The sequence below is a fragment of the Gammaproteobacteria bacterium genome (assembly GCA_041395725.1).
In the GTDB taxonomy this organism is placed as follows: Bacteria; Pseudomonadota; Gammaproteobacteria; order Pseudomonadales; family Pseudohongiellaceae; genus NORP240.
Genome location: JAWKZW010000001.1, coordinates 2,016,515 through 2,939,260, shown reverse-complemented (window position 1 = coordinate 2,939,260; position 922,746 = coordinate 2,016,515). Strand labels below are relative to the sequence as shown.

Below are 922,746 nucleotides of genomic sequence, written 5' to 3'. Positions count from 1 at the left end.
TGTTTGCCCGCATCGCCGTCAACCACTGCATCGGGGATATCTATGCCATGGGCGCCCGCCCTCATACGGCCCTGGCTATTGCCAGCATACCCTTTGCGGCCAGGATCATCATGCAGGAAACCCTGGATGAACTGATGGCCGGCTGCGTGATGGCCCTTAACGAACACGAGACTGCGCTGGCAGGCGGGCACTCAAATGAAGCCCGGGAGTTGGCCTTTGGATTGTCAGTTAATGGGTATGGGCACCCGGCCAGGCTGCTTTCCAAACGCGGTTGCCAGGCTGGAGACGCACTTATTTTATGCAAGCCGCTGGGAACTGGCACCCTGCTGGCTGCCGATATGCGCCTGCAGGCCAAGGGTCGCTGGATGGACAATGCCTTCGAACAGATGCTGGTATCCAACCGGGCAGCCGCCGATTGCTTCGTCAGCAGTGGCGCCAACGCCTGCACGGACATCACCGGCTTTGGCCTCGCAGGTCATCTGGCAGAAATGCTGAGCGGCGGAAACGTGAGCGCAACATTGGATCTGACAGCTCTGCCAGTGCTTGACGGCGCAACGGCTTGCCTGCAGAAACAGATTTTCAGTTCGCTGCACGAAGAAAACAGCCTGATCAAGCAGATCATGGAGTTCGCTGGCAAGAATGAACCCCAGCGCGGCAACGAGCCGCTGCTGGAATTACTGTTCGACCCCCAGACAGCCGGTGGTCTGCTGGCCAGTGTGCCCCGTTCCGAGGCTGACCGGTGCCTGCAGGCACTCAAGCAGCAGGGGTATGGATCAGCAAGCATAATCGGGGAAGTCACCCAGGCCGATGAAAACGGAACAACACTCAGGGTGGTCTAGGCGCTGCTTCTGTATTTTGGTTTATACTGCTGCCTGTGATAGCGGTGAGTAAAGAAACGACAAAGGGGAGAGCCATGAAGGCGACCAAGCCATGGACAGCCGGGCTGGTCCTGATCACCAGTCTGTGGATAGCCATTCCGCTGGCTGCGCAGGACGACAGTCCATCACTACAAGCCGTTTTGTCCCGCTATGCGGGTGCGACACGCAATGAGCCGACGGTGGACCGGGAACTGGCCCAGCGTCTGTTCCGGCGGGGTAACACCTACAGCAACCTGGAACGCTATGACCAGGCTATCGAGGAATTCAGGGAAAGCATAGCGGCAGATCCGAATTTTGCTGAGGCCTATCGAAACCTGGCCAACACCTATTATTTCCTTGAGCGTTACCGGGAGGCGAAACCTCTCTTTGCCCGCTACATTGCCCTGACCCTGGAGGAGGAGCCCAATACCGCGATTCGTGCCGCAATCTCCACCCTGGGTGAATTGGAACGACAAGACGGTAACTTCGAAGAGTCAATCGCTCTCGACCTTCGCTCTATCCAACTGGACCCGGACAACGACTCGCAGATTCACATCATGGGCAACACGTACAATAACCAGGGGGATACCGAAAAGGCGATTCTGATCTACCAGGCCGGTGTGCAGGCCCAGCCGGACAACGCCTTCTTCTACCGCACACTGGGCCGCTTTCTGGAGCAGGAAGGCCGGCTGTCAGAAGCCCTGGCGCAATATCAGATAGCCGCTGAACTGGAGCCGGAGTCGGATTTTTATGCCAATCTGGTGCAAAATCTGAGCGCCAGGCTGCAGCGCTGATACTCTGACCCTGACGGAGGCCACGTTCTGCCGCCAGTGAGGAAACCTTTGAGCGATTACCGCAAAGCCCTGTGGCAATCGGTCAGATTGTTGTTTCGAATACTTTAGAACAAAGAGTAACGCAGATGAGCAGATACCTTGTTCCTACTGCTGTCAGGAATTACCTGAAACGCCTGCTGGGCATTCAGTTTCTACTGGAACAGAATGAGCAACTCGCTCGCCGGGTAACACAACTGGAAAACAAGTTCTATGGCTCCCTCGACGAGCTGCAGAGGGACTCCAAGGCCCGCTGGAAAAACAGCAGACCGGATGAAATACTGACCTGGGGACGACAGATTCCCGGCACGGCCTTCGTGGAAAATGCCAGGGGCCATGACCTGTTCGGGCCGGAAAAAAGCATCCTCGAAATAGGCCCCGGCTACGGTCGTCTGCTGATCGCCATGCAGCAGGAAAATGTCCCCTTCAAGGATTACCTTGGCGTAGACCTGTCGGCCAATCAGGTCGCCTATCTCAGCGACAAATTCGCCAATGACAGGATTCATTTCCTGCTCGGTGACGCCGAATCCTTTACCCCGGACCAGCAGTTCGACTCGGCACTTTCCTCGCTCACCTTCAAACACCTATTTCCGTCTTTCAAGCCGGCCATCGACAACATAAGCAAATACCTGAAACCCGGAGGTCGACTCTGCATCGATTTTATCGAGGGGAACCGGCGCTTGTTCGAAGCAGACGGCGTGACCTTTGTACGCCACTACACCCGCGCAGAAATTACCGGAATTCTGGAATCCGCTGGATTTGATGAGGTGCTGTTCGATCAGGTTACGCACACGGAAGGCTTTACCCGCCTACTGGCACTGGCGCGGAAACCTGCTGGTTCGGCGGACTGATAGAGCGCGCACATCAAGGTGCTGACGCGTTGCCCATTACCCGGGCGGAATTCCGGCGTGAAAACCTTCGAACTGGCCAACCACAACGGCTCCACCCGATATTACCCAATACACTGCCTGACTGTGTCATCGGGTTAAGCTCACCGGGTTAAGCCAAGGAGCGTCTGCTTAATCGGGAAATCGAGGAAATACCGGCAAAGCGCGGCATCAGGATCAGCCGTTAACTCAACTAATCCTGGAGCAACAGATTTTAGAACGAGCACGGCCCAGGATCACACTGCTAGAACCGCAGTTTTGGCGACAAGCTCCACTGCAGCGAAGACAGTATAAAAACCCGGGCCGGCCAGCAGTGCTTTTAGAGAGCAGTCGAGCCGGGCGGAGAAGCTGTCGACGTTCAGTATTCAAAAAAGTGGATTTCTAACGGTGTAGACGGTTAACTTGCAAACACTCGGACAGCGGATCAACCAGCGGAGAATGGCAGCCTCGCGTCGAAAGAAGGGGGCACTGATAACTTAATAACTTAGCGTGCCGTGTCCACTGAAAAATATTTTCCTAAGCTATTAAATTGCCAGTGTCCCCTTCTTTCTGCAGCAACTCGTGGAGCTGCTCGACAGTTGGGGGCGCGTACGGCGAAAGCCAGTATCCGATTAAACGAGCTGCACCAGGCTACTGGTGACACGCACAACCAGACAACTCGATTACAGGGCGAGATGAATCTCATCTTTTCTGGCTTAGCCGTTGCGTTGTTTGCGGAAGGAGATTTCAATGGTTTCCAGGTGGCTATGTTATTGTCACAAACGCAAATGAACAGAGCCCGGTTCTGAAGATACCTTTTACAGTCGAGTCTTCAGCGATCCGCAACTTTCTCCTGGGCAATAGCTCGAGCTTTCCAGCTGGCATAGCGTCCCGCACAGTTTGCCGGTCCGAGTGTGGCAAGGAACGCATCGATAGGCTGTCTGATCGCTGGCACAGTGTCCAGCGCCTCCCACCAGGCACGACCGGCAGGCATGGAAAAAATGAACTCGAACCTGGAGCGAATCAGATTACCCTGCCAGGCGTCAGCCGGGTAAAGACCATTCTCCAGCAGGCGCATTCGACTGATTGTTTCCATGGTCTCGTTAAACACGAACTCGAGAATGATCAAGTCTTCCGTTGTCAGCTGCTCTGATCCTTCACAGGCTTTGGCCAGGACTACAGCAGGATTTTCCCCTGCCTGCATCAGAGTGCTCTGCCTGTTGGCTATGGTTCCTTCACTGAACATCTCCAGGCGCACCAGCTCCCGGTTCTGTTGCAGCTCCCAAATCACAAATCCAACTCCTGCCAGCACGGAAACCATAGTGACCAAGTGTACGATGGTATTGATCTGAACGTCGGAAAGTTTCATTGTTTTGTTTCAGCTCTTTTACGCGAGATTATTAGCGCTGTTGTCAAAAAATCACGGACAATACCAGGACGCTATTGACCTTTAAAGTTTACCGTGCATCTAACGGTGACCGGCAGGTCACAGGCCTTAGCCAGAATACCCCTGTGGCGGCCATCCTACTGCGCAATGCCCTGGATCGCATCCAAGATATCGAGATCCGTGCCATAATACACTGGTCCGAAGATCTAAGGATGATGAACTAACCTGTACGGTCGATTCCGCTGGCTGGAGCACAGGCTGCAGCAGCAGTTCCCAAGGGGATGAATCGGCAGTGGGTGAATCGCCTGTGCTGAAATCCGCAAGCCATGGATTGGTATCGATGACCACCCGATCCTCACTGGCATTGAAGCGCAGGGTTATCGACTTACAGGTAAAACAAAAGGTATCTCCAAAATACGCTGCTGTCCAGTTTGGTGAGCAGGCGGTATCGCTTTGAGTTACACCCCGCGCCACTGGCCGACTGAAGCGGCTGGTCAGTCTACCAGAACGCTTGTGGGAGTGTCCGGAATCCTGAGCATGTGCACCAGTATTTTCGCCGGTAAAGTTGAACTCACATTACGGCTCACCTGGTGAATGTCATCGGGTGACTCATAAAAGGTTTCACCTGGTCCCAGCCGCAGCAGCGGCCCACCGCGGACCTGCATCTCAACCTCGCCCTCGAGCACATAGACGAACGTATGGGCATTGTGGCGGTGCGGCATGGACGCCTGCCCTGGAGCCAGATTCACTTCGGAGATGCGCATTTCCTGGTTTTCCAACACGCCGGGAATGGCAATGGTCTGACTAAAAGGCGCGTCAGCGGCCAATGCCACACCGGAGAAAGCCAGTAAGCACAACCAGCCCATACAAAGCGTTTTTCGTAACCAAAGAATGGATGTCATGATTACTCCTCGACTCATAGATGATAGCTACGCCCCACCTTCTAGAGGTCTGAGGACTACCATCGAAGATGGATACCTCTGGGTGGCATTGTGCCCAACCATTTCAAAATTGCGTGATGGAGGCGTCAATGCAAACGAACATAATCCATATCGGCCTGGATGTCGATGTTACCAACCACTATGGCTCCGACTAAAGATGCTCACGAGCGCTCGAAGAGGCGACCTCCTTTCCCTCAAGCAATTCGACCTCACAGTAGATGGCATGCAGGGGTAAGCAGGGACAGACCACGGTTTTATGCGTTTACGTATAACTTTATCAGGAAAACGCGGTCTGACCTTGTTCTTCCTTTGCCGGTGCTGATTCCGTTAAGTTGGGACACTGATAACTTGGCAAAGACCTTAGTCATATTTTTCCTTGACAAAGCTCTGCTTCGACCTGGTATCTATGCCCATATATCAAAAGATAAAAGAGAATATTTACTCGTTTAGTTATTAAGTAATCAGTGCCCCCTGTAGCTCGAGCGATTCGAGGCGAATACAGTGAGCAAATTTCTTAAGCTATTAAACTATCAATGTCCCCCTATGCTAGTGTCCCCTATGTTCTTTCGCGCTTATCACTGACGCATTAATTAGTGCTAACACGCCCTAGCTGTCAGCTATCGGCCCAGACCGTGCGAAAACTCACTACGTGGCATAATTGCCTCGCCCTGCTGAAGTTATCATTTCTCGGTGTTTGCTGTCAGGCGCAAAGACACAATGAAGTCCTGCCTGGTTGCCCCTGTGATTAGGCCGCAGAGCCGCCAGTCTCGCAATAAAGTCTATTTTCTTCTTTTTTTGTCAACACGTTCAATTGACCCTGGCTGCCGTTGCTGTTACAACAACTGCCACCTGAAAAACGTAAACGGTAATTAATGGAGAGTGATATGGTCAGCCACGGTGTTAAGAAAGGATTTTATCCAATGATTGCGTGCCTGATGTTAACAATATCAGGTATCAGCGTATCTCAGACGGTTGAAACCCAACAATTGGCTACAAGTGTCGATGACGGATTTACTATAGCAGTAGTCGGAGATCTGATAATCGCTTATCCAATGGATCATATGATGGCAGATCCTGGCTTTCGGGAAGTCGTAGAACTCACACGCAGCGCTGACGTGACCACTGGCAATCTGGAAACCAATATCATTGATGGGCGAACTTTCCGTGGATCTCGCGGCGGCGGATTCGGCGCGGAGCCTGACGCAGCTCGTTGGGTAAAGGAAATGGGTTTTGATATAGTGGCCCGGGCTAACAACCACGCCAATGATTTTGGCCGCGAAGGGCTGGCCGAAACATCCCGGCACCTGGACGCAGCAGGTATACAATATGCCGGTTACGGCGATACCTACTGGGCAGCCCGGGCTGCTCGCTTTTATACTAGCGCCCGTGGACGGGTCGGAATGGTTGCGACATCCGATCACGAGCCAAGGGCCGAAGAGGCTAATGGCGAATGGCCCGGTATCGGTGGCCTCAGCCCACTTCGTGTGAACCGTTATTTTATGGTCCCGGAGGATCTCTGGAGTTCGGTCAGGGCCATGCGGGACGCCTTCCCCAACGGGACGTTTCACTATGCCAGGGGTATCAATACGGCAGATCAGGTCGAATTTCTGCGCCAGCAATTCCGTAAAGCTCCGGCCGGCACGACTAAACCTTACTACCATTTCGAAATGAATCAGCGTGACCTGGGTGACATCGTGGCATCGGTACGGGAAGGAAAGATTCGCTCGGACTTTATTACCGTTGCCATTCATGCCCATCACTTTCTGGATGCCAAGGGTGGCTATCGCGGAGAGGGAATACAGGAGGCTGAGCATCTCGACACCAACTCCAGTATTGCTGACTACCTGCCAGAGTTTGCCCACACTGTCATCGATAACGGGGCCGACCTTTTTCAGGGTACTGGTGTGCACGCTTTACGCGGAATCGAGATTTACAATGATCGCCCGATCTTCTATGGGTTGGGGGAATTCTTCAAACAAATGGATGTCATCGGCTTGTCCGGCCGCGGTGATCCCCAGCGTGATGTCGGACCTCCGGGTGCCCCATTTCCGGTCAAATACGAAAGTATTATTGCCATCAGCGAGTTTGAACACGGCACTTTAAAAGAGGTCCGCCTGCATCCAATTGAAACCCGATATGAAGAAGAGAAGCTGGCCTGGCGGGGAATACCCAGGACTGCCCCTCCCGTCGTTGCTCAACGAATTCTCACCCGGCTGCAAGAGCTGTCCGCTCCCCTGGGTACTACGATTGAAATTCAGGGAGATATAGGCATTATCAAGCCTTAAATCCCAAGGGAAATAGGGGACACTGATACTTTAATAGTTTAACGACCAACCCTTGGGATTGACTGAAATTGGCTCAACGATTCGAGGCGAATACAGCGAGAAAATTTCTTAAGCTATTAAACTGTCAGTGTCCCCTAGGTTCCGATAGTGTCAGGCAGCCATTCGTCACTCGGGCCTACCAAAGCTAACTCGACCGGTATTTCACCAGCGTAGAGCAGATACACGTCATGGGCTTCTACCCAATAGGGCTCGGTTGAATGAGCGTAGTTCCCCTCCGGGAGTTGATCGACCTTAAACCATTGCGCCATATCATGAAGATAGAACTCAAACAGGTTTCGCAATACAAGATCATGCGAGTGATCGGCCCTGATGACTTTGTAAACATTAAGGAACCTCTGATTAACTACCGCAATGCTCTGCGGGAGTTAATCAGAGGTTCCTTGACCATTGAGATAACGCCTGCTTCAATGAATCGACCAATCCCTGACGTGACCAGAAAAGAAACATTTACAGGTCTTGCTGTGGTGAGGTGGACAGTGGAACGAGGGGAAGCTTCTGATGATTCTCCAGTCTATCAATCTCATTTTTATAACCCTCTTCCAGTCCCAATTTCATCTTTGATGATACCTCAACCCCTGCCTCATAAGCCTGAATTGCTTCGTCGATCCGATCTGCCTTTTCATATAAGCGGGCAAGGTTAGTCAATATTACTGGATATTCTGGATATACGTCTGCAGCTCTTTCAAGCACCGTAATCGCACCTGGGTTGTCACCCTCATCCAATATTTTTGTGTACAGAGCCAGGTAATCTTCCGCTGGCCTTCTTGCATTCTCACCATATTTTTCTATTAAACCCTGTTCACTCTCTAAAAATATTCCTTCGCTATAACCATCCAGAAGATCTGCAGAAATTTTCAAATCGGAAAAAATGAATTTCAGCCCATAATAATTCAGCAATAATCGAGCATCCATATGGCCTTCATTACCAACTTCTTCATGCGTCCAGCGAAGACTTTTAGGATTGTTCTGGTCTATTACATCGACAAAACGTATTAATTCCTGCCGCATTCCCCAGCCATCCCCCCCGCCAATTCCTAAATAGAGTGACTTATCTACATTAGGATGAGACTTGAAAAACTCGCCTGCCTTTTTCGTCATTTCTTCGTTGTTCCACCATAGAGCAGGTGACTGAACTATAAAGGCATCGAAAACACCGGGTTTCTCCATCAGGGAATAGACAGCGAATAACCCTCCAAGAGAATGGCCCTCCAGAATGCGATAGGGATGCACACGATAATTTGACTCTACGTAAGGTATCAGTTCTTCTTCTAAAAATTCAAGAAATGCAGGAGCACCACCGCTTTGCGGTATCCGTGCTTTACCGGTTCCGCCATAAACATTTTGCCCGGCATTGGAAGGTGTCAAATCTCTTAACCTATGCAGGCTTTCAACAGCAACAATGATCATTGGTGGAACGATCCCGGATTCTGTTAGAAGCTCTACGGTACCAACTTGATGCTTGATGTTCTGAAGTCCATCCAGAACATATAGAACGGGGTAATTGTCAGAATTATTTTCGTACGATCTGGGTAGCGATACAATGATTGGGCGGCTTTCTTGCAAAATTTCAGATTCCAGAATATGTCGCGTTCCTAATCCTAAAAGTTGATCATCTTCTGTGAGCTCTATCTTTCCAGCTACTTGGGCTTTCACATCCAGTTGGAAACAAATAACAATAAGTGCCGCAAGCGAAATAGTAATATTTTTCATTTCGGCCTTCTCGAATGGCGTAAGTATAATTCTATAAAAGTGGTTGTTAACACGTGGCCGTCATGCAAATCCGCCCCATCCTGAGGGATTCAACCGGAGTTGCTTTCTTTATTCTTGAGGAAAACCACGTCAGTCTCCACCGCTTTTTGCTTCATCCAACATCTTGCGAATCCGGTCACTTTCCTCATCAGAAAGCCCGCGATACCGCATCAAGGCCATCATCAGTTTTTCCGGACTGCCGCCGCAGGCTTTCTCAACAATATCCTTTACCCGCTGCCCCAAACTTTCATCACGGGGAACAGTAGCGGAGTAAACGTGGCTGCGCCCCTCCTTGCGGTGAGTAAGCCAACCTTTTTCCTCCATGCGTTCCAGCAAGGTTCTAACGGTATTGCGCGCGACCGGGCGCTGCCTGTTCAGTGCTGTGGTAATCTCTGCAACACCTGCTTCGCCCTTATCCCATATCAACTCCATCAGCTCACGCTGGGCGCGGGATAACGGGCGTCTCTTCCTTTTAGGTATATTATCCATACCTCTTATGCCGGCCCATCGATGCTGATACCTGCACTGTCGATGTCATCGCTATCCGGCTCCAGGTTACTGTCGAAACCAAAGTCCGAATCGTTAAGCCTTTCAAGACTCTGATACAGGTTGCTCCGGATATCGCTTGTCATTTTTTCTATATCCATCTCCTCGAGATTTCGAAGCGCCGATTCGAGAGCTGCCTTGTGTATTGCGCTAAACTGATCAGTGTCCAGAATGCCGTCACCTGTACCCCTGGCGCGTAGTTCGGCTAACTGCGCACGCAGAGCAACCATAGCCGTGTCGATTTCCGCCTGGACCCGGTTTGAATCCAGTTCCCGATCGACTTCTTTAATTGCCTGCTGGAGGGATCTACGGATTTCCTCTTTAAGTTGTTGCGATTCAAATACTGGTGCTCGACCACTGGCGCCGGAACCCTGGGTCCTGTCGAGTGAGGGTTCTGACTGCAGAGTACCAGACGGTTCGGTGGAGTTTTCCGGCAGTTGAGCGGCACTTACCTGCAAGCAGGCCAGACCGATAGAACAGCTGATGATACCAGCGCGAATTACTTGCTTGGTTAGATTACTTATTTGCATTGATTTCTCCCGTTTATGACTTAATAAATCTTTAATCCGTTGCTCAAGTTTCCACTCCGGATCAAACATACCCATTGCCAGATCCGATTCTGCCTGCTTGAATCCAGCCATTATCCCCTGTTTATCTGATTTGCTCTTTATGACCAGGCCGAGCTTGAGTAACGCCTCGCCATAGTCCACGGCTTGCTGATGATTCAATACATGGTTGTCACAGATTTCTTCACGAGCCCTATCGAGTTGCCGATCCATGAGATGGATCAGGGGGTGAAACCAGTACAGCGCGAGAATCGCTTTTTGCAGAATATTGAACAACACATCGCCACGTTCCAGGTGCGCCAGCTCATGCAGCAGCACGGCGCCCAGGTGTGACTGCTCGAGGCTTTGCAGGAAAGGCTCGGGCAGCAACAGTACCGGCCGCAGCAGACCGCCTAGCATCGGGCTGTCGACCGCCGGGCTGACCCGGAGTATCAAGCCCGCCTTTTCAGGTTCCCAATCACCTCTATACGGGCGCATGCTATCGGCGACAAGCTCAGCCTCGTCGGGTGTAATCGATCTGCCAACAGTCGTGATCCGCTGCAGCCGAAACAGATTCAACAGCAGTTTCAGCATCGCGATGGCTGCTACGCCCAACCACAGACGCAGCAGCAACCTGTTGATGTTGAAACGGTCTGGTCGGCGTGGTGGCTCGAACCCCACTCCTGGGGCGGATGCGCTAAGAGGACCGCTGGTATCTGCGGCGGTATCAAAACTACCTGTCAGCGCTCGCGCAGAGACCAGGCTGCTGAAATTTGACCGGTCTGTTTCCCTAACTTCACCTGGTAACGGTACCAGCACCAGACTCGCACCTGAACGCTGGAAAAGTGTGGCGCCAAGGGGGAGCGCCAGCATCGCTATCATCGCCGGAAATAAAATGGCATAGCGCGCTGCGGCATGGTGCTTCAGCACGGACGCAGCAAGTAAAACCAGCGAAGCCAGCAAAGTACTCTGCAGCATCAGGGTGAGCATAAAATAACTGCCGTCGCTGGCCAAATAACTGATTAAACTCTGCATGGAAGCGATCTCTATCAAACCTCAGACAGGGCCTGCTGAAGCATCAATACTTAAGGACACTGGTTTGAGCCCCCTCTGACCAATCAAACTATTTGACGCAACAAGCAGCGTAATCGTTTCATTTGCCAAAGCCTTAAACTACATTTGTAGTCAATAATGGCTACAAATGTAGTCACTGTCAACAGCAATAAGAAAATTCCTCTTCTGAAACTGGCACAATCGAAAGAGGGAAAGCACATCGGTCAGGCTCTGGCGGCCGCTCAATTACGGGGTCGTCATAAAAACCCAGCGCCTCTAATTGAAAAGGCGACTGTAAAAACCACCGCCCCTGGGTCATCTGTTACTCAAGAGAGCCCCGCTCGACGCCGTGCCTGCTCTGAAATCCACATGAGGATCACCAACAATCCGCCCGACAACGCCAGGATCATAATCGACTGTAGGGCGCCGGTAGATCCACACAAAGAAAGTAGCTTCCTTATAGCAATAGGGGACACTAATAGTTTAATAGTTTAACGACCAGCCCTTGGGATTGACTGAAATTGCCTCAACGATTCGACGCGAATGCAACGAGCAAATTTCTTAAGCTACTAAACTATCAGTGTCCCCTAGGCTCCCAGGCTCTCCACTTCCACCAGGCAGTCATAGAAAGTCGGGGCACGACCCAGATCGGTCAGGCGCTGACTGGTCAGTTCGTTGACGTTGCGGCCGTCAGCGTTCATTTTACGCCACCAGATGCCCAGGCCATTGACCACACCTGGGCGGGCACGCGGCGAGATTTCCAACCGGCAGTTGTAGTCGCCACGATCATTGAATACCCGCACCAGTTCGCCATCGTTCAGTCCGCGCGCCGCGGCATCCTGTGCGTGCATCTCCAGCAGCGGTTCCCGCTCGATATCCCGCAGACTGATGACGTTGACGAAGGTGGAGTTGAGGAAGTTGCGTGCCGGTGGCGAGATCATCGCCAGGGGATAACTGGCGGAGCTGCCCGGGCGTTCGTAATTGGGCAGGTAATCCGGCAGCCCCTCCCCGCCTTCGTCCTCCAGTTGCTGACTGAAGAACTCACACTTACCCGACGGAGTGGGAAAGCCACCTGCGGCGAAGGGTGCATCAGGAATCGGCAGCTCCGTGTAGCCCTTGTTCAGCAGCGTGTCGAAACTTACCAGGTCGCCGTAGGCGGTGCGGGCCAGCTGCTCGTCGCTGTCGCTGAAACACGGCTCCGTAAAACCCATGGTGGCGGCCAGTTCCCAGAATATCTGGGTGTTGGGTTTGCAGTCGCCCAGTGGCGCGATGGCCGGGCGGTTCAACAGAACGTCGGTGTGGCCGTAGGCGTGATGAATATCCCAGTGCTCCAGCTGGGTGGTGGCGGGCAGCACGTAATCGGCGTAGTCGGCGGTGTCGGTCTGGAACTGCTCCAGCACCACGGTAAACAGGTCGTCGCGGGCGAAACCTTCAACCACCCTGCGGGGCTGTGGCGCGACGGCCACGGGATGTCGAGCTTCTTGCAGACCTCTCGGACACGACGGTCTCTGTGTATATCGCCCAGGACTTTGAGGCTTATAAGATGCTCAGCGGCAAGCAAATTCAGTTGGGCGACATACCTCCAGTTAGCGTGCATGACAGTCCATTTTACGGTGTTGACGGGTGGGTTAAGCGGGCCGAAGACGTGCTGCTGGCAGTGCCTCTATTGCTCGCCTGCGCAGTGCCCTGGCTTGCCATCGCTATTGCGAGCAAGCTAGAAATCCCAGGCCCTGTGCTGTATCGACAGAAACGCTACGGCCTCAACAGAGCCATTATCAATGGTCTTCAAGTTTAGAAGCATGCATGTGTCCATCGATGAGGGGTTTCAGCAGGCAAGGCGCGAAGACCCACGAATAACTCGCGTTGGTTGCTTCATTCGCAAGACGTCTCTGGATGAGCTTCCGCAGTTCTTTAACGTATTATCCGACTCTATGTCGCTGGTTGGACCACGCGCGCACGCGGCGATGCAAAACGAAGAGTTCCGGTCACAGGTGCAAAGCTACATGGTGAGACACAAGGTGAAGCCGGGTATGACAGAACTGGCGCAAGTCAACGGGTATCGCGGTGAAACCGACACGCTCGATAAAATGGAACAACGCATAGCCTACGATTTGCGATACATCCAGACATGGTCTATAAGTCTTGACCTCAGCATTCTCATCCACACTGTGTTTGCCATTCTCAAAGATGACAATACCTACTGAGGCCCAAAAACTTGATAGCTGAACTCCCGACCCGACTCTTGGCTAAGCTGCTTTTTTTTCACTGGCCAAACTATCGCCGGGTGGTAAGGGTAATCGAAGTTAAACCCATGGGTCTAAAACGGCGATATAAATAAACCAAACTCAGGGAACCTGCAGAGAGGCGGGCAAAAAAAAGCCCCCTTTCTGATGGCTCTTTATCTCTCGCGAAGGACTTTGAAAACTCCGTCAGCCTGTGTCTCTATCCTCTTCGCTTGCGACCCAGACCACCCAGGAGGAGCAGACCCACGCTCATCAGCGCAAGCGCGCCAGGGGCCGGAACAGACGCCCCAACACGCTCAACGATGAGGTCAGCTATGATAAAGCTGCCAGGGGCCAAATCAATACCCGCGAGGTTGAATGCGACATTGTTTTGGTCAAACAAAATGTTGCCACTTCCAAAACCTGCTATGTTCGTGTCTCTCATATCCACACCAACAATCTCAGACGGGCCATCACTCCAGGACAGCTCCAGGAACAGTAAGCCGATGAACGCCGGGTTATTAAACCCAAGCGCAGCGTCAAGTGAGGTCACCAGGCCACCGGCGACTACACCACCGGGGAATAGAGCACCAAGAACATTGTCCTCTACTTCGACATCGACGAACCCGTCAACGAAGCCGGGGGCTTCAGTAACGCCTTCTTCAACGGTCACGGCCAGTGGATTCGGGGGTGGCCCGAGATACTGAAGCGTCCCGCCTTCCACTTCTAGTACTGCAAGGCCAATGCCGATCGGCTGCCCGATCAAAGAAGCACTCGCAGGCAAAGCTGCCAGTGAAGCTATCAGTGTGAAGCTGAATGCCGCTAAAGTTTTGTACATCGCCAGCGTCTCCAAGTCTTTTTATAGTCATCGAACCGCGCGATGCGGCCTCTTCTTTGAAATATTGCAATTATTAAGCCAATATTGCAATATTCGGAAAGAATATTAGTATCCTACTGAATATTAATATTTTTTTTGCTAAAAATTAGCTCTGCGCAGCAGCTCAAAAATCTTTGGGGCGAACCATTGTAAAATTTTTCGACACTTTAGCGGCTTGCCCGCAACAACTCGCCGGGTACAATGCCAATCCGCTTCAGATGTGTAAAAAACGATATTCATAGGCGCCCTTATGACTTGCTTGTGGGCAGTTGGTAGGTGCATGACTCCCGGCGACAGGGTATACCGCACTGGGTGATTATTCCCTGCCTGTTGCTGACCCTCTTGCTTGCCCGGGCCTGCCGATCTGGTTTTGTATTTGTATAGGGCGATTCGCACCATCAGAAGTCTTGAACCTGTCTACCATTAAAGGTTCCCTGGTTGGCCTGCATAGGACTGAAAACTCCTGCGGGAGTCGCGCAGAGGATGCCGGCCCAGATCTGGCTTTTGGCTCGTTAATTCTCAACTTCTTTTCTTGTTATCGCACTCTCACTTCTCATGTACTCCTTTGCATTCCGATTATCAATAATCGAACGCGGTGAAGGAAACCATTCGTTGACATTGGTATGCCAGTGAATAAGAAAACTCGTCTGGGGTACCTTGATCAGAAGTTCCTTGTTTATGACAAGACTATCCTGTCGTTTTCGACTTCGCGGCCCGAACTCTGCGAAGCCAAACGGTTTTCCCAGAGAAAGAAGTGACTCGATCGATTTGTTTCGATTGAGATCGGAAAGTGTGTCTTCATAGAAATCAAGGGCAACAACGTCAACAAACTCGTCTCCAGGATAAAGCTCTAAAACAGCTCGTGTGTCGTTCGGATTGTGAGCACTGTTCGGGCTATAGACCCAAAGCAGATTGCTCAACTCTCTTTCGCCGATTAAATAGTCATACACAGAAGTCCACAACTTTGTGTATTGTTCCCGACTGATGGGTCCTTGTTCTCCAAACGACCACCAGAACCAATTTCCATTCATTTCATGAAGTGGTCGAAACAGAACAACGACATCATTGTCTTCCAGTTCTTTGAGACCATCCCCGATATAGGTGAGCACTGATTTCCACACCTTATTCGGTTCTGTTCCATCGACAAACAAATCGTCGAATTTGTATGAGCCTGTCCCTCGCTCATACAAACCACCTATGAACGGATTACCCGGATGCATATTGACAGTCACCAGACCACCTTGTTTTGCATGTGCAATAAATAGTTGGTTTACTGCCGACAATGTACCCTGCGGTTGTTCCCAGAGGTAGTCTACTGACAATATAGCAGGTACTTCCCCGGTAGCTTTTTCCAGATCGACTACGCTGTTCCGGTACGTTTCCTCTAGCTTGAAAGTTGCGTTCCCGATATTGATACCGGAAAGGAATCTCGGTTCCCGAATCAGGTTGCCGAGATAGGTGAGCGTATCCGCGACTCTGGTACTGTCTGTCGATACAGGACTAGTGTCTAAACTCTCTGGAAAAAACGTTACTGGAGACAAAGCATGTAGTACCTGATAGGGAGCTAATGTATTTGTTTGCGCTCTATTGTAGACGAAAGTAACCAAGACAAGAATGGCGATCAAAACTAATGAGCTTTTCTTTATATTCATAGGCCTGTTTCCAGGAAATTAGAATCTACTTTGCTTATTATCAATCTGAATGCTCTTTACGGCGCCTGTCACGAGACCGCCTTGGCCAACGACCAACACTCATATCCGTTTGATGTTACTGTAGTTGAGAAAGTAAAAGCTATCTCGTCTCAAGTCAATGCGCTTACCTATTTCGATCGCCTTTAATAGCTACCGCAAAAGCGCCGCGCCAATCCCCATGTGCATTTGGGCAAACATTTAGGCATATGCCAACCCAATCAATGGCCTGCCTGGGGATTTTCCGTGCCGGTATCTACATTTAATTCAAGACGCGAGTTTCTCAGAACCGCAGCTGTCGGCGGTGGAGCGGCAAGCCTGGGGGCTTGCGCAGGCTCTCCCTCATCAGGCATTGCCAGCCACGGCTCAGCTCCCAGCTTCTATCCCAAACACAACGAACGTACCAAAGGCTGGATGCGCTTCATCTGGCAGAAGGCGACGACTCCAGGCTACTTGGGATACAGCGAAAATATTGAGCGCCGTGGGGCATCAACTTAACCCGTGGTGACATTGACTGGAACGAGGATGGCAAGGGACCTCATCCCTGGTGGGGCCAGTACTCTGGCGCTCCCATCCTGAGTTATCCGCGTTTCGATCTTACTGATTCCAGTTACGTGATCATGATGATGGCCGAGCAGACACCGGCCTGGCGGGAAGGCTTATAAGTAGAGCAAAAGGTATCTCCAAAGTAAGCTGCTGTCCAGCTTGGTGAGCAGGTGGCTCACCGAGAGACCCAATTAGCGCAAAATCAGTCAGAGTCTCTGAGAAATTAGCCGCTTTCCATCAGCAATCAGGCCATCACTCGCAGGTTTCGATGTCGATGTTGAACACCTGCTTCAGCCGCTCGGCCTAGGTTATGGCGGCGTGGCGCTCGGCCGGCGTTCTTTCATCCTGGTCGGTGTCTGCCTGCTTTTTCTTACTGCCCTTGCCCCGCCCTGCCGGCGAGACCCTTACCCGGTGTTTGCTGTTAGGGGCGAACACCCCATGGAAGCGGGTCAGATTGGCTCTTGGTTTCGTAGCCAGAGCAGCCAGCCTCGCCATGAAATCCAAGCAGGCTCTTGCAACCGCGTCAGATAGTCACTTTCGTGACGAGGCTTCGAGCAGACCAGCCTGACGACACCAGCATTGTACCTGGGGCATTTGCGCCGGGATCAGGTCGCGAGTACCACACTGTAGCGGCGACACCAAGCCAACAGAACGTAGATTGCCCAGACTCGAGACCAGTGCAAGCCGGGCTTACCCTTTAAATAGGATGCCCACAGAGTCTGCACAACCTCGGGGCACAGCCCTACACTGCTGACCAGGTCCGCGTCCGTTAGCAGTAGATCCATCTCCGGCTTTAAACGGTGTCTGGCCCAGCTATTGATGGGTAGTACGAATCCGGACTTTGGCCTGTCAAAAAGCGATGGATCGAGACGACAAAGCGCAAGATCCCTGAGCAGCTGTTTTTTCCCCGTTGGGGAGAAACGTCGTTCCGGGTCAATGCCCGCAAGAGTCTCCCAGAGTACGTGATCGAGCAGAGGCACACGGACTTCCAATGCAACGGCCATGCTTGCTGCGTCGGTGTCGCGCAGCAGGCGTTCACCGATGAAGCTGGACATCTCTAGCAGCGAGACAGCCTGACGATGCTCAGAACCTTCTATCCGGGCGCGCCATGCGCGCCCCACATCGGGAGGAAGGCCGAAATCCTGGCTGCTCTGTGCCACCCGAACCTGGTCCGATGCCATCCGCTCCTGCGTCTCTCGCGTAAAAAGCGAGTAAGAAACCTGGTAAAGACCCAGCAGGTCATTGGTCGCGCAGACAACGTCGACAATCTTGCCCCACCGAGTCTGGGGTGGACTCTGGTGCAAATTATTCCACAAGAAGCTGCTCGCAATGCCTGTTGTCCCCTTGATGAACTGTTTCAATGCTCCATTGGGCCACCACGAAGTAGCACGGAGCAACCTCGGCAGCTCCTTAAAACTCGGATAACCACCGAACAGCTCATCGCCGCCCGTTCCTGAGAGGGCTACTGTCATTCCTGCACCCCGAGCCGCATTGCTCACGAAGAAGGTGTTAATTCCGTCGAGCGTAGGCTGGTCGATAGAGCTTAGAGCCACAGGAAGCTGTCGCAGAAAGTCTTCCTCAGACACCATAATATTCGTGTGGTGGGTCCCTATCGCCGCAGCCACCTGCGCCGCAAAGTAAGACTCGTCGAGCTCAGCCTCTTCAAACCCGATCGTGAAGGTGTGGATCGGATCGCGCGAACCCTCGCTGGCCAACGCCGCGACCGCACCGGAGTCGATTCCTCCGGAAAGGAACACTCCCACTGGTGCGTCAGATACGAGCTGCATTCGAACAGTGTCAGCAAGGACCTCCCGTAACTCAGTTACGCTGGTGTCTCGGATTGCATGCGATGGTGGAGTCCAGTAGCAGCGGAATGCAAGGTTGTTCGCATCACCAGCTTTCGCCCCTGACGTAATTGTCAGCATATTCGCTGCAGCCAACAGATTCACTCCTTCGATAATTGTACGGGGCCCCACTACGAACCCTTGAGACAAGTATGACGCAACGCCGGCAGGATCGAGCCGGCGCTCAACGACGCCGCTTTCGAGCAGTGGACATAATTCCGAAGTGAAGAGTAGAGACTCACTTCCCAACTGCGTATCTCGCACGATAGTCCAGTATAGGGGTTTGACTCCGAGATGGTCACGTACAAGATGCACTGAGCGTGATCGCGGATCCCAGACAGCTATCGCAAATATCCCGCGTAGCCTCGACACGAAATCAACGCCCCAACACTTGTAGGCTTTGAGCACAACTTCAGTGTCCGACGTCGACTTGAAAATCTCCCCCAGTGATTCCAGCTCGCATCGGAGTTCCCTGAAATTGTAGATCTCGCCGTTGAACGTAATTGCACAACCGGATTCTGAATCTATCATCGGTTGAGCACCGGCCTCACTTAAGTCGAGGATCGCAAGGCGCCGATGAGCAAACACCACTTCTCCGGATTCAGAACTCCATAGTCCGTCTCCGTCTGGTCCGCGATGCTGCAATGCTGCACTAAGCCGCTCGACGCACTCAATAATCTTCTGATGCTCAGTCGAATTCTTGCCTGATCGATACGAAAGGCCGGAGATGACACCGGCAATACCACACATATAATTCTCCAAGTGGTGACTCTAAGGCAACCGGTTCGGTGCTGGCACTCCAGGGCGAAAACGCGGTGACGAAGCGCCTTACTCGCGCTATCGTTTGGTGTCCTCCGTTCACTAGATTTCCCTTCAAGATCCGTCTTTGCCTTATTGCTAGGGGTGGCGTTAAAGATCACGCAGCAGACGAGTGCTGGTTGCCTACAATGCGCCGTTACCCTGCACATTGTAGGCAACCAGCACTCTGGTTGCGATCACTTTTTTGTTCTCAATGAATAAAAAATATTTCCAGAGTTTCTTTGCGGTCTCATAAAAATTCATGAAAGCTGTAATTGAATTTGTTGAGCCCCATCCGGAGGCTCGGGAGGAACATCTGTTGGGGCGGCGTAGTCTGAGCGACCCTTTTTTCCGCTAGATGATCGATTGCCCCGAATCGATTGCCCCGAAAAGGACGGGATAATCGCTAGCTGGAGGGCGATTGTAATCGTCAGTATCATCCATGGGCCTGCTTCGACTGAGAAAAGGAAGCGCGCGACCCGGAGATGCACCGGACTCGCAAGGAAGGCCGGAAGTATTCTGGGATGAAGACCCATATTGTCGTGGACAGCCGCAGCAAGAGGGTTCAATCAGCAGCGGCCACGAACGCCAATGCCTATGTTTCAGCAATGCTTTTAGAGTTGTTGCTTGGTGAAGAAACACAGGTTTATGGAGACTCGACCTATGTCGATAAGAAAGCGGTCATTGCTGAGTGTGCACCGAGGACAACAGGCTTTATACAGAAGAAAGGCAGTCGTCGTGGTAAACTGAAGAGCGCTCCCACAACCACCAGCAATTGGAAGTACGGGCCAAGGCATAGCACTCTTCCCAGATTGTGAGTGGATCGGAGTAAATGCAATATTGAGTGCTTCTAGGTTTTTTGCAAGGCAAGCGTGTTGGCCTAATCGATCAGAGGATTCAAAACAATGAAGGTGTCCAGGCCGGTTTTGATTGTTAACATGGAATTGTTTTGGTTATCCGTGGGCGGTAAACTTTGCCATCTTTTGGTAAAAGTTTCACAACACTTGCGATAGCTGAAAACTCGCTCAGTGTATGGTGTAAAGAACAAAAGTTCCTTAATAGGAGTCATGAATATGTCCGATTCAATAAATAACCTGGCCGAGGGTTGGGGGAGAAGTCCAGTATCCTTCGATCGGACCTGGATTGATCTTTCCCAATTGCCTACAGATTTAAAACTGATTGATCAATTACTTCGACAGATGCCGGGCAGTCAGGTTTTCGTTCGGGTGACCTCGCCAGACCCCTCAAACTCAGATATCCAGCGACTATCTCTGGCCGAGGTTCCAGACCTGGTCGAAAGGCTTGAGAGTGGGGAAGGCACTATTCACTTACAAGCGATACAGCTAGATGAGCACTTGGGCGTCTACGCTGATTTTAAGCGAGACTTTATAGCAAGAGTGGCAGAAAGTGTCCCTGAGTTTGATCCCGATCTATTATTGAGCAGTAGTGTAGGGCTATTTGTATCAACGCCAGGTGCGGTTGCCCCGTTTCATGCGGATCCTGAGCACAATTTTTTATTGCAGGTCATTGGCAATAAAGTAATGCATAGTTTTCCGCCGATGGACTTTGAAACGTTCCCCAGCGAAGCCAGAGAGGCCCTGGCTTCTGATAAAATATCCATGTTACAGACTTACAAGCCAGAGTTTGAGGGGAGGGCTGCGGTATTGGAACTAAAGGTGGGTGACTTTATTTACCACCCTCCCATGTCACCCCATTGGGTTAAGACCGGCCCAGAAACTTTTTCTTTGTCTTACACGATTTCCCTGGTAACCCAAGACGTAGATCAAACATTGCTATTGCATAAAGTAAACCGCCGTCTGCGCAGATTTGGGTTGAATCCGAGTCAGGAGGGGGCCCATCCTTTTTGGGACTCAATAAAAAGCAAAAGTGCTGCCTGCGGTCGCTCTCTCAGGCAAATGATTCGCTCCGATTGATGTTCTGTTGAGTATATTCAGTGGCATTTGCAAAACCGGTCTGGTCGCAGGTCAGCCTCTTGGCTGTAACGACATAATGCCGCTCTATGACGCGGCAGTGGCGTTGCGTCTTTGCTGCGTGACCAAGAAAAATCCGTCTTCACCCTGGGCGCAATACCAAGGGTAATCAGTATAAGTGCGATCCATGACGACGCTGCTATCCACTGACAATTGCGAGGTACGACTAATGGTGATGTCGAAAGACTTATCATCAGTCCGGGTCGAGAGGTTGCAGTCAGAATCACGCAAGCTTGAGCAGTCAGATACCTGAGCCAGGCATCGCGCAACTTACTGCGACGATGGCGACATCTTGCGTAGTCAGCTAGTCCAGCGTTAGGAGGATTGCTTAACTCAGGTGGGAATTAGGACGCTTTTGGAGAGGAAGCCTGGCTTGAAGGCGGATGTCGCTACATTGATAGTAAATTGCCTGCCCTGGAGCCCTTTCAATCAGACTTCAGACTCGCCACTTCCACCAAACAGTCATAGAAAGTCGGTGCACGACCCAGATCGGCCAGGCGCTGACTGGTCAGTTCGTTGACGTTGCGGCTGTCGGCGTTCATTTTACGCCACCAGATGGTTCTGTCCTTGCCTACGGCGGCGATCCAAACGGCGCTGCCTTGTCGAGAGACACCATGCTGCTCGCCGTATTGATTGCCTCAGGGCTTCAGATTCCTACCCAGTTCTTCGCCGCCGCGTACTCCGACCGCAAAGGGAGACGCGGCGTATTCATGCTTAGTGCTATATTGACCGGGCTCTGGGCTCTGGGCTCTAGGCTCTAGGCTCTAGGCTTTCGCCTTGTTCCCGTTGATAGACAGAGGCAACTTCTGGTTTATTGTGGTCGCGATCAGTGGTGGTCTCATGTTCCTGGGTATGATGTATGGGCCACAGGCGGCCTTCTTCACTGAATTGTTCAGTACCGAAGTGCGTTACTCCGGTGCATCACTGGGCTGTCAGGTGGGAGCAATTCTAGGCGGGGTATTTGCACCTGCCCTAGCAACCATTCTTTGGACGGAATACGATCTCATCTGTGTGTCGGTGTATATTGCCGGTGCGTCCTTACTGTCCCTGATTTGAGTCACGCTGCTCACAGAAACATATTGAAGCAATTTGAATGACACTGACTGACAATAACGACTATATGTGGATCAGGCATTGATTTATCCTGACTCGAATAACCGGAAATGGCTTTGTTTGAATCTGATGCAGAGCAGGTTGGGTCGTAAACAACAAGTCCATCACAGGGAACGCCGTAAACCCATCTCTGGGGGCTCGGGCTCGTCCTGCCTCGCACGTCCCCGCCACGGACTTGTTATTCACGCCCCTTGTTCGGAAACCTTGCCGATTCAAATAAAGCCATTACCGAAAAATTGCGGGACATGACAAAGCAGTGTGTAACGGAATTTGCTGAAGCGCTCAGCAATGCTCGTGATTTCTGGGCAAATTCCGCCTAACTGTGAACATATTCACAGCTACGAAGTTCTTAACTGCGAGTAATTGTGTGCAATTGTTACCATTCGAGGCTATTTCACAGTCAAATACGGGGGTAATCGATTTATGCGCGTGCTGCTATGTGGTCTTCTGTTCGGCATTAGCAATATAGTGAATGCAACAGATTTATGGCGAGCTGGAGGTAGTGCCGATGCCATGGGCGCTGCAGGTATTGTAGGTCTTGCCCCAAGTCCATTGGCTGCGGTGTCGGCAAATCCCGCGCTGTTGACAAAAACCAGAGATCAGAACCAGGCCAGTTTGACTTCGATTTTTGTGGATTCCCGTTTTCGAAGTCGTTTCAATGAATCTGCCAGGGCAGATCGTGGGCCGGGAATACTGCCTGAATTTGCATTGTCGCGCACCCTACCGGACTCGCGTTGGTCCTGGGGTGCCGGGTTACTGATTCAGTCTGCCATGCGCGCCGAATTCAGCTTTGTCGACCCGAGCGGGACATTGGGTGTGAGCTATGGTCGGCAAACTCACCGTTCCGAATATGCAGTTGCATCGATCAGGGGGAGTGTGGCCTATGCGGTAAATGATGCCCTGTCTGTCGGTGCGGCCGTGGGCATTGCCTACAATCGCAATCAGTTGCAAGCACCGTACATATTCCAGACCCATCAGGTATTGCAGGGATTCAAGGTTCTGGTCGATCTGGATGCGGACGACACCGCATGGAACTCCACATTGGGACTGGACTATGCAATCACGTCGTCGTTGCATTTCAATCTGGCGTACTCCTTTGAAACACGGTTTTCCGCCGATGGCGATGTCAGTGGTAACCTGGGCCAATTGAAATTGGGAATACAGGAAGATTTTAGCTACGATGCCAATGTCAGAACGGCATTACCGGCGAGCATACTTGCCGGATTTACCTGGCAGGCGACAGATCGTCTGCAATTGGGGTTGCAGCATGACTGGATCAACTGGGAAGACTCTTTCATCGACTTGCCTATTACATTGACCAACGGCACCAACCAGGACCTGAATGCTTTTTTGGGTGAAGACTTTATTCTCGACACTGCCCCGCTGAGTTGGCATGATCAGCACGTGATCCATGTGGGCGGTGCCTACGCACTAGACCGCAACAAAACCATACGCCTGGGCTTTGAGCAAGGTAACCGTCTGGTTCCGCGTACCACTATCACACCGATGACCGCCGCTATTCTTGAGAAGGCACTGAGTGTTGGTGTGAACGTTGAATTCGCGGATATCAGTGTCGATATTGCATACCGACTAAGTGACAGCTCAGATGTGCGCGTGACCAACAGCGGCCTCAAGGCGGGTGAGTACAATGGAACTCGCCAATCCTTGCGTTTACATTCATTTGGGGTGTCGTTCAATTTTTAGGGAGTCAGGGTGTCAACGACCGAAAGCTTGATAATTCCGCCACTGCCAACCATTGAAGAACGATTTCAAATAGAAATGTTTCTGCGCGAAGCCCGCGCAGAAAGGTTCGCCTGCATCCTGTGGGTGACTGTCATTGCCATCACCTACATTTTCCTGCTGATAGACACGGAAATTCAACAGAATCTGCGGCGCGATATAACATGGCTGGTTGTCATTACAGTTCCCTCGTTTATGGCGATTTTCTTTTATATACAATCCGGTCGCTATCACCCCTTTGTCGCTTATGTTAATACGATTCTGCAACTCACGGTGGTGTCCGGTGCCATCTATCTCGACACGCGTGCATACGGGGCACAATATGCCTTGAGCTCCATGCCGCCAATAGCCTACGGGCTTGTGATTATCGTTACAGCCTTTCGATTGCGCCCGTACATGGGCTTGTTCGCTGGCGCCATGGCGGCGGCGCAATTTATCGCTATTTACATCCTGGTTGGACGACCAGCCAGTGACATGTCCCCCGAGCTATTGGCACAAGTACCCAGCCTGGACTGGGAAGTAACGATAATGAAGGTTGTGGTATTGCTGGGGCTGGGTGCTGCCGGCAGCTATTCCGCGCGCAGTTTGCGGAATGAGTTATACAATTTTATTGCGACCGCCAGACAGGAGATGCGGTTGCATCAGAGCCTGGGGCGTTATGTGTCCAGTCAGATTGCGGACGCCTTGCGCGACGAGAGCCAACAGTTACTCGCTACAGATAAGCGGGAAGTGGCAGTAATGTTCGGAGACATAAGAAATTTTACCAAGTTTTCCAATTCGCACTCAGCAGCTGAAGTAGCAACTCATGTAAATCAGTTTTTTGACCGGGCGGACGAAGCGATCAACGCCGAGCACGGCGTACTGAACAAATTCCTTGGCGACGGTTTCATGGCCATATTCGGTTTGTTCGACAGTGTGGAGGATCCTCGTATTGCAGCCACTCGTGCCGCTTTTCAGATAATTGGAAAAACCACGAAAGAATTGGCGGACAACGACATGGGCGTCGGCATTGCAATCAACTATGGTGAAGTTATCGCTGGCGAAATTGGGTCGGCAGGTCGGTGTGAATACACGGTACTGGGCAACACGGTAAACATTTCCGCTCGGCTTGAGGGGCTTAATCGCAAATTGCGCACGCAATTACTGGTCACGCAGGATTTTGCGGATGCACTGCCGGCAAACTTCGTCAAAACAACTTCGTATGGAAAACATAATATCCGCGGGATACCTGACGCTATAGAGTTAGTCGAATTGACTGCATTGATCGATGATGCCGACAGATAACTAATTCACAGGCAGCGCTTCGGAAGAGTCTTTAAAGGGAGCTTCTATCCACATTATGACACTGTAGGTTGCAAGGGCACTTACGTGTGACATCAGATGCGCGTACTCGTAATTTATCAGGTACGCCAATATCCCATAACTCTCCATGCCTACGAGCATGTAAGATCCTGCAGAATAAGGACCGCCGCGCTTTATTGCCAGCCCCATGGCGCAGCAGGTAAGAATACCGGCTGAGCCAAAGGCGGATGCTTCAACGTCCAGGTTGTAGACACTGTCCGCATTGAGCGCAAGTACATAGGCAATGATCCCAAAACACACCACTGCCAATCGTGCAGTGAGCACCTAGCGGGATTCATCCGGATTGTTCAGCAAGGACACGACCAGATTGTGCGATACCAACGGCTTAAACGTAGGGCACAAGGTATCTCCAAAGTAGGCTGCTGTCCAGATTGGTGAGCAGGTGGCTCACCGAGAGATCCAATTAACGCAAAATCAGTCAGAGCCTCTGAGAAATCAGCCGCTTTCCATCAGCAATCAGGCCATCGCTCGCAGGTAAGGATGTCGAACACCTGAATAAGCCGGTGTTTGCTGTTAGGGGCGAACACCCCATGGAAGCGGGTCAGATTGACTCTTGGTTTCGTAACCAGAGCAGCCAGCCTCGCCATTAAATCCAATGACTCGAAGATGACGATTCGACGCGAATACAACGAGCAAATTTCTTAAGCTATTAAACTATCAGTGTCCCCTACTAGGCTCCCATTCAATCAGACCTCAGGCTCTCCACTTCCACCAGGCAGTCATAGAAAGTCGGGGCACGACCCAGATCGGTCAGGCGCTGACTGGTCAGCTCGTTGACGTTGCGGCCGTCGGCGTTCATTTTGCGCCACCAGATGCCCAGGCCATTGACCACACCTGGGCGGGCACGCGGCGAGATTTCCAACCGGCAATGGTAGTCACCACGGTCATTGAATACCCGCACCAGTTCGCCATCGTTCAGTCCGCGCGCCGCGGCATCCTGTGCGTGCATCTCCAGCAGCGGTTCCCGCTCGATATCCCGCAGACTGATGACGTTGACGAAGGTGGAGTTGAGGAAGTTGCGTGCCGGTGGCGAGATCATCGCCAGGGGATAACTGGCGGAGCTGCCCGGGCGTTCGTAATTGGGCAGGTAATCCGGCAGCCCCTCCCCGCCTTCGTCCTCCAGTTGCTGACTGAAGAACTCACACTTACCCGACGGAGTGGGAAAGCCACCTGCGGCGAAGGGTGCATCAGGAATCGGCAGCTCCGTGTAGCCCTTGTTCAGCAGCGTGTCGAAACTTACCAGGTCGCCGTAGGCGGTGCGGGCCAGCTGCTCGTCGCTGTCGCTGAAACACGGCTCCGTAAAACCCATGGCGGCGGCCAGTTCCCGGAATATCTGGGTGTTGGGTTTGCAGTCGCCCAGTGGCGCGATGGCCGGGCGGTTCAACAGAACGTCGGTGTGGCCGTAGGCGCGATGGATATCCCAGTGCTCCAGTTGGGTGGTAGCGGGCAGCACGTAATCGGCGTAGTCGGCAGTGTCGGTCTGGAACTGCTCCAGCACCACGGTAAACAGGTCGTCGCGGGCGAAACCTTCAACCACCCTGCCGGACTGCGGCGCGACGGCCACGGGATTGCTGTTATACACGATCAGCGCCTGGATCGCGGGGCCGAATTCCGGGCTGGCGGGACGCAGCAGGTCATCGCCGATGGTGCTCATATTGATGGTGCGGGGGGCGGGATCGCGGCGTAGTTCGGGCATTTCCAGCGCGGCACTGCGGACCGGGAAGGTGCCGGAACTGGACAACAACAGGCCGCCGGCACGCTGCCGCCAGGCACCCGTCAGTGCTGGCAGGCAGGCCACCAGTCGCGTCGCGTTGCCGCCGCCGCGGACTCTTTGCATGCCGTAATTCAATCGGATAGCCACGGGTTCGCCCTGTCTGGCAGTGACACCGTAGTCCTTTGCCAGGGATCGAACCTGTTCGGGATTGATGCCGCAAACTGTCGCGGCACGCTCCGGTGGCCATTCCAGCGCCCGGCGCGCCAGCTTGTCGTAGCCCACGGTGTAACGGCTGATATAATCGTGATCCAGCCAGTCGTGGGTAATCAGTTCGTGCATGATCGCCAGCGCCAGGGCACCGTCGGTGCCAGGCATGATGGCGATGTGCTCGTCACACTTGTCGGCGGTTTCAGTCCGGCGCGGGTCGATGCAGATCAGTTTGGCACCGTTACGTTTGGCCTGCTGGGCATAACGCCAGAAATGCAGGTTACTGGCGATGGAGTTGCTGCCCCAAAGCAGGATGACCCTGGACTCGGCATAGAACTGCACCTGCATGCCGACTTTGGCGCCCAGGGTGTAGACCAGGCCATCGCCGCCGGCGGTGGCGCAGATAGTACGGTCCAGCAGGGAGGCACCCAGCCGGTTGAAGAAGCGACTGGCCATGGACTCCCCCTGAACCAGGCCCATGGTGCCGGCATAAGAATAAGGGACCACAGCCTGCGGGCCGTTGCTGGCGACGATGGCCTGGAGGCGGCCGGCTATCTCACTGATTACATCGTCCCAGCCGACTTTCTCGAACCGGCCTGAACCCTTGGGGCCGATACGCCGCAACGGATGCAACAGGCGCTCCGGGTGATAGACCCGTTCCGTATAACGGGACACCTTGGTGCACAGGCCGCCGTTGGTATGGGCGTGGGCCGGATTGCCCTGGACCTTTGTTGCCACCCCGTCCTGCACGGTGGTCACAAAGGAACAGGTATCAGGACAGTCGTGTGGGCAGGCGCCAAAAACGGTATGTGATGTCATGACCAGATGCTTCGAAATCAATGCAGAGTTTGAATATTCCGGCCAGGAGTCACTGCCCCGCCGCCTGTTGTTCCAGCCTGAGCTGTGCAGCCCTGGCGCAGCCTTCCATGACCTGGAAATAGCGCTGTACCCACTCTTCACCCAGTACATAAGGATGTGGCCCGTCACCGCGCCCCGCCAGCATACGATTGCGGCTGGTTGCGCTATCGAACACCGAATGGTTGGAAAGAATAACCGAGGCGTTGACTGCGGCCGCCTGCGCGGCGATATGGCGCTGTGAATCGATGTAGGTCTGGAAGTTCTGGATCCCAGGGTCCGGCGTATTGTTGACGAAGTTGAACGCGGTGCCGCCTGAGTAGGCTACCGTGACCGGTTCGCCGTTGTCGAACACCGTGAACGTGTATGACAGGGTCCCGCGTGTGTGCCCCGGTGTTTCCCATAGCGTGACTGTTGTATCGCCGAGCGTGATATCCATGCCGTCGTAAGCGACGATGCCGCGCCCGTCCCTTCGGGTGGGAGACATGGTGGCGTAGCGGTTCGGGTATCTTTCCAAGAGTTCCCAGTCGGCCGAGCCCATGACCACCTGGGCATTGAAGCGTTCCTGCAGCATTTGCGCACCACCGATGTGATCGCCATGGGCATGGGAGATGATGACATAACGGATGTCTTCCGGATCCAGCCCCAGCTTTTCCAGTCCGCCTATGATCAACTCCCGTGAATTGTAGGGATAGATGGTATCGATAATGATTATGCCTTCGCTGGTGGTGAGCGCCCATGCCGAGTGCACTTTGCCACCGACAAAGTACAGGTTGTCGAAGACTTTTGCCGGTTCGGCGTACCAGTTTTCCCGTGGCGGTATCAACGAGGGATCCCTGACGTAGGAGGGCAGATTGTTGCTGGTGTTTTCGCCGCCGCTGGCGGGCAGCAGGCATATCGTGTTCAGGGTACCCAGAAACTCGGTGCCCGCGGCACTCTTGGCGGCGCGGATCGCGGCTTCTATCTCGGCGCCGAAATCCCGTGAATTCTGGGCCACAGCAGGGATCGTCAGTGAGCCGGCCAGGACCAGCAGCAGGCAGGACAAGGGGCGAAATTTCATGGGGAATTTCCTGTTCTGATTATTGTTTTTCTAGAGTCAGTCAACCCGATTGAGGCTGGCACTTCTCCCTCGCTGACTCAGCGGGCGGAGAATCTCTACTCAAGCCTGAGCTAAGCGGCCGCTTTAATACCCGTTGCCCGGGTCAGGGTGCGTGGGATTTATGGGAGGCATTAAGGCTATCTCCGAACCACGGAGTTGTCCAGTTTTGCAACCAGCAATAAATGGCCGTGCCGTAATTTATACAACTTGTCCGGCCACATAGGCAGACGACCAGGCCCATTGGAAATTGAACCCGCCCAGGTGTCCACTGACGTCCAGAACCTCGCCGATAAAATACAGGCCGGTTTGATTTTTTGCCTCCATAGTCTTGGAGCTGATGCCGTTTGTATCCACTCCCCCAAGAGTAACCTCGGCTGTTCGATAGCCTTCCGTCCCGGACGGTGTTACCAGCCAGCGGTTAATTTTCTGCCCGATTGACCGCAGTCGTTTATCAGAAAATTCCAGCAAGGGTATTTCTGCCAACTGGGGCCACCACAGGCTCTGCAACTCAACAGCCAGCGATTTTGTGAATTTTTGATTAAGAAAGGTTTTGAGCCGGGTTTTGACCTTGTCCCGCTTGGCTTGTAACAACCATGCAGTGGCATCGAAAGCAGGTAAAAGATTTATTTCCACTGCATCACCCTCGCGCCAGTAACTGGAAATCTGCAGTACTGCCGGGCCGCTCATTCCTCGATGGGTGAAGAGCAGCTGTTCAGTAAAGGTTCGACCGTTACAGCGAATCTCTACTTCGAGGGAAGAGCCAGACAGGCGCTCGCACAGGGGTTTCATGGCATCAGTAAACACAAAAGGAACCAGCCCGCTGCGTCGCTCGGTCACTTCGAGGTTGAATTGCCTGGCTATCTCATAGCCGATGCCACTGCCACCCAGCGTCGGCACAGACAGCCCGCCAGTCGCAATCACCAGCGACTGGCAGCATAGCTTTTGTACGCTTTTCTGCTCACCTGCGCCCTGTGCTATTTCAATCTGATAGCGATTGCGGAGAGAGTCAGATTCGGCACAGGTGATTTCTTTAACCTCACAATGGGTTCTGATTGCCACGCCGAACCGCTCACACTCCGCTTGCAACATTGACACAATATCTTTAGCCGAGTGAATACAGAACAACTGGCCATGCTTGCGCTGTTCGTACTCAATCCGGTACTGCTCCACCATGCCAATGAAATCCCATTGACTGTAAGTGCTCAACGCTGATTTGCAAAAGTGCGGGTTGCCTGAAATAAAATTATCTGCCTCTACAAACTGATTGGTGAAATTGCATCGGCCTCCACCAGACATCAGGGTTTTTTTGCCAATCCTGTTAGCTTTCTCTAATACCAGAACTCGCCGGCCCCGTTTGGCTGCCGTTGATGCACAGAATAAACCGGCAGCACCTGCACCGAGGATGACAACGTCGTAGCTGGATGTGGGAGATTGATTCATTAGGTATGAAGCAGTGAAGAGTCGGGCCAGGTCAGTGAAGGAATCGAAAAGCTAAGAACCCCTGCTTAATCGGAAGTTCCTTAACGGATAGTAAATCAGCGCGCATCATAACGCACACTGATTGCGCGTTCAGAATGGCTTGATAACGCCCGGATTTGCCGCCGGCCCCCTCTGCCCCCAATTCTTTTAAAGACTCATGAGCGCACGTATATGTGCTGCAGCGCTGCGCCCAAGAGCAGAAAGGTCATAACCACCCTCCAGAGAGGACACGATACGCCCCGAGGCATGTTTTTCTGCCAGTTCCATCAACTGTTGCGTAAGCCAGTAAAAGTCATCCACGGTGAGATTCAACTCCGAAAGCGGATCATCCCCGTGACCATCAAAGCCGGCAGAAACAAGGAAGAAATCCGGCTTCTCGGCGTTTATGGCCGGGAACCAGTGCTCAGCGATCCTGTCGCGGAACTCAACTGAGCCCTCTCCCGCTTGTAGAGTGACGTTGACAATATGACTGCTGTCCTTGGCATATTTTTCATCCGGGTAGTTGGGGTATTGGAAGCTTGAGCAGATTACCACCTCTTGATTGTCCTGAAAGATATCCTCGGTCCCATTCCCGTGGTGAAGGTCGAAGTCCAGGATGAGTACTTTGCGAATACCTTTCTGCAACAATGCATGGGCTGCACCCACGGCGATGTTATTGAAAAAGCAGAAACCCATACCCTCTGCCCGTTCCGCGTGGTGGCCAGGAGGTCTGACGTTGCAGAATGCATTCTCAACTGCACCGGACATCACGAGATCGACACCTTTTGTAACCGCTCCCGCTGCCCGGCGCGCCGCTTCCAGGGTAAAGGGGTTCATGACAGTTTCGTTATCCAGATGCCAGTACCCTTCTTTTGGCGCATGCTTCTCTATGAAATTGATATAGTCTGCATCATGCACACGCTCAAGCTGGGCACGGGTCGCGCAGGGAGCCCTGTGCTGAACAAGCAGGTCATACAACCCGGCTTCGATCAGCGCATCGCTGATGGCTCCCACTCTGGAAGGGCATTCGGGATGAAATTCCCCCATCTCGTGACGATAGCAGGCGGGGTGTGTAATAAGCGCTGTTGTCATGAATAGAATGTTATTGCATTTCCAGCTGGGCTGGTGAATTGTGGCGTGAAGACTGCCTGTGAATACTGGTGGAATTATGGAGCCTCCGGTTAATTACCACAACGCGCTGCCCCTCAGGTGAGTCCTCTGGCAAAGCGCATTGCCGGCGGCAATGCCACGGCCTGCCTGGGCAGTACAGCGAAGCCAGCGGGCTTGTCTGAAGCCCCCTCCGGGCGAGGCCTGTCAGGCGCCACCGGGTCGTTGTCGCGCTTGGCAAGGGAGTGACATTTATCTGCGCCCCACAGACTCCCGCAGAGCATTGTGATAATTATGAGAGGCTCTTTATGAGTCAGATCGACAAAGATTTCAGAGAAACCTACCGGTTAGCTGACGGCACCCTGGTTGTGTTTCGCCCCATCACGCCGGAAGACGCACTTATCGAGTGGGAATTTGTCCATGGCTTGTCCGAGCAGTCCCGCTACTATCGATTCTGCGCCGGCACCCGGGATCTTACTCCTGACATGGTCAGGTATTTTACCCATATCAACCTCAGTCAGCATATGGCCTTGATCGCGGTGATTACCGAACCGGATGGTTCAGAGCGGGAAATCGCCGTTGCCCGCTACTTCAAACTGGAGAATCAGAACCGTTGCGAATTCGCGATTGTGGTAGATGATCGCTACCAGGGGCAAGGCGTCGGCCACCGCATGATGGAATTACTGATACTGGATGCCCGGGCGAAGCACTATGAAGTTATGGAGGGGGAGGTGGTCGCCGGCAACAGACGAATGTTGAACTTTGTCAAAGAGCTGGGTTTTCGCCTATACAGAATAGAAGATGAAGGCACCCTGCTTAAAGCGGAACTGCCTCTCGACTAGTCAGCCGGCCTGATGAAATCGGCTCATGTCCTGAATTGGTAGACAGTGTCCCCTTTTCTTTTTGGTTCCTACCCAGTGAATTAGTGAATCAAGAGCACGTCAGGCAATCCTGATTAATCAAGGTTGCCTGAATTTTCGAGTTCCCGTACAACCGGTAGAAGTCGCCCCGGTCATCGGACCCTGCGAGGCTGGACAAATCGGTTCAGGGGATATAAGTTCTAGTTAACCGGTCGCCTTGTGTCTGTCGATGATCGTTCGGTAATCAATCTGAACTTATAAATAAGAAGCGGGAACCCGAGGAAGATGAAGAATTCAATATGGCTCGCGTTGGTTCTGGCTGTATTCTGGATCATTAATTCCGGCCACTTTGATTTTCTGCTCCTTACCTTCGGTGCACTGTCGGTGGCGCTGGTTATTGTCATCACCCGGATCATGAGCAGGGTAGACGGGGAATACTATCCTACCGTCATACTCTCATCCGGCCTGCCTTTCTATCTGCTTTGGCTGCTGAAGGAAATTGTCAAATCGAATCTCGAGGTCATCCGCTGTATCTGGCAGCGAAACCCGGCAATCGAACCCCGAATCATCCGAATAAAAGCTTCACAGAAGACCGACCTGTTCAAGGTGCTGTATGCCAATTCAATCACTATGACGCCCGGTACAGTTACCATAGAGGTCGAAGGTGATGAATTCACCGTCCATGCGCTGACACGATCGTCGCGGGAGGGGCTCGAGGCTGGCGAGATGGACCGCCTGGTAAGGAGACTCGAGAACTGATGTATTTCGCTGTTACCACCGCAATCCTGGTCGTGATGGTCCTGGCGTTGACCCGGGCGCTGCTTGGCCCCACGCTCTACGACCGTATTCTGGCCATCAATACCTTCGGCACCAAGACGGTGCTGCTGATTGCCGTGTTCGGCCTGGTAGCCGGGCGCTTCGATTTCATCGACATCGCCCTGGTCTATGCACTGATCAATTTCATCAGTGTCATCGCCGTACTGCGCTTCTTTGAATACAGCGATAACGCCACCGGCCAGGAGCGCTCCTGATGGCAGGGATGCTTGATAGCCTGAGCTGGATACTCCTTTTGCTGGGTGGCTTTCTGGGCATCACCGGCGCGGTGGGTCTGTTCCGGTTCCCCGATTTCTACACGCGTCTGCATGCCGCCAGCGTCACCGATACGCTGTGCGCCGGTTTCATTGTGCTCGGTTTGATGTTGCAGGCACCCGACGCGATGATGGTTATCAAGCTTTTGCTGATCCTGCTGATTCTGGCCTACACCAGCCCCACAGCTGCCCATGCCCTGGCCAAGGCGGCCATGCACAGCGGCCTGCAGCCACTCCTGAGTGACACGCCCGACGCACCGGTCGCGGCAGCAGCGCTGCAAGGGACCGGACAGGCTGAACCGCAATCCGAGGCAAGCTTCGACGAACCAGGCGCAGGGCCGGATCAAGAGCAGCGCAGCAGCGCAGGCGAAGGACAAGGCAGAAAACCGGGCGAGGAATTCGGCGAAGGAGAATCGACATTAACACCCTGATCGACATCGTACTGCTGAGCATGCTGGCGGCCACCGCCTTGTCGGTGGTGTTTCTGCGCGACCTGTTCACCATCGTCATGCTGTTCGGCATCTACAGCCTGCTGTCCGCCGGGTTCTTCGTGACCATGGATGCCGTCGATGTGGCATTGACCGAGGCAGCCGTGGGTGCAGGGGTGACGACGGTGCTGATGCTGGGCACCCTGGCCCTGACCAGCCGCAAGGAGAAACCCAGTCGCACACCGGCCTCGATGATCCCCCTGGGGGTAGTAGTCGTGACGGGCCTGGTGCTGGTCTATGGCACCCTGGACATGCCTTTCCTCGGCGACCCGGACGCGCCAATACACCAGCATGTGGCACCCCGTTATATCGAGCAGTCCTATGACGAGGTGGGCATGCCCAACATCGTCACCTCGGTGCTGGCCAGCTACCGGGGTTTCGATACTCTGGGCGAGGTGGTGGTGATTTTCACCGCCGGCCTCGGTGTCCTGACCCTGCTTGGCGTAAGCGGCGACAGCCCGCACCGGGTGCGCCCCGCGGCGATGGGCCACCACCTGGTGTTACGGGTGATCACCCGGGCCCTGATACCGCTGATCCTGCTTTACGCACTGTACATCCAGTTCCATGGCGATTACGGGCCGGGCGGCGGCTTCCAGGCCGGCGTCATCTTCGGTGCGGCCATCATCCTCTACACCATGATCGCCGGCCTGTCCAATGCCGAGCGGGTAATCCCGCCGCGCCTGCTGCGCTACCTGATGGGTATCGGCGTACTGATCTACGGCGGGACCGGGGTGCTCACCCTGCTGCTGGGCGGCAGTTTTCTCGACTACAACACCCTGGCCCACGATCCGCTGCACGGTCAGCACTACGGCATTCTGGCTGTGGAGTTCGGCGTCGGCGTCACCGTGACGGCGGTAATGATCTCCATCTTTTACAACTTTACCGGTCGCGGCAGCCAGCCAGAGGAAGAGCAGCGATGAGCACGACACTGGGCCTGTACAACTACTGGATCGTCATTTTTCTGATGATGGTCGGCTTCTATGTCGTCATCGCCCACGGTAACCTGATCAAGAAAGTGGTCGGGTTGAACATTTTCCAGACTTCGGTGTTCATACTTTACATCACCATGGGCAAGGTGGACGGCGGCGCGGCACCGATCCTGGACGATGCCGTAACCACCTATTCAAACCCCCTTCCCCATGTCCTGATCCTCACCGCGATCGTGGTAGGCGTGGCCACCTCGGCGCTGGCGCTGGCCCTGATTGTGCGTATCAGGGAGGCCTATGGCACCGTGGAGGAAGAAGAGATTCACGAACAGGACCGATCGTTGTGATAGCTGGCAATCTCCCCGCACTGCAGGTCATCATCCCGCTGCTGGCGGCGCCGCTGGCTTTGATGCTGCGACGTGGCAATCTCGGCTGGCTGTGGGCACAGCTGGTTTGTCTCGCCTCGCTGGGCGTCAGTATCGCGTTGTTGCGTGCCGTATTGTCCGGCGGACCGATCTCTTACGAGATGGGCGGCTGGGCGCCACCCTGGGGCATCGAGTACTACGTGGATGCGGTCAATGCCTTCGTGCTCCTGATCGTCACCGGCATTGCCACGGTCGTGATGCTTGCCGCAGGTACCGGCGTGGGCAAGGAGATTTCCGAGAACAAACAGCCGCAGTTCTACACCGCTTACCTGTTGTGCCTGGCCGGTCTACTAGGCATCACCATTACTGGTGACGCTTTCAACGTCTTCGTGTTTCTCGAAATTTCCTCACTATCCACCTACATCCTGGTCAGCTTGGGCAATGACCGGCGCGCACTGACCGCGGCCTTTCAATACCTGATCATGGGGACTATCGGCGCCACCTTCTTTCTGATCGGCGTCGGCATGCTGTACATGATGACCGGGACATTGAACATGCACGACCTGGCTGTCCGCCTGGACCCCCTCTCGGAATCACGCACCGTTCAGACCGCCTTCGCTTTCATCACGGTGGGAATCAGCCTCAAACTGGCGTTGTTTCCGCTGCATCTGTGGTTGCCCAACGCTTACACTTACGCGCCTTCTATCGCCAGCGCGCTGCTGGCGGCCACCGCCACCAAAGTGGCCGTGTACGTGATGCTGCGTTTCATTTTTACAGTGTTCGGCCTCGAGTTCTCCTTCCAGGTGATGCCACTGGGAATCGTGCTGCTGGTACTGGCGCTGTTTGCCGTGTTTGCTGGCTCCCTGGTGGCGGTTTTCCAATACAACGTCAAGCGTCTGTTTGCCTATTCCAGCGTCGCCCAGATCGGCTACATGATCCTCGGAATCAGCTTCGCCTCCCAGACCGGCCTTACCGCAGCGATTCTGCACCTGTTCAACCACGCCCTGATGAAGGGCGCCCTGTTCCTGGCGCTCGCCGCGCTGTTCTTCCGTACCGGCGGCGTGCGCATGGAAAACTTCCGCGGCCTTGGCAGAACCATGCCGCTGACCATGCTGGCCATCGTGATCGGCGGCCTGAGCCTGATCGGCGTGCCGCTCACGGTCGGATTTGTCAGCAAGTGGTACCTGGTGCTGGCGGCTCTCGAGCAGGGCCTGTGGCCGGTCGCCTTCCTGGTGCTGGTGGGCTCACTGATCGCCGTCATGTACGTTTGGAAACTGGTCGAGGCGGCCTATTTCCAGGAACCGGAGGGAGAGGCGGTTGCGGTACGCGAGGCGCCGCTGATGTTACTGATCCCGACCTGGATACTGGTGCTGGCCAATATCTACTTCGGCATCGACACCAGCCTGACAGTGGGTGTCGCCGAGCAGGCAGCGGCCGCATTGCTTGGTAGCGGGGGAACACCGTGATGTCGATCGAGATGTTGATGCCGCTGGTTGTGGCGCTGCCGGTACTGGCAGCCATTCTTATCAGGCTGACCGGCAACAATCCCAACCTGCGCGAGGCCGTGACCCTGGTCACCGCCGTGCTGCTGTTCCTGCTGCTGATACCGCTGGCCAACGAGGTCCTGGCAGGCGGTGAGCCGACCCTGACCCTGGCCGAACCGTTCCCGGGTCTCACGTTGCAGTTCACCCTGGAACCACTGGGAATGCTGTTCGCCCTGATCGCCAGCTTCCTGTGGATCGTGACTTCCATCTATGCCATCGGCTACATGCGCGGCCATCACGAAGAGAATCAGACCCGCTTCTATCTGTTTTTCGCCCTGGCCATCGCCATCACCCAGGGCGTGGCGTTCTCAGGCAATCTGCTGACCCTGTTCGCGTTCTACGAGATGCTGACCCTGTCCACGTTTCCGCTGGTCACCCACGCAGGCACTGAGGCGGCGCGCAGGGCGGGCCGGGTCTACCTGGGCATCCTGATCGGCACCTCCATCGCCTTTCTGCTGCTGGCGCTGATCTGGACCTGGTATCTGGCGGGGACGCTGGATTTCACCGATGGGGGTATTCTTGCCGGTACCGCGTCGCCGGCTCTGCTGGGTGTGCTGCTGCTGTTGTTCTTCTTCGGAGTCGGCAAGGCGGCGCTGATGCCTTTCCACCGCTGGCTGCCGGCTGCGATGGTGGCGCCCACCCCGGTCAGTGCCCTCTTGCATGCGGTGGCGGTGGTCAAGGCGGGCGTATTCTCACTCCTGAAAATTTCCCTGTACATCTTCGGGCCCGATCTGGTGCGTGAGTTACCCACTACCCAGGCCCTTTCCTATATTGTCGCCGCCTCCATACTGCTGGCGTCGCTGGTGGCCATGACTAAGGACAACCTGAAGGCACGACTGGCTTACTCCACGATCAGCCAGCTTGGCTATATCACCCTGGGCGCGCTCCTGGGCGTGACCGGCATCCTCGGCGGCAGCCTGCATATTGTGATGCACGCTTTTGGCAAGATCACCCTGTTCTTCGGCGCAGGAGCGATTCTGGTGGCCGCCCATAAGACCGAGGTCAGTCAGCTGGACGGGCTGGGCAGGCAGATGCCACTGACCTTCGCCGCCTTCACCGTGGGCGCACTGAGCATCATCGGCCTGCCTCCCCTGGGCGGCATGTGGAGCAAGTGGTACCTGGCCCAGGCAACGCTGGAAACCGGCGAGCTGGTCCTGCTCGGCACGTTGCTGCTCAGTTCGCTACTCAACGTGGCCTACCTGCTGCCGATTCCGCTGCGGGCTTTTTTCGCCACATCTGCCGAGCAGGCAGGAGGGAGCGCCGGCAGCAACACGGGCATCAAGGAAGCACCGCTATTCTGCCTGGTGGCCCTGATGATCACGGCACTGACCTGTGTCGCGCTGTTCTTTTATCCCCAGTACTGGTATCAGCTGGCGTCGCTGGCAATCCATTGAAGAGAGGGACTTATGCAGACTCCAGACAAGCAAAATCCCGGCTGGGCTGACCGCCCCGAGGTGCAGCAGCGGATCCGCTACCTGCTCTACAGCGTCTGCGCCCTGCTGGTGATCGCTGATCTATTGGTACACCGGCACACCTATCTACCGGTCGAGGAGATTCCTGCGTTCTATGCATTTTACGGTTTTGCCGCGCTGGTGGGCGTGGTGATGCTGGCCAAGGCCCTGCGCCAGCGGGTGGGGCGTAGCGAGGACTACTACCGGAAGGAGGGCGAACACGATGCCTGATTTCCACCCGTTCCTGCCCTTCCTGATTGCCGCGTTGCTGGCCACCTTCACCCGCGGTCACCTGCGGTCGGCTATCATGCTGCTGGCACCGGTGATAGGCGGTATACATTTACTGACCGTCGAGACAGGCACCCTGGTCGAGTACCAGCTGATGGAGCTGACGCTGGTGCCCTACCGGGTCGACGAGCTGAGCCTGCTGTTCGGTTACATCTTCCACATCGGCGCCTTTATTGCGGTACTTTATTCCATCCACCTCAAGGATACCCTTCAGCATGTCACCGGCCTGCTGTATGCCGGCAGCGCGGTGGGCGCGGTGTTCGCGGGGGATCTGTTCACGCTGTTCGTATTCTGGGAGGTACTGGGCCTGAGCTCAGCGTTTCTGATCTGGGCCTCCCGCGACGAGACCTCGGTGGCCACCGGCATTCGTTACCTGGTATTCCAGGTGCTGTCCGGCGTGCTGCTGATGGCCGGCGCCCTGTGGATGTGGCTGGACACCGGCAGTCTGATATTCGACGAAATCGGGATCGGCGCTGCCGGCGGCCTGCTGATCTTCTTTGCTTTCGGCATCAAGTGCGGCTTCCCGTTTCTGCACAACTGGATCACTGATGGCTATCCCGCCGCCACCGCCACCGGCACCGTGTTCCTGTGCTGTTTCACCACCAAGGTGGCGGTATACGCCATGGCACGTGGTTTCCCGGGCACTGAGGCGCTGATCTACATCGGCGCGTTCATGGCTTGCTACCCGATCTTCTTCGCTGTCATCGAGAACGATCTGCGCCGGGTGCTGGCTTATTCCATGATCAACCAGCTCGGCTTCATGGTGTGCGGCATCGGGGTTGGGACCGCCCTGGCGCTCAACGGTGCCGTGGCCCATGCCTTCAATGATGTACTGTTCAAGGGCCTGCTGTTCATGTCGATGGGTGCGGTGCTTTACGTGACCGGCCGCACCAAGGCTTCGGAACTGGGGGGACTGTACAAGAAAATGCCGATCACGACCACGCTCTGCATCGTCGGTGCGGTGACCATTTCCGCATTCCCGCTGGTGAGTGCGTTCATCAGCAAGTCCATGGTCATGTCGGCCCTGATCGAGGAAGGCCATGGCATTGTCTGGATGTTTATGCTGTTCGCCTCCGCCGGGGTGCTGGAACACGCAGGCATCAAGATTCCTTATTTCGCCTTCTTTGCCCACGACCAGAACATCCCGGCCCGCGAAGCACCGGGCAATATGCTCGGTGCGATGGGCATCGCCGCCGTGCTGTGCGTGGCGATCGGTGTCTTTCCGGGCATGCTGTACAGCATTCTGCCCTATGAAGCGGACTATCATGCTTACGATATGACCCACGTGCTGACCCAACTGCAGCTGCTGGCCTTCGCCATTCTGGGCGTGGTCTTCCTGCACCGCAGCGGTCGCTATCCGGCGGAGATCCCGTCGGTCAACCTGGACGCCGAGTGGTTCTACCGCCGCCTGTTCCCAGCCATCTACCAAGGCATCGTGCGCATGCTGACGCTGATCCGCGACTTCACCAGTCGCTGGCTTGACCGTTGGGCAACGGGAATGATGATCGGCCGGACCCGCACCCACGGCCCCCAGGGTACCCTGGCCCGTACCTGGCCCATCGGCAGCATGGTGCTGTGGGTGGCGGTGCTGCTGACCGTTTTCCTGCTGTTGGATTTTCTCTGATCCGACAGGCACGCCGGCGGGCTACCGGTCGCAATGAGCCGGGTAGATCGCCTGCCGGTGCGCAATAAGACGATTATTCCCTGTTCCGATCAAGGCGCTTTGCTGCTGGAACTCCTCTCTGTCTGATTGCCCGACGGCTGTTCCTCCGCACTGCTGGGGGACAGGCAGGAGCCCAGCACCATACCGAACAGACTCAGGCCCAGGGCGATAAGCTGCGGTTCGAAGGGTAGATCGGCGAAAAAGATCTCCAGCAGCAGCCAGCTGCCCAGACCCAGGGAAATCGACAGGGTAGCGCCCAGGTTGCTGGCCCGGCGCCAGAACAGACCGGCCGTGAGAGGCACGAAGACCCCGGCCAGAGTAATACGGTAGGCATTTTCCACCATGCCATGGATACTGAGGTTAGACAGCAAGGCATTAGCCACCACCACCAGCGCAAACACCAACACAGTGATGCGGGTTGCCCTTAGCAGTTGTGAGTCGGTCATGCCGGGGCGGAAGTTTTTCAGCACGTTCTCAGTGAAGGTTACCGAAGGGGCCAGCAGGGTGCTGGAGGCGGTACTCATGATCACCGACAGCAGCGCGCCGAAGAACACCGCCTGCAGCCAGAACGGCATGTTGGTGACCACGAAGGTGGGCAGCACCAGCTGCGAATCCTCTTCCATCAGCACGGCAGTCTGCACAGGATCGACCAGGCTGGCGCTGTAGGCCAGGTACAGCGGCACCGCCGCGAAAAAGAAATAAGCCACGCCACCCAGGGTGGTGGCCCACACTGCTACGGTCTCGTTCCTCGAAGTGTTAACCCGCTGGAACACATCCTGCTGGGGAATCGAGCCCAACGCCAGCGTGACCAGGGCGGCAACCCAGCCGAGCATGTCCACCAGCTCCAGCGAAGGCAGCCACTGAAATTTGCCGGCCGCCGCCGCACTGCCGAGCACCTCGGACATACCGCCGGCCATGTCGCTGGCCCGCAGGGTAACCAGCAGCAAACCGATGACGATGACAATCATCTGCACACAGGTTGTGACTGCCACCGACCAGATGCCACCGAACAGCGTGTAAAGCAGTACCACAGATGCACCGATCAACATACCCAGCTGCAGGGAAACAGTATCATCGGACAGGATGTTGAAAACCAGCCCCAGGGCAGTCACCTGTGCAGACACCCAGCCAAGGTAGGAGATCACGATGCAGGTGGAGAGCACCAGTTCGATCTTCTTGTTGTAGCGGATGTGGAAAAAGTCGCCCAGCGTCAGCAGTTTCAGCCGATACAGGGGCAGAGCAAACACCAGCCCGAACAGTATCAGGCAGAGCGATGCACCCAGCGGGTCGGAAATCAGCCCGCGAAAGCCTTCGTCCAGAAAAGTGGCGGATATGCCAAGCACCGTTTCCGCGCCGAACCAGGTGGCGAACACCATGGCCATGACCACCGGCATGGGCAGGCTGCGGCCGGCAGTGATGTAGTCACTGGCGGAATGCACTTTACGGGCCGCCAGCAGCCCGATGGCAATGGAAATAATCAGATACACAACAACCAGCGCAAGCAGCATAATGATCCCCGACGCAAGATAGACCAAGCAGAAATACTCGCAGGCCCATCGGCGCCCGGTCCATCGAGACCAGCCCTGTTGCCGCTCACGCGCATCATATAAAAAAACGATTTAATAGGGACAGAAATATTTTCTGATCACTACCAATCGTGGAACCCGTCGCTCGGAGGCGGCAACACCTTAGAGCAGTCGTACCCCTGGTGTCTGTAGTGAAACAATTAACGGGGCATGCTACATTGCCGGCAGACCAGTGCCGCTGCCGGACTTCTTTTTCACAATGAACTAAATACCCCTGGCTGCGGGTCCACTGTTGCTACCATCACAATCCAACCAGGAAGTTGCATGGAGTCTATTTATTACGTTCTATGCTGGCATTGCCACCGCCGCTGCAAGCACTGTTACGAGGAGCGCTTCCGTCCCTACGTGCGCGATGAACTGGCCGCGGTGGTGGAAGAAGCCAGGCGCAATGCACCGGCCATCGTCGCCAACCTGCCAGAAAAGATGACCTATCTGGAACTGGATCCCGAAGACGGCAACCGCTATGTCGAGAAAACCGGCAAAATCATACTTTCCGGCGGCGACGTGCTGACCGACCCCGTGCGCGAGGCGGTGCTCTACCCTACCCTGGAAGCGATCCGCGACAAGTACAGACACAACGGGGGGATCCGGGTCGTGGTGCAGACCACCGGCGATCTGCTGACCCCAAAGATTATCGACGAGCTGCTGGCGCGGGACATCTGGACACTTTCCGTTTCCGGCATGGATGACTACCACGTGGGGATGGAGGGTGATAAGAAGCAGCAGCTGGCTGACAAAATCACCGGTATGCTGCTTGCCGCGGGGGTAAAGGATGCGACGGCCCTGGGCGAGCGGGCCGAGCGCGGAAAACTGGCTGGACCGCTGTTTTCCATGTTCGGCGCCACCGATGACAGCTGGATCGGCAAACTCTGGCCGCGCGGGCGGGCCTGGCAGAATAATCTGTCGAAAGCCACCCTGGCAGATAATTTCTGCAATGCCTGGTCAGGCGGCCTGAACTTTCTCGATCATCAGTATGCCGGCTCGGAAGTCTCCATCGATCCATCGGGCGACGTCTACCCCTGTTGCATTAAAACCGCTCACCCGCTGGGCAACCTGGTCGAGGAGCCGCTGCTGGAAATACTGGATGACCTGGCTGGACAGCCGGCGCTGGAAGCCATCAATGCGGGCAAGCCGGAGCGCATGGGTCTGACCCATGGCTGGAGTGTCAGTGACTATATCCAGGCCTCCAGCACGGAGACACCGGCGGGCGATCCTTACAGCAATCTGTGTATTGGCTGCGACCGCTTCCACCGGGAAGTACTGGGTGACCTGCTGGAAGAACGACGCCGGCAGCGACGCAGCCGGCGCATGGGTCTGGTGGCCAGTGGCGGTTAAACCGGCATCTGCCGTCTTCCTTTTACTGTTATTTGGCAGTGGCTTTGCCAGCTCCGTGAACGGGCAGCCCGATCCGCGCGACTGGCAGTCCGTCCTGCAGGAGGCCAGGCAGCAGACTGTGTTCTTCAACGCCTGGGGTGGCGAAGCACGCATCAATAACTACCTGGCCTGGGTGAGCAATGAAGTCGAGGTCCGGTTCGGGGTCGATTTACGCCACGTGAAGCTGGCCGACACTGCCACTTCAGTCTCCAGAATCCTGGCAGAAAAGCAGGCTGGCAATACCACGGCCGGCACCGTGGATCTGCTGTGGGTAAACGGTGAGAATTTTGCCGCGCTGAAAACCAATGGGCTATTGTTCGGCCCGTGGGCTGAGCAAATACCGAATTTCGCCCTGGTCAATGCCGAGCGCTTTCCGGAGGTGCGGCAGGATTTCACTGTGCCGGTACAGGGGCTGGAATCCCCCTGGCTCAGGGCCCAGCTGGTTTTTTACTACGACAGCGCAGTCATCGCCCAACCACCTGGATCCATCCCGGCACTGCTCGACTGGTCCCGCCGGCATCCCGGCGAGTTCACCTACCCGAAACCGCCTGACTTTCTGGGCACTACTTTTCTCAAGCAGGCCATTCTCGAATTGCGCCAGAACACAGCTCCCCTCTATGCCCCTGTCGAGCAGGCTGATTTTGCCGCAATCACCCAGGTCCTGTGGGATTATCTGGATCAGTTACACCCGACCCTGTTGCGCCGGGGACGCTATTTCCCCGCCAACGGCGCGCAACTCAGAAGGCTGATGGCTGACGGCGATACGGCCCTGGCTTTCTCCTTCTCACCCGGGGAGGCGGTTACGGCCATTGCCAATCGGGAGCTGCCGGCCTCAGTCCGGTCCTATGTGCTGGACGGCGGCACCCTGAGCAACGTGAGCTTCCTGGCCATTCCATTTAATGCCCGCAGCAAGGCCGCCGCCATGGTGGTCAGTAATTTTCTGCTGTCTCCGGAAGCGCAGGCGCGAGCCACCCGCAGCGACCAGATGGGGAGTTTCACGGCCCTGGACCTGGACAGGCTGCCCGCCTCGGCGCAGGCCCTGTTTGAGCAGATCGAGCGTAGCGGGGCAGCACCCTCCCAGGCAGATCTGAACCGCAAATTGCCGGAGCCCCATCCTTCCTGGGTGCCGGCCCTGGAAGCGGCCTGGCTGCAGCGTTATTCGGTGCGCTGACGGTGCTTCGCCTCGCTTACCCTGTACTGTTTTCCCTACTGCTGATCGTTACCGCGCTGGGCCTGCTGGTCGCCCTGTTACCCGCGCTCGGCTATTTCCCCGCCATCGGCGGCACCGAACTGACGTTCAATCACTGGCAGCAACTGGCGCTTGTCCCCGGCATCGGCCACAGCATTCAGGTCAGCCTGCTGGCAGGCCTGGTGACCCCGGTGATTTCGCTGGCAGCGGTATTCCTGTTCCTGGCCAGTGCCTCTGGTGGCCGCCTGGACAGCTGGATCAGGCGCCTGGCATCGCCGGTTCTTGCTGTCCCCCATGCGGCGGCAGCATTTGGTCTGGCATTTCTTATCGCCCCTTCAGGATTCCTGTTCCGCCTGGTTTCCCCCGTTCCGAGCGGCTGGGAGCGGGCTCCTGACCTGTTGATTGTCAATGACAGCTGGGGACTCAGTATGATTACCGGGCTTATCCTCAAAGAAATTCCGTTTCTCTTGCTGATGGCCCTGGCAGCCCTGCCCCAACTCAACCCCGGCGAGCGGGTCAGAATGGCCAGATCACTCGGCTACAGCCCGGTCATCGCCTGGCTGAAAGTAGTGGCACCTGGCCTCTATCCTTTGCTGCGGCTGCCTCTGTTCGCGGTTATCGCCTTCGCCTCTGCCACGGTGGATGTCGCCATCATCCTCGGCCCCACCCTGCCACCAACCCTGAGTGTCATGTTATTGAGCTGGTTCAACGACCCCGACCTGCAGCAGCGGTTCCTTGCCGGGACAGCAGCCATGTTACAACTGGCGCTTAGCCTCGGCGCCATTGGAACCTGGTTGCTGGGCGAACGCCTGATAGCCCGCCTGTATCACTTCTGGGTAGCCCGGGGCACCCGCAGCCGCGGTGAATGGCTACTGCATCTGCTTGGGCGCACCGTTCTGCCGCTGGCATTGGGTACCATGATCATCAGCCTGATTATCCTGCTGGTCCATTCGCTATCCGGCCTGTGGCAATTTCCGGCCGCCCTGCCCGCGGACTGGAGTTTGCATGCCTGGCAGCGGGCGCTACCAGGTTTCTGGCAACCCCTGCGCAATACCCTGCTCATTGCCGCGGCTACTACCGCCTTTTCCCTGCTACTCGTGGTCAGCGCCCTGGAACACGAATTCCGGCAGGGGAGGCAGCAGACAACGTCCGCCTGGATCCTGTACGTGCCGCTGATCACACCCCAGGTTGCCTTTCTGTTTGGCCTGGTCGTAATCGCCGAGTCCCTGCACTTGCAGCCGGGAATTGGACTGGTGATGCTGGCCCATCTGCTGTTCATCCTCCCTTACACCTACCTCACTCTCGCAGGCCCCTATCGGCACCTGGATCCAAGGTGGCTGCAGATGGCGGCGTCTCTGGGAGTGACTCCGGGACGATCCTTCTGGCGCATCCGGCTGCCCCTGCTGCTCGCTCCGCTGCTGACCAGCGCCGCGATCGGCATGGCCATCAGCGTGAGTCTGTTTCTGCCCACCCAGATGGCTGGAGCCGGTCGGGTGGCCACAGTGACGACCGAGGCCGTAGCGCTGGCATCAGGCGGTAACGCCAGTATCATAGCGGTCTGGGCGGTACTGCAGACCCTGGTTCCCATGCTGGGCTTCTTGATCGCCCTCATGATCCCGCGACTTGTCTGGCGCAAGCGCCAGGGCATGCAGGATCTGCACTGACAACAGCGGAAAGTTCACCAATGGCTTGCCAGGAATTACACATAGACAACGTGCACATCAGTCTGGGCGAGCGGGAGCTGTTGCAGTTGGATCGGCGCGTCAGCGGGGGTGAGATACTCACTGTCATGGGCCCATCGGGATCGGGCAAATCAACCCTGCTGGCTTATCTGGCAGGCTTTTTACCGGCCGCTTTCAACGCCGACGGGAGTATCTGGATCGGAGATCGTAATCTGACCTGCCTGCCGGCAGAACAGCGAAGATTGGGATTACTGTTTCAGGACCCACTGCTGTTCCCCCATCTGTCGGTGGCGGAAAATCTCTGGTTCGGCATGCCTGCGCAACGCCAGGACAAGCAGGCATTGGCAACACAGAGCCTGCGCGAAATGGGCCTTGAAGGTTTCGAAAATCGCGACCCCGCCACCCTGTCCGGGGGACAGAAGTCGCGGGTGGCCCTGTTACGCACGCTATTGTCTGAACCCGTCGCCGTGTTACTGGACGAACCATTCAACAAACTGGATGCCGGCCTGCGCCGGGAAGTCCGCGAAACTGTCTTCGCTCGGCTCAGGAACGCAGGTCTGCCGGTAGTGCTGGTCACCCACGACCAGGAAGACGCCGAGGCAGCCGGGGGCGAAGTCGTCTCGCTGTGACTATTGGACAAACGATCCACTTACCGCTAACTTAGCTGGTTTTTAACCTCGGGAACCCCTAGATACCGGCCGTACCGTGTAGCGGAAAGCAGGTAGAGGTTCCCTGACAGCATTACAGGGCGATTAAAATGGCAACCTATTCCAGAAATCCAACTATGTTCAAGGGCAACCCGCTGGGATTTATTGGCTGCATCCTTCTTATCCCGGTACTGGGATTGGGTCTTTTCATTCTGCTCTGGTGGTATTTTTCTGCCCGCAATACGGTGTTTACCGTTGACGAAAACGAGATTCGCTTCGAAACCGGAATACTCAGCAAGGAACATTCGGAAATCAATAAATCCAGTATCCGGTCAGTGAAGGTCAAACAATCCCTGCTCAACCGTCTGTTCGGCGTTGGCACAATAGAAATCTATACCGCTGGCGACTCACCGGAGATAGTCGCCCACGGCATGCCGGATCCACACCTGGTCAGGGAACTGACGGACTGATTGCGGGAATTTCGCCAGCAGACTCAGGCTGACGAAGGTTTTGCAGGTAGCGTTGCAGCGCGTCCACCCCCGGTTCAAGCTCGGCGACGGCTTCAAAATAAGGTATCGGGTCAGCGTCAGCCACCGGAATTACCAGGCGCTGCCCCTGCTGGGTGTTAAACAGCTGGCCATCCTCGACTGTAAGACTGGCAAGGTGGCCGCCATAATACCCCGAAATACCACTGTCGATGACCAGCACCTTACCGCCGAATCGCGGCACGATCGTACCCAGGCCTGGCGTATGGCCGACGACGATATGATCCACATCAAAGCGGGCCAGAGCTGCGTCCACATGGGCGGCTTCCAGTGACTCCGCAGCGGAGGCCAGTCCCCGGTACCATAGCGGGCCTTGCTCAGAGGTCGCCAGGCCGGGTTCGGCCTCGGCAAATTGCCCTGCCTCCCCCTGGCGCAATTCCTCCCTGACACCGGTGTTTATGTCCTCCAGGGACAGATTCAACATCTCAGGGCCGATGCCGCCATGGACAAACAGAACCCGGTCAATTTTGATTACCGCATTGTGCCCAAGTACCCAGCTGCCATAGTCTCCCTCGGGAGACCAGGTCAAGCGGTGCTCCACGTAACCGAGCGGCACCTGTGCTTCCCATTGGGCCCTGAATTGTGCATCGGCCTCGAACTCAGAATCAGCCGCCTGCCTGCTCGCCACCACCGCGTCATAGTAACGCTCCCGCAATCCCGCCGAATTGCGCGTGACGAAGGCCTCAAACTCCCCCGGGTGGACGTAGCGTAAATCTCCCAGCATATTCATGGCTTCGTGGTTGCCGATCAGCGCGTGCACACGGCCCCCGCGACGTTCGGCCTGCCGCTCCAGCTTCTTTAAGAGCTCGATGGCCTTGCCTGTATAAGGGCCACGATCAGGAAGATCTCCCATTTGCACCAGGTGAGTATCATCGGCAATCCAGTTGCCGCGCCGGTTAACGATCCCCGCCTGCCGAAGAACCTGGAAAAAATTATCGTAATCCCCATGGACATCGCCGATGGCAACCGTGCGCACGACATTCTGCCAGGCAGGATCCGCCAGCAGACTCAAGCTCAGCAGACTGGCCAGAAAACACAGCAGTAACCTTGCAACAATCTTTTTCATATCTAACCGTTCAGTCATCTATATTCCGCTGTTTTCGATCACCCCCGACAGTCATCGAGGATTTCATCCTGCACTTCCGCGGGATCATTGATCATGGCAAAAAACTCGTCCAGGTACTCGACCGCAGCTTCCCTGGTTCGCCTGGAAGTCAGGCGGGGGTCATTCAGCAACCGGTAAAATCCGTCCCGGGCCTGATTGAAGGCCGGCAGCACGTCAGCAACAACCTCATTGTGATAGCAATATCCGCGATACAGCCGCTGGCGATTGCTGCGAATACCAAACGCCGGGTTCGGCTTCACGGCATAAGACGCATCCACAAACCCCGACGAGTCGAAATCATAGGGTATGGGCACATAGCCACCGTCCACGTCCAACAGCTTCGCGTTATGACAACACTCGTCCCCTTCGGGGCCGGCGGTCAACGAAAAATCCGTGTTGCCGATCAGCATCATGAACAGGGCGACCAGCGTGGCCGACTCCGGTTTCAGGGCATCGATGCGGACGCGGTTATCCTCAACGGTTTCAGCCCCTACAGCCTCGGCAATCGTGTCCTTGTTCTCGATCAGCAGGCCCAGGTGAGTGCGCGACTCACCGGCATCGTCACTGTAATCGTAGGTCACATTTACAAGCCTGACCTGGAAGCCGGGCGCGGTCAGTTCGTTAAACAATTTGTAAGCCAGATACTCCATAACCACATACTCGGCATACCGATCGGAAGGGCGGCACTGGACCACAAGCTTAAGGCGGTTCTGACCCGCAAACACCGTATCCGGTACCTGACCGCGCTTCAAATCGATCCATAATTGCGAGTAGCGGCAGATATCCTTGCGCAGCCGGTAGTTGCCGCGTACTTCAAAATTGGCATCCAGTACGACAGCTTCGCCGTCAGCAGATTGATAACTTACTGTCCCTTCGTACTCCTCATCCTTGTCGCGTTCTTTGTCGATCGCCCTGAACGGTGCCGTCAGCTTAAGTTCGAGCGTATCATCGGACTCAAACAATGGCGCGCGCTCGGTGGCCTGCAGCGAAACCAACGGTACGGAAAAAAGTAATACGAGGAAGCAGGCTCGGATCATAGTAGACCTCGTTTTTTGTGATTTATTGGTCGAACTTTTCCAAAACACCGGATTGAGTGTATCCTCTCAGGATCACATCGGCAATAAACTGCACTGGCGCAAGAAAAACAGTCAAGAATAACAAGAGAACAATCCATGCAAAAATACCTCGCCATCATCAACAACAAGACTGCCGGGGTCATGGTGACCTGTATTGTCTACACGTATTTCTGTATCGAATTCGATTTCAGTTTCAACCTGAACATTACCCTGTTCAGTATTGCAGTGATTTTTCCCCTCGTATTCACTATCCGCCAGTCCTTTCGACGAAGGGATGAAATCATCAAGCTGCTGAGTATTTTCAAATCTTCCCTGAACGCGGTTTTTCTGTCATTCGCCACCATTGAAAAGCTGGATGACCAGCAAAAGGACTACGTTGCAGAACGATTACAGGGCATCTCCCGTCTGTTTCTGGACGCCTTGCAGGGGCAGCGCTACGATGCCAATAACGTGCGGGCCAGACTGAGCGAAGTTTTCGAACTTTTACAATCCAATCGTTCTGTAATATCAACCAGCGTCGCGCTCAAGATCATCCGCTTTATCAAAGACGTGGAAGAGAGTATGGAGAACACCATCGGCATCAGCACCCATGGCTCGCCGGTGAGCCTGCGGGCTTATTGCCTGGTGTTTATTTACATGTTCCCGTTCATCTTTATTCCTACCCTGGTTTTCGATATGCAGGAAGGTGAGGCCTGGGTCGTCTATGTGCTGGCGGTAATCCATGGGTTCATCCTGATTTCGCTGTACAATGTACAGGACGCCATGGAGGATCCATTCGATCAGATAGGGCTGGATGACGTCAACCTGGAGGAGTTTCACTTTTACCGCCGCCCGGCAGAAGCCCAGGCTTAGGTAACCTCTCGTTAATTACTGCAATACCTTGGGTACTGAACCAGATATTCCCGACCTTCAGGGAGCGAGCTTACCGGTAAACAGTTAAGAAACCTCTGCTTAATCACCACAACGCGCTGGGGTCCGCGAGGCGCTGCTTCCAAGCCTCTTACGCAGGGCTTAGCACTCCTTTGCCAGGCGCGACAACGACTCAGTAGCGCCCGACTGGCCACGCCCGATGCGCTCCGTCTAGAACTCAAACCTCACACCCATGCGCAACGCACGGGGAATGGTCGCCCGGCTCATGAAGCAGTTGGTGGCCTCACAGTCAATGTCCTCCGAGGACAGACCGGGCACATCGGCGCCTTCCACGTAGGCCGGGTAGTAGTAAACAATTTCCTTGCCGTCCGTGTCGAACAGGTTGATCACCTCAAGAAACAGCGTCAGCGAATTCCAATGGTAAGCACTCCGGAAATTTGCTGTTGTCAGGGAATCACCCCGACGCAGGTTCGCCGCGTCCAGTGCATAGGGCCCCAGATAGCGTACCCGCAGGCTGGCATCCCAGTTCGGCCGGGTAACGGCGAACCCTAATTGTGCGGCCTCTTCCACAGCCTGCTCCACGTAGTCACCCTCCGGATTATCCAGGTAGCGGGCATCGCTGGCATTATAGGAGGCGTCCACAGCAAACCAGTCCCTGGGGCGCCAGAACAGGGTCAGTTCGTACCCCTCGCGCTCCGAGGCGCCTTTTGGCTCAACCGAGTTGGAATCCCCCACAAAAATCAGTTCGCTGTCCTGATCCAGCCACCAGTAGGCACTGGTGAACTTGAAGTCGCCCAGGCTCAGGCGACCCCCTATTTCGTACCCGGTGCCGGTGGAGATGCCGGGTACCGGATCAACCTGATTCACCACGCCACGGGCATCGTTGGAATGAAAGCCACGCCCCCAGTTGTAATAAAGCTCCAGGTTGTCCAGCGCCATGTAAGCCAGCCCGACCTTGGGCGAAACTTCACTGTCCGACTTTTTGCCCCGGGCACTGAGCGCATTCAGCGGTGTGACATCGAAGTCGTAGTAATCGTAGCGCACGCCGGCGTTTACCCGCAGATCGTCAGTCGCATACCAGGATGCGTCCAGAAAGGGTCCGACGGAAAATTCCGAGATTTCGCTGGCGGAAATTTCGCCGGTATACCTTCCCCGTTCGAAAGCCTCGACGCCAATTCGTTCGCCGTCATCGTAGCGAATCTCCGCCCCGGCGGTCAGCAGAAATTCATCCCTTTCCAGCAGAGCCTTGTCTGCCCTGCCACCCACTATCCAGCGTTTATCGAACTGATTTATCTGGGCGTCATAGGTAGGGTTTGAAGACATGGTCCAGTCGTAATACTGACTATAGAGATTGGCGGACCAGTTACCACCAGTCAGTTCGGCGGATGCAAGCCAGCGGGAAGTTTCACCCTCGGCAGTCGGATCGAGACTGCAGAAGGCATCGGGACACACAGTTGTGCCGATCAGCCGTTCCGGGATCTGTTCGGTGGGTTGCCAGTTGCTCTGATAACCGGACAGGGAAAACGCTATCTCGCCGAAATCCGTCGGACGCAGGTACTTTGCCCAGATAGCCAGATGGTCAAGGTCCTCTTCCTGATCCCAGGGTCCGTCGTAGTTCTTGTACTCACCAATCAGTGTCAGGGTGCCGTCGCCCAACCCGTGGCTTAATCCGCCTACGTAGCGCCCCCAGCCATTCTCTCCGGATTCGCCGGATAAAAAGGGCCTGTCCAGTCGGTCTATGGTATTTATAAAAGAAGCGCCGGCCAGGGAGAAATCACCCAGGTCAGCATAGTAGGGCCCCTTGCGAAAATCGATACCTTCCACGGTTTCCGGAATCACCCCGTTCACATCCAGGTAGCCCTGACCATGCCCATGGGAGCGCATGTTCAGTGGCACGCCATCCAGGTGCACGGTGTAGTCGGTGCCATGGTCCAGGTTGAAGCCGCGAAGAAAATATTGATTGGCCTTGCCGCTGCCCGAATGCTGCACAGCCACCATGCCCGGCATGGATTCCAGCAGTTCCGACGTCTTTACCAGCGGGCGGATAAGCAGATCGGCACCACCAACATAACCGACGCTGGCGGAAACCGCCCGCCCGACCAGGTCGGTATTGCGGCCGAAGATCACGATCTCCTCGAGCCCCCCCTCGTCCTGTGCAAAAACTGCTTCCCCACTCGATACTGCCAGCAGCGCACCGCAGATCACGACTGAACTTCTTAACTTCAGAGTCAAAATTCACTTCCCGCCAGGACTCGTGCTCCCGGACTGACCGGTTCAGAGAAATTAAACAGGCACCTTACTGCATCGGCACCAACAATGATGCAACTTAACCGTTAAATAACGGTTGCCAGCATTCGTATCGACCCAGTAATCATCTGATATTTATGAAGATATTGAAACGCGATCAACGAACTTAAAGGCCCGGTAGCAAGTACCGCAACACGCGGCAGGGGGAATCAGAGTTCGCCGTACAACCGTCGGGCATGGCAATTCAGTCCCCCGGCCAACCATAGCGGCGGCAGTTGCTGCCCTCCCCCCCCCCCCACGACAGTGCGCACGGTCAGGATCGCCAGCAATTCTGGTCGTCGACTGTCCGCGCCGGCAACTTCCTCGATTTCGTTATTGATAATCTAAATGAGAACCATTACCATTCACGAAAACCAAAAGGGAATACCATGATTCGCAAACTTTTTTTCTGGGCCCATCTCACTTGCGGTGTAGTGGCCGGACTGGTGGTTCTGATGATGTCGGCCACCGGGGTCATTCTTACCTACGAACGGCAGATACTTGCCTGGCAGGAAAGCCGGGCCTATTCCTATGAACCGGAATCCGGTCAACAGCGGCTGCCGCTGGAGTCATTATTGGCCAGTGCCGAAACTGAAGACTTCGAAGCCTCCAGCGTGATTCTGAACCGCGACCCGGCGGCACCGGTTATTCTCAGCGCCGGACGTTCAGGCCGCCTGCATCTCAATCCCTACACCGGCACCGTTCATGAATCTGTCGACGACCGCCTTGATCGGTTCTTTTCGGCTGTCACCGGCTGGCATCGCTGGTTTAACGTCACCGGAGAGGGCCGCAGCACTGCACGCGCCGTTACCGGGGCGGCCAATCTGCTGTTTCTATTCCTGGTGCTCAGTGGGATTTATCTGTGGCTGCCCGGCATTATTCGCTGGGCGACCTTGCGCGGGCGCCTGTGGTTTCATCCCAACGCCAGAAGTGGACAGGCCCGCGACTTCAACTGGCATCATGTGTTTGGCATCTGGTCTGCCATCCCGCTGGCAGTGATTGTAGCCACCGCGACCGTGTTCAACTACTCCTGGGCCAACAACCTGGTCTACCGACTGGCCGGCGAAGAACCCCCGCAGCGAAGGTCAGGTTCGTCGCCCCAACCGGCAAACCAGGCAGCCGTCAGCGCCACCGCCCCATCGCAGTCGCTGGATGCACTGTTTGCCAGGGTACGGGAGAGCGAATACGTCGGCGACTGGCGCGCGATCACCATCACCCTGCCCGCCGCTGGCGCCGACACGGTGAGCTTCTCGATAGATCAGGGCAGTGGCGGAGAGCCGCAAAAACGCCACACACTGAGCCTCGACCGGGCTTCCGGACAGGTCGTCGCGTGGCAACCGTTCACCAGCCAGTCACCCGGCCGTCAGGCCCGCTCCTGGGTGCGATTCCTGCATACCGGGGAAGCCCTGGGCCTTCCCGGTCAGACTGTTGCAGGCCTGGTATCTTTCTTTGCAGTATTAATGGTGTGGACCGGACTGGCACTCAGCCTGCGTCGCTTTTTGCGCTTTCTGCGCCGCGTGCGTGAGCGCAGGAATAAAAGTGAGGACGGCAATACGACCTATGCCTGATCCTGTCGGCAACCGCATTCAACCCAGGCGATACCAGACAGAATAGCGCGAGAGGCGTAAGTCAGGACCAGGGGCTGGTGACGGAGCCTGTTGGCAATCAGTCAGGGGCTCCCTGGGGGCTTGAAACTAATGGGCTGGCAGCATCCCAGAGGTAATCCAGGCGCGCTTTATTGAACGCGAAAGTCTCTTCCCGGTATGTTACGAAGAACTGTCTCGCCGCTTCGACATTACCGGGACTGCCCACCAGGATGACTCCCGCCATGCCCATCACGTTGTGATAGTGGCAGTCAAAAATATAAACACCCTCTTCTTCGAACTGAACGGTTATGTTTTCTCCGTTCTCCGCTTGCCAGTGTCGGGCTCCATCAGGAACAAAAACTGACTGGGGCTGGTGATCAAAATTGGTCACGGTAAAAGCAATACTGTCCCCGGGGCTGATGGTCAGAAAGTGCGGATCGAAAAACAGGGACTGATAATCCCGATAATCCACGGATTGCACAGTGTGCACCTCAGCCCGGGCAAAGAGCGGCACCAGCAAAACAAGCAAGACAAACTGTTTCATAGTTTCCTTCCATAAAAAAATCAAGGTCTCCTGTATCGAAACGAAGAGTGTTCTCACCAGGTGTTGCTGTCAAGGTTTCAGTTGCTGCTCTCACCTGATTGACCTTCGGGAACAGCTGAACAGCTACCACATTGCGCTGACCTTCAGAAGGGCTCGCTGACTGACTGCCTATCGCGGCTCACCGCCTTGTCAGTTGATTATTTATCACAGGTCACCCCAAATGAATTGAAAGTCCTGGTAATAAAGAGTTATAAACAATAGAAACTGCAACCAGGCGATAAATAACTTAGGAACCTCTGATTAATTATGGAAGCGCTCTGCGGGAGTCTGTCGGGCACTATCTGGCAGGGCGGCGGTGAGGCGTTCCTGCACAGAGGCACCAATGGCCCCTGGCGTGATGTGGTGAACCAGGAAGATCTGGATCGCTATGATCGCAAGGTGCGGGAGGAATTCGCCCCGGGTCTGGCGCAGTGGATCGAGTTCGGGCGACTGGCTTCACCGGCCTGAATGACACTGCCCCCCTGGCGCTGACAGAGCACACCAGTCATGACTCAATCCGCCAAGTCCTACCTCCCGGTTCTGATCAGCGCCTGCCTGTTACTGGTGCTGTCGTTCGGCTATCGCGCTGGTTTCGGCCTGTTCATGCAGCCCATGTCGGCTGCCAACGGCTGGGGACGGGACGTGCTGGCTCTGGCGCTGGCTATACAGAACCTGTCCTGGGGAGTCTTTGCGGTAATCGCCGGCGGGCTGGCTGATCGTTATGGCAATTTGAGGGTCTTGTTGGCCGGCGTCTTTCTGTATGGCCTGGGCATGTTTGCCATGGCTTTCTCAACTACGGAACTGCAGGTCATCTCGACCGCGGGTCTGATGGTTGGCGCCGGTATATCCGGAACCTCCTTTGGTATTGTGTTGCCGGCTATCGCCCGCGCAGTGCCAGAAGAGCGGCGGGGCTGGGCACTGGGCATGGGAACAGCAGCCGGCAGCATGGGGCAGTTCCTGGTGGTGCCTTTTATTCAGCTGGTGGTCGATGCAGCCGGCTGGTTTCAGGCTTTACAGTTTCTGGGTCTGTCGGCTTTCCTGATGGTATTGTTTGCTTTCCCGCTGGCCCGCTACGGAAGCCCCCGGGATACCGATGACGAACCCCACGTCAATGCCAGCCTTGCGCGCATCGCCGGCAACGCGCTGAGGGTAAAATCCTACACACTGCTGGTGTCAGGCTTTTTCGTTTGCGGCTTTCACGTCGCCTTCATTACAGTGCACATGCCTGGCTACGTGGTGGATCTTGGTTTTCCTGCCTCCATCGGCGCCTGGAGTATCAGCCTGATCGGCCTGTGTAATGTATTCGGTTCCTACTATGCAGGCACTCTCAGCAGCCGGCGCTCCATGCGAAAAATACTCGCCTCCATCTACCTTGGCCGCGCGGTAGTGATTTCCGCCTTTCTGCTCGCACCGGTTACCATCCCGAGCATCCTGCTGTTCAGTGCAGCAATGGGATTTCTGTGGCTGGCGACAGTACCACCGACCTCCGGCCTGGTAGCCTTGTTTTTTGGAACCCGCTACATGACATTTCTCTATGGTATCGTCTTTCTCAGCCACCAGCTCGGCAGTTTCAGTGGGGTCTGGCTTGGGGGCTGGCTGTACGAGCGTACCGGCACGTATGACGGTATCTGGATGGCCGGCATCGCGCTGGGGATCGCCGCTGCCCTGATGCACTGGCCCATCGAAGAACAGGACTACTCCAGACAATTGTTGCCCAGCACCGGTAACTGACAGCATGAGGAACTTATGTTTTACGAACCCAGGAAAAAGAACCATGGCCTGCCCCGTAACCCTTTTAACAGTCTCATTATTCCTCGCCCTATAGGCTGGATCAGTTCCGTGGATGGCGCCGGGATATTCAACCTGGCACCTTACAGTTTTTTCAACGCCGTCTGCTACAGCCCGCCCACGGTCATGTTTTCTGCTGGAGTCGGCACCGCTTCGGACCGCACCAAGGATTCGGTGAGAAATATTGAGATATCAGGAGAATTTGTTTGCAACATGGCCACCTGGGAGACGCGGGAAGAGATGAATCAGTCCTCTGCCAGCCTGTCCCCGGAGCAGGATGAAATCGCTCTTAACGGACTTACCCCCCTGCCCTGTAATCTGGTCGCTGCACCACGCATCGGGGAAGCGCCGGTCAACCTGGAATGCCGGTATCTGAAGACCGTCGAAATCCCGGGCTGGGATCCCACCGATGTCTACAAGGTTATCTTTGGCGAAGTAGTCGGCATCCACATCGCCGACGAGTTCATCACCGACGAAGGACTGATCGATGTCACCCGAATGTTGCCCATCGGCAGGCTGGGTTATAACGATTACACCCGGGTAGACGCCGACTCTCTGTTCAGCCTGATCCGTCCCGAGTGAGTGCTGACGGTTGAAAAGCACAGAACCTCCGGTATCAATTTCGCAGCATTACGGCTGCCCGGCCTCTCGCCTGTGGACCGCCATTACCGACAGCGAGCAGATGCGCCAGTGGTATTTCGACAACATTCCTGATTTTCAACCACGCAAAGGTTTTCGAACCAGCTTCACCGTCGATTCAGGCGAACGCCAGTTTCTCCATCTGTGGGAGGTCACTGCGGTCGAACCCGGCAGGAAAATCGCCTACTCCTGGGTATATGGCGGATACCCGGGAAAAGCCGAGGCGGTTTTTCATATCGAAGAGCAACAGGAAGGGTCACGATTAAACTTCAACTTTACTGTACAGGAAGATTTTCCTGACACGGTACCCGAGTTCACGCGGGAAAGTTGTCTGGGAGGCTGGCACTATTTCCTGGTGGAAAACCTGAAGCTTTATTTAGCGAATCGCTGATTCGGAAACCGCTGATTTACTACCGCAATGCTCGGGCCTATTTTTCAATGATTACTGCAGTCCGCAGCTGATTCCTGCCGAACACGCTCATACGATCGAAGTCACTGCGCAGGATGGGTAGATGCTGACAGTCCAGACTGCTCTGCTCTATCTCCGTTGGGTCAGGATCATGCACATAAAGGCACTCGTCATCGATGGCGGTAATCGCAACCCAGTGGGGAGCCTTCCTTGAATCCATCCGGTAGGTACTGATCAGCATCAGTACCAGTGCGCCGTCATCAAGGAATTCTTCGACCTGCTTCTGGGTAATATTGGAATGGATTATGGGAACCCCCGCCTGTTCGGCCTGGGCAACAAAATGATTGTGCACAACGGTCAGGATCTGTTTCTTTTCAGGCGTGCGCACGCCTTCCAGGAACAGCGGTTCCGTTTTGTTAATTATCACTCTGGCCCGGAAGCCGCGCGCGTGGGCTACCAGCGCCAGCCCGACCGGGTGGCTTCCGCCATGGCCGGCCGTCATGAAAATAGTTGTCGCCTCCCGCCAGATATCGAGCTCCAACTCCTGGGTGATCTGCAGGGAATCGTCCAGCGCTGCCATCACCATCATCAGGGACGCCGGGCCGCAGGTGAATCCGGTTGTCTGCCGATACCATGGCACGGCCCGGTGGCGGAGACTTTCTCCCGGGTAGCGTATCCGTTTCTGCATGCGCAGCGCGTTCCGGTGATCCTCGTAGTAATCCTCTAGCGTGCCGAAAATGACAAAGCCGAGCTTTTCGTAAAGCTTGATTGCCGCCAGATTGTCATGGGCCACTTCCAGGCGCATGAACAATTTACCGCGCCTGGCAGCCAGGGTTTCCAATCGGGAAACAAGCAGACTGCCAACGCCCCTGCCTCGCGCCTCCTCGCTGACCGCCAGCGAGTACAACCGCACCAGCCGGATACCCCGGTGCAACAATGCCAGACAGTAGCCGAGCAACACTCCCTCCTGCTCCGCCAGCAACAGAATGCCGTTTTCAGCCCGTATCCAGTGCTGCATTCGGCGCCTGGTCAACCGGTCTGTGGCAAAAGTAGCCATCTCCAGGGCCATGAGGGGCGACAGATCCTCCGGACTTGCCGGCCGAATAACGATATTCGCCGCGGCTTCAGGCAGGGTCGAGGAAACTTTGGCTTGCATGGGGGTCCCGCAAATTCATTATGGAAAAGAGACGGCCGGGATTTCCCGGCCTGGCGCTGCGATAACAGAAGCGCCGCGCATTATGCTACCCCAAATGGGCTATTACCAGCGATAAACAGCCAGTTCCTTCGGGATCGATTGATCCAGACAGGCATTGCCAGTGCTGTCCGGGCGCAGTACAGTGTGTTGACCATACACTCAATGAAAAAGAAGAAGAGGTCCCCATGCCCAATATCCATCCCCTGCGGTCGACTCTAACAGTCATAACCCTGCTGGTTGTTGCTGCCTGTGGAGAGCCGGGTGTTACTGACCAGTCTGTCTCGACAACGACCACCCCGGATTCAACCTCTGCCTCTCCGGTGGCTCTGGACGGTGACTCTATCGGAGGCATCGTCACCAGCTCCAATGGACCCGAAGCAGGCGTCTGGGTAATCGCCGAGACTCGTGATCTGCCAACTCTTTATTCCAAAACTGTTGTTACCGACGACCAGGGGCGCTACGTCATCCCGGACCTCCCCGATGCCGGTTACGAGATCTGGGTCAGAGGCTATGGCCTGGTGGACTCCGCGCGCGTTACCGCTGCCCCCGGGGCCGAGCTGAATCTGACTGCGGAGGTTGCACCTGATGCCGCGGCTGCGGCCCAGTACTACCCCGCCGGCTACTGGTATTCCCTGCTAGAGATTCCTGAAGCACATGAATTTCCGGGGACCGGCCCCGACGGCAATGGCATTGCACCGGAAGTGCAGACCCAGGACGATTTTATACGCCAGGTCACCAATGGTGGTTGCGTAGTCTGCCATCAGATGGGTAACGCGGCCACCCGCACCTTTCCCGACCTGTTTGCCGATGCCGAAACCAGCTTCGATGTCTGGAACCGGCGCGTGCGCTCCGGACAGGCCGGCGGCTTCATGAGCCGGATACTGGCAGGCATGGGCGACCGGGCCCTGACAATGTACGCTGACTGGACCGACCGCATTGCGGCCGGTGAGTTGCCGCCGGTGCCGGAGCGACCGCAGGGGCTGGAACGTAATGTAGTGATCACCCAGTGGGACTGGGCGGATCCCACTGCCTACCTGCATGACCTGGTTTCGACGGACCGGCGTGATCCGACCGTCAATGGCTACGGCAAACTTTACGGGGCATTGGAAAACAGCGCCGACTACCTGCCGGTGCTCGATCCGGCGACCCATAGCACCGATCAGGTTCCTGTATTCCCTGAAGACCCGGATTATAAGCCGGCGCCGACCGCGCCGATGGCTCCTTCACCCTACTGGGGTAACGAACCGATCTGGGACGCCGCCACCACCGTGCACAATCCCATGATGGACAGCCAAGGTCGGGTATGGATTACATCGCGGGCCAGGGCCCCTGGCGACGTTCCTGAATTCTGCCAGGATGGCTCGGACCACCCCTCTGCCCGGGAATTTCCGCTGGGCCCTTCAGGCCGGCATCTGGGCGTCTACGATCCATCCACCGATACTTACACACCGATCAATACCTGTTTCGGCACCCACCACCTGATGTTCGCCGAAGACGAGGACGACACGCTGTGGACCAGTGGTGGTGGTAGCGTGGTGGGATGGCTCAATACCCGGGAGTTTCTGGAAACCGGAGACGCCGTGGCCGCCCAGGGCTGGACACCGTTTATCCTTGACACCAACGGCAATGGCCGGCGGGACGATTACGTGGCCCCGGATGCGCCCGTCGATCCCGATCTGGACAAGCGTATCAATTCAGGCCTCTACGCGGTTGCCCCGGCACCCGATGGCTCGGTGTGGGGTTCCAATCTGAGTTACCCGGGAGCGATTGTCCGCGTAGTGCCCGGGGATGACCCCACCACCACGGCCATCACCGAATATTACGAACTTCCCATCGATGAAAATGGCGACGCAATCGAGGGCTTTTCGCCACGAGGCATGGATATCGACCGCAATGGCGTAGCCTGGGTAGCCCTGGCCAGTGGCCACATGGGCAGCTTTGATCGGCGCAAGTGCACCGGACCTCTCAATGGCCCGGAGGCAACCGGGCAACATTGCCCGGAAGGCTGGACCTTCTTTACCGAACCCCTGCCTCAATTCAAGAATCTCCAGCAATCAGGCAGTTCAGAGGGCAGCTATTACACCTGGGTGGATCAGTTCAATACCCTCGGGCTGGGTGCCAATACACCCATCAACACTGGCAATCAGTCAGGCGCCCTGCTGGTCCTTAATCAAGGCGAATGGGTGCGCCTGACCGTTCCTTACCCACTGGGCTTTTACACCAAATGGCTGGATGGCCGCATTGATGATCCAGATGCAGGCTGGCAGGGTCAAGGCCTCTGGGCCACGATCTCAAGCCGGGCGCCATTCCACATGGAAACAGGTGCCGGCACTACCAGCAAAGTCTATCACTTTCAGATGCGGCCTGACCCCCTGGCCAGATAGGTGCTTCGGCCAAGCAGGACAACAATGGCCTGGCCTGGAACTTTGGTTCCGGACCAGGCCATTGATCTGCGGTATTACCTGTCAGGTGATTAAAGGCGACAGGTATTCAAGCTTTCACCTTTATCTATCGTTTGTTCCAGATATAAGACTATCCGGACTGACTCCCCGCTTACTGAACCTCCTAGAAAGTTGCGTGGGCATTAAACGGGCTGGCCGTACCACCAGGCACCGGATTGATCTGGATCGATGTCATAAACTCCCAGCGTTGCAACCGTCGCGCCACTGCTGCTACCTCTTTCAGGTAGCCGTTATCCACGATAGGCAACCCGAGATTGACCTGGGTCAACTGGTGGATGGGACGATTGATGCCTTCGACACCCGAAGGCTGGACATCGTTCACCGCGTCGCCGACCAGGATGGCCACATCTCTTTCGCGCAGCCAGGGCAACACCGAAGCATGCAGGCCTGCACCGCCCTGCCCGTATCGCCAGGGGCCCTCGGCATCACGCTTGGTCCAGCGGCCGGTGCGAATGAACAGCGCATCGCCGCTGCCGATCCTGACGCCGGCAAACTCCTCCCAGGCTTCCAGGTCAGACACGTAGATGGGTGTGCTGGGATCCAGCCAGTCCACGCCCCGCATCAGAGGCATATCAACCAGCACGCCCCGGGTAACGTAGGAAGTGCCCATGCGATCGATCCCCAGGTCCACGCAGCCATCGGCAGTAAGGTTCTGCGGGTAGCCGTTAAAAATCACGTACTCGCCGTCGATTTCCGTTCGGTAGTGGCACAGGGCATCCAGGTGGGACAGCATACCGTCATGCAATGAAAAGCTGATCTCGTCCAGGGCAAAGGTTGGCAACCCGGTAACGGGATCCAGGCGGCTCATACGGTGATCTGTGGGGCCGAAGGTCTGTGAATCAATGGTTTTCTCCAGGGTCACAAAATGCTGCAGCGTGACGGTTATTCCCTCCGTGACCAGCCCAGCGGCCTGACGGGTCTTGGCCGGTGTAATCAGATTCAAAGTGCCACGCTGGTCGTCGGTTCCCCAACGCCCCCAGTTGGAAAGTTCGTCCTCCCAGCGCGCCAGGGTCTCCAGCGTCACCTTGACTGCCGGGTCCTGGGTAGATGGATGCGCCATAAACTCCTGGGCCATTGAGGAGGCTGCCAGTACTGCCGCGGCGCCCAGTATGCCTTTGCGAATGACTGGCCCCCAAATCACTGAGCCGCTGATCATTGATCTTATTTTTGGAACGCTCATACTTTTCATTCTCGAACCTCCAGCTTTCAGTTATTGTCGTCTAACCATAGACACCCGCCGCGCGGCCTGCCCGGCACAGACACTGGCCGGGCCGCAGGGCGACTCTGCGAAGCAGGCACGGGTTTCCCGCTCGCGATAACGAAACAGTATGCCAGCCTGCCGCCAGCCATGCTACCATGCCCACCAGTGTCAGAGTCGAGCAAGACTATAGATCTGTCAGGGCCTGACCGCATTCGCGCACAGAAGGTGGCGAAGCGTGAGAAGATCGAGGGACTGAGAACTTTCCCGGTCGGTCCGGCTGAATCCATTTTGGAGTGAGCCCGGCAATCCTTCCTGCCTTGCCCCGCACCAGCGCAATGCAGTAGTTTTGCAGAACCAGAGAAAGGTCCCCAACAGAGTTTTTATCCGATACACTGTGCGCTTTTTTTCTGCACCAAAGATCCTGAACCACCATCGACCAGATCGCCTGACAGACTAATCGAAGATGAACGAAAACAAGATGCTGACCGTTGGCTGGAGGGAATGGCTGACCTTACCAGGCCTGGGGCTGCCGGCCATCAAGGCAAAAGTGGACACTGGGGCCAGAACTTCCGCCCTGCATGCGTTCGAAACCGAACGCCTTAAGCGGGGCGGGAAAGATATCGTAAGGTTTGGCATGCACCCGATTCAGAATAACGCTGCATTGGTGGTCCAGTGTGAAGCGGACCTGGTCGACATGCGGAAGGTCTCCGATTCAGGTGGTCACACGGAAATGCGCTACGTCATCGAGACCTGCATGGAGCTCGGTGGTCAACAATGGATGATCGAAATGACACTGACCAACCGTGACTCCATGCGCTTCAGAATGCTGCTGGGAAGGAAAGCCATGGAGGGGCGTATCCTGGTCGACCCGGGCGCGTCCTACCTGTGTGGAAAACTGGATGCCAAATCCCTTTATACCCGGTGACTGTACACTATTCAATAAACCCTGGCGCCTGGCAGTCAGCAGAAATAAATATTGATTAAAGCGAGAAACGATGAAAATAGCTCTGTTATCCAGAAACAAAAATCTGTATTCAACCCGTCGACTGGTTGAAGCTGCCATAGAACGCGATCATCAAATCCAGGTGATCGACGCCCTGCGTTGTTATATGAACGTTGCCTCTCACAAGCCCACTATCCACTACCGGGGGGAAGAATTGGCTGGTTTCGATGCGGTCATACCCCGCATCGGCGCCTCTGTGACCTATTACGGAACTTCGGTTCTAAGGCAGTTCGAAATGGCCGGCGTCTATCCGCTGAACGAATCCGTGGCAATCTCCCGCTCCAGAGACAAGCTGCGCTCCCTGCAATTGCTGTCGCGCAAAGGCATTGGCATGCCAGTGACGGGCTTTGCCAACAAACCGGATGACATTAAAGACCTGATCAAGATGGTGGGCGGCGCACCGCTGGTCATTAAGCTGCTGCAGGGCACTCAGGGTATTGGTGTGGTATTGGCGGAAACTCAGAAGGCAGCCGAGAGCGTTATTGAAGGGTTTATGGGAGTCGGCGCCGACATCCTCGTGCAGGAATACATCAAGGAAGCGGGTGGTGCTGATATCCGTTGCTTTGTAATTGGCGGCAAAGTAGTCGCCGCTATGAAACGTCAGGCTCAGGCTGGCGAGTTCCGATCCAATCTGCACCGCGGCGGCAGCGCCAGCCTGATCCGGATTACCCCGGAGGAACGCTCGACCGCAGTGCGGGCCGCCAAGATCATGGGGCTCAATGTTGCCGGTGTTGACCTGCTGCGCTCCAACCATGGCCCGGTGGTCATGGAGGTGAACTCATCACCCGGACTGCAGGGAATCGAGGAGGCAACGGGCAAGGATATAGCCGGATCGATCATTTCATTCATCGAAAGTAATCACAAGTCCGGGCGCACGGCCACCAAAGGAAAAGGCTAGAGGTGAAAGACGCGATCAAGCTTGGCGACTTCAGTATCGCCCCCGGTCAGCGCCGCTCCCTGGAGCTACCGTTGCCGGCACTGTACTCGCACACGCCGGTTTCTCTGCCTGTGTATGTGATCAACGGCCGCAAGCCAGGCCCGGTGCTGTTTGTCTGCGCCGCCATCCATGGCGATGAGATCAACGGTGTCGAGATTATCCGCCGCCTGTTGAAAACAAAGGCGGTCGATCGTATTCAGGGCACACTGATCGCAGTACCGGTGGTGAACGTGTACGGCTTCATCACCCGCTCTCGCTATCTCCCGGACCGACGTGATTTAAACCGGGCATTCCCGGGGTCTGAAACCGGCTCCATGGCCGGGCGCCTGGCTGACACTTTTCTGAAACAGATTGTTAATCAGTGCACCCACGGCATTGATCTTCACACCGGCGCCATCGGCCGGGAAAACCTGCCGCAGATTCGGGCCAGAATCGTCAATGCGCCTCAGACCGAGCAGATGGCCCGCGCCTTTGGCGTACCGCTGATACTGAATTCTGAAATCGTGGAGGGAACTCTGCGACGGGCTGTAGCCGACAAGATTCCCGTCCTCGTTTATGAGGCAGGTGAAGCGCTGCGGTTCGACGAAGTGGCGATTCGAGCTGGCGTCAAGGGCATTACAAGGGTGATGCGAAACCTCGGCATGCTCCCTGCCAGGAAGGCTCGCCCGTTGGCAACAGAGCCTCTGGTGGCTAATTCCAGCCGCTGGGTCAGAGCGCCCCAGAGCGGCATCATGCGCACAATCGTGCCCCTGGGTGCCCACGTGGAAAAAGGCCAGCCCATCGGTTGGGTGGCAGATCCGTTCGGTGAACGGGAAGAGGAAATTCAGGCGCCTGTGGCAGGTATAGTGATAGGCCGCAATAACCTGCCGCTGGTGCATGAGGGCGAAGCGCTTTACCACATCGCCCTGTTCAGCGAGCCGAGTATAGTGGCGGAGTCCGTGGAGGCCTTCCACGAGGAATACAACCCCGATACCGACCGCATGCCCTCTGACGAACCACCGATTATCTGACCCGGGAAACCGGTTCCGCTTTTAGAAAGAGTGGGGCGATCTCGCACTCTATAGCCTTTAGCGAATTCGGCCTTGTTTTAGTTCATCACTGTTGTGGCTGACAAATGATGATAATGCTTCGCTTGACAGCCATCACCTTTTCAGCCCCAGAAGACTTTTAAACCGCTATCTGACTGGTCGCCAGAACTGAGCCAAACTTTTTCATAGTGCTGCCCATGGATCTTTAGTAGTGTTTAGGAGCGTTATATTGTTTATTCTGCAAGCCTCGGCACTATACCATAACGTAAGCCGGCATCCACCTGTGGCGACGACGAAATGGTCCACGCCACAGCAAGCTCCACCTGCTTCGTGAATCAGCTGTTGCTGGCGCCATGATCGATTTAAAATCAAACGATTAGAATCCGCCTGCAATCTTTCTGGCGCGGGCTCTTACATCTCTGCATGCCAGCGAGACGAAACAGCGGGCACTAACAACCCCCTTTGTCCCAGCGAGAAGAAATAACGGAAATTCAATGCCAAACAGCTACGAACTGTCACCCGATCAGCTTTTCAGCGCGACCGATCCAGCCACGCTGCCCTTTGATACAACCGATGACCTCGAGAGTCTTAACGAGATTATTGGTCAGCAGCGGGCAATCTCGGCGATTGAGCTGAGCATCGAGGTCAACAAGTCAGGCTTCAATCTGTTCGCACTGGGCCCGGCGGGAATCGGTAAGCAATCCACGATTATGCAATACCTGACCCGTCGGGCTGAGTCCCAGGCAACGCCCGACGACTGGTGCTACGTCAACAATTTTGACAACCCCCAGAAACCTCATGCACTGCGTCTACCCGCAGGCAAAGGGCAGGAACTGTGCCGCGACATGAAGAAGCTGGTCGACGACACCAAGACCTCCATGCCGGTCGCTTTTGAAGCCGAGAACTACCAGAAGCAACTGCAGCAGATCCAGGAGAAATACGAACAGCAGCGGGCCGAGGCATTCAGCAAACTGAGTGAGGAGGCATCAGCAGACAATATCACCCTTATCCGAGGCCCTCAGGGCTTCGTGCTGGCACCCATTGTGAATGGTAAAGCCATCGACCATAAGGAGTTCATCAAACTCGCGCAACAGGAACAGCAAAGAATCAACGGGCTGATTGAACAATATGAAGACCGCCTGAACTCACTGCTGCAGAAAATGCCACAACTGGCGCGTGAAGAACGCACGGAGATCCGCAAGCTGGTGTGGGACACTGCAACCAGAACCGTGGAGAGCCTGGTCACCAGCCTGCTGGAAAAGTACCGGGACCTCCCGGACGTCTGCCGGTACCTTACCAATGTCAAACACGACATCGCAAAAACGTCGACGATTTTATCGAGCAGCAGGCCACTCCCGAGCTGCTCGAACTGGCCAGAGGGGATGCACCCCAGTTCCGCAAATACGACGTCAACCTGCTGATCGACAACAAGAAAACTACCGGCGCCCCTATAGTGTATGAGGACAACCCTGCCTATCCGAAACTGACCGGGCGGGTGGAGTACGAATCCCACATGGGCACCCTGGTCACAGACTTCACCCACATCAAACCCGGCGCCCTGCACACCGCTAATGGTGGTTATCTGTTGCTGGACGGTCTGGAACTTCTGCAGCAACCGTTCGCCTGGGATGCCCTGAAGCGGATCCTGAACGCTAACAGGATTTCCATTCAGTCTATCGGCACCTTATACGGCATGATGGACACCGCCGGCCTGGAGCCGCAACCCATTCCTTTGGACATCAAAATTGTCCTGCTGGGCGAACGCTTTCTCTACTATGCCCTGCTGCAATACGATCCGGGCTTCAAGGAACTGTTCAAGGTAGCCGCCGATTTCGAAGAGGAAATGGACCGGACACCGGAAAACGTCGCCCAGTTCTCCCGGCTGCTGGCCCACCTGATTAAAAAAGAAGACCTGCCGCCTTTTGATGCGCAGGCCGTGGCCAGGGTGACCGAATTCAGCGCACGCTTGGCCAGCGATGCGGAAAAACTATCCACTCACCTGCACAGCATTGTGGATCTTCTGGAAGAGTCCTCCCATTGGGCCAGAAAGAATGGCGATCAGCGGGTGGGAAGCCACAATGTGCAAAAAGCCATCGACGAGCAGATTTATCGGGTCAGCCGGGTCAAGGAAAAACTGGGCAGCGAAATACAGCGTGAAACCCTGCTGATCGACACCGATGGAGAACAGATCGGTTCTATCAATGGCCTGGTGGTCATCGACCTGAGCAACTTCCGGTTTGGCTACCCGGCCCGCATAACGGCAACAACCCGCCTGGGCAGTGGCAAGGTAATAGATATCGAGCGGGAAGTTAAACTGGGTGGCGCGATTCATTCCAAAGGCGTATTGATCCTGTCTGCCTTTCTGGCCTCCCGTTACTGCAAAGACATCCCCCTGTCCCTGTCGGCCAGCCTGACCTTTGAGCAGTCTTACGGAAAAGTGGACGGCGACAGTGCATCCATGGCAGAGCTCTGCGCCTTGCTGTCCTCCCTGGCGGACACCCCCATTCGTCAGTCACTGGCTATAACCGGCTCAGTCAGCCAGCTCGGTTACGCACAACCCATCGGGGGCGTTAATGAGAAAATTGAAGGCTTCTATGATATCTGCCTGGCGCGCGGGCTGAATGGGGAGCAGGGTGTCATCATTCCCGCAGCCAACGTCAAACACCTGATGCTGCGCCACGATGTGGTGAAATCCGCGAGCGAGGGTCGCTTCCATGTTTATGCTGTGGACAACGTCGATCAGGCGGTTGAGATACTGACAGGTTTACCGGCCGGCGCCCGGGACAGCCAGGGGCGATTCCCGGAAGGCTCGATCAATAAACGTGTTGAGGAGAAACTGGCGAGCCTGTCGGAGAGTCTGCGTAAATTCAGCAGAAAATCAGTCGAGGATGCGGAAAGTTGAGATCAGGAACCCGCATCAGGTAATTTTTGCAGCCGGCCCGCGGCCAGGCTGACAGGCCGGGGCAAAAACTGGCGAGACAGCACAGTTTACTGAGCGTAAATGAGCATTCTGAGCCAGTTTTTGCCGCAGAATTGGCCAGGCGTTATAGTTGGTCTACCGCCTGCTAATCGACAGGCACAAGCTCCTGCTCCCAGCCATCGCGGTAGCGCAACAGAATTCTGTCGCCATCAGTATAAAAACCCGGGTGATCGAGGTCATCTGACCAGGCCAGCTCCGCATTGAGCCGAAATCTGAGTGCCTGCTCGCCAGCCATCAACTGAAAGGTTCCGTCGACATTCAGCATCAGCTGCTGCTGCACGGTTGCACGCAGTTGATCTCGCAGCTGGAAGAAATCATGGGCACAGGCATGCAGCCTCTGCTGAACGCCATCAGGATGTGAGACCAGCAGGTTTCCGTCACCGTCCATGCCAACCTGAATAGCACCAGGGGCACTGACATTCCCCAGAATCAGGTCGGGCCTGAAACAATAGCGTTGCCCGGCAGGTGACTCCATTTCCAGGCCGTGCCGCAGCCAGTGAAAGTTGCCCCAGCCCAACCGCAACAGTTCGCCGATCAATTCGGCCTCCTGGTGGACAGCACTGCGAATATGCAGCTCCGCCCGGGACTGGGATCGTAAGCGCAGACCGCCCTCTTCCGTCTGCTGCAGGCGCCTCTGCACGGCATTGCGGTAACGAAAGGTTGGACCGACCGGTGAAATACTCAGCAATGTACCGTCCGGCAGGGTGACCGTATAGACGTTGGGGGCATCTCCCTGCACCACCGTGACCATCCCCGGCGACAAATCCAGGAAGTCGCTGATGATCTCGGCCAGCACCTGGGCCGCAGGGTACTCCACGTCGCAGGCCGGGCATTGATAACCAGGCCCGGGGCCTGGCTGGGCTAAACCATAACGGGCGAAAAGAATCAGAAACAGTCCGACTAACAGACGTGTGTAGCTACCCTTCTTCATTGGAAAAATCCTCTATTGGTTTATAGCTCCCGGCTGCTCCGACATTCGGCGGAACATTCATGCAGGCGGCTTGTCCGCTTCGCACTGCAGCTGTCAGCTCTCCACGTTTACTGCTGCCGACCACTGTGCACCCCTCGGGGTGCCTTTTTAAGAGTCGTTACGGTATTCAATCAGAGTTTTCTTAATCTACAATTAAGAAGCCTCTGATTAAGTACCACAATGCTTCGGCCTTCAGACGAGCTCGCTGGCAAGGCTCATTGCCGCCGGCATGGGTCGGCCTGTCAAGACAGCGCAACGAAGCCAGCCGCCTTTGCTGATGGCTGCGCCGGGCGGGGGCCTGTCGGTCGCCACGGCGAGGCGTTGTCGCGCCTGGCAAGGGATCGACCATTCCCTGCGCACGACGCCGCGCAGTGGCTCTCGAAAGACTCCCGAAGAGCGTTGTGGTACTTAACCAGATTCTCCTTAGCTACAGGGGTTGCCGCTTGATACAAATCAATTTCATTCACGGAATTGACAGAATGCGACACTGTGACGCAGGCCACCCGTGGCTAAAGCACCAGGCAGCCGCTCGCCGGGTGAGTCGATCGGCCGCGGCGGCATCACGGTCGTTCTGCTGGCCACAGAATGAGAAATGAATGATTGCGAGAGGAATTGCCTGACTACTGCTCTGCTTGTTTTCCAGGCAGTAACGGCACGAAGGCAACATCCAGTATTTCGCGCCTATGCAGCCTGCCGGTTGCATCCTTGCAGACCAGCATCAACAACTGCCGCCCCCAGCGCTGACCGATGGGAATAACCAGCCGACCACCCGGCGCCAGTTGCTCGGTCAGGCTGGCGGGAATTTCCGAGGCAGCGGCAGTCACGATGATCCCGTCGAAAGGCGCGGCCTCGGGCCAGCCCTGGTTGCCATCATCACAGCGCACGTGAACATTGCTATAGCCCAGGTTCTGCAAGCGCTGCTGCGCCGCTTCCGCCAAACCTGCAATCCGCTCGATGCTGTAGACTTCGCCCACCAGTCTGGCGAGGATGGCGGCCTGATAGCCAGAACCGGTGCCTATTTCAAGAACCCGCTGGCCCGGCTGCGGGTTCAACAGGTCGGTCATCAAGGCAACAATGAAGGGCTGCGAAATGGTCTGCTGATGGCCTATCGGCAGGGGGCGGTTGTCGTAGGCCTCGGCCCTGAGGTCTTCGGGCACGAAGCTGTCCCGCGCCACCTCGGTGATCGCCTGCATGACCCGCTCGCTGAATTTTTCCCGGCCCGTGTACCGGGCGACCAGACGAGCGTCGGCCTTGATCTCATCGCATAGGCGCTTTGCCTGCTTTCTCATTATCAGACCACCTTACTCTCGGCGAGCGCCCTCACACTGCCGCGACTGTCACCGGACTCACTCTTGCTTCAACTCCCCCAAAGTGAGGATCGGTGAAGCATCGATGTCTTCTGCATTCATCATAGCGGCTATCCGCTGCATAGACGACAGCAACATATGCTGCTCCCAGGTTTCAAGTTTACGGTATTCCCGGAGAAAGCCGGATTGCAGGAGTTCCGGAGCATCCTGAACTTTGCTTTTTCCCATAGGGGTCAATACCAGGTTGACCGCCCTTTTGTCCGGACCCATTTTATTCCTGACGACCAGACCATTCTTCTCCAGCCGGTACAGACCAGCGGCACCCAGGTCCGGGCGGACAACCTTGATGTCTACTACCGGGCCGAAGTCCATCTTCGCGAGGGAGGGCAGGATTATGACATTATGGGCTGGTCTCCAGAGCAGGTAATGGCAAACCTGCTCAGCCAGTATGAGAATCACCTGCACTTTCTGCACACCCTCAGATAGCCCGAAAATTGGACTGCACGACCAACAGCAGGTAACCTAAGTGATTTTCGATTCTGGCAGAGAGATGGCGAGTACGGTCTTGCTCACATAGCCCCCGGAGCGCGGTCAATGAAACACATGCAGACTTTTTTTCTGGTGCTGTTTGCCCTGCCCGTGCTCGGGTCTCAGTACTTCAGCCTGGAACAAAGTCCTGCAATCACGCTATCGGCACTGTTATCGCTGGGCCTGTTGATTCTGTTTCTGGGGCCAGCACTGGGCAGGCTCAGCCCCGGACTGGTACGCAATCTGGCCGGGCTGACAATTATTACGCTGCTCGCCCTGTATTTCTTTGGACAATTCCTCAGCTATTACCTGCAGGGCAGCTATTTCAATCAGCAATTTTATTTCCATTTCAATCTCGACACCCTGCGCGTAACGTGGTCCGTGTACTGGCCTCTGGTAACACTGTTTGTGGCCTGGCTGACCTCACTCTGGTTATGCTTCCTGTACTTCAGAAATCGCCTCGACACGATCAGGCCAACAGGGGGTGTACTGGCACTCCTTCTCATCGCCGCACTGCTGCTCGACCCGGGGCTCAGGCAGACAACACTGGCATCGCTGGATAGCGACTCATCACCGGCGGTGCTGTCCTTGTCCGCTATAGACTGGGAGCGGCTGAAGCTGAATCAGAGCGCCCTGCAAAATGCTGATGTGGCAGCTACCGCCGGCAAAAACCTGGTCATGGTGTTCATGGAAGGTCTGGGCAAAATCTATACGGATAACGCGGTTTTTCCAGGGCTGACACCCAACCTGAACCGCTTTGCCGAAGAGGGCTGGGCACTGGATAACCTGAACCAGGTTCGTGGCAGCGAATGGACCATGGGCGGTATCGTCTCGTCGCTGTGTGGTACGCCCTTGGTGCACAACCTTGGCCTGGACGGTAACGCCATCCTGTTCACCGGGTTTCTCGACCGCGCCTGGTGTCTGCCTGATGTGCTCGACAAGGCCGATTACGAACAGGTTTTTATGGGAGGCGCCTCGCTGGATTTTGCCGGCAAAGGAGAATTTCTCAGAGCCCACAGCTTTGATCAGGTGCTGGGACGGGAGGAACTCGCCCCAAGACTACCTGACCCATCTTATCTGGGTGGCTGGGGCCTGTTCGATGACTCGTTGTTCTCGCTGGCCATTGACGAATTCAATAGGCTGGCAGAGACAGGCCGGCCGTTTAACCTGACGGTGCTCACGGTGGACACCCATCACCCCACCGGGGAACCTTCCCATGGGTGCAAACCCTTCGAGGCCATCGACAATTCGATACTGCACGCCGTGCACTGCACGGACCAGCTGGTTGGGAAGTTCGTGGAGCAGTTAAAGCAGCATGCGGCCTATGAAGAGACCATCGTGGTACTGGTCTCCGACCATCTCGGTATGCGTAACAACGCGCAACCCCTGTTCCCCAGGAACTATGAGCGCACCCTGTACTTCACCGCTCTGAATACGCCCCCCCATGATCAGGCGCAGGATCAGGCGACCCCGGTAGACCTGGCACCGACTATTCTGAATTTACTTGGCGTTGGGCATAACGTCACTTTTCTGGCCGGCATTGACCTGCTGGAAGAAGGCATTGACAGCCCGTACGACCCCAGTGAATCTGGTGCCCGCCGGGAAGCGTTACGTTTCATCAACAGCAATCACCTTTCCTCCCGGAGTAATAACCTGCTGTACTCCCTGAACCAATCACGTGTGGCGGATCTGGATTTTTCGGAGCATGTGCAGGATGCCAGGCTTTCCCGGCGGGGCCTCGCCTTCACTTCAACCGGCAGGGATCCCTACTTCATCCTGCCGGAGCTGACCATTGATACCCCGGAAGACACCCGCCTTTACATCACCGTCGAGTCCGAGCAGGCGTCCACCATCACGCTGTATTATTCGTCGCTAGAAAACTCCGATTACTCCGAGGAACAAACGATCAGCTTCGGCACTCAGAGTGGTGAAACCCACATCGTTTTCAGACTCGACGATGTCGCCCGCACCGGCAGGCTGCGGATCGACCCGGGGGCCAGTTCCGGCCGCTTCCTGATCAGTAGACTTGAGATCAGGTCGCGCTGATGTCTTCAACAACCAGACTGATCGGGCCAGCCTTGGTTCTGCTGACACTGCTGATCGGCTCCGGGCTGGATGCGCAACCGCAGCCGGTGCTGCCCCGCATCGCCCATGCCGGCGGCCAGATAGACGGAAAAACTTACACCAACTCTCTGGAAGCCCTGGAAGCCAATTATGCTGACGGCTTCCGGGCCTTTGAAATCGATTTGAGCTGGACATCCGACCAGCAGCTTGTATGCCTGCATGACTGGGAGGAAAGTTTTGCAAGAAGCTTCGGATTGCCTCCGACAGAGCCGGTTTCGCAACAGGAATTTGAACGACTGGTAGAGGAACATTCACCGGTCACCAAGTGCACACTTGCCTCCTTCATGACATGGTTTTCCGACCACCCCGATGCAGTACTGATCACGGATGTGAAGGAGCGTAACATCGACGCCCTGGCTCATATCAGCACCCATTACCCTCAACACCAGCCCCGTATCTTCCCCCAGATCTACCAGCCCGATGAATACCAGCGGGCCAGGGACCTGGGCTATGAAAACCTGATCTGGACCCTCTATCTGTATCCGGGAGGCACACAGGCGGTACTGAACACCCTGCCCGGCATGGAGTTGTGGGCGGTAACCATGAATAGCGACCGATCCCAACAGAATCTACCCAGGGAACTGGACAACCTGGGCATCCCCACCTATGCCCATACAATCAACAACTATGCGGATTTTCTGTACCTGAAGTCTCTGGGCATCGATGAGATATACACAGACAGTTTATCCCTGACACGGGAAAGCAACATCATAGCGGCGGGCGGGCTCAGCCCTGCAGACAGCCCCCTTTTCCAGGCCAGTGAAGCCAGAGCCAGAGAACTGGCGGAGCGAATCAGACTGTTCTTTGACCTGCCCACGACCCACTATAATCTGGCCGAGGATTTTGACCCGGCCAGCGTGACGTCGAACCAGATCAGCAGACTCAAACTGACGGCACGCCGACTGGAAATCACCGCCTCCGGCAGCGATCCCTATATAAACTTTCCACCTTTGGAGAGTCCCACCAGCGACATCGGTGTTTATATCGAACTCGACGTACCAGACAGCACCGTGGCGGAAATATTCTATACCACGCAGTCGGAGCCGGAGTTCTCAGCCACGCGCCGCAAATCCGAACGGCTGGACGCGGGCGTAAACAAGCTGGTGATAGGTCTGAATGAATCCTCGCCGATTACCCGCGTCCGCCTTGATCCGGGCACGGTAGCCGGGGACTACCTGATAAAGCAATTCGAGATTCGCTCCCGCTCCCGGCCCCGCTCACTGTTCAGATTCTTCCGTCGCTGGAATCAGTGAACCGGTCCAGCAGCAACCAGCCGGCAGCAGTGCGACCAGGAATTCGCGAACTGCACTCGCAATAAGGTGGTGCTGATGCCCGGGGAAGCCTGATCAGGTGGCGTCAGTCTCTGCTTCCCTGAGGGCTCGCCAGAGCGGTCGCAACACCAGCCGGGCAAACATGTAACCCGCTATCATTAACGGCAGGAGACAGGCCAGAAAGTAAGGCCCGAACTCGCCATGAAAGTGGATGTTCAGGGCATTGAGCACGTTGATTACGAAAACGCCTACCCCCAGGGCATAAAGAGCGAGAAAGTACACTTTCGCCCCCTGATTGCGAACGGGTACGCCCCGCATGTTGCGAATCGTCCAGGCGTAATAGAGAGCATAGTTCACACAGTGCATCGCGCTGCTGAATCGAAAGGCCGACTGCTCACTGACGCCCAGGAAAAATACCGCCATGGGTAACACCGCAAAGAAACCATCCACCAGCCCACAGTGAATGATCAGTGCCAGCCCTACGGCATTTCCGCGGGATATTTTGTGCGTATCCCGGAATTGATAGGTCACCACGATACCGGCGAATCCAGCCAGCGCGATCGAGATCTCTGCGAGCAGGATGAGTTGGTCTTCACCTGTCATAAATTTGTTTCCACCAGGCCAGTCAGCAGTCAGCAGTCAGCAGTCAGCAGTCAGCAGTCAGCAGTCAGCAGTCAGCAGTCAGCAGTCAGCAGTCAGCAGTCAGCAGTCAGCAGTCAGCAGTCAGCAGTCAGCAGTCAGCAGTCAGCAGTCAGCAGTCAGCAGTCAGCAGTCAGCAGTCAGTAAGCATTCTCATGTCATACGATTCTCTTTGCAACGAGCATTTCAACAGCTCCTTTTTGGAACTGATAACCGACTGGCTGCAAAGACACGGAAACACCAGCCTTTGCCAGCGCGTCAGTTACAGGCTTTAAGTGCGGCGAAATAACACCGTCCAGTGCCAATAGCGGATAGACACGCGCTTCCTCAGCCACGCGACAGAGCTCGCTTATGCCTCGAATATGCTGATCAAGATTGACCTGCTCACTATAAAGAAATAAAAAATGAGAACACAAAGCAAGTTCAAACTGATGATCGCGGAACGGGAGATCCGGTAGACACGCAGGGATATACCGACCTTCTTCACTTGCTGACTCATAGTCAGACAGGAAGGTCTCCATCGCACTCATGCGGATCTCTCCCAGTTGATTTACATCTTTGATGGTTGACCAGACATACTTCTTTTCATCTTCTTCCATCCTGGTCATTAATTGCGGGTAAACCGCATCGATTCTTGAGCGAATCTGTGCGGCGCTAAACTGGTAGATGGGGTCCACAGAAACGATATTACCTCCCAGCGCTGTGATCTCTGCATTAGCACTCGCAGGCCCATCACCACAGCCTAGAATTGACTTGTTCAGGTCAGATTTCGTCAAGGCAAACATGGACTGGTATTCTCTCAGAGATCTACCCCATGGGATGACTGCGTTCAGCTTCATTCTGGTGACAGCTAACTTTTGGGTCTGGCAATAATCAAGGCAAAGTGGGGCTCTATATCGCCCACATCAACCAAGGCATCTTCAACGGCAAACAACATATCCAGTATCCGCTCCGATTCGCCATCTCCTGCTCTAAAGTTGCCGATGATACCCTGCAATACGAACTGCAACAGAGAACCTCCCTGTGGGTTGAACACCTCGATATTAAAAAATTGTCGTATGGCACTGACAATGTCTTCAGATCGAATAGCCTCCGAAGGATCAACACGTTCTACTTCCAGCGGGTCAGGGAATCCCATTTCCTTTCTTACCTTGCCCCGATCGGGCTCCATGTGAGACACGCGATATTTTTCCGGTATCAGTTGAAACACCGCTCGCATGGCTTCCAGTTCCCGGTCGTTAAAGCGGTAGCGATTAGGACCGATGTACTCGTTCACAATGAGCACGCCGTTTGATTTCAAACTGAACCTGCATCTCTCTATGACAGCTTCAAGGTTATTGATATGGTGCAGTGAGGAATCGAACAGTATTGCGTCGTAATCGCTGCGCGGGAAGGCTGATGACTCTGCGTCGGATACAGTATAGTTTATGCGGTCAGCGCAATTCTCATGACTGGCATTTTCCTTCGCGATCCTAATCCGGTTTGGTGCTATATCTATTGCATCTATAGACTCGGCAGCGTTTATGCTGACGAGATATCTATCCAATTCACCCTCTCCACACCCTATATTCAGAACCCGTTGCGCAGGCTTATCGTTTGCGTCACGTAAAAAGCGCTCGGAACAGAAATTTACCCAGTGGTAGTTTTCTTCACCGCCCACTGACTTCCTGTGGAAACGCCGGCAAACATGGAGATGCGCCAACCAATAGGTATCTCCTGTGAATGTGTCATCCGTGTGCTTATCCCAATACTCTGCTACGGTCTGTTTATCCTGATACCGGTCAGTTTCATCTCCCATGGGCGTCACTCAGGCTTGTGAAGGGTGGCCGTGCACCTGTTGTCCTCCGCAAGTACGCTCTTATCTGCGACATAAGCCTCCCGACTGTCATTGCTTTGCTTCTACTCGTTCTATCGGCTCTTGCTATTCGCTTACTCCCAATGCGGCCAGCACAAGCCGGGCCATCTCGATATGACCCTCTGCCGTGGGATGATAGCGTATACCCGTGTCCGCCACGGTGGCTCCGTTGACCCAGCGCTCAGCAGTTGGTGCACAGGGCCCATGACCTGCCGCTCGCACATAGGAATCAGCGATAAGGACCTGCCGGCTCGATGCAACGTTCACGAAAATATCTTCGAGTTTCTGACCGAGGTCAGCCAGGTAGGTGGTGTCCTCGGCGCTCAGTAGAAGCTCACCGCAACTTATTGCATCGACAGGAAACACTCGCGGATAGGTCACCAGTACGATGATGGCTTGCGGCGCCTTGGCCCTGATAGCATCGAAGGTCGCACTCAGCTTGGCCGGCAGTTGGTTTACAGCCTCATTGATCCAGGCCCGATCAAGGTTGGCGGTGCAGTGCTCGTCCGGTGCTGTCCCACTGCAGGCAAAAGTCGATGAAGTGTAATTGATGTCATTACCACCAATAGTGACCGTCACCAGCGCCGAGTCCGGACTGACGGCCTCAATTTGAGGAGCCGCGTCTCCTTGCGGTGTGTTGCGGATATTATCGGTGGTCGCGCCGTTACAGCTGACATCGGTCAGGGTGAGATTCAGAGAACTGGCAACGAGATTTGCATAGTTATGATCCGACCGTCCACAGCTGCCCAGCTGTGCCGGAACACCCGGCCCGGCCGCAAACGAACTGCCAAGCGCAACATACCTGGCACCTGGCACCAGGGCCTCAGCAGGCTGCTGGGCATAGGCCGCGGAGGCAGCAAACAGTGTGCAGTACAGTGTGAAAAAAGTGACTCTCTTCCCCATGGTGTTCTCCCGAAGTTATCGAAGGACAAAGCGCTCTTTACGCACTGGCTTTGCCTTTGGTTAGTTGTGCTTTTGCTTTTCTTACGCTCTGACCACAGCTATCGAAGATCAAAGGTCATGCCATCACAGAAATGCCGCCGCCCGGGCAGAACAGGCCAGCTTAACAGAGAGTCAGAGTCTACTGCACCCAAGGCGTATTCACTGCCCCCATTCCCTGGTAGCGGAATTTCTGCACCCGCTTTCCTTCATAAGTCTCGGTGATGTAGAGATTGCCTTGCGAATCTGCTGCGATGTTGTGCGCGCCGTAGAACTGCCCCGCCCATCGACCCGCCTGGCCAAATGCACTGACGACCTCCAACGTAAAGCGCACCAGAACGCGCACCTCCTGGTTGGTCCCGTCCGGCACCAGCAGATAAGTCTGTGCGGCGTCGCTCGAGAATGCGATATCCCATACCGAGCCGCTTCCCAGGGTTTCTTTTGCGATGAATACTTCATCGACGAATGTCCCGTCCTTCCGAAAGACCTGGATGCGATCGTTTGTGCGATCGCAGACGTAAACCAACCCGTCATTGGCGATGCCTACACAGTGAGTGATACGAAACTGCGGCGGCGGGGCACCGTAAGGATCATATTGGCTCGGTGCGTTCTCGTGCTGGACAGCCTCACTGAAGGGACTGGGCAAGGCCTTCGTTAATCTGACCGAGCAGACTGCCAGTGATAACTGCCAGCAGCAATTGGTTGATAGATCGTCTGCGTCTCATCAGCGCCTCCTTTGAAGCATACTTATGCAACAGGCATCAGTCGCGTAAAGGCAACTGAAGATAGTCGCTAGTTTGAGGCACTGCCAATAGCCTCGGCCCCGGCTACAGAAACCTCTTCATCCTGGTTGGCCCGCACGCCACTTGTAGCAATCGCTCCAATACGCTGCCCGTTCACAAACACGGGTACTCCACCGGCGAAGGTGACGCCACCTTCAACTTCATCAATAGTCCCGGCCTCCCTGCGCGTGCCATATTCCCCAGAGGTCAGACCGGTTTCATTGACTACCAACGCCTTGGCGGTAGCAAAATCCCAGGTTCGCGCCCCGGCACCATCCAGCCGACGTACCATGACCACGTTGTTATTCTGGTCGGTAATGAGGATGGTTACGTTCCAACCCTGTTCGCGGGCATAGGCTTCCGCGGCATTCATAGCCGTGGTGGCAAGGTCATAGGTCATCAGGCTCTCTTCACTCTGGGCAAAAACGGCTGATGTAGACAACATGACAAGAGCTGCGACTAATAAGTTGCGTAATTTATTTACCATTGGGTTACCTCGTTCTTCGATTGATTTGAATAACTACTGATTCCTGCCAACCGAGTTAGTTGGCTTTTTTAACTACGTTTTCATCCATCCATACAACGAATCCCTGATCATAATTTATCGACTTTATTTCTTACCAGTATTCGGTCAGGCAGGGCCCGTAACCTTGATTTGACCCACCATCGCTTCCAAACAGCGTCATCCAGGCATCAACAGGAAAACCCGACTCTTCAAGCAACCCATTCAACTGCTCAGCGCAGACAAACTGGGAATTCGTCAGAGTCATATCCACACCTCTCCTGATGAGAAGATCGTCGTATTCGGGCAGCTAATCGTTTCTTCGATACTTTATCAGGGCCTGAGCGAAACTTTCAGTAACAGGAAGGACATAATCGGTAAGCCGAATTTCCTGCCGGATCGATCTTGCCTGCGAAGCCAACATCCTGCCATTCTGCTGCAGTTACAGGCCCAGAAACATTAACCCGACAAGGACACCCAGATTAGCACCCAGGGTAAGTCGGTCATTTGGTTCAGAGAGCCTTACGGTAAGTCGAACCTTGTTCTGGCCAATTGAAAACGAGGGTCAGAATACGCTTTCTATACTGAAAACGGAATATTTCCCTCAAGTTTGAATTGGTCCGGACCGCCACCTACGGGCCGCTTTGGCCATCTTACCGGTTAAATTTTAACCAAATGGTCCGCTCCAATCCGAAAGAGGAAATAGTCAGAATTGAAATCCCGCTGATCTGGCGGCTTTTCCGAGCAGGCGCTCTGAAGACTGGTATCGACCCTAAGCCGTCCTTAGGGATTTTCGCTCGGATGCCTCAAATCCCCGCGAAAATCGTTCAAATTTCGGCACGCTGTGGTAAAGTTTTGAGCAAAATAACAAGCCATGTAGAGGGGTTGTCCCCACTCCGCCAAGGGTCTTACCAGTGAGTAGCTTTTTTCAAGAGCTGAAAAGCCGCAAAGTCTTTCGCGTCGCGGCCGTGTACGCGGTGGTCGCATGGCTGTTAATTCAGGTGGCCGATACGCTGTCACCCGCATTGCAATTGCCGGACTGGACGGTTTCGTTCGTCACGGTACTTTTCATCCTGGGTTTCTTTCCTACCCTTATCGCCGCCTGGGCTTATGAAATCAGCCCGGAAGGAAGCCGCACGGAGTCTGTCACAGCAGCTACCCCCCAATCGCTCGCCGCCCAATCTGCCGCGCCTAACCAGACGCTGTTGATCGCCACATTTGTGCTGGTGTTGTTGGTGGCGGGCTTCCAGATTGCCGATCGATTCCTTTTCCAATCTTCAGTGTTCGGTCTGGCCGGTTCATCATCCACAGACGAAGGCCCACGAAGCGGCGTTCTACGATCCGAGATCAATCTGCAGATTCCATGGACCAGAGACACTAACTCCGGAGCTGTGGTCTTGTTCGACTTGAGTAGCGATGGGAGGCAGCTCATCTACACCGACTCGACCGACGCATTGCCCTGGAAATTGTATTCACGAAACATGGCAAGCGGGGACATCGATATTCTTAGCGGAGAATCAGATGATGCCTATGTTATCTCTCCCAGCGGCACACGGTTATTGACAAACACAAGAGTCGCTTTGCGAATTCACGCCGACAGCGGCGGAATCCTGCAGTCGATCCCGGCAAATATTGGCTTCGGGATGAGTAAGTGGTTGTCCGATGATGAGGTTCTCTTCACTGATGGGGATCGCAGCATCCATCGTATGTCTCTGTCTAGCGAAAATGATACCCGGCTTACTGCACCTGAGGGACTTGACGAATGGCATATCGATCCGCAAGCCCTGCCCGGCGGCAACGCTATTGTGTATACGAGCGGGAACTATGTGGCCTCCAATATGGGCACAGAAGGCTCGGAGATCAGGCTGCATAAGCTGGATAGTGATTCTTCCCAAACCCTGATACGCGATGGCTATATGGCACGCTACGCCCACAGTGGCCATATCGTGTTTATCCGGGCTGGCGACCTGTGGGCAGTGCCATTCGACAGTGAGAGCATGCAGGTCGTGGGAGAAGAAGTATCGGTGATTGAAGGCATAGAGAGTTACCCTGCGAATGGGTTTGCCAACTATGCGTTCTCCGAAACTGGCAGGCTGGTCTATCTCCCTGGTGATGAATATCAGCGCATCGAGCCGGGATATACCTGGCTGAGCCGCCAGGGCGCTAACGAAGAAATCCCATTACCAACGGGCTATTATGTTGATCCGGAGCTATCGCCTGACAATGAGTTGCTTGCGATTACCAGGAATGAAGAAGACGGCAGCAGCGATATTTGGGTCTACGACCTCACTCGCGAGACATTTGGCCGCCGTACTTTCTCCGGCACTGCCCGTAACCCCAAATGGTCACCGGATGGCAGCAGACTAGCGTATAGCCAAACCGGCCAGGGAATCTGGCTGATAAACGCCGACGGAACCGGACAGCCACAGCAGCTAACCAGTGAACCAGATGCACGTCCAAGTTCATTTATTACAGCGAGTGGGGAGCTGCTGTACCTGATAAATTCGGGCGCAAACGTCACACTTAAAACACTCAGCTATCGCGACGATAGTTGGATAGCCAGTCCGGTTTTTCCCGCCGACTACCCCTACTTCAATGCTGAAGTCTCGCCGGATGGCAACTGGATCGCTTACGTCTCCCGAGAAAGCGGGGACTTTCATGTTTATGTCCGTCCCTACCCGGACGTGGAAAACGGGAAATGGCTGATCAGTAATGTGCGAGGTGTTGAGCCCCTGTGGAACCGCAATGGCAGTGAATTGTTTTATCGCGAATCCAACACGCTGATGTCGGTGGAATTCGAGACCGAAAACGGATTTATTCCCGGCACACCAAAAGCACTGCTGCCTGATTGTTGTATTATTACCAGTAATCCACCGAGTTACGCGGTATCCGGCGATGGGGAACGGTTTCTGACATTCAAACTGAATTCCAGCGCCGATATAGGCAGGTCGGATGAAGAGGTCCGGCTTACTGTGGTTGAAAACTGGTTCGAGGAGCTAGACCGATTGGCGCCACCAGACCCACAATGAACCTAATCAACGAACTAAAAAGAAGGAAGGTCTTCCGCGTCGCGGCGGTGTATGCCGTGGTGGCGTGGCTTCTGATTCAGGTGGCGGATACCGTGCTACCGGCGCTGCAGATGCCTGGCTGGACGGTGACGTTTATCACCGTGCTGCTAATCCTGGGTTTCCTGCCAACGTTGATTGCTGCCTGGGCTTACGAAGTTACGCCGGACGGGGTTAAGCCGGACCATAGGGTCCAGCCGACGTCTGGATCACCCGCCACTTCTGCCCAGCCAATCAATTACCTGATCCTGATCGTGGTGCTGGCAGTTGCCGGAATCCAGGTATTCGATCGCTTTGCAGATTCGAACTTTGACGCAGCAAGACAATCGGTTTCAATGGATGCGACAGGCGCTTCCCTGACGCCGACGCGCTCCAACCTGAACCTTGGTCCCATTGTTCGTCGACCAATTGGTATCGGTAACTTTATTACGAGGTTCGAATTTTCACCTGATGGAGAAGAGTTGATATTCACCAGCTTCGACGGCGCATTATTTCAGCTTAATGCGCGGAAAATGGAGCAGTTTGGGGCGAGGGTTCTATTGGAGTCTGATGAGTATATCGATGGGGGTCGATTTTCACCCGATGGCCGACTTCTTGCGATACGTCAAAATTATGGTGATTTGAATATCCTGTCCCTATCCGGAGGATCACCACAGGCAGGCCCTGAAAATGTGAATGTAAATGGCTACAACTGGCTCGACAATAATCACATCATCTATCAGGATTACGTATCCGACCTGGTGTATAAATATGCTCTCGATACTCGGGAAAGCGTTTTGCTCTTCGATGCTCTTGAATTACCGTATTTCCAGTCCCCCGCGCAGATACCTGGAACGAATAACATTCTTTATACAGCGAATCGGGACAACTCATCTGCAGATCCTGGTGAGCCAGTACTGATGTCAATCGATATCGAAACCGGAGAGAGACGACAACTGATCGATAATGCCTACGATGCCCGCCTGATGAACTCCAACCAGCTGGTATTCATGCGGGGTGATGATCTATGGGGTGTCCATTTCGATTCGGATTTACTGCAGATCGTGGGAACTGCGGTGCCACTTATTGATGGAATCGAGAACGAGTCCTTATACGATTTCGCCAGTTACGCCGTATCGCCTAACGGGACGCTGATCTATTTGCCAGGTACCAATGTCACGACAATGTTTCAGCGATCCCCGGTCTGGCGTGATCTTAACGGCAATGAGGAGGCGATAGACCTGTCTCCAGGGCCTTATACCGAAATCGCGCTGTCTCCTTCCGGTCAACGAATCGCGCTGACTCTGGAGAACGATGGAGTCGCAGATATCTGGACCTATGATGTCAACCTGCCGGGTATTCTGAATAGAGTTACCGATTCGGGCGATGCAGGAAATCCGGTGTGGTCAAGAGATGGCGGCAGCCTCTTCTTTAATCGCGAGATTGATGACTTGGCAGCCTACGGAATCTGGCAAGTCAGCGCTTCGGGCGTGGGCGAAACAGCCAGAGTGATCCCCGGAGAATCGTTAATCTTGCCGCGCAGCGTCGCTCCTGATGGTGATCTGATCCTCCAGCGGGGTCTTGGCGATGACGCAGATATTCTAAGCAGCACACCAGCTTCAGAAAATGTAACAATCAATCCGCTTGTTGCTTCTGAGTATGGTGAAGCGCTACCGAGTCTTTCACCTGATGGCAGACTTCTCGCCTACGTGAGTTTCGAGACTGGCGTGCGAGAAGTCTTTGTGCGCCCATACCCGGATACCGAGGCTAATCGGTGGCGGGTAAGTACCAGCGGCGGAGACGAACCGCAGTGGGGAAGTAACAACCGCCTTCACTATCTCAGCACCACTCGGCCCGTAGAACTCGTTACCCTGGACATAGACTACGACACGGAATTCCGTGTTCAGCAACGCCGTGCGGAAGTTATTGGGAATTATTTTACGGACCCCTATCCTTCATACGCCGTGGACATTGTTAACAATCGATTACTGTTTACAAAGTTTGTCGATCAAGGTTATAGGCGTAATTGGGGCGATGGGCAACAGCCCGTGATCGCCAATGTGGTGAGCAACTTCTCCACGGAACTAGAATACAAATTAAGCAAGGGGGCATCGGATTCACTTGAATGATTTTTAGTCGGCTGGTTGTGGCTGATGTAAGTGTGTTCGCGTCCGACGAAACTTTGTCCGCTTGTGGCCGAGGCCGTGAGCAGCTGTTAAAGAGCTGAGATAAGAAGAGAAAATGAGCCGGTTCGGATACCTGGCAACAAGCGAGGGAGTCTCAGTATATAAATGTTATGTGTCTCGAAATATCGGACACAGATCAATCTATTTGATCACCAACGAAAATAACCAGATAACAAGGACCAGCTAATGCGCGTATTTTTGTTACTCACGTTTCTTTTTATAAGTCATTCGACACTAGCTCAATCCCCTACACGTGCACTTGCCCCCATTCCGAGCGGTGACGAAACAATGTTTGGCACATGGTTACTCGCAGAAGGCATTGGACCGCATCCTACAGCGATTCTATTGCACGGGCACCCAGGTAGCCCAGTCTTGCGCGAGGCAGTCTACCAGACCGTAGGAGGACTAGCTCTACCGCTTTGGGAGGCTGGGTTTAATGTGCTCGCTTTCAATTTTCGAGGCTCTTGGGGAAATGGTGGTAGATACAGCTTTGACAATCGAATAGAAGACGTTGAAGCGGCATTGGTGTATGTCCGAGAAAGCGCTGAAGAAATGGATGTTGATGCATCTCAAATCTCTGTTATTGGACACAGTGCTGGAGGATGGAACGCACTTATTGCAGGTATCGAAGATAAAAGCATTGCTTGTACTGTCGGTGTTGCTCCCGGTGGGCGTGGATCAGCAAGCTCCAGACCAATTCCTGATGGCGAAGAACCCCCGGGTTTCGATAATGCCGTTGTGGGGCTGAGCGGCTACACTGGCCGGGATACGTATAACGATTTGCAAGTACGAGTTGATCCAACACCTCGCATGAATGAGTTTAGAAACAGACCTCTATTAATTATAGAAGCTTTGCAGGATGCAGTTGTTCCAGCACCCGTTGTGGAACGTTATGTCATTGCGGCAGAAGAAGCTGGAGCTAACCCATTTGAACATGTACAAATAGATACTGATCACAATCTGAGAGCTGGAAATGGCCTTGCTGACCTAGAAGCTTCTGTGATTCCTTGGATCACAGACAACTGCAAGTGATCTTCAATGTATCTTTATGGTTAGACCGGCACATAACAAACTGTGCAATGGGTCGGCCTCGCCACACAACGAATGCAGATGGCCTAAAGGCCCGCTGTTGGCCGAAACCTGCTCTACACATAAATTAGCCAAAAAATGAATCAAGATATTCCTTGGAAAAGATTTTCAATTGAAGCAATTGTTATTGTCTTCTCAATCCTCCTCGCTTTTGCGATAGACGCAGGCTGGCAATATAGACTGGAAAACAAAACTACTCAGAGCAACATTGAAGCACTTAAAGCTGATTCTCAAAGAAACCTTTCTCAACTAGATCGAACGATTAATCGTGTGGAGCGTACGCTACAAAGTAATATTTCGTTAAAAAACTATATGCTCAATCCTGAAACTGTTACTCAAGCAGAACTTATCGACGCTTTTGGGCGATTTACAGGTATAACGCAGTTTTACGCAGACACAAAAACAATTGATCAATTGGTTTATTCAGGCGAAATGGGCCTACTTAATAATCAGATACAGAATGCGATCTCTGTATTTAATTCAAGATTGCAGCTGGCCAAAGATATAGAACAAGTCGCCTTGGATATTAGGCACAACTCTGTCATACCAGCTGGTATCATCGCTGGGTGGCTAGGTACAGCGTTACATCTCCTGCAGTTCAGAGAAGAGGATGGGCTTAAACCAAAGTATCCGGTAGATTTCTCCTCTCTCCAAGATAACAAGGAGTTTGAACAAATTCTTTTTTTGCATATGGTAGTCCAAAGTCAATATCTCTCCAGATTTCTTTCTCTCAGAGAATCTTTGAAAGATCTTATTGATACTTTGGAGGATACATAAAAACCCCTCGCATTTTGTTAAAGAGGTTATATATGCGCAGTCATTCATCCGAAATGTCCAAAGATTCTCGAAGAGCTCTCGGCGAACGACGGGTTCTGGCCGGATGCAGAAAATAACTAAAGCATATCTATTGCTATTTCCAGGAATTTGTAATTACTGAAGCTAATCGAAAAAACATGTAGAGCACTAAGAGGGAAGTATGGACGACGGCGAAGGAAGGCGCATTCTGCACAGATTTCCTGTGTCGGTAAATATCTAACTGTCATTGTTGTGGGCGTCTCTAATGTTCCTATATGTCTATAATGACTATTTCAGCATGTATTTGCCTGGAACTATACAAGATATGGCAGCTGGGCGAATAGGACCGCTTGGCGAAGCAAATAATATCATTTTCGTTGTAGTATCAATGATATTGGCTGTCCCAGCCCTGATGATCTTCCTATCTGCGGTACTCTCACCCTCTTTGAGCCGCTGGCTGAAGGTTTTGTTGGGACTTCTCTACACCATCATCGAAGCCCTGACATTTCCTGGGTCGGCACTTTTCTATCAAATAGTTGTGGTGTTAGAGATCACCCTGACAGTGCTGATTATTTGGTACGCTGTGAAATGGCCCATAAGTTCTGAGTCGCAGTAAGGATGTAAATACAATTAGATGATCGTTTCTGGCCGGTTGCTGATACGTAGTTGTAGACACCAATAAATTTAGGGAGTTTTAATGGAAGCATTCAGAGTAGCTAAACGCGCCGCAACGCTCGCCCTCGCAGCACTGATTCTGTCCGGCTTTCCTTATTTGGAGGTATATGGGCAGGTAACCCCAGAGATATTCGCATTGGGAGACTTCAGGCTCGAGAATGGAGAGGTTTTACGAAACGCAAAAATCGCTTATACGACAGATGGAGTATTAAATGAACAGAAATCAAATGCCATACTGGTTCCTTCATCTTACTCTGCCTCCAACAACAATGAGTTGAGCTTTCTTGTTCAGGAAGGTGCGGCACTAGATCCGGCGAAGTATTTCATAGTTCGAACTAACCTGTTTGCAAACGGCTGGTCATCGTCGCCCAGTAACACGCCCCCGCCCCAGGACGGACCTCGATTTCCACAGATCGCAATTCGCGATAACGTTAATGCAGCATACCGCTTACTGACAGAAAAGCTCGGAATTCCACATCTACTCGCCGTCGTTGGATTTTCAATGGGGGGGCAACAGGCGTATCAGTGGGCGGTGAGTTATCCTGAGTACATGGATGGGATAGTCGTGCTGAGTGGTAACGCCAGGGAATATCCATTTGGCATAGTGCGGCTAGAGGGTGCCAAGGCAGCAATTATGGCAGATGCAGCTTGGCGGAATGGTGAATACACTCAGCCTCCTGAGAAAGGAATTCGAGCCCTTGGTGCACATTGGGCCGCATGGATTTACTCCCCAGAATGGTGGCGTAGAGAAACTTATCTTAGCCAAGGCCTGACTTTGGATGAGGCGATAAAGCGAAGAGAAGAAAGTTTCCTGGGTAATGACGCCAATGATCTACTTTCCCAGGCCATTACCTGGCAGAATCATAATGTAGCAGATACTCCTGGTCAGGACGGTAATCTGGAAAACACACTCCGCTCGATCAGAGCGCGAGTGCTTTTAATGCCTGCTTCATCTGATCTTTATTTTAGAGTTAACGATTCGAGAAATGAAAGTCGTTTCATTCGTGACGTTTCACTGCAGCCTATTGAGACTGTATGGGGGCATCCGGGTGCGGCTGGCGCAGATCTTGTAGCAAACAGATTCATCAATGCCACCATTAATGCGTTCTTAACTATGCCCAACTGAACAATCAGAAAGAAACTAGATGGCTGCATTTGGCTGGCTCCGGAAGTAACCTAGGGTTGTAGCGAGTCGGCACAAATATTAAGGAACCTCTGATTAATTAGGGAATCGCTCTGCGGGAGTCTGTCGGGCGTCACTTCAAGGCGTAGTGCGCAGGGAATGGCGCCCAGCCCGTGCCAAGCGCGACAACGCCGCAGTGGCGCCCGACAGGCACCGCCCGAAGTGGCTTTCAGGCGAACTCACTGCCTTCGTTGCCACGCCTTGACAGGCCGACGCATGCCGGCGGCAAGGCGCCTCGTCAGTGACCTCACCTGAAAGCCGGAGCGATTCCCTAATTAATCAGAGGCTCCCTAATAGAACAATGAGTAGATAAACCAATCCCAACGAACCACAAACCCAATCTGCAATAGTTCTTAGGAGAATAGCGTGACAGAATATGAACGTGCTGAGCTGACATTCAGCCTTATAGGTTATGGTATGACAGCGATGGCGCTCTACTTTACGGTAGTCAGCGGATACCTGATAGGCGCCTATATGGTGGGTGCGGAACTATCTAAATCGCAAGTATGGATTGTCACCTCATTGTTTGTCGTTTTCGCAATTAGTCTGGTTTTCGGTACATTCAGCTTTTTTGCAGAAGCAAGTGCAGTTGGAGAACGTCCTGCAGATTCTATTGAGTACTGGCTTGCACCGAGTATCGGACTGGCTGAAATAGCGGGTATCGCTGCTTCATTAAAATTTATGTTCGACATTCGCCGTGACGCTCAAACTCTCGAATCCGATGAGACCTAACCTTGCCTTATTTGATGTAACTAGAGCAACCAGGTTTTTGGAGAATAACCCCGGGCAGGAAAGGGGAAGGAAAGCCGCGTGCCGCCCACTGGCTACAAAAAGTTTCAAAGTCGGCTATTGGCGAATACAATTATTGAGCCCTTGATTAATTACGTCGGTATACTGGCTGGGTTTTTCAAAAGAATCGGGCGAAAGCCGCCGCCAGGAAGGTTGGAAGCCGGCCAACTCACATCTCTGGCAAAGCGAACGCGCAACTACTGTTTACGTCAGGCGGAATTTTTAACATGGTTACAAGTCGAAAGGGGGCGCTTTACCCAGGTAGTTACTTTTACGTAACGTAGTGGATCTCAATAAGAATATGGCAATTCAAGATTGGGGAAGCATTGGAGAGCTGATTGGCGCACTCGCGACTATAGCAACGCTCGTCTATTCAGCTATTCAGGTTCGGGGTAATACACAATCCAAAGCATTGACAGAAGAACTTGTTAGAACTAAAGATTTGCCATCGTTACTTGAAATCGCACCGGTATTTGATCGACGAAACGAGTTTGACAATAAAGTCAGCACGCATTGAGCAGTCTAATTTCCTCTCCAGGTTCAGGCTGCTCATTGAATAGGGGCCAGGTCCAGCCGACTGTAACTGAGCAGTACCAGCGCGGAAGAACGTTGCTGTAGCTTTTTTGAAATGAGCCTGCTGTTGGCCGTGGGCAGATGAGAAACTCTCAAGTCCGAGTTCGGTTTTAACCATGCAAAAGCAGCGGCCGGCCCCTAAAACATTGCTATTTGATAAGGAGCAGCACATGCACAGACTGATCATCACCTTCACACTGCTGATGGTTTTAGCACCAATCGGTACACATGCACAAACGCCGATCTCAATCGAGAACGATGTCATTTATAGCCGCACCAACGGTTCGGCCGTGCTTGCAGACATCGCCTACCCGGTCAACGGGGCCGATCTGCCGGCAATTATTTATGTTCATGGCGGGCGGTGGCGCGCCGGCGAGCGCGACTACGCCAACGCATTGGACATCGCCCAATGGGCAGGCATGGGTTATTTTTCCATGACCATTGACTACCGGCTTGTCGGGGCAACGCCCGCGCCCGCCGCCTACCAGGACTTGCAGACAGCGATCCGCTGGGTACATGCCCATGCCGACGAGTATGGTATAGACACTGACAGCATTTATCTCATCGGCGATTCATCGGGTGGCCACCTGGTGGCGCTGGCGGCGACGCTGGGCGAAGGCCCCTATGAGCGGGTTGGTGGTTGGGAAGAGGCGCGCAGCGACATCCGTGCTGCCATCAGTGTCGCAGGACCCTATGAGTTGAATACTCTGTCCTGGGGGAATCTGTGGACACCGATCGAGGGTGATCCGCTGGAGGCCCGACGGCTTGCCTCGCCAATTCATTCCATTGGCCCCGGCACCAGGCCCCTGCTGGTCATTCATTCAGATGATGATCGTTCTGTGCCGATTCAGCAGGCAATCGACTTTGTCACCGCGCTCAATGCCGCAGGTGTTCAGCATGATTTTATTCACTATACCGACAGTGGCCACATGCGCATTACCGAAGATGTGATCAGAGAAACTTTGGCATTCATTGCCAGGCTGGAGAGCCAATAGACTGTGTTCGGCCTGCCGGAACAGCAGTCTTGACGAATATCCCGCAGCCCGGCGCACACTTTACTAATCAGAGAGAATCTCGAAGGTAAAATCACCGCGCCGGCGCTGTCCGAACTCATCTTCGCTGGTTACTTTTATATGGTGTAAGCCGGGTTCCAACCCGCCTGGCAGAGGCAGTTCCCAGACATGCGAAGATCGGGTTGCGCGCCCGTAGGCATCATCGGTATCCGCGTAGCGCTCATGAGCTCTTGTCACGAACGGGTCGATTCTGACTGTATAAATCATGGCCTGCTCCGGGCCTCCGTCCAATGACATTGCGACCCGGTCCCGCGCTCCCCCGTCAAACAGGTTGACCACCAGCCGGGTGCCCGGTTGCAAGCGCCCGCGATGGATGCCACCGTCAGCGGGCTCCTCCAGCAGGGGGTCGAGGGTAATGCGTAATCGGCGCCCGGCATCCGGTCCGAACGGGAACGGGATGAATTCAGGAACCAGCTCCACGTCGTCGAAACGCAGCACGTAGAAACCATTGGGGTTGCCGTCCTCCATCATGGCATCCCGCACGCCGCGCAGGTCGGCAGGCCCCTGTGTCCAGCCATTACCTCGCACTTCAGCCAGGGTGTGGGCAATCCATGGCAACCCTCCCCAGCCATGGCGATGATTGACCTCAACCTTCCAGCTGTTGCTGGTGTCATGACCGGCAAGACCATACAGATGCTCGAATGGCGCCAGTATTTGCAGCAGCTCATTAAAATTTTCCGTGCCCGGACCGCGGGCCGGTTCCGAGCGTCCATCATCGGCAATAGCAACGAGTGGTATGTGGGTAGCAATGACGAGCAGCGTATCATGGGGTACGTGGGAAAGATCCTGCTCCAGCCAGCGCAACTGATGGGCAGGCACAAAACCCCGGTAGCGACCTTCTTCGATGAATTCCTTCCCGGCGCCGGCGTATTCCACATTATTGAGGATAACGAAATGGACGTTGCCATGATTGAATGAGTAGTAGGTCGGTCCAAAATACAACTTGTAGGTTTCATTGGCGTAGCGGGCGTCCGGCGCTTCGAAATTGATATCGTGATTGCCGGGCAGGTACCACTGGGGTATCCCCATCAGCCCCATCATCGTGCGGTGGCGTGGATAGACGGCCAGGTTGTCGTAACCTACATCGCCCATGGTCAAACCAAAGTCCACCCCGTAAGGGTTATCAACCAGTGGGTTGATCAGGTCTTCCCGCAGCATGTCCTGGCTCAATTCAAACCGGGCCTGGGGATCGGCAAATCCATGGGCCGTAAAAGTATCTGATGGCTCCGGCAGCGGTAACAGAGGAAAGTCGATCCGCTCAGGCAGTGGGCCGGTCGCATCTGCAACCGGGAACAGCCATTCCACCGCCGTGCCTTCGATCGCAGCAGGGGTCCCCTCAGGGTAATAGCGGTAATAGAAGCGCGGAACATTGTCATCGTCGACCGGCACCAGAAAATTTGCCGGCTTGGAGATAAACAGCAGCTGCAAAGGAGCCAGGTCTATCTGATATTCCCCCTCACTGTCAGTCAGCACCACCTGGCAGCCGTTGCTGACCGCCACTTCTGAAACCCCGGGCTCGCCAGGGTCACGTCGGCCGTTTCCATTGTCGTCGACAAAGACGCTGCCACGGGCGGTCTCGGATACCCGCACTGACTCGCACTGGGCGAAAGCCTGGGAACCGGACTGAAATACGGCGACCGCTGCAATACTTAAAAGCACCTGCCTGATCATGATGCCAATACCTCCTTATGCCAGCATACAATACTCTCACCACCAGATGACAGGCGAGTGACTGAACCGCACAAATCAACCAGGCCTGGCGATCCGCAAGATTCCAGATCACCCCCCGCCTCACATGCTAACGTCGAATGCCCGATTCCCGCTGCCCCATGCCGTCTGAAATAGCGGACTTGCCCGACGGCGAGGTCAGTAAGTTGACACTCCCGTGATTGCTCAATTGCAATTTTTTGTTTCATATCATAATCCAGTCTGGCACGGCTCTTATACTGGAAGTGAAAACTTGGACATTGAGAGGATCAGCCCCATGACAGACCAGCAAACTGCCAAACCAATCCGCGAAGCTGTAGGAATCTTTTTTGACTCCCATAAACTGGAAGAAACCATTAAAGACCTGCAGGAGTCGGGCTTTCAGCACGACGAGATTGGTCTCCTGGCCGGGAAGTTCACGGTGCGTGAGAAACTTGGCCACCTCTACGAGGAGATCAACGAGGATGCGGATTCCTCAGGCGCGCCTGACACGGCATTTGTGGCCAAAGAATCTGTGGGGGATACTGTGCATGCCTTGCTGGGCACCCTTTACCTCACCGGAGCCGCGGTAGCCGGCGGGGCGGTTGTTGCGTCTGCAGGCATTCTGGGTGGCGCAATCGCAGCGGCGGCGGCCACCACTGCCGTTTTCAGCGGCGTAGGCGCCTTGCTGGCGGTGATTATTCATGAAAGCGACGCCGAATACCTGGAAGAGCAGGTCGACGAAGGGCACCTGCTGCTTTTCGTCCGGACCCAGGATGAAGAGCGAGAGGAACTGGCTGTCAATATTCTATCCCGGCACGCTGCCTTCGATCCCCGGGTCTACTCCCTCAAGGCGGCTGACTGATGTGGCTATTAAGGTAAACGGCATACCAGGTCACAGGGGGCTATTCTTCCATCGACGAATAGCCCCCTTGATTGTTGGAATTTGTCCGGCGAATTATTGCTATTGATCCGGCCACTCGTATTCTTCCCTTAGCAGGTGACACATTATGATATTTCGACAACTTTATGACGCCACCTCCTCAACCTACACTTACCTGCTGGCCGACGAAGCCAGCCGCGAAGCCCTGCTCATTGATCCCGTGTTCGAGCAGTTTCAACGCGACTTGGCGATGCTGCGGGAGCTGGGGCTGACCCTCAGGCTGGTGGTTGATACCCATGCCCACGCCGATCACATTACCGCTGCCTGGTTGCTGAAACAGAAGACCGGCTGCAGGATTGCCATTTCAGCCGCCGCCGGGGCAGAGAACATGGACATCGCCCTGCAGGATGGGGAATCGTTTGGCGTCGAGGGCGTAACGCTGGTAGCCCGCGCGACGCCGGGGCATACCAACGGCTGCATGAGCTTCGTGTTGTCCGACAAGAGCAAGGTTTTCACCGGAGACACCCTGTTGATCCGCGGTTGCGGGCGCAGTGATTTTCAGCAGGGGAACGCAGCGAGACTCTATCATTCAATCACAGAAACGTTGTTCACCCTGCCCGATGACTGCGCCGTGTTCCCGGCGCACGATTACAACGGCCGGACCCAGTCCACCATCGGCGAGGAAAAAGCATTTAATCCACGGGCAGGCGGTGAAGCCAACGAGAACGACTTCGTCCAGTACATGAACGCCATGCAGCTGCCCCACCCCAAGAAAATTGACGAGGCCGTGCCCAACAACCTGCGCTCCGGCAAGCCCGAGTCCGGCGAACTGCCGCCGGAACCGGACTGGGCGGATCTACGCATCAGTTATGCGGGTGTTCCGGAGGTAGAACCGGTTTGGGTTATGCATAACCAGCCATCAGTGACCATCCTCGACGTCCGGGAGCCTGAAGAACTGGACGAGGCCATGAAGGCACTGGACAACGCCATTTTTATCCCGCTGTCCGAGCTGAGAGAGCGGGTTAACGAAGTCCCCACCGATAAACCCGTAGTCACACTGTGCCGATCAGGCAAACGTTCAGCGCTGGCAATTAACATTCTCAAGGACGCAGGACACGAAAAGGTTGCCAACATCTACGGCGGCATACTGCACTGGAACAGCAGTGCAGTGCCGCAGAGCCTGAGACTGGATGATGCTTAGCGGCTAAATTAACGGGTTCCCTCATGAGGACCCTCTGGAAAGCCCGGGCAACCTGCTTTATCGATGCCTGACTTAAGCCAGTTTAAGGAACCTCTGATTAATTTTGGAATCGCTGCTGCGTTAAAAATCCAGCTGTGCGGGGGGCGCATTTTCCCGCGCCACTTCCTGTGCATGACTTTCCCGCATCCCGCGCTCAGACTGCAGATAACTCCACTCCAGGCGCGTTTCGATACCAGCGGTAGAGCGTGCGCCCTGTATGCGCATGTAGGGGCTCAGCACGGCCCGGTTGAGCTCCATCTGCTTGTCAAAATCAGGGAAGGCATCAAGGTAGCCATTCGGGCAACCGCCGCCGCCAGCAACCCCAAGGCTTTCCGGTCCGCCGCACGGCGCCAGAAGCGCGTTGTAGACCGCCGACATATGGCCCAGCTTCACTCCCGGTACCGACTTGACCAGGTCAGTCTTGTAGTCTTCCGAAAGCAACGAGGCATCGTGGTAAATCAAGGTACGATCCGGCGATTTGTTGAAAGCCATGCCCTGCCTGGGCAGATTGGGATCAAAAGGAAAAGTGGAAGGGCCGAAAACCCCACGAACCTGTGCAATCGCGGCATCCAGATCAAACTGGGTATTATTCTGATCATAAAGCTGCTCGTACAGTATGACGTAGACCAGCTCAAGGTTCCTGGGGACGTTAGTGTCGCTTGAGCCTCGTCCTGATTCCCGGGTCCGGGCATCACGCGCGGTTGCTGCGGCATCTTGAGCCGCCTGCTGATTCGCATTAATTACCCGCTGCGCCTCAAGAATCATGTCTTTCAGCTCACCGCTTTCCAGTTCATCGATAAACTCCTGAGTGGGCTGAACCGTGTAATAGCTTATTCGCTGTGTGCGGATGAGGCGTCCGGCGTCGTCCGTCTGACGCTTATGGTATTGCTGCAGCTGGAAACTTTCATAACCGCGCTCCCTGAGAATCTCATCCACAAACATAGCCGGCATACCCAGGCGGAGTCCCTGGATTTCCTGATCGATAGCCCGCAGATCATTGCCCGAAGGGGTGCCCCAGACCAGCGGATCCGGCAGGGTGCCCTGGCTAAGTCCGGTGGTCTCACTGACTACAGCAGTTGGCACCGATGACGACGAAGCGGGAATCCCCACCGTGGTCGGCACCTGCGGAACCACGTTTTCAACGATGCCGTCCGTGGACTGACTGACATCCTGGTTGACGTCATTAATTTCCTGATTGGTGATGGAACGGACCTCGTCCACCGCATTGTCGACGGTGTCGGTCACACGCCGACGGATGGAATCGAGAAAGCCCTGGGCCTGCACTGAACTGGTGAAACCAAGCAGAACGAGTAAGGTAAGGAAACGCATAGCCATCTCCCTGTTATTGATATTGACTGGGATAGCCCCCGAATTTACCCCTATGACTTCGGACTGTCCAGCCTGTAGGATTATTCGCAGCATTAGTGCAGGCGCGCCAAAGGGGGTGCACTGCAACCGGTTTGACATTGCTTCAAACCAATGGCGAAGACTGGGTCGTGCTGATAAGACCCGGCGGCGAATCGAATGGGTAGTGCATAGCCGAAGCGCTGGGGCTTGTCAGGCGCTTGGACCTTTCTTTTTTTATCTTTTATTTATACCCTTTATTTTTCAAACAGATAAATACTCCAAACCACGCCAGCCCGGGCTATTGGTGGGCAAAATTTATTGATGAGCGCCGCCAGATTGAAAACCTCATCAACCGTGCCGGCTGAACGTGGTCTGTTAAGGTATCCAGTTACGTTGAATTCGATCGGGCCGGACCCGCTGCAGCACCCGGCCCACTGCAGACTATTTCTTGAAGAAGTTCTCAAAGGCCTTCACTTCATTCCCCAGCGCGGACCAGTAATGCTCCACGCCTTCCTGCAGATCTTCCCAGGCGTCATCACTGGCTTCCATCAACTCGTGGAGTTTCTCCTTTGCCTCTTCCTTCAGATCATGGAGCTTCTCAACTTTTTCCTCATGCTCAAGATCTGCCTCCACATCTTTTACCTTGTCCTTGAGCGCGTCAATGTCCTGTTCCAGCTGTTCCAACTTGGCTTTGAGCGATTTTTCGTAATCTTTCCTATGGCTCATAGGTGTCAACTCCTTGGCAGGTAATGATTCCAGCGTTACCGGGGCAGCGCTGAGTGTGCTGTCATCCTAAGTCTGTGTAATGGATGCAGTCAACTTCAACCTCCCACTTGCTTGATAGTAATCAAATCAATGTGCCGGGAATCCCGGCCAGGCGCCTTTCTTTGTGTCGAACCCAGGCCAGCTGCGCTATACTGCCGCCGCTTCCAGGAGGACCAGACTATTTCCACGCCGACCACTGAGCGTCCAACCGCCCGGGAGAGCGCCTTCGCAGTTTTCTCGGAAAACCAGTTCCGCTGGCTATTTCTTGGTAATGTGGCGTTTTTCTTTGCCATGCAAGGCCAGATGCTGACCCGTACCATCCTGGCCTGGAATCTGACCGGACAGGCCACTTCGCTGGCCTATATCAACCTGGTAGTGGCCGTTCCCCTGCTGTTCGCCTCTGTGCTTGGCGGTGCCATCACCGACCGGGTGGAGCGCCGGCAACTGGTCATTTTCGGCCAGGTGCTGATCCTCGCCAACGAACTGTTTATCCTGACTCTTCTGCTGCTGGACCGGCTGGAGTTCTGGCACATGCTCTGCACCGCCTTCGTGTCCGGCTGCGCCTTTCCCTTTATTATGCCGGCCCGGATGGCCATAACCGCCACCGTTGTCGGCCCGCGGCGCATGCAGAGTGCCATGGCGTTCTCCGGCGCGGTGATGAACCTGAGCCGGGTTGCCGGGCCGGCAATCATGGGGCTGGTCATTGCCCAGTTTTCCGCGGTGGCGGCCTACATGGTGTCATCGGTATTGTATGGGCTGGGTATTCTGTGCATGTTCGGCGTCAATACCAGCCGATCATCGACTTCGGACAAACCCCGGCAACACTTGCTGGCAGACGTCGCGGGTGGGTTCTCTTATCTGCGCGCCAACCGCCCCATGATGATCTGCCTGTTATTTGGCCTGCTGCCCATGTTCGTGGCCATGCCGTTCCAGAACATTCTCGTCATGCTGGCGGAACAGGCCTGGCAGATGGGCGAAAGCGGCGTGGGTACCCTGATGGCCATAGGGGGTATCGGCGGTGTTCTGGGATCCATCTGGATAGTAAAACGGGGCGATTCCCAGGAACGGCTGCGACTCATGGTGGGGTCAACGCTGGCCTTCGGCCTATTCCTGGGGGTTTTCTCTCAGACCCCGAATTTCTATGTCGCCCTGTTACCGCTGCTGTTCGCCAACGCCTTTGCCAGTGCCGCGCAAACAGTCAACAATGCAGCGATTCAGATACTGACCGACGACGAGATGCGGGGCAGAATGAGCAGCCTGATGATGATGTCGTTCGGGCTCACGCCGATCGGCGTATTCCCCATGGCCATTGCCGCTGACCGGGCAGGTGCCGCTAATGCCATTACCGGAGCCTGCGTGCTGCTGGTGGTATTGTCGGCGCTCTTCGCCTATTTCAGCCCTACCCTGCGCGCTATAGATCATACGGTCAAAAAACGTATCACCACCACGCAAGGAACAGATTAGGAAAGCTCTGATTAACTGCCTTGACTGCTCTGCGGGAGGTCTGCCGAGCGCCTCTGCGCCGTTGTCACGTTCGGCTAGAGAGTGTGGTCATTCCCAGCGCGCGACGCCTCGCAGCCGCGATCAGCAGGCTCCTGCCCTGTCCATGGGCCTGCTCGCACCAATCGTCTGCCTCAGCGACTGGCGGTACCGACTGAATTCAGTAACTGGTTCCTTGCTTCCGGATCCAGCCCCGCAAGCGCCTCGACCCTGGCGTAGAACGACTGCAGATCGCCCTCTTCCTCCTGGAGAAGCTTCTCCAGGGCCGGAACCAGCTCGTTGTAGGATGACACCGTGGAGAGCTGCGCATTGTTCAGGGATTCGGAAAACCACCGGTCATAGGCCCCTGACCCGCCCCAGCTCTGCTTGAGCTGCTGATAGGCAGCGCGCATTTGCCGCTGCAGGTCTACCTTGCGCAGGCGCTTGTCGGCGTCATCAAGCTCCAGCTCATACAGCGCGGCAAAGCGGTCGCGGTAATCGATCACCAGTTCGACGAATTGCTGGCGACGTTCTGTTTCCTGGCGGGCCCGGGCCAGGGATTCGCTGTCGCCCTGGCTGTTCAGCCAGCGGCGCAGCCCCTCCTGCTCCACCAGGGTGGCGAAGCTTTCGTTGAAGGTGGTGTCACCGGGAATATAGAGAAGCTGATGGGCCAGCTCATGAAACAGCAGCGCCGCCAGCTGGTAGTCCTGGCGCTGAATGACGGTACTTAACAGGGGATCATCAAACCACCCCAACGTGGAGTAGGCGTCCACCCCGCCGGTGTAGACGTCATACCCCTGCTGTTCGAGGCGGCTGGCAAAACGGCGGGCATCCGCCTCGTCGAAGTAGCCGCGATAGCTGACGCAGCCGGCGACAGGGTAGCACCAGCTGAGGGGGTCAACAGAGAATTCCGGTGCCGCAAAGACATTCCAGACTACATGCTGGCGCTCCAACTCCACGTAACTGAGGTAGGAATCGGCGGCCGGCAGCTGCAGCTGCCGGGTCGCGAAGGCGCGGAGTTCCAGCACTGTTTGCAGCTTCTGCCGCAAGCCCGCCGGCAGGGAGTCGTCCGCCAGCAGGTCGGTAATCCGCTCCCGACTCCATAGGATATTGAGCTGTCCGCGGGCTGCCTGGCCGTAGTAACCGATGGTTTCGCAGGCAGCCAGCCCGATCAGCAGCAGGACGATAAGCAGCCCCCAGACGACTCGCCGCACCAGCACCGACGCCGGCATGATCAGCCCGGGCCGCCCGCAGACTCTCCCGTCAAGGTAACCCGCAGCCGACGACGTCCACCGTTGTCCCGATGCTCGCCCAGATAGATTCCCTGCCAGGTGCCCAGCATCAACTCACCGTGATGTATCGGCACAGTCACCTCACAACCGATCAGGGTGCATTTTATATGAGCAGGCATGTCGTCTGCCCCTTCGTGCATGTGTTCGTAATAAGGAGCATTCTCGGGAGCCAGCACGTTGAAGTGGGATTCCATATCCCGACGTACACTGCTGTCCGCATTCTCATTGATACTCAGGGAGGCAGAGGTGTGCTGCAGGAAGAAATGCGCCAGGCCAATATGGACCTGCCCCAGTTCCGGCAGCTGTCGGAGTATTTCACGGGTTATCAGGTGAAAACCCCGGGGCTTGGCACTCAGCCGTATCTGTTTCTGTAACCACATTTCGCTTACCCCCAGGGTAATTCATGCTGCCTGCTAAGGGGCAATCAACCGGATCTCAAAGAGATCAGACCACAACTTGCCTGTAACGAACAGTCTGTCCTGTTCTGCATCGTAGGCGATGCCGTTCAATACGGCTTCAGGATCACCCTGCACTGTCAGCTCGGAAAGCCCGGTCAGATTCACCAGCGAATTGACCCTACCGGAGGAAGGGTCAACTCTCACTATAAAATCAGTCTGCCAGATATTGGCCCAGACCTCACCGTCTATGAACTCCAGCTCATTGAGTGAAGGCACCGGATTACCCTCCAGCGTGACCTCAACCTTCCTGGTGGTGACAAAATTGGTTGGATCGATGAAATACAGATTCGCGCTGCCGTCACTGAGAATCAGCTCCGAACCATCAAACGTAAGGCCCCAGCCCTCGGTAGGATTGTAGAAGGTATCCAATTGTTCGAAGGATTCCCGATCATAAACAAAGACCATATGAGCCTGCCAGGTAAGCTGATAGATCCGATCTCCGACAATTTCTATGCCTTCTCCGAAATACCGGTCGCCCAGCCTTTTGATTTGCTCGATCTGCCCGCTTTCGAGAGTATATCTTTTCAGCAAGGACTGACCGCGACGGCCGGTGCCCTCGTACATCATGCCGTCAAAGAACCGCAGGCCCTGGGTATAAGCGGTAGGGTCATGGGGGAAGCGATTGATTACCTCATAGCCGTAAACCGGGGTCTGACTGGTTGAGTCCTGGGCAACCAGTAAAACTGGTGCAATCAGAACCACTACTAAAAGCTGAATGAATCTGGTCATGAGTCCCCGTTTGGAATCGCTACCGTTCCCTACTACAATGGTTGCCAGAAGAATACTGCCAAGCCAATAGGCCAATCGATACCCAGTGAGTTTAAAAATGTCAGGTGACTGTCTGTTCTGCAAAATTATCGCAGGGGATATACCCGCGAACAAGGTCTACGAGGACGCTGATGTCCTGGCTTTCCATGATATCAGCCCGGCCGCCCCTACCCATATTCTGATAATCCCGAAAAAGCACATTACTGCCGTAAAGGACGCCGGGCCCGACGAAGTCGGCCTGCTGGGTCAGCTGCTCGCCAAAGCCGGATCAATTGCCCGGGAGCAGGGGCTGGAAGAAGACGGCTACCGGTTTGTCATCAACACCGGTGACAACGGGGGCCAGACTGTCTTTCATCTCCACCTGCATATCCTGGGTGGACGCCCGATGACCTGGCCCCCGGGCTAGCAGACTGCGTCTTACAGAATGATGCCCCGCTAGCCGACCGCACCTTACCCGCCGATGCTCTGGTAAACGCTGTTTCGCAGCCGGAGTCAGCCATTCAGACCGGCAACCGGAACAATCGGGTTCGAGCAGCCCACCACCAGCCCCTCTTCCGTATCCAGCTATTCGATTGCTTAGTGGGAGCTATCCCCACCCCCTTCCGAACCAGAAGTGCCATGTATCCCCACTTCCTGATCAATGAAAAATCCGGGCCCTCTACCTGTCGGCCTGCTGGGCCCGGATGTCCAGCTTCGGGACCGGCCAGCAACCGACTGGACGCAGTGACACAGGGCAGCCACCTCAGTCAGGCCGGGCTTTTGTCCTGCAGGGCGGTAATCGCGCCCAGTTCTGCCCCACAGACACCTTTTTCCGTAATCAGGGCGGTCACCAGCCGCGCCGGGGTGACATCGAAGCTGTAATTGCCGGCCTGTGCCTGCGGATGGGAAAGACTCACTGTGCGACGCGTGCCGGTTTCATCGAGCCCCGCAATGCTCAGCACCTCGTCGGCATCACGCTGCTCGATGGGAATTTCCCGCAGACCGTCCTGGATCCCGAAATCGATGCTGGACACCGGCAGGGCGACGAAAAAAGGAACGTTATTGTCTTTGGCCGCCAGGGCTTTCAGGTAAGTTCCAATTTTGTTGCAGACGTCGCCCGCCGCGGTGGTGCGATCACTGCCCACCAGGCAGCAGTCCACCATACCGTGCTGCATCAGATGACCGCCGGTATTGTCCGCGATCAGAGTATTGTCGACCCCCTGATGCTGTAATTCCCAGGCGGTCAGAAAGGCCCCCTGGTTCCGGGGCCGGGTTTCATCAACCCAGACATGCAGTGGCAGGCCATGGGCCTGGGCCTTGTAGATCACCGACAGCGCCGTACCCCAATCTACGGTGGCCAGCCAGCCGGCATTACAGTGAGTGAGGATCTGCAATGGCTCGGAAGTAGCACCCTTGGCCCGCCACAGTTTTTCCAGCAATTTACAACCGTGCGCGCCGATGGCCTCGCAGGTGGCAACGTCCTGCTCGGCCAGTTCCAGGGCGAATTTCAGTGCCCCCTGCGCACGCTCCGGAACCGGCAGCCGGCGCAACCACTGTCGGGCGCCGGCCATAGCCCAGGCCAGGTTGACCGCGGTGGGCCTGGTCCCGGTCAGGGTCGTAATTGGCGTATCCAGGTCGTCAGGATGCTCCCGCAGGGCCAGGTACAGACCAAAGGCGGCGGCCACCCCTATCAGCGGCGCGCCCCGGACCCGCATGGCCTTGATGGCTTCGGCCATGTCAGCCAGGGAGTCGATCGCCTTGATGTCAAAGTGATGGGGCAGCAGGGTCTGATCGATAATCTTTACCGTCTGCAGAGAAGCATCGAACCAGATGCTCCGAAAAGGCTCGCCGTTAACAATCACAGGAAGATTTTTCCTCGTACCCGCAGCTCAAGGCTGGCTCCGATAAGGCCAAGTCAGATCACCCGCTCGTTGCCGCCGTCCACGGGAATCTGGGCGCCGGTCGTGGCGGCAGTGTCCGGTGACGCAAAAATGGCGGCCAGTCGCGCCACCTGGGCAGAAGTCACTTCAGTTCTGAGTACATTGTTGCGCCGGTATTCATCCACGCTCAGGCCGTAACTGGCCGCCCTCGACTGCAGCACTTCATCCGTCCACAGGCCGGTATCAAATACGGCATTGGGATGCAGGACGTTGACGCGGATGCCGTTGCCCCCCAACTCCAGGGCAGCAACCCTGGCCAGTTGAGTAAGTCCCGCCTTCGCCGCAGAATACGCTGCCGCACCCGGCCCCGGAGCGGGCACATTTTTTGATGCGATAACCACGACGGCCGGGTCGATGCCGTTGACCAGGAATGGCTGACAGGCGCGCAGCACCTTCATGTGGGAAGTCAGATTCAGCTGCACGGTCGTCTCCCAGCTTTCATCGTCCAGTTCCGCGATGGGGGCGCCCGGGGGGAAACTGCCGGCATTGCTTACCAGCATGTCGATTCCGCCGAAGGCCTGCACGCCCTTCTGCACGGCAGACTCTATGGATCGACTGTCAGTGACGTCACAGTGCACAGCAAGCACTTCCGGCCGCTCTGCAAACAGCGCACCCAGTGAGGGGGCGATGTCCAGGGCAATAACTGCCGCGCCGCGAGCAGCAAACTCCTCCACGCAGGCCCGACCAATGCCGGAGGCAGCGCCGGTCACCACGGCGATCCGGCCTTCAAATTCCGGTGCCTTGCTGCTGCTCTTCAACTTGGCCTGCTCCAGCTCCCAGTATTCCACCTCGAACAGCTCTCCCGCAGGCAGTGCCTGCCAGCCACCCAGGGCCGTACCCCACTGTATGGCCCGTACCGTGTGCCGGGTAATGTCCTGCACTACCTGCAGCCGCTTGATACCTGCCGCCAGGTGCAGCAATCCCCTGTTCAACCACACGCCGTAGCGGGGCATACAGTCCAGCCGCTGGTGATGGGGCTGGGCGTGGGTGTCGTAATAGGCCTGGTAGCGGGCCTCAAAATCGGCCAGCCCGCCAGCGGGCTGGTGCGGAAAGATCGCCGCAAAGGCCTTGGCGTGGATGGTGTGATCGGGGGTCAGAGGACCTCGCGTGGCCAGGTCTGCAACTTCGTCCAGGCTGGCGAAACCCACGGCGGTGCTGGAATTGTCCCAATTGACCAGCGCGGGTGCACCCAGCATGGCGGACGCTTGCTGACGCAGTTGACTGAGGGCGAGGAAATCCTCCCTGACCGGCTGGTAATGCCCGCTGGCGACAGCCACCGCAGCACCGGAAGTCTCAAGATACTGCTCGGCTTCCGACACAAGCCGGATCATGTTCTCGTAGCTGACCCGTGCATCATCGGCAAAGGTGAAAATGCCGTGGTGCAGTAAGATGATGCCTTCCACAGACTGCCAGTCGAGTTCTCGCGTGGCTTGCGCCACCTGCCGGGCAAGGATAAACCCCGGCATGATATAAGGCAGGATCAATACCCGCTGGCCATAGATTTCACGTAGTAGAGACTCACCGTCCGGCGTATTGCTGATAGCCACAACAGCATCGGCATGACTGTGGTCCACGAACCGGTGGGGGATCAAGGCATGGAGTATGGCCTCCACGGAGGGCGTCGGGCCATTGGGATCCAGCAGCGCCAGCCGCAGCTGCCGCATCATTTCCGAGTCACCCAGTTCCTTCAGTTCACCCAGTCGCTTCAGATAGTTCAGGTCTACAGCGGGAAATCCGGCGGCCTTGATGGTCTTCAGATCCCAGCCCGAACCTTTGACATACAGTACCTCCTGAGGCTCGCCGAACACGTTGTTGCGGGTGCCCTTAACCGAGGTGTTACCCCCACCATGGAGTACAAGGTCCTCTTCCTGACCCAACAGCTGCGACGTATAAACCCGCAAACCCAGATCCGGATCCAGGGCCTCGCCATCCGCTACCTGTTGAACCCATCTGCTCTTCATCAATAATACCCGGCTGCTTTATCCTGTCCCACAAACAAAAACGCACCCGAAAGGTGCGTTTTTTATTACTACTGGCAGTAAACCGATCAGCGGCGGCCGGTCGGCTCGATGATGGAAATATTAGGCATACCTGCCTGCCGCGCAGCATCCATGATCAGCACCAGTGTCGACACACTGGAGTTGTTGTTCGGTTGAATGATCACGGAGGCAGACGGATTCTCTGCCTTCAACTGGTCGATGTTAGACCGTATCTGGGTTCGGATAATCGGCCGGGGCTGCTTGTTGAGAATGATTTCATCGTTCGGGCCGATTTCGAACAGGATGTTCTGAGGCGCATCTTCCGGCGGCGGCGGCGGATTATCGTTGCTTTCGCTGCTGGCGGCACTGATCGCGGATTCTGACAGGAAAGTCGCCGTTACTACAAAGAAAATCAATAAGATAAACACCACGTCGAGCATAGGCGTGAGGTCGATATTGGTTTCGTCAGACTTTCTTTTGCCAGCTATTTTTTTCATTGTTGTGTCCTGCTACTTTGAACTTTGAGACGTTTATAAAGTTTAAAAACTATTGACCGGCGGCAATGCGCTACAACCAAACCCGACCCGCTTTGCGACATACAGTCCCGAGTATAGCAGCAATTCCACCGGCGAAAAAAGAGCCTTCAAGCCCCCATCAACAAAAAGGACCCCGCAGGGCCCTTTAAACAGCCGCCGTTTTCAATCCACACCAGGTGATTGCTGAAAACAGGCGTAACAGATTGTTTTAATTAACATTAAGACTACCCCCAGAGTTACCCGAAGTGCTCGCAACGGGACTCCCGACGCCCTTCAATCAGTTTTATTGCAAAGCGTTGATACTGAATTGAATCAGATCGCCCAACTCTTTGGCATTTTTACCGTCTCGGGAATTCACCCGCACACCGTGCAGGGTGTTCATCAGCACATCCGCCGCGAAGTCGGCAGTCACACCCTTCTTGATCTTGCCTTTTTTCTTGGCTTCATTGAGCCTGACCAGCAATGCCTTACGAACAGTGGCCAATGAACTGCGGACCAGCTTCTTCATCTCCCGGTCATAATTGATACTTTCACACAGGGAATTAACCAGCAGGCAACCCAGTGCCCGGTGCTTGTTGCTGACGCCGGTGACAGATAGCTCGAAATACTTGCTGATGGCATCCCAGGGGGCAAGATCCTTGTTTTTCAGAGAGGCATTGATATTCTCATCGATGCCCTTGTTGTAATGCTGCACACAAGTCTTGAAAAAGGTGTCCTTGTCACCGAATGAATTGTAGAGCGTCCCGCGATTGATGCCGGTACAATCCAGCAACTTCTGTACCGAGCTGGCCTCGTACCCTTCCTTCCAGAACTGTTCCATCGCGCTGTTCAGAACTTTCTCGTATTCAAATTCAACTGGTCTTGCCATAACTGTTTAAGATCCTTTCCGGAATCACTGTTCCGTTAAAAATATTGAGTACCTACACGGCCCTGCCAGGCAGGGCCCCCCGAGATTTCAAAGAGGCGGTATTGTAGTACAGTAACCCGGCTTTTACATCCCGACCTGGGCGTTAAACCCAAATAAATTCCAGATCCTCGCAGATAACTGGCTGATCACGCGCAGCTTTGCTGCGTGCGCCTTGACCCGTCATCGTTTTTGCGCGGTGACACAGGCGAACCCTTGCTGCCAGCGGCTGCGTGACTTTGCGGACCGAAGAAGAATGAACGAACAGTCAAATTAAATCCGACTGCGGTGCAGAGACGAAAAACCGAGGTCTTTCACGCAGATTCGCCAGGCTAACCCTGCATGACCACTGTAAAGCCCAGACCTATCAGACCACCGACCACGCCACCCCAGATGACCAGCCACCCAAGGTGCTCCCGGATCATGTCCTGGACGATCTGCTTCACCAGTTGCGGAGTCATCTCCTCCAGCCTGTTGTCAATCATTGCCTCCAGCTTGCCCAGCACAGCCTCACTTTCCAGCGAGTTCTTCACGGCGTCCTGCAGGTGCTGACGGAATGAGGCCTTGGTGAACAGCACCTGAAAATAGTCCGCCAGCTTCTGCTTGAAGGGTTCCCGCAGACTGTCCAGCGCATTGCGCCCGCCCATCATGCTCAGCATTGATCCCAAAGAAGATTTCATGACGGCATCAACCAGGGATTCAAACACTGAGTCAAGATCCAGGCGCCCGACGCTGGCCTTAAGCTCCACCTCGAGACGCTCTGAAATCTCGGTGGCATCTTTGAAAAACCGATCCAGATTCCCGCGATTGAAGAATTGTTCCATAATCAGGTTGCGAATACCGTCCTTGAATTCTTCAAAGCGCAGTGGAATGACACCCGAACCATAGAACCCCGGCACCCGCTCAAACAGCATGTAAACCGCAAGCCAGTTGGTCAGACCGCCTGACAGGGCAAACAATCCGGTATTGAGCAGGTAAGGTCGCAACGGCTCCCGGGCGGCAAAACCTGCCAGCACCAGTAACAGGGCGAGAAAATTGGTAATCAGACTTTTATTGATAATCACGGCAGGCGGACCACAGACTTCCCGGCAAAAAGAGGGATTATAAGCGACGATGGCTGGTTATCGGCATATCCTGCCGTATCCGGTTCATCTGTTTCAGGTTAATGTCGGCAATAGCCACGCCTTCCCCCACCGTCAACCGGTCCAGGACTTTACCCCAGGGGTCAACAATCATCGAGTGGCCGAAGGTTTCTCTGGTCTGATTGTGCACACCACCCTGATTTGCGGCCACCACGAAGCACTGGTTTTCGATTGCCCGGGCCCGCAACAGGACTTCCCAATGGGCCTCTCCAGTCGTCCGTGTGAAGGCTGACGGTACCGTGAATATCTCGGCCCCCGCCTCCTGCAGGGTCCGATACAACTCCGGAAAACGCAGGTCATAGCAGATGGTAAGACCGAGCCGGCCGATGCTGGTATCCACGACCACTGGCTGATCACCGGCCTCGAAGCTGCGGGATTCGGAATATTCGGCCTGGCGATCCGCCACCTTCACATCAAAAAGATGCATCTTGTCGTAGCGGGCAATCACCTGCCCGGAGGCGTCATACACCAGCGAGGCAGGGCGCACCCGACCATCGTTAAGGTCTGCCAGACTACTGCCGTCGGCCTGCGGTGGGCGTGACAGCAGCGGGATGGTGCCACCCACCAGGATTATGCCGTGAGTCCTGGCCTGCCGGGACAGGAAAGCCTGCAGCAGGCTTTCAGTGGCGCCCTGAACTTCGGCAAACTGGCGCAGCGGCCCGCCATCCAGTACGGCGAAGTTTTCTGGCAGCAACACCAGTTCGGCGCCCTGCCGGGCAGCAGTCTCAATCAGTGCCGCGGCGGCGTCCAGGTTCTGCTGAATATTGCCGGTGCTGACCATTTGCACGGCGGCTACACGGTGTGTCATGAAAGCTCCTTGGAGTATCTTGTTGGATTCACTGGCGGTGTCAGTTCTGCGAGGGTGCCTGGCCGGCTCCGGCTGTCCCGCCGCCTCCGGACTGGGGTGGCGTACTGAATGCCTGCTCAAGCTCCGGCTGCAGACCCTCCCAGGGGCCCTGCAGGCGATACTGCGCCGTCGTCAGGCTGTCCACCTGATCACCGAAAATGCGTTCGAACAGATAGGCACCGATGGCCAGGGAGGGATTCAGGGTGCCCGAAATCGCACCCAGCAGCCCGAGCCAGGGAATGTTGCTGCTTAATGGCAGCGTAATATACATCTGTCCGTCAATGGTCTGCTGCACCAGATCCAGCCTGCCGGATATCTGGTAAACACTGGAGGGCCCGGTAATCACCAGCTGGTCATTTATAGTAACCACCCCTGTGTCGAGACTGAGGTTACCGTTGATCTCCTCATAGGCAAGTCCGCGGCGCAACAGGTCGTCACTGAAGCGCAGTCTGCGCATGATGGCATCCAGGTTGATGATACTGATAAGTTTCAAGGCCCCCGGTCCACCACTGCCCTGCAGAAACCTGCCGTCTTCCACCTTGAATGACACCTCGCCACTGAGATCCTCGGCGCGCAGGAACGCCGGGCTGCCGGGCCAGTCAAGCCGGGCGTCAAAACGTCCGCTGCTGCTTTCCAGGCTGGCCGCATAACCGTTGGCCAGCAGCACTTGCGCGATATCGTCAACCAGGACAATGCCGTCCAGGTAGCTGTGGTGGCTGTTGCCGTCATAGGCCCACTGAAACGTCGGCTCATCGCCGGCCTGCCCCAGCTTGAAGCCGCGCAGATTTACCAGCAGGTCGCTGAATTCGGCTCCTCCGGAGTCTGGCGTCATGGTAAAGCGGCCAAAACCAAAGTTTCGCTCACCGATGCTCAGCTCCCCGGTGTAAAACTTTACCCGCGGGAAACTCCGGGGATCAAAGCGGGCGAAGACGTCCTCGCGCTGCAGCTCTGTTTCAGCATCGCTGTTCACTCCCCCCGGTTCGGCACCCTCCCCGGGCAGCCGCAGGTACGCCAGGTAGGCTTCAATGTACTCGCCGGAATCAAAGGGAATGAGCACCGAACCCGCAATCGATTCGCTGTCCAGACCCACGGTCCAATAGTCGGTCCCGAGCAGGTCCTCGATCTGGATGTTCACCGAGCCCATCTGTTGCCCGAACACGTCCAGTTCGCCGATGTCCAGCCTGACCCGCGATATCCACGGCGTCAGATCCCGGGAGGGCGAAGAGACGATCCGGGTGTTGTTCAGGATATCCAGCCATTCGGACACCTGGAATGTTTCCAGATTGCCCCGCAACTCCAGGCCAGGTGCGTAGATTTCCGCCTGCCACGGGTCGGCGGTGCCAGGCATGGTGCCCAGATACACGATGCCGTCCAGGTCCTCCCCGATAACATCCACCCGCAGGGACAGGTGCGATCCCAGCACGCCCTCAATGTGTGTCACCGGACGCGCAAAATCAATCTGCAGATTGAGGGGTTGAGACTGTTCCACCGGCTTGGCAAAAGGTTGTGGCAGATCCAGGGAAAGACCCTCAAGGTCTGAAAGCAGATTCAGTCGGGTAACATCCTGACCGATCTGCAATTCTGCCTGGTAATTGAAAGAACCGTCGGCCCGATCGAGAATTGCCTTCACAAACCTGCTCTGACCAGGCCATGCAGCCAGGGCTGCGCTTTCCCCCTCGCCCTCCACTTCCACATAGGTCTCAAAGGCGGCTTCATCATTATTGCGCCGTGAAGCAAGCCTGAAACGGGCCTCGCCGTCGAACAGGCGGGCGCTCAATGCACTGTCCTGCAGACCTGCCAGAGAATCGAAGTTCACAACACCGGCAACGTCGTCAAATTGCAGCTGGTAATCCGGCAATACCAGCCGATTATCCTGCACATCCGCCGTGATCAGCACTCGCGGCTCCACGCCTGCCAGGTTGAGCGGAATACGCAGATTCACCTGAGCCTCTAAATCCCCCCTGGCCTGCCAGTTGGCCAGGGCCCCGCCAAGCGTCGCTTCCAGCGGCGCGGCGTTAAGAAAGTCCAGACCTGCCTGACTGCTGCCGTTGGCCGAGCCCTCTATGGTCAGCCACAGCTGATTGCCAGCCTGCTCCTGCACCGACGCTGTGGTTGGCCCGATCGTCAGCCCCAGGGTCTGCCCCGATTGCACATAAATTTCGGCATTGCGGTTGTCCACAATGACTGAGCCGGCGACATCACTGAGCTCCGGCCAGGCATCGATATAGCTTGCATGGGCCTGATTGAAATTGAAAAAGGCCTGGAAGGCCCGCTCCTCACCGGATGCACCCTGATGGATCGGACCCCGATAAATAACTCCACTGTTGAAAACCGCACCATCCAGCAGCGCACCGTCCAGCCACTCCATGGTGCGATACAGGCCGGGATTGATCGTCGGCGCACTGGGCAGATAGGCGGATTTCTTGCTGCCGTCGGCCCTGGTCGCTCCTACCAGCAGGCTCAGGTCGGAAGACAACTCTCCATTTGCGGCGCGACGAAAACGACTGGAAAACTGCGCTCTTCCATCGACTATCTCGGATTCTGCCACGATCATGCTGCTGGACAGTCGCAGCTGAAAATCGCCCTGGGTTTCAGCCTGAAAGCGGAGTTTGCCGTTGACATAGTCGTACTGCCAGGTATCGGAAAAAATCCCCGGCAGCAGAATGCTGAAATTCTCCGAAGACACCTCACCTAGGCCGTTCAATAGTTGCCGGTCTAAATCCCAATCGGCTTCCAGGTAACCGTTGATACCGGAAATGGCCGGGGCACCCCGGTATGAATCCACCGCCACGTTGTCGAGGTTGGCGGTCAGAAAAAGGTCGCCGGCGGTGGTTTCCTGCAGTGAGTAATTCAGCGCCAGATTGCGTATCGTACCGCGTGGAAAGTGCCCCTCCAGACGCTCAGTCAGCGCCTCCGGCGAACGACCCGAGGCCAGCACCAGATCCCTCAGAATGCCTGTATTCAGTGTTTCGGCATAGACCCGCACGGCATTGCCCGGACGATAAACCACCAGGCTGTCCGCCGGACTCCACCGCGCCTCCCCCCAGACAAAGGCCAGGTCGTTGGCGGCCACCTGCCAGCCTGCCCCGGGCTCGTCGAGGGTCAGATCGGCCCTCCCCGCAAGCGCTTCCAACACCAGAGGCGGCACCCCCTCAGCCAGAGAGACCTCGAGCCGCTCCAGTTCAGGCTGCAACAGAACAGATTGAACCTCCCCGCGCTCCACGGCCAGCCAGGCCTGTCCGCTGCCCACGATCTCGCCCAGCGTCACCCCGGCAACGCTTTCACCCGCGGACAGGCTGGAATAATTATTCCGCGGCAGCGAAGCATGGACGACTCCGCTGATTTCAGACAGGGAATCCCCCTCCAGTTCCAGCGACAGCTGTATTTCGTCAGTGCTGCCAGCCATATAGCCATCGACGTGAATGAAGTGACTGCCGGCGCCATTCTGAATCACCGCCCGGACCCCTTCAAAGCGCGTACTTCTGTCATTGTTCAACTGCACAGAAATAGACAGGTCGGCAAGCTCCAGCCGGTCCACCCGCTGAACTGTGTCATACACGGCCTGGAGATCCAGCGGCCCACTGCCCTGAAGGCTGATGCCGGACAGCATCCAGCCCCCGGTCTCAATCCGGCGCACACTGAGATCCAGCCCCTGTACGATAAAATTGCCCAGCACCACCCTGCGCTGCAACAGGGTTTTTGCCATGTCCAGGCTCAGGGTTGCCCGTTCGAACTGCAGGCCGGGCTGCTGTCCAGCGGCGCCCTCGGCGCTGCCCAGGGCATCGAATCGAAGACCCTGAATCTCGATGGCGGGATTAAATCCTGCAAAGTACCCCGACAGGGATTCGATGGACACCGGCACCCCCAGTGATTCACTGAGCCAGGCTTCCACATCACTGGTGTAACTGGTGAGCGCCGGCATAAAGTGCCGGCCGATGCTCAGGTAGGCTGCAAACAGGATCAGGATGATCGACAGGAGCATCACCAGTTTCCGAGCCAGAGATTTCAGGGGAGATAATGACATTATGTTGACGGAAGCCCGCATCCAATGACAGCCCTGTTTATACGCTGCAGCGGCTTAACGGGTACTTAAGAAACCTCCGTCTGATTGCTGGGCCTGAGGGTCAATAAACTGTCGTCGCCAGGGCGGCCGTCCAACCAGCCGGGAGCGGCTAAAACAGCACTACGTCGAACTGTTCCTGAGTATACATGGGTTCCACTTCAAACTTGACCGTCTTACCCACCAATTCTTCCAGATCGGCCAGGGCAGCGGAATCCTCGTCAAGCAGCCTGTCCACCACCAGTTGGGAAGCCATAACCAGCAACACATCGTTTTCATAGGCCCTGGCGACTCGCATGATTTCCCTGAATATCTCGTAGCAGACCGTCTCAGGAGATTTTTGCACGCCACGCCCCTCGCAAACCGGACAGGGACTGCAGATTATCTGTCCCAGGCTTTCCCGGGTCCGCTTGCGGGTCATCTCTATCAGACCTAACTGGGAGATGCCGGTAATTGTGGTGCGCGCCGGATCTTTCTCCAGCGCCTTGGCCAGCATGCGCTGAACCTGGCGCTGGTGTTCCTCATCCTGCATATCGATAAAATCCAGGATAATGATGCCACCCAGGTTCCTGACCCGCAGCTGCCGGGCGATGGCATTGGCCGCCTCGAGGTTGGTTTTCAGTACCGTTTCCGCGTGGTTACGGCTTCCCAGGTAGCCGCCAGTGTTGACGTCGATGGTGGTCATGGCCTCGGTCTGATCGATCACCAGGTCTCCGCCTGATTTCAACTTGACCTTGCGACTGAGTGCCCTGTTGATCTCGTCCTCGACCCCGTAGACATCGAATATCGGGCGGTCACCGCGATACAGTTCCACCAGCGCGGCGGCGTCCGGGATAAAGTCCTCGATAAACCGGGTAATCTCGGCACAGGACTCTTCATTATCCACGCGGATTTTCTCAACATTGGAGGTGATCAGATCGCGCATGGTCCGCATATACAGGGGCACGTCCCGATACACGGCGGTGACCTCGCCACCGCGCCGGATACGACGCTCCACGGCTTCCCACAGACGCTGCAGAAAGCGGATATCCGACAGCAGACCGGCGGCGTCGGTTCCCTCGGCGGCGGTGCGGATGATATAACCGCCGCGCTCCTTCAACCCTTCCTGTTCGAGGCAGCTGTCCAGCAGACTGAGCAGCCGCTCCCGCTCGCCGTCTTCTTCCAGGCGCTGAGAAATTCCGATATGCCGCGTGCGGGGCAAGAAAACCAGGTTGCGCGACGGCAATGTCAGATGCGTTGTCAGCCTGGCACCCTTGCTGCTGATAGCGTCTTTTGCCACCTGCACGACAATCGACTGACCCTCACGCAGCAGTTGATGGATCGCTCGGGACCCGTCCTCACGGACCTCGAATCCGTCGGGCCCAATAGGGATGATGTCGGTGGTATGGATAAAAGCGGCACGCTCCAGGCCAATATCCACGAACGCCGCCTCCATGCCCGGCATAACCCGGACCACCTTGCCCAGGAAAATATCGCCGACCCGGCCCCGGTTGCTGGGGCGCTCAATAAAAATCTCCTGTAACAGACCGTTGTCGATCAGCGCCACCCGGGTTTCCATGGGTGTCACATTTATCAGGATCTCTTCGCTCATTGCTGCCCGCCCCACCCCTGGCGCGGCGGCTGCCAGCACGGAATGGCAAAGCTGTTCAACAGCTGCGCGGTTTCAAACAGCGGCAATCCCATCACGCCGCTGTAACTGCCTGACAGACTGCGCACGAAAACTGCTCCCAGCCCCTGAATCGCGTAGCCACCGGCTTTATCCCGGGGTTCACCGCTGTCCCAGTAGGCCTCCATCTCATCACTCTCGAGAGACCGGAACTCAACCTCCGTCGTGGACAGGACGACTTTGCGACTGTCCCTGGAAACCAGCGCCACGGCCGAGTGCACCAGGTGCTTGCGGCCGGAAAGCAGCCTGAGCATGCGCAGCGCGTCGTCACGGTCGGACGGCTTGCCCAGCACCCGGTTCTCGCAGACCACTGCTGTGTCGGAGCCCAGCACCACCGGCCGGCTTTCGGCGGGCTGATGATCCAGCCCACTCTGGGCCTTTTCCAGGGCCAGGCGCCTTACGTAGGCTTCAGGCGCTTCATTATCCTGCAGGATTTCTTCCACCTGGTGGCTGACAACCTGAAACGGTACCCCTATCTGCTGCAACAGCGCCTGTCGTCGTGGGGACGCGGAAGCCAGCAGTATGCTGGCCCCGTTTGACCCGGATCGTTTATTTTGACTCATGATTGTTTCGATGCCTGCACTTGGATGCAGTGCCTATCTTACGCTAAATCCACGGCGTAGATGACGCAGGATCTGAAAAAGAAAGGGCCAGACCAGGGCGCTGGTCGCCGCCGACATCAGGAAAATCAGGTTGCTTGAGACGGTCTGGTCCGTTGCCAGTTGCAGCCAGTGACAGATCATCAGATTCAGCCCGACCAGGGCGACTATCAGCCCGCTTTGCTGAAACAGGGAAAACATGCGCAGGCGCTGGTGCAGGCTCAGTGTGATATAGGCCAGCACCACCAGAGCCAGAGCGTTAAGACCAAGAATCGAGCCCTCAAGAATATCCAGCACCAGCCCTGCCATCCAGGCGCTGCCGATTCCGACCCGGTAAGGTAAGGCCATCACCCAGTAAATCAATACCAGGGGAACCCACTCAGGGCGAAAGTTCATGGCCCATTCGGGAAACGGTACGATTGCCAGCAGATAGGCGATAAAAAAGGTCAAGAGTATGACCCAGACACCCTGCGCCCTGGTATTCATCCTGTTATTCCCGGGTAGATGCCGGATCGGCTGATGGAATGAGGGAATCGGCACCCGACTCACCCTCTGACAGGGGCTGATCCTGAACCGGTGCCGGGGTTTCCGTCTCGCCGTCCTCCCCCAGGGGCTGCTTGCCATCGACGGTGGCCTGATCAAAAAACGGCTTGTAGCTCTGCAGCTGCGTCCCTGGCGGCGCACCCTTGGCATCGAACACCAGCATCACATTGCGGGTGCTGTCGATCTGCGCCAGGGGCCGGGCCTTGACCATCATGTAGGGCTGACCAGGGTCCTGATAGACACTCAGCACCTCGGCCACCGGGTAATCCTTGGGATAGACCTGGCCCATACCCGAACTGACCAGCAGATCGCCGGGAGCAATATCCTGCGTACGGGTGACAAATTCAAGCTCCAGCTCCGAAGCCGCGGTCCGGCTGCCCCGGGCCAGCGCCCGTTCGCCATTGCGGTTGACCTCTACCGGGGTGACATGATGTGAGTCGGTCACCAGCAGTACCCAACTGGTGAACGGAAGTACCTCGTCCACCTGTCCCATCAGGCCGTTGGCATCGAGCAGCGCCTGCCCCACAAAAACGCCGTCGCGGGCACCTTTATTGATCAGAATCCGTTTCGACAGCGGATTGGGGGAAATATTGATGATCTCGGCCGGCAGCACCTGGCCTTCGATAGCCTGGGCGGAATTCTGCAGGGCCCGCAGGCGACTGTTTTCTGACGCCAGGCTTTCCAGCAACTGCAACTGGCGCTGGGACAGCAGCAGCTGTTCACGCAGGTATTCGTTTTCTTCGATCAGATCAGTGCGGGAGACCAGCACGTCATCAACCCAGAACGAAATCCGGGTCGGCGTGTCGGCAACCCAGTAAATCGGGGTAGTGACATAACCCAGCACATAGCGCGTCTGTTCCAGGTAACCAAACCGGTTATCCGCAAACATGAGGCACACAGACAGGAACGCAAACGCAACGGCCCGGTACTCGGGAGAAACGCCTTTGATAAAAATCGTCTTATCGATGGCCTGCGCACCCCTGCTTGGTTGAACCCTTTAAGAACTGTATCGGTTGGCTCTTGAGGAACCTTTTCAAGATTACCGATATTGTCGGCGGTAATCAGAGAAGTCCCTTAAATTATGAGACACCCAGGCCAGCTCAGTCCAGCGTCAGCAAGTCGATTCCAAGGGAGTCCATCAACTCCATGGCCCGGCCACCACCCCGGGCAACACAGGTCAGCGGGTCTTCCGCCACGATCACCGGCAACCCGGTTTCCTCAGACAGCAGTTTGTCCAGATCCCGCAGCAGCGCACCACCACCGGTCAGCACCAGGCCGCTTTCGGCAATGTCGGACGCCAGCTCCGGCGGGGACTGTTCCAGCGCGCTCTTGACCGCCTGCACGATAGCGGACAGGGGTTCCTGAAGAGCTTCCAGAATCTCGTCACTGTTGAGCGTGAAACTGCGTGGCACCCCTTCGGCCAGGTTTCTGCCGCGCACGTCAATTTCCCGGACTTCGGTCGTGCTGTCCCGGTAGGCGCTGCCAATTTCTTTCTTGATCCGTTCCGCCGTGGCGTCCCCGATCAGGCTGCCATAGTTTCGGCGCACGTGGGTGGTGATCGATTCATCAAAACGGTCGCCCCCCACCCGAACCGATTCCGAGTAGACCACGCCGTTGAGAGAGATAATGGCGATCTCCGTGGTTCCACCGCCGATATCGACCACCATGGACCCGCTCGCCTTCTCTACCGGCAAGCCGGCGCCAATAGCCGCGGCCATGGGTTCCTCGATCAGACGAACTTCCCGGGCCCCGGCGCTGAGCACCGATTCGCGAATCGCCCGCCGCTCGACCTGGGTCGATTTACAGGGCACGCAGACCAGCACACGGGGGCTGGGGGGAAAGAAACTGTTTTCATGAACTTTGTTGATAAAATGCTGCAGCATTTTTTCGGTCACCTGGAAGTCGGCGATCACGCCGTCCTTCAGGGGCCGAATGGCGGTTATATTGCCAGGGGTACGACCCAGCATCCGCTTGGCGTCCATGCCGACCGCAGTGACCGTCTTCTGGCCGTTATGAGTCCGGATGGCGACCACCGAAGGTTCGTTGAGAACGATACCTTCCTCTCTCACGTAGATAAGGGTATTCGCAGTCCCAAGATCTATGGAAAGATCGTTGGAGAACATTCCCCGTATTTTCTTAAACATCAATTATTGAATCCTTCAAATCAGGAGAGCAACCGAGGCACGCAGTATCAGGTGCTGCCCGGCAGTTGCTTTAATGAACTTACAGGGCCAGCTGTGTCACTCAAGGTTTACAGCCGCTGCGCGGCTATTCTTTAAAACTGGGTCACTTTGCCTCGATCATCTGGAAAACCCTCAGACACCCGGCGTCACTTGAACGCCAATCACATAGCCGGATCTTCCAATGCCAGATTATTCTCAGGTTTATGGCTTCTGGCTTTACGAATCAAGAAATCCTAACGGTCGCAGATTGTCAGTGGTCGCTTGACACTCCACCAGAGCTACCCGGGCGGCGATGTCAGGTGCAGGAAATAGTTTGGTCCAAACCTGCTAAATTCCAGTATAATCCCGCCCTTTGTAACAGGTACGCACTCTAGCAACGGGCAGAGTTTTGAGCAAGAGCCAGCTATTAATAAATTTCTATTTACCGACTAATTCGAAGACTTCACCGGTAATTACCGGGCAAGGTTTCCCAGGGAGAATTTGCAATGGCACTGGATAAATCCGAAGTGGAAAAGATTGCCCACTTGGCGAGATTGCATGTGAATCAGAACGAAGCGGAAGAAGTCACCAAGAGGATTTCCGACATCCTGGGGCTGATCGATAAAATGCAGGCCGTGAATACGGCGCACATCGAGCCCCTTTCCCATCCTCTGGACGCTGTACAACGACTGCGTGCAGACGAAGTGACCGAGACCGATCAGCGCGACGCGCTGCAGACCATTGCGCCGGTAACAGAAGCCGGTCTGTATCTGGTCCCCAAAGTCATCGAATAATTAGCGATAGAAACCATTGCTGGCGCAATCCCGGCCTGCCGGCCGGGACGCGCCAATCACCAGAAAATCACACAGGACGTTCCTGAACAATGCTTGCTAAAACAATCGCGGACCTGTCCCGCGCCTTGCGACAGGGTGAGGTGTCCAGCGTCGAGCTGACACGCGCTTACCTGGATCGGATCAACCGCCTCAACCCGACGCTGAATGCCTTCATTACCGTCTGTGAAGAACAGGCACTGACCCAGGCTGCCGCAGCCGACCGGCGCCTGGCCGACGGCGACAGCAGCCCGGTGTGTGGAATTCCACTGGCCCACAAGGACATATTCTGCACCCAGGGAGTCATCACCAGCTGTGGTTCCCGGATGCTGGCCAACTTCGTGTCGCCCTATGATGCGACGGTTGTGGAGCGGTTCAATGCCGCCGGCGCCGTGACGCTGGGCAAGACCAACATGGATGAATTCGCCATGGGCTCGTCCAATGAGACCAGTTTTTTTGGCCCGGTGAAAAACCCCTGGGATCCCGGCCGCGTTCCCGGCGGCTCGTCGGGAGGGTCCGCCGCGGCGGTTGCCGCCGACCTGTGCGCCATGGCTACCGGTACAGACACCGGCGGTTCGATCCGCCAGCCGGCCGCCTTCTGCGGCGTTACCGGCATCAAACCCAGCTACGGGCGTGTTTCCCGCTGGGGCATGATCGCCTTTGCGTCCAGCCTCGATCAGGCAGGCCCGATCTGCAAAAGCGCCGAAGACGCTGCCATCATGCTGAATGTGATGGCCGGCATGGACCGCAAGGACTCTACCAGCGTGGACCTTGCAGTGCCCGATTACACGGCCGACCTCGGCCGGTCTCTCGAAGGACTTCGCATCGGTTTGCCACGGCAACATTTCGCCGAGGGTCTGAATGCCGACGTCGAAAAGGCGATTCGCGAAGCACTGCGGGAATACGAAAAACTGGGTGCCACCCTGGTGGACATAGACCTGCCCAACAATCACCTGTCGGTTTCCGCCTATTACGTGGTGGCCCCGGCCGAGGCCTCTGCCAACCTGTCCCGCTACGACGGGGTTCGCTACGGTTACCGGTGCCAGGAACCGGTGGATCTGGAAGACATGTACAAGCGCTCGCGCAGCGAAGGGTTCGGTGACGAAGTGAAGCGCCGCATCCTGGTTGGAACCTACGCCCTGTCGGCCGGGTTCTACGACGCTTACTACCGCAAGGCCCAGCAGATACGCCGCCTGATCAAGCAGGATTTTCTGGATGCCTTCCAGCAGGTGGATGTAATTGTCGGGCCTACTTCGCCCCACGCGGCTTTCCAGCTTGGCGCCAAGACCGATCCGGTGGCCATGTACCTGGAAGACATTTACACCATTGCCGTCAATCTCGCGGGCCTGCCAGGCATCTCGATTCCCGCCGGGCTCAGCAACGGCCTGCCGGTCGGCATGCACATGGTGACTGGTGATTTCGAAGAGGCCCGTCTGCTGAACGTGGCACACCAGTTTCAGCAACACACCGACTGGCATGCCCGCAGGCCGGTCGCGCTGGCGCAGGAGGGCTGAACATGAGCTGGGAAACTGTCATAGGCCTGGAAGTCCACGTGCAGCTTGCTACCCGCAGCAAGCTGTTCTCCGGTTCCGCTACCCGGTTTGGCGCCGAACCCAACACCCAGGCGAATATCTACGATCTCGCCCTCCCCGGCACGCTGCCGGTCATGAACGAAACGGCGCTGGAGATGGCCGTGCGCTTCGGTCTGGCCATTGATGCCGAGATCGGTCGTAAATCGGTGTTCGACCGCAAGAATTATTTTTATCCGGATCTGCCCAAGGGCTACCAGGTCAGCCAGTTGCACTACCCTGTCGTGGGGAAGGGTACTTTGACCATCAGCCTGGAGGACGGCAGCGAAAAAGTAATCGGGATTACCCGCGCGCACATGGAAGAAGATGCCGGAAAATCCCTGCATGAAGATTTCCACGGCATGACGGGTATCGACCTGAACCGGGCTGGAACACCACTGCTTGAAATCGTTTCCGAACCGGATCTGCGCAGTGCCAAAGAAGCGGTAGCCTATCTGAAGAAACTGCACTCCATAATCCGCTACCTGGAAATCTCTGACGGCAACATGGCCCAGGGTTCCATGCGCTGCGACGCCAACGTGTCGATCCGCCGCCAGGGTGATCCGGAGTTCGGCACCCGGACCGAAATCAAGAACATCAACTCGTTCCGTTTCGTGGAGAAAGCCATCATTCACGAAGTCATGCGCCAGCGCGACATTCTTGAAGACGGCGGACGAATCATCCAGGAAACCCGCCTGTACGACAGCGATCTCGACGAGACCCGATCCATGCGCAGCAAGGAGGTGGCCAACGACTATCGCTATTTTCCCGAGCCGGATCTGCTGCCGGTGGTAATCGATGAAGCCTATATCGAGGCAGTGCGCGCCACGCTGCCAGAGCTTCCCGACCAGAAAGGCGAACGGTTCGTTGCTGAATTCGGGCTCAGCCCCTACGATGCCGGCGTGCTGGTCAGCAGTCGTGAAATGGCAGTATTTTTTGAACAGGTGGTTGCAATCTGTGGCGATGCCAAGCTGTCTGCCAACTGGGTGACCGGAGATCTGCTGGGCCTGCTGAACAAGAACAACTGGGAATTCTCCGAGTCTCCGGTCAGCGCCGAACGGCTCGGTACCCTGATAGCCCGCATCAAGGACAACACCATCTCCGGCAAGATTGCCAAGACTGTGTTCGAGACCATGATCGAGGATCAGGATGCCGTAGACGCGATCATCGAGAAGAAAGGCCTTACCCAGGTCACGGACAGCGGCGCAATTGAGAGCCTGATCGACGAGGTTATTTCCAGCAACCCAGAGCAGGTACAACAGTTCAAAGAAGGCAAGGAAGCCGTATTCGGCTATCTGGTAGGGCAGGCCATGCGACTTTCCAAAGGTAAGGCCAACCCGGCCCAGGTTAACCAGATACTCAGGGAAAAGCTCAAGTGAAGGAAGACAAAAAGACCGGTGCTGCGCGCACCCAGCCGGCAACCCGCAACGAAGAATGGAGCGATGAGCGACTCAAAGCATTCCTCGCTTTGGAACCGCCCGAAGGCATGCCGGCCGACTATGGGATCCTGCTGAAAGCCTACCGCGGCATGACCGCCGAGCTGTTTGTCCGCTTTTTACCGTTCTTTATCGAAGCGGGCCTGGACCTCAATGCAACACGGGAAGACGGCAGTACCCTGCTGGATCATGTCGCCGAACACCGTCGCAGCACAGAGTACGTGGCGGCGCTGGAAGCAGCAGGAGCCCGGCGGGGAAGCGCCCGGTAGGAAAGAAAACCGGGCCTGACTTTCAGTTACCTACCAGGTACCTGCCAGTTACCTGCGCAGCGGGAAGAGAACACCCTGTTCGGGACAGGCATCCCGATGTTCTTCCAACCCGGCCCTGCGGCTGTCAGGGCCTGCGGCGCCTGGGGCTGTCCTTCTTTTCGGGTGCCTTGAACTTGGAGGCGCGGGTTAACCCCGGCGCTTTCGCCAGCAGTCTTTCATCCGGGTGTACGCAGGGGAGTTTCGCCCCCAGTTTCTCCTCGATGGTAGGCAGCAGGAAGGAATCCTCTTCACAGGCAAAACTGATCGACGTTCCGATGGCGCCAGCCCGACCGGTCCGACCAATGCGATGCACGTAGTCGTCGGGCTCCTCGGGCAGGGAGTAGTTGATGACGTGAGTAACGTCCTCGATGTGCAGGCCGCGCCCCGCGACATCGGTAGCAACCAGCACATTGAAATCGCCGCGCTTGAACCCCTCCAGGGTTTTTATCCGTTTGTTCTGCGCGACCTCACCCGACAGCATGCCGCATTCGATGCCATTGCGGTGCAGGTTGTCCGCCAGCCTTCGCACCTGATCACGCCGGTTACTGAACACAATAACCCGATCGGCGCCCGGCTCGGAGAGCAGGTTGTACAACAGGTCGTATTTCTGTTCAGTGGTGACCAGGTAAACGATCTGTTCAACGGATTCGGTTGCCACTTTTTCCGGTTCCACCTCAATCAGGATCGGATCCATGGCCCAGCGCTCGCCCAGTTCGAAAATTTCAGGGGTAAAGGTGGCGCTGAACAACAGCGTCTGGCGACATTCCTTTTTCGGTGTCTGGGCGATGACGCGCCGCACCTGGGGAATGAACCCCATATCCAGCATCCGGTCCGCTTCGTCAATCACCAGAATTTCCACCAGCCCCAGGTACAGCTTGTCGTTCTGTACGAAATCCAACAGCCGGCCGGGCGTGGCCACCACGATGTCCACCGGCTGCCGGGCCAGCGCCCGCTCCTGTTTGACATAGTCTTCACCGCCCACCAGGGTCACGGTGTGGATGTCGGTGTGGCGGGTCAGCTTGACTGCGTCATCGGCGATCTGGATCGCCAGTTCGCGGGTCGGGGCTATCACCAGGGCCCGCGGTTCGGCGCTGAAGCGTTCTTCCTCGACCGGGTTGCAAAGCTGATCGTTGATGATGGTAATGAGAAAGGCGGCTGTTTTACCTGTGCCCGTCTGGGCTCTGCCGGTTACATCATTCCCTTGCAGTGTGTAGCGCAGGCTCTGGGCCTGGATCGGCGTGCAGAATTCGAAGCCCAGATCCGCTATCGCCTGGCGGAGCGGGGGCTGCAGGTTGAAGATGTCGAACGGTATTTTCTCAGAACTGCCTGATTCCATCGGGATCCTTGCCGGCCAGGGGAAAGCTGTCGAATTTACGGGAATTGGCCCCTGAAAAGCGTCCGCATGATAACCGAGTTCGGGTGTAGCGCAAAATCGCCGCACCCGGACGGTCGGACAACGGCGCTTCCGGGCGGCGCCAGGAAGGATCTGGAACGGGCTGATGCGGGATCAACCACCGGGAGTACATGCGTCTAAAGATCCACCTTCTCAGACCATTCCTCGGCAAGATCGCCGATAACCGGCAACCTGTACCGTTCTCCCTGGTAGGCCTTGACCATCAGCAGTACCCACAGCACGAACCCCAGCAGGTTCAAGAACGGAACAAGGAAACCGAAAAATGCCAGCAGATTGCCGAGCAGGATGCTCAGAATCGTCAAGGCGCCGAAGGTAATTATGGATTGCATGGCGTGAAAGCGAACGAACCGGTTGTCTTTTTCCACCAGAATTACGATCAGACCGCTGATCCAGCCTAGCGCATAGGCAAGTAAAGCGGCGATATTCTCTTCCAGACCCATCGATTTCTGACCCATGGCACGTCCTTTTCGATTCGATTCGCTATTTTCTGTTTCGTTCTGTTCTGTTAGCGTCAGGTCACCGGTTTCACTCTGCCCGATGGCAGTCAGCCCGGCCAGCGAGTGAAAGCTGCCAGGCAGCCAACCGCTCGCAGGGCTGCGAAAAAACTCCTTCCCCTCCGCCCCGAATGAGACGCTGCCAGCTACCGGGAGCAGGCCGGACAGTGGGGATCACGGCGCAAGCGCAGTTCGCGCCACTGCATCGAGACAGCATCCAGTAACAACAGCCTTCCCGTCAGGCTGCTGCCGATGCCGGCGATCAACTTGATGGTTTCCAGGGCCTGGATCGTTCCTATAATACCCACCACAGGTGCCATGACACCATTACGCGCACAACTGGCGTCCTCGTCATCACCCTTACCGTAAAGGCATTGATAGCAGGGACTGTCGTCCTGGCGGCTGTCGAATACTGTAACCTGCCCCTCCATGCGAATGGCAGCACCGGAGACCAGAGGTACGCCAGCCTTGAGGCAGGCGTCGTTGATTTCGAAACGGGTAGTGAAATTGTCGGTCGCGTCCACTACGACAGTCTGGTTTTTTACTGCCTGTTCCAGCTCTTTCCCCTGCAGCCTCCGGTTCAGCAGGGTCAGACAGACATCAGGATTCAGGCTCTTTAAAGTGGCGGCCGCGGAATCCACCTTGGACTTGCCGATATCCTGTTCACCATGGGCAATCTGGCGCTGCAGGTTGGTGATTTCCACCGTGTCGTCATCGGCGACTGTCAGGTGCCCTACGCCGGCGGCGGCCAGGTAGAGCGCGACGGGGCAACCCAGACCGCCCATACCGACAATCAACACCGAGGCATCCAGCAGCTTCTGCTGCCCCTCCACATCCAGCTCCGGCAACATGATCTGGCGGCTGTAACGGAGGAGCTGCTGGTCCTGCATGATGTTGTTCCTATCTGTGAGTCCGTCGGACTCGGAATAATTTTACGGCGGCGGGTAATCAGCCAGATTCCACCGCTCTCTCGTTGCTTCGCAGCATTATGCGCCCCATTACCGGGGAAAAAATCTGCTTCGATTTTCCACTCGCCTCGCTGCGAACCCCTGAGCCCGACAGGCTATCAGGGGTGAAAGCGCCCTGCGGTAACTCTATCCAATCCCGCCAGATCCTGCCAGCCTCGGGGCTTTGGACAGCCCGCCTGTTCAAACAGGCTGGTGACTGCCGGGCCCTGATCATAACCATGCTCCAGTAACAACCAGCCACCCGACCGCAGGTATCGCGGGGCCTGCGTGATTATCAGCCGCAGGCTGGCCAGCCCGTCTTCCGCTGCCACCAGGGCGGTACGAGGTTCGAAAGTCAGGCCATCCTGCAACAGATGCGGATCGTTCTCCATGACGTACGGGGGGTTGCTGACAATGAGATCGAAGTTGCCGGTGCTGAAGGCATCCAGCCAGGAGGTCTGTACGAACCGGATATTGGCCACACCGAGATCCCGGGCATTGTCTCTGGCCAGGGCCAGGCTGGCGCAACTCTGGTCGGTGGCCGTTACCTGCCAGGTTGGACTGTGGCGTGCCAGCGCGATGGCCATAACGCCGCTGCCGGTTCCCAGATCCAGCAACTGCAGGGGCTCGTTCTCCCTGCCAGCCAGGCATTGCAGGGACTTTTCCACCAGCAGTTCCGTCTCCGGCCGGGGAATCAATACCCGCGCATCCACACTGACCTCAAAATCCCAGAAGCCTTTACGGCCAAGAATATAGGCCAGCGGCTCTCCCCGCTGGCGGCGCTGCAAGAGGGCCGAAAAACGCTGACGAAGCGCGCCCTCTACCAGGCGCTCGGGATGCGCCACTATACTGGCGCGGGAACAGCCCAGCACCTCTGCCAGTAACAGCTGCGCGTCCAGTTTCGGGGTATCGCTGACCTGTTGCAGGCAGGCGGCCTGATCCAGCAGCCGGGCAATACACGACTCGTTATCAACGTCCGACTGAGGGGGGGACACGGTCAAGGGATCAGCCTTCCGCGGCAAGGCTCGCCAGCTGATCCGCCTGAAATTCATTGATGAGGGGCTGAATCACAGCGCCAAGATCGCCTTCCATTACCTCGGGTAAATTATACAGGGTCAACTTGATACGATGATCAGTGACCCTGCCTTGAGGGTAGTTATAGGTACGGATCTTTTCCGAACGGTCACCACTGCCTACCAGCTGGCGTCGGGTGTCGGATTCTTCCTGAGCCTGCGCCCGCTGCGCCTCGTCAAGCAGCTTGGCCTGCAACAGCGACATGGCACGGGCCCGGTTCTTGTGCTGGGAGCGCTCATCCTGGCACTCCACCACGATGCCGCTGGGCAGGTGGGTGATGCGGATCGCCGAATCGGTTTTGTTGACGTGTTGCCCTCCCGCGCCACTGGCCCGGAAGGTATCGACGCGCAGATCGTTCTTGCTGATGTCTATTTCGTTCACGTCGTCCAGCTCCGGCATGATCGCTACCGTGCAGGCGGACGTGTGGATCCGCCCCTGGGTTTCCGTTTCCGGTACCCGCTGTACGCGATGAGCGCCGGATTCGAATTTGAGTTTCTCATAGACATCCTTGCCCTCGATGCGCAGGATGATTTCCTTGTATCCCCCATGCTCACCCGGTCGCTGGGAGATAATCTCGGTTTTCCAACCGTTGTTCTCCGCGTAGCGGGAGTACATACGGAACAGATCCCCGGAGAAGATGGCAGCCTCGTCACCGCCAGTGCCGGCCCGGATTTCCAGGAACACGTTACAGCTGTCTTTGGCGTCTTTGGGCAGCAGCAGTTTCTGCAGGTCCAGTTCCAGCGTCTCTAGCTCGGTTTCCAGCCCGCCGATTTCCTCCTCGGCCATGGCTCGGATGTCGGCGTCGCCATCCCTGAGCAGTTCCCGGGCCTCGGCAAGACTCGAGCCGGTAGCCTGGAAACGTTGATAGCTTTTCACTACCGGTTCCAGCTCGGCGTACTCCTTGGAGAGTTCACGAAACCGACCCTGGTCGGTTATGACCTCGGCGTCACTGAGCAGTGCTTCCAGCTCATCGAACCGGTCGTTAAGTGCATCCAGCTTGTTGTGTATGGTGTCCTTCATAGCTTATGACCTGTCAGCTTCCTGATCATCCAGATCGTAGAGTTCTCGTACCAGCATCAGCAGCTCGTCCCGACCTTCTGCACTGGCATGCTTCATCTTAACGGTAGGGGCATGAATCAATTTATTGGTAATGCCCCGAGACAGGAGTTCCAGCACCTTTTCAGCGGAATCCCCCTTCTCCAGTGCCCGTAACGCCTTGTTCAGCTCTGCGCTTCGTATCCGGTCCGCTCTGCTGCGGAATGTCTTGAGCGTGGAAACAGCCCCCAGCGACCTCACCTGGCGCTGATAATCACTAACCCCACGTTCAATTATCAGCTCCGCTTCGTTCGCCGCCTCGGTTCGACTTCGCACGCTGTCATCGATCACACCGCGGATATCGTCGATGGTATAAAGATAGGCATCGGGCACTTCACCGACTTCGGGCTCGATATCCCTCGGCACCGCCAGATCCACCAGCAGCATAGGCCGGTGACGGCGCTGCCGGAAGGCTTTCTCCACCGCACCCTTGCCCAGCAGCGGCAACTGGCTGTTGGTCGACGAGACCACAATGTCTGCATTGACCAGCTGCTCCGGGATATCCGACAGCAGTACACCATGACCGGCAAAGCGGCTGCCCAGTTCCACCGCCCGCTCCAGGGTCCGGTTGGCAACCACGATCCGGGTCAGGCCTTTTTCCTGCAGATGGCGGGCGACCAGCTCCATGGTGCGGCCGGCACCAATCAGCAACGCACTCAAACTGGGGAGATTGGAAAAAATGCGCTCCGCGAGAGTAACCGCGGAGTAAGCCACAGATACCGGGTTTTCGCCAATGGCGGTGTCGGTCCTGACCTCCTTAGCGACGGAAAACGCGTCCTGGAACGCCCTGCCCAGATTAACGCCGACGATATCGAGCTCCCGTGACACAGCATAGGCGGATTTGATCTGCCCCAGGATCTGGGGTTCTCCCAGCACCATGGAATCGAGGCCACTGCAGACCTTCATCAAGTGCCGCACCACCTGTTCCTGCCAGTAGAAATAACTGCAATTTCGGATCTCGCCCGCTTCCAGCTGGTGAAAGTGACCCAGCCACTGGGTAACCTGCTGCTGAATTGCCTCGAGGTCGGTATCCCTGGTCAGTTCCTCGCTGCTGCGCAGATCCGGTGCGCCGGGGTCACCAACAAGGTCCACTGCCAGGTAAAGCTCGGTGCGATTGCAGGTGGAGACAATAACCACCTCTTCCACGCCCTCAAGCTTCCGGAGCTGATCGATGGCCCGCGCCACGATTTCCGGCGGAAACGCGACCTTCTCACGCAAATCGATTGTCGCGGTGTTGTGATTGATACCTGCCAGAACCAGCGCCATGAATTTTCCGGGAAAGTCTGCCTGTGTCTGAACCGGGGCCCTGTTGCGGCCGTATCTACTAGTGAAATCAGCCCACGGCCGGATCGGTCTTCTCCTCAAGCGAGAAGTCCCGGCAGAAGACTGGTACGCAAACAGCAATTGCTGACTGATTATAGTGGTCACCGACCCGTTGGACGAGACCACTTTCAGAGGCTTCTATAACCGGCCTCAGCTGCACAACGTGCCGGATGTAAAAGTCCGGGACAATGCCCAGGGCAGGCCTTCGGTCAGCCAAAGCAACCCTGTGCGAAAAAGGACGCTATGTTACACATGAGAGGCTCTCCAAGTCCATCTGGAACGGTTCGGGAATCGCCCTGGAGTCCGGCTTTCCGGGTCCGGGGGCCCAGCGGGCGGCCCCCTCAAAGGGCGTGTTGCAGATCTTTCAACCTGATACAATCCTGACACCTGAGTAGCTAAGAACCAGACGATGCCTAAATTAAAGTTGCCATTACACCCAGCCAGGGCCTCCCTGTTGGCCTTCGCCCTGTTCCTGGTCGGCTGTGCCAGTGTTAATCCAGGCGCCACGCCACCGGAAACTGCCGCCACTGCCCCGGCAGTCAACGCAACCGCATCCGAACCGGAACCCGAGATTGAGTATGGCGCCTTCACCGAGGAACAGCTGTATCAGACTATCGTCAGCGAACTGAGCGGCCAGCAGGGTGACCTGGAACAGGCCAGTGACAACTACTATCGGCTGGCCTTTGAAACCCGGGATATCGCTATAGTAAGGCGCGCCAGCCAGTTCGCCTCCGTCACCGGCGACATTAACGCCCTGGTCCAGCTTGGTCTGTTGTGGGCGGAGCTGGAACCTGACAATATCGACCCTCACCTGATGCTGAGCTTCCAGCTGCTGGACGCCGGGCGCTTTGAGGACGCGGTCAACCACATGGCCGACGTGATCGATCTCGGCGGTGAAATGGATTTCGCAACTCTGTCAGCACGCAGCCAGCGACTGCCCACCAGTCGCAGAACCCGCCTGATTGAAAACCTGCGGCAGTTACACGGACTGTATCCGGAACAGCAGTCCATTCAGTACACCATTGTGGAATTGTTGAGTCAGAATCAACAACCGGAAGAAGCGCTGGTGGAGTTACAGATCTTGCGCCAGAACTACGGCGAGAGTCCGCGCGCCCTGCTGACCGAGGCACGACTGCTGCAAGGCCTTGAACAGGCTGATCGGGCCCTGCGCGTGCTGCGCAACGGCGTGCGGGAATTTCCGGAGGAAAAACCCCTGCGCTTCAACTATGCCCGCCTGTTGATCCAGGAGGAAGAATTTGACGACGCGCTCGAACAATTCGAAATAATCCTGGAACAGGACCCAGAAGACTACGAAGTGGTTTATTCCGCCGCCCTGCTGGACATGGAACTGGAAGACTATGATCAGGCCCTGGCCCGCCTCGCCGACCTGGTCGAAGCTGATCACCGGGTAAGCGACAGCCATTTCTACATGGGCTATATCCATGAGCTGCAGGAACAGCCTGAACAGGCCATACCCCATTACCGGGCGGTGGAAGTCGGGGCTGCCAATTTCGTCGCCGCTCAGCAGCAGGCCACCCGCTTCGCCATGGAGCTGGGCCGTTTCGACGAAGCCCATGACTGGCTGGTGGAATTGTCCCGCGGCCAGCCGCGCCTGGAGATTGTGTTCACCAATATAGAGGCCAACCTGCTGATGCAGCTGGAGGAGACGGAGCGCGCCGAGGCCGTACTCACCGACATGCTGCAACGTTACCCTAACGATACCGACCTGCTGTTTACCCGGGTGCTGTTGCACGACAGCCGGGGCGACATGGAAAGCTCAGAACGGGATCTGCGACGCATCATTCGCCTGCAGCCTGACGATTTTCGGGCTCTAAACCACCTGGGCTACATGCTGGCCGACCGTACTGCGCGCTTTCAGGAGGCCCTGGAGCTGTTGGAACAGGCTATTGCTCTGGCCCCCGACGACCCGGCCGTGATCGACAGTCTGGCCTGGGCCCAATACAAACTGGGGCGGTACGAGGACGCGCTGCAAAACCTGCGGCGTGCCTTTGCCGCGTTTCCGGACCACGAGGTGGCTTCGCACCTGGGCGAGGTGCTGTGGGTGATGGGTCGCGAACAGGAAGCACTGCAGGTATGGGAAGATGCCCTGGAGGAAACCCCAGACAGCCCCATTATCAATGAAGCCATGGAACGCCTGGTCCAGTGACGGTGGACCGTGAATAGCTCTGTTTCCGTCAGAACGCCGGCAGTGCTGCTGATGACCGGCCTGATATTGGCAGCCTGCCAGAGCGCGCCGCCGCTGGAGGAAACCACCGCCTGGCAGACCCGCCAGCAAAGCCTGCTGGCGCTGGATCATTGGCAGATGCAGGGGCGGGTCAATGCCCGTTACCAGGACGAATCCCATACCCCGAGAATCCGCTGGCAACAGCAGGACGGACACTACACGATCAGGCTGTGGGGTGCACTCAACGCCGGAGCGACCCGCATTGAGGGACAGCCTGGCTATGTCACCTTCGAACAGGGTGGGGAGATCCGCTCCGCCAGCAGTCCGGAAGCGCTCATTCTGGAACACCTGGGTTATGAGCTGCCCGTTTCCCAGTTAGAGTATTGGATCAAGGGGCTGCCGACTCCCGATGAGCAGCACCAGTTGGAGCTTGGCGAATTCAACGAAGTCGTTCACCTGCAGCAGTCCGGCTGGACTCTGCACTACGAGGACTATCGTCTGTTTGGCGACTACAGCCTGCCCCGCCGTATCGAAATGAGTCGCGCAGAAAACAATATCAGCCTGACTTTCGTGGGCCTCAACTGGAACTTCGAGGGCTTCTGAGCGGAGGATATGTGATCCTGCCAGTTCTTCAACAACGTGTCTGCATCGATCATGAGCACCAGCGAGCTAATCTGCCAAGCACCCGCCAAACTGAACCTGTTTCTGCATATCACCGGGCAGCGGGCTGACGGCTACCATAACCTGCAGACGGTTTTTCAGCTGATCGACCTTTGCGATACCTTGACATTCAATACGGCAGGGCTGCCTGCCGGCCTGCTGTCGCTGGCTTGCGACGACCCGGCAGTGCCACTGGATGACAATCTGATTCTGCAGGCTGCAGAAAAACTGCGGGACAGTGTGTCAAAGCCCGGCCTGGCTGCGGAAATCAGCCTGCGCAAGCGTATTCCCATGGGAGGAGGCCTGGGGGGAGGCAGTTCCGACGCAGCGACCACCCTGCTGGCTCTGAATACGCTCTGGCAACTGGGTCTTAGCCTCGAGGAACTGATGGCGATCGGGCTCGAACTTGGCGCCGATGTGCCGGTATTTATCCTGGGCCGCTGCGCCTGGGCCAGCGGTGTCGGCGAACAACTGAAGCCTCTGGATCTGCCGCCGCGCCACTATATTGTTGTGTGGCCCGGCATAGCCGTGTCGACAGGCCACATATTTTCTCATCAACAATTGACACGGGACTCCTCAGCCATCAAAATTGCCGACTTTCTCGCGGGCAGGTCCCGAAATGACTGCGAAAACGTGGTCCGAAACCTGTATCCGCAGGTCGACGAAGCACTGAACTGGCTGAGCCAGTTTGGAGACGCCAGGCTGACTGGCACCGGCTCCTGCGTTTTTGCCGGTTTTGACAGCCTCGATACCGCGCAGAAAATTCTGGTCCAGGTACCGGACCGGATGCAGGGATTTCTGGCCAGCGGGCTGAACCGCTCGCCAGCACTCTCGAGGGTATGAAACAAGGGAAAAATTCGAGTAAAATAGCAGGTCCCTACTGGGGTGTCGCCAAGTGGTAAGGCACAAGGTTTTGATCCTTGCATGCGTTGGTTCGAATCCAGCCACCCCAGCCAATTTCCTGACAGATGGTGAAATAGCAAATTAGCGAAAGCGAATTAGTAAACTAGCGAAAGAAAGATAGATAACCAGCTAACTGACAAACCAGAATCCGACCAGAAGCAACAAACCAACAGCACAAAATCCCCTGCCCGATAGGAATAAAGAGTGGTGAGTAATTTGATGGTGTTTGCCGGGAATGCCAATCCGGCGCTGGCACACAATATTGCCAGACACATTGGTGTCCCGCTGGGCAATGCCAGCATCACCAATTTCAGCGACGGCGAAATATCAGTTGAGCTCAATGAGAATGTGCGGGGCAAGGATGTATTCATCATCCAGCCTACCTGTGCACCTGCCAATGACAGCATCATGGAGTTGATGCTCACCGCCGACGCCCTGCACCGGGCTTCCGCCAACCGCATCACTGCGGTGATTCCCTACTTCGGCTACGCCAGGCAGGATCGCCGGGTTCGCTCGGCGCGGGTCGCCATCAGCGCGAAAGTGGTAGCAGACATGATCAGCACCGTGGGAATTAACCGTGTCTTGACGGTTGACCTGCATGCCGAGCAGATCCAGGGATTTTTCAGCATCCCGGTGGATAACGTGTACGGCTCCCCGGTATTGACCGATGATATTGAGCGACAGCGCTACGATAACCTGCTGGTCGTTTCGCCGGACATCGGCGGCGTGGTCCGGGCACGGGCTGTCGCCAAGCAACTGAATGTGGATCTGGCAATTATCGACAAACGTCGCCCCCAGGCCAACGAAGCGCAGGTGATGCACATTATCGGTGACGTGAAAGACCGCTGCTGCCTGATAGTGGACGACATCGTCGATACCGCCGGCACGCTCTGCAAGGCAGCCGATGCCCTGAAAGAGCACGGTGCCGCCCAGGTCGTCGCCTATTGCACTCATCCGGTACTGTCGGGTGCGGCCATTGAGAATATTGAAAATTCCAGCATGGATTCGCTGGTGGTTACTGACACCATTCCTCTCAGTCAGGCCGGTGTCAAATGCCGAAAGATCCGCCAGTTGAGCATGGCCAAATTACTGGCCGAATCGATTCGCCGGGTCAGCAACGAAGAATCTATCAGCGCGATGTTCGACAATACCTGAGCGGTCGACAGCGCACTGAATAGTGGGACAGACCGATTCTTCGGATCGGCCTGTTTTTTTTACCTTGAAAATTAACTTATCAATCCATCAGTGTAACCACTGGCTGGTCGCGAGCCGGTTACACGCTAACGGAGGACACTATGTCTGACGCCTTTGAACTTGAAGCTAAAGTTCGGACTGACCTGGGGAAAGGTGCGAGCCGCCGCCTGCGTCGTCTGAACAAAGAAATCCCCGCCATTGTCTATGGCGGCAATCAGGACCCCCTGTCGATCACTCTGTCTCATGATGCAATCAGTCATGCGGTGGAGAACGAGGCGTTCTTCTCCCACATCATCACCCTCAAGGTAGGTAAAGACTCCGAACAGGTGATCATCAAGGCCCTGCAGCGCCATCCGGCCAAGCCTTTCATCATGCATGCCGACTTCCTGCGCGTCCGCGCCGATGAAGAGATCACCGTGAATGTACCGATTCACTTTCTCAATGAAGAGAAGTGTAAGGGTCACAAGTTGGAAAATGGTGTTATCAACAAGATCATCACTGAAACCGAAGTCTCCTGTCTGCCAGGCAAGCTGCCGGAATACCTGGAAGTGGACCTGCTGGAACTGGGCGTCGGTGATGCCCTGCACCTGTCCGACATCCCGATGCCTGAAGGCGTTACCAGCGTAGCTCTCGCTCACGGTGGTGAACATGCCGATGAAGTGATTGTGAATATCATGGCACCGATGGCTGCAGAGAAGGAAGCATCCGACGAGGATGCCGAAGCGCCTGAAGCGCCAGCTGCTGGCAAGGGCGAAAACGAGTCTGACTAGGACCGGGTCGGCCCTGCCTGGCCCTGCGGGAAACTCCAATGCAAGGCAACCCCATCGAACTGATTGTGGGCCTGGGAAATCCAGGCTCGCAATACCAGTCCAATCGGCATAATGCCGGAGCGCTCTTCCTCGACGAGCTATGCCGGCACTATCACGGGCAGTTACGACATGAATCCAAATTCGCCGGTGCGTTCGGCAACGTAACGATTGATGGCCGGGACGTTAAACTTCTCATTCCAGCCACCTTCATGAATCATTCCGGACGATCCGTCGCGGCGGTCTGCCGATTCTTCAAGATCGAGCCACAGCACCTGCTGGTGGCCTACGATGAGATTGATTTCGACGTTGGTGTAACCCGGTTCAAGGAAGGTGGCGGTCATGGTGGCCACAACGGGATCCGGGATATCATCAACGCGCTGGGTGGGAACAATGAGTTCTACCGGTTGCGCATCGGCGTAGGACATCCAGGACATAAATCGATGGTTGCCAACTATGTGCTTTCCGACCCTTCGAAATCCGAGGCGGAAATAATCATGGCGGACATTGATGCGGCGATCCGGGTGATGCCCCAGGCCGTGACAGGCAGGTGGGAAGAAGCCATGCGCCTGCTGCATACCCAAAACTGACCGACTCCCCGGCCCCGGACTCTTTATAAACGGATCTGAATTATGAGCGTTAAATGTGGCATCGTCGGATTGCCTAATGTTGGCAAATCCACCCTCTTCAATGCCCTGACCAAAGCAGGTATCGCCGCCGAGAATTTCCCATTCTGCACCATTGAACCCAACTCCGGCGTGGTGCCGGTGCCTGACGAACGGCTCGATAAATTATCGGCAATCGTCGAGCCGCAGCGGGTTGTGCCAACCACGGTGGAATTCACCGATATCGCCGGCCTGGTAGCCGGCGCGTCGAAAGGCGAAGGGCTGGGCAACCAGTTCCTGGCCAACATCCGGGAAACCGACGCGATTGCCCACGTGGTACGCTGCTTCGAAGATGAGAACGTCACCCACGTGGCCAACCAGATTAACCCTGCTTCGGATATAGAAACCATCAACACCGAGCTGGCACTTGCCGACCTTGAGAGTATCGAGAAGGGTCTGAACCGGGTATCCCGTGTCGCAAAGAGCGGCGACAAGGATGCGCTGCGCGTGACACAACTGCTGGAACGGGTGAAATTGCACCTGGACGAAGCGAAGCCGGTACGCACAATGGCACTCGGCAAGGAAGACCTGGCGGCGCTGTACGAGTTTCACCTGCTGACTGTCAAACCGGTACTCTATATTGCCAACGTGGACGAGAACGGCTTTGAGAACAACCCTCACCTGGACAAGGTAAGGGATATCGCCCTCACTGAAGGCGCTCAACTGGTCGCTATCTGCAATAAGCTGGAAGCGGAAATTGCCGAACTGGACGATGAGGAAAAAACCGAGTTCCTGCAGGACCTGGGCATGGAAGAACCAGGGCTGGATCGGGTGATACGCGCCGCCTACCAGTTGCTGGGCCTGCAGACATTTTTCACCGCCGGCGAAAAAGAAGTGCGCGCGTGGACCGTCAAGGTGGGCGCGACGGCTCCCAAAGCCGCCGCCGTGATCCACACTGACTTTGAAAAAGGCTTTATCCGTGCCGAGGTAATAGGCTACCAGGACTTTATCGACAATAACGGCGAGACGGGCGCCCGGGACGCCGGTAAGTGGCGACTGGAAGGCAAGGAATACATCGTTCAGGACGGCGACGTCATCCACTTCCGCTTCAATGTCTGATCATTTCTCCTATACCTCAGTAGACGTTAGTAGCCGCCCATAGACTAAGCATATAACGTAAAATCAACAGCTTACATTGAAAAAGCCTGGGTCTTCTGAGCCGCCGACGTCTACTGTTGGATTTTGCATTCCAGGATTTTTGGGGGTACAGTTGGGGGTACTGCTCAAAAATTTTGGGGGTACCGCCCCCCCCCCATCCTGGAGGTGCCAATGCCAAAGGATCTACTTACCGAACTCAAAGTCAGGGCGGCGAAGCCGGAATCACGCTCGTATAAGCTCAGTGATGGCGGCGGCCTGTTCCTCTTGGTCAAACCAAATGGCAGCAAGCTCTGGCGCTGGAAGTACCGCATTGATGGCAAGGAGAATCTTTACGCTATCGGCCCCTACCCTGATGTAGGCCTATCAGATGCCCGAACGGAGCGGGACTCGGCACGGCAGCTCGTCAAGCAAGGCATTCACCCATCGCACGACCGCCAAGAGATAAAGCGGCGCAATATCGAGACACTCGAAGAACGCAAGCGAGCCATGGAAAGCTCTTTTGCCAAAGTCTCGGCTGCTTATCTGGCTGAGGTGAAAGCGAGCTACAAGCCAGGCTCGTACCGCGCCAAGGAAAGCCGTATCCGGAAATACCTCGCACCGAAGCTGGCCGAGATTCCAATCAGTGAGATCGGAGTCAAAGAGATACGTCCCGTCCTGGAGGCCTGCAAAGCCCACGGTGCCTGGGCCGGGATTCATGTGAAGGGCGACCTGAACGCAATTTTTGAGTATGCAATCGTACGGGGCTTGGCCGACGCCAACCCGATACCAACGCTGCGCGGACTGCTCAAGATACCTCCCAGCCAAAGCAAGGCCGTCTTGACCGCCGAGCAGACCCGCGCCTTCTATCGAGAGCTTCGGGCTTACCGTGGCTACCCAGAAACTGCCCTGTGTCTGCGACTCATTGCACTAACTGCCTGCCGACCCGGCGAAGCAGCCGATGCAGAGTGGAACGAGTTTGATTTTGAGGAACAAGTATGGCGCCGACCGGGGGAGAAGATGAAAGCCGGACGCGACCACGTCTGCCCTCTTTCTGATCAGGCAATCCAGGTGATCGAAGACCTTCGGCCAATTACCGAAGGTGGACGCTATCTGTTTCCTCACCGTAGCGGCAAGGGGTTCACGACGCCCAACAGATTGTCGTATGCCATGCGTGACATGAATCTGGGGCCGAGAACAACACCCCACTGTTGGCGAACCACTTTTTCCACTTGGGCCAACGAGCAGGGTTTCCGTCCCGATGCCATTGAGCGCCAGCTAGCCCACGTCGAAAGCAACAAGGTGCGCGCAACTTACAATAAGGCAATCCTGCTCTCCCAGCGCCGTGAAATGATGCAGGCATGGGCTGATTATCTTTCGGCAGCAGAAGAGGCGGCTGTAAATACATCTGAGTCAGCTTCCAAGCCGACATCCAAGAAGATTGGTGCTCGTGCTCGCAGAGCGGGCTAAGCTTTATGTAGCACCACTGTTGGACTGAGCTTCGCCAACCGAAAGCGTCAAATACGGATTATTTAGAATTGGTTCGTTGAACAACACCGAGCCATCTGCCAACAAGTAGCCATGCAACCGCCGCGACTTGCGTGGCCCGGTGACTTCGCAAGTCCAGATGTTCAGCCCATTGTCTTGCTTGCGGTGCAGTCCCAACTTTTCGAACTTCTTCTGAGCCCACTGCCAGTCTGAGAGCTTCTCTGTCTTGGCAAGCTTCGCTATCTGGGGATGCTCCTGGGCATAACGCTGGAACACCCCCGGGCTGACGAGATACACGGTACCGTCTACGGTGTGTACCAGCGCCTTGGCGTCGTTGATGATGAGTTTTCGAGCCTGGATGCGCTGACGCAGCCATTCCATGAAGTGTTCGCCGGAAGGTGAGGCATTTCTCCGCTCTGGCTCCTCATCCGGCACTGGAGCGACGACTTCTTCTTTTGGAGGTTGCGGCGGGTCGGCTGTTGTAGGTGCCGAGGAGTCATCCAGTAGGTTGAGCAGCGCGTTTACGCCATCGTCTGCCATAACTGATTCTGTCGGCCCAGACTGATCCAGATCGGCGTCGGGCACATGATGGCCGGCATTCCCTTCGCTGGGTGCAGGCGTATCCTCTTCCCCTTGATCGACGTCAACGTTCCCCGTGAATGCAGGCGGTCGGTCGGCTGCTTCCCAAATTGCAGCCGGTGATAGCTTCAGGAACGTGAAACTGTGCGACCAGCCCCCATCGCTGGTCACGGTCGCCTTCCAGATCGCTTTGTCGTCCGGTGTGGGCTGTGCGATGCCGTGGTCCTGCATGATATTGAACAGAGCAGTGTTGTTGGAGGGTATGCCTTCAATGCCCTGGGACAGCAGATAGGCGCGCAGCTTGTCGGAAACGGTCTTGCTCACCAGCCACAAGGCATCCTGAGTCAGCCAGCCATCGGAGGCCTGGGGCTGGTTAAGTTTGAACTCTTCCCTGAGCAGATAGCGCAGGCCATCCAGCAGTTTCCGCTGCAGGGTATGTTTGGGCGCGGCGATCGCCTTGCCAGGGTCGCCACCGAGTTCCTGGGCAACCGAGGCCTGGTCAGCCTGTATTACCAGCTCGCCGAGGGTGCCGGCATGCTCATATTGCCCGGCCAGGACATACAGCAAGGCAGCCCACAGATCGGGATACTGGCTGAGCCAGTCAAGGATTTCACGATCGAGGAGCCGGGTGTACAGGAGTCCAGTAGCGGCACTGTGCAGGCGGTACTCCCTGTCCTTGCGATAACGAAACCGGTATGGCCGCTGCAATGAACCGTGCCAGGGGTGCCAGAGGGAGCCATCGGTATGCTCCACATGCAGGTCGACGGCGATTTTGCCAATGTCGTGCAGCAGCGCCGCATAGGCGGTGGCCGCGGTCCAGGCCTCCGCCTGGGCGGCCTGGGTCTCCGGGGTGGTACCGGCGGGCAGCAGGTAGGACTGTCGCAACTTGAGCGCATAGGCGACGATTTCCAGGCTGTGGTCGAGCATTCCGCCAGGATAGGCGTGGTGATGCCCCTCAGAGGCCGGGAATTGTTGGACCAGTTCCGCGTAGCGTTCCAGGGGTGCCAGGTACAGAGTGTTGAATTGACGACGAGATAGTGACGTCCGCTGCCAGATGTGTTCCAGCAGTTTCCGCCGGCGAGGCGTTGCCAGCAGAGACGCGGCCGACTCAGGTCGCGTCAGCCCTTTGGGCATCTCCGAGACGGGGGCTTGTGGTTCGCCGGCGGTCAGGCGGACGCTTTTACGTTGGAACAGGGAAAACATCTGAAACCCCGAACAGTGTGACCGGGCTGGGGCCTTTTGGCCTTTTCGGGTAGAGCCTTTCCCCTTCCTACCATTCCCTTGCCCCTTCCCAGCCCTTTGGCCCTTAATGAGCCCTAGGGTATAAGTTAGCCCATGGTATCCAGCCACAATAAATAGGATTCGTGCGGTTCCGTATTGTTTGCGGAAGGCTGGCTGTACCTTGTCTACCATCGGTGCTTTCAGCAACAACAGGAGAGGGACATGCGACCGCAAAATACACCGGGGGAAGCCAGGATTGACAAGGTAAGGAATAATCCTTACCCTATAGGCATGAGTATCACCGACAGGAGCCCGACCATGCCTGGCATCAATGAACAAGCTACCCTGACTTCCAAAGGGCAGATCACCTTGCCCAAGACAATTCGACAAGCCCTGGGTGTGACCACCGGGGGCAAGGTGTCCTTTGAACTGCGCGGCGGCGAAGTGATCGTCACCCGTGCCGACGCCAAACATGAAGACCCGGCCATCGGTGCCTTCCTGGGATTGCTGGAGCAGGACATCCGCCAGGGTAAGCACGTTGGCAACCTGCCGGACGATCTTGCCCAGGCCATGCTGGCGAATCTGGAACACTCGGTGGATATCAATGAGGACATCGAAGGCGAAGTAGCCCTTTGATGCAGCGCCATGGATGGATACTGTTGTTCCATGACTGCATCGTGGAGCAATTGCAGAAGCTGCACGCAGCCGCCGAGCGTGCACAGCGGAGTGACCCGAAAGGCTACGAGAGTAACGCCAACGTCAAATTGTTCAGGGCGCTGACGCAGTTGATCCTGGAGATCGTGCCCAGTGATCCAGGGCGAGATGAATACCGGCAGGGCAACACGCTAGGGCCAGAGCACCGGCACTGGCGGCGAGCTAAGATCGGAAGGCGCTTCCGGCTGTTCTTCCGCTACGACTCCAGGTCGAAGACCATCGTGTTTGCCTGGGTCAACGATGATCAGACATTACGGTCATCCGGCAGCAAGTCCGACCCCTACGCGGTGTTCGAAAAGATGCTCAAGCGAGGCAACCCACCGGATGACTGGGAAAGTCTCGTGACAGCAAGCCGATCCGACTGGTCGAAGAAGGAGAAGCGATAATCCTCCAAGAGGAAAAAGCGATGAAGGCGACACCGACGATCACGAAAACCGAGCGCGCCGGCCGATGGCTGGGCCTTGCGTGGCGCAGTCTCACGCGACAGGAATCGCGAGCTATTCAATGGCTGGCGAAGAAGGGGCTACCGGAAGAACTGGGGAAGGTGTTGTTCTGGAGCGTAAAGCTCGTCGTGCTCGGAGTATTGCTGTACATGGCATTCTGGCTGGCCTTGCTTATGGCGTTTCTACTGGTAGCGGCTTGGCTCGTCCAGCAGACCGATATGGGCGAAGAGAAACAGCCAGAACTCAGAGACGGCCATTCAGGTGCCGGTCTGTACGACAAAGATGACTGGCGGATCGATATGGGTGATCCCAATGATACTTGAGAAGCATGCACGCTCAAATAATCATACAAGGCCGAGGTTCAATTCAACTAACAACTAATACCCCCACACCAGAGGCCAGTCCCTGCCATGATTGCTTGCGTCAGCCCTTGGGTGGATACGGATCGTTTCCGTGGCTGTCCTTGTTCTGGATCTTCCCGTCCTTGCCGTGGATGTAGAACTCGGTACCCTGATTCTGGCTGATCTTGCGCCCGGCATCGACGGCATCTTGCTTCTTGTCGAAGTGGCCGCTGCTACGGGTCGCGCCGTCCTTCTTGACGTCCCATCCGCCATTGGCGCTGGGGACTACATGGTGTGATCCGGATTTTTTTGGCATGGTCGCCTCCTGTTTACTTGTGAAAATTTCCAGCCGAAATTTGGAGTATATACATCAGCCACGAATCGGTCTTGAGGAGAATGGCCCTGAGCTGCTCGTCGGTCAAATCAGTCTCCAACTCGTGAACCCGGTTGAACAGCTCGATCAGTTTCACCAGTGCCCGGGTGTCGTGCATCAAGAAGTCGGTCAGCGGATCGTTGTTCAGCTCCCGGCAGACATAAAGTACCCTGGCTCGACGGGTTGGCTTGCCTTCATGTAGCAGGTCCTTCTGATTGAGTACCCCCGGAATCCATGCGGCGACGAGATCGTCGGGTGCCAATCGCCTGAGTAGATGGTTCCACAGCTCTCTGAGCGAGCTCAGAATATGCCTTGCCCGGTCGGCATTTTTATCATGCAAGGCATCCCGAGCGCCGATGTACGGCCGTGCAAGCCCTGGATCTACCTGCTGCAAGAGGGCAATGCAGCCCGATGTTTCCAGCTCCGCTTCGGCGACAAGCTGAATTTCCGTTTCGACTTCTTCCTCATCCCGTTCATCCCAGGGACGAAGGGTCTCGAGCGCGAAGCTGGTGGTGTAGATTTCACGGGTGGCCCCAGGCAAAACGAAGGCAGGCAGGCGCGTGATGTCCGAGATCTCCCGCAACGACTCTGCCAAACTCCCGTACGAGGAGGCCACATGGGCTATTGAGCTCTCCAACCCTGCAATGACAGGCATCTCGATTTGAAAGCGATTCCTTATTACCTCGAAGTCGACTCCTGCCATAAGCCGTTCTGTAGCTGTAAGTTGCAGGGATGTATCACACAGGGCCAGCTTGGCGGATGCTTGCAGCTGTGAAATGTGTGAGAAGTCATGTTGGACGAAATCAAGACGCTCAAGCCAGGATTGATGAGCTGCAAGGCTATCGGCAATACGACTTGCCGCAGTGGTCTGCTCTATTAACTCCTGCCAATGTTGATTGGCGCTGATGATCTCCTGCATCCGGGCCGCTGCTCCAGACATTTCTAGAACGCGACTGACCTCCAAATGCTGACGACGGATAGGTTCCAGCGTGCGCTCCATTTGCTCTATCACACCGAGGTAGGACGGTCTGGCGAGTCGGTTGATGGCCTCCATATCCTGATGGAGCTTGGCGAGAGCGGTTTTGGCTGTTTTGAAATCGTCTGACATTCTCAAGTTAACCTGCTTCTACGGCCGGTTCTGCAGCGCTCAACCTGCCGCATCCAGGCCCGGATATCTGACTTCTGCCTCCAGTTTGAGGCGTCACCTGGATCTGCGTACTGATTCGCTCCTTCAGGGCTGGTACGTGCGATATTACGCCAATTAGCTTGCCGTCCTGCTGCAGACCCGCGAGGGTTTCCAGGGCGGTGTCGAGGGCTTCCTCGTCCAGCGTGCCGAAGCCTTCATCCAGGAACAGTGAATCCACCCGGACATTCTTGCTAGCCATGTGGGACAACCCCAGCGCCAGCGACAGACTGACGATAAAGCTCTCGCCGCCGGAAAGATTCTTCGTGGACCGAATCTCGCCCGCCTGGTAGTCGTCAACCACATTGAGTTCCAGGGGCTGATCGTCATCACGGGTCAGCAAGTAGCGGTCGGTCATTTTCTGCAGTTGCCGGTTGGCGTGACCAATCATCATTTCGAAGGTCAGCCCCTGGGCAAAATTGCGGTACTTCTTACCGTCTGCAGAGCCGATCAATTCGTGCAGACTTTCCCACCTTCGGCATTCTTTTTTCTGGACCTCGATAGCCGTTTGCTTCTCCTTTATCCGCTCTTTGGCGGCCGTATTTTCGCTCAGCTTGTGCTTGAGACCGGCAATGATGTCCCGCAGCTCTTTCAGGGCTTCCTCGTGCTCCTTGAATTGGGGTTCGAGTTCTTCCAGAGGTTTGTCGGTGACCTTGCGGGCCATTTCCGTGGCCAAGCGCGTTTCGCGATCCTTTTGCCTGGCCTTCAGGTCTGTTTGACGCTCATCCAGTTCCTTGGCCTTGGCCGTCAGCTCGCTCCTCCGTTCAGAGGGCAGTCTGGCCGCCAGGAACCGTTCTTCATTTGGAAGGCCCACGGGCGCAAGTGCTGCGGCGAATTCAGTTTCCAGACCTCTCAGTTCCGGCTCTCGTAGGTCGATGCGTTTCTTCAGAGATTCGACATGGACCTTCGCGGTATTCCATTTTTGTTGGAGTTCATTGTTCCGTTCTCTGGCCTGCTTTTCGGCCCCTTCGGCGTCAGATACCGCCTTGTTTAAGTGGCGCTCCTCCTCGTCGGGATTCTTGTCGCCGTACAGTGTATTTCGCTCATCACTTCCGGTGGCGAGTTCCTTTTTCAAGGTCTCCAGGCGCTCCCGCTTTTCAGCCAAGGCGGTGCTTTGGGTTTCGATAACCGCATCCAGTCGCTTCACCTCGCTATCGATGTCGGCAATCTGTTTCTCGATGTCCGCCTTTTTCTTGACCTGGGCTTGCCATGATTTCAGCCGTACTCTGAGGGTTTCGATCAGTGATGAAATGTCCGTTTCAGGGATGTCCACGATACCAAACGGCAGGAGCTTGGTAGTAACGGCCTGACGGCGTTCGGCAAAATCAGCCTGGAATTTTTCCAAGCTGTCCTTCACCTCGCCAAGGGCTTTCTCGACAGCCGTCTTGTCATGAGCCGCTGCCGACTCCAGCTTTTCAGCCTCCGTCAGGTTTTTACGGGCCAAGCTTTCTGCTGCTTCGAGTTTCTTGATGGCGGCTTCCTGATCCTCGGCTTCGCTAATCAGCCTAGTCAGGGCGTCGATCTTCTGTTCGGTTTCATCGGGGACAGGGACATTCCCTTCCGCGAAGGGGTGTTCGGTTGCGCCGCAGAGTGGACAAGGCTTGCCGTCTTCCAGTTTTACCCGGTGATCTTCAAGCTCCGCAATTTTCGACAGGAAGGCCATTTCACGCAGCAGGGTTTCCTTCTCGGTGCGGTATTCTCGCAATAAGCGGTCTCCCAGCAACTGGCTCAATGCATCATTGCCCTGCTGAATCTGTTTTGAGGTTTCCTCCAGCCCCTGCTTCCGAATGCCGGATTGTTTCTGACAGCCGTCGAGTGACTTTGTCGCCTGTTCCAGAGCCGTCGTGGCCGTTTCTTGCTCAGCCTCTTTTTGAACGATTTCTTTTTGCTTAGAGAGCAGGCCGCCGAACTGTTCTTCAACGCCAGCCAGACCGCTGATTAACCATTCATCCTGTGCATGCTCCTTGAGGTAACCGTCAACAAGTTCCAGCGCCTTATGAGCCTTGGAACGTTTTTCCTGCTCCTCGATCCGGGCTTTTTTGTCTGCATCAATCTTTGCCGCATCCTTCTTACAGCCCTCATCACCTTCCGAAACAGCTTTTTTCTGATCGGCAAGTTTCTGATCAAGGGCGCGAACCTTCTGCAATGTAGGCGCGGCCGCTTTCAGCTCTTCTTTGGCCCGAGTGGTTTGTTGCTCAGCCGATTTCAGTGCCTCGGCCTGGTCCTTGGCGGAGGATTCCAATCCAGGAAGAGCCTCTTCTTCAGCTTTCAATGCTGCTCTGTCATCCGCCTGTTGTTTACGGGTGGCTGTGAGCGTTGCGTATGCTCCATCCAGTGAGGCGGCACTCAAAGCCTGGTTGAGCTTTTCATGATCCGGTTTGAAAGCCTCGATATCGCTTTGCAGCTTGTTCGCCTCATCGGCTAGGTTGACGATTTCCTTCTTCAGACCATCAATGGTGGTGAGCCAGGCAATGGCCTTCCCGGTGTCGGCGGTTTTGGCAGCAAGATCGGTCTCTTCTTTCTGTTTTGTCTCGAGGGCCTGCCCAATCTCTTGTTCTTGCTCCGGCTCAAGAATCACGATTCCTGCCGTTTCGGCCTGGAGCAGGTTCAGTTTTTCCCGCTCTTCGCGCTGGCGCTCATGGACACGGATGGATATCTGGCTGTAGATCTCTGTGCCCGTTATCTGCTCCAGGATCGGAGCCCGTTTATCCGCCTCAGCCTTGAGAAACGTATCGAAACCACCTTGGGCAAGCAGCATAGACCGGGTGAAACGGTCAAAATCCATGCCGGTAGCCGACTCGATCTGGTCGGCTACCCCTCTGATCTTGGATTCGAAGATCTCGCCGGAATCGGCATTGGCAATTTCGTGTTTCGGGGCCTGGAGCTCGCCATCCGGTTTTTTGCGAGCCCGGTGCTGGCTCCAGTGACAGCGGTAGCGACCGGCCTGGGTTTCGAAGGTCGCCTCGGCAAAGCACTCACCGGTCTGGCGGGACATGATTTCGTTTCCGCTCTTGGTGACCTTGTTCAGGCGAGGCGTCCGTCCGTAAAGGGCGAGACAAATGGCATCGAGGATCGTGGTCTTCCCCGCGCCGGTGGGGCCGGTGATTGCAAAAATGCCGTCAGAGGCGAAGGCCGGGTGCGTCAGGTCGATTTCCCATTCGCCGACCAGTGAGTTCAGATTCTTGAAGCGTACCTGCAGTATTCTCATGGACAGCCTCTCTATTCCGCCTGCACGTCGTCTTCATAGAGAGACGAGACCGTTTCCTGATAGGCCCGAAGCAGCTCAGGCCGCTGCTCTTCGGGCACGTCATGGACAGCGAGGCATCGTTCGAACACGTCGTTCACGTTCAGATCGTCGAGTGTTTCCTCTTCATGGATTTGTCCCAGCACGCGGTCGATGATGCGGTTGTTCTTTATCCGGAGAATTTCCATTTGGGTGCCGGAAATCGCAGCTTCCAGGCGCTCACGCAGGTCGCCAATGACCTCAATGCCGTCGTAAATGACTTCGAGCCAGACTCCTGATTCATTTGGGGAGCCCATTGCCGACAATTCGAGGATGCGGTTTGAGATGTCGTCCCAGTCTCCCTTGACGCGCTCGAGTTTCTGAAACACCGGCACGTCGATCAGTTGTACGGATGCAGCCGTGCTGTGGCCCTCTATCTGATCAAAGGTAACCTGGCAAACGCTCTTCTGCTGTTTTGCCTCCCCGAACCCCATGGGCAGAGGAGATCCGCTGTACCGTATGGTTTCGGAACCGTTCACCTTTTGCGGGACGTGGAGGTGTCCAAGCGCCAGGTAATCAAAACTCGTAGGGAAAATCCCGGCTGCCACATGGGCTAACGAGCCGACATAGAGTTCGCGCACGCCATCACCGTCGACGGTTTTTCCGCCAGCGGTGAACAGATGTCCCATGGCGACGATGGGAATATCAGCACCGAGTTCCTCGCGCTTCTGCTCGGCCAAGGCAGCGACGGCGGTGTAATGATTGCGGATGCCGTCAATTAGCTTCCGCTCCTTGTCCTCGACACTCTCACCTGCTTCCGCCACGCGGATATCCCTGTCGCGGAGATAGGGCACGGCACAGACAATCAATTCCGGAGCGTCCTGCTCATTACGGAGCACCAGCACTTCGTCTTCTGGGGATTCCGTGCTACTACCGACCACGTGGACATCAAGGGCCTTGAGCAGCTCCTTGGGAGCATTGAGAAAGGACGGTGAATCGTGGTTGCCCGCGACCACGACAACATGCCGACAGGATGAGGCGGCCATCCGGCACAGGAACCGATAATAGAGTTCTTGGGCGCGATTACTCGGAGCGCTGGTGTCAAAGACATCACCTGCCACCAGCAGGGCATCAATTGCATTATCCTGAATCGTCTCCGCCAGCCAGGTCAGAAAGACCTCGAACTCCTCATAGCGTTTTCTGCCGTAAAGAGTTCGGCCGATATGCCAGTCGGATGTGTGGAGGATTTTCATTGAGCCTCCTGCGTCTTATTAAAGTCCTTCTCGATCAGATCATCTTTTACCCCGATACTTTGAAGAAGAGCTGAATACTGATCAGCATCATCCTTGATCTTCGAAATAATCTGCTGAGCAACGGTCTTCATTTCGGGAACTTCTATTGGAGAAGCACCACGCTCAAATCCGCCACACAAATGTGAATACTCGTTATTAACTCGGTCCGTAAATATTGCCGGAATGCTATCTTCACCAAAAAACTTTAATAACTTGTCGTCGCCATCAACGCCATTGGGATATCTGTAATAAAGGTATATTTCCAAAAATTTTCTGGCATTATTCCCGAAGTTATAGAACTCGTGATAATTTCCATCATCAATAGACTCAGCGGTTGCACACTTATAAATCTGATGGAATAAATAATTAAACTCCGTAACATAGTTTTTCAGGTATCCGGGCATTAGACATATTTGACTTGAATCGTCCGAACGCTCCACCAGAAAAAACTCACGTATTTTTATCCGCTTATCGCCTTTACCATTATAATCATTGGAAATTCTCTTTAGGTATTTCAAGAAATCGAGATTGTGTGTGGAGATAAATAGCTGCAAAAGGTTTTTCGGTTTCACAATTGCAGCATTGATAAGGCTGTAGACAAAAAAGATATGGTTTGCATCCAGACTGGAAATGGGATCATCGATCCAGATAATTGGCTGATTACCTTTAGTCTCAATATCCTCAAGCTTTGCCATGAAGTAACAGAAAGCTATCAAACTGCATTCTCCCTCACTAAGGTGGAATGCCTTCTTATCGTTGCGAGTTACTTCAAACCGGTATCCCGATGAAGCATCCTCGGGGTTTTCTTCAATGGCTTTGAGTGAAAGTGACTGGTGCCCAAAGAAATTGTTCAAATAGTCATTTACACGGTCAGCTCCTTTACTTTCATCTTTCAGCTGGGCCTTCAACTCATTGATCTTTGCTCGCTTGGCATCGACTTTTTCCTTTGCGGTATTCTTAGCTTCCTCTGCTTTGCCCATTGCCGCGTTTAAAGTATCAATGGCTGTGCATTCACCTTCATATTTTATGTCGTTAATGAATGTATGAACTTCATGGAGGCGGAGAGCAGCGCGAGCTTCCGATTGATCGGCACTCAGCGAAGCAGTGAACTGATTTGATTCGTTCCTGACTTGTTCAAACGAATCTCTAACCGCATTCAAAGCATTCTCAAAGGATTCAGGCTCATCAAATTCGAGAGGAGTAAAGATGTCGTCTTTTCGTTTTTCAATCTGCTCTTTAATGGAGTCCAGACTTGCACAATAAGAAGCTGATTGGGTTGACAATTGTTCTACCAGCGAATCCAAGTCAGTGGTGAAATTAGAGTAGAAATCCGAATTCTTGATTTTCAGCAAATTAGGAACTCGGGATCGCTCACGTTCAATCGATCCAAGCAGGTTATCCAATGCTTGACGAAGCTCTTCAGACTCCTGATTAAAATGCTTGTCCAGCTTTTCCCATAAATCTGGAGGAAGATCGCTACCACAAAACGCGCACTTATCTCTTTTCCCTTGATGATGTCCCCGACCAGTCCTCACCCACGTCGCCAACGTCGCATCGTTTAACAATTCCTGAATTGGGTCAGAAGCCTGAATCTTTTTTTCAATTAGCTCTTTAGCCTTTGATGCGATCACAGAGTATTGAAGATTAAAAGATGATGATTCCGGAATCTCCGGTTTAGGTTCTTCTCTGAGGAGGTCATGAAACTTGCCTACCTGCTCATCAATAAGCGGGGAGTAAGTATCTTTGGTAACAGTCGTGATGTCTGTTTTTATTTTTGGCACATTGTAGTTGGCATCTCCAAAGGATTTATTGTGCTTAATTCCGGTGCCTGCCTTATTGGCTTTGTCACGTAACTTTCCTTCCAATTCTGACGACTTATCGTCATGGGCTTTTCGGGCTTCTTTGAATTTATCCTCAGCACCGAGGAGGTCACCAAGTAGTCCTGACCTATCCTCTTCGCTCCCGAGTTCCGCTTCATGCTTTTCGATTTCTTCCTCAAACTTGGTATTATCTTCCCCCAAGATGGCGAACGAATTGATGGTCTGTTCGTCATCAACGATGAAGCGCAGATTATCTCTGACAAAATCTTCATTGAAAACCCGAACCACTTGGCCATGGCTATTCAATGAGTTTTGCGTGGCATTACTACCGCCGTCAAAAGACAACTCAAATTCAGGCGAGATATATTTATCGGAGATCGAACCGGTTTCGAGAGCTCTAAAAATCCGTGATAAAGTTGTTTTACCGGAATAATTGCGGCCATAAAGAATATTGATCTTTTTGAACTCAGCGATGTTATTGCCGCCATCCCTGACGGATGAAGCCCATCGAAAGTCCTGAAAGACCGCCATATTTTTGATCGAATCAATCTTCTTTATCTCGCCGCTCATCAACAAGCCCCTCCGCCGGATGAAACCGTTCCAGCCCCAACAATCTCCATCAGCTTCCCATAACTGGTCACCACGTCGTACTTCACGTTCTCCGGATCAATCTTGCGGTTGACCTCCGCGAAGAACTTGCGGGCGCATTCGATTTTCGTATGCTCGATGGCCCGCAATTCCATGCTGGACATGGAGCCTTTGGTCTCGGCGACGAAATAGATGTGCTTGACCGAGCCTTCCTTGAAGGAAATGGCCCAGTCCGGGTTATAGTCGCCGACGGGGGTCGGAATCAGGAACCCTCGGGGGAGCTTTGCGTAAACGACCACCTCGGTACTGGTGTCCAGCTCTTTCACAAACTCCCGCTCAACCTTGGAGTCGGTGATCACATAATCGTAGATGTGGTTCTTCAGCTTCTCGCTGGCTCTGGTGAAGTCCTGCTTGCTTTGGCCTGCGGTGAAAATATCGATATCGTGGGTCTCGGCGATGTTGTCGTAGCTTAGCCGCTCAATGATGATCGTGGCTTTTTGCTCATTGATAAGCCGTGAACTCTCGGCGATGAAATGCTCCGGATTCTGCTTGAATTGCTTGAACACCGGCGCCTGAACGCCGCTCAAAACTTCAGCGATTGTCTTTCTTGTCAGTTGGGTGTTTTCGGCGATTTTCCCGAGCAGGTCATAGGTGACCATGGAATGGATTGAAGCATTATGGGTTTCAACCGAGGTATTGGTCAGCGCAAATCCATCACCGCTTCTGAGCTGGGCATCGGTGATCTGATCGCCCTGGAGGCCGCTTTGGATGGTGTACTGCAATGGAGCCACCCGCAGCTCTTTGTCCAGAGTCCGGATGCTGTTTCGGATGAGTTCACTGGAATCGAACTCGACGCGGTAGACCGCTTTCTGATTGATCCGGCTCCAGAGTGCCTTGAACTCTTTTTTCTCAAAATTGGCATTCAGAGGATTGGTCTTCGGCTTGCGGTCATCCCCCATGTCGGGTAGCTGGGATTCGCTGAAGACGCTGTCGATCAGGCCGAAAATCTGTTCGGCATGAGGGGCAAGCTCGGGCGGAAGTTCCGCCAGGGTCCCGTTGGCTTTTGCCTCGTGGTAGGCTTCGGCAACCTGATCCGCGTCATCGGTGTAGTCGTTCTTGAGCAGGTACTTGTATATTTGCTTGGCTAGACCTGCGGTAATTTCCACCGTACCGGTTTCCGTGGTAATGACCTTCCCGGTGAAGTAGGCTTCGTCCGCCTTACGGGGGCGTGCAGAAAGGGAGTCGCTGATCTCGCGCTGAAGGTTTCCGACAAAATCCTTGTAGCTCTCGCTGGCGACTACGGTCAGGATATTCACGTCATGGACCGTTGCCGGGTTGTCCATGCGATCCCCGTGCTGGTTGACGCTGATCCGCAATCCCCGGCCAACCTCCTGGCGGCGCGAGATTGTGTTATCGCTGTGCTTGAGCATGCACATGACGAAGACATTGGGGTTGTCCCAGCCTTCCCGCAGGGCGGAGTGGGAGAAGATAAAGCGGGTTGGCTCATCAAAAGACAAGAGTTGTTCTTTCTTTTTAAGGATCAGATCGTAGGCATCGACATCTGTACTCTGCTCTTTTTCAGACTTGGCGGCTTTAAGGGTATCCACCATCCGTCCTTTCTTATCGATAGAAAAGTAACCGTTGTGGGTGCGGCCGACATGAATGCCAGCCAGGTATTTGCGATAGGCTTCGTTGTCGAGAGCCAGTTCACCGAGATATTCAGCTTTGAGCTGTTCGTACTCTTCTTCAAAGATCCGGGCATACTCACCCTGCTCATCGGCTTGGCTATAGTCTCGGTATTTGACCACCTCATCGATGAAGAATAGGGACAGCACCTTGATGCCCTGAGCAAAGAGAACCTGCTCTTTCTCAAGATGAGCCTTGATCGCCTCCCGGATCTGAATCCTCCGGATAGCCATTTCCGTAATGTCACCGGTTGCATCGCCAGCACTCAGCACATGGCCATTGGTGAATTCCACCTCGTCCTTGTTGGCGTCGATCTGGGCGATGACGAAGCCGCGATATTGGTCCAGCTCATTTGATTCAACGAACAGATCCTTGCCGCGTTCCAGTCGTTTGACGATCCGTTTGATCCCGCCACCCTGGCGCACTTCCATTTCAATTCGGGCAACTGGTGCCTTCTTGGAAATTTCGATGGATTCCAGGTAGAGATAGGCGTTGGTGCCAGCCAGACCTTTCACTGCGATGCCGCGCACCGCGATCTTCTTCACCAGCTTCTGGTTATAGGCATCCAGGGCGTCGAGGCGGTGGATCTTGTTGTGCGTGGTCCGGTGGGTGGCCGAATAGCGCAGGATCATCAGCGGTTTGAACTTGGCCAGTGCCTCCAGCGTCTTTTTGCCTTCCATCTTCTGTGGTTCATCCAGGATCAGGATGGGGCGGTTGCTGCTGATCACATCGATAGGCTTGCGCGACTGGAAGTCGTCCAGCTCGTCATAGATGCGGCGGTTATCCTTTCCCGTGGCGTTGAACGCCTGGATATTGATGACCATGACGTTGATGCCCGCATCGGAAGAGAAGCTTTCCAGATGGTGCAGCTGCCTGGAGTTGTAGGCAAAGAAGCGGGCTTTCTTGCCATAGCTCTCGGTGAAGTGTTCGGCGGTAATCTCCAGTGACTTGAGTACACCCTCACGGATGGCAATGCTGGGCACCACCACGATGAACTTGGTCCAGCCGTACCGCTTGTTCATCTCGAAGAAGGTTTTGACATAGCAGTAGGTCTTGCCGGTCCCGGTTTCCATCTCGACGTCAAGATTGACCTTGCATCCGGCGCTTGACACCAGTTTGTCGGACAAGGGCAGATTCTGCCGCCGCTGTACGGCATGGATATTGGTCAGCAGCTGGGCATCGGTCAGCTGGAGATCGGCGTTCTTGAAGCCGGTTTGTTGTTCCTCTTCGTAGGCAAACCCTTTTTGGCCGGTAGCGGCGGCTTTTTTCTGGGCTTTGCTGATCCCCGGATCAATTCGATAGGTGAAACCTGCGGTATTAAGCTGCCCGGCAAAACAGTCCACCACGGATTCCACCGCGCTGGTCTGATAGGGCTGTACTTTGAATTTTAACTTCATCGTATAGCCCCTTAAATCGCTTTCACTTCAGTGCCCGGAGACATCTGCTTAAAGATCTGCTCCACGTTGATCTTAACGGCGTCGGAGACAAAGCCGGTGTCGCGGAACACAACCCGCAGCGGCTCAAACCGGGCCAGCTCCTTGACCAGGTCCTCATTCACGCCGGTATCGAAGCAGGCGACAAGATCGTAGGGCGGCTCATTGACAAAGAAGACGGTCTTGCCCTGGATGGTCTCTTTTCGGATGGGCAGTGAAAGATCCACGCCCCAGTCCAGCAATACCTGGAAGAGTAGGTCTTCGGGTTTGCGGTCCGGCTTGATGTTGTCAACAAAGGCGTCGACCTGGGCCTGGTCGATGGCATCCGGCGTGTAATAGACGTCGGTCATATTCGATGAGTCGACTTTCAGCACGCGGAAGCCGATATCTTTATTCCATTTCTCGTGGCACTTTCCTTCCAGAATCTTTTTACCTGCTCGGCGGATACGCTCTTTTGAAATCTCCGAAATTGAAGTGAATCCTTCCTTATCAGCAATAGATCCTTTTGCACAAGGCTCACCAATCTGAACTGATATCGTTCTGCGATTTCCTCCATCCTCGGCGTTCTGCAGAATGACGGCTGCAGCACTACTGCTTGATCCAGCAAAGAAATCGAGAACAATGTCATTTTCAGAGACTTCTGTTGCAATCCCTAGCATGCGTCTCAAAAGTTTTGTTGGCTTTGGGGTGTCGAAAACTGCTGCGCCAAAAAGCTCTTTAATTTCGGCCCCACCCTCATCAGTTGTTCCTGACGATTTGTAATCCCACACATCTATAGGAACCATTCCCTCCGTTTGCTCAGACAAGTAAATCTTCAAGCGAGGAAATTCTGCACCACCGTCATTGCCCCACCACAGCCGTTTATCTTCCACATGTGCCTTGTGCTCTGTAAGCCCGAACTTCCATGCGTGAGTGGGGTGGTTTACCATTTCTCCTGTAAAAGGATTCGCTATGCCATACACCAGATTGGGACGAGCCTCTTTTGTTGCAGGATTTACATATGAGGATGTAGTCCATGGACCTTTAGGGTCGTTGTCTGGGTTGCGATAGCTTGAGTCCGCCTTATCTGTTCGCGGTTCTTTGATTACGGCAAGTAGTTCGGACTTTCTAAAGACCAAGATGGTGTCTTTTAAAGAATAGAACCGCTTTGCATTGTTTGAGCGGGTGTATCTCTTCTCCCAGGCAATCTGAGCAATGAAATTATTTTCACCAAAAATTTCATCGCAACACTTTCGTAGATTTGCAACCTCGCCATCATCGATGCTAATAAATATTAATCCATCTTCCTTGAGTAGGTTTCTTGCCAACTTCAGGCGAGAAAAAATCATCGATATCCAGTCGGAATGGAACCTCCCATTGGCCTCTGTATTCGCCACCAACCGATTGCCTTCCGCATCCTTTTGGTTTGATCGAGATAAAAACTCATCCGTATTCTCTGAGTAGTCATCCTCATAAATGAAGTCGTTACCCGTGTTGTATGGCGGGTCGATATAGATCATCTTGATCTTGCCAAGGTAGGTCTCCTGGAGCAGCTTCAAGGCTTCCAGATTATCACCCTCGATAAACAGGTTCTTCGTGGTGTCGAAATCCACGCTCTCTTCCCGGCAGGGGCGCAGGGTCTTGACGATGGGCGCGTTGGCTGTGAGCAGGGCTTCCCGCTTGCCTGGCCAGTTGAGGTGGTAACGCTCCTGCGGGCCTTCCACGATGAACTCGGACAGCTCCTGCCGCAGCTGGTCGAAATCGACCGCAAGCCTTAACTGACCGTCGTCGCCCTGGGCCTCGGTCACGCAGCCGGGAAACAGCTCGCGGATACGGGCAATATTGTCTTGCGTAAGGTCCAGGGAGTGCATTTTCAGTTTGTCCATTCTCTATCCTCTTACCGCTGATCTGGAATCAGCGGGGTGATTCGTTTAGTTCGTAATTCAGCTTTACGACTTGATGCTGACCCACTTCAGAACGGGATGTCATCGTCATCCCCTCCGGCATCTCCGATCAAGTCATCGGTGTCTTCTTCTGTTTGGTTTGGTTGTGTCTGTTGCCAATCTGCTGCTATAGCCTGCCAGTCAACTGACCTTTCGATAGGCTGGCCATTATTATCCTTCTCTAAGCCCTCTCCGGACCAAACTGCCCAGAAGTCCGGGTCATCTGACTTCGGTCGCTGCTCTTCTCGCAAACTATTCATCTTCACGAGCACAGGCAGCTCTGATGCCCAGCCCAGCAAAATGGCGTGCTGCGAAGGCAAAGATGGGAGGTCACGTAACAGGCCGCGCAGATTGTCTGGCACGAGCCTGTGTACCAGTTCCTGATCCCGGTCATTGCTGATGCGATGGAGCAGGTAGCTATTGCACTGGGATAACACCGTAGGCGAAAGCTCACTGGGGCGCTGGGACGACAAAACAAGTCCTAAGCCGAACTTGCGTCCCTCACGGGCGATCTTCTCAAAGACTTGGCAACAGATAGCGGCAGAATTCTGGTTTTCCGCATCGTCCGTGTAACGCCGAATAAAGGTGTGGGCTTCTTCCATGACCAGCGCGGTTGGCAAGGTCTTGCCATGATTCATTCTGCGGTAACGCTGTAAGGCTTCCAGTGTCATACGGGCAATCACGGCAGTGATGATGTGCACCACTTCTGCCGGGACCAGTGAGAGGTCGATCACCGTAACCGAGCCGTTGGAGGCTTGGTTGTCGCCGATATAATTAGTTAGCCATCCATCTAGAGTGGTATCCTCCGAACCGCTGGTGATGTTCTTCATGCGGCTGTCCGAGAGGATTGTTCGGATACGCATCAACATGGTCTCGACGTACTCAGAGACATTCAATAACTCGGCGTTGGCTTCCACGCTGCGCAGGAGTTGATCGCCTGTAAAGGCGCGCGGTACATCGGCGTCAATAGGAAGAGTGTCGGTGTCACTGCCCCCGAAGGCGGAATGAGCAGCCTGAGCAAGCGACAAGAACTCGTCTATTTCTGTCCGCGTAAAATCTCCATTAGGGTACCTATTGGCAGCTGTTGGTGTTCGCGCTGTGACAAAATCCGAAATCTTGTCCCTAAGTTCATCCAGGGCATTCTTTTCTGCGTGAGAGAAGGATGCATCTTCAACCAATCCATCCTGCCACTTGTTTATCTTTTCGAGGAAATTCTTAGGATGGGGGAAGTTCGCCCACGGCCGCCCGGCATTCCGTTCAATTTGAATTACGCTCACTATGGTTCGAAGGAAACGACGCATTTCATGGCTTGGTGTGACGAATGTCTCCACTGCACCATCGCGCACTGAACGAAGGGATTGAATTAGCGTCGGCCGCTGGGTTTTTGCGCTAGCTTGGGTAAAAGAACTCCACTCCGCACTATTCCAGAACCACAGAGGCACTTGTAGTTGCTCAACTTGCTCGCCCGGCTCAACTTGCTCGCCCGGCTCTACAGCGAAGACACGAACATTTCCCATATCCTTAAAGGTATTGGCATACTCACCATTCGGATCAAGCACGATAAAGCGCGCATTGGGTTTGCTTCCCCGTGCTTTCTCAGCAGCCTCCAAAGACCAGCGAATCAAGCCCGCCACCGAACAGGATTTGCCACTGCCCGTGTTACCCAGCACAGCCAGGTGGCGCCCAAACAAACGATCAGGATCAACACTAACCGTTGCATTGGCAGCTAGCGGGCTTGTTCCAATTTTGATTCGGCGGTGCTCTCCAGACTCTACAATGGACCTGAGCTGCACTTCAGTGGGCAGTAGCACAGGGTCACCAACAGTTGGATAAGCTTCAACGCCTCGCTTGAAGCTGTACTGCTCGATATCCCCATCCTTGCCTTCGTAGACAAGACTCCCGAGCGGGTTGAGGCTCATCTTGCGTAGCGGGTAAGGCAAGTCGACCAGGCCGAAGTCCTGCATTCCCTTTCGTTTCGGATACTGTGAGCGCTCTACAGTAATCCATTCCACTTGGGCGACAAGGCGCCCTTGTTCACCGGGCATCAGTACATAGCCATTGATACGTGGAAAAGGCCTGGGGGTTCCCGTATTCAGAGCGACGACGTCTGGCGTCTCAATGTCCAGAAGCACCTTGATTTCGTCCGGAGAGACGAAGTCCACGATACCTACGCGCAGCGAGTCTGCATACGCTAGTGGAGAAAGGCTCACAGTGCTCCCTCCTCACTATCTTTCTCAGTCTTCTTCCCTTGTCCGTCGATGCCATACCGTTGCTTGAGCAGTTCAGCCATGCGAAAGGTGGTGCGATCAATGGCAGCTTTGGGCAGGAAGCTCTCGGTCAAGGTCTCCAGGTTGGCCAACTGCGGGCCGATGAGCAGACTGACCTGGGACTTCCTTTCATTGGCAAGCGTCTGGATACGACCGAGGCTGTCATCCATCGAGATCACCACTAGATGGGTGGACGGAATGGTGAGCATGTCGCGGATCACACGGTTGATATGCTCATCACCGAAGCTGTACCCATAGGTCACCAGAGTACTGTTGGGACGGCATACTGCGGCTGCCAAGTCCCGAAACAGCTCGACATAGGGATATTCTGCGGTTTCCCTGTCCTTGGCGGAGTTGGGATAGATCATCAATCGGTGTGGCGTTACCTCATCCATGCCCGGGATCTGAAAAAACGGTTCTACTTTATCGGCACCAAACGGGAGTCCGACTCGTCGAATATCGTCTTTCGTTTGCACCCAATCCACTGAACCATGCAGCTTGGTAAAGCGCGCCACACCTTCCAGGTAACGAGGCTCACCGCGAATCCCCGGTGGGTTGTAGTGCATGTCGAGATCCAGCCGAGATGTTCTGAAGATTGGCATCAGGTTGCCAACAAACCTGTCCAGAAGATGCAAGCCAGCAAGCTCTGCCCCCGCTTCGATCAGGCGATCATAGTTGGTGGTGAATATGTTCAGTCGGTCACGCGTGCCCGTCCGGCTAGAGAAGCTCATCAGGAAGGTGGTCAACGCATTGAATGCACGTTCGCGCTTTTCCTCTTGTACAATGGCAATGTTCTCTTCGCTTTTGAGAATGGCTTCCGCAAGACCACTCATTGCATTTGATATATCGGTACGTAAAGTCTCGGCCTCGTCTGCCTTCTGGAGAATCTCCAGGCCACGAAGAAGCTCGTTAGCCACCCGAACCTTGTCTTCAATATTGCTTTTCTCCCTGCCGGCAATCTTTGCTGATTCATTCGCTGCAGCGATAATTTTTTCTTTGTAATTACCGTCAGAAACTTCTCCAGACATATCGGCTGCCAGCTCGCCAGTGGCCATCTTATGAACAGCGTGAGTTAAACCGGAACCAGCCAGAACGGACATGTGTTCAGATTGAAACAAGGCCGTCAGCCAAGGCTCAATATGTTTTCTGAGAGCCTTGGTGTTTAGTTCTTCGCCATTCAGCCATGCTGCATCGGAACCATCACACAGCTCGAATTCGCCAGTGTCTGTCGTCGTGAAGTACAAGGGCTTTGAGTCATCCCTAACTTTCAATATATTGGTCTTCTTCTTGGCTTGCTCTTCAGGCGCGACCTGGTCATTAGATTCAAGCATGTCGTTAGATTCCTTGGTGTTCAGCGGCTCAATGCCTCAGTTCATTCGTTTTACATTCATTACCTGGAATAACTCTCTTGCTGCCAGTCCTGACCAAATAGAGGGCGAAGTTCTTCAATGGCTTGCGGCAAGGTGGTCTCACAGGTAATGCCGAGATAAGTGGCTGCGCGCGTCGTACCTACATACAGGTATTTATCGAACAGTGCCGGGTGCAGGGTGGCAAGCCGATCAATGCCAATGTAGAAGGCCGCTTCAAATTCCAGGCCCTTGATATGCTGTATGTCGAAAACGCGCACATCGTTATCCTGTCCAACGGCCTGGCCTTTCAGGCAGGCAATTACCTGGATGTTATGTTCGGCGAGGCTGGCATTTAGTGCTTCAGCCAGAGGTGCTACCTCGCTTTCGTCATTCACAAAGATTGCGGTGGAAGGCAATTGGCCAACAAAGCGCTCGATCTCACGAATGCGGTCCGCCAACCAGCCTGTGACGGTTTCAAAATCTGCAGCACCTTCCAGCAAGGCCGGCGCAACCCCTTCACTGTCCATATTGGGGGGTAGTGTGGCCGTTTGATCGGTACCGCCAACCGCCTGAATGATGGCTCGTGCCAGTTTATTGAGCTGCCTGCTCTGCCGATAAGCGACGGAGATTTCCCGCATATCAAAATCGGAGAAAACCCACTTCAAGTCATCAAAGGAGCGAGCGCCCCAGGTAGTGAGGCGCTGATTGAAGTCACCACAGGCAAAGAACGAGCGCAGACGGTGATGCATCAGTGCCGCCATGCACGCGAGTTGAATCGGTGAGAAGTCAGTGGCCTCATCCACCAGTATTTGATTGCGGAAGTGACCCAGGATGGGCTGAAGTGATGACCATGCCGGACTGTCGATGTTGCGCTGGATGCCGGGCCTACTGAGCAGGCTTCCCACGGCTCGAAGTATGGAAAGCAGTACAATATCCAGTTCCAGGGGTTGGATGTCACGAGCTTCGACCCCTTCTTTTCGGTACCAGCGCCCTTCCTGCTGACGTTCTCTGCGGAATGTGCGATAGCGCCTGGGAATCCCGTCAAGGTAGCGTTTGACAGGATTCAGGAAGCGGCGGGCGTTGGTCTGTACCAGCAGGTTGGCTCCCACTTCTTCACGATCACTTCCCGTCAGGCCGCGATCGCCGAGCCATTCAATAATTCTGCCGTTGCGGGAAGTCTTGCTGAGCGTCCGTTTGGATGCAACGGCGCGGGCCTGGGCACGAACGGCCTGCATGTAGGCATTGGCTGCTTTGAGTTTGCCAGTAGCAGGTGCGGCTTCCTCTTCTCCTTCTTCAGCATCCAAATCATCTGGCTCATCGGTATCGACTAATTGGGCTTCTTGGAGACCGTCGATAAAAGTAGCCAGTTCATCCAGGAAATTGTTGTTACGGTTGTGTTGTAGGTTAAGCGCAGCCCTGACCTTCTTGTCCGAGGATTCCTTCAGAGTGGCAACCAGAGATTGTGCTTGAGGAAGCTCTGTCGCTAGCGACTCAAATATGGCGGCAAGAGGAACATCATTGGTACGTACAAGGGTATCATTGAGACGTGCGCCAAGGGCTTGCGCTTCGGAGACCTGTGCTTCCTGGAGTTTATTTGCGGCTTCACGCAGGTCCCGCAGGTAAGCCTCCCGTTGCCAAGAGTCGAAATCATCGAACCATGCGATGGCACTTGCTTGTGCTTCATCCTGTAGATTCTGCAGACCATCTTTCAGGACAAAGGTGCCACCACCCGTTGCTGTTCTGAGCACGCCCAGGGTATTTCTCGCAAGTTCACGTCGATAGTCGTTCCAGGTTCTGATGCGTTGGTCTGAAGCAGGCACACCTTCACGGGAAAATGCCTCTTTCAAGTATTGCTTGAGCAGTTCGGTGGGCGTGAACATCAGCCAGCTACTGGCATGTGGAACACCTTGAGTGGTACCTATCGATTCCACCAGCCGCTGTTCGTCTTCGTCCAGAAATTCCCTATCGAGCTTTTGGCCAAGTCGACGGATCAAGGTTGTGGTCTTGCCGGTACCCGGTGGACCCAGGATCAGCAATCGCCTGTCTAGAGGGAGTCGGAATATTTCGTCCTGATACTGGTCTAGGATGGGCTGGTCTCTGAGCCCCATTTTGGTGATTAAGCTGCGGCGAAAACCTGCAATAATGTTCGCTTTTTCGCTTTCTTCTGCCAGCAATTGGCCCAGTATGTCTTCGGTAACTGCTTCCCCCGCAACCTGGAACAACAGCTCGCGCAGAGACTCGATGGTGAGCGGGCCGATATCCTCGGATTCAACCACGGTATTCTGTGAATCCCAGCCGTCAGCATCTTTACCAGGATTCAGCCGTGCGCGTTCTGTTACCTCAACAATCGTTCCGTTGGGGAGTGTAAACTCTGTGCCGATCTCCAAGGAAGCCAGGCGACCCACTGGAGCGCGATAACTGGCCAGGTTGGGAAAGCCGGATACCGGAGCGGTTCGGCAGATATAGTAGGTACGGTTTTGCCCCTCCTCATCCATCACTACTACGCGAGCGATGGCGGGTTCGTCCGATAATGTCCGGTAACTCTCCCGTGTAGCAGCATAGGCTTGGTTCAGGTTCCGGATTGCTGCTTCGGAAGTCACCGTATTGACATTCGCCAGCGACTCCGCTCCCTGAGCTTGGCCACTGTGAAGCTTTGCCTCAGCCGCCTCAGCAATGCTTGCAATGTGGACCAGGGTATCGTCTGCAATCCCTTCAAGATATTGCCTCGACTCGTTTGTTAACTCCACCGCACTCATGGGCAACCCTTCCCCCTCAATTGTTCTAGTTCTGTTTGCAACTTCCGCAATTGAGCATTGATTTCCACCCTGCGGTTGAATTGCTTTTCCTTGTTCAGGCGAACCTGGGTCTGATCAACCTCTCTTTTCTTGCTGCGCACCTGAGCAGAGCGCTCCACCAGGTCTGAAAGGCTTTCCCCTGTACGAGGAATCAAGGGAATCAGCCGATGCAGCAACTGTTCATACAAAGCTGCCAGGTCCAGCGCCATGGGCATGGGGGCACGAGGTGTGTCTGCAGCCAACCACTTCGTCGCGAAGTAGTCACTGACTACCCATTTGCTGCCGTCAGCTTCGCTAGGACGCTTGTAGCAGGCTTTCGTTTGCGTCTGACCCTCGTGACTCAGCTCAAACAAAATGGGGTATTGCACCGTCCCGTCGATGCATCGAAGTACATCCTCGTGCAATTGAGGCGTTTTGAGCTGAATAGCGAACACCTGGATTTCTGGAACTCCCGGCTTGGCCGGCAATTTGATGGTTTCGGGCGCCAGTTTGTACTGCCAGATGATTTGATCGGCCTGAGTGACAAACAGGTCTTTGAGCCGGGTATTGGCTCGGCTGTGCTCGTAAATCTTGTTCTTGGGCAACACACGACCAAATGCTGCCTGTCTGGGGAAGTTGATCAACGCTGAAGGTGCTGACCGGCTGCTCATACCACCTCCTGTATGACCAGGAAAGAGACCAGCTCGAAATCATCCAGCCCGGAAATGGTATCCAGCAGCGCTGTGGTCTTGCCGCCTGTGAACAGGCTATCCAGGTCTTTATCTTCTTTGACCTCGATCATGGATCGGATGGCCTGGCTCAGCAGTTCCGAATAGGTTTGCATCTTCCGGCCATCGGCAGTCTCTTGATTGAACAATTGGCACGCCTCCGGCAATGGTTGGACTTGGCCCTTGCAGGCGGTACGCGCCAGATCCAACAGTCGCTTGACCTCGGTGTGGTCGTGAATGACTTCACCGTCACGGCCGATGTAGACGAGGTAATAGGGGTGCAGCAGGTTGTGCTGCGGCAGGTGCGACGGTGGATTGATGCCTGAATTGCGGTTGCGCAGGGTGAAGATGACGCCCGGCAGCAGGCCCTTTTGCGGGTCTGCGGGGATCACCGCATGCAGGCCGTTGGGGGCCTTGTCCAGTCCGCCGTGGGCCTTGACGTAATTGAGCAGGTCCATGCGGAAGTCATTGAGGCCAAGGTCGGTGATGTTGACGCCGGTCTTCAGATCTTCCAGCTCGATCACCTCATCCTGCAGGCGGCGTAGCTGCTCCTTGCGGTAGGAAACATCGTTGGCCTGGGCGGATAGCACGTTGTCGTCGCCAGTGGCGCTGACGTCAACAATGGTCATGCGGCTTTCCACACGCTCTTTGAGATTAATGTACTCATCGAGGGAAATGTCAGGCCAGTAATTGACCAACTGGATACTGCTGTTGGGGGAGCCGATGCGATCCACGCGACCGAAGCGCTGGATGATGCGTACCGGGTTCCAGTGGATGTCGTAGTTGACTACGTAATCACAGTCCTGCAGATTCTGGCCTTCGGAGATACAGTCAGTACCGATCAACAGGTCGATTTCTGCGGGCTCTTCAGGCAGTACCAGGGCTTTTTCCTTGGAGCGCGGGGAGAACAGGGTCAGTACTTCCTGAAAGTCGTAATACTTTTTGCGCGTGCCACCTTTCAGAGTGGATTGCGGGGGGCCCTGGCCGGTGACCTTGGCGGAATGCAATTGCTGGTTGGCCAACAGTTCTGGAGCAAAATTGGCATACAGGTAATTGGCCGTATCGGCAAAGGCGGTAAAGATCAGCACTTTGCGGTTGCCGGGGTTGATCGGGTTGGCAATCTTGTTCAGCAGGTGTGCCTTGAGATGTTGCAGCTTGGCATCGTCCTGTGGCGTGATTTTGCCCATCTCGGCCTGCAAGCCATTGATGATCTCAAGGTCTGCCCGGAGTTCATGTTCCCAGGAGGGCAAATCCATGTCTGCGAGGCTGATCTTGACCTTACCACCGATAAGACCGGCCTCATCATCCAGGCCGGGCAAATCATCATCTTCGGCATCCAGGCTTTCCAATGCCTCGGTTAAGTCGCTGACGCTGACATCTGCACCGCTCTGATTGAAGGCGTCAATGCGCTTCAGGGTACGTTCATGGTTGTTGCACAGTGCCTGCAGAGTGAGACGGAAGGCTTCAACGGAGCTTTCCAGGCGCTTGAGGAGATTCACCGTCATCAGTGCCTGAAGGCTTTTTTCCCGGTCTACCTGCCGGAGCTTGCCGCCGCCACTGGATACCTGAGTGTCGTACAGCTCTTCGTACTTTTTCAGACGGCTGGGCAGAATGTAGCTGACGGGCGCATAGACAGCGAGTTTGAGCAGGGACAGTTGCTCGAATATCTCATTGAAGCTGGGGGCCCCGTCGAGCATGGTAAGGGAGCAACGGTAGGACAGCGGCTTGAGGCGTTCCGGGAAGTGGCCGATGTCCTTGGTGTCGTAGAAGGTCTGAATGTGTTTGCGCGAGCGGGCAATGGTGACACTATCCAGTAACTCAAAGAAGTCGAAGTCCAGTGCATCCAGGATGGCCCGGGCGGTGCGTTGTTCCGGGGGAAGCCTTGACCAGCTATTGAAGGCGGCTTGGGCATTGCGGAAGATTTCTTCCACGGTTTTATCCGTGCGGAGTTTTTTGCTGAGGTTTTCCGACTCGCCTTCGTAGGCCAGTGCTAATTGGTTGCGCAGATCATTGAAGCGGTTGTTGACCGGGGTGGCCGACAGCATCAGCACCTTGGTCTTTACCCCTTCCTTGACGACCTTGTTCATCAGCTTCTGGTAGCGCGTTTCCTTGTCCTTGTAGGCGTCGTTGTTGCGGAAATTGTGCGATTCGTCGATAACGACCAGGTCGTAATTGCCCCAATTGATGCGGTTCAGGGGGGTACCGAAGGACTCGCCGCTGGTGCGACTAAGGTCTGTATGGCACAGCACGTCGTAGTTGAAGCGGTCGCGGGCAAAGAGATTGGTTTTGAGGTTGCGGTTGTAGTTCAGCCAGTTGTCTGCCAATTTCTTGGGGCACAGCACTAGCACTGAACGGTTGCGCAGTTCGTAATACTTGACCACAGCCAGCGCCGTGAATGTTTTGCCCAGGCCGACGCTGTCCGCCAGGATGCAGCCGCTGTAGGTTTCCAGCTTGTTGATGATGCCGGTGGCTGCATCCTTCTGGTAGTTGAACAGCTTTTGCCAGATCAGGGTGTCTTGGTATCCGGTACGATCGTTGGGCAAGACGTCTTCATCGATGTCGTCCAGGAATTCATTGAAGATGTTGTAGAGCATGAGGAAGTAGATGCTCTCCGGCGAATTCTCCTGGTACACCGACGCGATGTGATCGCAGACTTTCTCAGTAACATCTTCCAGTTTCTCCGAATCGTTCCAGATTTGGTCAAACAGGCTCAGGTAGGTATTGGTCGTGGCCGCATCGCTTGTCTTGTGCACCAGGTTGGAGACGGCATTGCCCTGCTGGTAGCCGAGATCAACCGCCGTAAATCCGTGCAGCGGCATATAGCTGATATTGGCGTCAGCCACTTGCACGCAGGAAAATTGCTGCATTGGAGCTTTACTGCGATTGCTTTTGAAGGTGACCTTGCGGCGCATCCAGTTGGCGCACTCTTTCGCAATAGCACGTTGGGTGAGCTTATTGCGTAGCTGAATCTCGAACTCGCTACCGTAGAGGCTGCGTTCACGATCGAGCTTGGGGATGTGGAATTCCCGTCGCTCCTTGCGAATCTTGTCGGTTACCTCGTTCGCGACAAAGGCCGGTGCAGTAAAGATGAAGCGCAGCTCCTCAATTTGCTCCAGCTCCTGCTTGAGCGCTTCGAACGCATACATTGAAAAACACGAAGCTGCGATTTTCAGGCGGGAGCCCGGTTTCAGTGTTTGCTTTAGGTCGTCACCCAGCAAGTTGTTGATGTTATCGATCAGCTCCATCATGTCCCCGCCTTTGGTCCTACTCTGTAGCCTGGTGCCAACATTGCGTTTTTCACGCCGTAGATGGCTAAGTGGTCCTTGAGCCACAAGCGGTACTCTGGGCCGCGCATACTATGATCCGGTGAGCAGTCCACACTCCACTTGCGTAGTACATAGCCCGTCATGGCTGCGCGTAGTTTCATCCGGATCACGCCATCCTGCATGGCGTAGTCCATTTCGGTGATCTCGGGACGGGGTTGATCCGGATGCGGCACCAACTCCAGTTCAACGATCCGGGTCCACTGTATGTCCTGGTCACTGCGTTCGTGGGTTGCTATTGACTGTTCCTTGAGCAGCTTGGGGCGCTTGATCCGGGTGATCACGAAGTCCCTGAACTCCTGTGATTTGCGATCGAAGGCACGTACATGCCAGCGCAGGCCATTGTCGATCAGGGCAAAGGGTACGATCTCGCGCTCAGTACGACCGCTGGAGATGGAGTGATACTCGATACTGAGCGGATACTCCTGATAAATGGCTCGTGTCACGCAGGCCAGTACAGTGAGGTCGGGTTGATCCAGTCGCCAGGGGTACTCGCTGGCGACACAGGCCCTTAGCGGCCCGGGTTCCCCATCGCCGAAATTCTGGGTCAGCCAAGACAGTACTCTCTCAGGCGGGAAGGCGAAGACAGGCTTGAAGCCCTTTCCCAGCACATAGGCCTTGGCCTTGGCGTCGTAGTCGATGTTGCCGGGAGCCAGCTCCTTGTAGATCCCCAGGTCTCGTGTAGCTGCTGCGGCCTGGATGCCGAAACGTGACACCACTTCCTGGCGGCGTAGATCGCCAAAGAAGCGCACCCGCAGTTCGATGAACGCGAGGCGATCACGTTGCGGTTGCGTCAGGGAGGAGAGCTGGCCATTTAACATCCGGTATCTCGTGCTTGTTTGAGAATTCTGGTTATATCCGTTGACTGCAGTATATGGGTAACGTAAACCCGTGTCTATCAGCACCTTTATGATTCTATTATGCTATTTATTATGATTAGTATATGTGGCGCATAGTGTGCAGACATGGTTGATGCGATGGAGGGAGGACGAGGACTTTGGAACTCAGGCAAGCCGGTGCTTACGGGGGATTCTGATGCCCCGCATCGGGCAAAGCCTGTTGTGGGAACAGGCTGATAACCATTTCGATGGCTATGTCCGGACCTTCGGCACTACCTACCGTGATAGATGCGGCAGATCATCTCTATCGGTCCGAGGGTTGGCCCACTACTTCAACGAAATGACTCTGGCGGAAACCCAGCCAGCATGGGCTCCGGAAGGTGGTGTCGACTACTGACTGGATGCTATGGCGAGGTCAAAATTTACTTTGCCCCCTTTGTCGCGGCTTTCATGGCAAGACCTGCCCCACTTCCACCAGCCGACTTCGCATCGGATGTGCCAGTGATGAAGCCGCTAAGGATGTTCCCCGTCCTGACTCCGGCCCAGCTCAGTGCAACAACCCAGAATCCAGGCAAGATGATGAACATCGCCGCCATCACAAAATTCAACAACATGTCGCCGAAGGCGTTGTTTAACCCCATCAACGGATTGAAGTTACTGTGCGGGGAATCCCAGCCGTAGAGCGCGTTGAGGATGGTGGAGTCCACCCAGCGCGCGAGTTGGAACCAGAAATCCACGAAGAACAGCGCGAACTCCACGGCAGTCACCGTGACCACCGTCCGCAAGTCGTAGGTGCCGAAGATCAGCACCAGCGGAATGACGATGACCATGGCCATCTTCAGGAACGACAGGATCATCGGCAGCGCCTGGCGCACCACGTCCATGGCGGGGAAGAAGCCGAGTGATCCCACGGTCAGGCCCAGGTCCGAGGCGACGCGAGTGGTTGCATTGGGCAGTGTTATTCCGATTTGACCGCCGTAGTCGGTGTAGACCTGGCCCTGGTTCATGGCCTGGTGTTGTGGTGAGGCGATGGCCCGAATGAGGGCGTCGTCCACCTGGGACTGGTCCATAAACCCTGCCCATTGCGCGAACCGGGACAGCAGGCTGGGGTCGACCTGTGCCAGCAAGCGGGTTCGCAATCCCTCGGAGCCGTCCAGCCACCAGTTCCGGCAGTCCGGATAGCCCCCGCCACTGGCCACTTCGGCCAGGCCGGCGTCACGACTGTCACTATAGGGCCAGGCGTCGCGTGGGGCCTGGGAACGGTAGGTGTCGTAGAAGCCGGCCGTGTCCAGGAAGAAGCGTGAGCCAATCCAGGTGACGTCGTGCATTTCCTCGTCACTCAGTGCTGGCCGGTTCATGAACAGCTTGGCGCGCGCCGGGCCGTAGCAGTCGCCGGTGAAATCGGCGACCTCCTGAGCCAGCAGTGGGTCCGCAATGCGCGTGCTGTCAATCTCCATGCGCATCTGCCGCAGGTCGGTACCACAGGGAATGGACGCCACTGCCGCTCCGGTAACAGCCTTGGACAGGGCATGCATGAAGAACCACCAAACCGGGACGTGGGCGCTCTGGTCGTTGATGGTGGTGAATGAGGTCGACCAGGGCGTCTCCGACGGCTCCGGCACGTTGACCTGGCACTGCTGGGAGCGAGTGCGATCGAACTGGATGGTGCTGAGATCGACCGGGATGAAGGGGATGCCGGCGAACAGGATGACCACGATGGCCACCCACACGCGGTTTTCGATGCGCATGGACGAGAGCACTCCCTTGTTGCCCTCGTCAGCGCCTTCCGACCGCGCCTTGAGCCATTCCTGCACGACGATGGCCAGAAACGGCAACGCGAAGATGCCGCTGGCGACCAGTACGTTCCAGATGCCGTTGTTGATGATCCAGGCCACCAGTGTCAGGTAGTACTCCAGGTAGTCCGAGGTGTAGAGCGTCATGTGGGGCTCCAGCGATCGGGCTCAGGTCAGCAATACGCTGACTTCGAGCAGGGTGATGGCTGCAATGGCACCGATCTCCGCCCGAAACAGGCGTTGGCGTGCTTCCGCGTCCCGATACAGCCGACGGCGCATCCGCAGCCAGCCGTAGATGGTTGCGCCGTACAGGCACAGCCGCCAGGCAAGGAAATAGCCCGCATAGTCGTCGAGCCACTGACTCCAGGCAGTGATGTCGCCGACGACACCGATACCGACCAGGTTGATACCTGCCGCCACCAGTACCACGAGGGTCGTCCAGAGCAGCGCTTTCCCCAGCGGACGACTGAACAGCCACTTGGGCCTGGCAAGTTTCATGGCGGGTTGCTCGGGTTCGGTGCCTGCTGAATGGTATCGAGTCGGTTGCGCTCGGTGTCTCCCTGGTAGATGCCACGCGACGATTCACCACGGCTGTTGTGCCGCTGGATGATCGCCATCGGGGAGTTGGCGGCCAGCTCGCGGCGCAACTCCAACTCGGTCTTGAGGTTGTTGATCTCCTGCGCCAGCAATTCACTCTCGCGGGACACCGCGTCTTGGGCGAGTTGATTGGCCGCCACGTTGGGCTCCTTGCGCCCGGCGAGCAGTGTCCGCTGTAACAGCAGCGCCTTCTCCAGCACGCTGGATAGAGCAACCTCGGACGCCAGGCGCCGGGCCAGAATGTCCTGGTCCGGCTCATCGCGCAGCGCCTCGATCACGCCACGAGTGATGGGTAATGAAGCGCTGCCGGCCTCCGCGAGATTCTCGAAGGTGGTGGGCGTGGCTCCGGTCACCAGATCCCGCAGGGCTTCGAACCGAGTCTCGAACTCCTCCTGGATCAGCGGTGCCAGCCCCACGCCGGGCATGGTCCGGGTTTTCACGCAGCTATCACAGGTGCGTTGTTCCTGTTCTCCCAGCACCCGCGTCGCCCAGGCCTCGGCGGCATCCGGTGACGACCAGGTCTGGCAACTCAGGCGGTGACCGCAGGTGATACTGTCAATCGGCGAACCGTCGGTGGCACTGCGACCGTTCAGCAGGTTGTAACCGGCGCGGGTCACGTCACCGACCACACGGATAGGAGCCTGACCCGAACCGCCGGCATTGTCGCCCCCGACCCAGGGCACGCCGTCATTGCCACGGCTGGTTTCCGCCTGTTCGATGGCCGACACCGCATCGGTGCTGGCCACCGCCTGCTTGAGCACCATGCCTTCGGCCAGTTGATCCCAGCCCAGTTGGCCGCCCGCCATGTCAGCCATGCGGTTGGCAATGGCACGGCAGGTCATTTTCGATCGGTCGAAGTCCAGCCGGGCCTGCAGGATGCCGTTGGTGAGCAGGTTGTACAGGCCCGGATCGGCACGCTGAATAATCAGGGCTGGCAGTGAAGCAACCGCCGCGGTGGCGTTCTGGATCACGTTGCTCATGATCGTCTGGAAGCCGTTGGTGATCCCGTTGAGCTGGTTCTGCAAGGTGGTGGTGATGCTCATGTCGCCGCAAATCAGATTGCTGTTCCAGCCGATGCCGACGCCCAGGGTTTGCATCTGACCGACCGGTCCCATGGAGACGGCCCGGCCGCCGCCGATGCTGTAGAGCACGTCGTCGCCGATGACACTGCCGCGATGGTGCACGCCATAGTCGTCGATAGTGGTTTGGGCTGTTGTGGGAGGGCTGGACAGCATCGCCGAGAAACTGATTACCGCCAGCCCTATGCATATGAGTCGTAAACGAGAGTGCTTTGTCATGGAACCAGCCTCAATTGAAATCCACACTGCCGAGGAAGATCTGGCCCTTTCGCTCACAACAGCTATAAGGTCGCCATAGCGCCCAGGCATAGTCTCCCCGTTGTGACTGTACTCGGGATTCGCTGTGGGGAAATACAGCGCAGGTATTCTTGAGTGTTGGCGTGAGTTCTTGCCACTTGCCGGTGGCCGCATCACTTTCCATCAGGGCGCCTGCCGGCCAGTAGCCATCGCGGCCATTGGCCAGCAGCGGCTGGTACACATGCACCTGACCACGGCGGGTGACGATGTCGCCCGCGCGCTGGGCAACGACGGCGGCCGCCTTGTAGTCATCGACATGGTGCAGGAAGCCGCCACGCGGATAGACATTGCCCCACAGGTTCAGGCCCGCCCGCGTGCCGATCTCGCGCCTGCCCGGTATCAGCGCCTCGGGATACAGGGATTCCGGGACGTTGTAACGCCAAGCCACGGTATCGAGGGTGCTCAGCAGATAAGGCATGAAGGCTGTGCCCGCACCGGCGCAGGAATAGCCCCATTGGCTGATGAACTGACTGAACAGGGTCGCGCCCGGATGGCCGATCACATCGGCGTTCTTGAACTTGGCCAGATTGTTCTCGTGCTCCTCGTTGGTGGTGCCGTCACCGCCGCCTTCGGCGCTGGCGTTGGGCGGGCTCAGTGCGCGCACCTCTACCCAGGGATTTTCCCCGGTGTTCGAATAACTGGAGACCACCGCATCAGGCACGTAATGCGCCACTTTGACCGAGGTTTCCACGGAGCAACCGGTCAAAGTGCAGAGCAGCCAGTAGCAGATGCCCCGCACCCGGTAAGCGATACAGTCGGGCGACAGTACTGAACCGGTGATGGTTGCGGTATCGAGGGCGAAGGTTGGAATGGCAATGCTCAACAGGCAAGCCGCGAGACTGGCGCGCCACTTTCGATGAGATGCTTTCATGGCTGGTCCCTCTTGTAAGCCTCAATACTGGCCAGGGCACGCGAGACATCGGCATCGCCATAAACCACATAGCGTTCATCAACCACGATGGCCGGAATCTTGGTAATGCCCAGGCTCCATGCATCGACGACGCCCTGGTAAGCGGTAGCAAGACGGGCTTGAAAGTCGTTACCACCATCATCCATCCGCTGACGGACGATGGCCGCCGCTTGCTGCGGATCGGCGGGAAGTCCGGACGCCAGTTCCGCCTCGATCTCTGCGGCGGCATCCAGGTGGATGACGCGCACGTTATCCAGTGCCTCGACGGGATGCCATTGGTCGGTGAAGACCAGGACGTCCGCAGCCTGGACGTGAGCTGAAACCATCAGCACACAGACCGCTGCGGCAAGATAGTAGCGGTGGCGAATCGCAGAATGGGTGGTGAACGAAGGCATGTCAGGGCTCCCCAGGATCAATGACTCGTGATCGTCGATCTCTTGGGGCGCGTACGCCATGAAGAATGCGCACAGAGAAGCTACCACTTTGTCGCGGCAGGAAGAAGGAGGCGTCCGAAGACGCCCCTGTGATTACAGCAAGCCCACCTCGGCGAAGGAGAAAGGCACCCCTTCACCAATGATGAAATGATCCAGCACTCGAACGTCGACCAGCTCAAGGGCCGATTTCAAGCGGGTCGTGATGGCCTTGTCGGCCTGACTCGGCTCGGTCGAACCCGAGGGATGGCAATGGGCCAGGATCACCGCGGCACAGTTGTGCTCGATGGCACGTTTGACCACGGCTCGCGGATAGACGGCAGCGCCGTCGATAGTGCCTCGGAACATTTGCTCATAGGCAATGACGCAATGCTGCGCGTCGAGGAACACGACGGCAAAGACCTCCAGTGCTTCGCTGGCCAGTTTCAGCCGCAGATACTCACGTACGGCGGTAGGACTGGTCAGCGACGCACCGCGCCTGAAGAGGCGTTCTTCCAGCACACCGATGGCCTGACGGATCAGTGGGTCTTCCTGGATGCTCGCGTAGTCGACGAGCGCGCAGGTGGTGCCGTCGGAGACGGTTTCGGACAAACTCATGGGAACCTCCTGGATAGGAACGGAGGCTCCTGTCCCGTGGGGCAAGGCCCCCTGGGACAATGAAGGCCCGCAAGCGGGCCGGATTGATGGGCATCCTCCATCACGGGTGATGGACGTTCGCGCGAGGGATGCGAAGCGAACGGGTCGATCAACGCAGTCGGAACCGCGCCGTAGCCTTGAAGATCACGACTACCTGGGCATGTCGCCGACAAGGTCGGCAGGCATCTCGGTGGTTCCGGTTCGCGCCTGCTCTCAAACCCCGTCCTCAGCAGACGTGAGCAGGTCGATGGCGGACAGCAGGGCATCGCCCTCGATTGGCCCCGCCGGTAACAGCAGATCGGTACCGGTGTGGTTGTCGACCAGGCGTAGGGTCGGCGTCGCGACCACGCCGGCGTGTGCGGCTTCGTCGGCTTGGGCGCGGATCACGGCATCGGGTCTCGTGCTGTCCAGGCACGCCTGCACAGCGGGCGTCAAACCGGGCATCTCGACATTGGCGGGTACGCCCTGTCCATCACCGCGGGTGTGCTGGTATACCCAGGCGATGGCATGCCAGAAGGCGGTACGGCCGCCCACTTCACCGGCGCATTCCACCAGGCGTGCGCCCTGGGTGGCAGCGGGTTCGTGGAACGCCAGCGGCAGGTGATGCCATTGCCAGTTCGCTTCGGGGTGGCTGTCGATCCACTGCTTCAAGACCGGGAAGTACGCCTGGCAGTACGGGCATTCCAGGTCGGCGTAGGCGATCACGGTGAAGCGCGCATCGAGGCGGCCGTAAAGCCAGGGTGGTCCCGATGGCTCTGGATCACTTACCCGTGGGCTGGGACTGAATGACCAGACCAGGATGGCAACGAATACCGTCGCTACCGCCAGCACTGGCCAGAGGTAGCGCCTTGTTGCATAGGGTGAACGCCTCGATTTCTCCATGCTGTCGCACCTCAGCCAAAACTATCTGGCGGCAATGGTTCGATACCGCGCGCCTGGTCGATCTTCTCCGCCACCTTGAAAGCGGCCTCCAGCTCACTGATGCCATGCTCGCGCATCAACTGGTAGCGCTCGGCTTTTTCTTCGGGCTCGGTCATCGCCATGGCCAGGTAAAGGCTCGGCGGCACGGCACGGAACAGGACTTCCATCGACTTCGACAGGATCACCCCTTCGCTGAACTTGCTGGACTCCTTGCGCGCCGACAGCATCAACGCCTTCTGGGCCGGATTGAGCTCGCGGAAGCGCGCCACCTTCTCCACCTCATCCGGGGGCATGGACAGGCAGATCCACCATTCGATCATCGACAGCATGGGCTCGGCGGCCTTGGGCAGGTCGTCCAGGTTCTGTGTCGCCAGCCAGAACCAGGCCCCCAGCTTGCGCCACATCTTGGTAATTTTGACGACGTAGGGGGCGAGCAAGGGGTTCTTGGTGATGATGTGGCCCTCGTCGGTGACATTGACGATGGGGCGCCCCAGGAACTGATCGCGCTCGGCGATGTTGTTGACCGTGTTGATCAGGGAGATATAAGCGATGGAGAGCTGGGCGTTGTAGCCCTCGCGAGCAAAGGTCGCCAAGTCGACGATAGTGATGTCGGCCTCGGGCCACGGCGTGCCGGGGCGATTGAACATCTGGCCGTCCAGTCCCTGGCAGAACATGTCCATGGCGTCGGCCATCTCCAGCAAGCGGGCGCGGCGCGTCTCGGGCAGGGCCGTGTCGGCGCTGCGCTCGCGCAGGGCGTTGCGTACGTCCTCGGTCAGCACTGTGCGCTCGTCCCTCACGCAACGGCGGGCCGCATCCAGGATGCACTGGCGGATCAGGCTGCGATCGGCGCGGGTCATCCGCGCCTCTTCCTTGTCTTCCCCACCGGTGATCATCAGGCGGGCGGTGATCTCCAGCTCGCCCAGCACATCGCGCTGTTCTTCCTCCTCCGTACCGGGCGTTGTTGCTTCCTCGTCGTCCTCCAGCACATCGGCATCCAGGGTATGCACCTCGCCGGGGGTGTCGACCAAACGCCAGGCATCGCTGAACGGCGCCAGGCTCACACCGGCACCGGGGGCGAGCTTGACCCGGTGCACCGTCAGTCCCAGGCGCTGGGCGAAGTCCCCGAACAGGCCGAAGGAGTTACCGGCCTCGACAATGAACAGCCGTGGCCGGTAGATAGCCACCACCTGGTTGAGGATGTTGTTGAGGGTGGCGGACTTGCCGGAGCCGGTCGGGCCGAACAGGAACAGGTGGGCGTTCATCTGCCGGTCTTTTCGGTTGAGCGGATCAAAAGTGATGGTGCCGCCCCCGCGATTGAAGAAGGTGATGCCGGGATGTCCGGTGCCCTGGTTACGACCCCAGAGTGGCGAGAGGTTGGCCGCGTGCTGGGCGAACATCAACTGGGTGTACCACTGGCGACGGTCCCTGGCCGGGTCGAACACGCCGGGCAGCCAACGCAGGTAACTGTTGAGGGGGGCGACTTCATCCTCCTCGCGCACCGGCTGCAGGCCGGCGTTGAGCATGACGTTGGCGAGCTGCAACCCGCGTGCGTCCAGTTCCGCCAGATCGCGTCCGCGTAGGTAGAACGCCAGCGCGCCGCGATAGAGTTTGTGGGCGCTGCCGATCAGCGAACGGGCTTCCTGCACGTCCTGGCGGGCCTGCTCGGAGGCCAGGGTGTCGCCGACGGCCTTGCGGCCCAGGTGGTTCAGGTGGGCTTCGAGCACATCCTGGGGTGTGGCCACCAGGGTCAGGCACATCACCGTGTCATCGGGCATCTGGTCGAACAGGGCGTTGAAGGCATCTCCACCCTTGCGGGTCTCGCCAGTGATATGGCCCGTGGCCGGCGGCGTGCGCAGACGGTCGAGCACCATGACCCGGTGTGGCATGCCGTCGAAAACCCAGGTGCCGTTCTCCACATCGGAGCGTGGTTCGCCGAAGAACAGCCGCTGCGAGAAGTCCGTGCCGCTGGCCAGTTCGATCTCACCGGGCTCCGACGCCTGGGGATAAGCGGTCAACTGGTAGAAGCGCTCCTGGTCCGCTGCCGACGGTCCCAACAGAGTGGGATGGGGGTTGAACCAGCGCAGCAACCAGGCGTGGATGTCCGCGGCCTGAAGGCGACGGGCCTTGATGCCGGCATTGGCCAGACCGCCCAGCAGCCGGTCGCAGACCGTCGCCAGGGCGTGTTCCGGGGTTTGTCCACGGCGCCGGGAAGCGCCCGGCGCACGGCGATAGATCACCATGCGCACGCGCCGGGACTGGCCGCGCCATGGCAGACGGGTCACGGTGGTGTCCTCGAACAAACCGCCGGGCTTGGCGATGGCGCGCAGGTGGTGGGCCAGAAAGCGCTGGTAACGCTCACTGAAGGCGCTGCCTTGAGCTCGTGGCAGGATATAGTCGCGCAGGGTCTTCAGGTAACTGGACCAATCGGTCTCATCCTGGGCGTAAAGCTGCACCATCCAGGGCTGCTCGTCGAGTTCATCGAAGCTGTCCTGCAGGGCGTTTTCCAGCGCATCGCGGGCCTGCAGCAGCCACTGGGGCTCTCGCCCTTCGGTACCGATGGGCGTCAGCTCGAAGAAGGCCGCGACCGATTCGCCGTCATCCAGTAGCAGGCTTTGTGAATCCGGCAGGTACTCCACCCAGGGCAGCAGATCGACGAAGGATGGCTTGACGTCGTAGAGGCGCTGCTCGTCCAACTGCGTGGCGGCAGGGTGTACGGGATCACACTGGCTGCCTGGTACCGGAATGCCATGCTCGTTTAATGTCTCCACATGGCGCTCCCAGGCATCGGGTGGCTCCGTTGAAACCGCCTCAGCGTCAGGTTGTCCCTGGCGCCCATGCCATAACCGGGGCAGCGACCAGGCCATCAGTAATCCTCCACCCGCTCGCCGGGCAGGGCGTATTGCACACGCTGGTACAAGGGAAACACGGTGCTGTAGCCGGGCACCGGCACGGGGTCGGTGCCGGCCAGATGCGGGAACACGTACATGACCAGGTCTGGATTGGGCAGGCGCTTGAACTGGCTGTAGACCTCGTTCCGCGCCGTGCGGGTATAACGGGTTTGATCGACGGGCGCAGCTTGTACGTCTGCCGCGGTGAGTGGCCGGCGCAGGGACTGGCGTGCATCCAGTAGTTCACGGGCGGCGCGGCCATCGCTAGCCGCGGTACCCGCTTCACGACTCCAGATGTCGAGCATGGTTTGGCCTTCGTGGGTGAGCAGTTCTTCCTTACTCGTTGCACAACCGGCCAGGAACAGTACGGCGAGCATGAGAGCAGTGCCCTTGATACTCATTGGGCTAATCGAGATCCGAACCATGGGAGCCTCCGAGACGGTGATCGACCCGGCGCCCCTTGGCGTCGTAGTCGATGTTAAGGGGTTGCTCGATATGCACGGCCACCTGGGCACCTGGCTCAACGTAGACTGCGGCGAAGGCTTGGCCGTAGAGCTTGTTGACCCACTGCGACATTTCCTGCACACCGCCCGCCAGGATGCGGCCCATGGCCTCGTTGGCACTAATGCCGACGGTGCCAAGTGAACCGTCGCTGCCGATATAAGATACCTGCCCGCTGTCCGAGTCGATCAGGGAAGCCGCGCCAGCACCGGCTGCCGTGATCAGCGCTTGGGTGCCCAGGAATTGCTGGGCGTTGCTGCGCCGCTCGCCGGAGACACAGGGAATGCCATGGGGATCGCTGATCCAGCCGAGGCCATCGAGGATGTTGTCATTGCTCCGATTGCTGCTGTTATTTCTGCCATCCTCTTCCGGCAGCGTGCGGATGGTGCCGTCCTGGAACACGAAGGTGATCGACCGTATCTGGCCGCGCACGCAGGACAGCGTCCAATCCCCCGACGCGGTGCCGCTGACCACGGCACCGGCCACGTCGGGAAGCTCGATGCCGTTGGCGGTGAGGTTGTCGGGGCCGATCACCACCTTGAACGGATAGGGGTCGTTCACCGTGCCGTCGATGGGGACCCGGCCGATCAGCGCCGTCATGGCGACCGAGCCCATCAGGGTGGCATTGGAGGGCACGGTGTAGACTGCCTTCAGTGGTGAAGCGCCGACCTGCCCGTCCGTGGCCCGACCCAGCGTTTCGCTGGCCGAGTCGATGGCGCCCTGGGCTGGCCCGAAAGCGTTGGGAAAGGTAAAGCCGCTGCGATTGTCATTGCGGCCCTCTGCGGGTCTGGCATCATCCGGTTCGATCCAGCGGACGCCATCGCCGAAACCCTGACCATCGCTAGGTTCGAGGCCAAGGCCGATGGGCAAATCCGCATGATCACCCTGACCTCCCAGTCCTTCGAATTGCCGTTGGATATCCTGAAGCAGGCTCTGCGCCTGCTGCCGTTCGTTCGCCACGATTTCGCGATCCTGGCGTAGTTGGGCACGCTCCGTATCCAGCGCCGTCTGGATACGCTGCTCGATGGAGCGTTCACGCTGGCGCAGACGGTCGTTCTCTGCCTGCTGAGAGCGGTTGTCCGACAGGGCTGCTTCCAGCTCCTCCCGGAACTGCCGCACTTGGGCCACCAGGGTGGCCACCGTGTCGTTGGGGGTGTCCCCCTCGATGCCGAGAGCTTGCCTCTCGTCGGCGGACAATCGTGTTCCCGCCTCCTGCGGCGAGGTGCTTGGGCCGTGATCGCCGGAAAACAGTCGGATGCCGGCGAACACCAAGAGCACGATGACCGGGAGCATCAACCACTTGAGCAGGCCGTTACTGCGCATGATCCGCTCCCTCCGCGTCGCCAGCGGCAGCGGCTGCCGGCAGGTTGAGGGTGGCATCGATGGGGCTGATGGCCGGTAGCAGCGATTCCGCCAGGCCGTGGCCGCGGGTCACCAGGTAGACCACCGTGGTGCCCTGAGACTCGCCGGCTGGCCCCAGGTCAGGATGCTGGAATGTCGCTGCCAGGAAATTTCCTTGCAGGGCTCTCGGGTCCAGGTCGAGCCACCGACTGGCGGTATTGGTCAGGCGCACTGCGGTAACCCACTGATCCTCCAGACGCCAGGCGGCCAGCGCTTTGGCATGTACCGGTAAAGTGGGCAACAACGTGTCCAGTGCCAGGTCACGGCGCAGGTTCCCGCGCGAGAGGCCGCTCACGGGCTCGACGGTACGCAGTGGTGCGTACAGGCTCTGGGCTGCATAGCGCGTGAGAACCACCGGAATCGGTGTCTCCCGCGCGGGATCGGGTGGTGTGGCGGCCGGTGCATTGGGGGCTTGCGCACCCGTGCCGCCGTATCTTGTGCCGGCAGTCTCGCCCTCGACGATGCGCACGGGCTCCAAGGGTGCCTCCCCGTCTCGCGCGGCAATATCGATCAGAATCAGGGTGCCGTCGTCGGCGTCCTGCAACTGCAAACGTGTGGGCTCGATGGTGTCGTGTGCCAGCAGGTAGAGGGCACCGCCAGCGCTCTGCACACGCAGGCGATCGCCAATCGAGGCGGGTACACCGACGCGCACGTTGCGGTCGATGAAGACCACGCGCTCGTGGCCGACCACCAGGGGGACGGCCAGCGGCATGCGCTCCCACTTGAGGATTTCCACTGCCTGGCTGGTGGGTATCCAGCCGAGGAACAGCGCGAGACAGGCCAGGATGAGGAACGGACGGTTGCTCGGCACATCCTTGTGCCTCACCGCTGCGCAGCTGACGCGAAAAACTTTTCCAGAAAGTTTTTTCATGGCAAGTCCTCTACGGAGTCTCCGGTGCGGGGGATGCCGGAGGCGGTTCGGCGGCGATGCGCTGTGGTGTGCCGTCATAGCAGTCCAGCGCCAGGCCGAAGGGGTTGCGTTCGGGGTCGATGTCCAGGCGTACGACCTTCAGCGGATAACGCACCAGGGCGCGCTTGACCTGCTCGGTGCCGTAATACTCATCGGCGCTAACGTCCAGGGTGACGACCCAGTCTCGGTCGGACACCACCCGGACGCGCTGGGTCGGGTCATCGCCGAAGCCCCGCCCCGGAATTTCGTAGATACCGCGTACCCGCTGACGCAGTTCGCCGGTGCGCTGCCGCTGCTCGTAATCGAGCCGGAGAAAGTGCTGACAGCCGGGCGTCAGGTAGGCAGACAGCGCATGGATGTTGCGCGCGTAGTCGTCCTCGCCGTTGGTGGGCCAGCGGTTGAGTTGCTGAAAGATGTAGAAGGCGAAGGCATAGACGGACTCTGGTGGTACGTCCCACCACTTGCGCACGCTGCCTGATCGCAGGTCTGGGGGTACATGGATAGTGAGATCACGCGGGGCATTCCACCAGCCAACGCCCAGCACCAGGGCGAGGACGAACAGTGCGCCTGCACCCAGACGCAGTGTCCTGATATGGGCCTGTAGATGAGTGACCTCGTTCTTGAAGCGGCTCATGGTGTCCCCCTTCGGGTCGCCCAGTGACCCGAACGTGTTACCAGTGAACCGCCTCCGACGTAGGGCGAGAACAGCGGATACCCGAGCGCGATGCGCCACTGCAACTGGCGATAGAGCCAGGTGTCGGGGCGACCCCGCTTCCGACGCCGCAGCGCACTTCCGCCGGCAAAGACCCCAAGCGCAACGGTGGCCACGATCATCGACGGTATCAGCGCTAGGGTGGACGTCAGCCAGGCCAGCAGCAGGCCGAGCACCAACCCGACCAGGGCCGACAGGCCCACGCAAATCCACAGCTCATCCGCCGTCAGCCCCCGGACCACCACGGGCTGGCGGTTGAGTCGATGCGGCAGGAATGTCACCGTGTCGTCCTGTTGAAGTTCGGGCGTGCTAGCCATCACGGGACGCCTTTACAAGATGCCGGTGGCTTCGGTCAGTAGCCAGATACCCACGACCAGCAGGATCGCCCCGACCGCCACGGTGAGGCCGAACTGCCCCCAGGTCTTGCGCCCGGTGTGGATCTCCGAATAGGTGCTGTAGGCGTGGTAGCAGACACCGATGAACATCGAGGCGACCACGAGCAGTGCCACCAGCAGCACGATGTCGTAGCCATAGTTGCGCAGCGTCTCCATGATGCCACTGCCGGTGCCGCGCGACGGGTCCTCCAGCGTCGGCAGCCCCTGGGCGTGAACCAGCGGCACCGCGCTTGCCGAAAGCAAGGCGGCGGCAGACTGGCGGATGCGTTGAATCAAGCGGTTGCGAGCGGAGCGGGAAGCCATGGCGATGTCCTCATCGGGTCAAGACAACAGGAAAAAAGTCAGTACGACGTACATCGCGACGAACCGCACCGCGACACCGAGGAACTGACGTTGAGAGATGCGTTCTTCCGCCCAGCCCACATAGGCGGTGCGCAGGGCCCAGACACCCCATAGCAGCAGCACGGCGAAGACGAGGCTCACGAGTACGACGGACATATCCGACGCCGAGAAACCGGCGTTGGCCTGAAAGGCGGTCGCTTGAGCGGCGTTCATGGGTCGGCCTCCTCGGAGGCCTGGCGATAGCCGCCAAGCAGCTCCACGGGGTCACGGGGCTGCGCGCGCTGGGGAGCCAGGTAGTCGCGGATGCTCTGGCGAACACGCTTGATGTCCTCGCGCAGGCGGGCGTAGTCGAAGTGGTAACGACTGTCACCCTGACGAGGCAGGCTGGCACTGTGCTCGGCCAGGCGGTCGATCATGTCGAGCTGGCGGATCAGCGCCGCCAGTTGGGCATGCTCGGTGGCACCGTCCCCAGCCAGTACGGGCTCGATAGTCAGGGCAGAGACGGCCAGCAGCACGGCGATAGCGCGGTGCCATAGGATGTTGCGGCTGCTGTGGTGTGCCATCGTGCCATTCCTCGTGGAGCGAATAGCACGATGCTGTGGCATGCGGTCAGATTGCGCCGCAATGAATAGGAACAGAGTGACTACCGGATTTTACATGCCGGTGATATGAGATTAGGGAGCTCTGGTGGCAATTTCAGGCTGGTCAATGAAATGCGATAATCAGTAACCTCGAATTTGTGTAAGGCCTGGCGGGCGCCAAAGCGTTATGACTGATTTACATGAGCTGGTGAAAGGGATTATTGAAGACCTTAGGAAGCATCAGGGGAGTTCGCCGTCGTCTAGATGTGAGGGCGATAATTTTCCTCGGATAATCGATGCTGGTGATGGTCAGCAAATTCATGTTACTAGAATGGTCGACGGGCTAATCGCTGATATCGCCCACCAAATGATGAAGCGCGACGCCTCTCTGGAAGCACGCTTCTCTGTCAAAGATTTAACGGGATTGGTCCGTAAGGCCTTTGGCCCTGCCTTGGCCAAGATTGACTTGGATCGAGATGTTGATCAGAACGCAGCATTGGTCTTAAGCGATGTCGAGGAGGCAGTAGCCAAGGGCATAGATTGGACGTTAAAGAATGGAAAACTGGAATACTCGTTTGGATGCACATTATTTAGTTATGATGACATCGCTCCTATCGACATTGGCCCGGTTCGCTTTGAACCCCGAAAAATCTGGATTGATCGCAAGGCTTCAGACGGTCGGTTGGTTAGCGTGGGGCCAGATGGTCGCATAAAGCGATTTCCAGAAAAAATTGCGGATGGGCCAATTTCGAAAGTCACTCACCGTCGGATCACCCAAGTATGGCAAGGGAAGAAATTGAAGAAGCGGAAAGCCTCCTCTGATGCTCATGATGAAAAATTCATTCTTGAGGCTATTGGGGATTGCCAATATGTCTGCTCTATCAGTGTTCCTGGATTCGGAGTCGATGCAGGGCGGCACAAGGCTCTGATTTCAGCGCGGCTTGCTCTGGCAACCGTGTCGCTGCTCTGGGAAACACCTTCAGAGGTATTGAAAGGAATCAGCTTGCTCGCCGACCGAAAACACCAGTACGGCACGACACTTTCATTCACACCTGATGGTCTGATGCTCGCAAATAGATCGGGTTCCAAGCGATTACATGCTCCCTGGGTCAATAAGGATAAGCTGGAAGAAAGCATCAATGGGTTTGCTGATTGTTTCGCTGTCGCAGGAGAGGCAATCATGACCTACCTTGATCCGGCTGAAGGTAGTGAACGGCCAAAGTTGATGAATGCTATTGCTCATGCCTTGCTTTGGTTCTATGAGGGCTGTCGTGAAACGGTAGATCAAATTGCCATCGTCAAACTTTCGGCGGCCATGGAAGTTTTAACTGGAAAGTTAAGTCGAAATGGAAGCCAAGAAGCAATACGAAGGCTTATCGAGTCCTGTTTTGAAATAGACGAAAATAAAATCATTACCCGAGATGGTAAGACTATGAGGGAGGTTGTAGAGAAGATTTATAAAATGGGACGTACTCGGATGATCCATGGTGAGAATGAAGCACTTGGTAATGACTGGTCGATAGAGCGAGCTTCCGCCGAAAAGCTTGCTAGGTATAGCCTCGTGATCTACATGGGGCGGGTCTCTGAAAATCCTTCGTTTGATAATCCGAAGCAACTCTTTCAACAAGACGGCGGATGATCTTGCTCTGAACACTACCCCTAAAGATATTTTTTGAAACTTCCCGCCGCGATATCCATCACCACTCCCAGCAATATGGCACTGGGCAACAGGACCAGCAATGGGCTCACACTGATCGGCAGCGCCAGATAAATCGCCCAGGGAAGCACCAATAGCGGCATCACGGCGGCTTTCGCCCGGTGATAGACGAAGCCGGATTCGCGGCCCGCACCGAACCGACGGATGTCCCGACGTACGAGCCCGTCGACCAGTCCCACGAAGGCGGCCATGCAGAACAGCGGCAGCATGAGGCACAACACCAGCAAGCGCACCAGGAAGACCAGCAATATATACGCGGCGGCGATCAGGTAGCTTTCCAGGTGGACGTAGGCCACGCCCAGGTAATAGCGGAAGTCCCGGGTTGGGTTGACGCTCCCTGCGCGGGCCTGTGTAGCAGCATCCTGCATCCAATCCATCAGTCCTGTTTTGGCGAATATCCACTCATAACCGCCATCGACCAACCGGTGGGCCGTGCGCCCTGGCTCCTGTACCACCACGCTGCGCGTGAAGTGTGTCGAAAGCTGATCGAGCTCGTAATGCACCATGGCTTGGGCGTGATGCCACCCCTGTTCCGGCCAGAACAGGTGCATACCGATCCATTCCACCAGGATGCAGAGCAGCAAGGACCCGCAGAGTACGCCGAAGAAGCGAAACGGCAGTGTGACCACCGAGCCGACGACATTGCGCTGCCGCGTCTGTTGCCGCTGCGCGGTGGCTGCCGGATCACTCATGATGTCCCGGCCCCGTCGGTCTCGGCGGTGGTCATCTGTTTGAAGTCATCCAGCAGGTCGTCCGGCAGGCTTTCGTTCTGTAAGGCTGCCCTACCCTGGTTTTCCCACCACTCCCCAGCGTCGAGGTAGTGCTGGCGCATATAGCCGGCCAGCACCTGCAGATCCTTCGGCATGGCCTCGTCGGAGTTGGACGCTGGCAATGGCATGCGGATCTTCCACAGGTTGCCGCCTTCAAGCAGCGCGAAGGCCTGGCCCTTGGGGAGATTCACTACGTGGGCTGGTTCGATCAACGGCACGCTGGTGGTAGTGATGCGATCCTGGGTATTGGAGGTAAAGGCCGTATGCCCCTGCGGATCGGAGGTATCCGTTGCCCCACTAACGATGGATGTGGTGTAGACCTCGACCTTGGGCAACTGGCGGGTCAGCAGTTCGGCGGTGGCCGTTTCACGTACCCGCAGCATGAACAAGTTGTTGAAGTTGCCCACCACCTGCCCTGCCTTGGCCCGGTTGCCGATACGGGCCTCGATGTCGCTCAGGGTCTGGGTATAGGCCGTTACCTGAATCCCGGCACCACCGCCCTTGTTAACCAAGGGGATGAACTCGTCGCCCATCAGTTCGTTGAACTCATCGGCATGGACATTGATGGGGATTTTCACATGTGCGCTAGTCGAGGCACTGGGCAGGCCGTCGTCGATGCCGAACTTGTAGAGGTGCCCGGCCACTGATACCAGGTCGGAGAACATTGAGTTGCCCACCGCTGCAGCAACCTCGGCATCCGACAGGGCATCCAGCCCCACGTAGACCACGGCCCGCTTGCGAATGATCTGCATCCAGTCGAAGATCGGCCGCGGATCACGCAGGTCGGCATAGTCCGGGGCCAGCAGTTGGGCGATCTTGCCGGTGGTCAGTTTCTCCAGCAGTGGCAGGAGCGACGCGACGATCTTGTCGAAATACGTTCGGTCGTAGCGCACCGCCGAACGCAGCCCGTCGAGCACCGGGTCGTAGACCCGAACCTGGGACAGGTATTGCTCGATGGCGACCACGCGCTTTTCCCGTCCGACCATGTGACGGGGAATGTTCTTGTCGTTCAGCTTGCCTTCGAGCTGCACAATAACTTCCCAGGCTTTGGGTTCGGACTTGGCGAAGAAGTGCTGGGCGTACTCGATGAACAGGGCGTCGATGTTGATGACGTGGCGCTGGATCAGCAGGTAGTCGGGGCGCCGTCCCAGCTCCACCAGGGCGCGGGCGATGATGTTGACGAAGCGCCAGGCAAATTCCCGAAAGGCCGCGCTGTTGCCCTCGCCGGAGAGCTGGCCGGCGATGCGCGTGGCCACCTCCGAGATGCGCCCGAAGCGCCCCACCGCATTGTAGCGGGCGGAAATGTCAGGCCAACCGAGATGGAACACGTAGAACTCGCCTTCACGCCCGGCACGCTTGGCTTCCACGTACATGCGCTTGAGCAGGTCGGCATCGCCCTTGGGATCGAACACGATTACGACCTCGTGCTCGCCGTTGACCTTGCGGCGGATATCCTGGGTGATGCACAGCTCGGCCAGCCGGGTCTTGCCAACCCGTGTAGTGCCGAGCACCAGGGTATGACCGACTCGCTCGCCCAGTGGCAGGGAGACGTCCGTCTCCTGGGGCTCGATGCCGTGCAGGCGCGGCAGCCCGCCCACCGGGGGCAGTGGACGAACCGGATTCAGGAGGTGATCCCATGCGGTCACTCGGGCAAGGCTGGAAAGTGGGAATGGCGTAAATTCCAGCCGCTGCTCCAACCGGCGGACAAACCGATAGAGCGGCGTCGGTTCGACATAGCAGCGAAACTCGGGGCGATAGGTCTGCATCAGCCGATGCGTATGGCGCTGATCCCAGCGAAATCCCCTGCCGACGAACAGCCGTTGCTGGCTCACCGGTACGTCCCGGCTGGCCATCACGTAACGGGGGATGCGGCGAATGTTGCGTCGGTAACGCCGAATCATCCTGGCGTCCTGGTAGCGGATGGCGGCAAAGGTCAGAAAGCCCAAGGCTGCCCCCAGCCCCAGCAAGGGACTCAGGGCCAGTGACCAGGGGGCGAAGAGGCAAAGTGCAGCGGCACCGATACTGACCGCGACGCTGTACAGCTCGACGGCGGGTCGTAACATGACCTCCACGGCATGAGGCTGGGCCATGTCACTGCTCGATGCCCGTGGCCGTGACCAGCACCGGATAATGGTTGATGCCAAGACGGCGAGCCAGCTCATCGGCGGAGACCGGCGACAGGCTCAAACCCGGCACCAGGCGTCGCAGGTTGGCCAGGTCTTCCGAGGTTTCAACGTCGACCACCAGACCCGCGGCGCCCAATGCCTGCAAGTTGTCTGCTCGACGGCGCAGCCACGCCCGGGAGTACTCGTCGTCGCCCACCAGGAATAGGGGGCTGAGCCCCGGTGCCTGAATCGATCGGCGTTCCACCCTGCCCGGCGAAAGTAACGCTGACCTTGCCGGCAGCATGTCCGCCTCGCTGAAGGGCTGGGTTGGAGCCACAGGTTCCTCATCACGCATTGGTGGACGGACGGGAGAGTCCATCGGTGGTAAATCCAATGCCTGGTAGTACAGCAGCGCGGAGCCGCCGCCCCGGTCTTCAACGACGATGAGCTGGGTGTCATCGGCGGAGGCCATAAGGCTCGCCATCCCCAGCATCCAGCACAATGCTTGCAAGCGACGTTTCAAAGTGATCACCTCCTCGGGTTGGTCAGGGATGCCGGGGCACCGTGAACGCGCGACAGGTGCTGACGAACAACGCGGCGGTAGCGCGCGGCCGGAACGCCACCAGCCGGACGGTGATAGCGACCAATGGCCGGCAGCCAGTCTTCTCCCGATTTGTATTGCTCACGCAGGATGGTGGCGGCGATGGTGAGATTTCGATACGGATCGAGGAGATCGCAGGGATGCGCCACACGATGGGCGTGATAGCCGACATTGATCTGTCCAAGCCCCACGTCGATGCGGCTGTCCTGTCCTGCCTCAAGAGCTTTCTCCAGGTCGGAGCAGGCCGCCTCCATGGTCTGGAATCTCCGTGGCTGACCGGCGACATTCAGCGTCCACGGCCAGGGAATCTGCTTGCCGCGCAAGTGGGTACCGCTCTCCTGTAGGGCGATGGCATACAACACGGCGGAAGGCACACCGGCTTCATGGGCGGCCAGTTGGTAGGCCGGCGGCGGAATCTCCCGTGTCTCCGCCATGGCAGACGATAGAGCGAGCCCGCCAAGGCAAACGGCCACCAGATGACGAATGCTCATAGACGCCACCATTGCCCGTTGACCTCGCGCACCACAGCGGGCAGATCACCCTGCACACCGATGGATAGCCAGCGCCCCGCATCGTGGTTCAGGGTGATGACGCGCTCCCGTACTTTGTCCGGGTCTATCCCCATCCGCGCGGCCCACTGCCGAATGCGCGCATCCTCCTGGCGGCTGCCGACCATGTAGAGATCGAACGCAGCGTCTTCGGTCAGCAACTGCCGGACTTGCTGCTCGCAGGCCGGGCACCCTTCTTTGACGAAAACCGCCAGCCGTACCGACGGGCTGGCATCGGTGCTGACACTGCCCGTGTCAGTCAAGTCAACAGGTTGGAGTGTGGGGTACAGCCGTTGCCAGGCTGCGTCATAGGCCCGCTGATAGGCCAGCGTTTTCTCGACGCGGCGAGCTTCGGCCTGCACCTGTAGCTCTGCATAGCGGCGGCGCTCCTCGGCGGTGCGGGCTTCGATACCCAGGGCGGTGAGCGGATCGAGATTGGGTGAGTAGATACCCAGCGGCCCTTGCATCAATTGCTGATACCGCGCCCACTCATCGGCTTGTAGCCCCCAGTCCCTGGCCAGGCGTTCATCAAGAGCCGCGTCGCTAGCAGTGCGCTCCTGGCTTTGCACCACCCGCGAATCAGTGCTGGGAGCGCTCTGGGCAAGCGCAAAGGCGGGAGTCAGGGAAATAGTCAGTGCCACCAGAACGGGAGTCATATAGGGCTTCACGGTGGCCTCCTATGGCACGGTCAATGGCTGCGCCTGGCCATCGACACGAAATACGGCGGTGTTGCCGTTGATCGCTTCAAGCAGCCATCCGCCCACGGTTTCGCCGGGGCGAACTACTCTGGTTTCGGCCAGCGATTGAGGATCGGTGGGCGCGATGGACAAAAAGCGCTCCCCGCCACGCAGCTCGATACTCAGCACCTGGAACGGAGGTTCAGTGACGATGGGTTTGGCTGGGGCCGGGCGTTGTACCGGTGGCGCAGCGGGAGGCGGCGTTCGGCGAGCCTGCTGCAAGCGCGCTTCGAACTGATCCAGGCGACTTTCCAGCGGTGCGATGTCGGCTATGTCGGCGTGGGTGGAAACCACCTGTTCCATGTCGGTGAGCCGGGCTTCCAGGGGCTGGTAGATCGCAGCAAGGTCAGCGGAGGTGATGGGCTCGGGTTGATCCAGTGCGTCTTCCACCCGCTGGGCCAACTCGCTCAGTCGGTGATCCAGCAGCGTGAGCCTAGGCTCCAGCGTGTTCGACTGGATGTCGTCGGTCAACCGAGACAGGGCGACATGATCGATGATAACGGCGGCGCTGATAAACAGTAGCCAAGCCATCGCGGCAGCCTTCAGCAACCGGCCACGATTGGAATGCGTGCCGAATTGAAGCGTCATGGCAATGCCTCCAGGCTCGGCGTGAAGCACACCTGCCGTGCTAGGTCGTCGACCTGCAGCTCCCAGGCCGGTCCGGCCAGGGTCAGCAAGGCGTCATGGAGGAACATCGGCCCAAGCTGCAGATGGGCTGCCGGCAGAGGCAGCTCGTAGAGTTCTGCCACTTCGGGATTGTCATCACACAGGGAATACCCTGAGCGTTGCAGCACATAGCGCAGACCATCTCCCACCGTCGCATGCAATGTTGCTGTCATGGATACATCGACCACTTGCAGCAGGAGGTTGTGCTGGGCCTCCTGGGGTGTCAGTTCCACCAGCGTGTATCGACCATAGCGGGCTACCGGTAACCAATCGCTTGGTACCGGGGGTATCTCAGTTTCGACCTCGGGGTCCACCGGGGAAGATGAAACGGTTGACGTGGCGCATCCCATGCTCAGGATGACGGGGATCAAAAGACCTGCCATGAAGGCTAGGCGCCTGATTGAGCTATGAAGGCGGATGGCTGGCATACGATGGTTCCCCGGCGTTGTGTGCTGCCAGCATCACAGGAGAAGGCCGCCGTATTCAGCGGAAAATGGGAACTGTCGCCCTACCGGATTCTGATAGGTTGAATCGGTAGAGCTACATTGCTAGCACCGATACATTCGGTCATGATAACCACCGTATTGATAAAGGTCCGCATTGAGCCTGGTTGGGAGGGAATAATATGCGTGCTTTTGACCCAAAGCGGCAGTCGACATATTGAAAAGTCGGGTTTCGACATTGAGCCCACTCCGGCAACTTGATCCTATACAACACGATCCGTTAGTTTGTTCAATTAGTTGCAGCGAATCCGAGTGACCGCGCAGACATAATGGCGAAACGCAAGAATAGAGACGATTTCACCGAGAGTACCAAGCTGAAGATCGCGAAGCGCGCGGGTTGGCTGTGCTCGTTTCCGACGTGTCGCTCGCCTACGGTTGGTGCAACGTCAGACGGTGAAGGCGAAATCAATATCGGCACGGCGGCCCACATCTGCGCAGCTGCGCCCGGTGGCCCGCGTTACGATGAGATGATGTCGTCGGAGGAACGCTCCTCGACGAGGAACGGCATCTGGATGTGCCGTGATCACGGTAAGGCCATCGACTCCCCCGATCCGGAGTTCACTGTCGAGCAGCTGCGCGAGTGGAAAAGGCAGGCGGAAATCGAGTCGTGGCGGCGCGTGCTGCGCAACGAAACGCCGCGCGAGCCAGCGGTTACCGCGGACATGAAGTTGGCGGCGCGTATTCGGATCGCCGCAGAAGCAGATCTCAAGGTCTTCCAACAGACCATGAAATGGCCGTCCACCTCAGTCGCTCTCACGTTGAAAGTAGATGGGTTTGATGACCCAGTGACGACAAGAGCGCTCGCGAGGGCGGTCATGTCGCTAGATGATTTGATCCTCGTCGCCGGACCCGGTATGGGCAAGACCACGACACTCTTCCAGATCGCCGAAGGCATGCTGGCCCACAGCAACGGCATGCCATTTGTCGTGCCTCTCGGCGATTGGGCGACGGATGGCGCGACGGTTCTGGAGTCGATCCTCAAGCGCCCGGCGTTCCGTGGAATCTCAGAAGATGACTTTCGCAATGCTGCTGCCCAGTCTGGGATCGTGCTGCTACTCGACGGCTGGAACGAGTTGGACGCGCAAGCGCGGGTCCGTGCGCGCGTGCAGATATCTAGGCTCAAGGCAGAGCTGCCCGAACTCGGCCTCGCTGTGGCGACACGCAGACAAGCCCTCGACGTTCCCTTCGCAGGTACACGCGTCGATCTCCTGTCGCTCAACGAAGAGCAACAAATGCAGATCGCGGTCGTGATGCGCGGCGACGCAGGAGAGAAGGCTTTGGATCATGCTTGGCGCACGCCGGGCGTGCGCGAGCTTGTGACGATTCCCCTCTATCTGACAGCTCTTCTATCGCTCCCTGAAAACGCCCCGTTCCCGACGACCAAAGAGGAGGTGCTACGGCACTTCGTATCTGCGCACGAAAATGACGCGAGCCGCGCGGAAGCGCTGCGCACCACCGTGCAAGGATTCCAGCAGGACTATCTCGACGGTCTTGCCGTCTTCGCCACGCGCACGGCGAACACGGCCATCGCCGAGAGTAACGCGCGGCGATCGATCTTCGAGACGGAGACCCTGCTGGCCGACAACGGGCAGATCACGATCAAGCCGCAGCCCGACACAGTGCTCGACGTGCTCCTCAGCAACCACGTGCTGATGCGTATGGGCGACACGCCCGGCTATTCATTCCAGCACCAGCAGTTTCAGGAATGGTATGCCTCTCACTCGGTCGAACGCCGGATCATCACCGAGGTCGCCGATCCCAAATCGCGTGAGGCATTGAAGACAGAGGTGTTCAACCTGCCAGCATGGGAAGAAGCCATCCTTTTTGCGGTCGAGCGTCTGGCACGCGGTGATGCGCACCAGCGGGCCGCGTGTGGCAAGGCAATCATCGCCGCGTTCGAAGTGGATCCCATCCTCGCCGCCGCGATGATCTTCCGTTCCACAGAAGAGGTGTGGACGCAGATCGCTGCGACCACTCAGGGGCTTATGGCGCGCTGGCACGCGCCTGGGAAAGTGGATCGCGCTTTCCGCTTCATGCTCACGTCGGGCCGTCCCGAATTCCTCGATGAGGTCTGGCCTCTCATCACCGACGAAAACGAGCAGATCAGCCTCAACGCGCTGCGCAATTGCAGGCGGTTCAGATCTTCAATCCTTGGAGGGGACGCCGAGAAGAAGATCAGGGCTCTGTCTCCGAAGGCACGAACGGTCTTGCTGTACGAGATGGCCTCAAACAGCGGCATGGACGGCCTAGATCTCGCGACCGCGATTGCGAAGAACGACCCCGACCCTGAAGTGCAGGCCTCTGTCGTCGATGCGCTGGCGTTCCGGCGCGCCGATCGCCATGTGGCGGAGGTATTGCGAGAAGCGGGCGACCAAACTTTTAATCTGGTTGCGCGCAAAGGCCTCGTCGACGAGGTGAAGGACGAACAGGTTCGAAACGGAATCGCAGCGGCGCAAGAGCGGCAGCAGGTGGAAAAAAACTCGGTCGTTGATCGGTTGCGTATGATTGTGTACGCGCGGAGCTCCGAGGACCATAGCGCGGAACTGTCCCACATTATCAGCACGATAGAAATCGAACAGCGGCAAGACGCCGGGGTACAACTCATCTATGAAGCGCGCAGCCGCTATCCGCGTGCGGTCGCGGACGGCCTGCTGGCCCGCGTACGCGCGGGCCGTACACTGTTCTATGGTGCCGACGATCTTCTGGCGTCCGCCGGGTTCACGCTGGAAGACGACGCGCTGCTTCAACTGGCGCTGGCCGATCCCGCCCGCCATGACGATCGCGCGGAAGCTGCCGCGTCAGTGCTTGGGCCGATGGCCATCGGCCGCCTAGTTGACACGTTGCTCGACATTGGATCGCGTCTGCAAGTAGACGGCAGATACGACCGTGCAGCGAGTGAGACTTATAGAGGACTGGAAACCCGCATCGCACATGTGCCGGGTCCAAGCCTTGTTGCCGCGGTTCTTTCGCGCTCGGCGCAGGCGGACAACGAAGAGGTAGCGCGGTTGGCGGATCTGCTCTCACGCCATCCCAACGGCGAGACCGATCGGGGCAGGCCGTTCGACGCGGACTCGGTTCTGGCTATTCAAAACCTAGTCGAAGACTGGGGCAACCGACTGCTCGCCTCGGGCGATGCGAAGCGCTGGCAGAAGGCCAACATCGCGACGCTTGCGAGCCGCGTGCCATCCGTGAATCTGCTGCCCATCTTGAAGCGGCTGCTGGACGACAATCTACAGAGCTACCGAGCTTTCCGGAGAGAAGCCGAAGCTGCCAGGTGGCGGCCGTGCGAGGCCGTGAATGAGGCTCGCATGCCAATGACACATGAGTATCAACGCGCATTCTTGGCGATAAAAACGTCGGAGACAGCCTCCATGATGCGGGACTATCTGGCGGACGAACATTTCGGTGCGCTCGCCGCACGGGTGCTTGCCGATCAGTGGCGAACCGTGAACGAACCACCGAAAGAAAAGCGCTTTCTCGGCGGCGTTGACTTCTCGGGTGTGAAGGAGAAACGCACGGCTCGCGCTACCAATCCTGACGAGACTTCGGCGGAAGCGGAAGTAATATTCGCCGCAATCGAGCGGCTGATCACGGAAGGCGCCACGAACGAGCAAAAGAAGCTTGCCGTAGAACTTGGCATCGTCGCCTCACAGCTGCCGCATGGAGGGCGTGATAGCACCATCCAGAGGCTCATCGTCCTCGCGCCGAGGCGAGCACGCGTCGATCTGCTCCTCAGCCTCGTACTTTCTGGCGAGGAAATCGACACAAAGGCTGTGGCCGATGGCATTGCCGAGACCTTCGAGGCGGCCAAGACTGAGGCATGGATACTGACGCAAGGCGAGGGCTATGAGCTAAAGGCGTGGTTGCGCCTCTTGCCGTTCGTGAACCACCCCGCAGAGGCGTTGGCCGTCGTTCGCGGCACGCCCCCCGCGCAACGTGAGCCGCGCTTTTTAGAGGAAATGGTAGGTGCCTTCGCCGATTCTCCTTCGAAGGAAGTCGAAGATGTCTTGTTCAAGCTCGCTGAAGAAGACGCACGCTTCTATGCAAACCATCACTGGCGAGCGACCGCCTTACGGCTTGGGACACGGTCTTCAGCGCGTCGCATCCTAGACCTGACCGCTCAGGGTGTTTTTGAAAGCAAGTCAGTGGATAACTGGCACTTGGTAAGGGAACTCGGGAGCTTGTTTGATGCTCACCCAGATTTGCGGGTGCATCTCTACAGCTTGTTGAAAGACGGGCCAATTTCGCCAGGACTTGAAACGCTTGCCCGCGCCGTCGCTGAAAACCCCGACGAAGAGGGACTGCTTTTGCTGGTCAGATTTGAAAACGATTACAAGCGTTCCTTTATCGACTGGCGAACCATCGAAAGAGCCATCACCGAACACGTACCGTGCGAAACTTGGAAAGGTGCGTACAACGTCGTGCCGATCCCTGCTGCCGAACTTCGCCGGAAGCTACTCGCTATGACCACAGACGGCAGCGGGTCAGACGTCGCTGCACGCTGTCTGAATCAAATTGACTCGATCAGGGATGAATACGGATCGCCCGAAGCCGAACCTCGCCATCCCGATCTTGCCTCTGGAAAGTCTTGGCCGATCATGATCCCTGACCCGCAGATGAATGAAGCAGAGTAAATCATAGCGCGCACACTGTTGGGACGGTTCGCGATTGGCCTGGAGCGATAACTCAGAAGCATCAGCAAAGTCTGCTGTTGACTGTGAAAGCAGTCATTCCAACTTTATCGATCAAAAAAGCGGCCTCCGAAGAGGCCGCCAAAGATCAAATTTTTGCTTAGTTCACCAACTGCCGCGCCAGCGCCACTTCCACCGAGTCGCCATCCTGATTCAGGACATCGAGCCCGGATTCCGGCACGTCTCCCGACGTGCTCTGTGACACGGTTATCTTCCTGGCCATCAGCCCCAGGCAGGTCATCTGCGAGGTCGCTGTATAGCCCAAGTAGATCACCTTGACTGGCTGCTTTTGGCCTATCCGCCAGGAACGGCGGGCGGCCTGTTGCAACGAGTAGACGTTGTAGCCCGACTGCATGAACACGATGGTCGGAAACTCCAACAGGTCCAGGCCGGTTTTCACCAGTTCCGGATTGGTGATGAGCACGTCGATGCCTCGATCGAGCTGCTCAGCGATCCAGTCTTCCCGGCGGGAGGCATCCACGCTCGCGCGCAGCACCGCCACCTTGAAGCCTTCTTGCTCAAGCAGCCCTTTCAGCCGTGACGTGGTGTCCCGCGTCCCGGTGTAGACGCTGTAGACCAAAGTCTTGCGACCGCCCGCCTTCTCCTCACGGCAGATATCGATCAGTTCCCGTTCCTTCGGCATGATCTCCAGGTCGGAGAACAGCGAAGGCGTGAACGCCAGCAGGTTGCGGGTTCGCGGGTGCTTGACCGTCTCCGCACGGAAGCAGGTGTCCGGCCAGGCCAGGAGCACGTTGAGCACTACACCCAACAGGGTCGTGTCGCGGCGCGCCAGGGCCTGCTTCAGCTCAGCGGTCAACTGCCCCGCCAAGCGTGAGTAGGCCTGCGCCTGCTCGTCGGCCATGGCCACTTCGCGGAACTCCTCGTCGTAGGGCGGCAGCACGTCGCCACCGATGTCCTTCAACTTGAGGAAGACTGTGAACGGCAAGACACAGCGCAGCACGCCCTTGGGACCGAAGCCTGGGGCCTTCACGGTTCGCACCGTGATCTTGCTGCCCTTCGCGGTCTTGTGGGCCGAGCCATTGCTCTCGGAGTAGATATCCTTGAGCACGCCGTGATCGCGCATGAACGCCATCGCGGCCGGCGTCAGGCTGCCTTGACTACTCGGTCGGTAGCCGTCTTCGATCATTCGTCCGGGCAAGGCGCGGAACAGAAGATAAAAGATGTCGTCGCCGTAGCCCCCCATCAGGGTGCCGGTGAGCAGCAGTGTCTTGCGCACCTTGGATGCCAATACGCCCATGGCTTGCCCCTGGGCAGAGCCCGCGTTCTTGTACTCGTGCGCCTCGTCGGCGATGAGCAGATCGAACGTGCCTTGCGGCAGATAGCGTTTCACGAACTCCGACGGCTGGTAACCGCCTTCACCAAAGCCAAACTCCATCGAGGCCATGGCGCGTTCCATGCGCTGGGCCTGGCGGTCGGAAAACACCAACTCGCCGTCGTCACCCATCAGGTTGATGAATTCATACAGGTTATCGCCCAGCATGGAGGCCAGGAACGATTCGCCGAACCTCTTCATCAGTTTCTGGGCGGTGACTTCACCGATGGTGGGAATACGCTTGAGGGCCTTGAGTACGGCATGCGACTGGTCGTTGGCCGACAGGCTCCGGGGACGGATCAGCGTCCACAGCGCCGAGGCGCAGTGGCTGCATTTGCGACGGGATTCCTCCGCTTCGAGTTCGACCGGATTGATCGGCTCGCCGTCGAGATCGGTAATGACCTGACCACACTGCGGGCAGGCCCCCACGTCGCCGTGACGAGTACGACGGCTCACGAACACCGGCTTCCAGTGAAAGCCCATGCGCATGCGCACGCGACCAAGGACGAAGAACTCCGGCCCTTGGGACGGCACACCCAACTGCTCGCGCAGCTTGATGAGCTTGACCAGGGTATCCGGGCCATTGAGCACCCAGACCTTTGCGCCAGCCATCGTCTCCTGGATTTCCCGCCGCCACTTGTAGACCAGGTGGGGTGGCGAGAGCACCAGGGTTCGACGATAGCCTTCGGCTTTGAGCACGGCGGCCGTGGCAATGCCAACGGTCGTCTTGCCGCAGCCCATCTCGCCGTTGACGATCGCCGCGCGTTCGCCACGATCGACCAGCAGCTCGGTGATGGCGTGGACGACATCGGCTTGGGCGGGGAACAACTGCCGCTTCAAGCCGGCCAGGGTGGCCTGGCGATGCGCCCTTGCCTGACCGGTATAGACCGGCGGGTTGGCGTGGTTGAGGGAGTCGAGCAGCTCGTCACCGAATTCGGACACGAAGTCCTGCAGACTGATGTCGAGCGGGGATGAGGCATTGTCGAGCAGGTCGCCCTGCGCGGCGGTTTCAGAACAAATGTTTTCAGAACAAGTATCGAGGGACATGATGATGCTCCAGATAAAATTGGGGCATGCACCTCCCCCGATGGGGCGATGGCATGCCCCAGGGTTGGGAGAAAGTGGATCAGTACTCGTCAGGCAACAACAGCGTGGTCACGCTGCGGTTCCATTCGGTAATGATCCAGATCTTCAAGGCCGGTGTGACCTGGAAGGACGAGAACAGCCGATCTCCGTGCTTGAGTGCGGCGTCGTTGGTACGCCGATCCTCATCGCAGAGGTCGCCCCAGTCGCCATTCAGATGGCGCTGGAGATAGGGTCCGGGGTTGAATACCCCCCGTTGAATCAGGTCGTCGATGCCTTGGGTCATGACGACTTGGCCGGCCTTGAAGCGTGGTTGAGACAATGTAATGAGTGCCATGGTGATTACCTCTCAGAATGACGGGGCCACGGCACCCCACTGGGGTGACTGGACCCCGGTGGGTGAATGAAACAGATGGATGAAATGACGGCGAACCGTCTGTGAAACGCGATCAGCGGATGGTCAGCACCTGCCCCTGCGTTGAGGAGCCGGGTGTCATGTCCCAGGCGCGGATCACGGGGACGAAGCGGTCGGTGAGGATGCGCGTCTCGGCGACCGAGCCGTCATCCCGTTCCCGATACTCCGTGGCTAAGGATTTCTCCTTGTGAGTATCGCCCTTGACCACCAGCACCTTGCCGGTTCTGGAGGTCACGACACCGGAAATCGCACCGGCCGCGAGAGCCAGGGCGAGGTGCCAGTGCGACAGGGCTCGCGCCGGAGGCCGTGGAACTTGATGTACGGCACCCAGGTGCGTATCGAGCGACGGCCACAGCCCTTGCAGGCGCTGCACTTCGTCGGCGAACTGCTCAGGTTCGAGCGTGACACGATAAAAGTGCTCCGGCTCGCCGGACGATGCCGGCACGCTGTAGGGCTGAAACGGCCAGACATCGGGCAGTTCCTCGGCGTTGACATCACCTTGACCGATCTGCAGCAACAGGCTGCGTGCGGTCTTGGCTTTGTCGGCGTTCTGCTCGCGCTGCCGAATGCGCCGACCGAAGATCACCACCTGCTTGAATTGCGTATCCACCGCGCGGTAGATGCGCAGGTCGGCAAAATGGCGCGTCAGCCAGCCCACCAGTTCGGCGTCGAGCACGTAGCCGGGGATGATGAACACCAGCACGCCACCGTACTGCAACAGCGGCAGGCTGCGCTGATAGAACAGCTTCTCCAGCCTGGCGCGGCCCTTGCCTTGATAGCCGATGTTGCCATCGATACCACGGCTCAGGTCGCCATAGGGCGGGTTGAGCCACAGCAGTCCGAAGGACTGCCGTGAGATCAGCGAATCCATCAGATCGCCGTACAGACAACGATCGACCAGCTTGCGCGCATGGTCGGCGCGCTCTGCGTCGTACTCGACGGCGAAGGCCTTCACCTGCTCGCGCCCGAGGGCATGGGCGGCTTCGGCAATCGCCACGCCTTCGCCGGCGCAGGGATCGAGGATGCACAGGGAACCGGGTGACGGCGCCAATGCGGACAGGGCTCTTTCCAACGTGGGTTCGTCCGTCGGGAAGTAGCCGTTTTTGATGAAATTGCGGGCAAGCCGCGGGAACATGAGAGCCATGAATTTCTCCTGTCGGATAGTGGGAAAAGGATTGGGCATGCATTTGCATGCCCGGTGTGGGAGCGGTTCAGGCCACCCGCCGTAGCGGTTTGCCAGCATCCAGCTCGTCTTTCGCAACACCCAGCGTGCCGCTGCGGATCAGATCGCCCAGCGCCGTGGTCAGCGCCGAGATATCCAGGGCCAGCCGGTGGCCTTCCAGTCGCCCGAGAGCGAATGGCAGGCGCGTCAGCATCTCCTGTGACTGCAACAATGCCAGCACGGCATCGCGCCAGTGATCGAGCAGGGGCAATGGGCAGGTCTCCCGTACCAGCGCCCACAGGCGCCCGGTGTGGTCGGACCTATCCCTGGGCAACAGGGCCAGTGCGCTGGCATTGGCCTTGTCCGGCTTCACGCAGCGTGTATCGAACAACCATAAATGCACCATGGAGCCGAACAGGGTTCGTCTGAAGGCGCGGGTGGACCGTTTTTCCAGGTGATCGGCGTTGCCGACGAAGATCGGCACCAATACATCCTGCTCGGTGATTAGATGGAGTCGCTCCAGTCCTTGCTCCGTACGACTGAGAGTCAGTCGGGCTAGAAACTCCTGAACGGCAGTGTCGCGCGCCCAGATGGACAGAAAGACCAGGTTGCCGTTTTCATCGGCGACGCAGCCATCGGCCATCAGGTCGGGGCATTCGTCGATCCGAAACAACGGTTGAGTGGATAATGGTGTGGGCATGTGGATGTCCTCTTGATTTGATAAAGAGGCACTCATGCCCATCGGGGCGAACGAGTGCCCCTTGGGATGGATGAAGGTCGGTGGAACGGTCAGTTCGTCATTGCCACCGGATTGTTGCGGGCATTTCGCCGCGCGTGATAGTCCCGGACGCCTTCACGCCACTCTCGACATTGCTCGGGCGCCATGTCGAGATAGCGCACGGGGCACGAGTAGTAGTACGGGTGCATGGACTCCTCCAGGGGTTTGTGGCCCCATTCGCCACCAGAACCCTGCAGCAAGTCGCAGCGGATGAATGATGTAGTCTCTCCGATGTCGAGACCGAAGATACCGGCTTGCTTGGCGGTGATGCGCACCACTGACCACAGCACATTGCCACGCAGGGCATGGGCAATGACGTCGTAGTACGCACGTTCGCCTTCTTGCGGTTGGATCAGTTCCTGGATGAGTTGAGCGCGGGTTTGCCGCGAGTAGTACCAGCCCATGGGAGTTCTCCTGTGAAAAAATGCCAGAGTCCTCCCCAACGGGGCGTGACCCCGGCAGGTGGTGGGAAGTCGCGCGAGGCGACGGTTGATCAGGCGGTGAGCCGGTGCCAGTCCTGGGACAGGGGCGCGAACTCGTAACCCAGGGCGCCGAGGCGGTCGCGTTGCTGGCGCAACAGCCGACGATCGACGGTGGCATCCAGTTTCACGACATCGCCCAAGGGCCAGAGTGGGCCGAAGAGTGTGACGTCATCGTCCTGAGAATCCGGCTTGGCCGGCTTGCTGGGCACGGCTGCACCGAACGGTGTGGTGTCGACCAGAGGGTCGTTCGCCTCCCTGTCATCCTCTGCTTCGGCGGGAGCCGTTGCAGCAGGCACAGGGGCTTGCGCTTCCTCGTCGATAGGATCGACTTCCTGCGGACTCAGCCGGTTGGCTTCGTCACTGCTCAGGGGGTCGATAGTCGACAGGGTCATCCCGCCCAGGTGGGCGCGGATCTCGATGACCATGCGGCCGCTGGTGTTGTACGTGGACGGACGAATCTCGGTGATGACGAAATCGCCCTCGTACTTACCCTCGCGGTACTGATCAAGCTCGGCATTCTTGATGACAAATTCGCCGATGGCGGTGGCGAGGCGGCCAACATTGAAGTCGCCGTTCCTGCCGTGGATGGTTCTGATGGCCAACTGGCCTGAGATAGTGATCATGGTTCAGTTCCTCGTGCTGAAGTTTGAGATAGGAAAGCAAGGCCCCGGTTGGGGCCTTGTGTGGCTCAAAACGACTCGGCCGGTACAGGTGCGCCATCGCCGGTTTCGGAAGTCACCGTTTCGGACACGGAAGCATCCTGAGCAGTGGCTTCTGCCGGCACGGATGGCGTGCCGTCATGCGCCGTTCCTTCAGCGGCCTTGGGTTCGGCCTTGTAGACGAGTTGACCGTCGACCTTGATCCAACTGACGAAGAGCAGTCGTGCCTTGAGGCTGACTCCCTGTTCACCGGCACGCTTCCCCTTGCTGTAGGTGAAGGTGTCGGCCCACAGGTCACCCAGGCGGAAGCCGATCAGTACTTTGCGTTCGGCCTCGACGGCCTGCTGGCAACGACGGATCAGATGCTGGGCCTCGCTGCCGGAAACGCGCACGTCGAAACGGCGGTATTCCGGTGAATCGCTCGGACCATTCAGCGCTGCAATGTCGCAGGCAAGAAAGGCATCACCTTTACGGGGCGTCACTTCGCGAATGCGATTGAGATAACCCAGGCCGGTGATATGCAGGTCGAAATAGGACTTATCAGATGAAGGGTTCATGGTGAATCTCCAGATGTAATGAATAAACAAGCGGAGACACACCCACCCTGGCGGGGAGGTATAACCCCCGCGCGGGTCGATGGATCGGATGATCCTGGTAGTGCTGTGCATCCACCATCCCAAGGGATGGCCGTTCGCGCTGGGGATGCTGAGGCGAACTGGTTGGGTCACGCGGTCGGAACCGCGCCGTAGCCTTGAAGACCGTGGCTACCTGGGCATGTCGCTGACGCATCAGCGGAACATGCGGGCAGGGTGGCACCGCAACGTGTCGGTCGGCGACCTTCAATAGGAATTTGCGCGCTCCCCAATTGTTCGCAAAAAAAGAGCCCCAATCGGGGCTCAGGCATCAGTTGTCGAAAGTCGGCAACCCTTCCAGGAATGCCGCATTGGGATCGAAGATCAGGATGCGCACGTCTGCCTGGGCGGCAAGCTGCATCACGGTGATCAGGGGCTGTGGCACACAGGCATTCACCAACTCGTCATGCAGAGACTGTGCATCCCGACCCTCGACGAAGGTGAGGTTGTCGTCTACCCAAGGGGTGGCGATCAACTTCACCCCCACTGCGTCACTGTCGGGGATACGAAAGGCCTCGAACAGCAGACCAGTAGGCGTGGAAGCACTGGCCAAGTCTTCGAGATACTGAAGCGCCTCCTCGGGCAAGTGTCCGGAACTGATCTCCCAACACCGGCTGTAGTGGCCGGTTTCGAATGTCAATCGTCGCACGACTTCCAGGGCGGCTTCGTGGCTGTATATATCACCCACATGAACGGGTGTACCGCCATCATCCGCCATGACGGCATGGACGACGGTCTGCACCACGCCAAGGCTGGGACAACGAGCGTCGAGCTCACTGGCAACGTCCTGGCCTTCGGTGATCACAGTAAAGTCATCACAAAAGACGCATTCGAAGCGAGTGATTTGCTCATCTGTCAGATGAGCCTGTGAAGTATGCAGTGGAAGATAGGTCAGCGGGCAATCATCCTCATAGCGGATAGCCAGCAAGCGTTGAATGGACAGGCCTCGATAGCCTCGGATAAAGGGATTGTTTAAGGGGATCATGGGTGTTCTCCAGTAGAGGAAAGGTGGAGCCGATCCCCCACTGGGGATCAGACCCCAGGGGTTGAAGAAAATAGGCTGTTACCAGCCGGTATAGTTGAGGATCAGGTCGGCAATGACCTGACGCCGTTCCAGGTCCAGGCCACCAAGGTCAGACAGACCGTGGACGCCAACCCGCTTGAGCAGCGCACCGCCAATCTCGGCGTTGTAGAAGCTAACCATGGCGGCCAGAAAGACCCGTTCGCCGGAACTCATCACGCCAATGGCTTGATCGATGACCTCCAGATTCGGGCACAAATCCCACTTGTCCTCGGCCTGGTCGACATGGTCCTTGGTGCCCTTGCCAAACAGAGCGGGATTGAGCAGTTGGACACCGCGTTTCCAAGCCTGGAAGAAAGCCTCGGGCGCCTGTGTGAAATGTCGATCATTGAGGGCAATCTGTTCCAGCATTGCCTGTTTGTTCATCGTGTTCATTGCAAGTGCTCCTGATCGTTGAGACTCATGGGTGCGTCCGCTGTGTCCATGCGCCGGTTTTCAGGGCATGGCTGGCGGCGTCGTGAGTGGGGAAGTATTCGACGGACTCGCGCGAGACGGGGCCGTCATCGAAGGTGCCGAGGTAGTACCCGGCGGCACAGCGCAGCACCTGCAGAGGCAGGCGCTTGCCCGCGTAAACCAATGCCATGGAGCCGGCCTCGGCGACCGGTCTGGCGGTGACTGGATAGATGGACATGGAACTCTCCATTGAGTGATGGGAAGCGCCACATCCCAGCGGGACATGGGATTCCCGTGGGGTGGATGAAGCATCGTCGCCCTGACAGGGCGATCGTCCGCGGGACGATGCGTGGCGGACTGGTCCGGTCGTCCTTGAACCACCAGGATGCAGCCTTGAAGACCGGGGCTGCCTGGGCATGGTGCTGACGAAGATCAGCAACTCATTGGGTCAAGGTTCCAAAGTCTTGCGGGTGTTGGCGAGGGAGAATCCGTTATTGAATTCGCCCTGTTTGGCAGGGCAAGTGGCAAGTAATGGTGGCCACGGGAAAAGCAGCCGAAGGCAGATGCCTTCGGCGTGGATGAGGTCACCACCCGTGGGCTGCACAGGGCCCGGTCGTCGTCAGAACCTGGCACTGTTCCAGCAAGCACACCCGGCCCGTGTCGTGGCTGGGGCCGGCATCCTCTGGCACACATCCGCGCACAAAGGGAGCCCGTTGTTTCGCCGGTGGGCGCCGGCGCCGAATACCGCTGACCCCGGAGGGTCTCCTGACGGCTCGCGCGAGCAGGCACAAGGCGTCAGGAGACCCTTCGCGAGCAGCGAAGCATTGACGAAGGGAAGATCCCTCGGGTCATGGGATCGATGAACATTGGCCTTCTCGCCGGCGGCCAAAACCGCCAGGCGCGCACACCGAGATAGAAGGTAAGGCGTGCTGGGGCACCGCGCGGGGTGCGGGCGTTCGCGTGAAGCCAGTTGATCCGGGAAAACAGTCATGCCGTTCTGGAGGATGAGCGCTTGCGCTTACGTCCGCGACGGCCTTTGCCGGTCGATTTGATGGGCAGGGTGCCCTTGCAATCCGGATACCGGCTGCATGACCAGAAGGCACCGTTCTTGCCGTGTCGTTGGCGCGTGGCTGCCCCGCATTGCGGGCAGGCTGGCCCTTGCGGCTGGGCGATCGTCAGGGCGGCTCCCCGGTACTGCTGCACCAGTTGCGCCACCCAGGCCGATTGCTTGTCGATAAAGCCGTCCAGCGTCATCTGGCCCGCCTCGATCCTATCCAGGGCCTGCTCCCAGATGGCGGTCGTACCGGGATCGGCGATCGCGCCGGGCACGGCATCGATCAACGTGCAAGCCGCCTCGGTCGCGCGGATCGCCTTGCCTTTCCTGGCAATGTAGCCGCGCGCCAGCAGGCCATTGATGATGCCGGCACGTGTGGCTTCGGTGCCGATCCCCGTGGTTTCCTTCAGTGTCTGCTTGAGCCGAGGGTCGGTCACCAGCTTGGCCACGCCTTTCATAGCCTTGATCAGTTCACCCTGCGTATAGGGCCGGGGTGGCTTGGTTTTAAGCGCCTTCAGCTCGACCTGTTCCAGTGAGCAGGTCGCATCGGTTGCAAGCGGGGGCAGTCGCTGACTCTGCGCGTCACTCGGTTCCACCTCCTGTTCATTACGGGGCATCACGCGGTGCCAACCGGGTTCGACCACCTGTTTGCCCACGGCCTGTAGCGACTGCCCGGTGGCTGCGAACTGGGCATGGGTCCGGTCGAACTCATGATGCGGCAGGAACTGCGCCAGGTAGTGCGCCCGGATGAGTCGGTAGACCGCCAGTTCCTTCGCCGACATGGCACTGACGTTGGCTGGCTCCAGGGTCGGAATGATGCCATGGTGGGCTGTCACCTTGCCGTCGTTCCAGGCGCGGGAGCGGATGCTTCGGTCCAGACCGTCGATCAAGGGGCGCAAGGCCGGGTCAGAAGCCGCCAGGGCGTCGAGGACGGTGGGGACTTCCGCCAGCATGCTTTCGGGCAGGTAGCCCGAATCACTTCGCGGATAGGTCGTCGCCTTGTGCGTCTCGTACAGGGCCTGGGCGATGTCCAGGGTCTCCTGCACGTCCAGTCCGAACTGCCGGGAACACATCTCCTGCAAGGTGCCAAGGTCGAACGGCAGTGGCGGCGCTTCACGCACGCGCTCCGTATCCACCTGGGTCACGGTGGCGTCACGGGCCTTGCGTAGCGCATCGGCGGCGCTTCGGGCCACGGATGCCTGCAGGCACCGGCCCGCATCGTCCGTGCTGCCGTCAGGCGGCAACCAGCTCGCCTTGAAGGATTGGCCTGCGTGGGTGAGGACCGCCTCGATGTCCCAATAGGGCACGGCAACGAACCGTTCGATGGCCCGGTCGCGATCCACCACCAGCTTCAGGGTGGGCGTCTGCACACGGCCCACCGAGAGCACGCCGCCGTAGCCCGACTGCTGGCCCAGCAGGGTGAACAGGCGGCTCAGATTCATGCCGATCAACCAGTCCGCCCGTGATCGTGCCAGGGCCGAGTGGTACAGCGGCAGGGTTTCCGTTCCCGGCTTGAGGGCATCCAGCGCCTTGCGAATGGAGGTGTCGTTCAGTGCCGACAGCCAGAGCCGCCGAATCGGCCCGCGGTAGCCGCACAGGTCGAGGATCTCGCGAGCGATCATCTCGCCTTCGCGATCAGCGTCAGTGGCGATCACCAGGTCGTTCGCCTGGCCGATGAGTCGCTTGACGATGTGGAACTGCGCCTTGGTCGAGGCCTTGACCTCGTTGCGCCAGCGCTCGGGAATAATGGGCAACTGCTCGATCGACCAGCGCTTGTACTGATCGCCATAGGCTTCCGGGGGAGCGGTTTTGAGCAGGTGGCCGATGCACCAGGTCACCGTGATGCCTGATGCAGAGTAACAACCGTTACCGCGTTGCCGGGCACCCAGCACGCGGGCGATATCCTTGCCCTGCGAGGGCTTCTCGCACAGATAGACCCGCATGCTGTTTCTCCTTGGGTGTCATGGGTTGGCCCAGTGATCGACGTGGCTACAGCATGGCGGTCGGTGAATGGTGTAGCTGCACATAACCCGATCTTGCTGGGTTCCGGGTTTTGGCCTGGCATGATGGGTGACATGCGGGGTGGCATGAGGGGCAACATGCAGGGTGGGAAGAGTGGACGTTGATGGGCTTCGGTGGCGCTATACCAGTGGTATAACCGTCGCTGGCGCAAAGTGAGCGGCTGAAGGTTGGTGCAGCCGCTCACGGCCTTGCTCACTCGTCAGCAGGTGGCTCACTGTCGGGCTCCCTGGGCACCAGGGTCACGCGCTCGATGCGATACGGCAGGATACCGACCCGGCGTGCCTCGATTTTGAAGGTCACGCGCTCGTTCTCCTCGGCGTCCTCCCACTCGTCGCGTACCGTCCGGCCTTCCACCAGTACGCGCATACCCTTCTGGTACAGCGTCTGCCAGTGTTCGGCGTCGCGGTGCCACAGCTCCACCGGTGCCCAGAAACCGCCGCGGTCCTCATACCCATCCTTGGTAGGAATGGGATTGTCGAAATACACGTTCAGTCGCAGCAGCCGACGGGGTTCATCATTGCCGTTGTTGAAAGCCCGGTATTCTGGCGCAGAGCCGATATTGCCCTCGCCGTAGAAGTGTGTGCTCATGGGTTTGACTCCTTGGTGGTGGCGTGCCCCTGGGTACGCCGGTGATAGGCCGCTTCGGCCTGGGCCATCTTGCCGGCGCAGTCCAGGGCCTGGCGGGCAATGCTGTGGGTGAGGCTGATCTGCATGTTCAGGGCAATGCGCTGCAGCTCCATGGCGTACAGGTCGTCGATCAGCGAGACGGGGGTCGCAGGGGCGGCGATCAGTCCCTCCCACAGGGCGACGCCCATGGATGACCGGTCGAGGTTGCGCCAGCGCAGGAAGGTGGTCCCGGCGCCAGTGGTCTGCTGGGCCAGTTGCACGCCAAGCAGGTTGAATGGCACCTGACGGGCTTGGGGCAGCACGTGCCGCAGCGCCAAGCTGATCAGGTCGTCGCGCAGCCCGATGCATTGGTTGGCCCAGTCCTCCAGACTCCCCTTACCCTTAAATGGTTTTAAAAGGCCTTTTAGGTAGGCAGCGTGTTCCAGGCGCTGGAAGTCCGGCTGTTCCAGGGGCGCAAAGCGCCGCGACGTACCAAGACGTGTTGACTCAGTCATGCTGGCGCCTCCTCGTCTGGCGATACGCTGTCGTCAGCTTCGTCGTCATCCCCGGCCTTGTCGGCTGGCGCATCACTGGGAGATGCTGGCTTGGCCGAGGTATCTCGCGACGATCGGCGGTTGATCGGCGGCGCGAAGCGCGAACGGCGGGTGCCTTCGAGTACGTCCTGGGGCAAGTCTCCAAACTTGTCCCGTGCCGTCCGCGCCACCGCGTTGTTGGCCGCAAAGTCGTCCCGGCAGGTGCCGGAATAGCGGTACTGCTGGGCCAGCGAGAACAGGCTGCGCAGGGCATGCGCCCCATCGTTGAGCCAGCGTTCCAGGGTGCTGCGATCGATCAACGCGGTGTGATGCGCCAGGATCAGGCGGCGTGCCAGCTCGTCGTAGTCGGCGAGCAGATAGACCGCCATGAAGCCGAGCTGGGCATTGACAAACAGGGGCAGCTTGATGGGCTGGACGTTGAGGTTGTCCCCCAGGCTGAGGGCCGCCGGTACATCCGCCAGGGCCTGGTCCACCTGTTCGCGCAGGGCCTGCAGTCGTGTCCGGGTGTCGTTGATCTTCTCCTCGACCCGCAGCATCCACCAGTCCGAGTAGGGGTCGTCCTGTTCAGCCCCGCGCTTGAGCTTGTTCATGATCGACAGGAAGGCGTTGAGGCCGATGATGCCCGGCTTGCCTTCCGAGGCGGCGCGCCCATGCCAGATGCGGGAGGCGTGGTGGGTGTGCAGCGTCAGCGCCATCGCGCTGCGCAGCGATCCGAGGTTCAGTTGCAGAGATTCGTTGGCCATGTCAGCGACTCGCTGTGAAGAATCGAGCCGCCAGCATCGACAAAGTCCGGAAGGCAGTCAGTAAACAAACCGCACTCACACACTGCCTGTTTCCGGAAGGAGACTGCGATAGCCGTCGATAGCCTTATGCCACTGGCATAATTCCATCAAGTACTGCGGAACATCGCTTGAAGGCAGGCGATATGGGCCTTCGCCTGTTCCGGGTCCACTGGTTGAGCTGGGCGTTCAGTCTCGGTGTCTATCCGATGTGCTGGCGTCGGCGGTGGATCTTTCCTGGACGGGCCGACACCGGCCCACGCATGGAACTCTCCCCGGATGGCCCGCTGGATGATGCCAAACAGGTAGTTGGCTGGCTTTTGCACGTGACTGTCACAACAGCGAACGTCCCATTCGTCTAGCACGGCCTGTTGCAGTTCGCTGTCGACCTTCCTGAGTGCGAGTAATGCCCCGGCTTGCTGCTCGTCATCGAGGCGATGAAAACGCGGTGGCAGGTCCAGATATTCCAACTCGCGCAGTACAGTACGTACTTTATTATTTTTAATACTTCTTTTACGTACTGTACTGTCATTCTTCGGAATCGGAAGCGTGCCGTCTGACGGGGCTTTGCGCCCTGATTCCGATTCGGAAAGCGGCTCGTCGTAATGCCGTAGAAGGCCTTGGGCGCTTTCTACGGTTTTAGGGTTATCCACAGGCTCTTGATCACTGATATTGGCGTCCCAGTTCTGCTCGGCCAGCCGCTGCGCCATCACCTGCAGACGTGACGGCAGTGTCCGACCGCTGACCATCGGGTCCTCGGTGATTTCCCTGAGCGTATGGACACCGACGACCCGCACCGCTTTCGCCGAGTGTGTCAGTGCCTGGCTGACCAGCCCCAGGTATTCGGTGTCGAGCTGCATGGCCTCGAAGGGGGACAGCGGTTCGTCATGCAGCACGTAGAGGTTGCCCTGGATGCGTCCGGAACGGGCGTCCCGTCGTCGCCGCACCAGGCTAAGCCATCGGGTCAATCGCAACTGGGTCAGTGCACGGGCCACGGTTTCGTGGGATGCCTTGGCCGTACATGGCATCGATGCCAGGTAGGGTCGCAGGCGCTCGTAGGTGGGAAAGGCGGTCACGCCATCATCGTTCAGCAGCAGGCGAAACACCTGCCAGGCATTGCGCTCCAGGGGTGTCAGGCGGCGATCGAGGAACAGTCCCCTGGGAACACTCTCGTGACGGTTACCGCTGAACAGGAAGCCATCCTGTGGGGTGGATTCCTCCGAGGAGGGTTTCAGGTGTTGGGTGGCTTCATCGAGGAGCGCCGCCAGCGAGACGGGGCCTTTGGGTCGGCCGGGATCGTCGGTGGCCATGGCTTACACCAGGCCCTGATCGATCCAGCCATGGATGGTTAACCACAAAACGGAGGCTGGCAAGTCGAGGTCCTCGGCCAGATCCAGGGTGAGTTCCAGCATCGCCATAGAGTCATCGAGCGCGATGCCACGCTGCTTGACCTCGGGCTCCCAGCGCCGCCACAGCTCAGTGTCCTGTGCCTCATTCAGCTCTGGATGACGGCCCTTGCGCTTGGGCAGGCCGAGAATGTCGCGGCGCAAGGCCACTTCCTGATGCGTCAGCCCGTAGAACTTGCTCACCATCTCGGTGCTGGCGCCCAGGCGCAGCATACGATCGACGGCGGCTATCTCCTTTTCGACATCCGCCACTTGGCGCAGCAGGCGTTGCAGCACGTCGCGGTTCACGGTCACCGAGCACCAGGGCACGGTGGCATTGATCAGTACGCTGACCAGTGCCGGATGTTTCAGGGCGCCCAGTTCCTCCTCGCCGAAACCCATGGCCTTGCAGCGACGCAACTGACCGTTGCGCAGATCGTGCAACGCCTGTGCGATCACAGCTTGGTTGAGTGGATGCGGTACCGACATGCTGCCTCCCGAAACCCTATGAACCGGGGGGCGTCGTGGTGTCCGCCCCGGTGCCCGATTCCAGTTCCACCAGGCGGCGCGATAGCCGCAACAGGCGAAACAGCTTGACCAGACCGTTGTCGCTCAGGCGCGAGACCTGACCGCTGCCGGTGCCCTGTCGCCCTTGCAGCAGTGGCCCCAGAGAATCCAGCAACCGTAGATTGTCGAGATCGCCAAGGGGGGAGCTCGATGACTGGTATCCCGTACTGAGTGCATGGAGCAGGGTGAGAACGGCCCGGCCGATCATCGGTACCACGCGGCCATCGGTGGCGAGTATGCTCATGTCGCAGATGAAACCGATGCCTGTATCGATCGGCTGAATGTGTTCGGCTTGGCCCGCCTCGTCCGCGATTTCACCGGCGAACTGCGCGATATGCACCCGCAGGCTGTCCGGTGCATCCAGTCCGGGCTCGATGTGCCAGACATCCGTGATGGGGTAGAGACCGCCCGCCTGCACGGGGATGGCCTTCAGCACGTTCGATGCGAAGTCCTCCAGTGCGTCGCCCGTCCTGTCGGCGACCAGGCGTTGGATGTCCTGCAACCGATCGGTCGTTGTCGCCGGCGAGACGATGTTCCCCGCGAGTCGTTCGTTCCGATCCTCATCCGGCGGTTCGGTGTTGTCAGTGGAGGCCGGGGATCGAGCGGGCTCCCGGGCCGGAGGTGCATCTTCCAGGGAGGGTTTTGAAACCGGCGCTGAAGTACGTGATGTGTCGGCCGGAGAGGAAGGCGGCTGGTGCGTTCTCTCGGGGCTGACGGGAGGCGGTGGTGCCTCGACCAGCGCTGGAGGGTGTTGGATCGGATCGCTGGTCAGGAAGCGGTGACGGCTTTCGGGCTCCGTGATGTCCAGCGTTAAGGTGTCGTAGTCGACGTCAAGCAACTCCGCCATCTGCCCGATCAATTCGTCCTGTACGCGCCCGACCGAGAAATCATCGGCTGCGTGGTCGAATGACGCCAGCACGTCGTGGAACAGAGCTGGAAAGTCGATGCCCGAAGGCCGGTCCCCGCAACGGGCGTCCCAGGCTCTTGCGCTGGATTTGCGTAACGCCGACAAACGTTCGATCTGCGGTCGGCCGAGGCCGCCGTAGAGCACGGTCGGCATGGCGGGAAGCAGATAGGTGACGGCATCCTGCATGCGGCTGATGTGCGGCTGGGCGATGGGGTAACCATCGGCAGTGAGGCGTCGCGCCAACTCGGTTTGTGTCAACGTCTCGCCCGATTCGATCTCGTACAGCTCCCGGGCCTTCTCGATACCAAGAGCACGTTCGATGAACGTCAGTCCGCCATGCAGTTCGTTCTCGGCCAGATGGCCGGTCAGGGCGACGATCTCGCCCCGCTCCGACCACGGGCGGAACAGGCAGGGAATACGGAAGAAGCGTTCTTCCTTGGTTTCCGTCCATAGCTCTCGCAGGATGGCCAGTCGTGTGTTGCCCCCGTTGCGGATGATGTAATGTGGCTCACCGGGCCGACGAGTGATGGCTGGCGGCGAATCGAGTCCGCGTTCGCGGATCGAGTCCTTGATCTCGTCGTATAGGGGGTTGCGTGTCACACGCGGATTGAGGTCATACGGCTGCAGCTGGTCCAGCGTCACCGTCATGGCTGTGTCGGCGATGGGGTCGCTCAATGCCTCAGCCTCTGGGCCGCTGCGCTGGAACTGGTCGGCCAGTAGCTTGTCAGCCATGTCCTTGGGGGTCAGGTCAGCCATCGTTGCCCCCCTCCTTGGCAGCCGCTCGCGCCTGTCGCCGCATGCGTGCGAGGGCATTGCGCGTGGACCGATGGTCACTGGGTGTCGAGCCCGTGTAGATCGCGGGTAGTCCGGGCTTGGTGAATCGCAGATGGCCCCCAGCGGTGCGAGTGACTTCCCAGCCTTCGTTCAGGGCAAACTCGATCAGTGGCTTGAGGCGCTTGTAACCCCGCGCCGGAATGGGGAAGCGGTTCATGTGCCAACCCTCTGATGCGCACCAGCTCGCAACTGGTTGAATACTGATTCCCAGGCGGGAAACAACTCGCAGGCCAGTGTGCGCATGGTGTCGAAGGCAGCCGGCGTGACTCGCCCTTTGGGGCGGCGGTACTCCACCCGGTGAACGGGCTGGGCCTGGGTCGAGGCACGGGGGTAGGCTTCGATGGCCGGGATGCGGGTATCGAGCACGACGATGCCTGGCTCAGTGGCAAACAGGTCGTGCAGCGCCTCCTGGATCAGCCGCGCATTGGCGGAGACCGAGTGAACTCGGTTGATGAGCAGTTGCAGCGGCGGCGGTTCGATGCCAAGACGCCGGTAGGGCGCGATGTCCTGCATCAATTGCAGGGTGCCACGGCGGAATTCCCGTGCTGCCAGAATCTCGGGCGTGACCGGAGAGAGGGCAAGGTCGGAGGCCAGTACCGCCATCTCCAGCAGGACGCTGCGTGCGCCCTGGGTATCGATCAGCAGCAGGTCATAGTGGGGGCGGAACGCAGGTAGCAGATTGCGCAGCCGCAGCCGACCGTCGGGCGCATGCAACAACAGGGTATTCAGTTGTCCCTTGTCGTCATTGGACAGTATCAGGTCCAAGCCGTCGATGACGGTGTGCGATATCAGGCGGGCATGATCCTGCTCATTGAAGGCCAGCAGCTCATAGATGCCACCCGGCGCATGGGAATGCAGCGTGAAATAGCTGGACAGGGTGGGCTGCACGTCCAAGTCGAGCAACAGGACGCGCAGCCCCGCATCGGCCGCGATGCCGCCCAGGTTGGCGGCCGTGGTGGTCTTGCCCACGCCGCCTTTGGTCGAAATGATGGATACCACCTGCATGTGTTTCCTCCTCGAATGGATTAGTCCGAAAAGGAAACGTCAGGTACGCTCGTTGAGGCGGTCTTCGATCCACTGGTCGATTTCGGCAGCGTCCCAGCCCACGGCGCGCACACCAAGGCGCAGCGCCTTGGGAAATTTGCCCGCTTTCATCAGGTTGTAAATGTGCGCGCGCTTGAAGCCGGTCTTGGCTTCAACCTCGGCACGGCGCAAGATGCGGCGTTCGACCGGTTGTGTCGGGAGAGATTGTGAGGACATATTGAGCACTCCTGGACGCTCGTTAGCGTGTTGAGGAACGTGCTCGCCATTTCATGCCCTGACGGTACGCATTGCACTGCAATTGCAGAAGACGGGCCTGCAATTGCAGTCAGTATGGATCGGTATTGATATGTTGTTTGGCAGCCTTGAACTTCGACCACAAGGTTCTTTCGCTGAGCCCTGGACGGCCTGGGTAGTAGGCCAGCAATGTGCTTATTATGGAATCAGTGGTGTTAAATGAAGAGTAGCGCTTGCCGCTAGGAGATTGACCAAGCAGCAACGTCAACAGACCGCCGACGATGCTGAGATAGGTGGCCTCGCTTCTGGTCGAAATATCACGCTCAGCCGCTTCCTGATTTTTGCTCTGTTCGCTCAGTAGGCGATGTTTATCCTGCAGGATCTGTAAACTTTGTTCCATGTCGGCAATCCTCAGTTTCAGCGCTTCACGATCGGCCAGCAAGACTTGCATGGTGTCCGCGCTGATAGCGGGGTGCAGTTGTCGCTCCATATCGTCGAACAGAAATTCAGGTTTTTGATCGGGATAGAATTGGGACATCCAGGCTTTGAGATCGACATGGCGAATGGTGAGATCAGGGTCGTCGAGTAGTGCTGGATCGTCGCGAGTAACGCCGCCTTTTCCGTAATGCAGTTCACCGTTTCTGAGGCCATCCAGGATGCGTTCGATGTTGAGCTTGAGCCCCGGCCACCTTGGGAAATCATTTGGGCCTGGCACGCACTTCCCGGCGAATTCACGAAGAATCCTGGCTTCAACCCGCATCAAGCTGCTCCACCGAATCGCGGCTTCGATTGGTCGATAAAAGATTTTGGTATGCTGAGTGTCATTGTTCTTGCCCATTGTTCGTTCCAGCCACCTGGCCCTCCTGGCAAAGTGTTAGCGACAGTTCCCCAAGCCAGTAGAGGAGGTACCTTCCTCACTGGACAGCAGTTCACACATGGGTAGACTGACGTCAATGGCCAGTAGCGATAAGGCAATATAGGAAGTGCTGCAACACCCCATTTGTCTTGGATTCTTCGCTACTAGTGCTGGCTGTCCCACGCCACGAATCAGTGTTGGAAGATGTCTCTCTCAAGTAAAGACCTGTCGTATCTGAGCCAGATCCAGTGCAGATCGATCAACCGAGCCAGACTTTTGGTGTCTGGATGCTGATCCACTCCTCTTGTACCTGAGACCACGCGACCACGACTGGCCGCCACAAGGACTGTCTTTAGTATGCACCGCTGGTGCGATGGACCTGGGCCGGTCACAATCTCTTGGGAAGAAGCGGCGGTGTGTTGCCTGGCAGGTCTAATGTCAGACAAAAAAAGAATGGCTACATGCGAATTTTCACGATCCGACGTGATTTACGCGGTGCATGAAGCTGTTCAACTGCTCGGACGGATCACTGTCTGGCCGTAGCAGGTAGGTCGTCATCATGAACGGGTTGCCCGCCAGCGGTCTGATAATGACGTCCTTATGATGGGAGGCTTCAAGCCGGGCCATGTTGGAGAAGCCGACCCCATAGCCCGCAGCCACCAATGTCAGCATCAAATCATGCGTGGCTACACGCTCTGCTACGACGGGTTGCGCATCAACCAAATTGAGTAGGCGGTCCAGTTGTTGGCTACATCCCTGGCAAACTTCCGGGCGGCAGAGTACCAGCGGGTAGTTCATGACTTCATGCAGGGGTACTCGCTTATGCACCAATAGGGGATGTCTGATTGGTACAGCCACTACCAAAGCATCATGCCAGACCGGCTCGGCGACGATACCGTCGACTACGTCATCGGACAGCGCGAAGCCGGCGTCATACAGATCACTGCGGAGACCTTTCAGTTGCTGCGAGAGAGGTGTCTCAAACAGGCGGATCTCGACTTCCGGCTCCTCTTCCCGGCAAAGCGCCAGTAATGTGGTCAAACGACTGCGAGCGATGCCGTCGGACAATGCAATACGCAGTGTGCCGCGATAGCCCGTAGCGGCAGCTTTGACGTTAGCCTTGGCCTGATCAATGCCTAACAAGACACGGCGGGCATCCTCCAGGAATACCTGGCCGGCCCAAGTCAGCCGTGTACCCCGGCTGGCACGGTCGAACAGTACGGCTCCCAGTTCGGTTTCGAGTTGCTTGATGGTGCGCGACAAGGGAGATTGCTCGATATTCAGTCGTTCGGCAGCACGACTGAAGTGCAATTCTTCGGCGACGGCGATGAAATATCGAAGGTGGCGTATCTCCATGCGCTATGTCCTCTCGATCAGCGCCACCACAGTACGATCATCATGATCGAACTCCCGGCTGTCTAGCCGAGGATGGGATCGATAGACGCATCCCTTTTATCATACTTCGGCGGCTGGGCAGCACTCTTGCGGTGGCATCCAAACCAAGAGTGCTCGGCGATCGAAGCCCCTATAGCGGTCCGCCTCCCGCAGGGTGTTGCATCGAATGTAATCAGCACGCCGAATGATGTACGATTGACTTAATTAAGCAAAACCAACATTATCATAAAATGGACAGCTTTGCTGCTCTTGCAGATCCCACCCGCCGCCGGATCATCGAGACCTTGGCGCAGGGTCCCCTGTCGTCCGGTGAAATTGCCGGACGATTCGATATCAGCGCACCGGCCATCTCGCAACACCTGAAGGCACTACGCACTGCCAGGCTGGTGCGAGTTCGCATAGCAGCTCAGTGGCGAATCTATGAGCTCGACGAGGAAGGCATTGATGAACTGCGGAAGTGGGTCGACAACATCAAGCGCTACTGACAACGGTTGAGGACTCGCACAACTGAGAACAACATGAGCATCGAATCATGATGCACTGCCCTGCCGCCATGAAAGCAGCGGTGACCCGATGGATGCAGCGGAACTAGAAAGCTGATGGCTGAACTCTACGCTGTAACCGACCATCCGACCGGGCTTGGGGAAACAACCTGCCCAATGAGAGCTCCAGGAGCAAGCAGCCACCAGCCCTACATCATCCAAGGAAACGATTTGCTTAATCATACTGAATTCTGGCAGGATCAGGCACTAGGGCGCAGGAATTTCATCTTTCCGGACTTTCGTTTCAGCAAGGATGAAATTGAACTTCTTGGGCAGTATCCAGCAAGCGCTATCAGGGTCCAATCAAAGCCGCTGCGGAAGGGGGTACTTTTGGGGGTACCGACCCGGAATTTTCGAACCTCAAAAAACCGGGAACCCGCATGAAACCTAGGGTACTGGCCACCTTCGCCGACTTAACGTGTGATCAACGTCTGACCCACCTCGCGGGCCGGGCAGAATTCTTGACAATTGAGCCGAAAATGACCAGAATTCGCCTCCTCAAATTGTGGCTACGTAGCTCAGCTGGTTAGAGCACAGCATTCATAATGCTGGGGTCGGTGGTTCAAGTCCACCCGTAGCTACCATTTTTTACCTTCAAAAACAGCAACTTACAAATCGATCAAACCAATTTTACGTTTTCCCGTCTCCCAACTGCGGGAGATTTGCGGGAGTTTTCATTTTTAATCAAGGTCAGCGTCGGCGCTGAACTACCGGACCAACTCACTTTCTCCACCGCGTCTATCAGTTCCCCAATTTCTGCAGCGGAGTAATGCGTGGTGATCTGGCCGTTCTTATGGCCCAGGAGAACCTGCCGGGTTTCATGACTGACGCCTTTGGCCCGCAACCGGCGACCGAAGGTATGCTTCAAATCATGTACCCGCGCCTGAGGTAATCCAGCTTCCTCCCGCGCCCTGCGCCACGCCTTGGTATTTATGCGATCAACAGGCTGACCCTTCGAGTAGGTAAAAACATATTCCGGGTTCCTCCCACGTTGGCGATTGATCACCGCCCGCGCTTCGGCATTCATCACTACCAGTCGATCCTCCCCATTCTTAACACCGCCACCCGGGACAACAAAGACGCTGGTTTTCAGCTCCGGAATTGATACTTCCCAATCCCACCGTAAACAAACCACTTCCTGTTCCCGCGTTCCAGTATTGACCTTGAACAAGGCCATTTCCCTTAAGTGTTCCGGCAAGCGCGCAAACAGCCTCGCCTGCTCGTCCCATGATAGGGGATATGGCTTTCGGGCATCGTCACAGTCAAGCAACTGCAGCAAAGGGGCTGTTTCAAGCCAGGTCAAACCCGAGTCATCCCGCCATAATCGGGCGGCAAGCGTCAGAATTCGCCGCACCACCGCCAGATCGCGGTTAATGGTGTTGGCTCTCATACCCTGCTTCCGACGGTGCCGGATGAACGACTCCAGCGTGCCCTGATGGACCCGGCGCAAAGGCAGATCACCTATATGCGGGTCCAGAATTCTCAGGGATTGTGCGTAACGGCCAATACTGCGCTTATGCTGGTAATCCAGCAAAAACCTGGTGGCCGCCTGCCGAAAAGTGCGCTCAGGTCGAATGCCATAAACAGTCGCCTTGCGCAGCTCTTCCAATCGTCTAATCAGGTACCTTTCCGCCTCCTCGAGCTCACTTGTTCCAGTGCTCTCGTGAAGTCGGCCATACCCCCTGACGCGTTTATCAACGTGCCAGATGCCCTGGGTGCCTCTCTTGTAGAGGCCCGGGATTCGCTTTGACATAGGAAATCTCCTCTATGCTTTGGCGAACACCCACAGCGTTTCATATAGTGCTCCGCCCAGGCGTCCATTTCAAGCCGATCAAAGGCAATGCCCTGCTTGCCAATGGGAATTTCCGTGAGGCTTATCCGAACCTCCCGGTTGAATCGGTTCTTGTCCATTCCTAAGTAGCCGGGGGCATCACGCAAACGAATAAATCGTGGAAGAATCGAAGTCATCTCTCAGCGCCCCAGGTAGACAGCAGTGATCTGCTCTCTGACATGGCCCAGCTCTTTGCTTATCGTCAGGCGGGCCTCATGGTCCCTTCGCCTTTGAGCCTCACTGAGTTTTCCTTTGGTAGGCCCACCCGCATGGGGCGATGGCCAGCCCGTGAGCTCCTGGTAGCGTTGCTGGGCATAGGCATGGCGCAGGCCATGCATTTTCGATAACCCGGCATTGGCAGTGTGGCGCTCGTAGATTCTCAGCTGCTCGATGTACTGCCGGCCACTGGGGATCAGAGAACCCAACCCGGCCAGTTGTTTTGCCTGTTCCAGTAAAGCTCGCTGCTCTATGGTGCGAATGGGCACTGTGCGTTCTCGCCCGCCCTTGGTCCAGCGGGCCTTGAGATGCAGGTGCTTGCCCCGGTCCGCCCAGCGGGGCTGAATCTTTAAGGCTTCTTCCCGCCTTAGCCCAAAGGCCTGTTGCAGGCGCAAGCTCATGCGAACGTGTTCATCCTTGACCTGAGCGAGTTGCTCCTGGGCCAGGTCTTTCGCCTTGCTCTGCTCGGACACAAACTGCCGGTCCGGTATGCCATAGAAATCGTTACTGCCGGCTACTACAGCCCGTTTGTTCACCTTCTCTGCCCACCAGCGCAAACAGCTCATCCGGTTCTTGATGGTGCCAGGGGAGAGGTTTTGTTTGAGCCACAGGTCCACCAGGGTCTGGACATGCTTTTGTTTCAAAGAAGTGGCCTTCAATTGTCGGAACCCCAAGTCGTGTAACTGGTTGGCGATAGCGCTCAGCTGGCGCTCTCGGCCCACCCGGGTTTCGAAGCTGCCTTCGTGACTGTGTTTGCATAACAATTTCAGTTGGTAGTTCAGGTCTCTCATAGTGTTGCATCCGTAGGTGAGTGTTTCTGATCACCTGGCAACATTGCTGCGCAGGCCTGCCGAAGCAGTACGATCACGGGACACCAATCCCGATTGACCTGAATGTGTCTGGCCATAAACAGCACGGTGTGTTTTCGCAAGAAAACTGGCCCGTGCAAACCAACGGTTATCCAGTCAAAAGCTGGGGGTGGATTTCTCCTTTTTAAGTTGAGCAGAACGCACTGACCGCCAGTGTGTTTGCGTGATTGAAGAGACTGTTGTTCAAACCGGGCATGAGCGCCCGACTATCAACAGTGGTTTTGGAACAGATTCCCATAACGAGTGGGAGAGGTTTGAATGAGCGCTACCCACATGATGCGGCACCGCGATATTTCGAAGATGGGCCGGGTCATTTCTGACCGCTGCGTCTAAATAGGCCCTGAGTGACGCGTTCAGCAGATTCCAAAACAACGAGACTCTGCCTACCCCCTTCGCTTGCGCAAGGTGGGGTCATCCTTGCCACTTTTCCGCAGTGGCCGCGTCTAGTGGGTCTACTATACGAACACGTAACACGGGTGTCACAGGGAATTCGATCCGCATCCGCTGTGGTTTTTATAGAACACCTGGTGCTTTGATTGTTAGGACCCGGTCGAAAAATGACACTTCAGCGACATTGAGCGCGGTTTTTGCACACGGGTATTCACAAATTTCGCTACTTAATGCAGTGGTTCCAGTGGAACCAAGCCTGAAAACGCATTTAGCAGATGCGGTACTGAGATTATTGCCGTAGAGCGGAGGCGCCCACGTCACTACCCGCTTTCGCTCTGTAGTGACGTGAGCAGCGAGTGTCTTACGCCTTCTTCCCCTCGGTAAACTACCGCATTGGATGAATCGCGACAGGCTCGGAGGCCACTTCTGATGTGGCATTATCCGGCCTCCCGATACAGGCTGGTTTGTTCGGTCTTCCTGGTCTCCAAGGCGGAACCACCATGTTGGCACAAGGCAGGGATGGCCTTGGCAAAACCGCTTACGAACGCCATCTACCCGAGCAGACACTACTCTACCAGCTCGTCGAAACGCACTACCCCGCCCTTGTGGACCAACTGGCCCAGCAGGGTAAATCCCTACCTGCACATGTCCACCGGGAATTTGAGGCTTACCTGAAGTGCGGTCGCCTAGAGCACGGCTTTCTCCGGGTGCGCTGCGACAAATGCCACTTCGAGCGTCTGGTAGCTTTTTCCTGCAAGAAACGCGGGTTCTGCCCCAGTTGTGGCGCCCGCCGCATGGCCGAGACCGCCGCCCTGCTGGCCGATGAGGTATTTCCCGATGTCCCGCTTCGCCAGTGGGTCATCAGCTTCCCCTTTCCCCTGCGCTACCTGTTTGCGGCCTACCCCCAGGCCATGGGCAAGGTGCTGGGCATCGTTTACCGGGCGATCTCCACCCACTTGATCCACAAGGCCGGATTATCGCTCAGGGATGGCGCCACCGGGGCAGTAACGCTAATCCAGCGCTTCGGTTCCGCCCTGAACCTCAACATACATTTCCACATCCTGTTTCTGGATGGCGTCTATGTGTATCGCGACAATCGACCACCCCGATTTCGCCGCGTCAAGGCACCGGACAAAGGCGAGTTGGAGGAGTTGGTTCAACTGATCAGCCAACGCGTAGGCCGCTGCCTCGAGCGCCAGGGCATGCTGGAACAGGACACCGAGAGTGCCTGGCTGGACCTCGACCCCGCCGAGGATACCGATGCCATGCCACAGATCCTGGGCAGTTCCATCTCCTACCGCATAGCCGTTGGCTCACAGCAAGGCCAGAAAGCGTTCATGATCCGCACTATCCGCCCGCTGGAGCGACCTGATCCTGGTTTGGAGCGGGTCGCCAAGGCCAACGGATTCTCCATGCATGCCGGTGTGAGTTGCGAAGGGCATCAAAAAGAAAAACGTGAGAGGCTGTGCCGCTATATATCCCGCCCGGCCGTGGCTGTTCCCCGCCTGTCACTGAGCTCCACGGGAAAGGTGGTCTACACGCTGAAAACTCCGTACCGGGATGGAACGACCCAGGTGGCCTTCGAGCCGGTGGATTTCGTTGCCCGTTTGGCGGCACTGGTGCCGAAGCCGAGGGTCAACCTCACCCGCTACCATGGCGTTCTCGCTCCAAACCACCGCTGGCGTGGGCTGGTCACGCCAGCCAGGCCTGGGAAAGGCATCAAGTCTATCTCCAACGCAGAAGTCCGCACACCCGCCGAGCGCCATACCGCCATGACCTGGGCCCAGCGCCTAAAACATGTGTTCAGTATCGACATCGAGGTCTGCAGCCGCTGCGGCGGATCTGCCAGGGTCATCGCCTGTATCGAGGACCAGGACGTCATCGACCGGATCCTGGATCACCTGCGCCAGAAAGAACAGGAAACACCGACTCGGCCATTGCTGGTGCCACCGACCAGAGCGCCACCTGGGACATTGCCGCTTTTCGCTGGGAAGGATTCCAGACCAACAGCACCCCACTAGCAAGGAAGCCAGGGAAACCGCATGGCACGAGCGGTTGCGCGCGCTCGTTCAGGATTGACCAGATAGGAATGGTATGTCCAACGCCGCGAACAGGATTTTCGGGTCAATAGATGGAAACTTCGACAGGTCTGCAGGTCCGGGCAGCACAATCAGCGAGGATGTCTACTCTCGATAGGCCGTTAATATGTCCTATGCCTGGCCAGGGGAGCCCGGGGGGATCGATTTTTATTCACGGTTATGCACCCGAATTATTTCGCTTATTGTAAAGCACACATGGCGAGAACTGTTGATCTCGCACAGGTTTCGGGCGGTGTCATCGCCGCAGGTGTCTGAGTTCCGCATAAGTCGCGGTGACATCACGCATCACTGCCACTATGCCGACCAGCGCTCCCTCCGTATTTTTTACCGGGGCAACCGTAAACTGGATTGATAAAGGTTCGCCGGATTTGCTGAGGGCTGGCACTGCCAGCAGTTCATCCGCCGGGTGCTGCGCCTTGCCGGACTGCATCATTCGGTAGTACCCATCCCAGTGGCGCTGTCGGAGCCGTTCCGGAATGATGATATCCAGTGATTCGCCCATGGCTTCCGCGTGCGAAAAGCCAAATATTCGTTCAGCACTGGCATTCCAAAAGCGAATCAGTCCTTCGCGATCCGAAAACACCACCGCATCCGGAATGTCGGACAGCACGGCCGCGCCCAGGCGAGCCAGCTCAGCACCGCCCAGCGTTTCCGCCCGGCCGCTGCGCCCAGTGAGCCCCATATAGGCGGGATCAACCTCATGCATGGAGCAGGGCGGGGAGCTCAGCGGCGGCCCAGGTTTGATATCCGAATTGATTTCCTTTGTCATCCGCTTGCCTCTCCCTACAGTCGGGGAAGTTGCAATGAAAGGTTTGTGCCCAGCCCTGCCGCGCGGCGCCCGTCCCAACGCGAGTTCACGCAATGTTCAGTAAATCCACCAGTCGCTCGCGCCTTCGCCCCTTCACAATGTCGGCCAGATTGTACCCGTCAAGCACCACAAAAAAAGCGTCCAACGCCTCCGTTAACATAGTCTGTAGTGCACAGGCAGGGGTCAGAACGCAGTGATTATTCCGCCCGAGGCATTCCGTGAGTGCGAGGTCGCTCTCCATCGATCTAACCAACTGTCCGATGTTGATCTGCGCCGGATCGGTGCTCAGGCGCAGACCACCATTTTTCCCGCGCGAGGCTACCAGATAGCCCTTCTGGCTCAGTTCCTGGACCACCTTCATGAGATGATTCTTCGATATCCCATAGACCTCGGAAATCTCGGCAATGGTGGTATTTTCCTCGCCCTTGAGTGCCAGGTAGATAAGTACCCGCAGGGAATAATCGGTGAAGGTGGTCAGGCGCATTGGCAGGTCCGCGTGGCGGTTGGCCAGTCAGTATACATAAAGATGGATAATGTTTGCATCTTTAGAAGATGCGTATAAAATGCACCTTAATGCATAATATACATTTTCGCGAACCGGCCATATCCGGCATAACGTACTACACTTTATCTATTTAATTCGGGGAGAGACCCAATGGCCGAAGTGCTCACCAGATCAGCGGCACGCAATATATTCTATGGCGGCTCGCTATTCTTCTTTCTTGTTTTTGCCGGACTGACCGCGCATACCCACTGGTATATGAAGAACGTCTCCACTGACGAGGAAGCTCTCACCGACAGCGTGAGGCAGGGTAAACATGTCTGGGAAGAAAACAGCTGTATCAACTGCCACACCATTCTTGGCGAGGGGGCTTATTTTGCGCCGGAGTTAGGCAATGTCTGGACCCGTTATGGTGGTCGCGACAACCCTGACAATGCGCGCGCCGGACTGAAGGGCTGGATTCGCGCCCAGCCACTCAACGTACCTGGTCGCCGCGTGATGCCCAAGTTTGATCTCAGCGAAGAACAACTGGATTCACTGGTGGATTTTCTCCAATGGACCGACTCAATCAATACGCAGAATTGGCCGCCCAATAATGCGGGTTAACAACTCATTCAATAGGCAACGCCTTAAGTTTACTGTCAGAGGATCGTATCGATGAAATATGAAACACAATGGGTGGCCTTACCGTTTTTTGTGGTGGCGATGGCTCTCTTCACTCTGCAGATCGTGTTTGGAATTATGGCGGCCACAGTGTACGTCATGCCCGAATTCCTGTCGGAGGCAATGCCATTTCATATCATGCGGATGAGTCACACCAATCTGCTAATCGTCTGGTTGCTGCTGGGATTCATGGGGAGTACCTATTACCTGATGCCGGAGGAGGCGGAAACGGAGATTCACAGCCCGATGATCGCCTATCTGCAGTTGGCGATCTTCGCAGTGGCAGGTGCTGGAGCGCTGCTCAGTTACCAGCTGGGAATTCACGAGGGCAGGGAATTTCTGGAACAGCCGTTGTGGTGCAAGATTCTGATCACCGTTTCATTCCTGATGTTTCTCTACAATACCAGCATGACCCTTGCTAAAGGTCGGAAAACAGCCATCAATCTGATCTTGATGCTGGGGCTTTGGCTGGCGGCGGTGTTCTGGTTGTTCGCCTTCGTCAACCCAGGTAACCTCGCCGTCGACAAGCTCTACTGGTGGTGGGTCGTGCACCTGTGGGTAGAAGGCGTGTGGGAGTTGATCATGGCCTCTCTCCTGGCTTACCTGTTGATAAAAATGACCGGAGTGGATCGGGAAATCATCGAAAAATGGCTCTACGTTATTATTGGTCTGGCACTGTTCTCGGGTTTGCTCGGAACCGGGCACCATTACTACTGGATTGGCGCTCCCGGGTATTGGCAGCCGCTGGGCAGTATATTTTCGACGCTGGAAGTCCTTCCGTTCTTCGCCATGGTGATGTTCGCCTTTTTTATGTTCTGGAAAGGCCGGCGTAACCATCCCAACAAAGCTGCCATGTTATGGACCCTCGGCAGTGCCACACTCGCGTTCTTTGGAGCAGGCGTGTGGGGTTTTATGCATACTTTGTCGTTCGTCAACTACTACAGCCACGGCACACAGGTAACGGCGGCCCACGGTCACCTCGCATTCTTTGGCGCCTATGTCATGACGGTGCTGGCAATCATCACCTACGCCATGCCGCAACTTCGACGGGTTCAGCCCTATAGCCAGATCCTTAACATGTGGAGTTTCTGGCTAATGACATCGGCCATGTGCTTCATGACCTTTACGCTGACTTTTGCAGGGGTGGTACAAACACATTTACAGCGCGTTATGGGCATGAACTACATGGAGGTCCAGGATCAGCTGCAATTGTTTTACTACATGCGATTGGGTGCGGGAATTGTAGTGGCTGTGGCGGCAGCGGTTTATCTTATCGCTATTTTTGGACCGACAAAATCACAGGTTTCTGCCAGTGCCGAGAACCAGCTGGGAACGGCAACTGCACAGTAAGTGGCTAGACTCAGGCCAAACTGTGCGTAACAGGAGTTCACGATGACGAGCACGGCTGCCACGACCATGCCCACCGAGCATGGTATGCCGTTTTACCAGGCTGTTGGTAACGAGTGTGAGTTGTTTGAACAGGCGTTCAGGCAGCAACTGCCAATGCTGCTAAAAGGGCCTACCGGTTGCGGCAAGACCCGTTTTGTCGCCCATATGGCAGCCAAACTGCAACGACCGCTCTTTACCGTGTCCTGCCACGATGATCTTACCGCGGCTGACCTCACTGGCCGCTATCTCCTGCAAGGCGGAGAAACCCGGTGGGTAGACGGCCCACTGACCCAGGCAGTGCGCGAGGGCGGCATCTGCTACCTGGATGAGGTGGTAGAGGCGCGCAAGGATGTCACGGTGGTACTGCATCCACTGACAGATGATCGGCGTTTACTACCGCTGGAGCGAACCGGTGAATTATTGCAGGCACCCGATAACTTCATGCTGGTTGTGTCCTACAACCCCGGCTACCAGCACATTCTCAAATCGCTGAAACCCAGCACGCGACAACGCTTCATAGCCAAGAGCTTTGACTTCCCGCCGCCGCAGCTCGAGCGCGACATTGTCGCCCGTGAAAGCGGCTTGCCACCGCAGCAGTGCGCCGCGCTGATTAATCTCGCTGTGCGTTTGCGTACCATGAAAGGACAGGATCTCGAGGAAGGCGTATCGACTCGATTACTGATCTATTGCGCGACACTTATCGCCAATGGCATGCCCGTGTCCCAAGCCGCACAAGCCACACTGGTGGAACCCCTGAGCGATGACATCGATGTGCAGGAAGGACTGATGGAAGCCGTTCGCGCCACCTTTGGCGAGGACTGAGGCAAGGCACCCTCGTGTTTGAATGGCTGGAGTTTGAAGAGAAAGTTGGTCGCGTTTGGCACCGCTGGGCCTCCTCGTACAGTGCCAGCTTTCCCGACTACCCCGAAGCGGCGATCACGCTGGAAAGTATCGCCGCACCGCTGGCGGTGTTTTTTCGAGTCAGCGGGGGCGCCGCCGGGGTCGCCGTAGCCTCGATGGCTGCTCGCACCTCCTCGCACCGGCTCAGTCTGCGCCAGCGCCTCGGATTCGATGAAGAATCGTTGAACCTGGCACGGCTGGATGAAGAAAACCTGCTGCTGCCAACAAAGATTGCCTTGTTCAACGAGGCGGGTCTCAATCGGGATTTATATTTCTGGCTGGCAGCCCTGCTGGGAGTAATGCAAGCGGAGAGAGCTTATATCGATCCCCTGCGTCAGGACATCAGTGGTCTGCGCCAGGCCATCAGGGCCAGCGAAACTGCGCTGCGGGAATTTCCCGGACTGCGCGAGCGCCATACCCGGCTGCGACAGAAGCTGTTGGCGATGCGCCCGGTCCGCTCACTCCCGCCGGTAGAGGCGGCTATCGAGTCGGTGATATGCCACCTGCTGGGCGCCTCTGACCCGCTATCGCCAGAAGCAAAGCGGTATCGTGAAGCAATCGTGAACCCCACATTCAGCTTGCGCGAGTTCAGGGCTCCACCCGGGTACCGACAGCCACTGCCTGTCCCTCTATGGGCAAGTCTTGGTCACCTGGGCACTGCCGATGTCGCCGCCAGTGACGATGATGAGCCGACGGAATCTCCCCCGGCAGCCGGCGGACAAACAGATGATAAGCGCAAGGCAGAACGAAGGCGTCAGGATCAGAGTGAACGTGACGACCCCCTGGTATTCAATCGCTTCGAGAAAATTCTGTCGTTCGCGGAAATGGTAAACGTGAATCGACTGATTGATGAAGAAGAGGACGAAAACGCCAAAAGCAATGCCGAGAACATGGACGAGTTAACACTGAGTCCGAACCAGCAACGTGCGGCTTCACAGCTTAAGATGGACCTTGATCTGTCGCCCGCTGCGGCGGACGGCGAGCAGTTGCAGGCCACGCTGACTTACCCTGAGTGGAACTACCGAAAACAAGCGTATCAGCAACACCACTGTCGCGTGCTGTGTCAAACACAGGAGGAGGAAAGCAATGGCATAGCCATTGACGATCAGACAAGACGCCGTATCGACCGGGTCAGAAGGCAGTTTGAAGCACTGCGGCCGCGCCGGGAATGGGTGCGTGGACAGACCGATGGCAACGAGCTCGACATGGATGCGGTAGTGCGCGCGCACTGTGACCTTGCCGCTGTCGGCGACAATAGCGCCGGGCTGTATATGAGCGCGCGAGCGCAGGCCAGAGACCTGGCAGTTTCCATTTTGATCGATGTTTCGCTATCGACAGATGCCTGGGTTGAGGACCGGCGCATCATCGATATCGAGAAAGAGGCTCTTCTGGTGCTGGCGCACGGACTGGCGCGCTGCGGTGACGATTACTCCATCCAGAGCTTTACATCACACCGACGTCACCGGGTGTGGGTAAACACCATCAAGTCGTTTGAAGAAGCCATGAGTGAGACCACTGAGCGCCGTATCAACGCCCTCGAACCCGGGCACTACACAAGGATGGGCGCGGCCATACGCCACACCGCCGCGGAGTTGGGTAAACGCCCCAACCGACACCGTTTGTTACTGGTATTGAGTGACGGCAAACCCAGCGATAGCGATTACTACGAGGGACGGTACGCCGTAGAAGATACACGACGAGCCATCATGGATGCCAGGCAGCAGGAACTGAAGGTGTTTGGTATCACGATCGATCGGGATGCCCAGCAATACATTACGCACCTGTTTGGGCGCGGCGGCTACGCAATGGTGCAAAAGCCGGAGCATCTCTCACTGGCGTTGCCGCGCATCTACCAGCAGATAATAGCCAGATGAGCAAAGCGCGACAGTCATTCGCTATTGCTATCGGCATAGCGATCTGCGTGCTGACCGTTACGCCCTTCGCACTGGCCATCAATCGATTTGACTGGGGCGTGGGATTGTTGCTGGTGGCACCACTGCTGGTCTGGTTGCTGTTGCGGATGGGTCGGCGACTGGAACGCTGGTCCCGCGACGAAACCGATATCCCGCTTCCCGACCCGGACTATCCAGAAGACAGCCTTTAACCCAGATGTGGGACGAGATACCCCAAAAACACCAATACTAAGGTGGCGATCAGCAGGATCATGAAGCCACTTTTCCATCCGGCACTGGAGACGCGCAGATTGAGGTAGACCATCAATATCTGCCGGACCTTGAAACCGGCGCTTGCTAAAATCAGTATCGCCCCCCACAGGGGCAAATTCTGCCACTGCGAGCTGTCGCCAAGCTGCGCCGTGGACATTGACAACACCGTCAGCGTCACCAGCAAAAGCCAGGTCATTACTAATCGTCTGCTTTCGGGCAAGCCCACTTTCACATTTACCTCAGCAGATAGAGTAATGGGTAAAGCATCACCCAGATCAGATCGACCATATGCCAGAAGGCAGTGACTGTTTCAACATTCTCCCGCGACGTACGCCAGCACACGAGGGCCAGCAAACCCAGACCAAAAACAACGTGCGCTAAATGAAAGCCTGTCAGCAGAAAATAAAAGCTGAAAAACGTATTGGTTTCGGGCGTCAATCCGGCCTTGAACTTATCGATATACTCCATGAGTTTCAACGCGGTGAAAATCACACCCAGAATCATGGTCAGGCCCAGAAACTGTCGACAACGACGTCGATTTGCAGCTGTAATCGATCCCAGTGCCAATGCGGCAAACAAACCGCTGGTCAGTAACACGATGGTATTCACGCCACCGATCACCGGGTCCAATAATTGCTGCGAAGCGTCAAATAGTGCGGATTGAGAGGCGCGCTGCCACGCAAACAAAATGAAAAATGCCGAGAAAACCAGCATTTCGCTCAGAATCAGCACCCACATGAGCGGGTTGCCTGGCAATCCTGACAAAGGACCCCAGTCATCCGCCACTTCACTGTTCAAACGCGCTTGCCCAAACCGAATAACCAGCTTTTGGGTGCATCGATAGCCCGGTTGGCGGTGAGTCGGTGAATGCCGACGGCGCAGCGCGCCATCATCCAGCCGATACCGACGGTGAAGAAAATGTAGCCGAATATCCAGGCGTATACCGGTTTTAGCCCCCCGATCCCGGCCACGCGCCACACAAGCAAAGCAACGACTGCCGCCAGCACGCCGAGCCAGAAAGTGCGAAACTGGAAAACCAGATGGGTATCCAGCCAGGCGGCGCCACGACCCATACGTAAAACTGCGATGAGCATACCTATCGGCGCGGTCACTACCGCCATGATACTGCCGATATAAAGCCCGTAGATGACAACGACATAGCCACGACCGGGCGTGCTCTTGTCACGGCTTTCCGCCGGTGTAAGCTCATTTACCATATCTTGCACCACGGCACCGGTATCGATCCTTACGGCTGAACTCGTCCAATGCAAATTACCTTTATCGTCGCTGACTTGTCGTAATTGGCGAACATTCGAAAGGCGATCCTGCGTTCCAATACTAGAGATTTTGCACAATGCTAGCATAGATATTGGGCACTGTAAGTGGCCGCGCTGAGACAGGAAAGAGCGGGTATGACCGGCGGGAAACAACGTAACGGCCTGGAAAATACAGCTACATCGTGGAGTTGCAACAATGCGATAGAGGTCAAGGACTTGACAGTATACCCTGTAGTGCGTGCCACGCCGGAAGTCGCAGCTTCGAGCCCTGTCCGGTCCGCGATAATAGGGTGAGACTCGTGAGGAAGTTCATTGTTGCACTGGGCGACGAAGTTATCGAACCGTTCCTGCTGCTGGAGGAAGCTAAAACTTGCCAGCTTGGTTGCTTCTTTTTTGAGGGTCGGCTCCCAGTTCTGAATGCGGGGGCCAGCGCCAAAACTATGTACCCAGCCTCACACAATCGAACGTCTTCGGCTGTATGCTGCAGCACACTCGATATTGTAGATTCGGTCAGGCCCAGGCAGGTGCGAAAGGGATAAGGGAAGAGCAAAGGCCGGATATTTCATCAAGTAGCTGGGAGGTTATCGCAGTGGCACAGGTTTGCAGGTAGATGTTCAGCTTACAAGAGTCCGCACCGGAAAAGGTATGGAGTTAGTACAAAAAACTATCTTATGGTTTGAAGTATATCGGGAGTCCAGCAGCTAATTCCGCGACTAATATAGTCCCAACAGCCGCAAGACAACCACTATAACTACGATCACACCTATGATGTAGAAAATGTTTCTGGGCATGTGTGTCTCCGGAGGCAATTTTGTCTGCCAATTATTCGTCTAGCGATTAATCCGACCAGCGGCGACCCGCCAGTTGTAAAAGCGAAACTCATGGAAAGTCTGCTACCCGAGAAAAAATCCTGTCTCGCAAACCCCTACGGTTCACTTGTTAAGCACATAGACGATAAGCATAGCTGCTTTTCACCAGTTGTACAGGCAGTATGCATCTTGGGAAAGGTTAGTATCGGCATGCCCGGCTCGCTGCGCGACCTTTGGGCACGCTTGCGCTGCTCAAGGATCAGAAGTGGCGGGCAACCGCTGGATGATACCCATGCGAACGATTACTTCTCTCAGTTTGCCGGCCATCGGTGCGATAGCGCACAGAAACGCCCTGGCATTGCGTTCATCATGGAACCTGTTGAGTGGGTCTCACTATCACAGGCCAACTAATTTCCATCACTTGAGGATATAACCATGAGCCTGGGAACAATACTTTTAGTCATTTTGATTCTGATGCTGCTTGGAGCTCTACCTGCCTGGCCACATAGCAGATCCTGGGGCTACGCACCTAGCGGAGGTTTGGGCCTGGTGGTGGTAAACGCGGGTTCTGCCCCAGTTGTGGCGCCCGCCGCATGGCCGAGACCGCCGCCCTGCTGGCCGATGAGGTATTTCCCGATGTCCCGCTTCGCCAGTGGGTCATCAGCTTCCCCTTTCCCCTGCGCTACCTGTTTGCGGCCTACCCCCAGGCCATGGGCAAGGTGCTGGGCATCGTTTACCGGGCGATCTCCACCCACTTGATCCACAAGGCCGGATTATCGCTCAGGGATGGCGCCACCGGGGCAGTAACGCTAATCCAGCGCTTCGGTTCCGCCCTGAACCTCAACATACATTTCCACATCCTGTTTCTGGATGGCGTCTATGTGTATCGCGACAATCGACCACCCCGATTTCGCCGCGTCAAGGCACCGGACAAAGGCGAGTTGGAGGAGTTGGTTCAACTGATCAGCCAACGCGTAGGCCGCTGCCTCGAGCGCCAGGGCATGCTGGAACAGGACACCGAGAGTGCCTGGCTGGACCTCGACCCCGCCGAGGATACCGATGCCATGCCACAGATCCTGGGCAGTTCCATCTCCTACCGCATAGCCGTTGGCTCACAGCAAGGCCAGAAAGCGTTCATGATCCGCACTATCCGCCCGCTGGAGCGACCTGATCCTGGTTTGGAGCGGGTCGCCAAGGCCAACGGATTCTCCATGCATGCCGGTGTGAGTTGCGAAGGGCATCAAAAAGAAAAACGTGAGAGGCTGTGCCGCTATATATCCCGCCCGGCCGTGGCTGTTCCCCGCCTGTCACTGAGCTCCACGGGAAAGGTGGTCTACACGCTGAAAACTCCGTACCGGGATGGAACGACCCAGGTGGCCTTCGAGCCGGTGGATTTCGTTGCCCGTTTGGCGGCACTGGTGCCGAAGCCGAGGGTCAACCTCACCCGCTACCATGGCGTTCTCGCTCCAAACCACCGCTGGCGTGGGCTGGTCACGCCAGCCAGGCCTGGGAAAGGCATCAAGTCTATCTCCAACGCAGAAGTCCGCACACCCGCCGAGCGCCATACCGCCATGACCTGGGCCCAGCGCCTAAAACATGTGTTCAGTATCGACATCGAGGTCTGCAGCCGCTGCGGCGGATCTGCCAGGGTCATCGCCTGTATCGAGGACCAGGACGTCATCGACCGGATCCTGGATCACCTGCGCCAGAAAGAACAGGAAACACCGACTCGGCCATTGCTGGTGCCACCGACCAGAGCGCCACCTGGGACATTGCCGCTTTTCGCTGGGAAGGATTCCAGACCAACAGCACCCCACTAGCAAGGAAGCCAGGGAAACCGCATGGCACGAGCGGTTGCGCGCGCTCGTTCAGGATTGACCAGATAGGAATGGTATGTCCAACGCCGCGAACAGGATTTTCGGGTCAATAGATGGAAACTTCGACAGGTCTGCAGGTCCGGGCAGCACAATCAGCGAGGATGTCTACTCTCGATAGGCCGTTAATATGTCCTATGCCTCCGAATGCTGAAGCGGTAAGCAACACCAATGCGTTAAAACAGCAGGTGAACGCCAATACCTGTGAATTGTTCATCAATCGCTTCATATGCAAGGTAATCCTTCCACCGCCAGGGGCGGCATTCAATCGATACTGACTCGGTTCACTTTCTCGTGCGCTGGCACTGTGCATTTTCCAAACTTCTTTCCCGAACAGGAACCTCCAGAGGAAGACGATCCGAAAGCACGGCTACGCATCGGCCAGCGCGGAACGGGATTTGCAGCTCACGATCGCTGGTGCCTTGCGGATTAATGTATCGTCTGTGAGCGCATGCACCATGAACAGGCCGAAATCCGTTCTCCGAGTGCGATTGCTCTTGAGTGCGGGATCGCCGACATGCTCGCGCCAGATGGGGAGGCCTTCACTTATACCTTCTTCAAGATCACTGCCGCGAACTACAGTCCAGCGCCTTTTGCTCTGGAATACTCTGCGACACGCCTCGACCTGGTCGTTGATATCTACGAATCGGAGCATTCGAGCAATGCAGCCGCCGACCTTTAGCATCACGAGAAATGCCGATGAGTACTCGTCTCTGCCATCTTTTGTGATGTGCCAGCCGCAGGAGAACACGAGGCGAGCCCTTTCCTCTGAATAGTCGAGGACGGCCTGGGCGGTTCCCGACGAGTAACCGTCCACGCCCCAGGGCACCAGAACAGTGAGCACGCCGTCGCAGCCTGCAACAGCCTTGCGGATCACATTCCGATCATTGGTTCGGCCAGGCACGACTTCAACACTATCACCAAAGTGTGCCAGCTTTGCTGTACTGTCGGGCCGGCAGACGCCTACCACGGAATAACCGCGATCAAGGCAATGCTTCACCATGTATTGCCCAAGTTTGCCCGAGGCGCCGACGATACAAACCTTCATTGTCTGGCCCTCCGTGCCATGGAAATCATTCAAGCCTGTTGTAGCGGTGACAGGGTTTCATCCAACTGCGCGACCAGGTCCGGGTTGGTGATCACGCCTTTGTCCCGGTCAAAGTTCTTGTAAAACTCGGGAACAGACAAAGCGGCCATCACCTCGCCCGCAAAAAAATGGGCGGATTCAGCCGCAGCGGACAACACGCTTTTCGCGCCGCCGGCACCTGGAGATGTCGACAGCATGATGATTGGCTTGTCCTGATACACCTCGCGCTTTTTGCGTGACGCCCAGTCAAACAGGTTCTTGTAGGCCACGGTATAGCTGCCGTTGTGTTCCGCATAGGAGATCAGCAGCGCATCTGCTTCTGAGATCTTATCGAGAAAGCGGGACGCGGCTTCGGGAATGCCATGGGCGTCTTCGAGGTCGCTGTTGTAAATGGGCATTTCATAGTCGTTGATATCGATGATTTCGACATCGCTTTCGGGTAGTCGTGTAGAGGCATAGCGAATCAGGTCCTTGTTGATCGACTTGCGGCTATTGCTTGCGGCGAAGGCCAGAACTTTCATGTCACTCTCCTGTTGAGTCCGTGAATAGATGTCGAGCCGGTCATTCGAGGCGGCCGAGTTTGCCGGCCGCATAGTCAGCTTCCACCTGCGCGATTTCAGCCTCGTTGCTCATGACGAAGGGGCCCTTCTGCACGAAGGCTTCTTGGACAGGCGTGGCAGTAAAGAGGGCAAAGTGGGTGGCTGAACCGCCAGTGTTCGTCAACTCGATCGCATGGGCGGCGCAAACGGAGGCGGCTTCGACAACGAGGGATTCGCCGGCTTGCAGTCTTGCTTCCCCACCGGCAACCATGAGTTCGATCTCGCCCTGGATGGCGTAGATCCAGGCGTTCTCCCCGGCCTGCAAGTCGTGGGTGAATACGGACCCAGGCCCAATCCTGCCGTCGAGAATGGTCATGGGCAGGGCAGGAGAACTCTGACCGGTGATGCCGTTGCTGTTGCCGAGCACGACGCGCACCCGATGGCCATCGGTTTCCAGGACGGGGACGTCCTGTGCCCTCACATACCGTGATTCAGGCGCATCGCGTTTCATCCGCGCCGGCAGGTTCACGAAGACCTGCAAGCCATGAATGCTCGCGCCGGTTCTGGGCGACTCATCGTGAACGGCACCCGAACCGGCTTTCAACCAGTACAGGTCGCCGGGCAGCAGGTTGAAATCGTTGCCCAATGAATCCCGGTTGTGAAATGCCCCTTCACTGTCTTCAAACAGCACCGACATAGCGGAAAGGCCAGCGTGCGGATGGGGACCAAAGGTCGGTTCGGTCATCCGGTAGTGATCGACCATCACCAACGGGTCCATCGCGCCAGCGAAATTTCGCTCGCGAAAGGTCTGTGCGACAAACCCGGCGCCTATCTCAAGGGCGTCGCCGGCTTGTGGGGCGGTGATGGCGACATTAATCGTGCCATCCGATGCCAGGTTCTCTGCAATAGGACTTGCTGCGTGCATATCAATCTCCTCCTGAGGTGTGGCGTAATCACGGTTTAGATACTATCAATGGAACGGTAATGCTGGGTAGACTCATAAAATGAAATTAACGTTCCTAATATGGAACGCTGAGCGTGCGGAGTGCAGTGGAGCAAATGGCAATGATCGACCTGAATGACTACTACTATTTTGTCCACGTTGTGGAAAAGCGGGGCTTTTCACCCGCCGCGAGAGCGCTCAATATGCCCAAGTCCCGCTTGAGCCGGCATGTATCGCAACTGGAACAGCGGCTTGATACCCGCCTGATACAAAGAACATCGCGCCAATTCAAAGTGACCGAAAGCGGCCGGGTGTTCTATCAGCATGCCCGGGCATTGGTCGAGGAGATGGAAGCCGCCGAAGCGGCGATTCAAAGCCGCAAGGAATCGTTGAGCGGGCGCGTGACCATGAGCTGCTCGGTCGGTGTGGCGCAATTTGCGCTCAAGGATCTGGTGTTTGAATTTCTGGCGAAGCATCCGAGGGTGAATCTGGTCCAGCAGGTGAGCAACCAGACGGTCGACCTGGTCTCCGCCGGGGTTGATTTGGCCATAAGAGGCCATATGGAAGCCTTGCCGGACTCGAGTATGATTCAGCGGCACCTGGCGAATGTATCCTGGCACCTGTTCGCCAGTCCCGAGTACCTGGCCCGAACCGGCACGCCGGAGTCGCCCTGTGATCTGCTCAAACGGCAGAGCCTGAAGATGGGCTGGCAGCCTGCAAGCGGCCACTGGAACCTCGAGAACATGGATGGTTTGAAAACCACCATCTCGTTCAGCCCGCAACTCTGCAGCGACGACATGAGCACATTGAAACAGGCAGCGGCGAAAGGGCTGGGTATCGTGAGCCTGCCAGCGTATACCTGCGGGGATGAACTTAATGATGGATCATTGGTGCGGGTTCTACCGGAATGGGTGGCCGGAACCGCGCAATTGAGCCTGGTTATGCCGTCTCGCCGTGGACAATCGCCCTCGGTTCGCGCTCTGGCAGATTACCTGTTGAACAATTTGAACGTGCGGATTGGTGATCGAACACGTCAGCAAGTCTGAATCATGGTGCCAGCCAATTCATCTCGGAGAAACGAAGATGTGAATTGGAGAGGCGCATCGGCGTAAAAACCCCTTTCGCCGGTTCTGCCAAATTAACTTCTTAAGGCCTGAACAACGTAGCCTATAGTCGAGCGGGTGGCCAGGGCCAATGGCTTTTCTCTCCACGCCGGGGTCAGCTGTGAGGGGAATCAGAAAGACAAGCGTGAGCGCCTATGTCGGTATATTTCCCGACCGGCCGTAGCAGTTCCCCGACTTTCATTGAGTTCGACGGGCAAGGTAGTCTACACCCTGAAGACACCGTACCGAGATGGAACGACACAGGTAGCCTTTGAACCGGTGGATTTCGTTGCCTGTCTGGCTGCCCTGGTACCCAAACCCCGCGTCAACCTCACCCGTTACCACGGCGTCCTGGCGCCGAACCACCGCTGGCGTGGGCTGGTCACACCAGCAAGGCGCGGGAAAGGCATCAAGTCCAACTCCAACGCAGAAATCCGCACACCCGCCGAACGTCATGCAGCAATGACCTGGGCGCAGCGGCTCAAGCGCGTTTTCGATATAGACATCGAGGTCTGCGCCCGCTGCGGTGGACCTGTCAGGGTCATCGCGTGTATCGAGGGCCAGAACGTCATCGACCGGATCCTGGACCACCTGCGCCAGAAGGAACAGGAAACGCCGGCTCGGCCATTGCTAGTGCCACCGACCAGAGCGCCACCTGGGGCGTTGCCGCTTTTCGCTGGGAAGGATTCCAGCACAACCGCACTACACCAGCAAGGAAGCCAGTGAATACCGCATGGCATGAGCTGTCGCGTGCACCCGTTCAGGAATGAACAGATTTGAATGGCATGCTCAACGCCGCGAACAGGATTTTCGGGTCAATAGATGGAAACTTCGAAGGGCCTGCAGGTCCAGTCAACAGAATCAGCGGGGGTGTCTACTCCCGATAGGCCGTTAGTATTTCCTATCCTTGTTTGGTGGGTCGCGAGCATTAATGCGGCACCTCTTGATCCAAGAAAGCCGCTGTAAAAATATCCAGAAGCTCAGCAGAATCTGACAGGCGATTGCCTTGCATCTGCCGTACGAATTGTTCCACTTTGTGCGCCTGGTTGAATAATTGATCCTTTAAAAACATTTTGGTTGGCGGGAGAGCAATTACACCCGCATCTCTACCGAGCTTCATAGCACTGGCCTTTGTTTCATCCCAGTCCTGAGCTTCCATGCAACCTTCTTCATAGATTGCCGCAAAAATTTCCGGGATTTTGGTATAGCTTTCGATCAGGTAGCCCAAGTCCATTGCGTCCTTTGGTTTGACCTCTACCTCGCGTTCAACCCAGGCCACCAGCTTGAGGATCGCTACACCGGCCGGGGATGCGACAGGGATAGTCATATCGGGGCTATCGCTGACCAGAACGGAAAATGCATTTTCCATGGCTTCAGTAAAGCCGAGGACGGACATGACGACCACCTGATCAGGAGGCCAACTTATGGTGCTGTCATGTGCGGCTATGCTGCCGAAGGGTACGATATCAATTTCCCAGGGCAGGTTCTGGGAGTCGCTGCGGTTCAATCTATGAGCTTTTTGTTTGTCTTGCTCAAAACCCTGCTCGATCAATTGCGCCTTCAGCGTTTCGAAATCGCCCCAGCTAGCGACATTGATACCAAAATCCACATCCCGGGTGCCGCGCTCTATGGTTGAGCCAAAGCCATGAACGAGCACCAGGTCCCGCGCCATTGCACCAACCACCAGGAAGTCGATATCCAGGCTCTTCGCCACGTCGTTGATATCGCCATACAGCGCTACCAGGCCCCGAGGCAGCTTGCCCGCGATATTAACGAAGGTATTTTTCACGAAGCCGTTTAGCCGTATCGAGATTGCGCGGGTCGCCAGTTGCCACCAGATCTGCATAGACGATTAGAGGGTGTACCAGCCCTCGGCGTACAGTCTCGCCCCCCTCTCTCCAGAAGGGCTCAATCAGGTCGATTTTGAGGTCTGTCTTTTCATCTGGCGCAACTTTCTTCAGCCGGGCATGCGTCAGGAAATCAGTCATCCGGGCTTTGCTGATGTAGATCACCGCGTCTTTGGCGTTCAGGTAGCCTGTATATTCGCCAGCGGCGATTTCCCCTCCCCAAGCTGCCTGAAACTCATCCGGATGAAGTTCCCGCCACCAGTTGGGATTGTCCGTCGTAAACGTTCCCAAACGGTGCTTGTCTCTTAACTTGTGTGGATACGCCTCTACCCATTTATCCAGCAACTGGTCGTAGTCGGCTATCCGGCGCCCGGTGCCGTCGATGTCCTCAACCAGAATACCTTGTTCGAGCAGGTCGCGAATAACCCAGCCAACGGTACCCAGCGCCACCTGAGCCTGTTCAGCGATTTCACGGTAAGGCGCGTTGATTAGCTCACGGTCTTTCAAAAATGCGCAGACAACCTTCATCCCGGCGGGCTGGAATGCTTTACCGGTTTTCGTTCTGGTTCCAGTCATGGCCTCCGGCTTGTTGCCCTTGATAAAAATGTAGGCCGGTGGCTGGTTGAGATAAGCATTACCCGCCGCATCAATATACTGAATACCGACTTCCCTTAACTTTCTCGCCATATTCGGGTTGACGTAATCTGCGATCAAAATGCCTGCATCAGGAGTGGCAAGCTGCTGCATCTGGTTAATTAGTGCGCCCATGTTGGTATGGGTTGCCCATTTCTTGATTTCGGCCAGCAATTGGGTACCGTTGCCGGGCATCTGCAGGATCGCGTCGATCTGCCTGTTACCTCTGCGCACGTCAAACTCAACAACATCGAGCTGCAGCGCGGTTTCCGCACGGAAGGCTTCTATAGCGCCGTGTAGAATGTCGTATTCTGTTTCCAGCCGGTTCATGGTGTTAAGCACATTCATAATTAAAGATGAGCGAATGTTCATAAATATACTATGTTCATTAATATCGAACAACGGGTTTTTATGAACGAATGACTGGGAGTTGGATAGATCGCGACACATAAAGTGGCACATTTGCCTAATTGCGCCAGATAGACCAAGGTGGAGCCTGCGGGAGATTTGCGGGACTTGTGGTGAAAAGTTGTGCTCTGTGGTGCAAAATACGCTGTGGGCGTTCGGATTTAAGTTAATAAAATCAATCAGTTAAAAATCTCCAGCACAATTCATAATGCTGGGGTCGGTGGTTCAAGTCCACCCGTAGCTACCATTTTATTTATTTTTTCAATAGGTTATGGAATACCCCTCCTGAGACCCGGTTTCTATTGCTGGAATTGGGTTACCTCAGGCTTACTTTCTTTTCCAATTACAATCGCCTTACAGCAAACCCCAGTGCCCCAAATCCCCTTTTGGATGTGATTACAGCACACTTTGGAAGTTATACAGGGGGCAACTATTTGAAGAGCTCTACAAACAATGCTTTTACCGGCACTCCATTTGAGACTGCGGGAATGAATTTACTGTTTCTTACATTCATCGAGGCCCTTGTAACACATGAAGCATACCCTTGCCTTCCTCCAATCGAGTCAACATCCAGTACTTCACCACTTGAACTGATTTCAGCTCTGACATGAATTCCGTCCCCCGGCATGCCTATGCAGCCCCGCCACGCTGGATAGTCATACCGTTGTGGCGCAGAGTAGTCCCGACCAAGTTTCTCCTGGCTGTAGAGGTGATTATTAACGATGAGAGTTTCTTCATCTCCGGGCGATATTACTACGGCAAAGTTGTACCAAACCTGGGTTTCAATTCCATCCACTCTAGCTGGTTCTAATGTCAGATCTTTGACCAGTCGCTGAACCGTTCGAAGCGCCTTCCTATTATTCCTTCCACGCTCCGGTTCTGATTCGCACATAAGTACCCGTACACTGCCATCGACTTCTAACCTTGTACCACACCGAACTATCAGCTCCTCACTGAGATCGTAATCAGATTCATCAAATTGTAATTTGAACCTTTCCGCACTAGCCTCACCAAATGTAGCTGGCTTAGTCTCAGTCGATGAAGCGCTGGAAACCGGAATATTTGATAACGCGAGTATTGCGAATGTGAGAATGACTACGATGTAAGGCATATACTCTTTGCTTTTCATTGTTTTTCATCCCAAAGTCCAGGATTTCTCAATTCGAGTTACAGAGCTATGGCAGTATGTTAGCCAGATTTTTCTTCCATGCTTATGCACCGCCCGCCACATTTATAGGTATACAGCCAGGTCGTCTGTTTTCTTCAGGAGCAGGCCTGTCTTTTCTCGGCAGCAGACTTTACAGGATCAATGTCCGGTACCCGGAATCACCTAACAACACAAGATCATTCTCCTTCCACGAATTGGACTATTGCACCGCTTTCCAAAGATGCTCCTCTAATTCCGGTTCGAAATCCTCAGCTTGGTTTTATAACCAGTCCCTGCGCATTACTCGGCGACTTATTTTCTGCATCAATACTTACTTTGAGTCGCAGTAAGGACAGCACCGAACAGGACACCGCGCTGCGCTGGTTGTGCGATGTCCTGACATTCGCTTAGAATTTTTCGATCAGATCAGCCCTGAACGTAACCCCGAGACCCGGGCCCTGAGGCACTTTAATAGAACCGTCTTTTTCAAGGACGGGCGGGTTCTCAAAGACCTGCCAGCCCTCAAAGATATCTGCGTGCGGCGGCTCGTGAATGAACTCTGTTATCGGGCCGTTTGGCATGGACGCGATCAGGTGGATTCCGCAAATATTGACTAATCGCCGCTCGAACGGTGCCGAGTGCGGCGAGACTTGTCTGTTGTATGCCGCCGCAAGGGTCCCGACAGTACGGGACATCAGGGGTCCTATATCGCCTATTTCCGGCATGAGGACGTCAAAACAGCCCTGTTCAAGAAGCCATCTGAACTCGTGGATGCCCCAGTTGGCCTCCGCGCCGGCCATCGGCATGGCGAGGAGCCGGTTGAGCTCCGCCAGGCGCTCGTAATCGTAACGTGGCAGCGGTTCCTCGAGCCAATAGACGTTGAGTCGTTGGTACTCCATCGCCGTGTCGTAGGCACGCTTAAAATTCCAGAGAGTCGGATCCTCCCCATTGGCGTCTGCATCACCGGGCGCCTTGTTGCCGTCGCACAGGATGTGGAAGTCATCGCCCACCGCTTCACGAACCAACTCCACGACGCGCACGTCCTCCTCCATCGTCCTGAACCCCGAACGCAGTTTGATGGCGCGCCAGCCGTCCTCTTTAAGCCCGATGGCGATTTCGACCCTATCTTCCACGGTGCCGATGCCCCACATGGCCGCGTACGGCAGGACTTTATCGCGTCCGCCGCCCCAGAGCTTGTAGAGTGGTAAATCCGTTGCTTTGCCCAGCAGATCCCAGAGCGCGATCTCTACTGAGGCTCCCCATCTGCGATGCGGGGCGTATAAAGCCGCAGCATGCTGATTTATCTCGAAAGGGTCCTTGCCCACGAGCAGTTGTTTTGCGGTCTCAAGGTTCTCTGGCGGGATACCGGGCCCGATGCCCACCAGGCCTTGATCTGTGTGCACTTCAGTCACGGTGAAATTACCAATCTGAACGTGAAGCCCTCCACGGGGAGTATCAACGCGTCGGGCGAGGATACCCTTATCTTCGATCAGCCTGATCCTGATCAAACGGACATCAGTGATTTTTAGGGGCGCCGCCTGCGCAGCCTTTGCAGCCTGCGGCAGCATCAATGGCATCGTCACAAGGCCAGGCACTTTGGTCAAGAAATCTCTTCTCTGCATCGCAGCTTCCTGTCTATAGTTAAATTAGTAGAATTACCATATGATTTTTATTGCTTTTTTACAACCACAACTGAGATCCGTCAATTATTAACCGACTGATCCTGTATAACCTTCCTGACTATTGATTTGCATGCTCGATTGACCCTTTTCGATAGTTTTGCATTAAATAGTTGACCCACTAATTGCTAGGATTCTCGCGGGATTAAGGCGTATTAAAGGAATCAAAACTAAATGCAATTGACGGGTCAGATTCCGCTGCAGATCGACAGTCCAGCCCTTGCCAAGCGCGACAACGCCGCAATGGCGCTCGACAGGCCCCGCCCGAAGAGCCCAAAATTAGTCAGAGGTTCTCTTGTTAATTCTTCATTAGACTGTATAGCATCATGAAGGCCCCTCACTCCCCCAGCAAGCCTATTTGAGAGGCTTCCTGCTAACTTCTCACTCAAGCACCACCGGCTTGCCATGTGGCGTATTCCTGAACGCCTTTCCCCAGTCTTCTTTGCGCTGTTCAAGCTGTGCCTTCCCGGCCAGTTCCTTGCGTTGCACCAGGTTCTCCAGGGCGGCTACCCAATGATAGTAATAGCGGGAGCCGTCATCTGGTTTGCCGGCCGCAGCAGCATCTTTCAGTTCCTGGCCCAGGGCTGACGCCCATTCAGCCCAGGTGAAGCGCCCAGCCTCTGTCAGCTCGAGCACCATGGCAAACGCCTGGGCCTGCCATGGCTCTTTGAAAACCGGGCCATCATCATCCAGTGGCAGCGTCGGCAGGTCTTTAAGGACAATGCCGGCCGGGATCTTAGGGGTGTTCAAGATAGCTCTCCCATAAATCAACGTAGACATAATCGTTGACGTGGCCTCTTTCCCCCCATAACTCCCGGGCAGAAAACTTCACTGTATAGACGCGCTGTGCTGTGTTGCCCAGCCGGATTCCGGATGCATCGGTGTCCTGCAGAGCATACACACCGTTGTCGCTCACGATTTCGCCGGTCTTGTCCCGCACATAGCGTGGCAGCCGGATATGGCCAACCGGGTTCCATTCACGGGTGTGCACCCTCTCGCCGGGCTGAAAGTCTGCCGGCACGACCACTTGCAGCCTTCTCGATCCCAGCGACGGAGGATCATAGGGAGAAAGCTCTGGCATAGGCACCGACGGATCGGCCCGACCTGCCTGCAACTCTTCCGGGGTCACGATACCGGTTTCGAGAGCCTTGCGTTCGTGGACGGAAAACCACTTTTCGTAATAGCTCCAACTCAGGTAGTCCGCGGGAGCGATCTGCTCCAGTGCGTAGCGAAAGCTGCCCCACTGACTCCAGCGCCCCCAGGAACCCCAGCTCATCAGCAGCCCATAGACCCTGCCCTCCCAGGGGGCGTGAAACACCGGCTCGTCCGGTTCTATTTCCAGGGCACCCATGTTGTCCATCCCACCCATGTCGTGAATGCTGTTCATGCCGGGCCTCCTGCTGAAACCGAGCCAACGCCGACCATGGCATCTCTGGTCACCAGGTCAGCCAGTTCCTCTTCACTCAGGCCGTCGGTACCGGCAGGCCGTTCAGGCAGCACCAGATAGCGCATCTCGGCGGTGCTGTCCCAGACCCGCACTTCCGTGTCGTCATCCAGCGCCAGGCCGAATTCCCGTAGCAGGCCACGGGGATCGATCACTGCACGGGAGCGGTAAGCTGCCGACTTGTACCAGCGAGGCGGCAGACCCAATACCGCCCACGGGTAACAGGAGCACAGGGTACAGACCACCAGATTGTGAACCCCGGGCGAATTCTCCACCACCACCATATGATGAGCTTCGGGGCCCAGGAAACCCATCTCGCCGATGGCTTCAGTACCGTCTGCCAGCAGTCGCTGCTTAAAGTCCGGGTCGGACCATGCCCGAGCCACTACCCTGGCGCCATTCTGCGGCCCCACCTGGTTCTGGTAACGTTCGACGACTTCGTCTATTGACGCAGAATCAATCAGGCCTTTCTCACTCAGTACAGTCTCCAGCGCCCGCACTCGCAGGGCGATGTCGGGCGGCACATCCTGATGATCATGGTCGGTATGTTCGTCTGCTGCCATACCCTTGCTCCCTGCAATTGTCGCCGCCCCAATAGCGGTGGTGGATGCCGCGCTCTTTATAAACTTTCTGCGAGTCAGCTTTTCTTTGTCTGGATGATCCATTAACAGCCTCTTGCCTTTCTTTTTATCCGGCAGTTATTGCCCTGGTCCCGGCAGCATGTATCTGACTCTTCCGAGCGTGCTTTAGCATAGCAATTGGTCAGGTGCTTACAAGAAGCACAAAAGGTATCTCCGAGCCCGGGTAATGTCCAGATATGTGAATGATAGGCCACAGTAATTCGTGCAAACAGGTTCAATTCTTCAGAAGATCCCAGGTTATCAGCTTCTGGTTAGCCGCAAGGCAGTGAAAACGGGCACTCATGCCGGTACCAGGCCGAGCGGTCCCCGGCCGCCTTCCCTGGCAGACTCTCATTCTTAATTTTTTCTACCTGTTGTTGAGTCAGGCGTCGTTGAACAAGCCCATCTGCGGTGGCGCCCGCTCGGGAGAGAGCTGCGCCTGGGAATCTTCGGACTCCTTCTTGCGCAAATGTTCCAGAATCTGCCGGATCACCGCCGGGTCTTCCTCGCGTGCGATAATCCTTACCGGGCTCTGGCATTTCTCGCAGGGTTCGATGTCTATGTTAAACACCCGCCTCAGGCGCTGGGCCCAGGTCATGGCGGCATGGCGTTCGGCAGGTTTTTTATCTTCCGGGTGGGAGCGGTCTTTGTTCCTGTTGCTACCCTTGCCTCGCCCTGCCGGGGTGATCGGCACACGAGAGGTAATGCCGGAAACTTAATGTCCGGCAACAATACTTGCCGGAGCCACTGCGGCGAACTTACACAAGGGCACTTTCAGTCTGTCCGATTTTCTCCCCAAAGCAGTCATTCCCATATGCATATTCTAGAAATCCCTAACTTCTGCTTCAGGTCGATAGCCGCCATTAAGCCGATCTTGGATCTTTAACGGTTACGTATTAACAGAATGGTCCGTTCCAATCCAAAAGCTGAACCGGTCAAAAATGAAACCCCGTGACATTATCGGGTCGCCCCTCTTTGGGGCATGAAACTCGCTGTTGACCCTTGTGAGAAATTAGCAATCCTACAAAAATTCGATAGATACCGGCCCCCAAAGCGGACGTGCCGGCTTATATTTCTTCTATGCTAAACTCTCTCGCCAGTAATCTATAAAAAACAGGGCCCGCCTGTGGGAAAGCTGTTCGAGGAGTTAGCGCGCTGCAAGGTCTTTCGGGCCACCTCGGATTATCCTGTTTCTATGAAAAACTCTATCCGAATCATTCTGCTGCTGGCCGGATTTACTGCCCTCTATCCCGTTGCCGTTCAAGGCAAAGAGTCAGCAATTACCCAGGCGACTGCCTATGTGATAAGAGGAGAGCCCATCAATGTGGAAGCCGTCGCAATCAGCGACGATCTGAGCCCGCAGAAACCCCTCACCCTGCTGATATGGCGGTCTGCGAGTCGACGCTGGACTGCCCTTGGCTCCAGTCATTCGACTCGTGAATCGGGTTTCACTAAAGTGACTGGCAATAGCGTGTTGTTTACTTATACGGATACTCAGTCTCTGGACCCTGGCGCCACCTATTTCGGTACCACCCGAAGCTGTACAGCGAATGGAATTTGCCCCCTTGATGTGGAACCTGATGCAGCCGTGCGCGTCATTATTGCGTGGTAGCAGGTACGACTGTTGCAAGAGATTGTCTTCCCCGCTCCAGGAACCTCTGATTAATGCCTCAGACGCGCCAATTACAAATTTGTGGGTACAAAAAATCGGGGACAGATTCGATTAGCTCAGCCAGAGCATCCGGCTGTTGTACCACCAGCCCTAGCGCTTATGCTGTACAACCTTGTTCAATGACATGGTGTTTAATCAGTGCAAGCCAGCAGTAAGCGTCACCCGTCAGCTGCCTACGATCCAATTTAGAGCTTCAGCCTCGTAAAATTTTACAAAACCATCCTTGCCAGCGCAGTAGCCCTCATTGTCATTCGCAAATTCTGCCGCCAGACCGGCTTTCAACCGACCGTACTGTGCAGCGATCTCAGCGTGTGCAATGAGGTAATCCCGAAACGCCAGGTGCCGGCGTATATGAGTATCGCCTCTTTTAAAAGCATGGATATGATGAGTGCGAGCCGACCTCCCTTTTCTAAAGTACCTGCGGCCCGGGATCCCGAACTCACCCATCGCTTCATAACCCAGTTTTTCCAGACGGTCGGCCCTCTCATCCAACTCAGGCAATGAAGACACCTCCAGCAGGATATCAATAATCGGTTTAGCCCTTAGCCCGGGTACAGCAGTGCTTCCTATATGATGCGTGGAGACAACAATGGTGCCCAACCGGCTTTCAATTTCTGAACGCTCCCTGGCAAATTTTCCTTGCCAGCGAGAGTCGAATTCCTGGATTACTATCCGGTTCATTTCAGCAGAGCATCGGCAGCCAGCAGGGCAGTCGCAGACCGCTTGGCTTGAGTGCTCGTTCTTATCAGCACATTCAGAAGATGCAACGCCACTACAACAACAGCCGTCCTGGTGATCTCAGAAATAGTGACGAACTGTTCCAGCATCTTTTTCTCATCCTGTCAAGTGCCACTTGATTAATAGAGCCGCTGTTTAATAAAAGAAACCAACTCAATACCCTCTTTGGCAAGCCAGCGCTTCTGTTCGCAAAAGCCCAAACGCCGGTACAAGCCAAGTGCAGGTGTATTTGCAGCAGCTGTCTGTACTTCTACCGTTTGCCATTTCAGAGCTGACAGAACGTGATTCACTAAACCACTGCCAATACCCTGGCGAAACAGTGCCGGAACGACTGCCAGGCTTGAAATCTGCAACGCTGAATTGTCTTGCCGTACTTCGACTACCCCGGTCAAACCGCTTGAGTTTCTGCAACCCCAGAACAGTGTATCGGAACGTCTGATATCCCGACAGGCTCTGCGCAGAGGGGGAAAGTCAGTAGCACCTATGAGTTCAGCTTCTACCCGGTAAGCGGCCTGGAATAAGGCATGGATCTCGGCCGCCACGTCCTCTCCCTTGTGACTCAGCAACTCTATCAGTACCTGGTTCTCCACACCGCCACTCCCGCCCCGATACGATTGCGATTGCGATTGCGATTGCGATTGCGATTTGATTTGATTGTTCTTCCCTGCATTCTCTGATGTATGCAAAGCACTTGCAAAAGTAACACTGTCGCACTGGCACTCACTGCCCATACTTCAGAATTCAGGGTATTTGTTCACCTCGACCATGACTTCATTGCGGCGCATAAAGGGCAGTGAGAAAGGGGAATTGTAGGCGGCGCTGACAATATCGCCAAGCGGCGTTATTCCGGCAGCTTCAAGGGCACGTAACAATGCCTGCTCGTGTTCACGCAGGTTGCGCTCGCTCCAGCGCCCCGAGTACCTTAGCACGGCCACTTTTTTTGCCGGGATTGTACGTATATTGACCTGCGAATTGGTCGGCAGGGGCACGGAGGACTCAGTGAATTCGCTGGGCACCACGAATGCCACGGACCAACCTCCATCGACAGAAGACTGCTGTACCGGCGCTGTCATCGCTATTTTCTGGCTCACTGCCTGCTGCTGTACCGGTGCGGTCATGGCAATCTTAGCCTGGGAAGTATTGTCACCGGAAATGTAATCAAACAGCCGCATAAACCCCCGGTTAGCTGCCTTATTACGCCGCTCCTCGCCCGTTACCACGGTTTCGGCAATCAGATAGGTCTCGTACTGGCGGTATTCGACGCCATTGGCCTCTGCAATGATTGTAAAGGCAGGTTCTTCCAGCGCCATAAGCGGGACTCCTGATAGCAAAAAAAAGACGGTAGCTACTACTAAGCGAAACATAAACAGATACTCCAGGATGCGGGCTGCATAACCTAGTTACGCTGCAGCGGGCGAACCGGATGACAGTGGCTCATAGCCAGCGGCAACACCTGGCGTGCTGCCAGCGATACTGGACAAATACAGGCTGCAAGGATACCTTTTGTCTACTTGCTTTTTTATTCGCCCTGCGGCTCCATCTGTTTCACTCTATAAGTCCGCAGTAAGAATGTTGCACAGGTAAGGCGGAATTTGGTTTCAATCGGAGTACAAACATTATGCCTCCTATCTCCCCAGTTGCTGTTTCGCGCGCATTGCTGGCTGTATGGTTGTGCCTGTGCAGTAGTTTTCTAGCCGCGCAGGATATTCCCTGGGCAGACAGTGCCGAGGAAGTAGGGATGTCAACTGCACGGCTTGAACGGATTAACGAGGTCATTCAACGGCATATCGAAGCCGGCAATATTCAGGGCGCAGTCACTGCAGTTGCCCGGCGTGGCAAGTTGGTGCATCTTAAAGCACACGGCCTGATGGATGTCCCGGGCAATCGGCCCATGCAGGAGGACAGCCTCTTCATCATGATGAGTTCCACCAAGCCGGTCCTGGGGGTTGCCGCGATGATGATGATCGAAGAGGGCCGTATTCGCCCCACCGATCCCGTCAGCAAGTGGATTCCCGAATTTGCCACGATGGAAGTAGCCGTATTACACACGCCCCTCGACCAGAACATTAGTCCGATTCGAGTGGACCCTGAAGATATTCCGCCCTATCGACTGGTACCCGCCGCCCGTGAGATCACCGTACACGACTTGCTGACGCACACATCGGGGCTAGCGTCCGGCGGCCTGGGCAGCGCGATCACAGCAAGCAATGGCATCAGCAGTCGTCGATCGCTGGCTGAAAACGTGCCTGAGTACGGGAATTACATTCTGGATTTCCAACCAGGGTCTCGCTGGCAGTACAGCGCTGCAACAGGTCTGGATGTAGTAGCGCGCATAATAGAAATAGAATCAGGTCTGCCCTTCGATCAGTTTGTTCGTGAACGCATTTTTGAGCCCCTGGGTATGAACCATACCTGGTGGAATGTACCTCAAGAGTTCCAGAATAACCGCGTCGTTATTGTAGACCGGGACATGGCGCCCTTCTTCAAGTCACCCCCCAGTACTTATTTCTCAGGCTCTTATGGGTTGAATAGTACAGCAGGGGATTATATGCGGTTCGAGCAGATGCTCGTGAACGGTGGTGAGTTGTTTGGAAATAGACTACTGAGCCCACGGACAGTTCGCATGATGTCCAGCAACCAGGTGAAAGATCTGTACCAGGGCATTTCCCGACGGGTCGAAGGTCAGGGATTCGGTTATACTGTGGCTGTTACCGAAGACCCGATTGTCGGCAATCAACGCCGCAGCGAGGGCGCATTCGGCTGGGGTGGCGCCTTCGGCACGCGGACCTGGAGTGATCCTGAAGAAGAACTGAGTGCGGTCATCATGCTCCAGCAACCATTCGGCCCGGCGCAAAGCGACTTCGAGAATGCCGTACAACAGGCGATTATTGAATAAGACCCCCTTGATTAAATACCTGAGCCGACCATTTACACAAAACTCTCACTGGAAAAGCTGTCAGGTGTCTTCTAAACCAAAACTCTGCCAGGGCGGTCTATCGCATACCGATTGATCCCTGGCGGATGGAAGTACTGGATCCTGGATAATGGCACGTCAAACACGCTCTCTGCTTCTTTTAACGTGCCTGGTCGCCCTCGTTCAGGGTCTCGCTCAACCGGCGGCGGCTCAATCCGGGGAGGCAACAGCCACCCCTTTTTCTACTGATGTACAGATTCCGTGGCTGCACGAGGTGCTGCCGGGAGTCGAAGAGTTTGGTGCGAAACAGGGTGAACCGCCCATCTGGCCGGGATACCGCACCAACCGCGAGAGCCGCGAGCAAGAACTGGTTGGCTATGCCTTTCTGAGTGCTGATGCGCCACCCGTGGAACCCGGTTACAGTGGACCGATCGATATGCTGATCGGGGTCGACACCAACCTCAACATGACCGGCGTCAAAATCCTTGACTACAACGAAACCTACCGCCGGACAAAGGGGGATTTTCTGGCGCGCGAAGAATTGCTGAGCCAGTTCCGCAACAAGTCCCTCCGGGATGACTTTCAGATAAGTCGCGACATCGATGGTATTGCCGGATCTACCGTTAGCGTCTTTGCCATTGCCCGCGGTGCGCGCAATGCCGCCCGTCGCATTGCCGAAGCCTATCTCGATTTTGATCCGACCGATCCGGTGCAGGAGGCACGCAAGGTACGCATCGTTCAGGCTATGAGCGAGTACAGCTGGGAGCAGATGCTGGCAAACGGTATGGTTCGGCAATTGAAGGTACCACTTCCGGACGGCGAGAATATCGTATTTTCTTTCAGCTATATGGGGCATCCAGGGCTGGGGACATTCTGGATCGGCGATGACAATTATGCCCTCGCCGAACGGGCAGCCAGCGCCTACCCGGCTGGCGAGGAAATGCTGCTGGTTGCGGTCGGCGGCAGCGCTGCCAGCGAGTTCCGCTACGATCAACTGCAGTTCAACCAGGACAACGGCCGAACCCTCAGTCGGTTTCGGCGGTTCAGCGCCGAGAGTTTCGTACCGGCCGGTAACGCCGACTCCGGCATGATCGCGGGACACGCCGACTTCGCCGGCGCTATCGTATTGCCGCGGAGCCTCGATATCACCCAGCCTTTCACGCTGGCCTACCGGCACCTGGGCACCGCTGAGCGGCGCGCTATCGAATTTCAACCGGCAGGGCTGGGTATGCAGTTGGCGCGCGGGGAAGACGTGCTCAACGAAGAGGAAATCGCCGCTATCCTGCGGGCCGAGAACAGCCGGGTGCAACAGTTCTTTGACCAACCCCCTTGGGGCCTCACGCCCTGGGCCAAGGTCGCCGTTCTGCTGTTGATACTGGCATTGGCGATGACAGCTTTCCTGCGCAAGAGTGACACATTGCGCTGGACAACCCTGACGGTAACGGTGGCCTATCTGGGCTTCATTGACAGCGGCTTCCTGTCCATTTCTCAGATCATCAACACCATCAACCAGGGCCCTGGCTTTCTGCTCAGCAACCTGCCCCTGCTGCTATTCGTAACTTTCACTGTGGTCACAACGCTGCTGTGGGGTCGAGTGTTCTGCTCCTCGCTGTGCCCGTTCGGGGCCGTACAGGATTTCATTACCCGCTTTGCTCCCAGGCGTTGGAGGCGCCAGGTATCTCAATCAATCCATAACAAGGCGCTGAAGCTGAAGTACTTCATTCTCGCCCTGATTATCGGAACGACGCTGGCGGCTCCCGAGGTGGCGATTTTCCAGTACTTCGAGCCGTTTGGCACACTGTTCTTCCTGAATGGCGCGTTGATTCTCTGGGTGATTCTGGTTGCCATCCTGGCAGCCTGTTTCGTCGTTCCCCGATTCTATTGCCGTTATGCCTGTCCGCTCGGGGCCGCGCTGGCCGTGGCCTCGCTGGCAAGCCCTCTAAGAATCAGGCGCGTACCCCAGTGCACTTACTGCATCGTCTGCGAACGCGCCTGCCCTACAGGAGCCATCCAGCGGGACAGGATCGACTTCAAGGAATGTGTGCGCTGCGATGTGTGTGAGATCAAGCTGATCGAAAAGGCCGGGTCCTGCCAGCATACTATGAGCCGCATTATCGCCTCGACGCATAATGGCGCGAAATAGTCTCAGCTCCCCGGGGTTCCATCCAGGGTTGAGCTGACACGCGGCCCGATGACTGTTTACAGACCACAGGCATGCGCGCAGCTGCTTGGGTACAATTATTCGCTGCTCAGCGTTTTGGTCAGACGGTATAAAAAATCATAGCCGCCATAGAAAGACTCCTTCAGCAATCGCTCATCCTGACCATGAATGCGCATATCGTTGCGATCGACAAACAGGCCGGAAACCCCGTAAGTGGGTATCCCCGCGTTGCGCATCTTTGCGCCATCTGTGGCCCCGGTGGACATGATAGGTATCACCGTGATACCCGGCCACATCTGCTCGGTTACCCCCTCTACGGCACCGAGGATTTCCTCAGTCAGCGGGGAAGGATCGGACAGGCCTCCGCCACCGCGGTAGGCCACTTCGAGGTCCGGGTTGTCTACCACCTCGGTGAGAGTCTGCAGAACATCCTGTGGGTCCGAGCCGGGCATCATGCGCACGTTGACAGTGGCCACTGCCGTTTGTGGCAGGGCGTTGGATGCGTGACCGCCGTCCAGCAGAGTGGCTACCGCCGTGGTTCTCAACTGGGCGTTGATCGCAGCTTCACTCGTCAGCCTCCTCAGTGAGTCTTCCGGAATGGGGTCCCGCAGCAGCGACCTGAAATCGTCCGCCCGCTGACCACTGTTGATTTCCGCCTGACGCTGGTAGCTCATGCGCATGGTGTCTGTCAGTTGCACCGGGAATTCGTAGTCTCTAATCTTCAGCAGCGCTTCGGCCAGATCGTAAATGGCATTATCCGGGCGCGGCAGTGACGAGTGGCCGCCTGGATTTCGCGCTGTCACCTGGAACGTGGCAAATATTTTCTCCGCCACCTGGATTGTGTTGGCCAGAGGCTTGCCGTCCAGTAACTGCCCATAGCCGCCTTCGTTGATGGCGAAAGCACCGTCGATGAGGCCCCGGTGGTTATCCAGCAGCCAGCGGATGCCGTTGCTGCCACCGCTTTCCTCGTCGGAAGTCAGTGCCACCACGATGTCGCGGTTGGGTACAAAGCCTTCACGCTTCAGGCGAATAAGATTGGCGATAAAGATGGCCGACATGGCCTTGTCGTCAATTGTGCCCCGGCCATAGAAGTAATCCTCATCCTCGTTGAGAACGAATGGATCCAGGTTCCAGTCTGCCCGTTCGGCTTCTACCACATCGATATGGGCCATCAGAATCATCGGCCGTTGCTGGCCCGTGCCGCGATAAGTGACAACCAGATTGCCCTTGTGTGGCAGAGGGCCGGCGACAAACACATCGTCAGCTGAAAACCCGGCAGCCGCCAGCCAGGCCGCCATGCCTTCTACCGCGATGGTGTTGTTCTGCTCCGAAGCGGTAGTCTTGTATTCAATCAGCTCCTTGTAGACCTCGTAGGCCAACTGACGATCGTCAGCAGGAATTACGCGGCTACCCTGGGCGCTGGCAAGCGGCACCGTAACCGCCAGGAAGAATACAATTCCCAACGAAACCCGGCATGATCTGGACAGATGATTCATTATCTACTCCTGCCTTTACTTGATGAATCTTGTTTGTGTTGTGCGCGTTGAAAGTGTCGAGGCCATTATAGGCATACTTCGCCTGACAGGGTATCCAGGTGCAACTGGACTGCGGGACCTGTGGTGGTGGGGACGTCCAGAGAGGACGACAAGGTCTTGTCAGCCTGGCTGTCAGCTGCTTCAGCAGATTTGTTACCCGCCTGCCCTCTGGACGGGCAGCAGGGCGAGGCCGGCCCGAACGGACCGGGCCTCGTGCTGGAGGTTACTTGTTGGCGATACCGCTCTCTTCTTCATCGGGAGTGAACTCCTCAGAATCGGACCAGTCCTCTATGACCACACCGTCCTGCTCCTCGGAGTTCTGCGTCTCGCTGGGTCTTACTGAGCCGCTTTCTTCTTCACCCACGGTTCCGGCCATACTGCCGTCCGGGGATTCTGCGGCTTCTGTCTGCATGTCTGCATCGGCCTCCACGTGCGGCTTCTCTTCAGGCCCGGAAAGCTGGCCTTCCCCATCAGCAGCAGCTTCTGTTTGGGTAACAAAATCAGCAGCAACGCTACCGAGACTGCCAAAAAACCGTTCGGCGGCAGCATTGATACCTTCCAGATCTTCGAGCACCTGCTCGCGGACTTGCAGTTTTCTCTCGTTTTCACGGATATCCGCCATCACGGAAGCCTTCAGGTTTGATACTTCCTGCTGCAGCGTGCCGGTGTAACGGCTGATGTACTGCGTCAGGACCTGATCCGCGTATTCCTTTAACACCGCCTGCAATCTTTCGCTGGCAAAGCGCTTGCAAGTGTCCTGCAGGTACTCGACGCCAGAGCCCTGCAGCCGCTTGCGTTTCCTGGCCGCTGAAATCGGCTGCTGGCCTTCGGTACCGAAGAGCTGCTGGCGCACCTTGATGTCATTTCTGAACAACAGCTTGTCCAGGAAGCTGTGGTTAATCGGTACTGCCTCGAAATTCAGCTCCATTTCGGGCAGGTTGACATCTGCCGCCTCGCCCAGGCTGGCCAGCAGTTCACGCACGGGCTTGTTGACGCTAAGGCCGGCATCACTCATCTTCTGCGACAACGCTGTACTGAAGCGGCCACCGCCATTGGCGCTGTCGAGCATGGCTCGCAGCTTTTCAACGGTATCCTCCGCGTCCTGGCGCACGCCCTGCTTCAGGAGGGGCCTGATACGGCTGTCGAGCAGATTCTGCCAGCTTTCATCACTCTGCATCCACTCGTCCAGGGCTATCTGAAGTGACTCACCGTGGGCCAGAAAAGACTCCCCTGCCTCACTGAACAGGCGATCCTTTTCCTCACCCAAATGCGCGAAGTTAGCCGACCAGTCGGTCTTCTCCAACTCCTGCAGGGAATCGATAAGATGCCTTTCCTTATAGATGTCAGCATTCAGGCCTTTACAGGCCTCTTTCAATTCTTCCGCGATCTCACTGGCCGAGGCCTGGATCTCCTCCTCGACAAGATCTCTCGCGGTCCTGAGCGTATCCACCATGAAATCGTCAAGGTAGTCACTACTGTTCAGGTAGCCGGTAAGGTCGTCAAGGAAGCGGTCGAAGCCGTCACTTTCAGCTCCGGCATCGCCCTCTCCGTTGATTTCGGGATCGGTTTCAGGCGCCTCTACACTGCTCTGCAGGCCTGCCCGCAGGCGTCGGGAGGCTGCCTTCAACAGATCAATGGAATAAATATTAAGCCGTCCCCTGTCGATGGCTTCCTGAATGGGTGCACTGATAGACAGTGACTGGAAGGCCTCGATGACCTTTTCTGGATCAGACCCCTCCAGGCTGACCGTCAGCGTGCCATCCGGCTGCAGGTCCTGCTTCGACGAGTCGATGTTCGAAACCAGAAAAATCTGACTGAAACAGCCAAGCAACTCTTCGAACTCCTCAAAGACCTTTTCAAAGAACAGGTCATCGGTCTTCACCACGAAAATCGCGCAGGCGGCGGTATCCCGAAAATCCTTTGTCATCTGGTCATAGCCGAACTTCATACGACTGTAGAGCCCCGGGGTATCTACCAGCACGGTGCCGGATTCTGCCAGGTTTGGGGCCGGGAGCTGCACTTCAAGCCGGCGTATCGCCTTCGGGTGGTGGATCGCTGGATCGAAATTTTCACCAACCTTTTCAGCTTCACGGATGGCCTCGGCAAGATCGGCATAGTCCTGCATAATCGCGGCTTTCATTGCCAGGCTGTCCGGAAAATCTCGCTCTGCCCCTTCGTAAGTGGTGGCCTGGAAGTGGTTCTGTTGCCCATCCTTGACATAAACCAGGGCTGGATAGGTTGGAAGACAGGATACTTCGCTGACGTATGCCCCGCTGATCGCATTCATCAGGGTCGATTTACCGCTCTTCAGGGGACCAAAAATCAGAAGATAGGCATGTTGGTTGGCAATCTTCTGCTGTAATGCCCTGGAACGGGTTTGCACGCCCTGGAGCCGGGTGGCGATTTCTCTCAGGCCGGCAAGACCCGCCTCGCCGGACTTGTCTGTCAGATTAACAATGGCTGGCTCGAGCCGGGCAATAAAAGGGTCAAGCTCGCTGGAGAACTGCAGGCAGAAATTCTTTAATTTCGTTTTCATAGTAACGGGTTTCTCACTGGCTTCTGTAAATTGGGAGGATTAGCCTGGAGCGAAAATGCTGTCTTCTCTGCCACGGCGCCGGCCGATTGCTGCCAGATTGAGCGGATTGACTCACGTCCGGCACGTGAGCAGAGTCAATTATGAAGAAAGCTCAACTGTCCGAAAGCACTAACTCTCAACTAGTGATATCGACAACAGACGCCGAGGATGCAGATTTTTTCTGTAACAGTTTGGCACGTTACGGTGGCCCGGACTCATCGACCTCCACCACTGACACCGACCGGTGCGGATCAGCCTGGTTCCATGGCGATTGTGTAGTCGTACCAGTCGACAATCTTACCGTCCCTGATGAAAAAGACCCCGACACCGTGCCAGGTCTTGATGGCGAAATCCGAAAAGTAGTCGATCCGCTCGTTGATTACCATCGGTCCGCGCGCGAAGGTTTCGAGCACCTCGAAGCGGTCAACATTATTAAGGATAGTCTGAATACGGGCTGACACGGCGTCGCGGCCATCGGCGAGCTCCGTCGTTTCGGTCATCCGATACGCGCCATCATCAGCAAAAAACGCCATGATTGTTTCGAGATTATGGCCCGGCCACGCCGCACAAAAGTCATTCACGAGCTGTACATTCGCCTGCTCACCAGCGCTCAGCTCCGCTGCCCTGGCCTGGCGTGTCAGGCCGGCGAATGCCATAGCGCCAGCGCCCATCGCCAGAAAACCCCGACGGTCAAATTCCGGTACTTTAATTGCCATGTCTTATCCTCCACTCAGTCTGTGCCTGGTTTGCTCTCACCACAATGGACCGGCCCTGGCATCGTGAGAGGCGCCAAGCGCTCCGGCGCCAGTTCTTATCGATCCGTTTGGGTCCTGTATAGAACCTGTTTAAGAAACCTCTGATTAATCCTCATTGATCTCCAGTAGTCAGAAGACTCCACTACAGGTGAAGCCTCGCCGCAACCAGGATATCAATCAGGTCTGGCGGGCTCGAGCCAGATCGACTGCAAATTTGTTCGACCCGGTTGATCCGTTGATAGACCGTGTTGGTGTGAATATTGAGGATATCAGCCGCCTTTTTCGCGGACATCCGACAATTGATATAAGTATTCAGCGTTTGCAACAGCACCCCCCTGGCCCGCTCATTTTCCTCGATCAGCGACTCTACCCAGGCTGGCTTCATTCGGTAGGCTGTGCGGCTGGCATTGCTTACCAGATGCTCTAGCAACGAGATTGCATTGTACCGAAGGACAGGTTTCTCAACCGAAGTCTGCTCAATTGCCATAAGTGCATCTTTATAACTACCGGAGACGGAATTCAACCCTTGCCGAAGTGCACTGATGCCAATCCTGCAGTTGTTTTCAGACAGCCAGTCGTGAATTGCCGGATCAAGAGCCCGTTCCAGCTTTCGATCTGCTTCGCCAGTGGCGGCCAGTAGGAATATCACATCACCGTGCCGTATTTCCGCCAGTCGATGGGTGCAGAGGGGAAAAAGCAGTTTCTCCATTCGGCGCCGCATCTCATGCAACAATTCGTAATCATGGGCGGAGGAACCCAGCCCTCTTGCGACGACAGTGACAAAGTCTGCTTTGGGAGTCAGGTTAAATCGGGCGGCACTTGCCACGAGTTCCGGGTCATCGGGATAGCGAATCAAACGATCAACAAACTCGGCTCGCGCAGTGCTGTCTGTGAGCTCCAGCCTCCGGGTCTCTTCGTAGTAGGCATCCGCTACGATCGAACTGATGTGATTGATATATTCGAAACTGAAAACGCTCAGTGCCATCATCAATCGCCATGATTGTTCCGGCATCGAGTTTTCATCGAAAGTCAGCGCATCGCACAGCGTCATCCAGCACACCCGTTGACCAATCCGGTAGCCGTGCAGGGTCGCTGCAAGGGGGAATTTCTGCCTGGCCCGATGAGCACCGTGCCTGGCGACAAAATCAAAGTCCGGGTAGGAGATATCGAAATCGTTTTCCACTACGCTGATCAGTGCTTCCGCATGGGACTCGTAGTGGGCCTGACCCCGCTGCAGCTCTTCAGCCGAGCCGGACGCCAGCAATTTTGCCAGCTGCGGCACCTCTCGGAGATTCGCCTTTTTAGATTCCTCGACTATGTGGTCACGCGACTTCCTGACATGCGCCACGACTGCAGGTCGCAGTGGACTATTCAGCACATCCTCACGCCACGTACTCAGATTTGCCGCACTCAAATTGTTCGATTTCACACTGACTCTCTTTCTGTATGAGGAATACCCCCATTGTTCTGCTTGAGAAAAGTGGTAATTTACATTCTGCTAGCTCAAAGGTCAAAATGATCCCACTCATAGATCCTGCCTCAGAGCAGACTGGTTGAAAATAAGCTCATGCCAAAATATCACTCTCCGGAATACCTCGATCAGGCGATCAGACTGATTGTAGAAGTTGGGCATCCGGTAGATTTCGTTTCCAGCAGACTGAATATCTCCAGCGAAGTATTAACGGCGGCAGTTTCTCAGTACGAATCCAGGCGCGCTCAGCCGGCTTCGAACCGTGATAATGAGATGACACAGGGATTCAGCGTGAAAGCCGGGCTATTCAATATCGCGCGCCGGCGATCTTTATAACGCATACCCTCCACTCCCAGGCTCAGAAATAATGCGTAGCGTATAGGCCTCCTCGATATTCAACGCTGCTCAGTCGGTACACCTGATACAGCGAGCAGCTATGGGATTGACAGAAAGTCTCCCGACGGCTATTTCATCACCGCAGGCAGCGCAAAGCCCGAACTCTCCGTTTTGAATACGAATCAGGGCCGCTTTTATTTGAAGCTTTTCCTGCTTTCTGCGGCGCTCGGCTTCCAGGGCCATTTGCTGTCCTTGAAGGGCATCCATGCGAGACAGCCTGCCCACACTGCTTTGATCGAGAACTACAGTCCCAGTGGACGCTTTCGCCATTGAATCCAGTTCATCGAGATCGGACTGCATTTTCAGCAGTCTGGTTTGAAACTTCTCCAGATCAAGGTGAGCCATAGTCAGTCGCTGTTTACAGGTGTCCACAGATCTTGTGATCCCTAGGGCATAGCTGGCGGGGCAACCCGGCTTTGCGTCGCCTGTTCGAAGTCATAGGCCAGCTCGATCAGCCTGGCCTCGCTGCAGGCCATTCCCGTAAAACTGACACCAAAAGGACGTGGTAGGGGCTCAAAGTCAGACGGCAGCGGCGGGTCATACTCCGCCGGCACCATGGCGAACGGCACAATGACTGTCGGATAGCCTGGCCGGGCGGCTATTCCGGCACCGCTGGAGGCGGGAAACAGCAGGGCATCCAGATCCAGATCGGACATGACTTCATCGATACCGTGGGTCGCGTTCAGGTAAATATCACGCATCCGGTCCTGCTGATAACTGTCACGGGAGGCCTGCAGATCCAGTTCATCGGCACCGTCGAGGCGTGCCTGCCCATACTTGAGGGCTCCACGGGATTGATTGTTCAGGTTCCACTGCCGCAGTGCCGTCAGCGAGCTGACCGGCGCCGCTGCGCCTAATGTGGCCAGCCAGGCATTGAAGTCCCGTTTCATGCCATAGGAGAGAACGCTGCTATCAGGAGCGGCAAGCAGGTTCTGTTGCGGGTCTGGATCGATGACACTGGGTATATTGGCCGGGTCCACAAGGATCGCGCCCTGCTCCCTCAATACTTCAATCACCGCAGCCATGACTGCTCTCGACTGGTCGTTCAGCAGACCTCTCGTTTCCTCTGCGCCGGGCACGGCAACTTCCTCGTAGTAAAGCGCACGCGGGATACCGATGCGCGCACCCTGCAATCCATCCTCGCGCAGGTGTGGCGTGTAATCATTGTTGGCAGGCGCCCTGCAAATGGACGTGGCCGAATCATTAGGATCGGCGCTTTCCCCCTCCAGCACACCCAACATTATCGCCGCATCGGTTACCGAGCGGGCCATCGGCCCTGCTGTATCCTGGTCGGCTGTTATCGGAATGATTCCCCAGCGACTGATCCGCCCGACCGTGGGTTTGATAGCGGCCAGCATGTTCGCATTTGCCGGTGAAAGAATCGAACCGGATGTTTCAGTACCTACATTGGCGGCCCAGAAGCTCATGGCTGTGCCGATACCTGAACTCGACCCGCCAACACCCATTACCGGGCGCCCGTCATTGAACCCCTCGCGCGGATCACGCCGTGGATCGTAGGGGTTAAGGCCATAGCCCCCTACCGTGCTGTAATTTCCGGGCATACCTGAGCCGATAAAATTGGCCAGCTCAGTCATCACCGTCTTGGCAATGATGATGGCACCTGCATCGCGCAGGTTCTTAGCCAGGGTGGCTTCATAGGGTGGTACGAAATCCCTGAAAGCCAGTGCGCCCCCGGTGGTTGGCATATCTGTGGTGTGTATGTTGTCTTTCAGCGCTACGGGTATGCCGTGCAGAGGTCCGCGGATGAATCCCCTGGCACGCTCGGCATCCAGCCTGTCCGCCTCGGCCAGCGCCTGTGGATTGACAGCCATCACCCCATTGACTTTTTCTTCGTAGAGCGCAATGCGTATAAGATGTTGCTCCACCAGCTCACGGGCGGTCGTCTGCCCCGACTCCATGGCCTGCCGCATTTCCGGAATGGAGGCCTCTACTATGTTGAAGCCACTGTCACCACTGGCCGCCCAGGCACTTTGCGCCACCCAGGCAATGGCCAACACCACGACAAAGTAACCCCTGTAAACCCGACTCGCTAATCGACTCATAATGATTCCGTATTCGTTGGTTGGTCCGTGCCCGGCTGGATCTGCGCGTTTACCCGGGCTGTCAACAGGTTTTATGCGTATCAGTTCAGATTAAAGCCAAAGCAGGATTCTCAATGGCGCGGGTGCCCCACATTCCTGACGACCAGAATGTACCACATCTGCTGCCCAGCACAACGGGCAGAGTGAAGCCAGGCATAGCGATGCGGCAAAGGGGCTGTATTCTGGCTCACGTTGCGGTTAGACTATTCCCCCAGATAGGTGTTTCTTAGAATTGGCACTGACAGAGTGAGAATTTTGAGAGGAAATCTATCCTGCAGTGGCTGCCAAGGCAGATCGTAGTTAGATAGACTAAAGGGCTCTTCGCAATACCCGTCACTCTGTGTGCCTGTGCGTTTATACGGATAGGAGGTACCACTATGACTGACTTAGCCCAACGACCCGACAGCCCCCTGTTTGAGCACTTGCAGCTCAGCCCCAATGAAATAACGATCAGAAAGATTACCGTGCAGGACCTGCTGGAGTGCCTGCGCAAAGGGTATGAGGATTTCAGCGCCAAGCCTGGGACCGCGATTCCTCTGCTGGCACTCTACTACCCGCTGGCTGCTCTGGCCCTTACTTTATTCGCCTTCAACCAGGAAGCACGCTACCTGGCTTTTCCGCTGGTTGCTGGCTTTACCCTCTTCGGCCCCATCGTCGCGGTGGCCTTCTTCGGTATGAGCCGATCTCGCCAGGCGGATGAGCCGATGCGCTGGCGCACCGCTTTCAGATTTGTTCACTCTGCAGCCTTTGCGCCGATACTTGCCCTGTCCGTCTTCATGAGCGTGCTGTACCTGGGCTGGCTTTATGCAGCAGAACTGATCTACTTCGGTATTTTCGGATCCTTTGCCCTGGATTCTGTCAGCGCCTTCATCAACCAGCTGTTCACCTCCAGAGAAGGCTGGCTGCTGATCGCCTACGGCAATTTCGTCGGCTTTCTGTTTGCCTTTGCGGCCATGGCGCTGTCGGTCGTGTCATTCCCGCTCGCACTGGACAAACCGGTTACGTCTATCACCGCCGCCAGCGTTTCCGTTCGCGCCTTTACTGCAAATGCCTATGTGCTGGGCGTTTGGGGTATTATCGTGGTGGCACTGCTGGCTTTGGGGGCTGCCGCATTTCTTTTGGGGCTGACGGTGGTGCTGCCGGTACTGGGTCATGCCACCTGGCACCTTTACCAGAAGCTTATTGACTGAATTTACAACCCACCAGAGCAGGGAACAGAAAGAAGCTGGCAACAATCGAAAATTTCGGGACGGCAACCTGAATCGCAGTCCGGTTGCCGTCCCCGGAACGCGGTTATCTGGCCGCTGATTGCAGGAGAGCGCCTCTGATTGATTGCTGCAGAGTGCTGCGCCACTGAGAACGAGAACCACTACAAAAGTGTCAACCTCTGCCAGGGTGCAATTAAGAGATAGTAAATTATCGCAGCCAGGGCCGCCGATGCACCCAGCACTTTGACAACATCGCCGCTCGACGTTTTCCTGGTTGCCTCTATCCGGTCGATCTGGTCATAGGTTACGGTTATGCCGGCGCCCGACATGCCGCTTTCACCAATCGATTCAAGAACGAACTCATACGCCTCGCCCGACCTAGTTGAAATTTTAACCACATCGCCGACCTCGAGCGTCGCCATCAACTCCTCGGGAGACTGATCATCCCTGTTCATGGAGGCGCATGAGGATACGAAACAGGCGATTAGAGAAAGTCTGGTCGTAAGACGCAATCCGGCTGTAACCTTAAATGGCATAGGCAAGCCCTTTTCAATTACCGGGCTGCAACTGTAATCGAGCAGGCTTTGGCCCACTTTGATTCAGGACAAACCCGCTCCCCCACCACACAGCCCCGGCACATTGACACAGAGCAAACTGAAAGGCGGTTTCTGCAATAGTCCCGGCGTTTACGCTGCTCGCGGCAGATTACCGCTATACTGTCCTGAAATTAACCGTCATGGCCTTTAAAATCACGGATTTGAGTCCATAATAACGGTTGAAACGCAGGCAGTTTACGGGCCCCATTACGCAGGAGTTGTCAATGAAACGTATCTTTTTGTTTGTAGCCACTAACCTGGCGATTCTCTTTGTGCTGGGCATTGTCCTCAGTATCCTGATGCCGATGCTGGGTCTGGATCAAAGCAGCTACGGCGGCCTGCTGGTCATGTGCGCCGTATTCGGCATGGGCGGCTCGTTTATCTCCCTGCTGATGTCTAAATTCATCGCCAAGCGCAGTGTCGGTGCCCATGTGATCGAACAGCCCCGCAATCAGGAGGAGTCCTGGCTGCTGGACACCGTCAGACGCCAGGCCCAACAGGCTGGAATCGGCATGCCCGAGGTGGCGATTTACGACTCACCGGAAATCAACGCTTTCGCCACCGGGGCCAATCGGAATGACGCGCTGGTAGCGGTCAGTACCGGCCTGCTGCGTAATATGACCGCAGACGAGGCGGAAGCGGTGCTCGGCCACGAAATCAGCCACGTCGCCAACGGCGACATGGTGACCCTGACCCTGATTCAGGGTGTACTTAATACCTTCGTGTATTTCTTTGCCCGCGTTGTGGCGAACATAGTCAATCGCGGCAGTGACAGCGCGATGGCCTACTTCATGACTGTCATGGCATTCCAGGCCATATTCGGCGTCCTGGCCAGCATTATCGTCATGTGGTTCTCCCGTCACCGTGAGTTTCGCGCAGACAATGGTGGCGCCCAACTGGCTGGCCGCCAGAAAATGATCGACGCCCTCGAACGCCTGCGCAGCAATCAGATGGACAGCCAGCTGAATGGGCAACTGGTGGCTTTCGGTATTCGCGGCAAACACGCCTTCGCCGAGCTGTTCATGAGCCACCCGCCACTGGAAAAGCGCATTGCCGCTCTTAAAAGCCAGGGCTGACAGGAACTCGGACCGTGACCAGGATTCTGCAAATTTCAGACCTGCATTTCGGCCCACCTTTTGTACCGAAAGTTGCAGAAGCGTTAATGAACACCGTCCCGGATCTGAATCCGGATGCGGTCGTAGTCAGCGGCGACCTGACTCAGCGGGCGAAGCGTGAGCAGTTCATGGAGGCGCGGGCCTTTTTTGACCGGTTTGCACCAACACCCATGCTTATCATTCCCGGGAATCATGACGTCCCTCTGTACCGGGTGTTCGAGCGGCTCGCCAAACCCCACGCCCTTTACCGGGAGATCATCTGTGACGACCTGAATCCAGTCCTGGAGGTAGGCAATGTGGTACTGGTGGGTCTGGATTCCACCGCGCCGCGTCGCAGTATCTCCAACGGCATTATTTACCAGGACCAGCTCGACCACGTGGAGCGGACACTGAATACCGTGCCCGAAGACAAGGTGAGAATCGTGGTGGCGCACCACCATTTCGCCCCCGGCCACGACCGGGTCATCGACATCAGCATGCCCAAGACCCGGCGTGCTATAGACCTTTTCGTGGATCACAATGTAGAGATGATCCTGGGCGGCCACCTGCACCGCGCCTACATCGGAAATTCGCTGGACTTCTTCCCCCATAAACGGGATCGCGGTGTCATCATCGTGCAGTGTGGCACAACCACTTCCAGCCGCGGTACCGGGCGCGAGAAAGACGAGAATACCTTTAACGTGATCGATGCGGGGCCTGACACACTGGTCGTGACGCACTTTATCTACTACGAAGCCGAAGGAAAATTTGCTCCGCTCAGCAAACACATTTTCCCTCGCCGGGGGCGACCGTTCGACGCCGGACTACACGCCAGCCGGAAGGACTTTTCATGACCCTCCCCAGGCCAGGCCGGAACTACCGCAAGCCGCTGGTGCTGCTGGCATCAATCGGGTTCCTCGTCGCTCTGGGCTGGTATGTCAACAACTACGCGTCACTGGATGCGCTGATTACTCAGGAACTGGTGGTGCGCGAGGCAATAGCCACCCACCCTCTGCAGTCTTTCTTTATCGGTTTCGCCATCTACCTGGTGCTGTCACTGGTACCTGGCACCGGTGGCAAGGGCGTCATCTATGGCTGGCTGTTCGGCTTCTGGCAGGCGGTGACTATTGTCACCGTGGGACTGACTATTGCTGCCATGCTGATTTTCTACCTGAGCCGCTACCTGTTCCAGGAAGCCATCGAACGACGCTACACGCGTTTTCTTGCTCTCATGAACAGGCATCTGGAGAAAGAGGGGGCCTTCTATCTGTTGACCCTGCGGATGGCGCACGCCCCCTACTCCATAGTCAATCCGGTCAGTGGCGCCAGCCGGGTGCGCAGCTGGACTTTTTTCTGGACCACCGCCATCGGCCTGTTACCGGCCAATATGATCTGGGTCTACGTAGGATTGCGATTACCGTCACTGGAAGAACTCGCGGCAACTGGACCCGATGCGTTCATTGACCTGCCCCTGGTTATGGCGCTGGTCGGTTGCGCTGGGCTGCCCCCACTGGTCCGGTTCCTGGTGGGCCGATTCGGCATCCCTGGCAATGACATTCACGTTCACGATGCTACGGTGGAAAGCCAGGCAAAGGAGGTCCGATGATAACTGCCCCTGAACCCGCCCTTGTCTGGGCCCTTGCCGGGCTGATGGCCAGCCTGATTCTGGGATCTGCGGCACGCTTCATCGCGCTCCGCCAGGCCGATGCCGAAACCCGTAAGAAAAGGTTTACCAGCCTGCGAACCTGGTGGATGCTGGCAATCGCGGTGAGCCTGGGCCTGCTGGCAGGCCGTCCGGGAATCGTGTTGCTGCTGGGAACCGCCAGCTGCATTGCCTGGTTCGAGATTACCGCCATGTTCGGTGCCCGACCGCAGGATCGGCCGGCCATACTGGCCGGTTATGGTTTGATCGTTCTTAATTACCTGCTGATCCTCACCGGCCAACTGAGTTTGTTTCCCGCTTTCCTGCCGGTTGCGGCCCTGTTCGCGCTCGCCATCCCGCTCCTCATCCAGGGCGAACCAAAAGGCTATATCCGTTCGGCCGGCGCACTGCTCTGGGGAATCCTGTTCCTGGGCTATGGCGTTTCCCATGCCGCCCTGTTGATGATTCTGCCGGCTTCATCCAGCGGCCCCATGGGCGCGGCGGGCTGGTTTCTGTTCCTGGTGATTCTCACCGAAACCGACGACATTTTTCAGGCCGTGATCGGCAGACTGTTTGGTGCACATAAACGTCATCGCATCTCTCCGGTAATTTCCCCCAACAAAACCTGGGAAGGTTTTCTGGGTGGCATGCTGGTTATCGTGGTACTGGCCCCGCTGCTCGCGCCCTGGCTGACGACGCTGGGTCAGCAGGCGGGCCCGCTTTCCCTGCCCGGGTTCCTGCAACCGATTGTCGCACCGGTTCTGATCGCGGTGCTGATTTCCATTGCCGGGTTTTTCGGCGACATCAACATGAGCGCGATCAAGCGGGACTCCGGCGTCAAAGACAGCAGCAAGCTGCTGCCCGGCATGGGAGGAGTGATTGACCGGGTGGACAGCCTCACCATGACGGCCCCGATGTACGTCTATTTTCTCACCTGGTGGGCCGCCGGATGATGCGCCAGGTAACACCGGACCGATCCAGTGCAGAGCCGGAAATTTCTGACCGGCTGCTGACGATTCCGAACCTGCTGTGCCTGGTGCGCCTGCTGGGATCGATAGCCCTGGTTCCCGTTGCCCTGCAGGGCCGCAATGAGTTGTTTCTGTGGCTGTTCCTGATTCTGGCGGGCACAGACTGGCTGGACGGCAAACTGGCCATTCTGTTGAATCAACGCTCGATTTTCGGCGCCAGGCTTGATAGCTGGGCGGACGCGGCACTCTATGCGGCCCTGGCATTCGGCGTGGTCGTGCTGTACGGGGAAACCCTGTCCGTAGAGATGCCCTGGATCGGCATGGCGCTGGGCAGCTACCTGGCTTCGACAGCGGCCGGCTTCTGGAAATACCGGCGCTGGCCCAGTTACCACACCCGTGCCGCCAAGACGTCCTGGTTGCTCACCGCGGTAGCCGTTATTGCCCTGTTCAGTGACTGGTCGACCCTGCCACTTCGCATTGCCGCCGTGGCGGTCACCCTCACCAACTTCGAAGCCCTGGCAATTACCCGTATTTCCCCCCGCTGGCAGGCAGATGTCACCTCGTTCTACCATGCCTGGCGCCAGAACAACCAAGACCGCTGAACGACAAGTTCTTGTCAATGATTGCTGGAGTCTAGCTCTTGAAACTTTTACTTCGCCTGTTGCTGCTGGCTGTTCTGGTGTCGATTGTCGGCCTGGTATTTTCAGTTTTTCTGATCGTGCAGAATGAACCGATGCTGGCCAGCAACTCGCAGATCACCGTCCAGGACGTCAGACGGGCTCGTGCCTTCATGAAAAGTTCAGACCCTCGCGGCCTCCGGTCAGGCGAAATGTCAGCCTTTACAATCAGCGCTGAAGACCTGGAGGTGGTGGTCAATTACGGCCTCAGTCGCCTGCTGGGTGGTGCGGCTAAAATCGACATGGAAGAAGGTCGCGGTACCGCAGCAATTACAATGAACCTGCCCGAGAACCCGCTCGGTGCCTACCTCAATATAAGCGCCGAGGTGTCGCAGTTGGGCGACACCCTGGTGATTGATGCGCTACGGGTTGGTGGCCTGACCATTCCGGGCAAGGCCGCGGATCTGGTGGCCCGCAGAGCACATCGGGAATTACAGCGGATTCCTGAATACAAGGCAGCAGTCGAGGCGGTGAACGGTTTCAGTATTGCCCCGGGGCGGCTGAACGTAGTTTACCAATGGCAGCCCGAATTACTGGATCAACTGTCCAGTCGCGGACGGGAACTGCTGGTTTCAGCCGAAGACCGGGAACGACTGCTGGCCCACACCCGTAACCTGTCCGAACTGACCCGCTCTGGAGACCTGCCCGCCACAACCTCAGCGGCCCACCTGCTGGCGCCCATGTTTCAGTTTGCCCAGGCGCGGGGAGGCGACCCGGTAGCCGAAAACCAGGCCGTGCTGCTGGTCGCCGGGATGACCATTCTGGGCATCAATGTGCCGAAAGCACTGGGGGTGCCGGCCGACAGCATCCCGCCACCGCGCAGACGCCGGCTGACCCTCTCCGGCCGACGGGATTTTGCCCAGCATTTCCTCGTCTCCGCAGCACTGACAGCAGGCACCGGCTCAGTGCTGGCGGACACCATCGGACTGCTGAAAGAACTCGACGATTCTCAGGGTGGCTCCGGTTTCAGCTTCGCCGATATCGGTGCCGACCGGACCGGCGTACGTTTTGCCGAGCTGGCCATTGCAAGCCCCGCCAGTGCGCGGGCGGTGCAGTCCCTGCTCGCCGCGCAGCCGGAGGAGACCCTGTTCATGGCGGACTTTAAAGACCTGCCGGAATTCATGCCGGAAGCAGAATTCATTGCCCGCTTCGGAGGCGTTGACCAACCTGCCTACAATGCCGTCCTGGAGGAGATTGAAAGCCGTATCGCAGCCACTCAATTCTTCAGCGCGCTGGGTAATCGGGCAACTTCGGATTAATTACCACAACGCCCTGGCCTTCAGCCTGCTATCCGTTGCGGTGCAGGTAGCGTTCTATCTCACGCACCATGGGCTTCATGAAATAAGAGCCCTGAGGGCTGATATGCACGGGAACGCCATGCTCGGCCAATTGCCCCGCCACCACCGGGCCAACCGCCGCCACCAGCGTCTGTCGCAGCCCGTCCAGTAGCCGGCCTTCCTGACCGCCAGCTCGCGCGACCTCCAGAAGGCGCGCAAACTGCGGCTTGCTGGTGAAGGCGATCAACCCGATGCTGCCAGCATGCAGCTGCTCTATCAGGTCACTGACCTGCCGGGCATCGGCCTCGGCAGCATACACATAAGGCGCCACTGGCAACACCCGGGCTCCCCGGCTGGCCAGATAGTCCATCAAGGGCCGGTTGGGATCTTCTCCGTACAGTTGCACCGCCACTTTCTTAGCGGTCAGCTCGAGCTCATCCAGGGTGGCGATTATACCGCTGGTGGTTGGTTGCCGGCCCTGCAGATCCGGTTTCAAACCCAGCTCCTTGAGAGCGCGACCGGGTTTCGGGCCCCTGCACACTTTGGTTGTGTTTGACAGGGCGGTAATGAATGCCTCCCGGCACCCTGCCCGCTCGGCGAATCCGGCCAGTCGACGCACTCCCTCACCCGTCAGGATGACCAGGTAATCCGTCCTGTCGGCGCAGAATTCACGCAACCAGGACTCAACCGCCGTGCGGTCAGGACTGTCCAGTATGGTCACCAGCGGGACGCGAATGACTGCAGCGCCGCGTCGCTCGAACATGGCAGCGAGGACGTCCAGCTGGCGTGATTCCGGCAGAGCGACGGTGTGGCCTTCCAGGCTGGAGGCGATGGGGAGCTTTCTGGTCATGACTGAACTGGTGCCTTGCTGATGCCTGACGGATGAGTTGACTTGCGCGGCACACACTATTGCAAAGGGCCGCCGTTATTTCAATGGCCGCCGCTAGGGCTCCGAGACCGATCGGCGGAATAGAACCGCAAGCACGCTGGTGACGTATTGCAATCGAAACCTGGGAATGAAGCGCCTGCCAAATTGAAACTCTCATTGAAACTCTCCCAGTAAACTGGAATATCTGCTTATGAGCCATCTCGAGCCGTTGCGACAAAGGGCCGCCTGCGCCCTGAAGACTGCCTTTGTCGGTGACGCACTCGCCATGCCCGTGCACTGGTATTACAACCCGGCCGACATCTTCAGGCAGTTCCCAGGCGGCATTCAGGGCTTCGAGGCGGCGCCTGCGAACCATCCCTCATCCATTATGTCGCTGCACTCGACCGCACAGGGTGGACGTCGCTCCGGCCGGCAGACCAGCCGTGACATTGTCGGCGAGGTCATCCTCAAAGGGCGCCGGAAATACTGGGGCGATTCCCGCCTGCACTACCATCACGGCATGCAGGCGGGTCAGAACACCCTCAATGCCCACTGCGCCAGAGTGCTTATGCGCTCCCTGGCAGGCTGTAAGGGGCACTATTATGACCCTGCTCCGTTCCTGCAGGCCTACATCGACTATATGACCGCCGATCCACCAAGACACCCCGACACCTATGCAGAGTCCTATCATCGCGGCTTCTTCGCCAACCTGGAGGCCGGCAGGCCAGCGGACCAGTGTGGCGCGGTAACCCACGATACGGCCTCTATCGGTGGCCTGGTGACCATCGCGCCGCTGGTGTTTGCGGAGCGTCTGTCCGGCACCGGGGTTGCCGACATCCAGGAAATCGCTCACCGGCACCTGATGCTGACTCACCCGGACCAGGCCCTCGGTGAGGTCTGCGGCAGCTATGTGGCGCTTCTTTGCGACCTGCTGGCATGCGAAACCCGGGACCAGGCCAGGGGGATTATCGCCGCCTGCGCTCGCGACAGCGCGCGGCTGGACCTGCCCAGGCTGCTGGACAGGAATCGCAGCGATTTCGAAATCGTCGGCGGGCTTTTCTCCTCTGCCTGTTATATCTCCGGCTCCTGGCCTTCCGTGCTGTATCTGGCTTATCGCTACCTGGGCGACAGCAGGGCGGCACTGCTGAACAATGCCAACCTCGGTGGCGATAATGTACACCGGGGGTTTGTGCTGGGCACGATCCTCGGGCTGACGGAATGGGAGTCAACCGCGACACTGTTCGGGCAGCTGCAGGACTGCCGGGAACTGCACTCGGAAATAAACGCCCTGCTGCCAGCATGCGGCCTGCCCTCCGATGCAGTACCACCGGTAAATTGACAAGGGATTCCTGCTGGCGCCCTTCTTATTCCTGATTCAGCAATTGTGCGCAGTCACTAGCTGACAGATGTCCTGGCAACGATTACCATGGGCCCATGGAATACCTGCTGACCTTACTGACAGACCCCGCCGCCTGGATTGCCCTGGCGACCCTGACACTGATGGAAGTGGTGCTGGGAATCGACAACCTGATTTTCGTCTCCATCCTGTCCAATAAACTGCCGGAACACGAACGTACCCGGGCCAGGCGCATCGGTATCACCGGGGCGCTGGTGTTACGCCTGTTATTGCTTGGCACCGTCGCCATCATCGTGCAGCTGACTGACCCATTGTTCACAATTTTCGATAACAGTTTCTCCTGGCGCGATCTGATTCTTATTGCCGGTGGTCTTTTTCTGGTCTGGAAGGCGACCACGGAGATTCATGAGCACGTGGATCCCTTCCCCGATGAGGAAAGCGAAGCAGGCAAAGTCATCACCTTCAGTGTCACTGCGGTAGTTGGTCAGATTCTGGTGCTGGACCTGGTATTCTCCATCGACAGCATAATCACAGCAGTGGGCATGAGCGATCACATTCCGGTCATGATATTGGCAGTAATCATCGCGGTGTCAGCCATGCTGCTCGCTGCGGATCCATTGGGGAACTTCATCCATGCCAATCCAACCATCGTCATGTTGGCGCTGGGCTTCCTGTTGCTGATCGGCACCACTCTGATTGCCGACGGTTTTGGTGCACACGTGCCGAAAGGCTATATCTATGCAGCCATGGCCTTTTCTGCCTTCATCGAGGGGCTGAACATGATGTCCCGAAGGGCACGCCTGCGCAAACGTGAGTTACAGCTTGCCACGGACCAGATTGACTGACCTGGCAATGGCAGAATCCGAGCGCATCACTCCCCGGATAGGCCACGCTTAGTTCGCACGAACCGATCGATGTTTAGGAGCAGTCGGCTTTGGGCCACAGCCAACACAGGTACAGAACGCCACCCCGAATCAACAATGCCGACGGTAAACTTCGCACTGTCGGCTTCGAGCTTGAATTCGCCGGCCTGACACTGGACGAGGCAAGCGCTGCCGTGCGACAGGCATTGCATGGCGAAGTCTCCACAGCAACAGCGGCCGAGCAGAAAATCACCGTTGAGGGTCTGGGCGAGTTTGGCGTTGAAGTGGACTGGGACTTTTTGAAAAGGCTCGCTCAACAACACCAGGCACGCCACTACGAACTCAGCCTGCTCAGCGATACCGCCAGCCTGCTGGTGCCCGTCGAGGTAGTCTGTCCGCCGATTGAAATCACCGCATTATGGCGCCTGGACCAACTCGTTACCAAACTGAGACAAGCGGGCGCCAAGGGCACCGACAATTCCCTGCTTGCCGCTTACGGTGTACATGTCAATGCAGAGATTCCCGAACTGTCGGCGCAGGTTATTGACGCCTTTCTGAAAGCCTTCTGCCTGTTGCAATGGTGGTTGGTAAAGACGCACAAGGTCAATCTGACCCGCCGCATCACGCCCTATGTCGACCTCTACCCCGACCGGTACCTCAGACAGGTCATCTCTGCGCGGGAACCGGCATTGGCTCAGATCATCGACGACTACCTGGACCACAACCCAACCCGCAATCGCGCGCTGGACATGCTGCCGCTGTTTTCGGAACTGGATGCAGAGCGCGTAACGGCAACCGTGGAGGATCTGCGTATCAAGGCGCGGCCCACTTTCCACTACCGGCTCCCCAACTGCCTTATTGACGAGTCTGACTGGTCGCTGGCGGAGTCCTGGAACACCTGGTGTATCGTCGAGGAACTGGCCGCCCGGCCGGAGGATTTAGCCTGCCTTTGCGACGAATTCCTGCTTCATTGGCGCCCGGCATTTGGCGTTGAAGAGGCCGCCTGGATAAACAGGATTGACCAATGGTTGAGCGAATCCGGATTGGCGTAACCGGCAACAGCCGCAGAATTTCACCCAGCTGGTATTGCGCGGCACTGGCGTTGCGTCTGGCCGGCGCGGTTCCCGAGCGCATTCATGTCCGGCAAGCACCAAAAGACCCCGGTCTTCGGGGGCTTGTCATTGGTGGTGGAGACGATATCAGCCCGGAACATTATGGCCATGATATAACAGAAAAAATTAAACCTGACCCGGAACGGGACAGAATGGAAATACACTGGATAGAAAAGGCTCTGGCGGAAAACATCCCGATGCTGGGAATCTGCCGCGGCGCCCAGTTGATTAACGTCGTCCTCGGCGGCAATCTCTATCAGGATATACGGCCTCTGCGGCTACTCACGCATAACAGACCGGGTCTGCTGCCGACCAAGCAGGTGCAACTGGAGCCGGACAGCCTGGTGGCAAAAGTTTGCGGGCGACATAAACTGCGGGTCAACAGCCTGCACAGTCAGGCAATCAAGGACCACGGCGAGGGTGTGATGACGGTCGGGCGGGATCTGGACGGCATAGTCCAGGCCATCGAGTATCTGCGCAAACCGCCGGTCATAGGAGTACAATGGCATCCAGAGTACCTGCTCTATCTGCCGTCACAACTGGCCCTGTTTCAATGGCTGGTCCGGGAGGCCCGATGATAGGGTCGTACTTTCTACTTTTCACCAGCGCCTTCCTGGCGGCCACAATTCTACCGTTCTACTCCGAAGTGGTGTTGTTCGCTCTGCTGCGCGCAGGCGGCGATCCTGTTTCCCTGTTAGTCGTGGCGACCCTGGGAAATACGCTGGGAGCGGCCGTCAACTGGGTTATGGGCCGCTACCTGCTGCACTTCCAGGACCGGCGCTGGTTCTATTTCAAGAAAGAACAGCTGGAAAAGGCGCAGCAATGGTATGGTAAATACGGATTCTGGTCACTGCTGCTTGCCTGGTTACCAATAGGTGGTGATGCCCTGACATTTATCGCCGGAATTTTAAAGGTCAGGTTATGGTTATTCCTGCTTCTCGTTGGCACGGGAAAAGCCGCCAGGTATATCTCAATCGTATATTTGAATGCCTGGTCTGGTATTTAAGGAATCTCCAAAACTGTGTTAGGCTGGTAGCGCACTCATGATCTGTGGAGCAGAAACCATGGAACAGTCGAAACTGACACTGGACGAAATGATTAATGATCCTTCGAGCCACTTCAAGCACCCCCGCGAAGTCCTGCAACTGAAGAAGCTGACAATACCCGAGAAGCGATTGGTACTTGAATCGTGGAAAGTTGACGAGTGGGAATTGTCTACCGCAACGGCGGAAAACATGGGCAGTAGAGATGCCAACCGCCTGCCGGAGGTCATCGAGGCTCTGCAATGGCTCGAACAACAGGAATCCAACTGACCGCTTTCTCAGTACTGCCTGGGGAGCCTCTGCGAAAGTAACCTCCGGTTAATTACGGGCGTCCACCACCGTCTGAGCCGAGGTTCACCAGGGCCTGTTCACACTAATCTGAATTATGCCTCCAGCGTTGTTGGAATTCGCTTATTTGAAACGACTGAACTACACTCATTCCGCCTGGCTGGAGGTAAAAATGACCTCCAGCAGCGGCAATCAAATCAGTGTGAACGGGCCCTAACCTGTCCGTCACGGCGGACCGTTGCAAATATCCGCATAAGGCGGCCAGGGAGAAACCCGATTTGTCAGACAAGAACAGAAAGAAACCCCGGGTAATCCGGGAAGAAGTAAAGGATCGCCACACCAGCCACTGGGATCTCGACTACGTATCCCGCGCGGAACTGGAAGAATTAATGACCCGGCCAAAAGTCTCGCCGGCAGATGGCGGCTCCCTGGAACAACAGGACAAGTCTTCTATCCAGAAGACTGGGAAATCCCGCTCCGACGACAGTTAAATACACCCCCGCAACATCGTGCAGCGCCGATGTCACGGGGTTTGGTCCTGTTTGGCCGGGAGCGCCAGGGAGCCTCGAATTACTTACCACAACGCTCTGCGCCTACTCAGTGTTACCACTCCAGCACAACGTAGCGCTGACCGCCACTGGTCCTGATCAACAGTAACACGCGCTGTTCGTCAGCGCTGTCCTGGATCGCCCGGTTGAACGCTTCGGCACTGTTTATCCGGTTGCGATTAACCTCCAGCACAATCATACCCGCCTGGATACCCGCCTGTTCTGCAACCGAACCGGGTGCTACCTGGGTGACCACCACACCCTCAACGGCTGTCATGTCGAACTGGCGGGCCAGTTCCGGCGTTATCGTCTGCACGGTAATACCGACCTCATCGGCACTTTCAACGCTGTCCCGGGAAGCTACCTGGGCACCTTCCAATGCGCCGATAGTGACACTAAGGTTTCTACGCTGGCCATTTCGAATAACGGTCAGCCTGGCCTCGGTGCCTGGCGCTGTCAGCGACACCTGATTACGAAATGCGCCTACACTCAGCACGTCCTCGCCCTGGTATTGGACTATGATATCGCCCTGCTCTAAACCGCCGGCGGCAGCCGGCGAGTCAGGCGAGACCTGGGCAACGAGGATACCCTGTGTCGAGTCAAGGTCGAAGGACCGGGCCAGATCCGCGTTGAGATCCTGAATGGTTATACCAAGGTAACCGCGGGACACTTCGCCTGACTGCATAAGCTGGTCGGCGATAAGACTCGCCAGATTACTGGGTATGGCAAATCCGATACCCTGGTAGCCACCACTGCGGCTGACTATGGCCGTGTTGATACCGATAACTTCACCATCCAGATTAACCAATGGCCCGCCGGAATTACCAGGATTGATAGCCGCGTCCGTCTGAATGAAATCCTCGTAGTCGCTGATTCCCAGACTTGTCCTCCCCAGCGCGCTGACCACACCGACCGTCAGACTGTGACTCAGCCCGAATGGATTACCGATTGCAACCACCCATTCTCCCACCTCGAGATCCGCCGAATCCCCCAGCTTCAGGGCTGGAAAATCAGCTCCCTGAATTTCAATGACCGCAACATCCGACTGCGGGTCGGTGCCGGTGATTTGCGCATCAAACTCCCTGCCGTCATTAAACGTGACGACGATGGAATCCGCCCCCTCCACCACGTGGTTGTTGGTAAGGATGTAGGCCTTGTCGTTAAGCACACCGGTGTCCACACTGAAAACAAACCCGGAACCCGCGCCCTCCGCGCGACGCTGGGAAGGCGGTTGCTGGGGAGTTCCGGGAAAGGGCTGACCGAAAAAACGGTCAAAAAAATCGTCGCCGAAAGGTGTATTAAAGGACCTCTGGGCTGTCTCAACGGCGCGTTCCGTCCGAATGAACACCACGGAGGGAGAGACCTGCTGCGCCACCGAAGCGAACGCGCGACTGCTCTCGCGCAGGCTCTCCAGCCCGTCCTGGGCGCCCGCGGTATGAGAGAACAAGACCACCAGGCCCCAGACAACAAGCTTGGTCAGTTGATTCATAAAAGCCTCCTGTAACGGTTAAGGAACCTCTGATTAATTACCAAACCACAGGCGCGGTTGAACTGGATCGACCCGCCTGCCCTGTCAGGAACCTTTGATAACATGACGCGAACCTCTGCCGGAGGCTGTTCAGCGTCTCAGCGCGTAATTCATGGCTCCCCTGACTCTACATAGGAGCGGTTGGGGAAATTTCAACGGCCCGCTTGTGCGAAGCCCGACACAGTAAGACGGCAGGACAGGGACCAGACCTGCCCTGGATTTGCTGGTAACCGGTGCGCTGCCGATATAACGTGTAAGTGCCTGGCCGTGACAACAGAATTCCGAGCAATCTCTGACTTGCCACACAGATGTGTGCCGTTAGACTGGTGGCTGTCACTGTCCATCACATGACAGGAGGAAATAAGGCATGAAACTGACAACTTTTCTTGCAGGAATAGCTCTGATCTCCGGCCTGACCGCTTGTGCCGGCGATTACGAGAAGCCTGATATCTCCCAGCGATTGCTTGATATGGGGCTGGAAATGGGTGAAGCCAACTCCCGCATCCCCCGCTACCGGGTAAACGGCTGGACCTCCATCGACGAGTACTACCTTATCATTACCGCCGGCGTCAACGACCGCTACCTGGTGGAGCTGACCACCCCCTGCCAGGGGCTGACCGGCGCCTTCTACGTGGGGTTCAGTACTCCGGATTTCGGACTCGACCGCTTCGACAACATCATCGTCCGCGGCATCGATCGACGGCCCGAAGTATGCCGGATAAGGGATATCACCCGACTCTATCCCATCGACGAATAGGCGCAAAAAAAAGCCCACGCAAGCCCGAAGGCTGCGTGGGCTGAGTCACCCTGATGCACAAGGAATCCCTTGCGTGGTGTAAGAGCCTGGGATGGGGGAGAGAGGTACCCCGGGTTTAACACCAGATTCGCGTGCATTCGACTCAGAATAATGCAGTTACCGTGCCAACTTACGAAACGCCGCAATCTGGCGCTTGCGGGCGGCATCGACTGCTTATAACCTGCCTGACCAGTCCCAGATTGAAGCATTCGACCCGGGCATGCACTTAATCCGTGCCATGTCGGTGCAGAGCAGCCGAGTCGATAGATACCACACCACCAGGAATATTCTGCCGGCTCAGCCCTGGGCTGCCGCGCCAAATCCCTGACGCGGCTCAACTGCCCGCCGGGCAGGCCCCATAAGCAGGACCGAACAGTCCACCGACAATACGGGTGACGCGGAAAATGAGGGAAAGGCCGGGAGGAAAGCGGCGCTGGATCGTTTCAGACCCGACGCTCGACCAGGATCACTGGAAATCAGCATCAGGTCGGGACCGGAAGCCTCCGCTGCGACAGCGTCTCTCAATGACTGTGCCGTCACTTTAGAATCAATGTGAAATCGCTCCCCTGACTGCTCCCTGGCCCGGGCAGCAAGTGTCTCGAGCTGCGCTTGCGCCTTCGCGAGACGACCGCTCATCCTGTGCTCCGCCAGCAGAATAGCCCCCTCATTAACCTCGATGCTGGACTTGTCAATCAGCGGCGGCAGCAACCCTAACAGGGTGATTCTGCTACCCTCCGGGCAGCCAGCCTGTTGCAGTTGTTCGAGAGGGAAATTATCCACTTTGTCGATCGGAACCGGCACCGTTACCCGCCAGGGATCGGCCTGCATGCTGTCCTTAGGCCGGATAAATTCCACCGAGCAGCCATAATTATTGAACAAACGTCTGGCAACACGGTGCAGGAAAAAGCTCTGTATCAGACGGCTGCGATGCGGGACTGCCAGCAAAACCATACTGGCCTGGCAGTCCTGGCTTACACGAGCGATCTGCTCCCCGGGTCGACCTGTCACCAGACGGGTATTCAGCGACCGAACGCTCCAGATTTTACGCAGCAGTTCAGTGAGCTCTGCCAATGTCCGGTTTACCACGGCCGCGCTGTCCTTCGCCGCCCGATCAGCTTCCTGCAGAATTATCAGCAGCTCGACTTCAACCTCCCCCCGGGCGTAACGCCTGGCGACATATTCCATTACAGCCTTCACATCGGTATGGCGAGTGACTACTACCAGTAATCGCATGGGGAAGGAACCTCCACTATTGACCGGACTTTCAAGTGACACCCCGCTATGCCCACACTTCTCTGAAGGCATGTCGACAGCACACACTAAGGGTTTTGGCAGTACAGAAGTTACCCGTCGCGCAGCCCTCATTGCAGAAGAGGGCTGGTGACCGGCTGCGGGAATCCGGTGCTGTCATCCCATTGACGACAGCACCGGGTTTATTACCAGGACAGCTTGAAGAAATCCATGTAGTTCGCTGGATTCTCCACGGAACGATCTTCCGAAACCAGCTTGACATTAATGTTTCTCAGCTTCGCCTTCTCAGAGAAATCATCGAGAATCTCGATCACGTCGTTGTCAAGAAATCGAGTATTCGATACATCCAGGACCAGATAGCATCCCTCCGGCAATCTATCCAACTCCTTGAGAATTGCCGCCTTGTTGAAGAACGTCACTTCTTCTGCGAGCCTCATCTTGACTACGTTTGACCCCTCAACGACCTCCTTGTGGAGGAAGTGAGAATTCCGGTAGCTGTTGAACAGAATCACCACCACGCTTACCATCAGACCCAGGGCAATCCCGACCAGCAGATCCGTAAAGACGATTCCGAGAACCGTCACAGTAAAAGGCACGAACTGCGTCCAGCCAAGGCTGTACATCTGTTTGAACAGCTGAGGCTTAGCCAGCTTGTAGCCGACAACGAACAGAATGGCCGCCAGCACTGACAGCGGGATGAGATTCAGCAGGCCCGGCGCCAGCATGACGAAAATAAGTAAGAAGAAACCGTGCAGTATCGCCGAAGTCTTCGTACTGGCCCCGGATTGAATATTGGCGGAGCTTCTGACGATCACCTGGGTTACAGGTAATCCGCCTATCAGGCCGGATACCATGTTACCGGCACCCTGGGCGAGCAACTCACGGTTGGTGGGGGTGACACGCTTCTGCGAGTCCATCTTGTCGGTGGCCTCCACGCAAAGCAGGGTTTCGAGGCTGGCCACGATCGCTATAGTGATCGCTATAACCCAGACCTGCGGATTAGTAATCGCCGAGAAATCAGGCAGGGTCAACTGACCGAAAAAGGAGGTGACTCCGTTTGCGACCGGGACGTTCACCAGGTGCTCTGGCGAAATACCCAGGGTCCCGCTGCCGCGAGTCAGCAAGTAAAAGAAAATACCGATTACCACCGCCACAAGGGGGCCCTGGACAAGCTGAAAGATTTTCCCCCGTTTGGTCAAAACCATTTCCCACAGCAGCAGTATTCCCATCGCCATAAACGCCACAAGTGTGGCACCGGGGCTGATGTTATCGAGTGTGCTCAGAATGGCGCTGAAGGTGTTTTCACCATCAATCTGCTGGAAGGCAAAGTCGCCTTCCGGGTCAATGTCATACCCGAAGAAGTGCGGTATCTGCTTGAGGATAATGATAATCCCGATACCCGTCAGCATGCCCTTGATCACCGAAGACGGAAAATAGTAGCCGATGATCCCGGCCCGCAGAAATCCCAGGATCAACTGAATCACACCGGCCAACACCACCGAGACCAGAAACACCTCGAAACCGCCCAGATTGGTGATTGCAACCAGAACTATGGCCGCCAGACCGGCAGCCGGTCCGGAGACGCCGACCTGAGACCCGCTCAGAGTCCCGACAATAATACCCCCGACGATGCCGGCGATAAGACCGGATATCAGGGGGGCTCCGCTGGCCAGGGCAATGCCCAAGCAGAGCGGCAGGGCAACGAAAAAGACCACCACGCTGGCGGGTAAATCGCTTTTTATATGCTTAAACATTGGACTAATTCCCGTTAGCTATAAAAACACTGACTAACTGGAGTCGCCACGCCAGAGCGTCACCCGGCGGAAGCGACTCCAGGATCAACTATCCGTTGAGCCTTTAAATTCAGGCGGCCTCATCCGATTCCGAAACCACGTTCGGGTAACGCTCTGCAACGTCTACAAATTTACCTTTACCTTCATCAAAAGCTTTCACCGTTCCGTGGCCGATGTCATAGACCCAACCGTGCAGGTCGATTTCACCTGAAGCCAGTCTGGACGCAACAGCTGGGTGGGTTTTAAGGTGCTGCAGTTGCAAAAGCACGTTCTCTTCGGTGATCTGATCCAGCTCATTGACTGTGGCCTGCCCACACTTGGCTTTCACGGTTTCAACGGCAGCGCGGGAATTGTCCAACCAGTCCTGAACGTGAGGCAGGTCAGTGAGCGCAGAGGGATTGATAGCACCTTTCATTGCACCGCAATCACTGTGGCCACACACGACGACGTGTTTGACCCCCAAAGCCGCTACGGCAAATTCTATCGACGCTGTAACACCTCCGGCCTGCTTGGTGTGTGTAGGAACGATGTTGCCTGCGTTGCGGATAATGAACAGATCACCAGGCTCAGTCTGGGTGACCAGGTTGGGATCAATTCGCGAATCAGCACAAGTGATAAACAACACGTCGGGGCTCTGCCCGTTCGCCAGCTCATCGAACAACTGCTTGCGCTCCTGGTAGGGAGTGGACTTGAACTTCAGAATACCGGATATCACCTTTTCCATAATTACTTCACCTTGGTTAATCTTGCATTGATAGATCGATTCAGTTAACAGTGCGAACGAGTCTAGTGACTTTTAACGATAGGTGATATCGATTTTTATAGTTTTCGTGATACTTGTTTTCTATCACTAATTTCTCCCAGCCAGGCCACAGACAGCCCTCAGCGGATCTCAAACATTCCCACATGCTTCATTATAAGAGCACGTTACGGCACCCCCCACCAGAAAACCTCTCAAGCGACAGACGCTACCTGACTGATATTAATTCCTAGTATTTAAGTTGGTTATTAAGGGCGGGAGCACAACGCGCGGTCTTGAAACCACCCTCGGAAGCACTGCCATCTCTTACAGATTCCGTCAGCCCCAAACCTGGTATGGCTGTTTTGACCCGGCGATTCTGTTTACGTCTGAACACAGCTGTGGTGTTACACTCCTGGCTCACTGTTTGCGATGTCTTTCACGGGCCCGTCGATGAGCGCGTCTTTCACCTTAGAAACTGAACCCGCAACCTGCCTCATCCTGCACGGGGACTGGACACTGCCGAACTACGAATTGCTAGCAGCCGCGGCCTACCCCCTGCAGGCACCAGTCTCGTCGCTGGATGCCAGCAATCTGACTTCTATCGATACAGCCGGTGCTGCCGTGCTGGTCAATCTGCTGGGTGCTGAAAAGCTTGGCACACTCACACCACTGGCGATCGGCCTGTCAGCCGAGCGCAAGGCCCTGCTGATGGCCGTTGCAACAGCGCTACAGATGCAACAGGCTGGCGCTGAATCACCAGCCTGGCGGCCGGGAGACGGTCTGGCCCGTCTCGGCGCGGAGGTATTGAGCGGCTGGCGCCAGGTTTTACTCTTTCTTGGATTTCTGGGGCAGGCGCTGGCTACCGGGATAAAACTACTTTTCATTCCCACCCGCTGGCGCCTGACGGCACTTATTGCACAGATGCACCAGACCGGTCTGAACGCCGTGCCCATTGTGCTGTTGTTAAATTTTCTGGTCGGCGCTGTCGTGGCTTTTCTTGGTGCAACGGTACTGCGCCAGTTTGGCGCCACCGTCTACACGGTTGATCTGGTTGCCTACGCCTTCATGCGGGAACTTGGCGTGTTACTGGCAGCCATTCTACTGGCCGGACGCACCGCCAGTGCGTTCACTGCGCAGATCGGGTCGATGAAAATAAACGAGGAACTGGATGCGCTGAAGGTCCAGCAACTGGACCCGATGGAGCTCCTGATCCTGCCTCGATTGCTGGCATTGCTGCTGGTTCTGCCCTTACTCACATTCCTGGCTATTATTGCCGGCATGGCAGGCGGTGCGGCAGTGGCCACGACGACTCTCGATATTTCCCTGGCCCGCTACATCGGTATTATCCAGGAAATCCCCCTGCGGCATCTACTGCTGGGCCTTGCCAAGGCTCCCTTCTTTGCCATCGTCATCGCGCTGATCGGCTGCCTGGAAGGTTTCAAGGTAGAAGGCAGCGCCCAATCGGTTGGAGAGCACACGACAAGCAGTGTCGTGCAATCCATCTTTGCGGTTATCTTTCTCGACGCACTGGCCGCCATGTACTTTATGGAAATGAACTGGTGACCAGCTCCCTGTCGCGAGATACCGTGATCCGGGTGCGGGGGCTCTGCAACCGGTTCGGCAGCAATGTGGTCCATGAGAATCTGGACCTGGACGTGTATCGCGGCGAGATTCTTGGGGTGGTCGGGGGCTCCGGCAGCGGCAAATCGGTGATGCTGCGCTCAATAGCAGGACTGCGCAAACCTGATGCCGGGGAGGTAGAAATTCTCGGCCGGGAGGCAGGGATCGAGCGCAACATCGGCGTACTCTTTCAACGGGGGGCATTGTTCTCCTCCTTGTCGGTGCTGGAGAATGTCGCCCTGCCGCTCATAGAGCTTGCCGACCTCAGCCGACCACACGCCAACCGGATTGCCCGCATGAAACTGGCCTTGACGGGATTACCAGCCCATGCCGCAGAGCTCTACCCCGCCGACCTGTCTGGCGGCATGATCAAGCGCGCGGCACTGGCCAGGGCGCTGGCGCTTGATCCGGAGATACTGTTTCTCGATGAACCGACCGCCGGCCTCGATCCGATCGGCGCTGCCGCCTTCGACAAACTGCTGATGACGCTGCGGGACGCGTTTCAGTTGACCGTGTTTCTGATTACCCATGATCTTGATACCCTATACACCGCCTGTGATCGCGTAGCCGTGTTGTCACAGAAGAAAGTACTGGTGGCAGACACGATTGCCGTGGTGGCCGATGTTGAAGATGACTGGATTAAAGAATACTTCCATGGCCCGCGAGGCCGGGCAGCCGCCCACGCCGGGGATCTCGACCTGACCGCCCCTGACTGACAGCCATCCTGAGCCAACCAGACCTGAGTCAGCCGAGACTTTTTAATCGATAGAGACCTTATGGAAACACGCGCGCATTACATTCTGGTCGGCCTGTTCACCATCCTGGCAAGTGCCGCCGCCCTGCTGTTCTCTCTATGGATGTCGGGGGCCCGATCTGATACCGACGTCTACACCTACGACGTACTGTTCCGCGAGGCGGTGTCCGGCTTAGCTGTCGGCAGCCCGGTCCAGTACAGCGGTATTCGCGTCGGCGAAGTCCAACAGCTGACTCTAGACCCTCTCGATCCACGCATTGTGCGGGCCAGAATTCAGGTCTCCGCGGCAGCTCCGGTCAAGGTGGACACCGTTGCACGGCGCACCCTGTTGAATATCACGGGGGCGTCCGCTATTGATCTCAGCGAGGGACTGCCCGAGAGTCCACGCCTGACCGCCAGCGAAGGTATTCCGGTTATCGAAGCCACGCCCTCCTCTCTTTCGCAACTGCGCCTCACCAGCGAAGAATTGCTGGTCAGTGCCTCAACACTCCTCGATCGCGCCAATCAGCTGTTTTCTGACGAAAATGCCACACGGGTCTCCCGTGTGCTCGACAATGTCGAAGTGGTTACCGCAAGCCTTGCAGCCGAACAGCAGGCGCTGCGGGACGGACTCGAGGGGTTCGCCCAAAGCAGCAACGCGCTGAACAGCCTGTTAGCCCGGGCAGATCAGCAACTGAGGCGCTTTGACGAACCGGTGCTTGAAGGCGTGCTGGCTGCCGTGACGGATCTGCAGAATACCAGTCAGCAATTGAACAATCTGCTGGCGGAAAGCTCGCCGGCCGTGTCATCGGGACTGCAGGGCTTTGCAGAACTTGGCCCGGCGATGCGGGATCTGCGCAGTATCTTAAGCAACATAGACAACATGACCCGACGGCTTGCCGACGACCCGGCCAATTTTGTCCTGGGTAACGATAATGTCAGGGAATTTCGACCATGATCAGACTGCCAGTATTGATGGCCGCGGCATTCCTGCTTGGCTGTAACGTTCTGCCTGTTCAGGAACCGGTCGACCTGTATCAGTTACCACCCTCACAACAACAAGCGGCAACGAGGGGGCCACGTCTGCCAGCCATGCGTATCGACAGCCCGATAACCAGCGAAGCGCTGAGTGGTAATCGTCTGTTGATAATGACAGCCGGCAACCGCTTTCAGGCGTTCCCAGGCATGCGTCTGGCGGCACCCACTGCGCTGCTGTGGCGTGACTGGCTGTTGGATGCCTACTGGCGTGATGGCCGCGTAAGCGGCCTGAGCGCAGCCAGCGAGGGCCTGCAGTCCAGCCTCGAACTGGGGGGCATACTGCGCGCTTTTCAGGTCGAGCATACCGACGATCGACCCGCAGCGGTCATTCGGTACGATGCGCTTCTGATAAACCCGATGGATCGCAGCATTATCGCCAGTAAACGGTTCGAAGCCCGCCACGGCATGGCATCCCTGGGTGTGGAGGAAGCCGTCAGCGCCATGGGTGCTGCGGCCAATCAGCTGGCTGACGAACTCATCGACTGGACCCTGGAGCAGGGTCAGGTCGCTCCTTAGGGCCTGTATCGGTCAGCCAGGCTCTGCTACAGGCCTGGCCGGATACAATGTTGCGCCCGGAGCGGCGATCGCCGCATCACGGGCTGCAGAAGAGGTTCCTTAACGTGATCCGCCGCGAGGCCGCGTGGGTCGACCATCGCGCCGCTCGCGGATGGCCTGACGCTGTTCCGGATCGAGGTCACCCAGGCGTTGCTGAAGCTCCGAGCGGCGCGCCTGCAGTTCCGAGCGGCGCGCCTCTTTCTCCTCGGGCGTCATCGCCTCGAACTCCTGCCGGCGCTGCGCTTGAATCGCCTGCCTTTGCGCCTGCATTTCCCGGCGCTGTTCGCGCGCGACTTCGCGCTCTTCGTCTGACAGGTTGGCAAATTCCTCGCGCCGCTGCTCTATTAGCGCCCGACGTTCGGCGGTGCGCTCCCGGGTCACTTCCCTTCGCTCGGCAATCTCCTCCTCGCTCAGATCAGCAAATTCCTCCCGCCGCTGCTCCACACGCTGGCGGCGTTCCTCGCGCATCTCCAGCCTTCTTGCCTGGCGCTCTGCCTGTTGCTGATCAACCGCCTCATCCTGCGCCATAACGGACGCCGGCAGACTGACTGCCACCACTACTGCTGCCAGAAATACTTTCGTGCCCTTCACTTCGCTCAACCTTGCAAACCCTTTCATGGGCTACCTCCATTGTCTGATCACCATTGGTTGATCACCCTCCCCGGGCGGAATTTCCCAGGGACTCTCAGGCTATTAGAACGCGTTACCCCTGGGGCGGTTGACCTGAGGCGCTCGAATCGCAGGAAGCGAGTTCTGGAATGCGTACGGAAAGGGAAGTGTCTGGCAAGGCAGGCTGTTGGAGGCCGGACCGGTTACAGCCGCAGAACGGGATAGCAAAACAGGGAGGAATCTGGAACGGTGTGGCTGGGGCCAGCAGTAGCGGAACGGCAGTGAGCCCGCACCGGGAATCGCCATCAGTGGGGCCAGAACCTCCGATTGAGACCGGAGATCCTGGCCTGGCGATCAACCTTCCGCAAACCCGGGCCTGCTATCAATCCTGGTAGATCAGCTCGCCTGGCATTTGCTCATCCTCGCTTTCCTCCAGCTCGTCGCCGTAACCCACCAGATCATGCAGAATGAGATACAGAGCCGGAACCAGAAACAGCGTGATCAGGGTGGCAAACAGGACACCCCAGGCCAGGGAGATAGCCATTGGCACGATAAAGAACGTCGCCGGATTAGCGGTAATCATCAACGGCACCAGTCCACAGAAGGTCGTGGCCGAGGTGAGGAAGATAGGACGAAAACGCATGATACCAGCCGACGTTACCGCCCGTTCGATGTCATACCCCCTGGCACGCAGCCGATTGATGTTAACGACCAGTACCAGGCTCGCATTAACGACCACGCCGCTGAGTGCAATGATGCCCAGCATTGAAAAGAACACCAGGTCGGCACGCATGATGAAATGCCCCAGAATAGCACCGATGGCACCAAACGGGATGACACTCATGATAATCATGGGCTGGGTGTAGGACTTCAACGGGATTGCCAGCAAGGCAAAAATAATCATCAACGCCAGTGGGAAAGTTGAAAACAGCTCGGACATCGAGCGCATCTGCTGCTCGCCTTCGCCGCCCATCACTATATCCACATTCAGGTTATTGGACCAATCGTCACGGAACTTGCTGATCAACTCGTTCCTGACCTCATCGGGCGCAACAACCGACCGGTCAACATCGGCGCGCACGGTAATCACCCGTTTGCCGTCCTCCCGCCTGATACTGGAGTAGCCATTACCAAGGGAAAAATCCGCTATGCTGGAGAATGGCACCTCGGCACCAGAGACGGTGCGGATCAGAAGGTCTTCCAGGCTCGCCAGTGATTTTCGTTCCATCTCCGGGTAACGCACCATCACTCTGATATCGTCAGAACCTCGCTGAATTCGCTGGGCTTCGGCCCCGTAGAAAGCCTGACGCACCTGAGTGGCCACCTCATTGTTGGTAAGGCCCAGGTTTTTACCCGCTTCGTTTACCTGAATGACAGCTTCCTGCTTGCCGGCGCGAAATGAATCAGAAATGTCGTAGATACCCGGGTATCGGGCCAGTTCGGTTCGCAGTTCGGTCGCGGCAATCTGCAGCGCTTCCTCGTTTCGACCCTCGAGGCGGAAATTGATCGCTTCCCCGGCGGAGAAAACGTCGGATACGAAAGTAAGCTCAAGGGCGTCGGGAATAGTGCCCACTTTTTCCCGCCAGCGGTCCCTGATAAGCTCAGAGCTGATTTCTCCGCGATCGAAAAAAGGCGTCAGGTTCATGACCACTTCGGCAATATGACTGCCGCCAGGACCGCTGCCATCAGTGGGCGGTCCGCCCCGCGCCGCGCGCTGCCCTATCACCGTCAGGACATTGTCTACGACACGCTCAGTGGTAGCCGGTGCAATGCCTGACGCCTTGAGCGCAACCAGCTCTTCATCCAGTTCGGCTGCCAGCTCGATAGCGGCCCGCTCCAATTGTCTGGCAGCATCCTCGGTAATATCGACAGCAACGCCCTCCGGCATCTGGATACTGCCGTAGATTACGTCACCTTCCACACCGGGCATGAACTGGAAAATCACCCGCCCGCTCATCAGCAGTGCCAGGGTGAGAATAATTACACCAGTTGCCGTGGCCCAGGTCGCGTAGCGGTATTCAAGAACCTTGACCAGCGCATCCCGATAAGTGTGTTTGGCAAAGCGTTCCATACTGCTGGCGATACTGCCCTGCATACGACGCCAGAACTCAACCACCAGGGTTTTTTCCAGCATATACCCTTCGGTGCGACGATGGGCGAGGTGTCCGGGCAGGATCAACTGGGATTCGATCAGGCTGGCTATCAGACAGAAAACCACCACTGCCCCGATGGCATTGAAAAAGGCGCCCATCGGCCCCTCCAACAGCAGGATCGGCAGGAAGGCGGCAATGGTAGTGAGAACACCGAAAATCACCGGAATGGAAACTTCCAGGGTTCCCTCGATGGCGGCTTCTTCCTTAGGCAGACCCTTGCGTTCCCAGGCATGAATGCGCTCCCCGACCACGATAGCGTCATCCACTATAATTCCCAGCACCAGGATAAAGCCCATCACTGTGAGGGAGCTGATCGACAGCCCGACGGAGGGGAACACACTCAGGGCGCCGGCTATAGCTATAGGGATACCCGCGGCTACCCACAGGGCCAGTTTGAAGCGCAGAAACAGCGCCAGGATAATGAGCACCAGCAGCAGGCCGGTGTAGGCATTCTCGGCCACGGTACCGATACGATCCTGGGTGGCTATAGCGGCATCATTGATAACAATCATGGACAGGTTCGGCGGCAGGGTGTTGACCTCCTGCTGATAGTAGGCGCGGACCTGCTTGGCGGAAGAGACGATGTCCTCGTCCCCGACCCGCAAAACTTCTATGATTGCCGCGTTCTCGCCATTGATACGGGCATCCACATAGCCTTCCTGAAAACCATCCCTGATATCGGCTATATCACCAAGCCTCAGCTGGGAGCCGTCGGCGAAACTGCGCACCACGATATCGGCGTACTCCTCACCCTGGTAGACCTGCCCCTTGGTACGCAGCAGAATTTCACCTGTGTCAGTTCTAATAGTGCCACCCGGCAGGTCCAGAGATGCCTGGTCAATGGCTCTGGCGATCTGATCGAGAGTCAGGCCATACTGGCGCAGGGTGAATTCTGATACCTCAACAGAAATTTCCAGAGGCCGGATGTATTGAACGTTGACGGTGGAAATGCCTTCCAGATCGAGAATGTCATTGCGAATATCTTCGGCATAACGCTTGAGAAGCAGGTCACTCACATCACCTGAGAGCGCCAGAGAAAGCACCGTGCCGGTAGCGCTGAAGGCCCGGACTATAGGCTTCTCGGTTTCCAGCGGAAAGGTGGTGATCGCATCAACCTTGCCCTTCACATCGTTGAGTACCCGGTTCAGCTCGGCACCGGTTGCCAGCTCCAGTGTTGCGTCACAGCCACCTTCCCGCGCGGTGCTGGTCATCCGCTCGATATTTTCAGCGCTTTCCAGGGCTTCTTCCAGTCGCAGACAGACGGCAGACTCGGACTCATCAGGGGTTGCGCCCAAATAAGGCACGCTGACCTGAATCATACCCATATCCACGTTGGGAAACTCCTCCTGGTGGAGATTCAGATAAGCGATGACACCTGACGCCAAAAATATCCACATAAGCAGATTGGTGGCGACCGGGTTTTTGACAAACCAGCTGATAATAGTTCTCAACCCACTACTCCTGACTACAGTTGTCTCGTTGATGAAATTCGTTTTGTATCGTCAGGGTACACCCCCTGTTCGAGCAGCCTGCCGGCAAATGCCCCGCCAGCTTCTGCAGAGCATTGTGGTAATCAATCGGAGGTTCCCTAGATCAATTCTCTTACCGGTTGCACAACCATCCCGTCATAGACGGCCTGTATCGGCGAAATGCAAATCAACTCGCCCGGGCTTATGCCAGCTGAAATCAACACGTTATTCTCCTCGAGTCGCAGTATCTCAACCTCACGGAAATACATCTTGTTTTCGCCGTCAATGACCAGCACCTGGCTATTGTTGCGGATCACGTTTCTGGGCAGAGTGATCACATTGTCCACCTCGCGCCCGCTGATTTCGGCCTGCACGTACAGGCCGATAGGCAGAGGTATGCTGGAAGTTTCACCGGACGTGGTGGAGCGGCTCGGCTGATTAACCCGGATGATCGATTGTACCGAGTTACTGTCCTGGTCTATCGCGGCTTCGACTCGCACCAGACGACCCTGCCACTGGTGCTGCTCACCACCATACATTCCCGTCAGCCTGACCTCCGGCGAGACAGCGTCCGCCAATTCGCCCCGCAGCCCCAGCGGTATGGCCAGGTAACCCAGCTGGCGGATCGCCAGCGGCACTCGAACTTCCACGATATCGGCGCCGTACAGCACCGCCACATCCTGAGCACGGTTGACGAACTGCCCCAGCTCCACACCCTTGCTTTCAATGACCGCGGTAAATGGTGCAGTCAGTTCCGTTCTATTCAGGTCCAGTTCCGCCTGTCCCAGGGTCGCCTGGGCATCGGCAAGCCTTGCCATTGCCACCGACAGAGAGCGCTCTGCATCCTGTAATTGCGCCTGACTGGCGAGACTGCGCTCGGCCAGATCATGGGTGCGACGCAGCGTATCCTCGGCAAAAGCGTGTTCCGCCTCTGCCTGCTGGACGCTGGCCCGCGCTCTGGCAACGGCGGTTTCATAGTCACTTGGGTCGATTCGCAGCAGCGGCGCACCGGCCTCGATAAAGCCTCCCGGTTCCAGGGCCGGCGAAACCCAGCTTACCGGACCGGCGACAGGAGCCGACAGGTTGACCCGCTGAGCTGCCTGCACCTTGCCCTGGGACTGGACCGTAAGCTGGGCTGTGCCCTGCCTCGCCTCCACTACCCGCACCGAGACTGGCTGAATCTCCGAGGCTGTCTCTTCTATTTCAGTCGGATTCCGGATAAGTAATATCGCCAGGGCGGCCGAACCGGCCAGAATGGCGATAGGCAATACAATCCTTTTCATTAATGAAGCTCCCGCAAAATTATGTTTCGGGGTTTGGCGACTTCACATCGCTCTCCCCGACCCTTCGTTAACTGAATACTGCTTTTTTATCCACTGGCCCGCTTTATCCGGCCAATCCAACCAATTCAACATTACCCGCTTCGGCCCGATCCGGGCTGCGGGCTGCGGGCGCCATTACGCTCTGAGTGGCCCGTGTTCCGTTCAAAGCGCTTTCTGCCGGTAACTCACGCGCCTGTCCTGAAGAGCAACCCGCATGGCTGTCCGCAGTTGATCAAAGTAGTTTTCAAAGGCAGCAGCGGCGAGGCTGCCATCCTGCTGCAGGAACCCCACCCTCAGCGTCTTCACCAGTTCCGGACCGGCCTGCAGCGACAGATCTGGTCGAATCTTCAACTGCAGCATTGGACCGAGTATCTGAGCCTTCAGGTCATTTCCGATCAAGCGGGCGACCAGGTTATTGTCGATTCCGGCCATAAAATCCAGCATCGCCTGCCAGTGGGGCTGCATCGCCTCAAAGTCATCGGCACTGTTGGCAATTGATACGAGCATTTCCTGTAGACGGTTCATCTGCTCTGTGGTGGCCTGCTCGACAGCTCCCTTCACCGTCAGGGCTGTCAATACAGAAAATATCTCCAGAAACTGATCCACCAGCTCCGGATCCGGCACCTCCTCCAGAGTCAACAGCGGCCCCAGAACAGCCAGGCTGGCTTCTTCCAGGGGTTTTACCCGCGCGCCACCGGGCTGAATTTCGATGATGCCCTGCTGCTCCAGTTGTGACAGCGCTTCACGGATGGCCCCGCGACTGACACTGAAGCGCGCTGCCAGGTCCCGTTCCGAAGCCATTCTGTCGCCGACCCGGAATCGGCCGCCAACAATTTCTTTGCGCAGCTGCCCGGCAATTTCGTAACTGACCGAAGTTGGGGATGTCATAACTAAGCCTTTGGGGTTGGCGCATTGAAAACCGGCACTCTGTCGCCCTGATATTTGGTCGGACCAAATTGGTCGGACCAAATATATAGACAATCAGCCATTAGTCAATCACCCATTTCACATTTACGGGCAATTAGCGGTGAATTGGCGCTGTTTTGAGTTGGAACCGGCTGGGGGCGGGCTACAGCCTGCTGGCGGCGGCCGCTAGCGGTACCTGGGGATCTCATAGGTCAGCCGCAGGTTGTCCTTTGCGCTGGGGCTCCCTTCTTCAAAATTCGGCCTGAACTGTAACAGCTCCACGGCATCCCTTGCATCCGAGCGAATGCGGGCATTCTCAATGTTGGATTTGATTATCTTACGATTACGCGCCTGTCCCCGCGAATTGAGCCGGAAGCTCATCTCAATTTCGTAGTCGTCGAACTGCTCGCCGCTGGCTTCGAGGACTTCAGGTACTTCCGGGCTGGCTGTAAACGGCAGTGACTTGCTCCAGGCTTTAAAGCGCCCCAGGTGCGTGGTTGCCGATTCGCCATTGCCAACCAGATAGCCGTTTGCGTCCTGGGCTTCCAGGGCTTCGCTTACACGCCAGTGAAACTGCGGTTGCGGTATGACGGTGGGGCGCTGGAAAAAAGCCTCTATCTGCTGCTGGCTGAGACCGGCGTCAGCCATTTTCTCCATGGCATCCCGATAGGCTCGCGCGGCTACACTGACCCGACCGCCACGCTGCCCCGCCTGACCACCAACGCGTCGCTCCTGGCCACTTCCCCACAACGACTGAAAGTCGGCCTCGTAAACCATGGCCATTGCTTCCGCTTCAAGATTACCCTGGGCGGCAACAATATCGCGGATCTTTTTTACCTCACCCAGAGCATCACGCAGGGCCCTTTGCTGCTCCTCAACGAGGTAGTCCCGCGGACCACGACTGGGTAGCGGAGAAAGAATGAAATCGTTTACCTCCCTCAACCGTTCGTCCATGTAAAAACCACCCACAATCGCCCGGCGCGCATCGAAGCCCAGCTCGTCTTCGCTGCGCAGTATGGCGTGCACCTGATAGTTCTGCAGGGCGCTTCGGTATAACCAGGGCACCAGCAAGGGGCTCTCCTCGCCAAAAGTTTCCGTGGCCAGATTCAGATTCTGGCGCTGCAATTCCCTGGCATCCAGAAAGTGTTGCAGGCGCCTGGCAGGCGCATCCAGATACAGGGCCGCCTGATGCCAGCGGATCAGCTGGTCTCTGGCCTGGAGCAGTTCATTGGGACTTAGAGACTGATTCTGACTGTACAGGAAGTAAATATTTTCGAAGCGCCGGGACACGGATTCCCAGTCCTGGCGACGGATATCGTTGCGGATTGCGTCTTCGAGCACAGGCTCCTGCGTACGACTGACCGGGCCTTCCAGGGTTCGAATGAGCATAAGCAGCCGACCCAGGTTGGCGTCTACTTCATCAAAAGCCTGCAGCTGAAGCAGCACGTCGTTGAGCCCCTGCAGCGGTTCGATCAGCCGGTTGTCGTAGGGACCGAACTGAAGCTCCAGTTCGACTATTCTCTCTCGATACCGATCCACCTCACCGCGCAGCCTGATACTTTCCTGCAGGGCTGAGGCAAACGACGGTTGGGCGCTGCCGGTCTCCTCGACACTCTCGCCAGCCCCTGCAATCTCGGCCGCAAACCCCGCCGCACTGAACAATGCGAGGCTGCCCGTCAGAAGGAAAATGTAGAGTCGTTGCAAGACCACGGCTAGTGTCCCTGAGTTAGTGTCAACAGTTGGCAGTTATTGCCCGCGCACCTTGTGCTAAGTTGACCGGCCTGACTGCCAACTCAGTTCAAACCGAGAATCTCTGATCAGGTACCGCAAGGCTCTGCTGGTCTCAAACCACCAGACGGCAAACGCCTTCGAGCATAACGAAGTGGCTGCAGCAAGACAATGATGGGCGATCAAATTCAGACTTGCCATACGCACCCAGTCATTACACACTAGAGGCCATCAAATCAGCAGAGTTCCCCTGCCATCATGAAACCGCTGCTCTTTCTTGTAGTTGGCCTTGTTTTCAGCACTGTGATGACGCCCATCGCCAGCGCCCAGGTGTCTCCGGCCAGGAATACTGGTTTTAGCGCTGCCTACCTGGAAGACCTGTATGATATAGCCGGCGAGTTTGCCTTCGTACGGGTCCAATACGACTCCTATTACGACAGTGGTTTCTACGGCGGCCCCTGGGCCACGGATTTTCCAGCCGCTGATGAAAACTTTCTGCGCGGCGTCTCGCGCCTGACCAATGTGCGGGTGATGAGTCAGCCCATCGTGCTGCGCTTCGACGATGAAGAAATATTTGACTACCCCTTCCTTTACGCCCTGGAAATGGGACGTAACGGTGGCCTGTCACTGAGCCAGGCGGAAATTGAGAACCTGCGGGAATATCTGCTGCGCGGTGGCTTCCTGCTGATCGACGACTTCTGGGGTGAACGGCAATGGGATGCGTTCTACCAGGATTTCTCGCTGTTATTCCCCGATCGTCAGATCGTGGAACTGACACCCAATCACGAGGTCTACCGCACTTTCTACGATATCGAAGGTGCCCAGATGATTCCTGGACGGGGTGGTCGCCAAGGCTTCGGCCAGGCGGGCATCGATTTAGCCAGCAATCATGCCATTATGGATGACGAAGGCCGGGTAATGGTACTGATCAACTGGAACTCCGACATGGGTGACGGCTGGGAACATACCTACGATCAGTGGTATCCAACTCAATATTCCAATTCAGCCTATCAGCTGGGAATCAATTACCTGATTTATTCGCTCACCCACTGATGCTGCTCACCTACATTTACAACACCATACTGATGTCCGCGGCGGTCGTCATTCATTACGAACTTCTGCACCTGCTGTCGACGGTGATTCCCAAGCTCGAAGTACAGCACCGCCTGCGGGTCATCATCGGCGTGTTTGGCACCCTGGTCGGGCATATCATTGAAATCTGGATGTTCGGCATCGCCTACTTCCTGATGATCAACTATGGTGATTTCGGCTCCCTGCAGGGCAACTTTGACGGCAGCCTGCTGGATCATGTTTACTTCTCGTTCACGACCTACACGTCACTGGGTATCGGCGACATAGAACCAATAGGTGACATTCGTTTCCTGGCCGGCCTGGAGGCCCTCACCGGTCTGGCACTGATCACCTGGAGCGCATCCTTCATGTTCATCGAAATGCGCAAGTTCTGGGAATAAAAAAGGCCGGTTTGTGAACCGGCCTTTTTTACCTGGAAGGTATTTACCTGGCTTATGCCAGGGTCTCACTCCGAAACCACTGATCTAAGGAACCTCTGCAATAACCAATCCCGTTGATCTCTTAGCTCTGAAATCATGAGCCTTGCCCCGTCACCGTCACAGACCGGGATTTGCACAGGCAGGCCTGGCCAGCCGTGCGATGCAGACTTATTCGATTTCTTCCTGCACCTCCTGTCGGCGCGACCCGGCCAGAATTCCCTCCAGACCGTAGTTACCTTCATGGCAGGCGTATTCATATTGCCGCTCTGCTGACAGGTTTAAACTCATTTCGCCCCGCCAGGGTTGCCGGTAATAAACCGGATCATCGACTTCGAATTCGTAAAAGATCTGGTCCTCGGAATAACGGGTGAAGCGCTCGACGATCCTGCCCTGGGTGGAGAGCGGAGCCGCATTGCGGGGCGCCTGCTGGGGGTGCAGGTTCACTGTCTCGACCACCAGCGTATCCCCATCCCACCAGCCCACTGAATCACCCAGCCACTGCTCGAACTCGGCAGGACGGTGATCACCATTGATAGGGATAATTCGTGCGTCGTGCACCATTTCCACCACAATGGTCAGGTAGTCGCCGGTTTGCACGATCTGATAGACATTGTTGTAAAGCACATTCAACATCGGCGGTCCGCCGGTGCTGCCGAAGCCGATGATGCAGCGTTCGCCCAGGGACCTGCCTTCCGGGCCATCGTTGCTGGAAAACCGGGCGAAGGCCTCACGGCGCAGACGCTGACCATCTTCTGTAAACGGAATCCTGCCATCCGGGGGATCGACAATCCAGGAGGTACGATGTTCTCCTTTCACCCGGCCAAACTCTGAACCAGGATCAACCCAGAACGCATTGTAGCCCCGCCCCTGACCGAGATCGGAACCATCAAGCAGTTCGCCCTGTATCAGCCCATCATCGGTGGCCTGGCGCACATTCTGCGGGTGATTGGCAGTCACTGCCGCCACCTGATCCGGCGGTATTACCAGGTAATCATAGTTTGATGGGCGCTGCAGGTTGGTCAGTGAGGCGTTGGTCCAGTAACCGGAAAAATCTGGTTTGCCGAATTCGTTCCGGGGGGCCTGATAATCCTCGGCTGCCCCGGTCGCGCCGGCAATGCCCAGGGTCAGCGTACAGACCAGTGGTTTGAAAATTTTCATAGGTATCTTCTCTCTGCTTGTTTTCCAGCTATCCTGTTGTTTTCTCTCACCGCTTCCTGTCGGGATCTGCTGCCTTCTCGTGGTATTTCTTCGCTCCGGGAACCAGTCGCAGCCTTTTAAGTAATCCGCCAGGCATTGACCACGCACAGAACAGGAAGCTAAACCAGCCCGCTGCCGTAATCAAGGGATTTCCTACTGCAGTCTATTCACCGGCGAGGGGCCAAATGACAGCCAGGTCCCCTGGAAAGTGGCGCCATGGCTATCCGGACGACTCCAGTCGCAGACTCCCTGGGGAAACACTGCACGTAGCTGGTCAAGTTCCTCGTCAGTGAAAGAGACCTCATAATCACTGGCGTACACCGGTTTGAGCTGGCAACTGATAATGTCGTTGGCCAGGGGCGCACCCGCCACATGTCGGGGCGTGGAATAGGCGGGATAAAGTTCACCACATCGGCCGCTGTTATCGATGCTCAGGCGCTCCCGGATATTAACCCGCTCCCCATCACTGTAATCCCAGCAGTTGTCAGTCAGTTGATAGGGCTTGGCGCTCAGCATCTTGAGCGCCAGGTCACTGTCATTTTCGTTGGCCAGCATCCCCAGGAGCCACTGATCCATGGCTCGAAACAGGTCGCCGAGATCAGGTTCGTCATCGGTAAAGCCCCACTGCCCGCCGATATTCATCACGTGGTTGTCTGCGTGGCCATTGGCTTCGACAAGCCGCTGTCGGGTACTGTATTGATGGACGATCATGTGAATGTCCCCGGCCTCACGCTGATCGGTGTAGGTGCGGTAATCGATGATCGGGGTTTCTCGCAAGCCGGCACCACCAAAAAGCAGGCGGCCGGACTCGATAGCGCGCCTGGCCGCCTTGTCATCGGCACGGTGTCGATCGGGCACATGATTCATATCCCGATCGAATCCACCGATCGCCCGGTTCAGATCAATGAATTGCTGCGGCGTGATCAGCGCTGCATTCAGCGCCGCCAGTCCGTATTGCACGCCGACGTTGTCAAGAGGACGCGCGGCGCGCGCGGAATTTTCCGCCAGCCCGTAAACGTTAACGGTATGATCATAAACCGTGGCGCGCACACCGCTTTGAAAGGTGGGCCCATAGCGGCGCGACTGCAGCGCCTCAATGCTGACTTCGCCACCCTGCTCCTCCAGTGGCGCGTCGATCGCGTAGATCGGGTCCAGTCGCGCGGCGCCACGGGCAAGGTTGGCTATGCTGCCCCAGGAACCGAACCCGGCGACTGCGCGTTGCTGCTCGACGGTAAAACCGTCCGGCTCCACCTGGGTGAAGTAGTAATGCAGCAGCCGCGCGTCGGCCAGCGTGAAAATCGTGGCGGAGGCAACGTCAGGAAAGCTTGAAGACACAATAATGCCGTCGAAAACGCCCGGGTAGTTATCCGCTGTCTGATGACTCTGGTACGAACCACCTGAACCGCCAGTTCCTATTGTGTAAACGGGTTTACCGTAGTGTTCGATAAAGCGTTCCTTCACCATGATATGGGTTTCCGACGCCAGCAGATCATTACAGTTCTGGCCGAATACGTTCAGGCTGGCCGAAGTGATGGCATACCCCATCTCCAGCAGCCCCTTGCGTAACACGCCGCCCGTACGATCACCCTGTTGATACCAACCGCTGCGGCAACCTCCTCCATGGGTATAGACCAGCTTGCCATTCCAGCCTTCGCTGGGGGTCCAGGGGTCAGGCTCACCGGAGTCTGGAATATGGAGCATGGCAATTTCATAGATAGCCCGATTCACGGTGCCGGTTTCTACGCGCACGACGAATGGCAGGGAATGCCCATCGGGCAATGTCACAGTCGACACATCGGCTGGCAGAGGCCCACCCGTTGGTTCCGGCATCGGCAGAAAGCTGTCGGTCGATGTAGAAAAGTAAACGTAGTCCACGCGGGTTTCCACGGAGCAGTTGGAATCCAGGGGACGGCCCAGTGTCTCGCCGGTAACCAGCTGGAATTCCTGGGTCTGGCAGTAGAATGGCTGTTCGTGGGGTCCGGAGATGATCGGGCCGCTGATCGGATAGTTGGTGAGGTCGAGGGTAGCGACAGTTGCACCAGCGTCTGCATTGCTGCCAGCTCCGGCCCTGGCAACGATTCTGCTGTGGCCCTCCGGCAGCCCCGTGAGCAACCCAGTCAGCTTCCCGGTATCCGGCGACTCACGGAGGGATGCGGTGACATCTTCGCCATTTAATTCGATACGCAGGCCAACCGGCTGCTGCTCCCAATCGACCTGCACCAGCACGTCGCCCCCGGTAACCAGCCAGGGCTTGGTCGATATGGATTCAATGCGGATGCCCGACGCTGGTGGCTGATCTGGTTGTAGCAGCAGCACTTCATCGCGGCCGACCCCCTCCTGCGTACAGGCGCTCACCAACAGGATGCTCACTGCCAGGAAAAGACCGGAACTGAATTTTGATGGCGTTGTCTTGAGCACGGAATTTTCACCTGTGGCAGCTTTCTAAAGAATGAAGTTCTGGGCCCATTCTCGCCACTGACCCGGGTCTTGTAAAGCCGGGCTGCAAACAGACCCGACTGTACCGGGCGGCGATAGCGGTCGTGGTCTCTCCTGCCCACTGGCATTGAGGCCTGGCAGGGGCAAAATTCTCTACCATACTGCCTTCCGGGCCGGCAGCTGGTAAACTATCCTGTCTTTAAAAACCTGCCGGCCACGAGCATGAATTCCAGGAATAAAATTAACTACGTTGATATCACTGAAAGCAAATCGGTCGCTATCGATAAAAAATGCGCCCGGTGCAAAAAGTCCATTTGCTGCAATTCCATTAATCAGAAAATTCCCACCCCCAAGTCCATCTATGATTTCGATCATCTGTTATGGCAGGTGTCTCACGAAAACATCAACGTCTTTAAAGATGCCGACGGCTGGTTTCTGCATGTGCACAGCGCCTGCGCTCATCTCGGTCAGGATGGCGCGTGCCAGATCTATGAACAGCGACCGATGGTGTGCCGCGAATACGACAATGATTACTGCGAATTTGATGAATCCATAGAAGAAGCCTCCGAATATTTCTTTTCCAACTACAAGCAATTGGAGAAGTACTGCAGCAAGCGTTTTAAAAAGTGGGATAAACGTTTTGTTAAAGCCGGTTACGCCTGATGTCCATCCTGATCGGGAGCTGACCTCCCGGTCCTCTTTCCACAGGTTGGGAGAACAGCTCATGGTAAAAGCAGCGCGGGATATTCTTACCGGTCCGGGGAATCTGGCGCTGGCAGTGTTGCTGATTCTTGCCACTCCCCCCGCGCTTTCGCAAACAACAGATACAGCAGACCCGACTGCCAGCCTCCAGCAGGTTCGGGCCTCCCTGCAACAACTCGATACGCTGGCGTCCGCCTGCCTGACTGAACCCGGGGACCAGGATTCCTGCGAGACCTTCCGGCAGGCAGTCGACGGCGAACTGCTGAGGACCTACCTGGAAAATTGCGCAGCCGCCAAACGCTGGCGCGATGACTTTATCGCCAGCGAGATTGAGACACCCCGCCGCAACGACGGGGACAGTGGAGGCGCCAGCGAAGTCCTGCTGGGATATCTGATAGACATTGAATACCTGTGTGGCGAAAACGCCCTGGCAAGGGCTACCGACTCGGTGCTGGCCGCCTACGGTCACATCCGATTAACCGAACCTTCAGTCAGCGCACAAACACAGTGGAATAACTGGCAACAGCAACAGTTGCGTGACAGTGAAAGCCGGCGCCAGAGTGAGCGGCTGGCGTCTCAGCGGCGGCAGCTGCAGCAGCAAACCAGCCGGCAGTTTGATCAACTGGAACTGGAGTTGCTCCGGCAGCAGTCGCTGCCGCCACGTCCCCGCTGACAGCCAGTACCGAATGACAATCGGGCAACCCGGCTGATAACGCGCCGGCTAATAAAGAATCAGGAATGAACCGGATGGCGTGATTGTGGCAGCGGGAGCACTGTTGTTAGGAATCATGATCGCCGGTTGCCCGGGCGCCGGTACGGGATTACCCTCGGCGTCGAACAGCTGCCAGTTGAGGTTCCCCCCGCGCGTGAAACTGACACCCTCACCCCAGGCGATTAACTTGTAACCATCGCTGCTGAAGGCAATACTTGGATTCTTCTGCCGGGTTCTGGTTGCCGGTTCGGCAACCAGCGCGGGTTCCTCACCTGAGTTCAGGTTCATCTGCACGATACGGCTTTCTGTTTCGAAGACCAGCCAGTTGTCCTGCTGATAATCTCTGGCGATGTCGTTGGTGCTTACCGGGCAGGCTGACAGATCCCACTTCTGCAGCTCATACAGATCGGCATAAGCAGTTTCAACATCACCCGTCGCCGGCAACTCCACCGTCAGCAGCTGCATATGCCGCCCGACGCCGTCAATGGCCGACCGGTAGGCGACCTCAAACCGGTCAGGTGTCTGGTAATCGAGCGCCAGGCTGCAGCACGCACAGGCACCCAATGCTGTATCACCAATCTGTAATTCCGGAGTAAACGAGTCACCATTGTTCCGGGAAATTCTTGTGTAGACGGTCCGCTCATCTTCCCGTGCAAGCTCTCCCGCCGCCCAGCTTATGGCTACGCTGCTGCCCAGCGCGGCAATATCCGCACCGGCATCAACTCCCACCAGGTTTTCCTCCACCATGGTCCGGCGTGGTTCAAATTCGCTGCGTTCAACATTTGACCGCGTGTAAAAGAACTGCGACGGTCGGGACTCGTACCACACAACGTGGACACGCCCGGCAGCATCCACGGCAAAATTAGCCCTGTAAATAGGGTCCGCGTGGTTAAACGACTGACTGGATACACGGCGTGCCGGACCCCAGCCGAAGGAGGCAGCATCGTATTGCCGGTAAAACAGGTCGCCCTCGCGGGCTCGGGGATTATTGCTGCGCTTGCGAAAATACAGCAGATGGACATTGCCATCGGCATCCTGAAGCAGGCGGGGGTGAATTCCTCCATCCGGGGTTTCCTGCACTTCCACGCCCGACTGGGCATGGACCGCCGTGGTTGCCAGAATGGTCAGCCAGGCGCTTACCAGAAGTATTGCCGCCAACCGGCCGGTAAAGGCCATCGGGAGTGATTTTGATACTGGATAAAGATTGCTCATTCGGGGTTTAACTTTGCCTGAATTGCTCGAATAATAGGAGTATCATACTGGAAAAACCAGCGTATTGCTGCCGCCTGACTATCAAGGCCCCGTGCCGCCAGACAAGGAATTTTTTGCCCATGAAAAAATCTTTATCCGCCGTCTCCAGATTTTTCGCCGCCTGCGGTCTCACTGCGCTCCTGCTGGCCTGTACCCCAGCCGAGGAGAACTCCGTCGCCAGCAACGCCACCGAGGGCAGTTTCAATACCTCTCTTTCCATGGCGGACCTGATGGCTATGGTAATCGAACCAGCGGCGGATTCCCTGTGGGATAATGCTGGCTGGATTGAAAGCAGTGCCGGGTACGAAGAGCTCTATCCCACTACCGACGAGGGCTGGGACTACGTAAGAGCGCAGGCCGCCGTGGTGGCTGAATCCGGCAACCTGCTGGCCTTGCCAGGCAGGGCAATGGATGAAGATGCCTGGTTGATCTACGCAGAGGGCATTGTCGACGCCGGTCTGATGGCCATGGACGCCGCCCAGCGTCAGCACGAAGAAGACTTTTTCCAGGCGGGGGCGCAACTGTACAGCGTCTGTCGTGCCTGTCACCAGTCCTATAATCCCGATATCATTTCCCGCTTCGTGGACGGAGAGCCTCAGGGATCAATTCAATAATGGACAGGCCAGGAAGCCTGGCTACCGGCCACCGCGCAGCCTGGCTTGGCGGGGCTCTGCTGCTCAGTTCCCAGGCTTTAGCCCATACTATTGCCAGTGATGACGCCAGTTTTGTCCTGGGCGTCGATGGGCCGGCAGTGCTGCCGTTTATCTATCTGGGTGCCAAGCACATGGTAACCGGCTACGACCATCTGCTGTTTCTGGTCGGGGTGATCTTTTTCCTCTACCGGCCACGGCATGTGGTGCAGTATGTCACCCTTTTCGCCCTGGGCCACAGCATCACCCTGCTCACCGGTGTACTGGCCAACTGGCAGGTCAACGCCTACCTCATTGACGCGGTCATAGGCCTGTCTATCGTCTACAAGGCCTTCGAGAACCTGGGTGGTTTCAGGCTGTTGCCCTTTCAGCCCAGCACGCGCATTGCCGTATTCGTATTCGGGCTGTTCCACGGCCTGGGGCTGGCCACCAAACTGCAGGAATACGAACTGTCCAACAACGGCCTGATTACCAACATCATCAGCTTTAATGTCGGAGTAGAGATCGGCCAGGTTCTGGCTCTGTCAGCAATATTCATATTCCTCAGCGCCTGGCGCACCAGCAGCAGCTATCTCAGACACGCAGTCACCACTAATACCGCACTGATGACCGGTGGCTTTGTTCTGGCCGGCTACCAGCTGGCTGCTTTTTTCCTGGTGCCCGCCTACCTGTAACCCCCTGCCACGGAGCATTCCTGTGAATACCGATGAACAAGTCGCCCAAGCGCCCAACCCGAAAGCCCTTTTCACCGCAGCACTGATAGCGGTCGGGGTGGCCTTGATTGTCCTGTTCGGCGCCATCCTGCCTGCGGAGTTCGGTTACGACCCGTTTCGAATCGGGCAATTACTGGGCATTACCGGCCTGTCCCAGGCTGAGGAGCAGCCACTGGAAGCAGAGCTTCAACCTCACCGAAGCGATTACGTGGCGTTCTATCTGGAACCTTTTCAGTCTGTGGAATACAAATACAGTATGGATCTGGACGCCCCGCTGGTATTCAGCTGGGAAGCTGATGCCGAGGTATATTACGACATGCATGCCGAACCAGCAGGGCTGGGAGAAGAGTATGCGGAGAGCTTCGAGCAGGGAAACGCGGCGGCCAAGGCCGGCTCCTACCATGCACCCTTTGCGGGCATACACGGCTGGTTCTGGGAAAATCGCAGCGGTCGGGACGTTGAAGTCAGGTTATACACCGCCGGATTTTACACCGGCTCGACCGTGTTCAGCGAAAGTGTCGAGTATGATCGGGACATAGAGTCAGTTTTGCCGCCGTTCCCGGCAGAAAGTGGCCAGTAAAGCCGGGAATTGTTGTCCGGCCATTGCGTTATCCGCAGCCACGGGTTTTGGCGCCTCGATAGCACCCGGCCACCCTCTCAACAACTTGCCACAGCGCGCTGGTCGCCTACCCGCCACCTGATCGTAATTCAGTTACCATCTTCACATTGAGGGCGTCTCCCCGCCTCAGCCCATGGTCCCTGTGATCCGGCTATTGGACTGTCCCCCACGTCAAACGAAACATGCCAGTCAACATGTTGAGCATGACACACGCCAGAAGGGTCATCCAGGTGCCGAACTTCCAATGACTCAGACTAAGAACAAGACTAAGAAAAAAAGCCCGCCTCGCAGAAGCGGGGCGGGCTTTCAGAGATGCTCCCGGACAGGAAAGCGTTGAACAGGTCCTGTCTGGTTTACCGAAAGCTACTGGCCATCGGTCGGGTCTGATCCGTCGCGAGGCGCGCCGGTACCAGAGGAACCCATGAAAAGCTTACGTCCGTCAGGGAAGGTAATATCCCGGCCATTGGCGCGGCAGGTAGGCTCGCACAGGCGGTCTTTACTTTGATAACCAGTCACAACGATATCAGTGCCCAGTTGCAGTGAGTTTCGGTTGATACCCCGACGCAACAAAGTGTTTGGTGTACCCCCTTCAACCATCCATGGGCCCGGATCTTCGGTGCTTTCCGGATCATTATTATCCAGGTGAATCCAGGTATGCGGGTTAATCCACTCAACTCGGGTGATAGGACCACCCAGCCTTACAGGCAGGTTCGCGTCAAACTCAGCAGAAAATGCGTGATGTGCAGTGGCAGGCGTCTTGAGTGCCATGACACCGACCGCGGCAACAGCGGCTGCTGTAAGTAACTTGATTTTCATAGGTTTACCCCTTCTCTCATGAATCCTGGGCGGCGAGCTATCCCGACTGTCCTTGGTGCCCCACGTCAAGCTGACCTCAGCCCTTGTGGTATCGACCCGTCCAGTTGGGTCTTCAGATATCCGGCTTGCCCGTTGGAAAGACTTTTCGTCTCTATTATCAAATAAAAATTAACAAAAATTCGCTAACAAAAACTGGTCAATTTACTGAAACTACTGAGGGTTACGAAGAGGTTTTTTAAAACCAGCACTGCCAAAGCCGGTTCTGATCAACCCTCACAATAACTCTACGATAGATATAAGGCCAGTTTTACACCACTTCAAGTAGCGGTGGAAGCTCTTTGCGACCAGATACAAAACATTGTATATAAAGACCCGCGTAATTACCAAAATTGCTCTTACCGCGGGTCTTTATTCAGTTTCGATTCAGCTTACTGATTCTGTTCCTCGGCCATTTCCTCGCGCAGGCGTTGCTCAAATTCCCCGCCTTTGCGGTATTGTCCGTACATCAACTCTTCAACAAACTCGACACACTTGAATTGTGGCAGTTCGTAGCCCTCTTCGAGGCGGCGGTAAAGTGGCAGTTTAATGCTCCAGGGCCGCTCGAACACCTGAGGATCTTCCATGGTCGCCTCGTACTCGATGACGTTTTCATCAACCATGGTGTAGCGCTCGATAACTTTCAACTCATAAGAGTGGTAGTTACCTGCCCGGTCAAACCAGGTGCGGTCGTCGAGGCCGGTTACTTCCACTACGAACGTATCGCCATCCCAGTATCCGTAGGACTGCCCCATCCAGGAATCCAGTGGTGCGGGACCAGGATCTGCCAGGAACACGTTGCGCACGGCACCGGCAAACGAGTAGGCCATAAAAAAGGCGCTATCACTCTGAAAGATCTGAAACGGATGCGGCATGTAGTTAGCCCTGGGCACACCCGGCATGTAGCACTTGATTTCCGGATCGCGGGTCAACCAGTTGTCACGGTTCTCATTACGCCGCGCCAGCGCTTCAGGCTTGTAAGGGATAGTGCCACCTTCCACCACCCCGAAACTCGCAGGGACAGCACCGACAGCCCCCATGGCAACAATCTCCGGGGCCGGCACCGGGACGAAATCACCTGGCACCAGTTGGTACGCCGCTTTCGGAGCAGCCGGTTCCAGGTTATCGTTGGCATTCATAAGGGCCTGCCAGATACCGTTCAGGTCCGGCTTGCCGCTTGGAGTGCGGGGAATGTTACTACCAGCTTCGGCGGCGTGTACGACGTTGGAAGCCTGCCGGGTGACCAGCACAGACTCCTGCTCCGCCGGGGAACACCCGGCAACTACAACTGCGATTGCTACGAGCAGCCCTTTTATTTTCATAGTTAAACCCTTCTAGAAGTTCTTCAGATTCTTGTTAAGGCGGAGGGACGATGTAACCACTAAGCCCGGGGCCTGTCAAGCCAAAACAGCGCCCGCTGAAGCCTCTGGCGAAAGCCGGCATTCTGATTTTTTATCTTTCTAAATCAGAAAGTTGGGCTCCCTCTCCGAACCCGGCAAAGTAACCGGGACAGTCTTCAGGGCCGGTCAGGTGGCGCTTTCTGCCGACACCCCAGCCTGGTTAAATCATGCTTCAAAACCACCGAGCTGAATATCAACAGACAAATGCCAGTCAACAGTGCCGCGGCCAGGAAAGAAACACCGGGAAAGTAAAAACCTGCGGATTCCGCTGTGAAACGGGCGAACAGTTGCGTCATCATAACCGGCCCGACTATCGAAGTCAGGCTGGTGATACTGCTGAGCGCCCCCTGCAGCTCACCCTGGGCATTGGCAGGCACCTCATTGGTCAGGATGACCTGGAAAGAGGGCCCGACAAAGCCAGAGATCGAGGCTATGGCCAGAAAGGGGTACAGCTGCCAGCCGGACTGCGCCAGGGCATAGCCGCAGAATCCCAGCATGACAGCCAGCATGCCGAAAACGCCGGCCCGGAATGCGCCAAAGGTGGGAATCGCCCAGCGAATGAGGCCAGCCTGGATCAGAATCATGAAGATGCCGGCAAATCCCAGCGACAGTCCGATCTGGGCCTCCGACCAGGAAAATTTTTCGATCGTAAAGTAGGTCCAGGTGGACGGCAGCGCATTGTGTCCCAGCATGTACAGGACATAGGCCGTGGCCAGGCCTGAGACCAGAGGAAATCTGCGCATCTGTAACAACGCGCCCAGCGGGTTGGCCCGCCTCAGTTCAAAAGGACGACGATTTTCCCTGGCCAGCGACTCACCCAGCACCAGGTAACCATACACCACATTGATAAGCGCCAGGACGGCCGCCGCATAAAACGGAATGCGGTCACCAAATTCGCCCATCAGGCCCCCGATAACCGGCCCAAGAATAAACCCGCCGCCAAACGCCGCACCCACCAGGCCAAATGCCTGCGCCCGTTTCTCAACGTCCGTGGTATCGGTGACGTAGGCATAGGCAATGGAAAAGGTAGACCCGGTGATGCCGGCAATGAGACGCCCCAGAAACAGCCAGCCAATGGTGGGAGCAAAGGCCATCAACAGGTAATCCAGCCCCAGCGCCAGCAGGGCGAACAACAGGACCGGCCGGCGCCCGAATCGGTCACTTAGGTTCCCCATCACCGGCGCGAAAAAAAACTGCATTGCCGCATAGGTGAACAGCAGCCAGCCACCGAGGCGCGAGGCCTCGGACAGCGTGACGCCGGTGAGCCCGATGATCAGACTGGGCATTACCGGCAGGATAATGCCGAAGCCGATAGCATCGATCAGCACAACCAGGATGATAAACGTCAGGCCGAATCGATGATTTGCCGGTGCTAACGCCATGGGCAGAGCTTATCCTCGCCCAGCGGGCGCCCTGATCAGGATGTAATGGACCGCCAGTTGCGCACCAGGTGCTCAGCCGTTCGCCAGGCCAGTGCCTGGGCAGTCAGCGTCGGATTACGCGAACCACTGGTCCCCATGACGGAAGCACCGAGGATACCAAGGTTGGGTACTTCGTGGGTAAATCCCCACCTGTCAGTCACATTGGTTTCCGGGTTGTCCCCCATCCGCGTGCCGCCATAGGCGTGTGTACTGGCGCCCATCACGCTGCCAAGACCGCTGCGAACAACCCGGATGGCGCCGGCTTCCCGGTACCACTGCTCCATTTTATCCTGCGCATACTCGGCAATTTTCAGCTCATTTTCGCCATACCGGGCGGTGATACGTGTCACCGGCAAGCCCAGCGGATCCTTGACCGCCGGGTCAAGATCAAGGTAATTGTGCTCGTAAGGCAGGGTGGTCTTCTGAATATAGGAGCTGTTGGTCCGGTCGGCGTTCTCCATGATGAATTTCTTCCATTCCGAACCCCAGTTTCGAGGTACCAGATTAAAAGTACTCATGTTTGCTGCCGTCATGGGTCGTCGATCGGTGTGCACCCAGAGATTGGCACCGCCGATAAAGTCCACTGCGGCATGATCGAAATTATCGTCCGCCCACTCGTCGACCGCCACACCCTGGGCCGGCAACCCATACCAGTTCTTCAGATCATGAGGAAACAGCGCGGTGACCGGGGCACCCTGGTGATGACTCATGTAGTGGCGCCCCACCTGCCCGCTGTTATTGGCTACTCCATTGGGGAATTCCCGCGATTTGGATAGCAACAGAAGACGTGTATTCTCGTACGCATAACTGGCGAGAAAAACCACATCAGCCGGTTGAAAATAAAACTCGTTACCTCGTAGGTATTCAACGCCGGTAACCTTGCCATTACTGACCACCACCTTGGTTACGCGAGCATGGGTGACAACCTCGAGGTTGCCAGTTTCCATCGCTTTCGGCACCGTGGTGAACGCCGTTGAGCTCTTCGCCTGCACGTGACAGCCGCCCTTGTTGCAGAATCCATGGTAAAGACAGGGAGACCGGCCATCATAGGGTTCGGTAGCGATCGCCGCCGGTCCCTGAAAGGGATTCAAACTCAGGCGCCGCGCCGCGCCAGTCATCAATTCGGTAAATGGCGAACTGCGTAACGCCTTCATCGGGTATTCGCGCTGCCGGGGGCCCTCGAAAATGTTTCCACGCTTATCGATCTGCCCCTGGATATTGCCCGCCTTACCGGAAATCCCCACCGTTCGTTCCACAATATCGTAATAGGGTTCCAGCTCGTTGTAATCCAGCGGCCAGTCTTCCACTGTGGAATTGGCAGGAAGGCGGGATGCGCCATAACGACGAGTAGTCTCGCTGACCACCTTGAAATCCCAGGGGTTCAGCCGCCAGCTCTGGGCCCAGTAGTGCATGCTGGTACCCCCGACGGCATTCATCATCGGGTGTCCTCCCTGCTTTGCCGTAGTGTTCGAGTACGCGCGTACTGTGGGCGCTTCCTGCGCCGCTTTCTGAACCGTCTGGGGCCAGTTACGCTTATTATTACGCAGTTCGTCGGGTGCAAAATCTCGGGAGCTCAACCAGCCACCGGCTTCCAGACCAATCACTTTGAGACCGGCCTGTGTCAGCGGCAGTACACCCACACCGCCGGCCGCGCCGAGACCAACCACCACGACATCGGTCCTGGGTAGATTAATTGCCATTGCCGCGCCTCCCCGTCGATGCGATCACCTTGGTAAATGTCGGAATGTCATAGGCCGACTGGTGGGCCGGTGCCAGATTGCCTCCCAGCGCCACATCGTTTTCTGAAACACCAATTCTGACCCCCGGATAGCGCAGCATGTCCCAGCCGATGAAATCCTGGTTGCCACCGTAATAAGGATCGCTGAAAGTCCCCTCGAGGGTGTGACTTCTGACCATGTTGAAGAACCCGCCGCCACTGGGATTGAACCCGGGCACCTGCCCCTGGATGACAGTGAGCAGAACCGTGTCCTGCAACTCTGGCGACAGCACATGAAAGGGGTGTCCATGCAGTTTACGGGCGTAGTCGTCGACGGCCGCCAGGCCGGCGGCGTAGTTGCCCCGGGCCGAGGCATTATCAGAGGCCAGGGATCGATCAATATAGTGGACTGCCCTGGCCTCCCTGGCGCCGGGACCGTTTTCATCCGAGGGCAGAATGCGATCGGTGATTGCCTCCAGGGTCTCAGCCTCGGCAGCGGTTAAGACTTCCAGGGCTTCCCGACTGCGCGGCTGTGCCTCGGGTCGCCCCGGAGCCTGACCTGTTACCGCCTGGGCGGCGGCGCCACTGCCAGCAACGGCAGCACCGACAAGTCCGGCGCTCTTGAGCAGGTTACGTCGCGAAGGGTTGGCCGGCGATTCGTTTTTTTTGTTTGCCATAATTATCTCCGAGCAGAACTGCCCGGGGCGTAACCTGGTAAACCTCAAAATGCTGCTTCACACCGCAACAATTACTCGGAGGTTCAAGTGCGCTCCCGGAATTCCTGACAGCCAGCAGCGTAGCAAATCTTTAATTTGCTGTATACGGCGGTGGAACCGGGCGTCTGCTCAGCCCACGGTCCAGGTATTACCACTGTGCAGCAGCTGTTTGAGATCGCCTCGCTCTCGGCTGCGGATGGCGTCCTGGTGTTCCCTGACATCTTCCACGTAACTGTCTTTGCGCGCACTGTAGAGTACGCCGACCGCCACTGGAAAATCCGGACCGCCCATGGTGCTCAACAACTGGGCGATGACCTTGCTGCCTTCGTCGTGTACCAGCAGATCATCCTCGTCGATACCGCCCCTGCCCAGTTCTACCACTTCCAGGTTCAGCGTCCGGTTGTTGAGACGAATACCCTTGTCACGCTCCGTCCCGAAAATAAGGGGTTTGCCATGTTCCACTGCGATCCGGCTATCAGCCGCGCTCTTCTTATCTTTGACTTTGTCAAACACACCATCGTTATAAATCGGGCAGTTCTGCAGGATCTCCACGAACGAGGCGCCTTTGTGTTCGTAACTGCGTCGGATACAGGAAGTCAGATGCCTGGCTTCGGTATCAATGGACCGCGCGACGAAAGTCGCTCCCGCCGCCAGCGCGACTTCACAGGGTGACAACGGCAGATCTATCGACCCGGCAGGCGAAGAAGGAGACCTGGTGCCTTTCTTTGATGTAGGGGAATACTGCCCCTTGGTGAGCCCGTAAATTTCGTTGTTGAACAACAGAATCTGCAGATCAATATTACGCCGCAATACATGCAGCATATGATTGCCACCGATACTGAAACCGTCTCCATCACCGGTAACCACCCAGACATCAAGTTCGGGATTGGCAAGCTTCACGCCGGAGGCGATAGCCGGAGCCCGACCATGTATGGTGTGGAATCCGTAAGTATTCATGTAATAGGGAAACCGGGAAGAGCAGCCGATACCGGAAACGAAAACCTGGTTTTCTTTCGGCGCACCGAGTTCCGGCATCAGCTTTTGCACGGTTTTCAGGATTGCATAATCTCCACAACCCGGACACCAGCGAACTTCCTGATCAGTCGAATAATCCTTCAGTGTGAGTTTGGGTAATGCCTGGTTCATTTCAGTTACCTAGTCTCCGCGAATTCCTGGTGGATGGCTGCCATGATTTCACCTATTTTGAACGGTTGTCCCGATACTTTATTGATGCCTTGCGCATCCAGCAGGTATTCGGAACGAATCAGCGAGATCAACTGCCCGGTATTCATTTCAGGTATCAGTACCCGTTCGTATCCTTTCAACAACTCGCCGAGGTTCTTCGGCAGTGGGCTGAGATAACGCACGTGGATGTGAGCCACATCCAGGCCTTCTGCACGGCAGCGTTTTACCGCCTGGTGAATAGCGCCGTAAGTGGAACCCCAGCCAACCACCGCGAGCCTGCCGGTCGACCCGCCCAGGTTTACCTGCTGCAGCGGGATATCCTCGGCAATACCCTGGATTTTGGCCTGCCGCAGATCAGTCATTTTCTGGTGATTGGCCGGGTCGTATGAGATATCCCCGGTGTCATAGCTGCGCTCGATACCGCCGATCCGGTGCTCCAGACCGGGCGTTCCCGGCCTGGGCCAGACCCGCGCCAGGGAAACTGCATCCCGCTGCGAAGGCCGGAAATCCTCCACCGGCTGCTGAAATTTGACAGGAAACGGCGTCAACGAGTCCACGTCGGGTATTTGCCATGGCTCGGCCGCATTGGCCAGGTACCCGTCCGACAGCAGCATGACCGGTGTCATGTATTTGATGGCCAGGCGCGCTGCCTCGATCGCCACATCGAAACAGTCCGTGGGGCTGCTGGCGGCGATAACCGCGATTGGCGTATCTCCATGGCGACCGGCCAGGGCCATGTTCAGATCAGACTGCTCGGTCTTGGTAGGCAGACCGGTTGAGGGTCCTCCACGCTGGGTGTTGACAACTACCAGGGGGAGTTCCGTAGCCGCCGCCAGGGCGATACTTTCCGCTTTAAGCGCAATGCCGGGGCCGGCACTGGAAGTCACGCCCAGATTACCGGCAAAAGAGGCACCTATCGCGGCGCAGGCGGCGGCAATCTCATCTTCAGCCTGAAAAGTACTGACCCGAAAATTCTTCCTGTTAGCCAACTCATGCAACAGATTGGACGCCGGCGTAATGGGGTAGGAGGCAAACAGTATATCGATTTCAGCCAGCTCACTGGCAGCGATCAGCCCCCAGGCCAGCGCCGTGGTGCCGGTGATATTCCGGTACGTGCCTGGCGGCACTTTCGCCGGAGGAATCTTGTAAACATGGATACCAGAGGGCAGCTCGGCGGTTTCGCCAAAGGCGTGCCCGGCATTGAGTGCGGCTATATTGGCTTCGGCGATTTCCGGTTGCCGGGCGAACTTCTTTTTCAATCCCTCGATAGTGGCCGACCGGTCCCGATCGAAAAGCCACATGACCAGCCCCAGCGTCCACATGTTCTTGCAACGCAGTGCCGCCTTATGGCCGAGGTTATAGGGCTCAACGGCTGCCAGTACATGCTTGGATATGTCGATGGCCAGTACCCGGTACTCATTCAGAGAGCCGTCTTCCAGGGGATTAGCCTGATATTTGGCTTTGGCGAGGTTTTTCTCGGTAAAAGCGCCGGTATCAATGATTACCAGACCGCCATCAATAAGAGTTGGCAGATTGGTGACCAGCGCGGCCGGGTTCATCGCCACCAGCACGTCAATCGCGTCACCGGCTGTAGTGATGTCATTGGAGCCAAAATAAATCTGGAAGGCTGAAACGCCAAACGTCGCGCCGGCAGGGGCCCGGATTTCAGCGGGAAAATCCGGAAAGGTCGACAGGTCATTGCCATACAGCGCAGTGGCCTGGGTGAAATTGGCACCAGTCAGCTGCATGCCATCACCTGAATCACCGGCAAACCGCACCACTACGTCCATCACCTTGGTCTCATCCAGGTGATGCTCGTCCAGTTTTTCTTCAACCAAATCCATAACTCAACCTTGCTGCGCCATTCGATGGGGAACGGAGGCCAGGTACCGGGCCGCAATCCGATCCTCCCTTAAAAGTCCGGAGAATCTATTCCTGGCCGCAAAAATCCTGGCGGTATAAAAAGAGGCGGGATTCTAGCAGATTATTATTGCCTGGTCTGCACGCTTACCGAGCCAAAGCCCTGCAATACAGAGGGTTTTTGCGGTGCCCGAGCAGGCGGGGCAACCCAGGCACAAGGTTTCCGCCGGTACCAGTACCGGCCCGAGCCCGATCGCCGTCCAGTACAGCCCCGAGTGCGAAAACGCTTGCTGAATAATCCGGTTGCGGGCTGGGTAGTTTCAGACAGCGGGCAGTAAGAACTTGTTCAACGTCTCCGTGTATGATCTGATCCTACAGCCACCCGGCCTTTACAAAAACACAACACAGGTGCAGAGAAGCAATACATGGAATCTTTTAATTGGGACGCACTGGGAGCACTGGGAGATTTTCTCGGCTCGATCGGGGTTTTTATTTCGTTGATTTACCTGGCCCTGCAGATGCGGCACACCGCAGCGGAAACGCGCGATGCCAGCATCCATTCTGTGATGGAATTAGCCATCCAGTTTCGAGCCGAATCCTACAACGGAGAACTGGCCGAGATCCGCATGAAGGCCGCCATGAACGAAAGCCTGACTCCCCTGGAGACACTGAAATTCGAAGGCTATCTTTCGGCGCTGTTTGAACTGAACGAACTGGTTTTTGTGCAATACCAGAAGAAGAAGCTGGACCCGGAATATTTCGAGGCTTGGGGTCGGCGCCTGCAGGCAGCAATTTCGGTACTGCGCATCAAGCAATTCTGGAACAAGAGCAAATCCGGTTACCGTAGCAGCTTCGTTCAGTACATTGACCAGATGATTGAAGCCGGAGCCTGATCGATAGCAACTGCTCGGATAAAAACCAGCAGGTCAGACAAAAACCAGCAGGGATTTTGCCTCTTCCTTGGCTTCATCGAGACTGGTGGTCTGGGATGAAAGCAGATTTTCGAGAAACCGCTTGCTCAGATAATTCTGGATATGGATTTTTACTCGCGCCTTCACGATCGGCGGGCTGATAGGCTTGCTGATGTAATCCACCGCGCCGGCTTCCAGGCCCCGTTCTTCGTTAGCGGAGTCGCTCATGCTGGTGACAAAAATCACTGGAATATCGGCAGTGGATTCATCGGCTTTCAGAGCCTGGCAGACTTCGATTCCGTCCATTTCCGGCATCACCATATCGAGCAGCACAATATCCGGTGACTGGACCCGGGCGATTTCCAGCGCCTGCTTGCCATTGGTCGCCACACTCATGACATAGTCGCCTGCCAGTACATTTGACAGAATTTTGATATTACCTGGCTCGTCATCGACGATGAGCACACGATTTTTTCCGCTGCTGGGTAGTTCCATACTGAGTAAGGTCGCCTTTTTGATACCGGATATTGCGTGGCCGCGTATAATAGCGCCCAATCTAATCACAAGCCAGCGGGTTTGTCTGAAGGCTCCGCAGAGCATTGAGGTAATTAATCAGTGGTTCCTTAAGTTATGATAGACAATCTGAGATTACCCACTTAAGAAAATAAAAAGGATCAGGCGGAATGACAACTGCGTTACAACAGGTGAGTGAAGAAGCGCGGTTATTCTCCCGCCTGACCCTGGCCACCACTGTACTGCTGGCAATGGTAGATGCTATCGCCATCACCATGGCGTTGAGCTTTGGCAGCCCGGTAGCAAGGCTGATCGCGCTGCTGGTCACCTTTGTGCTGCTACCGCTTTCGATCGGGTCGCATCACGCACTGCGGTCGGACCGCCTCAATTTTTCCGTATCGATGAACCTGGCGATCTGGTACGTCCTGGCGCTCGCCGTGATCCTGGTTGGTGCCCGCCTCTATTCCGTCATGCTGGTGTGCGCAATCATGCCGGTTTTGATGTCCATGCCCTTCGTGGTCCCCAGGGTCCTTCAACGTATTATCGCCATCTCGCTGACTTTTCTCCTGACCGGGGGCATCGCCGCCAACTTCCCACCTTTTGTCACTCCGACTGTACCGGACAATCTGATGTTCTATGTGGATGTCGGCATGAGCTCCGTTCTCGCTGTCGTGGTCATGATCTCCATGTGGCAATCCGGTGGCAGGCTGGCGGCTGCCGCTGACGGCATGCGCAAGGCAATCGTCAAGTTACAGGAATCAGAGCGACTGCTGGAAAGCAAGGTCGAAGAGCGAACAGCAGAGCTGGAACATGCGTTCAGCGAGATATCGGACATCAACCAGATTGCCAGCGTCGTGAATTCAACACTGGACGTGAACAAGGTTATGGACACGCTCTATGGCGAACTGCAAAAGAAATTCACCTTCGACCAGATGGGCGTGTTCCTCATTAACGCCGAGGACGGCCGCCTCTACATGACCCAGGAGGCGGGAAAACCACTGACCCCGGCCCTGCAGGCGATGCTGGTCGAAGAAGGTCTGCCGCTGGACGCGACCAATACCTTCATTGCTGCATCGGTAGTTCACCGGCAGACTATCTACCTCAAAGCGGTGAACGCAGAGGAAGTGAAATCAGCCGGTGCCGGCGACCAGCGCATCTACCGCATCAACCCAATGAAATCGTTCCTGCTGTGTCCGCTGACTGTTGAAGAAAAGGCAATAGGCTGCATTTTCTTCAATGCCAGCGCGGCGCCATTTGATCTCCACAAGGATGAGATAGATTCCATCGAGCGGTACGTGACACAGCTGGGAACCGCAATCCGTAATGCCCAGCTGTTTCAGCTGGCCGAAGAATCCCGGCGCGAAGCCGAAGCGGCCAACCAGACCAAGGGAACCTTCCTGGCCAATATGAGCCATGAGATCCGCACACCGATGAATGCCATCGTTGGTCTGACCGGCCTGTGCCTGGACACCGAACTGGACAGTAAGCAGCGGGATTATCTCACCAAGGTAAGCGGTGCCGCTAACGCCCTGCGCACCATCATTGACGATATCCTGGACTTTTCCAAACTGGAAGCCGGCAAGATGGAGATCGAGACCATTCCGTTTTCCCTTAACGAGGTTCTCGATAATCTGGCGACCATCTGCATGGTGCGTTGTCAGGCCAAGAAACTGGAACTGGTTTTTGACCGCGACCCACAATTACCGGACCTGCTGGAGGGAGATCCCACCCGGCTGGGGCAGATTCTGATCAACCTGGCCGGCAATGCCATCAAGTTTACCGAGCGTGGCCATATCGTGGTGGAGATCAAGCAGATTGCCAGGGCGGGGGAGCGGGTGACCGTGCTGTTTGACGTACGGGACAGCGGCATAGGCATGACACCCGAGCAACAGGGCAGACTCTTTCAGTCCTTTTCACAGGCCGACAGCACCATCAGCCGTCAGTATGGCGGCACGGGGCTGGGATTAGCTATCTCCCAGCAATTGACCCAGGCCATGGGGGGCGCCATCGAAGTACGAAGTGAACCCGGGGTAGGAAGCAGTTTTCACTTTACCCTGGAATTTGATCTGACAGAGAGTGACAACCGCCCCCTCAGACACGAGTCCGCCCCGCAAAGCCTCGACATCCTGGTGGTGGATGATAACGAGCCGACCCGGATAATTCTCAGGGAGTACCTGCTGGCCTTCGGCTACCGGGTAACACTGGCGGAAAGTGGTGAACAGGCTCTCGAACTGATCCAGGCGCAGAAGCGTTTCGATGTGGTCCTGCTGGACTGGATGATGCCAGGGATGACCGGCCTGGATGTGGCACTCGCCATCCGTCAGATGCCAAGCCCGCCGAAAATCATCCTGCTGTCCGCCTGGACCCTGCCCAGCAGCGAACACCTCGATCGGGTGGATGCCTTTCTGACCAAACCGATAAAACCCTCTTCGCTCCAGGATGCCATCCTGCAGATCTACGGCATCGAACTCTCGAACCGGACCCGGCAGGTTAAAGCAACCACCAGCCCGGGCGACCTTGCCTCGATAAAAGGGGCAAAGGTATTGGTGGTGGACGATTCAGACATTAATCTGCAGATCGCCTGCGAGTTGCTCAACAAGATACCCCTGGTCCACGATACTGCCAGCGATGGTGAGCAGGCCATCCTGAAAATACGGGCCGGTCACTACGATGCCGTCCTGATGGATATCCAGATGCCCGGCATGGATGGCTATTCCGCCACCCGGGCGATCCGCAAGGTTATCAGCGCGGAAACGCTGCCGATTCTGGCGATGACCGCCAACGTGATGGCCGAAGACAAGACGCGAGCACGAGAAGCCGGCATGAACGGTCACATCGCCAAGCCGGTTGATCCGTCGGAGCTTTACAAGGCGCTGGCAGAATGCATCCCTGCAGGCGACTACAGCGCCAATCTGCTGACGCAGAAAGCGCAGGCTGTCACTTCCGCGTCGCCCGAAAAGCATACGGCGCTGGAGACCGGTTACCCTGGACTGGATACGATCCAGGGATTGAGTCGACTGGCGGGGAATAAGCAGCTCTATCTGCAGCTCCTGAAAGATCTGCTGGATCAGTATGCCGACACCGCCTCTGTGCTGGCCGCTCTGCTGGCAGAGGATAAAAACGACGAAGCCAGAGCCACGGCACACAAGTTGCGTGGCATCGCCAACAACCTGGGCGCCTTCAACATAGGCCGCAGTGCACAAGACATCGAGGAATTGATTCTCACCGGCGAAGTGGTGAGTAACGCCAGGATCACTCAGCTCGCCGAGGCGCTCGACGAAGCGGCAGAGTCAGCCCGACACCTCATTAATACCCAGCCGGAAACGGCAGCAACCAGCGATGGCGAGGGGATGGATCCCGCTGCGCTGCTGGTGGAGCTGCACCAGGCGGTACAGGCCTCGGACCCCTCGGCGATCGAGCTGGTCGATCAACTGCTGGCCACGCAGAAGTCGAATACCGAAATCATCCGGCTGCTGAATCGCTCCCGTGAAGCGCTGGACAGTTTCGATTTTGCCAGCGTACAGCCTTTGCTGGAAGAAATCGGAGAGGTGCTGTCAGCGTAATATGGTAACGACCCGGAAATCCATACTGGCTCTGCTGCTTCAATTATTAGTCATTGGGTCAATAACTGGAGCAGAACTGGAAATCAGCAGCCTGGACGAGCCCGTCTCTGTCGCTGGGGAATGGCGCTTCAGGCCGGGAGACGATCCCGCCTGGGCCGGCAGGGATTTCGACGACAGCCAGTGGGATCGGGTAACGGTACCGAGTCAGTCTCCCGAGGGGTATCCGGGTCACAGCGGCATGGGCTGGTACCGCACCACCCTTCAGCTTGACCTGACGCAACCCGGTCTTTCAGACACCGTGAACAACATGGCCATTATGCTGGGCGCTGTCGAGAGTGCTTACGAGATCTATGCGGGCGGGCAGAAGCTCGGCGGAATCGGTCAATTGCCTCCCGAGGCAAGCCCGCGCTACAACCAGCACGCCATTTATGAGATCCCTCCCACTGCGCTGAATAACCGGGGCGAACTGTTACTCGCATTACGAGTCTGGCGCTATGAAGGCATCGGTTCAGGCGGTGCCAGCGGGCCCTACGCGGGACCCTTTCTACTGGGCAAGACAGCAGACCTGAGTCGGCTCGCAACGGAGCGCAGCCTGGTCCCCAATATGCTGATGGCAACCCTTTACCTCGCCATCGGGCTGTACCACCTTTTTATTGCCCGTCGCAATCCCGCCATGCGGGAGTTTTTCTGGTTCGGCTGGTTTGCCATTGGCCTCGCGCTGTATTCCATGGAAACCAGCCAGTGGCGCTTTAACCTGGACCTGGCGTTCCTATGGCACTTAAAAATAGAATATACGGCGCTTTTCCTGCTGCCCTTTCTTGCCATCGAAGTACTGTGCCGTATCGCCAGGATTCCCCTCAACAGGGCAATGCGCAGCTTCAAAGTTGTTTTCCTGTTGTTTGCGCTGGTGGTCGCTGTAATCCCGACGTTTGCCATTCATTATCTGACCCTGCCCTACTTCCAGTATCTGGCGGCAATCTGGGCTCTTTATACTGCCAGCCTGATGGGCTGGCATGCCTATCGGGGCAACCGGGAAGCTGCCGCGCTAACCGCCCTGTTGCTGATTCTGCTGATCTCGCTGATCAATGACATTTTCATGAACGGTGCCTTGCTCGGTACTGCCACAACAATCAATATCGTCTTTGCCATGACCGTGTTACTGATGGCGGTGCTGATGGCCAACCACTATACGGCAACCCTGGCCAAACTCGAGGTGTCCGTGGAAGAACACACGGCAGACTTACGCCAAAGCAACCGCAAGCTGCAGGAAGCCAACGCGATCAAGGAGCAGTTCCTTGCCAATATGAGCCATGAGTTGCGCACCCCGCTGAACGCGATCATCGGCCTGACTCATCTGGGGCTGCAGACCGGGCTCGACGATCAGCAACGGGACTACCTGACCAAAATCGACGCCTCGGCCGCCAACCTGAAAGGCATCATTGACAGCGTCCTGGACTTTTCCAAGCTGCAGGCTGGCGAACTGCAATACACCAGTGAGGCCTTCGATCTGCGGCGCCTGCTGAATGAGCTGGAATTAGCCGCTCGGGAACAGCTCGGTGAGCCGGGTGATCTGACCATCAGTTTCGACTGTGATGACCGGATTCCAGCCACCTTGCTGGGCGACGCCAGAAAGCTGGCCACGGTATTGCGCAACCTGATCGGTAACGGGATCAAGTTCACGAGAAGGGGCCGGATCGCAGTGACTGCGGAGATTATGGAGAGCACCGCTGCCACGGTGCGAATCCGCTTCCGGATAACCGACACAGGAATCGGAATTGCCGAATTGCACCTGGAAAAACTGTTCGAGGGCTTTCAACAGGCCGATAACAGCTTTACCCGAGCCTACGGGGGTACCGGCCTCGGCCTGGCAACGGCGCAGCAACTGACGAACCTGATGGGTGGTGAAATTCAGGTCACCAGCACAGAGGGTGAAGGCAGTGAATTCAGTTTTGATCTTGACTTCTCGGTACCTGAACAGTACGCCGCCCCTGCGAAACTGGAACACACCCAGCCTGAAGAAAAAGAAATAGATCTGTCCCCCATTCGGGGAGCGCTGATTCTGGTTGTGGACGATTCAGAAATTAATCTTCAGATAGCCAGCGAGATTCTCAGGCAGGCCGGTTTCCGGGTTGACACCGCCAGCGACGGAAAACAGGCCGTCGCCATGGTTAATCAGCAAGCCTATGACTGCGTGCTGATGGATCTGCAGATGCCGGTAATGGACGGATTCACGGCGACCGAGTCGATTCGCGCCAGCGGGCGTCACGACGCACTGCCTGTTCTGGCAGTAACCGCAAATTTTTCCGCTCAGGACCGTGCCCGCGCGACCCGATCCGGAATGAATGATCACATCCCGAAGCCCATCAACCCGCAGCAGCTGCTCCGGCACCTGTTGCAATGGATTACGCCCGGCGATCGCGCAGCGGCGGAACCCCAGGCGGAGGACGCCAATCCCGCCCCGGCCGAACTGCCGGAATTCCTGCCAGGCCTGCGAATCAAGGAAGGTCTCAACCGGGTTGGAGGGAACAGCCGTCTGTACCTGAAACTGCTCAAAGACCTGGCGACTGACTACCTGAATTGTGCCGAAAGACTGAAAATCATGGTGGCAGAGGGACAGACCGAAAGCGCCAGCCAGCTGGCACACAAGTTACGAGGCATCGCCAATAATCTGGGTGCCGACGCTGTCGGCGAACTGGCGGGCACTCTGGAAGGAAAGCTGAAGAATGGCGAGGAGCTGACAGACGAGGTCCTCGTCGACCTTGAACAGCGGCTTCAGGAACTGCACCACTCCATAGAGAAAGTCCAGGTGGCCGGTGCCCCGGCCGGAGAATCCCGACAGCTCGATCAATCCGGTTTTACAGCCCTGCTGGATCAACTGACGGAGGAAATCGCCGGCAGCAATCCTGCGGCTGCCGATACCGGCGAAAGTCTGCTGGCCGGTCTGCCCCCAGGGGCGCCCGGTACCGCTGAGTTACAGGCCTTGCTGGAAGCGCTCGATGTATTTGATTTTACCGTCGCAGCACAGCATCTTGAGGCAGCCAGATCTGCATTGAACTGAAATTGGAGTACCATCATGGTCCCTGACAATAACGCTTCGCTGAAACCCGGCAAATACCGCCATTACAAAGGAAACCTTTATGAGGTAATCGGCGTGGCACGGCACAGTGAAACCGAGGAGGAACTGGTGGTGTACCGCCCCCTCTACGGCGAAGGCGGGCTCTGGGTAAGACCCCTGCAGATGTTCACCGGGACAGTCACGGTAGACGGCGGCGAAGTGCCCCGTTTTCTATTCCAGGGCTAAGTCAGCCTCCCCGCGCAGTCGAGCATCTGAGATTCTCACCCGGTAGCTTTTCATCTCTTTGGGTAACATCCATCCCGTCGCTGCCGATCTTAAAGACTGAGAAAGCACAGATTAACCGGCTGTCGAGCAATGTGCCCTGCAGGTGTCCTGGTTCGCACAGACCTGCTCGCTGGATCGCCTGAGGAACCTTTCGCTAACGGAAGCTCTGATTAATTACCACAACGCGCTGCATGAGTCTGCCGGGCGCTGCTGCCAGGCAACCTGGGCAGGGAATGGTTGCTCCCCTGCCAAGCGCGACAACGGCGCAGGGGCACCCGACAGGCCCCACCCGGCGGAGCCTGGCCGGCACCACTGCACCGAGTTGGTAATCAATCAGAGCTTGCCCGGCGAGTACCGCCAGTTAATCCAGGCTGTGAAATAAAACACAGTCGCGCGCCCACAGACCAAGGTATTTTTCCAGAACAGTTATGAAAAACTCAGCCCCACGCCTGGCCAGAATACTGCACCATCCGCTTGCCCGCCGGGCTTTCAGCCTTGGGGGCCTGTTATTGCTGAGCTGGTCGGTCACGGCTATGGCCAATGGCAATCTGTCTCCCTGCCAGGTCGCAGCCAACGGAGACTTTCTGCGTGCCGACGGCCAGGCTCGACAGCCGTGGAGCATCAAGGTCAGGGAACAGCCGATTGTTTATGTGGAGCGCTGCCTGATGGACCACCTGCTGTCCTTCTTTCCCGAAGATTTTCGCAACAGCCGCTTCGGCAGCGGGAAAAAGTTACGCAGCATGGCCCAACCTGCCGCCTGGAAAACTGCCGGTGGCGATTCGATTCTTACGCTTTCACCGGCGTCCCGCTTTCAGCTGTCCGCTGCGATCATGTACGTGGAAAGCCAGTTTCATCCGAACGTTTCGCCCAGTTCGGCAGGAGCCATCGGTGCTTTTCAGGTCCTGCCAACCACCGGCCAGCAGATGGGCCTGCCGCGGGTGCAGGATCCAAGCACCAACCTGCAGGCCGGCCTTAAGTACATACTGTATATCGAAGAGCAGATCGCCAGGCATTGCGGCTTCGAAGAGGCAGGCAAGGAGCGCTCGACACACTATCGCAACCTGATTGCGGCCGCCTACAATGCCGGGCCCAATTACCTGACTTACCGCAACGACCTCGGCAAGACCTGCCAACTGGAATCTTTTCCGGCATTCACCCGCACAGAATATGTAGCACGTTTCCAGCGCGCCCTGGGCTACCAGTATCTGCCTGCGTACCTGCGCTACAACCCCGGCAGGAACCAGTAACAATACAGGGGACAGACCACGTTTTTCTGCAGAAGTTGTGGTTTATCGTGGGTGATATTCTATTTGTTGGGGAAGCTTACCCTTGGCCAGCGAACGGAGCGGGGAAGGATTGACAGACCGCCAACCCGTTCAGATTAAACGTGGTCTGTCCCCTCCCTCTTTGGCAGCTGCGTCACAGGCAAACACCACGGCCAGCGCGTAGAAAGGCGTGAAGAAACGATCCCAGCCGGGCACTAACGGAAACATCAGAAAGTAGACCAGCAAGGTCGGCGGGATGACAGCCATAACCCCCAGAAGAGGCGAGCGCCTGGCTCCTGGCAGCAACGCCGCGACTGACCCAAGGAGCAGAAACACCGGCAGGACTGTATTCAGCGTGGCACCACTGGCCAGGATCTGACCCATTGCAGAGGCGAGCACATCCAGGTAAACCTGCGCCGAGAAAGACTCGTCAAAGCTGTTCAGATCATAAATGGGGGCCACGAATGTATGATGGAACAGCCTCCACCACTGATGGCCGTTGCGGATGGCGATAGCCATGTAAACACTGACACTGGCGGCCAGCGCAAAACCGATCGGCGCCAGGCTTCTGTCAGGACGCCAGTTGTTCTTCCGGCAGGCAGACAGCCCCATCACAGCAAGCAGCGACGCCACAAACACGATGTTATTCAGTCGTACCGCTATAGCGAAAAGCAACAGTCCGAAACTGGCGGAACGCCACTGTCGGGCGGTCATACCATACACGGCCAATAACAACACAAACGCAGAAAGATTATCCGGCACCCCCACCCGGGAGATGTCGACCAGTCGCGCCGAGGGGATGAACAGAGCAGCAATCCCCAGTGCCGGCCATGCGCCTGTCAGGGGCTGGACCCAGACAAACAGCAACAGGACGATAAGCAGTCCCGGTAGCAGCGACAGCAGCATGACTGCGGAAACCGGCTCCAGCCCGAAAACGTCCAGCAGCCTGAGCAGCCAGATATAGCCGGGCTTGACCTGGTACAGCGGGAGCTGACTGCTGAACTGCAAGGCATCCTCGGCCATCCGGGCAGCGTAAGGCCCGCTGGTCAGAAACTCATAGGCCGGTGCCGGCAACGTCGCCCGCAGTTGCGCGTAGGTTGCCCGGTGCAGCGTTTCAGGATCTGTCTGTGCGTCGGCAAGCGTGGTTGCCACATAGGGAACCAGATCCCAGGTGTAGAGAGGAGACTCGAGCGCCGTCAGCGCCATGGCCGCCAGCAGTCCCGCGAGGAGGATAGGGGGGGCGATTGCATTCACGTCCAGTCTGATCTTGGGTGCCATGGAGTGGAGTACGCCTTGAGAGCTTTTCAGTATTGGTGCTTTACAAATTAACCAGGAAACAGAGATTAACTGCTGCAACGCTGTGGGTAATTAATCGGAGATTCCTCAGGGTCTGCTCACACTGGTTTGTCGTAGACAGTGCTCCAGCTTGAGGAACCCCTGATTCGCTCCCACGATGCTCTGTCCCCGCTTGCAGCTGGCTGGTCAGGCCCATCGCCGCCGGCCTGCATCGGCCTGACAGGGCAATTTACCAGAAGCGGTGTGAAAGTGCGCCAGTAAAACCGGCACGACCGCAGCGCCAACCCGGAACAGCAGGCATTTATAACACTATCGCAGGCGATCCGTAATCCTTTTCCGACCACTGCGCCAGGAGATTGCCGGCGCCAATTCAACCAGAGTTTTGGCGCATTTAACCGATACACTATAGAACCCCTGATTATTTACCGGCACGTCGGGTTGCCCTACGCCAAAGAGAAACAGCCTCTTGTCAGTGATTATCTATTACGACGGCAACTGCCCGTTCTGCGATCGCTACGTGCACTTCATTAAACTGAAGGAGACCGCCGGATCGGTACAACTTCAAGACCTTCGCCACGACGAAGAAGGTCGCCGCGGTCTGGAACGGCAAGGCTTCAACCTCGACGAGGGCATGGTTGTCGACCTGGACGGGAAACGGCTTGGCGGCGCCGACGCGGTCAATGCTCTCGCCCTGCTATCGACGCCAGTCGACACTTTTAACCGCTTCAACCGGGCTTGACCAGGCTGTGCTGCTGGGCGCTGCGCTGGCGCTGTTTTTTCGACCGGCATCGGCACGCCTGTTGTGGTTGTTAATGGTGGTCAGTACCGTGAGCGCTGTCGTGCAGGCACCGGTACAATCCAATCACACCCTGATCAGGAATATCCTGCTGCTTGGATACTGGCTTTCGTTCTTTACCGCCTGGGCCCGGGGCAGTGACTGGCAGGCAATCTTCCGGCGCTTTGCACCGGTTGGACAGGGCGCCCTGCTGGTCATGTACTTTTTTGGAATCTTCCACAAGATCAATTCCGATTTTCTCAACCCCCTTACCAGCTGCGCCGTGGCCCTGTGGCAGAAAATGCCGGTCCCGTTACGCTTACTGGAAGGGCCAATGGTTGACTACTCGGCGATTTACGGCACTTTTCTGGTTGAAGGCGCTCTGATCGTCATGCTGCTGTCCCGTCGACTGAGACATATCGGAATAGCCGGCGGGATTCTTTTCCACATGCTGCTGGCCCTGAGCAGTTACGCCATGTACATCACCTTCACCGTGCTTTCCATTACCCTGCATTCCCTGTTCATTGGCAATGAAGCCGCAAAAGCCATCGTCAGCTCACCAGAAATGCAGTCGATCCGCGCCCGGGCAACCGACCCCATGTATCTCCTTGCCTTTGCAATCACGGTGGGATTAATGATGCTGGGGGGCATTTACGGCGCCTACTCCCTGGTGACGATCCTGCTGTTACCGGCAGTGCTGCCATTCTGCTGGCTGGTCTTGCGCTACGGAAAAGCCCCCGGGTCGAAGACGGCAGTCCGCGGTGCTGGCCCGGGCTTGCTGGTGGGTGGACTCACGACACTGCTGCTGTTTGTTAACTGCCTGATGCCCTGCCTCGGACTCAAGTCGGCGCAGGCGATTAACATGTTTGCCAACCTGCGTCTCGAGGCGGGTATCAGCAACCACCTCATCATGCCGGTTCCCGGCCCCACTGCAGCCCTGGCCCTCGGTAAGCCCCACAACGGGCCCCGGCGGATTGTGCAGCGCACCATTCCGGGGAGCGCGTCAGCCTCAGTGCACCCGATGAGGTCGGACATGCCAGCTTCCCTGCTGTCAAATTTTTTCCAATGCCCCGGGATTAAAGGCTCGCCGCTGAATTGACAGCTGTGGCGTGGGTTTTGCTTAGGCAAAACAGATAGTGCGCCTTGGCGCCATTGGCATCCTTGATCCTGTTATCCGTCACCCCGGGAGACTCACTTGAACGAACAAGCTCTTAGCCGCCGTGCGTTTCTTAAATCGGCCACAGAAAACGCGAAAAATTCGCTGCTGGTACTGACAATCCCCTCTTTGCTGGCGGCTGGCAAGGAAGCCCAGGCGGCCATGGAGTCGGCCCGACCGTTCTCAGCATTGAGCGCCTGGGAGGCCAGGGAATATGCCGCCATTGCGGCACGAATCATTCCCACCGACGAGACACCCGGTGCTACGGAAGCGGGAGTGATCTATTTTATCGACAACATACTGAGCAGCAGTCGCGCAGAGGTACTACCGACCATGCGCGAGGGCCTGGCTGAGCTGCTGACCACCTGCAAGACAATTTTCGGCAGCGCCACATTTTACACACTGACAGCCGAGCAGCAGGATTCACTGCTACGGGGAATCGAACAAACCGCTTTCTTTAACACCATGCGTTATCTGACCGTCGCCGGAACGTTTGCTTCACCCGCCTACGGTGGCAACCGGGATCAGATCGGCTGGCAACTGATAGGTTTCGAGGACCGTCACGTCTGGCAGGCACCCTATGGCCATTACGACGCCGAATACATGGCAACAGGAGAATAAGCATGGCACAGGCATCCTTTCCAACCCGTGAAGAAGTGGATTTTGTCGTGGTTGGCTCCGGTTCTGCCGGCGGAATCGTGGCCCGGGAGTTGTCCATGGCAGGCTTTTCCACGGTCGTTCTGGAACAGGGCCCCTATCTGCAACCGTCCGACTTTACCCATGACGAATGGGCGGTGACTGAGAACGAAGAGCTGGTCTGGGGCCCCCGCAAAGGGCATCCCCAGACCTTCCGACGCTACGAACACGAAAAAGCCGAAATTGCCGACCGGGCCGTATTGGGTTACGCGCACAATGTCGGTGGCAGCAGCGCTCACTACTCGGGCAACTTCTGGCGCCTGCGTCCTATCGATTTCATGGAACGCTCTGTTCGGGGTGAGATACCTGGCACCAATTTTACCGACTGGCCGATCACCTACGAAGAGCTGGAACCCTACTACACCAGGGTGGAGTGGGAGATCGGCATGTCGGGCCTGCAGGGGCCATGGGACCCGCCCCGCTCCAGGGACTATCCACTACCGCCGCTGGCAGTCAAATCCTCGGGCGTTCTGCTGGAACGGGCTGCCAGGAAACTGGGCTGGACGGCTTATCCCCAGCCCCACGCCATCCTATCCGGCACACTCAATGGCCGACCCGGCTGCGTTAACTGTGGCTTCTGTCTGGGCTTCGGTTGCGAAGTGGGCGCCAAGTCGTCCACCGCCGTGGCAATGATCCCCGAGGCTCTGGGGTCCGGCAATTGCGAGTTACGTACCGGCTGCACCGTGTCGCGGGTAGATACTGACAGCAACGGCCGCGTAACCGAAGTGGTTTACTGGGAGGAGGATGGCACTGTTCAGGCTCAAAAGGCGAAGGCCGTAGTGCTATGCGCCAATGGCGCGGAAACCCCTCGCCTGCTGCTCCTGTCCGAATCCAGCCGCTTTCCGGATGGCCTGGCCAACGGCAGCGGCATGGTGGGTAAGAACCTGATGTTCAACGGCTCGTCTTCTATCGCCGGCCTGTTCGAGCACCCGATCAATGCCCATAAGAGCGTCCCCACCACCCGGGTAATTCACGACTTCTACAGCATCGACTCGAGCCACGGATTCTACGGCGGCGGTGGTATCGATGCGCGCCATCTGTCGCGAGGTTTACCGATGGCTTTCGCCATGCGCGGCAGCCCCTTTGGTGGCGCGAGCTGGGGTAGCGAATTCAAGCAGAACCTGGAGCGGGAGTTCTCACACACCTGCTCATTCAATGGACATACCACCAGCCTGCCATTGTCCAGAAACAACGTGAGCCTGGATCCCGAGGTTAAAGACAAGTGGGGCCGGCCCGCTTTGCGCACCACTTTCATGAATCATCCCGATGACTTTGCCACCATGAATTTTTTCCTGGACCGCTCACGGGAACTGATGGAGGCCGCCGGGGCCATCAAGATTTCCAGCGGCAACTACGCGGCCAATGGCCAGACCGGCGGTGTGCACCTGCTGGGCACCTGTCGCATGGGAGACGACCCCGCCTCCTCGGTGGTGGACAGATACAATCGCGCCCACGACGTGCCGAACCTGTTCATGGTTGACGGCGGCAGCCTGGTCACCTCCGGGCGCGGACAACCCACCATGACCATTATGGCGCTGGCTTTCCGGGCCGCCGATCATATGATCCAGGCTGCGCGGCAAGGGGATATCTGAACATGTCATAACCGGTTCGGCGAAGGCAATGACACCCTTGAAGGACTGGATGGAAACGACCTGCTGGAGGGTGGCGACGGTCTCGATCATGCGCTGTTCAGTGGTTTGATGGCGAATTTCTCAATACTCAATAACCAGCGCGAACTTACTGTTAGCGGGCCGGCTGGCGCCGGCACAGACAGATTGATTGACAACGAACGTCTGCACTTCGACGATACCTCTCTCGCCTTCGATCTGGATGGCAACGCCGGCATCATCGCCAAGGTGCTCGGCGTGGTACTGGGTAAGGATGACTGGTACAACAAAGAATACCTGAGTATCGGGCTGAACATTATCGACAACATAGCTATCGACAACGCAACCCTGATGCAGGCGGCTTTCGATGTGATCCTTGGCGTCAACCCAAGTAATACAGAAGAGGTCAATCTGATCTATGTCAGTCTGGTGGGGCAGACCCCATCCCAGCAGGATCTGAGTGCTCTCACCGCGGACCTCTTAGACAACGGTGCCTTTACTCAGGGCAGCCTGGGCGAATTGGTCATGGATCATAAACTCAATCTGACCAAGATGGATTTCGTCGGCCTGACTCAAAATGGTTTGGAATACACGGCACTTGGGTAATTGAGTTGGCTTCATGTGTAGGAAGCATTAGGGCCACCTCCCACGAAATCCATTCAATTTCCACTTCGATGTGTTAAGGTTTTCCGCATGGAAGACGTGCCCACACTCTGTGAGGGGTCTTTCCATGGGTACCCTGTTTCAAGAACTGAAAAGACACAGAGTCTGCCGAGCCGCTGCGGGTTATGCCGCGGCAGCCCGCCTGTTAATTCAGATTTTCGGCTTAATGCCACCCTCTTCCGGAGAGTCACTCTATGCCAACCAAGCCATTGTTAACACTCTCCTTACTGGATTTTTCTTGATGCTGTTTTTGGCCGGATCGTTCCGGTTGTCGGCTTATCGCGCGCAGATAACTCCAGGCCGTGAACAAACATTGACTACTGCGGTCGGCCTACCTGATCTACTGTCACATCTTCTCGCTGCGACAGGGGGATACTAGCAATGAGACCACGACTGCTAATTTTCTATATTGCGCTTTGTGCCCTTTCACTGATTTTTCCTATAATTTTCGCCCGAACCGGGACCGTGCACGAATATTCAACTCTCACGTGCATTTTAGTTGCGGTTTTTTTCTCGCTGGACGCCTTCGCATGGTTTTTGTCTCGAAATCATGAATCAGAGGATCCAGTTCTCAATGCGATACAAACCACCCGGGTTGCATTAATGACCGCGATTGTCGTACTGATCAACTATGTGGCTTTTCGCAAACCTGGCCCAGCAGTTCTTATGGATTGGCATTTCTGGATATTCTCGGGCTGGACAGGATTTTGCCTGGCCTATGCATTGTTTTGGTTTTCGATACCCAGAAGAGATCTACTACTGCTCGGCCACGTCGTACGCACATGGAAGATGCGGCTGCCAAAGCTCAGGGTTGCCAATCAGTACGGTGTTCTGTTTGTAATTTTTGCGGTGCTGGAATTTGGGGCAGTGGTCAGCCCTACCCCTTTTGATCTCAGCAGAGAGGCGGACTTGCTTAACTTCGTAATTTTAAGTGCGTTCTCGGTAGTCATTTTTTGTCTCGTAGGACCGATATTCTGGATAGCTGCCAGGTCCTCCTACACCATGGGAGACAATTGCTTCCTGAGTTATTCGCGCAGTGATGGAGAGCAAGCCCAGGCAATTCGAAGTGGCCTGGAAGCACGGGGTCTCGGTTGCTTCCAGGATATCGAGGGGGTGCGAGCTGGGGATGAGATATCTCAGACGCTGGGAGAAGCTATTGCGAATTCCGATGTGTTCATTCCCCTGCTGTCCGAAGCGAGCCTGAAGAGCTCCTGGGTAAGGGACGAGATCTTTCTTGCATTGCATTACGCGAAAATGAACGGGTCCCCGATAATTATCCCTGCCAGAATTTGCGAATTAGGGCCGGTGGAGGAATGGGTGAGCGAAGGAAATGACGTTGCCGCACAAATCAAATCAATGAACATTTTCAACCTAAGTATGCGCGACGGTGCTCTTGAACCTGAAGTTAACCGACTGGTTGAATCCATTAGACGAAAAACAAAGCCAGACATTCGCTATCTGGCAAGAGAACAGCCCGTCAAAGTCAGGAGTATTGAATGAATTCTAAGGAACCTCTGATTAATTCCCAGAGCATTGTGGTACTTAATCAGAGGCTCACTAAAATGCGCGGCGGCAAGAGAGTTTTGGCCCCCTGTGAGATGGTGCCGGTAATAGGAGTCTATATTAAATACTATCTTTCTGTTTTTATTGCATTTATATAAGTTAGGTTATGATTGTTGTTACTACAAGTGTAACTAAAAGTCTTCGCTACCCCTACTTGGCTGCCGCCTTCTTGACAACTTGCCTACCCTGGGGTATCGCTTGACCTGCCTTAGGGGTCACTCCGGCCCGTAGGGTCAAAGTCGCGGCTGCGCACCACCGTTATGCAGAATCCCAGGAGATAGGTCGCGATCTGTCGCTTCCCGTCTACGATGGGGGTTATCGCTGGCACTTGATTAAGAAGCAGCGCGCCGTTTATCAAACTGCGCGTATTTGCGATGATAGTAGTCTCAAGAACGGCGTCGGCAGGATTGTACGGCCTCTAAGTAATCCGGCTTCGAGTACCCGTATAGGTTGGGGTCCCCCACGATTTACACCAGAACGCCGTTGACTCTGTCCTCGATCATGGCCTCGGTCGCGGCGTGAGACCGATCCTGAATCACGAACTCGGGGTTTGCCGACCGGTGGAGACGTGATCAGGCACACCATCCGCGTCGACGTCAGGCCCGCTGATCAGCTCTGCGGACGCCTCCGCCGTGGACACGATCAGCTTTGTTCCCGAACGAGCGGTGGAACATAGTAGGTAACTAATCCCACTTGTGCGGGGAAGTCTGGAAAGCGCCTGCAATAGGCTTAAATTTGCACTCAGCCAGTCCCATCTAAAATCTTTATCATTCGCTCTAGTCTATCGCCATCTAGAGGCTCATTTGCTTTCATTTTTCTCAAAATCTCGGCTTTTTCTTCCTCGAAATTTGGGAAATGACCAACTCCAGTCCCATTTTCATCATTATTCTGACTCGGTGCAGAACGCTGTGCTGTTGATGCTGTTTGAGCGCCTAGCTCTGACGTTCTTTGCTGCGCCAAACCTTCCCTCACTCTTTCACGCATTGCTTCTTGTTCTGCCTTCAGTCGCATTTCCAGTTCGCTTGCTTCTCTTTCGTTTGCTATAAATTCTGCTCTATCCATTACCAATTTGTCGTAGTATTCTTTCGAGATTTTTTGAGATTCTTCTCTTTGGTTCATTTCCTGATCCAATAAATCGAGAGCCTGCCTATTGGGATTCTCTTCATAGGATTCTTTTCTTTGCTCCTGGAGATCAACTTCCCGGTCAACCATAAGCTTTGCTCCAAGGGATGATTCGCTATATTCCAGCGTAATTTGGTGTGGTTCGATTTCTGGTCTATAGCTGTTGCACATCCCGGCTGGATTCTTTTCAGTGGGAGTGCATCCTTTCTCTTGAAACCATTTTGTGGTCAACGGCAAATCTAAAACTCGGTTAAATTTTTCTAGCGTTTCACTATCAATTACTTCCACCCAATCAGGATTGAACCTGTAGGCTTTCATGGAAGCATGCTCTTGGTCTACCAATTTTCTCGCTTCTCTAAGATCACTTTCTGTGACTTCAGCGGATACCTCTATACTTGAGGAGAATAGAAAGCAAATGACGACTGCTGTGTATTTCAACATCTCTATCACCCCTGTTCCACATAATAAATTGCGTTTCCTGAATTAATCATTCAAAGGATCTATTCCAGTATTTCTAGGAGGAGACAGTTCACGAACTCTAATCCCTGCTGTCCCTGTGTTGTCCCAGACTCTACATGCCTTATCTAAAATAGAATCTAATGGATCAAAACATTCTCGAGGCATAGTGTAACCAACATTCTTCCCATCAGCTCGTTGTACCCATTTCCATGGATTTAGACAACGTCCATCTTCTGCAACATATGAACTTTCACGTACGGAACTTACTTCCAATACTAAGTCTATACGGCCGTGCCAAGGCGATAGCGCACCACCACCAACGGCATAAAGTGACAAATCAACGTGATCTAAATGGGTTGTTGTTTGATATCTAGCATTGGAAAAATCATTCATAACTACCCGATGCCGACAATAGACGTAGCCCTTAGGTATTTTTATGCTTATTTCGTCCTTACAGTATTCATCGGTTCTAGCCCTACATTCGTACTTCGCGAACTGATAAATGTCTGCCGAACCTGTATCCGCTCGAGCGAGAGCATCTTTGTATGATATATATCCAGTAGGATTTGGCGGGAAGATTTGTAGAGTATTGACATCATTTAGACAAATCTTCTCCATCCCACAAGGACTTTCGGCGTCAACAACCACATAGTACGGGTCAGACCCGAATACTATAGATGAAAATATGTCTTGACTTGCGCAATAGTTTGCGTAACCAAGAAGAAAAATCACAATCAGTGGCTTTCTGAAATCAGACACAAAAACCTCACACTTAACCCGCTACACCCCCAACACTATTAACAGGTTGATCAAAAACAAAGTCCATATGAGTAAAGCTATTCTTAAGACCGATAAATCCGTTTCTACTTAGAAACCATTTTCCGTTGCCGTTTAACCCATTGGTAAAATCCGTACCAAAAATCACAGCCCCGGAATCTGTTGAAGTCCAAGTGATGCTTTCACCAACCAGATTACCGGTTTCTAGTGGTCCACCACTGAAGAAAGTGGGACCGCTAAACTGACTAAAATTGACAACCTTTATAATTGGAATACCTGTTGTATTTGCGATCAATCCGCCAAGGTCGTTTGTTGAACACAGCAAGATGATAAGTGGTAGTAGCCTTTTCATTGTGTGTCTCAATTATCTATACGGCGCTTGTGTCATAACCATTTTTCTGTCTGGCCCTGAACAGCTCGCAGTAATCGCGCCATCATTTGTCCACACTTTAACAGTGTATAGAATTCCTGTATCTACGATGGTTCTTACCGGATACGACCCACGCAATTGCGACATAACGCCCTCAACCACTGTCTTACATTCTGTAAACGATAATGATCGTGATTGCAATTCCCTGGCCGGACCCTGTGCAGGAATTTGACCAGTTTCCACCATGCGATTGAGTTGACTCGGCGTATATGTTTTCTGTGCATAAGCAGCAGTAGACATTGTCACAATTAGTGCCGTAAAGATTATTTTTTGCATACATTTACCCCTCATAGACAGAACCATCCTATACCCTCGAATTAGCGGAGTGCAAACCGAGAGTGGACTTGGCTTGATTTGGGGCAATTAAAAGAAGGAAGGCAGGATTGGTTTTCGTTGCTATCAATATGCGATCAATCGATTGAGATCAAAATGTCAGAGGCACCTAGATATAGGCGTAACTCATTGATTTTGCGTGCTTCCAAGAGATTACAGACAGCCCATAGTGGCGCATACACAGGAGAACATCAATGATCAAACACCCGGATTCGTAGCCAATTTCATGGAAGTTAACAAGGTGCTGGTCTGCAGTATCACGCACTTAAAAGTTTCATTCCGTCGCTCCGACCAGTTGATTGTCATTACACGGAAATACTGTATAAGAATACAATATTCTGAAGGTCTACCGAAAAAAATTTGGGTGTAGTACTTCAGACCTGAGGTCTGCTGTTGAATTGCAGTGGATTTAGACCCAGGGGTCAGTTTTAAATGCAAATCAACAGCATCGACGATATCGTGCTAAGGCCCTTGGCATACAGAGCGAGGATCTGATCCTCCATCTGAGTGAATCGCCCCGGGTTTACCGGAGGGTCTAATTCTTGAGAGGATAGACCCTTATGAAGAAAGGAACAAGATATTCACCAGAGTATCGAGAGCGCGCTGTCAGGATGCTGTTTGAACAGCAGGATCAACACAGCTCGCAATGGGCAGCGATTAATTCAATAGCCGCAAAGGTTGGTTGTACGCCTGAGACGTTACGTAAGTGGGTCAAGCAGGCAGAGATCGATCAAGGCAAGCGAGACGGCTTAACTAGCGCAGATCGAGATCGGCTTAAGGAGTTGGAACGGGAAAACCGAGAGCTTAAGCAAGCCAACGAGATTTTGCGCAAGGCATCAGCTTTTTTCGCCCAGGCGGAGCTCGACCGCCGACCAAAGAAATGATTGCCTTTGTCGATGCTCACAAAGAACAGTACGGAATCGAGCCAATGTGTAAGCAGTTGCCGATAGCTGTCTCAACTTACTATGAGCATAAAGACCGGGAATCTGATCCAGACAAAGAATCCAACCGATCAATACGTGACCGTCACCTTAAGCCTGAGATCCAGCGTGTGTGGGACGAGAACCAGCAAGTGTATGGTGTCAGAAAGGTCTGGCGGCAAATGAAGCGCGAGGGTTTTGTCATTGCTCGCTGCACGGTAGATCGGCTGATGAAACAGCTTGGCATCCAGGGTGTAAGTCGAGGTGGTGCCAAGTGCTGGACGACTATCAGCGATGACAGCCAGGACCGGCCCTCTGACCTGGTAAACCGTCAGTTCGTTGCTGAGCGGCCTAACCAGCTTTGGGTAGCGGACATTACGTTCGTAGCCACCTGGTCAGGGTTTGTCTATGTGGCGTTCGTGGTAGATGTCTATGCACGCGCTATCGTCGGCTGGAAGGTAAGCCGATCACTTAAAACAGAACTGGTACTGGATGCCCTGGAACAAGCGATCTGGGCCAGGAAGGAGATCGACAACCTGATCCACCACAGCGACCGGGGCAGCCAGTACCTGTCGATCCGTTACAGCGACCGCTTGGCCGAAGCCGGCATCGAATCTTCCGTAGGCTCTGTGGGCGATTCCTATGATAACGCTCTGGCCGAAACGATCAACGGCCTCTACAAGACCGAGGTCATTCGCAATCCAAAGCGTGGGCCCTGGAAGACAATTGACGATGTTGAATACGCTACCCTGGAATGGGTGGAGTGGTTTAACAACAGGCGGCTGCTGGAACCGATAGGAAATATTCCACCGGCTGAATATGAAAAGCAGTATTATGACAAAATTGAAGAGTCTGCGATGGCGGCATGACTCAAACTAACGACCCTCCGATTTTCCCGGGGCGATTCAGAGTGAGGCGAGTCTGGCCCTTGCGGACAAATTGGGGATCAAATGAGCCCGAGCGGACGCGGGGTGTGTCAATCTCGGGTAGTGCCTCAGTTTGAAATTTCCAGCCCTCCTGAATTAGACCCCCGAATCTGCTATGCTTAGCGGTAAGTATAGGAGGATTAGGCATGACAGTCCCAGAAGACGTTTCTAATTATATTACAATCAACAGACCGAACGCCTATTGTGATGACTGCATACAGGCCGCGCTTGATTTGAGCAGACGGCAGCAAGTACAGCAGATAACAAGCTCGCTTGGCCTCTCGGCGGACTACGACAGGAACGATGGCATTTGCTCTACCTGTGGATCTGAGAAAAAGGTTATTCGTCATGCCTAAAGGACCCAAAGGTCAGAAGCGACCCGCTGACGTGATCGGCAACGCCGTCAAGATTGCCAAGACCGCCACCCATGAGATCGAGGACGAGATAGACGAGAACGGGAAAAACAAGGCTGCTCAGGCGCTGGGGCGCAAGGGTGGGGCTGCTAGGGCTAAGACGCTTACGAAAGAGCAAAGGGAAGAGATTGCTAGGAAGGCAGCACAGACTCGCTGGAAGAAGACTTCTGAGTAATATCTAGCTGCCCAATTTTTTTCCACCTAGCGCCCTTCTTGTTGGTGCGGACTTCAGTAATCAACACTCCTTCGCAATCAACCCTAATTTTGTTTTTTCGCAGCGGGAGAAAAATTGCAACCGAATCTCGTCCGTGCAATTCATTAATTTTCCCTCCAGCTTCAGCGCCAATAGTTATTGGCTTCCCGTCATGTTCTGGAATAAACTGCGTCCTAACTTCGATCGAGAAGTCGTCTTTAGCCTCTCCTACTAGACAGACCGTAAATTCAAAAGTGATTGGGAATTCGCTAAAAAATATTACATTGGATAGTAACCCGATTACAAACCCCTTACCAGTAACTTCAACCCTATAGTCGTCACAGTATAGTGCTTGGTAAAATTTGAAGCTAGGTTGCGGCATGATCGTAATAGCGCTTTGTGCTTTCTTCCGGTGGTGCGTAAGTTTTCAAATCAACGACATTGCTTAATGGCATGGTAATCGCGTGTTCTGGCTCTGTCTCCTCGATTGGAATGACGCCAGTATCTAGTTCAGCGCCCATCGCAAGCAGAAGGTCACTGATTGTGTCTAAAGTAAGATTGCTTGGACGCTTTAACCAGTTACTTACTTGTGACCCATCTTTAGAAACCAATTCGGCCAGCTTTTTCTTATTTAGGCCCTCAGTTTTTGCAAGCTCATAAAAGCGATCCAGAATGTCATGATAAACATTATTCTGGAGCCTGCGCCTGTAATAATACAAATCCCTAGTGCTCATCTGCTTATTTAAAATATTGTCCATTCATTGCTCCAGAAACCAAATTGTTTACGTCACTATCTATTATTGGATTATAGGGCCCCATCAAATTCCTGATTTTTGCCTTAGTCTCTCTTTTTGCCCTTATCCAGTCTTGTGATTCAAATGGCCCAAGATCGTTTCGCATTTCTAAATGTGTTGCGATAAATAAATCTTTCCCCATGAACATTCCAAACACTCTGATATGGGGGTCCCAAACACTTCTAATTTCCCAGACACCACAGCCTCTGGGGCTTAATCCAAAGAGATATTCTGGGCCAAGTTGCCTTCGATTGACATAGACCTCTAGGTCAGCTTCTAGATCAGCAAATCTTTGTATTTCGGCTTCACTCGATCTAGGTGCGCGCAACTCGAGCCAAAGGCTTTCGCTGAGATAGAGTCGCCTCAGCCTAAGATCTCGACTGGATCTTGGGACAACCTCATACAGCTGCCCCCTTTGTGTTCTGTCCATTATAGTTGCTAAAATTGACATATATGTCAATCTCGATGATGTCGAGTAACCGATTTCTGTGGACTATAGTTCAATTTTGTGAGGCAATCCAAGCGACAAATATTTGATATTATTGCTTGACGCTAAGCATAAAAGTTCATATTCCACAGGCATGAACAAGTTGCCTGTAAAACAACGCGCCCAAATCCTCAACATGCTGGTTGAGGGTTCTTCCATGCGATCAGTGAGCCGAATCACTGGCGTTTCTATCAACACGGTCTCTAAGTTGCTGATTGATGCCGGAACGGCTTGCGCTAAATACCACTATGAACACGTCAACAACGTCAAAGCCAGCCGCATCCAGTGCGATGAAATCTGGTCAATCTGCTACGCCAAACAAAAGAACGTGGAGTCCGCGAAGGCTGCTCCTGAGGAAGCTGGCGACGTCTGGACTTGGACCGCTCTTGATGCCGACTCTAAGCTGATCGTGTCATATCTGGTCGGAGGTCGCGATTCAGGCTACGCCCTGGAGTTCATGGACGACATCAAGCGCAGGCTGCGCTAACAGGGTCCAACTGACTACAGACGGCCACAAAACCCATCTGGAAGCAGTAGAGGATGCCTTCGGTGCAGATGTTGACTACGCCCAACTGGTTGAGCTGTACGGAGCGGCACCGGAAGCATTCAAAGGCCGATACAGCCCTGCTCATTGCACCGGCTCAATCAAGAAGCACGTAACTGGCAACCCTGATTTTGACCATGTTTCCAGGTCACACGTAGAACGCTCTAACCTGTCTATCCGCATGGGTAACCGCAGATTTACCAGACTGACAAACGCGTTCTCTAAGAAAATCGACAACCATATCCATATGCTGTCGCTGTACTTCCTGCACTACAACTTTTGCAGGATTCACAAGACAATTAAAGTTACCCCTGCAATGGAGGCTGGCCTGACTGATACCTGCTACGATATGGGATGGATTGTGGGTCTGATCGACGATGCCGCCCCGGCACCTGCAAAGCGCGGACCATACAAGAAGAAAAATTCAAACTGAGACACTACCCAATCTCGACTTTTCTTAATTCATTGCAGAGCCCATAATGGTGTCCTCCTTAGGAAACTAACCAGTTATGGGCAGTTACACAATTCTATTTACAGTCTCCGACGGGACTCAAATCGGACTTCCACACATAAAAGCATGTAGCTATTTTGCGAATTACTCAGTAAGTAATAGTGATGATACTCTCCGCAATAACTCTCCCCCCCACTCCACAAAAAGAGAATTCTCAGGAAAAAGTATGACGCCCAGCCATGTGGTGAACAAGGTGAATAGAATGGCGAAGGAACCATTTCTTGCCCAACGAAAAGCCCATTGCCCATACTTCTTAAGTCCGTGTATGATTGTCCCTGGGTCTTGGTGGTCCGTGAGAATTTGATCCCCCAACTCTAGCACGTCTGCCAATATTTCTTGAAGTTGTACTGTTACTGAGTTGCCAGAAGATTCTGACCTGAATACATCTCGCCGCTTTTGTTCTATAGTCTTTAGCCTTGTCTTTAACTTGCTTGGCAATATTCCTTGATCGTACTCAATTCGATGTATTGATCCCAAAATTTGATCTCGCTTGTGCAGTATGGCAATTTTGAGACAATCTCTCTTTGCGCGCCTAATATGGCTTTTTGCACTTTCAAGCTCTTTCTCTGGGTCGTCAGCTTCAGACGATAATGCTCGTGCGAGATGCGTTAATGCATTTCGCAATTCATTATTTACTTGCTCAGGGTGGGTTTCAGCAATGGCTATTGTTAAGCCGTAGATTTCTAGAAAATCTTGGAGATAAATGTCGTGAATTATTTCCGCAACATTCCGCACTAAATCGTCATTCATGATAGCGACAATTCATAGCGACCAAGGTTAGCGAAATGAAGCCAACCTGAATCGCAAATCGGTAACCCATCTTTTAGCTACCTTTCCGCTTGCTATGTGAGCGCTGCCAGATACTTTGACTAGCCCTGCTCGGGGAAAAGACACAGGAAGATCACCCCTTTCGTTAGCGGGGTTGATGTTGTTATCCTTCATATATTTGCGTATTCGTTGGCGAGCTATTTTAGATCTTTCATCCATTTCAGACGAAGCCTCTGCATTATCTAACTCTAAAGTCTCGGTACAATCATCAATCATGTAAGCCCACCGTTTGAAACCTAGCTTTTCTTTTTTTTGGTCTCTGCTTACTACTGAGTAAATCCCTTAAAGGCCATTTAAGGATGTAGTTCTCGCCTTCTCGACATTCGCTAAAACGAACCATGAAGTCCACAGGCATGAAGTATATGGCCAGTAGTCTTCCCAAGGCATGTATTCAAGCCCAGCCATTTCGACAGGGCTGCAGAGTATATGTCTTCAGAAAAAACTAAACAAGCCAGCTTGACTAGTATTGAGACCACGGCCAGCAACAATACATCCAGTCTTAAAATTGGTAGATGGGGGCAAATCAGCCCTTAGCAGAACTCCGTCCGCTTTAATCATTTCGTATGTCCTGCAATAGTGTAGAAACGATATATAGTCTCTAGCCTAGGTAAAAATACTATATATAGTCATGAAATGTACACCCTGCGCACAACAAATCCTTTGACTAGCATATCGGCATACTCTTTTTTTCTATAAATCCATTTATACCCCATTGTATTTTATATGTATTTATCTAAAGCGAGACCATTCCCTAGCAACCAGATGGAGCCTTGCCCCTACACTCTCCCTTATTCATCCTTGAAAATTTAACATAGAGGATGATTGTTATGATCAGTATGAATTTCCATGCCTCCATGAGCAATGAGGAGTTACTAGCGGGTGAAAACCGCCATTTAATTATTGAACAGTCCAGGAAGCTGGCCATGGCCGCTGGCTTAACCAAGAGCAGCGAGCAACTTATGGAGACCTGGGAAAAAGACCCAGAGACTTATACGACCCTACTCAAGGGCGCAATTGCTGCATACGAGCAGAATGAATTGATTGAGGAGTTGCTGAGGGGCGCTGTTACACGGTTAGTGAGTGTTGTGGATACAGACGACCTCTCAGCCGAATTATTCCAAAGATGCGCTGATATAGCCACTAGCAAGGCCACCGAACCCCCTGGGGGCTTCAGTTAACCACAGGATGGGGTATAGCACCCCGCTGGAGATTCGGAGTCCCATCGAAATTAAGAACACTCAGCCAGGGGGGCTATGTGCTCGACCTTATGGGTGGGCATGAAACTGTAGTTAAACAGTCCTATTTAACACTGTGTGGCAGATACTAATTACTTTAAAAACAATAAGTTATGCCTTTAAGAATACGGGTGTACGTTTTGAAGTGTTCTGCCTGGTACAGATTACCAACCGATTGTCAGCTGGTTTCCAGAGAGATTTCGCAGCAATGCGCATGCGCGTGGCTGGTTTCCGAATCATATAAAACGGTTTACAGTAGGTTTTTCAGTTTATAAGAAGCAGGAAATATTCAGGATGGGTAAGCCGCTTTACATTGAGTTGAACAATGAGCAGGCATGGGCACTAACGGAACTTGCCAAACGTATTGGCTGGGAAGAATTACGGCAGTTGTCAGCCGATGATTCAGAATGCGAACCCATGCAGGCAGCAGTTGCCAAGCTGGGCAAGGAATTATCAGAGCAGGGTTTTGAGCCACGTTAGGGAATGGCGGGTTGGTGTAACGGAAAATCCGGCTGATATTAGCAATAAATTAGGAGACAACAATGACCAAAACTACCTGTACTTTTCCTGCTCTCTTCCTCCTTGCCTGTACTGCCAATGCAAATCCTGGCTCGGAATTACTGGATCGATTGACTCCGGCAGAGCGTGCCAATGCCCTGGCTAATCTCTTACGGCAAAGCGACAGATCCTGCAGTACTGCAACACGCGTATTCAAGCAGGGGGCTGATAGAGACGGTGCTGTGTACTGGAATGTCGAATGCTCAAACGGGAACGCTTACGCGATTCAGATAAACAATGACGCGGCGGGTACTACAAGAATGCTCGAATGCTCAATCATGGCTTCCATGGGAATTCCGTGCTTTACAGAATTTGAGAGTTAGTAGTTGCAAATTACCCGGGCGCTTTCACTGCGGGTGACAGGTAGCCCGGCGTCCACCCTATGGGAAGCGGCCAGAATTCCGTATGGCGGCGGGTCCTCCCTGGGGCATCCAGGTACGGGTGACAGGTAGCGCAGGAAACGCATTGTGGCTGGTTCCCTGAAATGGGGTTGGGGTTGGTGTTTAGAACCTATTCGTTCATATTGAAACCCTTTAAACTCAATGGTTCTGGGCGGTCATGTTATTCGGTGACCACTGAGCACGGTATCCTGAATCGCCCGCATACCCATGGCAATGAGTACCTGGGCTGATTGTAGGCCTGCGTTGAACCAGTGGATCAGGAGGCCCTCTACTCTTCGACAAACCTTCCTTGCTACAGGCTGTCTAGCGCTCTCTGACGCGCGTTTTGATACTCCTCATCACTGATCAAACCCTGATCGCGGAGATCATTCAATTCTCTTAACCTATCGGATAATTGAACAGTCTGACTTCCCTGCGCCTGAGCACCAGTACATTAACCGTTGTAAATTGAGCTTAAATGGGAAATTCTCGCATCAATAGAATCTTGATTTTTGTTGGCACGAACCTCGTTTACAATGATCCCTGGCCAAAAAACAATTGCTAAGCCAACATTTCTACCTGTAATTCCTGAATCATCCTTCACATCTTCAAAAGTTGCGCCTAACTGCGCGAGTTCAGTTTGAAGTGCAGCACAAGACTTTTCCTCGTCACCTGCCTGAACAGTTTGAACAGCCCTATTTCCTACGCACCCACTAACGACAACAGACACCAATAACAGCAGTAGTTTTTTCATATGTTTCCCTCTCTGCTGCAGACTACACCACTAAGTTCGTGACAGATAGAACAATCTTCTTAATCCGATGCTGGATATTTACAAACTCAATAAAAATACTAAATATCAACAGGTTACCGTGCAAATAACACGTAGATTAACCTTGTTTAACAAGACTTTGCGTTAGCTATTATTAATAATTTCAATGTGTTAGTGATTAAGATTTAGACGGGGGCCGGGGGGGCTTCATTTCTAAGCAATCGTTTCAGTACCCTGGCGCTCATTCAAAAGAGAATTATAAAAAATAATAAATAATAATTTTATATTCAACGTGTTACGCGGTATTCAGGTGATAATGGTGATCCACAATAACCATTTCCCTCTGAAGAAATTTCAAGACTCGTGCTCGTATTGCTAAATAAATGCCCTTTTCCTACGTGTGCAGAATTGCCCTTTTATGACGTGAATGTACTTAAGCTTGACCTGACAGCCAATGTCGGCTTTCATCGATAGCAGACACAAGGTCGATTACAACAATAACGACGGCTCCTGGCCGAAACCTGCTCTACAAAAAGAATAACCAAATAATGAATCAAGAAATTCCTTGGAATAGATTTGCCGTTGAAGCTTTCGTTATTGTTAGCTCTATATTATTGGCGTTTTCGATTGATGCTTGGTGGGATAATCGGAGTAGATTGAATACAGAAAGAGACTATTTGACTGCTTTGGTTACGGAATACGATGAAGGGCTTAGACGATCGAATGCTTATTTGCGTATTCTGCCCGAGCGACAAGTGGTCATGAATGTTGCCGTAGAATTAATTCAAGAACGCCTTCAAGGTAAAGAAGTAAATTTGGGTGCAACATTAAGCCAAATACGGGCAATGCCTCGACCATTCGAGTTTGAGCGAATCGCAATAGACAACTTGTTAGGATCTGGAGGATACCAATTGATTTCGGACCCGGTCGCAAGGCAGTTAATTACATACATCGAAACTAGAAAGGCCTATTTCACAACAGCAGATTTATTGCGATCTGATTTTTACTATGACTACTTCACAGGAATTGCAGTCGATAATAGAGTGAAACGAAATGCAGAAAGTAATCAGTTAGTGCCGATTTCAGATTCTGAGATCGGACTGCAGCGGCTGAGCAATATCTTATCGGTCATGATAGAAAACAATGTAAACGCCGTTAGCACTATGAATGGAGTCCGAGAAGCCATTTCTCAATTCTTAGTATATTCGGAATCTACGTTCGGAATTACCAGCACAAATTAGTCTCTAGTATGCTAATTGGCAATGGTGAAATGTCGGCTTTTGGCCGATCTCGGCCATCACATAGCCCAGGTTCTCAGAGTGGCTAATGTCAGCTTTCAGGAGGAATCCAGACACTCCCTGTAAGATCTAGCCTGAATCACTTCGCCTAATATGTACACAAATGCCCTTATTTCCAGGCATCCAATCCCCACAAGCCACTGTAGCCTTCCCGCTGAAGCATCCTGTAGAGCTTTCTGCATGTAAGCGGCCGGTAAACCCATCTTGCTAGCTCAGTTTGATCCACCGATAGTGTCCACCTATTTTTAAGTGGACACTATCATGAATGAGCTAAGCGTATTCGCTACACCTGTTAGGCGTCGAAGAATTTCCCCGGATTTCAAACACAAGATTGTCGGAGCTTGCAAAGAACCCGGTGCGTCTGTTGCGAGAATCGCTAGGGAACACGATCTTAATGCCAACCTGGTTCACAAGTGGATTCGTCAGGCCAGGACGAATACGTTACCAGCAGTCACGCCATGCCTATCTCAGAGATGTGCTGGCCAGGCTACCGACTCAAAAGGCCAGTCGCATTCATGACCTGTTGCCACACAACTGGCAACCGGAATAGCAAGATGAGTGCGCCGGCTGCTTACGTTTAGGTCTCCATTTCAGAGGTAGGTTGGCTCGTTCACTTTTTAGTACCTGGACAAAGTGATCACCGGAGTGAAATTCAAAGACGGAGCAGAGGTTATAACAATTAATTAGATCGCCACTTGATTCGGTGGCTGAAGCACCAGTTTTGACAATAACTCAATGTTACCCAAAGGAACTTATAAGCGTAGCTTTAGTTAAAAATATGTTGATAGAATCACCTAAAGCAAGTTTACCGCGCTAAATCATTCTGGCTGTTGCTTACGTAGTCTAGGAGACTGGTCAAATGCTAAAAGCAATTCTTAAAAAAATAAGATCATTTCTGATGGATCAAACTAATCTCAAGATTCATCAGCTCAATGAATACACAACAGCTACCTCTGATCAGTTTGTTTCTATACAGCAGAAACTGCTGTTAAGTCAGGCTACGGATTCTGATCGGCCTTTAAGTGACTATGGATTCTCAGTTTTTTCCGAGTCTGATGAAGATGGAATATTGCTACGCATATTTGCCATTATAGGCTTTAGAAATAAAGTCGCTATTGATGTTGGCGGTGGATCAGGCCTGGGTGGGAGCAACACAGCAAATCTAATACTTCATCATGGTTTTGACGGGCTACTAATTGAAGGCAATAATGAAAATGCAGAGTATCTGAGAAAAATATATGGAGAGAAGCGGCAAACTCGCCATTACCCACCAAGAGTGATATGCGAGTACGTTACTACTGCGAACATTAATTCACTTTTCACTGACAATAGTATAGCTGGGGAGGTTGAACTTCTCTCCATCGACATCGACAGTATCGATTATTGGATATGGGAAGCTATAGACGTTATCAGTCCAAGGGTGGTCGTCGTCGAAATTCAGTGCATCCTCCCAGCAGATGTATCTTGGACAGTACCTAAAGACTTTTGTGAGACTGTGTTCGAAACGATAGACAATAGGCGATATGGAATTTACAACAGTGCGTCTCTGAGGGCCTTCGAAAGACTGGGTAAATCAAAGGGCTACAGATTGGTTGCAACATCTAAATTGGGATTTAATGCATTTTTTCTTCGGAATGACCTGGGGATTGACAAAATTCCGGCCATTTCTGTAGATGAGTGTTTAGACAAACCATTTGTGAAGTGGGCGCAAAAAACATTTTATGGAAAGATTAAAGATTTGGACTGGACGGAAATATAGATCTGGGCACTTGAATCAGTGATGTTGATTCAAGTGCCCTAGTGACTAACTTTCAAGGATTTTTGCACTGAATAGCGGGCCCGCTACTGTATGCTGCTGCCGAGATTAGTCTATTACAGTCTGCACGGATGAACGGCCTTGATCCTTATGTATATCTCAGGGATGTGCTGGTCAGGCTGCCAACTCAGAAAGCCAGTCGTGTTGTCACATAACTGGCAGCCGGAATAGCAGGGGGTGATGGCCGGACGCTTACTTCTGCATGACCAAGGATTGCCTCTTGACGTCTTGTACCCCTCTTTGTTCAGAGTGCTCACAACAAACCGATAACTCGGCCTACCAAACCTTGCCCAGCGTATTCGCTTGATTCTCTTGATTACTCTCTGATTAGTACGTTGCTGCTGGCTCCTGGCCCTATTTAACTCCCACTTTAAAAAAGAAGGTACGTGGCTATAGTAGGAGTGTCCTCAATATGCACCCTGTGAATTAAAGATCGGACCTCTCTGGACAACATCAGGGTACGGATATGACCCTGTGATAGAGTTTCTAAAATCACAGGGTATATATTTGACCCTATGCAGCATTCTGAGGGTGCATATTTGACCAGTTGGCATTAGTTTCTTTCCATTCGTTTGTTGGCTTCATATCCTTGAAAGGAAGCCAGTTCAACTTCCAAGTTCGAGACTTGCTCTGTGTTCTGGAATTGAAGAAAGATTCCTCCATCATAGTAATAAATCCTTTCTCCTGGAGCTCCTTGAATGAGTTCTGCGCGGTCCTTTTAGCACATGGTATTTTCGCCATCGCCTCACGCACACCATATGCTACGGGCCTATCATTTCTCCAGTGAAGATGTAACAAGATCATGAGAGTCTTTGACTGCGCCGAAAGGCTTAGATAATTACTCGACTCAACCAACGGTCTTTGGATCGCCAGCACACCACCTGCCTTGTCAAATGGGAGCGATGTTTTCTTGGGCCTGCTCATGACTAGCAGTCATCTGAAAGGCATCGACAGCCAACTATCTCTGCCTCATGCGCAAATTTCTGGCCTACTTCACCTTCTCCGCGAATAGCAAACTCAATCGCTTCCCGCTCACTTTCTGCCATCACAGTTACGGGCACATCTTCTGAGTGGCTATTTAATATGAGGTATCGCGTTAGATTCATTGCTTCACTCCAAGAGTCCCATTTATGCCCTGAAATTCGCCTGAATTGACCCCATACCAGCGTAATACTGATTCAGGTATAGGTTGGGTAGTCTTGGGTCTTATTTCGTGCAATGCGCACGATTTGACACTACAGAGAGTGACTTGTTGTCTCCAATTTCCTGGGGCAAGGCCATCTACCACGCAATCGCGGCAGTTTTGATTGATCCTCTCACGGAGGCTACTCATCGTCGCCTCCTTGCTTCTCAAGCTCTAAAATAAACTGATTGATGTCTTCTGCTCGCCACACCGTAGTACGGGGGCCCAGCTTAATAGACTGAGGTGCTTTACCAGTGGATACCCAATGCCACCAAGTTGAACGACCAATAGGAATGAGCTGTAGAATTTGAGGTAAGCGTAAGTAACCTGAGCAAGTTATTTCTGAAGGCAATTCACTTTTCATTTTCCGTCCTTAATCAATTAATGAGACGGTTATGAATTCTATTGAATCTATAAAATACCATAATTGGGACAATTAACTTTTTAACTTCAGGAAACTGCCAATGGGGAATACTAACTAGAATTTTTTATTTAGTGCCACCCCCTTGAGCCTCAGCGGCGCCCTCAAGATACAATTTAATATGCCATTTGCCGGAGTGTAGCTCCCTAAAATACGACTCAGCGCTATGTATGTTCTTTGTTAACCTTATGACTTCTCTTACCTCAATGTTGCTGTCAAAAGCTATTGAGGTAGTAGATGCAACGATCGCGCGGCACTTCTTTCCTGTTTTTCGATATAGCAATGTTGATAGAGCACGACAAAAATACTGCCGAATCGCATTTTCACCTTGAACGTGCGCTCCAGAGTAAAGTGGGTCATAATCAACTTCATTTAGCGAGTCATAAACTTGTTTAACTGAAAAGTATGGGTGCAACACGCCACTATAGAGCATGTATGATAAACCGGGAGCGTTTATTCCGATCTCATTTGGGTCGATTTCCGTATAAGACTTAAATGCCTTAAATTTGTAATCATGGAACCAATGGCCGTAATTAGTTGGCATCTCCTCTAATTGCTCAAGAATTCTCTTTAAATTTTTGAGCAATGATTGACGCCAGGCTTGTGCAGAGGACTTATTAATTAGTACATCTCTTGGATGGATACATGAGTCAAGAATTGCCGCTGCAAACCAAACCTGCCCTTTAGTTGGATTTTCTTTATTCACAATTTCACCAACTTTTTGCCAAACTTTTCTTAGCTCCTTTGATGCAAGACAAGCGCTTAATCTCTTCAAATTAGCAATCACTCGTTCTTTATCTGCACTCTGCCAACTTTCTAAGTCTCTCGGCTCCATTTCGAAGTCGGTTAAATTCGTCGTCATTAACCAGAACTGTGCATATTCTTCTAGAACCCACAATGCTTCCTTTGTTATCCAACTAGGATATTTATCAACCTCAATTGTGTGAAACCGCTTTGGGGGAATAGCCACTTAATCCTCCAAAATTGGAGCTTAAAACGATAATTTTGATTATTTTGCGCTTAAGGTTTAATAAAAATAGAACCTCAGCCAACTGCTTTTTATACAATTCTTAGGGTTCGCTGAGATAGTTTTGGAATGTCACCGCTTGCCGCATCAAGAATGTGCCTGCTCCACCACACCATCATTTTTCGCCGCTGTTCCAAGTATTCAACACGATTATATATTGCCCTAACCGCATCTTTGCCGACTCTTGATTGGGCAACTTCTATTATATCGGGCGAGAACCCTTGTTCGTTAAGCACTGTACTGGCTAATGCCCTGATACCGTGAGAAACAAAGACACCCTGATACCCAAGTCGTTTCATTGCCATATTGGCCGTCTCGCTGTTTATGGCTCCTCGTGGTTTGCTACGTGAAGGAAAGATAAATTCTCGGTGCTGGCTGATCGGCCTCATGGTTTCGAGTATATCCAAAGCCTGATCCGAAAGGGGTACAACATGCGGCCTACGCTTCTTCATTCTCTCAGGAGCAATCTTCCAAAGCTTTTCATCAAAATCTATCTCTTCCCACTTGGCATTGGCACCCTCAGAGGGCCTGCACATAGTATGTAATAGCCAGAGGATAAGGCACTTGGTGGTGATCTCATGATTGGAGCTTTCCAGCTTTTGAAGGAATCCTGGGAGCTGTTCTGGCCGAATTGACGGCATATTGCGGGAAACCGGGGTTTTGAATGCCTTCCCTATCCCTGAGAGCCTGTTAGCGTCCACAAGGCCAGCATTCGTGGCATAGGTCATCACCTCGTTCAGCCAACGGCAGAGCTTCCTTACAGTCTCCAGAGCTTGCCTGTCAGCGATCGGTTCAAGGATTTTGATGACTTCCGGAGCGGTAATTTTGGAAACCGGGATCGGTCCCAATGCCGGCAGAATATGAAGCTCCAGCGCCTGAGTAAGACGTTTCCTGTAAGACTCCGCCCAGCCGTCTTGCTTTACCTTAAGCCACTTACGGTAAACAGTTTCAAAAGTATTTTCGTGTGCCTCCTTGCCCTTTGATTGCTCTTCCTTGACGTGGTCCTTGGGATCGATATTGTTCGCAAGCAGCCCCCTATATTGGTCCCTTAGCTTCCTGGCCTGGGCGAGAGTCCTGCCCTCTTTCGCACTGGAGTAAGGGCCGAGACCAATGTTTGTACGACTCTTAGTGAAGGGCTTGTAGTAATTAAATATCCAGACTTTTGAACCGCTGGGTTTTATCCTTACTCCCAGACCATAGCCATCCCAGATGGTGTATTCCTTTTCCTTGGGCTTGGCCTGCTTGATCTGAGTATCGCTGAGGGGCTTAGTTTGACGAGGCATAGTAACACCAGACTGAATCTGTAAATGGGTGTAACTATGCATGTTACTACAACTTTAAGATGGCACAAGTGAATCTAAGACTGCGTAAGACGAATAATAGCGCAATTTATAGGATTTACTAGAAGCGTGAGACTTGAATGGACATGCCGAGATGGGTGTTTGGTGCCGGTAATAGGAGTCGAACCTACGACCTTCGCATTACGAATGCGCTGCTCTACCAACTGAGCTATACCGGCATGGGATTCTGCACCCGGGTCCAGGCGGCAATTTTACCCGATATTGTCACCGACTGGACCCTGCCTGACCTGTTATGGCATGTTCACCGGTAGATTGACAGATGTTCTCTGTCCCGCGAGGGCTATGAAACGTACAATACGCCTTACTTATGACCAGATCCTGCTGCTCCGGTGAAGTTGTTTCGCCACCGGGAAACGCGGTCTCTGTGCCCCAGGCACGCAACAGAGCTGATTTTCATATCTCTGTGACAGTTGTGGCTTTAGCTGCCTGGCTGCCCGAAAGTTCTCGAATGCGCCAATTTCAAAAGGCGCTACAACCGCTGTCACGCCGGGGCTCCAGCCGGTATTTTATTGATTCGGCTTCATTTTTCTAACCTGCGGCAGACTGTCTCGGCAGGCGGATTTGCTACTAAAAGTTGCAATTGAGCTGTTTTCAATTTCCTCACCTTCTGTTTATACTTTCGCCTCTAGATTACCAATGGAGCCGGAAACATGTTTAAAAAACCGATATTTACAAGGGCTGCCAGGGTATTAGGCGCTCCCACTATCGCGCTTTTCCTGGCTGGCACAGTCTCTTTGAACGCCAATGCCCAGGATCCGTTGAAGGACGAGTATCCTGATTTGGCCAAGCTGTTCAACGCCTTCGACGTGACGGAGGCTGCCATGTTTGACGAACTGGCAAAGATCAACAACGATCCAGCAACGAGAATTGCCCGCAACCAGCTGGAACTGCATTTCATCGAAATGGCCAGCATGAACGACATGGGGCATGGCGGCGGACACGGTGGTCACGATATGGAAATGCTCTCCGGTGGCGCCTATGACCAACAGGAAACTGCCAGCCGTACTGAGCTTTACCGTATGCTGCAGGCTGATTATGCCGACGACGTAGTTCAGAATGCTTTCTTTAACAGCGAAACCATCGATCGTCATACCGCCGTGGTGCTGACCCGGGGCCGCCAGTTCAAAGACCGTCTGTACGAAATTTATGTCGATGATTCTGTTACCAACAAGCAGCGGGCTGTAAACGCTGCCGTTGAAGACTATCTCAGCGACGACCGCCACTCCGTGGCGCCAATGGCAAAGGACTACACCCTGCTGGCTGAACATCCCCATGCCACGGCGTTTCTGACTGCGTTCCCCAAGCTGAGCGGCCTGCACTGGGCAAATTACTGGCTCAGCGTAGCCGCCTTGGAATCTGTCATGGTTGAATACACCGACAGCCAGTTCCGCAACACCATGGATACTGTCATGGAGCGGTACTGGAACAAGGTGGGATCGGAAGGCGGTATGACCATGTTTCCCGCGCCGGTAGAGCAGCCAACCGCCGCGGCCATTGCTCCGCACCTGTATAGCTTCCATCCCAAGGCGTCCATTATTCTTGACAACCTGGGCATGCTGGAAAACATCATCCTGGACATACTGGCCTATCCAAATCTGGAAGATCGCCAGGCGGCAATTGGTACGGTCGTAGCCGAATTCACCAACAAGGAGACCAACCTCTCCCAGGACTACGACTACCTGCTGGCGGCATTGCGTGGTGGTATTTACAACCAGGGCGGCCCGGCCATCGGCGAACTGGATCGCTCAGAGCGGAATCGATCACGTGACGAAATGGGTCACATGCACACCTCGATCATGTCTGTACCCCAATAAAACCAGGGGCCTCTGGGTCCCGGTAGTACTGAAAAGCACCAGCAAGCTGGTGCTTTTTTTTTTGTCTCAGATCTGAGCAGCTGAATTAAAGATATCCTCGTATTCCGCACACAGGGGAAAGCGCTGGCGATTTCACCCTGATCTACACCCACCCGGCTACCGCATCGCCTGCAGCAGGTGCCGAGGCTACAAGTTCAGTCGGGAACCATTGTCTACCGCCAGAGCCAGGGGATCGATAGCTAACGCGTAATGCATAGCGTAGTGGCTCCAACCACCCGATTACCCCACCCGGAGCCTCGCTTTATCAGACTTGCGCTGCCATAGGCCAGTGCCCCTTACCCCTTCTGGATTGGAGAAAGACAACCGGCCAAACTACTACCCCAGACAGATCAACAGCTTGTCGTCCCCCCCCTGTCCGGCCTGTTCAAACAATGCACCAGATGGGTCTACTGGGCTATCACCGGGAAGAGCTGGAACACGCCTTGTCTTTTCGTTCATCTTGGGAAGGTAGAGCGCACTGAAGGTTAAACGGAGTACAGAAAAACCCGTCGAGCGCTCTCTGGTCAATTACCGCAACGCCCTGCAGGAGTCAGACAGGCACTAGCGCGAGGTGTCACGGAAAGAGCAGGTATTACCCCCTGCCAAGCCCAACAACGACGCAGTGGCGCCTGACAGGCTCTCCCCGGCGGGGCATTCAGATCATAGTAGTTCCAGGCGCCGCCTGAATTCCTGCATGATAAGGTCGTAGAGTTCCTTACCCAGAAACCAGTCCTCGACACCACTGTCTATATTTGGATTGTCATTCACCTCGATCACATAACCCTTGCCATTGACCTCTTTCAGATCCACGCCATAGAGCCCGTCTCCAATGGGACGAGACGCGGCAAGGGCTGCATGCAGAATAGGTTTCGGCACCTCGAAGGTTGGCAGGGTATCAAAGGCACCGCTGACCGAACGGCTCTCACCATGGCGATAAATCTGCCAGTGCTTCTTCACCATGTGATAGCGACAGGCATAGAGAGGCCTGTTGTTGAGAATTCCGATGCGCCAGTCGAAGCTGGTGTAGAGGTACTCCTGGGCCAGCACCAGACTGGATTGTTCGAACAGCTTCCCCGCTTCGATACGGAATTCTTCCAGCGTCTCCACTTTCTTGACGCCCCGGGAGAACGAACCGTCAGGAATCTTGATCACCATCGGCAGACCCAGTTCCTGCACCGCCGCTTCCAGTTGCTCGGGGTGATCCCGGTGTAATATCAGGCTCCGGGGCGTAGGCACACGGTTAGCCTGAAACACGTTGGCAAGATAAATCTTGTTGGCACAGCGGACAATGGATTGGGAATCGTCGATGACCACCAGCCCTTCTGACTCGGCCCGCTTGGCGAACTGGTAAGTGTGATGATTGACTGCCGTGGTCTCCCGGATAAACAGCGCATCGAACTCCGCCAGCCTGACGATGCCTTCCGGCCCGATAACCTCCGCATTGATGTCCGACTGGCGAGCAGCCTTGATAAACTTGCGAATTGCGGCTTCATCACTGGGCGGCATCGCGTCTTCCGGATTTACCAGTATTGCCATGTCATAGCGGAGAAAGCGGGTTCCGCGGCTTTCTTTCCAGACCCGGTTGCTGAATCGCCGCAGCGCCTCGGCAAAGAACGTCTGTTCCTCATCATCAAGATCCAGATGATTGCCCAGCCGGAGTGCCGTGATTTCTTTCCGCTCATCAAAGCGCAGTGTAATCTCCAGGATAGGACAGGGAAAGCGCTCGAAAAGCACTCTGGCCAGTGGCTGAAAGCTTTGCTCTTTAACCTGACCAAAACAGGATTTGAGCAGAATCTCCTGCCTGTTTTCGGCACCCGGCTTTACCCGGTTGAGAATGGTATTGGCAGCGCCAAGCTGGATCCCATACAGGGCCGGCGAACTGAGTTCATTGATGATCCGGCTGGAGGGGATGACCTTGTGTGCGCGCGCCTCGGAGAGCAGCGAGCAGTAATAGCCCTCGCTCAGGTAACCGTAGTCGCTGCACAGGTTGATTATTCTGACCCGCTGCTTGGGCTGCAGGGAAAGCGACAGGTAATCATCAACACTGATGACCTGTTCACTGGGGTAGTAAGGCGCCCAGTCTTCGGATCTGTTGAGAACTATTAACACCTTGGACATCAGTGGAATCCCCGCCTGGGATGAATTTGCGGCCAGACTATAAGGTAAAAATACGATGCAACCTAATAGATTTTATAATTTCCCTGCTTAACCGGGCGCTGCCGTTCAAACGGGATTTACGGCGCATACCGACCCCCTCAGACTATCGCTGCTCTATACTGCCAGCCAACGTTGATACCGATCAACAAAAGCGTAAGATGAAGGTGCTAGCTTCAAGAGAGAACCCTTTACTGGAGCCGTCATGAGCAAAGATCCGGGAGTTCCTCCCACCATTGAACTGGACCCGGCTGAGCCTGTCTGGGAACGTTTTTACTCGGTGCACCCGCTGGTCGTAGTGGGCACCAGGGAAGAAAGCGGCGCTGCCGATCTGGCCCCCAAGCACCTGGCCATGCCGATGAGCTGGCAGAACCACTTTGGCTTTGTCTGTACTCCAGCCCACAACACCTATCAGAACATTAAACGTACCGGGCAGTTTACCGTCACTTTTGTGCGCCCCTCCCAGACCGTACTGGCCAGCCTCAGCGCCTCGCCGCGCTGTGATGACGGCAGTAAACCCATCGTCCAGTCATTGCCTCTGTTCAGAGCCTCCCGGGTGGATGGTGATTTTCTCCAGGATGGCAGCCTGTTTCTGGAGTGTGAGCTGCATCGACTGGTGGATGAACTCGGCGAAAATTCCCTGATAATCGGCACGGTCATCGCCGCGCGGGTCGCTGAAGACGCGTTACGCAAAAGTGATCTTGACGATCAGGAACTGATCAGTCAAGCACCGCTGCTGGCCTATCTGTATCCGGACCGCTTTGCCGAAATCCGGCAAACTTATCAATTGCCGTTCCCGGCAGGATTTAAACGATAAAACCATGACGCCAGCAAAACTGATTCTGGAATACCTGGAAAACCAGCAGCAGGCCATGGTCGATCTGCTCATGGCACTGGCGGTAATCGAATCTCCCTCTACCGATCCCGCCTCCCAGCAACCGCTCCGCAGGCGGCTGAAGCAGGAATTCGAGGCGCGCGGCTACCGGGTCATCCTGGTGCCCGGGCGCAACTCCGGAGGCCAGTTATATGCGACTCCACACAAGCGCGTCAGCGGCAGTTCTACACAGCTGTTACTGGGACACTGCGACACCGTCTGGCCTCTCGGCACACTCGAGACTATGCCGGTCAGCCTGGAGGCAGACCGCATGCGGGGCCCAGGCATTTACGACATGAAGGCCGGCCTGGTGGAAATGCTGTTTGCTATTCAGGCCATCGAAGAACTGGAGCTGCCAGTGCCGGTTACGCCAGTCTGTTTTATCAACTCCGACGAGGAGATCGGCAGTCGCGAGTCCACTCGCTACGTGCGAAAGTTGGCCAGCCTGGCTGATCGCTGCATGGTGCTGGAACCTTCGCTGGGCATGGAAGGCAAGCTCAAGACAGCCCGCAAAGGCGTGGGTCGCTTTGTCGTGAAAGTGAAGGGCCGCGCAGCCCATGCGGGCCTGGACCCCACTGCCGGCGCCAGTGCCATCCTGGAGCTCTCCCATGTCATTCAAAAACTCTTCCTGCTCAATGACTACGAGAAAGGTATTTCCGTCAACGTCGGCATGATCGATGGGGGCGTAAGACCCAATGTTATAGCCCCTCAGAGCAGCGCCATTGTGGATGTGCGAGTAGAAAGTCAGGCTGACGCCGAGCTGATCGAGCGAACCATCCATGCCCTGCAGCCGGAGACACCAGGCGTCAGCCTCGGCATTGAGGGCGCCATCGGCCGACCACCGATGGAACGCACTCCCGCCAATCAACAGTTCTGGTCGCTGGCAACTTCATTGGCAGGGCAGGTGCCATTGACGCTTTCCCAGGGCACCGCCGGCGGTGGCTCCGACGGCAACACTTCCAGCCTGTATACCGCCACCCTGGATGGCCTGGGTGCCGTGGGAGACGGTGCCCACGCAGATCACGAATTCGTATTTGTGGATCAGTTGCCGGTCCGCTGCACCCTGTTAACACTGCTGCTGCTGGCACCGCCCCTGACTTCCACTGACCAGGAGTAATCCCCATGACCCGCTACCTGTTTACCTCAGTCACCCGGATCAGCGACCTGGCGAAGCAGGATTTTGAAGTGGCAAAACTCGATCGCGAGCGCTGGCAGACCGGCGACTACATCGTAGGGGAAGTGACTGATGCGCACTGCACGTATCGGAGCCTGGAGTTACCTTCCGGCCGCATGATGGAGGCCATGGAGGGAGACCTGGCAGTGGGCAGTCTCGGGGCCCGTGCGGCAACTCTGGAAGCAGTCGGTGACTGGCGTGCCATGGAGTCCGACGATTTCGAGGCACTCACGTCAGCGGGCCTGTTCGGCAAAACCACATCCACGTCGCCATTCCTCGGCTCGCTGCTGAAATTGCGCTACCGCGGTCACGTCCTGCGAGGCGGCGAGCCGGTGACCATGACCAGCTGCCTGCCTGACCTGCCCCACCGGGATTTCCAGATCCCGGTCGTCTTGATCATCGGCACCTCCATGTCAGCAGGCAAGACCCTGTCCGGGCGGACCATCGTGCACCTGCTGACCCAGCAGGGCAAACGGGTGGTGGGCGCCAAACTGACCGGGGCCGCCCGCTACCGTGACGTGCTCAGTTACGCCGACGCCGGCGCGACAGCGGTCTTTGATTTCGTCGATGCGGGCCTGCCATCCAGCGTCTGTCCCGAGCCCCTCTATCGCACCCGCCTGGATTACCTGCTGTCGCGCATCGCCGAGGCCGAACCGGATGTAGTGGTTGCTGAAGCCGGCGCTTCACCCCTGGAGCCGTATAATGGCAAGACAGCTATCGAGGTACTCGGATCACGGATACGCTTTGAATTACTGTGCGCTCAGGACCCCTATTCCGTCCTGGGTGTCAGGAATGCTTTCGCCAGGGAACCGGACCTGATTTCCGGCGGCGCGGCGAATACCAGCGCGGGGATCGAACTGGTCCGCAAACTCACCGGTCTGCCCGCACTGAATCTGCTGGACCCCGGCTCTCACCGGCAACTGAAGGACATGCTGCTTGCCGCCCTGAATTGGAACGCAGGTTGAGGCCCGCCTGACTGTGTTCGGCAAAAGAGCTTTGACTGGCAACAGAAAAGCCTCTACTCTGAAACTCGTCTGAAGCGACCGAAACTGTCACATCCCGCCAATGAATACCCCGCTCATCAATGCCCATTGCTTTGTCCATGGAATGACCCTTAACGGAGACGGGTCTGCAACGCACCTGACCGAGGTCGTCGATCCGCAGAAGCCCCAGTGGCTGCACCTGGATTATTCCGAAGATGACTGTGCCAGCACGCTGCAGGAACTGGGGGTGCCCGACAACATCATAGAAAGCCTGGTGCGAACAAATACGCGGCCGCGGGCACTTGTGGACCAGGCGGGTTTTCTTGTATTCCTCCGCGCGGTGAACCTCAATCCCGGCGATGACCCCGACGACATGGTCTCCCTGCGCGTATGGCTGGAGCCTCACCGGATTATCACCGTCCGACAGCGGCGGGTGATATCGATGCAGAATATCCGCAAGGAACTGGAAGAAGGAAAAGGCCCCGAATCCATACAGGGGTTGTTTGTCTGGATCATTGACCGGCTGGCTGACCGGATCTCGGAGTATGTTGACGAAATCGAAGAACGGGTGGGGCATTATGAGGACGACCTGGACAAAGCCGACCTGGTCAAAACCCGTGTCGAAGTCTCCTCGCTGCGCCGCCAGGCAGCCGTGGTAAGACGCTACCTCGCTCCCCAGCGGGATGCCCTTGATTCTTTTTACCGTCAATCGAGAAACGTTCTGGAAGAAGCGCTGGTTTTCGAATTGCACGAACAGACCGACCGGATCGTACGCTACGTGGAAGACCTGGACCTGGTCAGAGAACGGTGCCTGGTGTTACAGGAAGAGCTTATGAACCGCATTGCCCAGGAGCAGAACGCCCGCATGTACGTACTGTCTATCGTCGCGGCCATCTTCCTGCCGATTTCGTTTGTGACCGGGTTGTTCGGCATGAACGTGGCCGGCCTGCCGGGAGTGAATGAACCCCTGGCATTTTCTCTGGTTGCCGGGACCATGACCGTTATGGTAGTGGGCACACTGACTTATTTTCGCATCAAGAAATGGCTCTGATCCTGCCCGCGCCCTTGAAAAATTATCTGTGACTCCTGTCCCTTAATGTCGTGACGGTAGCCGGGAAATTACAGGCGCGGTAGCGGCAACTCACCATTTCTCAGAATTCTTCCCCATACCCTCTCGCCTATTCGATAAGCCTCCTCCATGATGGCTGCCTCATCTACCGTCAACACTTTATGGTCACGCATGACGAATCTGCCATCCACCATGACCGATTCAATATCGGACGGCTGGCCATTGTGAATCCAGGCGGACAGGATGCGCCCGGCAGGAGTCAGGTGCGGCTTCAGGGTATCAAGCACAATCAGGTCGGCGCGTTTGCCGATTTCCAGAGAGCCGATGCGATCCGCCATGTTGACTGCCTGAGAGCCACCGCCGGCGGCATCCGCCAGCATGTCCTCAGGCTGGGGAAGCGTGCCAGGCACCTCATCGTTACGCTGAATGCGCTCCAGGGAGATGGCTGTTTTCATCACATGCAGCATATCTGTATTGTTATTGTCGGTGCCCAGGGCAATAGTACAACCGGCCTCACGCAGGGCTGTGATCGGGGGATTGACACCGCGATTAGCAGCCATGGCAGCCTGGTGGGTAATAATCGTATTGGTGCGGGCCAGTGCGGCGATTTCCGACGCGTCGCAATACCTGGCGTGGGCCGCGAACAATCGCGGACCCAGAAAGCCGTTGTTATCCAGGAAGATCGCGGGGCGCATACCATGGTAGCGCAACATGAAATCAACCTCCGCCTGGGACTGGGTCATGTGGATCGTATAACCCAACTCCCGTGCGTCGGCGAACTCCCTGACATCCCGCAACAGTTGCGGTGACGACAATTCCACCAGGGCGGCGGCCGGAAAGACATTGACCAGCCCATCGTTGGCGCCATGCCAGGCACTGTACAGGTCACTGATACGCTGCATCCCTTCTTCCCGCAAGCGATCCGAAAATCTCGGCGGCACACTGTTGGCCAGTCGCGGCGGCGACATGGGTCCGTCAACCGTTTCAATATCGCGCACAGACTCGGCAAATACCCAGCGCTGACCGGTTGCCGCCAGGGCAGCCGCATCGCGAGCGATACCCCCGACGTTCTGCACCATGGTCGTGGTACCTGCCCGCAGCCCTTCCAGAGCGGCTACGACTGACATCAGACTGGTTTCGTCAGTCGACAGAAGACTCTCCGGGCTTTCCGGCAAAGCCAGGCTGTTGGGGAAGCCGAAGTCCTCATTGAATCCCTTGGCAATGGTCGCGGAAAGGTGTGCGTGACAATTGATCAAACCGGGCAGCAGGGCCTTGCGACTGCCGTCATAGACCTCCGCACGGGGAAACCTGGCCAGGACCTCTTCCGTGTCTCCAATAGCCGCTATAACTCCGTTCTGTACCGCCAGCGCCGTATCCCGCAAAGTCGTGCGGTTGATGTCGTTGGTGACCAGCGTAGTGTGGGTAAACACGACCGTTTCAGAGCTGGTCTGGGCTGATGCCAACTGACCGGGCAGTAACCCGGCGCCCAGCGCGGCGGCAGTACCCTTGATCAGTGTGCGGCGGCTGACAAGCGGTTGATCCTTGCTGCTGGTGTATTTCATGAGGCGTCTCCCTTTCCTGTTAATTTGCCGACCTGCCTACCTGCTTGATCTCTTACTGCCCGGCTTCCTGACCTCGTTATTTTCTTACTACGTAATTTACTACTGCGTGACTTCCCTGCCGGGCTTCTTTATTCCGTTACTTTCAAATTCTCGTGCTTTCGTGCTTTCGTGCTTTCGTGCTTTCGTGCTTTCGTGCTTTCGTGCTTTCGTGCTTTCGTGCTTTCGTGGAAAAGTGTCAACCTTGCTGACCGGAGAATGCAATATATTCAGGAGACTGCATCGGCACTCATTGCTGATCAGCCCGATAGGTGACTCGACCACCCACAATGGTCATCCTGTTTTGACTGGTCAGTATATCCTGCTCGGGCACGGTCATCAGGTCTCGATCGAAAACCGTGAAATCCGCGTACTTGCCAACCTCCACCGAGCCACGCAAGGTCTCCTGAAAGGCGCCGAAGGCGGGCCAGATGGTGAGCATTTTCAAAGCCGTCTCGCGGGACACCGCCAGCTCCGGGTGCCAGCCTGAGCCTGAAGTGCCGTCGAGCCGCTTACGCGCCACGGCGGCGTAAAACTCGATGCGGGGATCCCCCGCCTCTACCGGCGCATCGGAACCTGCCAGGATCATCAGACCCCGATCCACCAGCTGTTGCCAGGGATACGCGTACGAGAGACGATCGGGGCCGAGTCGGTCAGGGGCGAAATTCAGATCGCCTATTCCGTGGCTGGGTTGCATGGACGGCAATACCCCCAGTTCGGCAAAGCGCTGCTGATCGACTGGCGGAATTATCTGCGCATGCTCGACGCGCCAGCGCAGGTCTGTGCTTGCCCACTCGTCAGGAGGAACCGCCGCAAAGGCCTCTTCATACCAGTTCAGCACCGAACGTACCGCCCGGTCACCAATGGCGTGAGTCTCAACCTGAATCCCCTTGCGCAAGGCCTCCTGCAGAACCGGCACCAGTTCCTCTTCGGTGGTCCGGTTCATGAACCCGTTATGGTCAGCATCAGCGTAATTCTCAATCAGCGCCGCGCCCCGCGACCCCAGGGTGCCATCGATGAAGACCTTGATGCCCCGCACATCGACCATGTCGTCGGCAGTTTTTTCCCTGCCGCGCTCAAGCATGGTCGCCGCCTGCGACACCGGAACCGCCGCATACACGCGATGGGCCATGTTGCCCTCACGGTGGATTTCCTGCAGCAGACGCACCAATCGATATTCCATGCCGGCGTCCTGAGTCTGGGTCCAGCCCATCATCGCATTGGCAGCCAGGCCTCGCTCCAGGTTGTCCTTGAGATAGGCGTCGGTGTCCTCGGGAATCAGTGCGCGGAACACATTCATGGCGTTCGCCAGCACATACCCGGTAGGCTCACCGCCAAGATCCCGCTCAAAGCGCCCCCCTTCGGGGTCGGGAGTATCCCGTGTCACGCCGGCCAGCGCCAGCGCTGCCGAGTTCACCAGCGCCGACACACCATCCGCTCGCGGCATGAATAACGGCTTACCCGCGCTGAAGGGATCAACATCGTACTTGTTCAGAAAGCGTCTCTCGTCTTCCCATTCCCTTTCTATCCAGCCCCGACCCAGTATCCACTCTCCTTCGGGCACGGTATCCGCCCAATCGGCAATGGCCTGCACGGTTTGTTGCAAGGTCGGGATTCCAAACAGGCTCAACGTCTTGGTCCGGCGCCCGACCCCCTCCAGGTGCTGATGACTGTCGGTAAAACCGGCAAACACAGTCCTGCCAGCCAGGTCAATAATCTCCGCATCACCGCAAAGGTAGGGCTGCACGCCCTGGTTGCTGCCGACGAACACGATTCGACCATCCAGGACAGCCACCGCCTCGGCAGTCCACTGGGCATCGTTGGCGGTGTAGATTGTGGTGTTGTGCAGAACCAGATCGGCAACTTCGCAGTTGGATTGCGCAGCTGCCACGCCTGGCAATAAAAGACTTGTCAGGCTGAGCAGAAGAGCCAGGTGTTTCATATTGATAATTCCTTACAGAGTTCGTACAAATCTTGCGAGCAGGTTAGCATGATTCCTGTTTTCTGCCGACGGCCAGCAAGTCTTTTACAATCTGTCTCGCAGCAGCCATCCCGTCCGCCTGACAGAGCAATACCCCCTGGGTAATCCAGCGGAGCCTGCTGGCATTTACTGCTCCTCAGAGACCGGGCTTAGCTCCAGCAGTTCGACCCAGTTGCCGTCCGGATCTTCCTCCATCGCGATGGTCACCCCTTCACGGATAACCTTCGGACCGACCAGGATCCGGTGACCCGACTTTTCGATTACCTGCACCGCTTCTGCAAGACCGATGATGTGAATGGTCCAGTACCGGTATCCGGTCGCAGCCCGGATACCACCGGGCACAGCATCGGCGGCTGGCCGGGGCTGCGTGTCGATGATTTTCACCACGCTGTCACCCACCTTCAGACGATGCATGGTTCCTCCACCAGGCATGGGAATCGTCGCCTCCAGGGGCAGACCCAGCAGGTGTTGGTAGAACTCCAGCATCGCCGCGGGATGCCGGGTAATGATACCTATATCGATGGCCGGTTTACTGATTTTCAATGACATGCTGTATCTGCTCGAGGGTGGAAGTGGACTGTCAGCCAGCAACTGCCTGCCGGCTTTCTGTTTCGTGATAGGCAATGGACAGGGCAGCAACCAGCACAACCCCGGCGATATTTGCCAGCATGCTGGAGATCGGGAACGTGAAAGGAATCCGGCTTATCAGACCGACCGGTATTCCGAACAACAAGGGCATCAGGAACACAACACCCAGCATCTGGAGTTGACAGGTGCGAGTCGCTGACCAGGAATCCTTGAAGGTATAGTTTCTATCAACAGAAATTGCCGGTAAGACCAGGGAAAAGCGGGCAAGCAGCCAGAAACTGAGTGCCAGGGTGACTAACCCCAGAAACGGAATGCCCGGCAGAAACTGCACCACGATCGGCAGCCACAGCAGCATTGCGAGAATAAGCATGTGGACCGCCAGCGACGTCTCTCGAGCGGTCCAACGGGTAATGCCCCAGCGCCCTGCCGCGACAGGACCGAGCAGAATGAGACGGTGGGTAGTAACAGTTAGCAGCACTACCAACAGCAGAGAACAAAGCGCCGCCAGCAGGTCAACCAACGGATTCTGAATCAGCAGTGCCAGCAATTCCAGCAGCACCAGCCCGGCGACAGGCATCAGCAGAGCCCGCATCAAGGCTGCTCTGAGCTGTATGACGCTGGCGATAGAGCCGAGAAATATTTTACTGAAACCCATGAGAGCTGACAGAGACTCACTTACACGGAACCACAAGGCTATCCGCGAACCGTAAACGTGTCCAGTCTCGCTACCGGCGGCTCACTCATCAAAAAGCACGATAATTGGGGTCTGTCCCTCGACTCGGAGGTCACAAATCCTTATAGTACGCCCGCCTGATCCGGCTCCTGCCGACTTCAGCTCCATTTCAGCACTCAATTTCCAGGACTATCCCGTGATCTCCACCGCCAATATCACCATGCAATTCGGTGCCAAACCCCTGTTTGAGAACATTTCCGTCAAGTTTGGCGAGGGCAACCGCTACGGATTGATCGGCGCCAACGGCTGCGGCAAGTCCACTTTCATGAAGATCCTGGATGGCAGCCTGGCGCCTTCGGCAGGCAACGTGTCAGTCACCCCCAACGAGCGTGTCGGCAAGCTCAACCAGGACCAGTTCGCCTACGAGAAATACAGCGTCATCGACACGGTTATCATGGGTCACCGCGACCTGTGGCGCGTCAAGCAGGAGCGGGACCGGATCTATAGCCTGGAAGAAATGACCGAAGAAGACGGCATGCTGGTTGCAGAACTGGAAACAGAATTTGCCGAGCTCGATGGCTACACCGCCGAGAGCCGGGCTGGTGAACTTCTGACCGGTGCCGGGATCGCGCCGGAGTACCACTTTGGCCCCATGAGTGAAGTGGCGCCGGGCTGGAAACTGCGGGTGCTGCTGGTTCAGGCCTTGTTTTCCGACCCGGACATTCTATTGCTTGACGAACCGACCAATAACCTCGATATCAATGCCATCCGCTGGCTGGAAGGCGTTCTCGTGCAGCGCAAATCGACCATGGTCATCGTGTCACACGACCGCCATTTCCTGAATGCCGTGTGCACCCACATGGCAGACATCGACTACGGTGAGCTGCGCCTGTACCCCGGCAACTACGACGACTTCATGCTCGCCTCGACGGCGGCGCGGGAACGCCTGCAGTCCATCAATGCAAAAAAATCGGCGCAGATTACCGATCTGCAGCAGTTCGTAAGTCGCTTTTCGGCCAACGCCTCAAAAGCAAAACAGGCCACTTCCCGGGCGCGCCAGTTGGAAAAAATTCAGTTGGAGGACATTAAACCGTCATCCCGCGTCAGCCCCTATATCCGCTTCAAGCAGGACAAAAAACTGCATCGTCAGGCATTGACTCTCGAACACTTGAGCCATGGCTATGACGACGAACTGCTGTTTAAAGACGGTAATATGATACTCGCCGCCGGCACCAGGCTGGCGATCATTGGTGAGAATGGTGCCGGCAAGACCACGTTTCTGCGTTGCCTGGTGAATGAGCTGCAGGCAAAGACAGGGAAAATACAATGGGCGGAAAATGCCACCCTCGGGTACTGCCCCCAGGACAGCAGCACCGATTTCAACAACGACCTGACTCTGTTTGAGTGGATGAGTCAATGGCGCAAACCAAGCCATGATGACCAGATTGTCCGGGCGACATTAGGTCGGTTGCTGTTTTCAGCGGATGATTTCCAGAAACTGGTGAAGGTCTGTTCAGGTGGCGAGAAAAACCGCCTGCTGTTCGGCAAACTGATGATGACAAACCCCAACGTACTGGTCATGGACGAACCCACCAACCACATGGACATGGAAGCGATCGAGGCCCTGAATCTGGCGCTGGAGCACTACGAGGGTACGCTGATCTTTGTCAGCCATGACCGGGAGTTCGTCTCCTCACTGGCGACCCGGGTTATCGAAATCAAAAATCAGACCCTGGTGGACTTTCAGGGCACTTACGATGAGTACCTGGCGAGTCAGGAGGACCTGAACAAAGCCGCCAGCTTTTAGAACAGGCGTCAGGAACACCTTTTAATAAACAAGATACAGAAAGCTGCAGGGTGGCACAGTGACACCGTCCTGCTGTCTTTCTACTCTGAACTCACTGACGAGGTGCCTTGCCGCCGGCCTGTCAAGGCGAGGCAACGAAGGCAGTGAGCTCGCCTGATAGCCAGAGCGATTCCCTAATTAATCAGAGGTTCCCTAACGAGCCAGACCCCGGTGTAATCGTAAACAGTCTGCCGGGCGGCGTTAAGAAAATGTTTCTGCATTCGGCTTGGCGAAGAAAACACAATAGCGCCACCCGGGGACATGACCTCCGGGGCAGTGATCTCGATCAGGGTACGGGCGCCAGGGATGGGTACACTCGGATCAGGCGGATCGCTGACGAAACCGATCACACCCATACCCCGGTTGTTGAACGGCATCGGCCCCAGCAATTGCACCAGCGACTGCCAGTGGCGGTTCTGATCCGAGGACATCGGTGAATACAGTGCATAAGCGCCGAGCCGGCCACCGTTCCCATTGACGTGATTGAGCACCAGCGCTTCGATCTGTTGCACGCTGGCCAGCTGAAAGTCGGCAAATTTACCGCCGGGTCTGGTCTCCGCCAGCATCTCCTCCACTTCATAGCCCGCAGCAGCGGTCAGCCTCAACCATTCCAGCCCGGTATTCGGATCGTAAATGAGGAGCCGGTCACCTTCAGTAAGGAGGTCGTAGTTTTCCAATGGCAGGGTTAGCTCGTAGGCCCGGCTGGCGAGGGCCGAACTGGCAGCGGTGTTGCGAACCTCAACCACTATCGGCTCTGAAGGGACCGGGACACGCCCGCTGCGGCCGGTGTGATCCTGAACCAGCAACTGCAGATCGCTCAGGATCAGCTGACCATCGAACAGGGCATCGTTTTCATAGAAATAGGTTCCCATCAGGTAAGTGAGCGATTCACCCGGCTCAAGTCGGTGTGCGCCGGAAAGGATTGCACTGTCTGACGGCACGGGCAGGCATTCTTCCATGCAGGGCACAAACCGGAATGACCTGGCGTGCTCTCCAGTCACCCGGCCAAACCCAAAGACGACCCTGCCCCCATAGAGGTTGTTGAAAGTCACCGGGCCAGAATCGTTATTGGTCAGCGTGGCGTAGATGTCGAATGCGTCGCCGGCATCGACTTCGTCTACATAGTCAAACTGAAGCGCCAGTGCAGGCTGCAGCCTGCCCGCTGTCGGGCTCGTCAGATCCAGGCCATCGAATACTGAATAATCCCCGTTGCCATCGGCAGTGACCAGCCGCACCAGGTCTTTGTCGGTGTAGTACTCCAGCTGCCCGTTGTGGTCACCCTCGAAATTCAGCTTCAGATTGATTCTGCTGTTGGCGATCTCCGTACCAACCGGCGTCCCGGCAGGGACAGCAACCGCGAAGGCCTGGTACTCCAGGGATTCACCGGGACGCAAAGGAAACTGGCCGCGCAACACACATTCATCGAGCCTGCAGGCAGCCGAGCGGGACATCCCGGACTGCAGCCGTCCCCAGTCCCGGGACGCTCTTAGCTGCTCTCCGATCACCGGCGGCCTGGAGCCGTGCCCGCCGCCGGATACCCGGGAGACGGTCAGGCCCGAGGCAGGCGGATTGACGATCTCCACTACTATCTGCTCTATCTCGCCCGGGGCGATAAAGCCCACGGGCTCAAGCAGGCGGATTTCGATGTCGGATTGCGCCCTGAGCGCACCAGGGAGCAGGAGGCCCGGAATAAGGCCGAGAAATGACAGGGTTGATCGAAGCTCAGGCCACATGGCTCACTCCCGGGACAGGTCAAGGCTGTCACGTAATTTACGGGAGAATAGGAACGAGGGTCAACCGGTGGTGTCTCAATCTGAATTTTTTGCTCCCGCACGGGTTTAATTCTGGACTGCGTCAGGGCCGGGACATCTGGTTCTTGCTGTAGTCCTTTTCAGGTTGCTTTCAGTGAGTGTTTTTTTGGAGTCCGCACCAGCCCGGGGAAACCTGGCGACGAAGCAACGCGCACCCCTCCGGGGTTCCCTCCCTCGGTCGGGAGCCCTGAAAAACGGTCTCCCTCGGTCAGTCGGTGCTGCGTTTTGATCGCTCCGTCGCCAGGTTTCCCCGGGCTGGTGCTCAGTGCGAATTTCAAAACCCAGCGTATAAATGAAGGGCGTAGCAGCTCGTCCTTGACTCCATTGCTTGTTCCTCGAATTCTAACCACTTCGGTCTCCTTCGAAGTCGCTTAGTGATGAGTGCCACTCAGTGTCGAGGTAAGGCCAGAGCATTGTGGTAATTCATCAGAGGCTCCTTAGAGTGAAGGCACCCGGGACGGGCGCGGTCCGCAGTCCGCAGCCTGCCGACCACGCCGCTCGAAGCCACTCCACGTCAGCATCCAATCTGTGCCCACTCAAAAGATGCCTGTCACACGGTAAACGCACTTAGAACACTGGTAACAACCTCCCAGGCGAATATCGCCATGATCCGCCAGAAAACCCAGTACCCGACAGTCCCCCTGATGGCCCGCTGCGCCTTTGCCAAATGATCCATTCTTTCCGCATCAGGCTGCACCGGCAGGCCATCAATGACAGACTGTGAAATTGCGCTTGTCGTTCATGTCACTAGGTAAATCAAGGATTAGCAGGGTATTAATGAGCTTTAGAGTATAAAAACCAGCAGTTGATACTACCAGTTACTTCAGACTACTGTATTTTTACACTGACCCCATTTATTCTTCTGGACCCATTCACCAGACACTCCATTATTACGAGAAAAGGCAATTTGATCATGGCAAAGTCTTTGGCAGACCAGTTATTGAAGGCGGGTCTGGTCGATCAGAAGAAGGTAAAAACCGCTCAGCAGGAGCAACGTAAACAGAACAGGAAGCCCAAGCAGAGAAAAGGCGCTGCGACGGTTGATGAGACCCAGGCCAGGCTGGCGCAACAGCGCGCCGAGAAAGTCGAGCGGGACAGGCAGTTGAATCTGCAGCGCGTGGAGGCCGAGCGCCAGAAGGCCATGCGTGCCCAGGTCAGGCAGATGCTGGACAACAGCGGTTCCCGCCCAAAGGGTGATATCCGCTTCAATTTTACCGACCCCTCCAGTAACAAAATCAAACAGGTTTATGTGACCCAGAAGGAACAGGGCCAACTGGCTGCAGGCGTGCTGGCGATCTGCTTCAACGGCGAACATTTTTTACTGGTACCGCGCAATATCGCGGACAAGATTGCCGAGCGGTTTGCCGATGCTGTGGTTTTTCTGGTGGATAAGAATTCCTCTGACGATTCAGACGACGATCCCTATAAGGACTACCCGGTGCCGGATGACCTCATGTGGTAGCTCCGGTTGGCTCTTTGCCACACCCCCTGACCCTCGGGTTTACCGCCCAGCGCCGAGCCAGGCGGGATTTTTGCAGTTAGGCCCGAAATCGTTTACTGTCTGCTCCGTTACTTAGACAGCTGATCGTCGCGGTGGGCTGGTATCTTTATTCTGGAGCATTTGGACATGCTAGACAGCTTTTACAACTTCAGCAAAAAGCGCCTGTTCTGGTACTTGGTCGCCGGTTATTTCTTTCTGATGGAACTGATTGCACTGTTTTATCAGTACGTACTGGATTACTACCCCTGTGCCCTGTGTGTACAGGTGCGAGCCTGGATCTGGGGGGCGACCTTTACGGCACTTGTCACTGCTATTGTCCATGACAAGTTCTGGTTACGCTGGGCGGGCCTGACGCTGACCGGGCTGTTTCTTAGCGGCGGCTTCTACACCAGCTGGTACGCCTGGGGCGTAGAAAAAGGGACCGTCATTTCCAGCTGCACCATGGGGGCGGGGTTTCCCGAGTTCATGCCCCTGGACCAATGGATTCCGGTACTCTTCCGGGCGGACGGCTTCTGCGGTCAGTCTCCACCCATGCTGTTCGGCCTGAGCATGGTCGAAACCTTGCTGATCACCATCGGCATCCCTCTGCTCGTACTGTTGCTGGTGTGGCTGCTGAATTTCAAAGTCATGTTTCAGCATGCGGATGATTAACAGACGGTAGAAATACCCTTTCAAGGCAGGCGTTACGATGTAACGCCGGCATCCCCTCTGACCGCCAGCACCTGCTGGACGAAATTTCGTGCCCCTGACCGGCGCGCCTAGTAGAAGCGGCCTTAACCGCTCCGGCTTGCGGTGACCCATGCAAGTGGACTGCCAGTTCCGATGGCCGCCGGCCTGCTTTCAATAATCTGGTGGATCAAGGGAATCCTCACTGCTGCTGTTGTGGTGATACAATCCCTGCAGATCTCCAGCGAGCCAGTTATGGAAGAGCTAGACCCCCTCTACATTGCCCGGGACCGCATAGACGAAGCGGCCAGTTTCGTACCCGGCCTCAAAACAGGTCTTATCGAGTTCTTTAAGGCGCCGAAGCGGACCATCAGCTTCTGCTTTCCCGTTGAAATGGATGACGGGTCAGTGCAGACTTTTAAAGGCCACCGCGTGCTGCATAGTAACATCCTGGGCCCGGGGAAAGGAGGTATCCGCTATCACCCGGACGTGACACGTCACGAAGTGATGTCGCTCGCAGCCTTGATGACCTGGAAGTGTGCCCTGGTTAATCTGCCCTTCGGAGGCGCCAAAGGCGGCATCTCTTGCAACCCAAAAGAACTCAGCGAAAGCGAACTGCGCCGAATAACCCGCCGCTACGTTTCAGAGTTAGGTGAAAATATCGGCCCCTATACAGACATACCGGCACCCGATGTCTACACCGATGAACAAACAATGGCCTGGGTATTTGATACCTACCAGGCCTTTCACCCGGGGCAGAATAACCGGGCAGTTGTAACCGGCAAACCGATTGAATTAGGCGGGTCATTGGGACGACTGGAAGCGACCGGGCGGGGCTGTTTTTACGCGGTTCAGCGATTTCTTGAGCGCATGCGCCTCCCTGACCTCCCCTCAGTTGCAGGGCAGCGGGTAATCATACAAGGCTATGGCAATGTTGGCAGCACTGCGGCACAGGCGTTTCAGGAAGCAGGCGCTCTTATCATCGGCATCAGTGACTCGGCCGGTGGAATTGTTCGCGAGGAAGGCCTTGACCTGGTTGCAGCACTTAAGCACAAAGAGGCTGAAAAAACAGTAGTAGGGACACCTGACACCCGCACAGTAACCAACGACGATCTGCTGACCACAGAATGTGATATCCTCATACCGGCCGCATTGGGTGAAGCAATCAATGCAAACAATGCCGATCAAGTTAAGGCGAAGCTGGTCGTGGAAGCCGCCAATGAGCCGGTCACCCCGGAAGCAGATGAGATACTGGACGCCAGGGGCATCTATGTGTTGCCGGATATACTGGTCAATGCCGGCGGCGTCAGTGTCAGCTATTTTGAGTGGATACAGAATCTCGCCAACGAACGCTGGCGAATTGAAAGAATCAACAGGCAGCTGGAAGAAACCATGTTCGACGCTGCAGACCGGGTTGTAGAGCAATGGATAAAACTCAACAACACTGCTAACAAAGAGTCCAACAGAACGATCAGCCTGAGAACTGCCGCACTTGTCGCTGCCATCGAGCGGGTCGCAAAGGTTACTCTGCAACGGGGAGTCTGGCCGTAGAGTTGCACGAAGGCGCCGTAGACAAGATTTCAGGCTGCCTGCTAACCTCATTATTGCTTGACCGGCAACGATCAGACGGCAAAGGTTCACAGGGCCAAAGCCCGAGCATGACATAAGCCCGGTGGAGCGTTGTGAGAAAATTGCCGGGATTCATGAAAGCACAGGCAGAAACTGATTTCCTCAGCCCTGACACCATCATTGAATTTCCTGTCAGGGGTTACTCGCTTTCAACTTCAGGTAACCCTCCCCTCATTCGGTTGCTGAAAAAAAGCGATCAATTCCGAGCAAAGAATGTGACTGAGAAGCACGATTGGCGTTTTTTGTGAATGATCCATACTGTACACTTCGGAACGCGTTATCAGCGCAGCACTCAATCAGGGTTTCCTGGCATCCCCTCACTTCAACAGATACTTTGACGGCAAGTCTGATCTATCGTGACACACCCAGATAAGAACAGCATTAAGGGAAAAGTCGCCAGTGCGGGCTTGCCAGAGGCGCTTCCTGCAATTGACGAGGCACTTCGAAAAACAGGAATCGACCCGGACAGGCTTTCCGTATCCAAGCTTGGGCTGCGATCTCAAATTGCGACTATTCCACCGATGCTGCGGAGACTGCTCACAGGCACTTTCCTGTGGCTTCTCTTGCTGTTGGCCAATCTGTATGTGATCCAACCACCAGAGTTCCTGCTGGCGGCAATGGAGCTGCTTGTCGGCCTGATAATTCTGCAGGCTGCCTGTGGAGTTCTAATCATTGCCACCGAACGACTGGCATCCCGCTTTAAGTGGAATCATTACATCGCGGGGACTCTGGCCGAAATTTTGTCTACCACGCCGGAACTGGTGGTGATTGCCTTTATAGTGCCTGTCAGCCCGGCTACTGCATTTATTATCAGCGTGATCACCATTTACAACAATGCATTGGTATTCAGCCTGTATTCCTTTTTCTTACCAAAAGACAAACACGGTAAATTTCTGATGCCGACCCCGATCACAGAGGCGGGCACTCAGATACTGATTGGTGGCGGCGCAATGGGTCTCATACTCGGACTTGTAATGCTGACTTTCAATGCGACCGTACAAACCAAGACCGGATTCAATCCTCTGGACCTGGCGTTCTTCAGTATCATTCTGCTGGTGATCTTTATTGTCTACCTCTACAAACTGGTAACCAGCTACGCCGAAGAAGAGGCGGAAGTTCGGGAACAGCTGGCAATGTCGGAAACTGATATTGAGCAGCGACTCGACATGGTTTATCAGAACGTGCAACCCAGTTCGTACACGAATATTGCCGGATTGTTTCTGGCCGGCATATTGGGTGCTGTGATAGGCGGGGAGCAGATATCAAGCTTCGCCTCAACGATGATTGTTGAACTCGAAATAAATGAAATTCTTACAGCCCTGATTCTGGCGATTTTTGCAGGTATGAGTGAATATGTAATTCTCTGGCAGTCTCACAAAAAGCAGGAGTATGGCATCGCCCTGGCCAATGCTTTTGGTGGGATCACCCAGGTAATGTTCCTCGTATTACCCTTCACTTTGCTGACAATTGCTTTTTACCAGTTTTTTATCAATCCCACGCACCCAGAGTTGCCTCTTGAGTTTTCACTATCAAGCATCTTTTTGCTGCTGTTCCTTTTTCCTACCTTTTACACCCTGTCTTCCTTGTTGGAGGAAGACCATACCCTGGGTTTGCTTGACACTACTATTATGACGGGGATATTTCTTTTTCTGATCGTGTTACTGGTGACGTACGGAGGCAGTAGTGGTTAAGGAAACACTGAACAGATGCCGTCGCGCACGAGTTGACAGCCTGAATTCCATTCGTACGCCGCGAGATTGATCTATCACGCCGACAGATTCCTTCGCCACTGTCTACTACGGCGCTCGACGCAGGGCGGTATTGAGAAAATAAAACAGCAGACCGCTGCCGATAATTCCCAGACTGAACCAGCCTTCCACCGGCCGATTGATCAGGGTAAACACCAGGGTCCAGCCGATCAATGCCAGGTAGATCAGAGGCGGCAGGGGATACAGCGCCGTGCGGAATGGTCGTTCCAATTCAGGCTCACGGTAACGAAGCACAAAAACCCCCAGCACCGTTACAAACGTATTCAACGCCAGAGTGAAACCGGAAAAGACCAGAATTGATTCGAAGGTCGAAGAAAAAATGAATACCAGCGCGATGGCGGCCTGGGTGGAAATGGCTCGCGCCGGAATGCCATGACTGTTGGTCCTGCCCAGAACACGGACAGCTGGAAAGTCTTCACCTATCACCTGGATAACCCGGGGTCCGGCAATAGTCATGGCACTGACCGTGGAAACCAGCAATAGAGCCAGGGTGATGCCGGTAAAGCGACCGGCAATCTCCCCAAAGGCAGACTGTGCGGCGATGGCACCCACCTCCACCTGGCCTGCCAGGCTGTCCATCGGCGCCGCATACAGAAACGAAAAATTCAGACCAAGATAGAGAACGGTGACCACGGTAGTGCCGACGATCAGAATCCACGGCAGGGTGCGTTGCGGGTCCTGCAGTTCACCGCTGAGATAAGTGGCGGCGTTCCAGCCGCTGTAGGCAAAGCTCACGTAGATGAGAGATACAGCAAAGGTACCACTCAGCAGCATGTCACCGTCACCGGCCTGGGGCAGGAAGTTAACCGCTTCAGGTGAATCAGCTACGAATACCGTGCCTACGATGAACAGCACAATAATAGAGACTTTCAACACCGTGAAGAGCATCTGGGCACCACCGCTGGTGCGATGACTGGTGCCATGAACAACAGTCAGCACTATCACCAGGCCCGCTGCCAGAAACCTTTCTCCCCAATCACTGAGACCACCGTCGGTGATAGTGCCCGCATAGGCCGCGAAGGTCATGGCGGCCAGCGCCATGGGACCGGCAAATCCCACGGTACAGGATATCCAGCCCGACACGAAGCCGGCACCGGGATGGAAAATGCGGCTGAGGAAGTTGTATTCACCGCCCGATCGCGGCAGTGCGGCGCCCAGCTCAGCGTAACAGAGGGCCCCGCACAGCGCCGCCAGGCCACCTACCGCCCATAACATGAGGATGACAAAGCCGGAACGGATATCCAGCAACTGAAATCCCAGGCTGGTGAATACGCCCGTGCCGACCATGTTAGCGATAACCACGGCGGTGAGGGTTGGGTAACGGAATTTTTCGAGTCCCATTTGATGACAGCCTGATCGTAAAGTTGAAAGAACCTTCGATTAATCAGAGAACCTCTTGCAACTGATTAACTACCGCGATGCGCTGCGGCAGACTGTCGGGAGCTGCTGCGAGGCGTCGTGCCCAGGGAATGATCACTCCCTTGCCAGGTTCGGCTATGAAGCAGTGGCACCCGGCAGGCCCCGCCCGGAGGAGCCTTCAGACACAGGGGCTGGCAAGTGACCGTCGCCCGCCGCTTTCTCAGCTTCAGCCGGAGAGGATACCGGCCACCAGAAATCCCACTGACGCAATTGCTGCCGCGATCAGGGCGTAGGGCAACTGGGTGCGAACATGGTCCACATGGTCGGTGGCGGCCGCCATCGACGAGACGACTGTGGTATCGCTGATGGGCGAGGCATGGTCACCAAAAACCGAACCCGACAGCACCGCGGCCAGGAACAGCGGCAGAGAAACCTCCAGTGATATGCCGATCTGCATGGCCAGCGGAATCATGATGGCAAAGGCGCCCCAGCTGGACCCGATGGAAAAGGAGATCACGCAGGAAGTCAGGAACAGGATGACCGGCAGCAGGCTGACCGGAATGGCGGCTTCTGCCACGCCGGCTACGTAAAGCCCGGTACCCAGTAGATTCGCCACGTCCCCCAGTGCCAGCGCGAAAAGCAGAATCATGGACACTGGCAGAAGGCCCCCGGCCCCGCGCAGAAATATTGTCATTAATTCCTCGACCGAGAGGCGCCGGGCTGACAGCGTCAATACCCAGGCGCTGGCCAATGCCAGCAGCACGGCCCAGAGCACCGAAGTGGAACCCGATCCAGCGCTCAGATCGCCATCACCGGTAACAAGCAGTGAGACCGGCATGGAAATAACCATTACGGCAATCGGTACGATCATGTAGCGGGCTTTATCAGCCGGTCCGGACTGCTCGGTTTCCTGCAGCAAGGCCGGATCTACCATGGGCGTGGTGCCAGGCCAAAGCAGCATGCCATTGCGGGTTCGCTCCGCGGCCTTCTTCATAGGACCGATATCGATACCCCGCGCGATGACGACAGCCACCAGCAGAATCGCGGCAATGGCATAAAAGTTCAGCGGGATGGACGCGATAAAGACATCGACAGGGTTCTCCACCATCGCCGAGGTCAGCAGCGTGAGCACCACCGCACCCCAGGCATTGAAGGGCAGCATGATACAGACAGGGGCCGACGTGGAATCGATCACGTAGGCGAGCTTTTCCCGGGACAGCTGATAGCGATCGAAAAGCGGCCGCGAGATGGCGCCGGCCACCAGCAGGGTAATGTTGGACTCGATGAAGATCACCAGCCCCGTCACATAGGCCAGCCACTGCGCACGCCGGGGAGAATTAACCCAGGCGCGATGTTCCAACAGATGAATAAAACCGCGCACACCGCCGGATTTCTCTATGGTGCCTATCAGCCCGCCAATGATCAGGGTAAATACCAGCACCCGGGTATCCCCGGCATCGCTGAAAACGTTGATAACCCCATCGATGGCCTGCGCCAGGCCGGTCAGCGGATTGACGCTGTTCAGGATACAAAAGCCCAGCCAGATGCCGATGCCCAGTGACAGAATCACCTGGCGGGTAATGATGGCAAGGGCAATGGCCAGCAGTGGGGGCAGGACTGAGGCCCAGCTCGGTTCAGACATAGTCAGCTTCAGCAAGCGGTAAAATCAGAATCCTGGCAATTCAACACCTGGCCAGAACATACCAGGGCAACAAATTATCCCGAACACCCGCCAAAGTCCAATTGTCTGGTGCCGCAGCTGGCGAAGGCACCGAAAGCGCATGCACGGACGCACCAGATCGGGGCCTTGCTCCCGTCAGCGCACCACCACAGGCAGCCGCAGGCCGGCACCGGCATGAAAATGGACAAGCGTCTGTTTTCGGGATAACTTTTCAGGATTCTTTCGGGACACCGGCAGAATTACGCCGAAATTAATTACCCGCGGCGCTAAGCTAGCTGATCGGGATATCACTCATCGGGCGCCGCTGGATGCCCCACCATGCAACTGAGGAACTTGTTAATGCGCAGATTATTCCCCGCTCTTGTCGCCAGTTTCACCTGGGCGCTGCCCAGCCTGCTGTTTGCCCAGCTTCCGCAACCTGAATGGGAAACAGTGGAAGAAGAGACCCTGACGCATTTTCGCACCTTGCTGCAGTTCGACACCAGCGATCCACCCGGGCGTGAATTGCCGGCGGCGGAATATCTGCGTGATGTACTGGAAGCGGAAGGCATTCCCGTTGAGATGCTGGCGGTGGACCCTGAGCGCCCCAACGTGGTGGCCCGCCTGGAAGGCTCCGGCACCGAAGAGCCGCTGCTGATCATGGCCCATACCGATGTAGTTAACGTGGACCCGGAAAAATGGACATTCCCTCCCTTCAGCGCCACCGTGGACGAGGGTTATGTCTATGGCCGTGGTGCCGTGGATGACAAGGACAACCTGACCGCCGCGCTGATGGTGATGCTTTATCTCAAGCGCCTGGAAATACCCCTGGCACGTGACGTGATATTTCTGGCAGAGTCAGGTGAGGAAGGCGCGACCCAGTACGGTATTGAATTTATGGTCAATAACCATTTTGACAAGATCGATGCGGAGTTCTGTCTGGCGGAAGGCGGCGGTGTTACCCGGGTGAATCGTGAAGTACAGTATGCCTCGGTGCAGACCGTGGAAAAAATCCCCTACGCCGTGGAGCTTGTTGCCACCGGCGTGGCAGGCCACGGTTCGGTCCCGCTGCAGACCAACTCGGTCACCCGCCTGGCAAAAGCCGTGGCGGCAGTCGCGGACTGGCGTTCACCGGTGCGCCTCAACGAAACCACGGCAGCCTATTTTGAGCGCCTGGCCTCCATTTCCCCCGCTGCGGACGCGGAACGCTACCTGGCGGTACTGGACCCGGGACTGGCGCGGCAGGCGGATGAGTATTTTCTGGCCAACGAGCCGCGCCACGCCTCCATGCTGCGCTCGTCGCTGTCACCCAACATTTTCGATGCCGGCTACCGCATCAACGTCATTCCCTCGGAGGCCCGGGCCCAGGTGGATTTTCGTGCCCTGCCGGATGAAAACATTCCGGAGTTTCTGGACCAGATTCGCCGGGTCATCAATGACCCGTCCGTGGAAGTCAGTCTCGGCGAACGCAATACCCGCCCGCCCGGTCAGGCGCGGCTGAATACGCCGGCTTTCTCTGCCATCGAGGCCGCTGTTACCCAGCACTACGGGGTCATCACGTTACCTACCATGAGCACTGGCGCGACGGATATGGCGTATCTGCGCAATGCCGGCATTCAGTGTTACGGCATAGGACCGGCCATCGATCGTGAAGACGGGCCGCTGGGTTTTGGCGCCCACAGCGACCAGGAGCGTATCCTCATCAGTGAACTGAATCGCTTCGTCCGTTTTAACTGGGACCTGGTAGTGGAACTGGCGGCAGAAAAATAATTTCCCGCGGCCCTGAACAGCAAGCAAGGATGTCATAAGCCACATGGAACAACTGGAAACCCTGTTCGGCGCCTTTTCCGCATTCATGTGGGGCACACCGCTTATCGTCCTGCTGGTCGGTGGCGGTGTCTTTTTCATGTGCCACTCCAGGCTGCTGCACTTCCGTTACCTGGGCCATGGCATCGATCTGCTGCGGGGTAAATACCACACCGATGACGCATCCACAGCAGGAGAGGTCAGCCACTTCGGGGCCCTGGCGACAGCACTGGCCGGCACTATCGGGCTCGGCAACATTACCGGCGTTGCACTGGCCATTACCCTGGGCGGACCCGGTGCCGTGTTCTGGATGTGGGTAACGGCGCTGGTGGGAATCACCACCAAGTTCTACACTGCCTCGCTGGCCATTCTCTATCGTGGCCAGGATGACAGCGGCAAGCTGCAGGGCGGCCCCATGTACGTGATCCGGGAAGGGCTGGGACAGAAATGGCTGCCGCTGGCCTGGATGTTCGCGCTCGCGGGCATGCTCGGCACCCTGCCGGTATTTCAGATCAACCAGCTGGTGCAGCTGCTCCGTGATGTGGTGGCCATCCCGGCCGGGATGGTCAGCGCTGACAACCATTTCCGCTTCGACCTGGCCGTTGGCGTAACCCTGTCAATCACCCTTTTTCTCGTCGCGGTTGGTAAGGTGAAGCGGGTTTCAGCTGTGGCCGGCAAGCTGGTACCTGCCATGGTGATTTTCTATTTCGCCATCACCGGCTTCCTCCTGCTCAGCAATTTTTCTGAGATACCTGCCATGTTTGCCCTTATTTTTACCGACGCCTTCAGTGGGGAAGCGGTATCCGGCGGGGTGATCGGTGCCGTTATTCTGATCGGCGTGCAACGCGGCGCTTTTTCCAACGAGGCCGGCATCGGCACCGAATCCCTGGCACACGGTGCTGCCCGGACCAATGAGCCCACTCGCGAGGGGCTGGTGGCCATGCTGGGCCCGATCATCGACACCCTGATCGTGTGCACCTGTACGGCGCTCGCGCTGCTGGTCACCGGTGTCTGGCAGGGAGATGCCACCGGTGTCACGCTTACCTCCCAGGCCTACGAACAGGTGTTCCCCGGTGTGGGCGCTTACCTGGTACTGACGATGGTCCTGGTTCTCAGTACCACCACGGTGCTGACTTATTCCTACTACGGCAGTAAATGCATGGGCTTCCTGTTCGGCACTCGCTCGGAAAAATACTATTTATGGGGATACATGGCACTTGTTACCGCCGGCGCCGTGGCGTCCCTGGATGCGGTGATCAGCCTGCTTGACGGTGTGTACGCCACCATGGCGATTCCCACCATGTTATCGACGCTGCTGCTGGCGCCCAGGGTGATGGAAGTCGCGCGCCGTTACTTTACCCGTCTGGACGCAGGCGAATTTGAACCGGAGCTGCTCAGCCCTGGGGAACCGCCGGCCGGCAACTGACAATTCTGAGCCTTCTGAGCCTTCCGAGCCTGGAGTGTCTGAAGAGCCTGAAGAGTCTTCAGAGCGCCTTCGACGGCTTTACCCGTGCAGTCACCAGCCGGCTGCTGGCGCCAATTCCTGCTGACTGACTGACTGGCTGGCCGACTGGTCAGCATGGCCTCACATCGCCGTCCAGCGCATTGCCCTTCCCCTCGGTTCCCTCCCCTGCTAGTCTTTGGGGCCATAACGAAAAGAAATCTCGGCTTAATCAGAGGTTGCTGAGAATAATAACCGGGAGATAGAGTGTGTCACCAAAGCACCTGAAAGCGCTGCCCACGAGCGGGCGCAAGCTGTTCCAGTCCATCGGGCATTGTAGCGGGCTTCCTGTCGGCCTTTTTACACGTCTTTCAGCCATTCGTCTTCCGATGCACCTTCCCATTTGCCTGTGCGCCGCCCTGTCATGGACCGGTTTCGCACTGGGGCAGCCCGCCGAGCCTCAGTTACCAAGGCAGATGGCCTGGTCAGCCTATAACCTCGGCACCACCGGTTATAACCAGGCAGTCGCCATCGGTGCCATGCTGCGGGAAAAATACAACGTCACCTTGCGGGTCATTCCAGGTCAGAACGATGTCTCACGTCTGCTGCCCCTGAAATCAGGTCGCGTTGATTTCACCGCCAACGGTGTAGCCACCTATCTTGCCCAGGAAGGCATGTTTCAGTTTGCCAACCCCGAGTGGGGCCCGCAGCCCCTGCGCCTGCTGATGACTTCCAATGGCCTGAGCAACCAGGCGGTGGCCGTGGCGGCAGAAACCGGGATCACCAGTTTTGCCGAGTTGCGGGGGCGCCGCGTTCCCTTTGTGCGGGCTGCACCGGCACTGAACATCTCGATGGAGGCATACCTGGCCTGCGGGGGTTTGACCTGGGACGATGTCATCCGGGTGGATTTCCCCGGTTACGACGCCAAATGGAATGGCGTGATCAATGGCGACGTGGATGTTGCCTTTGGAACTACCGTGTCGGGACCCCCTTTCCGCCTCGAGGCCTCACCGCGGGGCATTCTGTGGCTGCCGGCACCTCACGATGACGAGGGCTGCTGGCAGCGGATGCTGGCCGTGGCGCCCTATTTCACCAAGCATATCGCCACCCGGGGCGCCGGCATCTCGGACACCAATTCCCACGAGGCCGGCACCTACCCCTACCCGTTACTCACCACCCTTGATACCCAGGATAGCGACTTTGTCTACTCCCTTACCCGGGTAATCAATGAGAATTACGACGACTTCAAGGACGCCGACCCAGGGGCCATAGGCTGGGCGCTGGAACGCCAGGTATTCGACTGGGTGGTTCCCTATCATGAGGGTGCTGTCGCGTATTGGCAGGAAATCGGCATCTGGACCGACGCACTGCAAGCCCATAACCAGGCCCTCATCCGTCGCCAGCAAGTGCTTGCCGCAGCCTGGGCGGAGGTTACTGCTCAGCGCATTCGCGACCAGGATGCCTTTGTCGAAGCCTGGCATGGTATACGTGCCCAGCGACTCGAGGAAGCCGGGTTCGATCCGGTCTGGCGCTAGTGTCCAGAACGCCAATTGATCTGCCAGCACCGCTACGGTGGCTCACCGGCGCTGCCGCGGTGGGCAGTGCCTTTCTGGCCATGGACGCCCTGCGGCTGTTCTCCGACAGCCCTCTGCTGGATTTTGTCATTACGGTACAGAACCACTACTACTACGCCCTGCTGGGGCTGCTGCTACCGCTCTGCTTCCTCATCTACCCACCGTTCCCCAGAGCCCGACGCTACTGGTACGACATTGTACTCGCGCTGGCGGCGTTAGCGGCCTGCGGGTTCTTTTTTACCAACGCAGAGACCATGCTGGATTACGGCTGGGAGTTCACCGCGCCAACCTATGCGGTGTGGATAAGTTACCTGCTCTGGTTGCTGATTATGGAAGCAGTCCGACGCAGCGGAGGCTGGGTACTGTTTTTCCTGGTGCTGACTTTTTCTCTTTATCCGATCGTCGCCGACAAACTGCCAGGGCCGATTTCAGGCATGGCGTCCACCGGGGCCGAGACCGCTGCTTACCATGTCATGAGTATCGAAAGCATCCTCGGGCTGCCCTTTCGTGCCTTCGCAGAACTGGTCATCGGCTTCCTTATCTTTGGTATCGCCCTGCAGCATACCGGTGGCGGCCGTTTCTTCATCAATCTGGCGTTTGCCCTGTTTGGCCATGTCCGGGGTGGTTCTGCCAAAGTAGCCATAGTGTCCAGCGGCCTGATGGGTTCCATGAGCGGCAGCGTTATCACCAATGTGTTGACCACGGGCCAGATGACCATTCCGGCCATGCAGAAAGACGGCATGGAAAAAGAGTATGCCGCCGGCATCGAGGCCTGCGCCTCTACCGGTGGTGTCCTGTTGCCACCCATCATGGGCTCAACCGCCTTCGTGATGGCCACCTTTCTGAACGTCCCTTATACAACGGTCGCTCTGGCCGCAACCCTGCCCGCAGCGCTGTATTTTTTCGGACTTTTCGTTCAGGTTGATGCCTATGCGGCGAGAATGGGCCTGGTCGGCACGCCCCGTGATCAACTGCCCAGCGTGGCCGAAACCATGAAACAGGGCTGGTTCTATATCGCCGCCTTCGGCGTGCTGGTATTCCTGCTGGTCTATCTGCAGCGGGAAGCGGTGGCGCCTTTTATCGCCACCGGCCTGCTGCTGGTATTGAATCAGCTTTCTCCGAGTCATCGCTGGAACCTGCAGAATACCGGGGCATTTCTGGTAGCAACAGGAAAATTACTGATGGAACTGCTGACCATTATGGCAGGCGTCGGTCTGATCGTCGGCGCGCTTTCCATTACAGGGCTGTCAGGCACCCTGGTGAACGACCTGTTGTATCTGGCTGGCGACTCCACCCTGTTGCTGCTGTTAATGGGTGCCTTTACCAGCTTTCTGCTGGGCATCGGCATGACGGTAACAGCCGCTTATGTGTTTCTGGCGATTGTGCTGGCACCCGCCCTGATCCAGGGTGGGCTCGATCCCATGAGCGTGCACCTGTTTATTCTGTACTGGGGGATGCTGTCTTTCATCACCCCGCCGGTCGCCCTGGGGGCTTTCGCAGCAGCCAGCATCGCCGGGGCATCGGCCCTGGCCACCGGGTTCAAGGCCATGCGTCTGGGCAGCGTGATCTACTTTATCCCGTTCTTCTTTGTGCTGGACCCGGCACTGATCCTGTCGGGCAGCTGGTGGGAGATACTGCTTTCCACGGCCACCGTGGTGCTTGGCATCGTGCTGATTGCAGGCGCCCTGCAGAGCTACCTGCTTGGCGTGGGTTTTCTGGATCGGGCCGGATTACCGGGCACTGCGGGCCGGACACTCACCGCACTGGGTGGTGGGCTGATCGCGCTACCGGGCATCGTGGTCTTCGGTGTCGACCTTGGGGACGCAACACTTTTTATCAGCGGCAGCGTGATGGCGCTGGCGGGAATACTGCTGAGTCGCCCGATGGGGGAAAGGCAGTCCCTGGCTGGTGCCTGATACCCGGAGATCGAGGTTGCCCTCCTGCTGCTGGAAATCGCGCCTGGCACTTCCACACCGACACAACAAAGGAAATTAACTGACAAGCAGAATTTTTTGCATAAGAATAAGGGACAATTTCGATTGCCCTCGGACTGCAAACGATCGCGGAGAAATAAAATGTTATCCATGGCGAAATTCTTACCGGTCAGACGAATTTTACTTCTTGTCCCTCTGACGCTCCTGGCTGCTAGTACAGGCATGCCAGCCTCTGCCCAGGACCTGGAGAATGGTCAGCAGCTGTTTCAGACCCTCTGCTCCCGCTGCCATGGCATTCTCGGTGAAGGCGGCGAGGGACCAAGCCTGAAGCGCGCACAGCTTACCCACGCGCCGGATGATGAGACGCTGGTATCGGTGATCGTGGGTGGCATCCCCGGCACCGGCATGCCAGGTTCGCGTCAGCTGCGGGGCAGCGATGCGCAGGATGTGGCCGCTTATGTGCGTGGCCTGGGGCGGTTACCTGCCGAAACCATGCCGGGTGACCCTGTCGCCGGACAACTGGTCTATCAGAGCGTCGGTAACTGCAGCAGCTGCCACATACTTGATGGCGTCGGCACCGGCATCGGCCCGGAGCTTTCGCAGGTGGGCCTGCGGCGCAACGCGGCCTACCTGCGGCAGTCGGTGATCACCCCGGAAGCCGACCAGCCACGGGTGGTGGACCGGTTTCGCGGCACCCTGAGTGCTTTCCTGACTGTACGTATCGTCTCCGAGTACGGCACCTACGAAGGCATGCGCATCAACGAAGACGAATTTACCGTGCAGATGCGCGATGTGGCGGGCGACATCTATTCCTTCGACAAAGCCGAGTTACTCAGCTATGAAAAGGCATTCGGGCATTCCTTTATGCCGGGCTACAGCGCCGCACTGAACAATCAACAGATCGATGATCTGGTGTCTTACCTGATGAGCCTGAAAGGAGAGTAATCGTGCAGTACAAGAGCTTCAGTTTTGTGACCCACTGCTTTCTGGCCGTCCTAGCCCTTGGAGCACTCCCGGTCAATGGGGATACCGACTATCAGGCGCTGCTGGCCGATGAGATCAATGGGGCCGACTGGCTGTCCTACTCCGGCGGCTATCGATCCTATCGCTATTCCCCGCTTACCCAGATCACGCCGGCCAACGTGGACCAGCTCAAGGTGATCTGGGCCTATCAGATGCAACCCACCGGCATCAGCGGTGCCGGACTGCAGGAAACCACTCCGCTGGTCGCGGGCGACATCATGTACCTGACCGAATCCCCCAGCAGCGTCACCGCGCTGGATGCCCGGACCGGCCGTGTGCTGTGGCATTTCACACCGGACCTTTCCAATGCCGTGCTGAATATCGGCTTCCCCCGGATTAACCGCGGCGTGGCCCTGCTTGACGACACAGTCTATGTGGCCACGCTGGATGCCAGGCTGTTCGCCCTGGATGCCGGCACCGGTGCCGTGCGCTGGCAGACCACTGTTGCCGACAACGACGTGGGCTTCTCCCTGACTCTGGCACCCCTGGCCCTGGACGGCAAGATCATTGTTGGCGTCAGTGGCGCCGAGGCGGGTGTGCGCGGGTTTGTTGATGCCTATGATGCAAAGAACGGTGAACGCCTGTGGCGCACCTTTACGGTTCCCGCACCCGGCGAGCCCGGCAGCGAGACCTGGCAGGGCGATGCCTGGCAGACCGGCGGCGGCTCCACGTGGCTGACCGGCTCTTTCGATCCGGAGCTCAATCTGCTGTACTGGACCACCGGCAATCCGGCCCCGGACTGGAACGGCGACCTGCGACCTGGCGACAATCTGTACACCTGTGCGGTACTGGCCTTGAATCCGGATACCGGCGTAATGGAATGGTTCTTCCAGTATACGCCCCACGACACTCATGACTGGGATGCCAACCAGATTCCGGTTCTCATCGACGGCGAGTTCGAAGGACAGCCGCGCAAGCTGCTGGCTTTGGCCAATCGCAATGCCTTCTATTACCTGCTGGACCGGGAGACCGGTGAATTTCTGCTGGGTGAGGAATACTCCTACCAGACCTGGGCGGAAGGCATAGATGACACCGGCCGACCAATCGTGCTGCCCAATACCGAACCAACCCGCGAAGGCAATGTAGTCTGGCCCAGCCTGCAGGGAGCCACCAACTGGTTCTCACCGTCGTACAACCCCCAGACAGAGCAGTTTTTTGTGTCTAACCGTCGCATGGGCGCCATGTACTTCAAGGCGGACGCGGAATACCAGCCCGGCAGCCCGTTTCTTGGTGGCGGCGAACAGGCGTTTGACGGTGACGACGCCTCCGGCGCCATCATCTCCCTGGACGCCATGACGGGTCAATTGCAGTGGGAATTCGAACTGCAGACACCGCCCTGGTCCGGCGTCATGGCAACCGGCGGCGGCCTGGTGTTCGGCTCCAGCAACGAGGGCAACTTCTTCGCCCTGGACGCCCGGGACGGCAGCGCCCGGTGGAGCTTCAACACCGGCGCCCATGTCCGCACCAATCCCATGGGATTTTCTGTGGGCGACGCACAGCGAGTGGCGATTATTGGCGGCCAGACTCTGTTTGTATTCGGACTTGATTAGCCACCCCAATAAATGGGGTCAGAGCTGCCAGCTCCACCGGCAGCTCTGGTGAGACCCTGGGCAGAGCCCGTTGCAGGGTTATGCCCTGGCTTCGGCCTAAAGCAACTCCCTGCCCAGCCTTCCCCTGGGCACCCGCTGGCCCGCATCAAGCACATAGTCTGGCCCGATAGAACTGACAGTCGGCGTTCCGCTGCCGCGCATGGTGATTTGCAGTTCGCGGTTGAGCAGGTCCAGCACCCGCTCCACCCCGGCCTGTCCGAAAGCGCCGAGACCGAAGCAATAAGGCCGACCAATGCCCACCGCTGAAGCGCCCATGGCAAGCGCTTTGTAAATGTCGGTACCGCGACGGAAGCCGCCATCGATGATGATTGGTAGGCGGCCGTTCACCGCAGCAACAATTTCCGGCAGACACTCGATGGTCCCGCGCCCGGATTCAATCGCTCTGCCACCATGATTTGAGACAACGATCCCGTCCGCACCATACTGCACAGCCAGCGCCGCATCCGCACCGACCTCGATGCCTTTGATCAACACCTTCATGCTGGTGACTTCCTTCATGCGCCCGATGACGTCCCAGGTCAGAGACGGATCGTTCAACCCGACGCCGCGCATGTTCAATCCATCAAATATGGGTTTGGCCTGCCCGGTGTGGCAATTGGAACAGGTGCGAGTGTCTTCTCTGGTCAATACGCTCTGAGTTTCAGTATTTCTGCCACCGGGCAAGTCGATGGTCAGGCAGACTGCGGAGCAGCCGGCAGCCTCGGCCCGCTGCAGCATGGCCACGGTGTATTCCCAACGATTGGTCGGATAGAGTTGGAACCAGATTGGCGCGCCCCGCGCTTCAGCCACCCGCTCGATGGCCGTCGACGCCTGGGTGGACAGGATCATGTGGTGCCCCTTGGCGGCAGCAGCCCGGGCCGTGCCGAGTTCCGCGTCCGCATGGTAAGCACCCTGACTGCCCACCGGACACAGGAAGATCGGTGAATCCGCCTCTACGCCCAGGACGTTCACCGACATGTCCACCTCGCTAACGTTAACCAGCCTGCGGGGCTTGATCTGGAAGCGTGAGAACCCCGCCCGATTGGCCCGCAGGGTCAGGTCACCATCCACACCAGTAGCCAGATAACCGAAATGCGCCGGCGGAATCTTTTCCCGCGCAACTGCTTCCATTTCAAAGACATTGATTACCTCGGAAGGATCGGTGAGCCGCTCGCCAAGGGTTTCCTCAACCTCCTGCGCAAACGCAGAGTACTCCGCAAGCAGGGGGCTGGCAGCCAGAAATCTAAGAAAAGCTCGACGATGGGTCATATCTCCCTCCGGTAATTGTTTTTAATACGAGGCGCCTGAACGCCCGGGTTGGACAAAACTAGCCGTGTCCCGGAACTTTGTCCAGTCCAAGTGTACAAGGAGCCGACCTGGCCTGTTGCGAAGGGAGCTGCAGAGAGAGTACCTGGCTTCGAACCAGATACTCTCCGGCAGGTACTGACAAATTAACCGGGTTTCTGCCCTGATTGTGGCATGAAACCTAGCAGAATGTACAAACGACACCGCTTTCCACCTGAAATTGTACAGCATGCAGTTTGGCTTTATTGCCGATTTAATCTGGGTCATCGGGACATCGAGGATCTGCTCGCCAAGCGCGATATTTGTGTGAGCTACGAAGCCATTCGACTCTGGTGCAATAAACTCGGAAATTTGTACGCACGCCGCTTGAAACGGAGACATCAAGGTTACGGTGATACTTTCCACAATGATGAACTCTTTGTGAAATTCCGAGGCGTGCACCATTACCTCTGGCGAGCCGTAGATCAAGACGGTGAAGTCGTCAACTTATTTCTACAGAAGAAACGTGATGGCGCTACTGCCAAACGATTTCTCAGGCGAGTCCTGCAGAAATCCAAGGGTGCACCACGAAAGATTAGCACCGATAAATTAAGCAGTTATGGAGTCGCACATCGAGAGTTAATGCCCGATGCGATTGACGATTCGAATCAGTATTCAAACAATAAGGCGGAACTTTTTCATCAACCAACTAGAGTAAGAGAACGCGGAATGAGAAAGTTTAAATCAGTGTCACACGCGCAGCGGTTTCTGGATGTACATGCTGCAGTTTACAATCTGTTCAACTTGGGGTGCCACTTAGTTTCCGCCAAGAATTATCAGTTGATTCGGTTGCGTGCTTTTGCGTCTTGGGAATGGCCGGTGTCAATATAGAATGAACTTCTTGCACTTTCTTATCGGCTAGGGCTGTTAACTTATCAATGCACCCGTGAGAGCTAGTTTGCCAGTTTCCCTGGCAGACTGCCTAGTATTTGATTCGCACCTGTGCCGCCAGCTACGACTACCTGTCGGAGAGTGGCCCGGAATCAGCAGACCGGTTCAATCCCGGTCTGCCTCGCTCGCGCGCACCCCGGCCCCGGCAGGCGTCAGGTAGAATGCCCTGCCCGATTCGAACAGTTCCACGACGGAACGGCCATCGCATTGCGCCAGATTGGGAGCATTGAGGACGCCGTCACTGCTGACGATGATCACCACCGTGTTTGCGGTCAGGGTCTTGTATAGCGTGTCGCCGTTGAGGGTGCGGGCGCTGACGTAAAAGACCAGTTCCTCCCAGGGCGTTAACCCGGTAGGGTCCCTAACCGAGCAGACCACCGCGTCGGGAAACCCGTCGACTATTGCCGCCCGGCTTAACTGCCAGGGAGAAAGCACCGCAAGTAACAATAAAATCACTGCCATTTGATTACCGGTCACCGTAGCCAACCTCCCCTGGTGATTACGCAATTGCTGATCGCACATCGGCCCAAAGTGTGCTTACCCTGATCCTGACGGTCTGCCAACCCTGATGATCGCGGCAGATACTCTGAGTATACGCTAGTAGGCAAATCGGGGACACTCACAACTTAACAACTTAATTCGCTGAATTCTGGCGGTGTTGATTGGCGTCATCTAAATTGACCATATGCCAAGGACGGGCCGATTACATATTCCAGGCGGCGGCTGCTACCATCTGATTGGTCGCGGCCTGGAACGCCGGACTCTATTCGAGGATCCTATCGACAAGCAGGATTTTCTGGATCGACTCGGAAAGAACCTGGATAGAACCCAATGTCAGTGCCTGGTCTGGGCATTGAAGGAAGACTGCCTGGGCCTGGATCAAGCTACTTTACGGTCCAGGGAAGATTGGACTCTCGACAAACTGATACGCTGTGTCTGTGCCCTCTGTGATATCGAGGAGCAGGCTCTGGTCAGAAAAACGAGAAGCAACGATTGCTCAAGAGCGAAAGCACTGATTTGCCTCTGGGGAACAAGTGAACTCGGGATGACCACCACGGAGATCGACGAGCAGCTGCAGATATCTCAGCAAGTAGTTTCCAAATGGATCAAGAAAGGTCAATGCCTGGTGGAAAGCTCCAACCTTAACTTCCCCGACTCCGCGGGTTAAGTTGTTAAGTTGTGAGTGTCCCCACCTCCACCTTACCCAAGGAATTTCCTGGAGTTGCGAATAACCCGGGTGATTTCCGGGGCTAATGATTGGGTCAGACTGCTGAGAATACCCGGCGCGTCGTCACGGCTGCTTGCGAGGTGTTCATGCTGCGTTGTTCCCTTGAACGGAATGACCAGCTTACCCTTGTCGCTGACAATGCCCAGGTCGCTCCAGGAAGCTACTACCGCATGACTGTGCGTCTCAGAATTAAACAAGGATTCACCCAGGCTATAGTCACTTAAAGGGTTTGTAACTCCCAGTGTTTCCAGCAGCATGCCGGGAATGTCCATATGGCTGGTTAGTGTGTCAACCGTCCCGGGTTTAACATCCGGGTGGCAAATAATCATTGGCACATGGATCTGTTCGTTGGAAAAACTCGAATTATGCCCCCAGCGACCATGTTCCATAAATTCCTCGCCATGGTCCCCGGTGGCGATGACAATGGTGTCTTTCAATCTGTCATTTTTTTCCAGGTAGTCAAATACCCTTCCAAGCTGTGAGTCCAGGAAATTAGCCGAGTTGACGTACCTGGAAAACATGCCATCTATCATTGGCTCGAGACTCTCCGCTTTGAGACCAATGTAATCCAGTGAGCGCAGGTAATCCTGTCTAAGCGCCTTTTCTTCCGGGAAAGAATAGCGGGCGTGGGTGGCCTCATAAAACACAAAACCCATAAAAGGAAGGTTCTTATTTCGGCTATCTATTGCATTCAACAGCATGTCAGTATTTCGTATATCCCGTGTCCAGGGTTCACCGTCGTTGGTTTCAATCAACAATTCAGAGGGTACTGTCCGAAACACAGTTTTATCCAGCTCCGGGTAGGTGAACCGGGAACTGGTATAGAGAAAATACTGATAATTGTACTGATCCAATACCTCCATCAGAACCGGCGGTTTCTGCTGGCGTAAAAAACTATCCCAGTAGCTACCATAGAGGCCGTAAAACAAGGCGAATAGAGCCTGGCGCGTGCAGTTTCCTCCAGAAATATGCTGGGTGAAATTTACCCCGTGTCTGCTGACGAATTCGGTTGAGAGCGGCATTATATCGGGTTTAAAGATATTTTTTTCGCGCAGTGATTCAGCCACCAGGAAAATAATATTGTAGGGCTTTTCTACTTTATTCAAGCGGATATCCGTCAGGGGATAGCTAACCAACCCCTCGCTTTGCATCTTCATGCTGATGGCTTTTTCGCGTGGCTTTACCTTATAACCGACCGACGAGAGGAACTTATTCATCTTCATGGGCTGAAAAAAGATCATGGAGTCTGCCAGTGACATGATCGGCCCATAAACCTGTGCGTAGGCCAGGCTATACATAACTCTTTCTCCCAGCGTCAATATCACAAAGCCACTTAGCACCCAGGACCAGTGAGCGTGCAGGTCGTTTAGTATTACCGAGGTTGCAAGACAGGCAGCAGCCCCTCCAATGAGCGTTACCAGGTAACGAGCCACCAATGCCAGGTTAGTCTGGTCCGCACCTATAGAAGCAAGCCCCCCAGGTGTAGTCAGAAGATTCCATACGAATCCGTTAAAATGAAAGCCGTACAGGTTGTAGAGTCTGCCGTTGGCATGAAGAAGCGCAATAGTGAGCATGCTGAGCATCACCGTGACCGTCACTTGAAGAACAGGCCATCGTTGTGTGAGCCAAAGAATAAACAGGGTAGGCAGCAGATAGATAAAGGCGTAACTGGATATCAGCAGAAAGCGGTACAGATAATCTCTAAGATTCTGACACAGCGACTTGGGCAGGCTGTTGGAAAGGACTGCTGCGGTAAAACACCAGGTACAAAGGAGATAAACGTTACTGTTAATGTGCACAACAGGGCTTCTCTTAATTTAGGGACAGCTAATTTAAGGACAGCTGGCTGCCGCGAGGAATGATGTCCTTGTCACTGTCATAAACAGCTGTCTGGATTTCCATCAGGCCGAGAACAGTGTGGAAATAGTTATCATGGGACAGCTTTATGTCTCTCATGGCAGCCAATGCCGAGCGATTCGTCTGGTAGTTTTTCCCCAGCCAGAGTATCGAGGCGACATGCTTTTGATTGTCGGGCGCAAGAAGATAAGGCAGACCGTGCAGGTAGAGCCCGCTTTCGCCCAGCGATTCGCCATGGTCGCTCATGTAGTACATGGCGGTTTCAAAACCGTCGTCGTACTTTTCAAGTAGTCGAATTACCTGGTCGAGGAAGTGGTCCGTGTAAAGGATGGCGTTGTCATAAGCGTTGACAATTTCGGCCTGGCTGCAGGTTTCCAGGCGATTGGACTGGCAATAGGGTTGGTAAACAGCAAACTCGTCCGGAAAGCGCTTGTAATAGGCGGGGCCGTGGTTTCCCATCTGGTGCATGACAATAACGATGTCACCTTCCGGCCGCTCTTGAATAAACTCATCCAATCCATCCAGCATGCCGATATCGCGACATTCCACGTCACAAGCAGGGTTGCGTGCGGAGGAAGTGAAATCCTCAAAGGTAATTGCATGCGCAACCCCCTTCGAGTCGGAATTATTGTCGCGCCAGAGAACGTGAACCCCTGCGTGTCTCAGCACGTCCAGTAGATTCTCCTGGTGTTTGGCATCATCAAGGTCAAAATTACGGCGTTCTTGCAGGGAAAACATGCAGGGCACCGAATAGGCGGTGGCAGTGCCACAGGAATAAACGTCGGTAAAGCTGACTACGTCACGCTTTGCCAGCATCGGGGTAGTCTGACGCTGGTAATTGTTCAGGCCCAGGTGGTCTGATCGCACTGCCTCACCGACGACCAGCACAATCAGTTCCCGCTGCTGGTCATCAACCGGAATATGTGCGTCAAGACCTAGGCTGGCTATTTTATCGCTGCCCTGCCCATCCACGGCTGCGTTGAGGAACCGGCCACCCGAGTACAGTGCTGTTACCGGATTGGAATAGTAGCGAAGTATCTTGTGCTCACGAAAAAAGCTTGCGTAGTAAGGGGAAAAAGGCAACAGGCTGACGACCATCAGCACCAGAGCAAACCCTGAGAGTTTCACCCGATTCCACACTTCGCGCGGAAAGCTTTTGCAGGCAACTTGTGTATTCAGTACCAGAAGTGACGGAAGAATACCGAGAAAAAGCAGCTGGACAAACAGCCAGGGGCTGATCAGGTCGCCAACTTCCCTGGCATCGGTTTCGACGACATTGGTCAACATGGTCGCATCAATGACAATGTTATAACGATTCATAAAGTAGCTGGCGCTGGCCGCGGTCATAATGACCAGGACAAGCACCGGCTTGGTCAAGAAACGAATACACAGGACACAAAGCAGCAGAACAGTGACCGCGAACAGAAAGACACAAAGCGAGGCCATGAACCAGAGGCTGCCAGGTTCAGTGGCATAGACCTGATAGGAATTGCGGAAGAAAGCCAGATTGTAGAACAGGGTGAAAAAGGCAGCTGTCAGCAAGATCAAGTTGCTGATAGTGACTCTGAAGAGCGGCTTTCCAAGTTTCAAAGGCGACATTACCCTACAGTGATTTTCTGCAGAGTAAGAGATAATCCTTAAGGAACCCTTATGTGGCTCTCAAGCCCCCCAAGAACTCTGAAGGATGCCCTTAAGAAGTTCTTAATCAAACCGGTATACAGTTATCCTCATGTCACAAATCCCTATAACCCCGGCCTTCCTGCGGAGCCATATTTACTGGCCGCTCGCTGCTTTCCTCGTGGTTTTGCTCACTATCGAAGTCGGCGGTCTGGACCTCAAGCTGGCGGATCTGATCTACAGTGTTTCGGGGAACAGCTGGTCCCTGCGTTCTGCCTGGATCACCAATGACCTGATACACGAAGGGGGCCGGAACCTGGTCGGCATCGGGGCACTGCTATTGCTCGGTCTGTGGTTGAGCAGTTGCTTTCTTGCCAGGTTGAAACCCTGGCGCAAAGGCTGGCTGTTTATTCTGGTCACGGCTTGCCTGGCGGCGCTTTCGATCAATATTCTGAAGCGTCTTACCCACACTGATTGCCCCTGGGATCTGCTGCGCTACGGGGGCTCGGAACCCTATGTAGAACTGTTTTCGGCCCTGCCTTCCGGCAAGGAGCCCGGTGCCTGTTTTCCGGCTGGTCATGCCAGTGCCGGCTGGTCCTGGTTCGCTCTTTATTACTGGGCGATGGAGTACGCAGACCGCTGGCGCAAGCCAATGCTGTTTGCTGTCCTGCTGGCAGGCTTTGTTTTCGGGGCTTCTCAGCAGCTCAGGGGCGCCCACTTCATTTCCCATGATCTATGGACAGTCGCACTATGCTGGTTCCTGACCACAGGGCTTTATCTGGGTTTTTTTCACAGCCCATATCTTGAAGAGCCATAACTGAATCTGTTACCTTTTGAGGCCAGAAATAGTGGCTTTTCTGACTCCCAGGAATTGGACCAGATTTAACTATTATTTTAGGAACCTCTAGTATCAGGCTTGTTTTAGAAAGTTTAGGCTCGTCGAAGCAAGCTGAATTAAGCAATGGCTGGAAAATCAAGACAGCGCACCAGCTACAAATTTTTAGTCAGGTTTTTCCAAGGAACCTCTGATGAAAAGAGTTGGCAACATATTTGCTGGGCTAACCGGCTTGTTGTTTTCCAGCTTTGCATTCCCTGCCGAATTTTTACCTGCACAATTCGGTGATTTAGCGGAAAATTTCATTGATCGCCTTTCACTGCCAGAATTAGACGAAGGGCAAATGATGTTAGTTCGGTGTGCTGGCAGCATTAGCAACAGGGGTAAATTTTCTAGCGCTGTCTGCTACGAAAATGAAGATCAAACCAATCTTTCTAAAAAAGCAGGCGCAACGATTTTAAGGGCTATGCGAGTCTCTAGAATACATCCTGCACTAGTGGATGGAGTACATGCCTGGGTTTGGTATAACTTTTCTGTGTTATACAAACAAGACGGTCCAGAACAGTCGATTCAAGTGGTAGACAATCATTTAATTAACGCCGATGTCTATGGGATGAATTATACTTCGGCGCAACGTTATGACAGAAAATCCTGGCGATGTAGATTTCGAGGCAAAAAACATCACGCTGTATTGACAGCTACAATTTCCGCATCCGGGGAAATTACCGAAACCAGCTTAATCGGAGATGAAGCTATGAGCAGGACTTGCAGGGATAGTATTGTTCACGCAGTCGAGCAGAGTAAATTCATTCCTGCAACAATCGAGGGTAAACCGGTTTCTTCAACTTATGCAGAGATATTCTTCAACCCTTAGAGGGTACGACAACTTAGGGAGCCTCTGATTGAACCCGAATCTCCCCTTATTAAGAGACAACACTCTGGCTGATGAGCTGATCTTGTCTTGACGCTCTGACAAGCCCGTTGAGGATTTTTATCCCCAACGTACTACCTTCATAAATCCCACAATATTCGAAGTAGAAGTAGCAGAGGAGCAACTGCTGAAGTCGGATCTGCAAACATCGCTCTCCCAATCTGAAGGCCAGCTTCCCATAATCGCCGAGAGCATGGTCTCTCACTCAGACCACTTCTGGTTTCGGATGCTCACTCTTATTCGAAAATGCTCGCCCCGTAACCAACACGAGCGGCAACAGCAACAAAACCCCGACCAGCGCAAACGCCATCACTCCATTCCATCCGCCGGTCGCCAGCAGAACCCCCGCACTCAGCGAACCTACCGCCTGCAGTCCAAATACGACAAAATCATTAAATGCCTGAACCTTAAACCGTTCGGCATTTCTGTAACTTTGTGTTAATAATGTTGTGCCGCCGAGAAACAGAAAATTCCACCCGATACCTAGAAAGATCAACGTGCCAAAGTAGTGGATTATCTCTGGCTGGCCCCAGCCAACGATAACGCATGCCAGCATAAGAACGAGCCCTACCTTGATTATCCTGAGCACGCCGAACTTCGAGATCAACAGGCCACTTAAGAACGAAGGCAAATACATGGCAAGAATATGCGTCTGAATAACCCGGGCAGTCACCCCCAGTGAATGCTGATCGACTTCATGCATGCTCAACGGGGTCGCGGTCATTACCAGGCTCATAATGCTGTAAGCAAGAGCGGCAGCAGCAACCGCGAGGATCAGCTTCGGCTGACGAAGAATCTCTCCTAAAGGACGCGATAAACCATCGCTTTGGTTAAAGACGCTACTCGTGTTCCTGTAGAACAGCAGCAGGATGAAAAATGACACCGACAACATCACAGCCAGGCCCAAAAACGAACCAGCATAGAGTGGCAAACCTTCTACGTCGCTGAACCGGGAACCCACTTCAGGCCCAAGCAAGGCTGCCACAATCCCTGCCAGCATCAGAATGGACAGGCTCTTCGGAACCAGTTCACTCGGAACCGATTCAGCCACTGCGAACCGAAATTGTTGAAGAAAAGCAATGTAGTTTCCGATCAGAAAAGAGGCGACGACGAAGAGCAGGAAAGACTGCAGGTAGATGGCCTGGGCAGCAAGCAATGCCCCAATAACCGCCACAGCAGTTCCGATAAGAAAGCCGGCTTTTCTGCCAACCCATGACATCAGGAAGGACGCAGGTATTGCTGCACTGGCGATACCGGTTATCTGAATAGCTATGGGCAGCGTCGCCAGGTTTGGCGACGGGGCGATCTGTGCACCCACCAGCCCGCCCAGTAATACGAGAATGGGTGCGGCAGTCTGACCAAAGCACTGCGCGATCATAAGGACAATTAATGTTCGATAAGTCGGCAAGAGGCGGAATCTCACTGAAGTGGTGCTGACCGTGTGGCTTTGTCTGGCAGGCTGTTGAAAAACCAATGAAGCGACAACTTTTCTTTGACGCCGGTCCACTATGATACACTTTAATCACTTCTAACTATTAATCGGTTTTTTCTCTTTGGGCCGTTCTTCAGAAAGCTCCTCAGCCAGCACCAGGCCGACTGTCAAAGCGAATTTCTTGCGGACGGCGACATCGCGATTAACGCAGCTACTCAAGCGAAGAAACGCCCGTTCGCTTACCCGGTTCGTATTTACGCTGCTAACGCTCGTCACTTCGTTTGCGGTGATCTTTCGGCTCTTGATGCTCTATGAGGGACAGCAGCATTCCTGGCTGACCGGCTTTTATTGGACGCTCACTACCATGTCCACGCTGGGCTATGGCGATGTTGCATTTGTCACCGACATCGGCCGCATCTTTTCCATGGTGGTCTTGCTGTCTGGCATTATTTTCATGCTGGTGTTACTGCCATTTACCTTTATCGAGCTTTTCTATGAGCCGTGGATGGAGTCCAGAGCAGCCCACCGGGTTCCGCGGACTGTGCCAAAAGAAATGCAGGAGCATGTCATCCTGACTTACTACGATCCGGTAGTCATGGCATTGATCCCAAAGCTGGTTCAGTTCAAGTACCCCTACGTGGTGATACTTCCCGAGCTTGAAGACGTCCTGCACTTAAGCGATCAGGGGGTTAATGTTATACACGGCGAGTTGAGTGACCCTGACACCTATCAGAAGGCGGGGCTGGAGAGAGCCGCCCTGGTTGCCACAACCCGTCAGGATATCGCCAATACCTCCGTGGTGTTTACTGTTAGAGGTATTACGCCCGATATCCCGGTAATCTCCACGGCAAGAGATAACTCGGCTGTCGAGGTATTAAAGCTTGCCGGCTGCAACAGGGTGCTTGACCTTACCCATTTGATGGCGGAAGCCCTGGCGCGTCGTGCGATTGGCGGTAAACAGTTCAGCCATATCATTGGTCGGATTGATGATTTGCTGATCGCAGAAGTCGATGCCTCGCAAACCACCCTGGTGGGGATGGGATACGGTGAAGCCCAGGCAAGTACCAGTGTGAGCATCGTCGGCTTCTGGGCGCGAGGTAACTTCGAGATCGGGCAGCCAGAAAGCGTAATTGATGCCAACACCGTACTTGTAATGGCAGGCTCGACCCAGCAAATAAAGCAATTCAACGCAGGTTATAAGAACGACACAACTCAGAAAAAGTGGGCGCCGGTGATAATTATTGGCGGCGGGCGAGTGGGAAGAGCCACTGCAGCGGCCCTGAAGCGGCGGAGTATCGAATCTGTAATAGTTGAGAATTTGAAAGAACGAGTACTGGATCGCGAGAAGTACATTCACGGGTCAGCAGCGGATAAATCCACCCTGATAAAAGCCGGCATAGAAAGCGCGCCCACTGTCATCATCACGACCAGAGACGATGAGACCAATATCTACCTGACGATTTTCTGCCGCTTGTTGCGCCCTGATATCCAGATTATCAGCCGCTCCACATTAGAACAGAACGTGGCCGGGCTGCACCGCGCCGGATCGGATATTGTTATGTCCTACGCTTCGATGGGGGCAAATGCGCTATTCAATTTGCTGCAGCGCAGCGATTTGCTGATGATTGCCGAGGGCTTGAACGTTTTTAAAATACCGGTACCAAAAGGACTGGCAGGCAGAACACTGGCCGAAGCAAACATCCGCCATCTGACTGGTTGCAGCGTGATAGGCATTGATGGCGATGAAAAAACCATGACCAACCCCATGCCGGATTCAATCCTGCCGGAAGCCGGCGAGATGGTGCTGATCGGAACCCCTGCGGGCGAGGCCGAGTTCTTCAGCGTATTCGGGTCCAGATAGAGAATTCTTACCTGCCACTATAAGAGATGAGTTGCCATTCGGCCATTCTGCCAGGCCGATTGTACGCAGCAACCGCACGTCCAACGGCACATGTTCCGTGTCACCCCTCACACTCACGCCTTTTACCCTGCCCCTCTAATGATCGACGTGGTGCCTATTGAGGCCCCGGGCACCAACCCGGGCCGGCCCGCCGCTTCCGGCAGGCATACCAATAAGTAGCATTATTTGATACTTTCGGTGTGATTTATCGCTACAAGAAAGAGATTGGTTTCATACAGTGGTCGTTATCCCTAAGCTGCAACGCACTCAATCCGGACTCTCCGGTTGCCTGAGCGAGGAGCTTCACTATGTTACTCACACGACGAGTCAGCCGCCGCCCTGGCTATGTCGGCGCTGGCAGCGTAGACCTGGCTTTTTTCGCGGTACTGGCATTGAGCCTGGGTGCCGGTCTTGTGTCAGCACGGCGTCGTGTCTAAGGAAGGCCTTATCATGCCGACTGTAACAGCCTTTCTGTTTATTCTCGTCGCCCTGGGCCTTAATGGCCAGCCCGCCAGTGATCTGTTCTGGTTCAATCGTGAGATGATCGAGGCTGGTCAGTGGTGGCGCCTGCTGACCGGACATCTGGTTCACTTCTCAATGCCTCACCTGCTGCTCAATGGCCTCGCTTTTTATCTGTTGGCCGGACAGATCAGAAAACTGGCTGGGACGGAAACCCTGCACCGGTTACTGGCGCTGTTGATGAGCGGTACGGGCCTTGGCCTCTACCTGCTGGTCCCGGCCATGATTCAATACGGAGGCCTCTCGGCCATAAATTACGGGTTACTCGCCTGGCTGGCCCTGCATGACAGGAATCCGCTCCTGGCCCGGGCATCCGGCAAAGGGCGGAGCAGACTGCGCGTTCTGTTCGTCGCATTGCCGGTCGGCCTGTGTGCCCTGCAGTGGTGGCAGGGTCTGAGCGTTGTTCCCGGTCTGGCCGCAGGTGACGGGCCGGCCGTGGCGTGGCAGGCCCACCTGATTGCGATCATCCTGGCTGTAATGGTGGGCCGGATTGTGGCACCGGGCAGTAAGCGAGAGATAGTCGTAGCGGAACCGCCAAAAGCTGGCACGGCACCTGAAGGCAACGTGGCGATCCCCCACCGGACTCCACCCCTATCGACCCGGAGACTTGATTATGAGTGAAAGCAATCGCCTGATCGAAGCACTTAAACGGGAACTGCGCAGCCAGGGTAAAACCTATGCCGATCTGACCGATGTCCTGGAGCTCTCGCACGCCAGTGTGAAACGCCTGTTCGCAGAGAAGAACTTTTCGCTGCACCGTCTTGAGCAGGTACTCCAGTTTCTGGGCCTCGAACTGGCCGATCTGGTGGCCGCCATGGAGAAGGACACTATGCGGCTTGACGAACTTACCACGGACCAGGAGCGCCAGCTGGTGGCGGATGAGAAACTGCTTTGCACGGCGCATGCCCTGCTCAACCGCTGGGCACTTGACGAAATTATCGCCACCTATACTATTTCGGAGTCCGAAGGCATCCATTACATGGCGCTTCTCGACCGCATGAAATTACTCGAGATGCTCCCCGGTAACCGCTACAGGCTACTAGTGTCCAGGAAATTCCGCTGGATTCCGGGTGGTCCGATTCAGAAATATTTCGAGAAACAGCTGCAGGGTGATTTTCTCAACGCGTCTTTCAACCGCGCCGATGAAAAAAGGGTATTCATCAGCTCCATGCTGTCCCAGGGGTCCATCGCCGCGCTGGTGCGCAAACTGGACAAGCTCAGCAACGAGATAAACGAGCTGCATCTGGAAGATGAGAAACTGCCCCTGCGGCAGAAACGTGGCATCAGCACCCTGCTCGCTACCCGGCCCTGGGAAACCCGGGTTTTCACTGCCCTGCGTCGCCCGGTTTGCGGCTAGACCACCGAGGATTCTCCGATGAGCGGGAACAATCAGTTCAAATTGCTGGGACAGAGGCGCTTTCTACCGTTCTTCCTGACCCAGGCCCTGGGCGCCTTCAATGACAATATTTTCAAGAATGCCCTGTTGATCCTGATCGCGTTTCGCAGCGCCCGGGAACTGGGTTTCAACACCGGAATCCTGGTCAACCTGGCGGCGATCCTTTTTATCCTGCCATTCTTTCTTTTCTCATCCACTTTCGGCCAGTTCGCCGATAAATTCGAGAAATCCCGAAGCATCCGCACTATCAAGTTTATCGAGATTCTGATCATGCTGCTGGCGGCGGTCTCGCTGCTGTCAAACAACCTCGCTTTCATGATCACAGTGCTGTTTCTGCTGGGCCTGCAATCAGCGGCATTCGGGCCGATCAAACACGGCATTCTGCCTCAACATCTTAAACGTGAAGAACTGACCGGCGGCAACGGCCTGGTGGAGATGGGCACCTTCCTGTCCATCCTGCTCGGCACCCTGCTGGGCGGCATACTGGTTTCCCTGCCGCAACATAGCGTAGTGTGGCTATCTGTAACCGTGCTGTCGGTCGCAGTCGCCGGGTACCTGGCCAGCCGCCAGATCCCCGAAACACCGGCAGTGGCACCGGATCTGCAGATAAACTGGAACCCCATAAGCCAGACTATCCGCACCTTCAGATACATCCGCACCGACAAGGCGGTGACCGAATCGATCCTCGGGATCGCCTGGTTCTGGTTCTATGGTTCGGTCTTCCTGGCCCAGATTCCCAACTACACACAGTTTACCCTGGGCGGCACAGAATCGGTAACCACCCTGATTCTGGCGGCGTTTTCCGTAGGGATTGGCACTGGCTCAATCGCCTGTGAGAAGCTGTCCAATGGCAGGGTCGAGCCGGGCATCGTGCCAATTGGCGCCTTCGGCCTCAGCCTGTTCACCGTTCACCTTTATCTGGGCAATCCGGGCGACTCACTGTCTCCCAGCCTCAGCGCCGGTGAATTCCTGACCGACTGGCACAATATCCGCATTCTCGCCGACATCGTGCTGATTGGAATCAGCGGGGGAATCTTTACCGTTCCTCTCTACGCCATGGTACAGAACCGAACCGAGCGCAGCCACCTGTCGCGGGTTATTTCCGGCAACAATATTCTGAATGCGCTGTTCATGGTGTTGTCCGGGCTGTATGCCATTGTGCTGATCAGTGCCGGTTTTTCCGTGCCACAACTGTTTCTGATCACCGGCCTGATCAATATCGCCATAGCCCTTTATATCTTCCGTCGTGTTCCTGAATTCATCTTCCGCCTGATCATCTGGCTGTCAATCCACTTCATGTACCGCGTGCGCTGCCGGAACCTGCAGAACATTCCCCATGACGGCCCCTGTGTGCTGGTAGCCAACCATGTAAGTTTCGTGGACGCCCTGGTAATCGCCGGATGCTGCAAACGCACTGTCCGGTTCGTCATGTACTACCGGATATTCAACGCACCACTGCTGGGCTGGCTGTTCCGCCTGGCCAACGCAATCCCGATAGCACCGGCGAATGAAAACCGGGAAATGATGTGCAGAGCTTTTGATGAAATCGACACTGCCCTGGAGAAAGGCCATATTGTCTGCCTGTTCCCGGAAGGCAAGCTGACAGCTGACGGTGAAGTCGATCGCTTCCGCAAGGGTATAGAACGCATAGTGGCCCGGCGGCCGGTACCTGTGGTGCCCCTTGCCCTTAAAGGCCTGTGGCGCTCCTGGTTCAGCCGTCGCCGCGGTAAAGCCTTGAGTGGGCTACCCGGTAACTTCCGCGGCAGTATCGAACTGGTGGCCGGGCCTGCCCTGGCCGGCAACAAGGTGACAGCAGGGGAACTGGAGACCATTGTCAGAGAGCTTCGTGGCCCGGAGCAATAAGGCGTGCGGGTTAACTTAATGGCCTCGGCCGGATAACCGCGAACGACAACGCTGGAAACTCGGGTCAGTACGAAGAGGCGGCAGCAGACAAGAAAACCAACAGCAGGCTGCTTGACTTTTACCCAGGCCCCATTTCACGATAAGCTGGCAAACAAACAACCCGTACAGGCAATCCAGATAGGCTCTTTGCACGGATTCAGTCGGCTTACTGAATCGGATCACCAACAAGCAGGCCTGAGTTGAAAAGGAAGAAATATGCAAGCATTGATGATGAACACGCCGCTGATGATTTCATCGATTCTGAGACATGCGGAAAAGAACTTCCCGGAAGTGGAAATGGTCTCTGTCACGGTCGATAACCCCCGGCACCGGCAGAACTACAGGACTTTTGCCCGGCGCTGCCGGCAACTTGCGAATGCGCTGGAATCATTAGGCGCCAGGTTCGGGGATCGGATCGGCACGCTGGCCTGGAATGATTACCGCCATATGGAGCTTTATTACGCTGTGTCGGGTACCGGCATGGTCTGCCATACAATCAATCCACGCCTGTTTCCCGAACAAGTGGCCTTCATCATCAATCACGCCGAAGACAAGGTCATGTTTGTCGATGTCCTGGTCATGCCTTTGCTGGAAGCGCTGAAGGCGCACCTGCCGAAACTGGAAACCATTGTGGTACTCACCGACCGGGCACACATGCCCGAGTCCAGCTTTGACAACGTGTTGTGCTATGAGGAGCTGCTTGAGGCACAGTCCGATGACTACGTCTGGCCGGAGTTCGACGAAAACACAGCCAGCGGCATGTGCTACACCTCGGGCACCACGGGCAACCCCAAGGGCGTCGTGTACAGCCATCGCTCTACCCTTCTCCACGCCCTGGCCGGCGCTTTGCCGGATGTCACCGGTGCCTCGAATCTTCAGACCAGTCTGCCGGTTGTGCCGATGTTTCATGTCAATGCCTGGGGCGCGCCCTACGCCGCACTCATGGTCGGTACGAAGCTGGTGTTGCCGGGGCCGAAAATGGCCGACGGCGAAACCTTGTGCGATCTGATGAATTCTGAACAGGTTACGGTCTCGTCGGGTGTACCGACAATCTGGCTGGCACTGCTGGATTATCTCTCAGCGAACCAGAAAACCATCCCCTCCCTCGAACGAGTCAATGTCGGTGGTGCCGCCTGCCCCAGGGTAATCATTGAGCGCTTCAGAAACGAACACAACTGCACGGTCTCACAAGGCTGGGGCATGACAGAGACAAGCCCGCTCGGCACGGTGTTTGCCCTGAAGAAAGGCATGGAAGACATTACCCCGGAAGAACTGGTCGACCTGCAGGTACTGCAGGGACGTGGCGTATTCGGCATCGAAATGTGTATTGTCGATGAGAATAATGAAGAACTGCCCTGGGATGGTGTAGCGTCCGGCGCATTAAAGGTCAGAGGGCCCTGGGTCACCAGGGGCTACTACGGATTATCCGATGTGCCGGGTGATGCTGACTGCCCGGTTGATGAAAAGGGCTGGTTTCAGACCGGCGACGTGGCCGCTATAACACCTGAAGGTTACTTGAAGATCACCGATCGCACCAAGGACGTGATCAAAACCGGTGGCGAGTGGGTCAGCTCCATCGAGATCGAGAATGCGGCAGTCAACCACCCTGATATAGCTGAAGCGGCGGTTATCGGCCGGTATCACCCCAAGTGGACGGAAAGACCTTTATTGATCGTCGTTCTACGCGCAGGCAGAACTTTGTCACAGGAGCAGGTGCTGGACTTCCTTAAGGACAAGCTGCACAGGATGGCCATGCCCGATGGCGTCGAGTTTATCGATGAGCTACCCCATACAGCTACCGGTAAGATCAACAAACTTGCGCTACGAGAAACCTATAAGGACTATCAGTTCAGTTAAAAAAGAAACAGTTATAACTAAACTAACCTGTATTTTATCGCTCGTGATTTACAGTGGAAATTGACCTGTAATCAGCGTTTAACCCAGCCGCGCCTCAAGCACGTGACAACGGCTGCTTTCTCGCTGTAGCAAGACCTCGTTTTCACTTGAGGTACGGAGCATGACAGATTTATTCAGTCAGGATAAAATCTTCGCTTCTCGATTCATACCGGTCAAGCGTAGAGCTACAAACCAGACAAAGATCACCGAATAGTTCGGGATTTCCGATAAAATCGATCAGTTACTGAAGCCGACAAGGCAAAATTCCGTCTGAACAAAGTATTCTGGTTCAATTGCACTGTGATGAAGTAAAATATATACATGCTTTTGGGGATTTTACTATGATGCCATCCAACATGGGCGTCAAAAACCTGTGGTGTGTCGAACGCAAACCACGATAAGAGTTGTGCCAAAACCGGCGTCCGATGATTTACTGTCATTTTCGGTCGGCAGGGCCGAATATGTACGAATTTGCAGTTATCGACATGGTAAGTGAAATTGCTGAAGATACACTGGTGACCAGCAAAAAACGAACAAGGCGAGCGCCGGAAATGGCTGAGGTTTACCGTTATGCGTAAAACTGCTGCGCTTATCATGCCAGCGCTGAACGAGGCAGACTCAGTTGTTGAGACCCTTGATTCTGTGTTTGCCTCAACACGCCTGCCTGATGAGATTATCGTGGCAGACGGGGGCTCGAGTGATGAGACGGTCGCGCTGGTTGAACGATATGCTGATCGTGGAGTGTCCGTTAAAGTGATTGGCAATCCAAAAGTATATGCCGGTGCAGGGCGCAATGTTGCCGTTTCGCAAACGCAGTGTGATGTAGTGCTCTTGTTGGACTTTGGGAATGTAGTGGACCCGTGCTGGGTTGAACACATGATGGCAGCCTATGAGCGGGACGGCAATATTGATTATGTATGTGGCATATTTTTGCCGCGTGTGCGCAGCGATTTCGAACATTGCGTAGCCTGCATACACTACCACCTGGAAGCCTTGGTGGACAGGTTACCGATTGCTCAATTGTTACAGGAGGTGCCGAAAGACGTAACCCCAGGCGCGTTGAGTTTTTCGATAACGCGCGCGATGTGGCTGAAATTGAAAGGCATGCCCGATTGGCTGCGCGCTTCCGAGGATAATCTATTTGGACGTAAGCTCAAGGCGTTCGATCCAGCTTTTGACGTTGCTGTTGAAGCCCGCCAATATCACCATATGCGCTCCAATATCCCGGATTTCTTCAAGCAGCTGTTCACCTATAGCCGTGGTCATGCGCGGACGGGGCATTTGAGGCCGCATTATGTAAAATTTGCGATTTTTCTCCTCGTATTGATCGGCCTGTTGTGGATGCCTATCGCACCGCTGCTCAAGTCAACCGCAATCGTTTCCCTGTTCGCCTTCTACGTCTGGAGAACGGGTTTACGGAAGGTTGTTAGAGTAGATGGTGGACTCAAAAAACTTCGCTATGCCTTTATGGCCACGGCCATTGTACTAGCCCGGGATTTGGGTACGCTGGCGGGGTATATCGTCGGACTTTACGAGTGGTTTTTCGTGAAAGATTATCAAAGGCAGTATAATTTGTATCTTGATGAGATTAAGCTGACTGTGATTTAGCTCGAGGCTATTGCAGAGACTGATGCTGGGATTCGTAATTAGTGTTCTTCTGGGTATTGACACCGCCAGGCAATAATACGCCCTACCTCAAACCTTCACTTCTACCAAAGCCCACCTGGTTTGGCCCACATCAAAGCTCGGTCTCTCGGTTACTTATACTAATGCTTTATGCCCCGGTGTCGAATCAAGCTGATAAGAGATGGCATTGCGAGTCATTGTGGCTTGCAGGTCAAAATCCCACGACTTAATGCATTGCCGGAGACAGCAGTTCCCTTCAGAGGGTAGAGCTTTAAGGTCGATTACAGTCGATTCCTGTAGGGCCAAACTGGCCCGCTTGAAGCCGAATTCATGGTTGATTGTCCTGATTATTTTTTTCCAGCAGACAAGGTTTGCACCAGCACCTTGTGAAAACTATATGCACAAGCAAAAAACCAGGGCTTTTGGAGGGTAAATCGTGGTATTTCTCGCCCGGATTGGCCACGCCGATGAATATATTTATCGCAGGTGAAAATCCCAGCCATGCCTCGGGATTCCAGTTCGTCTCTAATCTTTTCATTTTTGTTGCCATAGGGATAGGCAAATAGTGTAACGGGTCTAGAGATAATTCCTTCAAGCTGATCCAGTGCTTTTGCTATTTCCTTGTCCGACTCCTCTTCTGTGATCAATGATAAATTGGCATGTGTTGCAGTATGTCCCCCGACAACAAAACCGCGTTGCACCAAGTCACAGAGTTGTATTTTGGAAATAAGAGGTAATGTGCGCTGACAGTCCGCTAAATCAACTGCCGCCTGGGTTGCCAACTGGTCGATGACGCCAGCAACTTGGGTCTGGGGCAACTGTTTAATAAGGGCGCAAAGTCGTTCATATGTGTCTATTTTTTGGTGTTCCGTCCCCACATCAACCGATGAGTTGTCGCTGTCCAGCGGACTTGGCAATGTCAGTTGCGATTTTCTTGTGTTCTTTATGATGTAGCTGACTTTCTCCCACCAAAACGGGTCAGGCACATCGAGAAAATCCGAGCAGACAAAAAAAACGGCTGACAGGCCATATTTCTCGAGCACGGGGGCTGCGAGTGAATAGTTATCTTCGTACCCATCATCAAAGGTAATTAAAAATCCGATATTTCCAGTACCGGATTGAATAAAGTCATTAATACCGTCTGGATGAACCGGAGAGAAGTGTTTCAACAGGAATCGCAAATGTGCCTCAAAAACTGAAACGGGTATCCCCCGTTCCACACCGAACAAGCCTACATTGTCTGCCTCAGTTTCGACAATGCGATGGTAGGTTAGAACCAGCAGCAGATTGCTTGACTCTGCAGCACGCTGCCACTGCTTACGGTAAATACCACTGTAGTACAATATCGGACTCAATAATTTCTTGATCATAAACATACGTGTTGATGCCCTGTGCTGCAGGAAATAAGCTGTGTTTCCCTGTGTAATCAAACTGTAAGCGTATTCACACTATTCAGTGTGATGTTATTGGCTCTGTGCCTATCATTTCAATACTTTTGAATGCAGCCGATTAACGTTTCTTCCAATCGGTTCAGTGAAGCAGGGGCATCCAAATGTTGCACGGATAAAGGACCTGCCTGGGAGAGCGTATTGCGGAGTGTGGCGTCACTCAATATTCTCAGAACAGCATCGGCCAAGGCTTTCCGATCACCATCGGGCACCAATATGCCGTTTTGACCATTTAGAATCTCTGCCGGACCCGATGGACAATCAAATGATACGACAGGGGTCGCTAACGCCAGTGCCTCCACTATCACGCTTGGAAATGCCTCAAACCGAGAGCTGCAGATAAGCGCGTCAGCAGAGGCGATAATAGGGTATGGATTTGCCTGATAACCGGCAAAAGTGACTTTATTTTGAAGGCGCAATTGTTGGACCAATTGAGTCAATTTTTTGCGCTCATCCCCCGTACCGCACAATACCAAATGCCAGTCTTGGTGGGTGGGCAATGTTGCCAAGGCATTCAGCAGGACGTCAAATCCCTTCACCCAGTCTAAACGCCCGACGGCAACTAATCGGCCAGTGTGGCATGGCCAGGTGTGAGTGTAAGCCTGGGATAGGGCACTGATTCTTGCCAGTGGGAAAGGATTGTTCTGTACGGTAATATTGCTGGCGTGCGGAGATAGAAAGGTTTGACTAAATTCCTCTTTGACGGCTTTTGAGACAGTTAATATTTTATCTGCGCGAGGATACATTTTCCTGCTGATCCAACATTTTAGACGACCAAAACGCTCTTTCTGTATCTCTCGGGGGACACAGTGAATACTGCAAACTGCTTTCGCTTGCCCCGACGGGGCCAGCAAATTAATCATGTCACAATACCATGCAAAGCTGATGGTCACGTCGGGCTTTAATCGACTTATCAATTTCGAATACCGAAATATAAGCAAGGGCAGAGAGAAGCGAGATTTCTTTTGTAGCGAATAAAGAGGTACCGTAGAGGGAATTGCTGATAGATTGCTGCCCTCTTTATTACAGACGATCAGAATAGGACGGAAACGACTTGCGTCGATTAGAGATAAAAACTCTGTGCACATCTTCTCAGCACCGCCACCAGAGAGATCGGGAACAAAGAAAACAACAGTCAAACGCCGGTCCGCTGCTCTCTTAACAGTTGCGCACTTTTCCATGTGATGTCTTCTGTGTTTAGGCGGCATGATTTTCTCCGAATAACTGCTGCGTAAAATCGGAGCGTTTCAGGGCAACAGATATAAAGATCCCAGCGGCGATCATAGGCCTCTAAACATAGCGAGGAGACCATATACCCGAATCATATACACAGCCACTCTCCAATGACTGGAGCAACGATTCGCCCAATACCTGTGTTACAGGATTGATTTGGTTGAATGCCAAGCCCGGCGTATATTACCAGTAGGCGCCTCGAATTTTTAGCTCTTTACAGACCAAATCATTGATTTCTTTGTTCACGCAGCATTGACTGCTAAATCTCCCGCACCGCTTCCTACTAATTCTAGCTTGAAACGGCCAACCCACGTCCGATGGCATAGTAGGCTATTTCGGCGGCTTCCATTTTCGCAGGTTCAAACAAATTCCTGCCATCGAAAATAACCGCTTCTTTAAGTTCATTCTTTATGGAGTCAAAATCGGGCGCCCTGAAATTTTGCCATTCCGTGCAGATAACCAATGCATCAGCGCTTTTTATTGATTCATCCTTGGTTGATGAAAGAACGAATCCCTCGCAGTCTCCATATATTTTCTTGGCTTCTTCCATGGCTTCGGGATCAAACGCCTGAATTCGGGCGCCACAAGAAAGTAACCCCTCAATCAACACACGACTAGGAGCGTCACGCATGTCATTAGTATTCGGCTTAAACGCGAGCCCCCAGACCGCAAAAGTCCTCCCTCCTAGTTCACCTTTGTAGTGGGCAGATATAATATCGAGTAACTTTCCTTTTTGTGCATTATTCACTTCCTCTACGGCGTTCAATATTTTTGATTCGTAATTGATCTCTCGAGCGGAATTAATCAAGGCGCGAATGTCTTTAGGAAAACAGGAACCTCCAAAGCCACAGCCGGGATAAATAAAGTGATATCCTATTCGAGGATCTGAACCGATTCCTACCCGCACCTTTTCGATGTCCGCACCTAACTTCTCTGCAATATTCGCCATTTCATTCATGAAACTTATTTTTGTAGCCAGCATGCAATTGGCAGCGTATTTCGTTAACTCGGCTGAGCGTTTATCCATGACAAGTAATTTGTCATGATTCCTGTTAAAAGGTTCGTAGAGTTCACGCATCACTTCTATGGCTCGCACGCCTTCCGCGCCGACGATAATCCGGTCCGGCCTCATGCAGTCAGAAACTGCGGCCCCTTCCTTGAGAAATTCAGGATTGCTAATCACATCATAGGTTATCGATACACCCCGCTTTCGGAGCTCATCTTCGATGACTGATGAAACTTTATCCGCGGTCCCGACTGGGACAGTGGACTTGGTAACGACAAATTTGTGATCCTGCATTTGAGCGCCAATACATGATGCTACGACGAGAACCTGTTGAAGATCAGCCGAACCATCCTCATTCGGTGGGGTCCCTACAGCAATAATAATTAAGTTGCTTTGTTTTACTGCCGAAACTGCATCGCTAGTGAAAGTTAAATTGCCTGCCGCAACATTTGAATCCACCAAATTCTTCAGACCAGGCTCGTAAATTGGGATATGCCCTTGTTTCAAAAGCTCAATTTTATTGACATCAATGTCGACGCATTCCACGTGGTGGCCCACTTCCGCCAAGCAGGAGCCGGTCACCAAGCCCACATAACCTGTACCAAATATACTGACTTTCATTAGTTTGTTATCGCTGTTGAGGGGGATTTAGTTAAGTAAATATTCGTGTGTAATTAATCTATCAAGGTCCATTACTCGATAAACCAAGCGGAGAAACGACAGTTAACTAACCGTCGGTTATACCGTATTTATATTCAGTAGGCGTTTCTATCCCTGAAAGCATACATTATGGTGAATACAACGATTTTAAAGTCCATCCAAAGTGACCAGTTCCGGATATAATCCAGGTCATGCGCGATCCGCTGCTGCATTTTGTCAAGAGTATCTGTTTCACCGCGCCAGCCGTTAACTTGCGCCCAGCCGGTGATCCCTGGCTTTATTTTGTGACGAACCATATAAAAATCTATCTGGTTTCTGTATTCCTCGTTGTGGGCTATCGCATGGGGACGAGGCCCGATCACGGACATGTCGCCTTTGAGCACATTGAAAAACTGGGGAAGTTCGTCTAAAGAGGTTCTTCTTAAGAATGCACCTATACGGGTTACTCGTGGGTCGTTTCTTACTGCTTGCTTGATTTCGTTGTCGTTTTCCATCACACACATGGTGCGAAATTTCGTTACCTTTATTTTCCGTCCGCCTGCGCCATAGCGGTCCTGCGAAAAGAAAACCGGACCTTTAGATGTTGTTTTTATCAAGAGAGCAATGATTAACATAGGAAATCCGAAAAACAAGAGCGCGACTATGGAAAGCACAATGTCTTCAGCCCTTTTTAACATCGCACTTGCCCCCGTCACAGGGTTCTCATACAAACTGATCGTCTGCAATTGGCCAACGTTCTTCAATGACGCGCTCATCAAACTGTGAAAAAACAAATCTGGTACTACCTGTACGCTGGCGGTTGTATCTCCGAGCCTGGTAATAATATCTTTTATTCGTTCAGCCGCCGTAAGAGGCAAAACAATAAAAATTGCGTAAAATTCATTGTTCCTGGCTCTGAAGATACAATCTTCAAGGCTCCCAACAAGTCTATCTTCATAAACAGTGTCCAACCGGCTTGAGTCTCTGTCATCGAAAATACCTATCAGACGAAAGCCCAGTTCAGGCTTGGAATCAATTTCCAGAACCAATCTGTCACAACTACCTGTGGCACCAATCACTGCTACCGAGCGAGTATTGATACCTCGCCTTCGTAAACTACGCAAGACTTTCCGGACGGTCAACCGCCAGCTAACAAGGGCTACCGGACAGAGTACAAACCAGGCAGTAAGCACTACACGAGAGTATAGCTCGCTGGTTTTGGAAAGAAACAGGTAAGCCAACACTACCAGCACTGCTCCTATCCAGGCGAGTGATGAGTAAAAAATGATCGGCTTGAAATAACCCGGCCGCCAGTCCCGGTACAAATGAGACGATTCGGCAATAAAGAAATAGACAATCGCAGCAAGTAAAACAACCGTCAGGTACTGAAAGGAAAATGGAACTCCGTATGCATAAGCGGTGAGTAGCAATGTAGCCTGCAAAAGCAATAGATCAACAAGCCGGTAAAAGACTGCTTGGGAGTTGCTTTGTTCCTTGAATATGTAGTGTCGCTGCACCAAAGCAAAAAGCTCCTACTCACACATAAAGTCAAATAAACGTTCACTTATCTTTTGAAGGGAGGGGCACGATTCCATTCGAGTCGCAGTGCACCAATGTTCGCTAATTGAAACGCAGCCAATTCTGGCGATACCTAGAGACATGATCCAGAGATGTGTCATAGTTAAAATCAGATGGCACCAATTTAGAAGTGATTACCGTTTGAGTCAATAATAACTCGCGCTTCTTTAGTGACACGATATAGCCCACACACTAAGGATTTGAGCAGGCCAGGTAACATGTCATTTACCCCTAGCCCTCCAATGCCAAATTTGGCCTGGCCTTGTATGAGCGAATTTGGACAATCCCTTCCCGGTGTCGCTTCAGCTGAGTACAGGCAACACTTTCACGAGATCCGCGATACACTAATACCGCACAAACCCGGCTTTTCCAAGCCTTGAGTCAACAGAAAGATCAGTACCGTAGACCAGTCGATGACAGCATCCAGCGGAAATCCAGGTGTGTCAAACTTATTTACCGGTCAGCGCTCTTTCATGATAGCCGAAGATTATAACTTACTGAAAAAAATAAGGTATTTATTTTTGGCACATTTATGCTTGAACATCAGCGGGAATTTGACCCGCTTCCTCACACAGTGCATTGTTGATACCTAAAACCGAATTCAGTTACGTTGGGAGTTCGATACCCAATGAATGTATGCAATCTATCAAGGTTAAAGTAGCGTGTATGTTCAACGGTAATTCCTCTGAGTGGTTGCCACACCTTCGAAGCGTCGAAGGTATTCCCCGAACTTCTAACACAGACCCCAGCCGCGGGAAAAGTACCTCGAGTATCTACGCAGGAACCGCCAGGAACAATGATCTCAATGCCAACCTGGTCCACAACTGAACCAAACAGGCCGGGCAAGGCGCTGGGCCGCGTGGTCCAAGTGTTAGGTAACCCCGGGAATCATTGTGCTCATACCTATGCGAGGAACCGCGCCAACAGAATAAAGGTGCTGCTGCATGATGGGCTGCGGCTGAAACTGTGGCAAGGGTCGCTACGACTGAAGCGGGGCAAGTTACACAAGGCTGAACTGGCACGGCGAACACCTTGTTGTGGATGTGGAACAGCTTCATGCACTGGCAGCGCCTGAATGAAGCAGGTGTCATCCGTGCGTTGTAGTCCTACAGGAGACACTGAAGCAGCTTACTCAACACAACACGAGCCTCGCTCACTGCAACTACTGCCCAAAGCAGACTATCGCCTTACGGTAATGCTTCTTAGAGCAGCAGTAATTTTGTGAGCCGGTTCAATTACACGCCGGTGCGGGGACCGGCGTGTTGAACCTAATAGAGGCCAGCCTGCTGTCTCTTCCGTGTCTGGTGAGGGGGCGACACTGAGCTCAGAGTATGACCGACTACCGAGCTCACCTGATCCTGACAGAACCAAGCTCGACCCACTGATCGGGCAACACGGAATTGCTGTGCAGCTTGATCATAGGATCTACGGGTGAAGCGTCCCATGTCACAGCGGTATCGATGTAGTAAAGTGCCGGCTCTGTAGTCAAGGCAACTGGAAATTGCTCAGCGAAGGAAATGGTCCCCGGTAACCAGTCTCTCAGAGATTGACTGGATTGCCACTCTTCTGCTATCAGCCCCGAGACAGCTCGAAGCCGATACTTTAGCTTAAAAGGTTTGTACGGTGGAGCAACACCGTTGTTGCTCCACTCGGCATCCACACTCAGGAAGTCTCCCGCGAATACGGTGCGAGCAATGTCATGAGAAACAGGTTCGAGTTGATAACCAACTTTATTTAGAAATTCTGTCAGCGGTTCCCAGAATTCTGCCGGTATTGGTTTACTTCTGAAATTCACAAGCGATACATGATACTCCAGCGCATAATTCAATACACTTCTGAATTGCTCGGGCGTAACTCCTCCTCGATACCAGTCACTGGGATCGCCGCAAGTTTCAAAGTATACCGGCGCCTGCTGCCAGGCTTGACTGACATTTGCTTCATTGTGAACCCTTTTCGGATAATAGGAATCCATATGATTCCACGTGCCGGTCCGATACAGTTTGTCACCAAGGCAGTCAGCTCGCCAACCAGCCCCTTGACCTACTCCGTAGTTGAGAGGTCGGCCTTGATCATAGACTGATCCCACTGGCATTATTAGTTGTGTATTAGGGAAGGCATCAGAGTGCATATTGATAACACTTTGCCAATTGTACTCTTCAGGCAATGGATCCTTGGATTCCCCCATATGCCACTCGCCCGTCATACCGATCAAACCTATGTCGATAAACTCAAGCCTGGGATCTCCATCATATAGCTGCCCTATCGTATCAACGAGCCGCCTTGCCTCGGCAATAAAAACAGGGTCATTAAAATCCGGCATGAAAGCTGATCGCCCATCACTGGCCCGGTATGATGTTCCATTGATTCCCATATCCAAGAGCCAACGCGGAACTCTAGTGCCACCATCTCCGTCGGCCATTATTCGAAACCCGACGGTCTGCCCTCTCGATGCGGCGTGATCAAGAATCTGATCCAAGGCGTCCAGCGAAATATTGCCTCTGGATCCAGGCTCAAGCTCATCCCAATATACCCGGAAATACAAAACGGAACTCTCAGGAAAGTCTTTGAGCGGCAGATCCCCATTAAAGCTGTGAAAGGTCGCCAACCCCATTCCCGGATTCGTGAGATACGGATGGACGACCTTGTCTGCGCTGACATCGGTGCTGCAAAAAAGCAAGAGCAACACACAAACCAATCCGATGGGACTATTCTTCATCATCTCTTGCTTCATAGCTTCCCTCTATGACTACATGATTTCTGTAAATCTGAGCCAGAAAATCAGACACTGACTTCCCCGATTCAAATGCACTCCCTTGGTGCAAGGCTTTAGTGCCCATAGCCGCTGGATGAGAGTGGAGGATGCACTTTACTTCAGGAGCGATGGCAACTTAGTGATGATATTCACAGTCTGGAAAACAAAGCGGTTTACATAGAATTAACGCCTGATCTCCAAGACGCTTTTCGCGCATGGCCTTCATCAAAGCGCTTTGCCATCTGTATAATGGCCAGTAGCCATGGAAGCAATGCGCTGCCAGGTGAGCACCGTGTGCTGGAGACATTCACCACACCCCGGCGATGTTAGATAAACGCTTAAATATTCCATGTATTTGCAGGATAATTAACAGTTTTTGAAAATGTTTAGTGTAGAATTGGAAACTTCTGGGAAATCGCTTATCCGGATTAACCTGGCCATTCCCGCACACTCCGCTAATGGCGGTTATCGGGGAGAAGAATTTAATTCTGGCGAGAAGTGAGATAAACAGGCAGCTGAAAAACTGCACCCGTAACTGAAAATATTCTTCGCATCAGATTTTAGAGCATGCCATCACAGAGGAGCTCTACTGATGCCATCGTGAGCAATGGGATAAATACATTCATCATCTATTGAATCTATTTATGATGAATTCAACATATTTTGGCCTGAAAGCGGGGCTGGGTATTTTGGTATTAGAGTGAGCTGATAATGACAAATCAAAGTCTGAAAACTGCATTTGCGGTCTTATTTATCGTCCTTACGACTGGTTGTGCTAACAGAACATCCCTTCCGTCTGCTGCGCAAGTTCCCGAAGGCTACTATCCTACAGCCCAGGCGCAATCAAAGTTAGGCCCAGGCGACTCGCTTTCTGTTAGTTTTCTCGCCTCGGTTTTCCAAACAGAATCTCCTTATCTCTTATCCGTAGGCGATGTACTCAGAGTAGATGTCTTTGACCATCCAGAATTATCGCGCGATCGAGTGGTTGTACTACCAGATGGCTATGTTTCCCTGCCCGTAGTCGGGCGTGTCGAGGCAGCGGACAGAACAATCGATTCAATACAAAGCGAACTTAGAGGATTGTATATTGCTGGCAACATTGTCAGTCCTGAAGTGGTAGTTTCCGTAGAAGAAAATACCGATCCACTGCTGCCTCTTCTGAATTTGGTAAATCGAAACGGTCAGCACGAGCCCTTGAACTACATTATCGGATACTCCGATACTCTAGATCTCCCCTTTATTGAGCCCGTTACCGTCCAGACAGATTTCTCAACTTTGCAGTCAATGATCAAGCAACGGTATGAGGAATTGTTTGGGTCTCGATTACAGGTAGTGATTCAACTCCAGAAATCTGCACCTTCAGTAGTGTACGTAATCGGAGAGGTTGAAAGACCAGGGCCAATAAACTATTCAGAACCTTTAAACCCATTAATGGCCATTGCCGCTGCGGGTGGATTGAAATCCACCGCCCAATCAGATGATGTAAGACTTTTCAGAAGACGTGAGGACAACTCCCTGGACAATTGGTCTATTAATCTGGAGGGCAGACTGGACCATGGTGAGGCTATCGACGATCAAATACCAATTGTTCCTCTCGACGTGTTGTACGTACCACGATCCGGGATAGCGGAAGCTAATCGTATTGTTGAGCAGTACATTCGTAACATGCTTCCCATACAGTTTGTTGTTGGCGGACAGGTAGTAAGCGACTAATGATCAGAAAAAGACTTAATTTCGAATCCAAGAAAGCGAAAGCTGCCTTCCTAGAGGCGCATCTTGGTTTTAATGCGTCAAAGCTAACAGGCAACCCTGGCGATGGCGTTGTAGTGGGATTCATATCCAGACTACCCGGTGAGGGTGTAAGCACCACTGTTACCGGGCTTGCTAGGTCTCTGGGTGCATTATCTCCCGGCTCGATATTAATAATCGATGCCAATCCTACAGGCACCCGAATCGCGAAGCTGTTAGAATCAGGTGCCAAAAATCCACTAACAAGCGCGTCGTTTGATAGGATGGATTTCAGCATTCTTAATCATCTGGAAACAATTGAGAATGGGGATCTGGCTTTAATTACTATCGACTACGAAACCAGCGAGAACTATTGCTTAAGTGCCGAGTTTGGACAGTATCTAGTCGACCTCAGAGAGCACTACGATACGATTCTTGTCGATATCGGTTCCTGGGATCAATTGGCGCCTGTTTACTGGGCAGATTTTATGGACCATCTGGTCCTGATAATAGACAGTGAGAGAACGACACGAGAATCTCTTGAGGATTTCAAACACAAATTAGATCGAAGCGGACATGAACTTTCCGGCTTTATACTGAATAAACAGGAAAGACCCGTACCAGAATTCATATATCGATCGCTCTGATAGTGAAAGTACACAAAGCCGCAATGAACCGGACCTGAATACCTATGACCAAGCGAGACATTTTTATCTTCCTATTCAGATGGCACCGTCTAATGTTGGGGACGTTTCTATTCATTCTTTCAGTTATTGTTGCTTTACAATATCTACTTCCCCAACGTTACTCAGCAAAAAGTGTTTTACTTGTAGAGTACAATCGGTCGCCCACAATGCGCTCTGACTATACGCAAGGATTGCAGAGTACTGAAACCATGAATACAGAAATTGCCATACTGACATCTGACGCCGTCATCGCTAAAGCAGTGGACGATCTTCGGCCTTTCGAACGTGAGTCGACGCCAAGCATGATTAAAAATCTGACCGATTCCGTTCGTTCCAGCCTGATTTCAATTGGACTTTCTGAAGAAACAAGTCGCAGGGACAGCTGGATCAAGCAACTCCGAAGCAGTGTAAAAGTGGAAGCACCCGTCCAGTCCAACATCATAAATCTGAGCTACGCCAGTGAAGACCCTGTGTGGACTGCTGATATAGTCAACGCAATCGTTTCCAGCTATATCGACCTCCGGTTACAGATTTTTTCTCCCCAAAACACTGCCAAGGTTTATGAGGCACAGATGGATCAAATTATGTCTCAGCTGAAACAGCATAGAAGGGAGCTGGAGAAGCTCGATCAGTTAAATAATGTAGAGGCTACTAATGAACAACGAAGGTCGCTTATACAACAACGGTCGTTGTTGATGGAGCGAATTGTCGCTGCTGACGTGGAACTCGCTGACCTGAGACTGCGTTTTAGTCCCGGCCATGAAAGGGTCCGGAGCGCGAATGAACTTATTTCGACTTACAGACAGGAAATTGAGAACATTGACAACGAAATACGCTTATTGGAGCTGACTCAATCACAAACAGTGCAGATGAGATTGAATATAGAGTCTGAAGAGGCACTGTACCAGGCCTATAAAACCCGCTATGACGAAGAAAGATTGAAAGAATTGGCCACAACTGATCTTGTTAACGTTCGCGTTGTTGAGCAAGCAATTCCTGCGGCAAGACCCGACCATTCAAGATTGTTTTATATTTTACTCGGATCTGCGGGAGGTTTTATATTCGTTTTTGGACTTACCCTGCTGTTTGAATATTTTGACAGGCGGGTACGACATACCCATGTGGCGGAAGAAATTCTGGGCGTCGGGGCCATTGGGGCAATTTCCAAGATTTAAATAAACAGACAACTAAGGACCCTCTGATTATTTCATCAGCACCAACACCGGGGTAGCGGACAACGGAACATGCATTCAAGTCTGATGTTGAAACTACTCTGGCTAACACCTGCCGGACTACTTGTAGTTCTTTTCGCCCTCTTTGCAGGTATCGGGTCACTGATCGGAATGGCAGCTATCATTAGTGTCATTGCCTTGACTTTCCTTATTATTCTCGGGCCTCGTTTTCTTACGATCCTTCTGCTTGTCGGTGTGCCGACAGTATTTGTATTCCCCAATACTGTTCTTCAGAATGTCCCTGTATTGAATACTGAGAGGCTGTTGTTTATCGGGATAGTCGGATTGCTGCTTCTCCCGCCTATATTCAAAACGGGCATTAGATATCGGCTGATACAACCCGAGAAGTTTGGGATCGCCTTTCTGGGGGTTGCAGTTGCCTCCTACATCCTTGCGATTGTTCTTGGCAACTTCCCACCAGATCCCATTCAGGACGGTTACTTTTTTATTCAGTACATCATGGGATTGTCTGCCTTTATGATTGCCCGACGACTGGAATGGCATGAGAAAAGCGTTATGCAACTCATAGATATTATGCTCGTTGTCGGTTTATTCATGTCTGGACAGGCGTTTCTTCAGTACTTTCTGGGAATTGATATTTTTGTCCCAAGTTTCTTGGAAGTTCCCCATGCGGACGAAGGCCGGGTGACGGGCACTTTCGCCAATGCCTCCGAATACGGCGCTGTTGCAACGTGCATATTGCTGCTTGGAATCTATCGACTTGGCTCCACTCGAGATGCTTTGGCTAGATTCTTCGTCCTGATAGTCCTTGCAGCAATAGGGATTGCAATAATATTGTCTAAGACAAGGGCGCCATGGTTGGCCGGTATAGTGGCGATTGGGATGGTCGGAATCGCCGATTCAAGGGTTAGACTTACATTAATTAGTTTGGCTACATTTGGCCTGAGCATCGGCGTTGCACTATTCCCGATATTTCTGGATATCACTGAGTTTCAGGAGCGACTAACCTCTCTTGCGCCGATCGCAGAGAGACTGGCTATCTGGGTGGCGGCAATAAGTATGGGAATCAATAATCCAATACTTGGAATTGGATTTGGACCTGACGCTTTCTCTGCTGCGTTACCTCAATACGCCATGGATTTCTTTGGAATTTCCGCCAACTGGGTCAGTGGCGTAGGTATTCCTCATAACGAATTTTTTCACATCTTCTCATTAACAGGGATACTCGGTATCTATTTGTATCTTGCCATATTAGTATCCATCACACGCTTATTGCTTCAGAGTTATCGAGAAAAACATGACAGGTCCGTTATAGCAGGTCTACTTCCATTATACTCACTTGCGATGCTCGCCAACCTGGTAGTTAATAGTCTTTTCGTGGATACCGGTCCATTCTGGTACCTTGTTTTCTTTGTCTTCTTTTTCCTTGGGGTTTCTGTATCTCTCGTTGAGAAAGAGCGTTCTGGCAGTGTCGTGAAAAATGTCAACTAGTGAAGCGAAAACCATCTCAAGTTACGGCAGCATATATCTGCTGGCCAACATCGTAAATCGCTCTGCCGGTTTTATCTTGATCCCGTTGTATACCTACACGCTTAGCCTTGAGGAATACGGTCTTTTGGCAATAGTCATGGCTGTATCGGATCTACTTGCGATACTCTTTGGTATGGGCTTCACTGCAGCCATGACCCGATTTTATTTCGACTTTGATAATGACTCAGATGAACAAAAGCTTGTAATCAGTACGACTTTACTCGGGTTTTTCGCCCTTTCCTTAATTATTCTTATTTTCGCGTACCCGATCGCAAGACTGACAGTATCTGTACTCTTCGAGACAACTGAATATTTGGGTGTCTTCGTTTTCGCTATCGCCGGCCTGATTTTCACATTATTGTTTGAAGTAGTTGTCGGTTACACTATCATTCAAAAAAAAGCATGGTCCTACTTGAGCATTGCCATTTCCAAAGCAGTGCTATTTATTGCGAGCAACCTTATACTGGTTTTTTACCTAAAACTAGGTGTTCCAGGAGTCATCTACGCTACGGTAATTTCTTTGGGATCCTTGTCACTAATTCTTTCAGTCGGTATTTTGCGAACGGTAGGAACGGGTTTTTCCTTTCCATTGATGAGGGAAATGGTTTCTTATGGTATACCACTCATCCCTGCCTCCTTCGCAGATGCGGCCCTACCGGTAGTCGAACGACATTTTATTAATGTATTGGTTGGCCCCTCTGCTGTTGGGATTTATTCCCTTGGACACCGCCTTGCCTCTATGTTGCAAATGTTCATAGCAAAACCATTCTCCGAGATCTTTTTCGTTCGTCGATTCGAAACTCTAGCCAAAGGGGAAGATCAAGGTGTCTTTAATAGAATACTGCTGGTATTCGTGGCCCTTATGATTACCTGTTCCTTGGGCCTCTCTCTATTTGGTCATGAGATAATCACACTAATATCACCTGAGGAGTACCTTGGAATTATCCCGGCAATACCAGTATTGGGGCTTTGCTTTGTGCTTTCCTCACTTAATCTCAATATTCAGCTTGGAATCATTTATCAGAAAAAGACCTGGACGATCCCTGTTATTGGTCTGGTTGCCTTACTAGCGAGTGTCCCAGCCAATTATCTGCTGATCGGAAAATTTGGCATACTTGGCGCTGCCCTGGCGCTTTTATTGATTAACATTCTGAGAATCGCCACCACACTGACGATTAATCTTCTAATCGGTACCCGCCTGATCAACATTGACTGGCCAAGGGCCATTGCAATAGCGTTTATCGGCACTGCAATAGGGGTACTGGCCATAAATTCATTTCCGCAAGGCTTCAGCATCCAGTGGTCTGTGATAAAACTACTAGTCATCGCCGGCTTTGTACTTTTCCTTTTTGTAACGCCCCTCCTGGATAGGAAAACCAAATTGGAGCTGGCAGCCCTGCGTCGCTGATTTCTTCAGCGGCGAATCTGATGTGACCAAAGCCGGAAATTACAACCTTTCCATTCTTGACTCTTAGTTGGCTACCATTATGCGCATTGTCATTACTACAACTCTCAACAACAATTTATTCCACGCCAAACTGGTACCTCTGGTTCGCTCTAGACCAGATGTGGAATTAGTTGTGGTTTCCGATCGAGAGGGCCCGAAATATGAACGAGTCACGTGGGTTTACCCAACGGGATGGCTGAAACTAATCGGCCGACTGCCAGGCAGATTCCTCTTGTTGATAAATGAGGTCTTTAAGAAAGACTGTAAATTAGTTATGGCCTATAGTCTTGTTCCACACGGATTGTTCGCCGTTATAGTCGCCAAGATCAGGCGTATACCAGTATTTCTTCATTTCATCGCCGGGCCAGCAGAGCTGAGGTTTGCGCACGATAAACGAGTAACCGACAATCGTCTTATCGAAAAAACACCATGGCCAGGGCTATGGGAGAAAGTTGTAGGAATGTTCGCACACGCCTCGGACAGAATCTTCGTTCCTGGCTCAATTACCGCAAAACAATTGGTTCAAGAGGGTATCCAGCCCGAAAAAGTATCTATCCTGCATAGTACCGTGGATCCCAAGAGATATAGCCCGCCTGAGTTGGGCGCCCCGCGTGATATCGATATAGTTGTCTGCGCTCAACTTCGTGAACGCAAGCGCCCAATGTTTACCCTCGAAATTTTTCGAAAGCTTGTCGCAATCAATCCAGATATAAAACTCTGTTGGCTTGGCGATGGCATAATGCACGAGGAATTCAGTGAAAAAATCAATGCGCTGGGTCTCCAGAACAACCTCGAGTGGCTTGAAACCGATAACGTCTCGAGCTATTTCGTCAGATCAAAATTGTTTCTTCTATGCTCTATAAATGAGGGTTTGTCTCTCGCCAGCCTTGAAGCAATGGCCTGTGGCGTGGTACCCATCGTCGCCAGGTGTGGTGATATGGAATATGCAATCCACAATAAAGAAAACGGAATTGTGCTTGAACAATCCGCTTCTGTTGAAAATTACGAAACTTCGATCTCTTGCATCCTGAATCAAGAGCAACTTTGGGAGCGTTACAGCAAAGAGGCTATTCGGGAGATAAGAGAAAATCACAGTTTTGAAGTAGCCGAAGCCCGATGGAGACATATACTAGCGAGTCTTTGAAGAGGTCGGCTGAATTCTGTTTATCGCAGGATGTTGAAAGCTGTCTGCGCGCTCCGTGGTAGCGGTACCGCTAAAGGCAGACTCAGGACATTAGGTACACTCTGAATAATTGATGATTTCAATGCACCTATGATCAATGCAGTCAGCGTTAGACCTTTTTCCTGGTTACTGGCGGCGGAACAGGCGAGATTAGCTATCAGGCTGGTAATTCCAGCTTGATAGCCTGCTCAGCAGGCATACTGAGCCCGTAGTAACCGCTTCTGTTTCAATAGAACCTTCTTAGCCATGACCAGATTGACCAAGGCACAGGATACAAACAAATGATGGGCATTTTTCTCCAGCCCCTTGTACCGCACCTTGGTGAAACCGAACCGGCACTTCATCACACCAAAGAGGTGTTCGACCTTGGCTCGAACCTTCGACTTATTGCGGTTTCTCGATCTGTCGGCTTCGCTGAGCGTGACGTATCGACTGCCTTTCTTGTTAGTGAAATCTTTGGCTCTTGGTGCATTAGCAGCAATGGCATCACCCTGTCCGGTATAGGCCGAATCTCCCCATACACGGCTTTCTTCACCGTGCAGCAAATCTCCCAGAATCACCGAATCATGGACATTGGCGGGAGTAGCTACCACCGAGTGAATCAGCTTGGTTTTGCTGTCTACACCGATGTGGGCCTTCATGCCAAAGAACCATTGGTTGCCCTTGCGAGTTTGGTGCATATCCGGATCGCGCTGCTTTTTCTTGTTCTTGGTAGAACTTGGCGCGTTGATGATGCTGGCATCGACAATAGTGCCCCGGTTTACCTTCAAGCCATTTTCCTTGAGATATTGATTGACCAGATAAAACAGTCGATCTCCCAGGTTATGGCTCTCCATCAAATGGCGGAACTTACAGATCGTCGTTTCATCCGGAGCAGGCTCCTCACCGAGGTCAATGCCCACGAACTGGCGCATCGCGCGGGAATCGTACAGAACTTCTTCAGCGGCAGGGTCGGACAGATTGAACCAGTGCTGCAGGAAATAGATACGCAGCATACGCTCGATGCCGATCGGACGACGGCCAGCCCCTGGGGCTTGGGATAGAACGGCTCGATGGCTTCGCAAAGCTCTTTCCAGGGGATGATCGTTTCCATGTCATCCAGGAACTGTTCCTTGCGGGTCTTCTTGCGAAACTTCTCAAAACTGTCGGTGAGCGAAGTCTGTTTCATACAACCATTAACCGTGTTCAGGGCGATGCTGTATTATCGTTCAAATCGCGAATTAATCAGAGTGTCCTTAGTTGTAGCTTTTCCAATAGACCTCAATATTTCGCCTATTCTTGCCTCGCATAATAACTTTGAAAACGTTTTTCCGTACCCCCGAGTCAATCAAGCACATGCTTCGTTCCCTTTTCTCGCAAGGTGGAGCGTGTTCTCGTTCCTACCCATTCGCAAACGGTTTGTAGTAATACCCTCTGCGCCGAAACACGATTGAATAAATGATCTGCATCTTTAATAATCGTTTGGGTAACCCAACCATTTTCTGCAAAAGCATCTAGCTTGTCTCCAAGCAAACCAGACAGATAATATCTAGACACATCATATTCCGAGCAGACGAAAAACAGCGGCGTTTTTTTCTGGATTAATTCCTCAATCTCTAAACGCACTTTAGAAGATGACACGGATGATTCTTTCGACCGTCGTTGAAAGCGTGCTGCAATCATGCGCCACAACTGTGCGTAATTCACTTTTCCAGTGAACAGATTTCCCCACGCACGCCAACGAAATATTGATTTTTGATAGCGATTCTCCAGGGTCTTTATGCTTGGTTCAGTTTCACCGCTTAAATCCATTGTATTGATCAGTACCGCCGCTACTACACGTGCATCCTTGATGGCGGTCTTAAACGCGCAATAGGCACCCGAACATAATCCAATGAGTATAAATTGCTTAAACCCTCGGCGCTGAAGGTCATCCATAATCTCCTGGGGCTCTGTCGTCGCTATTTCAAAAATAGAAAGACTATCAGCACGCACTGGACTATCACCCAACCCCGACAAATCAAAGCGCACGCTGGTAATACCAAGATTTTTTGTCAATTCGCGAGCAAGCTTTACAGATAAGCGCCCGGGACCTGCTGAGTGAATCATGCCAGCATTTAGCAGAATTACCGCGAATTCTGCTGACGAATCGCCTTGCGTGAGCACACCAGCGAGTGCACGACGCGCTCCGAATAGTGCGGCACTCTCGGTCATTTAGCTTCCCTCAACCATTTCACTATATCTTGTAACCCATGCGTCGGAACAATTGCTTCCAACGGAGCCTGGGCCCAAATATTGGGATCGTCCACCCAGTGCTGAGTAACTCCCGCCAGCCCTGCGCACGTCTTGCACCAGGACATCAGGGCTGAGTATTTTGTGTTACCGATCAGAAACAATGGCAGATTTTTCGGGTCAGGGAGCGATAAGTGCATCGCGCTGGCCTCCTTCATCCATGACTTCGGAAAGGACAGCCCCTTGGCAAAATCAAGACCTTTGTCCACGGGTAAGCCCAGCGCTTTGTCTTCCATTTGCTGTTCATGCTGCCACTCGAGAAGCATTTGCTTGCCATCGAGCACAGGATTCCACCAAACCATATTTCTTACTTCTGGTAACTCATGGTGTGGCAACTGGCTTAGCAAAGTCGCGCCCCATCGTAAGCCAACGACTTGAACGGAAGTACATTGACTTCGATCCAATAACGAGGAAATGGCAGGCTTCAAATCTGCCATCCAGGTCCGTACCGAAATATCTTCGTCCTCTCCAGCAGAGTTACCTGTACCCCAATAGTCAAAACGAAGCACATGAAAGCCAACGTTCGCCAGACGCACCGCTAACTGTCGCAATGCGCGGTGACTCGCATAATACTCTGGACCTGCTGCGCCACAAACCAAAACCGCACCGCAAACCTCAACACCTTGCGGTGGCACATGATGACAGCCATACAATTGGCCTGCTGTACCAGCAAAGTAGAACGGCAGCATTCTCTCGACAATAATTCGTTCTGTAATGATCTCAGTCATTCACGTGCCCACTTATTTCAACATGGCCCTTATCGCTCGACTAAACTTACTAATGAAGCCTTGTTTCCGTTTCTCAACATCTGCTTTACCTTGTTCCCTCTTTTCTTGCAGATTTGTAGGTCCGTGCGCTTCATAGTGCGCGGCAATTTGGCCAACAGTTTGCTGAAATAATTCCCCCGGGTTCAATCGAATTCCCGTCTCTTCTTGAAATTTAGCAACAACTTTCATCGATAATAGTGAATGCCCCCCCAGGTCGAAAAAGTTGTCGTATCGACCGACAGCCTGTAAACCGAGCACATCCTGAAAAATCATAGCCAAGATTTTTTCAAGTGTATATTCGGGTGCGACAAAGGCTTCGCGCTCAACGCCTTGCCCCGAATCCGGTTTCGGCAGGGCTTTACGATCAATCTTATTATTGAGCGTCATAGGATATGCCTCCAACCAAACCCAAGCCGTCGGCACCATGTAATCAGGCAAGTACTCAGACAATGCAGCCTTCAGCACACTGCTATCTATCGCTTCGTGTTCTGCTATTAAATACGCGACCAAGCGCTGGTTGCCAGGCGTATCCTCTCTAAGCAGAACAACAGCTTGTTTTATTGCCTCATGGGAAACCAAGCGCTGCTCGATCTCACCAACCTCGATGCGAAAGCCACGGAGCTTAATCTGTTGATCAAAGCGTCCGACGATCTCTATCTGCCCGTCCCGATGCATTACGGCTTGATCACCGGTACGATACAAGCGGGAAGGCTTGATTAGCCAATCGTATTTCGCGTCAATGAATCGATCTGTTGTAAGGTCCTCACGATTTCGATATCCAGCCGTAACACCAGCGCCTCCTATCCACAATTCACCCAGCACGCCCGGAGGCAATAACGCGCCCTCTTTATCTACGACATATAACTCAGTATTGGCAATCGGATTCCCTATCGTGATGGGCTTATCTGATAATTCCACTCTAGCTACAGCTGACCATACTGTGGTTTCGGTAGGACCGAACATATTCCAAAGTGAGTCTACTCGCTCCAGTAAATCATCGGCCAGGCTGCGGCTTAGTTTGTCCCCCCCACACAAAGCTTTAATCGGCAAGGCGGTTTGCCAGCCAGATTCAATCAGCATTTGCCAAGTCGCCGGGGTCGCTTGCATCGCAGTAATATCACCCTGCTGCAATCGCGACATCAAGGCATCTCCGCTTTGAGACTGAGCCTTGTTTGCAACGACCAGAGTAGCACCCACCAACAAAGGTAAAAAGAGTTCGAGCACATGGATATCGAATGAGATCGTCGTAACCGCCAAGAACTGATCTTCTTCAGAGAGCCCAGGGCAATCCCGCATCGACAGCAGAAAATTTAACACGTTATGGTGTGTAACCTGCACTCCTTTGGGTTTTCCTGTCGACCCGGATGTATAGATCACATAAGCCAGGTCTGTTGATGCCGGAGACGCTTCAGGCGCTGTCTGTGGCATTTGCCGGATGTCAAACGTATCCAGGTCAGTACAAATGGCATGAACCGAAGTATTCGGCAGTTGTACCAACAGGGGTTGTGCTGTGACAACAAAATTGGCGTTGGAATCTTCGAGCATGTAAGCCAGGCGCTCAGCTGGGAACATCGGATCCAGCGGCACATACCCGGCACCGGCCTTCCAAACGGCCAATAACGCCACGATTAACTGCTCATCACGATCAAGCATTACACCAACCAGGTCTCCCGATCCCACGCCTTGCTTGACTAGATAATGCGCTAACTGGTTTGCTTGGTCATTCAATTGCTCGTAAGTTAGCAAACCACTGTCGCCAACGACCGCCTCCTTTTCCCCTTGTGCATTGCAACTTGCACTTAATTGTGGCAGGACAGATGTGTCTTCCGGCAAAGGCATAGCAGTGTCGTTCAGCGTTGCAACCAACCACTGCTGAGTTTCAATTGACAACATTGGGATTTGATTTAATGGCTGCTCAACAGAAGTTAGAACTGCCGACAGCAAATTTTCAAAGTGTTCTTTGAGCGCCATGATTCGCTCTTCATCGAACAGCGCAGTACTGTACTCAAACGCAACTGAAAAGGGTGTATCAGCGCCTTTGTCTGTAATATACAAATTCAAATCAAATTCTGAGAAGTTACGCGGCTCTTCTTGAGCGGACATTGCCAAACCATCCAGTGACAGGTCTGGATCCGGCGCATTCATGTAAGTAAACATCACTTGAAATATTGGAGTCCGACTCCGGTCACGCGGTGGCTTAATGGCTTCTACCAAACGCTCAAACGGAACATCGTTGTGATCAAATGCTTCAAGCACTGCCTGCTTTACGCGCCGCAACAAGCTGCCAAATGTGGGTACATCCGAAAGATCGGTACGTATTACCAAATTATTTACAAATACGCCGACCACCCGCTCCATCTCAACGTCATGACGCTCAGCAACCGGAACACCCACAATCATGTCCGCGTGCCCTGTGTATCGATAAAGCAAAGTCTGATAAACCGCCAACATAACCATAAACGGGGTGGCTTGCTGCGCACGTGCAACAGCGCGCAGCTGACTAACGCGCTCTACCTCTATCGTGAAAGACACCCTTGCACCAGCGACTGATCGGACATCCGGGCGAGCCCGGTCAGCTGGCAGCTCGAGCGGTGCCTCAATGCCTGCCAGCTTTTCTAACCAAAAGTCCATGTGTTCTGGCGTGCTGTTCGAAAGCCTGCGTTGCTGCTCAGCAAAATAAGCATAGGGTTTGACAATAGGCGGTAGCTCTACGGTTTTACCTGAGGCAAATCCGGCATAGAAGGAAGCAAAATCATTGAAAAGCACCGTCATACCCCAGTAATCGACAATTATGTGATGTACTGTTAGCAATAATCGCGTTTCTGACCTTCCGGTCTTAACAACTTGCCAACGAATCAATGGGGCGGTGGTCAAATCAAAAGGTTCGGCAACCTGCTTTTGACGCAAGGTTTCCAGTTCTAGCTGAATATCAACTGATTGCGTCAGATCGACAACCGGTACCGAAATCTCAACTTTTGGTGAGATCTGTTGCATCGGCGTACCCGCCTGATCGACAATCGCGGTACGCAGTATTTCATGTCGATCCACAACTGCCTGCAGTGCTTTGCGAATAGCATCACTATCAACAGAGCCCCGCATCAATAAGCTACCCTGCAAATTGTATAGCCCCGCATTAGCTTCGAACTGTTCAAGATACCAAAGCCGCTCTTGTACAAACGAGGTGGGCGCCAGATATGGCCTTGAACTTTCTACAGCAGGCTGACTGATAAAGCCGATCAAAGTGTTTTTAAAAATGTCCAACAAGCTGGCGATGGTCTCACTCTTGTAAACTTTCTCGCTATAGCCCATCGAAAGGTTTAGCGCACCATCAACAATATCCACCATAACTTCAAATTGAGCGGGTCGCTTCTGATCATCTGCGAAATTTTCTGGAACTCGATTTTTGGAAACGGACCAAGTGTCGTCAGATACAGCCCGCACATGACCTTGATACAAAAAAACTATATCTACGGGAAGCGATCCCATAACGCTCTCGCGAACCGCGCTATCAGCATGCAGGTATCGTAGCAAACTGTAATCCATGCCTTGGTTGGGTATCAAGCTAAACTGCTCACTTACCTCTTCGATCCACTCACAGTCACTTTCCGTTTCTGATGCACTTACAATGAAGGGATAAAGTGAAGTAAACCATCCCACAGTCCGGCTGCTATCAATAGCGACACCAGGCAATTCACGACCATGCCCCTCCAACCAGATCACAATCTGGTCCAGCGCTGCCCAAGATTGCATCGTACGAGCAAGAGCCGCCAATAAGGCCGTTTGCATGTCGGCATTAGCGGAGCGCGTAACAGCATTCTTTAACATTTCAGTTTCAGAAATAGATAACGTAATGGTTTGCTGGGCCGCGTCCACTACCAGATTGGTTCCTTTGGTATTATCTCTCGGTAGTGCTGTGACTTTTCTGGACACTCGATCTGCCCAATAGCCTTGCTGCGCGGCACAGTACGCTGAGTTAGCATACTTATACACTGCGTCACTCCAAGATTGGAAAGAAGTCGCTACTGGTAGTTCAGGCGCCTCTGCGTTGGATAGCCGTGTATACGCTGTAGCAAGATCTTCTGCCACAATCCTCAAGCTTAGTAGGTCCATCACCAGATGATGAGCAATCATTAACAGCCGTGGAGCAGCATTGGCAACTCGACACAGATAAAAAGCCACTGGCAATTCTGACAGTTCCAATTTTGATTGCGCGACTCTGGAAAAATTTTCTTGCTCATCTAGATCATCGAACCGATGCTCAGCAACTTGCACATCTACCTGTTGTTGCACCGACTGTCGCCACTCCTTGTCGGTCAACACAAAACGCATGCGCAATGCATCGTGATGTGCGACAACCGCCTGCACGGCTTGCGTTAGTTCATGTACTGCAACTGATTCAGGCAATGCCAACCAGGCCGACATGTTCCAGTGGTGAGGATGTTGAAAGTTGTGTGAAAAGAACCATCGCTGAATAGCAGTCAATCCAGTTTCACCCGACGTAAACGCCGTTTGTACCGACTGCGAGGGAATCGATACTGTCCCCGAATCGGCTTCAAGAATGCCTAGCAAATCAGCAAATACGGAATTTTGAAATACTTGACGGTTGGTTAACGCAAAGCCTTGCTGCTTTAATCGCGCAACCAACTGAATGACCACTATCGAATCACCACCTGATTCAAAAAGATCATCAGTGTCATCTACCGTTTCGACACCTAGGAGATTCTGCCAAATCTCACGGAGCAGGCTTGCTGTTGTTTTTGCTTCGGCTGGCGCCCCAGTTGACTCACTGCTTGTCGCTGGGACAACAGATTCTGCTACTAGTGCGGGGGCAACACCCAGATAGCGAGTAGAGACCAGTAGCTGCGGCGTAGTTTGCGAAAGTACGGTTTGCAATACCTTGATGCCGGAAGCTACATCAATGCGATCCGCGATTTCAGCATCTTGCGCGGCATTTTGTGCTCCCATGCCAATCGCATCCCAGTTATCCCAGTTTATCGCATACACAGGAAAAGCACCTGAGATCGCGTTGCGCTGAGCAACCGCATCTAAAAACGCATTCGCCGCAGTATAATCCGCTCGCCCAGGCAGCCCAACGAAAGAGGTCAACGATGAGCAAAGCACCATAAAATCGAGCGGATGCCTGGCCAACACGGATAACAAACTCTGTGTGCCTGCTACTTTTGCCTGCCATACCATTTGAATACGTTCACGCGTTTGCTGCGCGATGATACCGCCACCGGGAATTCCCGCCGCGTGTAACACACCGTTGATATCCCCCCACTCTGATGTCACCGAATTCACAACATCTGACAGCTCCGCCTTATTTGCTATATCCAGTGAAAATACTTTTACATTTGCACCAAGCGCTCGAAGGGTTCCAAGCCATTGCTGTTGCTCGATATCTGGTTCAGATCGCGAAATTAGTACCAACCGGGCCTGATAGTTTTCCGCTAAGAACTCAGCGAAGGTACGACCCATTCCTCCAAAACCACCGGTGATGAGATAAATGCCTTGATTACGCAGTGGAGATCTCGGGGTTGCTGGCACGTTAACCGGTGTTGGCTTTAATGCCCAATAGCGGCCAAATCGACACCCATTGTATATGGCATCAGGCTGCCCATTGGAAAGTGCATTCCCTAACGCAACCAGATCCGCTTCGATACAGGTAACATCCCACCACTGTGTATTGATTTCGGGCATCTCGCTCGGCAATACTTGAACAATACCTTTCACCAGTGCTTTTTCCGGTAAAATCTGTTCATTACCAAGAACCGCCTGACTTTGATCAGCTATGACAATTAACTGCCTGGGTAACGCTGCTTCTTGGTCCGCCAGCGCTTGGACAAACGCAAACAGGGACCAAAACCCCTGAGCCTGCGCGTCAAGACCAGACAATTCGCCTAACAAACCCGCATGCAAAACGGTATCGACAGACAAGCCTTGGGACTCTAGTGCTTGGAACAGATGTTGATAGTCCGCTTTTTCAGCAGCACGAATCTGAAAATCAAGTGACTCTGGCTGTGCAGAAAACTTATCAGCGAAATCAACCCTTATCCACTGAGTATCGGTAAAGCCCGCAATGACAGTTTCAATCAGGCAGTCCTTGTCTCGAAAAGCCAAGCCGATTCTCTGTGTTTCGCTTGGGATCACATTGCTCACGACCTGTTGCTGCCATGACGGCAGATAAAACCAGTCGGAAAATGGTGCTTTTTGTTGGAAGCCAGGTGTCATACCAGCTTGTACGACATCAGTTGGCACCACTTTCTTCACCCATTGCGGATCTACCCAGTGCTCATCTCGCGCAAACGGGTACAACGGTAAATGCACCCGGCGTCCTTTGGATGCGTCAGAAGGGTTCAATCCTTTGAAGTCTGAAATCAGGCCCGCAACCCAAGCCTCTGCTATCGCGTTGTCCAGCACCGTGTTGTCTGACTGTTGATTTTTAGGATGGCGAATCGACGCAATTGTTTGACAATCAACCTCATTGGCGATTTGCTTCTTAGCAAGAGATACCAAAGTGTTACCCGGTCCGACTTCAAGAAATACTGCATGTTTTTCTGCAATTACCGCAGCAATGGCATCTGCGAAGCGAACGGTTTCACGTACGTTTTCAAGCCAGTATGAGACAGTGACTTTAGATAATGCCTGCCCTGTAACACTTGAGATCATCGGAACTTTGGCAGGCTGAAACGCGATCTCCTCTAACACTTGGCGATAATCGGGCAACATCGGCTCCATCATCGCTGAATGAAACGCGTGTGATGTTTGCAATGGCTGAGTTTCGATATTGTACTGTGCTTCGATCTCAGTTTTTACAGCGGCAATTTTCTCCACAGGCCCGGATAGCACACAAAAACCCGGCGCATTGATCGCAGCAAGCTGCACTTCTTCACTAAGATAAACGTCAATTGTCGACTCTGGCAGCGGCACTGACAACATAGAACCCGGCGGCATGGATTGCATAAGTCGACCTCTTGCAACCACCATCTTCAATGCATCACTTAAGCTAACAATTCCGGCAATGCAGGCAGCTGCAATCTCGCCGACGCTATGGCCCAACACGGCGGTAGGTACAATACCCAAACTCTGCCAATAGCGAGCCACTGCATAAGAAATTACGAAAACCGCGGGCTGGGCGATCTCGGTTTGTTTAAGTGCTTCGGCAAACTCTAAAGTGTTGTCTTTTGCTTCCGGATAGAGGTAACTCAAGATATCTAAATCATAAGCTTTTAGAAAATCCGCACATCGAAGCACATCCTCACGAAACCCTGACCTTGACTCATAAAGCTCTCGCGCCATGTTCACATACTGTGAGCCCTGACCAGTGAACAACAGTACACATTGCTTAACCAGCTCAAGAGGCTTGCCAGATGCAGCCAGTCGAGGTGTTTGAACTGGTGTGTCTACTACTATCACCCCCCTATATGGAGCTAGTGGTTCACGTCCATTGGTTAAGGTAAAAAATGCATCAGCCCCGGTTACATTGAGAGGCGCTTGCGTATAAGTCTCAGCAAGAGTCGCCATCGCGACTTCCGTTTTAGCACTGAGTGGCAAAAACCATTTTCCAGGTAAAATTGATGGTTTAGATAACACCGGTGCCTGCTCAACAATCACATGCGCGTTTGTCCCGCCAATACCGAACGAACTTACCCCGGCCCTGCGCGTACCTGCACGCAATGGCCAGTACTGGGATTTAGCATTCACGTAGAACGGACTCTCGGCAAAATCTATCGTCGGATTTGGTGATTCAAAATTCAATGAGGGCGGCAGCGCTTCATTTTTCAATGCCAAAACCGTCTTAATCAACCCCGCAACGCCTGCCGCCGCATCAAGATGACCGATGTTGGATTTTATAGATCCCAAGGCACAAAACTGCTTTTCTGGCGTTTGCTCGGAGAAAACCTCAGTTAACGCCGCCACCTCGATCGGATCCCCCAATGGCGTACCTGTACCATGGGCTTCGATATAGCCGATCGAATCAGGCTCAATGTCAGCGACCAATTGCGCACCCCGAACTGCTTCAATCTGACCATTAATGCCTGGTGCCGAGTAACCGACTTTGTCTGCACCGTCATTGTTCACCGCAGAACCCAGGATCACAGCATCAATGGTGTCTCCGTCAGCTAGAGCATCTTCAAGTCGCCTTAAAACAACTACACCAACTCCATCCCCTTTTAAAGTGCCCTGAGCTTTCGCATCAAAAGGGCGGCAATGGCCATCTGGTGAAAAGATCATGCCCTCTTGATAAACATATCCATAACGTTGGGGTAAAGTAATCGATACCCCACCAGCTACCGCCACATCACAGCCGCCAGAAATGAGTTGCTGGCAAGCCATGTGTACAGCAACCAATGACGTCGAACATGCCGTTTGTACGACGATACTCGGGCCCTTTAAGTTGAGCTTATAACTGGTTCGCGTGGTTAAAAAATCAGTGTTGTTAGCGTAACGTGCTTGAAAAATCTCGGCAGCACCAGCCAGCTGATCACTACCTTGCAGATTTTCATGAAAATAATCGTCGACACTGGAACCACCAAAAACACCAATTAGTCCGTCAAATTGGCTAGGCGCAATTCCAGCGTCTTCCAGTCCATGCCATACAGTTTCTAAAAAGAGTCGATGTTGCGGATCCAAGGTTTTTGCCTCTTTCGGGCTGTAACCAAAAAATGCAGCATCGAAGGCTTTGATATCGGAAAGTTCACCATGAGCAGGAACGAAGTTGCTCTGCTCGCGCATCTCCCCAGGCACACCTAGCGCAGATAGCTCAGTATCGGAGAAAAAGCGAATGGATTCCTTACCCAGTTTTATATTTTCCCAATACTCATTCAGATCTCGCGCCTCAGGAAACCGCCCGGCCTGGCCAATTATTGCGATTTCAAACCCTGTTGTTTCTCTACTTGATCCTTTCATTAGGAGATTACTCTGAAGTTTCCGTTTTCTTGGCCCTGAATTAGGCTCTCTGCTGCGAATTCCGATTCAACGAGTCGCTGGAGCTTCAAACACTTTCCGGCAAGCGACGCAGGTGACTAAACCTTTCCTTACTCTGCAAATTAACTTTTATAGAATATTCACGGCATTGCTCAGCGAAGATCATCTTGATGCCATTAGAGACCCGCGAGACCGCGCCGCCTCCGGATTATAGAAGATTTTGAAAGGGGCATGGGCCAATAATGGGGTATCTGTCATCGCTAAAAATAATCTCAGCACCCTGATTGCGATCATAGCTCTGCAGCGCTCCATACCCAGACCGCTCACTCGACGCACTCACTACGCGATCTCGGCAGTGAGGAATGAAATGTTCCAGGATCGACAGACAAATTGGTAAATTCACAAGGGCTGGGGTGTCTCTCAATTCTGAGGGTAATTTGGCCAACCTGGATAGCCGATGTACAGTATGGAATCGAATTGCTAAGGTTTGTGCCGGGCAAATATCTCGAATCGCGAGGGATCATGAATCGGGCGCCCGCCAACACCGCTAAAACGTCTGAAAACCTTTTCCGATTTTTTCCTAGCACCGCTGTATACGAAAGCCAACCACTTATGCCGTAATTGGTAATTTCGAACCCGCTTCGGTCTCCAACCATTACAGTGGCTTCCTTGTCCTGTTTCTTGCGTCCTGCTTTCGTTTGGCAAGATCAAGCATACGTTGTTTGCCCGTATTCGACCTCTCCTTTGCAGCAAGATCGACCTGCTTCTCCGTAGGCCGTGAATTCTTATTAGATTCAAGATAGGCAGCCAGTGTTCGAACTGTAGGATACTGAAACAATTCCACCAGCTCGATTTTTCGACCAATCCTACTCAGCACCTGATGCTGCACTTCAGCCATCTTGAGGGAGTCGCCACCTATATCAAAAAAGTTCTGCTCTATACCAACAACTTCGAGACCAAGTAACTGCTTCCAGATATCAACTATCTCTCCTTCGAGAGTCGATGTAGGATCAGTCACACCAATATCCAATCCAGATCGCGCCTGGTCGGGAACTGGCAGGGCATTTCTGTCGATTTTTCCATTGGAGGTCAGAGGCATGCTGTCCAGGAATTCGATTATGTTTGGATGCATGTATTCAGGCAATTGTCTGGCCAGGATATCCTTTATATCCTGCTTCAGGATTCTTGTGTCTCCTAAAGGCTTGCTTTCTCCGCCACTTCTATCGATTGAGTTCAGCGCTGTATTTAAAACTACGTAGCCAACCAGTTTTCGGTCACCCGGATTATCCTCCCTCAACAGAACCGCTGCATCATCTACTTGAGGAGATTGTCTCAATACATGCTCGATCTCTCCCAGTTCAATGCGAAACCCACGAAGCTTGACCTGGTTGTCAATTCGTCCAATATAGCTAATCCGCCCGTCTACCTTGCGCAGCGCAAGATCACCGGTCCTGTACATTCTGGTGTAAATTCCGCTGCCGTATGGGTTTTCGACAAATTTTTCGGACGTCAACTCGGAAAGCCCGAGGTACCCTCGCGCCAATCCAACCCCGGAAACACATAATTCACCTGGCACACCTGGAGGCACAGGTTGCAACTTGTCATCAACTAGATAAACGGCCATGTTTGGCAAAGGGTATCCAATATCAGGCGAATTGCCATCAGCATCTGGAATGACTTCTCCCATTGTCGCGCACACTGTAGTTTCGGTCGGTCCATACGCATTGATGAATAACCTGGAATCTGCCCATCTATTTACCAACTCCAAACTGCATGCTTCGCCCGCACTGACAATTGTCTTCAATGCCGGCAACTCAGCTTCTGGCAAGACACGCAATACCGACGGAGGCAAGGTTGCCACAGAGATATTCTTGCTAACTAGAAAATTGATGAGATCCATCCCGGGCAATAGCTCGCTATCCTTTCCCAGGCAAAGCGTTGCACCAGCCGCCAGAGTCGTAAATATCTCCCAAACTGAGGCATCAAAGCCAAAACTGGAGAACTGCAGCACCCTGCTATCCGAAGTTATGCGTAGTGCCGCTTTCGCACTACAGGCGAGATTGAGCAATCCCCAGTGCTGGAGCAGGACACCTTTTGGCTGCCCCGTAGACCCGGAAGTAAAAATAGAATAAGCCAACTGTTCTGGCTCTATTTTAATGCGTGGACTAACTACTGGATGAGCCTCAACCATACTCCAATCCTTGTCCAGCTCAAATAGCGATACGCCTAAGGACTTGAACTTTTCTGCCAGCTGTTCCTCGGTAAGAATTAGAGGTGCCTTGCTTTTTCTGAGAATAAACTCGATCCTGTCCAAAGGATACTTGGGGTCTAGTGGAACATATGCTCCCCCCGCTTTCATTACCCCCAGCATTGCAATAACCATATTAGGGTTTCGATTCAGTGATATCGCAACCATGGTACCAATGCCGACTCCATTCTTTTGCAAGTAGCCAGCCAATTGACTGGATTTTTTATTGAGCTCCTCATAACTGATACTTTGGCCGTCATATTCGACGGCGGTCTGCATGGGGTTTCTCTCGGCTTGACTCTCAATTAAAGAAAGAACACTGGCACCATCGAGATATTCCGAGCGTTCTACACCTCGACAGCTCTTAACATGTTCCTGTAGCTCTGGCTTGGAAAAAAGAAGTATTTCTTCGATTACCTGCTGAGGATCTTCCAATATGTTTTCCAGAAGCACTCTGTACTGTTCTGCCATTTGCGCAATAGATTCTTCATAGAACAAATCAGTTGCGTATTCCCAGATTACTTTCAGACCGTTGTCTTGCGCCTCTATTGTGAGATGAAGGTCGTACTTCGAGATCCCCAGATCCGGTTCCATCAACCCCAGCTTGATGCCCGGCATAGGGGATTTAGTCAAGAATGGCTCCCTGAAATCGAAGGCTATCTGAAATACGGGCGCCCTACTCAAGTCACGACTAGCCTGCAGCTTGTCTACAATAACCTCGAAAGGAATATCCATGAATTCGAACGCCTCCAGTGCAGCAGTCCTGACCTCTTTCAACGTCTCGCAAAAGCTGGCTTTCCCGTCAAGCTGCGTCCTGAGCACGAACAGATTAACAAACGAACCGATAAGGTCGTTGAGCTCAGTTTTGTTTCGATTGGCAGTGACAGTACCAATCACAACATCTTCCTGCCTGGAACGACGGTACAAAAGTATTTGGAAGGCCGTTAAAAGTACCATATACAGTGACACGTTCTGGTTCCTGGCATAATCTTCCAAACGCACTGACAATGTAGCCGGCAAATGCGTCAAATAGCGCTGCCCTCGATATGTTTGTAACTCAGGTCTGGGTTTATCAGTTGGTATCTCAAGACCGACACCCACACCCCGCAGCTTCTCGATCCAGTACTCACACTTGGAATTGAAATCCGAACTGGCTTGCCATTGAGATTGCCATCTGGCGTAATCCGAATACTGATAGGTAAGATCTCGTGGCGGTGACATATCTTCTTTACTGTATGATTGGTAGTATTCAAGAAGGTCTCGAAAGAATATCTGAATCGACCAGCCGTCAGATATAATGTGGTGCATGGTCACCATAAAGGTATATTCATTTGGCGCCATTCTTATTAAAAGCGCGCGTAGAAGCGGGCCTTTCTCCAGATCAAACTCCCTACACGCTTCCTTTTTTCCCAACTCACTAAGTTCTTTTTTCTTCGCCTCATCATCAAGCGGACTTAAATCGCAGACAGGCACCTCAATATGAAGTGAGGCAGCTATTTTCTGGATAGGTTGCCCATCTTCCTTTGGGAACGTCGTACGTAGCGCTTCATGCCGCATAATTACCCGCTGAATACTCTCAGCTAGCATGCCCTCGTCCAAGTGGCCCTCGATTTGCAATGCGGCAGATATGTTATACATATGACGTGCCGTACTGAACTGATCCATAAACCACATTCGTTTTTGAGAAGACGACAAACCTAAGGCCAGATTGCCGCTGATAGCCGAATCATCGCGCGCTACTGAAGTGAGCGCTCCGCTTTCTCTCTCAATTCTTTGAGCCTGTTCTTTTAATGTTGGTAGCTCGAAAATATTCCTCAGCGACCAATCTACGCCGAACCGACTGGCCAATTCAGAATTCAGCTTGGTTGCGAGTAGCGACTGACCTCCCAATTCGAAAAAACTCCAGTCGACACTTACTTCGTTAATACCCAGTAAATTTTGCCAAATCGATGCCAGCTGTTCTTCTACAGGCGTAGATGGGGGCACGATACGCGAAGATCCATTTTGATACATCGCTATCAGCGCTTTCCTATCAATAGCCCCGCTATCTGTTACTGGTAATTGGGGAAGATATACCAACTCCGCGCTAATCGAAGTCCCGTAGTCATCCTCTTGCGATATCTGTGGCAAGGACCCGCTCGTCTCACCCGATTCCAGTTCACAATAACAACGCATTTTGATCAGCACAGACGATTCCGACATGCGCGATCTGATACGCTGATTGCAAATATCAAGCCCTACGATATAGTTCCCAGGTTGCTGGCTAAGTATTATCTCCAGGCTTCGCAATGCACTATCAACTGGCATTTCCATATAACCTGAGGCCTGCAATGCGTCCTTAAACTCAAATTCCCGGCTAATACCAGTATCACGCCATGTCGCCCAGTTTATTGAGTAAACCCGTGCCCCTTCTTCTCTCCGAGAAGCTAATTGGTCAAGGAACAGGTTCGAAGCACTGTAGCCGCCAATCATCGCCCCGCCGAAAAGACTGCTAACTGACGAGAAACCAACAAAGAAGCACTCTGGATTTCGACTTGCCAATTCCAGCAACGTCTGAGACCCGTTGACCTTCGGCGAGAATAATTGGTCTAAGCTTTCTCTGGTTTCATCTATAACCAAAGATTCGTGATAACTTCCGGCAAGGTGGAAAATGCCGTCAAGTGAAATTGACGTTGAATTCGTTAAAGCCGAGAAAGCCTGCTCCAGCAAAGCTGGTTCGCAAAGATCACTACGAACGTAAAGGACACTGCCTGGTAGTTTTTTCAGCTCTTCGTACTTATTGTATCGCTCTGTATCGGGTTGCAGATCCTCGCGCCCAGTGATGACGATACATGCGTCGTACTGCTTTAGCAGGTAAGAAACCAGGTTGAATCCAACACCTCCCAGCCCACCACTGACCAGGTAGTGTCCATGTGGTTTCAGGCTACCAGAGCCGGCAGTTTGACTAAGTTTTACCCGTTGCAATGCCATGACGTGTCTGCGCCCCGATCGGAACGCTACTTCAACGTCAGGCAAGCCGGAATTCAATTCTTCGATTACACAATCAGATGCCGTAGCACTATCGAATTCACCAACATCCACACTGGCGCATGTAATCGACATATTTTCAAGCGACAGAGATTTGACCAGGCTCAAGATCGGTGCGCCAAGTGACGTGGATCCCTGAAATTTCCCAAAAGAACTCCACCCCCTATTCAACACCAACAGTTTGATGGTCGCGTTGGACGTTGACGCCAGTTGGACCACGGCCCTGCTTCCGCAAACAAACCTATTGCAAGCCGATAAAGTATCAGCATAAAGACCTTGGGCGTTTTGAATTTCAGTATCAGTGGAAGTGAAATCGAAAACTACGACACCGGGCTGAATACCTTCCTCTTGAAGAGCGTCGATCAGGCGCTGATAGCCATCAGCAGTTTCGAGATTATGACGATATCGGAACTTATCCAACTTCTCGAATTCAGTCCCACCTCCGACCAAGATCGTGATGGATCCTGAATTATTCAGTGCCTCTGAAAAACTAGATGCAATGCCATCCATGGCTTCAGAGAAAATAATAACCGCATTAGAATCGTTCCGAGAGATACGGGCGCCACTGCCGGCAGACTTTGTCTGCCAGTCCGGTTGGAAAAACCAAGACGGGACTGTATTCGCATTTCCCAACAACAGGTCTATGCGCTTGACTATTTTTTCAAATTCGCCGTTCTTAAAACGCTCAACGAGCTGTGGCCGCTGAATTTTACCGATCGAGGTTTTTGGTACTTCTTCTCGAGGAAGTGGAACAACATAAGCTGGTAAGATTCCTTCTTCTCGAAAAACCTGGTCCTTGATTTTTCTGATTTGTAACTCGAGCGATCTATCATCAGCATTCAGTGGAGAAAAAAATATGCCAAGGCACTCTGTGCCATCTCCATCCAGGTTTGGTACGGCAATCGCCGCAGTAAAAGACGCCAGTACCCCTTCGACTTTCTCAACTACAGATTCTATCCGAGGCCCCGCATAGTTAACTCCGTTCAGAATAATTATGTCTTTCTCACGCCCAGTGATGGTTAAGCTGCCATTGCGTATCAGTCCTAAATCGCCAGTTATAAACCAACCATCTTTAGTGAAAACCTGGTTGTCTGCATCATTTCTTCCATAGTACCCCTTGAATACGGTTTCACCTTTAACCTGCAGTCGACCCACCTCACCTTCCATCAAAAGCCGGTCATTTTCGTCTACGATTCGAAGACTATCTCCGGGAATAGGGTATCCCACCTCCACGTACGCGTCGCTATCAGACGTGCTTTCGAGACTGAAATCGGTACCGTAGGTAATACCCGAGGAGATCTCGGACATCCCCCAGGCAGGGCACATGACTTCTTTTGCAAGCCCCCATTGACCGAATATCGAAAGAAACTTACGCGCGGTTGACGCGACAACCGATTCACCACCATTAAGGATCAACCTGAGACATGAAAGATCCCAATCCCCTCCGGCCAATTCGTCTTCAATATTGCACACCAGACCAAAAGCGAAATTCGGAGCAAAAGTCACTGTTACCCGGTATTTGTCCAGAAGGTCCAGCCAGCGCGCCGGCTTGGCCAGAATGATTTCTGTCTGGACATGTACTTGAGTACACTGTAGATAAACATCACGAAGGTGAAAGTAAATCAAACCTGAAACGTGATCGAGAGGCATCCAGTTCAGTGTCACCATGTCCTTGTCGAATCCATGAAACTGGACGGAAGCAATCGACCGGGATACAAGGTTTCGATGAGTTAGCGGCACACCCTTTGGCAGGCCGGTACTGCCCGATGTCAACATCATCAAAGCCACATCCCCGCCCTGAGGGAGATGCGCCGCTTGACCATTTTTGTTCTCTACGAGTTGGAGAGTGTCGGTATCTACTATGCGAATGTTTTCCGGCTGAACGGGCTTGAATACTTCATGCAGAATTTCGGCTTGCTCACCACAACTCAGTATAAATTCACAATCAAGTGTTTTATACACACCAGTGAATCGCTCGAGGGTCTCAGGTCTGGTGTCCGTCATTATCGCTGTGGGAACCGGAACGAAGCCGCCCAGGATACACGCCCAGAATGCCTCGAGGAACTTACGATTGTCGCCTATCTGAAATAACACGTGTGTGCCCGGGTTCAGTCCCTCCGCGACTAGTCCATGCATCAACTCCATAGCCCTTTCCAGTAGATCAGAATAACTGGCAGATGATGTGGTACCGTTGGCACTATGGAAATGCAAAGACTTACCAGGAACTGTTTTACTGGCCGCAAACAGCATCTCCACCAAGTTTGATGGAGCGTTTTCTGGAACAATCAGGTCCCCACCAGTGCTGATGGCAGGTACGTCTGTTGCAGACTCGCCCGAAGCAGAATTCCCGGTCGACGAATCGCCTTCACCATTCTTGGCTGTCAATTCAATATCAACGGCTTTCTTGTTACGCTCTGGAAGTAGATCTGATAGGTGAAGTCGGGCGGGTAAATCAGCGGGCTCAACGATGGCAGCGGCCTTCCTAATACCTGCGATGCCGCGCACTTTTTCCTCAATGTGTCCAATAACCGTCTCATTGAATACAGGATAACGCGACAGTGCTGACGCATCCCAATCGCCTTGTTCATCTCGAGGTACGGAGCTGATCGGGATGATCGATAAAGGAGGATTCGGACGGTCAACTAGTGAAGCCAGTTTCTGCTCCAGCGTTTCCTGAGAGTAGAGTGGGCCGGGGACAACATAGACTAACCAATGGAGCTCACCAACCAGCGACTGCCTGCTGACTATCGTGAAGTCCGTGATCAGTGGATCAGACGAAAGCGCTTTGTGGACTTGATCGAGGTCTGGGGCGTGAGTTTCCATTGTTCTGAACATTTCTCCGTTCGTATCGATCCTGACACTATAATCTTGCTTGCTCTCAATCCGCTACATCATATAGTCAGAAGCAGCTTAGACATTGCGCTACGGGTGAAGCGCCATCGACATTCGAACCGGAGGACATAGCAAGACTCGTAGTACATTCGTATTCGTTGGAACATAAATCCAGTCGGCCTGTGTGTCGAATTAGACCAAAGGCACCGACAGTCGACCGATCAGGATTTCGATGTCGGGAAACGTCGTTTGAGTTACCGCTCCCAGACACCCATCGAAAGCAGGATTTTAGGACAAATACAGCAATTAAACCATCACTGCTCGTCACGATTCTCCCACCTGCACCATTAATCGCGGGAGTCAATTGTAATATATTTGACTTATATCACAATAAGTTACGAGATACTTGCGAACAATTGCCGCAGGAAAGGGTCAATATTCCACCAAGCCGACATGACAATCGACTTATATTCAGCCCGTCGCTGGCGGTAGCTGAAATCTTGGCTCGATTTTATTACATCTGAAGTGCCTTTTCATGAGAGTCGTAGTTGTGGATCCTGGATCAAGCTCTGACAGGAACTGCGCCTTGTAAATTCTGAGTCACATCAGAACACCGCCCTAGAACCAAGCAACAAAGGTTTGCTGCCCAGGTAGTCGATCCAGCTGTATCTGCAGTAGCACTAATGCTGCGTAACCCGGCTCCAGAAAACACCGTTGATACATAGACGTGTGGGCAGTTACTCCCTATAATTCCAGGTCGGTATCGGGAATTCGATCGATACTGGTCTCAGAGTTGAAATATCCAGCATCCAATTAATAATCACTGCACTATCTGCGATCACGTGTTGCAGAAATGAATCCGTCATTGGGAGGCCTGCAGTTCATGTTACCCATTCAGGATATTATCGAAGGAGCCGATCGGTATGTTGCTTCTTTAAGAGAAGGAGAAAGCCATCAGTATCGATTCTCAAGCATCGGTGAAGCCGGTCTGATAAGCACATGCCTTGCCGTCATAATAAAGGACCTGACCGGTTCGATAGAAAGGCTGTCTGATGAAGAACGTAACGGCTGGATTGAATACATCCAGGGCTTTCAGGACAAGGAAACCGGCTTGTTCCACGAACCTACGGATGCGGGGACAAACCCTTATCTGCGATGGTCAAACTGTGACTACGCTATATGTGCGTTGCAGATTTTAAATGGCCGACCGATTCACCCGCTCAAATTTCTTCACGAATTAAGCGACCTGAAGAAATTGAACGCTTATCTAAACGAAATAGACTGGTCCAGTGCAGGGTTGGAAAGTAATTTCATCATGTTTTTGCTTGACCTGCTCGAGTACGACAAGGACACAATTGATAATTATGAGGAAGTCCTCAATACGACTTTCGACTATATGAATTCCAAACAGGACCCCGTTACTGGGCTGTGGGGCATGCGGGAGGGTTCGTACTATTGTAGCGGCCTCGCTGGTGCCTTCCATCTCGTTTTCTTCTACAGCTACTACGGCAGGCCACTTAGTTATATGGAAGAAATGATAGACTCGGTATTGCTCTGTCGGTACAGGAAGCGTTTCGTGTTTCCTGAAATTTGGGGCCATCCGTGTGGGGACTTCGACACTATAGACTTAATAGTAAGACTCTCCAGAATGACGGAATATAGAAAAGACGAGCTGACCTCCTGGATGCGGGATCTATATGAAGGTACGATTACTCACCGCCAGGACGACGGCGGTTTCAACTGGGTAAACTTTCGCTTCCTCTCGCCACTGGAAATACCGCTGATTATCGCTCAGGGTTTCAAACAAAACACTCTCAAGAACAAGATTAAGCTGCCACTTAGGACTTGTCGCGATCAATTGAAGTTTCTGATAAACAAACCTGTTGCCTATGAGTCAATAAAAGACCGAGCCGGTACCAGACTCATACTCACGGAAAGTAATATATTTGCAACCTTCATGCGCCTGAACAGCTGTCTGTTTCTTCACAAGGAGCTTAATCCAGACACTCAGTTGAGATTCAAGAGAACTCTAGGTTTGGGCTGGTACGGACTTTCCTGATGCGCATCTTGATGTTCGCCGACTACCCACATGGGTCGATGATCAAAGGGCCGTCAGTTCATACGCTGGCCCTGGCTGAAGGATTAAGGGATCGCGAAGATATCGAGCTATGCATCGTCGACTTCAAAGGCAGATCAGCAAAAAGAGAAAGCCTGAGGGTGGCAGACAATATTCAAGTCAATATCGTACCTGTTCAGTTTCCGCTTACCTATTACAACATCCTAACCGGCTATAGAGCTTATGCGAACGAAATCAATAGCTTCAAACCTGACTTAGTTCACTTTTTCGACTCTCATCAGGTCAATGCATTACGCAGAACAGGACAGATTCCTCACGTTTTGACAGTGCACGGCCATTTTTTCAATGAGCATGGGCTGGTTTCACAGAGCCTGAAGCGCAGGCTGTCTCGCAGCACTTATTTCAAGGAATCGTTTTCCGGATTGGAGCGCGCTGACAACCTGATACTGCTCAGCCGCTATTCCAGTAACGAGGTACATCCCTACACTAGAGCCAGGCACCATTTTTTGTCACAGCCAATTCTGAACGAAATTTATGCCTTGCCCAGAAACGTCGACCCATCAACTGTGCTCAGCGTCGGTAACATTGCAAGGGTGAAGGGCACAGACAGACTGGTCGAAGCTCATGCGTTCTTTCCAAAAGGGACTCGAACACTGATTGCGGGATCTATCCGAGACAAGACGTTCTACAACGAGCTTACCAGAACGATTGAAAAACAGAATATTGAAGGGATTCACTTTTTGGGAGCATTGGAGAGGTCGGGCATTTACCATGCTCTCTCCACAGCCTCAGTTGTCGCTTGCCCATCAAGGCTAGAAAACATGCCATACGCGCTGCTCGAGGCTCTCGCCGCCGGCATACCTTGCGTTTCATTCGATGTCGGGGGCATAGGGGAGTTTCTCACTGATGGGGTAAATGGTTTTCTACCCGGCGATCAGCAGGGTTTTGTTAAAGCAATAACGACACTTATCGAAGATGAGCCACTTCGCCACAAAATGAGTAACAATGCCAGAATATCCGTTCAGGGAAATCGCTCAGGCCCTGTCTGCGAGGAGCTTGCGAAAATATATCGCGAAATCCTCAACTAACCGGTTGTTGAAGAACTTTGTTGATGAAGCTGGCGCAAGGATATTCAGGTATAAGAGTAGAATTTTCTGGCAGTAATTGAGCACCCTACCCGGATTCTGCCGTGCAGTCGTCCATCTAACCGGATTGAATAAGCTCCGCTGTTGTATGACTAAATGGCAGTCAGTGTACCAAGAGCAGTTGAACTCAATAGCCAGTTTACGTGATCGTAGTAGATCGTGTGCCTAAAAAAACACCAAAACCGAAACAAACTGGTAGTGGTTCTTGATCGCACCTTCCCTTATACTATCTACGACCATCAATGAAATGGATGTAACTTGCGTGGAAAGGAAACGAGCCAATATTATGGGATTGGCAGTTGATGCGATTGAGTTCGATCAAGCTGTCGAGTTAATTTTATCATTTGCGGCGACTCGCCCCGCGAACTACGTTTGCGTAAACAGTGCTCAAGACGTTGTTATTTCACAAACCGACAGTCGATTCAGAAACATAGTCAATCAGGCTGACCTCGCTACTGCCGACGGGTGGCCGGTTGTGTGGGGTATTCGACGACAAGGCCTGAATCAGGGCGGACGTGTCACCGGCCCCGACCTAATGTTACGTGTTTGTCAAGAGAGCGTCGCACGCGGGCTCTCGCACTACCTATACGGTGGCGCTGCTGAAGTTCCGGAATTACTTACGCGAAAACTACAAGAACGTTTCCCTGGAATCTCTATTGCTGGCGCCTATTCCCCTCCTTTCCGACCTCTTACACCCGAAGAAGATGAAGAGGTTATTAAAACTATAAACGAAAGCAACGCAGACATACTCTGGATAGGTATCAGCACGCCAAAGCAGCATTTCTGGCTTGAAGAACATGTGAACAAACTCAATGTAGGCGTCATCCTAGTAGTTGGCGCGGCATTTGATTTTCACAGTGGCAGGGTGAAACGGGCGCCACTATGGATGCGGGACCATGGCCTTGAGTGGCTATTCCGGGCAGCCAGTGAACCAAGACGGCTCGGAAGTCGGTACGTGAAATACCTGCCTAGGTACTTCTACCTCAGCATGGCGCAGCGGCTCGGAACTCGCAAGTTCTCGATCTCAGACTGCAAAATAAATTATCCAACAGATCACAACGAGAATCCGAAAATCAACGGAGTATAGGTAACTAGTATGGAACGCGCACTTATAACAGGTGGATGTGGATTTGTAGGAAGACACTTCGCCTCGGAACTTCTTCAGAGAGGTTATTCGGTAACGATTGTTGATGATCTATCCACTGGGCTTCATCCCGACAGATGGCCGGAATTTCTCACCAAAAAGGGAGATCTTAAGTTTATCAACCAGGATGTAAGGACTTATTTTAATGAATCTGCTCAATCTTTTGACTTGATTCTGCACCTCGCTGCAGTAGTCGGAGGTCGGATGACGATCGAAGGCGATCCTCTAAAGGTAGCAACAGATTTAGCTATAGACGCCATGTTTTTTAACTGGCTGCCAAAACTGACGCCAGCACCGAAAGTAGTACTGAATTTCAGCTCGTCTGCGGCCTATCCAATAAAGTATCAGACCAAGGAAAATCAAAAGCTGCTGACCGAGTCCATGATCGATTTCAGCAAAGACATCGGTGTTCCTGACATGACCTACGGATGGTCGAAACTGACTTCTGAGTTTCTGGCGCAGTGTTGCACTGAAAAATACGGGATTAACGTATTGTCTTTTCGACCATTCTCCGGCTACGGAGAGGACCAGGATCTTTCCTATCCATTCCCCAGAATTTGTAAGAGAGTGCTGGATAGGGAAAATCCGATCGTGATATGGGGAAGTGGACAACAAGTTAGGGATTTCGTCCACATTGATGACATCGTGGAGTTTGTACTTGAAGCAACAACCAGAATGAGCCCTGGTCAGTCGATCAACATATCAAGCGGAGTCGCTACCAGTTTTTTTGAATTAGGCAGGGTTATCCAGGATTGTGCAGGCATTGATATTGAGTTGCAAAACGACCCATCCAAGCCAGAAGGTGTATTTTACAGGGTTGGAGATAACGCTGAGCAGCTGAAGTTTTACAATCTGAAAGTGAGCCTGAAAGATGGTATCACGAGATCGCTGGAGTGGATGAGTCGTTCAGGTAAAGGAGACTGATTTTAAAAAAGCGTCCAACTAGTGCCTGTCTCAAAAATCATTTTTTTTATTTATTGGAACTCTTTTTTTGAACAGGCATTTCCTGGCAACGAGTGGGACTGGATCGAATTGCATCATAAACGTGATATCCCTCTTATGGGTTTGTCGACCACCTGGCTCCCATGATGCAAGAATTGGGCTTGGCGAAGACCCGAGCAGCCCTTGACGGTATTTTTCCACTACGCAATACTGTGCGGCCATTTCGCATACGAATCCGGAGAATAGTTTTCTGTTTAAGCTACGTAGGCGAAAAAAACATTTCATTCCCTCAGGGAAACGGTTTCGAAAAATCTGACCTGCCGGGCATGAGGCAAGGATTATGAAGCCATTGATAGTCAATTAGGGTGCCAGACCAAGCATTACATGATCACTTCCGAAAGCCAATCCTCAAATTTACCAGAAGGATATGCAACCTCAAGATTTCCCATCTAAGTGGCTCTTTCCTGTCAAGGAAAATGAAAAGGCGACTATTCAGCTAATTTGTTTTCCATTCGCAGGCGGGGGTGCCTCGGTGTACAGCTCCTGGCAGGAATCGCTAAGTCCGACAATACAATTACGACCGGTTCAATTGCCAGGCAGGGAGAATCGCTTCGGAGAGCCAGCTATAAACAGATTCGAGACGATTCTGGCCAGGCTGGTTTCTGTAATTAAACCTTTAACGAAAAAACGGTGGGCTGTCTTCGGGCACAGCATGGGTGCACTTCTAGCGGCCGAGCTGGTCATTCAGCTCATGGATGAAGGATGTTGCATACCACCAGAACATGTATTTTTGTCTGGAAAATCCCCCCTTCACCTGCCTTCGCAACGACCGTTGATAGGTAATCTGAACGACGATGATCTGCTAACACAATTGCAACTTCGTTATGGTGCCCAAAATACACCTGAACAGAAAGAGCTAATGAGGTTAATGCTAAACACAATACGCGCCGATGTCCAGATTGTCGAAAGCCATATTCGCTCGAAACCCTTATCGCTTCCCTGCCCGATTACGGCAATTCTTGGGACTGATGATTTGAGTGTCACCGTACAGGATATGCAGCAATGGAAGACCTATACCAATAATCACTTTTCCATGATTAAAATACCCGGTGATCATTTTTACTTGCAGAGCTCACGAAAGGAGATTACAGCTTGTATCAATCAGAAGCTTTGCGATTAAGCATGCCGGGTATGCCTAGTAATCCGGACGCGGCGTGGATCCATGTATGGCCTATGTATCTGGAAAATGTGGAGGATTTGGAAGTTGATCTGCTTGACGTTTTAGGTTTACCAGAACAAGACGCGGCAAACCGATTCAGATTCAGTGAACACAGGCTGAACTACATAAAACGACGGGCTTTTTATCGAAACATCCTCTCACTGTACACGGGCGAAAACCCAAGGACAATTTCTTTTTCCAGGACAGCAAAAGGGAAACCTTTCTTACCTTCAAACCGCCTAGATTTCAGCACATCCAGCTCGGGACAGTATGCCTTGATTGCAGTTTCGAATTTCTCAGTAGGAATAGATATTGAGCGCCACAGAGAAAGCCTATGCGGCGACAGGAGTCTTGGCGACCAGTTTCTTTCTCATCCGGAAATTCGAAGATTGGAGACAGCGCCAGAATCCGCAAAATGCAAACTTTTGTTTGACTACTGGACCCTGAAAGAGGCGTATTTGAAAGGTATTGGAACCGGACTTCTTGTAGACCCCAGGAAAATTGCCTTTGATATCGACACCAAGACATTTTTAAAGGCGGCCGCTGCTAAACCCAGGCCGGAACGAAACTGGAACTTTCGACAGCCAGAGCTAGTCACAAACTACTCAATGGCGGTTGCGACCAATCGAAAGGGAGCAGAATTGGAAATAGTTACTGCAGCAATGTCTACTGATTCCAAAATTCGCCTAATAAGTTAAGGAACCTCTGATTAGCTCCCGCAGAGCGTTGTGGTAGTTAATTTGACGTTCCTTCGTACTATTCACCCTTGGCTTGATTCTGCCGGTCTGTCGCTGTACGCATTCTTGTTTACTAATCTCGTTCTGAATTTTCTAACTCATTACCCCAATTTCTCGATTCTTGATATCGAAAGAGGCATCAACGTCACCGGCTGGACGCGGCTTCCAACCGGATGAATCCGGCCAGAGTAAATACCAGGCGGAGAAGTAGGGAATGTAGGCGACGATTCTGCCGCCTCGTCCTCCCGGGTAGCAGCGCGATGTCAGACGCTGGAAAACAGTGATTCATTTGAGCAGTTGCCAACTTTTCCCAGTGGAAGACCGGAGTGTGCCAGCACCACAACAGGGTAACGCCTATACTCCGACAGATGTGCTCGCAGTAGAGATGGGGCAGACCAGACAAGAGACAGCGTTCTGATAGTTGAGCAGAAATATCGAAAGAGTTAAAGTAGCGGTACTCGCGTCTATCATCTCCTCAACACTTCATGGCTGCCTACTCACTCAGGCGGTCATTGTAGAGGAAAGCAGCTCGGCGACTGGCCTCGATTCTTTATCGAACTAATGCCAATTAACTAAGGAACCTACGATTAACTACGTCAATGCGCTGGCCCTCGGACTAACCCACTGGCAAGGCGCATTGCTGTCGGCCTGTCAAGGCAGGGCAACGAAGCCAGCGGGATTGTCTGAAGGCCCCGCAGAGCGTTGTGCTGGTTGATCAGAGGTTCCCTGAATGTCTTAATACTTAAAAGAAGGCAGTTAAAAAATGTCAAGAAAACGTTCACTCGCTGATATTAAAAGCCTCTCGCAATACCTGTCGCTACTGTTGTTCCTTGCCATGGGTAATGCATTTGCGGTACTGCCTGACCCTATAATTCGAAAGCCTGATCAACCCGTGATTTTCCTGCATGGGCTTGGTGGCGACCCATTCAGCTGGTTGTTTGCCGCCACACTGCTTGATGCGAACGACTGGGATTTTGGCGGCCTGCTGAGAACCGACCCGCAAACAAATCTGGTGGAACCGATAAACGCTGGTGACTTCTACGTGGTGGAGTTTTCAGATAATCAGGGGCTTACGCTGGCCGAACAAGGCAACGAGTTAGCAGACTATGTCGACACAGTTCTTGCCGCCAACCCGAGTGCTTCAAATGTAGTTCTCGTTGGACACAGTATGGGAGCGATGGCGTCCCGCGCTTACCTGCAGTGGACCGGCGCCGAGGGTAAGGTGTCCCAGTTAATTGCTATTGGAGCACCGCACGGGGGTTCTCAGCTTACCGTATTTGCTCAGCAAGAGTGCAGTAATGGTAACAATCTGTTGATTTGCGAATTACTTGAAGAAGTCTTGGGCATCGACCCGTTCAGCGCGGGGGTTTCAGAACTGCGCCCCGACAGCATTGCACTTTCCCAGCTTAATGACCTGCAACAGTTTCCCCTGCCTGCGGACGTATACTACACATCGATAATTGGCGACGGCACACCGGTGATAGGTGTTGGTGATGACGGCGACGGTGTTATCTCGACTTTTTACCAGAACCTGGGCAATGTGCCCGGGGTTGCGCAACTTGATCACTTCGCAGTCTCCATCACGGTAGCAGACCGCGCCAGTTGCGATCCAGGATTCACACCCGACCCCGTCTTTGGTATTGACCTGAACCCCTTTCCCAATCAGACCCATACCTGCGAAACAACAGATGAGAATGTGCTACGTGCAATACTGTGGACAATTTTGTCTGGCCCTCCGGCAGCCACTACGCTGGTGCTTGACAGTGATGAACTGGTGCTGCAACAGACTGCAGCGATTACCGTAACGGGGGCTGATCCAGGTGAGGAAGTGTTGTTTGCGGGCGGTGTTGATGGGGCTGGAGAAAATGCAGGCCCCTGCCTCCCACCTGAACAGGGGGCGCTCTGTCTGGATATCCTGAACCCTTTATTGCTTGGCGCTGCTGTCGCTGATTCTGGCGGGGTGGCAACCTTAACTTTACCTATAGATGGAAGTCCGGACGACGTCGGAATGACTGTTTCTTTGCAGGCAATAATCCTCCGAGGCTCAGTTCCGGTCGCTAGTGACGTGGTCACAAGACAAGTAGCAGATTAGTGGAATTTGGCTGAACGGAGTTAGCCTCGATGGAACGATTGCACAGTAAAGTCCTGCGCAGGATTGAGGTGTGTACTGGATGCCGTGTTAGTTGACGTTACGTTGATGAATGTGATCTGCTGCCTGCTTCCTTTCGGTGCTTCGCCTTTTTCTTTTTGGCCTGTTTCTTGTGAGTTCCTGTCTTACCGTCTGCCTTGAATTTCGGTTTGCGCTTCACCCGTCGATCACCATCATCGGGTCTGCGCGGACCGGAAAGCGCTGGGCCGCCTTCTTCACTGTGACGTGAAATATCAAGTGTCTTGCCACTGACCCAGGCTTTCTTTAATTGCCTGAGTATTTCATCCGGCATATCAGCGGGAAGATCCACCGTACTGTAGTCGTCAAAGATCGTAATACGACCTATTTCACTGCTGTCCAGGCCTGCCTCATTGGCAATGGCGCCGACAATGTTGCCCGGCATGACCTTGTTATTGTGGCCCACTTCAATACGAAAGCGCTCCAGGCCTTTCTCCGGTGGCGAGACCTTGCGGGGCGGCCGTCCCTTCTGGCCGCGGGCCGGACGTTCGAAGCGCGATTCCTGGTCCTTTTTCTTATCCCAGGACTTGTCTGCTCTGGGCGTGGAATTGTGTTGTAAAAGCAATGGCACGTCGCCCTGGACAAGTCGCGCCAGTGCAGCGGCGATCTCGATGGCGGACACGTCATGTTCCTGTCGGTACTGCTCAATCAATTGTTGAAAGAAGTCAAGTCGTCCCGCCGCCAGCGTGTCGGTAATCGACTGTTTGAACTGGGCGATGCGCTTATCGTTTATCACTTCGGTTGACGGCAATTCCATCAACTCGATCTTGGTACCCGTCGCTCGTTCGATGGCGCCGAACAGCCTCCGCTCGCGGGGGGCGACGAAGAGTATCGCGTCACCCTGACGGCCGGCGCGACCGGTACGACCAATACGGTGTATATAGGCTTCCGCATCGTAGGGAATATCGTAGTTGATTACATGGCTGATGCGGTCTACGTCCAGGCCGCGGGCCGCCACATCGGTGGCCACCAGGATATCAAGTTTACCCTTCTTCAACTGATCAATAGTGCGTTCACGCTGCGCCTGGGCAATATCTCCGTTCAGCGCAACAGCGGCAAATCCCCTCGCCGAAAGTTTTTCCGCCAGTTCGATCGTCAGGATTCGGGTACGCACAAATACAATCATGGCGTCGAAGGTTTCGGCTTCCAGTATTCGGGTCAGGGCATCCAGCTTGTGCACACCACTCACGGGCCATACGCGCTGGCGAATCAAGTCAGCGGTCGCCTTTTTGACCTTGATGGTAATATGTTCCGGATCGTTAAGATGTCTATCAGCTATGCGCCTGATCTCGGTGGGCATCGTCGCTGAAAACAGCGCCACCTGACGGGTTGGCGGCGTTTTTTCCAGTATCCATTCGACATCGTCAATGAAACCCATGCGCAGCATCTCGTCCGCCTCGTCCAGCACCAGGGTGACCAGCTTGTCGAGCTTCAGGGTACCCCGACGCATGTGGTCCATCACTCGACCGGGGGTACCGACAACCACGTGCACCCCGCGTTTCAGGGCACGAATCTGACCGCTGTAGTCCTGGCCACCGTAGACAGGCAATACGTGAAATCCTCGCAGGTGATGAGCGTAGGTCTGAAACGCCTCAGCCACCTGGATGGCCAATTCCCGGGTCGGCGCCAGCACAAGCACCTGCGGATACTGTTGCTTCAGGTCCAGCCTCGACAGAATCGGCAGGGCAAACGCCGCCGTCTTGCCGGTACCCGTCTGGGCCTGGCCCAGCACATCCCTGCCAGCCAGCATTAAAGGTATGGTCTGGGACTGGATCGGAGAAGGTGTTTCATAACCTACATCCTGCAGGGCCTGCAGGACAGGCGCTGTCAGCTGTAGCTGGTCGAAAGGGGTTACCGCGGCGTCAGTGGTCACATTGAGCTCTTTTTGCTGGAATATCGGGGTTCAAGGTCTCCTGCCGGGTAAGCGGGAGGGCGCGGATTGTACCACAAATTGACCCCTGGCGTCGGTATTACGACAGCCGGACAGGAAGGGACCTGGGCCGCCCCTGTTTGCTGACGTCTGAAACCGAGCGCGAAAGCCGGTCGGGGAATTCTCTCTATTGATCGCCCTGCTGCGGAATCGAAGTAGTGACAACTGGCCCCATTCCCATTATCTGAACAACCACTTCCTCGTCCTTGGCCATGTCGTAGTGGTGGCCTTCGGGCGGCTGATAGAGAAAGCTGCCGGCAGGCACCGGCTGCATGTTGTCGGGGTCGTATACGTCTGACTCAGGGCCGGAGGAAATCCACCAGGTGCCTTTGATCACGGTGATATACCTGGCAGTACTGTGGTAGTGGGGGCGGCTCCCGGCCCCCGGTGGGAAGGTGATGCGAATTACATAAAGCCCCGGTTCTGCCGGGTCACCGACGATATTAATGCGCCTTTCGCCTTCCGGCGGCAGCAGTTTATCCGGCGTGCCTATTACGAATCCATAGGCATCCGGCGCGATAGCCTGCTGGCCCCAGCCGGTTTGCATGGCCATAGCCATAATCAGCAGCAGTAGTCCTGTGAGATACTTATGTCGCATTGATTGTCTCCCTATTGTTCTTATTATGTGTTCTTATTATTTATTTTTGTTATCCGCTTTGTCCCGCTGGCTCTGCATGAGGCCTGTTTCAGGCCGTAACGGCATCCGGCCCCCGCCCCAACCGCCGGGAACACGCCCCTGACCGGCTGTTAATAAACTCTCTGCGTGGCTGCTGCAGCGTCAAATGAAGCCTCAAAATGCTCATTCTCCCTTTAACAGCCGGTTCACTTTTTCGCCGGTTTCCCCTTGCAGCACCTGCCTCAAAAACGCCTTTCACGATCCGCTAGTCTATGGAACCTCTTCCGGTATCGCAATACCCAAAATCCCCGTCGCTAACACTTGTGGATCTTGCTAACGGGTTATGAAATCATTGCCTGCTCCCGATGGCGACGGCTGTAGCAGAAGCCAGGCCCGCGCACCGGCGGTCGGGAATTGATTGCGGCGAACAAATTGCGGCAAATTACAGTGAGGTGTTGACAGCCATGAACAGGCTTCGAGTAGCTTCCATTCTTTCTTTACTCTTCATTCTCGTTGCGGCCCCGACCCAGGCTCAGACCCAGACCCAGTCCTTAGAACCGGAAGTCGGCAATGACTGGCCGATGTACCGGGGCGGCCTGACCGGCAACGGCTATTCGCCCCTCAGCGAGATTGATCCGGGCAACGTGGCGCAGCTAACGACAGCCTGGCGTTATGAGCTGAACCCCGATGCCGGTGAAGGTGCGCGCGCCCCGTCAGCCAACTCCCAGGCTACCCCGATCGTCGTCGGAGGCGTCATGTACCTGCCGGCAGCAGACCGGGTCGTAGCCCTGGATCCCGTCAACGGAACAGAAATCTGGCGCTATGAACTGGCCGACGGGCGACCCTCCCGGCGCGGCGTAGCCTACTGGCCCGGCGGACAGGGCCAGGCAGCGCGCATTATTTTTACCGCTCTCGATCGCCTCCTGGCACTGGACGCGGCCACCGGTCAGCCGGTGCCGACATTCGGCAATAACGGGCAGGTGAGTCTGGCCGTCCCTTACCTGTCGGTGCCGCTTGTTTATGACAATATCGTCGTGGTCGGTGCCAACACACCTCCCGGCGCACCCGGCGGTATTGGCAATCCCCGCGCCTATGATGCACTGACCGGCGAATTACTCTGGGAATTCAGCTCGGTGCCGCAACCGGGACAGACCGGTCACGATAGCTGGGAGGGTAACAGCTGGGTGAACAGGCTCGGTGCCAATGCCTGGCCGTTCTACTTCACAATGGACCGGGAACTGGAATTACTCTACCTGCCGCTGGCTTCGCCCATCCCATTCGCCTACGGCGGGGATCGGGGCGGCTCCAACCTGTTCGCCAACTCGATCGTGGCGGTTGATCTTCGCAGCGGAGACTATGTCTGGCATTTTCAGACCATTCATCACGACCTGTGGGATCACGACCCTCCCGCGGCGCCGAGCCTGTTCACTATCGAGGGGCCGCAGGGGCGGATTCCCGCGCTCGCCATCACCACCAAGTCAGGCTACCTGTTCGTTCTTGATCGCACCACCGGCGAGCCGGTTTTTGACGTCGCAGAAATACCGGTGCCCGGCAGTGAGGTTCCCGGCGAACAGGCGTATCCAACCCAGCCTGTCCCTACGGTAACGCCTCCCATGGCGCGGGTCAGTTACACCGCCGCCAACCTGATCACGGCTGAGCAGACCACTGCTGAACACGCCACGGCCTGTGCAGAGCTGGCACGGGAGAACGGCCTACTGGTCAACGACGGTCCTTATACGCCCTGGGTTTACCGTGCCGCCGGCTCACCGCCCCGCACCACCCTGCTGTTTCCCGGGCTGGCGGGCGGCCCCAACTGGGGCGGCGTCGCTTACGACCCCGGCTCCCGGTTGGCGTTTGTGTTTGCTGCCAACCTCGGGACACTGGGTTGGGTTGAAGACGCGTCCGCTGGCACAGAGATCGGGTATCAATTGGGCGGGCCGCGACCGTCCGCCTTCCAGGTGCAACTGAATGGCCAGAGCCTGCCTTGCCAGGCACCCCCCTGGGGGCAGTTGAGTGCCGTCGACACCACGACAGGGGCACTGGTCTGGCAGCGGGCTCTGGGGGTCAGCGAGACTCTGCCCGCGGGTCGTCAGAACACCGGCCGGCCCGGGCGGGCGGGCGCATTGATTACCGGCAGTGGTTTGCTGTTTATTGCTGCCACCGATGACAACCGCTTCCGGGCCCTGGAAGCCAGCAGCGGCAACCAGCTGTGGGAGACTCAGCTGAACGCACGAGGCAATGCCAATCCCATGACCTATCTGGGTAATGACGGCAGACAGTATCTGGTGATCACCGCAACGGATGAGGTCGTGGCGTACCGGCTTCCGTAGCGGCTCCCTGATCACGTCACGCAATGTTGGTGGACAGCTCCGCCAGCTGGCTTGCTGCACTACCGCGGGCATGCATCAACCTGTCAAGGCAGGAATACTTCACCAATCGGTCGCCGCACCGACATCGGCATCGGCGGCGCCTTACCGAAGCGGAGAACGATGTCGGGGCGGCGGCCCGGCATCCCCAGCCACTCAGCAAAAGCCGGCCGCACCGCCGCAACCTCGACCGGCATATTCAGATGGGCATGCCGAACACCAAGCAGAGTGGCCTGTAAGGCGAAGCGTTCGACACTCCGCCCTGCTTCAATCCAGCCCGTGGGGCTTTCTTCACGTGCAACAAACACAGCAAGACCCGCGGAACATCGCAACTGCCGCGCCATCTTTCTGAGTTCCGGACCTTTTTTGAACAGCAGATTAAATAAGAGTGGCCCGAGCCAGCCGGGCGCACTGGGATTGCCCGATGTAATACTGAGCAGACCATCACAGGTTTCCAGAGCCATTCCAGGATTGAAACGCAGCCACCTCTTCAACTCGTCAGTAAACGCCTGGTCTTCTATCTGCAGGGCATTCGCCCGCTGCAGCACCACCAGCGCCTGTTCGAGTTCAGCGGGTTGCCCGGGCCGGTTTAAATCTGACTCTCCCGGGGGCATAATGCCCGAAAATCGATAGCTGACCTGAGGTGGAGACTGTCCGTAACTATGAACTGGCTTTGGTATCTCACCGGCGCGCTGATTACCAGCGTTGCGGCTTTGCTGCTCTGGCGCGGCAGCGACAAGCGCGCCGAGCAAAGAGCCTGGCGGCACCTCACAGAGCTGGCCAGCGCACCACAGGCCGTTTACACACCCGCTCTCGTCAAAGACCTGCCGGAGCCTGCCAGACGCTACTTTAACTATACAATTCGTCCTGGCGCTTTACTGAAAACGGTCATCGAACTCCACATGACCGGTGAGCTTGGTCTCGGCACCCGCGATGCACCCAACTATCGGCCCATGCGCGCACAGCAGATCCTGGCCCCGCCTTTTGGACTTGTCTGGCGGTTGTGGGCCGGCCCCATCAGCGGTTCAGACGGAACCACACCCGAAGCGTCCTGGACACGTTTCTGGCTTTTTTCTCTGCTGCCCCTGGTTCGCGTCGGTGGCGCGGACCACCATCGCTCAGCCTTCGGGCGTGTCATAGCGGAGGGGGCCTTCTGGGCGCCGGCAAGCCTTCTGCCGGGCGAACACATAAGCTGGGAGCCGCTTGGCGAAGACAGCGCCCGGGCGGTGGTGGTCTTCAATGGCTTGCGTCAGTCGGTGGACATCACTGTCGCCCCGTCGGGTGAACCGACCAGGGTACTGATCCAGCGCTGGAGCAATGAAAACCCGGGCAAAGTCTTCCGCACGCAACCTTTCGGTGGATATCTTTCTGAATTCCGGGAATTCGAGGGTTACCGTCTACCGACCCGGGTTGAGGGCGGCAACCACCTGGGAACCCCGCTCTACTTTCCCTTTTATAAAGCCCACGTCACGACTATCCGTTTCCCAGCACCGCCAGCCCCTGAACGAACTGATAGCCCGATTCAGTAAGCAGCCACAGAAATACACTGCAATTCATCAGCACAGTAACCCAGAAGACCAGCCGGAATTCCCGCTTACTGGATTTATGGCGAAGTTTCTGTTGGGCGAGCAATGCCCCCGGCCAGCCACCGAGCAGGGACAATACATGCAAGGTACTTTCCTGGGTGCGCCAGGCGCCCTTTTTTGCTGCCGATTTATCCAGGGCATAGGCAAAATAGGTAACCAGGCTGAGCACCGGGTAGAGGCCGAAAACCGGCAGCGGGATTCTGCCGAGGAGTGTTACCACTGTCGCCAGAGCCAGGAACACCGCCGCCAGCCTGATCTGCAAACGGGAGCGATTATGTGGTGAGCTCTTCTTAACGCCACGGTTAAGACGATCACCAGATAGCGTGGCGTCAATGGCACATGGCCTGCCCTTTTTATCCGTGGCAGGCGTGTACGTAACAATCCCGTCGAGACAGGGCCGCCGGGCAGGATTTCGGAAGGCGCTGATATGAATAAAGATCCGCTCACCCCCTGTCATGGGGGTGACGAATCCAAATCCCTTCTCATCGTTCCAGGTTGTTAATCTTCCTTTGCTTCGCAAAAAATGGTCGCCTCAGCGCTGCCAGACTGAATTAGCCACAGGCCCTGTGGTATGCATCGACCACCTGTCCAGCGCCTTGAACACCGCGCGTAGTGAAGTACCCCTGAAACTGCCGTGATAGCGGTCAGATTACTTCCTGGCCTGACACCTGGTCTCAGTCAACTCGCCGGTTGATCCTGCGACCCTGGCGGTCAAGGCCGCGATCAATACGGTCGCCGCGACGATCAAGGCGCCGGTCGATCACATCGCCCTTGCGATCAAGTCGATCCGACAGCCGTTCCCGTCCAGCCAGGTCGGCCTGCCGTGACTTACGGTCCAGCCGACGATCGATCCGGTCACCCTGCTGGTCCAGGTGTCGCTCGATACGATCACCGCGGTTGTCCAGCCGTCGCTCAATGCGATCCCCGCGGTCGTCGGTTGCATCAGTCTGGGCCATCCCCGCCTGGGAATAGACTGAAAGTCCAAGAATGGCAACTGTAGCTGTCAGTAATTTCATAATCTGTCTCCTGTTACTGTTTTCATCGCGTCGTGCGACATTTTCAGGTGCACTGGGTTTTTTACCTGTCAGGGTTTTCAACGTGCCAACAGGGGACTGGTTGACAGTTGCTTTGTACCGATTGGACGACCAATCAGCCGACATCCCATTAAATCTCTGGCACCCGGGCGTTTGTCGATTTCAGACTGTTTAACCTATACTCTGCGCAAGCGGGTCTGAGTACCTGACCGCCACCTCGGCATTACCATCAATCTTTGAGGAACCCAACGATGCGACATCTTACCCATTTGTCACTGGCATGCCTGACCCTGGTTGTTGCCTTTTCCGGGATGAATCCGCTGCAGGCTCAGACTGACAGCATGCAAGCCCGCGTAAGCGCTGAGGCTGCGGCGCATATGGCTCTGTATTACCGCTACTTCTCGGAACGCAATATGGACGCGATGCCTGATGAGGTCTTTACGGTTCCATGGATGACCTATGGCGCCAATGGCATCAACATGAGCCTGAACCGCGCGGAGGCTCTGGTTGGCTGGCAACGTTCTCTTATCGGTCTGCTGCAGCGGGGGTGGGATCATTCCGAGTTCACAGTCGAGAATGTCTGCGTCCTCAACGAGGGCATGGCGATCGTAAGTGGCTATAACACCCGCTACGCCGAAGACAACACCGAGATGTCCGTCGGCAGTCTGGTCTACTTTCTGGGCAGAACCGACGCCGGCTGGCGCATCACCGGTTACACCAGCGTGGAGGCCGGCAAACTGGTCTCCTGCTGAGGTTTGCAACCCAGACAACACTCAGACTATTCACGCGGCGCGACTCCCGGGTGGCACCTCCTAGTCACCGCGTTTTTCATACCTGCAGACTCACCAGCGCCGAACGCGCTGCGGCTGTTGAGCAAAGGAAACCTTGGATACGCGATGGTGCACAGCGGACACATACCAGAATCACACTGCGCTCAGTAAAACGGACTTCGGACAATATGAACGTAAGCAGCAATTTTGACGGTGGCAATATTTCGGTATTATCCAGCGACAACAGCAATGCTATTCGCCTGGAAATAATTCCTGACAACCAGTCCGAATTTTTCCAATGGTTCTATTTCCGCCTGACTGGCGCCCGGGGAGTTTCCTGCAGAATTCATATTGTGAACGCAGGTCAGGCCACCTATCCAGACGGCTTCAGGAATTACCGGGTGGTTTATTCCTATGATCGTCAGACCTGGTTACGCCATCCAACTGAATTCCGTGACGGGATCCTGAGCATCGATTTTCTGGCGGAGCACGATAGCGTTTATTTCAGTTACTTTGCGCCTTACTCGATGGAGCGACACCATGATCTGATCGCCAGGGCAGCCTGCTCTGGGCTGACATCCCTCACGCGTCTGGGTACGACACTGGATGGGCAGGATCTGGACCTGTTAACAATACAGGACCCCGCGAGCGTTACACCGGGCAGACCATTGAAAAACTGCTGGTTTATGGCCAGACAGCATCCGGGCGAGACCATGGCCGAATGGTGGATGGAGGGCTTACTCGATTGTCTGCTGAATCCGGACGACCCGCTTGCCGGAAGCCTGTTGGAGCAATGCCGCTTTTATGTGGTACCGAACATGAACCCCGACGGCAGTCGCCGGGGGCATTTACGCTGCAATGCCGCAGGGCGGAACCTGAACCGGGAGTGGCAGAATCCCAGCATGGAATACAGCCCGGAGGTTTATCTGGTGAAACAGAAAATGTCTGAAACCGGGGTGGATTTTTTCATGGACATCCACGGCGATGAATCACTGCCCTATTGTTTTATCGCCGGCACAGAAGGCCTGGCTGACTGGAATGAGGATGACCAGCAGGCGCTGGACTTTTTCAAAAACACCCTGGCCGGCCTCAACAGGGATTTTCAGACTGAGCAGGGGTATGGACGGAAAAACCCTGGCGAAGCCAACATGGGCATGAGCACTTCGCAGACCGCCTCACTGCACGGCTGCCTGGCGATGACTCTGGAAATGCCATTCAAAGATACTACGGCGACCCCGGATTCTGAGTTCGGCTGGTCACCGGAACGCAGCAGAAAGCTGGCTTATTCCTGCCTGCAGACTCTGCAAGCTTTTCTGGATCGTCCTTCCCTGAATTCACCCTGGGGAACCTCTGATTGATGATGGTTTTCAGGCGGGCGTATATTGGAGAGAGGGACATGGAGAGAGGGACGCGTTGTGGCTTCGAGCGGCGTAGTCGGCAGGGAGTTCGGTGGGCTGCGGACAGCGCCCGTCCCGGGTCCCCTCACTCTAAGGAGCCTCTGAGTAATTACCACAATGCTCTGGCCTTCAGACGAGTCTGCTGGCAAGGCGCATTGCCGCCGGCATGCGTCGGCCTGTCAAGGCAGTGCAACGAAGCAAGCGGGCTTGCCTGAAGGCCCCTCCGGGCGGGGCCTGTCCTTGATTGCAGCCCACCGAACTCCCGCCGACCACGCCTCGGCGCTAAGCGGGAGCCAACATTCAGCGACTTCGACGAAAACGGAAGTAATTGCTAATCGAATTAAAAGCGAAGCTGGGAAGTAAGCGCGGTAGCGCTCTTGCATCAATCCACCGAGGATGGAATCCCGCACCGAGCCCCACCCCGGGGGAACCTGCCGACGGAGCGATCAAAACGCAGCACCGACTGACCGAGGGAGACCGTTTTCCAGGGCTCCCGACCGAGGGAGGGAATCCCGGAGGGATGCGCGTTGCTCCGTCGGCAGGTTCCCCCGGGGTGGGGCGATCTCAAAAAAGAACTAAAACAACAACCAGAATACCCCCGCCACGGGGCAATCCAGAATAAAACCCATGAATAAGCACAAATTAAGAGCGAGGCACCAACGCTCCCCATAAAATCTTGACACTTTGTAACAGCCATGCGGTGTTTCGCTCAATTGCCGGTACAATCGACCGTTTCTAATCAGTCTGCCCGCCTGGCAGGGCCCCATACCGGAACTGAACAATGATGCAATCTGACCGACCAGTGCATTGGCTCACCACCCTGGCCTCTGTCGTGACCCTGACCCTGGCCTGCGCCTTGTCTCCCGCCGCGATAGCCCAGGACATCTCCGACGATGGCTCCACGGTCATCTATCCCGCCAGCTATTTCGACCAGTGGGTGCCGATTACTGCACAGGATATGCTCAATCGGATACCGGGGCAGACCAGCGGGGGCGGGCCTGGCGGCGGGCCCGGTGGCGGCAACCCCTCCAGCGGTGGTCGCGGCCTTGGCAGCAGCAGCGGCGGCACGGACATACTCATCGACGGCAAGCGCACCGCCGGCAAGAATGCCCAGGCCGGTGGGCTGTTAAGCCGGATACCGGCCGATCAGGTGCAGGAAATACAGATCATTCGCGGCACCTCTGGCGAACTCGATGTCCGGGGCAGCGGGCAGGTAATCAACGTGGTGCTGTTCGAGGCCCTGTCCACTAACAGTATTTCCTGGGATGCAACAGCAACCTTGTCTCAGGACGAGACCGTGACACCTAACGCCTCTGTCGCTCTGAGTGGCCAGAGCGGTGGATTGAACTATCTGTTCAGCCTGCGCAGTAACCCGAACTATACTCACACCGTAACCTACGAGCACAGCATCCTTGCGGATTTTCTCCCCAACGACACCATCGATGAAGACCGCATCAACGAGCGCGACAACAACGAGCTGAGCATGAACCTGAGTTACGCTCTCTCGCCCCGGAGCAGCGTACGCATGAACGCCCTGTATGCAGTGCAGGATTCTCCCAGCACGGTGGATCGGATTACCCGCAATCTGCGCACCACCCCGGAAACCCTAACCGTCGAAAAGGAAGACAACCCCTTCGACCGCGACAACTGGGAGATTGGCGGTGACTACGAATTTACCCGGGACAATGGTAACCGCTTCAAGCTGCTGGGCATCGCCAACCAGAACAATCAGAATTCCACCCGCCAGCGCTTCAAGCTGCAGGACGACGGGCTGTTCCAGAAAAACCTGTACCTGAATACCGACAGTGTGACCGAAGAGCGTATCCTGCGCAGCTCCTATACCATGGATATCCTTTCCGAGCAGAATATTGAATTCGGTGTCGAACGGGCCCAGACCATACTCGATTCCCGGCTCGCCCTGGGCCTGCTCAGCGCCACCGGCACCCCGTCCGACGTGGTGGGGGGGCTGGTGCCTCAGAATATATCCAATGCAAATTCCCGGGTGGAGGAAATCCGCTATGAGCCGTTTCTGATTCATAACTGGACTCTGTCTCCAAAGCTCTCTCTGGAATCTACTCTGCTGTATGAAGTTTCAGAGATTTCTCAGTCCGGTGACGTCACCAACAAGCGTGATTTCACCTTCTTCAAGCCAAAAATGGACCTTCGCTACGACCTGACCCCGACCTTACAACTTCGGGGCACAATCGAACGGATCGTCAACCAGCTCAGTTTTTCCGATTTCGTCGCCGCCAACGATGAACAGGACAACGACCGCAACACGGTTGCCGGCAACGCCCAGCTGCGTCAGCAGACTCAATGGCGTTACAGTTTTAACACCGAGTATCGACTGCCGAATGATGTCGGCGTGCTGAATGGCCAACTTTTCTATGCCGATCACCAGGATGTTATTGACCGCATCGATGTCTCGCCTTCAGACGACAACCTCCAGTCGGCCAATGGTAATATCGGCGATGGCAGGGAGTACGGGGTTGACCTGTCTGCCAGTGTTCGAATGGGCCTGATCGGGCTGCCCAACCTGCTGGTCTCGCCATCGCTGCTGGTACAGGACTCGCAGGTAACCGACCCCTTTCTGGGTATAGAACGACGCTTCCAGTCGCACATGCGGGGTCAGTTCAGACTCACTCTGCGCCATGATATCCCCGAATGGCGGTTCAACTGGGGTTTCCAGAATTTCGACCGTATCGATGGCGGCCTGTTCCGTTACGATGTGGACGACATCGAGTTCGAGATTGGCGACCCGCGCTACAACCTGTTCGCCGAATTAAGAGACAGCCGCGGTCTGACTTACCGGGTGGATGTTCAGAACGCCAGTAACAACGTCAGATGTCGTAGACGAACGCGCTTTGTCGGGCGCATTGCGGATGAAATTCTGGAAGAGATCGAGAATCAATGCAGCAATACGGGGCTGGATTTCAGCCTGAAAGTCAGTGGCACGTTTTAGGGAACCTCTTGGTAATTAGGGAATAGCAACCTTTCCGGGGGTATCAAATATCGCGGTATTCCTGGTCCGGGTTATCTCGTTAACAACGTCAGCAAGTTACCGTGTTTCGCCAGCATGGTGTCGGCCGCAGACCTGTCGGACCTGCATAAGAACCTGAAAGAATACCGTAAAATTACAACGCAGGAGCCGCTGAGCGATTGCTGCCTGACAGCGGAATCCACTGCCTCCCGCAGGTTACAGACGAAATCTCCCGTTACACCAAGGGTGTACTTTGTTACGCTTTCGGTGCTCAGTGTTATTTTCATCCCGCCAGCAACGGGCTTTCGGATTTTTCGCTGCCACCATGACCGCGCAACAGGAAAGAGAGACGCAGCAGCATAAGTGGCACGCAATACCGGCTGAGACCAGTCTTGCGCTATTGAGCAGCAGCGCTGACGGCCTGTCCAGGGCTGAGGCTGAGAAGCGACTCAGCGCTTATGGGCCTAACACCCTGCCAAGAACACCACCCCGCAGCCTGTTGCTGCGTATCTTCTCGCACTTCAATAACATCCTGATCTATGTCCTGATCATTACCGGCTTCATTACCCTCACCCTTAACCATTTTTTAGACTCAATGGTCATATTTTCCGTGGTGGTCGCCAATGCGATTATCGGCTTTCTTCAGGAAGGTAAGGCGCAGCGGGCAATGCTTGCCATTCAGAAAATCCTTGCCATTCGTGCCTCGGTTGTCCGTGACGGTGAGCGTTCTACTATCGAGGGCGAGCAGCTGGTACCCGGCGACATTGTTCTGCTGGAGGCCGGCGATAGGGTTCCGGCAGATCTGCGCCTGCTGACCAGCAACGGCCTGCAGATTCAGGAATCGATTCTCACCGGAGAGTCGGTACCGGTAAATAAAGCTGAGGTTCCTGGTGACGAGAATGCCGCCCTCGGTGACCGGGTCTGCATGGCTTTCAGCGGCACCAGCGTCACCAGCGGCCAGGGCACAGGGGTCGTCGTAGCCACCGGTACCGGGACGGAGATTGGTCGTATCGGCGGCCTGCTGGGCGAAGTCGAGCCTCTGACCACACCCCTGCTGATACAGATGAATCGCTTCGCCAGGTGGCTGACGGCGGTGATTATCGGGGTCGCTTTGTTTCTTCTCGGCTACGGCTATCTGATATCGGAGTTGGCTTTTACCGAGCTCTTCATGGCGGTGGTCGGGCTTTCCGTGGCGGCTATCCCGGAGGGCCTGCCGGCCGTCCTCACCATCACTCTTGCAGTTGGCGTACAGGCGATGGCCCGGCGCAAGGCCATCATCAGAAGGTTGCCCGCCATTGAGACACTTGGCTCCGTTTCCGTAATCTGCACGGATAAGACCGGCACGCTCACCCGTAACGAGATGATGGTTGTTACTGCCCACTCCCGGGACCAGGAATTTTCCCTGGATGGTCTCGGCTATCAGCCAGATGGCCGACTTCGCGTCGCAGACCAGCTGGTCGATGGCGCTGACCACCCTGTTATTGAAGAAATGAGCCGTGTGGCACTGCTGTGCAACGACGCCTCGATCCATAATCGTGAGGGCAGCTGGGAAGTGGAAGGCGACCCCATGGAGGGTGCACTGCTGGCATTTGCCGGTAAAGCGGGCCAGGAACTGAGCCAGGAAAAAGGCGATTGGCAGCGCACCGACGCAATCCCGTTTGATTCCAGCCATCGCTTCATGGCAACCCTGCATCATGACCAAAACGGCCATGGCTTCCTGTTCGTCAAAGGCGCCCCCGAGCAGATATTCTCGATGAGCCAGTTCGAACGAGGGAGTGACGGCTCGCTGCAGCCTTTCCGCTACGAAGCCTGGCATGAAACGGCGGAACAGATTGCATCCCGGGGACAACGGGTGCTGGCACTGGCAGTCAAACAGACAGCACCGGGGCAGACGGCACTGCAGCAAGACGACGTCAAACAGGGGCTGATACTGGTCGGCCTGGTGGGCCTCATAGATCCTCCCCGCCCTGAGGCAATCTCCGCCATCAAGGAATGTCGCAAGGCAGGGATACGCGTCAAAATGGTCACCGGCGATCACAAAGGGACTGCCGCGGCGATTGGCAAACAGATCGGTCTGGAGAATGCGAACGATGTGCTGACCGGCGTCGATCTGGACGCGATGACTGACGCTCAACTCTCGCAGCAGGTACTGGGTACCGACATTTTTGCCAGGACCAGCCCCGAGCATAAACTGCGCCTGGTAATGGCGCTGCAGGAGCATGGCATGGCAGTGGCCATGACCGGTGACGGCGTCAATGACGCGCCTGCCTTACGGCGTGCAGACACCGGTATCGCCATGGGCCGCAAGGGCAGCGAGGCCGCCAAGGAAGCGGCGGATTTCGTGCTGGCCGACGACAACTTTGCGACTATCGTGGCGGCAATACGCGAAGGCCGAACCGTCTACGATAACATCAAGAAAGTGATCAGCTGGACCTTACCCACCAGTGCCGGCGAAGCGCTCGTCATCATTGTTGCGCTTTTAATGGGCTCGACGCTGCCGATCTCTCCTATCCAGATTCTCTGGATCAATCTGATCAACACACCGACGTTAGGTCTGGCACTGGCATTCGAACCCACCGAAGACAGCACCATGAATAAGCCTCCACGTCGGCGGGGAGAACCGCTGCTGGGCAAAGACCTGGCCTGGCATATCGTCCTGGTGTCGGCCCTGTTTGTGATCAGCGTGCTGGCCGTGTTCAACTTTACAATTGAGGCCGGGCTGTCGGTGGAACTGGCCAGAACCCTGTCTCTTAACACGCTGGTGGTGCTGGAAATATTTCAACTGTTTTTTATCAGGAACATTTACGGCACCTCTCTTACCTGGCGGGCAGTAAAGGGGACACGGGCTGTCTGGATCACAGTTCTTGTGGTAGTTATTGCGCAACTCATCATGACTTACCTGCCAGTCATGCAGGCAATTTTTTCAACGCGCGCCGTGCCGCTCCATGCCGGGCTGATTACACTGGCTATCGGCGTGGTATTTTTTGCCATTGTCGAAATTGAGAAGCAGATCCGATTGCGGTTTTTCACCTCCAGAAACAGCACTGCTGCAAACTGATTTACCTCCCGGCATTGCGTCCCGCCCATGCCAGGCACCTGCTCTGCCTCCACCAATGCCGGCGCTGCCAGGCCTTTAATTGCAGCTGAATCGGTGTAATACTGCCCTTGATTGACGGACACTCCAGACCACAAGAATCACAATAATATTAATCACATAATAATCATAAAGAACCCTTCGGTCAGCCGCCGGTTGTCAGCACAGAGCTCTGCGGTAACCGGCCAGGGGGTTCCCAGGGCGGAGATCCTATGAAGAATACGAAACTTATACTTGTCATTCTCGTAGTTACCACCGCGGCAGTGCTGACTCTCCTGGTCCTTAGGGGCCCGGAAACAGAGCAACAGGCTGTCCGCAGCAGTACCGCATTGGCAGATTTCCGCGAGGAGGCTGCGGCTTCCGGGCAGGAGCAGGACGCAACAGCACCTGACGTGGCGGAAAGCGTCAATGCCGACGATCCCTCTTCTGACAATTCGACAGCCCTGTCCAACACGAATAATGATGCGGCAACCCTTGGGGCTGGTAATGCGCCCGCAACTCAGGCTGCCTCGCAAGCCGAAGCAACCGATCGCGATTCTGTCGCCGAGGATGACCCGGCTGCGCCCCGCCTCAGCCAGCAAGTGCTCGAGGTGGTGACCGAGGTTCAGGCACGGCAGCTGGATGGCCAGTGGGAGGAGGCTTTGAATGAAATGAACGCACTCTACCTCGCCTTCGACGAACTGAATCCGTTTGAACAGGCCACATTATTGAATTTTTATACCAATACCTTGCTGCAGTTGGAGATGTATCAGGAATCAATCTCAGCCTTTGACAGACTGCTTACCATCCCCGAGCTTCGCCCTGATGTAAACGCCCGCGCTATTCTGGCCCTGGGTCAGCTGCACAACCGGGTGGACGAGCCTGACGCAGCGGTCTCCTACTACGAGCAATGGCTTGCCTTCACTGCAGGAATGCCGGGGATGGAGCAGCAAACTCAAAGAGTCCAGCAGCTGCTCACCCAGGCGAGAGCGGCGACCGAAAGATGACGGCAGCCGCTCAGCTGGCGTTTCGACTGCCTGTCAGCTGGCGCCAAGGAAATCCGCTTTACCCACCTCTACACCCACGTGACGCAGAATGTTGTAGGTGGTGGTGGCATGGAAATACAGATTGGGGATCACCCATCCGTGCAGATACTCGAGCCCCGTAAAACTGAACTCGCGATCACCGGCCTTGATCGTAATCTGCCTGGTTTCACTGCCCTCAAACTGGTCGGGCTTCAAAGTCTCCAGAAACTCGATCGTCCTGGCTATTCTGGTTTGCAGCTCGTCGAACGTGACCTCTTCGTCGGCAAAACTCGGCACATCAACCCCTGCCAGGCGGGCCCCGGCGCCTTTAGCCATGTCGCAGGCAATCTGTACCTGCCGGGTAAGCGGGAACATATTCGGAAACAGGCGATAACCTGTCATCACCTTTTCATCGAAACCTTTCTCTTCGCTGTAGCTGGCTCCCTTCTTGAGCACACCGGCCAGATTCTGCAGGCTTCGCACTAAGAATGGGATGGAATTCTGGTACATCGATATGGACATGGTAACTCCCTGAAGTCTGATGGTTTGAAGGGAGGCAATCATGCGCTAAAGTGCCCCGGGCTGTCACTAGGGAAACCTCTGATTAACCAGAACCTGCTGGAGGCTGTCGGGCGCTACTGCGCCGCGTCGAGCGCAGGGAATGCCCGCCTGCCAAGCGCCACAGCGACGCTGTGGCGGGAAATCACAGCCGGATTTCGGGGCAGGAGACTGGACAACCCAGGCGCTGGAAGATAGCCTGAGCTCTAGTGTCCTGTCCGATTGATTCGTTGCTTTTCAGCGTGCCAGCCAAGGTTCCTGGCAAGGCGCGCCTTGCTGCTGAAGAGCAGCAACAGACAGACTGTATTCGGATGACTTGAACAACGCCTCGCTGTGTAGCGCCAGCAATTTTTCATTGAGGCTCCTTAAGAAAAACAGAAGAAAAACGGTAAGACTATGAATCCATTAAAATCTGCAATGTGCCTGCCACTCCTCCTCTCTCTCTGCCTGCCGGTAATACCTGCTTTTGGCGAAGAGGAATTACCCCATGCCTACCCACGCATCGGCGTTCGTACGCTGTTCGAGAATGACCGTGTATTCGCGTGGGATGTAACCTGGCTGCTTGACGTGGAACAGCCCTATCACCGGCATCGTTATGACATGGCTGCAGTGTATTTGCGCTACGGTCCCATTCGGGTTACCAGGCTGGACGGCTCGGAGAATCCCCAGACACCGCCGTTCAGAATTCCCAGACCATTCTTTCAGCCCGCCGGCGTTACTCACAAAGAAGAAGTGGTCGGGTTTCCGGAAGATGCACCCCAGCGCTGGGCAATCATGTTCGATCTCAAGGAGGTACTCGGGCGCAGCGCCGACATCCAGCCCGGGACGACAGCGGCGTTTCCTCGCGAAGGCGCGGAGCTGGCCATCGACAATGAACGGGTAATGGAATGGGTGCACGGCTGGGAAGAAGGCGTGGCAGGTGAGCTTGTTACCTACCCGAGAGACTCCGTACAGGTTATGACCGAACCGGGGATTCTGCAATTCACCTTTGAAAGCGGAGTCACCCTCACCGAGGCCTTTGCGGTCGGAAACGCCCGTTTCATTCCGGCCGGGACTGTGCGTGCGGAGAAAGCCGTATCCGGCTCGCCGGCGGCGGTCACGATCGAGCTTAAGTAGCTGACAGCTGCAGAATACTGCTCAGCACTGAGGCCATCCTGTTTACGGACGGCTATCCGGGGGTTTTCGCGCTATTTGCTAGGGAATCTCTGATTAATCAGAGGCTCCCCAAGCTTTCCGCCGTTCGAGCCTGCCTGGCAAATACCGCGGCGTTTGAACGCAGACAAGCTGCTACTGAACTAATACCAATGAACTAGTGCCAATGAACTATCATTACTGGACCACAAAGGTACCGATGTCAGAAAAGCACCTGGCCGCATTTCAATAAATATGTTTAAAATCAGACAGCTGCCAGACTTTCCCGGCTTCATCCCAGGCCCGACTCAGCCTCTCCTGAAGCCTACCTCCTGCGCTCCCGGGCACTGACTGATGGTGAGTTGAAAAACTGCTGCGTTTGCCAGACCTTCGGTAATGAACAGCTCTAGAAGCCCATGTACGCCCGATAAGTTACGCTTTCACATCCGTTCTGCCTCGTCCCGGCTGCGCTCATTACGTTTTTCAGCTGTCCAATTGACGGAAACGTGGCCAATTTACCCCGGCTGCCCGGTCGCCAGGAACAATCACCGCGCGCTGCACTGGACAATCCCCGGCGTGAGAGATACCTTTTGTCCCTCTTGCAAGCGAGACTAACAACAAGGAGAAGCCGTTATGCTGATTACTCGCGTTCTATTTCCCTCTCTGACACTGTCCCTGGCGTTGGCTGCCACAGGTACCGCCAGTGCCCAGAGTGCCAGCCTCATCACCGGGGAAGGCCTGCCCAATCCGAATCCCGTTGTGACCCGCAACTGGGGGCAATTGCCGGCCGGCCGCAACTGGGGGTCCACCGCCGGTATCGACATTGATCCCAACGATGGCCACATCTGGGCGTATGAGCGTTGCGGCGCCAGCAGCTTCGGCGGTGGCGTACCCGTAAACTGCGACACCAACCCGGTTGATCCCATTTTCAAGTTCAATCGTCACACCGGCGAGGTAATGGCTAACTTTGGTGGCGGCCTCATGCAGACGCCCCATGGCATTCACGCAGCCGGCGACGGCAGTGTCTGGGTGACAGACTTTGCAGCCAATGCCGATGGCACCAAGGGCCACCAGGTGCATAAATTCAGCGCCGATGGGCGGCTTCTTATGAGCCTGGGTGTTGCCGGCCAGCCGGGCAACGACAGCATACACTTCAACCAGCCCAATGACGTGATCGTCGGACCCGACGGCAGTATCTACGTGTCGGATGGCCACGACGGCCAGGGCATGACCAGCAATCAGGCGATGGAAGAAGGGCGTGCTACAGGGCGGACTGCCCGCATCATGAAGTTCGCTCCGAATGGGACTTTCATCAAGGAATGGGGTCAGATCGGCGTGCGGCACGGTGAATTCCGCACCCCCCATGCCATGGAATTCGACCCGTACGGCAGGCTCTGGGTAGCGGACCGTGGCAACCACAGGATCGAGATTTTCGACCAGGACGGTAATTACCTTGATTCCCGTTATGCCTATGGCCGTATCAGCGGCCTGTTCATTACCGCCGACAACATGGTGTATGCCATCGACTCAGAATCCGGCCCCACCAACCATGTTGGCTGGAAAAACGGTGTGCGGATCGGGCCCGTTGAAGAGGACCGTATCACCGCCTTTATTCCACCGTTCGAGCGACCGGACCGGGTTGGCCAAGGCACTGCCGGCGAAGGCGTTGCCGTGGATGCGGAAGGCAATGTTTACGCCGCCGAAGGCCCCAACTCCCTGAGCTGGGCGGGCGGTGCCTTTACCAAGTACTCCAAGCGCTAAGCTTCGGTGCTGTCGCGAATAACCCACACCTGCTGACGCCGGTGTGGGTTATTTCTTTCTGAGCCCGCAGAATCTTCTGCAGTAGCTCACTGGACACTGACTGGAACGCACCGATGCCAGGCTACCGTACCGCACCAGTTCCCTCTGACCGGATGCCTCGCGGGATTCCCTACATCATCGTCAATGATGTAGCGGAGCGATTCAGTTTCTACGGGGTTCGGGCAATACTGGTCATCTTCATGACTCAGTATTTAATGAATGGCGACGGTGTGCTGGACACGCTTTCCGAAGAGGACGCCACTTCCTACTTTCACCTTTTCACTGCAACCGCTTATTTTCTTCCCATCATCGGCGCCATTCTTGCCGACGCCTTTCTGGGGAAGTACCGGACCATCATTTTTCTCTCGCTGGTCTACTGTGCCGGGCATTTATCCCTGGCTGTGGACGAGACCCGGATCGGCCTGTTTCTCGGTTTAACCCTGATCGCGCTCGGCTCCGGCGGCATCAAGCCCTGTGTTGCATCCCATGTGGGCGATCAGTTTGGCCAGAGTAATCAGGGCCTGATGTCCCGCGCCTTCTCCTGGTATTACCTGGGGATAAACATCGGCTCCTCTACCTCGTCCCTGCTGATTCCCTGGCTGCTGAATGCCTATGGGCCCTCTGTCGCCTTTGGTGTGCCGGCGGGTTTCATGCTGATGGCCACCCTGACTTTCTGGCTGGGGCGCTACAAATTTGTCCACATACCCCCATCCGGTCCGTCCTATCTTAAAGAGATTACCGGCCCCGTGGGCCGGGATGTAATCAAGCGGCTGGTGTGGATCTACCTGCTGGTGGCGGCGTTCTGGTCACTGTTCGATCAGATGGGCAGTACCTGGGTGCTGCAGGCCCAGCAGATGGACAGAAATGTATTCGGTTACGAACTGCTGTCGGCACAGATACAGGCAGCCAATCCCTTTCTGATTATTCTGCTCATCCCGGTTTTCACCTACATCATTTATCCGGTTCTGGAACGCTTTGTCACACTTACCAGTGGACGCAAGATGTCAGCCGGTATGTTTCTGGCGGCCACTCCCTTCCTGGTGACAGCCTGGTGCGAACACCTAATCCAGGGCGGCGCCACCCCGCATATCGGCTGGCAATTACTGGCTTACTTTTTACTGACCAACGCCGAGGTCATGCTGGTGATCACCTGCATGGAGTTTTCCTACACCCAGGCACCGCGCCGCATGAAATCCCTGGTCATGTCGTTTTTCTACCTGTCGATATCCCTGGGCAACCTCTTTACCGCGGCGGTGAATCAGATTATTCAGAACCCCGATGGCACGACCAAACTGGAAGGGGCCTGGTACCACCTGTTTTTTGCCGGCTTCATGGGCACCGCAGCGATCGCCTTTGCCGTTTATATTTTTTTCTACCGGGAAGAACATATCGTGCAGGAGGAGCAACTCCCTGATGGTGTAGTTGCAATCTGAGGTTGCGATTCGGAGGGGCGATTGAAAGGGGCGATTGAAAGGGGCGATTGAAAGGCGCAACTGAAAGGTGCGGTCAGAAGTTGCGATTCAGGGTCGCGAATCAAATTCGCCTGAAGGCGACGCAGGGGGCGGTGATGTTTTTTCCGGGATTCCTGCATGCCGGCGCCGGCCCCGCCAACACCCGGTAGTAGAAAGGTTACAGGAGCAGCCCCTATGAGCATAGCCCCCTTCAGTTACGACAAGAGCAATGCCCTCTTCAATCGTGCCCGCAAGGTGATCCCCAATGGAATACCGGGTCATTTCAATCCGATTGTACAAAAGCCACATGGCCTGTATCCCTACTACTGCGCAGAAGCTGACGGGGCACGCTTCAAGGATGTTGACGGTAATGAATACATCGATCTGATGTGCGCCTACGGGCCGATGATACTGGGGTACGGGAACCCGGCTGTGGATGGCGCCTATCAGGCTCAGATGGCCCGTGCGGATACCTGCACACTGGCATCACCGGTTATGGTTGAACTGGCCGAATACCTGGTTGATCTGATCGATTTTGCCAATTGGGCTACTTTCGCCAAGAACGGCGCCGACGCCACCAACATGGCTGTTCTGATCGCCAGAGCGGCAACCGGGCGAACCGGGGTTATCGCCATTGAGGGGGGTTACCACGGCGTATCCCCGTGGATGCAGGCACCAGAGCGCGCGGGAATCTTTCCCGGGGATCATACCAATGTTCTGCGCATCCCCTGGAATGACCTGGGAGCCCTGCAACAGGCCCTCGAAACCAATCCAGGCCAGGTGGCTGCCTTCATCAGCTCACCCTACCACCACCCGGTCTACCAGGATAATGTCCTGCCTGAGCCGGGCTACTGGGCTGGCGTACACGCGCTGCTGGCAAAGCATGGCGTGGTATCGATCTGCGACGATGTGCGCAGCGGTTTTCGTATCCACATGAACGGATCCAATGAGTATTTCGGCTACCAGCCGGATATCAGCTGTTTCTGCAAGGCCATCGCCAACGGCTACCCGATCTCGGCCGTAGTCGGTCGCGACAGTCTGAAGGAAGCGGCCGCTGCGGTCTTTCAGACCGGCAGCTTCTGGTTTTCTGCCGGCCCCATGGCGGCAGCATTGGCGTGTCTGCAGGAGCTTTCACGCCTTGATGCGCCGGCTCGAATTCAGGCCACCGGCCAGAAACTGCTGGACGGCCTGGTGGAGATCGCCGCCGGACACGGTTACGAACTGAAAGTTTCAGGGATGGCTTCCATGCCCTACCTGAGAACAGAACACGAAGCCGGCATAGAGTTCCATCAGGCGCTGTGTGGCGAGTGCACCCGCCGCGGGCTTTTTATGACCTCCCATCACAACCTGTTTGTCTCGGCAGCACATACCGACGAAGACATTCAGCGCAGCTGGGAAATATTTGACTCGGCTATCAAAAATGTTGAATTCACTGGGTGATGATCAGCTACAAGAATACTTAAGGAGCCTCTTGTTAACGCTTTGTCACCCAATTGACACAGTGACTTCCGTTGACAGAGAAACTTCCATTGACATAGGAGCTTCCCGTGACAAAGGAGCTTCCCGTGACAAAGAAGCTTCTCTTGAAATAAAAGCCACCCTTGAAATAGGGAATTCCATTGAAATAACAACTTTAAACGCCAGACTGGCCGGAGAGCAGCAGGCCGACAGTAGAAATGCTGAACAGATCCATATTTATGCTGGAAGTCATGAATGTCTGAAATAAAAAGGAGCAAATCGACTATGGCTTTGAAAGTTATCGGTGCAGGCTTCGGAAGAACCGGCACCGCCTCCATAAAAATAGCCCTGGAAACACTGCTGGGGGCACCCTGTTATCACATGAGTGAGGTGCTTGGCCGGCACGGACATGTTGACCTATGGCTGGACGCTGCGGCCGGCAATCCAGACTGGGATGCGATCTTCGACGGCTATGTGGCGACAGTGGATTTCCCGGCTTCCAACTACTGGCGGGAGCTGGCGCAGGCTTACCCTGAAGCAAAAGTACTTCTCTCAGTGCGGGACGCTGAGCGCTGGTTCCAGTCGACCCGGGAAACGATCTTCAGCAGCACCCTGCAGGAGCTGAGCGAGGGCACTCGCTGGGGCGCCATGGTCAAAGCTACCATCGACGACAAACTGGGTTGCAGGATGGATGATCATGACGCATTGATCACCGCGTTCAATGCACACAATGCGGCGGTACGGGAGGGCATCGATCCAGACCGCCTGCTTGTTTACGAGGCAAGCCAGGGCTGGGCTCCCCTGTGTGAATTTCTTGACTGCAACCAGCCCGATACGGAATTCCCCAACGTCAATTCAAAAGAAGAATTTGAAGGAGTCTTCAACCTGCTCAGATCGCCTGCGGGAGCGAAGATAATGAACGGAGAAGGCATCGGGGAACGAACACTGCACAACGATATTTTCAGTAAAGACTGACAGGCGCTGCATCGCGTATGCAATTAAACCGGGGTCATTGGTCCACCTTTAAGGAGCCTCTGATTAATCAGAGGTTCCTTAAATATTCGGTCATCGCGGCGAACAGATCGTCGTCATCAATCACGTCCATCCCGGTGGGTTTTGATCTCGCACTTAACACAACGATAACCACCCGCTCGGCAGGATTCATGTAGATAGTCTGGCCGTGAATCCCAACCGCACTGAAAGCGCCTTCGTGAATCGAACCCGGCTCTGCCATAAACGGCCAGGTCATGTATCCATACGCGACAGTCCGATCGCCGTTGATAACAAATGGCTTCGATGCCTGGTCAACCCAGCCCTCGGGTAGAACGCGCTCACCCCTCACGATGCCATCGTTGATCAGAAAGAGACCAAACCGGCCGTAATCCCGCAAGGTCGCAGAAAACCCGCTGCCCCCGACTTCAACCCCGCCCGGAGATTCCAGCCACCAGGTGGCCGGGGCTTCCATGCCGAAGCGAGCCCAGATCTTTTCCGAAAGGTAGTCAGCAAGCGGCCTGTCGATTGCCGCGCGCAACAGTTCCCCGGCAATCTGAGTTTCGCCGGTGCTGTAATTGAATGCGGTGCCAGGTTCAGCCGCTCGGCCCAGTCTGGACATGACTTCCAGCATGCCGCCGGGCTGCTGGGCAATCTGCGCTTCCAGCAGCCGGCGCCGATCCGACGACGGATCCGTATAGGTTTCGTTCCAGGCCACGCCCGAACTCATATTCAGCACATTTCGAATCGTAGCCCCTTCATAGGCTGTCCCCATCAGTGCCGGCAGATAATCTGTGACTTGTGAATCAATGCTGTCAACAAGGCCGTCCTGAACGGCCGCGCCGATGAGTGTCGCGGTAATCGTTTTTGCCACCGACATTGACATCCACCTGGTCTGCTCGTTGTTGCCTAACTGATAGTTCTCAAAAACAACGGTGCCGTCCTTGATGGCAAGCAACCCAGCCACCCGATTGATGGCCATGTAGTCATAAAGATCGTAAGTATTTCCCTTCGATTCGAATACCAGCGAAAAGTCGGCCGGCTCGCTGCGTGGCAGGTTATGGATCCGGTCACCAGTGGGAACAGTCCTCGACGCGAACAGGCGGTCAATATTTCGATAGGTATTGACGGCCAGATCCGGGAAGAGGGCTCCGTCATACACCGCCCTGACACTGCCAATGGGCTCATTGGCATGGGGATAAGGCTCCTGGCCAACAACGACACAAGAGACCAGCGAAAATAACACGCCAACCAGATAGCCAATCTTCATATTCTTACTCCAATTTTTCGTGACGCGTTGAGAATGAGAGTCAGCGATCCGCCAAATCCCTGACCCGTGCCGCCATGCCGGAAATCACGTCGGCAGCCACAGCGATCTCTTCTTCAACCAGATCATACTGCCGCTCTTCTATGGCTTCTCTAACCCCGGGAATGGTCTTGACCCCATAACCGGTATAAAACCCGGGCGCATAGATATGATGGGTAAACCAGGGTCGGCCTGGCAGACCGTCATCGCGAGTCAGCTCCCGCTCACTGGTATAGAGTAATTTGTTCTCCGCCTCCGATGCAGGCAAGCCACTGGCTGCCACTGCTGCGTAGTCAGTCGCCGCCTTCTGCAGCGCATCCAGTGCGTTCTTCAGTGGTGCGAAGTTGAAATACGGCACTTCCGCTTTTTTACGCGGGGCCACCAGGCTGCGGGTCGGGTCCAGCGCCAGGTTGTAGACACCGGAGTCGATACGCGCATTGGTAGACAGGGTTTCCGCGCGCATGGATTCCGCAAGCTTCTCGATCTCATCCGTATAAAGACTGATATTGTCAGTCAGGCCGGTGAATTCGAAAGGCAGCCGTGACGCGTTAGCCAGACGCAGGGTGGCGCGGCCCGCAACCTGAGCCAGCGCGACGCCATACTCCATACCCGGATCACGGAACCGGGTGTAATGCTCGTAGGTATCGTACAGGGTGTGGTAGCTGCCATCCGCACCCTCACCGCCAAAGGCGATATTCAGCGAGGCAATACCCAGATGCTGAAGGAACGGCGAGTAGTCTGAACCCGATCCCAGCGGGCTGATGCGCATGTCGGCGCGGCTCTTCAACTCGGCGCGGGCGTCGGCACTGCCATTCACTTCGATGCGTGCGCGGCGTCTTTCCGCCACTGACACACCGGTCTGCGGATCCTGCACGTCGCGCATCACCTCGTTGGCCATCTTCTCCAGCACATGACTGCCGCCGATGTTAACGAAGCCGCGGCTGTTACCGTCGGTATTGATGTAAGCCACAGCCCGTTCGTCGAGTTCCGGAGCATGGTGCTCAACCCATTCGGTGGAGCCAATCAGGCCCTGCTCTTCCGAATCCCAGGCGGCATAGACCACTGTGCGCCTGGGCCCATTACCTTCGGCCGCCAGTTCCGCCAGCGCCTTGGCCTCGCCCATCAAAGCCACCAGCCCTGAAATAGGGTCGGCGGCGCCATGGTTCCAACCATCATGATGATTGCCACGAATGACCCATTGATCCGGAAACTCAGAGCCCTCGAGGCGCGCGATCACGTTATAGGCCGGCACCATATCCCAATTGAATTCAAGCTTCATGCGCACCTGTGCCGGGCCGGGACCAAGGTGGTAGGTGATCGGCAGACCACCACGCCATTCACTGGGTACCACTTCCCCACCCATTGCTGACAACAGCGGCAGTGCATCGCGGTAGGAAATCGGCAACACCGGAATTTTGGTAATGGTAGGCGCATCACTCCTGGCCAGACGTTCCGCGTCTTCAGTGGCACCAACAAAAGGCGTCAGGACATCGCCCGGGTAAGTGGGCATATCCATAACCGAGCCGCGCTGCACGGCACTCTCGTGCTTGAAAGGACCATCGGGGTAGGTATCACCCGCGCCGTAACCATCATCCGCCGGATCGGAATAGATAATTGTGCCGATTGCCCCCTTCTCTGCCGCCAGCTTGGGCTTGATACCGCGCCAGGACCCGCCATAGCGCGAGATAGCTATCTTGCCTTCAACGCTGATGCCATAGCGCTCGAGAATTTCATAGTCAGCCGGAGTACCGTAATTAACGAAGACCAGCTCCCCTTCTACTTCCCCATCGGTGGAAAAAGCATTGTAAGGCGGCAGCAGATCGTCAACCCGTGAGGTGCTGGGATCCTCTGGCAATGAGTCTTCTGTCAGCCCGGCCGTGTAACGGGTTGGAGCAATTAACTCCAGCTCCCGGGTGCGAGGCGAAGGGAACAGCACCTGGTATTCAGTGATCTCCACATCGTAGCCCCACTCCTCGAAGCGCTGCGCCACGAAATCCACTACCGCTCTGCCAGCGGCGGTCCCCACATGGTGCGGATCCCGGGAGAGAATACGTAACCATTCATCGAGGTCAGTGGCCGACAGACGGGAGTCGAAATCCGCCTCCAGCTCCAGCTGCGCGGCAGCGCCGGATTCGTCAAATCCCAGCAGAGACTGGGCATTGGCCATTCCGCTGAGGCAGACGCCAAGCCCGATGAACATCAACATACGCAACATAGTGGTTCTCTCCCTAACAAGTCTGCAGATGCAGCCAGTATCATGCCAAAGACTTGTGAATTGCAAACCGTTGCGGCCGGGGTGGTGCCTCTATTTGGATGTCCTGCCGGTCAGGAGCGGGTTGCAGCTTTTTGAGTCGGAGGTAGATTGGGGCACGGGTTGTGGCTTCGACAGGGACGAAAGTGACTGCAAATCTGAACCCGCAATGATGTTAACAAAGGGGAGTCGTCCCTTTCATCAATACACTAAGTTTGGAATTTCGCACCGAGCACCAGCCCGGGGGAGCCTGCCGACGGAGCGATCAAAACGCAGCACCGACTGACCGAAGGAGACCGCTTGCGGGCTCCTGACCGAGGGAGGGAATCCCGAAGGGATGCGCGTTGCTCCGTTGGCAGGCTCCCCCGGGCTGGGGCGGTCTCTAGAAAGGACTCCAATAAGAACCTCAAATCATCCTGAAAAAACTACAGCCAAAACCAACTGAGGAACCAGAAACCTATTCACCCGCGCTGCCGCAACCCTGAATAAAGGAACCTCTGATTAATTACCACAATGCTCTGCGGGAGTCTGTCGGGCGCTACCGCGAGGCGTCGTGCGCAGGGAATGGTCACTCACTCCCCTGCCAAGCGCGACAACCACGCAGTGGCGCCCGACAGGCCCGGATGAGGCAAGGTCGGCCCGGATCTGCACTATCACCTGCAGGCTCCATCCTGTCTTTTCTATTGGGCCCAAGGCACTGAAGATCGGGCGACCTTAGGCGGGCAACTGGCAAAGTCGCAACTCCTTTACTGCTCTGGACGGGAATTTATCCAACCGGCAGTTGATGGATTCCGGAGCCCTGCTAAATGCGCTCTAAGACGATGACATGATAACGGGTATAAGAGCGCTGCAAACAGACCTGCAGCGCAGTACCCCCCGCAAGATTCTGCCAGTAGGATCCGGGCAATGGAAGACGGGTCAGGTAGCTCAGAATAAACAGGAGCACCTTCGGAAACGACCTTGTATAGGCCGACAGGTCAATCGTCTCCACTAGCCGGAATCCCGCCTCACCCGCCAGCGCCAGTAATTCCTCGCGGCTTGGCAGCTGATTGATCTGCCAGCCACGGCGGAACTGCTGAATCCAGACGTTCGCCTCTGGCGGCAGATTCGAATCGACAAAATCATCGCAGATCACAAGCCGGCCGCCCGGCAACAGGGCATCCCGGGCCATGTTCAGGAACTGACCGGGATGCTGACAATGGACGAAGGATTCTATGGCACAGGCAGCATGGTACTTCTCGGGCGTCGTGAACGACTCAAAGCTGCCGGATACAAAGGTCACGTGATCCCCGCAACCTGACCGCTGTGCCCGTTCATTTGCCAACCGTATCTGGCTCTCACTGATACTGATGCCCAGCACATCGACACCCAGCCTGTAATACAGCCATGTTGCGGTGCCACCGACACCACAACCCAGATCTAACACACGCAGGGTATCGGGAAAGCGCTCGGCTAATGGCTGCACAAATTCAGCCACTCGTTCATTCAGGTACTGGAACGCCTGCTCTCGGCTGCTTACGCCCGGCGCCCAGATAGCCCGGTGAATGGCTGCCATATCACCACTGCCACCAAACCGCAGGAACTTGCCGGTATTGGCATCGTAGTAATTGGCAATGTCTGCATCCTTGGCGGGCGGCATAGACAGGTAGCTCGGTGGATTCTGTTGTAATTGGCTGGAGTGGATAGTGTGCGGGCCAGGTCAGGGGCCTTTGCTGAATTCCCGTAGCGCTTTACGCAAGGCTCTCTGATACAAGCAGTCAATCTTGCCGCAGGCATCGCAGTCTCTGCAAAGGATTCCTGTATAAGTCTTAGCTGCGCATCCCGACTCACAGGATACGCAATTATTGACCTCAATTATCCAACCCTGACATCAGATCCAGGGCGCATAGATAATGATAATGCTGGCGACAAGCAACACAACCAGTATCGAACAGGTTATCAATATCGACCAGTCCAACAGCACTCCCCAGATTGACCTGGATTTTCTCTGTCGCGCAGAGGCGGAATCCGGTTGCCTGCCCGGCGCCCGGTCAGCCTTCACCGCGGGGCGGGGCGGGCTTTTTTTTTTGATTTCCTGATTGGCCGCCTGAGATGCGCGGGTACTGACAGCCCCGTTCTGTGCTGGCCTGCGCCGCAATTCAGACACAGGGGCTACCTGGCCGGTACCGGAAGCTGCCCGGCGCTGCGTCTGGGCACCCGCTTCGCGGAGCCGGTTTTCGGCTTCCTTGCGCATAGCCTCTTTTTTCACGTTGCCTTTTTCTTGTTCGCCAGGGTCGTTACGCTCAGGGATGACTTCATCGAAAACATCCTTCACCTGGAAATCGCTTTCCGCAAAACTGTCTCCGGAGGCCAGCTTCTCGCTCTGTAGTTCCTGCACGACTTCGCGCACATCCGCTACGGTGACCTGGTGTCGATCCTCCACAGCACAATGCAGCAGCAGCCGGCTGCAGATCAGATTGATGCGACGGGGGATTCCTTCACTGAACTTGTAAACCAGCGGATAGACCGCTCTACTGATAGCGGGATCACCTCGCCAGCGCACGATTTCAAGGCGGTGACGGATGTAGGCTTCGGTTTCATCTTTCTCCAGTGGCTGCATATGACTGGCGGCAATGATGCGCTGATGCACCTGCTCCAGCCGAGGGCTGAGAATCAGCTCCCGCAACTCCGGCTGGCCCAGCAGAAAAATCTGCAGCAGCGGGCGGGATTCCACCTGAATATTGGTGAGAAGACGCAGCTCCTCCATGGCGGAGACCGACAGGTCCTGGGCCTCGTCAACAATCAGCAGGGCGCGGCGGCCATCTCGATGCCAGGTTTTCAGCTGCCTTGTCAGACGTTGCAGCAGTTCGCCTTTTTCTACCACCGACTCCGGAATGCCGAATTCGTAGGCCACTATCTTGAGCAAATCATCCGCCTGCAGCTGGGTACAGACCAGATTGGCGATACTGACCGGAGTATTGGCCAGATCATCCACCAGGGCACCGATCAGAGTCGTCTTGCCGGTGCCAGGCCGACCGGTGATCATCACGAAGCCTTCCGCCCGCATGAAGGCGTAATCCATATAGGCCCGCGCCTTGGTGTAGCCCTTGTGGGAATAGGCGAAACCGTGCTCGGGGCTCAGCCGGAAGGGCTCGGCACTGAGATTGTAATATTTCTGATACATGGTGCTTCCGTTACAGTCGAGCCCGCAGATCCATTGACCCCGAGCCTGACGAGCTGATCATAACACAGTGACGCCCGGGCACGTGCCCTCCCCGTCTCATCCCCGTCAAAGCCGCCAGTGGTTGGTGCCGACTGCCTGTGCGTCCCGCCGTTGTGTCCTGTCCGGGTTTTCCCGGGGCCCGGTAGAAGGCCTATCCAGGCCCAAGGAACTCAGTCGCACGGGCTGTTGTCAGGTCAGGAGAAAACCTGTAAAGCCCGTGCCGTGGCACTGGTCTCCAGCCACCCGGGGCTGCACAGTCCCTGAACTGGACAGGGAAGTGGTCAGACTAGCCCTGGTCGATTACTATGGCAGTCAGCGCCAGCGAAAGCGAAAGCACTTAGCCCTAACAAACAGGGTTCTGACAAACGCGGTCCTAATAATCGGGTCGATAGACGGCAGGGTAGTACGGCGCGAAATCCGTCTCTGTACGTCATCGTACAGACCACAGCGACCGTATCACGGTTAATGTACTACTCTCGTCAACTGGCTCGTCGACTGGCAATGCCGGTCGGCAGTAACACAAGCGCCAGGTCTTACCTGAATCAGAGCAGCCCATGCCGGTTCCAATCGGACTGATCACATACCTCACAGCGAGTGCCAGCATTACCGCGCTGGCTATTCTGCTGGCATTCTCGAAGCGAAGTTTCACGCTGGGCCCTTCCCTGCTGCTCGCCTGCATAGTTTCGGCCAGCTGGGCTGCCATTGTCGCGTTCAGCACCGTACTGACCTGGCTGCCAGGGACACTGGTGCAACTGAGTGAACTGTTACGCAATGCCAGCTGGCTCTTCGTCCTGCTGCAATTACTTGGACTGCAAAGCAGCGGCACGGCCTGGCTGATCGGTGGCTGGCACTGGCGCCGCAGTTTTTTTGCCGCATCGGCGGCGGCGCTGACACTGATTGCTGTCCAACCCTTGCTGCCAGCAGCGCCGTTTGATGAACCGGGTTTTCATTACCAGCTGGTATTGATACTGTGGCTCGCCGTGGCACTGACTGGACTGGTGATCATCGAACAACTGTACCGGAATGCCACGCAGTCCGCCCGCTGGTCGATCAAATTTCTGTGCCTGGGCCTGGGTGCCCTGTTCGCCTATGACTTCTTCATGTACGCGGAGGCCCTGTTGTTCCGCGATCTGGATGCGGAACTGTGGCAGGCTCGCGGACTGGTCAACGCCCTGGTCATTCCCCTGCTGGCGGTGGCCATCTCACGGATCAGTAACTGGCAGGTCGGTCTGCACGTCTCGCGCCAGGTGGCTTTCCATACCGTTACCATCACAGGCGCTGGGCTGTACCTGCTTGGAATGGCCGCCGCCGGCTTTGCAATCCGTTATCTTGGGGGAACCTGGGGCAGCATGCTGCAGATGGGGTTCATGGCCGCCGCTGCTGCCCTGTTGGCGATACTGTTGTTTTCGGGCAAGCTGCGGTCCGAAATCCGCGTGTTTCTCAACAAGCACTTCTACAGTTATCGCTACGACTATCGCGAGGAATGGTTGAAGTTCACCCTCGCACTGGCGAATCTCAACGACAATGTCGCCGAGGGCATCATCCGCATCATGGCACCGCTGACCAGCAGTCCCGCCGGTCTGCTGTGGGGTGGTGATGACGGTCAGGCCATGCATCTGCTGGCCCACTGGGAAATGCCACCACCTCCAGCCGGCTCCACCCTTGGCCGACTGCCGGAATGGCTGCAACAGGCGGACTGGGTCATCGACCTGCAGGAATGGCGTCGTTCTTCGGATCTCTACAAAGATCTGGAACTGCCGGAATGGCTGCACAATGATGACCAGCTGTGGTTAGTCATACCCCTGGTGTTCCGCGATCAGGTTCAGGCCGTTCTGATGTTGAAGAAATCGTCTCTTAAGAACACGCTGAACTGGGAGGATCGCGATCTACTCAAAACCACAGGTCGCCAGGCCGCCACGCATCTGGCGCAGCATCTGGCCAGTGAGGCACTGGTGGAAGCACGCCAGTTCGACGCGTTCAATCGCCTGTCGGCTTATGTTATCCACGACCTGAAAAACATCCTGGCCCAACAGTCATTGATCGTCTCCAATGCAGCGAAGCACCGGGACAACCCCGAGTTCATCTCCGACATGATCAACACAGTTGATAACTCAGTGAAGCGCATGAAACGGCTGATGGAACAGATGCGCAGCGGCATACGCAGCACCCCCAACAACCTGGTTCCGCTTCCTGAGATACTGCATCAGGTCATTGCCGAGAGAGCTTCCGGCAAGCCGGTACCCCGCGCAGATTTCCAAACAGACGACGCGGCAAAGGCCAGTGTCACACCTGCCGTAACGACAGAGACGTCTGACGAGTGCGTAGTCGAAGCCGATCGGGATCGACTGGCAACAGTATTCAATCATCTGATCCAGAATGCCCAGGAAGCTACAAACGTTAAAGGACAGGTAGTCGTCCGACTCCGGTGCTCTGCCGATCTGGTGACCGTGGACATCGAAGACAGCGGCACCGGTATGTCAACCGATTTCGTCCGTGATCGCCTGTTCCGGCCGTTCGAGTCGACCAAGGGGCTGACCGGCATGGGGATCGGCGCTTTCGAGAGTCGCGAGTACATCCGTCAGCTTGGCGGCGATATCAGAGTTGACAGCACTCCGGGAGAAGGCACGACCTTCTACGTGACTATTCCCCGGCGAACCGGCGGTTTCCCCGCCCCCGCCTCCGGGCAACAGAACTTATCCCATCAACAGACTACGGCGAATCCGGTACAATCGGCGGCTACGCCGGACATGCCCATCGGCAACGAAAAGAGCGAGACATGACCAGACGCGACTCCGACAACAAAGACACCCGTTATCTGCTGGTAGTGGAAGACGACAAAGGTCTGCAGAGTCAACTGCGCTGGGCCTTCGAAGATCACGAGGTGATACTGGCCGGCGACCGGGGCGAGGCCATTGCTGCCCTGCGACGTTGCGAGCCCGGCGTGGTGCTGCTGGATCTCGGGCTACCCCCTGACCCGGGAGGTGTCACCGAGGGCCTGGCCACACTGAAAGAAATACTGTCTCTGGCGCCAGCAACAAAGGTCATCATCGTTACCGGCGACAATGATCGCGCCAATGCCGTCCGGGCCATCTCCAGCGGTGCGTATGACTTTCACCAGAAGCCGGCCGATCCCGAGCTGTTGGCACTGCTGGTGAACCGGGCCCAGCACGTCTATGAACTGGAGATGGAAAACAAGCGGCTCCAGCAGGCCGACGAACACATGCCACTGCGGGGCATTATCGCTTCCAGCCCGGAAATGCTGAAGGTATGCCGAACCGTGGAGAAGATCGCGCCCAGCGACATCACCACTCTGATACTCGGGGCCAGCGGCACCGGCAAAGAACGGTTCGCCCGGGCCCTGCACGAGCTCAGCCCCAGGGCAAAGAAGAAGCTGGTGGCCATCAACTGCGCCGCCATCCCGGAGAACCTGCTGGAAAGCGAGCTGTTCGGTTACGAGAAAGGTGCATTCACGGGCGCCAGCCAACAGACGCCAGGCAAGATCGAATACGCCGACGGAGGCACGCTGTTTCTGGACGAAATCGGCGATCTGCCACTGGATCTGCAGGCCAAGCTGCTGCGTTTCATACAGGAACGGGTCGTGGAGCGCATCGGTGGCCGTAAGGAAATTCCGGTCGATGTGCGCATTGTCTGCGCGACTCACCAGAATCTGGAGGGGCAGATCCAGGTGGGCCGGTTCCGGGAGGATCTTTACTACCGCGTCAGCGAAATGACCATCAGGATACCTGCACTGAAGGACCGCTCCGGTGACGCCGCCGTGCTGGCCAAGGCATTTTTAGCCCGCTTTGCCGCTGAGCTGGCCCCGGGAGTAAAAGGGTTTGACGATGGCGCAATAGCTGCCATCGAACAGTACAGCTGGCCCGGAAACGTGCGGGAACTGGAAAGCCGTGTGAAACGCGGCGTCATCATGGCGGAAGGCAGCCAGGTCACCGCTGCGGATATGGAATTGGACAACAGCGACGAAACTGCCGCCGCCGTGCCGTTGAACCTGCGGCGGATCCGGGAAAGTGCTGAGAAGCAGGCCATCGTGAGGGCGCTCAGCTACACCAATGACAATATTTCTGAGGCTGCCAATCTGCTGGGTGTGGCGCGTCCGACTCTATACAGTATGATGGATAAGTACGGACTTCGAGAGATCAGCGAAGAGGAATGAAGCGCAACCTCTTTATCTCGGAGCCTGTCCCCGTCACGGGACTATACCGAGCGATCAGGGTCGAGTGATTTTACCCGGTGGGAAACCGGTCATGAGTACCGACTTACCCCTGCACCACCCTAACTTCAGCCCCGGCCCGTCGAGCAGCCCGAACTACCCTCTTACGGGATCCGAGCCCCTCGACCTGTCACGATTCACTGTAACTCAGCAAGCAGGCTCCGGGCCGCTTCCCGCTGACTATCGGCAACGCTGTCGTCGCTGATAATTGCCTCCAGTATGGCCACCGCCTCACCAGTCTGACCATTGGCGTGAAGAATGGCGGCACGATTAGTGCGGATACTCGGGTCTGCCGGCGTCGAATCGAGGGCACGCTGATTCAGAGTCAGCGCCTCTTCCAGGGCACCCAGCTCCAGTTGTACCATGGCATAGGTATCCAGGATCTGCGGATTATCCGGCACCAGGGAGTCGGCCCGCTCGATGTGGGTCAGCGCCTGTTGTGGATCGACTTCGCGCATCAACCAGGCCAGGTTGTTCAGGGCAACTACGTTATCCGGGTTGTCATCAAGAAGCTCCTGGTAACGTTTTTGCGACTGCTGTTCGTTACCCAGCGCCAAATATGTAGTTGCCAACTCGTTACGCACCATCTGATCCGCCGGATACTCATCCAGCCAATCCTCCAACAGGCTGATGGCCTCATCCCCACGCCCCTGTGCGCCGACGGCTCCGCTAAGCCACAGAATTGTATAGGTGTTGGGATTCTCTTCCTGCGCTCTGCGCAGCAGCGGCTCGGCCTCGGCGTGTCGATCCATGGCAAGCGCTATGCGTCCTCGCGCTACCAGTACAGATGGGTTTTCCGCGTACTCTTCAGGAAACTGCGCTAAAAGGGTTCCGGCTTCTTCAAGATTGCCCAACCTCACCAGGACATCCACCAACAATGCCTGTAATCCCAGGTTGTCCGGTTGCTCCTCCAGTGCCTGGCGCAGGCGCGCTTCCGCATCGCTGAAATGTCCCCGTGCGGATTCCATGTCGTTCTGCTGCATGGCTATGCGGGCCATGAAAAGATTAGGGCGTGGGTTGTCAGGCAGCTGCTGCGCATAATCCTCCGCTTCCGCCATTGCCGACTCGATGTCCCCCGCCGACAAATGCGCCTGGATCAGTGCTTCACGGACCTGGGTCAACTGGGGTGTCAGGTCGCGGGCCGCCTGCAACTGAGCAATACCGCCCGCAGTATCGCCGGATTGCATTAACGCGGAACCCAATGCCATTCTGGGTTCGGGTGCCTCGGGATTCACATTGATCATCCGCTCGAGCAACTCGATACTCTGGGCCCCACCCTGATCCTGGGCCTCCAGGGCCGATACCAGAATACCCATGGCTGGGTAGTTCATCGCGTCAAACTGAAGAATGCTGCGCGCCACCTCCTCCGCTGATTCCGGATCACCCTGCTGCAGGTAGAGGTTTGCAGACATCAGCTGCCCCTGGAGGTTGCCGGGCTCGGCAGCGAGCAATCGATCCAGTTGCCCCCGGGCCGTAGCCAGATTCCCTTCACCGATGTTAGCCACTGCAGACAGGAAGAGACTGCCCGAATGATCCGGGATTACATTGAGCACGTTAAACAGCGCCGCCAGGGCTCCTTCGTTGTCTCCGGATTGAATCAGCAACCTCCCCTGCAGGAAGCTCACACCGGGATGATCGGGATAATTGCGTAACAAGGTCTGCAGATCATTTCGGACCTGGTCGACCTTGCCCTGATCCATGCGCACTTCAACCAGGCTTAGAAGGTCGGTGAATCGGTAGGGGTTAAGTGCCACCACGCTTGCGTAGCTGGCTTCCGCGTCAGCGAGCGCGCCCTCCCCTCGTTGGATTCCACCCAGCAGACTCCAAGCCTCGGCGTAATCGGGGTGTGCTTCCAGGGTGCTCTCCAGCAACGTGCGCCCATCTGCCACCTCACCTGGGACTGCCAGTTGGAAAAGTGCGCGTGAGGTGGCTACCATGGGATCTTCGGGTGCGACAGCGAACGCCTCATCCACGAGACTCCTGGCGCGCTCCAGCTCCCCGTTACTGGCATAAACCCGCGCAAGAATCACCTGGTAACGGGGTTGCTCGCTGACGCTGGCAAATTCACCCAGCTCGTGCATCGCCAGAAGCCGCTCGGCATCGCCCGACGCCAGCAATGCCCGGGCATACAATATCCGCGCTTCCTCGTCTTCGGTGACAGACAGCGAGCGCTCCAGCTCCTCGGCGGCGACAACCGGATTCTGCTGAAACAGGTACACCTCGCCGAGCAAGCGCCTGCCTGCGGCATTGCCGGGATTCTGCTGCAGCGCAGTCTTGACATCGATCTCGGCCGCCCGGTCTTCACCCTGGGTCAGTGCCTGCCGGGCCCGGTCCAGCAGCTCCTGCTCCGACACCTCGGGCGAACAGGCACCCAGCATAATGGCCAGCAGCAGTAATGCGCCCGAGCGAAGAGCGGTCAGTCGACTCGGCCTTAGGGGGTTAATTTTGGAAATGCAGTTCTTCATCGTCATGATCGACTCCGGGAGGAAACAGTACCCAACGTACAGGATAAAGCGGATCCCTCGCGGGATCAGTGGGTTATCTTACATAAGTTGCCACATGCAGACCAGTTGCGCCCGTTGACATTTGTCCGGACAGGCTGGGGCGTTTCATCAGGGCAGGCCGGTGCCGATCCGCTAGACGGGCACTTTTTCACGCCCCAGTGCAATGGGGAGGGCGTCCATGGTACACCCGGTATCGCTCGCGCACCCCACAGTACCTTTGCACGTTTGCCTTTATGCATCCCCGCACCTTGGTGCCTTGCACCCCCGCACCTTGTTCCCTTCGCACTTTCGCACCCCAGATGTCAGGTATCCACCGCCATCTGCAAGCTGAGATGCTCTACGAGACGGCACACCGCCTCATCAATCATGGCATGGACATCACGAAACCCCTGAGGATCACCGAAGTACGGGTCTGGAATGTCAGGAACAAATGCTCTCGCCCCGGTCTCCGGCAGGAAGTGGCCGAGCAGCTGGACATTGTCGGAAGTAGGGTCAGAAACATCGCCGTTCGCATCACCATGGGTATTGGCAGGGCCCCAGCCCATGTTCCTTATATCCTCCAGCTGGCTGCGGTCCATCACCAGCACGTAGTCGCTTCGCATGAGCATTCTGGTCGTGAGCCGTCGTGAGCGGATTCGCCCCAGGGGCACACCGGCTTCCGTAGCCACCTCTATGACCCTTGGATCGGGGCGCAGACCGCGCAGGGCGGTCGTACCCGCGGAACTCACCTGTATCCGGCCCGCCAGGCCGTTCTCATGCAATCGCTGACGCAGGAGCCCTTCCGCCAGCGGAGAGCGACAGACATTAGCTGTGCAGACGAACAGCACACGCAATTCCGGGCGCGACCAGAACATCAATTGAAACCTCGTGGGCCTGTAATGGATAATAGGCAGATAATTGTATATTCGCACGAACAGTACCCTCTCGGGGAGAGCCTCACAAGGAGATGCAGTGGCATGGCCGTTCTGATTCATGAACTGATAAGCGACAGGGCAGCGTCCGACGGCGACAGACCGGCTGTCATTTTCCGGGACAGCAGCCTGTCCTATTCGCAATTGCACGAAACCATCCAGCGAGTGTCGAACGGGTTACTGGCCACGGGCATCTCCGCCGGTGATCGCGTTGCCGTCTATCTCCCGAAACAACTTGAGACGGTTGCGGCTCTCTTTGGCGCTTCCTGTGCCGGGGCCAGTTTCGTCCCGGTAAACCCCGCGCTCAAACCCAGACAGGTCACCTACATTCTCCAACACTGTCAGACCGGGGTTCTTGTCACCTCGCTGCAGCGGCTCAAACTACTGGCCGACCAGGTGACGGAGTGGCCGGACCTGCATACCGTCATCGTCATCGATGAGAGCATCAGCGAAACCGTGGCGGAACAGGTGCGCCGGGCTCCGTGGATACAACTGGACACCTGGACCAACCTGCTGTCGGCCCCCAAGAAACAGCCTCACCGGCGCATCGACAATGACATGGTGGCTATCCTTTACACCTCCGGCAGCACCGGCAACCCCAAAGGCGTGGTCCTCTCACACCGCAATATGATGGCCGGCGCCCGCAGCGTGGCACAATACCTGGAAAACACCGCGGAAGACCGGATCCTGGCCATACTTCCGCTGAGTTTCGATGCAGGCCTCAGCCAGCTCACCACGGCGTTCTGTGCCGGTGCGTCAGTAGTGCTGATGGACTATCTGCTCCCCCGTGATGTATTGAAGGCGATGGTGCGTTACCGGATCACCGGGCTCGGGGCGGTACCGACACTGTGGAACCAGCTGGTGCAGCTGGAGTGGCCCGAAGAGATCGCCGGCACATTGCGTTACCTCACCAATACGGGCGGCGCCATGCCCGTAGCCACCACCACCGCCCTGCAGCAGCTGTTGCCGGACACCAGCATCTACCTGATGTACGGCCTTACCGAGGCATTCCGCTCCACCTATCTGCCACCGGACCAGGTCAGCCAGCGGCCGCGCTCCATCGGCAAGGCCATTCCCAATGCCGAGATCCTGGTTGTAAACGAGGCGGGTGAGCTTTGCGGCCCTAACGAACCCGGGGAGCTGGTGCATCGTGGTGCGCTGGTGGCCCTGGGCTACTGGAACGACCCGGAAAAGACAGCAGAACGGTTCAAGCCCTCACCGGTGCAGGACAGTAACCTGCCGGTACCGGAGCTGGCCGTCTGGTCCGGCGATCAGGTGACGCTGGACGAGGAAGGTTACTTGTTCTTCGTCAACCGCAAGGACGACATGATCAAGACCTCCGGTTATCGGGTGAGCCCCACAGAAATCGAGGAAGTCGCCTACAGTTCCGGCCTGGTTGCCGGCGCCGCTGCGATGGGGGTCCCGCATACTGAGCTTGGGCAGACCATCCTGCTGATAGTCACTCCCGTCGATGGCTGGGGAACAGGACACGATACTCTTCGGGCAGAGCTGTTAAACTACTGCCGGGCGGAGCTCCCGGGTTTTATGCAACCGGCGCAGATTGTCGTGCGCGAGACCATGCCCCATAACCAGAATGGCAAGATCGACCGCCGCGCGCTGGCGGACGAGCACTGCAGATAGGATCTTGGGCCAGTATCCGACAAGATAGGTGCTCTAGCGCACATATAATGTCATGGAATCCGGCTACCTTCTCCACGATAGACGGGGATCACCCTTATCGAGTGGCAGCCAGAATGAGTAAACTATGCAGACTTTGGTATGTACTTTGATATTAAGAAGTTAGGTATAGGTAGTCAGAGAAAGATATTTGCAACAACGGTTTTGAGCCGACGCCTGAATTCAAACAGGTTTTGCCCGTGAGGAACAGAGATATGATCGCACAACCATTTCTATCATCCATGTGTCGTTGCCTGGCGCTGCCCGCTGTCCTGATGGCAACATTGATTCTGAGCGCCTGCAGCAGCAGCCCCGAGACGGTTCCGCTGACCGAACGCTTCGATCCACCCGATTACAACTACATCATTGGCCCAGGTGACAGACTCGAGATTTTCGTCTGGGGGCAACAGGAACTCAGTTCCTCCAGCATCGTGCGCCCGGACGGCAAGGTCACTACGCGCCTGGTTGAAGACATGGAAGCCAGTGGCCGAACACCCACGGAACTGGCACGGCAAATCGAAGAAACCTATGCCGAGTACGTTCGCGATCCCATAGTCAGCGTAATCGTGCAGGGCTTCGTCGGAGTGCCTGAGCAGCGGGTCAGCGTCATCGGCGAGGCAACCGAACCGAGAACTGTCCCCTTTTCCCGCCATATGACCCTGCTTGACCTGATGGTGGCCGTGGGCGGCATGACAGAATTTGCAGCCGGCAATCGATCGGTACTGGTGCGGGCGGAAGACGGGCAGTACCGCTCCTATGGATTGCGCCTGGATGACCTGCTCAGGGACGGCGACATTTCCGCAAATATGGCCCTGCGGCCCGGTGACATCGTGATCATCACAGAATCCTGGTTCTGATCCATTATCCGTTCAATTGAGATTTCAGAGTACCTTAAGGTAACTCACTAAGAGGTTAAAAAGAGAAAGCCATGCAGGAAACACTAGCCCTACTGCAGAGCTACATTTTTGGTATCTGGCGACACCGCTGGTCTGCCCTGGTGATTGCATGGCTGATCGCCATTGCTGGCTGGGTATACGTGTCCCGGATGCCTGAATCCTATGTCGCCAACGCCCGTGTCTATGCCGACACCAGCTCCATACTGGGGCCGTTGATGCGGGGATTGACGATCACACCGAATCCCAATGAGCGGATATCGATGATGAGCCAGACTCTCTTGAGCCGACCTAATCTTGAGCGACTGGCCCGGATGACTGATATGGATCTGACTGCCACAACGGAGGCCCAGCAACAAGCTGTAATAGGGCAGCTGCGTGGCGCCATCCGGCTGAGCGGAAATCGGGGCAATAACTCACTGTACTCCATTTCAGTGACTCATCGGGACCGTGACATCGCAAGACGTCTTACCCAGGCAGTGATTACAGTATTCATTGAAACCTCGATGGAAAATCAGACCGCTGACAACTCTGGCGCGCAGAACTTCATCGAGCAGCAGATAGCTGAGTCAGAGAAGCGTCTGGTAGAAGCCGAGAGTCGCCTGGCGGATTTCAAGCGGACCAACGTCGATATGCTCCCTGGCGAAGCTGGAGACTATTACAATCGACTGCGGCGCGCCAGAAGCGACCTGGAGGCCGTGCGCCTGCAATTGCGGGAACTGGAGAGCCGCCAGTCAGAGCTCAATCGGCAGATCGAAGGGGAAGAGCCTGTTTTTATAGCCAGTGGCGGCAGAAGCAGAGCAAACTCTGCGCTGGATCAGCGGATCCAGAGCCTGAAGGTACAGTTAGATCAACTGCTGACCCGCTACACGGAGCGACATCCGGAAGTCAGGCGCACTCAAAGCCTGATTGCAGACCTGGAAGCAGAAAGACAGCAGAACCTGGAAGAAGCTGCTGGCATGCCGGACAGAAATATCATCACGCTGTCGGACAGCCCCATCTATCAGGGCATGCGCTCCCGGCTTGCAGAAACACGGGCTCAGGCTGCCGAACTAAAAGTCCGGGTTGCTGAATACGAAGAAAGGGTCCATGAACTGGAAGCCCAGGTGAATCAGATTCCGGATGTGGAAGCGCAGCTTACACAATTGAATCGTGACTACGATGTGCTGTTCAATCAGCATCAGCAGTTTCTGCAAAGGCGCGAATCCGCACGCCTGTCAGAAGATGTGCAGCGTAATGCCGGAGATGTCACGTTCCGGGTGATCGATCCGCCTTTTGTGCCGCGCCGACCCAGCCAGCCGAACAAGCCCATGCTGAACGGCGGTGTGCTGGTGATGGCACTGGGTGCAGGGGGCGCTCTGGCGCTTCTGCTGACACTGCTGTTCCCCATCGTGACCGATCCCCGAATGCTGACTCAGACAACCGGAGTGCCACTGCTCGGCAACGTGACCTACAAGAAGACACAGGCGGAAACCCGGAAGGAACTGCTGGCGCTGGTCGCTTTCCTGTGCTGCGCAATGGGGCTGGTGGTTGCCTACGGAGCACTTACAACCCTGCCCGGATTGATCGGCTGACGACTGGCAGCTTACTGAACTATCACGATGAATTAAGGAAGGGACATGAGCACCATCGAGAAAGCGCTGCAGACCACTCAGAAACAGCAGCCGGCAACAGCTCCCACTGATGAACCGCCTGGTCAGACCAATGCAGCCCTGTCCCAGGATGACAACGCCGATGTTGTCATCCCATTTGAGCATCTCTATGACAAAGGATACCTGACGCCAACTACGCCACGTGGCGCAACAGCAGAAGAATTCCGGTCCATTAAACGCCCCTTGCTGAGGAATATTTCCGGTCAATCGGCGTCAAGGATCGAGAATTCCAATCTGATCATGGTGACCAGCGCCCTTGAAGGCGACGGCAAGACGTATTCGTCACTGAACCTGGCCATGAGTATCGCCATGGAGCAGGACAAGACAGTGCTGTTTGTGGATGCCGACGTGCACAAAGGCTCAGCCGGCCGGGAGCTGGAAATACCTGACGGAATGCCGGGTCTGATCGACATCCTCGTAGGTGACGCCACACCGGAGGAGACCATCCTGCGTACGTCAATAAAAAATCTGTGCGTTATGCCGTCTGGTGCCCGCCATGAGAATGCCACAGAATTGCTGGCCAGCAAGAGAATGCACCATCTGATGCATGAACTGTCGACACGATATCCGGATCGTGTCGTCATCTTCGACTCACCACCCCTGCTGCTGACCAACGAATCCAGCGTGCTGGCCAGTTTCATGGGCCAGATCGTGTTTGTAGCAGCGGCAAATATCACCCCTCAACATGCAGTACGCGAGGCCCTGGAGCGCATCGGCAAAGATAAAATGGTGGCGTCCATACTCAATAAGGCTCCCAGGCGTCGTTTCAAACTGTTCGGTATAGGTATCGGCTCGGGCTATGGCTATGGATACGGCTATGGGCAACGGAAAGAGAACAGCAAACAGGCATCGGGAGCCCACCAGAAATGAAGCCAGGCACCCCCCTGCTGACCGGCTTGCTGATTGGCGGCACACTGCTATCGCATCATTCTTTTGCAGCAGAATGGGAGCGCAGTGGCGGCGTCTCTCTGAACACCTTCTACTCAGAAAACATATGTCTCAGTACTGACGAGCCGGTAGGGCGCAGCGCCACCACGGTGACACCGACCCTGCGAATAAGCGGTCAGGGAGCGCGCGCCAATCTTTCCCTGAACGCCGCCATCACCTACAACTACCTGGCTGACAGTAGCCTGGAATGCAACGTCGGCCAGAGTGCACTGCTCACCAATCGTCAAGCTGTCATTCCCAGCCTGCGTTATCTTGGTGAACTGGAGCTGGTCGAGAACTGGTTGACACTTGAATCCGATGCAGTTGTTAGCAGGAATCCCATTAACCCCTTTGCAGCGGGAGGCACAAACCGGTTCGACGGCCGCAATAACATCAATATCACCACCCAGTACGGCGCAGGGGCCCGGGTCCAGCGCCGGATTGCCGACAATGCCGATTTGCGCCTGCGCTATTACCACAATGAACAGCAGAACGCCGTCAGCCTTTTCGGGGACAGCAGCGAGGACCGGGGAGAGTTCAATCTGGGCAGCAGGCAGAATGGCAACCGCTTGAGCCTGGGCATTGCCGGTCGTTACAGCAAATTTACTTTTGATCCCAGTGAGCTTAGACCTGCTTTCGACAACACCCTGTCCTCAGCGGAAGCCACGGCCGCACTGCAACTGGTTGCAGGCTGGCAGATCGAATTTCTTCTGGGTCAGGAATGGAACCAATTCATCAGCACTAGCCCTGACATCGACGGTTCGTACTGGGATGTGGGGCTGCGCTGGGCACCCATTGAGCGGGTGAATGTGTCTCTCGGTTACGGCGAGCGATTCTTTGGCCGCACCCCGCGCATGAGCGTCAGCTATCGTCACCGACGCAGCACGGTGGTAGTAGACTACGCACGTTCGCTGACGATTCCCCGCAATTTGCGGGCGTCCAGCCAGGTTTCGGGTGACATTTCGGGTGACATTGTTGTCCCTGAGTTTGACCAGCTACCGGGCGATCCGCTGACGGTAAACGGAGAACCAACATTCATCGGCGATACGCCAATCATCAACGAACGGCTGAACGTCAGGTACAGCTACTCTGCGCGGCGATCCACTATTACAGTCAGAGCCACCGATTCCAGGCAGTTGCGTACAGCAGATTCCGGTGAAGCCACCTTTACGGACCTGAATGTGGTTTTCACCCGGTCGCTGTCAGCCGCGCTCTCAGGGAATATCCGGGTGCTAGTGAGTGAAAGAGAGGGCCAGGGGGGCAATGTGGGATTCTTTGGCCAGAATTCAGAAACCTGGCGCGCAGGAGTTGGCCTGAGTCGCAGCCTGGGCCCCAATACCTCTATGAATCTCGGGTATGACTACACACGCCGGGATTCAGACGCCGATTTCATCTTAAACGCCTTTAATCAGTTCGAAGAAAACCGGGTGACACTTTCGCTACAACATCAGTTTTAGTGTTCGTACAACACAACCAGCCTTTCAGCGACTCTTGGGAAAATCAATGATGCAGCAGAATTATTCCGTCCCTCATATTCTCTGCGTAGTGGGAGCACGGCCCAATTTCATGAAAATCGCCCCCCTGATGCGCGCGTTCATGGCGCCGGGTAGCGGGCTGACCGCCAGTCTAGTGCATACCGGCCAGCATTACGACGCGGCGATGAAACACACCTTTTTCGATCAGCTGCACATTCCCGAACCGGATGTGGACCTGGAAGTAGGCTCCGGTAGCCACGCCGTGCAGACCGGTCAGATCATGCAACGTTTCGAACCCGTACTGGAAGAACACAGTCCGGCGGCAATACTGGTAGTGGGCGACGTCAACTCCACGATTGCCTGCGCGCTGGTAGCGGCCAAAAAAGGGGTACCCGTAATTCACGTGGAAGCCGGCCTGCGCAGCGGGGACCGTGCCATGCCGGAAGAAATCAACCGCATTCTTACCGATCAACTGTCTGACCTGCTGTTCACCACCGAAGCCGCAGCCGCTGCCAATCTGCAACGGGAAGGTATTGCTGCCGACAGGATTCATTTTGTCGGCAACGTGATGATCGACTCCCTGCGCTATAACCTGGCCAATGCGGTATCTGCCAGCGCGACCCTGGCCTCTGCGGGCGCACCACCTGCTTTCAGGGACAACGGCTACGGACTGCTGACTCTGCACCGCCCCTCCAATGTGGATGATCCCGACCTATTAAGGGGACTGCTGGAAGTACTCGCGCAGATCAGCGAGCAGACGCCCCTGGTCTTCCCCGTTCACCCGCGAACCCGGGCCAGGATCAGCGACGCCGGCCTGGACAGCCTGTTGAATAAAGCCGACATCTTATTGCTCCCTCCCCAGGGCTACCTGGAAATGCTGGGGCTGATGGCCGACGCCCGTCTGGTGCTCACCGATTCGGGAGGTATCCAGGAGGAGACTACGGCGCTGGGTGTGCCCTGTCTGACCCTGCGTGAAAACACCGAGCGCCCCATTACCGTCGACCAGGGTACCAATACGGTGGTCGGCACCGACCCGGATGCAATACGAAAAGCCCATGCCGATATCCTCAAGGGGTCCGACAAGGCCGGGCGCCAGCCGGAGCTCTGGGACGGCGCGGCAGCACAGCGTATCGCAGCCGTAATTGCCGACTGGCACAGGGCGTTGAGGGTGGCCTGATGTCCGGCATGAATACCACAGCCCCGGTCAATGCCATGAGTGTGGACGTGGAAGATTATTTCCAGGTGTCGGCATTCGCTCCCCATGTCCCGCGCAGCAGCTGGGAATCGACCCCATTGCGGGTGGAAGCCAATGTGGATCGCATACTGGCTCTGTTTGCCCGCCACAACGTCAAAGCCACGTTCTTCACACTGGGCTGGGTGGCCGAACGTCTGCCGGACATGGTGCGCCGTATCGTAGCCGAAGGTCACGAACTGGCCAGTCATGGCTGGGAACATACCCGGGTAAGCGCTCAGTCTCCGGAGACTTTTCGCGATGACATCACCCGCACCCGGTCTCTGCTGGAGGACATCGGCGGCATGCCTGTGCAAGGCTATCGTGCCGCCAGCTATTCCATCGGCTACGACACGCCGTGGGCTCATGAGATGCTCGCGGATGCCGGTTACCGCTACAGTTCCAGCATTGTGCCGGTCCGGCATGATCACTACGGCATGCCGGACGCCTCCCGGTTCGCCTTTGCCGCAGCGGATGGCCGTATCACCGAAATCCCGGTGACCACGGTCCCCCTGGCAGGCCGCAATCTTAATTGCGGCGGCGGCGGCTGGTTCCGTCTATTCCCCTATAACTTTTCCCGCTGGGCCCTGCGGCATGTCAACCAGAAAGAGCAGGAAAGCGGTCTGTTCTATTTCCACCCCTGGGAGATCGATCCGCAGCAGCCACGACCGGAGGGGCTCACTGCAAAAACCCGATTTCGCCATTATCTCAATCTTGCCCGGATGGAACCCCGCCTGGATCGGCTGCTGAGTGATTTCCGTTGGGACAGGATGGATCGCGTGTTCTCGGCGGCCATTGAAGCACCGGCGACAGCTCTCGAACAGGAACAGCAGGGAGTGGCCCTATGACTGTAACCGTCCGGGAATGCACGCAGACAGACCAAGCCGCCTGGGACGCTTTCGTGGACCAACATCCCCAGGCCACATTCTGCCACCGCTTTGGCTGGCGCCGGGTGTTACAGGACGCCTTCGGGCACACCAGCTATTTTCTGCTGGCGCAGGAAGTGGACGCCGGGCAGCCGGCCCGGACCGTCGGTGTGCTGCCACTGGCACTGGTACACAGTCGCCTGTTTGGCACCAAGCTCGCCAGCCTGCCCTTCTGTGTTTATGGGGGCATTCTCGCCGAGAACAGTGATGCCGGGGCCGCGCTACGCAAGGCTGCCTGTGAACTGGCAGAGCAGTCCGGCGTCGAGGCGCTGGAGCTGCGCAATACCCAACCTTCGAATTCCGGCTGGCCTGTCAAAGATCTGTACTACACGTTCCGGAAGGAATTCAGCGCCGACCATGAAGCAAACATGAAGGCCATTCCCAACAAGCAGCGGGCCATGGTGCGCAAAGGTATCGCCGCCGGGCTGATCAGTGAAGAAGATGCTGACCCCCATTGCAAACGATTCTATCGGGTCTACTCCGAAAGTGTACGCAACCTGGGTACACCGGTATTCAACCGCCGCTACCTGGAGATTCTGCGGGACGAGTTTGGGGTTGATTGCCGCGTGTTGATGATCCGGGACGGTAACCAGGATGTGGCCGGTGTAATGAGTTTCTACTTCCATGGCGAAGTGCTGCCCTACTACGGTGGCAGCATCGCACGAGCACGCAGCATCAAAGGCTGTAATGACTTTATGTACTGGGAGCTGATGCGTCGCAGCGCCGACGAGGGCCTGAACTGCTTCGATTTCGGCCGCAGCAAGTTCAACACCGGCCCCTTCAAGTTCAAGAAAAACTGGGGTTTCGAGCCGGCGCCATTGCCCTATGAATACTACCTGGTCAACACGGATGAGATGCCGGATGTGAACCCCAACAACCCTCGTTATCGCCGTCTGGTGGAAACCTGGCGACGCCTGCCGCTGCCAGTGGCAAACCTGCTGGGGCCACCCCTGGCCAGGAGCCTCGGCTGATGGCGATCGCGCCCGTGCAACAGACAGAATTGACCGAGACCGAGCCAATGGCAACGGAACAGGGTAAAACGCCGCTGCTTTTCCTCTGCCACCGCATCCCCTATCCGCCCAACAAGGGGGACAAGATCCGGTCATTCCATCTGCTTCGACACCTGAGCCGGCACTTCGCTATCCATCTGGCCGGATTCATCGATGATCCCTCTGACTGGGCCGGTGTGGATGCTCTGAGCGATTATTGCCAGGAGACATTCTTCCGCTCACTCAGACCCGGTCTGGCAAGATGGAAGAGCCTTTCGGGTCTGTTAACTGGTAATGCTCTGACACTGCCCTACTATGCTGACCAGAAGATGCAGCGCTGGGTTGCAGAGGCCTGTGCCACCTACGGAATACGACATGTGCTGGTGTATTCCGCCGCTATGGCGCAGTTCGTACCGTCTGACAGTGAGCTATTCGAACGAAAGGTCATCGATTTCGTCGATGTGGATTCGGACAAGTGGCGACAGTATGCGGAGCAGAAGCCTTGGCCATTGAGTTGGCTGTATCGCCGGGAGGCCGGTCTGCTGCAGCGCACCGAAAAGGACCTGGCTGCGGAATACGACGCCAGCCTTTTTGTCTCAGCCGCCGAAGCCGCGTTATTCCGGCAGCTGTCTCCTGAGAACGCCGATCGGATCGGCTTCTATAACAACGGTGTCGATTTCCATTATTTTGATCCATCCGCTGACTCGGCGTCGATGCAAAAGAACCCCTATCCGGCGGGTTGCCGGGCACTGGTTTTCACCGGGGCCATGGACTACTGGCCCAACGTGGATGCGGTCACCTGGTTTGCCGATGAGGTACTGCCAGTGCTGCGCAAGCGGTACCCGGAACTGGCCTTCTTCATCGTTGGCAGCAACCCGGGCGCGAATGTGCAACGACTGGCACGACTGCCTGGTGTCACCGTGACGGGCCGGGTAACCGATATGCGACCCTGGCTGAAACATGCCCTGGCGGCTGTGGCACCAATGCGCGTGGCGCGTGGCGTGCAGAACAAAGTGCTGGAAGCGATGGCCATGGCGCTGCCGGTACTGGTGAGCCGCAAAGGACTGGAAGGCATCGACGCCCGGCACGGTGAACAGGTGTTGCTGGCCGACAGTACCGACGAGTACCTGACCGGGATCGACGGAATCCTTTCTGGACGCTATCCCGACCTGGGGCCTGGGGCCCGTATGCGGATACAACAGCTATTCGACTGGAACCAGACACTGCCAGAGGTGGTTCGACACCTGGCGCCAACTCTCTCATACCAGTTGGAAGGTGGAGACCCCGGCCATGAGTAAGGATTCCACAATGGCGGCGGTAGCCGGCGCGGGGCACGATAAACGCAGCGCAACCGCCTCTGCCTCTGCTTCGGAATACATCCCGACTGCAACGACACAGTCAGGGATAACACCTATTGCCGGCACCCCTGCCGGTCAATCAACAAATGCCAGATGGGTGGTTGCAGCCGTAACCCTCTATGTTCTGCTTATCACCCTGGTTTTCCACGGCACAGCACTCTCCATGGTAGCAATCTGGCTGCGTTCCGATACGTACGCCCATAGTTTTGTCATTCCACTCCTCAGTGTGTATCTGGCATGGCGGCTACGGGGGAGGTTCAGTGCGCTGACGGTGCAACCGGAGCCCCGCGTGTTGCTTCTGATACTCGGTTTCGGTTCTTTATGGTTGCTGGCCAACATGGTGGACGTGCAAGTGGTCCAGCAGTTTGCCTATGTGGCCCTGCTGGTCAGCGGTATCTGGGCCATAGTCGGCACCGGGGTGGCAAGAACTTTTGCATTTCCACTTGGCTTTCTGTTCCTGGCCGTGCCCATGGGATCCGGGTTGATACCGCCACTGATGGAGTTCACCGCCGACACCACCGAGTATCTTCTGCGCGCCAGCGGCATACCCGTGCTTCGCGAAGGCATGTTTCTCTACCTGCCCAGCGGCACCTGGTCGGTCATCGAGGAATGCAGCGGTGTGAACTATGTCATCGCGTCGGTCACTCTCGGCTTGTGCTACGCCCACCTGAACTACACCAGCCTGTGGCGTCAATCGCTATTCGTCCTGGCGGCCATCATCGCACCGGTGCTTGCCAACAGTGCTCGCGCCTACTTCGTGGTACTGGCCGGCCACCTGAGTGACATGCGATTGGGCACTGGTGAAGATCATATTGTGTTTGGCTGGATATTTTTCGGCGCCGTGATGATGCTGATGTTCTGGATCGGAAGCTATTGGCAACAGCCTGAAGCGACACCCCCGGACGCTGAGAGCGGTGCTCCAGCCACGACGCTGCAAGCCAGCACATTGGGTGGCGCTTTCGTTCTTACTCTGCTTTGCGCAGCCTGTTGGCCTGTTCTTGCTGCTGCCATGAACCGCAGTGGCGATCCGGTCGAAAGCATTGCTCTGTCTATGCCCCCCGGGCAGTCGCCCTGGCAGGCTGTAGACTTGATGGATACCCGCTGGCGGCCGCTTCAACCAGGAGCTGACCGGGAACTTGACCAGGTTTACGCGACTCAGTCCGGGGTTGACGTAATGACAGTTGGACTGCACCTGCGTCAATACCTGCAACAGGAAGAAGGCACGGAACTGGTTGACTCGTCCATCAACGCCTGGCGTTCAGAGTCGGATGACTGGGAGTTCCTGAGCAGTCAAAGCGCGCTCACAGATCTTGAAGCTCCCCGACAGGTGACCGAGGCACGGGTCACACGGGGCAGTGACGACCTGCTGGTGTGGTCCTGGTACCGGATCGACGATAGGCATGCGACCAATCAGTACCTGATCAAGATACTGGAGGCGAAACAGCAGCTCCTTGAAGGCCATCGCCGTGGCGCCCGCATATTCATCGCCACTCAGCTGAATGGGGACAGGGGGCAGGCCAGACAGACCCTGCAGAACTTTATCGCAAAACATCTTGCCGCCATCGAGTACTCCCTGGATACCGGTATTGCCGATAATCCCGGTTCAGCAGATAGAGACTTCGCGATGGAGCCCAACGCTGGCGTGGGGACTGGTGAATGAAGCGGCCGTCACAGCCCCCTCTGCTCGTGCACATCATTTTCACACTGGGCACCGGCGGCCTGGAGAATGGCCTGGTCAACATCATCAACCGCTGCCCTCCGTCTCGTTACCGTCACGCAATCATCTGCCTGAGCCACGCCGAAGAGTTCTCACGGCGACTGACGGCACCGGACGTCGAAGTCATTGAGCTGAACAAAAAGCCCGGCCACGATCTCGGCATGTACTGGCGGCTATGGCGGCACCTGCGCCGCCTGCGGCCAGACATCGTCCATACCCGCAACCTGGCCGCCCTGGAAACCCAGGTACTTGGATTGCTGATGCCCGGCTGCAAACGGGTCCACGGCGAGCACGGCCGGGACATGAACGACCTGAATGGCAGCAACCGCAAATACAACACCCTGCGCCGCTTCCTCAGCCCTTTGATCCACCGCTTCATTGCCGTCAGCCAGGATCTGTCCCAATGGCTGGCAGACACGGTCCGTATTCCTGCAGAAAAGGTTGTTCAGATCTACAATGGCGTGGACACAGCCCGTTTTGCACCACAGGCCAACCAACCGGGCGATGGTAAAGCAGAACTGCCTGACAATTTCCGGCCGCAGAGTAATCGGGTTGTGATCGGCACCGTCGGGCGACTGGCGGCTGTAAAGGACCAGCAGTTATTGTTGACTGCCCTGCACCAACTCCAGACAGAACGCCCGGCATTACGCGACACGCTCCGGCTGATGATCGTTGGAGACGGCCCCGAACGGGCAGCGCTGGAAGCACAGATCGACCGACTGTCGCTGCAGGACCAGGTCTGGCTGGCCGGGGACCGGGAGGACATTCCCGAGCTGCTGCGGAGCATGGATGTGTTCGTATTACCCTCACTGGGAGAAGGCATCTCAAACACTATTCTGGAAGCCATGGCCAGCGGCCTCCCCGTCATCGCCTCTACTGTGGGCGGCAATCCCGAGCTGGTTCAGGAGGGGCGAACCGGGCTGTTGTTTCCGGCCGGCGATGCCGATACCCTGACTGGCGCCCTCACCCGGTTGATCGATGACCAATCCCTGCGCCAGGCGATGGGCCAGGCCGCCATGGCGCACATCCGGCAACATTTTGATTGGCAGCGCACAGTCGAAAGTTACCTGACGCTGTATGATGAGCTGTTGTATCACGGAGCTGTCCGTTCCGGTTTAAGAGGACACTGAGGAAACAGTCCCCATGTGCGGTATCGCAGGTATTTTTGACATCAGGGAACAGCGTCACCCGGACCAGGCCGTGCTGGAGGCCATGAACCAGAGCCAGTTCCACCGCGGACCGGACGAGGGGGCCACCCATATCGAACCCGGCGTTGGTCTGGCGCATCGCCGCCTTTCCATTATCGACCTGGCTAGCGGCCAGCAGCCCATGTTCAGTGACGACGGCACGCTCTGTGTGGTCTACAACGGCGAGATCTACAACTTCCAGAAGCTGCGGCATGAGCTCAAGGCCCTGGGCTATACTTTCAAAACCAACTGCGACACCGAAGTAATCCTCTATGCCTGGCGCCAATGGGGGCCCGACTGTGTCGAGCACTTCCGTGGCATGTTCGCCTTTGCTCTGTACGACCAGCAGCAACAGAGTCTCTTTCTGGCCCGGGACCGCTTCGGTATCAAACCGCTGTTCTATGCCCTGCTACCCGATCAACAGTTCCTATTCGGTTCCGAACTCAAGGTGCTGAAAGCCCACCCCGGGCTGCCACGGCAGCTGGAACCCCGGGCGGTGGAAGACTATTTCGCGCTGGGTTATATCCCCGAGCCCAAGACCATCTATCAGAATGTTTATAAACTTCGCCCCGGGCACACCCTGCTGCTCAAGCGCGGCGCCGGTATGCCTGAGCAGCACAAATACTGGGATATCACATTCCACGACGAACCGGCGCGAAGTGAGGCACAGACTCGGGAAGAGTTGCTCGCGCGCGTTCGCGAAGCGGTGCAGGTCCGCCTGGTGGCGGATGTGCCACTTGGCGCTTTCCTGTCCGGTGGTGTCGACTCCAGTGCAGTCGTTGCCATGATGGCGCAGCTGCAGGACGACCCGGTCAACACCTGTGCCATCGGTTTTGATGTTAAGCAATTCAATGAGACCGAGTACGCCGCTCAGGTTGCCGAGCGTTACCAGACCAACCATGTTGAGCATCGTGTCAGCAGTGACGACTTCGACCTGCTGGACACCCTGGCCGCCCTTTACGACGAGCCCTATGCCGACAGCTCGGCCATCCCCACCTACCGGGTGTGCGAACTGGCCCGGCAACGGGTGAAGGTGGCACTTTCTGGCGATGGCGGAGACGAGATGTTCGCCGGCTACCGTCGTTACCGCTGGCATATGAACGAAGAACGCCTGCGCGGAGCCCTGCCCCTGGGCCTGCGACGCATACTGTTCGGCACCCTGGGGCGCCTGTACCCCAAAGCGGACTGGGCGCCGCGGATTTTCCGCGCCAAGACCACGTTTCAGGCCCTGGCCCGCAACAGCGTCGAAGCCTACCTGCACTCCGTCTCAATCTGCAGTGCGGAGCAGCGCCGGGCCATGTTCAGCCCTGCCCTGCAGCAGCAGCTGCAGAACTATTCCGTGGACAGCGTGTTCGCCGAACACGCCGCCAACTGCACGTCTGACGATCCGCTGGCGCTGATTCAATACCTGGACATGAAAACCTACCTGGTGGGCGACATCCTCACCAAGGTGGACCGGGCCAGCATGGCCCACAGCCTGGAGGTACGCGTGCCGCTGCTGGATCACCCCCTGGCGGAATGGTCCGCCGGCCTGCCTCGCAGCCAGAAACTGCACGGCCAGGAAGGTAAATACGTGCTGAAGAAATCGTTTGAACCCCTGCTGCCCCACGACGTGCTGTACCGGCCCAAGATGGGCTTCGGGGTCCCGCTGGCCAACTGGTTTCGCGGCCCGCTGAAAGAACGGCTGCGCCGGGACCTGTTGGAAGGCGGCCTGGTGAAGACAGGGTTATTCAACCAGCACTACCTGGAACGGCTGGTTAATGAACACCAGTCGGGAATGCGTGATCACAGTGCACCACTGTGGTCCCTGCTGATGTTCCAGGCCACCATCCGTGACGATGATTTCTGTGTGACAGGGTAGGCGGATTCATCATGCGTATTCTCCATATCCTCGACCATTCCATACCGTTGCACAGCGGCTACACGTTCCGCACCCGCAATATTCTGCGGGAGCAACGGGCGCTGGGCTGGCACACCGCCCATGTCACCGGACTCAAGCAGGGCGAGAGCCCGGCCAGTGAGGAGACCGTGGACGGCCTGCACTTTTATCGCACCGCGATGCCGGCCGGTGGCGCGACTCGACTGCCCGTACTAAACCAGTGGCAGGTTATCAGCACCCTGAGCCGCCGGATCGAAGAGGTGGCCGAGCTAGAGAAGCCGGATGTCCTGCATGCCCACTCCCCTGCCCTGAACGGCATAGCCGCCCTGCGCGCCGCGAAGCGGCTGAATCTTCCGGTAGTCTACGAATGCCGCGCGTTCTGGGAAGACGCGGCAGTCGACCACGGCACCAGCCGCGAATGGGGGCTGCGCTACCGCCTCAGCCGTGCCCTGGAAACCCATGTGTTCCGCAACGCGGATGCCGTCACCACGATCTGCGAAGGGCTGCGAGCCGAGATCGTCAGCAGGGAGATAGCAGCAGACAAAATCACTGTCATACCCAACGCCGTGGATACCGGCAGTTTCAGCGTTGGCGGCTCACCCACTGCCAGCCTGCAAGAGCAGCTCGGCCTGACAGGCAAAACCGTCCTCGGTTTTATTGGTTCCTTTTATGCCTATGAAGGCATCCCTCTGATGGTTCAGGCTTTGCCAGCCCTGCTGGCCAGCCATCCGGACTTGCGCCTGCTGTTGGTCGGCGGTGGTCCTCAGGAGGCAAATATCCGCCAACTGATCAGGGAACTGGGCCTGGAGGAAAAGGTGATTATGCCCGGCCGAGTCGATCATGGCCTGGTGCAAGACTATTACAACCTGGTCGACATTCTCGTCTATCCCCGCCTGTCCATGCGGCTCACCGACCTGGTGACGCCGCTCAAACCGCTTGAAGCCATGGCCCAGGGACGCCTGGTCATCGCCTCCGATGTGGGCGGCCACCAAGAGCTGATCCACGACGGGGAAACCGGGATTCTGTTCAAGGCCGGCCAGGCAGAGGCGCTGGTCGGGGCGGTCAATGAACTGCTTGAGCGGCGCGACGAGTGGCAGCGTATGCGCGATAATGGCCGGGCGTTCGTGGAACAGGAGCGGACTTGGAAAACCAGCGTGGCACGTTATCAGACAGTGTACGCAAAGCTGTTATGAATGACGCTAATCAGAAAGCCCAGGAATCGAAAGTTACTATGCACAAGGCACTGGACTCAGTACTTAAGTATTTTGAGATACGGGACAACAAGGTTTATAGCGGTGGTCAACCTTTGTCAGATATAGTCGCAGAAACCGGATCACCACTGTACCTGTACGACCTGAATGTAGCCCGGCAAAAGTACGAAAAACTCCGGGCAGCTATGCCCGCCGAGGTGGAAATTCACTACGCCATCAAGGCCAATCCTCACCCCGACATCGTGGCCTACTTCAAGAATCTGGGTTGCGGCGTTGATGTGGCCTCGAAAGGAGAACTGGAAATTGCTCTGAAGGCAGGTGTAGCTGCCAACAGGATAGGCTTCGCAGGGCCAGGGAAAAGCCCTTCAGAGCTCGAAGCCGCTTGTGCCGCCGGAATAGACAGCCTGAATGCGGAATCGGAAGAAGAGCTTAACCAGGCCAACGCAATCGCTGAAAAGCTGGGCAGAAAGCTGAACATCGCGCTGCGGATCAATCCAGCCTATGAACTCGTGGCGTCCGGCATGCGCATGGGAGGTGGGCCCAAGGTATTCGGCATTGACGAAGAGCAGATCCCGGCTATTCTGCAAAGCTTCAAGCGCTGGCCCAATCTCAATTTCGTCGGTTTTCATGTCTTTGCCGGCTCCCAGAATCTCAGCCATCAATCGATCATCACTGCTTTGGAACAGGCCTTTACCCTGATCGAGAAGCTCTTGCCCCATTGTCCGCTACCCCCCACCATGATCAACCTGGGTGGCGGATTCGGTATCCCTTATTTTGCTACAGACGAAGAGCTTGATATTCAGGCAGTAGGAACTGCACTGCAGACTCTGTTGCAACAGAAACGCAGCCTTTTCCCACAGACCCGGTTCATCGTTGAAACAGGTCGCTATCTGATCGGTGAGGCCGGAATCTACCTAGCTCAGATTCTCTATCGTAAAGAGTCACGCGGCGAGGTCTTCCTGGTATTGAACGGCGGTATGAACCATCAGCTTGCAGCGTCCGGCAACCTGGGGCAGATCATTAAGAAGCCCTACCCTATAGTGTTAATCGACAAGGCCGGACTACCCACGGCTGAGACTGTGAATGTAGTTGGACCTCTCTGCACACCGATCGATACCTTTGGCAAGAAAGTCGAGCTTCCCACTGCCGAGGCAGGGGATTTGTTGGCAGTTTTCTGTTCAGGCGCTTATGGGTACACCAGCAGTCCACTCAAGTTCCTGGGACACGCAGTGCCCGTGGAAAAGGTGCAACCATCGAAACGATAGAGGCATGGTTGGTCACCTCCAGCAACAGAAAGTAGGAATTTCCGGACCGCCCAATTTGGGGGTGGCTTACAACTTAAGGTGTGATCGAAGTCGCCGATAAAGCTGACACTTGTGTGCTATTCTAGCCCGACTGACCGCAATCAGCGCGCCCGACACACCGACCGCGTAAGATTGGTGATCACGACAGTTTTACGCGTGTCTGAAACTATGCTTCGGCGGATGCTCAATTTCCCCGTTGCCCGATTGTTAACCAAGGCATCCATGCTAGCTGCGATAAAAAACATCTTCGAATACCGGGAACTGCTGCGCGTTCTCATGTGGAAAAATATTTCACTGCAGTTCAAGCAGAGCTATCTCGGTATCAGTTGGGCAGTTTTTCGTCCATTGATACTACTCGCCATTTTCATGATAGTGCGCAGTTTCGTCGGCATCGACAGCGGCGAGGTCCCCTACGCCCTGTTAACCTATTGCGCGATGGTGCCATGGATGTACTTTCAGAATGCAGCCAGTGACAGTGTCGGAAGCGTCGTACGTCATGCCAGCCTTGTTAAAAAGATCTACTTTCCCCGGGAAATTTTTCCACTGTCCAGCATGCTATCAAAAACTCTCGAACTCGGCGTCGGGTTCATAATTCTGTCCTTATTGATGGTCTGGTATGATTGGGCCCCAACCTGGCAGGTGCTTTGGTCTGTGCCACTAATTCTCTACACGATGCTCACGGCGCTGACCATCGGATTGGCGGGGGCGGCGGTCAACGTCTATGCACGCGACATGTCCCAGGGCATCCCGCTAATGCTTTCGATGATGATGTATGTTTCTCCCGTGATGTACCCACTCCCACTCGTGCGGGCGGCTTTACTGGAACGACAGGCTGCCGGGGAGTGGAGTGAACTCATCTACACGCTCTACATGATGAATCCGATGGCCGGAGTGATCGAAGGCATGCAACGCGCCGTGTTGCTGGGACAGGCACCTGACTGGTCCACCCTGCTCCCCGGCGCCATTCTCGTCGCAATACTACTCCCGCTCAGCTACGCATTCTTCAAACGGGCCGAGGCCTACTTCGCCGATGTCATCTAATCACACCGTTTCACAAAGCACTTCGGAAGAAAACGACCTGCCAGTCATCGAGGTCAAGAATCTTGTAAAAGAGTACCGTTTAGGTGCACTTGAGGGGTTAAGATCTTTGGGCCGTCGATTGCTGGGCCGCTCAACTCCCACACGCAAGCGCTTCCGGGCCCTCGACGATGTCAGCTTCAGCGTAAGGCACGGCGAAGTCGTCGGGATCATAGGCCACAACGGAGCCGGAAAGAGCACGCTGCTCAAGCATCTCTGCGGAATCACTACGCCGACCAGCGGCTCCGTGACTATAAGGGGAAAAGTCGCACCGCTGATCGAAGTTGGCGCGGGCCTTGTCGGCGAAATGACGGGGCGCGAGAATATCTATCTGAACGGCACGATCCTGGGACTCACCCGGAAAGAGATCGCCTCAAAAGTTGATGACATCATCGCATTCGCCGAGCTGGAGGATTTTATCGACACCCCGGTCAAGCGGTATAGTTCCGGAATGCTGGTGCGGCTCGGTTTTTCGATTGCTACTTCGGTTGAATGTGACTTGCTGCTTGTGGACGAAGTGCTCGCAGTCGGTGACATCAGCTTCCAGCAAAAGTGTATTGATCGTATAGCTCAATACATTCAGGGCCGAGATCGTACGGTACTGATAGTTGGGCACAATATCAGGCAATTGGAGAGGGTATGTGATCGCCTGATCATGCTGGAACATGGGCACTTATTGATAGACGGGAATGTAAGCGAAGTTGCTTCGCGCTACTTCTCGGATGCGCAGAACCAGGTATCCGAATCACATAAATCAGCCTTTAAAGGTCTGACTCCGCAAGAGGCCGTAAGTTTCTTCCGGGTTCTTTCGATTAAAGTTGGCGCTGGAGCCAACGCAGGCCCATCGACACTTACGATGCACTCCCCCATGGAAGTTCGAATCATCTTTCACGTTGATCGAGAATTAACACAACCTGAATTTGTCGTAGGTTTGCATACGCTGGATTTCTTCCAGATTCTCTCAGTTGGAAACGCGGACGATAGTGGCCGACCTAACTTTCAGCCCGGTTCTCACGAAGTGCGTATTTTGATAAGAGACGTACCCCTCCGCCCGGGTATCTATGGACTACGGCTTGCCATTTTCAACGAATTTCGGCAAGTTATTTGGAATGCTGCGAATATCCAGCCTGTCAAAATTGTCGAAGGCGCCGTAGAAGAAGCTCTCCTACCGGGAATGGGTCTTGTTGTTGTGCCGGCTCTTTGGGATTACGCCGCTAATCGCTCTAATCCGTCTGACCAAGCAGATTCGGCCAAGTTGTGACTCTTGGCCTGGGGAGCAATATGAATAATGAATGACTACCTCACTTTCTTACTACTTCTGAAAATCCTGAGCCGATAGCAGGAGGGCGCGCGGTACTTCCATAGACATTCTTAGGCCCTTCGAGGATTACGCGTTTTAGCTATGCTATGCAACAACCTGAATCTTGCCGAGATAACTTGAGCGGTTCAGAATCATAGCCAACTCAACTCGACAAAAAGCGGGTTTCAATAGCACGTGGAATCTGAATTCGTTCGTCTTGTAAAAGCTGCGTGCTAATTGTACTCCGCTAACTTTGATGAATGTAAGAGGTCTTCTATGTTGCCACAGCTAAGCTTATTTCCAACTCAGCAGAGTTGTTTTTAGAAATTGAATTCACAAAATAGTATGGGAATGACAATGCGTGCTATCGCCATAATTGCTGTTCGAAACGAGATTGCATATTTGGACAATTTATTGCAGCACTTAGTTAAGAACAACATAGACTTTGCCATAATAGACAATGATTCCACTGACGGGAGCGAAAAAGTACCTTTTAGAACGGAGTTTCGAAATAATCTGGCTGCATTTGAACAAATAGAATACAAAGGTTATTACGATTGGATCACATTGCTACAAGCCAAGGAGAAACTCTATAAAAGCTTGGATTCAGATTGGATTATTCATCACGATGCCGATGAAATAATGCATTCTTATGTACCGAACGAAACGTTACATCAAGCCATAGTTCGAATTTCTAATAGTGGATCCAATGTTATAAACTTTGACGAATATGTATTCCTGCCTGTTGAACAGGATTACGAACCCAGCTGTGGAAAAACGCAACCTCTTCGTTATTACTACTTCTTCGAGCCAGAACCCCTTAGGCTTATGCGCGCTTGGAAGTCATCCCTTGATGTAAGCAATGTTAACACTGGAGGCCACAAGATAGCAGGGGATGATATAGTGCTTTCAAAAGAATCAATGGCCCTGCGACACTATATTTTCCAAAGCCAAGAGCACGCATACTTGAAGTATTTGGAACGAAGTTATAGCAAAAATGAGTTAAATATTGGATGGCACCGGAACCGGGTTGGCTATTCTAAATCCAAGTACACATTCCCGGATCCTTCTAAACTAGAAAACTTAGCTGATCCAGATGATCGCAACTTGTTACGCCTCAAACCACATAAAGAACACTATTGGGCCTGGCCCGCCCCCCCTCCTCCGTTGTTGAAAAGAATTAGACAGAAAGCTTTCTCTGTTTACAACTCATTTTTCCAAATAAAATGACCAGAAAACGAATCTTTATTCATGCTGGCTTACCAAAAACTGGGACTTCGGCATTTCAAAGTTTGATGTATAGTAATAGGGAAATGCTAGCCAAGTGTGGAATATTGTACCCACAGAATGTTGTCTCCCTTACAGCGCCATACCATAGGTTTTTGATCGAAGAACTTCGTAGCGGTACAACCATGCCTATTTTGGAATCAGTTATCAGTGAAGCTAATTCCAATAGCTATCAAACAATCATATTCTCAATCGAGGGATTAACCGCACACATCGATTCTATAAAAGGAAATAGTTTGATCCATTTTGAGAAACTTATAAGAGGATGGGATCTGTCAATCTTGATAGTTATAAGAGAAAGAAAAGATTGGAGTCTTTCGATGTACAAGCAATGTATAGTTAACCCAAAGCTTGTAAGCTCGGATAGCGCTATCGAATTACTATATTCTACCGGAGTTAAATTCGAATACTTTTATAATTTGGAAACTGTACGAAATTTGTGCGATCCCGTAACTATAAAAATAAAACTCAAGAAAATGTTTCCAATGGCCACGCTTTTATTCGTGGACTATCAGGAATCTTGCCTAGATGACTTAATAAAACTCACAGGACTTGCTGGAAAAGTAAAAATCCAAGATGCTAAACGGGTAAATCTAAGCCTGCCAAGTGCTGAAATTGAGTTAATTCGTAGGGTAAACTCATTGTATGAAGATCCATCAAAATTACTCCTTTTTAAGGCTATCTATTCTAGGACAGGGAATCATTCTCACGTACAACTTTCGCAATACTCAGAGAATATTACCGTAAGTTTAAGGAATAGATTTTTTAGCTTTATTATGGCACTAAGAATTCTCTTGATGATTAATCAGGAAAATCGGCCCTTAACGGTGAGTAAAAGCACTTTTAACAATTTAAAATTCAGAGCAGTTAAAGCCCTTCTTGAATTTGCCTTTACTGGAAAGGCTGGCAACTGCAGCGAGGCATCTAGTTAGCGCTAATCTATAAACAGGTAATGTACTGAAAAATCTAAAAATACGCCACTAAAGGATTAAATGCGTATTCCTGCGATGTTGAACAGTGATTCCTGCTGATCGTGAACACCTGATTCCCCAACGCATCAAATTGCCGGATTTTAAATCCAGGTGTTCATCTTCAGTCAATTCACCGAGGATTTTTCTCATCGACTGGGCTTGCCCCCTATGCTTGTCTCAGAGATGTCTTGACCAGACTGCCGACTCAGAAGGCCAGCCGCATCCAGGAACTGTTGCCACATAACTGGCAACCAGAACAGCAAGGTGAGATAGCCGGACGCTTACAAAGTACGAATCCCCAAGGTCCGATCGAAGAGCGGAGAACCGGTGACTTTTCACGCGGCACTGATTCCACCGTATGTGCGCAAGACAAAATCTCTAGAGGCGGCCGTTCCCTGGCTGTACCTTCAGTTCAGTGATTTGATCCTTTGGCGCTTACTTCGCACAACAGCACCGAGGGGTGGCCATCGGCGGCGAGGGGTCAGTTTAGCATAATGGGCTTTTTCAGCGTACTCCCTCATAGGCATCGAACGACCAAGAGTTTGCCCGCAGGCGTTGTTCGATATCATCAGTTGACAATAAGGTACATAATGTTTTTAAAAGAAATGATGGCGGTCTAGATTTAAACACCTCCTTATTGAAGAGTTCCGCGATCGGCTTATATTGCAACTCGTACCCCAACAACGTTTCAAGCGCCTCAAAAGCGTTCTTATCACTCTCAATAATGGACGAGATCTGCAGCATCACGCATTTTTCTTTGTGAGACTCCTGAAACGCTATCAGCTTCCGATTATATGTCGCCCAGGTTCTGATAGCGTTGAGTAGTCCGATTTTATAAACGTCTTTTTCCGTTTTCCCGGCCCTGTCCACTAGAGACATGACCACTTCTACACAGGGGCGCCAAAGAAGTAGATACTTTAATTCCGGAATAATCTTATCCCACTCTTCCAGGAACAAGGTTGAGCGGGGATCCTTCCATGCCCAACTGTCATATTTGGCATTCCTATTTTCGACCTGATTGTTAGCCTCACTAAGAAACATATCGGAAACCTGCCCCAAGGCCGACTCATTGGTAACAATCCAACCTTTTGACCTGGTAATCTGGCGTAGAATTTCTTTCGACTGCAGATTCGCCAACTCAGCGTCCTCAAAGTGGCCGTATTGGTTCCCCACATCCGGCCCAAAACTCTTCCCGTTATCCGTAACCAGTCCGCATGCACCAAGCCAAGAAGCGACCAGCGACGTACCGGATCTGTGCATACCTGTAATGCACAATACTCTACTCATATTTATTATTCCTTGATCGTCTCTACTTTTCAGCAATACAAAACTCTTTACTGGTGCGCGTTACGTCAAACATACTGAGGTCACTCATCGTTACTTGCGAACATCTGTACTGCAACCAAAACTTCTCAGCAGACGGCCCGAAAAAGCGCACACTGAAAATACCCCAAACTCAAACTAAGAATGACCCGAACTGCTGATAGAACCATTTCCATATTCCAGACCCCCGATAACTAGAAATGACAACGCCCTATCATTATGCCCAGGAACTGTAGGAGTAACTTCGCCAGCTAACTTTTCAACAATACTGTAAATCAACTACGACAGCACAATATGCACGACGAAAATGTTATTTATGAGATGATTGCCCTTGGCAATACGATCCCGCTGATTCCAAATTCAGGGCTGTCGCAAAGCGCGAATTCTTACCAGCGAGGTTACAAGCACAACTTTCAACCTAAAGCCATACCCTTCCAACAATATTAGTCAGTTCCCGTTACGAAGAGTATCGACCAAGAAGCTGCGGATATAAACAAAATCTCCGTCTCATCTATAGTGCGCAGGTGGATCGGCTAGTTCGGTGCCAGTACAGAATAATTGGCTGTAAATGAAAAACCTGGCCAGCAATGGAACTGCAATCAGCACTGCCATGCGATTCAACAAGAGCAAGCAGCCCTTCAACGCTTGCTGCCTTCTCAGAGGGGCCAGGTTACGTAACTGAAAACGCAGCCATCAATGTAGTGGTTCCGTTCGGAAAACCCTGGAACGCAAATTAATCCATAGGATTTCCTAGCAAAGATTGTTGACTTGGGTAGTCATATTCCATTGGCTTGCGAGAGCCAGGCGTTCAACTTTTCAATACTCGGGCTTTCAACTGTTCCAGATAGCCGTGCCCATACTCAACACCTGGTTCAAGATGATTTCCTTCGGCCCATTCATTCCACGACTTAACGAACAGAAAATTATCCTCGGCAGTACGGCGATGACAACGCTCTATCGCCCTATCGAGCATGTTCCCGAAAGCCTCTGGCGTAGAACCACTAAGCACAAGGCCTTGACTACCACTACGCGGCGTATTGTCCCAATTTGGTAATACGCATGGAATTGCAAGGTTTGACGCGTTCTCGGGGACAAAATACTCGATCATAGACCGATAGTCTGAAATCGTTGGCTTATCTCTAAAGTCCAGCCATTTGTTCCGAAGTTTTTCTACTGGATGTTTCCACGGCGTCCAACCCCGCCGTCTGCGAAAACCAGGCTTGTTCACGAATGCGTCAAATCCGAATTCTTTTGCATTCCAGAACGGATCGCCGTGTTCGGCAATAAGATACAGGCCGTCGAAACCGGCATCTTCAGCCATGTTGCGCAAACGATTTGTAAAATTTGCGGATTCTGGCAAGATGTTGGGCTGGAAGATCATGAAGACAGGCTTTCCATCTACGCGGATGTAACGGGGATCACTGAAGGCACGTCGAAGATATTCAAAATGTTGGATCTCGTCCTCTCGGCCAGGGTATGTCTGCTCAACCAGAACCTTTTTGTCCAGACCATGCCAGATACCAGTCCAAGTCTGGTTTGCCCAGCATAGCATGAACGGAAAATCGGGTTTTCCCGTTTTAAGGACTTCATTAAAAGGACGTTCAAGCAGTCTTCGGCCACCCCCAAACCAATAGTGATAGTAGCAGAATCCGGTCACTCCATACTCACGGGCCAGACTGGCTTGTTCCTCACGAGTTTCAGAAACCCTCAAGTCATAAAACCCAAGGTCAGACGGTAGGCTGGGTTGATTGTGGCCCCGATAGAGAGGTTTGGCTTTTGCGACATTCGTCCATTCAGTGAACCCCTTCCCCCACCATTCGTCATTTTCTGGAATCGGGTGATACTGTGGCAAATAGAGTGCGATAACATTAAGATCGTCGTGGGTCATATTACGGACTATGCATTTTAGGTTCAGAGGACTTTCCGGGGCTTGCTGGACACCCCAAAATTTGGCATATAACTTTAAGCGACGCGCCTGTAGTAGGCAAGCAATATACTGAAGAGGTTAACCTGGAAACAGTTAAACAGGTAACACAACCAGTATATTCAGTCGCTGAATTGGCGGATCGACTGGTTACTGGGGTACACAGCCTTCGCGGCCAGACGCCTAGGGAAACAATGCAGCTTGCCCAGAGACTAGGCAATGGGATTCACTCAAGCTCCGGGCGGATTCAAGCGCAAATGCAAAGCGACATTCTTAGGCGACAGGAAATAACCAATGAATGATAAATCTCTCTCTGTCTTGTTAGCTACCAATAGGCAACCCAACTCATACTCCGCAGATCTGGCGCAGTCGCTAGCTCCACACTGCCAACTGACAATGGGTATCGATAACTTCTGGCTACATCTGAAAAGGCACGATATCGTCCACTTTCATTGGCCTGAGGAACTGTTCTCCTGGAGGCACGTTACTGAAAAGGGGCTAAAAGACTTACAGGTATTATTGGAAGGATTTTACAGCAACTGCAAATTTGTCGTGACGATGCACAATTCACAACCTCACTACAGTGACAATCCACTTTTTGGGGATCTCTATAAGCTGCTTTTCGGTTTCGCACACGCAGTTATTCATTTCGGTAACACCAGCATTCAGCTCTACGAGGAGCTATATTCTGACATTGCGCGGTATCAGCCTGAGCCGATCGTACATCGATTGATTCCGCACCAGTCATACCATAATTTGTTGACTGAAGACTCTCAGGCCTCGGCCAGAAAAAAAATGGGGATCGCTAAAGACAGGAAGCTCATGGTGGTATTCGGCTCCATCCGCCATGAGGAAGAAGAGAATCTGATTCTCGATGCATTTGCCGCTGCTAAAGTTCCGCAGAAAACGCTACTGGTATCGAACTGGAGATACTTTCGCAAATCCAGGCAGCGACACAATCCTTTTCTAAAGCTATTCCATAAGATTCAGGAACTACGCTGGCAACGTTCTCAATATGCCCTATTTCACCACGGCTTGGTATCTAACGATGAAATCCCGGCTTATTTTCATGCCGCGGATATTGTTCTTATCCCTAGAATAAAAGTACTGAACTCGGGAATCCTTCCATTGGCATTTACTTTCGGTAAAGTGGTTGTCGGGCCGAATACGGGCAATGTGGGCGAATGGCTGCGATATACCGGCAATCCGGCGTTTGATCCAACCAGTTTGCTTTCCATGGGAAAAGCTATAGAAAACGGCTATAGACTTGCAGATGAGGGTCTTGGCCAGAAAAACGCGAGCTTGGCATCAACTGACTGGCTGCCAGAAAACATTGCAAAACAGCATATACTTCTTTATCAGGCGCTCGTCAGCTAGCGCCCACTTAACAAAAAGCGAGAAAAGAGACTCGATTAATGTGACCCTTTCACTACCGAAACAGGTGCACAGATAGATTCAAACAGATTTAGTGTTCTATCAGCCATCTCTTTCCTAGTATGGCCAGCCAGCCATTGTTCAAGTTTTTGCGTGCATTGAGAAGAGGATTTTCCACCAATCAGCTCTAGAGCTTCTCGCAAACTATCTGCGTCATTGATAAAGTATCCTGCCTCGAGTTGCTTTATCAGACGCGATATTTCGCCCTCTTCCCCGAAACATAGAATAGGTCGTTTTGACGCAAGATAGTCGTACAACTTGCCTGGCAGGTAACGTCTAAGTGCTACAGTTGAGAATAGCAGTAATGCCTGCGAGTCTTTCATATATTTTGCAGCTTCTTTCTTCGATACTTGATCAATTAGCTTAATGTTCTCTCTATGCTTAAATCTATTAACCGCGTTTAGGGCTTTTTGCGACTTTTGCCCTATAAAGACTAACTCAATACGATCCTTGTAATCCTCATACTTTTCAAAAAACTGTTCCATAAATAGTAGAAATGAATCGGGAGGCGTATGATCACCAAGATTTCCAACAAATGAAATTCTAGTCACACCGCCATTGGCCTCTTTTTCTGCTTGCCCATTCGACTCAAAATCATCTGGCTCCCATCCATTGGGTACGACCTTACATTTCTCGCGAACGAGCTTTTTAAAAACACCAAGCTGATGCTCCAATTGAGATTCAGTCGTAAATATGACCAGATCAGCTTTTGAAAGGCATTTTTCTTCCCAGTATTTATCTACGTTGCCAACATCTATGAAATCAAAGGGACTTTCCGTCCATTCATCACGATACTCTAATACTAACTTTGCGCGGAAAAACTTTGCCAAGAAATAAGCCGCAACAAAATTATGAAACACGGGCCCTGTTCCCATGACAATTGAGGGTGGTGAATTACGGTATTTGATTCGCGCAAGGAAAAACGTTCTGGCTATATGAGCAAAACCTCCATCTATCCGTGGGAAAAACCTGTAACTCGGCTCTCTTGTTGACTGTTCAACCCTGAGTACCTCGACCTGTTCCGGTAACGATTTCAGCAGGTAGTTGCCTGCCTCTGTTGGGTCGCCATGGTACGCCCCAGAAATTACATTGACTCGCCAATTCCTCTCCTTTCCGTAGCGCACGAGCGAAACCGGACGATAGACGCCTCCGGATATCTTTGGAGGAAACAGCCAGGCAAGTAGCAAAACTCCTTCTTGGTCAATTTGCTTGCTCGGGTTACCCACGCAAGCCAACAGCCACATATAACAAAATTCCGCATAGCAGATAACTGTATCCCTGATGGTTCGTAAATGATTCATGTAGCTCTATCCAGTTATTCGCGCCTATCCCAAGTTTGCTTAGAGAAATGGGTGCAGCACTTCATCTATTTCAATGTCTGTCCAACAACCAGTCACGCGTCCACATATTTACCTGGTTACGTAGTTCATCACTGGAGAATGTGTGGTTTGCCTTGGGCAATTCCAGCACGCTGACACCACTCTTCTTGATTTGCTGTCGCCATTCATTTGAATTTGACATCAGGTTTCTGAATTCGTCTGCCGTCAGGTCTTTCCCGCTCAGTATAATCAGTAACTCTCCATTGAATTGTCGAAATCCCTTCAACATGCGATCTGGTAGCGAGGCTTTTGCGATGTCGCTTACATCGTCTTCCTGGGCATTTTTTGCTGTGAAGAGCATTTTCCGAATATTACCAAATAGCGACTTGAAAGATGCCCGGATGCTCACTCTACCTTGTAGGAGCTTGAGCCAGAATGCTCTGTTCAGCAATCGTGACAGGTAATATTGCTTAACTATTGCCTCGGCTTCACCTTGTGCAGTTCTTACCCAGGGATTCAGCAAAACAAGCCCTGCAACTCTTGAATCTGTATGTGCGTAGAACAAGGACGCTGAGGCCGCATCACATAACCCCCAGATGACGATGCGTTTTATTTCAGGGACTGATGCTAAAAAATGATTGATGGAAGCATGAATATCATCGGAAATGTCCTCGAATGTTCTTAGCGCACCGCTGCTGTCTCCCATACCGCGGTAATCAAACCGCAATACAGGAAATCCGTTATCGGCCAAGTGGCGTGCTAGCAGCAGGAACTGCCTGTGAGACCCCACCCGATATTGTGGCCCGCCTACGACTACCACTACCCCGGTTGCCTTAGGTATTTGTGGTCTATGTATAATCCCAACAAGTTGCTCACCACGGCACTCAAAGACTGTTGCCTCTTCAACGACCATACAGTTCATTTGCCCCGTAGTATATTTCGAATCGATAACAATAGATTCGGGAGTTCTACCAACTCTGCAGCTGACCAGAATGCGGGGCCGCAGAACTTGTGCAGGGTTATTGGTAGATCAGCAGCAGCCATCTGCTCAACAAGCTGCTTGTGCACGACAGGCACTGGGCGATCCTCGCTTGCGAGCAGCTCAATCCAGTCTATGATTCGAATATTTCTCGCCTGAAAGATGCCTTCATAAATGGCGCTGTTCATCATTCCTTTTGCCAATGGCGGACTCAGGGAATATCCGGCGATTTCCACCGACTTGCCCGACTGTAAATCCTCTTTCAGCGACTTCAGGGTTGCTTTGTCAGGTGTATTCTCAGACATTTCAGCGGCAATACGCAGCCGCAGAAACTGGGACAGAAAATTTTCCCCTTTGACAACAGGTGCCAGAAGAATCAATCTGTCGAGATCTGGAGAATAGCGCTGAATATAATCCGCCGCCAATAACGCACCAGCCCGTAAGGATAGGATTGAGACCGGAGCATCTACTTCCTTAATTAGCCATTGATGGACACGGCGCAGGTCTTCGACCCAGATGTCCCAGGACGCTTCCCCGAAGTCTCCTTCGCTATCGCCGGTACCAAATAAGTCAAAAATTAAGCTCTCTATTCCAGATTCCGCCAATAATTGCGCCAGCGATCGGAACAAGTGGCGCGATTTATTCATCTCTTCTGCAAACGGCGGTATAAAAAGAACAGGGGATGCGCTCTTAACCGAATTTCGTGCCGCAATGCTGAGGCAAAAAATCCGCCCTATTGTGCCATCTAAAAAGAATGGGGTAAGCGCTGCAGTCTTCACGCTCAGGAATTAAGTTTGCTGTCTACAAATTCTACTAAACTCCCTACCGTTTCAAATACTTCCGCATCAATTTCATCATCGTCCACAACAAAACCGTAAGTTTCTTCGAGAGCAGTTATCACCCCTACGACCGCCATGGAGTCAAATTCTGGAATGCCCCCCAACAAGCTTGTATCCATCGTCAATGTACTCGCTTTATCACCAAGCTGAAGCACATCTCTTAATACCTGTCTCACTTCATCAATCGTTGTCATTTATCACCTTTCAGACTTCAACTAACTTATTCAACCACTGCATTCAGCAGTTTCGCCAACTGTTCTGTCCTGGCCTTCCTCGAGTGCGAATAAATCACCGCTTCCGTTGCCAGTGGAGCGCTTCCATTCTTCAATCTTTGTATAAAATCAACCAATCCTGACTTAATTTCCCCACAAGAATCCAGGGGAACCAGTGTATCTATGCCCGACTCGATAATCGTCCTCGCCGTGTCGCCAGATGGGTCGGTCAGCGCAAAAATTGGCCGCTTTGCGCGAAAGTATTCATAGATCTTTGCCGGAATCTGATGATTACAATTTGATGCCTGGAACAATAGAAGCCCATCTGCGTTCAACATTTCTTTCAAAGCATCGCTGTATGGAAGCGGCGGAGCCAGTTCGACAATATCAGCAATCTCATATCGCTCCAGCATGGGTTGAAAAATATTTTCATGACCACTAGCCCTCAATACAATTCCTAGTCTATTGCCATCGATAGCACCTTCGTTTTTGAGCTCCGACAACGCCTGAAAGAACTGGGTTGGATCACGTTCGGACGGATACAACAATCCGCTGTGAAGCAGGGTCAGTTTCTCTGAAGGAGTCGTTTGCGAGGATACTGGGTCTTCCGCGGCAGCAAAATTGTCTTCATCGAATCCGTTTTCAATCACTGTCCATCTGTCTGCTGGGACCTCAGGGTAGCGCTCAGAGTACATCTCCCGGGTACCCGGCGTGGTAAATACAACCCTGGCGGCCATATTCACTGCATCTTTCTCAATGCCGCGATACATATTCCATTTAACCCTGCCCGGCGGATAATGTTCCTCCGTCATCGAATCTCTGAAATCAGCCACCCAGGGAATATTACTGCTGCGATGAAGCGATCTGCCAATCATATGGGCTGTGGCAATAGGATAAGTAGACCATATGACATCTGGATTATACTTACGGATCAATGAGTTGCCAGAGAAAATACCACCCAGCCACCAACTCACCCATCGGTCCGGCAATGCCAGTGCACCCCAATAGCGTCCTCCCAGGGCTAACTGCCGCGCTGTATCCAATCCGAATGCTCGCTTAACAACCAAATCAGGTGGTATATCCTTAAGTTGATTGTCGCTGACACGCTCGTAGGCTCTTGGGTGCACCGTCAAAACAATCGGCTCCCAACCAAAGTCTCTCAGGTATTGCGAGAACTTCAATGTCCTGTGCACGCCACTGCTCGCACCAACAGGCGGGTAGTGATAGGCAATGAGTAAAACCCTCTTCATTTCAAGGTATTCCGCCCTGGCTAGTCAATTTCGCACCAAATATCTCGTAATTACATGAAAGTTCTCATATTATAGCGGCTTTCCGAGCCAAGAATCAGGGAAAAATACGCCAGTATTAATATATTAATTAAAGTGTACGGCTTTTGACTTCTGATTTCCTAACCCAACAACGATAGAACCATAACTTGAGCAAACCAGGCGGCTATTGAGACTACTGGCTATATTGCCTGCCCAATCCTAGGCTTTGATTTCAAGAACGAAAATGGATTTCCCGAAACCTAAAATACCTACCCAGGCAGTCTTGTCAAAAAGCACGTTTAGCCTTAAACGACAAGCTCCAGATTTCCCATCGATACTGGACGCAAACCACAACGTGTTTGTAACCAGCGGTCGCATAGCGATCACTTTGGCATTAACAGACGCGAAAGTTGGCCATGGTGACGCCGTACTGGTGCCCGCCTACCATTGCAGCTCAATGATAGAACCTGTTATTCAGGTCCGTGCTGAACCGGTTTTTTATCGCGTGAACGAAGATACTACTATCGACCTGCAAGATCTGGTAGAAAAGTCCAATTCCGATGTAAAGGCAATATTGGTTACACACTATTTTGGCTTTCCCCAGGATTTACAGCCTGTCCGCGAACTGTGCAATGAGCGCGGCATCGTCCTGATTGAAGACTGCGCCCACGCCTTTTTTGGAACAGCCGGATCCCGCTCGATCGGAACAATCGGCGACTACGCTATAGCGAGTATTATGAAGTTTTTCCCGGTCTATGATGGAGGGTGCCTGGCATCCAGAAATCCAGTAAAGATTCCTGCAATAACCAGTGCGGGTCGAGGGTTCGAAATAAAGTCTTTCCTGAACACCGTTGAAAAATCCCTTGGCTACGGTCGCCTCAATTCAATAGGTTTTTTCTTGAAACCACCCTTGAAATTAAAGGACTTGGTATGGAGACGTTTTAAAAAACGACGCGCATATTCCAGCGGAAGCGCTTCTCTGGCCCCCGGATCATCTGACGGTGGATACGGGCTTGACGCGAACTGGCTAAACAAGAGCATGTCCAGATTTTCGCGCTATCTTATGAATCACAGCAATCACAAAAAAATAGTCGAAGGTCGAAGGCGCAACTATCTGCGCATTCACGAGAAACTGTCGAACTTGCCAAATTGTGAGCCGCTCTATAAAGAGCTACCGGCGCATGTTGTACCCTATGTTTACCCGCTAAAAGTGAAGAATCCGCACGGCGTCTTTTATCCGATGAAAACCAGGGGCGTGCCTATTATCAGATTCGGTGAATTTCTTTGGGATGGAGTTGATGAAGCTACCTGCTCTAACAGCGTTCATCTCTCAAAGACAGTCTTTCAATTTCCCTGCCATCAGGTACTGACGGAATCGGAAATTGACTGGATGACAGACTTGATTGCAGAAATCATCATAAACAACCCGTAGAAATCTGGAAGCTCTAATGAAGTGGTCTTTCCACCCTATAACGCAATTCAGTGACTTTCGTGAAGATTGGAAAAAGCTGAATCTTGCAGGTCCAAAAACGCCATTATTAGACTTACGGTTTGTCGAACCCTGTATTGAATTTTTCTCCAGTGGTTCAGAGAAAATCGCTGTCTGTCAGGTTGACAAGGGCATCATCGCAATAGCAATTATTTTTAGAAAGAAAATGGGGTCCTGGGAGACATTTCAGGCTTCACAAAGCCCTTTGGGATATTGGCTTCACGACAGTAGCTATTCAATTGACGAATTATTAGACACGCTCCAAACATCTATTCCTGGAATCTGCCTGTTATTTGGCATAACCCAGCAGGATCCAGAATTATTAGTGAGACCCCCGCCTTCGAAGCGCTTAAGAACGGTAGACTATATTCAGACAGCAAAGATCAGTATCGGCAGTGACTGGGAAGCCTATTGGTCAGGCAGGGGAAAGAACTTACGACACAACTTAAACAAGCAGCGGAACAGATTGAACAAGGCCGGCATAGAAATGCAGGTTATTGAGATAACCAGCCCTGAGGATATGAAAGATGCAGTAAGGCAATATGGGGAGATTGAATCTGCTGGCTGGAAGCAAACTGCAGGGACCGCCGTCAGCATAAGCAACGCCCAGGGCAGATTCTACACAAAACTGCTCGGTGAGTTTGCTACATCAAACAATGCCAGAGTATACCAACTTCTTCTCAACGGGAAAGTTGCGGCAGTTGACCTGTGTATCGACGATGGCGAAACGTTTATTATCCTGAAGACCACTTACGATGAAACGTACAATTCCAGCTCACCCGCACTTTTGATGCGCAAAGTCTATTTTGAAGAATTCTTTAATCATAAACGCTTCAAAAGCATAGAGTTTTACGGAAAAGTAATGGAATGGCATAAAAAGTGGAGCAGCAACTTTAGACAAATGTACCATGTTAACTACCTGTCCAGGTTTATATCGAAATTCAAGTAATTGTTAGTGAGTTTTCCGATATGAAGTATAAGCCCAATAAGGAACTTGCGATGAGAAACCCGAGGCTAAGTATACTATCCAATGCGGCCGAAGAAGACGTGATTCTGGAGCCTTATCCACATTTGGTTATAAAGAATGCTCTGGATAAAGAGATATTTCAGCAATTGAAAGCAGAGCAGCCAGGCGTCGACATTGTCCTGAACGGAAGAGAAAAAAAAGACACATGGTTTGATTACCCGGCAATACTTGCCTGTGAGAATGAAAAAGTGAGCCCGTTGTGGCGAGAATTTATGGAATACCATACATCTGCTTCGTTTTTCCAGGATATATTGCGCGTGTTTGAAAGCACTATAAAAAAGACTCACCCGGGATTAGAAGCCGAGTTAGGTAAAAAACTTGAAGCACTCAGTTGCAGCCGGCGAAGAACGGGCGCTGCCAAGAATCCAGAAAACCATGAAGCAGATTTATCGATGGAATGTCAGTTCTACGTTAATTTTACAGAACAAGTTCGCGCCGTAAGGGGCCCCCACGTAGACCGGCCCACTGAATTGTATGCAGCCTTGCTCTACTTTAGAAGCGATGAGGACGATTCTGACGGGAGCAATCTGGATGTATGCAAGGCCAAGAACGAGGCCGATCTGTATCCCGGAAAGAACAGAATAAGAGTTGATAAACCGCCAATGGAGGTAGTTGATGGCAAGGTCGATGTGGTTTCAACAGCTGAATATGAAGCGAACACACTGGTTTTCTTTATAAATTCCGAGAGATCCATCCATGCAGTCTCTCCCCGAACAGCAACGCCTGTCCCGCGCAGACACATTAATTTTACCGGTGACTTGTTTAACCTTAAAGGTGAAGGCCTGTTCGAGGTTATTCATACACCAAAAAATAGACTAAAAATATGGATGGAAGAGCAACCTGTAATATGGCGTTTAGCAAATTACCTGTAACGAAGGGGAGCCGCTTTGTTCTACCAGGTACCTGCTGAGTCCGTATTTTAGCAGGCAGCGCGTCGGACCAGAACGGCGAGAGCAATTGCAAGTCGTCTATCCACACGCTGTGGAATTGATAGCCACTCTGACTGAATAAACAGTGACAGAAAATGAAATCAAATCAGACATATATCGTACATAGGCGGATAAAACACCACGCAAAGCATTCAGGTTATAGTTCGGTGTTCGAATATATGGAGTATCCGAAAGCAGAGGGTGGCGTGCTAAGCACACTGATAACGAAATTCCTGCCTAGAGCCATCAGGTGGCGCCTTCACATTCTCAGGCCTCAACAGGTGGGAGACGAGGGTCTGATCCCTGAGTTGACTGCACTATCCACTACTATGTCGAGTAAACCTGGTTTATGTCATTTTATTTATGGCGAAGATACCTACTTTTTTACTCCCATGTGGCAGCACAAGAACAAAAAGGTAGTTGCAACCTATCATTACCCGCCATCCAGACTTGATGAAAGAGTGAATCACGCAGTATTGGACCATCTCGATGCCGTCATCCTCATGTCAGAAAGCCAGCGGGGCTGGTTCGAAAGGTACTTGCCCGCTGACAAAATTCATGTCATTCCACATCATGTTGATACAGATTTTTTCATGCCATCAAGTAGAACGATAGCTGTCGATAAGAGATTCAGTATTATCAGCGTTGGCGGTACCTTGCGGGATATGAAGATGCTGTTGGAAGTTATTCAGCATCTTAATGAGCTTGTCGGACAAGACAGTATTGAATTTAATTTGTTAATACCGCGGTATGAGCGTGAACCATTCAAAGACTTTGTCAATGTTAACTTACTTGATAATATTTCTGACGAAGAACTCCGCGAACTCTACCAGAACTCTTCTCTTGGCTTCATGTCGCTAATAGACTGCACTGCAAACAATGCGGTGCTGGAGATGATGGCTTGCGGGATACCTGTCGCCTGCACCGCATGTGGTGGAATAACAGACTATTTGAAGGAAGAGGGTGCACTGTTATTGCATAAGCAACAGACCATCGCCGAGATTGCCTCTGACATTAAAGAATTATTGGATCGACCGGAGAAAAGAAAGGAAATGGGTGAATTCAATCGTCAATATGCGCTGAACAACCTATCCCTTGAAGTGATAGCCAATCGGCTGGGGGCCTTCTATAGGGAAATTTCAGCCCGCTGATCTGGCATTGCAGGATCACCGAAGACTCGTTCAGACATTGAAAATGTGAACGATCACGCTGCCTCTTGAAGTATTTTGCCACCACTTCAAATTAGTTGTAGATGTTCAACCTGGTCGGTACGGGTGTATAGACTAATTCGCCACCATCCGGCCAGTATGCAACAAAAATTTGCAAATCTATTGGCATTTCAAAGTATCCCTTGGAAAGCGTGAAGTCGTATGTCTCCCACAATACAAGGCTGTCAAATACGATTAGCTGTTCCAGATCCGCTATGATCGGTATCAGCTCTCTGGTCGGTGAAACTGAATAAAGCTGCTCCCCAACCTGAGCTATCAAAAAGATATCGAGCGACTTTCCACGGTGTTGCACTTCTGGCGTGATGGATACCGTAATGTCTAATAAATTCTGTGTAGTCGCGTCCGTATAATAGGCGCAGCCATCATCCCTGGTTAACCCCAGTGAGAAGTTTGCAGCAGATTTCTCACCATCCAGGTAGACGCCGGCCTGTGTCGGTCTCGTAGCATGTTGCAGGTCGGCATTCAGTACCGATTCAATTGCATCAATCTCGGCTGCATCAAACTCGAGACCATAAGCATTCTTGACTGCCACCCAATCTCGAACGTACTCACAGTGATATGCGGAGTCAGGCGGCATCCACAACGCTGGATCGTCAGGTCCTTTGGAACTGTGAGTGCTAGCGCTCACCGTGACGAGAACGTCGGCAAGGAGAGAGTCATTTGCATAGGCAAGTTTCTGATCCTGTAGCCAATACTTTGCACCACTATCGTGGGCTTCCCTTAATGGAACAAGATGGTCAATTTCCAGATCGCCAGGATCTGTGAAATACTCGCCGGTATAGGGATCCTGCCAGAGTCCAGCTACAACCCTGCACCCATCGTCGTCAAACGTAGGTATCTCCAGCGATTCAATGGCCAATACGGCGTTCCTGGTGTCAATACAAGTACCACCAACATAACTCCAGCCAGGTAAATAGTCAGCACTGTCATACGCACTCTCTACAGATGGTGTCTCCACCATGAATTGTGATGGAAAAGCAATTCCCCATACCGGTTTTTCATCGAAACTCCCCATCCACCAGTCAAAATTGCTGGCACCCTTCACGCGCGCCCACGCTTCTTCTGCTCCTTGCGCCTTATGTTTAACGGCATAACTGATAGCGGGCAATAAATTGGCCCAATAATCAGTTGCGCTCGGCTCTTCCAGTTCGCCTGCACAAGGATTACCCAGATCGATCTGATTCCATGCCCAGAATGCAAGCCCGCTCATGTCGGAACCACCAACGCGCAGAGTGTATTTACCCGCTCGGCAGAACCTGTCCTGCAACAAGCCGACCGGAAATTTGTAATTGAAGTCTCGCAGAGCGATCAGATCGCTCATGTCATTCAGGGGCTCAATGTCACTCAGAAATCCGAGCGTTTGCACCCGAAAGTTCTGCTGCCAAGGTCCAATTACGCCCGCGCCATAAGCGTCCGTGTAGTAACTGATGCCCAATTCGTTGTCGCCTGCTCTGGACGCATAGTGCGCCATGTTGTAGGCCAGCCGATTCTTGATGCTGCTGTCGCCAGTCATCGCCGCGTACATGCCCGATGCTCGCCAGCACCACGCTTGCCCACGAGTCTGCCCTTTGTTCAGCCTGGCCTCGCCTATGCCTCCGCCATACCCCCATGTCTGCACGAGGTAACAGGTACTTGCCGTGTGGCCTAGCGTGTCAAGGTGGACGGGATTCCCGGTCAGCAAGTAAGCGAGGTATCCGGTGGACGGAAAGTGCGCCCGCTCCCAACAGAGATTATTCCCGCAGAGCTGCGTTACGCCGCCTTTGTTTTCTCCAAGTACCGACCATTTCCCAAATTTTACTGGTTCGATAATTCCCCCAGTATCGACGTCCCGCCAGACGATCCTGTAGCTTCCTATCGCGTAGGCGTTCGCAACAACAGATGCGAAAGCTTCCTCGCTCGGATTGGCTAAATAAGCCGCATCCCATTCAGGCAATAAACCAATCTGTGCCTGATACCCGGCCGCCCCCATGTTGGCCGTGTGGTTGCCTTTTTCCATCGGCGCATAAACCTGGTAACTGCCCGGTTTGGCATCAGGGCTGAGCGGATAAGTCGGCACCAGCCCGGACTCCATGAGTTGATTGACATCTTGCCTTGCCTTGGCAAACTGCCCCTCGTAAAACTCCGCGATCCAACGGGTATTGCGAGTGTGTGCAATCTGATAGGTTTTTGACTGATCCCCCACCGTCACCGTCGCACTATAGTCTGCTTTCGCGGTGTTGAGATTCACATAGCCGTTTTCAACAGCGATAGTGACGTGTCGCTCGCCTTGACTGAATTCCTGAATGTAAAAAAAAACGAGAAAATCACCTGCCATTTCTCGATACCAACTCTCGACCGAGTATGGCCCAGGTTCAGTATAAAACGCAGTACCCGGTTCAACCGTTAGGCCATCAATATCAACAGAAATGCCGGTTGAACCAGCAGGCTCACCCTCCCCAGGCTCACCCTCCCCTGAATAACCCGTAATAACGGCAAACTTGCACGAGCCATCATTCCACCGTACCCGACAAATTGCCTGCGCATTGGGGTAAGCGGGTTGATCCACCACCCCTTTGGGCAAACCAACCCCCAGGTGGAAAGGGCCGGAGCCCTCAATGTTCAATACTAGATCATAATCCTGGGTACCTTCATCCGGTTCCGTAGCCTCAACTACCTCAGATTCTGGTTTAGGTTTAGGTTCTGGTTTAGGTTCTGGTTTAGGTTCTGGTTTGGTTTCTGGCTTGGGTTCTGGTTGCGGTTCAGGTTCAGGTTCAGGTTCAGGTTCAGGTTCAGAATCCGGCGATTTAGCAGCAGAACCCGCGACCTTATACAGATGTACCGGCTGGTTTATATTAGAGACCCCGATGTAGACATCATAATCGGGGATATACTGCAACTTAGAATACACTCGACTGTCACCATTTAATGGCCCGGTCGTGTGGTTGACAACAGTGTAGGTGGCGGGGTTTGCGCGCTCCCAGACTGTTACGTTTTTACCCCCTTCCCAGAACAAGCACTCAGTTACTCCACAGGCCATCCCCCCGGCGTTTGGTATCTGATTGAAATCGTAAATGTGGCGAGAGCTGCCCGAGGCACTGAACGTCCACAAAAATCCAGAACGCAAATAAGTCACCACTTCATTGCCAAGCGTCTCTGCAAACCCCTGCCCAGCCGGCGGGTTCCTGAATATTTCGTACTGCTGTACTGCCTGTCCATCCTTAAAGTTGTATTGATACAGAGAGTAATTACTGCCGGCTATATATCGTCCATTGTAAATTGCCGACCTGGGGTAATTAAGGCTGTGCTCCCCAAGATTCCGGTAAGACAGCGGCTGGATACCATTCCGAACCTCGGTTTTCGATGGGTTGAACTCATAAAAGTTCTGAATTTCGGAAGAACTGATTAAGGTCTTCCCCACAGGTTCACTGCCGCACGCCTGGGAATACCCTAGATTTACCAAAATGATCGTGCCCGTCTCTGGTATAAACTCAACCCCGTCATAAGTATGGGCAGCGCTTGGCGCGACGGCGGGGTCAGGTACTTGGCAATAATTATTTACCCCTGTGGAGTAGTAATGGGTAAGCCGCGACGGGTCATTTAATCGCTCAAAGGTCCCTTCCTGAATATCATAGGCGTACCACTCATTCCCGTAATAGTCGTTGTGCCCGCCGCCATGGAAATACATGGTCAGACTATCCGGATCAAGCGCCCCACCATTCCATGCGATCATTACCGCTTTTGATCCGATTGAGCCTTTCACGCCGAATGCGTTCGCCTCTCCGTCGCTTAGACGAACGTTATCAAAAACATCATCAGATACTTTGCACCAGCCAGACGCGCCAGCAGCATAGGACGCAATGCAATCAGCAAACCCGCCAGCGATAGGCTTGGTAGTCGTTTCTGCCCCATAAACTGCTTGAGTGCATAGCAGCGTCAAAATTATCAGTGTATTGCGCATTCCCTAACTTCCTAAGCTTATAATTTTTACAACTTGCCAAAGCAGGCAGCCCAAGTTGACTATTCGTAAGCGAAAAGCACTTCGTTAACCAATTCCAGGTTCCTTTGGGTTGCTCCTTTTAAACCCTGAACGCGACGCATGATAGTCGCTTGAAAACCTCCGTCTTTAGAATGTTGCAATAGATCCAAAAACAATTTGGCCAGACCCTCTCGATTATCAGACTCGTAAATCAAACCAGACTTCTTCGTTTCGATGTAGACTGGATAGCTCGGAAATGACTTTTCCCAGCCAGGCGTTACAACTACGGGCTTTCCCAACGACAATGGTTCAAGTACGTTATGGTTGAGCCCGACAAAACACACCTGGGCGACTCCATACATATGTACCAGTTCTCCCAGGGTATCGAGTACCAGGACGCTGACGCCAGACATGTCGTATGACTGCTGCTGCGTTCGGAAAACATGAGACAAATTTCTGTCGGCAAGCAAGTCAGCCAGCTGCAGCATCCTGTCGATGTTCTCGGGATGGCGCGGCGCCAGTATCAATAGCGCGTCAGGGACTTGTTCAATGACAAGTTTAAACGCATCCAATACATATTCTTGCTCTGCGATGTTTGTTACACACCCAGCAGTAATGATCAGGCGCTCAGACGTACTAACGGCTGTCAGCAGTTCGCCCAGGCCATCCTGAGGTTGCGGTAGGGTTACCCCTTGGTCAAGCGCATCAAATTTGATGTTGCCCGTCACAACTACTTTTTCAGCACTGGCTCCCGCCGCCAGGATTCCATTGCGCACCGTTCTGGTCTGCGCGGTGAACAGATCAATCAAGTCTAGATAATCACTGTTAAGAAGCTTTTTTTCAATGCGATCCATAGTGCAACTTGGCATCCCATCGTAAAGCCACCCGTTCAAGACGATACAAGGTGTATTCTTTCGCTTCATCGCATACAACACCCGGTAACTGAACCTGCATGGCGCATCTGACAAGGTACAGGGAATCTCGGCCAGAAAGAAACACAGCGGCGGAAACCTTCGAATATATGATTGAATGCGCCCTTCCATGCCGTGATCAATGACCACCGAACCGGGAAATACCTTGAGCATAGAAGCCTTATAGTGTGGATGATCCGTCAGTAAAACAACGCTGGTTGCATCGCTACCTTTAAGAAACTCAATCAGGAATGGCCTAATGGCATTTAACTCGCCCAAGGTGGATACAAAGATCCAGGCGAAACGGTTCCCTTCGCCAGAATTCACATCACCAAAATGATGGTCAGGATGTTCCTGCCCATGGCCTTTCAGGATATTGCTAGCCCATTCGATAAGCTGGAACAACGCAAACCGGAACCTTTTTCCCAGGGAAATTTTTCCGCCCATAGGTTAAATCCCTGCGCGGACAAGGTCGTGAACCCGCACCATGCCCCGAATCTTCATATCTTCGTTTACAACTGGCAAAACCGATATCTGGGACTTTCTTTGCTCCATCTCATTCAAAGCATCTACTGCAAGGCAGTCCTCATAGGTGATTGTAGGACTAGCAGTCATAATTGACTCTGCGCGCATAGACTCGAGCTCCGAAAAACTGCGTTGTTGCAACGCTCTTCTTATATCACCGTCCGTAATGATGCCGATCAGGCGACCAGTGGAATCGCCAACACATACTGCACCCATCTTGTTAGCGGTAATCGCTGTTAAAACTTCACTGAACGGCCAATCCGGTGATATATAATCTGCTTGCCTGCCATCTCCTATCATGTCCCTTATCCGTAATGTAAGTTGACGCCCCAGTCGACCAGCGGGGTGATTGACAGCGAACTGCTCGGCCTGGTAGTTACTGTGTAACATGACACCTATAGCAAGCGCATCTGCGATACCCAGTGCCGCAATGATACTGGTGGTCGGCGCCAGATTCAGTGGACATGCCTCCTTTTCTATTTGAGCAAGAAGGTGAATTGCAGATAGTTTTGCCAGCTCGGAATCAGCAATCCCTGTAATGGCAATAATGGGGGCTTCACGGTGTTTCAAAGCAGGGGTTAGTGCAAGAATCTCTTCCGTGCTGCCACTATGGCTTATCGCGATGACAACACCGCCCGGACGAACGATACCCAAATCGCCATGGAGGGCGCTTGATGGATCCAGAAAAGCTGAAGGCTTTCCTGTACTGGTCAGCGTCGCCGCTAACTTCCTGGCAACAAAACCCGACTTACCCACTCCCGTTGTAATGATCAGCTCTGAACAATCATGTATCATTTCTGTTGCGGCCAGGTACTCCCGACCCAATTGCTCAGAAAGGGCAATCAATGTCTCAGCTGCGAGAAGCATAGACTCACGACCCGATTGTACAACTTGCTTTTGCAGTAAATCTCTTTCCATCACCGATCCCTGCACACAAGAACTAACGATTGAAACGGGTATTTTCTTTCTAAATCAAATTGTTATGAGAAATTCTCTATGATAGCGGCGGTCAGTTTCTTTACAGGGAAGCAACACACTTGCATTCTTGCCGCGCACCCACGACGATTATCCAATACCAGAACCATCCGGAGCAAGGAACATGATCACACTGCCGTCATGTCTTGACAGCACTGATGACTACTCTATTTCTAGCACTATTGGCTACCCTTCCTGGGTCAATTGAGCCCCCCTTTTTGCCAGCCGGATAACACCTAGCACCTTAAGCTGTTTCTGAGCTATGCTTTACTGGAAAGTGATCGTCATGCATCAGGCAATCGATCACCCTACCAGCCAATAGTCAGTGGAGTCACCCGTTGAGCCTAGCCGAGTACCGCAACAGTGAAAACGAACGGGCACGCGTGGCGGACCTGATGCGGCTCGTGCCGGACCATCTAGAAACCGCGTTAGACATCGGCGCGCGAGATGGTTTCATCGCAGAACAATTAGCAAGCAAGGTATCTGCCGTCACCGCGCTGGATCTCGAGACTCCCACTATTAGTGATGAAAGAATTCGCTGCATTAAAGGCGACATTACATCATTGGACCTCCCGAACAACAGCTATGAACTTGCCTTATGCGCAGAAGTGCTTGAGCACATCCCGCCTGATAAACTGACCCTTGCCTGCACTGAATTGACACGCGTCAGCAGCCGCTATTTGCTGATTGGAGTGCCCTACAAGCAGGATACTCGAGTAGGGCGCACAACATGCCAGACTTGCGGACAAAAGAATCCGCCCTGGGGCCATGTGAATTCGTTCAGCAAGAGCAAATTGCAGGCGCTTTTCAATACCTGCAATCTCGTTGAAGTGTCATACATTGGCAAAAGTAAAGAGCGGACGAATTCACTGTCCTGCTGGTTAATGGATTTAGCCGGAAATCCTTATGGAACGTACTCGCAGGATGAGCCATGTATTCATTGTGGTGCGACAATAGGACGGCCATGTGAAAGGAAACTATACCAAAGAGTGTTTACCAAAATTGCATTTCTGACCCAAAGACTCCAGAACTTTTTCCTGGCTGAACAACCGAATTGGGTTCATATCCTCTTTGAAAAGAAATCCTTTGACTGACCTGCTTTCTTAGTCAGCGCTACCGGGAAGTTGAGAGTATCAGAACTGGATATCGAACTGACGGGCAAATTGTTTGAGGTAGATAGGAAGCTTGAAGACATCTTTCGAGTGCAGGTAATAAGACGGCGACAAAAGGCCCTTCAGTATATGCGGGTAGATACTCCAGGGGTTGCAACCGGGCGTTTGGTGGATCCCCGCGACGAAATGCATCATTACCTCGCCGAGTTCGCGCAGGTTTTCAGTCGGGTGTACCTTCCTGTGTGGCTTTGATTTCGTTTCGTAAGGGATATCAGCCCACTGAGGGTACTGACGGGCTATCGTCTTTTCATGAAATTCATGATCTAGGAAATATTCCGGTGGTAACCCGGAAAGAAGGTTGTATAGATCTTCGTCAAGAAAAGGCGCCAGCACGTGAGGACGCTGTTGCAGGATGCGCCAGCTCGAAAGCGCAATATGCCGCCTGGTCCGATTCCAGAAAAAGAACTGGCTGACCGGGTTGACTTCCCCCTGATACTTTTCAAGTTCATTCACTATCAATTCCAGCGCAAGCTGGCGGCTGAAACTCGAGTGGGCGGAACGGGAGAGTAATCTGGCCGTATACGCCTCACTTACCATCAGCTCATCGGCAAATTGCTCAAGCTTGCCGCTGCGATACAGGTCGAGACGATGCTGCGAGAGAAATAGGCCTGCTGACAGCACATCGCCCCCGATACCATCAAACGCGGCGTCATATCCACTTGTATCTAAAAAGCGCGCCAGTGGCAGAATCCACGAGTGTTCCAAGGAACAGAAATTAGTCAGCCTATTTTTCTCTTGTTCTACATGGAGAAGGGATTTCCACTGCTCCAGCAAGACGTGATTCAGGCCAAGGCGATCGCAAATCTGGCCGGCAACCTCTGCATCCTCATCAGACTTTGGTGGCCGATGCCGCATCGTGATGCAGGCGTCTGGAACAGCTCCGGAGGCGACCATAGCGAACAGGATGTGGCGAGAGTCACGCCCCCCCGAAAGGGGCACCGCGACCTTTTGCGAGTAGACATTGCTGAACTTCTTCATGGAAGCGCGAAACAATTCGCCATACGCGTCCCTGGCCTGGTCAAGCGAGAGTTTAGGATCTGCGCCACTGGTCGCACGCACCGACGCCAACTTCATACCCTTTAATCCGAAGCGAAGCGTGGCGCCAGGAGGCAGCACCTCAACATCTTCAAATGGCGTCGTATTTCCGAAGAAGGAACCAGCCCTGAGAAATGCGGCAATCGCGGCATTGTTCAACCTGGCGGGCTGACCGTTGCCCACCAGGTCGGCAATAGAGGAGGAAAACTCAAGAGCCCGACCCTCAACCCGATAATACACCGGGTACATGCCGTAGCGGTCATTTTCCAACACGATATCACCATCTTCTAAATACCACTGGACGAATACCCCATTGCGCCCCCTTCCAGCATCCAGTTTGTAGCCAAGCAAACATTCTCTATCCCCATCGATAGCCACCCTATCGCCCTCTACCCGGGCGCGAGTCAAAGAACCTTGGGTTTTCCCTAGGATCAGCATATTCATATTACCCTATCGTCGTGCTGTAAGGTCTGTTTGACCACGATTGCGCCTCACTCGCCGCCTCCACAACCTACTTCGCGCAATGTAATCTTCATCAAACTCGTTCCGAATATACCACTGTAAAGGAGCTTCAGTATGTCAAAATAAATTTCATGTATATGTATGTGATCGAAGGTCGATATTACCTTGAGGGCATTCTGAGTAATTCATCACTTGTAGGCAGACGGAAACTTGGTCTGCGTATCCAACCTGAGTTCCAGCGCAAGATCTGCGAACGGTGCATACTATGGAACCCCTGATTAGTTACCGCAATGCTCGGGGTAACCAATCAGAGGTTCCTTAGCATTAAAAATGCGGCAGAGTACAAATATGACAAAAAAATCCGTGGAACGAAAAATTATAGACGGATCACTTTGGACAATCTTCCTTAATGTGTTTGTCAGGATGCTAGGTTTTATCAGCATCCTTATTCTAGCCAGATTTTTGAACCCACGTGATCTGGGTGTGTATGCTGCTGCCGCAGTAGTCATAGAACTGGTAAATGTCCTGACCCAGACAGGTGTGGAAACCATTCTGGTTCAAAAAGTTCGACTATCTGTATCACACTACCAAACGGCTTGGACAATTAATATTATCAGAGGGGCAATCATATTCTGCATTTTGCAGATTTTTGCTCAATTTTTTATCACTGCCTATTCCAGCGACCCCGGCATCAGGCAGGCGATCCAGGTTATTGCCTTCAGCGCTCTGATCAGCTGCTTCAGTAGCGCCTATTTTATCAATTTCCAAAAGCACATTGACTTCAAAACTATTGCAAAAGTCAACATCATCTGCCGTTTGACAGGGTTTGTAGCAACTATCATAGCAGCCTATATCTTGCGGTCTTTTTGGGCTCTTGTTGTGGGAAATTTTTCCATTACAACGATGAATTTATTGCTAAGCCACAAATTTGCACCGGGCAAGCACCGGTTGACCTTGTCTGAGGGCAAACACTTAATTGGTTCGTCGCGCTGGGTCATCTTTCATGAGGTTTGCGCATTCTTCTCGCTGCAATTTGATAAATTCCTTATAACCAGATTCCTTGGGACGAAATCTCTTGGCATTTACGACGTGGGTTATCAAATAGCAATGGTGCCAATTCAGGAAATCGCGCTGCCCGTTTCCAGGGTCCTTTTCCCTGGACTGGCGAGTTTGGCACATGACCGAGAGGCTTTCCGCAATCTGCTAACATCCTTCCTGGCAGCGATTTTCTATCTGTCTGTACCTGCTGCAGTGGGCTTGTTTCTTGTTGCTGAGCTGCTAGTTTCCAGCTTATTCCCGGTAGAGTGGTTTGGAACCATTGAAGTCATAGAAATACTGGTTGTGCTTGCCTTGGTGAGATCATTTTTTGGCCCAACAATTTCGGCGCTTATGGGTGCAGGTCAATTAGAATTAAATGCAAAATTATCCGCATTAAGCGCATTTCTAAGCCTACTGTTTCTTTCTTTTGGCATGGTTACTTATGGACTCATTGGCATGATGAGTGCGGCTGTATTTGTTTCCGTAATCCGACTATCTGTCTATCTAGGCGTTCTTCAAAAACTTGGAATGTTCAGAATCTATGAGTATTTGACGATGATCTGGCGAGCAGTAATTTCTACCTTTCTAATGGCATTCTGTGTTGAAAGTTACATAAAAATTGAACCAGAGACACTCTCGCTAAATCCAATATCAATGCTCCTGACATCAATATCCATAGGAATGATTTCTTATACTTTCTTTATCACCTTAATATGGGCCCTTTCAGGGCGGCATGATGGTATCGAGTCTAGCGTGATTAATTGGGCAATCAGCCATAAGAAGGGCATGGCGAAGAAATGAAGATTTCAATTTAAGCTGCTTTAGTAACTGGCTTTCTCATTCAATGAATCGGGCGTCCGGGGGACCCGGCGAAATTCGATGTCAGCGTAAACCTGTATGGATTAGTTTGCGCTACTGCCATGCAGCTTCAATTCGGCAACTACCAGCGAACTTAGCACCGACGGCACTAACTTCAATTTGCGCACTTCACCTCTTCCCAAGACAGTCTTCTGTCTACTGCCAATGGCCGGCTTCCTGCAGCTTTCGCTTTAGTCCCGGCAAATCGATACCAAGTCTGGACGCCTGTTCGGCATAGCGACGCGATTCGACGAAGTTGCCTCTGTCAAAGTGGAGCAGGCCCATGTTGTAAAGTAAATTCCCATTATCAGGTGCCAACTCCTCTGCCCGCTCGTACATTTCGAGCGATCGATCCAGCTCTCCGACCCGATGCAAATAAAGCCCGAAAAGCAAATAGGGTGCAGGATCGTTTGGAGTGAAATAAATTGCCCGCTGCAGGTAGCACTCCGCACTGTAACCTTCACGACGCGAAGCAGTCGACTCGCCAAGCGCGAATCGGACAGCAGCATACAACGCCCGGTGGTGATTGGGAAACCGGTTCAAAGTGTAGTTGACATCAGGCATTGGATGGATGGTGCTCTTACCTCTTATCAAATTCTCTACTTCAGGGGTAAAGTGTGCCCCTTCTACTAGCGGCAACCGATCTTTGTGAATTCGATAGTCAAACGGGCCGTACCCCCCTGTAGCGCCTGTGCCAATGTCAGAACAGGCACGACCATCCAGCGACTCTCCTACCCAGGGAACTTGCTGAGCCCCTACTGTTCCTGGAAAGAATCCGGCCAGCAGGTAAATTATCACCGCGGGGAAACATCTATTCGAACGAGCTGAGTTCATGGATTCTGCTCCATACGATAACCAGATTCGTTGACAGCCAACCACAATTCCAACGACATGAGCACCCAAATCAGCTCGCCGAAGTAAGCGGCATGTCCGTCCCGGTGGCTTGCTATAGCCTTATCTAGAAATTGCGGTAAAAATATACGCCTTTCTTTGAGCTTGAGTATATTGTCGTAGGCCAGCTCCTGCAACGGCTTATAGGTCTTCATCCACACACCGAAAGGCAACCCGAAGCCGTGTTTGCTCTTGTCAATCGTTGCCTCCGGCAACCAGCCTGTCATCGCCTGCTTGTAAAAGTGTCTTAATCTGACCTGCTTCGATCCGCTGCCCGGCAGCTTCCAGGACGAGGGAATACGACTGGAGAATTCGACCAGATCATCATCCAGCATCGGATATCGAACGGCTATTCCTACCATAGCGCATGCCTGATCCACCTTGCGCAGGTCATTATCGGACAGAGTGACCTGCCAATCCAGGAACAGCATGCGGTTCAGCGCTGATGCGTGGCCTGGAACCTGATAGATTTCGTTCAACAGCTTCAGAGGGATGGCCTGTTCCACTTGCTGTAAAAAAACTGAACTGAATACGTCATCCGGGCTGTTCTGCTCCAGAAAACTGTAGTACTGGAGGCGATCAGGCAACGGAGTATTGGCCTGCCGAAGGAAGCTTCGGCCCTTGGACACCAACGGTAAATTGTCAGGCAGGCTCCTCACCAGCGGCTCAATCAGCCCCGCGCGCAGCCATCGCGGTGCCCGTCGATAGTGCTCGAATACCCGCTGGCTTGCGTAACGCTCATTGCCCGCAAAAAGTTCATCACCGCCGTCTCCGGCAAGCAGCACATCGACACCATCCCTTTTTGCCATGCGGGCACAGAAGTAAGCTGGCAGCACGGAGGAGTTGCCAAAGGGTTCGTCGAAAGCGGCAGCGATAGCAGGCAACGCCTGCACTACTTCATCCGGAGTTAGATAGTGCTCATGCAGCCGGACCCCGAAGTGCCGCGCCGCAAGGCGCGCAAACGGCATTTCATCATAGCCCTCGGCGTCGAAACCGATTACATAGGCATCGGCACCACCGCCTTGAACCTCACTAAGCATGCCCGCGACAGTCGAGCTGTCCAGGCCGCCGCTCAAAAAGGCTCCAACTTTGAGGTCCCTGTTTGTGCTGGCGCCCCCCCCATTCTGCTCGCGCGAATCACGCGAGATACAGCGCTTTACCGCTCGCTTAAGGCAGGTCCTCAGTTCCTCATGCGCTGTGGGCTTGGAAACGGAGCGATTCTCATCAAAATCGGGAACCCAGTAACGGGAGAGATGTGGGCCCTGCCGCGTCAGTTCCATCACCGCAGCAGCACCGAGCTTGTGGAAACCGTCAATGACAGCGCCTGGCGCCGGTACCATATGGAAATAAATATAGTTGTAAAGCGCTTGTGCATCCAGTCCCACATCCGCAGCGTGCTCACGGAGCCTCGCAAGACTACTGCCAACCAGCACAGCATTTCCGCTCACGCGATAATAGAGAGGTTGGCGGCCCATGCGGTCGGTGGCCAGCAGTATGCGCCCTTGCCGCCGATCTACAACGATCGCAGCCCAGCGACCCTGCAGTTGCAGCAGACCTTCCCTCCCATGGCTATCATAGAGAGAAAGCAGGTCGGTTGCCGTGATCCGACTGATATCTCCGGTTGCGGAATCCGCAACAATACCCGGCTCACCGATGATTGAGACCATAAGGTCATGGTCACGGTGTGCAACATCCTGAGAGAGGATAAAGGACTCTCCCAACACCATGCCTTCAGCGGGGCTCCCCGGAATCTGAACGGCTACGCTGTCTTCTGGCGCAGCGTCAATAGGCAATTGTGCCACAAGGACGTCAGAGGGCCTAAACGGCGCGCTCGTGCAGCGCGGCACCTCATACGGTTGGGTCGTTGAGTTCATATCCTGAATACTCGGGGGTGCAATTCGAACATGGAACTGTAACCAATGCTGTTCCACCCCTCTGTTCGATAACAGACAATTTAACCTTTCAGCGCTGACCACCTGCACCCGGCACAGTCAATTTCTGTAGGATGGCATGCTGTTCTGGTGGTGGCGCAAATAGCCGATAAAGATTCCGATCATGCCGGGCTTCGCTGCCGGCGAATTCTCGAACCAGATCAGCGGCAAAGCCAAGCCTCAGGTGCATAAGAATGGCCGGGGCATTGACCCTCAGACAAAGACGCTTCGGCCCGAGAACCCGATAGCCCATGGTGCGCCGATAGAAACCTGTATGCCGGGGGTGTACCTCGGCCAGGAGGTCGGTCCGGGCGAATACTTCCCGGGCCAGGATAAAGGCCACATTGAACAACGCCCCGAGAACTTCAAGACTGGCTGATTGTGGATCGAGTGCCAGGCGTGTGACTTCACAAAGTCGACCTCCGCTTGCTCGCAGGATATTGGTTTCCCGGGGATAGAGCAAGTCGGAGAACAAGCCGGACAGTGAATCGATTCTCAGCGTGAGCGTGCCGACCACCTTTAGATCTAACGCTGCGGCGATGGTTACTTTTTCGCTACCGCTGTCTGCATGGGCTTCACCGGATGTACCCAACCCACGAGAACTGTACCGGCCAGCCACGAGCAGGTCCACCTCGTCACGCAGCTGACCCGCTTCACCAACCAGTCGAACCTGATAGCCTCTTAACTCGACCGAACTCTCCGCGTTAAGAATCCGCCTCGCTACCGGGCGGACTACTGGCTGAGGTCGTTGGTCTGCAGCGACTCCTCCAAGCGCAGATCGCTCTTGCCTGACGCAATTGCTCATGGCAAGCACTGGACTATACCCCGTCTCGTGTATTTGTGGAGGATCATTTCTAGGCCCTACATTAAGACTGAAGTACACGGGCTAATCCTTTGCTGAGACCACAACAATATCAATAAGTTCCACGGCTCCAGCTGTAATCGTGGTCCTAACAGGCCCTTCTCATACTGCGCAGAGCGAACCTTCGCGGCGTGAATACTTCCTTGAGGTTGGTAACGAAAGCCATTGATTTGGTGCCTTTTTCATGAAAAGCGGAGCTACTTCACAGTGCATCTGGCCTTTTGGGTCGATACTTCCCGACCACAGTGGCTGAACCCATCAAGCAGAAACGGTCGGGAGAGGCTCTAGAGCATGCGTTCAACACCCATGCTCCTGAAATGAGCGCAAGAGGTAGGGTCAGCCGGATCTCAGGCCAACAAAGTCAGGTGAGATAAATCGATGGCCGCAAGGAGCCAGGAAAGTAATGAATGAAAGGAGACTGTCATGCGTGCCATACCCTTAGTTTCGGCGCTGCAGCAAAATCAACTTCTGGCAGCCATACCGGCCGACTCGCGCAGTCGCCTGCTCCCTCACATGGAGTTGGTGGAGCTTCCTCGCGGCAAGGTGCTTCATGAGGTCGGTGAAAAGATAGATCATGCCTATTTCCCAATTGGCTCTATCGTTGGCATCGTCGCCATGCTCGAGAATGGAGACTGCACGGAGGTTTCCATGGTGGGAAATGAAGGTATGGTCGGAATCTCAGCCTTCATGGGTGGCGACACTATCCCCCGACAGGCGGTCGTTCGAAGCGGCGGATATGCCTATCGCTTGCCAGCGACACGGCTCAGACAGGAATTTTCCCGTCACGGTGAAATGCTTTCTCTGTTACTGAGCTATACCCAGACCCTTTTCACGCAGGTGGCACAGACAGCCATCTGCAATCGTCACCACTCTATCGAGCAACAGCTGTGCCGCGTATTACTTCAGTCGTTTGATCGGGTGCACGGCGATGAACTGGAAGTGACCCACGAAAACCTGGCCACCATGCTCGGCGTAAGGCGGGAAAGCGTTACCGAAGCCGCCGGTCGAATGAAGAGCCTGGGACTGATTGAATGCCGCCGTGGCCGACTGAAAATCCTGGACCGCCCCGGCCTTGAAGCGCTTTGCTGTGAATGTTACAGCGTCGTAAAGGCTGAAACCGACCGACTGTTACCACGCTCCACTGCCCTTCTCCGCTGGAAATAGCAGCATCTGCGTACGGCATCGAACAGATTGGACGTGCTGTTCAGGGGTTTACTGCACACCCTGAATTGAAAATCCATTCTCCTCCACCGGGGGTATTGCAGTTTGCAGGTGCTACCTTCAGGCCGACATACAAATGCTATGGTCCGGCCCGAGCAAAATCTTGTTCTAGCCGGGCTGCCAGTTCATGCCCGGGCTCGGCTTTTCCCCTGTCTCGATCTGATGACGCTGACTGTCGGGAACTGTCTTCACGAACCTGGTGAAACTCTGCGGTACATCTATTTCCCTGTCGATTGCCTCGTGTCATTGGTGTATGACATTGGAGGCGCTGTTACTGGTGAAATTGCGCAGGTCGGGAGGGAGGGTGTTATTGATGCCTCCTCACTCCTGGGCGCAATAGAGGCGCCTAATCGAGCTGTCGCGCAATGTGCCGGTTCGATTTACCGTCTCCCAATCAAGGTGTTTCGCGATGAGTTCGATCGCCACGGCGAACTGCTCAAGACTACGCTCTACTACACGCAATTCCTCATTAGTCAGGTAGCACAGACAGCGCTATGCAATCGTCACCATACGGTCAGCCAGCAACTTTGTCGATGGCTGCTGAGCGCAACAGACCGAATGGAAATTCACGAACTGCTGGTTACCCAAGAGCAGATCGCCAAATTGCTGGGGGTTCGGCGGGAAGGCATCACCGGGGCGGCTGGCAGGCTACAGAAACTGGGCGTGATTGAATACGGGCGTGGCAGGATTGAGATTCTGGACCGGCCCGAACTCGAAAGACTAGCCTGCGAGTGCTATGACAAGATGAAAAGGGAACTAAAGGCACTCCAGATGGCTTCGCGACCATAGTCCGCACAACCTGTTCGCGATTATGCCTTCGCTAAAGCCCGCAAATATTGCAATCCAGGCGACCGTGTCAGTCAGCGTAGTATCGCTGCCATGTCAATGAGTGACCGGCAATAGCGATTACTCGCCTCTGAACATCTTCGGGCAATTGTTGCCGCCAGGCATTGGCGGTACGCATGGGATCCTTGTATACACTATAGTAACGGTCACGGTGCGTGGTCGTGCTGGCGCTCAGGAAGTCAATCGTCTGCTGCGCCAGATCCAGCCCAACCCAATCATACAATTTTTTTGCTTCATTCAATGGATCAGCACAAAACTGCTCATAGGAAACCGCACACACATTAGATAAACCATCACTATCCTGCAATGCCTTGTCGTTTGTGAGCACCCATTGCCAAACGATCCGCTCCAGCGGCGGTAGACTGCATAAATAGTCCAGCGAGACGCCATGACGAGAAGCCACTTGGGTACCTGCCAGCAGCTTCAGGATACCGTGGTCTTCACCGATGCTTTCGTTGTCATCGAACTGCTGCAGCGAGCGGCCTCGCAATACCGATCCGAGGTATCCACAGGGATGACGGACAATTACTACATTCCGACTGTCGGGCAGAGCCGTCGCGAACAGCCCCATACGTGCCAAGGATTCGATGGACTTGCTTACCAATACTGATCGCTCTACTGAAGAGACTGGCAGCCATAAAGGAACAGAAACTCTTAATGATAGCCGCCCGGCAACTTTAACTGCCGTGACCGCGCCTCGATTCCAAGAGCGTTGCAATAGATTCAGATAGTTCTTGTGGAACTGCGGCAATGTGGCGGATATTTTCGCATCACGGATACCAGCCAGGCCCTGCACGAAATCCCGCAATTCTCCATGGTGCTGTGCCCATACGCCCGGCTCCGGTGCCCAAGGCAGGTGGTCCAATCGACCGTAGCTGTCCGGCTCATGTCGGTACAGGGTATTGGGATGACTGTCAAAGATCTTTGCCAACCAGGTTGTACCGGATCGCGGCATACCAAAGAGCAGGACCACTTCGGGACCGCGGTGCTCTGGGTTTACGCTACCTGCTCCAACATTCACTTCGATCCCTCAAGAAAACATTCCATGGACACCCTTCAGATCCGCTCGCTTACCAACTCACCGTTGCTTCTCACTTGCCGATATCCGAATTGGCTGGCTTCCTTCTCTGTGCTTGGCAGAAAACTCCACCGCAACATCGTCATGACCGCTACTGTCCCAATGACGGCATACAGTAAGTCAAAATACGCCAGGCTCACGTTCAAGCCGGTAATACCATAACCCACCAACGAAAGAGACAGCGCATTGGAGAGATACCGAAACCAGTCCACACCATATTGCTTGCCCAACCTGGCATTCTTCATAGTATTGAACAGGGCTGTCAGAAGCATCATTCCAAAAAAGAACAGCCCGACAAAGCCGTGATCTCCCAACACCTGAAAATAGATATTGTGAGCTGCTTTTGGTCTTAGCCCCTCAGGAATAGGCCTAGTGTAGACAGGTCCAAATTCAGGAGTTCGCGGGGCATAATAGTTCCAAACTGATCGATCCGTGACCGACCTGAAGCCGCCGCCCGTCACCGGGTTGTCCAGTGCAATCATGGTCGAGATCTTCCAGGCCCAGAGACGCCCAATGAATGAACCGTCACTCTCTGCGGCAGTTGACACAGTACTCTGGCGTGCTTTCCAATCGTCCGGCGCACTTTGATAAAGAACTGGCAACGCCAGGATCACGAGCAGTGTCAACGCCATTTTGTGGTTGGACTTGAGCCAGAATGCAATGCCCAGCACACAAAGGCCGATAAACCCGCCCCGTGAGTAGGTGCCGACGATACTGACTATATTGAGCATCAATAGCCCCCATAGCCCCAGGCGCAGCCATTTATGTCTAGTTATCTGGATCAGATAGATTACCAGTGGAATACACATGTTGATGGCCACCGCGAGATCATTCCGATCAATGAGTCGCCCGGCCTTCCCGACTATTCGATAGCCGCCACCGGACAGGATGAATTTGACCGCCTCCATCGCCGCATAGGACGAAAGGGCCAGGACAATGGCCCATATTAATGTGTCAATATGAAGTCGTTTACGGAATATCAAGACCATGAAAACGAACAGCAATAAAACTTTGAAGAATTCTTCTGCGTCTCTAAGTACCTCGCCTGAATCGGATCGTATGTGGAAGGCGGTACTGAGCAAAGTCCAGAATCCAAATAACAACACCCAGGCAGTGATACCTGTCATAGGTAGAGATTTGCGCTTTATCACAAACAGATACGATAAAAATGTCACCAGCACTATTGTCAGATTGAGCCTGAAACTTTGGGAAAATCCCCAAGCCCAGTTGGCCGGTGCAATTAGCGCGATCCAGATCCAGGCTGCCACCCCCAGATACGGACGCCGAAAAGAGTAGTAGGTCGCGACGAACAAAAAACCTACCATCAACAAGTCACGCATTACTCTTCATCCCGCTTATCGGACCAGTAAAACAGGTAGCAGATGCTGCAGACCACCATCAATACATACAGACTGTCGATGTCGATGCCGATCATGTACGATTACCGAAAATTGGTGGTTTTAGGATTGGCTGACGCTGAAACCCAAGATTAGTTTGTCAAAGCCACTATTTCAAAGCTCCGAACCCAAGAGCCTGTATTAGATTACCCGCAGTCTGGTAGCCTTCTTGGAAATTCCTCTGATCATTCGAAATTAGGAATTTATCCTGCAGCATATGCGGTACCGGCCTGTCCCTCTGTGCGATAGCACACAGAGCTTGTCGGTTGTATCCATTCTGGGAGCGCCGGTTCGCTCCTCGGCAAACGAATAAAGACAGTCAATCAATGCATGCATGTGATGAATCTCTGTCTTACACTATGGCGATTGTATCAAATAATCCCTGGCAGACCTTAATTCAATGAAGGTTTTCGACAAAGCGAGGTACTAGCAGAGCATGCGAATTCTGACTTTTACCTCATTATTCCCCAACAATCAGTACCCCAACAGTGCCGTATTCATCAAGAACCGTATGGCGGCAGTCAATGACATTCCCGGCGTGGAAGTCAGGGTTGTCGCTCCCGTGCCTTGGTTTCCACGCATTATACCCGGCGATGGGCGCTGGCAGCGACTGGCAAAAGTGCCGGATCAAGAACGGATTGCTGACCTTGACGTGCAACACCCGCGATACGTTGTGACTCCAAAAATCGGTATGTCTCTATACGGGAAATCCATGTACCGGGGCAGCGTCCGAACCGTCGAGAAACTCTACAAAGCATGGCCATTTGATCTGATTGACGCACACTATGTCTATCCGGACGGGCTGGCGGCTATGCTGCTGGGCCACAAGCTCAACATACCCGTTGTAGTGTCTGCCCGCGGAACTGACATGAATCTGTATCCCTCCATCCGCAGTATTGCCCCACTTATTAAGCAAACGCTAAAACAGACTTCCCATCAGATCGCAGTCAGCCAGTCACTGGCGGAAGCCATGTGGGGCAATGGTGCTGCCAGGGGTCGAGTCGCCGTAATACCCAATGGGATAGATCCACAAACAATGCAGCCCGTTGACACAGCTGAGGCCCGCAGAATACTTCAACTCGAAGATCCTCAGAAGAGCGTACTGATCTCTGTCGGCAACCTGGTAGAGCTGAAAGGCCATCACCTGCTTATCCAGGCACTCGGGATTTTAAAAAACAAAGGCAGTTTGAATTTCAGCACCTATATAATCGGCCGCGGGGGTCTCAGGGCGAAGTTACAGCAACAGATCGATGGCCTCGGTCTGTCAGATCTTGTGCATCTGGTGGGCGAAGTGGACAATGCCAGGCTGAAGTACTGGTATTCTGCGGCTGACATCTCGTTCCTAGGCAGCAGCCGCGAAGGGTGGCCGAATGTCGTCAGCGAAAGTCTGGCCTGTGGAACTCCAGTCGTTGCCACCAACGTGAACGGTATCCCCGAGATATTGACACGTCCGGAATATGGACTCATCGTGGAACGGAACGTTGATGCCTTTGTGGCCGGCATAGAAAAGGCACTGTCCATCGATTGGGACCGCAAACGGATTGCTGCGGATGGCCAACTACGATCATGGGGCCATGTGGCCAGGGAAGTCATTGAGGTATTCAAAAATGTGCTGGAGTTCCGCCGCGAACACACTCCTGTTGAGCTATGATGCAGCAGCTAAAGACTGTCCCGGGTCTCCCCACCTGGGTATCAGGATGGACCAAATGGCGAAGGCTGCAAATTCAACACATGCTTTAAGGAGCCTCTGATTAATCATGGAATCTCTCTGGCTTTGTGGCGAAGTCACAGATGAGGCGCCTTGCTGCCGGCATGCGTCGGCCTGTCACGGCGAGGCAACGAAGCCAGTGGGCTCGCCTGAAAGCCCCTTCGGGCGGGGCCGGTCGGGCGCCACTGCAGCGTTGTCGCACTTGGCAAGGGCTGGGCCTCGACGCCTTGCAGTGGCACCCGACAGACTCCCGCAGAGCGTTTCCATGATTAATCAGAGGTTTCTTAGGCTTTACACATAATTATGTCGCACGTTGATGAGCATCCACACCCCGAGTCCGGACCTGAGAGTCTGCGGTTGCTGCAGCAGGCCCAGGATGCCCTCTTCCGCCTGGGATATCTCACACTGGGCAGGCAATGTCTGTCGGTACTGATCTACCACAGCGTTGTCCCCGAGCGGGATTTTATGCGGCCTGGTGTACCGACTGCAGGCCAGTTCAAGTGGCAGATGCAGCTACTGAAACGCCACTTCAATGTTCTCCCCCTGGGCCAGGCCGTGCTCCTGCTGCGCGACGGACACCTGCCGCCACGGGCCGCCTGTGTGACCTTTGACGATGGTTACGCGGACAATCTGACAGTGGCTGCTCCAATCATGCAGCAACTGGATATCCCGGCCACGTTCTTTATTGCGACTGGCTATCTGGATGGGGGACGCATGTGGAATGATACAGTCATAGAAACTTTGCGGAATTATCCAGGCGAGCAGCTGGACTTATCGGCCATGGATCTGGCGGTGTACGCGCTATCTACTCTTGAAGAACGCCGGACGACGGCTTACGACATTATCAATCGGATCAAGTACCTGGAAGAGCATCAGCGCAATACCCTAGTAACGGCGATAGGGTCAATGACAGAAAATCTCCCAACCAATCTTATGTTGACGCGGGATCAGGTACGGAACCTGCGGCAGCTCGGAATGGAAATCGGCGGACACACCGTATCGCACCCTATACTGGCTCGACTGACCGACGAGCGAGCGCGAGAAGAAATCGGGGCGGGTAAAGCAGATTTGGAACGCATTCTCAGCGAACCTGTTCAGCTGTTCGCCTACCCGAATGGCCGCCGCGGAGTCGACTACAATAATAATCATGTGGAGCACGTGCGGGATGCCGGTTTCACAGCGGCCGTCAGCACCGATCATGGCGTGTCGGACAGGAGGACAGACCTCCTCCAGCTACCACGTTTCACGCCCTGGGACCGGACTACGCCGCGCTTCCTGCTTCGCATGGCGCTGAACGCCCAGCACAGGCCGCGCGGTGGCTATACATAGACAGATAGACTGTCTGTTAACTGTGCTAAGGTACATTTTAAAAAGTTTGACACATGAAACCGGTCAGCAATTATCCTGAGACAGAATTAGGCGGCGTTTTATGAGCAACTTTTACTTCTTTCGATTAGCAGGCTTGTCAGCCGGGCTGTTAATAATGCCCTTGGCCCTCGCTGACCTGCCCGACATTATCGATTTAATCCGTCCATCAATCGTGGGTGTCGGCACCTCGTACCCGAGGCGCCAGCCGATCGGTGGCGCGCGGCCGGACCAGCTGCTCGGCACCGGCTTTGCCGTGGGCGACGGCAGCCTCATCGCCACCAATCACCACGTATTGCCGGATACCCTGGACGATGGGAACCGCCAGTCCCTTGCGGTGTTCGTCGGACGCGGCCGGGATGCTCGTGTGCGCCTGGCCGAAGTCGTCGCAGAGGACCAGGAGCACGACCTGGCCCTGCTCCGGATCCAGGGCGACCCGTTGCCGGCGCTGGAGCTGGGCGATGCTGATTCCGTGCGCGAAGGGGAAGTGATGGCCTTTACCGGTTTCCCCATCGGTGCGGTGCTGGGGCTTTTCCCGGTCACGCACAGAGGCATAGTCTCGTCCATCACTCCGGCCGTACGCTCGGCGGATAATGCCGCCGACCTGACGCCCACTCAGCTGCGCCGCATGCGCAATCCCTTCGATGTGTTTCAGCTCGACGCCATTGCGTATCCTGGCAACAGTGGCAGTCCGGTATACCGTCAGAGCGATGGCGAGGTAATCGGCGTACTGAACAGCGTGTTTATCAAGGAGTCCCGCGAAGCCGTTCTCGAGCGACCTTCCGGTATCAGTTACGCCATCCCTATTACCTGGCTCAAGACCCTCCTGGAAAGCGCGGATGACGCCAGCAATTGAGCTTCACCCGTCATTAGCCAGATGCAGCCGTCGCAAAGCCTTGCGGAACAGATGAGGTACCAGGAGGTGCGGCGGCATGCGCAGGGCATGGCCACGAGCGTACAGCAGCAACCTGGCCGGCGCGCACCACCGATCGCTGCAGGTCTCATGATTGGGCAGCAGACCCCGCTCGAAGGTGGCATCCATCAGCCTGGCCGGAACCGCAGGCTTAGCGCCCTGCAGCTGTTGCGTGACCTCGAAGGGCACGGGAGTATCAAGCCAACGCTGCAGATAGCGTAAGGCATAATATAAAGGGCGCTGCAGGCCCATATTCCGTGCCCGTGTTGTCAGAAGCTGCCAGTCTTCGGCGGATGTCATAAAGTGTTCCAGCAGGTCACGCAGATCGAACAGGTCACGCAGCCCCTTATCAAACTCACCATCGTGAAAGAGATGCACGACACTGTGCAGGACCATGTCCGGCGGGCTCAGAACTCGCACGTCCGAACGATCCGGGCAGGCTACTGAATCGGCAAGCAGGCTGGCGGCGTTCGGTTGCAGTCGGGCAGTATCCGGCACCAGGTTGTGATGGATATCAATCACACTGCGACGGGTGATGTGGCGCATTGGCGGTAGTTCGTGCATCCACTGGCGGTAGTAGCGCTGATCGTAGGCATTCTGGTGTGCCGATGTCCAGCCATGAGTCATCGCAGCAATCTCAACACGCTCCAGGGCCTCGCGGGGTACCAGCAAATCGAAATCGGCGAATACACGGCAGCGCCCTGGTGGTAGCCGGGCCATTTCGTACGCGGCGCCCTTGAGCAGGACCAACGGGACATTTACAGACGCTGTCATGCGTGCCAGATATTCGACTTCCCAGCGAACAGCAACCCGCTGACGATCACGCAACGTCAATGCAGCCTCGAGGTGACGCTGTGGTGCCAGCGGCACGTCGTCGTACAAACCTTCCTCCTGCAGTCTGGTGGCAAGGCGGACCTGCATGGATGAAACTCGTGCTTGGCGAATAACTGTTTCCCAGTCACGCAGACTGAAGCCACGGCAAAGTAGCGGATTCAACAGAAGGTCAATCAGCAGGCAGGAAGGCCCCATCAGGAAGATCGCCCATCGGTCAGCCGACCAAGTGCTGTGATAGCGTTGTCCAGGTCACTGTATTCAAGCTGGCGGGCCTCTAAGCCGTCCACGACGTCAGCCAACGTCTCGAAACCGCGTTCGGCCAGTAGACTGTAATTGAAGGCGTTGTCGACCAACATCATAAAGGCATCGGCACGTCGGACACCCGTTAACCGCGTTTCACTTCCGGCTTCGAAACGTGGAAACACTGCCCAGCGGATAGGCACTGGTTCGTTTGCACGCGCGATGCTGTCCGCATCGGGTCGCAGATGGGCCACGCTACCCTTGGCCGTGTCGAGGATGGGATCTGTCAGTACAGCTTCCGGCGCGAACTCTCTGATCAGAGAAATCGAACGGTTTTTAAGGCTCACGGGACGGCAGAGCGGGAGCACCTGGCGCTGCTCCGGATCGATCAGTATCAATTCATCCGAGAGAAGTCGCCATCCACGGTGCATCAAACCGGCGCAAAGCGTACTTTTGCCCGAACCGGAAGGAGCCGGCAACAGCATGGCGCCACCGTTCTTTTCCAGTACAGCGCCGTGGAGTATCAACAGATGATGGGCATGATTGTAAATACACCAATTCATACCCCATTCGAGCATAGCCAACGCCTGTGGGCCGGGCAAGGGCTTGAAAGGCATGACTCCATCGAGATCGAACTCGGATTGCGCACGGTACAGGCGCCGCGGTCCCTGCGACAATCTCACGCGCACGTGGAAGTCCACAAACTCCTCATCGGCTGCCAGAGGCGTATCGGCATAGAGTGTAGTCAGTGAGCTGGCCACGTGTCTGATAGGGCTGCGAATCCGGAAAACGAAAGGGCCAGTTCGTAGAGTGAGCCCCCCGGACTGCAAGCGGCGGCGGACTTTACTGGAAGCCAGTTCTTTCAGCAACACTTCAGGCGGGCTCCAACAATTCCATTGCCAGCAACAGTTTCAGAACCTCGGCGATTTTTTCCCGGTCTGAGACAGAATCAAGGGCTGTCTCAAGCTCCAGCTGGCTGCGGTCTGCATCGTTCAGCAATGTGAAGATGCGCCCCGCAGGGCCCTCAAATCGGTGAGTGTCCCCGGAAAGGGGCTCGAAAACGACAACGGCATCGTCCCAAATTCGCCACATCCGCCTGTCTGCGGCCAGACGAAGCCGGGTATCGGCTGTCACTGCCTTTACCAGGGCTCGGGTTTGCCGGTGCTGGCGTCAAACTGGTTGTTAGCCGTATCCAGTGTACCCGCAAGAGCCTGGAACAAGGCCGGCGCTGCCTCATGCAGTGCGTTATAGGCATCGATCACTTGCTGTGCCGTGAACGCATACCCTGGCGTTGACGGACTGGGTGGAAACTGCGTCGCATTCAATAATGCGCCAATCAGCGGAAATCCGAAATTCCCTTGCACCGGATCTCTATTACCATTGAGATCAATAACCTCTCCCAGTGTTAAGCCATCGTATAATATGCCCTCGTTCTCGTATTCGACATAGGCAAACAACGAATGGAACAGAGTTGTAGGCGGGATCGGCCAGCGGTCCTTGTTGTTCTTCCACCAGCCGGCCGAAATCCCGCAACCGGCGAAATCGTAACCACCAGATGCGTTGGCAGAGGCCACGGCTGACGCCGTACACATACCGCCCTGCGCCCAGGCAGGACGGCTGGCGATAGAGAGTAGCAGCGACGACGATGCCCCCGCCGCCAGGATCCGGCGACGACGTAAATCAACATTTACAGCCGCACCCTGTCCATCTCTATCGAGTCTCTCTTTGTCGAGATCGAGATCGAGTTTATCTCTATCGGGCACTGTTTGCAGAGACTTACTGGTATCTCTGGTCATCATAAACCTCCGTGTAGTGGCCCTCCCTCAGGAGCAGCGGAACTTGAGCTGCAGCATCTTCCATTTTGAGATAGCTTCTTGATACCTTTCCGCGGTATATAAGTTACTGTTTCGGTAACTGGCGTACATTCTTAACAGATGCCTGCAAAATTCAAGCCATCCGGAAATATTCCGGAGAGTGATGAATAATTTGTATAAATTTCAGTATATTGTGAAGCGGGGAAAAGTCTGTTCGCTGGCGCACAAAGTGCAGCTGGACAGGAAATGTAAGGCATTTCGACATATTCAGGAATTTCAGCGATGCCCCCGCACAATAGATCTTCTGGAACAGCCACATGGCATATACCTGTAGGCTATAGGTATTACCACTGCGCTGGCTTTTTGCTGGTACAGTACCTCTGGTCGGAGATACTTATTGCCCACCCAAGAAATTGGGACTTTTTGGATGAGTGAGATATCAGGCCGTGGTGATCCGCTTGCACTCTGCTATACCCAACAGCCCCAGCCCCGGCAAAGCAGGAGCCGCCGATGGCTGTCAGCATCAATACAAGGAGAACAGACTGAACCCATCTGTGATGTTGGTAGTGAAGCGGATTACTTATCCCACTGGACCCATTGGGGTGATCTTCCGACGGGCGTATTACAGTTTTGTGACATCCTATTTAGACAGTCCCGGGCAGTTGCGGTAAGTACACTACCCGGTTAGGCTTCCCCTAATTAAGCTGGAATTTCATTCCAGTCAATGAGGCCCGGACGATCATGAACGACCCTTTCCGTTACAATGAAGCATTTGCCCGCAATATCGGCTGGTTTACTGAGCAGGAGCAGGAGACACTCAGGAGCAAGCGCGTCGCCATTGCCGGCCTGGGGGGTGTCGGGGGAAGCCACCTGATCACCCTGGCCCGGTCCGGTATCGGTCGCTTCACGATTTCCGACCTGGACACCTTCGAAATGGCCAACCTTAACCGCCAGCACGGCGCAACCATGTCCACGCTCCACCAGGGCAAAGCGGAGGTGATGCGCCGGGCCTGTCTCGATATCAATCCCGAAGCGCAGATCACTGTCTTCGATCAGGGTGTGACGGAAACCAACCTCGATGAATTTCTCCGCGATGTGGATCTGTATATCGACAGCCTGGATTTTTTTGCACTGGAGATCCGCCGCAAGGTGTTCGCCCGCTGCTACGAGCTGGGCATTCCCTCGATCACTGCCGCACCCATGGGCATGGGTACCGCCGTCCTGATTTTTTTACCGGGCAGAATGAGTTTCGAAGACTATTTCCGGTTTGACGATGTGGAAAACTACGAGGACCGACTGATCAAATTTATGATCGGCGTCTCTCCCGCGATGCAACAGCGTCACTATGTCGCGGAGCAATCCGCGATTGATTTCGAGCGTGAAAAGGTACCCTCCACCGCCATAGGTATCGACCTGGCCGCGGGCGTCGCCTGCACCAATGCAATCAAGCTATTGCTGGGAAGGGGCCCGATCATTCACGCGCCCCACGGTATGCATTTCGATGCCTACCGCAACAAGCTGATCAAAACCTGGCGCCCCCTGGGCAACAGAAACCCCATCCAGCGACTGATGTTTGTATTCGTGAAGAAAATGCTGGAGAAATACCGCCACTGATTATACCCGACCTTCGGGAACGGGGCCGCGCATACCCGTGCCTGACAGCGATAGTCAATCGTAAAAAAACCGGCCTGGATAACCCAGGCCGGTTTTCATTGAGCAATACCCGTTCGGTCTTAAGCGCGGCGACGCCCTCGCAGGCGGCTACCCAGGCCAGCCAGACCCAGACCCAGCAGTGCCAGCGTGCCCGGAACCGGGATCTGTGCAGTCACGGAGCCGTCAAGAGTAGTCTGACGAATTGCATTCGTTCCAATCAGCAGGAGCTGGTCGAGTGTCGGTATCGGCGGGTTGACATTGGTATCCAGGGCCAACGTAACCGGGTTAACAGCTCCGGATTCGAGATCGTTCAGACCAGCGTCGACAAAATAACCGCCGCTGTTCTGCACCCAGAGGAATCCAGGCAGAGCGTACTCAACGTCGAAGAACAGATCCAGGTTTGCGGCTTGTATATTAGAACCGGTTAACGTGGCTGAAAAAACCAGCTGGTCGTCTGCATCGTCAATCAACGAATTAAAATACACATCAAACGTACCGCTGGTATAAGTCGGCCCAGAAGCACCTAGGACGCCATTCAGCGTATATTCAGCCTGAAGATCCCACGTTCCAAGAAAGCCTTCACTATCACCACTAAGCGGCGGCACTATCGGGCTCAACGCATCGATATCACACTGACCACCCACACAATCCGGCAGGACTAAAGACACATTTGGACCACCCAGGGAAGGGCCTGAAGCTGGAATTCCCAAACCACCCAGTGTCGTTAAATCATTGGTGTCAGAGAAAGTGCCGAAAATTGAAGCATCGGTGAAATCGTAGATCGACGTTGCCAGGAACTGGCTGAAGCCGAATTCAGAAAATATACCGGTCTGTGTATCGGCGTCAGCGGTATGAGAGCCGAACGTATAATCGTACGTATTACCGTTGACCGACTCGATACCCGACACATCGATATACATCGGCGCAGCACCAACCGCTCCACTGGCGATCAACGCAGCGGTGCCGAGAACGCTTTTAAACTTTGTTGACTTTTCCATTTCAAAATCCTTTCTTGCTTGTGTTGATCGTCATGGCACTTCCCCGTGGATCACCGACGAGAAAGTTTGCACAACCTGATATTTGTATTGTGTCGCGGTATTTAAAGCAGAAACCGTGCCAAGCGGGAATTATTCTTATTTTTCCTTTATATTCAATGGGTTAAAAACTCTCTCTTGAGACCAGCACTTCCAAAGGAACCGAAACTGTAAGAAAATTCGACACCACTACCGCAGACCGGGCCACACCATCATGCATGCCGCGCCGAACCGGTCTGCCTGACGGGTACTGAAATCCAGCGCCTCAGCGCCACCAGCAGTGCCGGCAACACCAGCAGATCGAACACCAGGGCCACGACCAACCCGAAGGCGGTCAACAGGCCGAAGGCGGCGGTGGGTCGGAAAGCCGACAGCGCCATCAGCAAGAACTGCGCACTGAGCACGACAGTGGTGGCGACCACGGCGCGCCCGCGCTGGCGGAAGGTGCGGGCGATCGCCCAGGTGTTGGAGCTACCCGCCCGGCGATGTTCCAGGTAGCCATGCAGAACATGGATGGTGTCATCCAGGGCGATACCCACCGCCACACTGGCGATCATCGCCGTGGCCATGTCCAGCCAGATGCCCAGTAAGCCCATCAGGGCGAAAATAAGCACGACAGGCGCCAGATTCGGCACCATGCTCACCACCGTCACGGTGAGCGAACGCCACAGGATCCACATCATCACCAGCACCAGGGAAACCACTACCAGCAGGCTGTCCAGCTGCCCCTGAATCAACAACCGCTCCTGGTCCGCAAACAGGCGGCCCATACCGGCGAACTCCCATTCCAGGTCTGCCGGCGGTTGTGCTTCCAGGTGAGTGCGCAGGTCGGCCATGAAGGCATTCAGCTCCCGCGCCCCGGTGATATTGAGGTTTAATATCAGGCGCGAGCGACTGAAGTCACGGTTGACCAGGTCGAACAGGTCGCGGCCGTCGTAAATAAACAGATACTGTGCGATCAGGGCTTCATCGTCGGGTAGCGACCGGAAAGCCGGATCCTCCTCGTTGAAGGCCCAGTGCATCTCTTCAATCAGGTCCGGCAGCGCCAGGCTGTAATCCACCTCCGGGCGCTCATCCAGCCACTGTTGTAGGTCACGGATCGCCCGCAGCCTCCTCGGTTGCAGCAGGCTGTTATACTCCGGCCCGTCGAAAACCACCTCGAAGGCCATCACCCCGGAGAGGTTTTCCTCAACGCGCTGGGTAGCGGTGGTGATACTGTGCTGCTCGGAAAAAAAGGCATAGAGGTCGGTCTCCACCTCCACCTTCGCAATCTGGGGAATGGCCACCGCCAGCAGCACCGCGGTCCCGCCAAGCACCCAGGGTGCCCTGCGCAGGGCCAGGCGCGCTGCCCGGTCGGTGAAATGGTCCAGCCAGCGCATGCCGCGCCGCTGCACCACCCAGGGCGCGTGGTCGAAGCGCAGTACCAATGCCGGCACCAGCAGGATCACCGTAGCAGCGGCAAACAGCACCCCGATGGCGGCAATCATGCCGAAGGTTTCAATCGGCCTGATCGGACTGACCATCAGCGAGACCAGGCCCGCCGCAGTAGTCAGTGCCGTGAAGGCAATAGGTGAGGCAACCGAGGCAATCGCAGCCCGCATGCGCTCCACACCGTCGAGGCCTCGCTGGGCCGCATGCAGTATGGCAGTGAACAGGTGCATGAGCATGGCAACTGTCAGGGCAGTAAGCAGTGGTGGGATAATCACGGAAATCAGCGTGAAGGGTTTGCCCAGTAGCACCAGCAAACCCACTGACATGCCGGTGACTGCGGCTATGGTGGCCGCGGTCAGCGTTACCACCAGCCAGCGACGGAACAGCCACCACATTAAAAACAGGCCGATACCCAGGGTGCCGGGAATCAAGGTGGCGAGATCCAATATCATGGCACGCAACTGGGCCACGTCCAGGGCCACATGCCCGGCCACAGCGGTCAGCCAAGGCGACAGGCCGGTGGCGTCGATCTGCCGCCGCAGTAACTGCTCCAGCTCCAGGCGCTGCAGGCTGGTCTCCATGGGAGACGGACGCAGCACCACGGCCATGGCGTCACCATCCGGTGAGACGATCATTCCGGGCGCGAAGCGGTCTTGCGTGGCCCGCTCACGCCGCTCGATCACGGTAGCCTGAACGAGGGCCGACGGGTCGATGAGCCGCTCTACGGCGAAACCCTCCGGCGTCGCCCGTATCTGATCCACCGTGGTTACCGCCATTACCCGGTCGACGTCCGGATCCTTCTCCAGGGCCTGCACCAGGGAATCGAGTTTCTGCAGAAACGCGGTCTCATACAGGTCGTCGCCCTGGAACAGCGCCACCAGCACCTGGTCCTGGGGAAACTGCTCCCGCAGTGCCCTATCGAAAACCACGGCGGGGTCGTTCTCGGGGAAGTAAATTTCCGGCGCGTTATCCAGCCTGACTTTCAGCAGCAGAGGTCCCGGCGCGAGCAGGAACAGCGCAAACAACGCCGCTGCCAGGCGGGGCTTGTGCAGCATCCAGCGCATCAGAAGCGGCCGCGCCAGCCAAATACCACCATATCCTGCTCGTCGTAGAAGCCGCCGATGGTCACTTCATCGCCGTCAAACAGGTGTGCCCCAATATAGAATTCGTGGGGCTCCCAGGCGGTCCAAGTGAGCTGCGGATTAAGGTAAACATCGGACTGATCCAGCCCCATGTTGAAACGCAGGCTGCCGCGCCAGCGATTCTGAGCGAAGGGGGTCTCAAGCTCACCGTTGAACGCAAAGGGTGATTCCCGGTCCAGGATGCCATCGGCATTCTCCAGACGGGTGCCGGCGAGTTGCAGGGTAACCCGGAAATTGCGGTCGCCGGGGAAAACCTCCGCGCCCATTACCCAGTTCCATGCGGCCACCGTATCGTAGGCCAGGTTGTCCCGGGTGACCGGCATATCGCTGGACCAGCTGCCTTCGAAACGGATGGTCCACGCGCCGGCCGCGACGCCGAAGTCGCCCCCCGCCACCCAGGAGCGGGGGTAGACAGCATTGAAAATCACTGGCCCTGCCAGCCCGATCGGGCCACCACTGGTCAGAAGGTGTTCGCGCGTAGCCTCGTCGAGCCTGTAATAGGGCATGGGATTGCGCGACTGCTGCAGGGTAAAGGCATAATCCAGATCCTGTCCGAAGTGCCTGAAGCGGACGCCGCCCCCGCCGTCATCCGGGGCATCATCGTTGAACTGTCCTGCACTGACGAGAGTGGCGAATACCGGGTCCACCGGCAGGCCTACAATACGCCCCCGCCGTTTGTCCACCGGGTGCCAGAGGCTCTCTGCTTCAGGCAGTTCCGGCTCGCGGAACTGCGGCAGCCAGACCAGGTCCAGGGACCACTCCTGAGCAAACCACTCGAAGCGCACGGCGGGATTCGCCCGGCGCCGCGTCTGGCGCTCATCCAGAATCAACCGCGTCAGGTCCGGGGTACTGAGCCGGTCAATGGGAGAGATTTCATCCGCGCGCCCCCACACGACTTTCTGGGTACCGACGGTCAGGCGCCAGTCATCGGCACGGTAGCGCAGCCAGCTCTCACCGTAGTCAGCCTTCAGGCTGGTCTCTGTACGACCGACGCCATCCTGGTAGTGGCCATCGATTCGCCCCGCCAGGCGCAGCTCGAAGCCGTTGTCGAATGCGCGCGACACACCCGCAATCAGCTGCAGGTGATTATTGCTGTCTGCCGGCCTGCCATCGGCAACCAGTATGCCGGTCTCCAGCAGCGCCCGCTCGATATCAGCCTCCCAGCCACCGCCCTGTGTCTCTTTATACAGATTATTTTTCGTTGCGGACTTCTCTTGCTGGCCGAACACAAACGCCCTGGGCGGTTCCTGCGCGCCCCGTTCCGGCGCAAGTGCAGCCAGTTCGTATGCCACGGACTGATAGACAGCTGAGCGGAATGGTTCCGGTGCCACTTCTACCCGGGCAGAACGTACCTGGGCATAAGGGCTTTCCTGTCTCTGCCTGGTGTCGACAACTCTGTCTGCTTTGGCGGTGAAATCCCCCTCTTCAGGAGTAAAATAAACCGTGTGTGCTTCACCAGTATCATCCAGCGACACTGAGGCAAGGCGGAACCGGGCCGGCGCCCGCAGATCGAAGACCAGGCGCAGGCGCCCGTCTTCGCCAAGGGCGTGACGGACACCCTTTACAATCCCGACGGCCGGGACCTCCGGCAGCTGCAAGCCGCGACCCAGGAGGGTATCGGGCAGATCCACAACAACAAACGAGGATTCACCCGAGGCAAAAGCCATTGGGCGGGTTTCACCTTCGACGGTAATCACGGCCCGCAGTTCACCGTCAACGTGTTCCAGAAGCAGGCCCTGAGCCACTGCCGACGCGCCGGCATCGGCAACTGGGAACAGCAGTGCCAGTGGCACCAGATTACTGACTAGCCGGGTGTATTTCATGGAGGTACCCTCACGGACGGAATCGTTCCTCGAAAACTGCATCCGAAAGGGCACGAATAGAAAACAGCTCATCGGGCAGCCCCAGGTCATAGACCACTGACTCGATCTCAATGAGAGTTTCATGGCCCGTACTCAGTGTGGTCAAGGTGCTGGCCATCACTGTCCAGTAACCCTGCATTTGCTCGAGCCGCTGCACTTCCATGCGCTTTACCGGCGCATCGCCCCCCTGGTAGAAATCGATGCGCAGCGCGATCAAAGTCTCGGGGTGTATCCAGCTCACGCGCTTGCTGTAAGCCGATTCTGTCTCCTGCCGGGGGGTACTCTCCAGCAGGTAGACTGCAGCACCCTGGTACTCTCCCGTCCCCAGCAGATTGTGTTCGTCTACCGTAGGTGGGCGGTCCTGCAGATCCTCGTAGTAGATATCCGACTGCACGAAGTTGCCGCCGCGGTTTTCACTGCTGACCCGACGCACCCGTTTGGCAGCGGGGAGGTACAGCCACTGATCCGTCTCCTGCGCACCGTGATTGTGCACCAGCAGGCCGGTGCCTGCGATATTGGCCGGTTCGGTAAAGCGAATCAGAGAGCGGCTCTCAAAATCGCCGGCTTCGGTGCGATAGACGTAGGTTTCCCTGACGCGGTCACGACTGCCCTCCCCGCGCAGGGTCATGGTGCCGCGGCTGGCCATATCGATTCCGTCGGGTCGTTCGTAGACGGCGCGGGCCAGCTCCTCTCCCGTCATCTCCGCAGCGTGACCGCAGACCGCGCCGGCAAGCGTGATCAGGAACGTAAGAAGCTTGTTGGTGAGAGAACGGTGCACTGAAAGTCGTTGCGCCATAAGCCATTGTCCGGGATCCGGAATGGCAGAGTATAACCGCAAACCGACGACGATTGCGACCTGCGGCAAGGGCCGCGCTACCCCGAAACGGGCAGGCAGCGAACCGCGTCACATTTCGGCAAAACCCTCAGGCGACACACGCCTCGATCTCGGCCTGGAAATCCGGCGCCAGGCGAGCGTGGATGGCATCGTAGAGCGCCCGAATGTCATCCCGCATACCCCCGACAGCCACTTCGGTGGTGATGTAATAGAGGGTACGCTCGCCATGGTACTCCATGGGATCGCCGGCCTGTTCAACCAGAATGCCCATCTGCCGCAGCAGCCGCGGCAGGTTCGAGTCCATCATCGCGAACATGTCGTTGCGCCCGGCGTGGCGGGCCATCGAAAACACGGAGAGCACAGCTGCTACACCGACCAGTGAAAAGCTCTTGCGCTCCACCCGGCAGCAACCCAGGTGATCAACCTCTCCCGGCCCAAGGCGGATACCCTTGGGGTGCTTTCGGAAGTTACTGTCAACGGCAAGGCGGGAGCACTCGCAGAATCGATCCCGATCATCGCTCAGTTTCTGCAGGTAATTCAGGTACACTTTATCGCGACAGTGATCCTCGAAGGCCATCGGGCGCTCCTCGGCGGCAAATATCAGCCGTGAGCAGCCAGCCGTTAGCTGGCTGCGCCGGTGGGTCACCAGGCACTGCACGGAGTAGTCGTCGTAGGGATCTCTCTCGCAGCGGTCGGGAAAATTCGCCGCCGGTTCGTATCCGAACTCCTTGCAGTAAACCTGATAGCGCACGCGCCCCGCCCGGGTGCGTTGGACGTCAGTGGTGACAAGATCGATATCGAAGTAATTAAGAAAAAGTTCAGTGAGAGAAGGGGTGGTTCCGGACATCAGGCGTACCATGGCGAAGTAATGACAAAGACTCGCGTCTCTCAATTAACAGATTTACTATTCGAAGAAGACAGGGCAAGTGGTCAAAAAGAATTTGCAGTGCGCCCCTGATATTGTTATCGGCTCTATATATAGTGTACTTAAATCGACACCAAACACAACCCGAAAACCAACGCGCAAAACAATTTCTTCCCGGCCACTCTTTGGTGTGTTTTCATCGCCCTGGCAACGCTGGGTTGGGAAGCAGGGCGGCTGGCCGAAGCCGCCCGCACTGTGCTAATCGACCTGGCGGAGCATGACACTGTCTCCTTCAGGCAGGTACCCGTCTATTGATTCGTAGAGAAAAATGACCCAGCGGGGGTGCGGATAAAACACTGGCAGGGGCAGGGTCAACTTTTCGATGCAAAAATCACAAAAAGCGGATCAATCCAGCATTCAATTCATCACCGAAGTTGCTGCGTGGAGAAAAAGCGGCCGATTCCGTCAAGAAAATGGCTGAGATAGGAGCGCAACTTGACGCACCTCACAAAACTGCTCATGGCATTGGACAAGCACCCGTTTCAGATATACCTTTTGTTCAACTAAATAGGCAAAACACCTGATTCCAATCGAAAATCTGTTAGGCCGAGGCTATCTCAAAGGCTCCTCAGGGATTGTATACAGCAACAGGATGTAATATGGGGATTCGACTCAAGCTGGCGGAAACCGGAAAAGAACTCGACGACGTGTTCTGGGTGCGTCGACAGGTATTTTCGGTTGAAGAGGGTAAATTTGGCGGCATCAGTCTGGCCGACAGCTTCCTGGTTGACCATTTCGATGCCCACCCGCATTGCGCCAACCTGATTGCTTACGATAGCGATGAACCGATTGCTACCTTCCGTGTAAACCTGGATACCGGCTGCGGCTTACCGCCCGAGAAACTATTCGATTTCAGTACAGAAAGGGAACGCATCAAACGCGCCTGGAACCTGCACAACATGCAGGAACCGGCCTTTCTCAGTGCCGGCATGCTGGCAGTGCGCAGTGACTGGCGGAGCAGGCGGGATGTGGTCCGTGCATTGATCAAGCTGGCGACGACCATTGGCGGATCCTGGGGTGGCACGCATGTACTTATCACGGCCAATCACGAAAACGAATCGATGTATCGTCGACTCGGTTTCACTGCTGTCGATGATCGGATCTGGGTCGAAGAGATTGGCAATCACATCGTACCCATGGTTTCACCCATCAGTGACATCTTTATCCGTACCGTAGGCCCCCGTCTTGACGATATCCCATTGTTGACTTGTTATTCGAGTCAATTTCAACGCATTGTGTATCGTGCCGGGGAGTCAGTTTTTCGCGAATTCGATGATGCCGATGAATGCTATGTGATAGATGCCGGCAGCGTGAAGATAACCACCAATATCGCTGAAGATGGGCGCGAGCTGGTGTTGGCTGACTTAGGCCCCGGTGAAATGTTCGGTGAAATGGCCTTAATCGACGCCAATACCCGCTCAGCCAATGCCACTGCCGTCAGCGATACCGAATTGATCGTATTGCGGCGCGAAGACTTTATGGACGGTTTGCAGAAAAACCCTGAGCGGGTCGGCATCGTGCTTGGATTCATTTACGACCGTCTGAGGCGCACAGACGATTTTGCCAAATTGCTGGCCTATGGCTCGCCAAAACAGCGCATCGATTTTGCACTCAAGGGCTTGCTTGAATCCGGCCGTCGCAAAGACCGCGCTGACGGTACCAGCCTGTTGCGCGTCGGCCCTGCCGAACTGGCTGCGGCTGCCGCTACGGGCACACCCGAAGTGGTTGCTTTCCTCGACGAACTGAGCCAGCACGGTACTTGCAGGTACAGCGATGCCCGCATCGAGTTCCTGCGCCCTTACAGCCAGTTACATCAAAGAGAAAAACCTGACAGAGCAGTCGTAGCCAAGCTCGTATAATCTCACTACACTTCACACTTATATAGAACAATGTCAGGCTATGCGCCGGGCGCCTGTATTAGTGCGCAATACTATGAGATTCTGTTAAGCCACTTAAAACTTCCCTGTTGCAAAAACCGGCGTGGTTAACGGCCAAAAACTGCTTACAGGCATGGGGCGAGTACTGATGCTACGAAGGATTTTATTTACCTTGATTCTAGCGCTGCTGGTTGCGCCGCCTCTGATTGTGTTTCTCCACTATCGGTACACTGGCCTCACCCCTCATCGCTATGCAAGCCTGGTCGTCAATACCATTGAGGCTCCAGGATCGCCCCGGCGTCAGGTCGTAGCCGACTTTGTCAGAAACCTTACCCTGAACAGCGGGCTGATCGCTGACCCGATACAGGCATTCCCCCCCGACCTGCAGATGCCTTTGCCTACCTGGCGTGGCAGAGGAGCGAACGCCTTGCGCCAGTCAGTGACACCGCGCTACCTGCCGAACGGACAGCCAATCGCACTGGCGGACATCAATCGCTGGTTGCTGCATGAGCCGGAAACGCCGATGGCAACACTATCGGTGGCAAGCGTGGATGAGCTGACCCGCGCGATTGCAACAGCAGAGCCTGGCACGCGCATTGTCCTTGTCCCGGGAACCTATGACTTTGACACCCCATTACTATTTTCGACGTCTGGCACACCCCGGAAGCCGCTGCAACTGACAGCCTCGCACCTTGGTGAAGCGGTCCTGGCGTTCCGCGATGGGGGAGAGCTGCAGATCGAGGGAGCCTACTGGACCTTGAGCGATCTGATCATTCGAGGGGAGTGCGGAGCAGACCCTTGTTCCACACTGGTAATGCTGGGAGGCGAGGCAGATCATTTCACAGCGCGCAATGTGTTCGTATCCGGAGTGGAGCGGCTGCTAGAAGCTGGACCGAATGGGACGCCTGCGAATAAACCTCTGGTGGAGGGCATCACGCTGATTAACGGTGAAGTGGCCGCAAGTGGACTGTTGGTGAGTGAGTGGAATTCGCGGCTCATCAGCCAGGCGAGCGCCGAGGGTCGACTGATCGTACTGTGCCCGACTGCGACCTCCGCGTCGGACTGCGACACCGCATCGCTTGAGCAAGCCGCCAGGCAGGTTGCGGCAGGGGGTATGATCCTGATACGCCAGGGGGACTACAGACAGGCTGCGCATTTCAAAACACCTGGGGTTCACCTGCTGGCCGAGCCTGGCGCACGCCTGCTGGGGGTGGCCACCGAAGGCAAGGGTGCTCTGGTAGTGAGTGCCTCCATTACCGTTGAGGGAATGGAGTGCAGTGGGATTGCTGTAAACAGTGGTAATGGTGCCTGTCTGCGCCAGAACAGCGGCGACGTCACTTTGCTAGGGGTGCATTTCCATCACTCAGAGATGGGGCTGTTGACCGGACATGAGGGTGGTGAAATCAGTATCTTCGACAGCTATTTCCATGACAATGGCGCCAGCGTGAAGGCCAGCCCCGGGCAAAATCACAACATCTATGTAAACAGCGGGCGGCTGACCTTCAGTCGCTCGTGGAGCCTGATGGCACGCAATGCCGGTCACGAAGTCAAGTCACGTGCAGCCCACACTCGCCTTGATAATTGCCTGGTGGCCTCAGTCAATGCTCGTGACAGTCGACTTCTCGACGTGCCTGAAGGCGGTGTACTGGAAGTCTCTGGATGCGTGCTGGGGGAAGGCCCGCGCAGTGAGAATTGGGACATGATCGGCTACGGACTTGAGATTCGGGAAGGTGAGTCGCCCTACGCTGAGAACTCCATCCGCCTTGTGGGCAACACGTTCTACTCAGACAGACCTCAAGGAGAAAGCCTGCTACATGCAGAGCGTGCTGATATTATTGTGGCCGAGGACAACGTCGGGGTTGGTATTCGCCAGGCAGAGCATCTGGCCGATATGTTCCCCGACAGGGATGCCGCACTAGTGCCGCAGTTTCCTGTGCTGCAGCCGCTGGTATTCCGCTAACGACAAGCCAATGACACCTTGACGTAGTGATGGTTCAACAGGACAGGTATTGAAATCCTGATTCAGGGCCCTTTCCTTGTTGCAATCTGGACTCAGGACTGAAGCAGTCTCAACCCGATTCACAACCCCCTAAACTGGACAACCCCCGATTTCGGATATACCTTGGGTTTTACTTACAGGCTGAGCAAGGAACTTTTTTCATGGCATTCGTTAAGGAAACGCAACTGACAGATGAGGCCTACGGTGCCGGCCGTCGGCGTTACTTCCTGCGTACCGCCCTTTTCGTGCTGCTGGCAGGCGTAGTCTATACGCTGTTGCAACCCCGGCTTTACATGAGCAGCGCTTCGGTCCTGATGAGCGCACCGGCGGCCATCGATCAGAGCATGTTGGAGGCTGACGTACAGAGCATTGCGATCCAGGGCCGCATTCTTACCGGAAGCGAAATAACGCTGGCACTGGCGGAAGTGATGAGTAGTGATTTCCAGCGGGACATTCCGCCCCTGGAGCTGCGAAGTATGCTGGAGATCACCAGCGTCCCCGAAACAAACCTTCTGGAGCTGCGCGCTATTTCCAGCGACGCTGCGCTACTGCCACCACTGGTTGAATCATGGGTAAGAACCTATGAGGAGATCCGCTCCAGGGATATCGAGCAGCTGAAGAGTCAGACCCTGCTTGAAGTCGGGGAAGAGCTTGCAGAACTGGACGCACGTCTGTCCGCCGCAAGAGAAGCGCTCGCCGATTTTCGCGAGGAAAACGGCATCATCTCCGTGGAACGGCAGCAGAATGCCGTCATGTCGCAATTGGAGGGCCTGAACAGATCCCTGAATAATGCCGTCGAGGGGGAAATCAGCGCCAAGGCCTACCTCGATACGCTTGAATCCGCTGTGGAGGCCGGCGAGCAGTTTGTGCCCGAGAGCGAACAGGCAGCGGTTGCAGCACTCAGAGGGGAGCGCAACACGCTTGAAGCACGCCTGGATAACCTGCTGGACCGCTACACAGAGGATTACATCCGCAAAGATCCAAACCTGCGCGATATACCCCAGCGAATTCGCGAACTGGAGACAGCGCTTGCCATCGCCTACACCGAGGGCACCGGCGCTGAACTGGAAAACGCCCGTCGGCGTTGGGAGCGGGCGCGTCAATCAGTCACTGAAATTAAACAGCGCCTGGAAGATCAAAGGGAAGCAGTTACAACCTTCAATACGATTTACGCAGAGCACGATTCACTGGCGAAGGATCTTGCTCGCCTCGAAGAACTCAACCGGGCGACGCTCGCCCGCCAGGTACAAATTGAGGTGCGACAGACGGAAAAGTACCCGCAGATGTCAGTGATCGAGTGGCCCCTGCCCGAGGCGCAGCGTATCGGGCCGCCTTACCTGCTACTTATTGGCGGGAGCGCCGGGATAGCCATTATTCTGGGTATATTTGCCGCGTGGCTTTACAGCTACCTGCATCCCCGCGCAACTCAACCGGCCTACTTAACCCTCTCTGGCGTGCACCTGTATCCTCAGGACACCCCTCAGGCCCTGGCCGCAGGCATGAGCCCACTCAGACTTGAAAAGAATTCTACCCAGCGCATCGAGCATCAGCCTGATAAAGAGGATCAAGAGCCTGACGACGATGACGACCCCCGGAAACCGACGTAGACTTTGGTGTCAGCCCCCAGCCCAAATATTTCACTAAAATCCGAAACGAAGCCGTTCAAGGGTGCGTCATTCGCCGTGTTCGCGACCTGGGGACGCGCAGCCAGAGTGTATGTCGAACATCCCGACCGAGCAAACGCCACGAAGGGCGTGTCATTAAGCTGCCACAGCAGGGTTCTGGTTAAATTTCCGGGCTGGTGTTGAACACCTCAGACCCGCTCTAGTCAGCCTGCGGCGCAACAATAATCCCGGCAAGAACCCCACTATTCGCCGGCAGCTCACCTGCCCCGCTGGGATAACCATTGGAACTGAGAATAAACGCCAGAATATCTGCATAGGACGTCGCCGGCAGGCTGCCGGGGCGGTCGGTGGGCATCTGCTCCCGCATTACGGTGAACAGTTCGCCCAGACTGCGGCCTTCCCAGATGAAACTGAAACTCACGCCCCGCAGGCTCGGCGCGTTGCTGTTACCGCGCAGGTCGGCGGAGTGACAGGAGGAACAGGCGGCGTTGTATTGCTGCTGGCCACGTTGAGCCTGTTCAGCGGTGTAGACGCCCTGCCAGATCGCTTCCGTTTCGCTCTGTGCGATTACAAGTGTGGGAAGCAGCGCGGCGAAGGTGATTAGAAACCGGATCATACGTACTCCGACAATAGTTACTCCGATAACAGGTATTCTGCTAACTGGGTGATCCAATAACCAGGTGATCCAATTAGCAGGTACGCCAACAAATAGATACTCCGCAATCACTACTCGGGTAGCGCGAAAACATACACGGCATTGCCGTTACGGGGCCTGGCAAGTTCCGGGGCCAGCTCGCGAGGCAGCGAACTGGACCAGCTGGCACCACCGACACCAACCGGCAGGGCCAGATACTGCCTGCCGTCGACAGCAAAGCTGATCGGGAAGCCCTGTGCTGACGTGCTTAATCGGGTTTGCCAGAGCTTCTCGCCGGAGTCGGCATCGAAAGCATACCAGTAACGGTCCCAGTCTCCCACAAACACCAGACCGCCTGCTGTGGCCAGCACGGCGGAATTGAGCGGGGCCCGCTGGCGGTAGCGCCATTTCACTGCACCATCGGGAACATTCAGCGCCATTAATTCACCCAGATTACCGCCGGAGTCGGGGTGCGGGTAGTTGTCGCGCCGCACCGGGCCGGTGCCACCGCCACCAATTTCCTGTTCTACGGGGCCAAAGGTTCCAATCTGACAGTTCAGGGTAAGGGGCACATACATCGCCTGGGTAGTGGGAGAATAAGACATGGCACGCCAGCTTTTCACCCCCGAGGTACTGGGGCAGAAATCCAGCTGCTGACCAATGCGCGGAATCATGCCGTCGCGGTAGGTTACCCTGCCTGTCAGCGTATCCACGTCGAGTATATTCTGGTAGCCGATATCGGTGGCGCTGATAAACTCGCCGGTCTGCCGGTCCAATTGCCACAGAATTCCCAGTTTGCCCATCTTGAACAGAGACGGGCGGCCGTCGATGTCCACCAGGATATTCTCAAAAGCCTCGTCCATGTCATGGGACTCGCCGGGCAGATGCTGAAAATACCAGACGATTGTGCCGGTCTGCGGATCCAGAGCCAGGGTTGAATTGGAGTACAGAGCATCGCCGTCGCTGCCCCGTGCGGCCCGGGCCCAGGGTTTTGGCTGGGCCGTACCGTAATAGACCAGGCCGGTCTGGGGGTCGTAACTACCGGCTATCCAGGAATCGGAGCCTGCACGGAACTCGGCGGGCAGATCACCCCAGGAATCACCGCCAGGCTCCCCGGGCTGGGCCACGGTAGAGGTGCGCCACAACTCTTCACCAGTTTCCGGATCGTGCCCGGTGATGACACAGAGCGCTTCCTTGTAGCGCTGACAGCCGGTGATGCCGGTTACCAGTACGCCGTCGGCAACCACCGGCCCGGCGGTGTAAAAAAACCCCAGTGCCGGATCGGCCACCGGTGTTTCCCAGACCAGCAGCCCGGTCCGGGCGTCGATGGCGACAATACTGGCGTTCTCCGTGGCGGCGAACACCTTGTCACCAAACAGGGCGATGTTTTTCTGTACCCCACGCCCGACGCCGGCAAAGGCCGTTGTCGGCATGGCCGCTGCACCCAATGACTCGCGAGTGATCCCGATCGTCGATCCGTCCAGCGAGCGGGTAATTCCTGGCAGGTATTCCCAGACCCTGTCACCTGTCGCGGCATCCAAAGCCTGCACCACACCACGGGGACCAGGAATGAACATGATGCCGTCATGCACAAGGGGGGCAGGTTGGCCGGCACCTGTATCGTCCATGGCCCAGGACCACACCAGTCGCAGTTCGTTTACGTTATCGCGATTCACCTGGTCGAGAGCACTGAAGCCCCAGGCGTTCTGTTCTCCACGCCAGCTCAGCCACTCGCCGGCCGGAGGGTCATTCAGCAGCGCCTGGGTAACCGGGCTGTAATCGCCGGGCTGAGCCAGAACGCCACCTGGCAACAGGAGCAGCGTGCACAGCCGGGCCAGGCTGCGCGGGCACCACTTCTTCCCGGGGCCTGGCTTCTTCAATGCAGCCAGGCCTGTAGCCCCTGCCCTGCTCGCTGCCGCCGAATTCGCCGTTGCCTGTTTTTTCTCGCGTTTAAAAAATCTGTTGGTACCACCCACGTAGCTCTCCCCCATCCTTTGTTATCTGTGTCGCATGGCCCCTATCAGCAGTCATGCCGAAGTGCAACGCCCCCCATGGCACACTGGGCTGCTAAAACGCGGCTATATGCATAATCCTTAAGAAACCTCTGAGTAATTACCAGAACATTACGAAAATTAATCAGAGGCTCCTTAATCGAAATCAACAACATTGCCTTACGACACTGTCTCTCCTTTTCAGGCTGTCTGTTTAAGTTATCTATTCAAGCTATCTGCTAAGGTTATCTGCCTGACAGGCTGCTGAATAACCATTCCACTCGTCAATGCTTCGTTGAAAAGTGGCTCAAAATGCTCATTCACTCCAGGCCAACTGCCTTGTCTCGCCGGCTTTTGGCTCGCCCTGGCTACACGCCATAACGTTTTCTCCCTAGGCTATTCCCGCCCCGCTTACATTCACATACACGGCGTACAGAGACTGGCTGGCGGTCATGAACAGGCGGTTTCGCTTGGCGCCACCGAAACAGACATTGGCGCAGACCTCCGGCAGGCGGATTACGCCAATGGTATCGCCGTCGGGTGCAACGATCTGTACTCCTGGCCGGGCGCCACACCAGACATTGCCGTCCACGTCGCAGCGAATGCCGTCTGCGCTGGTGATGGACTGCGTACCGGGCAGGGTCAGCTGGGCAAAACGGCGCCCGTTCTGGAGGGTGGCGCCGTTGACATCCCATACTTTGATCTCACGTCCGCTGCCGGTATCCGCCACATAGAGCCTGCTCTGGTCCGGCGAGAAACACAGGCCATTCGGCGCACCTATCTCATCGGTGACCAGCGTGATGCGTCCACTGCCGGCGTCCACCCGGTAAACCGCATTCGGCAGCTCAGACTCCGCCCGGTTTCCTTCGTAATCGCCGCGAATACCGTAGGGCGGGTCGGTAAACCAGATCGCTCCGTCATCAGCCACCACCGCATCGTTGGGTGAATTTAACCTTTTGTTCTGATACTGATCGGCGATGACCGTAACCGAGCCGTCGTATTCATACCGCACCACCCGGCGCCCGCCATGCTCACAGGCTATCTGCCGCCCCTGATGATCGAAGGTGTTGCCGTTGCTGTTGCCGGACGGCTGCCTGAATTCTGTCACACGGCCGTCATCCTCGATCCAGCGCAACTGGTTGTTAGAGGGGATATCGCTCCAGACCAGGTATTTACCAACACCATTCCAGGCCGGACCCTCGGCCCACAGCGTTCCGGTGTGCAGGCGCATGATCGGCGTATTAAACGGAATATAGCGCTGAAAACGGGGATCCAGCGCAACCATATCGGGATCCGGATAGCGCAGCGGCGCGCCGCCTGACCAGTCCCGGGGCTCCGCCTGGGGCAGTGCCTGGCCGCGGACCAGCAATGGCAAGGCTGCTGCCGTGCCTAGTGAAACCGACAGGAATTGGCGTCTCCTCATGGGACCTCTCCTTTTCTATTTTGACTGCTCTTTCGAGACTTTTTGTCGAGCCTGTCTTATTGTTACTTTGTTAGCGTGACTGTTCTATCGTTACGGTTTTACAGTTTCTTTTCTTGCTCAACTCTTCTTTCGTGATACTTCTTTATTAACTCTTCTCATTGTTGTCCCACAGTTCCGGACCGTACTCCCAGCGCTATAAAGAGGCTCCGAACGGGTCGCCCGGCAGTCAGCTTGTGCCAGAGTCAAAGTTTGTTGGCTTCGCAGTTTGGTGCCGTGTAACGAAAATGCTCAGCTTCAAGCCCGAAACCCCTCAGGAAGCCATCGAAACACTGACAGCTAGCCTATGCAACTTTCTCCTGTATCTCCTGCGGGAAAATTGTGGCCGTAATGAACTCTTCTTTCTTAACTGTTCTTGTTCAGCTCTGCTTCGTTAAGGAACTACGGCGCAACCAGCTTGCGTACCCAGCCATCGCCTTTGGTCAGCAGGTAAAGTTCGCCTTCCTCATCAACACCCAGGCGGGCATCGGCACGGTTGCCCTGAGCATAGGTGTTGGCAAAACCCAGTGCGTCGGCAATGTTTGTAACCGTTCCATCAATAACCACCTGCAACTCCGCCAGCGCTGCCGGGCGGCCGGGCTGCAGTCCTGTGCTGTCGGCATAATAGATCCGCCCCGTCACCATGTCAGACAGTACCAGCCTGTTCCGCAAGGCAGGAATTCCGGCGCCCTCGTACAGGAACACACTGCTGATGGCATTGCTTGGGGTGTGATCGTATTGCAACACAGGATAGGTGATCGCTGTCGTCTCTGCAGGCACCAATCCAGTTGTGCCTGAAAGTGCGACTGTAGATGCCTCGACAGATACCTCTGCCGGTAGCGGATACACAGGCCCGGGTCGCACAGACCCCAGGTAGGCCGGCTCGAATGCCGTGGCGAAAGTACCCTCACGGATGCGCCAGCCATAGTTGGCCCCCGCGACCCCCACGTTCACTTCTTCAATCTGGGACTGGCCGATGTCGGCGATATACAGTGAGCCATCCCGGGCAAAGGAAAAATGCTGTGGGTGACGCAGACCGTAGGCCCAGATCTCCGGTGCCGCACCGGCCACAGTCACGAAGGGGTTGTCAGGCGGTATCCCGTAGGCAGCCGCTCCGTCTCCTCCCAGTGGATCGATGCGAATGATGGAGGCCAGCGGGGTCGATAGATCCTGACCGTTTTCGTTGGGATCGTTGGCGGCACCACCATCACCGAAGCTTGCATACAGCAGGCCAAAGTCTGTGCTGCCACTGGGCGCTGCGGGATTAAAAGCCAGCGTTCCGATATTGTGATTCTGGGCAAACTGGCCCACGCGCAGGATTTCCCGGCTGCTGCCCTGGAAGCTGTCGGCGGCCGGATCAACGGCAGTCCACTCCCTGATAATGCTGTCATGATTGTTTTGCGGGTCTTCCAGGTAGTCGGCGGAGCCACTGCCGGCCCTGGCGCTGTAGGCGGTGTAAAACCTGCCGTAACCGGGTGTGCCGGGGTTACCGAAGTCCGGATGGAAAGCCACCCCTGCCAGGCCGGTTTCATTGGGAAACATGGAGTCGTCGAATCCAACACCCGGCTCACCGCCCTGCTCACGGACATCCAGGTAGGTAACCAGGGAGCTGGTCGCCGGATCAAACAGATACAGCAAGCCACGCAGGTCATTGATTGCCAGCCGCCCCGAACCGTCCGGCAGGGGCTGCAGATACTGGATTCTGGCGTAGGCATTATTGGTCTGGGGCGGCGCAGCAGAATCCTGGGTTTCCGGCAGACGCACAAAATTCTGCAGCGCCACGGTGACGTCACTGGCCGGAATGGGCTCCGGGATGGGGTCCGCCAGAGCCGCCGGCAGCTCTGCCGGGAACGCGGCGGAGGACAGCAGAATCAATGGCGTGCAGAAAATCGCCAGTAATGACAGGTGGCTTGTTTTTATCATTTTTCTACCTGACCACGCGTGAGGCAAGGCAATAAAGGTAGCCCTCTCAATTGGAATTGTCCAGCCACCCTGCAGGCTCTTCTGTCCTGAGTCTACATAGTGACGGAAAAGCAGAAGCTGTGATCAGACAGACTGCCAACAGCACCTGGCAGCGAACTTTTGCCTTTTTTCAGTCACAGAATTACCGGGTGTGCGAGGGAAAGTCGACGGTAACGCCGATTACCAAATAAACCTGCAAGTTACAGCCAGGGTACTGGCAGGCCGCACTCTGACAGTTGCACAGGCGTGCTGTTGCAGACAACTTGCCTATCCGGGTGGCTGGGGCACAGGCTTGTCACCAAAGCCTATCAAACCCAATGTAGCGATGCTGTTATTGAAGCAGCGAAGCGGTCCTGGGCCAAGAATTTATGCAATGATCGGGTTAAGTGACAAGGCGCGGGAAACAACACAATGAAGCCAGCAGCCAATCAATTGGATGGCAGGGCGGATGCTCCGGTTTCGACAGCGTACCGCATCTCCTCCACAAACTCCTGCATGGCCTGCAGCACCGCGTCCTCATGGGATACAAATATCCAGTGATCGGCATCCTCCAGCACGACTACGCGTGAATCCCTTACCTCAGAATCAAAACGCTCCATCTGTTCACCCTTGCGGACAAGGTCCATTTCATACAACTCCGTCACGATGGCCTGCAACTGCGGGTCATCCGCATCATACCAGCCTTCCATGAGTACGGCCGGGGAGCCGGGCACCGCATACAGCGCCAGGGCGGGCACGGCTATATTTTCATAATCCGGCGAGACTATACCCCGCATCAGCGCGTCGAGGTACAGGCTGTCGTGCTTGATATTGCCGGTCGTAAGGTCGTAGCTGGCGAGGATCTCTCCTTCGGGAATATTCGCCGCCCGGCCGGTGCGCCGCGCATAGTCCTGCAGGGCTGCATAGGACACGGCTTCGGAGGGGCGAATCGGTGGCTCCGGCGGCAGTCTTCTGCCCAGCTGGCGGAAACGCCGTGCCTGATCACCGGCATTCACAGTGACGCGGTCGTAGGCGGCGTCCAGATAGATCAGGCCGTCGACCCGGTGCCCGTCGCGGGAGCCAAGAAAGCTTAATTCCTCCCCGCCGAAGGAATGCCCCACCAGCACTGCGGAGTCGATGCCGAAGGTGTCCAGCACCCGCAATACATCCTGGCTCAAGCGGGCAATGTCGTAGCCCCGCTCCGGCTTTCCCGAATCGCCGGTGCCACGCCTTGTCATGCCCAGCACGTTATAGCGCTGCGCCAGTTGCGGGGCGATCTCATCGTAGGAATGGCCGGTTGCTCCAAGGCCCGGCAGCAACAGTAGCGTAGGGGCATCGGGTTTCAGCGCCTGCCGCCAGTCCAGCACTTCCAGGCGCACGCCCGGCTCGACGGTGACATAGCTGATTTCATGGGGCGATTTGTCGCTCCAGCTGGACGGGCGTTCAATATCGTCCGTTGCCGCTTGGGGCAGGGAGCAGACGGCCTGGTCATCTCCCAGCATGCCGGGGACAACCAACTGCTTGTGCAACAGACGCTCAGCATGGAAAGCGGTCACCATGATTGTCGAGGTATCCGCCAGGCTGGGCAGCGGCAGTGTGAGTTCGTAGTTTCTGCGCCGCAGCGCCTCTACCCAGTCATGGATATAGGTGCCTTGACTGCGACTGTCCACGCGGCTGCTGTCCATGCCGATGAACTGGGCCGAGACGAGATCCGGTTGCGCGCCACGCTGCAGGCATTCCACCCTGATTTCATTATTGGCCTGTCTCAGTTCGGCCTTGCAGCTGCCCAGCCCGGGGAAATCATAGCGCTGACCATCCACCGGCAATTCGAACGAGGTTGGCGCCAGCAGAGCCGCATCATAATCCATCACCAGTTGCGTAGACGGGTCCTGGGCAAGCTGCGCCACCCTGTCTGCCGGTACCAGCCAGTAATCGGTTTCCGTTGCGTTCATTGCGTGAAAGCGATTGTGTGCGGTGAACGAGCGCCGCAATGGCACATCCTCTGCCAGGGAATCTGCGGTGAAGCGGGCCCGGGTCAGAATCCGGTCCAGCCGCCATTCCACGCTGTGCTCACGCTCTTCCCTGGCAGATTTAAACCAGCCGGTCAGTATTTCCCGATGCCGGACCGGCGTGGCAAAAGTCAGGGCACCGGCTTCGGTACTGCCAGGTATTTCCGGTACCCAGGCAGCCTGCGCCAGCAACTGGTTTTCCTGCTCGGTTGTAGCGGAATTGCCGACCAGCGCGGCCGGAAAGCAGGCGACAGCCGGCTCCAGTATCACCTGTTCTTCCAGTTCACTGTTATCCGAATTAATCATCCAGGCGTGCAGGGCAACAGCCTGATCCCAGCTATACAGCGCCTCTGGCGGGTAGACGGCGAGAAACATCACCACCACTGCCGCCCAGTAAGACAGAGTCGCCGGTAAGCGCTGCCGGCGGCAATACAGAAACCAGTAGACCAGACCGGCTCCGACGGAACAGGCGACGACGATAGTGAGCCCCTGCAGCCACATCATGGGCCCGAAGTCACCGCCCAGTTCAATACCTACCGCCGCAAGCAGCGGTCTGGTAGCGCTCCAGCCAGGCAGTAAAAATACGAAGAACACCGCGACCAGCAGCAGGATCAGTTTCCGCAGCGTGGGTGCCAACAGGGCCGTCATCAGGATTAGGGGCACCAGCAGGGTAGCCTCCAGACTCTCGATACCACTGGCATAAGAAAGTGCCAGGCCAGGCGCCATCCCCTGCGTAAGGTTGATAAGAAAGCGCGACAGGACAACCGGCAACAGGAAAACCAGCAGCATGAAGCCCGCTTTCGCCACCACCGAATGCCAGCGCCGGACCGGCCGGGTCAGCCAGTCGTGGTTGACGCTGTCGGCCGGGTCCTGCTGTATCACCGAGATCATCAACAGCACGCCAAGAAAGAAGCCGATCCAGTAGATATTGCTCTGCAGGAACAGCCAGAACTGCTGGTCACCACCCAGACTGAGCAGGTCCAGGTTTGCAACTACCGGCACAACCAGAAAAGTCGCCATGGCCATGACAATCAGCGGCAGCAGACCCATCAGGTCCTTCCTGATCAAAGCAATCAGAATTAAAAAATGTCTGTTCATACCGCGCGCTCCCTCTTTAATGTCCTGGCTTCCCGGATCAGTACTTTGCTGATCTCGCGCAGGCTCATAGGCGTTTCTTCAAACTGGACGGCACCAAACTCCGCGTTCAATCTGGCCTGCAATGTTTCCCGGTCCCGGTAGCCTGTGTCTGTAAACTGCAATGAATGCCCCTGAATCGCCGGCGCCAGCCAGCCAGACGGAGGAGTTTCCGGCCAGTCTTTGCGGGCAGAAAGGGTCACATGCACTTCCCGGAACCTGTTGCGCAGGGATTCGATTGATTCCTGGAACGACAGCTTGCCATCATCCATGAACGCAATGTGGCTGGTGAAGTATTCGATCTCCGCCAGTTCATGAGACGAAATCAGAATCGTGGTTTCGTCAGCCTGTTCCAGCAGACCATCTACCACCTCGTCCCGGGTCAGGGTATCCATACCGCTCAATGGTTCATCGAGAATGAGCAGGCGCGGACGGAAGGCCAACCCCGCGACCAATACTGTCTTCATACGCATGCCGTGGGACAGCTTGCTGAGCTGCCGGGACGGCGGCAATTGCATCCGTTCGCGCAGACTGCGTTCCAGGCCACGGTCCCAGTTTGGGTAAAGAGCCCGCAGGTAATCGAAGTACTGCGCGATACTCAGGCGCTCCGGCAACACCTGGTTTTCAGATACATAGCCGATCTGTTGAAATGCGTCCGGCCTGAGGTGCCGGGTATCACACCCAAGAACCGTGGCTGAACCACTGCTGGGCTGCAGAATATTAACCAGCATGCGCATTGTCGTTGTCTTACCGGCACCATTAGTGCCGACCAGGGCGAAGGCGGCTCCCTCCGGTACCTGCAGGTTAAGGTCCTGCACGATCTGCACCCGCCCGTAACTCTTGCACAGTCGGTCTGTTTCAATGATCATCAGCAACCACCTTGAGGGTCTGCAGGGACTTCCATTGCTTTTCAATAGCACCCTGCACATCCTCCAGGGAGGCCCCTACCCGGCGGGCCTCCACAACCAACTGCTCCACTTCCTGACCCAGCAGCTTGTGGCGATCCCCCTGGCGCGCGGCCGGCGGTTCAGCCACGGTGGTCCCACGCCCGGGACTGGCAAACAGCCAGCGCTCCTGGATCAGGTGCTGAACCACTTTGTGCGCGGTATTGGGGTGTATCTTGAGGTCTTTGGCCATGGCCCGTACCGACGGGAAGGGATCACCGGGCTTGAGCGTACCGGCCAGAATGGCCTTGGTAGCGGCGTACACCACCTGATCGAAGATGGATTGGCCGGATTGTGGGTTGAGCCTGAATGGTGTCATATGTGTAGTGTGACACCCTTAACACTTATGTCAAGTCAGTTTTTCGCCGCACCTATTATTTTCTGGTGCAAATGTCTATTATGGGGCGAATCAACAACAGGTTTTGCGCAATTTCCAGGGGTGTCACCATGAAAAAGACTTCACGCTGTTTTCTGCTTATCGCAGGGCTGGCCGCTGTATTGAGCGGCCCGGCCATCTTCAGTGCCGAATCCGGCTGGATCACGCTGATCGACGGCGATTCCGGGATGAATAATTTCAACCGCGTAGGTACTGCGAACTGGGCCGGCTACGACGGCTTTGTGGGCGCCACATCCAGTGCCGACGGAGCAGGCTTCCTGGTCACCAAGGAAAGTTACGATGACTTTGAGCTGGTCATCGAATTCTGGGTCAGCGACGATGCCAACAGCGGTATCTACCTGCGCTGTCAGGACCCCACTACCATTACCGACCGGAACTGCTACGAGGCGAATATCTTCGACCAGCGCGGAGATCTGACTTTCGGCACTGGTGGAATCGTCCACATCGCGCCGGTATCCGAGCCTTACCCGAAGGCCGGCGGCAAGTGGAACACCTACGAGATCACCGCAAACGGCGCGCAGCTGAAGGCGGTACTGAACGGCGTCACCACAGCGGAAGCCGAAGATTCCCAGTTCTCCAGCGGGCCGATCGCCCTGCAATGGGCACGGGGCACGGTGCGATTCCGCCGCGTTCAGATCCGGCCGCTGTAGCGGCGAGACTGGCCGGGAGATCAGCGGAGAGTTCAGTAGAGAGACCAACAGAGAGTTGGTTAGAGAGTTCAGTAGAGAACTCAACAGAGAGCTCAGCGGAGAAAGTGGCCAGCCTGGCCGCTTGGCCGGGCATCAGCCGGGACCCGAGTAACAGACACACGGGGCAGGCAGTAGCGCCTGCGCTTGCCCCCTGCCCGCCTGGCCACTCCTGGGGACCCTCTGATTAATTACCACAATTAATTACCACAATGCCCTGGCCTGCAGACGAACCTGCCGGCAAGGCCCGTTGCCATCGGCATGGGCCGGCCTGTCAAGGCAGTGCAGAAGCCAGCAGTGGTCTGAAGGCCCCGCACGGCAATCAGCGGGGCGCCACTATAGTCTGCTGCTGCTCACCGATGTTTTCCACACCGATACGCACCACATCCCCCGGCTTAAGATAGCTGGGTGGGGTCATGCCGTCACCGACGCCAGCCGGTGTGCCGGTAAAGATAATGTCGCCCGGGTAGAGGGTCATGAACTGGCTGAGGTGGCTGACAATTTCCCTGACGCCAAAAACCATGTCGGCGGTGGTACCCTGCTGACGCATTTCGCCATTCACCTCTGACCAGATGGAAAGGTTCTGCACATCGTCAATGTTATCCCGTGTCACCAGATAGGGGCCAACAGGCGCAAAGGTGTCGGCGCTCTTGCCCTTGGTGAACTGGCCGCCCCGCTCCCGCTGGAACGCACGTTCTGACACATCATGGCCAACGGTATAGCCGGCAATGTAGTCAAACACTTCGGCTTCGGAAATGTATTGCGCACGCCGCCCGATGACAACCACCAGTTCCGCCTCGTAATCCAGCTTGTGGCCGTTCCTTGGCTGGATAACACTGTCGAAGGGGCCAGTCAGGGCCGAGTTGGCTTTCATGAACAGCAGCGGTTCAGTTGGCAGCTGCACTTCCATTTCCGCGGCATGATTCACGTAGTTGAAGCCGATTGCCATGATTTTACCGATTCCGGTCAGCGGGACACCAAGCCTGGGGTTACCCTCCACGAGAGGCAGTTCATTGACGGGGATTTGAGCAATCTCATCCAGCGCGGCGTCGGAAAGCATGTCCGGCGTAATATCCGCGACATGTGCGGACAGATCGCGGATTCGCCCCTGCCCGTCGATGAGGCCGGGCTTCTCACTGCCGGCCGGGCCGTAGCGGACCAGGGTTATTTCCGCCGCCTGCAGAACGCAGGGCGCAGTCAGTACTAACAGAAGTGCCGCACGGCTGAATAATTCTCGCATTGACATCACCATCCTCTCTTTCATTTATTAAGGAGCCTCTGACCAAGGAACCTCTGATTAATGACTACAACTTACTTACCACAATGCTCTGCGGACGTCTGTCGAGCGCCACCGCGACGTGTCCTGCGCGGGGAAAACTCACTCCCTTACCGGGTGTACCAGGCGCGAAAAGACGCAGTGGCACCGGTCAGGCAGTTGCTCAGGGGTCTTCCAGGCGCCTGCCGTTACAGGCTGAGCCGTTTACCACGGTGGACCTGAGCAGGTTCACCCCTCTGGCGGCGAACGCATCCATATCAGCGCAGCGCACATAAGTGTAACGCAAATCCAGCTCATCGCCCTGACCGATACCTGCATTCAGCAGTAAAGGCCCCACATCGTACAGTGACCAGTTGCGGGCCAGGCTCAACTCCCTGAGGTTTATCATTCCTGCCAGGGCACTGATATCTTCGATTCTATTGTTCTCCAGGCGTAATACCTGCAGGGCGTGCAGCCGTCTCAACGGCGCTATGTCGGCGATGGCGTTGTTGCTGAGGAACAGGTATTCCAGATTTATCAGAGGCCGCAGCGGACCAATGTCTGTAATGGTGTTGTCATTCAGGCTCAGCTGCTGCAGGGCTGTCAAGGTGCGGAGGGCGCCTATATCCCGGATACTGTTGTTGTGTGCCCACAGTAACACCAGCTCATTGAGGCCGGTAAGCGGGCTGAGATCCTCGATCTGGTTGTCATAGATACGCAGATGGGTGAGTTTGCTGAGCCCGGCCAGTGGGCTGAGGTCGCTGATGGCATTGAGATGAATACGCAACAGGCGCATTTCCTTGAGCCCGGCCAGGGCGCTGATGTCTGTGATGCCATTGAACACCACGTCGGGATCGCGACCGTCGTTGAAATTCAGGTAGTGTTGCAACTGATAAGGATACAGGCCATGTACCTGCAACCGGCGCAGGCTGGTCAGGCCCGCCAGGGGGCTGATGTCGGAGATCGGGTTCTCGCTGACGATCAACTCTTCCAGTGCGGTCAGCTCACTTAACGGCTCCAAATCGCTGAACCAGTTGGTATGCAGGTTAAGATTACGCAGATTGCGCAATTCTCCCACCGGGGTGAGGTCGGTGATCAACCGGTTGATCAGGTGCAGTGTGGTCAACCCGATCAGGTTCTGGATTCCGTCCAGGCTTTCGAATGGCTTCTCCGGCTGCGGCCGCAACGTACCCCCGTAAACCACCCGCTCAATGCTGCTGCCGACAATCAACTCCTGCAACTGTGCCGCCCGACCACAGGTGAGTGGCTGCTGAGCATCCAGATCCAGTGCGGCCCTGACCACCTCCTCCAGATCCGGGTCGGCGAAGGTGACCTGGGCATTGGCTGGAAAGTCACGGCAATGATTGGTGGGTGCAAGGGTGAACCGGGGCTGGGCATGTAAGATGCCGGAATAAACAGAAAAAAGTAACAACAGAAAAACAGTAACTGCTGAACAGAGGCGCCTGACGGGATTCATTTTTTCCACCTCAAGATTCCTTCACACATACTTTGCATGCTCTGCAAATATTTCTGGCCGCGGATCGCTTCATCGCTTCCATAGCCTCGTTTCCGGCGCCGTTTTCGCTTATTCTGGATATCACGTAAAGAGACGGCGCACGCGAATTGTGGCAGCTCCGGGTCGAATAGTCAGCAAAAAAACCCCCGGATCAGCTCTCAAACGGACAGGCTTGCAGCAGCGGAAGCAGGACACACTTGCAGCAATGCAGGAGCAAATAACTGCGCCTGTCGCAGGAACTTTTACAAATTGCATCCCCACAATTAGTTTACTTGTGGCAGAATCCGGTTCCGGATGCCGTCCACTCACGCTGGCCTGGCGCGGCGCCCTGGAAACCCCCACGTAAAGGATGACGCGTTGTTAGAAGCCGTATTACTGTATACCGTCCAACTGACTGCGATTTTCTCTGCAATTCTACTGGCAGTGGGTTACCTGAAGGCAAACCCCCATCAACCCTCCGGCCGGGTTTTCGCAGTGGGCCTGAGCTTTGTGGTGCTCTATATCTTCGAAGGGATGGGAGGCGCACACGTAGACCCCCTGTTTCGTGTCGACATCTCGCCCTGGCCATGGCGGCTGCTGGTACATCCGGCGGTACAGGCTGTCCCCGGCCTGTTCATGATCTATAGCTTTCTGGTATTCCAGGAAGGGCGTCACTTTCCGCGCCCCCTGTTAGCGCTGTTTGCACTACAGGTTTTTTTCGAGGCTTTCATTCTGTTGCCCGAAGGCGGCTTCGAACTGCAGTTTCCTGCTCAGTTTCGAACCGGCCTGGATATCAGTCAGCTGGCTTTCGTAGGGCTCGCCCTGTTCTGGACACTGAAAGGCTGGAGTGATGATCTTGTCCAGGACCGTCGCCTGCTGCGCTGGGTGGCAATTTCAGTGCAAGGGCTGATGTTGTGTTTTGTACTGGTGGTCGAAAATGTCCTGGTGGCAAATACCGTGATTGACCTTACCCAGGCACGCCTGCTCACCACCACCGCCATCGCGCTGATGCTGACCGGCATTGTGATTGTGTTAGTAAGACTCGATCAGCTGGCCCTCGGCAGGATGCTGCAGGGAGTCCCTCTTTCTGCTGATCAGAACGAGAACTCCGAGCCTCCGGAGTTAAACCTCGACACCTTTGATGACCTGTTCCGCAAGCCCAGGCTGTTCCGGGAAACGGGGTTGACGATTTCCGGTCTGGCCAGCCAGCTGAACCTGCCCGAATACAGGCTACGACAGTTCATCAATCTCACAATGGGGTACCGGAATTTCAATGCTATGTTACACAAGTACCGCATTGAAGACGCCTGCGAGCTATTGGCGGACCCCAAACTGCGCAACGTGCCGATACAGAAAGTCGCCCTCACCGTAGGCTATCAGTCCGCCACAACCTTCAACAACGCGTTCCGCGAAAACACGGGAGAGACTCCTTCCGACTACCGCAAGCGAATGTTTGGCGATCAGTCCCGATCCCTCTGAGAGCCGGCTGAAAATTCGCTAATCAGGGTGCTTTGAGGTTAATCTTGGCCTATCAGGCTGTTGAAAAACTATTGCGCTTGCCAATACTTCATTAATAGCTGGCTCAAAATGCTCACTTACACCTGGTAAACTGCGCTTTTTCGCCAGTTTTTGCCTCGTCCTGGCTGCGCTCATAGCGTTTTTCAACAGCCTGCTATCTGAAAACGACAGCGATGTGCCGGGATGACTCTGTTCGAAATATTATTGCCAATCATAGCCATTGCACTGGTTGGCCACGTTTCGGCGCGCCTGGCGATATTCGATGCCCACGGAATCAATTCGCTGTCCCGTTTCTCGTTCAGCCTGCTGATTCCCTCGCTGTTATTCATCAATACAGCCGAAGCGGAAATCGACCTTGGCGCCAGCCTGGATCTCCTGCTGGGATATTACGGCGCCGTTCTGGTGACCTATCTTACCGCCCTGTTGCTGGCAAAGAGCCTGTTCGGCTATAACGCCAGGGAGCAGAGCGTCTTCGCCATGGGTGCCACCTATCCCAACTCTACGGTCATCGGTATACCCCTGGTACTGCAGGCGCTGGGCGAGGAAGCACTGACACCGCTGTTCCTGATTATTTCTATTCAGAACCTGGTTCTGTTTGCAGTGGGCACATTTTTCGCGGAGCGGCAGAACCTCTCGTTGAGCAACGCCATAGATTCCCTGGCACTGCTGATACGCCAGCTTTTCCGCAACCCCATTACCCTGGGCTTGATCGCCGGCCTGCTGGTTAACCAGCTTTCGATTCCCCTGCCGGATACGGTACGTACCACGTTTCGCTTATTTTCGTCTGCGGCGGTGCCCACGGCGCTGTTTGTGCTGGGCGCCTCCCTGACTCAGTACCGGGTCAGGGACCAGTGGCGGCCTGCCCTGGTCATGTCAATAATGAAACTGTTGATCATGCCACTGCTGTGCGGCCTGCTGCTGTTTCTGTGGTTCGCTATTCCGCCACTGTGGGCAGCGGCGGGACTGCTGGCTTCGGCGATGCCGGTGGGAATCAACGCCTACGCTTTCGGCACCCGTTATCAATGCGGTCTGGCACCAGTGGCTGCGGGGACATTGCTGTCAGCCTTACTGAGCCTGATAACAATCAGCCTGATTTTACTGTTTTTGACTACTCAGGGTTTTTGATGAGCAACTGCAAGTTAGGGAAACTCTGAGGAACCTCTGATTAATCAGGTTCTTAATTAGTCAACAAACTCCCATTTTGAGAGCCTCTCCCGGTCTGCTTCAGGCATGTCGCCAAATACCAGCTCACGGTAGCTTTCATCGCCGTCCAGAAACAGCTTCAACCACCCTACCGCTATGCCACCAACCAGGTCGTGAACATCGATATTGGGGTTCAGGCCCTCGTTGTCTGTCAGGGTGTTGGCAATGAAGTGGTTGCCACCCTTGATTTCCAGGTACATGCGCGGCACTGCATTGGCCAGGCTCTGGTAATGGGGCCAGGCATGTTCGGCAGAAGCGGCAATGCGATCGATTTCCCCGGCGATGACCAGGGTTGGCACTGTGACCGAACCAAAGTTGCCTTCCGGGAGCCACGGAGTGAAAGGAATCGCCGCTTTCAACTGCTCGCTGTGGGCGTTGGCTGCCAGCAGGGTGCCCCCACCCCCCATGGAGTGGCCCATCACCGCCATCCGATCAACGAGGATTTTACCCCGCAGCATGCCACCCATACGGGTGTTCTCAGCGCGCAGCAGCTCAACGCCTGCCAGCAACGCCTCTGCTCTCACAGAGGGGTAATCCTGGGGCTCGTTGGTATCCAGGACCAGCACGGCAAAACCGTGCGAGGCGAGATGGTACCCCCACCATTGGATATTGATCTGTTTCTCGATATAACCGGGAGCAATCACCACACCCCCGAAATCCTGCGCCTTGTTGGCAGGGAAATAGAGGGCCGCGGCGCTGAATTCCGGTACCGGCGGCAGCTGACTGTAGTATGCCACCTGATAGGGACCGGTCTGTCCCAATGCTTCCCGGTCCGGCGCCTGGGCCAGCAGGTGGCCTGACGCGAGAGACAGGATAAGGAGAAGTACGGCAGATTTCAGCAAGGGGAAAAGTTTCATGGTTTTCTGGCCCTGGTAACTGGTAGTTGGTAGTTGGTAGTTGGTGATAGATGATAGGTAAAACATTTGTGGGGAGCAAATGTCCTGCTCGGCGGTCGCCTGCAGCTGGCGGGGCTTCCACTTGCGGTTCCGGGTACCCAACCTGTTACCATTAAGGAGCTTCTTTTTAATTGCCGCATGCTCTGCGGAAGTCTGTCGGGCGTTGCTTTGTGGCGGCAATGGTGGAGGGGATTGCCCTCCTCTTCACCACGACCGCCAAGCCCACCACACAACAGCACCCTGCAGTGGGATAACCGATCAGAAATCCTCATCGCTGGCAGTCAAAGCCGTGGTACTCGTTGAATCAATGGGCGTACCGTCACCGTTCATGCCCATGGACTCGTAGCGACGCCAGCCAGCCAGAATGCCCGTCAGCCCATGATTGCCTTCATGGCAGGCGTACTCGTAGATAGGATCTTCAATACGCCGCAGGGGGAAACGGGCCGACCAGCTTTCATCCCAGGTGCGGGGATCGGTCACGGTAAAGTCGTAATCCAGCGTATCGGCGTCCAGACGTCGAATCCGTTCCTCAATAACTGCCTCAGTGGATAGCCCGCGCGGGTTGTCATCGTAGAAAAAATTTCGGGTCTCGATAATCAGGGTATCCCCTTCCCAGCGGGCGATCGAATCTCCGTCCCAGCGTCGGATATTGCGGCTTTGATGTTCATCGGCAAAGGGGACAATTCGTGCCCGATGCACCATCTCGCTCAACAGCATGACGTGATCTTTGGTCTGTACAATCTGGACATTGTTGTTGTAGGAGCCTGGCACCATGGGTGGCCCTGCGCCATTGCTGCGGATACAGCGATCAGCCAGCGTGCGCCCCTCGGGCCCGATACTCTGATCCCTTGCTTCGGCACGGGCCCGGGCCCGCTCCCGCCCGATGGTGTTGAGACGCGGCACGCGGCCATTGGGTGGATCGTAAACCAGCGAAGTACGGTAGTCGGCCACGGTTTCTCTGCCGCGCTCGTACCAGAACTCGTTATAGGAAATCACCCCTGGCGGGTAGCCGGCGCCACCGACGGAATCAATAATGAGATCCCGGTTCTGGCGCTGGTTCTCGTAGGCCGCCCACTCCCTGGCTTCTTCGACAGTCAGCACTTCCCTGTCGGCCAGCTCGACCGGGCGGTCGAGCGATGTGAGTGTGCGATAGGTGTAAATACCCTGCAGATCAGGATCGCCATGCTCGGTCCTTGGTAACTCTCCGGACTGAGCAAACAGCGTTTGAGAGGAAGCCAGCGCACACAGACACAGTGTGACCGTCTTAACCTTAAACTTTGCAAATTGCATAACAGGCCCCCGCTTGTAATTATTGATTTTGGGAACGTCTGATTAATTACCGCAATGCTCTGCAGTAATTAACAGGCTGTCAAAGAACGGTACCAGAATCAGGACTGAGAGTCATGCTCCACTGCTATCGGGCCGCCGCGCAGCGCTCCGGATTAACCGGCCTTGGCAGAACCAGGGGCGCCGCGGTAACCAGCCCTTCACTGGCAAGCTGGTCAAAGGCTGCCTGCTGCAGGGTTCTGGCCTCCTGACGCGATATACCCAGCTCGTAGGCCGAACACTCGTTCTCTCCCAGCGAGCGCGGGTCGCGCCCCGTGAGATTGCCAAACACAACCAGGGCTTCCAGGTAATAACCGTAGGTACTGGCGTGGTAGCGATCGTAAGTCCACAGATCCACTTTGCCCGGCTCGATGCCGTCGTAGGGATTCGGGTCAGCCAGCCCCAGCGCCATGGCCCGGTTCCAGGCTTCACCCACACCATTGACAGAAATCCTGCCGGCTGCCGCAGCAGCCTGGTCGTAACCGGCCCGCACATCGAGCGCCATCTGCTCTATGGGTTTACCTGTCCACGGGGTATCACCCCGGTAGACCAGATCCGCGCGGGACCAGGTGGCAGTCAGAAATATCTCCACGGCAGGGTTCAGGTTCCGCAAAAAGTCACTCATCTGGCCCGTGGTTTCAACAAGAGTCCCGGGGTCGCCCGGTTTTTCCCGGTCCAGCGTGCTGTAGCCATGCATCACCACCTGGTCCCAGGGGCGACGGCCGATGACTCCGAGCTTGTTCTGCAGATGGAAATCCAGCCCGCTGCCGCTGCGTGTTTCAAGGTAGACGTCGTAGTCGAGACCCGCCTGATCCGCAAAGGACTTGAACAGGGCCGGAACGCCCCCTATGCCCTCGTTATTAAGGTCTGTCACCGAGTCGGCTCGGTAAAACCGCGCGGCCGAACCGAAACCGTAGGTGAAACTGTTACCGATGAACAACACGCTGGTCTGGGCCACGGTAATAGCCGGGACTAGCACGAGAACAAAACTGGTGAGCAGTACCTGTAGCAATTTCATTAGACGATCCCTCTCTTTGATTAAGCGTGACAAGCAGTCGTGCGCAATTTTTGTATTTTGGGTCGGTGAAGAATAAAAGCTATTGTCAGGCAAGTCCACGGATTCCGGGTTGTTGCTCAAAGCCTCCTCAATTGGCTAGACTCACGTCATGGCTACTGTGAAAAAAAACCCGCTGCTTATCCTGGTCGCGTTTCTGCTGCCGCTGGTATTTCTGGGTGTGGTGCTGGTCGTATCGGTTATCCCTTCTGCCAGCCTGACAACTGACTATGATTTTCTGTATGCCACCTGTTCAGATGGGAGCAGAGCCTACAGTTACAACTGCCGGGGATACCTGGTCAATCGCTACCGGATCGACAATGGCCGCCTGATGGAGCAGCCAGTCCCTGCCGATCTGGACTCCGACCAGGATGCCGTTCCCGACATCCTGGAAAACCCCCGGGCCCGGCTGTTCATCCATGACACGCAGACCAATCAAAGCCGGGAGATAAGCCAGCAGCAGGCCGGGCAACTCGAACTTCTGGACCTTTTGACCTCACCGGACGGTGTTGCCGTGGAATGGGATCGTAGCGGCGGTAGCGATTTTTTCTTTGTATTCGGCAGTCGTTCCACTTACGGCTATTACCTGACCAAAGGCACTGCCAGGCAGCGCCTGGAACTTATCAATGACTCGAATCGCTACTATAACGGTAACGATCTGCTTTTTCTGGGCTGGATTCAGAACCCATGATACGCTCTATTAATCAGCCGCCCAACGATTATCCAGCCAATGACCAGTTGCTGGCCGAACTGTCCCGCCGCCTGCGCAACAACGAACTGCAACCTGGCCAGCTTCAGGCTCTGCTTGATTCTGTTTCCGGCGATACCGACGCCGCAGGTTCATTTCCTGGCTCCAACGCAAAACCCGGGAAGGATCGGCCTGGCGGGCTCTCCGCTTTCAACCTGACTCGCCTGCTGTATGTGATTGGCGGATTGCTGGTCATTCTGGGAATTCTGTACTTCATGTCCCAGTTGTGGGGAGACCTGTCGTCGACGCTGCGAATTCTTATTACCCTGGGCGCCGGCCTGGTCTTTGCGGGTGCCGGCTCATTGTTTCTTATCCAGGAGCCGGAGAAAGACCTGGGCAACGTGTTCCATGCCATTGGCGGCTGCCTGGTCCCCGGCGGTGCACTGGTCACGCTGGACGAAGTGTTCACCAACGTCAATTCCACGGGGCCGGTTGCTTTCACCGTGGGCCTGGTGTTTCTGTTCTACCTGGCGCTGGTCCTCTATCACCGTCGGGTGATTCTGAACTTCTTTGCCTTTGCCACCGGCACCGCTTTCCTCTATCTGCTCAGTGACAGCCTGATGCCGTCGGCTGGCCCGGACTATTACGCCTACCTGACCATGGTGATCGGCATGAGCTATGTGCTCTACGGCGTGGCTTTTTCAGATAGCTGGAACGACAGGCTGATTCCGCTCCTGTACTTTTTTGGCGCCCTGGGATTCTATGGCGCTGCCTATTCCCGCATCGCCAGCAGCCAGTTGATGGAACTCCTGTTCCCTTTCCTCGCATTCGGTGGCCTGGCCCTTTCGGTAGTCACACTGAAAAGCCGGATCGCCCTGACCCTCAGTACGCTTGCAGTAGCCGGCTATGTGGTCTACCTCACCCGGGAGTATTTTGCCGATTCCATCGGCTGGCCGGTGGCGCTGATTGTCCTGGGGTTTATCGTGATAGGCCTGGGTTACCTGTCGGTCAATCTCAATCGACGCTATCTGTAACGGCCCATAAGACCCTGCACCTAAAACCCCGCCCTACCAAAGCCTGTATTCCGTAGCCCCAGTCTGATATCGACCCCAGCACTGACTGAGAAACTCCTCCTGACTACCCGAACCGGTCAGGAAAGTACCTCCCGCTAATTCAGCGGCCTTATCCTGAATGTGATGCCACTCACCCATGGCTTCCCGGCCTTTTCATAGGGTGACATATCACTGCATCACAGTTTGACGCTGGATGCCCGATACCGCTCAAGAGAACTTCACCTGCTGCCGTATTCAGGGCTAAGGAGCCGCTGATTGATTACCACAACGCTCTGCAGTAACCAATCAGAGGCTCCCCCAACCGGTTAAGCGATTTCGATCACTTTACCCTACTCCTGTTTACTGACTAAAAAGACCCCTTAATGCAGCCCGCCAACGCCAATGACAGTGAAATAGAAACCAGGCTCCTCCGCGCTGTCGAAGGCATGCCCGCTTTTCCAGCCAGTGTTCAAAAAGTCCTGGCGCTGAGTAACGACATCAATTGTCCACCCCGGAACCTGGTAGACGTAATCGAAAAGGATCCGGTGATGACCATGAAAATACTCAAGGTTATCAACTCGGCTTACTACAGCCTGCCGAACAGGATTACCTCGGTGAGTCAGTCGGTGGTGTATCTGGGCATCAATACCATCAAGAATCTGGCGCTCGCTATTGCCGCGATAGGCGCACTCCCGTCACGAAGCCCGAAAGATTTTGATATCCACGAGTACCTGGTGCACTCATTGTGTACGGCCAGCCTGGCGCGACAGCTCAGCACGCTGAGCGATGGCAGTCTGGATGCTGGCGATGCCTATATCGCCGGCCTGTTGCACGATTTTGGCAAGGTAGTGCTGGCGCAGTTCATGGCTGATGAATATCAGCAAATCATGGCACTTTCCGAAACACAGGACATACCGCTGGACCAGGCAGAGCGTCAGGTTCTCGGCATTGACCATGCCGTGGTTGGCGCGATGTTGACGCGACGCTGGCAGTTCCCTTACGAATTGTCGCAATGCATCGCCAACCACCACGATCCGGCTGCTGAACCCGATCCATTGCTTGATTGCCTGCGGGTAGCCAACCAGCTGACTCGACGGGCAAAAATCGGTAATTCGCAAAATCCCTTTCGCGAAGGTGAGCAACTGGCATCAACCCGATTCGGAGCCAGCTTCGAAGAGGTGCTTCAGTCTGTAGGAGATATCCAGCGCCTGGTCGACGAGGCCATGGTATTCACCAGCATGGGCTCCGCCTGAGGAGCACCCTATGAAAGTGCGGCTTTGGGGCGTGCGCGGTTCGATCCCTTCACCGGGCAGGGGCACGGTAGAGTTCGGTGGCAATACAACCTGCATCGAAGTGCGAACCGATGCTGGCCACCTGATCATACTGGACGCCGGTACCGGCATTTTCCCTCTTGCCCAGTCTCTGCTGTCAAACCTGCCAATCCGTGCCAGCCTCTTTATCACCCATACTCACTGGGATCATATCCAGGGCCTGCCGTTCTTTACGCCACTATTCATACCCGGCAATCAGCTGTCCGTTTATGGACCCCAGGATATTATCACTGGCCAGGGTATCGAGCAGGCCATGGATACGCAAATGCAATACAGCTATTTTCCGGTCCGGGAAGCGGAGCTGAAGGCGGCACTGGAGTATCGCACCGTTCAGGTGGGCCTGCCGATCACTGTGGGTGATGCTCGCGTGACCGGTACAATACTTAACCATCCGGTCGTTAATTTTGGATACCGGATAGACTGCAACGGTAAATCTGTTTTCTTCACCGGCGACCACGAACCTTATAGCAACATCTACGACACCGAGGATGAAAGCTACCAGGAATACCAGCGCATAGTGGATGAACGGCAAAGCCAGGTTGACCAGGCGATGCAGAATGTCGATATCCTGATTGCCGACAGCTCCTACACATTGGACGAGTACTCCGGCAAGAAGGGCTGGGGGCATGGCAGTTTCGATCACAGCATCGAGATGGCGGATCGGGTTGGCGCCGGAAAACTGATTTGCACCCATCACGAACCCACTCGAACTGACAACAAACTGAGGCAAGTGTTTGCGGAAGCACTCGCTCGCCACCCGAGAAGCGGCAACTGCGCGGAGGTTATGCTGGCTTACGAGGGCTTGGAAATAGAGTTCTAGGAGACCTCTGATAAGCCCCCTGTTAAATTACCAAAATGCTCTGGCCTTCAGACGAAGCCAGCGGGTTTGTCTGAAGGCCCCGGAGAGCGTTGTGGTAATCAGTCAGAGGTTGCAAAGGTCTATAAGGGGCAGGAGGCCTGTATTATCAATCCTGTCTGGAATCAGCAGGCTTCAACCCAAGCAGGGGTTCAACCCCATAAACCCGCGCCAGACTTTGCAATCTGGGATTGAGCCCTTCAATTTGCAGCACGCGTTCCTTCTCCCGCGCCAACCCGGCACCAGTAAGCAACAGGGCCAACGCAGTCGAATCGGCGTGGGCCAGGCCGCTGCAGTCGATCCTGACAACCTCGCCCGTAGATAACCGGGAAAAATCCCGGTAGCCATCGTGGGCGTTGTCGAAAGTCAGTTGCCCGGACAGGGACAGCACCTCGCCATCATCGCTGACGGTGACCTGTAGTTTGGGCTCTCCAGATTTATCCATAGCAAAATCTACTGTGAAATGTTGTTGGACCTAAGCGCCTGTACCAGTCTGTCAATGCCACCCAGCTCGATTTCATGGGCAAAACTGACGCGGTAATTCACTATCAGACTTACACCGTCAACCAACACGTCAATAACCTGCCAGCGCTGCTGCCGTTGTTCCATGCGGATATCAATCACCGCACCACGACGCCCTCTGCTCCCGGCCACCTCGACTCGAACGAGCGCCCGTTGTTCGCGAATATCACGAGGTGTAATCCTGATATTGGGTAGATCCGAGCGGAAATCATAGGACACGTTTGCATACGTGCGGATCAGCAGAGTCCGAAACTCATCTATCAGGATGGTCTGCTGTTCCGGACTGGCGTCCCGCCAGTTTTGCCCTACTGCCAGTTGAGTCATTCGCTCAAAATTAAAATACGGAGCAATCCTTTCCTCGACCATGGCTTGCAGGCGATCGCCTTTGTTACGGTAGTACTCTTCATTGCCCAGCACCTCAGCCAGCGCGTCCCGCACCGTAATCTCCACCATCTCCACGGGGTCGTTGGTTAGAGGCTGGGCTCGAACGCCGGACGATCCTACGCCGCACAGCGCCGCAAACACAAACAACAGGGCGACAGTATAGCGGCAGCTTTTCGCGTTATTTATCAGGTTCATTGTGCCGCCTCGCTCATGGTATTGAACATCAGGTTACTGATGAGGTTTTCCAACACCATCGCCGAAGAAGTAAGCCAGACCGCGTCGCCTTCGGTGAGGGTTTCGGTGTCGATACCCGCCTGCAGACTGACGTATTGTTCACCCAGCAGACCGGAAGTAAAAATGCTGGCCGACGTGTCGGTGCTGAAAGAAAACTGTTTATCGATGGCGAGCTCTACGACGGCTTTGAAAGTAGCCGGATCCAGATAGATTTCTGCAACCCGGCCAACGGTCACACCCGCGCTTCGTACCGGCGCGCGCGCCTTCAGACCTCCGATATTGTCAAATTCCGCAGTCACCATGTAGGTATCATTGGCCCGCAAAGTGGCCTGATTCGCAACGCGTAAAGACAAAAACAGGATAGCGGCGGCACCCAATACGATAAAGAACCCCACCCATAAATCCATCATTGAATATCTCATGTCAAATACCTCGAAACATGAAAGCCGTTAAGACAAAATCCAGCCCCAGTACCAGCAGAGCAGAAACGACCACGGTCCGGGTGGTGGCGCGTGACACACCTTCTGCAGTCGGGGCCGCATGATAGCCCTCAAACACTGCCACCAGGGAAACGGCCACGGCGAAAAAGACGCTCTTTATAAAGCCATTCAGAACGTCGCTCCAAAAATCAACTGAATCCTGCATCTCGGACCAGAAAACGCCGCCATCTACCCCCAGCAGGTTTACCGCCACCAGGTATCCGCCAGTAATACCGGTTACATTGAATATCGCAGTCAGCAGGGGCAGGGAAATAATCCCGGCCCAGAAACGGGGCGTAACAACCCGGGCAACAGGCTGAATCGCCATCATCTCCATGGCACTGATCTGCTCGGTGGCCCGCATCAGACCGATTTCGGCCGTTACCGCCGACCCGGCCCGGCTGGCAAACAGAATTGCCGCCAATACCGGACCCAGCTCTCTCACCAATGAAAGAGCCACCACCATGCCGACCACTTCTCCGGAGCCGAAGCGGTCGAGGGTGTCATACATCTGCAGCCCCAGCACCATGCCGACAAACAAGCCCGAAACGACAATGATTGCCAGCGACAATACCCCAACGAAATAGATTTGCTTTGCTACCAGGCTGGGGCGTCGCAAACAGATCGCGGAGTAATAAAACGTTTCCATTAGAAAACGACCTGCCATGCCTACCCGGGACAGAGTGCCATTCGCCCAATTGCCAAGCCTGGCCAGGGGCTGAAGCAAAAAACGAGAAGCCGGACTCGACTTGTTGGCCTGTGTATTCATACTCAGTAATCGCTTTCCTTCAGTCTGAGTGCCGGGGAAAAATAGTGTCCGCGAAATCTTCTGCCGGGTAGTGAAAGGCTACCGGCCCGTCTGCTTCGCCCTGAATAAACTGCTGCACGAACGGATCCTCTGACGCCCGGATATCGTCCACGGTACCATGGGCTACCACGCACCCATCACTGATCAGGTACACGTAATCCACAATATTCAGGGAAGTAGCCACATCGTGGGTCACGATGATCGACGTTGTGCCCAGCGCATCGTTCAGGATGCGAATCAGCTTACTCACCACGCCCAGGGAAATCGGATCGAGACCGGCAAAGGGTTCGTCATACATGACCAACATAGGGTCCAGCGCGATCGCGCGCGCCAGTGCTACCCGCCGCGCCATGCCTCCGGATAGCTCGGCGGGCATGAGATCCCAGGCGCCACGCAGCCCTACCGCGTTCAGCTTCATCAAAACCAGGTTGGTAATCATTGCTTCCGGTAAATCGGTATGTTCCCGGATCTGGAAGGCCACATTCTCGAACACCGAGAGATCGGTGAATAAAGCGCCGAACTGGAACAGCATACCCATCTTGCGGCGCAGCCGGAACAGCGCGTCACTGTCAAGTTCCGGAACAGAGAGCCCATCGACGATCACTCCACCCTTGGCGGGTTTAAGCTGCCCGCCCATGAGGCGCAGCAAGGTGGTTTTACCACAGCCACTGGGACCAAGGATTGCCACCACCTGGCCCCGCGTGACAGACATGTCGATGCCGCTCAGCACGAGGCTGTCCTCGTAGCCGAAATTTACTCCCCTTATTTCAACGAGAAGCTTCTGTTGCTGCATAATGCTTGCGGCCGGTTGCGGTACTTGAAAATAGACCTTTAATCAGAGGTTCCTTAATGAAAAGACCCCTAATAAAAAGCTCCTTAATTTGAAACTCCCTTACCGCTTACCACTCTACCACTTATGAGCCTCCAGGTTACAACAATTCAGCCAGCAACCTGAATCCGGCTTGATCCAGGTCTATAGTACCCTTGACCAGTGATCCTGATAGGCTGAAATTTTATAATCTCGCTCCTGTCCGCTGGCTAGCAAAAACCGTTACTGGAGCTTTTGCGTTAAACTCTGTTACCAGTCAGAGTTGTCGTCCGCCGCCTGCCTGGGCTCCGGGGTGGCGAGGGGTTGTATCTCCCTGATTCAGCAGCTCATTGTTCAAAGCTCAAACGATGAAGCAGACTTGATTCTATGGCCAGATTTTATTCTCCCAACACTATTTATTGGTATTAATTTCCTGCCGCTATTGAGGTTTAATTCGCTTTTCAGTTGTGTTGCGTTTGGAGAGTGCCCTCAATCCCTTGAATGCCAGCTATCTCAGTGGCTGGGAGATGCAACCAGAAGCCCTCAACCGACTAAGGAACCTCTGATTTCGCAAAGGACAAATCAATGACCGCCAGGGTTTTATCGATCCATGCAGCAGCCTCGTTAATCAAGAGCGGCCAGACCGTCATCGTCGGCGGTTTCGGCGTAACCGGTTACCCAACCCGACTGCTCACCGCCCTGGCGGAAACCGGGGTAGACAATCTCACTTACATTAGTAACAACGTCGGGGAGCCCGGTATCGGGGGTGGCCTGCTGTTGCGAAAGGGTAAAATACGCAAAGCCATAGGCTCGTTTTTCACCAGCAACCAGGAAGCAGTGCAGGCTCACCTCGACGGCAACCTGGACGTAGAGCTCATGCCCCAGGGTGATCTGGCCGAAGCCTTGCGCGCCGGCGGCGCCGGTATCGGCGGCTACTTCACGCCCACCGGCGCCGGCACCGCCCTGGCCGAAGGCCGGGAAACCCGGATCATCGACGGCACGCCCATGGTGTTCGTCAAGCCCCTGCGCGGGGACGTGGCGGTGATACGCGCCTGGAAGGCCGACCGGGCGGGGAATCTGCAGTATCGACTGACTGAAAACAACTTCAATCAGGCGGCGGCCACCGCTGCCGATCTGGTCATCGCCGAAGTGGAACAACTGGTGGAAGTGGGAGACCTGGATCCAAATTTTGTGCACACGCCGGGCTGCCTGGTGGACGTACTGGTTGAATCTAAGCTCGAGCCCTCTATGCTGGGATCGTCGGCGGATGTCGCCGGCAGCCGCAAGAAGGTGGATGCGGACCGCGAGGCGATTGCCCGGGCGGCGCTGGCGGAATTACACCCGGGCGAAGTGGTCAATCTCGGTGTCGGCATCCCCACCCTGGTGGCTGACTACATTACACCGGAGCACCGGATCACGCTGCACTCTGAAAACGGCATGCTGGGGGTGGGCCCGGAACCGGCGTCCGGCGGCGCCATGGACTACCCGATCAATGCCAGCAAGGTACCCGTTACCGCCATGCCAGGAGCCAGTTATTTCGACAGCGCCACCTCTTTCGCGCTGATCCGGGGCGGCCACATCGATACAGCCATCATCGGCGGTCTGCAGGTGGACGAAAAGGGCAATCTGGCTAACTGGGCCATTCCTGGCAAGCCGCTGCTGGGTGTCGGCGGCGCCATGGATCTGGCAATCGGCGCCAGGCGCCTGATAATCGCCATGACCCATAACGACAGGTCGGGCCAGTCAAAGCTGGTACCTGCCTGCACCCTGCCACTCACCGCCGCCGGAGTCGTGGACGTCATAATCACGGACCTGGCAGTCTTCAAATTCCGCGATGGCTGCCTGACCCTGACCAGACTGCTGCAGGGGCACAGCGTCGACGAAGTACAGCGGCGCACGCAGGCCAGTTTCGCTATCGACCTGGCAGACTGACGGGTGACCGGATCGCTTAATCGATCTTAACCAGGCCGATCTGATTGGAACTGCTCTGGTGAATCAACAGATCACCGTCGCCGGTAACCCATACATTGCGAATGATGCCGACGCCTGACGGAATCGCCCAGCTCTGGAATGTCTCCGTGCGGGGGTTGAACCGCACCAGCGCATCCGGACGCATGCCGGATTCGTTGTACCAGATAACGTCATCAATTACGGCAATGGCGTAGGGATGGGAGTCGGGGCCGCTGGGCGAATCCCACTGCCTGATCTCCCCGGTAGCGGGGTTCAGTCGGCCAATCCTGCCCAGGGTCGAGTTGACGAACCACACCATGCCCTGGCTATCGAGAGCCAGGCGGCGGATCCGTGTGCGCTCATCAGGCACTTCGTAGTAGCCGACCTCCATGGTATCCGGGTCCAGGGCGCCGAGTTTGTTGGTGCCGTTGTAGGCAATCCAGACGGTGCCATCGGCCGCCACCTGAATACCATAGGGACGTGGCTCGGTTTCAATCTCTACCACCTCACCGGTACGGGGATCGAGCCGGCCCAGCATGCCCGCCTGCTGGGCGGTGAAATACAGGTTACCGTTGGGATGAAACGTCGCGGAGTGTGGATCCCGGGCCCGGGTCCGGTACTCCGTAATCAGGCCGCTGGCAGGGTCCAGCCTGCCGATAGTCCCGTTACTGTTACCGGTGTACCAGATGTTGCCGGCCTGGTCCGGCACTACGGTGTGCGGACGCGCCGAGGGCGGCAATCGATATTCCTCCATAAGCCCGGTCTGAGGGTCGAGGCGCCCGGCCAGGCTGGCCCACATACCGGTCCACCAGATGGAGCCGTCTGGAGCCTCGGCCGGGTCCCGCGAGCGCTGACCCAGGGTGGGAACCGTCCATTCAATTATTTCGATGTCCACGTCGCCCGCCACCAGGTTAGGACGCCTCGAAGTGTCCTCCGGGAAGTGTTCGGCCAGGTAGGTGGCAATCGTCTCCGCCTGGCTATCCGGCAGATCGATCATGGTGGCAAATACCCGCCGCCATTCAGCGGGACTGCTGTAGCCGGCGGCGCGAAAAATCATCGCCGTATTGTGGCAGGTGGTACAGAGATTCTCTACCAGCAGCTTGCCGGGGCCTTCGGGCAGGGACTGGGGCGTGGACCGCTGGGCCAGGCCTGCTTGCGCCAGTAGCAGGCTGGCGGCCAGACTGGCCAGGGTAATCAGTTTCTTTGCCATGGATCGGCTCCTTGTGTGTCAGGCTGGGCAGATACTATAGGCAGTGATGGTCGAGTCAGTCCATGCCCCAGTGAACGGAGTAGCGAAAAAAAACACCAGCTGGGCCCATCGCTGCCAAGGGCTTCAGGTGGCACCATCTCGCCATCTCGCCAACCGCCAACCGCCAACCGCCAAGAGGATGAACCCTGACTACCAGGTCAGGACGATAGCTGGCGGTAATTCACCAAAAAATGGTTGAATTCGCCGTACTGAGTGATTTTCTTTCTGGCTTGAAATAATAATCCTCATTTATTTCAGATAGTTAAAAATTGGCATCGATGCTGCATAGTTGCTACTTCATGGTAAGTAAGTTCCCGGCCAATCCGTCGCCCGTTGCGCAGAATGGGTAATGAGAAACCTTTTACCAGGTACGGCCAAGCAACCGTAATAAATCAGGTACTTTCTGACAGGCGAGAGCAGACCAGCGATGACAACTTCAGACTCACGAAAAGAACCCCTTAATCCACTGTACAAGCTCAGTGGCCTGGCACTGTTCCTGGTGCTGTTCGGGCTGGGCCTGATCGGCCTGGTCCTGCCCGTCATTCCAGGCCTGCTGTTCCTGCTGCTGGCCCTGTACGTGCTGACCCGGCTATCCAGGCGTTTCGCCTTAATCGCCAATCGCAATTCCTGGTTGCGGCGCGCCCTGCGTCGTGTGGGGCATGTTCGCACTCTGCCGCCTGTTGATCTGCTGCGACTGGTCTTCTGGGTTTCCGCGCGCGGCGCAATTAACCTGCTCACGGCGCTGACCGGCCGGGCTGGAAAATCCGCATCGACCGCCCCAGGCAAGTGACTTTCAACGAACTTCTCTGACGGCTGCCCCATACCGTTGACAATGGGCTATTCTGAAGGTCAGCGCGTTGCACCGATTAGTCAGAGCTTCCTTATGCTGCTATTCTGTTCCAGATTCCAGGCAACTTATGATTGGACAGGATAGCACCATGAAACGGGTATTTACCGCCGACAACCGGGCACTGGCCTGGCACGTCAAGAACTTACTGGAGAGCAATACAGTTGCCGCAGAGGTGCGTAACGACACCTTGCATTCAGCCCAGGGTGGGGTACCGGTCAACGAATGCAACCCCGAGGTCTGGGTCTTGCATGACAGCGACGCGGAAACTGCCAGAAGGCTCATTCAGGAACAGGTTGAATCAGGCGCTGCCGAGGAAACCCAGTGGCAATGCGATAACTGCGGGGAGACCAATTTCGGTCAGTTCGAGCTTTGCTGGCAGTGTCAATCCGAACGAGGCTCGTCAACCTGAATCCGACCTGTCGGCGACCGATGCCGTGGCGCGTTATTGTCGAGGTGCGGGCCGACTACCAGCAGGCTGTCAGACCACTCGCTCTCTGCGGCCAATCGCCTTTATCTGTCGCCGCGCGATGTATTGCACCAGCTGCTCCTTGGCCTGGGTTTCAATATCAAACTCAATACTCACAAAGTAAGTCTCCTGTCCGGCCTCAATCCGCGCTTCCACATTGACCACATCGCCTTTGAGTCTGAGTCCCGTAACAACAGACTCCAGCAGCACAAAGATCTCCAGCCGGTCACCGCGCTTCAGTTTAACATCGCAATCGAAGGCAATGCCGGAGGCACTCAGGCTGACAAACAGCCCGGGATACTGATGGTCATACTGATCAAGCAGCTCTTTTTCGGAAGGCTTTCTGGCAGCATTCAGGAGATTTATTTTCTGGTTCAGTAGACCCATGAGCCTGGCATACGTCGGGTCACTGTCCCAGAGGGCGTTCAGCAGGCTGTCCAGCTCCGCATCAACCATCTTCAACATTTCTGTGTCGTCCAGCAAAGCTGTCGACAACTTCAGATCGGGCGTCTGGGGCTTCAGAATACGAAGCGAGAGATCTACGACATCCGTGATACGAAAATAACGACGTCTTTCCACTGACATGTTCAGTTCCTATCTAACCGCATCCAGTTCCGATTGATCAATCTGCAGAGTGTCCAGCAGATCATCATCGAAACCCTCAAGCTGCTTCAGTTCAAGGGAGGTCTCTTCGTCAAGCCCCTGGTGAATAACTATCTCGACACGCCGATTCCGGCTTCTCCCCTCTTCCGTGTCATTGGATTCGAAGGGCCGGGTGTCCCCATAACCGATAACCATCAGCCGATCATCAGAAATCAGTTTATCCTTCAGCAGCTCATGCGTTACCGAGAGAGCACGCTGGGCAGAAAGGTGCCAGTTGGACGGAAACTCCGTCGTGGCAATGGGCCGGTCATCGGTGTGACCCTCGATGGCAATCCGCCCTTTCACTTCCCCAAGAATATCCCGCAATTGCGCCAATACCGGAACAAAATCGTTGGTCAGCACCGCGGAACCGGAATCAAATGAACCCTGCTCCCTTATTCTGATAGTAATCGAACGGAACCCCGACTCAATATCGATCAGGTCATCCTGGATCTCCTTGCCGAAGGCCGCTTCCAGCTTGGCGACGTCCTGTTGAGTCTGGTCCGCCAGCGTATCCAGTTTGTCGATCAGCAGTTCCCGGGCCGCCTCCTCTTTGGCCTCCTCCTGCCGTGCCGGGCTGTCCATGTCAAATCCCATGTCGGCCTGGCCGGTTTGCAGCGACATCTCCATATTCTGAGTAGTCTGCTGTTGCACGACGTTTTCCGAGGTCGGCGTCGGCCTGCCGGAACTGAATTCATCAGCAATGACCGAGGTTCCCATGGGTATCGCCTGGGCCACAACCTCCCGTTGCACACCAAACGCGTTGGCCATGGAGCCGGCCACCAGCTTGTATTTCTGCGCATCCATTTCGGAGAAAGACAGCAACAACACGAAAAAGCACATAAGCAGCGCCATCAGGTCCGCAAAGGTGGCCATCCATGGGGGTAAACCGGGTTTGACTTCGTCCTGTTCCATTGTTTACCTGTCAGGCCGCCTTTTCCTTGGGTTCATCTTTCTCTTTGTCCGTTTTACGGTTCTTCGGATTAACATACAGCTTCAGCAATGACTCAATAACACGGGGGTTCTGACCCTCCTGGATAGCCAGTACACCGTCCAGGCAGATCGAATTGAGCTTTTCCTCTTCGCTGCGCCTTAATTTCAGCTTGTCTGCCATGGGCAGGAAAACCATGTTTGCCAGTACGGCACCATAAAGAGTGGTCAGCAGTGCTACAGCCATCGCCGGACCGATTGATTTCGGATCATCCATATTGGAGAGCATCTGTACCAGACCGATCAGCGTGCCGATCATGCCCATCGCCGGCGCAACGTCCCCGCTTGCTTCGAATACCTGTGCACCGAGCTTGTGGCGGTCACTGATCTCCCGCTTGTCCTTGGCCAGCAGCTTCCGGGTATCCTCCGGCGAGCTGCCATCGATCAGCATGTCGATACCCGACTTGAGGAAGGAATTGGAAATTTCAAACTCCTCCAGGGCCAGTAGTCCCTCTTTACGAGCCAGAGAGGACATTTCAACAATCTGCGGAATTATGTCTTCAGGCTTCTGAAGTTTCGATCGAAAGGCGTTGACCGCGACCTTGAAGGCACCGAAGTACTGGCTGAGGGTGAACTTCACCAGCACCACCATCCCTGTACCACCCATGACGATGAACAGCGACGGGGCATTGATGAACATGCCGGCCGAACCACCAAGAAAGATGGCCGCGACCACTACCGCGAATGCCCCGAACAGACCAAGAAGTGTAGCTAGATCCATTGCTTTGTTAACTCCTTACTTATTACTTTTTGTGTAACAGTGCCATGTTGGCCGTTGAGCCCACAGTAATGAGATGTGTAGCCTCATCCTGTAAGTAACTCGATAAACTCGTCACAGCCTGACCTACGACACGCCAGCCAAATGATTGACCACTTAATAACCAGAATTTGAAGCAATTCATACTTTTGGCACATCAACCTCAGTTTTCCTTTAGGAAAGCCCCGCCAGGTCGTAGGAAAGCAACAAAGACGCAGTCAATTCACAGTGCGGTATTTTTTAGCACTGTTAGCTGACATTAATTGCGGTTCGCTTTATTAAAGTTCGCTATATTTCAGTTCACTACACGTGGGAGAACCCAAGTTGAAAAAGAAACTAGTCCTGATCTCAATCGTTGGCCTGCTGGTTGTTGCCGGCGGCGGCGCCAGCGCCTATTTTTTCGTCCTGAAGGACAGCCCGACTGAAGACGTGGCGCTGAGCGAAGGGGAGGAAGTCGCCGAACCGGAGCTAAAGGATCTGCCTCCAGCCCTTTATCACAATCTACCGGCTCTGGTAGTGAGCGCCAATTACCAGGGAAAGTTACGCTATCTGCAGGTGAAGCTGTCGGTGATGACTCGCGACGAAGACACACTCGATCAGCTGTTTGACAACACGCCGCTGCTCCAGGACTCCCTGATTCTGTTACTGGGCTCTTACGAATTCACCGAACTTGAAACCACAGAAGGTAAGGAGCGCCTGCGCAAACAGGCCCAGGAAAAAATCGCCGAATTACTCAGCTCCAAGGAGATCGAATCCGTGTTGTTTACCGGCTTTGTGATTCAGTAGAGCGCATCGGATTGTAAAAGGCTTGAAATTGGTAACCGCATCGAGTCAAATCCCCCCCCAGGAGCAAGTGATGACGGACAAGGATTTTTCCAAAGAATTCAAGAAAGAGGCGGTCAAACAGGTGGTCGTTCTGGAGCACTCGGTAGCAAGCGTATCAGAACGCCTGGGCGTCCCCGAGCACCGCCTCAGCAACTGGGTAAATGCCTACATCCGACTCAAGGATCAGATTGACACTGATGAGCTTGGCGTACTACGCAAGGAAAATAAGCGGCTCAAGAATGAGCTGAAACTGGCCATGGAAGAGCTGGAATTATTGCGAAAGACCAGGCTGAGACAGCGCAAGGCTTAGGCGGCATATTCGGTAATCGGCAAACAATAAACAGCAGACACCTTCCAGAGCAGAGTGACCTGGGCTCAACCGTCAGTAGACGAATACAGACAGTAGAGCAACCTTAAGAAGATAAAAGAATCAGGTTTCATCCCGTCGGCGCAGTAATTCAGCGAACTCTTCACTACCCAGTATTTCCGACATAAGCGCCTGCACTCCCTTCATAAACTGGCTAGCCATTTCCTCGCAATATTTCGCGTAATTGGCTATCGGATAAGAATAGTCAATAGCGAAAACTTCCCCACCCCCAAGTGAAGACTGCAGCGCCAACTGGAACTGCCAGGTTCCCCTTGCTGACTGCTGGCCGGCAACTTGATCAAGGAACAATTCGACCTGTTGCAATTCGCCCGTAAGCTGAACGGCCGATCCGGCCGCATAAATATCCGCTAATGCCAGCTGTTCGATCAGGGCGCTGCGAATATAGTCGGCGAATTGACTCTGGCCTCCCAGGCTCACCAGCCCCGTACCCGGCACGCAGTCGAAAAACAACTGTTCAGTAACCCCTGCCAAAGAGTCGTGCAGAACAGGTGCAAATACCCCCACACTCAGGCTGTTCGAATCTGCGCTGGAAAGAGACGGTAACAGGGGTCGGGTAACATAGACTCCTGAGGAAAGCTCGGATCCTGGCCCCGCGGCAAACGCGGCAGGGTTGGCGAACAGGGCGGCCGTAAACCCGATTCCGAGCATGACCGGATGTAGAGTCTTGCTCATGAGCTGCACCTGATCTCTGTTTGTACTGGCTTTTTGTCAATGAAACTGTGTTGCGGGATCGTTGCTGCGAGTGCCGGCGGTCTATTCATACCAGTCATAGCGCTTCACTGCCTCGTGGCGGACTTCTGCCGCCTGTTGCTGGACTATCAGCCGCTGCCTCGCTTCGGCCACCAGACGGGTAATTTCTTTGTTCATGTGCACGAGAGCGGCCAACGCCTCGATCACTTCCTGAGAGTCATCATGGTCGGTTTCCGAGAAGCAGGCAGCCAGCTCCATCTGTCGCAGATATTCCTGCTTCTCTACCGCCTCCCAGTCACCTGCCTGGGCATGGCTCAGTATTTCCTCAGTGCTGCGCAACAACCTTGCAAGGCGAAATCTACGCCGGGAAACCTGCAGCTGTTTGCGGGTAGCTTCGTCCAGGGATCCTGAAGGGACGACTTGCAACATCAGACACCTCGGTTTGCAGCCGGAATAGCATCCCAGCCTGACTTTATCTGTTTGACCAACGAGACCACCTCGGCGACGATTTCGGCGCTGGACTTCGTATTGGCCTCCAGTAGACGGCGCTCCATGTAATCGTACATAGCACCCAGATTGCTGGCTATCTCGCCGCCTTTCTCGTAATCCAGGCTGGCACGCAGACCATCGATTATCTTGATGCTGGCGCTGAGAGAGGAACCCTTTTCACCAATGTTTCCTCGCGCGATAGCACCGCTGGCCCTGGCCAGTTTCTCAAGCAGACCATCAAACAGCATGGTGACCAGGTTGTGTGGGTCCGCAGAAGAAACACGGGTTTCCACGCCAATTTTCTGATAGTGACTTACGCCGTATTGATCGTACATAATCTGACTTCCTGAGGGTATTCAATCATTCGATTCACTATTTTATATTTAGTAGCCAACGGCCCACCGCGTTAACTGTTGGTTCTATTCAGCTGGATCAGGCCATTCAACTGCTGTTCAAGGAATTGACTGGTGCCCTGCAACTGCCCCAGCAACGAATCCAATCCATTGAACTGGCTCGTATAGCGCGCCCGAACCGCTTCCCAGCGCAATTCCAGCTGCGATCGGCGCTCTTCGATGCTGTCTATGCGATTATCGAGTGACTCGATTCGATCATTGAGCGAACTTTCGACGCCCAGCAGCTGATCCATCAACACATTCAGACTGGCACCAACACCCCTGGTGAAAGTCACGCTGCCCAGACTGCCCAGGGTCGCTGTGTTGACTTCCAGTCGTAGGCCCTCAACATCGGTGCCCTCTGCGCCTTCGAGAATATTCCCAATCGCGTCAGCCTGCACTCCGTTAATAAGGGCAACCATGTCAGCGCCCTGTGTACCGGCCCCTACCGCCAGCCCGAGCGTCGCCGCGGTAGCGTTGTCTGCAGCCACGATATCCACCCTGGAGGCACTGCCCACTGTGTCAGAGGTAATCGACAGGCTGGCGGTGCTACTGTTGTAGGTAACGAGTACCGAGAGACCTGCGTTCGCCAATGGCGAAGCGGCATTGATGCGGGCCTGAACCTCTGCTGCCAGATCTTCGCCAGTTCCATAGACTCCCTGGGTCAAGTTAATGGACCCCGATTCAATGCCGTCGATTGAGACGGTCAGACTATCGTTGTCCGAGTCGATCAGTACGCTATTCCCGGAGAAGCTTGGCAGCACTGAACTACCGGTATAGAAACCCGCCTCTGCCAGTGCCGTCACATTGACGTTGTAAACGCCGGCAGCCGTCATGTCAGATGAGCCAAGATAAGAGACACCCACATCACTAGCGACACCAAAGCTGGTGAACATCTGTGCGACACGTTGCGGGTCATCGCCCAGCGCCGCGTCAAACTTTGCATCGTTGAGAGTAAGCGTGCCATCGGCAGTGGTGGTGATGCCCAGTTCTGCCAGGCTTCGGAATGACTCACCGGGGATTGCCACGGCACCACGCAGAATTCCGCCAATCTGAGTCTCGACCGAACGTAAAGTAAAGTCACCGACCAGGGCAGCGGCTCGCCTGGTTTCCGGATCATAAGCAGAGAGGTTATTGGCTATCTTAATAAAGTCGTTGTAGCCGTCGACGAATGTTTCTACCGCCGACTTGACCCCTGCCGTATTGGGTTGCACTGCTACCTGTACAGGCTCAGCGCTGACCTCCTTCAACGTAAAACTGAGACCTTGTATGGCATCGTCGACGGTATTGCTGGCACTGGAAATAGTGAGCCCGTTGATGGTCAGGCTTGCATCCTGGGCCGCCACGGTCTGCTCCAGGTTGGTGGCACTGGCGTTGAAGGCCAGAAAGGACAGCCCGCTTTGATCGGTATTATTACCGTCACCGTCAGCGACCGTGACCTGCATACTACTGGCAACCCCGGTGTCATCGGAACTCAAGAGTAGCCTGTGGCCTGATCCGTCGAAGACGATTGACGCCTTTACCCCGGCCTCAGCCTGATTGATGGCCCTCATTATCCCCTCAAGGGTATTGTTGCTGCTGTCAATATTGAGGATAAGCGAACTTTTTTCCGTATTCTGCACAAACCCGTTGTAGATATCGCTGCCACTGTCGTAGTCAGTGGTCCCGAAGCTGATTGTCAGGCTGCCAGTGCCCAGCGCAGTATCGGTCTCGGCAACACCGAGGCTTGCCAGACTCTGCGATTGAGCCAGCTGATTAATCGAAAAAGAATAATTGCCTTCCTGGGCAGAGCTGTCAGCCGAAACACTCAGAGCCGAGCTTTTGGAGCTGGTGGCATTGTTAGCGGTGAAAGTGGCGAGAGATGAGATCCCACCGAGCGAGGACTGAAAATTTGACAGGGCACCTTTCAGCGAACCGAGGGCGGAGAATTTCGATTGCAGCTTGGCGCTTTCACGATTCAGCCGCAGGTCTGAGCCTGACCGCTCCGCCGCCACCAGGCTGTCAACCAGCCCTTGTATATCCAGACCCGATCCCAGACCGCTCGCAGTGATCATTGCCTGTACCTCAGATTGCTAAAACGAACACTGAAAAAGGCTTTGTTCATTGCGCCGAGACGCAGGGATACATCACCCATTGGGGCAAACGTATTGCCCGGGTGAATACTGCGAGTTCTGTGTTTATTCGTCATGGCAACAGTCTTTTCAAGGTTGCTATTTTCTCAAGGTGTGTTTTCTTCACAACTGAATTGACACTTACATTGGCGTATATATTGGCACTTAAAATGCAACATCCATACCAGAACCGTTTTCTGGTTGCCTGGCTGAGCAGATCGAGGCAACCAGCTCAGGTATCCTGATCGAAAAACAGGCCTTTAAGGTAAGTATCCTCACCCGGCCCCTGGACATCGGCGAGCAATTCCGCCAGGGCCATCATTTCCTCGATAGGGATCTGACGTACTACTTCGTTGGTTTCGTTATCGCGAACCGTCACGATGGTTCGATTCAGTTTCTCTTCAATGGTGAATTTCAGCCTGCGCCCCGCCTTACTGGCATACCTACTGGCATTTTTTACCGCTTGATCCAGGGATGAGCGAATTGCGGCTTTGGGATCCACTGCTTGAACCCTCTGTTCTGGCAACCCATTGCCACCAGCGGCAAGTTCATGCCTGCTTTGAATGGCGGATGAGGAACCGGATTGAGCGACTTTGCGGGACGAACTCCCGGACAGACTGGACTTACTCAATGACGTCATCTTACCGGTCCTCCATCACCTGAGCGCATAACATCACTTAAACTGGTGCTGAAAACGCTTCCCTGCTGCTTTCAGCCTTGAGCCGCTGGCAGTTGCAATCCCGTAGCGGTTGCAACTGCCTGGCTTAAGTTAACGCTTCTCGAATTAGCCAAGAAGGGACAGCACGTTTCCTGGCAGAGAGTTAGCCTGGGCCAGCATGGCCGTACCGGCCTGCTGCAGGATCTGCGCCTTGGTCAGGTTGGCTGTTTCAGCCGCGAAGTCGGCATCCATGATGCGGGAGCGCGAAGCGGACAGGTTTTCGGAAGTAGTATTCACACTGGTTATCACTGACTCGAAACGATTCTGGATCGCACCCAGTGTCGCGCGAGAGCTGTTAACGGCGTTCAGTGCCGCGTCCACCGCCGTGATAGCCGCTTCAGAACCAGAGACCGTAGAAATATCCACGGCGCTCATGGCTGTACCGGTGCTGGCGATTGTCTGAGCACCTGGAGCAAAGGCACCGCCGAAGGTCACGTCACCGGTTACACCGGTAGGTGCTACATAGCTGACGTCGATTGTGGCGCCTGTTGTAGCCGTAGCCAGACCGTAGTCGGCAGCTGTAGCCGCAGCACCAGCGGTAAAGCCTACTGTGATGTTTCGCCCATCGGCTGCAGTCAAGGCAACTCCAGTGCCATCGTCAGCGGCTATCACGCCAGTAACTGCTGACTGGGCATTGATGGCTTCGACGGCAAGAGTTCGATTGGTGGCCGCATTAGCCGAGTTGGTGACACTAATGTCCAGGCCATTAATGGTAATGACGTCAGCATCCGCAGCGCTACCTGTTATCGCGGAAGTTGTACCAGCTACGCTGTTCACGTCAGCGGAGGCAGTCAGCCCCTGGACACCGGAAGCATTGATCGCATCCGCAAGAGCCTTGGCATCGTTGGCAATGGTGCCCAGCGAGTAAGTGGTACCGTCGACGTCAACAGTCTGAGCTGCCGGAGTGTCGCTGGCAGTGCCGATGGACTGGTTAGTCAGGGTAAAACCCGCGTACTGACCCAGCGAGGAAGTCCTGGCGCTGGCCAGTCCGGATACGTCAATCGTCTCACCGACGTTGGCGCCTACCTGAAAAGTCTGGGAAGCGAACGTCCCGTCCAGCAGGTTCACACCGTTGAAATTGGTTTGTGTCGCAACCCGGTCTATTTCAGCAACCAGCTGGCTTACTTCCTGCTGCAGAGCGGCCCGGTCAGACGCGCTATTGGTGGCGTTGGCAGACTGAACCGACAGCTCACGAATCCGCTGCAGGTTATTAGTCACTTCCGCCAGAGCACCTTCACCGGTCTGGGCCAGTGAGATACCGTCGTTGGCGTTCCGGGCTGCCTGGTTCAGGCCGCGGATCTGGGAGGTGAAACGCTCAGAAATAGCAAGACCCGCTGCATCATCTTTGGCACTATTGATTCGTAGACCAGAGGAAAGACGCTGCAACGAAGTATTAAGCATACCCTGAGAACGATTCAAGTTTCTCTGTGCGTTCAAAGACGCAATATTGGTATTAATGACTTGTGGCATTTTAATTTCCTTTTCTGTCCCTTCAGTGGTACTCGCACCAGACTGCAGAGATCTTTACTTTGGGTTAATTATTCACAGCATCGCTGCTGACAACGCTCTCTACGACAGGCCCACAAATTTCCTTTACCCAAAATCACCTGTTTCAATCATTTTGTTAACTGCAACACCTTTTGCACCCAACTCACAGAAATATTTGGAAAATATTTGGGAGGAAAAAATCAGTGTCGGCACTTGAAACCAAGAGCTTTCGCGGAAGTTACGGGCCCTCTCACAGGAACTCAAGTGATGGGGATCACATAGCGCAACGGTTTTTGACCAACTCTTATTAAAGTTTCTGATTGAACTACCGAGAACAAAGATACGGCGTACTGTGAGTCGGGGAAGGAACCGAAAAAGGAGCTGAGAAAGAAAACGAGCGAGGAAATGAGCAAGGAAATAACAGAGCCAAATAACCTCTGATCAATAACCGCATAACATTGCGGTCACTAAGCAGAGGCTTCTTAGTCACCAATCAAAAAAATCAGGTGAACAGCTATTGACTCTTTTTCAAAGATACTGAAAAAGAGTCAGGCCGGTAGTGCGAATATAGGCTTCCTGGGCAGCCTGCAGGGAGGTAAGCTGCAGATTAAAGCGGGAGATGGCCTCGGCGAAATCAAGATCCTGGGTGTCGGAAAGGGTCGTCTGCAACTGCAGCTTAAAATCCTCATTCACCTCGTTAAAGGATTCCAGGTTATTCAGGCGGGCACCTATACCAGCCCTGATCGAAGACATTTTTTCCATGCCCTGATCGAGAGCGGCCAGTCCGCTGTTCATCGCGTTGTGAAACCGCGCAGCGCTGGCCGGGTCCGGGGCGGGCCGGGCCAGGGCATCGGCGAGGGCCTTGACGGTAGAGAAAATATCCCGCTTCTGTGCCGGTGAGACGACAATTTCATCCCCATCAGCAGGCGTGCCGGTGACGTTGAATTGTGCGCCGGCGAAGGCAATGGATGCGCCCGCCTCATAGTTCCCGGAAGACACCACGGAGCTGGCACTGTCGGTGACAGTGTAGGTTATCGGGTCAGTGGGTACCGCCTGGTTGAAGGTAACCGTATAGACATCGGCGCTAAAACTTGTCGTCAAGCCGAAAGAACCCACCACGGCCGTACCAGTATTCGCCGCGCTTGCCTCGACCTGGATCACGCCATCGCCGCCACGGATATTCTGAAACACTTCCTGACCACTATCGCGGATGGCAACCTGTTTGCCGTCACCAACCTGCAGCATCCGCTGCCCCTGGTCACCCTGGTACTGAACCGCAGTACCTGTTTCGACAAACGGCGGCGACTCCACCCGGAAACCCCCAAAAATATACTCACCCTGAGCATCCCGCGTGTTAGCCAGCGCAACCAATTCGTCGAGTCGCTGGTAGAGCTCCTGGGCAATGCTGGCTCGATCACTGTCCGAATTGGTATCATTGTTGCCCTGAATTACCAGCTCTCTGACTCGCTGCAGTGAGTTTTGCAGATTTCCCATCACGCTCTCTTCGAAAGCCAGTGATGCTTCAGCCAGGGTGCTATTGCGGAAATACTGATCGATCTTGTCGATCCGGGCAGTGAGGTCGAGCACCTTGACCGCTGCGGCAGGATCCTCGGAGGGCTTGTTAAAACGCAGACCGCTGGCCAGCTGCAACTCAGTGCGCTGCAACTTGGCCTGCTGATCCTGCAAGGCTGACAGACCCTGCTGATAAAGTTGTAAAGTAGAAATTCGCATACTCAAAATACTTCGCTAATCAGCCTTATCGTCCAAAGGAATTAATCAGGGTCTGAAACATCTCTTCAGAGATTCGGACCAGCTGCGCCGATGCCTGGTAGGCCTGCTGATAGCGCAACAGATTGGCCGCTTCCTCATCCAGGTTCACCCCGGTGACGCTATCCTGGTAACTCTCCGCCTGTTCCAGCAGCGATGTTTCCAGATTCAGGCTGTTGCTACCCTGGTTGGTGGACACTCCTACCTGGGCGACCATTGAGCCATACAGTTCCTGAAAAGTTTCCGACTTGCCATTCAGTAGCGGCTGGGTCTGCAGGTCGCCGATCAGCAGCGCATTGCGATTGTCACCGGTGGCGCCGCTATTGTTGCTGATCACAAAGGTGTCACCGGCCTGGGGTACTCCGCCAACAGTAAAATCGATGCCTGTTGTTCCGAGCGCCAGAGTCTTGCCCGCTGACTCCGTCGACGGATCGTAGCCCAGGGGGGAAATACCTCCGGGCCCGCCGCTAACGGTAAAACCCGGGACTCCGGGCCCCAATGCATCCGGATCAAAAGTGAGAGTAACCGCCGAAGGCAGCGGCAGCCCGGATGGAATCGCCGTGTCGACTACCACGCTGCTGACCTGTCCGGACCCGGCATTGCTGTTGGTATTGATCACCCCGACAGGTGCGGCTGCCGCGATCCGGCGTGGATCAGAAAGTCCCAGGTTAAAACTGGAGGCGGCTGACCGGGCCGGGTTGAACACAAAGCTGTCACCGGCAGCAGGCGCTCCACCACTCACGTCAACGGATATGCCATCCAACAGCAGCGGGCCCGCCCCGGATACCGAGGTATTGTCGGTTAGACGAGTCAGGTACCAGGCACTGCCATCATAGCTCAGCTCGTAATCGCTGGGCCTGACTTCCGTGACATCAGTGAGTGAGACAACTGGCGTGGCGGTACCGGTGTTGAACTCGCCCTCGGCAACAGCAACCACGGTCGGGCTGAAAAGGTCCGTACCCAGATCCCCATTGAGATCCATACCGGCACGATGCTGCCCATTGACAGCCTCGCTCAAGCCCAGCGCCACCAGACCCAACTGGGACTCGGCGGGTAGTAGCACGCGGTTACGAAAATCCAGCAGGCCCTGCAGCTTGCCTCCGGTGATGAAGCGCGCCGAGCTGCTGCCCACCGACAGCCCCTCCACGCCCACCTCGAGGAGCCTGGCGTCGAGACTGTTCGGCTCCAGAGTCAAATGGGTCGCCACTTCGCCCACCACCAGCGACTGCCCTTTGCCGATGAAAATATTCAGCGAGCCGTTGCCCTGCTGGACAGTGGACACTTCGATGTACTGAGATAACTCCTTAACCAGGAGATCCCGCTGATCCAGCAGGTCGTTCGGTGTGGCACCAGTTCTCGAAGCCGAGGCTCTGACAATCTGTGCATTCAGGGCACTGATACTGTCAGCAATGCTGTTAATGTCCTTTGCGGTAATCCGCAGCTCGCTGTTTACCTCGTCGTTAAGATCCTGCAGCGAGTTGTAGAAACCGTTGATCCGATCGGCCAGGTTACCGGCCTCCCCAAGTAATGCCTGACGTTCAGGAAGCACCGACGGGTTGGCGGCAACGTCAGCAAAGGCACCGAAAAAGCGCTGCATGGAGGAGTTGAGGCTGGTTTCGGAGTTGGCCAGCAGGTTGTCCAGTCTGGAGCTGTAGTCCACGAAAGCCTGGTAACGGCTGGTACTGGATGCAAAGTCCTGCACCTGGGAAGAAAGAAAATCGTTAAACGATCTTTCAATACTTGTTATTTCCGACCCGGTGCCGACAAACCCAAAGCCCAGATCCTGGGCGGGCGTCGTACCGAAATGGACTGTCTGCTTACTGTAGCCCTCGGTATTGACGTTGGCGATATTGTTGCCAGTCGTGGCAATGGCCCGCTGAATATTGATCAGCGAGTTGGCACCCATTTTCAGCACATCTACCATGGTAACTACCGTTGCTCTTCAGTTTGCAAAGGAATTTGCACAGGCTGCCTGATCAACCCGTAACGTCAGTGACTCAAACGGTTACTGACTCAAGTTCTTCTTAGCTCGAAGTTTATTACCCCAGACGGTTACAGCCCAACCTCAACAGCCGACACCAGGTTCTGGCCGTCCGGAGCCGCAAATGTGGCACCGGTAGCGATCTGCTGCTCTATTAACGCTGCCAGCCCGATTCCGCCCTGCCGGGACAGATCCACCGCCAATTGCTTGTCAAACATGTCCTGATAGCTGTCCAGCTGGCTACTGCCAAACAGTCCATCCTTGGGGACGGCGTCCCGCATGGCTTTCATCATCATGCCGACGAACAATGACTCGAACTGCTGGGCGACCTCTTTGACCGCCCCAGTCGGCTCGAACCGGGCCTGTGTCTTGAGGCTTGCCAGCCCGGAAAAATCCGTATATATGTCTGCCGTTGCCATGCTGTGTTCCCCGACTATTTACGGTCGATTCTAAAATTTCCTTAACCTCTACAGGATCAGAGGTTCCCTAAATAACTATCAGCTTTGCCCGCAGGGCGCCCACCTGCTGCAAGGCTTCCAGTATTGCCACCAGGTCGCTGGGCGAGGCACCCACCTGATTTACCGCCCGGACCAGGTCGTCCAGAGAGACACCTGGCTCGAACAGGAACATACGGTTTTCTTCCTCTTCCACGTAGATAGTCGAGTCAGGCACAACGACCGTATCGCCCTCACTGAATGGCGCCGGTTGACTGACAAACAGGTCCTGATCGATGGTGACCGTCAGACTGCCATGGGCCACGGCGGCTTCGGTTACCTTGACCTCGGCACCGATAACCACGGTTCCGGTTCTTGAATTAATAATCACCTTGGCAGCAGCCGATCCACTCTCAACTTCGAGATTTTCCAACGCCGAGATAAAGGCCACCTTCTGGTTAACATCCAGCGGCCCCCTGACGCTGACCGAGGAACCATCCAGGGCAAATGCCGTATCCGGACCGAAGAATCCATTGATCGCCTGGGAAAGATTCATTGCCGTAGTGAAATCCGGCTGGTGCAGATTCAGAGTAATTCTGGGCTCACTGGCAAACGGGTTGGCCACTTCACGCTCCACGGTGGCACCGTTAGGTATCCTGCCGCTGCTGGGGATATTAACCGTAACCGAGGAGCCATCAGCACCCTCTGCACCGAAGCCCCCGACCACCATATTGCCCTGGGCCAGCGCGTACACCTGGCCGTCGGCGCCTTTCAGGGGTGTCAACAGCAAAGACCCGCCCCGCAGACTGTTGGCATTACCCACAGACGATACGGTGACGTCGATGGTCTGACCGGCCTTAGCGAACGGAGGCAGCTCCGCATGGACCAGCACCGCCGCCACATTAGTGAGCTGCGGATTGATATTTTCCGGGATCAGCACACCCAGCTGCGCAAGACTGGTACGCAGACTCTGCACGGTAAACTGGGTCTGACTGGTCTGGTCTCCGGTGCCGGGCAGACCAACCACCAGGCCGTAGCCCACCAGCTGGTTGGTCCTGACCCCTTCTATGCCGGCCAGATCCTTGATCCTCTCCCCGTACACGCTGGTGGAAAGTGTAAGCGCGCAGCACCACAGCACTGCCCGAAAGGATAAACCTTTCCCTGCCCTCATCTGAACTGAAGAAATTCTCATTGCCTGCATTTCCTTATTACCAGAACGAATGTACTAGAATGGCCACAAAGGACTGAACAGAATTCTTGCCACCCAGCCAGGGGAGTTACTTTGACTGTTGGTACCCTTGCCTGCGTAGGTAATTCTGGCATCTGCTACCTGGGTCGAGTAGAGGGTATTGAAAGAACCAATGTCGATGGGCCTTACAACACCCTCCAGCTTGACGTATTCATTAGCCTGATTGATTCGAATCCACTTCTCGCCCTCTACTACCAGATTGCCATTAGGTAAAACCTGGTGCACCGTGACAGCGATACTGCCGTTAAGCCTGTTGCTCTGGCTGCTGCCACTCTGGCCTTCGAAAGTGCTGCCACCGCCAACCTGGTAGTTGAAATCGGGCTCGCTCTGCCCGCCGAAAACAGGCGTATCCAGGTTCAGTTCAGTGGAGGAATTGATGCTGTTGTCCATGGAGTTCTGGCCTGAGGTCTCTTCCACCAGCAGAACCGTCAGGATGTCACCAACCCGTCGCGCTTTGGCGTCTTCATACAGCGCCAGCTCCAGGCCAGGGCTGTAAATGGCGCCATTGCCACTTTTCGGGGCCGCGGCCCGCAAGCGCTCGTAGCTTGGGACATATTCTTCCATGCCCTCCTCCGGCGCACTGCTGCAGGCCGCCAGAACAAACAGAACAGTGAGCGACAGCAACCTGAAATTGACGAATTCAGAACCGATCATGACTCAGCCTCTACAGGTTATTGGTGACGAATTGCAGCATCTGATCGGCCGTGGAGACCGCTCTGCTGTTCATTTCATAGGCCCGCTGGGTTTCGATCATACTGACCAGCTCTTCCACCACGTTGACATTGGAACCTTCGATATAACCCTGCCTGAGGAGTCCCAGCCCGTTCAGACCCGGGACGCCGACCTGCGGTGCCCCGCTGGATGTCGACTCCACGAACAAGTTGCCTCCTGTCGCCTGCAGGCCGGCAGGGTTAATGAAATCGGCCAGCTGAATGGTCCCCACCTGGGTGACGGCAGCGGTTCCCGGCAGGCTGACTGTCACAGTACCATCCGTTCCAATAGTTACCGATTGCGCATCAATAGGGATATTGATGGCGGGCTGAATTGGATAGCCATTTGGCGTCACCAGCTGCCCCTGGGCATCAACCTGCATGGACCCTGAGCGACTGTAGGCGAGGCTGCCGTCGGGCATCAGCACCTGCAGAAATCCCTTGCCTTCGATTGATACATCCAGCGGATTCTGGGTTTGCGACGCGGCACCCTGGGAAAAAATCTTTTCCGTCGCCATGATGCGTACGCCGGTGCCCAGCATAAGGCCGGTGGCGTAAGTGGTGTCCTGGGACGACTGGGCGCCGGGCTGACGCTGATTCTGGTACAGCAGATCCTCAAATACCGCCCGACTGCGCTTGAATCCCGCCGTACTGGCATTGGCCAGGTTATTGGAAATAACTGACATTTTTGTCTGCTGAGCATCAAGACCTGTCTTGGCTATCCATAAAGCCTGGGTCATTACTGTCTCCTGAAAATTTCGATTTGCTACCCGTCAGCATTGCCGAACACCAGCGGATCAATTATCAAACTTCAACCATCAACTGAAATTCATCAGTTCCGCGAGAGACGCGTTGTTTTCGTCCTCGGAGCGCATCAGCTGTATCTGCGCCTCAAAACGCCGGGCCAGATCAATCATCTTGACCATTTCTTCCACGGCATTGACGTTGCTGCCTTCCAGGCTCCCGGCAATGAGCTGGGCCGAGGCGCTGGCGGGGGCGGCCGCACCATCGGCTGCACGCATCAGACCGTCATCGCCACGTACCACCTGCTCGGGGGCCAACTCGACCAGTTTGATGCGGTCGACTATCGCCAGCGTGTTGGCCGGCTGACCAAGCGGCTGGATTGACAGGGTACCGTCTGTGGCGATCTCCACATTCGCGTAGGGTGGCAGGGCAATCGGGCCGTTGTTCCCCAGAATGGGATGACCGGCGCCATCGGTGAGCTGACCGAAGGGGTCGATCTGCAGGTCTCCCCGCCGCGAATACGCTTCCTGCCCATCGAGCCCCTGCACTGCGATCCAGCCGTCACCCTTGACTGCAACATCGAGATTTCTACCGGTGGACCTGACGTAACCGCCTGAAAGATCGGGTGAGCTGAAAGCCAGCCGACCCTGATCGGTGTCCATCAGATAGGAGAGCTCGGCACGAAACCCGTCAGTACTGGCATTGGCCAGGTTATTGGCGTTGACCGCCTGGGCCAGCATGATCTGTCTGGCGTTCTCCATGGCCGTTACGTAGACTTGGCTCACTCTCTACTCCTCAAAAAGGCGGTTTGGATTAGACCTAGCGCAGGTTGATTACCGTCTGATTCACCGCGTCCTGCGTCTGGATGACCTTCGCGTTAGCCTGAAAGTTTCGCTGCGCTATGATCATGTTTACCAACTCCTGTGTGATTTCAACATTGGATTCCTCCAGCGCACCGGATTGCACCAGACCCAACCCACCGGCTCCAGGGGCGCCGAGAACCGGCTGCCCCGATGCGAATGTCTCTGCCCAGACACTATTGCCCAATGGCTGCAGACCAGACGAATTGGAAAAGTCAGCCAGTGCAACCTGGCCGAGCGCTCGCGACTGGCCATTGGTAAATCTTGCAAACACTATGCCTGTATCGCCTACCTCAACCCCCGAAAGCTGACCTGTTGCGAACCCATCCTGCTGGATATCTGAAACGCTGAAGAAATCGCCGTACTGGGTGAGGTTCGACAAATCAACGATGAAGTCCTGCGCTGCAGCACCGTTGGCAGCGCCCGTGCTGTCCAGCGGCGTCCACCCGGTTATGTTGAGTTCAAACGGCAGGCTTGCTGAATCGATAATACCCATGTCAGTAAACTGCAAAGTATCCGGACCGCTCTGAGACACCCCGTCGATCAGAGTATGGATGTTCCACTCGTTGCCGGTGGCGGTTCTGGAAAAATACAAGCTGAGCGTGTGCGGATTACCCAGACTGTCATAGATAGTGGCTGCGGTTGAAGCATTGAACATATCCGCATCAGGCGCTGTGGGCGGCAACGCAAAGGCGTCAAATCCCGTTGCCGGCCATGCAATGGTGGGCGGCACTTCCCGCGAATCGAGATTAGCGGTGAACTCTACATCGCTGGTGGCATTGGGCTGAATCTGGGAAGTATCGATCCGCAGCTCGCCTATCCCCCCTGACGTATCTCCCGCCGTATTGGTATTGAACACCATCAGTCGGTGCCCGCTGGAATTACCGACATATCCCTCTCTATCCACCTGGAAGTTACCGGCGCGGCTGTATACCTGCGAGCCGCCGTCGTTGAGCACAAAAAAACCGGTACCGCTGACCGCCATGTCCAGCACGTTGTCAGTGAAAGTTATATTGCCCTGAGTAAAGGACTGGTTGACCGACTTAACCTGCACGCCTTTACCGATCGCGTTGCTGGCGGTACCCAGCTTGCTGGTGGCAAACAAGTCAGCAAACTCGCCACGGGAATACTTGAATCCGGTGGTGCCGGCATTGGCGATATTGTTGCCAATGATGCCAAGGTTTGTTGAGGCTGCCTTGATACCCGAGATTGCTGTATCGAATGACATGTTTTTCTCCTTCTAGTGTGAATCTGATTATTTGAATTCATTGACCTGTGAAAATTTCACGTCTTCACCGTTATCCAGCTGTAGCAGGACCGAGGTGTTCTGCCGATCGACCGATACACTGGTGACCTCTCTGTATTGCTGCATGGCAAGGCTGGTAAGCCCGCCATCGACCCAGCCCTCGGCCACGATCAGGTATTTGCCCAGTTCGGCCTCGCCCCCACCCTTCACCGCGCCATTCCAGGCAAACTGGTGTGACCCCGCTTCGATATCTCCCAGCGCTATCGAATTGATCAGGTTGCCCGATCCGTCATAGATGGTGACGCGCGCATCCTCGGTTGGATTTTCCGCGATGATGCCTCCCAGCAATTCTTCTCCAGGTGTGAAGAAAGCATCAAGAATCGGGCCCGCTTCAGTAAGCACTTCCCGGCCTATCAGCTGCGCCGCCATCATGGCTTGAGAGGTAAAGAAATTATTCACCAGCCCACCAAAAGACTCATTCATATCATCAATGCCGGAAACTGTACTGAACTGGGCCAGTTGTCCCAAAAATTCAGCATTGTCCAGAGGTTTGGTGGGGTCCTGATTGTTCAGTTGCGCCACCATCAGGCGGAAGAAATCCTCCTGGCCCAGCTCGTTTCTGGGTTGATCCAGTTGCTTGGAGCCCGGGTTGTACGAACTACCGAATACCTGTTCCAAACCTTCCATGCTATATCCTTGCCCTTGACTCTCGACCTTAACGCTTGACCTTTCTATTCGACCTCTATCGAAACCCTTTGCCTGTTCCGCTGCGATTATCTGCTGCCCATGCTTAATGTCCGCAACATCAACTGCTTGGCGGTATTCATCACCTCCAAGTTCGACTGGTAGGCCCGCGAGGCCTGCATCATGTAAGCCATTTCCTCCACCACGTTCACATTGGAGAGATAGACATAGCCCTGCTCATCAGCCAGGGGACTTTCCGGCATATGCTTGCGCTCCACCGGCGTCGAACTTTCATTAACCCGCCTTACTGTGATACCGGCCGTCTCGCGCCCCCCGGTCAGAGGGCCCGCGCCGCCAAGGGTCTGGAAACTGTTATTCAACAGGGCGGCAAATTCGGGGCGACGGGCACGGTAAGCGCTTTGCTCTGAGCCACTGACCAGTTGCGCGCTGGCCATATTCCGGGCAATCACGTCCATGTGGATGCTGTGCGCACTCAGTGCGGTACCGGTGATTTTGAAAGTGTCAGTAATTCCCATCAGCGCTGCCCTCTGATTGCCAGCTTGAGTCCCGAGAACGCCCCGTCCAGAAATTGCAGAGAGGCCTGATACCGCAGGGCATTTTCTGCGAAGAGTGCCTGTTCCACTTCCGGCTCAACGCTGTTGCCATCGACCAGTGGCTTGGTTGGCACGCGATAGAGCAGATTGGCAGACCCCCTGCTGCCGGGTCCTGCCAGGTGCCGAGCCTGCGTAGTACGCAAGCCGGTTTCGGCACCGCTCGCAATCGAACGCATGACCGACTGAAAATCGTAATCCCGCGCCTTGAAACCCGGCGTACTCTCGTTGGCGATGTTGGCAGCCAGCGCAGAGCTGCGCTGCGACTGAAACTGCAACAGGGCGGGGTGAATTCCCAGGGCGCTGTCTATCCAACTCATACTTTCCACCTCGTGAAGCCGGTCCTTACTGGCAGGCCTGAAGATTTTCGCTACAGGCTGGCTTTGCATCACCCGTGCCAACCACAATTTATCCTTCTATATCAATCTGTTAAGGGCATTTTTCTGAGACCGAAGGGGTCCGGGCGGCAAGGAATTACCGCTCCAGCGGCAAGGCTTGCCGCCGGTAGCGAACCGAAAGCGGCAATGCGCCTTGCCAGCGAACTCGCCTGAAGGCCATAGCATTGTGGTAATTAATCAAAGGCTCCCTGGACAGGTCCACTCCGGAGGACGCTGGCCCTCGGACAGGGATCCTTCCCCATGGCATGTACATTGCATCTAAAAGAATCTCTATGAACATGCAATCAGTTGAACCGCGTCCTACAAGGGCTTCACTGACTACAGGGTAACCATGAAGGTCAATATTTTGACGGGCTGTCGACAATTCTCATCACTGCTGCTTTGCGCTGGCTGCCTGGCCGCGCCCCTGGCGCTGGCGGAAAACGGCGCGATTCAATCCCACGAAGTGATTCGTTCCGTTGCCGCGCAGTTCGCCCGCGACCAGATTGACACCGCGGGTCTGTCCGCTATCCAGGCCCAGGCGGCGGAGCTTGATCCACGGCTGAACCTGGCCGAGTGTGACGTCCCACTGGAAGCCTTCGCCACCGCCAGAACCCGTCAATTGGCCCGCACCACGGTGGGTGTAAAATGCACCGGCGCCAAGCCCTGGACTCTCTATGTACCCGTGACGATCGAGGCGCTTGCCGATGTGGTATTCACCCGGCGACCGCTGTTGCGCGGTGAAGCCCTGACAGCCGATGCGCTGGAAATTCGCAAGCTGCCCATTGCAAAGCTGCCGCTGCGTCATATCAGCAGCCCGGAGCAGCTCACCGGCATGGAAACCACGCGACCGCTGCAGGCCGACACAGCTGTCACGCTCAATGCCTTGAGAGCCAGGCAGCTGGTCAAACAGGGCCAGGAGGTAGGGATTGTCGCGGTCAGCGGCGGTATCCAGGTGCGTATGTCCGGAGTGGCCATGCGCAGCGGATCCCGTGGCGACCGTATACCTGTGCAGAATCACAGTTCCGGACGCCAGGTAGAGGCAGAGATACTCGACCGGAGCACGGTTCGGGTCAACTTTTGAACCCGATAACATTAGGAACCTCTGATTAATTATGGAAACGCTCTGCGGGAGTCTGTCGGGCGTCACTGCAAGGCGTCGTGCGCAGGGAATGGCCCAGCCCTTGCCAAGCGCGACAACGCCGCAGTGGCGCCCGACAGGCCCCGGCCGAAGGGGCTTTCAGGCGAGCCCACTGCCTTCGTTGCCTCGCCTTGACAGGCCGACGCATGCCGGCGGCAAGGCGCCTCGTCAGTGACCTCGCCTGAAAGCCAGAGCGATTCCATAAGTAATCAGAGGTTCCTTTTACTAAAGGTTTTCTTCATACCGGTCGTAGTTATTAAGTACTACGGTAGAACCCAAGGAAACGCTTATACTGTGCGGATCGCCATGCGTAGCGATAGGCACCGGAGTTATCCCGATGAGCAATGAAATCAATACCGGCAAGATCCCGCTAAACCTGGCCACCGGCAAGAGCCAGGGGGCCCAGCAGCCGGAATCCCCAAAGCCGGGGGCGGCAAAAACCGCGGCAATTGCAGCTACTTCTTCTCCGTCAGCCGACAAGGTCAGCATGACGGGCGATGCTTCGCGCCTGCAGCAACTTGAAGGGCTCCTCAAGGACACTCCGCAGGTCAACAATACCCTGGTAACTGAAGTCAGCCAGCTGATCGCCAGCGGCAAGCTGGAAATCAATCTGGAGCGCATAGCTGCCAACCTGCTGGAAACCGAAGCAGGGATCACGGATCCGGAACGCTGAATTTCAGCCGGCAATCACAGGCAGGCCACCGTTGATGGAAACCCAATCCAGTCCCGATTCGACACTCGCCGGTTTATTGCAGAATGAAATAGATTGCGCCACGGTGTTACTGCAGTTTCTGCAGAACGAAAGTGCCAGGCTTGCCAGCGACGCGTCTTTCATCGATAACGACAACACCGACAAGCTTCGCCTGCTGGAAGGTCTTCAGCAGGCCACCCACACAAGAATACAGTTTGCCTCCGCTCACAGCCTGCCGCTGCAGGCCGCTACTCTTCAGCAGGCGGCCAGCAAGAGTGAGTCCGCGGCTGTCGTTGCGACACGGTTGGCCAGACTGGCGAAGCTGGGACAGCAACTCGTTCAGGAGAACCGGCTTATCGGGCAGCTGATCAACCGACGTTCTCAGTTTATCAACAGGGTACTGGACAGCCTGACTCCTGCTTCACACAACTCCGGGGCGATCACCTACGAAGAAAACGGCAGCGTGTCGGGAGATTTCAGAAACAGCCTGCTGGACCTTTCCGGCATCTGACACGCTGTTGCGAAAGTATATTGGCAGGCCTAAAGTTCTCCAACAGCCTGCCAGGCGCACTTCTCAAACTTACAAGCTCAGATATCGCCTTCGTTCAGGTGGTTTCGAAGCTTGATGCGCAGGCGGCTCATGGCCTGGCTGTGAATCTGACAGGCCCGGGATTCACTCACATTCAGCACTTCACCGATTTCCCGAAGATTCAGCCCGTAGTCGTAATACAAAGCAACCACCAGCTTCTCCTGTTCGGGCAATTGACCGATTATATTCGCCAGCTTGGATTTCAGGGCGTCGTAATGAATCTTGTCGATGATTTCGTTTTCATCGGTTACCGGATGGGACAGACCATTCTCATCGTCCAGACTGAACAGGCTGCAACTCGCCACGGCTTCCAGTAAATCGCCGTACTCCTCCAGCGACACATTCAATTCCCTTGCTATCTCCGCGTCGGTAGCGGTCCGGCCCAACCTGTTCTCTACCTCCTGAATGGCCTGAGAGACCTGGCGCGATTTCTGCTGAACGGAACGCGGAACCCAGGTCTCCCGACGCAGTTCATCGATAATTGCGCCACGTATGCGAATATTCGCATAGGCTTTGAAATCCACCCCCGGTTGCGGCTCATAGGTGCGCACCGCTTCAAGAAGGCCGATAAGCCCCACCTGTATCAGGTCGTCGACACTTTTACCTGCCGGTAAACGGGAGCCGATGTGGTGAGCAATAGTCGTGACCAGAGACATATTCTCTTCAAACAACGTATCTCGAGAGAAGGTTGCATCCAGCTCGCGACTTTGCATTCCGATATTCATGACATCCCTCTTCCGTACCCGATACTCTTGTTCTGACCGGCGAGCGCCTTCTCAAGAAAAAATTCGATCTGTCCATTGGCGCCCGAATGCGCCGGCAACTCGCAGAGACGTCTCGCAACCTGCTGGAATGCCAGACTCGACGTACTATAGGGATATTTATCGGTGACAGCCGCTCTTGATTTAGTGGCCGCGCGTAAATTGTCATCCAGGGGAATACTGCCCAGGTAACCGATACTCACATCAAGATACTGATCGGCCACCTCCGCAAGTCTCGCAAACAGCGCTCTGCCATGGGACGGATCCTTTACCATATTGGCCAGCACCTGGAATTTCCTGACGCCGTGTTCGCGGCTCAAGACTTTGATCAACCCGTACGCGTCGGCCAGCGAGGCAGGCTCGTCACACAACACCAGCACCAACTCCTGAGCGGCCTTGGTAAAGCTGAGCACACCCGGGGCAATACCCGCGGCCGTGTCGACGATCAGAACTTCGTAGCGCGCTTCCAGATCGCTGAACGCCCGGATCAATCCCATCTGCTCAAAGCTGCTGAGCGCCGCCATCCGCCCCAACCCGGAAGCCGCCGGGACAACATGCAGGCCACGTGGCCCCTCGACGATAATATCTTCCAGCGCACACTGACCGTCCACCACATGGGAAAGATCCCTGCCCGGCTTCAGGTTGAGCATGATATCCACATTGGCCATCCCCAGATCGGCATCAAGCAACAGCACGGATCTATCACTCTTGACCAGTTCCATAGCGATATTGATTGCTACGCTGGACTTGCCTACCCCCCCTTTTCCTCCGGTTACGGCTATTGTTCTAACAGGTGCTGACCAAGTCATGATTCGATTCCTTCACTGGGAGAAAAGCATTAAGCCTGTGTTGTAACGATGCGGGCATAGCGCGCCAGGGCAGTCATGCGGAAGCCTTGCGACGGCGCTGCGTCTGCGCCATGGCATGTCGATAGGATTCCCTGATCTTGTCGGTAAAAAACTCCCCATCAGCGCGTATCAGATCATCGGGGATTTCCTGGCCGGTGCCGACATACGCTACCGGCAGTCGAAAGCGTATCAGCGAGGAAAGCATCGGTCCTATCGACACGTTCTCATCGGTCTTGGTGACGATGGCTGCCACCGGATTCAGGTCGGAAAACGCCCTGATGGTTTCATTCGTTACCGACTCCTGGACCGTGGCACTTAAAACCAGGTAGGGGGAAACTTTCCTTTCCCCTTCCAGAAATAGCTCAAGCTGCTCCCGGAAGTTCTGCTGTCGCTGACTGATACCTGCCGTATCGATGATCAGCAGCTTGCGCTCGGCGAAACTCTCCATGGCCTGACGCATTTCTTCCTGGCTGGCGGCAACCTGGACCGACAGGCCGAGCGAGCTGCCCAGGGACAGCAGCTGCTCACGCTGACCGACCCGGTAATCGTCAGTAGTAATCAATGCCACCTGATTCCTGCCGTATTTTCTGGCGAAGCCAGCGGCCAGCTTCACTGCCGTGGTTGTCTTGCCGACACCGGTAGAACCTATCAGCGCAATAACACCGCCGTCCTCAAGGGGATCAGGCGCGGATTTGCCCATGGTTTTGAGCAGGATCCTGATCACCTTCTGCCAGGCAAGCCCCAGGTCATCGCAGGGGAGCACCTTATCGACCAGCCGGGTGGCCAGATCGTGATTGATACCGGTCATCTCCAGCCTGGAAAGCAGGGCCATACGGTTGGGCTGGCGATCATGGGATTCACGCCACACCAGCTGGGCCATCTCACCCTCGAACAGCTTTCTGAGCCTGCCGATCTCCACCTGCATCTCCTGCAGAGACCTGGACTGGCTGTAAATTTCCAGTTGCTGCTCTCTTTCCTTCAGTTTGAGCCGCTGATTTTCAACCTCCCGATCAGCCAGCAATTCAAGGGGGAATCCGCGGCTCGAGCCAGGGCCCGCCATGGGTTCCTGCCGCCGCACGGGCTCCGGCAGTGTCGGCTCTTCCACCGCGCGTTTTACCTGTTCAATCTCATAGTCACTGGCGGCCAGAACCTCCACCTTGCCATCGACCCGCTTGGTGGAGATCAATACCGCATCCTTTCCCAGCTCCGCTCGCACCATAGCCATAGCCTGCTGCATGCTGTCTGCCTGGTATCGTTTTACTTTCATCGCCGACTCCAATAAATATTTTTACCATTTGCCGTTACTGCAGGAGACGCCCTGTCAGAATCAGGCCGCCTGAGTTTGCATCTGCCCTACCGTGGATGTGACCTTGATCTGCTTGTTGTTCGAAACCTCGCTGAAAGCAAGCACCTTTAACCGCGGTGCAGAGGACTTAACGAACCTGGCCAGCCACAAGCGGATCTGGTCTGAAACCAGCAGCACCGGAATCTGCCCCGTGGCTTCCAGTTGCTGACTGAATGACTGGATCTGGCCCAGCAGTCTTTCCGCCAGACCGGGCTCCAGGCTGCCTACACTGCCTGGCCGGTCCGTTGAAATCGAATCCCGGATGAGCCTTTCAAAGTCCGCGCTCAGGGTTACCACCTTCATTTCCTGCGCCATGCCGACAATGCCCTGGCAGATGGTGCGGCCGAGATTGATCCGTACGGCCGCCGTGAGTATATCCGGATTCTGATGCACGGCACCGTGGTCAGCGAGAGTCTCTACAATGGTGCGCAAATCACGGATCGGCACGCCTTCTTCCAGCAGGTTCTGCAGCACCCGCAACACGACCCCAAGGGAAAGCGTGTCGGGAATAAGACTTTCAACCAGCTTGGGAGCTGTTTTTGCAAGGGAATCCAGCAGCTTCTGCACTTCGTCGTAACCAAGCAGTTCGTGAGAATGGGTTTTAATGGTATGACTGATATGTGTAGCAATGACGGTGCTGCTATCCACTACGGTATAGCCTTTGGCCTGAGCGTCTTCCTTCTGGGACGCGTCAATCCAGATCGTATCGAGATTAAAGGCCGGATCCTTGCCGGCGATGCCATCCAGATCCCCGAACGTCTGGCCCGGGTTAATGGCCATTTCCATCCCTGGATGCACCTGCCCCTCACTGACCGGCACATCCAGTAGAGTAATGCGATAGGAATTCGGTGACAGACTCAGGTTGTCCCGAATGTGTACCGGATGGACAAGAAAGCCCATGTCCTGGGAAATACGTTTTCTGACCGCCTTGATTCTGTCCAGCAGCTCACCACCCTGGTTGCGGTCAACCAGGGAGATCAGTTTGTACCCCACTTCCAGGCCAATGATATCGACCCCAAGGACATCGTCCCATTCAAGATCTGCTGACTTCTGTTCCTGTTCCGCCTCCTGATCCTGCTGCTTGCGATCCTCCTCTCCCTGCTCCGTGCGCTTCGAAGCAAAATAGGCAATAGCGAACAGGGCAGCACACATGAGCAGGAAAATCAGGTTGGGCATCCCCGGGATAAGCCCCAGTAGACCGATGACGCCACCGGTAACCAGAAAGACTTTGGGACTTTCAAAGACCTGATCGAGCACCTGGCGCCCCATGTCAGTGGAAGAACCTACCCGGGTCACAATCAGCGCGGCGGCGACAGAGACCAGCAGCGAAGGGATCTGGGCAACCAGGCCATCGCCTATGGTCAGCAGGGTGTAGTTAGTCGCTGCCTGGGCGGCGGATAGATCGTGCTGCAGTACACCGACGGCAAAGCCACCGATGATGTTGATGAACAGGATAAGAATCCCGGCAACGGCGTCGCCACGGACAAATTTACTCGCGCCGTCCATGGCACCATAGAAACTGGATTCCCTGGCGATCTCTTCACGGCGCTCGCGGGCCGAATCCTGATCGATAAGTCCGGAATTCAAGTCTGCATCGATGGCCATCTGTTTGCCGGGCATGGCATCCAGGGTAAACCTGGCGGTGACTTCGGAGATCCGACCCGCGCCCTTGGTCACCACCACGAAGTTGATTATCACCAGGATAGCAAAAACCACCAGGCCGACCGCGTAGTTGCCGCCGACCACAAAATCCCCGAATGCCTCGATGACTTTCCCGGCCGCCGCCGTACCGTTGTGCCCCTCGATCAGCACTACCCGGGTGGAGGCAATGTTCAGCGCCAGCCGCAACAGCGTCATGATCAGCAGGACGCTGGGGAAAACACCAAACTCCAGCGGTCGGTGCACATAGACGGCGACCAGCAGAATAATCAGCGACAGGGCGATATTAAAGGTAAACAGAAAATCCAGCAGAAAGGGTGGCAACGGCAGGATCATCATCGCCAGTAGCAGGATGACCATCAAAGGCGCCCCGACACCTACCAGGCGCCAGTCGATACCCAGCAGGGCGTTCTGTAAAGTTGCCGTATTACTGTTGGCCATCAGTCAGCCTCCGGGACGATCAGATCAGAGTATTCTTCAGGCACCGGCAGGTCCCTGGGTGGCTTCGGCCTGCTGCCTCCGCGCTTGGGCACCTGCCGCAGTTGAAACACGTAGGCCATTACCTGTGCTACCGCCAGGAACAGGTTGCGTGGAATCTCCTGGTTCAGGTCAGTGGAAAAATACAGCGCCCGGGCCAGTGGCGGCGCAGAGAACAGGACGACACCGTTCTGCTGCGCTAACTCCCTTATGCGCGCAGCAATCAGGTTCTGCCCTTTGGCCACAACTATCGGCGCGCCAGCACCGGCCTGGTCGTATTTGAGGGCAACAGCAAAGTGAGTCGGGTTGGTGATGACCACATCCGCGTCGGGCACTTCAGCCATCATCCGCTGTCGGGCAAACTGTTGCTGCTTCTCCCTGATTGTCGCTTTAACTTCCGGCCGTCCTTCCGTTTGCTTCAGCTCATCCCTGACTTCCTGGCGGGTCATACGCAGCTGGCGCTGGTGTTGCCAGAGTTGAAAGGGTACATCCACAGCGGCCACCAGAATAAGCACGGCACTGAACCCCAGCAGGCACCAGACAGCCAGTGCTCCTGCCGTGTTCATGGCTTCCGGCAGCGGCAGCAGTGAAAGGCCCACTATCTGATCCAGAACCAGGTAAAGCACGAAACAGCTGGTGGTCGCCACCAGCAGGAATTTTCCGATCGCCTTGAACAGTTCCATGAGTGAGCGAACCGAAAACAGCTTGCCCAATCCCTTCAACGGGCTGATTCGCTCCAGCTTGGGAGCCGCCAGTGCGAAGTTGAATACCCAGCCGCCCATCGACAGGGGGCTGAGAACAGCCACGGCAATCAGCAGGGCAAAAAGCGGTGCCAGCATGGTCAGTGCGGCAAGCACCGTCTCTCCCAGGCGGGTCAGAACCAGCGCTTCAGAGAAAGCGGCGTCGCGGTCGAAGCGCAGATTTTCGGCCAGAATCTGATTGAGATCCGTGATGATCTGCTGCCCGAAAAACAACATGCCAACACCGGCCATCATCAGCGACAACACGGTATTCAGCTCTCTGGAGCGGGGAACCTGCCCCTTGTCCCGGGCGTCCCGGATCCGTTTCGGGGTCGCCTGTTCGGTCTTTTCCTGAGCCTGCGCTTCTGCCATCGGTTATACCTTTAGTTCACCAGGGTGCGCATGAAGTTGAATCCAACAGTAAAAAAGCTCCCCAGCGTGGGGAACAGCACCGGCAGGCTGAAAAGAATCAGAATGAAACCTGCCAGCATGGTGACCGGGAAACCCACTGCGAAGATATTCAGTTGCGGCGCCGCGCGGGTCACGACACCAAAAGCCAGGTTTACCAGCAGAACACCGACAATGACCGGCAGGGCAATCAGTAAGGCCGCCACAAAAAGCTCCGAAGCGAACAGGGCGATATCACCAAACACCTCCAGCGCATTGAACGGGGAACCGACCGGGATGTAGACAAAGCTCTGGACCAGCACATCGATCAGCAACAGATGGCCGTCCACCGCCAACAGGTAAAGCGTCCCGATAATGAGATACAACTGGCCCAGCATGGTCACCTGCACGCCGTTCTGAGGATCAACAGATGAGGCAAAACCAAGCCCCATTGTCGTGGCTATCGCCTGACCGGCCATGACCAGAGCACCCATGACAATCTGCAGGATCAGCCCCATGACAATACCGATGCTCAGTTGCTGGAGAATGAGCAGCAGCCCCCTGGCAGACAGGGGCTCAACCAACTCCAGGTAGGGCAGGCTAGGCCGTATAAGCAGGGTAATGAACACCGCCAGGATAATTCTCACCCGCACAGGCACGGTGCGGGCGGAAAACACCGGTGCTGCGGCAAACAGGGCACTGATGCGCAGAAACGGCCAGAAGAAATCTCCAACCAGTGCTGTCATGTCATCCAGTGATAGTTCCATGCCTGTTAAAATCCGGTTGCGATATCTGCTTACTACCCGATCAGCTCGGGAATGCGGAAGAACAGCGATTCAGTAAAGACCACCCAGTAGTTGAGCAGCCAGGGCCCCAGCACCACCAGAGCCAGCACCAGGGCCAGCAGCTTGGGAATGAAACTCAAGGTCTGCTCCTGAATCTGGGTAGCCGCCTGTAGCACTCCCACCAGCAGCCCGACTGCCAATGCCGACAACAACAAGGGACCGGCCAGCGCAACAATAAGAAAAAGTGCGTCCTGACCTATTTCGATTACAACATCCTGATCCATAGCGCCTGCCCTTTTTTCTAGAAAACCGCGAAGCTCGAAGCCAGCGTGCCCACTATCAGAGTCCAGCCATCCACCATGACAAACAGCATGATCTTGAACGGCAGGGAAATCAGCATCGGTGACAGCATCATCATCCCCATGGACATCAGAATGCTGGCAACCACGAGATCGATAACCAGAAACGGAATGAATATTAAAAAACCGATCTGAAAAGCGGTCTTCAACTCACTGGTGATGTAGGCCGGAACCAGAACCCGGAAGGGCACGTCCGCAAGACTTTCAAACTCTTCGTAGCCCGCCATCTCGGCGAACAGTGCCAGATCCTGCTCCCGGACCTGATCTGACATGAACTGGTGGAAAGGCCCCGTGGTCTCAACGAGGGCGGAATCGAAATCCAGGGCCTCGTCCATGTAGGGTGCCACACCGTTCTCATAGGCGCTGGTGAATACAGGGCTCATAACAAAAAACGTGATAAAGAGCGCCAGACCGATGATTATCTGATTGGAGGGGGTCTGCATCAGCCCAAGGGCCTGTCGCAGGATAGCAAGCACGACGATGATCCGCGTAAAAGAGGTCATTGCCATCATCGCCGCGGGCAGCAGCGTCAACAAGGTCATGAACAGCAGAATCTGAATACTGACGCTGTAGGTCATGCCACCGTCCGCGGTCGCCTGGGAAGTCATCAGGGTCAGGTCAGGCGTTGCCGGCAAGGCCAGCCCAGGCAATGCCAGCAGTAAAATCAGACCAATTGCGTGTCTTTTTATTACCGGTCGTTTCATTGACGGGATCCCTGCAGCACCTGAGTGAACAAACTGTTGAAGGATCTTCCCCTGGTTTTCTGCAGGCTGTCGAAGGATGCGGGGTCTACCGGGGCCTGCAACTCATGAACTTTGCCGATCCGCCCCGGGCTGGCACTGATCAGGATCTGCTCCTCACCGATCTGCACCAGCAGCAACCGGTCCTTGCTGTTGAGGGCAAGGCTGCTGACGATCCTGATCATGCCACCTGACGCCCCCGGTACCAGACTGAGACGTCTGACCAGCACCGAAAGGCCGACAATGATTGCCACAACGACAACCAGGGCGATCAACATCTGCACCATGCTTTGGGCACTGACCAGCGCCTCGGGTCGAACCGCTGGATCGGCCTGCTCCGCGGCAACAAGCAGTTCTCCAGGCAACAGACTCAGCAGCAGGCCGGGACCTGCGCGGCGGGCCAATGTCTTTTTCCCGACACACTGTTTGACGCTGTATCCTGTTTTTACCGTCATGGGGTTTACCTGCTCCGTGTACCGTTCGGTACCGAAATTTCGCTGACTCGCATCCCGTAGCGCTTTTTCAGGCTCACGGCCTCGGCCCTGGCGATGGTCCTGTCCTCCACCTTGACCTTGATTGAATCCACGTAGACATCCTGCAAAGGCACGATGGAGCCGCGGGTGAGGGACATCAGCTGCTGAACGGTAATACTCTGATAACTCACCTCGAAACGCAGGGTCACGGGAACATTCCAGAATCGCTCCAGGCCGGCCGTGGACTCAGATTTGGCCACTGCCATCGATTGAGCCGGAACCGGCGCAGGAGCGGGGACAGCCTTCAGTGTGTGCTCCCCACTTCGCGACCCAGCCGCGCCTGCTTCGCTGCTGCCATTCCCAAGCTGCGGGAATGCCTGCGCCAGTACGGCAGGACTCTGGCCTTCACCTGTGTTGCTGCCATTCATCGCTTGCCACCTCCACCGAACTGTCCGAAGCGAAGAATCTCCAGACCGATTTTTCCATTGACCTCACCCATACGAGCCTTGAATTTGGGTACACTGTTGACCTTTACGTCTACATGATCCGGCGCATCGATCGGAATGATATCGCCCTGCCCCAGCTCCAGAACGTCTTTCAGGGAAAGGTTTGCGCCTCGCAGTTCACCGGTCACGTCCAGTTCAAAATCACGCACCTGACTGGCAAGGGCATTGCGGGCGGTAACACCAAGGTCCGCCAGGCGGGACCTTTTCTGTCGGAAGATCGCATCCACAACGGAGCCGGGCATGATGAGCTGAATACTGCCTCCCATGCCTGAAAACTCTAGTTTAAAGGGCCGAATCATCAGCACATCGGTGTCTGCATAAGCTGAGAAGTGCGCCGGGTTGGTCTCGATATCCACGACAGTAATTTCATGGTCCGCAAATTCCCTGAAACCTTCCCGAATCACTTCCGCGATGCTTTTGACGATCATGTTGACGAGCCGCTGTTCGGTGTGGCTGAACTCGCGACCCTCGATAGGCGTCGGACGTGACCCGCCGCCGAAGAACACATTAACAAGCGCCGAGACCAGGTCCGAGTCCAGAACGATCGCGGAAATACCTACGACTCCTGACAGGGTGAAACAGCTGATCGCCGTCGGCAGCTTCAGGGTGCTGGCATAGTCTTCATACTTCCTGATCTGAATCGGGTCCCGCTTTATTTCCACGCTCTTGTGCAGAATTCCCAGGAATCTGGTGCTGAGACCGGCCTGAATGTGGTCGTCGACAATCTCCACGTACTGGGTCCAGCCCTGCACCCGGTGCATTCCACTGGTCAGGTCATAAAGGGAGTAATCCTCTTCGTTGACTTCCTGACCCTGATTGCCGAACTCTTTGACCACACCGTTCATCAGGGCATCGATTTCGTTCTCCGAAAGCAGTTCACTCATGATTGTCTCTACCTGACCGTCTACTTGACCATCGCACCAGCGTCTTCCCGCAATTCAATTTTGCCGTCGTCGGCCAGCTTCCTGGCGGCGCTGAGGACCTCCTTCTGGGCGGTCTCCACGTCGACGATCTTCACCGGCCCCATCTCTTCCATGTCTTCCTTGAATATTTCCGCAGCCCGCGAAGACATGTTCTTCATTACTTTTTCCAGAATCTCTTCGTCTGCTCCTTTCAAAGCCATGGCAAGCTTGTCCGTAGAGACTTCCCGTAACAGCGCCTGAAAATCACGACTCGGAATCAGTTTAAGATCATCGAAAACGAACATCTGCTCCTGAATAGCTGTAGCCAGACCTTCATTCACACTGGTGAGTTTCTCCATCAGGCTTTCTTCGAAGTTTTTCTCCAGGGAGTTGAAGATATCCGCAACATTCTTGATGCCCCCGACTGACGAGCCGCGCTTGCGGACCACACCTTCCACCTGTTTTTCCAGTGAATTGTTCAATTCCTGCAGCGCAGTAGGATCGACGGTGTCGATTTCTGCCATGCGGATCATCAGCTCCACCACAGAATTTTCCGGCATATACGTCAGGACTTCGCCGGACAGCTCGGGTCCCAGGTACGAGATTACGATGGCCTGAATTTGCGGATGTTCGTTCTGAATGATTCCGGCTACCAGCTGCGGCTCCATCCACTTCAACGAATCCAGCCCCTTGGTATTGCCCCCCAGCATGATCTTGTCGAGCGCTTCCTTGGCTGCCTCCGGGCCTAACGCCCTTTCCAGTACGCTGCGGGTGTACTCGTCCGCCACCACCCTGATTGAACCGTCATTCTCGTAGTCGCTGAGGAAACTCGCCAGAATCTGATTGACCTCATCGGTGGACATCTCCTTCATCCGCGCCATTTCCACACCAATTTTCTGTACTTCGTCGGAAGTCAGGTGTTTGAGAATATTCGCGGCGCCGGATTCACCCATAACCATCAGAAAGCGGGCAGCCTTGGCTGATCCGCTGTTGTCTGGTCGTCTTCTTTGCGTTCTGGCACTCATGTCGTGAAGAAAGAAATCAGCCCTTGACGGACGCCGGACCGCCCTGTCGGTTTTTCGACAGTGTCAGTTTTACCGGCAACCTGTTTATTGACATCACTTACTCTGTGTATTAGAAAAGCCCACTGGTTCCTGCGCCTGGCTCTGGCTCGCTGCCCGGACCCGGCCCGGAAAGACTTGCCCAACCGGTACAAACGCAAATTCCATGCCAGCGACCGGAAACTTTCAGCATCAGCCTCGTATAGGAAAAAATATTCCGGCGTAACAAGGACTTACAAGGTACCCCTTCACCTTCCCGTCATGTGCACGTTAAATCCCACTTTTTTCTTCTTTTTTCCCGCTATTTTACTAAGGTTACCCGCTACTATGCCGATGCACTGGTAACCGCATGAAATTCACCTGACTGGCCTGATGCTTCAGGTGCGCGGCTTCTACCAGGCTGAAACACACGCAAACTCCACTTCCCGGTGGCAGGTTTTAAAAAGGGCAAGGTATGAGTGGTGAAGTTCTACTGTTGACCGATGACACCAATATCGCAGTTAAAACCATTGCCGTGCTGGAATCTCTCGAGCACGAAGCCATTCACCTCACGTGCCGCCAACTGGCGGATTTCAGCCCGACCAAAGCCAGTGCGCTGACGATACTGGTAGCCCTTGACGACAAAGCGGCTGAGAAAGAGGCACTCACCATCATTCGCAGCAAGGCGGCGCAATTGCCGGTTTATCTCCTGCAGTCGGATAAAGAATTTTTCCAGGCGGCACCGGCGGACGCAGACGGCTCCATCCGCCTGCCGGTTCGTTATGGAGACTTGCTGGAAGTGCTGAAGCAGGCCAGAGTCAGGCAACTGCAGAACACCGAGAATCTGGCAGCCAGCATGAACATCATCGGGGACAGCCCTCGCATCAAAGCCCTCAAGAAACTGATTCGCCAGGTGGCCCCTACCGAGGCCAACGTCCTTATTGCGGGGGAATCCGGCACTGGAAAAGAAGTCGTGGCCAGGGCTATTCATGATCTGTCACTGCGCGCGGACCGGCCGTTCGTTGCGGTGAATTGCGGCGCAATCCCGCCGGAACTGCTGGAGTCCGAACTTTTTGGCCACGAAAAAGGCGCCTTTACCGGCGCCTTTCAGTCCAGGGCCGGTCGCTTCGAGCTTGCTGAAGGAGGCACGCTGTTCCTGGATGAGATTGGCGATATGCCTCTCAACATGCAGGTAAAGCTGCTGCGCGTCATTCAAGAGCGGACCTTTGAACGGGTCGGCGGCACCCGCTCCCTCGTGAGCAATGTGCGCCTTGTCGCGGCTACCCACCAGGATCTGGAGAAGTATATCGATGAAGGTAAGTTCCGCCTCGATCTATTCTATCGCCTGAATGTATTCCCCATCGAACTGCCGCCTCTGCGCGAGCGCAGCGACGATATCCCCGCGTTGATCAATGAATTCATCAAGCGCCGCAACAACACCCTGCAGCAAGCCATCAGCTTTGCTGCAGACGCTCTGCAAACCCTGATGAACCACCCGCTACCGGGCAATGTCAGGGAATTGGAAAATCTGGTGGAGCGCCTTAGCATTCTGTATCCCGGCGAAGAGGTCAGCAGCGAACAACTGCCGGCGCGGTATCGGGAGGTGCTGTCTGGTGGCGCTATGGGGTTTCAGGCAGGACCGCAGGTTACAACCGCAGAGTTACCGCCAATACCGGCTGGCACCGCCCAGAAGATCAACCTGAAGCAATACCTGGCGTCACTCGAACGGACGCTGATTTGCCGGGCGCTGGAACAGTCGGACTGGGTAGTCACCAGGGCAGCGAGGACGCTATCGGTACGCAGGACTACGCTGATCGAAAAAATCCGCAAGCTGGAAATTGAGCCGCCACGGGCCAGGGATCGCAGAGCCGCGTTCTGAATCCGCCCGCCTGAAGGTGCTCGCCACGAGCACAGCGATGCCGCTCCACTGATGCCTGCCCGCCCGCTCCGACCAACCGGTCAGCACTGCGCCGAAAAAAGCCGGCGGCCAGCACGTTCCGACACTGTAAAAATTTCGACCATCCGCCGATTTCGATTGCCAAAAAACCGACACACCAACTCTATCTTGCTGTTTTATATTGATATTTTTATTGGCACAAAACTTGCTAATTCCAATCTCAAACGCTAGTTCAAGAAGAATCGAAAACTTCAGGTAGCAACAGTGGACTCGTCAGCCAACACCAAGCATTCCATAAGCCAGCTTGAAGAAGCCTTCGGGATCTTTAATCAGGTCTCCGCCGATCTGGGCATGATTTATCAGGAGCTGGAATCCAGTGTCATCGGCTTGAAAGAAGAACTGGCTGCTTCCAACTCCGCCCGCATCCGGGAACTGACTGAAAAAGAAAGACTGGCGGCAAAGCTTTCGTCTCTCATGGAAGCCCTCCCCGGCGGCGTCCTGGTGCTGGACAGTCAGGGCCAGGTCCGGGAGATGAACCCGGCGGCACTGCGGATAACCGGTCAGTGCTTTGTAGGGCAGAAATGGAGTGCGGTAATCGGAGAGATAGCCGGCTCCGCTCCCGTTTTTGATGGCGAATTCTCGCTGCTTGACGGGAAACGGGTGTCCATTACCAGTAATCCCTTCGGCAATGACGGCGACAGAATAATGCTGCTTACCGACACAACGGAAAACTACCGCCTCAACAACCTGGTCAACCGGGAAAAACGCCTGGCGGCACTGGGCGAAATGGCCGCCCGGCTGGCCCACCAGATCCGCACACCACTGAGTTCCGCAATTCTCTACCTTTCCAACCTGTCTGCCAGACTGTCGGCGGCACGGGTTCCTGATTACCAGAAGCCGGTGAAGAATATTCAGACGCAACTGGGCCAGATCGAAACGCTGGTGGAAGGCATGCTCTCCTATATCAAGGGCGACATCGTAACCAGCCAGAGCTTCTCGCCGGTTGCGCTGCTGAACGAAGTGAGGCAGGCCACTGCGCTGCAGGTAAAGGCGGCAAACGGTTCTATTGAATCCAACTACCACGGGGAGAATTTCGAGATCCGGGGTGACCGTGAAGCACTGTTCAACGCATTGTCGAACCTGATTATCAACGCAATACAGGCGGTAGAGACTGCTCCCAGAATCACCCTCGGGCTGCTGCGAAAGGAAAATTGTATCGAGCTATCGGTGGCAGACAACGGGCCGGGCATAGACGAACACACCAGAGACCAGATTTTTGATCCCTTTTTCTCCACGCGTCCTGGCGGAACAGGTCTGGGACTGGCTGTCGTGATGTCCGCTGCCAAGCTCCACGGTGGCGATGTGAGTATCGACCGGGCCCCTGGAGGGGGCGCCAGCTTCACGCTGAGCATCCCCATAGAACAGGCTGCTTTTGATAGCTATTTTCTGCAGCAAGGGGCTGCGTAGCTAATCCGCGCAGCAGACCAGACAGACGGTTTTTGTGAAGTCGACCAAATTAACAGGCAGGTAAACCATGGATAATAATTCGGTGCTGGTGGTGGAGGACGATCCCGATCTCAGGGAAGCTCTCTGCCAGACTCTCGATATGTCAGGTTACGAAGCGCTGGCAGCCGAAAATGCCAAAGCAGCACTGGCTATTCTGGGCCGCAAGAGACCGAGCCTCATCATCAGCGATGTCCAGATGCCGGGCATGAATGGCGACGAATTACTGAAGCAGGTCAAACGACAGCTCCCGGAAATTCCGTTCGTCCTGGTCACCGCCTTCGGCAATGTCAGCAGAGCAGTGGAAGCCATGCAGAACGGTGCCGCCGACTACATCGTAAAACCCTTTGAAGCGGAGGTGTTGATCGAGATGGTAAATCGCCTGGCGTCGAACACCAACGCCGGGCCGGAAAAAAGCGGCATGGTTGTCGAGGACCCGCGCAGTGTGGCCGTCGCCGAACTCAGCCGGCGGGTTGCCGCTACGGATGTCACCGTCATGATCAGTGGTGAATCCGGCAGCGGTAAAGAGGTCTTCGCCAAGTACATCCACCGTCACTCAACGCGTGGCAACAAGCCGTTTGTAGCCATCAATTGCGCAGCGATTCCGGAACCGATGCTGGAATCCATTCTGTTTGGTTACGAGAAAGGCGCCTTTACCGGGGCCTATACGGCACGGGCCGGGAAATTTGAACAGGCAAACGGTGGAACGCTGCTGCTGGATGAAGTTTCGGAAATCGATATCGGCCTGCAGGCCAAGCTGCTGCGGGTTATCCAGGAGAAGGAAGTCGAACGTCTGGGTGGCAGCCGGGCAATCGACCTGGACGTAAGACTGATTGCCACCACCAACAGGAATCTGCGAGAAGAAGTCACCGAAGGTCGGTTTCGGGAGGATCTTTTTTATCGACTCAACGTGTTTCCCCTGCATTTGCCGCCTCTGAGAGAACGTAGCGAGGACATCCTGCCCCTGGCGCAAAGCTTTCTGGAACGCTACGAGCCTGGCACCGGCGTGAGACTGGACGACAGCGCCAGTCGGGTACTGCTTGCTCACCCCTGGTACGGCAATGTGCGTGAACTGGAGAATGTGATCCAGCGGGCCCTGATTCTGAAAGCCGGCCGCACCATAAGCGCCGCTGCGATCGTGTTCGAAACACCCGAGTCCGCTGACCCGGCCAGTGCCGATGATCTCCGGCCCGTGGGCCGACCACAGCTGGCTTCCAACCTCAAAAACCGGGAGAAGGAAATAATCATGGACGCCATTGAGTCCAACAACAGCCGCAAGGAAGCTGCCGAAAAGCTTGGTATCAGCCCCAGGACCCTGCGCTACAAGCTGGCGCAGTTTCGCAAGGATGGCTTGCATGTTCCCTGTTACCCGAATGAAGTGAAAGCCTCGTGAGGAAGCAATAATGAGTGATGTAAAAATCGATCAGGTCCTGAACCAGATGCGAATTCTGGCGCAGAACAATGTCGTTCCTGAACAGGGCGGCGGCGACCGGCCGGACTTTGCCGCCCTGCTGAATGACTCAATCAAACAGGTCAACAACCTGCAGACTGAAGCAAAGGAGTTGCGCGACGCTTTCGCGGTCGGGCAACAGGGCGTGGATCTTCCTGAGGTGATGGTAGCGGCTGAAAAAGCATCAGTGTCCTTTGAAGCGATGACAGAAGTACGTAACAAGCTGCTGTCCGCCTATCAGGAAGTCATGAACATGCAGGTTTAACCAATAAGCAAGGCATTCGCCCCGGAATCATTAACCTGACATGGCCAACTCCAGCGCTTCAACTTCCCTGTTTGCCCAGCTCAATTCCCTGAGTCAGCTCAGCCTGGTGCGACAGATTGTGTTCATGCTGATTGTCGCTGCCGGCATCGCGCTGGGCAGTGCCACTGTGCTGTGGTCAACCAGTTCCGGTTACAGCGCCCTGTACATGGGACTGTCTGATCAGGATTCGGCAGATGTAGTCGCGGCGCTGGAACAGAACGGTGCGCGCTACCGGATTGAAAACAGCAGCGGTCAGATCACCGTTCCGGCAGATCAGGTACGCCGCCTAAGAATGCAACTGGCCAGCCAGGGTCTGCCCCGCACCACCAGCCAGGGCTTCGACATACTTGATGAAGACCAGGGGCTTGGCACCAGCAACTTTGTCGAGCAGGCCCGCTACAATCGGGCGCTGGAACAGGAACTTACCCAGACAATCAAACAGATACAGGGCGTCCGTGACGCCCGGGTACATCTCAGCATTCCGCGACAGAGCTCGTTCATTCGCAATTCCCGTAAGCCCTCTGCTTCGGTGATGCTCGATGTCATGGACATGCAGGTGCCCGGTGATTCCCAGCTGTCTGGAATCCTGCATCTGGTGGCCTCGAGTATTTCCGGGCTTGAGACAGACCAGGTTTCCATTGTCGATCAGCGGGGCAACCTGCTTTCAGATCGCGGTAACTCCGAGCTGGGCAACAGTACGGAGGCAATCCGGTTTACCCGCAGCATCGAAGAAGACTACAGCGACCGCATCCTGGATCTGCTCACACCGATCGTTGGGGTCGGCAATGTCAAAGCCCAGGTGGCTGCCAACATCGATTTCACGGCTATGGAGACTACCGAAGAAGTCTACAACCCGGAAACCCTGGCGGTGCGCAGTGAGCAACTGGAAGAAGAATCCGCCGACGTCAATGGCGGCGCGGCAGAAACCGTGGTACCCGGCGCTGTCGCCGCGGCACCACCGGCCGATGGCGAGAACAGTGAAGGCCAGACCGCTGCCGACCGCAGCAGGCAGACCCGCACCAGCACCGTCAGAAACTACGAAGTGGATCGCAGCGTCAGCCACATAAAAACTGCGCCTGGCGCTATCGAGCAGCTCTCTGTTGCCGTGCTGGTGGACCTCTCCGCCACCATCGCTCTGGGCGGGGGTGAAGATGGCGAGGCACAGACCAGCAGTCCGGCTGAGCTGCAGGCAAGAATCGACCGCCTCACCCAACTGGTAAGAGATGCCGTGGGTTTCAATGCTGCACGGGGCGACACCGTCAGCGTTATCAATGAGCCGTTCTTTTCCAGCCCGCCCGCACCGGTTGAAGAAGTGCCCCTCTGGCAGCAGGCCTGGTTCCTCATCGCTATGAAACAGGCGGGGGCCGCACTGGTTGTGCTGCTGCTGATTTTCGCCGTGCTCCGGCCTGCTCTGAAAGCGGTCGTGACAACGGGCAAGGGGTCGGCAAACCAGCGATCAACACCGGCCACCGGAGGGTCTGGCGCCGACGAATTCGGCGATGACCAGGTGCAGCTTTCCGGCATGGTCGGCTCGCAACAGCTCGCCTCACCGGCAGGCGGCCCGGCACTGACTTTCGATGACAATCTGGCCCGGGCACAGCAGCTGGTCATGCAGGAGCCGACCCGGGCTGCACGAATGATTCAGAACTGGTTGGCCAATGAGTAGGGAGCCAATGAACAGCTACAGCAAGAATAAAGGTAATATGAACGTCGCCGCCTGGGAGACCCCGCGGCTGTTTGATCGTGAGGGTCCTGCAGCCGGAGTTTCCGGCAAGGATGTGGAGGCCAGGCAGGGCGTCTACGAGGAAGCCTTCCGGGAAGGTTTTGACCACGGCAAGGAACTGGGTCTGCGGGAAGCGCAAGAGCAACTGCAGCTGGTGAAAACCCTGCTTACGGCGCTGCGTAAACCGCTTGATGATCAAAGCCAGCAGCTCACGGAAACTATCGTGCAACTGGCCGGCAATATTGCCCGGGCGGTTGTCTCGCGGGAATTGAAAACCGACCCCGAAGTGCTGATGGCGATGGTCAGGCAGACGCTTGCCGCCCTGACCAACCGGGAGCAGGAGGTCTCGATCCACCTCAATCCCAGGAACGCCCAGATCCTGCGGGACCTGATCAGCAACCAGGACTTCAAGCAGTCGTGGCAGATTGTCGACGACCCCCACATTGCCCTGGAAGACTTTAAGATTCGCTGCCAGGACTCGGTTATCGACACCGACCTGGACACCCGTATCAACCTGATAATCAATCAGTTGCTGGAACAGAAACCCGACGGGAAGGACCAATGACTACTGCTTCCCCGCAGTCCCTGGCAGAATCGCGTATCAGCCAGTTACAGCAAACACTGCAGTCCTATGCCAACAGCGTCGCCCCGCCGCAACTGCCGGTCGAGGGTCGTATCGTTCAGATGAAAGGCCTGACGCTGGTTGCTTCCGGCTGTCAGGCCACTATCGGCAGTCGCTGCAAAGTCATCCTGTCTGACCACAAGGAGATTGAGGCGGAGGTGGTGGGGTTTTCTGAAGAAAACCTGTTCCTGATGCCAATCGGGAGAATCCATGGCCTGAATCCTGGCGCCCGGGTCGTTCCCCTGCCCCACTACCCGGAGGTGGGTGTCGGTAATTGCCTGCTGGGTCGGATAATTGACAGCCAGGGCAGCCCCATCGATGCTCTGCCTCCGCTCAGGTATGAAAAAAACATTCACCTGCTGGGCCCGCCCATCAATCCGTTCAATCGCCTGCCTATCGACCGGCCATTGGATGTTGGCGTCAGGGCTATCAATGCCCTGTTCAGCGTGGGCCGGGGCCAGCGTATGGGTCTATTTGCCGGCAGCGGCGTAGGCAAGAGTGTTCTGCTGGGTCAGATGACCAAACACACCGAGGCCGATGTGGTGGTTGTGGGTCTGATCGGAGAGCGTGGCAGGGAAGTCCGGGAGTTTGTCGACAACATTCTGGGCCGCGACAGCATCAGGAAGGCCGTCGTAGTGGCCACACCGGCCGATGACCCGCCGCTGATGCGGCTCCATGGCGCCTGGCGCGCTACGGCCATCGCCGAGTACTTCCGGGACCAGGGTAAACACGTCCTGCTGTTGATGGATTCACTCACCCGCTTCGCGCAGGCCCAGCGGGAGCTTTCTCTGGCAATTGGTGAACCACCCGTCACCCGTGGCTACTCGCCTTCGGTATTTGCCCAGTTGCCACAATTGGTGGAGCGGGCCGGCAATGGTGTGCAGGCCACCGGCGGCTCGATCACTGCGTTCTATACAGTCCTGGCCGAAGCGGATGATCAGAACGATCCTATTGTGGACGCAACGCGCGCGATCTTGGACGGACACATCGTGCTTTCCAGAGAACTCGCCGAGGCCGGCATCTTTCCCGCCATCGACATCGAGGCGTCCATCAGTCGAGTCATGAACAGCATAATCGAACCGCGGCACCAGGAAGCCGCTACCCGCTTCAAGAGACTCTACAGCGCCTTCGAGAAAAATCGCGATTTCATCAATGTCGGAGCCTACCGGGCCGGAACCGACCCGGAAATCGACCTGGCGATTCACTACTACCCGCTGCTGCAGGCGTTTGCCCAGCAGGGGCAGACCGAAAAAGCGTCTTACCAGCAGAGTCTGGAAGACCTGTTCGCTTTGTTTGACAGGACGCAGGCCGAGTGAAGCGATCCGAGCGCATGTCCAGGCTGCACAAAGTCAACCTGCTGCAGGAGCAGCGGGCGGCAGCTCTGCATGCCAGCGCCAGAGAACGCCAGCAACTGCTGCAGACTCAGCTCAACAAGCTGGAGGCATACTGGCATGAGTACAGTGCCCGGCTCGAAACACTGAAAACTTCCACTACCTGTGCCAGGGAGCTCCAGGAGCATCATCAGTTTCTGGGCAGACTGGACGAGGCGATCGCTCAACAGCGGGCGGAGCTGGCAAAAGGCGAAGAAGCCCTGCAGCAATCCCATCAGGATCTGGTGGACAGCAGCGTGGAAGCCAAGAAGATTGAAAAGACGGCCACCAGCCTGCGCGAGCAGGAACAGGCATCGGAGCAGAAGAAGCTACAGAAGGAAATCGACGAACTGTATGCCAATAATTTCTGAGTGCACGCTTCACCGGCAGCTGCCTGGGAAGATGACAGGTTTGTAACTGGCCCAGAAATTGCTTTGAAACATTGCTAAGAGGTTGCCAAGAGATTGCTAAAAATTGCCACTGGTTTTCAAGCAGGCTCAATCGACAGCGTCTGCCGGAAATTCTGCTGCTGATGATGAAGATTACCGGCGGTCTGATAGACCGCATTGAACACAGGGTACTCACTCCAGCAACGCACGGCAGCACCCTTACCAATAGCCAGGTTGATGTAACGCACACATGACAGTATTGCTCAACTTTAACGGGCCAGGCCTGCAGGCAGCTTCCGCCAGAGGAACCAGGACAGGCACCGCGCCAGCAGAATCCGACAGCGGACAGAAGCGCGCCGAGGACGGTACTTTCGCCCGGCTGCTGCAACCTGGTAACGACAGCGTCAAAGCTAAAATCAGAACAGACAGTGCCGGAACCCGGACTGACAGATCTGGCAATCAGGTGGCGACCGCCACAAGGGACGACTCAGCAGATCAGGGCGGTAAGCCCCGGGGGGTTGCGACCGCTGAAGAAGACAGCCAGGTCGTTGCTTTGAGAAATCCCGACATCAACCCGTTGCCCGCTGCTCAGTCTGACTCTCCCGCAGCAGCCCAGCCCGCGGCGGGCCAGGAAAATCACCAGGGCAGGCCTCCGGCAAGAGCAGCAGACACTCAAGGTGACACCATTGCAGAGCCACAGAAACCCTTCGGCGACGGTGGCCCAGGCCGGCCAGGCGAATCCCTTATTGCCGGCTTCAGGCAGCCTGCCCCGACTCCAGCGGACAGCAGTGGCCTGGGTCGGGCCACGGAATCAGCGCCCGTGCAAGCTTCCCCCAATCCGGCCGCATCCGCGGATGCCAAATCCAACAACACCAGCCTGCTGCGCCAGCTGAACAATGCCCGCGCCGCGAACAGCAATCGCTCGCCGGTTGCAGCGGAGCAGGCCCGGGCCACCGTACCACCTGAGAGCGGAGTCCGATCAGGTACAACGCCTGCCAGTCAGCCGCCGCTACCCAATGCCACGGAACAGGCTCAGTCCGCTTCCGGGAGGCTGTCCTCCGAAGGGCTGGTTTTATCGCCGGGCCGTGACATGAATCGCGGAACACCTGACGCCAGTGACTATAACCAGGCGGAGGAAAGCGACAGGCTGACCGGCAAGGAACTGCCGGAAAGCGGCAAACCCTTGCCGTCCGTATTGACACATTCGCCGGCTCAGTTTGCCCCGGGCCTGGCTGATCGGGTGGAGCAGATGACTCGCCGCGTCGGCATTGGCAGACAGAAATTGGCAATTCTGGACGGAAAAGAAACCGCCGCATCCGACCGTTTGACATCGGAAGGCCTGCGACTGCCGACCACCGAGCTGTTCAGCAGACTGATGAGCCAGGCCCACCCCCTGGCACCGGCAGGAGAAGCTGTTCTGGTCACGCAGTCTTCCGCGCCCGACTCTCAGACCACTCAGTCTTCTCAGGCTGCCAGCCTGCTGGCCAGCGTACAGGCCAGCGCAGAAAGATCCTCGACCAGCCGGCCGACGCCGCTGACCGGCCTGGACAGTGGCAACGGATTCTCCGTTCACATCCAGCCGGACAGCCTCGAGTGGAGCAACCAGCTGGGTAACCGTATTCGCTGGATGAGCAACCTGAATCTGTCCTCGGCAGAATTGAAACTTTACCCCGCCGAACTGGGCACTCTGGAAATCCACATAGCCTCCGAGGATGATCAGGCCCGGGTGAGCTTCATTACCAGTAATGCGGCAGCCAAGGAAATCATCGAATCCTCCCTGCCCCGCCTGCGCGAGCTGCTGGGTCAGAGCGGCCTGCTGCTGGAGCAGGGCGACGTGACCTATCGTGATTCCGGTACCGGCGACTCCCGTGAACGGGTTCCCGCTGGCAACGGCTCCTTCGCCGCGGCAGATCGGGTGCAGACTGAGGCCGCTGAGCTGTCTCTGCCGCTCTATCGGCGCTCAGCCAGCGAGAACCGTATTGATCAGTTCGCTTGATCCGCGTCGAGTGACAACCAACAAGATAACCAGGACTAATAAATGACTGACGACAACACGCCCACCGACTCTGTGGAGCAACCGGACACTGGCAATGCAGCTGCCAGTCCCGAATCTGACATTGTCGAGACCGGCCCGGGCACGGCTGCGGACAGGTCGGGCAGCAATCGCGACACAAATCTGGAGGCGCTTTTGAGAGTGCCGGTAGCGCTGTCCATCGAAGTGGGGCGCAAGAAGATGCGACTGGATGATCTGATCGATACGCAGGAAGGATCGGTAATCGAGCTGGACAAGTTGCTGAATGAGCCCCTGGATATCCTTGTCAATGGCGCCCTTATTGCTCACGGAGTGATTGTTCTGGCCCAGGATCGCTTCGGCATCCAGATTACCGACATCCTGAGCCCGGAGGAAAGGGCCAGAACACTCTGACCCCTCAGGGCTGGGATCAACCCCTGTGGCGTGGTTCAGTCCTGCAATTTGGAAAACAGCTGCGCAGTCCAGGTAATGGACTCGACGTAGCTCTTGATCAAGTCCCCGCTGTGCAGATCTTTCACCTGAATGCTCTCCCACTCGCCTTTCTCATAGAGTGTAATGGCTTGCAGTAGCTGGCCGAATTCGCCGTCACCGCCAACCAGTGCCTTGACGATGTGGTCAGCCAGAGGAAGCTGCCGCAGTATCTGCTCCATGGGCTGGTCCATGATGGCATCGATGGAAGAGAACAGGCCGGTAATGAAACCAGCCTCGCTGTCAAATCCACACTTGGCTGCCAGGGTCTGCATCATGCGGGCACGGCGCAGGCTCAGGGACAGAAGCTCCTGGGGTTTGTCATCGATATCGGTCATCACGATGATACACATCCAGTCACGAATGGTTTTGAGACCCAGTGCGACTATTGCTTCGCGAACCGATTTGATTTCCCGACGGAAATTATAGAATGCCGAATTGATGATACGCAGAATCTTGTAGCTGATACCCACATCCTTGCCGATCAGACTCTCCAGCTCGGAGATGTCACAATTAGGGTCCTGCAGCTTGGCCAGAACCTGCAGGACTGCCAGCCGATTGGGTTTGATGGACTGGCCGCTGAGCACCATCGGCTTGCAGAAGTAGAACCCCTGGAAATAGTCGAACCCCATCCGTTTGCAGAGTTCGAACTCTTCGTGGGTTTCAACTTTTTCAGCCAGCAGCTTGATGTTGCGGTCTTTCAGCGCCCTGACCTCTGCTTCCAACTGGCCGATGTCGCACCCCAGCAGGTCAATCTTCACAATATCGATCAGGTCGAACAGAGGCTCCTTGTCGTCGGTAAAAATATAGTCGTCCAGCGCCAGCGTATACCCCTTCTCCGACAACACCTGCAGCCCCCCGACCACGGCGTTATCGGCGACAACGTCTTCAAGCACTTCCACTACCAGAGATTTGGAAGACAGTGGCAGGGGAATCTCGCCGACCAGAAACTCGCGGGTAAAATTGACAAAAACCTGGCGGTTTTCGGCAATGTCCTGAATGCACATGTCGACAAAGGCGTTGAGAATTACCTGGCTGCTTGCAACACTCCCATCCTTTATCTGGGCCGAGTTGTTTCCGCAACCACGAAACAGCAACTCATAGGCAAAAACATTGGAGCTGGCATCGAAGATGGGCTGGCGCGCGATGAAGATATCGTGGCTGCCAGTGGGTTTTCTTACGACCTCGGGTAACCCGGTTGTCAGCGCGGCTCTGGTTCCTACAGCGTGTGTCATTTTCATTGTCCTTGTACTTCAATAATTCTGGCGTGTATGTGAATTCTTGGCCCGTGCGAATTAAACGACCGAACCTATGCTTGCCTTAAGTACTAACGAAAGAATTGATGAACTGATTCGCAGAACACCCTGAAAGACTACTCAGTATGACGGGAATCACCGCGCGCATCCCCGGAATTACGGGGGGTGATTGGATTGTGTATAATCCATCGCAGGCTGCTCTACTCCGCCGCGGCTGATCGAAAAATCTATTACCAGGCACCCCAAGGAATTACCCATGAAACTCAGACTCGTGTTAGCCCTTGCCCTACTCACTGGCAGCAGCCTGCTTCAGGCTCAGAGTCAATTTGAAGTCACCGAGGCGAGTATCCTGGAAATGCAGTCGGCCCTGGAATCGGGTCAGGTGACTTCAGTTGAGCTGGTGCAGAAATACCTGGCCAGAATTGCTGTCTACGACCGCCAGGGCCCTGCGCTCAACAGCCTGGTGCGCGTGAATCCCCGTGCCGCTGAGATTGCCGCCGACCTGGACACCGAGCGGCGAAGAATCGGTTCCCGGGGCCCCCTGCACGGCATTCCCGTTATCGTTAAAGACAACTACAACACCGACGACATTCCCACCACCGGTTCGTCTGTTGCGCTGGCCGGCTTCATCCCCACTGCCAATGCCACCCAGGTGGATCGACTGATCGAGGCCGGTGCGATCATACTCGCCAAGTCCAACCTGCACGAATTCGCCTACGGTATTACCAGTATCAGCTCACTGGTCGGGCAGACCCGTAACCCTTACGACCCCCGTCGGGTGCCAGGCGGCTCCAGTGGCGGTACCGGCGCGGCCGTCGCGGCCAGCCTGGGTGCTGTCGGGATGGGCTCGGATACCTGTGGGTCCATCCGCATACCCGCCGCCTTCAACAACCTGGTCGGGCTGCGGCCCAGCAAGGGCCTGAGCAGTATTTATGGCGTCATGCCGCTCTCTCATACCCAGGATGTCGCCGGCCCCCTGGCCAGAGAAACTGCCGATCTTGCCATCGTGCTGGATGCCGTATCCGGTTACGACCCCAACGACCCGGCAACCGCTATCATGACTGGTCAGCCGGCACCGGGGTTTCTCGAGCGGCTGGATAGCGAAAACCTGGCCGGACTCAGACTGGGCCGACTCACCGACTATTTTGATCGAGCCGACAGTGGTGTAACGACGGTAATCAATGCTGCCCTGGAATCGCTGAAAGCAGCAGGCGTGGAAGTCGTCGACATAGAGATTGCTGAGCTTGGCGCACTGATCGCACAGTCCGGCCTGATCGGTTTTGAATTCCGGAACGACCTGAATGATTACCTGACCACTTTCGGCAGTGAGGGCATCAATAATCTGGCGGCAATCGTCGACCAGGGGCTGTACCACCAGGCCGTTAGCGGCTCGCTGGTCCGAAGCCGCAACGGTGAGTTTAACCAGCAGGCCTACGAGGACGCCTACGCCATCCGGGCGACACTGCGGGAACGGATTGAGGAAGTACTGGAGGCGCAGCAGCTGGATGCACTGATCTACCCACCCATCGGCGAACTTCAGGTTTTCACCGGCGAATCACAACCGGGCAATAACTGCAGTATCAGTGCCAATTCCGGCTTGCCGGCCATCAGCCTGCCAGCCGGCCTTACTGCTGACGGGCTGCCGGTCGGAGTTGAATTACTGGGATCGTTTCTCAGCGACACGCGACTGGTGGCCATTGCCCACCAGGTCGAAAAGCTCATTGAACCGCGGCACATGCCTCTTACCACGCCGCCACTGGAACGTTACGGCGCCCCCGCGCCACAGGTCACCGAATGGACTTTCGAGAGCAACGGTCTGAGACTGGCCGCTCAGCTTTCCTACCACCAGAGCACGAGGAGAATGGAATTCTCAGTCAATAATACTGGCATCGATACCGACAGCCTGTACGCCCTGACACTGATAGTCGACGAAGCGCCTGTCGGAGAGCTCAATGACCCGGTTGTATTCAATCTGCTGCCACCAGGTTCGTCATCAAACCAGGGGGGTGTTTTCGTATCCCCGGAACTTCATCAGGCCATCCTCGATAACAGACTCTACCTCGGCGTTTTTGCCCGCGGCCTGGACAGCACGGGGGTCAAAGAGCGGCTTCTCTTTTCCAGCCAGTAAAGTGCCATGTCGCGCTGACAGATGGCACCTGGATTTCGTTGCTCAGCTATAAGTCGAGGGCTTTGGGATTCCTGTTGGATCGAATGTAGGTTTTCTGATTGATTTGGAACTGTGATCTGGAAGAGGCCGCACCGGCCCAGGGGAATCTGATCCTCCGCAACTTGCACCCCTCCGGGGTTCCCTCCCTCGGTCAGGAGCCCGCAAGCGGTCTCCTTCGGTCAGTCGGTGCTGCGTTCTGATTGCTCCGTCCTCAGATTCCCCTGACCCGGTGCTCCGTGCGAGACCTCTGGCTGCTGCGCTCTGGCAAGCCTTGTGAACCCTCTCGGTTGAATCGTTGAAGCTCGATTCATACCGACACAAGCCAATCGCTGCCGGTGTTTTCGAAGCCACCTGACTTCACTCTTGACTGAAGCCTGAGGCCTGGTCAGGCAGGGGAGTGGTGCGGCTGCAATCAAGGACCAGCGCTGAACGGCGAAAAATGACCGCCCCCCAGGGCATTTTTCAGAGTGAAGGCACCCCGGAGGGGCGCGGTCCGCAGCAGCACCACTCCCCTGCCTGGCCAGGCCGTTCGAAGCCACCGATTACTGATTACCAATTCACCAATCAGCCGCTCTCTCCCAAAAAGTGCATTGCAAAAAAGCTTTCCCACAACACTCGCTCTATATCTGGCGACACAAATGCCTGTAGACACAACAACTGTTGGTGAGCTCTTCAGGCTTGCTGAGGCCTGCGCGACAAAAGCGTGTGCCCGCCCGGAGGCCGCACCCCTGCCAGGCCAGGCCGTTCGGAGTCACTGATAGCCCGCTCACCAATATATCGCTGTACTAAAAATGAGATAAGAGAACGTTTCCTGTGATTCCCGCACTCCCTCAAAAAACCCCGCCCACCGATAGGTCAATCGAACCAGCCAGGCACAGGATAAATAAATGCCGGGCCAACCTAATCCGTGTAACATTGCGATCACAAATCCATCATCAGTTTCCGGAACCAGTCGTGTTGCACCACCTGTCGGGGCATAGAAAAACCTTATCAGCAGTGTGGATTGTAGCGGCACTCTGCAGCACACCGTCGGGTGCGGCAGAGAACGCCTACCTCCCCATCAGAAACCACAATCCATTCCTGCAGATTTTCGGCCTGCCGCAGTTTCAGACCGGCAGCCTGACGCCCGCCGGGCGCTCGGTAACCCAGCTGTCCCTGGATGTTGCCAACCACTCCGATGCCGGTGGCAGCGGGCCGGAAACGGCTGTCATAGACGGGGAAAGCTATTACCTTAATTTTGGCTGGCGACGGGGCTGGTCTGAGCGCCTGGAAGTAGGCCTGGCGTTACCACTGGTTGCGCATCAGCGGGGCTTCCTGGACGGCCCGGTCAAGCGATGGCACGATCTTTCCGGCCTCTCCAACGGCAATCGTCAGGGCCGCGACAATCAGCTTCTCTTCTCCTACGCGAGATCCACGGGGCCTGGTTTCCGGCTGGATTCACCTAATCTGTCTGTGGGTGACCTGAGATTGACGGCCGCCTGGTCGTTGCGCAAATCTGCGGACGACAGCGGCCTGGCGTTTAGAACGAGCCTCAAACTGCCGACTGGCGATGAGGATAAACTTGCTGGCAGCGGCGCGGCCGATTTAGCAATGGGGATTTACGCAACAGACAACAGCCTGCTGTCCTTCAGCCGACTCAGTGGTACTGCCTTTGCGGGCGTGTTGCTGCTTGGCGAGGGCAATGTCCTTCCCTCCCGGCAGAAGGAGTCGGTAGGCTTTGCCGGCGTTTCCACAGCCTGGCAGTTCAGCGAGACGTTTGCCGTTACCGGTCAACTCTATGGCCAGAGTGCCTATTTTGACAGTGATATCGACGAAATTGGTGGAAACTCCGTGCAACTGGCCGTTGGCGGCAGCTACCGGCCACGTAACAGCGCCCTGGTATTCAGCCTGGGCATCATCGAAGATCTGTTTTCGGATGCTACCACTGACGTCGCCTTTCATTTCGGCATTCGTGCGGGCCTTGGTCAGCGTCGGTGATGGCTGTTAACTGGCAATCGACTCCTTGGAAGTATTACACTCGACCCAAATCATCAAGAAAGCGATCGCTGTTAATGGGCCGCATCAAGTATATTCCACGTCCCGCTACCCGACACTTTGACGACAGGTACTCAAACTATTCCGCAGGTCTGCAAGCCATTCTCTATGGGCTGTTGTTGTGCCTGCTGCCGTTTCAATCTGCGGCAGGACAGCCGCTGGATTCCAATGCCGCCATAATCAACAACTCCGCCAGCAGCCCGGGTTCCGGGGGAACCCCGGACTGGCAGGGCTTAAAGCGGGACACCTGGTATTTTGTGGGCGCTCAGGTTGCGTCGCTGGGAGTGCTCTATGCGCTCCCGGAGAGTGTCTCAAACTGGAGCGAGGAGCAGAAAGACAATTTCAGCCTCGAAAAATGGCGGGAAAACGTGTCAGATCCTCACCTGGACAAGGACGATTTCTACCTGAACTATATCCTCCACCCCTACTGGGGCGCCACCTACTATGTACGCGCCAGGGAACGGGGCTACGGCAGGCTGGATTCCTTCTGGTACTCGGCATTTCTTTCGACCCTTTACGAGGTCGGCCCCGAAGCACTGTTTGAACAACCATCGATTCAGGATCTGATTATCACGCCGGTGTTCGGAGCCTGGCTGGGCGAGTACTTCATGGGCATCCGTAACGCCGTCCGGGAACGCGCATCAGCGCGGGGCTACCGCACCCGCGGCGAAACCTGGACCTGGTACCTGACCGACCCTCTGGCGCTGATCAACGGTGGCGTCAGTCGACTACTGGGGCAGCAGGCCAGCCTGAGCTTTCGACCATTGATCGGAGTCACCCCGGCTCTCTTGCAGATTCGTGAAACCACCTCTCTGTGGGTTCCAGGACCCGGCGCCCGAGGACGGGTCCGGTTGCCAGCCCTGGCGGCAGGCTATCCGTTCCGCCGTCTGGCGGGTCAGCTTTCCGGAAACCCTGCTGGCCCGGCTTACCTGCCAGATGGCCTGGGTAATCCGCTGTATCAGTTTCAGACCGGATCGCGACCGGGCAGTGGGCAAGGGACTGCAGGCATTTCCATCACCCTCAGCTGGTAAAGTAACGCGTAGCATCAGGATACAATGACACCCACCAATCGCCGCTGCTGAATTCGAAGCCGCCTGACTTGAACTTGCGCTGAAGCCTGAGGCCTGGTCAAGCAGGGGTGTGGTGCGGCTGCAATCAAGGACCAGCGCTGAACGGCGAAAAATGACCGCCCCCCAGGGCATTTTTCAGAGTGAAGGCACCCCGGAGGGGCGCGGTCCGCAGCAGCACCACACCCCTGCTTGGCCAGGCCGGTCGGAGCCACCGATTACTGATTACCAATTCACCAATCAGCCGCTCTCTCCCAAAAAGTGCATTGCAGAAAAGCTTTCCCACAACACTCACTCTATATCTGGCGACACAAATGCCTGTAGACACAGCAGAGCTGTCGGAGAACTCTTCAGGCTTGCTGAGGCCAGCGCGACAAAAGCGTGTGCCCGCCCGGAGGCCGCACCGGCCCAGGGAAATCTGATCCTCCGCAACTTGCATCCCTCCGGGGTTCCCTCCCTCGGTCAGGAGCCCGCAGGCGGTCTCCTTCGGTCGGTCGGTGCGGCGTTCTGATTGCTCCGTCCTCAGATTCCCCTGACCCGGCGCTCCGTGCGAGACCTCTGGCTTATGAGTTCCTCCAAGCCTTAAGCTCTATCTCGGATGAAACGTTGAGCATGCTTCTTCCTGGCGCTCGCCAATCGCCAGCGAACCCTGATTGAGCCTCAAGACGAACATTGAAGGCACCCACCAATCGCTGCCGATATTTTCGAAGCCGCCTGACTTGAACTTGCGCCGAAGCCTGAGGCCTGGTCAAGCAGGGGTGTGGTGCGGCTGCAATCAAGGACCAGCGCTGAACGGCGAAAAATGACCGCCCCCCAGGGCATTTTTCAGAGTGAAGGCACCCCGGAGGGGCGCGGTCCGCAGCAGCACCACACCCCTGCTTGGCCAGGCCGGTCGGAGCCACCGATTACTGATTACCAATTCACCAATCAGCCGCTCTCTCCCAAAAAGTGCATTGCAGAAAAGCTTTCCCACAACACTCGTTCTATACCTGACAAAACAAATATCTGTAGACAAAGCAGCTGTTGGTGAGCTCTTCAGGCTTGATAAGAGTTTCGGGATAAGGGCATGTGCCCGTCAGGAGGCCACGACTTGCCAACGGGATCGCGCGAGACCCCAGCAGGGCACGGGCTACAGGCTGCCCGTCTGCCGATTGGTGGCTACTGCCTGCGCCAGGTGAGCGTGGCGGTGATCCGACCGCTCGAATCTTTCAATGAAAGATGCAACAGATCCCCATCGAACTCGAAAAACCGGATATTGTCCTGACCTACCCACTGGGCCGCACCGGGTGAGCCTTCAACATGATGGATAACCCGGCCATTCTCGGCATCGACGGTAAACTTCCCCCAATAGGCGAAGCCGCCGGTCACCCGCTCGGTGGATCCCTGCGCCTCGAGCGGGAGATCCCTGGGCATACCCAGGCCCATCATGTAGCCGGCCTCGTCGTAACGAAGGCGCCCGCTATATTTCATATCCACCGGACCACCGCTGTCCGGGAAGCGGACAAAACTGACCAGCGCCCAGTCGCCAATAAATTTCGCGTTTGCTTCGGCGCGCGCCTCCGCAGCCTGAGAGTTTTGCATACCTGTTACCGATACCAGACACAGCAGAATTGCCGGGATGATTCCTGCCTTGAATGTGTTAAGGAACCTCTGATTAATCATGACGACCCTCCTGTTTCACTGCAGAACTGCCTCTTCAAGCGATTTTACGATTCATCCAGTCAATGATTACCCGGTTCACTTCTTCAGGTTGCTCCTGCTGTGTCCAGTGCCCACTGTTCATGACTGTGTATTTCTCAAGATCGGAGATGAAATCCTCCATACCGTCAGCGGACGACGGCGGCAGAATGACATCGTGATGGGCACCGACGTACAGGCAGGGAACTTCAATGGTAGAAGGTGTCTCGGCCAGGATCGCACCCATCTTGTAGGCATTGCGATACCAGTTGAGACCGCCTGTGAATCCGGTTGCCTGGTAGGTCTGCGTAAAGTAGTTCATGACCTGCTCCGGCAGAAAGACTTCTCCAGGCAGATCGCCGCGCTGAATCAGGGTCAGCAGATCCATCTGGCGCTCCGGTGAATCTTCCGGGAAACGGACGAAGGCATCCCGATCCCAGATACCCCCTCGACTTAACACAAAATTGAACGTATGACCTACATCCGCCTCAAGCACTGCCTCTGCCCGACCCGGCTCAATGAAAGTGGCCTGGTAAAAATTGGGACTCATCACGATAAGTGATTCTTCGCTCCGCTCGGCCGGCGGAAGATCCGCAGGCCTCGGCGCCGCCGTGTTCAGACCGATCACGCCGAGGCACCGATCCGGGTGCAGGCGCGCCATCGACCAGACCACGGCACCACCCCAGTCGTGACCGCAAAAAACCGCCCGGTCAATATCCAGAGCATCCAGCATGCCAGCCAGGTCATCGCAGAAAATCTGCATGTTGTATTGTTCAGGATCTGCCGGCCCGCCGGTCAGACCGTAACCCCGCTGATCGGGGGCAATGGCCCGGTAGCCTGCCGCGCTGAGCGCGTCGATCTGGTGCCGCCAGGAAAAGGCCAGCTCCGGGAACCCATGGGAGAAAACTATCGCCGGGCCCTCACCTTTTTCGTACACGGCCAGGTTGATCCCGTTGGTTGCTACGAAGCGTGGCTCCGGCATCAACGGAGCCTGTTGCACCTGCCCCCTGCCGCTGGACTGGGCGAACAGCGGCGGCAAAGCCGTACTCAGGCCGGTTAACAGTGACCACTGATTAAACTGACGACGTGATAATTTCATTGCACCCCCTAAAGCCAGCGCCTTACTTTTTCTTTGTATCGACGATACTCTTCCCCAAATTTTTTCTCCAGGTATTTTTCCTCTTTGGCTATGGCGGTATGGAATACCACGAAAACCGACGGAATAAAGCTCAGGGTCATCCACAGGCTGTTCTGAGACAACCCGATGCCGATTGCAAGGAAGCAGAAGGCGACATAGATCGGGTTTCGGGAATACGCATAGGGGCCGTGATCCAGCACGCGCGTGGTGGGTTTCCAGGGCTCGATACTGGTTTTATGCCGGTGGAACATGAGGCCGGTTCCGAGCAGCCCGATAATGGCCAGAGCACAAAGCGTGACGCCTCCATACAACAGCAGCAGCGAATCTGTGATCCCCCATGGCCAGATCAATTGCAACCCCAGCCCTGCTGCCAGGAATCCCAGAAACACCAGTGGCGGCGGTACCCGGACTCCGGGTCCCCTGCGGTCCCCGCCGGTAGAATGTTCAGTCTGCTGGCCAGGCAAGTGGTTCTGTAGTTCTTGATTGTCTGCCATTGTTCTCTTTCACCCCTGGTAATTTTTTTCCTTTATTGTCCCGGGAACCTCGTTGTCCTGGATCCCTGGATAGCCCTGATTTCCCGGTACAGAAATACCTGGCCTCCGAGCGCCTGTCGGACCTTTGCCAGGCGTTGCTGCGTGGCGTGTCGTACCGCTTGTTTCCTTGCCTGTTCCGTTATCTGGCGCTACGCCCGGTCTATTTCTCCTGGTCTGTCGCGAGGCCGGATCCTTCACCAGCCAAGACAATTAACCCACAAGGCACGCCAGGGCCCCTATTCAATGCCAACTGGCCGGGCTGGGCCGCAACGCAGCAGCTCCCGGAGGCTCTACCAGCCACCACCCCCACCGCCTCCACCGCCACCCCCGGAGAATCCACCGCCGCCAGAGCCGGAACTGGAACCCGGCGGAGTGGCCGCCGAGGCAATCGCTGCGGTAAACCCCTTCCCCAGATTACCACTGAAACCCGCCAGGTCATGGGTGCTGAAGTGCCCGCGGTACCAGGCCGGTTGATAGACCTGCCCCTGCTGTGCGTCAAGGCTGGCAAACACTGCACTGAATCGTTCAGCCCACGGCTGTTCGACACCCAGGGCGATGGCGAAAGGCAGATAGCGCTCGAACAGCTGCGGTGTCAGCTGAGGAGGATGCCTGAGATCAAGATCGTCTTTTTCCGCCACTTCGAGATACTGTTTGAACCCTGCCAGGTTGTCCAGCAGCAGTCTTCCTTTAGGCGTTGGCGCTCTGAGCAGCCAGGCAAACACAGCCAGCAGCATAACCGTCAGCACGGCCAGCGCTACAACGGCCGGCGAAAAAAAAGCAAACACGCCAACACTCACCAGCATCAGCGCCAGCAGCAGGATGCAGGGCAGAATCAGGGCGGTATTTTTCCTGAAGTAAATGCCCTGATAGTCCCTGCGCAGGGCCCTGGCATGGGCGGTTCTGGCGCGGGAAATGAGCCGGTGGTTTTCTCTTTCCAGTTCTACCACCCGCCCTTCAGCAAACAGCTCGCGCAACAGTTGCTTTTCACCCGCCGCCAGCGCTGTCTGCGAGTCCAGTTTCTCCAGTACGTAGTCATTACCGGCGCTGACAATCTTCAGATGTTGTTTTACGGCCAGGTTGATGATCGCCGCAGACAGCGCACGGTCATCGTAACCCATTCTGGTAATGTAACGGGCCGAGGCCGGGGAATAGCCGGCCGGGGGTTCGTAACGAGGGAAAATGACGCCTGCTTCCGGGTCGCGTCCGTACCGGCCCCACATCAGCAGCAGGTACGCCCCTGTAAGCAGAAAGTTCAGCAAGGCCAGCAGCAGACCCAGATTGTCTTCGAGCAGAAAACCGAACTGTTGCAAGGGCGTGGGTTGTTGAACCACGCCCTTGGGCCAGCTCATTGCCAGTGTGAGGCCCTCCTGTGGCGCCAGCACCCGGGTGGTCTGAATCCGCGCTCCACCGTCAAAAACCCCGACCTCATAATCCAGACCGGATTCGCCCTCGCGACCGGTATAACCTTCCATGCGGATGTCTCCGGCCGCGACATTTCCCGGCAACCTGATCCGGGCACTGGCCGCATCGATCGCAAACTCCCAGCCAACACCGGTTACGTTCCAGTACAGCTCATCGTAATCCTGAAAAAACCCCAGTTGCCGGTCTGTTCTGTACCGAAGGGTATATCTGTATTCGCCCGGTGACAGAAAGGTATCTGCCTCTCCGATACGGACTCGGACGCCGTTGGATAGACGCTCGCTGACCCAGTGCTCAGACTGCCCATCACGCTGAACGCTCAGAATGTCAAACTTCACCACCACGCGATTGCCGAGGCGGTCCCGGTAGCGGGTTGGAAAATCACGAAAAATGCCGCGCCTTATCCTGTTCCCTTCGGCCCGGACCCTGATGTCTTCTTCCACGGTCATAGAACCATCAACTGCAATGCTGATCACGCTGTCGTAGGACAGTATCCGCTCCTGGGCCACGCTTACTGCGGCGCCAGCGCAAAGCAGCACCGCCAGCAGAATTTTTGCCTTCTGGCAGTAAAAACCCATTAACTGAGCTCCGCCCGAGGCGCTTGACGTTCTCCACTATTCTCAATGGCGAAATATTCAGCCGGCTCGAAGCCCAGCGGGCGAGCCAGCAGCAGGTGGGGAACGGACTGAATACGGGTGTTCAGCAGCCGCACAGCACCGTTGTAATAACGCCGTGCATACTGGATGTGATCCTCGACTTCAGTAAGCTGTTCCTGCAGCTGCTGGAAGTTCTGATCAGCCTTCAGCTCCGGATAGGCTTCGGCCACCAGCAACAATCGCTCAACGGTTCTCTCCATGGCCTTCTCGATTACCGCCTTGTCCGGCAGGTGACTGGCCCCTTCACTCTTGGCCCGCATCTGCGTAACGGCCTCCAGGGTAGCCTTTTCGTAAGCCGCGTAGGCCTTGACCGCGTCGACCAGCTTCGGCACCAGGTCGTAGCGTCGCTTGAGTTGTACGTCGATATCGCTCCAGGCGGCCAGCACCCGATTGCGATCCCGAACCAGGCGATTGTAGATCCACGCCGAAGCGGCGAGCAGTACAATCAGGATAAGCGCGAAAACAAACATGCTGCCAGTATAGGGGCAAGCACTGTCAAAGAGAACCTCGCCAGCCTGGCCGGGACTGTCCGGCCGGAGTCAGTATCACCCGGGGGCACTACCCACAACTGGACGTGTGGACAGGCTTCTGCCAGCATTGCCCTGCAGTCTCATACACGCCCAGGTAATAACTCCCAGTCAAAAAAGAAGGAGGACATATTTTGCAAACAACTACCCATACCGGATTGCCAGGGGTAATCCTGCTGGTGGTGGCACTCACAGTCAGCCCGGGGCTTTCCGCGCAGGCGGTAGCAGTCAGAAATGATGCACCCCGGGTCGGTCAGCAGGAAGTCCTGATGCTGCGCCATGCGTTTCTGGAAAAGGGCGGGTACCAGACCTGGTACGAGGCCAGCCGTGAAGGCGTCTGGCCATGGTTTGAGAAAATCGGCGCACGCATCGTCGGCGACTGGCAGGTCGTCCACCCGGATGGCGGCAGTGAGTACCCGCACCTGGACGAGGCCTGGCGCCTGGCCCGCTATGCCAGCTATGAACACTGGCAGGCGACCCGGCCCAGCCGCTCCGCCGCCGCGGGACAGACTGGCGGATCAGACCTGCTGGGCGGGAACGGCCCCGATCAAAGGAAATCCAACGCCTCCATTGCCCGGCGCCGCACTGTCGCAAGGGGTTCTAAGGGCGGTATTTTTCTGCAGGGCTACATGGCAGAAACCCGCCCGATCTATATGCCCGGCAGCGGCGAGGCGTTCCGACAGGTCACCGGCGGCGGTTCGACTGACAGCAATGCAATCGCCGTTCGCCATGACGTTGCCCGCCCCAATGAAGACTTTCTGGCCCTGATGTACTGGAAAATCCGCAAGGGCAGTTTCGAGGAGTTCCACGCCCTGACCCGCGACGGCATTTATCCCTTTATGGAAAAAATCGGCGTACGCCCGGTGGGGCAGTGGCAGGTGCTTTACCTGCCCGATGGGGTCCCGGTTGAAAGTCCCGAATACGACGAGGTCTACCTGCTCGCCCGCTATGCCAGTTACGCCCACTATCTGGCCACTCAGCGCCCCGGGCAGCTTGGCGGCAACGGAGGGGATTTTGAAGCCTTTCAGGCTGCCCTGCGCCGCCGGCAACCCCTGACCCTGGAGTTTTCCACCCAGTTCCTGCAGGGCCCGCTGTATGCGAGCCCTCCCCTGTATATGCCCGCCTTGAACGAATCCTACAGAAGGATTGATTGATCGAAAAGGATAAGAGATAGTTAGACACATAAGACCAATGGAGAAAGGAGTAAGTCATGTGTGACGAAATCACCCAGAAAGATGCTGATGAATTCATGAAACGCCGGGGCGTTTCCCGCCGCAAGTTTAACAAGATGTCCGCCACCGCCGCGCTGGCGGCGATGCTGCCACCGGTAGCCAATGCCCAGCCGGTTTCGGGCCGGGACGTGGAAATCACCACGCCGGACGGGGTGGCGGACTGCTACTTCGTCTACCCCTCCCTGGGGGCGCACGCGGCAGTGCTGGTATGGCCCGACATTCTGGGTCTGCGACCGGCTTTTCGTGAAATGGGCAAGCGCCTGGCCCGGTCCGGCTATGCGGTCCTGGTTGTAAACCCGTTCTACCGGGATGCCCGTTCGCCGGTGGTTAAAATGGGCGCCAGCTTCAGCGATACCCCAACCCGGAACATCGTGCTGCCCATGGCGCGCAATCTCAACGCCGACACCCATTTCACCGATGCCCGGGCCTTCATTGGCTGGCTGGATCAGCAGCCTGAGGTGGACACCAGCCGCGGCGTTGGCACTACCGGCTACTGCATGGGTGGCCCGATGGTCATGCGTACCGCCGCAGCGGTGCCGGATCGCGTCAAGGCGGGCGGCACTTTCCATGGCGGTGGTCTGGCCACCGATGCGCCGGACAGCCCTCACCTGCTAATCCCGAACACCACGGCGGCTATGCTGCACGCGGTCGCAGAAAATGATGATGCCAACGACCCGGACGCCAAATTCATCCTGCGTGAAGCTTATGGTGCAGCCAGAATTCCGGCCGAGGTGGAAGTCTACGAAGGCACTCTGCACGGCTGGTGTGCCATCGACTCGCAGGTCTATCACCAGGAGCAGGCCGAGCGGGCCTGGAGCCGACTGCTGGCGCTGTTTGACGACGCGCTGGCCTGATCGGGATCGTGGCGGCGACCTGGCTTTCAAAAGCCGACACGTCGTTCGGAAGTCAGAAGCAGAAAGCCCCACCTGAGTGGGGTTTTCTGCTTCTGGTCCGGTGCGGTAAGGTGAAATTGCGCTGGTTATCCGACAGCGCATGCGGCTTCGATCTGCGCGACTGTCGCCGGCCTTGAAACCACGCTCCCTGCGAACGCGTGAGGTTCCTAAAAAGCCATAAGTATTTCCTTTGACCCGAGCAGCTTTGTTGATCTTTCCCGATAGAATTTCCAGAATGACTACACCGTAGTGGCCAGGCGATTCCGTGGATAAATTCGCAAGCGTCAATCGACCAAAGGCGCAATTTTATTGAATGGCACCGAGGCGTTACAGAAACCGGTCGGGGGCCACTTCCTCTCTAAAGCTCAATACCGGTGAAAAATCAGCCGACAATGTAGCTCCGGTGAGCAGCGAGTTTGTCAGTTGCGACAGCCCGGGTGCGCTCTGCACACCATAGCCACCCTGGCCAGCCAGCCAGAAGAAGCCGGTAATACGCGGATCGAAGCCAACGATGAAATTTCTGTCAGGAGAGAAAGTCCGTAATCCAGCCCAGCTATGCTCGACCCGCTGGACGTTAATCTGAGTGGCCTTCTGGAAGCGGTCTATGGCAATCGCAATATCCAGTTCCTCCGGTTGTGCATCACAGGGCCCGCGTGGCGATTCGTCGGCTGGAGAGATCAACAGCAGACCTGCATCGGGTTTGAAGTAAAAGTGTTCATCAATATCAACCACGAGAGGCCAGTCAGCAACATCGAGCTTCTCGCCCTGGTTGGCAGATTTATTGGGATCAATCAGAACCGCAGTGCGCTGCATCGGTTGCAGCCCCAGCCCGGAAATTCCTGCCAGCTCACCCACCTTTCCCGCCCAGGCGCCGGCCGCATTCACGACGACTGGTGCTGAAATGAAGCCGTCACCGCAGCGTAGCATCCAGAGCTGACCGTCGAAATGAAGCGACTCCAACTGAGTGTTGCACTTCAATTGTCCTCCCCGGTCTCTGAACTGGCGCAGGTAACCCTGCAGGATGGCGTCAACGTCAAGGTCGCCGCAGTTACCGTCTCGCAGAGCACCCTCTACATAACCCCGATTGAGAATAGGCACCTGACGGCAGGCCTGATCCGACGAAAGTGCCTGCAGGGATGGTATTTCCCCGCGCATTTGCTGCAGCGCAGACCACTGGTCTGCCCTTGCGATAAACAGCGAATCTCTCGGTCGCAACAGTGGCACTTCGGAAAATCCGTCAGGCGGATTTCGAAAGAAATGTTCACTGGCCGCAGAGATGCCGCGAACCACATCGCTGCCATAGGAAGCCGCAAAAAAGGCAGCCGAGCGCCCGGTAGCATGGTATCCGGGTCTCTCTTCCCTCTCCAGAATGGCAACCCGGGCGCTGCCTGCCAGTTCTGCTGCGACCGAAGTGCCAGCGATACCAGCCCCTACAACCAGAAAATCAAAATCTGCCTTCATGCGACCCCGCCTGAAAAAATAATTCACCCAAGGCTCGATTCAGCTGAACACTTGAACAGCTGGACAGCTGACAGAAAATTATCGCCTCCGGTCATTGCGAATCAGCACCACGCCCCGGGTCAGCAATGGTACTACAACAATTCCGAGGAAGAGATAAGTGGCATAAGTGTAGCCCTGGCCGATCAACCCTACGATGCCTGTTCTATCGGCCACGAGAATGGCAATTGCCATGAACCCAACTGAAATTACGGGATGCAAGAGCTTTGGGAACTCCACCAGCTCACGGCCGGTCGCGTAGCCGCCACCAACCATAGTGGATTGAAAGATGAGACCCGGCACGATCAACCGGTTGAAAGTGACGAAGCCCGGGCCGGTTACTGTTCTGGGGTTAATCCTGTCACAGCCAATCTGTTGACCGACCGTGGTGTATCCCGGCGCAGCACCTGACCGGAGCTTGCTCCCGTGGCTGCACCGTTGCGCCAGGCGACCCCGCCGTTCACCAGCGTATAGATAATGCCTTCTGACATGAGTACCGGATTGTCATAGGTAGCATGATCGCTAACCCTGTCAGGATCGAACACCGTGATGTCCGCGATTGCGCCCGGCCTTAACAGTCCGCGATCAGTCATTCCTATCGTCTTCGCAGGTAACCCGGTCATCTTGTGAACCGCCTGTTCCAGGCTCATAATGCCCTTTTCTCGCACGAATTCACCAAGGACTTTGGGGAAGCTTCCCCAATAGCGAGGGTGGATCTGTTCGGAAGTAGACGCACCGCAATCGCAGGCAATCGATGCCGTGGGATGTTGCATGATCTCGATCAGATCGGCCTCAAGCCCGAATCGGGCGATAATGGCCTGGCCAGTTTCTTCCAGTAATTGAATGACTGTCTCACCAGGAGAATCTAACCCCAACTCCTGCATCGCCGCCGAGAGCTCCAGCTGTGAAAGAAGCAGGTAAACACCTTCGTAGCCCCCGAAACGTAACTGCATGGCGCGCTCGGCTTCCTCGATTATCTGCTGCCTCTGCCCGGGGTCACTGAAGCGGGCAAGCATGGCTTCCCGCCCGCCGGCCTGAGCCCAGGCTGGAATAATAAGCGATTGTAATCCGATCTGGCCTGCCAGGTAGGGGTATACATCGGCAACCGCACCGCCCGTGAACGAAGTGCTGGTGGTGGCCATTCGCCCAAGTATGGTGGCTGCACTGCCCTGCTCCCAACCCTGTACCTTCATGTGGGTGATCAGCGGTATTAAGCCGCTCGCTTCGCCGATCGCTAGTGTCTCACTCATTCCGGCAATGGAACTGAAATTGCTCTCGGGCGTCAGGCGATCGTGATTGGCAAACACCACGCCCCAGTCAGAAAACGGAGAGAGAATTTCAATGACTTCCTCTGTGGTTGCGTAATACCCCGGCACGTAATCGAGGCCCGCGGATACACCCCATGCACCGGACTGCAGACCACTCAGTATGAGCGACTGCATCGCTTGAATTTCTGATGCTGACGGCCTTCTCTCCTCCAGCCCGACCACTTCACGCCACACACTGTTGAAACCAATCATCATCCCCACGTTGAGAGCAAGGCCACCACTGGCGAGCGAGTTCAATTGTGTTCCCAGGTCGATCGGCCCGCCGCCATCGGCATTGATGATCTCGGAAGTCACGCCCTGGCTGAGCATATTCACCGCCGTTGGCAGATCGCCGGGCACGGCGTGGCTGTGGATATTGATGAAGCCGGGGGCCACAACCAGACCCGTTGCATCCAGTTCTTCCCGGCCTTTGACAGTGCCAAGCTCGCCCACGGCGACAATTGCCCCGCCAGCGACGGCGATATCCCCTTCGAACCTGGCGTTGCCACTGCCATCAACTACAGTCCCGTTACGGATAACAAGGTCGTAGGCTGGTGGCCCGGAACAGGACAGAAGAGCTGTTAACGACACAGCCAGTATTGAAAAGCGCATGATAAATCTAGTCATCGACAGCCCTGAGTACGTAGTGGCTAGCGGGGGAATCGATCCGCAGAATTGGTTCTCCCCCTCTGGTATCAAAAATGTATCGGGTATCGTTCAGGGCGAACACGTTGTCTCCAATAAAGGTCAGGGATTCTGATGGCCGTGCAGTGTCTCCCGCCTGCACCACTGCGGTGAGCTGGCCGTCCACCACGGCTGTGGTGACCGTATAGATCGCGCCACGCGCCGGCCCGCGAAACGTTCCTGCAAAGGCTGAGGTATCTTCGGGCAGGGATTGTGCACGGTATAACTCCCTTGTCCCAAACAGTTCTTCTCCGATCTGATTGGTTATGGCGGCCGGGCCTGGCGGGCCTCCGGTATTCTGCAGCACAACAACAGTCAGGTCTTCATCAGGGTAGTAACGGGAATGGGAGAGAAATCCATCGATCCCCCCGCCATGCTCAATGATTCTGCCGGTAGGGTGCTCGTAATGTACGAGCCCCATGGCATAGCGCACTGGCGTACCGTCGTCCAGCGGCACCGGGGTAATCAGCGTAGCGTAAAGCTCCGGAGAGAGGAGCTCACCTTTATGCAGAGCCTGATTCCAGGCCAACAGATCCGAGACGGTAGAGCAGAGTGATCCCGCCGCATAGGGCCAGGTGTGATCATGGTATCTGGCAAGGGTAAGTCCCCCCGGCGTGTACTGATAACCCTCCGCCTTGTTTAACACCAGCTCTTCATTGCTGCAGTAGGAGCTGTCTGGCATACCCACCACATCGAACAGATGTTTCTGAACATACTGTTCAAATGGCTGACCGGACACCGTCTCGATAATCAGACCCAGCAGGAAATAGGCTGAGTTGTTGTAAATCATCGCTGCGCCCGGTTCAAACTCGTAAGCTTGCTTCTCGATCAGGCGCAACAGGACTTCCCGGGGCAGTTTGCGCTGACTGATCTCCCTGAATTCTGCCATCTCGGTAAAACCCTTGATGCCCGAAGTGTGATCCATCAGCCTTCTGATCGATATCTGTCGGCCCTGCGTGTCGAAATCAGGGAGATACTCGTGTATGTCCGCGTCCAGATTCAGCCTTTCCTGCCCAGAGAGCTGCAGTATGGCGACCGTTGTGAACTGCTTGGTAATTGAACCGATCTCATGCACCGCATCCAGTGGCATCGGCACCTGCCATTGCAGGTTGGCATGACCATAGCTCTTGTTGAGCAGCATCTCATCACCGCGGATGACGCCAACGCTGAGGCCAGCTATTCGGGTGCCCACGTGTTCTCTCGCAATGGAGTCCACCAATGCCTCCAGATCTGAAGGCTGGGCTTGTAAAAAATGGGGTAATAGCGCGGTTGGAAGTAGCGCGACCGTCAAAAAGCAGGGGAACAGTTTTCTCATTAAACACCTTGTCAGGCCGGAGTTTTCTTGTTCAGATCCCAGATCGAATCAGCGTACAGGGCCAATGTAGGGTAGCTTCGCCGCTGCTGGCATGCAACAAAAAAGGCCCCACATTCAACTTCAAACTGAGCCCCGCATGCTCGCCGGAGCCACTCAGATGCAGCCCTAAGTCCAACCCTATCCCTGGGGTGGCGCAGACTGACCCTGATCAGGCGCTGGTTGCAGGCCTGTCGCCGGCGTGCGCACGGGCGGGGTCACCGATGTTGCTGGATTGCCTGGGCTGACGGGCGCTTCCAGACCCTGATTCTCCTGTTCCATCATGCGGGCTTCCTGGTCCCGACGTAATTGCTCCGAACTTTGAATCATATTGCGGCCGGTCGCGACGAGATTCTGCCCTTCGAACACGATGCTGCGGCCTTCCTCTATGCGCTCATTGCCATCGGCGATGCGTCGATTGCCCTGTGAGATGAGGTCCTCGCCCTCCTCCCAGACATTCAGGATTTCCCTGAGTTTATTAATTTCCTCCCGCAGTTCCTCGGGTGACTCAGCTTCGCCCAGGTCGCGGACTGTAAGCAGGTAGTTGTCCTGGCTCACGTTAACCAGGTTGGTACCGTTACCGACCATGGTTTCGCCGTCACTGATTATGCTCTGACCACGAAGAACCCGCTCCTCACCCCGGGCAACCTGAGCTTCACCCAGGCTCACCGCCTCCTGGCCGTCCTGCCACATTGCCACCGGATCGCCCGCCAATGCAGCCTGGCTGGCTTGAAATTGGGGCGATGTGGCGCAGGCTGTCAGACCGGTAAGCAGGAGCACAGAGAGAATTCTAAGATGAGAAAATTTCATAACGGGATTCCAGAGGTGTCTGCGGGATTTGTAATTTTACTGTCAATGGGTTGTTTTAGATACCGAGTCCTGGGGTTCAGGTAGCAGGGCCGAATAAACGAGACCAGCTGGAAGCTTTGTCATTTTTCGCCGTTCAGCGCTGGTCCTTGATTGCAGCCGCACAAGGCCCCCGGCAGTCCTCAGCTTGAAGTTGTGTAAAAGTTTACTTTGCATGGCTTCGATTCTTGCGCGACTGCGATTATGGCTACAGGGTTGCTGACGGATTTAACAAACCGGAAAGTTGCACTCCAGCCTGCATGACCATGACTCAGGCTTCAGCAAAAAGCGCAGTCAGGCGGCTTCGAACACATCGGCAGCGATTGGTGAGTGTCAAAAAGGTGGGTGTTATAAACGTTCGTCTTGAGGCTCAGTCAGGGATCGGTGGCCATCAGGGAGTGCCAGAAAGAATCGTGCCTGAACGTTTCAACTGAGACAGTTCACAAGGCTTGGAAGAACGCAGAAGCCAGAGGTTTCGCACTGAGCGCCGGGTCAGGGGAATCTGAGGACGGGGCAATCAGAACGCCGCACCGACTGACCGAAGGTGACCGCCTGCGGGCTCCTGACCGAGGGAGGGAACCCCGGAGGGGTGCAAGTTGCGGAGGATCAGATTCCCCTGACCCGGCGCGTCCTCGAATCATGCTACTTACCGTTCCAGTCCTGCGTTACTTGCAATAAAAGAGCAGAGAGTGTGGGTTGCCTCGAGAGACAGCAACCGGCGACTCAGATCAGCCCGCGCCGATGCGGCCTCCGGACGGCACAGTCGCGCGTCCGGGAAGCCAACAGGATCACCGGTTACTGACCAACATTAAGCTTCTGGGTCCAGAAAATATCTATATTGCCCAGACTGTTGTCCTGGCGGTTCGAGAACCAGCTGAAGGTCTCCCCGCCGGGCGGCAGAGCCGGGCACATATCACTGGCGGCAGTATTCACGTGGGGCCCCAGGTTAAAGGACGGCCCCCAGTTGTTGGGGCCCAGTTGCATGCTGCCCCACAGGTCCATGTCTCCCAGCCCACCCTCGCGATTGGAGGTGAAATACACCACGCCGCTGGTGTCCTGGGTGAAATGGAATTCCTCGGCGGCGGTATTGATGTTGGGGCCCTGGTTTACCGGTTCCATCCAGTTGCCGCTGGCATCCTGTTGGGAGCACCAGATGTCGGAGCCGCCATAGCCACCAGCGCGACGGGACGCGAAGCACAGTGTCTCACCATCCTGCAGGATGGCCGGGCAGTGTTCATTACCTTCATTGGTGCTGATGGGGTAACCCAGCAGCTCCGGCTCGGTCCACTGGCCATTTACCTTGCGGGTGACAAACAGGTCCGTGGCATTGTTGGGATTGCTGGTAGCGAGGCGGTCCGACTTGAAGTAGATCGTGTTGCCATCGGCCGTGATCCAGGGCTCCCTGTCGTCGCCCCGGCGCAGCCGGTCCACGTCGGTGGCCGGTGCCGCATTAATCGGGATACCCATGTTTTCCGGCTCGTTCCAGGTGCCGGTCTCCGGATTGAAGGTTGCGATGTACAGATCTTTCGGGTCACCGGGCGCGACTGCCATGTCTTCCCTGGCGCTGCAGAAAACCATGGTGCCGTCATCGGCGAAAGAAAGCTCACCCTCCGCCCACATGGTGTTGATGGGGGCGCCGAAATTATGCACGGCCAGATCCACCCAGGACTGCCCCTGGGCCCAGACTGAACCGGTGGTCAATAAGGCGGCGCCACAGGCAACCGACGCCAGAACACCGCGATTCTTACTGTTTTTTATTGTAGCCATCACTTTACTCCTTGGATTTGGATGAATTTATCTTTGCTATTTACCGAAATCTGCTGATCTGAGAATACGGTCGGACCCTGACTGACTGTTGAAAAATTATTGCGCGGCCAGGATCTGGCTGAAAACAGGCTCATCTCATTCACGTCCTGAATACTGCGCCTTTTTGCCAGTTTCTGCCTGGCAGGCCCTGCCCATGACGCTATTCAACACGCTAGCTGGCGTACTCAATCCGGTATGTCCACCAGCGCTCTGCCCGCGGCGCACCGGGTGTCGGCGCCCCCACCGGATTCGGCAGGGAGTTGAGCTTGGCATCCCGGGCCTGCCAGGCACGATCCATCTCCGCGGGGTCCGTGACCCGATTCAGCACTATCGGGTATACCACCCCGTTCAGCCTCAGGCGACCCTGCTCATTTTCTCCCACCCGGGCAGCCCAGTATTTGGTGTCACACACCGAGCAGCTGAGATAGAGATTGCCGTCAGGGGTCGCCATGCAGTTAAGATTGATGGAATGGGGGCGGATGCCGGCCCAGATCTGAATCTGGCAGAGTTCAACCTGGTTGGCAAAACTCCAGTCGCTGACCGGCTGTTCCGGGCGTTCGCCAAACAGGAATCCCCCGGGGGTACGTTCGCAGGGACAGATAGAGGAGTAGATCATAAACCCGAGAACCGCTGCGACCACCAGGCCGCCAAGCCCTCCGCCAAGAATGATCGGCAATCTGGATTTCCCGCCACCTGTCGTCAGCTCACTCATCAGCTCTCTCCCGTTGTTTATTGTAATTTTCTTGTAATTTTCGCTTTCTGGCCCCGTTACCGGGGTTTATGGCTCGAGTCTAAAATATGCACACAGCGGCCGCAATTAGAAAATCAGCCTGGCGCTGCCCCATAGCCTCAGGGATAGCGCCAGTTGCGCAGCAGCCTGGTATGGGCCCCGTCACTGTCTATTTCCCGGAACCCATGGCGTTTGAACAGCGAGCAGGCCCTGTTGCCGATCAGCAGGCTGACCACACAGTCGCGTTGGTCTTTGTCGCAGCTGTAAAGGATTCTGTCCAGCACCTGGGATCCGATACCTTGATTCTGGTGCTCGGGAAGCAGGTAGAAAGCGCCCAATCGTACTGCTTTCTCCCGCCGGTCCACTGACACCGTGCCAATGGCAGCGCCATCGGCGTAGATGACAGACCAGGGCTTTTCCTGCCAGTCCTTCTCGTGCAGGCCCCGCTGGTATTCCTCGTGCCAGCCCCATCTGGATTCGATCAGGGGGCCCAGGGCCTCATGCTTGACACGATAGAGGAAATCTCCGTCATTGTCCCCTGCGGGACGAATTTCTATATTCATGACCGTTCCTGAGTTCAGCCAAGGAACCTCAGATCTACTGCTGCGATGCTCTTTGGAAGTCTGATCAGAGGTTCCCTGATCTATGCAAGAGCCAACTCCACCGCCTTGCGGGCATGCACCGCCGTGGTATCTATAAGCCTGACATCGGTATCGCTATGACCGATCAGCATGCCTATTTCAGTGCAGCCGAGAATAATCGCCTCAGCCCCCTGCCCGGCAAGCTGATCGATGATACGGAGGTAGTCAGCGCGGGACTGCGGTTCGATCCTGCCGAGACAGAGTTCATCGTAAATTACCCGATGGACCCGGTCCCTGGCCGCTGCCTCCGGCACGATCACTTCGATCCCGTACTTTTCCTGCAGGCGTCCCTTGTAGAAGGTCTGTTCCATGGTAAAGGCAGTACCCAGCAGGCCCACCCGACGGATACCGGCCTGCACAATTTCCTCGGCGGTCGCATCGGCAAGATGCAGCAGAGGAATATTGATGGCAGACTCGATGGCAGGCGCCACCCTGTGCATGGTATTGGTACAGATCAGCAGGAAGTCCGCGCCGGCCCGTTCCACCTGAGTGGCCGCCTGAACCAGGACAGCCGTAATGCGATCCCAGTCCCCGGCGCGCTGCATTTCTTCCAGCGGCTGAAAATCCACACTCACCATGACAATCCGGGCTGAATGCAGGCCGCCCAGTGCTTCCTTCACTCCCTGGTTGATCGCCCGGTAGTAACCTGCCGTGCTTTCCCAACTCATACCACCAAGCAAACCTATAGTTTTCAATAGAGCCACCTGCTGAAGTGCAAGCCCGCGAAGGGCCTGCGATTAACGAACGCAATGGATTGACGCAGATTGCCTGACATTATTACTCGTCCCAGATCCCCCCTATGGTATAGGGACTGTGCCTGCCTGCAAAGAAAGAGCCGGTCACATAGCGGTAGTGGCGATCCAGCCCGTCGATACGTGCCATCTCCGCGTCGTCCAGCGTGATTGCCGCGGCCTCCAGATTACTCTTCAGGCGCTGCGGATTGACCGACTTGGGGATCACGGAAGTACCCCGGTTCACCGCCCAGGCCAGCAGTACCTGTGCCGGTGTGATCCCACGGGCGGCCGCTATTTCCGCTATCACATCGATGGCCAGCAGGTCGGGCTCATCCTTGGCCTTGAAGGCCGGGTTCCGGTCCCGGGACCCCAGGGGGGAATAGGCGGTCAACAGAATCCGGTTGCTGTCGCAGAATTTCTTCAGCTTCTGCTGGGTCAGGAGCGGGTGCAGCTCGACCTGATTGACACTGGGACGAATGCGACACCCGCCGAGCAGTGTCTGCAGCTTGGTGACGCTGAAATTGGAAGTCCCGATATGGCGGGTCAGTCCGAGGTCGACACAGGATTCCATGGCGCTCCAGGTTTCGGGGAGAGGAACTTCATTCAGGGTATGAAATTCTTCACGCCCGTGAGGAAAACTCACCCCTTTGCGGAAAGCAATCGGCCAGTGCATCAGATAAAGATCGAGGTAATCCAGCTGCAGATCCCCGAGGGTTTTCTCCAGGGCCGGCTGTACGTCTTCTTTTCTATGTGAGTCATTCCATAATTTGGAGGTTATCCATAACTCGGAACGCTGCACGTCGCCGCCCGCCATGGCATCTGCCAGGGCCTTGCCTATCTCGGCCTCATTGCCGTAGATGGCTGCACAATCAATATGCCGATAACCGAGGCGAACAGCTTCGCGAACCGCCGCGTAGACCTCACCGGGTTCCGATTTCCAGGTGCCCAGGCCCAGCGCCGGCAAACCGTACCCGTTATCACAAACCAATTTTTTCATTACAAAAACTCCCGCAGAGCGTTGTGGCAATCAATCAGAGGCGACCTGATATTTTCCCGTTAACGACCCGGGACGGATGCGCCCGGATCCAACCCGGGATCATCAGTGTGGGTGGGACTCCAGGTGTTGCCGCAAAAGATCCTTGCCATAGTCATTGCCGTTGGGGGTGCGTACCACGGTATGGATATGATCGCGGGTAGGTATGCCGCGGGCATTTTTCTGCAGGGTGCCGACCGGGTTCTGATGATCGAACTCAATCAGAATCACCGGGCTGTGAATCCGGTAATAAAACACCGCATCGGCGTCTACTCCGCCGATCCAGGCAAACCAGGAGTCATCCAGGTGTTGGGCCACTGCTTCCATATGGACCAGGGACTGCGGCTCGGTCAGGTTGCCCACGTAGACACGGATCAGTTCCAGCAATTGCTGGCGCTGGGCGCCCGTAAGCGCCGAGCCGGGGATGCCTGCGTAATCGAGTACCAGGTTGTCCTCATTGGCGGCGGCCAGCTGGTCGTTGCGTACCTTGTCTGCACTCAGCGTGGCGCGGGCCCGTTGCGAAGCATCCAGGGACTGCATGAACGCCAGGCCGCGATCCTGCTCAGCCTGCAGAATCACGTTGCCGGCGTACTGGCCGGATTCCGCAAATACCGGCTCCCCGCCCCAGAAAGCGGGTGTCATCACCACCTGATCGCCCAGCACAAAGAAGTTGATCACCAGATGGTGCCCGTCCAGCTGCCAGCCCCAGGGCTCCTCGGCTGACGGGATGCCCATCAGGGTGACATAGTATTTTTCTTCCCCGTAGCGGATCGGCTCACCGTTCAATTCCAGCAGGGTCTGCTCGGTCTTCATGATGTCGCGGGTCTGCTGCAGTCCCTTGGCACTCAATGACACTTCCAGCAGGTTCCAGGCCGCCTGTTTCTGACTAGCACTCATCTCCTCCAGGCTGAGACCGTGACGGGCAAAAATGCCGACGTCCACATTGGACCAGTTGCGCCACTCGGGGTCGTCATAGGCGAAGTGGCTGCGGCTCAGTTGCACGTCATCCAGGGTCGCCAGAAACTGCTCAGCGGCCTGCACGATCGGCGCCGTCGACACGCCGGTACTGCGGATGGGAAACAATCCGGTCTGCAGGCCTGCCGAGGTCGTCACCCCGACAAAGGGTTCGCCCAGGGCCGTCGCCCCAAGCCGGTTAAAGGTGCTTTTCTGATTGAGCAGACTCTGCGGGTACTGGGCCAGCACCGGCAGGCTTGTAATCAGCGCAGCCAGTGCCAGCATCAGGGTGGTTTTTCTCAGCATGATAGGGTTTCCTCTTCGCCGAAGGTCGTCGCCTTCCGTTTTATTCTTCCTGTTGCTACTACTGTTGTTAATTCTCTCTTTCTTTATGGTGGGTCTGCCCCCTTCAACGGCTAATTGGGCTCTGGTGCTGTGAAGCTTCCCCAGGGGCGCCAGAGGAGCAACTCTACAACGCCGCATTCAGGATTGCCGTCAACGGGCGTTCAGCCGCAGCTTTCGGCTGTCTACGTTCAGGGTTCCTCCTCAGGGCGCAGCCTTGGCAAACGCCTCGATCAATCGCACCAGGTCCACTATGTCCCGCAGGTCCGCTATTTCCGCCGGTGAGTGGCTGTAGCGCCCGGGCCAGGACAGACCGGCATTGGGGGCCCCGAAAAAGGTAAACGCGGTGCCATCGGTGCTGCCCTGGGTCAGTCCTATCTGTACTTCGATACCGGCCTTTTCGGCAACGCTACGGTTTCTATCCAGCTCATCGGGTGTCGCCAGACCGCTGTTTTCAACTGAGCGCAGTACGGGGCCGTTACCCAGCGGGGCATAGGCAAAGTGCGGTGACTCCAACGGTGTGTCCGAGGTGACGAAGGTGTCGATGCTGTACACACGCCGGGTCTGCATACCAAATTTCCGGGCCAGCTGCCCGGCTCCGCGCAATCCGCCCTCCTCGCGCACCGACCAGGCAAAGATCACCCGGTGGTCCAGCGCGGCTGGATCCAGACCCTTGATGGCCAGCACCAGGGCGGCGGTGCCGACGCGATCATCCATGGATCTGGAGCCAAAGCGATAAAGTCCCATGCGATAGCCCTGCTTGTATCCGGTCAATCCCATACCGACCTTTACACCGGCGGCCGCCAACTGGTCAGCATCCCTGCCGAACCAGGCCTGTACCTGTTCGGGCTGCTTAGCGAGCGGCTCCTGCCGGTTCAGGAAGACGCCCCGTAACTGCGCCGGCGCCGGTTCGGAGGCGCCATCGCTGAATGCATCCAGCTGCAGCAAGGCCGGCTGCCCTTCCCAGGCGGTGGCAACCGCTCCGCCCAGGCGGGTCAGGTTCACGGTACCATCGGCCTCTATGCCAGCCACCTCCCAGCCCACCTCGTCCATGTGCGCGACAAACACCGTGGCCTCGCCATCGGCAGGCCCCATGTCTACCCAGAGGTTACCCATGTCGTCGATCTGAGCCCGCTCCCGGGCCCAATCCGGCAGCTCGTTGTAAACCAGGTGACGAACCGGACCTTCGTGTCCGGGCACGGCCGACAATTCGGCCAGCCGGTCCAGCAACCCGGCGGTTTCCAATAGGGCCGTGGGTGCGTAGCGGCTTCCCCAGCGGGACGGCTCATCGTTCACCGGCCGCTCCGGCGCGGGGGCCGCCTGCCAGCCTGGCACCGGAGCAAAGGGGTTGATTGTTCTGACCAGGCTGCTCAATAACTGCTGCGCCGAAGACAGGCTTACGCGCTCCATCAGAGCGTCCGGGTTGTGGACTGCCGGAGTCAGCCTCACCACGGTCTCCACGCCGACACGGTCCAGCACGGCATCGAAACGGCTGCCGACACTCTCCAGGCGCTCCAGCCCCGCTTCCGACTGCCCCGGCCCCACCATCACCAGCGCATCTACCGGAGCAAGCTGTCGCAGTGCCGCACCCAACCCGGTCCAGCCAAACACCTGCTGGGTGCTTAACACATAACTGGTGCGCCCCTGTTCGTTGATGCCGGCCTCGGCAGCGGAAAAAACCGCGCCACATCCCACGCGGGCACCGGCCCGGGGGCCTGCCACCTCATCGGCGTAATACCAGGCAGGAAGATGTCTGATTGCCGGGTCGAGCAGCGCGATACCCATCTCCGCCACTTCTCCCGCCGAGGAGGCTCCCACGTCCAACCACAGGTCGTCGGCGGAGACCAGTGCGGTCTCGCTGCGGTGTTGCGCGGCGAAGTGACCATTGGCCACGGCGGTCACCCCCACCAGTGGGCCACTGCGCGTCAGAATACGCAGCTGCTGCCCCTCATGGGCCTGATCCCAGAGTGGGTGACGTGACCCGGACCCGATGCGATGTAAACGCAGATAACCCTGCTCTGTGATCTGGCTGACCGCATAGGCATAGGAGTCGAGGGCACAGGCCACCACCCGATGTGGCATGCCGGTGCCGATCGTTTTTACCAGATTGCCAAAGCGGTCAGTCTCCCAGCCCGGAAAATTCGCCTGCAGGGCTTCGGCAGCATGGTGTTCGTGGCCGGTTGGTGCGTCCAGGGCCAGCCAGGAGGCTATACGCCCCAGATCGCTGCTCTGGGCCCTTGTCCCAAAGGACAGGCTCAACAGCACGAACAGGCCCGAGAGCAGCAACAACGGCCGGCTTCCAGTACCCTCGAATTGCTCGGGCAGCAGTTTAATTACACAGCGATTTGAAGTTTGCTTGGCAGCCATAGGTTTCTTTATGCTCCTGTCCGGACCGTCGAACGCCCGATCATCAACGTCCTGCGCTTGTTCGCCCGCGCCCACCGGGACGCGCCAACCAGATGAAATAGCTCTTTATTTTTCGCCGGGCTGAATTCCCCGGCGGCTGGTATTCGCTCGGACTATAGCGCAGAAAGGCACCGGAAAACAGCCAGCGGCAGCGCTGGACTGAGGGCCGGACTCCGGCGGGCTGCCAGGTCTGTGGACAAGCCGCGGTCAAGGGGCTACCTTTCACGCTGCAGGAACCCAATCATTGCATAAATTGTTGAGGTCAGGAGCTTTCAGAGCAGTATTTCCAGCGTCGCACGGAGGTTTTTATGGATTGAGCGTAGTCACTCTACGTGATAGCCAGAAAAATTGAGTACGGCGCTGGAAATGCTGCTATGGAAGCAGCGAAGCGGTCCTGGGCCAAGAATTTATGCAATGATTGGGTAAATACCGGCAACGGTAGAATCAGGATCAGAGACGAGGCTGGTGGCAGGCGTGGCGGAACTGGGGCAGGACATCCTACGGGCAGCGAAACTGTTGCGCGCCGGGGAACTGGTGGCGATACCCACGGAAACCGTTTACGGCCTGGCCGCCAATGCGCTGGACCGGAACGCCGTGGTGCAGATCTTTGCCGTAAAGAACCGTCCGGCCTTCGATCCACTGATCGTGCATGTTGCCGATAGCGAGGCGTTCTCTCTATACGCCGAAGCGGTGCCGCCCGCCGCTCTCAGGCTGGCTCGCGAGGTCTGCCCCGGCCCGGTTACCTTTGTTCTGCGTAAAAAATCGATCATTCCAGACCTGGTGACCAGCGGGCAGGCCAGCGTCGCGCTGCGCGTGCCAGACCACGCACTGACCCTGGCTTTGCTGAAGATGCTGGACTTCCCGCTGGCAGCACCCAGCGCCAATCCTTTCGGCTTTGTCAGCCCGACCCGGGCCGCGGACGTTGAGGACCAGCTGGGTAGAAGCATTCCCTACATTCTTGATGGCGGGCCCTGCCGGGTTGGCCTGGAAAGCACCATTATCGACTTCAGTGGCAGGCAGCCGGAAATACTGCGCCTTGGCGGCCTGCCCCTGGAATTCATCGAAGACCACCTGCAGCAGAAAGTGGCAGTGCGTACCAGCAGCAGCAACCCCAAGGCACCCGGCATGCTGAGCAGTCACTACAATCCCGGCAGGAAGGTGCTGGTTGGTGACGTCGATGAATTGCTGAAAACCCTGCCCGAGGAACAGGTTGGCGTACTGGCGTTTCGCCGCCCCCATCCCGCGATACCTGCACAGTATCAGCGGATCCTGTCACCCTCAGGAAACCTGCAGGAGGCGGCAAGCAACTTCTTTGCCATGTTACGGGCTTTCAACAGCCTGCCGGTGGAAGTGGTAGTTGCCGAGTGGGTACCTGACGAGGGGTTGGGCCGGGCCATCAATGACCGGCTGCGGCGGGCTTCCTCGTCAGGCTGAGACTGTCGCCACCCAGGCAGCTGTCCGGCCGTTAATGCCCTCGATGGAATCCCGCCCGGCGGGGCCTTCAGACAGACCCGCTGGCTAAGTTGCACTGCCTTGACAGGCCTGCGCATGTCGGCGGCAATGCGCTATGCCAGCGAATTCGTCTGAAGACCGGAGCAATTGCGGTAGCTGATCAGCGGCTCCTTGATCAACCCTGCTCTTTCGGGAGGTCCACAGGCCGCTCGCCAAGCAGGCGCCTGATCAGACTGACCCAGATCGGCCCTACAAACAGCGTGATGGCGATGGCCGAGATGGTGAGCTGATAGGATATTTCCGTCACTATCATCACGTTCAAGCCGATGGCCGCCAGAACGAAACTGAATTCACCGACATGCGCCATCAGCGCACCACCATAGAGGGAATCCCACCTGCCAAGCCCCAGCAAGTTCAGCAACGCCGCATTAATCAGCGTGTTGGCAACGAGTATGAGCGCCACCAGTAAGATAATCTGCAGCCAGTATTCCAGCATGAACCGCGCATCCATCAGGGCACCCACCGAGGCGAAAAACAGGGCAACAAAAATAATCTTGATGGCTTCCAGCTTGGTGTTGATCCAGTGAGACTCATCCATTCTTCCAACCAGCATGCCGGCAAAGAACGAGCCAAGCGCGGTGGAAAGATGCAGAACGCCGGTGATGAAGGCCAGCGCAAAACACAACAACAGGGCCGCAAAAATCTGCAGGTCGGGCTGATTGCTTAACCGGTCCATGAACGGAACGGATATCCGGTCTTTACGAATGACCCAGACCAATACTGCCGCGATAAGGACGCAACCGAAAAGCTGCCGCCACAGGGTGGAAACCTCTACCCCTTCGCCACCCAGCAGACCCAGGGTTATCAGCATGGGAACCACGAACAGATCCTGCATAACCAGAATGGCGAGCAGATTCTGACCAATCAGAGTGGTCATCTCACCCTTCCCTTTGAGGTATTCGACCACTACCGCAGTGCAGCTCAGGCTGATGACGAAGCCGATAAGAATAATACGCGCCAGTGGCCAGTCGAAGAACATACCGAGCACACTGACGATCCCGACCGATAACAATACCTGAAGCAGGGTGCCCAACAGCGCGACGCGCCATTTCGCAATAATCTGGCCAGGTGAAATTTCCACTCCGACAAAAAACAACAGCAGCACGACTCCGACAGAGCCAAGCCGATTCATCAACTCCTCGTCAGCCAGAAAGCCCATCCCATGAGGCCCCAGCAGTGCACCGGCAAGAATGTAGCCTGTGAAGACCGGCAATTTCACCAGTGACATCAGCAGACCCAGGCTCAACGCTGTAAAAGCGCAGACGACGAAATAGATTATTATCTGATCTGTCACCATGTTGTTGTCGGTTTCTAGCAGGTCTGAACCCGCAAAGTGTCGCAGTTTCGGAAGGCTAATAATTAATAAGTGAATTGCTGAGTGCTGCTGAACCAGGGCTCAGCCGGCCAGTGCCGGGAATAATCCCCGCAGGCCATTGGCCATAATCTCGATGGCGAGAGCCGTGAGAATCAGACCAAACAGGCGATTCATGACATTTATGCCGATTGGCCCCAGAACTTTACCGATCGGTCCAGCGAGGCGAAGAACCAGCCAGACAATCAGACAGACCAGAAAAGTCACCCCTATGACCCATATCAGATGATTGTCGGCACCCGGCCGCTGCATCTGGATAATTACGGTGCTTATAGACCCTGGTCCGGCCAGTAGAGGGATGGCAATAGGCACAATGGCAATACTTTCGGAACTCTGGGCGGCTTCCTGTTCGCCGGCGGTAGTACGCATCTGCCCTGGTTCCGCACGCAACATGGCCAGCCCCATCAGCAACAGGATGATGCCGCCACCTACACGGAAAGAGGGCAGGCTGGCACCAAGCACTGTCAGCATGTTTTCGCCGAATGCAGCGGAAAGTGCCAGCACAATAAAGACCGTCAATGCGGCAACACTAACGGCATTGTTGCGTTCTTTCGCAGTGTATCGCTGAGTCAGGGCCAGCAGGATCGGGATGACCGCAAACGGGTCGAGGATCACCAGCAACGCAGTGAAAAAACGGGTGTACTCTGAAAGGTATTCCATGAAGATCCTCGCGGCGGCCCTGCGCGCCGGATTCCAGTAATTCTTCCGAGCCAGCAGCCCGGAAACGGGTGATTCTTACATGCGGCCGCTACCCTTGCATAGCCTGCCTCTGAGACATTCCCGGAAGACTTTGTGAGAAATTGCAGTACAAATCCTGCTCCCCGCCTTTTGAGTGCCGGCATGCGGGCGTCCGTGTTCGAGGGGCCACCCCCACGTGGCCCGACAGACTTCCACAGAGCATCGTAGTAACTATCAAGTGGTATTCCCAGAGGTTCCTTAACATAAAAGGTATCGACGGTTGTTCAAAAAATAGTACTATCGGCTTGCAAAACAATAATAAATAACAATAGGAGGCGTTGCACAAATGCTGAATCCGAGAGAGAAATCAGGTGTTCGCAGGAAATTACTCTTCACCGGTATCGTTGTGGCCCTATCCCAGGCAAACGTATCGATCGCACAACAGGACCGCACAGTAGAGGAAGTAGTCGTAACTGGTTCCTTTATCCGCAATAGCTCCTTCAACGGTGCATCCCCGGTTGAAACCCTGACTGCAGCAAGTATTGCAGACCAGGGCAGCGTCAGGATCGGGGATTACATGCGTGACCTCACGTTCACGGCAAATACTGATACCGTGTCCAACGTTCTCGGTGGGCCCGGGGGCGGTCAGGACGGAACCTCCACCGGTTTCAACTTACGCGGTCTAGGTGACAGCAGTACTCTGACCTTGCTGGATGGAAGTCGAGTGGTTAATCAGTCGGAAGTTGGTGCCCTGCTTCCAAGTATTGCTCTTTCCCGTATGGAAGTGGTTCTGGACGGTGGCGCGGCGCTGTACGGCGCAGATGCGGTAGCTGGTGTTGTCAATATCATCCCTATCAAGGATTACGACGGCGTCAAGGCCAATGCTTTCTATCAGACAGATGACGGCGGGGATACGGAACAGATGAGAACCTCTGTGCTTTACGGGGGTTCCTGGGAAAGATTCAACTGGGTGGTTGCTGCAGAGTTTACAAAAAGCACGCCTCTGATGCGCCATGAGCGATCCAAGTACCTGGCAGCTGACAACGACGAGTTTCAGGACGGCCCTGGCGGTACCTGGAGAACCACGACTTCGGGCGCTTCCCTCGTCGACCCGTCCTGTGAAACTTTTAACGAAGGGAATGAAGTCAAGGGCCGGCGCGGCTTTGCCCCCAGCGGCCGGTTTACTCCTATAAGTTCAACTCAGGATCGCTGTGTTTTCAACTACGGCCAATGGATTCAGTACGTTCGCCCGCAAGAGGAACAGGCGCTGTGGGCAAATCTGACCTGGCAGACTACTGACTGGCTGCGAACCGAGCTGCAGTTCGGCTATAACCATCGCCTGTCAACTTTTATTACCGAGCCCATGAGCCCCGTTTCCAGTGCCTGGAAGCCATTCATGGTAATGCCGGCTAGTCATCCGGCCAATCCCTGGGGCGCGGATGTTTACCCGCTTGCCCTGCGACTGGTCAGTGGGTACGGACAAGGGCCAGGAACCACCCCAAGCTACGTATCTGGTTATGGGTCCGCGGAAGATGACTCAGATTTTACGACAGACCGGACCAAATTGAGCTTCGCTTATAACATGGGCAATACAAGCTGGTCTGGGGAAACTTCTTTCACCTACCAGACCAGAAGATGGAATTACCAGACCTATGAGCCTCAATACAGCCATTGGGTAGCGGCCATGAACGGTCAGGGCGGGCCCAACGGTAACGAGTATTACAACCCTCTGCTGTCCTCGGACCCACGTTCTCCGCACTATGTTGCCGGTGTAACCAGTAACTCTCAGGAAGTATTGGACTGGATGTTTACCAATACAGACCAGGAGCTCAATCGTGACCGGCTGATGACTTTCGACTCCTATGTAACAGGTGAAGTACTGGACTTACCGGCTGGGCCTTTGCAGATGGCCTTTGGTGTTCACGCCAGAAAGTTTATCGATACCTCACAGCCAAGGTATCTGGACAGAATCGGCAATAACTGGACTACCACACTGGGAGCACCGGGACGTGGAACCCCGCCAAAAACCTACGATACGCAGTATGTAAAGTCGACGTTTGTGGAATTGGAGATCCCCATTCTGGAAAACCTGTCCGCACAGGTTGCAGGCCGGTACGAGAAGTTTGAGGAAATCGGCATCCCGACGGCAACTCCGAAAGTTGCATTGCGCTATCAACCGTTTGATTCCCTGGCCCTGCGAGCGTCCTGGGGAGAAGGCTTCCTGGCACCCGAACCCTCTCAGATCGGGGCTTTACGCCTGACCAATTGTGGAACTGAACGTGATGGCGCCGACCCGATTACCGGAACAACTCTGTTAGGTGTAGAGTCCTGTAATTCGCCTAACCCGAATCTGGATACCGAAGAGTCAGAAATCATTAACGTCGGTTTTACCTACGAGCCTATCGATAATTTGACCTTCAGTATTGACTATCAGGTCATTAAATACGACGGCCGCATTGTGTCCCCGGACAGTATCGATATTGTGCTCGATGACTTCGCCCGCATGCTGAAAGCCACAGGCTATACTGTAGCCAATTATGATCCTACGCCAGGGACTCCGAGTCGAATTGCTGCCAACGCCTGGCTTGATGCTAACCCCAACCCGCTCGTAACCCGCAATGCCAATCGAGATGCAGTTCTGTTTATCGAGGTACCAGAGAACGTTGAATCGGTGTCTGTTAAGGCCTGGGACTATGCCGCCAGCTATAGCTGGACTATGGATGACCTGGGTCAGTTTGGTGCAAGTTTCAGAGCATCCTATATCGATGAATATATCTTCGATACCCTGGACGGTTCCTTCGTCGCGGTTGGCTTCCAGAATGGTCAGACGGCAAAGGCGCCGCCATTACCGGCGTGGAAATCCAATATCGGGTTTGACTGGCTCATTGGAAGTCATAGAACCCATGCTACTGTGCGCTATACATCGGACATCAAGTTCAATAGCAACGCGCCCATTACCACTCCCCGCGCAGGACTTCCTGAGACGCTTAATATCATCCGACCTACCACGGTTGAAGGTGGCTATCAGCTTGACCTGAATTACAGCTATGATCTGGGTAGCGTTTTCGGATTTGGCCAGGACGTCACGTTGGGAGTAAATGTGAACAACGTCTTTGACTGGATGCCGGACGCATTGCCGATTCCTGGTGGACTTGAAACCAGACTGTATGATCCGTTCGGCAGGACGCTTTCACTGAGCCTGGATTTTACCCTTTAAAACGGGCCATTGATGTGTGTTGAATCGGCGTCGATCTGCTACAGCTCGGCGCCGATTCATTTGTTCAGCCCACTCAAAATTTCCTTACCTTCTCTTCGGCACGGCAGACTCGAGATAAGCCCAGACTCGAGAGCACGCCGCTTGTCACCTATCCTTCCGCAGCCGATATCGACGAACAATTGATCACACCATGCTGAAAATTCTGGTGTGGTGACACGTGTGGCTGTCTGGCACTGCACTCGGCAGGCGAGACCCGGCACTACGAACCTGGAGAACGGTAACACCTGGTGCCCGACCAGAGGTATGCGGGCTCAGCAGAGAGATCGGGGCAACGGGTCGGTAAAGGTGGCCGGCTGCGCTGACTGGAGAGGTGCAGCGCAACCGGCAGAAGGGAACCTGCTGACTGTACTCAGGGGGTTACGTTGACGGTTATGTAAGTGTCACCGTACAACCCGCCGTCATCGGCCCGCCCCCATAGCGTGTAGGTGCCGGGCTCGGAGAAAGTAGCGGTGACCTCGTAGACACCGGCATCAGGTACCGGGGGCGGGGTCCAGAGGGCACCCCACGGGGAATTGGCCGAGGCCCGGGTATCCTCCCAGGGTTTCACCTGCTCGGGCGAAAATTTGACTTCGCCGGGGCCACGGTACTTGTTCCAGGACAGGAACAGACCGTTGACCTTGCCCACCGTGGTACGTCGTGGCGGCCTCAGAACACCTTCCATCCACTCTTCATGACTTGCCGGTTTGAACGAAGTGCTGCTGCCGACCCGGCCCGGCCTGGGAATACCGTCATCGATCACCTGGGTGCGGATCGAAATGGGTTCACCGACCCTGGCGGTGCGGATCCGGTCGCCCAGCAGGCGCGGGTTTGGTGGGATGTTGGCGCGGGACTCCGGGCTGCTGGTGCCGGCACCAAGCGAGCCGGTTTCCGACGCGATGATGATGTTATCGATACCGTAGTCGGTGGCCAGAGTGGCATAGGCGGTTCGGGTTACACCGTTCGGCGACGTCACCGTCCAGGTCAGTTCCCTGTCGCCCCAGTCCCCCGGCACCCTTACCTCGAAGGTGAAGCGATTGCGGCGGGGCAGGAAATAGGTCGGCTGCCCGCGGTCCGGGTCGCCGGGCGAAAAGAAGTTGCTTTCTCCGACCGGAATATCCAGATTCTCCTCCCAGTTTTCGTTGAAGTATCCGAAGATGAAAGAAAACGTGCCGTCGGCGTTCTCTCGCCAGCCCTCATACGCCGGTTCCACGTGCTGTCCTTTCCGATAACTCAGCTGGGCCAGCGCGGCGGAGCTGGTGAAGACCAGCAGAAATCCTATCAGCAGGGTGCGTGTGGTGATGCTTTTCATATCACTGTCTCTTCTTGTTTAATTCTGAATGCTTGTCTGCAGAGCAATGTCATCGTCCAGTTCGTTATCGCTGTCCGTGGTTTCCGGCAGTGGTGCCACCAGTGGAGCCAGGCATAGCGGGCAACCGATGACATGGTCATTGGGGCCCAGGCTCAGGTTCTGGCGCCGTTGCTCCATCTCGTCGAAAAACTGCTCATCGGTAAGCTTCACCCGGATACCCAGGTCGATGAACATGTTGGTGACCGAACGGTTGCCCGAACCCTGCCAATTGCGCGGGTCAGGCACATTGGGGTTGCTGTCGGTATTGTTCATGTAACCGGTAATATGCAGGATGGTGCCCTTGGGCAGCAGCGGCGCATAGTCGTCGTCGAACGGATAGCCGCGCACCCAGTTATGGTCATAGCCTACGCAGGAAAGCGTCTCCACGGTATAACCCCAGATCGCTTCCAGGCACATACGTTCGCCCGGGGCGTGCAGGTGCGGTTCAAAGGTGATGAGCTTGGTGTGATTTTCCAGCACCGTGTAGGCGTGCAGCTCCTGGTCTTTTTCGTTACCGGCAATACTGATATCCACGCCATTGCCCAGGCCCAGTGTCACAGGCAGGAATTTTGGCTCGTAGCCGACCGGGTGGAACTTGAATCCGATTTCCAGGTGGCCGGTAGTGTCGCGACCATTAGAGTGCATGTGCACGGAATCGGTGGCGAAAACGGCACCGGCCCGCAGCAGTCGTCCCGCCTCCGGATCAAAGATATCCGGATTTCGGCCCACTTCGTGCACCGGCCAGCCGACAGTTTCGGTGTCAATCGGATTACCGTTCTCGTCGTGTACTTCGGTACGCCAGATCATGTGGTGGAAAATATAGCGTCCGCCGACGGTTTCCCGGCCGGTTCCAGCACTGGGTACGTCATTTACCTCGACGATTTCCACGGATTGGACATAGCGGTCTTCGGTCAGCCCGGTTGGTACGCGGGCCAGTTCACCCCACCAGTCCGGTCGCCCTGCCTCCATGAAGAAATCCTGGGTATTGACCACCAGGTCCGGCTGCCCGAGGGTCCACTTGACGTTGTCGTCGAACACCAGCGGAGCCGGGGCGTCGGCTTCATCACCCTTTGGGGCGCCGGTGCGCGCCCAGGTGGAGATGGCGGCGATTTCCTCGTCGCTCAGAGAGGGGTCATTCTTGAAATTCTGGATGCCGATGTCCTTTTCCACGTACCAGGGCGGCATGGCGCCAGCCCGGTCGCGCAGCGCGGTTTTGTACTCGATCAACCCGGCAAACGGAGCCACCTGCTCGTAGGTGACCAGTGGCATCGGGGCGACGCCGCCCTGCCGGTGGCAGTTCTGGCAGCTGCGCTGCAGAACCGGCTCGATATCCTTGTGGAAGGTGACGGCAGCGCTCTGGGCGCTGGCAGCTCCGGCACCCGCCAGCAGCGGCAGGGCAACCAGGGTCAGCAGGCGGGTCGGAATTTTCAGACAGGACAGGCTTCGATGGTAATTCATACGCTTCACTCTCACGGTGGTTAAGTAAGTCCGGGACGGAGCCCGACCCGGAAGGGTACCCAGGCGCGGCTCAGGGAATTCTCAGACTTTGTCGATTATTGTTGTGAGTATGATTTGAGCAGATTTTTGTGCAACTGTCTCACGGATTTTTTAACAATCGCTATCTGATTCTGAAAAAGCGCCTGCGGATTCTGAAATTCAGGGTGCCAAACCGGCGGATGCGCGGACTTTAACCAATGGGTAGTGGTTTCAGAGCATTCGTTCAGCTGGCCCGTGAATTTCAATGACGACTGTGTGCCTGATTGGCTGCATTGGCAGTCTGGAACGGGCTGCCAACAGGCCTGTCGCGAAGTGGTATTCGTTGTCCTTGCAAAGCCCGTCGCGCTCACTTATCTTCGCCATTCTATGTTATCGCTGACCGATATTGCCGTTCTGCTCGCCCTATCACAGCTGATTACCGTCAGCATTTCCTTTCTTTTTTTCAGCCAGGGATTCGAAGGCAGGCTGATCGGGGTTCTGAGCGCCTGTCTGGGTTGCTATGTGCTGGGCGATTTCAGTGCTTTAACTACCAGTCCGCTGCTCAGTTATCTGGTGTTCCGGATCGGAACGCTGACCCCTTTTGTGCTTTGGTACCTGGCGTTCCGGCTGTTCACCGACAATGTAAAACTGAACCGGCTTTTCTGGGTTCCGATTCTGTATTTCATCGTCTCCCGGGCTGTCGGAGTGCCGTTTTACAATAACAGTCTGACCAACAGCGACTTGTATTTCCTGCTCATTTACGCCATTCCCCAATTGATCCTGGTCTGCTATGCGTGCCTTGCCATCCTGTTGGCCGTCCAGGGCTACCGGGCCGACCTGGTTGAGGAGCGGCGTCGCTTCCGGGTAATCTTCGTGGTCAGTGTCGGAGCCTTTCTCGCCATCCGCGGGTTGAACAGCTTTTTCACCTTTGCCGATCCCTTTCTGGAAAGTTTCAGCCTGTTCTCGCGCACGCCGGTCCCTTCGGCATTGTTTCCACTCTATCTGTTCCTGTTGGGACTGGTGTTCAACCTGTCGGTCCTGCGGGTTAGTAATCGGACCCTGAATGTATTGACGGAACCCGGTCCGGCCCCGCCCCCGGAAGGTGGCCCGGTTGCGATCCCATCGGATAACCAGAATCACCTGCTGATGAACCGGGTGCTGGAACTGGTGGCGAACCAGCGCCTGTTCAGTCAGCACGGGCTGACCATCACCACCCTCGCGGAGCAGCTCGGGGTACAGGAATACCGTCTGCGCCGGCTCATCAACAAGGAACTGAAATTCAAGAATTTCAACCAGTTTCTCAACAGCTACCGATTGACGGAAGCCAGTTCCAGGCTGGTGGCGGACAACAGTTCCATTTCCAGTATCGCTCTGGACGTGGGCTTCACGTCGATGTCATCGTTCAATACGGCGTTTAAGACCCGATTTGGTATGACGCCAACCGAATACCGCAATCGGCACCGGGCCAGGGACGGTCAGGGCGTTCCTACGGAGTGATCGTGGCAGACCGGGGCGGCTCCCCTTTCGCCGCCTGGTCCATCGACGATTTCTGGTTCGCACGCGTCACCGTGGACGGGACGATCGAGGTTTACCGCTTCTGATAAACATAGACAGATACCTTCAGGCGTCCGCTTGATCAAAAAAGAACTTCGACTTGCAGCAGTAGCTCACAGACTAGTGCAGCGGTAACCTGTACTGACAGCGATGCTGCTTTTCGAGTGGCACAGAGCGTAGCGACGCACAGACGCACAGACGCACAGACGCACAGACGCACAAAAAGATGCCTGGGAAATTGCCAGACTGGCCAAATAGGGCTCCACGTTCGCCAAACAAAAGCCTTGCGCCAATCTTCCCACAAACCAAGCGCCCGCAAGCTGGCAAGGCGGTTGACTGCGGCAAGTGTACCAGTTGGTGTTTTCTGGGCCTGTTGTGGATTTCGGAACAAGAGTAAGTACCCGTTCGGAGGTCGCACCGGCCCAGGGGAATCTGATCCTCCCCAACTTGCCACGAACCTTGATTACAACTACCAATCGCTGCAGGTGTTATCGAAGCCGCCTGGCACCATCCTGAGCTGAGGCCTAAGGCCTGGTCAGGCAGGGCTGTCGTGCGGCTGCAATCAAGGACCGCGCTGAACGGCGAAAAATGACCGCCCTTCAGGGCATTTTTCAGAGTGAAGGCACCCCGGAGGGGCGCGGTCCGCAGCAGCATGACAGCCCTGCCTGACCAGGCCGTTCGGAGTCACTGATTGCCACTTCTCCAACCAGCACGTCGGCCAAAAAACGCCGTCGCTAAAGAACCAGGGCAACCTCGTGATTCGGCTCATCCTCCTACCTGCAAGTAAATTTCCAGCAAACCGGATCCCTAACCGGTCGTAGCCGACCGTTTCCTTTGCTGATCCTTGAAGCGCAACTTCTCCCGCTTTCGCTCTTCAATGAGCGTCTGCATTGGCTGCCCGATGTGATTCTCACCACGCTCCCGCGCCAGCTCCATCTGCCGCTCCCGTTCAGCATAGCGTTTCACCTGTTGCCGGCTGTGCTTGTCGTGACAATAGTGACAACTGACCCCTTTCTGGTAGTGTTCGCTCAGCTTGTCTTCGTCACTGATCGGCATACGACAGGCGTGGCACTGGTCGTACTCACCTTTTTCCAGGTCATGATTGACTGTCACCCGGTTATCAAAGACGAAGCACTCGCCCTGCCAGAGAGTTTCCTGCTTCGGCACATCCTGCAGGTATTTAAGGATGCCACCTTTCAAATGATATACCTCATCGAAGCCCTGCTGCTTGAGATAGGCAGTGGACTTTTCACAGCGAATTCCGCCGGTGCAGAACATCGCCACCTTGCGGTGTTTCTCAGGGTCCAGCTGTTGTGCCACGAACTCCGGAAATTCGCGGAACGAGTCGGTTTCCGGATTGACGGCACCCTGAAAGGTGCCGATCTGATACTCGTACCTGTTACGCGTATCGACCAGCAGGACCTCGGGATCGGAGATCAATGCATTCCAGTCGCTGGCGTCGACATAGGTGCCGACTATGTGGTTAGGATCAATGTCCTCCACGCCCATGGTGACAATCTCTTTCTTGAGCTTGACCTTGGTGCGGTAGAAAGGGTTCTCATCGGTATAGGATTCCTTGATCTCGATAGCTGCGAAACGGGAGTCCTGTCTGATCAGAGCCACAACGGCATCAATCCCTTCCCGTGACCCGGCGATGGTACCGTTTATGCCCTCCCTCGCCAGCAATAAGGTGCCTCGCACCTGATTGGTCAGCATGATGCTTTTCAGGGGCTGCTGAAAGGAATGAAAATCGGGAAATCTGGCGAAATGATACAACGCCGCGACGACTACACTCTGCTTCATAGTATTTCCTTTTGCTGATCGGAACGTAAATCCGATGCAAGTTAAGGAACCTCTGATCAATTACCACAATGCTCTGGTAATTGATCGGAGGCTCCTGATTGTGCCGGGCATTTTAGGCGAGGCCGGAATCGATGTCCAATGAGCCTGGATGGCAGACACTGGGTACCTCCTTGCCGCCGGGTTGTTCCTCGCGTAAAGTAATTTCCTTCAAACAACAAGAATGACGGAAAGCCCATCATGTATAAGAACCGAGTGAATTCAATGCGCCTTCTGACCCTGGCATTCCTTGCTTTATGTTGTGCGATCCCGGTCGCGTGGGCACAAGACGAGTTCAAGAAACACGTAGTCATGGTGCCGATGCGCGATGGCGTTGTTCTGGCCACCAACCTCTACCTGCCGGAGGGAGATGGACCCTGGCCGGCAGTGCTGACGCGGACGCCTTACAATAAGAATGGCGCCGATCGCAGTGCCACCATCTTCACCTCCCGGGGTTATGCGCTTGTGAGCCAGGATGTGCGAGGGCGCAATGCATCCGGGGGAGAGAACCGACCTTTCGAAACGGATATTGACGACGGTTACGATACCGTTGAGTGGATTGCAGCACAGGAATTCAGCAACGGGAAAATCGGCATCTTTGGCACTTCGGCACCGGGTATCACCTCGAACCTGGCGGCCGCCGCTGCACCACCTCATCTAACCGCAGCCTACGTTACCGTAGCGCCAGACAGCCTTTTTTATCGTTCCCGTTTTGTTGGCGGTGTCTTTAAAGAAAGCCACTCCGGGGGCTGGCTGCGGGGCCAGGGAGTCAGTGACGATGCCATTGCCGCCTACAAGGCTCGGGCTGTGCTCGACCAGGGCTGGCTGGATTCGGATTTCCTATTCCACCGACACAATGTCCAGATTCCGGTCTATAACGTCGGTGGTTGGCACGACATCTACGCTGAGGGATCACTGTATAACTACGTCTACCTGCAGAACGAGGGCCACGAGCGGGCACGCGGCAAGCAGAAACTGTTCATGGGCGCCTTTGGACACGGTGCTCTACAGGGAGATCTTGAGTATCCGGGCGGTGGTCTGATCAGTGGTGATATCGAACAGCAACTGCGCTGGTGGGACTACTGGCTTAAGGACATTGATAACGGCATCATGGACGAGCCACCGGTCAGCTATTACATGATGGCGTCAGCACGCAAGGGCCAGGTTTCGCCGTTAAATCGTGTTATTCAGGCCGACAGCTGGCCACCCGCGCACGAACCCACGCGCTTTTACCTGCAGCCGGATATTAGTATCGGAAGCGCGCCGCCACGGCAGGACTCAGCCTCCATCAGCTACCGGTTCGATCCTGAAAACCCGGTTCCAACTGTTGGCGGCCAGAACCTCGGCAGTGATGTGGGACCCCGTGATCAGCGCGAAATCGGTCAGCGCCAGGACTATCTGCGCTTCCAGACACCGGTTCTGGAGGACAACCTGGTTGTGGCGGGGCACATTGACATGGAGCTGTTTGTCTCCACGGATGTGCTGGATACGGACTTCGTCGTCAAGCTGGTCGACATCTACCCGGACGGGTACGAAGCCCTGATCCTCGACTATCCGATCCGAGGCCGATTCCGCAAGGGTCAACGACCTGAAGACGTCGCATTGATGACGCCGGGCGAAGTGGAAAAACTGGTTATCAACATGTGGAGCACCGCTCAGACCTTCGAAAAAGGCCACCGACTTGGCATCCATGTTACGTCCAGTAACTTTCCCCGCTTCGCGGTAAACCCGAATAACGGCGCAGCGCTGGACGACACAGACACGCCGCCCCGGGTGGCGAATAACAGAGTCTACTTTGACGCCCAGCGGCCGTCCGCGATCATTCTGCCGGTGGTTACCGAGGAGCTCTAAGACGGTTGCCTGGTCCTCACCGGGCTTATTCAGAGCCAGTAAAAAGGCAGGAAGCACACTATCGGCTTCCTGCCTTTATAATTCCTTGCCTTTTTGTCCTTATTGCTGAAAACGCGCCTGATAGACGTATTTCCAGTCCACGGCGCCGAAGAACATCTCATCCCACCTCTGCAGCCCCCAGGGACTGACCGGGTGGGATCCGGATTCATAGGATTCTGCACATAGCCCGCCTGGTCCAGCAGGGCAAAATTTCCCACCCGCTCCTGCGCCAGCCCCTTGCCGGCCATAAGGTCGAACAGGGTCAATGCGGGCGCGCGCAGTAATTGCTTCTTTATAGTCTCCTCCTAGGCTGCTATTTTATTTAAGCGCCCCATTATGGAATAGATTGACACTCACGGACTAAAAAACACCGGGGTGGGTCGCGTCGTATACCAGTCCGACCTGGGCGCACTGAAACAGGGCACACCATCAGCAGGCTTTGCTGTGCTTACTTCCGGGTCAGTATTCACGGTACACTCGGTCCAAAGTAATGATTTCCAGCAATCGCCAATCCAGGAAAGCCCGGGTTCAGCACCGCTGATTCAGAGGTTGCCTGGCCCTTTCCAAATCTGGAGCAATTCAACATGATCAGTTTTTCCAGCCTCAGCAGGCCTTACGGTATTCTGTCTACGACCGTAGCGCTGACACTGATGCTATCAGCGGTTTCTGCCAGTTATGCCCAGGTCGAGCGGGACACACCATTCTACCCGGAAGACGTGTCTTTCGACCCAGCCATTCCCTTACCGGAATCCATCATCGGTCACCCACTGGGCCATCGTATCGCCCGCAACGATCTGCTGGTCCGCTACCTGCAGGTTCTCGACGAACTGTCACCACGCATCACCTCAGAGGTAATGGCCTATACACATGAAGGCCGCCCGATCCTGGCCTTAACCATTACCTCGCCGGAAAACCATCTGCGAATCGATGAGATCAAAGCCGCCCATATAGCTCTAAACGACCCGGAGAGCACCCGGGAAGTCAGCCCCGAAATGCCAGTGATCACCTGGCTGAATTATGGGGTACATGGCGCCGAGGTCAGCTCGACCGATTCCTCCATGGCGGTGGCGTATCACCTGGCGGCCGCTCAGGGACCGGAAATTGACCGGACCCTGGAACAGAGTGTGATCATTCTGATTGCGGTATTCAATCCCGACGGCAACAGCCGGATGTCCGCCTGGAACCACATGTACGGCTCCTATGTGCCGGTAACCGACCCTGACCACAGACTGCACAATACTGCCTGGCCCGGCGGCAGAACCAACCACTACTGGTTCGATCTGAATCGTCAATGGCTTATGGTTCAGCATCCGGAAGCTCAAGGCTGGGTGGCAAAATTTCACGAATGGCGTCCGAACATCCTGGTGGACTATCACGAGATGGGGCAGAACAGCACCTACTACTTTCATCCAGGCGAGCCTGATCGAACGTTTCCGTATATACCCGATCGTTCCATTGAGCTGCTGGATCAGGTCTCCGCCAGAGCCAGGTCCTGGCTCGATCAGGAACAGCGCCTGTATTTCAATGAAGAAAACTATGACAACTACTACATAGGCAAAGGTTCCACCTATCCCCACATGCATGCCAGCATGGGCATGTTGTTCGAACAGGCCAGCTCGGAGGGTCTGCTGGAAACGCCCCACGGCGTACTGTCCTTTCGTGACAACATCCGTACCCAGTACCGCACGTCCCTGGAGATGATCAGAGCAGGGCTGGAGTTACGCGGTGAACTGTTGCAGTTCCAGCGCGATTTCTCCCGGGAGTCACTTGAACTGGCGGAAGCGGATGACATCAAAGCCTATGTGTTTGCCGTGCCCGGCGACAGGGCGCGCGCCTTTCACGCAATCGATCTGCTGAACCGTCACCAGATCCGGGTCAATCATCTGGACCGGGACATTACCGTCGATGATGTGCTGTATCGGGCGGAAGACTCTTACATTGTTGAAACGACGCAGTCCCAGTATCGCATGGTGAAAGGCCTGTTCGAGCAAATCACCAGTTTCGACGACAACACTTTCTACGACGTTTCCGCCTGGACGTTACCCCTGGCCTTCGACTTTGATTACGCACCACTGACCGCAAGGGAAATGCGGGCAGCTCTGGCAGGCGACCAGGCAAGCGCCACCTTTCCGGCCGAGACAGCACCCGCGCAGGCGGATTACGCCTACCTGTTTTCCTGGTCCAACTATTATGCACCCCGGGCCTTGTACCGACTGCTGGATGCCGGTGTCCGACCCAAGGTCGCTACCAGCCCGTTGACAATCCAATCCACTGAGGGAGTGGTCGACCTGGATCGCGGCGCAATTCTGATCCCGTTAGGCTGGCAGGGAGGAGAACTGGAGGATGACGAGATTCATGGGCTGGTCAGCACCATTGCCCGTGAAGACGGTATCGAGGTTTATGCGGTTGATTCAGGCCGAACACCTTCCGTCGGAATGGATCTGGGCAGCCCCAGCTTCAGCAATGTATCCAAACCCGAGGTGCTGTTGCTGGTAGGACAGGGCCTGTCCGCCAATGACGCGGGTGAGGTGTGGCATCTGCTCGATGCCAGAATGAACATGCCCGTGCACATGACGGAAATGCGCCGTTTCGGCTCCCTGAACCTGAACCGCTATACCCATATGGTGCTGGTCGGTGGTACCCATGGCGACCTGTCTTCACGAGTGGACGTCATAAACGACTGGGTTCGGGATGGTGGCACACTGATCGGAATCCGTCAGGGTGCCAGTTGGGCACACGAGCAGATTCTCTATAGCGAGGACAAGGTATCCAGTGTCGCCGAAAAAGAGAAAGAAGGTCCCCTAAGACTCAATTATGCCGACAAGGACGCTGTAGAGGCCGAGGATATCATTGGCGGATCGATACTGGCTGGCGACCTCGATACCACTCATCCTATTGGCTTTGGCGTTGCCAACCGCGTCATTCCCAGCCTGCGCAACACGCTGATTGCGTTCGAAAAACCAGCCAATCCCTGGGCAACTGTCATCGAAATCCCGGAAAACTCGCTGCTGGCAGGTTTCGCATCCCAGGAGAACCAGGACGAACTGGCCGGCAAGGCCGCACTCATCGCCGAGCGCCACGGGGAAGGCAGCGTAATACTTTTTGCCGACAACCCGAATTTCCGTGCTTATTTTTTTGGCACCAATAAACTGTTCCTGAACAGCCTGTTTTTTTCTGCGGTGTTCGAGCGACCGAGGAACTGACTAACAACTGACTGATAAATCTGCCTACTGTTATCTTTATAGGCCAAAAGTTGCCGACGACCCGGAATCCCACCTATGAAATCTTTACTGCTGTTATCCCTGAGCCTGGCCCTCATCTGCGTCAACGCGCAGTCAAATGCTGACGAACTCGCACAACGTATTCTGCCCCTGAGAGAACGGGCGCAGATCGAAGACCAGGTGCTGGCAGATCGACTGGACAACCTGATCCCCATGCTGATGCGCCGGCAGGGCATCGATGCCTGGGTACTCATTGCGCGTGAGTACAATGAAGACCCGGTCCTTAAAACCATGCTCCCGGCCACCTGGCTGAATGCCCGCCGCCGCACGGTTCTGATGTTTATCGACCAGGGTTCGGAACGAGGAGTAGAGCGCATGGCTGTGGCACGCTATGCGGTGGGCGACCTGTTCCCAGGCGTGTGGAATCCGGATGAAGAACCGGATCAGTATGCTCGGATTGCGCAGATTCTCTCCGAATACAACCCCCGGAAAATCGCCCTGAACTACTCTGACACCTACGCCCTGGCGGACGGAATCACTCATTCTGAGTACCGGGATTTCAGAGAGGCCCTGCCAGCGACGTTACGCAGCCGCATCGTTTCCTCGGAAAACCTGGCGGTGTCCTGGCTGGAAACCCGAACCGATCAGGAAATGGCCTTGTACAAAGAAGTAGTTGGCATCGCCCATGAAATTATTGCCGAAGGTTTTTCAGGCGCCGTGGTCACGCCCGGTGAGACCAGCATCGAAGACCTGGAATGGTGGTACCGGCAGCGGGTCAATGATCTGGGTCTGACGACCTGGTTTCATAACAGCATCGAAGTCGAAAGGTCTGACGAGTCCCGCGCCTTCATCGCTGACAATAGTCTGGATCCTGAACTGCTCTATCGGGGTGATCACGTGCATATCGATTTCGGTATCTCGTATCTGAATCTGCAGACCGACACACAGCAGAACGCCTATATTCTGCGGGAGAATGAAACCGATGCTCCCCGGGTGTTGCAAGAAGCGTTACGTAAAGGTAATGAGCTGCAGGATATATTGACCGCCAATTTTCAGCTAGGGCGAACCGGCAACGACATTCTACGCATGAGCCGGGAACAGGCGCAGGCCAGGGGGATCGGGCCTATTATCTATACCCACCCCATCGGTCTGCACGGCCATGCGGCCGGTACAACGATCGGCATGTGGGACGCCCAGGAAGGCGTACCCGGCAGCGGTGATTACCCCATGAATGCCAATACCGCTTACTCTATCGAACTGACCGCGCTGGTGGATATTCCCGAATGGAGCAGTGAACCGTTTCGAATGAAGCTGGAGGAGGACGGGTTTTTCAGCGGTAACAGTTTCGAATACATTGCCCCGCGGCAGACCCGGTATCACCTGATACAACCACAGTAATTTTTCCTGCGTATTGGAACCGCTATTTAAAAATATGAGCCTACTGATGAATAAACAATGCTTTCAACTGATCCGGGTTATTCTTACCGTAGCAGCCCTGCTGTCCAGCCGGGCGACACTGGCACAGGATGATTTCGACTACTGGCCGGACGCAGATTACGACCCCGCCATCCCTACCGTAGAACAGGTGCTTGGTTACCAGCCTGGCGAAAGGATAACCTGGCATCGAGACGCCATTCGCTATTTTCAGGCCCTGGCTGCGGCAGCACCGGAACGGGTTCAGGTAAACGAGTACGCGCGCAGCTGGCAGGGCCGCGAACTGATCTACGTTGTGGTCTCATCCGCCGAAAATCTTGCCAACCTGGAGACTATTAAGACCGGGATGCAGCAACTGGCCGATCCGCAGTCCACTGGCGAGGGTACGGCCCGGCGCCTGATCGCAGACCAGCCGGCGGTTACCTGGCTCTCTTACGGCGTACACGGCAACGAGATCTCCTCGACCGATGCCGCGATGTTGACCGCCTACCATCTGCTGGCCTCCCGCGGTGATCAGCGGGTGGCCGCGATCATGGCGGATACCGTGGTCGTCATTGACCCCATGCAGAATCCTGATGGCAGGGACAGGTTCATTCATCAGTTTCTGACTGCGGAAGGCCTGGTGCCGGATTCTGACAGGCTGGCGGCGGAGCACGACGAACCCTGGCCCGGAGGGCGGACCAACCATTACTTTTTCGACATGAACCGGGACTGGTTCATTCAGTCCCAACCCGAGACCCAGGGGCGCACCCGCGCCATGCTTGAGTTCTACCCGGTCGCTTTCGTGGATGCCCACGAAATGGGTTCGGACGGCACCTACTTCTTTGCCCCGGAAGCGATTCCCTACAACCCGCACCTGGCAGAGGATCAACGGGAGAGCCTGCAACTGTTTGGCCGCAACAATGCCCGCTACTTTGATCGATTCGGTTTCGACTATTTTACCCGGGAAGTGTATGACGCCTTTTATCCAGGCTACGGTGCCAGCTGGCCCTCTTATTTCGGCAGCATCGCCATGACTTATGAGCAGGCCTCTTCCCGCGGCCTGATTTTTCGCCAGTACGACGGCAATGATCTGCATTACCGGGATACAGTGCGCAATCATTTTGTCACTTCACTGGCCACGGCAGAAACCGTACAGGTCAACCGGCAGAAGTTCCTGACGGATTTTTACAACTACCGGGTAACTGCCATCGAAGAGGGCCAACAAGAGGATGTGCGTGCCTATATAATTCCGACTCAGACAGATCAGGCCGCGGCCAATAAACTGGCCGGTCTTCTGAGCAGGCAGGACGTGCGCGTGCTGCGAGCAAGCACTGGCTTTGAGGCCTGTGGCGTCACTTACCAGGCCGGCAGTTACGTGATCCGTACCGACCAGCCAGCGAAGCGCTTTATTCGCACTCTGCTGGACCAGGAAGTCACCATGGAAGAAGACTTTCTGGCAGAACAGGAACGTCGACGGGCAGAGAACCTGCCCGATGAAATCTATGATGTAACTGCCTGGTCGCTGCCGTTGATGTTCAATGTCGAGTCCCACACCTGTGACGCAGTACCCGCAGGTGATTTCGAACCGGCAGGGACAGACCTGGTCCAGCCAGGCACCGTATCCGGGGGTGAGGCTTCCGTTGCCTACATCGTACCCTGGGGAGAAGCCACCGCGGTCCGCTTCCTGGCTCAGGGGTTGCGGCGGGGCCTGGCCATCAAGAGCAATGACAAGGCCTTTACCAATCTTGGTAACAACTACGCAGCGGGCAGCCTGATTCTTGACGTGGCAGACAACCCTGGCAACCTGTTTGAAATTGTCAGCGAACTGGCCACCGAGACCGGGGCCAACGTGGTGGCTGTCAACGACAGCTGGGTAACCGAGGGCCCAAGTTTCGGCAGCGCCAATGTGGTCCGCTTCAGCGCCCCCAAAGTTGCCATGGCCTGGGACGTCCCGACCACTGCGTACAGCGCCGGCAACACAAGATTTGTTATTGAGCGACAGTTCGATTACCCGGTCACGCCGATTCGCGTCGATCGTCTTCGCAATGCAAACCTGAATCGTTACCAGGTACTGATTCTGCCATTGATGCAGGGCAGCGGCTACGAAGCCGCGCTGGGCGCAGCGGGTATCGAAAACATCAAAGACTGGGTTCAGAACGGCGGTGTTGTGATAGGCCTGGGCAATGCAACCCGTTTCCTGGCCGATCCGGATGTCGATCTATTGGCAGTGCGTCGGGAGCGGGCGGTAGTTGAACTGGAAGAAGAACCCGGCGAAAAAGATGAAGATGAAAGCACCGTAGAGGGCCGGTATTTAACTGACGAGCTGCAATACCAGGAGCAGACTGTTGCCCTGGAGGACGATCCTGACCCGGTGGCCGGTGTTCTGGTACGTGCCGATGTGCATCGGGAGCACTGGTTGAGCGCGGGCGTGGCCCCGGTTCTCAACGTGCTGGTGCGGGGGTCCGACATTTACACACCCATCAGAATAAACGACGGTGTCAATGTGGTCCGGTTCCAGGGTCCCGACGAGCTGCTGGCGAGCGGCTACATCTGGAATGAAAACAGGCGCCAGATGGCCTACAAACCCTTCGTGATTCAACAGCCCAGTGGAAACGGCCAGGTTATCGCCTTCACCCAGGACCCCACAGTACGCGCTTACCTGGACGGCCTGAACGTGATCCTGATGAATGCAATTTTCCGCGGCGCTGCCCACGCCAGACCAACGCGCTGACCGGGGATGGCGATCAGTCCCGGAGGAACTATTGCTGTTCCTTCGGGTTTGGTCCGAATCGGTTCGTGCCTGGTGTACTGTCCTGCACGGTAAAGACCAGTGTCACGATCACCCCTACCAGCGGGATGAGGTTGATCAACACCCACCACCCGCTCCTGTCGGTATCGTGGAGTCTTCGCACCAGGACAGCCAGACTGGGCAGAAGCAGCCCCAGCACGTAAACAGTGCTGAACAATCCTACACCGCCCTCTGCGTCTATTGTCCCTGCGATATAGTCGACAAACAGTGCGACGAAATTAAAAATTACGTAAAAAAGGAAATAATACCAGTATTCTTTCCTTCGGGCCCTGCCCTGGAATCCAACATAATTTCTTACAACCAGCAAAAACCAATTCATACAGCCCCCTGTCGTTATTACTTTTGTTATTACTTTTGTTATTACTTTTGTTATTACTTCTTTTCGTCAATGCCTTGTCTGGCTTCTGAGGAACCTCTGTCATGCAACGGTCAGATTACATCCACCGGGGAGTTCTTACAATCGTGGGGCACGGTTATAGGCTCTGCGGCAAGTTACGAGTCGCTGCTCTACAACAGGAATCGATCAGATTCATCAGGCTCAAAACCTATGGAGCCAGTATCTCGGCAGCTCCCGCTACAAAATTCCGCAATTAATTGGTCAGTACACTGAAAAGGGGTTTAGTTCTTTATCAAGTTCCCGAATAATACGCCCCTTCCGCTTTCCCGTGATCAGAGTGTTGTCTCATATGAGTGTCTTTCGTTTTCCCGCAGACAGAATACCCGTTTCAATTGCGCTGGCGTTTTCGCTGGTGGATTTTGGCTTCTACCTCTGGGTTGACTCTTTGTGGGTTCTGGCTGTCTGGATTTTGGTTGGACTGATCCCCAAAGCTAATTTCGGCGCCTGGAGTCATCACCATCAGCATTGCATGGTCTTTAAATATGCCTGGCTTAATCGGCTGCTGGAGTTATCCCATTTTTTCCATGTTGGGATCAGCAGTAATGCCTGGATGCTGCATCACGTGGTAGGGCACCACCAGCACTACCTGGATCAGAGCAAAGATGAATCGGCCTGGAAGGATTCCAGGGGCAGACAAATGGGCCGTTTGAAGTACGTTCTGGTCGGGGTTATCACCACTTATCCCCGTATCTGGAAATCCGGCCTGCGCTATTCCAAGCACCTGAAGATTTTCATCCCCATGACACTTCTGAGCCTGGGGTTGCTGGGGTGCCTCTTCTACTTCAATTGGGTCAATGCGCTGATGGTGTATCTCATCCCCATGGTTCTGGGGCTTATGCTTGTCTACCTGGCCACCTATGACCATCATAGCGGTCTTGATACCGACGATCCCTACCAGGCTTCCTACAATATCACTGACCCGGTCTATAATTTTTTCACGGGCAACCTGGGTTATCACACTGCCCACCACGTGAAGCAGTCGGTACACTGGTCCAGGCTACCGGAGTACCATCAGTCTATTCAGCATCGCATTCCCCCGGAACTGTATTGCAAGGCCGGGTACCCCTTTTCATGGATAAATTCAGCCCTGCCCTATTTCCAGTGGCTGAGACGTACGCCGACCTGAGCAGCCAGTTCTGCCTGGCCGTCAGCAAACCACCGGCAGCTTTCCTGGCTGCCCCCACTCACACCAGGAGCCGTCGTAGACCGACAGGTTCTGGTAGCCGGCCAGGTGCGCGGCGAGGGTCAGAATACAGGCCGACAGGCCTGATCCGCAGGTAAAAATCAAGTTCTGCCCGGGGGCGGCCTCAGCTGCCAGGATCTCCTTCAGCTCTTCCACCGGCTTCATGAAGATATCATCGAGCACCTTCTGGAAGGGCAGACAACTGGCGCCTGGCATGTGGCCGCCGCGCAGGTTAGGCCTGGGCTCCGGGTCACGACCAAAGAACCTCCCCTCGGAACGGGCATCCAGGATCGAACAGGACTCATCGTTCAATAATTGGTAAAGCTTCAGTGCATCAGAAAAATGCCCGAGCCGCTCCCGACTCTGAAAATTGCCTTCCTGCGGCGCCTCCATTAAAATCCGATCAGTCAACTCCAGCCCCGCCTGCCGCCAGGCAACAGCGCCACCGTTCAGCACAGCGACATTGTCATGCCCCATGGCACGGAGCATCCACCACGCTCTGGGGCTGGCATAAACGCCAGTGTCATCATAAATGACGAGGGCACTGTCGGCGCAAATCCCCAGGGCGCGCGCCTGTTCAGCGAAAAAATCCGCTGCAGGCATCATGTGCGGGAGTGAAGCACTCTGATCACAGATTTTCCGGTCGTAATCAAAACGCAGGGAACCGGGTATATGACGCGCCGTGGACCCGGCGGGCAGGGTCTGGCGGGTAAAAGGGGCTATGGGTGGAACCGATGCATCGAGAACAACGAGGTTGTCCGCATCCAGGTTGTTCACCAGCCAATCGACACTGACCAGGGCGGAAGGAACACTGACCTGGCTCATGGTATAACCGACCACTTGTCGTCAGGTATCAAAATGGGATTCATAATCTGGTTTTCCAGGCTCAAGGATAACGTGCCGACAAGCCATTCAGAATTCCTCTCACCAGCACTACAATGCCAGCAGAATTTCACGCAGCTTGGTTTTTACTTTGTCCCGGTTCTCCGGGCCGATCCGGATCAGCTGTTTCTGGATATCCGACATCCCTTCGATCTGATTGTCGGCATACAGATACATGACAGAAGGCTTGACCAGCTGCAGCGGGCCGCCGATTTCATCCGTTTCCAGAACGTTCCGGATCGCGCGGCGCAGGGTAGTGTCGAAATTCACATCACCGTAACCCAGCTCACCATAGGCCTGTTGTAACAGCGGTGACGCCAGCCGGTAGAGTGAGAGAGCCTGATCAGTGTCCAGGGCAATGAACGCGTTCACCGCCTGGTCAAAACGGCGATAGCCGGCTTCATCCATCTGAAACAGGTTATCGTCTAAAGTCCGCACCGGAAAATCACCCGGCACGCTGCGATACACCAGGTTGCTTTGCGGCAGATCGCCACGGCTGACGTTGTCCACCAGCACGACGAAGCGTCTCACCAGCTGCACGTCCGCGAGATGCTGCAGCAGGGCGACCCCGTTGCCTATCTGCTGCAGCCGCGTGATTACAAAGGGGTCGCTGGCGTTGAGGCTGGGCAGTTCGACGGCGACCGGTTCCGGGTCCGGTGCGGCCGCGGGCTCCTCCACTGCCGACACCAGCGGATCTCCTACCTCCTCCACCACCTCAGGCTCCTCCACCACCTCAGGCTCCTCTGTCACCGCCTCCTCAGGAACCCGGGTTCGGGATGACTGAGGCGGAGACGGCCTCGAGGGCTCGGGTTCAGGACGCAACGGTTGCGGCTCGGGTGGAGGGATAATGACAGTCGTCGTACCCTCCGGAGGTTCGTAGGTGGCACCGAGATAAACAAGGTACAACAGAGTGACCACGGCGATCCCGGCTATAACGAGTATACTTTTCGCACCCATGAGTCATTCCTGGTCAAAGCGAACGGTCATTTTGTCACAGTCACCTTTTGCGCCACAAGGCAACAGAACGCGCCGGGGCAATAGATCATCGGGAAGTCACAAATTGCCCTGATTCAGCCATAATCCCGCTGCCAAGACGGCCCGATAACGGTCCTGAGCCACCTGTTACAGGGGCACAAAAAAAGGCCACCACCGATGAGGTGATGGCCTTTTCTGTTACGGCCTGTCGGTCCAGGTCATTCAATAATCTGACCTGTCCCGGCTGATTTCCAGCCAGGCGCCAGCGGACTGTCAGTTACCTGCAACCAGCGGAAAACCAAGCTCTGCCATGGTGCGGGTCAAATCCACACCGGCTGTCGCAGGGTTGGTCTGCTTATCGATTTTCAGGACTGTACCGTCACTGCCGATGTAGTAGGTCCAGCGGTTGTTGAAACCGCTTGCCCCCAATACCCCGTAAGCGGAAGACATTTCCTTGCTGGGATCCGACAGAATCGGAAACCCTGCCTGGTGTTCCTCGGCAAAGGCGGTATTGGTTTCCAGGTCATCGACACTGGCCATGAAATAGGCGACATCGAACCGTGTAATTTCTCGAGCACTGTCACGCAGCGCTTTACATTGCATGGTTCAGCCACCAGTGAAGGCTTTGGGGAAAAAAGCGATAACCACCGGCTTCTCACCCAGGAACTGCGATAGCGTATACGTCTCGCCATCCGACCCCTGCAGGGAAAAATCCGGTGCTTTGTCGCCAACCTCCAAGGCTGCTGCCAGCGGACTCGCCAGCAGTAACGCGCTTAACAGGCTGCCGGTCAGCACCCTGAAGCCGTTGCGTACAAGTTGTAACATGGACACTCCTCTCGAACTGTTTCGTACTGTTCAGTACTTTTTAGAGATGGTACACATGGATCCACCGTCCGTGCAGTGAATCAACGCCATTTATAACAGTCTTTAGGCCCGGGCGACAGACCTTTTATCGCGCCCCGGGTGGGCATAGGCTTTCCCTGGCAGTACCTGTCAGTACAGCAGGCTGCGACGGGTACTGCGCTGAATGGCCAGAAACTCCGTCTGCAACTCGCGGATTTCACTGGCCAGTCGTTCTCGCTCAGCGGCCGGGATGTCAGGATTCCGGGCCAGGATAGCGTCGAGACTCTGCAACGAAACCTCCACTTCCCGCACGCTGCGGTACACCATCATGCGCTTGTTGTCCCGCTGCGAATCACGGTAACGGGGGTTTTCCCGCCGCACATTGGTGCACTGGCGAACCACACCACCCTGGCCGTCACTGACATTGTTGCAGACTGTCTGGTAAACAAAACGACTGACAGTGCCTTCGAAAAACTGATAGGGGGTACTGGCCAGCACCCTTGCGGTTTCCAGATCAGCGCGGGATTTACCCCGATACAGGGGCAGCAGGGATTTTTCGCTGAAATCCGGGCTGGCCTGAATACGAGCGATACTCTTCTGGTAGATATCACTGAGCTCTTCCGCCTCCTGGCCAATGCCACGATAGCCCTCGTTCAGCAGGTTTTCCCGCATGGTGCGCAGCTTCCAGTCACCAAGCTCGGCCACAGCCGCCGCATAGCGCGGATCGGCCGGCTCATAGAGGCGATTCTTCAGGTAATAACGCAGCTGATGCATGTCGTCAGCCTGCTGCCAGTCGCCAATGGCCAGGCTGCTGTTGATGAGCTTGTCGATATAGGGCAGCTGCTCTTCGCTATTGAGCCCGGCACTGATGCGGGTCAGTTGCAGGGCCTCCCGGTACATCGCCAGGGCCTGATCCAGATCCCCATACTCCTGGTAAACCCGGGCCAGGTCGTCATACATTTCCACCAGGGCCGGGTCATAGAGCCCGAGTTCACTTTGCAACTGCTCGATGGCCTGCTGGCGGCGCTCAAGTTCACGGCTGAACTCAACGGCCGCCGCCGCAGCATCGGCGTCCAGAGGAACCGGCGGTGGGCTCTGATCCTGCCCACTCCGCGCCGCGGGCGCCGCCAGAACGGCGATCAGCAGCAAGGACCCGGCAACCCCGCTAAAGCGGTTTCCACCTGCGCTGGTAATTGAAATGACTGTCTCCGACATGATTCTGTGGCCTTGGCAGTATGCGCTCCGGGGTAGCCCCTGACCGGGTACTCGTTGCGGCGCCTGAAGCCCAGGCCGGCCTGATGGCCCGTCTGTGGCTCCCCCGACTTTCACATTATACATAGCATGAGTAGTATTAACCCTGACTTAACCAGATGGGAACCTGCTGTTTATCAACGCATTAAGGAAGCTCTGATGCACTACCACGCCGCCTGGCGGGCCCGCCCTGACCCTTGACCGGCGGGATATTTGCACCCATGCTCTGGCGAATAATGTAATTCCCGTCGCCAGCACCGCCCTGTCACTTGCAGGCTGCGGGTGTGGGGAGAGGGTTCGGACAGCTATTTTTGGAGGATTCAATGGGTCGTTTTTACACTCTGCTGGGCTTTTTGGCGTTTTTCCACACCAGTCTTGCGGCCGGTCAGGCCCTCAGCCACCAGGCGCTGCACGACATAGCCGCTGCTGTGTCAGCCCGGCGCATCCAGCAGGATGTCGTGCAACTGGTTAGTTTCGGCACGCGTCATACCCTGTCAATGACAGACTCCCAGGTACGTGGCATCGGGGCCGCCAGACGCTGGATCAAAGAGGAGTTCGAGCGAATTTCGGCTGACTGCGGTGGCTGTCTGGAAGTTTTTTATGTCAGCGGCGAGGCCTCCGGCAACCGTATTCCGGAGCCCACCGAGGTGGTCAGCGTCGTGGCCCTGCAGCGTGGCAGCGTGAACCCCGATCGCGTGGTGCTGATGAGCGGTGATATTGATTCCCGGGTCAGTGATCCGATGAATTCCACCTCCTACTCTCCCGGAGCCAACGACAATGCCTCCGGAATGGCCGGAGTACTGGAGGCTGCCCGGCTGCTGAGCCGGTATCAGTTTGGCAGCTCTATCGCTTATGTGGGCCTGTCTGGCGAGGAACAGGGCCTTTACGGGGGCGCTATTGTTGGTGACTACGCCCTCGCCAACGGCTGGAACCTGGACGCCGTGCTCAACAACGATATGATCGGCAATACCACCGGCGTCAACGGCGTCACCAACAACACCACCGCACGGGTGTTTTCCGAAGGCACCCGCTACGTGGAAACTGAAGAAGAAGCACGCCAGCGCCGATTTCAGGGCGGTGAAGTGGATTCCCCCTCACGTAACCTGGCCCGCTACATTGATGAACTGGCTGATCGTTATATACCTAACCTGGATGTGATGATGGTGTATCGGCTGGATCGATTCGGCCGTGGCGGGCATCACCGCCCCTTCAACGAAAGGGGTTTTCCTGCCGTGCGCATCATGGAGACCAATGAAAATTACACCCAGCAGCACCAGGACGTGCGGGTTGAAAACGGCATCGCCTACGGCGACGTACTCGAGCATGTGGATTTTGATTACGCCGCCAGGCTGACCGGGCTGAATGCGGTAACCCTGGCATCCCTGGCCTGGGCACCGGAGCCTCCGGCGGCAGTCGGCATCCGGGGCCAGGTCAGCCCGGACACTACCCTCAGCTGGCAGCGAGTACCGGGCGCGGCGTCCTACCGGATTCACTGGCGCCTTACCACATCGCCGACCTGGACGTTCTCCCGTGACGTCGGGGATGTGGAGCAGTTCACCCTGGAAAATGTCGTTATCGATAACTATTTCTTCGGGGTTTCCAGCGTTTCGTCCGAGGGCCACCAGAGTCCTGTAGTGTTCCCGGGCCCAGCCGGCGCATTCTGACCCGACCAGACCACCGGGCAGCCACTGACTGCAAGCGCGTTGAGTCCAGCGGACCGCTGCCGTGGGTCGACTTTCGGCACTCATCGTAGCAGGGTGCCCGGCCACCGCTGCCGGGCGCGCAGGACATGACAAACCTCAAATCCTGGGTTACTCTGCCAGGCTCGAGTGACGCCTGGTGCGTCGCTTCGGCCCCAACGGCACCCAGCTGAAAGACAGAATAAGAAAGTCAGAATAAGACAGAATAATAATAGTCAACCCAATTAGAGGTACCGCTAATGACTGGATTCAGATCTGCCCAACGAAGCCGCATTATTAAACCGTTCTCCCTGACCGGTCTGGCGACGTTTCTACTCTGCCTCGCGTTGCCCGGTTTCGCCCAGGACACCGTGGAGTGGACCACCCTTGGCAACGACTTTGCCCATACCCGTTACTCGCCGGCCAACCAGATCAACGCCGCCAACTTTAAAGACCTGGAAGTGGCCTGGGTCTGGGATGGCGCCAGTTTTGAGGCCCAGAGCGGTCGCTCGACACCCAGTTACATCAACGGACGTCTCTACACCGTGGCGGGCGCGCGGCGGCATGTAGTGGCCATCGACCCGGTAACCGGCGCGACTCTGTGGTCGTATCGCGAGCCGGATACCGGTCGCTGGGAATACTCCATGCGCGCCGATTACGGTAAGGGCGTGGGTTACGGCCAGGTCAACGGCCGTGACGTGATCTATATTGTTTCGCCAGGGTTTTTCCTCACGGCCCTGGACGCTGAAACCGGTGCGCCGCTGGAAGGTTTTGGCCAGCCAGTGCCCATCGACGGTTTCCCGGACACCGGTGTGGTGGATCTGCTGGCCGATCTGGGCCACCCCTACGATCCCTACGAGGGGCTGCCACTGGAACGCGGCTACATTACCTCTTCCTCACCCCCGATCGTCGTCAATGGCGTGGTAATCGTCGGCAATTCGGCGGAACAGGGCTATCACCAGTCCCGCATCGAAAATATCCCCGGCGATATCCTCGGCTATGATGCCACCACCGGGGAATTCCTTTGGAAATTCAATGTGTTGCCGCGCCCTGGCGAATACGGTCATGAAACCTGGGAGAATGATTCCTGGCAGTACACCGGAGACATCTCTTCCTGGGCACCCCTTTCCGCCGATCCGGAACTGGGCCTGGTTTACATTCCCACCAACGGCGTAACCATCGACTATTACGGCGGTCACCATCCCGGTGACAATCTGTTCAGCACCAGCCTGATCGCTCTGGATGTGCGCACGGGTGAGCGCAAGTGGCACTATCAGCTGGTCCACCACGATATCTGGAATTTCGACACGCCGACCGCGCCAATACTGATGGACGTGAACCTCAACGGGCGTACGACCCCGATCGTGGCGCAGGCCACCAAGCAGGGCTTTACCTATGTGTTCAACCGGGAGACCGGTGAACCGGTCTGGCCCATCGAAGAAAAACCGGTCCCGCAATCCACCGTGCCGGGCGAGAAACTGGCCGCCACCCAGCCCTACCCGACCAGGCCGGCGCCATTCGAATACCAGGGTTCCAGGGTCGACCTGCTGGCCGACTTCACCCCGGAGATCCGGCAGCAGGCAATCAACGCAGTGGCCGATTTCGAGATGGGATCGCTGTTCAACCCGCCGATCCAGCGCAATCATCCGTCGGGCAAGCTGGCAGCCCTGATGTGCCCCTCCGGGGCCGTCAACATCACCCATCCGCCGGTTGCCGATCCCACCAGCGGAGTGATGTATATCATTTCCCGCTATAGCTGTGGCTCAAGACAGCTGGTGACCGGTGAGGAAGCTGACACCTATTACGAAGCCCCCACGGGCACAACCCTGTCCCGCTACGCAGCGGCCAGTGGTGGCCCGTCGCCACGGCATCCGGCCGGTATCCCCCTGTGGAAACCGCCCTACAGCCGCATCACGGCCATCGACCTCAATACCGGTGAGCACGCCTGGATGATTCCAGCCGGCTACACACCGGAACGGGTCCGCGACAATCCTGCCCTGGCCGGGGTCGATATCGGCAATACCGGTTCCGGCTCAGTGGGTCCCATGGTGGTCACCGATACACTGCTGATCTACGGCAATGTGGCCAGCGATGGCACAGACATGCTTTATGCCATCGACAAGGCGAGCGGTGAGGAGGTTGGGGCCATCAAAGCACCCGCCCGCAGCCGTTACGGCATGAGCACCTGGGTGCACGACGGCAGGCAGTACCTGATCCTGCAGACCGGCAGCAGCCTGACAGCCATGGCTTTGCCAATGTAACCGGAAACAGAAACCGGGTGCCGTGACTCAATGAGCAGAAGCCGGCACCCAACTCAATTCAATTCAATTCAATTCAATTCAATCAGTTAGAATCAGTAATAAGAGGTAAAACCAATGAAAAAGTCTGCGTTGTTCTTGTCTGTCGCCGCCATCGCCGCGGCTGGCACATTTTCCATCATCAATGCCCAGGAAAATGCCATGAGTTTCTTTATCACCAGCACCGGTTCCGGCGACGGCGCCAATCTGGGTGGACTGGCTGGTGCCGATGCCCACTGCCAGGCTCTGGCGGAAGTTGCCGGTTCCCAGGGCAAAACCTGGCGAGCCTATCTGAGCGTTCACGCCGAAGGTAATCAGCCCGCCGTCAACGCGCGCGACCGCATTGGCTTCGGCCCCTGGTACAACGCCAATGGCGTCATGGTGGCTGAAAACCTGAATCAGTTGCACAGTGAGTTCATGAACCTGGGCAAGCAGACCTCCGTCACCGAGAGGGGTGCCGTGGTCAATGGCCGAGGCGACTCGCCAAATACGCACGACATTCTGACAGGATCCTCCCTTGACGGTCGCACCATCGACGACGGGCAGAATCACACCTGTAACAACTGGACCAGCAGTGCCGATGGTGAAGGCACCGCCCAGGTGGGACATCACGATCGCCAGGGTGGCGGCGCCAACCCCAATTCCTGGAACAGCGCCCACGGTTCACGCGGCTGCAGCCAGGCGAACCTGGTAGCCACGGGTGGCAACGGCTACTTCTACTGTTTCGCTATCGACTAGCCACCACCGGCAGACCGGTCCCGACCCGGTGTGAACGCAGCCACCCGGCTGCGTTCACACCGGGTTTTTTATGCCTGCGAGTAACTGGATTAAGCCCCGAAGTGTCAACAGGGGTAGATAACCGGGCGTCACCGGACAGGCTGAATGATAACGCCGGATACGGAGACACTGCCGACCAAGATGCGTTATCCTGTGGCCCGATTCTAAAGTTCTGGTAAGAGGTTTGGACGCAATGAAACTGTATGGATTCAGCCAGTCCCGTTCTTTCAGAGCCCTCTGGGCACTGGAGGAAGCCGGGCTCGAGTACGAGTACATCGCTGTCAACTTTGGCAGCGAAGAAGGGCCCCACGGCAGCCGCAGCCCCGCCTACATGGCGATCAATCCCCAGGGGAAAGTGCCCACCCTGATCGATGGCAGCCTGACCCTCACGGAAAGTGGCGCCATGCTGAACCATATCGCCCGTAAGGCGGCGCCGGAGAAGGCCCTGATTCCGTCTCACAACGAGGAGTTGCTGGCCCGCCACGACGAGATACTGTTCTTCGTGTTGTCCGACCTTGAACAACCGCTCTGGACCAATGGCAAGCACCGCTTTGCCCTGCCGGCGGAGCAACGGGTTCCGCAGATGCTGGAGACCGCCAACTGGGAGTTTGCCAAGGCCCAGCGGGCTCTGCACCACCACCTGGACGGCCGGCGTTATGTGGTAGGCGAGAACTTCAGCGTTGCCGATATCCTGCTGGCCCACACGCTTAACTGGGCAGAGCGATTCAAATTTCAGGTAGATCAGGCGTTGCTGGACTACCGTGATTTCCACTACCAGCGCCCGGCGGCACAGAAAGCCGTGGCGATTGTTGCCTGACCGGTCGAGGCCGGGCCATGCGCAATAACCTGCCATTGTGGCTGCTACTGACTTGGCTACTGTCCGGCTCCCAGATTCTGGCGGCGGCGGAAGCCGGCAGCGTCCGCCAGCGCGTAGCGGCCGATAGCCAGGAGTACTTCCTGCTGCAAGCCTTTCACACCAGATTACCCGGTTCACGACTGTCCATTCACCACCTGGGGTTGCTCACCGAAGAAAGGGACAAAAGCTTTTATGTGAGCGCTGTGCTGGACGGCTTCCCTGCTCAGCAGGCCGGTCTGCGCCGCGGCGACCGGCTGGATAGTATTGATGGCAAGCCTTTCCAGCCAGTCCTGAGCCTGAACCCCTCTATTGGGGATGGTGGAATCGCAGACCCGACACCTCGCCAGGTCAGATTGACCTTCACCCGCAACGGTGCGGACCAGAGCACCTCGCTGCGCACCGTGTATGGCAACCTGTATGACGCGTTCCGTTCCGCCACGGGGAGCAGCCTCCAGCAGTTCAGTAATGGCAACAAAGTCATCGGCTACATCAAGCTATGGACTGTAAACCGCTCCACCGACAACCTGCAGTCATTCAGGCGCATGTTCGAGTCCCTGGCGCACTGCGATGGGCTGATCATCGACTTGCGCGACAGCTATGGGTTTATCGACGCAGTACACCTGGACTGGTTCTTCGCCAGCCGTAACAGCTACCTGGTGCTTGAGGGAGACAACCCCGATCTCTGGCGCGAGCGGCAGAGTGAGCGCCAGTCCGACGACTACTACGATCGCGCCATGGTAGTTATGCAGAACCATGGCACTCGCGGCAGCATGGAGCTGTTAGGTTACCAGCTCGGCAAATTGCAGCGGGTCGTCAGTCTGGGCGAAACCACCATGGGCAAAGCGGGTCAGGTGACTTATAACGGCGGGGACGGATCTATTGAGTACGTTACCGGCGATCAGATCACTGTCGACGGTATCCTGATGGAATCGAACGGCTTTCCGCCTGAGCAGTCGGTAGCCTACCCCCTGACAGACTCCCGCGCGTCGGACCCGCAGTTCGATGCGGCGATGATGACCTTAATGCAGATCATGTGAGCGGGTCGGGCGCCATGGCAATCGAAATTGAACGTAAATTTCTGGTTAAAGTGGACAGACTACCACGTCTGGAAAACGGCCTGCGGATCGTGCAGGCTTATATACCGACGGCAAACGGGACCACAGTGCGGGTCCGGCTGGCGGGTGAAAAGGCCTATCTTGGGGTCAAAAGTGTTGCCAGCGGGATCTCCCGCCGCGAGTATGAATATGCAATTCCCATGGAAGACGCCCAGGAGATGCTGCGGGAAGTCTGCCTTGCCGCGGCGATCGAGAAGCAGCGCTTTTTCTTTCCACAGGGCGAAGTGACCTGGGAAATTGACGTCTTTAACGGCGAGAATAACGGGCTCATCGTTGCGGAGGTAGAGTTGCAGTCGGAGGGTCAGTTGCTCACACTGCCGGACTGGATCGCCGAAGAAGTCACCATGGATCCTCGTTTCGGCAACCACAGCCTGGCCAGGAATCCCTACTCAACCTGGGAATGACTGGAAACACAGCAAGCTGGCTGTTGCAAGACGCTTCCGAAACAGGCGCAGCCTCAAATCCTCCTTGCCGCGTCTACCGGAACCGGCAGTCAACTGTTCCTTCAGCCTGTCCTTTCAGTCATCTGCAGTTCTGACGGTGTCCATTGCAGCGTCCGATAGTCGAAACCCTTCTCAATGGTTGGCTTGACGATCGCGAAATACGGCGAGGCATCAAAGTCTCTCGGCGTGTAGTGGGTGAAGTGGGCACGGTAGAAAGTGGGCACCTCGCCATCATCACCCTCTTCCCCCAGGCGCGGCAGAATCGGATAGTCAATGTACTGAAAAGACTGGGCAATCAGGGTGGAACAGATGGCCCGGGTCGGCTCGCCACTACCCAGGGCCAGCATGGAACGCCGGTACCGATTAGGCACCGCTGGTCGCTGGATAAGAAACCGTACCAGGTCTAACACATTTTTCAGATCATAGTGATGGCCAAGCTTTTCACGGGCAAACTCAACAACTTTCCGTGTCTCATCCGCAGTCAGGCCCACCGGCCGACAAATGCGCACGTTAAAATGGCTATATTTTGCAACCGGCACCAGATGAACACCATTCTGCAGGTCTGCCTCCAGCAGAATCGGTTCATCCGGACCTTCATCACCCTTTCCTACGCAGAGACAGGCATGTGACCACGATGACTGGGTCAGGTATTTGATGGCGACACTGATTCTACTATCACCCTCAACCAGCAGGATATCCCCCGGCTGTAGAACCTCCGCCACAACCTCCATCGAGACGGTATCGAGCCGCTGATAACCAGGCAGCGACTTACTGAGAAAAGCCGCCAGGCGGCGACCCATAGCTGAGCGCAAGCTTTTTGTCATGGAAATAACCGGTCTCCTGGGTCCACATGATTGTTGTCACAGCAACTCAGTTATACTAGCCTCCTTTTTTCAGTTACCGCAATGCATAGACCTCGCTGTCGACCACCACGCCTGGCGCTGACTGTCGACCACAAAGAAGGAGCAACTTCATGCAGGCTTACAACAAATTCTATATCAACGGTGAGTGGGTAACCCCTCAGGACAGGAAAACCCTCGAGGTGATTAACCCTGCAACCGAACAGCCCTTCGCCACGATTTCACTGGGAACCGCGGAAGACGTGGATGCAGCCGCCCGGGCCGCCCGGGCCGCCTTCCCGGTCTGGGCTCAATCCAGCATTGAGGAACGGCTTGCCGTTATCGAAAAAATCGTTGCCGGCATGAAAGCCCGGGGTGGCGAGCTGGCAACTGCCATCTCCAGCGAAATGGGAGCCCCATTGACCCTGGCCAGTACCGCGCAAGTGGGCGCCGGCATGGCGCACTTCCTTAATATCATGGCCCTCCTCAAGGATTACCAGTTCGAGGAGGTCCGTGGGACAACCCACATTGTCAAGGAGCCGGCGGGGGTCTGCGCCTTTATTACGCCCTGGAACTGGCCGCTGAATCAGATCACCTGCAAGGTTGCCCCGGCCATCGCCGCAGGTTGCACCATGGTGCTCAAACCCAGCGAGGAAGCACCGATCAGCGCCTATCTTCTGGCCGAGATAATTGCCGAATCCGGCCTGCCGGCGGGTGTATTCAATCTGGTAAATGGCGACGGTCCGGGAGTCGGCGCCGCCCTGTCCGCTCATCCGGAATTCGACGTGGTTTCCTTTACCGGCTCCACCCGGGCGGGTCGTGAAGTAGCCAGGGCCGCTGCGGATACCATCAAGCGCGTCACGCAGGAACTGGGCGGTAAATCCGCCAACATTATCCTGGATGACGTGCCGGATTTCGCCAGGGCCGTAAAAGGTGGCTGCATCAGCTGTTTCAACAACAGTGGCCAGTCCTGTAATGCCCCGACCCGCATGCTGGTGCCCAGGGCCCGCATGGCCGAAGCCATCGAAGTGGCCAGGGCCACCGCGGCTGCCACCACCGTGGGGGACCCCGGTGACGAGAAAACCCGCATCGGCCCGGTGGTGAACGAAGCCCAGTTCAACAAGATCCAGGGTCTGATTCAGAAAGGCATCGACGAAGGCGCCGAGCTGATAGCCGGCGGTCCCGGACGACCCGAAGGGTTGGATAAGGGCTACTATGTTAAACCGACGGTATTCGCCAATGTCAGCAATAATATGACGATCGCCCGTGAGGAAATTTTCGGGCCGGTTCTCTGCATCATCCCCTACGACAGTGACGACGACGCGGTGCAGATTGCCAACGACACGGAATACGGCCTGTCCGGTTATGTGTCCGGCGAACCCGGGCACGCCAGAGCCATTGCCAGGCGCCTGCGGACGGGTAATGTCCATCTCAACGGTGCCGGCCCGGATTTCAGCGCTCCCTTCGGCGGTTACAAGAAATCCGGTAACGGACGCGAATGGGGCCGTGAAGGTTTTGAAGAATTTCTGGAGACCAAGGCTATCATGGGTTATGACGCAGCCTGACCGGCTGCCGCGGCGACTACCATGGCCAGCGCTATTACGGCGCTTGCCATGGTCAGCCTGCTTTGCTCTTTCCCGACGTGTTCAGCCGGCCCTCTGCGCTAGCTGGCAAACAACTGGCTGAAGCGACGACGCTTTCGGTTCTTCCAATGACCCCGATGCCAGGCATCGCTGGCCAGCAAAGGCAGCACGCTGGTGGCTTCAGCGGATACCATCAGCGGCCTGGCATCAAACGACGTGATATCTATGTTGCTCTAATGCATGGGCCAGCAGCTGAGTCTTGCGGTCGTCTACTGGTTTCCTCTGCGCCTGCGTCATTGTGATTCACCCGGCCAATGCCCGGTATCCTGCGCCCTCGCTTCAACTATTGAAGCCGCCAGGTGAGTACCGGCCGCTCTGGCGTTGCCATAGTGAGACAGCTGCGGTTCATCGCTCACACTTGCCAGCAGATAGCTGTTGAAGCCGTTGAATTCGGTTCGCAGTTGCATGCTGTAAGCGCCCAGATTACCTATTTCGATGTAATCTCCCTCGCCAATATCCGCTGGCAGCAGGAAGGGACCCGGCATGAAATCCATGCTGTCGCAGGTCGGCCCGTAAAAACTGAACTCCAGTAATTCCTCGTCTACAGACCGACTTCTCTCCAGCCGCTCAACCGGATAGATAAAGCGTGGCTGACCGGCATCAAAAAGTCCGCCGTAGGTGCCATCGTTAAGGTAAAGAGTCTGGTCTTTGCGCATCTCGACTTTCACGACCAGTGATGCGCCTTCGGCAACAAGAGCCCGCCCTGGCTCGCACCACAGCTCACAGGTTTCACTGACCGGCATTTCTTCAAAGCATTCGAGGATGCAGCTGACGTAGTCCGCCAGTGGCGGTGGCGCCAGGTCAGGATAGACCGACGGAAAACCTCCACCCACATCAAGAATGTCGATGATGACACCGGATTTCCTGATCAGACTGGATACCTGCTCCAGCGCCTCCGCATAGGCGTCAGGTCGCATTATTTGCGAACCAGCGTGAAAACAGATACCCAGTCGCTGGGAAACCTGTCGGCTTCTAAGCAGCAGGTCCGCAGCCGGACCACCGCTGATGCCGAACTTGCCGGCCAGCTGTAGACAGGAATGACGATTGGATACCGCCACCCGGACAAACAGGTTGAGATCCGGTGCATGACCAGTCTCTTCCAGAATCTTGTCCAGCTCTGCCTCACAGTCGAGAGAGAAATCCCGGATGCCAAATTCAAAATAGGCGCGTCGAATTGCAACGCGACTCTTGACGGGATGCATGAAGGACATGCGTGCCCCCGGCAGCTTTGAACTGATCAGTTCAATTTCAGCCAGCGAAGCAACATCAAAGTGTTGTATACCGGCGGCAGCTACCGTTTCGACAAAGAAAGGATTAGTTTTGACAGCGAAAAGTACGCGTCCAGGAAAATTATTTTGAAACCATCGGGAAGCTGCCGTTACAGCATGAGGCCGCAGGCAATATACCGGGTGTTCTGGACGTGTAGCACATACCATTGAGTAGGCCGAAATGAATTCGTGCATCTCATAAAACCCCCTATGCGCAGTTGAACAAGGCGCCAGACTGCTGGAACGGTACTCGGGAGCTCCGAAGGAGATGAATACCCAGCCCATTTCAACTGGCGAGCGCGAATTTTAGGTTTTTTTGGGTGCATGTAAAGAAATATTTGCATTGTGATGAAAAAAAATTCCCCGTCGCTGCAATTTCCGGGCCCGCGTGGCTGCAGCCCAGATTCTACGCGCACCTCGGGGGTGGGCAGCGCAGAGGAAGTCGTGCTACTTTAAACCGGTCTGGCGGTGTCCATGCCTGTCGTCGCCCGGTAGTTACCGGATCCGCGCTGGCTGCAGGTGGTCACAGCCTAAGGTTTACCTTCCCGGCCCGGTCGGCGCGGAGGCTGATTGCCATGAGAAAGCTATGAATATCTGGGTCGATGCCGATGCCTGTCCTGTGGTCATCCGGGAAATTCTGTTTCGTGCCGCACAGCGGACCGCGATCCCTCTGACCCTGGTCGCCAATCAGCCACTGCAGACACCACCAGGCGGACTCATCAGGTCAATACAGGTGAGTTCCGGCTTCGACAAGGCCGATGACGAAATTGTCAGCCGCACGGTGGCCGGCGATCTGGTAATCACCAGTGATATTCCGCTGGCTGCGGAAGTGATAGCCAAAGGCGCACTGGCGCTTAGCCCCAGAGGGGAGTTATTCGATTCCAGTAATATCCGCGCACGCCTGAATATGCGGGATTTTCTCGATTCCATGCGCTCCAGTGGTTTCGACACCGGGGGACCTCCGGCGCTGAACCAGAAAGATCGCAAGTTGTTTGCCGACCATCTTGACCGCCTGCTGGCGGAACACATAACCCCCCGCAGTCAGTGAGGAATAGCGTCCATGAAACCCAGCGTGCTTGGCAGTAACTACAACAAGATTGCCCAGTGGTGGCACGAGCAGCACCGGGATTCCCGCTACGGCATCGCCCAGGTCAAACGGGCACTGCAATTCTGCCGGCCGGGCGGCAGTGCACTGGATGTGGGCTGTGGCTCCGGCGGGCGGATAATCCGCCTGCTGCAACAGCAACAGCTGGCCGTCACCGGTATCGACGTGTCAGCGGAGATGATCAAGCTGGCAATAGAAAATCATCCCGATGCGACGTTTTTCGTCGATGATATCTGTAGCTTCGAAAGTGATGAACAGTACGATTTCGTGGTGGCCTGGGACAGTATTTTTCACCTGCCTCTCGAGCAACAGGAACCCGTCGTCAATAAGCTGTGCAAATTGCTGAAGCCGGCGGGGGTACTCATTTATACTTTTGGCGATACGACAGGCGAGCATCAGGACACCTGGCACGGACAGACCTTCCATTACAGTTCGATCGGCATAACTGGAAACCTGGCGCTGCTGGCGTTGCATGGCGTGGTGTGTAAACACCTGGAACTGGACCAGTGGCCACAAAATCATGCTTATCTTATCGGCGTAAAAACCTAGGGAGCCTCTGATTAATTTCCACAGTAAAAACGGTTTGCGATGCAGCAGACGCAGAAAGCGAATTACGGTGAACGCAGTAATTACCGGCAGGCAGGCGGGGTTGGTAAGCTGGAAAATTTTTAAGTTAGTGAATATTCAAAGACTGACATGAAGTCCTGGGAACCAGGCGAATAACATATCTGCTTATCGCACAGGGAGCTGTTCCCTCAGGGCGTCGCAGGCAGCGTCGAAAGCCAGTCGCTCACTCTATCCCAGTCCAGGCCGAACATATGGGGTTCACCATACAGAAGCTGCGCATCCAGTTTCACCCCCACTTCCGTCAGGGCCTCGACAGTCTCCTCGAACTGCATTCCCCAACCGAGTTCATCGTCACTGCCGATACGCAGATAAACGGGCATTCCCGCCAGGGCTTTCAAATTAAAGGCATTCCTGACCAGCGCCGGGACCGCCATCACGGCCAGAATTTCTTCGGGATAGCGCCTGGCGATTTCCAGCGCCGACATTCCCCCCGCAGAAATACCGGCCAGCAGAGTCTTGCCCTGTGCGACGTCTTCGCGCGCCTGCAGAACACTGACAAGTTCCCGTACCCGGTCCACATTGGCGCCGCGAAAGGAGCGGTTGTCCGGAGACACCGGCACGGCCACAGCCCAGCCCAGACTGGCCAGCTCTCTGGCATAGAAGCGGTACACCTCGTAAGAGATGGGTGCATTGCCTGAACCCCCGCCCATGAAAACCGCCAGAGGCCAGGGCGACTGACGACTGGATTCCTCACCAGGCAGAGCCAGAAAGTACTGGATAGTCCAACCGTCTTTGAGTTCAAGGCTCTCCTGAGCCAGGCCCGGTGCGGGACCGATCAGGAGTGCCAGGAGGCAGATTTTAACAAGTCTGGTGATCAATTCAGGGAACCTCGGGTTACGTGGCCAGCGCTTGTATCTAGTGGTCGTGGCCGCCGCCATGAACATGACCATGCTCAATTTCCTGCGGCGTCGCTTCCCGCACCTCCACAACCTCCACATCGAAATGCAGGGTCTTCCCCGCCATGGGATGGTTGGCATCGATAGTCACATTCTCTTCATCCACTTCGACAACCCGCACCTGACGCTGCTGGCCGCCTTCGCCCTGGGCGATAAAGGTCATGCCAGGCTCGATTTCCTCCACTCCCTGAAACATCTGCTTGCCGATTGTCTGAACTAACTCGTCATTCGTTTCACCATAGGCGTCTTTCGGCTCGATGATGGTTTCGAACCTGCTGCCCACAGTCTTGCCCTGCAGCTCACTTTCCAGGCCGGGAATCAGGTTGTTTTCGCCGTGCAGGTAGGCCAGTGGTTCACGCCCCTCGGAGCTGTCCATTACCTGACCTTCGTCATCTTTCAGCGTGTAATGAATCGATACCACACTGTGTTTGCCTATCATCAATGTCATAGTTCTTCCTTCTGCGTCGTCTGTTTCGGGGTTTGGTGATGAGGAAAACAGCAGTATGCCGCCGGTTTTCCGGCTAAAAAGTGAAGGTTACCATGTCTCGAAAAGGATTTCCCTGCCCTCCCGGGTAATTTCCCGCTACCACACGGAGAGCGATTCATCGGCCCATCAGTCTTCGTACAAGGAACCGAACCGGGCCTGCAGCTTGCGCATCCCGGCCAGCCAGCGGTCATAGTCGGACGCTTTGCGCTGAATATAGGTAAGCACTTCCGGGTGCGGCAACACGAGGAACCGCTCTTCCGCCAGCGTCTCCACTACCGTGCCGGCAAGCTGCTCCGGCTCCAGCATCCCATCCACACCGGCTACGCCGCCGTTGCGGGTATTGGCAGTCATTTCCGTGCGTACGGCCTGCGGGCACAGCACCGAAACCCTGATCCCCCGATCACCGTAGGTGATCGACAACCACTCGGCAAAACCGACTGCCGCGTGTTTGGTTACTGCGTAAGGGGCTGAGCCAATCTGACTCAGCAGCCCCGCGGCCGAGGCAGTGTTCAGCAGATAACCTTCGCCTCGTTCCAGCATGTGGGGCAGCACGGCACGGGCGGCGAAGATGTGCGACATGACATTGATATCCCAGATCTTCTGCCACGCCTCGGTGGCAACCTCCTCGCCGCCGGGAGTAAAAATCCCGGCATTGGAACACAGCAGATCAATCTGACCAAACCTGTTCAGGGTGGTCTCGACCAGACCCTTGACCTGCTCTTCCTCGGCAACATTGGTGGCCACTGCCAGTGAGTCAGTTCGCGACGCAATACTTTCAGCCACCTGCCTGGCGCCAGCCTGATTGATGTCAGAAACCACAATGCCGCGTGCGTCTTCATCGGCAAACCTTTCGCACAGCGCCCTGCCGATGCCACTGGCGCCACCGGTGACGATCACTACCTTGTCTTTAATCTGCATAGCTGCCTCCGCGGCCGTTTATCAGGCAAGAAACCTTTTCATGAAGGAACTTCTGATTAAGGAGCCTCTGATTAACTACCGTAACAACCCGGTTAACCGTTGGGAAATTATCTGCTCAGCTTCCGCAACTATCCGGGCAATCAGTTCCTCACAGGTTGGAATATCGTCGATCAGACCGATGACCATGCCAGCCGACCAGATGCCGTGATGCAGATTCCCGCTCTCGAACAGCTCGCGCCCCCGGGTGCCTTTGACCAAGGGTGCAATATCGTCAAAGTCCGTGGGACCTTCTCGACTCTCGATCTCCAGCACCTGCTCTGCCACCGCATTCTTGAACACCCGCGCCGTGTTTCTTAAGCTTCGATACAACAAGGCGGTATCCAGCTCAGTCGCATCGACCATAGCCTGTTTCACCCGGTCATGAATCGGCGCTTCCCTGGTGACCATGAAGCGGGTCCCCATATTGATCCCGTCGGCGCCCATCGCCAGGGCCGCCGCCAGGCCACGCCCGTCGGCAAAACCGCCGGACGCGATAAAGGGAATTTTCAAACGTGTGGCAGCAAGCGGCAGCAGTATCAGGTTGGTGACATCATCCTCGCCAGGATGCCCGGCACATTCAAACCCATCGACACTCACCATGTCACAGCCGATACTCTCCGCCTTCAGGGAATGCCGGATTGACGTGCATTTATGAATAACCGTTATCCCGGCCGCTTTCATGGCGGGCAGGAACGGTTGGGGGTTGCGCCCCGCCGTCTCGACAATTTTGACACCCGAATCGATGATGGCGGCAATGAACTCTTCATAGGGCACTGGTTTAATAGTCGGCAGAATCGTCAGATTGACCCCGAACGGCCTGTCGGTCAGGGTGCGGCAGCGTTGTATCTCCTTGAGCAGCGCTTCAGGATCCGGCTGCGTCAGGGCGGTGAGTATACCCAGACCACCTGCGTTAGAGACCGCCGAGGTCATTTCCGCCCGGCCTACCCATTGCATGCCGCCCTGGATAATCGGATGCTCGATACCGAGTCTGTCTGTGACACGAGTCCTGATCAATTCCTCACCCCACCTGTAACTGCCAGATTTAATGCACTATTTTCAGCGCCGACCAGTTTACGTTGTAACGTTTTGATACGCAAAGACTGCAGAAAATTCACTGCCGCTGTGCTATAGTTGCGCGCTTTTAAGGAACCACTGACCAACTACTGCAGGGCATCGCGATAGTTAATCGGAGGCTCCTTAATTCTGGCCAGGCAGGAGAAAACCAGCCCCTTACAAGAAAACGGGCGTATCCTGCCGGCCTTGACGCAGTCATGAATCAACCGAGGGAGAGAAATATGGTTCGTAAACTTCTAGTGGGCGGCATCGCCGCCGCGACCGCCCTGATGGCTCACTCCGCCAGCGCTCAGACAGGAGCCAGAGAACTCGAAGAGATCGTGGTGACCTCTACCACCCGACGGGCGGAATCCCTGGGAGACATCAATGCCAGCCTGGCGGTGCTGAGTGAAGCGGAGCTGCGCCAGATTGCACACTCTCACTACCAGCAGGCCCTCAATCGCCTGCCCGGTGTCAATATCAGCCGTAACAACGGACAGGAAAGCCTGATTGCTATCCGCTCGCCGGTGTTGACCGGTGCCGGAGCCTGTGGCTCGTTTCTGGTTGCCGAACAGGGCATCCCCCTGCGGGCAGCCGGTTTCTGTAACGTCAACGAGATGTTCGACGCCAACACTGAAAATGCCGAACGCATCGAGGTCGTGCGTGGACCAGGTAGCGCCTTTTACGGTTCCAATGCACTGCACGGCATGATCAATACAGTCCTTCCCGCACCGGAAGAACGACTGGACGTCACCCTGGAAGCCGGGCCCTGGGGCTCGTACCGGGCCGGCGCGGTAGTCGGTTTCGATTCCGGCAACTTCAAACACATGTTCCTGGCAACCGGCGAAAACTCCGAAGGCTGGCAGGATGACAGTGGCGTCGACCAGCAGAAGCTCAGCTGGGTCTATCAGTACCGGACCGACGGCGGCCTGATGCTTGACGGCGGCTTTACCCGCACCAATCTGAACCAGGAAACCGGCGGCTACGTGGAAGGCTTCGAGGTCTACAAGAATAGCGGACTGCGGGATACCAACCCCAATCCCGAAGCCTACCGCGACAACGAATCTTTTCGCGCCTGGACCCGGATCAGCAAGGACCTGGGCAATGACTGGGAAGTGGTTTTAACGCCTTATTTTCGGGAAGTGAACCTGAATTTCATCCAGCACTTCCTGCCGGGTCAGCCCACCGAGGACAGCGAACACCGCAGTCTCGGTTTCCAGTTCGCCAGTTACAGGGATTTCAGCGATGACTCCTACTTCGCGCTGGGTCTGGATGTGGAATCCACCGACGGCAACTTAAAACAGTTTCAGGAAAATCCCACCCAGGGCTCCGCTTTCCTGCAGAACACCATTCCGGTAGGCAAACACTATGATTACGAAGTGGAAGCCTTACAGATAGCCCCGTTTGTCCATTATCAGTACTACATAAACGATCAGTGGGACGTTTCGCTGGGTCTGCGCTGGGAAAAAATGGAATACCAATACGACAACCAGATGCTGGATGGGCGCACCAAGGATAACGGTGTAGCCTGTGGTTTCGGCGGTTGCCGCTACAGCCGCCCGGCAGACCGGGACGACGATTTCAGCGAGGTGTCACCCAAGCTGGGCGTGCGCTATCGCTTTAACGATAGCCACAATGTGCAGGCCCGGGTGCAGAACGGTTTCAGGATGCCACAGGCCAGCGAACTGTACCGCCTGCAGGGCTCCCAGACTGTAGCTGATCTTGAACCCGTGCAACTGGACAGCTATGAACTGGCCTTCGAAGGCTTCGGAGACGGTTGGGAATACTCGGTAACCGGTTATCTCATGGACAAAGAGAACGACATCGTTACTGACAGTTCGCGAGCTAATCTGTTTGGTAGTGAAACCAGGCACCGGGGTATTGAACTGGCCGGCGCCTATGCGCTGACGGAGACGATCACGCTTGCCGGCACTTACAACTTCTCTCGCCAGACCTACGAGAAAGATGTAACCGGCGACATTCTGGAAGGAAACGACATCGACACAGCGCCGGAGAAATTCGGCAACTTCCGCGTAAACTGGCAGATGACACCAACCCTGTCCACTGAGCTGGAATGGGTGAACATGGGTGAGTACTACACCAACCCCGAGAACACTGCGGACTACGAAGGCCACAATGTTTACAACCTGCGCACCAACTGGAACGTCAACGAAGACCTCAGCGTGTCGCTCAGAATTCTCAACCTGACGGATGAAGAATATGCCGAGCGAGCAGACTGGACTACGTTTGGTGGTGACCGTTATTTTATTGGCCTGCCGATTCACGCATTCCTGTCAGTAACCTGGAGCATGCTGTAAGAGCCCGCCCCGGCAGGTAGGCAGCGACTCAAAATGCCGGCATATGCCGGCATTTTTCTTTTACTATCGGCTTGCCGTCCGCCCCTGTTCCCGGTGAGAAATAATGCTATCGGAAGACCCACTGTTACTGAATGAACCTCAACTGCAGCGGCTGCTGCGGTACTTCGATGAGTCGCAGTCAGTGTCCGGCAAGCGGATACCCCATCCAGACGGCAAGGTGGATGCAATCACCCGACAGGCCGGCAGGACCTTTAGAAAAGCTTCGGTGCTCATCCCGATACTCAGGCCCTCATCCAGCAAACCCAGTCAGATCGTGTTGACCGTTCGATCTCCGGAATTGACCAGTCACGGCGGACAGGTGAGCCTGCCGGGAGGAACCCGGGAGCCCCATGACGCGAACGAAATCATGACAGCGTTACGGGAGGCGGAAGAGGAAATCGGCCTGGCGCCGGAATCCGTGCAGGTTATTGGATTGTTAGGTCAAATACTGCTGCCCTCAGGCTTTGAAGTCACTCCGGTCATAGGGCTGATTGGACCGACCCCTGAACTCAGGCCCTGCCCCATTGAAGTCAACGAAATATTTACCGTGCCAACGGCGATGTTAATGGATCCGGGCTCGTACCGCGAAACTGCCATGGAGTATCAGGGCAGTGAACGCACAGTTCTGGAATTACACTATGAAGGTTTCAGGGTCTGGGGGGCGACAGCCGCAATTCTGCACCACCTGGCCAGGGAGATAAGTTCTCCCGACTGAAAATCCGCTGAAAGTGAGCAGATCAGTGAGAGGTTTACCTATTAACCCCCTCATTGAATGAATGGTTGGGTTTATTCCCTGTTAACATCGAAGGGCGGATACTGGACCTGATTTCTGCCTTCAGTCTTGGCGTCGTAAAGCAGCTTGTCGACCCGCTCAATAAACCCGTACACGGAGGCCTCATCGTTCTTGGTGAAGGTGTCGACGCCGAAACTGGAGGTCAATTGTACTTCCGTACCGGACAACTGAATACGGGCCCTTTCGACCAGGTGTCGTAGTCGATTGGCAAACATAACACCGGCGCTCAAAGGGGTATCCGGCAGGATGATGGCAAATTCTTCGCCGCCGTAGCGGCAGGGAATATCGAGCCGTCGAATGGCGTTCTTCAATACCCGGGCAATACTGGCCAATGCCTTGTTGCCCGCCTCATGACCGTAGGCATCGTTGAAGTCCTTGAAGTGATCGATATCCATCATGATCAGCGTGGTTGGCTGATCGGAGCGGCGGGAACGCTCCATTTCCAGTTCCACTGCCTGGAGAAAATAGCGAAAATTGAACAGCCCGGTCAGCTCGTCCGTGCGAACCAGCGCGGCAAGTTCCTTGTTTTCATCCCGCAAGCGCTTCAGTTCCCGGAAATGCGGACAACTGTCGTCGCCAGCGGGGCATTCCTCACTGCATTCATTCACTGGATTAATCAGTTCTTCTAGATTCTGCATCGAACCCATTTCCAACCTTTTCAAAGGGTTGCCACGTTTTTGGCCGAGGTAAGGCCGTGGCAAAAAGCAATGCCGGCCAAAAACGTTTTCAGCCCCCGGCTAATGGCGGGAACAGCCCGACCCTGATTGTCAGGCTGCGAACCCGCTTACGACCTGCAGTGAGGGATAGTAAAGGACCCTGCTGCCGGTTTGGAAGCAAACAAGCCATAACCCGTGACAAGGGTCACGCTAGTCAGCCTGAATCTGGCGACCAGGACCAGTCAGGTCAGAATATTTCCTGGAGAAAATTACGCAGCGACTGATAGGCGCGGCGCTCGGCTGCCGGGCTGTAGACAGTGCCGAAGTCCGGATTGTCAGCCACCGGATTGGTAAAAGCATGCAGGGTATTGCCGTAGACATGGACCTGCCAGTCCACACCTGCATCAGTCATCTCGGTCTCAAAGGCCAGCACCTGTTCAGGTGGCACCATAGGGTCTTCATGACCGTGCAGACACAGCACTCTGGCGGTAATCGCCTCGTTGCCCACCTCGCCGCGGGCAAAGATACCGTGAATACTCACCACCCCAAGCACGTCGGCCCCGGCGCGGGCCAGTTCGAGCACGCACAGACCACCAAAACAGAAGCCCATAGCCGCCACCCGGGATCCATCGACCTGTGGCTGCTGCCGCACACAGGCCAGCGCAGCCAGCATACGCTGGCGCAGTTTCTGGCGGTCGGAGGCGAGTGGGTTCATGAGGGCGGCGTTGCCCTCGTTGTCCCCATCGCTACCGAATACGCCCTTGCCATACATGTCCAGAGCAAACCCAGCGTAACCCCATTCCGCAAGCCGGTCGGCAGCCTGGCAGGCAAACTCGCGCCTGCCGGACCAGTCATGAGCTACCATCACGACCGGAGGTGGCGCGGAAACAGCGTCGGGACAGGCCAGATAACCCTCAAGCAGGGTGTCGCCATCCTGGTATTCAATCAGCTGGGTACTCATAAGCTAACTCCTGCTAACTCCTGAAAATCAGAGCTTCTCCATGATCGCCTCGGCGGCGCTGACCACAATGCCGCCCGGCGGTTCAATGGCAAGGTGGGTTACGGCGCCATCTTCCACGATCATCGCGAAGCGCTTGCAGCGCATGCCGAGACCGAAGCCGCTGCCATCCATTTCCATTCCGATCGCCTTGGTAAAGTCGCCGTTGCCGTCGGCCAGCATGAGGATTTCATCGGCATTCTGATTTTTGCCCCAGGCACCCATCACGAACGGGTCGTTGACTGACATACAGGCGATTGTGTCCACACCCTTGTCTTTGATTTTATCGGCATTCACCACGTAACCCGGCAGGTGTGTCATTGAGCAACCCGGGGTAAAAGCACCTGGCACCGCAAAAAACACCACTTTTTTTCCGGCAAACACCTCGTCGGTAGAAATATCCTGGGGGCCTTCCTCGCCCATGATCTTGAAAGTCCCGGCGGGTATCTTGTCGCCTACGTCAATTGTCATCTTAATCACTCCTAACGGTTAGTTTAAGCCCGCCCCGGCCTGCAGGTGCCAGCGGGAAATACATCTTCTTGCGAGCGTGCCATGTTAACAAACTTTACCTTGTCAGGGCAGACGTATAACCTAGGCGCTGCCATTCGAGCGGAGCTTCGGCGCCATAGTGGACACTTTGTTTTTCTGGACATCCAAGCTGGTCTGGCTGGTTATTTCCCCCGGCAGTCTGCTGGTCTGGCTGCTGCTGGCCTCCTGGCTGCTGACCCTGTCACGATGGAAAACCGCGGGGCAGCGCCTGCTTACGCTGACCGCCCTCTCCACGCTGGTTATCGCTTATCTGCCAATCGGCACCTGGCTGCTGTACCCTCTTGAACAGCGCTTCCCCCCCATTCGGCAGCCCCTGGCTGCCCCGGACGGGATCGTCCTGCTGGGCGGCAGTTTTTCCCTGCTGGCTTCTGAAAACCGCCAGCAGATTCATCTGACAAGCAGTGGTGAACGGGTGCTGGCCTTCCAGGATCTGGCTCAGCGCTATCCCCAGGCCCAACTGGTGTTCACAGGTGGCAGTGGCAACCCTGCTTTCCAGGAACTCAGGGAGGCAGATCTGGCCCGTGACCTGTTCCGGCAACTGGGGATAGACAACGAGCGCGTCGTGTTTGAACGGGAATCCCGCAACAGCTATGAAAATGCGCTGAACACCCGGGCGCTGGTCGAACCGGAACCGGACCAGAACTGGTTACTGGTCACCTCGGCCTTTCACCTGCCCAGGGCCATGGGCGCCTTTTGCCGACAGGGCTGGAAACTGCAAGCCTATCCGGTGGATTACCGGACCCTGGAGGGCAGGCTGTTCTCCATTGACTTCAGCCTGCTCAACCATCTGGGCCAACTGGATAGCGCCCTGCATGAATGGGTCGGCCTGCTGGCCTACCGGCTGACCGGAAAAACCAACCGGCTGTTTCCAAGTCCCGAGGACACCTGCACGGCAGACTAGAGCCAGTTCACACCAGCTGCTGGAGGTCATTTTTGCCTCCGGCGCTTCGGGTTGCAGCTTAGCGCTTTCCGGCACACTGAATAGTGCAGCCTGCGTGGCGGGGTACACTAGAACAGGCTGCGGGCCCGCTCGCGGAGGTCTTCCACCTGGTCTTCGACCTGCTGCTCCAGCTCTTCAACCTGCTGACCCGCCCGTTCCCGAAGCTGCTCGACTTCCTGGTCGACCCGCTCGCGCAACATCTCCACGTTAGGCAGGTCAGCGTCGAGCAGTTGCTGATTGAGGGCGGCGAAAATCTGCCGGCCTGCCTCGGCAACGGTTACGGCAGCATTTTCCTGGCCGATATTCTGCAGGCGCAGGTCCGGGATGGAAACTTCAGCCGAGCCGATTGTCGAGCTGACATGGACCTGGGGGCCGAGCATCTGGAAGTCGCGAATGATGACCTTTTTGCCACCGTCGGCCCCGGCATCGCCGGCCTGACCGCCCCCACCGCCACCCAGGGTGGCCAGCAGGGTGCGAATGTTGTCGGTGGTAATGCGTGTCTCATAGGTGATTATCGGATTGTCGATAATGATGTGATCGATGACGACCAAGTCGGAAAACACCGACCCTACTTCAACGCCCACATCGAGACCGCCCAACTCCATGGCATAGGGCTCATTAAAACCCTCCGGGTTGCCGATTCTAAGCGCCCGGATCGCACCACTGCCGCTCAGCGGCGAAATGCCGACTGAGCTGACCGTGACATCGGTCTGCAGCACACGGGAGCCTGCCGTCTCGATACCGCCTTTAAGAATTGAATCGAAGGCATAAAAAACCACGCCGACACCGACAACCACCAGGATAACCAATGCTATAAGTAATTTCTTCATGCTCTTGCCTCGGCTCTATAAGCGTAATAAGCGTATTCCCGACTTTACCCGCCGGGCTGTTCGATGGTGAGTTTCACTCACCGGGCGATGCGTGGAGTGGGGAAATTGTACGCCTGATCCACTCCAGATGTCTTGAGACCCGCTCATAGACCGCCACGGCGCCGTAGCTGCCCTGGGTCTCCTCGCTGAAATTCTCATCCATGATTTCCCCTACCGCGACACCGGCCAGTATCCAGCGATCCCCCTCCAGCAACAGCGCCGGCCCACCACTGTCGCCGAGTCCAGGCATTCCCTCCAGGTCCAGGGCACTGGAATCCAGTTCGCGGGGGTCGTCAAAGCGAATCCGCAGGCGCTGCCCGGCCAATTCCACCCGATTATTCGCCAGCCTGAACTGCCCGTCATCGTACTGGCGACCGGATGTGCCGAGCCCGAAGAAACCCCAGCCCAGCAGTCTTACAACCTGGCCGGATTCTTCGCTATCAACGTTCAGACTTACCGGAGACGGCAGGTCCAGCGATTGTTCAAACCTTAACAGGGCCAGATCCACTTCCGTTGGCCGACCAGGCTGGTATTGCGGGTGTATAACCAGTCGGTCGATCAACTGCTGCCGGCCGGCTATGCTGACGGCAAACCCGGCTCCGGACTCGAGGGCTTCATACAGGCCCGTCTCGGTGGCACAGTGCGCCGCTGTAATCGCCCAGCGCGGATCAATCAGGGTGGCTACACAAACCTTACGCGGGCCCTGCCGCTCCAGGTAGAAGATGGCGGGAAAATCACTCTCCCGGGCACGATAGCTGGCATAGTTCTTATCATGGCGGATAATAATCGCCTCTGAGGGCACAATAACGGTCAATCCCCCCAGACACAGCAGACCGATAGCGATCAGTCGAACCAGCCGGGGCAGGTCAATCCCGGTCATCGCCATTCTCCTTCTGACTCTCTGTCTGATTTTCCTTTTGAACCGGCGCGCCACTGGAATAGTGATGCCGCCGCAGGGGGCGGAGATTCGGCCGATAGGCTGGCCTGCGACTGATGTTAAGTAGGGTCAGCAGCCGGTGAATCATTACCAGGATCGCCAGCACGATAAAGCCAAAGATGCACACCGCCAGCCACTGCTCGGTGGTCCAGGAAGCAGGATCTGTCCAGTTTCCGTATTCCATTATTTCCATGCCTGGTTTTTTATTTCTGTTTCACCTGGCGCTTTTAATCACCTATCAGATGATGTATCGATCGTTCCACCAGCCGAATCCGCTCCCAGGGATCGTCCAGCTCCAACAGCTCCTGCCGGATCTCCGCCGCCACGGGAATCAATTCGCTGAGACGCCAGCCCAGGTCCCAGAGGTTCTGGTAATCAATCTTCAAATCCATCTCCTTGACCAGCGGATGCTGCTCCAGTACCTGCAACAACTCAGTCAGCCCCGACAACTCCTCCCCGACCGGTATTTTCTCCTTTCTGGTCGATTCTTTCCCCGCATACGACACTTTAGCCATATAAAGGCCATTTTCGTCCTGCCAGTAGCTTTCGATCTCAAACTTCTTTTCACCCGCCACAGTAATCCCCAGCAGACCGTTCTCGAGCTGATCCCAGTCGATGATACGGGCCAGCGTACCTACCAGGTGTATGGCCTGGGGCTTTCCCGGCTGTTTTGCCGCAGCACCGTCCTTCAGCAGGGTGATACCGAAGCCGCTGTCGGTTCTGAGGGAACTTGCCACCAGGTCTATGTAGCGCTTTTCAAATATCTGCAGCGACAGCTTGCCGCCGGGGAAAAGCACCGAGCGGAGGGGAAACAGGGGTATTTCCTGTAAGTCATCCATGTTCAACTCCTGTGACCGTCAGTAGCTTCCGTTACTTCCAGTGCTTCGAGCAGCTTCTGGTGAATGCCTTCGAAGCCGCCGTTACTCATGATGACCACGTGATCTCCGGCCCGCGCCTGATCCCCAAGAAAAGACACAATCCCCGGCACAGTATCGATTACCCGCGCCTGACCGTGACCGGCGGCCACCACGGCATCCAGATCCAGCCCACTACCTTCCGGACGTTTCCAGATCGTTAGATCGGCAGCCTCGGCGCACCGCACCAGCTGATCCTGGTGTACGCCCATACGCATGGTATTGGAACGCGGCTCGATGACCGCTATCAAGCGGGTATCTGTTCCGCCGGCTTCCCGCTCCTTATCCAGGCGTGCGGCAATTCCCTGGAGCGTGGTAGCAATGGCGGTGGGATGATGGGCGAAATCGTCATAAACCCTGACCCCGTTTATTTCACCGCGAAACTCCATGCGCCGTTTGACCCCAGCGAAGCTGCACAGCGCCTCACAGCCGGTTTCCAGTGCCACACCGGCATGGTGGGCAGCGGCCAGGGCCGCCAGACCGTTCCTGACGTTGTGCTGCCCGGTCTGCGACCAGTTCACCTGCGCCTTACTCACCGTCAGACCCGAAGGTTTGATAACGAACTTCTCCACTTCGAAATGGCTGCCTCCTGCCTCCAGCAGCCGGGCATTCCAGAAAGTCCCGTCCCGTGCTGCCTGCAGCTCGCATTCAGACAGCGGCACATCCAGCCCTGTTTGCTGGGTCGGCGTCCAGCAGCCCATCTGCAGCACTTCTTCTATATGGGTTTCCCCCCGTGAGAACAAGATCAGTCCATTGGAAGGCACGGTTCTTACCAGGTGATGAAACTGTCTCTTTATCGCGTCCAGATCTTCAAAGATATCCCCGTGATCAAACTCCAGGTTGTTCAGAATTACCGTTCGCGGTGCGTAGTGCACAAACTTGGAGCGTTTGTCGAAAAAGGCCGTGTCGTATTCATCCGCTTCAACCACGAAGAAGGGTGGCTGACCCAGACTGGCGGAGCTGGAAAAATTGCTGGCAACCCCGCCGATCAGGTAACCGGGCTGCAGGCCGGCGTACTCGAGGATCCAGGCGAGCATAGAACTGGTGGTGGTCTTACCGTGCGTACCGGCAACCCCCAGGACCCAGCGCTCCCGGAGCACCCAGCGGGCCAGAAATTCCGGCCCGGAACAATAGGGTAAATTGCTGTCCAGCACGTACTCGACGGCAGGATTACCCCGGGACATGGCGTTGCCGATAACGACCAGATCTGGTGCCGGCTGCAGGTATTCGGGCCGGTATCCCTGCCTCAGTTCAATACCCTGGGACTCCAGTTGCGTACTCATGGGCGGATAGACATTGGCGTCACTGCCACTGACCTGGTGGCCAAGCTGCTTGGCAAGCACCGCCAGGCTCCCCATGAAGGTGCCACAAATACCGAGTATATGAATATGCATGATTGTGAGCCCGAAAACGCCTCCTGTTGGCAAGAAGGGTTTATATCACATTAGTGCTAACCTTCCGAGGCGGCCGCCGGAGACTTAAGAATCACTGCAAGCAGCAGATAATGAGGTTAACCGGCAAAAATCGAGTGGTTGCCTGGCGTGCTATTCGGGTTGCTATTTAAACAGTCACACTATAAATTTAGTCGCTGCTCTGCGACGGTTTTGATTCAGGAAGAATCAGGCCGCCTTCAGTTAATTCCCTACGTAGCTTCAGGCACTGTGAACCTGGCCGTATCAGCCTGGACACTGAACCGTCAGGTTTTATTTACTGAATTGCGTAACACAGGCAGAGAGCCGGCGCCGGTAACACCGGGGCGCGACAACCCTGTTGAAACTGGAAACTGGAAACTGATAGAAAACAAATTCAACCGGAACTGACCGAACGCCAACGTTGACAACTATCGACCACAATCCGCCTGCATCGGATAACCACCCAAGCTGATTTCGCTTGAACCCGGCCTACACTAACGCACCTGAGGGGAACAGAATGCCTAAACAATTCAGAAAAACCCGTCTGGCCAGAGCCATCTCCTACAGTTCGATTCCGGTAATCAGTCTGATGACACAGCAGACCCTCGCACAGGATGGTCTGTTCGAAACCATCATCGTGACCGCTTCCCGACGGGAAGCCAACGTGCAGGAAATTCCCTTGAATATTTCCGCGGTGGGCGGTGAGCAGATCGAGGATCTGCGACTCGACGGGATCGGCAAGATTGCCTACTACGTGCCCGGCCTGACCGTCGTTGACCGCGGACCGCGCAATCCGACGCCGGATATTCTGGTGCGGGGCCTGAATACCACTCAGCTCGGCCCTGGTTTCGACTCCAGCACCGTGGCCACTTATTTCGGCGACCTGCCTCTGGCAGTGGATGTCAATCCCGTGGACCTGGAGCGGGTGGAAGTGCTGATCGGCCCCCAGGGTACGCTCTATGGCCAGGGCACCATGGGGGGAGCGATCCGCTATATTCCGCGGGTCGCCAGCACAGCAGACGGGTTTACCGTGGGTGTACGGGGTAACTCCTATCTGAATTCAGAGGCCGACGATTTCGGTTTTGATTACGGCGTTACCTTCAATGTGCCGCTGATCGAGGATGTCCTGGCCGTACGGATCAACGCTGACCGACGCGATGATCCGGGATTTGTCGATTACGATAACGTGATCCGGGAGCCCGGCGTATCGAATCCCAATCCTGACCTTTCGGATCCCGCCGATGTGGCGGCCAACCTGAGACGAGTGGAAGACGCCAACTTCGAAGAGACCGATTCCCTGCGGGTTAACCTGCATTGGACACCCACTGACTGGTTAGATGCCAATCTGTGGTACTACGAACAGGAAACCGAGTCCGGAGGCCGGCAACTCTCCCACCGGCTTGCCTACAATACCGGCAGGTATGAATCGGGGTTGCGCTATGAAGAGCCTATTGAGTTTACTAATCAACTCATCAGCTTCGACGCCAGGGTCGACCTGGGATTTGCCGAGGCGACTCTGGTGTATGGCGACGCTGAGTATGACGAGGATGGACAACGTGACCAGACCGACCTGCTGCTGGATTTTGAATTCGGGTATGAATTTTTCCCCTCCTTCTCGTCGTTCACCCGTGACGTCGTAGACCAGGAAGCACAGACCACAGAGATCCGCCTGGTATCCACTTACGATGGGCCGGTTTCCTGGGTAGTAGGCTATTTCAACGATGATGCCGAGCGCAAATCTGCCGGCGCCGAGTTTACGCCTGGTTTCGCGGCCTGGGCGTTCGACAATTTCGGTACCTTCGGGCCCCGTTCCGACGATCTCGAATACGTGGAGGTATTCGACCAGAATATCGAGGAGACAGCCTTCTATGGGGAAATTTCCTATGCGATAACCGATGACTTCACAGCCACAATCGGCTATCGCGACTATGAGTTTGAGACCGACGTGCTGGGCGGTTTCGGCCTGCCTCAGGATGCCACCATCTACGGTGGGGCGCCCGAGGATTTCTGCAGCGTCAACGCAGCTGGCGGTTTACTGCCTTTTGCGGACCAGGTGTTCGGCGGTAACCCCCAATGTGTTGACATAGGCGCCAACCAGGGCACCGACGACGGCGAGCTGTTCAAGTTCAACCTGGCCTGGAATGCCACCCTGGATGACCTTTTCTACGTCACCTATTCACAAGGCTACCGCAATGGCGGTCTGAATGCCGTTCCAGAATGTACGACAGAGCAGATCAACAGCGGTCAGCAGGAACTGTGCGCCCTGCCCAGCGAGATATTTATCGACCCGGATACCATCGACAACTATGAAATAGGGTACAAGGGACTGATCACCGACAATATCTCTGCCAGCGCGGCCATCTACCTGATCGACTGGGAGGATCTGCAGGTGGCCACCACCACGCAGTTTGGTAACCTGCCTATCCTCGGTAACGGCAGCGGCGCCGAAAGCAAAGGTTTTGAGTTTCAGGGTCAGTGGATCATCGATTCCAACTGGTCAGCCTCGATGACTTACGCCTATACCCGTGCCGAACTGACCGAGCGGGCAGCTGAACTGGTGGGGTTTTATGACGCCCTGTCCGGCGCCCGGCTGCCTGGACACGCTGAGCACCAGGGTTCCTTTAACATCAACTACGACACGCAGGTGCTGGATGGCTGGGACATGACAGTCAACTATGGCCTGGTTTTTTCCAGTGATGTCTACAATATCGTCGGTGGCGATGAAGACCCGCTGGTTGACGCGTTTTTCGATGACGAACCGGGCGACTTTGGCGGTGAGTCCATTCCCGGCTATGACGTACATCATCTGTCAGCCACCCTGCGAAAGGACGCCTGGACACTGCAGGCTTATGTAGACAACCTGTGGGACGAGTATTACATCACAGGAACACGTGAGACCCGCCGCTTCCTGGCTGATGAACGCTCAGGTCCCGGTCGCAACATAGAAGGTGCCACCTTGCGCCGTTACGGACAGTTTGTGGGCACCCCGAGGACTTTTGGTTTTCGCGTCAACTACGACTTCTGATTTCACGGAAGTCGGATAACAGGACAGGAGGAGGCACCCGTCGGTGTCTCCTTTTTTTTGCCCTCTCTTTTCGCACCCTCTTCTCCTCCCTCTTTCATTGCCGCTATTGAGTAACGTAGCCTGATTCAGGTAACTTGCAGGGCGTGGAACAAAGACAGATCGACCAATTGCTGAAGCGGGCCACCCGGGCTCTGAACAGCGGCGACTACCCCGGCCTGCAACGGCTCAGCAAGCAGATACTGAGCCTGGACAGGAAGCAGGCCGACGCCTGGTTTTTCATGAGCCTGGTCGCCGAAGCGGGCAGACAGCCCGGCCACGCCCTGCAGTTTGTCGAGCGCGCCCTGGAAATCACACCGACACACGTGGAGTACCTGACCCAGAAAGCCAAGCTCCACAGCCTGCTGAATAATTACTCCCAGACCAAGGCCTGCGCTGACCGGGCGACCAGAACGGGTCCGGAGCGCGCGCTGGTGCTGGATACCCTGGGCGTGATTTATACGCGCCTGGGGGAATTCGAAAAAGCCTGTGACCTGCTCAAACAGGCAGTCAGCAGAGAACCGGACAATCCGCAGTTTCTGTTCAACTTGGGATCTGCCGAGCAGTTCCTCGGCCACGAGGACGCCGCCCGCGCCGCTTACAGCGCGGCGATTGCGCACAAGCCGGATTTCAGTCGCGCCCACTGGGCCTGGTCGGAGCTGGAAAAAAACCAGCCCGAACCGGGCCGCCTGGAACATTTGCTGGCCCTGCATGAGCGCTGCTCAGGCAGCTCGGACCGCCTGTACCTGTCCCATGCCATCTCCCGGGCCTATGAGAAGCTGGGTGACTTTGACACAGCCTTTACCTACCTGAAGAACGCAAAGCAACAACGACGGACTGAAATCCAGTACTCGGTGGAAACGGACCTTGCCCTGTTCAAGGCTATCCGGGAAACCTTTGCTGCCTCGCCGCCTGAGCCCGCCGCAAGTGACGTGCTGGACGGTCGTCCTCTGTTCATTATCGGCATGCCCCGCTCCGGCACGACTTTACTGGAACGGATTGTCAGCTCCCACTCACAGGCAGTCTCGCTGGGCGAACTGCAGGAATTTCCCCACGCGGTGAAGCGAGTGGCGGGAACCCGCTCGCCTCTGGTGCTGGACCCGGAAACTGTAAGAGCCGCGGCCGACAGAAATATGAGCGAGATCGGCAGCCACTACGCCAGGGCACTGGCAGACCGGATTCCTGCCGGGCAACAGTTTATCGACAAGCTGCCACTGAATTTTCTGTGCGTGGGATTTATCCTGGCAGCACTGCCCCGGGCAAAAATCATCTGTCTTAGACGCAACGCCCTGGATACCTGCCTCAGTAATTACCGACAGCTGTTCGCTCTTAATTTTTCTTACTACAATTACCACTATGACCTGGCGGACACGGCGCGCTTCTATGGGGCGTTCCATCGCCTGATGGAATTCTGGCAGGCCTTGTATCCAGAGCGCTTTACGCAGCTTTACTACGAGGAGCTGGTCACCGATCCGGAACCGTCGATTCGCTCGACTCTGCAGTTTCTCGGGCTGGGATGGGAGCCGGACTGCCTGGCCTTTCACCAGCAGGGCGGTGCCGTTGCCACCGCCAGCGCCCCGCAGGTCAGACAGCCACTTTACAATTCCGCTATCGCGCGCTGGAAAAAATATGAGAAACACCTGGCCCCAGCCATGAAAGTACTGGATGCGGAGGGTATAGAGTACCGCTGAGCAGCCTGTGCCCGACACACCACTGATGAACCTCTGATCAGAGACCTCTGCTCAGTAATCTCCGATCAGGAGGCTCTGACAAAGATTCCGGCAAGGAAGTTCTGATTAAAGGAGGCCCTGATTAGTAATCCCTGACTAAGTACAGAAAACTGACAAGGCCTGAGGTCAGGCGAGAGGCGCACCCCCCTGTTCTTCGCGTCTTCGCGATAAAAGCACCCGGAGCGTCGCGCAGCAAACGGCTTTCAGCTGCCCATTAGCCAGATCTCTTTTTCATCCAGCGATCGCTCGCGGTTCATCAGCGTCCAATCTGAATGTTCATCGAGAGCCGACTGTCCCAGTGCAAACAGGATCAGCCGTTGCTTGACGAGATCACCATTGGCCAGCACCAGTCGCTGGTGAGCATTATCAAAGATGCGATACATGAACTGATACTGCTTGATCAATTCCTTCGTCCCCACAGCATAGGTATAACCTTCCCGTACCGCATACAGCAGCAGTGTCGAACCCATGATCACGTAAAGACCTGACTGTGCGAATTCGGGCAAACGCTGACCGATCAGCAGAAACGTCAGCACCGTGATCACGTTGACCGCGAGACTCAGACGCCCAAGCCGCTCAGTGAACTGATGGCGTTCGGCCCGCTCCCTGGCCTTGCGCTTGTAGTAACCAAGCTGGCCAGTCTGTTTCGACCCTACCCACTCATCGATGGTGAATTGCACCCCTTGCGGGTCTTTGTTGGGGCTGGCATCACAACGAAATCCGGCTACCCGCATGACGTTTCGGATCCAGCCGAATTCCGGGTCTTCACTCTGCAGAAACGAGTCATGGGTGAATTTCCACTTGTTTTCACTGACAACCCCGGCCACCGCCCAGTAGAACTGCACCCGCAGGCCTTCCGCCAAAGTCCGGTAATCCAGGTATTTACGCTGCCAGTCGTTACGCTGCGCCCACAACTGCGCGCCGGCGGCAAAGGCGAAGAAAATCAGAAACGCCACCAGAAAAGACTGCAGCGACTCGAAGTCGGAATACAGCAGGAACATCAGCCCCATGAGAAAGGCCATCAAGTGGGTGATCAGCAGGGTCCGCAGGGTCTTCTTCTGATAATGCATGGCCAGCCAGTCGGCCATGTTGTAAATTCGATCGATCTCATCGACGCCCGGCGGCAGGCGCGCATCACCCTGCTCTTCGATCAGCGGCCACTTCTGGGCCTCGATCTGCTCGGCAAACTGCTGGGCATCGCGACTGAATTCAGACGCCCGCCTGAAAATCAGCTGATGCTGCTTCGGTAACTCCCCGGCGCGAGGATGCTCGGCATCCTTGGTAAACCAGCAGCAATCGATGAGCGGCTCGTCTGTGTCTGAATGATCGGCATGACTCAGGCGGGAACAGGTAATGTGGTAGACCAGGTCACTCTCGTCGTCCAGCATCATCTGCTGGGATTCCACAGTGTTGGAAGTAAATCCCTCCATGACGTCGTCATGATGAAAGCGCACCACCTGCGCGGTGCCGCCCAGCGCATCAGAGGGACGCCCATCCCAGATGGCCAACAGAATGTGACAATGAGCACTCAGAAAAGTCCCCATGGCGGCATAGGGATAGGAAACCCGCCAGTTCTCCTCCTCAAACCCGTCCGGGGCAGGTGGTATCTCACTGGCCAGGTCGAAGACCTTGCTGGCTTTATTACAAAAATACTCGAACTGCGCCAGGGTTTCCGCAGTGCCGAAATCGCCGCGGTATTCCTCCAGTGACTTGGGCAGTGGCACCCAGAGCTCCAGTGCCAGCTCGTCCGCAACCTCCGCCACCAGCAGGTCAGCCCCTTCCGCCAGGGGCGACATGACGGTGAGCTTGCGGTAGGGATAATCGCGTTTAAGTTGCTCGAACAGGCTGCGGACCCGGTCCTTGATGAGGGGTATTTCGGCGGGCACCAGATCCCGGTGGCCGGTGACGGCAACTACGAGCGGTAGGACAAAACCTTGTTTCATTGCGTCAGGAGCAGCAGTCATTTTCTTCCTTAATAACAGACGATGCGTCCATTGCCTGCCCTGGCCACGCATGAAGCTCTAACCACTTCACTGACCCTGCAGCCAAGACCTTATGCCAGCACCAGGGCCAGGTTTAACTTGAGACTGAGTTTATAGAAGAAAAATCGAGTCGTCGATTTTTCAAAGTCAGAATGCCTGAGAATTCTGCTGCTCGGCAAAGGTTCGTGCCAGCTCCGGGCGTCCCCAGGATTCGTACAGCATCACTACCCGCTGCAGGGCCGTTTCGATGTGCACAGGGCGGGCGCCCCCATTATTCTGCAAGGCCTCAAAGGCCGCTACTGACATCGGCTCGGCTTCCTCGAAGCGTCCCAGTCTCGCCAGCGCCGCCCCTTGCAGCGATCTGGCCCAGGCGGTGCGCCAGTGGTCTTCACCGTAGGCCTGGGACAGAATGCTATTGGCGCTTTGTGCCGTTTCCAGAGCTTGCTCCACCCGACCGGTCTCCAGGTAAAGCACCGCAAGGCCCGACAGGGTAATGCCGATGTCTGGATGTTCTGCGGGGAGGATGCGCTGATTCATTACCAGGGCTTCATCCAGCAACTGTTCTGCCCGGGCATAATCGCCCTGCTCTGTCAGCCAGCCGGCCAGGTTCTGCAGCCCGTAGGCTATATCGGGGTGGTCGCCGGAATAGGCGCGGCGGTAGGCTTCCAGGGCCTGGGTGGAGTAATCGAGGGCCAGATCGGACTGGCCCTTGTCGTAATAGAGAAACGCCAGATTGTTGAGGGACTGTGCCACCAGCGGATGGTCTTCTCCCAGGCCCTGCTGGCGTATTGCCAATGCCTGCAGGTAGAAGGATTCGGCCTCGTCGTATTCACCCTGGTCGTGGAGCACGAAGGCCAGGTTATTCAGGGAATCCCCCAGGTCCGGGTGTTGCTCCCCCAGCAGGCGCTGGTTCATCTGCAGAGACTCGCGGAACAGATCCTCGGTTTCCTCGTAACGGCCCTGTTCGTAGAGAAACACCGCCAGGTTAGTGAGACTGTCGTCCAGGTCCGGATGCACGCTGCCCGGCGCCAGACGCCGGCGCATAGCGAGCGCCTCACGCAAAAGCGGCTCGGCTTCCTCCGGGCGCGCCTGAAACCCCAGGGCCATGCCCAGCTGATCCAGACTGCGTGCCAGCTCCAGGGATTCAGTGTCCGGTCTGGTCCGCTGCAGGGCAATAGCTTGTCGCTGCTGCGCCTCGGCGGCCGCGAAATCACCCTGCAGCGAATACACCTGGGCCAGGCCGCTGAGGGCCGCGGCCATTTCGGCATCGGTAGCCTCGGGAGCCTCTTCCAGGGTCTGGATAGCCTGCTGGTACATCTGTACCGCTTCGTCAAATTCTGCCTGCACACCCAGCAGTGCAGCGATATTCGACTGACTGCGGGCTACGTCCACGTGCTCCGAGCCGAAAATGGAGCGACGCGTATTCAGCCCCCGCTCCAACAGCTCCCGTGCCTGGGGATACAGTCCCAGGCTCTGGTAGACAGTACCCATGGTGTCCATCAGGGTGGACTGAATCTCCGGTTGATCGGTCAGCTCGAATTCTATCCGGCGGGCGCCGCGATCCAGAATTTCCCGCGCGGTAATGGTGTTGCCCAATGCCTCACTGGGGTCCGATACCTCGAACAGGTCCACCATGAAGTTGGTCGTCTGCTGAGCAGTCTCCGCCTCGATCTCCGCCCTGATGCGCTGACGTTCCGCCTCCTGCTGTGCCAGCACCGCGGCGACAGCCAGCCCGCTGGTGATCACCATACCGGTAATCGACGCCACCGCCACCGAAATCATGCGCTGCTGGCGGCGATGCATCTCCCGCTGGGCCAGCTGATCAAAACCGACCCCCAGTATCCCGGCCAGCAGCTTCATCTTGGCGTTGTGCTTGCCATCTTTGTTCTTGCGGGCATCCGCTGCAATCGGCTCGGTGCGTTCGTCACACAGATTGCCGTCGGCATCCAGTTTGAAACGCAAGGCCGGCGGGAAACATTCTTCCTCCTCCCGGCCGGGCATATCGGAGGCATTGGGTTCGCCGTCGACGATGAGGCAATAGATACGGTGCTCTCTGCCCAGTCGTTTGAATGCCAGGATCTCCTCGTTGACCCAGTGGGAGCGGGCAGAAGCGGGCGAGCAGATAACAATCTGACAGGCCGACTCTTCAAGGGAGCGAGTCAGTAGCGATCCCAGATCTGTGGCACTGGGTAATTCCTCACGATCACGGAAGATCGGCGCCATCCTGGCCGGCACCACTCCGAATTCGTTGACAGTGCTTACCAATTGTTTCGGCGGCTTGTAGGATTCCAGCGCCTTGTGCAACCACGCCGCCCAGCGGTCATCCCTGTGACTGTAGGAGATAAAGGCCTTGTATCGGGCTTCATCAAAACTGAGCGTGCGATGGTCGGTCAAGTGGATCACCTGATAGTGGCTGCGGCAAAGCTGAGTGGACTCTGCCGGCTGAAAAAGCAGTGGCCCGCCTAATCATCTGGAAGCGCTTACTAATGACAGAAAATTACTGACTTTTCAACCTTAAGGCGCATTAATCCTGCTACAACGAGGCGATAAAGCGTCGTGTGTTGAATACCACATCGTCTTCGCCAAATTGGTCGAAAGGATTTTCCAGCTGCGTCTGAATGTTCACCAGTGCCGTAAGTACAACGGAAAACAACACGGGCATCACATAAAGCAGGCCGCTGGAATATTCCTGCCCCGAATAGGCAAAGTACGGGCCGTAAATAATCGGCACCAGTACCACAAAAAAGTCACCGAACATTTTCAGTGTCACCGGAGTACGGTACTGATAAATATGTTTGATGGATTCGAATGCCAGCATCATCTCGCTCAAGTAATTGTTTACTCTGGATACTTCGGTAACGGCCAGGTTCTGCTGCCGCATATCAGTGCGAATAAAGAGGGATAGGTCAGAAAAAGACTCATAAACCTGGCGCTGATTGTTTTCAATGGCCCGCTGATCACCGGTCAGCACCTGGACCAGATTATTCAGCAATGATTCCAGCTTATTGCGCATTGCCTGCAGAGCATCCGGATCCGGCTGATCAATCCAGTCTCGCAAAGCCAGGTACAAAGCCCTCCCATTAGACTTCAGCGTCGCGTAATCCTTGAGCGCTTTCTCCCTGCGCTCATAGGCACTGTGAATCGAGAAGACTACGGGGAAAATTACTGCCGTCAGTAGAAAGGTGACTGAAAAATTGGCCGTCAGGTTGAAATGACTGCATAGCCAGGTTGACGCGATGGCAAACACGACTACGATAGCGGTTCTTAGATTGATAATCAGAAATAACCTGCGCATGAATACTCCCGATAGACTGCAGGTGGCGACAGGCAAATTGAGCGCTGACAAAAGACACAAGATAACCGTAGAAAGGTATCAGCACGATATGTCAATTTTGTGAAGCTTTCGTGACGACCCTGCGCCTCTTTATAGTGCGTCTGCGGCTCAGTAATGCACGAGGAGCACCAGAATGGTTCACGCGCTATCGCGGCGCATAAACTGAGCGCCGGCATTCCATCGGGTCGCTGGTCAGGCTCACTTGGCATCAACTTTGCTGACTCTGGTCCAGAAATGTGCAAACAGAAAAGGCCGCTTACATGATGTCAGGTACACCCCGTCAGGAGTCTCTCACCACAACGCAATTACTGGAACGACTCTCCTGGCGAACAACACCTGGCATCCTCGGCTCCCATCCGTCGACCCCCCAATCCATTCATGCTCTGCTTGGCTACTTTCTTGACGACCGCGAGTCACCGACCCCGTTTCCAGGACGGGATATGCTGGTCGATGCCCATTCCTTCGAGTGGGGTGCCGCACCACCGCTGGAAAAAGTCATCGCTTCCCGGGTGGAGCTCGACCTGCTCCTGAGTCTGCCAGAAATATACCGCCAGAGCGTGTCGGTGATCGAACCCTGGCCCAACGTAGGGATCAATCTGCAGGGTGAAGCAGTGCGGGCCTCGAAAAACATCGCCTATATTCTGCAGCAGATTGCCGACTGTGACACGATTCTGTACCCGGTCTGGCAGAGCGGCATCTCGAACCCCTGGCGGCTGGCCAATGTCCTCAGCGCCGGAATTGCCACCGTGGTGCAGGGCGGTAACCCCTCGGTGCACGATTCCTCCAGCTTCGATGGCACGAGCTCCAGCCTGGAAGACATACTTTCTCTGATGGACCAGCTGTTGATGCGCCGCTCTACCGGCAGCGGTCCCTGCATCTTTATCTGCCTGGGGCATCAATTGGTCGCGGCTTCCCACATCAGGCTGATCAAGCGTGCTGTCAGAGAGGTCATGGATCTGGCCACGCTGCCCCTGGACCCGGAAGGCTTTGCAATCAGTTCACTGCGGCGGGTCTGCCAACGCATCGCCGAGGTCGGCGAATCCCTGCAAGTGATCAAACACGACGAAGTGGTGGCCAGAGGCTGGCACGACAGCAAGTTTGCCGTGGCTCCCAATGAAACGCTGGAAGTGGGGACCCGCAAGCTGCTCCATTACCGGCGACGCCAGCCGGCCGATCATATCCCGGGGGAACTGCATGACGCCCACTCTTTGATCGCCGATGAACTGGAAGGCGTTATCGATACGCTGATTCGCCTGGAGCGGGAATTGAATATCGAGATGTTCCACGGTGACGAGGTCAACGAAGAGGCCATCCTGTTCGCCAACTGGGCCTACAAGCTGCTGCACGACACCATTGTTCCGATCCGTTTCAAGATAGCTATCAGCCCGCTGTCCTGGCTGTTGAATTTACCCTATGCGGTTGAAATTCTGGCTCAGACTCAGGCCGATGCAACCAGCTGGACTGAAGCGTCCAATACCTGCATCTACTACAAAGACTGGGAGACGCATACTATTCGCCGCTCTTTCACCTGCCAGTTTCATCCGGAACTGATGGCGGATATTCGTGACGTCGGTAAGCGCGAGGGACCCCGCTATGCGGAATTGAAAGACAATGATGGCGTGCGTCTGCTTATACGATTGCTCTATCATGGCATGCAGGAATGAGCCGGTAACTGACTGACTGCCGCTTCTGAGCCGACATGAATCGTGAAAGCTTCTGGGACTATTCACTGACACACTACGCCCTGCCAGGTGTCGCGGAGTCCTGCCTGCGCCTGCAGGATGAGTATGGCCTGGATGTCAATCTTGTCCTGTGCTGCCTGTGGTACGGATACGCATACGGCGAGCTATCCCGGCCACAGCTGGAGTGCCTGACTGCATACTCTGACAAGTGGTCCGGACAGGTGGTCAGGCCGTTGCGGCAGATACGACGCTGGCTGAAAGCCGAATTATCCAATAGTGAGCAATCCGGCACTGAGCTGGTCAACCTGCGCACCCAGGTGAAGAAGCTGGAACTGCAGGCAGAGCACCTGCAACAGAATAACCTGGAAGCTTTACTAGCACCGCTTGCTCCGGACACCGCTTCCGCAGGACGGGCCGGGATGGAGAATAACCTTGAGCGCTATTTATTGCTCGCGGGGCTTAAAACAGACGCCAGTCTGCAACAACTGCTGAATTCGCTGCTTGAGACATTTGCGTGCGAGAGCCGCTAAAGAGCCTCTGAATTCAGACCTAATTGAAGGGCACGCAGGGACGCCGGTTTCTCGACAGTCTGCCTGGGCGCCGCTTACCCATCACACCCTGCCTTCTTTGCCCCCTGCCAGCGACTCACTATTCCGGGGTCCAGGTCAAACAGGTCCAGCAACCTGCCCACGTGATGATCCACCAGATCATCGATAGTCTTGGGTCGCGTGTAGAAAGCCGGGACGGGAGGCGCAAGAATAGCGCCCATCTGACTGAGTTCGTAGAACAGCCGGCAATGGCCGGTATGGAGTGGCGTCTCCCGTGGTACCAGCACCAGCCTTCGACGTTCCTTCAGCACCACGTCGGCAGCCCTGACCATGAGGTTGTCGGCATAGCTGTTGGCTATCCCGGATACGGTCTTGATTGAACAGGGGGCGATGATCATGCCATCAGTTCTGAACGAGCCGCTGGCGATACTGGCAGCGATATCTTTATAGGCATGTACATGATCCGCCAGCGCCTTCACATCAGCCACTGACCAGTCCGTTTCGAGCCCGATATTGAGCTTGGCCGAACCGGACAGAATCAGGTGGGTCTCAACGTCCGACTGCTGCTTCAGCACTTCCAGCAGCCGGATCCCATAGATCAGTCCGCTCGCGCCCGACATGCCGACAATCAACTGCATGCAACCTGTACTCCTTTGCTAGCTGGGAAGCGGGATTGTTACATTCTTAACGGCCAAATACCATTCTTGAACTGAACCACCCCAGTGATAACATGCGGGTACGAATTTCACTCCGGAACAATAGGAAAAACAGAAAAAACATGGCAAAAGCAAACTTGTTTTACGCCCAGTCAGGCGGTGTCACTTCGGTGATCAATGCCAGCGCCTGTGGCGTCATAGAAACGGCCAGAAAAAATCGTGACCAGATCGGGAAAGTCTATGCCGGTCGCAATGGTATTATCGGTGCGCTACGGGAAGAGCTGATCGACACCAGCAAGGAAAGCGCGAAAACCATCGCCCTGTTGCGCAGCACGCCGGCAGGTGCGTTTGGCTCCTGCCGCTACAAGCTCAGAAGCTTTTCCGAAAATCAGCGCGAATACGAACGCTTGCTGGAGGTCTTCAAGGCACACAATATCCGCTACTTTCTGTACAACGGCGGAGGCGATTCTCAGGATACCGCCAACAAGATTGCCCAGTTCAGCATTCAGGAGGGCTTTCCCATCACCTGCATCGGGATACCCAAAACCGTGGACAATGATCTGCCCATTACCGACAACTGCCCCGGCTTCGGCTCGGTGGCAAAGTATGTGGCGGTTTCCATCAAGGAAGCCGGGCTGGACGTGGCATCCATGTGCGAAAGCTCAACCAAGGTTTTTGTGCTGGAAGTCATGGGCCGTCACGCCGGCTGGATAGCCGGTGCGGCGGGCCTGGCCAGCGAACAGGAAGGCGATGCACCCCATATCATTCTGTTCCCGGAGATTCCCTTCAGCAAAGATAAATTCCTGCGCAAGGTGCAAAGCTGCGTCAGGAAATACGGCTATTGTGCGGTGGTTGTCTCAGAAGGCGCCCAGTACCAGGATGGCACCTTTCTGGCCGATGCCGGCGGTCGCGATGCCTTCGGGCATGTTCAACTGGGTGGCGTGGCGCCTTTTGTGGCCAATATGGTCAAGGACGCAACCGGATACAAGTACCACTGGGCGGTTTCGGACTATCTTCAGCGTGCAGCCCGCCATATTGCCTCGGCTACCGACGTTGAGCAGGCTTATGCCATGGGTCAGGCGGCGGTGGAGTTCGCACTGGCAGGCAAAAATGCCGTCATGCCGATCATTGTGCGCGGCAAGGGTAAAAAATACAGCTGGAAAGTGGGCGAAGCGAGACTGGAAGATGTCGCCAACGTGGAGAAAACCATGCCCCGTAACTTCATCAGCCGGGACGGCTTTCACATTACCGATGCCGCCCGGGAGTATTTCTCGCCGCTGATCCAGGGCGAGGACTACCCGGAATACAAGCAGGGCATCCCTCAATATGCGCGGCTCAAACAGGTGCTGGTAGCCAGGAAACTGCGACCCTGGAAAGAATAGCAGGCTGTTGAAAAACGTATAGGCGCCGGAGCGTCAGAGAACCGCTCAGCCCACAGATAGCTGCCCCGGAGAGGAGACAGCTGTCCGGTCAATAAGGGGCTGGGTGGCAGGATCAAGGGGGCAGTGAGACAGGGAGCAGGAGGAAAGTGGTCAGGGAGAAAGACGCCTTATTTCCCAGCTGCCACCCTTCTGCAGCCTGTAGTGAAAGCGATCGTGGAGTCGATGCTTACCGCCCTGCCAGAACTCGATCTCATGGGGAATCACACGGAATCCGCCCCAGAAATCCGGTAACGGTATCTCGCCGTGAGTGAATTTCTGCTTCAGAGCTTCGAACTGATTAAGCAGCAGAGTTCGCGACGAAATAGCCTCACTCTGCGAGGAGGCCCAGGCGGCTATCTGGCTTTCTCTTGGTCGACTGACGAAATAACGGAACGACTCTGTGGCCGATATTTTTTCCGCCACGCCGCTTACTTTGACCTGTCGTTCTATATCATGCCAGGGAAAATGCAGACTTACCCTGTTGTTCTCAGCAATCTCACGAGCCTTTCTTGATTGGTAGTTGGTAAAAAACACAAAGGCGTTTTCTTCCATCCGCTTCAGCAGCACTATCCGTTGACTTGGCTGACCTGGGCCGGAAACCGTCGCCAGGGTCATGGCTGTCGGGTCCTTGAGCTCCATCCTCAAGGCCTGAGCCATCCACTTATTAAACTGCTCGACAGGATTTTCATGCAGGTCTTCACGTTGCAGACCGCCCTTCAAATACTCACGACGAACCGATTCAAGATCCATATTGATTTCCAACCCTAGCGAACAAAATCGCCGTAGTCCCAAAGCTGCTCGCGCCGGGTACCGGTTGCATAAAAGAAGGTGCCGAAGCCGTGGCGATCATTGGCAAAAAAGCCCCCTTCGTAACGATTACCGTTTTTCCAGCGGTAAACACCCTGCCCATGATAAAGGTCGTTCTGAAACTCACCTGTGTAATTTTCGGTGTTTTGCGACAGCCAGAACTCGGTGTGTTCATTCTCCCGCCAGCGACCAATGTTGACAAAGTAGGAGCCGCGACCATGACGCTTGTCATTCAGCCAGTCGCCGATGTACAGGTCGCCCTTGCCATCATAGTATTTACCCCGCCCATTGCGCTTACCTGCAGACCAGTTACCGAGATAAACCGCCTTTTCGGTAAAACTGAGTGGCTCTTCAAGCTCACCGTAACCGTCAAACAGCCCATCCCTGAAACTGCCACGATAGATCGCCTTGCCAGTCGGAGTGCTTATTTCCTGGGTACCGCGACCGTTCTCACAGTCGCCGTATACACACTCTTTCCCCAGCACCTGTGGCAAAGGCTGGGCCAGCAGACTGCCACTTGTCAGCAGCATCCAGAAGCCCAGCGCCAGGAGAATAAACAGTTTTTGAGTGGGGACTTTTATCATAGCTATAACCAGATTTTTGGTACGCAAAATGAATTGACTGCCAGTCACGCCGTCCGTTGGACGGTTCGACCGCCACCACGATCAGGCTGGTTCGCGCGCGATCACCGCAGCGGCAGGCCGATTGTTCCTGTAATCGGGCTGTGATTATATAACGATCATGGGCAGCACAGGGAACCTCCTACCAGTAGAGTTGTGGCTTCGGGATAATCATTCCGTCGAAATTACGCGCTTTGACGCCGCCAGTGGTGGCTGTATCAACAGGGCCGGCTCTCTCAGCCTCTCCGATGGCGAACGCCTGTTCGTCAAGCTGCAGAACAATCCCCCGGAAGGTTTCTTCGGTGCCGAAGCACACGGATTGGAGTGCCTGCGCCAGGCGACAGGCCTGCGCGTGCCACGGGTCATTCACGCCGATCGGGAGTTTCTGCTGCTGGAAGATCTGGGCTCAGCAAGGCCGGCTCAGGGCTTCTGGCAGGAACTCGGCGAGGGGCTGGCGCAGCTGCATCGCCGCCAGTACCCGCTGTTCGGCTTCGAAAGCGACAATTACTGCGGGCTTACCCCCCAGTGCAATGCGCCCACTGCTGACGGCGCGGACTTTTTTGCCCACTACCGCCTGAGCCCACTGGCCGGCCGGGCCAGCCAGGCTGGCCTGCTGGACCTGCAGGACCAGGACCGCATCGCTTACCTGTCCGATAACCTCGCCAGGTGGATTCCGGCACAGCCGGCCGTACTGATTCACGGCGACCTGTGGCCAGGCAACGTGCATTGCGATGGCGCGGGCAACCCGGCCCTGATCGACCCGGCCTGCTACCGGGGCTGGGCGGAGGCCGAGCTGGCCATGACCATTCTGTTTGGTGGCTTCCCCGGGGAGTTTTATCAGGCCTACGAGGCTAACGGTGAAGTTGATTCAGCCTGGCGCGAGCGTGCCCCGCTCTATAACCTTTACCACCTGCTGAACCACCTGCTGCTGTTCGGGACCGGCTACCTTGGACAGGTCAGAGAGGTACTGCAGCGGTTCAGCTGAGCCCTCTCCCGCGAAGGTGCCTGTCAGACCCGGCGCAGGACGTTCAAAGGGCTCACACTCACCACCCGGCGGGTCGAATTGAGTCCCAGGATTCCGATCAGCACCATACCGATCAACGGACCGGCAATCCAGACCCAGTAATGCAGGGAGAATTCCTGTTCAAAAATGAATTCCTGCAGATAGAACAGGCTGCCCTCGGCACCGACAGTGGCGATAACGCCGGCTACCAGGCCTATGGTGGCGAACTCGATTGCCAGGCTGCTGAGAATCAGGCGGCGCCCGGCCCCCAGGGTTCGCAGGATCGCGTTCTCCCGGAATCGCTCGTCAAGCGTCGCATTGACACAGGACAGCAGCACCAGGGCCCCGCAGGCCAGCACCAGCAGCGAAATAAGCTCAATGGCCGAGGTAACCTGGGCGATGATGTTCTGGATCTGTTCGATGAGCGCATCGATTTCGATTACCACGATAGTCGGGAAACGACGAATCAGTTCGTTGAGCAGCAGCTTCTGGTCCTGCTCCATCAGTGCCGTGGAAAGATAGGTCGCGCCCAGGTGGTCGAGGGTACCCGGCGAGAAAATGAAATAAAAATTGGGCTGCATATTGTCCCAGCGCACACTGCGCAGGCTGGTCACTTCCACGTCAAAGCGCTGACGATTGGCCTCGAAGGTGATCTGATCGCCGATACCCACACCCAGCCAGTCGGCATATTCCTCATCCACCGACACCAGCCCCGGCGCCGGCTCGCCGCCCCACCACTCGCCGGCGACAATCTGGTTATCCGGGGGCAGCTGGTCCGTCCAGGTAATCTGGCGGGTACCGACCCGCCCTCCCCGGCCCTGTTCGCCGTCCTGGCCTTCGGCTGCCGAGCCTTCTGCGTTAGTGGACGGTGCCTGCTGGCCGGCGCGCTCGGTGACGCTGCCACGGTCGTCGCCCTCATCCCGCCTCGGCCGCGGGGGCTCGCCATTGATGGTGATGGGGCGCGCCGCCATGATCGGAAAGAAATCGTTCTCCTGAATACCGTTTTCCCGGAAGAACGCCTGGATATCGGCTATCTGCGGCTGGGTCACGTTCATCATGAAGTGATTGGGCGTGTTCTCGGGCAGTTGTGCCTGCCAGTCGTCGATCAGTTCGGTACGCAGCAGGGTCAGCACCAGCAGGGACATGATGGTGATGGAGAACACCAGCACCTGCAGGACGTTCTGCTTGCGACGGCGACGGGTCGCGGACATGGCCAGTTTCCAGGCACTTCCGGCTTTCATTCCCACTGAGCCGCTGGACTGAAGCAGCAGATAGGATACCCCCGACAGAAACAGCACAATACCCGCCACCGCCGCCACCAGAATCGATGTCAGCATCAGATCCTGGCTGTACCAGAAGATGAGAAATACCGAGCCTGTAATGCCAAACAGGTACGGCACATTGGCACCGATGCGATTCTGATCCAGGTCCTTGCGCAATACCCGCAGCGGCGAGGTGTGACGTAAAGCGAGCAACGGCGGCAAGGCGAAGGACAACAGACAGATCAGGGCAGTCAGGGCCCCGATGACGAATGGCTGAAAGCTGGCGGCGGGCAGATCCACCAGGATAATTGACGACAGCAACTGCAGAATCAGGCGGTGAATCAGCCAGCCCAGCAGACTGCCCACGGCGATGGCTATGGTAGCCAGCGCCAGCTGTATGACCACGTAAATGATTGTAATCTGATTGGAGGTACAGCCCAGGGTCTTCAGGATTGCGACATAATCGAAGTGGCGTTCACTGTAGCGCTTTGCGGTCAGGGCGATGGCCACACCTGCCAGCAGCACGGCGAACAGACTGCCCAGCAACAGGAAACTCTCCGCCTTGTTGAGAGCGTCACTGACCTCTTCGCTTTCATCCCGCACATCCCGCAACCGAAACTGGCCTTCGGACACGTCCCCCACCCAGTCGCTGTAGACTTCCAGTTGCACCTGCTCCCCCGCAAACAGGTAACGGTAACTCACCCGACTGCCCGGCTGAATCACGTTGGTGACGGGTACATCGGCAATATTCATCATCAGCCGGGGACCGGCATTGTCTACCATGCCACCCTGCTGGCGATCCGGCTCAACGACGATAACGCGACCCACTCGCAGTTCCGCCTCGCCCACATAGACACTGTCGCCAACCTGGACATCCAGCGCCGGCAGCACCCGGGACTCCAGCCAGACTTCCCCCGGCGGCGGGCCGCCGACTACCGGATAACCGCGCACAAACGGCTCGTCCGCGACGATGATTTCGCCACGCAGCGGGTAACCCGGGCTGACCGCCTTGGCGGACACCAGCATATTGCCGGAATCGGAAAACGCCATGGAGGTAAACGAAATTGTCTCGGCGGTCTGCAGACCCAGCGCCCGGGCCTCATCAATCCACTCCCCGGGAGCCTCCTGGCGCCCACTGAGCACCCGGTCAGCCGCCAGCATATTCGCCGACTCCAGCAGCAGCGCCTGCTCCAGACGATCGGTAAACAGGGCGATGCCGGTGACCGAGGTGACTGCCATTACCAGGGCGAGAAACAACAGTTTCAGCTCACCGCCCTGCCAGTCCCGCCACAGCATGATAAGGGATAGACGTAACAGGGAGAGCAGACTCCGACTCTGGGTGGCTGCAGCAGATTCAGCCATGCACTGTTTCCTCGACAGCGGCGCCGTCGACTATGCTGCCCGCCTCGAGCTTGATCTGCCGGTCGCACCGCTGGGCCAGCCGGTCGTCATGGGTGACCAGTACCAGCGTGGTGGCAAATTCCTTGTTGAGGTCAAACAGCAGGTCGATAATCCGCGCGCCGGTAGCCGTATCGAGGTTACCGGTCGGCTCGTCGGCAAACAGAATGCGAGCCTCGGAAGCAAATGCCCTGGCGATGGCAACCCGCTGCTGCTCTCCGCCGGACAGCTGATTGGGATAGTGATGCAAGCGTGCCTCCAGGCCTACCCGGCTCAACAGATTCTGGGCCTTGATCCGCGCATCCCGATCGCCTTTCAACTCGATGGGAAGCATGACATTTTCCAGCGCCGTGAGACTGGGCAGCAATTGAAAAGACTGAAAGACGAACCCGACCAGCTGGCCTCTCAGCATCGCCCGCTCCTCTTCATCAAGGCTGGCCAGGCTGTTCCCGTCCAGCAGCACATCGCCGGAACTGGGGCTGTCCAGGCCTGCCATCAGGCCAAGCAGAGTCGATTTGCCGGAGCCGGAGGCCCCAACAATGGCAACCGCCTGGCCGGCTTTGATATTCAGCGATACCCCATCAAGAATGGTCAGCGGACCTTCACTGGTTGGGACCGTTTTAGTCAGTTCCTTGGTTTCAATCATCTTCTTATTCGGGCGCCTCGAGTCTGCTGCCTGTCCCTTTGCGGGTGAATGCAGGCATTATAGGCGGATTCGCGCCGATTTGACGCGGTCGTTGATCTTTCCTGTCGTCTTAATACGTATTTTAACGCTTGGACGGATTGCAACCGGCGCTTTGCTGGTTAGAATTGAACCTCTGCGCAATACCTGTGACTCCTGCTCGCTTGCGGCGGAGTCCCCGGAAGAAGCCAACCACTCGACGAGGCCCCCTGCCCGGGTTACTCACAACAGGAAACCAGTCACCCGAGAACCATGAAACTATCCCTCTCCCAACAGATTCGCCTGTCCGCCGCCGCACTGATGCTGGCCTGCCTTGTGTTGGCCTCTCGCGCGGCAATTGCTGACTCCACCTACACGCTGATGGTCTATGGCGACAGCCTCAGTGCTGCCTACGGAATCGACGAGTCGGAAGGCTGGGTGGAACTGCTGAAGAGCCGCCTGAGAAGCGACGGCTATACCTATGAGGTGGTCAATGGATCTGTCAGTGGGGAGACCACGACTGGCGGCCTGTCCAGGCTGCCTGCCATGCTCGACAGCTATCAGCCGGACCTGGTGATTCTGGAGCTGGGGGGCAATGACGGCCTGCGCGGTTTACCCCTGAGCGCGATCCGGGACAATCTGGTCGGGATGGTGACAATGTCCCGGGAAAGTGGTGCCGATGTGTTGCTGGCAGGCATTCAGATTCCGCCCAATTACGGGCCCCGTTACACGGAACCGTTCTTTGCGCAGTATTCCCAGATCGCCGACGAGTTGAACCTGGACCTGGTACCCTTCCTCATCGATGGCATCCCCCAACAGCCGGAACTGATGCAGGACGACGGTATTCACCCGAAGGCGGAAGCACAGCAGATGATTCTGGACAATGTCTGGCCGGTTTTACAGCCGATGCTGAAAAAGTAAGAGGAAAGTAAGAAAGTAAACTGGCAGGCAAACTGCCAGATCAATGCACTGCGCCATAGCGAATCGCTTCAGAGTCGGCACGGCAGCAGAGCGGGGCAGTCACTCTGCCTCTGATCACTGACCCAGGCGATAATAGCCCTGATTGGCTTCGAGTCGACGATCAACGGCACTCCCCGCGCGATCGGGCCTGCCTGCCCCGAGGTGTTCGTTACGGTAGCGCCGTTCCAGCACCGGGCTGCGGTGCACGGTCCCGTCGAGGCGTCCGTCCCGGCGGTTCAGCACCGGAGCCTGATGCCGGTACTCACCCAGCCGCCTCTCACTGTGGCTCTGGCCATGGCGAGGTCGCTCTGAAAGACCAAGGTCGGGGTTACGCACGTAGCGATTGCCGGTTCTGATCTGTGGTATGACCAGAATTGCCGGTGCAGATTGGAACCCCGTGTAATAGCTGTCACCGACGAATTGGTACCGCAGCTGCTCAAAGGATAACGCCAGGCGGGCAAAGTCACTCTGCACCTGCTGCCCGCCGCTTCGAGCATTCAGGCGGGCGACCGCCTCTTCAAGCCGCTGGTAGTAACGGGTGACGTCGGTAAAGCGCACCCGCACATAAGCACTGCTTCTGCCGCGTCGAATCATGTCCTGCAACTGGCGCGCCTTGGCCGCCAGCTGCTGGGAATTGTGCGCGATACCACCGGCACCGGACAGGTTCCTGGCGTTCTGGGCCAGATCCAGGCTGGCCTGCTCAAGCAGGGCCGCAAGCCTGTCCGCTTCCGGGCTGGAAGCCAGCGCCAGAGTCGGCAGCAGCAAAATAATCGCGGTCTGTATGAGTCGCTTGTACATCAGTTTGTACCTAACCACACAACAACACTAAACAACGCAGACCTCGCCAGGGCGGAATCGGCCTCTTTATACATTGGTCCACTGCCACTATGCAGACTCGATCCCCGCTTGTAAAGCCATCAACGTCGAGGCTCAGCGTGCATCTGGCCCGATCGTGCGAACCGCTCCCGACAATCGCATGTCCAGGCCGGGCCTGCCTGCGGCCCGCATCCCGGCGCTGCTTTGATGACCCAAGCGAATGAATAACATCAACATAATGGCACCCGGCTGTCACCAATCAGTCACATTTCGGTCGTTGCGCTGACACATAGCAACCTTACATTACCGTCAGTCAACGAATTTAGGAGAAGGTCCGTGCTCAACACACTTACCGGTCTGGATAACGCCATTTACCGTCGCCTGGTCCGACTTCAGCATATCTCCCACCTGATCCCCCTGGTGCGTCTGATTTCGCGCAGCGGTGACGGCTATCTCTACGGGATTTTCGGGGCGTTGCTGTTTGCCGCAGGCGATAGCGAAAGCCTGCAGTTTCTGCAGGCAGGCCTGCTGGCATTTCTTATGGAACTGCCCTGTTTCATGGGTTTGAAGGCCTTTATCAAACGGGACAGACCATTCGTTCACAGAGGGAACCCGACGTCCCTTATCACTCCTGCGGACAAGTTCAGCATGCCTTCGGGGCACAGTGCAGCGGCATTTCTGATGGCCACTCTCGCTGCCGTCTACTTTCCGGCACTGGGTGTAAGCGTTTACTGCTGGGCGACGCTGATCGGACTATCCCGCATCCTGCTCGGTGTCCACTACCCCGGAGACGTGATCGCTGGCGCTGCATTGGGCAGCAGTTGCGCGGTAATGGGAATAGTCCTTACCGGCTAGTATTCGCGACGATAGCCAGGTATTTTTGAATGACGGTCCCGATACCAAGATGCAACGCTTCCACCACCAGTGCATGTCCGATGGAAACCTCCTGGATACCGGGAATCTGCAGAAAATCCGCCAGGTTGTCCAGGTTCAGGTCGTGTCCGGCGTTAACACCGAGCCCTGCCTGTAAGGCACTGGCAGCGGCAGCGTGGTATTTTTCCCACACCTTTGACTGCTCACCGGTACCGTAAGCTTCAGCATACTCCTCGGTGTACAGTTCTATCCGGTCTGCCCCCGCAGCAGGTACCCGTTGCACCGCCTCCACGTCCGGATCCAGAAACAGACTGCTCCGTATACCTGCGTCCCGCAGCCTGCTCGTCACCTCTTTCAGCAGTTTCTGGTTGGCACTCACGTCCCAGCCGTGATCCGAAGTCAACTGGCCCGGCTGGTCGGGAACCAGCGTGCATTGTGCCGGTTGCACTGTCAGTACCAGATCCAGAAACTCTGCCGACGGGTAGCCCTCAATATTGAATTCCACTCCGGCTCTGTCCTTCAACAGAGCGGCTATATCGTGGACGTCCTGTCGGCGCACGTGCCGCTCATCAGGCCGAGGATGGACGGTAACGCCCTTCACGCCCAGACCGAGACAAGTTTCGACAAAACCTGTCACGCTGGGATAATCCCGGCCGCGTGAATTGCGCAGCAGAGCGATTTTGTTGACATTAACGCTCAGTAAAGTCATCCACCTTCCTCACTGCTGAAAAAATCCCGCGCCAGTTTATAGAAAACCTGGGGCTTTTCAGCATGCAGCCAATGCCCCGCTCCCATCACTGTTTTGATTCTGGCAGCCGGGAAAAGTTGTTGAATCAGCGGCCAGTCCTGTTTCTCGATATAACTCGAAAGCGCCCCCTTCACAAACAGCGCCGGCCTCTCGAACGGCTTGTCTCCCCGCACACCTTCCCGCAGCTTTTCGTAATTACTGTGCAAGGCGGACAGGTTGAAGCGCCACTGATAGCCACCCTCTTCGGCTTTCACGAGGTTGCTTACCAGAAATTTTCGCACCGCCGGCTCACTCACGTGAGCCGCGAGAACCTGTTCCGCCTCGGTGCGGGAGGCAAGACTGGCGGGGTCCACGGACAGAAGGCCATTGAATACATTCTCGTGATCTCCCCGCTCCTCGCCGTAGGCAGTCGGAGCGATATCCGCCACCAGGAGACGGCTGACATTTCCCGGATAGTTCAGTGCCAGTTCCATCGCCACTTTCCCACCCATGGAGTGGCCGAGCAGGTAAACGGCCGCCAATCCCTGCCGGTCAATAAACTCCAGCACATCATTCGCCATTTCCGGAAAACTCATGCCGGGCGAATGAGGCGAGTCGCCGTGATTGCGCAAATCCAGCGTATAAACCTGAAAATCGCCGGACAGCTCTCCGGCATGCCAATTCCAGTTTCTCAGATTGCCGAACAGTCCATGCAGGATAAGCAGCGGAGCACCGCTTGCACTGAATTGCTTGTAGTTGAGTTTCATCAGAGACGTGCCGCCCTGGCGAACCCACAAGTCTGCAACCGGACCGTGCAAGTGCCGCGCGGTTCAGCAGCACCCCTCAGGGCACAGGAAGAAAGTCTGCTCATAACTGCGACTTGATGATATCGATCACGTCGTCGTGATGAGTCTTGGTTTTTACCTTGTCCACAATATGGACCAGACGGCCTTCTTTATTGATTATGAAAGTGGTCCGCACAATGCCCATGAACTCCCGCCCCATGAATTTCTTCAAGCCCCAGACACCGTACTTGTCGGCTATCGCGTGGTCTTCATCGGACAGCAGCGTAAAATTGAGCCCATCCCGTTCGGCAAATTTTTTCAGGCGTGCCACCGGGTCGGGACTGATTCCGAGGGCCACGGTATCCAGCTTTTTCAGCGCCGCCTGACTGTCCCTCAGACCGCAGGCCTGTACCGTGCAGCCGGGCGTCATGGCTTTCGGATAGAAGTACAGAATGACATTCCTGTCTCCGCGGAAATCTTTAAGACTGACCTTGTTGCCATCCTGATCCTGTAACGTAAAAGCCGGGGCGAGATTGCCTACTTTGATTGCTGTCATAACCGCTTCCTGTTCGATGTCCGTCCTGACCTGAAAAGACCGAAAAAACCTGCCAGCGCCACCCTGTCCGCCAGTCGACAGGCAGGCTGGCAATTCTGGCTGCGAACCGGAATTATACCGGCTGATCTGCCAATCAGTAACCGTCATGCTATGATCTTCCCATGGGAAAATCAGTCAAATCCGTTGTCGTGCTGACCGGTGCCGGAATATCCGCTGAATCGGGGATCCGAACTTTTCGTGCCGCCGATGGGCTTTGGGAAGACCATGCCATTGACGATGTCGCCACGCCGAGCGGCTTTGCCCGTAATCCGCAGCTGGTCTACAGCTTCTATAATGAACGGCGTCGCAAGTTGCAGGCACCCCAGGTGAAGCCCAACGCCGCCCACCTGTCCCTTGCCAGATTCGAGCAGCGCTTTTCCGGCGATTTTTTACTGGTCACCCAGAATATCGATAACCTGCATGAACGGGCCGGCAGCCGTCGACTGATCCACATGCACGGCGAACTGTTGAAGATGCGCTGCATCAACACCAACCTGGTATTCGATATACGCCAGGATTTTGATTTCGACACCGAATGCCGCTGCTGTCGCAACAAGGGCAATCTGCGCCCACACATCGTTTGGTTTGGTGAAATTCCCTTTCAGATGGGCGCAATCAGTCAGGCCCTGGAGTCCTGCGACCTTTTCATGGCCATTGGGACCTCGGGCAACGTCTATCCGGCGTCCGGATTCTATCAGGTGGCGAAACAACACAACGCACACACCGTGGAGCTCAATCTGGAACGAACCGGTTCCAGCTTTGACGAGCACGTTGTCGGCAATGCGGCCCAGGTTGTCCCGGCCTACCTGGACCGGCTGCTGGCCCGGATACTCGCTAGAGGCGAAAGCTGAACTGTTGCGGCGCCAGGCAGGCCGTGTCACTGCAAAGTTGAACCTGCAGCCGCAGCCCCACACTGGCACTGAGCAGATCCGGCACTTCAGATGTTGCTGCCAATGTCACCGATACCTGCACCGCGCTGTCATCGACGCTCTGCCCCGATTGAGCAAGCAGGTCAGAGGTCTCCCGCACTTCGCAGCGCTCGATAACCCAGTGTTTCTCGTCATCCATCAATTCCACTGCCAGAGGCGATAGTTCCTGACCACCCACCGTTCCGGTTGTCACGTGATGGCCAGCCTTTGGTGACAGACTGAAATGCAGTTCGACGGTTTTCCCGCCCGGCTTCTCCCCCGCCCGCAGCCCACTGTCCTCACGCTGCCCTTGTATCCGCAACAACCCGTCAGCGGCATAGCGGACCGGTCGCTGTGAACCAGCCAATGCATGCTGCATTGCCCGATGTCCATTGGCCTGGGAATCTCTGATTAATTACCACAATGCTCTGGTACCTGATCAGAGGTTCATTAGAGCTTCCCCAGGTAATACGCCTGTGAACGGCTATCTGGAGCCATGGCTGCAGGTTGGAATTAATTTTCAACCGGGAGTGAACCAGCCGGAGAACAGTCGCGTAAATACATTTACCCACTGCTCAATTCGACGGTCAGTGCGTAACAGACATACTTGACGGTAACGTCTTACCCTTCGACCCCTACACTCTTTCCCGCATTTTCGTAGGGGTTTTTTTATGGAAAGAAAAAAGTTCTTCAGTCTATCCGGTGATCGTCTTACAGCAGCAGCCTGCTCCTGCCGCAGCGGCTAACCTGGGGAGTCCCTGAAGGAGAGCACTGCCCCGGCCAATGCCGGTGCTGAAATTGAGAAACCTCTTAATTAGGGAAACGCTCTGCAGGAGTCTGCCGGGCGTCACTGCAAGGCGTCGTGCGCAGGGAATGGCCCAGCCCTTGCCAGGCGCGACAAGGCCGCTGTGGCGCCCGGCAGGCCCCGCCCGAAGGGCTTTCAGAATTAATCGGAGGTTCCTTAAAAAAAGCAGAGGATCGGGGAAGTCCTCTGCTTTCCGTGACCGCCTTTCCCTGTCTCAGGTAATTCAGGGCCTGGGCCGAACCGGGAGTCAGGCTATACCGCTAGGCTGGATTGGGAGAACCGACGAAACGCGCCCCCCCTGCCTCGTCGCCAGAGCCATTGTCCATAATAAAATCCCGCGCTGCCTTTACGGCATCGATTCGCTTGGCGAAGAAAGTACCTTTTGGCAGACTTTCATCGTAGTCAAGCCCCGACAGTACCTGGCGAATTTCATCGTTCATTCCGGAGATGAATACACGCTTGTTAGCAGCCTTTGCATCCACGCCGATAGTTTCCACTGCCCGCGCCGCCGACACATCCATGAATGGTACCCGGGTGAAGTCGAGAATCAGGACAGCCCGATCAAGTGAGCGCTCACGAACATGGTGGCCCACATCGGCTGCGGCACCAAAACTGAGCGGGCCGCCAAAGTCAAACAGTGTCACCTGCTTGCTACAATTCTTTAGGATATCCTCTTCCTCTTCAGAAAAGTTCAGCGTCGTGTCACTGGTGATGTTACCAAGAGCCTTCAGCTGCAGGTCCGCCATCTGCTTAACGAAAGCCAGCGACGCCATGACGACTCCGGCAACAACGGCAGTGATCAGGTCGACGAAAACCGTCAGCGTCAATACGACCACCATCAGGGCCAGATCCCAACGGGGGCCCTTGTGAGCCCGCTTGAGGTAACCGGTGTCGATAATGTCCCATCCGACCTTTACCAGGATACCCGCCAGTACGGCGTGAGGAATCTTTGCCGCCAGGGGCGCCAGGGATACCACAATTGCGAGGAGCAGCAGGCTGTGTGTCATTCCGGAGATTTTGGTAAGACCACCGGTTCTGATGTTTACCACCGTACGCATGGTCGCTCCGGCACCTGGGATACCGCCAAAAAACCCTGCTATCGCGTTACCGACCCCCTGACCAATCAACTCCCGATTGGAATTGTGCTTGGTACGGGTCATGTTATCCGCCACCAGAGAGGTGAGAAGACTGTCGATCGACCCCAGCAGGGCCAGAATTATTGCCGCCTCGAGCACCACCATAAAGACGTCACCGGAAAAGGACGGCATGATAAAACTCGGCAGACCAGTCGGAATGTCGCCCAGTATCGGCGCACCGGAGATCACAACACTGATCAACGTCCCAATGATCAGGGCGGCCAAAGGAGAGGGTATGAAATTGCCCCACCGTTTGGGCCAGTTGAATACTATGCCCAGGGTGAGCAGGCCCAGGCCCAGGGCGACGAAATTCGGATCCATTACCGCGCCGGGAATAGCCGACAGGGCCGGAATTGTGCCACTTTCTTCGGGCTCATGACCGAATAGACGACTGGTCTGCAAGGCAATAATGATGCATCCGATACCACTCATGAAACCCGAGACAACCGGGTAGGGAACCAGCCGGATGTACTGACCCAGCCTGAATACGCCAAATAAGATCTGGACCAGGCCGGCCAGTATCACGGTGGCGAAAACCAGGCCAGGCTCACCATTCAGGGTGCCATAGACACCGGCAAAAACCACGATCATGGGCCCGGTGGGGCCGGAAATCTGGGAATCGGTGCCACCGAACAACGAAGCGAAGAAGCCTACGATGATGGCGCCATAGAGGCCGGCGATGGGGCCGGCACCGGAGGCTTCGCCGAAGGCCAGCGCCAATGGCAGGGCTACGATACCTGCGGTCAGCCCCCCGAAAAGATCACCGCGCAGATTATCCGTTCTAAAACCAAACATAGTTGTCGTCCTTTATCACACTGAATTGGTCGTGAGTGAAACGATTACGCTGATTGACGGAGCTTGTGATAGTGCTCACTGGCCGGTACGAACGTGTCAGTCTGCGGGTCGTAGACGTCTACCGTGCCGTGGGCGATATCATAAACCCAGCCGTGCAACTCCAGGCTGCCGGTAGCCAGCTTCGCGAGCACCGCCGGATGCGTGCGCAGGTGATTAAGCTGCAGCTTGACATTCTCCTGGGTCACCGCATCCACAGACTCACCCCCTTCTTTACCATCTCTTGCACGTACGCTTTCAACAGCGCCGCGGGCGTGATCCAGCCAGTCCTGGACATGGGGCAGGTCTGAGAGCGCCTTCAGGTTCAGGGCACCTTTCATCGCCCCGCAGTCGCTGTGGCCACATACCACAATATGTTCGACCCCCAAGGCTGCGACGGCAAATTCGATAGAAGCGGTCACTCCTCCTGCAGAGCGCATGTGTGGGGGGACAATATTGCCTGCGTTTCGAATAATAAATAGGTCGCCCGGCTCAGTCTGAGTCAAAAGGTTAGGGTCGATCCGGGAGTCCGAGCAGGTAATAAAAAGTACTTCCGGGCTCTGACCATTGGCGAGTTCGGCAAACAGCGCTTTGCGCTGCTCGTATGTGGAAGATTGAAAACGAGCAATGCCGGTAATCAGCTTATCCATAACTTAAACCCCTTATAAAGAAAATTTGGTCTCAAGGACCATCAACACAGTAGGGGTTTAAGATAGCAATGAAAATTGTCTTAAATGAGAGTTCGCTATAGATTTTATCTATCACTCACGCGCTGGGTATATGGATTTTATCTATCACTTCCGCTTTATATTGACAATTAAACCTATCACGTATAACCATGTCAGTTGTTTAAATAGAAGCGAACTTTAAGTCATGGATTCACTCGAAAACCTGACCCTCAAGCAGATCCGCTACTTCGCGGCGGTGGCTGAATTCGGCAGCTTCAGACAGGCTGCATTCCGGCTCAATATTACCCAGCCGACTCTCAGCAACCAGGTTGCGGCGATGGAGAAAGCCCTTGGCGTTCAACTGTTTGAAAGAACACGCAAGGGAATAAAGAGCACCCCCCAGGGGCGTGAACTGCTTCTCAGCGCCAGCCGGATCCTGGAGGAGGCTCAAGGGTTCGCAACCCAGGCCTCGCTGCTGTCCGGGGGCGGCATGGGCACGTACCGCCTGGGTGTGACACCCACACTGGGGCCCTATCTGCTGCCACATATCCTGCCAACCATTCATGACCGCTTCCACGGATTGAAGCTTTATGTACGGGAAGATGCGCCCAGCGACCTGGAAACCGGGCTGATCAACGGTCAGCATGACCTGATTCTCTCCACCCTTCCCATTATGTCTACCGAGCTGGTGGTGGCGCCCCTGTTCCGGGAACCACTCAAGCTGGCACTGGCCAAAGACCATCGGCTGGCCGGCAAGAAGCGCATCAACCGTATGGATCTGCTCGGCGAACCCGTACTGACCATCAGCGAACACCATCTTTTTCACCGCCAGATCACCGAGCTTTGCGAGCGGGTCGGGGCCGTGGTGCGCCGGGATTACGAAGGCACCAGCCTGGATACCTTGCGTCAGATGGTGGTTATGGGGATGGGGATCTCCTTTCTGCCAGCCCTGTATGTCAGATCAGAAATCCACGGTAAAAATGAGTTACGAGTGGCGGACGTGGAGGGCATCAATGTGGTGCGTAGTCATGCGCTGGTGTGGCGAAACACTTCACCGGTACGTAACTTTTATCGGGAACTTGCCGAAGTGATCCGGGCAATCGTCGAAAAGGACCTGATCGATACCGTGCTGCCCGCCAGCCACATCAAAATGAATCAACGGGCCAAGTGATCGTCGCTGGTTGACGGCGTTCCGGGCCGCCTGACAAACGCCCTGCCATCCTTCACCAGCCACCGGGCCAGTATAGCCAGACACCCCACCAACAACAGAAAATACAGCGGAAAAGCTTTCAGTGACTGCACAAAAACCACAGTCTGCAGGTTGCCATCCGGAACCGCGCCACTCGATTGACCTCGAAGCACTGCAATCAGCGCCGTATACAGCAGGCTGGCCGTACCCAGCCCCAGGTTAAGAGCCAGTCCCCGGAAGCTCAGCACCGTGGCCCGATGGGCGGAGTCAACTTCCCGATTAATATAGTAGCTGGACTGAAAGCTCACCATGCCCATCATGGCGAAAGCTGCCACGGCAAACAACACACCGAACCAGGGGATAACCAGAGTCAACCCCAGCAACCCGGCCATCAATACCAGGGACAACAGGCCAAAATTGAATAACGGCGAGTGGTGAGAAACCAGGTAGCGGGACAGCCGGGCATTGGCAACACCAATCAGTGCCATACCGGCGCCGATGAAACCGAACCACGCGGTGGGGATGTCGATCACGCGGTAATACTCGCTGGCCAGCACGACAAACTGTCTCGCCACGCTGTCCAGCACCAGAGCCGCCAGAATTATAAACAACACAAAGCGATGATTTATCGTCCAGCGGCCGGCTGCAAGTATCTGACGGAATGGTTCCAGAACTCCTGACAGGCTGAGATTTTTTTGGACAACATCGCTACCGGCCCGTTCAGCCACTTTAGCAGTGTCTATCTCTTTCAGCCCCAGGGTGGTCCACAACAACAGGCAGGCGGTGCAAAATGTCAGGATTATCGGCAACTTGATAACCCATTCAGGCTCGAGGCGCAGAGCCAGGCCAAGCATGGCGGGCAGCCTGTTGACCAGCGAGGCATCGTAAACCAGTGCGCCGATAATCATGGTACTGAAGAAGCCGATCGATACCATGCGGGTGGTGCGTTCCAGCAGTTGCGCCCATTCCTTCTCCCGCCCCAGACTCTTGAGGGAATCGTAGGCCAGGGCTTCGTCGGCGCCGCTGGCAGCCGCCTCGGACAGGCCCGAACAAATCCGATTGACCAGAAAGGCCAGAAACAGAATGGGGGAGTCGCCGACCGGCACCCAGACCAGTACCGCCATCTCTATCACCATCAATACGGAGGCGTAAACGATCAACCGCTTGCGGCCCAGGATATCTGCCAGCGCACCGGACGGTACTTCGGCAAGCACGATGGTCAACGCCCAGACCATGTTGAGAATCGCGAACTGTTCCAGGCTCAAACCGTAATCCAGAAACAGCACGGTAAAAACGGGGTAGTAAAACCGGGCGCTGTACAACACCCTGAAAAGCACAAATCTGCGCAGATTACCTTCCAGGGATTCGGTCGTCGGTTCCGCTGTCAGGCTATTTTCCTCCGCCAGGCGGCGATGGCCTGGCCGATCTCGTGTGGCGAATCCTCCTGAAGGAAATGGTTGCCCGCCACGGTCACCTCATCCTGGTTGGGGAACTGACGACAGAACTCCCGCTGGGCGCCGGTCAGTATCGCGCCAGGCTCAGCATTGATGAACAACTTGGGCACGTCGCTGCGGCTTAACCATTCTCCATACTCGGCGACCAGGCTTACCACGTCTTCAGGCTCGCCTGCGATGGGAATCTGGCGCGGCCAGCTGAGGGTGGGACGCCGGTCTTCGCCGGGTTTCTGGAACGGCCGGCGGTAAACCTCCAATTCTTCATCCTGCAGCTTACGCAGAATAGAGCCCGGCAGGACTCTTTCAACAAAAGTATTCTTCTGCAACACCATCTCTTCGCCGGCTGGCGAGCGGAACCCCTGAAAAATCCCCCTGGCGGCCTCCGGCCATTCATCCCAGGTCAGCGGCCTGACTATCCCCTCCATGTAGCAGATACCCTTAACCTTGTCCCGGTGCCGATTGCACCAGTCGAAACCAAGCGCCGATCCCCAGTCATGGATGACCCAGGTCACGTCGTCCTCGACGCCCAGCGCCTGCAGGGCCCCATCGAGGTAGTCCCGGTGCTCGGCAAACCGGTAGCTGTGCGGTCCCGACTGGTCCAGCTTGTCAGACCTGCCCATCCCGATAAGATCGATAGCCAGACAACGTCCCTGATCCGCCAGATGCGGCATTACGTTGCGCCACAGATAGGAAGAGGTGGGATTACCATGCTGAAAGACTATCGGAGCTCCCTCACCAAGTTCGACATAAGCCATTCGCTTACCTTTTACCTCGACGAAGCTGGCAGGTAATTCTGCGCTGCTGATCATTGAATGTCGCACCTCTATGGGGAGAATCTGAGAATCCCGACTCTACAGCAGAGTTTCCACCAGCAAAAGACCCTTCTCGGCAGACTCGCCGGTAACCGGTGAGGATGCTTGAGACCACAGTTGGTCTGCTATAAGCTTCAGGGATCCGGTCATCGGTGGTCGTTTGCACCACACCGGAACCACCCTCCCTTAACCACAAGAACGAAGGTGTAATCATGCGCTTCAGAATTCTGCTCTGCCTGCTGGCCTCGCTGGCCCTGTTTAACAACGCTGTCGCCCAGAATCGACTGACGATAGAAAGAGTCAAAGAGGGTCTTTACAACATCATGGGGCCTGGTGGCAACGTGGGTGTCCGGGTTACCTCCGAGGGCGTCATTCTCATCGACGACAAATTTCCCGAGGATTACGAAGAAATCCAGCAGCTGGTCAGCCAGGTCAGTGATCTGCCGGTCCGGTATGTGATCAATACCCATCATCACGGCGATCATTCCGGCAGCAACGAGAGTTTCCTCAGTGTGGCCGAAGTCGTGGCACATCAGAATGCCCGCGACAACATGGTACGCGCCGACCAGGCCGGGCAGCCCCGCGTGGTATTCACCGATGAGACAGCCGTCTATCTCGGTGGCGTCGAGGTTCGCGCATTCTATCTGGGCACCGGGCACACCAATGGTGACGCGGTGGTATATTTCCCGGATCTCGACACAGTGCATGGAGGCGACCTGTTGCACGGCACGGCGCCCTTTATCGATTACGCAAATGGCGGCAGCAGCCAGGGTTGGGTAAGCACCCTGAACAATATCCTGACGCTGGATTTCGACACGGCGATCCCCGGGCATGGAACGGTGATGAACCGGGATGACGTGATCGGCTTCAGAAATCAGATGGAGGCGGTGCGCCAGCACATGGCCAACCTGATCAGGAACGGCATGCCCAAAGGCGAAGCGCCGGTGCGGATCAGAAGCGAAGCCCTGAGCTGGACCATGGCGGAGAATGGCCTGTTCATGCAGCGCAGCATTCCGGGCTTTTACGACGAAGTAGCGGCGGAGATCCGCCGTTAGGACTGTCGCTTCGATGGCCACCCTGGTTGCTGAGAAGGGCGAGCTGCAAGGCAGTTTCGGCAAAGCAACGAAGTCACTGCCTGTTGTTTAACCAGGCAGTGACCCTCGCCGGGTCTGAACGGGTTTCAGGCCCGCTTCCATGCAGGCTTGCCTGAGCAGGACTTGTTGCCGGCAAGCCCGGATAGCGCTGCTTCAATCCGGCGCCTCTGTCTAAAGAGCCTCGGATTAAGTTGCAAGCATCTCTTTCTGTTATGCGTTACTTGTGTTTTACGTTTATTCCTATTCTCCCGCGACTATTACTTCAGCTTCCTGCGTCTCTGTAATCTTCTCTAGTCGTCTTCCCTGTGCCTTTTCCGATAACGAAGATAGCTGCGCAGGAACCAGCCAAGCACGATTCCGGTCAACAGGATCAGCAGGATCATGAGCGATCGCGGCATGCTGGTAGACCAGAACAGAAACTGAATCTCAACGGTGGCAACATTCTGAAATATAAAGAGTAATGCCAATCCGATCAGCACCAGGATGGTTGTCAGCCTGCTGTTCTTGGCCATGTAATTTTCCTTAAGTCAATGTAAGCAGGCCAACGGTAAACAGGTACAGCAGCAAAATCAACAGACTTTCCAGACCGATATTGGCGATTCCTTTGCGTTCCCGGTACATAAGCCCCACCAGCAACACGGTAACCATCAGCAGGCAGGCGCCCAGCCAGACTCTTTCGGCAAACTCCACTGCCCTGTAGATTGGCCCGTCGCGGTAAAAAAGATCGGCCACCGCAACAAACAGGGTATCGAAAGCATTGCCGCCAATAATATCGCCCACCGCCAATGAGAGCGCACCCAACCTGACCGCAGTGATCGCCACGACCAGCTCCGGTAACGAAGTGACGATGGCGATAAACACGCCGCCCATGATGCCGGCAGAAACATCGGTCTTCTGCACCAGCACCAGCCCGGCAGTCGCTGCCAGCCAGCCGGCACCGCCCACCACAGCCGCACAGACGCCAAAATCCAGGAACAGCAGCCTGCGCCTGGCGCGGAATATTCCAACCTGGGGCAACTTCCTGCTTTCCCGCTCGGTACCCGGGGTAAGCCTCGGCAACCACATGGGTTTCTCATGAACGTCGGCAAGCAGTCTGACACCGAACAGATAAACGATGACCATGAGGATGGACAACGGGTGTACGGCACCGACACTGTAATCGGGCATGATGAACGCGAGATTGAGCAGACACAGCAACAGCAACAACTGCACGGACATCATCAGGTTTTCCGCGGACGCCGCGGCAAATTCCAGATTGGCTTTCCGATAAACCATATCGGCCAGCACCAGAAACACAGTCTGCGCCGCTATTCCTCCGAGGGAGTTGCTGACGGCCAGGCTGGCATCGCCAAACCAGGCCGCGGTGGCCGAGGCAATGATTCCCGACAGCGAGGTGGTGGCACCGATGAAGACCGCCCCCATGAACGCCTGGCCCAGCCCGGTGGCTACCGCCAGGTCGCGGGCCAGATGGGTCATCCGTATCCCGAACACGGCAATCAGGACTCCCGCCAGCATAAAAAGCAGCACGGTTAACCAGAGCGTACTGTTGATCAGATAGTCAGACACCGTTCGATTCTACAGCAGAAACCCATTGGCCTGAATTTATACTCCCGTTGGACAAAGAGAAAGCCAGCTCTGGAGAAATTGCGGATTATCGTGAAACACCCTAATCAGCAGCAATAAGCCGTTCAGGTTTGCTTAAGTTTCACGCCGATAGTATTTTCCACATCACTTCGATTGCTGCGCTAGTGGAATCCGCCGGCAAGGTTTACTGACACAGAAGATGGAATGCAGAAATGGAAAGTTATGATGCGATACTGGGCACCCTCGCCCTGACCATGGGTGCCTCCTGGGCGAGCGGTATCAATCTGTATGCTGCGCTACTGGTCCTTGGTCTTGGTGGCATGACCGGCAGCATAGACCTGCCACCGGATCTTGAGCTGCTGGCCAACCCACTGGTGGTCGGTGCTGCCGGCCTCATGTACCTGGTGGAATTCGTGGTAGACAAGGTTCCCGGCGTGGATTCAGCCTGGGACGGCTTGCAGACTTTTGTCCGCATCCCCGCCGGCGCCCTGCTGGCGGCCGGCGCTGTCGGTGACGTAACCCCGGTAATGGAACTGGCAACCGGCCTCATGGGCGGCAGCCTGGCGGCCACCAGCCATTTCACCAAGGCCGGCACCCGGGCGCTGATCAATACCTCGCCGGAACCGGTGACCAACTGGAGCGCTTCACTGGCCGAAGACCTCGCCGTGTTCGGCGGCTTGTGGATAGCCCTCAACAACCCGGTTCTGTTCCTGGTGCTGCTGGCTGTGTTTATCGTCCTGGTTATCTGGCTCCTGCCGAAAATCTGGCGTCTGTTGAAAGCGATTTTCCGCAAGCTGGGCAGCTGGCTGGGTTTGGTCAGGGGGCCTGCCCCACAACCGGCCCTGGAACTGGAGACAGCAGCCACCCGAATGGTGGACGATATCGCCGGTCAGATCGGCTCGCTGCAGAAACTTCACCAGTCCGGTAGTCTTACCGATAGCGAATTCGAGCAGGCCAAGAAACGTCTGCTGGGCGGTTGACGTCAGTCTTCCGCCATATGGTGCCGGGCATCGACGGGGCGCATCAGTGCATTGGCAACCAGAGCGATGGCCAGCAGAGCCGCCATCAGCACCATGGTGGAATTGTACAGGCCGCTGGTGGGGTCGGGTGTCCCTGGCGGTGCGATCTCCATAAGCCTGGCGATATTGACCGAGTTCTGCGCCACCAGCAGCTCCAGTTGCTCTACCGGGGCCCCGAACTGCGCGCGGAATACTGCCGGATCAATCCGGCCGACCAGGTCCTCAATGGCGCTATTCACAGAATTCTGCCGCAGTGACGTAATGGCCAGAGGGCCAAGCACGCCGGCTGTGCTCCAGGCAGTCAGAATCCGACCGTGAATCCCACCCACGTAACGGGTCCCGAAAATATCTGCAATATAGGCAGGGATTGTGGCGAAACCACCTCCGTACATGGTGAAGATAAGCATCGTCGCAGCATAAAAATACACCAGCCAGATAACCGACTGATTGACACTGACCTGTTGCGCAGAAAAAGGGACCGAAAGGTATAAAACGATTCCGAGCACAAAGAAAATCCAGTAAGTGTTACGCCTTCCGATGTAGTCGGAGGCACTGGCCCAGACAAACCGCCCGACCATGTTGAAGGCGCTTATCATCACCACGTAAGTGGCGGCAAAGCCGGCATTCACCACCCCGGGCAAGGTGGAGCCAAAAATCTCGGTGATCATGGTACGCGCCACACCCAGCACCCCGATCCCGGCGGTGACATTCAGACACAGCACTATCCACAGTTGATAGAACTGGGGAGTCTTCAAAGCCTGATCAATATCCACATGATGGCTGGAAATCAGAGCCGAGCGGGATGACGGCTCAGGCTCCTGCCAGCCAGCAGGCTTCCATCCCGGCTGCGGCAGTCGATAGGAAAATGCAGCCAGCAACATGACAGCCAGGTAAATAAGACCGATGACCAGAAAGGCTCCGGCCACTCCCGAGGCACCGGTATCCACCAGATAAACCCCCTCGGGCCCGGGCAGGGTCATATCCCGCACTTCATTGGCGCCAACCACCACAACCTCGCGCAGCTGGCCGCCGATTTCAGCAAACCGGCGGCCGGCCTGGGTTACCAGGCTGACATCAGCGACATTTCCCAGGTAGTCCGGCGCCCGGTAGAACAGCCTGATGAAGTACTCTTTCATGGGAGTCCCGATCATGGCGCCGCCACCGAAACCCATGATGGCCATACCGGCCGCCATGCCACGGCGGTCGGGAAACCAGCGGATCAGCGTGCTGACCGGCGAAACGTAACCCAGGCCAAGACCGCAGCCGCCGATCACGCCGTAGCCCAGATACAGCAGCCACAGCTGGTGGGTCAGAATCCCCGCCGCGCCGACCAGATAGCCGCCACCCCAACAGAAGGCCGAAACCACACCAACCTTTCTCGGTCCAACCCGCTCCAGCCATTTACCCCCAAAGGCGGCAGCCAGGCCCAGAAAAACAATGGCAACGGTGAAAACCCAGACCACCTGGCTAAGGCTCCAGTCATCCCCGGCACTGGCAACCACCCCGTAAACTCGCGTCAGGGAGGGGTTGTAAATACTCCAGGCATAAACCGAACCGATACACAGGTGAATGGCGATGGAGGCCAGCGGCACCAGCCAGCGGTTGTAACCGGGCGGCGCAATAATGCGTTCTCTGGATAGAAGTCCTGACATCTGGTAGCCCTCCGCGGCTGTATTCTTGTTATTTTTAGCGCCCGTGTAGCGAAAGACTCCGCTCTCAGCTCACTGCTGCCAGCCTGTCCTCGTTGATCTGGTCAGCCCGTCGGTAGGCCGGCCGGTCAGTTGCCCGCGCAACGTAGCTTTCAAACTCGGCGCGCTTGGGCACGCCGCCGAATAACATGCCCCAGCTGAGGTGCGAAGCCAGGTAAACATCCGCCGCGGTAAACTGCTCACCACACACGTAAGTACTCTGTTGCACGGCGAGGCCAAGCGCATGTAACACTTCCTCGTGGCTGCCGAACCCGACAGTGCCTCTGCGGTCTTCCGTAACCACCCAGCCCATCGCGTTGACAGTAATGGATTGCTCCAGTGGCCCGGCGGCGAAGAACAACCAGCGGTAATAATCCGCCAGTCCCGGCTCGTTGCTTGAAGGTATCAGGCCTTTCTCCGGGAATCGAGCGGCCAGATAGGCACAGATAGCCGGGGTTTCCGTAATGACTTTGCCGGCATGTGTCAGCGCCGGCAGCTTGCCCATGGGATTCACCGCCAGATAAGCGTCTGACCGGGTCCCCTCGGGACCGTAAGCAAGCCACTCAATCCCGTAGGGCTCGCCGAGCTCTTCCAACATCCAATGGGCGATGCGGCCGCGGGATTGCGGATTGGTATAAAAGATCAGGTCCGACATGGGTTACTCCTCATAGTCTGGGGCGCGCGGCTTAGACGACTCTCTGTCTCCTCAGTCACCCTCTGCCCGGTGAGTTGCCGGCCGTTCTGATGTCCTGTCACGCACCGTTTCAGTCAATACCGGCCAGACAATACTGGACTGACCCAATGTTCGCACTAATTTTTTTGCCCACCAATCCCCGGGCAACATGGAAGGCCTCAGCGGTTATTTACAATTCGAGCCCGATCAGAGTAGGCTGCAGAAAATCAACAACCACGAGCCTGCCCATGTCCGCCATCACAATCTACTATTCGCCCCTGTCTGTCGCACTGGCCACTTTTATAGCGCTCGAGGAAGCTGGCGCAGACTACGAACCCCGCGTCATTGATTTCAAGACTGCCGAGCAACGCTCGGAACAGTATCTGGCAATAAATCCCAAAGGCCGTGTGCCGGCCCTGGCGACCGAGCGCGGCATAATCACGGAAACACCGGCGATTCTCGCTTACATTGCCCAGACCCATCCCGCAGCGGGACTGGCGCCGCTGGATGACCCGTTTGCCTTCGGTCAGCTACAGGCGTTCAACAATTATCTCTGTGCCACCGTGCATGTTGCCCATGCCCACCGACTCCGGGGCAGCAGGTGGGTTGACGACCCGGCGGCGATCGAGGCGATGAAAGAGAAAGTTCCCCAGACCATGACCGAGTGCTTCACCCTGATCGAGAATGAGCTGTTCCGTGGCCCCTGGGTCATGGGCGATAACTATTCGGTCGCCGATGGCTACCTGTTCACGGTGACCCAGTGGCTGGCGGGAGACAGTGTGGATGTCGAGCAGTTCCCCAGCGTCGCCGACCACAGTCGGCGGATGCAGGAACGACCCGCTGTGCAGCGGGCCATGAAGTATCGGCAGGTATCCTGACCCTCGCCCACAGCGCATAAAATCGGCGCGGCTGGCTGTAGTTTCTCAAATTGAATGTCTTGCCAGTCGGGCGTGTTTTTGGTCAGGGTTGATGGCAGATCGGTTACACTTTTTGAACGCTCACAGATTGGACAGTGATACAGAGTGGCTTCGAGCGGCGCGGCCGGCAGGGGGTTCTGTGGGCTGCGGACCGCGCCCGTCCCGGGTGCCTTCTCTCTGAAAAATGCCCTGGAAAACGGTCATTTTTCGCCGCTCAGCGCTGGTCCTTGATTGCAGCCCACAGAACCCCCTGCCGACCACGCCTTGGCACTAAGTGCCACTCGCTATTCAGTGCTCCCGAAAAAGACCGAAGCGACTGCAATCCGTTGAATGGGCAATGGTGTAAAGAAAGAACTATTGCACTCTTTCTTCAATACACTGAGATTTAAATTTCGCACTGAGCACCACCCCGGGGGGGAACCTGCTGACGGAGCGATCAAAACGCAGCACCGACTGACCGAGTGAGACCGTTTTCCAGGGCTCACGACCGAGGGAGGGAATCCCGGAGGGATGCACGTTGCTCCGTCAGCAGGTTCCCCCGGGGTGGTGCGGCCTCTAAAACGAACGCTGACTGAAAAGAACCTTGCCACTAAGTGGCACTAATTATTCAGTGACCTCGAAAGAGACGGAAGCGGTTACAAGTCGATGTAAACGCGGAGCTACGAAGAAAGTGCCGTCGCGCTCGTGCATCAATGCACAGTGATTGAAATCTCGCACTGAGCGCCAGCCCGGGGGAATCTGTCGATGGAGCGATCAAAACGCAGCACCGACTGACCGAAGGAGACCGCCTGCGGGCTCCTGACCGAGGGAGGGAACCCCGGAGGGGTGCGCGTTGCTCCGTCGGCAGATTCCCCCGGGGTGGTGCGGTCTCTAACAAGGACCTTTATAAGAACCAGAACTGTATTCCTTCGTGTTAGAGCGAACCAGAACAAGTCCCACTAGCAGAAACACATAAAAACAGACACACTGACGAACCGGCTCTGCGCTTGTGTAATTAACTGACTTGGGTTAGAAAGGCATCCAAACAGGAACGACACTCTCCAGGAAGGCGCATTACACCCAATGAGGAACCACCATGCACGCATTTAAACACCTGACAACTCTCCTGGTCGCCACCAGCCTGCTGGCGCTGGCGGCCTGTAACCCGGCTCCGGAACTGGACAGCGAGGTTCTGGCCCAGGCCGATATAATGAATCTGCGGGCACCGGAAGCGACTATCATGTCCAGCGGTCAGCCGACTCAGGAACAGTTTCAGATTCTGGCCGAGTCCGGCGTCAAGCACATCATCAACCTGCGCACTCCGGAGGAAATGGAGTGGGATGAAGGCGCCCTGGTTCGTTCGCTGGACATGGAATATCACTCCATCCCCGTGGCGGTTTCGTCCGGCATAACCCGGGAAAACGCCCAGGCCCTGTTTGAACTGCTGGAAGACCTGGCCGGCGAGCCGGTTGTTATCCACTGCGCGTCCGGTCAGCGGGTCGGGGCTCTTATCGCCCTCTCCGCGCAACAGAACGAAGGTATGGATGCAGAGGCAGCCATGGAAGAAGGCCGTCGCTGGGGATTGAGCAGTCCGCGACTGACCCCGGTAGTCAGTTCCATCCTGGCTGAAACACTGTAGAGAGTTGCTCTGCCGGGCACCCTGCACTGACGGGGTGCCCGAAGGACAGCCCCACTGCAACGAAGTCTTTGCCGCCCAGGGCTGAACCACCCGGAAAATGTGGTCGTAGCAACGGTTTGGCGAGACAATCGGCGATACACATCGGTCACGGTCTGTCATAATACCCCGCTACCATTTAAAGGGCTCCGATGCTTCGGGGCTGGACAGTGCCGACTGGGGGTAAGAATGCCCGCAACGGCGAACAACAGGGACTATTGAGGAGATTTTTATGCTACGTAAATTGCTACTGCTTGCCGCCGGCGGACTGCTTGTTTCGTTGTCGGGCCTGGCAAGTGCTCAGTCCGATATCTATTACGCGGCTCACCACGACTATCGCGTGGAGACTGTGGCCGAGGACCTGGTTCAGCCCTGGTCCGTCGCCTGGCTGCCAGGCGGTGACCTGCTGGTTACCGAGAAGCCTGGCCGGTTGAGGATTGTCAGGGATGGCAAACTGCTGCCGGAAGCCGTGCCTGGTGTACCCGAAGTGCTGTACAACGGCCAGGGTGGCCTGTTCGAGGTACTGCCTCACCCTAATTTCAGCGATAACCGCTGGCTTTACCTGAGCTACTCCAAGGAAGTCGGCGACAGCTCAACCACCGCGGTAGTACGCGGTCGTTTCGAGAATGACCGCTTAAGCAATGTGGTAGAGATATTCGCTGCTCAGGCCAGCGGCAGACCCGGTCACTACGGCGGCAAGATGGTATTCGATGGCGAAGGACACCTGTTCCTGACCCTGGGAGACCGCCAGGCAGATCCCAACGAAGATCAGGCCAACCATCCCGCCCAGGATACAACCAATCACCACGGCGTTATCGTGCGCCTTAACGAAGACGGTAGCGTGCCCAGTGACAATCCCTTCGTAGGCAGCAACGATGCCCTGCCGGAGATCTGGAGCTACGGCCACCGCAGCCCCCAGGGCCTGGTGATTCACCCGGAAACCGGTGACCTGTGGATGACCGAGCATGGCCCACAGGGCGGTGATGAACTGAACCGTATCGAGCCGGGCAAGAACTACGGCTGGCCGGTAATCGGTTACGGACTTAACTACGTATCAGGCAGCCCGATCCATTCCGGTCTCTTCAAAGAAGGGATGGAGCAGCCGGTTCGCTTCTGGGTTCCGTCAATCGCCACCTCCGGCCTGATGGTCTATACCGGTGACAAGTTCCCCATGTGGTATGGCAACATCATGGCTGGCGGCCTGGCCGGTGAACAACTGGCGCGCCTGCAGCTGAGCGATGACTACCGCAGCGTGGTCGTCGAAGAGACTCTGGCCTATGGCATGGGCCGCATTCGTGACGTGCGACAAGGTCCGGACGGTTACATCTACCTGGCCATCTCCGATCGTCGCGGCGACCCTACCTCGCTGGTGCGTCTGGTGCCGGCCGACTAGGTTGATCCGGCAGAACCAGGGCGAAAGCCAAGCAAAGAAAAAGGACCCCCAGGGGTCCTTTTTTTATGGGGGTTCAAATGTCGCCCACCCTTATCTGTCCTTACCTGTCCTGTCCGGATGCACGGTTAAGCAATGCCGGAATCAATGCAGGTGCGCCGGCAGGCTGTTGAAAACGCGATTCGAGGCGGGCATTACAAGGCAAAATCAGGTGGTAAGCGACATTCATCACCAATGGAAATGGGCGTGTTGGACCAGCATCTCAGACTGTAACACCGCGCAGGCAATAGCTCGCGGGTCGGCCAGTGCTCTGTAAAGCCTGAATTTACGGGTTCCGCTGATCTGTCGGCGTGCATGGCAAGGCGTGCCTCGCCGGCGATGGCCACGCCCTTGTCAAGAGCTGCAACGAAGCTGGCGGGCACCATGGGAACGCTGAAGCCGTAAATTCAGGCCTTACAGAGCATTACTCCCAGTCCCAGCTTTGCAGGTCGCTGAGGTACTCGTAATCAGTCCAATCGAATTTCAGTGGCGTGATCGTGATATAACCCTGTTGCCAGGCCCAGGTATCGCTGCGGGTATCGGTGGCAGGCTGGAGAGTCCGGGTGCGCCGATAGGTGGCGCCGCCATCCTCCTCTTCGATCAGTTCGTAGCCGTCAAAAGACAGGTAGGACTCACCCATCTGTCGGACCACCACACCCCGGATGTCACCGCTAGGAATATTCACCGAAATCACCACGTCCTGCGCAAAGCCCTGCCCCCGCAGTCTTTGCACCAGGTCAGCGGCAAAGCGGGCCGAGGCTTGCGTGTCGACACCTGTGGTGTCCTGGGATATCGCGATGGACGGAATGCCGTGATACTGGGCTTCCATGGCGGCGCCTACAGTACCTGACAAATGCGCGACGTCCCCGACATTCGCGCCTTGATTGATGCCCGACACCACCAGATCGAAGGGCTGCTCCGCACCAGGCACCAGAATTGCCCAGCGCACGGCGTCCGCCGGCCTGCCATGCACTGCGTAACCGAACAACCGGGCGCCCCGCCGTACTTCCTCGACCAACAGATCTTCGCCCGCAGAGGCGTGACTGCTGCCAGACTGATTCACCGCAGGCGCCGAGACCAGAACCTCGACACCGGGTAAACCCTCAAGTGCCTGCGCCAGCGCCGCCAGTTGAGGAGACTGGATGCCATCGTCGTTGGAGACCAGAATTCGAAAGTCCTGGGCCTGAGCGGACTGTGTCAGCAGCCCTGCCATCAGCACGGCAGTCAACCAGAAAGTCACTCTGAATTGAGATTTCACGCCAGTCCCTCCTTTCATTACAGCAGATAGTCCAGAATCAGATTGGTGGATTCGATGATGCGTTGATCCCGCGGTCTCAGATCGGGTTCAAAGGCCTTGCCCGTTATATGCTGCAGGCCCTGAATATAGCGAACGGCTATTTCGTTTACCTGCTCGAAACTGAACTGCTGGCTGGCTTCGGTGACCATCCCGCGGGCAAACTCCTTGGAAAAGGAAACCGGTTTGCCGTCGCGGGCCAGTGGCTGTCCGTTTTCGTCCTTGCGCCAGAAGCGGCTGGAATCCATGGTGTAAAGCTCGTCTGCGGCCACGATATCCCCTTTCGCATTGATGCCATGCTCGGTCTTGGTATCCACCAGGATCATGCCTTTCTCTGACAGGTACTGAGCAACCATGCCAAAGGCCATGAGCGAAGCGTTGCGGATCCGGGTGTATTGAGCCGGTGAACACACTCCGTTATCGAAAAGGTACTGTGGGTCAATGGTCCGATCCACCTTGTCCTTGGTGCTGGGGGTATCCATGACATAGGGGAGCGCGCCACTAGGCTCCAGCCGGTCAACCTCTATCTCGTGACCGGAAAAATTCAGCGTCTTCTCACCCGCGGCTTTGGCTTTCAGCCAGTGCTGATATAACGAGGTAGAGGTACTGCTTTCGGCATTGTAAAACCGCAGCACGTTCTCCAGCGGAATCAACTGCAGGTTTTCCGCCGGTATCACCGTGGATGCCGGCAATAGATTCGGGACTTTGAACTGGGAAGAACCCAGCACCGGTTCTACCAGTTGCAGCATATGATCGTGGTTGTAGGCAAGCACCTGATCCTTGAACGGAATCGAGCCGCGATTAACGTCATGGGTCGAAATGCGGTTGTTGCGATACATCAGCCGGAGCGGCCTGCCGTCCCGGGTAATGAGACCATCGCCCAGCACCGAATCAGAAACCTTTCCTTCCAGAATGGTACAGCCTTGAAGGCGCGCTATATCGCCGTCTCCGATTATCTGACGGATCGTCCGCCCTTCCTGAACCCGCGGGCCGAACTCGGCAACCAGCTCGCGTATCTCGTTCTCACTCAGCATGGGATAACCTTTGGCGGCGGGTATTCCGGGCGGGAATCTCTCGGTACTCGTTGCACTGTTCTATAACCCGCTCTGTATCCAGCTTTATGACCGACCTGGTGGCCGGGGTACTGGTAAAGCCAGGCGGGCCAGTCAGATAAATCGGTCGGAAAAGAGGGCAAGCATAGAGTAAAGAAATACAGACTACAACATGACGTCCAGCCCTTGGCGGCGTGGTGCTGGCGGGTCAATCGTCCTGGGCCAAGAAACGTGCTTTCACCCTGTCAGGCGGCAGTTCTGGGTGCCGATTGCTGCGCATTTCTCCCGCGCGATCGGATAACAACGCTGCTGACACTGACCAGGGCCCGCTCAAGTGCCTGATAGGCATCGACATCGTGACAGTTGACAACATGCCGGAACCCGGAACGTTCCAGAGCCCTCAACTTACAGAGATAGGCGGCCGCGCTGCCGCCGGACCTGTTAACAACGCTAAGGGACAGCTCGACCCTGGTGAAATCCACCGGCAGGAAGGCGAGCACCCCGATCGCCCGGTTACGGGCCGCTTCACTCCAGGGTTCGAAGACCGGATTATTGATCTGCAGATCGAACATTTGAGTACCTCGCTGACGTTACTGTTTCGACTATAGGGCTGCGCCGGCACAGCAATAAATCAGTTTCTACGGGTGAATTTATTCGGGATATCCGAACCATTGCGGCAATTAAAACGTATTTACTTGATATTTGGCTGGTTTCATACTGCCTGCCTGGGTGATGATTCCGCTATCCCTGCCGGGCTCATGCCAGGCCTGCGCCAGATACAGAAGCTGATCTTACGCGGCGTAAGCAGTCTCAAGGTCCTGAAGCTCAGGTTCAATATGCTCGACAGCAGAATGGCCAGGAATACCGACAATGCGACACCTTAATTACAACCACCTGCTCTACTTCTGGACCGTGGCCCGGGAGGGAAGCATCGCCAAGGCCACCGAGAGCCTGCATCTGACGCCGCAGACCATCAGTGGGCAGCTCAAACTGCTGGAGGAATCAGTGGGCGAGCCCCTTTTTCAACGCGTCGGCCGAGGGCTGGTTCTGACCGAAACCGGCCACCTGGTCTATCAATACGCCGATGAAATCTTCACCCTGGGCTCGGAACTGTCGTCGCGGATCAAGACCGGCAGAGTGGTCATTCCGGCAACCCTTACTGTCGGAATCGCCAATTCCATTCCCAAGTTGATCGCCTACCGGGTGTTACAGCCCGCTCTTGATTCCGAGATGCCGATCCGCCTGGTATGCCGTGAAGGCAGCCTCGAGGCACTGCTTGGTGAGCTGGCCGTCCACCAGCTCGACCTGATTGTCTCGGACTGCAGCATACCCAGTGGGTTGAACGTGAAGGCTTTCAGCCATTCCCTGGGTGCCAGCAAGGTTGCCATGTACGGCAAGGCCGAGCTGGTGAACAGCCTGAATAAAAACTTTCCCAAATCTCTCGACGGCGCCCCCATTCTGCTGCCGACCCGGGACAACCCGATCCGACGCGGACTGGAGGACTGGTTTGACCAATGGGACATTACTCCTTCGGTAGTCGCCGAGTTTGAAGACAGCGCGCTGATGAAGGCCTTTGGTGCTGCGGGCACCGGTCTGTTCCCGGTACCGTTCACCATCGGCCGTGAAGTGGAGAGAATGTACAGCGTGGAGCGGGTTGGTGAACTGATTCCGGTCAGTGAAACTTATTTTGCCATCTCTCCCGAGCGCAAACTTCGCCACCCTGCTGTAAAACGCATCATCGATACCTCACGGCAATTGATATTTGAGTGATGCGCCTGCCCGCCAATGCGGCAACCGGCGCGTCACTGCTTCAGGGGCTCCCCAGATTGCGGTGCTTGCGCTGCCTCAGCAGCGAGCGCTTCAAACGAGTCAGAGCACCTTCCAGGGCGTTGGTGAGATCATATTGCTGACTGCTGACCAGATGCCATTTGCCATGCTGCTCCAGCGCGCGCAGATCGCAACGGACCACCTTGCCTGACAGATCAGACGAAGTACCGCTTTCGATTACCGCTTCAAGAACCCGGACACTGGCCAGCGATGAGCCCAGCGTGACATAGATTCTGGACTCAATCAGCGGGTCCATGGCAGGTTCAATGGAATTCCTGATCGATATGGTGGACATGGGCCTACTCCGAATTGGGAGCGATTACTATAGAGAAACGTCGGGACCTGGAAAATGCGGTAATCTGGTGGACTAAGTTCGTATATACCGAAGCTGGCCGGCGACGGAATGGCCCTGACCTCAGTTCTGTATCAAGGGCAAAGAACGGGCAACGCACTCCGGAAGCAGCCTGTCTGAGCCCGGCATGCCGCAGCCCCGTGCCCGCACCCCGCTACCCCTCCGGATCCGGGCTTTCATCGAAGATCCGGGCTTGCATCGGAAATATCGATCAGAGCCATCTAAATTATTCGTTTTACTGATTGGACCACGCTGACTAGACTCTCTATCCGTTAAGTACCCGGGGCATGGGCCCCGGAATGATCGACTCGATGAGGGAAATAGAATGTTGAAGAAATCAATATCTGTAGCAGTCATTGCCGCGATGGGCATGACATCGCTGGCGCCGCTGAACGTGGCGCTGGCGCAGCAAGACATGGTGGGTAATGAGTACTGGTGGCCGAACCGTCTCGACCTGGACGCTCTGCGTCAGGAAGCCGTTGGTGCCAACCCACTGGGCGATGACTTTGACTATGCGGAAGCTTTTGAAAGTCTCGAACTGGACGAGGTTGTCGCAGACCTTGAGCAGCTCATGACCACGTCACAGAACTGGTGGCCGGCAGACTTCGGACACTACGGTCCGTTTTTCATTCGTATGGCCTGGCATAGCGCCGGTACTTACCGCACCATCGACGGTCGCGGCGGTGCCGATGGCGGCTACCAGCGCTTTGCCCCACTGAACAGCTGGCCTGACAACGCCAACCTGGACAAGGCCCGCCTGTTACTGTGGCCGATCAAGCAAAAATACGGACGGGCGCTTTCCTGGGCGGATCTGATGATCCTGGCCGGCACTGTGGCCATGGATTCGATGGGCTTTGAGACTGCGGGTTTTGCCGGTGGTCGTGTCGATGACTGGAAGCCCGAAGCCGTTAACTGGGGCCCTGAGGGTGAATGGCTGGCAGCTGATCGCCGTGACGAGAGCGGCCGTCTGGAAGGCCCTTTTGGCGCGACACAGATGGGTCTGATCTACGTCAACCCGGAAGGTCCCGGCGGTAACCCTGATCCGCAGGCCGCAGCCGATGCCATTCGCGAAGCGTTCGGCCGCATGGCCATGAACGACGAAGAGACAGCCGCATTGATCGCCGGCGGTCACACCTTTGGTAAAGCTCACGGTGCCGCCAGCCCCTCGGACTACGTAGGCCCGGAGCCTGAAGCGGAGTCACTGGAAGCCCAGGGCAAAGGCTGGCTGAGCAGCTACGGCAGCGGCAAGGGTGCCGACACCATCACCAGCGGTCTTGAAGGTGCCTGGACATTCAATCCGGCAGCCTGGACGCATAATTACCTGGAAAACCTCTACGCCTATGAGTGGGTTCAGACCCGCAGCCCGGCAGGTGCTGTCCAGTGGGAACCCGCTGGCGGTGCAGCAGCCAGTCTTGTCCCGGATGCTCATGATCCTTCTCAGCGCCATGCCCCGATGATGTTTACCACGGATCTGGCACTCAAAGTTGATCCGGCTTACCGGGAAATCACCTCCCGCTGGCTGGAAAACCCGGCAGAGTTCGAGGACGCCTTCGCGCGCGCCTGGTTCAAACTGACCCACAGGGATCTGGGCCCCAGCTCCCGTTATCTTGGAGACCTGGTACCCGAAGACACTTACGTCTGGCAGGATCCGATTCCGGAAGTGGACTACGACCTGGTCAATGAGCGCGACGTGCGACGCCTGAAGTCCGATATTCTGGATTCAGGCCTGACAGTGCCGGAACTGGTCCGGGCAGCCTGGGCGTCCGCGTCCACTTACCGGCAGACCGACATGCGCGGTGGTGCCAATGGCGGCCGAGTTCGCCTTGCTCCGCAGCGTAACTGGGAAGCCAATGACCCTCAGGAACTGGCTCGGGTGATTGAAGTTCTGGAGGGTATACAGGAAGACTTCAATGGTGGCCGGGGTAGCAAGAAGGTATCCCTGGCTGACCTGATCGTACTTGGTGGCGCCGCTGCTATTGAGAAGGCGGCCGAAGACGCTGGCTTCGAAGTCGAAGTGCCCTTCATCCCGGGCCGTGGTGACGCTACCCAGGAAATGACCGATGTAGAGTCCTTCTCTGTGCTTGAACCACAGGCCGACGGGTTCCGGAACTACTTCGAAAACGGCAACAGCCGTTCGCCAGCAGAAATGCTGATCGAAAAGGCCGCACTGCTTGACCTGACCATCCCTGAAATGACAGTTCTGGTGGGTGGTATGCGAGCACTGGACGCCAATACCGGCGGAGCCAGACATGGTGTCTTCACTGATCAGCCCGGCACACTGAGCAACGACTTCTTCGTCAACCTGCTGGACCTGTCCACCGAATGGAGTCAGACAGCCATGCCGGGCCTTTACGAGGGCTCCGACATGACAACCGGCCAAATCAAGTGGACGGCAACCCCGGTAGACCTGATCTTCGGTTCCAACTCTGAACTGCGGGCGGTTGCCGAGTTCTATGCTACCGACGATGCACAGGAGCAGTTCGTGCAGGACTTCGTTGCTGCGTGGACCAAGGTGATGACCCTGGATCGCTTCGATCTGGAAGGGTAATCACTCCTGGAGGCGGGGAGCCCCACCGGGGCTCCCATCGCGACTTCCCGGTCAAGCCGTGAACCGCAGACATACGCTGAAGCCTGCTGATCAGCAGGTAAACAGCCAGGCAGGAAGATAACTGAAAGAACTTTGGATAACGGCGACCCGGATGGGTCGCCGTTTTTTTTTGCCAACCCTGGCAGGCAGGCAACGAGAGCCCGTTGAACAACCCCATGCCCTGCCTTTCGGCCCGCAGGGCAGCCCCAACGCCCGCAACTGGCAGTACGGCCCTCGCCAACACTGTATTCAAAGCACTTAACAGCAGGTTTGCACGCCAGCGAAGCAGCCTGCCATAGACGAGCCGGCGCCGTGGATACAGCACCTCCAGCAGCGCCAGCACACAGAACAGAGTAATAAACGCACCCAGGCGCAGCCCTCATTCAGTCTGAACAGTGAGTGCGTTCATGTTCGCTCACAGGCCTGGCGTGCCGTCAGATCGTCTGGCAAAAAAGCGATTGTACCGATACGCTCAGCCTCAGATCAGTCGGTGGCAAAACAATACAACAGGCCGGCGCCACCGACACTGACAAGGTTCTCCTGGGTGCAGCCGGGCGTACCGTGGGCTGAGTTCCAGGGTGACCCGGGCGTGGTAAAGGAATAACGGTCCGCGTGGCCCACCCTGGCGCTGCCGTCGCTGTTGCTTGTCCAGTTGTTACAGGTCTGATCCTGCCCGGCCGGATAGGCAGTGCCGTCTATCCGGGAGCCCGTCAGGACGTCATGCACGGTGAAATCAGGATCACCATCGATACGGGAGGCGAACTGATTACCGTTCTCGTCCAGGGTAAATTCCCAATTGAAGTTCGAATTGTCGTAATGCAGGCTCTCGACACTGGTAGCCATGACCAGCCCATTGGCGTTAGCCCACGGACCTGACCCGATGCGGTCCCGGGCATTGACCGCGCCGGGGCCCTGGGTGCTCAGATACGCAGCCCAGGTGCGGTGGCCGGCACCCGCCGCCCCGGCCAGCGCCTGGCAGTGGGCATCGGCCCCGGCCAGACCACCCAGATTGCCCCCGTCGCCAAGACCGACGCTGGTGATGAAAAAACCCATCCCGGGCGTTTCCTCAGCCTGCTGTTGAGCAAAAAGTGACAACCCTGGCAGCGCCAGGACCCCAAGCGCGGCAACACCCGCGGCGATAATCTGCTTATTACGTGCCATAAGTTCGTCCCCTGCTGATGGTTATTGATTTACAGACAGTGAAATTAAAGTATCGCCGCGCGGCAACAATGTCCAGCCTGGGGGCTGGCGTGGCCGATGAGAGACGAACGCAGTCGGATGGAAAGAGTAAATACAGCCAATGCCGCCATTATCCGCTACGGATTGTTTTCCAAAACCTGTGAATATTCGGCCCCCGTATTATTACTAAGGCCCAATTTGTTGTATGCTCCGCTTGAGGAACCTCTGGTTAGTTACCACGATGCTCTGGTGATTAACCAGAGGTTCCTTAATCTTGCACCCAAAGAGGTTATAACAATGAAATCACGCTTTTCACTAACACCCAGCTCCCTGAGCAGGAAGCTTCTGGGCCTGGGTTATCTGGCGGCCGTTATGGGGCTCACACCCCAGGCAGGTATGAGTCAGAACCTGGTCACCGACGATACCGTAGAGTGGTACACCCTGGGTGGCGACTATGCCCATACTCGCTACACCCCTGCCGATGAAATCACGGCCGAGAACTTCAGCCGGCTGGAAGTCGCCTGGGAATGGGACGGCGCCAGCTATGGCGGGCAATCCGGCCGCTCAACGCCTACCTATGTGGACGGCAAACTTTTCACCGTCTCCGGTGCCCGCCGACACGTAGTGGCCATCGACCCCAAGACGGGCGAAACTTTGTGGTCCTACCGCCTGCCGAACACCGGCCGCTGGGAATATTCCATGCGCGCCTCCTATGGTAAGGGCATCGGTTACTCACGCATTAATGGCAAAGGGGTGGTCTACATCTCCACGCCAGGCTTCTTTCTGGTGGCTCTAGATGCCAACACTGGCGCCCCGCTGGAAGGATTCGGCCGTCAGGTTCCGATCGATGGTTTCCCTGAGACCGGCGTAGTGGATATGCTCGCCGACCTGGGACATCCCTATGATGTGTACGAGGGAATTCCACTGGAAGTAGGCTACATCACCACTTCCTCTCCACCGATCGTCGTCAATGACACTATTGTTGTGGGTAACTCTGCCGAGCAAGGCTACCTGCAATCAAGAGTTGAGAACGTTCCTGGCGACATTCTGGCCTACGACAAGGTCACCGGCGAATTCAAATGGAAATTCAATGTGATCCCACGGCCGGGTGAATATGGCCATGAGACCTGGGAAAACGACGCCTGGCAATGGACCGGCGACGTCTCGTCCTGGGCTCCCATCACTGCCGACCCTGCGAATAATCTCGTCTATATTCCCACCAACCCACCGACGATCGATTACTACGGCGGATTCCGCCCGGGTGACGGCCTGTTCGGCACCAGCCTGATTGCGCTGAATTCTGAAACCGGTGAGCGTGTCTGGCACTATCAGACGGTAAAGCACGATGTGTGGAACTATGACAACCCGGCGGCACCGATTCAGCTGGACCTGAATATCCCCGGCCGGGGACCGGTTGCTTCGGTATCCCAGGTTACCAAGCAGGGCTTTGTTTACGCTTTCGACCGCATGACCGGTGAGCCACTCTGGCCAATGGTCGAACGCGCCGTACCTGCCTCGGAAGTGCCTGGCGAGAAACTGGCAACAACACAGCCTTTCCCGACCAAGCCACCGGCTTTCGAAATGCAGGGCATCAGTGAAGAAGACCTGATCGACTTCACGCCGGAACTGCGCAGAGAAGCCCTTGAAGTAATGGCCAACTACGATATGGGCCCCCTGTTCAATCCGCCCATTCACGCAGGCAATGCCGCAGGCAAGATAAGTGCGGCCATGTGTCCCGGTGACGGTGGCGGTGCCAACATCACTGCACCACCGGTCGCAGACCCGACCACAGGATTTCTCTATGTGTCCTCGGCGCGAGCCTGCAGCTGGCAACGAGTCATTCCTGGCGAAGAGGCGGATCTGCGCATCGCCGCACCGACCGGAGCCACGTTTGCAGCCTATGCTAACGATCGAGCCGGCCGTCCGCCTCGTCTCGCTTCAGGCCTGCCTTACTTCAAGCCTCCGTACAGCACGATCACAGCGTTCGATATGAACACCGGTGAGATTGCTTTCCAGATTCCAAACGGTGAAACCCCCGACCGTATCCGCAACAACCCGGCTCTTGAGGGCGTGGATGTCGGTGATACCGGAACTGGTAATCAGGTACCTATGGTGACTACGGCAAACCTGCTTATCTATTCAGATCTGGACCACGATGGGACCCCCCTTCTCTATGCGCTCGATAAAAAGACCGGCGAAGAGTTAGGGCGGATCGAAGTACCAGCGCGAAGCCGCTACGGCATGAGCTCCTGGATGCACGATGGACATCAGTACATCATCCTGCAGACAGGAGGCAAGCTCACTGCCATGGCAATGCCTGAAGCACAGGTACAGGCTGGAGCAGCACACTAGACTGTAGTCTGGCGTAACACGCCGAACAGGCAGGTCTAAGAGTAAGAAAAAGGGCGGAAGGATAATTAATCCTTCCGCCCTTTTTGTTGGGCTTCCAAACGGTACGTTTTTACTCAGGCCGATTATTACAGCTTTAAGGAACCGCTGTTTAATTCCTCACAAACTTGTAGACAACCTGGTCGCCAACGGAGGCACCCCAGATTACCCCGTCATCGTCCACGGCGATCCCTTCCGGAAAACTGGTACCGCCAGTTGGACTCGGGTCAGGAATGAAATCGGTGATAGTGCCGTCCAGCCTGCCCACATAGATGCCCCGGTGCCATCCCGGGTTGTAACCGTACTGACCTTCGGCGGCACGGGACTCGGAGTCCACTGCATACAGCGTATCCCCAAGAATACGAATACCGCTCGGTCGTCCCCAGTGCGCCCAGATTGCAATAAGTTCGCCTTCAGGGGAGAGAACCTGCAGGCGATTGTTGGTGCGATCACCCACATACATCCTGCCCCCGGCATCCACGGCAATAGCATGGGGCCCCTCGAACTGCAGTGGTCCGTAACCTTTCTCACCCCAGGCCTCGATGAATTCGCCTTCGGCTGTCATATGGACGATACGGCGATTCGATTCGGGATTGATATGGCCATCGACAATGTAAAGTGAACCGTCCGGTCCAATAGAGAGATCAGAGGGCTCATTAAACTCACCGGGCCCATCGCCACGAATACCCGGCTTACCCAGGGTAAGCAGCAGTTCTCCCTGCTGATTGAACTTGAAGATCTGGTTACCCTTCTCTCCATCAACCACACCGGCGTCTATCAACCAGAGATTGTCGTCGTCATCCACGATAACGCCGTGGGGCCAGACGAACATACCACCCCCGAAACTGAACAGAAACTCCCCCTCAGGGCTGTACTTCAGGACAGGATCGACACCCGATTCCAGGCAGGCACCATTGTTACCACCGCAGCGTTCGAAGACCCAGACATTGCCCTGCGAATCCACATCGATTGCATTCCCGGAACCCATCTGACGGCCGTCGGGCAAGGTGATCACATCCACGTAGGTCGTATAGTTATTCGGGTAATCAGGTAGAACAGTGTTCTGATTGGGATCCTGCTGTGCTGAAGCTGAAGCGGCAGCAAAGGCCAACAGCAGGGCACCAATCTTCGGGCAGTATGCCACCGCATTTGCAGACGCCAATTGGCAGCTCAATGAATTGCTTTTTCTAATCAGGGGAATCATGGGCACCTCTCTTTTTTGAAATACGGCAGTTTTCAGACCCTATTAGCCTGACCGCTTGAATCATAGTAGGATATCAACCAATGCAACAGGATTTGTCGTTCACCCTGCCTTTCGATTTTCTTACTGGCTCAAATGACTTCCGCAGGGCAACTGCGGCCCTGCCACCCTACACGCCCGCAATAAGCAGGCACCGGATCTGCTGTGTTATTGGCGAGAGGGGTGATTTGAAGTCGCGTGCCCGAATCTGCGTTGGAGTTAGCTGAATATCCCGGTTTAACGCTGTACTCCTGCCGTTCGCACCAGGGCAGGACCGCCGGGGCGAGCACCGATGAACATCAATTACCGTGCTGCTTCGATTTACTCTGAATCTGAAAATTGGAGTGTGGGCACCAGAGCAGATACAATCCGCATTGAATCCCTCTTAATACAAAAAAGAAATAGCTTTTATGTCACCAACTCGATCCCCTTTCCGGGCAGGCTCTTGCTCAACCCTTGGTATTGTCTTTTTTTCTTGCATCTCGCTCGCTGGGATTTCACCGCCTGTGACGGCACAATCGGACTCAGGGCTACCGGATTGGCTCTCTCTGGATTTCGAGCAGCAAACCAGGTTTCAGCACCTGGACGGCCAGTTTCGCGCCGGCCTGGAAGGCAGCGACCAGGGCATTGAATGGCGCAATACTCTCAAGGCGGATGCAGAGTTCGAGGGATTCTCGGTAACGGCTGAAGTAGCCGACATGCGTACCTATCTGGTAGACCGCGATTCGCCTCTCGATAGTTTTACCAACAATCCAATCGATATCCTGCAAGCCAATGTGACCGTACCGTTCACCGGTTTGTTCAGTGAAGAAGATCGGGGCTTTATCAAGATCGGCCGCTTCACGATGGATCAGGGCAGTCGTCGCTTCGTTTCGCGCAATCGCTTTCGCAATACCATCAATTCCTTTGGCGGGGTGTTGGCCAGGCTGGAGAACGGCAATTCTTCCATCGAGCTGTTTTATACCCGCCCCACCACCAGGCGCGTCTCTGGTGACTGGATTGATAACGATCCCCTTCTCGACAAGCAATCCAGTGACTTCTTCTGGGGTGGCTTCTTCACCACTCGGCTGACAGATCAAGCAGACTCACTGCAGGTCTATTTACTTGGAGCTGACGAAAGGCGCGATCGGCCCGCCAACCAGCGCTTCGATGTGCTTAACACTGGTGTCCGCCTGTTTCGGAATCCCACCCCCGGACGCTGGCACTACGATACCGAGGCTTTGTACCAGTTCGGTGATGCACCGGCTCTGGACGCCGATTCTCCGCTGCGGGATCACAAAGCTTACTATCTGCACCTGAGCCTGGGCTATAGTTTCGAAGTGAACTGGCAACCGCGCCTGAGTTTCATCTATCACTATGGCAGTGGCGACAAGGACCCCCTGGACGATGAATCCAACGAACTGGATCATCTGTTCGGTGTGCCACGACCGGATTTCGGACCCACGGGGCTGTTCCGCGCCTTTCAGCGTGTTAACACCAGCTCACCAGGGCTGATGTTGAACCTGCAGCCTGCCCGTAACATCGATGCCTATATCCGGTGGCAACGCCCGTCCCTGGCAGAAGAGGCGCAGGGATGGCGCACCACCCGTTATCGTCACCCTGGCGACCTTGGCGAAGATTTTCTGGGCGATCAGCTGGAAACCCGATTGCGCTGGAACTTTTTTTCCAACAAGCTGACCATCGATGGTGGCTATGTGTGGATCAATGCCGGCCCTTACATGGATCTGGTCAACAAGGGAGATAGCCACTACGTTTATATACAGACCATTTTGCGCCTGTAAGAAAGCGCCGGGGCTTCAGCTGTGCCGCGCGCAGTAAATGCCTGCAGATTTCCGGTTCAAGGAACCTCTGCTTAATTATTGCTTTCACAGGCTGGTTAAAACTTCGATCCGGAATTGATCGACATTCCTTCCATTTAAAAATGGCGTCTGGCAGTGGATCGGGCACACAACAACTCCGAAGCACCAGTTGCAATCAGCAGGTCAGCTTTCAACTCATTCACGATTTTGGAGGAACACTTCAGCACCTACAACATCCGGATTAAAAACAACTAATTGCGGACTGACTACCTCGTTGCTTTCGAAATAATCGTGTTCCCAGGTTTCGCCCTGCTCCTCAATTGCATCTGCGCACCGATAAAGGAATGAAGCCAACTCTCTAAGAGTGGAAGGTTCTGCTAAAATTGTTGCTTCGCTAAGGATTGTCAGCTCGGAGTCGTTTTTCTGTGAACGGCCATATATATTCATTATTCGAATGCCTTAAAAGTGGTGAATAAAGTTCTGCTCGTACTTTTTTACAATTAATTCAGCCTTTTTGACCGACAGCTCTCGACCAGGGCCGATTAATTCACGGTATATAAGATATACTCGAAAAAAATGCTGAGCTGCGCCGAGCCAAGCCCAGCTCTCCTTCACCCCCATTTCCTTTTTTACTTTTCCCCGGCTCGAGTCACTCATTACATCTGCATGCGCCTCCCGGCAGTGCGGCCGACGCCATCATCCATTCTTCAAATGTTTCGCCTTTAGCAAGATGATCACAAAGATCTGAGCTCGGCGTCTTCATTTATAGCGCTTCAAGCAGTTAATTCGTATCAGGATGGTTAAATGTCACGGTTTATCTCATCATGTCTGAATGCCAGATTCCAAACCCCAAAGTCACGGACTCCAACAATTCCGATTATCCCAACAATGAGAGAGCAACAGTGGCGGCCCCGGCTATCGGGAGTAAATAACTGATCAGTCTCGCCCCGGTTACTATCTGACTCAATAAATAGGCCAATGCTGTGATTAGTAACAGGTACGATGCGAGGTCGCGATAATTGATCAGCAGTATTAGACCTGCACACTGCGTGGCACCCAATAGGTAATCCATGGCGCTGGCACTGCGGAAGGCTCTAAAGGCCATTAACAAAAACAGCGCTGCAACCACGATGTAAATTGGAGGAAAATCAGTCATAACATCTTAGCGATGGGGCAAACATGCCATTCAGTATCTTCAAGAAGCCCATATTCTTCTGCAAAGCAGGCATTTTCATAGGAGTCAAAAATATTGTAGATCTGCATGGTGGCTGGCACTTTATCTGTTGAATTGCATTTAAAACTGACCCACTGGGTCATAATTCTCTACAACTCAACAGCCTGCTTGATCAGAGTATCGCTGAGGAGCTTGGTTTAACGTGGCATAGTAACACTGAACCTGTTATCACCATGGGTGTAACCAAGCATGTTACTACGGCGTTTAGATGGCGCAAGAATGAATGCCCATCCCCGTTAATGGGGTAGAGCCCTTGGCTGGACTTGCTGAGAGAGGTGTTTGGTGCCGCCACCAAGAGTCGAACTCGGGACCTGCTGATTACAAGTCAGCTGCTCTACCACGGCTGAGCTATAGCGGCACTAACCAATCTTTTCGTAGCGGGAGCGATCAGGGACTCCTTGCCGACGCTGACCGGGGTCAGCTGCTACTCTCAACCATCACGGCTGAGCTATAGCGGCACTAACCAATCTTTTCGTAGCGGGAGCGATCAGAGACTCCTTGCCGACGCTGACCGGGGCCAGCTGCTACTCCCAACCATCACGGCTGAGCTATAGCGGCACTAACCAATCTTTTCGTAGCGGGAGCGATCAGAGACTCCTTGCCGACGCTGACCGGGGCCAGCTGCTACTCCCAACCTTTGCAGTCAAGTGTAAACGGCGCTGATTATTCTAATCAGGGCGCGCATGGTACACAAGCCCCGCCGGGCAAGTCAATACTGGCCTGCCGGGCAAAGTTATCCTTTGTAATCATTGATCAGCTCTGCCCGATAGGATAGCTTTGAAAGCCGGTATTTATTCACTCGCACGACTCGCTAAACGGGATGCAACACCTTATGACCAGCGCTATCGATACCCCGGCCTGGCAGCAGCTCAAGGCTGCCGCCGACAACCTGCAACAGCAGGGCACCACAATACGCAGCCTGTTCGGAAGCGATCCGCTGCGTTTTGACCGCTTTTCGGTCAAGACGCCGGAACTGGTGTTTGACTACTCCAAGAACCTGGTAACCGGCGATGTTCAGCAGCTGCTGTTTGATCTTGCCGACCAGGTCCAGCTGCCGGTGGCGATAGACCGGATGTTTGCGGGCCAGAATGTCAATCCAACCGAGCGGCGCCCCGCCCTGCATGTTGCCCTGCGGGGTCACCACGTTAACGGGCTGGAAAAGGCAGTGGCCGCCGTGCGGGAGAAGATGGCGGAGTTTGTCGGCGCAGTGCGCAGCGGGAGTTGGAAGGGCTGCGGCGGCGATGCGATTACCGACGTGGTGAATATCGGCATTGGCGGCTCTCATCTCGGCCCGGCAATGATGGTGAGGGCTCTGGAGAATTGCCGTACCGGGAACTTGCGCTGCCACTTCATCTCCAATGTCGATCCGGCGGCCGCCCTGCGGGTTATTTCCGGTCTGCGGCCGGCAACCACTCTTTTTATCGTCGCCTCCAAGTCGTTTTCCACGCTGGAGACCCACCAGAACGCGCTGCTGGCGCGCCGCTGGTACCTGGACAATGGCGGCACTGAAAAAGGCCTCAGCAAACACTTTGTCGCGGTCAGCACCAATATCGAAGCGGCTGCCGCGTTTGGCATAGCAGAAGAGAATATTTTCCCCCTGTGGGACTGGGTCGGCGGGCGTTACTCGCTGTGGTCGGCCATTGGTCTGCCCATCGCCCTGAGCATCGGGATGGACCACTTCCGTGAGCTGCTGACCGGTGCCCATCACGCGGATGAACATTTCCGTACCGAGCCTCTGTCGGACAATATCCCGGTACTCATGGGGCTGCTTGCCGTCTGGTACAGCAGCTTTTTCAATACCACCAGCCAGGTGATTCTGCCTTACAGCCAGAATCTGGAACTGTTTCCAGCGTTTCTACAACAGCTGTCCATGGAGAGCCTGGGTAAAAGCGTCACTCTGACCGGGGATCCGGTCGCCTGTGATACCGGCCTGGTTATCTGGGGGGCACCTGGCACCGATGGCCAGCATTCTTTTCATCAGCTGCTGCACCAGGGCACCCGGATGGTTCCGGCGGATTTTATCGCCGTGGCGAGCGGCCCTGGAGATGCCTACCGGGAACAGCAGGACCACCTGCTGGCCAACTGTTTCAGCCAGAGTCAGGCTCTGATGGACGGTAAATCCCTGGAACAGGCGCTGGCGGAGCTGGCAGCCGCCGGCCTGGACGAGGCAGCGGCGCGGGAGCTGGCACCCCACAAAGTGATAGCCGGCAACCGCCCCAGCAACACTTTCCTGCTCCACCAGCTGACACCCCATAACCTTGGCTACCTGACAGCGTTGTACGAACACGCCGTCTACGTGCAGAGCGTGCTTTGGGATATCAACGCGTTCGATCAGTGGGGCGTGGAACTGGGAAAGAAATTGAGCGGACCCATCTTTACCGCTCTGGCTGGACGCGATGATGTGGGTGAGTTTGATACGTCGACCAACAACCTGATCGCCTTCTGCAAAACCTGGCAAGCGGGTTGAGTCCCGCCTACCTGATGTCCGCCGCCAGCCTCAAACAAGGTCGCAGTTCCGACACACAGTGGTTGTTCGAGCTGTTCCGCGCCACGAACAGGGACTACATCGACTCCACCTGGGGGTGGGATGAGCTGCTGCAACGCGAAGCTTTCTTCACCAACCTGCCGGGAACGCAGTTCCGGATTCTGGAACTCAATGGGAAGGCGGTGGGTGGCTACCACCTTGCCAACAAGCAAGACCATCTGTGGCTGGAGATGATACTGGTGGATCCGGCCTGCCAGCGGCAGAGGCTTGGAACGCTGATGATGCACGAGTTAAAGGAGCGGGCCCAGGCTGCCGGCCTGCCGGTCCGGCTCAGCGTATTGCGCGTCAATCCGGCCCTGCACTTCTATTCAGCTCAGGGCTTTGAAACTGTCGCTGAGGACCAATTCAGCCTGAAAATGCAGTGGCAAAGCCAGGGAGCCTCTGAATAAGTACCACAATGCGCTAGGGTACCTGATCAGAGGCTCCCTGACAGGCTGCTAAATTGGCGCGAGCTTGCGGATTACACCGCCGGTAGTTACAACACCGGGATTCAGGACTCGTGCATTGATACCACGCAATTTCAAGCTTTTGCCTGAGTCCGAATTGACGAACAGCACAGCATTCCGACCAAATCGGCGCTCGAATTTCTTACAGCCCAGATGGGGTTCGCTGGTTACTTCCAGCACCGCCTCTCCCACCTGAATTTTTGTACCGGCTGGTAAATTATCTTCGCTGAGATCGAAGTCAACGAACAACTGGTCACCCGCCAATGGCCAGCGTTGCCGATCACCGGCGCAAATCGCATCAATGACCCGGGAGTTCATCAGGTTGATCTGCATCTCGCGGTGCCGCGGGTGACGCTCCTGCCTGGCCGGCCAGCTAGTGGCCCAGTTATCGCCCAGCAGGCCGAGATCGACACTCAACTCGCCTTGCTGCAGCACTTCCCGCTCATTCACCGTCGGGCGGCGGACAATCATCTCCACCACGCCGCTGGATCGTGGTGACTGACAAATCGATGCCAGAGCATCCTGCAGTGCTGCCCCGCTCACGTGTTCAGGCATGGGGTCAGTACTGATCGGCCGCTGCCCTGATACTGGCGTAAACACGCGTGCTGCCGTCTTTATTAAGCAACACCACATCATAGGGCTGGAAACGACCGCCCATTTCCATTCCGGGACTGCCCACCGGCATACCCGGCACCGTCAGCCCTTTCGCATTGGCCGGCGGATTATTCAGGAACTGCCTCACCAGTCTGGGCGGCACATGCCCCTCGAAGGCATAGCCTTCCGCCGTGACAGCCGTGTGGCAGGACTGCAGTTGGGGCGTGAAGCCATGTTCCAGCTTCACAGCATTGAGATTGGCGGGGTGATGGATGGTGGACTGAAAGCCCCGCTCAGTCATCTGATCAATCCAGTTGGCGCAACAGCCGCAGGTCGGGTCTTTGTAGACATCCAGCGGGGTTGCGCCGGCGTTCTGGGCCAGGGCCCGCAAACTGCCGGCGGAAAGCGCCGCCAGGGCAAATCCTGAGACTGCGTTACCCAGCAGCTTCCTGCGTGTCAGTGGTTTTTTGAACATGGGTGACTCCTGTGACGTTCAAGGCATTTTCCAAGGCATGATCAGGCTGCGTTGAGCGCCGGAGAAAACTGTTAAAAACTCTCGTGGCGCCGCTACCTATCAGCAGAGATCCCCAAGGATAAAACGATTTGCCGGCCCAAGGAAGAGCGGGGCCGCGGATCGACGCGGCCCCGGGCCATTCTGTCCGCCTGCCAGGGCGCGCCGGTCACGCGGCTGATCACGGCGTGCTCCGCTGAAAGCCAGCGGTGCCGACTGTCAGCCGCCGGCCATCATATCCAGTATTTCCCGGGTTTTTGCCTGCATCAGAGCCGTGTCTCCGCGGGATTCCACGTTGAGACGCACTACGGGCTCCGTGTTGGACAGGCGGATATTGAAACGCCAGTCGCCCAGGCTCATGCTGAGGCCATCGGTGTGATCGACCGCTTCCGCCTGTGCCGCGTAATGGGACTCGATTTTCTCCAGCAGCGCCGGCGGATCGCTGATCTCGGTGTTGATCTCGCCGCTGGCCGGAAACGCCGCCATGCGCTCGTTAACCAGTTCCGACAGGGGTTTCCCGGTTTTGCTGATCAATTCGATAACCAGCAGCCAGGGAATCATGCCACTGTCGCAATAGGAGAAATCTCTGAAATAGTGGTGCGCGCTCATTTCACCGCCATAGAGGGCGTCCTCGGCACGCATGCGCTCCTTGATAAAAGCGTGACCGGTCTTACTCTGAATCGCTTCGCCGCCATAAGCCTTGGCAATCTCGATGGTATTCCAGGTCAATCTGGGGTCATGGATGATCTTGGAGCCGGGCTTATGTTCCAGGAAGGCCTGGGCCAGAAGACCAACGATGTAGTAGCCCTCAATAAACCTGCCATTCTCGTCGAAGAAAAAACAGCGGTCGAAATCACCATCCCAGGCGATTCCCAGGTCGGCATCCTGTTCCTTGATTGCATCGATGGTCGGACGTCGATTTTCTTCCAGCAGCGGGTTCGGCACGCCATTGGGGAAGTTACCGTCGACCTGATGGTGTACCTTGATGAAGGAAACCGGCAGGCTGCCCTCAATGGCATCGATCACTGCCCCTGCCCCGCCATTCCCCGCGTTGCAGACGATCTTAAGGGGCTTGATGACTGACAGGTCTATATAGCCCAGCAGGTGCTCCACGTAGGCTGGCTGGGTATTCTGGCGGGTAACCTCCCCCTGCCGGGCTGCCTCGATAAATTCGCCGGATTCGGCAATGGCCTGGATGTCCTTCAGACCCGTATCACCGCTGATGGGCTTGGATTCTTCCCGCACCATCTTCATGCCGTTGTAGTCTTTCGGATTGTGGCTGGCGGTCACAGCAATGCCACCGTCAGCCTTGAGGTGCGCAGTAGCAAAGTACACTTCTTCGGTGCCGCACTGGCCGATGTTGATCACGTCGACACCGGAATCGGTCAGCCCCCGCGTCAGTGCCGCGCACAGGTCCTCGCTGGTCAGCCGGATATCATAGCCCACGACCACAACGGCTGGCTGCAGAAAGGTCGCATAGGCCCTGCCGATGCGATAGGCGATATCCTCATTCAGCTGGTCGGGAATGCGACCCCGGATGTCGTAGGCTTTAAAACAGGCTATCTTGTTACTCATCGCGTTGCTGCTGCCCCACCCTAATAATTTTTCTGATAGAAATTTTCGTAATTGTAGTTGGTCGCTTCCATGAAGCCCTTGACGCTGCCACAGTCAAAGCGCCGGCCTCTAAACTGGTAACCGATAACCCTGCCCTGTTCAGCCTGGCGCATGATAGCGTCGGTGATCTGCATTTCGCCATTTTTACCCGGCGGCGTGGTGCGGATCAGTTCAAAAATGTCCGGGGTCAGAATATAGCGGCCGATGATGGCCAGATTGCTGGGGGCTTCGGCCGGGTCCGGCTTCTCCACCATGGAATTGACCCGCCAGATGCGCTCTTCCTCCATCTCGCCCTCGATGACGCCGTATTTGAAGGTTTCTTCCCGAGGCACTTCTTCAATGGCAACGATGCTGCACTGGTAGCGTTCGTACAGCTTGACCATCTGCGTCAATACGCCGTCCTCCTCCGCCACACAATAGTCGTCGGCCAGGATAACCGCGAAGGGATGTTCGCCGATCAGCGTCTCACCGGTCAGAATGGCATGCCCCAGCCCCTTCATTTCCACCTGCCGCGTATAAGAGAACGTGCAGGTCTCGATGATAGAGCGGATTCCGGACAACAACTCTTCCTTGCCAGTGCCGGCAATCTGGTGCTCGAGCTCGTAGTTGATATCGAAATGATCTTCCAGCGCGCGTTTGCCGCGCCCTGTTACAATCGCCATGCCATGTATGCCCGCCGCCATGGCCTCTTCGACGCCATATTGAATCAGTGGTTTGTCGACCAGCGGCAGCATCTCCTTGGGCATGGATTTGGTCACTGGCAGAAAACGGGTACCGTAACCCGCCGCAGGGAACAGACACTTCTCGATTGTCGCCATTGTCACTCTTCCTCCTGTAGGGGCAGTCAACCCAATCATTGCATAAATTGTTGAGGTCAGGAGCTTTCAGAGTAGTATTTCCAGCGTCGCACGGAGGTTTTTATGGATTGAGCGTAGTCACTCTACGTGATATCCAGAAAAATTGAGTACGGCGCTGGAAATGCTGCTATGGAAGCAGCGAAGCGGTCCTGGGCCAACAATTTATGCAATGATTGGGTTATCTCCCTCTGAATACAGCAAATAGCTTGCCAGTTTAACGTCAGCGGGACTCACCTGCACCAAATAAGGGAACAACAGCGGCTGGCGGCATGCTTCGGCGCACGCCCATGCACCGTCTTAATGCACCGCATTCAAGCCTTCTCGAGACGTCCGTAGACGTCCTCAAACCTGACAATATCGTCTTCCCCGAGGTAGTCTCCCAATTGGACCTCGATCAACTCGACCGGCTCCGCGCCTGGATTTTCGAGTCGGTGAGTGCAGCCAAGGGGCAGGAAAATGGATTCGTTGCTCTTGAGCCGGTGCAACTCCGAATCGCGGGTCACCTGTGCCTCGCCGCGGATAATGGTCCAATGTTCCGCCCTGTGATGGTGCATCTGCAGGGACAATGCCTGCCCCGGATTCACGACGATGTGCTTGACCTGATAGCCTTCGGCATTCTCCAGCGAACGATAGGAGCCCCAGGGGCGATAAACCAGGTCATGATGCCGGCTTTCGCTGCGCTCGGCCGCTTCCAGCCGGGCCACGATCTGCTTGATGCCCTGCACCTGGTGCTTATCAGCCACCAGCACCGCGTCAGAGGTTTCGATAATCACCGTATCCTTCATGCCTACCGCAGCCACAACCCTGGAATTGGCCTGGACGTAGCAATCTGAGACCTGCTCAAGCAACACGTCACCACTCACTACATTGCCGTCGCCGTCCTTGTCGCCCACTTCCCAGACCGCGCTCCAGGCGCCCAGATCGTTCCAGTTGGCGTCAAGGGGCACTAGCACCGCCTCTGCAGTCTTTTCCATCACGGCGTAGTCGATGGAATCGGCCGGACAGGCTGCAAACAGTTCCCGGGGAATCCGCTGGTAGTCCTGATCGCTCTCGATCCCGGCAAAGGCGTCACGACAACAGCGCAGCATCTCGGGATTATGCTTTTCCAGTTCGGCCAGGAAAACCGAGGCCTGAAACATGAACATGCCGCTGTTCCACAGGTATTCGCCACTCGCCAGGTAAGCTTCGGCGGTCGCCAGGTCCGGCTTTTCCACGAACCGGTCAACGGCAAAGACACCGCTTTCCGGTTCCGGTGAGCCTTTCCTTATATAACCGTAACCTGTTTCAGGGACACCTGGCACGATACCGAAGGTTACCAGCCTGCCCTGACGGGCAGCCTGGTCGCCAAGCCTGATTGCTGCATGCAGGGCCTGCTGGTCGCGGATCAAGTGGTCTGCCGGCAGCACCAGCAGTACAGGGTCGTCATCGGACCGAGAGCAGCCCAGGGCCGCCATGGCCACTGCCGGTGCCGTATTGCGCCCCACCGGTTCCAGCATAATCGTGGCATCGGGCAAAGCCAGTTGCCGCAGTTGTTCCGCCACCAGAAACCGGTGATCAGCATTGCAGATCACTACAGGCGCTGCCAGCTGATGCAGCCCGCGCAATCTGGCGAGCGTGTTCTGGAATAGCGTACCTTCCTGGCCGGGAAACTGAATGAACTGCTTGGGCATCAGCGCCCTCGACTGCGGCCACAGGCGGGAACCCACCCCTCCGGCCAGGATTACTGGAACTATCATAGGCATCTACCTGACTGTTGATTGTTTTTCACTCTGTTTGTAAGTAAGCCACGCTATTACTGGCAGCACGTCGCTTCATTGTGTTCTGTAACGGCGGTAGTCTAGCAAACTTCATGGCATCCAAGACGGAACGGGTTCATAGTTAGGAGGTTGCGGAGCAGGCCCGGCCAGCACTTTTGACACGGCGCAATCTTATGATCAATAACCCGGGTGATCGCTGGCAGGAGCTACTATAATCGTCAGGAGGCTTCTATTCTGGTGCCGCCGTGCTCCTGTGCAGAACAGGCCCGGGCGCAGGGGGATCAGCGCCGGCATGCGCCGGGATGAGAGCGACACAGGTCAGAAACCGGTCGATAATTGCAGGCTGTTCCGCTAATATCGCACACTTTTAAAATTTGCCGTCGTTACTGCCGGGGAGCGGGTCCAACCGTGACTGAAAAAAATCCGAATTTCACACCCAGAGACTCCTATGACAAGGATCAACTGATCGAGTGCGGTCACGGTCGCCTGTTCGGAGAGGGTAACGCCAAGCTCCCTATCGACAACATGTTGATGCTGGACCGCATTATCGAAATCAATTCCGACGGCGGAACCCACGGCAAGGGCCGCATTCTTGCCGAACTGGACATCAATCCTGACCTGTGGTTTTTCAAATGCCACTTCCCCGGCGATCCGGTCATGCCCGGTTGTCTGGGCCTGGATGCCATGTGGCAGCTGGTGGGTTTCTTTCTGGGCTGGCGGGGAAACCTGGGCAAAGGCCGGGCACTGGGATCCGGCGAAGTAAAATTCACCGGCGAAATTCTGCCTGAGGCAAGTAAAGTGGTTTATGATATTTCCATGACCCGGGTCATCGAACGCAGGCTGGTCATGGGGATTGCCGACGGCACTGTGGCGGTGGACGGCAGTGTGATCTACACGGCCAAGGCCCTGAAAGTGGGGCTGTTCAGACCCGATCAGAAATTTGAATAAATAGAGATCGATAAACGGGGAAAGCAGAGAAGACAGTCTATGCGACGAGCAGTAATTACCGGCCTTGGCATCACTTCATGCCTTGGAAACGACAAGGAAACCGTCACCAGCTCACTGCGTGAAGGCCGCAGCGGTATACGATTTAACCAGGAGTACAAGGACATCGGAATGCGCTCCCATGTCTCGGGCTCCGTGGACATCGATTTTGCCGAGCTCATTGACCGCAAGCTGCTGCGATTCATGGGCGACGCGGCGGCCTACGGCTACCTGGCCATGCGGGATGCCATTCAGGATGCCAACCTCGACGATCAGGTAGTCTCCAACGAACGTACCGGGATTATCATGGGCGCGGGTGGCTCGTCTACCGAAGACCAGGTCGAATCGGCCGATATCATGCGGGAGAAAGGCCTGCGCCGCGTCGGCCCTTACCGGGTAACCCGCGGCATGGGCAGCACCGTCTCCGCCTGTCTGGCCACCTCATTCCGTATCAAGGGTGTCAATTACTCCATCTCGTCCGCCTGTGCCACCAGCGCACACTGTATCGGTAACGCTGTTGAACTGATCCAGTTAAACAAGCAGGATGTCATATTTGCCGGCGGTGGCGAGGCCGAACACTGGACCCTGTCCCACATGTTCGACGCCATGGGCGCCATGTCCACCCGTTACAACGACACGCCGGAAAAGGCCTCCCGGGCTTTCGACAGTGACCGCGATGGTTTCGTCATTGCCGGCGGTGGCGCTGTGCTGGTGATCGAAGAGCTGGAGCATGCGCGCGCGCGGGGCGCGAAAATTTACGCCGAAATCACCGGTTACGGGGCCACATCGGACGGTTACGACATGGTAGCGCCCTCAGGAGAAGGCGGCAGGAGAGCCATGATAATGGCCATGAAAACCGCCAGTCGGCCCGTTGACTACATCAACACGCACGGCACCAGCACGCCGGCAGGGGACATTGCGGAACTCCGGGCTATTCGCGAAGCCTTCGGCGACAATCTGCCAGCCATCAACTCCACCAAATCACTAAGTGGTCACTCACTTGGCGCAGCCGGTGCGCACGAGGCTATCTACAGTCTGCTGATGATGGAGAACAACTTCATCGCCGCGTCTGCCAACATAGAAAACCTCGACCCGGCGGCGGAAGGCATGCCGATCGTGCTGAAAAGGCAGGATAACGTGACACTTAACTGCGTCATGTCCAACAGTTTTGGTTTCGGCGGCACCAATGCCTGCCTGATTTTCGAGCGTCTTGAAGAGTAAGCGTCAGAAACCCGGCCTCAGCCCGGTCATAAGAGATTATGCCTAAGCAGCTGTTCAACATTACTCTGTCTGTGAGCCTGGCATTCTGGCTGATTACCTCTGCCAGCGCCCAGTTACTTCCCGGTGCCGGCCGCAGCGCCCTGGGTGGCAGCGACAGGCCCCGGCCGTTGCCCCTTGACCAGGCCTTTCCCTTCTTTGTCAGCATCATCGATGCAGACACACTCGAGATTACCTGGCAGATTGCACCGGACCACTACCTGTACCGCCATCAGTTCAACTTTTCCCTGCAGTTGCCCACGACCGCTGAACAGCAGCCGGTGCCCTTTCAACTGCCGGATGGGATCGCCAAGACAGACCAGTTTTTTGGCGCGATCGAAGCTTATTATGAGGGTGTCACAGCCAGACTGTCTGTAGACCCCGCCCTGCCGGCCGGCACCAGCCTGATTGTGGAGTATCAGGGCTGTGCCGACTGGGGGTTCTGCTACCCGCCCCAGGCAACCGCCTACGCCCTGTCCCCCTGAAACCAGTGATTAGCCAGTTTAATGTGTAGAAAAATAATGAAAGTTCGGTAAATTTCTGAGAAAATGCGCCGATCTTATCTAAAGCGTGCTGAATACCAGCTAACTTCGACTGCACTTCCGGCTCAACAGGGTTTATATCGAAACATGGCTCGCATTCTGGTCCTGAACGGGCCCAATCTGAACCTCCTGGGCGATCGGGAGCCCCATATTTACGGCACGGACACCCTGGCTGATATAAACGGGCGCCTGGCGAAACAGTGCGAGAATCAGGGCCATGAGCTGGATTCTCTGCAAAGCAATGCTGAGCACGTTCTGATCGACCGGCTGCATGCAGCCCGCAAGGACGGTACGGCATTCATTATTATCAACCCGGGTGCATTCACCCACACCAGCATCGCCCTGCTGGATGCCTTCCTGGCTGCAGACATCCCCTTTATTGAAGTGCATCTGTCCAATCTGCATCGCCGCGAGCCATTCCGCCAGAAATCCTATCTGGCCAGTGCTGCAGTGGGCACCATCGTTGGCTTAGGCGCCCATGGCTATGAACTGGCCCTGGAAGCGGCTTTCCGCAGGCTGGCCGCGAAAAATTAATTCATCGACAACCCCAGGTGAGACCCGTTAATGGATATCAGAAAAGTCAAAAAGCTCATTGAACTCATCGAGACATCAGACGTCGCTGAAATCGAAATCAGGGAAGGGGAAGAGTCTGTTCGCATAAGCCGCAATCCATCGGCCGCCCCGACCGCGTTCGCTTACCAGGCACCGCCACCGCCAGCCTATGCCCCGCAGCCCGCTCCGGCGGCCGAGCCGGCAGCCCCGGTATCGCTCAGCAGTGAGCCGGCAGCCAAAGGTAAGGCGGTTCTGTCTCCCATGGTGGGGACTTTCTACCGTTCATCGTCGCCCTCTTCACCACCATTCATCGAAGTCGGCCAGACCGTGGAAGCAGGTGACGTGGTCTGTATTGTCGAGGCAATGAAAATGATGAACCAGATTGAAGCCGAGCACGGCGGGGTCGTGGAGGCCATTCTGGTCGAAGACGGTGAGCCGGTTGAGTTCGACCAGCCGCTTATCAGGATCGCCTAGGAGGCTGTCGGACTTAACTGATCGTAACGAGGGAAAGCCGGTTTGAGTCAGATTTTTCGATCTTTTGAGGCGAATAGTTGATCTATTTAACGAAAAAGATCGGGAAATCTGGCCAAATCCGGCTTTTCCGCAGCAGACCAGTTAAGTCCGACAGCCTCCCAGGCCCCAGCTAACCCGGAATAAGTAAACAGCCCATGTTCGATAAAGTACTCATTGCCAATCGGGGCGAAATAGCCCTCCGCGTCCTCCGCGCCTGTAAGGAACTGGGCGTCAAGACCGTAGCTGTGCACTCCACGGCGGACCGCGAGCTCATGCACGTCCGCCTGGCCGATGAATCTGTGTGTATTGGCCCAGCCTCTGCGACCGAGAGCTACCTCAATATTCCCGCGATCATTTCCGCCATGGAAGTCACTGACGCGGTCGCCGTCCATCCCGGTTACGGCTTTCTGTCCGAGAACGCCGATTTCGCCGAGCAGGTGGAAAACAGCGGCTTTACCTTCATTGGCCCCCGGGCCGATACTATCCGCCTGATGGGCGACAAGGTGTCCGCCATTAACGTCATGCGCGATGCCGGCGTTCCAACCGTGCCAGGTTCGAACGGGCCGTTGGACGACAATAACGACCGCACTCTGGCGCTGGCCAAGGAGATTGGCTACCCGGTCATCATCAAGGCGGCCGCCGGCGGCGGCGGCCGGGGCATGCGTGTGGTGCACAGTGAAGCGGCGTTGCTGAAGGCGATCTACGTGACTCAGTCAGAAGCCAAAGCTTTTTTCGGCAGCGGTGTGGTTTACCTGGAAAAATTCCTGGAGAACCCGCGCCACGTGGAGATCCAGGTTATGGGCGATGGCCTGGGCGAGGCCCTCTACCTGGGCGATCGGGACTGTTCACTGCAGCGACGTCACCAGAAGGTTATCGAAGAGGCGCCTGCCCCGGGCATTCCTCAGCGCGTACGTGACGAGGTTGCACAGACCTGTATTCAGGCCTGCAGAAACCTCAAATACAGGGGCGCCGGGACGCTGGAATTTCTCTATGAAGATGAAAAGTTCTACTTCATCGAAATGAACACCCGGGTTCAGGTCGAGCACCCGGTAACCGAAATGGTAACGGGCGTGGATATCGTCAAGGAACAGCTTCGCATCGCCTCTGGCGAACCGCTTTCAATCAAGCAGGAGGACGTCAGAATTCAAGGCCACTCGGTGGAATGCCGCATTAATGCCGAGGATCCGGTGTCGTTCCTGCCGTGCCCCGGACTGGTAAACCTGTACCACGCCCCCGGCGGTCTGGGGGTACGGGTGGATTCTCATCTCTACAGCGGCTACCGCATACCACCCTATTATGATTCCCTGATCGCCAAGCTGATCACCTATGGCGCCTCCCGGGAAGAAGCCCTGGTGCGCATGGAAAACGCCCTGGACGAACTGCTGGTAGACGGAATCAAGACCAATATCCCGCTGCACCGGGACCTGGTCAAGGACCTCGAATTCCGGGCCGGTGGGGTGAACATTCACTACCTGGAAAAGAAACTCTCAGCCTGATGCCCTGGCAACTGCTGCGGCTGCGTATTGCTCCGGCGCAAGCCGAAGAGATGGAACAGCTGTTACTCGACTCCGGCGCCGTGTCCGTGACTCTCACCGATGGCGAAGATCAGCCGGTTTTCCAGACCGAGCCCGGGGCGACACCACTGTGGGACTCGGTGCTGCTCTGTGGCATGTTTACCGCCGAAATGGATCTGCAACCCCTGCTGTCGGACCTGCAGAATCGCCTTACTGACCGGGGCCCGAACGATTCAGCCAGACAGGCAATAGAGCTGGAGTCACTGCCTGATCAGGACTGGGAAAAAACCTGGATGGACCGCTTTCATCCCCTGCAGTTCGGGTCCAGGTTGTGGATCTGCCCCAGCTGGCTCACCCCGCCGGACCCGGACGCGGTCAACATACTGCTCGATCCCGGGCTGGCTTTCGGCACCGGCACCCACCCCACTACGGCGTTATGCCTGGAATGGCTCGAGCAGCAGAACCTGCGGGACAAACTGGTGATCGACTACGGCTGCGGATCGGGAGTGCTGGCCATCGCCGCCGCACTGCTGGGAGCGCGGGAAGTACTGGCAGTCGACAATGACCCCCAGGCCATCCAGGCCAGCGAAGCCAATCGCGCCGCCAACGGCATCAGGGTGGCGCAGCTGTCCTGTTACCTGCCCGAGCAATTCCCCCTTCACTCCTCATCTTTACCCGCCGATCTGCTAATAGCCAACATTCTGGCCGGCCCACTGGAACAGCTCGCTCCCCATTTTGCCGATCTGGTCAGGCCCGGCGGTCATCTGGTGCTGTCGGGCATTCTGCCGGAACAGTGCGAACCGCTGCAGGCGCTTTATCAGCGCTGGTTTGACATGTCGGAACCGGTGGAGCGGGAACAATGGACAAGACTTTCCGGAACGAGACGATATAGCTAGGGGGCTCCCGAAAAAGCACCTTAACGTTCCGGGAGCTTAACCTGTGGCTCATCTGGGAGGCTGTCATACCCCGGACATTCTCCCTGACAGTTTCAGCGGGCTGAAATGTGAAGCAGGGTAAATCTTTTCAAGCCGCGGGTAGCCTGTTGTGGGTCTCGGGTGATATACCTGGCTACAACGGGGAAATTCCAGGCTTTAAAAACGATTGCAACCGCAAATTCTGAAATGGCTCTACATGTAACCCAATGTCCACGTTGTGAATCAACGTTCAATACCAGCGCCCGGATGCTGCAGGCGGCGCACGGGCTGGTAAGGTGTGGGGCGTGCCTGTCCATCTTTGAAGCGGACCAGCATTTTGTCGGTATTCACGGCCAGGCGTCCAACGACGAGCATGAGCAGCAGGGAACCGAATCGGTCTTCATCTCCGCCCCCGGCGACTATTTTAGTCCGTCCGAATTCCTCAAACACGGCGATGAGGAAGGCCAGGGCGAGCAGGAAAACGACTGGGACCAGGAAGAAATTCTTTATGCCAAGTCCGACATCCAGGACAGCGACTTTGACGTCTTCGACGTCGACCCCGAGATTGATCAGTCTCCCGTCAAGGAACAGCTCACCGACAGCAATTTTGATGTCTTCGATGCCGGGGAGTTAGCGGAGAGCAGGCCCGACCCCAGCCTCGAGGAGCAGGATCACGAATTTGACATTTTCGATGCCGGTGAACGGGAGTTCCGCACACCGGTGTTTACCCCTGCCAACGAACCTGCGGGAGGCTCCACCTCTTCGCCCCGTGCCGATGCCCCGACATCCGGAACCCCCGGGTCAGCACCGGTCATCCTGCCGGCCGGCCCGAATGCAGCCAGCCTGCTGGCCAGGCTGAAGAACAGCAAAGACACTGAAGTGATTCTCCCACCCGGGCCCGATTCCGCAACTCTTCTGGCGGCCCTCAAAAAGGCAAACGAGCAGGCAGAAAAAAACGCTGCCGGGAATGAAAACCAGCCGCATGTGGATAGTGAAATCCTGTATGATGACCTGGATTTTGAGCCTGCCGCCAGCGTGTTTCTCGACGCTGAGTCTATTGAAGCGGCAGATCCACCGGGCGAACCTGAACCGAATACGGCCAGCGATTCCGGTGAGGCGGTCTACAACTTTCCTGCCAGCGACCTGGAATGGGAAGAGACCGACGTCGACCTGGACGCGAAATCATTCGTTATATTGCCGGTAGACCCCTACCAGCCTTCTGCTTTCCGGAGTGAAACCGAAAAAATGGCCGACAAGTCGGAGCCCAGGGACAAGCCTCTGCCCACGGACAGTAACGGGTCCGCGGCGGTGCCTGCCAGCGCCACTGGCACGGCGAAAGCGGCCTCTCCGTCCCAGGACGCCCCGCTTGTGGATAGCAGCAAGGAGGAGATCCGCGCCAGAGTGATGTCCACCAGCCTGCACGAGCAGGATGAATCGCTTGAACAGCTGAGCGAAGAGAATCTGCGTGCTATCCGCGATGTGGACACCTCACTGGAACTGGAACACCAGAGCAGAAAACGGCGTTCGTCCAGAATCGTACTTGCCGCCATTGCCTGTCTGCTGGCGGTGTCGGTCTTTGCGCTCCAGTTTTTCTGGCAACGACTGCCCGTACTCAGCCAGGATGCCCGCTTCCGCCCCTGGTATCAGTCTGCCTGCGGTCTGCTGCGCTGCGAATTGCCGCCGTATGTCAATCCCGCCGAAATTCAAACCGACAACCTGGTCGTACGCAGCCACCCGCAACAGGAAGGCTCCCTCGAGCTCAACGCGGTATTTCGGAACCGTGCTGAGTTCCCCCAACCTTTCCCCCTGATCGAGCTGCGCTTTACTGATCTCAACAACACCGTTGTGGCATCCCGGGAACTGCCTCCGGACGAATACCTGCCGCCCGCCCTGCGGGGCATGCCGTTAATGCCGGCAGGTGCCCCCGTCCAGATTACCCTGGAGCTTATCGATCCAGGGCCGGAAGCGGTCAATTACCAGCTGGGTTTCAAGGCCGCGCCACCCAGGCCCGGCTCCTAGCGGTTTTTCCCTTAAACGCGGGTTCATCTTTGACCTTGCGGTCCAGGTGAGTAGAATACTCGATTCCTCTCGACTTTGACCCGAATCATGGAACTGAAGCCATTCCAACTTGGCAGCTTTGTTATCGCCAATCCGCTGCTGCTGGCGCCCATGGCAGGCGTCAGTGACAGTCCGTTTCGTGAAATCTGCAGCGCCAATGGTGCGGGCCTCACTGTGGCAGAAATGCTGACCAGCAATATCGAGCGCTGGACTAATGACAAGAACCGGTTGCGGCAGGTCAAACCCGCGATCGCCGGCCCTCAGATTATTCAGATAGCCGGATCAGATCCGGGGCTGATGTCGGAAGCCGCCATCCTCAATGTCGCCATGGGTGCCGATGTTATCGACATCAATATGGGTTGCCCGGCCAAGAAAGTTCTGCGCAAAGAGGCCGGCTCGGCTCTGTTGAAAAATCCCGCTCTGGTGGAACGGATTCTGCGCGCCGTAGTGGCCGCCGTGGATGTGCCCGTCACGCTGAAGATCCGGACGGGCTGGTGTCCGGAATCCCGTAATGGCGTGGAGATCGCCAGGCTGGCAGAGCAGACCGGCATTCAGATGCTGACGGTCCACGGGCGAACCCGCGCCTGCCGTTTCAAGGGTGAGGCGGAATACGACACCATCGCGGCGATCAAGCAGGCGGTAAACATCCCGGTTATCGCCAATGGTGATATCACCTCGCCAGAAAAAGCCAGGCTTGTGCTGGCCAGGACTGGAGCCGACGGGCTGATGATTGGACGCGGCGCCCAGGGTCGGCCCTGGATTTTCCGCGCCATCTCCCATTACCTGAGCAGCGGCATGGCAGTATCGCCACCGGCCCCCGAGATAGTTGGCAAAACCATTGCATCTCACCTGAGGAAAATTTACGCTCTGTACGGAGATCACAAAGGGGTACTGTTCGCGCGCAAACACCTGAGCTGGTACACGGCTGAGCTGGCGCGGCATCAGAACCCGGACAGTCCCTGCGCCCGGCAGTTCTGGCAGCGTTTCAGCCAGCAGACGACACCCGCCGGGCAGCTTGCTGAGCTCCATGGATTCTTCGGCTCCTTAACTGACAGCACCGTAACCAACGGTGTCATGAATAAAAAAGAGAACAGGGAGATTGCCGCATGACTTCTCAGGAAGACGCTCTGCTCTTCAGAGCCACTCCAGTCGAGGGATTGAGTGATTTCTTCGAATCCGACAAACCGGCCATCCTGCGTGAAGAAGTCAAACGCGCCATGACGATGTATTTCGAACAACTCGACGATCAGGAACCCAGCGATATCTACCAGCTGGTCATGAACGAAGTTGAAGCCCCACTGCTGGAGGTAGTTATGCGGCAGGCGGACAACAACCAGTGTAAGGCGGCTACCATGCTTGGAATAAACCGTGGTACGCTTCGAAAGAAACTCAAACAATACGGAATGTTGTAAACCCAGCTTGACGGAGCCGCCGGCATAATGGAAGCCGACCATCCCGACCAAAACCCAGATCCTTGAACTTCTTATGACCTCAGCTAAACCTGCTGCCGTCCGTCGGGCCCTTATAAGCGTGTCTGACAAATCCGGCATTGTCGAACTGGCAAAATCTCTCACTGCACTGAACATCGAAATTCTCTCCACCGGCGGCACTTACCGATTGCTGCAGTCGGAGGGTATTCCAGCCATTGAAATTTCCGATTACACCGGTTTTCCGGAAATGATGGACGGCCGGGTCAAGACCCTGCACCCCAAGGTTCACGGCGGAATCCTGGCCCGACGCGAGCTGGACCAGGCAGTCATGGCGCAGCACGATATTCCGCCTATCGACCTGGTGGTGGTCAACCTCTACCCCTTTGAAGCGACAGTCGCCAATCCCGATTGTGATTTGCCTACCGCCATCGAGAATATCGACATCGGCGGTCCCACCATGGTGCGCGCGGCAGCCAAGAACCATGCCCACGTGGCCATCGTGGTCAATCCGGATGACTACCAACCGCTGGTGGAAAAACTGCAGACTAACGACGGCAGCCTGGATCATGCCTTTCGTTTCGACCTGGCGGTGAAGGCCTTCGAGCATACCGCGGCCTACGACGGCGCGATTGCCAACTACCTGGGCACACGACTGCCCCAGGCCGAGTCGGACAATGACCGGGTATTTCCGCGCACCTTCACTACCCAGTTCCGTAAAAAGCAGGCCATGCGCTATGGTGAAAACCCCCATCAGCAGGCAGCCTTCTATGTTCAGAGAGATCAGGACGAGGCCAGTATCAGCACTGCCGTTCAACACCAGGGCAAGGAGCTTTCCTATAACAATATCGCCGACACCGACGCGGCGCTGGAATGTGTAAAATCCTTTGCCGAGCCGGCCTGTGTGATCGTCAAACACGCCAACCCCTGCGGCGTGGCGGTGGCCCACTCGATACTGGAAGCTTACAATCTGGCCTTTCAGACCGACCCCACTTCGGCATTCGGAGGCATTATTGCCTTTAACCGGGAACTGGACGCTGAAACGACCCAGGCAATCATTTCCCGGCAGTTTACCGAGGTAATTATCGCCCCCTCTGTTTCTGACCAGGCGTTACAGATTTCAGCAGAGAAAAAGAACGTGCGGGTACTGACTTGCGGCCCGCTGCCCGCAACCCCGGTGCCAGGCTGGGACTTCAAACGGGTAGTGGGCGGCCTGCTGGTGCAGGACCGGGATATCCGCCGAGTCAGCGAAGAGGAACTTAAAGTGGTCACCGAGCGGGCGCCTTCCGCGGAAGAGCTTCGCGACCTGCAGTTCAGCTGGATCGTTGCCAAATTCGTCAAATCCAATGCCATCGTCTACGGTAAAAACAACCAGACGGTGGGTGTCGGAGCCGGCCAGATGAGCCGGGTCTACAGCGCCCGGATAGCGGGCATCAAGGCGGCGGATGAAAATCTGGAAGTACGCGGTTCTGTCATGGCGTCAGACGCCTTTTTCCCGTTTCGCGATGGTATTGATGCCGCTGCCAGGGCGGGCATCACGGCGGTGATCCAACCAGGTGGCTCCATGCGTGACGACGAAGTAATCGGTGCGGCCAACGAGCACGGTATAGCCATGGTGTTTACCGGTGTTCGCCATTTCCGCCACTAGCTGACTGGTGAAATATTTTTTCCGGGGCTGGATTTTTTCGGAGCTTAAGAGACAAAGCAGAGATAATCTGAAAATCGGCGCCTGGTGGTACAAAAGCATTTCAGACCCGCTTTTAACCCCGCAGCGGCCGCGCAGGGTATTCTTCACAGCCTGCCAGATCATTGAATCCAAAGGGTATCGGCAAGTGCCAACCAACACGCCGGCGCTTGGAAAAGTAATGCAGGAGACTGACACGTGAAAGTTCTGGTTCTTGGCAGTGGCGGTAGAGAACACGCGCTGGCCTGGAAAGTAGCCCAATCGCCACGGGTGGAAAAAGTGTATGTGGCCCCCGGTAATGCCGGTACCCGACTGGAACCCGGCGTGGAGAACATTGCCCTGGACGTGCTTGATTTCCCCGGGCTGGTGGAATTCGTTCAGAGAGAAGGCGTCGAATTGACTATCGTCGGCCCCGAGGCGCCACTGGTCGCCGGTGTAGTCGACTATTTCGCTGCCCGTAACCTGGCCTGCTTCGGGCCCAGCGCCAAAGCGGCCCAGCTGGAAGGCTCGAAGGCCTTCAGCAAGGATTTTCTCCAGCGTCACGGCATTCCGACAGCGGCCTACCAGACCTTTACAGAGGTCGAGCCGGCCCTTGCCTATGTGCGAGGGCAGGGCACCCCTATTGTGATCAAGGCCGACGGCCTGGCGGCCGGCAAGGGAGTTATCATCGCCCAGAACGAAGCGGAGGCGGCCTCCACCATCGAAGACATGCTGTCTGGCAATCGCTTTGGTGAGGCCGGCCACCGGGTAGTAGTCGAAGCCTTCCTCGCTGGCGAGGAAGCCAGTTTTATCGCCATGGTGGACGGCGAGCATATTCTGCCCATGGCGACCTCACAGGACCACAAGGCCCGGGATGACGGTGACAAGGGGCCCAACACCGGTGGCATGGGCGCCTATTCACCCGCACCGGTAGTTACCGATGCCGTCTACGCCCGCATTATTGAGCAGGTGATTGCACCGACCGTGCAAGGCATGGCGGCCGACGGCAATCCCTACACCGGTTTCCTGTATGCCGGCCTGATGATATCCCCGGCCGGCGACGTCAATGTGGTGGAATTCAACTGCCGGTTTGGTGACCCGGAAGCCCAGCCGGTGATGATGCGTCTGCAGTCTGACCTGGCCGACTTGTGCCTGGCAGCGCTGGACGGCAGGCTCGACGAGGTTGAGGCCCGCTGGGATGAGCGCCGCGCACTGGGTGTCGTACTGGCGGCCGGCGGCTACCCGGACAGCTACCAGAAAGGCGCTGTTATCTCCGGGCTGGACCAGCCCTGTGGAGCACATCAGAAAATATTCCATGCCGGCACGGCCTTTCAGGACAATACGGTGGTCACCAATGGCGGTCGGGTTTTATGCGCCACTGCCCTGGGCGATACCGTGACAGCAGCCCAGCAGGCGGCCTATCAACTGGTCAATACCATCAGCTGGGACAACGTTTACTTCAGAACCGACATTGGTTATCGTGCCATTGCCAGAGAAAATCAGGATCAGAAATAGGACCCATCGTCATGCGTGAAACCCGCCCGCTCAGTCCCGTTGATAAGTTACTGGTTCAGTTCGATCAGGCCTTGCGCACGCTGGTGCCGGGCAGCAGCCAGGCGGGCCGGGATAACCCCGCCCTGACGAGGGTCGAGACTGAACTGGACGACAAGCAACGCAGACATGCCGCCGGCCTGATGCGCATTAATCATACCGGTGAAGTCTGCGCCCAGGCGCTGTATCAGGGTCAGGCATTGACAGCCCGGCTGGACGATGTGCGGGAATCCATGGCTCACGCGGCCAGCGAAGAGGTGGATCATCTGGCCTGGTGTGAACAACGCCTGACGGAACTGGACAGCCGCCCCAGCGCACTCAACCCCTTGTGGTATACCCTGTCCTTCGGCCTCGGCGCTGCCGCCGGACTGGCCGGCGACAAATGGAGTCTGGGCTTCGTGGCGGAGACCGAAAACCAGGTTTGCCGGCACCTGCAGGACCACCTGGAAAAGCTGCCGGGCGATGACCAGAAGAGCAGGGCAATTCTGGAACAGATGATTATCGACGAACGACAGCATGGTGAAACCGCGAAACAGGCTGGCGGAGCCGATCTGCCGTTTCCGGTCAGACAGGCCATGGCTGGCCTGTCACAGGTGATGAAGAAGACTGTTTACCGCCTCTGACCTGACCATTCGCAAGTCAGCCGGTGCTGATCACCGGCCAGTCGAAGCACCGTCATGCCCGATGTGGCCCCCTGTACTTTGAACCTCCCCGCAACAGCCCACTAACAGGATAGCCGGCAAGGCTAGTCATCAAGACCAGCCACACCGATAATTTTCGGCCCTGCCTGCGTATTCTCACGCCACGACTTCAGGCGCCAGCCAGCACCTTGCCCTGCAGGGCGACAAATAGAATATCAGCAGACCTAGGCGCATGGCGCCCGCTAGTCTTCCTCGATCACCTCGAAATCGTGACTTATGGCCACCCCGGCCTGCTTGAGCATGATACTGGCCGAACAGTATTTGTCCGCCGACAGCTCGACGGCCCGCTCCACCTGCTTGGCGCTGAGCCCCTTGCCCTTCACTTTGAAATGCAGGTGGATGGATTCGAAAACCGCCGGCACCGCGTCCACACGTTTGGCGGTGACTTCGGCCTCGCAGGAGGAGACCGGCTGACGGGCTTTCTTCAGGATGCTGACGACATCGTAGGAACTGCAGCCACCGACACCGACCAGCAGCATTTCCATGGGCCGGGCACCCATGTTGCGACCGCCACCCTCCGGGGCACCATCCATGACGATACCGTGACCACTGCCGGTCTCGGCGAGGAACATTACATCTTCTATCCAGCGAACTTTAGTTTTCATCGGCCTCTCGTATCGGTCTCTCGTTAAGTGGAACCCATTGCGCTCAGTATGACAACCGGCGTGACTGTCGGCGTGTTTGCCGGCGCGAAAGGGTAACACAGCTTGAATAAAGCTGAAATCTGCGGCCTGGAAAGGGCGCTGCGGTCTCACAGGCGACACTATTTTCGTTACACTAGAGCTCCACGCACGCAATGATGTGGCGCCGACGCGTCGCCAGGACGCTTTCATGATCAAGCCCTTCGAAAATGTCATGGCCCTGTTTCTCTCGCTGGTCATCCTGCTGACCGGCCATGGCCTGCAATTGACCCTCGTGCCGCTGTATGCCGACACGCTGGGATTTTCCTCACTGCTTATTGGTTTTGCCGGATCCGCCTATTTTCTGGGCTTCGTCATAGGCTGCCTTTCAATCCCTAGACTGGTCTGCGCGGTGGGTCACATCCGCATGTACCTGGTGCTGGCCTCCACCGCCAACGCCGCTTTACTGGTGCTGGGTCTGATTGAGAGTCCGCTGTTCTGGATGCTGGCGCGCTTCACCACCGGCTGGGCGCTGGCCGGTTTGTACATGATTTTCGAAAGCTGGCTGAATGAACAGGCCGGCGCCGATAACCGGGGCCTGATACTCTCCACTTATTCCCTGCTGACCCTGTTGGCGATCGGTGCCGGACAGCTGTTGATCGGACTTGACCTCGAATTCACAGAACTGATTACTCTTGGTGCCATCCTTCTGGCTCTGGGGGCAATCCCCGTAGGCGTGACCCGCAGCGCCGCACCGGCACCGCTGCCCCTGGCCGGTCTGCAATTCCGTAGGGTAGTGGGATCATCCCAGGTTGCGGTACTGGGCGCGTTCGTCGCCGGGTTTGTGACATCCGGTTTCTGGGCCCTGGGCCCGCTGGTAGCGACTGCCCACGGGGTGCCCGTGGAACGCGTAGGGCTATTCATGGCGCTCACCATCGTCGGCGGTGCCATCACCCAGCTGCCAGCCGGGCGCCTGTCTGACAGAATCGACCGGCGCCTGGTCATTCTGCTGCTGGTCGCAGTGGCAGTTATAATCTGTGCGGCGGCCATTCTGCTGACCGGCCGTTACGGCCTGGTTATCTACCCGGTAATGATGCTGTTCGGTGCCAGCACCTTTCCCCTGTATTCAATCTGCCTTGCCCATGCCAATGACAACTCGCAGCTCAACCTGTTGCAGGTGGGCAGTGTCATCCTGCTCATGCAGAGCCTCGGCGCGGTAATCGGACCACCGATCATCGCTGCAACCATCCAGCGACTGGAGTCCGGGTTTTTCCTGGCGTCCGGCGCAGCACTGATCGCCTTCACCTTCTGGCTGCTGGTACGCCTCGTCTATCACGATGTCGACCGACACTTTTTCGAACCCTTCCACGCCGTGCCAAGGACGACCCAGGAAGCACTGGAGTTATCCCAGCCGGATGCGCAGGCGTTGCCGCAGATTGACGCATTAGCTAGTACCGGCGAAAGTTGCTGACCCTGACAAAGACTCCCCAGGAAATACAGTGCTCAAGCCAGGGAGCGGCTGATTGATGCCGACACCGGATTTTTCCATGCCGATCAGAGCTGACACCCTGGCTATCGGGATAGCCGCTTTCCTGGTAGCCACTCAGAGACAGGATAAACAGTGTAAAGAAGCCTGCCAGGCTGGCGCCTGGCAGGTTTACTGACAACGATCTGCTCAGAGGTCTAGAGTGGTGCCACGCAGGTCGCGCCAGCCTCTCCCGCGTCCCGCAGGTCCGGCACCAGCCCGCAGAATTCTTCGGGTAGCGGATAGATCTCCCAGGTCTCGGGATCCTGATTCTCAGGAAGAAGCCTGTCCCAGGTGGTAAACGCCGCGCTGATAGCCCGCGCTACAAAGTTGCCTCGGTAGTTAGCCTCGACGGCACAGTTGTTAAACCCGTCGCCGTACTCATCGTCTGCATTGGCGATCCTGGCGAACTCTTCAAGATGTTGAATTGCGAGAGAATAGTCCTGGCTGGAGAGCGCGCCGAGAGTAGACTGATACTCATCTGCCAGCAAATCCAGAAGGGTCGGATCGGTACAGGAAGCTGCTTCTGCCAGCGTGCCGCTTATCCCTTTCAACTGGAAAACCAGCAAACGTGTTCCCGATTCGACTGCCGATCCACCGCCAACGAAGCGCATGGGGCTCAGATGGGTCGTCCTGCGCGTGAGGCTCCAGGAGCGGTTGCACTGAGCAGTCTGTAGAATAACGTCGATGCCTTCCACGTTAGGCCATTCTCCAAACGTCCCGTTGGTTCCCCCGACATCCAGACTTCGAAAGTCCAGTTCATTGTTGCAGGCGGGGATCTCCCCAGCAGGTTCGTTGCTGTAGTCGACAAACGACTCAGGAAACGAAACCGAGGAAACCGGGCCATCGTATTCCACACCGTCAGTTCTGATCACTGCAACGGATACCCATGCCGCCCATATTGTTACCTCGTCCTCGCTGTCCAGCGGTACAAAAGTGACTTCACCGAAAAACGAGCGGTAATATTCGGGAACAACCAGATCGACGTCGGCCAGCAGCTCTTCCCAGGTCTGATATTCATCTGCTTCGCTTACCAATGGCAGATCACCCGTGCAGGTACCGGTACCCGCCAGTTGCGAAACCACAAGCGAACCGCCTGCAAACCCTTCGAATTCGCTCTCCTCAAGCTCTTCACCGTAAAAAATAATCGGTTCCCGCGGGTCGGGGGCAATGCATACATCGGCGTTGACCGTGCCACCGCGAACGACATTACCTTCCTGTTCGAACAGGTCAACGTCAAAAACTGTACCTTGTCCTGGCGGAGCAAAGAAATCCCTTACCGTTGTGCTGGACACAATGCCAGTGCGCTGAAGGAGTTGATCTTCGGTGCTGGAGTCACCGTCTATTGCGCCATCTACGAAACGGGTTACCGAGGCCTGCCCGCCAGCGAATTCAACAATGAAACCATCCATTTCCGCGTCGTTGGCTTCGTCACTCCAGCCAAACCTGCCACCGACATAGGCCGCGACATAATTCTCTACGCCGCCGCCATTGTCGGGCTGTCCTCGCTTCCAGTTGGCATAGCTGGTGTAGGATCTGGTGGTCGGGATAAAGCTCCCGTCCAGCCACCTCCAGCCACCGGCAGGCTCCACCGAGTCAGCTTTCTGATAACCACCAAGCCAGAGTCCTGCGTTGATGGGCTCCGGATGAGTTCGCAGTTTAAAGAAAATCAACTTCTCTTCTGTCGGTGTGTTCAGGCTCGCCAGAGTCCCGCCCCTAGCATAGGCTTCGTCCCGGGCCGCTTCCCAGGTCTGGTCGACACCTTCCACCGGGTAGGTGACTATTTCGTAATCGGGCAGCCCGCCGCTGCCTTCAACCTGGTAAACCGATCCGTCGAAACCAAGTCCGCTGAAGTCACCCTCACTGATACCAATCAGATTGCCGAATTCTTCTACCTGCTGGGTGTTGAGATTGAAGCGCCAGGCAACATTCGCTGCAGTGCGTGGCAGAGCAGGGGGAGAAGCGCCTCCGCCCGGCCCCAGCAGCGGCTGGATTACCCCATCAACAACGATACGATCCTGATAGACCCCACCTATATTGGGGGTCACGTCGTCGACTTTCATAATCAGGTCGTTGACGTCCTCGATCGTTATGACCCCACTGGTGGCATCCGTCGTCCAGCTGAAGATCACTTCATTGACGCCGAGAACGTCAGCGGTCTGCGGTAGACTGATCCGCGTTTCATAGGACACCGGCAGACCGGATTGCCCCCAGGCTGACCCGGCGGTCAGAAACAAAACAACGATGCCCAAACTCGATAATAGTCTGCCGAAAAAGCAGAGATTGCGTCGCCCGACTGTCATTTTTGGCTCCTCGTAAGTGAAATATTTGATCCCGTTATGGCTGCATGCCGTCCTGAATTCTGAACCGCCTGACCGGGATGCTCAGATAATTTTTCTTGATCGATAACCAATTCCACCTGATTGTGCCCTCCTTTGCCTAGGTTTGCTACTCTTCTGCCCTGCTGACCACCGTCAGCTGAGTTTTTTGACTTATTATTCTATCTACTAAGCGGCGCTGCCTATAACTTCCGGCGCAGAACGGTCCTTTGCAAATGACTCTGCCGCCTCCAGCTATAGGCCTGTTCCACAACGAGACAGCCGACAGCCAGACCAGAATTGTTCGCCTGCACTGCACTGACTAATTGTACTGATACAGGCATCGCATGGCCCGCCCCTTGACAAGCCAATTGAACCGCCCGCTCTGGGTTCTTTCTGACTCAAAAACAACCAAGTCAAGCAGAGGCACCAAGCAAGATTCAAGCCGATTTTAAATAGCTATTTAAATCAATATGATAGCCATCCTTTCACGGGATACCGTAAAGGAAGCTGACAGAACACTGGGGGTATTGGGCAAAGTAAGAAGCGTTTCGACGGCTGCCATGGCAGGTAAGTGCCACACGTCACCAGTTAATACCTCACCCTTAAGCGTCCAATCCAGGCAAAGCCTCGACCCCTACCAATCGATTTCCCTCGCGACAGACGCAAGACGTTGAAAAACTTTACATTCTGTCGCTTCGAAGGTGCCGATTCGTCAACTTACTTTACAAGTTCGGCTCCTCTTCCAATTTCTCCGATCTATCCAATTGATTAATATGAAGTTTTAAAAGTGGCACAATACGTGCTTAGTACTAAATCTCAGGGATGGTATACCGTTCGTTTTTTTATTTTGGCACCCTATTGCATATTGCATAGTTACTAATGTGCTTCGTCCCAGGGTCTTAACGGAGAATTCAGGATGATCAGCTCATCAAAGGCAAGAATCGCTTTAACAATTCTACTTTCCGGTTGGAGTCTGGCTGCCACAGCGCGCCCGATTCTACTCACAGTGGATATCGCCGACCTGTCCAATACGACCATAGCGTCTACTGGAGCCGCGGCTGAGAATTCGGGCTCAGGACTAAGCGCAACGTTGGACGGCATCTCCCTGCTGGGAATTTTCTCCGCCCCAACGAACAACACTCGGATTTTGTTTGGGGACCTTAGGGCTAGCAGTGCTAGTTCTGCTTACACAGATGCCTGGACACTTCCAGACGATATCGACCTGAATCTTTTCAATTTCAGTTTTGACGCGCAGATTTTCGACACTTCATCCGCTGCTTTCTCTGGGGCAAGTACAATAGACTTCACCGGCTACTCGTTGCTTGCAGCAGGTTCCGTCGGCGACATAATAGACAGTGACGGCTTCTTTGTTCAAGGAGTTGTTATCGGACAATGGCAGATCATCGACTCCAGCGCGTCTGTGCCGGAACCTGGTGCACTCAGCCTGCTGGGGCTGGGTCTGCTTGGCCTGGCGTTAAACCGAAGGCGCTCAAGCCTGACCCAACCGGTCTGACACCACGCACCCCCACACTCTTGCCAATTTCTGGCATGGTTTACTGACCGCAGTCTTAGCCCGCTAACCCGGGTCTGAGATTGCGGTCACCTTACATAAAACCCCTATCCCCTATTTGATACTCCAATCAACTGTCCCCAGTTCTCGCTGCGCGGGTAGTCGTTAGTTCTATTGCCGCAGAATTCTTTTTCCACAGAAAGAGACAATCACTTCCCGACAATTCGATGGGCAATATTCCCGGCCAGAGAGCCATCTTCCATGGCAACTTTGGATCTCGCCCTCGCCCGTTCGATTCCATAGCCATAGGCTTCTCTGGTACCATTCCGCGTAATATCCAGACTAATCGGAGCACATTGAACCGTTGGCGGTAGTTTAAAATAGCGCCTTCCCGGTCCCGGCCCGATTTCGACAGGCATAAACCCCCTAAGCAGCAGAGACAACAATGGACTGGAAAATTTTCTCGATGATATTCACTGCAGTGTTTATCGCCGAACTGGGTGATAAAACCCAGCTCGCCACCATGCTGTTTGCCACCGACAAGGAGGTCAGCAAGATGGCGGTTTTTCTGGCAGCATCGGCTGCATTAATCGTTGCCTCCGCGATGGGTGTGGTGGCAGGCAGTCTGCTGGCGGAGTACATCAACGAAAAGGTCCTGCATTATGTTGCCGGGGTGGGCTTTATCGCTATCGGCGCCTTTACGCTTTATAACGCCTGAAACACCGATCACCCGAACAGGTAACTACTGCAGGTCGCTCGTGACACCCCGCTTGCCAGGTGACAGCAGCACGACCAGGGTCACTCACGACAACTCTGCCCTGCCAGTTCTGACAGCAGCACCATTAGTGCGACAATGCCCCAAATACGCCTTTCCCGCCTCGGCCGCGCAATGGGGCAAATAGCCACTCTTGTTCTTGCTCCTATTGTCTCCGTCCTGGCTTATCCTTCCTTTTTTGTAACCTTCTACGGCCCAGTACGTAAAGACTTAGTGAACCCACCAATGAGGACCCCATGACCCAACTTGCTTCCCTCGCCGCCCTCGCTCTGGCGCTTCTACTGACCGCCTGCCAGGTCACACCTGACCAGGACAGGGCGCAGGCCATATTCGCAGCCGCCAATGCTGTGTTTGAGGAGGAGCAGCTGGTCGGATTACAGGCGGCTGTCTTTTCCGGGGGCAGAGTGATCGACAGGTTGAATCTCGGCTTCGCCGACCTGGAGCACGGCGTCGATGTTTCCGACGCCACCCGTTTTGAAGTGGCGTCCGTCAACAAGACATTTACTGGACTGGCCTTATTACAGCTGGAGGAAGCAGGGGGTATTGATCTTGATCTACCGATTCAATACTACGTGCCGCAGTTTCCGGTCAAGCCGGGAGGGCCCGTGACTCCCCGACTGCTGGCCGGTGGTCTGGGAGGCGTCAGACACTATACCGAGGAGGAGCGCACGCCTGAGTACTACGCCGCTCACTACGACGATGTTTTACAGGCAGTGTCGTATTTCGCTGACGACCCTCTTGTCGCCACACCCGGCGACACCGAGGTTTATTCCTCTTACGGCTACGTCTTGCTTGCCGCCGCCATTCAGCAGGCCACAGGCAGCCGTTACCAGTACCACATCACGGAGACGCTGCTCGCTCGACTGGGCCTGGAGAACACCGGCTTTGTGGATGTGCGGTTTCCTCTGCCTCACCGCAGTCGCCACTATTCGTTTATCGATCTCTACACACGCGAGGCTGGCGAACAGCTGCAGGTGCTTCCCACCCGGGACCACAGCGTCATCAACGGTGGTGGCAACATGTACTCGACGGCCTCCGACCTGGCAACCTTTGGTGGCCAGTTTCTGCGCCCCGGGTTTCTCTCTGAAGCGGTGCTTGAACAGGTTTACCTGCCCCACTTCGCCGCTGACGGCACCCCCACCCAGTTCAGTGATGGCTGGGTTCTGATCGGAGCGGGTCTCAGCCCTCGGTTTCTGTTCTTTGGCGGCAGCTATCCGGGCACCACAGCCTTTCTTGCGGTTTATCCGGATGCTGATCTGGCCGTGGCGATCGTCACCAACACCTGGGGCAGGAATGGCAGCAACTGGACTCTGCCGATGCTGTCGACTCTGGGTGGAATTCTCACCAGCCAGTAGGGTTTACCGACACGGAATCTGGCAACAGGCCCCACAAAATGTAACCTGCAGGCGAACCTGCTGGCCAGGCGCATTGCCGCCGGCGTGCGTAGGCCTGCCAGGGCAGGGCAACGAAGCCAGCGGGCTTGTGTGAAGCCCCGCCGGGCGGGGCCTGTCGGGCGCCACTGCGTCGATGTCGCGCTTGGCAAGGGAGTGACCCTTCCCTGCGCACGACGCCTGGCAGCAGCGCCCGACAGACCTCCTGCAGAGCGCTGTAGTACTTAATCAGAGGCTCCTCGATCAGAGCTTGCTGAAGTATTCCTGAAAACTGTCAGCCTGCTCTTTAAGCCCGGAACCGGCCAGCCGTTGCATGGCTATCTCCAATCCATTAGCGTTGTCCTGGATCAGGCGGTTCTGGAATGTAAATTCCGCCTTCTGCTGTGGATCTGGTTCATATTCCAGGACTGCACTATAGGCTGCGTTGAGGGCAGTCAGCGCCTCCGGCGGGCTATCTCCCTGTACCGTTGAGACCAGCACATCAAGCTGTTGCAGTCTGTCCAACTGCTCGGCACTCTGGTCAAGACGGGCAAGTCCGGCGACGAGGTCCCGGGTATTATTGACCGCACTTTGCTGCAGGGCCTGACTCCGAAGAAAGTCGGCGATCACCAGCTCCAGCGAGTCAGCAACCTCGATAAGGCTTTCGGCCCGGGCGATGACCTCAGCCCTTTGCTGCCCTGCCAGCCTGGCTGGCGGGTGACGCAGGGCCCGGGCATGCCTGAGCAGCTCACTGTGTTCATACTGCAGAAAGTCATAGTGGGACACTTCTCCCCGGGCGATACGTGTCATTTCAGTCGCTATAATTGATCCGCCAGCCGTTACTCTATCTATGGCGTCAAGATACAGGGCCTGGTGGTCGCCGGTTTCCGCTGCCGCCTGCCCTGCAAACAGGAAGCTGAACAAGCAGGTGACTGCCAGTGCCCGGATCGAGTTTCTATTACCGCTAATACCGCTAACCTGTAGCCTGTTCATCTCAGTGCACCCCTTCGTGTGAGTGATTCTGTCCCTGGTTGATTTGTTGCATCTGCTGCATTTGCTGCATATGTTGCATGTGCTGCATATGCTGGTGCATGCCACCGGGCATACCGTGCCCATCAGCACCGCTTTCCATTCCGCTGCCCATACCTCTGCCCATGCCGGCAAAGAATTCGCTGCTCAGGGATCCCAGAAACGCGACGATGTCCCCCGCGTCACTGTCACTGAGTTCGCGACCGCTGTTCAGCCGGCCCATAAGTCGAACTGCCTGGTCGAGGGTTTCCACACTGCCATCATGAAAATAGGGAGGTGTCAGCGCCACGTTGTGCAGAGACGGTACTTTGAAGACCTGCCGGTCTTCCTCCCGCCCGGTTCGCAGACTCAGACCCGCGTCATCGCCAAGCAGACCGGGCAGAGCCAGATCGTCGATGCCACCAAGCTTCTGGTAGGAATTACCACCAAGGTTGATGCCATTGTGACAGGACGCACAGCCCAGGTCGTTGAAACGGCGCCAGCCATTTAGCTCCTGTTCGGAAAGCGTGGCCGCCCCTGAACTCAGGTATTGATTGAATCGCGAGTCGCTGCGGGTCATGGCGCGTGATTGCTCGGCGATGGCGTTGCCAAGATTGGCTGCCGTGACACCATCGGGATAGAGGGCAGCAAACTGCTTCGCGTAAGCCGGATTGGAAGCAAGTCCTTCGACTACCGCATCCAGATCGTGACCCATTTCCACCGGGTTCGTGATGGGTCCCAGTGACTGCTCATCGAGATTGAACGCCCTGCCATCCCAGAACTGTCGAAAATTGAACGCTGAGTTGAATACCGTGGGCGCATTGCGAGTACCCGCCAGTCCGCCAATGCCGATCGACACAACCCTTCGATCCGCCCCACCGAGCATCCCCATGTGACAAGTGGCACAGGAGACTGTGCCGTCGCGGGAAAGCCCCGGATCGTGGTACAGCTGAAATCCCAGGGTCTGCTTAGCCGGGTCAATGGGCAATTCATCCACTGCCGGGATCGGCCTGGTAACGGCGTCTGCCATCGCATGGTCCGAACTCGAACCGATCCAGGCAGGCCCCCCAAGCGCCTGCAGAAACGCCTGGTAGGCCCCATCCGGTTGCTCTTCAGCCTGGGCTGTTAATGCCAGTAACCCCAGGGACAGCGCCCCCACTCTTCGCAAATTCATGACCGACACCTCTTATTGATGGTGGCTAACACGAGATTGTGTCACCACGCTCACTCTCACAATCAATGTGATACCTTTGGTAACAGTAATCAATGTGGCATATTGCCGCATTGGCGCCAGCGGGTGGTGCAATTGGCCAGGCACTCGCCGCTGGCTTGTAATGCAGACCTGGTTTCTGATCCGGAAGGAACTGGTATCGTTACCGCCGCGGTGGGATACTTCTGCCGTGTCAAATCGAATTGAAAAACTGGCGGTAGGAAAACGACAGAAACCGACGGGTTATCCTGATCGAACCACTACGATTGCAGTGATCACCGCGTTAGCAGTCGCAGTCGTCCTGGCAGCGTTTTTTACAGCCTGGGACTGGATTGAAAATCCGGGAGGAATCTTTCGAGACACGCGCGGCACAAACTGGCGCTTTGTGTTCGGCACGGCGAGGAGTTGGTTTGTACCCGTTTTTCTCGCAACTTTTTCCGGCTCACTGCTCCTGTGTCTTATTCACAGGGCATTCTTAAGGCCGGTAGACTCTAAAACAACTGCCAATAAGAACCGATAAAGAATTTCTAGGTTCCTAACATAAACCGACGCGCTTGCCTTCTCAACACTATCTGGAGATCCAGTCATGTCTGTCGAATTAAGTTATCTGGCCCATGTTTCCGTTCTGACTGCCATCATGTGGGTGCCCTATATCCTGAACCTGATCCTGGTCAGGGGTCTTATTGATGCTGTCGGGTATCCCGCCGATCCGAAACCCCTGGCGCCCTGGGCCAGCCGCATGAAGGCTGCCCATGCCAATGCAGTGGAGAACCTGGTGGTTTTTGCTCCTCTGGTCCTGGTAGTGGAAATTGCCGGATTTAACAATGGGACCACCGCGCTCGCCTGTACGGTTTACCTCTGGGCCCGCGTGGTTCATTTTGGCGCCTATACATTTGCCATTCCCTGGGTGCGCACCGTAGCTTTCGTCACTGGATTCCTGTGCCAGCTGACTCTCGCTTTGCAGATATTACTATGAATGCAATGGGGTCGGTGCGGGCGCTCCCCAGCCCCTGCTCGCAAACTGTTCTGACCTGCCAGCGATTGCCAGCCAGGAAGCTTTGAACCAGGCCAGAAATCAGCCCGGCAGTGTGCGTCGATACGTCGTCCGCCACAATGACAGAGGGCAATGAGACCAATAGCACAAAGAGGTAACAGGCTTTCATGGACCCTATCAATTGGAACGATTTTCAGAAAGTTGAAATCAGAGTCGGCACCATCATCGATGTGCAGGAATTTCCGGAGGCAAGAAAGCCAGCCTACAGATTACGGGTGGATTTCGGCAAGGAAGTGGGTATCAGAAATTCCAGCGCACAGATTACTGACCTGTACTCACGGGACGAATTACTGGGCAAACAGGTTCTGGCAGTGATCAACTTTGCTCCCAAGCAGATCGGTCCGTTCATGTCCGAATGCCTGGTGACCGGATTTCACCGCGAAGACGGCTCGGTGGTGCTGGCCACCACAGATCAGGAAACGCCAAACGGCGCGCGGCTGGCCTGAAAATTGTCAGGCTGGCAGGGTCCGTTAACGCCGGGTCATACGAACAGATCTTCAGTGGTAAAACCACTGTAAAAAACAATAGGAATACTTTGAGAATACCATGCCAAAAACTGGATCCCAGATAAGGAGACTTTCATTGAGACTCTCAGCCCTCGTCAGCGTGATACTGGCCGGCACCATGCCGCTCGTCGCCTGCGGCCAACAAAACTCGCTCCCGGCTTTCAATCCCATCACAGTTGAACGCCTGCAGGCCGAAGAACTGTCACGCTTTCCCGCGGCAGAAGCTGGCCAGGGCGCCGCCGCCGACCGGGACCACTTCTACGCCATCGTCAACACCACCATTGGCAAATACCACAAACAGAGCGGCGCACCGGTTGCCAGGTTTGCGGCACCAAGAGACGGTTACATTCGCCATCTGAACAGCTGCCTGGAAGAAAACGGAGCGCTGCTGTGTGCGAACTCGAATTTTCCCGAAGTCCCCATGGCCAGTTCCATCGAGGTGTTCGACACTGAAACCATGCGCCATGAGCGCAGTTTCAGCATGGGAATCCTGGATGAAGGCTCCCTCACCTGGTTCGACCACCTGGCAGACGGCTGGATAGCCGGGTTTGCCCACTACAGTACTGGTGGCGGTGTACCCTTCAAGGATCAGTCCTTTTCGACCATCGTCCGCTTCGACGCCGATTGGCGCCGCCTGGGTGGCTGGATGATGCCGGACAGTGTTATCTCCAGGATGGATCCCATGGCCGCCTCCGGTGGTGCCCTGGGCAGCGACGGATTACTCTACCTTACCGGCCATGATCGACCGGAGATGTATGTACTTGGCGCTCCAACCATGGGTCCAAAGCTGGTACATATCGCGACTATCGAAATCGACCTGGAGGGGCAGGCCTTCTCCTGGGACAGAACCGCAACGGAGCGTATCGTTTACGGAATCAGTCGTCCTGAGCGGGAGGTCAGGTCCTTCAGGCTGCCCGCTGTGAGCCTTCCTGACGGGGTGCTGCCTCTCACCAGCCCATCAGTGCTGCGGGGTCTGAACGGGTTGTAACAGCGCTTGCACTGCCCCCAACAACCTTACTTTTTCCGCGGGTATGGTAAAGAATACTCGTTCAACTGATAAGAATTTCAACTAACTGCCGATGAACTACACATTGGGATCTAGTCGATTCCGACGCTGTGGCGCTCGTGTGAAGCAAAAAAACTCGGAACGACAACCAGTACTCTGGCCTGACCGAAGTCTCCACCAGGCAGGCAACAGCAGAACAATCAGAATATCGGTCTTCGACTGACCACCCAAACACAAATAGCGGATTTTAACGGAGGTCTGCCCTATGGCACTCATGGCAATCACACCCCATATACAGGATCTGGATAATTTCCTGTCCCATTGCCATCGCAAACGCTACCCGAATCGATCGACGATAATTTATGAAGGCGATAGCAGCGATACCCTGTACTACATTGTCAGCGGCTCCGTGTCTGTAGTCCTGGAAGATGACGACGGCAAAGAGGTCGTGGTCGCCTACCTGAATGCCGGGGACTTCTTCGGTGAAATGGGTCTATTCGAAACCACACGCGAACGCAGCGCCTGGGTGCGTGCCCGAAGCGCCTGTGAGATCGCAGAAATCAGCTACGCCAACTTCAACGCCTACACTCGCCAGCACCCGGAAATTCTCTTTACTATCGGCAAGCAGATGGCGAGCCGCCTGCGCAACACAACGCGCAAAGTCGGTGACCTGGCCTTTTTTGACGTTACCGGCCGGATCGCACGCACACTTATCGATCTGAGCAAACAGCCTGATGCCATGACCCACCCTGATGGCATGCAGATCAAGATAACCCGGCAGGAAATCGGTCGTATCGTCAATTGTTCCCGGGAGATGGCAGGACGTGTGTTGAAGATCCTGGAGGAACAGGAATTGATCAGCGTGGCAGGTAAGACCATTGTGGTTTTCGGCACGCGCTAGGGAGCCCCTGCTGACACAGTAACAGCGCAGGGAGCCGCTCCACACCACGCCGGACCTCCGCTCGACCTTGAAAGCCAGCTTTTAGTGCAGTCCGAAACTGCAGGGAAGCTGGCTTTTTCATACCTGTCAGAACCCTGCATCAGGCGGGTACCAACCCGGCATAGCGCTGGCGGGATTTACCCCGAGCAAATCCGGGCAGCTCACATTGCGGAAATTTTCGCGACGAGCAGGACTCAGAACAGTCGCGGCAGCACCAGCAGCACTGCCCAACTGATCACCACTAACAGGAGTGCAAAAAATACGGCGGCAGAACCGGCGTCCTTGGCTGCCTTGGCAAATTCGTTATACTCATTTCCCCAGCGATCCACTGTGCTTTCCACCGCGGTGTTCAACAACTCGACTATCAGCACCAGAAACAGGGGGGCGATCAGCAGCAGTTTTTCCACCCCGCCGTCACCAAGCCACAGACCTACAGGTAACATGACGACGAAGGCTGCCATTTCCTGACGAAAGGCCGACTCGGTTTTCAAAGTGGCGGCAATGCCGTCCACGGAATTGAGAGTTGCCGGAATAAACCGCCCTAAGCCGGTTCCGGAACGGCGCTCCGCATCCCGCGGCGCCTGGTCGCCCTGGTCTTTGTGGTCGTCAGTCATCACCAAACACCACTTCGCGGAGCTTTTCACCCGGCCGGTCTGCCCGCATGAAGGTCTCGCCAATGAGAAAACCGTACACGCCCTGCTCCTCCATGGACACTACATCGGCGCGCGAGTTGATACCGCTCTCCGTGATGACGAGGCGATCCAGTGGGATCATTGGCAGCAGTCCAAAGGTGGTGTCCAGTGTTGTGTCAAAGCTGTGCAGGTCCCTGTTGTTGATGCCGATCAGTCGACTGCCCAGCTCCAGCGCCGCATCCAGCTCCGCCTTGTTATGAACCTCCACCAGCACACCCAGGTTGAGTTCGCGGGCAGCGCGATACAGTTCACCAAGCTGGTTGTCATCCAGGGCCGCCACGATCAGCAGAATGCAATCCGCACCCAGCCACCGGGACTCCAGTATCTGGTACGGGTCGATCATGAAATCCTTGCGCAGAACCGGGAGCGAACAGGCGGCTCGTGCCTGGCGCAAATAATCATCGCTGCCCTGGAAAAACTGCTCGTCGGTGAGAACGGAAAGACAACTGGCACCCGCCTCGGCATACTCGCGCGCCAGAGCCTGTGGGTCGAAGTCCTGACGAATAAGCCCCTTGGATGGCGAGGCTTTCTTGATCTCCGCTATGACTGCCGCCTGGCGGCTGGTTATTCTTTCCGCCAGCACGTCTTCGAACGGACGCAGATTACCGGCTGGCGGTAACTCGGCTTGCAACTGCGTCATACTGCGGGCGGCCTGGCGCTGGGCAACCTCGCGTTTTTTCTGTGCAATGATTTCCTGCAGAATAGTCGGCTTCACCACTGTAGAACTCCCTTTCTCAGGCTGCAAAGGACTGGGTGAAACTGGCCAGTTCCTCCAGCTTATCAAGTGCCTGGCCGCTGTTGATAACCTGCCTGGCCTTTTCCACCCCCGCCGGCAGGCTGTCAACCAGCCCTGCTGCGTAGATGGCCGCACCCGCATTCAGTGCCACGATTTCCGCACCCTCGGGATGCTGGCCGGTGATGGCCTGTTTTAATTTCGCCAGACTCGCCTGGGCACTGTCGATCTGCAAAGCACTGAAATCGTCGTGTAGCGGTAAATCGAAATCTTCCGGCGACACGCTGTAGGAAAATATTTCGCCGTTCTTCAGCTCACCCACATGGGTGGGAGCCGAAATACTGATCTCGTCCAGCCCGTCTTCGGAAGAAACGACCAGAACGTGCTCACTGCCCAATTCCTTGAGTACTTCAAGCAGCGGCACTATCCAGTCCGGATCAAATACGCCAAGCACCTGATTCGGGGCTGAGGCGGGATTGGTGAGAGGCCCCAGCAGATTGAACACAGTACGCACACCGATTTCCCGCCGGGCAGTAATAACGTGTTTCATGGCCCCATGGTGGCTGGGCGCGAACATGAAGCCCAGCCCTACTTTGCTGATGGTCCGGGCAACCTGCTCCGGCGTCAGCGTCAGATTGACACCGGCCGCCTCCAGCACATCCGCGCTGCCACTCATGCTGGTGGCACCCCGATTCCCGTGCTTGGCGACACGGGCGCCGGCACAGGCTGCCACCAGGGCAGCGGCGGTGGAGACATTGAATTTATTGGAGCCGCTGCCACCAGTACCACAGGTATCCACCAGGTGTTCTCTATCACCCAGCTGCACCGGCGTTACCAGTTCACGCATCACCACGGCACCCCCAAGCAGCTCTTCCACCTGCACACCTTTCATCTGCAGACCAACCAGAAATGCGGCGTTCTGCGCATCGGTCGTGCTTCCGTTCATAATGTCACGCATCACGGCGGTCATTTCCCTGGCGCTGAGGTGCTCTCGCGACGTGACTTTCTTGATGGCGGTCTTGATGTCCATGGCCAACCTCGTTGGTAGATTGTTCAGATTGTTGTCTTCAGGAAATTTCCCAGCAGCTTGTGGCCATGCTCACTGAGGATGGACTCGGGGTGGAACTGCACACCCTCCACGGCCAGTTCCCGATGGCGGACGCCCATTATCTCGTCCCGGTTCCCCTGCTCGTCTTCCGTCCAGGCCGTTATCTCCAGGCAATCCGGCAAAGTCTGCCTGTCGATCACCAGTGAGTGGTAGCGGGTAGCAGTGAAGGGATTTTCCAGACCTTCGAAAACCCCGACACCGTTGTGATGAATACTGGACAGCTTGCCGTGCATGACCTTGCCAGCCCGCACAATGTTACCGCCGAAAGCCTGGCCGATGCTCTGATGACCCAGACAGATCCCCAGTAATGGAATCACCCCGGCAAATTTTTTAATCACATCTACCGAGATACCGGCCTCGTTGGGCGTGCACGGCCCGGGGGAAATCACGATATGATCGGGCGCCAGCTCCTCAATCTGTTCCAGGCTGATCGCGTCGTTCCGATACACCTGCACGTCCGCACCCAACTCGCCCAGGTACTGGACCACGTTGTAGGTGAAGGAGTCGTAATTGTCGATCATTAGCAACATTAGATGGTTAACCTACTGATATGCTTGTTTATAATCATTTACTGAAGACTATTCTAACCGCCACCCAACCCATCGACCTGACTGATACCCAGGTGACTAGAACCGATTGCAGGCCAGGAAGAAGGCGCTATTTTGCTATAGATCCGTCAAACATCAAAATTCTCGTCAGGAACACTTCGCGACAAAGGCTGGATGAGTAACAACTAATAAATACAGTGGCGTGGTAAACCGGCGGCAGCGAAGCTCGAAGCTGACACCGGTGGTGCACAATCAGACAGGCGATTCGGACTCCAGGATCTGGTCCACAAACTCAAATAAATTCCGGCACTGGCTCTTGCATGCCTCCTTCTTGCACGTTTCTATTGATGCTGTGAGTGCAGCGCTGCAAGCACCAGGCCCAACGATGTTACTTTGACATGAATTCGCGGATTTGAATCTGGTTACCTTCCGGATCAGCAATATTGCACACTTTGAAAATCGGATTGGACCATTCGCCCGCCAAAGCCATTCCTCCCAATTGTATCGCTTTTTTTCTCGCCTGCTCGTGACTCTCCACGGTAAGAAAGAGCTTTACGGCATTAAAGCGAGGATCTGGAAGCGCGATGGGAGGAACATGCAGGACTATATTGAACGCACTGCTCCCGATACTGATGAAATCTTCCGTCTCCCTCAGCACAGTCATGCCAAACAGCTCAATATAGAATCGGGAAAGTTTTCGAAAGTCCCTTGCGTAAATAATTACGCCACTTTCAGGACGAGCAGTAGGCGCATTCATGTTCGGCGCTTCTCCATGACTCATTGATTACCTGCCAGAGCTCTGCATCTGGCGCTCTACAGGCAACCGCCGCCAGCACTACAAAGGCATCAGCCACGTCATGCCCTGATGATGGCCTGACGTTTGCTCACCCATACATTGTATCTCGCAAAATCGGATACGTAAGCAGGATTCCTTGCTGAGAAAATTGAGACACAGGCAGATGGCGTGGCGAATAGACGGGTGGACTACCAGACTGTCTGCTAAAGCTTTCTGCGAGGCGGCCTAACGAAAGTGCTGACAACAGGGTTCTGCTTGTACACGCTGTCATTAACCCACTTCTATGAAGAAACCAGTTTAAGCCCCACGATTCCTGAGATGATCAAAAGTAAACAGAGCACCCGCAGGGTGTCTCGCGATTCACCAAACAGAAACATGCCTGTTATTGCCACCCCCACGGCCCCAATACCAGTCCAGACAGCATAGGCAGTCCCCACTGGAATCGTTTTCATAGCAACTGAAAGTAACCAGATACTGATACCCATGGCCAACAGAGTCAACAGCGACGGAACAGGTCTGGTAAAAGTCTCGGTGTATTTCAGACCTATCGCCCACACACACTCGAATATCCCAGCTACTAACAAATAGACCCAAGGCATATTTTTACTCTCACTTCCTGATTCACAGAGTCATTGCTCACGCGCGAATGCAGGTTCATTGGCCGCCATACAGCATTTCTAGAGAAGACTGGCTGCTGTGAAGCAGCGGAAATCTTCCCGACCTGATAGCGGCGACAACACCGGATCGTCAGATACCAAGCCGCTCAAGCTCACTGGTGTGGCTGAGAACGACATTGGCGCCCGCCGCCAAAAGTTCATTCAGATCACCGAACCCCCAAAGCACACCGACTGATCGCAGCCCATTGAGCTTTGCCGAGGTAATATCAATCTCCCGGTCACCAATCATTACCGCTGCGACATCAATCTGGCCGGATCGCAACAGGCCTGCCAGCTGATCCTTCTTTTTTATCCCCACGTCGCCGCCATTAACGAAGCTGAAATGGTCCAGCAACCCGAACATCGACAATATTTTTATTGCGAAATCCTGCCGCTTGGAGGTGCAGACACCCAGACACACACCACGGGACGACAGCGCTTGAAGCGCTTCCGGTACACCCTGATACACTGAGTTTTCTGAATACCCCACTTCAGCGTATCGCTCGCGGTATGTCACGACAAGGTTTTCAATTTCCACCTGTTCAGCCTCGGGCACAAATTTTTTAAAGGCCTCATCCAGAGGGGGGCCGATTTCGGAAGCCACCTGTGCTTCTGATACCGCGGCGTATCCATGCACTGTTAATGCATAATTGATACTCCGGTAAATCCCCAGGCTGGGATTGCTGATCGTACCATCCAGATCGAAGATCAAAGTGCTGGCGTTTTCTACGTTACTGATCTCTGGCATCTAACACCCGCACCCTGGACCGTGGCGCAACAGCCCGGTAATCCAAGAAAGGGCGATCAGCATGTGCCTGTTGTGGAATTTCATTCATCGCCCTTTTTCTGCTTGATAAGCTTGACCTCTTTTACCATTTTCGCGAAGTTCCGACCTTGAGAACGTTTCTCCGCCAAAGACGCAGTAGCGTGGGCATTTTCACGCAGTAACTTCTTGTAATTGGCGAGACGACGACTGTCGAAGCCATTTTCCTCTATTGCACGTAGCACGGCACAGCCGGGTTCTGCTTCGTGCTGACAATCAGCGAACCGGCAATGTTCTGCCAGTAGTGCAATGTCGTCGAAAACAGCCCCGATCGACTGCTCAATCTCAGCCACCCTCAGCTCCCGCATACCCGGAACGTCAACAAGGAGCCCGCCGGACGGCAACCTGTGCAACTCCCGGTGTGTTGTAGTATGGCGCCCCTTCTTGTCGTTATCGCGGATCTCGCTGGTAGCACTGAGCGAGTGGCCTGCCAGGGTATTTAAAAGCGTTGACTTGCCCACGCCGGAAGAACCAACCAGTGCAACGGTAGTGGTGGTACCGACCCAGGAGCGAACCGCATCGAGGGTAGCGGGGTCAAGGGCATTCACTGCCTCAACGGGCACGCCAGCCTGCGTGCTTCGTGCACGGCGGATAAAGCTGTCCGCATCGTCTGCCAGATCGGCTTTCGTGAGAACGATAACCGGCATCGCGCCAGCCTCTGCACACAGGGCCAGGTAACGTTCCAGTCGCGACTCCTTAAACTCCTCATTGCAGGACGTGACAATAAAGAGAATATCGATATTAGCGGCGATGGGTTGCAGTTCATTGCCTCCGCCGGAGCCCAGGCGTTTAAACAGGCTTTTACGCTCCAGCACCTTTTCAATTTTTGCCAGTGACTCATCCAGCACAACCCAGTCGCCTACCGTCGGCCGGTCAAGGGCAGTGGATTGTCGCAATGCGGTCGCCAGCTCCACACTTCTCTCACCTGAGCCACAGACAACCGTGCTTCTTGATCGCTGGACTGACGTCACGCGCGCCAATCGATTGTGCAACAGGTCAATGTCTGCCAGTTGCTGAATGAAGAAAGGTACGAGACCGAGCTGCTGCAAAAAGTCACTCATAGTGGAGATCCATGGCCTGTCGTAACGCCGTTTGCGACCGGCACTGTCGCGAGGGTGTAGTTTACCTGGCCGCCGCTGATAGCCCGCTTGCCCTCAGGAGTCAGAACACAACTTTCTTCGCCAGAAATCACAGCAACCTGAGAACAAGCAGGTAAGCGAGCCCCAGCAGGGTCCACACGATCATCGGGACGAGCCCCAGCATCGCCATGCCTTGGGCACTATCCGTTGGATCGGGAAAGAATTCAGACCAAAGCAGGCTCACCGTGACGGCACCGGCAAACAGTGTGACCAGGATACCCGGAAGACTTAACGATACAAGTAATACGCAGACGATTTTAAGGGCCGTGGACATACTTGTTGCGGTATCGACTCCAGCTGAAACGGGTGCGGGATGTCACGCCTGCGGGTGAACTAAAGACTCGCCCTGCTCAGACGTTAGCCGACCTGATCATCCAGGCTCAGCCCGTTCTGCGCCAGCTGTACTGCTTTGACAATGGCCCTGGCCTTGTTCTGGGTTTCTTCCCATTCTGACGTGGGGACCGAGTCGGCGACGATGCCTGCACCGGCCTGAACGTACAGCGTGCCGTTTTTGATTACCGCCGTGCGGATAGCGATAGCCATGTCCATGTTGCCATTCCAGCCCAGGTAGCCCATGGCGCCACCGTAAATACCCCGCTTGACCGGCTCCAGCTCGTCGATGATCTCCATGGCACGCACCTTGGGTGCACCGCTCAATGTACCCACCGGTAAAGTCGCCTTCAGCACGTCCAGGGCAGTTTTATCCTCGCGGATTTCGCTCTCAACAATGGAGGCAATGTGCATGACGTGGGAGTATCGTTCCACGAACATCTTGCTCGGCACCTTCACACTGCCGGTCTTCGAGACCCGACCCGAATCATTACGGCTCAGGTCGATCAGCATCAGGTGCTCCGCGATTTCCTTTTCGTCAGCCAGCAGCTCCTTCTCCAGTGCCAGGTCTTCCTCTTCAGTCCTGCCCCGGCGGCGAGTACCGGCCAAAGGCCTTACCGTCACCTTGCCCGATTCCACCCGGGCCAGTATCTCCGGTGACGCACTGGCCACCTGGTGATCACCCAGCTCGAAATACACCATATAGGGGGAAGGATTAAGATGCCGCAGAGCGCGGTAAACATTCAGCGCTTCCCCCTCAAAGGGCACCGACATCCGCTGTGCCAGTACTACCTGCATGACGTCGCCCGCTACGATGTAATCCTTGATACGACGAACTGCGTCCTCGAACGGTTGTTGCCGAAAGCTGGACTTGAAGTCGTCAGCCTTTACAGGCGTACCCACACAGTTGGCAGGTAAATCGACAGGGTTCGACAGGGCCGCTTCCAGCTCATCAAGTCTCGCCTGGGCCAGCTGATAGGCTTCTGGCTGCGCCGGGTCCACATTGAGGGTAAAAAGGATAGTGCCTTTCAGGTTGTCGAACACCACCACTTCTTCCGACAGCATAAGCAGCACTTCGGGACTGCCGATCTCGTCCCGGCCCCGGGCCGGGCCGATTACCGGTTCGACGTAGCGGACACTGTCGTAACAGAAATAACCAACCAGCCCGCCGGAAAACCGCAGCGTGTCATCCAGGTCGGCCACCCTGAAGCGGTTCTGGAATTCCGCGACAAACTCGAAGGGGTCGTCACGTTCAACCTGTTCCACCTGCCGGCCATCGGTCTCAACGGAAATCTGCTTATCGACCACCCGCAGTACAGTGCGGCAAGGCAGCCCGATGATGGAGTAACGCCCCCACTTTTCGCCGCCCTGGACTGACTCGAACAGGTAGCTGTACTTACCCTTGCCCAGCTTGAGATAGGTACTCAGCGGCGTTTCCATGTCGGCCAGCACTTCCCGCGTCACCGGAATACGGTTATAGCCCTGCTGCGCCAGTGTGTTGAATTGCTGCTCTTTCATGGTAGGTCGCTATCGCCAGTCTACAGGTCACTTACTGCCGTCGCCGCGGGCCAGTTCTGTCCGCAGGGCTGCGATGGTCGCGGCATAATCATCGCTATTGAAGATGGCCGAGCCGGCCACGAACATGTCCGCTCCAGCCGCGGCAATCTCCGCGATATTGTTAACTCCGACGCCGCCGTCCACTTCCAGGCGGATCGGGTAGCCGCTGTCATCGATAATCCGCCGTACCTGTTGCAGCTTCGGCAATGTCGACGGGATAAACTTCTGTCCGCCGAACCCCGGGTTAACCGACATCAGCAGAATGACATCCAGTTTGTCCAGCAGGTATTGCAGGCAGTCGATGCTGCTGCCCGGGTTGAAGACCAGGCCGGCTTTGCAGCCAAGGTCTCTGATCAGCTGCAGCGAACGATCCACATGGTAACTCGCCTCCGGGTGAAAGCTGATGTAATCGGCCCCGGCTTCAGCAAAATCCTCAATCAGCCTGTCAACCGGCGTCACCATCAGGTGCACATCGATCGGTGCGGTAATCTGATGCTTGCGCAGCGCCTTGCAGACCATGGGGCCGATAGTCAGGTTGGGCACATAATGGTTGTCCATGACATCGAAATGCACTACGTCGGCGCCTGCGCTGAGCACCGCGTTAACCTCGTCCCCCAGCCGGGCGAAATCCGCACTGAGAATGGAGGGTGCAATTAGATAGTCTTTCATAGTTTCCCTGACTGTGGCTGGTCTCGAAACTTGCCTGCCCGTTTACTTTGCTGATCTGTTCAGTCACCTGGCTGCAAACACGGCAAATAGCTGCGCTGCCAGCCAGACGGGCGACATTTTACCGGGTTTGCGCGTAGAAGTATTCCTCGACGAACTGACGGCCCGGGGAACGGAGCTTCCTCCTGGCAGAATAAGGCATGGGATCATTTTCCGCAGCCTTGGGGGTCGTGCAATGACCTCACGCCCCGATGGTGCTGAGCCAGCGCCGCCAGACCAGGGATCAGGCCCGCATTTTGCGGCTGCCGCTCAGCACCTCATAGGCCTCCCTGATATTGGCGAACTGTTCCTGAGCCTTCTGCAGAGCCTCGGCAGAGAGTTTCTGGGTGATCAGTTTATCAGGGTGGTGTCGGGATACCAGCCGCAGGTAGGCGCGCTTGATTTCTCGCGCTTCGGCACCGGGAGTGAGCTGCAGTACCGTGTAGGCCTTGCTAAGCCTGGAGTCCGTGGTGAGGGTGGAATATTCGCCGTACGGCAACCGGCCCAGGCAGATTTCTTCGTATTCGGGCTTGCTGAAGCCGCAGATCTCGGCCACATCCCTCAGCAGGATACGCTGTTGCAGGCCAATTCCCCCGTCCAGGCTGGCTGCATCTCCCAGGGTTTTGACAAAAAGCCGTGCCAGATCGCTGCGACGTCCGATAAAGCGCATCAGGGCCCTTGTCGCGTCTTTGACCGGCGCCGTAATAGGCTTGCCTTCATTAAAATAACCGATCGCCAGTTGCCGGGCGGCTGGGTCAAGTCCCAGTAACAGCATGATCCGATTGCAGTTATGGATCGCTTCAGCGGTTACCTGCCCATCCATTCTGGCGAGCCGGCCGAACAGCATGAAAATCGCCCGGTTAAAGGTGTTGGCCGTACGGCCTCCATCGGGCACGACGATTCCCCGCCCCTCGCCACTAAGGCGCGCGGTGATGGCTTTCTTATACCCCGAATGCAGTAACGATTGCAGCATGAGTCACTCCACAGTCCTCCTGCTCTCTATATCGTTCAATTGTCGAAATCTTTCAGGGGTTCCGATGTCAATCCAGGTACCGGTAAAAACCTCGCCTTTGACCCTGCCCTCGCCGATGGCCTGATTGAGCACTGGCAACAGCGGCAGAGGCCCTGCCGGTTGCGCCGTGAACAGCGCTTTATGAAGCACGCTGATGCCGCTGAAGGTCAGTCGCTCGTCCAGTTGCTGATGCTCTGCGTTTATGCGCCCCGTGCTGCCGAGGTAGAAGTCACCAGCGCGATGGTGCTCGGTGTTGGGAACCAGCACCAGATGCGCCAGGTTGTCGCTGCCGTCCAAGGGCTGAAGGCTGGCAAAAGGGAAATCCGTCCACACGTCGGCGTTCACCACCACGAAGCAGTCGTCTTCAAGCAAGGGTAACGCCTTGATGATACCGCCGGCAGTTTCCAGCCTCAGGGTCTCGCGGGAATACTGGATGGCAGCGCCCAGCCGGGCGCCGTCGCCCAGGTGACTTTCTATCTGGTCACCGTGGTAGCAATGGTTGATCACGATGTCGTGGATACCATTGGCGACCAGGCGCTCAATCTGATGCTGGATAAGGCTCTTGCCCGCCACCAGCAACAGTGGCTTGGGCAGATTGTCGGTCAGCGGCCGCATACGCTTGCCCAGGCCCGCCGCCAGAATCATCGCTTTCATAACTGTCCTGCAGGAAGCCGCTCCTTCGCCAGTGGCAGAATGCGCTGGCGGAACCAGTCGACCAGTTCCCCGAGTTCCGCGTAGTTAACTGCCACTTCCATAAAGTACCGCATCGTCTGTGGAATATCGGCCAGAAACTGAGGTTTGTTATCGCGGATACACAGGCGGGCAAATATCCCCATCACCTTCAGGTTGCGTTGCAGTCCCATAAGATCGAATTGCCGGAAAAATTCTGCCTCGTCCAGGCCTGCTATAACCTGCCTGTCCTCGGCCTGTTGCCGGTAATAGCGTGCCAGTTCCTGTACCTGGGCAAGCGGCCAGCTGATGTAACAATCCCGCAACAGGGAGACGAGATCATAGGTGTAGGCCCCGACGACAGCGTCCTGGAAATCAATTACTGCTGGAACGGATTCCGGCCCATAACGGGTCGGATCAGGAATCATCAGGTTGCGTGAATGGTAGTCACGGTGCACCACCACCTGAGTCTGGCCGAGGGCGTTGGCCGCCAGAAAATGCTGGCTGGCCTGGATCAGCCCCTGCTCTTCCGCAGACAGCTGCAGTTCCAGGAACCGACCGCAAAACCAGTCCGGGAACAGTTGCATCTCACGATGCAGCAGCGCGCTGTCATAAGGGGGGAAGCCGTCGGGCGGAACATTTTTCTGCAGCGTTACCAGTGTATCAATGGCGCGCCGGTAAAGACCATTGACCAGCTGAGGGGACTGCCGGTCCTGCTGTAACGCCTGCAGGTAAAGCGCGTCACCGAAATCTTCCTGCAACATAAAGCCGTGTTGAAATTCCACGGCAAGAACCCGTGGAGTCACCATGCCCCCAGCCCGCAGGGCATCGGCAATGCGCACGAAGCCGGGATTGTCTTCTGTCTCTGGAGGTGCGTCTACGACGATAAAACTGTTATCCGGCAGTCGGGCGCGGAAATAACGTCTGAAGCTGGCGTCGCCGCTGAGACTTTGTAAAGGCACAGTCACGGCGGGCTCGTTGGTCAGGCGGGCGATTTCCCGGTGTGCCCAGGCGGTCAGCTCGGCTTCTCTGCTCATCGACTGATGCCACTTGCCAAAATAACGGCATCATCACTGACCGGGGACCCCTGAAGTGATTTGTCACCTGCCACGACTCTGGCTGAGGCATCCCTGTCTGTCTTCCGTGCCCGCATCTGTCCCCTTTGCCCGCTATCCTTGTCTGCAATTGAAAGCCGATAGAAACAGGTATTCACTGCTCACCACTTCGCAGCTTGGCCAGATGCGCAGTCAACCACTCATTCAACGGCTCCGGCCGACCGGCCTCACATTCGATCTGATAGAGCCGGCCGGTCCAGGAGCTCTTGGTTGCCAGGTTCTCGATAAAATCCTCGGCTGTCTTTGCGTAACGCTTGCCGCGGCGCAGCTTCAACCGCATATGATCGGCAGCTGCGGCTGAATCGTGGGTACTGCCGTTGCGGTGGAACGTACAACCACTCTGTTCGACCGTCATCACCAGGGCCTGGATTTCCTCTTGCGGCTCCAGGGCCAGCGCTAACGGTGGCGCCAATAAAATAATGATCGTTCCCAAAAAGGGTAAAACCTTCATTTCTCAAACCTCTTCCAGCATCAACTTCAGGATCAGCGGATTGTGGTCGGATGAGCGGACCTGTTCGGTATAGCTGGCGGTTACCTGGAGTCCCCTGACGAAGACATGATCGAGCGGGTTACCCATAAACCTTTTCCGATAATCCGGACTGAACGTCACTGAATCAAAGCCGAGATTTGCCGTAATCTCCTTCAACACATTCCACCTGGAGAGTTTCCAGGTATTGAAATCTCCTGACAGAATCATCGGCCCGTCATGTTGCGCCATCACCGCCGCCAGGTCCTCTAACTGCCGGGCAAAATCGGCCAGGCCAAAGGCGAAATTAATCTGATGCACATTTACCAACAGCAGATCCTGACTGGACTCAGCCAGGCGATAGCGGGTGATGCTGGCCGCCTTCGGCGTGTTCAGCCAGGGCTCCTGGTGCTGAAGGCTGCACAGAATTCCGGGGGCGGATCGACTCAGAGTCATAACCCCGCTGCCGGCTTCCGCGGTCTGGTAGCCAGGTGAAAATGACCAGAAACGAAAATCTTCCTGCCGGCGGGGAAGCATCTCCTCGGAGAGTACTGCTTCCTGCAACATCACCAGATGGGCATCTTTAGTCAGCCGCCTGAGGTCACGGCGCCAGCCAGAGTTACTGCCCTTCTCAATATTCCAGCTGACCAGTGAGATTTCCCGGCCCCGCAACGCCTCTCTTACCGGCGCACCGTCGTTGCTGCCCACCGCCTGGTAACAGGCCGCCTGCGTATCAAGTTGCAGAGCACCATGGTTTGCTTCGCCCGCCTGGGCGGTGTGCAACAGGGAAACCAGCAAAGCTGAGCTGATCAATAGGAAGACTTCTTTCATGGGTGCGTCAGATTCTTTGCAGCGCATTGGCAGAACTTCCCGGCCAATGGTTTCAGAGTTCAGAAAAGGTGTGGAGCGGATAAAATTTATTGCTGCTCAGAGTACCAAGTTTACCTCCTGTTTTCCACTTCGACTAATGAACGGTGCTCATTCAATCCCCTGAGCCTGCTGTCCGGTTCTGTGCTGGCCGACACCCGGATTTCCGCCGGAGGGCTGATAAATGAGATCCGTAACCAGGTTCAGGCTCAGACAGACCTGGTGTCGCCGGGGGACGGGTCACTGCCATGGCGAACCACGCCGTGGTGCCGGAATTCTCCTCGAAATGCACAATATTGACGACGACTCTGCCAATGGCGCGGGCCGTTTCGATTGCTGGTGGTGTCGAAATTCCGCTGGTCGTTGGATTAAGCCTGTCAACGGTACTGAACTTCGACATCCTGGATCCGGAGAACTGCAGCCGCTGCCAGGGGACCCTCAGGACCACTATCCTGCAGCCCTCCTTCGAGAACCTGATTGCCTGACTGGGATGCCAAAGTGCGGCTTTAAGGGGCTAAGTCGCGCACCGGCCTATCAGCAGAAGTTCCGGGAAGAGACCTATCTGCGGTCAGCGCCAGCCTTAAGCTGATACAGCGTTCCGCAAATTATTCACAGCCTGAAATCCCGCGATCTGCTAACATGACAGATCTAATCCGGGCGGAATTCAGCACCGTGACCCAACGTATTTTGCTCTTGGACCTTGTCTGGAGACAATCATGACTGACCAGGTAGTAGTAGTCGACACTCAGCTCGTCGAGAAACACAAACTCGAGTTACGCCACCTCACAGTGGAGGATTACGACGGTATCGTTGCCCTGCAGGATGAAATCTACAGTGCCATGGGCGGGCACTGGCCGTTGAAGAAATTTCAGGCCCAGCTGGATGTATTCCCGGAGGGTCAGTTCTGCCTGGTGGACAAGGGTAAAGTAATCGCAGCGGCGTTCTCGCTGATCGTCGATTACGACCGCTTCGGGGACAAACACACCTATAATGAAATCACCGGTGATGCCTACCTGACCACCCATGATCCGAAAGGGGACGTACTCTATGGCATCGAAGTTATGGTGTCTCCCCGGTATCGCGGCCTGCGGCTGGGCCGTCGCCTGTACGATGCCCGCAAGGAGCTGTGCCGAAACCTGAATCTGAAATCCATTATCGCCGGTGGCAGGATCCCCAACTACAGCAAGTACTCTGACGAACTGACTCCCTATGAGTACATTGAAAAAGTCAAATCCAAGGATATCTTCGACCCGATCCTGACCTTTCAGCTGTCCAACGGGTTTGAGGTCAAACAGATACTCAAATCCTATCTACCGGAAGATAGGGAATCAAAGGGATTCGCCACTCTGCTGCAGTGGCACAATATCTATTACGACGCTGAGTCAGATCAGCTCATCGGGGTCACCAAGTCAACCGCAAGGGTCGGGCTGGTCCAGTGGCAGATGCGCTACTTCAATGACGTAAAGGAACTGCTGCAGCAGGTCGAATATTTCATTGATGCATTGTCCAGTTACCAGTGCGACGTGGCGGTATTCCCGGAATTTTTTAACGCCCCCCTGATGGGTCTGGCAGAAAAACCGGAGTCCTCGATCGATTCGATCTGGCATCTGGCTGAATATACCGAGCAACTTTACACCGCCATCTCGCGACTTTCTGTCAGCTATAACATCAATGTGGTTGCCGGTTCCATGCCAATAATAGAAAACGACGAACTCTATAACGTCAGCTTTCTGTGCCGTCGTGACGGGACCGTAGACAAACAGTACAAAATACACCCGACCCCACACGAGAAGCGAGACTGGGTAATGCAGGGTGGGGACGAACTCAAAGTTTTCGATACGGACTTTGGTAAAGTCGGAATTCTGATCTGCTACGATGTGGAGTTCCCGGAGCTTTCCCGGCTGCTCTCGGAAAAGGAAGTGCAGATCCTGTTCGTACCCTTCTGGACCGACACTAAGAATGGTTATCTACGTGTGCGTCGCTGTTCCCAGGCCCGAGCCATTGAAAATGAATGTTACGTGGCGATAGCCGGCAGTGTAGGCAACCTGCCGAAGGTGGACAACGTGGATATTCAGTACGGCCACTCCGCCGTGTTTTCACCCTCGGATTTTGCCTTTCCCCATGACGCCATCGTGTCGGAAACCACGCCCAACACCGAGATGATGCTGATCGTCGACCTTGACTTTGAAAAGCTGAAAGCGCTGCAGAACGAGGGATCAGTGCGTAACTACCTGGACCGCAGGCGTGAGCTTTACAAGGTCGTTTGGACCGGTCCCAAACGGGTGTAATACAGATCGGACGCGGCTGGCCGGCCTGTCGAATTCAATTGCCCGATGTTTTCGGTACTCAAATAGGACACCCACAGTTTAGTTGGTTAGAACGTTGTCGTCCTTCTCAAGCCAGTAGCGAACTCATGAGACTCAAATAGGACACCCACAGTTTAGTTTACTCAAATAGGACACCCACAGTTTAGTTTACTCAAATAGGACACCCACAGTTTAGTTGGTTAGAACGTTGTCGTCCTTCTCAAGCCAGTAGCTACAAACATTAGGATCTATTACTGAAAATCAGGATAGAGAATTTCATCCTCAGCAATTCTTAAAGCAAACGTGATTAATTCTTGCTTAGTAAATTCCATCTATCTGTTGGAATTATTGTTTCAAACAATTGGAGAGAATAAATCAAGAACAAGGGTAATGATAAAATCCTTGTGCCGCTTTTAATCCGTGAAGCCAGCGCTGATTACTTCTTCTCGCCAGTTTTCTTATTTGATTAACACGACCCAGGGCCCGATAAAAGCGCCTGCCAAACTGTTCCGTGTTTTCCACCCAATTTTTCTCTACTACGTTCAATCTCTTAAGAATCGGTTCTACTTGCGCGGGTATAGCTCCTCGTTTGTCGTGGCGGATAGCTCTGCCTGTCCAGTCAACCAATTCGAAGTAATCCAAGCTTTGAATGGGAATTTTATCTCTTGAATCTGGTCCCCCAGGGCTTTTCAAAGGCTTGAGCCAAGTTTTTTTGCCCTTCGATTGCGAGGATGACCAATCACGGAGTCGCTCCTGGATTGACGTGAAATCTGAGGACTCCAACGTATCACAAATCTCTGCCCTGATCGGGTTCAGATCAACATAGGCCATACAGCTGATCAATGCGGCCTCATTCAGTAGGGCCTGGCTCTTGAAACGGCCCTCCCAGAAGCGACCCGTGCAATTGTCTTCAGCATTGGCCTGCCTGGCGATGGCTTCATTCAGACAACGCATATACCAACTCAGGTCCGATAATCGCGATCGCCAAACTTCCACGAGTGAAAGCAATGCTTTCGATTCCCAGGCCGTCAGCGATTCGCCTGCCAGGTGTTTCCTGGCCAGTTCTGGTCCTTTAAACAGCAGAAGCCAACGCTCTATCACTTCTTTGTCGGACAACCCGGTGGCGGCCTGAGAATCTATACACAAAACCAGATGAAAGTGATTGGACATGATTGCGTAGGCGCAGACGTCAATAGCAAAAGCTGAGGAAAGCCGTTTGATACGATCAAGAATCCACTGTTTACGGTGATCGAAGTTTCGACCGGTGCAGCTATCCCTACCGCACAGAAATGCCCGGCGCACGCAGCGGGAAATGCAGTGATAGTAAGGCGTGGTACCGGGATCGACCAGGCGATATCGGGCTAAGGGCATCGGTTCCTCCGTGAACCAGAAACACTTACTAACAGTTATAGTCGATATCGGAATATATGCTAAATAAACACAAAAAATCTGTGGGTGTCCTGATTATTCTACTGATTATTCTACTTTTTTGGGTGTCCTATTTATTTTTTTGCTATTTATTGTGTTCTTCCTGGGAAGACTATGTCAGAGCACGTCAGGTAACAGTCGCGCAAGACAGATCAAGATAAAGCCGGGTGGCAGAGCCTGCTGCCACTCTGAAGTCTCCGGGCAGATGCGGCAGCTGGCAATTAATTGTCTTCTTGTTTATCAAAACGCCGCTCTTCACCAGGGCGTCGATCAGACCCCAACGATTCCATCCAGTGCGGGTAAGGCGCGGGTAGCTGGCTCACGGCACCCAGGGCTTCTAGTTCCTTATCAGTAAGCTGGACCGCCACTGCGCCCAGGTTATCCTCCAGTTGATCAAGTCGCCGCGCGCCGATAATCACACTGGTTACGGCGTCGTTCGCCAGTATCCAGGCCAGGGCCACCTGCGCCGGGCTGACGGCTTTCTCGCTGGCGATACGGACCAGCACATCGACGATGTCGTAGCCCTTTTCCCGATCAATGGGCGGAAAATCAAAACTGGCACGACGCCCCTCACCCTCAGACTGCCTGGTGAACTTGCCACTGAGAAACCCACCCGCCAGGGGGCTCCACACCAGCAGACCCAGACCCTGATTCTCGATCAGCGGGATTGTATCCCGCTCCAGTTCGCGGCCCACCAGCGAATAGTAGGACTGGGTGGTTTTAAACGTTTCCAGCCCCTGCGCACGGGAAATACCCAGGGCTTTCATGAGTTCCCAGGCGGGCAGATTGGAGCAGCCGATGTATCGCACCTTACCCTGGCGGACAAGGTCGTCCAGTGCGCGCAGGGTATCTTCCAGGCTGGTGTACTCGTCCCACCTGTGGATCTGGAACAGATCGATGTAGTCGGTGTCGAGACGCTTGAGGCTGGCCTCCACGCTTTGCATGATGTGCAGGCGTGACAACCCCACGTCGTTGGGGCCGGGGCCCATTCGGCCTCGCACCTTGGTGGCCAGTACCACGTCGTGGCGTTTGCCCCGCAGCGCCTTGCCGGTCATGATCTCCGATTCGCCGGCCGAATAGACATTGGCGGTATCGATAAAATTAATGCCCTGGTCCAGGGCTCGTCCCACCAGCGCGTCAGCTTCCGACTGATGCAGCCCGCCGATTGTTTCCCAGATCTGCCCCTGGCCGCCGAAAGTCATCGTGCCAAGGCAAAGTTCAGAAACAAAAACGCCGGTATCGGCCAAGTTTCGGTATTTCATGTGACGCTCCTGCGCTTCGGTGGGTGAATTTCAGCAGCCACTATACCGGTCCGCACACGGCAAGCAAAGTGCGCCACCGGATCGACCGCTCCGACACCGGACACAACCGTACTGACCCTTGGCCGGGCTGTGCAGGGTGCCCGGGTGGCACGCAGCCAGGCACTGCGAGGGGGCGATACTTTCTTGTGAATGGCAGGATGAGCAGTCCTTCTTCTGGATTCTTGTGGTAACGTTGAAAAAGAGAAACCGGTCCGTCAGCAACGGGGCAGCGTCTGGTCGGCAAAGTCAAAGTTCAGAGGCTTTGTACACGGCTGACGGGGAGCTGCACCAGGACTGTTATAGATCCTTGGTGTCATCTTGCGACTGAACTTGCCAAGCACTGCCACCAACAATAATATCGACGCTTTGTCTCTGCGCCTCACATATTGGCGCCAACTGTAACAAAGCGCCTGCGGGGTTCAGCCAACCATGAAACGACTTTCCCAGCTTTTACTCGTCTCACTGCTCTGGACCCTGCTTGCCGGTATGGCGCAGGCCCAGCAGCAGGCTACCCAGCCGGCAACCGATGGCAATGAGAATCAGCGGGAACGTCTGGACGACCGCCTGGCGAATATCAACCGGCAACAGTCCCTGCTGGAGGCAATTGCCGCGCGCTCACCCGCTGACAATCCAGAGGTCAACAGAGCCCTGCAAAACCGGTTGAACCAGGAACGGATCGACCTGATTGCCCAGCAGCTGGCATTCGCCAGGGCAGTAGCCGGAATAAAGGACCAGACCGAACTCTACGAGGAGTATGCAGACGGTGCGAGGGCGTATCTGGACGACAACCTGCGCATCGCCACCGGAGCGTGGGGGCAGCTGGAACAGAATGTTGTGTACCCCGATGCGAGTCTGTCCGCCGTGGAACAGACGACGGCCAATCGCCGTTTTTTTGACAATCTGCGCACCGCCGATCGCCTGGTCGCCCAGGCAGCTGACAGCCTGGCAGCCATGGTAGAGCTGGACTACAACACTGACGCGGCGCAAAGCACCTATCTGGAAAGCCTGGAGCGACGCGCCGTCAGCCTGTCTGTGTACCTGAACCTGGCTCAGCAGCAGGTGGTGGACAAAAGAGCCGCTTCCGGCACCCTGCCAAGTGATTCTGACCTGGCGGCCCAGGTGAGCCTGGCCGTGGCGCGGGTCAATGCCATCGCCGATTCACTGCAGGACGTGGTAGCCGAGCTTGACGCACTGGACGCAGAAACCGCGGAGTTCCGTGAGCAGTTGGTAGTCACTACCGGAGCCATTACGTCGGATGCCTTCGATACCCAGATTCTCGGCGACCTGTTGGCCAGCTGGAGCGAGCAGGCATTGGATTACGCCATCAATGAAGGTCCTGACCTGGTGATCGGTGTAGTGGTCTTTCTGATCGTACTGATTGTCGCCTTCAAACTGTCCCGGGTGGCCAGGCGAATGATGGAGCGGGGCCTGGAACGATCAAAACTGAAATTGTCCGAACTGCTGCGCCGCATGATCGTTTCCACGGCAGGGAATCTGGTACTGGTGCTGGGTATCTTGTTCGCACTGGCACAGATTGGCATATCCCTTGGCCCACTGCTCGCCGGCTTGGGTATTGCCGGTTTCATCATCGGTTTCGCCCTGCAGGACTCACTCTCAAATTTCGCGTCTGGAATGATGATTCTTTTTTATCGGCCCTACGACGTCGGCGATGTGGTCGAGCTGAACGGCATGGCCGGCAAAGTCGCCCAGATGAGTCTGGTTAACACCACCATCCATACGTTTGATAACCAGCGCATCATCATGCCGAATTCCATGATCTGGGGCGGCATCATCAAGAATGTCACCGCTCAGAAGGTCAGGCGCGTGGACATGGTGTTCGGCATAGCCTATTCGGATGACATAGAGAAGGCCGAGAACATTTTGAAAGAGATCGTCTCCAGGCATGAACTGGTGCTGCCGGAACCGGAACCGGTAATCCGGCTCAATGAGCTGGCGGACTCCTCGGTCAATTTTATTGTGCGTCCGTGGAGCAGGACAGAAGATTACTGGACCGTCTATTGGGACATCATCCGCGAGGTGAAACTGCGGTTTGACCGTGAGGGGATCTCCATACCCTTTCCGCAGCGGGAACTGCATCTTGTTACCGCTCCCAGTCAGTCGGCGGCCCTGCCTCCGACGGAACCCGCCAGGCCCACTGCGAAGCGCCGTAGTAAGAGTAAAAAAAAGGTGGCGCCCGGCCCTGGTGATGGCGAAACGGTGGGATACCCAGAGACGGACGATACGCTCAACACCGATCCAAGGTGAAGGCCCGGACAAAATGCTTTATCATGCGAGCCCTGTCTAACCAGAGACCAGGCACTGTCGGCGCACTGATCCATCCGTGACCCTGGCCCGACCGAAATCAGCCAGAATTCCGAAAGATGTCAGCAAAAAAACATCGTCTCAGCGCCAGATATTCCGTCATCTTTTCAGCGGGGTTGCTGGCTCTGCAGTCCTCTCCGCCCGCTCAGGGCCAGGACGGTAACATTTTCGACTGCCACCCCAACGACAGTGGTGACGGCTGGATCTGCACCAGTACATTACCATTCCAGCCAGCCCCGGCCCCAGCCAACGGTAACAGCGACAATCGAGACCCCGGTGGCGCGGTCGGTATCAGACCAACCCAGGTCACCCCCCCTGACCGAGCCATACCCGGCCCGGTGGCATCCAGAGGCGTGAACCCATCCCGCACCGCCCCGCCGGCGAATCGAGGTAACGAGCTGGACTGGGTACCCAGGGATCAGCTGAGCCCGGGCGAGCTCGCCGGCATTCCGGATAACTGCTGCGGTGCCTTCATCGAGCCGGCCAGAGAGCCTGGCAGCACCACTGAGAGCCCTGCCGGTGCGCCGATCCAATTTACCACCGAGCGGGGTTTCACCCGCCTGCCGGATGACACCCTTAGTATCAACGGCGTCGTGCAGGTTCGTCAGGGGAGCCGCACCGTCAACAACGATCAGGCAACCACCATCAGCGGCGCAGACCGCTCGGTGCTGATGGAAGGCAACGTGGAGTTCCGCGAACCGGGCGTATTGATGCGAGGCAGCTCGGCATTCATCGATTCCCAGGCCACGAGCAGTCGTCTGGGCAATGCCCGGTATGTGCTCCATGCCAGCGGAACCCATGGTAGAGCCGAGAGCATCGTGTATTCTTCCGAGAGCAATCTGCTGACCATCACCAATGGTGAATTCAGCCGCTGCGAACCGGGAAGTGAATTCTGGCAGCTCAGTGCCAGCAGCATTGTGATCGACCAGCAGGCCGGCCGTGGCTACGCCAAGGGAACCAGTTTGCGAATACGTGACTTTCCCGTGTTCTACTTCCCATTCACTTTGACATTCCCTCTCAGCGACGAACGGGTATCCGGTTTTCTGGCACCCAGCATTGGCTCGACCCGGGATGGCGGCACCGATCTGCAGGCACCCTACTACCTGAACCTCGCCCCGAATTACGATGCCACACTGGCGCCACGCCTGATCTCCGACCGGGGTCTGCTCGTCAACGGTGAAGCCCGCTACCTGGCGAACTGGTCCATGAATACCTTGAATGTTTCCCATCTTGCCGGCGACAAACGGTACCAGGCGGACAGCACCGGTACCCCTGACATCGAACGACCGCCTCAGGAAAATCGCTGGTTTATCGGTTTCGAGCATACCGGCAGAATTGGCGACAACCTGACGACCTATGTCGATTACAACGCCGTCAGCGACTATGCCTACTTCGACGATTTCGGCGGCAGCGGCCTCAACGTGTCCAGTCGCACGAATCTGAACCGCCAGGGTCGAGTGAATTTTCGCAGCGATCTGCTGCAGGCCAGCCTCAACGTACAGCGAAACCAGGTGCTGGACCCATTCCTCGATTCACGGTTCTCACTGTCAGATCTGACCCGCCCCTTCGACCGTCTGCCACAGATGAAACTCAGCAGCGATCTGCCGATCCTGGGTGATCTTCGTTTCGGACTGGATGCAGAATTTACCAGCTTCGACCGGAACCTGACCGAGTCGCTGCTGAGCCAGGAACAGATTCAGGCCGGCGCGCTGGTAACCGGCAATCGGGTCAATCTGGAGCCTCGGATAAGCTTGGCACTGGAAACCCCCGGATGGTTTGTCAGGCCCACGGCCAAGTACCACCATATTGGCTATGACCTGCAGGATCAGGGTATTTATACCGAGGAAGACCCGGAAATCGGCGTAGCCGTGATGAGCCTCGATACCGGGCTTGTTTTTGAACGCCCGATGCAGTTTGGCAACGGCTTTACCCAGACCCTTGAACCCCGGCTTTACTACCTGAACAGTGAGTTCGAAGACCAGAGTACGTTACCGTTGTTCGACACTACTGAGTATAGCTTCAGCTTCAATCAGTTATTTCGCGACGATCGTTTTGCTGGCGGTGACCGGGTGACCAATGCCGACCAGTTGACAGCTGCCGTCACCAGTCGCATCCTCGACAACAACGGCCGGGAACGGGCCCGGGTCAGTCTGGGGCAGATCACCTATTTCGAAGACCGGCAGGTGACTCTGAGCAACCCCCTGCAATCCTGGGTGCCCCTCTATTCCACATCCAGCTCGAGTTCGGCTCTGGTTGGTGAGTTCCGCTACGCGTTCAGCGAGTACTGGCGCCTCGGCGCCGACCTGCAGTGGGATGAGGAACAGCAGGATGTTATCGAGGGTAGTTTCAATTTCAATTTCCAGTCGCCTGATAATCTGATTTTTGATCTTGCCTATCGGTTCCGGGATGTCATTACCCTGCCGGATTTTCTGCTGGGTCCGAATATCGACCCCCGTATCAAGCAAACCGACGCCTCTGTGGTATTGCCATTGAATAATAGTTGGCGACTTCTCGGTCGTTGGAACTATGACCACGCCAATTCCCGGAACCTGGAGACCTTTGCCGGTGTCGAATTCAGTAACTGCTGCACGACAATCCGGGTAATCGCCCGGGAATGGGTGCGGCCTTTCCAGCTTTTTCTGGCCAATGTCGAACCCGACCGGGGGGTGTTCTTTCAGTTCACCCTGCATGGTCTGGGCAATATCACCGGCGGGGGACTGAGCAACCTGTTAAGTGATAGTATCCAGGGATTCCGCGACCCTGATCAGCCCTGATTTTTAAGACCGTCTTTAGATAACCAGACTTTATGAACACACTTTATGAATAGACACACTTACCGGTTTACCGACTGGCGCAAGCCAGCCGTTCTGTTAGTCGCGCCTTTGATGGCACTGTGCCTGATGACACTCTCTCTGGACTCCCAGGCCCAGCGCATCAGCCTGGACAGGGTAATCGCCATTGTCGATGACGACGTCATACTGCAGAGCCAGCTGGACTCCCGGCTTGCGGAAATACTTGCCCAGGCCAGGCAGGCCAACCGACCGCTGCCCCCCATGGAGGAGCTGCGGAAAGAATTGCTGGACATCCTGGTCCTGGAAAGCATCCAGTTACAGATGGCCGAGCGCGCCAGTATCCGCTTCGACGACGATACCCTGAACCGGGTGATGGCCAATCTCGCACAGCAGAGCAACCTGAGCTTCGACGAGTATATCTCCGCGCTCCAACAGGCAGGCGTGTACCGCCAGACCCGGGAGCAGGTGCGCCGGGAACTGACCCTGCAGGAACTGCAGCGGGGCCTGGTCAATCGCCGCATCAACATTACCGAGCAGGAAATTGAGAACTTCCTCAACTCGGAGATGGGGCGTGCGGCCATGGCGCCCGACTATCTGGTCGAGGATCTGTTGATTCCGATCAACGAAGGGGATTCACGTCAGGTAGTTGAAGAAAAACTGCAATTTGCCTCTCAACTGGTCTCGCTCGCCGAAAACGGCGTGGACTTTCAGGAACTGGTTGCTGAAGCACGGCTGAACCGACGCTTTCAGGTAGGCTCGACCAGCCTGGGCTGGCGCCGGCTGGAGCAGATTCCAAGTCTGTTCGCGGAACTGGTACCGGACATGCGGGTCGGCCAGGTGACGGGGCCGGTTCGGGCCGGCAATGGGTTCCATATTATCGAACTGGCTGACATGCGGGGCGGAACCGACCGGGTAGTGAATCAGACCCATATTCGTCACATTATGGTCTCTCCCAATGAAATCCGCACCGACGAGCAGGCTCAGGCGCTGGTTTCACGCCTGCGGGAACGTATCATCAGCGGGGAGGACTTTGAGAACCTGGCCCGGCAGAATTCCGACGACGCCTCTTCGGTCGTAGCCGGCGGTGACCTGGACTGGGTAAACGAAGGCGGCATGCCTCCGGAAATGGAAGTTGTGGTAGACGAGCTGGAAATCGGCGAATTGAGCGAACCCTTCCGCACTGCCACGGGCTGGCACATCGCCGAGGTACTGGGCCGCCGGGAGCGGGACCTGAGCCAGCAGTTCAGCAGATCACAGGCCGAAAATGCCTTGCGCAACCGCAAATTCGACCTGGAGCTGCAGAATTGGCTGATAGAGATTCGCGAGTCTGCATTCGTCGAATTCAAAGAGTAGAACCACGACATCGCCGGTAATACGGCTTCGGTAGTAGCGCAACGACGCTGGACCAAGAATTTACGCAATGAGTGAGCCGATCCAGCGACTTATCATCACCCCGGGGGAGCCGGCCGGTATCGGCCCGGACATCTGCATTCAGGTGGCACAGCAGCCGCCTGCTGATTGCGAACTTGTCGTGGTGGCGGACCCGCAACTGATGGCCGAGCGGGCCAGTCTGCTGGGCTTACCTCTGGAGCTGACACTGTTTGATCCGGTGGCTCCTCGCCAGGCCAGCAAACCAGGCAGGCTGCTGATTGCACCGGTGACTCTGCGTGCCCCCTGTGTTGTCGGCACGGCCGATGTGGCCAATGCGCCTTACGTACTGGAAACCCTGCAACTGGCGGTTACTCTGTGCCAGCAACACCAGGGCGATGCCTTCGTGACCGGCCCGGTGCATAAGGGCATTATCAATCAGGCAGGCATCCCCTTCTCCGGTCACACGGAGTTCCTGGCAGAGCTTTGCCAACAATCGCTTACGGTCATGATGCTGGCCACCGAAGGGCTTCGGGTAGCCCTGGTGACAACCCATCTGCCACTGGCGCAGGTACCTGAGGCCATCACCCCCGAGCGATTACGCAAGATCATCACCATTCTCGATGCTGACCTGCGCAGTAAGTTCGGCATCGCAAGGCCCCGCATCCTGGTCTGTGGACTCAACCCTCACGCCGGTGAAGGCGGACATCTGGGACGGGAGGAAATCGAAATCATTGAGCCGGTTCTCGAATCTCTGCGTACCAGGGGTATGACTCTTATCGGTCCCCTGCCAGCCGATACCCTGTTCACGGACAAGTACCTGGCCGATGCCGATGCGGTGCTTTCCATGTACCACGATCAGGGATTGCCGGTGTTGAAGTTCAAGGGCTTTGGCCGGGCCAGCAATATCACTCTGGGACTGCCCATCATCCGCACCTCAGTAGACCATGGCACCGCACTGGACCTGGCTGGTACCGGCGCCGCAGATTGCGGCAGCCTGTATCACGCCATCGCTACCGCACAACAGATGGTTCAGCAAAGTACTCAAGCCCGCGGCCGGTAAACAGCCGCTCGCAGTCCCTGACGGAGACCCCTTATCGTGAACAATCGCGCCAGACCAGATGCTTTTCGCCATACCCCGAGAAAGCGCTTTGGTCAGAACTTTCTCCATGACGAAACTGTAATCGAGCGGATAATAGATTCTATCGACCCGCAACCGCAGGATCATGTCGTAGAGATCGGCCCCGGCAAAGGCGCGCTGACCCGCCACCTGCTGCACAAATGTGGGAGACTGGATACTATCGAGCTGGACAGAGACCTGGTCGACTATCTCGCCAGAACCCTTCAGCAGGAAAAATATTTTCATATTCACCAGGGAGACGCACTGAAATTTGACCTCTCTCAGCTTACTGACCAGCCGCGATCGCTGCGGATTGTCGGGAATCTGCCGTATAACATATCCACGCCTGTTATCTTTCACCTGCTGCGACAACAAACCCTGATCAAGGATATGACTTTTATGCTGCAACTGGAGGTCGTCAATCGACTGGCGGCAGGCCTCGGAGACAACAACTACGGGCGCCTCGGCCTGATGGCGCAGTACTTCTGCAAAGTGGAACATTTATTCAACGTTCCCTCGGCGGCATTCACACCCAAACCCAAAGTGAGCTCGGCCATAGTCAGACTGACTCCTCACGACAATCCCCCGGTGACCGTAAAGGATGTGGAATGCCTGCAGAACGTGATCCGCACCGCCTTCACGCAACGCCGCAAGACCCTGAGAAACAGCCTGCGGAGTCTTGTCCCCGAAGAGACCTTGCAACAGCTGTCGCTGGATGTGACTTTACGGCCGGAAAATCTCAGTCTTGCTGACTACGCAAGAATTGCCGACAGCATCGCCGGACAACCTGTCGGCAATTGAGACCGGGGCAGAATCATCCACCGCGGGGGCGATACGGATAAGCAACCGGTGTGTGCACCGGTAGTGCTATACTTACGGCAGTTGCCTGCGCGTTCTAAATTCTGAATTTACCGGGCCCGAGGAAAACTTTGCACGGTAAGCTGTGCAGTAGAGTTCCCGTTAAACAATCCAGCTACGGAAGTATTAATGACCGTTTACGCCATCGGCGACATCCAGGGATGCTACAAACCCCTGAAGAAACTGCTCAAGCAGGTTGACTTCTGCCCCGGTCAGGACGAGCTCTGGTGTGTCGGTGATCTGATCAATCGAGGCCCGAAATCCCTCGACACATTGCGTTACCTGAGCGACATCGACGATTCCGTGCAGATCGTATTGGGTAATCACGACCTGCACTATCTGGCGATTTATTACGGCTGCATCGAAGCGCGCAACAAGGATACCCTGCAGAAGCTGCTGGATGCGCCGGACAGCCCGCAACTGGCCGAGTGGTTGCGCCAGAAGCCTCTGGTTCACTATGACAGCATGGAAACCTCGTTCGGCATTCAGAGCTATCTGATGCTCCACGCGGGTGTGGCGCCACAATGGACGCTGCAGAAAACCCTGGATTACGGCGCCGAAGTGGAATTGGCGCTGAAGGGAGACAACTTTCTCAAGTACCTGAGAAAAATGTACGGCGATCAGCCGGACTGCTGGAGCGATGATCTCACCGGCATGAAACGCCTGCGGGTAATCACCAATTACCTCACCCGGGTCCGTTTCTGCACGGCGGAAGGCAGGATGGACTTCAGCATCAAGGAAGGCCTGGCATTTACCCCGGCAGGATTCCGGCCCTGGTTCGATTTCGAACAGATCACACCAAAAGCCAATATCCTGTTCGGGCACTGGGCGGCACTGGAAGGTTTCACCGGTAAGGAGCACGTGCACGCCCTGGATACCGGCTGTGTCTGGGGTCGGGAGCTGACCATGATGCGCCTGGAAGACCACAAACTATTCAGCGTATAGGCCTATTCATGCAGGTATACCTGGTTGGCGGCGCAGTACGGGACAAACTTCTCGGCATTCCGGTCAAGGAACGGGACTGGGTGGTAGTGGGTGCCCGCGACAGAACGCTGTTGGATAAGGGCTATCGACGGGTGGGAAAGGATTTCCCGGTGTTTCTGCATCCACAAACCCATGAAGAATATGCCCTCGCCCGCAAAGAAACCAAAACCGGCCACGGTTATAAGGGATTCTCCTTCGAAGCTTCAGAGACTGTGTCTCTGGAAGAGGATCTGCTGCGCAGGGATCTGACCATCAATGCTATCGCGGAGGACTGCGACGGCAGACTGATCGATCCCTACGGTGGCAGGCAGGATCTGGAGGACCGTCTGCTGCGTCATGTCTCACCGGCTTTCAGCGAGGATCCGCTGCGCGTACTGCGGGTGGCGCGGTTTGCCGCCCGATTTGCGAAACTGGGTTTCAGGATTGCGGATGACACCCTGGCTCTCATGAAGCGTATGGTCGCGGCCGGCGAACTCGAACACCTGGTCAGCGAACGGGTGTGGCGGGAAATCGAGACCGCCCTGCAGGAATCCAGCCCGGTGACTTTTTTCCGCAGCCTGCGGGCCTGTGGTGCGCTGGCCGTGTTGCTGCCGGAAGTGGATTGTCTGTTTGGCGTGCCGCAACCGGAAAAATACCACCCGGAGATCGACACCGGCGAGCATGTCATGCTGGTGCTGGAACAGGCGACCCGCCTGACCGACGACCCGGTGGTGCGCTATGCCACCGTAGTGCACGATGTGGGCAAAGGTGTCACGCCGCGGGACAACTGGCCCCATCACTATCGCCATGAAACCCTGGGCCTGCCACTGATCAGGCAGATCAACACCCGCCTGCGGGTCCCAAGGGAGTACGGAGACCTGGCTCTGCTGGTGTGTGAGTACCACACCCGGATGCATGCTCTCAAAGAAATGCGCAGCGGCACCATTCTTGAGCTGTTAGAGGCACTTGACGCGTTTCGCCGCCCGCAACGCATGCAGCGCTTTCTGTTGGCCTGCGAGGCGGATTCCCGTGGCCGCACCGGGCTGGAGGATCAGGCCTATCCACAGCGGGATCTGCTGCTGGCCGCACAGCAGGCGGCCAGTTCGCTGAATGTGGCCGAACTGCTGGCCGGGCGCACCGGTGAGAGAGATCAGCCCGACACCATCAAGGGTCTGATCCACCAGCATCGCAGCGAGCTCATCAGCCTGAAACTGGGGAGAAACAAATGAACGAGACAGCCGTAGAACCGGTAGTCCTGATTACCGGTGCGGCAAAACGCATAGGATTGGCTATCACACAAAAATTCCATGAGCACGGTTATAAGGTGCTCGTGCATTGCAATGACTCGCTGCAGGAAGCGGGGCAGCTTGCCGGCCAGTTGAATCGATCACGTCAGAATTCTGCCATGGTGATACAGGCCAACCTCACCCGGGACCAGGAAGTGCTGACTCTGGCCAGGCAGGCCACGCTGGCATTCGGGCGCCTGGATGTCGTGGTAAACAACGCCTCCACATTTTATCCAACCCCCCTGGGGACGGTCACCAGCAGCAACTGGGATGAACTGACGGACAGCAATCTGCGCGGCGCCTTCTTTCTGTGCCAGGCGCTGGCTGATGAGATCCGTCAGAACCATGGCTCTATCGTCAATCTGCTTGACATCTATGCTGAACGGCCGCTCAAGAACTACCCTGTTTACAGCATTGCCAAGGCCGGCCTGCAGGCTATGACCAGGTCACTGGCGATTGAGCTGGCGCCTAACGTTCGCGTCAATGGTGTGGCTCCTGGCGCCATTCTCTGGCCAGAACACGAGCAGGACGAAACCGCCACTGCAGCCCAGCAGGCAGTTCTCGACCAGGTACCCCTGGGCACGACCGGCACGCCAGGGGATATTGCCGAAGCGGTTTTTTTCCTGGCAACCGGGGCCAGTTACATGACCGGTGAGGTCATCCGTGTCGACGGGGGTCGGCGGCTCAACCTCTAGCCCGGAAATTTCAGGGCTGGCCTCCTTTAAGCCGCCTGCGACTCAACCGGCGTTGTTCCAGTCAAACGGAACCGGCCACAGACGCTGGCTGTCTCCCTCATCCCGCTGAAACTGCTCCCATAGTTCGCGGTAGGATCTGCCGAGGGTGGGATGCAGCGCATCCGGGAGAAGGTCTGCCAATGGCTGTAACACGAAGGCGTAGCGGGTAATCTCCGAACGCGGCAGGCGCATGCCCGCCTGCTCGCCCCGCAGCTCACCGTAGGTGAGAATATCAACATCCAGCGTGCGGGCGGCGAAGCTGCCTGCTGAGTGATCCCTGCCCTGCTGCCGTTCCAGTTTTTTCAGCTCGCTGGCCAGATCTTCCAGCCTGGCATCCACTGTCATTGCCACCACCAGGTTGAGAAAGTTGGCGCCACTGAAGCCCACAGCCTCGCTTTCATAAACCGGGGAAGTTTTCAGATCGCCATAGAGCGAGCGCAGGGCATTGAGCGCCTGGCGAATATTGATCGCCGGCTCGATATTACTGCCGAGGCTGAGAGTGACCAGCGGCATTGTGTTCAGGCCCGGGCGCTGTAAGCAGTGCCAGCTCTCTGACCTCGCTCAATCAGCACACCGACTTCACGGGAGCCGGTAACCGCGCCCGGTTTGCCGAGCCTCAGCTTCAACCAGGGGACATTGAATTCCTGCATGACGATGCGGGCGAGTTCCTCTGCCAGTGTCTCGACCAGGAAAAACTCTGAACTCTCAACATAGGCGATCAGGCGCTTGGCGACCCGCTTGTAGTCCAGCGCCAGAGCGATATCGTCATCGCGGGCTGCCGGCCGAATATCGGTCGCCATCTCCAAGTCCAGCCTGATAACCTGTTTCTGCTCGCGCTCCCAGTCGTAGATACCGATGACGGTCTCAATTTCCAGATCGTGAATGTAAACTGTATCCATGGGTAAACCTTGTGCGGCGTGAATTTTAAGGCCCGGAGGCCGGCGGTGCCAGACTGTCCAGAGGCCAGCGGGGCCGGGCGTTTATCACCAGCGCATCCTGCTCACCGGCCATCAGGCGCTGGCAACCCACATAGGCGATCATGGCACCGTTGTCGGTGCAGAAGCGCGGCTTGGCGTAATATAACCGGCTGCCCAGCCCCTGAACCAACCGGCCGAGCCCCTCACGTAGTCGCAAGTTAGCACTTACCCCGCCGGCAATAACCAGGGTCTGCAGGCCGGTGTGCTCCAACGCGCGGCGACACTTGATAACAAAGGTGTTGACGACGGCTTCCTCGAAGGCCCGGGCGATATCCGCAGCAACCTGGCTGTCCAGTTGCCCGTCTGCGTCCCGCTGGTCCTCAATGGTATTGCGCACAAAGGTTTTCAGGCCGCTGAAACTGAAGTCCAGCCCCGGCCGATTGACCATCGGGCGTGGAAAATCGAATGCGCCGACAGTGCCCTGTTCTGCAAGAGCCGCCACTCTGGGCCCGCCCGGATAGGCCAGCCCGAGCATCTTGCCAACTTTATCGAACGCCTCCCCCGCCGCATCATCCAGGGACTCACCCAACAACTGATAACGACCGATTCCCTCCACCCGGACCAACTGGGTGTGTCCACCGGAAACCAGCAGGGCGACAAAGGGAAACGACGGGGGATCCTCTTCCAGCATCGGCGCCAGCAGATGCCCTTCCATATGGTGAACGCCCAGGGTGGGAATACCCAGGCCCATGCCCATGGCCCGGCCGATGGACGCTCCTACCAATAGCGCCCCGACCAGGCCAGGGCCAGCGGTGTAGGCGATACCATCCAGATCCTGGCGGCCGAGGCCGGCTTTCTCCAGTACCTCGTTGATCAGCGGTAATGTCTTACGCACATGGTCGCGGGACGCCAGCTCGGGGATCACACCGCCATAGCGGGCGTGAATCTCAACCTGGCTGTAAAGGCAGTCCGCCAACAGGCCCCGCTCGCTGTCATAAACAGCAACACCGGTCTCATCGCAGGAAGTTTCTATACCGAGGACTCTCATCAGGAGGCAAAGTGTATCCTGTTCTGGACGAGGCCAGCCAACACTATTCGAGGCAACCCACCAGGTAAGGTACACGGCGAATCGGGCAGAAACCGGCCATCGGCACCGTATCGCGGTCCAAAAGGACGGTTTTTTCTTTGCATTTGCCAGAGTGGGGCATTAATATATGCGGCCTTTCGAATTGGCGAAAACCAGAGTAGGTGTTTTATACATGCCACAAGTTAAGTTAAAAGAGAACGAGCCTTTTGACGTCGCCCTGCGACGCTTCAAGCGTTCCTGTGAGAAGGCCGGTATCCTGGCCGAGGTCCGGCGGCGGGAGTTTTACGAGAAGCCGACTTCTATCCGTAAGCGAAAAGCAGCGGCAGCGGTCAAGCGCCACCTTAAGAAAGTGCAGCGCGAGACTAAAAAAACCCAGCGCTTGTACTGATCGGGACAGCCCGGTGCCCCCTGGGTCACCGGCCCCGGCCACCCTCGCCAGACCAGCCTTAATCCAGCGGCCCGCCCCGGGCGGGTAGCGGAACGGCTAACAGTTGTCTTGAGCCGGGCCTGAGACCCGCATTGTCAGTCCTGCAGGAGCGATCATGGCAGACAGCGCACTGAAACAGCAGCTTACCGAAGCAATGAAATCCGCGATGCGTGCCAAGGACAAGGAGCGCCTCGGAACCCTGCGCCTGGCACTGTCAGAAGTCAAGAAAGTGGAAGTGGACGAGCGCATCGAACCCGATGACGCCCGCATTCTCTCTATCCTGGACAAGATGGTCAAACAGCGTCGGGAATCGGTACGCCAGTTTGAAGCCGGTGGACGCCAGGATCTCGCCGAGAAGGAAGCCCGCGAGATAGACGTATTGCAGGAGTTCCTGCCGGAAGCCCTGGATGAAGCCGAGCTGACCGCCCTCATTCAGACTGCCATTGCCGAAACCAAGGCCGAGTCCATGCGTGACATGGGTAAGGTCATGGCCCTGGTGAAGCCAAAGGTGCAGGGACGAGCCGACATGGGCGAAGTCAGCAAGCAGATCAAGAACCTGCTGGACTGACAGTCTCTGCCCCGGTCCCCGGGCAGCATTTCCACCATTCACACCCGCAGCGTTGCGCCGGTCCGATGAGTGAACTAGGATTTCAGCAAGGCCGCCGGGCAACCGCGCCGGTTGCTCATCGTCACCCCGGCAACGACATTTCCTTGATTTCTCTATGGCAGGACTGATCCCGCAAAGCTTCATCGACGACCTGCTCAATCGGGCGGATATAGTCGATGTCGTCGACAAGCGGGTGAAGCTGCGCAAGACCGGCAAGAACTATTCCGGACTGTGCCCTTTTCACCAGGAAAAATCCCCCTCTTTCAGCGTTGAGCCGGATAAACAGTTCTACTACTGTTTCGGCTGTGGCGTCGGCGGCAACGCAATTGGTTTCTTGATGAACTTCGACGGCCTGGATTTTCCCCAGGCCGTGGAGGCCCTGGCCGGCGAGTACGGCCTGGAAGTACCTCGGGAGGCAACCAGCCGGGCAGAACAGCAGCGGCAATCCCGGGCTGCGCAACTGCTGCAGCTGCTGGACCAGGCCAAGCATTTTTATCAGACCCGCCTGCGCCAGGACAGCAACCGCCAGGAGGCAATCGACTACCTGAAAACCAGAGGCCTGAGTGGCGCCATCGCCAGGGACTTCATGCTTGGCTATGCCCCGCCGGGCTGGGACAACCTGCTGTCAGCCCTTGGCACCACGGAAGAACAGCGTAAGCTGTTGCTCGAGGCCGGCCTCGTCGTCGAAAAAGAAAAACAAAACCGCTCTGATACGGACGAGCCTGCCGGGGACGGTGACAACCCTCACTACTACGATCGCTTCCGGAACCGCATCCTGTTTCCAATCCGCAACAGCCGCGGCCAGGTAGTCGGCTTTGGCGGCCGGGTGCTGAGCGATGAGAAACCCAAGTACCTGAACTCGCCGGAAACCGCAGTCTTCCACAAAGGCAGGGAGCTTTATGGTCTGTTTGAAGCCCGGCGTGCCAATCAGAAGCTGGAGCGCGCACTGGTCGTGGAAGGCTATATGGACGTTATAGCCCTGGCGCAATCCGGTATCAGCAATGCCGTGGCAACTCTGGGCACCGCCTGTAACGCCAATCACCTCAACCGGCTGTTCCGGCTGGTTAACGAGGTTATTTTCTGCTTTGACGGGGACGAGGCCGGCCGAGCCGCGGCGTGGCGGGCCCTGCAGGCCAGCATTCCGCTTATGGAGGATGGCCGCGAGATTAATTTCCTGTTCCTGCCGGAGGGAGAGGACCCGGACAGCCTGGTCAGGCAGATCGGCAAGGAACGCTTTCTCGAGCGCATGGACAACGCCATGCCGCTGGCGGACTTCTTCTTTGAAAAGCTGGCGGCGGACCTGGACCTGGAAGATATCGCCGACCGGGCCAGACTCGGGAAACTCGCGCGCCCCCTGCTGAGTCAGTTCCCGAAGGGCATCTACGGGGAGTTGATGCTGGATCGACTGGCAGCCCTGGTGGGTGTGAGCAAAGCCCAGCTTGACGGCCTGGCAGGAAATCAGCCCGCCGCCATACCGGAGCGCCCTGCCGACACTGCGCCTGGCCATGTACAGGACTGGCAGCAGCAAGGTTCCCGGTCCGCACCCAGGCCTGGAAATACCCCCATCAGCCAGAAAAAATCCTGGAGCCTGAAAGCGATCGAGCTGATTCTGGCCAAACCCGGGATTGCGCTGGAAATCGACCGGGATTTGTCCCAACTGGCGGAACTGGACGGCGAAAACTCCCGCATGCTGCTGGATCTCATTGAATTGGTGCGTAACACCCCCAATATAACCACCTATACGATGCTGGGGTACTTCTACGATTCCCCGGTCGGCAACCGGCTTACCCAACTGATGCGCGAAGAGAAAATAACCCCCACGGAGGGGATCAGCGAGGAATTCAGGCAGATAATTGACAGAATATTGTCAGATACCCAGAAGAAGTCGGACATTGACAGAACCCTTCAGGAACTGCGCGAAAAGCTGAGCCGTCCGGCAGGGCTGCCGGATTAAAACCGATGTAACCACTAGACCGGCTTGTGAGACCGCGCAGGCTGGCCCGAAGTAAATAGTTGATGAAACGGTCTAAACCAATAGGCACGCCAGCCAATAACCCAGTATAATGGCCGGCTGTTTTTCAGATGGACAGCCGCCCATCACCCAAATTTATACGTAACGCGAAGCCGGGAACCTAATGTCTGATACCAACACTCCGCAATCCAGTCTCAAATCTCTGATCGCCAAAGGAAAGGAGCAGAACTACCTGACCTACGCAGAGGTTAACGACCACCTGCCACAGTCGATTTCCGATCCGGATCAGGTCGAAGACATCATCCAGATGATCAACGACATGGGCATCAAGGTCTTCGAGACCGCACCCGATACCGATGCCCTGCTGATGGCCGAAGACGAAAACGAGGTCGGCACCGAAGACGAGGTGGCTGCGGCGGAAGCGGCAGCAGCCCTGGCAGCGGTTGAAAGCGAGGCCGGCCGCACCACGGACCCGGTACGCATGTATATGCGCGAGATGGGCACCGTGGAGTTGCTTACGCGCGAGGGCGAAATTGTCATCGCCAAACGCATCGAGGAAGGCATTCGCGAGCTGATGAAAGCCATGGCCCACTTCCCGGGTACCGTTGAACATGTGCTGAACGAATACGCCCTGGTGGAGTCGGAAGAGCGCCGCCTCAACGAGCTGATCACCGGCTACCAGGAGCCCAGCGACGATGACGACATCCCCCCGCCCGCCGCCAGCGAAGAGCCGGCCGTGGCTGAGTCCTCGAAGGACGACAGCGATGATGACGATGATGGGCTGGACACTGATGACGACGATGAGTCCGCATCCGGTCCTGACCCTGAGGAAGCTCGTATACGCTTTACCGAGCTGCGCAAGCAGTATGACAAGGCAGCTGCCACCGTAGCCAAACAGGGCAGAGGCAACAAGAAGTCAATCGAGGAGCTGGACAAGCTGGGCGACCTGTTCAAGTGCTTCAAACTGACACCGAAGCAGTTCGACCCCCTGCTGACCCATATCCGCGCCGTTCTGACGCGACTGCGTCGTCACGAGCGCAATATCATGACCTTGTGCGTGCGCAACGCAAAAATGCCCCGCAAGGTTTTTATCGAATCCTTTCCTGGCCACGAGATCGACGAAAAGTGGATCAACCAGCACATCAGTGCCGGCGAGGCGTATTCCGAACTGCTGGTGAACGTCAAGAACGACGTGATCCGGGCACAGCGGAAGCTGCGCATGATGGAAGAGGAAAATGGCCTCACTATCGCCGAAATCAAGGATATCAACCGTCAGATGTCCATTGGCGAAGCCAAGTCGCGACGCGCCAAGAAGGAAATGGTGGAGGCCAACCTGCGCTTGGTAATTTCCATCGCCAAGAAATACACCAACCGGGGCCTGCAATTCCTTGACCTGATCCAGGAAGGCAATATCGGCCTGATGAAGGCGGTGGACAAGTTTGAATACCGCCGTGGCTACAAGTTTTCAACCTATGCCACGTGGTGGATTCGTCAGGCGATTACCCGCTCTATCGCCGACCAGGCACGCACGATCCGGATTCCGGTGCACATGATCGAAACCATCAACAAGCTCAACCGTATCTCGCGCCAGATGGTGCATGAGAAAGGCCGTGACCCGACCCCCGAAGAACTGGGCGAGCGCATGGAAATGTCGGAAGAGAAGGTGCGCCGGGTGCTGAAAATCGCCAAGGAGCCCATCTCCATGGAAACTCCGATCGGCGATGATGAAGACTCCCACCTGGGCGATTTCATCGAAGATGCCACGGTCGATTCCCCGGTGGATGCGTCCATCGACGAAGGCCTGCGTGAAGCCACCAAGGAAGTTCTGGGCAGCCTTACAGCCCGCGAGGCCAAGGTACTGCGCATGCGCTTCGGCATCGACATGAATACGGATCACACCCTGGAAGAAGTCGGCAAGCAGTTCGACGTCACCCGGGAACGCATCCGGCAGATTGAAGCCAAAGCCCTGCGCAAGCTGCGTCACCCGACCCGCTCGGATCACCTGCGCAGCTTCCTGGACGAATAGCGCCGTCTCCAGTGCCAGCAGGAACAGCAGGCACGGATTAAAAGCACAAAAAAAGGGGCGCATCGAGCGCCCCTTTTTCGTTACTAGCCAACCGATCGCTCAGTTCGGCTCGATGTCCAGCGGTTTGTAGTAAGTACCTCCGGCACTTTCAATCCGGTCGCGCCGGGCCCGCCATTCGGGTCCTGCCGATCCGCCGTCCTCGTACTGCAGATCCTGGCGCAGATAGTTCCAGCTGGTGGGGTCCAGTTCCTGGGCCATGGTCCAGTACTGCTCCGCCTTCTGATCATTACCGTTGGTAAAGTAATGGGTTCCCAGAAGAAAGGCCGGCTGGGCACGCTCCGCGTCAGGAGTACGCTGTACGATGTTCTCCCGCACCCGGGTGCGGTCCCAGACATACTCACTGTCGGCTCCCCTGGCAACCCAGTCGCGCACTAAAGGCACGTAATCATTGGTTCCAAAAGCGCCGCCAGCATGCTCCTTGGCGTAAGTACCCTCGTTAATGCGGACAATATTGCCCTCCTCGTCGATCCACACGCCTGACGGGACATTCACCAGGTTGTACAGCGCACTGATGTAATGGTTTACATCGATAATGGCCGTGTACGTTACCTTGCCATCGTCATAAATCGGACCAGCGGCTGCTTCGCCACCGGAATCCTGGGCTACTGAAATAATTTCGAAATTCTGATCTTTGAGTTCGTCGTAAATCACCTGCCACACGGGCACGTCAAGTCGACATCCTCACCACGAGGCCCAGGTCAGCAGCAGGACCTTTTTCCCTCGAAAATCGGAAAGGCGAACCGGATTTCCATCGCGGTCAGGCAATTCAAAATCCGGCGCCTTACCACCGCGCAGAAAGCTCTGTCGCTTGACCGGCATTTCACCAAAACTCCAGATGGCATCGTCATAGTCCGCCACGTAAGACTGCCGTACCTTGTCCGCCAGCTCAGTCACGTTGAACCAGCCCTGACCCTGACGGGTGATGAACATCTCGCTGTCGCGATCCTGCAGCACGGGAATACAGATTGCTTCGAAGCAGGCTCCCTCCGGCTTCAATTCGAAATCATTGATACGCGTCAGATCTGCCGGTTTCACCCAAAGATCCGTGGCATCGGGCAGCGTTTCCTGCAGCTCGACGATACGATCGCCATACAGCACTGTCACCGCCTGTGCACTCGCCAGCGAGCTGCACAGCGACAGCACCAGCAGCGCCGCTATTCTGTGGATTAAAGTCAACGTTTATCTCCTCTATTGGACGCCGCAGGTGGATGAAATGGGGGCAGGCTCAATGAACTGAATTGGGCGTCCTAGCCCGTATCTTAACCTGATTCAGGGTGGCCCGCACTTGAACATCAGGCAGAACAGCGCATCACGGGCACGAAACCAGCTGCCGGCCCCTGCTCGTGGATGCTGCCATCATCACGTCAGGCATGTTGGCAAGACCCCGGGTGGCGCATATAATGCGCGTCTTGGTTTTTCCGATGTTACCCGACTGACTCATTCTCAAGCCATGAAGAATCATGGTCTGCCATGACCAGGCTTTTCCCTCAGCCTGGCATGGTGAGTCGATCGAGCTTTCCTGGTTACAGACAACGGCGCAGTCATCAGCCCGCCTCTGAGAATAAGGAAGTCGTGCAACAGCGAGAATACCTTTGGTGAGTCTTGCGAATACGTATTAACGAATGCGCTGACACTGTTGCCAATAGTATGGCTGACAGCATCGCCACCACCCGCAGCATCGAGGGGCCTGTAGCTCAGTTGGTTAGAGCAGCGGACTCATAATCCGTTGGTCGAAGGTTCGAGTCCTTCCAGGCCCACCAATAAAATCAATGTATTAAAGATACTTCACGCTTTACCGCAGCCCCACAAGCAAGCGTAATCGTTGGTGATAAGGAATGGCGTCAGATTACGGAAACCATTGGATATTCGTGGAATCAAGTTGCCACTGTCTGCAGTACCATTACTAGTGCTTGTACCGGTTCGTTGGGCACGGCGAGTCCGGTGGATTTCACTGATTGGACTCGGGCGTCAGCCACTTATGTAGATTCACTTTTTGACCATTTTATTCTCGGTACGGTAAATGATTTAGATAATGTACCAACCCCGGACTACGGCCTGCTTATTCTTACTCCCCTTGCCTCTTCCAGACGGCGTAATGGCTGCCCGGTGCTTGCTGATAGGAGCGAACACCTCTTGAAACCGGTTCAGGTTCACCCTGGGCTTGGGTACCAGCGCAGCCAGTCTTGCCGGAAAGTCCAGGGGCCCGAAGATCACATGGGTGGTGCCGTTGCGAAACGGTGTATTTAATTCGTAGCGCACTTTGCCACTGGGAGTAAGTGACAGGAGCTGTTCCGAAATGGCGGGCCTGGCACTGTTGCGGCACAGCCTCTCCACTTTATTTGTGTTGACGCGCTTTAGCTGCAATGCCGGCGTGCAGGCTGAAGCCATTGAGAATCGCCACCCTGGCATTACCCGGGGATTCTTCCGGTTGCGGTGGAATGGTCTAGGCAGAACACCTTACGGCCCATCTGCGGGCCTACTGCGATCCGGTAGGCGACCGAGTGGCTGTAAATGTCCTGCAGGGGATCTACCTCCACTCCGTCCGGGGTCAGGTAGTTATTATCTTCGTTCCGCTCCAAGATGCCGCGCCGCTCCAGGAAACGGGCCACCCGCTGACTGGCTCTATCGTTATTCAGACCCAACCTAGTCGCAAACTTCAATGAAGGCCCTTCCAATGTTGTTGCCGGCCAGGATCTGGCAGAAGTTAAGAACTACTTGTTTATTGTGCAACAGTTCAAGGCAGATATGGTTGAATTGAAACCGAGGTCGTTCAACATGGGAAGTTCCAGTGGTTTGCCTATCGAACAGCCAGTACACCGGGTCGACATGGCTCGCCTCACTATTTCGAAGTATGAAGTGACTTTTTCTCAATGGGATATCTTTGTGCAGTCGGGAGGTCGCAACAGACTACCTGACGATGAAGGGTGGAGGCGCGGCCGTAAACCTGTAATAAACATCAGCTACGCTGAGATAGAGCGTGTGTTTATTCCCTGACTTAACAGTCTGTCTGAACTTGAGTTCCGCCTACTCCCTGAAGCCGAATGGGAGTATGCGACAAGGTCTGATACGGTCTCCGAGTACAGCTGGGGTGATCTGTATGTCGATGGGCGGGCAGATTGCTCAACTGCATGCGATGATCAGTTTCGAACCACCTCTCCTGTTAGAAGCTTTGATGCAAATTCTTTCGGCCTTTACGATATGCACGACAATATGCGGGAATGGACCGCAGATTGTTAAAACGACTCCTATGCCGGAGCTCCAGCAGATGGCTCCGCCTGGGTTACTGGAAACTGCAGTAGACGAGTTACCAGAGGCGGTTCATGGGGAAGCGATGCTGTAGACTTAAGGTCAACTGCGCGCACTTTGTTTGACGCTGGCGTCTCGTACTACAGCCTGGGTTGCAGGCTCGTGCTGCAAAAATAACCGCAGGACTGAGAAGATAAAGGTCGGGAAGAGAAATTAAGAAGTGAAGTGAAGTGAAGTGAAGGTAAAATAACAGAAGTGAAAAGAACCGCGACTGTTATTCATCCGAATAATAATCAGCAGGATAGAAATAAACCGGATAAAAAAAGGGCGCTGGATGCGCCCCTGAAGTCTAAGGTCAATGTCACGATCAATATCTAGCAGTTTCTGTTCGTAACGTCCTCACACGCATCTTCAATAGCATTGCCCGCATCGTTGGCGGCATCACTTACACGGTCCGCGGCGTCACGGGCAGAATCTTCTACCTGATAAGCAGCCTCATCGATCTGTTCACCAAACCGTTCCGCGGGACCTTCTTCCTCGCAAGCGATCAGGGCAACAGGGATTGTCAGTGTCATTAAAATTCTAAGTATCATTTCTATCTCCTAACGTTTGTAACAAAATCAAATATTCGCTGCTGACTCAGATCGGTTATACGGGCGGGCGGCCTCGTATAGCTCTGGCGATGAGAGAAATCAGCAACAGCACGATGAAAATCATAAACAACAACTGAGCTATTCCGGCAGAGGCTCCTGCGATTCCGCTAAAACCCAGCACGCCCGCAATAATCGCAAAGATAAAAAAAGTAAGTACCCAACCTAACATTATTTCCTCCTGGGACAATAATCCCTTTGGTAGTAAGTTTAACTTTCACAACTTTCACTATAGTTGTTGCGAGAACCGTGCCAGGATAGTGAAAACTTTAAAAATAACCATTTTTCATTGAGTTAGTTGCTGGTGCGGTTAATCAGAGGGTTGTTATTGGGTTGGGCGAGGAAATATTTACAGAAGGGCCTGCAATATTTTCAAGAATCCCGCGCAGGATTTACAGCGTCGCTTTCGGAATGCAGGGTATTCGCGAAGTAGAGTGTGCGATGCGGAAACGGTATCTCAATATTGCTGTCGTCAAACGCTTGCTTGATCCGTTTGTTATACTCCCTGCCGACCAGCCATTTATCGTGTGGCTGAGTCTTGATCCTGGCTCTGATGACAACGGCGCTATCGTCAAGTTTATCTACGCCCAGTATTTCCAGCGGTTCAAGAATCTTGTCTTTCAGCTTGTCGTTATTCTGAATGTCATCGTCTACCGATTTAAGACACTCAATGACCTTGTCGGTGTTTTCGCTATAGCCAACACCGATATCCATCAGGTAATAGCTGTATTCCTTGGTCAGGTTCTCCACTACCGAAATATCGCTATGAGGCACGGTATAAACCGTACCGTCCAGACCGCGCAGCTGTATTTTGCGTAGCGTGATTTTTTCCACCAGCCCAACTTTATCTGCCAGGCGTGCGACGTCACCCACCTGAATCAGATCTTCCAATACAATCGTAAAGCCGATCAGAAAGTCTTTTACCAATGTCTGAGCACCGAATCCTACGGCTATGCCCAAAACGCCTGCGCCTGCCAGTATCGGCCATATGTCCAGTCCCAGCTCCGCAAGCAGCACCATGACAAAAAGAATTGAGACAATGAAGAACAGGAAATTCCTGGCTACTGGCAACAGCGTATCGACCCTGGATTTGTCGACGCTGGAGACCGTCTTCATGCCATATTCCAGGCCGGCGTTTATGAGCTCCCAGCTTCCTATAACGATCAACAGCAGTAGCAGGAACACCGCAATTGATTCGGCCACGTTCGTGCCCCAACTGGGAAAAACCACTTGTCCGTCTGAAGAGGTGATGATCGAATAGACCGTATAGGTGAAAACTACCAGAGCTGCCAGATAGCCTGCCAGGCGCTGACCTGTGAAGAGCAGTCCCAGCCTGTTGCGGCTGAGTCCGTAGCGCTCTCTGACCCCTGCCAGGGGCTTTTCCAGTGCTCGAGAGATCCAGTTGTTCAGCAGTACGAAAATCAGGCAGGATAGTGTTACTGCTGTAATCAATATACCCTTGCCGACCAGATTTCCATCGAGCCCCAATCTGTTTATCAGGCGGATGTATGATCCCAGCAGGCTGCTGCTTGTATCGGAAATATCGAGGGTCTCACTCAACGAAAACGTGAAGTTTTCATCGTCTTCCACTTCGATCAGTGTGCGCAGGTTTTCGACAAACTGCTGCCTGGCGGTCGGACTTTCCAAAGTGACTATCAGCTGCCTGATCCGATGGACTGCTATGCTCTCGATACGTTCGCTGCTTGCTGCATCTTCGTTGGTTTCTCTACCTGATTCACTTTCACGGGTTTCGCTACCCTGCTCCGTGGTACCATTCGAACTCCGGGTTGCCTGTTCGGCGCCGAGGGCCACATGTGCAGCCGGCAGCATCAGCAGTAGTGTTAACCACAATGTTGCCGGCTTTAACCTATTGATCAATCGCATACTGATTTATTTGCTGTAAGGTATCCTGATAGCTGGTAATAAATGTTGAGCCATGAATGATCGCAGCTTCTGCGTGTACTCTGGCTCTGGCGTATTCGCCGAGCTGCAGATAAACATGGGCCAGGTTATTATGGGCGGGGGCCAAAGTCGGGCGCTGTTGTAACAGCTGAACCAGCTGTAATCTGGCATCAGCATATTCCTGCCGTTCAATGTAGAGATTGGCCAGGCCCATTCCGAGTAGCTGATGACCGGGCCAGCGGCGTAACGCCGTTTTGAACGCCTCTACTACGCTATCTTCGCCGTTAAAACTATGTTCAAAGTCAACCAGGCTGGCAAAGTAAGCATCCGGATTCGCTGTCTCTGGCAATTCCCCGGGATTGAGGGCGACGATTGCCCAGTGATCCGCACGGCCCCAGGTTCTTTCAAAGGTTTTGATTTTCATCTCATGATCCTCAATCGTACCCGAGTTGAGAATCAGTGTGCCCGCTTCCAGGTCGTATCCTTTGACCACTGCAAAGTGCCAGACTGGCCAGCGCCGCAGGCCAAGATTCTGGAACACGATAACAGGATTGCCCGCGTCTATCTCGATTAGGATGTCTTTCAGTAAAGGTTCGAGCGCATAGGTAACACGACCTGTAGAGCGCGCAGCGGCAACAACTTCAAGCTGAAAGGTACCTTGCCTTTCGGGTAGATACATGAATCTTTCCAGTTCCGCCGGCGTCGTGAGCCTGTCGTTGTGGCTTAGCACGGTTGCCAATGCGGCCGGGCCGCACTGATAACGCTCCTGGGGGAAAAAGGGAAGATCGCTGATCATCGCGCTCACGGGTATTGAACGCGGGTTCTCAGAAAGCAGCGCCTCTGACTGAGGGGCTGACCGGCAGGCAGCCAGACTCAGCCAGAGAGTGAGCAGCAGGGAAAATCTGATGGCGGATTGGCTCATTATACAGCCGGAAAAATATCCGTCACGCCGGCGACGTCCAGCAGAATGAAGATTACCAGCAGGCTGATAACCACACCTAAAACTCCTTCGCCTGCTGGCATTGAATCCATTCCCTCATACAATTCCATGACTTCCTGGTCCGTAAGATTATCGATTCGCTGATCGACGTCGGCATGGCTCACGCCCAGTTCCAGCATCTTCTCCCGGACTTCATCACGCGCGATGTAGTTCTTCACTTCATTGCGTACCTTCTCAACTTCCTGTTGTGCGGAAAGTTGTTCCGTAGATACCAGGTCAGCGCTGGCCGACATGGAGACAGTGGTAGTGAAAAGACTGAGTGCCAGCAGCATCGCGATTTTTTTGAGGCCGCCTTGCAGATTGTTGTTAAACATAGTGTTACTCCTGAAGTAGATTCCAATGGCTTCCGAGAACGAATCTCCAGATGCTGACTGTAGGGAGAGCAAGCCTCGTGCCAGAAACGGAAGGCGGCTACAAAGGCGCGCCAAATGGAGCGAATGCGCAATTGTCATAGCGGGATAATCACTTCTGCAGATTAAAATAACGTCCAACACTGAAATTCTTACCAGCACATCATGTAGTTTTTTCCGCTGACTGTCCGGAAGGTGACTCACACGAAGCTTGTCGAGCTCTCCTTGTGTAGCAGCCATGGGCGTTAAGCGTGGGCGATTACCCTGGGCACAGTAATTGCAACCACTGATTGGCAGATCATTCTATCTGCATGTAGCAGTTCGGAATCAGGTAAATTTGTGGAGGCACGATGAAGAAGAAACAGTCCAATAAAATCAGTTTATGCCGCGATATGGCCATCGCGGCAGGTCTGCTGGCTGGAATTGTCATGTTGCATGTGATTCGCCCCGAGTCAGCGGGAACAGATGAAGTGACAGAAAACGGCATTGAGACGGTGCCTGTCAGGACCAGCGAGATTCCTGCCGGTGTGGATCGACTGAGCTACGTGCAATCAGCATTCCCTAAAATTTCGAGCTGGGATGCTGGTCAGATTCGTCCGTTGCTGGCAACACCAACCAAAAACAGCCTGCCCGGCAAGGAGCTGACGGAAGTCGTGGAAACGCTTGAGCACAATCTCGGCGTGCTGGAGTCTTACACGTTGCCGATTCAGCGTGACATCGAAGCGTGGTCTGCTGACTCGATGCTGGTCACTTATGAATTTACTGCCAGTTTCAGCAAAGGGGAGGCTGACGTAACCTTGCAGCTGTTGGACCAGGACGGTGAATTCGGCTTGCTGGCGTTCAATATAACGGTTATAGGCAAAGGCGAAAATTTGAGTTAACCGTATGGTTTGATTTACCAAGCCAGCTGTTGTATCCGCCTTATTGTGGTTGCGTTATTGTAGGGCAGGGTCAGGCTGTTTTAGTCTCAGGTCCGACCTGAAACCGGTAAGTGATGTTACCCGTGAAAGTCAGGTCTAATCAGTATCTTGCCCACTATTTCTCTCCGCCAACCTGTTCAACCTATCGAGGGTTTTTTTTACATGATTCTCGATATCTTTCAGTTCCTCACGAATACCGGTTTCATCAAGATCTTCAAGACTGTTTCTGGCCAGCTCAAGTAAGCCATTTTCTGTTGCAATACATCTTGCCACGGTGGATTTCAATGGATCTTCGGAAATCGCGGTTTCCAGCCGGGCCCCGAACCCCAGGGCAGTGGCAGAATCATCGTTTCCATCTGAAGGGAGCTGTCCCATGTCCAGGAGACACTGTTTAAGACCCTTAATGTGTCTGGACCTTTCAGATACGATGTCGTCTATGGTCTCGCGAACGGTTTCAAGCTCGGGGAATTCGGCCACCATTTCGTACAGATTCCTGGCATCGATCAGTGATGCTGACAGTTGGTGTATATTGGCTTCGCTATCGCTGCGTAGAATATTCATAACGATTCTCCCTTTATCACTTCAGAAACCTACAGTTACATATTGCCGGCTATTACTTCGAGTAAAGACGGGCAATTTTTGAAGCATGCCGGTGTGGTTCCGATGTTCTCGCCATCAATGACGATGCTCATTGGCCTTTTTGTTGCCACTTCGAAATGCTGAGCGCTTTTGTAGTTAACATGGTCTGTATAACGAACAAGTCCTATGCGCAATGTCAGTGCCAGGAAAAAGAACTTCCACCACGGGAATCGCTCAAGGCAGAACAGGCGCAGGTTGTCGTCATAGAGGCTGGCGGACTGGTCGACCAGGTGCCCGCCGCCAAAAAAACGGCCATTGGCAACTGCGACATGCATGACCCGAAAGGTTTGCTGCCAGTCGTGGCTTTCGACCTTAACGGCGAATCGTTTGTTTCGCCGGAATGCGGCTAGAACGGAAATCGGGTAAGCGAGCACCCCCGCCAGGCTTTTGAGGCCGGGATCCAGTTGTTCTGATGCGCTGGCTCCAAGTCCGATGTGTGCGGCATTCAAGAAGTAGTTGCCGTTGACGCTTCCAACACTTACCTGTTTTCTTTTGTCTCTGACAATCGCTTCAGCCGCTTTTTCGATATCGGTGCCGATTCCTATCGATCGGGCGAAGTCATTGCCGGTTCCAGTGGGCAGTACCCCCAACGGGCGTCGCGCCTTGATTACCGGTTCCAGGGCAGTATTGACAGTGCCATCGCCTCCCATGACGGTAATAAGATCAACGGAGGACTGGTATCTGTTAATCAACTGCGCGACTTCCTGTGCGCTATGCGTGATCTGGCAGTTGACTGTAATTCCGGCAGATTCGAGTGTCTCGATGGCGCTGGTCAGCACAGTAGAATCTGCACGACTGCTGTTTTCATTTACCAGTAGTAACGTGTTCGACACCATAACTGTCAGCCGCTTGCCAGAGATTGAATTTGGAAAAAAAGAAAGGTTGGTGCCGTTATCGGCACCAACCTCAAGGCGTCATGCGGCTTATTGAGTACTGGCTACCACAAGTTGATTGATAACTTCCACAACGTCGCCAGTGTTGATGGCTATTTCTTCCGCCAGCTGCTTTTCTGCGGCGGAGGAAACCTCGCCTTCCAGAGTTACAACATCATTTTCCGTCATCACCGAAATCTCCAGTCCTTCTGTTTCAGAATTAGCCAGAAGTTTGGCCTTCACAGAGGCCGTGGTCGTAGCGTCATCAGCCCAGCGCATGAAATTGTTGCTTGCAACCGCCAGTTGATCCCGGCTTTGTTCGATGAATCCTTCGCCTTCGCGCACGACAATTTCGTTCTGTACCTTGGTGACACCTTCGACACCCAGTGCAAGTTCGCCTGCCAGTGCTTTATCGATGTCTGAATCGACGGTACCGGACAATATGACATCGCCGTGACTGACATCAGTGTCGATGGTGAATGGATTCAGTTCGCGGTTCAGCGTAAAAACTGTTTCGATTTTCCCGGTCAGCCAGGCATCGTAAGCTGCGCCTTCAAATCGGCTGTCCGCATGGTCAGCCAGCGCATTGCCTGAGAATGACAGGGCCATGGTTGTAAAAATTGCAGGTATGATACGTAAATTGTTCCTGATCATTGCGCTTCTCCTCTATTAAAAACTGCTAATACGTTAATGTGGATAGCCACAGTGAATTAAGTTGCAATCGTCATGCCAGGGAAGATTTTGATAATTCACCAAGGGGTGAGATTCGGTCAATTTTTCGGCACCATCAGCAGCGAACGAGCGCTATCAACCCCGACTTTCAATGACAGCAACCAGTTCGTCAAACAACTGCAAGCGCTTTGCGATCAGCTTGCAACAAACAAGTATCGGTACACTCAAAAGCACGCCGATAGCTCCCCAGAGCCAGGCCCAGATAAACACCCATACAATCATTACAAGTGGATTCAGTCGCATGTTGCGGCCCAGAAAAATCGGCGTTACAACCTGTGCTTCAACGTTGTCCAGTATAAAAAACACCGCCACGGGCAAAATTGCATACCACTCGAAGCCGTACTGCACCAGACCCGCGATAAGTAGCAGGCATGAGCTGACCAGGGACCCTACGTAGGGCGCAAAATTCAATAAACCACAGACAACTCCCCAGAGCAGCGCGTCTTCCACCCCGATCAGTGTCAGGGCTCCAGCGGTGGCCGCTCCCAGAGCAAAATTGATCAAACTGATAGTCAGTACGTAGCGTGAGAGCTTGCCGCGAATGTCTTCGAACAGATCCATCACGTCTGACTCCATTCGCTTCGAGTGCCGGGCATAGGTCTGCAGCAAGTCCGGTCCGAATATTAAAAGGAACAAAATCAGAATCGTCACGGTCAACATCTGAACTAACGCAATGGGTGTAGCACTCAATAGGTAAATCAACACCTCCATGCCTACCTGTTCAAGCTGATCGCTGAAGTCGAGTCCATTGTCGCTCTCGGTAACCTGTTGCTGTGGTTGGTTTCCAAAAACCCGCGCGAAAAGACCCCGTTCCTCGACAGGTAATTCAGCTTCCTCCGACTCAGTATCCGTTTCATTTCCTGTCACTTTTTCAGAGATTGTCTCGATCTGCTCACCCAACGCGGCGGAGAATTCAGGCAAAGCCTGAGCCCACTTCTGGAATGGCCCTGCCAGTTCAATCGTCAGCAGCGTGATACTACCGAATACGGCGACAAGCACGATCACTGACGATATGGAGCGTGGCACCATGGCACTTTTTAACAAAGTGACTAGCGGACTGAGTAGCAAAGCAATCAGCAATGCCAGCACCAGCGGAATCAGTAGGGATTTTGCAAAATAGAGCGTATAGAGTGTGGCGAGGACCAGCAGAAACCTCAGCACATTGGTCGATGTAAAAGTCATTCGGGTTGCAGCCATGTCAGCACGCCTTGTTGTTTTCCGTATATCGTCCTGCTGTTGCAACATACGTACCAGCGCACCAACGCAACACGCGCACTATCGAAACATTGGCGACGTGCGTACCGGCGTGTCAGGTTACATTGGCTTCAAGCTGCAGATAGCGAGCGGCGGTCGCCATGGACGAGAGGCTGGCAATCTTCTTATCCTGCTCCTTGCCTGCAGCAATCCAGCCAGTAAATTTTACGTGATCGATGTAAATCTGACATTACGGAACGGCTCCCGCAACAGGGCACCGGGGTAATGACAGCCAACTGAAGCCAACGACTTATTGCTCGTGCTAGACTCTCGTTCTGAGTAGGAATATGGGTTGGACTGGACTATGGCAGATGTCTTGCTGGTAGATGACGATAAGACTTTCACCGATGCGACAGCAGAGCTTTTGGGATTGCTCGGGCATAAGGTGACCATAGCGGAATCGGTCGAGAGTGCGAGATCAATTCTGCAGGCACAGGAATTTGACAGGATTCTGCTGGACCTGATGCTGCCGGATGGTAGCGGGTTTCACCTGCTGGATGACATACCGCAGAATACCGGAACGACGCAGGTGACAATTATTACCGGTCATCCGTCGATCAAATCGCGGGTCAGTGAACTGGTCGGTGATAACGTGAATTACCTGGTTAAACCAATCAGGCTGGAACAACTGGAAGCCCTGTTCGGGGATCGGGAATCCACCCCCAGCAATCCCGGTGTTACCCGACACTTTGATGCGCTGATCGGCGAAACCGACAGCATGCACGAGCTGTATCGGCAGATTGAGCAGGTGGCCCGGACGCAAGCCAATGTAATGCTGGTGGGTGAGAGCGGCGTGGGCAAGGAAGTGTTCGCCCAGGCAATTCATAACGCTTCTGCCGCCACAGGAAAACTGGTCGCATGTAATTGTGGCGCGTTTCCTGCAGAGCTTATCGGTAGTGAACTATTTGGACATGAGAAGGGGGCGTTCACGGGAGCGGCAGGTCGTAAGGCCGGTGTGTTCGAACAGGCACAGGACGGCACGCTGTTTCTCGATGAGATAACCGAGATGCCACTGTCTCAACAGCCTAATCTGCTTAGAGTACTCGAAACCTCCACAGTCACTAGGCTGGGAGCCAGCGACGTGCTGCCGGTGAATTGTCGGGTTATTTCCGCGACCAACCGCAGTCCTGATCAAATAGCAAAGGATCACTCGCTTCGCGAAGACATCTATTTCAGGTTGGCGGTGTTTCCAATGACCATCCCGCCGCTGAGAGATCGGCAGGACGATATCCCGCTGCTGGTGGATGACTATCTTAGTTCGCTGAACAAGGAGCAGAACAGCAACATTGAGCTGACCGATGAAGGTCTGCAACGCCTTCTGGATTACGACTGGCCCGGCAATGTTCGGGAGCTGCGTCACTTGATTCACAGATCCTTTATTCTCAGTGATCCGGAGAGCAGTGTACTCGAACTGCCTAAGCAGTTTTCCTCTCCTTTTTCGAATCGTGATTCCGCGGATGCGTCCGATACGCTGGTTGGCAAGACTATCGAAGAAGTGGAACGCAAACTTATCATGGATACCCTGGAGTGTTTCGAAAACAATAAGACCCGGGCTGCGGAAGCGCTGGGTGTAAGTATCAAGACCCTTTACAACAGGTTGAATTCCTATGAGTCAGATGAGCGCGAAGCCAAGGGGGGGCAGTGACTGATAAACAGAGTGCCGACGACATTTGCAAACTGGTTCACGACAGCAAGGCCTGTCTCAACTCGATTTCGATGAATGCCGAACTGGTCAAAGTGGTAACGACCCGGGGCCACGATCCTCAGAAAGTGTCCCGGCTTATGGACGTGATAATCAGACAATGCCAGCAGTGCAGTGAAATACTTGAAGATTATCGAGCAGCAGGCAGGAGCTAGGTATTGTTTACGAATGCAGAAGTCAAGAGTAAGCGGCCAGGGATAAATAATCTTATTATCCCGATACTCCTTTTTATTCCATTCTTTGTCTTGAATTCCGTCCTGGGGTATTACGCCATGCGTGATATCGCACTCAGTCAACTGGAAGTCAATCAATCACTTGGCAACATCAACTTCATTAATGAACTGTATGTAGAAATATTAAAGGCTGAAACCGGGCAGCGAGGCTATCTTCTTACCGACCTGGAGAATTACCTGACACCTTTTATAGGTGCCAATGCCGTCATCGACCAGAAGATCCAGGAACTTCGCTCGGCACCACTGGATTCGACGCAGCGTATTAATGTGGGTGAGCTGATAGTACTGGTCGAAGAAAAAATCATTGAACTCGGGGACACAATCACGGCCGTACGGGAAAACAGCAACGCCAATGCAATTGTCTCCCTGTTTTCCGGTCGTAACCGAAATCTCTTACAAGAGATTTCAGATAAGGTTACGCAGATGGAGAACTATGAACGTAATTTGCTGTCTGATAGGCTTGGCGAGGCGAGCAGGAGTCGCGGCACTGCCTTGATACTTATTCTCGCTGCCAACCTGGTGGGTGTGCTGCTGGTAGTCCTGAGCCTGGGACTTGTGATCAGGGGTATTCGAAAGGACAGAGATTTTTCCATAGCTCTGCAGGAGTCACACGAGCAACTGGAAGTCAAGGTCGAAGAACGTACAGAGGCACTGGAGCACCTGTCCCGGGAATTGAAACGCAGCAATCGGGAATTACAAGATTTCGCTTTCGTTGCTTCCCATGATCTTCAGGAGCCGTTACGAAAGATCAGGGCATTTGGAGACCGGCTGCAATCCAACTTTGGCGACAAACTGGGTGAGCAGGGCGGTGACTATATAGAGCGTATGCGCAATGCGTCGCGCAGGATGTCCAACCTGATCAATGATTTACTGACATTCTCGCGGATAACCACAAAGGCTGAATCGTTCAAGCCGGTCGATCTGCAGCAGGTGCTCGATGAAGTACTGGACGACCTTGAAATTCTGATTGAAGAAAGTAAAGCCTCTGTGCACTGCGATGGACTGCCGGTCATTGAGGCGGACTACTCGCAAATGAAGCAGCTGTTGCAAAACCTGATCAGCAACGCCATAAAGTTTCGCCGCGCAGACGTACTACCTGTTGTTGATATTACAACCCGGATGGTTGAGCAGAATGCCGAGGGCTTGGAATTCCTGGAAATGCAAGTCAGCGACAATGGCATCGGTTTCGATGAAAAATACCTGGACAGGATATTCCAGCCGTTCCAGCGCTTACACGGCAAAGGTGAGTTTGCAGGCACGGGGATAGGGTTATCTGTATGCCGACGGATTGTGGAGCGGCATGGTGGCTCCTTGACTGCGCATAGCAAGATTGGCGGGGGAAGCAGTTTTATCGTCCTACTGCCTCTGGTGAATAAACAGTATGATTTAGCGGAAGAAATTCAACTATGAAAACACCGGTAACAATTTTGATGGCAGATGACGATGAAGACGATCGTTTACTGGCCAAAGACGCGTTAGCTGAGAGCAAAGTGCTTAACAATTTTATCTGTGTCGAGGATGGCGTTGAACTCCTTGAGTATTTAAAGCGCGAAGGCAAATTCGCCGACGAAGGCAAATTCCCACTGCCAAGTCTGATTTTGCTGGATCTCAATATGCCCCGCATGGATGGTCGCGAAGCGCTCGCGCATATCAAGTCCGACCCTGCACTGCGTGGGATCCCGGTGATAATCCTTACCACCTCGTCGGCTGAGGAAGATATGGTAAAAGGATACGACCTGGGCGCCGCCTCGTTCATTACCAAGCCAGTAACATTTGAAAGCCTGGTTAAACTTATGAAATCCCTGGGTAGCTACTGGATAGAATTTGTACAGGTGCCCGAACAGAAAGGGGAAAATGAATAACCCGGTCAATCAGGAAGTACGGTTACTGATCGTCGAAGACGACGAAGAGGATTTTCTGATCACCAGTGACCTGCTCGATTCCACAGAAGCCTACCAGTTCGACATTGACTGGCTTGACCAGCCGGACTCAGCCTATGAAACACTGACATCTAACACTTACGACCTGTGTCTGATGGATTACAGACTCGGAATACAGTCTGGTGTCGATATTGTGTCGCAGGCGGTCTCCGCTGGCTGTACTGCTCCCATTATCATGCTGACGGGGCAGGATGATTCCGGCATAGAGATTGCTGCGGCCAGAGCAGGCGCAGTTGACTACCTGATAAAGGATGGGCTGACGCCTGAACTTTTACTGCGGGCCATCCGGTATGCACTTGTTCGCAAGGAAATACAGCATGAACAGGAAGAACGGCGCAATGCGGAGGCTGCGAACAGGTCAAAAAGTGAATTTCTGGCCAACTTGAGTCACGAGATTCGGACTCCGCTGACAGCGATTGTGGGGTTTACGGATCTGCTGATCCGCTCACAGCCTACGGACCCTTCTGATCTTCAGGAGAAGTTGCAGTCCATCAGGCGTAACAGTAAGCATCTCCTCAGCCTGCTGAATGACACGCTCGACCTGTCCAAGATTGAGGCAGGTGCACTGGAGTTGGAACTGGCGTCGGTTGACCTCCTGGAATTTGTCACCGAGGTCATGTCGATCAACTACATTGCCGCCAAAGAAAAAGGCCTGGCGCTGTCTGTCGATTCGCAGGGCAAAGTGCCAAAAACGATCAGATCCGACGAAACGCGCCTGCGGCAGGTTGTTCTCAATTTAATGAGCAATGCCATCAAGTTTACCGAACAGGGATCAGTTCGATTGACGGTATTTACTGAACGATTGTCCAATCGCGATTTTCTGGTCTTCAAGGTAACAGATACCGGGATCGGAATTTCTGCAGACGAGCTGCAACAGATATTCAGCCCCTATCAACAGGTAGGGGACCAGGCATTGGGAACCGGACTGGGACTGACAATCAGTCGGCACCTGACGGAAATGATGGGCGGCAGATTAACAGTTGACAGCGCTCCTGGTCAGGGAAGCTCATTTACATGTTACGTCGACCCGGGACCGATTCGATCTGAAGAGCTTGTTGATCTCGCCCAGTATGATGGAGATATAACTTTACCTCGGTTACAGACTGTTGACCAATCAGGGCACCTGCTGGTCGTAGACGATGTGCTGGATAATCGCAAGCTGCTGGATGATTTGCTGACCGCAGCGGGATTTGCTGTAAAAACCGCCAGTGACGGCACCGAAGCGCTGCAGTTGCTTGACGATGACCAGATTGATAACTTTGACTTGGTGTTACTGGACCTAAATATGCCCGTGATGGATGGTTACAGCACGCTTCGTGAGATACAGAAGCGAAGCCCGTCGATACCGATAATGGCCATGACGGCCGGCGGTCTGCGTGGCGAAAGAGACAAATGCTTGGAAATGGGTTTCACAGGCTACCTTTCCAAACCATTTAAATCGGATCAACTTATTCAGGACATTGAGTCGCAGCTTCGTGCGGCAGGCAGTTCTGAAACGAACGGTGGGACTGCGCAAACTGATCACGGGTTAATTCTGGTTATCGAGGACAATGAAGACGCCAATCATGCACTGAGTGAGCTTCTCCAGTTGAGTGGTCGTCAGGTATTGTCAGCAGGTAGCGGCGAGGAAGCGCTGCAACTTGTGTCTCAAAATCAATTTGAAAACATTCTTTGTGACATACACCTGGGTGACTGGAATGGAATTGATCTGCTGAAAGAACTGGCCGGCTCACAAACCGGCGCCAGCTTTTATATAATTAGCGGAGCCGAGGAACCGGTTAGAGAACTCGCTGGAATTCAGAATTATACGTTCATTGAAAAACCGGTGAGCGCAGAGAAACTGATTGAGCTCGGCCTGCTGGACTAATCTCCGCGTTTTGAAGCCTGGCTTGCCTGCAGAATCTGCAGCACCAGTTCCGGATCTACCGCATCGCTCGTGCCGGTATAACTTTCTGAAAACTGCGCCAGCAGTTCCTTCCAGGGCAGATCGCTCCTGGCCAGCGCGCATACTGCCTCGGTAAGCGCCTCTTTTCTCAGAATCCAGCCGGAAGCGCATCCGAACAGAAAGACGAGTGGCAGGTTCGCGGGTTTCCCCGCGGTGGAAACGAAACGCTCTCTAAGCGATTTTTTTTCCTGCTCGATTGATTGGCGCAACAGCTCGAGCTTCATGTCGAGATCGTCTATTTTTTCCTTCCGGGCTTTAGATAGCACAATGTCACCTGTGTTGAGCTTAAAAAAGTCTGTTCTTCCATGTTTCAATTCGCTTTCCGAAGTCTATTCTGCTCATCAGCCGGCTGATCGCCAGGCACAGGACCAGAGCCAGGAATCCGTGAGTCAACAGTAGAAACAGAATAACCTGAGCCACCGTCCAGCCAGCAGAGAGCAGCAGGTAGATCGTCATCCCGACCAGGCCAAGCCAGGCTGAATTCACCAGAATAGCCAATCCCAGACCAAGCGCTCCAACGGAAAATACCTGGCTCATATCCTGCCTGAGCTCTTCTTCCAGCAAGTCCCGGGACAGTTTCCATCGCAAGGTGTACAGGTCGACAAGACGTGAGAATGAAGATCCGGGCAAGGCACCGCTATCCAGTGCCTTACCGTTCTCCGAACTATTTGAATAGCTACTGTTCATCTTCCGCATTCCCATTGATCAGGATTTCTTGTCGGAAGTCAGCGACGTCAGCAGAAAACCCGCGGCGAAGGCAACGCCCGCTGCCACCAGGGGTCTCTTGGCAATCATATATCGTGTCTTGTTGACAGCCGTTTCCATTTTCAATCCGGCGATCTCCGCATTATCGGAGATGGCATCACTGGATGCGGAAACAGACTCTCTGATGGAACCTTCAGCTTTGCCAACTTTCTCTGTTGCCTGGTCCAATGCGCTCTGCGCGATCCCAGACAGTTTATAAGTGAACTCGGGCACCTGTTCGTTACTGGCGGCACCATTTGGCTTACTGGCAGTACTCATAATTACTCCTTACTAATTCATTTGGATTTAATTAAAACTCGATGTTCCCTGATACAGGAAACGCTCACATTACACGGTTGCAACTGCTGTGCCACTTCCAGAACGAATGCCTAATTACCTAATTTTCCTGTTTTTTTATACATCAGGCAGAACTTTTGCTCTAACAAGATCGCTCTGTAGCCGCGTTTCTGCCCGGAATCCATGAAAGTTTTTCAGTCGCCGTGAATAAATTTCATGGCACGGTGGTTTCTACAGCCGTACCGGCAGTGTCATGAGGTAGTAACAAGTATCACGAAGCAATGAAAAGTGTCCTGGCACGATACTCGCATGTTCAACCTGTGTTAGTAATCAAACCAAGGAGAACATTATGATTAACAGCGATATTGTTGAAGGAAAATGGAAGAAACTTAAGGGCCGGGCAAAGCAACAGTGGGGCAAGCTGACTGACGACGAGCTGAACCGGGTAAATGGCTCTGCCGAAGAGCTCTCCGGACTGGTTCAGGAGCGCTACGGATTATCGCGGGAAGAAGCGAAAAAGCAAGTCGATCAATGGATGAAGCGTCAGTGATTGTTCTGACCCTGTCTGTGGGTCGACAAACCGACGAGGGCTGGCTAAACTCAGCGCAGGTCAAATGATTCCTGAAATTTAATCTAACGCTGAGATAGCCATGTCCATCCCTAAAGCTTTCGCAATTCTTACTTCAGGATGGCAAGCCGGCACGGGTCGCAGACAACTTGTTAAACAAAGAGTTTAATCCCGACAAGCCGAACAAGGCGTGGGTCAGTGAAATCACTTATATCAGAACCTATGGGGGATTTTTGTATGTGGCCACGGTGCTGGATTTATTTTCCAGAAAAATCGTCGGGTGGGCCATGGGCAAGAATATCGACCGTCATCTGGTGATCGATGCTATCACGATGGCGAAGCTAAGGCGGTAACCCAAGCACGAGGTGTTATTTCACAGTGATCAGGAAAGTTAGTACGGCAGCGACGACTGCCTTACGTTCTTGAAAGAAAACAACATGCTGCCGTCAATGAGTCGGAGGGGAAACTGCCACGACAACACCGTGGCGGAGAGCTTCTTTGCCACGTTTAAGAAACGCGTCACTCGAAGGAAGATCTACGCGACTCGTGGGGAAGCCAGAACGGAGATATGTAAATTTATCGAGATGTTCTACAATCCGATCAAGCGTCATTCAAGCAACGGTGGGCTTTCCCCGGCCAAGTTTGAAGAGGCTTAGTTTAATGGATTGGAAAGTGTCTAGTAAAGTCTGGGAAGTCCAAACCTCGCAGCTAAAGAAGTTCGAATCGCCAGATTTAGCGCTGGGAAGTATATTTCTGCACCAGTACTCGCTTGCTAATTTTCCAACCCTCGGCCGTACGAACGAAATCGTCGTGATACTCGCCCATCAGGACGAAGCCCGACACACTGTACTCACCTGCGGGTGCGCTATAAATCGTGGCATAGCTGACCCCGGTGGCATGGTCATCATCAACTGGCACAATGCGAATCGTGCTCATCTCATGCCGAATGGACGAACCAGTCTTGAGCCCCTCAATACGTTGCCGGATATCCTCGCGACCAACCCAGGTCTGTCCCACTACCGTAAGTGACGCATTCTCCGTAAATAGATTGGCAAACTCATCAGCATTGAATTGATCACGATGGTAAGCGTAGCCATAGACTAAATTCGTGCACGCCCTATACACGTCTTCGTCGGCATAACTCGAATGTATGTCTGTGAAAAATACGCTTGTAAACAAGGCAAAAATAAATTGCAGCTTCTTCATTGTAATTCCTTTTTTGGAAGTGATTGATGATGTGCACTGATGCGGAATGAAGGCCGTCCAGTCGAATATACGCTGGGGAAAATGCGATGATGCAGGAACTGGCTAGCTCGGTTAACCAGGGCATTCTTTCATCTATCGATTACAATTCACAGCGCGAGAGAGGTTCGATCCAGGGAACCTCTGATCGATATCACCTGGCTGATCCTGGCAGGGATAGAGGGATAGAGGGACGAGTAACAATAGCCAGATCAACAGCGGCTCAAAATCCCTGAAACCAGTGCAAACACTGCCAACAAACAACCAGGCCGCTTGATAAGTGCTCGTGTTACTCGTATAAATCAGACACCGCTTTCAACCCCTCCGCCATCACGCCTCGTAGGAAGTCATACCACCCACCACCGTCCGGGCAATCTCGATATCCTTGATGTTCTCCGGGTCAATGGTATGGGGGTCTTCCGCAAGCATGACATAGTCGGCCAGCTTGCCGGCCGTGATGGAGCCCTTGATACTTTCCTCGCCTGACGCCCAGGCACCATTGTAGGTACTGACGGCGATCGCTTCCGCGACGCTGATGCGCTGGTTCGCGCCCCATACCTTGCCGTCCCAGCCCCGCCGGGTCACCATGCCCTGTATCCCCATCAACGGCGCGAATGGCCCCGGGCTGAAGTCGGAACCGGCGCAGGCCATGATGCCTGCATCCAGCATGCTGCGGTACGCCATGGCCCGTTGCATCAGGTCTTCGCCGTAATAAACGAATTTGTCGGGGTTATAGTAGGCATACGTGGTAAACATCGCCGGCACACAACCCAGCGCGTGCATCCGGCGCACCAGATCTTCCGTGACGAGCGTACAATGAGTGATTTTGGGTCGCGCGTCTGGACGCGGGTACAGGCGCTGGGCCCGCTCGGCCGCGGTCAGAAAGCTGTCGATCGCCACGTCGCCATTGGCGTGTACATTCACCTGTATGCCGGCTCGATGTACACGCTCAACCCAGTCATTCAACACATCCTGGCTTTCCGTGACATTGCCACGGTAGGGAGGCGACACGTTGGGATAATCCACACTGATGGCCATGGTGCGCTCAGAAAAGGAACCATCAACAGTATGTTCCGAAGTAGCGCCAAGCTTGATCCACTCGTCCCCGAACCCGGTCTTTATGCCGGCGGCGATCATGGATTCCAGTACCGTGCCGCTGGCTTCGTAACTCACCCGGTGCAATAACTCGCCCCGGGCACGCACGTCCTGTATCGCTGCCAGGTCGCCCCCTTCATGGTGCACGCTGGTCAGCCCGTACCGTGCAAATTGCTTGGAAATATAGGCAATCGAGTCTCGAGCACGTCGCTCCTGCTCTTGCGCACTGAAAGTAGCCCGGCTGCCAACCTCCCGGAATGGATACATGGCACGGTCGGTTACCCTACCGGTCAGCTGACCTTCCGGATCCTTGTCGTAGGTGCCGCCCATTGGATCCGGAGTCATATTGGTGATGCCGGCCATCTCAAAGGCCTTGCTGTTATAGAAGGCCGAGTGGCCGCCGCGATGGCGCACCACAACAGGATGATCCCTTGAGACCTCGTCCAGGTCTCGGCGATGAATGCCCCGATCGTCCGTCAGCTTGGTGTCGTCAAAGAAATAGCCCTCCACCCAGGTGCCAGGCGGCAGGGTCTGTGCCTTGGCCCGCAGCTTGTCCACAATACTGGCAATGCTGACAAACTCCACCTCGAAGGGGTTGCCCACCAGTACCTCATACAGCAGAGTTTCACCACGGGCATGGACATGGCAGTCGATGAAGCCCGGCACCACAGTCATGCCCTGAGCGTCGACTACCTGCGTATTGCCGCCTGCAAGATTGCGGATCTCGTCCGTGCTGCCCACAGCCAGGAAGCGATCCCCCTTAACCGCGAACGCGCTGGCGCGTGGCAGACTGGGATCAATGGTGTAAACATTGGCATTGATCACAACAAGGTCGGGATTGGCCGACCCACTGATTGCAGAAGCCAGCGGCTGGGCCTGCGCCTTGCCGGCAAGTAATGGCGCACCTGCCAGACCCGCCATCCCAAATCCGGAAAGTTGCAGGAAGTCTCGTCGGCTGTTCTTGGTCATCGTGGTATCCTCGTTCAGGTGGACTGCAGGGGTAACAGGTTTTGTGCAATTCGGAGCTGGAAATACGTTACCCTACGGAATCCCAGCCCTGGCTTGGCAGGGTTAACGAGAGAAAGTAATGCGCTTTCGTCAGGGATTACTGGGAAGTAAAAAAAGTATCTCTCTAAGCAGGAGTTTTCCAGTTCCGGGCCCATTGAAGCTACAAAATGTAGCTCCGAAGTCGCGGATTGTCCAGTGCCACTGGCGGCGAAGCTGGAAGCTGATAGTGGCGCCAGTCTCTGAGAGAGTGTCGAGACCTTATTTCCTGTATCTGTCTCTCAATCTTTTAATTTCTTAATCTCTTAATCTGTCTCTCACTGCTTTCCCGGCTGATAGCCACCAATCCTTCTGGAAAACCACTTTGGCAAGGATCAGCAAACAGGAAATTCGGAACACAACGCAGCAGAGAGTTCTATTTTCTGAACTCTTTCACCAGCATGAACAAGCATTTCTATTCTTGCTTAACCATTAGCGCTGGCAAAGCATTTCATGGTCGTGATCGGCCCGAAACCGACCCTGCAACGCTTACAACCCGGGGTTGAAAACCATCGAGTTGACGAAGTTTTCGCCGTAAACCAGCCAGGTATTAAAAACGCTGGTAACTGGGGCATCCTGCGCGAAAACATTATCTATTATTGCGGGTGACAGCACGAACAGTGCAAAGGAAAGAATAAACACGATATAAACCACAGAGTCTTTGTTTTTCATTGTTTTTTTCCCAAAGCCAAGGTTTTTCTTATCAGGTTCTTAGCGTCGAACCACAGAAATAGTATTAGCTGGTTGGGCTTCTTGCAAGTATGGGTTACCCGACACATGTATATATATACAGCCAACCAGTCAAAAATGGCAATACGGAGACACTATCGAACCTGAATCTTGCGGCGAGTGTGAAATTCTCCTTTATCGTCGCGGTACCGGTGGATCCCCTATTCCAGCACGACCAGCAAATTCGCCGGAACGGGATCCTTGCTGCAGACTGTTGATTTCCGGTTGCAAATACATAGTAATAAGCCAATGGTCTTTTATTGAATAAGCCTTAGTGAATAAATCTTCTCAAGCCAGCCATAAGCTTTAGGAGCCCCTGATTATTTGCCACAATGCGCTGCGGGGTTCTGGGCTCTTCAATAAGAATCGGGGTCAGTTCAGCCCTGCGTTTAACTGGACAGGATCGAGCACAGCAGAAAGTCCCTTCGCTGTATCGGTCCGGCCAACTTATAGAATTGTGAACAGCACAATATGCCACTCTTACTGCTGGTCCTGGCGACACTGACAACCAGTTTTATTTCTGGCGTCTTAAGTATGGCCGGCGGAATTATCCTGATGGGGGTTTTCAGCTTTGCTCTGTCGGTTCCTGCTGCAATGGTTCTACACGGGCTTGCCCAAACCGCCTCTAACGGTTCACGCATATGGATATACCGACACCATCTGCGCTGGGGCGTTTTTATCCCCTATTCACTGGGCAGCTTTATTATCCTGGGGTTTTTTGTTGCCACCTCGCTGGTATCCAACCAGGGACTGGTATTTCTACTAATCGGGACATTCCCTTTTCTGGCATTAATGCTTCCCTCCACTATCGCTCTGGATATAGAGCGAAAGCCAGTTGCTTTTCTGTCAGGGCTTGTCGTAACACTGGCGCAAATGCTGGCTGGCGCCTCCGGGCCAGTACTTGATATTTTTTACAATAAGAGCAACCTGACGCGTCATGAAATACTCGGAACTAAAGCCATTACGCAAACACTGGGGCACGTCATTAAGCTCGGATACTATACTTTCTTCCTGTCGCTCTCTACGAATCTTCCCACCTGGATTTACCCGTCGGTTGTTGTGGCAGCGATCCTGGGTAACTGGTTGGGTAAACACGTGATCGAAAAAATAGATGACGCGGTGTTCAGGCAAGCGGGTCGAATTGTAATTCTGGTATTGGGTATCGTATACCTGGGCAAGGGATTGGTCGAACTTGATCTGTTGGCCTTATAACCGAAAAGTGAATATTCGCATTGCCATCCCGGGGAACCTCTTATCAACTATCGCGATGCCCTGCGGTAGTTGATAAGCGAATCTCTGGATAGAGGTTTGCCAAGAAGCAAAAATGCAAAGAGAAATCTATCAAAAGAGTGGATTTGTAAGAGTGGTTTTGGATATAAAGGTCGGACTCTCACCACATATCAGCACAGGTCAACCCCAGCGGAGTTAATAAGATCACTGCCGTGTCCAGCCCGAAGTTCAAAGAAGAAGAAGAAGAACGGGGCCTGCCCGGGCAATAGGAGAATCTGAATGAAGCATCAATCAAAAAATGAATCGAGCGTCAAGTCCAGAGTTCAAGCAATGACTCGACGACGCTTCTTGCAGTCGACAGGAGCCGCCGCCATGATCATTCCCAGCGCCGTCAGGGGTTATTCTCCGGCTGAAATGCGTTCCTTCTATGTAGATGGGGAAATGCAGGTTAATGTTTCCAAGTGGGAGCTTGATACTCCTGCTTTATGTGTCGATCTCGATGCCCTGGAGTCCAACCTGCAGACCATGCAGACTACTGTCGCGCGCAATGGCATCGCCAGCCGCCCCCACGCCAAGACGCACAAGTGTCCTGTTATCGCGCAGATGCAACTGGATAGCGGTTCCGTGGGAATCTGCACTGCCAAGATCAGTGAAGCGGAAGTCATGTTCCAGCACGGCATCAATGAAATCCTGATGACTACCACCAACGTGACATCGACCAAGATTCGCCGGGCCATGGCATTGAGACGTGACAACAGCAGTTTCATTCAGGCTACTGACTCGCCCCGCAACGCCCGAGACCTGTCTGCCGCCGCCGAGGAACTTGGCATCATTGCCGATGTTGTAATTGATGTAGATCCGGGCGGACACCGCACCGGCATTACCCCCGGGCAACCAGCCCTGGCTCTGGCCCAGCTGGTGGATCAACTCCCCGGCCTCAGGCTGCGAGGACTGCTTTGTTATGACGGCGGATCTCAGCACGTTACCGGCTTTGCCCGGCGTCGGTCGCAGACTCTTGAACGACTGGCCGCGGCGACTGCAACGTTCGATCTGATGTACCAGTCCGGGTTGAACACCGAAATTTTCAGCGGTGGCGGCACCGGCACCTACAATATCGACCACGAAACTCGAGGCCTGACCGATGTGCAGGTTGGCAGCTATGTGTTCATGGATGCTCAGTACCTGGCTATCGGTGGTCGGAACGATGATAGTGTTTACTCCGACTTTGAGTCTTCGCTCACTATACTCACCACTGTCCTGAACGATCAGTATGAGGGGCGTGTAACAACAGATGCTGGCGCCAAAGCCTGCACCATTAATCGACCCTGGGCACTGGTGAAAGGAGAAAGCGGTTTGAGTTACAGCTCAGGTTCCGATGAATTTGGCACTCTGATCTACCAGGACAATCCGTCAAAAACTTATTCGGTCGGAGACAAGATTGAACTGATAGTGTCCCATTGTGACCCGGTGGTTAATCTCTACGATCAGATGTACGCTATTCGCAATGATCGGGTGGAGGCCGTCTGGCAAATTGCTGCCCGGGGGATGTCCACCTGACTGTAACCCTGGCCTGGAACCAGAGCACGGCCGAATTCATGATGCGGGCCTGTACGTGCGCTGAAAACGCACCGTTGAAATCGTTTAAAACTACTGTATTTTTACTCTGTCCCCATCTATGCGATCTAACGTTGATAGACGGACCTGCCGCGGGAAAATGTTTCAACAATAGCGATATCGGCCAATTCTGAGGGGTCGGCGACCAGCGGGTTTTTTTCAAGGATGACGAAATCAGCCTGTTTGCCGGGTGTGATACTCCCCTTCTCGTCTTCTTCAAAATACTGATAGGCAGCTCCCAGAGTAACCGCGTGAATAGCTTCCATAACAGATGCTCTCTGGCCGGGCCCGAGAATGTAACCGCTGCGAGTCTCACGATTAACCGTTATAGCTATCAAGCGCATGATATCGGGCGGCACGATGGGTGAATCATTATGGATCGTAAATGGGATGTCCCGATCGATTGTGGCACGTACCGGACTGATGAATTCCGCCCGCTCATCGCCGAAGCTCAAGCGGTGCCAGTCTCCCCAGAAATAGGAATGTACCGAATAATAAGAAGGAATAATATTCATTGCCTTCACCCTGTCCAACTGATCTTCCCTGATTAACTGTGCATGAATTATGACAGAACGATGGTCTGGCATAGTCTTACCCGCTAACGCCATTTCAATACCTTCGATCATCAGATCAATGGCGGCGTCCCCATTGGCATGAGCCAATACCGGTACCCCTCGTTCCAGTAATCCTCCTATGCGGGCCTTATAAACCTCGGGGTCGTAACTGGGGTAGGCAACATAGTCGGCCGAGGCGCCAGGTGGCCCTTCATTGTAAGGCTGGCTCATCCAGGCCGTTCTGCCCTGCGGTGATCCATCAAGGGTAAATTTAACACCCCCGATGCGGACGCCCCAGGTGTAACTGTTGTCCTGGCTTACTTCTGCCAATCGTTCATCCGTCAACGGATTTGCCATTATGTAGGCGACAATATCGACATTAAACGGTTCCGAACTGCCAAGTTGCTTTAACCGATCAACATAGGCAACTGAAACATTGCTGTCCTGAATAGTAGTTATGCCGTATCCCGCGTAAATATCCACTGCGTCTCGAAGCAATTGCGCCTGGCGCTCAGGCGTTTGCTCAGAACCGGCACCGGGAAACAAACCCATGGCTGTCTCCTCGATCACGCCGTTGGGTACATTGCCACCCGGCCTTCTTCGGATTACTCCGCCTTCGGGGTTAACCGTTTCCGCGGTAATGCCGGCTTGTGCCAAAGCCATGGAATTGGCAGACAATAAATGTCCCGAGACATGACGAATAATAACCGGATGTTCTGTAGACGCCCGATCCAGATCATCACGATCCGGATGCTGTTGCTCAGCTAATAGGGAGTCATCATAGCCAAAGCCGTAAACCAGTTCACCGGCCGGTATTTGCTCCTGCTCAATATAGCGTTGTAGAAGCCGGACAATATCATCAGCACTTTCCACACTTCCGACTGGAGGTGATGATAAATCCAGTAAATCCAGATAACGCGCCACCGCCGAAAAATGGCCATGTGCATCAATGAAGCCTGGCAACAAAGTATGATCGCCAAGCTCCACCAGGCGGGTTGTTTCGCCTCTCAGTTGGAGCAGCTCCTGTTGTGTGCCCGCTGCCACGATACGATCGCCGATTACCGCGACAGCAGTGACGTCGGAACCATCCATGGTGATTATATTCTCGCCAACGAAGAGGATATCGGCTATCTGGCCGGCCGGTTGCGGCGGCGAATCACAAGCCGACAGACAGAGCAGGAAAAGCCATACCAAACCATTCCGTGCACTCTTTATTCCCAACACGACAGTCTCTCCTGGCTCTTTTTTTTACGGATCTCTGATTAATTCCCACAATGTCCTGGTAATTGATCAGAGGCCTCTTGGATTTTCAATAGTGTTAATAAATCGGTCCTCACTGGTATTGCACTGGGTGGGTAGCAATCCTGATACGTGATTCCATGTAGGTAATGGATTCACCGTCAATCTCGCTGAAATAGTGCGGCGTTCCCGGCTGCAGCACCAGCACATCACCGGCACTCACCCGGCGGGCCAGACCGCCGGTGACACCGTTGCGGGTGCGGATGATATTGGGATCGGTGGACTCGGCCAGAGGCAGATTCAATAACCCCCCTGTCACGAGGGTGCCGCTGCCTTCGAGAATGCGGTACACCTCGACGCTGAACGGGTGCAGTACCGCATACTGCTCCACCGAACTGCTGCGCCGTCGAACCGACACGCCCGGTGAAATACTGACCGACCAACCGCCAGCAGACGCAGAGCTTGCCGCCGCCTCATCCAGTTCCGCCATGATTTCACTGGCCGACATAAAAATTCCCGGCGGTGCACCTGCGTCCTGTGCCATTGCAGGTAGAGACACAATAGCGAGTAAACTGGTGAAAAATAGCTTCTGGAGATTTGTTGTCATTGTTATACACCTCGAGGCAATGGGATGTTTGCCTGTTTATACACCAGTCTCGTAGCCAGCGCACCCCAGTTCGAATTCAGCTCTACCCAAAAAATAATGGGGTCAGAGTAAAAATACAGTACTGTATTTTTACTCTGACCCCATTTATTCCATTTATTACCGACCCCATGTATTACTGACTCCGATTATTCAACATTGAGCACCCAATTCGCTGAAATCTCCCCTGGCAGCGAGACCAGGCTTTAATCGTAAATATCGATAACTATTATCGATATTAATCGTTTTACCGATTAACCATAGGGCGCTACATTAGGATCCGTAAGCTAATTAATTAAACTTTTGAGAGGTAAGTAATGACTGTATCCCGTGTACCAGAGGTGATATTCAAGACCCGCGTAAGAGATGAGTCGGTGGGTGGTGATAATCCTTTCCGTTGGCAGGACTTGAGCAGCGAAGAAATTTTTGCTGGCCGTCGCGTCGTCGTGCTGGCCCTGCCAGGAGCTTTTACTCCAACCTGCAGCAGCACCCACCTGCCAGGCTTCGAAAAGCACTACCAGGAATTCAAAGAATTAGGTATCGATGAAATTTACTGCCTGAGCGTGAATGATGCTTTCTCGATGTATCAATGGGGCAGGCAGTTGGGTATAAAAAACGTGAAAATGTTGCCCGATGGCAACGCGGACTTCACCCGTGGTATGAACATGCTGGTGAAGAAAGAAAATCTGGGCTTCGGCGCCCGCTCATGGCGCTACTCGATGCTGGTCGAGGATGGTGAGATCAAGAAGCTGTTCAGTGAAGAAGGCAAGTCTGACAATTGTCCGACCGATCCTTTCGAATGCAGCGACTGTGACACGCTCTTGAACTATCTCAGGGAGCTCAAGACGCAAGCCGCTTAACAGGCAACGTTCAGAGAGACTAACCGAAGGCAAGACCAATGGAGTCAGTAGACTCCGCGACCGGGCCCCTGATCTGAGTTTGACGGACCCGGGTCGCTCCTGCATTATCCTGTCTCACTCTGAATACTCAGGTTTCACCAATGCCAGGCAAGGGTTTCCGTCATACCGGCCCCGGCGCGATAGTGGCGGCGGCCTTCATCGGCCCCGGCACTGTGACGGTATGCACCCTTGCCGGTGTCAACTTCGGTTTTGGGCTGCTATGGGCCATGCTGCTGTCGGTGCTGGCCACCATAGTCCTCCAGGAGATGGCCGCACGGGTGGGCCTGGTTACCGGACAGGGTCTCACCCATGTGCTGCGCGAGCAACTTCGTCATCGGCCTTTGTACCGTGCCGTCGTGTTATTGCTGATACTCTGTGCGGTGGTGGTGGGCAACGCCGCCTATGAGGCTGGCAACATCAGTGGCGGACGCCTCGGCCTGGAAACACTGCTGGGATTGGAGGGTCAGGCCACGGCGCGCTTCCTGAGTCTCCCCATCGGTGCAGTGGCGTTCGTGCTGTTGTATCAGGGAAGTTACCGCCTGCTGGAGCGGGCGCTGATCCTGCTGGTACTGCTGATGAGTCTTTCGTTCCTGGTCACGGCATTGCTCACCCGACCGGATCCTGGAGAACTGCTGCGGGGATTGCTGGTACCTGCCCTCAGTGATGCCAGCCTGCTCACCGTTGTCGGGCTGATAGGTACTACGGTAGTTCCTTACAACCTGTTTCTGCACACTTCGCTGGTGGCTGCCAAGTGGCAGGGACCAGCCCAGTTGCGCGATGCCCGACGCGATACCGTCATTGCCGTGGCCATGGGCGGCCTCGTCTCCATGTCCATCATCGTTTCGGCTGCTGCCGTGGACAGTGCTGGCGTGCGCAGTGGCGCCGACCTGGCACTCAGTCTGGAACCACTGTTTGGTGAAATGGCACGCTATCTACTGGGGATCGGCCTGTTTGCTGCCGGTATCACCTCGGCAATCACCGCCCCACTGGCGGCAGCCTACGTAACCAGCGGCTGCCTCGGTTGGGGCAGCCACATGAAACACCCGGGCTTTCGCGCCACATGGATGGGTGTCCTGGCACTGGGTGTGCTGTTCTCCTCACTGGCAATCAGCCCTATAGAGATCATCCGCTTTGCCCAGGTGGCTAATGGCATTGCCCTGCCAGTGGTGGTGGGGGTCCTGCTGTGGCTGATGAACCGGGAGTCTGTCCTGGGTACTCACATAAATCGTATGTTCCATAACGTCACAGGCGGATTGATCTTCATATTTACCGTAGCGCTGGGCTGGCGTGCCTTGATCCAGGTGGTGGCTTCCATCCAGGCGGCTCCCTAGGGAACTGGCGCAATCGCATAGGTCGCATAGGGGACACCAATAGTTTAATAGCTTAACAAATCGATAGATTCGTTAAGCTATTAAACTATTGGTGTCCCCTATGAACTGCCCGAAGGGGCTTTCAGGCGAGCCGACTGCATTCATGCTGCTTTTCAACAGCCGTTAGGTAGTGGAGGACTACTTCGATTAGAATATCTGAATATATGCTTTTCGAGGGGCAGGGCCCAAAGGAAAATAGCTTTCCCTGACATCTGACAGGAGATTTACCCGTGACGAAAGTGCGCATTATAAAAAGTTGGCCGCCGACCGAAGACGATGGCCTACCCGATCTGTTCAGGCGGATAGGCAGGTTTGGGGTCTTGTCGCAACTCGCCATTATTACAGTTGATGCCGCTTTCATGGTGTATGTGCTGATCATACGGGGCCTGAGCGAAGGCGTGGGCTTTCGCGAGATTGTGGTGATGTTCGGCCTGGCAATAATGCTGGTCACAACTTACATCTTTTTCCGGTACAGACAATTCGGTCAGCGAATGCTGTCCTTGGATAAGGTTCCGGAATTTGACAAGGTTGTGTCTGCGTTGTGGTTTGGTCTTTGGGTAAGCTTTGCAGGAATTGTCTTATCGCTCTTGCTGCTGTTCACCGCCGTTTCTCGTTTGGCGTTGATGATGTTGGCCGCACCGCAGTCGGGTGGCGCCTTGCCCCTGGCACCGGTAAACGTTGGATTTTTATCTGCATTGGATGGCGTCAGCCTGATGGGCTCACTGATCGTCTTGACAGTAGAACTGGTTCTTGTCGGCTTGACGCTCTGGTTGCTGTTCTGCACCTCTGAGTACGAAGAGTACGAAGACTGAGGCGATCAGTCGGCAACAGCGACAACAGGGGACACTGATAGTTTGATAGCGTAACAAATCGATAGATTCGTTACGCTATCAAACTATCAGTGTCCCCTTAGAACGCTTGTCTAAGCTCCAGTATGGCTAACCTCACCGTTCGAACTCACGGTCCAACTCTGAATGCCGGGATTATGATAGAACGCACCCGTGCCGCGATCAGCAACCACTGCTTCGCGAGTTAACTGCACGTTACCCTGGCTGTCCGTGGCCCGGCTCTGCAGTATTGCGTCGCCACCATTCCATTCCCAGGGAATGCTGAACCTGCATAAGGCCTTGTCCCATTTCTCGCTCTCGATCAATGCATCTGCCCAGGTACGGCCCCCGTCTGCGCTGACTTCAACGCCCCGTATACTGCCGCTGCCAGACCACGCGAGTCCGGTAATTTTATAGAGCCCCGCGCCTGGCAGTGTCATCTCACCCGAAGGTGAGGTGATAAGTGACTTGGTCTCCATAGGAAAGGTGAACTGCCGGGCTGTTCTATCCGGCAGAACGTCAGTGTATTTGCTGGTTTCGTCGCGGAATTGCGCTGGGTTTCGCATCAGCTTGAGCTGCGCCAGCCATTTCACGCTGATATTCCCTTCCCAGCCTGGAACGAACAGGCGCATTGGGTAACCCTGTTCCGGACGAATCGGCTCACCATTCTGAAAAAGTGCGACCAGCACATCATCGAGAGCTTTTCCGAGAGGAACAGATCGACCCATACTGGCACCATCCGCACCGACAGCGGCGACCCAGCCCGCATCTGGCAAGATGCCAGCCTCATCAAGAAGCGTAGCCAGTGGAATCCCCGTCCATTCTGCACAGGACACCAGACCGTGAATGCTCTGGGCAGAACCGCCCGGGATGCCTTGAGTATTTGACCTGCCATTACCCGAACACTCAAGGAAATAAACCTTGCTCACCATCTGGTACTTCAACAGATCCTCGTAAGCGAAAACCAGCGGCTGCCTGACCAACCCATTGATTACCAGCTTATGTCCGGCAGGATCGATATCAGGGATGCCGGCATGGTGACGCTCGAAGTGCAAACTGTTCGGAGTAATGATGCCCCGCATATGCTGCAACGGCGTTTGCGAAACACCGCCTCCAGGGTAAATGGGATCGGGAGCGCGAGCCAATCTCTGCAATCCGCTATGACGGGATGGCGCGCCGTAAGCACTGGGGCCTGGACCGGGAGTCTTCGCCCAGCCAGGGATTTGTAAACTGGCCTCCGCACCCAGCACGGTTCCTGCAGCGGCGAAGCCCATACCACCCACCCCCAACTCGAGTAAATGGCGTCTGCTGATAAGACCGTTGGCAGCAACTTTTTCGAATTCGCTGGTTTTCATTGTTCGCGCCTTCTTGTAGAGAAACTTGATACAGATGTAGAGTGTAAAATGGGGCGCGGATTAATAAAAGGGCCAATTCAGGAGGAAAGAACACGGGGGAGCGCAAACGACATCCACAACCTGTCCTGAATCAGAGCTGCCCCGCAGGGACCAACTGATCAAGCATGCGCGGCCGCAGGTGAGGGTGTAGGGACACTGATAGTTTAATAGCTTAACGACCATCCCTTGGGATTGACTGAAATTGGCTCAACGATTCGAAGCGAATACAGCGATCAAATATCTTAAGCTATTAAACTATCAGTGCACTCTGTCATCGAAATTGGAATCGAGCACCTGCCGGTGTGACAGACAGCAATGGCCTGTCGTCATCCGTGGCTGCCGAGACCGGAAGTAAACGAATCAACTCCAGCTTTATTTGACCGGAAGGGAAAGAATTCCGACTGCTGTCGGTGGCTTCTCAGGCCTGCAACCCTGTCAGCGGCCGGGTACCATCATCGCCAAAAGTCTCCGCTTCAACGCCCACCGCGGCCAGCATGTTGTTAAAGAGTTCGCTTATCGGGGGTTCGTCCTGATAGACGATATGGCGCCCGGGGCTCACAAAGCCACCACCGCTGCCTGCCAGCAGTATCGGCAGGTTTGAGTGGCGGTGGTGGTAATCGCCGTCTTCAATCTCGCTGGAGAACAGCACCAGGGAGTTTTCCAGCATGGTCCTGCCACCTTCCTCAATGGCGTCCATGCGGTTCAGCAGGTAAGCGAACTGCTCCACCTCCCAGCGGTCGATTATTTCCAGCTTGGCGAAGTTTTCAGGCCTGGACTGATGGTGGGAGAGGCTGTGGTGGGCTCCGCTGACGCCGAGAAAGTCGAAGCTGCGGTTGCTGGCGGCGTTACCCAGCATGAAAGTAATGAAACGGGTCATGTCGCATTGCATGGCCACCACCATCAGATCGATCATGCTGCGGGCTGCAGCCGGCAGATCACCCTCTCTTCTGCTGACCACTGAGTCCGGATCCGGCGCGGCACACACACTGGGCTCGGCTGCGATGGATTCGATCTGAGTTTCCAGCGCCCGCAGTCCGGTCAGGTATTCGTCGAGCTTGAGTCTGTCACGGTATCCCAGGCGCGGCTTGAGGGCCTCGGTTTCATCCTTGACGTAGTCGAGAATGCTGGTGCGATAGTAGTGGCGTCTGGCGATCTGCTCTGCCGTAAGGGCGCCATCGCTGCCGCCAAACATGCGGTCGAACATCAGCTGGGGATCGATGATTTTCGGTAGCGGTGTCGATGGCCCTGCCCAGGAGATATTGCGGGTATAGGCGCAGCTGTAGCCGGAGTCACAGGTTCCGACGTTGGCCCCGCCTTCCAGGCCCAGCTTTAGCGAAGGAAACAGGGTGGCAGAGCCGAGTGCATTGGCGGCGGCTGAACCGGGAATTGTAGCGTCTGCGGCGGTTCATGGCGGGTCTCCTGCCGCGCTGCTGCGGGTACGGAAGGGCTCGCTGCTGGCAATGAATTCCACCAGACTGCGGAAGCTGTGATTGGACTCCACGAAGGATTGGGTGATCGACTCGAGATGAGGCTCATCGTAGTCGGTGGTGCCGCGGCCCATACCATAGGTAAAAAGCTTCTCGGCCACGCAGGCCGGGAAGCGCTGGTCCTCTGCGGGCATGTCCACCATTTCGGCCGGATCACTGAAGGGACCGGCGCCGTACAGTACGCCGGACGGGTCGATAGGCGTGCCGTTCTCGATGCTGCGCCAGGTGCCGATGCCGTCGAAATTCTCCAGCCCCAGGCCGATAGGGTCCATCAGGTCATGGCACACCGCGCACTCTTCCCGTTCACGGTGTTGCGCCAGCACCTCGGCCACTGTGCCGTTGGCAATCGCTTCTTCCGCGAGGCCCTCGACGCCAGGTGGCGGGGGTGGTGGTTCGGCGCACAACAGCTCGCCCAACACCCATTTGCCCCGTTGTACAGGTGAGGTACGGGTGGGGTAAGACAATACCGCCAGTAGCCCTGCCTGCCCCAGGATACCGCGCCGGGAGGTGTCAGGGCCCAGGTCCACCCGCGTGGGCTGCACGTCGAATTCACCGGCGAGGCCATAATGGTCAGCCAGATTGCTGTCGACAAAGGTATCGGTGGCGGTCAACAGTTCCAGCATGCTGCGCTCTTCGTCTATGAAGGTGCGGAGGAACATGTCGGCCTGCATCTTCATCGAGTCACGAAGTGATTCCCGCCATTCCGGGAACGCCATGGGGTCCGGGATAAGGTCAGCGATACCTCGAGTGCGCAGCCATTGTCCGGCGAAGTTTTCCACCAGCGCCCGCGAGCGCGGGTCGTCCAGCATTCTGTCAACCTGTTGTCGCAGCACCTCCAACTGCTGCGGCTGACCCTGACTGGCCAGATCCAGCAGCTCCTGGTCCGGTGCCGTGCTCCAGATAAAGTAGGACAGGCGGGACGCAAGTTCGAAATCGTCCAGTGCATGAACGACATCAGTGCCGGGCTCGGCATCCAATTCGACGCGAAAGATGAAATTCGGTGACTGCAGTGCCGCCGCCACCGCCAGGGTGATGCCGGTGTTGAAGACATCACCTTCGGCCTTCGCCAGTTCCACCAGGCCACAAAGCCTGGAGACTTCCTCCGTGCTCGGCGGGCGCCGCCAGACGCGCAGCAGAAACGATTCAAGAATCAACGACCCGCAGGCCTGCTCGCCCATTTCCTGTGGATCGCAGATCATCAGGCGCCGCGCTGCCGGATCGATCTACAGGGGCCCTTACACCTGGAACCAGTCCACCAGCAGATTGCGGTCTTCCGCCAGATCGGGGTTGTAGTAATCATTGAGGAACGCGACGCCGATCTCCGGGGTACCTCCGCTGATCTGTGCAGTGGTTTGAATTTCCTCAAAGCTGCCGGAAGCGGCAGCCACTTGCGTAGTGAGCACACTGCTGCCATCGACCATAAGTGCTGACTGTACCAGGTCGGGTCCGGCCTGCATGGGTGAAACCCATGCCGTCAGCCTGCGGGTCCCGTCTACCGGCAGCGGGATCCGCATTGAACAGCTGCCGTTGGACCAGAGATTCCAGTATTCGCCGGTGGCGCCGCCGACGCTGCAATCGCTATCCTGGGCGTAGAGTGACCAGAGTCCGGGTGAGCTCTCCAGCGAAACGAGCGCTTCGGCCAGATTCCACGCGGCCTGCTCGTAGAGCTCCACATGCAGCGGTGACAGACTGAGAACCGCGGCGATATTGTCGAAGCCGAACACGATGTCGTCGGCCGGAAAGTTATCTGCCGGTTGCTGATTGGTACCGAGCAGATCCCTTATGGTGTTGTTGAATTCCGTCCGGTTCAGTCGATGTAGCGTTTTCACATTCAATGCCGGGAGATCGTCAGGCGGATCCACGAAAGTGGTCAGAATGAAGGCTGCGACGTCAGCGGCGCAGTCGTTGTCGCAACGTGTGACATCGTCCAGCGGCATGGTCTGTGCAATGGTCTCGATGAGTTCCGCCAGCGGTACGTCGCTGGTCAGGGCAGGCGCCACGCCACCGCTGCCACCCGCGCCGTGGCAGATTGCGCACTGGGATTCGTAGGTGCTGCGGCCGCGTTCAGGGTCGCCGGGATATGAGCCGTTGCCCGGGTCGGGATCTGGCGATTCCGGGTTCAAGTGCACCGCTTCCAGCAGATTGAAAATGACCACCGGAGCATCAGACACCAGGCCCAGTAACACCGAAAACAACTCACCGCCAGGCAGTTCAGTCTGATAGATCTCGATAGTCAGCCGCTCTGGTTCGAATTCGCCCGAATTGGCCTCGGTAGAGGAGGCCTCGTTCACCGCTTCCAGCACGAAGAAGTATTCGCCGTCGAACTCGACACTGAAGCGCAACTCGAGCGGGCCGAGACCATCGACATCGACACGGGGAACAAGCAGGTAGCCATCAATCAGCTCCGAGCGACCGGCGTGGGCGAGCTGAGTGAATCCGGCAAACAGCACTATCGCTATGAGCCATCCAGACGGATTTTTCTTGAATTGACCAGCCACAAAAACTCTCCGGAGAGTGCAGTCTTAAACAGGGGAGTTCAATAATAAGAAAATAATTTATAGCCGAAGCCTGGTATTGTTCAGTTTTGTGACAAGTGACTCAAAATCACATGGGAATTAAGTCGGCTGTTGTTATCAGAGTGATACCGAGGAGGTTACACGACCCGGCAGGCTCCACTCGACGAGAGCAACTGGTTCGAAGATTTACGCATAAAGTTATATCTTTGTTAGTAACAATGAGTTAATGCATTGGTCATTGCTTGAAACTGGCCTATTTTCTCTCGATTTAACCTGTTTTAGCTTATTTTCCGCTACATACCCTGAATAGCCGACACTGATTTGCACTCTGCATGACCAGCAACAGGGAACACTGAGCACAAAAACGGGAATCTGATCCAGACAGAGAGTCCAATCGATCAATACGGGGCCGTCACTTGAAGCCCGAGATCCTGCGCGTGTGGGACGAGAACCGGGACTGCCCCTGAGAAAAAAGAGCGAAACATTTTTGACACTACCCGCAGGTTCGATAAACAGCTATGTTTCTATGAGTTACAAACCTGAGCTGTTCCATCAAGTTGTGCCCATGTCACATAACCCAATGATCTTGTTAAGTCAGAGTTGGTCGACCGGTTCGCGGAGTCGCACAATATCGGTGAGGAGCAAACTTCTGATAGAATCCCGTCACTCAAAATGCAAACGGATTAAATCACCATGAAACAGCTTTCTTTTTCCGCTCGACTTCGGCTGAAGTCAGGGCTGAAGCTCCTGATCCTGTTGCTGTCTTCCGTCGGCGGGATTAGTGCTTCCCATGCTGCCACTGTTGTTGATGTGCAGACGCTATTCGGTTTTTTTACGCTCGAGCTTTATGAAGAGCAGGCTCCAGCGACGGTGGCACGCTTTCTGCAAAACGTAGACTCCGGGGTGTATAACCTCACCTTTGTGCATTGGGCCCAGGGAGGTACGGTGCGGGGTGGTCTGTTCCGGTTGGAGTCCTGCAGTCAAGGCCCTTTCGAAGCTGCGCCTGGCGTCAGACACCCTCTTGAAGTAACGGGTCTAAACAACGTGTCCGGGTCCTTTGCGATACGTCGCGACCCGCTCGACGCAGGACAGCTCAGCAACGAATGGCAGTTGAATATCGCCAATGGCGTTGAAGACGACGGGTCGGGTTCGGCTCCGGTGGTAATCGGGAAGATCATAGCAGGTCAGGCGGTGGTCAATGCCATTCATGGCCAGCCGCGGATTTCGCTTGGTCCAGTGCTCCCTTCCATCCCGCTGGTAAATTACTGGATTGATTACCCTTTCTACAACTGCAATCTGATGACACGCGACAACTTTACCTTCGTGGTCATGGACAGCCGTCAGGTAGCTAATATTTTCGATCCGACTTCGGAGCAGATACATGCGCAGCTTGACATCGGAGAATCCGCTTATCTTAGCCTTTCGTTCCAGCTGGAATCGCTCGAGGAGGGCACATTTCGGGCCTTGCCCGATTCGATTGTCGCTCTCGACGAGTGGAACAGGGGCATGGCCAGATTCGATTTTGAGACCGGCGAGTTGTTTCTGCCTGAAATTGCGGTGGGCGATGACGTGCTGTTTATCGATGTGGTCTTCACGCTGACGGATCCCGAAAACCTTATCTTTACCCTGCAATCCCTGAATAACCCTTGATGAGACCGGGCCTGCCGGGAGCCCAGGGGACACTGATAACTTAATAACTTAGCCAATCGATTGATTCGTGAAATTATTAAGTTATCAGTGCTCCCGCTTTTGTCCGTTCGCAGCACTGTCCGATTAATCCATTGCATAGTTTCGATACCCGCAGCGGGCGCGGCACGCAGCAGGCCAGCCATAATGAATTCAGAAAAGGCTTTGAAAACGACTCCAACCAGAGCGCAAGAAGCAGGCAGAAGTAGATTGTCCAATGAAATGTCATAAATATCTCCCTAGCTGTTGAACACCCGCTGACCACGAAATAGGACGTTGTAAAATGACGCCACGGAAAGCGCGCACAGCCCGACTTCGATAGCAGTTGCCAGTTGTATCTCCACGGGTGGTATACCATCAAGCAGCATAGCCAGCAGTCTTACACTGCCGTAGCCGCCATATACCGCTATTGAAAGCAGAAGGCCTTTTTGAACTGCAGATGGCCACGACGCGCAAACCACGATCACCAGCCCGCAGAGTAAAAGCAAACCACCGGGAGCTCTCAGCTCTGACAGCAAACCCACCGACAGCTCGCCTTGCAGGCCGTAGGAAGACAGCATGCTTACCGGGTCCAGAATTATAAAGCTACCGATTAACACAGCGCCCCAACCATTCACGTGTAATTGAGCTCTGATTAAGCCGTTCACGCGGCTACCCTCCACAGGCCAGTCTTGGCGACTTCCCTTGCGAATAATCTGAAGTCTCTGGGTTCGCGGCCAAGCGCCCGCTTTACACCATCGGTGAGAGAGGAATTACGGCCGTCCAATACGGTGGCAAACAGATAATCCAGCATCCATACTACGTCCTGTGGCGCTCCTGAAGCTTTCACCTCATTAACAAAAGCGTCATGTGGCACATCCAGATACGTGATTTCGCGACCGATCGCTGCCGATAGGTCCGCCGCGATGTCAGTGAATCTCATCAGACGTGGACCAGTTAATTCGTAAATCTGACCGTTGTGACGATCCTGAGAGAGAGCAGCCGTGGCCACTTCAGAGATGTCATCCACATCCACAAAAGGCTCCTGCGTATCGCCTGCAGGAAGCGCGATTTGTCCGCCAAGCACCATGTCAATAAATGCGCCTTCCGAAAAGTTCTGGAAGAACCAGCTTGCTCTGACTATGGTCCATTCCAGACCGCTGTTGATAACGATCTGCTCGCAGGCCTGAGCCTCTTCTTCACCTCTGCCAGACAATAGCACCAAACGCTTGACTCCTTTCGCTACAGCCAGGTCCACGAAAGCTTTAATTGTGTCGGTTGCGCCCGGCATGGCCAGATCAGGCGCGTAGCTAATGTATACCGCCTCTACGTTCTCAAGGCACTCATCCCAGCGGGACTCGTTGTTCCAGTCGAAGGAGGGACTGGATGAGCGTGATCCCACTCGAACTGGTTTGCCCATAGTTTTAAGATTCTCCACGATGCGGCGACCAGTCTTACCGGTGCCTCCGGTTACTAAAGTGAATTTTTGATCAAGGTTATGCATAGGTCTCTCCTGAATTGATCTCGTCGATTAAAGAAGTCAGTAGAGATCTTAGTGGTTCAGGAGGCGATACTATTGACAGCTAATGCCAAGTTTTTGGCCGATGCTGCCAATTTCTGGGGCAGGGCCTACTGTGATGGGAAGATCCGGGATTGGGCGGAGAGACGATAGGAGCGCGGAGTCTGACCTGCCCAGCGCTTGAATGCCCGATTGAACGAGCTCTGCTCAGAGAAACCCGTGAGAAAGGCGATGTCACTGAGAGAATGTTTGCTCTGCAACAGCAACTGCTCTGCCAACTCGCGGCGTGCGCCGTCCACTAGCTCCTGATACGTGAAGCCTTGCTCAGCCAGCTTGCGTTGAAGGGTGCGGCCACTCATGGCCAGCGCACTGGCTGTATCGCTGACATTAGGAATTCCCTCGCTCAGGGCATTTGCAACTTGCGTCTTTACTTGCTTGTCCAACGAGTCTTCGTTGTAAAACTGAGTAATCTCTGCTTCGAGTTGAGCTTTGAAATATTTCGCAATTCCAGCATCAGCGAGTTTATTACGCCCTTGCATGGATTCCTTTGCGATCAGCAGGGCATCGCGGTCAGTATTAAAATGCACCGGACACCCAAAGAACGCCTCGTGATCTGACGTGATCTCAGGCCCTGCGTGTTTAAAGAATACACCATACAGCTTCACTGGTTGGGCTGCTGCTTCGCGACTTATTGTAAACATACTTGCGACCGTGGCTTCGTTGGAAAGTCTCGTTCCCAAATCCCGGCCCCCGTCTCGGAGAAGATGGGCGAACGAGCCATCATCTGTAGGCTCGATTTCATAAACAGCAACGCTGGTCAAGAATCGCCAGTATCGTTCCGCTCTGGTAAAGGAGGCTCTCAGGTTGGAAGCTGTTTTCCACGCCAGGCCGAAGACGCCGTAGTCATCGCAGCACATGGAATTGCCTGCACGCAGCGGTAGCGTGTGACCGGATTGCTCTGCCACGGCGATGTTTTCTAAGAATCTATAGTAGTCACTGTCGCTTACCATAACTGATGGATCGACTGGCGCACCTGGATCAATACCAATTGATGCCAGCATGGCAGAAACGTCGATGGACTTTTCAGCAATACGCGCAACTTTGTGTGCAAAAAGTGAAGTAATCTGTCCCATAGGTAAACTGAATTTACGTGTACTGATGGAATATAGATCAGCAGATGAACATCGGCAACGGGGACACTGATAGTTTAACGACAAACCCTTGGGATTGGCTGAGATTGGCTCAACGATTCTAACCGAATACAGCGAGCAAACTTCTTCAGCTATTATACTATCAGTGTCCCCTAGGCTCCTTATCTGCTCGTCTGGCTCAGTACCTGGATATTACCGTAGGCATTCAACTCATTAATCCAATCGAACGTGATCTCGTAGAACATATCCCCAACGAGCAGCTTAGGCACATAATATTGGTAAATACCGTCGCCGAACATGAAGGTCGCAGCGTCGTCACTCAGCAGAGTCTTGGATCTGAGTGGCGCCCCGTATTGAAAGTAAAAAAGCAGATTCTCTAAATCCACTTCAAATTGGGCTGCCTGGAGCCCCTGCTCTCCGCGATCTACTTCGGGCAGAAAAATGGTGTTGTCCTGTGGATTGAAAATTGCAAACGATCCTACATTGACGGTCCCCGTTTCGCCGGCCAGATTTGTCGGAGAAGCGATACCTGGCCCGCCCAACCGGTTAAGGGATTAAAATCCATTAAGCGGTTAAACGTTTCCTGGCAGACGAACACGGTCGGTGCCTCCTTTGAACTCCAGGGAGATCGTCTTCACATCGCCGGAAGGGAGGACCGAGTCCGGAATGAGGTAGCCTTGCACTATCCCTGCCGCATCTTCGAACGCGGCGGTAGCAAGCAGGATTGACTTGTTCTTGGTTGAGCCGCTCAAGTCTTCTGGAAACGTGAATGTCTGCCTCTCGCTCCCGAGGCTGCGTGCGGCCACAAGAGTTACGCCGGCGAGATTCTGTTCTTCAGAGCTTGACGTAAACAGCTCGATGAATTGAATCGTGCCGTCCACATCGCTGTACGTCTCCCAGACGACCCTGTTTGGTTCCGCATCGGCGTTGGTATCCACCAGGACAGGATGGACGTCAATTATTTCGATATTGCCGAACACAATCGAATCGTAATCCAGCAGATACATACGAAGTTCTATGAATTCATCGTCCAGAACCAGAGTAGGAATGTAGAGCGAGCTATTATTCTGAAATATCGATGGATGCGCGCTTGGATCGATTCCTTCGCCATAGAGGTAGAAGCCATCCCGCAGGGTAAATTCCAGTGTTTCCAGATCAATGTCGAAATTGAGATTCGCAACACCGATACCTGGGGCATCGACAACGGAAACGTTAAGAATTCCAGCGCTGAGGTCTGCTGTTGCTGCTGGCTCAATCGCGACCCCGGAGCCCTGCCCACTGTAGTTTAGCGGCGAGACTATTTGCGGATTACCGTCACCGTCCATCGATTGAGTTCCATTGAGTGGTTAGTCTTCCCGGACGATCTCCAGACTATCGACGCTTCCAAGATAGAGAATCCCGCCATCGAGGGGCAGGAAACTCTCGGGTATGTAATAATCGGGAGGCAGTCCGGTTCGCTCTACAAACCGCTGGGTTGCCAGCAACACATTCCTGCCCGCTGTGTCCCCGGTCAGCGCTGTATCCAGCACCAAGCTGCGTCCGGGCCCTGTCGCTCCGCCATCGTCCTGATTTCGGCTAAATAACGTTAGCCCCTCCCAGCCTCCCTGGCCGGATTCAGATGTGTACAGTTCAACGTATTGCACCCTGCCGTCGGAACTGGAGAAAACTTCATTTATCTGCCATTGGTCAAATGCCGAACTGGTACCCGAGGCGAACGCACAAACGAAAAGGAGGATTAGAGTATTCTTATAATTGCAATACATAGCATTCTCTCTGCAGGCTTTCGGCCGAAAAGCTGATTGATAACTATACGATTAGTACGGGTCCGCGCAATCAGGCAGTGTCCCCCTGGGCTCCCTAGAGAGCCGGCATCCGCCCCAGTGTTGCCATGGCCTCGGTGACAATCTGCAGATCCAGTAGAAACTGATCGATGCGTTTGAACTCGTTGGCGTTATGCCCGGTATATTTTTGATCCGGCATCGCCAGGCCAAACTGCACCCCGTTGGGCAGGTCATGAATCGAGGTGGCGCCGGCCGAGGTGCCGAACTCACGGGGCATGTCCAGAGTTTCGGTGGCGATATCCAGCAGCGCATTGACCCAGGCGCCTTCCGGATTGCGATGCATCGGTTCAGCGGCGCTCAGGTCAAAGCTTACGTCGATTCCGTTCGCCTCCGACCAGGCCAGCAAACGGGACTCGATCTGCTGCAACAGTTCGGCCGGCTCCTTACCTGCCGGCAGTCGCAGGTTGACAGCCAGCCGCAGGACTCGCTCTCCGTCACCGATGAACGTGACAGCGGTAGTCAGCGGTCCCATGAAGGGGTCGCTATAAGCGATGCCCAGCGTATTTCCCAGGTAATCCAGGCCCCAGTTGACCGCGGCATAGTGAGCTATATCGGTAATGTGATTGTGCTTGAACAGCTGTTGGGCATCCATCCGGTGTAGAAAATCCAGTAAACGGGAGACCGGATTGACGCCGGATTGGGGTTCCGAAGAATGCGCAGACACCCCCTGCACGATCAGGAGTACCCGATCCGATTCCGCGCGGGCCTGAATAGCAAAATTGGCGCCGTTGGCAGCCCGGTACAATTGCCCTGCTTCTTCCAGTGTGGCCGCCAGCTGTTGCGGTTGCGCAGAGAGAATAGTCGCGGTTGCTGCGGCGGGAATCTGATTGGTCGCCAGGCCACCAGTAAGATTTATTATCTCGGCACCTTCACCGGAGCCACGCCGGACCGGGAAGCTGGCCATCACGGTGCCGAAGCCTTTTTCGGCAATGACAACGGGATAAGAACCATCCAGGGCAATGTTATAGGCTGGCACCGGATTCTCTTCGAAATAGTAGGGAATCGCCTCTCCGGTAGTTTCCTCGGTGGTATCAACCAGTAACCTCAACGTCCTCAGCAACCCGAGGTTCTCTTCCTGAATTACGCGCATGGCGTAGAGCGAAACGACGATGCCGTTCTTATCGTCTTCAGTGCCACGTCCGTAAAGGCGATCGCCTATACGGGTGACCTCCAGTGGGTCCAGTTGCGTGCCGTCTTCCAGAATCCAGAGCGCCGGATTGACAGGCACCACGTCCGCGTGGGCATGAAAGCCAACCAGTTCCTCACTGTCGCCTGCCAGGGTGATTTCGTAAACACGCTCATCGATATTACGAAAACTGAGGCCAAAATCATTGGCCAACGTGGTCAGGATCGCTGCGAACCGGTGGAACTGGGGATTGTCATGCTGGGGAATGTTCTCGTCCTGATAGGTGGGGACAGCAACCAGCTGACGCAAGGTCTCCAGAGCCTCGTCACCGTAACGTAACCGGGTATAGATTCCCAGTAGCCGGTAAAGCTCGACGGACTGCGCCTCGTTCAGATTTTCGTCGTTACGATAGGCTGTTGCGACGCCCGCTGTTTCAGGTGTAATAACAGCTGACCCGGAAAGCTGATCGAGGAATTGATCGAAACCGGTCACCGGACGCGTTTCGAAATAGTCAATGAGCTGGTCGATCTGCTGCCGATCCAGATTGGCGAACGTCCATGGTGAGACAAGCAGAAACGATAACAATATCAGTGAGGCGGTGTAGTATCGAAGTGTAAACATGGCGTGAGAAATCAGCAGCTTTCGATAAAGAGTGGAAAAATCAGTGTAGCGGCTCAGCGCGTCTGTGTCGACCGGTGAGGACCGGGAGCCGACAGATCGCCTGACTCCCTGGTGCGACACAGTAAACGCCACTCTGATACTGATATACCGGCTCCGGACCGACAGCGGAAAATTGGGGACACTCACAACTTAACAACTAAGCTAACCTAGTCGTACCCTACTTATTTCCGAACTTTCTGTCGACAATGGAATTTTGGGGTAAAACTTTTTAATCATCAAACTTAGAGCATCTCGCGTCGAACAACACGATCTGGGAATCGACGCTAAACGATTAAGTTGTTAAGTTGTGAGTGTCCCCTTTTTCTGTCTTCGGCCTCCAGGTGGGCGAGGAACGCGGGGTAATACTCTTCCACAAGCCGGTAGAGCAAAGTCGCTTCTGGCTGATGCCTCCGGTAGTGGCACGGGGGGTGCACAGATGGCGGAACGCCGCCCGTAGGGGACAAACAGCCCCAAGGCTATTTGGATCATTCCGCCCCCGGGCACCACCATTCTTTTCCAGCGCCTACTCAGGCATCAAGCCCAGCACATCTACCTGTAAACGATGGCCATTGAGTTTGACTGCGCATGAGATTGTCGCCAAGGAGCTGTGGAAAATTTTCTTGATCTCTGACTTCTTCAAGAATAATGCGCCGCTTAAGTCCGCGACCTATGACGTGATAATATCCACCCGGAATATGAAGCCGCCCTCTTTTAGGGATACTTCAAGGGTAGATCACGGCATTGCATGCCGCCAGATTGCGGCTATTTTATTTGTGTCCCCTTCTCTTATCGCTTTCAACCATTCGTCCCGGCCATGATCACTTCAACCATACTAAGCCAACTCGATCTCCTAATCCGCATGATGGTTATCGGGCAGCTATTGTTAATCGGCGGATTATTACTACGTGAACCGGCATCCAGACTTCGACACCTTTTATTGGCCTGTGGCCTAAGCGTCGCCGGCCTTGTGCTGCTGACCGCGCCAATACCCGATGAGCAGTATGGCCTGTTCCGCAATGTGCTATTGCTGCTGACCGATGCCTTTGCCTTTGTTTTCTGGCTACTAATCTCCCACCTTTTTGACGACGACTTTAACCCCGGCAAGTGGCCAGGTCCGATTAAGGGGCTACTCGGCATACTGGCATTGGTTTATGTTTATGCACTGGGTATCCAGGCTGGCGGTAGCATCCTGCACGATTTCATACATGCGGTAAGCCTGGGATTGATCCTCCATGCTGGTTTTATAGCCTTTCGCGGCTTTGCTGATGATTTGCTGGATACACGACGCAGAGCACGAGTCGTGGTAGTGCTGGGCATAACGCTCTACAGCACGGTATTGATGATATTCGAGTTTGCTGACCCGCGTTATCGCAATGCTGCCGCGTTTGGTCTGGCCAATGCCACGTTTCTGCTCCTGGTCACAACCATTGCGGTGTCTCGCCTGTACCGCTTGCGCTACGAACCCGGCAAGCTCACTCAAGAAGGCGGCGTGACGAGGTTACAGGGCAAAGTGAGACCCGCGCCTGGCGACAACCCGTCCAAGCTGAGCAATTCTCTGTTCGATCTGCAGCCAGCAGACAAGCGCCTGTCGGAAGCTCTTGATGCCTTTATTGCCGAATCTGGTTATCACGAAAACGGTTTGACAATTTCAAAATTGGCAAGGCACTTGAATTGCCCGGAACACCGCCTGCGCCGGCTGATCAATCAGACCCGCGGCTACCGTAATTTCAATAGCATGCTGAATGATCTGCGCGTGAATGATGCCCGCGATCGCCTTCAGGATACAGCCTATGACGATAAACCTATATTAAGCATTGCGCTGGATTTAGGCTACGACTCCATCGGTCCGTTTAACCGGGCTTTCAAAGCCGCCACGGATCAGACTCCAGGCGAATTCCGGCGCGTTTTTCAGAATCGGCGCTAATTTTTCATAATCGGCAAGACCTCGCGACACGCTCTTAAGCAGACTCCGCATGGAAATGCACACAGGAGAATTCTGTATGGCTGTTCGAAGAGTTGCTGGTGGGTCTGGTCTGCTGATGTTGATAATTCTCACCTACTTACTGTGGCCAGTATATGGCTTTATCGGCGAAGACACTCCCTGGATGCGCAAGCCCTGGGCGTGGCAAGCAGTGCCTGCAGCGGTCTACTGTCAGACCGGGGTTGCCAAGCCGGCCATGGCGCAATTAATCGAGCAGGCATGCTCTCTTTTAAAGACACATCAGGCAGCTATTCATACTCCCTCGCTATCCGCTGCGGTGGCGATAGATGGTGAACTGGTCTGGAGTGCCGCAGCAGGCTGGTCCGATCTGGCGTCGAATAAACTCGCCACACCACAAACCCTGTATCGTATCGGCTCCACATCCAAACCCGTGACCGGTACATTACTCGCGCAAATGGTAGCGAACAACGCTGTCGATCTGGATGCGCCTATTGGCAACTATGCAGCCGCCCTCCCTAACCCCGACTGGCCACAACTGACCTTGCGACAGTTGGCTTCCCACATGGCCGGGATACCCGAGTACAGTACCAACAAAGACTGGGCAGGGCTCTATCAAACGGGCGCATTGCGCAGGCACCATGCCAACGTCACTGAAAGCCTCAAGCTGTTTGACGGTAGTCCGCTGCACTATCAACCGGGCAGCGAATTCGAGTATTCCTCATTCGATACCTTGATCATTGCCGCTGTCTTGCAAAGTGTTGCTCGGGAGCCCTTTGCTGAATTGATACGACAGCAAGTCACCGCGCCGTTGGGTTTGTCCTCTCCCGTACCTGATGAAGAGAATCCGCAGCGTGCAACGTTCTATCAACAGGACGGGAATCTTGTTCAGCCGTGGCGTAGCGTTGATCTGAGCAGCAAGCTGGCCGGTGGAGGATTCATGTCGAGGCCGGCAGATTTAGCCATACTGGGCAGTGCGTGGTTGAACAATAATTTCATCAGCAAAGCCACACGAGAGACATTCTGGACACCACAAAAGCTGAATAACGGAGAGATTAACGAACAATCCTATGCCCTGACATGGCGCTGGCGAGAGGATGGTAGCTACGCCCATCACGGCGGCGTGTCCAAAGGTTCCATGGCGTGGTTGGCGGTCTATCCTGAACAGTCACTGGTCATTGCCATGGCGATGAATACGACCTTGCCCGAGTTTACGGACTTTTCATCCTTGCAGACTGATTTGCTGGCATTGTTCTCGCAAGATAAATAGGTTGAAAGTAAAAATACAGTACAGATTCTCTGGCTTCTTTTGTTCCTGACAAATTTGACCGCCCCTGGGCACCACCCTTTCTAACCCTTGCCTGCAAGTCTCGCACACTGTGTGAACAAGGGACACTAATAGTTTAATAGCTTAACGACCAGCCCTTGAGATTGACTGGAATTGGCTCGACGATTCGAGGCGAATTCGGCGAGCCAATTTCTTGACTTATTAAACTATTAGTGTCCCCTAGCCTCCGCGCGTCGAACAACACAATCTGGGAATCGACGCTAAACGATTAAGTTGTTAAGTTGTGAGTGTCCCCTTTTTACAGAAGTATTAACCCATTGGAAAGTTAACTTGTCGGTTACCGTGGAGCTGCTCGCCGGTGGGGGGGGATGGGGTGGGGTATGGCGTTAGCCGTATTCACCAATGGAGTGCGGAATGCATCGCTATCCGGCGTTGTACTCAAGCCTGTGGGGAATAAAAAACTCCTTTGGGAGATGAAAACCATGGCCTGTGATCGAATCATGATAATCCCGTGACACCCTTGTGACATTTCAGCAATACAGTGACGACTCAACCTTTCAACTGACAAGTTAAATGGAGTCGCTCATGAAACAACTGAAAACCCCAATTCCAGGTCTTTCTTTTATCACAGCCATTCTGGTACTGCTGGCCTCCACGTCCAGTCTAGCAGACACCTACGAGGTAACAGTTACCAATCTGACTAAAGGACTGTCATTCACACCACGATTGGTCTTCAGCCACACTGGTGGACAACTGTTCAATCCCGGTGCTCCGGCTATTGACGAGCTTATCAGCATCGCCGAGAGTGGAAATGTGGGCCCGATGATGACACTGCTCGCAAGCTTTCCCCAGATCGTTATCGGCATGGAACTCGGCGATGGATTGATCATGCCAGGTGACAGTCAAACGTTGACTATCGATGCTGATCCCGGCAATGTGCTGACCCTTATCAGCATGTTGATTCCGACCAACGACGCCTTCATAGCCCTGAACGGAGTGACATTGCCCACAACCGGTAGAATCAACTACTATCCCAGCGTCTATGATGCAGGAAGCGAAACCAACGATGAAATCTGCGCGAACATACCAGGACCAGCCTGTGGTGGTGCCGGCGATTCACCTGATGATGCCGGTGAAGGGTATATCTATACCCATCCTGGTATCCACGGAATCGGCGATCTGGAACCTTCGGAATACGACTGGAACAATCCTGTAGCCATAGTTGTCATCAGAAAACTATAAGGAATCAATCAGTGGCAGGCCAATGCTGTTGTCTCTGAAAGAATTCACATTACCTTGGCCATCATCAAGCCGGCCGGCTACCCCGACAGACAATAGGGCTGCCGGCCCCAGGGGTTGCCGGCCTCTTCGTTGAGCTGATCGAAATTAAGCACTCCCATTGGCATGATAGCGGAGCGTCACTAGACGTCGTTACCACCATGAGGGAAAATTGGGGACACTCACAACTTAACAACTAAGCTAGTCGTACCCTACTTATTTCCGAACTTTCTGTAGACAATGGAATTTTGGGGTAAAACTTTTAATCATCAAACTTAGAGCATCTCGCGTCGAACAACACAATCTGGGGATCGACGCTAAACGATTAAGTTGTTAAGTTGTGAGTGTCCCCTAGGCTCTGAGCAGCCACTGCAATACTGGACAATCACCGGGCTCGGCGATATTTTAGCTGTTCCCTGTAACTGTCTTAATGCCACCCGCGGCAGAGCCCGCCGGCACCTGGACGTTCAAGAAAGCTTGACTGGGATAGAATGAATACGAAAGGCGCGCGATCATCACTCGTCCCGGATGCAACCGCAGCATCTGAAACGCTGCATGCCTTCAGCGATACCCTTGATTTATTCTCCGGATTTACAGAGGAACAGATTGAGAAAGTGGTCCCTCTGTCAAGAGTGCGGACAATCCGCAAGCAGGGTTGTTTCATCAGGGAGGGCCAACAGCCACGCAGCTTCGCTTTTGTGCGTAGCGGCCTGTTCAGATATTTTTACAGCGATTCCAACGGGCATGAATTTACCAAAGGATTCCTTCAGGAAAACTCTTTCATTGCTTCCTACAGCGCTTTAATTCAGAAGCGGGCAAGCTATTTTTCCATCCAGGCTCTCGAGGAATCTTTGATTTTGGAAATCGATTACGAGAAGTGGAAGTCGTTAGCCGAGAAAGACCTGTGCTGGCAGAAGTTTCTGCTCGGTATGCTGGAAAAAGGCTATTGCATAAAGGAAGCGCGGGAACGAGAGTTTCTGTTATTGGATGCTGAACAACGCTATCGATCTTTTCTAAGTACCTTCCCGACCTTGGAAAAAAGGGTGAAGCAGCATGTCATCGCCTCTTATCTGGGTATTACCCCGGTCGCCCTGAGCCGGCTGAGGAGAAATATCAGAAGCATTAACACAGGTTAATGAAATGACCAGTATCTGGAATTAGCCTTACTCCTCAACTAATGCGTTGGCAGCTGTCGGTTGCCAGAGGAGGATACGATGAAGAAGTTGCTACCTCCGCAACTTTTCCTGCTGGTCTCAGTTCTGATGGGACTTGTTTGCTGGTATTTTGATTTTAGTCACTACGTTGTCTTTCCCTTCAATCTGGCCGGCCTGCCTTTGCTGATTGGTGGTTTAGCTGTCGCGCAGATTGCTAAGAACTTATTTCACGACGCGGAAACCAACGTAAACACTTTTGCCCTTCCAGATACCTTCGTTACGACAGGGATCTATCAGTATTCCAGGAACCCGATGTATGTTGGCCTCTGTTTATCCCTGCTGGGCGTTGCTGTTCTGTATCAGGGAAGCCTTTCATCTTTCATTCTTGTCATCGGGTTTTTTCTGGTAGTGGACCGATGGTACATAAAGAGCGAGGAGGCAACTATGCGATCTGTATTCGGTCAATCCTATCTTGACTACTGCAGCCGCACTAGAAAGTGGATATAAGGACTCCGGGCATCGGGGACACTGACAAAAGTACCATGAAGTAAGCTCTTTTCATCATTGTGCTCCGCAATCTGAGTCATCTATTTGGCCACTTTTATGGTAACTCAAAAAAAGTGGCGGGTGTCAGTGCCGATATTTTCCTGAAGGCGGCCGAGCGACAAGGATAACCAGCGCTTGGTGGTGAGAAATATCATGGGAAATATGGATAACCATCCGAATATCTTGACAAATTACAGATAAAGAGGTCTCGATAACAGAGTCGCCCGTGTAGCAAAAAATCTGGCGCCGAGGATTCCAGACCAGGTCATGCTCGCCTACGGCCAGTGATTTGTCACCGCAGCGCTGGACAATTGAATGCATCAAAGATACCTTTTCGGCACCCTTTAAACCCCGGCAGACAGCTCTGTGCTCCAGGCACAAAGTACTGCAATAAACAGGCGGATAGCGATTTACCAATGGCAAAGATTGAACCTTACGAAAGTAGTTTAGCCTGGAAGCCGGAAACCATCCGCAAGGATACTTCATGGGTAACCCACTTAAGCGATGAAAACACAAAGGAACTCAAAGAGGCGCTTGCCTTTTTCAAGGCCTGGGTAAAATCCAATGGCAAGCAAGATGAAGTAGACTCAGGGGTACTGTATCCCTGTCAGGAAAATTTTCCCCTTCCTGTTTTCGGAAACAAGCTTGCACAAACCCGGCATAATCTTGAACATGCATACGGTATTGCTCTGTTTAAAGGGTTTCCCCAGGATGTTTCAGAACAGGATGCCAAGATTATGTTTGGCGGGCTGGTCGCCTATGTGGGCACTTTAATGCCGCAAACGGTAAACCGTGAGCTACTTCAACCTGTTCAGGATGAAGGTCAGGCAAAACTTGATGAACGACGGGGTAGCAAGCACAACATGGGGTTGCCCATACACAACGATGGCTGTGATGTTGTTGGTTTTCTGTGCAGGCGAACACCCTTAAGAGGGGGTGCGACCATACTGGTAAGCGCAGCCGCTGTGCATAACAGAATGCTTGAAGAGCATCCGGAGTTAGTAACGGAACTGTACCAGCCCTTTTATCACTCCTGGCAGGACTACCAATATCCAGGAGGAATCAATGACGAGCAAGCAAGCCAGGCGTACAATCTTTCCAGAACATGGTGCGCGCCCATCTTTAGCAGGGAGCAGGGAAAGCTGTGTGTCAGATATTCACGCTTCTACACTGACCGTGCGCAAACCTACGATAACATCCCCAGGCTGACTGAAAGGCAAATAGAAGCACTGGATACATTTGATCGCTATATCAATGATCAAGACAGCTGGCAATTCAGGAGAGATTTTGGAAAAGGCGATATCCTGTTCGTTAATAATCATGAGCTTTTTCATTCACGAACAGAGTTTGTGAACGGCGAGAACATCGAAGAATGTCGACAGCTTTATCGCGCCTGGATTGCTGTACCGAATTCCAGACCCTTGTCCAGCTCCATGGCTTGCTTCTTTGGCAATACAGCGGCTGGCAGCCTGAGGGGAGGGGTCAAGGAAGAATTTATCGCGATTGCCCAAGCCCAAGCCCAAAAAAGGGCATGCTGATTTACCTTCATATATGCATATCATCGCCAATGACAATTCAGCCATAGCAATCAACTGGAACGACGAAAATATCTCCTATGGCGAACTACAGCAAAGGGTGGAGAACTATCGGCGTGCGCTGCCTGATTCACAGGGACAGATCATTGCCCTATGTCTGAATAACTCACCAGATTTTATCGCCTTGTATCTGGCTTGTTGGTGTAACAAGCTAATCCCGATGCCTGTTAATCCAGACCTGAGATGCCATGAAATTGTCGAGCTTCTTAAACAAGCGGATAGTCAAGTTCTGGTTCTGGAGGAGAATCATTGGAGTTCTTTTGGCGATCGATTATGTGAGGCGCCGAGGCTGGCGGTAATAAGCAGCCTGAGAAACCGGCAAATCAGGCAGGTTTACTCGACAAAAGGGCTGTCGGAACCGGAGCTTCCAGGTGAAGACGTAGCGCTTATATTGCATACCTCTGGCACCAGTGCTTTACCTAAAGCTGTTATGATTTCCGGGCAAGCCTTGCAGCATATTATTGAAGGGAGAATTCGTACAGCGAATATCGGCAGCGATAGCAAAGCGGTCATTGCTTCCAGTCTGTACCATAGCGTCGGACTTTATCAATGCCTTGCTTATCTGAAGCAAGGCGCTCAGTTCGCGTTGCTGGAAGGGTATGATGTGGCGAAAATGACAGCCAAGGTGAATGAGATTTTACCCACTCACCTCATCATGGTCGTAGAAGCCTTTGAACGATTGCTGGGCCACCCTGATATTAATAGCAATAGCTTTGCGAATATCCGTTTCGCTTGTATTGGCGCTGATAAGGTCACAGAAAGCGTACAGAAAGCGTTTTTCAAAGTCACTCAGCGATTTTTGTCCACCAGCTATGGAATGACAGAACTGAGCTGGATCATGGTGAACAGAAATCCCGCTGATTCCGATTGCCTTGCCCTGGGCAGCCCCACTGAGGGTGTCGATGTTAAATTGATTGATAGTGCGGGCAAAGAAGTAGCGAGGGGTGAGGTTGGAGAAATCATCGCTTCAAGTCCAAAAATGATGACTGGCTACTGGCGATCATGGGGCGAAGATGACTTGCCATTCATCGATAATAAATGGATAAAAACCGGCGATCTAGCTTGTCGGGACAGCAACGGTCTGTTTTGGTTCATGGGCAGGAGAAAAGACATAATTGTTTTGCCTGGCGGAGATAATATTTCGCCACTGGAAATCGAAAGTCATATTCTACGTATACCCGGGGTAAAATCCTGTATTGTGGCAGCAATCCCTGCTGGCGATGACCTGTATGCAGAACTCGCGCCTGAAGAGCCTCATGCATTTATTGTCAGCGATATAGATTATAGCCAGCAACAGATACTGGAGCGTTTACGCCCTCTACTGAGCAACTACAAATTGCCCAGAAAGGTTCATTTTGTAGCAGAGATACCACGAGGCAGCAGTCGCAAAATATCTCGCCGCTTATTGTTGGACTGGTTGGTAGAGCAAGAGCAGGCTGGATAAAGCTATAAACACCCAATACACGGTTGTGTGAATAGCGGTAGCAGGCAAAAATTCCTATTCTTTTCCCCATGCAGGGTTGTGGATGTCTGGAACCGCAGGAGTCATCATGATGATTGCTGATGCTCTGAAGGGATTTACCTATACAACATCAAATTCTTACTGTGCTGGGAGTAAGATTCAAGGCCACTCATTGTAGTGTTCGCTTTGCTCAGAGCCTTGCTGGCTACTCAAACCTTGCTTGTCGCTCTGGGGATAATTAGGTTTTCCACTATGCTGTTGCGAATCCCGTCAATGGCTTCTTCCCATATATTTGGCGATGCTTGATTGTTAGGCATTATGTTCATGTTCGCGTTAACTTCAAAAAGAATCAGTTTGTCATCTTTGATAGCGCAATCTATGCCAAAATAATCCAGCCCGATCCGCTGGTAAATCTCATGGATAATTTTCTGAACTTTTGGTTTCAGTTGGTCTTTGAACTGGGTAATTGCATCAGCTTCGGCCTGACGCAGCTCGGGCACGCTTGCCGTAAATGCCCGGGCATCGCGATGAATCAACCAGTGATCCCTGGAAAGCCGATGTCGTATATGCGGTTCGCCGGCAACAACAGCAAAGCGATATTTTGAATAGATGCCATTGGAGCTGAAGTCAAAAAATTCAGTCAGGTAAGCTTCTTTATATCGGTGCAAGTCCAGATCATCCAAAGCTGATAAGTGCTCTATTAGCACCAGATCATCGCCGCCATGGCTGCCAGCAGGCCTCAATAGTACCGGTAAGGAGAAACCGCTGTCCTCGATGGTGGATTTGATGTCGGCAAGCGACGATGGCTTGAGCCGCAGAGTTCTTGGTGCGATCACTCCGGCGATGTCTCCCAACAAGCCCGGCACCACCTCACGTCGAGTGTTTAGTACCTTATAGGGATTGTTAATCCATGGAATCTTGTCATACAGAGCGTTGTACACTTTCTGCGCTTTGTTCAGTGCATTGGCATGGGAGTCTGGATCGGAGATTTCACAAAATACAACGTCATGAGACAGTATGTAGTTGACGTTGATCCTTTGCTGTCTTCGATGGTCAAGGATAAAGTGACTGACGTTGATTCGCTCTGACGGGACGTAACTGGCAACATGACAACTACCTGAGGTGCTGAATATAATGCGGCCAAGAAGGTTAACCCCGGAAACATCCACGGTTCCGTTATCACGGATCCCATTGATAAACAGAACCTTCACTTTTTGGTCGGTCACGGATAAGGGTCTCTGTCGATGAAGGGAAAATTGGGGACACTCACAACTTAACAACTAAGCTAACCTAGTCGTACCCTACTTATTTCCGAACTTTCTGTAGACAATGGAATTTTGGGGTAAAACTTTTGATCATCAAACTTAGAGCATCTCGCGTCGAACAACACAATCTGGGAATCGACGCTAAACGATTAAGTTGTTAAGTTGTGAGTGTCCCCTTATTATTTAAAAGATTGCCACCAGGCAACCCTTGGAATCAGGAATCTCCTGCATGTCGACAGTGCCGCCAGCCAGCACCGTGTCGAGGGCATCTTTCAGGTACTCGTCAAAGGCCTCGTTGCGCTGCGTTTCATAACCCAGCTGGTCATTGATCGGGCCGCGGAAAAGTACATCCTGCGTTCTTGGATCGATTACGAACACTTCGGCAGTGCGCTCCACTCCCAATGACTTGGCAAGAACCTGGCCCTCGTCCTTGAGAATGGGGAACTCAATCCCGAATTCATTGGCTTCACGGTTGATACGCTTGATATCGTCCTGGATATTGGCATTGAACATGAGGAACTCAATGCCCTGATCCTGATAGAGATCCCGCACTTCCCGGTACTGTGGAAGGGCGATACGCGCGATGGGGCAGCCCACTCCCTGGACATACATCACGATTAATTTCTTATCACGGTATTGATCCAGCGTGTGGGTGACACCATGCTGGTCCTGCAGCTCAAAATCCGGTAGCGATTTCAGCCAGTCATCGGCGACGCTGGTTGCTGACAGAACGAATAGTGTTAATCCGAGTAAAACCTGCTTCATCATTTGGGATTCCTCCTTATCTGTAGTTCGCTTATTTCAATTTCAATCAAAACTGTTTCTGCATACGCCGGGATGGCTCATTCTTCGATGACGTATGTAAGATAACCGGTGAACATTTCTTCCCAGCTTTCCAGGCCCCAACTTACTTCTTCGCGCGGGTCTGGATTGAACGGGTTGGAAAGAGAGTTGTCAAAGGCACCAGCCACTGTAATGACGGTGCCGGGTTCGATAGATACTGATTCATCCAGCCAGTAATGGGGCTGCCAGCCATAGTTATAGGCAGGAATGCTGAAGAAGTCTTCAGTAGCGCCGTCTGGTTTCGCTACCGAGAACTTCATGTATTTGCCTCGATAGTTCATGCGCGCCCTAACGGCGATTAACGTCACTTTTTCGTCGAACTGGTAAGTGGCCGAGAGTGCGTGTTCCGGATCAAACGGCGCAATGGTAAAGCGCTCTGCCATCGCACGAGTCAGGATTTCCTGTCTGGGTGGCGTGTCGCTGAAGTAAAGGCCGACTCTGGTGCTGTCAACGATCTCCACGCCGTTTGTGACGTAGTGAAACTGCAGAGCGAGCTTGTGTCCTGCAGGAATACGAACACCGGTGCTTTCAGGAAACACCGTGGCGTGATTCTCTCCCGGTATGAAACTCCCGAGAAAGCGCCGGACAGCAGATTTTTCGTGTTTTTCCGCACCCCAGAAATCCTCATCAGGTGCGACCACAAATGCCATCAGGTGGTGTAACACACGCTCGTCGGAGGGACGATACTGAAACGCACGCACCCATTTGTCTTCGCCGAACGGCAGTTCGACTTCCTGATACTCGTAATCCTGAATTCCCACTGCCGGTACCGTGTAGGAGGGAGCCTGGACAATATAGTCTGGCTCACCCAGTTGCCAGGTGAAATCTCTTTCCTCTGCATTCAATTCCAGCGGATCGATTTCTCCGTCACCCCGTGGGGCACCCGCCTCCATCCAGTGAAGCAGCTTCTGTCGATCTGCGATGGGGATATTATGGGCGTTTTTCGAGGTCCCGACTTCATTGTCGACCTGCATGGGTGGCATCCGCTTGTTCAATATGACTTCGCGGACCATGGGTGACCAACCGAGCAACGACAGATAGCTGTCGAAGGGGAACGGTCCCGCGCCACCCAAACGGTGGCAGATCGCACAGTTTTCGCCAATGATGGGAGCAATCTCGGTGCTGTAATCCGGCGGATTCTGTTTGTGCTGTGCGAGGTCACTGTATTCGATGGCACAACCGGCAACCGCAGAGGTGGCAGTGTCGCTTGCTTCGCCACTTACTACCGCAGCCAGGGTAGCGTCGAGGGCTGAGTCTGACCCGCCGCGGTAATAAAGCGACATGCGCTCAGGATTAAACACCAGCACCTCGCCGGCCTGACCAAGGGTCAGGCTTTCAGAGACCAGTTTCATCTCATCACCAAGAATTGGAAACGGCAGTTGCCATTGCTGACGCTCGACCCGGGAAGCGCCGCTGATATCCAGCGCCAGGAACGCAATACTCTGACCATACTCGGCCTGCAAAGCAGCCAATTTCCGGGCGGCATCACCGACAGCGTCGCAGCTTGCGTCAAACGTCAACATCACTACGGCATCGCGATGCTGGTAGCGGCTGAGCTGATGGAAGCGGCCCTGCTCATCCAGCAAGGCGAAGTCACCGACGCGTTCGGTTGCCGCATGACCCTGGGTCGCGGCCAGCAGGAGTGCGACCGATATCAGTACTGACTGGATAACAGTTCGTAGTGGTAAGCGATGGGTGGATTGCATAGGGAGAACGTCCGGTTAAAAGCGCATTGGGGAAGTGCTGACATGGGGATTCTCAGACTGCTCCCTCGACCAGTTGCGATCGGGAGTGGTGAGACCACCACGGGCCGGACCCCCTGCGTTATAGATACCGCCGCGCAATACGTACAACAGGTAATCCATTTCTTTACTTAAATCAGAGTTTTTGTCGGTGTAGTTTGCAACCGTCTGCTCAATGACTCCCCAACGGTCTTCCACTTCGGGATGCGCGAGGATGTCGCCTATGACGACCTTGAGCAGTTCAAGGTTATCAAGAATGTAAGCCGCATCCGGGTGCAGCTGATAGAAGTTGGGAGCAATAACCGGTGTGGTCGGGATGTCGCTGGGCAACGAAACCATGCTGCCGTGGAGGCGTTTGATTTTTTCACCATACAAGTGGAGCAGATTTTGTATGTCTGCCTCACGTGACTCTGCATCCGGCGCCGAGACCACCACTTCCAGCAGAGCCAACTTAAGCCACTGTGATGCCCAGGTCAGGCCGCTAAGCTGCGGGAATCCCGCTTTGTAGGCATAGGCATAATCATGGTCGGACAGCAGCGCGTCGGATTTCGGCCGGTTGGCGACGGAGTATTCCTGTACGGCCATATAATCCACGACAATCTGAGAAACGGCAGACTTCTTGTCCTCATAAACCGGATTCAAATACACCTCAATCACTTGCTCGACGAACTCCCGACCTCGCTGTAGAGTCTCAACCGCGACAGGTGGCAAATTTCCAACATCAGCCAGGGCCGTCTTCACAGCAGTGGCATTATGATTCTCCCTGATCACCGCCAGCAGGCCGGGTGTCGCGCGACTCTCAAACACGCGGTGGGGTCCCAGCATGGCTGAGTGATCACCTGCAGAGTGGTAATGCGAAGCCTCGGACTCTTCAAGCTCCACCAGGGTTTCCAGCAATACCCGTTGACCGATCGCTGCGTTGGGCGATGAATTGGTAATACTGAGCTCTTCATAGGACCGTGCCTGCACAACATCATGTGCCAGCAATAATTGCTGCAGCTCCGGGTATTGTCTTGCCAGAAACGTGTCGTTTTCGCCCAGCGCTGCAACAGGCTGACTGATAGCCAGCCCGATAACAACCAGGCGCATGGCGGCGTTACGTAGTTGCTTGATGGCAAGCTTTTCGGGTATTCCGGGACAACTATTCATTTTCCGTTCTCGATAGGTAAAACCACGCTTAGTATAAACTCAAGGTTGCAGGCAGATACCTGCGGCAAAATGACTCAGGTACCGCTCCCATCTTGGGCGGTTTCATATTCTTGTTATTTTTTAATGGGATAGGTGAGAAGTCAGCAGTTGCCTGCCAGTACGCTATTACAAATTGCTACATTTCGACCGCCTCAGGAGAGATTTCTGACCTGATTAAGAGCGGATTCCAGCCCGAATACTTAAACAGCGCCCTTGCTGCGGCAATTTGTCACCTTGCCCGGAAAGGCTTCTCGCACTAGCTTTTGCACCTGAAAGACAGATAAGTTATCTGCAAAGCAGGTGATTGTCCGATCGGTCAAGGATAACCGCATTAAACAGGTTCATAAATGACATGAAAAGTTCAATTTTTTACAAGGCATCAAGAACGCTTCTATTGGGAATGCTCATTTTTCTACCTGGCTTGGCGAGTAGCCAGCCGGTTTCACCACTATTGAGGGCGGAACCGGCGGTGGACGCCGTTCTGACCCGCGCCCCTCGTACTCTGCGCCTCTTTTATGAAGCTCTGCCCGACGTTTCGCAGAGCAGTTTACGTCTCGAAGGCCCGAACGGCGATCTGGCGCTACGCGGCTTGCATACTATGGCAGCTGACGACCTGATGATTGAAATCATGGATCCTGTGACACCCGGGACTTATACCGTGCACTGGTCCACCGTGCTGGTTGGTGACCAAACTTTGTACGAAGGCAGCTTCCAGTTCACCTACAGTGAATGACCGGCAGTATTCGTGTTCCGCTCAACGCTAGATGTACAACGCTCATCAGATCAGTAACCAACATGTCCAGGCAAACTCAACAGAGAACTTATACCGTGGCCCAGTTGCAGCAGGCCGTCAGCGCCTACGATTTGATTTTCGATGATCAGGTGCCTCTACACCTGCTCGCCGCGGCAGCCGGATCATTCCGATCGATGGAGTTGATGAGAACACTTCTGCAATGCATCGACAGCGGGGTGCCGGTTACGAATTGGTCGGAATTTACCCTGCGCTTTTTATCAGGGATCGAAGAGGTTAGCTGACGGCACCTGCTTTTGGTTAAATCGCCAACGGATTTCCTACTGCTGCACACCGTCATTCTGCAGACGTTGTTGCCGCGCGCGAAAGGCTTCGAACGGTGTTGGGTAACTGCCGTCCGGGTTTGGATTGCTGGTCACGGAAGCCTCAATGATTTCTGAAGGGGGCACGGCTCCAGGGCCAAAGGAAAAATTAAAGGCACCGCGCATGAAGCGGCGGTTCTCGTCCACCACTGACCACTCTGTCACGTAGAAATCCGCCGGTGGCAGTTCCGTGGGGATGGGAAAAACGAAATTATGGTTCTTGGCGCCCGGGTCCCACTGAAAACCCATATCGATCCACTCGCCCCTATTCGTATAGAGCGCGAGCTTGAGTAACTGCACGTCCACCCGGAAACTGATGGTGAGCATACGAGGTTGTTCCCGCAGCACGGCGTCGTCCTGGGGAAAAGTGACGGAAGGTGTCAACACACCATGGGTGTGCTGGGCCCACACGAGCCCTGGCAGGCTGGCCGCCAGAAGCAGCAGAATCCGCATGCCGGATTTCGAAATCACGCGCAATTCAGTAATCAGTCTATACACAGCATGTCCCAAGAGCGTTGTGGGTAAGCGTGAATATAATAGACATACCAGAACTGGCTTGCAATCTGCACCCGGCTCATCATAGTCTTGCCAGATCAGCCAAACAGACAGGCAGCCTCACTTGTACAGCGCATTGCCAGGGCATTTTTCCCCATGGCGATGCAGCTCAGTATGGTATCAGACATGAGTAAAGCAGCACTACCGAGAATACTCCTTCGGACATTACCAACAATCCAGGCAATGCTGTTCGGCAGTATGGCCCTTATGACAGCGATGACAACGACACCTGTCCTGGCCGCGCCGGAGCGGGTCAGCGATTTCGCAATGCTGGACTATTCCGGCCAGTTTCACCAACTGAGCCGCTATCTGCATCGCGACGCCCTCGTGGTGATGAGTTATGACCACGACTGCCCTGCCATGCCAGACCTGGTCCAGGCTTACTCTGCGTTCAGCAATGCCTGGGAGCAAGCCGAGGGTCGCCAGGTCAGCTTCGTCCTGATTGATTCACGGGGGCTTGGTCGGGAGCTTATGGGCGGTGTGAATCTGCCCCTGCCATTGCTGGAAGACACCGGCCAACTCGTCTCCGAAACACTTGAGATCAATAAAGCCGGAGAAGTGCTGGCCTTCAATCCAAGACGCGCCACCCTGATTTATCGTGGTTCCGTGGATGGCGGCCTGGATACTGCACTGAATGACTTCCTCGACGGTGACATCGAAGACACCCTGCGTACTGCTGTGGAGGGTTGTGGGATAGCTTACGACAACGGTATCGCCAGAACCGGTGTACCTGACTATGCAACGGAGGTGGCACCCATCATCATCGAAAAGTGTGCCGAATGTCATCGGCAGGATGGCGTCGGGCCCTTCGCCATGGACAGCCATATTATGCTGTTGGGCTGGTCCCCGATGATTCGCGAGGTGCTCTTGAACCGGCGCATGCCTCCCACCCAGGTGGATCCTTACCTGGGGCATTCCCGCCAAGCCCGCCACCTTGACACCAGACAGTTGCAAACCCTGATCCATTGGATCGATGCCGGTGCGCCGCGCGGCGACAGTCAGGCGGACCCGTTGGAGAACCTGGATTTCCAGAACCGCAAAACATGGCTGTTAGGGGAGCCGGATTACATCATCAAGGGACCTGCCGTCGAAGTCCCCGCTACCGGCGTCATGAATTACCTCTACAGAATCATCGACCTGCCGTTTACGGAAGATCGCTGGGTTCGGGCGGTGCAGTATATGGCCGGAGACGAATCCGTGCTGCATCATCTAATGACCTATGTGGTACCACCGGAAGAGGATTTCTGGGGACCGGAGACGAGCCAGACAACGGTGACACGCCGTTTTCTCGAGGGCTATGCGCCAGGTTCCATCGAGGCCGTTCAGTTCCCGGCAGACACTGGCGTTCTTGTCCCGGCCGGTCATCGACTGGCCATGCAGTTTCACTACGTAACCAACGGCCGCGCGACGGTCGATGAGACGCAACTTGGTTTGTATTTTCACGACTCCCCACCGAAGTACGAGAAGCTGACCCAGGTGGTGGGAGCCCACTTCACTCTGCCGCCCGGGGAGGATAATTTCGAATTGCAGGCCGACCATCGCATCGACGACGAAGTGGTCATCGTTGGTCTGCGGGCCCATATGCATTATCGAGGCAAGCGCATGAAGTTCTCAGCCACCCTGCCCGATGGAGCCACGCGCGATCTGTTCAGTGTGCCCGCCTACAACTACGGGTGGCAACCTCACTACCTGCTTACCGATCCCGTGACTCTGCCGGCGGGCAGCACGCTTCATGTCATAGGTGCCCTGGATAACTCCGAATCCAACCCCAGCAACCCCAACCCGGAATTGGAAGTGCCTTTCGGCGTGGACAGCCGTCAGGAAATGTTTACCGGTTACTGGACCTACTATAGACCGAACTGAGCCCCCGGTGCCGACTCTGGCGCGACTTGGCCAGGATAGAAGAGGCATTTCTGTCTTATCGAGGAGCAAATCCATCGGATTCCATTAACATTCTCGTCGATAGGCAGTCTTTGCCTGATGCACCATGCCGACGTGAGAAAAGCCCATCTTTTCCAGAATCCTGGTGGCAACGCAGCGCCCTGGCGAGAGCCTTGGCTCGCTCAACTCCCAACTGAGTTGGATCCTTTTCAATTGCCGACATCGTCGATCGCGGGATTCCGGAGAGTTCGGCAAGCCGATTCTGACTAAGCTCCCGAAGGATTCTCCCAGACTCACCCACCGATAGTTCGACCCGGCGAGTGGCAGCTTTATAGTCACTCATGCTGCTTCCTCCGGAAGTCATGGTCGATACGTTCTCTACCTGAATCAAGACGCGATCTTTCTCTACCTTGTATATGACTCGATACAGAAGGTTCAGGCGTGATGATCTATACCCACGCCACTCGCCAGAAAGCGCCTCGTCGTTCAAGCAATTAGTCGGCCTTAATCCTTTTGGACCTGAAATTGGGACAATCTCGCGGTAAACAGAGGTTTTCACTCAGGTCGCCGCTCAAGAAACTGAGCACAATCAAGGCTCGGAGATAGTCTTAATTCTTCCTAGAAGCGGCGAAAGCGATTTACAGCTCAGAAACAATGTCCAGTTTCATCAATACGACCAGTGTCAACGAGCCTGGTGTGATTCAAACATTGTAGGTCACGTCGAACGCTGTCGTCGCTCTGCATCTATGCAGGGCAATGGAATTTTGGGGTAAAACTTTTAATCATCAAACTTAGATCATCTCGCGTCGAACAACACAATCTGGGAATCTACGCTAAATGATTAAGTTGTTAAGTTGTGAGTGTCCCCTTTTTACTCGCTCTTAGTAACCTACGGCGGCGGCGTCTCCGCTTCGGGAATCAGATGCTCCCAGAAAAAGCCCATTTGCTCGGTCGTTGTAAACCCCCATTGCCGAACCTTGTGTGCCACGAACGCGCAATTCATGCCCCATAGCTTCATACAACTTGATTGTATCCGGTGAGAAATATTTCTCTTCCATGCTCGTTACATCGGGTAACCATTGGTGATGAATACGACCGGCTTCGACTGATTCTGCAATATTCAAGTCATGGTCGATGATATTCAGAATTAACTGCAAGGTCGTATTGATGATGGTGCGACCACCCGGACTGCCAACTGCGAATACCGGCTGTCCGTTCAGCGCTACGATTGTGGGGGACATGCTTGACAGCATGCGCTTCTCCGGAGCAATCAGATTGGGGGCTGTACCAATCTGGCCATAGCGATTGGTTACGCCTGGAACCGGATTGAAGTCACCCATTTCATTATTCAGCAGGTATCCGCCACCTTCTACAACGATTCCTGAGCCATAACCATATTCCAGCGTGTAAGTCATCGATACCATATTGCCCTGATTGTCGACAATTGATAGGTGCGTGGTTTCGTCACTCTCATAAATATTGGCAAATTCCTTCTCGTCGCTCACCGAAGCCTTGTTCATATCAATCGTTGCTCGCAGCTTGGCGGCGTAGTCCTTATCCAACAATTGTGCCCGCGGCATACCTTCATTGAAGTCCGGATCACCAAGATGCTCTGCCCTGTCTGCATAGGCACGACGCATCGCTTCTGTAATCACATGCAAATACTGAGCTGAATTGTGCCCCATGCTCTTGATGTCAAACCCTTCAAGAATGTTCAGCATTTCGACAATTGCCACACCGCCAGAACTGGGTGGTGGCATACTGACAATGTCATAGCCCCGGTAGGTTCCGCGAATCGGTTCTCTTTCAACTGCATCATATTTGGCCAGATCTTCTTCTGTGATGATGCCACCAATCTTCGCCATAAAATCGGCAAGACGCTTGGCGTTCTCACCGCGATAGAAACCATCTTCCCCATTCATCTGGATCAATTCCAGCGTATGCGCCAGATCGGGTTGATACCAAGTGTCTCCCAGTTCATAAGGCGAGCCATCGGCGCGGCTGAATTTTTGCGCTGAAGATGGATATTGATCGAATCTGGACTTGTTTGAACTAAAGCCGGTTTGCAGCGCATAGGTAATTGGAATCCCGTCACGTGCCATTTTTATCGCCGGTGCCACGAGATCTGCCCACGGCAACACTCCCAATTCCTGATGAGCTTTATATAAGCCTGCTACTGTGCCGGGCACGCCAACCGCAAGGGGACCGGCATGATTTGAGTTATTCACGATACGGCCATCCAGTCCCAGATACATAGTGTCAGTCGCAGCCAGTGGAGCTTTTTCGCGAAAATCAAAGGTCGTGACATGCCCATCTGAACCATGATAGACCATGAATCCACCGCCTCCGATATTGCCTGCAGAGGGCCACGTGACAGCGAGCGCAAATGCAGTTGCCACTGCAGCATCTACCGCGTTTCCGCCTTGCTTGAGTGCTTCCAGTCCAGCTTCAGATGCAAGTCGTGACACGCTGGCGACGATTCCATTCCTGACACGAAGAGGCGTACGCCCACCCTCTGCGAAGGCGGATGTTACGAGGATAAAGCTAAGTAACAAAACCAAACTCTTGAGAAAGCGGTTAACTGAATCGCCCCGGGTTTACCGGAGGGTCTAATTCTTGAGAGGATAGACCCTTATGAAGAAAGGAACAAGATATTCACCAGAGTATCGAGAGCGCGCTGTCAGGATGCTGTTTGAACAGCAGGATCAACACAGCTCGCAATGGGCAGCGATTAATTCAATAGCCGCAAAGGTTGGTTGTACGCCTGAGACGTTACGTAAGTGGGTCAAGCAGGCAGAGATCGATCAAGGCAAGCGAGACGGCTTAACTAGCGCAGATCGAGATCGGCTTAAGGAGTTGGAACGGGAAAACCGAGAGCTTAAGCAAGCCAACGAGATTTTGCGCAAGGCATCAGCTTTTTTCGCCCAGGCGGAGCTCGACCGCCGACCAAAGAAATGATTGCCTTTGTCGATGCTCACAAAGAACAGTACGGAATCGAGCCAATGTGTAAGCAGTTGCCGATAGCTGTCTCAACTTACTATGAGCATAAAGACCGGGAATCTGATCCAGACAAAGAATCCAACCGATCAATACGTGACCGTCACCTTAAGCCTGAGATCCAGCGTGTGTGGGACGAGAACCAGCAAGTGTATGGTGTCAGAAAGGTCTGGCGGCAAATGAAGCGCGAGGGTTTTGTCATTGCTCGCTGCACGGTAGATCGGCTGATGAAACAGCTTGGCATCCAGGGTGTAAGTCGAGGTGGTGCCAAGTGCTGGACGACTATCAGCGATGACAGCCAGGACCGGCCCTCTGACCTGGTAAACCGTCAGTTCGTTGCTGAGCGGCCTAACCAGCTTTGGGTAGCGGACATTACGTTCGTAGCCACCTGGTCAGGGTTTGTCTATGTGGCGTTCGTGGTAGATGTCTATGCACGCGCTATCGTCGGCTGGAAGGTAAGCCGATCACTTAAAACAGAACTGGTACTGGATGCCCTGGAACAAGCGATCTGGGCCAGGAAGGAGATCGACAACCTGATCCACCACAGCGACCGGGGCAGCCAGTACCTGTCGATCCGTTACAGCGACCGCTTGGCCGAAGCCGGCATCGAATCTTCCGTAGGCTCTGTGGGCGATTCCTATGATAACGCTCTGGCCGAAACGATCAACGGCCTCTACAAGACCGAGGTCATTCGCAATCCAAAGCGTGGGCCCTGGAAGACAATTGACGATGTTGAATACGCTACCCTGGAATGGGTGGAGTGGTTTAACAACAGGCGGCTGCTGGAACCGATAGGAAATATTCCACCGGCTGAATATGAAAAGCAGTATTATGACAAAATTGAAGAGTCTGCGATGGCGGCATGACTCAAACTAACGACCCTCCGATTTTCCCGGGGCGATTCATAACACCCATAATAAAACTCACATATATAGACTACTTGAGAAGTTGAATTGATTTCGCACCTGGTGTGCGCCCGAACTCAGGTTGCCATGGTAAGCCAGAGCGGCGGTGGGGGGCAAATAGCGGCGCAAAACGCAGGAAAATCAACATTGATTAATGAATTTGCTGTGTTAACTTGGTTGCCGAATCCGGCTGAATAGAGCTGGCTGCTGTGGAAACTACTTGTGATTCCTTAAACGGATTCTGACCTTCGCCAGAAACACTGTATGAATCCAAAAAATGTCGATGTTTACCGGAACGCACGCATACACGGCGCGAGCCCCTGGATCACTCTTTCGTACCTCAAAATCCTGGGTGGGTTACACGCATTTAGGAGCCAGGACGCTCAAGCAAGTGAGCTTGAAAATGAACTTGCGCGAACACCTTACGGCTCTTTTGCGGGCCTACTGCGATGTGGTAGGCGACCGAGTGCCTGTGAATGTCCTGAAGCGGGTCTTCCTCCAGGCGATCCAGAGTCAGGTAGCTGCTGTCCTCGTCCCGCTCCAGGAAGCGGGCCACCCGCTGGCTGATGCGCTGCAGCAGGTTGTGAAGCTGCTCGACGATTGGGGGGCGTGTGTGACGGAAGCCGTAGTGACCCGCCTCATCCTGTATATACACCCCAGAAAGCTGAAAGCAAAGCGCTCTCACAACGAAAGATTTCGAAAACCTGGACTCTCTCAGCTCGTCCTAAAACCAAGGTTGGAATACCTGAAAATCAGGAGTCTTCAACCTCCAACAGTCTTAACCTTTCAAATAAGGCTGCCATCCGTTTCGCTTCCATGTCCAACCCTATACTTTCCAGGAATGCATTGCCACGCTCCCGATCAAGTTTGCCCTTGGTTAACAGCGAGTGAATCTGGGCAAAAGCACTGCTTAGAAACAGCGTATTGGTGGTACTCAATTTGGCCTCGAATTCAGAATTGAGAATCAGGGCACCACAAAGATGATCGTACTCATCCAGTGTATTCAAGATCAGATCCGGTAACTCCCATTCCTGGGCCACTCTGGTTGATAACCAGTGACCTTGTTCGAAGCAGATATGCCTGATCACTTTCAAGTCGTTGATAGATTCGTCACTGCTGTTGCCAACGGCGTCCACATACGAAGACAGGACGACAACATATCCTATGGAATGAACAAGGCCCAGAAGGTAATTGATGTAAGCGTCGTCCTTGTCGCCAAGTACTGTACCGGCCTCAGCACTCTTCAGACAATGGATCCAGAGAAAATGACTGAAGTTTTTAAAACGTGAAGACTTAACATTGATCACACGACGTAGTAACAGCTGAGAAGAAATCTCCATTACGCCACGGATTCCCAGCATGGCAATCGCTCTTTCTATAGAGGTAATGTCTCCGGACCTTGTTCGGAACAAAGGACTGTTGGAAATTCGTATGATCTCACTCATAAGCCCCAGATCTTTCCTTATCTTTTCCTGAATCGCACCGAAATGCACGCCTGGCTGTTCCAGACCGTTCAGCAGCTCCATCAACTGATTGGGCGGCGTAGGAATAAACTCTGAAAGTCTGCTTGAATCGTCAAGATGATCGCTTATCTGATCATAGAGACGTGCTTCGGCGTCATTAAACGCAGCGGACGAATCGCTTACACCTGAAAATATCAGGTCGCCGTGTAAATTTATCAGGGTCGAATAATCGAAGGCATCATCAACTAGTTTCGCAACTGCAGTCATTTTCTTTGTTTCCAGCGTGGTTTCGGACTGATAGCAGCAACTCCCCGAGCTTGGTTGTACACTTTTCGGTCGTTGCAGATATTTCCTGTCAATCCTAAGATGCCAGCGATTTTAATGCTTTGAAGCACTTCACGACATTCAGATTTATAAGAAACCCATAGGGCAGGGTTTCTGCGTTGATTCTGGATTCGTAAAGCCCTGGATCGCGACCTGGGAACGTACTAATATTGTCTGACCGTAAGCCTGTACGGAATTGTTGAAATCAATCGATAAGGTGGGCTTTTGCGCTTCCGGGAGCATTCGCAACCACACTGAACTTAAGAACTCGAAAAAACTCAGTTGAACTTAAACTTTGTTAACACAGGAACTTTGGCATGAATCGGCCATACCCTCTGCCCTTCTCGCAGCCGCAACCAAAACGCGAATTTTTTAAGGTGGTCTTAACCCGGTTACTGTCATTAATTCTGGTTTCATCGACCTCAATCACCATGACGCATGCTCAATCAACTTCGAATGATACCGACGAGACTTTGTGCTTCACACAAAATCTTTACTTTGAAGCCCGATCTGAAGGGCGAGAAGGAATGATTGCCGTAGGCTGGGTGGTACTCAATCGTGTCGAAAGCGATATGTATCCGAACTCAGTGTGTGGGGTAATTTATGACGGCGGCGAAAGGCCACCCTGTGAATTTAACTGGTGGTGTGATGGCAGAAGCGATCAACCCACGGAGCCGGAATCCTGGGAACTGGCTAATCAGATCACACGGCAGATGCTCAACAATCCGCCAGCGGACCCCACTGACGGAGCACTGTGGTTTCATATGGACTCCATTTCGGTACCTGGCTGGTTAAATTCCAGGGAACGCACCTTGCATCTGGGCGCCCACTATTTCTACAAATAGACTGGCACAATTCAACCGGTCGCGAACAAGGCCGGAGTAGGTGAACTGGTCCGTTTAGTTCTCTTGAAGCCAATTGACTGTAACACCGTAGGAGACGTTTTCTTCCTCAGTATTACCAGATGTAAAAATGGCACCCAGTTCGATCTCCGTATTAATGTCACCGGCTTGTTGCGCATACGCACTATTGGCAATAAAGCCCGCCATAGATATAACAATTCCCAATGGATATTTGAGCATAGATACAAATCCTCTAGTTTTAATAAGTAGTTCGGATACAGCCGAGCAGGCACTTGAAGTCCTGTTCGCTGAATAAAATGACGCCTCCGGAATCGCTAACAATTTCGCTTAAGCAGAGGCATCAAAATTGGCGAAAAATTCTCACACATTGCTTATAGTCTGAAAACTCTTTTTTCTTATGCGCCGCACTGCAGCGTGATACTGTAGGAGAAGTATCTTTGGATTGGTTTGTTTCAACTGACACCAGCAGGGCGGCACTTTCCACCATGCGACGGGCGTCGCAGCTGGGGAAGAAGCCTCTTCTCTTGCAGGAGAAGGCCACCAGTTTCTCGTAGTGGCAGCTTTCGCAGCGTACCCGCAGGAAACCGTGTTCCACGCGGCCGCACTTCAGGTTAGTCGGTTAACTCCTGCTGCACGTGGTCAGGCAATGCTCTGCCTTCGGCTTCCAGATGGGCGAGGAACGCGGGGTAATACTGCTCGACGAGCCGGTAGAGCAGTGTCGTTTGCTATTTCTTTCTGATGGAGCTGATCGCGCTGTTCTATCAGTACGTGCTGGACTACTATCCTTGCGCACTGTGTGTTCAGGTGCGAGCCTGGATCTGGGGTGCGACATTTACAGCACTGGTCACCGCTTTTGTCCATGACAAGTTCTGGTTACGCTAGGCGGGCCTGACATTGGCGGGCCTGTTTCTTGGCGGTGGCTTCTCCACCAGCTGGTACGCCTGGCGCGTAGAAAGGAACCGTCATCTCAAGCTGTACCTTGGGCGCAGGAATTCCCGAAATCATGCTTCTGGATTAATGGATCCCGGTACTCTTCAGAGCAGACGGTTTCTGTGGACAGTCACCAGCTCTGACTAAATACCTCTGGGTGAACGTTCCCTGACACAGGGGCAAGTATCGCCGCTCGATCTGTCAATTGGCCGCCAATCCCTGGTATTTTTCTTCCAGTCGGGAGAATTGGTCGCGTATCTCCCTTTCAAGACTTTGCTTCTTGCTTTCTTCCAAGTATGACGCTTTGCTCGCAGTCAGAATGGCAGACTTGAGTTGCTCGATGGACAATCCACAATCGACAACTGCATGCCTGTATTCATCGACCAGGTTGCTACTAAACAACACCGGGTCATCAGAGTTTATTGTCACCCTGCAGCCAGCTTCCAATAGCGTCTTCAAAGGGTGCGCCCTATAGGAAGGATAGATTCCAAGCTTGAGGTTGCTCGTGGGGCAAACTTCAAGAACAATCCCGCGATCCTTTACCAAGGCGATAACCTCAGGGTCCTCAATGACACGGACACCGTGACCGATTCGACGAGGGTTTAAAGAAAGTATCGTATCCCGTACAGCAGCTGCCCCAGCACCTTCTCCAGTATGAGGATTGGCAGCTAGCCCTATAGGTTCTACTCTTGAAAAATGCTTCGCGAAATAGCTGGACGGATTACTGTGTTCAGGTCCCCCAAGCCCCAATGCCACGATACCGCTGGTCGCACTGTTGGTCGCCAGAAGCCAATCTATTACCCGTTTTGCAGGTTGAGGGAAACTTCGTACCAGATCAGGAATCCACCTCATGGTAATTCCCGATACCTCGAATATCTGATCTCGAGCCTGATTCATGCCCGCGAGCACATGGTTTAGCGAAATTCCGCGGTTCATGTAGAATTGTGGAGTCCAGGTTATTTCGGCATGGAGAATATTCTGCTCTTTCAGCCGGTAACCTAAATCCAGAACCAGCTCCGAAAAGTCTCTTGGTTGCCTCAGGCAATGGACTCCCATAAGTAAAAGTTTGGCGAATCCACGAAAATTACGAAAACCCAAGTATGTCTTAAATTGGCAGGGATCATTGAACGGCAGCGGTATACCGTTTCTCCTCGCCAACATCAACATCAACTCTGGCCTGATGGAGCCCTCCAGGTGTAAATGCAACTCGACCTTAGGCAATTCCTCCAACAAAGAGTCGAGCCTTGGCGACGGTCCAATCCTTGTTTCGTCAGGCGTAGCTGGTAGTCTATTTCTGCGGGTGAGAGAACTTCCGGCCAGGCGGATAATCATATCGACAGGATCAGAAGTTGTCAGTGCTTTGAAGACACGCTGCTGTCTGCCGATGTCGAAAGATGGGGTTGTGAGTATCTCTCGGCACCGCTGATCGGTTTCAGACAGCAACAACTCCGTTTGCTTAGAAAGTGCATCCAAACAGATTTGCGTCTGTCGTTCCCATTTCTCGTTTGTAAGCGTTGCGAGAATTTTAGAGGCTATTGCTTTCGGCATGGTTGTGGAAAAGCTCCTGGAGTAGAGCGTGCCGAAATGGTAAAGCTGCGTACTATTCATTGGCGGCAAAAGCAAAACGGCAGTTCCCGCGGCAAGTGCTTCATAGATGGCGCCGATGCCTGGAGTGGTAATCAGAAGGTTCGATGAAGCGATGAGTTGAGCCGACTCGGCGGGGCTGACGTCTCCCTTGAGGTCAAGTCCCGACAATTTGATGGAGAGGTCTTTCAGACGGTTGTTACCAATTACACTCAGACATTGCCCCTGCGCCGAAACCACACTGTGAACCAACTTTACGATTTTGCTGACAGGTCCAACGATTTTTTCCCAAGATACAAGGGGCGACGTCAGCCCCCCGAAGTGAAGAACGACATTCTTGGAATCCCTCCGCGCTGCAGGCTCGATAGGCCATATAATCGGGGCCACAACGTTTACAGGGCTGTTCGGTGAAGATAGCTGGCCCAAATTCAATCCAGGATAATCCTGAACAAGATAGGCCAGCAATCCATCTGGAATATCGCTGTCTCGGCCGACCCGCCACTTGAACAGGCTGTCGATAAATAACGTGGCTCCCAGCAGACCATAATCCTCCAACCTCTTCAGCGCGGGAACATGATTGATCGAAACGATCAGGTCATAACACAAGAGCGAACTACGGTCGGGAAAGGTTGCCGCGAATTTTCCCTCAACAATATGGACACCTTCTGGGCTGAATCGACCGACAAAATCGTGTGCGTCACCGGCGCAGTTAATAGTTATTGAGGCGTGACGCGACAGTCCGCTGGCAAGAACCAAAGCTTTAGAAGAGGGGCCGAATCCAAAAGGGGCGGCTATGATTAGTATTTCGGGATGCATTCCGTATTAATCGGTGAGGATTAAGGCAAGTTCAAAATCGCCAGACACGCCTGCCTCGGCTATCGTTAGATTTGCGCTCTTCATTAGTTGCAATCGTTATCGAATAGTCTGTAAATAGCTTCGGTTACCGACGAATGGAAAGGACGAATTCTGGGAACCTTTGATTCGTTGCCGCAACACACAGCGGCAATCCGTCGGGCGTTCCGGCAGTGAATCAAAGGTTCCCAGGATCGAATTCAGCATCCGGCTGGTGTCGAGATTATTCGACACGAATAAAGTCAAGTGACCCTACGTCCAGCAGAAACCCGTCGAAGTCAATCAAAAGGACATCGCCTTCAAGGCCGTCGTCCAGGCTAATCTCTAATTCCATCGAGAAAAAGCCAACTACCAGGTTACAGAATATAGAGTTCGCGTCTGTCAGAAAGCAGGTGCCTGAAGTCGCAAATGTGCTACCGTTGAAGTATTCGACAATACCATTGGCAGCAATGAAGTAATTGCCTTGATTTAAATCCAAGGATATTCGATCGGGACTGCTTTCAGCATCCCAACCAACCATGTTCCATACTATGGTGTAGTCTGATTGTGCTGTTGCATTGAAGCTCAAAATAAGCAGACAAACGGTTAAAAGTGATCGCATTGCTAGCCTCCAGGCTTGATGGGTTGGCGATGGGGCTTAGTCTACGCTAGTAAGACCTATCATCAAAGTTTTAGGAACCTCCTACATGGACACCGCCCGTTTGCCAAGTGAATCCTGATGACGAGAAATAGTCGATTGCAGTCTTACGTCCGGCCTGTTTATGGAGTTGGTCTCCAGGCCTCTATGAATTTCGCCGACGGGGCCCTATCTGATTAAAGAGGTTTGCACGTCAAGAGGTTCCTCGGGTTTGACCCGCCGCGGACCGACCTGTTTCATCATAGCTTCACTTGTGCAATCGTTGAGCATGGAACTTAGGGAACTTAGGGACACTC

At 55.4% G+C, this 922,746-nt stretch carries 779 protein-coding genes, 5 tRNA genes, 16 pseudogenes and 2 other annotated features (1 of these 802 running past the window's edge); of the genes and pseudogenes, 364 read left to right on the top strand and 436 right to left on the bottom strand.

The window, feature by feature from the left end; translation table 11 throughout:
• The 3 genes from selD to R3F50_12865 form a co-directional block, all read left to right on the top strand.
• A protein-coding gene (selD, locus tag R3F50_12875; GenBank protein ID MEZ5491195.1) for a selenide, water dikinase SelD crosses the window boundary here: on the top strand, window positions 1-839 show its 3' end. 1,447 nt of this gene lie to the left of the window's left edge; only the last 839 of its 2,286 coding nucleotides appear in the window; its start codon lies off the left edge, out of view; the stop codon is at window positions 837-839.
• Window positions 840-913: 74 nt separating this feature from the next.
• Window positions 914-1,651 (top strand): tetratricopeptide repeat protein, encoded by a 738-nt coding sequence (locus R3F50_12870; protein ID MEZ5491194.1) that lies wholly within the window; start codon window positions 914-916, stop codon window positions 1,649-1,651.
• Window positions 1,652-1,776: 125 nt separating this feature from the next.
• The gene (locus R3F50_12865; protein ID MEZ5491193.1) at window positions 1,777-2,538 is read left to right on the top strand and encodes a class I SAM-dependent methyltransferase; all 762 of its coding nucleotides are present in this window, start codon (window positions 1,777-1,779) and stop codon (window positions 2,536-2,538) included.
• Window positions 2,539-3,385: 847 nt separating this feature from the next.
• Here the strand turns inward: R3F50_12865 and R3F50_12860 are convergent.
• Together R3F50_12860 and R3F50_12855 are read right to left on the bottom strand one after the other, a co-directional pair.
• Entirely contained in the window at window positions 3,386-3,922 is a 537-nt protein-coding gene (locus R3F50_12860) for a hypothetical protein (GenBank protein ID MEZ5491192.1), read from the bottom strand.
• 512 nt (window positions 3,923-4,434) lie between these two features.
• On the bottom strand, window positions 4,435-4,842 hold the full coding sequence (locus tag R3F50_12855) for a cupin domain-containing protein (protein ID MEZ5491191.1): 408 nt from the start codon (window positions 4,840-4,842) through the stop codon (window positions 4,435-4,437).
• Between the two features lie 974 nt (window positions 4,843-5,816).
• On the opposite strand from R3F50_12855, the gene R3F50_12850 reads away from it, so the two are divergent.
• The gene (locus R3F50_12850) at window positions 5,817-7,166 is read left to right on the top strand and encodes a CapA family protein (protein ID MEZ5491190.1); all 1,350 of its coding nucleotides are present in this window, start codon (window positions 5,817-5,819) and stop codon (window positions 7,164-7,166) included.
• Window positions 7,167-7,673: 507 nt separating this feature from the next.
• Here R3F50_12850 and R3F50_12845 read toward each other — a convergent pair.
• The 4 genes and pseudogenes from R3F50_12845 to R3F50_12830 form a co-directional block, all read right to left on the bottom strand.
• A complete protein-coding gene (locus R3F50_12845; protein MEZ5491189.1) occupies window positions 7,674-8,936 on the bottom strand; it encodes an alpha/beta hydrolase-fold protein in 1,263 nt (420 codons plus the stop codon).
• Between the two features lie 129 nt (window positions 8,937-9,065).
• Complete coding sequence (locus R3F50_12840; GenBank protein ID MEZ5491188.1) at window positions 9,066-9,464, bottom strand: BlaI/MecI/CopY family transcriptional regulator; 399 nt, start codon at window positions 9,462-9,464, stop codon at window positions 9,066-9,068.
• 5 nt (window positions 9,465-9,469) lie between these two features.
• On the bottom strand, window positions 9,470-11,101 hold the full coding sequence (locus tag R3F50_12835; protein ID MEZ5491187.1) for a M56 family metallopeptidase: 1,632 nt from the start codon (window positions 11,099-11,101) through the stop codon (window positions 9,470-9,472).
• A 605-nt stretch (window positions 11,102-11,706) separates the two neighbouring features.
• Window positions 11,707-12,591, bottom strand: a pseudogene (locus R3F50_12830) (molybdopterin-dependent oxidoreductase).
• Between the two features lie 38 nt (window positions 12,592-12,629).
• On the opposite strand from R3F50_12830, the gene R3F50_12825 reads away from it, so the two are divergent.
• Both R3F50_12825 and R3F50_12820 read left to right on the top strand, forming a co-directional pair.
• On the top strand, window positions 12,630-12,914 hold the full coding sequence (locus tag R3F50_12825; GenBank protein ID MEZ5491186.1) for a sugar transferase: 285 nt from the start codon (window positions 12,630-12,632) through the stop codon (window positions 12,912-12,914).
• Window positions 12,898-13,323, top strand: a complete 426-nt coding sequence (locus R3F50_12820; GenBank protein ID MEZ5491185.1) for a sugar transferase — start codon at window positions 12,898-12,900, stop codon at window positions 13,321-13,323. The genes R3F50_12825 and R3F50_12820 overlap by 17 nt, the downstream gene beginning before the upstream one ends.
• A gap of 238 nt (window positions 13,324-13,561) precedes the next feature.
• On the opposite strand, the gene R3F50_12815 is transcribed toward R3F50_12820, so the two are convergent.
• The 4 genes and pseudogenes from R3F50_12815 to asnB form a co-directional block, all read right to left on the bottom strand.
• Complete coding sequence (locus tag R3F50_12815) at window positions 13,562-14,179, bottom strand: hypothetical protein (GenBank protein MEZ5491184.1); 618 nt, start codon at window positions 14,177-14,179, stop codon at window positions 13,562-13,564.
• 551 nt (window positions 14,180-14,730) lie between these two features.
• Window positions 14,731-15,870 carry a glycosyl hydrolase gene (locus tag R3F50_12810; protein MEZ5491183.1) on the bottom strand — a complete coding sequence of 380 codons (1,140 nt, stop codon included), beginning with the start codon at window positions 15,868-15,870 and terminating at the stop codon, window positions 14,731-14,733.
• Between the two features lie 888 nt (window positions 15,871-16,758).
• A pseudogene (locus R3F50_12805) lies at window positions 16,759-16,956 on the bottom strand (transposase).
• A gap of 101 nt (window positions 16,957-17,057) precedes the next feature.
• Window positions 17,058-19,046, bottom strand: a complete 1,989-nt coding sequence (asnB, locus tag R3F50_12800; GenBank protein MEZ5491182.1) for an asparagine synthase (glutamine-hydrolyzing) — start codon at window positions 19,044-19,046, stop codon at window positions 17,058-17,060.
• Between the two features lie 533 nt (window positions 19,047-19,579).
• On the opposite strand from asnB, the gene R3F50_12795 reads away from it, so the two are divergent.
• The 5 genes from R3F50_12795 (at window position 19,580) to R3F50_12775 (ending at window position 25,222) form a co-directional block, all read left to right on the top strand.
• A complete protein-coding gene (locus R3F50_12795) occupies window positions 19,580-19,912 on the top strand; it encodes a transposase (GenBank protein ID MEZ5491181.1) in 333 nt (110 codons plus the stop codon).
• A 255-nt stretch (window positions 19,913-20,167) separates the two neighbouring features.
• Window positions 20,168-21,028 carry a cupin-like domain-containing protein gene (locus R3F50_12790; GenBank protein MEZ5491180.1) on the top strand — a complete coding sequence of 287 codons (861 nt, stop codon included), beginning with the start codon at window positions 20,168-20,170 and terminating at the stop codon, window positions 21,026-21,028.
• 834 nt (window positions 21,029-21,862) lie between these two features.
• Window positions 21,863-22,141 carry a hypothetical protein gene (locus R3F50_12785; GenBank protein MEZ5491179.1) on the top strand — a complete coding sequence of 93 codons (279 nt, stop codon included), beginning with the start codon at window positions 21,863-21,865 and terminating at the stop codon, window positions 22,139-22,141.
• Window positions 22,142-22,621: 480 nt separating this feature from the next.
• Window positions 22,622-23,902 (top strand): outer membrane protein transport protein, encoded by a 1,281-nt coding sequence (locus R3F50_12780; protein ID MEZ5491178.1) that lies wholly within the window; start codon window positions 22,622-22,624, stop codon window positions 23,900-23,902.
• Window positions 23,903-23,911: 9 nt separating this feature from the next.
• Entirely contained in the window at window positions 23,912-25,222 is a 1,311-nt protein-coding gene (locus R3F50_12775; protein ID MEZ5491177.1) for an adenylate/guanylate cyclase domain-containing protein, read from the top strand.
• Here the strand turns inward: R3F50_12775 and R3F50_12770 are convergent, their stop codons facing one another.
• The 5 genes from R3F50_12770 to R3F50_12750 all read right to left on the bottom strand — a co-directional run bounded on the left by R3F50_12770 (window position 25,223) and on the right by R3F50_12750 (window position 31,725).
• Window positions 25,223-25,564, bottom strand: coding sequence for a hypothetical protein (locus tag R3F50_12770; protein MEZ5491176.1), 342 nt, complete (start codon window positions 25,562-25,564; stop codon window positions 25,223-25,225).
• A gap of 418 nt (window positions 25,565-25,982) precedes the next feature.
• Window positions 25,983-28,040 carry a molybdopterin oxidoreductase family protein gene (locus R3F50_12765; GenBank protein MEZ5491175.1) on the bottom strand — a complete coding sequence of 686 codons (2,058 nt, stop codon included), beginning with the start codon at window positions 28,038-28,040 and terminating at the stop codon, window positions 25,983-25,985.
• Window positions 28,041-28,089: 49 nt separating this feature from the next.
• Window positions 28,090-29,136: an MBL fold metallo-hydrolase gene (locus R3F50_12760; GenBank protein ID MEZ5491174.1), complete on the bottom strand. Its 1,047-nt coding sequence runs from the start codon at window positions 29,134-29,136 to the stop codon at window positions 28,090-28,092.
• A 237-nt stretch (window positions 29,137-29,373) separates the two neighbouring features.
• Window positions 29,374-30,615: an NAD(P)/FAD-dependent oxidoreductase gene (locus R3F50_12755; GenBank protein MEZ5491173.1), complete on the bottom strand. Its 1,242-nt coding sequence runs from the start codon at window positions 30,613-30,615 to the stop codon at window positions 29,374-29,376.
• 186 nt (window positions 30,616-30,801) lie between these two features.
• The gene (locus R3F50_12750) at window positions 30,802-31,725 is read right to left on the bottom strand and encodes a histone deacetylase family protein (GenBank protein MEZ5491172.1); all 924 of its coding nucleotides are present in this window, start codon (window positions 31,723-31,725) and stop codon (window positions 30,802-30,804) included.
• A gap of 323 nt (window positions 31,726-32,048) precedes the next feature.
• Here R3F50_12750 and R3F50_12745 point away from each other — a divergent pair, with 323 nt between their 5' ends.
• From R3F50_12745 to R3F50_12700, 10 genes are all read left to right on the top strand, one after another.
• Complete coding sequence (locus R3F50_12745) at window positions 32,049-32,582, top strand: GNAT family N-acetyltransferase (GenBank protein MEZ5491171.1); 534 nt, start codon at window positions 32,049-32,051, stop codon at window positions 32,580-32,582.
• Window positions 32,583-32,885: 303 nt separating this feature from the next.
• Window positions 32,886-33,359: a Na+/H+ antiporter subunit E gene (locus R3F50_12740; protein MEZ5491170.1), complete on the top strand. Its 474-nt coding sequence runs from the start codon at window positions 32,886-32,888 to the stop codon at window positions 33,357-33,359.
• A complete protein-coding gene (locus R3F50_12735) occupies window positions 33,359-33,631 on the top strand; it encodes a monovalent cation/H+ antiporter complex subunit F (GenBank protein ID MEZ5491169.1) in 273 nt (90 codons plus the stop codon). Before R3F50_12740 ends, R3F50_12735 begins: the two co-directional genes overlap by 1 nt.
• Window positions 33,631-34,119, top strand: coding sequence for a monovalent cation/H(+) antiporter subunit G (mnhG, locus tag R3F50_12730; GenBank protein ID MEZ5491168.1), 489 nt, complete (start codon window positions 33,631-33,633; stop codon window positions 34,117-34,119). The genes R3F50_12735 and mnhG overlap by 1 nt, the downstream gene beginning before the upstream one ends.
• A 20-nt stretch (window positions 34,120-34,139) precedes the next feature.
• On the top strand, window positions 34,140-35,096 hold the full coding sequence (locus R3F50_12725) for a DUF4040 domain-containing protein (GenBank protein ID MEZ5491167.1): 957 nt from the start codon (window positions 34,140-34,142) through the stop codon (window positions 35,094-35,096).
• On the top strand, window positions 35,093-35,449 hold the full coding sequence (locus R3F50_12720) for a cation:proton antiporter subunit C (GenBank protein ID MEZ5491166.1): 357 nt from the start codon (window positions 35,093-35,095) through the stop codon (window positions 35,447-35,449). The genes R3F50_12725 and R3F50_12720 overlap by 4 nt, the downstream gene beginning before the upstream one ends.
• Window positions 35,449-36,933, top strand: coding sequence for a monovalent cation/H+ antiporter subunit D family protein (locus tag R3F50_12715; protein ID MEZ5491165.1), 1,485 nt, complete (start codon window positions 35,449-35,451; stop codon window positions 36,931-36,933). Before R3F50_12720 ends, R3F50_12715 begins: the two co-directional genes overlap by 1 nt.
• Window positions 36,933-38,405, top strand: coding sequence for a proton-conducting transporter membrane subunit (locus R3F50_12710; protein MEZ5491164.1), 1,473 nt, complete (start codon window positions 36,933-36,935; stop codon window positions 38,403-38,405). Before R3F50_12715 ends, R3F50_12710 begins: the two co-directional genes overlap by 1 nt.
• 12 nt (window positions 38,406-38,417) lie before the next feature.
• On the top strand, window positions 38,418-38,693 hold the full coding sequence (locus R3F50_12705; protein ID MEZ5491163.1) for a hypothetical protein: 276 nt from the start codon (window positions 38,418-38,420) through the stop codon (window positions 38,691-38,693).
• Complete coding sequence (locus tag R3F50_12700; protein MEZ5491162.1) at window positions 38,686-40,374, top strand: Na(+)/H(+) antiporter subunit D; 1,689 nt, start codon at window positions 38,686-38,688, stop codon at window positions 40,372-40,374. The genes R3F50_12705 and R3F50_12700 overlap by 8 nt, the downstream gene beginning before the upstream one ends.
• 89 nt (window positions 40,375-40,463) lie before the next feature.
• On the opposite strand, the gene R3F50_12695 is transcribed toward R3F50_12700, so the two are convergent.
• Window positions 40,464-41,921, bottom strand: a complete 1,458-nt coding sequence (locus tag R3F50_12695) for a sodium:solute symporter family protein (protein ID MEZ5491161.1) — start codon at window positions 41,919-41,921, stop codon at window positions 40,464-40,466.
• A 342-nt stretch (window positions 41,922-42,263) separates the two neighbouring features.
• On the opposite strand from R3F50_12695, the gene R3F50_12690 reads away from it, so the two are divergent.
• From R3F50_12690 to R3F50_12670, 5 genes are all read left to right on the top strand, one after another.
• Complete coding sequence (locus R3F50_12690; GenBank protein MEZ5491160.1) at window positions 42,264-43,334, top strand: radical SAM/SPASM domain-containing protein; 1,071 nt, start codon at window positions 42,264-42,266, stop codon at window positions 43,332-43,334.
• Window positions 43,264-44,544, top strand: a complete 1,281-nt coding sequence (locus tag R3F50_12685; protein MEZ5491159.1) for an ABC transporter substrate-binding protein — start codon at window positions 43,264-43,266, stop codon at window positions 44,542-44,544. The genes R3F50_12690 and R3F50_12685 overlap by 71 nt, the downstream gene beginning before the upstream one ends.
• A gap of 2 nt (window positions 44,545-44,546) precedes the next feature.
• Window positions 44,547-46,226, top strand: coding sequence for an ABC transporter permease subunit (locus R3F50_12680; GenBank protein ID MEZ5491158.1), 1,680 nt, complete (start codon window positions 44,547-44,549; stop codon window positions 46,224-46,226).
• 20 nt (window positions 46,227-46,246) lie between these two features.
• Entirely contained in the window at window positions 46,247-46,873 is a 627-nt protein-coding gene (locus R3F50_12675) for an ATP-binding cassette domain-containing protein (protein ID MEZ5491157.1), read from the top strand.
• A 128-nt stretch (window positions 46,874-47,001) separates the two neighbouring features.
• Window positions 47,002-47,361, top strand: coding sequence for a PH domain-containing protein (locus tag R3F50_12670; GenBank protein MEZ5491156.1), 360 nt, complete (start codon window positions 47,002-47,004; stop codon window positions 47,359-47,361).
• Here the strand turns inward: R3F50_12670 and R3F50_12665 are convergent.
• Both R3F50_12665 and R3F50_12660 read right to left on the bottom strand, forming a co-directional pair.
• A complete protein-coding gene (locus R3F50_12665; GenBank protein ID MEZ5491155.1) occupies window positions 47,342-48,520 on the bottom strand; it encodes a metallophosphoesterase in 1,179 nt (392 codons plus the stop codon). The two genes, R3F50_12670 and R3F50_12665, sit on opposite strands and share 20 nt — an antisense overlap.
• Before the next feature lie 20 nt (window positions 48,521-48,540).
• Window positions 48,541-49,578 carry a hypothetical protein gene (locus R3F50_12660; GenBank protein MEZ5491154.1) on the bottom strand — a complete coding sequence of 346 codons (1,038 nt, stop codon included), beginning with the start codon at window positions 49,576-49,578 and terminating at the stop codon, window positions 48,541-48,543.
• 135 nt (window positions 49,579-49,713) lie between these two features.
• Here R3F50_12660 and R3F50_12655 point away from each other — a divergent pair, with 135 nt between their 5' ends.
• Window positions 49,714-50,469 carry a hypothetical protein gene (locus R3F50_12655; protein MEZ5491153.1) on the top strand — a complete coding sequence of 252 codons (756 nt, stop codon included), beginning with the start codon at window positions 49,714-49,716 and terminating at the stop codon, window positions 50,467-50,469.
• Between the two features lie 228 nt (window positions 50,470-50,697).
• On the opposite strand, the gene R3F50_12650 is transcribed toward R3F50_12655, so the two are convergent.
• Entirely contained in the window at window positions 50,698-52,719 is a 2,022-nt protein-coding gene (locus R3F50_12650) for a TonB-dependent receptor (GenBank protein ID MEZ5491152.1), read from the bottom strand.
• A 443-nt stretch (window positions 52,720-53,162) separates the two neighbouring features.
• Here R3F50_12650 and R3F50_12645 point away from each other — a divergent pair, with 443 nt between their 5' ends.
• Window positions 53,163-54,341 (top strand): PepSY-associated TM helix domain-containing protein, encoded by a 1,179-nt coding sequence (locus tag R3F50_12645; GenBank protein MEZ5491151.1) that lies wholly within the window; start codon window positions 53,163-53,165, stop codon window positions 54,339-54,341.
• A gap of 97 nt (window positions 54,342-54,438) precedes the next feature.
• On the opposite strand, the gene R3F50_12640 is transcribed toward R3F50_12645, so the two are convergent.
• On the bottom strand, window positions 54,439-54,903 hold the full coding sequence (locus R3F50_12640) for a plastocyanin/azurin family copper-binding protein (GenBank protein MEZ5491150.1): 465 nt from the start codon (window positions 54,901-54,903) through the stop codon (window positions 54,439-54,441).
• Window positions 54,904-55,209: 306 nt separating this feature from the next.
• Between R3F50_12640 and R3F50_12635 the strand changes: the two genes are divergently transcribed.
• Genes R3F50_12635 through R3F50_12620 form a run of 4 tightly spaced genes read left to right on the top strand, consistent with a single transcriptional unit; the run spans window position 55,210 to window position 57,760 of the window.
• The gene (locus tag R3F50_12635) at window positions 55,210-55,410 is read left to right on the top strand and encodes a hypothetical protein (GenBank protein ID MEZ5491149.1); all 201 of its coding nucleotides are present in this window, start codon (window positions 55,210-55,212) and stop codon (window positions 55,408-55,410) included.
• Window positions 55,411-55,449: 39 nt separating this feature from the next.
• On the top strand, window positions 55,450-56,673 hold the full coding sequence (locus R3F50_12630) for an MFS transporter (GenBank protein MEZ5491148.1): 1,224 nt from the start codon (window positions 55,450-55,452) through the stop codon (window positions 56,671-56,673).
• A 15-nt stretch (window positions 56,674-56,688) separates the two neighbouring features.
• Entirely contained in the window at window positions 56,689-57,312 is a 624-nt protein-coding gene (locus R3F50_12625) for a flavin reductase family protein (GenBank protein ID MEZ5491147.1), read from the top strand.
• 10 nt (window positions 57,313-57,322) lie between these two features.
• Window positions 57,323-57,760, top strand: a complete 438-nt coding sequence (locus tag R3F50_12620) for an SRPBCC domain-containing protein (GenBank protein ID MEZ5491146.1) — start codon at window positions 57,323-57,325, stop codon at window positions 57,758-57,760.
• A 37-nt stretch (window positions 57,761-57,797) separates the two neighbouring features.
• On the opposite strand, the gene R3F50_12615 is transcribed toward R3F50_12620, so the two are convergent.
• Window positions 57,798-58,934: a GNAT family N-acetyltransferase/peptidase C39 family protein gene (locus R3F50_12615; GenBank protein ID MEZ5491145.1), complete on the bottom strand. Its 1,137-nt coding sequence runs from the start codon at window positions 58,932-58,934 to the stop codon at window positions 57,798-57,800.
• A gap of 224 nt (window positions 58,935-59,158) precedes the next feature.
• Between R3F50_12615 and R3F50_12610 the strand changes: the two genes are divergently transcribed.
• Window positions 59,159-61,357, top strand: a complete 2,199-nt coding sequence (locus R3F50_12610) for a carboxypeptidase regulatory-like domain-containing protein (GenBank protein MEZ5491144.1) — start codon at window positions 59,159-59,161, stop codon at window positions 61,355-61,357.
• 181 nt (window positions 61,358-61,538) lie between these two features.
• Here R3F50_12610 and R3F50_12605 read toward each other — a convergent pair whose 3' ends face one another.
• The gene (locus R3F50_12605) at window positions 61,539-62,624 is read right to left on the bottom strand and encodes a cyclase family protein (protein MEZ5491143.1); all 1,086 of its coding nucleotides are present in this window, start codon (window positions 62,622-62,624) and stop codon (window positions 61,539-61,541) included.
• Window positions 62,625-63,099: 475 nt separating this feature from the next.
• On the opposite strand from R3F50_12605, the gene R3F50_12600 reads away from it, so the two are divergent.
• The 5 genes from R3F50_12600 (at window position 63,100) to R3F50_12580 (ending at window position 68,506) form a co-directional block, all read left to right on the top strand.
• Window positions 63,100-63,561: an ATP-dependent zinc protease gene (locus R3F50_12600; protein ID MEZ5491142.1), complete on the top strand. Its 462-nt coding sequence runs from the start codon at window positions 63,100-63,102 to the stop codon at window positions 63,559-63,561.
• A gap of 70 nt (window positions 63,562-63,631) precedes the next feature.
• Window positions 63,632-64,537, top strand: coding sequence for a 30S ribosomal protein S6--L-glutamate ligase (gene rimK / locus R3F50_12595; GenBank protein ID MEZ5491141.1), 906 nt, complete (start codon window positions 63,632-63,634; stop codon window positions 64,535-64,537).
• A gap of 2 nt (window positions 64,538-64,539) precedes the next feature.
• The gene (locus R3F50_12590; protein MEZ5491140.1) at window positions 64,540-65,586 is read left to right on the top strand and encodes a succinylglutamate desuccinylase/aspartoacylase family protein; all 1,047 of its coding nucleotides are present in this window, start codon (window positions 64,540-64,542) and stop codon (window positions 65,584-65,586) included.
• 512 nt (window positions 65,587-66,098) lie between these two features.
• On the top strand, window positions 66,099-67,025 hold the full coding sequence (locus tag R3F50_12585; GenBank protein MEZ5491139.1) for a Lon-like protease helical domain-containing protein: 927 nt from the start codon (window positions 66,099-66,101) through the stop codon (window positions 67,023-67,025).
• Between the two features lie 32 nt (window positions 67,026-67,057).
• Window positions 67,058-68,506 carry an AAA family ATPase gene (locus R3F50_12580; GenBank protein MEZ5491138.1) on the top strand — a complete coding sequence of 483 codons (1,449 nt, stop codon included), beginning with the start codon at window positions 67,058-67,060 and terminating at the stop codon, window positions 68,504-68,506.
• Window positions 68,507-68,669: 163 nt separating this feature from the next.
• Here the strand turns inward: R3F50_12580 and R3F50_12575 are convergent, their stop codons facing one another.
• From R3F50_12575 to R3F50_12565, 3 genes are all read right to left on the bottom strand, one after another.
• Window positions 68,670-69,515 carry a hypothetical protein gene (locus R3F50_12575; GenBank protein MEZ5491137.1) on the bottom strand — a complete coding sequence of 282 codons (846 nt, stop codon included), beginning with the start codon at window positions 69,513-69,515 and terminating at the stop codon, window positions 68,670-68,672.
• 659 nt (window positions 69,516-70,174) lie between these two features.
• The gene (locus R3F50_12570; GenBank protein MEZ5491136.1) at window positions 70,175-70,843 is read right to left on the bottom strand and encodes a protein-L-isoaspartate(D-aspartate) O-methyltransferase; all 669 of its coding nucleotides are present in this window, start codon (window positions 70,841-70,843) and stop codon (window positions 70,175-70,177) included.
• Between the two features lie 57 nt (window positions 70,844-70,900).
• On the bottom strand, window positions 70,901-71,335 hold the full coding sequence (locus tag R3F50_12565) for a MarR family winged helix-turn-helix transcriptional regulator (GenBank protein ID MEZ5491135.1): 435 nt from the start codon (window positions 71,333-71,335) through the stop codon (window positions 70,901-70,903).
• A gap of 120 nt (window positions 71,336-71,455) precedes the next feature.
• Here R3F50_12565 and R3F50_12560 point away from each other — a divergent pair, with 120 nt between their 5' ends.
• Both R3F50_12560 and R3F50_12555 read left to right on the top strand, forming a co-directional pair.
• Window positions 71,456-73,435, top strand: a complete 1,980-nt coding sequence (locus tag R3F50_12560) for a sulfatase-like hydrolase/transferase (GenBank protein MEZ5491134.1) — start codon at window positions 71,456-71,458, stop codon at window positions 73,433-73,435.
• Window positions 73,435-74,766 (top strand): glycerophosphodiester phosphodiesterase family protein, encoded by a 1,332-nt coding sequence (locus tag R3F50_12555; protein ID MEZ5491133.1) that lies wholly within the window; start codon window positions 73,435-73,437, stop codon window positions 74,764-74,766. The genes R3F50_12560 and R3F50_12555 overlap by 1 nt, the downstream gene beginning before the upstream one ends.
• 93 nt (window positions 74,767-74,859) lie before the next feature.
• Here the strand turns inward: R3F50_12555 and R3F50_12550 are convergent, their stop codons facing one another.
• From R3F50_12550 to R3F50_12520, 7 genes are all read right to left on the bottom strand, one after another.
• Window positions 74,860-75,387: a hypothetical protein gene (locus tag R3F50_12550; GenBank protein MEZ5491132.1), complete on the bottom strand. Its 528-nt coding sequence runs from the start codon at window positions 75,385-75,387 to the stop codon at window positions 74,860-74,862.
• Between the two features lie 194 nt (window positions 75,388-75,581).
• Entirely contained in the window at window positions 75,582-76,208 is a 627-nt protein-coding gene (locus R3F50_12545; protein MEZ5491131.1) for an SAM-dependent methyltransferase, read from the bottom strand.
• A gap of 65 nt (window positions 76,209-76,273) precedes the next feature.
• Window positions 76,274-77,221 (bottom strand): methyltransferase domain-containing protein, encoded by a 948-nt coding sequence (locus R3F50_12540; GenBank protein MEZ5491130.1) that lies wholly within the window; start codon window positions 77,219-77,221, stop codon window positions 76,274-76,276.
• Between the two features lie 123 nt (window positions 77,222-77,344).
• Window positions 77,345-78,181: an SGNH/GDSL hydrolase family protein gene (locus R3F50_12535; protein ID MEZ5491129.1), complete on the bottom strand. Its 837-nt coding sequence runs from the start codon at window positions 78,179-78,181 to the stop codon at window positions 77,345-77,347.
• 178 nt (window positions 78,182-78,359) lie between these two features.
• Window positions 78,360-78,863 carry a hypothetical protein gene (locus tag R3F50_12530; protein MEZ5491128.1) on the bottom strand — a complete coding sequence of 168 codons (504 nt, stop codon included), beginning with the start codon at window positions 78,861-78,863 and terminating at the stop codon, window positions 78,360-78,362.
• A 146-nt stretch (window positions 78,864-79,009) separates the two neighbouring features.
• Entirely contained in the window at window positions 79,010-79,486 is a 477-nt protein-coding gene (locus tag R3F50_12525; GenBank protein MEZ5491127.1) for a heme-binding protein, read from the bottom strand.
• 130 nt (window positions 79,487-79,616) lie between these two features.
• Window positions 79,617-79,769 (bottom strand): hypothetical protein, encoded by a 153-nt coding sequence (locus R3F50_12520; protein ID MEZ5491126.1) that lies wholly within the window; start codon window positions 79,767-79,769, stop codon window positions 79,617-79,619.
• A gap of 646 nt (window positions 79,770-80,415) precedes the next feature.
• On the opposite strand from R3F50_12520, the gene R3F50_12515 reads away from it, so the two are divergent.
• The 9 genes from R3F50_12515 to R3F50_12475 all read left to right on the top strand — a co-directional run bounded on the left by R3F50_12515 (window position 80,416) and on the right by R3F50_12475 (window position 90,830).
• On the top strand, window positions 80,416-82,530 hold the full coding sequence (locus R3F50_12515) for a hypothetical protein (protein ID MEZ5491125.1): 2,115 nt from the start codon (window positions 80,416-80,418) through the stop codon (window positions 82,528-82,530).
• Complete coding sequence (locus R3F50_12510; GenBank protein MEZ5491124.1) at window positions 82,527-84,674, top strand: hypothetical protein; 2,148 nt, start codon at window positions 82,527-82,529, stop codon at window positions 84,672-84,674. Before R3F50_12515 ends, R3F50_12510 begins: the two co-directional genes overlap by 4 nt.
• 243 nt (window positions 84,675-84,917) lie before the next feature.
• A complete protein-coding gene (locus R3F50_12505; GenBank protein MEZ5491123.1) occupies window positions 84,918-85,763 on the top strand; it encodes an alpha/beta fold hydrolase in 846 nt (281 codons plus the stop codon).
• A 135-nt stretch (window positions 85,764-85,898) separates the two neighbouring features.
• Window positions 85,899-86,597: a hypothetical protein gene (locus R3F50_12500; protein ID MEZ5491122.1), complete on the top strand. Its 699-nt coding sequence runs from the start codon at window positions 85,899-85,901 to the stop codon at window positions 86,595-86,597.
• A gap of 265 nt (window positions 86,598-86,862) precedes the next feature.
• On the top strand, window positions 86,863-87,231 hold the full coding sequence (locus R3F50_12495; protein MEZ5491121.1) for a DUF6326 family protein: 369 nt from the start codon (window positions 86,863-86,865) through the stop codon (window positions 87,229-87,231).
• A gap of 81 nt (window positions 87,232-87,312) precedes the next feature.
• Window positions 87,313-88,416 (top strand): alpha/beta fold hydrolase, encoded by a 1,104-nt coding sequence (locus tag R3F50_12490; protein MEZ5491120.1) that lies wholly within the window; start codon window positions 87,313-87,315, stop codon window positions 88,414-88,416.
• A 423-nt stretch (window positions 88,417-88,839) separates the two neighbouring features.
• Entirely contained in the window at window positions 88,840-89,205 is a 366-nt protein-coding gene (locus tag R3F50_12485) for a hypothetical protein (GenBank protein MEZ5491119.1), read from the top strand.
• Between the two features lie 358 nt (window positions 89,206-89,563).
• Window positions 89,564-89,779 (top strand): hypothetical protein, encoded by a 216-nt coding sequence (locus R3F50_12480; GenBank protein MEZ5491118.1) that lies wholly within the window; start codon window positions 89,564-89,566, stop codon window positions 89,777-89,779.
• A gap of 226 nt (window positions 89,780-90,005) precedes the next feature.
• Window positions 90,006-90,830 (top strand): alpha/beta hydrolase, encoded by an 825-nt coding sequence (locus tag R3F50_12475; GenBank protein MEZ5491117.1) that lies wholly within the window; start codon window positions 90,006-90,008, stop codon window positions 90,828-90,830.
• Window positions 90,831-90,893: 63 nt separating this feature from the next.
• Here the strand turns inward: R3F50_12475 and R3F50_12470 are convergent, their stop codons facing one another.
• Window positions 90,894-92,579, bottom strand: coding sequence for a calcineurin-like phosphoesterase C-terminal domain-containing protein (locus R3F50_12470; protein MEZ5491116.1), 1,686 nt, complete (start codon window positions 92,577-92,579; stop codon window positions 90,894-90,896).
• Window positions 92,580-92,892: 313 nt separating this feature from the next.
• Between R3F50_12470 and R3F50_12465 the strand changes: the two genes are divergently transcribed.
• A complete protein-coding gene (locus R3F50_12465; protein MEZ5491115.1) occupies window positions 92,893-93,459 on the top strand; it encodes a hypothetical protein in 567 nt (188 codons plus the stop codon).
• A gap of 145 nt (window positions 93,460-93,604) precedes the next feature.
• Window positions 93,605-94,678, top strand: coding sequence for an MBL fold metallo-hydrolase (locus R3F50_12460; GenBank protein ID MEZ5491114.1), 1,074 nt, complete (start codon window positions 93,605-93,607; stop codon window positions 94,676-94,678).
• Window positions 94,679-94,798: 120 nt separating this feature from the next.
• On the opposite strand, the gene R3F50_12455 is transcribed toward R3F50_12460, so the two are convergent.
• Window positions 94,799-96,046: a hypothetical protein gene (locus R3F50_12455; protein MEZ5491113.1), complete on the bottom strand. Its 1,248-nt coding sequence runs from the start codon at window positions 96,044-96,046 to the stop codon at window positions 94,799-94,801.
• Between the two features lie 459 nt (window positions 96,047-96,505).
• A complete protein-coding gene (locus tag R3F50_12450) occupies window positions 96,506-96,790 on the bottom strand; it encodes a coiled coil domain-containing protein (protein MEZ5491112.1) in 285 nt (94 codons plus the stop codon).
• A gap of 129 nt (window positions 96,791-96,919) precedes the next feature.
• On the opposite strand from R3F50_12450, the gene R3F50_12445 reads away from it, so the two are divergent.
• The gene (locus R3F50_12445; GenBank protein ID MEZ5491111.1) at window positions 96,920-98,293 is read left to right on the top strand and encodes an MFS transporter; all 1,374 of its coding nucleotides are present in this window, start codon (window positions 96,920-96,922) and stop codon (window positions 98,291-98,293) included.
• Window positions 98,294-98,463: 170 nt separating this feature from the next.
• On the opposite strand, the gene R3F50_12440 is transcribed toward R3F50_12445, so the two are convergent.
• Genes R3F50_12440 through R3F50_12430 form a run of 3 tightly spaced genes read right to left on the bottom strand, consistent with a single transcriptional unit; the run spans window position 98,464 to window position 100,787 of the window.
• Window positions 98,464-99,540, bottom strand: coding sequence for an aminopeptidase (locus R3F50_12440; GenBank protein ID MEZ5491110.1), 1,077 nt, complete (start codon window positions 99,538-99,540; stop codon window positions 98,464-98,466).
• A gap of 2 nt (window positions 99,541-99,542) precedes the next feature.
• Window positions 99,543-99,980: a secondary thiamine-phosphate synthase enzyme YjbQ gene (locus R3F50_12435; GenBank protein MEZ5491109.1), complete on the bottom strand. Its 438-nt coding sequence runs from the start codon at window positions 99,978-99,980 to the stop codon at window positions 99,543-99,545.
• Between the two features lie 33 nt (window positions 99,981-100,013).
• Window positions 100,014-100,787, bottom strand: coding sequence for a glutaminyl-peptide cyclotransferase (locus R3F50_12430; GenBank protein MEZ5491108.1), 774 nt, complete (start codon window positions 100,785-100,787; stop codon window positions 100,014-100,016).
• A gap of 97 nt (window positions 100,788-100,884) precedes the next feature.
• Between R3F50_12430 and R3F50_12425 the strand changes: the two genes are divergently transcribed.
• A complete protein-coding gene (locus tag R3F50_12425; GenBank protein ID MEZ5491107.1) occupies window positions 100,885-101,232 on the top strand; it encodes a histidine triad nucleotide-binding protein in 348 nt (115 codons plus the stop codon).
• A gap of 340 nt (window positions 101,233-101,572) precedes the next feature.
• Here the strand turns inward: R3F50_12425 and mtnA are convergent, their stop codons facing one another.
• The 12 genes from mtnA to R3F50_12365 form a co-directional block, all read right to left on the bottom strand.
• Complete coding sequence (gene mtnA / locus R3F50_12420) at window positions 101,573-102,667, bottom strand: S-methyl-5-thioribose-1-phosphate isomerase (GenBank protein ID MEZ5491106.1); 1,095 nt, start codon at window positions 102,665-102,667, stop codon at window positions 101,573-101,575.
• Between the two features lie 53 nt (window positions 102,668-102,720).
• Window positions 102,721-104,706 (bottom strand): bifunctional aldolase/short-chain dehydrogenase, encoded by a 1,986-nt coding sequence (locus R3F50_12415; protein ID MEZ5491105.1) that lies wholly within the window; start codon window positions 104,704-104,706, stop codon window positions 102,721-102,723.
• An 86-nt stretch (window positions 104,707-104,792) separates the two neighbouring features.
• Complete coding sequence (locus tag R3F50_12410) at window positions 104,793-105,221, bottom strand: biopolymer transporter ExbD (protein MEZ5491104.1); 429 nt, start codon at window positions 105,219-105,221, stop codon at window positions 104,793-104,795.
• Between the two features lie 322 nt (window positions 105,222-105,543).
• The gene (locus tag R3F50_12405) at window positions 105,544-106,128 is read right to left on the bottom strand and encodes a TetR/AcrR family transcriptional regulator (GenBank protein ID MEZ5491103.1); all 585 of its coding nucleotides are present in this window, start codon (window positions 106,126-106,128) and stop codon (window positions 105,544-105,546) included.
• 368 nt (window positions 106,129-106,496) lie between these two features.
• Entirely contained in the window at window positions 106,497-107,222 is a 726-nt protein-coding gene (locus R3F50_12400) for a DUF445 family protein (GenBank protein MEZ5491102.1), read from the bottom strand.
• Window positions 107,223-107,265: 43 nt separating this feature from the next.
• Entirely contained in the window at window positions 107,266-108,114 is an 849-nt protein-coding gene (locus tag R3F50_12395) for a carbon-nitrogen hydrolase family protein (GenBank protein MEZ5491101.1), read from the bottom strand.
• Window positions 108,115-108,154: 40 nt separating this feature from the next.
• The gene (locus R3F50_12390; protein MEZ5491100.1) at window positions 108,155-112,177 is read right to left on the bottom strand and encodes a YhdP family protein; all 4,023 of its coding nucleotides are present in this window, start codon (window positions 112,175-112,177) and stop codon (window positions 108,155-108,157) included.
• Window positions 112,178-112,325: 148 nt separating this feature from the next.
• Window positions 112,326-113,804, bottom strand: coding sequence for a ribonuclease G (rng, locus tag R3F50_12385; protein ID MEZ5491099.1), 1,479 nt, complete (start codon window positions 113,802-113,804; stop codon window positions 112,326-112,328).
• A complete protein-coding gene (locus R3F50_12380) occupies window positions 113,801-114,442 on the bottom strand; it encodes a Maf family protein (GenBank protein MEZ5491098.1) in 642 nt (213 codons plus the stop codon). Before R3F50_12380 ends, rng begins: the two co-directional genes overlap by 4 nt.
• Before the next feature lie 33 nt (window positions 114,443-114,475).
• Window positions 114,476-114,964, bottom strand: coding sequence for a rod shape-determining protein MreD (gene mreD, locus R3F50_12375; GenBank protein MEZ5491097.1), 489 nt, complete (start codon window positions 114,962-114,964; stop codon window positions 114,476-114,478).
• Between the two features lie 4 nt (window positions 114,965-114,968).
• On the bottom strand, window positions 114,969-115,970 hold the full coding sequence (mreC, locus tag R3F50_12370) for a rod shape-determining protein MreC (GenBank protein MEZ5491096.1): 1,002 nt from the start codon (window positions 115,968-115,970) through the stop codon (window positions 114,969-114,971).
• 151 nt (window positions 115,971-116,121) lie between these two features.
• The gene (locus R3F50_12365; protein ID MEZ5491095.1) at window positions 116,122-117,165 is read right to left on the bottom strand and encodes a rod shape-determining protein; all 1,044 of its coding nucleotides are present in this window, start codon (window positions 117,163-117,165) and stop codon (window positions 116,122-116,124) included.
• Between the two features lie 524 nt (window positions 117,166-117,689).
• Here R3F50_12365 and gatC point away from each other — a divergent pair.
• From gatC to R3F50_12345, 4 genes are all read left to right on the top strand, one after another.
• Entirely contained in the window at window positions 117,690-117,977 is a 288-nt protein-coding gene (gatC, locus tag R3F50_12360) for an Asp-tRNA(Asn)/Glu-tRNA(Gln) amidotransferase subunit GatC (protein MEZ5491094.1), read from the top strand.
• A gap of 89 nt (window positions 117,978-118,066) precedes the next feature.
• Window positions 118,067-119,527: an Asp-tRNA(Asn)/Glu-tRNA(Gln) amidotransferase subunit GatA gene (gene gatA, locus R3F50_12355; protein MEZ5491093.1), complete on the top strand. Its 1,461-nt coding sequence runs from the start codon at window positions 118,067-118,069 to the stop codon at window positions 119,525-119,527.
• Between the two features lie 2 nt (window positions 119,528-119,529).
• The gene (gene gatB, locus R3F50_12350) at window positions 119,530-120,960 is read left to right on the top strand and encodes an Asp-tRNA(Asn)/Glu-tRNA(Gln) amidotransferase subunit GatB (protein MEZ5491092.1); all 1,431 of its coding nucleotides are present in this window, start codon (window positions 119,530-119,532) and stop codon (window positions 120,958-120,960) included.
• Window positions 120,957-121,286 carry a PA4642 family protein gene (locus R3F50_12345; GenBank protein ID MEZ5491091.1) on the top strand — a complete coding sequence of 110 codons (330 nt, stop codon included), beginning with the start codon at window positions 120,957-120,959 and terminating at the stop codon, window positions 121,284-121,286. The genes gatB and R3F50_12345 overlap by 4 nt, the downstream gene beginning before the upstream one ends.
• A gap of 124 nt (window positions 121,287-121,410) precedes the next feature.
• On the opposite strand, the gene rhlB is transcribed toward R3F50_12345, so the two are convergent.
• The 6 genes from rhlB to hemA form a co-directional block, all read right to left on the bottom strand.
• Window positions 121,411-122,661, bottom strand: a complete 1,251-nt coding sequence (gene rhlB, locus R3F50_12340; protein MEZ5491090.1) for an ATP-dependent RNA helicase RhlB — start codon at window positions 122,659-122,661, stop codon at window positions 121,411-121,413.
• A gap of 194 nt (window positions 122,662-122,855) precedes the next feature.
• Entirely contained in the window at window positions 122,856-123,194 is a 339-nt protein-coding gene (locus R3F50_12335) for a DUF4870 domain-containing protein (GenBank protein MEZ5491089.1), read from the bottom strand.
• 185 nt (window positions 123,195-123,379) lie between these two features.
• A complete protein-coding gene (locus tag R3F50_12330) occupies window positions 123,380-124,123 on the bottom strand; it encodes a molybdopterin-synthase adenylyltransferase MoeB (GenBank protein ID MEZ5491088.1) in 744 nt (247 codons plus the stop codon).
• A gap of 176 nt (window positions 124,124-124,299) precedes the next feature.
• Window positions 124,300-125,175, bottom strand: coding sequence for a peptide chain release factor N(5)-glutamine methyltransferase (gene prmC, locus R3F50_12325; protein ID MEZ5491087.1), 876 nt, complete (start codon window positions 125,173-125,175; stop codon window positions 124,300-124,302).
• Window positions 125,176-125,185: 10 nt separating this feature from the next.
• Window positions 125,186-126,274 (bottom strand): peptide chain release factor 1, encoded by a 1,089-nt coding sequence (gene prfA, locus R3F50_12320; protein MEZ5491086.1) that lies wholly within the window; start codon window positions 126,272-126,274, stop codon window positions 125,186-125,188.
• Between the two features lie 3 nt (window positions 126,275-126,277).
• Window positions 126,278-127,615 (bottom strand): glutamyl-tRNA reductase, encoded by a 1,338-nt coding sequence (hemA, locus tag R3F50_12315; protein ID MEZ5491085.1) that lies wholly within the window; start codon window positions 127,613-127,615, stop codon window positions 126,278-126,280.
• Between the two features lie 466 nt (window positions 127,616-128,081).
• Here hemA and R3F50_12310 point away from each other — a divergent pair, with 466 nt between their 5' ends.
• The 9 genes from R3F50_12310 to R3F50_12270 all read left to right on the top strand — a co-directional run bounded on the left by R3F50_12310 (window position 128,082) and on the right by R3F50_12270 (window position 136,629).
• The gene (locus tag R3F50_12310) at window positions 128,082-129,839 is read left to right on the top strand and encodes a tetratricopeptide repeat protein (protein ID MEZ5491084.1); all 1,758 of its coding nucleotides are present in this window, start codon (window positions 128,082-128,084) and stop codon (window positions 129,837-129,839) included.
• A 9-nt stretch (window positions 129,840-129,848) separates the two neighbouring features.
• Window positions 129,849-130,460 (top strand): lipoprotein insertase outer membrane protein LolB, encoded by a 612-nt coding sequence (lolB, locus tag R3F50_12305; GenBank protein ID MEZ5491083.1) that lies wholly within the window; start codon window positions 129,849-129,851, stop codon window positions 130,458-130,460.
• A gap of 51 nt (window positions 130,461-130,511) precedes the next feature.
• Window positions 130,512-131,360, top strand: a complete 849-nt coding sequence (gene ispE / locus R3F50_12300; protein MEZ5491082.1) for a 4-(cytidine 5'-diphospho)-2-C-methyl-D-erythritol kinase — start codon at window positions 130,512-130,514, stop codon at window positions 131,358-131,360.
• A gap of 38 nt (window positions 131,361-131,398) precedes the next feature.
• Window positions 131,399-131,473: transfer RNA gene (locus R3F50_12295), tRNA-Gln, on the top strand.
• A 154-nt stretch (window positions 131,474-131,627) separates the two neighbouring features.
• Window positions 131,628-132,575 (top strand): ribose-phosphate pyrophosphokinase, encoded by a 948-nt coding sequence (locus R3F50_12290; GenBank protein ID MEZ5491081.1) that lies wholly within the window; start codon window positions 131,628-131,630, stop codon window positions 132,573-132,575.
• A gap of 140 nt (window positions 132,576-132,715) precedes the next feature.
• A complete protein-coding gene (locus tag R3F50_12285) occupies window positions 132,716-133,384 on the top strand; it encodes a 50S ribosomal protein L25/general stress protein Ctc (GenBank protein MEZ5491080.1) in 669 nt (222 codons plus the stop codon).
• A 38-nt stretch (window positions 133,385-133,422) separates the two neighbouring features.
• Entirely contained in the window at window positions 133,423-134,010 is a 588-nt protein-coding gene (gene pth, locus R3F50_12280; GenBank protein MEZ5491079.1) for an aminoacyl-tRNA hydrolase, read from the top strand.
• A 42-nt stretch (window positions 134,011-134,052) separates the two neighbouring features.
• Complete coding sequence (ychF, locus tag R3F50_12275) at window positions 134,053-135,144, top strand: redox-regulated ATPase YchF (protein MEZ5491078.1); 1,092 nt, start codon at window positions 134,053-134,055, stop codon at window positions 135,142-135,144.
• A 210-nt stretch (window positions 135,145-135,354) separates the two neighbouring features.
• Window positions 135,355-136,629 (top strand): integrase arm-type DNA-binding domain-containing protein, encoded by a 1,275-nt coding sequence (locus R3F50_12270; protein MEZ5491077.1) that lies wholly within the window; start codon window positions 135,355-135,357, stop codon window positions 136,627-136,629.
• 3 nt (window positions 136,630-136,632) lie between these two features.
• Here the strand turns inward: R3F50_12270 and mobH are convergent, their stop codons facing one another.
• On the bottom strand, window positions 136,633-138,429 hold the full coding sequence (gene mobH, locus R3F50_12265) for a MobH family relaxase (protein ID MEZ5491076.1): 1,797 nt from the start codon (window positions 138,427-138,429) through the stop codon (window positions 136,633-136,635).
• 336 nt (window positions 138,430-138,765) lie between these two features.
• Between mobH and R3F50_12260 the strand changes: the two genes are divergently transcribed.
• From R3F50_12260 to R3F50_12250, 3 genes are read left to right on the top strand one after another with little or no spacing between them, the layout of a single operon-like run.
• Window positions 138,766-139,083, top strand: a complete 318-nt coding sequence (locus R3F50_12260; GenBank protein MEZ5491075.1) for a type II toxin-antitoxin system PrlF family antitoxin — start codon at window positions 138,766-138,768, stop codon at window positions 139,081-139,083.
• Window positions 139,083-139,547, top strand: a complete 465-nt coding sequence (locus R3F50_12255) for a type II toxin-antitoxin system YhaV family toxin (GenBank protein MEZ5491074.1) — start codon at window positions 139,083-139,085, stop codon at window positions 139,545-139,547. Before R3F50_12260 ends, R3F50_12255 begins: the two co-directional genes overlap by 1 nt.
• Before the next feature lie 20 nt (window positions 139,548-139,567).
• Window positions 139,568-139,927 (top strand): DUF3742 family protein, encoded by a 360-nt coding sequence (locus R3F50_12250; GenBank protein ID MEZ5491073.1) that lies wholly within the window; start codon window positions 139,568-139,570, stop codon window positions 139,925-139,927.
• A gap of 100 nt (window positions 139,928-140,027) precedes the next feature.
• Here the strand turns inward: R3F50_12250 and R3F50_12245 are convergent, their stop codons facing one another.
• The 13 genes from R3F50_12245 to R3F50_12185 form a co-directional block, all read right to left on the bottom strand.
• Window positions 140,028-140,261 (bottom strand): DUF2188 domain-containing protein, encoded by a 234-nt coding sequence (locus R3F50_12245; protein ID MEZ5491072.1) that lies wholly within the window; start codon window positions 140,259-140,261, stop codon window positions 140,028-140,030.
• A gap of 13 nt (window positions 140,262-140,274) precedes the next feature.
• Window positions 140,275-141,426 carry a hypothetical protein gene (locus tag R3F50_12240; GenBank protein MEZ5491071.1) on the bottom strand — a complete coding sequence of 384 codons (1,152 nt, stop codon included), beginning with the start codon at window positions 141,424-141,426 and terminating at the stop codon, window positions 140,275-140,277.
• Window positions 141,427-141,433: 7 nt separating this feature from the next.
• Window positions 141,434-144,709 carry an AAA family ATPase gene (locus R3F50_12235; protein ID MEZ5491070.1) on the bottom strand — a complete coding sequence of 1,092 codons (3,276 nt, stop codon included), beginning with the start codon at window positions 144,707-144,709 and terminating at the stop codon, window positions 141,434-141,436.
• 11 nt (window positions 144,710-144,720) lie between these two features.
• A complete protein-coding gene (locus R3F50_12230; protein MEZ5491069.1) occupies window positions 144,721-145,977 on the bottom strand; it encodes an exonuclease SbcCD subunit D C-terminal domain-containing protein in 1,257 nt (418 codons plus the stop codon).
• Window positions 145,974-148,406, bottom strand: a complete 2,433-nt coding sequence (locus tag R3F50_12225) for an AAA family ATPase (GenBank protein ID MEZ5491068.1) — start codon at window positions 148,404-148,406, stop codon at window positions 145,974-145,976. The genes R3F50_12230 and R3F50_12225 overlap by 4 nt, the downstream gene beginning before the upstream one ends.
• Window positions 148,406-151,507, bottom strand: a complete 3,102-nt coding sequence (locus R3F50_12220) for a DEAD/DEAH box helicase family protein (GenBank protein MEZ5491067.1) — start codon at window positions 151,505-151,507, stop codon at window positions 148,406-148,408. The genes R3F50_12225 and R3F50_12220 overlap by 1 nt, the downstream gene beginning before the upstream one ends.
• Window positions 151,508-151,518: 11 nt before the next feature.
• Window positions 151,519-153,408: a site-specific DNA-methyltransferase gene (locus R3F50_12215; GenBank protein ID MEZ5491066.1), complete on the bottom strand. Its 1,890-nt coding sequence runs from the start codon at window positions 153,406-153,408 to the stop codon at window positions 151,519-151,521.
• An 86-nt stretch (window positions 153,409-153,494) separates the two neighbouring features.
• Entirely contained in the window at window positions 153,495-155,675 is a 2,181-nt protein-coding gene (locus R3F50_12210; GenBank protein MEZ5491065.1) for an ATP-binding protein, read from the bottom strand.
• Window positions 155,672-157,063: an SIR2 family protein gene (locus tag R3F50_12205; protein ID MEZ5491064.1), complete on the bottom strand. Its 1,392-nt coding sequence runs from the start codon at window positions 157,061-157,063 to the stop codon at window positions 155,672-155,674. Before R3F50_12205 ends, R3F50_12210 begins: the two co-directional genes overlap by 4 nt.
• Before the next feature lie 59 nt (window positions 157,064-157,122).
• Window positions 157,123-159,837 carry an ATP-binding domain-containing protein gene (locus tag R3F50_12200; protein ID MEZ5491063.1) on the bottom strand — a complete coding sequence of 905 codons (2,715 nt, stop codon included), beginning with the start codon at window positions 159,835-159,837 and terminating at the stop codon, window positions 157,123-157,125.
• Window positions 159,834-160,526 carry a DUF4391 domain-containing protein gene (locus R3F50_12195; protein ID MEZ5491062.1) on the bottom strand — a complete coding sequence of 231 codons (693 nt, stop codon included), beginning with the start codon at window positions 160,524-160,526 and terminating at the stop codon, window positions 159,834-159,836. Before R3F50_12195 ends, R3F50_12200 begins: the two co-directional genes overlap by 4 nt.
• Window positions 160,523-163,828 (bottom strand): helicase-related protein, encoded by a 3,306-nt coding sequence (locus tag R3F50_12190; GenBank protein MEZ5491061.1) that lies wholly within the window; start codon window positions 163,826-163,828, stop codon window positions 160,523-160,525. Before R3F50_12190 ends, R3F50_12195 begins: the two co-directional genes overlap by 4 nt.
• On the bottom strand, window positions 163,828-164,727 hold the full coding sequence (locus R3F50_12185; protein MEZ5491060.1) for a WYL domain-containing protein: 900 nt from the start codon (window positions 164,725-164,727) through the stop codon (window positions 163,828-163,830). Before R3F50_12185 ends, R3F50_12190 begins: the two co-directional genes overlap by 1 nt.
• Window positions 164,728-164,941: 214 nt before the next feature.
• Here R3F50_12185 and R3F50_12180 point away from each other — a divergent pair, with 214 nt between their 5' ends.
• A complete protein-coding gene (locus R3F50_12180; GenBank protein ID MEZ5491059.1) occupies window positions 164,942-165,142 on the top strand; it encodes a hypothetical protein in 201 nt (66 codons plus the stop codon).
• 25 nt (window positions 165,143-165,167) lie between these two features.
• Here R3F50_12180 and R3F50_12175 read toward each other — a convergent pair whose 3' ends face one another.
• The 16 genes and pseudogenes from R3F50_12175 to R3F50_12100 form a co-directional block, all read right to left on the bottom strand.
• Window positions 165,168-166,685 carry a conjugal transfer protein TraG N-terminal domain-containing protein gene (locus R3F50_12175; protein ID MEZ5491058.1) on the bottom strand — a complete coding sequence of 506 codons (1,518 nt, stop codon included), beginning with the start codon at window positions 166,683-166,685 and terminating at the stop codon, window positions 165,168-165,170.
• Window positions 166,686-166,706: 21 nt separating this feature from the next.
• Window positions 166,707-167,036 carry a hypothetical protein gene (locus R3F50_12170; protein ID MEZ5491057.1) on the bottom strand — a complete coding sequence of 110 codons (330 nt, stop codon included), beginning with the start codon at window positions 167,034-167,036 and terminating at the stop codon, window positions 166,707-166,709.
• Entirely contained in the window at window positions 167,033-168,370 is a 1,338-nt protein-coding gene (locus tag R3F50_12165) for an integrating conjugative element protein (GenBank protein MEZ5491056.1), read from the bottom strand. The genes R3F50_12170 and R3F50_12165 overlap by 4 nt, the downstream gene beginning before the upstream one ends.
• Before the next feature lie 73 nt (window positions 168,371-168,443).
• Window positions 168,444-169,382, bottom strand: a complete 939-nt coding sequence (locus R3F50_12160) for a TIGR03756 family integrating conjugative element protein (GenBank protein ID MEZ5491055.1) — start codon at window positions 169,380-169,382, stop codon at window positions 168,444-168,446.
• On the bottom strand, window positions 169,379-169,747 hold the full coding sequence (locus R3F50_12155) for a TIGR03757 family integrating conjugative element protein (GenBank protein ID MEZ5491054.1): 369 nt from the start codon (window positions 169,745-169,747) through the stop codon (window positions 169,379-169,381). Before R3F50_12155 ends, R3F50_12160 begins: the two co-directional genes overlap by 4 nt.
• Before the next feature lie 201 nt (window positions 169,748-169,948).
• Window positions 169,949-170,449 carry a DNA repair protein RadC gene (radC, locus tag R3F50_12150; protein ID MEZ5491053.1) on the bottom strand — a complete coding sequence of 167 codons (501 nt, stop codon included), beginning with the start codon at window positions 170,447-170,449 and terminating at the stop codon, window positions 169,949-169,951.
• A gap of 189 nt (window positions 170,450-170,638) precedes the next feature.
• A pseudogene (locus R3F50_12145) lies at window positions 170,639-171,370 on the bottom strand (thioredoxin domain-containing protein).
• 11 nt (window positions 171,371-171,381) lie between these two features.
• Window positions 171,382-174,273, bottom strand: a complete 2,892-nt coding sequence (locus R3F50_12140) for a conjugative transfer ATPase (GenBank protein ID MEZ5491052.1) — start codon at window positions 174,271-174,273, stop codon at window positions 171,382-171,384.
• Window positions 174,273-174,698, bottom strand: coding sequence for a TIGR03751 family conjugal transfer lipoprotein (locus R3F50_12135; GenBank protein ID MEZ5491051.1), 426 nt, complete (start codon window positions 174,696-174,698; stop codon window positions 174,273-174,275). The genes R3F50_12140 and R3F50_12135 overlap by 1 nt, the downstream gene beginning before the upstream one ends.
• A 4-nt stretch (window positions 174,699-174,702) precedes the next feature.
• Window positions 174,703-176,121: a TIGR03752 family integrating conjugative element protein gene (locus R3F50_12130; protein MEZ5491050.1), complete on the bottom strand. Its 1,419-nt coding sequence runs from the start codon at window positions 176,119-176,121 to the stop codon at window positions 174,703-174,705.
• Window positions 176,111-177,070 carry a TIGR03749 family integrating conjugative element protein gene (locus tag R3F50_12125; protein ID MEZ5491049.1) on the bottom strand — a complete coding sequence of 320 codons (960 nt, stop codon included), beginning with the start codon at window positions 177,068-177,070 and terminating at the stop codon, window positions 176,111-176,113. The genes R3F50_12130 and R3F50_12125 overlap by 11 nt, the downstream gene beginning before the upstream one ends.
• 10 nt (window positions 177,071-177,080) lie before the next feature.
• On the bottom strand, window positions 177,081-177,743 hold the full coding sequence (locus tag R3F50_12120) for a TIGR03746 family integrating conjugative element protein (GenBank protein ID MEZ5491048.1): 663 nt from the start codon (window positions 177,741-177,743) through the stop codon (window positions 177,081-177,083).
• Window positions 177,740-178,138 carry a TIGR03750 family conjugal transfer protein gene (locus tag R3F50_12115; GenBank protein MEZ5491047.1) on the bottom strand — a complete coding sequence of 133 codons (399 nt, stop codon included), beginning with the start codon at window positions 178,136-178,138 and terminating at the stop codon, window positions 177,740-177,742. The genes R3F50_12120 and R3F50_12115 overlap by 4 nt, the downstream gene beginning before the upstream one ends.
• Before the next feature lie 12 nt (window positions 178,139-178,150).
• Window positions 178,151-178,519 (bottom strand): TIGR03745 family integrating conjugative element membrane protein, encoded by a 369-nt coding sequence (locus R3F50_12110; GenBank protein ID MEZ5491046.1) that lies wholly within the window; start codon window positions 178,517-178,519, stop codon window positions 178,151-178,153.
• 18 nt (window positions 178,520-178,537) lie between these two features.
• Complete coding sequence (locus tag R3F50_12105) at window positions 178,538-178,771, bottom strand: TIGR03758 family integrating conjugative element protein (protein MEZ5491045.1); 234 nt, start codon at window positions 178,769-178,771, stop codon at window positions 178,538-178,540.
• On the bottom strand, window positions 178,768-179,121 hold the full coding sequence (locus R3F50_12100) for an RAQPRD family integrative conjugative element protein (GenBank protein ID MEZ5491044.1): 354 nt from the start codon (window positions 179,119-179,121) through the stop codon (window positions 178,768-178,770). The genes R3F50_12105 and R3F50_12100 overlap by 4 nt, the downstream gene beginning before the upstream one ends.
• A 205-nt stretch (window positions 179,122-179,326) precedes the next feature.
• Here R3F50_12100 and R3F50_12095 point away from each other — a divergent pair, with 205 nt between their 5' ends.
• Window positions 179,327-180,778: a hypothetical protein gene (locus tag R3F50_12095; GenBank protein MEZ5491043.1), complete on the top strand. Its 1,452-nt coding sequence runs from the start codon at window positions 179,327-179,329 to the stop codon at window positions 180,776-180,778.
• Window positions 180,779-180,798: 20 nt separating this feature from the next.
• Here the strand turns inward: R3F50_12095 and R3F50_12090 are convergent, their stop codons facing one another.
• Genes R3F50_12090 through R3F50_12060 form a run of 7 tightly spaced genes read right to left on the bottom strand, consistent with a single transcriptional unit; the run spans window position 180,799 to window position 186,711 of the window.
• The gene (locus tag R3F50_12090; GenBank protein ID MEZ5491042.1) at window positions 180,799-181,548 is read right to left on the bottom strand and encodes a TIGR03747 family integrating conjugative element membrane protein; all 750 of its coding nucleotides are present in this window, start codon (window positions 181,546-181,548) and stop codon (window positions 180,799-180,801) included.
• Window positions 181,545-183,716 (bottom strand): type IV conjugative transfer system coupling protein TraD, encoded by a 2,172-nt coding sequence (traD, locus tag R3F50_12085; GenBank protein MEZ5491041.1) that lies wholly within the window; start codon window positions 183,714-183,716, stop codon window positions 181,545-181,547. The genes R3F50_12090 and traD overlap by 4 nt, the downstream gene beginning before the upstream one ends.
• Window position 183,717: 1 nt before the next feature.
• On the bottom strand, window positions 183,718-184,215 hold the full coding sequence (locus R3F50_12080) for an integrating conjugative element protein (GenBank protein ID MEZ5491040.1): 498 nt from the start codon (window positions 184,213-184,215) through the stop codon (window positions 183,718-183,720).
• 44 nt (window positions 184,216-184,259) lie between these two features.
• Window positions 184,260-184,835: a transglycosylase SLT domain-containing protein gene (locus R3F50_12075; GenBank protein MEZ5491039.1), complete on the bottom strand. Its 576-nt coding sequence runs from the start codon at window positions 184,833-184,835 to the stop codon at window positions 184,260-184,262.
• Window positions 184,820-185,536 carry a TIGR03759 family integrating conjugative element protein gene (locus R3F50_12070; GenBank protein MEZ5491038.1) on the bottom strand — a complete coding sequence of 239 codons (717 nt, stop codon included), beginning with the start codon at window positions 185,534-185,536 and terminating at the stop codon, window positions 184,820-184,822. The genes R3F50_12075 and R3F50_12070 overlap by 16 nt, the downstream gene beginning before the upstream one ends.
• 21 nt (window positions 185,537-185,557) lie before the next feature.
• Window positions 185,558-186,205, bottom strand: a complete 648-nt coding sequence (locus tag R3F50_12065; protein ID MEZ5491037.1) for a hypothetical protein — start codon at window positions 186,203-186,205, stop codon at window positions 185,558-185,560.
• The gene (locus R3F50_12060) at window positions 186,202-186,711 is read right to left on the bottom strand and encodes a PilL N-terminal domain-containing protein (GenBank protein MEZ5491036.1); all 510 of its coding nucleotides are present in this window, start codon (window positions 186,709-186,711) and stop codon (window positions 186,202-186,204) included. The genes R3F50_12065 and R3F50_12060 overlap by 4 nt, the downstream gene beginning before the upstream one ends.
• A 344-nt stretch (window positions 186,712-187,055) precedes the next feature.
• Between R3F50_12060 and R3F50_12055 the strand changes: the two genes are divergently transcribed.
• Window positions 187,056-191,420, top strand: a complete 4,365-nt coding sequence (locus R3F50_12055) for a hypothetical protein (GenBank protein ID MEZ5491035.1) — start codon at window positions 187,056-187,058, stop codon at window positions 191,418-191,420.
• Between the two features lie 157 nt (window positions 191,421-191,577).
• Here R3F50_12055 and R3F50_12050 read toward each other — a convergent pair whose 3' ends face one another.
• From R3F50_12050 to R3F50_11940, 23 genes are all read right to left on the bottom strand, one after another.
• Window positions 191,578-193,857, bottom strand: a complete 2,280-nt coding sequence (locus tag R3F50_12050; protein MEZ5491034.1) for a helicase-related protein — start codon at window positions 193,855-193,857, stop codon at window positions 191,578-191,580.
• Window positions 193,858-193,936: 79 nt separating this feature from the next.
• The gene (locus R3F50_12045; protein ID MEZ5491033.1) at window positions 193,937-194,236 is read right to left on the bottom strand and encodes a hypothetical protein; all 300 of its coding nucleotides are present in this window, start codon (window positions 194,234-194,236) and stop codon (window positions 193,937-193,939) included.
• A gap of 106 nt (window positions 194,237-194,342) precedes the next feature.
• Entirely contained in the window at window positions 194,343-195,452 is a 1,110-nt protein-coding gene (locus tag R3F50_12040; GenBank protein MEZ5491032.1) for a DUF6094 domain-containing protein, read from the bottom strand.
• Between the two features lie 67 nt (window positions 195,453-195,519).
• Complete coding sequence (locus R3F50_12035) at window positions 195,520-196,170, bottom strand: hypothetical protein (GenBank protein MEZ5491031.1); 651 nt, start codon at window positions 196,168-196,170, stop codon at window positions 195,520-195,522.
• A gap of 89 nt (window positions 196,171-196,259) precedes the next feature.
• Window positions 196,260-196,652, bottom strand: a complete 393-nt coding sequence (locus tag R3F50_12030; GenBank protein ID MEZ5491030.1) for a hypothetical protein — start codon at window positions 196,650-196,652, stop codon at window positions 196,260-196,262.
• 89 nt (window positions 196,653-196,741) lie between these two features.
• On the bottom strand, window positions 196,742-197,353 hold the full coding sequence (locus R3F50_12025) for a DUF3275 family protein (protein ID MEZ5491029.1): 612 nt from the start codon (window positions 197,351-197,353) through the stop codon (window positions 196,742-196,744).
• Window positions 197,354-197,418: 65 nt separating this feature from the next.
• Complete coding sequence (locus tag R3F50_12020; GenBank protein ID MEZ5491028.1) at window positions 197,419-197,946, bottom strand: STY4534 family ICE replication protein; 528 nt, start codon at window positions 197,944-197,946, stop codon at window positions 197,419-197,421.
• Window positions 197,930-198,178: a hypothetical protein gene (locus R3F50_12015; GenBank protein MEZ5491027.1), complete on the bottom strand. Its 249-nt coding sequence runs from the start codon at window positions 198,176-198,178 to the stop codon at window positions 197,930-197,932. The genes R3F50_12020 and R3F50_12015 overlap by 17 nt, the downstream gene beginning before the upstream one ends.
• Before the next feature lie 114 nt (window positions 198,179-198,292).
• Complete coding sequence (locus R3F50_12010; GenBank protein MEZ5491026.1) at window positions 198,293-199,006, bottom strand: ABC transporter substrate-binding protein; 714 nt, start codon at window positions 199,004-199,006, stop codon at window positions 198,293-198,295.
• Between the two features lie 78 nt (window positions 199,007-199,084).
• On the bottom strand, window positions 199,085-199,477 hold the full coding sequence (locus tag R3F50_12005; protein ID MEZ5491025.1) for a hypothetical protein: 393 nt from the start codon (window positions 199,475-199,477) through the stop codon (window positions 199,085-199,087).
• Window positions 199,478-199,502: 25 nt separating this feature from the next.
• On the bottom strand, window positions 199,503-199,733 hold the full coding sequence (locus tag R3F50_12000) for a hypothetical protein (protein MEZ5491024.1): 231 nt from the start codon (window positions 199,731-199,733) through the stop codon (window positions 199,503-199,505).
• A gap of 749 nt (window positions 199,734-200,482) precedes the next feature.
• Window positions 200,483-202,492: a DNA topoisomerase III gene (locus tag R3F50_11995; GenBank protein MEZ5491023.1), complete on the bottom strand. Its 2,010-nt coding sequence runs from the start codon at window positions 202,490-202,492 to the stop codon at window positions 200,483-200,485.
• A gap of 271 nt (window positions 202,493-202,763) precedes the next feature.
• Window positions 202,764-203,159, bottom strand: a complete 396-nt coding sequence (locus tag R3F50_11990) for a single-stranded DNA-binding protein (GenBank protein ID MEZ5491022.1) — start codon at window positions 203,157-203,159, stop codon at window positions 202,764-202,766.
• On the bottom strand, window positions 203,156-203,692 hold the full coding sequence (locus tag R3F50_11985) for a DUF3158 family protein (GenBank protein ID MEZ5491021.1): 537 nt from the start codon (window positions 203,690-203,692) through the stop codon (window positions 203,156-203,158). Before R3F50_11985 ends, R3F50_11990 begins: the two co-directional genes overlap by 4 nt.
• Window positions 203,689-204,474 carry a TIGR03761 family integrating conjugative element protein gene (locus R3F50_11980; protein ID MEZ5491020.1) on the bottom strand — a complete coding sequence of 262 codons (786 nt, stop codon included), beginning with the start codon at window positions 204,472-204,474 and terminating at the stop codon, window positions 203,689-203,691. The genes R3F50_11985 and R3F50_11980 overlap by 4 nt, the downstream gene beginning before the upstream one ends.
• Before the next feature lie 146 nt (window positions 204,475-204,620).
• The gene (locus R3F50_11975) at window positions 204,621-205,820 is read right to left on the bottom strand and encodes an STY4528 family pathogenicity island replication protein (GenBank protein MEZ5491019.1); all 1,200 of its coding nucleotides are present in this window, start codon (window positions 205,818-205,820) and stop codon (window positions 204,621-204,623) included.
• Between the two features lie 3 nt (window positions 205,821-205,823).
• Entirely contained in the window at window positions 205,824-206,384 is a 561-nt protein-coding gene (locus tag R3F50_11970) for a DUF2857 domain-containing protein (protein MEZ5491018.1), read from the bottom strand.
• A 16-nt stretch (window positions 206,385-206,400) separates the two neighbouring features.
• Window positions 206,401-208,125 (bottom strand): hypothetical protein, encoded by a 1,725-nt coding sequence (locus tag R3F50_11965; protein ID MEZ5491017.1) that lies wholly within the window; start codon window positions 208,123-208,125, stop codon window positions 206,401-206,403.
• Window positions 208,118-208,360 (bottom strand): type II toxin-antitoxin system HicA family toxin, encoded by a 243-nt coding sequence (locus tag R3F50_11960; GenBank protein ID MEZ5491016.1) that lies wholly within the window; start codon window positions 208,358-208,360, stop codon window positions 208,118-208,120. Before R3F50_11960 ends, R3F50_11965 begins: the two co-directional genes overlap by 8 nt.
• Window positions 208,357-209,208: a ParA family protein gene (locus R3F50_11955; protein MEZ5491015.1), complete on the bottom strand. Its 852-nt coding sequence runs from the start codon at window positions 209,206-209,208 to the stop codon at window positions 208,357-208,359. Before R3F50_11955 ends, R3F50_11960 begins: the two co-directional genes overlap by 4 nt.
• 39 nt (window positions 209,209-209,247) lie before the next feature.
• Window positions 209,248-209,463 (bottom strand): AlpA family transcriptional regulator, encoded by a 216-nt coding sequence (locus tag R3F50_11950; GenBank protein ID MEZ5491014.1) that lies wholly within the window; start codon window positions 209,461-209,463, stop codon window positions 209,248-209,250.
• A 109-nt stretch (window positions 209,464-209,572) separates the two neighbouring features.
• Entirely contained in the window at window positions 209,573-210,319 is a 747-nt protein-coding gene (locus R3F50_11945; GenBank protein MEZ5491013.1) for a hypothetical protein, read from the bottom strand.
• Between the two features lie 489 nt (window positions 210,320-210,808).
• Window positions 210,809-211,693 (bottom strand): LysR family transcriptional regulator, encoded by an 885-nt coding sequence (locus tag R3F50_11940; GenBank protein ID MEZ5491012.1) that lies wholly within the window; start codon window positions 211,691-211,693, stop codon window positions 210,809-210,811.
• Window positions 211,694-211,962: 269 nt separating this feature from the next.
• On the opposite strand from R3F50_11940, the gene R3F50_11935 reads away from it, so the two are divergent.
• From R3F50_11935 to R3F50_11925, 3 genes are all read left to right on the top strand, one after another.
• Entirely contained in the window at window positions 211,963-212,217 is a 255-nt protein-coding gene (locus R3F50_11935) for a metalloregulator ArsR/SmtB family transcription factor (protein ID MEZ5491011.1), read from the top strand.
• Window positions 212,218-212,331: 114 nt separating this feature from the next.
• A complete protein-coding gene (locus R3F50_11930) occupies window positions 212,332-212,658 on the top strand; it encodes a hypothetical protein (GenBank protein ID MEZ5491010.1) in 327 nt (108 codons plus the stop codon).
• A gap of 123 nt (window positions 212,659-212,781) precedes the next feature.
• A tRNA-Met gene (locus R3F50_11925) sits at window positions 212,782-212,858 on the top strand.
• A gap of 35 nt (window positions 212,859-212,893) precedes the next feature.
• On the opposite strand, the gene R3F50_11920 is transcribed toward R3F50_11925, so the two are convergent.
• Both R3F50_11920 and R3F50_11915 read right to left on the bottom strand, forming a co-directional pair.
• On the bottom strand, window positions 212,894-214,027 hold the full coding sequence (locus R3F50_11920) for a site-specific integrase (GenBank protein ID MEZ5491009.1): 1,134 nt from the start codon (window positions 214,025-214,027) through the stop codon (window positions 212,894-212,896).
• A gap of 218 nt (window positions 214,028-214,245) precedes the next feature.
• Entirely contained in the window at window positions 214,246-215,112 is an 867-nt protein-coding gene (locus R3F50_11915) for an integrase domain-containing protein (protein ID MEZ5491008.1), read from the bottom strand.
• Between the two features lie 968 nt (window positions 215,113-216,080).
• Between R3F50_11915 and R3F50_11910 the strand changes: the two genes are divergently transcribed.
• The gene (locus R3F50_11910; GenBank protein MEZ5491007.1) at window positions 216,081-217,601 is read left to right on the top strand and encodes a transposase; all 1,521 of its coding nucleotides are present in this window, start codon (window positions 216,081-216,083) and stop codon (window positions 217,599-217,601) included.
• Window positions 217,602-217,914: 313 nt separating this feature from the next.
• Here R3F50_11910 and R3F50_11905 read toward each other — a convergent pair whose 3' ends face one another.
• Together R3F50_11905 and R3F50_11900 are read right to left on the bottom strand one after the other, a co-directional pair.
• The gene (locus tag R3F50_11905) at window positions 217,915-218,448 is read right to left on the bottom strand and encodes a PAS domain-containing protein (GenBank protein MEZ5491006.1); all 534 of its coding nucleotides are present in this window, start codon (window positions 218,446-218,448) and stop codon (window positions 217,915-217,917) included.
• An 85-nt stretch (window positions 218,449-218,533) separates the two neighbouring features.
• The gene (locus R3F50_11900; GenBank protein ID MEZ5491005.1) at window positions 218,534-218,971 is read right to left on the bottom strand and encodes an Rrf2 family transcriptional regulator; all 438 of its coding nucleotides are present in this window, start codon (window positions 218,969-218,971) and stop codon (window positions 218,534-218,536) included.
• 171 nt (window positions 218,972-219,142) lie between these two features.
• On the opposite strand from R3F50_11900, the gene R3F50_11895 reads away from it, so the two are divergent.
• Genes R3F50_11895 through R3F50_11875 form a run of 5 tightly spaced genes read left to right on the top strand, consistent with a single transcriptional unit; the run spans window position 219,143 to window position 224,045 of the window.
• Window positions 219,143-219,595, top strand: coding sequence for a cytochrome c (locus R3F50_11895; GenBank protein MEZ5491004.1), 453 nt, complete (start codon window positions 219,143-219,145; stop codon window positions 219,593-219,595).
• Between the two features lie 51 nt (window positions 219,596-219,646).
• Window positions 219,647-221,002 carry a cbb3-type cytochrome c oxidase subunit I gene (locus tag R3F50_11890; GenBank protein ID MEZ5491003.1) on the top strand — a complete coding sequence of 452 codons (1,356 nt, stop codon included), beginning with the start codon at window positions 219,647-219,649 and terminating at the stop codon, window positions 221,000-221,002.
• 42 nt (window positions 221,003-221,044) lie between these two features.
• On the top strand, window positions 221,045-221,863 hold the full coding sequence (locus R3F50_11885) for a CbbQ/NirQ/NorQ/GpvN family protein (protein ID MEZ5491002.1): 819 nt from the start codon (window positions 221,045-221,047) through the stop codon (window positions 221,861-221,863).
• 14 nt (window positions 221,864-221,877) lie between these two features.
• Complete coding sequence (locus tag R3F50_11880) at window positions 221,878-223,815, top strand: protein norD (GenBank protein MEZ5491001.1); 1,938 nt, start codon at window positions 221,878-221,880, stop codon at window positions 223,813-223,815.
• Entirely contained in the window at window positions 223,812-224,045 is a 234-nt protein-coding gene (locus R3F50_11875; protein MEZ5491000.1) for a hypothetical protein, read from the top strand. Before R3F50_11880 ends, R3F50_11875 begins: the two co-directional genes overlap by 4 nt.
• On the opposite strand, the gene R3F50_11870 is transcribed toward R3F50_11875, so the two are convergent.
• The 3 genes from R3F50_11870 to R3F50_11860 are packed head-to-tail and all read right to left on the bottom strand — an operon-like array spanning window position 224,042 to window position 225,323.
• Window positions 224,042-224,302, bottom strand: a complete 261-nt coding sequence (locus tag R3F50_11870) for a cytochrome C oxidase subunit IV family protein (GenBank protein ID MEZ5490999.1) — start codon at window positions 224,300-224,302, stop codon at window positions 224,042-224,044. The two genes, R3F50_11875 and R3F50_11870, sit on opposite strands and share 4 nt — an antisense overlap.
• 38 nt (window positions 224,303-224,340) lie before the next feature.
• Window positions 224,341-224,844, bottom strand: a complete 504-nt coding sequence (locus R3F50_11865; protein MEZ5490998.1) for a cytochrome c oxidase subunit 3 family protein — start codon at window positions 224,842-224,844, stop codon at window positions 224,341-224,343.
• A gap of 56 nt (window positions 224,845-224,900) precedes the next feature.
• Window positions 224,901-225,323, bottom strand: coding sequence for a hypothetical protein (locus R3F50_11860; GenBank protein ID MEZ5490997.1), 423 nt, complete (start codon window positions 225,321-225,323; stop codon window positions 224,901-224,903).
• Window positions 225,324-226,627: 1,304 nt separating this feature from the next.
• Here R3F50_11860 and R3F50_11855 point away from each other — a divergent pair.
• Window positions 226,628-226,750 (top strand): annotated as a pseudogene (locus tag R3F50_11855) (DUF3309 domain-containing protein).
• Window positions 226,750-228,012: pseudogene (locus tag R3F50_11850) on the top strand (transposase). The pseudogenes R3F50_11855 and R3F50_11850 overlap by 1 nt, the downstream one beginning before the upstream one ends.
• Window positions 228,013-228,436: 424 nt before the next feature.
• Here R3F50_11850 and R3F50_11845 read toward each other — a convergent pair.
• The 3 genes from R3F50_11845 to R3F50_11835 are packed head-to-tail and all read right to left on the bottom strand — an operon-like array spanning window position 228,437 to window position 230,617.
• The gene (locus R3F50_11845; GenBank protein ID MEZ5490996.1) at window positions 228,437-229,114 is read right to left on the bottom strand and encodes an NAD(P)H-binding protein; all 678 of its coding nucleotides are present in this window, start codon (window positions 229,112-229,114) and stop codon (window positions 228,437-228,439) included.
• Window positions 229,115-229,143: 29 nt separating this feature from the next.
• Window positions 229,144-229,674, bottom strand: a complete 531-nt coding sequence (locus R3F50_11840) for an NADPH-dependent FMN reductase (protein MEZ5490995.1) — start codon at window positions 229,672-229,674, stop codon at window positions 229,144-229,146.
• A 40-nt stretch (window positions 229,675-229,714) separates the two neighbouring features.
• Window positions 229,715-230,617, bottom strand: a complete 903-nt coding sequence (locus R3F50_11835) for a pirin family protein (GenBank protein ID MEZ5490994.1) — start codon at window positions 230,615-230,617, stop codon at window positions 229,715-229,717.
• Between the two features lie 140 nt (window positions 230,618-230,757).
• Between R3F50_11835 and R3F50_11830 the strand changes: the two genes are divergently transcribed.
• Together R3F50_11830 and R3F50_11825 are read left to right on the top strand one after the other, a co-directional pair.
• The gene (locus R3F50_11830) at window positions 230,758-231,681 is read left to right on the top strand and encodes a LysR substrate-binding domain-containing protein (protein ID MEZ5490993.1); all 924 of its coding nucleotides are present in this window, start codon (window positions 230,758-230,760) and stop codon (window positions 231,679-231,681) included.
• Between the two features lie 150 nt (window positions 231,682-231,831).
• A pseudogene (locus tag R3F50_11825) lies at window positions 231,832-232,464 on the top strand (transposase).
• Between the two features lie 202 nt (window positions 232,465-232,666).
• On the opposite strand, the gene R3F50_11820 reads toward R3F50_11825, so the two are convergent.
• The 8 genes from R3F50_11820 to R3F50_11785 all read right to left on the bottom strand — a co-directional run bounded on the left by R3F50_11820 (window position 232,667) and on the right by R3F50_11785 (window position 240,210).
• Entirely contained in the window at window positions 232,667-233,527 is an 861-nt protein-coding gene (locus tag R3F50_11820; GenBank protein ID MEZ5490992.1) for a nucleotidyl transferase AbiEii/AbiGii toxin family protein, read from the bottom strand.
• Complete coding sequence (locus R3F50_11815) at window positions 233,508-234,590, bottom strand: type IV toxin-antitoxin system AbiEi family antitoxin (protein ID MEZ5490991.1); 1,083 nt, start codon at window positions 234,588-234,590, stop codon at window positions 233,508-233,510. Before R3F50_11815 ends, R3F50_11820 begins: the two co-directional genes overlap by 20 nt.
• A gap of 466 nt (window positions 234,591-235,056) precedes the next feature.
• Window positions 235,057-235,755 (bottom strand): hypothetical protein, encoded by a 699-nt coding sequence (locus R3F50_11810; GenBank protein MEZ5490990.1) that lies wholly within the window; start codon window positions 235,753-235,755, stop codon window positions 235,057-235,059.
• Between the two features lie 425 nt (window positions 235,756-236,180).
• Window positions 236,181-237,395, bottom strand: coding sequence for a mandelate racemase/muconate lactonizing enzyme family protein (locus tag R3F50_11805; protein ID MEZ5490989.1), 1,215 nt, complete (start codon window positions 237,393-237,395; stop codon window positions 236,181-236,183).
• Between the two features lie 438 nt (window positions 237,396-237,833).
• Window positions 237,834-238,202, bottom strand: a complete 369-nt coding sequence (locus tag R3F50_11800) for a nitrile hydratase accessory protein (protein MEZ5490988.1) — start codon at window positions 238,200-238,202, stop codon at window positions 237,834-237,836.
• Entirely contained in the window at window positions 238,189-238,839 is a 651-nt protein-coding gene (gene nthB, locus R3F50_11795) for a nitrile hydratase subunit beta (GenBank protein MEZ5490987.1), read from the bottom strand. Before nthB ends, R3F50_11800 begins: the two co-directional genes overlap by 14 nt.
• Window positions 238,836-239,459 (bottom strand): nitrile hydratase subunit alpha, encoded by a 624-nt coding sequence (gene nthA / locus R3F50_11790; protein ID MEZ5490986.1) that lies wholly within the window; start codon window positions 239,457-239,459, stop codon window positions 238,836-238,838. The genes nthB and nthA overlap by 4 nt, the downstream gene beginning before the upstream one ends.
• Window positions 239,460-239,898: 439 nt before the next feature.
• Window positions 239,899-240,210 carry a hypothetical protein gene (locus R3F50_11785; GenBank protein ID MEZ5490985.1) on the bottom strand — a complete coding sequence of 104 codons (312 nt, stop codon included), beginning with the start codon at window positions 240,208-240,210 and terminating at the stop codon, window positions 239,899-239,901.
• Window positions 240,211-240,711: 501 nt separating this feature from the next.
• Here R3F50_11785 and R3F50_11780 point away from each other — a divergent pair.
• On the top strand, window positions 240,712-241,128 hold the full coding sequence (locus R3F50_11780; GenBank protein MEZ5490984.1) for a hypothetical protein: 417 nt from the start codon (window positions 240,712-240,714) through the stop codon (window positions 241,126-241,128).
• A 225-nt stretch (window positions 241,129-241,353) separates the two neighbouring features.
• On the opposite strand, the gene R3F50_11775 is transcribed toward R3F50_11780, so the two are convergent.
• The 4 genes from R3F50_11775 to R3F50_11760 all read right to left on the bottom strand — a co-directional run bounded on the left by R3F50_11775 (window position 241,354) and on the right by R3F50_11760 (window position 243,236).
• Entirely contained in the window at window positions 241,354-241,869 is a 516-nt protein-coding gene (locus tag R3F50_11775) for a GrpB family protein (protein MEZ5490983.1), read from the bottom strand.
• A complete protein-coding gene (locus R3F50_11770) occupies window positions 241,866-242,015 on the bottom strand; it encodes a hypothetical protein (protein MEZ5490982.1) in 150 nt (49 codons plus the stop codon). Before R3F50_11770 ends, R3F50_11775 begins: the two co-directional genes overlap by 4 nt.
• Window positions 242,016-242,045: 30 nt before the next feature.
• Complete coding sequence (locus R3F50_11765) at window positions 242,046-242,468, bottom strand: GNAT family N-acetyltransferase (protein ID MEZ5490981.1); 423 nt, start codon at window positions 242,466-242,468, stop codon at window positions 242,046-242,048.
• Between the two features lie 192 nt (window positions 242,469-242,660).
• Window positions 242,661-243,236 carry a heme-binding protein gene (locus tag R3F50_11760; protein ID MEZ5490980.1) on the bottom strand — a complete coding sequence of 192 codons (576 nt, stop codon included), beginning with the start codon at window positions 243,234-243,236 and terminating at the stop codon, window positions 242,661-242,663.
• A gap of 428 nt (window positions 243,237-243,664) precedes the next feature.
• Between R3F50_11760 and R3F50_11755 the strand changes: the two genes are divergently transcribed.
• Window positions 243,665-244,822 carry a serine hydrolase domain-containing protein gene (locus R3F50_11755; protein MEZ5490979.1) on the top strand — a complete coding sequence of 386 codons (1,158 nt, stop codon included), beginning with the start codon at window positions 243,665-243,667 and terminating at the stop codon, window positions 244,820-244,822.
• Between the two features lie 148 nt (window positions 244,823-244,970).
• Complete coding sequence (locus R3F50_11750) at window positions 244,971-246,983, top strand: 4Fe-4S binding protein (GenBank protein ID MEZ5490978.1); 2,013 nt, start codon at window positions 244,971-244,973, stop codon at window positions 246,981-246,983.
• 95 nt (window positions 246,984-247,078) lie between these two features.
• Here the strand turns inward: R3F50_11750 and R3F50_11745 are convergent, their stop codons facing one another.
• The 6 genes from R3F50_11745 to R3F50_11720 all read right to left on the bottom strand — a co-directional run bounded on the left by R3F50_11745 (window position 247,079) and on the right by R3F50_11720 (window position 255,796).
• The gene (locus tag R3F50_11745) at window positions 247,079-248,497 is read right to left on the bottom strand and encodes a M20/M25/M40 family metallo-hydrolase (GenBank protein ID MEZ5490977.1); all 1,419 of its coding nucleotides are present in this window, start codon (window positions 248,495-248,497) and stop codon (window positions 247,079-247,081) included.
• 262 nt (window positions 248,498-248,759) lie between these two features.
• Window positions 248,760-251,072, bottom strand: a complete 2,313-nt coding sequence (locus R3F50_11740) for a dynamin family protein (GenBank protein MEZ5490976.1) — start codon at window positions 251,070-251,072, stop codon at window positions 248,760-248,762.
• A 290-nt stretch (window positions 251,073-251,362) separates the two neighbouring features.
• Window positions 251,363-251,827, bottom strand: coding sequence for a nuclear transport factor 2 family protein (locus tag R3F50_11735; GenBank protein MEZ5490975.1), 465 nt, complete (start codon window positions 251,825-251,827; stop codon window positions 251,363-251,365).
• Window positions 251,828-252,008: 181 nt separating this feature from the next.
• Window positions 252,009-253,295 (bottom strand): helix-turn-helix domain-containing protein, encoded by a 1,287-nt coding sequence (locus R3F50_11730; GenBank protein MEZ5490974.1) that lies wholly within the window; start codon window positions 253,293-253,295, stop codon window positions 252,009-252,011.
• A gap of 447 nt (window positions 253,296-253,742) precedes the next feature.
• Window positions 253,743-254,078 carry a TraR/DksA C4-type zinc finger protein gene (locus R3F50_11725; protein ID MEZ5490973.1) on the bottom strand — a complete coding sequence of 112 codons (336 nt, stop codon included), beginning with the start codon at window positions 254,076-254,078 and terminating at the stop codon, window positions 253,743-253,745.
• A gap of 41 nt (window positions 254,079-254,119) precedes the next feature.
• Window positions 254,120-255,796: an amidase family protein gene (locus R3F50_11720; protein ID MEZ5490972.1), complete on the bottom strand. Its 1,677-nt coding sequence runs from the start codon at window positions 255,794-255,796 to the stop codon at window positions 254,120-254,122.
• 416 nt (window positions 255,797-256,212) lie between these two features.
• On the opposite strand from R3F50_11720, the gene R3F50_11715 reads away from it, so the two are divergent.
• Window positions 256,213-257,025, top strand: coding sequence for a DUF2189 domain-containing protein (locus R3F50_11715; GenBank protein ID MEZ5490971.1), 813 nt, complete (start codon window positions 256,213-256,215; stop codon window positions 257,023-257,025).
• A gap of 179 nt (window positions 257,026-257,204) precedes the next feature.
• On the opposite strand, the gene R3F50_11710 is transcribed toward R3F50_11715, so the two are convergent.
• Window positions 257,205-257,579, bottom strand: a complete 375-nt coding sequence (locus R3F50_11710; GenBank protein MEZ5490970.1) for a hypothetical protein — start codon at window positions 257,577-257,579, stop codon at window positions 257,205-257,207.
• A gap of 284 nt (window positions 257,580-257,863) precedes the next feature.
• Between R3F50_11710 and htpX the strand changes: the two genes are divergently transcribed.
• The 6 genes from htpX to R3F50_11680 are packed head-to-tail and all read left to right on the top strand — an operon-like array spanning window position 257,864 to window position 263,279.
• A complete protein-coding gene (gene htpX / locus R3F50_11705; GenBank protein ID MEZ5490969.1) occupies window positions 257,864-258,715 on the top strand; it encodes a protease HtpX in 852 nt (283 codons plus the stop codon).
• 14 nt (window positions 258,716-258,729) lie between these two features.
• Entirely contained in the window at window positions 258,730-259,587 is an 858-nt protein-coding gene (locus R3F50_11700) for a metallophosphoesterase (protein MEZ5490968.1), read from the top strand.
• Complete coding sequence (locus tag R3F50_11695; GenBank protein ID MEZ5490967.1) at window positions 259,584-260,339, top strand: VTT domain-containing protein; 756 nt, start codon at window positions 259,584-259,586, stop codon at window positions 260,337-260,339. Before R3F50_11700 ends, R3F50_11695 begins: the two co-directional genes overlap by 4 nt.
• Window positions 260,336-261,328, top strand: a complete 993-nt coding sequence (locus tag R3F50_11690; GenBank protein ID MEZ5490966.1) for a phosphatidate cytidylyltransferase — start codon at window positions 260,336-260,338, stop codon at window positions 261,326-261,328. The genes R3F50_11695 and R3F50_11690 overlap by 4 nt, the downstream gene beginning before the upstream one ends.
• Window positions 261,325-261,945: a CDP-alcohol phosphatidyltransferase family protein gene (locus R3F50_11685; GenBank protein ID MEZ5490965.1), complete on the top strand. Its 621-nt coding sequence runs from the start codon at window positions 261,325-261,327 to the stop codon at window positions 261,943-261,945. Before R3F50_11690 ends, R3F50_11685 begins: the two co-directional genes overlap by 4 nt.
• 38 nt (window positions 261,946-261,983) lie before the next feature.
• Window positions 261,984-263,279 (top strand): hypothetical protein, encoded by a 1,296-nt coding sequence (locus tag R3F50_11680; GenBank protein MEZ5490964.1) that lies wholly within the window; start codon window positions 261,984-261,986, stop codon window positions 263,277-263,279.
• 28 nt (window positions 263,280-263,307) lie between these two features.
• Here R3F50_11680 and R3F50_11675 read toward each other — a convergent pair whose 3' ends face one another.
• Window positions 263,308-264,147 (bottom strand): uroporphyrinogen-III synthase, encoded by an 840-nt coding sequence (locus R3F50_11675; GenBank protein MEZ5490963.1) that lies wholly within the window; start codon window positions 264,145-264,147, stop codon window positions 263,308-263,310.
• 229 nt (window positions 264,148-264,376) lie between these two features.
• On the opposite strand from R3F50_11675, the gene R3F50_11670 reads away from it, so the two are divergent.
• The 7 genes from R3F50_11670 (at window position 264,377) to R3F50_11640 (ending at window position 269,319) form a co-directional block, all read left to right on the top strand.
• Entirely contained in the window at window positions 264,377-265,504 is a 1,128-nt protein-coding gene (locus R3F50_11670; protein MEZ5490962.1) for an ADP-ribosylglycohydrolase family protein, read from the top strand.
• A gap of 95 nt (window positions 265,505-265,599) precedes the next feature.
• On the top strand, window positions 265,600-266,367 hold the full coding sequence (locus R3F50_11665) for a TerC family protein (protein ID MEZ5490961.1): 768 nt from the start codon (window positions 265,600-265,602) through the stop codon (window positions 266,365-266,367).
• Window positions 266,368-266,456: 89 nt separating this feature from the next.
• Window positions 266,457-267,437, top strand: coding sequence for an amidoligase family protein (locus R3F50_11660; GenBank protein MEZ5490960.1), 981 nt, complete (start codon window positions 266,457-266,459; stop codon window positions 267,435-267,437).
• Window positions 267,410-268,075 (top strand): gamma-glutamyl-gamma-aminobutyrate hydrolase family protein, encoded by a 666-nt coding sequence (locus R3F50_11655; GenBank protein ID MEZ5490959.1) that lies wholly within the window; start codon window positions 267,410-267,412, stop codon window positions 268,073-268,075. Before R3F50_11660 ends, R3F50_11655 begins: the two co-directional genes overlap by 28 nt.
• Window positions 268,072-268,503, top strand: coding sequence for a YqaA family protein (locus R3F50_11650; protein ID MEZ5490958.1), 432 nt, complete (start codon window positions 268,072-268,074; stop codon window positions 268,501-268,503). The genes R3F50_11655 and R3F50_11650 overlap by 4 nt, the downstream gene beginning before the upstream one ends.
• Window positions 268,504-268,561: 58 nt before the next feature.
• A complete protein-coding gene (locus R3F50_11645) occupies window positions 268,562-268,810 on the top strand; it encodes a hypothetical protein (protein ID MEZ5490957.1) in 249 nt (82 codons plus the stop codon).
• 296 nt (window positions 268,811-269,106) lie between these two features.
• Window positions 269,107-269,319, top strand: a complete 213-nt coding sequence (locus R3F50_11640; protein MEZ5490956.1) for a hypothetical protein — start codon at window positions 269,107-269,109, stop codon at window positions 269,317-269,319.
• A 112-nt stretch (window positions 269,320-269,431) separates the two neighbouring features.
• Here the strand turns inward: R3F50_11640 and R3F50_11635 are convergent, their stop codons facing one another.
• Entirely contained in the window at window positions 269,432-270,865 is a 1,434-nt protein-coding gene (locus tag R3F50_11635) for a DegQ family serine endoprotease (GenBank protein ID MEZ5490955.1), read from the bottom strand.
• 406 nt (window positions 270,866-271,271) lie between these two features.
• On the opposite strand from R3F50_11635, the gene R3F50_11630 reads away from it, so the two are divergent.
• On the top strand, window positions 271,272-271,661 hold the full coding sequence (locus R3F50_11630; GenBank protein ID MEZ5490954.1) for a DUF6491 family protein: 390 nt from the start codon (window positions 271,272-271,274) through the stop codon (window positions 271,659-271,661).
• 336 nt (window positions 271,662-271,997) lie between these two features.
• Here R3F50_11630 and R3F50_11625 read toward each other — a convergent pair whose 3' ends face one another.
• From R3F50_11625 to R3F50_11615, 3 genes are all read right to left on the bottom strand, one after another.
• Window positions 271,998-272,933: a universal stress protein gene (locus R3F50_11625; protein MEZ5490953.1), complete on the bottom strand. Its 936-nt coding sequence runs from the start codon at window positions 272,931-272,933 to the stop codon at window positions 271,998-272,000.
• Window positions 272,934-273,136: 203 nt separating this feature from the next.
• Entirely contained in the window at window positions 273,137-274,705 is a 1,569-nt protein-coding gene (locus R3F50_11620) for a SulP family inorganic anion transporter (GenBank protein ID MEZ5490952.1), read from the bottom strand.
• A 109-nt stretch (window positions 274,706-274,814) separates the two neighbouring features.
• Window positions 274,815-275,468 carry a carbonic anhydrase gene (locus tag R3F50_11615; protein MEZ5490951.1) on the bottom strand — a complete coding sequence of 218 codons (654 nt, stop codon included), beginning with the start codon at window positions 275,466-275,468 and terminating at the stop codon, window positions 274,815-274,817.
• 468 nt (window positions 275,469-275,936) lie between these two features.
• Here R3F50_11615 and R3F50_11610 point away from each other — a divergent pair, with 468 nt between their 5' ends.
• From R3F50_11610 to R3F50_11595, 4 genes are read left to right on the top strand one after another with little or no spacing between them, the layout of a single operon-like run.
• The gene (locus R3F50_11610; protein MEZ5490950.1) at window positions 275,937-277,049 is read left to right on the top strand and encodes an ABC transporter permease; all 1,113 of its coding nucleotides are present in this window, start codon (window positions 275,937-275,939) and stop codon (window positions 277,047-277,049) included.
• Window positions 277,050-277,057: 8 nt separating this feature from the next.
• Complete coding sequence (locus R3F50_11605) at window positions 277,058-277,822, top strand: ATP-binding cassette domain-containing protein (GenBank protein MEZ5490949.1); 765 nt, start codon at window positions 277,058-277,060, stop codon at window positions 277,820-277,822.
• A 60-nt stretch (window positions 277,823-277,882) separates the two neighbouring features.
• A complete protein-coding gene (locus R3F50_11600) occupies window positions 277,883-278,797 on the top strand; it encodes an MlaD family protein (protein ID MEZ5490948.1) in 915 nt (304 codons plus the stop codon).
• Complete coding sequence (locus R3F50_11595) at window positions 278,794-279,393, top strand: ABC-type transport auxiliary lipoprotein family protein (GenBank protein ID MEZ5490947.1); 600 nt, start codon at window positions 278,794-278,796, stop codon at window positions 279,391-279,393. Before R3F50_11600 ends, R3F50_11595 begins: the two co-directional genes overlap by 4 nt.
• Window positions 279,394-279,492: 99 nt before the next feature.
• Here R3F50_11595 and R3F50_11590 read toward each other — a convergent pair whose 3' ends face one another.
• The 5 genes from R3F50_11590 to R3F50_11570 form a co-directional block, all read right to left on the bottom strand.
• Window positions 279,493-280,050 carry a hypothetical protein gene (locus tag R3F50_11590; GenBank protein ID MEZ5490946.1) on the bottom strand — a complete coding sequence of 186 codons (558 nt, stop codon included), beginning with the start codon at window positions 280,048-280,050 and terminating at the stop codon, window positions 279,493-279,495.
• Window positions 280,051-280,423: 373 nt separating this feature from the next.
• Window positions 280,424-283,645: an efflux RND transporter permease subunit gene (locus R3F50_11585; GenBank protein MEZ5490945.1), complete on the bottom strand. Its 3,222-nt coding sequence runs from the start codon at window positions 283,643-283,645 to the stop codon at window positions 280,424-280,426.
• A 137-nt stretch (window positions 283,646-283,782) separates the two neighbouring features.
• A complete protein-coding gene (locus tag R3F50_11580) occupies window positions 283,783-284,946 on the bottom strand; it encodes an efflux RND transporter periplasmic adaptor subunit (protein ID MEZ5490944.1) in 1,164 nt (387 codons plus the stop codon).
• 201 nt (window positions 284,947-285,147) lie between these two features.
• Window positions 285,148-285,873, bottom strand: a complete 726-nt coding sequence (locus R3F50_11575; GenBank protein ID MEZ5490943.1) for a GntR family transcriptional regulator — start codon at window positions 285,871-285,873, stop codon at window positions 285,148-285,150.
• 204 nt (window positions 285,874-286,077) lie between these two features.
• Complete coding sequence (locus R3F50_11570; protein MEZ5490942.1) at window positions 286,078-287,601, bottom strand: hypothetical protein; 1,524 nt, start codon at window positions 287,599-287,601, stop codon at window positions 286,078-286,080.
• A 276-nt stretch (window positions 287,602-287,877) separates the two neighbouring features.
• On the opposite strand from R3F50_11570, the gene R3F50_11565 reads away from it, so the two are divergent.
• Together R3F50_11565 and R3F50_11560 are read left to right on the top strand one after the other, a co-directional pair.
• Window positions 287,878-288,672, top strand: coding sequence for a DUF4159 domain-containing protein (locus tag R3F50_11565; GenBank protein ID MEZ5490941.1), 795 nt, complete (start codon window positions 287,878-287,880; stop codon window positions 288,670-288,672).
• Window positions 288,672-289,091: an ion channel gene (locus R3F50_11560; GenBank protein ID MEZ5490940.1), complete on the top strand. Its 420-nt coding sequence runs from the start codon at window positions 288,672-288,674 to the stop codon at window positions 289,089-289,091. Before R3F50_11565 ends, R3F50_11560 begins: the two co-directional genes overlap by 1 nt.
• 207 nt (window positions 289,092-289,298) lie before the next feature.
• On the opposite strand, the gene R3F50_11555 is transcribed toward R3F50_11560, so the two are convergent.
• The gene (locus R3F50_11555; protein ID MEZ5490939.1) at window positions 289,299-290,288 is read right to left on the bottom strand and encodes a hypothetical protein; all 990 of its coding nucleotides are present in this window, start codon (window positions 290,286-290,288) and stop codon (window positions 289,299-289,301) included.
• A 192-nt stretch (window positions 290,289-290,480) separates the two neighbouring features.
• Window positions 290,481-292,745: a DUF6351 family protein gene (locus R3F50_11550; GenBank protein ID MEZ5490938.1), complete on the bottom strand. Its 2,265-nt coding sequence runs from the start codon at window positions 292,743-292,745 to the stop codon at window positions 290,481-290,483.
• 240 nt (window positions 292,746-292,985) lie between these two features.
• Here R3F50_11550 and R3F50_11545 point away from each other — a divergent pair, with 240 nt between their 5' ends.
• Window positions 292,986-293,426: a YkgJ family cysteine cluster protein gene (locus R3F50_11545; protein MEZ5490937.1), complete on the top strand. Its 441-nt coding sequence runs from the start codon at window positions 292,986-292,988 to the stop codon at window positions 293,424-293,426.
• Between the two features lie 61 nt (window positions 293,427-293,487).
• Window positions 293,488-294,138, top strand: a complete 651-nt coding sequence (locus tag R3F50_11540) for a hypothetical protein (protein ID MEZ5490936.1) — start codon at window positions 293,488-293,490, stop codon at window positions 294,136-294,138.
• Between the two features lie 48 nt (window positions 294,139-294,186).
• Here the strand turns inward: R3F50_11540 and R3F50_11535 are convergent, their stop codons facing one another.
• Window positions 294,187-295,389, bottom strand: a complete 1,203-nt coding sequence (locus R3F50_11535) for a hypothetical protein (GenBank protein MEZ5490935.1) — start codon at window positions 295,387-295,389, stop codon at window positions 294,187-294,189.
• 119 nt (window positions 295,390-295,508) lie between these two features.
• Between R3F50_11535 and R3F50_11530 the strand changes: the two genes are divergently transcribed.
• The 3 genes from R3F50_11530 to R3F50_11520 are packed head-to-tail and all read left to right on the top strand — an operon-like array spanning window position 295,509 to window position 297,371.
• Entirely contained in the window at window positions 295,509-296,042 is a 534-nt protein-coding gene (locus tag R3F50_11530) for a hypothetical protein (GenBank protein ID MEZ5490934.1), read from the top strand.
• Complete coding sequence (locus R3F50_11525; GenBank protein ID MEZ5490933.1) at window positions 296,042-296,752, top strand: HupE/UreJ family protein; 711 nt, start codon at window positions 296,042-296,044, stop codon at window positions 296,750-296,752. The genes R3F50_11530 and R3F50_11525 overlap by 1 nt, the downstream gene beginning before the upstream one ends.
• A 22-nt stretch (window positions 296,753-296,774) precedes the next feature.
• Entirely contained in the window at window positions 296,775-297,371 is a 597-nt protein-coding gene (locus tag R3F50_11520) for a hypothetical protein (GenBank protein ID MEZ5490932.1), read from the top strand.
• A 402-nt stretch (window positions 297,372-297,773) separates the two neighbouring features.
• On the opposite strand, the gene R3F50_11515 is transcribed toward R3F50_11520, so the two are convergent.
• The 7 genes from R3F50_11515 to R3F50_11485 form a co-directional block, all read right to left on the bottom strand.
• The gene (locus R3F50_11515; GenBank protein MEZ5490931.1) at window positions 297,774-298,226 is read right to left on the bottom strand and encodes a DUF6152 family protein; all 453 of its coding nucleotides are present in this window, start codon (window positions 298,224-298,226) and stop codon (window positions 297,774-297,776) included.
• A 428-nt stretch (window positions 298,227-298,654) separates the two neighbouring features.
• Complete coding sequence (locus tag R3F50_11510) at window positions 298,655-299,584, bottom strand: hypothetical protein (protein ID MEZ5490930.1); 930 nt, start codon at window positions 299,582-299,584, stop codon at window positions 298,655-298,657.
• A gap of 194 nt (window positions 299,585-299,778) precedes the next feature.
• Window positions 299,779-301,044 (bottom strand): TCR/Tet family MFS transporter, encoded by a 1,266-nt coding sequence (locus R3F50_11505; GenBank protein MEZ5490929.1) that lies wholly within the window; start codon window positions 301,042-301,044, stop codon window positions 299,779-299,781.
• Window positions 301,045-301,079: 35 nt separating this feature from the next.
• Window positions 301,080-302,783: a GMC family oxidoreductase gene (locus tag R3F50_11500; GenBank protein ID MEZ5490928.1), complete on the bottom strand. Its 1,704-nt coding sequence runs from the start codon at window positions 302,781-302,783 to the stop codon at window positions 301,080-301,082.
• Window positions 302,773-303,477, bottom strand: coding sequence for a gluconate 2-dehydrogenase subunit 3 family protein (locus R3F50_11495; protein MEZ5490927.1), 705 nt, complete (start codon window positions 303,475-303,477; stop codon window positions 302,773-302,775). Before R3F50_11495 ends, R3F50_11500 begins: the two co-directional genes overlap by 11 nt.
• A gap of 168 nt (window positions 303,478-303,645) precedes the next feature.
• Complete coding sequence (locus R3F50_11490) at window positions 303,646-304,662, bottom strand: 2-oxoacid:ferredoxin oxidoreductase subunit beta (GenBank protein ID MEZ5490926.1); 1,017 nt, start codon at window positions 304,660-304,662, stop codon at window positions 303,646-303,648.
• Between the two features lie 5 nt (window positions 304,663-304,667).
• Complete coding sequence (locus R3F50_11485) at window positions 304,668-306,545, bottom strand: 2-oxoacid:acceptor oxidoreductase subunit alpha (GenBank protein MEZ5490925.1); 1,878 nt, start codon at window positions 306,543-306,545, stop codon at window positions 304,668-304,670.
• A 441-nt stretch (window positions 306,546-306,986) separates the two neighbouring features.
• Between R3F50_11485 and R3F50_11480 the strand changes: the two genes are divergently transcribed.
• A complete protein-coding gene (locus tag R3F50_11480) occupies window positions 306,987-307,454 on the top strand; it encodes a hypothetical protein (GenBank protein MEZ5490924.1) in 468 nt (155 codons plus the stop codon).
• 33 nt (window positions 307,455-307,487) lie between these two features.
• Here R3F50_11480 and R3F50_11475 read toward each other — a convergent pair whose 3' ends face one another.
• The gene (locus R3F50_11475) at window positions 307,488-307,967 is read right to left on the bottom strand and encodes a response regulator (GenBank protein MEZ5490923.1); all 480 of its coding nucleotides are present in this window, start codon (window positions 307,965-307,967) and stop codon (window positions 307,488-307,490) included.
• Between the two features lie 188 nt (window positions 307,968-308,155).
• Between R3F50_11475 and R3F50_11470 the strand changes: the two genes are divergently transcribed.
• The 4 genes from R3F50_11470 to R3F50_11455 all read left to right on the top strand — a co-directional run bounded on the left by R3F50_11470 (window position 308,156) and on the right by R3F50_11455 (window position 316,135).
• The gene (locus R3F50_11470) at window positions 308,156-311,548 is read left to right on the top strand and encodes a response regulator (GenBank protein ID MEZ5490922.1); all 3,393 of its coding nucleotides are present in this window, start codon (window positions 308,156-308,158) and stop codon (window positions 311,546-311,548) included.
• 1 nt (window position 311,549) lies between these two features.
• Window positions 311,550-314,606 (top strand): response regulator, encoded by a 3,057-nt coding sequence (locus R3F50_11465; GenBank protein MEZ5490921.1) that lies wholly within the window; start codon window positions 311,550-311,552, stop codon window positions 314,604-314,606.
• 15 nt (window positions 314,607-314,621) lie between these two features.
• Window positions 314,622-314,849: a DUF1653 domain-containing protein gene (locus R3F50_11460; GenBank protein MEZ5490920.1), complete on the top strand. Its 228-nt coding sequence runs from the start codon at window positions 314,622-314,624 to the stop codon at window positions 314,847-314,849.
• 467 nt (window positions 314,850-315,316) lie between these two features.
• Window positions 315,317-316,135: a transglycosylase SLT domain-containing protein gene (locus R3F50_11455; GenBank protein MEZ5490919.1), complete on the top strand. Its 819-nt coding sequence runs from the start codon at window positions 315,317-315,319 to the stop codon at window positions 316,133-316,135.
• Window positions 316,136-316,264: 129 nt separating this feature from the next.
• On the opposite strand, the gene R3F50_11450 is transcribed toward R3F50_11455, so the two are convergent.
• Complete coding sequence (locus tag R3F50_11450) at window positions 316,265-317,431, bottom strand: hypothetical protein (protein ID MEZ5490918.1); 1,167 nt, start codon at window positions 317,429-317,431, stop codon at window positions 316,265-316,267.
• 490 nt (window positions 317,432-317,921) lie between these two features.
• On the opposite strand from R3F50_11450, the gene R3F50_11445 reads away from it, so the two are divergent.
• The 7 genes from R3F50_11445 (at window position 317,922) to R3F50_11415 (ending at window position 323,846) form a co-directional block, all read left to right on the top strand.
• Window positions 317,922-318,188, top strand: coding sequence for a DUF393 domain-containing protein (locus tag R3F50_11445; GenBank protein ID MEZ5490917.1), 267 nt, complete (start codon window positions 317,922-317,924; stop codon window positions 318,186-318,188).
• Window positions 318,130-319,323 carry a hypothetical protein gene (locus R3F50_11440; GenBank protein MEZ5490916.1) on the top strand — a complete coding sequence of 398 codons (1,194 nt, stop codon included), beginning with the start codon at window positions 318,130-318,132 and terminating at the stop codon, window positions 319,321-319,323. The genes R3F50_11445 and R3F50_11440 overlap by 59 nt, the downstream gene beginning before the upstream one ends.
• 96 nt (window positions 319,324-319,419) lie before the next feature.
• A complete protein-coding gene (locus tag R3F50_11435) occupies window positions 319,420-320,001 on the top strand; it encodes a gluconate 2-dehydrogenase subunit 3 family protein (GenBank protein MEZ5490915.1) in 582 nt (193 codons plus the stop codon).
• Window positions 320,002-320,003: 2 nt separating this feature from the next.
• Window positions 320,004-321,668 (top strand): GMC family oxidoreductase, encoded by a 1,665-nt coding sequence (locus tag R3F50_11430; protein ID MEZ5490914.1) that lies wholly within the window; start codon window positions 320,004-320,006, stop codon window positions 321,666-321,668.
• Window positions 321,669-321,776: 108 nt separating this feature from the next.
• Window positions 321,777-322,289 carry a hypothetical protein gene (locus R3F50_11425; GenBank protein MEZ5490913.1) on the top strand — a complete coding sequence of 171 codons (513 nt, stop codon included), beginning with the start codon at window positions 321,777-321,779 and terminating at the stop codon, window positions 322,287-322,289.
• A gap of 124 nt (window positions 322,290-322,413) precedes the next feature.
• The gene (locus tag R3F50_11420; protein ID MEZ5490912.1) at window positions 322,414-322,725 is read left to right on the top strand and encodes a hypothetical protein; all 312 of its coding nucleotides are present in this window, start codon (window positions 322,414-322,416) and stop codon (window positions 322,723-322,725) included.
• Window positions 322,726-322,811: 86 nt separating this feature from the next.
• Entirely contained in the window at window positions 322,812-323,846 is a 1,035-nt protein-coding gene (locus R3F50_11415; GenBank protein ID MEZ5490911.1) for a toll/interleukin-1 receptor domain-containing protein, read from the top strand.
• Between the two features lie 804 nt (window positions 323,847-324,650).
• On the opposite strand, the gene R3F50_11410 is transcribed toward R3F50_11415, so the two are convergent.
• The 3 genes from R3F50_11410 to R3F50_11400 form a co-directional block, all read right to left on the bottom strand.
• On the bottom strand, window positions 324,651-325,472 hold the full coding sequence (locus R3F50_11410; protein ID MEZ5490910.1) for a hypothetical protein: 822 nt from the start codon (window positions 325,470-325,472) through the stop codon (window positions 324,651-324,653).
• A 42-nt stretch (window positions 325,473-325,514) separates the two neighbouring features.
• Complete coding sequence (locus R3F50_11405) at window positions 325,515-325,883, bottom strand: hypothetical protein (protein ID MEZ5490909.1); 369 nt, start codon at window positions 325,881-325,883, stop codon at window positions 325,515-325,517.
• 379 nt (window positions 325,884-326,262) lie between these two features.
• Entirely contained in the window at window positions 326,263-326,619 is a 357-nt protein-coding gene (locus R3F50_11400) for a hypothetical protein (GenBank protein MEZ5490908.1), read from the bottom strand.
• A 971-nt stretch (window positions 326,620-327,590) separates the two neighbouring features.
• Here R3F50_11400 and R3F50_11395 point away from each other — a divergent pair.
• Window positions 327,591-328,819, top strand: a protein-coding gene (locus R3F50_11395) for an IS3 family transposase (GenBank protein ID MEZ5490907.1) whose coding sequence is annotated in 2 segments (ribosomal slippage) — window positions 327,591-327,879 and window positions 327,879-328,819 — 1,230 coding nt in all. Because the reading frame shifts where the segments join, the coding sequence is not laid out codon by codon here.
• Window positions 327,869-327,983, top strand: a sequence feature (AL1L pseudoknot). It overlaps the preceding gene by 115 nt.
• A 405-nt stretch (window positions 328,820-329,224) precedes the next feature.
• Window positions 329,225-329,464, top strand: coding sequence for an RNA-binding protein (locus tag R3F50_11390; protein MEZ5490906.1), 240 nt, complete (start codon window positions 329,225-329,227; stop codon window positions 329,462-329,464).
• A gap of 386 nt (window positions 329,465-329,850) precedes the next feature.
• On the opposite strand, the gene R3F50_11385 is transcribed toward R3F50_11390, so the two are convergent.
• Entirely contained in the window at window positions 329,851-330,240 is a 390-nt protein-coding gene (locus tag R3F50_11385; GenBank protein ID MEZ5490905.1) for a helix-turn-helix transcriptional regulator, read from the bottom strand.
• Window positions 330,221-330,727 carry a hypothetical protein gene (locus R3F50_11380; protein ID MEZ5490904.1) on the bottom strand — a complete coding sequence of 169 codons (507 nt, stop codon included), beginning with the start codon at window positions 330,725-330,727 and terminating at the stop codon, window positions 330,221-330,223. Before R3F50_11380 ends, R3F50_11385 begins: the two co-directional genes overlap by 20 nt.
• A gap of 130 nt (window positions 330,728-330,857) precedes the next feature.
• Here R3F50_11380 and R3F50_11375 point away from each other — a divergent pair.
• Window positions 330,858-331,740, top strand: a pseudogene (locus tag R3F50_11375) (IS1 family transposase).
• A 162-nt stretch (window positions 331,741-331,902) separates the two neighbouring features.
• Here the strand turns inward: R3F50_11375 and R3F50_11370 are convergent.
• The gene (locus R3F50_11370; GenBank protein MEZ5490903.1) at window positions 331,903-332,568 is read right to left on the bottom strand and encodes a hypothetical protein; all 666 of its coding nucleotides are present in this window, start codon (window positions 332,566-332,568) and stop codon (window positions 331,903-331,905) included.
• Between the two features lie 905 nt (window positions 332,569-333,473).
• Here R3F50_11370 and R3F50_11365 point away from each other — a divergent pair.
• Together R3F50_11365 and R3F50_11360 are read left to right on the top strand one after the other, a co-directional pair.
• A complete protein-coding gene (locus R3F50_11365) occupies window positions 333,474-333,824 on the top strand; it encodes a hypothetical protein (protein MEZ5490902.1) in 351 nt (116 codons plus the stop codon).
• Between the two features lie 351 nt (window positions 333,825-334,175).
• The gene (locus R3F50_11360) at window positions 334,176-334,361 is read left to right on the top strand and encodes a hypothetical protein (protein MEZ5490901.1); all 186 of its coding nucleotides are present in this window, start codon (window positions 334,176-334,178) and stop codon (window positions 334,359-334,361) included.
• A gap of 771 nt (window positions 334,362-335,132) precedes the next feature.
• Here the strand turns inward: R3F50_11360 and R3F50_11355 are convergent.
• Both R3F50_11355 and R3F50_11350 read right to left on the bottom strand, forming a co-directional pair.
• A pseudogene (locus tag R3F50_11355) lies at window positions 335,133-335,216 on the bottom strand (SHOCT domain-containing protein).
• 57 nt (window positions 335,217-335,273) lie between these two features.
• Window positions 335,274-335,573, bottom strand: coding sequence for a hypothetical protein (locus R3F50_11350; GenBank protein ID MEZ5490900.1), 300 nt, complete (start codon window positions 335,571-335,573; stop codon window positions 335,274-335,276).
• 566 nt (window positions 335,574-336,139) lie between these two features.
• On the opposite strand from R3F50_11350, the gene R3F50_11345 reads away from it, so the two are divergent.
• The 5 genes and pseudogenes from R3F50_11345 to R3F50_11325 all read left to right on the top strand — a co-directional run bounded on the left by R3F50_11345 (window position 336,140) and on the right by R3F50_11325 (window position 338,860).
• Window positions 336,140-336,832 carry a hypothetical protein gene (locus R3F50_11345; GenBank protein ID MEZ5490899.1) on the top strand — a complete coding sequence of 231 codons (693 nt, stop codon included), beginning with the start codon at window positions 336,140-336,142 and terminating at the stop codon, window positions 336,830-336,832.
• A gap of 318 nt (window positions 336,833-337,150) precedes the next feature.
• Window positions 337,151-337,264, top strand: a pseudogene (locus R3F50_11340) (transposase).
• Window positions 337,265-337,346: 82 nt separating this feature from the next.
• Window positions 337,347-337,439 (top strand): annotated as a pseudogene (locus tag R3F50_11335) (transposase domain-containing protein).
• Between the two features lie 309 nt (window positions 337,440-337,748).
• Entirely contained in the window at window positions 337,749-338,648 is a 900-nt protein-coding gene (locus tag R3F50_11330; protein MEZ5490898.1) for a hypothetical protein, read from the top strand.
• A 92-nt stretch (window positions 338,649-338,740) separates the two neighbouring features.
• Window positions 338,741-338,860, top strand: a pseudogene (locus R3F50_11325) (transposase domain-containing protein).
• 1,170 nt (window positions 338,861-340,030) lie between these two features.
• Here R3F50_11325 and R3F50_11320 read toward each other — a convergent pair.
• The 4 genes from R3F50_11320 to R3F50_11305 all read right to left on the bottom strand — a co-directional run bounded on the left by R3F50_11320 (window position 340,031) and on the right by R3F50_11305 (window position 342,855).
• The gene (locus R3F50_11320) at window positions 340,031-340,252 is read right to left on the bottom strand and encodes an AlpA family phage regulatory protein (GenBank protein MEZ5490897.1); all 222 of its coding nucleotides are present in this window, start codon (window positions 340,250-340,252) and stop codon (window positions 340,031-340,033) included.
• Between the two features lie 124 nt (window positions 340,253-340,376).
• On the bottom strand, window positions 340,377-341,279 hold the full coding sequence (locus R3F50_11315; GenBank protein ID MEZ5490896.1) for a hypothetical protein: 903 nt from the start codon (window positions 341,277-341,279) through the stop codon (window positions 340,377-340,379).
• Between the two features lie 89 nt (window positions 341,280-341,368).
• A complete protein-coding gene (locus tag R3F50_11310) occupies window positions 341,369-342,619 on the bottom strand; it encodes an integrase domain-containing protein (protein MEZ5490895.1) in 1,251 nt (416 codons plus the stop codon).
• A gap of 160 nt (window positions 342,620-342,779) precedes the next feature.
• Window positions 342,780-342,855, bottom strand: a tRNA-Thr gene (locus R3F50_11305).
• 492 nt (window positions 342,856-343,347) lie between these two features.
• Between R3F50_11305 and R3F50_11300 the strand changes: the two genes are divergently transcribed.
• The gene (locus R3F50_11300; protein ID MEZ5490894.1) at window positions 343,348-344,511 is read left to right on the top strand and encodes a hypothetical protein; all 1,164 of its coding nucleotides are present in this window, start codon (window positions 343,348-343,350) and stop codon (window positions 344,509-344,511) included.
• 699 nt (window positions 344,512-345,210) lie between these two features.
• Here R3F50_11300 and R3F50_11295 read toward each other — a convergent pair.
• Window positions 345,211-346,668 carry a RimK family protein gene (locus tag R3F50_11295; protein MEZ5490893.1) on the bottom strand — a complete coding sequence of 486 codons (1,458 nt, stop codon included), beginning with the start codon at window positions 346,666-346,668 and terminating at the stop codon, window positions 345,211-345,213.
• 241 nt (window positions 346,669-346,909) lie between these two features.
• Between R3F50_11295 and R3F50_11290 the strand changes: the two genes are divergently transcribed.
• The 4 genes from R3F50_11290 to R3F50_11275 all read left to right on the top strand — a co-directional run bounded on the left by R3F50_11290 (window position 346,910) and on the right by R3F50_11275 (window position 350,786).
• Complete coding sequence (locus tag R3F50_11290) at window positions 346,910-347,521, top strand: flavin reductase (GenBank protein ID MEZ5490892.1); 612 nt, start codon at window positions 346,910-346,912, stop codon at window positions 347,519-347,521.
• A gap of 4 nt (window positions 347,522-347,525) precedes the next feature.
• Window positions 347,526-348,695 carry a M20 family metallopeptidase gene (locus R3F50_11285; GenBank protein MEZ5490891.1) on the top strand — a complete coding sequence of 390 codons (1,170 nt, stop codon included), beginning with the start codon at window positions 347,526-347,528 and terminating at the stop codon, window positions 348,693-348,695.
• Between the two features lie 5 nt (window positions 348,696-348,700).
• The gene (locus R3F50_11280) at window positions 348,701-349,717 is read left to right on the top strand and encodes a hypothetical protein (protein MEZ5490890.1); all 1,017 of its coding nucleotides are present in this window, start codon (window positions 348,701-348,703) and stop codon (window positions 349,715-349,717) included.
• Window positions 349,718-349,817: 100 nt separating this feature from the next.
• Window positions 349,818-350,786, top strand: coding sequence for a zinc transporter ZntB (locus R3F50_11275; GenBank protein ID MEZ5490889.1), 969 nt, complete (start codon window positions 349,818-349,820; stop codon window positions 350,784-350,786).
• A 68-nt stretch (window positions 350,787-350,854) separates the two neighbouring features.
• Here R3F50_11275 and R3F50_11270 read toward each other — a convergent pair whose 3' ends face one another.
• From R3F50_11270 to R3F50_11255, 4 genes are all read right to left on the bottom strand, one after another.
• The gene (locus R3F50_11270; protein MEZ5490888.1) at window positions 350,855-352,366 is read right to left on the bottom strand and encodes an amidohydrolase family protein; all 1,512 of its coding nucleotides are present in this window, start codon (window positions 352,364-352,366) and stop codon (window positions 350,855-350,857) included.
• 286 nt (window positions 352,367-352,652) lie between these two features.
• The gene (locus R3F50_11265) at window positions 352,653-354,344 is read right to left on the bottom strand and encodes an amidohydrolase (protein ID MEZ5490887.1); all 1,692 of its coding nucleotides are present in this window, start codon (window positions 354,342-354,344) and stop codon (window positions 352,653-352,655) included.
• A 165-nt stretch (window positions 354,345-354,509) separates the two neighbouring features.
• Window positions 354,510-354,932: a VOC family protein gene (locus R3F50_11260; protein MEZ5490886.1), complete on the bottom strand. Its 423-nt coding sequence runs from the start codon at window positions 354,930-354,932 to the stop codon at window positions 354,510-354,512.
• Window positions 354,933-354,963: 31 nt separating this feature from the next.
• Entirely contained in the window at window positions 354,964-355,626 is a 663-nt protein-coding gene (locus R3F50_11255) for a hypothetical protein (GenBank protein ID MEZ5490885.1), read from the bottom strand.
• Window positions 355,627-355,840: 214 nt separating this feature from the next.
• Here R3F50_11255 and R3F50_11250 point away from each other — a divergent pair, with 214 nt between their 5' ends.
• Window positions 355,841-357,451 carry an ABC-F family ATPase gene (locus tag R3F50_11250; protein MEZ5490884.1) on the top strand — a complete coding sequence of 537 codons (1,611 nt, stop codon included), beginning with the start codon at window positions 355,841-355,843 and terminating at the stop codon, window positions 357,449-357,451.
• A 173-nt stretch (window positions 357,452-357,624) separates the two neighbouring features.
• Here the strand turns inward: R3F50_11250 and R3F50_11245 are convergent, their stop codons facing one another.
• Together R3F50_11245 and R3F50_11240 are read right to left on the bottom strand one after the other, a co-directional pair.
• Window positions 357,625-359,223: a hypothetical protein gene (locus tag R3F50_11245; protein ID MEZ5490883.1), complete on the bottom strand. Its 1,599-nt coding sequence runs from the start codon at window positions 359,221-359,223 to the stop codon at window positions 357,625-357,627.
• Between the two features lie 628 nt (window positions 359,224-359,851).
• Window positions 359,852-359,977 carry a hypothetical protein gene (locus R3F50_11240; GenBank protein ID MEZ5490882.1) on the bottom strand — a complete coding sequence of 42 codons (126 nt, stop codon included), beginning with the start codon at window positions 359,975-359,977 and terminating at the stop codon, window positions 359,852-359,854.
• A gap of 237 nt (window positions 359,978-360,214) precedes the next feature.
• Here R3F50_11240 and R3F50_11235 point away from each other — a divergent pair, with 237 nt between their 5' ends.
• From R3F50_11235 to R3F50_11220, 4 genes are all read left to right on the top strand, one after another.
• Entirely contained in the window at window positions 360,215-360,763 is a 549-nt protein-coding gene (locus R3F50_11235; protein ID MEZ5490881.1) for a DUF2058 domain-containing protein, read from the top strand.
• A gap of 165 nt (window positions 360,764-360,928) precedes the next feature.
• Window positions 360,929-361,453 (top strand): disulfide bond formation protein B, encoded by a 525-nt coding sequence (locus R3F50_11230; GenBank protein MEZ5490880.1) that lies wholly within the window; start codon window positions 360,929-360,931, stop codon window positions 361,451-361,453.
• Between the two features lie 141 nt (window positions 361,454-361,594).
• Entirely contained in the window at window positions 361,595-363,019 is a 1,425-nt protein-coding gene (locus R3F50_11225) for a Glu/Leu/Phe/Val dehydrogenase (GenBank protein ID MEZ5490879.1), read from the top strand.
• A 434-nt stretch (window positions 363,020-363,453) separates the two neighbouring features.
• Window positions 363,454-364,788, top strand: a complete 1,335-nt coding sequence (locus R3F50_11220; GenBank protein MEZ5490878.1) for a hypothetical protein — start codon at window positions 363,454-363,456, stop codon at window positions 364,786-364,788.
• A 105-nt stretch (window positions 364,789-364,893) separates the two neighbouring features.
• On the opposite strand, the gene R3F50_11215 is transcribed toward R3F50_11220, so the two are convergent.
• Both R3F50_11215 and R3F50_11210 read right to left on the bottom strand, forming a co-directional pair.
• Window positions 364,894-366,207: an amino acid permease gene (locus R3F50_11215; GenBank protein MEZ5490877.1), complete on the bottom strand. Its 1,314-nt coding sequence runs from the start codon at window positions 366,205-366,207 to the stop codon at window positions 364,894-364,896.
• A gap of 244 nt (window positions 366,208-366,451) precedes the next feature.
• Window positions 366,452-367,867: a Na+/H+ antiporter NhaC family protein gene (locus R3F50_11210; protein MEZ5490876.1), complete on the bottom strand. Its 1,416-nt coding sequence runs from the start codon at window positions 367,865-367,867 to the stop codon at window positions 366,452-366,454.
• 378 nt (window positions 367,868-368,245) lie between these two features.
• On the opposite strand from R3F50_11210, the gene R3F50_11205 reads away from it, so the two are divergent.
• From R3F50_11205 to R3F50_11180, 6 genes are all read left to right on the top strand, one after another.
• Entirely contained in the window at window positions 368,246-369,655 is a 1,410-nt protein-coding gene (locus R3F50_11205; protein MEZ5490875.1) for a M20/M25/M40 family metallo-hydrolase, read from the top strand.
• 43 nt (window positions 369,656-369,698) lie between these two features.
• Window positions 369,699-371,117 (top strand): amino acid carrier protein, encoded by a 1,419-nt coding sequence (locus R3F50_11200; protein ID MEZ5490874.1) that lies wholly within the window; start codon window positions 369,699-369,701, stop codon window positions 371,115-371,117.
• A gap of 284 nt (window positions 371,118-371,401) precedes the next feature.
• Window positions 371,402-372,667 (top strand): TAXI family TRAP transporter solute-binding subunit, encoded by a 1,266-nt coding sequence (locus R3F50_11195; protein ID MEZ5490873.1) that lies wholly within the window; start codon window positions 371,402-371,404, stop codon window positions 372,665-372,667.
• Window positions 372,667-374,622 carry a TRAP transporter fused permease subunit gene (locus tag R3F50_11190; protein MEZ5490872.1) on the top strand — a complete coding sequence of 652 codons (1,956 nt, stop codon included), beginning with the start codon at window positions 372,667-372,669 and terminating at the stop codon, window positions 374,620-374,622. The genes R3F50_11195 and R3F50_11190 overlap by 1 nt, the downstream gene beginning before the upstream one ends.
• A gap of 159 nt (window positions 374,623-374,781) precedes the next feature.
• Window positions 374,782-375,585: a c-type cytochrome gene (locus tag R3F50_11185; GenBank protein ID MEZ5490871.1), complete on the top strand. Its 804-nt coding sequence runs from the start codon at window positions 374,782-374,784 to the stop codon at window positions 375,583-375,585.
• Between the two features lie 2 nt (window positions 375,586-375,587).
• Window positions 375,588-377,213, top strand: a complete 1,626-nt coding sequence (locus R3F50_11180; protein ID MEZ5490870.1) for a PQQ-dependent dehydrogenase, methanol/ethanol family — start codon at window positions 375,588-375,590, stop codon at window positions 377,211-377,213.
• Between the two features lie 96 nt (window positions 377,214-377,309).
• Here R3F50_11180 and R3F50_11175 read toward each other — a convergent pair whose 3' ends face one another.
• Window positions 377,310-378,521, bottom strand: a complete 1,212-nt coding sequence (locus tag R3F50_11175) for an alpha-hydroxy acid oxidase (protein ID MEZ5490869.1) — start codon at window positions 378,519-378,521, stop codon at window positions 377,310-377,312.
• Window positions 378,522-378,746: 225 nt separating this feature from the next.
• On the opposite strand from R3F50_11175, the gene R3F50_11170 reads away from it, so the two are divergent.
• A complete protein-coding gene (locus R3F50_11170) occupies window positions 378,747-379,427 on the top strand; it encodes an IS6 family transposase (GenBank protein ID MEZ5490868.1) in 681 nt (226 codons plus the stop codon).
• A 165-nt stretch (window positions 379,428-379,592) separates the two neighbouring features.
• On the opposite strand, the gene R3F50_11165 is transcribed toward R3F50_11170, so the two are convergent.
• Complete coding sequence (locus R3F50_11165) at window positions 379,593-379,949, bottom strand: hypothetical protein (GenBank protein MEZ5490867.1); 357 nt, start codon at window positions 379,947-379,949, stop codon at window positions 379,593-379,595.
• Window positions 379,950-380,172: 223 nt separating this feature from the next.
• Here R3F50_11165 and R3F50_11160 point away from each other — a divergent pair, with 223 nt between their 5' ends.
• A complete protein-coding gene (locus tag R3F50_11160; GenBank protein MEZ5490866.1) occupies window positions 380,173-380,655 on the top strand; it encodes a hypothetical protein in 483 nt (160 codons plus the stop codon).
• Between the two features lie 32 nt (window positions 380,656-380,687).
• Here the strand turns inward: R3F50_11160 and R3F50_11155 are convergent, their stop codons facing one another.
• Both R3F50_11155 and R3F50_11150 read right to left on the bottom strand, forming a co-directional pair.
• Entirely contained in the window at window positions 380,688-382,514 is a 1,827-nt protein-coding gene (locus R3F50_11155; GenBank protein ID MEZ5490865.1) for a sulfatase-like hydrolase/transferase, read from the bottom strand.
• A gap of 28 nt (window positions 382,515-382,542) precedes the next feature.
• Entirely contained in the window at window positions 382,543-384,171 is a 1,629-nt protein-coding gene (locus tag R3F50_11150) for a phosphoethanolamine--lipid A transferase (GenBank protein ID MEZ5490864.1), read from the bottom strand.
• 130 nt (window positions 384,172-384,301) lie between these two features.
• On the opposite strand from R3F50_11150, the gene R3F50_11145 reads away from it, so the two are divergent.
• Window positions 384,302-385,006, top strand: coding sequence for a phosphatase PAP2 family protein (locus tag R3F50_11145; GenBank protein ID MEZ5490863.1), 705 nt, complete (start codon window positions 384,302-384,304; stop codon window positions 385,004-385,006).
• A 211-nt stretch (window positions 385,007-385,217) separates the two neighbouring features.
• Window positions 385,218-385,898, top strand: a complete 681-nt coding sequence (locus tag R3F50_11140) for a hypothetical protein (protein ID MEZ5490862.1) — start codon at window positions 385,218-385,220, stop codon at window positions 385,896-385,898.
• Between the two features lie 262 nt (window positions 385,899-386,160).
• On the opposite strand, the gene R3F50_11135 is transcribed toward R3F50_11140, so the two are convergent.
• Window positions 386,161-387,462 (bottom strand): MFS transporter, encoded by a 1,302-nt coding sequence (locus R3F50_11135; GenBank protein ID MEZ5490861.1) that lies wholly within the window; start codon window positions 387,460-387,462, stop codon window positions 386,161-386,163.
• A gap of 46 nt (window positions 387,463-387,508) precedes the next feature.
• On the opposite strand from R3F50_11135, the gene R3F50_11130 reads away from it, so the two are divergent.
• The 7 genes from R3F50_11130 to R3F50_11100 all read left to right on the top strand — a co-directional run bounded on the left by R3F50_11130 (window position 387,509) and on the right by R3F50_11100 (window position 396,608).
• Window positions 387,509-389,248, top strand: a complete 1,740-nt coding sequence (locus R3F50_11130) for an NAD-binding protein (protein ID MEZ5490860.1) — start codon at window positions 387,509-387,511, stop codon at window positions 389,246-389,248.
• A gap of 347 nt (window positions 389,249-389,595) precedes the next feature.
• On the top strand, window positions 389,596-389,724 hold the full coding sequence (locus R3F50_11125; protein MEZ5490859.1) for a hypothetical protein: 129 nt from the start codon (window positions 389,596-389,598) through the stop codon (window positions 389,722-389,724).
• A 13-nt stretch (window positions 389,725-389,737) separates the two neighbouring features.
• Window positions 389,738-390,427: a rhombosortase gene (gene rrtA / locus R3F50_11120; GenBank protein MEZ5490858.1), complete on the top strand. Its 690-nt coding sequence runs from the start codon at window positions 389,738-389,740 to the stop codon at window positions 390,425-390,427.
• Window positions 390,420-391,163, top strand: a complete 744-nt coding sequence (locus tag R3F50_11115; GenBank protein MEZ5490857.1) for an XRE family transcriptional regulator — start codon at window positions 390,420-390,422, stop codon at window positions 391,161-391,163. Before rrtA ends, R3F50_11115 begins: the two co-directional genes overlap by 8 nt.
• Before the next feature lie 18 nt (window positions 391,164-391,181).
• A complete protein-coding gene (locus R3F50_11110) occupies window positions 391,182-393,065 on the top strand; it encodes an MFS transporter (protein MEZ5490856.1) in 1,884 nt (627 codons plus the stop codon).
• A 255-nt stretch (window positions 393,066-393,320) separates the two neighbouring features.
• Window positions 393,321-394,961: a long-chain-fatty-acid--CoA ligase gene (locus R3F50_11105; GenBank protein ID MEZ5490855.1), complete on the top strand. Its 1,641-nt coding sequence runs from the start codon at window positions 393,321-393,323 to the stop codon at window positions 394,959-394,961.
• Window positions 394,962-395,570: 609 nt separating this feature from the next.
• Window positions 395,571-396,608 (top strand): glycosyltransferase, encoded by a 1,038-nt coding sequence (locus R3F50_11100; GenBank protein MEZ5490854.1) that lies wholly within the window; start codon window positions 395,571-395,573, stop codon window positions 396,606-396,608.
• Window positions 396,609-396,973: 365 nt separating this feature from the next.
• Here the strand turns inward: R3F50_11100 and R3F50_11095 are convergent, their stop codons facing one another.
• The 5 genes from R3F50_11095 to R3F50_11075 form a co-directional block, all read right to left on the bottom strand.
• Window positions 396,974-398,002 (bottom strand): polysaccharide deacetylase family protein, encoded by a 1,029-nt coding sequence (locus R3F50_11095; protein ID MEZ5490853.1) that lies wholly within the window; start codon window positions 398,000-398,002, stop codon window positions 396,974-396,976.
• Between the two features lie 110 nt (window positions 398,003-398,112).
• Window positions 398,113-399,255 carry a glycosyltransferase gene (locus tag R3F50_11090; GenBank protein MEZ5490852.1) on the bottom strand — a complete coding sequence of 381 codons (1,143 nt, stop codon included), beginning with the start codon at window positions 399,253-399,255 and terminating at the stop codon, window positions 398,113-398,115.
• A 341-nt stretch (window positions 399,256-399,596) separates the two neighbouring features.
• On the bottom strand, window positions 399,597-400,934 hold the full coding sequence (locus R3F50_11085) for a UDP-glucose/GDP-mannose dehydrogenase family protein (protein MEZ5490851.1): 1,338 nt from the start codon (window positions 400,932-400,934) through the stop codon (window positions 399,597-399,599).
• A 134-nt stretch (window positions 400,935-401,068) separates the two neighbouring features.
• Entirely contained in the window at window positions 401,069-402,469 is a 1,401-nt protein-coding gene (locus R3F50_11080; GenBank protein ID MEZ5490850.1) for an undecaprenyl-phosphate glucose phosphotransferase, read from the bottom strand.
• Between the two features lie 1,409 nt (window positions 402,470-403,878).
• Window positions 403,879-405,261: a DUF4832 domain-containing protein gene (locus tag R3F50_11075; protein MEZ5490849.1), complete on the bottom strand. Its 1,383-nt coding sequence runs from the start codon at window positions 405,259-405,261 to the stop codon at window positions 403,879-403,881.
• A gap of 732 nt (window positions 405,262-405,993) precedes the next feature.
• On the opposite strand from R3F50_11075, the gene R3F50_11070 reads away from it, so the two are divergent.
• The 6 genes from R3F50_11070 to R3F50_11045 all read left to right on the top strand — a co-directional run bounded on the left by R3F50_11070 (window position 405,994) and on the right by R3F50_11045 (window position 413,010).
• The gene (locus R3F50_11070; GenBank protein MEZ5490848.1) at window positions 405,994-406,995 is read left to right on the top strand and encodes a polysaccharide biosynthesis/export family protein; all 1,002 of its coding nucleotides are present in this window, start codon (window positions 405,994-405,996) and stop codon (window positions 406,993-406,995) included.
• On the top strand, window positions 406,995-407,657 hold the full coding sequence (locus tag R3F50_11065) for a hypothetical protein (protein MEZ5490847.1): 663 nt from the start codon (window positions 406,995-406,997) through the stop codon (window positions 407,655-407,657). The genes R3F50_11070 and R3F50_11065 overlap by 1 nt, the downstream gene beginning before the upstream one ends.
• A gap of 248 nt (window positions 407,658-407,905) precedes the next feature.
• Window positions 407,906-408,871, top strand: coding sequence for a hypothetical protein (locus tag R3F50_11060; protein MEZ5490846.1), 966 nt, complete (start codon window positions 407,906-407,908; stop codon window positions 408,869-408,871).
• 69 nt (window positions 408,872-408,940) lie between these two features.
• The gene (locus R3F50_11055) at window positions 408,941-410,380 is read left to right on the top strand and encodes an O-antigen ligase family protein (protein ID MEZ5490845.1); all 1,440 of its coding nucleotides are present in this window, start codon (window positions 408,941-408,943) and stop codon (window positions 410,378-410,380) included.
• A complete protein-coding gene (locus R3F50_11050; protein ID MEZ5490844.1) occupies window positions 410,370-411,827 on the top strand; it encodes an oligosaccharide flippase family protein in 1,458 nt (485 codons plus the stop codon). The genes R3F50_11055 and R3F50_11050 overlap by 11 nt, the downstream gene beginning before the upstream one ends.
• Window positions 411,828-411,906: 79 nt before the next feature.
• Window positions 411,907-413,010, top strand: a complete 1,104-nt coding sequence (locus R3F50_11045; GenBank protein ID MEZ5490843.1) for a glycosyltransferase — start codon at window positions 411,907-411,909, stop codon at window positions 413,008-413,010.
• A gap of 227 nt (window positions 413,011-413,237) precedes the next feature.
• On the opposite strand, the gene R3F50_11040 is transcribed toward R3F50_11045, so the two are convergent.
• The 5 genes from R3F50_11040 to R3F50_11020 all read right to left on the bottom strand — a co-directional run bounded on the left by R3F50_11040 (window position 413,238) and on the right by R3F50_11020 (window position 433,113).
• Window positions 413,238-414,217, bottom strand: a protein-coding gene (locus R3F50_11040; GenBank protein MEZ5490842.1) for an IS5 family transposase whose coding sequence is annotated in 2 segments (ribosomal slippage) — window positions 413,238-414,080 and window positions 414,083-414,217 — 978 coding nt in all. Because the reading frame shifts where the segments join, the coding sequence is not laid out codon by codon here.
• Window positions 414,218-414,372: 155 nt separating this feature from the next.
• A complete protein-coding gene (locus R3F50_11035) occupies window positions 414,373-415,242 on the bottom strand; it encodes a hypothetical protein (GenBank protein MEZ5490841.1) in 870 nt (289 codons plus the stop codon).
• Window positions 415,239-416,048, bottom strand: a complete 810-nt coding sequence (locus R3F50_11030; protein MEZ5490840.1) for an alpha/beta hydrolase — start codon at window positions 416,046-416,048, stop codon at window positions 415,239-415,241. Before R3F50_11030 ends, R3F50_11035 begins: the two co-directional genes overlap by 4 nt.
• 12 nt (window positions 416,049-416,060) lie before the next feature.
• Window positions 416,061-424,997 (bottom strand): amino acid adenylation domain-containing protein, encoded by an 8,937-nt coding sequence (locus R3F50_11025; protein MEZ5490839.1) that lies wholly within the window; start codon window positions 424,995-424,997, stop codon window positions 416,061-416,063.
• A 673-nt stretch (window positions 424,998-425,670) separates the two neighbouring features.
• The gene (locus R3F50_11020; protein MEZ5490838.1) at window positions 425,671-433,113 is read right to left on the bottom strand and encodes an amino acid adenylation domain-containing protein; all 7,443 of its coding nucleotides are present in this window, start codon (window positions 433,111-433,113) and stop codon (window positions 425,671-425,673) included.
• 892 nt (window positions 433,114-434,005) lie between these two features.
• Between R3F50_11020 and R3F50_11015 the strand changes: the two genes are divergently transcribed.
• The 7 genes from R3F50_11015 (at window position 434,006) to R3F50_10985 (ending at window position 442,478) form a co-directional block, all read left to right on the top strand.
• Window positions 434,006-435,181, top strand: a complete 1,176-nt coding sequence (locus tag R3F50_11015; protein MEZ5490837.1) for a hypothetical protein — start codon at window positions 434,006-434,008, stop codon at window positions 435,179-435,181.
• Window positions 435,181-436,287, top strand: a complete 1,107-nt coding sequence (locus R3F50_11010; protein MEZ5490836.1) for a glycosyltransferase family 4 protein — start codon at window positions 435,181-435,183, stop codon at window positions 436,285-436,287. The genes R3F50_11015 and R3F50_11010 overlap by 1 nt, the downstream gene beginning before the upstream one ends.
• A 319-nt stretch (window positions 436,288-436,606) precedes the next feature.
• The gene (locus tag R3F50_11005) at window positions 436,607-437,431 is read left to right on the top strand and encodes a WecB/TagA/CpsF family glycosyltransferase (protein ID MEZ5490835.1); all 825 of its coding nucleotides are present in this window, start codon (window positions 436,607-436,609) and stop codon (window positions 437,429-437,431) included.
• A 9-nt stretch (window positions 437,432-437,440) separates the two neighbouring features.
• Complete coding sequence (locus R3F50_11000) at window positions 437,441-438,412, top strand: NAD-dependent epimerase/dehydratase family protein (protein ID MEZ5490834.1); 972 nt, start codon at window positions 437,441-437,443, stop codon at window positions 438,410-438,412.
• A gap of 445 nt (window positions 438,413-438,857) precedes the next feature.
• A complete protein-coding gene (locus R3F50_10995; GenBank protein MEZ5490833.1) occupies window positions 438,858-439,610 on the top strand; it encodes an alpha/beta fold hydrolase in 753 nt (250 codons plus the stop codon).
• Window positions 439,583-440,347 carry a 4'-phosphopantetheinyl transferase superfamily protein gene (locus R3F50_10990; protein ID MEZ5490832.1) on the top strand — a complete coding sequence of 255 codons (765 nt, stop codon included), beginning with the start codon at window positions 439,583-439,585 and terminating at the stop codon, window positions 440,345-440,347. Before R3F50_10995 ends, R3F50_10990 begins: the two co-directional genes overlap by 28 nt.
• A gap of 802 nt (window positions 440,348-441,149) precedes the next feature.
• Window positions 441,150-442,478, top strand: a complete 1,329-nt coding sequence (locus R3F50_10985) for a hypothetical protein (protein ID MEZ5490831.1) — start codon at window positions 441,150-441,152, stop codon at window positions 442,476-442,478.
• A gap of 97 nt (window positions 442,479-442,575) precedes the next feature.
• Here the strand turns inward: R3F50_10985 and R3F50_10980 are convergent, their stop codons facing one another.
• Both R3F50_10980 and R3F50_10975 read right to left on the bottom strand, forming a co-directional pair.
• Entirely contained in the window at window positions 442,576-444,426 is a 1,851-nt protein-coding gene (locus R3F50_10980) for a DEAD/DEAH box helicase (GenBank protein MEZ5490830.1), read from the bottom strand.
• Between the two features lie 184 nt (window positions 444,427-444,610).
• Window positions 444,611-445,081 (bottom strand): cupin domain-containing protein, encoded by a 471-nt coding sequence (locus tag R3F50_10975; protein MEZ5490829.1) that lies wholly within the window; start codon window positions 445,079-445,081, stop codon window positions 444,611-444,613.
• 482 nt (window positions 445,082-445,563) lie between these two features.
• Between R3F50_10975 and R3F50_10970 the strand changes: the two genes are divergently transcribed.
• Complete coding sequence (locus R3F50_10970) at window positions 445,564-447,429, top strand: PQQ-binding-like beta-propeller repeat protein (protein MEZ5490828.1); 1,866 nt, start codon at window positions 445,564-445,566, stop codon at window positions 447,427-447,429.
• An 83-nt stretch (window positions 447,430-447,512) separates the two neighbouring features.
• On the opposite strand, the gene R3F50_10965 is transcribed toward R3F50_10970, so the two are convergent.
• Window positions 447,513-448,079 carry a hypothetical protein gene (locus R3F50_10965; protein MEZ5490827.1) on the bottom strand — a complete coding sequence of 189 codons (567 nt, stop codon included), beginning with the start codon at window positions 448,077-448,079 and terminating at the stop codon, window positions 447,513-447,515.
• Window positions 448,080-448,127: 48 nt separating this feature from the next.
• Here R3F50_10965 and R3F50_10960 point away from each other — a divergent pair, with 48 nt between their 5' ends.
• Window positions 448,128-448,994 (top strand): DUF6544 family protein, encoded by an 867-nt coding sequence (locus tag R3F50_10960; GenBank protein ID MEZ5490826.1) that lies wholly within the window; start codon window positions 448,128-448,130, stop codon window positions 448,992-448,994.
• Here R3F50_10960 and R3F50_10955 read toward each other — a convergent pair.
• Together R3F50_10955 and R3F50_10950 are read right to left on the bottom strand one after the other, a co-directional pair.
• Window positions 448,939-449,571: a cold shock and DUF1294 domain-containing protein gene (locus tag R3F50_10955; GenBank protein ID MEZ5490825.1), complete on the bottom strand. Its 633-nt coding sequence runs from the start codon at window positions 449,569-449,571 to the stop codon at window positions 448,939-448,941. The genes R3F50_10960 and R3F50_10955 overlap by 56 nt on opposite strands.
• A gap of 154 nt (window positions 449,572-449,725) precedes the next feature.
• The gene (locus tag R3F50_10950; GenBank protein MEZ5490824.1) at window positions 449,726-450,067 is read right to left on the bottom strand and encodes a hypothetical protein; all 342 of its coding nucleotides are present in this window, start codon (window positions 450,065-450,067) and stop codon (window positions 449,726-449,728) included.
• A gap of 269 nt (window positions 450,068-450,336) precedes the next feature.
• On the opposite strand from R3F50_10950, the gene R3F50_10945 reads away from it, so the two are divergent.
• The 5 genes from R3F50_10945 to R3F50_10925 all read left to right on the top strand — a co-directional run bounded on the left by R3F50_10945 (window position 450,337) and on the right by R3F50_10925 (window position 459,312).
• On the top strand, window positions 450,337-450,837 hold the full coding sequence (locus R3F50_10945) for a hypothetical protein (protein ID MEZ5490823.1): 501 nt from the start codon (window positions 450,337-450,339) through the stop codon (window positions 450,835-450,837).
• A gap of 206 nt (window positions 450,838-451,043) precedes the next feature.
• Window positions 451,044-452,213 (top strand): M14-type cytosolic carboxypeptidase, encoded by a 1,170-nt coding sequence (locus R3F50_10940; protein ID MEZ5490822.1) that lies wholly within the window; start codon window positions 451,044-451,046, stop codon window positions 452,211-452,213.
• 820 nt (window positions 452,214-453,033) lie between these two features.
• Entirely contained in the window at window positions 453,034-455,214 is a 2,181-nt protein-coding gene (locus tag R3F50_10935) for a TonB-dependent receptor plug domain-containing protein (protein MEZ5490821.1), read from the top strand.
• 343 nt (window positions 455,215-455,557) lie between these two features.
• Window positions 455,558-458,290, top strand: coding sequence for a cation-transporting P-type ATPase (locus R3F50_10930; protein MEZ5490820.1), 2,733 nt, complete (start codon window positions 455,558-455,560; stop codon window positions 458,288-458,290).
• A gap of 248 nt (window positions 458,291-458,538) precedes the next feature.
• Entirely contained in the window at window positions 458,539-459,312 is a 774-nt protein-coding gene (locus R3F50_10925; GenBank protein MEZ5490819.1) for a hypothetical protein, read from the top strand.
• 33 nt (window positions 459,313-459,345) lie between these two features.
• Here R3F50_10925 and R3F50_10920 read toward each other — a convergent pair whose 3' ends face one another.
• Complete coding sequence (locus R3F50_10920) at window positions 459,346-459,852, bottom strand: DUF1993 domain-containing protein (GenBank protein ID MEZ5490818.1); 507 nt, start codon at window positions 459,850-459,852, stop codon at window positions 459,346-459,348.
• A gap of 432 nt (window positions 459,853-460,284) precedes the next feature.
• On the opposite strand from R3F50_10920, the gene R3F50_10915 reads away from it, so the two are divergent.
• The 6 genes from R3F50_10915 to R3F50_10890 all read left to right on the top strand — a co-directional run bounded on the left by R3F50_10915 (window position 460,285) and on the right by R3F50_10890 (window position 466,703).
• Complete coding sequence (locus R3F50_10915; GenBank protein ID MEZ5490817.1) at window positions 460,285-461,004, top strand: hypothetical protein; 720 nt, start codon at window positions 460,285-460,287, stop codon at window positions 461,002-461,004.
• 648 nt (window positions 461,005-461,652) lie between these two features.
• Window positions 461,653-462,780, top strand: a complete 1,128-nt coding sequence (locus R3F50_10910; protein MEZ5490816.1) for a peptidyl-alpha-hydroxyglycine alpha-amidating lyase family protein — start codon at window positions 461,653-461,655, stop codon at window positions 462,778-462,780.
• Between the two features lie 113 nt (window positions 462,781-462,893).
• Window positions 462,894-464,252 (top strand): POT family MFS transporter, encoded by a 1,359-nt coding sequence (locus tag R3F50_10905; protein MEZ5490815.1) that lies wholly within the window; start codon window positions 462,894-462,896, stop codon window positions 464,250-464,252.
• Between the two features lie 213 nt (window positions 464,253-464,465).
• Window positions 464,466-465,710, top strand: coding sequence for an aminotransferase class III-fold pyridoxal phosphate-dependent enzyme (locus R3F50_10900; GenBank protein MEZ5490814.1), 1,245 nt, complete (start codon window positions 464,466-464,468; stop codon window positions 465,708-465,710).
• Window positions 465,691-465,996 (top strand): hypothetical protein, encoded by a 306-nt coding sequence (locus R3F50_10895; protein ID MEZ5490813.1) that lies wholly within the window; start codon window positions 465,691-465,693, stop codon window positions 465,994-465,996. Before R3F50_10900 ends, R3F50_10895 begins: the two co-directional genes overlap by 20 nt.
• Window positions 465,997-466,013: 17 nt before the next feature.
• Window positions 466,014-466,703, top strand: coding sequence for a sulfotransferase (locus tag R3F50_10890; GenBank protein MEZ5490812.1), 690 nt, complete (start codon window positions 466,014-466,016; stop codon window positions 466,701-466,703).
• Between the two features lie 67 nt (window positions 466,704-466,770).
• Here the strand turns inward: R3F50_10890 and R3F50_10885 are convergent, their stop codons facing one another.
• From R3F50_10885 to R3F50_10870, 4 genes are all read right to left on the bottom strand, one after another.
• Window positions 466,771-467,988, bottom strand: coding sequence for a serine hydrolase (locus tag R3F50_10885; protein ID MEZ5490811.1), 1,218 nt, complete (start codon window positions 467,986-467,988; stop codon window positions 466,771-466,773).
• Window positions 467,989-468,028: 40 nt separating this feature from the next.
• On the bottom strand, window positions 468,029-470,239 hold the full coding sequence (locus R3F50_10880) for a transferrin receptor-like dimerization domain-containing protein (GenBank protein ID MEZ5490810.1): 2,211 nt from the start codon (window positions 470,237-470,239) through the stop codon (window positions 468,029-468,031).
• A gap of 838 nt (window positions 470,240-471,077) precedes the next feature.
• The gene (locus tag R3F50_10875) at window positions 471,078-471,914 is read right to left on the bottom strand and encodes a methyltransferase domain-containing protein (protein ID MEZ5490809.1); all 837 of its coding nucleotides are present in this window, start codon (window positions 471,912-471,914) and stop codon (window positions 471,078-471,080) included.
• 231 nt (window positions 471,915-472,145) lie between these two features.
• Window positions 472,146-473,438: an AAA family ATPase gene (locus R3F50_10870; GenBank protein MEZ5490808.1), complete on the bottom strand. Its 1,293-nt coding sequence runs from the start codon at window positions 473,436-473,438 to the stop codon at window positions 472,146-472,148.
• A 593-nt stretch (window positions 473,439-474,031) separates the two neighbouring features.
• Here R3F50_10870 and prsK point away from each other — a divergent pair.
• Together prsK and prsR are read left to right on the top strand one after the other, a co-directional pair.
• Window positions 474,032-476,257: a PEP-CTERM system histidine kinase PrsK gene (gene prsK, locus R3F50_10865; protein ID MEZ5490807.1), complete on the top strand. Its 2,226-nt coding sequence runs from the start codon at window positions 474,032-474,034 to the stop codon at window positions 476,255-476,257.
• On the top strand, window positions 476,254-477,648 hold the full coding sequence (gene prsR / locus R3F50_10860; protein ID MEZ5490806.1) for a PEP-CTERM-box response regulator transcription factor: 1,395 nt from the start codon (window positions 476,254-476,256) through the stop codon (window positions 477,646-477,648). The genes prsK and prsR overlap by 4 nt, the downstream gene beginning before the upstream one ends.
• Window positions 477,649-477,842: 194 nt before the next feature.
• Here the strand turns inward: prsR and R3F50_10855 are convergent, their stop codons facing one another.
• Entirely contained in the window at window positions 477,843-480,176 is a 2,334-nt protein-coding gene (locus R3F50_10855; GenBank protein MEZ5490805.1) for a tetratricopeptide repeat protein, read from the bottom strand.
• A gap of 335 nt (window positions 480,177-480,511) precedes the next feature.
• On the bottom strand, window positions 480,512-481,063 hold the full coding sequence (locus R3F50_10850; protein MEZ5490804.1) for a low molecular weight protein-tyrosine-phosphatase: 552 nt from the start codon (window positions 481,061-481,063) through the stop codon (window positions 480,512-480,514).
• A gap of 102 nt (window positions 481,064-481,165) precedes the next feature.
• Between R3F50_10850 and R3F50_10845 the strand changes: the two genes are divergently transcribed.
• From R3F50_10845 to R3F50_10750, 20 genes and pseudogenes are all read left to right on the top strand, one after another.
• The gene (locus tag R3F50_10845) at window positions 481,166-482,761 is read left to right on the top strand and encodes an acyl-CoA ligase (AMP-forming), exosortase A system-associated (protein ID MEZ5490803.1); all 1,596 of its coding nucleotides are present in this window, start codon (window positions 481,166-481,168) and stop codon (window positions 482,759-482,761) included.
• Between the two features lie 251 nt (window positions 482,762-483,012).
• Window positions 483,013-483,654: a polysaccharide export protein gene (locus tag R3F50_10840; GenBank protein MEZ5490802.1), complete on the top strand. Its 642-nt coding sequence runs from the start codon at window positions 483,013-483,015 to the stop codon at window positions 483,652-483,654.
• 71 nt (window positions 483,655-483,725) lie between these two features.
• Window positions 483,726-485,264, top strand: a complete 1,539-nt coding sequence (locus R3F50_10835; GenBank protein MEZ5490801.1) for a chain length-determining protein — start codon at window positions 483,726-483,728, stop codon at window positions 485,262-485,264.
• Window positions 485,265-485,309: 45 nt separating this feature from the next.
• Window positions 485,310-486,212 (top strand): XrtA-associated tyrosine autokinase, encoded by a 903-nt coding sequence (locus tag R3F50_10830; GenBank protein MEZ5490800.1) that lies wholly within the window; start codon window positions 485,310-485,312, stop codon window positions 486,210-486,212.
• On the top strand, window positions 486,209-487,726 hold the full coding sequence (locus R3F50_10825; protein MEZ5490799.1) for a TIGR03016 family PEP-CTERM system-associated outer membrane protein: 1,518 nt from the start codon (window positions 486,209-486,211) through the stop codon (window positions 487,724-487,726). The genes R3F50_10830 and R3F50_10825 overlap by 4 nt, the downstream gene beginning before the upstream one ends.
• Window positions 487,727-487,772: 46 nt before the next feature.
• Window positions 487,773-488,921: a UDP-N-acetylglucosamine 2-epimerase (non-hydrolyzing) gene (gene wecB, locus R3F50_10820; protein ID MEZ5490798.1), complete on the top strand. Its 1,149-nt coding sequence runs from the start codon at window positions 487,773-487,775 to the stop codon at window positions 488,919-488,921.
• Complete coding sequence (locus tag R3F50_10815) at window positions 488,921-489,823, top strand: DUF3473 domain-containing protein (GenBank protein ID MEZ5490797.1); 903 nt, start codon at window positions 488,921-488,923, stop codon at window positions 489,821-489,823. The genes wecB and R3F50_10815 overlap by 1 nt, the downstream gene beginning before the upstream one ends.
• Window positions 489,820-490,872 carry a FemAB family PEP-CTERM system-associated protein gene (locus R3F50_10810; GenBank protein MEZ5490796.1) on the top strand — a complete coding sequence of 351 codons (1,053 nt, stop codon included), beginning with the start codon at window positions 489,820-489,822 and terminating at the stop codon, window positions 490,870-490,872. The genes R3F50_10815 and R3F50_10810 overlap by 4 nt, the downstream gene beginning before the upstream one ends.
• On the top strand, window positions 490,872-492,188 hold the full coding sequence (locus R3F50_10805) for a TIGR03087 family PEP-CTERM/XrtA system glycosyltransferase (protein ID MEZ5490795.1): 1,317 nt from the start codon (window positions 490,872-490,874) through the stop codon (window positions 492,186-492,188). Before R3F50_10810 ends, R3F50_10805 begins: the two co-directional genes overlap by 1 nt.
• The gene (gene xrtA, locus R3F50_10800) at window positions 492,181-493,908 is read left to right on the top strand and encodes an exosortase A (GenBank protein MEZ5490794.1); all 1,728 of its coding nucleotides are present in this window, start codon (window positions 492,181-492,183) and stop codon (window positions 493,906-493,908) included. The genes R3F50_10805 and xrtA overlap by 8 nt, the downstream gene beginning before the upstream one ends.
• Window positions 493,905-495,095 carry a TIGR03088 family PEP-CTERM/XrtA system glycosyltransferase gene (locus R3F50_10795; protein ID MEZ5490793.1) on the top strand — a complete coding sequence of 397 codons (1,191 nt, stop codon included), beginning with the start codon at window positions 493,905-493,907 and terminating at the stop codon, window positions 495,093-495,095. The genes xrtA and R3F50_10795 overlap by 4 nt, the downstream gene beginning before the upstream one ends.
• Window positions 495,096-495,108: 13 nt before the next feature.
• Window positions 495,109-497,013, top strand: a complete 1,905-nt coding sequence (locus R3F50_10790) for an amidotransferase 1, exosortase A system-associated (protein MEZ5490792.1) — start codon at window positions 495,109-495,111, stop codon at window positions 497,011-497,013.
• An 11-nt stretch (window positions 497,014-497,024) separates the two neighbouring features.
• The gene (locus R3F50_10785) at window positions 497,025-498,224 is read left to right on the top strand and encodes a glycosyltransferase, exosortase A system-associated (GenBank protein MEZ5490791.1); all 1,200 of its coding nucleotides are present in this window, start codon (window positions 497,025-497,027) and stop codon (window positions 498,222-498,224) included.
• Entirely contained in the window at window positions 498,221-499,507 is a 1,287-nt protein-coding gene (locus tag R3F50_10780) for a pyridoxal-dependent decarboxylase, exosortase A system-associated (GenBank protein MEZ5490790.1), read from the top strand. The genes R3F50_10785 and R3F50_10780 overlap by 4 nt, the downstream gene beginning before the upstream one ends.
• 219 nt (window positions 499,508-499,726) lie before the next feature.
• Window positions 499,727-500,587 (top strand): ABC transporter permease, encoded by an 861-nt coding sequence (locus R3F50_10775; protein MEZ5490789.1) that lies wholly within the window; start codon window positions 499,727-499,729, stop codon window positions 500,585-500,587.
• The gene (locus R3F50_10770) at window positions 500,577-501,884 is read left to right on the top strand and encodes a polysaccharide ABC transporter ATP-binding protein (GenBank protein MEZ5490788.1); all 1,308 of its coding nucleotides are present in this window, start codon (window positions 500,577-500,579) and stop codon (window positions 501,882-501,884) included. The genes R3F50_10775 and R3F50_10770 overlap by 11 nt, the downstream gene beginning before the upstream one ends.
• Window positions 501,885-502,280: 396 nt before the next feature.
• Complete coding sequence (locus R3F50_10765) at window positions 502,281-503,153, top strand: glycosyltransferase family 2 protein (GenBank protein ID MEZ5490787.1); 873 nt, start codon at window positions 502,281-502,283, stop codon at window positions 503,151-503,153.
• 182 nt (window positions 503,154-503,335) lie between these two features.
• Window positions 503,336-504,142, top strand: a complete 807-nt coding sequence (locus R3F50_10760; GenBank protein MEZ5490786.1) for a hypothetical protein — start codon at window positions 503,336-503,338, stop codon at window positions 504,140-504,142.
• A 203-nt stretch (window positions 504,143-504,345) separates the two neighbouring features.
• A pseudogene (locus tag R3F50_10755) lies at window positions 504,346-504,435 on the top strand (transposase domain-containing protein).
• A 34-nt stretch (window positions 504,436-504,469) separates the two neighbouring features.
• Window positions 504,470-504,592: pseudogene (locus R3F50_10750) on the top strand (IS256 family transposase).
• A gap of 93 nt (window positions 504,593-504,685) precedes the next feature.
• On the opposite strand, the gene R3F50_10745 reads toward R3F50_10750, so the two are convergent.
• Both R3F50_10745 and R3F50_10740 read right to left on the bottom strand, forming a co-directional pair.
• Window positions 504,686-505,468 carry a sulfotransferase gene (locus R3F50_10745; GenBank protein MEZ5490785.1) on the bottom strand — a complete coding sequence of 261 codons (783 nt, stop codon included), beginning with the start codon at window positions 505,466-505,468 and terminating at the stop codon, window positions 504,686-504,688.
• Between the two features lie 844 nt (window positions 505,469-506,312).
• Window positions 506,313-507,392: a glycoside hydrolase family 99-like domain-containing protein gene (locus tag R3F50_10740; GenBank protein MEZ5490784.1), complete on the bottom strand. Its 1,080-nt coding sequence runs from the start codon at window positions 507,390-507,392 to the stop codon at window positions 506,313-506,315.
• Between the two features lie 330 nt (window positions 507,393-507,722).
• On the opposite strand from R3F50_10740, the gene R3F50_10735 reads away from it, so the two are divergent.
• Entirely contained in the window at window positions 507,723-508,805 is a 1,083-nt protein-coding gene (locus R3F50_10735) for a hypothetical protein (GenBank protein MEZ5490783.1), read from the top strand.
• Window positions 508,806-508,840: 35 nt separating this feature from the next.
• Here R3F50_10735 and R3F50_10730 read toward each other — a convergent pair whose 3' ends face one another.
• From R3F50_10730 to R3F50_10710, 5 genes are all read right to left on the bottom strand, one after another.
• The gene (locus tag R3F50_10730; protein MEZ5490782.1) at window positions 508,841-510,163 is read right to left on the bottom strand and encodes a glycosyltransferase; all 1,323 of its coding nucleotides are present in this window, start codon (window positions 510,161-510,163) and stop codon (window positions 508,841-508,843) included.
• A 70-nt stretch (window positions 510,164-510,233) separates the two neighbouring features.
• A complete protein-coding gene (locus R3F50_10725; protein MEZ5490781.1) occupies window positions 510,234-511,094 on the bottom strand; it encodes a hydrolase 1, exosortase A system-associated in 861 nt (286 codons plus the stop codon).
• Window positions 511,095-511,099: 5 nt separating this feature from the next.
• Entirely contained in the window at window positions 511,100-511,939 is an 840-nt protein-coding gene (locus R3F50_10720) for a hydrolase 2, exosortase A system-associated (GenBank protein ID MEZ5490780.1), read from the bottom strand.
• Window positions 511,940-511,941: 2 nt separating this feature from the next.
• Entirely contained in the window at window positions 511,942-512,193 is a 252-nt protein-coding gene (locus R3F50_10715) for a phosphopantetheine-binding protein (GenBank protein ID MEZ5490779.1), read from the bottom strand.
• Between the two features lie 26 nt (window positions 512,194-512,219).
• Window positions 512,220-513,461, bottom strand: a complete 1,242-nt coding sequence (locus R3F50_10710; GenBank protein MEZ5490778.1) for a glycosyltransferase — start codon at window positions 513,459-513,461, stop codon at window positions 512,220-512,222.
• A gap of 262 nt (window positions 513,462-513,723) precedes the next feature.
• Between R3F50_10710 and R3F50_10705 the strand changes: the two genes are divergently transcribed.
• The 4 genes from R3F50_10705 to R3F50_10690 all read left to right on the top strand — a co-directional run bounded on the left by R3F50_10705 (window position 513,724) and on the right by R3F50_10690 (window position 518,075).
• The gene (locus tag R3F50_10705; GenBank protein MEZ5490777.1) at window positions 513,724-514,911 is read left to right on the top strand and encodes an aminotransferase class I/II-fold pyridoxal phosphate-dependent enzyme; all 1,188 of its coding nucleotides are present in this window, start codon (window positions 513,724-513,726) and stop codon (window positions 514,909-514,911) included.
• 16 nt (window positions 514,912-514,927) lie between these two features.
• Window positions 514,928-515,917, top strand: a complete 990-nt coding sequence (locus tag R3F50_10700; GenBank protein ID MEZ5490776.1) for a GNAT family N-acetyltransferase — start codon at window positions 514,928-514,930, stop codon at window positions 515,915-515,917.
• A gap of 50 nt (window positions 515,918-515,967) precedes the next feature.
• Window positions 515,968-516,867 carry a hypothetical protein gene (locus R3F50_10695; protein MEZ5490775.1) on the top strand — a complete coding sequence of 300 codons (900 nt, stop codon included), beginning with the start codon at window positions 515,968-515,970 and terminating at the stop codon, window positions 516,865-516,867.
• A 224-nt stretch (window positions 516,868-517,091) separates the two neighbouring features.
• On the top strand, window positions 517,092-518,075 hold the full coding sequence (locus R3F50_10690; protein MEZ5490774.1) for a glycosyltransferase family 4 protein: 984 nt from the start codon (window positions 517,092-517,094) through the stop codon (window positions 518,073-518,075).
• 91 nt (window positions 518,076-518,166) lie between these two features.
• On the opposite strand, the gene R3F50_10685 is transcribed toward R3F50_10690, so the two are convergent.
• Genes R3F50_10685 through R3F50_10675 form a run of 3 tightly spaced genes read right to left on the bottom strand, consistent with a single transcriptional unit; the run spans window position 518,167 to window position 524,462 of the window.
• Complete coding sequence (locus R3F50_10685; protein ID MEZ5490773.1) at window positions 518,167-522,090, bottom strand: HNH endonuclease family protein; 3,924 nt, start codon at window positions 522,088-522,090, stop codon at window positions 518,167-518,169.
• 59 nt (window positions 522,091-522,149) lie between these two features.
• Window positions 522,150-523,466 carry a glycosyltransferase N-terminal domain-containing protein gene (locus R3F50_10680; GenBank protein MEZ5490772.1) on the bottom strand — a complete coding sequence of 439 codons (1,317 nt, stop codon included), beginning with the start codon at window positions 523,464-523,466 and terminating at the stop codon, window positions 522,150-522,152.
• A 3-nt stretch (window positions 523,467-523,469) separates the two neighbouring features.
• A complete protein-coding gene (locus tag R3F50_10675) occupies window positions 523,470-524,462 on the bottom strand; it encodes a KpsF/GutQ family sugar-phosphate isomerase (GenBank protein ID MEZ5490771.1) in 993 nt (330 codons plus the stop codon).
• A gap of 395 nt (window positions 524,463-524,857) precedes the next feature.
• Here R3F50_10675 and R3F50_10670 point away from each other — a divergent pair, with 395 nt between their 5' ends.
• Complete coding sequence (locus R3F50_10670) at window positions 524,858-525,613, top strand: class I SAM-dependent methyltransferase (GenBank protein ID MEZ5490770.1); 756 nt, start codon at window positions 524,858-524,860, stop codon at window positions 525,611-525,613.
• A 39-nt stretch (window positions 525,614-525,652) separates the two neighbouring features.
• Here R3F50_10670 and R3F50_10665 read toward each other — a convergent pair whose 3' ends face one another.
• On the bottom strand, window positions 525,653-527,170 hold the full coding sequence (locus tag R3F50_10665; GenBank protein ID MEZ5490769.1) for a hypothetical protein: 1,518 nt from the start codon (window positions 527,168-527,170) through the stop codon (window positions 525,653-525,655).
• Between the two features lie 366 nt (window positions 527,171-527,536).
• Between R3F50_10665 and R3F50_10660 the strand changes: the two genes are divergently transcribed.
• The gene (locus R3F50_10660; protein MEZ5490768.1) at window positions 527,537-529,027 is read left to right on the top strand and encodes an oligosaccharide flippase family protein; all 1,491 of its coding nucleotides are present in this window, start codon (window positions 527,537-527,539) and stop codon (window positions 529,025-529,027) included.
• A gap of 213 nt (window positions 529,028-529,240) precedes the next feature.
• On the opposite strand, the gene R3F50_10655 is transcribed toward R3F50_10660, so the two are convergent.
• The 3 genes from R3F50_10655 to R3F50_10645 all read right to left on the bottom strand — a co-directional run bounded on the left by R3F50_10655 (window position 529,241) and on the right by R3F50_10645 (window position 532,711).
• On the bottom strand, window positions 529,241-529,918 hold the full coding sequence (locus tag R3F50_10655) for a hypothetical protein (GenBank protein ID MEZ5490767.1): 678 nt from the start codon (window positions 529,916-529,918) through the stop codon (window positions 529,241-529,243).
• The gene (locus tag R3F50_10650; GenBank protein ID MEZ5490766.1) at window positions 529,915-531,777 is read right to left on the bottom strand and encodes an asparagine synthase C-terminal domain-containing protein; all 1,863 of its coding nucleotides are present in this window, start codon (window positions 531,775-531,777) and stop codon (window positions 529,915-529,917) included. Before R3F50_10650 ends, R3F50_10655 begins: the two co-directional genes overlap by 4 nt.
• 160 nt (window positions 531,778-531,937) lie before the next feature.
• Window positions 531,938-532,711, bottom strand: a complete 774-nt coding sequence (locus R3F50_10645; GenBank protein MEZ5490765.1) for a long-chain N-acyl amino acid synthase — start codon at window positions 532,709-532,711, stop codon at window positions 531,938-531,940.
• 480 nt (window positions 532,712-533,191) lie between these two features.
• Between R3F50_10645 and R3F50_10640 the strand changes: the two genes are divergently transcribed.
• Together R3F50_10640 and R3F50_10635 are read left to right on the top strand one after the other, a co-directional pair.
• A complete protein-coding gene (locus tag R3F50_10640) occupies window positions 533,192-533,932 on the top strand; it encodes a Crp/Fnr family transcriptional regulator (protein MEZ5490764.1) in 741 nt (246 codons plus the stop codon).
• Window positions 533,933-534,238: 306 nt separating this feature from the next.
• Entirely contained in the window at window positions 534,239-534,778 is a 540-nt protein-coding gene (locus tag R3F50_10635; GenBank protein MEZ5490763.1) for a Crp/Fnr family transcriptional regulator, read from the top strand.
• Between the two features lie 67 nt (window positions 534,779-534,845).
• Here R3F50_10635 and R3F50_10630 read toward each other — a convergent pair whose 3' ends face one another.
• Window positions 534,846-535,856, bottom strand: coding sequence for a sulfotransferase (locus R3F50_10630; GenBank protein MEZ5490762.1), 1,011 nt, complete (start codon window positions 535,854-535,856; stop codon window positions 534,846-534,848).
• A gap of 35 nt (window positions 535,857-535,891) precedes the next feature.
• Window positions 535,892-537,253, bottom strand: coding sequence for a putative O-glycosylation ligase, exosortase A system-associated (locus R3F50_10625; protein ID MEZ5490761.1), 1,362 nt, complete (start codon window positions 537,251-537,253; stop codon window positions 535,892-535,894).
• Between the two features lie 493 nt (window positions 537,254-537,746).
• On the opposite strand from R3F50_10625, the gene R3F50_10620 reads away from it, so the two are divergent.
• The 3 genes from R3F50_10620 to R3F50_10610 all read left to right on the top strand — a co-directional run bounded on the left by R3F50_10620 (window position 537,747) and on the right by R3F50_10610 (window position 541,239).
• Window positions 537,747-538,961, top strand: a complete 1,215-nt coding sequence (locus R3F50_10620) for a glycosyltransferase (GenBank protein MEZ5490760.1) — start codon at window positions 537,747-537,749, stop codon at window positions 538,959-538,961.
• A gap of 360 nt (window positions 538,962-539,321) precedes the next feature.
• Window positions 539,322-540,347: a polysaccharide deacetylase family protein gene (locus R3F50_10615; GenBank protein ID MEZ5490759.1), complete on the top strand. Its 1,026-nt coding sequence runs from the start codon at window positions 539,322-539,324 to the stop codon at window positions 540,345-540,347.
• 100 nt (window positions 540,348-540,447) lie between these two features.
• Complete coding sequence (locus tag R3F50_10610; protein MEZ5490758.1) at window positions 540,448-541,239, top strand: serine protease; 792 nt, start codon at window positions 540,448-540,450, stop codon at window positions 541,237-541,239.
• Window positions 541,240-541,242: 3 nt separating this feature from the next.
• On the opposite strand, the gene R3F50_10605 is transcribed toward R3F50_10610, so the two are convergent.
• The 4 genes from R3F50_10605 to R3F50_10590 are packed head-to-tail and all read right to left on the bottom strand — an operon-like array spanning window position 541,243 to window position 544,166.
• Window positions 541,243-542,325 carry a nucleotidyltransferase family protein gene (locus R3F50_10605; protein MEZ5490757.1) on the bottom strand — a complete coding sequence of 361 codons (1,083 nt, stop codon included), beginning with the start codon at window positions 542,323-542,325 and terminating at the stop codon, window positions 541,243-541,245.
• Complete coding sequence (locus R3F50_10600) at window positions 542,325-543,242, bottom strand: HprK-related kinase A (GenBank protein ID MEZ5490756.1); 918 nt, start codon at window positions 543,240-543,242, stop codon at window positions 542,325-542,327. The genes R3F50_10605 and R3F50_10600 overlap by 1 nt, the downstream gene beginning before the upstream one ends.
• 1 nt (window position 543,243) lies before the next feature.
• Window positions 543,244-543,462 carry an HPr-rel-A system PqqD family peptide chaperone gene (locus R3F50_10595; protein ID MEZ5490755.1) on the bottom strand — a complete coding sequence of 73 codons (219 nt, stop codon included), beginning with the start codon at window positions 543,460-543,462 and terminating at the stop codon, window positions 543,244-543,246.
• Window positions 543,463-543,509: 47 nt separating this feature from the next.
• Entirely contained in the window at window positions 543,510-544,166 is a 657-nt protein-coding gene (locus R3F50_10590; protein ID MEZ5490754.1) for a hypothetical protein, read from the bottom strand.
• A gap of 759 nt (window positions 544,167-544,925) precedes the next feature.
• Here R3F50_10590 and R3F50_10585 point away from each other — a divergent pair.
• Window positions 544,926-545,798, top strand: coding sequence for a ThiF family adenylyltransferase (locus tag R3F50_10585; GenBank protein MEZ5490753.1), 873 nt, complete (start codon window positions 544,926-544,928; stop codon window positions 545,796-545,798).
• A gap of 119 nt (window positions 545,799-545,917) precedes the next feature.
• Here R3F50_10585 and R3F50_10580 read toward each other — a convergent pair whose 3' ends face one another.
• From R3F50_10580 to R3F50_10560, 5 genes are all read right to left on the bottom strand, one after another.
• On the bottom strand, window positions 545,918-546,835 hold the full coding sequence (locus R3F50_10580; GenBank protein ID MEZ5490752.1) for a PEP-CTERM sorting domain-containing protein: 918 nt from the start codon (window positions 546,833-546,835) through the stop codon (window positions 545,918-545,920).
• Window positions 546,836-547,083: 248 nt separating this feature from the next.
• Complete coding sequence (locus R3F50_10575) at window positions 547,084-549,366, bottom strand: MMPL family transporter (GenBank protein ID MEZ5490751.1); 2,283 nt, start codon at window positions 549,364-549,366, stop codon at window positions 547,084-547,086.
• On the bottom strand, window positions 549,366-551,267 hold the full coding sequence (locus R3F50_10570) for a hypothetical protein (protein ID MEZ5490750.1): 1,902 nt from the start codon (window positions 551,265-551,267) through the stop codon (window positions 549,366-549,368). The genes R3F50_10575 and R3F50_10570 overlap by 1 nt, the downstream gene beginning before the upstream one ends.
• A gap of 10 nt (window positions 551,268-551,277) precedes the next feature.
• Window positions 551,278-552,102 carry an outer membrane lipoprotein-sorting protein gene (locus R3F50_10565; protein MEZ5490749.1) on the bottom strand — a complete coding sequence of 275 codons (825 nt, stop codon included), beginning with the start codon at window positions 552,100-552,102 and terminating at the stop codon, window positions 551,278-551,280.
• A 127-nt stretch (window positions 552,103-552,229) separates the two neighbouring features.
• A complete protein-coding gene (locus tag R3F50_10560) occupies window positions 552,230-552,988 on the bottom strand; it encodes a PEP-CTERM/exosortase system-associated acyltransferase (GenBank protein ID MEZ5490748.1) in 759 nt (252 codons plus the stop codon).
• 677 nt (window positions 552,989-553,665) lie between these two features.
• On the opposite strand from R3F50_10560, the gene R3F50_10555 reads away from it, so the two are divergent.
• The 3 genes from R3F50_10555 (at window position 553,666) to R3F50_10545 (ending at window position 558,549) form a co-directional block, all read left to right on the top strand.
• Window positions 553,666-554,925, top strand: a complete 1,260-nt coding sequence (locus R3F50_10555; GenBank protein MEZ5490747.1) for a cyclic nucleotide-binding domain-containing protein — start codon at window positions 553,666-553,668, stop codon at window positions 554,923-554,925.
• 166 nt (window positions 554,926-555,091) lie between these two features.
• Window positions 555,092-556,903: a chondroitinase-B domain-containing protein gene (locus R3F50_10550; GenBank protein ID MEZ5490746.1), complete on the top strand. Its 1,812-nt coding sequence runs from the start codon at window positions 555,092-555,094 to the stop codon at window positions 556,901-556,903.
• 200 nt (window positions 556,904-557,103) lie between these two features.
• Window positions 557,104-558,549 (top strand): hypothetical protein, encoded by a 1,446-nt coding sequence (locus R3F50_10545; protein MEZ5490745.1) that lies wholly within the window; start codon window positions 557,104-557,106, stop codon window positions 558,547-558,549.
• A 217-nt stretch (window positions 558,550-558,766) separates the two neighbouring features.
• On the opposite strand, the gene R3F50_10540 is transcribed toward R3F50_10545, so the two are convergent.
• The 7 genes from R3F50_10540 to R3F50_10510 form a co-directional block, all read right to left on the bottom strand.
• The gene (locus R3F50_10540; protein MEZ5490744.1) at window positions 558,767-559,183 is read right to left on the bottom strand and encodes a cytochrome c; all 417 of its coding nucleotides are present in this window, start codon (window positions 559,181-559,183) and stop codon (window positions 558,767-558,769) included.
• A 110-nt stretch (window positions 559,184-559,293) separates the two neighbouring features.
• Complete coding sequence (locus R3F50_10535; GenBank protein ID MEZ5490743.1) at window positions 559,294-561,177, bottom strand: PQQ-binding-like beta-propeller repeat protein; 1,884 nt, start codon at window positions 561,175-561,177, stop codon at window positions 559,294-559,296.
• Window positions 561,178-561,583: 406 nt separating this feature from the next.
• Window positions 561,584-562,615, bottom strand: a complete 1,032-nt coding sequence (locus R3F50_10530) for an SMP-30/gluconolactonase/LRE family protein (GenBank protein MEZ5490742.1) — start codon at window positions 562,613-562,615, stop codon at window positions 561,584-561,586.
• Window positions 562,616-563,053: 438 nt separating this feature from the next.
• Entirely contained in the window at window positions 563,054-564,574 is a 1,521-nt protein-coding gene (locus R3F50_10525) for a PQQ-dependent sugar dehydrogenase (GenBank protein ID MEZ5490741.1), read from the bottom strand.
• 467 nt (window positions 564,575-565,041) lie between these two features.
• Entirely contained in the window at window positions 565,042-567,699 is a 2,658-nt protein-coding gene (locus R3F50_10520; GenBank protein ID MEZ5490740.1) for an alpha/beta hydrolase, read from the bottom strand.
• A complete protein-coding gene (locus tag R3F50_10515) occupies window positions 567,696-568,604 on the bottom strand; it encodes an ABC transporter ATP-binding protein (protein ID MEZ5490739.1) in 909 nt (302 codons plus the stop codon). Before R3F50_10515 ends, R3F50_10520 begins: the two co-directional genes overlap by 4 nt.
• On the bottom strand, window positions 568,594-568,998 hold the full coding sequence (locus R3F50_10510) for a GntR family transcriptional regulator (GenBank protein MEZ5490738.1): 405 nt from the start codon (window positions 568,996-568,998) through the stop codon (window positions 568,594-568,596). Before R3F50_10510 ends, R3F50_10515 begins: the two co-directional genes overlap by 11 nt.
• A 128-nt stretch (window positions 568,999-569,126) precedes the next feature.
• Here R3F50_10510 and R3F50_10505 point away from each other — a divergent pair, with 128 nt between their 5' ends.
• Window positions 569,127-569,726 carry a DUF1080 domain-containing protein gene (locus R3F50_10505; GenBank protein ID MEZ5490737.1) on the top strand — a complete coding sequence of 200 codons (600 nt, stop codon included), beginning with the start codon at window positions 569,127-569,129 and terminating at the stop codon, window positions 569,724-569,726.
• A 358-nt stretch (window positions 569,727-570,084) separates the two neighbouring features.
• On the opposite strand, the gene R3F50_10500 is transcribed toward R3F50_10505, so the two are convergent.
• Together R3F50_10500 and R3F50_10495 are read right to left on the bottom strand one after the other, a co-directional pair.
• The gene (locus R3F50_10500) at window positions 570,085-570,930 is read right to left on the bottom strand and encodes a fumarylacetoacetate hydrolase family protein (protein ID MEZ5490736.1); all 846 of its coding nucleotides are present in this window, start codon (window positions 570,928-570,930) and stop codon (window positions 570,085-570,087) included.
• Window positions 570,931-571,201: 271 nt separating this feature from the next.
• The gene (locus tag R3F50_10495; GenBank protein ID MEZ5490735.1) at window positions 571,202-572,494 is read right to left on the bottom strand and encodes a leucine-rich repeat domain-containing protein; all 1,293 of its coding nucleotides are present in this window, start codon (window positions 572,492-572,494) and stop codon (window positions 571,202-571,204) included.
• Between the two features lie 333 nt (window positions 572,495-572,827).
• On the opposite strand from R3F50_10495, the gene R3F50_10490 reads away from it, so the two are divergent.
• Complete coding sequence (locus R3F50_10490) at window positions 572,828-573,991, top strand: helix-turn-helix domain-containing protein (protein MEZ5490734.1); 1,164 nt, start codon at window positions 572,828-572,830, stop codon at window positions 573,989-573,991.
• A 222-nt stretch (window positions 573,992-574,213) separates the two neighbouring features.
• Window positions 574,214-575,155: an AEC family transporter gene (locus R3F50_10485; GenBank protein MEZ5490733.1), complete on the top strand. Its 942-nt coding sequence runs from the start codon at window positions 574,214-574,216 to the stop codon at window positions 575,153-575,155.
• A 56-nt stretch (window positions 575,156-575,211) separates the two neighbouring features.
• Here the strand turns inward: R3F50_10485 and R3F50_10480 are convergent, their stop codons facing one another.
• The 3 genes from R3F50_10480 to R3F50_10470 all read right to left on the bottom strand — a co-directional run bounded on the left by R3F50_10480 (window position 575,212) and on the right by R3F50_10470 (window position 578,473).
• Window positions 575,212-576,090, bottom strand: coding sequence for a hypothetical protein (locus R3F50_10480; GenBank protein ID MEZ5490732.1), 879 nt, complete (start codon window positions 576,088-576,090; stop codon window positions 575,212-575,214).
• A 297-nt stretch (window positions 576,091-576,387) separates the two neighbouring features.
• Window positions 576,388-577,419, bottom strand: coding sequence for a hypothetical protein (locus tag R3F50_10475; protein MEZ5490731.1), 1,032 nt, complete (start codon window positions 577,417-577,419; stop codon window positions 576,388-576,390).
• A 124-nt stretch (window positions 577,420-577,543) separates the two neighbouring features.
• A complete protein-coding gene (locus R3F50_10470) occupies window positions 577,544-578,473 on the bottom strand; it encodes a PEP-CTERM sorting domain-containing protein (GenBank protein MEZ5490730.1) in 930 nt (309 codons plus the stop codon).
• Window positions 578,474-578,621: 148 nt separating this feature from the next.
• Between R3F50_10470 and R3F50_10465 the strand changes: the two genes are divergently transcribed.
• From R3F50_10465 to R3F50_10450, 4 genes are all read left to right on the top strand, one after another.
• Window positions 578,622-579,200 (top strand): hypothetical protein, encoded by a 579-nt coding sequence (locus tag R3F50_10465; GenBank protein ID MEZ5490729.1) that lies wholly within the window; start codon window positions 578,622-578,624, stop codon window positions 579,198-579,200.
• Window positions 579,197-580,231, top strand: coding sequence for a hypothetical protein (locus tag R3F50_10460; protein ID MEZ5490728.1), 1,035 nt, complete (start codon window positions 579,197-579,199; stop codon window positions 580,229-580,231). Before R3F50_10465 ends, R3F50_10460 begins: the two co-directional genes overlap by 4 nt.
• 401 nt (window positions 580,232-580,632) lie before the next feature.
• The gene (locus R3F50_10455) at window positions 580,633-581,502 is read left to right on the top strand and encodes an HDOD domain-containing protein (GenBank protein MEZ5490727.1); all 870 of its coding nucleotides are present in this window, start codon (window positions 580,633-580,635) and stop codon (window positions 581,500-581,502) included.
• 10 nt (window positions 581,503-581,512) lie between these two features.
• A complete protein-coding gene (locus R3F50_10450; GenBank protein ID MEZ5490726.1) occupies window positions 581,513-582,400 on the top strand; it encodes an MBL fold metallo-hydrolase in 888 nt (295 codons plus the stop codon).
• A 145-nt stretch (window positions 582,401-582,545) separates the two neighbouring features.
• On the opposite strand, the gene R3F50_10445 is transcribed toward R3F50_10450, so the two are convergent.
• Genes R3F50_10445 through R3F50_10425 form a run of 5 tightly spaced genes read right to left on the bottom strand, consistent with a single transcriptional unit; the run spans window position 582,546 to window position 585,656 of the window.
• Window positions 582,546-582,881, bottom strand: a complete 336-nt coding sequence (locus R3F50_10445; GenBank protein ID MEZ5490725.1) for an STAS domain-containing protein — start codon at window positions 582,879-582,881, stop codon at window positions 582,546-582,548.
• A gap of 8 nt (window positions 582,882-582,889) precedes the next feature.
• Complete coding sequence (locus R3F50_10440) at window positions 582,890-583,537, bottom strand: ABC transporter substrate-binding protein (GenBank protein ID MEZ5490724.1); 648 nt, start codon at window positions 583,535-583,537, stop codon at window positions 582,890-582,892.
• The gene (mlaD, locus tag R3F50_10435) at window positions 583,534-583,998 is read right to left on the bottom strand and encodes an outer membrane lipid asymmetry maintenance protein MlaD (GenBank protein ID MEZ5490723.1); all 465 of its coding nucleotides are present in this window, start codon (window positions 583,996-583,998) and stop codon (window positions 583,534-583,536) included. Before mlaD ends, R3F50_10440 begins: the two co-directional genes overlap by 4 nt.
• 1 nt (window position 583,999) lies before the next feature.
• The gene (gene mlaE, locus R3F50_10430) at window positions 584,000-584,824 is read right to left on the bottom strand and encodes a lipid asymmetry maintenance ABC transporter permease subunit MlaE (GenBank protein ID MEZ5490722.1); all 825 of its coding nucleotides are present in this window, start codon (window positions 584,822-584,824) and stop codon (window positions 584,000-584,002) included.
• 19 nt (window positions 584,825-584,843) lie between these two features.
• The gene (locus tag R3F50_10425; protein ID MEZ5490721.1) at window positions 584,844-585,656 is read right to left on the bottom strand and encodes an ABC transporter ATP-binding protein; all 813 of its coding nucleotides are present in this window, start codon (window positions 585,654-585,656) and stop codon (window positions 584,844-584,846) included.
• Window positions 585,657-586,256: 600 nt separating this feature from the next.
• Between R3F50_10425 and R3F50_10420 the strand changes: the two genes are divergently transcribed.
• On the top strand, window positions 586,257-587,603 hold the full coding sequence (locus R3F50_10420) for a 3-oxoacid CoA-transferase (GenBank protein MEZ5490720.1): 1,347 nt from the start codon (window positions 586,257-586,259) through the stop codon (window positions 587,601-587,603).
• Window positions 587,604-587,619: 16 nt separating this feature from the next.
• On the opposite strand, the gene R3F50_10415 is transcribed toward R3F50_10420, so the two are convergent.
• On the bottom strand, window positions 587,620-588,831 hold the full coding sequence (locus R3F50_10415) for a cytochrome C (protein MEZ5490719.1): 1,212 nt from the start codon (window positions 588,829-588,831) through the stop codon (window positions 587,620-587,622).
• A gap of 466 nt (window positions 588,832-589,297) precedes the next feature.
• On the opposite strand from R3F50_10415, the gene R3F50_10410 reads away from it, so the two are divergent.
• Both R3F50_10410 and R3F50_10405 read left to right on the top strand, forming a co-directional pair.
• Window positions 589,298-589,660 (top strand): DUF454 family protein, encoded by a 363-nt coding sequence (locus R3F50_10410; GenBank protein ID MEZ5490718.1) that lies wholly within the window; start codon window positions 589,298-589,300, stop codon window positions 589,658-589,660.
• Between the two features lie 148 nt (window positions 589,661-589,808).
• On the top strand, window positions 589,809-590,129 hold the full coding sequence (locus R3F50_10405) for a DUF2007 domain-containing protein (GenBank protein ID MEZ5490717.1): 321 nt from the start codon (window positions 589,809-589,811) through the stop codon (window positions 590,127-590,129).
• A gap of 69 nt (window positions 590,130-590,198) precedes the next feature.
• On the opposite strand, the gene R3F50_10400 is transcribed toward R3F50_10405, so the two are convergent.
• Genes R3F50_10400 through pomA form a run of 3 tightly spaced genes read right to left on the bottom strand, consistent with a single transcriptional unit; the run spans window position 590,199 to window position 592,539 of the window.
• Window positions 590,199-590,771, bottom strand: coding sequence for a PilZ domain-containing protein (locus R3F50_10400; protein ID MEZ5490716.1), 573 nt, complete (start codon window positions 590,769-590,771; stop codon window positions 590,199-590,201).
• A 9-nt stretch (window positions 590,772-590,780) separates the two neighbouring features.
• The gene (locus tag R3F50_10395; GenBank protein ID MEZ5490715.1) at window positions 590,781-591,743 is read right to left on the bottom strand and encodes a MotB family protein; all 963 of its coding nucleotides are present in this window, start codon (window positions 591,741-591,743) and stop codon (window positions 590,781-590,783) included.
• Window positions 591,744-591,753: 10 nt separating this feature from the next.
• Window positions 591,754-592,539 (bottom strand): flagellar motor protein PomA, encoded by a 786-nt coding sequence (pomA, locus tag R3F50_10390; protein MEZ5490714.1) that lies wholly within the window; start codon window positions 592,537-592,539, stop codon window positions 591,754-591,756.
• A 360-nt stretch (window positions 592,540-592,899) separates the two neighbouring features.
• Here pomA and R3F50_10385 point away from each other — a divergent pair, with 360 nt between their 5' ends.
• Window positions 592,900-593,361: a flagellar basal body-associated FliL family protein gene (locus R3F50_10385; protein ID MEZ5490713.1), complete on the top strand. Its 462-nt coding sequence runs from the start codon at window positions 592,900-592,902 to the stop codon at window positions 593,359-593,361.
• Window positions 593,362-593,431: 70 nt separating this feature from the next.
• Entirely contained in the window at window positions 593,432-593,710 is a 279-nt protein-coding gene (locus R3F50_10380) for a transposase (protein ID MEZ5490712.1), read from the top strand.
• Window positions 593,711-593,830: 120 nt separating this feature from the next.
• On the opposite strand, the gene R3F50_10375 is transcribed toward R3F50_10380, so the two are convergent.
• The 17 genes from R3F50_10375 to flgB all read right to left on the bottom strand — a co-directional run bounded on the left by R3F50_10375 (window position 593,831) and on the right by flgB (window position 610,282).
• Window positions 593,831-594,460 carry a hypothetical protein gene (locus R3F50_10375; protein ID MEZ5490711.1) on the bottom strand — a complete coding sequence of 210 codons (630 nt, stop codon included), beginning with the start codon at window positions 594,458-594,460 and terminating at the stop codon, window positions 593,831-593,833.
• Window positions 594,461-594,541: 81 nt separating this feature from the next.
• A complete protein-coding gene (locus R3F50_10370) occupies window positions 594,542-594,907 on the bottom strand; it encodes a hypothetical protein (protein MEZ5490710.1) in 366 nt (121 codons plus the stop codon).
• Window positions 594,907-595,302 (bottom strand): flagellar export chaperone FliS, encoded by a 396-nt coding sequence (gene fliS, locus R3F50_10365; GenBank protein MEZ5490709.1) that lies wholly within the window; start codon window positions 595,300-595,302, stop codon window positions 594,907-594,909. Before fliS ends, R3F50_10370 begins: the two co-directional genes overlap by 1 nt.
• A gap of 71 nt (window positions 595,303-595,373) precedes the next feature.
• A complete protein-coding gene (gene fliD, locus R3F50_10360; protein MEZ5490708.1) occupies window positions 595,374-597,413 on the bottom strand; it encodes a flagellar filament capping protein FliD in 2,040 nt (679 codons plus the stop codon).
• A 289-nt stretch (window positions 597,414-597,702) separates the two neighbouring features.
• Window positions 597,703-598,110, bottom strand: a complete 408-nt coding sequence (locus R3F50_10355; GenBank protein ID MEZ5490707.1) for a flagellar protein FlaG — start codon at window positions 598,108-598,110, stop codon at window positions 597,703-597,705.
• 144 nt (window positions 598,111-598,254) lie between these two features.
• A complete protein-coding gene (locus R3F50_10350) occupies window positions 598,255-599,658 on the bottom strand; it encodes a flagellin (GenBank protein ID MEZ5490706.1) in 1,404 nt (467 codons plus the stop codon).
• A 546-nt stretch (window positions 599,659-600,204) separates the two neighbouring features.
• Window positions 600,205-601,407 carry a flagellar hook-associated protein FlgL gene (gene flgL, locus R3F50_10345; protein MEZ5490705.1) on the bottom strand — a complete coding sequence of 401 codons (1,203 nt, stop codon included), beginning with the start codon at window positions 601,405-601,407 and terminating at the stop codon, window positions 600,205-600,207.
• Window positions 601,408-601,432: 25 nt separating this feature from the next.
• Window positions 601,433-603,367, bottom strand: coding sequence for a flagellar hook-associated protein FlgK (gene flgK / locus R3F50_10340; protein ID MEZ5490704.1), 1,935 nt, complete (start codon window positions 603,365-603,367; stop codon window positions 601,433-601,435).
• Between the two features lie 128 nt (window positions 603,368-603,495).
• The gene (locus R3F50_10335) at window positions 603,496-603,843 is read right to left on the bottom strand and encodes a rod-binding protein (protein MEZ5490703.1); all 348 of its coding nucleotides are present in this window, start codon (window positions 603,841-603,843) and stop codon (window positions 603,496-603,498) included.
• A gap of 67 nt (window positions 603,844-603,910) precedes the next feature.
• The gene (locus R3F50_10330; protein ID MEZ5490702.1) at window positions 603,911-605,050 is read right to left on the bottom strand and encodes a flagellar basal body P-ring protein FlgI; all 1,140 of its coding nucleotides are present in this window, start codon (window positions 605,048-605,050) and stop codon (window positions 603,911-603,913) included.
• A gap of 33 nt (window positions 605,051-605,083) precedes the next feature.
• Window positions 605,084-605,761 (bottom strand): flagellar basal body L-ring protein FlgH, encoded by a 678-nt coding sequence (locus R3F50_10325; GenBank protein ID MEZ5490701.1) that lies wholly within the window; start codon window positions 605,759-605,761, stop codon window positions 605,084-605,086.
• Window positions 605,762-605,771: 10 nt separating this feature from the next.
• Window positions 605,772-606,557, bottom strand: a complete 786-nt coding sequence (flgG, locus tag R3F50_10320; protein MEZ5490700.1) for a flagellar basal-body rod protein FlgG — start codon at window positions 606,555-606,557, stop codon at window positions 605,772-605,774.
• A gap of 78 nt (window positions 606,558-606,635) precedes the next feature.
• Complete coding sequence (gene flgF, locus R3F50_10315) at window positions 606,636-607,322, bottom strand: flagellar basal body rod protein FlgF (protein ID MEZ5490699.1); 687 nt, start codon at window positions 607,320-607,322, stop codon at window positions 606,636-606,638.
• Window positions 607,323-607,380: 58 nt separating this feature from the next.
• Entirely contained in the window at window positions 607,381-608,649 is a 1,269-nt protein-coding gene (gene flgE, locus R3F50_10310; GenBank protein MEZ5490698.1) for a flagellar hook protein FlgE, read from the bottom strand.
• Window positions 608,650-608,676: 27 nt separating this feature from the next.
• A complete protein-coding gene (locus tag R3F50_10305) occupies window positions 608,677-609,354 on the bottom strand; it encodes a flagellar hook capping FlgD N-terminal domain-containing protein (GenBank protein ID MEZ5490697.1) in 678 nt (225 codons plus the stop codon).
• An 86-nt stretch (window positions 609,355-609,440) separates the two neighbouring features.
• Window positions 609,441-609,887, bottom strand: coding sequence for a flagellar basal body rod protein FlgC (flgC, locus tag R3F50_10300; GenBank protein MEZ5490696.1), 447 nt, complete (start codon window positions 609,885-609,887; stop codon window positions 609,441-609,443).
• Window positions 609,887-610,282, bottom strand: coding sequence for a flagellar basal body rod protein FlgB (gene flgB, locus R3F50_10295; protein ID MEZ5490695.1), 396 nt, complete (start codon window positions 610,280-610,282; stop codon window positions 609,887-609,889). The genes flgC and flgB overlap by 1 nt, the downstream gene beginning before the upstream one ends.
• A gap of 409 nt (window positions 610,283-610,691) precedes the next feature.
• On the opposite strand from flgB, the gene flgA reads away from it, so the two are divergent.
• From flgA to R3F50_10280, 3 genes are all read left to right on the top strand, one after another.
• On the top strand, window positions 610,692-611,423 hold the full coding sequence (flgA, locus tag R3F50_10290) for a flagellar basal body P-ring formation chaperone FlgA (protein MEZ5490694.1): 732 nt from the start codon (window positions 610,692-610,694) through the stop codon (window positions 611,421-611,423).
• Window positions 611,424-611,817: 394 nt separating this feature from the next.
• A complete protein-coding gene (gene flgM / locus R3F50_10285) occupies window positions 611,818-612,153 on the top strand; it encodes a flagellar biosynthesis anti-sigma factor FlgM (GenBank protein MEZ5490693.1) in 336 nt (111 codons plus the stop codon).
• A gap of 34 nt (window positions 612,154-612,187) precedes the next feature.
• Window positions 612,188-612,682, top strand: coding sequence for a flagellar protein FlgN (locus R3F50_10280; GenBank protein MEZ5490692.1), 495 nt, complete (start codon window positions 612,188-612,190; stop codon window positions 612,680-612,682).
• 77 nt (window positions 612,683-612,759) lie between these two features.
• Here R3F50_10280 and R3F50_10275 read toward each other — a convergent pair whose 3' ends face one another.
• From R3F50_10275 to fliG, 12 genes are all read right to left on the bottom strand, one after another.
• A complete protein-coding gene (locus R3F50_10275) occupies window positions 612,760-613,485 on the bottom strand; it encodes an RNA polymerase sigma factor FliA (protein ID MEZ5490691.1) in 726 nt (241 codons plus the stop codon).
• Window positions 613,482-614,330: a MinD/ParA family protein gene (locus R3F50_10270; GenBank protein MEZ5490690.1), complete on the bottom strand. Its 849-nt coding sequence runs from the start codon at window positions 614,328-614,330 to the stop codon at window positions 613,482-613,484. The genes R3F50_10275 and R3F50_10270 overlap by 4 nt, the downstream gene beginning before the upstream one ends.
• Window positions 614,331-614,403: 73 nt before the next feature.
• Entirely contained in the window at window positions 614,404-615,636 is a 1,233-nt protein-coding gene (flhF, locus tag R3F50_10265; GenBank protein ID MEZ5490689.1) for a flagellar biosynthesis protein FlhF, read from the bottom strand.
• A gap of 60 nt (window positions 615,637-615,696) precedes the next feature.
• Window positions 615,697-617,814, bottom strand: coding sequence for a flagellar biosynthesis protein FlhA (gene flhA, locus R3F50_10260; protein MEZ5490688.1), 2,118 nt, complete (start codon window positions 617,812-617,814; stop codon window positions 615,697-615,699).
• Complete coding sequence (gene flhB / locus R3F50_10255) at window positions 617,814-618,962, bottom strand: flagellar biosynthesis protein FlhB (protein ID MEZ5490687.1); 1,149 nt, start codon at window positions 618,960-618,962, stop codon at window positions 617,814-617,816. The genes flhA and flhB overlap by 1 nt, the downstream gene beginning before the upstream one ends.
• 11 nt (window positions 618,963-618,973) lie before the next feature.
• The gene (fliR, locus tag R3F50_10250) at window positions 618,974-619,744 is read right to left on the bottom strand and encodes a flagellar biosynthetic protein FliR (GenBank protein ID MEZ5490686.1); all 771 of its coding nucleotides are present in this window, start codon (window positions 619,742-619,744) and stop codon (window positions 618,974-618,976) included.
• A gap of 32 nt (window positions 619,745-619,776) precedes the next feature.
• Window positions 619,777-620,046, bottom strand: coding sequence for a flagellar biosynthesis protein FliQ (gene fliQ, locus R3F50_10245; GenBank protein MEZ5490685.1), 270 nt, complete (start codon window positions 620,044-620,046; stop codon window positions 619,777-619,779).
• 17 nt (window positions 620,047-620,063) lie between these two features.
• A complete protein-coding gene (gene fliP / locus R3F50_10240) occupies window positions 620,064-620,825 on the bottom strand; it encodes a flagellar type III secretion system pore protein FliP (protein MEZ5490684.1) in 762 nt (253 codons plus the stop codon).
• A complete protein-coding gene (locus R3F50_10235) occupies window positions 620,822-621,316 on the bottom strand; it encodes a flagellar biosynthetic protein FliO (GenBank protein MEZ5490683.1) in 495 nt (164 codons plus the stop codon). The genes fliP and R3F50_10235 overlap by 4 nt, the downstream gene beginning before the upstream one ends.
• 5 nt (window positions 621,317-621,321) lie before the next feature.
• Entirely contained in the window at window positions 621,322-621,762 is a 441-nt protein-coding gene (locus R3F50_10230; GenBank protein MEZ5490682.1) for a FliM/FliN family flagellar motor C-terminal domain-containing protein, read from the bottom strand.
• Entirely contained in the window at window positions 621,759-622,724 is a 966-nt protein-coding gene (locus tag R3F50_10225; protein MEZ5490681.1) for a FliM/FliN family flagellar motor switch protein, read from the bottom strand. The genes R3F50_10230 and R3F50_10225 overlap by 4 nt, the downstream gene beginning before the upstream one ends.
• 20 nt (window positions 622,725-622,744) lie before the next feature.
• Window positions 622,745-623,767: a flagellar motor switch protein FliG gene (gene fliG / locus R3F50_10220; GenBank protein ID MEZ5490680.1), complete on the bottom strand. Its 1,023-nt coding sequence runs from the start codon at window positions 623,765-623,767 to the stop codon at window positions 622,745-622,747.
• Between the two features lie 490 nt (window positions 623,768-624,257).
• Between fliG and R3F50_10215 the strand changes: the two genes are divergently transcribed.
• The 8 genes from R3F50_10215 to fliJ all read left to right on the top strand — a co-directional run bounded on the left by R3F50_10215 (window position 624,258) and on the right by fliJ (window position 633,022).
• Entirely contained in the window at window positions 624,258-625,661 is a 1,404-nt protein-coding gene (locus R3F50_10215) for a sigma-54 dependent transcriptional regulator (protein MEZ5490679.1), read from the top strand.
• A gap of 282 nt (window positions 625,662-625,943) precedes the next feature.
• The gene (locus tag R3F50_10210) at window positions 625,944-627,146 is read left to right on the top strand and encodes an ATP-binding protein (GenBank protein MEZ5490678.1); all 1,203 of its coding nucleotides are present in this window, start codon (window positions 625,944-625,946) and stop codon (window positions 627,144-627,146) included.
• Window positions 627,147-627,213: 67 nt separating this feature from the next.
• The gene (locus R3F50_10205) at window positions 627,214-628,575 is read left to right on the top strand and encodes a sigma-54 dependent transcriptional regulator (GenBank protein ID MEZ5490677.1); all 1,362 of its coding nucleotides are present in this window, start codon (window positions 627,214-627,216) and stop codon (window positions 628,573-628,575) included.
• Window positions 628,576-628,585: 10 nt separating this feature from the next.
• Window positions 628,586-628,897 carry a flagellar hook-basal body complex protein FliE gene (gene fliE / locus R3F50_10200; GenBank protein MEZ5490676.1) on the top strand — a complete coding sequence of 104 codons (312 nt, stop codon included), beginning with the start codon at window positions 628,586-628,588 and terminating at the stop codon, window positions 628,895-628,897.
• A gap of 40 nt (window positions 628,898-628,937) precedes the next feature.
• Window positions 628,938-630,602 carry a flagellar basal-body MS-ring/collar protein FliF gene (gene fliF / locus R3F50_10195; protein MEZ5490675.1) on the top strand — a complete coding sequence of 555 codons (1,665 nt, stop codon included), beginning with the start codon at window positions 628,938-628,940 and terminating at the stop codon, window positions 630,600-630,602.
• 7 nt (window positions 630,603-630,609) lie between these two features.
• Window positions 630,610-631,224, top strand: a complete 615-nt coding sequence (locus R3F50_10190; GenBank protein ID MEZ5490674.1) for a FliH/SctL family protein — start codon at window positions 630,610-630,612, stop codon at window positions 631,222-631,224.
• A complete protein-coding gene (locus R3F50_10185) occupies window positions 631,221-632,597 on the top strand; it encodes a FliI/YscN family ATPase (GenBank protein MEZ5490673.1) in 1,377 nt (458 codons plus the stop codon). The genes R3F50_10190 and R3F50_10185 overlap by 4 nt, the downstream gene beginning before the upstream one ends.
• Window positions 632,594-633,022, top strand: coding sequence for a flagellar export protein FliJ (fliJ, locus tag R3F50_10180; protein ID MEZ5490672.1), 429 nt, complete (start codon window positions 632,594-632,596; stop codon window positions 633,020-633,022). The genes R3F50_10185 and fliJ overlap by 4 nt, the downstream gene beginning before the upstream one ends.
• A gap of 116 nt (window positions 633,023-633,138) precedes the next feature.
• Here the strand turns inward: fliJ and R3F50_10175 are convergent, their stop codons facing one another.
• The gene (locus R3F50_10175) at window positions 633,139-633,288 is read right to left on the bottom strand and encodes a hypothetical protein (protein MEZ5490671.1); all 150 of its coding nucleotides are present in this window, start codon (window positions 633,286-633,288) and stop codon (window positions 633,139-633,141) included.
• Between the two features lie 2 nt (window positions 633,289-633,290).
• On the opposite strand from R3F50_10175, the gene R3F50_10170 reads away from it, so the two are divergent.
• Both R3F50_10170 and fliN read left to right on the top strand, forming a co-directional pair.
• On the top strand, window positions 633,291-635,036 hold the full coding sequence (locus tag R3F50_10170) for a flagellar hook-length control protein FliK (protein ID MEZ5490670.1): 1,746 nt from the start codon (window positions 633,291-633,293) through the stop codon (window positions 635,034-635,036).
• A 42-nt stretch (window positions 635,037-635,078) separates the two neighbouring features.
• Window positions 635,079-635,465, top strand: a complete 387-nt coding sequence (gene fliN / locus R3F50_10165) for a flagellar motor switch protein FliN (GenBank protein MEZ5490669.1) — start codon at window positions 635,079-635,081, stop codon at window positions 635,463-635,465.
• Between the two features lie 35 nt (window positions 635,466-635,500).
• Here the strand turns inward: fliN and R3F50_10160 are convergent, their stop codons facing one another.
• Window positions 635,501-636,775: an HDOD domain-containing protein gene (locus R3F50_10160; protein MEZ5490668.1), complete on the bottom strand. Its 1,275-nt coding sequence runs from the start codon at window positions 636,773-636,775 to the stop codon at window positions 635,501-635,503.
• A 277-nt stretch (window positions 636,776-637,052) separates the two neighbouring features.
• On the opposite strand from R3F50_10160, the gene R3F50_10155 reads away from it, so the two are divergent.
• From R3F50_10155 to R3F50_10145, 3 genes are all read left to right on the top strand, one after another.
• Window positions 637,053-638,924: an amidase gene (locus R3F50_10155; protein MEZ5490667.1), complete on the top strand. Its 1,872-nt coding sequence runs from the start codon at window positions 637,053-637,055 to the stop codon at window positions 638,922-638,924.
• A 993-nt stretch (window positions 638,925-639,917) separates the two neighbouring features.
• Window positions 639,918-640,940 (top strand): DUF3187 family protein, encoded by a 1,023-nt coding sequence (locus R3F50_10150; protein MEZ5490666.1) that lies wholly within the window; start codon window positions 639,918-639,920, stop codon window positions 640,938-640,940.
• 74 nt (window positions 640,941-641,014) lie between these two features.
• Window positions 641,015-642,028 carry a DUF3943 domain-containing protein gene (locus tag R3F50_10145; GenBank protein MEZ5490665.1) on the top strand — a complete coding sequence of 338 codons (1,014 nt, stop codon included), beginning with the start codon at window positions 641,015-641,017 and terminating at the stop codon, window positions 642,026-642,028.
• Window positions 642,029-643,222: 1,194 nt separating this feature from the next.
• Here the strand turns inward: R3F50_10145 and R3F50_10140 are convergent.
• The 5 genes from R3F50_10140 to R3F50_10120 form a co-directional block, all read right to left on the bottom strand.
• Window positions 643,223-643,726 carry a lipocalin-like domain-containing protein gene (locus tag R3F50_10140; protein ID MEZ5490664.1) on the bottom strand — a complete coding sequence of 168 codons (504 nt, stop codon included), beginning with the start codon at window positions 643,724-643,726 and terminating at the stop codon, window positions 643,223-643,225.
• 34 nt (window positions 643,727-643,760) lie between these two features.
• Entirely contained in the window at window positions 643,761-644,840 is a 1,080-nt protein-coding gene (locus R3F50_10135; GenBank protein MEZ5490663.1) for an alpha/beta hydrolase, read from the bottom strand.
• An 8-nt stretch (window positions 644,841-644,848) separates the two neighbouring features.
• Window positions 644,849-645,373 (bottom strand): isoprenylcysteine carboxylmethyltransferase family protein, encoded by a 525-nt coding sequence (locus R3F50_10130; GenBank protein MEZ5490662.1) that lies wholly within the window; start codon window positions 645,371-645,373, stop codon window positions 644,849-644,851.
• 329 nt (window positions 645,374-645,702) lie between these two features.
• A complete protein-coding gene (locus tag R3F50_10125; GenBank protein MEZ5490661.1) occupies window positions 645,703-647,409 on the bottom strand; it encodes a DUF2207 domain-containing protein in 1,707 nt (568 codons plus the stop codon).
• Window positions 647,409-647,957 (bottom strand): LemA family protein, encoded by a 549-nt coding sequence (locus R3F50_10120; GenBank protein MEZ5490660.1) that lies wholly within the window; start codon window positions 647,955-647,957, stop codon window positions 647,409-647,411. The genes R3F50_10125 and R3F50_10120 overlap by 1 nt, the downstream gene beginning before the upstream one ends.
• 191 nt (window positions 647,958-648,148) lie before the next feature.
• Here R3F50_10120 and R3F50_10115 point away from each other — a divergent pair, with 191 nt between their 5' ends.
• Together R3F50_10115 and R3F50_10110 are read left to right on the top strand one after the other, a co-directional pair.
• Window positions 648,149-649,168 (top strand): hypothetical protein, encoded by a 1,020-nt coding sequence (locus R3F50_10115; protein MEZ5490659.1) that lies wholly within the window; start codon window positions 648,149-648,151, stop codon window positions 649,166-649,168.
• A gap of 56 nt (window positions 649,169-649,224) precedes the next feature.
• The gene (locus tag R3F50_10110) at window positions 649,225-650,100 is read left to right on the top strand and encodes a dienelactone hydrolase family protein (GenBank protein ID MEZ5490658.1); all 876 of its coding nucleotides are present in this window, start codon (window positions 649,225-649,227) and stop codon (window positions 650,098-650,100) included.
• A gap of 366 nt (window positions 650,101-650,466) precedes the next feature.
• Here the strand turns inward: R3F50_10110 and R3F50_10105 are convergent, their stop codons facing one another.
• Complete coding sequence (locus R3F50_10105; GenBank protein MEZ5490657.1) at window positions 650,467-651,600, bottom strand: FAD-binding oxidoreductase; 1,134 nt, start codon at window positions 651,598-651,600, stop codon at window positions 650,467-650,469.
• Window positions 651,601-651,651: 51 nt separating this feature from the next.
• Between R3F50_10105 and R3F50_10100 the strand changes: the two genes are divergently transcribed.
• On the top strand, window positions 651,652-651,843 hold the full coding sequence (locus R3F50_10100) for a hypothetical protein (protein MEZ5490656.1): 192 nt from the start codon (window positions 651,652-651,654) through the stop codon (window positions 651,841-651,843).
• Between the two features lie 131 nt (window positions 651,844-651,974).
• On the opposite strand, the gene R3F50_10095 is transcribed toward R3F50_10100, so the two are convergent.
• From R3F50_10095 to R3F50_10050, 10 genes are all read right to left on the bottom strand, one after another.
• Window positions 651,975-653,570, bottom strand: coding sequence for an amidohydrolase family protein (locus R3F50_10095; protein MEZ5490655.1), 1,596 nt, complete (start codon window positions 653,568-653,570; stop codon window positions 651,975-651,977).
• A complete protein-coding gene (locus R3F50_10090) occupies window positions 653,563-654,942 on the bottom strand; it encodes a serine hydrolase domain-containing protein (protein MEZ5490654.1) in 1,380 nt (459 codons plus the stop codon). Before R3F50_10090 ends, R3F50_10095 begins: the two co-directional genes overlap by 8 nt.
• A 177-nt stretch (window positions 654,943-655,119) precedes the next feature.
• Window positions 655,120-655,788 carry a hypothetical protein gene (locus tag R3F50_10085; GenBank protein ID MEZ5490653.1) on the bottom strand — a complete coding sequence of 223 codons (669 nt, stop codon included), beginning with the start codon at window positions 655,786-655,788 and terminating at the stop codon, window positions 655,120-655,122.
• An 831-nt stretch (window positions 655,789-656,619) separates the two neighbouring features.
• Entirely contained in the window at window positions 656,620-657,591 is a 972-nt protein-coding gene (locus tag R3F50_10080; protein ID MEZ5490652.1) for a hypothetical protein, read from the bottom strand.
• A 211-nt stretch (window positions 657,592-657,802) separates the two neighbouring features.
• Window positions 657,803-658,342: a hypothetical protein gene (locus R3F50_10075; protein ID MEZ5490651.1), complete on the bottom strand. Its 540-nt coding sequence runs from the start codon at window positions 658,340-658,342 to the stop codon at window positions 657,803-657,805.
• A 137-nt stretch (window positions 658,343-658,479) separates the two neighbouring features.
• Complete coding sequence (locus tag R3F50_10070; GenBank protein ID MEZ5490650.1) at window positions 658,480-658,923, bottom strand: GNAT family N-acetyltransferase; 444 nt, start codon at window positions 658,921-658,923, stop codon at window positions 658,480-658,482.
• A gap of 80 nt (window positions 658,924-659,003) precedes the next feature.
• Window positions 659,004-659,696 carry an aspartate/glutamate racemase family protein gene (locus R3F50_10065; protein MEZ5490649.1) on the bottom strand — a complete coding sequence of 231 codons (693 nt, stop codon included), beginning with the start codon at window positions 659,694-659,696 and terminating at the stop codon, window positions 659,004-659,006.
• An 82-nt stretch (window positions 659,697-659,778) separates the two neighbouring features.
• Window positions 659,779-660,732, bottom strand: coding sequence for an aldo/keto reductase (locus R3F50_10060; GenBank protein ID MEZ5490648.1), 954 nt, complete (start codon window positions 660,730-660,732; stop codon window positions 659,779-659,781).
• A gap of 102 nt (window positions 660,733-660,834) precedes the next feature.
• Window positions 660,835-662,028, bottom strand: coding sequence for a DUF3500 domain-containing protein (locus tag R3F50_10055; protein MEZ5490647.1), 1,194 nt, complete (start codon window positions 662,026-662,028; stop codon window positions 660,835-660,837).
• Between the two features lie 240 nt (window positions 662,029-662,268).
• Window positions 662,269-664,431 carry a hypothetical protein gene (locus R3F50_10050; GenBank protein ID MEZ5490646.1) on the bottom strand — a complete coding sequence of 721 codons (2,163 nt, stop codon included), beginning with the start codon at window positions 664,429-664,431 and terminating at the stop codon, window positions 662,269-662,271.
• Window positions 664,432-664,944: 513 nt separating this feature from the next.
• Here R3F50_10050 and R3F50_10045 point away from each other — a divergent pair.
• Complete coding sequence (locus R3F50_10045) at window positions 664,945-665,904, top strand: L-threonylcarbamoyladenylate synthase (protein MEZ5490645.1); 960 nt, start codon at window positions 664,945-664,947, stop codon at window positions 665,902-665,904.
• Between the two features lie 193 nt (window positions 665,905-666,097).
• On the opposite strand, the gene R3F50_10040 is transcribed toward R3F50_10045, so the two are convergent.
• Together R3F50_10040 and R3F50_10035 are read right to left on the bottom strand one after the other, a co-directional pair.
• On the bottom strand, window positions 666,098-667,279 hold the full coding sequence (locus R3F50_10040; protein ID MEZ5490644.1) for a cation:proton antiporter: 1,182 nt from the start codon (window positions 667,277-667,279) through the stop codon (window positions 666,098-666,100).
• Between the two features lie 99 nt (window positions 667,280-667,378).
• Window positions 667,379-668,014, bottom strand: coding sequence for a MarC family protein (locus tag R3F50_10035; GenBank protein ID MEZ5490643.1), 636 nt, complete (start codon window positions 668,012-668,014; stop codon window positions 667,379-667,381).
• A gap of 364 nt (window positions 668,015-668,378) precedes the next feature.
• Here R3F50_10035 and R3F50_10030 point away from each other — a divergent pair, with 364 nt between their 5' ends.
• Window positions 668,379-671,249: a TonB-dependent receptor gene (locus R3F50_10030; protein MEZ5490642.1), complete on the top strand. Its 2,871-nt coding sequence runs from the start codon at window positions 668,379-668,381 to the stop codon at window positions 671,247-671,249.
• 409 nt (window positions 671,250-671,658) lie between these two features.
• Here the strand turns inward: R3F50_10030 and R3F50_10025 are convergent, their stop codons facing one another.
• Together R3F50_10025 and R3F50_10020 are read right to left on the bottom strand one after the other, a co-directional pair.
• Window positions 671,659-672,597, bottom strand: coding sequence for a hypothetical protein (locus R3F50_10025; protein ID MEZ5490641.1), 939 nt, complete (start codon window positions 672,595-672,597; stop codon window positions 671,659-671,661).
• Window positions 672,598-672,615: 18 nt separating this feature from the next.
• Window positions 672,616-674,094 carry a cytochrome c gene (locus R3F50_10020; GenBank protein ID MEZ5490640.1) on the bottom strand — a complete coding sequence of 493 codons (1,479 nt, stop codon included), beginning with the start codon at window positions 674,092-674,094 and terminating at the stop codon, window positions 672,616-672,618.
• Between the two features lie 294 nt (window positions 674,095-674,388).
• Between R3F50_10020 and R3F50_10015 the strand changes: the two genes are divergently transcribed.
• Entirely contained in the window at window positions 674,389-675,609 is a 1,221-nt protein-coding gene (locus R3F50_10015) for a helix-turn-helix transcriptional regulator (protein ID MEZ5490639.1), read from the top strand.
• 864 nt (window positions 675,610-676,473) lie between these two features.
• Here R3F50_10015 and R3F50_10010 read toward each other — a convergent pair.
• A complete protein-coding gene (locus R3F50_10010) occupies window positions 676,474-677,469 on the bottom strand; it encodes a rhodanese-related sulfurtransferase (protein MEZ5490638.1) in 996 nt (331 codons plus the stop codon).
• 237 nt (window positions 677,470-677,706) lie between these two features.
• Between R3F50_10010 and R3F50_10005 the strand changes: the two genes are divergently transcribed.
• The 4 genes from R3F50_10005 to R3F50_09990 all read left to right on the top strand — a co-directional run bounded on the left by R3F50_10005 (window position 677,707) and on the right by R3F50_09990 (window position 686,763).
• The gene (locus R3F50_10005; GenBank protein MEZ5490637.1) at window positions 677,707-679,356 is read left to right on the top strand and encodes a CocE/NonD family hydrolase; all 1,650 of its coding nucleotides are present in this window, start codon (window positions 677,707-677,709) and stop codon (window positions 679,354-679,356) included.
• 623 nt (window positions 679,357-679,979) lie between these two features.
• Window positions 679,980-682,598, top strand: coding sequence for a M14 family zinc carboxypeptidase (locus tag R3F50_10000; protein ID MEZ5490636.1), 2,619 nt, complete (start codon window positions 679,980-679,982; stop codon window positions 682,596-682,598).
• 75 nt (window positions 682,599-682,673) lie between these two features.
• Window positions 682,674-684,014 carry a M24 family metallopeptidase gene (locus R3F50_09995; GenBank protein MEZ5490635.1) on the top strand — a complete coding sequence of 447 codons (1,341 nt, stop codon included), beginning with the start codon at window positions 682,674-682,676 and terminating at the stop codon, window positions 684,012-684,014.
• A 46-nt stretch (window positions 684,015-684,060) separates the two neighbouring features.
• Window positions 684,061-686,763, top strand: coding sequence for a M14 family metallopeptidase (locus tag R3F50_09990; protein ID MEZ5490634.1), 2,703 nt, complete (start codon window positions 684,061-684,063; stop codon window positions 686,761-686,763).
• 28 nt (window positions 686,764-686,791) lie between these two features.
• Here R3F50_09990 and R3F50_09985 read toward each other — a convergent pair whose 3' ends face one another.
• Window positions 686,792-687,160 carry a DUF805 domain-containing protein gene (locus tag R3F50_09985; GenBank protein ID MEZ5490633.1) on the bottom strand — a complete coding sequence of 123 codons (369 nt, stop codon included), beginning with the start codon at window positions 687,158-687,160 and terminating at the stop codon, window positions 686,792-686,794.
• Between the two features lie 367 nt (window positions 687,161-687,527).
• Here R3F50_09985 and R3F50_09980 point away from each other — a divergent pair, with 367 nt between their 5' ends.
• Window positions 687,528-688,364: a fatty acid desaturase gene (locus R3F50_09980; protein MEZ5490632.1), complete on the top strand. Its 837-nt coding sequence runs from the start codon at window positions 687,528-687,530 to the stop codon at window positions 688,362-688,364.
• Window positions 688,365-688,385: 21 nt separating this feature from the next.
• Here the strand turns inward: R3F50_09980 and R3F50_09975 are convergent, their stop codons facing one another.
• The 4 genes from R3F50_09975 to R3F50_09960 all read right to left on the bottom strand — a co-directional run bounded on the left by R3F50_09975 (window position 688,386) and on the right by R3F50_09960 (window position 692,336).
• The gene (locus tag R3F50_09975; GenBank protein MEZ5490631.1) at window positions 688,386-689,246 is read right to left on the bottom strand and encodes a sulfurtransferase; all 861 of its coding nucleotides are present in this window, start codon (window positions 689,244-689,246) and stop codon (window positions 688,386-688,388) included.
• A gap of 108 nt (window positions 689,247-689,354) precedes the next feature.
• Window positions 689,355-690,260 (bottom strand): DUF3014 domain-containing protein, encoded by a 906-nt coding sequence (locus R3F50_09970; protein ID MEZ5490630.1) that lies wholly within the window; start codon window positions 690,258-690,260, stop codon window positions 689,355-689,357.
• 291 nt (window positions 690,261-690,551) lie between these two features.
• Window positions 690,552-691,103 (bottom strand): peroxiredoxin, encoded by a 552-nt coding sequence (locus R3F50_09965; GenBank protein ID MEZ5490629.1) that lies wholly within the window; start codon window positions 691,101-691,103, stop codon window positions 690,552-690,554.
• Window positions 691,104-691,271: 168 nt separating this feature from the next.
• Entirely contained in the window at window positions 691,272-692,336 is a 1,065-nt protein-coding gene (locus R3F50_09960) for a tetratricopeptide repeat protein (protein ID MEZ5490628.1), read from the bottom strand.
• 359 nt (window positions 692,337-692,695) lie between these two features.
• Between R3F50_09960 and R3F50_09955 the strand changes: the two genes are divergently transcribed.
• The 6 genes from R3F50_09955 (at window position 692,696) to R3F50_09930 (ending at window position 699,500) form a co-directional block, all read left to right on the top strand.
• Entirely contained in the window at window positions 692,696-694,036 is a 1,341-nt protein-coding gene (locus R3F50_09955) for a M28 family metallopeptidase (protein ID MEZ5490627.1), read from the top strand.
• 275 nt (window positions 694,037-694,311) lie between these two features.
• Entirely contained in the window at window positions 694,312-696,312 is a 2,001-nt protein-coding gene (locus R3F50_09950; protein MEZ5490626.1) for a PQQ-binding-like beta-propeller repeat protein, read from the top strand.
• Window positions 696,313-696,426: 114 nt separating this feature from the next.
• A complete protein-coding gene (locus tag R3F50_09945) occupies window positions 696,427-697,086 on the top strand; it encodes a hypothetical protein (GenBank protein ID MEZ5490625.1) in 660 nt (219 codons plus the stop codon).
• A 232-nt stretch (window positions 697,087-697,318) separates the two neighbouring features.
• Window positions 697,319-697,942: a glutathione S-transferase family protein gene (locus R3F50_09940; GenBank protein ID MEZ5490624.1), complete on the top strand. Its 624-nt coding sequence runs from the start codon at window positions 697,319-697,321 to the stop codon at window positions 697,940-697,942.
• Between the two features lie 17 nt (window positions 697,943-697,959).
• Window positions 697,960-699,018: a S41 family peptidase gene (locus R3F50_09935; protein MEZ5490623.1), complete on the top strand. Its 1,059-nt coding sequence runs from the start codon at window positions 697,960-697,962 to the stop codon at window positions 699,016-699,018.
• Window positions 699,019-699,032: 14 nt separating this feature from the next.
• Window positions 699,033-699,500 carry a CYTH domain-containing protein gene (locus tag R3F50_09930; protein ID MEZ5490622.1) on the top strand — a complete coding sequence of 156 codons (468 nt, stop codon included), beginning with the start codon at window positions 699,033-699,035 and terminating at the stop codon, window positions 699,498-699,500.
• A gap of 101 nt (window positions 699,501-699,601) precedes the next feature.
• On the opposite strand, the gene R3F50_09925 is transcribed toward R3F50_09930, so the two are convergent.
• Entirely contained in the window at window positions 699,602-700,363 is a 762-nt protein-coding gene (locus R3F50_09925) for a YiiX/YebB-like N1pC/P60 family cysteine hydrolase (protein ID MEZ5490621.1), read from the bottom strand.
• A gap of 149 nt (window positions 700,364-700,512) precedes the next feature.
• Between R3F50_09925 and R3F50_09920 the strand changes: the two genes are divergently transcribed.
• Entirely contained in the window at window positions 700,513-701,943 is a 1,431-nt protein-coding gene (locus R3F50_09920; protein MEZ5490620.1) for an aldehyde dehydrogenase family protein, read from the top strand.
• Window positions 701,944-702,041: 98 nt separating this feature from the next.
• On the opposite strand, the pseudogene R3F50_09915 reads toward R3F50_09920, so the two are convergent.
• Window positions 702,042-702,155 (bottom strand): annotated as a pseudogene (locus R3F50_09915) (deoxyhypusine synthase).
• 99 nt (window positions 702,156-702,254) lie between these two features.
• Window positions 702,255-703,457, bottom strand: coding sequence for a type III PLP-dependent enzyme (locus R3F50_09910; GenBank protein ID MEZ5490619.1), 1,203 nt, complete (start codon window positions 703,455-703,457; stop codon window positions 702,255-702,257).
• Between the two features lie 418 nt (window positions 703,458-703,875).
• On the opposite strand from R3F50_09910, the gene R3F50_09905 reads away from it, so the two are divergent.
• Together R3F50_09905 and R3F50_09900 are read left to right on the top strand one after the other, a co-directional pair.
• Window positions 703,876-704,337 (top strand): YaiI/YqxD family protein, encoded by a 462-nt coding sequence (locus R3F50_09905; protein ID MEZ5490618.1) that lies wholly within the window; start codon window positions 703,876-703,878, stop codon window positions 704,335-704,337.
• A gap of 12 nt (window positions 704,338-704,349) precedes the next feature.
• A complete protein-coding gene (locus R3F50_09900) occupies window positions 704,350-704,943 on the top strand; it encodes a class I SAM-dependent methyltransferase (GenBank protein MEZ5490617.1) in 594 nt (197 codons plus the stop codon).
• 206 nt (window positions 704,944-705,149) lie between these two features.
• On the opposite strand, the gene R3F50_09895 is transcribed toward R3F50_09900, so the two are convergent.
• From R3F50_09895 to R3F50_09880, 4 genes are all read right to left on the bottom strand, one after another.
• Window positions 705,150-705,911, bottom strand: coding sequence for an alpha/beta hydrolase family protein (locus R3F50_09895; GenBank protein ID MEZ5490616.1), 762 nt, complete (start codon window positions 705,909-705,911; stop codon window positions 705,150-705,152).
• Complete coding sequence (locus R3F50_09890) at window positions 705,877-706,356, bottom strand: peptidylprolyl isomerase (GenBank protein ID MEZ5490615.1); 480 nt, start codon at window positions 706,354-706,356, stop codon at window positions 705,877-705,879. Before R3F50_09890 ends, R3F50_09895 begins: the two co-directional genes overlap by 35 nt.
• A 174-nt stretch (window positions 706,357-706,530) precedes the next feature.
• The gene (locus tag R3F50_09885; GenBank protein ID MEZ5490614.1) at window positions 706,531-707,322 is read right to left on the bottom strand and encodes an SDR family oxidoreductase; all 792 of its coding nucleotides are present in this window, start codon (window positions 707,320-707,322) and stop codon (window positions 706,531-706,533) included.
• 75 nt (window positions 707,323-707,397) lie between these two features.
• Window positions 707,398-708,372 carry a nitronate monooxygenase family protein gene (locus R3F50_09880; GenBank protein MEZ5490613.1) on the bottom strand — a complete coding sequence of 325 codons (975 nt, stop codon included), beginning with the start codon at window positions 708,370-708,372 and terminating at the stop codon, window positions 707,398-707,400.
• A gap of 284 nt (window positions 708,373-708,656) precedes the next feature.
• Here R3F50_09880 and R3F50_09875 point away from each other — a divergent pair, with 284 nt between their 5' ends.
• Together R3F50_09875 and R3F50_09870 are read left to right on the top strand one after the other, a co-directional pair.
• The gene (locus R3F50_09875) at window positions 708,657-710,732 is read left to right on the top strand and encodes a TonB-dependent receptor (GenBank protein MEZ5490612.1); all 2,076 of its coding nucleotides are present in this window, start codon (window positions 708,657-708,659) and stop codon (window positions 710,730-710,732) included.
• Between the two features lie 103 nt (window positions 710,733-710,835).
• On the top strand, window positions 710,836-711,486 hold the full coding sequence (locus R3F50_09870; protein ID MEZ5490611.1) for a CoA pyrophosphatase: 651 nt from the start codon (window positions 710,836-710,838) through the stop codon (window positions 711,484-711,486).
• Window positions 711,487-711,557: 71 nt separating this feature from the next.
• Here R3F50_09870 and R3F50_09865 read toward each other — a convergent pair whose 3' ends face one another.
• The 3 genes from R3F50_09865 to R3F50_09855 all read right to left on the bottom strand — a co-directional run bounded on the left by R3F50_09865 (window position 711,558) and on the right by R3F50_09855 (window position 713,688).
• A complete protein-coding gene (locus R3F50_09865) occupies window positions 711,558-712,202 on the bottom strand; it encodes a GGDEF domain-containing protein (protein MEZ5490610.1) in 645 nt (214 codons plus the stop codon).
• 265 nt (window positions 712,203-712,467) lie between these two features.
• A complete protein-coding gene (locus R3F50_09860; protein ID MEZ5490609.1) occupies window positions 712,468-713,181 on the bottom strand; it encodes a dienelactone hydrolase family protein in 714 nt (237 codons plus the stop codon).
• 27 nt (window positions 713,182-713,208) lie between these two features.
• Window positions 713,209-713,688: a peroxiredoxin gene (locus R3F50_09855; protein ID MEZ5490608.1), complete on the bottom strand. Its 480-nt coding sequence runs from the start codon at window positions 713,686-713,688 to the stop codon at window positions 713,209-713,211.
• A gap of 157 nt (window positions 713,689-713,845) precedes the next feature.
• Between R3F50_09855 and R3F50_09850 the strand changes: the two genes are divergently transcribed.
• The gene (locus R3F50_09850; protein MEZ5490607.1) at window positions 713,846-714,667 is read left to right on the top strand and encodes a YdcF family protein; all 822 of its coding nucleotides are present in this window, start codon (window positions 713,846-713,848) and stop codon (window positions 714,665-714,667) included.
• A 107-nt stretch (window positions 714,668-714,774) separates the two neighbouring features.
• On the opposite strand, the gene R3F50_09845 is transcribed toward R3F50_09850, so the two are convergent.
• The 5 genes from R3F50_09845 to mpl form a co-directional block, all read right to left on the bottom strand.
• Window positions 714,775-715,536, bottom strand: coding sequence for a hypothetical protein (locus tag R3F50_09845; GenBank protein ID MEZ5490606.1), 762 nt, complete (start codon window positions 715,534-715,536; stop codon window positions 714,775-714,777).
• Window positions 715,537-715,609: 73 nt separating this feature from the next.
• On the bottom strand, window positions 715,610-716,455 hold the full coding sequence (locus R3F50_09840) for a trypsin-like serine protease (protein ID MEZ5490605.1): 846 nt from the start codon (window positions 716,453-716,455) through the stop codon (window positions 715,610-715,612).
• Window positions 716,442-716,696 carry a hypothetical protein gene (locus R3F50_09835; GenBank protein MEZ5490604.1) on the bottom strand — a complete coding sequence of 85 codons (255 nt, stop codon included), beginning with the start codon at window positions 716,694-716,696 and terminating at the stop codon, window positions 716,442-716,444. Before R3F50_09835 ends, R3F50_09840 begins: the two co-directional genes overlap by 14 nt.
• A gap of 43 nt (window positions 716,697-716,739) precedes the next feature.
• A complete protein-coding gene (locus R3F50_09830) occupies window positions 716,740-717,351 on the bottom strand; it encodes an LON peptidase substrate-binding domain-containing protein (protein ID MEZ5490603.1) in 612 nt (203 codons plus the stop codon).
• A gap of 2 nt (window positions 717,352-717,353) precedes the next feature.
• Window positions 717,354-718,820 (bottom strand): UDP-N-acetylmuramate:L-alanyl-gamma-D-glutamyl-meso-diaminopimelate ligase, encoded by a 1,467-nt coding sequence (gene mpl, locus R3F50_09825; GenBank protein MEZ5490602.1) that lies wholly within the window; start codon window positions 718,818-718,820, stop codon window positions 717,354-717,356.
• Window positions 718,821-719,355: 535 nt separating this feature from the next.
• Between mpl and R3F50_09820 the strand changes: the two genes are divergently transcribed.
• Together R3F50_09820 and R3F50_09815 are read left to right on the top strand one after the other, a co-directional pair.
• Complete coding sequence (locus R3F50_09820) at window positions 719,356-721,863, top strand: TonB-dependent receptor plug domain-containing protein (GenBank protein MEZ5490601.1); 2,508 nt, start codon at window positions 719,356-719,358, stop codon at window positions 721,861-721,863.
• A 143-nt stretch (window positions 721,864-722,006) separates the two neighbouring features.
• Complete coding sequence (locus R3F50_09815; GenBank protein ID MEZ5490600.1) at window positions 722,007-723,590, top strand: sulfotransferase; 1,584 nt, start codon at window positions 722,007-722,009, stop codon at window positions 723,588-723,590.
• A gap of 242 nt (window positions 723,591-723,832) precedes the next feature.
• Here the strand turns inward: R3F50_09815 and R3F50_09810 are convergent, their stop codons facing one another.
• The 3 genes from R3F50_09810 to R3F50_09800 form a co-directional block, all read right to left on the bottom strand.
• Window positions 723,833-725,593, bottom strand: coding sequence for a hypothetical protein (locus tag R3F50_09810; GenBank protein MEZ5490599.1), 1,761 nt, complete (start codon window positions 725,591-725,593; stop codon window positions 723,833-723,835).
• Between the two features lie 165 nt (window positions 725,594-725,758).
• A complete protein-coding gene (locus tag R3F50_09805; GenBank protein ID MEZ5490598.1) occupies window positions 725,759-728,005 on the bottom strand; it encodes a toll/interleukin-1 receptor domain-containing protein in 2,247 nt (748 codons plus the stop codon).
• 139 nt (window positions 728,006-728,144) lie between these two features.
• Complete coding sequence (locus R3F50_09800; GenBank protein MEZ5490597.1) at window positions 728,145-728,906, bottom strand: hypothetical protein; 762 nt, start codon at window positions 728,904-728,906, stop codon at window positions 728,145-728,147.
• 275 nt (window positions 728,907-729,181) lie between these two features.
• On the opposite strand from R3F50_09800, the gene R3F50_09795 reads away from it, so the two are divergent.
• Window positions 729,182-730,609 carry a hypothetical protein gene (locus R3F50_09795; protein MEZ5490596.1) on the top strand — a complete coding sequence of 476 codons (1,428 nt, stop codon included), beginning with the start codon at window positions 729,182-729,184 and terminating at the stop codon, window positions 730,607-730,609.
• A 35-nt stretch (window positions 730,610-730,644) separates the two neighbouring features.
• On the top strand, window positions 730,645-731,157 hold the full coding sequence (locus R3F50_09790; GenBank protein MEZ5490595.1) for a TIGR02444 family protein: 513 nt from the start codon (window positions 730,645-730,647) through the stop codon (window positions 731,155-731,157).
• A 74-nt stretch (window positions 731,158-731,231) separates the two neighbouring features.
• Here R3F50_09790 and R3F50_09785 read toward each other — a convergent pair whose 3' ends face one another.
• On the bottom strand, window positions 731,232-731,813 hold the full coding sequence (locus R3F50_09785) for a UbiX family flavin prenyltransferase (GenBank protein ID MEZ5490594.1): 582 nt from the start codon (window positions 731,811-731,813) through the stop codon (window positions 731,232-731,234).
• A 140-nt stretch (window positions 731,814-731,953) separates the two neighbouring features.
• Here R3F50_09785 and R3F50_09780 point away from each other — a divergent pair, with 140 nt between their 5' ends.
• Complete coding sequence (locus R3F50_09780; GenBank protein MEZ5490593.1) at window positions 731,954-733,213, top strand: 6-phosphofructokinase; 1,260 nt, start codon at window positions 731,954-731,956, stop codon at window positions 733,211-733,213.
• A 150-nt stretch (window positions 733,214-733,363) separates the two neighbouring features.
• On the opposite strand, the gene pdxH is transcribed toward R3F50_09780, so the two are convergent.
• Complete coding sequence (gene pdxH / locus R3F50_09775; GenBank protein MEZ5490592.1) at window positions 733,364-734,002, bottom strand: pyridoxamine 5'-phosphate oxidase; 639 nt, start codon at window positions 734,000-734,002, stop codon at window positions 733,364-733,366.
• Window positions 734,003-734,016: 14 nt separating this feature from the next.
• Window positions 734,017-734,643 carry a hypothetical protein gene (locus tag R3F50_09770; GenBank protein ID MEZ5490591.1) on the bottom strand — a complete coding sequence of 209 codons (627 nt, stop codon included), beginning with the start codon at window positions 734,641-734,643 and terminating at the stop codon, window positions 734,017-734,019.
• A 157-nt stretch (window positions 734,644-734,800) separates the two neighbouring features.
• Here R3F50_09770 and R3F50_09765 point away from each other — a divergent pair, with 157 nt between their 5' ends.
• Entirely contained in the window at window positions 734,801-735,664 is an 864-nt protein-coding gene (locus tag R3F50_09765) for a fructosamine kinase family protein (GenBank protein MEZ5490590.1), read from the top strand.
• Between the two features lie 23 nt (window positions 735,665-735,687).
• Here R3F50_09765 and R3F50_09760 read toward each other — a convergent pair whose 3' ends face one another.
• Together R3F50_09760 and R3F50_09755 are read right to left on the bottom strand one after the other, a co-directional pair.
• Window positions 735,688-738,306 carry an FtsX-like permease family protein gene (locus R3F50_09760; GenBank protein ID MEZ5490589.1) on the bottom strand — a complete coding sequence of 873 codons (2,619 nt, stop codon included), beginning with the start codon at window positions 738,304-738,306 and terminating at the stop codon, window positions 735,688-735,690.
• On the bottom strand, window positions 738,299-738,988 hold the full coding sequence (locus tag R3F50_09755) for an ABC transporter ATP-binding protein (GenBank protein MEZ5490588.1): 690 nt from the start codon (window positions 738,986-738,988) through the stop codon (window positions 738,299-738,301). The genes R3F50_09760 and R3F50_09755 overlap by 8 nt, the downstream gene beginning before the upstream one ends.
• 288 nt (window positions 738,989-739,276) lie before the next feature.
• Between R3F50_09755 and R3F50_09750 the strand changes: the two genes are divergently transcribed.
• Complete coding sequence (locus R3F50_09750) at window positions 739,277-739,924, top strand: arylesterase (GenBank protein ID MEZ5490587.1); 648 nt, start codon at window positions 739,277-739,279, stop codon at window positions 739,922-739,924.
• A gap of 114 nt (window positions 739,925-740,038) precedes the next feature.
• On the opposite strand, the gene R3F50_09745 is transcribed toward R3F50_09750, so the two are convergent.
• A complete protein-coding gene (locus tag R3F50_09745; GenBank protein ID MEZ5490586.1) occupies window positions 740,039-740,761 on the bottom strand; it encodes a hypothetical protein in 723 nt (240 codons plus the stop codon).
• Between the two features lie 354 nt (window positions 740,762-741,115).
• On the opposite strand from R3F50_09745, the gene R3F50_09740 reads away from it, so the two are divergent.
• Window positions 741,116-741,634, top strand: a complete 519-nt coding sequence (locus tag R3F50_09740) for a phosphatase PAP2 family protein (GenBank protein MEZ5490585.1) — start codon at window positions 741,116-741,118, stop codon at window positions 741,632-741,634.
• Here R3F50_09740 and R3F50_09735 read toward each other — a convergent pair.
• The 3 genes from R3F50_09735 to bcp form a co-directional block, all read right to left on the bottom strand.
• Window positions 741,624-742,361, bottom strand: a complete 738-nt coding sequence (locus R3F50_09735) for a pyridoxine 5'-phosphate synthase (GenBank protein MEZ5490584.1) — start codon at window positions 742,359-742,361, stop codon at window positions 741,624-741,626. The genes R3F50_09740 and R3F50_09735 overlap by 11 nt on opposite strands.
• Window positions 742,358-743,146, bottom strand: coding sequence for an alpha/beta fold hydrolase (locus tag R3F50_09730; protein ID MEZ5490583.1), 789 nt, complete (start codon window positions 743,144-743,146; stop codon window positions 742,358-742,360). The genes R3F50_09735 and R3F50_09730 overlap by 4 nt, the downstream gene beginning before the upstream one ends.
• A 100-nt stretch (window positions 743,147-743,246) precedes the next feature.
• The gene (gene bcp, locus R3F50_09725) at window positions 743,247-743,720 is read right to left on the bottom strand and encodes a thioredoxin-dependent thiol peroxidase (protein MEZ5490582.1); all 474 of its coding nucleotides are present in this window, start codon (window positions 743,718-743,720) and stop codon (window positions 743,247-743,249) included.
• A 161-nt stretch (window positions 743,721-743,881) separates the two neighbouring features.
• Between bcp and cobB the strand changes: the two genes are divergently transcribed.
• Complete coding sequence (gene cobB, locus R3F50_09720; protein ID MEZ5490581.1) at window positions 743,882-744,610, top strand: Sir2 family NAD+-dependent deacetylase; 729 nt, start codon at window positions 743,882-743,884, stop codon at window positions 744,608-744,610.
• Here cobB and R3F50_09715 read toward each other — a convergent pair.
• The 3 genes from R3F50_09715 to R3F50_09705 form a co-directional block, all read right to left on the bottom strand.
• The gene (locus tag R3F50_09715; protein ID MEZ5490580.1) at window positions 744,594-745,046 is read right to left on the bottom strand and encodes a hypothetical protein; all 453 of its coding nucleotides are present in this window, start codon (window positions 745,044-745,046) and stop codon (window positions 744,594-744,596) included. The two genes, cobB and R3F50_09715, sit on opposite strands and share 17 nt — an antisense overlap.
• A gap of 686 nt (window positions 745,047-745,732) precedes the next feature.
• On the bottom strand, window positions 745,733-747,403 hold the full coding sequence (locus tag R3F50_09710) for a SulP family inorganic anion transporter (GenBank protein MEZ5490579.1): 1,671 nt from the start codon (window positions 747,401-747,403) through the stop codon (window positions 745,733-745,735).
• Window positions 747,404-747,447: 44 nt separating this feature from the next.
• Window positions 747,448-748,089, bottom strand: a complete 642-nt coding sequence (locus R3F50_09705) for a carbonic anhydrase (GenBank protein MEZ5490578.1) — start codon at window positions 748,087-748,089, stop codon at window positions 747,448-747,450.
• 223 nt (window positions 748,090-748,312) lie between these two features.
• Here R3F50_09705 and R3F50_09700 point away from each other — a divergent pair, with 223 nt between their 5' ends.
• Complete coding sequence (locus R3F50_09700) at window positions 748,313-749,278, top strand: hydrogen peroxide-inducible genes activator (protein MEZ5490577.1); 966 nt, start codon at window positions 748,313-748,315, stop codon at window positions 749,276-749,278.
• On the opposite strand, the gene R3F50_09695 is transcribed toward R3F50_09700, so the two are convergent.
• Window positions 749,263-750,633 (bottom strand): MFS transporter, encoded by a 1,371-nt coding sequence (locus R3F50_09695; protein MEZ5490576.1) that lies wholly within the window; start codon window positions 750,631-750,633, stop codon window positions 749,263-749,265. The genes R3F50_09700 and R3F50_09695 overlap by 16 nt on opposite strands.
• Before the next feature lie 47 nt (window positions 750,634-750,680).
• Entirely contained in the window at window positions 750,681-751,559 is an 879-nt protein-coding gene (locus R3F50_09690) for a haloalkane dehalogenase (protein ID MEZ5490575.1), read from the bottom strand.
• A 215-nt stretch (window positions 751,560-751,774) separates the two neighbouring features.
• On the opposite strand from R3F50_09690, the gene R3F50_09685 reads away from it, so the two are divergent.
• Window positions 751,775-752,617 carry an MBL fold metallo-hydrolase gene (locus R3F50_09685; protein ID MEZ5490574.1) on the top strand — a complete coding sequence of 281 codons (843 nt, stop codon included), beginning with the start codon at window positions 751,775-751,777 and terminating at the stop codon, window positions 752,615-752,617.
• A gap of 329 nt (window positions 752,618-752,946) precedes the next feature.
• Here R3F50_09685 and R3F50_09680 read toward each other — a convergent pair whose 3' ends face one another.
• On the bottom strand, window positions 752,947-753,168 hold the full coding sequence (locus R3F50_09680; GenBank protein ID MEZ5490573.1) for a LapA family protein: 222 nt from the start codon (window positions 753,166-753,168) through the stop codon (window positions 752,947-752,949).
• Window positions 753,169-753,178: 10 nt separating this feature from the next.
• Window positions 753,179-754,222 carry a sodium:calcium antiporter gene (locus tag R3F50_09675; protein MEZ5490572.1) on the bottom strand — a complete coding sequence of 348 codons (1,044 nt, stop codon included), beginning with the start codon at window positions 754,220-754,222 and terminating at the stop codon, window positions 753,179-753,181.
• A gap of 230 nt (window positions 754,223-754,452) precedes the next feature.
• On the opposite strand from R3F50_09675, the gene R3F50_09670 reads away from it, so the two are divergent.
• Complete coding sequence (locus R3F50_09670) at window positions 754,453-755,220, top strand: DUF4126 family protein (GenBank protein MEZ5490571.1); 768 nt, start codon at window positions 754,453-754,455, stop codon at window positions 755,218-755,220.
• 2 nt (window positions 755,221-755,222) lie between these two features.
• On the opposite strand, the gene R3F50_09665 is transcribed toward R3F50_09670, so the two are convergent.
• Together R3F50_09665 and R3F50_09660 are read right to left on the bottom strand one after the other, a co-directional pair.
• Complete coding sequence (locus R3F50_09665) at window positions 755,223-756,911, bottom strand: OFA family MFS transporter (GenBank protein MEZ5490570.1); 1,689 nt, start codon at window positions 756,909-756,911, stop codon at window positions 755,223-755,225.
• 64 nt (window positions 756,912-756,975) lie between these two features.
• The gene (locus R3F50_09660) at window positions 756,976-757,602 is read right to left on the bottom strand and encodes a glutathione S-transferase family protein (GenBank protein ID MEZ5490569.1); all 627 of its coding nucleotides are present in this window, start codon (window positions 757,600-757,602) and stop codon (window positions 756,976-756,978) included.
• Window positions 757,603-757,868: 266 nt separating this feature from the next.
• Here R3F50_09660 and R3F50_09655 point away from each other — a divergent pair, with 266 nt between their 5' ends.
• The 3 genes from R3F50_09655 to R3F50_09645 all read left to right on the top strand — a co-directional run bounded on the left by R3F50_09655 (window position 757,869) and on the right by R3F50_09645 (window position 761,584).
• Window positions 757,869-758,498, top strand: a complete 630-nt coding sequence (locus tag R3F50_09655; protein ID MEZ5490568.1) for a glutathione S-transferase family protein — start codon at window positions 757,869-757,871, stop codon at window positions 758,496-758,498.
• 1,114 nt (window positions 758,499-759,612) lie between these two features.
• Window positions 759,613-760,155, top strand: a complete 543-nt coding sequence (locus tag R3F50_09650; protein ID MEZ5490567.1) for a protein tyrosine phosphatase family protein — start codon at window positions 759,613-759,615, stop codon at window positions 760,153-760,155.
• Window positions 760,156-760,423: 268 nt separating this feature from the next.
• Window positions 760,424-761,584 (top strand): PQQ-dependent sugar dehydrogenase, encoded by a 1,161-nt coding sequence (locus R3F50_09645; GenBank protein MEZ5490566.1) that lies wholly within the window; start codon window positions 760,424-760,426, stop codon window positions 761,582-761,584.
• Window positions 761,585-762,044: 460 nt separating this feature from the next.
• Here the strand turns inward: R3F50_09645 and surE are convergent, their stop codons facing one another.
• The 3 genes from surE to R3F50_09630 all read right to left on the bottom strand — a co-directional run bounded on the left by surE (window position 762,045) and on the right by R3F50_09630 (window position 764,538).
• Window positions 762,045-762,878, bottom strand: coding sequence for a 5'/3'-nucleotidase SurE (gene surE / locus R3F50_09640; protein ID MEZ5490565.1), 834 nt, complete (start codon window positions 762,876-762,878; stop codon window positions 762,045-762,047).
• Window positions 762,879-762,895: 17 nt separating this feature from the next.
• Complete coding sequence (locus R3F50_09635) at window positions 762,896-763,948, bottom strand: phosphoribosylaminoimidazolesuccinocarboxamide synthase (GenBank protein MEZ5490564.1); 1,053 nt, start codon at window positions 763,946-763,948, stop codon at window positions 762,896-762,898.
• 263 nt (window positions 763,949-764,211) lie between these two features.
• Entirely contained in the window at window positions 764,212-764,538 is a 327-nt protein-coding gene (locus tag R3F50_09630; GenBank protein ID MEZ5490563.1) for a hypothetical protein, read from the bottom strand.
• 99 nt (window positions 764,539-764,637) lie between these two features.
• Here R3F50_09630 and R3F50_09625 point away from each other — a divergent pair, with 99 nt between their 5' ends.
• Complete coding sequence (locus R3F50_09625) at window positions 764,638-764,850, top strand: hypothetical protein (GenBank protein MEZ5490562.1); 213 nt, start codon at window positions 764,638-764,640, stop codon at window positions 764,848-764,850.
• Window positions 764,837-765,736: a transcriptional activator NhaR gene (nhaR, locus tag R3F50_09620; GenBank protein MEZ5490561.1), complete on the top strand. Its 900-nt coding sequence runs from the start codon at window positions 764,837-764,839 to the stop codon at window positions 765,734-765,736. Before R3F50_09625 ends, nhaR begins: the two co-directional genes overlap by 14 nt.
• A gap of 40 nt (window positions 765,737-765,776) precedes the next feature.
• Here nhaR and R3F50_09615 read toward each other — a convergent pair whose 3' ends face one another.
• A complete protein-coding gene (locus R3F50_09615; GenBank protein ID MEZ5490560.1) occupies window positions 765,777-766,088 on the bottom strand; it encodes a hypothetical protein in 312 nt (103 codons plus the stop codon).
• Window positions 766,089-766,515: 427 nt separating this feature from the next.
• On the opposite strand from R3F50_09615, the gene katG reads away from it, so the two are divergent.
• Window positions 766,516-768,693 (top strand): catalase/peroxidase HPI, encoded by a 2,178-nt coding sequence (gene katG / locus R3F50_09610; GenBank protein ID MEZ5490559.1) that lies wholly within the window; start codon window positions 766,516-766,518, stop codon window positions 768,691-768,693.
• Between the two features lie 522 nt (window positions 768,694-769,215).
• Here the strand turns inward: katG and R3F50_09605 are convergent.
• Complete coding sequence (locus R3F50_09605) at window positions 769,216-769,893, bottom strand: lectin (GenBank protein ID MEZ5490558.1); 678 nt, start codon at window positions 769,891-769,893, stop codon at window positions 769,216-769,218.
• A gap of 315 nt (window positions 769,894-770,208) precedes the next feature.
• On the opposite strand from R3F50_09605, the gene R3F50_09600 reads away from it, so the two are divergent.
• Window positions 770,209-772,263 carry a PQQ-binding-like beta-propeller repeat protein gene (locus tag R3F50_09600; protein ID MEZ5490557.1) on the top strand — a complete coding sequence of 685 codons (2,055 nt, stop codon included), beginning with the start codon at window positions 770,209-770,211 and terminating at the stop codon, window positions 772,261-772,263.
• Window positions 772,264-772,411: 148 nt separating this feature from the next.
• Here R3F50_09600 and R3F50_09595 read toward each other — a convergent pair whose 3' ends face one another.
• Complete coding sequence (locus R3F50_09595; GenBank protein MEZ5490556.1) at window positions 772,412-773,503, bottom strand: hypothetical protein; 1,092 nt, start codon at window positions 773,501-773,503, stop codon at window positions 772,412-772,414.
• Window positions 773,504-774,045: 542 nt separating this feature from the next.
• On the opposite strand from R3F50_09595, the gene R3F50_09590 reads away from it, so the two are divergent.
• Window positions 774,046-775,320, top strand: coding sequence for an alginate export family protein (locus R3F50_09590; GenBank protein MEZ5490555.1), 1,275 nt, complete (start codon window positions 774,046-774,048; stop codon window positions 775,318-775,320).
• 213 nt (window positions 775,321-775,533) lie between these two features.
• On the opposite strand, the gene R3F50_09585 is transcribed toward R3F50_09590, so the two are convergent.
• The 3 genes from R3F50_09585 to R3F50_09575 form a co-directional block, all read right to left on the bottom strand.
• Window positions 775,534-775,785: a hypothetical protein gene (locus R3F50_09585; GenBank protein MEZ5490554.1), complete on the bottom strand. Its 252-nt coding sequence runs from the start codon at window positions 775,783-775,785 to the stop codon at window positions 775,534-775,536.
• A 12-nt stretch (window positions 775,786-775,797) separates the two neighbouring features.
• Complete coding sequence (locus tag R3F50_09580) at window positions 775,798-775,995, bottom strand: hypothetical protein (protein ID MEZ5490553.1); 198 nt, start codon at window positions 775,993-775,995, stop codon at window positions 775,798-775,800.
• Between the two features lie 857 nt (window positions 775,996-776,852).
• Window positions 776,853-776,930, bottom strand: a tRNA-Thr gene (locus R3F50_09575).
• A gap of 474 nt (window positions 776,931-777,404) precedes the next feature.
• On the opposite strand from R3F50_09575, the gene pgi reads away from it, so the two are divergent.
• Window positions 777,405-779,039: a glucose-6-phosphate isomerase gene (pgi, locus tag R3F50_09570; GenBank protein MEZ5490552.1), complete on the top strand. Its 1,635-nt coding sequence runs from the start codon at window positions 777,405-777,407 to the stop codon at window positions 779,037-779,039.
• Complete coding sequence (locus R3F50_09565; protein ID MEZ5490551.1) at window positions 779,036-779,506, top strand: GNAT family N-acetyltransferase; 471 nt, start codon at window positions 779,036-779,038, stop codon at window positions 779,504-779,506. Before pgi ends, R3F50_09565 begins: the two co-directional genes overlap by 4 nt.
• 48 nt (window positions 779,507-779,554) lie before the next feature.
• Here the strand turns inward: R3F50_09565 and R3F50_09560 are convergent, their stop codons facing one another.
• The 5 genes from R3F50_09560 to R3F50_09540 form a co-directional block, all read right to left on the bottom strand.
• On the bottom strand, window positions 779,555-780,118 hold the full coding sequence (locus R3F50_09560) for an MOSC domain-containing protein (protein ID MEZ5490550.1): 564 nt from the start codon (window positions 780,116-780,118) through the stop codon (window positions 779,555-779,557).
• A 4-nt stretch (window positions 780,119-780,122) separates the two neighbouring features.
• Window positions 780,123-780,632, bottom strand: a complete 510-nt coding sequence (locus R3F50_09555; protein ID MEZ5490549.1) for a DUF411 domain-containing protein — start codon at window positions 780,630-780,632, stop codon at window positions 780,123-780,125.
• A 255-nt stretch (window positions 780,633-780,887) separates the two neighbouring features.
• Window positions 780,888-782,243, bottom strand: coding sequence for a phosphomannomutase (locus R3F50_09550; protein ID MEZ5490548.1), 1,356 nt, complete (start codon window positions 782,241-782,243; stop codon window positions 780,888-780,890).
• Between the two features lie 20 nt (window positions 782,244-782,263).
• Entirely contained in the window at window positions 782,264-783,100 is an 837-nt protein-coding gene (galU, locus tag R3F50_09545; GenBank protein ID MEZ5490547.1) for a UTP--glucose-1-phosphate uridylyltransferase GalU, read from the bottom strand.
• A 350-nt stretch (window positions 783,101-783,450) separates the two neighbouring features.
• Complete coding sequence (locus R3F50_09540; GenBank protein MEZ5490546.1) at window positions 783,451-784,875, bottom strand: mannose-1-phosphate guanylyltransferase/mannose-6-phosphate isomerase; 1,425 nt, start codon at window positions 784,873-784,875, stop codon at window positions 783,451-783,453.
• A gap of 429 nt (window positions 784,876-785,304) precedes the next feature.
• Between R3F50_09540 and fabA the strand changes: the two genes are divergently transcribed.
• From fabA to coq7, 13 genes are all read left to right on the top strand, one after another.
• Window positions 785,305-785,844: a bifunctional 3-hydroxydecanoyl-ACP dehydratase/trans-2-decenoyl-ACP isomerase gene (fabA, locus tag R3F50_09535; protein ID MEZ5490545.1), complete on the top strand. Its 540-nt coding sequence runs from the start codon at window positions 785,305-785,307 to the stop codon at window positions 785,842-785,844.
• 39 nt (window positions 785,845-785,883) lie between these two features.
• Window positions 785,884-787,101, top strand: coding sequence for a beta-ketoacyl-ACP synthase I (fabB, locus tag R3F50_09530; protein ID MEZ5490544.1), 1,218 nt, complete (start codon window positions 785,884-785,886; stop codon window positions 787,099-787,101).
• Window positions 787,102-787,139: 38 nt separating this feature from the next.
• Window positions 787,140-787,622 (top strand): protein-disulfide reductase DsbD N-terminal domain-containing protein, encoded by a 483-nt coding sequence (locus R3F50_09525; GenBank protein MEZ5490543.1) that lies wholly within the window; start codon window positions 787,140-787,142, stop codon window positions 787,620-787,622.
• Window positions 787,623-787,766: 144 nt separating this feature from the next.
• Window positions 787,767-788,213 (top strand): type II 3-dehydroquinate dehydratase, encoded by a 447-nt coding sequence (aroQ, locus tag R3F50_09520; protein MEZ5490542.1) that lies wholly within the window; start codon window positions 787,767-787,769, stop codon window positions 788,211-788,213.
• Between the two features lie 30 nt (window positions 788,214-788,243).
• A complete protein-coding gene (gene accB / locus R3F50_09515; protein ID MEZ5490541.1) occupies window positions 788,244-788,705 on the top strand; it encodes an acetyl-CoA carboxylase biotin carboxyl carrier protein in 462 nt (153 codons plus the stop codon).
• 194 nt (window positions 788,706-788,899) lie between these two features.
• Complete coding sequence (accC, locus tag R3F50_09510; GenBank protein MEZ5490540.1) at window positions 788,900-790,240, top strand: acetyl-CoA carboxylase biotin carboxylase subunit; 1,341 nt, start codon at window positions 788,900-788,902, stop codon at window positions 790,238-790,240.
• Window positions 790,240-791,154, top strand: a complete 915-nt coding sequence (gene prmA / locus R3F50_09505; GenBank protein MEZ5490539.1) for a 50S ribosomal protein L11 methyltransferase — start codon at window positions 790,240-790,242, stop codon at window positions 791,152-791,154. The genes accC and prmA overlap by 1 nt, the downstream gene beginning before the upstream one ends.
• A 225-nt stretch (window positions 791,155-791,379) precedes the next feature.
• A complete protein-coding gene (locus R3F50_09500) occupies window positions 791,380-793,191 on the top strand; it encodes a zinc-ribbon and DUF3426 domain-containing protein (protein ID MEZ5490538.1) in 1,812 nt (603 codons plus the stop codon).
• An 87-nt stretch (window positions 793,192-793,278) separates the two neighbouring features.
• On the top strand, window positions 793,279-794,340 hold the full coding sequence (gene dusB, locus R3F50_09495) for a tRNA dihydrouridine synthase DusB (protein ID MEZ5490537.1): 1,062 nt from the start codon (window positions 793,279-793,281) through the stop codon (window positions 794,338-794,340).
• Window positions 794,337-794,642 (top strand): DNA-binding transcriptional regulator Fis, encoded by a 306-nt coding sequence (fis, locus tag R3F50_09490; GenBank protein ID MEZ5490536.1) that lies wholly within the window; start codon window positions 794,337-794,339, stop codon window positions 794,640-794,642. The genes dusB and fis overlap by 4 nt, the downstream gene beginning before the upstream one ends.
• A gap of 73 nt (window positions 794,643-794,715) precedes the next feature.
• The gene (purH, locus tag R3F50_09485) at window positions 794,716-796,305 is read left to right on the top strand and encodes a bifunctional phosphoribosylaminoimidazolecarboxamide formyltransferase/IMP cyclohydrolase (protein ID MEZ5490535.1); all 1,590 of its coding nucleotides are present in this window, start codon (window positions 794,716-794,718) and stop codon (window positions 796,303-796,305) included.
• A gap of 234 nt (window positions 796,306-796,539) precedes the next feature.
• Window positions 796,540-797,835 carry a phosphoribosylamine--glycine ligase gene (gene purD / locus R3F50_09480; protein ID MEZ5490534.1) on the top strand — a complete coding sequence of 432 codons (1,296 nt, stop codon included), beginning with the start codon at window positions 796,540-796,542 and terminating at the stop codon, window positions 797,833-797,835.
• An 11-nt stretch (window positions 797,836-797,846) separates the two neighbouring features.
• Entirely contained in the window at window positions 797,847-798,494 is a 648-nt protein-coding gene (gene coq7 / locus R3F50_09475) for a 2-polyprenyl-3-methyl-6-methoxy-1,4-benzoquinone monooxygenase (GenBank protein MEZ5490533.1), read from the top strand.
• Window positions 798,495-798,754: 260 nt separating this feature from the next.
• Here coq7 and R3F50_09470 read toward each other — a convergent pair whose 3' ends face one another.
• Entirely contained in the window at window positions 798,755-799,177 is a 423-nt protein-coding gene (locus R3F50_09470; protein MEZ5490532.1) for an OsmC family protein, read from the bottom strand.
• A gap of 226 nt (window positions 799,178-799,403) precedes the next feature.
• On the opposite strand from R3F50_09470, the gene R3F50_09465 reads away from it, so the two are divergent.
• Complete coding sequence (locus R3F50_09465; protein ID MEZ5490531.1) at window positions 799,404-800,663, top strand: MFS transporter; 1,260 nt, start codon at window positions 799,404-799,406, stop codon at window positions 800,661-800,663.
• 212 nt (window positions 800,664-800,875) lie between these two features.
• Here R3F50_09465 and R3F50_09460 read toward each other — a convergent pair whose 3' ends face one another.
• Window positions 800,876-803,020 (bottom strand): C-type lectin domain-containing protein, encoded by a 2,145-nt coding sequence (locus R3F50_09460; protein ID MEZ5490530.1) that lies wholly within the window; start codon window positions 803,018-803,020, stop codon window positions 800,876-800,878.
• A gap of 1,108 nt (window positions 803,021-804,128) precedes the next feature.
• On the opposite strand from R3F50_09460, the gene R3F50_09455 reads away from it, so the two are divergent.
• The 3 genes from R3F50_09455 (at window position 804,129) to R3F50_09445 (ending at window position 806,678) form a co-directional block, all read left to right on the top strand.
• Window positions 804,129-804,551, top strand: coding sequence for a PEP-CTERM sorting domain-containing protein (locus R3F50_09455; GenBank protein MEZ5490529.1), 423 nt, complete (start codon window positions 804,129-804,131; stop codon window positions 804,549-804,551).
• Window positions 804,552-804,993: 442 nt separating this feature from the next.
• Entirely contained in the window at window positions 804,994-805,266 is a 273-nt protein-coding gene (locus tag R3F50_09450; GenBank protein MEZ5490528.1) for a TMEM165/GDT1 family protein, read from the top strand.
• A gap of 293 nt (window positions 805,267-805,559) precedes the next feature.
• Entirely contained in the window at window positions 805,560-806,678 is a 1,119-nt protein-coding gene (locus tag R3F50_09445; GenBank protein ID MEZ5490527.1) for a serine hydrolase domain-containing protein, read from the top strand.
• A 279-nt stretch (window positions 806,679-806,957) separates the two neighbouring features.
• Here the strand turns inward: R3F50_09445 and R3F50_09440 are convergent, their stop codons facing one another.
• Window positions 806,958-807,686: a hypothetical protein gene (locus tag R3F50_09440; GenBank protein ID MEZ5490526.1), complete on the bottom strand. Its 729-nt coding sequence runs from the start codon at window positions 807,684-807,686 to the stop codon at window positions 806,958-806,960.
• A gap of 1 nt (window position 807,687) precedes the next feature.
• On the bottom strand, window positions 807,688-808,875 hold the full coding sequence (locus R3F50_09435) for a cytochrome c peroxidase (protein ID MEZ5490525.1): 1,188 nt from the start codon (window positions 808,873-808,875) through the stop codon (window positions 807,688-807,690).
• A gap of 622 nt (window positions 808,876-809,497) precedes the next feature.
• Here R3F50_09435 and R3F50_09430 point away from each other — a divergent pair.
• The 4 genes from R3F50_09430 to crp all read left to right on the top strand — a co-directional run bounded on the left by R3F50_09430 (window position 809,498) and on the right by crp (window position 812,378).
• A complete protein-coding gene (locus R3F50_09430) occupies window positions 809,498-809,887 on the top strand; it encodes an MAPEG family protein (protein ID MEZ5490524.1) in 390 nt (129 codons plus the stop codon).
• Between the two features lie 185 nt (window positions 809,888-810,072).
• Window positions 810,073-810,411, top strand: coding sequence for a tRNA-binding protein (locus R3F50_09425; protein MEZ5490523.1), 339 nt, complete (start codon window positions 810,073-810,075; stop codon window positions 810,409-810,411).
• A 136-nt stretch (window positions 810,412-810,547) separates the two neighbouring features.
• On the top strand, window positions 810,548-811,459 hold the full coding sequence (locus R3F50_09420; protein MEZ5490522.1) for a hypothetical protein: 912 nt from the start codon (window positions 810,548-810,550) through the stop codon (window positions 811,457-811,459).
• A 283-nt stretch (window positions 811,460-811,742) separates the two neighbouring features.
• A complete protein-coding gene (crp, locus tag R3F50_09415; GenBank protein MEZ5490521.1) occupies window positions 811,743-812,378 on the top strand; it encodes a cAMP-activated global transcriptional regulator CRP in 636 nt (211 codons plus the stop codon).
• A 233-nt stretch (window positions 812,379-812,611) separates the two neighbouring features.
• Here crp and R3F50_09410 read toward each other — a convergent pair whose 3' ends face one another.
• The 16 genes from R3F50_09410 to R3F50_09335 form a co-directional block, all read right to left on the bottom strand.
• The gene (locus R3F50_09410; GenBank protein ID MEZ5490520.1) at window positions 812,612-813,031 is read right to left on the bottom strand and encodes a diacylglycerol kinase; all 420 of its coding nucleotides are present in this window, start codon (window positions 813,029-813,031) and stop codon (window positions 812,612-812,614) included.
• Window positions 813,024-813,827, bottom strand: a complete 804-nt coding sequence (gene trpC, locus R3F50_09405) for an indole-3-glycerol phosphate synthase TrpC (GenBank protein ID MEZ5490519.1) — start codon at window positions 813,825-813,827, stop codon at window positions 813,024-813,026. The genes R3F50_09410 and trpC overlap by 8 nt, the downstream gene beginning before the upstream one ends.
• A gap of 16 nt (window positions 813,828-813,843) precedes the next feature.
• Window positions 813,844-814,872 carry an anthranilate phosphoribosyltransferase gene (gene trpD / locus R3F50_09400; protein ID MEZ5490518.1) on the bottom strand — a complete coding sequence of 343 codons (1,029 nt, stop codon included), beginning with the start codon at window positions 814,870-814,872 and terminating at the stop codon, window positions 813,844-813,846.
• A 23-nt stretch (window positions 814,873-814,895) separates the two neighbouring features.
• Entirely contained in the window at window positions 814,896-815,480 is a 585-nt protein-coding gene (locus R3F50_09395) for an aminodeoxychorismate/anthranilate synthase component II (protein ID MEZ5490517.1), read from the bottom strand.
• Between the two features lie 406 nt (window positions 815,481-815,886).
• Window positions 815,887-816,279 (bottom strand): VOC family protein, encoded by a 393-nt coding sequence (locus R3F50_09390; protein ID MEZ5490516.1) that lies wholly within the window; start codon window positions 816,277-816,279, stop codon window positions 815,887-815,889.
• Between the two features lie 296 nt (window positions 816,280-816,575).
• Window positions 816,576-816,893 carry a quaternary ammonium compound efflux SMR transporter SugE gene (gene sugE, locus R3F50_09385; GenBank protein ID MEZ5490515.1) on the bottom strand — a complete coding sequence of 106 codons (318 nt, stop codon included), beginning with the start codon at window positions 816,891-816,893 and terminating at the stop codon, window positions 816,576-816,578.
• A gap of 148 nt (window positions 816,894-817,041) precedes the next feature.
• Window positions 817,042-817,698 carry an HAD hydrolase-like protein gene (locus R3F50_09380; protein MEZ5490514.1) on the bottom strand — a complete coding sequence of 219 codons (657 nt, stop codon included), beginning with the start codon at window positions 817,696-817,698 and terminating at the stop codon, window positions 817,042-817,044.
• Between the two features lie 80 nt (window positions 817,699-817,778).
• Entirely contained in the window at window positions 817,779-818,834 is a 1,056-nt protein-coding gene (rsgA, locus tag R3F50_09375; GenBank protein MEZ5490513.1) for a ribosome small subunit-dependent GTPase A, read from the bottom strand.
• 127 nt (window positions 818,835-818,961) lie between these two features.
• On the bottom strand, window positions 818,962-819,186 hold the full coding sequence (locus R3F50_09370) for a hypothetical protein (GenBank protein MEZ5490512.1): 225 nt from the start codon (window positions 819,184-819,186) through the stop codon (window positions 818,962-818,964).
• 83 nt (window positions 819,187-819,269) lie between these two features.
• Window positions 819,270-820,760 carry an anthranilate synthase component I gene (gene trpE, locus R3F50_09365; GenBank protein MEZ5490511.1) on the bottom strand — a complete coding sequence of 497 codons (1,491 nt, stop codon included), beginning with the start codon at window positions 820,758-820,760 and terminating at the stop codon, window positions 819,270-819,272.
• A 27-nt stretch (window positions 820,761-820,787) separates the two neighbouring features.
• Window positions 820,788-821,468 (bottom strand): ribulose-phosphate 3-epimerase, encoded by a 681-nt coding sequence (rpe, locus tag R3F50_09360; GenBank protein ID MEZ5490510.1) that lies wholly within the window; start codon window positions 821,466-821,468, stop codon window positions 820,788-820,790.
• Window positions 821,469-821,748: 280 nt separating this feature from the next.
• Entirely contained in the window at window positions 821,749-822,477 is a 729-nt protein-coding gene (locus R3F50_09355; GenBank protein MEZ5490509.1) for a DnaJ domain-containing protein, read from the bottom strand.
• A gap of 3 nt (window positions 822,478-822,480) precedes the next feature.
• A complete protein-coding gene (locus R3F50_09350; GenBank protein MEZ5490508.1) occupies window positions 822,481-823,170 on the bottom strand; it encodes a nucleotidyltransferase family protein in 690 nt (229 codons plus the stop codon).
• A complete protein-coding gene (locus R3F50_09345; GenBank protein ID MEZ5490507.1) occupies window positions 823,167-824,222 on the bottom strand; it encodes a phosphotransferase in 1,056 nt (351 codons plus the stop codon). Before R3F50_09345 ends, R3F50_09350 begins: the two co-directional genes overlap by 4 nt.
• Before the next feature lie 172 nt (window positions 824,223-824,394).
• Window positions 824,395-824,751, bottom strand: coding sequence for a DUF5329 domain-containing protein (locus R3F50_09340; GenBank protein ID MEZ5490506.1), 357 nt, complete (start codon window positions 824,749-824,751; stop codon window positions 824,395-824,397).
• Between the two features lie 3 nt (window positions 824,752-824,754).
• Window positions 824,755-825,624: an endonuclease/exonuclease/phosphatase family protein gene (locus tag R3F50_09335; GenBank protein MEZ5490505.1), complete on the bottom strand. Its 870-nt coding sequence runs from the start codon at window positions 825,622-825,624 to the stop codon at window positions 824,755-824,757.
• Between the two features lie 257 nt (window positions 825,625-825,881).
• Here R3F50_09335 and R3F50_09330 point away from each other — a divergent pair, with 257 nt between their 5' ends.
• Both R3F50_09330 and R3F50_09325 read left to right on the top strand, forming a co-directional pair.
• Entirely contained in the window at window positions 825,882-826,118 is a 237-nt protein-coding gene (locus tag R3F50_09330) for a hypothetical protein (GenBank protein MEZ5490504.1), read from the top strand.
• A 231-nt stretch (window positions 826,119-826,349) separates the two neighbouring features.
• Window positions 826,350-827,921 carry a carbon-nitrogen hydrolase family protein gene (locus R3F50_09325; GenBank protein MEZ5490503.1) on the top strand — a complete coding sequence of 524 codons (1,572 nt, stop codon included), beginning with the start codon at window positions 826,350-826,352 and terminating at the stop codon, window positions 827,919-827,921.
• Window positions 827,922-828,314: 393 nt separating this feature from the next.
• Here the strand turns inward: R3F50_09325 and R3F50_09320 are convergent, their stop codons facing one another.
• A complete protein-coding gene (locus R3F50_09320; protein MEZ5490502.1) occupies window positions 828,315-829,310 on the bottom strand; it encodes a transposase in 996 nt (331 codons plus the stop codon).
• 278 nt (window positions 829,311-829,588) lie between these two features.
• Window positions 829,589-830,629 (bottom strand): aldo/keto reductase, encoded by a 1,041-nt coding sequence (locus R3F50_09315; GenBank protein ID MEZ5490501.1) that lies wholly within the window; start codon window positions 830,627-830,629, stop codon window positions 829,589-829,591.
• A 468-nt stretch (window positions 830,630-831,097) separates the two neighbouring features.
• Here R3F50_09315 and R3F50_09310 point away from each other — a divergent pair, with 468 nt between their 5' ends.
• The 8 genes from R3F50_09310 to R3F50_09275 all read left to right on the top strand — a co-directional run bounded on the left by R3F50_09310 (window position 831,098) and on the right by R3F50_09275 (window position 842,072).
• On the top strand, window positions 831,098-832,933 hold the full coding sequence (locus R3F50_09310) for a mechanosensitive ion channel family protein (GenBank protein ID MEZ5490500.1): 1,836 nt from the start codon (window positions 831,098-831,100) through the stop codon (window positions 832,931-832,933).
• Between the two features lie 116 nt (window positions 832,934-833,049).
• Window positions 833,050-835,764, top strand: a complete 2,715-nt coding sequence (locus R3F50_09305) for an LPS-assembly protein LptD (GenBank protein MEZ5490499.1) — start codon at window positions 833,050-833,052, stop codon at window positions 835,762-835,764.
• A 45-nt stretch (window positions 835,765-835,809) separates the two neighbouring features.
• Window positions 835,810-837,135 carry a peptidylprolyl isomerase gene (locus R3F50_09300; GenBank protein MEZ5490498.1) on the top strand — a complete coding sequence of 442 codons (1,326 nt, stop codon included), beginning with the start codon at window positions 835,810-835,812 and terminating at the stop codon, window positions 837,133-837,135.
• Window positions 837,136-837,202: 67 nt separating this feature from the next.
• Window positions 837,203-838,213, top strand: coding sequence for a 4-hydroxythreonine-4-phosphate dehydrogenase PdxA (pdxA, locus tag R3F50_09295; protein MEZ5490497.1), 1,011 nt, complete (start codon window positions 837,203-837,205; stop codon window positions 838,211-838,213).
• A gap of 36 nt (window positions 838,214-838,249) precedes the next feature.
• Window positions 838,250-839,071, top strand: a complete 822-nt coding sequence (gene rsmA / locus R3F50_09290; GenBank protein MEZ5490496.1) for a 16S rRNA (adenine(1518)-N(6)/adenine(1519)-N(6))-dimethyltransferase RsmA — start codon at window positions 838,250-838,252, stop codon at window positions 839,069-839,071.
• A gap of 186 nt (window positions 839,072-839,257) precedes the next feature.
• Window positions 839,258-840,073: a symmetrical bis(5'-nucleosyl)-tetraphosphatase gene (locus tag R3F50_09285; protein MEZ5490495.1), complete on the top strand. Its 816-nt coding sequence runs from the start codon at window positions 839,258-839,260 to the stop codon at window positions 840,071-840,073.
• Window positions 840,074-840,081: 8 nt separating this feature from the next.
• A complete protein-coding gene (locus R3F50_09280) occupies window positions 840,082-841,320 on the top strand; it encodes a multifunctional CCA addition/repair protein (protein ID MEZ5490494.1) in 1,239 nt (412 codons plus the stop codon).
• A complete protein-coding gene (locus tag R3F50_09275; GenBank protein MEZ5490493.1) occupies window positions 841,317-842,072 on the top strand; it encodes a pteridine reductase in 756 nt (251 codons plus the stop codon). Before R3F50_09280 ends, R3F50_09275 begins: the two co-directional genes overlap by 4 nt.
• 42 nt (window positions 842,073-842,114) lie before the next feature.
• Here R3F50_09275 and folK read toward each other — a convergent pair whose 3' ends face one another.
• From folK to tsaD, 3 genes are read right to left on the bottom strand one after another with little or no spacing between them, the layout of a single operon-like run.
• A complete protein-coding gene (gene folK / locus R3F50_09270; GenBank protein ID MEZ5490492.1) occupies window positions 842,115-842,624 on the bottom strand; it encodes a 2-amino-4-hydroxy-6-hydroxymethyldihydropteridine diphosphokinase in 510 nt (169 codons plus the stop codon).
• A gap of 5 nt (window positions 842,625-842,629) precedes the next feature.
• Complete coding sequence (gene folB, locus R3F50_09265) at window positions 842,630-843,010, bottom strand: dihydroneopterin aldolase (protein MEZ5490491.1); 381 nt, start codon at window positions 843,008-843,010, stop codon at window positions 842,630-842,632.
• 25 nt (window positions 843,011-843,035) lie between these two features.
• Window positions 843,036-844,076 carry a tRNA (adenosine(37)-N6)-threonylcarbamoyltransferase complex transferase subunit TsaD gene (tsaD, locus tag R3F50_09260; protein MEZ5490490.1) on the bottom strand — a complete coding sequence of 347 codons (1,041 nt, stop codon included), beginning with the start codon at window positions 844,074-844,076 and terminating at the stop codon, window positions 843,036-843,038.
• 211 nt (window positions 844,077-844,287) lie between these two features.
• Here tsaD and rpsU point away from each other — a divergent pair, with 211 nt between their 5' ends.
• The 4 genes from rpsU (at window position 844,288) to rpoD (ending at window position 849,147) form a co-directional block, all read left to right on the top strand.
• Window positions 844,288-844,503, top strand: a complete 216-nt coding sequence (gene rpsU, locus R3F50_09255; GenBank protein MEZ5490489.1) for a 30S ribosomal protein S21 — start codon at window positions 844,288-844,290, stop codon at window positions 844,501-844,503.
• A 154-nt stretch (window positions 844,504-844,657) separates the two neighbouring features.
• Window positions 844,658-845,110, top strand: a complete 453-nt coding sequence (locus tag R3F50_09250) for a GatB/YqeY domain-containing protein (protein ID MEZ5490488.1) — start codon at window positions 844,658-844,660, stop codon at window positions 845,108-845,110.
• A gap of 154 nt (window positions 845,111-845,264) precedes the next feature.
• Window positions 845,265-847,103 carry a DNA primase gene (gene dnaG / locus R3F50_09245; protein MEZ5490487.1) on the top strand — a complete coding sequence of 613 codons (1,839 nt, stop codon included), beginning with the start codon at window positions 845,265-845,267 and terminating at the stop codon, window positions 847,101-847,103.
• Between the two features lie 181 nt (window positions 847,104-847,284).
• Window positions 847,285-849,147 (top strand): RNA polymerase sigma factor RpoD, encoded by a 1,863-nt coding sequence (gene rpoD, locus R3F50_09240; protein ID MEZ5490486.1) that lies wholly within the window; start codon window positions 847,285-847,287, stop codon window positions 849,145-849,147.
• 99 nt (window positions 849,148-849,246) lie between these two features.
• Here the strand turns inward: rpoD and R3F50_09235 are convergent, their stop codons facing one another.
• Entirely contained in the window at window positions 849,247-850,374 is a 1,128-nt protein-coding gene (locus R3F50_09235; protein MEZ5490485.1) for a TlpA disulfide reductase family protein, read from the bottom strand.
• 516 nt (window positions 850,375-850,890) lie between these two features.
• Between R3F50_09235 and R3F50_09230 the strand changes: the two genes are divergently transcribed.
• A tRNA-Ile gene (locus tag R3F50_09230) sits at window positions 850,891-850,967 on the top strand.
• 313 nt (window positions 850,968-851,280) lie between these two features.
• Here the strand turns inward: R3F50_09230 and R3F50_09225 are convergent.
• The 6 genes and pseudogenes from R3F50_09225 to R3F50_09200 form a co-directional block, all read right to left on the bottom strand.
• Window positions 851,281-851,825 (bottom strand): annotated as a pseudogene (locus R3F50_09225) (transposase).
• Window positions 851,826-852,827: 1,002 nt separating this feature from the next.
• Window positions 852,828-853,046 carry a hypothetical protein gene (locus tag R3F50_09220; GenBank protein ID MEZ5490484.1) on the bottom strand — a complete coding sequence of 73 codons (219 nt, stop codon included), beginning with the start codon at window positions 853,044-853,046 and terminating at the stop codon, window positions 852,828-852,830.
• 55 nt (window positions 853,047-853,101) lie between these two features.
• Window positions 853,102-853,275: a DUF1328 domain-containing protein gene (locus R3F50_09215; protein MEZ5490483.1), complete on the bottom strand. Its 174-nt coding sequence runs from the start codon at window positions 853,273-853,275 to the stop codon at window positions 853,102-853,104.
• Between the two features lie 200 nt (window positions 853,276-853,475).
• A complete protein-coding gene (locus tag R3F50_09210; protein MEZ5490482.1) occupies window positions 853,476-854,987 on the bottom strand; it encodes a mechanosensitive ion channel family protein in 1,512 nt (503 codons plus the stop codon).
• Window positions 854,971-855,927 carry a PA2778 family cysteine peptidase gene (locus R3F50_09205; GenBank protein MEZ5490481.1) on the bottom strand — a complete coding sequence of 319 codons (957 nt, stop codon included), beginning with the start codon at window positions 855,925-855,927 and terminating at the stop codon, window positions 854,971-854,973. Before R3F50_09205 ends, R3F50_09210 begins: the two co-directional genes overlap by 17 nt.
• Window positions 855,927-856,319, bottom strand: a complete 393-nt coding sequence (locus tag R3F50_09200; protein MEZ5490480.1) for a PA2779 family protein — start codon at window positions 856,317-856,319, stop codon at window positions 855,927-855,929. The genes R3F50_09205 and R3F50_09200 overlap by 1 nt, the downstream gene beginning before the upstream one ends.
• A 386-nt stretch (window positions 856,320-856,705) precedes the next feature.
• On the opposite strand from R3F50_09200, the gene R3F50_09195 reads away from it, so the two are divergent.
• Window positions 856,706-857,236, top strand: coding sequence for a hypothetical protein (locus tag R3F50_09195; protein MEZ5490479.1), 531 nt, complete (start codon window positions 856,706-856,708; stop codon window positions 857,234-857,236).
• Window positions 857,237-857,371: 135 nt separating this feature from the next.
• Here R3F50_09195 and R3F50_09190 read toward each other — a convergent pair whose 3' ends face one another.
• The 4 genes from R3F50_09190 to R3F50_09175 form a co-directional block, all read right to left on the bottom strand.
• Complete coding sequence (locus R3F50_09190; GenBank protein ID MEZ5490478.1) at window positions 857,372-857,836, bottom strand: hypothetical protein; 465 nt, start codon at window positions 857,834-857,836, stop codon at window positions 857,372-857,374.
• 35 nt (window positions 857,837-857,871) lie between these two features.
• Window positions 857,872-858,750, bottom strand: a complete 879-nt coding sequence (locus tag R3F50_09185; GenBank protein ID MEZ5490477.1) for a YegS/Rv2252/BmrU family lipid kinase — start codon at window positions 858,748-858,750, stop codon at window positions 857,872-857,874.
• 87 nt (window positions 858,751-858,837) lie between these two features.
• Window positions 858,838-859,440 (bottom strand): BON domain-containing protein, encoded by a 603-nt coding sequence (locus tag R3F50_09180; GenBank protein ID MEZ5490476.1) that lies wholly within the window; start codon window positions 859,438-859,440, stop codon window positions 858,838-858,840.
• A gap of 153 nt (window positions 859,441-859,593) precedes the next feature.
• Complete coding sequence (locus R3F50_09175) at window positions 859,594-860,715, bottom strand: AI-2E family transporter (protein MEZ5490475.1); 1,122 nt, start codon at window positions 860,713-860,715, stop codon at window positions 859,594-859,596.
• Here R3F50_09175 and R3F50_09170 point away from each other — a divergent pair.
• From R3F50_09170 to R3F50_09145, 6 genes are all read left to right on the top strand, one after another.
• Entirely contained in the window at window positions 860,714-860,998 is a 285-nt protein-coding gene (locus R3F50_09170; GenBank protein ID MEZ5490474.1) for a hypothetical protein, read from the top strand. The genes R3F50_09175 and R3F50_09170 overlap by 2 nt on opposite strands.
• Before the next feature lie 78 nt (window positions 860,999-861,076).
• On the top strand, window positions 861,077-862,417 hold the full coding sequence (locus tag R3F50_09165; protein ID MEZ5490473.1) for a sigma-54 dependent transcriptional regulator: 1,341 nt from the start codon (window positions 861,077-861,079) through the stop codon (window positions 862,415-862,417).
• The gene (locus R3F50_09160) at window positions 862,414-862,629 is read left to right on the top strand and encodes a histidine kinase (GenBank protein MEZ5490472.1); all 216 of its coding nucleotides are present in this window, start codon (window positions 862,414-862,416) and stop codon (window positions 862,627-862,629) included. The genes R3F50_09165 and R3F50_09160 overlap by 4 nt, the downstream gene beginning before the upstream one ends.
• A gap of 3 nt (window positions 862,630-862,632) precedes the next feature.
• Entirely contained in the window at window positions 862,633-864,117 is a 1,485-nt protein-coding gene (locus R3F50_09155) for an ATP-binding protein (protein ID MEZ5490471.1), read from the top strand.
• Window positions 864,114-864,569 carry a response regulator gene (locus R3F50_09150; GenBank protein MEZ5490470.1) on the top strand — a complete coding sequence of 152 codons (456 nt, stop codon included), beginning with the start codon at window positions 864,114-864,116 and terminating at the stop codon, window positions 864,567-864,569. The genes R3F50_09155 and R3F50_09150 overlap by 4 nt, the downstream gene beginning before the upstream one ends.
• Window positions 864,562-866,514, top strand: a complete 1,953-nt coding sequence (locus R3F50_09145; GenBank protein ID MEZ5490469.1) for a response regulator — start codon at window positions 864,562-864,564, stop codon at window positions 866,512-866,514. Before R3F50_09150 ends, R3F50_09145 begins: the two co-directional genes overlap by 8 nt.
• Here R3F50_09145 and R3F50_09140 read toward each other — a convergent pair.
• From R3F50_09140 to R3F50_09130, 3 genes are read right to left on the bottom strand one after another with little or no spacing between them, the layout of a single operon-like run.
• Entirely contained in the window at window positions 866,511-866,858 is a 348-nt protein-coding gene (locus R3F50_09140) for a hypothetical protein (GenBank protein MEZ5490468.1), read from the bottom strand. The genes R3F50_09145 and R3F50_09140 overlap by 4 nt on opposite strands.
• A 19-nt stretch (window positions 866,859-866,877) precedes the next feature.
• A complete protein-coding gene (locus R3F50_09135) occupies window positions 866,878-867,279 on the bottom strand; it encodes a hypothetical protein (protein MEZ5490467.1) in 402 nt (133 codons plus the stop codon).
• Window positions 867,280-867,297: 18 nt separating this feature from the next.
• Window positions 867,298-867,615: a hypothetical protein gene (locus tag R3F50_09130; protein ID MEZ5490466.1), complete on the bottom strand. Its 318-nt coding sequence runs from the start codon at window positions 867,613-867,615 to the stop codon at window positions 867,298-867,300.
• A 367-nt stretch (window positions 867,616-867,982) separates the two neighbouring features.
• Between R3F50_09130 and R3F50_09125 the strand changes: the two genes are divergently transcribed.
• The 3 genes from R3F50_09125 (at window position 867,983) to R3F50_09115 (ending at window position 868,857) form a co-directional block, all read left to right on the top strand.
• On the top strand, window positions 867,983-868,183 hold the full coding sequence (locus tag R3F50_09125) for a CsbD family protein (protein MEZ5490465.1): 201 nt from the start codon (window positions 867,983-867,985) through the stop codon (window positions 868,181-868,183).
• A gap of 167 nt (window positions 868,184-868,350) precedes the next feature.
• A complete protein-coding gene (locus tag R3F50_09120) occupies window positions 868,351-868,554 on the top strand; it encodes a DDE-type integrase/transposase/recombinase (protein ID MEZ5490464.1) in 204 nt (67 codons plus the stop codon).
• 96 nt (window positions 868,555-868,650) lie between these two features.
• Window positions 868,651-868,857 (top strand): integrase core domain-containing protein, encoded by a 207-nt coding sequence (locus R3F50_09115; protein MEZ5490463.1) that lies wholly within the window; start codon window positions 868,651-868,653, stop codon window positions 868,855-868,857.
• 76 nt (window positions 868,858-868,933) lie between these two features.
• Here the strand turns inward: R3F50_09115 and R3F50_09110 are convergent, their stop codons facing one another.
• The 3 genes from R3F50_09110 to R3F50_09100 all read right to left on the bottom strand — a co-directional run bounded on the left by R3F50_09110 (window position 868,934) and on the right by R3F50_09100 (window position 872,254).
• Complete coding sequence (locus R3F50_09110) at window positions 868,934-869,407, bottom strand: nuclear transport factor 2 family protein (GenBank protein MEZ5490462.1); 474 nt, start codon at window positions 869,405-869,407, stop codon at window positions 868,934-868,936.
• A gap of 366 nt (window positions 869,408-869,773) precedes the next feature.
• Window positions 869,774-871,507 (bottom strand): amidohydrolase family protein, encoded by a 1,734-nt coding sequence (locus R3F50_09105; protein ID MEZ5490461.1) that lies wholly within the window; start codon window positions 871,505-871,507, stop codon window positions 869,774-869,776.
• 564 nt (window positions 871,508-872,071) lie between these two features.
• Window positions 872,072-872,254, bottom strand: coding sequence for a hypothetical protein (locus R3F50_09100; protein MEZ5490460.1), 183 nt, complete (start codon window positions 872,252-872,254; stop codon window positions 872,072-872,074).
• Window positions 872,255-872,782: 528 nt separating this feature from the next.
• On the opposite strand from R3F50_09100, the gene R3F50_09095 reads away from it, so the two are divergent.
• On the top strand, window positions 872,783-873,523 hold the full coding sequence (locus R3F50_09095; GenBank protein MEZ5490459.1) for a sulfite exporter TauE/SafE family protein: 741 nt from the start codon (window positions 872,783-872,785) through the stop codon (window positions 873,521-873,523).
• A gap of 297 nt (window positions 873,524-873,820) precedes the next feature.
• Complete coding sequence (locus R3F50_09090) at window positions 873,821-875,098, top strand: DSD1 family PLP-dependent enzyme (protein MEZ5490458.1); 1,278 nt, start codon at window positions 873,821-873,823, stop codon at window positions 875,096-875,098.
• Between the two features lie 125 nt (window positions 875,099-875,223).
• Here R3F50_09090 and R3F50_09085 read toward each other — a convergent pair whose 3' ends face one another.
• Entirely contained in the window at window positions 875,224-876,933 is a 1,710-nt protein-coding gene (locus R3F50_09085) for an amidohydrolase (GenBank protein ID MEZ5490457.1), read from the bottom strand.
• Between the two features lie 109 nt (window positions 876,934-877,042).
• Window positions 877,043-877,555, bottom strand: a complete 513-nt coding sequence (locus R3F50_09080; protein ID MEZ5490456.1) for a hypothetical protein — start codon at window positions 877,553-877,555, stop codon at window positions 877,043-877,045.
• Between the two features lie 353 nt (window positions 877,556-877,908).
• On the opposite strand from R3F50_09080, the gene R3F50_09075 reads away from it, so the two are divergent.
• The 3 genes from R3F50_09075 (at window position 877,909) to R3F50_09065 (ending at window position 880,672) form a co-directional block, all read left to right on the top strand.
• On the top strand, window positions 877,909-878,451 hold the full coding sequence (locus R3F50_09075) for a peroxiredoxin (protein MEZ5490455.1): 543 nt from the start codon (window positions 877,909-877,911) through the stop codon (window positions 878,449-878,451).
• A 140-nt stretch (window positions 878,452-878,591) separates the two neighbouring features.
• Complete coding sequence (locus R3F50_09070; protein MEZ5490454.1) at window positions 878,592-879,821, top strand: Nramp family divalent metal transporter; 1,230 nt, start codon at window positions 878,592-878,594, stop codon at window positions 879,819-879,821.
• Between the two features lie 269 nt (window positions 879,822-880,090).
• On the top strand, window positions 880,091-880,672 hold the full coding sequence (locus tag R3F50_09065) for a DUF3611 family protein (protein MEZ5490453.1): 582 nt from the start codon (window positions 880,091-880,093) through the stop codon (window positions 880,670-880,672).
• A 110-nt stretch (window positions 880,673-880,782) separates the two neighbouring features.
• On the opposite strand, the gene soxC is transcribed toward R3F50_09065, so the two are convergent.
• From soxC to R3F50_09045, 4 genes are all read right to left on the bottom strand, one after another.
• Window positions 880,783-882,042, bottom strand: a complete 1,260-nt coding sequence (soxC, locus tag R3F50_09060; protein MEZ5490452.1) for a sulfite dehydrogenase — start codon at window positions 882,040-882,042, stop codon at window positions 880,783-880,785.
• A gap of 457 nt (window positions 882,043-882,499) precedes the next feature.
• On the bottom strand, window positions 882,500-883,468 hold the full coding sequence (locus R3F50_09055; GenBank protein ID MEZ5490451.1) for a DUF1552 domain-containing protein: 969 nt from the start codon (window positions 883,466-883,468) through the stop codon (window positions 882,500-882,502).
• An 18-nt stretch (window positions 883,469-883,486) separates the two neighbouring features.
• On the bottom strand, window positions 883,487-884,767 hold the full coding sequence (locus R3F50_09050) for a DUF1592 domain-containing protein (GenBank protein MEZ5490450.1): 1,281 nt from the start codon (window positions 884,765-884,767) through the stop codon (window positions 883,487-883,489).
• A 36-nt stretch (window positions 884,768-884,803) separates the two neighbouring features.
• Window positions 884,804-886,066 carry a DUF1587 domain-containing protein gene (locus tag R3F50_09045; GenBank protein MEZ5490449.1) on the bottom strand — a complete coding sequence of 421 codons (1,263 nt, stop codon included), beginning with the start codon at window positions 886,064-886,066 and terminating at the stop codon, window positions 884,804-884,806.
• 711 nt (window positions 886,067-886,777) lie between these two features.
• On the opposite strand from R3F50_09045, the gene R3F50_09040 reads away from it, so the two are divergent.
• Complete coding sequence (locus R3F50_09040; GenBank protein ID MEZ5490448.1) at window positions 886,778-887,734, top strand: peptidylprolyl isomerase; 957 nt, start codon at window positions 886,778-886,780, stop codon at window positions 887,732-887,734.
• A 275-nt stretch (window positions 887,735-888,009) separates the two neighbouring features.
• On the opposite strand, the gene R3F50_09035 is transcribed toward R3F50_09040, so the two are convergent.
• The 7 genes from R3F50_09035 to R3F50_09005 all read right to left on the bottom strand — a co-directional run bounded on the left by R3F50_09035 (window position 888,010) and on the right by R3F50_09005 (window position 894,007).
• Window positions 888,010-888,417: a DUF4345 domain-containing protein gene (locus R3F50_09035; GenBank protein ID MEZ5490447.1), complete on the bottom strand. Its 408-nt coding sequence runs from the start codon at window positions 888,415-888,417 to the stop codon at window positions 888,010-888,012.
• A complete protein-coding gene (locus tag R3F50_09030; GenBank protein ID MEZ5490446.1) occupies window positions 888,414-889,253 on the bottom strand; it encodes an NAD(P)H-binding protein in 840 nt (279 codons plus the stop codon). The genes R3F50_09035 and R3F50_09030 overlap by 4 nt, the downstream gene beginning before the upstream one ends.
• Window positions 889,254-889,378: 125 nt before the next feature.
• Window positions 889,379-890,401 (bottom strand): AraC family transcriptional regulator, encoded by a 1,023-nt coding sequence (locus tag R3F50_09025; protein ID MEZ5490445.1) that lies wholly within the window; start codon window positions 890,399-890,401, stop codon window positions 889,379-889,381.
• A gap of 179 nt (window positions 890,402-890,580) precedes the next feature.
• On the bottom strand, window positions 890,581-890,805 hold the full coding sequence (locus R3F50_09020; GenBank protein ID MEZ5490444.1) for a hypothetical protein: 225 nt from the start codon (window positions 890,803-890,805) through the stop codon (window positions 890,581-890,583).
• A 186-nt stretch (window positions 890,806-890,991) separates the two neighbouring features.
• Window positions 890,992-891,744 (bottom strand): hypothetical protein, encoded by a 753-nt coding sequence (locus tag R3F50_09015; GenBank protein MEZ5490443.1) that lies wholly within the window; start codon window positions 891,742-891,744, stop codon window positions 890,992-890,994.
• A gap of 21 nt (window positions 891,745-891,765) precedes the next feature.
• Window positions 891,766-891,951, bottom strand: coding sequence for a hypothetical protein (locus R3F50_09010; GenBank protein MEZ5490442.1), 186 nt, complete (start codon window positions 891,949-891,951; stop codon window positions 891,766-891,768).
• A gap of 325 nt (window positions 891,952-892,276) precedes the next feature.
• Window positions 892,277-894,007, bottom strand: a complete 1,731-nt coding sequence (locus R3F50_09005) for a dipeptidase (protein MEZ5490441.1) — start codon at window positions 894,005-894,007, stop codon at window positions 892,277-892,279.
• A gap of 853 nt (window positions 894,008-894,860) precedes the next feature.
• Here R3F50_09005 and R3F50_09000 point away from each other — a divergent pair.
• From R3F50_09000 to R3F50_08970, 7 genes are all read left to right on the top strand, one after another.
• Window positions 894,861-895,970 (top strand): helix-turn-helix domain-containing protein, encoded by a 1,110-nt coding sequence (locus R3F50_09000; GenBank protein MEZ5490440.1) that lies wholly within the window; start codon window positions 894,861-894,863, stop codon window positions 895,968-895,970.
• A 76-nt stretch (window positions 895,971-896,046) separates the two neighbouring features.
• Window positions 896,047-897,255 carry a serine hydrolase domain-containing protein gene (locus R3F50_08995; protein MEZ5490439.1) on the top strand — a complete coding sequence of 403 codons (1,209 nt, stop codon included), beginning with the start codon at window positions 896,047-896,049 and terminating at the stop codon, window positions 897,253-897,255.
• 603 nt (window positions 897,256-897,858) lie between these two features.
• Window positions 897,859-898,515 carry a spondin domain-containing protein gene (locus R3F50_08990; GenBank protein ID MEZ5490438.1) on the top strand — a complete coding sequence of 219 codons (657 nt, stop codon included), beginning with the start codon at window positions 897,859-897,861 and terminating at the stop codon, window positions 898,513-898,515.
• Window positions 898,516-899,042: 527 nt separating this feature from the next.
• A complete protein-coding gene (locus R3F50_08985) occupies window positions 899,043-899,687 on the top strand; it encodes a Crp/Fnr family transcriptional regulator (GenBank protein ID MEZ5490437.1) in 645 nt (214 codons plus the stop codon).
• 78 nt (window positions 899,688-899,765) lie between these two features.
• Window positions 899,766-900,212: an isoprenylcysteine carboxylmethyltransferase family protein gene (locus R3F50_08980; GenBank protein ID MEZ5490436.1), complete on the top strand. Its 447-nt coding sequence runs from the start codon at window positions 899,766-899,768 to the stop codon at window positions 900,210-900,212.
• Between the two features lie 455 nt (window positions 900,213-900,667).
• Complete coding sequence (locus R3F50_08975) at window positions 900,668-901,789, top strand: TauD/TfdA family dioxygenase (GenBank protein ID MEZ5490435.1); 1,122 nt, start codon at window positions 900,668-900,670, stop codon at window positions 901,787-901,789.
• Window positions 901,755-903,290 (top strand): class I adenylate-forming enzyme family protein, encoded by a 1,536-nt coding sequence (locus R3F50_08970; protein MEZ5490434.1) that lies wholly within the window; start codon window positions 901,755-901,757, stop codon window positions 903,288-903,290. The genes R3F50_08975 and R3F50_08970 overlap by 35 nt, the downstream gene beginning before the upstream one ends.
• 227 nt (window positions 903,291-903,517) lie before the next feature.
• On the opposite strand, the gene R3F50_08965 is transcribed toward R3F50_08970, so the two are convergent.
• The 4 genes from R3F50_08965 to R3F50_08950 form a co-directional block, all read right to left on the bottom strand.
• Window positions 903,518-904,534: a hypothetical protein gene (locus R3F50_08965; GenBank protein ID MEZ5490433.1), complete on the bottom strand. Its 1,017-nt coding sequence runs from the start codon at window positions 904,532-904,534 to the stop codon at window positions 903,518-903,520.
• A gap of 222 nt (window positions 904,535-904,756) precedes the next feature.
• Window positions 904,757-905,341, bottom strand: a complete 585-nt coding sequence (locus R3F50_08960) for a redoxin domain-containing protein (protein ID MEZ5490432.1) — start codon at window positions 905,339-905,341, stop codon at window positions 904,757-904,759.
• A 74-nt stretch (window positions 905,342-905,415) separates the two neighbouring features.
• Window positions 905,416-907,122 carry a hypothetical protein gene (locus R3F50_08955; GenBank protein MEZ5490431.1) on the bottom strand — a complete coding sequence of 569 codons (1,707 nt, stop codon included), beginning with the start codon at window positions 907,120-907,122 and terminating at the stop codon, window positions 905,416-905,418.
• Between the two features lie 15 nt (window positions 907,123-907,137).
• A complete protein-coding gene (locus R3F50_08950; GenBank protein ID MEZ5490430.1) occupies window positions 907,138-908,307 on the bottom strand; it encodes a hypothetical protein in 1,170 nt (389 codons plus the stop codon).
• A 391-nt stretch (window positions 908,308-908,698) separates the two neighbouring features.
• On the opposite strand from R3F50_08950, the gene R3F50_08945 reads away from it, so the two are divergent.
• Both R3F50_08945 and R3F50_08940 read left to right on the top strand, forming a co-directional pair.
• A complete protein-coding gene (locus R3F50_08945; GenBank protein MEZ5490429.1) occupies window positions 908,699-909,079 on the top strand; it encodes a copper resistance protein CopC in 381 nt (126 codons plus the stop codon).
• A 62-nt stretch (window positions 909,080-909,141) separates the two neighbouring features.
• Window positions 909,142-909,381 carry a hypothetical protein gene (locus R3F50_08940; protein MEZ5490428.1) on the top strand — a complete coding sequence of 80 codons (240 nt, stop codon included), beginning with the start codon at window positions 909,142-909,144 and terminating at the stop codon, window positions 909,379-909,381.
• 36 nt (window positions 909,382-909,417) lie between these two features.
• On the opposite strand, the gene R3F50_08935 is transcribed toward R3F50_08940, so the two are convergent.
• Window positions 909,418-909,957 carry a copper resistance protein CopC gene (locus R3F50_08935; GenBank protein MEZ5490427.1) on the bottom strand — a complete coding sequence of 180 codons (540 nt, stop codon included), beginning with the start codon at window positions 909,955-909,957 and terminating at the stop codon, window positions 909,418-909,420.
• A gap of 264 nt (window positions 909,958-910,221) precedes the next feature.
• On the opposite strand from R3F50_08935, the gene R3F50_08930 reads away from it, so the two are divergent.
• Window positions 910,222-911,877 carry a hypothetical protein gene (locus R3F50_08930; protein MEZ5490426.1) on the top strand — a complete coding sequence of 552 codons (1,656 nt, stop codon included), beginning with the start codon at window positions 910,222-910,224 and terminating at the stop codon, window positions 911,875-911,877.
• Between the two features lie 55 nt (window positions 911,878-911,932).
• Here the strand turns inward: R3F50_08930 and R3F50_08925 are convergent, their stop codons facing one another.
• A complete protein-coding gene (locus R3F50_08925; GenBank protein ID MEZ5490425.1) occupies window positions 911,933-912,238 on the bottom strand; it encodes a helix-turn-helix transcriptional regulator in 306 nt (101 codons plus the stop codon).
• 538 nt (window positions 912,239-912,776) lie between these two features.
• Window positions 912,777-914,450 carry a gamma-glutamyltransferase gene (gene ggt, locus R3F50_08920; GenBank protein ID MEZ5490424.1) on the bottom strand — a complete coding sequence of 558 codons (1,674 nt, stop codon included), beginning with the start codon at window positions 914,448-914,450 and terminating at the stop codon, window positions 912,777-912,779.
• 79 nt (window positions 914,451-914,529) lie between these two features.
• Between ggt and R3F50_08915 the strand changes: the two genes are divergently transcribed.
• A protein-coding gene (locus tag R3F50_08915; GenBank protein MEZ5490423.1) for an IS3 family transposase occupies window positions 914,530-915,758 on the top strand; the annotation gives its coding sequence in 2 pieces (ribosomal slippage) (window positions 914,530-914,818 and window positions 914,818-915,758; 1,230 coding nt in all).
• Window positions 914,808-914,922 (top strand) — a sequence feature (AL1L pseudoknot). (Overlaps the previous gene by 115 nt.)
• Before the next feature lie 406 nt (window positions 915,759-916,164).
• Here the strand turns inward: R3F50_08915 and R3F50_08910 are convergent.
• Entirely contained in the window at window positions 916,165-916,452 is a 288-nt protein-coding gene (locus R3F50_08910; protein ID MEZ5490422.1) for a hypothetical protein, read from the bottom strand.
• A gap of 97 nt (window positions 916,453-916,549) precedes the next feature.
• Complete coding sequence (locus R3F50_08905; GenBank protein MEZ5490421.1) at window positions 916,550-917,527, bottom strand: HDOD domain-containing protein; 978 nt, start codon at window positions 917,525-917,527, stop codon at window positions 916,550-916,552.
• A 374-nt stretch (window positions 917,528-917,901) separates the two neighbouring features.
• Here R3F50_08905 and R3F50_08900 point away from each other — a divergent pair, with 374 nt between their 5' ends.
• Complete coding sequence (locus R3F50_08900) at window positions 917,902-918,429, top strand: cell wall hydrolase (protein MEZ5490420.1); 528 nt, start codon at window positions 917,902-917,904, stop codon at window positions 918,427-918,429.
• Window positions 918,430-918,483: 54 nt separating this feature from the next.
• Here the strand turns inward: R3F50_08900 and R3F50_08895 are convergent, their stop codons facing one another.
• From R3F50_08895 to R3F50_08880, 4 genes and pseudogenes are all read right to left on the bottom strand, one after another.
• Window positions 918,484-918,666 carry a hypothetical protein gene (locus tag R3F50_08895; GenBank protein MEZ5490419.1) on the bottom strand — a complete coding sequence of 61 codons (183 nt, stop codon included), beginning with the start codon at window positions 918,664-918,666 and terminating at the stop codon, window positions 918,484-918,486.
• Window positions 918,667-918,907: 241 nt separating this feature from the next.
• A pseudogene (locus R3F50_08890) lies at window positions 918,908-919,163 on the bottom strand (transposase zinc-binding domain-containing protein).
• 415 nt (window positions 919,164-919,578) lie between these two features.
• The gene (add, locus tag R3F50_08885) at window positions 919,579-921,777 is read right to left on the bottom strand and encodes an adenosine deaminase (protein ID MEZ5490418.1); all 2,199 of its coding nucleotides are present in this window, start codon (window positions 921,775-921,777) and stop codon (window positions 919,579-919,581) included.
• 259 nt (window positions 921,778-922,036) lie between these two features.
• The gene (locus R3F50_08880) at window positions 922,037-922,414 is read right to left on the bottom strand and encodes a hypothetical protein (GenBank protein ID MEZ5490417.1); all 378 of its coding nucleotides are present in this window, start codon (window positions 922,412-922,414) and stop codon (window positions 922,037-922,039) included.
• Between the last annotated feature and the right edge of the window lie 332 nt (window positions 922,415-922,746).

Excerpts from the sequence above, each read along its gene's own strand:
- R3F50_12870 (MEZ5491194.1), top strand. The coding sequence starts at position 914 with ATGAAGGCGACCAAGCCATGGACAGCCGGGCTGGTCCTGATCACCAGT.
- R3F50_12865 (MEZ5491193.1), top strand. The coding sequence starts at position 1,777 with ATGAGCAGATACCTTGTTCCTACTGCTGTCAGGAATTACCTGAAACGC.
- R3F50_12860 (MEZ5491192.1), bottom strand. The coding sequence starts at position 3,922 with ATGAAACTTTCCGACGTTCAGATCAATACCATCGTACACTTGGTCACT.
- R3F50_12855 (MEZ5491191.1), bottom strand. The coding sequence starts at position 4,842 with ATGACATCCATTCTTTGGTTACGAAAAACGCTTTGTATGGGCTGGTTG.
- R3F50_12850 (MEZ5491190.1), top strand. The coding sequence starts at position 5,817 with ATGTTAACAATATCAGGTATCAGCGTATCTCAGACGGTTGAAACCCAA.
- R3F50_12845 (MEZ5491189.1), bottom strand. The coding sequence starts at position 8,936 with ATGAAAAATATTACTATTTCGCTTGCGGCACTTATTGTTATTTGTTTC.
- R3F50_12840 (MEZ5491188.1), bottom strand. The coding sequence starts at position 9,464 with ATGGATAATATACCTAAAAGGAAGAGACGCCCGTTATCCCGCGCCCAG.
- R3F50_12835 (MEZ5491187.1), bottom strand. The coding sequence starts at position 11,101 with ATGCAGAGTTTAATCAGTTATTTGGCCAGCGACGGCAGTTATTTTATG.
- R3F50_12820 (MEZ5491185.1), top strand. The coding sequence starts at position 12,898 with ATGGTCTTCAAGTTTAGAAGCATGCATGTGTCCATCGATGAGGGGTTT.
- R3F50_12815 (MEZ5491184.1), bottom strand. The coding sequence starts at position 14,179 with ATGTACAAAACTTTAGCGGCATTCAGCTTCACACTGATAGCTTCACTG.
- R3F50_12810 (MEZ5491183.1), bottom strand. The coding sequence starts at position 15,870 with ATGAATATAAAGAAAAGCTCATTAGTTTTGATCGCCATTCTTGTCTTG.
- asnB (MEZ5491182.1), bottom strand. The coding sequence starts at position 19,046 with ATGTGTGGTATTGCCGGTGTCATCTCCGGCCTTTCGTATCGATCAGGC.
- R3F50_12795 (MEZ5491181.1), top strand. The coding sequence starts at position 19,580 with ATGCACCGGACTCGCAAGGAAGGCCGGAAGTATTCTGGGATGAAGACC.
- R3F50_12790 (MEZ5491180.1), top strand. The coding sequence starts at position 20,168 with ATGTCCGATTCAATAAATAACCTGGCCGAGGGTTGGGGGAGAAGTCCA.
- R3F50_12780 (MEZ5491178.1), top strand. The coding sequence starts at position 22,622 with ATGCGCGTGCTGCTATGTGGTCTTCTGTTCGGCATTAGCAATATAGTG.
- R3F50_12765 (MEZ5491175.1), bottom strand. The coding sequence starts at position 28,040 with ATGACATCACATACCGTTTTTGGCGCCTGCCCACACGACTGTCCTGAT.
- R3F50_12760 (MEZ5491174.1), bottom strand. The coding sequence starts at position 29,136 with ATGAAATTTCGCCCCTTGTCCTGCCTGCTGCTGGTCCTGGCCGGCTCA.
- R3F50_12755 (MEZ5491173.1), bottom strand. The coding sequence starts at position 30,615 with ATGAATCAATCTCCCACATCCAGCTACGACGTTGTCATCCTCGGTGCA.
- R3F50_12750 (MEZ5491172.1), bottom strand. The coding sequence starts at position 31,725 with ATGACAACAGCGCTTATTACACACCCCGCCTGCTATCGTCACGAGATG.
- R3F50_12745 (MEZ5491171.1), top strand. The coding sequence starts at position 32,049 with ATGAGTCAGATCGACAAAGATTTCAGAGAAACCTACCGGTTAGCTGAC.
- R3F50_12740 (MEZ5491170.1), top strand. The coding sequence starts at position 32,886 with ATGAAGAATTCAATATGGCTCGCGTTGGTTCTGGCTGTATTCTGGATC.
- R3F50_12735 (MEZ5491169.1), top strand. The coding sequence starts at position 33,359 with ATGTATTTCGCTGTTACCACCGCAATCCTGGTCGTGATGGTCCTGGCG.
- mnhG (MEZ5491168.1), top strand. The coding sequence starts at position 33,631 with ATGGCAGGGATGCTTGATAGCCTGAGCTGGATACTCCTTTTGCTGGGT.
- R3F50_12725 (MEZ5491167.1), top strand. The coding sequence starts at position 34,140 with ATGCTGGCGGCCACCGCCTTGTCGGTGGTGTTTCTGCGCGACCTGTTC.
- R3F50_12720 (MEZ5491166.1), top strand. The coding sequence starts at position 35,093 with ATGAGCACGACACTGGGCCTGTACAACTACTGGATCGTCATTTTTCTG.
- R3F50_12710 (MEZ5491164.1), top strand. The coding sequence starts at position 36,933 with ATGTCGATCGAGATGTTGATGCCGCTGGTTGTGGCGCTGCCGGTACTG.
- R3F50_12705 (MEZ5491163.1), top strand. The coding sequence starts at position 38,418 with ATGCAGACTCCAGACAAGCAAAATCCCGGCTGGGCTGACCGCCCCGAG.
- R3F50_12700 (MEZ5491162.1), top strand. The coding sequence starts at position 38,686 with ATGCCTGATTTCCACCCGTTCCTGCCCTTCCTGATTGCCGCGTTGCTG.
- R3F50_12695 (MEZ5491161.1), bottom strand. The coding sequence starts at position 41,921 with ATGCTGCTTGCGCTGGTTGTTGTGTATCTGATTATTTCCATTGCCATC.
- R3F50_12690 (MEZ5491160.1), top strand. The coding sequence starts at position 42,264 with ATGGAGTCTATTTATTACGTTCTATGCTGGCATTGCCACCGCCGCTGC.
- R3F50_12675 (MEZ5491157.1), top strand. The coding sequence starts at position 46,247 with ATGGCTTGCCAGGAATTACACATAGACAACGTGCACATCAGTCTGGGC.
- R3F50_12670 (MEZ5491156.1), top strand. The coding sequence starts at position 47,002 with ATGGCAACCTATTCCAGAAATCCAACTATGTTCAAGGGCAACCCGCTG.
- R3F50_12665 (MEZ5491155.1), bottom strand. The coding sequence starts at position 48,520 with ATGACTGAACGGTTAGATATGAAAAAGATTGTTGCAAGGTTACTGCTG.
- R3F50_12660 (MEZ5491154.1), bottom strand. The coding sequence starts at position 49,578 with ATGATCCGAGCCTGCTTCCTCGTATTACTTTTTTCCGTACCGTTGGTT.
- R3F50_12655 (MEZ5491153.1), top strand. The coding sequence starts at position 49,714 with ATGCAAAAATACCTCGCCATCATCAACAACAAGACTGCCGGGGTCATG.
- R3F50_12645 (MEZ5491151.1), top strand. The coding sequence starts at position 53,163 with ATGATTCGCAAACTTTTTTTCTGGGCCCATCTCACTTGCGGTGTAGTG.
- R3F50_12640 (MEZ5491150.1), bottom strand. The coding sequence starts at position 54,903 with ATGAAACAGTTTGTCTTGCTTGTTTTGCTGGTGCCGCTCTTTGCCCGG.
- R3F50_12635 (MEZ5491149.1), top strand. The coding sequence starts at position 55,210 with ATGGAAGCGCTCTGCGGGAGTCTGTCGGGCACTATCTGGCAGGGCGGC.
- R3F50_12630 (MEZ5491148.1), top strand. The coding sequence starts at position 55,450 with ATGACTCAATCCGCCAAGTCCTACCTCCCGGTTCTGATCAGCGCCTGC.
- R3F50_12625 (MEZ5491147.1), top strand. The coding sequence starts at position 56,689 with ATGTTTTACGAACCCAGGAAAAAGAACCATGGCCTGCCCCGTAACCCT.
- R3F50_12615 (MEZ5491145.1), bottom strand. The coding sequence starts at position 58,934 with ATGCAAGCCAAAGTTTCCTCGACCCTGCCTGAAGCCGCGGCGAATATC.
- R3F50_12610 (MEZ5491144.1), top strand. The coding sequence starts at position 59,159 with ATGCCCAATATCCATCCCCTGCGGTCGACTCTAACAGTCATAACCCTG.
- R3F50_12605 (MEZ5491143.1), bottom strand. The coding sequence starts at position 62,624 with ATGAAAAGTATGAGCGTTCCAAAAATAAGATCAATGATCAGCGGCTCA.
- R3F50_12600 (MEZ5491142.1), top strand. The coding sequence starts at position 63,100 with ATGAACGAAAACAAGATGCTGACCGTTGGCTGGAGGGAATGGCTGACC.
- rimK (MEZ5491141.1), top strand. The coding sequence starts at position 63,632 with ATGAAAATAGCTCTGTTATCCAGAAACAAAAATCTGTATTCAACCCGT.
- R3F50_12585 (MEZ5491139.1), top strand. The coding sequence starts at position 66,099 with ATGCCAAACAGCTACGAACTGTCACCCGATCAGCTTTTCAGCGCGACC.
- R3F50_12575 (MEZ5491137.1), bottom strand. The coding sequence starts at position 69,515 with ATGAAGAAGGGTAGCTACACACGTCTGTTAGTCGGACTGTTTCTGATT.
- R3F50_12570 (MEZ5491136.1), bottom strand. The coding sequence starts at position 70,843 with ATGAGAAAGCAGGCAAAGCGCCTATGCGATGAGATCAAGGCCGACGCT.
- R3F50_12560 (MEZ5491134.1), top strand. The coding sequence starts at position 71,456 with ATGAAACACATGCAGACTTTTTTTCTGGTGCTGTTTGCCCTGCCCGTG.
- R3F50_12555 (MEZ5491133.1), top strand. The coding sequence starts at position 73,435 with ATGTCTTCAACAACCAGACTGATCGGGCCAGCCTTGGTTCTGCTGACA.
- R3F50_12550 (MEZ5491132.1), bottom strand. The coding sequence starts at position 75,387 with ATGACAGGTGAAGACCAACTCATCCTGCTCGCAGAGATCTCGATCGCG.
- R3F50_12545 (MEZ5491131.1), bottom strand. The coding sequence starts at position 76,208 with ATGTTTGCCTTGACGAAATCTGACCTGAACAAGTCAATTCTAGGCTGT.
- R3F50_12540 (MEZ5491130.1), bottom strand. The coding sequence starts at position 77,221 with ATGGGAGATGAAACTGACCGGTATCAGGATAAACAGACCGTAGCAGAG.
- R3F50_12535 (MEZ5491129.1), bottom strand. The coding sequence starts at position 78,181 with ATGGGGAAGAGAGTCACTTTTTTCACACTGTACTGCACACTGTTTGCT.
- R3F50_12525 (MEZ5491127.1), bottom strand. The coding sequence starts at position 79,486 with ATGGTAAATAAATTACGCAACTTATTAGTCGCAGCTCTTGTCATGTTG.
- R3F50_12520 (MEZ5491126.1), bottom strand. The coding sequence starts at position 79,769 with ATGACTCTGACGAATTCCCAGTTTGTCTGCGCTGAGCAGTTGAATGGG.
- R3F50_12510 (MEZ5491124.1), top strand. The coding sequence starts at position 82,527 with ATGAACCTAATCAACGAACTAAAAAGAAGGAAGGTCTTCCGCGTCGCG.
- R3F50_12505 (MEZ5491123.1), top strand. The coding sequence starts at position 84,918 with ATGCGCGTATTTTTGTTACTCACGTTTCTTTTTATAAGTCATTCGACA.
- R3F50_12500 (MEZ5491122.1), top strand. The coding sequence starts at position 85,899 with ATGAATCAAGATATTCCTTGGAAAAGATTTTCAATTGAAGCAATTGTT.
- R3F50_12490 (MEZ5491120.1), top strand. The coding sequence starts at position 87,313 with ATGGAAGCATTCAGAGTAGCTAAACGCGCCGCAACGCTCGCCCTCGCA.
- R3F50_12480 (MEZ5491118.1), top strand. The coding sequence starts at position 89,564 with ATGGCAATTCAAGATTGGGGAAGCATTGGAGAGCTGATTGGCGCACTC.
- R3F50_12475 (MEZ5491117.1), top strand. The coding sequence starts at position 90,006 with ATGCACAGACTGATCATCACCTTCACACTGCTGATGGTTTTAGCACCA.
- R3F50_12470 (MEZ5491116.1), bottom strand. The coding sequence starts at position 92,579 with ATGATCAGGCAGGTGCTTTTAAGTATTGCAGCGGTCGCCGTATTTCAG.
- R3F50_12465 (MEZ5491115.1), top strand. The coding sequence starts at position 92,893 with ATGACAGACCAGCAAACTGCCAAACCAATCCGCGAAGCTGTAGGAATC.
- R3F50_12460 (MEZ5491114.1), top strand. The coding sequence starts at position 93,605 with ATGATATTTCGACAACTTTATGACGCCACCTCCTCAACCTACACTTAC.
- R3F50_12455 (MEZ5491113.1), bottom strand. The coding sequence starts at position 96,046 with ATGCGTTTCCTTACCTTACTCGTTCTGCTTGGTTTCACCAGTTCAGTG.
- R3F50_12450 (MEZ5491112.1), bottom strand. The coding sequence starts at position 96,790 with ATGAGCCATAGGAAAGATTACGAAAAATCGCTCAAAGCCAAGTTGGAA.
- R3F50_12445 (MEZ5491111.1), top strand. The coding sequence starts at position 96,920 with ATGTGCCGGGAATCCCGGCCAGGCGCCTTTCTTTGTGTCGAACCCAGG.
- R3F50_12440 (MEZ5491110.1), bottom strand. The coding sequence starts at position 99,540 with ATGCCGGCGTCGGTGCTGGTGCGGCGAGTCGTCTGGGGGCTGCTTATC.
- R3F50_12435 (MEZ5491109.1), bottom strand. The coding sequence starts at position 99,980 with ATGTGGTTACAGAAACAGATACGGCTGAGTGCCAAGCCCCGGGGTTTT.
- R3F50_12430 (MEZ5491108.1), bottom strand. The coding sequence starts at position 100,787 with ATGACCAGATTCATTCAGCTTTTAGTAGTGGTTCTGATTGCACCAGTT.
- R3F50_12425 (MEZ5491107.1), top strand. The coding sequence starts at position 100,885 with ATGTCAGGTGACTGTCTGTTCTGCAAAATTATCGCAGGGGATATACCC.
- R3F50_12415 (MEZ5491105.1), bottom strand. The coding sequence starts at position 104,706 with ATGAAGAGCAGATGGGTTCAACAGGTAGCGGATGGCGAGGCCCTGGAT.
- R3F50_12410 (MEZ5491104.1), bottom strand. The coding sequence starts at position 105,221 with ATGAAAAAAATAGCTGGCAAAAGAAAGTCTGACGAAACCAATATCGAC.
- R3F50_12405 (MEZ5491103.1), bottom strand. The coding sequence starts at position 106,128 with ATGGCAAGACCAGTTGAATTTGAATACGAGAAAGTTCTGAACAGCGCG.
- R3F50_12395 (MEZ5491101.1), bottom strand. The coding sequence starts at position 108,114 with ATGACACACCGTGTAGCCGCCGTGCAAATGGTCAGCACCGGCAATATT.
- R3F50_12390 (MEZ5491100.1), bottom strand. The coding sequence starts at position 112,177 with ATGTCATTATCTCCCCTGAAATCTCTGGCTCGGAAACTGGTGATGCTC.
- rng (MEZ5491099.1), bottom strand. The coding sequence starts at position 113,804 with ATGAGCGAAGAGATCCTGATAAATGTGACACCCATGGAAACCCGGGTG.
- R3F50_12380 (MEZ5491098.1), bottom strand. The coding sequence starts at position 114,442 with ATGAGTCAAAATAAACGATCCGGGTCAAACGGGGCCAGCATACTGCTG.
- mreD (MEZ5491097.1), bottom strand. The coding sequence starts at position 114,964 with ATGAATACCAGGGCGCAGGGTGTCTGGGTCATACTCTTGACCTTTTTT.
- R3F50_12365 (MEZ5491095.1), bottom strand. The coding sequence starts at position 117,165 with ATGTTTAAGAAAATACGGGGAATGTTCTCCAACGATCTTTCCATAGAT.
- gatC (MEZ5491094.1), top strand. The coding sequence starts at position 117,690 with ATGGCACTGGATAAATCCGAAGTGGAAAAGATTGCCCACTTGGCGAGA.
- gatA (MEZ5491093.1), top strand. The coding sequence starts at position 118,067 with ATGCTTGCTAAAACAATCGCGGACCTGTCCCGCGCCTTGCGACAGGGT.
- gatB (MEZ5491092.1), top strand. The coding sequence starts at position 119,530 with ATGAGCTGGGAAACTGTCATAGGCCTGGAAGTCCACGTGCAGCTTGCT.
- rhlB (MEZ5491090.1), bottom strand. The coding sequence starts at position 122,661 with ATGGAATCAGGCAGTTCTGAGAAAATACCGTTCGACATCTTCAACCTG.
- R3F50_12335 (MEZ5491089.1), bottom strand. The coding sequence starts at position 123,194 with ATGGGTCAGAAATCGATGGGTCTGGAAGAGAATATCGCCGCTTTACTT.
- R3F50_12330 (MEZ5491088.1), bottom strand. The coding sequence starts at position 124,123 with ATGCAGGACCAGCAGCTCCTCCGTTACAGCCGCCAGATCATGTTGCCG.
- prfA (MEZ5491086.1), bottom strand. The coding sequence starts at position 126,274 with ATGAAGGACACCATACACAACAAGCTGGATGCACTTAACGACCGGTTC.
- hemA (MEZ5491085.1), bottom strand. The coding sequence starts at position 127,615 with ATGGCGCTGGTTCTGGCAGGTATCAATCACAACACCGCGACAATCGAT.
- R3F50_12310 (MEZ5491084.1), top strand. The coding sequence starts at position 128,082 with ATGCCTAAATTAAAGTTGCCATTACACCCAGCCAGGGCCTCCCTGTTG.
- ispE (MEZ5491082.1), top strand. The coding sequence starts at position 130,512 with ATGAGCACCAGCGAGCTAATCTGCCAAGCACCCGCCAAACTGAACCTG.
- R3F50_12285 (MEZ5491080.1), top strand. The coding sequence starts at position 132,716 with ATGTCTGACGCCTTTGAACTTGAAGCTAAAGTTCGGACTGACCTGGGG.
- pth (MEZ5491079.1), top strand. The coding sequence starts at position 133,423 with ATGCAAGGCAACCCCATCGAACTGATTGTGGGCCTGGGAAATCCAGGC.
- ychF (MEZ5491078.1), top strand. The coding sequence starts at position 134,053 with ATGAGCGTTAAATGTGGCATCGTCGGATTGCCTAATGTTGGCAAATCC.
- R3F50_12270 (MEZ5491077.1), top strand. The coding sequence starts at position 135,355 with ATGCCAAAGGATCTACTTACCGAACTCAAAGTCAGGGCGGCGAAGCCG.
- mobH (MEZ5491076.1), bottom strand. The coding sequence starts at position 138,429 with ATGTTTTCCCTGTTCCAACGTAAAAGCGTCCGCCTGACCGCCGGCGAA.
- R3F50_12260 (MEZ5491075.1), top strand. The coding sequence starts at position 138,766 with ATGCCTGGCATCAATGAACAAGCTACCCTGACTTCCAAAGGGCAGATC.
- R3F50_12255 (MEZ5491074.1), top strand. The coding sequence starts at position 139,083 with ATGCAGCGCCATGGATGGATACTGTTGTTCCATGACTGCATCGTGGAG.
- R3F50_12250 (MEZ5491073.1), top strand. The coding sequence starts at position 139,568 with ATGAAGGCGACACCGACGATCACGAAAACCGAGCGCGCCGGCCGATGG.
- R3F50_12245 (MEZ5491072.1), bottom strand. The coding sequence starts at position 140,261 with ATGCCAAAAAAATCCGGATCACACCATGTAGTCCCCAGCGCCAATGGC.
- R3F50_12240 (MEZ5491071.1), bottom strand. The coding sequence starts at position 141,426 with ATGTCAGACGATTTCAAAACAGCCAAAACCGCTCTCGCCAAGCTCCAT.
- R3F50_12235 (MEZ5491070.1), bottom strand. The coding sequence starts at position 144,709 with ATGAGAATACTGCAGGTACGCTTCAAGAATCTGAACTCACTGGTCGGC.
- R3F50_12230 (MEZ5491069.1), bottom strand. The coding sequence starts at position 145,977 with ATGAAAATCCTCCACACATCCGACTGGCATATCGGCCGAACTCTTTAC.
- R3F50_12225 (MEZ5491068.1), bottom strand. The coding sequence starts at position 148,406 with ATGAGCGGCGAGATAAAGAAGATTGATTCGATCAAAAATATGGCGGTC.
- R3F50_12220 (MEZ5491067.1), bottom strand. The coding sequence starts at position 151,507 with ATGAAGTTAAAATTCAAAGTACAGCCCTATCAGACCAGCGCGGTGGAA.
- R3F50_12215 (MEZ5491066.1), bottom strand. The coding sequence starts at position 153,408 with ATGGACAAACTGAAAATGCACTCCCTGGACCTTACGCAAGACAATATT.
- R3F50_12205 (MEZ5491064.1), bottom strand. The coding sequence starts at position 157,063 with ATGCTTGAATCTAATGACCAGGTCGCGCCTGAAGAGCAAGCCAAGAAG.
- R3F50_12200 (MEZ5491063.1), bottom strand. The coding sequence starts at position 159,837 with ATGAGTGCGGTGGAGTTAACAAACGAGTCGAGGCAATATCTTGAAGGG.
- R3F50_12195 (MEZ5491062.1), bottom strand. The coding sequence starts at position 160,526 with ATGAGCAGCCGGTCAGCACCTTCAGCGTTGATCAACTTCCCCAGACAG.
- R3F50_12190 (MEZ5491061.1), bottom strand. The coding sequence starts at position 163,828 with ATGGAGCTGATCGATAACATCAACAACTTGCTGGGTGACGACCTAAAG.
- R3F50_12185 (MEZ5491060.1), bottom strand. The coding sequence starts at position 164,727 with ATGTTAAATGGCCAGCTCTCCTCCCTGACGCAACCGCAACGTGATCGC.
- R3F50_12180 (MEZ5491059.1), top strand. The coding sequence starts at position 164,942 with ATGCCCCGCATCGGGCAAAGCCTGTTGTGGGAACAGGCTGATAACCAT.
- R3F50_12175 (MEZ5491058.1), bottom strand. The coding sequence starts at position 166,685 with ATGACGCTCTACACCTCGGACTACCTGGAGTACTACCTGACACTGGTG.
- R3F50_12170 (MEZ5491057.1), bottom strand. The coding sequence starts at position 167,036 with ATGAAACTTGCCAGGCCCAAGTGGCTGTTCAGTCGTCCGCTGGGGAAA.
- R3F50_12165 (MEZ5491056.1), bottom strand. The coding sequence starts at position 168,370 with ATGCTGTCCAGCCCTCCCACAACAGCCCAAACCACTATCGACGACTAT.
- R3F50_12160 (MEZ5491055.1), bottom strand. The coding sequence starts at position 169,382 with ATGAAAGCATCTCATCGAAAGTGGCGCGCCAGTCTCGCGGCTTGCCTG.
- R3F50_12155 (MEZ5491054.1), bottom strand. The coding sequence starts at position 169,747 with ATGGTTTCAGCTCACGTCCAGGCTGCGGACGTCCTGGTCTTCACCGAC.
- radC (MEZ5491053.1), bottom strand. The coding sequence starts at position 170,449 with ATGAGTTTGTCCGAAACCGTCTCCGACGGCACCACCTGCGCGCTCGTC.
- R3F50_12140 (MEZ5491052.1), bottom strand. The coding sequence starts at position 174,273 with ATGGCCTGGTCGCTGCCCCGGTTATGGCATGGGCGCCAGGGACAACCT.
- R3F50_12135 (MEZ5491051.1), bottom strand. The coding sequence starts at position 174,698 with ATGAGTATCAAGGGCACTGCTCTCATGCTCGCCGTACTGTTCCTGGCC.
- R3F50_12130 (MEZ5491050.1), bottom strand. The coding sequence starts at position 176,121 with ATGCGCAGTAACGGCCTGCTCAAGTGGTTGATGCTCCCGGTCATCGTG.
- R3F50_12125 (MEZ5491049.1), bottom strand. The coding sequence starts at position 177,070 with ATGAAAAAACTTTCTGGAAAAGTTTTTCGCGTCAGCTGCGCAGCGGTG.
- R3F50_12120 (MEZ5491048.1), bottom strand. The coding sequence starts at position 177,743 with ATGAGCCGCTTCAAGAACGAGGTCACTCATCTACAGGCCCATATCAGG.
- R3F50_12115 (MEZ5491047.1), bottom strand. The coding sequence starts at position 178,138 with ATGGCTAGCACGCCCGAACTTCAACAGGACGACACGGTGACATTCCTG.
- R3F50_12110 (MEZ5491046.1), bottom strand. The coding sequence starts at position 178,519 with ATGGCTTCCCGCTCCGCTCGCAACCGCTTGATTCAACGCATCCGCCAG.
- R3F50_12105 (MEZ5491045.1), bottom strand. The coding sequence starts at position 178,771 with ATGAACGCCGCTCAAGCGACCGCCTTTCAGGCCAACGCCGGTTTCTCG.
- R3F50_12100 (MEZ5491044.1), bottom strand. The coding sequence starts at position 179,121 with ATGGCACACCACAGCAGCCGCAACATCCTATGGCACCGCGCTATCGCC.
- R3F50_12095 (MEZ5491043.1), top strand. The coding sequence starts at position 179,327 with ATGACTGATTTACATGAGCTGGTGAAAGGGATTATTGAAGACCTTAGG.
- R3F50_12090 (MEZ5491042.1), bottom strand. The coding sequence starts at position 181,548 with ATGAGTGATCCGGCAGCCACCGCGCAGCGGCAACAGACGCGGCAGCGC.
- traD (MEZ5491041.1), bottom strand. The coding sequence starts at position 183,716 with ATGGCCCAGCCTCATGCCGTGGAGGTCATGTTACGACCCGCCGTCGAG.
- R3F50_12080 (MEZ5491040.1), bottom strand. The coding sequence starts at position 184,215 with ATGGCGAGCCTTATGGCCTCCGCCGATGACACCCAGCTCATCGTCGTT.
- R3F50_12075 (MEZ5491039.1), bottom strand. The coding sequence starts at position 184,835 with ATGGTGGCGTCTATGAGCATTCGTCATCTGGTGGCCGTTTGCCTTGGC.
- R3F50_12070 (MEZ5491038.1), bottom strand. The coding sequence starts at position 185,536 with ATGACTCCCGTTCTGGTGGCACTGACTATTTCCCTGACTCCCGCCTTT.
- R3F50_12065 (MEZ5491037.1), bottom strand. The coding sequence starts at position 186,205 with ATGACGCTTCAATTCGGCACGCATTCCAATCGTGGCCGGTTGCTGAAG.
- R3F50_12060 (MEZ5491036.1), bottom strand. The coding sequence starts at position 186,711 with ATGCCAGCCATCCGCCTTCATAGCTCAATCAGGCGCCTAGCCTTCATG.
- R3F50_12055 (MEZ5491035.1), top strand. The coding sequence starts at position 187,056 with ATGGCGAAACGCAAGAATAGAGACGATTTCACCGAGAGTACCAAGCTG.
- R3F50_12050 (MEZ5491034.1), bottom strand. The coding sequence starts at position 193,857 with ATGTCCCTCGATACTTGTTCTGAAAACATTTGTTCTGAAACCGCCGCG.
- R3F50_12040 (MEZ5491032.1), bottom strand. The coding sequence starts at position 195,452 with ATGGCTCTCATGTTCCCGCGGCTTGCCCGCAATTTCATCAAAAACGGC.
- R3F50_12035 (MEZ5491031.1), bottom strand. The coding sequence starts at position 196,170 with ATGCCCACACCATTATCCACTCAACCGTTGTTTCGGATCGACGAATGC.
- R3F50_12030 (MEZ5491030.1), bottom strand. The coding sequence starts at position 196,652 with ATGGGCTGGTACTACTCGCGGCAAACCCGCGCTCAACTCATCCAGGAA.
- R3F50_12025 (MEZ5491029.1), bottom strand. The coding sequence starts at position 197,353 with ATGATCACTATCTCAGGCCAGTTGGCCATCAGAACCATCCACGGCAGG.
- R3F50_12020 (MEZ5491028.1), bottom strand. The coding sequence starts at position 197,946 with ATGAACCCTTCATCTGATAAGTCCTATTTCGACCTGCATATCACCGGC.
- R3F50_12015 (MEZ5491027.1), bottom strand. The coding sequence starts at position 198,178 with ATGCGTCAGCGACATGCCCAGGTAGCCACGGTCTTCAAGGCTACGGCG.
- R3F50_12010 (MEZ5491026.1), bottom strand. The coding sequence starts at position 199,006 with ATGATCCCCTTAAACAATCCCTTTATCCGAGGCTATCGAGGCCTGTCC.
- R3F50_12005 (MEZ5491025.1), bottom strand. The coding sequence starts at position 199,477 with ATGAACACGATGAACAAACAGGCAATGCTGGAACAGATTGCCCTCAAT.
- R3F50_12000 (MEZ5491024.1), bottom strand. The coding sequence starts at position 199,733 with ATGTCCATCTATCCAGTCACCGCCAGACCGGTCGCCGAGGCCGGCTCC.
- R3F50_11995 (MEZ5491023.1), bottom strand. The coding sequence starts at position 202,492 with ATGCGGGTCTATCTGTGCGAGAAGCCCTCGCAGGGCAAGGATATCGCC.
- R3F50_11990 (MEZ5491022.1), bottom strand. The coding sequence starts at position 203,159 with ATGAGCACACACTTCTACGGCGAGGGCAATATCGGCTCTGCGCCAGAA.
- R3F50_11985 (MEZ5491021.1), bottom strand. The coding sequence starts at position 203,692 with ATGACTGAGTCAACACGTCTTGGTACGTCGCGGCGCTTTGCGCCCCTG.
- R3F50_11980 (MEZ5491020.1), bottom strand. The coding sequence starts at position 204,474 with ATGGCCAACGAATCTCTGCAACTGAACCTCGGATCGCTGCGCAGCGCG.
- R3F50_11975 (MEZ5491019.1), bottom strand. The coding sequence starts at position 205,820 with ATGGCCACCGACGATCCCGGCCGACCCAAAGGCCCCGTCTCGCTGGCG.
- R3F50_11970 (MEZ5491018.1), bottom strand. The coding sequence starts at position 206,384 with ATGTCGGTACCGCATCCACTCAACCAAGCTGTGATCGCACAGGCGTTG.
- R3F50_11965 (MEZ5491017.1), bottom strand. The coding sequence starts at position 208,125 with ATGGCTGACCTGACCCCCAAGGACATGGCTGACAAGCTACTGGCCGAC.
- R3F50_11960 (MEZ5491016.1), bottom strand. The coding sequence starts at position 208,360 with ATGAACCGCTTCCCCATTCCGGCGCGGGGTTACAAGCGCCTCAAGCCA.
- R3F50_11955 (MEZ5491015.1), bottom strand. The coding sequence starts at position 209,208 with ATGCAGGTGGTATCCATCATTTCGACCAAAGGCGGCGTGGGCAAGACC.
- R3F50_11950 (MEZ5491014.1), bottom strand. The coding sequence starts at position 209,463 with ATGTCCTCACAATCTCTCCCGACACAACCGGTCGAACGCCGCATCTTG.
- R3F50_11945 (MEZ5491013.1), bottom strand. The coding sequence starts at position 210,319 with ATGGGCAAGAACAATGACACTCAGCATACCAAAATCTTTTATCGACCA.
- R3F50_11940 (MEZ5491012.1), bottom strand. The coding sequence starts at position 211,693 with ATGGAGATACGCCACCTTCGATATTTCATCGCCGTCGCCGAAGAATTG.
- R3F50_11935 (MEZ5491011.1), top strand. The coding sequence starts at position 211,963 with ATGGACAGCTTTGCTGCTCTTGCAGATCCCACCCGCCGCCGGATCATC.
- R3F50_11930 (MEZ5491010.1), top strand. The coding sequence starts at position 212,332 with ATGGCTGAACTCTACGCTGTAACCGACCATCCGACCGGGCTTGGGGAA.
- R3F50_11920 (MEZ5491009.1), bottom strand. The coding sequence starts at position 214,027 with ATGTCAAAGCGAATCCCGGGCCTCTACAAGAGAGGCACCCAGGGCATC.
- R3F50_11915 (MEZ5491008.1), bottom strand. The coding sequence starts at position 215,112 with ATGAGAGACCTGAACTACCAACTGAAATTGTTATGCAAACACAGTCAC.
- R3F50_11910 (MEZ5491007.1), top strand. The coding sequence starts at position 216,081 with ATGTTGGCACAAGGCAGGGATGGCCTTGGCAAAACCGCTTACGAACGC.
- R3F50_11905 (MEZ5491006.1), bottom strand. The coding sequence starts at position 218,448 with ATGACAAAGGAAATCAATTCGGATATCAAACCTGGGCCGCCGCTGAGC.
- R3F50_11900 (MEZ5491005.1), bottom strand. The coding sequence starts at position 218,971 with ATGCGCCTGACCACCTTCACCGATTATTCCCTGCGGGTACTTATCTAC.
- R3F50_11895 (MEZ5491004.1), top strand. The coding sequence starts at position 219,143 with ATGGCCGAAGTGCTCACCAGATCAGCGGCACGCAATATATTCTATGGC.
- R3F50_11890 (MEZ5491003.1), top strand. The coding sequence starts at position 219,647 with ATGAAATATGAAACACAATGGGTGGCCTTACCGTTTTTTGTGGTGGCG.
- R3F50_11885 (MEZ5491002.1), top strand. The coding sequence starts at position 221,045 with ATGACGAGCACGGCTGCCACGACCATGCCCACCGAGCATGGTATGCCG.
- R3F50_11875 (MEZ5491000.1), top strand. The coding sequence starts at position 223,812 with ATGAGCAAAGCGCGACAGTCATTCGCTATTGCTATCGGCATAGCGATC.
- R3F50_11870 (MEZ5490999.1), bottom strand. The coding sequence starts at position 224,302 with ATGACCTGGCTTTTGCTGGTGACGCTGACGGTGTTGTCAATGTCCACG.
- R3F50_11865 (MEZ5490998.1), bottom strand. The coding sequence starts at position 224,844 with ATGTGGGTGCTGATTCTGAGCGAAATGCTGGTTTTCTCGGCATTTTTC.
- R3F50_11860 (MEZ5490997.1), bottom strand. The coding sequence starts at position 225,323 with ATGGTAAATGAGCTTACACCGGCGGAAAGCCGTGACAAGAGCACGCCC.
- R3F50_11845 (MEZ5490996.1), bottom strand. The coding sequence starts at position 229,114 with ATGAAGGTTTGTATCGTCGGCGCCTCGGGCAAACTTGGGCAATACATG.
- R3F50_11840 (MEZ5490995.1), bottom strand. The coding sequence starts at position 229,674 with ATGAAAGTTCTGGCCTTCGCCGCAAGCAATAGCCGCAAGTCGATCAAC.
- R3F50_11835 (MEZ5490994.1), bottom strand. The coding sequence starts at position 230,617 with ATGCACGCAGCAAGTCCTATTGCAGAGAACCTGGCATCGGATGGCACG.
- R3F50_11830 (MEZ5490993.1), top strand. The coding sequence starts at position 230,758 with ATGATCGACCTGAATGACTACTACTATTTTGTCCACGTTGTGGAAAAG.
- R3F50_11815 (MEZ5490991.1), bottom strand. The coding sequence starts at position 234,590 with ATGAACATTCGCTCATCTTTAATTATGAATGTGCTTAACACCATGAAC.
- R3F50_11810 (MEZ5490990.1), bottom strand. The coding sequence starts at position 235,755 with ATGAAAAGCAAAGAGTATATGCCTTACATCGTAGTCATTCTCACATTC.
- R3F50_11805 (MEZ5490989.1), bottom strand. The coding sequence starts at position 237,395 with ATGCAGAGAAGAGATTTCTTGACCAAAGTGCCTGGCCTTGTGACGATG.
- nthB (MEZ5490987.1), bottom strand. The coding sequence starts at position 238,839 with ATGAACAGCATTCACGACATGGGTGGGATGGACAACATGGGTGCCCTG.
- nthA (MEZ5490986.1), bottom strand. The coding sequence starts at position 239,459 with ATGGCAGCAGACGAACATACCGACCATGATCATCAGGATGTGCCGCCC.
- R3F50_11780 (MEZ5490984.1), top strand. The coding sequence starts at position 240,712 with ATGAAAAACTCTATCCGAATCATTCTGCTGCTGGCCGGATTTACTGCC.
- R3F50_11775 (MEZ5490983.1), bottom strand. The coding sequence starts at position 241,869 with ATGAACCGGATAGTAATCCAGGAATTCGACTCTCGCTGGCAAGGAAAA.
- R3F50_11770 (MEZ5490982.1), bottom strand. The coding sequence starts at position 242,015 with ATGCTGGAACAGTTCGTCACTATTTCTGAGATCACCAGGACGGCTGTT.
- R3F50_11760 (MEZ5490980.1), bottom strand. The coding sequence starts at position 243,236 with ATGGCGCTGGAAGAACCTGCCTTTACAATCATTGCAGAGGCCAATGGC.
- R3F50_11755 (MEZ5490979.1), top strand. The coding sequence starts at position 243,665 with ATGTCAACTGCACGGCTTGAACGGATTAACGAGGTCATTCAACGGCAT.
- R3F50_11750 (MEZ5490978.1), top strand. The coding sequence starts at position 244,971 with ATGGCACGTCAAACACGCTCTCTGCTTCTTTTAACGTGCCTGGTCGCC.
- R3F50_11745 (MEZ5490977.1), bottom strand. The coding sequence starts at position 248,497 with ATGAATCATCTGTCCAGATCATGCCGGGTTTCGTTGGGAATTGTATTC.
- R3F50_11740 (MEZ5490976.1), bottom strand. The coding sequence starts at position 251,072 with ATGAAAACGAAATTAAAGAATTTCTGCCTGCAGTTCTCCAGCGAGCTT.
- R3F50_11735 (MEZ5490975.1), bottom strand. The coding sequence starts at position 251,827 with ATGGCAATTAAAGTACCGGAATTTGACCGTCGGGGTTTTCTGGCGATG.
- R3F50_11725 (MEZ5490973.1), bottom strand. The coding sequence starts at position 254,078 with ATGGCTCACCTTGATCTGGAGAAGTTTCAAACCAGACTGCTGAAAATG.
- R3F50_11720 (MEZ5490972.1), bottom strand. The coding sequence starts at position 255,796 with ATGAGTCGATTAGCGAGTCGGGTTTACAGGGGTTACTTTGTCGTGGTG.
- R3F50_11715 (MEZ5490971.1), top strand. The coding sequence starts at position 256,213 with ATGACTGACTTAGCCCAACGACCCGACAGCCCCCTGTTTGAGCACTTG.
- R3F50_11710 (MEZ5490970.1), bottom strand. The coding sequence starts at position 257,579 with ATGCCATTTAAGGTTACAGCCGGATTGCGTCTTACGACCAGACTTTCT.
- htpX (MEZ5490969.1), top strand. The coding sequence starts at position 257,864 with ATGAAACGTATCTTTTTGTTTGTAGCCACTAACCTGGCGATTCTCTTT.
- R3F50_11695 (MEZ5490967.1), top strand. The coding sequence starts at position 259,584 with ATGACCCTCCCCAGGCCAGGCCGGAACTACCGCAAGCCGCTGGTGCTG.
- R3F50_11690 (MEZ5490966.1), top strand. The coding sequence starts at position 260,336 with ATGATAACTGCCCCTGAACCCGCCCTTGTCTGGGCCCTTGCCGGGCTG.
- R3F50_11685 (MEZ5490965.1), top strand. The coding sequence starts at position 261,325 with ATGATGCGCCAGGTAACACCGGACCGATCCAGTGCAGAGCCGGAAATT.
- R3F50_11675 (MEZ5490963.1), bottom strand. The coding sequence starts at position 264,147 with ATGACCAGAAAGCTCCCCATCGCCTCCAGCCTGGAAGGCCACACCGTC.
- R3F50_11670 (MEZ5490962.1), top strand. The coding sequence starts at position 264,377 with ATGAGCCATCTCGAGCCGTTGCGACAAAGGGCCGCCTGCGCCCTGAAG.
- R3F50_11665 (MEZ5490961.1), top strand. The coding sequence starts at position 265,600 with ATGGAATACCTGCTGACCTTACTGACAGACCCCGCCGCCTGGATTGCC.
- R3F50_11655 (MEZ5490959.1), top strand. The coding sequence starts at position 267,410 with ATGGTTGAGCGAATCCGGATTGGCGTAACCGGCAACAGCCGCAGAATT.
- R3F50_11650 (MEZ5490958.1), top strand. The coding sequence starts at position 268,072 with ATGATAGGGTCGTACTTTCTACTTTTCACCAGCGCCTTCCTGGCGGCC.
- R3F50_11645 (MEZ5490957.1), top strand. The coding sequence starts at position 268,562 with ATGGAACAGTCGAAACTGACACTGGACGAAATGATTAATGATCCTTCG.
- R3F50_11635 (MEZ5490955.1), bottom strand. The coding sequence starts at position 270,865 with ATGAATCAACTGACCAAGCTTGTTGTCTGGGGCCTGGTGGTCTTGTTC.
- R3F50_11630 (MEZ5490954.1), top strand. The coding sequence starts at position 271,272 with ATGAAACTGACAACTTTTCTTGCAGGAATAGCTCTGATCTCCGGCCTG.
- R3F50_11625 (MEZ5490953.1), bottom strand. The coding sequence starts at position 272,933 with ATGCGATTACTGGTAGTAGTCACTCGCCATACCGATGTGAAGGCTGTA.
- R3F50_11620 (MEZ5490952.1), bottom strand. The coding sequence starts at position 274,705 with ATGTTTAAGCATATAAAAAGCGATTTACCCGCCAGCGTGGTGGTCTTT.
- R3F50_11615 (MEZ5490951.1), bottom strand. The coding sequence starts at position 275,468 with ATGGAAAAGGTGATATCCGGTATTCTGAAGTTCAAGTCCACTCCCTAC.
- R3F50_11610 (MEZ5490950.1), top strand. The coding sequence starts at position 275,937 with ATGAGCGCGTCTTTCACCTTAGAAACTGAACCCGCAACCTGCCTCATC.
- R3F50_11600 (MEZ5490948.1), top strand. The coding sequence starts at position 277,883 with ATGGAAACACGCGCGCATTACATTCTGGTCGGCCTGTTCACCATCCTG.
- R3F50_11595 (MEZ5490947.1), top strand. The coding sequence starts at position 278,794 with ATGATCAGACTGCCAGTATTGATGGCCGCGGCATTCCTGCTTGGCTGT.
- R3F50_11590 (MEZ5490946.1), bottom strand. The coding sequence starts at position 280,050 with ATGAAAGGGTTTGCAAGGTTGAGCGAAGTGAAGGGCACGAAAGTATTT.
- R3F50_11580 (MEZ5490944.1), bottom strand. The coding sequence starts at position 284,946 with ATGAAAAGGATTGTATTGCCTATCGCCATTCTGGCCGGTTCGGCCGCC.
- R3F50_11575 (MEZ5490943.1), bottom strand. The coding sequence starts at position 285,873 with ATGACATCCCCAACTTCGGTCAGTTACGAAATTGCCGGGCAGCTGCGC.
- R3F50_11565 (MEZ5490941.1), top strand. The coding sequence starts at position 287,878 with ATGAAACCGCTGCTCTTTCTTGTAGTTGGCCTTGTTTTCAGCACTGTG.
- R3F50_11560 (MEZ5490940.1), top strand. The coding sequence starts at position 288,672 with ATGCTGCTCACCTACATTTACAACACCATACTGATGTCCGCGGCGGTC.
- R3F50_11555 (MEZ5490939.1), bottom strand. The coding sequence starts at position 290,288 with ATGAAAATTTTCAAACCACTGGTCTGTACGCTGACCCTGGGCATTGCC.
- R3F50_11545 (MEZ5490937.1), top strand. The coding sequence starts at position 292,986 with ATGAATTCCAGGAATAAAATTAACTACGTTGATATCACTGAAAGCAAA.
- R3F50_11540 (MEZ5490936.1), top strand. The coding sequence starts at position 293,488 with ATGGTAAAAGCAGCGCGGGATATTCTTACCGGTCCGGGGAATCTGGCG.
- R3F50_11535 (MEZ5490935.1), bottom strand. The coding sequence starts at position 295,389 with ATGAGCAATCTTTATCCAGTATCAAAATCACTCCCGATGGCCTTTACC.
- R3F50_11530 (MEZ5490934.1), top strand. The coding sequence starts at position 295,509 with ATGAAAAAATCTTTATCCGCCGTCTCCAGATTTTTCGCCGCCTGCGGT.
- R3F50_11525 (MEZ5490933.1), top strand. The coding sequence starts at position 296,042 with ATGGACAGGCCAGGAAGCCTGGCTACCGGCCACCGCGCAGCCTGGCTT.
- R3F50_11515 (MEZ5490931.1), bottom strand. The coding sequence starts at position 298,226 with ATGAAAATCAAGTTACTTACAGCAGCCGCTGTTGCCGCGGTCGGTGTC.
- R3F50_11510 (MEZ5490930.1), bottom strand. The coding sequence starts at position 299,584 with ATGAAAATAAAAGGGCTGCTCGTAGCAATCGCAGTTGTAGTTGCCGGG.
- R3F50_11505 (MEZ5490929.1), bottom strand. The coding sequence starts at position 301,044 with ATGGCGTTAGCACCGGCAAATCATCGATTCGGCCTGACGTTTATCATC.
- R3F50_11500 (MEZ5490928.1), bottom strand. The coding sequence starts at position 302,783 with ATGGCAATTAATCTACCCAGGACCGATGTCGTGGTGGTTGGTCTCGGC.
- R3F50_11495 (MEZ5490927.1), bottom strand. The coding sequence starts at position 303,477 with ATGGCAAACAAAAAAAACGAATCGCCGGCCAACCCTTCGCGACGTAAC.
- R3F50_11490 (MEZ5490926.1), bottom strand. The coding sequence starts at position 304,662 with ATGAACCAGGCATTACCCAAACTCACACTGAAGGATTATTCGACTGAT.
- R3F50_11485 (MEZ5490925.1), bottom strand. The coding sequence starts at position 306,545 with ATGGATTTGGTTGAAGAAAAACTGGACGAGCATCACCTGGATGAGACC.
- R3F50_11480 (MEZ5490924.1), top strand. The coding sequence starts at position 306,987 with ATGGAATCTTTTAATTGGGACGCACTGGGAGCACTGGGAGATTTTCTC.
- R3F50_11475 (MEZ5490923.1), bottom strand. The coding sequence starts at position 307,967 with ATGGAACTACCCAGCAGCGGAAAAAATCGTGTGCTCATCGTCGATGAC.
- R3F50_11470 (MEZ5490922.1), top strand. The coding sequence starts at position 308,156 with ATGACAACTGCGTTACAACAGGTGAGTGAAGAAGCGCGGTTATTCTCC.
- R3F50_11465 (MEZ5490921.1), top strand. The coding sequence starts at position 311,550 with ATGGTAACGACCCGGAAATCCATACTGGCTCTGCTGCTTCAATTATTA.
- R3F50_11460 (MEZ5490920.1), top strand. The coding sequence starts at position 314,622 with ATGGTCCCTGACAATAACGCTTCGCTGAAACCCGGCAAATACCGCCAT.
- R3F50_11455 (MEZ5490919.1), top strand. The coding sequence starts at position 315,317 with ATGAAAAACTCAGCCCCACGCCTGGCCAGAATACTGCACCATCCGCTT.
- R3F50_11450 (MEZ5490918.1), bottom strand. The coding sequence starts at position 317,431 with ATGGCACCCAAGATCAGACTGGACGTGAATGCAATCGCCCCCCCTATC.
- R3F50_11440 (MEZ5490916.1), top strand. The coding sequence starts at position 318,130 with ATGCTCTCGCCCTGCTATCGACGCCAGTCGACACTTTTAACCGCTTCA.
- R3F50_11430 (MEZ5490914.1), top strand. The coding sequence starts at position 320,004 with ATGGCACAGGCATCCTTTCCAACCCGTGAAGAAGTGGATTTTGTCGTG.
- R3F50_11425 (MEZ5490913.1), top strand. The coding sequence starts at position 321,777 with ATGGCGAATTTCTCAATACTCAATAACCAGCGCGAACTTACTGTTAGC.
- R3F50_11420 (MEZ5490912.1), top strand. The coding sequence starts at position 322,414 with ATGGGTACCCTGTTTCAAGAACTGAAAAGACACAGAGTCTGCCGAGCC.
- R3F50_11410 (MEZ5490910.1), bottom strand. The coding sequence starts at position 325,472 with ATGTTGAAATACACAGCAGTCGTCATTTGCTTTCTATTCTCCTCAAGT.
- R3F50_11405 (MEZ5490909.1), bottom strand. The coding sequence starts at position 325,883 with ATGAATGATTTTTCCAATGCTAGATATCAAACAACAACCCATTTAGAT.
- R3F50_11400 (MEZ5490908.1), bottom strand. The coding sequence starts at position 326,619 with ATGAAAAGGCTACTACCACTTATCATCTTGCTGTGTTCAACAAACGAC.
- R3F50_11390 (MEZ5490906.1), top strand. The coding sequence starts at position 329,225 with ATGCCTAAAGGACCCAAAGGTCAGAAGCGACCCGCTGACGTGATCGGC.
- R3F50_11385 (MEZ5490905.1), bottom strand. The coding sequence starts at position 330,240 with ATGGACAATATTTTAAATAAGCAGATGAGCACTAGGGATTTGTATTAT.
- R3F50_11380 (MEZ5490904.1), bottom strand. The coding sequence starts at position 330,727 with ATGTCAATTTTAGCAACTATAATGGACAGAACACAAAGGGGGCAGCTG.
- R3F50_11370 (MEZ5490903.1), bottom strand. The coding sequence starts at position 332,568 with ATGAATGACGATTTAGTGCGGAATGTTGCGGAAATAATTCACGACATT.
- R3F50_11365 (MEZ5490902.1), top strand. The coding sequence starts at position 333,474 with ATGATCAGTATGAATTTCCATGCCTCCATGAGCAATGAGGAGTTACTA.
- R3F50_11360 (MEZ5490901.1), top strand. The coding sequence starts at position 334,176 with ATGGGTAAGCCGCTTTACATTGAGTTGAACAATGAGCAGGCATGGGCA.
- R3F50_11350 (MEZ5490900.1), bottom strand. The coding sequence starts at position 335,573 with ATGAAAAAACTACTGCTGTTATTGGTGTCTGTTGTCGTTAGTGGGTGC.
- R3F50_11345 (MEZ5490899.1), top strand. The coding sequence starts at position 336,140 with ATGAATCAAGAAATTCCTTGGAATAGATTTGCCGTTGAAGCTTTCGTT.
- R3F50_11330 (MEZ5490898.1), top strand. The coding sequence starts at position 337,749 with ATGCTAAAAGCAATTCTTAAAAAAATAAGATCATTTCTGATGGATCAA.
- R3F50_11320 (MEZ5490897.1), bottom strand. The coding sequence starts at position 340,252 with ATGAAAAGTGAATTGCCTTCAGAAATAACTTGCTCAGGTTACTTACGC.
- R3F50_11310 (MEZ5490895.1), bottom strand. The coding sequence starts at position 342,619 with ATGCCTCGTCAAACTAAGCCCCTCAGCGATACTCAGATCAAGCAGGCC.
- R3F50_11300 (MEZ5490894.1), top strand. The coding sequence starts at position 343,348 with ATGTTTAAAAAACCGATATTTACAAGGGCTGCCAGGGTATTAGGCGCT.
- R3F50_11295 (MEZ5490893.1), bottom strand. The coding sequence starts at position 346,668 with ATGTCCAAGGTGTTAATAGTTCTCAACAGATCCGAAGACTGGGCGCCT.
- R3F50_11290 (MEZ5490892.1), top strand. The coding sequence starts at position 346,910 with ATGAGCAAAGATCCGGGAGTTCCTCCCACCATTGAACTGGACCCGGCT.
- R3F50_11285 (MEZ5490891.1), top strand. The coding sequence starts at position 347,526 with ATGACGCCAGCAAAACTGATTCTGGAATACCTGGAAAACCAGCAGCAG.
- R3F50_11280 (MEZ5490890.1), top strand. The coding sequence starts at position 348,701 with ATGACCCGCTACCTGTTTACCTCAGTCACCCGGATCAGCGACCTGGCG.
- R3F50_11275 (MEZ5490889.1), top strand. The coding sequence starts at position 349,818 with ATGAATACCCCGCTCATCAATGCCCATTGCTTTGTCCATGGAATGACC.
- R3F50_11270 (MEZ5490888.1), bottom strand. The coding sequence starts at position 352,366 with ATGAAATACACCAGCAGCAAGGATCAACCGCTTGTCAGCCGCCGCACA.
- R3F50_11265 (MEZ5490887.1), bottom strand. The coding sequence starts at position 354,344 with ATGAAACACCTGGCTCTTCTGCTCAGCCTGACAAGTCTTTTATTGCCA.
- R3F50_11260 (MEZ5490886.1), bottom strand. The coding sequence starts at position 354,932 with ATGTCATTGAAAATCAGTAAACCGGCCATCGATATAGGTATCATTACC.
- R3F50_11255 (MEZ5490885.1), bottom strand. The coding sequence starts at position 355,626 with ATGGGTTTCAGTAAAATATTTCTCGGCTCTATCGCCAGCGTCATACAG.
- R3F50_11245 (MEZ5490883.1), bottom strand. The coding sequence starts at position 359,223 with ATGTGGCCTGAGCTTCGATCAACCCTGTCATTTCTCGGCCTTATTCCG.
- R3F50_11240 (MEZ5490882.1), bottom strand. The coding sequence starts at position 359,977 with ATGGATCATTTGGCAAAGGCGCAGCGGGCCATCAGGGGGACTGTCGGG.
- R3F50_11235 (MEZ5490881.1), top strand. The coding sequence starts at position 360,215 with ATGGCAAAGTCTTTGGCAGACCAGTTATTGAAGGCGGGTCTGGTCGAT.
- R3F50_11230 (MEZ5490880.1), top strand. The coding sequence starts at position 360,929 with ATGCTAGACAGCTTTTACAACTTCAGCAAAAAGCGCCTGTTCTGGTAC.
- R3F50_11215 (MEZ5490877.1), bottom strand. The coding sequence starts at position 366,207 with ATGGGACTCGAAAAATTCCGTTACCCAACCCTCACCGCCGTGGTTATC.
- R3F50_11210 (MEZ5490876.1), bottom strand. The coding sequence starts at position 367,867 with ATGTCTGAACCGAGCTGGGCCTCAGTCCTGCCCCCACTGCTGGCCATT.
- R3F50_11205 (MEZ5490875.1), top strand. The coding sequence starts at position 368,246 with ATGCGCAGATTATTCCCCGCTCTTGTCGCCAGTTTCACCTGGGCGCTG.
- R3F50_11200 (MEZ5490874.1), top strand. The coding sequence starts at position 369,699 with ATGGAACAACTGGAAACCCTGTTCGGCGCCTTTTCCGCATTCATGTGG.
- R3F50_11185 (MEZ5490871.1), top strand. The coding sequence starts at position 374,782 with ATGTTATCCATGGCGAAATTCTTACCGGTCAGACGAATTTTACTTCTT.
- R3F50_11175 (MEZ5490869.1), bottom strand. The coding sequence starts at position 378,521 with ATGACCCATCGTCGAGCTTTTCTTAGATTTCTGGCTGCCAGCCCCCTG.
- R3F50_11170 (MEZ5490868.1), top strand. The coding sequence starts at position 378,747 with ATGTACAAACGACACCGCTTTCCACCTGAAATTGTACAGCATGCAGTT.
- R3F50_11165 (MEZ5490867.1), bottom strand. The coding sequence starts at position 379,949 with ATGGCAGTGATTTTATTGTTACTTGCGGTGCTTTCTCCCTGGCAGTTA.
- R3F50_11160 (MEZ5490866.1), top strand. The coding sequence starts at position 380,173 with ATGCCAAGGACGGGCCGATTACATATTCCAGGCGGCGGCTGCTACCAT.
- R3F50_11150 (MEZ5490864.1), bottom strand. The coding sequence starts at position 384,171 with ATGTCGCCTTTGAAACTTGGAAAGCCGCTCTTCAGAGTCACTATCAGC.
- R3F50_11145 (MEZ5490863.1), top strand. The coding sequence starts at position 384,302 with ATGTCACAAATCCCTATAACCCCGGCCTTCCTGCGGAGCCATATTTAC.
- R3F50_11140 (MEZ5490862.1), top strand. The coding sequence starts at position 385,218 with ATGAAAAGAGTTGGCAACATATTTGCTGGGCTAACCGGCTTGTTGTTT.
- R3F50_11125 (MEZ5490859.1), top strand. The coding sequence starts at position 389,596 with ATGTTACTCACACGACGAGTCAGCCGCCGCCCTGGCTATGTCGGCGCT.
- rrtA (MEZ5490858.1), top strand. The coding sequence starts at position 389,738 with ATGCCGACTGTAACAGCCTTTCTGTTTATTCTCGTCGCCCTGGGCCTT.
- R3F50_11115 (MEZ5490857.1), top strand. The coding sequence starts at position 390,420 with ATGAGTGAAAGCAATCGCCTGATCGAAGCACTTAAACGGGAACTGCGC.
- R3F50_11110 (MEZ5490856.1), top strand. The coding sequence starts at position 391,182 with ATGAGCGGGAACAATCAGTTCAAATTGCTGGGACAGAGGCGCTTTCTA.
- R3F50_11105 (MEZ5490855.1), top strand. The coding sequence starts at position 393,321 with ATGCAAGCATTGATGATGAACACGCCGCTGATGATTTCATCGATTCTG.
- R3F50_11100 (MEZ5490854.1), top strand. The coding sequence starts at position 395,571 with ATGCGTAAAACTGCTGCGCTTATCATGCCAGCGCTGAACGAGGCAGAC.
- R3F50_11095 (MEZ5490853.1), bottom strand. The coding sequence starts at position 398,002 with ATGTTTATGATCAAGAAATTATTGAGTCCGATATTGTACTACAGTGGT.
- R3F50_11090 (MEZ5490852.1), bottom strand. The coding sequence starts at position 399,255 with ATGGAAAAGTGCGCAACTGTTAAGAGAGCAGCGGACCGGCGTTTGACT.
- R3F50_11085 (MEZ5490851.1), bottom strand. The coding sequence starts at position 400,934 with ATGAAAGTCAGTATATTTGGTACAGGTTATGTGGGCTTGGTGACCGGC.
- R3F50_11075 (MEZ5490849.1), bottom strand. The coding sequence starts at position 405,261 with ATGAAGCAAGAGATGATGAAGAATAGTCCCATCGGATTGGTTTGTGTG.
- R3F50_11070 (MEZ5490848.1), top strand. The coding sequence starts at position 405,994 with ATGACAAATCAAAGTCTGAAAACTGCATTTGCGGTCTTATTTATCGTC.
- R3F50_11065 (MEZ5490847.1), top strand. The coding sequence starts at position 406,995 with ATGATCAGAAAAAGACTTAATTTCGAATCCAAGAAAGCGAAAGCTGCC.
- R3F50_11060 (MEZ5490846.1), top strand. The coding sequence starts at position 407,906 with ATGAATACAGAAATTGCCATACTGACATCTGACGCCGTCATCGCTAAA.
- R3F50_11055 (MEZ5490845.1), top strand. The coding sequence starts at position 408,941 with ATGCATTCAAGTCTGATGTTGAAACTACTCTGGCTAACACCTGCCGGA.
- R3F50_11050 (MEZ5490844.1), top strand. The coding sequence starts at position 410,370 with ATGTCAACTAGTGAAGCGAAAACCATCTCAAGTTACGGCAGCATATAT.
- R3F50_11045 (MEZ5490843.1), top strand. The coding sequence starts at position 411,907 with ATGCGCATTGTCATTACTACAACTCTCAACAACAATTTATTCCACGCC.
- R3F50_11035 (MEZ5490841.1), bottom strand. The coding sequence starts at position 415,242 with ATGACCGAGAGTGCCGCACTATTCGGAGCGCGTCGTGCACTCGCTGGT.
- R3F50_11030 (MEZ5490840.1), bottom strand. The coding sequence starts at position 416,048 with ATGACTGAGATCATTACAGAACGAATTATTGTCGAGAGAATGCTGCCG.
- R3F50_11025 (MEZ5490839.1), bottom strand. The coding sequence starts at position 424,997 with ATGAAAGGATCAAGTAGAGAAACAACAGGGTTTGAAATCGCAATAATT.
- R3F50_11020 (MEZ5490838.1), bottom strand. The coding sequence starts at position 433,113 with ATGGAAACTCACGCCCCAGACCTCGATCAAGTCCACAAAGCGCTTTCG.
- R3F50_11015 (MEZ5490837.1), top strand. The coding sequence starts at position 434,006 with ATGTTACCCATTCAGGATATTATCGAAGGAGCCGATCGGTATGTTGCT.
- R3F50_11010 (MEZ5490836.1), top strand. The coding sequence starts at position 435,181 with ATGCGCATCTTGATGTTCGCCGACTACCCACATGGGTCGATGATCAAA.
- R3F50_11000 (MEZ5490834.1), top strand. The coding sequence starts at position 437,441 with ATGGAACGCGCACTTATAACAGGTGGATGTGGATTTGTAGGAAGACAC.
- R3F50_10995 (MEZ5490833.1), top strand. The coding sequence starts at position 438,858 with ATGCAACCTCAAGATTTCCCATCTAAGTGGCTCTTTCCTGTCAAGGAA.
- R3F50_10985 (MEZ5490831.1), top strand. The coding sequence starts at position 441,150 with ATGTCAAGAAAACGTTCACTCGCTGATATTAAAAGCCTCTCGCAATAC.
- R3F50_10975 (MEZ5490829.1), bottom strand. The coding sequence starts at position 445,081 with ATGCGACATAAGTATCTCACAGGACTACTGCTGCTGATTATGGCTATG.
- R3F50_10970 (MEZ5490828.1), top strand. The coding sequence starts at position 445,564 with ATGAACAGGCTTCGAGTAGCTTCCATTCTTTCTTTACTCTTCATTCTC.
- R3F50_10965 (MEZ5490827.1), bottom strand. The coding sequence starts at position 448,079 with ATGCCCCCGGGAGAGTCAGATTTAAACCGGCCCGGGCAACCCGCTGAA.
- R3F50_10960 (MEZ5490826.1), top strand. The coding sequence starts at position 448,128 with ATGAACTGGCTTTGGTATCTCACCGGCGCGCTGATTACCAGCGTTGCG.
- R3F50_10950 (MEZ5490824.1), bottom strand. The coding sequence starts at position 450,067 with ATGAAATTACTGACAGCTACAGTTGCCATTCTTGGACTTTCAGTCTAT.
- R3F50_10945 (MEZ5490823.1), top strand. The coding sequence starts at position 450,337 with ATGCGACATCTTACCCATTTGTCACTGGCATGCCTGACCCTGGTTGTT.
- R3F50_10940 (MEZ5490822.1), top strand. The coding sequence starts at position 451,044 with ATGAACGTAAGCAGCAATTTTGACGGTGGCAATATTTCGGTATTATCC.
- R3F50_10935 (MEZ5490821.1), top strand. The coding sequence starts at position 453,034 with ATGATGCAATCTGACCGACCAGTGCATTGGCTCACCACCCTGGCCTCT.
- R3F50_10930 (MEZ5490820.1), top strand. The coding sequence starts at position 455,558 with ATGACCGCGCAACAGGAAAGAGAGACGCAGCAGCATAAGTGGCACGCA.
- R3F50_10925 (MEZ5490819.1), top strand. The coding sequence starts at position 458,539 with ATGAAGAATACGAAACTTATACTTGTCATTCTCGTAGTTACCACCGCG.
- R3F50_10920 (MEZ5490818.1), bottom strand. The coding sequence starts at position 459,852 with ATGTCCATATCGATGTACCAGAATTCCATCCCATTCTTAGTGCGAAGC.
- R3F50_10915 (MEZ5490817.1), top strand. The coding sequence starts at position 460,285 with ATGAATCCATTAAAATCTGCAATGTGCCTGCCACTCCTCCTCTCTCTC.
- R3F50_10910 (MEZ5490816.1), top strand. The coding sequence starts at position 461,653 with ATGCTGATTACTCGCGTTCTATTTCCCTCTCTGACACTGTCCCTGGCG.
- R3F50_10905 (MEZ5490815.1), top strand. The coding sequence starts at position 462,894 with ATGCCAGGCTACCGTACCGCACCAGTTCCCTCTGACCGGATGCCTCGC.
- R3F50_10900 (MEZ5490814.1), top strand. The coding sequence starts at position 464,466 with ATGAGCATAGCCCCCTTCAGTTACGACAAGAGCAATGCCCTCTTCAAT.
- R3F50_10895 (MEZ5490813.1), top strand. The coding sequence starts at position 465,691 with ATGTTGAATTCACTGGGTGATGATCAGCTACAAGAATACTTAAGGAGC.
- R3F50_10890 (MEZ5490812.1), top strand. The coding sequence starts at position 466,014 with ATGGCTTTGAAAGTTATCGGTGCAGGCTTCGGAAGAACCGGCACCGCC.
- R3F50_10885 (MEZ5490811.1), bottom strand. The coding sequence starts at position 467,988 with ATGAAGATTGGCTATCTGGTTGGCGTGTTATTTTCGCTGGTCTCTTGT.
- R3F50_10880 (MEZ5490810.1), bottom strand. The coding sequence starts at position 470,239 with ATGTTGCGTATGTTGATGTTCATCGGGCTTGGCGTCTGCCTCAGCGGA.
- R3F50_10875 (MEZ5490809.1), bottom strand. The coding sequence starts at position 471,914 with ATGCCGCCCGCCAAGGATGCAGACATTGCCAATTACTACGATGCCAAT.
- R3F50_10870 (MEZ5490808.1), bottom strand. The coding sequence starts at position 473,438 with ATGTATCAGAAATATTACAATCTCAGTGCCGAGCCCTTCCGGCTGAGC.
- prsK (MEZ5490807.1), top strand. The coding sequence starts at position 474,032 with ATGCCGGTTCCAATCGGACTGATCACATACCTCACAGCGAGTGCCAGC.
- prsR (MEZ5490806.1), top strand. The coding sequence starts at position 476,254 with ATGACCAGACGCGACTCCGACAACAAAGACACCCGTTATCTGCTGGTA.
- R3F50_10855 (MEZ5490805.1), bottom strand. The coding sequence starts at position 480,176 with ATGACGATGAAGAACTGCATTTCCAAAATTAACCCCCTAAGGCCGAGT.
- R3F50_10850 (MEZ5490804.1), bottom strand. The coding sequence starts at position 481,063 with ATGTTCTGGTCGCGCCCGGAATTGCGTGTGCTGTTCGTCTGCACAGCT.
- R3F50_10845 (MEZ5490803.1), top strand. The coding sequence starts at position 481,166 with ATGGCCGTTCTGATTCATGAACTGATAAGCGACAGGGCAGCGTCCGAC.
- R3F50_10840 (MEZ5490802.1), top strand. The coding sequence starts at position 483,013 with ATGATCGCACAACCATTTCTATCATCCATGTGTCGTTGCCTGGCGCTG.
- R3F50_10835 (MEZ5490801.1), top strand. The coding sequence starts at position 483,726 with ATGCAGGAAACACTAGCCCTACTGCAGAGCTACATTTTTGGTATCTGG.
- R3F50_10830 (MEZ5490800.1), top strand. The coding sequence starts at position 485,310 with ATGAGCACCATCGAGAAAGCGCTGCAGACCACTCAGAAACAGCAGCCG.
- R3F50_10825 (MEZ5490799.1), top strand. The coding sequence starts at position 486,209 with ATGAAGCCAGGCACCCCCCTGCTGACCGGCTTGCTGATTGGCGGCACA.
- wecB (MEZ5490798.1), top strand. The coding sequence starts at position 487,773 with ATGATGCAGCAGAATTATTCCGTCCCTCATATTCTCTGCGTAGTGGGA.
- R3F50_10815 (MEZ5490797.1), top strand. The coding sequence starts at position 488,921 with ATGTCCGGCATGAATACCACAGCCCCGGTCAATGCCATGAGTGTGGAC.
- R3F50_10810 (MEZ5490796.1), top strand. The coding sequence starts at position 489,820 with ATGACTGTAACCGTCCGGGAATGCACGCAGACAGACCAAGCCGCCTGG.
- R3F50_10805 (MEZ5490795.1), top strand. The coding sequence starts at position 490,872 with ATGGCGATCGCGCCCGTGCAACAGACAGAATTGACCGAGACCGAGCCA.
- xrtA (MEZ5490794.1), top strand. The coding sequence starts at position 492,181 with ATGAGTAAGGATTCCACAATGGCGGCGGTAGCCGGCGCGGGGCACGAT.
- R3F50_10795 (MEZ5490793.1), top strand. The coding sequence starts at position 493,905 with ATGAAGCGGCCGTCACAGCCCCCTCTGCTCGTGCACATCATTTTCACA.
- R3F50_10790 (MEZ5490792.1), top strand. The coding sequence starts at position 495,109 with ATGTGCGGTATCGCAGGTATTTTTGACATCAGGGAACAGCGTCACCCG.
- R3F50_10785 (MEZ5490791.1), top strand. The coding sequence starts at position 497,025 with ATGCGTATTCTCCATATCCTCGACCATTCCATACCGTTGCACAGCGGC.
- R3F50_10780 (MEZ5490790.1), top strand. The coding sequence starts at position 498,221 with ATGAATGACGCTAATCAGAAAGCCCAGGAATCGAAAGTTACTATGCAC.
- R3F50_10775 (MEZ5490789.1), top strand. The coding sequence starts at position 499,727 with ATGCTCAATTTCCCCGTTGCCCGATTGTTAACCAAGGCATCCATGCTA.
- R3F50_10770 (MEZ5490788.1), top strand. The coding sequence starts at position 500,577 with ATGTCATCTAATCACACCGTTTCACAAAGCACTTCGGAAGAAAACGAC.
- R3F50_10765 (MEZ5490787.1), top strand. The coding sequence starts at position 502,281 with ATGCGTGCTATCGCCATAATTGCTGTTCGAAACGAGATTGCATATTTG.
- R3F50_10760 (MEZ5490786.1), top strand. The coding sequence starts at position 503,336 with ATGCCTATTTTGGAATCAGTTATCAGTGAAGCTAATTCCAATAGCTAT.
- R3F50_10745 (MEZ5490785.1), bottom strand. The coding sequence starts at position 505,468 with ATGAGTAGAGTATTGTGCATTACAGGTATGCACAGATCCGGTACGTCG.
- R3F50_10740 (MEZ5490784.1), bottom strand. The coding sequence starts at position 507,392 with ATGACCCACGACGATCTTAATGTTATCGCACTCTATTTGCCACAGTAT.
- R3F50_10735 (MEZ5490783.1), top strand. The coding sequence starts at position 507,723 with ATGAATGATAAATCTCTCTCTGTCTTGTTAGCTACCAATAGGCAACCC.
- R3F50_10730 (MEZ5490782.1), bottom strand. The coding sequence starts at position 510,163 with ATGAATCATTTACGAACCATCAGGGATACAGTTATCTGCTATGCGGAA.
- R3F50_10725 (MEZ5490781.1), bottom strand. The coding sequence starts at position 511,094 with ATGGTCGTTGAAGAGGCAACAGTCTTTGAGTGCCGTGGTGAGCAACTT.
- R3F50_10715 (MEZ5490779.1), bottom strand. The coding sequence starts at position 512,193 with ATGACAACGATTGATGAAGTGAGACAGGTATTAAGAGATGTGCTTCAG.
- R3F50_10710 (MEZ5490778.1), bottom strand. The coding sequence starts at position 513,461 with ATGAAGAGGGTTTTACTCATTGCCTATCACTACCCGCCTGTTGGTGCG.
- R3F50_10705 (MEZ5490777.1), top strand. The coding sequence starts at position 513,724 with ATGGATTTCCCGAAACCTAAAATACCTACCCAGGCAGTCTTGTCAAAA.
- R3F50_10700 (MEZ5490776.1), top strand. The coding sequence starts at position 514,928 with ATGAAGTGGTCTTTCCACCCTATAACGCAATTCAGTGACTTTCGTGAA.
- R3F50_10695 (MEZ5490775.1), top strand. The coding sequence starts at position 515,968 with ATGAGAAACCCGAGGCTAAGTATACTATCCAATGCGGCCGAAGAAGAC.
- R3F50_10685 (MEZ5490773.1), bottom strand. The coding sequence starts at position 522,090 with ATGCGCAATACACTGATAATTTTGACGCTGCTATGCACTCAAGCAGTT.
- R3F50_10680 (MEZ5490772.1), bottom strand. The coding sequence starts at position 523,466 with ATGGGCGGAAAAATTTCCCTGGGAAAAAGGTTCCGGTTTGCGTTGTTC.
- R3F50_10675 (MEZ5490771.1), bottom strand. The coding sequence starts at position 524,462 with ATGGAAAGAGATTTACTGCAAAAGCAAGTTGTACAATCGGGTCGTGAG.
- R3F50_10665 (MEZ5490769.1), bottom strand. The coding sequence starts at position 527,170 with ATGAATATGCTGATCCTAGGGAAAACCCAAGGTTCTTTGACTCGCGCC.
- R3F50_10660 (MEZ5490768.1), top strand. The coding sequence starts at position 527,537 with ATGACAAAAAAATCCGTGGAACGAAAAATTATAGACGGATCACTTTGG.
- R3F50_10655 (MEZ5490767.1), bottom strand. The coding sequence starts at position 529,918 with ATGAACTCAGCTCGTTCGAATAGATGTTTCCCCGCGGTGATAATTTAC.
- R3F50_10645 (MEZ5490765.1), bottom strand. The coding sequence starts at position 532,711 with ATGAGCAATTGCGTCAGGCAAGAGCGATCTGCGCTTGGAGGAGTCGCT.
- R3F50_10640 (MEZ5490764.1), top strand. The coding sequence starts at position 533,192 with ATGCGTGCCATACCCTTAGTTTCGGCGCTGCAGCAAAATCAACTTCTG.
- R3F50_10625 (MEZ5490761.1), bottom strand. The coding sequence starts at position 537,253 with ATGCGTGACTTGTTGATGGTAGGTTTTTTGTTCGTCGCGACCTACTAC.
- R3F50_10620 (MEZ5490760.1), top strand. The coding sequence starts at position 537,747 with ATGCGAATTCTGACTTTTACCTCATTATTCCCCAACAATCAGTACCCC.
- R3F50_10615 (MEZ5490759.1), top strand. The coding sequence starts at position 539,322 with ATGTCGCACGTTGATGAGCATCCACACCCCGAGTCCGGACCTGAGAGT.
- R3F50_10610 (MEZ5490758.1), top strand. The coding sequence starts at position 540,448 with ATGAGCAACTTTTACTTCTTTCGATTAGCAGGCTTGTCAGCCGGGCTG.
- R3F50_10605 (MEZ5490757.1), bottom strand. The coding sequence starts at position 542,325 with ATGGGGCCTTCCTGCCTGCTGATTGACCTTCTGTTGAATCCGCTACTT.
- R3F50_10595 (MEZ5490755.1), bottom strand. The coding sequence starts at position 543,462 with ATGTGGCGAATTTGGGACGATGCCGTTGTCGTTTTCGAGCCCCTTTCC.
- R3F50_10590 (MEZ5490754.1), bottom strand. The coding sequence starts at position 544,166 with ATGACCAGAGATACCAGTAAGTCTCTGCAAACAGTGCCCGATAGAGAT.
- R3F50_10585 (MEZ5490753.1), top strand. The coding sequence starts at position 544,926 with ATGAACGACCCTTTCCGTTACAATGAAGCATTTGCCCGCAATATCGGC.
- R3F50_10580 (MEZ5490752.1), bottom strand. The coding sequence starts at position 546,835 with ATGGAAAAGTCAACAAAGTTTAAAAGCGTTCTCGGCACCGCTGCGTTG.
- R3F50_10575 (MEZ5490751.1), bottom strand. The coding sequence starts at position 549,366 with ATGCGCTGGATGCTGCACAAGCCCCGCCTGGCAGCGGCGTTGTTTGCG.
- R3F50_10570 (MEZ5490750.1), bottom strand. The coding sequence starts at position 551,267 with ATGAAATACACCCGGCTAGTCAGTAATCTGGTGCCACTGGCACTGCTG.
- R3F50_10565 (MEZ5490749.1), bottom strand. The coding sequence starts at position 552,102 with ATGGCGCAACGACTTTCAGTGCACCGTTCTCTCACCAACAAGCTTCTT.
- R3F50_10560 (MEZ5490748.1), bottom strand. The coding sequence starts at position 552,988 with ATGTCCGGAACCACCCCTTCTCTCACTGAACTTTTTCTTAATTACTTC.
- R3F50_10555 (MEZ5490747.1), top strand. The coding sequence starts at position 553,666 with ATGGGGATTCGACTCAAGCTGGCGGAAACCGGAAAAGAACTCGACGAC.
- R3F50_10550 (MEZ5490746.1), top strand. The coding sequence starts at position 555,092 with ATGCTACGAAGGATTTTATTTACCTTGATTCTAGCGCTGCTGGTTGCG.
- R3F50_10545 (MEZ5490745.1), top strand. The coding sequence starts at position 557,104 with ATGGCATTCGTTAAGGAAACGCAACTGACAGATGAGGCCTACGGTGCC.
- R3F50_10540 (MEZ5490744.1), bottom strand. The coding sequence starts at position 559,183 with ATGATCCGGTTTCTAATCACCTTCGCCGCGCTGCTTCCCACACTTGTA.
- R3F50_10530 (MEZ5490742.1), bottom strand. The coding sequence starts at position 562,615 with ATGAGGAGACGCCAATTCCTGTCGGTTTCACTAGGCACGGCAGCAGCC.
- R3F50_10525 (MEZ5490741.1), bottom strand. The coding sequence starts at position 564,574 with ATGATAAAAACAAGCCACCTGTCATTACTGGCGATTTTCTGCACGCCA.
- R3F50_10520 (MEZ5490740.1), bottom strand. The coding sequence starts at position 567,699 with ATGAACAGACATTTTTTAATTCTGATTGCTTTGATCAGGAAGGACCTG.
- R3F50_10515 (MEZ5490739.1), bottom strand. The coding sequence starts at position 568,604 with ATGATCATTGAAACAGACCGACTGTGCAAGAGTTACGGGCGGGTGCAG.
- R3F50_10510 (MEZ5490738.1), bottom strand. The coding sequence starts at position 568,998 with ATGACACCATTCAGGCTCAACCCACAATCCGGCCAATCCATCTTCGAT.
- R3F50_10505 (MEZ5490737.1), top strand. The coding sequence starts at position 569,127 with ATGAAAAAGACTTCACGCTGTTTTCTGCTTATCGCAGGGCTGGCCGCT.
- R3F50_10495 (MEZ5490735.1), bottom strand. The coding sequence starts at position 572,494 with ATGAATCCCGTCAGGCGCCTCTGTTCAGCAGTTACTGTTTTTCTGTTG.
- R3F50_10490 (MEZ5490734.1), top strand. The coding sequence starts at position 572,828 with ATGCCGTCCACTCACGCTGGCCTGGCGCGGCGCCCTGGAAACCCCCAC.
- R3F50_10485 (MEZ5490733.1), top strand. The coding sequence starts at position 574,214 with ATGACTCTGTTCGAAATATTATTGCCAATCATAGCCATTGCACTGGTT.
- R3F50_10480 (MEZ5490732.1), bottom strand. The coding sequence starts at position 576,090 with ATGAAACTTTTCCCCTTGCTGAAATCTGCCGTACTTCTCCTTATCCTG.
- R3F50_10475 (MEZ5490731.1), bottom strand. The coding sequence starts at position 577,419 with ATGCAATTTGCAAAGTTTAAGGTTAAGACGGTCACACTGTGTCTGTGT.
- R3F50_10470 (MEZ5490730.1), bottom strand. The coding sequence starts at position 578,473 with ATGAAATTGCTACAGGTACTGCTCACCAGTTTTGTTCTCGTGCTAGTC.
- R3F50_10465 (MEZ5490729.1), top strand. The coding sequence starts at position 578,622 with ATGGCTACTGTGAAAAAAAACCCGCTGCTTATCCTGGTCGCGTTTCTG.
- R3F50_10460 (MEZ5490728.1), top strand. The coding sequence starts at position 579,197 with ATGATACGCTCTATTAATCAGCCGCCCAACGATTATCCAGCCAATGAC.
- R3F50_10455 (MEZ5490727.1), top strand. The coding sequence starts at position 580,633 with ATGCAGCCCGCCAACGCCAATGACAGTGAAATAGAAACCAGGCTCCTC.
- R3F50_10450 (MEZ5490726.1), top strand. The coding sequence starts at position 581,513 with ATGAAAGTGCGGCTTTGGGGCGTGCGCGGTTCGATCCCTTCACCGGGC.
- R3F50_10445 (MEZ5490725.1), bottom strand. The coding sequence starts at position 582,881 with ATGGATAAATCTGGAGAGCCCAAACTACAGGTCACCGTCAGCGATGAT.
- R3F50_10440 (MEZ5490724.1), bottom strand. The coding sequence starts at position 583,537 with ATGAACCTGATAAATAACGCGAAAAGCTGCCGCTATACTGTCGCCCTG.
- mlaD (MEZ5490723.1), bottom strand. The coding sequence starts at position 583,998 with ATGAGATATTCAATGATGGATTTATGGGTGGGGTTCTTTATCGTATTG.
- mlaE (MEZ5490722.1), bottom strand. The coding sequence starts at position 584,824 with ATGAATACACAGGCCAACAAGTCGAGTCCGGCTTCTCGTTTTTTGCTT.
- R3F50_10425 (MEZ5490721.1), bottom strand. The coding sequence starts at position 585,656 with ATGCAGCAACAGAAGCTTCTCGTTGAAATAAGGGGAGTAAATTTCGGC.
- R3F50_10420 (MEZ5490720.1), top strand. The coding sequence starts at position 586,257 with ATGACCGCCAGGGTTTTATCGATCCATGCAGCAGCCTCGTTAATCAAG.
- R3F50_10415 (MEZ5490719.1), bottom strand. The coding sequence starts at position 588,831 with ATGGCAAAGAAACTGATTACCCTGGCCAGTCTGGCCGCCAGCCTGCTA.
- R3F50_10410 (MEZ5490718.1), top strand. The coding sequence starts at position 589,298 with ATGACAACTTCAGACTCACGAAAAGAACCCCTTAATCCACTGTACAAG.
- R3F50_10405 (MEZ5490717.1), top strand. The coding sequence starts at position 589,809 with ATGAAACGGGTATTTACCGCCGACAACCGGGCACTGGCCTGGCACGTC.
- R3F50_10400 (MEZ5490716.1), bottom strand. The coding sequence starts at position 590,771 with ATGTCAGTGGAAAGACGTCGTTATTTTCGTATCACGGATGTCGTAGAT.
- R3F50_10395 (MEZ5490715.1), bottom strand. The coding sequence starts at position 591,743 with ATGGAACAGGACGAAGTCAAACCCGGTTTACCCCCATGGATGGCCACC.
- pomA (MEZ5490714.1), bottom strand. The coding sequence starts at position 592,539 with ATGGATCTAGCTACACTTCTTGGTCTGTTCGGGGCATTCGCGGTAGTG.
- R3F50_10380 (MEZ5490712.1), top strand. The coding sequence starts at position 593,432 with ATGACGGACAAGGATTTTTCCAAAGAATTCAAGAAAGAGGCGGTCAAA.
- R3F50_10375 (MEZ5490711.1), bottom strand. The coding sequence starts at position 594,460 with ATGAGCAAGACTCTACATCCGGTCATGCTCGGAATCGGGTTTACGGCC.
- R3F50_10370 (MEZ5490710.1), bottom strand. The coding sequence starts at position 594,907 with ATGTTGCAAGTCGTCCCTTCAGGATCCCTGGACGAAGCTACCCGCAAA.
- fliS (MEZ5490709.1), bottom strand. The coding sequence starts at position 595,302 with ATGTACGATCAATACGGCGTAAGTCACTATCAGAAAATTGGCGTGGAA.
- fliD (MEZ5490708.1), bottom strand. The coding sequence starts at position 597,413 with ATGATCACTGCGAGCGGTCTGGGATCGGGTCTGGATATACAAGGGCTG.
- R3F50_10355 (MEZ5490707.1), bottom strand. The coding sequence starts at position 598,110 with ATGACGTCATTGAGTAAGTCCAGTCTGTCCGGGAGTTCGTCCCGCAAA.
- R3F50_10350 (MEZ5490706.1), bottom strand. The coding sequence starts at position 599,658 with ATGCCACAAGTCATTAATACCAATATTGCGTCTTTGAACGCACAGAGA.
- flgL (MEZ5490705.1), bottom strand. The coding sequence starts at position 601,407 with ATGCGAATTTCTACTTTACAACTTTATCAGCAGGGTCTGTCAGCCTTG.
- flgK (MEZ5490704.1), bottom strand. The coding sequence starts at position 603,367 with ATGGTAGATGTGCTGAAAATGGGTGCCAACTCGCTGATCAATATTCAG.
- R3F50_10335 (MEZ5490703.1), bottom strand. The coding sequence starts at position 603,843 with ATGGCAACGGCAGACATATATACGGATTTTTCCGGGCTGGCAAGCCTC.
- R3F50_10330 (MEZ5490702.1), bottom strand. The coding sequence starts at position 605,050 with ATGAGAATTTCTTCAGTTCAGATGAGGGCAGGGAAAGGTTTATCCTTT.
- R3F50_10325 (MEZ5490701.1), bottom strand. The coding sequence starts at position 605,761 with ATGATCGGTTCTGAATTCGTCAATTTCAGGTTGCTGTCGCTCACTGTT.
- flgG (MEZ5490700.1), bottom strand. The coding sequence starts at position 606,557 with ATGACCCAGGCTTTATGGATAGCCAAGACAGGTCTTGATGCTCAGCAG.
- flgF (MEZ5490699.1), bottom strand. The coding sequence starts at position 607,322 with ATGGAGAACGCCAGACAGATCATGCTGGCCCAGGCGGTCAACGCCAAT.
- flgE (MEZ5490698.1), bottom strand. The coding sequence starts at position 608,649 with ATGTCATTCGATACAGCAATCTCGGGTATCAAGGCAGCCTCAACAAAC.
- R3F50_10305 (MEZ5490697.1), bottom strand. The coding sequence starts at position 609,354 with ATGGAAGGTTTGGAACAGGTATTCGGTAGTTCGTACAACCCGGGCTCC.
- flgC (MEZ5490696.1), bottom strand. The coding sequence starts at position 609,887 with ATGGGAATTACTGACACTTTCAAAATCACCGGTACCGCACTGAGTGCG.
- flgB (MEZ5490695.1), bottom strand. The coding sequence starts at position 610,282 with ATGAGTTGGATAGACAGCGCCCTGGGAATTCACCCCGCCCTGTTGCAG.
- flgA (MEZ5490694.1), top strand. The coding sequence starts at position 610,692 with ATGAAGGTCAATATTTTGACGGGCTGTCGACAATTCTCATCACTGCTG.
- flgM (MEZ5490693.1), top strand. The coding sequence starts at position 611,818 with ATGAGCAATGAAATCAATACCGGCAAGATCCCGCTAAACCTGGCCACC.
- R3F50_10280 (MEZ5490692.1), top strand. The coding sequence starts at position 612,188 with ATGGAAACCCAATCCAGTCCCGATTCGACACTCGCCGGTTTATTGCAG.
- R3F50_10275 (MEZ5490691.1), bottom strand. The coding sequence starts at position 613,485 with ATGAATATCGGAATGCAAAGTCGCGAGCTGGATGCAACCTTCTCTCGA.
- R3F50_10270 (MEZ5490690.1), bottom strand. The coding sequence starts at position 614,330 with ATGACTTGGTCAGCACCTGTTAGAACAATAGCCGTAACCGGAGGAAAA.
- flhF (MEZ5490689.1), bottom strand. The coding sequence starts at position 615,636 with ATGAAAGTAAAACGATACCAGGCAGACAGCATGCAGCAGGCTATGGCT.
- flhA (MEZ5490688.1), bottom strand. The coding sequence starts at position 617,814 with ATGGCCAACAGTAATACGGCAACTTTACAGAACGCCCTGCTGGGTATC.
- flhB (MEZ5490687.1), bottom strand. The coding sequence starts at position 618,962 with ATGGCAGAAGCGCAGGCTCAGGAAAAGACCGAACAGGCGACCCCGAAA.
- fliR (MEZ5490686.1), bottom strand. The coding sequence starts at position 619,744 with ATGGAACTATCACTGGATGACATGACAGCACTGGTTGGAGATTTCTTC.
- fliQ (MEZ5490685.1), bottom strand. The coding sequence starts at position 620,046 with ATGGATCAGGATGTTGTAATCGAAATAGGTCAGGACGCACTTTTTCTT.
- fliP (MEZ5490684.1), bottom strand. The coding sequence starts at position 620,825 with ATGAAACGACCGGTAATAAAAAGACACGCAATTGGTCTGATTTTACTG.
- R3F50_10235 (MEZ5490683.1), bottom strand. The coding sequence starts at position 621,316 with ATGACGGTAAAAACAGGATACAGCGTCAAACAGTGTGTCGGGAAAAAG.
- R3F50_10230 (MEZ5490682.1), bottom strand. The coding sequence starts at position 621,762 with ATGAATGGCAGCAACACAGGTGAAGGCCAGAGTCCTGCCGTACTGGCG.
- R3F50_10225 (MEZ5490681.1), bottom strand. The coding sequence starts at position 622,724 with ATGAGTGAACTGCTTTCGGAGAACGAAATCGATGCCCTGATGAACGGT.
- fliG (MEZ5490680.1), bottom strand. The coding sequence starts at position 623,767 with ATGAGTGCCAGAACGCAAAGAAGACGACCAGACAACAGCGGATCAGCC.
- R3F50_10215 (MEZ5490679.1), top strand. The coding sequence starts at position 624,258 with ATGAGTGGTGAAGTTCTACTGTTGACCGATGACACCAATATCGCAGTT.
- R3F50_10205 (MEZ5490677.1), top strand. The coding sequence starts at position 627,214 with ATGGATAATAATTCGGTGCTGGTGGTGGAGGACGATCCCGATCTCAGG.
- fliE (MEZ5490676.1), top strand. The coding sequence starts at position 628,586 with ATGAGTGATGTAAAAATCGATCAGGTCCTGAACCAGATGCGAATTCTG.
- fliF (MEZ5490675.1), top strand. The coding sequence starts at position 628,938 with ATGGCCAACTCCAGCGCTTCAACTTCCCTGTTTGCCCAGCTCAATTCC.
- R3F50_10190 (MEZ5490674.1), top strand. The coding sequence starts at position 630,610 with ATGAACAGCTACAGCAAGAATAAAGGTAATATGAACGTCGCCGCCTGG.
- R3F50_10185 (MEZ5490673.1), top strand. The coding sequence starts at position 631,221 with ATGACTACTGCTTCCCCGCAGTCCCTGGCAGAATCGCGTATCAGCCAG.
- R3F50_10170 (MEZ5490670.1), top strand. The coding sequence starts at position 633,291 with ATGACAGTATTGCTCAACTTTAACGGGCCAGGCCTGCAGGCAGCTTCC.
- fliN (MEZ5490669.1), top strand. The coding sequence starts at position 635,079 with ATGACTGACGACAACACGCCCACCGACTCTGTGGAGCAACCGGACACT.
- R3F50_10160 (MEZ5490668.1), bottom strand. The coding sequence starts at position 636,775 with ATGACACACGCTGTAGGAACCAGAGCCGCGCTGACAACCGGGTTACCC.
- R3F50_10155 (MEZ5490667.1), top strand. The coding sequence starts at position 637,053 with ATGAAACTCAGACTCGTGTTAGCCCTTGCCCTACTCACTGGCAGCAGC.
- R3F50_10145 (MEZ5490665.1), top strand. The coding sequence starts at position 641,015 with ATGGGCCGCATCAAGTATATTCCACGTCCCGCTACCCGACACTTTGAC.
- R3F50_10140 (MEZ5490664.1), bottom strand. The coding sequence starts at position 643,726 with ATGATTAATCAGAGGTTCCTTAACACATTCAAGGCAGGAATCATCCCG.
- R3F50_10135 (MEZ5490663.1), bottom strand. The coding sequence starts at position 644,840 with ATGAAATTATCACGTCGTCAGTTTAATCAGTGGTCACTGTTAACCGGC.
- R3F50_10130 (MEZ5490662.1), bottom strand. The coding sequence starts at position 645,373 with ATGGCAGACAATCAAGAACTACAGAACCACTTGCCTGGCCAGCAGACT.
- R3F50_10125 (MEZ5490661.1), bottom strand. The coding sequence starts at position 647,409 with ATGGGTTTTTACTGCCAGAAGGCAAAAATTCTGCTGGCGGTGCTGCTT.
- R3F50_10120 (MEZ5490660.1), bottom strand. The coding sequence starts at position 647,957 with ATGTTTGTTTTCGCGCTTATCCTGATTGTACTGCTCGCCGCTTCGGCG.
- R3F50_10110 (MEZ5490658.1), top strand. The coding sequence starts at position 649,225 with ATGTGTGACGAAATCACCCAGAAAGATGCTGATGAATTCATGAAACGC.
- R3F50_10105 (MEZ5490657.1), bottom strand. The coding sequence starts at position 651,600 with ATGAAGGCAGATTTTGATTTTCTGGTTGTAGGGGCTGGTATCGCTGGC.
- R3F50_10095 (MEZ5490655.1), bottom strand. The coding sequence starts at position 653,570 with ATGACTAGATTTATCATGCGCTTTTCAATACTGGCTGTGTCGTTAACA.
- R3F50_10090 (MEZ5490654.1), bottom strand. The coding sequence starts at position 654,942 with ATGAGAAAACTGTTCCCCTGCTTTTTGACGGTCGCGCTACTTCCAACC.
- R3F50_10085 (MEZ5490653.1), bottom strand. The coding sequence starts at position 655,788 with ATGAAATTTTCTCATCTTAGAATTCTCTCTGTGCTCCTGCTTACCGGT.
- R3F50_10080 (MEZ5490652.1), bottom strand. The coding sequence starts at position 657,591 with ATGGCTACAATAAAAAACAGTAAGAATCGCGGTGTTCTGGCGTCGGTT.
- R3F50_10075 (MEZ5490651.1), bottom strand. The coding sequence starts at position 658,342 with ATGAGTGAGCTGACGACAGGTGGCGGGAAATCCAGATTGCCGATCATT.
- R3F50_10070 (MEZ5490650.1), bottom strand. The coding sequence starts at position 658,923 with ATGAATATAGAAATTCGTCCCGCAGGGGACAATGACGGAGATTTCCTC.
- R3F50_10060 (MEZ5490648.1), bottom strand. The coding sequence starts at position 660,732 with ATGAAAAAATTGGTTTGTGATAACGGGTACGGTTTGCCGGCGCTGGGC.
- R3F50_10055 (MEZ5490647.1), bottom strand. The coding sequence starts at position 662,028 with ATGCTGAGAAAAACCACCCTGATGCTGGCACTGGCTGCGCTGATTACA.
- R3F50_10050 (MEZ5490646.1), bottom strand. The coding sequence starts at position 664,431 with ATGGCTGCCAAGCAAACTTCAAATCGCTGTGTAATTAAACTGCTGCCC.
- R3F50_10040 (MEZ5490644.1), bottom strand. The coding sequence starts at position 667,279 with ATGGTGACAGATCAGATAATAATCTATTTCGTCGTCTGCGCTTTTACA.
- R3F50_10035 (MEZ5490643.1), bottom strand. The coding sequence starts at position 668,014 with ATGGAATACCTTTCAGAGTACACCCGTTTTTTCACTGCGTTGCTGGTG.
- R3F50_10030 (MEZ5490642.1), top strand. The coding sequence starts at position 668,379 with ATGCTGAATCCGAGAGAGAAATCAGGTGTTCGCAGGAAATTACTCTTC.
- R3F50_10025 (MEZ5490641.1), bottom strand. The coding sequence starts at position 672,597 with ATGAAAAGCATCACCACACGCACCCTGCTGATAGGATTTCTGCTGGTC.
- R3F50_10020 (MEZ5490640.1), bottom strand. The coding sequence starts at position 674,094 with ATGAATTACCATCGAAGCCTGTCCTGTCTGAAAATTCCGACCCGCCTG.
- R3F50_10010 (MEZ5490638.1), bottom strand. The coding sequence starts at position 677,469 with ATGAAGCAGAGTGTAGTCGTCGCGGCGTTGTATCATTTCGCCAGATTT.
- R3F50_10005 (MEZ5490637.1), top strand. The coding sequence starts at position 677,707 with ATGTATAAGAACCGAGTGAATTCAATGCGCCTTCTGACCCTGGCATTC.
- R3F50_10000 (MEZ5490636.1), top strand. The coding sequence starts at position 679,980 with ATGATCAGTTTTTCCAGCCTCAGCAGGCCTTACGGTATTCTGTCTACG.
- R3F50_09995 (MEZ5490635.1), top strand. The coding sequence starts at position 682,674 with ATGAAATCTTTACTGCTGTTATCCCTGAGCCTGGCCCTCATCTGCGTC.
- R3F50_09990 (MEZ5490634.1), top strand. The coding sequence starts at position 684,061 with ATGAATAAACAATGCTTTCAACTGATCCGGGTTATTCTTACCGTAGCA.
- R3F50_09985 (MEZ5490633.1), bottom strand. The coding sequence starts at position 687,160 with ATGAATTGGTTTTTGCTGGTTGTAAGAAATTATGTTGGATTCCAGGGC.
- R3F50_09980 (MEZ5490632.1), top strand. The coding sequence starts at position 687,528 with ATGAGTGTCTTTCGTTTTCCCGCAGACAGAATACCCGTTTCAATTGCG.
- R3F50_09975 (MEZ5490631.1), bottom strand. The coding sequence starts at position 689,246 with ATGAGCCAGGTCAGTGTTCCTTCCGCCCTGGTCAGTGTCGATTGGCTG.
- R3F50_09970 (MEZ5490630.1), bottom strand. The coding sequence starts at position 690,260 with ATGGGTGCGAAAAGTATACTCGTTATAGCCGGGATCGCCGTGGTCACT.
- R3F50_09960 (MEZ5490628.1), bottom strand. The coding sequence starts at position 692,336 with ATGTCGGAGACAGTCATTTCAATTACCAGCGCAGGTGGAAACCGCTTT.
- R3F50_09955 (MEZ5490627.1), top strand. The coding sequence starts at position 692,696 with ATGGGTCGTTTTTACACTCTGCTGGGCTTTTTGGCGTTTTTCCACACC.
- R3F50_09950 (MEZ5490626.1), top strand. The coding sequence starts at position 694,312 with ATGACTGGATTCAGATCTGCCCAACGAAGCCGCATTATTAAACCGTTC.
- R3F50_09945 (MEZ5490625.1), top strand. The coding sequence starts at position 696,427 with ATGAAAAAGTCTGCGTTGTTCTTGTCTGTCGCCGCCATCGCCGCGGCT.
- R3F50_09940 (MEZ5490624.1), top strand. The coding sequence starts at position 697,319 with ATGAAACTGTATGGATTCAGCCAGTCCCGTTCTTTCAGAGCCCTCTGG.
- R3F50_09935 (MEZ5490623.1), top strand. The coding sequence starts at position 697,960 with ATGCGCAATAACCTGCCATTGTGGCTGCTACTGACTTGGCTACTGTCC.
- R3F50_09930 (MEZ5490622.1), top strand. The coding sequence starts at position 699,033 with ATGGCAATCGAAATTGAACGTAAATTTCTGGTTAAAGTGGACAGACTA.
- R3F50_09925 (MEZ5490621.1), bottom strand. The coding sequence starts at position 700,363 with ATGACAAAAAGCTTGCGCTCAGCTATGGGTCGCCGCCTGGCGGCTTTT.
- R3F50_09920 (MEZ5490620.1), top strand. The coding sequence starts at position 700,513 with ATGCAGGCTTACAACAAATTCTATATCAACGGTGAGTGGGTAACCCCT.
- R3F50_09910 (MEZ5490619.1), bottom strand. The coding sequence starts at position 703,457 with ATGGTATGTGCTACACGTCCAGAACACCCGGTATATTGCCTGCGGCCT.
- R3F50_09905 (MEZ5490618.1), top strand. The coding sequence starts at position 703,876 with ATGAATATCTGGGTCGATGCCGATGCCTGTCCTGTGGTCATCCGGGAA.
- R3F50_09900 (MEZ5490617.1), top strand. The coding sequence starts at position 704,350 with ATGAAACCCAGCGTGCTTGGCAGTAACTACAACAAGATTGCCCAGTGG.
- R3F50_09895 (MEZ5490616.1), bottom strand. The coding sequence starts at position 705,911 with ATGGTCATGTTCATGGCGGCGGCCACGACCACTAGATACAAGCGCTGG.
- R3F50_09890 (MEZ5490615.1), bottom strand. The coding sequence starts at position 706,356 with ATGATAGGCAAACACAGTGTGGTATCGATTCATTACACGCTGAAAGAT.
- R3F50_09885 (MEZ5490614.1), bottom strand. The coding sequence starts at position 707,322 with ATGCAGATTAAAGACAAGGTAGTGATCGTCACCGGTGGCGCCAGTGGC.
- R3F50_09875 (MEZ5490612.1), top strand. The coding sequence starts at position 708,657 with ATGGTTCGTAAACTTCTAGTGGGCGGCATCGCCGCCGCGACCGCCCTG.
- R3F50_09870 (MEZ5490611.1), top strand. The coding sequence starts at position 710,836 with ATGCTATCGGAAGACCCACTGTTACTGAATGAACCTCAACTGCAGCGG.
- R3F50_09865 (MEZ5490610.1), bottom strand. The coding sequence starts at position 712,202 with ATGCAGAATCTAGAAGAACTGATTAATCCAGTGAATGAATGCAGTGAG.
- R3F50_09860 (MEZ5490609.1), bottom strand. The coding sequence starts at position 713,181 with ATGAGTACCCAGCTGATTGAATACCAGGATGGCGACACCCTGCTTGAG.
- R3F50_09855 (MEZ5490608.1), bottom strand. The coding sequence starts at position 713,688 with ATGACAATTGACGTAGGCGACAAGATACCCGCCGGGACTTTCAAGATC.
- R3F50_09845 (MEZ5490606.1), bottom strand. The coding sequence starts at position 715,536 with ATGAAGAAATTACTTATAGCATTGGTTATCCTGGTGGTTGTCGGTGTC.
- R3F50_09840 (MEZ5490605.1), bottom strand. The coding sequence starts at position 716,455 with ATGACCGGGATTGACCTGCCCCGGCTGGTTCGACTGATCGCTATCGGT.
- R3F50_09835 (MEZ5490604.1), bottom strand. The coding sequence starts at position 716,696 with ATGGAATACGGAAACTGGACAGATCCTGCTTCCTGGACCACCGAGCAG.
- R3F50_09830 (MEZ5490603.1), bottom strand. The coding sequence starts at position 717,351 with ATGGATGACTTACAGGAAATACCCCTGTTTCCCCTCCGCTCGGTGCTT.
- mpl (MEZ5490602.1), bottom strand. The coding sequence starts at position 718,820 with ATGCATATTCATATACTCGGTATTTGTGGCACCTTCATGGGGAGCCTG.
- R3F50_09820 (MEZ5490601.1), top strand. The coding sequence starts at position 719,356 with ATGCCTAAACAATTCAGAAAAACCCGTCTGGCCAGAGCCATCTCCTAC.
- R3F50_09810 (MEZ5490599.1), bottom strand. The coding sequence starts at position 725,593 with ATGACTGCTGCTCCTGACGCAATGAAACAAGGTTTTGTCCTACCGCTC.
- R3F50_09800 (MEZ5490597.1), bottom strand. The coding sequence starts at position 728,906 with ATGCGCAGGTTATTTCTGATTATCAATCTAAGAACCGCTATCGTAGTC.
- R3F50_09790 (MEZ5490595.1), top strand. The coding sequence starts at position 730,645 with ATGAATCGTGAAAGCTTCTGGGACTATTCACTGACACACTACGCCCTG.
- R3F50_09785 (MEZ5490594.1), bottom strand. The coding sequence starts at position 731,813 with ATGCAGTTGATTGTCGGCATGTCGGGCGCGAGCGGACTGATCTATGGG.
- R3F50_09780 (MEZ5490593.1), top strand. The coding sequence starts at position 731,954 with ATGGCAAAAGCAAACTTGTTTTACGCCCAGTCAGGCGGTGTCACTTCG.
- pdxH (MEZ5490592.1), bottom strand. The coding sequence starts at position 734,002 with ATGGATCTTGAATCGGTTCGTCGTGAGTATTTGAAGGGCGGTCTGCAA.
- R3F50_09770 (MEZ5490591.1), bottom strand. The coding sequence starts at position 734,643 with ATGATAAAAGTCCCCACTCAAAAACTGTTTATTCTCCTGGCGCTGGGC.
- R3F50_09765 (MEZ5490590.1), top strand. The coding sequence starts at position 734,801 with ATGGGCAGCACAGGGAACCTCCTACCAGTAGAGTTGTGGCTTCGGGAT.
- R3F50_09760 (MEZ5490589.1), bottom strand. The coding sequence starts at position 738,306 with ATGGCTGAATCTGCTGCAGCCACCCAGAGTCGGAGTCTGCTCTCCCTG.
- R3F50_09755 (MEZ5490588.1), bottom strand. The coding sequence starts at position 738,988 with ATGATTGAAACCAAGGAACTGACTAAAACGGTCCCAACCAGTGAAGGT.
- R3F50_09750 (MEZ5490587.1), top strand. The coding sequence starts at position 739,277 with ATGAAACTATCCCTCTCCCAACAGATTCGCCTGTCCGCCGCCGCACTG.
- R3F50_09745 (MEZ5490586.1), bottom strand. The coding sequence starts at position 740,761 with ATGTACAAGCGACTCATACAGACCGCGATTATTTTGCTGCTGCCGACT.
- R3F50_09735 (MEZ5490584.1), bottom strand. The coding sequence starts at position 742,361 with ATGACTTTACTGAGCGTTAATGTCAACAAAATCGCTCTGCTGCGCAAT.
- R3F50_09730 (MEZ5490583.1), bottom strand. The coding sequence starts at position 743,146 with ATGAAACTCAACTACAAGCAATTCAGTGCAAGCGGTGCTCCGCTGCTT.
- bcp (MEZ5490582.1), bottom strand. The coding sequence starts at position 743,720 with ATGACAGCAATCAAAGTAGGCAATCTCGCCCCGGCTTTTACGTTACAG.
- cobB (MEZ5490581.1), top strand. The coding sequence starts at position 743,882 with ATGGGAAAATCAGTCAAATCCGTTGTCGTGCTGACCGGTGCCGGAATA.
- R3F50_09715 (MEZ5490580.1), bottom strand. The coding sequence starts at position 745,046 with ATGCAGCATGCATTGGCTGGTTCACAGCGACCGGTCCGCTATGCCGCT.
- R3F50_09710 (MEZ5490579.1), bottom strand. The coding sequence starts at position 747,403 with ATGTTTGGTTTTAGAACGGATAATCTGCGCGGTGATCTTTTCGGGGGG.
- R3F50_09705 (MEZ5490578.1), bottom strand. The coding sequence starts at position 748,089 with ATGGATAAGCTGATTACCGGCATTGCTCGTTTTCAATCTTCCACATAC.
- R3F50_09700 (MEZ5490577.1), top strand. The coding sequence starts at position 748,313 with ATGGATTCACTCGAAAACCTGACCCTCAAGCAGATCCGCTACTTCGCG.
- R3F50_09690 (MEZ5490575.1), bottom strand. The coding sequence starts at position 751,559 with ATGATCAGCAGCGCAGAATTACCTGCCAGCTTCGTCGAGGTAAAAGGT.
- R3F50_09685 (MEZ5490574.1), top strand. The coding sequence starts at position 751,775 with ATGCGCTTCAGAATTCTGCTCTGCCTGCTGGCCTCGCTGGCCCTGTTT.
- R3F50_09680 (MEZ5490573.1), bottom strand. The coding sequence starts at position 753,168 with ATGGCCAAGAACAGCAGGCTGACAACCATCCTGGTGCTGATCGGATTG.
- R3F50_09670 (MEZ5490571.1), top strand. The coding sequence starts at position 754,453 with ATGGAAAGTTATGATGCGATACTGGGCACCCTCGCCCTGACCATGGGT.
- R3F50_09665 (MEZ5490570.1), bottom strand. The coding sequence starts at position 756,911 with ATGTCAGGACTTCTATCCAGAGAACGCATTATTGCGCCGCCCGGTTAC.
- R3F50_09660 (MEZ5490569.1), bottom strand. The coding sequence starts at position 757,602 with ATGTCGGACCTGATCTTTTATACCAATCCGCAATCCCGCGGCCGCATC.
- R3F50_09655 (MEZ5490568.1), top strand. The coding sequence starts at position 757,869 with ATGTCCGCCATCACAATCTACTATTCGCCCCTGTCTGTCGCACTGGCC.
- R3F50_09650 (MEZ5490567.1), top strand. The coding sequence starts at position 759,613 with ATGCACGCATTTAAACACCTGACAACTCTCCTGGTCGCCACCAGCCTG.
- R3F50_09645 (MEZ5490566.1), top strand. The coding sequence starts at position 760,424 with ATGCTACGTAAATTGCTACTGCTTGCCGCCGGCGGACTGCTTGTTTCG.
- R3F50_09635 (MEZ5490564.1), bottom strand. The coding sequence starts at position 763,948 with ATGCTGAGTGAGAACGAGATACGCGAGCTGGTTGCCGAGTTCGGCCCG.
- R3F50_09630 (MEZ5490563.1), bottom strand. The coding sequence starts at position 764,538 with ATGTTCGATCTGCAGATCAATAATCCGGTCTTCGAACCCTGGAGTGAA.
- nhaR (MEZ5490561.1), top strand. The coding sequence starts at position 764,837 with ATGCGACACCTTAATTACAACCACCTGCTCTACTTCTGGACCGTGGCC.
- R3F50_09615 (MEZ5490560.1), bottom strand. The coding sequence starts at position 766,088 with ATGTCCACCATATCGATCAGGAATTCCATTGAACCTGCCATGGACCCG.
- katG (MEZ5490559.1), top strand. The coding sequence starts at position 766,516 with ATGACATCGCTGGCGCCGCTGAACGTGGCGCTGGCGCAGCAAGACATG.
- R3F50_09605 (MEZ5490558.1), bottom strand. The coding sequence starts at position 769,893 with ATGGCACGTAATAAGCAGATTATCGCCGCGGGTGTTGCCGCGCTTGGG.
- R3F50_09600 (MEZ5490557.1), top strand. The coding sequence starts at position 770,209 with ATGAAATCACGCTTTTCACTAACACCCAGCTCCCTGAGCAGGAAGCTT.
- R3F50_09595 (MEZ5490556.1), bottom strand. The coding sequence starts at position 773,503 with ATGATTCCCCTGATTAGAAAAAGCAATTCATTGAGCTGCCAATTGGCG.
- R3F50_09585 (MEZ5490554.1), bottom strand. The coding sequence starts at position 775,785 with ATGAATATATATGGCCGTTCACAGAAAAACGACTCCGAGCTGACAATC.
- R3F50_09580 (MEZ5490553.1), bottom strand. The coding sequence starts at position 775,995 with ATGAGTGACTCGAGCCGGGGAAAAGTAAAAAAGGAAATGGGGGTGAAG.
- pgi (MEZ5490552.1), top strand. The coding sequence starts at position 777,405 with ATGACCAGCGCTATCGATACCCCGGCCTGGCAGCAGCTCAAGGCTGCC.
- R3F50_09560 (MEZ5490550.1), bottom strand. The coding sequence starts at position 780,118 with ATGCCTGAACACGTGAGCGGGGCAGCACTGCAGGATGCTCTGGCATCG.
- R3F50_09555 (MEZ5490549.1), bottom strand. The coding sequence starts at position 780,632 with ATGTTCAAAAAACCACTGACACGCAGGAAGCTGCTGGGTAACGCAGTC.
- R3F50_09550 (MEZ5490548.1), bottom strand. The coding sequence starts at position 782,243 with ATGAGTAACAAGATAGCCTGTTTTAAAGCCTACGACATCCGGGGTCGC.
- galU (MEZ5490547.1), bottom strand. The coding sequence starts at position 783,100 with ATGGCGACAATCGAGAAGTGTCTGTTCCCTGCGGCGGGTTACGGTACC.
- R3F50_09540 (MEZ5490546.1), bottom strand. The coding sequence starts at position 784,875 with ATGATAGTTCCAGTAATCCTGGCCGGAGGGGTGGGTTCCCGCCTGTGG.
- fabB (MEZ5490544.1), top strand. The coding sequence starts at position 785,884 with ATGCGACGAGCAGTAATTACCGGCCTTGGCATCACTTCATGCCTTGGA.
- R3F50_09525 (MEZ5490543.1), top strand. The coding sequence starts at position 787,140 with ATGCCTAAGCAGCTGTTCAACATTACTCTGTCTGTGAGCCTGGCATTC.
- aroQ (MEZ5490542.1), top strand. The coding sequence starts at position 787,767 with ATGGCTCGCATTCTGGTCCTGAACGGGCCCAATCTGAACCTCCTGGGC.
- accB (MEZ5490541.1), top strand. The coding sequence starts at position 788,244 with ATGGATATCAGAAAAGTCAAAAAGCTCATTGAACTCATCGAGACATCA.
- accC (MEZ5490540.1), top strand. The coding sequence starts at position 788,900 with ATGTTCGATAAAGTACTCATTGCCAATCGGGGCGAAATAGCCCTCCGC.
- prmA (MEZ5490539.1), top strand. The coding sequence starts at position 790,240 with ATGCCCTGGCAACTGCTGCGGCTGCGTATTGCTCCGGCGCAAGCCGAA.
- R3F50_09500 (MEZ5490538.1), top strand. The coding sequence starts at position 791,380 with ATGGCTCTACATGTAACCCAATGTCCACGTTGTGAATCAACGTTCAAT.
- dusB (MEZ5490537.1), top strand. The coding sequence starts at position 793,279 with ATGGAACTGAAGCCATTCCAACTTGGCAGCTTTGTTATCGCCAATCCG.
- fis (MEZ5490536.1), top strand. The coding sequence starts at position 794,337 with ATGACTTCTCAGGAAGACGCTCTGCTCTTCAGAGCCACTCCAGTCGAG.
- purH (MEZ5490535.1), top strand. The coding sequence starts at position 794,716 with ATGACCTCAGCTAAACCTGCTGCCGTCCGTCGGGCCCTTATAAGCGTG.
- coq7 (MEZ5490533.1), top strand. The coding sequence starts at position 797,847 with ATGCGTGAAACCCGCCCGCTCAGTCCCGTTGATAAGTTACTGGTTCAG.
- R3F50_09470 (MEZ5490532.1), bottom strand. The coding sequence starts at position 799,177 with ATGAAAACTAAAGTTCGCTGGATAGAAGATGTAATGTTCCTCGCCGAG.
- R3F50_09465 (MEZ5490531.1), top strand. The coding sequence starts at position 799,404 with ATGATCAAGCCCTTCGAAAATGTCATGGCCCTGTTTCTCTCGCTGGTC.
- R3F50_09460 (MEZ5490530.1), bottom strand. The coding sequence starts at position 803,020 with ATGACAGTCGGGCGACGCAATCTCTGCTTTTTCGGCAGACTATTATCG.
- R3F50_09450 (MEZ5490528.1), top strand. The coding sequence starts at position 804,994 with ATGGACTGGAAAATTTTCTCGATGATATTCACTGCAGTGTTTATCGCC.
- R3F50_09445 (MEZ5490527.1), top strand. The coding sequence starts at position 805,560 with ATGACCCAACTTGCTTCCCTCGCCGCCCTCGCTCTGGCGCTTCTACTG.
- R3F50_09440 (MEZ5490526.1), bottom strand. The coding sequence starts at position 807,686 with ATGAACAGGCTACAGGTTAGCGGTATTAGCGGTAATAGAAACTCGATC.
- R3F50_09435 (MEZ5490525.1), bottom strand. The coding sequence starts at position 808,875 with ATGAATTTGCGAAGAGTGGGGGCGCTGTCCCTGGGGTTACTGGCATTA.
- R3F50_09430 (MEZ5490524.1), top strand. The coding sequence starts at position 809,498 with ATGTCTGTCGAATTAAGTTATCTGGCCCATGTTTCCGTTCTGACTGCC.
- R3F50_09425 (MEZ5490523.1), top strand. The coding sequence starts at position 810,073 with ATGGACCCTATCAATTGGAACGATTTTCAGAAAGTTGAAATCAGAGTC.
- crp (MEZ5490521.1), top strand. The coding sequence starts at position 811,743 with ATGGCACTCATGGCAATCACACCCCATATACAGGATCTGGATAATTTC.
- R3F50_09410 (MEZ5490520.1), bottom strand. The coding sequence starts at position 813,031 with ATGACTGACGACCACAAAGACCAGGGCGACCAGGCGCCGCGGGATGCG.
- trpD (MEZ5490518.1), bottom strand. The coding sequence starts at position 814,872 with ATGGACATCAAGACCGCCATCAAGAAAGTCACGTCGCGAGAGCACCTC.
- R3F50_09395 (MEZ5490517.1), bottom strand. The coding sequence starts at position 815,480 with ATGTTGCTAATGATCGACAATTACGACTCCTTCACCTACAACGTGGTC.
- R3F50_09390 (MEZ5490516.1), bottom strand. The coding sequence starts at position 816,279 with ATGAGTCATGGAGAAGCGCCGAACATGAATGCGCCTACTGCTCGTCCT.
- sugE (MEZ5490515.1), bottom strand. The coding sequence starts at position 816,893 with ATGCCTTGGGTCTATTTGTTAGTAGCTGGGATATTCGAGTGTGTGTGG.
- R3F50_09380 (MEZ5490514.1), bottom strand. The coding sequence starts at position 817,698 with ATGCCAGAGATCAGTAACGTAGAAAACGCCAGCACTTTGATCTTCGAT.
- rsgA (MEZ5490513.1), bottom strand. The coding sequence starts at position 818,834 with ATGAGTGACTTTTTGCAGCAGCTCGGTCTCGTACCTTTCTTCATTCAG.
- R3F50_09370 (MEZ5490512.1), bottom strand. The coding sequence starts at position 819,186 with ATGTCCACGGCCCTTAAAATCGTCTGCGTATTACTTGTATCGTTAAGT.
- trpE (MEZ5490511.1), bottom strand. The coding sequence starts at position 820,760 with ATGAAAGAGCAGCAATTCAACACACTGGCGCAGCAGGGCTATAACCGT.
- rpe (MEZ5490510.1), bottom strand. The coding sequence starts at position 821,468 with ATGAAAGACTATCTAATTGCACCCTCCATTCTCAGTGCGGATTTCGCC.
- R3F50_09355 (MEZ5490509.1), bottom strand. The coding sequence starts at position 822,477 with ATGCTGCAATCGTTACTGCATTCGGGGTATAAGAAAGCCATCACCGCG.
- R3F50_09350 (MEZ5490508.1), bottom strand. The coding sequence starts at position 823,170 with ATGAAAGCGATGATTCTGGCGGCGGGCCTGGGCAAGCGTATGCGGCCG.
- R3F50_09345 (MEZ5490507.1), bottom strand. The coding sequence starts at position 824,222 with ATGAGCAGAGAAGCCGAGCTGACCGCCTGGGCACACCGGGAAATCGCC.
- R3F50_09340 (MEZ5490506.1), bottom strand. The coding sequence starts at position 824,751 with ATGAAGGTTTTACCCTTTTTGGGAACGATCATTATTTTATTGGCGCCA.
- R3F50_09335 (MEZ5490505.1), bottom strand. The coding sequence starts at position 825,624 with ATGCGCTGCAAAGAATCTGACGCACCCATGAAAGAAGTCTTCCTATTG.
- R3F50_09330 (MEZ5490504.1), top strand. The coding sequence starts at position 825,882 with ATGGCGAACCACGCCGTGGTGCCGGAATTCTCCTCGAAATGCACAATA.
- R3F50_09325 (MEZ5490503.1), top strand. The coding sequence starts at position 826,350 with ATGACTGACCAGGTAGTAGTAGTCGACACTCAGCTCGTCGAGAAACAC.
- R3F50_09320 (MEZ5490502.1), bottom strand. The coding sequence starts at position 829,310 with ATGCCCTTAGCCCGATATCGCCTGGTCGATCCCGGTACCACGCCTTAC.
- R3F50_09315 (MEZ5490501.1), bottom strand. The coding sequence starts at position 830,629 with ATGAAATACCGAAACTTGGCCGATACCGGCGTTTTTGTTTCTGAACTT.
- R3F50_09310 (MEZ5490500.1), top strand. The coding sequence starts at position 831,098 with ATGAAACGACTTTCCCAGCTTTTACTCGTCTCACTGCTCTGGACCCTG.
- R3F50_09305 (MEZ5490499.1), top strand. The coding sequence starts at position 833,050 with ATGTCAGCAAAAAAACATCGTCTCAGCGCCAGATATTCCGTCATCTTT.
- R3F50_09300 (MEZ5490498.1), top strand. The coding sequence starts at position 835,810 with ATGAATAGACACACTTACCGGTTTACCGACTGGCGCAAGCCAGCCGTT.
- pdxA (MEZ5490497.1), top strand. The coding sequence starts at position 837,203 with ATGAGTGAGCCGATCCAGCGACTTATCATCACCCCGGGGGAGCCGGCC.
- R3F50_09285 (MEZ5490495.1), top strand. The coding sequence starts at position 839,258 with ATGACCGTTTACGCCATCGGCGACATCCAGGGATGCTACAAACCCCTG.
- R3F50_09280 (MEZ5490494.1), top strand. The coding sequence starts at position 840,082 with ATGCAGGTATACCTGGTTGGCGGCGCAGTACGGGACAAACTTCTCGGC.
- R3F50_09275 (MEZ5490493.1), top strand. The coding sequence starts at position 841,317 with ATGAACGAGACAGCCGTAGAACCGGTAGTCCTGATTACCGGTGCGGCA.
- folK (MEZ5490492.1), bottom strand. The coding sequence starts at position 842,624 with ATGCCGCTGGTCACTCTCAGCCTCGGCAGTAATATCGAGCCGGCGATC.
- folB (MEZ5490491.1), bottom strand. The coding sequence starts at position 843,010 with ATGGATACAGTTTACATTCACGATCTGGAAATTGAGACCGTCATCGGT.
- tsaD (MEZ5490490.1), bottom strand. The coding sequence starts at position 844,076 with ATGAGAGTCCTCGGTATAGAAACTTCCTGCGATGAGACCGGTGTTGCT.
- rpsU (MEZ5490489.1), top strand. The coding sequence starts at position 844,288 with ATGCCACAAGTTAAGTTAAAAGAGAACGAGCCTTTTGACGTCGCCCTG.
- R3F50_09250 (MEZ5490488.1), top strand. The coding sequence starts at position 844,658 with ATGGCAGACAGCGCACTGAAACAGCAGCTTACCGAAGCAATGAAATCC.
- dnaG (MEZ5490487.1), top strand. The coding sequence starts at position 845,265 with ATGGCAGGACTGATCCCGCAAAGCTTCATCGACGACCTGCTCAATCGG.
- rpoD (MEZ5490486.1), top strand. The coding sequence starts at position 847,285 with ATGTCTGATACCAACACTCCGCAATCCAGTCTCAAATCTCTGATCGCC.
- R3F50_09220 (MEZ5490484.1), bottom strand. The coding sequence starts at position 853,046 with ATGATACTTAGAATTTTAATGACACTGACAATCCCTGTTGCCCTGATC.
- R3F50_09215 (MEZ5490483.1), bottom strand. The coding sequence starts at position 853,275 with ATGTTAGGTTGGGTACTTACTTTTTTTATCTTTGCGATTATTGCGGGC.
- R3F50_09210 (MEZ5490482.1), bottom strand. The coding sequence starts at position 854,987 with ATGCGATTGATCAATAGGTTAAAGCCGGCAACATTGTGGTTAACACTA.
- R3F50_09205 (MEZ5490481.1), bottom strand. The coding sequence starts at position 855,927 with ATGAGCCAATCCGCCATCAGATTTTCCCTGCTGCTCACTCTCTGGCTG.
- R3F50_09200 (MEZ5490480.1), bottom strand. The coding sequence starts at position 856,319 with ATGTTTAACAACAATCTGCAAGGCGGCCTCAAAAAAATCGCGATGCTG.
- R3F50_09195 (MEZ5490479.1), top strand. The coding sequence starts at position 856,706 with ATGAAGAAGAAACAGTCCAATAAAATCAGTTTATGCCGCGATATGGCC.
- R3F50_09190 (MEZ5490478.1), bottom strand. The coding sequence starts at position 857,836 with ATGAATATTCTACGCAGCGATAGCGAAGCCAATATACACCAACTGTCA.
- R3F50_09185 (MEZ5490477.1), bottom strand. The coding sequence starts at position 858,750 with ATGGTGTCGAACACGTTACTACTGGTAAATGAAAACAGCAGTCGTGCA.
- R3F50_09180 (MEZ5490476.1), bottom strand. The coding sequence starts at position 859,440 with ATGATCAGGAACAATTTACGTATCATACCTGCAATTTTTACAACCATG.
- R3F50_09170 (MEZ5490474.1), top strand. The coding sequence starts at position 860,714 with ATGTCAGCACGCCTTGTTGTTTTCCGTATATCGTCCTGCTGTTGCAAC.
- R3F50_09175 (MEZ5490475.1), bottom strand. The coding sequence starts at position 860,715 with ATGGCTGCAACCCGAATGACTTTTACATCGACCAATGTGCTGAGGTTT.
- R3F50_09165 (MEZ5490473.1), top strand. The coding sequence starts at position 861,077 with ATGGCAGATGTCTTGCTGGTAGATGACGATAAGACTTTCACCGATGCG.
- R3F50_09150 (MEZ5490470.1), top strand. The coding sequence starts at position 864,114 with ATGAAAACACCGGTAACAATTTTGATGGCAGATGACGATGAAGACGAT.
- R3F50_09145 (MEZ5490469.1), top strand. The coding sequence starts at position 864,562 with ATGAATAACCCGGTCAATCAGGAAGTACGGTTACTGATCGTCGAAGAC.
- R3F50_09135 (MEZ5490467.1), bottom strand. The coding sequence starts at position 867,279 with ATGAACAGTAGCTATTCAAATAGTTCGGAGAACGGTAAGGCACTGGAT.
- R3F50_09130 (MEZ5490466.1), bottom strand. The coding sequence starts at position 867,615 with ATGAGTACTGCCAGTAAGCCAAATGGTGCCGCCAGTAACGAACAGGTG.
- R3F50_09125 (MEZ5490465.1), top strand. The coding sequence starts at position 867,983 with ATGATTAACAGCGATATTGTTGAAGGAAAATGGAAGAAACTTAAGGGC.
- R3F50_09115 (MEZ5490463.1), top strand. The coding sequence starts at position 868,651 with ATGAGTCGGAGGGGAAACTGCCACGACAACACCGTGGCGGAGAGCTTC.
- R3F50_09110 (MEZ5490462.1), bottom strand. The coding sequence starts at position 869,407 with ATGAAGAAGCTGCAATTTATTTTTGCCTTGTTTACAAGCGTATTTTTC.
- R3F50_09105 (MEZ5490461.1), bottom strand. The coding sequence starts at position 871,507 with ATGACCAAGAACAGCCGACGAGACTTCCTGCAACTTTCCGGATTTGGG.
- R3F50_09100 (MEZ5490460.1), bottom strand. The coding sequence starts at position 872,254 with ATGAAAAACAAAGACTCTGTGGTTTATATCGTGTTTATTCTTTCCTTT.
- R3F50_09095 (MEZ5490459.1), top strand. The coding sequence starts at position 872,783 with ATGCCACTCTTACTGCTGGTCCTGGCGACACTGACAACCAGTTTTATT.
- R3F50_09090 (MEZ5490458.1), top strand. The coding sequence starts at position 873,821 with ATGAAGCATCAATCAAAAAATGAATCGAGCGTCAAGTCCAGAGTTCAA.
- R3F50_09080 (MEZ5490456.1), bottom strand. The coding sequence starts at position 877,555 with ATGACAACAAATCTCCAGAAGCTATTTTTCACCAGTTTACTCGCTATT.
- R3F50_09075 (MEZ5490455.1), top strand. The coding sequence starts at position 877,909 with ATGACTGTATCCCGTGTACCAGAGGTGATATTCAAGACCCGCGTAAGA.
- R3F50_09070 (MEZ5490454.1), top strand. The coding sequence starts at position 878,592 with ATGCCAGGCAAGGGTTTCCGTCATACCGGCCCCGGCGCGATAGTGGCG.
- soxC (MEZ5490452.1), bottom strand. The coding sequence starts at position 882,042 with ATGAAAACCAGCGAATTCGAAAAAGTTGCTGCCAACGGTCTTATCAGC.
- R3F50_09050 (MEZ5490450.1), bottom strand. The coding sequence starts at position 884,767 with ATGATCTGCGATCCACAGGAAATGGGCGAGCAGGCCTGCGGGTCGTTG.
- R3F50_09040 (MEZ5490448.1), top strand. The coding sequence starts at position 886,778 with ATGAAACAGCTTTCTTTTTCCGCTCGACTTCGGCTGAAGTCAGGGCTG.
- R3F50_09030 (MEZ5490446.1), bottom strand. The coding sequence starts at position 889,253 with ATGCATAACCTTGATCAAAAATTCACTTTAGTAACCGGAGGCACCGGT.
- R3F50_09025 (MEZ5490445.1), bottom strand. The coding sequence starts at position 890,401 with ATGGGACAGATTACTTCACTTTTTGCACACAAAGTTGCGCGTATTGCT.
- R3F50_09015 (MEZ5490443.1), bottom strand. The coding sequence starts at position 891,744 with ATGGACGGTGACGGTAATCCGCAAATAGTCTCGCCGCTAAACTACAGT.
- R3F50_09005 (MEZ5490441.1), bottom strand. The coding sequence starts at position 894,007 with ATGTTTACACTTCGATACTACACCGCCTCACTGATATTGTTATCGTTT.
- R3F50_09000 (MEZ5490440.1), top strand. The coding sequence starts at position 894,861 with ATGATCACTTCAACCATACTAAGCCAACTCGATCTCCTAATCCGCATG.
- R3F50_08995 (MEZ5490439.1), top strand. The coding sequence starts at position 896,047 with ATGGCTGTTCGAAGAGTTGCTGGTGGGTCTGGTCTGCTGATGTTGATA.
- R3F50_08990 (MEZ5490438.1), top strand. The coding sequence starts at position 897,859 with ATGAAACAACTGAAAACCCCAATTCCAGGTCTTTCTTTTATCACAGCC.
- R3F50_08985 (MEZ5490437.1), top strand. The coding sequence starts at position 899,043 with ATGAATACGAAAGGCGCGCGATCATCACTCGTCCCGGATGCAACCGCA.
- R3F50_08980 (MEZ5490436.1), top strand. The coding sequence starts at position 899,766 with ATGAAGAAGTTGCTACCTCCGCAACTTTTCCTGCTGGTCTCAGTTCTG.
- R3F50_08975 (MEZ5490435.1), top strand. The coding sequence starts at position 900,668 with ATGGCAAAGATTGAACCTTACGAAAGTAGTTTAGCCTGGAAGCCGGAA.
- R3F50_08960 (MEZ5490432.1), bottom strand. The coding sequence starts at position 905,341 with ATGATGAAGCAGGTTTTACTCGGATTAACACTATTCGTTCTGTCAGCA.
- R3F50_08955 (MEZ5490431.1), bottom strand. The coding sequence starts at position 907,122 with ATGCAATCCACCCATCGCTTACCACTACGAACTGTTATCCAGTCAGTA.
- R3F50_08950 (MEZ5490430.1), bottom strand. The coding sequence starts at position 908,307 with ATGAATAGTTGTCCCGGAATACCCGAAAAGCTTGCCATCAAGCAACTA.
- R3F50_08945 (MEZ5490429.1), top strand. The coding sequence starts at position 908,699 with ATGAAAAGTTCAATTTTTTACAAGGCATCAAGAACGCTTCTATTGGGA.
- R3F50_08940 (MEZ5490428.1), top strand. The coding sequence starts at position 909,142 with ATGTCCAGGCAAACTCAACAGAGAACTTATACCGTGGCCCAGTTGCAG.
- R3F50_08930 (MEZ5490426.1), top strand. The coding sequence starts at position 910,222 with ATGACAGCGATGACAACGACACCTGTCCTGGCCGCGCCGGAGCGGGTC.
- R3F50_08925 (MEZ5490425.1), bottom strand. The coding sequence starts at position 912,238 with ATGAGTGACTATAAAGCTGCCACTCGCCGGGTCGAACTATCGGTGGGT.
- R3F50_08905 (MEZ5490421.1), bottom strand. The coding sequence starts at position 917,527 with ATGACTGCAGTTGCGAAACTAGTTGATGATGCCTTCGATTATTCGACC.
- R3F50_08900 (MEZ5490420.1), top strand. The coding sequence starts at position 917,902 with ATGAATCGGCCATACCCTCTGCCCTTCTCGCAGCCGCAACCAAAACGC.
- R3F50_08895 (MEZ5490419.1), bottom strand. The coding sequence starts at position 918,666 with ATGCTCAAATATCCATTGGGAATTGTTATATCTATGGCGGGCTTTATT.
- add (MEZ5490418.1), bottom strand. The coding sequence starts at position 921,777 with ATGCATCCCGAAATACTAATCATAGCCGCCCCTTTTGGATTCGGCCCC.
- R3F50_08880 (MEZ5490417.1), bottom strand. The coding sequence starts at position 922,414 with ATGCGATCACTTTTAACCGTTTGTCTGCTTATTTTGAGCTTCAATGCA.